This is a genomic window from Humibacillus xanthopallidus (assembly GCF_006717145.1).
In the GTDB taxonomy this organism is placed as follows: Bacteria; Actinomycetota; Actinomycetes; order Actinomycetales; family Dermatophilaceae; genus Humibacillus; species Humibacillus xanthopallidus.
Map to the genome: position 1 here is coordinate 170,693 of NZ_VFQF01000002.1, position 922,746 is coordinate 1,093,438.

Consider the following 922,746-nt stretch of genomic DNA (forward strand, 5'->3'; position numbering starts at 1 on the left):
TGCCCCTTGGGACGGCGGGGTCATCGCGTGTCGGTGGCGCCACGGGCGAGCGCGATGCCGGCGCGCTCGTGCTGGTACTCCTCGATCGTCAGGTTGTGCAGGCGCGACGATCGGCCGCTCGGGTTGTCGACGAAGCCGACCCGCTGCACGAAGGGCTCGATCGTGTGCACCTTCTGCAGCGGCGTGACGACGAGCAGCTGGAGCCCGAGGCGCGCGAAGAGGCGCAGGGCGAAGCGGGTCGACTCGTCGGACCCGCGCCCGAAGGCCTCGTCGATGACGGCGAAGCGGAACGTGCGCGCCGACCCGCCGGGGGAGTCGAGCCGGAACTGGTAGGCGAGGGAGGCGGCCAGGATCGTGTAGGCGAGCTTCTCCTTCTGTCCTCCGGACTTGCCGTCGGAGTCGGCGTAGGTCTCGTGCTCCTGGTCGGTCTCGCGCCAGCGCTCGGAGGCGTTGAAGACGAACCAGTTGCGCACGTCGGTGACCCGCAGCGTCCACTGGCGGTCGTGCTCGGACATGCCCTCACGGCCCTTGAAGCGGGCGATCAGGGTGCGCACCTGCTCGAACTTGTCCTCGGAGTAGAGCTCGTCGCCGTCGCCGCCCAGCAGGGCGCCCTCGGTGCAGGCCCGCAGCTGGGTGCGGAACTCGCGGATCTCGGTCATCGGGGTCGGCACGGCGTCGAGGCGGATGAAGCGGCCAGGGTTGTAGTCAATGTCGCGTAGCGAGGTGTTGATCGTCGTGATCCGCTCGGTGATCTGCTTCGACTGCTGGGTGAGGCGGGTCTGGAAGCCGGCGATCTCGCGAATCGTGTTCTGGTTGAGGAAGCGTTTGAAGTCCGCCTCGAAACGGGGCAGGTCGTCGCGCGCGACCCGGTCGCGGAACTCGCGGTACTCCCCGGCGGCTTCGATGCTCGAGTCGAGCTCGGTCGTCTCCGTGGGGTGGTCGCGCCGGAAGGCGTCCATAGCCCGCTCGGTGCGCGATGTGGCGGTGCGCAGCCGGGCCGAGAGAGCGTCGCTGCGCGCGATGAGCTCGGCGCGGAGGGACTCGACGACGTCGTGCACGGCGTCGAGCCCGGCGATCTGTCGCTCGCGCAGCACCCCTGCCGCGCGCTCCACGGCCGGCGCCTCGTCGGCACCGACCCGGGCGAGAGTCTCGGTGCTGCGTGCCTGCTGGGTCTCGAGCTCGCGCCACCGACCCTCGAGCGCGCCGATGGCGCGGTCGTGCTCCGTGCGCCGCCGCTCGGCGGCCTGGAGCTCGTCGTCGATGGCGGCCAGGCGGGCGTCGAGGTCGGCGAGCTCTCGTGAGGCCTCGACGAGCAGGGCCAGCTCGCGCTCCACCTGTTCCAGGGCCAGGGCCGAGGCCCACCAGTCGACGTCGCGCACGTCGTCGACCACGAGGGCCCGGGTCAGGGCGTCCCGGCGTGCGGTGAGAGCGCCCCGCGACCGGTCAGCCGCGCCGATCGCGTCCTCGACCGCGGTGAGCTGCTCCTGCACGCGGGTGCCGCGCTCGAGGAGGGCGTCCTGCTTGGCCTTGTTGTCCCACCCGAGGACATAGCTCGAGCGGTCGTCGACGAGCCGCCGGTCATCCTTCTCGTGGCGGTTGCCCGACTTGACCTGCCCGCGCACGGTGACGGCGCGGCTCGCGCGGCGCAGGTCCTCGATGCTCTCGACGCACTCGTGCGCGGCGCGGGAGCCGAGCTCGGCGGCCAGCCAGGCGGCATACGGGCTCTGCTTGAGATCGAGCTTGGCGGCGAGCGTGCCGCGCACGGGGTCGCTCGGCTGGTGGCGGTCGCCGACGCGGACGCGGTGATAGACGAGACGGGTGCCGAGGTGGTGGGCGTCGACCCAGCCGGCGACCTGCTGGTAGTCGTCGGCGACGATGAGCGAGAGGGCGAAGCCGCGCAGCACGCGCTCGGCGGCCCCTCGCCAGCGGTCCTCCTCGGGGCGCACGTCGACCAGCTCGCCGACGAAGGGCACGCGCCCCTCGTCGACCCCGGCCTCGCGGCAGAGGCGTTCGCGCAGGGCGAGCAGGTCGCGCGGGATGCTCGAGTGGCGCTCGCGGAGGCTGATCAGCTCGTCGCGGATCTCATCGGACTCGGCGCGCAGCCGGTGCTGGTCGACGGCGAGCCGCGTGCGCTCGCCCTCGAGGCGGGTGCGTTCGTCGTCGACGGCCGCGTGCGCCTCGAGCACCTCGGCGCGCACCCGCGCGAACTCGTCGGGGTGGGCCATCGGCTCGAGGGACGCGGCGGCGAGGTTGTCGCTCCACTCGCGGTGCCGCTTGCGGCGGTCCTCGCGGTCGGAGGTATGCCGCTGCCTGGCCTCCTCGAGACTGCCGACCCTTCCGCCGGCGTGACCGGCGCGAGCGTCGCGCAGCCCCTGCTGCTCCGAGCGCAGGGCGTCGATGGCCTCGTGGGCCCGGTCGTGGGCGGCGCGCTCGGCGACGAGGCGGGTGTCGGTCTGCGCCAGCTCGGTCGCGAGCAGCTCGAGCGTGACGGTCGCGGCGGCATACCGCAGCGCCTGCTGGGCGCTCGTCGCATCGCCGAGCTCGCGGCGGAGGCGGTCGACCTCGTCGCAGCCGGTGACGATCGGGGTGAGGGCCTCGAGCTGGGTGCGGGCCTTGATGACGGCGTCGTGCGCGGCGGTGAGGTCTTCGAAGTGGTCGATCAGCTTGCGGACGTCGGCGGCGGCATCGAACGGCTCGAGCATGTGGGCACGCACGAAGTCGGTGAGGTTGCCGACCGACTTCATCGAGACGGTCTGGTGGAAGAGCTCCATGGCCTGGCTCGAGGGGATGCCGAGGGCGCGACGGTAGGCCCGCTCGTAGTCGGGGAAGCCGGTGTGGGGGGTGATGCCGGACGAGCGGAGCCGCTTCTTGAGGCCGGCGATGTCGGAGCCGAAGTCGCTGAGGTGGCTGACGATGCCGAGCTCGCGGTCGGCGACGACGTAGAAGCGGTTGGGCTGGCCGGCGTGGTCGTCGGGGGTCCAGAAGACCTGGGCGAGCGTGACGGCGGAGTCGAGGCGCTCGTTGCGGAAGACGGCGAGGATCGCGGAGTGCGACCGGTGGTCGCGCAGGCCGACGGGACGGGAGGCGCCGGTGGTCTCGTTGCGCTCGGACTTCCAGTAACCGAGGACATAGGAGCGCAGGCTGCGCTCGCGGGTCTCGGCGCCCGCGGCCTTGTTGTAGGCGATGCGGTGGGCTGGGAGCAGCAGCGTCGTGATGGCGTCGACGAGGGTCGACTTGCCGGATCCGATGTCGCCGGTGAGCAGGGACGTGTGTCCGTCGAGGTCGAAGCGCCAGACCGAGCGGTCGAAGGTGCCCCAGCCGAGCACCTCGACGTGTGCGAGGCGGTAGCCGGCCGGGCCGAGCAGGTCGTCGAGGGGCAGCTCATCCATCGGTGCGCTCCTCGCGCTGTTCGGCTGGGGTGTCGGCGGCGTGGGGTCCTGCGTCGGGTCCTGCGTGGGGTTCGGCATCTGCGCCGGCGTCGGGATCGGAGGGCTCGAGGGTGGCGAGGTACTCGCGGAGGCGGGCGTCGAACTCGTTCAGCCACTGGGCGTCGACGTAGGCCTTGAGGATGCGACGCACCTCGTAGGTGCGCTCCTGGCCGGTGACCTGGCGCAGGAAGCCGAGTCCGACGACCTTGGTGAGCAGGGCGTCGACCTCGTTCGTGAGGCGCACCTCGTTGGTGCTCGTCGGGAGGTGGACGCGGAGCAGCTCGGCGATCTGGTCGCGGGTGAGGATGAGCCGCGGGTCGCTGCTACTCGCGTCGAACTCGGCGAGGCGCTTGCGCAGCAGGGCGAGCATGAGGCTGACGGTGAACGACAGACGGTGGCGGGGGACGAGCCGGGGGATGTCGACGTCGTCGTAGTCCATCTGCCGGAGGTGGGCGTAGCCCTCGGCCTCGTCGACGAGCAGCTCGAGGCCCATGACGGCCATGTGGTCGCGGACGCGGGCGTGGTGGCGCCGGAGCAGCGCCCAGGTGGCGGCGTTGTCGGCCTGGTAGACGACGCCGCGCAGGAGGGGCACGACGACCCGAGAAAGGTCGAGCACGTCGTCGGTGATGGCGGCGGACGGGAGGTGGGCGACGGCGTCGGTGGGGGTGGTCATGACGACCCTCCGGAGGGTGGGGTGCGTGGCGGGCGGCTGTCCTGGTCGTGGCGGACGTAGAGGAGGGTCGGCACGTCGGCCCGTCGCTGCGTGTCGTCGTCGGCGGTCCAGGCCAGCTGCTGGCGTGAGTCGTCGTCGAAGACGAGGTCGATGCCGTCGTCGTCGAGCGCGAACCATGCCATCACCTCGGCGAGGCCGTGCTCCGGCGGATGCTCCTCGACGAGCTCGCCGAGGCTGACCTGGGCGCGGTGGCGCAGCGCGGCGCGCACCTGGCTGACAAGGCGGTGCTGGTCGACGTGGTCGACGGTGAACAGGGCGGTCGTCTCGGCGGCTTCGTCGGCGGCCTCGACAGTGCTGTCGATGTGCGCCTGCGCGGGGGGCGCATAGAGCGGTCGCTCGAAGGGGAGGGCGACCTCCGGCCGGGTCGCGTCGAGCTCCATCGTGAGGGTCGGCCGGGTGTCGCGCAGCGCCACCGAGCTGGACTCGATGCTGCGGAGCAGCTCGACGACGCGGCGGTTCTCGAGCCAGACCGAGTCGTCGAGGAAGCGGCGCAGCTGGTCGGAGAGGGTGCGGACGGTGGCCTGGGTGCGGTCGGCCGCGAGCAGCCAGTCGCGGTCGATGCGACGCACCCTGTCGTCGGCGACGATCGACTCGAGGTGGTGCACCTCGTCGAGCAGCTCGCCGAGCTCGTCCTGCCGCTCGGCGGAGAGGAGAAAGTCGTAGAAGGCCTGGAAGCTGCGGCCCTGGTCGGAGTCGGCGATGGCGTTGCGGTCGCCGAGCAGCTGGTCGAGCAGCTCGCCCTTGGAGCCGTCCCAGCCGGCGATCGTCTCGCGCATCTGGCGGTCGAGGGCGCGGAACTTCACCTCGACCTCGCGGAAGTCGGAGAGCAGCTCGCGGGCGGTGCTCGCGAACTGCTGGTAGCGGTCGCGCTGACCCGTGGGATCGAGCACGTCGATCTGGCCGGACTCGGCCCGAGCGATCTCGGCGTCGAGCCGGTCGCGCTCGGCGCGCAGGAGCTGGAGCCGCCGCTCGGGGTCGGTGTCGCTGCCCTGCACGATCTGCCGGAGGAGCCCGAGGAGGGTGTGCAGGCGTGACTCGGTGGCCACGAAGGCGCGCTCCTGAAGGCTCGCGACCCAGGCCACAGCCTTCTCGAGCGCAGGCGTCGCGTCGACGTAGGGCTCGTCGCTGCCTTCGAGGTAGTGCAGACGCAACCACCCGGAGTCGGGGCCCGCCCAGTCGTTGACGTAGGCCGTTGCGCTCTTGGGGTAGGCGCGCTCACCGAGCTGCTCGCGCAACGCATACAGCTCGTCGTCGAGGTGGCTGACGAGCTCGACCTGGGTGATGGCGCGCACGTTGTCGTCGACGAAGACCCGGCCGAGGAAGCCGATGATGAGCGGGGCGTTGTCAGCGCGGAGCAGGCGCCAGGCCGGGTGCCGCTCACGCAGCAGGCTGAGCTCGTCGTGCGACACCATGGGCGACCCCTTTCGATGCGGGCGAGCATAGGCGCTGTCAGTGACAGCGGTAGGCCGCGACGGGAGAATCGGTGTGCATCATGATGCGTAGAAACTGATGTTATGATGCAGCATGCGGACGACGGTGAACATCGACGAGCGGCTTCTCGCCGAGGCGAAGCTCATCGCGGCACGTCAGCACCGCACCATCGGCTCCGTTCTCGAGGACGCCCTGCGCGTGCTCATCGACAAGGAGTCCGCACCGGCGACGCGTCAGGACTTCGTCCTGCACACTTTCACCCCGGCGCGCGCGGGCGTGCTGCCTGGTGTCGATCTCGAGGACAAGGAGCTCATGGCAGACCTGCTGGAGAGCGATGCCAGGCATGCTCCTGCTTGACGTCAACATCTGCCTCTACGCCTACCGACCTGCCGAGTCGGAGTCCGCGGCGCGCGTCAGCGAGTGGCTGGCTCCGCGGCTCGTGGGCCACGAACGCATCGCCGTGAGCGAGCCGGTGCTCGCCTCGGTCCTCCGGATCGCCACGCACCCCAAGGTTTTTCGCATGCCGTCGACACCGGCAGACGCGGTGGCCTTCGCCGAGTCGCTCGCCTCAGCGCCGGCGGCCCAGCGCGTGCGTCCAGGCCCCGACCACTGGCCGATCGTCACGGAGCTAATCCGAGAGCATCGTCTCCGCGGCAACGACGTGCCGGATGCCGTCCTGGCCGCCCACGCTCTGGAGCTCGGTGCGACCCTCGTGACACTCGACCGTGGCTTCGGACGGTTCAGTGGACTGCGAACGGTGAACCCCCTCGACGAAGCGACCTGAGGCCAGCCACGACCGGCCTCAGCCGACATCCAATCCCAGCTGTACGGCCCATGGCGGCGACTCGGCAGCTCGGCCTGACGTAGGCCGTACAGCGCTGGCGAGGCGCGTCGAACTTGCCCCTCCGCTTCGCTCGGCGGGTGGCCGTCGGCAGCCACCCCTATGGTCGGACTCACAAGACAGGGGAGGTCACGATGGCTGAGGCAGGCTGGGTGCAGCCTGCGCCCGCGATGCTGGCGCACGCGAAGGAGCGGGCTCTGGGCGCGCTGGAGCTGGGCGAGGCGACGCGCAAGATGCGTCGCTTCTACGCCACGACGAGTGACTACGCGGGCGCAAGCTTCGCGACCATCGGCCACAATGCGCCTGACAGGATCGGCGTCGATGACCTGTTCGCGACAACCCTGTTGAGCGTCGACATCCCTGCCAAGGCGGCACGACGGCTGACGGGTCCGGGGCCTGACGCGGACGCCATTCGAGCGGCGTTGGCTGCGCTGCCCGACGGTCCCCTCGAATTGGTCGACCGCGAGGGGCTCGAGGCCATGGAGGTCCTGTATCTCCACGTCAAGAAGAACCTCGCCAAGGCCACGGCCAAGAACTCGAACCCCTGGGTGGTGGCTAGCAAGCTGTGCGCACGCAAGCGTCCTGACCTCTTCCCGGTGCGCGACAAAGTCGTGTGCCGCCTCTTGGACGTCCAGCAGGCTGGTAGCTACCGAGTGGACTGGCTCGTCTTCCAGCATCTCATCGCTGATCCTGACCTGCGTCAGGCGGTTGACGAGGTACGAGCTGGACTGGAGGCCGATGCAAGCGCAGAGATCGTCCTCGACACGGAGCCACTGCGTCTGCTCGACGCCGCTCTGTGGACCAGCGTCAGGATGGGCTGACCACGGTTGCCCGCGGGCAGCCGGCTATTGGTATCGCTCGCCACGCGTCCCACTCGGACGCTTGCCGTCCGGCGGTGCGGGAGCTGCCCGGCTACTCGGGACGAGTCAGGCCGAGCCGCGTCCGGTCACGGCATCGACGCGCAGCGCGGGCTCGAAGCCTGCGCGGTCGTCAAGAATGCCTCCCCAGCCGTGTGGCGTCACGATGTAGACGTCGCCGTCGAAGGCCCCGCGGAAGTGGTTGGCATAGCGCCAGGCTCGGAACCACGAGCTCTCGCGGCTCGTGAAGACCACGCGCCCGTTGCGACAGACGACCGTCACCAGCACGTGCGTGATGCCGTGCCCTTCTCGGCCCGATGCCCAGCGTTCCGGGACCATGTCTGTGGCCAGGTCACGGACGAGGTCGCTGCCGGCGTAGTCATCAGACAGCTCACCGGTCATCGCGACACGGGCATCGACGACCTTCTGTGAGCCGAGCTCGACGGCAGCCACGATGACGCTGTCGAGCTCGAAGGGGCAGAGCCTTTCGACGTCACGCAACGTCTGCTCAGGGTCAGTCAAGTGCCACGGTCGCTCATTCATGCCTACAGGCTGGCCGCTTCGAGCTGGAGCGTGCAGGGGTTGTGCACAGGGAGCCGGGGGCCCGCTCGCCTGTGGACAACGCGAAGCGTCGCGCGGGCGAAGGCGCTTCGCTTGTCTCAGATCAGTCGCCTCCCTGAGGAGAAGCAATGGGATTCAGCACCACCTACCTCGGCCGGCTCGACATCGAGCCCCGACTCAACGCGGCGGAGGCCGAGTGGCTGACGGCGTACGCCATGGTTGACCGGCGCTACTTCACCAACCCCTACGAGGTACCAATGAACCCGCGTGCCTTCGTCGCCGAGCAGGAGCGGCAACGCGCCGCGGCCCGGAAGGTTCCTGAGGCGCGCCCGCGCAAGGGCAGGCGTCAGCCGGACGTGCGTGACCCGTTTACGACGCTGGTACCCCGCGACGGCACCCCCTACCCGCATCTCGACTGGACGCCGTGTGCCGACCGCTGCTGCCTCCAGTGGGACTCTCGCACCGAGAAGTCGCGCATGGCCGAGGCCTGGCTGCAGTACCTCATCGACCATTTCCTGCGTGCCGGCGCCATCGCACGAACGAGCAACAAACCCGACTTCGCCCCGTTCACCTTCGATCACGTCGTCAACGGGATCATCGCCGCAACCCGTGACGACACCCGCGCGCTCTGGCTGATCCGCTGTGTGGACAACGAGATCTCCACCGAGTCGATTCTCGCGCCTGACGTGATGCCGTGGGACCTAGGCTCCGCCGTCTGGGGGTGAACGACGTTCCGACGGCGCGGCGGTGCGGCGGTGCGGCGGTGCGGCGGTGCGGCGGTGCGGCGGTGCGCGAAGATGCCGACGGCATACGGAAGGGGCTGGGTCGGCGTGATGCCGACCCAGCCCCTTCGCGCGCTACGAGTTCCTCAGCAGCCGGTGGCTGGTGCCCGGAAGCCGGGGAACGGGTTGAGGTCGCCCATGAGGGTGTAGCGACCGCCGACACCGGACTGGTTCAGCTCGGAGCCGGTCGCGTTCGACGGCCGCCGCAGGAACCACGGCAGCAGCGCCTCGTCCTCCGGGTGGTAGTAGCCGTCGGCGCTCTGCGTGCCGTTCGGGTTCGGGCCCTGCAGGTGGGTGTTGGTGCCCTTCGCGAAACCGATGCCGACGACAGGGTCACCGGTCTCGAGGACGCTCGTGCAGCCATACTGCGGAGCCGTCGGGGTGAGCCACGGGTTCACACCGTTGTTGACGAACGGGTCGTCCGCCCACTCGGCGATCTCGTGGCTGATTGCGTGGATGTCCTGCAGCGCCCAGTCGGTGCCACCGTCGGGCCGCGAGTAGAAGCCGGGCCGCACGTAGGACGACCAGGCGAAGGTCTGCACCGTCGCGTTGCCCTGGCTGTGGGTGCTGCCGCCGCCGTTGCCGACAGCCCGGGTGCCGTGGTAGCCGATGATGCAGCACTGGGTGGGGTCGTTGGCGCTGTGCAGGAAGATGTTGTCCGTCAGGTAGAGCGGCAGGTGGGTCGGGTCGGCACTCTGCTCGAGGCTGTTGATCTTCGAGGACCACCAGCCAACGTCCACGTTGCCACCGTGCACGCCGCGGCCGCTCTGAATCAAGAGCCCCTGGTTGCTCGGGACCGTGATCGTCACCGCCGGGAGCACGTTGGCGTGCAGGCGCAGGTGGTAGTTGCTGGTGCCCGTCTTGGCGAACTGGGCACGCATGGTCGCGTCCTGCAGTTGCAGCGGAACGCCGGCGTCCAGCTGCGACAGGGCGCCGCCCGGACCGCGGACGAATGCAGGCGCCTTCGGGAACGCGCCTGCAGCCGTGGCGGCCGGGGTGTCTCCGTAGTCGTTGTTCGCGAACTGTGGCGACGCGAGGGTGGCCGGCAGGACGTCGTTGCCGTCGAAGGTCTCGCCGCCGACGATCACCTTGATCGGGGTGATGTCGACCTGGACCGTCACGTTGCACGCAGCGCCGCTGCACGTGTTGGGGTTCGCGCCGACCATGTTGTAGCCGTAGGTGACCCCGTTCGACGGATCCTTCGTCGCGCCGTACCAGTGGGGGATCGTCCTCGTCGTGGGCAGGACCTTCGCGCCGCCCATCGTGATCGACTGGGCCTTGAGGTCCTCGTCGTGGATGAGCTGCGGCTCGGTGGCCGTCGTCGCACTGGTGCCGCTGGTGGGGCTCGTGCTGCTCGTCGTGCTGGCTGTCGCGGTGGTTCCCGCGGCCAGCACCAGGGCGCCGGCAGCGATGACCGCCGTCGTCAACGAACGAATCGTCATGTGATGTGGCTCCGTCCATGGGTTGTGTAACTGACCCCCGATGGATCGGAATGTAACCTCGCGGGGCCACGCGGCCGGGGCCGACGAGGGGGGTCAATTTCCGACGAATTCGCCTGTTACGCAGGACATTCAGGAAACTCACATGGTGCTGGCATCTCCGTCCCAGTCACCGGGCGCCGCCGAGCGCCCTCCGACACAATGAGCCATGGCCCTCGCGCTCTGCCTCCTCTTCGACTCGCGCACCGACCGCCTCGTGCGCGAGCTGTGGGAGCGGCTCGAGGCACGCGGCATACGGACGCTCCTCACCCACACCCACGGGCGCCACCACCCCCACCTGTCGTATGCCGTCCTGCGGGCTTGGGACGCCGACGCCGTCGCTGCCGCCGTGGCGGGCCTGCCTGACGGTGGGGCGGTCGAGGTCTCGGTGCAGGGCTCGCTCGTCTTCCCGCGCGGACGGGTCTCGTTCGCGTGCTCCGTCAGCGCCGACCTCGCCGCGCGGCAGGAGCGGGGCGTCGCGGCTCTCACGTCGACGGGCGCCGACCTCCACTGGCACTACGCGACGGGCCGGTGGGTGCCGCACGTGTCGGTCGCCACGGGAGCGAGCGCCGACCAGCTGTCGGTGGTCACCGCGGCGGTCTCCGACGTGCTGCCCCTGACCCTCCAGTGCGACCGTGCAGCGCTCATCGACAGCTCGACCGGTGAGGTGTGGCCACTCGACGGGGTGCCGTGAGGCGTGCGGTGGGTGGTGGACGTGGGTCGGTGCGACGCTCCTCTGTGTTGAGTCACGGGGTGACGCAACAGGGTGGTCACCAAGGTGACCAGCAAGGTGACCAACAGCGCGCCGCTCCGCGCTGAGTCACGGGGTGACTCAATACAGAGGCGCTACGCGACAGCGATGTCGACGAGGAGCTCGGCCGCCAGGCGCTCGAGGTCGGCGCGCAGCGCGCTCGTGTCCGACCCCGCCGGCACGTCCACGACGACGTGCGCCTCGAAGAGGAGGCCACCGGCCATCGGCGCCTCGCGGGTGCCGGTCGTCATCGTCTCGATGGAGAGGTCGTGGTGGCTGAGAACCGTGGAGACCTCGCGGACGATGCCGGGGTGGTCGTTGCCGAGCAGGTCGATCGTCAGCTGGTCGGTCGCCGCGGGCCCAGCTTGAATCTCGGCTTCCGGCTCCGCTCCGGGGTGGGCCGCCACCTCGAGCAGTCCGTCGAGCGTGCTGAGCGAGGTCGCGAACTCCTCGGCGCGGTCCTCGGGCACGCTGACGACGACGATGCCGGCGAACTTGCCCGCGAGCTCCGCGAGCTGGCTCTCCTCCCAGTTGCCACCGTGCTCGGTGACGACGTCTGCGAGGGCGCGGACGAGGCCGGAGCGGTCGTCGCCGATGACGGTGAGCACGAGTCTGGGCACGTGCCGATCCTATCGACCGCCGGCCCACCCCGACCCGGCAAGCGTCGAAGCCGACGCCGCGACGATCAGGACGTCGACGCGGCCAGCACCTGCCAGAAGTGGTCGCGCAGCAGGAAGCGCAGGTGCTCGTCGACGTCGTAGACGCCGAGGCGAGCCGACAGGTCGAGCAGCAGCGCTCGGTCCAGGTCGCTCGGGATGTAGGGCTTCTCGGAACGCAGCCTGCGACGGTCGTCGGCGCTCGCGGTCACGGACCACGCGGAGATCACCCCACGGCATACCTCGTCGATGAGCTCCAGCTCACCGGCACTCGTCGACCCGGGCCCGCGCCCCCCAGCCCCCTCGCTCGTGCTCGACCAGATCGGCCTGCTCGCGCCCGCTCCGGCCCGAACGCCGCTTGCAGCCGAGTCCGCTGCGCGTGCAGCCGGCCGTGAGCCGGCGAGCACCGCTGGAGTGGGACGCGCCTCTGCGCTGGCCGCGCCCTCCTCGTTCGCTGCCCCCTCCGCGCGACCAGCCGCACGCGGCCCGGGCAGCGGCACGACGACCCCAGCGGGCGCCTCCGACGACGGCGCGCCCGGAACCTCCTCCGGCTGGAGCTGGCGCACGTGCACCGTCTCGTCGACGACCGAGCCGTCGAGCACGATGAGGTCGTCGGACTCGCGGATGAGGTGCTTCGAGACGGCGTGCGGCTTTCCCGCGGCGTCGGGCACGGCCATGAGCACGACCTGGACGCCGTGGTTCTGTGCCTCCTCGACGGCTTCGCACAGGTCGTCGTCACCGGAGACGAGATAGATGACGTCGACGACGCGGTTGCGCCCGTGCGCAGCGAGGTCGAGCCCGATCCGCAGGTCGACCCCCTTCTGCTCACCCTGAGGCGAGATGCGCCCGAGGCGCAGCTTGACCCGCGGCAGCATGCCGATGGCCTCCTGGGCGGCGTCCGGCGTGCCTCCGCTGCGGCGGCCGGAGTCATACCAGTGGACCCGGAGCAACGGCATACCGCTGGCCTCCTCGGCAGCGGCGACGAGGCGCGCCACGAGGTCGGGATAGGACACGACCACCCCGCTGCGCAGCGACGTGCCCGTGACGCGCGTCGCCGACGCAGCGAGCAGGTATCCGACGTCGACGTAGAGCGCGCAGTGAGACCTCATGCTGGGCAGGCTCTCATGCGGCCGCGAGATGACTCGGAATTCGGGCATTCCGCCGCGCGCCTACCACATCTGGTGCTAGGAAAGGGACATTGCGCGGTGCGTCGTCCGTGAGCTGCGACACCCACAGGGGGGAGAGCGGCGGCGACAGCCGTGACCGGAGGTCGCAATGTCGCGTGTCAGTGCCCTGCTCTCCCGTATCGCCGCCGCGTGCGCCGTGCTGCTCGTCGCGGCACTCCTCGCCCCCGCCGGCTCGGCATCCGCCGCCCCCGTGGCGGGCGAGATGTCCTATGCGTGCGCGCTGAAGAGCAACGGCCTCCTGCGGGCCGTCACCTCGCTGAGCGAGTGCAAGGGCAACGAGACCAAGGTGACCGTCAAGCCCGGCCCCGACATCTTCTGCATCCAGCCCTCCGGGTCGACCCGCCTGGCCACGAAGCCCAAGGACTGCAAGCCGCCGGCGACCGCGCTTATGCTGCCGCCCGCCTCGGGCACCGTCTACTTCTGCGCAGCCCTGCCCTCCGGAACCCTGCGCTACGTCACCGGCCCCGGCCAGTGCCTCACCGGCGAGGTGCAGGTGCAGGTCACCCCCAACGACGCCGCGCCTCGTGTGACCTCGACGAGTCCCGCCGACGGCTCGACCCACGTCGCGACGAACGTCAGCCCGACCGTCACCTTCAGCGAACCGGTGACCGCGACGGTGGGCTCGTTCTCGTTCGCGTGCGACGGCACGCCAGTGCCCTTCTCGCTCAGCGGATCTCCCGGCTCCACGCTGACGCTCAACCCGACGGGCTCACTGCCACAGGGCGCCGCCTGCACCGTCACGACGTATGCCGCCGGCATCAGTGACGTCGACACCCTCGACCCTCCCGACAACCCCGTCGCCAACAGCACCTTCTCGTTCACGACCGACGCCGCGCCCTCCCTCGTCTCCTCGGCGCCCGTCGGCGGCGCCACGGGGGTCGCCACCTCGACGAACATCGTGCTCACCTTCAGCGAGCCCGTCGATGTCGCGAGCGGCGCCTTCACCCTCAGCTGCGGAGGCCCCGACCTGCCGTTCGCCGTCACCGGCTCGCATACCGCGACGGTCACGGTCAACCCCGATGCAGACCTTCCGCAGACCGCGACCTGCAGCCTGACGGCGCCTGCCGCGAGCATCACCGACGTCGACGCGGGCGACCCGCCGGACGCGCTGACCGTGCCCATCGACATCACCTTCACGACCCTTGACGCCGCGCCGTCCGTCACCTCGACGACGCCCGGCGACGGTGCGGCCAACGTCGCCACGACGGCGGACGTCAAGGTCACCTTCTCCGAGCCGGTCACCCTGGCCGCGGATGCCTTCACGCTCGTCTGCGGGGGCAACGCCGTCACGACGACCCCGTCCACCAGCGACAACACGACCTTCACCTTCGCTCCGACGTCCGACCTGACGGCCGGCGACTCGTGCACCGGCACGGTCGACAAGACCAAGGTCACCGACAAGGACACCGTCGACCCGCCGGACAACCCGGTCGCCGACTACAGCTTCGGCTTCACCGTCGACAGCCCGCCGGCCGTCGCCTCGACCGACCCGGCCGACAACGCGAAGAACGTGCCGGCGGGCAAGGTCCTCACCGTCACCTTCACCGAGCCCGTCACGGTCACCAAGGCCTCCTTCGTCCTGACCTGCAACGGCAACCCGGTGGACTACGCCCTCGGCGGCACGGACACCGCGGTGACGCTCACCCCGAGCAGCGACCTGCCCGGCACGGCCACCTGCACCCTCAAGGTTGTCGCGACAGAGGTCCACGACGTCGACTCCGGCGACCCGCCCGACACGATGACCGCCGACAAGACGGTCACCTTCACCACCGTCGACACGGCGCCCTCCGTCGTCTCGACCTCGCCGGCCGACGGCGCGACCGACGTGTCGTCGGGCGCGAAGATCACGGTCACCTTCAGCGAGCCGGTGACGGCAGACAGCGGCGCGTTCTCCCTCGCCTGCCCCACCCCCACCACCCAGACGTTCACGCTGAGCGGCTCGGGAACCGCGGTCTGGACCCTGACGCCTGACGCGAACCTGCCTGTCGCCACTGTCTGCACGCTGAAGATCACGGGCAGCAAGATCCACGACGTCGACACCGTCGACCCGCCCGACGAGATGGTCTCGGACGTCACGGCGCAGTTCACGACCGCCACGAACAGCGCGCCGACCGACCTCTCGCTCTCCGCGTCCACCGTCGCCGAGAACCAGCCCTCCGGCACGGCCGTCGGCACCTTCTCGACCACCGACCCCGACCCGGGCGACACCTTCACCTACGCCCTGGCCACGGGCATCGGCGACACCGACAACGGGTCCTTCACGATCGTCGGCAACGAGCTGCGCACCGCCGCCTCGTTCGACTTCGAGACCAAGTCGTCCTACTCGATCCACGTGCGCACGACCGACTCGGCAGGAGGCTTCTTCGAGAAGACCTTCACGATCACGGTGACGGACGTCAACGAGGCCCCGACCGACATCGCCCTGTCGAACAGCTCGGTCCCCGAGAACAAGCCGTCCGGCACCGTCGTCGGCACCCTCTCCACCACCGACCCCGACGCGGGTGACACCTTCACCTACTCCCTCGTGGCCGGCACCGGTTCCGCCGACAACGCGTCGTTCACGATCTCGGGTAGCTCCCTGCAGACGGCCGGACCGTTCGACTTCGAGACCAAGGCGGCCTACTCGGTCCGGGTGCGCTCGACCGACTCGGGAGGCCTCACCTTCGAGAAGGCCTTCACGATCACCGTCACCAACGTCAACGAGGCGCCGGTCGTTGTCGGTGACAGCTACTCCGGAGCCATCGGCAACACCCTCGCGGTCCGCGGTGTCACGGCGACCGGCCCGAGCACGACCCTCACGGGCGCGCTCCCGCTCGCCAACGACTCCGACCCCGAGGGCGACCCGATCTCGGTCGTGCCCGGCACGGTGACGACGACCGGTGGCGGCACGGCGACGATCAACGCCGACGGCACCTTCAGCTACCTGCCCGGCGTCGGCGACGTCAGCCAGACCGACACCTTCACCTACACCGTGACCGACGGGCAGCTCACCTCGACCGGCACGATCAGCATCGCGATCGGTGCCGACCGCGTCTGGTGGATCAACGCCGCCGCTCCGGCGGGCGGCGACGGGCGCTCGACCGCGCCCTTCGCGTCACTGGCGCCCGTCAACGGCGCCGGTGGGTCCGGCGATGCCGACGGCCCGGGCGACTACCTCTTCGTCTACGCCGCTGCCGGGTCGTATGCCGGTGGGCTAGCCCTCGAGGCCAACCAGCGCCTCTACGGCGAGAAGTACGGACTCACCATCGGCGGCACGACGCTTGTGCCCGCGGGTGCGACGGCACCGACGATCACCAACGCCGGCGGCAACGGCGTCACCCTGGCGGGCGGCGTCGACGTGCAGGGCGTCGCGATCGCGAACGCCTCGGCCGACGGCATCCACGGTGACAACATCACGACGGCCACCATCGGTGAGAACGTCACGGTGAGCGGCAGCGGCCAGGACGGCGTCGACCTCACCGGGGCGGCGACCGGGTCGGTGGGGGTCGGTGCGACCATCACCGGAAGCACGGCCCGTTCGGTCAACGTCAGCAACCGCAGCGGCGGCACGACGACCTTCTCCGGCCCGATAACCGGCCCCGAGATCGTGCTCTCGGGCAACACCGGGGCGACGGTCGCCTTCACCAAGGCGCTGGCGATCTCGTCCGGTGCCGACAGCGCCTTCAGTGCGACCGGCGGCGGCACGGTCACGGCCTCCGACACGACGTCGACGCTGACGAGCACGACCGGCTCCACCGTCGTCGTCGAGAACACGACGATCGGCGGGACCGGTCTGAAGTTCAAGTCCGTCAGCGCGAACGGCGCGGCGAACGGCATACGGCTCAACAACACCGGAAGCTCGGGTGGCCTGACGGTGGTCGGCGGCGGCAACACGTCGCTCGGCGGCAACGCCAGCGGCGGCACGATCCAGAACACCACCGGCGCCGGCGTCTCGCTCACCAGCACCAGTGCGGTCAGCCTCAACAACCTGACGGTCTCGGGCACGCCGAACTCCTCCGGTGTGCTCGGCACCCAGGTCAACGGCTTCTCGTTCACGAACGGGACCGTCACCAACAGCGGCCTCACGAGCAAGGGCGCGGCCGACTCGAACATCGCCTTCACCTCGGGTGCCGCGTCGGCGAACGTCACCGGCGCCGTCAGCGTGTCGAACAGCTCGCTGACGAATGCCTACCAGCACGGCGTCCACATCCAGAACCAGAGCGGGACGATCTCGTCCCTGCACCTCGACAACAACGCGATCACGAGCACGAGCTCGACGGCTACCTCGGCCGGCAACGGGATCTTCCTCCAGGTCAACGGATCTGCTGGCGCGGCTGCCTCCGTGGCGAGCGGCACGGTGTCGGGCAACGCGGTCACCGGGTTCCCGAGCGGGGGCGGGATCATCGCCCTCGTCGGCAACGAGAGCCCCGCTGCCGTACCCTCGGCGACCTTCGGGACCGGCGCGGGCGCGAGTGCCGTCGCCATCAGCGGCAACCGCGTTGCCGGCGCCAGCACGGCGCTCCCGATGGGCACCCGGTGCATCCAGGTGTTCCTCACGGGACGCGCGACCGGCTTCGCCGACGTGACGAACAACGGCACGGTCGGCAGCCCGCTCGGCCTCAACAAGGGCAACTGCATCGACGTCGCCGTCGACGGTGCCGCCCAGCTCACCTCGCAGATCACGGGGAACGTCGTCAAGCCGCAGACGCAGCTGAGCGGGACCTACGGCGTCACCGGCGGCAGCGACAAGCACGACTACGGCGTCGCGGGCTCGCTCGACTCGGCCGTGCTCAAGGCCAACGTCTCGAACAACACCGTCTCGTCGACGACGGGCGTCGGCATCTACTTCATCGCCAACAGCACCGGCACGAGCAACCTCAAGGTGCAGAACAACAGCGTGGCCGCTCCGACCGACCTTGTCGCGCGGCCCGGCATCCGGGTCGACTCCGGCACGAGCTCCGGCACTGCCGTCAACACGACCGTCTGCCTGACGATCTCGGGCAACACCGTCGCCGGAGCCACTGACGGGACCAACACCTATCCGGGCATCGGGTTGCGCAAGCAGGGCAGCGTGGCCACGACCAACACCTTCGGGATCACCGGCCTCGCCCCCAGCCCGGCCACCGGTGCGCAGATGGAGGCCTACGTGGCCGGCCAGAACCCGGCCAGCGCCTCCGGCACCTTCGGCACCGGCGGAGCCGCGAACATCAGCGCCACGGGCTTCAACTTCGTGTCCTGCACCATGCCGGCCTTCTGACCGGTCCATCACCCAGCAAGGAGTGTGTGATCGATGAGCGAACCCTTCCTCGGCGAGATCCGGCTGATGAGCTTCGGCTTCCCGCCGAGGGGCTGGGCCGCGTGCGACGGCCAGCTCCTGGCGATCAACCAGAACCAGGCACTCTTCTCCATCCTCGGCACGACCTACGGGGGCAACGGCCAGACGAACTTCGCGCTGCCGAACCTTCGTGGCCGGGTCCCCGTGCACACCGGCGGCGGGTTCAGCCTCGGCCAGGTGGGTGGTGAGCCCAGCCACACGCTGATCGCGAACGAGACCCCGACCCACTCGCACGCCTGGAGCGCCTCGAGCGCCCCGGCGACGAGCGGTAGCCCGGCGAACGCCGTCCTCGCGGCGAGCGTGGGCGCCGCCGCGTTCGCACCGCCGTCGTCGCTCGTCGCCATGGATCCCGCGGCCGTCTCCCAGGCCGGCGGGAGCCAGCCGCACGAGAACACCCAGCCCTACCTGACCGTCTCGTTCTGCATCGCCCTCCAGGGGATCTTCCCCTCCCGGAACTGAGGAGTGCACCACCCATGTCGAACCCCTACATCGGCGAGATCCGGATCTTCGCGGGCACTTTCGCTCCCGTCGGCTGGGCCTTCTGCCAGGGACAGACGATGTCGATCGCCGAGAACGACGTCCTCTTCAACCTCATCGGCACGACCTACGGCGGTGACGGTCAGACGACCTTCAACCTCCCCGACCTCCGGAGCAGGGTGCCCGTCCACCAAGGCAGCGGCGGGATCGGGAACGTGGTGCTCGGGCAGGTCGGCGGCGCTGAGTCCGTGACGCTGACGAGCACTCAGATCCCGTCACACACGCACGGTCTCAACGGCTCGTCCGCGACGGCGACGACGGCGGCACCCGGCGGTGCCGTCCCAGCGACCCTCCCGGGGGTGACGACGTTCGCCTACGGCGCGGACGCGCCGCCGACGACGCTGGCCCCGCAGAGCCTCGGCGGCTCCGGCGGCAACCAACCGCACGACAACGTGCAGCCCTACCTCGTCGTCAACTTCATCATCTCCCTCTTCGGGATCTACCCGAGCCAAGGCTGAGGAGCCGACCGTGACCGATCCATTCCTTGCGGAGATCCGGATCTTCGGGGGCAACTTCGCTCCAGTCGGCTGGGCGCTGTGCAACGGCCAGCTCCTCCCGATCTCGCAGAACACTGCGCTCTTCTCGCTGCTCGGCACGAACTACGGCGGCGACGGCAGGTCCACCTTCGCCCTCCCTGATCTCGGGGGACGGGTTCCGATCCAGTCGGGCCAGGGGCCGGGACTGTCGCCCTACGACCTCGGCCAGATGGGTGGATCGACGACCACCACGCTGCTGGCGTCCGAGATGCCGCAGCACACCCATGTCATCAGCGCCTCTGCGACCGATGCCGGAGACCGCTCGCCCGCCGGCGAGCGTTTCGCCGTAGGGGTGGGGGGCATCAACGAGTATGCGGCTGGGGCCGATGGCACCGCGCTCGCCCTCGACGCGGTCACGGCCTTCGGCGGCGGCCAGCCGCACAACAACCTCCAGCCGTACCTCACGCTGACCTTCATCATCGCCCTCCAGGGCATCTTCCCGCAGCGGCCATGACGCTGACCCCGACCCTGCGTCCGGAGACGGACGCGGACCGGGGTCTGCTCGAGGCGCTCTTCGCGGACCTGCGAACTGCCGAGCTGTCAGTCCTCCCGGACGAGTCGATCCGGAGGGCCTTCGTCCGCCAGCAGGTCGATGCCCGCGAGCGCGGCTGGCGCGACGCGTGGCCGGATGCCGACCGGCTCGTGGTCGTCGTGGCCGACGAGCCCGTCGGACGACTGCTCGTCGACGAGTCGGCAGACGGGGTCCACGTCGTCGACGTCGCACTGCTGCCCGGTCGCCGGGGGCAGGGCATCGGCACCGCTGTCCTCGACGCGGTCCTCTCGCAGGCCGACGCACGAGGCGCCCCGTGCGAGCTGTCCGTCGACCGCGGCAGCCCGGCACGGCGGCTCTACGACCGGCTCGGTTTCGTCGAGGTCAGCTGCGACGAGCTGCGCTACCGGATGCGCCGAAACCCGAGCAGCCCTCAGGCGAAGGCGGCCTCGTAACGGTGCTGCCCGTCGGCGCCTGGTCCGATCGGCACGAGGAAGAGGGCAAGGTCGCCGAGCGTCGGATGACTGAGCTCCTGGATCCCCTGCGGCAGAAGGGTGTCCGCGTCGGTGGTGAAGACCAGCGAGAACTGCTCGCGGTGCGCCCCCGGACCGTGCTGGGTCACTGCGGCGAGGTGCAGGTCCGTGCCGTCGCGCCTCGCGAATGCCGTGCCGACGTGGGTCAGGAAGTCGGCAGCGGTTGCCGCCCCGAGGTCGAGCATCAGGTGCGGTTGACCGTGGCGACCCAGGACCGCCGGTCGGGTGAGGCGACGACGAAGATCGGCGTCACGGTGAATCCGGAGCGGCTCATGGCGTAGGTGCCGTCCGCGCCCCCGGCGCGCGAAGACGAGAGCAGGAGGGCAAAGCGGGTGTCCGACCCTGCCGGCGCGCCGACGATGTCGCTCACGCCGTCGAGGCGTGCGCCCCAGGACGCTGCTCCGCCGGCGAGCGTGAAGGTCCTGCCGACGAGTCCGGCGAACCGGGACCGGGACAGCGGGTCGCTCGGAGCCTTCGCTGCGACTGCGGTGCCCGTCGGCAGGGCAACCGCGGCGACGCCCACGGGGACGCTCTGCAGCACTCGTCGACGACTGATGACGACCATGTCCACCCGCCTCTCCCTCCCCCGAGGCCGGCCCCTGCCGGACGACCTCTCAGATCATCCCGTGCAGGGCCTGCCGCCGTCAGCGGAATGGGCCTCGGACGTCGGGAACTGGGCGCTCGACGAGGTGGGGGGCTGTCAGGCGGTGATCTCGGGGAGCTCGGTCTTGCGGCCGCGGGCGAAGTAGCTGATCGGGCCGATCCAGTTGATCGCGATGATGGCTGCCCACTTGCCCTTGCTGCCGTTGACCTGCTCGGCCGGTCGGCGGGCCAGGTCCACCCACGCCGCCGTCGCCAGTGTCAGCTGTACGGCCCCCATGACGATCACGGCCTTGCGCTGGCCGCTGCTCAGGTCAGCCCACTTCTTCTGTGCCATCGTCTCCACCTCTCTCGAGGGCCCCGGCGGCCCCCACCCTCCTGCCTAGCACGCCTCTGCGCGCGGGGGTGGCCGGTGTGAGCGAGGAGACGCCTCCGGCCACTGCCGAGACTGCCACGCGGTGTCACGCTGGAAGGGTCAGGCCTTTCGGAGGAGTCACCATGAAACGTGCCATTGCCCTCGTCGCAGCAGCCGCCCTCCCACTCGTCCTGGGGCCGCTCGTCGCGGCGCCCGCCGGGGCCGCGCAGCCCCGGATCTACCACACCATCAGCAGCACCCACGGCTCCGCCACCCTCGTCGTGGCGCAGGGGTGCGAGGTCTCCGAGGTCTTCGTGTCGTCGAGCAAGGCCATGTATGCCGCCCAGCCGGGTCCCGGGGGCAAGCAGGGGCTGACGGGCGTCTTCGTCCGCGTCACCGACACCTGCGCGTCCTCTCGTGCGCGCCTTGCCGCGCCTGCTGCCGGTGGTGGGAGCGTCGTCTTCGAGGCCGACGTGCAGAACAGCGCACCGCTCGTCGTCGACTCGCGCCTCACGAGGGCTTCGGTGACGACCGACCTGCCGGGGACGGATGCCGCCGGCGAGCCGGTCACGGTGCACCTCGTCGCGACGTGGACGGGGACCGGGGCTCTCGAGCACTCGAAAGTCAGCACACACACCCACTTCGCTGACGGCAACGTCAGCGCCAACGACAACAACCTGCGCCGAGCGGCGATCGCCTCGGTCTCGGTGCAGGTCGCCGGACGGAGCGTGTCAGGACGCACCGAGGACGCGAGCCTCGAGCAGGTCAAGTCGCACTGCATCGAGGTTCCGAGGCCCGGGGCGGTCGAGTTCTATCCCTGCTTCGGCTTCCCCGGTTGAGCCGGACGTCCCGACCAAGACTGGCCACTCGACTCGGTGGGGGCGACCAAGAGTGGCCACTCGACTTGGTGGGGGCGACCAAGAGTGGCCACTCGACGTCGTGGGCGCCCCACGCAATCGAGAGAGCAGTTTGTCGGCCTCTGGGGCGGCCAGGTGTGGCCACTCGACGTGGTGGGGGCGGCCAGGTGTGGCCACTCGACTGGGGCGGACGGCATACCGGCGGGGTTGGCTCGTGAGCTCGGCGGGCCTGGTGGCGTCAGCCGGCGGGGGTCTCGGGGTGGCGACGGAGGTAGGACGCGTCGTCGTTGACGTAGGCGTAGTAGAGCCCGATGAGCACGCCGCCGCCGATGAAGTTGCCGACGAGGGCGATCGCGATGTTGCCCGCGGCGAGTCCGACGTCGAGCCCCTCCTGCAGGCCGACGATCGTGAAGAGGACGGTGTTGGCGACCGAGTGCTCGAAGCCCATGAACGCGAAGATCGCGACGGCGACGACCATGACGAGGCTCTTCGTCAGGTCGTCGCGGATAAGCCCGTTGTAGACGAGCAGCACGGCGATGTTGATCATGAAGTTGCAGAGCACGGCGCGCATGAAGAGGTCGGTCCAGCCCGACGGCCCGGCGGAGACGTAGGCGAGCTTCGTGTCGACGGCGTGCTGCATGAGCGGCATGGCGGTGCGCGTGACGGTGCTGAAGAGGAAGGGCAGCGCGACGAAGAAGCCGCCGATGGCGTTGCCGAAGTAGCAGAGGCCGAGGAGGCGCAGGACCCGCTGCCACGACGTGCGCCGGTGGTAGGCGCCGATCGAGACGATCATCATGTTCGACGTCAGCAGCTCGGACTTCGAGTAGTGGATGAAGACGAGGGCCCAGCCGAATGTCACTGCGCCGACGAGACGCCCGAGCGGCAGCAGCGTCGAGCCGCCGACCCGCACCGCGTCGAAGGCCGCGGTGACGGCATAGCTCGTCGCGTAGAAGAGGCCGATGATGATGCCGGCCATCGCGGCGCGCTGGAGGTAGCGGCGCGTCATCTCGCCCGACATCTCCACCTTGGCGTCGAGGGCGCCGAGCACCGTGCCGATGAAGTGCTTGCCCGGGAAGAGCGGGTTCGCCTGTGACGTCATGCGTTCACTGTGGCACGGGCACTGCCGCCTCAGCGCAGGATCGCGCGGAGGGCGTCGAGCAGGATCGCGATCTCGGCCTCGCCGATGACGAGCGGGGGAGCGAGGCGCACCGTGCTGCCGTGCGTGTCCTTGACGAGCACGCCGCGCTCGAGCAGGCGGTGGCACGCCTCCCGGCCGGTCATGAGGCCGGGGTCGATGTCGATGCCGGCCCAGAGCCCCCGACACCGCACGGCGTCGACGCCGTGGCCGACGAGCTCGCCGAGGCCGGCGGCGAGCTCGGCGCCGAGGTGCCGGGCGCGCTGCTGGTACTCACCGGTCGCGAGCAGGTCGACGACGGCGTGCCCGACGGCTGCGCCGAGCGGGTTGCCGCCGAAGGTCGAGCCGTGGCTGCCGGGGGTGATGACGCCGAGCACGTCGCGGTCGGCGACGACGGCCGAGACCGGCACGATGCCGCCACCGAGCGCCTTGCCGAGGATGTACACGTCGGGCACGACACCCTCGAGGTCGCACGCAAAGGTCGAGCCGGTGCGGCCGAGGCCCGACTGGATCTCGTCGGCGATCATGAGCACGTTGGTGCGACGCGTGAGGTCGCGCACGCCGCGCAGCCAGCCGTCGGGCGGCAGGATGACGCCACCCTCGCCCTGGATCGGCTCGAGGAGCACGGCCACCGTGTCGTCGGTGATCGCGGCCTCGAGCGCTCCGAGGTCGCCGTAGGGCACGGTGTCGAAGCCGGGCGTGTAGGGGCCGTAGTGGTCGTGGGCCACCGGGTCGTCGGAGAAGCTGATGATCGTCGTCGTGCGGCCGTGGAAGTTGCCGGCCATGACGACGATGCGCGCCTGACCGTCGGGCACGCCCTTGACCTCGTAGCCCCAGCGGCGAGCGACCTTGATCGCCGTCTCGACGGCCTCGGCGCCGGTGTTCATCGGCAGGACGAGCTCCTTGCCGGCCAGCGTGGCGAGGTCGCGGCAGAAGGGGCCGAGCCGGTCGCTGTGGAAGGCGCGGCTGGTCAGCGTGAGGCGGTCGAGCTGTGCGCGAGCCGCTCCGACGAGCGCCGGGTGAAGGTGTCCGAAGTTGAGAGCCGAGTAGCCGGCGAGGGCGTCGAGGTAGCGCCGCCCCTCGACGTCGGTGACCCACGCGCCCTCGGCGTGCGAGATGACGACGGGCAGGGGGTGATAGTTGCTCGCCAGCCACAGCTCCGCGAGGGAGATGTGCGCGTGCGTGGGGGTGCCGGGGTCTGGGCTGCGGTGCTCACGCGCCCCGGGTCGTGCGGCCGTGTCGCTCACTCTCCGATCGTCGCACCGACCGTGTCGAGCGGCGCGCGAATGTGAGGTGATCCCCCTCTCGGAGCGGCTCCGGCTGCCGATGCCGGTGGGAGACTGGAGGAGGCGGGTCTCGCAGCCAGGACTACCCGCGCTGGGGTGTGTCGGTCACGTCGGTGACCTGAGCCGTGGAGATCGCTATGACCACTCACCCCTCGTCACCCACGCGCGTCGTCATCCTCGGGGCGGCCGGCCGCGACTTCCACGACTTCAACGTCGTGTTCCGCGACGACCCGACGCACGAGGTCGTCGCCTTCACGGCCACCCAGATCCCCGACATCGACGGCCGGCGCTACCCGCATGAGCTCGCGGGCCGCCTTTATCCGCAGGGCATCCCGATCATCGACGAGTCCGAGCTGCCTGACCTCATCGCCCGTGAGCACGTCGACCTCGTCGTCTTCGCCTACTCCGACGTGCGGCACGAGCAGGTCATGCACCTCGCGTCGACGTGCATCGCGGCCGGCGCGGACTTCCGGCTGCACAGCGCCCGCCGGACGATGCTGCGCAGCACGCGCCCCGTCGTCGCCGTGACCGCCGTGCGCACGGGCGTGGGCAAGAGCCAGACCGTCCGCTACTTGTCGCTGCTGCTGCGCGAGCAGGGCCTGCGCGTCGTCGCCGTGCGGCACCCGATGCCCTACGGCGACCTCGCCGCACAGGCGTGCCAGCGCTTCGCGACGTATGCCGACCTCGACCGCTACGACTGCACGATCGAGGAGCGCGAGGAGTACGAACCGCACATCGACAACGGGGTCGTCGTCTATGCCGGCGTCGACTACGAGCGCATCCTCCGCGAGGCCGAGCAGGAGGCCGACGTCGTGCTCTGGGACGGCGGCAACAACGACCTGCCGTTCTATGAGCCCGACCTGCACATCGTGCTCGCCGACCCGTTGCGCCCGGGGGACGAGGCGGCATACCACCCCGGCGAGGCCAACGTGCGGATGGCCGACGTCGTCGTCATCGCCAAGTGCGACTCGGCGCGCTCCGTCGACGTCGAGGCCGTCGAGGCCTCGGTGCGCTCGCTCAACCCGCGCGCCACGGTGCTGCGCGCCGAAAGCCCTGTCACCGTGGACGATCCGTCGGTCGTGCGCGGCCGCGCGGTCGTCGTCGTCGAGGACGGGCCCACCCTGACCCACGGCTCGATGAGCTACGGCGCGGGCGTCGTCGGCGCGCGGGCGGCGGGCGCCTCCCACATCGTCGACCCGGTGCCGTATGCCGTGGGGTCGATCGCCGCGACCTACGCGAAGTACCCGAACGCCCGGGGCATCCTGCCCGCCATGGGCTACGGCGCCGAGCAGGTCGCTGACCTCGAGGCGACGATCCGCGCGGCTGTCGACGCCGGCGCCTGTGACGCCGTCGTCGCCGGCACCCCGATCGACCTGACGAGAGTGCTCACGGTGCCCGTGCCGCTCGTGCGGGCGCGCTACGAGCTGCGCGAGGTCGTGCCCGGTGGGCTGGCTGCTGCCGTGCGGGCGGCGCTGCCGGAGGGCGTGGGCGTCAGCTCGGGCGTGGGCTCGGGCGACATTCGGGAGGCGAGCATGTCATGAGTGCACCAGCTGCACCCCAGTCGTCACAGTCGCCTCAGTCCGCGTCAGGTCGTCATGCCACGAGAGCCGGCCGGCGGGAGGCGTCGCGTGCGTCGAGCAGGCGCGGCGGCTACGCGGGCTCGCTCGTCGTCAACCTCGTCATGCTCTGGCTCGTCAACGTGTGGCCGGGCTGGCAGGCGGTGCCGTTCCTCACTGCCGGCACGGTGCTCGTCATCGGAGCCGTCAACGCCTCGATCGTCGCACGCGCGGTGGCGGACCTCGTCAACCTCGTCTTCGACCTGCCCCGGCTCCGGGCGCTCGGCGACATCGTCGCGATCTGCTTCGGGCTCGTCGCGCTCGTACGGATCTGGCAGGTGTTCCCCCTCGACGTCATCGGCACCCCGTGGGAGGTCGTGGCGCGAGTCCTGCTGGCCATCGGCATCGTCGGCAGCGTGATCGGCATCATCGACGCCGCGGTCCGGCTGCTCCGCGGCCGCTTCCCGGGAGGTGCGTCATGACTGTGCCTGCTGCGCCCGGTGCCGCCAGTGCCCCCGGTGCCCCCGTGCCGACTGCTTCGCACCCGGCCAAGCGGCACCTCGTCGCGCTCATCATCGGGTGCCTGCTGATCCTGCCCGGCCTCGGGCTGCTCCTCGGCGGGGCAGCGGTGGCGGGCGCCTACGCCTTCGGCCGCGACGATGCGGGCTTCCTCTCCCTGTCCGTGCCCACGCTGCGCAGCCCTGCAGCCGCGATCACGGTGGAGGACATCATCGTCGAGAACGCTCCCGGCGTGCCCTCGTCGGTCCTCGACCGGCTGCAGCTCGACCTGCGGATGACGGCGCAGCCGGTCACGCCCGGTGCGAACCTCTTCCTCGGCGTGGCGCCGGCCGACGCGTTGACCTCCTACCTCCGGGGAGTCGCGCACGACCAGGTCGTCGGTCTCAGCGAGCCCCGCTCCGGGTCGTCGAGGATCGCGGTGCTGCGGACCTCGCCCGGCGCGGCCACGGCCCCCGCCCCGACGGGTGAGACCTTCTGGACCACCTCGGTCACCGGAACCGGGCAGCAGGTGCTGACCTGGCGCGTCACCGGCGGTCGCTGGGCGCTCGCGGTCATGAACGCCGACGGCAGTGCTGGCGTCGACGTTGCGACCACCATTGGCGTCCGGGCCGGCTTCCTCCTTCCGCTCGCCCTGATCCTGTTCGCGATCGGCCTCGTGGTCAGCGGCATCGCGGTCGCGCTCATCGTCCGGGGCGCGGGCGGCAGCCAGCCGGCGCCGCCCTCGGACGCAGCGCTCGCAGCCTCGGAGGCTGAGGGCGGTTGGGCACCTCACCCGCGGGCGGTCAGCCCGGTCTCGCTCGACGCGCGGCTCGACGAGCCGCTGTCGCGCTGGTTGTGGCTGGTCAAGTGGTTCCTCGCCATCCCCCACTTCATCGTGCTGGGCTTCCTCTGGATCGCCTTCTTCGTCGTGTCGGTCATCGCGTTCTTCGCGATCCTCTTCACCGGCACCTACCCGCGCGGCCTGTTCGACTTCAACCTCGGCGTGCTGCGCTGGAGCTGGCGTGTCTCCTACTACTGCTCCGACGGCGGCATCGGCACCGACCGCTACCCGCCGTTCAGCCTCGACGTGGAGCCGGACTACCCCGCGCGGCTCGACATCGTCTATCCGGGGCGGCTCTCGCGCGGGCTCGTGCTCGTCAAGTGGTGGCTGCTCGCCATCCCGCACTACATCATCGTCGGCCTGTTCGTCGGTGGTGGAGGGTGGGCCTGGAGCGCCTCGCACGGTGAGGGGGCGCACCTCGAGTCGTACGGCTGGAGCCTGCTCGGGCTGCTCATCCTCGTCGCCGGGATCTCGCTGCTGTTCACGGGCCGCTACCCCCGGGCTCTCTTCGACCTCGTCATCGGGCTCAACCGCTGGGTCTACCGCGTCATCGCGTATGCCGCGCTCATGACCGACGCCTACCCGCCTTTCCAGCTCGACGAAGGAGGCGCCGAGGTTCCGCTCCCGCCGCCGCTTGCGCCACCGGTGCAGCCCGTCCCGCCGGAGTCGCAGGTGCCCCCTGACCGCGAACCACAGAACAACCAGCCACAGAACAACCAGCCACAGGACACCGGACCACGGGACACCGAGCCACAAGACACCGCCTGGGATCCTGACACCTGACCCGCGATTCGAGGTGATCGCGGGCCCCACGTGGGCGCCGCGTTCACCTCGATCCGGTATGCCGTCGGGCTGGGTGGAGGTGATCCTGGCCCGCACGTGGGTGGCGCGTTCACCTCGACTCGGCGGGAGGGCGGCATACGGACGCGGACGGGCCTTGCGCGCCCGACACCTCCCGCGATTCGAGGTGATCCTGTGCCCCACGTGGGCGCCGCGTTCACCTCGATCCGGTATGCCGTCCGGTTGGGTGGAGGTGATCCTGGCCCGCACGTGGGCGGCGTGTTCACCTCGACTCGGCGGGAGTGCGGCATACGGACGCGGACGGGCGTTGCGCGCCCGACACCTCCCGCGATTCGAGGTGATCCTGTGTCTCACGTGGGTGGCGCGATCACCTCGATCCGGTATGCCGTCGGGCTGGGTGGAGGTGATCCTGGCCCCTACGCTCGTGCCGCGCCCACCTCGAATCGGCGGGGGAGAGTCGGGGGCTCCAATCGGCACCGGCGGAGGCCCGGCGGGCATAGCCTCCGAGGCATGACACCGTCGTCCGTCGGCCGGCGCACCCTGCTCAAGGGTGTCGCCGCGGCCACCGCAGCGCTTGCCGTCCCCCGCGCCTTCGACCCCGCCGCTGCTGCGGCGCCGGCGAGCAAGGGCATCTTCGGTTACGGGGTCGCCAGCGGCGACCCGACCGCCGACTCCGTCGTCATCTGGACCCGCGCCACCCCGCCACCACGGCCCGGTGAGCCAGTGGCCGCTCCCGGCAGCGGCCTCGGCCGGCCGATCCCGGTGCGGTGGCAGGTCTCCACCACCGATCGCTTCAACCGGGTCGTCGCCCACGGCACGGTCATGACCTCGCCCGACAGCGACCACACGGTCAAGGTCGACGTGACCGGCCTCGACCCCTACACCCGCTACTTCTACCGCTTCCAGTCCCTCGGCGAGTTCAGCGCCGTCGGGCGCACCCAGACCGCAGGCGACATCGCGGGCGAGACGCACGCGCTGCGGATGGCGCTCGTCAGCTGCAGCAACTACACCGGCGGCTTCTTCACGGCCTACCGCGCCATCAGCAAGCGAGACGACCTCGACTTCGTGCTGCACGTCGGCGACTACATCTACGAGTACGGCAACGGCGCCGACCGTTACGGCCCGGCGGCCCTCGTCGGCGTGCGTGACGGGCAGCCAGCCACCGAGACGATCGACCTGACCGGCTACCGGCTGCGGCACGCCCTGCACAAGGCCGACCCTGACGCGCAGGCCGCCCACCAGGCGCTGCCGTGGATCACGATCTTCGACGACCACGAGGTGGCCAACAACTCCTGGGCCGACGGCGCCGAGAACCACCAGCCCGGCGAGGGCGACTACCTCGCTCGCCGCGCTCAGGCCATGCAGGCCTACCTCGAGTGGATGCCCTTCCGCATGCCCGACCAGTCGGTGCCGCACCAGGGCACGCGCTTCTTCAAGCGGTTCACCTTCGGCGATCTCGGCGACCTGTCCATCCTCGAGACCCGTCAGAACCGCAGCCGCCAGGTCACGGTCCCCGGCGTGCCGTTCGACGGCTTCGTGCCGATCGGCGTCAGCCCGGCCATCGACGGCGCGATCGCCTCACCGCTGCGTCACCTGCCCGAGCCCGAGCAGATGACCTGGCTCAAGGACGGCGTGGCGCAGCAGGGCCGCAAGTGGCACCTCCTCGGCAACCAGGTGATGATCGCGCCCGTGCTCTACCCGGGTGCCGCCCTCGGCGACCCGAGGTACACCTTCGTCAACGCCGACCAGTGGGACGGCTACACCGCTGATCGCACGAGCCTGCTGGCGTATGCCGCCGCGCAGCCCCCGTCCGCCGGTGACGTCGTCGTGCTGACCGGTGACATCCACGCCTCCTTCTCGAGCGACCTGCCGGTGGCAGCGGCACCCGGCCAGGCGGCATACGCCTCGGCGGGGGTGGAGGTCGTGTGCCCGTCGGTGACGAGCGACGGCTTCTTCGAGGTGCTGGGGCGCACGCCGCAGCTGGCGGGGCAACCGCCCGAGGTCGTCGTGGCGGTCACGCGTCAGGCCATCGGCGCGGCCCAGCAGCTCAACCCCTGGATCAAGTACCTCGACGGCATCGGGCACGGCTTCGTCGTCATCGACGTCACGCCCGAGCGGGTGCAGGCGGACTACCACCACACGCCGGTGCCGTCGAGCGCGAAGCCCGACCCGCGCGTGGATCCGGCGGTCCTGCCGGCCTACACGCGCAGCGTCCAGACCCTCGCGGGGACACGGCGACTGTCCGGTGCCGTCGGCCCCGTCGGTGCCCGGTCTGACGAGCCGCGCACGGCCTGACCTCCCGGACCCGGTCGAGTGGCCGCGTTGCCACACGCGCCACACCCCTGTCGACTGGCCTCGCTTTCACAGGCGCCGCACCCCGTCGAGTGGCCTCGTTGTCACAGCCGCAAGTGGGGTGGCGCGGCCACTCGACGTGGGGGAGGCGACCAGCTTTGGCCGCTCGACGTCGGGGAGGCGGCCAGGTGTGGCCACTCGACGGGGTGGGGGCGGCCAGGTGTGGCCACTCGACGGGGTCAGGGGGTGTTGCGGCGGCGGCCGCTGAGGGCGAGCGCGATGCCCGCGAGCACGACGATCGGGCCGATGACCGCCCACAGGGTGACGCCCGACATCACGCTGCCGCCGACGACGCCGAGGCCCTGCAGCGTCCACAGGGCGCCCACGAGCACGAGCAGGATGCCGAGCCCGATGCGCAGCGACCCGCTCACGCCGGCGCCTGCGCCGTCTCGAGGTGGGCGTCGAGCCACTCGAGGATCTCGACCTCGACCTCGTCGCGGTTGGTCTCGTTGAGGATCTCGTGCCGCGCGCCCGGCCACAGCGTCACCGTGACGTCGCGGACACCGAGCCGCCGCAGCTGGTCGGCCGCCTGTTGCACGCCCTTGCCGTTCGCTCCGACCGGGTCCTTGTCCCCCGAGGTGAGGTGGATCGGCAGGTCCTTCGGGATGCGTGCGACGGTCCTGTCCTCGTTGGCCCTCGCCAGGCCGCGCAGCAGGTCGGCGAATCCGCCTGCGCTGAAAACGAATCCGCAGTCGGGGTCGTTGATGTACTTGTCGACTTCGGCGGGATCTCTTGAGAGCCAGTCGAAGTCGGTGCGGGTGGGCTTGAAGGCAGAGTTGTACTGACCGAAGCTCAGCTTGTTCATCAGCCCGCTCGTGTGGGTGTGCCCTCGCAGACGCGCCTGCGTCGAGGCGACGAAGACGCCGATCTTGCCGAGCGCGCCTGCGCCACCGGCGGTTCCGGAGAGCACGAGGCCGGTGAGCTCCGAACCGTACTGCGCGGCATACCCCCTCGCGATGAAGGAGCCCATGCTGTGGCCGAGGAGGAAGACGGGCACGCCCTGCTGCTCGTGGCGCGCCCGCGCCGTGACGGAGTGGAGGTCGTCGATGACGGTCTGCCACCCGTCGTGCTCGGCGAAGGAGCCGCGCGGGCTCGAGGTGCGGCCGTGGCCACGGTGGTCGGAGGCGTAGACGGCATACCCGTGGTCGGTGAGGCGCTGCGCGAACCGGGCGTAGCGCGAGGAGTGCTCGGCGAGCCCGTGCGAGATCTGCACGACGGCCTTCACCTCCCCGTCGGGCAGCCAGCGGTTGACGAACACCTCGGTGCCGTCAGGGGTGGTCAGCGTCAAGGTGCTGCTCTGCATGATCGTCCTCGATCTCGGAGTGCCGTTTGCCCGCACTGTATGTCGTGCGGCGGGCCCCCGGTCAGCCGATCCGGTATGCCGCGGGGCTGAGGACCAGCGTCTCAGCTCGCCGCGCGCTCCGGGCTGTCGGAGGGTCGCCGCTCGGACAGGCCGGCCATGCCCCAGCGCACGGCGGCAGTGCCGAGGTGGCCGAGAGGCCGGGCGACCAGGGAGGAGGCGGCGCGGGGCAGCGGGATGCCGAGCATCGACCGGGCCCACCCGGGCAGGAGCGAGACGCCACCCGAGGCGAGGGTGCTGTAGCCCGCTCGGGCATAGAAGGGCAGCGGCGGCTCGAGCAGGAGGAAGCGGGCGGCCTCGCGCGCCGCGTCGGTGGCCTCGAGCTCGGGTCGGTAGGCCGCGAGGGCCATGCGGAGACCCTCCACGCTGGTCGGGGGGTCGATGACCCCGAGGCGGACGGCGGCGATGCCGGTCTGCTCGACGTAGCGGTCGGCCTCGTCGTCGGTGAGCGGCTCGGCGCCGAAGGTCTGGTGCGCCCGGAGGAAGGAGTCGATCTCGGCAAGGTGCACCCACCGGAGCAGGTGGGGGTCGCTCGCGCGGTACTCCCGCCCCTGGGGGTCGCGCCCGCGCACCCGCTCGTGGATCGAGCGGACGAGGGCGATGGACTCCTCGGCGTGCTCGATCGTGCCGAAGGTGGTCGTCGCGAGGTAGTGACTCGTGCGCTGGAGGCGCCCCCACGGGTCGCTCTTGTAGCCGCTGTGACCGGCCACGCCCGCCATCGCGAGGGGGTGGAGCGACTGGAGCAGCAGCGAGGCGACGCCGGCGGGGAACATCGAGGCGTCGGCGTGCACCCGCCAGATGGGGTCGGCGGGGGTGAACCAGCGCTCGCCCTCGGCGCCCCAGATGCGCTGCGCCCGAGCCGGGGCGTCGTCACCCGCGACCTTGGCACGCAGCATCCTGCCCAGCTGGCGCTGCACCAGACGAGGGCCCGCGGTGAGAGTCATGGACAGCAACGTACGGTCGACCGGCGACGCCCGAGACGAATCTGTCGAGGGTTGAGCAGTCTCGGTCAGGTCGGTCAGGTCGGTCAGGTCACGTCAGGGCGATGCGGATGCCGGCGCGCGGCTTGTCCTTGACCACTCTCGAGGTGAGCGGTCTGAAGGCGTCGCCGATCCGGGCGAGGAGGTACTTCTTCCCGATGGCGCGCTTGACGTCGGCGATCTCCTCCGGCGAGCGGACGACGCGTGCGGTGCCGTGATGCGTCGGCGCGCTGTCGGGCACCGTGCCGCGCATGTCGCACTCGCGCAGCTCGACCCTCGAGGTGTGGGCGAGACGCTTCGTCTTGCCGACGCCGTCGATGGTGATGACGACGAGCTCGTCACCGTCGCGAGCGACCCACACCGGCGTCGCCACCGGCTCGCCCGACCGGCGGAAGGTCGTCAGGGACACGTAACGGTGAGCGGCGACGGCGGAGAGGGGGTCCGACTGCGCGCGGGGAGGTTGGGGGTCCACGTCGCCACCCTAGTTACGGTTCGGCAACCCCGCAGTCACGGTTCGAGCACCCTCGGCGTGTTGCGCGTGTATCGCCGTCGCACTCTCTGCACACTGATGGGCAGAGAGACTTCGGCGGCTGGCCCGTTGTGGTACGTGAACCGCCAGGGAGCCCGGACTCGCACCGCGAGCCGGGCTCCAATACGTTCGGGCGGACGTGCAGGTCGATGTCCAAGCCGAGACTCAGGCCGACGCTCGGGCCGGGTCAGCCAGGTTCAGCCAGGTTCAGGCCGGGGTCAGGGCCTCCGCGAGGAAGGCGCCCCACGCCCGCGCCCGCACCACCTCGTCGTGCGACAGGGGCCCGTCCTTGCCCCCGACCCAGAAGCTCTCGCCTCGCTTGGCACGCTCGAAGCCCTTGCGGCGCAAGGCGATCGCCGCTTGCTTGGCTGCTGATCCGGGCATCATCCGCACGTGCACACGCGTGTCGAAGGTGTGAACCGGCAGGTCGGCCCGCGGTTCGCAGGAGTCGATCCACTCCCGGATGCCCAGACGGGGCGTGCCGGTCGCACCCTGACGCACCGCATCCGCGCGGGTCGACTCGCGCGACATCGAGAAGGCGTGGGTCGGGCCGCCGACGAGCAGCATCGTCACGTCATCGGGAAGGTGCGTCGGGGCCTCGGTGACGGGCACGACCGTCACGGACTGGCCCGGCGGGGACTGCTGCCCCTCGCGCCGGATGCCCTCGGCCACCGCCTCCGCGATGGTCTCGGTATTGCCGAACATGGACTCGTAGACGACGAGCACGCTCATGACTGATCTCCTCCGGACCCATTGTCCCGCGGTCACGCCCGGCCGTCGGCCGGGCGTGACGAAGGAGACGCGGCCGGGTCACTCCGACTGGAACGCCCGCACCTCGACCGGGCCGGCGCAGGCAGCGGAGCCCTCCGTGGCGATGGCCAGCGCGGCGTCGAGGTCGTTCGCCTCGACGATCCAGAAGCCACCGAGCCACTCGCGTGCCTCGGAGAAGGGACCGTCGGTGACGGTGGCAGCCCCGGAGGTGGCATCGACGACCCTGGCCTCGGACCGGTCGACGAGGCCGCCGGCGTAGACCCACTGGCCGCGCTCCTGCAGCTGGGTGTTGAAACGGTCGACGGCGGCGAAGATCGCCGGCATCTCGTCCGCGGCCGGTGGGGCGTCGTCGGCGCGGTGGTGGACGGACAGCAGGTACTGGGTCATCGGAGTCTTCCTCGGGTGTCGGTGTGGTGGTCTCTTGTTCTCTCGGCGACGTTCTCGGTTTCTCTAGGAGACCGGGAGCCGCCTGACATCACTGCGTCGAACGGCGAGGCGACTTCTCGACACCGGCCCCCCGAGCGCTCAGGATTCGTGCGCGACACGCTACCCACGCCTCGAGGACGAGGAAGGCCCCGACGCCGACCGTGATGGTCGTCGTCGGGGCCTCGTGACGCCGAGGAGGGCTCCACCGGGGGGCCATCGAGGTGACCGGCAGGGCCGCCCCTCGACAGGAGTCGTCAGACCCGCGCACCGTCGCCGGGGCCACCGGGGCGCTCGCCGTAGTAGTCGCTGAGGCGGCCGCGGTACTCGTCGTTCACGGCGGTGTCGCTGCCGTCGAGCCGGTCCTCGTCGCGCAGCTCGGGCGAGTCCTTGATCTCGTCCTTCGTGCGGTCGACGTACACGTCCTTCTCGTCCCAAGCGACGCGCTCGATCGTGCCGGCGGGAAGGAGCACCTTGCGACCGAAGATCCACGGGCCGGTGTCCACGACGACATAGCTGGCGTCGACCTCGCGGGTGGCGGCGTCGATCTTGCCGATGTGCCCGTCGGTGGCGTGCACCCTGAAGCCGGCCAGGTCGTCCTGGCGGGTCGACAAGTCAGTGCCCTCGCGGTAGTTCCAGGTGTCGAAGCCCTGGCCCGTCGAGTCGTGCCGCGTGGAGTCCTGCTGCACAGAGTCGTTCTGCATCGAGTCGTGCTGCACAGAGTCGTGCTGGGTCGAGTCGTAGGGCGTGGAGTCGTGCTGCGACATGAGGTTCCTCTCCATTGGGGATTGCCGTGCAGCACTGCTCCTACCCGGGGTCGATATATCGCTAACCCCACCATTCGACCCCAATTGCCCTGCGCCGGAAGCCGGCTCCCGTCAGCCGACGGGGAGGTGCTCGCGCAGGAACTCCTCGGTGGTGCTCCACGCCAGTGCCGAAGCGGCTGCGTGGTGCCACGGCATGTCGTCGTTGTCGAAGGCGTGGTCGGCGCCCTCGTAGGTCTCGAAGACGGTCGCGGGCTGCTGGGTGAGGGAGTCCTCGATGGCCCGCACGGTGGCGGTGTCGATGAAGGAGTCAGCGAGCCCGAAGTGGTGCAGGCTCGGCGCGGCCACCGTCATCGCCGCGTGCAGCCCCGGCAGTGCGGAGCCGTAGTAGGACACGAGCGCGTCGACGGGGGCAGCGCCCTCCGACTCGAGCCGCGCGGCGACGTTGAAGCCGAGGCCGCCGCCGAAGCAGAAGCCGACGACGCCCACTCCGGCGTCGACGCTCTCCTGCTGTCGCAACCACTCGACGGCGCCGACCGCATCGAGCACGGCCTGGTCCCAGTCGAGCCGCTGGACCAGGCCCATGCCCTGCTGGAGGGCGTCGTCGCCCTCGACCGGCGAGGTCACGCCGAGCCGCCAGAAGATCTCGGGCGCGGCCACGACGTAGCCGAGCTCGGCGAGCTGAGCCCCTCGCCGCTGGATGTAGGCGCTGACGCCGAAGATCTCCTGGAGCAGGACGATGCCCGGACCGTGCCCGGCCGGGGGGAGCCACAGGTGGGTCGGCATCGCGCCGGAGTCGGTCGGGACCATCACGGATTCGCTCATGGGCACATCCTGCCTGCAGCGCCCCGAGGGCACAGCCCCCGCGGCGCCTCTGCACTGAGTCACCACGTGACGCAACACAGAGGCCGCGCCACCCCTCCCGGCGCTCCCACGGCCAGACCCCGGTGCGGTCCTGCCTGACTCTGCCCGACCCGCTCCTGCCCGGCGGAAACGGGCCATGCCACGGTCAATGTCACAAAAACGGGCGCCCGTATCCATTTACTTGTGACCACATCAGTGGTTTCATGATCTCACTGGGCCCGTCGCAGGCGCGGACCAGCGAGATCGAGTAGACACACCCTGAGGACGAAGGAGTCCGATGTACGCAGCGGAGCGGCAACAGCGCATCATCGCCCAGGCACGTCGTGCCGGCCGGGTGGAAGTCGCTGCGCTCGCCGACGTCCTCGGGGTCGCGGCCGAGACCGTCCGCCGCGATCTCACCGCTCTCGAGCGGCGCGGCTCGCTGCGCCGGGTGCACGGCGGCGCGATCCCCGTCGAGCGCCTCGAGATCGAGCCCACGCTCGCGACGCGCACCGGCCGGCTCACCGAGGTCAAGCGCCGCATCGCCGCCCGCGCCCTCGACGAGCTGCCGAGCGGGGGCAGCATCATCCTCGACGCCGGCAGCACGACGCAGGCCGTCGCCGAGCTGCTGCCTCCCGACATCGACCTCACGGTCCTCACCAACAGCCTCGCTGCCGCGACCGTCCTGTCGTCACACCCCGGCATACGGCTCTATCTCCTCGGCGGCAGGCTGCGCGGCACGACCGGCGCCGCCGTCGGCGACTGGGCCACGAGCGCGCTGGAGGGAGTAGTCGTCGACGTCGCCCTGATCGGCACGAACGGCCTGTCCGTCGCCCGCGGCCTCACCACCCCCGACCAGTCAGAGGCGCTCGTCAAGCGCGCCATGGTCGGCGCCGCCCGCAAGTGTGTGGTCCTCACCGACTCGAGCAAGACCGGTGACGACCACCTGCACCGATTCGCCCAGCTCGCCGACGTCGACGTCGTCATCACCGACACCGACATCGACGATGACGTCGCTGCCGAGATCCGCTCGGCCGGACCGGAAGTGGTGACCGCATGATCGTCACGCTCACGCCCAACCCCAGCATCGACCGCGCGGTGCTCATCGACGCCCTGCGGCGCGGTGAGGTGCACCGCGCGACCGGAGGCCGCATCGACCCGGGAGGCAAGGGCGTCAACGTCTCCCGTGCCCTCGCCGCCCAGGGCGCCGACACCGTGGCGGTGCTGCCGAGCGGCGGGCCCGAGGGTCACCTGCTCGACGAGCTGCTCGACAGCGCGGGCGTGGCCCACGCGAGCGTGCCCGTCACGGGCACGGTCCGGATGAACATCAGCGTCCTCGAGCCCGACGGCACGACGACGAAGCTCAACGAGCCGGGCCCGACCCTCTCCGAGGCCGAGGTGGCAGCGCTGCTCGACATGACCCTCGAGCGCTCCTCGAGCGCCGGCTGGGTCGTCGGCTGCGGCAGCATGCCCCCCGGCGCCCCCACCGACCTGTATGCCGTCCTCGTCCGCCGGGTGCGCGAGCGCGGCGGGCGCGTGGCGATCGACTCCTCCGGCGCCTCCTTCTCGGCGGCGGTCGCGGCCACCCCGAACCTCATCAAGCCCAACCATGAGGAGCTCGCAGAGCTCGTCGGGCACGACCTGCCCACGCTGCGCGACGTGCGCGACGCTGCCCGCGAGCTCGTCGGGGGCGGCATCGAGGTCGTCGCCGTCAGCCTCGGCGGTGACGGCGCCCTCGTCATCACGGCCGACGTCTGCGCGCACGCCATCGCGCCCATCTCGGCCCCCCTCTCGACCGTGGGCGCCGGCGACTGCATGCTCGCCGGCCTGCTCTACGGGCTGTCGACCGGTCACGAGCCGGCCGACGCCCTCGTCACCGGTGTGACGTGGGGCTCCGCGGCGGTCACCCTGCCCGGCAGCCGCGTCCCCTCGCCCGCCGACCTCGCCGGCATCCGCGCGGAGCTCACCCTCGACCCCGACCTCTCGCGAACGATCCGCTGAGGCAAACCCCGCCACACGGCATACCGCCTGCTGTGAACCCCCCGCTGCTGTCGACCCGAACTGCTGTGAACACCGACTGCTGTGAACACCAACTGATCCGAACCGTCCCGGCTCTGTGATCCTCCGGAAAGGAACCCACATGTCCCTCATCACCGAAGAGCAGGTCGTCCTCGACCTCACCGGTGCCGACCGCCACGAGGCGACGCGACTGCTCGGGGAGCGACTTGTCGCCTCCGGCCGCTGCACCGACCTCGACACCTTCATCGCCGACGTGCGCAAGCGCGAGGAGACGATGGCGACCGGACTGCCCGGAGGCATCGGCATCCCCCACGCCCGCAGCACGGCGATCACCGAGCCCTCGCTCGTCTTCGGCCGCTCCGCCAACGGCATCGACTGGGGTGCCAAGGACGGCCCCGCGACGCTGATCTTCCTCATCGCGGCTCCCGAGGGCGGCGGCGACGCTCACATGCAGATGCTCCCCAAGCTCGCCCGCGCCCTCATGAAGAAGGACTTCAAGGCGGCCCTGGCCGCCGCGACGACCGAGGCCGAGGTCGTGCGCATCGTCAGCGCCGAGGTCGAGCTCGACCAGCCGGCCGCCGCGCCCGAGGAGAGCCGGATGGCTTCTGCCGCCGAGGCGGGCGCCGGACTCGCCACGGGCACCGCAGCCGCGGGCGCCGCGCCGCTCGCGGACGCTCCGCGCTCGCTCAACCTCGTCGGGGTCACCTCTTGCCCGACCGGCATCGCCCACACCTACATGGCGGCCGAGGGTCTCGAGAACGCCGCCAAGGCGGCCGGCCACACGATGAAGGTCGAGACGCAGGGCTCCGCCGGCTCGAAGCCGCTGACCGCGGCCGAGATCGCCGCTGCCGACGCCGTCATCTTCGCCCACGACCTGCCCGTCAAGGACGCCGGACGCTTCGCCGGCAAGCCGACCATCGACGTCGGCGTCAAGAAGGGCATCTCCGACGGTCCGGCGCTGATCGCCCAGGCCGCGGCGCTCGCCTCCGAGTGGCGCAACGACCCGAGCAAGGCCGCCGCAGCATCGGCCGCCGCCGCAGGCTCCTCCGGTGGCGCTCTCGTCTCCAAGGTCGAGGAGGGCGCGGGCCTCGGCACGCGCATCCGCCAGTGGCTGATGACCGGTGTCTCCTACATGATCCCGTTCGTCGCCGCGGGCGGCATCCTCATCGCCCTGTCGTTCATGCTCTCCCAGGTCTCCCTCGGTGCGGAGGGCCCGATCGAGATCGTGAAGTACAACCTCACCTCGACCGACCAGTACAACATCGCGCAGAACTTCAGCGCGACGAGCCTGACCTCGTGGGCCGCGTTGCTCTTCGTCATCGGTGGCGCGTCGTTCGGCTTCCTTGTGCCGATCCTCTCCGGCTTCATCGCCTTCGCCATCGCCGACCGCCCCGGCCTCGTGCCCGGCATCGTCGGCGGCTCGGTCGCAGCGACGATGGGCGCCGGCTTCCTCGGCGGTCTCGTCACCGGTGTCCTCGGTGGTCTCGTCGCTCGCTGGGTCTCGAACTGGAAGGTCGCCAAGGGCGTGCGCGGCGTCATGCCCGTGGTCGTCATCCCGCTCGTGTCGTCCTTCATCACGATCGGCCTCTTCATCACCGTGCTCGGCCGTCCGATCAAGGCCCTCACCGACGCTCTCAACAGCTGGCTGACCGGCATGTCGGGTGCGAGCGCGATCATCCTCGGCGTCATCCTCGGCGCGATGATGGGCTTCGACCTCGGTGGCCCGGTCAACAAGGTCGCCTACGCCTTCGCCACGACCGGCCTCGCCGCAGCCGGTGCCGCCACCGACGCGCCGCAGCTGAAGATCATGGCCGCCGTCATGGCCGCCGGCATGGTCGCCCCGCTCGCGATGGCGCTCGCCACGACCGTGCGTCCCCAGCTCTTCTCGGAGCCGGAGCGTGAGAACGGCAAGGCAGCCTGGTTGCTGGGAGCCTCGTTCATCTCCGAGGGCGCGATCCCGTTCGCGGCCGTCGACCCGGTCCGCGTCATCTCGAGCTCGGTCGTCGGCTCGGCCGTCACCGGAGCGTTGGTCATGCTCTTCGGCGCGACGCTCCGGGCTCCCCACGGAGGCATCTGGGTGCTGCCGCTCATCGGCAACTTCCTGCTCTTCCTCGTCGCCCTCATCATCGGCGTGCTCGTCATGGCGACGATCGTCATCGCCCTCAAGTCGCGAGACACCCACCTTGCAGAGGTCGACGCGACCGCTACGGTCTGATCAGGGCCAGCCCTGACGTTCGACCCATCAGACGCACGAACCGCATCCAACGAAGGAGCACGTCCCATGGCAACCCGCACCGTCACCATCGCATCGTCGGTGGGCCTGCACGCCCGACCGGCTGCCCTCTTCGTCGAGGCCGCGAGCAACACCGGCCTCGACGTCGAGATCGCCAAGCCGGGCGAGGACCCCGTCGACGCGACGAGCATCCTCGGTGTCATGGCCCTGGGGGCCAAGTACGGCGAGGAGGTCGTCCTGACCGCCGAGGGTGACGGCGCCGACGAGGCGCTCGACTCGCTCGTCGCGCTCCTGTCGCGCGACCTCGACGCGGAGTAAGAGCCGTGGCCACGACGGAGCCGAGCGCCCAGTCCGACCCTCAGTCGGGCCCCGAGACGCGCCAGGGCATCGGTGTCAGCCCGGGGACGGCATACGGCCCGGTGGTGCAGGTCGCGCCACCGGTCCGTCCGCCGGCCAACGAGCCGGCGGTCGACGACCAGGAGGCGGCGCTCGGCGACGTCAAGGCCGCGTTCGAGGCTGTCGCGGTGTCTCTCGAGGAGCGGGCCACCCGCGTCGAGGACACCGCGCAGCAGATCCTCAAGGCGACGGCCCTCATCGCCCGCGACAAGGGCCTCGTCAAAGCTGCCGCCAAGCAGCTCGAGGCGGGCAAGGGGCGGGCGAACGCCATCGAAGGGGCCATCGAGCAGTATGCCGCCCAGTTCGAGGCGCTCGGCGGCTACTTCGCCGAGCGGGTGGCCGACCTGCGTGACGTCGGCTCCCGCGCCGTGGCCGCGGTGCTCGGCGTGCCCGCGCCGGGCGTGCCGCACTTCACGGAGCCGAGTGTCGTCGTCGCCGAGGACCTCGCGCCCGCCGAGACGGCGACCCTCGACCGGGCGCTCGTCGTCGGCATCATCACCGAGGCCGGGGGCCGCACGAGCCACACCGCGATCCTCGCTGCACAGATGGGCATCCCCGCGGTCGTCCAGCTCACCGGGGCGACCTCCATCGAGTCGGGTACGCACGTCGCGCTCGACGGCGACACCGGCGAGGTGACGATCGAGCCCGACCTCGAGCTCGTCGAGCAGCAGCGGGCCCGCGCGGCCCGCCGCACCGAGGCGCTCGGCCGGCTGTCCGGGGCCGGCGCGACGAGCGACGGACTCGGGGTCGCGCTGCTCGCCAACATCGGCGGCGTCGACGACGCCGTCTCCGCCGGTGCCCTCGACCTCGAGGGCGTGGGCCTGTTCCGCACCGAGTTCGTCTACCTCTCCGCGACCAAGGCGCCGACGGTCGAGGAGCAGACGCAGATCTACCGCGACGTCTTCGCTCCCTTCGAGGGACGCCGCGTCGTCGTGCGCACCCTCGACGCCGGCGCCGACAAGCCGCTGAAGTTCGCCGACCTCGGGCCGGAGGAGAACCCCGCTCTCGGCCGGCGTGGCCTGCGCCTGTCGGCGGAGCGGCCCGACCTGCTCGACGCCCAGCTCGAGGCGCTCGCCATCGCGGCTCGCGAGACGGGCGCCGACGTCCGCGTCATGGCGCCGATGGTCGCGACGGCGGAGGAGGCGGCGTGGTTCGCCCGCCGGGTGCGCGAGAACGGCTTGCCCAAGGCCGGCGTCATGATCGAGGTGCCGGGTGCGGCGCTGCGGGCCCGCGACGTGCTCGGCGAGGTCGACTTCGGCTCGCTCGGCACGAACGACCTGGCGCAGTACACCATGGCCGCTGACCGCATGCAGGGCGCGCTGTCGGACCTGCTCGACCCGTGGCAGCCGGCGGTGCTCGACGTCGTCGGACTCGCCTGCGAGGGCGCGAAGACCGTCGAGCGCCCTATCGGGGTCTGCGGCGAGTCGGCCGGCGACCCGCTGCTCGCGCTCGTGCTCGTCGGTCTCGGCGTGACGAGCCTGTCGATGGCGCCGAGCAAGGTGCCGGTCGTGCGCCTCGCCCTGTCGCTGCACACCGAGGCCGAGTGCCAGCGGCTGGCGCAGATCGCCCGCGGGTCGCGCACGGCCGTCGACGCGATGGGTGCGGTGCGCGAGGCCGCGAGCTCCGAGCTCACCGACCTGCTCTAGCAGCCACCCCCTTGCCCGTTCGAGGTGATGCCGGCCCCCACTCGGGGGCCGGCATCACCTCTGTTCGGGGGACGAACGGGGTCGAACCCGCACCGAACGGATGCCGCATCGGCGTCGTCGCCGTCGCCGGTGAGACCCCGCGCGGGCGGGGTGCGCCGATCGGGTACGTAGCCCACCATGGCGCGCACTCCCGTCCTCGCAGACCTCGGTCACGAGCGATTTGTCTCCCTCACGACCTTCCGGCGATCCGGAGAGTCGGTTCCGACCCCGGTCTGGGTGCTCCCCGACGGGCAGGCGCTGGTCGTCAGCACCCCTGCCGGTGCCGGCAAGCTGAAGCGGATCCGCAACGACCCGCGCGTCACCCTGCAGCCCTGCGACCGCCGGGGCAACGTCGACCCGGGGGCGCCGCTCGTCGAGGGCACGGCCGAGATCATCACCGACTCCGCGGTGTCCGAGGCGGTCAGCCGCAGGCTCGCGGGCAAGTACGGTCTGGAGTTCCAGATCTTCAGCGTCGTCGAGTGGGTGCTCAAGTGGGGTAACAGCGACCGCGTCGTCCTGCGCATCACCCCGAACCCCTGACGGTCGTGCTCGACCGGTGCCGTCGACTGTTGGGTATGGGCCGACCATGGAACGCGCGACGATGAGTGCAGGGGCAACCCGGTTGGCACTCGACGGCGTGCGCAACGCGCCGTCGCTGCTCGAAGGAATGCGATCGATCGAGGATCTGTCGGATGCTGCCGCCACCTCCGCGGACGGCACCGACTCCGCCGAGACGGTGCGGGTGCTGCTCTCGGCCATCCTCGACCCGACCGACCAGCTCGCGGCGATCGGCGCCGTGCTGGCACTCGGCGGGGTGCGACACCCGCGCGCGGGGTCGGCTCTCGTCACCGTCCTGCGCGAGGGGCCGCCCCACCTGCGCGACCACGCCGTCTGGGCCCTCGGCGGGTGCGAGCTGCTGCCGAACGCGCTGCCCCTGCTCATCGAGGCCGTCGTCGCGGGTGACTTCCGCGGCATGCTCGCGCAGCGCACGCTCGAGTCCTGGGCGCTGCGCACCCCCGACGACGTGCGAGTCGCGGTCGCCCGCGCCCTGGCGAGCACCACTCTCACTGCTGCCCGCTCGCGTCTCATCGAGACGCTCGGCCTCGTGCCGGGTGAGGCCACCCAGTCGCTCCTGCGGGCCGTCGCGGCCGGCGACCTCGAGGACCTCACGACCCGCGCGACGGCCATCGCCGCCCTCGGCGACCCCCCGCCCACCCGGGAGCGCCGAGAGAAGGGCTTCACCCCCTCATCGTCGACGACGAGCGTCCTCGTCATGCTGGCGTCGCAGCAGGGCCCCCTCGCACCGGTCGCGCAGCTCGCGCTCGACGACCTTCGCCTGCTCGCCGAGCCGCGACCGACAGCCAGGGTCGACGGCGACCGCACCGTCGCCCAGCTCTTCCTGCACGCCGACATCGACGGCGCCCTGACGCACGCCGGCCGCGGCGACACCGGCGGCATCGCGACGCTGCTCGTGCACCTCGGTGACGCCCTCCTCCGAGCAGACCCGCCCGTATGCCGGGTGCTCACCCTCTCGCGCGGCCGCTCGGCGGCTGCCCTGACCGCCCTCGCCGACGTGGGAAAGCCCGGCCACCACTACCTCTCCGTGCCGCTGTGGGGGCCGGCCCCGCAGGCCGCTCGCGCCTGGCCGCTGTGGGTCGCCGCCCGTCGCGGCATCCGTCGGGTGCTGCGGGTCGCCGGGCCGGTTGATGCGCTGCACCTGCGGATGGCCGACGTCGGCTCCCTTGCGGCAGCCTCGGCCGCGCACGAGCTCGGGGTGCCGCTGGTGCTGACCCTCGCCCCCGACCCGCATGCGCTCGTCGCGTCGCGGGAGCAGACCGGTGAGCTGACCCGGGCCAACGTGGGTGACGCGGACGAGCTCGAGCACCTCGTCTTCCGTGACAGCCTGCTGCGCCAGCTTGCCCGGCGTGCCGACCACGTCGTCGTCTTCCCACGGCCCGAGCTGGAGCACGACCTGCGCGACCTGCTCGGCATCGACACCGACGACGAGACCCTGCACCTCTCGGTCGTGCCGGAGGGCATCAACCTCCCGGCCGTCGATGCCGCGCTCGAGGCGGCGACCTCCGACGAGGAGGCCGGCGATGAGAAGCTCGACGACGAGCAGGGCGGCGACGAGCAGGGCGGCGACGAGGAGCCTGGCGACAGGGTGCCCGGCGCCGCGACCGCGATCGCGACACCGGCTCTCGCCGAGCTCGACGAGCTGCTCGCCACCCTGCCGGCCGAGCGTCGCGGCCTGCCCCTCGCGATCTCGGTCGGCCGGCTGCACCCCGTCAAGGGCATGGCCACCCTCGTCGAGGCGTGGGCCTCGCGCCCCGACCTGTCCTCGCGCTGCAACCTGCTGCTCGTGGGCGGCGACCTCGAGGAGCCGAACGACGACGAGCGCGGCCAGCTCGACCTCATCGAGTCGGTCATCCCGACCGACTCCGCCGCGGCGGCCGGCCTGCTGCTCGCCGGTCACCGCCCCAACGGCACGGTGACGGCGTGGCTCGCGGCGACCAGGCACGGCCGCGGCGAGGCGGCGGCGCCCCACGGCGTCTACGTCTCCGCCAGTCTCAAGGAGGAGTTCGGCATCGCGATCCTCGAGGCGATGGCCGCCGGCCTCGTCGTCGTGGCCCCGGGCAACGGAGGGCCGGCGACCTACGTGACGAGCGGCGAGACAGGGGTGCTCGCCGACACCGCCTCGCCCGAGGCCCTCGCGGCAGCAGTCGTCGCGGCGCTCGACCTGGCCGCCGCTCCGGAGGCCGACTCGACCGCCGAGCGCACCATGGCGACCGTGCGCGACCGTTTCGGCATCGACACGATGGCGGCCTCGCTCGCGGAGGTCTACGAGCGGGTCGCGACCGGACGGCATACGGCAGCGGGGGGCAGGGCGTCGTGACGCTGCTCGTCATCAGCCCGGACTACGCCTCTCACCTCTACCCCCTCGCGACCCTCGCCACCGCGTGGCAGGAGGCGGGGGAGCGGGTCGTCGTCGCGACCGGCCCCGCGACGGCGGGGATCGTGCGGGACTTCGGCTTCGAGCGCGTCGACCTGCGCCTCGGCCGGGGGTCGAACCCCGGTGTCATCCGCGCGGAGGAGCAGCCGAAGGGCGAGGACGACTCGCTCCGTGGCTTCTTCGACGCCACCCGGCGCGGGGCCGTGCCGACCCTCGCCTTCCAGGCGGAGGCGCGCGGCGACGACCTGCTGTGGGATCCCGTCACGGTCGCGCGCGACGTGCAGCGCATCGTCGGGCAGGTTCGGCCCGACCACGTCATCGTCGACCACCTCGCCTTCAGTGCGCGCCTGGCCCTCGTGACCTCGGGCGTGCACCACGCGGACGTCGTGCTCGGTCACCCGTCGGCACTCACCGTCGGCGACGAGGTCTACGGCTTCCCGCCCGCCTTCCCGCGGGCCATCGTGCCCGACCCGGAGGCGCTGGCCGACCTGCACCGGCTGTGCGTCAGGGTGCGCGAATCCTTCACGTCTCAGTGGAACTCGGCGCTCGAGGCGCTCGCGCCGGGCGCCGCGCCGAGCCGAGACGCCTTCGCCGAGACCGGCGACGTCGTGCTGCTCAACTACCCTGGCGAGCTGCACGACCCCGCCCGAACGGCTCTGCTTCCTCCGCACGCCTTCCTCGGGTCGGCCGTGCGCACCGAGGCGCGTGACCCGCAGGTCGAGGCGTGGCTCGCCGAGAGCGACGAGCCGATCGCCTACGTCAGCCTCGGCAGTTTCCTGTCGGTGCGTTCTGATGTGCTCTCTAGGGTGGCCGAGGCATTGCGGCACAAGGACATTCGGGTTGCCTTCGCTCTGGGATCCACTCGCCGGGAGGCCCTGGGCGAGCTGCCCGAGTCGTGGCTCGTGCGCGAGACGCTGCCGCAGGTGCGCCTCCTCGGCCGCTCGGCGCTCGCCGTGTCGCACGGTGGCAACAACAGCGTGACCGAGGCGCTCACCGCGGCGGTGCCCCTGCTGCTGCTGCCGCTGTCGACCGACCAGTTCGCCGGTGCTGCTGCGATCGAGCAGGCAGGCATCGGCGAGGCGCTCGACCCGAACGCCGCGACCTCCGACGAGATCGCTGCGGCTGCGACGCGCCTCCTCTCGCTCGAGGGTGTGGAGCGAGGTCGGCTCGACCGCATCGGCGCCGCTCTCGTGCAGACTCCGGGCGCGCAGCGTGCTCACGCCATCCTCACGGGACCGCCCGTCTGACAACGCCCCCCGGCGGCGCAACACCCCCAATCGAAAGAGCACTTCGTCGGCACATTCCCGATCGAAAGAGCAGTTCGTCGGCATCCGCGCCCTGCTGAGGGCGGCGTCATGCCGACGAACTGCTCTTTCGATCCGTGGGCGGGGGGCGGGGGGCGAGTGCGTCAGACGGGCTGGGGAGTGCCCCGGTGGGCGCGCTCCCGCTGCGCCTGCTGGTGCAGCTCGGTGAGGCGCACCTCGTAGAGGTGGGCGCGTGCCGCGAGCCGGGTGTGCGAGGTGCTGCTCCTGCGCAGCACCCACACGAAGGCCACGACGGCCACCACGACGGCGGCCTCGAGAGCCCAGAGCTGCGTGAACGAGCCTACCCCCGAGTCGATCCCGGTCAGATAGACGACGCCGAGACCGGCGAGGAGCACGAGCACTGCCACGGCCACCGCGCCGACGTGGCGAGTGGTGCGGCGACCCGAGGCAGCGAGCGCCTGCTGGGCGAAGGCTCGCTCCTCGCGGACGCGGTCGATGCGGAGGTGGACGGGTGCCGGGAAGCGGTGGGTCTCACCCTTCGCCCTGAACAGGCCGCCGGGGGTGTAGTCCCACGGGCAGTCGTAGCGCCCTGCGAAGCTGTCGATCATGGTCTTTGTTCCTTCAGCCGTGACGGGTGTCGGAGGGTTCAGGAGCCCGAGTCGGAGTGCGACTCGGAGCGCAGTCGCGACCCGAGGGCGCCGGCGGCGACGACGAGTGCAGCGGCGACGAGGACGACGTCCTTGAGGACGTACTGCCCCAGCAGCGACGGGCCGTGGGGGAAGAGCTCATCGGTGAAGAGGACGAGCGGCGACAGGATGCCGACGAAGGCGCCGGCCAGCACGACGAGGCCGACCCGCACGAGCTTGCCTGTGACGAGTGTGAGCCCGATGAAGGTCTCGAGGACGGCCGTCAGGAGCACGGCCGTGTGGCCGCCGACGAGGCCGAAGGTCAGGCGGTCGATGGTGGCCGCCGCGATCTCCTCGGCGGGGCTGAGGCCCGGAAAGAACTTGAGCACGCCGAAGCCGAGGAAGACGAGGCCGAGGCTGACCTGCAGGAAGCCGACGCTGTAGCGGTTCAGCAGGCGCTGCAGGAGACCGACGGCGTGGGTGACCGTGGCGGACAGACCGGTGGGCTGCGACGGGATGACGTCGGTGCCGGGCCGGTCGAGGGTGAGCTGTGACATGGTGGCGAATCTCCTTGGGTGTGAGGTTGATCGACCCAAAGAGCGGTCGGCGGCGCGCCTGGATACAGCGGCGCCTCCGATTGAGTCGATCTACTCACCCGGAGTGTCCGACTGTGGGTGGAATCCGCCCACAATCTGCTCGCACATCTGCCCGGACCAGCGCGGACCTTGGCGTGACTCAGCTGCTCTGGCGAGCCGCCTTCTTCGCCGCCATCTCCTCGCGGCGAGCGACGAAGCGCGAGGCCTCCTCGTCGAGCGCGGCGACCGCGGTGGCCAGCTCCTCACGGGCCTGCTCGCCCTCGGCGTCGAGGCCCTCGAGGTCCCAGACGCCCCACTGGCGCAGCAGCGGCGCCACGATGTCGTCGTGGTGGATGCGCAGGTCGTAGATGCCGGCCATCGCCATCTGCACGGCCTTGCGACCGAAGCCGGGGATGATCGCCCCCGGCATCTGGAAGCTGACGACCTCGTCGGTGATCGCGCGCATCGTCTGGCCCGGCGTGATCTCGAGGGCCGCCTGCACGATGTTGCGGTAGAAGATCATGTGGAGGTTCTCGTCCTTGGCCACACGCGTCAGCAGCTTCTCCGCGATCGGCTCCTCGGTGTAGCGGCCGGTGTTGCGGTGGGAGACCCGGGTGGCGAGCTCCTGGAAGGAGACGTAGGCGCAGACGTTGAGCAGCGGCTTGTCGCCCGAGTCGTAGCCGGTCTCCATCGTCTCCATGCGGGCGCGCTCGAGCTCGTCGGGGTCGACGCCCCGGGTGACGAGGAGGTAGTCGCGGATGCAGAAGGCGTGCCTCCCCTCCTCGGCCGTCCACCGGTTGACCCACGTCCCCCACGCGCTGTCGCGGCCGAACGCCCGCTCGACCTCACGGTGGTAGCTCGGCAGGTTGTCCTCCGTCAGCAGGTTGACCTCGAGCGCGGTGCGGGCGATCGGCGAGAGCTGCGACTGCTCGACCGACCACGGCTCGCCGCCGAGCTCGAAGAAGTCTCGGCCCTGTGACCACGGCACGTACTCGTGTGGCATCCACTCCTGCGCCGCCGCGAGGTGCCGGTTGAGGTTCTCCTCGACCGTCGGCTCGAGGGCGGCGAGCAGGTGAGCGCTGTCGAGTGTGGCCATGGGTCCTCCTCAGTGGGGGGAACGCGGGAGCCGCGCCCATGTCCTGCCTACACCCTGGGCGCCCGCCGATCCAGACCCGCCACCGCAGATTCCGTATGCCGTGTGGCCGGCCCGTGTGTCAGCCGGGTGGCGCGCCGCGTTAGTGCCCGCCGGCGTGGCCGCCGTCGACGACACCCTCGAGGATGACGACCTCGGTCGGGGTCTCGAGGACGCGGGCGAGCCGGAGCCCGGCGGCCGCCAAGAGCGCGTCGTACTCCTCCGTCGTGCGCTCGCGACCTCCGGGCATGACGAGCATGTTGAGGTCGGAGAGGGCGGCCTCGAGCTCGCGGCCGGGCCGGTCGAGCAGCGACTCGACGACGAGCACGACGCCGCCGGGGCTGAGGCTTCGGCGGCAGGTCGAGAGGATGAGGACGCACTGGTCGTCGGACCAGTCGTGCAGCACCTTCTTGAGCAGGTAGGCGTCGGCGGGAGGAACCGCCTCGAAGAAGTCACCGCTGACCGCGGACCATCGTGAGGCGACCGACTCGCTCGCGCCGTCCGGAGGACCGGCGGGCAGGGCCTGGGGCAGGTCGAAGACCGTGCCGGTGAGATGCTCGTGCCGGTCGAGGACGGCTCCGAGCAGCACGCCGTCGCCGCCCCCGACGTCGACGACGGTGGACAGTTTCTCGAAGTCGTGGGCCGCGGCCACAGCGCTCGCCATCCGCGAGGTCAGTGACGCCATGGTCGCGTTGAAGACGGCGTTGGCCTGGGGGTGCGACCCCCGGTAGGACCAGACGTCGACACCCTGGAGGGCCTCGAAGGCGTTGTCCCCGGTGCGCACGCTGTGTGCGAGGTGGCCCCAGGCCGCCCAGGTCGCAGGGTCCTGGAAGGTGCGAGCCAGCGGGCGCATCGACCCGGGCACGTCCGAGCGCAGGCACTCGCCGAGGCTCGTGTTGGCGTACCGCCCGTCGGCGGTCTCGGCGTAGACGCCGAGCGCGACGAGCACGCGCATGAGGCGGTGCAGCGTGTCGCCGTCGGCGCCGACGCGGGTGGCCAGCCTCGCGATCGACACGGGCTCGTCCGCGAGCTCGTCGGAGATGCCGAGCTCGGCCGCCACGCTGAGGGCGGCCGAGCGGCGCAGCCCGGTGATCAGGGTGTTGAGCTCGTCGCGTGGCTCCATGGTCGAACGCTACTGCGGCGGCACCCCCGTCCGTTCTGCAGACGTGCTCAGGGTCAGGGGCGACGATGGGGGGGAGAGGCGATTCGCGATGACGAGGAGCGAGGCATGTGGGAGCCCACGGGAGAGCGCAGCAGGGTCAACTACTTCTCCGGGCGCCCGCTGACGGCAAGCGACCTGGCAGCCGAGCAGGTCCAGGCGAGGGAGCGACTCTGGCTGCACAACCGGGCCCTGCACGGTGACGGCATCGCCGTGGGGCTCGAGGTCACGGTCGAGTGGAACACCGTGCACGTCTCACCCGGTGTCGCGATCGACGTGCTCGGGCGCGAGATCGTCCTGACGGAGCGTCGCAGCGTCGACGCGAGCTCGGTCGTGCGCGAGAGCCACGGGCGGGTGCAGCTCGTCATCGCGTGGGCAGAGGAGCCGGCGGACGAGGTGGCCGCGCCGAGCGGGCTCGTGCCGGGGCGCTTCGTCGAACGCCCGCACGTGATGCTCGCCGAGCACGCCCTCGGTGAGGCGCCGGAGCACGCCGTGCCGCTCGCGCGGCTCTACCGGCACGGCGACGAGCTCGTCGCCGACCCGTCGATCCGCCTGCACGTGCACCAGCACCTGCACCAACACCCACAGGTGCACCACGAGCTCTGACGCGCCGGGCGTCAGGGCCGATGCCGTTTGTCAGGTCGACGCCGTCGGTGAGGTGGCGGGGTGCGCCTCCTGCCAAGCGAGCCACACCTCGGGGCGCAACCGCCCCCGGTCGGCGATGTCGAAGCCCTGCCCGACCGCCCACGCCCGCACGACGGCGGTCTCGGGGCGGTCGCCCGGCTGGGACGTCCTGGGGGAGCGGCGCGTGCGGGTCGGCTCGGGCGCCGGCGGAAGGGGGCCTGCCGGCACCAGTGCGCCGAGCTCGTCGGCGGCCGCTCCCTCGAGCGAGACCTCGTGCCGAGCAGCCGCGAGGAAGCGGTAGGTCCACTCCTGGGCGAGCGCGCGCGTCTCGGCGAAGATGATGGGCACCGACGGGTGCCGCGCCTGGCACTCCCCGATGGCGTCCGCCACGACCGCGGGGCGCACGTAGGTCAGGGAGAAGATGCGCGAGTAGCGCTCCTCCACCACGACGGCCGCCCGCGGTATGCCGCTCAGCTCGGCGAGCGCATACCGCAGCGTGCCGTTGAGCAGGGAGGACACGAGGTCCTCGAGCGACTTGCGCTCGACCGCTGCGACGACGGAGCCGTCGGCCTCGACGGCGTAGTCGCCGACGTCGAGGTGGCGCGCGGCGGTGACGACCTGTTGGTGGCTGAAGCGCCACGCGTAGCGCTCGTGGCTGTCGACGAGCACCTCGAGGTGCGCGGGCTCGCTCGTCGCGGGGCGCGCGGTGGGGAGCCGGACGTTGGGGCGCGCCTGCTTCGCCGTGCGTGCGCTCTGCCAGAAGATGACCGGTCGGCCCTTGGCCCGCGTCAGGACGAACTGCGAGCGGTTCTCGCGGCCTCGGTCGAGGACGAGCTCGATCGAGGCGCCGCGGCTGACGCAGACCCGCGTCGGCACGCGCTCGAGGACGTCGGCATCGGCCGGCCAGGCCTCGGCGCGGTGGCAGTAGACCTTGCTCGTCCGCGGCCACATCTCCTTGGCCTTGACGACGATCCCGTTGGGGCCCAACGGGATCCGGATGAGGTAGGGCAGGGTGCTCTCCTCGTCCGGGTTGCGGGCGATGAGGAAGTCATCGGGCACGCCACCCATGCTGCCCCATCGTCTGCGACCGCAGACGCCCTCGCGGTGACGTGCTGCCTGGTGGCGCGGGGTGTGCGACGATGGCGGTATACACGTGACGTATGTCCCAAGGGGGTTTCGACATGGTGAGGGCCGCAGTCTTCCGCACCAACCGCTCGCAGGCAGTCCGGCTGCCCAAGGAGGTGGCGCTCCCCGAGGGCGTGCGATCGGTCGACGTGCTCGTCGTCGGGTCTGCTCGAATCCTCACGCCCGCAGGCTCCGGCGTCGACTACTGGTTCGACCACGGTCTGCGCGTCACGGCGGACTTCCTGGTGGACCGCGAACAGCCGCCGGTCCAGGAGCGGCCGGGCTGGTGAGCGCGAGGTTCCTGCTCGACACCAACATCGTGGTCTTCGCCCTGCGGGGTCCCACCGAGGCCTTGCGCTCCAACCTGCGCGACCACGCCGACCACCTTGCAGTCTCGGCTGTCACCGTCTCGGAGCTGCACTACGGCATCGAGCGGTCTGCCGCGCGCGTGGACAACCGGCGTGCCGTGACCGAGTTCCTCAGCCTGGTCACGGTGCTGCCCCTCGATGCCGAAGCGGCAGAACATGCAGGCGAGATCCGCGCGGCGCTCGCCGACCTCGGTCAGCCCATCGGTGGATATGACGTCCTCATCGCGGGACACGCCCGCTCGAGAGGCCTCACCGTGGTCACGAACAACCGTCGCGAGTTCGATCGAGTGCCGGGCCTGCTCGTCGCGGACTGGACGCTCGGCCGGTAGCCGAGGGGCTGCTCAGCGGCACGATCAGCGGCGGCGTGGCGGCCACACGAGAAGGGCGAGGCCGCCGAGCGCGATGACGGGACCGAGGAAGGCCCACACCGTGGGGCCGGTCCCCGCGTCCAAGCCCGCGCCCGGGCTGATGACCCCGAGGCCCTGTGCGGTCCAGATGAGGCCGCCGAGCAGCAGCAGCGCTCCGAGCGCGACGAGGTAGGGCGACCGCTTCACCCTCGGAGTCTGGCAGCAGACGCCGAGCGACGTGACGGGCGTCATGGACAACGGTCCGGCTGCGCGAGCAGACTCGAGACGCCAGGGGACCTCACCAGACAACACAGAGAAGGAAGGGCGAGCTCCCATGGCACGCACCCCCGAAGAGGTATTCGCGCACCACGGACAGTCACTCGGCGCCGAGGACCTCGAGGAGATCATCGCGGACTACGCCGACGACGCGGTCCTCGTCGTGCAGCGCAAGGTCTACCGCGGCAAGGACGGCGCGCGCGAGGTCTTCACCCAGCTCCTCAGCGACGTGCCGCAGGCCGAGTGGGAGCTCGACCAGACGTTCGCCGACGACGTCCTCTACCTCGAGTGGAAGGCGACGGGCGGGGGCCGCAGGGTCGACAACGGCATCGACACGTTCATCTTCAAGGACGGCATGATCCGCGTGCAGACCGTCGTCTACACCGTGCAGCCAGCCTGACCGTGTGGCCCGCCTGATCTCGAACGGGCCGCCCCCGGTCGCCGACGGAGGTCGTGGGGGGGCGGCCCGCGTCCATGTGCGCGGCCGAGCCTGCCGCTCGTTGACAGGAACGCCTGAGCTCTCTGTGACTGCCAACACCTCCCGGCGATACGGGTGATGCGACACCGCCGCGTTGTTAGCGTCGAAGCGTCACGACCCGGTGACTCATCGAGGCTCGCGGAAGGTGAACCCATGAAGGCTCTGCAGTATGTCGAGATCGGCCAACCGCCACGGGTCATGGAGGTGGAGAAGCCAACCCCAGGACCCGGTCAGGTGCTCCTCAAGGTGACGGCAGCCGGCGCCTGCCACTCCGACGAGTTCGTCATGGGTCTGCCGGAGGAGGCCTACGTCTACGGCCTGCCGCTGACGCTCGGACACGAGGGCGCCGGCATCGTCGCGGAGGTCGGCGCGGGAGTCACCGCGGTGGCGGTCGGTGACTCCGTGGCGGTCTACGGCCCGTGGGGCTGCGGCGTCTGTCCGGCCTGCGCCCGAGGAGAGGAGAACTACTGCCACGTGGCGGCGGAGCGACACATCGTGCCCCCGGGCCTCGGAGCGCCCGGCGCGATGGCTGAGTTCATGCTCGTCGACGACGAGCGTCACCTGGTCCCGCTGGGTGACCTCGACCTGGTTCAGAACGTCTCGCTCACCGACGCTGGCCTGACGCCCTACCACGCGATCAAGCCGAGCCTCCCGGCCCTCGTGCCCGGCTCGATCGCCGTCGTCATCGGTGCCGGCGGCCTCGGCCACATCGGCATCCAGATCCTGCGGGCCATGTCACCGGCCATCGTCGTCGCACTCGATGTCTCCGACGACAAGCTCCAGCTCGCCAAGGACGTCGGTGCCCACCACACCTTCCGCTCCGACGAGTCCGCCGTCGAGCAGGTCCGCGCCCTGGGCGTGGGTCGAGGTGCGACCGCGGTCTTCGACTTCGTCGGCATCGAACCGACCACGGCCCTGGCCGCCAAGCTCACCCACCCCGACTCCGAGATCGTCGTCGTGGGGGTCGGCCCCGGCGCCGTGCCCGTGGGTATCTTCACCCTGCCGTGGGAGACGAAGGTCCGGGCGCCCTACTGGGGCAGCCGGAGCGAGCTGTTCGAGGTCCTGGAGCTCGCGCGCAGCGGACTCATCCACGTCGAGACCGAGACGTTCTCGCTCGACGACGCCCCCACGGCATACGAGCGGATGCACGCGGGAACGCTGCGCGGCAGGGCGGTCATCGTTCCCTGAGCAGCCGGGCAGGGACTCGCCTCGCTCGGGCCGCCCGCAACCCATCGGACGGTGAGCACTCTCACCGGCTCGGGCGATGTGGGGCCGCAGTGCTGCTCGATAGAATTCGGGTGACGCCGACACCGGCGTCCATGCGGCAAAGGAGCCAGCAATGAGCACTCCGGCCCTCTTCATGGAGCGAGTCCGCCTCGAAGACGGATACCACGAGGACGATCTCCCCTTCATCGAGCGCACCCTGACGCAGCTCTTCCACCACCTCGAGCGCTTCGACCCGTCGAAGGTCTACATCGGCCTGCGGGTCAAGGAGCGGGGGAACCCCGGAATGCGCACCTCGATCGAGCTCTGCGTCGCCGGACTGCCCACGCTCATCGGGATCTCCGAGCTGACCGACACCAAGGACGCCCTCAACGACGCCGAGGGCAAGGTCATCTCGCAGCTTCGCGAGGCCGCCGACCGTCACCACCACCGTCCCCAGCGCCGGCACTGACGGCACTGACGGTACTGACGGCACGACATCGCCTCAGCCGGAGCCGCCGGCAGACAGCACGTCGGCGAGGTCGTAGCTCACCGGCTCGTCGAGCTGCTCGAAGGTGCACGACTCGGGGGTGCGGTCCTCGCGCCACCGGACGAACTGCGCCGTGTGACGGAAACGGGTGCCCTCCATGTGGTCGTAGCGCACCTCGACGACCCGCTCGGGGCGCAGCGGCACGAACGACAGGTCCTTCTGGTTGTTCCACCGGGAGTACTCCGACGACCGCGGTGTGCGTACGCCGTCGCCCCCCTCTGACGGCGCCGCCCAGTTCCACGGGTGCTCGTCCCACTCGGCGACGAGTGGCTGCAGCTCCTCGAAGAGCTCCTTGCGCCGTGCCATCGGGAAGGCGCCGATGACCCCGACCGAGGCGAGCTTGCCGTCCGACCCGTAGAGCCCGAGCAGCAGCGAGCCGATCGCGTCGGGCCCGCTCTTGTGCACGCGGTAGCCCGCGACGACGCAGTCGGCGGTGCGCTCGTGCTTGATCTTGAACATCAGCCGCTTGTCGGGCTCGTAGGCGATGTCGACGGGCTTGGCGATGACCCCGTCGAGCCCGGCCCCCTCGAACTGCGTGAACCAGCCCTTCGCCACGTCGCGGTCGGCGGTGGCCGCGGTCAGGTGGATCGGCGCAGCAGCACCAGCGAGCGCCTTCTCGAGCGCGGCCCGGCGCTCGCTGAAGGGCCGCCCCCGGTAGTCCTCGTCACCGAGGGCCAGCAGGTCGAAGGCGACGAACGACGCAGGCGTCTCCGCCGCCAGCTTCTTCACCCGTGACGCGGCAGGGTGGATGCGCTGCTGCAACAGGTCGAAGTCGAGCCGGTCACCGGAGGACGGCGACACGAGCACGATCTCGCCGTCGATGACGGCCCGCTCGGGGAAGTTCGCGAGCACCGCCTCGACGACGTCGGGGAAGTATCGCGTCATCGGCTTCTCGTTGCGCGAGCCGATCTCGACGAGGTCACCCGACCGGAAGATGATCGACCGGAAGCCGTCCCACTTCGGCTCGTAGAGCACGTCGGCCTTGACGGCCGAGAAGTCCTTGACCGGCTTGGCCAGCATGGGCGACACCGGGGGGACGACCGGCATACCCCAGGTGGTGAGGAGGTCGGCGTCGCGCTCGGCCTTGGGCGCCATGTAGTCGGCGTCGGCCTTGTCGGTGCGCCGTTTGCTCGGCTGCACGCGCGGGGGCTCGCCCGGCATCTTGGGGTAGTCGGGCGGGAAGTTGAGCTCGCCGAGCCCGCGCTCGGACACGTCGCGATCCCAGAGCGCGAGGGCAGCAGCGACGTCGCCCACCGCGTCGTCGATGCCCTCCCACGCGTCGCCGCGCTCGGCCACGAGACCGGGCACCGTCCGCAGCGTCAGCTCCTTGGGGTCGACCGACCCCAGCTCCTCCCACGTCACCGGCGTCGACACGGGTGCCCCAGGCAGCGGCCGCGGCGAGTAGGCCGACGCGATCGTGCGGTCGCGGCACGCCTGGTTGAAGTCGACGAAGATCTTCTCGCCGCGCTCCTCCTTCCACCACGACGTCGTCACGAGGTCGGGCAGGCGCCGCTCGAGCTCACGCGCGATCCCGATGACGCCGTGGCGCACGTCGAGGAACTCGTGCGTCGGCGCCACGCGGGCATAGACGTGCACGCCGCGGTTGCCCGACGTCTTCGCCCACGCCGTCAGCCCGATCTCGGCCATCACCTCGCGCAGGGCGTATGCCGCCTCGACCGCATCCGTGAACCCTCGCCCCGGCTGGGGGTCGAGGTCTATGCGCAGCTCGTCGGGGCGGTCGACGTCGTCGGTGCGCACCGGCCACGGGTGGAAGGTGATGGTGTTCATCTGCGCCGCCCAGACGGCGTCCGCCACCTCGTCGATGACGAGCTGCGGGTGCCTGCGCCCCGAGGGATACGTGCACATGACGGTCCGCGTGTGGTCGGGCACTCCCTTGGGCGGGTTCTTCGAGAAGAACTCCTCGCCCTCGATGCCCTCGGGGAAGCGCTGCAGCGTCACCGGCCGGTCGCCGAGTGCCCTCAGCAGGGGCTCGCCCACCGCCACGAGGTATGCCGCGAGGTCGAGCTTCGTGACCGGCTGACCGTCCGCCATGCCGGACGCCGGCCAGAGGACCCGGTCGGGGCTCGAGACACGCACCTCCTGCACCCCCGTCGGGCTCGACGGACTGGGCGCTGCGACGACGGCGGGCTTGGCGCTCACCCGCCGATCGTAGCCATGGCCACGGACAGCCCACCGCGATGAGAGTCGGCCCTCTTCGGGCGGTGGCGCACACGTCCGAGCCAGCGGCACACCGTATGCCGTGTGCTGGCGACCTCCACGTGTGAGGGCAGCCCACCGCGATGAGCGGCCTGCCCCTTCGGGTTGGCGCACACGTCCGAGCCAGCGGCACACCGTATGCCGTGTGCTGGCGACCTCCACGTGTGAGGGCAGCCTCGGGGTGTGGGTCCGGCGAGGCGTCGGTGGTGACACGATGGGGGCATGCACGAGCAGGAGCGCGCGACGCCGGACCGCGTCCGGCAGCTGACGCGCGCCGGGCTGATCGGCGGCGCTGCCGCTGCGGCGGCGTTCGCCGGGTGGACCTTCCGGTGGACCTACCTGCACTACGGCGCCTCCGGCGGCGAGCCGGTCGAGACCCTGCCCGGCGATGACCTGCTGCCGGCGGCCGACCTCGTCGCGACCCGCGCGGTCACCATCGGCGCCACGCCCGACCAGGTCTGGCCGTGGGTCGCCCAGCTCGGACAGGGCCGGGGCGGGTTCTACAGCTACGACCGCCTCGAGAACCTCGCCGGCTGCGAGATCGAGAGCGCCGACCGGATCCACCCCGAGTGGCAGGACGTGCAGGTCGGAGACCCGTTCCGGCTGCACCCGAAGCTCGCGCTCGTCGTCGCCGAGTTCAACCCCGGCCACAGCCTCGTCGTCGACGGTCGGGCCCGACCGGGGGAGCCGGCTCCCCCCTACGACTTCACGTGGGCCTTCGTCGTGCGGCGCCACCCCGGACTGCGCACGCGCCTCATCGTGCGGGAGCGCTACGGCTACACGACGCCGGCGTCACGGCTCGTCGTCGAACCGCTGGCGGCTGGAAGCGCGCTCATGACGCGCAAGATGCTGCACGGCATACGGGATCGGGTGGAGGCGGCCCGGCCGGGAGATCCCCAGCCGGGCGGGTGGGTCACCAGTTGAGCAGGACGCGGTCCTGCTTGTCGCGGAAGGTGCCCACGAGGATGAGGATGAGGTCGATGAGGGCCCAGATGCCGAGGCCCCCGAAGGTGAGCAGCTGAAGCACTCCCGTGCCGACCTTGCCGACATAGAAGCGGTGAACGCCGAGCACGCCGACGAAGAAGCAGAGCAGCGCGGCCGCCAGTCGTGACCGGTCGCTCACCGGGTTGCCGGAGGCGTCGTGGGTCACCGGGACGAAGGCGGCCGAGATGGTCGGCGCCGGGGCCTGCGCCTGCGGCAGGAGCGGACCGACCTGCTCGGTCCAGGAGGCGCCGTCCCAGTAGCGGGACTGCGGCTTGCCCTCGGGGTCGGGATACCACCCCGCCGGGATCTCGCGCGGGGGCTGCGGGACGGCTTGCTCGGTCATGCGGTCCTCCGGAGGTCGGTGCTGCGTGCGCCCCCAGCATGCCGCACCGAGCAGGACTCCGTGGCGCCACCTGCGCCCGACCATGGCTCCGTCGTGGGCATCCGTGATGGGCCCGGAAACCCGTGGTCGTGGGCGCGCGGGTGCCCCTACGGTTGTCGCGAGTACTCGGATGAGGGGGATCCACATGAGCACCGACCCGATGAGACCCGTGCCCGACGACCGCATCCACGGCGACGACTACCGCCAGGCGGAGCCGGGCGACGCGGCCGGGGAGCAGGTGAACCGGGCATCGACCCGGCCCTACTGGGTCCTGGCCGGGCTCGGCGCGGCCCTCGTGGTCGGCAGCCTCGTCGGGGCCGGCGCCTGGACATCGCTGACCGGTGGCGCGTGGCACTCGGCCGACGAACGCCAGGTCTATGCGCAACCCGTGTCGGCAGTGACGATCGACGGCGGCGCCGACGACGTCGAGGTGCGCGGCGGCGGCACGAGCGGGCGGGTCGAGGTGGTGCGCCACCTCAGCTGGGGCCAGGGCTCGTCGCGGCCCGCCGTCAGCGAGACGTGGTCGGGCCAGACCCTGCAGATCGGGTCCGCGTGCAACGGGGTGGTGGACTTCTGCTCCGTCGACTACGTCGTCATCGTTCCCGACACGACGGCGGTCGCCATCACGGGCGGCTCCGGCGACGTCGAGCTCGTCGGCGCCCTCGGCGAGGTCGACGTGAAGACGGGTTCCGGCCGGCTCGACGGGCGCGACCTCGCCAGCGCCACGCTCAAGGCGACCGCCGGCAGCGGCGACATCGACCTCTCCTTCGAGACGGCGCCGACGAGCCTCACCCTCGAGGCCGGCTCCGGCGACGTGTCGGTGCGGGTGCCTGACGACCGCGGCTACGCCACGGCGATCACGACCGGCTCGGGCGAGGAGGACGTCTCGGCCCGCGTCGACCCCGGCAGCCAGAGCCGGCTCACCATCAGGACCGGCTCCGGGGACGTCGAGGTCACGAGCTCCTGAAAGGGGCGGCACACCTCCTGTCGGAAGTGGGCACTCGACTGGAGGGAGGGGTCAGCGACTCGGGAGGGCGCCGCGGAGCCAGTCGAGGACGGAGCGGTCGCGCGCCCACGCCGGGTCGCCCACCGAGGGGGCCTGCGGGTCTCCGCCCACGGCGGCGCCGTCAGGGGCGCGGTCGCTGAAGTCGGCCACCGTGTCGGCCTCAGCGTCAGAGCTCGCAGCCGACGCGCGCGGCGTCGCGAGCGACCGGCGGATCGCCTCGGCCACGGTGAGGCGGCCGCCGACCGGCTCGCCGAACACATCGGCGGCGTCGCGGTCGGCCACCATGTCGTGCCCGAGGCTGGGGATCAGCGACTCGACGACCGGCGCGGGCACGTCGACGAGGCGACCCGCGACCCGCGCGACGACGTCGACAGGAGCCAGCCACACGGGCAGCTGCACGCGACGCAGCCGGGCTGCCCCGGCATACGTGCGCAGCAGCGCCATGTAACTGAGTCGGTCCGGCCCCACGACGTCGAGGTGCCCGGTGATCTCGGGGCGCTCGATCGCCTCGGCGAGGTAGTAGACGGCGTCGGTGACCGACACCGGCTGGATCACCGAGCTGCCCATCCAGGCCGGAACGGTCTGCACGACACCGAGCCGCTGTGAGGTCTGCCGCATCACCTCGAAGCTCGTCGACCCGGCGCCGACCACCATCGACGCGCGCAGGGTGAGCACCGACGTGTCGGCCGTCGCGAGGATCTGCTCGACCTCGAGCCGCGAGAGCAGGTGGTCGGACAGCTCCTCGGGCGGCAGGTCGGGAACGATGCCCGAGAAGTAGACGAGACGGGTCGCGCCGACGACGCCCGCGGCATACGCGACGTTGTCGGCGGCCTGCCGGTCGAGCCGCATGAAGTCGGCGTCGTCGAGCCCGTGCACGAGGTAGGAGATCGCGTCGACCCCGCCGAGCGCCGCCACGACCGCCTCCTCGTCGTGCACGTCGACGCGCCGCCACTCGACGTCTCCCGACCAGGGGTATGCGGCGGGCGGGCTTCGATGGTGGGTGGCCACGACGTCGTGGCCGCGTCGCAACAGCTCGGGCACGAGGCGGGAGCCGACGTAGCCGCTCGCCCCGACGACGGCGACCTTCATCGACGCGTCACGAGCGACGACGCCGACGGCCCGTGAAGGAGCCGAGCAGGTCGGTCGCCGACCTCCACAGGTCGACTGCATCGCCGTCGTCCTCACCCGGCGCGGTGGCGGCGTCAGGGCTGGCCATGCGGTGCAGGAAGCGCTCGACGAGGGGGTCGGACGCCCGCTGCACGAGGCCCTTGCCGACCTCGAGCGCCGCGCCGTAGAACTGCAGGTCCGTCGTCATGCGGGCGCGGGTGGCCGGCCGCTCCTCGGTGTGGCCCTCGGCCTGCGAGAGCACGACCGCGACGGCGATCGTTGCCTTGCCGAGCCCGTGCCGCTCCTGGCCGGTGGCCTCGATCTTCGCCCGGTGGCCGTCGGTGCGTCGCTCGGTCAGGGAGCCCTCGCCGTCGAACCAGACGGTCAGGGGGCCGAGCCTCGAGCGGATGTTGCCGACGAAGTCGTCGCCCTCGACCTCGGTGACGGTCGCCCCCGGGAAGCACCGGCCGACGACCTCGAGATCCATGAAGTTGGCCCACACGTGGTCGATGGGTGCGGCAAGCACCTGGCTGTGACTGAGCCTCACGGCGGCACCTCCTGCACGGCATACGGTCTCGGCTGTCACGGTGCCATACCCACCCCGCCCGCGCGAGGGTCGCTCGGTCGGCGGGGGCCCGTCACCCGCGATCGAGAGGGCGCTCCGACCGGGCCGACGGGGCGCCGAAGGTGACCGAGCGCTGCTTTTTCGATCTGTGCGGTAGGTGCTGTTTTGTGACAGAGCGAAGAATTTCCTTCTCAGGTTGAAGGCTGTTCCTCCCGGTGGCGGAGTTCTGAGTGCTTCACTGAATTGCGTTGCAGCACAGACTCTTTCGAGTATCACGAAAGTCGCTGAGGTCCACGTGGTGGGCGCGCTTCTCGAATGCTGAGATCGCTGTCAGGGTTGGTGTCCGGGTCGATTTCGCCGAAATCGAGACATGGGTCACACGCAGTCCTATTGTCCGAAACGGCGCGGTTTTGCCGCGCCTTCGGAACTGACACCGGCTGCGCCACTCGACGGGAAGCCTCATGGGCTTGATCCATCGTTTGACCGCTACGCCGAGTCCACGACTCGGCGCAGCGATGCGCCCTGTCCGGTTCGTCGCCGCAGGCACCGCTCTGGTCCTCGGGATCGCCGGTGTTCCCGCGGCCGTTGCGACCGCCTCTGCGGCCCCCGCGACCGCTGCTTCCGCCGCTGCGGCGGGCCCCGTCGCGCCGCCCCTGACCCCTGAGCAGGTACGTGCCGGGCAGATCGCGAGCCAGGTCGCCGGGGTGGCCGACTGGTTCCTCAAGATCGACGACGCAGTCGCCACCCAGAAGGCCGGGTATGCCGGCGCGAAGCTCGCGCAGTCGGGTGCGGTCGCGATGGCGAAGGTCGTCAACAAGGCCGTTGCGGCCGGCGCCGGCTCACGCACGGTGAGCGTCGGCTCGCCCTCCCGGCTCGGTGGCGCGGTGACGACGACTGGAGCCCGCACGCTCACGACGACGAGCGTCGCCGGGCAGCCGGGGACGCCCCTCACGACCGTGACGACGACCCCCAAGCCGCCGACGTCGGGCAGCGGATCGGCCACGCCGACCCCCTCGCCGACCTCGACGGGGAGCACGGGATCGCAGATGCACTGCGTGCGGTCGGCTGACGGCAACTCGGTCACCTGCACGAGCGGAACGTCGCCCACCGGCACCCCGACCCCGACGTCCACGAGCACGGCGACACCCACTCCGGCAGCGACTGCGACACCGTCGACGACGACGAGCTCGGCCGCCGCCACCACGGCTGCGCCGACCCCGACGACCGCGACCACGACCACGCCAGCACCGGCCCTGCTCACCGCCTCGAGCGCACCGGCGACACCGGTCGGACCCGATGCGGCCCTCACCGACGCCGACCTGAGCGCGGTCGTCGCGACCGTCAAGGCGGAGTGGCAGGACGCCTACCCGGCTGCCGACTTCAGCGGCTTCTCCGCCCACGTCGGCGACCTGCCCGACCTTCAGCTCGGCTCGGAGGGGTCCGGCAGCGTGACGATCGACGTCGACGCCGCCGGCTGGGGCTGGGGGAGCGGCGGCATGAGCCTCAAGACCGCGGTGCGGCACGAGATGGGGCACTTCCTCGGGCTCGGCCACTCGTCCGGCCTCATGGGCTCCACCCTGAGCCCCGGTGAGAGCTGGCCGGTCGACGCCTCCAACCTCCCGAAGCCCGACCCGGCACCGACCGCAGACCCTGCACCGGCACCGGCACCCACGGCAGACCCGGCACCCGCCACGTCCGACTCCACCCCGAGCGGCTCAGCGAGCGGCTCAGCGAGTAGCGGAACGACGTCGACGGACACCGCCGCAGCCAAGGCGACCACGGCCGCCACCACCGACACCTCGGCGACCGCTGACCCGACCCCCACGGCCGACCCGACGGCCGGAGCGGGGGCCACCTCGGACCCCACCTCGAACCCCAGCACGGACCCCACAGCGACGACCGACCCGACGGCGACACCCGACCCCACGACGACCTCAGGTGCGACGTCGGACCCGGCCACCGGCACAGGCCCGACCATCGACCCGCTGCCGGCGCCTGACGCGTCTGGCACCCCCCTCCCGCCGGCTCCGACGGCGGCAGACCCCACGACGTCCGGCACGACGACCGGGACGACCGGCACGACGACGACCACGACGACGACCGGGACCACGACGACCACCGCCACGGCCGGCGCGACGACCGGCACGACGACCGGGACGACCGGCACCACCGGTACGACGACGACCACCACGACCGGCACGACCACGGCCACGCCGGCGACGGTGCTGGCCTGGAAGGTCGTCGGCGGGGTCCTCACTCTCGACGCGGGCAGCCTCCCGCTCGTCGGCACGATCACCTTCGACCGTGGCAGCAACACGGTCACCTTCTCCCCGGCCGGAGGCGGCGTCGCCGTCGTCGGTTCGACGGTCACCATCAGCCTCGTGCGCGTCGTCGGCGGTGCCGGCAACGACGACCTCACCTTCGACGTGCCGGCCACCGGGGTCTTCTTCGCCTTCGACGGCGGGGGCGGCGCCAACACCGTGCGCGGCCCTCCCCGCGACACGAGCTGGACGATCAGCGGCCCTGACGCCGGCTCCTTCGGCGTCGTCAGCTTCATCCACGTCGGGCACCTCGTCGGTGCACCCGACACCAAGGACACCTTCACCCTCGGCACCCAGGGCTCGCTCACCGCGGGCCTGGACGGCGGAGCGCGAGGCTTCGACTCCCTCGTCGTCAGCGGACGGCGCGGCGTCATCGGCACGACCGCCGTCGACCACAGCACCGGCACCCTAACCATCGACGGAACGCTCCTGCGCTACACCGGCCTGGAGCCGATCGAGATCCCGACCGGCAGCGGTGAGTTCCACGTCACCGGCACGGCGGGCAACGACACGATCCACATCTCCGTGGCGGGCACGACGCTCAGCGTCTCGAGCCCGACCATCGAGACCCTCGACCTCTCGACGGCCGGACTGCAGAAGCTCGTCATCGACGGCCTGGGCGGCATCGACAGCGTCACCTTCGACACCGACCTCCTGATCCCCGGCATGGTCCTCGACGTCACCGCCGAGACGATCACCGTCGGCAGCGTCGTCATCAACACGACCGGCGGAGCGACGAACGGCGAGGTGCACCTGCGGGCCGTCGCCACCGACAACGGCACCGGCACCGCGGTCATCAGCGCGGCCCCGGGCGCAACGATCTCCCTGACCGGCGCGACGATCCGCTCGGGTGACATCTCGATCGACGCGAGCGCGACCTCGACCATCGCCACCACGACGACGCCGATCACCAAGGTCACAATCACTTCGAGCGCCCAGGTCACGGTCAAGGACTCGGTCCTGGCGTCCTCCGGCGACATCCACATCTCCAGCACCTCCACCGTGACCGCCAGTCTCCAGTCGGGGGCTCTCGCCTCCACCACGGACCCAGCTTCCAACGCGGCGTATGCCGAGCTCAATGTCACGACCAACGCCATCACGAGCCTCACGGGCACGACCCGCTTCCGTGCCGTTGGTGACGTGACCGTCGCCTCGTCCACACCGAGCACCCTCACCGCAGCAGGCAACGCGCTGGTCGCAGGTGCCGGCGGGGGGATCGCCTTCGTGACGCTCACCGGCGGTGCCAAGGCCTTCATCGATGCCAACAGCCCGAGCAACAGCGCGGCCAACCTCTCTGTCACGGCCGACGCCGATCACACGGTGACGACGACCGGCGTCGCTAGCCAGGGCGGCGCCACGAGCAACTCCACCGGCATCGTCTACCCGACGACCCCGAGCCAGCTGCTGAGTGACATCAGCACCACGCTCAGCCCCATCGCCGTGGCCGCTGCCATCGCGATCTCTCGGATCACGACGACCTCCGAGGCCTACATCGAGCCCGCTTCCGGGACCTTCGGGGTCACGACCCCGGCCGACGGTTCAGTGATCGTTCACGCCGCGAACTCGACTGACGCTACGACGACCGCCGACGGCAGCTCCGTCGCCAGGAGCGCCTCCGGCATCAGCACGGCAGTTGCGATTGCGATCGCGAAGGCTATCGCGGCCTCTCACATCGGCGGGTCGACGACGCTAAAGACCGGCACCGTGACCATTGAGTCCCCTGATGGTGTGCACACCTTCGAGACGAAGGCTGCGTCCGGCATCGGTAACTCCGTGACGGCTCTGGACTCAACCGGCAAGTCCACGTTCAGCCTTCAGGGATCCGTAGCGGTCAATGTGGTGACGGTGGACAGCTCGGCAATGCTGTCACCCAACGCCACGCTCAACGCCTCCGGTGCTGACGTCACGCTGACAAGCGGGCACGCGACGACGTCCAACGCGACGGCCCGACCGATCGGCCCGTTCTTCACGCCGCAGGACAACGTCGAGAAGGACAGCAACCAGAACTACACGATCTTCGCCCTGCCGTTCATCCTCACGCACGGAAGCGGGCTGCCCGCCAAGACGCTCGAGAAGGTCGCCTACTCCAACGGCGGCGGCACGAGCATCGGCGGGCTGACGATGAACTCGCAGTACTACCTCTGGTGCCCCCACGCCGACACCCTCGGCTTCTGCATCCCCGACGCCGACGGCAAGACCCGCATCCAGCTCATCTCCGGCAGCCTGCTCATCCCGCCGCTCGACGGCTCCTTCGTCCTGACGGTCGACCCGTCGGTCGCCGAGGGCTCGGACCACTTCTTCTACCTCGTCGACAGCCCCGGCGACGCGGTCGGCATCGGCGTCGGGGTCGGCGTCAACATCGTCAACGACTCCGACTCGGCGACGATCGGCAACGGCGCGACCCTGACCGGCGCGCACGACCTCACCCTCGAGGCGACCACCGACAGCTCGATGACGACCTTCGCCAAGAGCGCGTCGGCCGGCGCCATCGCCGTCACCCCCGTCGTGGCCGTCGGCATCTCCAACGTCCTCACCCACGCGGACCTCGGCACCGGCTCGCTCCTCACCCTCACCGGCGCGTATGCCGCCACCGCCACCCAGACGGCCGGCGTGGACTCCTCGACGAGCGGCGACACGACCTCCAACGGTGCGATCGGCGCGTCCGTCGCCATCAACACCGCCGACCACGAGGTCACCGCGCAGACCGCGCGCAGCCTCACCGCCGTCGGCTCGGCAGCCTTCACGGCGAGCGGAGCCTCGACGACGTCGAGCTACTCGTGGGCCGGCACGGCCGGTGCTCCCGACAAGGACACCTCGACGTCGGGCTCGGTCAACGGCCTCGCCGACAGCTACCTGACGATGGGCAACAACCTCGCGGGCACGAGCGGTGCCAAGAAGGGCAAGGACAGCTCGACGCCGACCGCCGGCACCGCGGAGGACAGCGGGGCCTCGCTCAGCGTCGCCGCGGCCATCGCCTTCAACCTCGTCAAGACCGTCAGCACCGTCTCGCTCCCCGGCACCGTGACGATCACCGTCGACGGTGGACCGCTGACCCTCTCGAGCTCGGCCAACACCGACGCCTCGGCGACCGGTGACGGAGAGACCGGCACGAACGGCGCCGTCGCGGCGATCGGTGCCGGCGTCGGCCTCAACCTGGCCACCGTCGACAACCTCGCCGACATCGGCGCCGGCGCCACCGTCCGCGCGGTCGGCGTCACCATGGGCGCGACGATGACCCCGACGGGCGACGCCTCGCCGACGTCGTGCACCGACCCCGAGGCCGACTGCACCCACACGATCGAGGCCGGAGCAGTCTCGGCCTCCTCGGGCGGCGGCAAGCTCGGCGTGGCCGGCTCCGTGGCCATCAACATCGTCACGATCACGACGAGCGCCCAGGTCAAGAGCGCCACCGGCCTGACGACCACCGTCGACGCTCGAGGCGGCGCCCTCAGCCTCGGCGCGACGTCCGGCAGCGCGGCCACGGCCAGCGCCACCCCGTACCGCGACGCGTTCGACCCGGCCGACATCCTGAGCGACTCGAACGGCAACCTGACGACGATCCGCCTCCCCTACGAGCTGGCCGACGGCAACGTCAAGACCGGCGACAAGCTCGTCTACTTCACCGGTGGCGGAGACCCGATCGGCATCGTCCCCGGCAGCAGCCTGCTGCTGTGCCAGACCGTGACGGGCCTCAACCCCGACTGCGCCCTGAAGAACAACTACACGTACTACGCCATCGTCGACCGCCCCGGCTACATCCAGCTCGCCGACAGCTTCGCCAACGCGCTCCTCGGCAACGCACTCGAGTTCGACATCACGAAGACGACGGGCACCGCGCACTACTTCGTCGTCGTCGACTCGGGCGGCGACAACGAGCCGCCCAAGATGGGCATCGGCGCCTCCTTCGGCATGACGATCAACAACGTCACGACGACAGCGGCCGTCATGGACAGCGTCGTGCTCACCTCCGTCGACTCGCTCGAGATCGTCGCCGAGACGGACGCCGAGACCAAGGCCGAGGCCGTCAGCGGCTCGGGCGGCGGCATCGCCATCTCGCCCTCGGTCGGGCTCAGCCTCTCGACCGTCACGACGAGCGCCCGCCTCGGCACCGGAGCCACGCTCGTCGTGCCCGGCGAGGTCACCCTCGAGGCCACGCAGCACACGGCCACCGAGACGGTCGGCCGTGGCGACGTCGACGCCGAGACCGCCGGCATCGCGCTGGCCCTAGCGCTCGCGATCGTCGAGGACGAGGTCACGGCCAACGTCGCCCGCAACGTCACCGCCTCCGCGGTCTCGCTCTCCGCGACGGGGTCCTCCGCCAACGACAGCGTGACCGACGCCGCCGCGCCGGGCGCCCCCAAGGACCCGAACGCCGGCGTCAACAAGACGGCCGACAAGTGGCTCGGCCAGGGCAACGCCGTGTCGACGGCCACGACCGGCAAGAGCACGAAGAGCTCGAGCACACCGGCAGCGGCCACGAGCGACGGCAAGCTCTCGGTCGCCGGCGCCGTCACGATCAACATCATCACGACCGTCTCCAAGGCCTGGCTCTCCGACGGCCTCACGGTCACCGCGACGGACGGGCCGGTCACCCTGGCGAGCTCGGCCAACACCGACGTCGCGGGCGAGGCGAAGGGCACGACCGCGACCAAGACCGGGGTGGGCATCGGCGCCGGCGTCGTCGTCAACCTCGTGAACATGACCAACCTCGCGACGACCGGTGCCAGCACGGTCGACGCCCACGGCATCGACGTCTCCGCCACCATGACGCCGGTCGACAACGCCGAGGACCCGACGGCAGAGCCGGACACCAAGCACACGATCAAGGCAGACGCGACGGCCGGCGCGAGCAACACCACCGACCTCGGCGTCGCCGGCGCCCTCGCCCTCAACATCGTCACGGCGAGCACCCAGGCCCTCGTGCCCGCAGGCGCGACGCTCGTCATGCATGACGGCGACGTCACCCTCACGGCCGCCTACGCCGAGGTCGACGTCGCGGGAGCCTCGGCCAACCCGACGTTCAAGGCCTGCGCCCAGGTGCTCGGCCTGCCATGCCTCATCTCGAAGAAGATCACCGGCGAGAACAACGACGGCGCCGGCGTCGGCATCGGTGCGGCGGCCGCCATCCAGGTGCTCGCCTCCACCGTCACCAAGGCCGAGATCGCCGACGGCGTCTCGCTCACCGGCGGCCACGACGTCACCATCTCGGCCACCTCCGAGCGCTGGATCTCGACGGTCGCCGAGGCCGGAGCCAAGGGCGGCACGGCCATCAGCCCGGCTGTCGCGCTCATCGTCAACTCCGGCGAGTCGACGACGGCACGCCTCGGCACCGGTCCCGCCATCGACATCAGCGGCGCCCTCACGATCGAGGCCGTGCACACCTCCGACCTCACCGAGACCCAGGCCAACGGCGACGTCAAGGCGACCAACGTCGGTGTCGGCATGGCCCTCGCCCTGCCCATCGTCATCGGCTGGACGACGCTCGCGGAGCTCTCGCGCAGCGCCACCGTCGAGAGCGCCTCGATCACCGCTGAGTCGCGCATCGCCGCACTGGCGCAGGCCAACGCGAGCTCCGTCGGCCAGGAGAAGACGTCCTCGACGAAGAGCGCTGACACGACGGCGACCGACACGGTCAAGAACGACCCCAACGCCGGAGGCAAGGGTGCCGACGCCCTGCCCAAGGCGAACGACGCCGCCAAGACCGGCTCCTCCGCGTCGAGCGCGCAGTCCGGCCAGGGCAGCAGCGCGGTCGGCATCGCGGCAGCCTTCGGTGTCGTGTGGGTGCAGTCGACCAACATCGCGCGCGTCGTCGACGGCGTGACGATCGACGCGACCGGCCCGATCCTCGTCGGTGCCTACCAGCTCACCGACATCACCTCGCGTGGCACGGGCACCGCGCTCAACACCGACGCCGACTCGACCGGCTTCGGCATCGGCGTCGGCTTCGCCTACCTCGACATCGCGAGCTCGGCCCTCGTCGGCACGGGGACCACCCTGAGCGGTGACGCCATCACCGTCGAGGCGACGACGCCGCTCGACGAGACCACGCACCTGCCGCTCGAGAACGCGGTGACCGTCTGGGGCATCGCGGCCGCCGGCGGCAAGGGCGACCCGCAGATCGCCGGGTCGGCCGGCATCATCGTCGTGAAGTACGTGACCACCGCCTCCGTCGGCGCCGGCTCCACCCTCACCTCGACCGGTGACCTCACGGTCCGCGCGGCCAACCCGATGGGCATGCAGAACCTCGCGCTCGCCGCGGGCCTCGCCTCCAAGGGCCAGGGTGTCGGCGCCGCCATCGCGATCACCGTGCTCACCGGCGTGACGACGACGGCGCTCATCGACTCGAGCGCGGCCACGCCGACGACGACGAACGCCTCGGGCGCGACGACCGTCGAGGCCACCGCCCACCTCTCGCCTCTGCCCTTCGACATCATCAACGACCTGCTGAGCGAGTTCGCCGACACGATCAAGAGCCTGCCGGTCCTCGGCATGGACAGCCTCCAGACCCCGCCCTTCTCGTCGGTCGCTCTCGGCGGCGGCGCGGGCTCGGGCGACCTCGGCGTCGGCGGCTCCTTCATCGTCATCGTCGGCAACCGCTCGACGAGCGCCCGCATCGGCACCGCAGCCCTCGTCAACCAGACCGACCACGGCGGCACCGGCCAGAGCGTCACCGTCCTCGCCCGCGACGACGTGTCGACCATCGCCGTCGCCGGCGGCATCGGCCTGTCGACGAAGGGCACCGGGGTCGGCGTCGCCGTCATCGTCGCGGTCACCAACCAGGACGTGCGGGCCAGCATCGCGAACGGCGCCAAGGTCTGGGCCGGCGGCGACGTCCGGGTCCGCGCCATCGCCACCGACCCCGTGCTCGCTGCCGCCGCCTCGCTCGGTGTCGCCAAGCAGAACGCTGCGGCCGGCTCGTTCATCGTCATCGTCCAGAACCAGGGCTCGGGCGCCCCCGGCACCTACGCGAGCATCGGCGGCGGCCCCCTCGCTGCAGACCGTGTCACCGTGACCGCCGGCGGCGACCTCGAGGTGAGCGCGCGCAGCGCCATCGACGACGCCGGCAAGGCCACGACCATCAGGCTGTATGCCGGTGGGCTGGCCATCGGGGCCGGCAACGCGGGCATCGGGCTGGCAGCCTCGGTCCTCGTGCGCACGAGCCGGGTCAGCGCCACGACCGGACAGGGCGCCACGCTCGCCGCGCGCGCAGCCACCGCGAGCACGACCCCGGGCCTGACCGTCTCGGCGACGCAGCTCGGCGACATCATGCTCATCGCGATCGCGGGCGGCGCCGGCAAGAGCGTCGGCATCGCCGGCTCGACGACCGTCAACGTGCTCACCGACACGACGACCGCGAGCATCGGCGCCGACTCCCAGGTCAACCAGGCCAACGCCGGAGCGCCCGGCCGCCAGGACGTCGTCGTCATCGCCTCCGACCGATCGACGATCGTCGCCGCTGCGGGCATGGTCGCGATCGGTGGCACGGCCGGCATCGGCGCAGGCGCCGACGTCGAGGTCATCACGAAGACGACGACCTCCTCGGTCGGCGACCGGAGCCGCATCACGGCCAACGGCGACGTCGTGGTCTCGGCCGTCTCCAGCGAGAAGACCACCTCGATCTCCGTCGGCGGCGCCGTCGGTGGCGACGTCGCCATCGCCCTCAACGCCGGCGTGTCGGTCATCAACGTGACGACGACGGCGACGCTCGGTGCGAACACCGTCGTCGTCGCGGGTGGCAACGTCCTCGTCACCGCCGACGAGGTGCTCGAGCTGCTCATCGTCGCCGGCAACGTCACCGCCTCCGGCAGCGCGTCGGTCGGCGCGGGTGCGGCAGTCCCGGTCCTCACGAAGACGACGACGGCCACGGTCGGCGACGGAGCCAAGGTCACGGCATACGGCCTCGTGGGACGGGTCGCGCACGGCACCGTCAACAGCGGCGGCTACACGATGACCCAGCAGGACCCGCGCTTCGACCCGCGCGGCTTCACCGACGGCAACCCCGTGCAGCAGGGCCTCGACCCGAGCGACCCCAACGGTTACGCCATCGTCACGCCGACCCCGCACGGCTTCAGCACCGGCCAGCAGGTCATCTACGACAACGGCGGCGGTGCCTCGATCGTCGGGCTCACCGACGGGGCGACCTACTACGTCAACGTCCTCACCCCGACGAGGTTCACCCTCTCGCTGACGGCGCGCGGACCCCCGATCGCCCTCGGCCTGCCCAACGCCCTCATGGGCGAGTCCCAGCGCTTCGTCCCGACCAACAGTGCACAGCCGACCAAGGACGCCTCGCCGCGGTTCATCCCGGCCAAGGACGTCAGCGGCAACACGATCACCCTCCCGTATGCGTTCACCACCCCGATCGCGACCGGCGACGCCGTCATCTACAGCTCCGGCGGCGGCACCCCGATCGGCGGGCTCACCGACGGCCAGACCTACTACGCGATCGTCCTCGCGACCACCGGTCCCTTCGGAGCCCAGCAGATCCGCCTCGCGACCACGCGCGACCGCGCCGTGTCAGGCCTCGCCATCACGCTGACGGCCTCCTCCGCGACCGGCACCTCCCACAGCCTCGTGCCCTCCGGCGTCCTCCCGGCGCCCGACCCGCGCACGACCAACCCGCAGACCGCCCACCTGACCACGCAGACCGGCTTCAGCGGCGTGGCGGTCACCGCGACGAACAGCGACTCGATCAACGCGATCGGCATCAGCGCGGGTGTCTCCGGCACCGTCGCCGTCAACGTGTCGGGCACCGTGTCGGTCATCACCGTGACGACGACCGCGAGCATCGGCGCCTCCGCCAGGGTCAACTGCGCGTCGGAGACCGACTGCAGCACCAACGTCACCGGTGCAGACCCGGCGCAGTCCGTCATCGTCCTCGCGGGCAACAGCTTCCACCAGCTCGGCATCGCCGCTGCTGCCGCCGGCGCGGGCTCGGTCGCAGCGGGCGCGGGCGTGGCCGTGGGCGTCATCGAGATCACGACGACGTCGAGCATCGGCAACAACACCGTCGTCAACGCCAAGGGCGACATCGTCGTAGAGGCCGACGCGAGCGAGTCGTTCGTGTCGGTGGCCGCCTCGGCCGCCATCGGCGGCGACGCGGGCCTCGCCGGCGCCGTCGGCGTCACCGTGCTCGACCTCACGACGAGCGCGACCACGGGCACCGGCGTCACGCTGCGGGCCGACAACAACGTGCTCGTCCTCGCCAACGACACGACCGACCTCGTCCTCGTCGCAGCCTCGCTCGGTGCGGGTGTCTGGGCCGGGTTCGGCGCAGGCGTCTCCGTCGCCGTCGTGACGAAGACGACCGATGCCCATCTCGGCGGCAACAACGTCGTCGTCGTCCTCGCGAAGGGCTCCTCCGCCGCGGGCATCTCCGACGGCACGTCGACCGCCGCCGGCAGCTTCGGCACGAAGAGCGCCTTCCACGGCCTCGCCGTCCAGGCGAACTCGTCGGAGGAGCTCTTCGGCCTCACCGCGGGCATCGCCGGTGGCTTCATCGGCATCGCCGGCGGCATCGGGGTCAACATCTTCACCGTCGTCGTCAAGGCCTTCATCGCCGGCGGCACGACGGTCAACAAGGGCACCTCGGGCATCATCGCGGGCGCGTCCTCGAACCAGTCGGTCGTCGTCGCGGCCACCGACTACCTCGAGACCCTCACCGTCGCGGGTGGCGTGGGCGTCGGGGCGGGCGGCATCGGCGGCGGCGTCGACGTCGGGGTCGCCAACATCACCGTCCAGGCCTACCTCGGCGTCGGCAGCGACGTGTGGGCCAACGGCACCGTCGAGATCGACGCCCTCGCGACCAAGCACGTGCAGACGTATGCCGTCAGCCTCGGTGGCGGTGTCGTCGGTGTCGCCGGGTCGGTGACGGTCTGGACCGTCGGCACCGCAGCGACGAACACCTACCAGAGCGCCGTCAGCGGCCCGGACCGCGGCGTCTGGAGCTCGGGCACGACCTACGAGGCCGGCGACATCGTCTCCGTCGGCGGCGTGAAGTACTTCGCCCGCAGCCGCAACACCGGCAAGAACCCCACGAGCAACCCGACCGTCTGGGTGCCGCGCGCCTGGAGCTCCACCGTCACCTATGAGGCGGGCGACGTCGTCACCTACAGCGGCAAGACGTATGCCGCGAAGACGCGCACGATCGGCGACACCCCGTCGTCGTCGCCGAGCGACTGGTCGCTCAGTGACCAGTCGCCGACCGGCACGTCGACGGGCAGCGCCGACTCGCTCGCGTCCGGCGGGGGTGGCGGCACAGGCGGCGGGTGGGGCAACGTGCTCGGCGGCTCGGGCAGCATCGACCTCTGGGTCAGCGGCACCGACTACGTGCAGGGCCAGCTCGTCAGCTCCGGCGGCCACTACTACGTCGCGCTGACCGACATCACGGGCTCGCTCGTCGCGCCTGAGACGGATGCCTCCTCGGCCACCCCGTCGTGGGCACTCAGCGACGACAACTACCAGCTCCGCCAGCTGTCGAGCACGGGCGACGCCTCGACGTCGGTGACCGGCGCGAGCCCCGGCGGGTCCGTCGCCTCGAGCCCGTTCACCCAGACGGCGCCGCCGTCGGGCACGTCGGCGACGATCTACGGCTCGGTCCACGCCGGCGGAGACGTGCAGGTGCGGGCGACCGACCGGATCGACCTCACGAGCCTCGCCGGGGTCGCCGCTGTCGGCCTGGGCGCCATCGGCGCGGGCGTCGCGATCGTCACGCTGGGCCTGTCGACCGACGCCGGCATCGCCTCGACCGGGTCGGTGAGCTCGGGAGCCACGGTGGGCGTGCACGCGGTGCTCGACGAGCGCGTCGACGGTCTCGCTGCGGCCGGAGCGCTCGGCGGGGTCACGATCAGCGGCCAAGTCGTCGTCATCACCGACAGCAGCAGCCAGAGCGCCCACATCGACACCGGCGCCACGGTGCCGAAGGCCGTCACAGAGATCGCCGTCGACACCGTCGCGACCCGCACCATCTCGGCGCGGACCTTCGGCGTGAGCATCGCGGCCGGCGCGGTCGGTGCGGCCATCGCCGTCGCCGTCATCAGCGGCGACACGACCGCCCTCGTCGGCGACGTGGCGATCGGTGCGGACGGCGCGGTCGGCGGGCTCATCGTCTCCTCGACAGACACGATCATCCCGACCAACCAGGCCGTCTCGGTGCAGGGCGGCGTCGGCGCCGCGATCAGCGGAGCCGTCGCGGTCATCACCTACTCGGGCTCGACCCGCGCAGCCTCGGGTGCGCACGGCACCGTCACCATCGGCGGCCTCGGCGTCTCGGTCACGGCGACGGGCAACCACGCGGGCATCTATGCCAACACCCTCAACATCGCCGTCTCGGCCGGGGTCAGCGCCGGACTGACGCTCGCCTGGGCCACGAACGCCCGCTCGACCGACGCTGCACTCACCTCGACGAGCAACGTCACGACTTCGGGCGCCGTCTCCGTCGTCGCCACCGCCTGGAACGAGGCCCGCGCCGACGCTCCCGGTGGCTCGGGCGGCGCCGTCTCCGTCGTCATCGTGCTTCCCGAGGCGACGGTGTCGGGCCACACCCGTGCCCAGCTCGACGGGCAGGCCAACGGCTCGTCCGTCACGGTCCGGGCCGCGGCCACGAACACCGCCTCCGCGACGACCGTCCTCGTCTCGCTCTCCGTCATCGGTGGCGGCGCGGGCGCCTACGCCCACTCCGTCATCACCCGCGACGCCGACACGACTGCCTGCGTGGGTGCCTTCTCCGCCGCCGGCGTCTGCACGGCCTCCGGGGCCGACATCACCTCCGGCGGCGCCGTCACCGTGCGCGCCGGTCGCCCTGACACGACGAGCACCGGCGCGGCGCTCACCTCGACCGACCTCGCGTGCACGAGCTCCGGCGTCAACACCATCACCAACCACGGCACGAACTGCGCCTCGTCGGTCGCCTCCGGTGGTGCCGGCGGCATCCTCGCGGCCGCGACGGTCTTCGTCTCCGACGCGAGCGTCGACGCGGGCGTGGGCGCCACGCTCACCGGCATCGTGCGCTCCTCGTCGCGCACCGACGTCACCGCGACCGGCTCGAGCTCGGCGACCGCGAAGACCGTGGCCGTCTCGGTGGGCGGCTACGGCGCCCTCGCCGGCTCGGCCTCCCTCGCGACCATCGGCCAGACCGCAGGCATCACGGCCGTCGTGGCCGCGACGTCGGTGGACTCCGCCGGCACCGCGACCGTCGCGGCAACGGGAACCAACACCGCCACCTCGACCGCCGGGGTGGGCTCAGGGTCGGTCGGCCTCGCCATCGGCGTCACCGCGCCGACCGCGACCATCGCCGCTCCGGTCACCGCGAGCTTCACCGCCGGTGGCAACGTCAAGGGTCTCGCCGTCACGGCCTCGGCGACGAACACTGCCACGGTCGACGCCGCGACCGGTGCCGTCGCCATCGCGGCGGGCGCGGCCGTCAAGGGCGACGCCGAGATCACCGGCACGGCCGACACGAGCGCGACCGTCGGGCAGGGCGCCCTCACGGTCGGCTCGACGGGCATCACGGTGACGGCCACGGCCACCAACTCCGCCACGGCCAACGCGGGCGGCGGCTCGGGCGGCCTGCTCGGCATCACCGTCATCCTCGCGACCGCCGTCGTCGACGCCGCCGTGAGCGCCTCCTTCGACGCTGCCATGCCGACCGGGGCCGCTGCCACCGGAGCGGTCAGCGTCACCGCCACCGGCACCAACACGGCCACGGCCAGCGGTCTCTCCGTCGCCATCGGCCTCGGAGCCGGCACCGGCGTGGGCGCCGAGGCCGTCATCGGCAGCGCCGCCATCGTCTCGGCCACCGTCGGCCAGAACGCAATGCTCCGCGCCGCGGGCGCCGTCACGGTCGCGGCCTCGGCCACCGACAAGGCGAGCGCCACCGGCAACGGCGGGGCGGGCGGTGGCATCTCGATCAGCGCGATGATCCCCAAGGCCGAGGACCGCGGCGGTGCGGCGGCCGCCTTCAACGGCGACCTCCTGGGTGCCGCGAGCCTGTCGGTCACCGCCGACTCGCAGAACCAGGCCACCGCAGACCTGCTCACCGTCGCCATCGGCCTCGGCGCGGGCGCCGGCGGCAGCGCCTGCGCGACCGTCGGAGCAGCCAGCACCGAGAGCAACTGCACCCTCGAGCACAGCGACTCGGGCACGGGCGGAGCCGTGACCGCGACCATCGGCGGCACCGCGTCCATCACCGGCCTCGGCACGACGGTCGACGTCGGGGCGACACACACGCAGACCGCCACGGCGACCGCCAAGGGCGGCGGCGGTGGTGGCGTGGCGATCAGCGTCCTCAACAGCTACGCTCAGGTGCGCGGCACGACGACCTCCTCGGTCGCCACAGGCGCCACGATCGGCACCGCCGCGAGCAAGGCCGGCGGCCTCAGCGTCACCGCCGACGACACATCGACGGCGACCTCGACGAGCATCCTCGGTGCCGGGGGAGTCGTGGCCGGCGGTGGCAGCTATGCCACGAGCTCCGTCACCCCGACGGTCACGGCCTTCATCGGCACGGCCGGCACGGCCCAGACCATCGTCCTGTCCGGTGACCTCGAGATCTCGGCCCTCTCGCACCGCGCCGAGTCCAACGCCACGGCGAAGAGCTACGGCGGCGGCGGCGTGTCGGTGGGCGTCGCGCGGTCGAACGTCACGACGAACCCGACCGTCACGGCATACCTCGCTCGTGGAGTCGACGCCCGCATCGGCGGCAGCGCGACCGTCAAGGCGGAGTCGCGCAGCGACTCGGGCACGGGCGCGCTGCCCGACACCTACACCGCCGACGGGACGCACCAGGAGCGCACGCCCGGTGGCCAGCCCGGTGACGTCGTCAACGTCGCGAACGTCAACCTCAGCACCAACACCGTCTACTTCCAGTCGCACGGGCTCCAGTCCGGTGACACGGTGCTCTACATCGGCACCGCGATCGGCGGGCTGACGACGGCGCGGGTCTACACGGTCATCGGCATCGACGACAACTACCTCGCCTTCGGCAACACCTTCGCGACCGGCCAGGTCAACTCCGGCGACCTCGCCGGCGGGCCCGGCGTCGACCCCGTGCGCGACGTCATCCGCTTCGCCACCCCGCACAACTTCGTCACGGGCGACGCCGTCATCCTCTCGGGCGACGCCACCCTCAACGGCTCCATCGTCGCCGGCCAGCGGCTCTTCGTCCGCGTCATCGACGCCTACCGCATCCAGCTCTACACGACCCTCGCTGCAGCCCAGGCCGCCGCGCTGACCTTCTCGCCGAGCGCGGCCTCCGGCACGAGGATCACCCGCGGCAACACCTTCACCCCGGGGCAGCGGGTCACCTACCAGGCCCCCGCCGCGGTCGCCTTCGACCCGGGCTCGGTCGACGTCACCGGCTGCCCCGACAAGGACCACTGCTACCTCACCGACACGAACGCCAACACGATCATGGTGTCGCCGATCACCGGCTACAACACCGACGGCAACGGCAACCCGACGACGCCGATCCAGACGCCGCACAGCTTCGTGTCCGGCCAGAAGGTGCAGTACATCGGCTCCGGCGGCACCGTCGGCGGCCTCACGAGCGGCGCCTTCTACTACGTCATCGTCGTCGACAGCTTCCGCATCCAGCTCGCCGCGTCGCGCTACCAGGCGACCTCGCACACGTACAGCTGCCCTGAGACGGGCAACCCCGGCAAGACGTGCACCGACGACCCGGTGGCGATCCCGATCTCGGCACCGAGCGCCGGGAGCCACTGGATCGTCCCCGCCCCGATCGGCGGCCTGACGAGCGGGCAGACCTACGTCGCCACGACCCCCGACAGCGCCGGCTTCGGCCTCGCGCCCATCACGTCGTATGCCGCTGACGGCAGCGCCGTCGCCGGCACCCCCATCACGTTCTCGACGTCCGAGACGTACACGATCGCCGGCAAGGGCACCTTCACCGACACCGTCGTCTTCGGCACCCAGAGCATCTGGGCGACCGGCCTGCACCTCACCCCGGCCTGCCTGACCGACGGCTGCTCCGGTCCGACCGACCAGCTCCGCATCGACCTCACGAGCGTCAGCGGCGGCACCTACGGCCTCTACCAGGGCGACCGCAACCCGCTCGACACGACGCCCCCCTCGCCGGTCTCGCTGCGCACCCTCAACCCGCCCACCGGCGACGGCGAGTCGCGCTCGTCCGCAGCCGGCGGTGGCGGCGGTGTCGTCGGGGTCACCGTGCCGACGGCCGACCTCAGCAACAGCCCGACCGCGCTCGCCTACCTCGCCGGATCGGTCACTGCCGGCGGTGACGTCACCGTCACCTCGCACGTCGAGACCAACAACACCTCGTGGGTCACCAACGGCTCCGGCGGCGTCATCGCGGTCGGCGTCGTCAACGCCAGCGTGACGGTCAACGCCAAGAGCACCGCGCTCATCGGCAGCCTCGTGACTCCGGGGGCCGCTATCTCGGGCGACTCGAGCGTCGCGCAGGTCGCAGGCTCCGGCGCGAACGTCGTCGCGGGCGGCAACGTGGCGGTCCTCGCGGACAGCAACCACCTGAGCACCGACCACGCGAGCGCCTCCGGCGGCGGGCTCGTCGGCGGCTACACCGCCGGCGCCAACACGAACATCACCGACCGGACGGCCGCCGCCACCGGCGCCGGGGCCCAGATCGCGGGCGACACCGTGCGCGTCAACGCCCACTCAGGAGGCTCGCACTTCCTCTACACCCACGCCGTCATGGGCGCGCTCTTCGGCGGCACGAACACCTTCCCGTACTACACGCTCAACTCGAGCGACATCGCGCTGCTCGACGGCATCGCGAGCAGCGGCGGGTCCATCACCGGTCTCTACGGCGTCGACGTGCGCGCCTGGCACGACCTGCTCGCCGCCTCCCTCGACGACCACTCGGCGTGCTACTGCATCGGCCCGTCGCTGCACAGCGGCTCGGCGACGGTGAACGCGGACGCCAAGGTCTTCGGGCACCAGGGCGTCGTCATCCACGCCGGCCCGCGCCTCATCGTCTCGGGTCCCTACCGGAACACGTCCTCCAACGCCCCGGCCTCGCCGCTCGTCACCCTGCCGAGCCAGCCGAACGCCGCGCGCCTCGTGCTCTACGTGCAGGCCGAGAACCCGGGCGGCGTCCAGAGCACCGACGGCGGCATCACCCAGACGCGCCTCATCGACTGGAACTCCGACGTCGTCGTCAACTCCGGCCCGGACCCCTACCTGCTCATCGACAGCCAGGGCAAGGTCGTCAAGGCCGTCAACGTCACCGTCAACGGTGTCGCCAACCCCGACATCGGCACGACCTACTCCGGCACCATCACCGTCGGCGACATCCGCAACACCGGCAGCGGCGACATCTGGATGACGTCCGACGCCGGCACCATCCAGGGCGGCTGCGCGAGCAACCCGCCGTCCGGCACGCACTGCTGGGGCACGTTCACCTTCCACGAGAACTTCCGCACCGTCACGCTGCTCAACAACTCGGCCTTCGCCTTCGTCGTCAACGACATCGACGTCATCAACCGCACCGGCCAGCCGCACGTCACCCTCGCGACGAGCAGCACGGCCTCCGACGCGATCCGCTTCGACCTCGTGCAGGACGCGACGCCGAGCCAGGTCGTCATCGACAACACCGGTGCCTCGGACCTCACGTTGCGCGGCACGATCACCAACCCGCTCGGGGCGACGTGGGTGCACGCGACCTACGGCTCGATCCTCGCCGCGACGAGCCGTGGCGTCCCGGTCTCCGGGGCCGACACGCACACGACGCTGATCCAGAGCAACATCGTGCACGTCGACTCCGAGCGCGGCTCGATCGGCACCGCGGCCGCGCGCCTCGCGATCGACCTCGTGCAGTATGCCGCCCACGACCTCGCGCTCAGCGTGACCGCGGGCGTCGACGCCCACCTCGACCTGCGCACCTGGCTGCGCGACCCGACGATCCCCGACCCCGCTGTCGCCGGCAACCCCGCCTACGTCGTGCGCATCGACTCGCTCGTCGCCGGCGGCGATCTCGACGTCATCCTCCGCGCGACGCTGTGGGGCACCGGACGCACCGGGCTGCCGGGCGTCAGCGTCATCAACCAGCACAACGCCTCGCTGACGAAGACCTACTACAGCTTCTACCACCCCGACGCCGTCAACTGCGTGACGACGCCGCAGGCCGAGGACTGCCTCTTCGCCGTCGCCGTGACCGGTGGCAACAGCCACGCCGTGGCGAGCACCTACAACTTCGCCACGCTCGACTCGGGCTCGGCGGTGGGCACGCCGAACGGCAGCATCACCGTCGCGGCGGCAGACGACTCGCCGAGCGCCACCCGGATCAACGTCATCGGCCTCGTGGCCGTTCACGGCAACGGCAACACGAACGTCGACACCAACGGCTTCATCACCCTGACCGCGACCGCCGCCGCGAGCATCGCGCGCCGGGTCGTCGTCGCCCAGGCGTTCAGCCCCATTGACCCCGCCTTCGTCACGACCTCGGACGTCACCGTGGCGTTCGGCCCGAACCCCGACCTGCGGCTCGGACTCGTCCGCTCCACCGACGACGACGTCATCCTCAGCTCGCCCGCCTCGATCGTCGACGCGCCGGTCGGCAGCGCGATCCCGCCGGTCACCGGCGACGCGGCCGCCGACGTCGTCGGCGTCGACATCACGATGACGGCGGGCACGGGCGGCCCGGGCAGCATCGGCACCGACACGAACTTCGTCGAGATCGACTCGTCCTACGCGCGCTACGGCGTGCTGAACGCGGACGCCGCCGGCGTCATCCGCATCACCGAGACTCCCAGCACCCCAGCGGGGGCGTATGCCGTCGCCAACCCGACGATGGCCGGTGACCTCCACGTCGACACCGTCACGACCTGCGCGCGCTCGTCGCTCGCCACGTGCGCCGACGTCACACTGACGACGACCGCGGGGTCGATCCTCGACGGGCACAGCGCCGGCGCCGGCGGCACGACGGTCAACGTCACGGGCAACTCCATCGACCTGCTCGCCCTCGGCGGCAGCATCGGCGCCTACACGAACGCCGCGACCGGCGTCTTCACCGGCGACCTCAAGGTCGACTCGGCCAAGGGCAGCGGCTGCGTCGCCACCTACAGCCTCCGGTGGTTCCAGGCGAGTGCGGCCGACCGGGCCGTCACCGCGACCTGCGACATCGCGGCCCAGGCCGACGCCAACATCTACCTCACCGAGCTGAACGGGCCGGCCGCGATCCTCCTCGCGCGCACCCAGGCCGGCGACATCCGCCTCACGACGACCGAGACGACGACCGAGGGCAACGACCTGCTCGTGCTCCACTCGGGCGGCACGCTCGTCCGCGAGCCGGCGAGCCCCTCCGCCGTGCCGAACGTCCAGGTCGTGCCGAACGGCCTCATCCAGGCGCAGTCCGGTGACGTGCTGCTCCTCTCGGCCGACGACGTCGTCACCGACCCGAGCGCGCAGATCCTCGCCACGGTCGCGGCCGCAGACGCCGGCACCGGCAACACGACCGACCCGAACCGGCCCCGCACCCTCACCGGCAACATCGACATCCACGGCGACTGGCACCCCGGTGTCGCCGACGCGACGGCCAACGAGGGCACGGTCATCGTGCTCCGTGGCGAGGTCACCCCGGGCACCGGCGGCCTGACCCGCGTCTTCGGCAACGCGGACGACGACCAGATCGTCTTCGACCAGACGCTCCTCGGTGGCAACACGCGCGCCTACGGCTCGGCCGTCGCGACCTCACCGGGCGTCTTCGCCCCCGCCGGTGACGGCTCCGACAGCCTCACCGTCTACCTCCTGCAGACGATGCCGGTGGAGGGCACGACGCTGACCCTCGACGGCCAGGACGGCACCGACGCCTACGTTGTCTGGACCCACGGCAGCGCGGGCGGCGCCTACCACTACGTGCTCAACGTCCTCGACAGCGGCGCCCCCGACCGCGGCGCCGACACGCTCGACGTGCACGGCGCGGACAGCGCCTTCAATGGCATCAACCCGGCGACGGGGAAGGCGTGGACGACCGACGACATCTTCCTGCTGCGCTCGTCGTCCTACATCCCCGGCGAGAGCTCAGCCCGCCCGTCCGTCTACTGCGGCACGACGACGACGAGCGCCTGCGCCAACCGCCCCGGCTACGTCTCGGTGCTCCACCCGGTAGCCAACGGCGCCCAGGACCCACTCGAGACCACCCGCCTCACCCCGTACCTCGACACCCACTTCCTCTCCTACCTCGGAGTCGTCGAGCGGATCAACTACGACAACGCCGTCAACGGCCGCTTCGCGGTGCTGGGCCACGGCGGCAACGACCACTTCGCCGTCGACGACACCGTCGCCGTCGCGACGCTCGACGGCGGCGCCGGCAACGACAGCTTCCAGATCGGGCAGGTCTACGGCATGCGCCGCGACGACGCCCACAGCGGCCTCTCGCCCCCTGACTACTTCGGCACGATCGCCACGACCCGCGGCTACCTCTCGATGGGCTCGAGCGCCCCGATCGTCGCGCAGGGTGGCAGCGGCGAGGACAGCTTCACCGTCTACAGCAACCACGCGGCCCTGCGGCTCGAGGGCAACGACGGCAACGACCTCTTCGCCGTCCAGGCCTTCGCCCTCGCCAAGACCCGCGCCGACGGCTCGATCATCATGGGCCCGCTCTTCACCGGCGCCGTCACGATCAACAGCGCGACCAGCACGATCACCCGCACCGGCGGCGGCAGCTTCATCTCCGACGGCTTCGCCGTCGGCCAGACGCTCGTCGTCAAGGGCGCCGGAGCCCTCAACGACAACACGGCGACCACGGCATACGTCATCTCCGCCGTCACGGCCAGCACGATCACCCTGGCCCGCACGCTGACGACCGTGCCGCCACTGCGCACCGCGGGCACCTTCAGCGCCGTCTCGCTGAGCAGCGGACCGCTGGCCCGGTCGGGCCTCATCGTCGCCGCCGGCGCCACCGCCGGCACGAGCACCATCACCCGCAGCAGCGGCAGCTTCCTCACCGACGGCTTCCTCGTCGGCCAGACGATCGCGCTCGCCGGCACCGGCTCGAGCAACGACAACCTCGCGGGCGTCCCCTACGTCGTCACGGCCGTCACGGCGCTCACCCTCACCGTCTCATCGGTGCTCACTCCGGGCACGTATGCCGACGCCACCGTCAGCGGCGTCCTGCCGAGTCCCAAGTTCACCACCCTCTCGTCCACGACGGACCAGAGCGGAGTCTCGGTGATCGTCGGACCCGCCGCGGGCACAAGCACGATCTCTCGCGCCGACGGCGGCAGCTTCCTCGCCGATGGCTTCAAGGTCGGCCAGGCCGTCACCCTCTCCGGAGCGGGCGCCAACGACAACGTCCCGAGCGCCCCCTACCTCATCACCGGTGTCACGGCGCTCACCCTCACCGTGTCGTCGACGCTCACGCCAGGGACGTTTGCCGGCGCCACCGTCAGCCTTGTCGCCTCCGGGTTCTCGACTGCGGCGCAGACCGACATCCGCACCGGCAACGGCAACAACCAGGTGCAGTACAACATCAACGCGCCGGTCTCGGTCGACGGGGGCACGGGCTTCAACAAGCTCGTCGTCCTCGGCACGGAGTTCGCCGACCACATCGTCGTCACCGCCGCCGCGATCTACGGCGCAGGCATCCAGGTGAGCTTCCGCAACATCCAGGTCGTCGAGGTCGACGCGCTCCAAGGCGACGACACGATCGACGTGCTCTCGACCGCTCCCGGTGTCGCCACCCGAGTGCTCGGCGGCCTCGGCAGCGACGTCATCAACGTCGCGGGCGACGTCGTCGGCGACGTCGTCAGCCGCGACCCGAACGGGTCGAGCTCGACGATCAACCACCTCGTCCTCAGCTCCGACGCCGACTACAACAACATCATCGCCGCCGGCCTCAACGTCTCGGTCGCCCGGCCGTCGCAGGGCGTCGTGCTCATCAGCGAGTCGGGCGGCCTCAGCTCGGTGCGCCGCCAGGACAACGGGACGGCGATCGGCACGATCGACAGCTACGGCGTGCGCCTTGCCAAGGCGCCGACCTCCGACGTGTGGATCACCGTCTCAGCCGCGGCGAGCCCGCGCGAGCAGCGACCGTACGACGCGCTGCACCCGTTCGACCAGGGCAACCCCTTCGGCGACACCGTCTACGTCTGCACGACCTCCGCCGCCGTGTGCGCGACCGCCGCCGGCTACTTCCACACCGTCTACGACGAGCTCGGTGTCGCCCACCTCGTGCCCAACCGCGCGATCGTGCTCCACTTCGACTCGCTGAACTGGCAGACGACCCAGACGGTCTGGTTCGCCGCCGCCAACGACACGCTGCCGCAGGGCACGATCGTCATGGCCATCAGCCACACCGTCATCAGCGCCGACCCCGTCTTCGCCGGAGCCGTCGTGCGCAACGTCGAGGTCACCGTCATCGACAACCTCACGCCGGACGTCGTCGTCACCCAGCTCGACAACGGCGCGCCTGACACGAACACGACCGTCATCAAGGGCACGCCCACGACGCGCCTCACCGACACCTTCACCGTGCAGCCGTCGAGCCAGCCGAACGGCACCGTCACCTACGTCCTGACGCCGTCCGACGCGCGCATCGTCCTCTCCAGCAGCGACGCCCGCTTCTCGCTCGGTTCGGTCGTCGGCGGCGTGCAGACCTACCGGGTGAGGATCTGCGTCGTCTGCGCCGCAGGCGTCCCGGACTGGACCGTGCCGGTGCTCATCACCGTGACGGCCGTCGACAACTTCCTCGTGCAGGACCCGCACCACACGATGGTGGCGATCACCGTCGACGGCTCGGTGTCCGGCCGTGACGCCGCCTACGACCAGGTCACCGGCTCGCTCGACGTGCTCGTCCTCGACGACAACTCGCCCGGCGTCTACGTCAAGCAGAGCGGTGGCACGACCGTCGTCAGCCTGCCCGACGGCACGACGGCCGGAATCACTGACACGTATGCCATCCGGCTGCTCAAGGCGCCCAAGGCCGCCGTCTCGATCGGCATCGTCACCGACGGCCAGACCTCGATCGTCACCGACCCGACCTGCGGCTCCGGCATCCTCGGCAAGGTGTGCCTCACCGCCGTGGGCCGACTCGCCGCCAAGGAGCTCTTCCGCGGCAACGTCACGATCTCCGGGGCCACGATCACCCGCGCGACGGGCTCCGAGCTCGGCAGCTTCCTCGCCGACGGCTTCCGCGTGGGTCAGAAGCTGCTCGTCACGGGAGCCGGCGCCTCGAGCAACACGATCGCGACGGCATACACGATCACCGGCGTGACGGCCGCGGCGATCACGCTGTCGGCGGCGCTGCCGGCCGGCGGCACCTTCACCGGCGCGAGCCTCCAGCGGGTCGCCCCTGCGGGCCTGTTCACCGGCGCCGTCACGTGGGACGCGGCGGCCAAGGTGCTGACGCGCAGCGACGGCGTGAGCTGGCTCGACAACGGCTTCCTCGAGGGCCAGCTCGTCCAGTTCGCCGGAGTGAGCGGCACCTTCAAGATCCAGTCGATCTTCGGCACCAACCTCGAGAAGATATCGTTCACCGTGGCGCCCACGCTGGCGAGCGGCACCGTGACCATGACGCAGTACGCCGCCGTCGCGACCTTCGACGCGACGAACTGGTGGGTGCCGATCACCGTCACCGTCGCGGCCGACGCCGCCTATGTGCTGCCGGCCGGGCGCGGCGACCTCATCGTCTTCCCGAAGCAGCCGCACCTGCTCTCCGACATCCGCGGCCCGCTCCAGGTCGACGGTGGCACCGGCGGCCTGAAGCGTGGCCTCACCTCGGCTGTCATCGCACCCGACGAGATCAACACACCGCCGTTCGGCATCGGCCAGCAGCCGTCCGAGGCGCGGCAGGTCGACGTGCTCAACATCTTCAACGACGGCAGCCACGAGAACCTCACCGGCGAGCTGACGAGCACCGCCCTCACCGGCTTCGGCATGGGGCCGGCGGTCACCTTCCCGGGCACGACGGCCTTCGGTGAGCCGAACGCCTTCCCCGGCGGCATCAGCTACGGCACGATCCACGCCGACCCGGTGACCGGCGCGTTCACGACGGAGGGCTCGGTCTCGACCATCGAGTCGCTCAACATCCTGCTCGGCGAGGGCAACGACACCCTGACGATCCGCAGCACGCTCGTCCCGGGCCCCGACACTGCCGAGGACGACAAGCTGGCGACCGGCATACCGGCGCTGCACGGTGGCCTGACGACCGTCCACGGCGGCGGCAACCAGCTGCTCGCCGTCACCGGCACCTTCACGGTGACCACGGTCGGCGGCATCGGCCGGGTCACGCGCACCGATGGTGTCGCGTGGACGACCGCCGGCTTCGCGGTCGGCAACCGCGTCAACCTGCCGGGTTATGCCGTGGGCGCCTTCACGGTCACCGGATTCGCCGACGGTGGCGCGACCCTGCTGCTGAGCGGACCGGCGGGCGGGCCGGCCCTGCCGACGACGACGTGGACCGACGTCACCGTGTCGGTCTACGACCCGAAGTCGCCCGAGACCGGCTACGCCCGGGTCGGCGGCGACCACATCATCGTGCTCGGCGGCGCGGGCCCCGACTCGCCTCTCGTCATCTTCGGCGACACCTCGCAGGACGGCATCTGGTTCAGTGGAGACCCGACGGCCCAGACCGGCCACCTCTTCGGCCCGAAGCCGACGATCGAGCCGGTCGGCAACGCGCCGAACTACGTCTTCCCCGTCGCGGCGCCGTTCGCCCACGCCGGCAACGACTTCATCGACGCCGGTGCGCTCTTCGCCTCCGTGCCGAGCGCCCAGCTGCCGACGATCGGCCTGACGATCTACGGCGGTGCCGGCCAGGACACGATCATCGGCAGCCAGGCCGGCGACATCCTCGCGGGCGGCTCCGGCGACGACCTCATCCTCGGCCAGCGCGGACGAGACCTCATCTACGGCGACTCCGGCATCAACGTCGACGTCATCACCCGGGTCCTCAGCGTCGTCACGGCCAACGCGAGCTCGCTCCAGACGGCCGACTCGCTCTTCGCCGGCCACGACGTCCTCATCGGTGAAGGCTTCGGCTCCGCGCCGAGCACGGCCGCCGGCCAGGCCGACAACGCCGACGTCATCTTCGGCGACCACGGGCAGGTCGTGCAGGACGTGCAGGACGCGCGCACGTGGCGCCTCGACGAGGCGACCGGCACGTTCGTGCCCGACGACGGGGTGCGCCTCCAGCGCCTCCAGACAACGCTCGTGCTCATGCACCTCGCCGTCGTCCAGCCGCAGAACGGCGTCAGCGACACCATCGAGGGCGACCTCGGCAACGACCTGCTCTTCGGCGGTGGCGGCAGCGACACGATCTGGGGCAACGCCGGCAACGACCTCGTCTTCGGCGACCACGGCCAGGTCGACTGCACGCAGGTGCAGGCCGACGCTGGCACGACCGGCTGCCGCATCGAGCCCGCGGGCCTCCCGTTCGACGTCGCCCTCAACAACCACCTCTTCACGTGGACCTCGATCTACACCGGCCCGACCGCGAACTGGGGCAACGACCTCGTCACCGGCGACGCCGGCAACGACATCCTGATCGGCGGCGCCGGCTCCGACCGGATGACCGGCGGGGCGGGCGACGACGACCTCATCGGCGGCAACACCGGGGCGCCCCTCTCCTCCGCGACGGGGACCACGAACTTCGGGCTGCCGGTGCCGGGCGCGGCGGGCTCGGGTGGCGCCGGCGGCTACAACGCCGGGGTCGACTTCAGCGCCGGCGGTGTGGGCTACGGCGACGTCTACGGCGGCACCGGTGGCACGGACGGGCCGCACAGCGCGTGCGTCGGCGTCGGCGCCTGCACCTACGGCGACTACCTCGACGGCGGCGCCGGCAACGACGTCATCGCCGGCGACAACGCGACGATCCTGCGCACCGGAACGACGCTCAGCCCACGCTTCCGGCTCCTGTCGGGCACGACGATCCTCTCCACCGTCGACGGCTCCGCCCAGACGACCGGCACGAACTACGACGGCACGTCGACGCCGTGCGAGTGGCTCGACCGCACCGGCTCCGCGGCCACCGCGGCACCGAGCTGCACGGCATACGGCTTCCAGCAGGACCCGCGCGGCGCGGCGGTCCGCTTCGTCACCCTCCACGACCAGAGCAACACGGCTAACCCGGCGACCTTCTCCGACTCGAGCCTCGCGGGCGGTGCTGGCGACGACGTGCTCTTCGGCCAGCTCGGCAACGACTGGATCCAGGGCGACGCCTCGTTGATCGACGACCAGGGACGCGTCACCGTCGACGTGCAGACGCGCGACACGGTGAACGACCCGCGGGCGTCGGTGGAGGACCAGGCCGGGCCCGGCACCGACGGCGCCGACTACGTCGAGGGCAACGGCGGCAACGACGTCATCTACGGCGGCCTCGGCCAGGACGACCTCGTCGGCGGCAGCTCGACGATGTTCGGGCTCGTGAGCCGCGACCAGCGGCCCGACGGCACCGACTCGATCTACGGCGGCGCCGGCACCCGCGTCGGCATCAACGACCTCGGCGACCTGTCGGCGACCGGTCACGCCCATGACGCCGACGCCATCCTCGGCGACAACGGCAACCTCTACCGCCTCGTGGGTGCGCGCGGCAGCGTGACGACCGACGCCAACGGCAGGACCAAGGCGGCGCTCGCGTTCCTCGCCTTCAACTACGACAACTACTCCACCGTCGAGCGCATCGTGCCGCGGGCGTGGACCCTGCTCGACTACACGTACCGCACCGCCGCGGCCACCGACATCGGCGGCGCGGACCTCGTCCACGGCGAGAGCGGTGACGACCTCGTCCTCGGCCAGGTCGGCAACGACGTGCTCTTCGGCGACGGCCAGCACGACACCGTCATCGGCAACACGGGCAACGACCGCATGTACGGCGGCACCGGTGACGACGCGATCATCGGCGACGACGGCTACTACCAGACGAGCCGCAACGGCCTCACCGAGCCGCTCTGGGACGTCACGGTCGCGCACGCCACCAACGTGCTCGAGGCGATCCCCGGACCGTTCACGCAGGCCCTCACCTACCCCGTGGGCGAGCTGTTCCATGAGGCGCGGCTCTTCGTCTACCCGAGCGCGAACGCGACGGCCAAGGGCTATGCCGACATCATCTACGGCGGCCTCGGCAACGACTGGATCCACGGCAACGAGGGCGACGACGCGATCTCCGGGGCCGAGGCGCTGCCGTTCTTCTACAGCGACCTCCAGCAGTCGATGATCCTCTCTCGCTGGGGCATCAACCCGGCCGACCCCCTGCGCTACGACCCGGCGACGACGATGTTCGCCGACTACAACGCCGACGACCCGTGGTCGAAGATCTTCGACTGCACCGACGGCACGCGCGACATCGGTCTCACCGGCACCTGCGCGGCCGGCCAGAAGGTCGACTTCTTCCTCAACTTCACGCCGTTCGTCCTCGACGCGGCCGGTCAGCCGATGCGTGACGCCTCGGGTGGCTTCCTCAAGAGCGACGACGGCTGCGACATCATCTACGGCGACGTCGGCAACGACTGGCTCGTCGGCGGCACCGACACCAACTGGCTCTTCGGCGGCTTCGGTGACGACCTGCTCCAGTCCTCGCCCTACCTCGAGGTCGACGGCGGCACGAACCGCCGGCCCGTGCCGGAGCGGTGGTCGGCCCCGACCTTCGCCTACGGCGGAGCCGGCCGCGACGTCCTCATCGCCGGCACCGGCCGCGCCCGGATGTACGACTGGGGCGGCGAGTTCAACAGCTTCGTCGTGCCCTTCGCCCCGTTCGGTGCACCGGTCGTCAACCGCTCCTTCAGCCCGTGGATCCAGGACTTCATCCGGGCCCTGTCGGTCGCAGGCGGCATGGACATGACCTTCGCGCCGGCGACCCCGCTCGACGAGCTCTCGCTCTCGACGCCGAAGGACTCGTTCTGGAAGGACCAGCACGGCGGCCCGCGCGACCCCCAGCCCGGCAACGTCGGCGGCGTGCAGATCGACTACCGCGGCCTCGTCGACCTCGGCGCCGACTGCCCGTGCCACCCGGGGATCGTCATCGGGGTGAACGGTGCGGTCAACGCCGCCAACCCGCTGACGCCGACGAGCATCGAGGACGCCGACGTGCCGCCCGGCCGCCTGCTCACGCCCGGTGGCGCGCTCGCCCTCACCTATCTCGTCACGAACCCGGGCACGACCGCCCTGCAGGTGCTCTCGATCACCGACGACAACGCGACGGCGAGCACCGCCGACGACTTCCACCCGACCTACGTGTCGGGTGACACGAACGGCAACCAGCTGCTCGACCCGGGTGAGGTCTGGCTCTACACCGCGGTCGGTGTCGCGGGCGCCCCGCAGACCGCCCTCCCGGGCGACCACCAGCACGTCGTCACGGTTCAGGGATACGACCCGGTCGCGAGCACCCTTGTCACAGCGGCCGATCCGACGAATTACACGACGAGCCCACGACTCGTCTCGATCGGCAAGGACCTCAACGCCGTCAACCTCCTCAACCCCTCGGTTACCGAACAGGCCGACACGACGGCGACCGCGCCGCGCCTCGCCGCGGGCTCGCCGGTGCGCTGGACCTACCGCCTCACGACGACCTCCCTGACGCCGGTCACCGTCGTGTCCGTCATCGACGACAACGGCACCCCGGGCATCGCGGGCGACGACTGGGCGCCGCTACCGCTGACGACCGTCTTCGCCGGGTCGACCTTCAACGTCGGCGACACGAACTACGACGGCCTGCTCGGTGTCGGCGAGACGTGGCTCTACACCTCCGCCGGGGTGGCCAGTCCGCCGACGACCGCCCAGGTCGGCTGGTTCACGAACACCGTGCGCCTCACCGCGCGAAGTGCAGACGGCAGTGTCTACAGCGACAGCAACCAGGCCCTCTACCTCGGCACGACCGGCCTCGGTCTCGTCAAGGCCGTCAACGCCGTCGACCCGCTGCACCCGACCGCTGCCGAGGACGCGAACACCACCGGGCCCACCGTGGCCGTCGGGTCGACGGTCCGCTTCACCTACGTCGTGTCCAACACGAGCGCCGGCCCGATGACCGTCACTGGCCTCGTCGACGACAACGCGACGCCGGGCACCACGGCCGACGACGTGCGACTGGGCGCCGGCATCACCCTGGTGCTCGGCACGTCTGGCTTCAACGTCGGCGACACGAACGCGAACGGCGTGCTCGACCCCGGTGAGGGCTGGCTCTACGCGTGGAGCCGGGTCGCGGGCCAGCAGGGCGACTTCACCAACACCGCAGTGGTGACCGCGGTCAACGCCGCCGGCCTCACGGTCACGAACACCGACCTCGCCCACTACTCGGTGGCCGGCGGGAAGGTCGAGATCCAGACCGCCGTCAACGCCGTCGTGCCGCTGTCACCGACCGGCGCCGAGGACGCCGACACCCCGCCGGGTGCTCTCCTCGCCGTGGGCGCAAGCGCCACCTTCACCTACCGCGTCATCAACACCGGCTACGTGCCGCTCAAGGTCACGTCGATCAGTGACAGCAACGGCTTCAGCCCCAAGGCAGTCACGGTGACCGTCGGCGGCGTCGCCTACAACACCGGCGACACGAACACCAACGGCCTGCTCGACCTCACCGAGGTGTGGCTCTACACCTCGGCCGGAGTCCGCACCATCACGGCCGCAGCCGGCCTCTACACGTCGATCTCGACCGTCACCGCGCAGGCGTGCCTCGCAGGGGCCGCGAGCTGCGGGGGCGCGGCCCTCAACAGCCAGGACCCGACGTACTTCACGGCATACACCTTCGGGATCACCGTCAAGAAGGCCGTCAACGCGGCCAAGCCGCTCGCGCCGACGGCGGCCGAGGACGCCAACGACCCGACCAACCCGCTCTACGTGAAGAACGGCACCTCGGTGGTCTTCACCTACCTCGTGACCCGCACGACGAACGTGAAGATCCCGGCCTCGGCCATCGTCCTCATCGACGACAACGGCACGCCGCTCGACCCCACCGACGACTTCCGCCCCGTCTACGTCAGCGGTGACGGCAACGGCAGCGGCACGCTCGACGGCTCGGAGGTCTGGCTCTACACCTCCGCCGGGCTCGGGGCGCGCCTCGCCACCGAGGGCGCCCACGTCAACGTCGCCACGGTCACGGCCAAGGTCGGCAACGTCACCTACGGCTCCACCGACGTCGCGTGGTACCGCGGCTTCGACCTCGGCGTCGTCATGAAGAAGGCGACCAACGCCGTCGACCCGCTGCACCCGACCGTCCTCGAGGAGGGCGACGACACCGCGCACCAGCTCTACCTCGAGATCGGCACGCCCGTCGTCTGGACCTACCGCCTGACGAACCCCGGCACGGCAGGCGTCCAGGTCACCGCCTTCGTCGACGACCGCGGCACTGCGAGCACTGCAGACGACTTCACGCCGCTGCCGGTCCTCACCGCGGGCACGTCCTTCAACATCGGCGACATCAACCGCAACGGCCTGCTCGACCCGGGTGAGACGTGGCTCTACACCTCGGCCGGCGTCGCCAAGGCGGTCTACACCGCCGTCGCCGGGCAGTTCACCTCCGCGGCACAGGTGACGGTCCGCGAACCCCGCTCGGGCGCGATGGCCACCTCGAGCGACCCGAGCCTGCACTACGGCGCGCTCAACAAGATCGTCATCACCAAGGCCGTCAACGCCAAGGACCCGTTGCGCCCGACGCGCTACGAGGACGCCAACAGCGCTCTCGGTCCGGTGCTGCTTGCCGGCTCGACCGTCGTGTGGACCTACCTCGTGAGCAACCCGGGGACGACTCCGATCGACGTCATCGGCGTGCAGGACGACAACGGCACCGGCTCAGCCGACCAGGGCTTCGTCGTCGACCCCGTCGACGCGGGCGACGGCCACGTCGTCGGCGACACGAACAAGAACGGCCTGCTCGACCCGGGTGAGACGTGGCTCTTCCGGGCCACCGGCACCGTGCCGCTCGGCGCCTACCTCAACACGGCCAAGGTCACCGGCGTCGTCGTCGGCGAGCCCGTGCCCGAGGAGGTGACCGCGACCGACGCCGCCAACCTCTTCGGCACCCGTGGCGGCATCGAGGTGCAGAAGTTCCTCCGGGGCATCCGCTCCACCGACCCCGCGACGCCGGTCCTCGTGGCCGCCGGCAGCACCGCCCGCTGGACGTATGCCGTCCGCAACACCGAGGCGACCCCGCTCGCGAACGTCGTGCTCGTCGACGACAACGGCACCCCAGCGACCTCCGCCGACGACCTCACCCCGACGCCCGTGCTGGCGACCGGCACGGCATACAACGTCGGTGACACGAACCGCGACGGTCTGCTCGACCCGACGGAGACGTGGCTCTACGAGCTGTCGCGCACGATGGTCTACGGCCCGTTCGTCAACGTCGTGCGCGTGCGCGGTGACCTGACGACGAGCACCGGCACGGTCACGGTCTACGACGACGACCTGCACTACTCCCTCGGCGTGACGCCGCAGATCACGGTCGTCAAGGCGGTCAACGCGTTCGACCCGTTCCGGCCGACTCCCGTCGAGGATGCCAACACCCAGCCGGCCAAGGAGCTGCTCGTCGGCTCGACGGCGACGTGGACCTACGTCGTGCGCAACACCGGAAACGTCGCCGTCGTCATGTCGACGATCCGCGACGACAACGGCACGCCGACCAACACGGCTGACGACTTCACGCCGGTCTACGTCAGCGGCGACACCAACGCCAACGGTCTGCTCGACATCGGCGAGGCCTGGCTCTACTCCGCGACGACGGTCGTGCGCAGCGGCAGCTACCTCAACACCGCGCGGGCGACGGTGAACGAGCCGGTCACCGTCCAGACGGCCAGCGCGAGCGACGTCGCGGGCTACTACGGCAACGGCTACGCCGAGGGTCTGACGCCCGGCTACTGGAAGAACCACACCGGCAGCTGGCCGACGTGGAGCGACGGCACGCAGGTGTGGCGCACTGACCAGCTCGTGGGCTCCATCTTCACCGCGGCGCCGGAGCCGAACCGCAGCATGACCCTCTTCCAGGCCCTCAACGAGGGTGGCGGCAACGTCGACGCCCTGTTGCGCCACGCGATCTCGGCGCTGCTCTCGACCGGGAGCCAGTTCATCTCCTACCCCGTGAGCGCCCGCTGGATCGTCGACCAGGTCAACGCCGTGCTCGCGAGCGGCGACCCGACGCGGATCGAGAACCTCAAGAACCAGCTCGCGGCGTGGAACCAGCTCGAGGCCAACCTCACGTCGCCCAACGTCGCGCAGACGCTGACCGCGGCCACGACCTCGTCGACGTCGACCTCGACGCTGACGGTCACGGCCGCGACGGTGAGCACCGTGGCGGCGACGGCGGCGGCCCAGTGGATCGCCGCCGGGGCGCCGAGCGACCTGCTCTCACGCGTGAGCTTCGTGGTCGCCGACCTGCCGGCCGGAGTCCTCGCGCAGGCTGTCGGCAGCGTCATCTACATCGATCGCGATGCAGCCGGATTCGGTTGGTACACATCGACTTCCGGCTCGCTCTTCACGACGACCAACTCGTCGGGTGACCTCGTGGCGGCATCGGGCTCGCTCGCCGCCGGGCGCATGGACCTGCTGACCGTCCTGCTGCACGAGCTGGGCCACATGCTCGGGCTGACCAACAACGACGCTGCCGGCCCCGGCCGAGTCATGGTCGGCTCCTTGCCAGCAGGAGTGCGCCGCACCATCCCCACCGGCTACCTCCTGCCCTAGAAGAAGCCGAGAGCCCGTCGCCCAAGCCAATCGAAAGAGCACTTCGTCGGGATGCCCGGGCTCCCGGGCAATCGAGAGAGCACTTCGTCGGCCTCCCCGTTCCCGACTGCGTGGCGGGATGCCGACGAAGTGCTCTTTCGATTGGGGCGGTATGCCGCGGGGTGGCTGGGCGGCACAGACCCTCCTGGGTGCGCGGCGGGATCCGCCCCTGCCCAATCGAGAGAGCACTTCGTCGGGCATGCCCGGGCTCACCGGGCAATCGAGAGAGCAGTTCGTCGGCCTGAGCGTTCCCGGCTGCGCGGCGGGATGCCGACGAAGTGCTCCTTCGATTGGGCAGGCAGAGAGGCCGTATGCCGCTGGGTGGGACAGCGGCATACGGCCTCTGGGGGGTGCCGGCCTCAGCTGGGGGAGCCGGCGGGGGTGTCCTCGTCGAACGCGGAATGACGGTCGTCGGGCACGGTGGACGAAGGCTGGGTGGGAGTGGCCTTCGGGCCGGCGTTCTTCTCGACGAGCTTGTCAATGCCCTTGTCGACCGAGGCACGAACCTTGGTCACGGTCTCGGCGTGCTTGCCGCCGCTGGTCTGGACGAGCTTGGCCTCGGCCTTGTTGAGCGCGTCGTCGACCTTGGGCCGGTTCTCCTGGGCGAGTCCCGCCACGAGGGTCACGGCTTCCTTGAGGACGTCGGCGACCGCGTCACCGAAGTCCTTCGCCTTGTCCTGCAGGTGGACCTCGTCCGCCTTGTGCTTGAGCTGCTCACCGAAAGCCACGGTGTCTCCTTCATGCCTGGCACAACCGATCGTCGTGCTCGCTGCCTCCAGAGTCGTACCCTCCGGGCCCTTTTCGCTACCGGGGTCGACCCGGATTCGACCCGGATTCGACCCCTGAGTCCCCGGTACGTCCCTGGAGCCCCGACACCGGTGTCTCGTGCGTCACACGGGCCCCGTTGTGACCGGCAGAACTGCGTCGCCGATACGACCGGGCCACGATGGAGAGAAGACGACCCAGGGAGCCCCGAACCGAATCGAAGTGATCAGCATGAACAGGCTGGATGGACGCGTGGCCCTCGTGACGGGTGCGGCGAGCGGCATCGGCAAGGCGACCGCACGGCGGCTGACCGAGGAGGGGGCGGCGGTCCTGCTGACCGACGTCAACGAGGCTGCCGGCGCGGCCGCAGTCGCCGAGCTGCGCGAGGGTGGCGCCCGCGCGGAGTTCCTGCGGCACGACGTCGCGAGCGAGAGCGACTGGGAGGCCGCCTGCGCCAAGGCGAAGGAGCTCTTCGGCGGCCTCGACGTGCTCGTCAACAACGCCGGCATGGGTGACCTCGCGGCGATCGAGGACACGACCCTCGCCGACTGGGAGCGCACGATCGCCATCGACCAGACCGGGGTCTTCCTCGGCATGAAGGTGGCGGCGCCGCTCCTCAAGGCGTCCGGTCACGGCGCGGTCATCAACATCAGCTCGATCTTCGGCACGAGTGGGGGATTCGGCACCTCGCCGGCCTACCACGCGGCCAAGGGAGCCGTTCGTACGCTGACGAAGAACGTCGCGCTGCACTGGGCCGCTGAGGGCGTCCGGGTCAATTCGATCCACCCCGGCTTCATCGACACGCCCATCCTCGACGGGGCGCGCGGGACGCCCTTCGAGCAGATGATGATTGACCTGACGCCGATGGGTCGCCTCGGCCGGCCCGAGGAGATCGCGGCCGGCGTCGCCTACCTCGCGAGCGACGACGCGGCCTTCGTCACCGGCCTCGAGCTCTACATCGACGGCGGCTACATCTCCCGCTGACACCCGTCCGCCCCACACCCGCTCAGGGTCGATGTACCAGCGCGGTCCAGAGCCCTCGCGGATACATCGACCCGGTGTTTGGGGGTGGGGGGAGCGGTGGTCAGGGGAGCAGCTCCCAGTGGAGGCCGTCGCCCCACGAGCCGTCGGCGACCTCGTCGACGGCGTGCTCGCGGCCGAACTCCCTGAAGCCGCAGCCCCGCAGCACGCCGTTGCTCGCGGCGTTGTCGGCCGCGGTCTCGGCGACGAGCCGGCGCAGACCGAGCCCGCCCTCGGCGACGGGGCGCAGGCCGTGGGCGACCGCGAGGCGCGCCGCCGCCGACGCGACGCCGCGCCCACGCGCGCTCGGGAAGAGCTGGTAGCCGAGCTCGGCGACGTCGCCGATCGGCCCCTGCCGGCTGAAGAGCACCACGCCGCCGAGCGCCCGGTCGGTCTGCGCGTCGGCGACGCACCACTCGACGGCGGAGCCCTCCGCCATCCGTTCCTCGCGCTGCTGGCGCCAGGTGGCGAACGTCTCGCGCCGCAGCACCGAACGCCCCGGCATCCAGTGGGCCGGGTCGTCGTCGCGCGGCTCGATCGCGTCGATGTCGGAGGCCCGCCACGGGCGCAGCCGTATGCCGTCCGCCTCGGTCACCGGGGCGGCATACCAGGGCGTGCCCGCCCGGAGTGTGTCACCGGCCGCGACGCTGCCGGTCCACGTGTCGAGGGCGGCGGGGCCACCGTCGGGGTCGGGGTGGCTCTCGGGGATCGTGCCGTGCATCGTGAAGCCGCAGGCCCACGCGGTGCGGCGCGAGCCCCAGTTGCCGGCGACGGCGCGCCAGTGGATGCGGGTGAGGGGTGCTCCCCACCCGCCGGTGTCGAAGCCGTAGCGGCAGACGAGGCGCACGGCGCGTGCCATGACCCCGTGGCCGCGTGCATCGGGGTGCAGGCCGAAGCCGAGCTCGCCGACGGTGACGGACGCGCCGGGGCGAAGGTCGATCGTGCCGGCGAAGCGGCGCTGGGCGGTGCCGTCGACCCACTCGATGGCCCAGGAGCGCTTGCCTCCGGGCTCCCGCCACGCAGCGGCGTTCTGCTCGATGAAGCTCAGGGCGTGGTCGCTCGTGTAGCCACGGGGGACGGTCGTCCAGCGCAGGCTGTCCGGGTCGAGGCTCTGCGTGACGATCGCGTCGGCGTCGAGCGGGGTGTGCGCGCGCAGGGTCACGATGCCGTCGCTCAGTTCGGGGGCCGGTCCGGTCTCGATGCTCACCGTCACCACCTTGGCAGGCGCCCCTGCCGGCCCGCCACCGGGTTGCGCCCCACATCGCGGGCCACCGTCGTGGAGGGGTCCGAGGAGTGCGTCCTGTACGACGCCCCGACGAGGCGCCGACGACGCCCCGGGGTGTTGGGGACATGAAAGGCCGGGAGCCATCCCCTGCTGACTCCCGGCCTCATGTGGACCGCATCCCCTCCACAGGCTGCGAGCCGTTCCCTACGGTAGCCGAACTTTCCGGCGAGCATGCGTACGTTGCGCAATGATGGGGAGAGCGCAACGCAAGCAGGGGTGCGACGTCACGTCACAGGGGCGGGGGGTCGCCGAAAGGGGTGACAGTGCGCAGTCCCAGGGGTGTCGACGACGCAGAGCCAGAGGCGAGCAGCAGTCGACGGGCGACGCGCAGCCACAGGCCCGGTCGCTCCGAGCACGACGTCGTGTTGCACCGGCCTTGGTCTCCCGCAACACGTGCCGACGGGGTCCTCACGTGAGTCTCCTCGCCGAGATGCAGTGGGTGCTGCGCAACGCCCGTCAGCACGCCGACGACCCCGCCATGCGCAGCGCGGCAGGCTTCGCCGACGGCGGAGGCCGCGCGCCCACCGTGCATCGCGCACAGGTCGGGCGCTGGGAGGGCGGACGGGTCGACATCACGCACAGCCTCGTGCGCCGCTACGAGACCGTGCTCGACCTGCCACAGGGGCAGCTCCTCGCCGCCATCGACTTCTTCTCCCGCTCGCGCAACCCGGTGCGGCCGGCGGCCACGCTGGCGCCGCCCGGAGAGCCCGACGTCGACGCGACCCTGGCGCTGCTCGAGAAGGCCCTCGCCGACGAGCGCATGACTGGCCTCGAGTGGGACCACCTGTCCGACAGCCTCGGGCGGATGCCGCACGCCATGGTGCGTTCCGGCGACTGGGAGCAGCTGTTGCGCCGCGGCATCGAGGAGCTGAGCCTGCACCTCCACCTCGACTACACGCAGCGGGCCGAGGCCGTCGCGCGCCTTGCCGGCCACCCCCGCAGCGGGCCGATCGTCGCCTCCATGGCCGAGGAGGTCGTCGCCAAGCCCGACGCGACGTTCTACAACGACACGCTCAGCCTCCTGCAGTTCACCGTGCACCCGCAGGCCCTCTCGACGATGTTCGGCCAGCTGCGCAACCCGACCAACAGCAGCTCGCTGCGGGCTTGCCTCATCGTGCTGACGACCCTCGTCAAGGGCACCTCGCTCGACCGTGACGTCCGCCTCGAGGCGGCCCGCCTCGCGGTGCGGCACCTGCGCGACCCTGCCCAGCCCTATCGCGTGCACCGGGGCGCGGCCAACCTCATCCGGGCGCTCGGTCCGTCGGGCACCCACCGGCTCGCGTCGGTGCTGACGGCGGAGGACCGTCGGGTGGCCGCGTCGATCATCCGCGACGGCCGTGCGGTCAGCGCGCACGCGATCCGCGAGGCGCAGAAGCGGGTGCGGGCTGCGCTCGACCTCGGGGAGGGCCACACCCTCGCCCGCGAGCCGGTGCTCAGCCAGCTCATCTCGACCGCGCTCGGCGAGACGAACGAGGAGGACCGCTCCAACGCCCTCGCCATCCTCATGATCTCGCCGCAGAGCCGCGTCGTCGGGCGGGTGCACGTCGCGGCTCTCGTCGAGTCGCTGCGGCGCTTCGACATGGTCGCGGCCCACGAGAGCCTCGCCGTCCTGACGTGGATGGGGCAGGCCGCCGACCTCGACCTCTTCGAACGCCTCGCGCTTGGGGTCAAGACCCCAGCCGACGTGGCGCAGGAGGCGGCCTACGTCGTCGGCAACACGCCTGAGCCACCGACTCGCCGGCGCGACGAGCGGGAGGTCGCCTTCGCCGAGCGCATCCGCGACGTGGCGGCCGCGGGCACCACGGCGTCCGCACCGCCCGAGAGCCTCGACGCGACGCAGGACCGGCTCCGTGGCCTGACCTACGTGCTCGGTATGCGGGGTCGCTACGACCTGCTGCGAGAGGTGCGCGACTCGCTGCCCGACCCGCAGGTCGCGGGCGACCCCACCGACGACCCTGCGGGAGGCATCCTCCAGTGGTGGCTCGACCTGCCCGCCCACATCCGCCCGCTCGCGTGAGCTCCCGCCAGGTGGAGCGGCCGGGGCGCCGCGGCTGCTGACCACTACGTTGGGGGTGTGGATACGGATGCCGTGCTCGCCCTCCTGCAGGACGTCGCCGCCGAGGTGATCAACCCCCGCTTCCGTGCCCTCGCCGACGGCGAGATCCACGAGAAGAACCCCGGCGACCTCGTCACCGACGCCGACCGGGAGGCCGAGGTGCTCATCACCGCCGCGCTCGTCGCGGCCTACCCCGACTGCGTCGTGCTCGGGGAGGAGGCGCACTCGGCCGACGCGTCGCTCATGGAGCGGTATGCCGCGGCCGACCACGCCTTCACCGTCGACCCCGTCGACGGCACGAAGAACTTCGTGCACGGCTCCAAGGACCACGCCGTCATGGCGAGCGAGACCCGCGATGGCGAGGTCGTGCGGGCCTGGATCTGGCAGCCGCAGCACGACCTCGGCTACGTCGCCGAGCGCGGCGGTGGCACGTGGCGCCACTCGGCCGCCGGCGTCGACCGGCTCGCGGTGGCGCCTCCGTCCGAGGTCGCAGGCCTCCGCGGACGCACCTCCCGTCGCGACTGGGTCGGCCGGTCGCTCGCGGGCCTCCCGCCGATGGCCCTCACGTGGGTGTCCTGCGGCATCGACTACCCCAAGCTCGTCGAGGGCGAAGCCGACTACGTGCTCTACCACTCGGCCGCCCCGTGGGACCACGTGCCCGGTGCGCTGCTGCTCGCCGAGGCGGGCGGCGCCGTGGGCACGCCCGACGGCCGCCCCTACAGCCCGCGCGACGTCGCGCCCCCCGGCCTCGTCGCCGCGGCCGACCGGACGGCATACGACCGGGTATGCCGTGCGCTCGCGTCGAGCGACCGCCCCGCCTGAGGGCTCGGTGACCTCCTCACCCGCCGCCGTGGCGGCGGTGCCGGCGCCCCACGGCTCGACCGGGCATGCCGTGCTCGCCGGTGTCGTGTGCGGCCTCGTCGGGTTCACGAGCTCCTTCGCCGTCGTCCTCACGGGACTGCACGCGGTGGGCGCGACGGCGGAGCAGGCGGCGTCGGGTCTGCTCGTGCTCTGCGTGACGATGGGTCTCGGCTGCGTGCTCTTCTCCTGGCGGCTGAGGATGCCCGTCACGATGGCGTGGTCGACTCCGGGGGCGGCTCTGCTCGTGGCGGCTGCCGTCCCCAACGGTGGATTCGCCTCTGCGGTGGGCGCTTTCGTCGTCTGCGGGGCGCTGCTCGCCCTGTGCGGTCTCATTCGCCCCCTCGAGCGTCTCGTCGAGTCGATCCCGGTCCCCTTGGCGAGCGCAATGCTCGCCGGGGTCCTCCTCACGCTCTGCGTGGCACCCTTCCGGGCCGTCGTCGCCTCGCCGGCAGCCATCGCGCCGGTCATGGTCGTGTGGCTGCTGCTCGTCGCGTTCGCCCGGCGGTGGGCGGTCATCGGTGCGCTCGTCGCGGCCGTGGTCGTCATGGCGGTGACCGGGGTCTTCGGCACCCTCGATGTCGGGCAGCTCTCTCCCGCAGTCACTTTCGTGGCACCGAGGTGGGACGTCACTTCCATGGTCGCCATCGGCCTGCCGCTCTTCATCGTCACGATGACGAGCCAGAACATCCCCGGCATCGCGGTGCTCGGCTCCTTCGGCTACCGCCTCGGCATGCGTGCCCCACTGCTCTACACGGGCGGCGCGAGCGTCGTCGGGGCGCTCGGGGGAGGGCACGCCATCAACCTCGCCGCGATCTCCGCGGCGCTCGCCGCCGGGCCGGAGGCGCATCCCGACCGCAACCGCCGCTGGATCGCCGGGGTCTCGTGCGGAGTCACCTACCTTGCCTTCGGGCCGCTCGCGGGGATCGTCACGGCCGCGGCGCGGTCGGCGCCCGCAGGCCTCATCGAGACGATCGCCGGGCTGGCCCTGCTCGGCACCTTCGCCGCGTCGGCCGCTGCCGCGCTCGCCGACCCGGCGTCACGCGAGGCCGGCGCGGTGACCCTCGTCGTCGCGGCGTCCGGCGTCACGATCGCCGGGGTCGGCGCTGCCTTCTGGGGCCTGGTGGCCGGCGTCATCGTCCTCGCAGCGCTCGCGGTCGAGCGCCGGAGGCGCCGCCCCCCGCAGCCGACCACCTAGCAAAGTCGAGTGGCCACACCTGGTCGCTTCCTGCACGTCGAGTGGCCAGACCTGGTCGCTCGACCACCGTCGAGCGCCTACTCCTTGGCGGCCGAGGGGGAGGCCTTCTTCGACGCAGCCTTGCGAGCCGGCTGAGCGGCCTTGGTCGCCTTCTTCGCCGCACGGGCAGCCCGCTTCGCGGTCGCCGAGGTCGTGGCGCCCTTGCGCGATGCGACGTAGCGCTTGGGGTCCTTGTCAACCGGGCTCACGCCAGAGGCGGCCTTGAGCGACTCGTAGCGCAGGAACTGCACCGCGATCTCGTGCCGCAGCTCGAGGCTCGCCCGCTGCCGGAAGTCCGCGAGGTCCTGGCGCTCCTCCTCGCCCATGTGGTCGCTGTTGTGCACGTTGGCGTCGATGACGCCGGTCCACCAGGCCGCCGACCCCGTCTTGCAGCGAGCGACCTTGCGGATGGCGGCCCGCAGCTCGTTGTGGTCCTTGACGGCGTCCTCGACCTCCTCGTCGACGGACTCGGCGTCGGCCCCACCGGTGCCGAGTCGGAGCAGCTCGGGATAGAAGAACTGCTCCTCCGCCTCCGCGTGCGTCTCGAGCAGGATCGCGAGCCGGGTCCAGATCGCCGCCAGCCCTTCGTGGTCGTCGCGCGGCCACTCCTCGAGCATCGCGAACATCCGGCGCTGCTCGTCGTGCTGGTGCGCGATCACCTCGGTGATGTCCACGGGTGCGGTCTCCTCGTCTCGGCGGTCACGGGTCAGGTGGGTCCACTCTGCACGACGTTGCGCGTTTCGGGTATCACCGGTGGTGCCCCGTGCCACCGTGGAGCAGGACGTTCACCTCAGTGCGGGAGGCGGTTGGTCATGACGAGCAACGACCTGGTCGTGGTGCTTCCGGGGATCACCGGCAGCACCCTCGGCGTGAGAGGGGCGGACGGCTCGCCCGCCAGCGAGAACCTCATCTGGGCTCCGAGCGCAGGCGCGGTGTGGAAGCTGCTGACCGGGGGCAACTCCATCCTCAAGAAGGCGCTCCCCGAGGGCATCGGCGACGCCGCACCCGACGACGGCGTCGAGCCCGTCGCGCTCATGCCCGACGTCCACGTGCTGCCGGGCATCTGGACCCCGATCCGCGGCTACGACGTGCTCATCGACGCGCTCGAAGGCCTCGGCTACAAGCGCGACAACGGCCCCAAGCCGCCCAACCTCGTCGCGTTCCCCTACGACTGGCGCCTGTCCAACCGCTACAACGGCGAGCGGCTGAAGACCGTCGTCGAGCCCGCCCTCGAGCGGTTGCGCGCCCAGGGCGGCGCCTCGGCAGACGCGCAGGTCGTCTTCGTCGTCCACTCGATGGGCGGCCTCGTCGCCCGGTGGTACATCGAGAAGTGCGGAGGCGCGGAGGTGACCCGCAAGCTCATCACGCTCGGCACTCCCTGGCGTGGCGCGACCGGTGCGCTCGAGCAGCTCGTCAACGGCGTCAAGAAGGGGATCGGTCCGATCCACATCGACCTCACCGACTTCTCACGGAGCATGCCGTCGCTCTACCAGCTGCTGCCGGAGTTCGCGTGCATCAGCTCGCCGGGAGGCTATGCGAAGACGACGGAGGTCTCGGTGCCCAACCTCAGCACGGCGATGGTCGCCGACGCGATGGCCTTCCAGATGGACCTGCAGGCCGCCGAGTCGGCCCGCGCGGCGAGCCGCGACATGACCCACATGATCGTCGGCATCCGTCAGCCGACGGCGACGACGGTCGAGCTCTCGGGGGGCCAGGCGACGGCCTACCAGAACTTCGGCAACGACAACGACTACGGCGACAGCACCGTGCCGCTCACCGGCGCGGTCGGTCTCGGCCAGGCCCTGGACACGAACATCATCGTGCGGGTGCCCGAGCAGCACACGAACCTCCAGTGCAACCAGTTCGTCCTCGACCAGGTGCAGGAGATCCTCACCGCGCAGCCGGTGCGCCGCCGCGAGCTGAAGTCGGTGTCGGTGCGTGCGTCGGTGCCCGACCTCGTGACGCAGGGCTCGGGTCTCAAGGTGGCCTTCGACCTCGAGGCCGACGACCCGGACGCAGAGCCCCCCGCGGTGCCCGTCACCGTCACGGTGCGCAGCGCCAAGGGCAAGGTGCTCGCCACGGCCAAGCCCACGCTCCGAGGAGGCCACGGGGTCACGACCTTCGCCGACCTCCCGCCCGGCACGCACACGGTGACGGTCGACGGCTCGGCCCCGTCGTCGCTCGTGCGCCCCATCACCTCCACAGCCGTCGTCTGGCCCAAGCCGGTCACCTGACCCGGGCACGATCGAGGGCAGCGAGGACCGGAGGCTGTCGGCGCCGAGTGCCACAGTGGATCACCACGAGAGAGAAGGAGATCCGCATGAGCGACAGTGCCGCCGCCTCGGGCGCCAACGACTCCGAGGCCGCCAATGACGCCAAGGACGTCACGGTCAGGTTCGACTGCATCGCCCTCGACTGCGCAGACCCTGCCGGGGTGGCGCGCTTCTATGCCGACCTGATCGGGGGCACCGTACGTGGCGAGGGTGACGAGGACGGTGACTGGTTCGACGTGCTGTGGGACGGCCCGCGCATCTCGACCCAGCTCGCGCCCAACCACGAGTCGCCCGACTGGCCCCGTGGGCAGCAGCAGGCGCACCTCGACTTCGTCGTCGCCGACGTCGCCTCAGCGCACGAGCGGGTGCTCGCGCTCGGAGGCACGGCCCTCGACCCCGTCGAGCCGCCGCAGCCCGCACCCGAGCGGGGCTTCCGCGTCTATGCCGACCCGGCCGGCCACCCGTTCTGCCTCTGCCGGCCCACCAGGGAGGCCTGGGGCTGAGCAGGGCCACCGCCTGCCGATTCCGATGCCGATGGCGATTCCGTATGCCGTCCGCTCAGCACGATCCCGAAGTGGCCGGCCAGCGCGGTGGCCACCTCGTCGTCGGCGAGCTCGACCTCGTCGCGCCGACCGTGCGTCGTCGTGATGAGCCGTTGACCGCTCAGGGTCACCCGCCCGGTGGGCGTCAGTCGTGAGGCGACCCGCTGGCGGGCGAAGTGGCTCTCCGGCGAGGTCTGCTGCCAGCGGTTGCGGGGCTCGAAGTCCGCGAGCCGGTGCGGCGTCGTCGTGAAGACGTACTGTGTCCGCCACTCGCCGACGTCGCGATCCGTCGGGAGGCTCCGGGCCTCCGTGCGGTCATGAGCATGACGACGCTCGCGGTAGTGCCAGGTGTCCCCGACCTGCGCCAGCCCGACGTCCTTGCCCCGTTCGTGAACCGAGATGCCGTCACGAAGGGGCAGCGGCTCGATGAAGGCGTCGCCGAAGCCGACGTCGGCCAGCAACGGTTCTGGGAGGTCGGGTGAGGTGACGACGAGGGCGAGGTGGTCGAAGTCGTCGGTGAGCCCGCCGTCGGCGGTGGACACGCGCGCGGAGACGAGGTCGACGGCATACCCCAGCGAGCGCAGCAGCGCGGCGAAGAGCCCGCCCAGCTCGTAGCAGTAGCCGCCACGGCGCCGAACAACGACCTTGGTGTGCAGGTGGTCGACGTCGAGCCTGATCGTTCGGCCCAGCTCGATGTCGAGGTTCTCGAACGGCACCCGCATGAGGTGGGCCCGGTGCAGCGACGCCAGCGCGCCGAGCGTCGGAGCCTCGGGCGCGACCACCCCGAGCCGCGCGAGGTAGGCAGCCACCTCGGCGGGCCCGAGCGAGTCGGTCGCGGCGTCAGTCGTCGTCGATGAGGTCACCTGACCATCGTGTGACCTCAAGGGGGCTCGAGGTCAAGACGGCTCCGCTCGCGGCAGGGGCAGGGTGACTCCGACCATCGTCACGCCTCGTCCGTCCCACTCGTAGGCCGTCTGCTCGAGCAGCTGCGTGGCCGTCGCCCCGACGACCTCGGGGTCGAGGGTGGGGGAGGGCAGCGGCCCGCGCTGCTGCACGTGGGCGCCGTCGTCGTAGCGCACGACAACCTCGAGCCGCCCCGGCAGGCGTGGCGGCCCCTCGAGCGCGACGACCCGGTGCAGGGCCCGACCGACGCACTCCTCGAGCACGGCCTCGATCTTGGAGCGGGTGCGCGTCGGTGGCAGCGACCGGCTCGCGCTGACCGATTGACGTGGCCCCGGCAGCCGGATCGTCGCGTCATCGGTGCCGGCCGCGATCGAGAGGAGCCGACGGGCCATCGCCGTCGTCACGATCCGCGCGAGGTCCTCCTCGGACCAGCCGTGCAGGTCGGCGACGACGTGCAGGCCGGCGGCGTGCAGACGCCCCCAGGTCGTCGGGCCGACTCCCCACAGCTCGTCGAGGCGCAGTCGGGGCCGCACCCGTGTCTCGAGCTCGGCATCGACGACGACGAGCCCGTCGGGCTTGGCGCGCCGGCTCGCGAGCTTGGCCATGAGCTTGGTGCGCCCCACGCCCACCGACACCGGCAGGCCCACCTCGGCGCGAGCCGCGGTGCGCAGGGCCGCCGCCACGCCGGCCGGGTCACCGCGGTCGCGGCCGGCCACGTCGAGGAAGGCCTCCTCGATGGAGCCCGGCTCGACGAGCGGGGTGAAGCGCCGGAAGACCTCGAAGAGACCGGCCGAGGCTGCCTCGTAGGCCTCCGGGCGGTAGCCGGTCACGAGCACGTCGGGCCAGCGACGGCGGACCTGGCGCAGCGGCATACCGGCGTGGATGCCGAGGGCCCGGGCCTCGTAGGACGGGCACGCGACGACCTCGTGCGCGACGACCATCGGCCGGCCGCGCAGCCGGGGGTCGTCGCGTTGCTCGACGGAGGCGAGGAACGCGTCGGCGTCGGCGTGCAGTATCACCCGACCACTGTGACGCCCACCGCCGACAGCGCTTGAACGGTCGGCTCGACCTGCGGGCGCGGGCCGACGGTCAGTAGCCCGCCTGGTCGAGGGCCTCGGTGGCGAGCCGCCGGCCGAGGTCGATCATCTCGGCGGCGCGGTGGAAGTCGAGCGTGCGCACGGCGTTGGACGGCACCGTGATGAGCACGTCGGGCGGGTTGCTCGCCATCCGGTAGCGCGATATGAGCGCCGACATCGTCTCGAAGGACATGTTGAGCAAGTCGACGAGCCCGATGTCGGCGTTGACGCGCAGCAGGGCGTCGGTCGGCGTCTGGGTGGTGTCGATCGCGAGGTCGGCGCTCGCCGCCGCGGCGGCGGAGACCGGAGCCTCCCCGAGAGGCGACCCGTCGTCGGGTGCGTCCGTGAGGTGCACGCCGTCGGGGGCGTATGCCGCCGGGTCGAGTGCGTCGGGCACCTCCCTCGCGTGGGCGAACCGCCCGGTGATGGCGCGCATCCGCTCGAAGTCCAGCACCTCCGCCGCGCTGCGGCGCAGCCGGGAGGTCCATTCCTCGCGCGGCCGCTGCTCCGACGACTCCTTGACGGGAGTGGCCGTGGCGCCGGCGGCGCGCATGCCCGAGAGCGAGACCGCGATCGTGAGGTCGGCCTCCGCGGCGGCCGTGGGCTCGATCGGGATCGGGTTGATCAGGCCTCCGTCGACGAGGACCCGGCCGTTGATGACCGCCGGGGTGATGACGCCGGGGATGGCGATCGAGGCGCGGATGGCCTTCTCGACGGGCCCGCGCTGGAACCACACCTCGCGACGGGCGTTGATGTCGGTCGCGACGGCGGTGAAGGGGATCGGCAAGCTCTCGATCGTCGCCCCGTCGAGGATCTCGCCGACCTTGTGGATGATCCGCTCGGCCCGGATGGCGCCCCCCGGCGAGGTGATCGACAGGTCGAGCAGCCGCCACACCTCACGCTGGCTCAGGCTTCGGGCCCACTCGGTGTAGGCCTCGAGCCGACCGGCGGCCGTGACCCCGCCGACGAGCGCGCCCATCGACGTGCCGGCGATCGCGACGATCTCGAACCCGCGCTCGCGCAGCACCTCGATCACCCCGATGTGCGCATAGCCCCGAGCGCCCCCCGACCCGAGGACGACTGCCGCACGTGCTCCCTCAGCCACCCTTCGACCCTACGACGGCCCCGCCGATCGGCGCAGCGTCAGCCGCGTCACGTCTCAACCTGACACGAGACATGACGACCGCCTCACTCCCCGGCCGGCCCGGCATCCTCGGCCGGCCCGGCATCCTCGGCCGGCCCGGCATCCTCGGCCGGCCCGGCAGCGGGGCGCGCCTCCTGGAGGTAGGTGAACTCCGTGGCGGCGAGCCACTCGGCATCGGCGATGAGCTCGATGCCCGTGACCCGCTCGCCCACGACGGTGAAGGAGAAGGCGACCTTCGGCTCGCCACGCAGCGTCCACACGGCGCCGACCTCGCCGACGCCGCCCGCGTCATCGGTGCCCAGCACCGCGAGCCGCGCCGACCGTGCGCCGCCGTTGAAGATCTCGGCGACGTCTGCGCGCCCGCGCACGAGCGCCGCTGCACCCATCGCCGCGGCGGCCGGGTCGGCCCGCATGACGACCTCGGGGTCGAGCAGCTCGAGCAGGGCGGTGAAGTCGCCGGCCCGCGACGCGGCGAGGAACGCCTCGACGACGCGGCGCTGGCGGGCCCGGTCGGTGTCGCGCTCCACCTGGGCCGAGCGGACCCGCCGCCGGGCTCGGCTCGCGAGCTGACGGGTGGCGGCGGGGGAGCGGTCGACGATGTCGGCGATCTCCTCGAAGGGCAGGCCGAAGAGGTCGTGCAGGACGAAAGCGAGCCGCTCTGCGGGCGTCAGCGAGTCGAGGACGAGGAGCAGGGCGACACCCACGGAGTCGGCGAGCTCGGCCTCCTCCGCCGGGTCGGGCGCGGCAGGCTGGTCGAGCTGCAGCCGCGGGTCGCGCGACTCGGCCACCAGCTCCGACAGCTCACTGTCCCAAGGGTCCTCGCGCCGCGATCCTCGCGACCGCAGCATGTCGAGGCTGATCCGGGCGACGACCGTCGTCAGCCATCCGCCGAGGTTGTCGACCTGGCTGGCGTCCGTGCGCCCCAGCCGCAGCCAGGCCTCCTGCACTGCGTCGTCGGCGTCGCTCGTCGAGCCGAGCACGCGGTAGGCCACCGCCCGCAGCCGCGCCCGGTGTGCCTCGAAGTCGCGGGCCACCCAGTCACGCGAGCCGTCGTTCACGCCGCCGCCGCCGCCGTCGGTCGGCGCACCGCCGTTGCCGCCGTCGGTCGGCGCACCGCCGTTGCCCTGCGTCGTCGCGTCCATGAGCCGTCCCGTCCGTCCTGTCGCGTCACGCCGTCACATTCTGCGCCCGGCATCCGTCACACCTCTGACGAGCCGCACCCGCCGGATGTGACATCGCCCCGGCAGCTCGTCGCACCGTCGGCCGACCAGCCGGCACCCACCCATCACGAGGAGCAGGACATGACCGCCGTCGACACCATCATCTTCCCCGTCGCCGACCTCGCCGCCGCCAAGAGCGTCTTCACGACGCTGCTCGGCGCCGAGCCGCACACCGACGAGCCCTACTACGTCGGCTACACAGTCGACGGCCAGGAGTTCGCGCTCGACCCCAACGGCCACCGCAAGGGCCTGCGGGGCACCGTGCCCTTCTGGCGCGTCGACGACCTCGACGCCTCCAGCGCCGCCCTCGTCGCTGCGGGGGCCACCGTCGTCCAGCCGCCCGCCGAGGTCGGCGGGGGGCGCCGCACGACGGTCGTCGCCGACGCCGACGGCAACCAGTTCGGCCTCATGCAGGGCTGAGAGCCCCCGTCGGAGGAGCCGGTATGCCGTCCGGTGGGCACCCAGCCCGCCGGACGGCATACGCGCGTCTGGGTGAGTGTGGTGGCGGACGAAAACGATTGTCACACAGGCAAACTCGCGGTCATCGGCGCAACCCACCTGCGACGTCGTGCCTGCTGATCTGTGCCTGGTCTCGAGACCAGGGGTTGCGCAATCCGGACGAGATGGGCACGATGGGGGGCGATGTAAGCGCTTACAACATGCAGACCGGCGCCCTCGCCGGGTATGACGCAGGCGCACTCATGACTCGACGACGAGACGAAGGAGGTGGACCGTGGCGACGACCCCACGCCAGCGGCCCCAGCGGACCGACCGCCCGTCGGCAGCCCCCACCACGCCCTCGCCCGAGTCATCCGCCTCCGCTCCGACACCCGCCACGACACCCGCCACGACACCGGCCACGACACCGGGCGTGACGCCTGCCGTCGGGGCGACGATCTACTCCGTCGCCGAGCGCGCCGGGGTGTCGATCGCGACGGTCTCGCGGGTCCTGCAGGGCCGGGCGGTCGTCTCCGAGGCCACCCGCCAGAAGGTGCTCGAGGCCGTCGAATCGCTGCACTACGTGCCTCTGGGCGCCGCTCGCAGCCTTGCCGTGCGTCACCACGAGGCCTACGGGCTCGTCATCCCGGAGCTCACCGGCCCCTACTACTCCGAGCTGCTCATGGGCTTCGAGACCCGCGCCGCCGAGCTCGGCCAGAGCGTCATCCTGCTGCTCGCGAATGGCAAGAGCGACGTGCCCGGGGCCGTTGGTCACCTCGCCACGAGGGTCGACGGCATCGCCGTGCTCGGCTCGGCCGCCTTGCCGCCCACCCTCGCCCGCGCCCTGCGCGGCCGCAAACCCGTTGTCGTCATTGCCGGTTCATCACCCCACGTGCCCGGTGGCGACAGCGTCGAGCTCGTCGCCGCCGAGAACGTCCACAGCGCCGAGCAGCTCACCGCCCACGTGCTCGACCACGGCCGCTCGCGCCTGCTCTACGTCGGTGACCCCGACCCCGCCCCCGACATCTCCGAGCGGTATGCCGGCTTCGTCGCCGCGCACGCCGCCCGCGGTCTCGTCGCGGCGGAACCGGTGCGCGTGCCCTTCCGCGAGAGCGAGGGCGTCGCGGTCGCCGACCGCATCCTCTCCGGCGAGCTCGAGGCCGACGCCCTCGTCTGCGCCAACGACGAGCTCGCGCTGTCGATCATGACGCGCCTGCAGGACGCCGGCCGAGACGTGCCCGGCGACATCGCCGTCGTCGGGTGGGACGACGTCATGACCTCGCGTTATGTGCGCCCCGGCATGACCACGGTCCGCCAGCCCGTGCACGAGCTCGGGGTGCTGGCCGCCGAGCGGCTCCACCAGCGCGTCGACGGCGCCGCTCCGCTCCCGGCCCCCGTCCTGCTGCCGACCGAGGTCGTGCTGCGCGGCTCGTGCGGCTGCCCCACCCCCTAGCCCCCTCGCCGGTGCGGCACCAGTAGCCGTGCCCTGTTTCGCCGATCCCTCCAACCCGTCCACGCACCAGATCCCCCAGTCGCTCCATCGATCCCCTGACCCCGCCTCCACAGACCCGCGAGCCCGCTCGTGGCACCCAGAAAGTGAGACACCCGATGAGACGCACCACCGCCATCACTGTCGCCTGCATGACCGCCGCCGCCCTCACCGTGACCGCCTGCGGTCGCAGCGCCGACACGGGCGGCGCAGCCGCCGGCCAGACCGGCGCAGCCGTCAGCACCGGCGCCGCCAAGGGCACCATCACGATGTGGGCCATGGGCGCCGAGGGCGAGAAGCTGCCCGAGCTCGCCAAGGACTTCGAGGCGGCCAACCCGGGCGTCAAGGTCAACGTCACCGCCATCCCCTGGGACGCGGCGCACGACAAGTTCACGACCGCCATCACCGCCAACAAGACGCCCGACCTCGCCATGGTCGGCACGACGTGGATGGGCGAGTTCGCCGGGCTCGGGGCCCTCGACCCGACGCCGGCCCAGATCGACAAGTCGGTCTTCTTCGACGGCGCCCAGAAGACGACCGAGGTGGGCGGCACGTCCTACGGCATCCCGTGGTACGTCGAGACGCGCGTCCTGTTCTACCGCTCCGACCTCGCCAAGAAGGCCGGCTACGAGACCGCCCCGACCGACCAGGCCGGCCTCAAGGACATGGCCAAGGCCATGCAGACCAAGGCCGGCGCGAAGTGGGGCATCGGGCTGCAGGCCGGCGGCACCGGATCGTGGCAGACCCTCATGCCGTTCGCGTGGTCGAACGGAGCCGACCTCACGAAGGACGGCGGCAAGGGCTACAACTTCGACAGCCCGCAGGTCCTCGAGGCGACGAAGTACTACCAGTCGTTCTTCACCGACGGCATCTCCGACAAGGCGGCGCCCGCGACGCCGACGACCGAGCCCGACTTCGCGAGCGGCAAGGTGCCGATGTTCATCTCCGGTCCGTGGATGATGTCCGCGGTCGAGAAGGTCGGCGGTGCCGGCTTCAAGGACAAGTACAACGTCGCCCAGATCCCCGCCGGGTCGGCCGGCTCGTCGTCCTTCGTCGGCGGGTCGAACCTCGCCGTCTTCAAGAACACCCAGAACCGCGACACTGCCTGGAAGTTCGTGCAGTGGCTCGCCGACCCCAAGGTCCAGGCGAAGTGGTACGCGATGTCGACCGACCTGCCGTCCGTCAAGAGCGCCTGGCAGGACTCGAGCCTCGCCGGTGACAAGAAGCTCGCCGTCTTCGGCAAGCAGCTCGAGACGGCCAAGGCGCCGCCGTCGTTCTCGACGTGGGAGCAGGTCGTGGCCACCTTCGACACCGAGCTCGAGAAGGTGACGAAGACCGGCTCCGACCCCGCTGCCGCCCTGAAGACGGTGCAGCAGCAGGCCGACTCCATCGGCTCGGGTCAGTAAGCCATGACCGCCCAGACCGTCTCCCGCTCGCCGGGGCGCCGCTCCGGCGGGCGGGAGGGGCGGGCGGCGTGGATCCTTGCGATCCCCTTCTGCCTGCTCTTCCTCGCCTTCACCGCCTGGCCGGTGGTCCAGTCGATGTTCATGAGCTTCACCGACACCAAGGCGCGCGACCTGCGCTCGCCGTTCTCGGTGAACATCATCGGGCTCGACAACTACACCAAGGCGCTGTCGGACCCCGTCTTCCGCAAGGCGGCCGCCAACACCGCCTACTTCGTCCTCGTCGGGGTGCCCCTGACCCTCGTGCTCGCACTTGCTGCGGCCATCGCGCTCGACAAGGGGATCACGCGCTTCAGGTCGGTCTTCCGGCTCGGGTTCTACACCCCCGTCATCACCTCGATCGTCGCGGTGGCCGTCGTGTGGCGCTTCCTGCTCCAGGACCCGGGCGGCCTCATCAACACCGTGCTCGGGTGGGTCGGCATCGACGGCCCCAACTGGCTGGGCGACCCGAACTGGTCGATGCCCGCCCTCATCATGATGGCGTCGTGGCGCAACTTCGGCACCGCCATGATCATCTTCCTCGCCGGTCTGCAGGCCGTGCCGGCCGAGCTGCACGAGGCCGCCGCCATCGACGGCGCCGGCGCCTGGCGACGGTTCCGTCACGTGACGATGCCGCTGCTGCGCCCGACGCTCCTCTTCGTCATGGTCACCACCTCGATCGGCTATCTGCAGGTCTTCGAGGAGCCGTTCGTCATGACGAAGGGCGGCCCGCTCGACAGCACCATCACGGTGTCCTACAACACCTTCCAGCAGTTCGGCTTCGGCAACTACGGCCTCGCGTCGGCGATGAGCTACCTCATCTTCGTCGTCATCGCGATCGTGACGGCCCTGCAGTTCCGCCTGCTCCGAGAGAGGACGTGACCATGTCCGTTGACACCGCTCCCCGCCCCGTGGCCCAGCCGTCGCGCGGCGCCACGCCCTCGGGCCGCGCGCCCCGCTCCGGCATGGTCGGCTCCAACAACGGCGGCCACTGGTGGCTCTACCTCGTCCTCGTCGTCGCGCTCGTCGCCGTCATCGCACCCTTCGTGTGGATGGTCCTCGGCAGCTTCAAGAGCGAGGGCGAGCTGCGACAGGTGCCGCCGACGTGGTGGCCCCAGACCGCCTCGCTCGACAACTACACGCAGCTGTTCAGCCGGCTCAACTTCGGGCAGTTCTTCTTCAACTCGACCGCCGTCGCCGTCGTCGTCACGGTCGGCAACCTCGTGTTCTGCTCGATGCTCGGCTACGCCCTCGCGATGCTCGACTTCAAGGGCAAGAAGGCCATCTTCGTCGCCGTCATGGGAACGCTCATGATCCCCGGCGTCGTCACCTTCGTGCCGCTCTTCGTCCTCGTCGCGAATGCCGGCCTCGTCGACACGCTGCCCGGCCTCTTCCTGCCCTTCCTCGTCAGCCCCTTCGGCGTCTTCCTCATGCGCCAGTTCATCCTCGGGCTGCCGAAGGATCTGCTCGACGCCGGTCGGGTCGACGGTGCCGGAGAGCTGACGATCTTCGCGCGCATCATCATGCCGCTCTGCGGGCCGGCCCTCGCGACCCTGGGCATCCTCACCTTCCTCGGCAGCTGGAACAACTTCCTCTGGCCGCTCGTCGTCGCGCAGTCGGAGGACAAGTACACCCTGCCGGTGGCGCTCGCCCTCTACGCGACGGGCCAGAACAGCACCAACTACGGCCTGCTCCTCGCCGGGTCCACGGTCGTCATCCTGCCGATCCTCGTCATCTTCCTCATCTTCCAGCGGCGGTTCATCGAGGGCATCGCAACGACCGGCCTCAAGTGACCCTCGAGCCAACCCACCCCACCGACCGACCCCTCGACGCAAGCGTGAACCGACACCGAAACGGAGCACAGCCCATGTCCGACACCTCCCAGCGCCTCCACCTCCCCGGCCGCCGCGCCCTCCTCGTCGGAGGTGCCGCCTCACTCGCCGCCTTCGCCCTCACCCCAGCGTCGGGCGCCTCGGCAGCGTCGCGCAACGCCCCGGCATACCTGCGTGGGTCGGCGACCCGCGCCGTCGACAACGGGCGCGTGCGCACGTGGGCCGCCGACACGTGGCGCAGCCTCGTCGCGATGACCGACCCGAAGACGGGTCTGCCCGCCGACAACATCCCCGAGTCGCTCGCCGCCGGCGACCGCTCCGGCTACACGTCGCCGACGAACATCGGCGGCTACCTGTGGTCGACGGTCGTCGCGCGGGAGCTCGGCATCATCACCCGCGGCGAGGCCACCGGCCGGCTCATCCGCACGCTCAAGACGGTCGAGCGGATGGAGCACCACACGCCGAGCGGCATGTACTACAACTGGTACGACGAGGCGACCGCCACGGCGCTGCACACGTGGCCCGACTCGGGCGACAAGGTCGTCCCGTTCTGCTCCAGCGTCGACAACGGCTGGCTCGGCGCCGCCCTGCTCGTCGTCATGAGCTCCGACCGCGCCGCGGCGCCCTGGGCGAGGCGGATCTTCGACCGGATGCGCTGGGACGCCTTCTACAACGACAACAGCGACCCGGCGCACCAGGTGCGGCCGGGCGGCCTCATCCACGGCGGCTTCTACCCCTACGAGGACGGCCGTCCGGGAGGCACCTACCGGGGCACCCACATCGGCGGCGACCCCGTCTGGCTGACGACCCACCACTACGACACGACGGTGTCCGAGACCCGCATCACGAGCTACCTCGGCATCATCACCGGCCAGATCCCGGCTAAGCAGTACTTCGCGATGTGGCGCACCTTCCCGGCGACGTGCGACTGGTCGTGGCACGAGATGCAGCCGGTCGGGGTCAACCGCACGTACTACGGCATCGACGTCTACGAGGGCGCCTACACCTACCGCGGCATGCACATCGTGCCCGGCTGGGGCGGCTCGATGTTCGAGGAGCTCATGCCCGACGTCTTCGTCGACGAGGCGGCGTGGGCGCCGAGATCATGGGGGCGCAACCACCCGCTCCACGTGCGGGCACAGCGCGAGCACGGGCTCATCGAGGCGGGCTACGGCTACTGGGGCTTCTCCCCGTCGAGCAACCCGGCAGGCGGCTACCGCGAGTACGGCGTCGACGCGCTCGGGCTCAACCCGACGGGCTACATGTCCGACCAGGAGAGCACGAACTACGACCCCGGCTTCGGCGACTGCCGCCCGGCGACGAACCCGTCGCCGACCTACGGCGACGGCGTCGTCACACCCCACGCGTCGTTCCTCGCGATGATGCACGAGCCGGCGCAGGCCTTCACCAACCTCGCGAACATCGAGGCCGACTTCGACTCCTACGGCCGGGGCGGCTTCTTCGACGCCATCGCCGTGAAGTCGGGCACGGTCGCGCGCCGCTACCTCTCGCTCGACCAGGCGATGGTCATGGGTGCGATCGGCAACGTGCTCGGGCGCGACGTCATCCGACGGGCGTTCAGCACGCCGGCCGTCGAGAAGGCGCTGCGCCCCGTCATCGGCGTCGAGGAGTTCGGCGCGAGCCCGACCGCCTGACCCGCTCCTGCCACCTCCCACCACCGCGCTGGCCAGCGCCCTCCCGAGGCGCCGGGGCCGGCACCCCCAGACCTCGTGGCCGCCCGACCGCACGCATCGGGCGGCCACGAGGCCCCTCACCGAACGAAAGGCCCCACCCGTGCGCCCCGAGCTCAGCACGACCGAGGACGGCGTCGCCTACCGCGACCTCAACGGCAACGGCCGGATGGACCCCTTCGAGGACCCACGGCTGCCCGTCGACGACCGGGTGGAGGACCTCGTCGGCCGCCTCTCCCTCGAGGAGAAGGTCGGCCTCATGTTCCAGACCGTCATCGAGGCCGGCGCCGACGGCTCCCTCATCGAGGAACCTGGCGCCATCAGCAAGTCGCCGACGACCACCGTCGTGCGCGACAAGCACCTCAGCCACTTCAACGTGCACGCCCTGGGCGACCCCCGGCTCGCGGCACGGTGGAGCAACGCGCTGCAGGCGCTCGCCGAGACGACGCCACACGGCATACCCGTGACGATCTCGACCGACCCGCGGCACGCGTTCATCGAGAACGCCGGGGTCTCCTTCTCGGCCGGTGCCTTCTCGCAGTGGCCGGAGCCGTTGGGGCTGGCAGCCCTTCGCGACACCGAGGCGGTGCGGGCCTTCGCCGACATCGCCCGGCAGGAGTACGTCGCCGTCGGCATCCGAGCGGCCCTGCACCCGACGCTCGACCTCGCGACCGAGCCGCGGTGGGCGCGCCAGGCGGGCACGTTCGGCCAGGACCCCGATCTCGTCACCGAGCTGGGCGTGGCGTATCTGCAGGGCTTCCAAGGGGATTCGCTCGACGAGGCAAGTGTGGCCTGCACGAGCAAGCACTTCCCCGGCGGCGGTCCGCAGAAGGACGGCGAGGACGCGCACTTCCCCTACGGCCGCGAGCAGGTCTACGGCGGAGGCAGATTCGCCGACCACCTCAAGCCGTTCCCCCCGATCATCGCGGCCGGCACCGCGGGCATCATGCCCTACTACGGTATGCCGCTCGGCCTCGTCATCGGCGGGGAGCCCATCGAGCCAGTGGGTTTCGGCTACAACAAACAGGTCGTGACCGGGCTGCTGCGCGAGAAGTTCGGCTACGACGGCGTCGTCGTCACCGACTGGGAGCTCGTCAACGACAACCACGTCGGCGACCAGGTCCTCCCGGCCCGCGCCTGGGGGGTGGAGCACCTCGACCCGCACGGCCGCATGGAGCTCATCGTCGATGCTGGTGCCGACCAGTTCGGCGGCGAGGAGTGCGTCGAGATCCTCCTCGACCTCGTCGCCCAGGGCAGGGTCACCGAGGCCCGCATCGACGAGTCGGCCCGGCGCCTGCTCGCTGTGAAGTTCCGGCTCGGGCTGTTCGACAACCCCTACGTCGACGAGGACGCCGCCGCCGAGACGGTGGGCCGGGCCGACTTCCGCGAGCTGGGCCACGCCGCCCAGGCGCAGTCGGTCACCGTGCTCGCCCAGCGTGCCGCCGCCCTGCCACTCGTGCCGGGTCGGCGCGTCTATGCCGAGCGGGTGTCCGATGAGGCGCTGGCGCGGCACGGGATGACCCGCGTCGAGCGACCGGAGGACGCCGACGTCGCGCTCGTGCGCCTCATGGCTCCCTTCGAGCCGCGCTCCGACCTCTTCCTCGAGGCGTGGTTCCACCAGGGGTCGCTCGACTTCCCGCCCGGCCTCGTGCACCGCCTCGCACGGATCGCTGCGGTGTGCCCGCTCGTCATCGACGTCGTCCTCGACCGCCCCGCCGTGCTCTCACCCCTGCTCGACACGGCAGCGGCCGTCGTCGGCAGCTACGGGAGCAGCGACGATGCCCTGCTCGACGCGCTGACGGGCGTCATCCCGCCTCGTGGCAGGCTGCCCTTCGACCTGCCCCGGTCGATGGAGCAGGTGCGTCGGCACCACGAGGACGTGCCCGGCTACGACGACCCGCTGCTGCCCTTCGGGCACGGGCTGTCGATCCAGGGTCAGCCGATGTAGCCCTCGACCGTGCGCTCGGGCCGCACTTGCGCCTCGTCGGGGTTCTCGCCGAACTCGCGCTTGGCCCGGCGCTGGCGCAGGAGGTCCCAGCACTGGTCGAGCTCGACCTCGACCTCGCGGAGGCGGGCATGCTCCTCGTCGACCGAGATCGCGCCGGCCTGGAGGGCCCCGCGCAGCTGGTGCTCCTCGTCGATGAGCGAGCTGATGCGGTGCTGGATGCTGGTGTCGTCAGCCATGTCGCCACCTTCGCACGCCCCCGCCCGTGCAGTCGAGGGCCGTCGAGGGTCATCAAGGCCGTCGGGGGCCGCGCGTGAGCCGTCCGGAGTATCCGACCTGAAGAACCGGCGCCTGCCGTGTATCAGGCCGTCGCCACAGTGCACTGATCGGCAGGGGAAGGGTGCGGGGCAGGGGGGCCGCCCCGCACCAACCCTCAGCGTGCAGCGGGCGCCGGGTCCGGCCAGGGAGCGGACCGGGCGCCCGCTCGGCTGCGCTCAGGTCGTCGCCGAGGCGAGCACCTGACCCTTGCCGTCGCGGATCTCGAGCCGCTGGATCTCGTTGGGGCGCAGGGCAGTCGCCCCGGTCAGCTGGGAGTATCCCGTCGGCGTGCCGCGCCACGACGCAGCCGCGGTCGAGCCGCCCTTGCGGTCGATGACGTAGAGGGTCAGCTGCCCGGACGTCGGCATGTCCTCGCAGTCGAGGTCGAGCTGCGTGCCCCACCCCCGCGTCACGAGGGCGACGTCGACGCGGACCGACGACCCCGGTGCGGGCGCTGCCACCACGTGCGTCGTCGGCAGCTCGGGCGGGGCCGTGAGCCGCGGGCCGAGCCACAGGCCGGCGCCGAAGAGGACCGCCGCGGCGGCTGCCGCAACCGCGGTGAACCAGCGGCGTCGGGTCTGCCGCCGCCGGGCGACGGCCGAGAGCAGCCGCGGGAGCTCCTCGTCGTCGGACACCGACGGCGCGGCGGCAGCGTCGCCTTCGGCGTCAGGAGAGAGGTGGGGGCCGCCGGCGGGCCCGGCGAGGGCGAGCAACCGCGGCAGCCCCGACACCTGACCCAGCTCGGCCTGGCACGCGGCGCAGGTCCGCAGGTGCTCGGTGAAGGCGCTGTGGTCGGCGTCGGACAGTCCTCCGAGCAGGTAGCCGCCGAGGAGGACGTGCAGGCCATCGGACTCGTCGGTCATCTCGTCACTCCCATCTCGTCGAGGATGGCGCGCAGGTGGCGCACGGCGTAGTAGGCCCGCGACTTCACGGTCCCCTCGGGGGTTCCGAGCCGCGTCGAGGTCTCGGCGATGCTGAGCCGCTCGTAGTAGAGGCAGCGCACGACGTCGCGGTGGGCGGGCTGGAGCCGGCCGAGCGCCTCCTCGACGAGCACCTGGTCGAGCGCGCGGTCGAGGTCGGCGTCGTCGACGGGGAGGTCGACGAGAGCCGTCTGCTGCGGTCGGCGTGTCGAGGCGCGGTGCTGGTCGACGATGAGGTGCCGGGCCGTCGTGATGAGGTAGGCGCGCAGGTTGTCGACCTCCGGGGCCTGCCGCCACACCCGCAGGATCACCTCCTGCACGATGTCCTCCACCCGGTTGGCGTCGCTCGTCGCGCGCCAGACGACCCGGCGCAGCATCGGGCCGTGCTCGCGGTAGATCGCCGCGACGGCCTCGTCGTCGAGCGGCATCCGTGCCTCACCTCCTCACCGTGGTCCCCGTCTGGGAGACGCCACGACCGGCACCGCGGTTCACCTCAGGCCTCCTGCCCACCCCCGCACCGTCTCACGTCGACCCCGTTCGCCCCTGCCGTATGCCGTGAGGCGCCCCTGCGTCCTAGCGTGGGCTCATGTGCCCCGTCGGTCTGCCGAACCCCGCCCGTCATCCGGTCACCGGTGGGCTCTTCCTCTCCCCGGTGCCGGCGGGATCGGGCTGGCCCGGTGACCCGGCGACGGCCGAGACGCCCGTCGCCCGCACCCCTGCCCAGGTGGGGCGACTGGCGAAGGGTGCGGACGGCATACCGGAGCTCGATGCGCGGATCAGCGTGTGCCGGGCGTGCCCGCGGCTCGTCGCGTGGCGCGAGACGGTGGCGGTGGAGGGGCGGCGGGCGTCGTTCGCGGACCAGCCCTACTGGGGCCGCCCCGGCCCCTCCTTCGGCGACCCCGACGCCGAGGTGCTCGTCGTCGGGCTCGCCCCCGCGGCCAACGGCACCAACCGCACCGGCCGGATGTTCACCGGGGACCGCTCGGGCGACTGGCTGTATGCCGCGTTGCACCGTGGCGGCTACGCGAGCCAGCCGACGTCGGTCAGTTCGGGCGACGGGCAGGTGCTGCGGGGTCTGCGGATCGTCGCGGCCGTGCGGTGCGCTCCACCGGCGAACAAGCCGACCACCGAGGAGAAGGCCGCGTGCGCTCCGTGGCTCGACCGCGACCTCGAGCTCTCGGAGGGCCGGCTCCGCTCGGTGCTCGCGCTCGGTTCGATCGCCTGGGATGCGGCTCTCGGCGCGGCTCGGCGTCGCGGATGGCAGGTGCCGACTCCCAAGCCTCGCTTCGGGCACGGCGCGGAGGTCGTGCTGACGACCGCTGCTGGTCATCCTGTGCGCCTCGTCGGGAGCTACCACGTGAGCCAGCAGAACACGTTCACCGGCAAGCTCACCGAGGCGATGCTCGACGAGGTCATCGCGCGCCTCTGAGCGAGGCCTTCGCCTGCGGCTGGGTCTCGTCGTGTGCTTGGGTCGGGTCATGACCGAGAACGTGGCTGACAACACAGCTGGCAACACGGCTGGCAACACGGCTGGCAATGCGATCCACGGCACCGAGTGGACCGTCCAGGAGCTAGGGGGTGAGGTGACGGCCCCGCCGAAGCCGCAGCTGTCCTTCGGAGCCGACGGCCGGCTCACCGGTACAACGGGCGTCAACCGGCTCATGGGGGAGTTCGAGGTGCGCGACGGGCTGCTCGTCGTCGGCAACGCCGCGACGACCCGCATGGCCGGCCCGCCCGAGGCGATGGCCCAGGAGCAGCGCCTGCTCGAGCTGCTCGGCGCCGAGCAGGCCTTCGTCATCACCGGCGACCGCCTCGAGATCGGTGACGGTGAGGCGGCCGCCCTCCTCGTGCGGCCGAGCATCCAGCCCGTGCCGGGTGAGGCCGCCGCTGGTGGTGCGGGGTCTGCGGAGACGGCCTAGAGGCCCAAACGGCAAGCTGCGGCGGCCCGGCGCCGTGGCTCCTGGGGTGCTGCCTCTATGGGTGCCTCTATGGGTGCCTCTGTGCTGCCTCTGCGTTGAGTCAGCACGTGACTCAACACCGACCACCCGCGTCGGGGCGCTCCGGTGGCGAGTCACTCTGAGTCACTCTGAGTCACTCTGAGTCACTGGGTGACTCAACGCAGGGGAGGCCCGGACCACCTCAAGCGGCGCCGAGACAGCGGACAGCTGCGTGCCCGGGTGCATCAGGCCTGTCGGCTGCTGAGCACTGAGGAACGGTCGATCTTGAGCTGCCCGCCGTCGCGCACGAGGGAGTAGGACGTGCGCTCGATGAACGTGCGGCCGTCGGCGTAGTCGTAGCGCAGGGTGGCGACCACGGAGGAGGGGGCGGTGCTCGTGACCTGCGAGACCTGCACCCGGTTGATGCTCCCCCAGAACCGGTCGTAGTAGGCGCGGCTCGTCGCCGTCGTGCGCTGGTAGCGGTCGGTCAGCCGAGCCCACCCGGCATCGGTGTTGCCGGGCAGCAGCCCGTAGTAGTCGCGGACAGCCGCGCTCAGGGCGTTCGCCGTCACCGCGCCACTCCCGGCGTTCGCTGGGGGCGCTGCCGTGGTGGCGGGCGCGGGAGCAGAGCTCGTTGCAGACGGAGCACTCGTGCGGGTCGGGGTGGGTGAGGCCGGCCGCGAGGTCGGTGCGGCAGAGGATGACGCAGCGGCAGACGACGAGGCCGCGGAGGTCGGAGCGGACGATGACGACGACGACGGCGAGGTCGCAGCGGTGACGCGTGGTGCAGGGGCTGCCTCGCTCGCGGGGTCGTTCGCGCGCTGCACGGCCCAGACGCCGAGGAGGAGGAGGACGAGGGCGCCTGCGAGCACCGCAGCGCCGCGCCGTCGCCGCCGCGCGGGGGCGACGAGATCGCCAGGCCGGTCTGCAGCCCCGTCGTCCGGGGTGGCGTGCGGCGCCGCCGCCGCTCGCGGTGCCTCTGGTGCCGGTCGTGGTGCGTCGGCGGCCGGCGGTGGGGGAGGGTCGCTCGGCAGTTCCACGGTGTGGCCCCCCTGTGCTCCCAGCGCACCCGCGCCCACGAGGGCTGCTCCGGCCACGGGCAGCACCTTCGTGGACCCGGGACGCTCGCCCGTTCCTTCACCCATGCCGACAGTGGCGCTGGTGGACAGCCGGGAGAGCGCCTGCGCTGCCTGCTGCATCGTCGGCCGCCGCTCGGGGTCTGCATCGAGCATCGTCAGCAGGACGTCCGCGAGCGGCCCCGCGAGACGCGGCGGGTCGATCGTCCCTGACGCGACCTTGTGCAGCAGGGCCATCGGGTTGTCGCCTGCACCGAAGGGCGGCGTGCCCTCCACCGCGGCATACAGGGTCGCGCCGAGCGAGAAGACGTCGGACGCGGGCGTCGAGCTCGCGCCGCGCGCCACCTCGGGAGCGAGGTAGGCAGGCGTGCCCGTCAGCATGCCCGTCGACGTCAGCGAGACGTCGCCGAAGGCGCGCGAGATGCCGAAGTCGGTGATGAGCGCGGTGCCGTCGTCGGTGATGAGGATGTTGCCGGGCTTGACGTCGCGGTGCACGATGCGGGCCGCGTGGGCGGCGGCCAGAGCCGAGGCGACCTCGGACCCGACCTTGGCGACGCGAACGGGCGCCAGGGTGCCCTCCGCCCGGAGGATCTCGTGGAGGCTGCGCGAGGGGATGTACTGCATGACGAGGCACGGCTGCCCCTCGTGGTCCACCACGTCGAAGACGGGCACGGCGTTCGGGTGGTCGAGCCGGGCGGTGATGCGGGCCTCGCGCATCGCACGCTGGTGCGCGACGGCGGCCTCGTCCTCGGGCAGGTCTGCGAGCGCCCGCAGCTGCTTGATGGCGACGGCGCGGCTCAGCCGCTCGTCCCAGGCCAGCCACACGTGGCCCATGCCGCCCGACCCGATGCGGTGCTGCAGTCGGTAGCGACCTGCCATCAGGTCCCGCTGCTCGCTCACGTCTTCGCTCCTCGTCACTCGACCGGTCTGTCCGTGCGGCTGTGCCCGCACGGCGGTGTGCGCACGTCTCTTCGCACGCAGGGCGTCGGCAGACCCGCGGCCCGTCCCGTGCACGTACCCCCACAGCAGCGGATCGCACCCTCCAGCGCTGCCCGCCACCCGGCATACGGAATCGTCTAGCGTAGACGGCATGGCCAGTCAGCCCTCGTGGGAGAGCCCCGTGGAGAAGCAGATCCGCGAGGCCCAGGAGCGCGGCGACTTCGACAACCTGCCCGGGGCGGGCAAGCCCTTGGACCTCAGCGACTCGGGCGACCCCGACTGGTGGCTCAAGCGGTTCGCCGCGCGAGAGAACCTCGACCTCGGTGGTGCGCTGCCCGGTGCGCTCGCGCTGCGCAAGGAGGCCGCGGGCTACCCCGCGTCGCTCGTGGACGTGCGCACGGAGGCGAACGTCCGCGAGGTCATCGAGGACTACAACAAGCGCGTGCTCGCCGACCGGCTGCGGCCCGCGGTCGGCAACCTGCCGCCCATGCTCGCCAAGACCCTCGACGTCGACGAGATGGTCGCCCAGTGGCGGATCCTGCGGGGCGAGGTCGAGGCGCAGGAACGACGGGCGCGGGTGGAGCGCGAGGCGGCGCAGCGTGCCGAGCAGGAGCGGGAGGCGCGGCAGGGGCGGCAGGGGCGCGGTTCGTGGTGGCGGCGGCTCTTGGCCCGCGGCTGACGCCGGCGACCTACCCAAGGGCGGTGCCGCCGTGTCACGATCGGGTGTCTCGAGGTGACCCCTCGGCGCCGAACCACCGCAAGCCCGATGCAAGCCCTGTCCCAGATGTCCGTCGCAAAGGTGCGCATGACGACAGCCTCCGGACTCGAAGCCGCCCTGACGGCGTTCGAGGATCCCGCAGCCAAGGCGCGCGACCTCCTGCGCCTGCACCGCACGTGGGCCCACACGCGTGAGGTGCCGCAGGGTGCGCGCGGCGTGGTCGCCCGGTCGTGGCTGCGGCAGACGCCGGAGGGCGACAAGGTGTCGCGCCCGATCTCCGACGACGCCCTGCTCGGGCGCCGCGAGCGGTCGCAGCTGCTCAGCTCGGTCGTGCCGCTGCTCAAGGAGCGCCTCCTGCCGCTCGCGCACGAGGCCGGCAACGAGCTCGTCATCAGCGACGACGAGGGCTACCCGCTGTGGATGTTCGGTCCGTCGCCCGTGCGCCGCCAGAGCGACGGTCTCGGCTTCGTCGAGGGCGCCCGCTGGCGCGAGGGCGACGTCGGCACCAACGCCCTCGGCACGGCGATGGAGGAGCGGCGTCCCGTCCAGATCTTCGGCCCCGAGCACGCCCGCGAGGACCAGCACGCGTGGGTGTGCACGAGTGCCCCGATCCTCGACCGTCGCGCCCGTATGCCGCTCGGCGTCGTCACGCTGAGTGGTGCCTTCCGCACGGCCCACCCGCACACGCTCATGCTCGTGACGATGGCCGTGCGCGAAGCGGTCGAGAAGCTCGCGGGGGAGCACGAGCGCGACCTCCGCCGGGTGGCGCGTGCGAGCGAGCCGTGTGCGGGCGCCGGACGCTTCGTCGTCGTCGACCGGCACGGGTGGGTGGCGCGGGCGGAGGGCTACGGCGTCGGCGAGCGGGTCTGGGTGCCGAGCAGCCTGCGGGCCGGTTCGCTCTGGGTGCCCGAGATCGGGCAGGTGCGGGCCGAGGCGATCAGCGGCGGGTGGGTGCTGCACGAGGACGTCGCACTCGCCGCAGCCGTGCGGGTCGAGGTCGTGCGACGCCCGCCGGCGCACGTCGTCGTCGCGAGCGGCGACACGACCGTCGAGGTGCCCCTCAGTGAGCGCCACGCCGAGATCGTCGCCCTGCTCGCCGAGCACCCTGCGGGTCTCGACACGGCGGCCCTCATGGCACGGCTCGACGGGGTGGGCTCGCCGGTCACGATCCGGGCCGAGATGTCGCGGCTGCGCAAGCGCCTGGGCGGCCTCATCGAGAGCCGGCCCTACCGCCTCACCGCACCGGCAACGGTGCGCGCCGACACCCCCTGACCCCCGCACCCAACAATCGAAAGAGCAGTTCGTCGCCGTCGAGCGCGGCCCCCAGCAATCGAAAGAGCAGTTCGTCGCGGTCGAGCGGGCCCGCGCGGCCGCGTGGAAGGGCGACGAACTGCTCTTTCGATTGCCACTTGGGGTCGCTGGCAGCCGACGAACTGCTCTTTCGATTGCCGTCTGGGGTCGCTGGCAGCCGACGAACTGCTCTTTCGATTGCCACTTGGGGTCGCTGGCAGCCGACGAACTGCTCTTTGGATTGGGGTGGGGTGCAACGTTCTGCAACTCTGTCGCGCCCCGCCTCTGGCTCCTAGCGTCTGCCCGAACGACCCACCACGTGGACAAAGGAGTTGGCGATGGGTGAGCAGCTGACGGCGGGCACCTGGCTCGAGAGCTTCGGCGAGGCCTTGGCCTCGGGCGAGATCGACCGGGTGACAGGCCTTTTCGGTGAGGAGTGCTACTGGCGCGACCTCATCAGCATGACGTGGAACATCCACACCTCCGAGGGGCGCGAGGCGATCGCCGACATGCTCGGCAGCGTCGGGCCGCAGGCCTGGCCGGGAGAGATCGTCACCACCTCCGAGTCGGAGGCCGACGGCGTGGCCGAGGCGTGGTTCACCTTCGGCAACGCGACCTTCACGGGCAAGGGCCTCGTCCGCGTGCGTGACGGCAAGGCGTGGACCCTCCTGACGAGCGCCCAGGCCCTCAAGGACCACCCCGAGCCGTCCGGCACGCGCCGGCCCCGCGGTGCCGAGCATGGGGTCAACGTCTCGACCGAGAACTGGCTCGACAAGCGCCGGCAGCGGGTCGAGTCCTACGGGGTCGACGCCGAGCCCTACGTGCTCGTCGTCGGTGGCGGTCAGGGCGGCATCGGTCTCGCCGCGCGTCTGGGCCGCCTCGACGTGCCGACGCTCGTCATCGACAAGTACCCGCGGCCGGGCGACCAGTGGCGCAGCCGCTACCACTCGCTCTGCCTGCACGACCCGGTCTGGTACGACCACATGCCCTACCTGCCCTTCCCCGACCACTGGCCGGTCTTCACGCCCAAGGACAAGATGGGCGACTGGCTCGAGAGCTACACCAAGGTGATGGAGCTCGACTACTGGAGCAACACCGAGGCGACCTCCGCCTCCTTCGACGAGGACGCCGGCACGTGGACCGTCCACGTCACGAGGGAGGGCCGTGAGGTGGTGCTCCACCCGGCCCAGCTCGTGCTCGCGACGGGCATGAGCGGCATACCGAACGTGCCGACGCTGCCTGGCCACGACGTCTTCCGCGGCGACCAGCACCACAGCAGCAAGCACCCCGGCGGGGCGCGCTATGCGGGCAAGAAGGTCGTCGTCATCGGGTCGAACAACTCCGCCCACGACATCTGCGCCGACCTCTGGCAGAACGGCGCCGAGCCGATCATGCTCCAGCGGTCGAGCACGCACATCGTGAAGTCCGACTCGCTCATGGACAAGGTCCTTGGTCCGCTCTACTCCGAAGAGGCCGTCGCAGCCGGGATCGACCACGACACAGCGGATCTCGTCTTCGCGTCGATCCCCTACAAGATCCTCGCCGACTTCCAGCGGCCGGCGTTCGACGCGATCCGTGAGCAGGACAAGGACTTCTACGCCGCCCTCGAGTCGGCTGGCTTCGACCTCGACTTCGGCGACGACGACTCGGGCCTCTTCCTCAAGTACCTCCGGCGCGGGTCGGGCTACTACATCGACATCGGTGCCTCCGAGCTCATCGCCAAGGGCGCGATCCGGCTCGTGCGAGGGCAGGTCGACCACCTGACCGAGCACGCCGTCGTGCTGGCGGACGGCACCGAGCTCGAGGCCGATGCCGTCGTCTACGCGACCGGCTACGGGTCGATGAACGGCTGGGCCGCCCAGCTCATCAACCAGGAGGTCGCCGACGCTGTCGGCAAGTGCTGGGGCCTCGGCTCCGACACGACGAAGGACCCAGGCCCGTGGGAGGGCGAGCTGCGCAACATGTGGAAGCCCACGCAGCAGGACAACCTGTGGTTCCACGGCGGCAACCTGCACCAGTCGCGCCACTACTCCCGCTACCTCGCCATGCAGCTCAAGGCCCGGCTCGAGGGGATCGACACGCCCGTCTACGCCCTCGCGCCGTCGCACCACAAGGCCTGACCGTCCCCAACAATCGAAAGAGCAGTTCGTCGCCGTCGAGCGCGCGCCCGCGGGTCGCGTCGAAGGGCGACGAACTGCTCTTTCGATTGTCGTCAGGGGGCGGGCGCCCGACGGAGTGTTCTTTGGATTGTCGTCAGGGGGCGGGCGTCCGACGGAGTGCTCTTTGGATTGTCATCAGGGGGCGGGCGTCCGACGGAGTGCTCTCTCGATTGACCCCGCGGTATGCCGCGTGGCGGGGCTGACGGCATACGGGAGGGTCAGGCGGGGGTGGGGTCGCCCACGAGCTCGATGAGGTCGGCCACGGAGTCGACGACCCGGGTCGGGCGGTAGGGGAAGTGCTCGATCTGGGCGCGGCTCGTCGATCCGGTGAGGACGAGCACAGTGCGCAGGCCTGCCTCGAGACCGCTGATGATGTCGGTGTCCATGCGGTCTCCGACCATGAGTGTCGTCTCCGAGTGGGCGTCGAGCCGGTTGAGCGCGCTGCGCATCATGAGCGGGTTCGGCTTGCCGATGTAGTAGGGCTGGCGTCCGGTGGCGGTGGAGATGAGCGCCGCGACCGAGCCGGTGGCCGGCAGGGTGCCCGCCGGGCTCGGGCCGCTCGGGTCCGGGTTGGTTGCGATGAAGCGAGCGCCCTTCTCTATCAGACGGATTGCCCGGGTGATCGCCTCGAAGGAGTAGGTGCGCGTCTCGCCGAGCACGACGTAGTCGGGGTCGCGGTCGGTCATGACGTAGCCGATGTCGTGCATCGCCGTGACGAGGCCCGCCTCGCCGACGACGTAGGCGCTGCCCTCGGGGCGCTGCTCCGCGAGGAACTGCGCGGTGGCGAGGGCTGAGGTCCAGATCGCCTGCTCGGGCACGTCGATGCCGCTGCCGCGCAGGCGGGCTGCGAGGTCGCGGGGGGTGAAGATCGAGTTGTTCGTCAGCACGAGGAAGCGCTTGCCCGACGCCTTGAGCACCTCGACGAACTCCGACGCGCCCGGGATGGCGTCCTCCTCGTGGACGAGCACGCCGTCCATGTCGGTGAGCCAGGTGTCGACGGCGCGGTGATCGGTCATGGACCCATTGTGGTGGGCCTGCGCGGCCGCCGCGTCAGGACACCGCTGCGTCAGGACTCCGCTGCGTCAGGACGCCGACTGCGCGGCGATCGCGAGGTCGACCCGGTCGGCTGACAGGGCGTGCTGGATGACCATGGTCGCGGCCCCGATGACGCCGGCCTGGACGCCGGTCGTCGCGGCGACGATCTGCAGGTCGCTCGTGGCGAGGGGGAGCGAGCGTCCGTAGACGACCTCGCGGACCCCGGCGATGAGGCTCTCGCCCGCCTGGGCGAGCGAGCCGCCGATGACGATGACCGACGGGTTGAGCAGGCTGACGCAGGTGGCGAGCACCTCGCCGATGGTGCGGCCGGCCTGGCGCACGGCGTGGGCGGCCGGGATGTTGCCGCCGCGCACGAGCTCGACGATGTCGGCGTTGGACGTGGCGGTGATGCCGATCTCGGCGAGCGCCCTCATGATCGCGGGCCCGCTCGCGACCGCCTCGAGACACCCGAGGTTGCCGCAGGAGCAGAGCACCTCGGGGGCGTGCGGCGCCGCGACGTGGCCGAGGTCGCCGGCCGCGCCGACGGCTCCGCGGTGGAGGCGTCCGCCGCTGATGATGCCGGCACCGATGCCGGTGGCGACCTTGACGAAGAGGAGGTGCTCGACGTCGGGGTGAGCCACGGCGTGCTCGCCGAGAGCCATGATGTTGACGTCGTTGTCGACGAGCACGGGCACGTCGAAGACGCGGCCCACGTGCGCCGGCACGTCGTAGTTGTCCCACCCGGGCATGATCGGAGGGCGCTTGGGGCGGCCGCTCGAGTGCTCGACGGGGCCCGGCACGCCGATGCCGACGCCGATGAGGTCCGCGGCAGTGCGGCCGGTGAGGTCGAGCATGCGGGTGGTGGTCGAGGTGACCCAGTCGAGCACGGTCTCGGGGCCGTCGGTGATCGCGACGTCCTCCCCGATCTCGCACAGCGGGCGCCCCGCGAGGTCGGTCAGGGCGATCCGGCCGTGGGTCGCGCCGAGGTCGGCTCCGACGACGACGCGGGCCTCGGGGTTGAAGGCGAACCGCACCGGCGGGCGCCCTCCGGTCGAGGCGGCCTCACCACTCGGGGCGAGCAGCCCGCTCGCGAGGAGGGCGTCGACGCGTGATCCGACTGTGGACCGGGCGAGGCCGGTCAGCTTGGCGAGCTCCGCCCGGGTGCGGGGCGTCTGGTCGCGCAGCAGCTGGAGCAGCTCACCGGCGCCGGTCGACGGCGCAATGGGCTGCGAGGACGGGGCGATACGCACCTTCGAAGTGAAGCACATCCGGCTTCTGTGTGTCACGAAACAGTCTTTGTCAGATCGATTACAAACTTTTGCTTGACGCCCAGACAGAAGTGGGCCACGGTGTGACGCATGACATCTCGACGACGAGACGAGGCGACCGCCCCTCTCCTGCGCATGACCGGCGTGGTGAAGCGATTCCCCGGTGTCGTCGCCCTCGGCGGCGTCGACCTGGACGTGCAGCGCGGTGAGGTCCACTGCCTGCTCGGCCAGAACGGCGCCGGCAAGAGCACCCTCATCAAGGTGCTCGCCGGGGTCCACGAGCCCAACGAGGGCACCATCGAGTGGGAGGGCGAGCAGGTCACCCTCAGCCACCCCCAGGCCGCAATGGACCTCGGTGTCGCGACGATGTACCAGGAGCTCGACCTCGTCGAGGGCCTCTCCGTCGCCGAAAACATCTTCCTCGGCCACGAGCAGACGCGCTTCGGCTTCTCGCAGCGGTCAACGGCCCGCCGCGCGGCTGCGGCGCTCCTCGCCCGGCTGGGCCACTCCGAGATCTCGCCCGCGGTCGAGGTCGGCACGCTCTCGGCCGCCTCGTGCCAGATCGTCAGCATGGCGCGCGCCCTCTCCCTCGACGCGAAGCTCATCATCATGGACGAGCCGTCGGCCGTCCTCGACGCCGGCGAGGTGAGCCAGCTCTTCCGCGTCATCCGCGAGATCACCGACCAGGGCGTCGCCGTCATCTACATCTCCCACCGCCTCGAGGAGATCCGCGAGATCGGCGACCGGGTGACCGTCCTCAAGGACGGCCGCACGGTGACGACCGGGCTCGACGCCAAGACGACCCCGACGCAGGAGCTCATCCGGCACATGACCGGTCGCTCGATCGAGTACGTCTTCCCGCCCAAGCCCGAGGTGCCCGCAGGCGAGCCGCTGCTGCGGGTCGAGGGGCTGGGTCGCACGGGCGAGTTCTCGGGCGTCTCCTTCGATGTTCGTCCCGGCGAGGTCGTCGGGCTCGCGGGGCTCGTCGGCTCCGGCCGGTCCGAGGTCGTCGAGACGATCTTCGGGGCGCGCAAGGCCACGACCGGCACGGTCACGGTCGACGGCCGCGTCGTCCGGCCCGGGTCGGTTCCCGCCGCGGTGTCCGCCGGCATCGGCCTGTGCCCCGAGGAGCGCAAGAGCCAGGCACTCGTGCTCGGTGCGTCGCTCGCCTCCAACATCAGCCTCGCGTCGCTCGCCCGCTTCTCGCGTGCCGGCCTGCTCGACCGCGACGGCGAGAACACGTCGGCGGAGGAGCTGCTCGAGTCGCTCGACGTGCGGCCGCGGGGCATCCACCGCGAGTCGCGCACCCTCTCGGGCGGCAACCAGCAGAAGGTCGTCCTCGCCCGCTGGCTCCTCCGTGGCTGCCGCGTGCTCCTGCTCGACGAGCCCACCCGTGGCGTCGACGTCGGCGCCCGCTCCGAGATCTACGCCCTGATCCGCCGCCTGACCGACGACGGCGTCGCCGTCGTCGTCGTCTCCAGCGAGATCCCCGAGGTCCTCGGGCTCTCCAACCGGGTGCTGGTCCTCGCCGACCGCACCGTCCGCCACGAGGGCCGCGCCGACGAGCTCGACGAGCACGCCGTCCTCGACATCATCCTGAAGGGAGACGCGGCATGAGCGCCGACGTCACGAAGGCCGAACCGCCGTCCGGGGACCCGGGCACCGACCGGACGGGGGCTGTCGATCCGGTGGCCCAGCAGGGCCCGCCAGTCGGGGGTATGCCGTCCCGCCAGGGTGGTCTCGCCGGCTTCCTCAGCGGCCCGCTGGGACGCAACGCGGGTCTCGTCGTCGCCCTCGTGCTGCTCATCATCGTCGGCATCATCACCGCCGGTGACCGCTTCGCCAGCCCCGAGAACGCCTTGACGATCCTGCGCCTCGGCTCGGTCATCGGCGTCGTCAGCGTCGGCATGACCTTCGTCATCTGCGGCGGCGGCATCGACCTGTCGGTCGGCGCGATCGTCGCGCTCTCGTCGGTGTGGGCGACGACCGTCGCCACCCAGACCCTTGCGGCCGACTTCCACTGGATCGTCATGGTGTTCGCCGCACTGGCCGTCGGAGGCGTGTGCGGCCTGGTGAACGGCGTGCTCATCGCCTACGGGCGGATAGCACCGTTCATCGCCACTCTCGCGATGCTCGCTGCGGCCCGCGGTCTGGCCGAGATCATCGCCAAGCGGCGCACCCAGATCATCCGCGACCGCGACTTCATCAACTTCTTCGGCGGCAGCGTGCTCGGCATCCCGGTGCTCGTCATCCTCTTCGCCATCGTCGCGGTCGTCGGGTGGGTCCTGCTCAACCGCACGACGTTCGGCCGTCGCACCCTCGCGATCGGTGGCAACCCCGAGGCCGCGCGCCTCGCCGGCATCCGGGTCCAGCGCCAGACGATGTACCTCTACATCCTCCTCGGCGTCGCGTGCGGCATCGCGGCCGTCATGATCATGGCCCGCACGACGACCGGCACCTCGACGCACGGCACCCTCTACGAGCTCGACGCCATCGCGGCGGTCGTCATCGGCGGCACGCTGCTCAGCGGCGGTCGCGGCACCGTCGTCGGCACGGTCCTCGGTGTGCTCATCTTCACGACGCTCACCAACGTCTTCACCCTCAACAACCTCGACACCTCCACGCAGGCGGTGGCCAAGGGAGCCATCATCGTCGCCGCCGTCCTGCTCCAACAGCGGGTCTCCCGCACCAGGTCGACCTAGCCACCACGGCTGTCGTCCGGTCGGCCTCCCCACCCGGGGTCGTCGTCCACTCGCCAAGGGGGGGACTTCCCGAGGCGCTGCACCACAACTCACAGCATCACCTCACCACCCCGCTCACATAGGAGTCAGCGTGTCTGCATCACTTCCCCTCACCACCAAGCGGATCGCCTTCGCGGCGATCACCCTGAGCGCCGCCCTCGTCGCCGCCGGGTGCACGAGCAACGAGCCGGCCACGACGCCGGCCGCCTCGACGCAGCAGCCCGCGGGCAACGCCGCCAGCAGCAACGACGCCCCCGGCAAGAAGGTCGTCATCGGCTTCTCCGGCCCCGCGGCCGACCACGGCTGGCTTGCCGCCATCAACAACTCGGCCCTCGAGGAGGCCAAGAAGCACAGCGACGTCGAGCTCAAGGCCGCGGAGGGCACCAACGACGCGAGCCTCCAGATCAGCCAGATCGAGACCTTCATCAACGACAAGGTCGACGCCATCGTCCTGCTGCCGACGGACGGCGCCGCCCTCACCGAGGTCGCGACCAAGGCGATGCAGGCCGGCATCCCGGTCATCAACGTCGACCGCGAGTTCTCCAGCCCGTTCGCCGCGCGCTCGACGATCCTCGGCGACAACTACGGCATGGGCGTCTCGGCCGGCACCTACGCGTGCCAGGTCGTCAAGGACAAGAACCTCACCAACCCGGTCATCGCCGAGATCGCCGGCATCGACGCCCTGCCGCTGACGCAGGACCGCTCCAAGGGCTTCGCCGACGCGCTCAAGGCGTGCAACCAGACCGTCGACAACCGCGTCGCGGCCGAGTTCACCGTCGAGTCCGGCGAGAAGCAGGCCTCCAACCTGCTCCAGGCCGCTCCGAAGATCGACGTCCTGTGGAACCACGACGACGACCAGGGTGTCGGCGTCATGGCCGCCCTCGACCAGGCGAACCGTCACGAGATGGCCTTCATCGGCGGCGCCGGCTCGGCCAACGCCATGCGCTGGATCCAGGAAGGCAAGATGGCCGCCACGGTCATCTACCCGCCCACGCAGGCGGCCGACGGCATCAAGCTCGCGCGCCTCATCGCCCAGGGCAAGGGCCTGAGCGACCTCGTGCAGGTCGAGGTGCCCAAGCGCATCGTCCTCAACGCGCCGGTCGTCACCAAGGACAACGTCGAGCAGTACCTGCCGCTGGGCTTCGAGTCCTGATCGCCGGCTGCCCGCGCCGGAACCTCCGGCGCGGGCAACGGATCTGGACCACCGGAACCCACTGACCTCGGATTGAGGACGACATGAGCAACTCTGGCAAGCCTGCCCTCGGGGTGGGGATGATTGGTTACGCCTTCATGGGGCGTGCCCACTCGCAGGCCTGGCGCAACGCACGCAGCTACTTCGACGTCCCGGCGGTCCCGCGGCTCGCGGCCGTCGCCGGACGCAACGAGGCTGCGGCCCGGGACACGGCGGACCGCTTCGGCTGGGAGTCCGTCGAGACCGACTGGCGGCGCCTGCTCGAGCGCGACGACATCGACATCATCGACATCTGCACGCCGGGCGACACCCACGCCGAGATCGCGGTCGCCGCGCTCGAGGCGGGCAAGCACGTGCTGTGCGAGAAGCCGCTTGCCAACTCCGTCGAGGAGGCCGAGCGCATGGTCCAGGCGGCGCAGGCTGCCGCCGCCCTCGGTGTGCGGTCGATGGTCGGCTTCACCTACCGCCGGGTGCCCGCCATCGCGTATGCGCGCCGCCTCGTCGACGAGGGACAGCTGGGCCGCATCGTGCACGTTCGCGGCGCCTACCTCCAGGACTGGCTCGTCGACCCCGAGTCGCCGCTCACCTGGCGGCTCCAGAAGGAGCGCGCCGGGTCCGGTGCCCTCGGTGACGTCGGTGCGCACATCATCGACCTCGCCCAGTTCGTCACCGGCGAGCACCTGACGGGGGTGTCGGCCCTCACCGAGACGTTCGTGCGCGAACGCCCGGTGAGCGACCCCAGCCTCGTCGGCACGAGCGGCATCAGCGGGACCTCGGCATCCAACGGCTCCGCCGCGCGTGGTGCGGTCACGGTCGACGATGCAGCGGTGCTCGTGTCGCGGATGAGCGGTGGTGCCCTGGCGACCTTCGAGGCCACGCGCTTCGCGACCGGCCGCAAGAACGCGATCCGCTTGGAGATCAACGGAACTCGCGGATCACTCGCCTTCGACTTCGAGGACATGAACGTCCTGCACGTGCACGACGCGACCGTCGACGCGCGAGACGCCGGCTTCACCCGGGTGCTCGTCACCGAGGCGACCCACCCCTACGTCGCGGGGTGGTGGCCGCCCGGCCACGTGCTCGGCTACGAGCACGCGTTCACCCACCAGGCGGTCGACCTCGTCACCGCCATCGCCGAGGGCTCCGACCCCCGGCCCTCCTTCTCCGACGGGTTCCAGGTGCAGCGGATCCTGTCGGCGGTCGAGACCAGCGCGGAGCGGGAGGGGTCCTGGACCCCGATCGACGGGGCCCGCGTGCCGTCTCCATCCCTGTCCTGACCAGACACCACGTGCAGCCACGTCGCCCGTGCTGAAAGGAGCACCGTCCCACCCAGCTCGACACGTTCGACAGCTCGATCAGCTCGACCAGCTCGACACGTACGAACCAAGTCTCTGTCACTCCCTGAAGGAGCACGCACACCATGCACAACGACAACGACGTCAACCCGCTGAAGCTCGTCACGAAGCTCGGCCTCAACCGCCGTCAGTTCTTCGCGGCGACGACGGGCATGGCGGCCGCCGTGACCATGACCGGTGCCGCGGCCAAGGCCGCCCCCGGCGCGAACGGCATCCTCATCCCCGCGCCGCGTCGCGGCATCATCCTCTACACCGTGCGCGACGCGGTCGGCCGTGACCCGCTGGCCTCGCCCTTCGCCTCCGGCTTCAAGGAGGTCCTCACCGAGCTCTCGTCGATCGGCTACCGCCAGATCGAGTTCGCCGGTTTCCGCCAGCACGCCAACGCGGAGGGCGGTGCCGACCTCAACACCGTCGCCGGCGCCACCGCCCTGCGCACGTGGCTCGACGACCTCGGCCTCGAGGCCGAGGGCAACCACGGCTCCGTCCCCTCGACCATCACCGACACGACGATCGCGCAGTTCGACACCGCGTGCGAGATCGCCAACATCCTCGGCATGGGCCACATCGGCACGGGCAGCGACCCGACCGGAAGCGCCTACGTCGCCGACTGGGACGCCGCGGCAGCTCGCTGGAACTTCTTCGGCGAGCGCGCGGCCTCGCACGGCCTCAAGCTCTACACCCACAACCACGACATCGCCTACAGCTTCCTGCTCGACAGCGGGCCGGCCGATGCGCAGGGGCGGCCCACCCGGTCCTCGGGCATCCGCCGTCTCGAGTACTTCCTCGCCAACACCGACCCGAAGTACGTCTTCCTCGAGATGGACATCTACTGGGCGCACGTCGCTCAGTTCAAGCACAAGAGCTACACCGCGCCCGACGGCTCGGTCGTCCCGGCGCTCTTCGACCCGGCCGCTGTCGTCGCCGCCCAGACGCAGCGCTTCCCGCTCTTCCACGCCAAGGACGGCAAGTCCGACCCAGCCAACAGCAACGGCTACGTCATGGCGCCGTTCGGCCAGGGCGACATCGACTACTCGACGTTCCTGCGTCGGGTCGGCGCAAAGGGCTCGCACAACCCGATGTGGGAGATGGACACCGCTCCCGGCAACGCGGTGACGGCGCCCAACCAGTCGATGGAGCTCTCGAAGGTCAGCTACGACGCGATGGCAGCCCTGCGCGGCTGACCCCGGCCCCGCGGCGCGACCGCGGCCCCGTCACACGCCGGCGGGGCGGCATACCGGAAACACCGGCCCCCGGGGAGCGCAAGAGCCGTTGCAGCGGCGCGTCTCCCCGGGGTCCGGCTCAGCCCATCTCTGTCAAGAAGGACGTACCCATGAATGCTACAAGTCGTTTGAGAGGCCGGAGGGCACTTGCGGCAACTGCCGCAGCTGCCCTGGCCGCGACCATGTTGGGTGGTGTGCTGGCGACGCCGGCGACCGCCCACGACGGAGTCGACCACGGCGCCGAGCCGGCGCTCGACTGGTCGAACTACGAGAAGATCCTGCTCACCAAGGACACCGGTGAGCCCATCGACATGGCGGTCCTGCCCGACCGTCGCGTGCTCACGACCGCCCGCAACGGCGACGTGCGCCTCGTCGACCCCGACACCGGCGTCACGAAGGTCGTCAACACCCTCTCGGTCTACAACAACTCCGAGGACGGTCTCCAGACCGTCACGCTCGACCCCGACTTCGCCACGAACAAGTGGGTCTACCTCTACTACGCGCCCAAGACGATGACGGCGCCCTACGTCACGACGACGCCGACGGGGTCGGCGCCCAACAGCCTGCCTGCCGGCGCGGACGCCTCCTACTGGGACCAGTGGAAGGGCTACAACCAGCTGAGCCGCTTCAAGTGGGACGACGCAGCGGGCAAGCTCGACCTCGCGAGCGAGCAGGCCATCATCAAGGTCGAGGTCCAGCGCGGACAGTGCTGCCACGTCGCCGGTGACGTCGACTTCGACGCCGACGGCAACCTCTACCTCTCGACGGGTGACAACACGCCGGCGAGCGCGCCGGGTGCCAACGGCTTCGCGCCCAACAACAACGCGCCCGGCTTCAACCCCGGCTTCGACTCCCGCCGGGGTGCCGGCAACACCAACGACCTGCGCGGCAAGATCCTGCGCATCAAGGTCGGCGCCGACGGGTCCTACACGATCCCGTCCGGCAACCTCTTCACGCCCGGCACCGCCAAGACCCGTCCCGAGATCTTCGCCATGGGTCTGCGCAACCCGTTCCGCATCGACGTCGACCCGGTCACGAACTCGGTGTCGTGGGGTGACTACGGCCCCGACGCCGGCGCGCCCGACCCGCAGCGTGGCCCGATGGGCTACGTCGAGTGGCAGACGACCGCCATCACCAAGCCGATCAACGGCGGCTGGCCCTACTGCCACGGCCCGAACGCCAACTACAACGAGTGGAACTTCGCGACGGCGACGCCCGGCCCGTGGTTCGACTGCGACGCCGGCGCCAAGAACAACTCGACGTGGAACACCGGCCTCGCCCAGGTGCCGCCGGCCACCGCGCCGACGCTCTACTACGGCGACACCAACGCGCACCAGCCGTGGCCCGAGCTGACCGACTTCGACCGGCAGGGCGGCCAGGGCCCCATGGGCGGTCCGGTCTACCACTTCGACGCCGCCAACCCGTCGAAGACGAAGTTCCCGGCCTACTGGGACAAGAAGGCGTTCTTCGCCGAGTTCTCGCAGGACTACCTCGCCGTCTTCGACGTGCAGTGGCCGAACGGACCCGTCGACCACATCACGCACTTCCTGCCGAACGCGGCCCTCGAGACGAACGGCCAGCCGATCACCGACAGCCCGATCGACATCGAGTTCGGGCCGGACGGCTCGCTCTACGTCCTCGACTACGGCGACGGCTTCTTCCGCCAGAACCCCGACGCGGGCCTCTACCGCATCGACTACGCGGAGGGCAACAAGGCTCCGCAGGCCCGCATCAAGGCCACCCCCGTGAGTGGCAGCTCCGCCCCCCTGACGGTCACCTTCGACGGCTCGACCTCGGTCGACCCCGAGGGTGAGGCACTGACCTACGAGTGGGACTTCGACGGTGACGGCACCTTCGACGCCACTGGCGCGACCGCGCAGTACACCTACACGACCCTCGGTCGCTACAGCGCTCGACTCCGGGTCACCGACCCCGAGGGCAAGCGTGGCCTGACGAGCACCGTCATCAGCGTCGGCAACGTCGCCCCGACGGTGAACATCACCACCCCGCCCAACGGCGCCTTCTTCGACTGGGGCCAGGCCGTGCCGTTCAACGTCACGACCACCGACCCCGAGGACGGCACCGCGACGGTGTGCTCGCGCGTCTCGTGGACCTTCGGCCTGGGCCATGACGCCCACGCCCACCCGCTGAGCCAGGGCACGGGATGCCAGTTCGCGATCCCGACCCCGGCCGACGCGACGCAGCACGGCGAGACCGAGAACATCTTCGGCGTCGTCGTCATCACCTACACCGACAACGGTGCGAACGGCCTACCCGGTGCGACCACCACCGAGCAGCTCATCCTCAACCCGAAGAAGCAGGAGGCCGAGTGGGCCGACGCGACGCAGGGTGTGGAGCTCACGGCCGACAACACGGCGAGCGGCCTGCGCAAGGTCACCTCGTTCGACGCCGGCGACTGGCTGGCCTGGGACCCGGCGAACCTCGTCGGCGTCACCGGGGTCAAGGCCCGCGCCACGGGCACCGGCACCCTGTCGCTCCGTTGGGACTCGCCGACCGCGGCTCCCTTCGGCACCATCGCGGTGAACGGCTCCGGCTGGACCGAGGCGGCAGCGACCCTGTCGTCGAAGCCCACCGGAACGGGGCGTCTCTACGTCACCTCCACCGGCGGTGTCGTGCTCGACTCCCTCACCTTCACCGGTGACGGCGTCGCTGACGTCACGCCTCCCACCGTCTCGGTGACGCTGAACCCGGCGACCCCGAACGGCGCGAACGGCTGGTACACGAGCAACGTCACCGTGACGGTCAACGCGACCGACAACGGCACCGTCGCCTCGCGCCAGCGCTCCACCGACGGCGGCACCACGTGGGTCAACGCGAACACGGCGCTGACGGTCTCGACCGAGGGCACGACCACCGTGCTCTACCGGGCCACCGACAACGGCGGCAACGTCTCGCAGGTCGGGTCGGTGACGATCAAGCTCGACAAGACGGCACCCACCGTCTCGGTCACCGGTGCGGCCGAGGGAGCCTCGGTCGGCAACGCGGGCGACATCACCTGGACGGCGACCGACGCCACGAGCGGCATCGACTCCGTGACGGCCACCGTCGACGGCGCTGCCGTCGCGGGCGACAAGCCGCTCGCGCTGTGGAAGCTGCCGCTCGGCAGCCACACGCTCGTCGTCAAGGCGACCGACAAGGCTGGTCTCGTCACGACGACGACGAGGACGTTCACCACGACGACCTCGATCCTGTCGCTGACGGCGCTGACGGAGCGACTGGCCCGCGAGGGTCTCGTCACCCCGGCCGGCGAGAAGGAGCTCGAGAAGCGACTCCAGCAGGCCGAGAAGCACATCGCGGGCGGACGCACCAGTGCGGCCATCTCGCAGCTCGAGGGCTTCATCGCAGCGACGAAGTCCACCTCCAACGTCCGTGACGCGGCGGCTGCGGCCGCCCTGGCTCGCGACGCCAACGCGGTCATCGCCTCGCTGCGCTGACCGGAACGGTTCCCGGCGGCGAGGGCCCATCTCCTCGCCGCCGGGGCACCGGCCCCACCCCAGCACCACCCCGCACGCGCACCACAGCACCACGCACCATCCGCACGCAGCACCACCCGCACCCCGACTCGATGAGGAGAACGAGACATGAGCGACGCACGAACAGGTCTCTGGCTGGTCGGAGCCCGCGGCTCCGTGGCCACCACCGTGGCGACCGGACTCGCCCTCATCACCGCCCGCGGCCACGGCACCGACGGCCTCGTCACCGAGCAGCCCGACCTCGCAGCAGCCGGGCTCGTCGCGCTCGACCACCTCGTCGTCGGCGGCCACGACGTCGTCGACGTGCCGCTCGTCAAGCGTGCGGCTCAGCTCGCCGACGCAGGCGTCATCCCGCACACCGCCCTCCACCTCGTCCACGACGAGCTCGAGCGCACCGACCACCGGGTCCGCGGCGGCTACCGGGCCGGCCACGAGGACCAGGCCGCTGCCGTCGAGCGGCTCGCCGCCGACATCCGAGCCTTCCGTGACGACGAGGGGCTCGCCCGCGTCGTCGTCATCAATGTCTCCTCGACCGAGGCCGTCGTCGAGCAGCAGCCCGGTCACGAGAGCCTCGACGCGCTCGAGCGCGCCTGGGCGGCAGGGGACTCGCCGCTCCCGCCGAGTGCCGTGTATGCCGCTGCGGCCTTCAGTGCAGGCGCTGCCTTCATCGACTTCACCCCCTCGACGGGGGCGCGGCTGCCGGCGCTCGAGCAGCTCGCCGAGCGGCACGGTGTGCCGTGGGGAGGCAGTGACGGCAAGACCGGCGAGACGCTCGTCAAGTCGGTGCTCGCCCCGATGTTCGCCGCCCGCTCGCTCCGCGTCCGCTCGTGGGCCGGAACGAACCTCCTCGGTGGCGGCGACGGCGCCACCCTCGCCGACCCCCAGGCGATGGAGAGCAAGGCCCGCAGCAAGGCCCGCGGCCTCGAGGCCATGCTCGGCCACCCGGTCGACGGGCCCGTGCACATCGACAACATCGCCGACCTCGGCGACTGGAAGACGGCGTGGGACCACCTGACCTTCTCGGGCTTCCTCGGCACGCGCATGTCGATGCAGTTCACTTGGCAGGGCTGTGACTCCAGCCTCGCGGCACCGCTCGTCATCGACCTCGCGCGGCTCGCCGACCTCGCGCTGCGCCGCGACGAGGTGGGCCCGTTGCCCGCTCTCGGCTTCTTCTTCAAGGACCCGGTCGGCTCCGACGAGCACCGTCTCTTCGAGCAGCTCCGCGTGCTGACGGAGTGGGCGACCGCGCCGTGACCCGACTGCGCGACCTCGCCGAGCTGGTGCGGGCGCCGGCCGCGCTGAGCGTGCCCGGTGACTCCCTCGCCGGTGCGTCGAGCTCCGGCTGGCCGCTGGGCACTGGACTGTCGGGTGGCGTCCGCTCAGCAGCGCTGCCTCTGGCCTCGACCTGCCTCTACTGGGCGGGGATGGCGCTCAACGACTGGGCCGACCGTGAGGTCGACGCGGTCGAGCGTCCCGAGAGGCCCATCCCGTCCGGGCGTGTCTCTGCGACAACGGCGCTCGCGGTGGCCGGCGGCCTCACCGCAGCGGGCCTCGGCATCGCCGGGCTTGCAGGTGGGCGTCGGACCCTGGCCGTGGCCACTGTGCTCGCCGCCGCCGTGTGGGCCTACGACCTCGGGCCCAAGGAAGGGCCGCTCAGCGTCGCCACGATGGCCTCGACGCGAGGTCTCGACGTGCTGCTCGGTGCGAGTGCCGGCGGCTGGCCGGCGCTCCAGCGTGCCGCGGCACCAGCCGCGCTCGTCGCGCTGCACACTGCCGGGGTCACTGCCCTCAGCAGGGGAGAGGTGCGCGGCGGCTCCGTGGCGGTCGCCCAGGGCTGCGTCGCGACGACGAGTGCCGTCGCCGTCGGCTCGGCGGTGCGGGCACTGACCGCACCCGTCTCTGGCAGAACGGGTTTCGCCTCGCGCGCCGTCGCGCTCGCCCTGACGGGGTGGTATGCCGTTGGCGTCCTGCGCGCCCAGGTGGCCGCCGTGCGCACTCCCGATGCAGCCACGGCACGACGGGCGACCGGCATCGGCATCCGCGGTCTCGTGCCACTCCAGTCGGCTGCCATCGCTGCTGCGGGCAACCCCGGCCTGGCGCTCGGTGTCGCCGCGTCGGCCCCGGTCGGCGCCTTCGCGATGAAGCGGGTGTCGGCCACATGAGCCTGCGCTTCGGCTACGGCCTCAACGGCTTCACCGACCACCGCCTGGCCGATGCCCTCGCGGTCCTCGCCGACCTGGGCTACGACGGGGTGGCCCTGACCCTCGACCATGCCCACCTCGACCCCTTCGCCCCGGACCTCGCCGGCCGCACTGCGGCTGTCGGCGCCCTTCTCGCCCGTCACGACCTCGGTGTCATGGTCGAGACGGGCGCCCGCTACGTGCTCGACCCGCGGCGCAAGCACGAGCCGACGCTCGTGTCGCACGAGGGTCGCGAGCGACGGATCGAGCTCTTGCACAGAGCGATTCAGGTCGCTGCCGATCTCGGCTCGCCCGCCGTCTCCTTCTGGAGCGGCATCGCGCCGCGCGACGCGAGTCGCGACGTGTGCTGGGCTCGCGTCGAGGAGGGCGTCGAGTCGCTGCTCCCCGTGGCCGAGGCGCACGGCGTCGACCTCGCCCTCGAGCCCGAGCCCGGCATGTTCGTCGAGCGCATCGGCGACGTCATCGAGCTGCGACGCCGGCTCGGGTCGCCCGACCGGTTGCGCCTCACGATCGACGTCGGCCACCTGCGGTGCACCGAGGACGCCGACCCCGCCGCCTGCGTGCTCGGCGCTGCCGACCTCGTCGCCAACGTGCAGATCGACGACATGCGCCGAGGGGTCCACGAGCATCTGCCGTTCGGTGAGGGCGAGGTCGACTTCCCGCCTGTCCTCGCCGCGCTGTCGGCGATCGACTTCACGGGGCTCGTCGCCGTCGAGCTGCCGCGTCACACGCACGCCGCCCCCACCCTCGCGGCCGCGAGCCTCGACTTCCTGCGCGACGCCGAGCGGCTCGCGCAGGTGGACCGTCCGGACCGACGACCGCAGGAGGTGGCCCGATGAGCCCCAGCACGACCCCCGCGACGAACCCCATGACAACCCGGGACGCGATCGCGCAGGTCGCGAGCGACCCTGCCACGATCGAGCGGCACTTCCCTGCCGCGGCACGCATCGCGACCCGAGAGGGGCGTGACGGGGACGCGGCGCGCAGGGAGCTGCTGCTCGCGATCCCCGGCCCGGCGGCATACGTCGTCGACCTGGTGCGCCGGGTCTACGAGCACGGCGACCCCGCCGAGCGGCGGGCGGTGCTGCTCGCGCTCCCCGCGCTCGACGCCCCCGAGCGGAGCAACGCCGTCGGCGACGCCGCCCTGCCCATCGTGCGAGATGCGTTGCGCACCAACGACACCCGTCTCGTCGCGGCTGCTCTCGGGCCGTATGCCGCCACCTACCTCGACGACGATGCCTGGCGTCAGGCGTTGCTCAAGGTGATCTTCATGGGCATCCCCGTCGAGCAGGTCGCCGGCCTGGCCGAGCGATCCGACGCCGAGCTCGCCCGCATGGTGCGCGACTTCGCTGCCGAGCGCGAGGCCGCCGGACGCATCGTGCCCCCGGACGCCCTCACCGTCCTCGCCCTCGTCGACACCCCCGACCCCAGCCCGTCCCGGGCAGACTGAAGGAGCCTCACGTGCGCATCTTCGACCCGCACATCCACATGACTTCCCGCACGACCGACGACTACGTGCGCATGCACGCGGCCGGGGTGCGGGCCGTCGTCGAGCCGTCCTTCTGGCTCGGCCAGCCGCGCACCAGCGTCGGCTCGTTCACCGACTACTTCGACTCGATCCTCGGGTGGGAGCCGTTCCGCGCCTCGCAGTACGGCATCGCCCATTTCGCGACGATCGGGCTCAACCCCAAGGAGGCCAACGACGCCCGCTGTCGCGAGGTGCTCGACGTGCTGCCGCGCTACCTCGTCAAGGATCGCGTCGTCGCGGTCGGCGAGCTTGGCTACGACTCGATGACCCCGGAGGAGGACGACGTCTTCGCCGCGCAGCTCGCCCTCGCGGCCGAGCACGAGCTGCCGGCGCTCGTGCACACCCCGCACCGTGACAAGCTGACCGGCACGCGGCGCACGCTCGACGTCGTGCGCGAGTCGGCCGTGGCCCCGGGCGCCATCATCGTCGACCACCTCAACGAGATGACGGTCGGCGTCGTCGCCGAGTCCGGCTGCTGGATGGGATTCTCGGTCTACCCGGACACGAAGATGGACGAGCACCGCATGGTCGAGATCCTGCGCCGCTACGGGCTCGACCGGATGATCGTCAACTCCGCCGCCGACTGGGGCAACAGCGACCCGCTCAAGACGGTGCGGGTTGCCGAGGCGATGCTCGCGGCGGGCTACACCGACGACGACGTCGACCGGGTGCTGTGGCGCAACCCCGTCGAGTTCTACTCGCAGAGTGGGCGACTCGAGCTGCCGGACACGCTGGCGGACGGCGCGCAGCCCCGCGACGAGGAGCTCGTCGGTGCCGGCGCGACGTTCGAAGGCAACTCCGTGCTGCGCGGCGCGAGGGACTGACCGTGCGCCTGCGCCACTCCGACGGGCAGACGGTCCACGTCGCCTACTGCACCAACGTCCACCCCGGCGAGGACGTCGACACGATCATCGGCCAGCTCGACCGCTTCGCGCTGCCGGTGCGCCGGCACCTCGGCGCCGACGTGCTCGGTCTCGGTCTGTGGCTGAGTGCACCCGTCGCCCGGACCCTCGCTGAGGACCCCACTGCCACCGAACGGCTGCGCGGTGAGCTCGACTCACGTGCCCTCGAGGTGGTCACCCTCAACGGCTTCCCCTACCGCGGCTTCCAGGACGAGGTCGTCAAGCACCGCGTCTACCACCCGGACTGGACCGAGCGGGCGCGGCTCGACTACACCGTCGACCTCACCGAGGTGCTCGCTCGCCTCCTGCCTGACGACGCCGCACGCGGCAGCATCTCGACGCTGCCGCTCGGGTGGCGCCACCCGTGGTTCGGGGACCGCCAGGCGCTTGCCGCCGAGCAGTTCGACCGGCTCGCCGACCACCTCCACGCCCTGCGAGCGCGCACCGGCCGCGAGATTCGGGTCGGCGTCGAGCCGGAGCCCGGCTGCGTCATCGAGACGACGAGCGACCTCGTGGAGCGCATGGACGGCTGGGACACCGACGTGCTCGGGGTCTGCCTCGACCTCTGCCACCTCGCCGTCGGCTTCGAGGACGCCGCCGTCGCCGTGCCCCGGCTCGCGGCCGCGGGACGCCGCGTCGTCAAGGCCCAGGTGTCGGCGGGCCTGCACCTCGAGCACCCGGCCGACGCCGACGCCCGCCTCGCGCTCGCCGCCTTCGACGAGGACCGGTTCCTCCACCAGGTGCGGGCCCCCGGCGACACGGCAGGACGGGGGGAGCGAGGGGAGCGCGGCGAACCCGGCCCCCTGCGAGCCCGCGACGACCTCGGCGACGCCCTCGGCGGCATACGGCCACTCGACCCGGCGCCGGGCGGGGTCGAGCGGCCGTGGCGCGTGCACTTCCACGTGCCGCTGGGGCACGCGCCCGAGCCGCCCCTCGCGTCGACCACGGACGACCTGCGTGCCTCGCTGGGCGTGCTCGTCGGTGGCGAGACGGCCCTGACCGACCACCTCGAGGTCGAGACCTACACGTGGTCGGTCGTGCCCGAGGCGCACCGGCCCACCGACGACGCCGCCCTCGCCCGGAGCATCGCGGGCGAGCTGGCCTGGCTGCGCGACACGCTCATCGACCTCGGACTCAAGGAGCCCGCATGACGACCGACGCCCACTCCACCCAGCAGCCGGCCAAGGTGCTGCTCCTCGACGTCGTGGGGCTCACCCCGCGGGCGCTGCAGGACATGCCACGACTGCGCCGGCTCGCGTCGGCAGGCTGGCAGGCGCCGCTCGAGACCGTGCTGCCCGCCGTCACCTGCTCCGTGCAGTCGACGATGTTGACCGGGCGACCCGTCGCCGAGCACGGCGCCGTGGGCAACGGGTGGTACTTCCGCGACCTCGGCGAGGTCTTCCTCTGGCGCCAGCACAACGCGCTCGTCGAGGGCGAGAAGGTCTGGCACGCGCTGCGCCGCGCGCACCCCGGTGCCCGCGTCGCCAACGTCTGCTGGTGGTACGCGATGGGCATGGACGTCGACTCGATCGTCACCCCGCGGCCGATCTACCACGCCGACGGCCGCAAGTCGCCGGACTGCTACACGCGGCCGGCTTCCTTGCACGACAGGCTGATCGAGCGCCTCGGCGCGTTCCCGCTCTTCCAGTACTGGGGCCCGACGGCCTCGATCGCATCGTCGCGCTGGATCATCGAGGCGACCCGCATCCTCCTGCCCGAGCACGACCTCACGCTCTCCTACGTGCCCCACCTCGACTACGACCTGCAGCGCTTCGGCCCGGAGTCGCAGCAGGCCCGGGCGGCCGCCGCGGAGCTCGACGTCGCGCTGACACCGCTCCTCGATGACGCCGAGCGCCTCGGCGTCAGCGTCGTCGTCGTGAGCGAGTACGGCATCACCGCCGTCGACGAGCCCGTCGACGTCAACCGCGTTCTGCGCCGCGCCGGCCTGCTCGAGGTGCACACGCAGGCGGGGATGGAGTACCTCGACCCGTGGGCCTCGCAGGCCTTCGCCGTCGCGGACCACCAGGTCGCCCACGTCTACGTCCGCGACGCGGAGCGGCTCGGCGAGGTGCGCGCCCTGCTGGAGGCCGCCCCGGGCGTCGACCAGGTGCTCGACCGGGCCGGCCAGGCGGCATACGGCCTCGACCACGAGCGCAGCGGTGACCTCGTGCTCGTGGCGACGCCCCGCGCGTGGTTCACCTACTACTACTGGCTCGACGACGACCGCGCGCCCGACTTCGCCCGCGGTGTCGAGATCCACCGCAAGCCCGGCTACGACCCCGCCGAGCTCTTCTTCGACCCCGCCGACCGCTCCGCCAAGGCGCGCGCGGGGCTCAGCCTCGTGCGCAAGAAGCTCGGGCTGCGGTATGCGATGAGTGTCGTCCCGCTCGACCCGCGGTGGGTGCGGGGCAGTCACGGGCGCCTGCCGCAGGACCCGACCGACGGGCCCGTCGTCATCACCTCCGACGCCGGCCTGCGCCGCGAGGCGGTGGCTGCGGCCGACGTCCACGACCTCGTGCTCGAGGCGGCCGGGGCCGCCGTCACGACGAGCGGGACCGCGTGAGCGGCTCTCGACCTGCTTCCCACGGAGGCTCCACGGGCGCCGGCGGCACCCGCGCATCCCATGACGTACAGGGAGAACACAGGAAAATGGCGGGAAACCTTGACGTTCGCGACACGTCCTCTTTAGTTTGTTGTCCCAACGTACTAGCGATGACGCTGGTCACTTCGGAGGTGGCGGCCGTGACGGTCTCGGAGGGTTCGGCGTCACGCTTCGGCGCCCGCAGCACGGCCGACCAGATGAGCGTGCGACGCCACAACCTCTCCGTGGTGCTCAACCACCTACGCCTCCACGGTGGGCGCTCGCGGGCCCGCATCGCCGCAGAGACGGGGCTCAACAAGGCCACCGTCTCGAGCCTCGTCGCCGAGCTGCTCGCACGCGGCCTCGTCCGCGAGGGGGAGATCGAGCGGGGCAGCGTCGGCCGTCCGGGTCAGACGATCGAGCTCGACGCGCACAACTTCATCGCCCTCGGCGCCGAGGTCGCGGTCGACTACGTCTCGGTCATCGCGACGAACCTGCGCGGCGAGCCGGTCTCCGAGCAGCGGCTGGCCCTCGACACCGCTCGCCTGCGGGCCGAGTCGGTGCTGGGCCGCCTCGCGGGCCTCGTCGACGCCGTCATCGACCCGCTCGCCGCCGCGGGGGCGGTGCCGGTCGGTCTCACCCTCGCCCTGCCCGGCATCACCGACCCGGCCTCGGGGCTGGTGTGGGACGCCCCCAACCTCGGGTGGCACGAGACCGCCGTCCTCGAGCCGCTGCGGCGCCACCTCGGCGACCCGGCCTATCCCCTGCTCATCGAGAACGAGGCGAACGCCGCGGTCCTCGCCGAGCTCGACGTGCGCGGCCGCACGGCGCCCCCGGACCTGCTGCTCATCACCGGCGCGACGGGCGTCGGCGGCGGCATCGTCACCGGCGGCCGGCTGCTGCGCGGCAGCCGCGGCTTCGCCGGCGAGCTCGGCCACATGCAGGTCGACCCCGCCGGGCGCCGCTGCCGGTGTGGGCGGGTCGGCTGCTTCGAGACCGTCGTCGGCCTCGGCGCCCTGCTGCGCGCCCTCGCCCCGGCCGACGACCCGGTGCGCGACCCGTCGATCGACGTCGTCCAGCGGCTCGACGAGGTGCGGAGCCGGCTCGAGGCAGGTGACCCGCGCGCGCTCGCCGCCGTCGAGCAGATCGGTGACGGCCTCGTCCAGGGCTGCGGCAGCCTCGTCAACATCTTCAACCCCGGCATGGTCGTCCTCGGCGGCTACTTCGCCGCCCTCGGACAGTGGTTCGCGCCGCGGCTGCGGTCCGAGCTCGACACGGAGGTCTTCGCCCCGAAGTCGGGGGGCTGCCGCATCGAGCTGTCCACCCTGGGCTTCTCGGGCGCCGTCCGCGGGGGCGCCCTGCGTGCGACGCGCCACGTCTTCGACGAGCCCGGCCTCGTGCCCTACCGGGCCGATGCCGGTCAGCTGTCGGGCGCCATGTCCTGACCGGCGCCACGGATCGCCTGCTCGGTTGCAGCGAGCAGTGAGGGGGCGCCGGCCCGAGACCCCGGCGCAGAAGGACACCACCTCGACCGCAGGACCCGAGCTCGACCTCCGAGCTCGACCACTGAGCCGTACCGCAGGACCAAGGGCCGAACGACCGGGGACCCGCCCCGGACAGCAGGGAGCGCACCACACCACCTTCTCAAGGAGGAGCAGGGGATGAGATTGCTCACGAGTAGGGCATGGCAACGCACACGACGGCTGATCGCCGTCGTCGTCGCCATGCTCGTTGTCCTGCCCATGGCGGTCACCTGGTCGGCCGGTGCGGCTTCGGCCCACGACGGCCACGGAGAGACCGACCCGTTCACCGCTCTGGTCTTCAGCAAGACCGCAGCCTTCCGGCACGGGTCGATCCCGGCCGGGGTCGCCGCGATCCAGAAGCTCGGCACCGACCACGGCTTCACCGTCGACACGACCGAGGACGCCGGCGCCTTCACCGACGCCAACCTCGCCAAGTACGACGTCGTCATCTGGCTCTCGACGACCGGTGACGTCCTCGACACCAGCCAGCAGGCGGCCTTCGAGCGCTACATCAAGGCCGGCGGCGGCTACGCCGGCGTCCACGCCGCATCCGACACCGAGTACGACTGGCCGTGGTACGGCGAGCTCGTCGGGGCCTGGTTCTCCGGCCACCCCGCCGGCACCCCCGCCCACACCGTCAAGGTGCAGGACCACGCCCACCCGTCGACGGCCGAGCTCCCCAGCCTGTGGAACCGCACCGACGAGCTCTACAACTTCCGCACCAACCCGATGGGCAAGGTGCACGTCCTCGCCTCGCTCGACGAGAACTCCTACTCCGGCGGCACGATGGGCGCGGAGCACCCGATCTCCTGGTGCCGCGACTACGACGGCGGCCGCGCCTGGTACACCGGTCTCGGCCACACCGACGCCAGCTTCACCGACCCGCAGTTCCTCACCCACCTCCTCGGTGGCATCCGGACCGCGGCGGGCGTCGTCTCGGCCGACTGCGCGGCGACGCTGCCCGCGAGCTTCGAGAAGGTGACGCTCGACGACAACACGGCCAACCCGATGGAGCTCGACATCGCCGAGGACGGTCGCGTGTTCTACGTCGACCGCAACGGTGAGGTCCGGGTCATCCAGCCGAACGGCAACGTGTCCACCGCCGGGACCCTCCCGGTCTACACCGGCCAGGAGTTCGGTCTCCTCGGGATCGCCCTCGACCCCGACTTCGCGACGAACAGCTGGATCTACCTCTACCACTCGCCGGCAGGCGCCGCGTCGGTCGACCGGGTGACGAGGTACACCGTGAGCGGCAACACCCTCACCATGGCGTCGGCGACCGAGATCATCGAGATCCCCGTGCAGCGCAACGAGTGCTGCCACGCCGGAGGAGCCCTCGAGTTCGACAACGACGGCAACCTCTACATCGCGACGGGTGACAACACCAACCCGTTCGCCTCCGACGGCTACGCGCCGCTCGACGAGCGCGCCGGCCGGTCCGCCTGGGACGCCCAGCGCTCGTCCGCCAACACCAACAGCCTGTCGGGCAAGATCCTCAAGATCACGCCCAAGGACGCCGGCGGCTACGACATCCCCGCCGGCAACCTCTTCGCCCCGGGCACCGCGAAGACCCGTCCCGAGATCTTCGGCATGGGCTTCCGCAACCCGTTCCGCATCGGGCTGGACGAGCAGACGGGCGCGGTCCTCGTGGCCGACTACGGCCCCGACGCCGGGTCCGCCAACCCGAGCCGCGGGCCGGACGGGCGCGTCGAGTGGAACATCGTCGACAAGCCCGGCTTCTACGGCTGGCCGTACTGCGTCGGGACGAACACCCCCTACGTCGACTACGACTTCGCCACGACCCAGTCCGGCTCGGCCTACAACTGCGCCGCCCCGGTCAACGACTCGCCCAACAACACGGGCCTGACCCAGCTGCCGCCGGCCATCGGCGCGGAGCTGTGGCAGGGCAAGTCGAGCACGGCGAACCCGGAGATCGGCGGCAGCGGTGCGCCGATGACCTCGGGGACGTACGCGTACGACCCCGACCTCAAGTCGGACCGCAAGTGGCCGGCGTACTTCGACGAGAAGGCGATCTGGGCCGACTGGAACAACAGCCGGCTGTTCACGGTGCAGCTGAACGAGCAGCACACCGACGTCGTCGACCTGAACCGCTTCCTGCCCAACCTGCCGATGACGCGGCCGCACGCGCTGCAGTTCGGCCCGGACGGTGCGCTCTACATGATCGAGTGGGGCAGCGGCTTCGGCGGCAACAACGCCGACTCGGGGATCTACCGGATCGACTACGTCCAGGGCAACCGGGCACCCATCGCCCGCGCGACCGCCACGCCCCTGTCCGGGCCGGCGCCGCTCAAGGTCGACTTCGACGGGTCGGGGTCGCGAGACCCGGACGGCACCGACGTCACCTACGCCTGGGACTTCGACGGTGACGGCACGACCGACTCGACCGCCGCGGTCACGTCGCACACCTACACCACGGTCGGCGACTACACGGCGCGTCTCACCGTGACCGACGCGGACGGCCGCACGGCCGTGTCGAACATCGACATCGTCGTCGGCAACACGGCGCCGAAGGTCGAGATCATCGCGCCGGTCGACGGCGGCTTCTTCGAGTTCGGCGACACGATCTCCTACGAGGTCAAGGTCACCGACCCGGAGGACGGCGTCATCGACTGCGACAAGGTCGTCGTCCAGCCGGCCCTCGGCCACGACGAGCACGCCCACGGCTACGAGCAGTACACGGGCTGCTCCGGCACGTTCCCGCTGCCGGGCGACGAGGGCCACGTGGGAGCCGACATCTTCGGCACCATCACGGCCTCCTATACCGACAAGGGTGCGTCCGGCGCCTCGGCCCTGACGGGCCAGGACACCGTCGTCGTCCACACGAAGCGCAAGGAGGCGGAGTTCTTCGACGCCACCGGTCGCGTCGGCTCGGGCACGAACGGCGACCCCGGTGTCGTCGTCGAGGCCGCGAGCGACACCCTCGGTGGAGGCAGCAACATCGGCTACATCGAGCCCGGTGACTGGATCCGGTGGGACGTCATGAACCTGACGAACATCGACACCATCACCATGCGCGCGGCGTCCGATGCCGGCGGAGCCGACTGGGAGGTCCGCACCGGATCGCCCGACGGCCCGGCCGTCGCCAAGATCCGGGTGGAACCCACGGCGGGCTGGCAGAGCTACCAGTACTTCTCGGGCAAGGTGAGCGGCGAGACCGCCACGGTGTCCGGGCCGCTCTACTTCGTCCAGCTCACCGGTGGGTCCAACATCAACTGGATCGACTTCGGTGGTCGTGGGGTCACGGAGAACCAGCGGCCGGAGCTGCGCCTGACGGCGACGCCGACGACCGGTGACGGGCCCCTCGCAGTCGCCTTCACCGCGACGGCGACCGACCCCGACGGGGACGACCCGATCACCTACACGTGGAACTTCGGTGACGGAGCGACCGGCGACACCGGCCAGACCGGTGCGGCGACGCACACCTACACCAAGCCGGGCAGCTACCGGGCGACGGTCACGGCGACCGACTCCCGGGGTGCGAAGGCGTCCACGTACGTGGCGATCCGGGTCAACACGCCGCTCCCGACATGCTTCACCGGACGTTCGGACGGCTTCGACGGCACGGCGCTCGACACCAAACGGTGGGACAGCAACGTGCGGGCCAACAGCGACCTGTCCGTCGCGGACGGCCACCTCGTCATCAAGCTCGCGGCGGCCGACCTCTACGGAGCCACAGGCGGCGCGACGCCGAACCTCGTGCTGCAGCACCTCCCGGGTGGTGCGTTCGAGGCCACGACCAAGGTGACGTTCCCGGCAGTCCGCCAGTACCAGCAGGCGGGTCTGATCATCTACGGGGACGACAACAACTACATGAAGCTCGTCATGCAGGGCAGGACGGCCTCGCCCGACCCCGCGGGCCGGGTCATCCAGTTCCTCACCGAGGTGGGTGGCACCGCGTCGGAGACGAACTCGGCCGCCCTGGGCGCCTCCTTCCCGGAGACGTTCTGGCTGCGCCTGTCGAGCAGCAACGGGCTCGACGTCACGGCTCAGTACAGCGCCGACGGCAACACGTGGAACACGATCAGCGGAACGCGGTCCCTCACCGGGATCAACGAGCCGCGCATCGGTCTCTGGGGCACGGCCAACCAGGCCGCCGCCCTGCCGATCACCGCGAAGTTCGACTACTTCACGCTGACCCCGGACGACACCGCCACGGACTGCACCGTCAAGGACACGACCGCCCCGGTGGTGAAGGTCGCGAGCGACCCCGCCTCCCCGGACGGCGCCAACGGCTGGTTCAACGGGCCGGTGACGCTCACGGCGTCGGCCACGGACGACGTGACCAAGGCCCCCGCCATCGAGTACCGCGTCGGTGACGGAGCGTGGGCGGCATACACCGGCCCGGTCGGCCTCACCACGGACGGCACGTATGCCGTGCAGTTCCGGGCGACCGACGAGGCCGGCAACACCTCGGCGGCCACGACGGTCGACGTGAGGATCGACTCGGCCGGCCCGAAGGTGACCGTCAAGGACGGCGCCGAGTTCACAATCGGCTCGGGCGGGGTCTACTCGAAGGTCTCGTTCAAGCTGAACGATGCGAACAAGGTCGACCGGCTGACCCTCAACGGCGTCGAGAAGGACCTCACTGACGACGTGTGGTCCGACCTCAACGGCGTCAAGCCAGGCGTCTTCGGTGGCAAGGAGGGGACCAACACGCTCGTCGTCTTCGACGTCGCGGGCAACAGCACGACGGTCGCCTTCACGCTCGACTCGAAGGGGCCGGAGGTGACGGTCAAGAACGGCGCCGAGTTCACGCTCGGCTCGGGTGGGGTCTACGCGAAGGTGTCGTTCAAGCTCTACGACCTCAACAAGGTCGACCGCCTCACCCTGAACGGGAAGGAGAAGGACCTCACGGACAACGTCTGGTCCGACCTCAACTCGGTCGTGCCTGGTGCCTTCGGCGCCACGCTCGGTGTGAACACCCTCGTGGTCACGGACGTCGCCGGCAACGCCACCACCGTGACGTTCACGCTGGAGACCCCGGCGAAGGTCGCGAGAGTCGTGATCGCGGACCGCGTCGACGCCGGTGACCTCACGGCCCAGCAGGCCAAGGGGCTCACCGACCGGCTCGACAACATCGACAAGCACACCGCGGCCGGTCGCACGGACGCGGCGAAGGGCGCCGTCGACGCGTTCGCGACACGGGTGGAGACCACGGTGAAGCAGGCGGAGCCCAAGGCCGTCCTGCTCGCCCTCGCGGGCCTCATGCGGACGGGGCTCTAGGCAGTGTTCCGTCACGAGAAGCTCGGTCTCGACCCGGACTCGCGCCGGTGGACCACCCGACCGCCGGTGGATTTTCGGCCCACCGGCAGCCGGGAGCCGCGCTCCCCGTGACGGAGGGGCGCGGGTGCCGCAAGCACCCGCGTCCCGGCGGGCCGGTGCCGGGGCAGTGCGCTCCGTCCCGGCACCGGTTCGCCGCAACCTACCAACGTCCCGCACCCCCGGGACCGCACTGAGAGAAAGAGAGCACCTCATGACACGACCCATCACCCTCTTCACCGGACAGTGGGCCGACCTGCCTTTCGAGGAGGTCGCGAGACTTGCGGGGGAGTGGGGTTACGACGGTCTCGAGATCGCGTGCTGGGGCGACCACCTCGACCCCTGGCGCTGGGACGACGCCGCCTACGTCCAGTCCAAGCGGGACGTGCTGGAGCGCAACGGCCTCAAGGTCTGGACCATCTCGAACCACCTCAAGGGTCAGGCCGTCTGCGACGACCCGATCGACAGCCGGCACCGCGACATCCTCTCTGACCGCGTCTGGGGCGACGGGGACCCCGAAGGGGTGCGCCAGCGCGCGGCCGAGGAGATGAAGAACACCGCGCGGCTCGCGGCAGCGCTGGGCGTCAAGACGGTCACCGGCTTCACCGGGTCGTCGATCTGGAAGTACGTCGCGATGTTCCCGCCCGCATCGGAGGCGCTCATCGACGCGGGGTACCAGGACTTCGCCGACCGGTGGAACCCCATCCTCGACGTCTTCGACGAGGTCGCGGTCCGCTTCGCCCACGAGGTGCACCCGTCCGAGATCGCCTACGACTACTGGACGACCGTGCGCACGCTCGAGGCCATCGGGCACCGTGACGCGTTCGGCCTCAACTGGGACCCCAGCCACATGGTCTGGCAGGACATCGACCCGGTCGGGTTCCTCTGGGACTTCAAGGACAAGATCGCCCACGTCCACTGCAAGGACACGAAGAAGCGGGTCGGCAACGGCCGCAACGGCCGGCTGTCGTCGCACCTGGCGTGGGCGGATCCCCGGCGCGGCTGGGACTTCATCTCGACCGGCCACGGCGACGTGCCGTGGGAGGACGCGTTCCGCATGCTCAATGCCATCGGCTACGACGGCCCCCTCTCCGTGGAGTGGGAGGACGCCGGCATGGACCGCCTCGTCGGGGCACCCGAGGCGCTCTCCTTCGTGCGTCGCCTCTCGTCCTACGAGCCGTCGGCCGCAGCCTTCGACGCCGCGTTCTCGACGAAGGACTGACCCCAGCAGTCATCGACTGCACCTCACCCGGAGCGCCCCACACAAAGCACCTCACACAAAGCACCTCACACGCAGCACCTCACACGCAGCACCTCACACAAGGAGACCACCATGACCACGACACACCGACGTGTCGGTGCCGGACGCCTGCTCGGCACCGTAACGGGGCTCGCCGCCCTCGTGCTCGGGTTCGGGGCGGCGTCGGCGGGCGCCGCCGACAGCGCCGCCAACGCCGCCAACGCCGCAGCAGCGCCTACGGCTGCGGCGGCAGGGGACTACAAGGTCCTCGTCGTCGGCAAGACCCTCGGCTTCCGGCACTCGCACATCGACGAGACGACGCACGCCGTCATCGACATGGGCCGTGAGAGCGGCTTCACCGTCGACGTCTGGGACCCGCCGAACAGCTCCGGCGGCTGGTGGGGACCGGGGTCGCCGGGCCAGCCCGACGTCACGATGGCGAGCACGCCGTTCACGAGCGCGGCGAACCTGTCGCAGTACGCGACGATCATCTTCGCCTCGCCGGTCGACAACACGAACAGCATGAACCCGGCCACGCCGAGGCTGCTCAACGACGCTGAGCTCGCAGCGTTCCAGGGCTACATCCGCGGCGGCGGTGGCTACGTCGGGCTGCACGCCGCGACCGACACCATGCACTCGGTGCCGTGGTACAGCAAGCTGTCGGGCGGCGGGGCCCGCTTCGTCAACCACCCGGCGCAGCAGACGGCGACGATGCGGGTCGAGGACCCGACGCACCCCTCGACGGAGCACCTGCCGCGCACGTGGGTCCGCTTCGACGAGTGGTACAACTTCAGCTCGAACCCCCGTGACTCCGTGCGGGTCCTCATCACCCTCGACGAGTCGACCTACACCGGCGGTCGGATGGGCGCCGACCACCCGATCTCGTGGTGCCACAACTTCGAGGGTGGCCGGTCCTGGTACGAGGGCGCCGGTCACGTCGACTCCTCCTACTCCGACCCGGTCTTCCTCGAGCACCTCAAGGGCGGCATCGAGTGGACCGCCGGCAAGGTGAGCGGCGGTGGCGACTGCGTGACGTTCAACGAGGTCAAGGGCCTGCTCGGCGCGTCCGACGACGGCTCGATGCGCACCCAGAAGCTGACGGCGCAGGTCGGAGAGCGGCTCGCGGCCGCCGAGACGGCGGCCGACGCCGGCGACCGTGACGCCGCGCTGCAGGCGCTGCAGACGGCCCGCGGCAAGGCCAACGGCCTCATCGACCAGCACGCGGTCTCCGGCAAGATCGCCGACCTCATGGAGTGGCAGGAGGGCCTGCGCGCCGCTGGCCTGTGAGCCGACCGGCGTGAAACCCAGCCACAGGGGCGTGGCCGCAGCACTGCGGCCACGCCCCTGCGGCATACCCCGGCCTCGACGGGCGACGGCGCGCCGGCGGCCCCCGCGGGCCCCGCGGCCCCCCGGCGGCCCCCGCGGGCCGCGGCGGACCTCGGTAGGCCTCGACGCGCCTGCTGGCCCGGGGCTAGCGTGCGGGCATGAGGCTCGTGCAGATCGCCCAGCACGCCGACGACCTCGGGCGTGCGGCCGCCTTCTATGCAGACCTGCTGGGCGCTGCGCCGGTCGCCACCTTCGACCCGCCGGGACTCGTCTTCTTCGACGTCGGGGGTGTGCGTCTCCTGCTCGACCGGGCGGCGCCGAGTGCCCTGCACTACCTGTCCGTCGACGACATCGACGCCACCGTCGAGCGCCTCCGCCACGCGGGTGCCCCCGTCGAGGCCGAGCCCCACGTCATCTTCGCCCACGAGGACGACTCGCTCGGGCCGGCCGGCAGCGACGAGTGGATGGCCTTCGTGAGGGACAGCGAGGGCAACCTCGTCGGCCTCGTCGAGCACCGCCCACGAGCCTGACGCGAAGAGCTCGGCGACAGCTGTCGATCGCGCCCGGCCCCGTTCGTGTAGAGGGTGAGCGGCGACCGTCCGGCCTCCGCCACCCCACCGCCACACCGCCATCACCCGGCACGAGCACCAGGAGCGATCATGGACACCACGCGGACCTACCTCATCAGCCTCTTCTCGGGTGACGGACCTCCGCCGCCCGAGGTCGACCTCGCCGCGATCATGGCCGACCTCGAGAAGGTCAACGACGACATCCGTGCCGCGGGTGGCTGGGTGTTTGCCGGCGGCCTCGCGGCCAGCACGTCGGCGACCGTCGTGCGCAAGCGCGACGCCGTCAGCGACGCGCTGCTCACCGACGGCCCGTTCATCGAGGCCAAGGAGCACCTCGGTGGCATCTCGATCGTGCGCGCCGCCGACTACGACGTCGCGCTCGGGTGGGCCGAGCGCATCGCCGGAGCCACCGGGCTCACCGTCGAGATCCGCCCCTTCGAGCAGGGCGGCCCCGGGCAGCAGCCGACCTCGGAGTGAGCGTGACCGACCCCGCCGGTCGGCCCCCGGTGACGAGCGCCGACATCGCCCGTGTCTTCCGCGAGGAGCACGGGCGGGCGGTGGCCGTCCTCATCCGCGCGCTCGGTGACATCGACCTCGCCGAGGACGCGGTGCAGGACGCGTTCGCCGTGGCAGTCGAGCGGTGGCCCCGAGACGGTATGCCGCCCAGCCCCGCCGGCTGGATCATCACGACCGCGCGCCGCCGGGCCATCGACCGGCTGCGCCGGGAAGCGAGCCGTGACGCCCGGCAGTCGGAGGCCGCCCTGCTCGCCACCCCCGACGAGCCCCGAGAGGAGGGACCTGTGCGCGACGAGCGACTTCGCCTCGTCTTCACCTGCTGCCACCCGTCCCTGTCGAGGGAGGCCCAGGTGGCGTTGACCCTGCGCCTGCTCGGCGGGCTGACGACACCGGAGATCGCGCGAGCCTTCCTCGTGCCCGAGGCGACCATGGCCCAGCGAATCGTGCGTGCCAAGAAGAAGATTCGCGACGCGGGCATCCCCTACCGGGTGCCCCGCGACGCCGACCTGCCGGCCCGGGTCACGTCGGTCCTCTCCGTCGTCTACCTCGTCTTCACCGAGGGCCACACGGCGACCTCGGGCAGCGAGCTGGGCCGCCCAGACCTCGCGGCCGAGGCGATCCGGCTGGGGCGCGCCATCGCCCTGCTCATGCCCGACGAGCCGGAGGCGAAGGGGCTGCTCGCACTCATGCTGCTCACCGAGGCGCGGCGCCCGGCGCGCACCGACATGGCCGGCGAGCCGGTGCTGCTCGCTGACCAGGACCGAGCCCGCTGGGATGCCGCGCTCATCACCGAGGGGCATGCCCTCGTGCGGGAGTGCCTGCGCCGCAACGCTCCCGGACCGTTCCAGATCCAGGCTGCGATCAACGCCGTGCACACCGATGCTGCGACGGCCGCCGAGACCGACTGGGTGCAGGTCGTCGCGCTCTACGACCAGCTGCTCGACGTGCTGCCGACCGACGTCGTGCGACTCAACCGCGCCGTGGCCGTGGCGGAGGTGGCGGGGCCGGGCGTCGGGCTCGAGCTGGTCGAGGACCTCGACCTCACCGGCTACCACGCCTTTCACGTCGTGCGGGCGGACCTGCTCGCCCGGCTCGGTCGCTCCGCGGAGGCGGCCGCTGCCCTCGGCCGTGCCCGGGAGCTCACCGACAACGCGGCCGAGGAACGGCTCATCGAGCTGCGCGCCGCGCGGCACGACACCTGAGCCGTCGTCAGGTCCGGAAGGTAGGTTGCGCTCATGTCGACCCAGCACACCGCCGCGCCCCGGGAATCAACGCCGGCACCGACGCCGGCACCGACGCCGGCGCCGGACCAGCCACTCGACCTGGCCGCACCGTGGGGCGCGCCGAGCCGCACCGTCGACCTCGACGGGCCGGTGCACTACGTCGACTTCGGCGGCCCGGACGGGTGCGACGACGACGACGCTCCGCCGCCGGTCGTCCTCGTGCACGGTCTCGGCGGCTCCCACCTCAACTGGGTCGGCATCGGAGCGCAGCTCGCCCGCGGCCGGCGCGTCGTCGCCCTCGATCTCGCCGGCTTCGGGCTGACGCCGTCGTCGGGCAGGTCGACGTCGGTGCACCACAACGCGGCCCTGCTCAGCCGTTTCGTCCACCGGGTGCTGCGGCGCCCTGCAGTCCTCGTCGGCAACTCGATGGGCGGCATGGTCTCGCTCCTTCTCGCCGACCGGCGCCCCGAGCAGGTTGCCGGTCTCGGCCTCATCGACCCGTCCCTGCCGATCCCCGGCCAGAGGCCGGACCCCCAGGTCGCCGCGACCTTCGCCCTGTATGCCGTCCCGCGCGTGGGCGAGGCCGTGCTCACCCGCTACAACGCGCGCTACACCGACCGTCAGCGGGTCCTCGGCACGATCGCGCTCTGCTTCGCCGACGCCTCCCGAGCCGATGACGACCTCATCGGGGCGAGCGTGCAGCTCGCCGCCTGGCGTCGCACCACGCCCGCCCCGGAGGCAGACTTCCTCGGGGCCGCTCGCTCGCTGCTCGCGGTGCTGCGCCGCCCGCGGCGCTACGACGCGCTCATCGCGGGCATCGACCGACCTGTGCTGCTCGTCCACGGCGAGCTCGACCGCCTCGTGCCGGTGGCGGCAGCCCGACGGACCGCGGCGCTCAACCCGAGGTGGCACACGGCATACCTCGAGGGGGTCGGGCACACGCCGCAGCTCGAGGTGCCCGGCGACGTGCTGGCGGTCCTCGAGCCCTGGCTCGAGACGGCGGTCGATCAGAAGGCGTAGGGCCCGAAGCGACCCCAGGCGACCAGCGCGGCGAGCACGAGCAGCACCGCGTTGACGACGACTCCGCTGTACTCCTTGCGGCGCACGTGCACGGCGGCGGCGAGCACCATGACGATGACGAGCCCGGTGGCCGCGAGCGGCGTGAGGATCGGTGCGATGCCGGTCAGGGCGGGCAGCACGAGCCCGATCGCCGCGAGGATCTCGACGACCCCGATGAGGCGCACCGTGCCCTGCGAGAAGTCCTCGACCCAGGGCAGCTTCTCCTGGAGCTTCGCCTTGGGCTGGGTGGACTTCATGATGCCGGCGGCGAGGAAGGCGGCGGCGAGCACGCCCTGGATGATCCAGAGGACCACGTTCATGGTGGGGAGTTCCTTCTGCGAGAGCGTCGACACTCCAAGTGGAGTACCTGTTCCGCTTACAGTGCAGGACAACATCGCTCGCGTGCATCTCATTCCACGCTCGTCCCACCCTGTGCTCGCCCAGCCGGGGAGCGGACCGTCAGACCTCGCTAGTCTCGACGGATGGGGCAGGGCTGCGGTGCGACCGGGGTGGGGAGCGGGCTGCGCGCCGACGCCGAGCGCAACCGTCTGCGGATCGTCGAGGCGGCGCGCGAGGTCTTCGCCGAGGAGGGCATCGACGCCCCCCTCAACGAGGTCGCCCGACGGGCCGAGGTGGGCATCGCGACGCTCTTCCGTCGCTTCCCGACCCGCGACGACCTCGTGACCGCGGTCTTCGCCGACCGCATGAGCGCCTATGCCGCGGCCGTGGATCGCGCGCACGCAGAGCCCGACCCGTGGCTCGGCTTCTGTCGTTATCTCGAGCAGGTCTGCGCGATGCAGGTCGGCGACCGGGGCTTCACCGACGTCATGACGCAGAGCTTCCCGCGCTTCCGCTCGTTCGAGGCCGAACGGCGGCGCTCGCTCGACCGGTTCGGCGACCTCGTGACCCGGGCGCAGCAGGCAGGCCGGCTGCGCGCCGACTTCGTCGTCGAGGACCTGCCGCTGCTCCTCATGGCCAACGCCGGCGTCGTCTCCGGCATGGGCGATGCCGCGCCAGACGCGTGGCGACGGTTGGTCACCTATCTCGTGCAGGCCTTCGCGGCCGAGACGGCCGAGGGCCCGGTGGCGACGGCCCAGCCGCTGCCCGAGGCTCCGACACCGCGCCAGGTCGCCCGGGCGCTGGCACGGGTGCAGGCCCGTGCGGCGCGTGGCCCGGGGCGAGCACAATGACCTCCATGGACGCCAACGCGTGGAACGAGCGGTATGCCGCCTCCGAGCTCGTCTGGTCGGCCGAGCCCAACCGTTTCGTCGCCGAGATCGTCGGGCCGCTGGAGCCGGGCAGCGCCGCCGACATCGCGGCGGGAGAGGGGCGCAACGCGATCTGGCTCGTCGAGCAGGGCTGGACGGTGCTCGCCACTGACTACTCCGACGTCGCGATCAGCCGCCTGCGCGACCGGGCCGCGGCGGTGCTCGGTGACCGGGCCGACCGGCTCACCGCGGTCGTGGCGGACGCGACCCTTGCCGTCCCCGGCGAAGGAGGACACGACCTCGTCCTCTTCTCCTACCTCCAGCTGCCACCCGAGCAGATGCGTGCGGCCCTGCGCGCCGGACTCGCGGCGGTGCGCCCGGGTGGGCGCCTCGTCGTCGTCGGCCACGCGGGCCGCAACCTCGAGCACGGGTGGGGAGGTCCGAGCGAGCGCACTGTCCTCTACGACCCCGACGAGGTGCTGGCCCACCTCGACGCCGCTGGCGCTGGGGCTGTGGTCGAGGTGGCCGAGATCCGGGTGCGGCCGGTCGACACCTACGACGGTCCCCGCGAAGCCCTCGACACGGTCGTCATCCTCCGCCGCTGAGCCACCCCCTCCACAATCGAGAGAGCACTTCGTCGGGTTGCGCAAGCCCATCGCCCTCTCGATCGGGCTGCGCATCGGCGCTCTCGCCAATCGAAAGAGCAGTTCGTCGGGTTGCGCAAGCTCGTCGCCCTCTCCATCGGGCCGCGCATCGGCGCTCTCGCCAATCGAACGAGCAGTTCGTCGCCCCTTCCACGCGACCGCACGGGCGCGCTCGACGGCGACGAACTGCTCTTTCGATTGTCTTGGGGCGCGCTCGACGGCGACGAACTGCTCTTTCGATTGTCGTGGGGCGCGCTCGACGGCGACGAACTGCTCTTTCGATTGTCGTGGGGCGCGCTCGACGGCGACGAACTGCTCTTTCGATTGTCTTGGGGCGCGCTCGACCGTCAGCGCCGCCCGTACTTCTTGTGCACCGCCTGGCGCGAGACCCCCAGCTGCGCGGCGATCTCCGCCCACGCCATGCCGCCCACCCGGGCGCGGCGCACGACCGCGGCCTCGGTGCGGTCCGCCGCGCGGCGCAGCTCGCGAGCCGCGGCGAGCGCCACCCGCGGGTCGTCGTCACCGGTCGCACGTGCGATCGACAGCACCTCGTCCACCTCCATGCGCCCTCCAGAATCCGTCAACCTCAGTTGACACCGTACGCATGGACCACTCTGAGTGTCAACCGTGGTTGACGCAGTGGTGGGCCACGGGCATGAGCGCGTGTGGCATGCGCGTGCGCGCCTCAGCGGCCGCCACCTATGCTCGGCGCATGCTCATCATCGGCATCATCCTCTTCGGCATGCTCGTCGGCGCCGCGGCCCAGCTCATCCTCGGTCGGGGAGGCAAGGGCATCGACTGGACGATGGCCTTCGTGGCCGGCCTCGTCGGCTCCTTCGTCGGCGGCCTGCTCTCCAGCCTCATCGCGGGCGACGGCCTCGAGCTGCGTCCCAGCGGCATCATCGGCTCCATCGTCGGTGCGGTCATCGTCACCGCGATCTGGCGCTGGAGCGCCACGCGCCGCAAGGTCGGCTGACACCAGCCCCTTCGGCCGCCACAAACTGCGTGGCGGTCGCGTGTGCCACCGCGACAGGATGACGGGCATGGCCCTCGCCCTGTCGCACACGACTGTCAACGCCCTCGATGCCTACCGCCAGTCGGTGTGGTGGGCCGACCTGCTCGGCTACCACGAGGCCGCCGACGACCCCAACGAGCCGGGTCACGAGGAGTGCATGATCTTCTCGCCGGACGAGTCGCACCGCATCCTCTTCATCGACGTGCCCGACGCGAAGCAGCTGCGCAACCGCGTGCACTTCGACCTGCGCCCCACCGACCGCCCACGCGACGAGGAGGTGGAGCGGGTCACCGCCCTGGGGGCGTCCGTCGTGCAGGACTGCCGCACCCCTGACGGGCGAGGCTGGGTCGTGATGGCGGATCCCGAGGGCAACGAGTTCTGCATCCTGCGCAGCGACGACGAGCGCCGCGCGGCCGGCGACCTCTGAACCGTCTGCCCCCACTCGTCACGCCCGCCTCCCGGCGCGCTGTGGTGCGACGATGACCCCGTGACCGTCGCGCGATCGATCCTGCTCTTCGTGCTCGCAGCAGTCGCCGAGATCGGTGGTGCCTGGCTCGTCTGGCAGGGCGTGCGCGAGCACCGCGGCTGGGCGTGGATCGGGGCGGGTGTCATCGCGCTCGGCCTCTACGGCTTCGTCGCCACCCTCCAGCCCGACGCCAACTTCGGAAGGATCCTCGCGGCATACGGCGGCGTCTTCGTGGCCGGCTCGCTGATCTGGGGGATGGTCGTCGACGGCTTCCGCCCCGACCGCTGGGACGTCGGCGGCGCGCTGCTCTGCCTCGTCGGCGTCGCCGTCATCATGTATGCGCCACGCCACGGCTGAGCCCATGGCTCGTCTCACGTGCGCCTCCTCTGGACGGCGCCACGCTCGCGGCGGGACCATGGGAGCAGAGAGGTGGTCATGATGCAGACTCAGCCCGACACCGCTCGGCCCGCCACCACGGGCTCCGAGCTCACCGCCTACCTCGACCAGGTGCGCACGAGGCGCGCCGAGCTGCACGACTCGTTGAGCGCCGTCGACCTCGCCCTCGAGTCGGCGATCGGGCGAGGTGGCGTCTGGCGAGAGCGGCTGCACGCGGCGCTCGCCGAGCTCGCGCACGACTTTTCCGACCATGTCGAGGTCACCGAGCGACCCGGCGGCATCTACGACCGGATCAGCGCGTCCGCGCCGCGGCTCGTGCCGGCGATCGAGCGGCAGCGCGCCGAGCACCGCGACTTCGCCGAGGCCATTGACGGCTTCCTGGCCGTGCTCGAGCACGGTGGCACGGTCGCCGACCTGCCCGCCTTTCGCGAGGAGGTGACGACCCTCGTGGGCCGGCTGCGTCGTCACCGCCAGGTCGGGGGCGACCTCGTCTACGAGGCCTACGAGGTCGACCTCGGCGGCTCCGGCTGACCGTCGGCCGGGCCGACCCCCCCGGACCGTGGCCCCCGACGGCTTGGGCCACTGACCAATCGAGAGAGCAGTTCGTCGGCCTTCTCCCGGGCTGTGCATCCCCGGGGTGGGCCGACGAACTGCTCTCTCGATTTTGTGGGGTCAGAAGTCCGAGGGTTCGTAGCGCGGGCGGAGGGGGAAGCCGGAGGCGCCCTCCCGCGTCGTACGTGACGCCAAGACCTGATGTAGCTGGATCTCGTTGCGCTCGAAGGCAACTCGCGATCCGGCGAGGTAGAGCCCCCACACCCGCGCCGTGTCGACCCCGGCGATGGCGACGCAGTCGTCCCAGTTCTTCGACAGGTTGGTGTTCCACCCGGCGAGGGTCTTCGCGTAGTGCTCGCGGAGGTTCTCGTGGTGGCGCACCTCGAAGCCCTCGTCCTCCATGGCCCGCACGATGTCGCCCGACCCGGTGAGCTCGCCGTCGGGGAAGACGTAGCGGTTGATGAAGCCGCGCGGGGGCAGCCCGGCGTGCTGGTTGTCCGGGCGGGTGATGCAGTGGTTGAGCAGGCGCCCCTCGTCGCGCAGCCGTTCGCGCAGGAAGCGGAAGTAGGCCGGATAGTTCTTGACCCCGATGTGCTCCGTCAGCCCGATCGAGCTCACCGCGTCGAAGCCGCGCTCCGACACGTCGCGGTAGTCGGCGTGCCGCACCTCCGCGCGGTCGCCGAGGCCCTCGGCCTCGATGCGTGCCTGCGCCCAGGAGGCCTGCTCCTTCGAGAGGGTGACGCCGAGGGCGGTGACGCCGTAGTGCTGCACGGCGTGCCGCACCATGCCGCCCCACCCGCAGCCGACGTCGAGCAGCCGCATGCCCGGCTCGAGGCCGAGCTTGCGCGCGACGAGGTCGTACTTGTAGGCCTGCGCGTCCTCGAGCGTCGAGGCGTCGGCCGGGTAGCAGGCGCAGGTGTAGGTCATCGACGGGCCGAGGACGAGCTCGTAGAACTCGTTGCTCACGTCGTAGTGATGGTGGATCGCCTCGGCGTCGCGCTCCCGTGCGTGGCGCAGCCCGTGGCTGAGGCGGCGCAGCGGGCTGGGGGTCTCGACCGCGGGCAGCTCCGGCACGTGCAGGCCCGAGCGGCCCACGAACGCGGCCAGCTCGGCGATGTCGCGCGGGGTCAGGCGCCGGGGCACGAGGCCGCCGTCGACGAGGCGCATGACCTCGTAGGGGTCGCCCTCGTCGAGGCCGTCGAACTCGAGGTCGCCCATGAGGTAGGCCCGGGCGAGGCCCAGCTCGCCCGGCGACGTGAGGAGGTAGTTGAGCCCGCGCGCGCTCTTCAGCCGCATCACCCGGCCCGACGGCGTGCCGCCCGTCGAGCCGTCGAACGCCACGAGATGGAAAGGGGCATCTGCACCGAAGATCCGGTCGAATGCCGCGCCCACCGTCATCGTCATCTTGCCTGCACCGCCTTCTCGTAGAGGGTCGGGAACCGACCGTCGGGGTCGTAGCGCCGCTTGACGGGCCGGTATGCCGCGTCGCCGTAGAGCCGGGCGAAGGTGGCCTCGTCGTAGTAGGCGTCGGAGTAGAGCGACTTGTGGCCACCGAGGTCGGTGACCTGCCGCTCGATGGCGCGGTTGACATCACCATCGGCTGCGCCGGGCGCGATGGGGACGGTCGACCAGAAGCCGACGTTGACGTAGCGCTCGTCGGGGCGCATCGGGTAGAGCGGCCAGGGCGGGTCGTCAGCCGCACCGGAGCCCTCGCTGGGCTCGACCTGCCCACCGTGCGCACCGGGACGGAGCTGGATGGGGCAGAGCCAGATCGGCTCGATCGGCACCTCGCGCAGGAACCACGAGACGAAGTCGGCCGTGCGATCCAGGGGGATCTCGACGTCCTGCACGACCCGCTCGTTCGGGGGGCGTCCGCGCCAGCGGTCGATGCGCCCCATCACGTGGTGCCGGTTCTCGAGGGCGACGATGCGCCAGTAGACGTCGCTGCGCAGCAGGTGCCGCGGCCAGAGGCGGCGCACGGCCGGGACCTGCGCCCCGAAGGCGCGGCTGCACCAGAACCAGTCGGTGTCCCACCGCCACAGGTAGTCGTGCGCCGTGAGGACGTCGCGGCGCCGGGTCTGCATCGAGCGGTAGAAGATCTCGTCGCCGGTGTAGTCGCTCGGGCGCACCCGCCCCTCGAGGTCGTCGGTCCACCGGGCGAGGGTCAGGTAGGACTCGGTCGCGCTGAAGACGACGCCGTCGACGAAGTCGACCCGCTCGCCCCCGTGGGCCCGAGTCGACATCACCTCGTCGACGACGTCGAGGAGGTCCGTGACCGACGGGAAGCGGACGTGGCGGAGGCAGACGTAGGGCAGCGCCGGCTCGAGCTCGATGACGAGGTCGAGGGCGTAGCCGAGCGACCCGTAGGAGTTGGGGAAGGTGCGGAAGAGGTCGGCGTGCTCGCCGTCCGGGGTCGCGGTGACCACCTCGCCCCCGCCGGTGAGGATGCGCATCTCGCGGACCGACTCGTGCGGCAGCCCGTTGCGGAAGGACGCGGCCTCGATGCCGAGCCCCGTCACGGCGCCGCCGATCGTGATGGTGCGCAGCTGGGGCACGACGAGAGGCACGAAGCCGTGGGGGAGCAGCTCGTCGACGAGCTGCTCGTAGGTCGTCAGGCCCCCGACCCGCGCCGTGCAGGCGCCGGCGTCGACCTCGACGACGCCCTGGAGGGACGACAGGTCAAGGCCGGGAGCAGTCGCCGCGGCGCGCGTGCGGAAGAGGTTGGACGTGCGCTTGGCCAGCCGGACCGGCTGGTCGGTCGGCAGGGCGGCATACGCCGCGGCGGCCTCGGCGATGGCGTGCTCGTGTTGACGGGCCCGCGCGTGCGTGTCTGGCGGGCCCGTCAACACGGACGTGCCGAAGGTCACCCTTCCGTCCTACCAAAGGCAGAGGCCTGCTGTCGCAGGGATTGTGCTGGGAATCTGCTGGGAGTTGGTGCGGCCCGCCGTCGTCGGGCGACCGCGCGGGCTCACTCGCGGGCGAGCAGCGTCACCCCGAGGCCGACCATCATCGTGCCGCCGGCCGCGCCGAGCCGGTCGAGGCGGTGTGGCTGACGCGCGAACCAGTCGCGCGCCTTCGACGCGAGCAGCGCCCAGATGCTGTCGGAGCAGATCGCCATGACACCGAAGACGAGCCCGAGCACGGCCATCTGGATGCTGACGTGGCCGGCCGCGGTGTTGGTGAACTGCGGCAGGAAGGCGACGAAGAAGAGGATCGTCTTCGGGTTGGTGACCCCGACGACGAAGCCGATGCGCAACGCGTGCCCGTGGGGGGCGGCGGTCTCGGTCTCGAGGGCCTGGCGTGCCTCGCCCCGGTGCCGGATGGCCTGGATGCCGAGCCAGATGACGTAGGCCGCACCGGCGACCTTGATGACCGAGTAGGCGGTGGCGCTCGCAGCCACGACGGCGCCGAGCCCGACGGCGACGAGCAGCACCTGAACCGTCACGCCGATGCCGTTGCCGACGACGGAGAGCAGGGCCTCGCGCCGGCCCACGGTGAGCGCGCGGCCGATGGTGAAGAGCAGGCTCGGACCCGGCACCTGGATGAAGAGGATCGAGGCGACGAGGAAGGCGAGCCACTGGCTTGAGGTGGGCACGGCACCAGTGTGAGGGATGAGCAGGTGCCGGTCATCCCGTTTCCGAGGTGTGGTCGCCGGGCTCGGCGGCGCGCCGCAGGCAGAAGCGCCGCAGCGGCTCCGCCTCCATGACCTCGGCGAGGTCGCGGTAGAGCGCCGCAGCCTCCCCACGCCGCCCCGTGCGCCATGCGATGTCGGCGAGCGCCAGGGCCGCATCACGACGGGCGTATGCCGCCGCGCCGGCTTCCAGGGTCCGCAGCTCCCGCTCGACCTCGGCGGTGTCGCCGCCGCGGGCGAGGCGCCCGTGCGCGGTCGCCGAGAGTCGAGCGACCTGCACGGCGGGCGAGGGCCAGCGCTGCTCGAGCGCGACGTAGAGCTGGACGATCCGCTCCCAGTCGGTGTCGGCGAAGGACCTCGCGCTCGAGTGCAGCCCCGCGATCGCGGCCTCGAGGGCGAAGCGGCCGTCGCCTGCCGCAGCCAGGGTCGCGTCGGCGAGCCCGGCCCGAAGCAGGGCGAGGTCCCACCGGCTGCGGTCGACCTCGTCGAGGGCGAGCCCCGTGCCCGTCTCGTCGATGCGACCCGGTCGACGGGCCAGCCCGAGACGGATCACGGCGCGCAGGCCGCGGGCCTCGGTGTCGGACGGGTAGGCCGCGACGACGGCGTCGGCGATGGAGAGCGCCTGGCGCCCGGTGTCGGCCACACCGTCGGCCGGGTCGAGCACCGTCCGGTGGGCGACGGTGAACATGCCTGCGACACAGGCGAGCACGACGGGCAGCCGGCGCTCCCGCTCAGACGCGTCGGGGATGTGGAAGCTGCCGCGCGCCTCGCTCAGAGCGCGCTTGGCCCGGGTGAGCCGGGCTGCTGCCGCGGTCTCCTGGATGCCGAGATGGCCGGCGATCTCGGGCACGGTGAGCCCGCAGACGACCCGGAGCGCGAGCACCATGCGCGAGGCAGGAGAGATCGCCTCGTCGCAGGCGACGAAGAGCAGGGCGAGCCGGTCGTCGAGGCCAGCACGGGAGAGGTCGTCGGCATCCATGGCGGTCCGGTCGGTGACGGGGGCAGCCGTGAGGTCCGTGTCGGGGCGGGCGAGCTCGGGGGCGAGCCGGCGCAGGGTGGTCCGGCGCCGGGCGTCGTCGAGCCAGGCTCGCCTCGCCACCGAGGTGCACCACGCGGCATACGACTCGATCGGCCTGCCGCCGGCCCGCTCGTGGGCGGCGGCCCGCGCGACGGCCTCAGCGGCATATTCCTCGGCGTCGTCGAGGCTGCCGGTGAAGGAGGCGAGGGCGCGCACGATGCGCGGCCACGCCTCCTCGAACTCACCCGGCCCGAGCGGCACTCACATCCCCGTCGGGAAGACCTTGCGCCACTCGATGCGGCCGCCCGTGGGCACGAGGGCGGCGATGCGGCGGGCCGTGTCCTCGTCGTCGGTCTCGACGAGGTAGAAGCCGGTGATCACCTCGGCGGTGTCGGTGAACGGCCCGTCGGTGTAGACGGCGTCCTCGACGAGCCTGTCCTTGCCCCCGGGCCGGACCGTGCCGCCGTGGCGGGAGTTCTGCAGGGCCGCCCCGCCGACGACCCGGGCGCCGAGGTCCGCGACCGCGAGCTGGAAGGCCTCGTGCTCGGGGAAGGACGCGTTCATGTCGGGTGGAGCTGCCTGGGCGCCGGGGGCGCTCGGGTCCTTGCCGGCCGGGGCGGCGCCGGGATCCCCGCCGCCCAGGTAGGCGTCGGAGTTCCAGTCGGGCTCGTGGATCAGGTAGGCGTACGTGTCGGCCATGGCCGGCTCCTTCGTGGTCTGGCGCGCCGGGTCGGGTTGACGCCTGCGCTCGTGGCGACCCTCGCCACATCATCCTGACGAACTCGGCCGTCTGGAATCGACACGATGGCCGAATCAGTCGCGCAGCTTGTGCAGCCGGGTCTCGAGCGACGCGCGGCGGTGCTCGTTGCCGGGCAGCTCGACGTAGCGCTCGCCGAACGTCGCGAGCAGGGCGTCGTCGAGCCGCCGCACGGCGCCGGGCGGGTAGCGGTAGCCCATCCGCGCGCTGAGGTCGGCGCCGTCGACGGGGGCGATGACCTCGGCCAGCTGCTCCACCGACGTGATGCCGAGCTCGAGCAGCAGCCCCGACACCCACGTGTAGTGGTCACCGCGCGACCAGCCGGCGTCGGCGTACTTTCCCGCGAGGAACTTCGCGAGGTCCTGCGCGTCGATGCCGCCCCCGCCGCCGGGCTCGTCGGGGTCTGCGGGCCGCTCGGGCAGGGCCTGCTGGAGCCGGTCGCGGATCGCGGAGAACTCGCGGTCGGCGAGCTCGAGCAGCCCTGCGGCGAGGGTGAAGCGCCGGTCGAGGTCGTGGGCGTGCTCCTCGGGCACGGTGCCCTTGTAGCGGATGTCGTGCTCGAACTCGGCCCACGCGTGCTGGAGCACCGTCCGGATCTGCACCGAGGCGCTCCGCCGCCGCAGCGAGGCGTATGCCGCCGGGATCGTCCTGCTCGCGTCGACCGACACGAGCAGGTGGCGGCTGGCATAGCCGAAGCGACCGGCCCGGGCCGTCTCCTGGCCCATGTCGCGGTCGTCGATGACCGCGAGCTCCTCCGCGAGCAGCTTGGCCACGGCGGTGACGTCGTCGGGCACGAAGGTGATGACCCGGACGCCGATCTGGTCGGTGATGTCGACGAGCGGGTGGGGGTGCAGCAGCTTGCCGTCGCGGCGCTGCTCGGCCTTGGCCGCGAAGGACTCGACGCTTTTGGTGCGGCCCGTCACCGACAGGTAGTTGATGCCCGCGTCGTCGAGCAGCTCGCGCACCAGCTGCACGAAGCGCTCGGTGGCCTCCTCGAGCTCCGGGCGACCGGCGGCATACGCGGCGATGGCCGTGCTGATGGCCGTGGTGGTGGCTGACTCGTCGGGCATGGCGCCATCCTGCCGTGCGCGTCGCTGCTGTGGCAGCCAGACCCCCGGCGGTTGCGGGGGCAGGGCCACCCGGTCGGAGGTCCGCCGCCGGGTCCACCAGTGCGCGCTCTCGCACTCCACGCCCCAGCTGTACCTGCCGCCAAGCCAGTCGGGGACCTCGCCCACCCGGTGCTCGGCATGGGCCGGAAAGGCCCGGCCGGCCCTGTCCACGAAGGCCACCGCACCGTCGTCCTCCCAACGGCCACAGGCAGGCCCCGACGTCCCGGCCTCGGGGGGTGCGGGGCAGGGAAACAGGTGGTGCAGCCCCACGGTGAAGCCCAGCAGACGGTAGAGGCCCACCACTGACTCGAGCGAGGCGGGCAGCTGCCCAGCCTCGAGTCGCGCGATGCGGCCTGGGGGGGCGCCGGCGAGCCGTGCCAGCTCGCGCTGGCTCAGCTGCCGCGCGTGACGGACATGGCGAAGCGCGTCGGCATGGGCGTCGGGGCCGTGGCCCGCTGCTTCGATCATGGTCCGAGCCTCGGTGGCTGGCGAGGGTGAAGGAAGGGCCCGCGTCGTCGCTGTGGACGGCGCGAGGAAGCCGGGCTCCCACTCCGGGGGCTGTGGACGGCGTCGCGGACGGCGATGAAGGGCGGCCACGGGGATGGCGACAAGGCTGGGAATGTCCGGGACGGAGCCGGTCGGTTGGCTGTCGGGGCGAGGGTGTCAGCTGCCTCTGCGTTGAGTCGTGGGGTGACTCAGCTGCGATCCGTCGCGCATCAGGCGGCCCAGGTGGGGCGAGCTGAGTCAAGGGGTGACTCAACACAGAGGGCGTGAGGTCGTCTGCCCGGGCCGCGCCCACGGCGTACGTCGCCGGAGACTTGCACTGCGCTGGGTGGGCCCGAGCTGAGTCAACGGGTGACTCAACACAGAGGGAGCGCGGATCACTCGGCTGAACTGCCACGGGGGAGTGCTGTTGCGAAGGGGCGGTGGCGTGGCTGCGCGATCCTCGGCTGCAGCAATGCGGATGACGGCGGGCTCCCGGCCGTGCGAGCGTGACGTCATGCACGTCGAGACCCCGCGCCTGATCATCCGCCCGTGGAGCCACGACGAGGCCGAGCGCCTCCTCGACATCCAGAGCCGCCTCGAGGTCGTGAAGTGGCTCGGTGACGGCGAGCCGGTGCTCATGAAGGACCTCGACGAGGCGCACGAGCGGATCGACCGCTACCACCGCCGGAGCGAGAACCCGCCCCTCGGCTTCTGGGCCGTCGAGGTGCGTGCCACCCGTGACGAGCCGAGCAGGATCGCGGGGTCCGTCATCCTCCTGACCCTGCCCAACGACGACCACGGCGAGGTCGAGATCGGCTGGCACCTGCACCCCGACTCCTGGGGCAGGGGCTACGCCACCGAGGCTGCGGCGGCAGTCATGCAGCACGGCTTCGACGGGGGGCTGCCCGAGATCTTCGCCCTCACGCACACCGACAACGAGCCCTCCAAGGCCGTGTGCCGTCGCCTCGGCATGGATGACCTCGGCATCATCGAGAAGTACTACGAGGGCGAGTCGTGCCTCTTCCGGATGACGCCCGAGCGCTGGTCCGCCACCGGTGGTGGAGGAGCGACAGGCTGACGATCCCCAGCGCCCAGAGGGCGTGGAGCCCGTTCGCGGCCAGGAGGCCGAGCACGCTGACGAAGGCCACCGCGGCGGTCCACCACGCCGTCGACCAGCGCGGCAGCAGCACCAGCGCCGACGCCGTGCCGAGCACGTAGACGAGGGTGAAGCACCCGGTGGCCAGCAGCATGAGCGGGGTGAGGCCGAGCCCGAGCACAGCCGTGACGAGCAGCGACAGCGTGGCGGCGACGCCGATGACGACCACGCCGCGCCGGGGGACCTCTCCCACCCCGGCGCCCGGGGCGAGCCAGCCGGGCAGGGCGCCCTCGTGGGCCAGAGCCGCAGCGAGCCGCGAGCCACCGGCGAAGTAGGCGTTCATCGCCCCCAGGGTGAGCAGCACGGCGACGACCGCCGTCACCACACGGGCCGGGTCTCCGAGCGCGATGGCGAGCAGGTCCGAGAGCGGCGCCTGGCTGCGACCGGCGTCGGCACCGAGCACGAGGATGCTCGTCGCCGCCAGCCCGAGGTAGAGCACGCCGACGACAGTCACCGCGAGCGCGGTTGCCCGCGGCACGTCACGGCGGGGGTCGCGGTACTCCCCGGCGAGCGATGCGACCGCCTCCCACCCGGCGAAGCCCCAGACGAGCACCGCAGCCGCGGAACCGACGGCGCCCCACCCGTTCGGTGCGAACGGCGTCAGGGACTCGGTGCTGCCGTGCGGCAGTGCGAGCGCCATCGTCGCGGTCATCAGCAGCGCCAGCACCGTCGCGAGCCCCAGCTGCACGCGCCCGGAGAGGCGCAGACCAGCGATGTTCATCGCAGCCGTGCCGAGGATGAGCGCGAGCGCGACGCCGAGTGCCGTAGCTCGTCCACCTCCGACGACATCGGCGACGTAGCCCCCGGCCATCATCGAGGCCGGTGGTGCCCCGACCGGCACGGCGAACAGGAAGCACCACCCCACGGCTGCGGCCGCGCGGTCGCCGAAGGCCTGCCGCACGTAGGTCGACACACCCCCCGAGCCGGGGTATCGCGCGCCGAGGGCCGCGAAGGTGCTCGCCAGCGGGACCGAGAGGACGACGAGCGCGCCCCACGCCACGAGCGAGGCCGGCCCCGCAAGGTCCGCAGCCAGCGCCGGGAGAGTGATGACACCCGTGCCGAGCACGGCGCCCACGGACAGTGCGGTTCCCTGGGCGAGCGAGAGCCCGCCGCGACGGGTGGTCGGTGCGGTGGGGGTCCGGCTCGTCGTGAGCCCCTCGGTCGTCGTCACGGATCGAGCCTGCCTCACCAGTGGACCGGTCAGAAGGTCCACATCGGTCCGACTCGTATGGTCCAATCACCATGTGTCCCATCGTGGTGCCGAGCTGCACGTCGCGCTCTCCGGCTCGGGTGACCGTGCCGCCCAGATCTATGCCCGGCTGCGCGAGGCGATCCTCGACGGGCGCCTTGACGGCGGCGACCGGGTGCCGGCCTCGCGCGACCTCGCCGCCACCCTCGGCGTCGCCCGCGGCACGGTGACGGCTGCCTACGACCGGCTGGTGGCGGAGGAGTTCCTCGTCTCGCGACGTGGCGCGGGCACCTTTGTCGTGCAAGGCTGCTCACTGGCGGCGGGGGCCAACGCGACACGCCCCGCCCGCACGGCGCGTCACGGCGCGGTCCGGCCGACGGCAGTGTGGCAGCGCGAGACGCCACCAGCGCGCGGTCCCGACGGGGCGGCATACGACTTCTCGCTCGGTGTCCCTGACACCACCCTCTTCCCGTATGCCACGTGGCGCCGCCTCGTCACGGCGCACCTGCGTGCCGGTCGCGTCGACCACGGCACGTACGAGACCAGCGGGCACCCAGGGCTGCAGGCCGAGATCGCTCGGTATGCCGGCCTCTCCCGATCGGTCGTCGCCTCGGGTGACGACGTGGTCGTCACCGCCGGGGCGCAGCAGGCGCTCGACCTCGTCGCCCGCGTGGTCCTCGACCCGGGCGCGGTCGTCGCGGTCGAGGACCCGGGCTACGAGGCCGCGCACCGTCTCCTCGAGACCCACCGGGCGGTCGTGCACCCGGTGCCCGTCGACGACGAGGGGCTCGTCGTCGATGCCCTGCCGGCCGGGACGCGCCTCGTCCACGTCACCCCGTCGCACCAGTTCCCGACCGGTGTGACGATGTCACGGGCGAGACGAACTGCTCTGCTGGACTGGGCCGTTCGTCACGACGCACTCGTCGTGGAGGACGACTACGACAGCGAGTTCCGGTTTGCCGACCGGCCGCTCGAGCCGCTGCAGAGCCTCGACCGCGACGGTCGCGTCGTCTACATCGGGTCGTTCTCCAAGTCGCTGCTCCCTGCTCTGCGCATCGGCTACGCGATCGCCCCCGTCTCGCTGCAGCCGGCCCTGCGTGAGGCGCGCCGGGTCACCGTGTGGAACGGTGACGCCACCACGCAGTCGGCGCTCGCGGACTTCCTCGCCGAGGGCCACCATGCCGCGCACGTGCGACGCGCGAGCAAGGTCTACCGCGAGCGACGCGACGAGCTGGTCGGGCGTCTCGAGTCACAGCTCGACCCGTGGCTGCGGGTCGTGCCATCGGCGGCGGGGCTGCACGTCACGACGCTGCTGCGCGACCCCGAGGTGTCGGACGTCGTCGTGGCCGAGGCGGCCGAGCGTGCAGGCGTCTTCGTCGACACGCTCTCGTCGCGGCACCGAGGGCCCGACCCCCGGCACGGCCTCGCCTTCGGCCTCGGCGGCGTGCCGGTGCACGACATCGGCCCGGCGATCGAGCTGCTGCGAGGCTCTCTCGCGAACGCGCTCAGACCGGGGCGGAGGCGTCGACCCTCCGACGGATGATCGCGAACTGCGAGGCGAGCGGGATGATGCCGAGGATCAGCACCATCGGCACCGCGAAACCGAGCCGCAGGTTCTCTGAGCCGACGGCGCCGGTGAGCACCGCGCCGAGCAGCGCTCCGACGTAGTTGAACTGGTTGAAGCGCGCGACGACCTGGTCGACGCGCTCGTTGCGGCGCACGTCGTCGAGGTCCTCCCCACCTGCGATCGCTCCTGCGGCCGAGAAGGACAGCGGGGCGATCGTCGCGACAGCACCGCCGAGCACGGTGAAGCCGACGACGGCGATGACCCACGTCGGGGCGAAGACGACGACCGCGAGCGACAGTGCTGCGACGACGCCGCAGATGCGCAGCAGCCAGACGGCGCCGTAGCGGTGCACGAGCCCGTCACCGATGCCACGGGCGATGAGCGTGGCGACGAGGTAGGGGAGGGTGGCGAGCGCGGTGAGCCCGCTCGGCGCGTCGAGCGTCCCGTCGAGGTAGACCGGTCCCCAGGTCGTCGCAGCTGTGTCGACCATGTAGAAGAGCACCATCGCGATGCCGAGCAGCATGATCCGGCGCCAGGGCACGTCGAGCGACTCTGCGGCCGGTGCGAGCCGGTCGCGGGTCACGAACGGCGCGGCCAGTGCCGCGACCGGGAGCAGCAGCAGCGGGAGCAGCGCGGCGCCCAGCGCGACCCCGGAGGTCGCGAGCGTGACGAGGGTGGCGACGATGCCGCCCGCGGTCCAGAAGGCATGGAAGGACGGGAGGATGGGGCGACGGTAGAGGTGCTCGACCGTCACGGCCTGCATGTTGCTCGACGCGTCGACGAGCCCGAGGCCCACCCCGTAGGCGGCGAGCCCGGCCACGAAGACGGGGAAGGCCGGAGCGAGCAGGAGCGTGGCGAAACCCAGGGTCGCGACGACGAGCCCCAGCCGCACGACGACGGCGCTCGACGATCGCCCGGCGACCACCTCGGCGACGACCGAGCCGACGCCGGCGAGCAGCACCACCATGAGCAGCAGACCGCTCACGGCGAGCTCGTCGAGCGACCACCGGTCCTGGATCTGGGGCAGCCGGGTCGTCAGGGTGATGAAGAGCAGCCCCTGGACGAAGAAGGCGGCGCCGGCCGCGAGGCGGGCGCGGCGGTTCTGGGCGGCCTGGGCGGTCTCAGCCGTCTCGGCTGTCGGGGCTTTCGGGGCTGTCGCCTCGGGTGGAGGGGTCACGGGTGGTCACCCTGTCCCGACACGGTGCCCGGCGTCAAGAAGTGATATCCGGCAGGCCCGGTGGGACCGGTCGGGGTGCACCGGTCGCGACGTCGACGGGCGCGTCTTGGCGGTCGGACGGCATACGGCTAGCATCGCCTCATGGCGATGACAGCGTTGGAGATCGATGAAGGCGTCGTCGACGAGCCGCAGGCGCTCGCGGTGGCCGCGTTGCTCTTCCACGGTCTCAGCGACCCGAGCCGGCTCGCCATCCTGCGTCACCTGACGCTGGGGGAGCACCGCGTCGTCGAGCTCACCGCGCACCTCGGCCTCGCCCAGTCGACGGTGTCGAAGCACCTGGCCTGTCTGCGCGACTGCGGGCTCGTCGTGTCACGACCGGAGGGGCGCGCCTCGCTCTTCCGGCTGGCGGAGCCGGAAGCCATGCTCGAGGTCTTCGGGGCCGCCGAGCGACTGCTCGCGCTCACCGGGGATGCCGTGGCGCTCTGCCCGACGTCGGGTCTGGAGGCGTCATGACCCAGAGCCACCGGCCCGACCTCGGGCTGACGCCGGTTGCGCGCGACCACCACGATGACCACGACCACGACGGTCACGACCACGACGCGCCCGGGCACTCCCACTGGGTGAGCGACCCTGCGGAGCGGCTGCGGCTCGGCCGCCGGGCCCAGCTGCTCGCTGGGGCCTCGGTCGCCTACAACGTCGTCGAGGCCGGCGTCGCCATCGCGGCGGGGCTCGCGGCCGGGTCGGTCGCCCTCGTGGGCTTCGGGCTCGACTCCACCATCGAGGTGTCGAGCGCCCTCATCATCCTGTGGCAGTTCCGTCACGCCGTGCCCGAGTCCCGCGAGCGCGCGGCCCTGCGAGCCCTCGCGGTGTCGTTCTTCGCGCTGGCCGCCTACGTGTCCTATGAGGCAGTGGGCGCCCTTGTCGGCGGAGAGCATCCGGCGCCCTCGCCCGTCGGCATCGGGCTCGCGATCGCCTCGATCCTCATCATGCCGTGGCTGTCGTGGGCCCAGCGGCGCACCGGACAGGCACTGGGGTCGCGTGCGGTCGAGGCCGACGGCAAGCAGACCAGACTCTGCGCCTATCTCTCCGGGGTCCTCCTCGTCGGGCTGCTGCTCAACGCGACGTTGGGCTGGGGGTGGGCCGACCCTGTCGCGGCTCTCGTCATCGCGGCCGTCGCCGTCCGAGAGGGCATCGAGGCCTGGCGCGGCGACCACTGCGACTGCTGAGCCCGGCGCTGACGCACCGGCGGCGCCGCGGGCAGGTGGAGACTGTCCGTCATGCTGAGGATGACCGTCACGATCCCCGGTGACTTGACCGACCGGGTCATGCAGGTGCTGTCCGACTCGACCGCGGTGAGCACGCTGTCGGTGCTGCGCGGCGCCGCGGTGCGCCCGGTCGGCGACGTCGTCTACGCGGACGTCGCGCGCGAGGGCGCCAACGTGCTCATCGACCGGCTGCGCGAGCTGGGGGTGCACGAGTGCGGCACGCTCCAGGTCGAGCCGGTCACGACGTGGATCTCGCGGGCCGGGTTCGAGGCCGACGAGGAGACGCCCGGCAGCAGCGCCGACGCCGTCGTCTGGGCGCAGGTCGCCCAGCGCTCCTACGACGACAGCGAGCTCAACTGGACCTACCTCTCCTTCATGGCACTCGCGACCCTCATCGCCGGCGTCGCGATCGTGCTCGACTCGCAGATCCTCGTCATCGGCGCGATGGTGCTCGGGCCGGAGTTCGGCGCGATCGCCGCGCTCGGGGTCGCCCTCGTGCGGCGACGGCCGCTGCTGCTCGCGGTCGCGGCGAAGGCACTGGTCGTCGGCTTCGGGGTGGCGATCGCCGTGACCTGCCTGGCCGGTCTCGTCGGGCGCGCCCTCGGCTGGGTGACGCTCGAGGACATCACCGGCCCGCGGCCGGCGACGGGCTTCATCTACGCACCCGACCAGTGGTCGTTCATCGTCGCGATCCTCGCCGCAGCGGCTGGCGTGCTCTCCCTCACCTCCGCCAAGCTCGGTGGCCTCAGCGGCGTCTTCATCTCGGTGACGACGATCCCCGCCGCCGGCAACGTCGGTCTGGGCCTCGCGTTCGGCGCGTGGTCGGAGGTCCGGGGCAGCGCACTGCAGCTCGTGCTCAACATCGTCGGCATGGCGCTCGCGGGGTGGGCGACACTCGCACTCCAGGGCGCGGTGTGGTCGCGGGTGCCGGCCCCACGGCGGTCGCATGCGAGGCTCGGCCACCGGATCCACGCCGACCCGCCGCCCTCGACCGACTGAGCCCCCCGCGCCCGCCGAGCCGATGTATCCGCGAGGCCCCTGGCCCGCGCAGATACATCGACCGGGTGGTCCGGTGCCGCTCGGTCAGCGACGGGTCAGCCGGGCCGCGACGGTGCCTCCGATCGCGGCGCCGACCAGAGGTCCCCCGAAGGAGCCGAGGAAGATGACGCCCATGTACTCGGCCTCGTCCATCCCGGGTGAGTCGGCGACGAGCCGTCCCAGCGTGAGGCCCACCGCGAAGCCGAGCAGGACCCCGACGGCGATGCCGCCGATGATCGCAAGACCACGCTGCATGGTTCCCTCCCCCTCTCGCTGACGTGGAACGCCACGGTAGTCGGGCCGGCGTCGGTCAGGGGGAGTCCGTCCTCGGATTCCCGTCGACACCCCACACATCGACAGCGACGGCCGGCCCGCCGATCAGGTATGCCGCCCGGCCGGGAGCGAGCCCCACCCGCGCTCCCGGACCGGACGGCATACCCCTGGGTGGCTCAGCTGCGCTGGGCGGGCAGGGTGTCCCAGAACGACGCGTCGACGGTGTCGATCGAGCCGTCGGCGATCGCGCGGGCCGTCGACGTCAGCGTGACGACGGTCTGGCGGATGAGGTAGCCGTTGCTCTTCTGGCCGAGCACGGCGCTCTCGTTCTCGTGGTCGCTCATGCCGCGCATCTCGAAGAGCAGGGTCGAGATGCCGTACTCCGCGGCGAGGCCGTTGCGCGCGATGGTGCGCTCGCTGCCGCCGACGTACTTGCCGAGGTGGCCCCAGCCGGTCGGCTGGATGGCGTTGTAGACGACGGCGCCGAGGCGCTTGCTGCCGGCGAGGGTCTCGGCGCTGACGTCGCCGTTCGTCGGGTGGAGGATCGAGCCGGAGACGAGCTCACCGTCCGCGCGGCTCGTCGTGCCCTGGTGGTGGAGGTCGATCGCGTAGTCGATGTCGTAGACCGACAGGACCTTGTCGTGCAGCGCCTTCGTCTCGGGCTGGGCCTTGGCGACGTGGTCGCGGTTGAGGTCGACGCGAGCCGCGTTGTAGCGGGTCAGGTGCCGGCCGCCCGACGCGACGTAGCCGTCGAGCGAGAAGTCGACGTCGCCCATCGCGCCGTCGGCGTTGAGCATCGGCACGATGAGGATGTTGACCCCGTCGAGGACGCCGCCGTTCTTGCCGGTGCCGAGGCTCTTGATGAACTCGAGTGTGCCCTCGGTCGTCAGCTGCTCGTTGCCGTGCTGCTGCGTGAGGTAGAGGATCGTCGGGTTCGAGGGATCGCTGAGGTACTTCACGAGGTGGATGTCGCGGCCCTTGATCGTCTGGCCGATCACCTCGAGCTGCATGCGGGGCTGCTTGGCCGCCTGCGCCTTGAGCTCGGCGACCATCGAGTCGTAGGTGTGCAGGATCGAGGTGTTGACCGTGCCGTTGGTGCAGCACGAGGGCCCCTCGCCGACGGCGAAGGCGGCGGGTGCGGTGACCGCGGCGATGCTGCCGAGCAGGGCTGCAGCGGCGAGGGAGACGGTGGTGCGGGTCAGGCGTCTGGACATGTGAGTGCGTTCCTGTCGTGGTGTGTGAGTTGCGTGTGACACGCCGGCGGCGACAGCCGGCGATGCACACAGTCAACGTCCCATTTGTCCGGTCTGCAACCGCAGCAGAGCCGCTCGCCGTGGGCTCAGGTGCCCGAGACGTGCTGCAGGAGAACGCAGCTGGGCATCGAGAGCGCCAGAGCGCCCTGACGGCATACGACCGGGAAACGGCCGGACTGCAGGACGTCGACCGCGACCGCGTGGGGTGGGCTCAGCGAGACGCCGTCGTCGTTGGCGTCGAGGTCGTCCGCGTGGGCGGGGCCGGCAGCGCGTAGCTCGACCTCAGGGCCCCGTTGACGAGCGAGAGCAGCACGCCCGTCTCCTGGCGGATGACCGCATAGCGGCTGGCCGCCTGCGGTGAGCCGGCCCCGGCCTCGGTCGACGCGGCCTCGGCGAAGAGCTGGAGCGAGCCGATGCGCGAGTAGTAGCTCGGGGGGTCGATGCCGGGAGGGGCGCCGTTGGCGCGCAGGGAGGCGAGGTGGCGGGCCAGCACCTCGAACTGCAGAGCCGTCGGCGACCCCGTGCCGGGCATGCCGTCGAGGACCCGGATGTCGTCGATGAGGTTGGTGTAGTCGAGCGAGGCGAGCGACCGGTTGAACGTCGTCGAGGTCGAGAGGCTGGGTCGCGGCAGCGCCGTCACGGTGACCGTCGCCGTCGTGGTCAGCGTCTGCGTGGCCGTCGTCGTCACCGTCGGGGTCATGAGCTCCGTGACCGTGACGGTCTGCATCGGCGTCGGGGTGCCTGCCGCGGCCTGGCTGAGCTCGACCGCGGGCCGGTCGCCCGAGCAGGCGCCCAGGGCGCAGGCCACGAGCGTCGCGACGGCTGCGGCGACGGCGGGCTTCGCGTGCACAGGCGGCTCCGGTCGAGGCGATGGGGAGGTGGTCCGACGATTGTGTGCTCTCCGGGGCGCGGACGGAACCGCTTCGCCCGAATTCACCCAAGGCGGCGATAACGGGTGACGCGCCGTCCGCCGCGTGCCATGCTCGTCGAGGCGGTGCAGTCGGCGCGCAGTGGCTGGCTCGGGGAGCCGCCGGCCAGGAGAGCATCATGCGCACGACCGTCCGCACCGTCCGCACCCTCAGCACCACGGTCCGCACGACCGCCCTCGGCGTCGTCGCCGCCGCCCTGCTCGTCTGCTTCGCCGGCGTGGCGCCGGCACCCGCGGCGCCGCTCGCTGCGGCACCCAGCGTTGCGGCAGCGCTCGCTGCGGCACCCAGCGCGGCCCCGCCGACGCGCGACTCCGGGTCCGGGGGCTGGTATCTCGCCCTCGGCGACTCCCTCGCAGCCGGCTACCTCCACGGCAGCGGTGACCACCGCACCCAGGGCTACGCCGGCGCGACCCTTGCCGCCGTCCGCACGCACCACCGTGGGGCGACGCTCGTCAACCTCGCCTGCTCGGGCGAGACGACCGCGTCGATGATCTCGGGCGGTACGTGCTCCTACGCGCAAGGCAGCCAGCTCGCGCAGGCCGCCGCGTTCCTGCGCGAGCACCGGCGCACGATGCGGCTCGTGACGATCGACATCGGCGGCAACGACGTCGCGAGGTGCGGCGTGCTCCTCCTGCCCCCGAGCTGCACCACCCCCGCTCTGCAGAAGCTGCGCGCGAACCTGCCGGTCATCCTCAACACGCTGCGTGCCGCGGCCGGGCCGGACGTGCAGATCATCGTGCTCGACTACTACGACCCCTTCCTCGTCTTCTGGCTGCGGCTCGGCCCTGACGCCCCGCTCTTCAGGCTGGCTGCGCTCTCCTCGGTCGCGCTGCTCGCCGGCACCGGTGGTGTGAACGAGGCGATCACGTCGTCGGCCGCCGGCGCCCGTGCCGACGTCGCTCAGGTCGCGCGCCACTTCTCGACGACCGCGTTCGCGCCGACGCTGCCCTTCCCCGAGCACGGTGACGTGCCCCTCAACGTCATCCGCATCTGCCAGTGGACGACGATGTGCAGCAACCTCGACTTCCACCCCAACCCCAAGGGGTATGCCGTCCTCGCCGACGCCGTGGTCGACCGGCTTCGTCGGTGACCGGGGTCTAGAGCAGCGAGCTGGGGTCGTCGGGCACGTCTGCCGCATACGCCTCGAGCAGCTGCAGCGGGACGATGTCGAGGGCGCGCTCGTGCGTGGCCGCGAGGAAGACCGGGGCGGCGGCGCCCGCCTGCTGCGCCTCGAGCCAGCGGCTCGCCACGACGCACCACCGGTCGCCGGGCACGAGCCCGGGGAAGCGCCACTCGGGCCGCGGGGTCGTCAGGTCGTTGCCGACGCCGAGCTGGTGGTCGAGGAACTCGTCGGTGACGACGACGCACACCGTGTGGCTGCCGCGGTCCTCCGGGCCTGTCGTGCAGTAGCTGTCGCGGTAGAAGCCGGTCAGCGGATCAGTGCCGCACACCTCGAGCTCGCCTCCGAGCACGTTGCGTTCGCCGCGCACCATGGGCGCAACGTTAGCCGTATGCCGTCCGGTCGGCACGGTGGTTGCCGGTGTCGTCCCTGCCGGGCTGGCTAGGCTGAGGGCATGCTCGGCATGAGGGAGTACGACGGCGACTACATCGATGCGTGCCGCTCGCGGGTCGAGACCCAGACGGCGATGTTCCGTGAGGTCGCCCAGGCGGCCCGTGACCACGGCGACGCCGACCTCTCGGGTCTCGAGGGAGCGCTGGAGTCGCTCGAGTCCGAGTACTTCAACAACATGCTCCTCGTGCTCGAGGGCTACTTCGTGCACCGGCTGCGGGGGGTCGAGGGCAAGGACGGCAACGCCCTCAACGAGGTGCGTGTGCTCGCCCGGTCGCTCATGGAGAACGGCGGCACCCTCATGGAGGACCCGCAGATCCCCCTCGACCCGGAGCGCGCCGTCCTCGGCCTCAAGGCGGGGGAACCCGTGCGCCTCACGCTCCAGGAGTACACCCGCCTCTCCGACGCCTTCTTCCGCGAGCTCGAGCGACGGTTCAGCGCCACCTAGATCACACGCGAGATCCACTGACACGCAAGGAGATTCGACGTGCCCAAGCCTCCACTGCCAGATGAAGTGGCGACGTTCCTCAGCCGGCCCAACTACGCGACGATCAGTGTCGTGCGGCCCGACGGGCAGCCCGTCTCCGTGCCGACGTGGTATCTCTTCGAGCAGGGTCAGGTCGTCGTCAACATGGACGCCGGTCGCAAGCGGCTCGACTACCTGCGGGCAGACCCGCGCATCAGCCTGAGTGCGATGGACCCCGACAACTGGATCACGCACGTCAGCCTCCAGGGGCGGGTCGTCGAGATGGTCGACGACCCCGACCTCGCCGACATCGACCGCATCGCCCGGCACTACACCGGCCAGCCCTACTCCGTGCGCGACCGGGCGCGGATCACCGCACGCATCGACGTCGACCGGTGGCACGGCTGGGGTCGGCTGCGAGCCAGCGAGTGAGCTGGCGGGTCGACCGCGACGCCCACGGCATACCGCACCTCTGGGGCGACGACGTCTTCGAGCTGGCCCGCGCCCAGGGCCACGTCACCGCACTCGACCGCGGGTGGCAGATCGAGCACCAGCGGTGGCGCATGGAGGGTCGCACGGCGGAGCACATCGGCGCCTCCGGCGTGCCGTGGGACACCTTCGCCCGGCAGGTCCGGCTCGAGCCCACCGTGCGCCGGGCCTACGAGGCACTCGACGACGAGACGCAGGCGTGGCTCCAGGCGTATGTCGCCGGTGTCGACGAGGGCCTGCCCGAGGGTCTGGCCAGGTCACGGGAGATCGGCATCCTCGGAATCGAACCCGTTGTCGCCCAAGCGCGCCCGTGGGAGCCCTGGACCCCTCTCGGCATCTTCTGGGCCATCCACCTGCTCTTCGGCACCTTCCCCTACAAGCTCTTCAACGGCCACGTCGCCGACACGGTGGGGCCGCACCTGCTGCCCCTCATCAACGCCGAGGGCCTCGACGGTCGTGAGGGGGTGGAGCAGTCCGGCAGCAACGCGTGGGTGATCGGTGGCCGGCAGACGGCGTCGGGCCTGCCGCTCATCGCCGGAGACCCGCACCGGACCGTCGAGCTGCCCGGCTGCTACCAGCAGGTGGGCCTCGCCTGCCCGGAGTTCGACGTCGTCGGTTTCACCTTCCCGGGGGTGCCCGGCGTGCAGCACTTCGCGCACACGGGGTCGGTGGCGTGGGGCATCACGAACGCCATGGCCGACTACCAGGACCTCACGATCGAGTCGCTGCGGGCGGCGTCGGGGCCCGCGGTCGACGACGGTGGCGACCGTCCCCTCGAGGCACGGGGCGTCGACGGGTGGGAGCCGGTGACGCGGTCGGTCGAGACGGTCGCAGTGCGCGGAGGATCGCCGGTCGAGGTTCCGGTCGTCGTCACGGCCCGTGGACCGATCGTCACCGGGCTCTCCGAGGCGCTCGCGGCAGCCGAGGTAGCCGACGCAGCTGAGGCAACGGTGGAGGCGCCAGCCCGCCTCAGGGCATACAGCCTGCGGACCCCGAGCCAGGTCGACCTCGACCTCGGCTTCGGGGCGCTCCTGCCACTGCTGCGTGCGCGCACGGTCGATGACGTCGAGCGGGCGCTGTCGCGCTGGGTGGAGCCGGTCAACAGCGCGCTCGTGGCCGACACGTCCGGTCACATGCGTCACCTCGTCGTCGGGCGCGTCCCCGACCGCGACGCGCTCAACCTCGAGCGGCCCGTCGCCGCATGGGACCCCCGCCACGTGTGGCGCGGTCGCCGCTCGAACGAGGCCCGTGACGTCGACGACGTCATGGTCAGCGCGAACGACCGAGCCAGTGGCGGTGGCCTCGGTGCGGAGTACGCAACACCCTTCCGTGCCAACCGGATTCGCGAGCTCGTCGGTGATCGCGAGGGGCTGACGGCCGACGACTGCGCGTCCATCCACGTCGACACGCTCAACGGGCAGGCGGCCCTCATGCGCGAGCTCGTCGAGGACCTGCCAGACGAGAACCTGACCGTCGATGCGGCAGCGGTGCGCTCTGAGCTGCTCGCGTGGGACGGGCTCAGCGACCCGTCGAGCCACGGCGCCGCGCTCTTCTCGGCGTGGAGGACCGCGCTGGTGCGGTGGTTCACCGCGCAACCGCAGCTGGCGCCCCTGCACCGGCCGACGGGGCACTCGAGGATCTTCGCGTCCTGGCTCGATGTCGACGGCCAGGTCGGCGCCGGCTGGCACTCCCTGGTCCGCGGCGCCCCGCAGATCGGCATCGACGTCGCCGCTGGGGTCCGCGCTGCTCTCGATCGTGTTGCGACAGAGGTGGGCCCGCACGAGGTGTGGGGTGACCGGCACCGTCTCGACCCGCTGCACCAGCTCGACAGCGCGACCTCGCCGGACGGCATACCCCTGCGGGGTGTCCCTTCGGTGGCACCCGACCCGGTGGCCGGTGACAAGGGGTGCGTGCTCGCCGCGTCGAGTGCCCCCGGGGTCACGGACCGCGCCTACGGCGGACCGGTCGCGCGCTACGTCTGGGACCTCGCCGATCGCGACGCGAGCGGCTGGGTCGTGCCCTTCGGGGCGTCGGGGGTGCCCGACGACCCGCACTTCGCCGACCAGACGGACGACTGGCTGAAGGGTCGCCTGCGCCCCGTGGCACGCGGTCGGCGCCTGTGACGCGCGAGCGCTCAGGCGCCCGCTGCAATGCCCACGGAGGTGGCTGTGCCAGAGTGTTCCGGTGGGCAACGGAGTGACACGGGCGACGATGGTCTGGATCGCCGCCGCCGCCGTCGTGGGCGGGGTTTCCGGCGTCCTCTGGGTGCTGCGCTCGGAGATCGGCGGCGCGCACACGGGCACGCCGGTCGTCGTCGGCTCCATCGTGCTGACGCTGCTCGCCGCGGCGCTGCTCTACCACGGCATCATGGTCGCGGCGCGCGAGCAGGACCGACGGTCCGACCTCGTCGCCCAGCGCCGTCGTCAGGAGCGACCGGCACCGGGGCCGGCGTCCCCGAAGCGACCGGCACCACGGTCGCAGACCCCGCCGCAGGCTGACGACGACGAGCCCCTGACCTTCCGCCGGGGCAAACAGATCTAGCGCCATGGGCCCGCCGTCCTGGGTGCTGCACGTCGACCTCGACCAGTTCATCGCGGCGGTCGAGGTGCTCCGGCGCCCAGAGCTGGCGGGGCTGCCCGTCATCGTCGGTGGCCGCGGCGACCCGACCGAGCGGGCAGTCGTGTCCACGGCGAGCTACGAGGCCCGCGCCTTCGGCGTCGGTTCCGGTATGCCGCTGCGACTGGCGGCGCGCAAGGCGCCGGGCGCCGTCATCCTCCCCGTGGATGCCCCGGCCTACACGGAGGCGTCGGAGCAGGTGATGGACGCGTTGCGCGGCCTCGGCGTCGTCGTCGAGGTGCTCGGCTGGGACGAGGCCTTCCTCGGCGTGCAGGCCGATGACCCCGAGACCTTCGCGAGGGGCGTCCAGGCCGCGGTCCTCGAGGCCACGCGGCTGCACTGCTCGGTGGGCATCGGTGACAACAAGGTGCGCGCCAAGATCGCGACGGGCTTCGGCAAGCCTCGCGGCGTCTTCCGGCTGACGCGCGACAACTGGTTCGAGGTGATGGGTCCGCGGCCGACGATCGACCTCTGGGGCGTTGGTTCGAAGGTCTCCAAACGCCTTGCCGCCCATGACATCTCGACGGTTCAGCAGCTCGCCGACGCGCCTGAGTCGCAGCTCGTCGAGGAGTTCGGTCCGAGGATGGGGGTCTGGTACTCCCAGCTCGGCAGGGGCCTCGGCTCGGCGGTCGTCGACGATTCGCCGTGGATCGCGCGGGGCCACAGCCGCGAGACGACCTACCAGAGCAACCTCACGACGCCCGAGCAGGTCGAGGCAGCCGTGCGCGAGCTGGCGTCACAGGCCTTCGACGACACGGTTCGCGAGGGGCGCCCGGTCTTCCGGGTGACGCTCAAGGTGCGCTACGCACCGTTCTTCACGCAGACCAAGGCCAGGAAGCTGCCCGGCCCGACGACCGAGCGCGACGAGGTCGTCTCGGCCGCCGTCGACCTCGCCCGACGACTCGACCCCGAGCGCGAGGTCCGCCTGCTCGGGGTGCGGGCCGAGATGGTCATGCCCGACGAGGGCGACCCCGTCGAGCGGACACCGATCCGCGGTCGGCTCTGACGGCACACCTCACCCTCCCGAGGTATGCCGTCCGGCCGGGTCCGCGTCGCGGTGCACCCCACCCCACCACGGGGTGCGCCGCTCGGTCGGTGCCCGCGTCTCAGGTGCAGGCTCGGCGCCGGGCCACGAACGGCCGGGTGGCGAGCCAGGTGACGGCGACCATCCCGGCGATGAGGAGCACCCGGTTCGGGTCCACCGCAGGGCGCCACGTCACCTCGCCGTCCTTGATGACGAACGCGCCGGCGGGTCGGCCACCCATCCCGAAGCCGCCACCTTCACCGTTGCTTCCGGACTCGTCGGTGCCGGACCCGCCCCCGCCGCCACCGGCGACCATGGCCGCAGGGATGACAGTGACGCCGTCCTTCTCGTAGGGCTCGCCGTAGACCCTCTTCACGGTGATCGCGTCCTTGGCCTTGCTCATGAGCTCGTCCAGTGTCATGGCTTCTCCTCCCGGCCGGCGGCGCCGGCGCCTGAGAACCAGCGTGCTCCTCCTACGCCCGTGATGGGGAGGGCTGAAGGTCCCGACGCGGGACGCTCGGGTAGTGCAGAGCGCAGGGGTGCGACCGGTCGACGTTGCCACCGACCGCCATGACCGAGCGGCCCCAGCGCGTACGCGGGACGGCGAGGTCGGTGACGACGGCCCGGATGGTCTCGCGAGGGCCGAGGCGCGAGTTGGCGACTCGCAGGCTCGACGTGAGCCGCTGACGGTGCAGGCCCGAGCCAAGGTCAGGAGAGGTGGGCAGCGACCGCTGCGAGTGCGTGGTGCCGTTCCGCATTCGTCCATGGCCGCTGCCCGTCCAGGACGACCCAGTCGACACGCTCCGGGGTCAAGAACGCGACGGCAGCCGCCACACCCGACGGTTCAGACTCCGACGGCACGAACCCGACCACCGCCGGCACCCCGTGAACGAGCTGGTCCGTGCCACCCGTGCAGTGCTCGAAGGCCGCCTGCGCGAACTGCCCCGTCTGCTTGGGGTCGTGCACGGGCAGCTCGATCTCGGCGTAGGTCATGATCCGCGAGGCGGAGTTCGGCCGGGCTGGGTCGCTCTCCTCGGTGACGAGCTCGACGTGGCGCACCCGTCGAGCTCCAGAGACGATCAGCAGGTCTCCCCAGCCCGTGCGGGCCCACGGACCGCGTAGGCCACAGTCGACGGCCTCGAACGCCGGAAACCTCCCGGCGCACCGGCCATCGCCCGCATCCCGGCCGGGAACGAGCTCCTCGTTGATGTGGATGGCACGTTTGACACCCCGCTCGAACAGGTCCTTCACCGGCAGGTCGGCCCCCGCGCCCGCACCGAGGTCTCGAGCCTGGACGCACTCGACGGCATCCGGAATCACGGTCATCGACGGGCCCGTCGAGCTCTGGGTGAGGTCGGACGGTTGTGGGATCGACGTGCCCGAGGTGCACCCGACCAACGCAATGAGTGGAGCAACAACCTGCGCGGCCAGGGGGAGCGCCCCCAGCCGGCGTCGGCCCCGTTGGACCCCCTTGCCCATGATTGGCATTATGCCGAGCACGTCTTCGGTTGGCGCTCGTTGAGGTTCTGGAGCGGAGCAGTTCGCGGGCCTCGGTGTGTGCGGGCCGCGATGCACGTGAGCGTCGGACTGGCGAGGGTTACGCGAGCGTTACGCGATCGTTACTGGTTGCCGCGCGAACCACACCCCCTTCCCATTGCGTCGTCCTATTGTCAGTCAGCACAACGTGGCGCGTGATCGCGCTCCCACGAAGGCCACCCACTGGGAAGGGACGACGATGAGTTCTGGCATAAAGCGGCGGGTGCTGCCGGTAATGGCGGCAGCCGCCTTGGTGCTCGGTAGTGCTGCCTGCGGCAGCAGCGACTCGGGCGGAGGCGGGTCCGCTGGCAGCACGGCTTCCGGAGGCGCGAGCGCCAAGACGGTCGGCGTGATCCTGCCGGACGCGACAACCTCGCCTCGCTGGGAAGCCAACGACCGGCCCAGCCTTGAGAAGGCGTTCACGGCCGCGGGTCTGAAGTCCGACATCCAGAACGCCGGTGGTGACAAGTCGAAGTTCGGCACGCTCTGCGACGCCATGATCAACGAAGGCGTCTCGGTGCTGATGATCGTGAACCTCGACTCCGAGTCCGGCGGCGCCTGCCTGAAGAAGGCTGCCAAGGCCGGTATTCCGAGCATCGACTACGACCGGCTCACGCTCGGCGGCGGCGCGTCGTACTACGTGTCGTTCGACAACGTGAAGGTCGGCGCGCTGATGGGCACCGGTCTCCAGAAGTGCCTCGGCGACAAGGCCCAGGGCGCGGGCGTCGTGTACATCAACGGCGACCCGACCGACAACAACGCTGCACTGTTCAAGTCGGGCTACGACACCCAGCTGAAGCAGGACGGCAAGGTCACCATCCTGTCGTCGGACGTGTCCGGCTTCTGGGACGCCACCAAGGCAGGAAAGGCCTTCGACGGTCTGTACACCCAGTTCGGCAACAAGATCCAGGGTGTCGTCTCGGCCAATGACACGATGGCCGGCGGCATCGTCGCCAGCCTCAAGCGCAACGGCCTCGCAGGCAAGGTGCCCGTCACCGGACAGGACGCCAGTGTCGAGGGTCTGCAGCGTATTCTCGCCGGCACCCAGTGCATGACGGTCTACAAGAACACCGCCCTCGAGGCCGACGCGGCGTCGAAGCTGGCGATCGCACTCGCCAACGGTGACAAGGCCGGGGCGGCTGCTCTGGCGACGGCGACGGTCAAGGACACCGTGACGGGCAAGGATGTCGCGTCGGCCCTTGCCACGCCAGAGGCGATCTACGCGGACACCGTCAAGAAGGTTGTCTCCGACGGCTTCCAGAAGGCCTCGGACATCTGCACGGCTGAGTTTGCGGCCGCCTGCACGAAGTACGGCGTTTCCTGACAGACGCAAGAGGGCCGGCTCGCGCCGTCGGGCCGGCCCTCGAGCATCTGTCGCACGCTCTTGCGCGCCATGCCGCGCGGGCCAGACACCCAGGAGTATGTTCGGGCTGCTGGCAGACCCGATTGGCCAGACAACCCGGCTCAACGTGGAGACCTCGATGACGACGATCACAGCAGCGGAGTCCGTCCCAGTGGCGGACCCCACAGCGCCCCTGCTCTCACTTCGGGGGGTCAACAAGAGTTTCGGCGCAGTGGATGTGTTGCGTGGCGTCGATATCGACATCCGCCCAGGGCGGGTCACCGCACTGGTCGGTGACAACGGGGCCGGCAAGAGCACCCTGATCAAGGGCATTGCCGGCATCCACAGCTTCGACGCCGGCGAGTACACCTTCGAGGGCAAGCCCGTCACGGTGCACAGCCCGAAGGACAGCAACGCGCTCGGCATCGAGGTCGTCTACCAGGACCTCGCGCTGTGCGACAACCTGGATGTGGTGCAGAACATGTACCTCGGTCGCGAGCTGAAGAAGAGCGCTCTGCTGGACGAGGACACGATGGAGGCCAAGGCCAAGGAGACGCTCTCCGGCCTGTCTGTGCGCACCCTGAAGTCGGTGCGCACCCTCGTGGCCAGCCTCTCCGGTGGCCAGCGCCAGACGGTCGCGATCGCCCGCGCCGTCCTGTGGAATTCGCGGATCGTGATCTTGGACGAGCCGACCGCGGCGCTCGGTGTGGCCCAGACCGAGCAGGTCCTCCTCTTGGTCCGGCGGCTCGCCGACCGCGGGCTGGGCGTGGTGCTCATCAGTCACAACCTGACCGACGTCTTCCAGGTCGCGGATGACATCGCCGTGCTCTACCTGGGTCAGATGGTCGCTCAAGTAGAGGCCAAGTCGGTAACCAACAACCAGGTGGTCGAACTGATCACGGCCGGGCGATCCGGCGACCTGGGGCTGAAGCATCCGATGGCGGACGTGATCGAGGAAGGCGCGAGCAAGACGGGGGGCGTGTCGGCATGAGCACCGTCACCGAGCCCCAGTCGGCAGAATCGCAGCCCGGCTTCGCCAGCACCGCCGGGCCTGAGACGATCGGCGACGCAGCCCGCGCCTACATACAGAAGGTGCGCGGTGGCGACGTCGGCGCGCTGCCCGCCATCGCGGGCCTGATCGTGCTGATCCTTGTCTTCACGGCGCTGCGCCCATCGACCTTTCCGACCGCGTTCAACATCGCCAACCTGATCAACCAGAGCGCCGCGGTGATCGTCATCGCCATGGGCCTGGTCTTCGTGCTGCTGCTCGGCGAGATCGACCTGTCGGCCGGTTATGCGGCCGGAACGTCGGCGGCCGTCATGGGCATATTCATGACCAACCAGGGCTGGCCCTGGCCGTTGGCCCTCGGCGCGTGCCTGCTGACCGGTGTCGTCATCGGCACCTGCATCGGCCTGCTCGTGGCATACCTGGGCATTCCGTCGTTCGTGGTCACGCTCGCCGCGTTCCTTGGGCTCCAGGGCCTGCTGCTGGTGCTGATCGGCGAGGGCGGCACGATCCCGTTCCGCGACGACACGATCCTCGCGGTCATGAACAGCAACCTCCCGGTCTGGCTGGGTTGGACCCTGTACGTCGTCGGGATGATCGTCTACGGAGGGTTGACCTACCGGCGGTCGGTCGCCCGCCGCGCGGCCGGGCTCACCGGTGACGCCCTCCCGGTCTGGGCCTTCAAGATCGGGGCGCTGGCCGTCCTCCTCGGCCTCGCGACCTGGTACCTGAGCGGGGAGCGCAGCAAGAACATCATCGTGACCTCGCTCAAGGGTGTTCCGATCGTGGTCGTCGTCCTGCTCGTGCTGCTGATCATCACCAGCGTCGCGCTGGGACGGCTGTCGTGGGGCCGGCACGTGTACGCCGTCGGCGGTAACACCGAGGCGGCCCGACGGGCCGGCATCGGTGTCCAGACGGTCAAGCTGTCGTGCTTCGTCATCTGTTCGACACTGGCGGCCGTCGCCGGCGTGCTCCTGGCCAGCCGGGACAACTCGGTGTCGCCGACGACGGGTGGCTCCTCGACCCTGCTGTACGCCGTTGGCGCGGCCGTCATCGGTGGGTGCAGCCTGTTCGGCGGCAAGGGCAAGCCGGTCAACGCAGTCATCGGCGGCCTCGTGGTGGCCGTCATCGACAACGGCATGTCGCTGCTCAACCAGCCCTCGGGCCGGGTTTTCATGGTGACCGGACTGGTCCTGCTCATCGCAGCCAGCGTGGACGCCCTGAGTCGTCGTCGGGCCGCGGCGAGCGGCCGAGCTTAGCGCCGCGGGGGCCGAGCAGGAGTCTGCGAAGGTCCCCGTCCGGTGCTCGCTCACGGGCTGATCGGGCGGGCACCGGGCGCCGTCCCGATCAGCCCGAGCGCCCCTGCGCCACGCCGGAGGCGGCGCAGGGGGCACGACGCCGTGGCCCTCTGTGCTGAGTCCGTCGACAACCGAACCAGTGCCATGAGTGGCCGTCAGAGGGCGGCGGCGACCGCCCGTCCTGCGGTGCGGCCGCTGAAGAGGCAGCCACCGAGGAAGGTGCCCTCGAGGGAGTTGTAGCCGTGCATGCCGCCGCCACCGAAGCCGCTGACCTCGCCCGCGGCATACACGCCCGGGAGCGGCTGGCCGTCGGCCCGCAGCACGCGACCGGCGAGGTCGGTCTCGAGGCCACCCAGCGTCTTGCGCGTGAGGATGTTCAGCCGGACGGCGATGAGGGGTCCGGCCTTGGGGTCCAGCAGACGGTGCGGGCCGGCGACGCGAATCAGCTTGTCACCGCGGTAGTTCCGCGCTCCACGGATCGCCGTGATCTGCGCGTCCTTGGTGAAGTCGTTGTCGATCTCGTTGTCGCGGGCGACGATCGTGCGACGCAGATCGTCGAGGTCGATGAGGCCCTCGCCCGTCAGGTCGTTCATGCCCCGCACGAGGTCCTCGAGCCGATCGGCGACGACGAAGTCGGACCCGTGCCGCTTGAACGCCTCGACGGGGCCCGGCGCTCCGGCGCGGGCCCTGCCGAGCACCTGACGCACGTCCTTGCCGGTGAGGTCGGGGTTCTGCTCCGAGCCGGAGAGGGCGAACTCCTTCTCGATGATGCGCTGCGTCAGCACGAACCACGAGTAGTCGTGGCCGCTGCGCATGATGTGCCCCAGGGTGCCGAGCGTGTCGAAGCCGGGGAAGAAGGGCGGCGGGAACCGCCGGCCGCGGGCGTCGAGCCACAGCGACGACGGACCGGGCAGGATGCGGATGCCGTGGTTGTCCCACACGGGGTCCCAGTTGCGTAGGCCCTCGGTGTAGTGCCACATCCGGTCAGGGTTGATGACCCGACCACCGGCCTCCTGCGTGATGCCGATCATGCGACCGTCGACGTGGGCGGGCACGCCGGCGACCATGCGCGCAGGGGGGCTGCCGAGGCGCTCCGGCCACGCCCGGCGGACGAGGTCGTGGTTGCCGCCGATGCCCCCACTCGTCACGACGACGGCCTGCGCCGTGATCTCGAAGTCGCCCACCTCCTCGCGGTTGGTGGGCCGGCCACGGGCCGCCCCGTCGGGCGCCAGCACACGGCCGCGCACGCCCGTGACCACGCCGCCCGTCTCGACGAGGGCGTCGACCCGGTGGCGGAAGGCGAGGGTCACCCGGCCGGCGGCCACCTCCGCCCGCACGCGGCGCTCGAAGGGCTCGACGATGCCGGGCCCGGTGCCCCAGGTGATGTGGAAGCGGGGGACGGAGTTGCCGTGCCCCTCGGCGCGACCGTCACCCCGCTCGGCCCATCCGACGACCGGGAAGAGCCGGTGGCCCTGCTGGTGCAGCCAGGCGCGCTTCTCACCCGCGGCGAAGTTGAGGTAGGCCTCGGCCCAGCGCCGGGGCCAGAAGTCCTCGTCGCGGTCGAACTGGGCCGAGCCCATCCAGTCCTGCGTCGCGAGCTCGAGCCCGTCCTTGATGCCCATCCGGCGCTGCTCGGGGCTGTCGACGAGGAAGAGCCCGCCGAAGCTCCAGAAGGCCTGGCCACCGATGGACTGCTCACCCTCCTGGTCGACGAGCACGACCCGCTTGCCGCGGTCGGCGAGCTCAGCGGTGGCGACGAGCCCAGCGAGGCCGGCTCCCACGACGACGACGTCGGCTTCCATGCGTCAGAGCATGCCATTGCTCGTCGCCGCCGGTGTGGATGAGGGCGATCCCGGTCAGAGTCGTGACCGTCGGCGGTGCTCGCGTCACCGGCTCACTGGCCGGTGGCGCCGTCGATGCACTCGCGGAGCAGGTCTGCGTGGCCGCAGTGGCGGGCGTACTCCTCGATCATGTGCACCAGGACCTCGCGCAGGTTGATGCGCGTGTGCGGGTCAACGCTCACGAGGTCGAGGGACTCGGCCGCGTCCACGAAGGCGTTCGCGTTCGCGACCTCCTCGCGCCAACGCGCCCAGGCCTCTTCGACGACGGCGTCCTCGCCGACGGCGCCGTTGAAGTCGGCGTCACGGTCGTCCGGCTGGCGGTACAGCCGCGGGACGTCCTCGCCTGCCATGGTTCGCCGGAACCAGTTCCGCTCCACCGCGGCCATGTGCCGCACGAGCCCGAGCAGCGACAGGTTCGACGGCGGGACCGAGCGGGTGGCGAGCTGCTCCGCCGTGAGCCCGGCGCACTTCATCTCGAGGGTGAGGCGATAGCTGCCGAGGTAGTCGAGCAGGGTCTCGCGCTCGTCGCCGAGCACCGCGCCCTGGGGTCGGGGGTCGTCCTCGGGGTCGACCCACATGTCGGGGTATCTCTTTCCAGCCATGCGGGCCATGGTGGTCCAGCGGCGGCCCGTGCGCCACGCGATATCAGCCGGGCGGCATACGCTGTCGGCGAATCTGCCTGCGGCAGAGCGTCATTCCAACGATCCTGTATGCCGTCCACGCTGGGTCACATGACCGAGACCCTCATGCACGGCCCGCTCGACGACCAGCTGTCGATGCAGCTGCTCCACCAGCGGATCATCGTCCTAGGGGCCGAGGTGGACGACCCGATCGCCAACCGGATCACCGCCCAGCTCCTCCTGCTCTCGGCCCGTGACCCGCGGGCCGATATCAGCCTCTACGTCAACAGCCCCGGCGGCTCGGTGACCGCCGGCCTTGCCATCTACGACACGATGCGCGTCATCCCCAACGACGTGTCCACTCTCGCAGTGGGATTCGCGGCCTCGATGGGCCAGTTCCTGCTCGGGGCGGGCACGCCCGGCAAGCGGTTCGCGCTGCCCAACGCACGGATCATGATGCACCAGCCCTCCGCAGGCATCCAGGGCACGGCCGCCGACGTCGAGGTGCAGGCCGCCAACCTCAAGGCGGTCAAGCAGCGCGTCAACGAGCTGCAGTCCGAGCACACCGGTCAGACCGTCGAGCAGATCACCCGCGACAGCGAGCGCGACCGCTGGTTCAGCGCGGCGGAGGCGGCGGCATACGGCATCGTCGACCACGTCGTCACCTCGCTCGCTGATGTGCGCCCGGCAGGCGTCGAGCGGAAGGTGGGCCTGCGATGAGCAGCTACACGATCCCCTACGTCATCGAGAAGACCCCGGCGGGCGAGCGCAGCTTCGACATCTACAGCCGGCTCCTTCAGGAGCGGATCATCTTCGTCGGCACCGAGATCGACGACGGGGTGGCGAACGTCGTCATGGCCCAGCTGCTGCACCTTGCCGACGTCGCGCCCGACCGTGAGGTGTCGCTCTACGTCAACAGCCCCGGCGGCTCCTTCACCGCGCTCATGGCGATCTACGACACGATGCAGTTCGTGCCGACACCGGTCGCGACCTACTGCCTCGGGCAGGCGGCGTCGGCCGCGGCGGTGCTGCTCGCCGCCGGCGAGTCGGGGCGGCGCTTCGCGCTCAGGCACTCACGGGTGCTGCTCCACCAGCCGTCGGCGGGTGGTCAGGGGACCGTGAGCGACCTCGCCCTGCAGGCCGACGAGCTGCTCCGGGTGCGGTCGCAGGTGGAGGAGGTGCTGAGCCGGCACACCGGTCGCACGGTGGCCCAGCTGCGGGCCGACACCGACCGCGACAAGGTGCTCACCGCCGCCGAGGCCGTCAGCTTCGGGATCGTCGACCACGTCATCGAGCGGGCCGCGGAGGCGCAGGTGGCGCAGGGCTGACACGGCCCCGTGCCGCCCCCGGGGTGGCGCGTTTCGAGGACAGCGGTGGGTATCCGGTGCAAGATTTCCTGTGAACGGCCGAGAGACCCGTCGCCGAGGGCCATCCCAGACGTCCAGTCGACAACAGTCCTCGCTCCCTCCTCGGCGCACCGTCGTCACGCGACTCGGGCCGCTGTGCCCCGTGGACGGGATCCACCTCCTCGAAGGGGAGACCATGGGTAGTTCACGCAGGTCGCGCCTCAGGCGCATCAGTGCCATCTCCGTGCCGGTCCTCGCGCTCGCCGCGGCGCTGGGGATGTCGGTGACCCAGGCGCAGGCCGAGCCGGGTGCCTCCGCGCGGCTCGTCGGCACCTCGACGGCGACGACCGGGGCGTTCACCCCCTCGGGTGACGGTGACGTCACCCAGGTGGAGTTCGCCGGGGAGACGGACGCCGAGGCTGCCACGGCGCCCTACGCCGGCATCATCACGGACCGCAGCCTGTCGAGCGGCCACGGCAGCAGCAAGAGCATTGCGGTCAGGAGCGGCCCGCGGGCCAAGTCAAACCCTGCGCTCAAGGGAGGGTTCGACGGCCTCAACCTCTACCAGCAGCGGTATGCTCGTGGCGGCAACCAGTTCACCGTCGAGCCCCCCGACCAAGCCCTCTGCGTCGGCAACGGCCACGTCCTCGAGGCCGTCAACGACGTGCTCAACGTCTATGACACGTCGGGCGCCTCGGTGCTGCCGGACAACACGGCCACCAACATCGTCTCGGGCTCCCCGAGGAACGTCGACCACGCGGTCGACCTCAACTCGTTCTTCGGCTACGCCCCGGCGATCAACCGCTCGACCGGAGTGCGAGCGCAGTTCGTCACTGACCCCGTGTGCCTCTTCGATGCTGCCACGCAGCGCTTCTTCGTCGGGGTGCTGACTCTGGAGACACGGCCGAACGGATCGTTCACGACCGTGAACCACATCGACATGGCCGTCAGCCAGAGCGCCAACCCGGCGGGGTCGTGGAACATCTACAGGCTCGACGTGACGAACGACGGCACGAACACCGGCGGCGCCAATCCCGGGCCCTACCTCGGCGACTACCCACACATCGGCGCGGACGCGAACGGGGTCTACATCACGACGAACGCCTATCCATGGGGGACCAACGGCTTCGCCGGGGCGCAGGTCTATGCCCTGTCCAAGGCGCAGCTCGCTGCGGGTGCCTCCAGCGTGACGACTGTCCACCTCGACACCTCTGGCATGGTGCCCGTGCCGAGTGAGGCCGGCTCCACCCAACCCGGCTTCACCGTCTGGCCGGCGCAGTCGCCGGGCACGAGCTCCTTCGAGACGGCAGCCGGTGGCACGGAGTACTTCCTCAGCTCAAACGCCGCCGACGAGGCGACCCATCCGGTGTCCGGGAGCGTCGGCAGCCATCAGTCCAACCAGGTGGTCGTCTGGGCCCTGACGAACACATCGTCGCTCAACACGTCCACCCCAGCCGTCTCCCTCAGCGCCAAGGTGCTGGGCTCCGAGATGTACGCCATCCCGCCCAAGGCGCAGCAGCTGGGAGCCGGCTCGGCGCCCACGACGGCGACGCCGCAGGGCTTCTGCATCAACGACACGACGACGGCGACGATCGCCGGCGCGGGATGCTGGCGGTTGCTCTTCGGCGGCCAGCCAGCTCACAACGAGGTGGTCTCCAAGCCAGACTCCAACGACACCCGAATGCAGCAGGTCATGTACGCCAACGGCAAGCTCTGGGGCGCCCTCGACACGGCGGTCAACCCGACGGTCGACTCCGTTCCGGGCCCGCAGCGGGCCGGCATCGCCTGGTTCATCGTCAAGCCGTCGGTCGCCTCCGGCTCCCTCACGGCGAAGATGGCGCTGCAGGGCTACCTCGGTCGGGCTGGGGCGGACCTCACCTACCCGGCGATCGGGGTCACGCCGAGCGGTCGTGGCGTCATGGCCTTCAGCTACACCGACGACACGACGTTCCCGAGCGCCGGCTACGCCTCGATCGACGCTCTCGTGGGGACGGGCCCGATCTCCATCGCAAAGGAGGGGGCGGCGACCGACGACGGCTTCACGAGCTACAAGGCCCAGGTCGGCGATCCGCCTCGCACCCGGTGGGGCGACTACAGCGCGGCTGCCGTCGACGGTAGCTCCGTGTGGATCGCGAGCGAGTACGTGGCCAACGCGTGCAACTACACCACATGGGGTGGCCCTTTCTTCACGGGCGGCACGGGTGACAACCTGCTTGGCACGTGCGCGGGCGCGAGCCACGGTCCAGGTGTACGTACGGCGATCGGCAACTGGTCGACGCGCGTGAGCCAGCTGACGCCGTAGCGGGGAGGGCCGCGAGCGACGACGGCGGGGGAGGGGCCCGCCGTCGTCGCTCGTCCGCCTCAGGCGGCCAGCAGCGGAGCCGGGGTGTCGATGTGCGTGGCCGGCGCCAGGTCGCGCCCGGTCCACTGGTGGTCGACGGGGTCGCCGGGTCGCGCAGCCGTGAGGTCGAGCACGACTCCCTCGTCGCCCTCCTCGAGCGACTCGGTGGGTAGGGCAGCGAATCCGCGGAGGTCGCGATGGGCCGCACCGACGAGCAACGTGACGCTCGACCCGAGGGCGATGCAGATCGCCTCGAGCACCTCCGACGACGGCTCCTTGAGGCCGCGCTCGATCTCGGAGAGGTAGGCAAGCGAGACGCCGGCCCGGGCCGACACCTCCGCGAGCGTGCGACCCTGACGGGTGCGAAGCCCGCGGAGCAGGCGACCGTAGACCTCTCGGAGCAGTGGGCGCCGCGGGGCGCGGGGCGAGTGACGGGCAGTCGTGCTCATGGCTCTCCGATCGTCGAGACCCTCCCAGCGTCGCACGGGCGGTATGCCGTGGGGCCGCGTCCGCCTACGCCGTCGGCGTAAGCGTTCGGTCGGCGCTCGAGACTGCTGGGCGGCGAGAGGGCTGGCACCAATCATGTTGACGGCGTGCACACCGGACGTACAGTGTCAGAGGTCGTCCCTATCGTCGCCGAGACAGGGACCCCTCACTTCTCGGGAGCAACCATGACCCTCACCTCCACGGCGCCCTCGGGGCGTGCCAGATCCTCCGGCCCGGCGATCGAGGCCGAGCACCTCGTCAAGCGCTTCGGCGACATGACCGCCGTCGACGACGTCAGCTTCTCCGTGCCGCAGGGCACGGTTCTCGGTCTGCTCGGTCCCAACGGGGCAGGCAAGACCACCACCGTCCGCATGATGACGACCCTCAGCGAGCCGACCAGCGGCACGGCCCGCGTCGCGGGCCACGACGTCGTGCGCGAGCCGGAGGCTGTGCGCCGCAGCATGGGCCTGACCGGTCAGGCCGCCACCGTCGACGAGCTGCTGACCGGTCGCGAGAACCTCCGCCTCATGGGCTCGCTCTACGGGCTGCCCAAGGCTGCGATCCGCCGGCTCTCCGACGAGCTCCTCGAGCGCTTCTCGCTCACCGACGCCGGTGACAAGGTCATCAAGGACTACAGCGGTGGCATGCGCCGGCGGCTCGACCTCGCCGTCAGCCTCATCGCGACACCGCCGGTGCTCTTCCTCGACGAGCCGACCACAGGCCTCGACCCGCGCAGCCGCGTCGAGCTGTGGGAGGTGCTGCGCGGACTCGTGCGCGACGGGACGACCCTGCTCCTCACGACGCAGTACCTCGAGGAGGCCGATCAGCTGGCCGACCGCATCGTCGTCATCGACCACGGCCGCATCATCGCCCAGGGCACGCCGCTCGAGCTCAAGGACCAGTCGGGCAAGGCCGCGATCGTGCTCACGGTCTCGCACGCGGACCAGCTCGAGGCCGCGCGGGCACTCCTGGCCGCACACGTCCCCGAGGTGCACGTCGACGTCGCGGCGCGACAGCTGACCGCCCCGGCCGACGGACTGTCCGACATGACGCGGGTCGCGACGGTCTTCGAACGTAGCGAGATCGTCCTCGACGACCTCGGCCTGCAGCGGCCCAGTCTCGATGACGTCTTCCTCAGCCTCACGGGTCACCGCGCCGAGCCGCCGGCCGGTGACGGTGCGTCCAGCCCGTCTCCCACCACGTCTCCCGGCACGCCGAGCGAGGAGCGCCAGTCATGACCGACGCAGCAGTCCAGGACGCCACACGCGTGGCGCCGGCATCACCTCACGACTTCCAGCCACCGGGCTTCGTCCGCCAGGTCACGACGATGGTCTGGCGCAGCCTGAAGCACATCAAGCGCCAGCCCGAGATGCTCACCGACGTCACCATCCAGCCGGTGATGTTCGTGCTCCTCTTCGCCTTCGTCTTCGGCGGCTCGATCGTCATCCCCGGCTTCAACTACCGCGAGTGGCTGATGCCGGGGATCATGGCCCAGACGATGGCGTTCTCCGCCTTCATCGTCGCGATCGGCCTCAACATGGATCTCGGCAAGGGCATCATCGACCGGTTCCGCTCGCTCCCGATCTCACGGGGCTCGGTGCTCGTCGGGCGCAGCATCTACAGCATCATCCACTCGAGCATCGGCATCTTCGTCATGTCGCTGACGGGGCTGGCGATCGGCTGGCGCATCCACAACGGCGTCGGCAAGGCGCTGCTCGCCTTCGGGCTGCTGCTCCTCTTCGGCTTCGCGATGATCTGGGTGGGCATCCTCGTCGGCTCGTCGATGCGCTCACCCGAGGCCGTCAACGGGCTGATGTTCACGACGATCTTCCCGGTGACCTTCCTCGCCAACACGTTCGCACCGACCGTCGGCATGGCGAGCTGGCTGCGCACCATCGCCGAGTGGAACCCGATCAGCGCGCTCGTGCAGGCGATGCGAGAGCTGTGGGGCAACGGCCCGCCGGCGCTGCCGGATGCTGCACTGCCACTCCACTACCCGGTGATCACGACGGTCATCTGGTCCGTCGCCATCACGGCCGTCATGGCGCCGCTCGCCGTGCGAGCGTTCATCCGCCGCACGACCGACTGAGGCCGGGGGCGGCGTCAGGGACCGACGTCAGGCGTCGGTGCCGCGCGGTGGGAGGTCGTGCTCGAAGTCCATGCGGTGCGTGCCGTCAGCATCGATGTGCAGCCGCACGGTGCCGGTGATGCCCGTGAGCTCCTCGGTGCCGCTCTCGGGCACGATGACGCCGTACTCGTTGAAGCGATCGGCGCCGCTGGTCGACGCGGCGTGCACGAAGTTGAACGCGCCGTGCCGACCGTCGACCGTGCCCTCGAACGACTCCAGGGCGACGTAGGTGCCGACTCCGCGCTCCGGGTCGAAGGCCGACGTGAACTGGGTGATGCTGCGACCGGCCACGTCCCCGGCATACGTCTTGCTCATCCGCAGGTGGCCGCTCGGGAGTCCCGTCGCGATGCTCGGGGTGTAGTCGGTCACGTCGAAGTCCGACGTCGTGAAGGTCGAGGTGCTGATCATGCGCGAGACGCTAACCGTGTGGAGCCGGCCGCGATAGAACGTTCCCGTCAAGATCACGTCAGGGAGGTGGCGATCGTGCGTCACGGCCGCTCGGGCGGGTGTTTGCTGGAGTCATGACGAGGAGCTGGCTGGCTGACCACCGGGCGTGGTCGCGCTGGGGCGCGGCCCTGCTGCCGGTGGCCGTGGGTGCCGTGTTGGCACTGCTGCGCGGCAGCATGAACCAGAGCACGGCAGCGATGGTGCTCGTCCTCACCGTCGTGGCTGCCGCGGCCACGGGTGACCGCCTCTGCGGAGTCCTCGCGGCCCTGACGGCGGCGGGCAGCTTCGACTTCTTCCTCACCGAGCCCTACTACTCGCTCTCGATCCACCAGAGCGACGACCTCGAGCTCGCGATCGTGCTCGTCGTCGTGGGCCTCGCGGTCACGGAGATCGCTCTCTGGGGACGACGGCAGGAGTCCACGGCCCAGCGCCGCGACGGCTACATCCAGGGCCTGACGCAGCTGCTCGACCTGCCCCCCGACACGAGCGAGGCGGCCCGGGCCGAGGCGATCGCGGCAGCCATCACCCGCACGCTCGGCGCCGACCGGAGCGAGTGGGTCGGGGCGCACCCCGCCGCGCTCGACGCCGTCGTCGATGCCGACGGTGAGGTGCGCGTCGGCGGCAGCCGCGTGGCGGTCACGCGCTCGGGCCTGCCGACAGAGGCCTGCACCGCCGTCCCCGTGACCCGTGGCGGTATGCCGCTCGGCCACTTCCGCGTCGTCGCCTCGACCCGTGTCGCGCGCCCGACGCAGGAGCAGCTGCGGGTGGCCGTGCTGCTCGCCGACCGGATGTCGGCTGTCGAGTCCCTTCCGGCCCTGCCCGCACCACCGGAGGCGACTCTGCGTTGAGTGACGGGTCGAGTCACGGGTTGAGTGACGGGTTGAGTGACGGGTTGAGTGACGGGTCGAGTGACGGGTCGAGTGACGGGTCGAGTCACGGGTCGAGTCACGGCGTGACTCCGCGCGGCCGATCAACCGCGTGTCAGTCGACCGTCTGGTAGAGCGCCTGCTCCACGGTGCCGAAGTACGGGCCGTACATGACGTTCTTCTCGCCGCGGTAGCCGAACGAGTTGAGCGAGTTGAGATAGCCACCCGTGATCCAGCCTCCGCCCGACGAGCCGCCGGTCATGCTGCACGGCAACCGGTTGTCGGTCGAGCCCCTCGTGTCCTTGGTCGTGGGGCCGGAGCAGCGCCAGAGCGTCTGCCCGTCGTAGGGCGTCGCCGCGGGGTAGCCGTAGGCGTCGAAGGTGAGGTTGTAGCCCTTGTTGAACGCGATGGGGTAGGCAGAGCCCACGGCGCCCACGAGAGTCTTGCCGTTGAGGGGGTTCATCGTCGCGAAGCCGATGTCGTGGTCGAAGTCGCCGCTCGTGCGCCACTGCTCCGTCGTCACCAGGGTCGCCGCCGTGAACGTGCCGTAGGGCCTACTGCCGTTCTCGTACTTCGGTACGAAGGCGAAGTTGCTCACGTAGGCGCCGGGGCCCTCGTTGACGCAGTGGCCGGCCGTCGTCACGAGCGAGTTCGACGAGCTCGCGGTGACCGTGCCGGAGCAGACGTAGTTGAGCCCCTTCTCCGTGAAGAAGACCTTGCCGAACAGCGGGCTCGCGGGCACCTGCACGGCCGTCGCGCTCCCGCCGCCCGGGCCGGGCTTGCCCTTTCGGGGGACGTAGACGTTCTCCCGGGGGATGGCGCTCTTCATCCGGGCCGGTGTCCAGTAGGCGGTGATCCGGCGCTGCTCGGCGAGCGTCGTTGCGGCAGCGTGCTGCCCGGTGCCGGTGCCGGTGCCGGCACCGCTAGCGGCGGCCCGGTCCGCAGCCACCGCCCCGGACGGCGCCGCGAGCGCGAGGGCGAGAGCCGCAGCCGACACGGCTGAGGTGGCGAGTGAGGTGATGATGCGCATGTGCAGCCTCCGGGTGGGGCCACCGGGGTGCCCCCGACCGGTGGGTCACCTTCACGGTAGGCCGATCCGTCGCCTGCCGGGTCAGGATCCGGCAAGGTGCGCAGGTGGTGGGGCCGAGACTCAGTCGACCTGTGACCGCAGCCAGGCGATGTCGGCGCTCTGGCCCTCGACGCCGCCCGGGGTCTCGCAGACGACCGGGGCGCCCGCCGCGCTCACCAGTGCGGCGACGGCGGGACCGTCGAGCGTGCCCGAGCCGAAGTTCGTGTGGCGGTCGGCGCCCGAGCCTGCCTCGTCGCGGGAGTCGTTGGCGTGGATGAGGTCGATGCGACCGGTGATCGCCCGGATGTCGTCGACGACCGTGCCGAGGTCGAGCCCGCCCGCGAAGGCGTGGCACGTGTCGAGGCAGAAGCCGACGTTCTCGATGCCGGACGCCGTGCCGATGGCGTCCCACAGGCGGCCGATCGCCTCGAGCCGGCGCGCCATGGCGATGTCACCGCCGGCGGTGTTCTCGATGAGCAGCGGCACCGCGAGGTCGAGCCCGTCGATGCACTTGCGCCAGTTGTCGAAGCCCTTCGCGGCGTCCTCGTCGACGCCGAGGTGGCCGCCGTGCACGATGACGCCCTTGGCGCCGATCTCGGCGGCCGCGGTGAGGTGCTGCTGCAGCAGCTTGCGCCCGGGGATGCGGATGCGGTTGTTGAGGCTGGCGACGTTGATCGGGTAGGGCGCGTGGACGTAGAGGTCGATGCCCGCAGCCTCGGCGTCAGCCCGCAGCCTGGCGGCGCCCGCGGCGTACCGCACGACAGGGCCCTTGTAGCTCTGGGGGTCGCCGAGGAAGAACTGCGACAGCGTGGCGCCCCGCGCCTGCGCCTCCGCGATCGGGTCCTCCTGGTCGACGTGCGCTCCGATGTGCAGGGCCATGCACGACAGCGTAGGCCCGTGGTGAGACGCCGGCGGCATCGGCAGGAGCATCCGGATGGCGAACACGATTGGATAAGGAAGGGTTATGCGTTCAATAATGCTCACCATGAGTTCCTCGCGCTTCCCCACCGTCGTCGACGACGTGACGGTCCGTCTCATCGCCGCCGTCGTGCTCGTCATCGGCGTCGTCGCCCTCGGCGCCCAGCAGTGGTGGCTCTATGCCGTGCTCGCCGTCGACTTCACCCTGCGGGCCGCGCTCGGACCCAAGGCCAGCCCGATCGCCCAGCTCGTGAACCGGTGGATCCGACCCGCCGTGCCCGCGGCGAAGCGTCCGACGGCAGGCCCGCCGAAGCGCTTCGCGGCGACCATCGGGGCCGTCATGACGATCGCCGCGACCGCGCTCTGGCTCGTCCACCTGGCCACCGGGTCGGCCGGCGCGAGCACCGGCGTCGTCGTCATCGGCGCGGTCATGGTGCTCTTCCCGCTCCTCGAGGCCGCCTTCGGCTTCTGCGTCGGCTGCCGCCTCTTCGCGGTGCTCATGCGGCTCGGCCTCGTGCCCGAGGAGGTCTGCCTCGACTGCGCCGACATCACGCGCCGGCGCACTCCGCAAACGGTCGCCTGACCCGGCCGGACGGCATACGGCAGCGGGCGTGCTCGCCGGCCGGTGTGGCCACCCGACCGCTCAGCCCAGCCGCTCCCGCGCGAGGAAGCCGCGGATCGCCTCCCGGGGGTGGTCGCGCAGCTCGGGCCCGTGGGTGAAGGCGGCGAGGTCGTAGTCGAGCTCGCCGAGCACGGCTGCCGTGCGCTTCGTCATGGCGAAGTCGGTGCAGAAGGCGCGGATCGGCCAGCGCAGGCGACGAACGTTGAAGATCGCGTCGCCGGTGATGAGCAGGCGCGTCTGCTCGTGGAGCAGCGAGATGTGCCCCGGTGAGTGCCCCGGCGTGTGGACCACCCGCAGGCCACCGGCCACTGGGAGCAGCTCGCCGTCTGCGAGCTCGCGCTCGACCGGCACCGGCGTGAAGTCGTGGCCGCGCGACAGGCGGTCGAAGATCCGACCGAGGAGGAAGCTGCGGTCTCGCGGTGGCGACATGCCCGCACGGGCGTATGCGGCGTCGTCCGCGTGGATGTCGAAGCCGCGTCCCGTCGCGGCGGCGACGTGCGCCGCACCCCCGGCGTGGTCGGGGTGGGCGTGCGTCAGCACGAGACGGGTGACCTCGGACGGCGCGGACCCGATGGCGGCGAGGGCCGCGATGACCTTGGGACCCGATGGCTTCAGGCCCATGTCGACGAGAGTCACCTGGCCGTCGTCGTCACGCAGGATGAACCCGTTGACGAAGTCGCGCACGAGCGGGATGCGCCAGACTCCTGGCACGAGCGGCACGACCGGAGCAGAGGCCATGACCTCGATGCTAGGCGCCGGCACCCCCGACCGACAGGTGCGCACCGAAAGGCTGCCGCTCCACGAGCGTCGTGGTGCGCTGGTGCGCCGGCCGGCGAGGTGGGTACGGGCGGAGGGTGGAGGTGCGACCAGCGCCACCGCAGATCCATCCGGCAGCGCCTCGGCGCTGCGCACCACCGCCACACCAGGAGGCACCGTGTCCAAGAAGGTCGCATTCCTCGTCGCCCCCGAGGGCATCGAGCAGGTCGAGCTCACCGAGCCGTGGAAGGCCGTGACCGACGCCGGCCACGAGGCCGTCCTCGTCAGCACCGAGTCCGGCACGGTCCAGATGTTCAACCACCTCGACAAGGGTGACACCAAGGACGTCGACGTGACGGTCGGCAGCGCGACGGCCCAGGACTACGACGCGCTCGTGCTGCCCGGCGGCGTCGCCAACCCCGATGCGCTCCGTATGGACGACTCGGCGGTCGGCTTCATCCGCGACTTCGTCGCGTCGGGCCGTCCCGTCGCGGCGATCTGCCACGCGCCGTGGACCCTCATCGAGGCCGACGTGCTGAGGGGCCGCCGGGTGACGTCGTGGCCGAGCCTGCAGACCGACATCCGCAACGCCGGCGGCGAGTGGGTCGACGAGGCCCTCGTGACCGACGGCAACCTCATCACGAGCCGCAACCCCGACGACCTGCCGCAGTTCTGCGGTGCGGTCGTCGAGTCGCTCGAGCACGGAGCGGCCGCGGCCAGCGCCTGAGCCGACGTTGCGTGACGGAGCCCGCCCCACGGCATACCGCTGGGGGCGGGCTCCGTCAGGTCGTGGGCTGACCCGCGGCCGGTCAGCCGAAGCCGTGCTGCGCCAGGGGGTGAACGAGCTCGCGCTCCTCGTAGGCGAGGTGCGACAGGAGCGTGTCGGTGAGCAGGTCGACTGTCCGCTGAAGCTCATCGAGGGCCTCGCGGCCGGCGGTGCCGTAGCCGTCGGACCCGACCATGGCGACGAGCGCCTCGTCGACCTGCTCGAGCACGTCGGCGATGACGTGGTGCTCCTGCTCGAGGCGGTCGATGACGTGCGTGAGGCTCGGCTGGCGGCGGCGCAGGTGCGGGAAGATGCTGCGGTCCTCGAGCGTGTGGTGGCCGGTGACGATGCGGCAGTAGGACTCGCAGTAAGCGCCGAGGGTCCAGCTGTTCTGGCGCATCGTCATCGTGTTGATGACCGAGCGGGCCTGGCCGACGGACAGCAGGCCCCGCCGCACCTGGTCGACGACGTCGCGCACCTGCGCCAGCTCGCTGCGCAGGTGGTCGTGCACGTCGACGAGGTGCTGCGGCACCGCCTGCTGTGCCGGGGTGTATGCCGCGTCGTCGGGCTTCGTCGTCACCGGCCGGTCCTCCTCGCGCCAGGGGAGCGACGGGCTGAGGCGACGCCCGTCGTCGGGCGTCGGGCGGACGGCCAGGGGCGCGCCCTCGGGGCTGCCCGCGCGGACCACGGGAGACCGGAGGGCCGCGTCGGGATCCACGCCGACCGGGTGGCCGTCGGTCTCGCCCGCGTCGACGGGTGAGCCGGAGGCCCGCCGCGAGCGCTCGACCTGCACGAGCTCGCGCACGGCCGGGGCGACCTCGTCGGCGAAGCGCCGCACCGTGTCGGGGTCGTCACTGCCGAGCACGTAGGTGCTCATGCCCTGCTCGAGCGTCAGCCCGGCGAGCTGCTCGGCCCAGTCGTCCGCCGTGCCCTGCAGGAAGCCGCCGCCCGAGCCGAAGCGGCCGAAGACGTTGTACATCCGCCGGATCGCCTGGGGTCCGCGCCCCGCCTCGACCGCGGCGTCGTCGATCACCCGGTTCAACTCGGCGAGGGCGGCCGGGTCGGCATAGCCCATGCTCGGCAGCCAGCCGTCCGCGAGCCGGCCGGTGACCCGGAGCATGCGCGGCTTGTAGGCGCCGAGCCAGATCTCGACGTCGTGCAGGGGCATGGGTCCGGCGTGCAGGCCGGACACCGTGTAGTGCTCGCCCCGGCGCGTGACGGAGCGCTCGCCCCGGCGGTCCGGGTCCTGGCCCCACGTGCCGCGGATGACGCCGATCGCCTCGACGAGGGCGTCGACCGCCTCCTTGGGGCTGCGCCGCTCCCCGCCCGCCGCGACGATCGCATCCCAGAAGGCGCCGGTGCCGAGGCCGAGCTCGGCCCTACCGCCACTGACGATGTCGAGGGTGGCGATCTCCTTCGCGAGGCCGACCGGCGGCCGCAGCGGCAGGTTCGCGACGTTGTGCGCGACGCGGATCGTCGACGTGCGCGCGGCGACTGCCGTCAGCAGGGTGGAGGCGTCGAGGTGCGTCGCGTTGTAGGGGTGGTCCTGCACCGTGAAGAGGTCGAGACCCAGCACGTCGGCGAGCTGGGCCAGCTCGAGCGTGTCGTGCACGCGGGCCACCTCCGGACTCGCGAACACCCCGAACTGCAGCTCGTGCCCGTAGTCAGCCATGTCGTGGGAACGGCGGTGGGCAGCGGCGGCATTCCCCCTCGGCTGTCCAGGCCCCGCGATGCCGCAGCCGCGGCGCGTCGGCGCCAATCCTCACGGACCGGTCAGAGCCTTGACGACGGCCTTCAGGGCATTGATGACGAGGAACCACGAGACACCGAAGAAGATCCAGCCCGAGGTCGTCTCGGGCAGGACCCGCGCAAGCTTGCCGAACCTCACGCGTGCCCTGCGCCGGACCCGCCAGGCGAGTGAGGGCCGGACCGGGATGTCTTCGGGCTGTCGGGGCGGGTGTGGCAGCACCAGCTCCGGAGGCACACGGGCCTCCAGCGCTGCGGTCAGGACATTGCCGCGCTGGAGCAGGGCTGGCTCCACCGTCAGGCTCCAGCCGTCGCGCGAGATCAGCCGCCGGCCGCCGTCGGGATAGGCCACGAGTCCCGCGACGTCGTCGAAGGGAACGGTGACCGAGCCCGACGGCGCCACCGCCTGGATGCCGTGGTCGCCGACCCGCATGCTGGTGAGCCCGTCCACGTGCTTGTGGACGGAGGTCGCATCGAGCAGCTCCCGTGGAGGAGAGGTCAGCTCGTGGTAGCCGTTGGGCACTGAGCACTCTTCCGGCAGTCCGAGGATGGCGGTGCGCCGGACCTCGCGGAACACCTCACTGAGGTCGTCCGGGGTCACCGCGGCCGAGAGCGCCTCACTCTGCTCGAGGGTGTAGACCTCGGAGCAGGTCAGCACCGAGAACGCCGCGGCCCAGGCCTGGGACGGTGCGTTCTGCTCGTCCCGGAAGAAGCGCGACCGGGATACCGCCATCTCGTCGAGCATGGCCTGCTCAGGGCCATAGAGCTCGAGTCGGCGCAGGACGCGGGCCAGGGTCGCTCCCGCCCTCGACCGGCCGGCGGAGCTGACGTCCGTGCCGAACAGCAGCAGCGCCGTGTCGCCGTCGACCCTCTCGAGGTCGGCCCAGGGTGCGTAGGCGGTGCCTTCCTCATCGCGCAGCGTCTCGGTCAGGGTGCGCGAGAGCACCTCCGGGGCCAGGCTCGCAGCGAAGGAGCGACTGACGACGGCAGAGCCGGTCACCCCGGAGGCCACCCGATGCACGCCGGGCAGGTGCGCTGCGGCGGTCGGTGGGAGGACCGCAGGATGCCTGTCACCTCGCGCAAGCCCGAGGAGCACGCTGTCGGGGAGCCGCGCGTCACAGGCGAGCACGGCATTGTCGGCGGTGAACCGCTCGCGGCACCAGGCTCGCAGGCCGTCGGGCGTGCTGCGCGTGAGCCCCAGCTCCCGGTATGCGGGCAGTCCAGGACCCTGGGCGCCGTATCGCCACTCGAGGTTGAGGGAGATGTTGCCGACCGGGCGCTGCTCCGACTCGGCGCGTAGGACCTTGGACTCGTGCTCGACCCGCGAGAGGTCCGGCTCGGCGAGCCAGGTGCCGAGCCGACGCAGGTGGTCGACGACGGCATCGGGCTCTCCGTCGAGGTCGAACCTCGTCGCGTAGAGGCCGACGGAGGCGTTGAACGCCAGCCTGGGGTCCTTCCAGCCGTGCAGCGCCGAGTGCTCGATGAGGTGCGTCCAGCCCGAGGTCGCGAGGGTCTCGTCGGCCTGGCCGACGCGGAAGAAGAGCGTCGCCCGCATGGTCGACCGCCGTGAGTCGATGCTCAGCACACGCAGCCCGTCGCGTGTCTCGCCGTGCAGTTCCATTGTGTGTCCCCTGTCAGTCCGGGGTCACCGTAGTGGAGCCGGCTACCACATCGGGACGAAAGGCCCCACCCCGTGTCGGAGGGCGGTGCGACCGCATACGCTCCGGGCATGCGACGCAGCAACGGGGAGCCGGCGGTCGAGGCGCTGCAGGCGCTGATCCGCATCCCGACGGTCTCGGACTGGGACGGCGACAAGGAGGACCGGGCGGCCTTCGCCGCTCTGCTCGACGAGCTCCGGGGTCGCTTCCCCCGGCTGCACGAGGTGTGCGAGGTGGAGCGGATCAGTGGCGACGCCCTGCTCGTGCGGTGGGCCGGACGCACGCGTGAGGCGCCGGTCGTGCTCATGGCCCACCTCGACGTCGTGCCGGTCGACGACCCGTCCGCGTGGACCCACCCACCGTTTGCCGCCGAGGTCGTCGACGGATTCATCTGGGGCCGTGGGGCGCTCGACTGCAAGGGCTCACTCGTCGCCACCTGCCAGGCGGTCGAGGACCTCATCGGCGAGAGGGTCGTGCCGGCACGCGACGTCTGGCTCTCCTTCGGCTGCAACGAGGAGGTCTCGGGTCGGGCAGCCAAGGACGCGGTCGCGATCCTGCGCGACCGGGGCGTCGAGCCGTGGTTCGTCGTCGACGAGGGGGGTGCCATCGTCGAGGGGGTGCTGCCCGGGGTCGACGCCGAGATCGCCGTCGTCGGGGTCTCCGAGAAGGGCACGGTCGACATCGAGCTCACCGCTCGTGGCGACGGCGGCCATGCCTCGGCTCCGCGTCGGGGCGGGGCGACGGCCCGGCTCGCCCGGGCCATCACGCGCCTCGAGAAGCGGCCCTTCCCGGCCCACCTGCCCGACGCGACCGTCGAGATGATGGAGCACGTCGGCCCCCACGCCCGTATGCCGTTCGGCGCGGTCTTCTCCCACGCCCGGGTGCTGCGCCCGGTGCTTGCCCAGGTTCTCGCCCGGCTGGGCCACGAGACGGCGGCGCTGACCCGCACCACCGTCGCGGTGACCCAGCTCTCCGGCTCGCCCGGCGCCAACGTCATCGCGGCCACGGCGCGCGCCCACGTCAACATGCGGGTCATGGTCGGCGAGACCGTGGACGGCGCCATCGAGCGGATTCGCAAGACGGTGGGCGACCCCCACGTCGAGGTGACCCTCGTCAGCGGCGACGAGCCGAGCCCGGTGTCGCCGACGGACGACGCGGCATACCGCCTGCTCGAGTCGACGCTCGCGGAGGTCTTCCCCGGCACGGTTCCGGTGCCCTACGTCATGCTCGCCGCGACCGACTCGCGGCACTTCCACCGGGTGTGGCCGCGGGTCTACCGCTTCACGCCCTTCCGCATGTCGACGGCGCAGCGCGCCTCCATCCACGGCGTCGACGAGCGCATCGGGGTCGAGGCGCTGCTCGACGGGGTGCAGTGGTATCGGCGACTCATCGAGTCGCTGTAGCCGGAAAACTCTGAGACAGAGAAGGATTCGAATGTCCGACAGCACGGCCGTCAGCGACGCCGCCCGCGCCCTGGCACGTAGCCCGATCACCAAGGTCGTCGGGTTCCTCATCTGCGTCGAGCTCGCCAGTGGCGTGCTGCAGGGCTACTACACACCGATCTTCACCGACATCGCCCGGCACCTGTCGATCAAGGACGCCGACGTCAACTGGTTCGAGGCGGCCCAGCTCATCGTGTCGGCCCTAGTCGTGCCCCTCCTGGCCCGGCTCGGCGACCTCATCGGGCACCGCAAGGTGCTGCTCCTGTCGACCGTCGTGACGGCGCTCGCGTCCTGGGGCGTGGCCTTCGCGCCGAGCTTCGGGCTCTTCCTCGTGGCCTGGGCCCTGCAGGGCTTCTACGTCGTGTGGCTGCCGAGGAGGTCGCGATCATCCACCGGCGCACCGGTGGCTCCGAGTCGCGGGTGCGCGGGGCGGCCGGCCTGCTCGTCGCGGGGCTCGAGATCGGCGTCATCGTCGGCGCCCTGACGAGCGGTGCACTTGCCGAGTCCCTTGGCATGACAGCGCTGCTCGCGGTGCCGGCCGTCGTCGTGACGTTGGCTCTCGTCGCGATCTGGTTCGGCGTCGAGGAGTCGCCGGTGCAGGCGCACGGGCGCATCGACTGGCACGGCTTCTCGCTCATCACCCTGGTGCTCGGCCTCGTCATGGCCGGTCTCGTCATGCTGCGGGTCGTCGGGCCGGGCAGCCCGTGGCCGTGGCTGCTCGTCGTGGCCGGCTTTGTCGCCCTCGTCCCCTTCGCCCGCGTCGAGCTCGCCCACCCGGAGCCGCTCGTCGACCTGCGGGTTCTCGGTGCACCCGGGCAGTGGCCGGTGCAGGCGACCGCGTTCCTCTTCGGGGTCTCGGTGCTCGGTGCGCAGATCCCGCTCTCCACCTTCGCCCGCACCGACCCCGCGGTGACGGGCTACGGCCTCGGAGCCTCGGCCGGCCGCGTCTCGATCATCATCGGCGGCTACGTGCTCTCCCTCGCGCTCGGCGCCCTCCTGCTCCACGTCGTCGGCCGCCGCACGGGCACCCGGGCCGCGATGGTCGGGGCCGCCGTGCTCGTCGGGGTCGGCTACCTGCTCTTCCTGCCCTTCCACGACACGCTCGCCCAGACGATGACCAACATGGTGATCGCCGGGCTGGGGTCGGGGGCTCTCGTGGCCGGGCTGCCGACGGCCGCCGCGGCTGCGGCACCGCCGACGCACACGGGGCTGACGACCGGCATGACCAACACGACGAAGACGATCGGTGGGGCCTTCGCCTCCAGCGTCTTCGCCATCGCGCTCGCCTCCACCGGCAGCGTCGACGCCGAGGCCACGGCGCACGCGTCGCTGTCGGGCTACCTCACGGTGTGGGCGATCTGCGGCGGGACGGCTCTCGTGGCCGCCCTCTTCCTCGCCGTCGTGCGCCCGCGCGGTGGCCCGTTGTCCGGAATGCCTGAGTTGCCGATGCCGCCCGTGGGAGCGTAGGAGACATGCGCATCGCCTCCTACAACGTCGAGAACCTCTTCGACCGCGCCAAGGTGCTCTCGTCGGCGGAGTGGAGCGATGCGAGGCCGCTGCTCGACGCCTACACCGAGCTGACCAAGGTGCTGCAGCAGCAGGCCTACTCGGCCGATGACAAGACGACGATCCTGCGCCTGCTCGACACGCTCGGCCTGACGTCGTCCGACGAGACGGCCCTCTTCCTGCTCCGGCAGAACCGTGGTCGCCTGGTACGACGTTCGACGAACGGCACCGTCACCGTGGTCGCGGACGGACGCGGCGACTGGATCGGCTGGCTCGAGATGAAGCGGACGACGGTCACCGACCTCGCCGTGCGGCATACCGCCCAGGTCGTTCACGACGTCGGAGCCGACGTTCTCGGCGTCGTCGAGGCAGAGGACCGCTGGGCGCTACGCCACTTCAACGCCGACCAGCTCGCCCCGCTCGGTGGGCGCATCTACGGGCACGTCATGCTCATCGACGGCAACGACGAGCGCGGCATCGACGTCGGACTGCTCACTCGCGGCGACCTGCCCATCGGGTGCATCACGAGCCACGTCGACGACGCGGACCTCGCGGGCCCGATCTTCAGCCGCGACTGCGCCGAGTTCGAGATCGCGCTCGACGACGGCCGCACCCTCGTCGTCATGGTCAACCACTTCAAGTCGAAGGGCTACGGCGGGCGCGAGGCGACCGCGCGGCGCAAGCGCCAGGCGCAGCGCGTGCGCGAGATCTACGAGCAGCGACGCGCCGACGGCTTCGACCTCGTCGCAGTCGTCGGCGACCTCAACGACCACCCGACGAGCTCGGCGCTCTCGCCGTTGCTCGGGTCAGGCGGCACCGGTGTCGCTGCGACGCCGAGCGACCTGCGTGACGTGTCGGCCTTCGCCGGGTTCGACGACCTCGGACGGCCGGGCACCTACGGCACGGCGGCGAGGACGAACAAGATCGACTACATCCTCTGCTCGCCCGCCCTCTTCGCGACGATCACGGCCGCCGGGGTGCACCGGGCGGGGGTGTGGACGGCCTCGGGGAAGTGGGCGATGTATCCCACGCTGACCCGTGAGCAGGACGCGGCCTCCGATCACGCGGCGATCTGGGCCGACCTGGATCTCTAGGAGCGGGGCGTGGCCGACCCCGCTGGTGGCGGCGGCAGGAGGGTGTCCTCGAGGGTGCGCCGGACCCACGCGGCGTAGCGCTCGTGGCTCCAGCCGAGCTCGTCGACGAGCAGCCGGTGGACGTCGGGACCGGTGAGCGTCCACACCGTTGAGGCTGCCTCCTCGACCGAGACCCCCTCTCGCAGTGGGCCGTTGGCGGCCAGCCACGTCACGAACTGAGTGAGGTTGACGAGCCGGGTCTCGTGCATCTCACGGCGCTTGTCCGCGACCGACTCGTCCACGAGCGCCGCTGAGCGCATGACGTCGTCGATCGGCCGGACGCTGGCCGTGCGACGGCTGATGTCGGCCGCGAACATCTCGATCTGGCGGCGCTGGTCCTTCTCCTCCCGGACGGCCTGCGGGCCGTGCTGCTCGAGCACGCGCGGGCTGTCGAGCTCGCCCGTGACCGAGAAGTTGAGCACCTCGACGAGCAGGCCGCGCTTCGTCGTGAAGAGCACGTAGACGAGGTCCTCGCTGACGCCGGCGTCGGCCGCGATGGAGGCGACTGACGTCTTCGGGTAGCCGTCGGCGACGAAGCGGCGGTGGGCCGCCTCGAGGATCGCCACGCGGTTGGCGCGGGCCCGCTCCTCGCGGACGGGGGAGCGGTAGGGGCGTCGGCTCTTGACAGGTTCGCTCATCGGGGATCACTCTAGCGAGTATTCATTCGTGTAGTACTTGAACGAAAGTTGGGGAGGCATCATGAGTACGGGCTACGCACTCGCCTACCGCTTGGGGATCACCCCATGGGAGCGGGCCGGCGAGGTCGCCAAGGCAGGCTTCGACGCGTTGCTCGCGCGTGAGGAGGCGGAGCGGTCCCGCCCGCCGGGCCGAGCGCTCGACCTGGGCTGTGGCCGGGGTCAGCACACGCACGAGCTCGCGGCCCGAGGCTGGGAGGCGGTCGGCGTGGACAACATCCCTCGCGCCGTCGAGGCCGCGAGGAGTGCGGCCGGCCCTGGCGCCACCTTCGTCGTGGGCGACGTCACGGACCTCTCGGAGAGCACCCTCGGCACCTTCGACTTCTTCCTCGACGTGGGGTGCTTCCACGGGCTGGGCGCCGACGAGCGCCGAGCCCAGGGCGGCGGCGTGACGGCCCTCGCCCGGCCCGGCGCCACACTGCTCATGCTCGCGTTCCAGCCCACCCCCCTGCCGCTCGTGCCGGACGGCGTGACCCGGGCGGATATCGAAGCGGCCTTCGGCGGCTGGCAGCTGCTCTCGGTCGAGCCGGCCGACACCTCCGGCATGCCAGGGCCGCTGAAGCGGACGACGCCTCAGTGGTACCGCCTGCGCAACGGCGCCTGACGCTGATCGAGAGAGCAGTTCGTCGGACCCGTCGCGCGCGGAGTGAGTCTGCAGCTCGGGGAATCAGGGACTCACTGCGTCGTCGACCTCGTCGCGGTCGTCGGCGACCTCCGCCCTCCACCCCCTCCGCACAATCGAAAGAGCAGTTCGTCGGCGTGCAGGAGGCCGACGAACTGCTCTTTCGATCGGGTGCGCTCCTCACGGCACTGCACGCAGCCGGGTCAGCGAGGTGCCTGTCGTGCTGCTCGATGCCGGGACCATCGGCCCTTTCTGGCTGCCCGTTGGGGTCTCACCATGGGCGGAAGGCGGCAGCGTCGTCGCCCTGAGCGCACAAGGACAGGGAGGCGGGCGGGGGCATTGGCCGGCAGGAGGCCGACGAACTGCTCTCTCGATCGGGGTGGGTGCTGTGGCACCGCCCGCGCTCCCCAGATGTCGATCGAGGGAGCAGTTCGTCGCACGCGTCGCGCTCTCAACCCCGGGACACGGTGCTCTCTCAATCACCCGACGAAGTGCTCTCTCGATCGAGCGACGGGGGGCGGACTCAGATCACCCGACGAAGTGCTCTCTCGATCGAGCGACGGGGGGCGGACTCAGATCACCCGACGGAATGCCCTCTCGATCGAGCGACGGGGGGGCGGACTCAGATCACCCGACGGAATGCTCTCTCGATCGAGCGACGAGGGGCGGCCTCAGATCACCCGACGGAGTGCTCTCTCGATCACCCGACGGAGTGCTCTCTCGATCGGCCGACGGGGTGCTCTCTCGATCGTCAGGGGGTGATGGTGGGGCCGGCTCCGAGCTCGGCGCGGTCGGCGGCGGCCCGGCCGGAGTGCCAGCCCTCGGCGTCGCGGACCGCTCCCACGGAGTGGGTCTGCAGCTCGGGGAACCAGGTGCTCACGGCGTCGTCGACCTCCTCGGCGCGCGCCTCGAGCAGCGGCACGAGCTCACGGCCGGACGATCGCGCCGTCTCGGAGGCGGCCACCTCCTCGGCCGCCGTCACTGCCCGCAGGCGCTCGCCGATGCGCGACGCGTAGGCGGTGAGGAACGACTGCCGGAAGGCCCGGGTGCGGCTCCCGCCGTGCCGGTCGGTGCGCGACCCGGCCGAGGTGAGCGTGCGGGTCGCCTGGACGAGGAGCGAGGTGAAGAGCACCTCGACGCCCTCGAGGTCGGACTCGAAACCGACCACCGTGCCGAAGCCGAGCTCGCGGCTCCAGACCATGCGGCACCGGTTGGCGGAGGCGACGGCGTTGAGGAGCATCGCCTTGGGCCCGTCGTAGGGGTTGTCGATGCCGATGCGGCGACCCTCGGGTGCCGAGGGGCCGAGCCGGCCTGCCGCTGCGGTGGCCGCGAGCAGCGCCGCGTCGATGCTGTGCCGCGCCATGAGGGCCTGGGCGCCGGCGGTGAAGGTCTCGGCCTCGGCCTCGAAGGTCGTCGACTCGGCCTTGGCGAGGAGCATCCGGACCTTGCTGAGGATGCGCTCGTCGACGACGGGTCGGTCATCGCCTCCGCCGGCGGGGGAGGGCGCCGCCACGACGGTGCCGGGCACGGGCGTGAGCAGCTCGAGCACGGGCAGCCGTGCGACGAGGTGCAGGACGGTGAGCGCACGCGACATGAGGGTGAACCAGTCGGTGCCCTTGTCGCGGTGGGCGTCGAGCAAGGTGCTCGAGCCCTCCCACCACACGGTGCCCCCGAGCTCGCGCAGCTGCGCCCACCAGCGCCGGTCGACGGTGGCAGGCGCGTAGCGGCTGAGCTCGTGGCTCATGACGTCGACGGCGAACGCCTGCTCCGCGACACCGAGCCGGCGGCCCGCCAGCCGGTGCACGTCGCTCGGCTGCCAGCCGCGCTCCCAGGCCACGGTCGTCGCGGCCGTCAGGGAGTCGAGCAGGATCGTCACCACGTCGCGCTGGGTCGTCGGTGACGCGCACCTGCCCGCCAGCGTCACCGCCGCGTCGTCGAGGTGGTCGCCCACGCCGACGTCGAGAGCGTGGAGGGCCTGGCTGATGAGGGCCCCCACCGCCACGCGCCCGTCCTCACCCGTCCCGGTGGCGCCGGCACCCGGTCCACCCGGCTCTGTTCCAGGCCGCACCGTTCCAGGCCGCACCGTTCCAGCCCGCCCCGTTGCTGCCCGCTGCGTGGCCACCCGTGCCGGACCCGCGCCCTGCCGCTGCTCTCGCACGCCGCCGCGCCCGCTTGTCCTTGCCCATCCTGCCCCCGCCTTCCCGGTCGTGAGCGCTCATGCTGCCACCCGCGGCCGACGCCTCGCCGGGTCCGACCTCCCGGCTGTGGACAACCGGCCCGTAGGTCGGTCCCCGTGGGGCGCACGAGGATCACCGTCACCGGCACGCCCGTGGGCGAGGTCGACCTCGCCGTCGTCACCCCGCACGGCAGCCGTCGCACGGCGGAGCTGCCACTCCTGCTCGCCCACGACGGGCCGGAGTACGCCCGGCGCGCGCACCTGCTCCAGGTCCTCCACGACGCGCACGTGGCCGGCCGGCTCCCGCTCATGCGGGTCGCGCTGCTCCGCCCGGGGCCGCGCAACGCGAGGTATGCCGCCAACCCCCACTACGCCGAAGCGCTGACCGAGCACGTGCTGCCGAGGGTGCTCACGGCATACCGGACGGCGGGTCGGCCGACCATCATGGGAGCGAGCCTCGGAGCGCTCGCCGCGCTGCAGGCGGAGTGGCTGCGGCCGGGCACCTTCGCAGGCCTCTTCCTGCAGTCGGGGTCCTTCTTCCGCAAGCGGCTCGACGGCGAGGAGAGCTTCGAGCACTGGCACCGCGTCACGTCGTTCGTCACGCAGGTGGGGCGCGCCCGGCGGCGGCGCACGGACGCCCGCATCGCGATGACGTGCGGCTCGGCCGAGGGCAACTTGCGCAACAACGAGCTCATGGCCGCCACCCTCGAACGGCAGGGCCACGACGTCGACCTCGGGGTCGTGCCGGGGCGCCACGACTGGCCCTCGTGGCACCGAGCCTTCGACCCCCACCTCATCGACCTGCTCGCCCTCACGACACTGCCGGCACCGGCGGCGACACGAGCGGCGACACCGGCGACGGCACCCACGGCGCGCGGAGCCGCGACAGAAGGCGCGCTTCCTGCAAGGATCGCTCTCGTCGACCGCGCCACCGGACCCTAGGAGCCCCACGATGACCGAGAACGCTCAGCAGCCGTCGGCCGAGGAGGCGCCCGCGTCGTCCGCGACGAACCGCACCCACCTCGTGGGACTCCTGCTCGGGGCCGAGGAGGACTGGCCGACCGCCTTCGAGGAGCTGCTGGCGCTCGTCGGGCCGATCACGACCGACGACGGTGTCACCCATGAGCTGACGAGCGAGCGCCTCACCATCGAGCCGTTCGACCTGCGCCAGCCGGTGCGCACCGGCCTCGTCATCGACCGCCTCGCCTACTGGTACTACCACCCGCGCGAGTGGCTCAAGAAGGCCGCGCTCATGAACGACACCTACCTGCTCAACAGCCCGTTCACCTTCCAGTCGATGGAGAAGCACAGCGCCTACGTCGCCCTCATGCGTCTGGGCCTCAAGGTCCCCGAGACGTGGCTCGTGCCCTACAAGCACCCCGTCGACAACTCTCGCTGGGCCTACACGTCGGCGAAGTACAACCAGCCGTTCGACCTCAAGCAGATCGCCAACGACCTCGGATACCCGATGTACATGAAACCGTTCGACGGGGGCGGCTGGCGCGGGGTCTCGCGGATCAACGACGAGGCCGACCTCATCAAGGCCTACGACGAGTCGGGCGAGATGCTGATGCACCTGCAGTCGACCGTCGACTACGAGCACTTCGCGCGGGCGCTCTCGATCGGCCCCGAGACCATGGTGATGGACTTCCGTCCCGACCAGCCGATGCACAACAGGTATGCCGTGTCGCACGACTTCCTGTCACCCTCGGCCGGCAAGCAGACCGCTGCCATCAGCCGCATCGTCAACGCGATGTTCGGGTGGGAGTTCAACTCCTGCGAGATGCTCGTCGCCGGCGACGACGTCTATCCCATCGACTACGCGAACGCCTGCCCCGACGTCGCCGTGACGTCGCTGCACTACTACTTCCCCTGGGCTATCAAGGCGCTCGTGCGGTGGTCGGCCTACTGCCTCGTCACGGGACGCCTCGGCCCGATGGACCTCGAGATGCGGCGCTACTTCGACATCGCGGACCGCACCGACCTGGGCGACGCGCAGAAGCTCGACGCCTACCTCGCCATCGCCGACGAGTACTTCGAGACCGACGCCTACTGGGCCTGGTGCGAGCGCTACCTGCCGCACCTCGACCAGGCCGTGCTCGAGTGGGTGCAGTCCGACGCGTTCCGGCGCATCCTCCGCTCGACCGTCCAGGCGACCTACCCGGCCCACGAGCAGGACCAGTTCATGGCGCACTTCTCCGGCCTCATCGGGCTCTGGGTGTCGGACGAGAAGTCGCGTCTCGGAGTCTGAGGCCCGAGTCTGAGGCCGGTTTGAGGCCAGGTCTGAGGAGCGGGGTGCGGCGGGTCAGCCGCCGCTCCCGCTGCCGAGTCCGGCCACGAGGTTGATCGTCGCCGCGATGACGACCGTGCCGTAGAGGTAGGCAAGCATCGCGTGCCCGAGGACCACCTTGCGCACCGCCGTCGTCTTGAGGTCCGTGTCGGAGACCTGGTAGGCCATGCCCATGTTGAAGGAGAAGTAGGCGAAGTCCGAGAAGGCCGGGTCCTCGTCCTGGTTGAAGTCGATCGGCGGCGTCGGGCTGGCGTAGTAGATGCGTGCATAGCGCAGCACGTAGAGCGTGTGCACACAGAGCCAGCCCACCGCCACGGCTGCCACCCCGATGAGTGACTCGAGGATCTGCGAGCCGCCGCGCGACTGGCTCCCGATGAGCAGGATGGCCACGCCACACAGGCTGGCGAGCCCCACGATGATGACGACGATGTCGTACCACTTGGCGTCGCCGTCACGGCCGGCGACCTTAGCGCGGGTGTCGTCCGCGGTGTGACCGAGCACGTGCACGAGGAGTGGTACCGCGAACGCGAGGCCGCCGACGACAAAGCCGGCCAGGGAATGACTCAGCGCGTGGGTGGTCACGCCGAGGGGGATGAACAGCCCGGCGAGGACACCGAGCACGCTTGCGACGACGAGCCGCCGACGAATGGTGAGCACGCGCCGCAGGGTACTCGCGCTGCCCTCGCATCGGCTGGGAGCGGCTGGGAGCGGCTGGAAGTGCGGCTCCTGTTGGGGCTGGCCGGGGCGTGGGTATGTCACCGTCTGGTCGAGCCGACGGCCGCGTCCCCCTCACGCCTCGAGCCCTAGGATCCCTCCATGTCTGACACCGTGCCCGATGTGCCCGAAGCACCCGGAAACGACGGCGTGCCCAGTGCCCGCCGCAGCCTCACCGTCGTCTACAACCCCGTCAAGGTCGACGACGTCGATGCCGCGAAGCAGCTCGTCGCCGATGCGGCCGCGAGGCACGGCTGGGGCGAGCCCCGGTGGACCCCGACCACCGCGGAGGAGACCGGCGAGAAGCAGGGGCGCGAGGCGGTCGAGGCCGGAGCCGATGTCGTCGCCTCCCTCGGCGGCGACGGCACCGTCCGGGCCGTGGCGTCCGCCCTCGTCGGCACCGACAGCGCGCTCGGTCTGCTGCCCGGGGGCACGGGCAACCTGCTCGCCCGCAACCTCGGCCTGCCCATCGACTCGCTGGAGGACGCCGTCGAGACGATGCTCTCCGGCTCCGACCGTCGCATCGACGTCGGGCTCGTCCGCACCGGCGACAGCCTCACCGAGATCGGTGCCGACGGGACCGCAGGTGCCGGGGGACGGGCCGACGACCCCGCCGAGGGCCGCCGCGAGGGCGAGGAGGTCTTCCTCGTGATGACCGGTCTCGGTCTCGACGGTGAGGTGATGGCGGGCACGAACGAGAAGGTCAAGGCCGTCATCGGCTGGGTGGCCTACGTCTTGGCGGCGATGCGCAAGATCTTCGGCCGCGGCTTCTCGGTGTCCGTGGCAGCCACCGGGGGCCCCGGCGAGAGCGACCGGCCTGGCGACCGCATCGGTCGCCACGCCCGCACGGTCGTCATCGGCAACTGCGGCACCCTGCAGGGCGGCATCGAGCTGATGCCCGAGGCCAGGCTCGACGACGGCGTGCTCGACTCGGTCGTCGTGGCACCGAAGGGGTTCTTCGGCTGGCTGTCCGTCTTCGCCGACGTCGCGACCCGACACCGCTCGGGCCACAAGCGGCTCGACCGGCTCCGCGGGCGAGAGTTCACGGTGCTGGCGAAGGAGCCGGTCGAGACCGAGATCGACGGCGACCCCATCGGTGAGCGCCGCGCCCTGGCGGTGCGCGTCCTGCCCGACTCCCTGGTCGTGCGCGTTGGCTGACCTCGAGGGCGACGGGCGGCCGCCGCGAGGCGGCCGGGGGCGTCGTCTGCTCAAGGCGATCGGTTTCGGGCTCGTCTTCGCCGTGCCCATCACGGCTCTGGCCTTCGTCGTCCGGGAGAAGTTCCTGCCGGTCATCGAGCTCGACGAGCGCCTCATCGTGGCAGCCACCGACATCACCCGCGACAACCCGTGGTTGCGCACCGCGCTGCTCTGGTGGCAGGAGGGCACCCAGCCGCGGGTGCTCTACGTGCTCGCGACCATCGTGTGCATCGTCGTGTGGCGCAGGTACGGCCTGCGCAGCCGGGCCCTGTGGGCCTTCGTCACGATGATGGTGGCCTGGGCGCTCCAGCTCGTCCTCAAGGAGGTCGTCCAGCGCGCCCGCCCCGTCGTCAGCGACCCGGTGTCGCACGCGCCGGGCTACAGCTTCCCGTCCGGCCACGTCGCCAACGCCGCCGCCGTCGCAACCGTGCTCGTCCTGCTGCTCTGGCCGCTGCTCTCGCCGGCCGGGCGTCGTTGGCTCGTCGGCGGTCTGTCGCTGCTCGTGCTCGTGACCTGCCTCGACCGCGTCTTCCTCGGCGTGCACTACCCCTCGGACGCCCTGGCAGGAGTGCTCTTCGGAGTCGGCCTCGCCACAGCGTCCTACCTCGGCTATCTCGGGTGGAACCCCACCGGCCCCGACGACGCCCCTCCGCCGGAGGGTCGCAGCGGGCCTGAGCAGAAAGGCGATTCGTGAACCACACCTTCATCCACCGCTATGAGATCGACAGGTCGCGGCCTCCGGTGGGGTCGGCCCTGCGCGACATGGCGCTGCGCGTGCTCGCGCCGGCGATCGTGCTCTTCGGCATCATCGTCGGCCTCGGCTTCCTCATCGTCGGCCCACTGGGCGACCTCAAGTCCGAGAACTCCATCAGCAAGGCCCTGGCCGACGGTCGCACCGCCACGTGGAACTCCATCACTGCGGTCTGGTCGCACATCGGCAACACCGAGATCATCATCGGCGTCTGCGTCATCATGGTGGCCCTCGTGTGGTGGCGCACCAAGGAGTGGTGGTATGCCGTCGTGCCGGCTCTCGCCATCGCCGCTCAGGCGAGCGTCTTCGTCGCTGCCACGACGATCACGGGCCGCGACCGCCCGACCGTTCCGCACCTCGACCCGGCGCCGCCGACCTCGAGCTACCCGAGTGGCCACATGGGTGCAGCCACGGCTCTCTACCTCACCTTCGCGATGATGGCCCAGCGCATCGAGCAGACCTGGCTCCGTCGTCTCGTCACGAGCATCTGCATCCTCGTGCCGTTCCTCGTCGGCTATGCCCGGCTCTACCGCGGCATGCACCACCTCTCCGATGTCCTCGTCGGTGCCGTGAACGGCGCGGTCTGCATGCTGCTGGCGTGGAACTATCTGCGCCGCAAGACATCCGGCACGACGGTCGGCAGCCAGGCCCGCGAGGCCGTGCGGCACTGACCCAGGGCCAACCTGACGGGCCTCGCCCGCCAGACGCCAATCGCCGGGAACCCCCAAGGGTTCCCGGCGATTCGTGTGTGTCGTGCAGAGCGCAGCGGCCCAGCGAGACCGGTCAGACGTCGGCGTGGCGGGCGCGGCCGAAGCAGTAGACGCCGAAGGCGATGAGCCCGACGGCAACGAGTCCGAGGAGCACCGGGCCGCCGGGGGCGCCGAGGAGGTTGTGCAGGGCCCCGTCGAGGCCCTTGGCCTCGCTCGGCTTATGGCGCACGGCCGCAAGCACGAAGAGGCCGCCCACGATGGCGAGCGCGATGCCCTTGGCGATGTAGCCCACCCGACCGGCCTTGACGATCCACTCGCCCGGGTGCGACTCGAGGTCGCTGAGGAACTTCTTCTTCCAGCCCTTGACGACGTGATAGACGCCGACACCGATGACGACGAGTCCGACGAGAGCGACGAGCCACTGGCCGGCCGGCTTCTCCATGAGGGTCGCGGTGAAGTCGGTCGACTGCTTCTTGCTCGACGAGCCGCTGCCGGTGGCGAACTTGAGCGCCGTCCAGGCGAGGACGATGTAGACAATCGCCTTGGCGCTGGCCTTGACCCGGTCGCTCGTCTCGGTGCTGCCGGTGATCGCCTCGGTGACCTGCCAGATGCCCAGGCCGAGCCACGCGACCACGGCGATCCAGAGCACGACCACGCCGAGGGGGTTGTCCGCGAGCGACCCGAGAGCTCCGGACTGGTCGGCACTCGTGCCCTTGGACCCGAAGGCGAGTGCGAGGGCGATGACGCCGATGATGATGTGGAGCACGCCGTTGACGGCGTAGCCGATGCGTGCCGCCGTCTCGAGAGCCGGGTGGTCACCGGCCTGCCGCGAGACCTGCTTGACGTCGGTCGAATCCATGTGAGCGGTCCTGTCGGTAGAGGGGTCCCCGTGTGCACCCGTGAACATACCCACCACGGGTCCCCCACTTGCGGCCTGCGCGTCCGCCGTTCTCAGTGCTCCGGAGCGCCGAGGACGCGCCGGATCTCGGGCCAGGCGAGCAGGCCCAGCGCCCGGTCGGCAGGCTCGGTGCCGCCGCGCTGCATCGCGGCGCCACCCGCGGCGACGCCCTCTCCGGGCAGGATCACGCGGTGGCCCGCGTCCGGGTGCGTCACGAGGGTCGTCGGCAGGCCGTATGCCGTCCGGCGGGCCTCGACCGCCCGGGCGAAGTCGAGCGCGGGCCAGACCCGGTCGTCGCCCCCGGCGACGAGCAGGACGTCGCCGAAGAAGCGTTCCACCGGGATCGTCGCCGCCTCGACCCGGTCGGCGAAGGTGTCGAGGCTCGTGCGATAGACGGGCTCGAAGGCCGGTGGGTCACCTGTCACCGCGACGTCGTCGTCATAGGGCACATAGGGAAGCGCCCGACCGGCCCTCGACCACGACGAATGCTGGGGGCGCAGCTCACCGTCCGGCCCTGGCGAGACGGCCGCCCACGCGACGTGGCTCGGCGACAGCGCGACGACAGCGTCCACGCGCGGGTCGTCGGCGGCATACAGCAGGAAGGCCTCGGCGCTCTTGGAGACGCCCACGAGGACGACCCGATCACACTGGGGGGCAAGGCGACCCACGGCCCAGTCGAAGCTCTCGAGCGGCAGCTCCCAGATGCCGTGCGGCTGGCCGGGCGCCCCGAACCACCGGTAGGAGAGGGCGGTCGCACCGACGCCGGCCAGCACCGTCGCACGCTGGGTCTCGACCCTGCCGCTCGATCCCGAGAGCACGAGGACACCCGTGCCGGTGGCCCCTCGCGCGTCGGCCGGGCGCACCCAGACTCCGTCGACGTCCGGCAGGGCCTCGCTGCGCAGCTGCATCGGGCGATGCTAACCGCCTCGTGACGGCCGACGTATCACCGAGCGGGGGCGGGGCCACTTTCCGGACATCGGGGGCACAACGGGCGACGCCGGGCCACAGGGGGCTCGTCGCACCCGATCCAGAGGGGGATACACGTGCACACAGCAACAGGGCGCCGGCTCGTTCCGGCGCGGATCCGGTCGGTCGCGGCGGTCATCGCCGCGACCGCACTCACGCTCGGGGGGATCGCCATGGCCCCGCTGGCCTCGGCGGCACCGGTCCCGAGCGCATCGGCCAGCCCGACCACGGTCAACCGCTACGGCACCTCGACCGTCACGCTCACCCTCGACGGGGAGAGCAGCACCCAGTCGACGCCCACCGACCTCGTGCTCGTGCTCGACGAGTCGGGCAGCATCGACTCCACCGAGTTCGGCCAGCTGAAGAGCTTTGCCGACGCCGTCGTCGAGGCCGTCGGCAACGACGGGCTCTTCGCCAACGGCGGGCGCGTCGGCGTCGTCGGCTTCTCCACCGGCGCCGAGGTGGTGTCTCCGCTGAGCGGCAACGAGACCGACGTGCGCAACGCCATCGCGGCCAACCCGCAGTCGGGCGGCAGCACCTGCATGTCGTGCGGCCTCAACGAGGCCAGCACGGTCATGGGCGCCGACGACCCGGCGCGCAACCAGCTCGTCATCGTCATCACGGATGGCAACGCCACCAGCGGCGACCCGACAGCGAGCGCGGCAGCGAACCTGCAGGCCAAGGCCGAGGTCTTCGCGGTCGGAGTCGGCGACGGCATCAGCCAGTCGACGCTCGAGACCATCGCCAGTGGACCCGGAGCCGACAACACCTTCTCAGTGGGTGGCTTCAGCTCGCTCGCGACGCTCCTGTCCGCCCTCGTGTCGGCGGTCGTCGTCCCCGGCGCGACGCACCCCTCGGTGACCGTGACCCTCGCACCGGGCTGGGACCTTGTGCCGAACTCGGTCACGGCGACGCTCGGCGCGACCGTCAGTGGGGAGTCCGTCGACGGCTTCACCGTCTCGAGAGGGGAGCTCGGCGACGAGAACCTCGTCATCACCTACGACGTCACGCACGAGGGCGCGCCCTGCGGCCTGCTCGACGTCAACTCCTCCGTCGCCTACACCGACGACCAGAACGCCACAGTGACGTTCCCGGACGTCAAGGTCACCGTCACCTGCCTGCCGCCCGTCGCGGACGCCGGCGCCGACAAGACCGTCGCCGAGGGCTCGTCCGTGACGCTCGACGGGTCCGGCAGCCACGACCCCGACGGCACCATCACGGCATACGCCTGGAGTGGTGCAGCCGCGAACATCGGCACGCTGAGCGGCACGAGCAACGCCGTGGCGACCTACAGCGGCGTCGACGACGGTGTCGACGCGGTGACGCTCGGGGTGACCGACGACAACGGCCTGACCGACACCGACACGACGACCGTGACGGTCACCAACGTCGCTCCGACCCTCACCCTGACGAGCTGCCCGGTCGCGCCGAGCGCCGTCGGCACCGACGTGTCGGTCGCGGGCACCTTCACCGACCCGGGTGTCAACGACACGCACACGAGGACGGTCGACTGGGGCGACGGTGTCGTGAGCGCAGCCGTGGCGACGACCTCGCCGGTCGCGGCCACCCACCAGTACACCTCGGCGGGCATCTTCGACATCGCCGTCACCGTGACCGATGACGACGGCGGCTCCGACACCGAGACGTGCGGCTTCGTCGTCGTGTTCGACCCCGACGGGGGCTTCGTCACCGGAGGTGGATGGATCACCTCGCCCGCGGGGGCCTACCCGGCCGACCCGGGGGCCGCGGGCCGCGCGAGCTTCGGCTTCGTGTCGAAGTACAAGAAGGGCGCGACCGTTCCCACCGGCAGCACCGAGTTCCAGTTCCAGGCGGGCAACCTGAACTTCCACTCGAGCGACTACCAGTGGCTCGTCGTCGCCGGCACCAAGGCGCAGTACAAGGGCACCGGCACCGTCAACGGCGCGAGCGGCTACAGCTTCATGCTGACGGCCACGGACGGTGGTCCCGACAAGCTGCGGATGAAGGTCTGGAAGACGTCGGACAGCACGGTCGTCTACGACAACCAGATCGGCAGCGGCGACACGACCAACCCGACGACGGCGCTCTCAGGCGGTCAGATCGTCATCCACAAGGGCTGACCTCACGCAGGCCCTCGGACGTCAGGTGGGGTCGGCGGTCATCGTGACCGCCGGCCCCATCCTCTGCAGGGCGGCCGGTCGGTGGCCGAGCCGCCTCGCTCAGCCGTCGAGACGCTCGGCTGTCGCGGGCTCAGCCGCCGAGGGGCTCGAAGGCGGTGACGGTCAGGACCGCCGCGCCGACGTCGTCGCTGGCGGCGAGGTCGACGACGGCCGTGATGCCCCAGTCGCGGTCGCCGTCGGGGTCGACGACGACCTGCCGCAGCCGCCACTGGTCGGCCGTTTTCTCGACCTGCAGCAGGCCCGGCGAGCGGGCCTGCTGGTCGGTGGCGATCGAGTCGTGCTCGTCGTAGTAGGCGCCGAGCGCGTCGTTCCACGCCTCCGGTGTCATGACGACCTTCTGCGGCGGGTCGGTCAGCTCCGCCACGCGGGCCTCGAGGTCCCCAAGCAGCTCCCAGGCGTCGCGTGAGGCGAGCTCGACCCGGTGGAACATGGCGTTGCGCACCATGACGGTGAAGGCACGCACGTTGGCCGTGAGCGGCCGTGCCGGCGGTGCGAGGTCGTCCTGCTGCAGCGCGGCGGCACTCGGGTTGACGAGGTCCTCCCACTCGTCGAGCAGGCTCGAGTCTGTCTGTCGCACGAGCTCGCCGAGCCACTCGATGACGTCCTCGAGCTCCTCCGTGCGGTGCGACTCGGGCACCGTGTGCCGCAGGGCGCGGTAGGCGTCCGTGAGGTAGCGCAGGAGCAGTCCCTCCGAGCGCGAGAGGCCGTAGGCCGAGACGAACTCGTTGAAGGTCATGCCCTGCTCGTACATCTCGCGCACCACCGACTTGGGTGACAGCGCGTCGGGCGAGATCCAGGGGTGGGTCTGGCGGTAGGCCGCGAGCGTGACCTCGAGCAGGTCGGCGAGGGGCTTCGGCCAGGTCACCTCCTCGAGGCGCTCCATGCGCTCCTCGTACTCGATGCCGTCCAGCTTCATCGCCGCGACCGCCTCGCCCCGAGCCTTGGACTCCTGGGCCCAGAGCACCTGTCGCGGGTCCTCGAGGATCGCCTCGATGACAGAGACGAGATCCCTTGCATAGGTGTCGGACTCGGGGTCGAGCGTCTCCATCACGGCGAGGGCGAACGGCGCCAGCGGCTGGTTGAGAGCGAAGTCTCGCTGCAGGTCGATCGTCAGGGTGTGACGCCGGCCGGAGGCCTCCGCGGTGGGCAGCCGCTCGACGACGCCGGAGCTGATGAGCTCCTTGGCGAGCACGAGCGCATGCCGCTGGAGACGGCGCTGGTCCTTGGGCTCGTGGTGGTTGTCGGAGAGCAGCCGCTGCGCGTGGGCGACCGGGTTGCCTTCTCGCGCAAGGATGTTGACGAGCATCGAGTGAGACACCCGCATCCTCGGCTGGAGGGGCTCGGGCTCTGCCGCGATGAGCCGCTCGAACGTCTCCTCGGACCAGCTGATGAAGCCGTCGGGAGCCTTCTTGCGCTGGACCTTACGCTGCTTCTTCGGGTCGTCACCGGCCTTCTCGACGGCGCGGAGGTTCTCGATGACGTGGTCGGGAGCCTGGGCGACCACCCAGCCGCGCGCGTCGAAGCCGGCCCGCCCGGCACGACCGACGATCTGGTGGAACTCGCGGGCCTTGAGCATCCGCTGCTTCGTCCCGTCGAACTTCGTCAGCCCGGTGAGCAGGACGGTGCGGATCGGCACGTTGATGCCGACCCCGAGCGTGTCGGTGCCGCAGATGACCTTGAGGAGGCCGTCCTGGGCGAGCTGCTCGACGAGGCGGCGATACTTCGGCAACATGCCGGCGTGGTGGACGCCGATGCCGTGCCGCACGAGCCGCGAGAGGGTGCGGCCGAAGCCGGCGCCGAAGCGGAAGTTGCCGATGCGGGCCGCGATCGCATCGCGCTCCTCGCGCGTCGTGATCTTGACCGCCATGAGGCTCTGCGCGCGCTCGAGGGCGGCCGCCTGCGTGAAGTGCACGACGTAGACGGGTGCGCGGTCCTTGGCGAGCAGGTCCTCGATGGTCTCGTGGAGGGGGGTGACGGCATACGAGAACTCGAGCGGCACGGGGCGCTCCGTGCCGGAGATGACGGCGGTGGCGCGGCCGGTGCGGCGGGTGAGGTCGTCACGGAACATCGTGACGTCACCGAGCGTCGCCGACATGAGGATGAACTGCGCCTGCGGCAGCTCGATGATGGGCACCTGCCACGCCCAGCCGCGGTCAGGCTCGGAGTAGAAGTGGAACTCGTCCATGACGACGAGGCCGACGTCGGCCGAGCTGCCCTCTCGCAGTGCGAGGTTGGCGAGGATCTCAGCGGTGCAGCAGATGATCGGCGCATCCGAGTTCACCGATGCGTCGCCCGTGATCATGCCGACGTTGTCGGCGCCGAACTGCTCGCACAGGGCGAAGAACTTCTCCGAGACGAGCGCCTTGATGGGCGCCGTGTAGAAGCTGACCCGGTCGTCCGCGAGGGCGGTGAGGTGAGCCGCCGTGGCGACGAGCGACTTCCCCGAGCCCGTCGGCGTCGAGAGGATGAGGTTGCTGCCGCTGAGGATCTCGAGGAACGCCTCCTCCTGGTGCGGGTAGAGCGTGAGCCCCCGCTCGGTCGTCCACTCGGTGAAGACCTCGTAGAGGCCGTCGGGATCGGGATCCCGCGGGATGCGCTCGGCGAGGTTCTTCGTCACCACGTGAGTATGCCGTCCGGGCGCCACCCGCTCCCAATGCAGCAGTCGGGCGCGGGGTATCAACCTCGTCCAACGGCTCTCTGCCCCGTAGGGAGCGAGGGGAGGGGGTGGCGATGGCGCCGTCGACAGGAGCGTTCGTCGTCGCGACCCTCGCCCTGCTCGTCGTGCCGGGGCCCTCCGTCGCCTTCGTCGTGACGCGGGCGCTGGCCCATGGGCGTGCAGCCGGGCTCGTCTCCGTCGTGGGTCTCGAGGCGGGGCTGCTCGTGCACGTCGTCGCGGCAGCCCTCGGGGTCGGCGCGCTCGTCGCGTCGTCAGGTGCTGCCCTCGTGCTCCTCCACGTGGGCGGCGTGGCCTACCTCGTCGTCCTCGGCCTGCGACACGTCGTCGCGGCCCCCTCCTCCTCGGGTGCTGCGACTGCCCACCCGCGCCGTGGCAGCTGGGCGCTGGCACGTGACGCCTTCGCCGTCGACCTGCTCAACCCGCAGACCGTGATCTTCTTCCTCGCCTTCCTCCCGCAGTTCGTCCAGGCCGGGCCGACGCCGCCGACTGGTCAGCTCCTGCTCCTCGGCCTCTGCGTCGTGGTCCTCGCGTTCGGCTGCGACGCGGGCTACGTCCTGGCGTGCACCGCGTTGGTGAACCGGCGGGCTTCGGCGGCGCGGAGGCGGCCGTCGCCGGGGTGGCTCGCAGGCTCACCCCGGGCGGCCACCCGTGCAACTGGTGCCGTCTACCTGGGCCTGGCCGCCTGGTCGGCGTTCGCCTGAAGGGCGGGCCCAGGCCGCGCTGCGCGTCGAGGACTGAGCCCCACGGCATACGCCGGCGGTCACTCGGTCGTCCACTCGGCTCCACCCGGGGGCGCCCGGGGGGACCCACCGGAAACGCTCAGCAACCGACCAGCAAGCCCCCACCGGAGGCCCAGCAAGCGTGCTTACCGTCGAGCTGCCGGAGAGACCGACACCAGCACGGAGCTGAGTACACGGCAGGCACCCTGAGGAGGGGCAGTGGAACTGACCAGTGGCGGCCTGCTCGTCGCGCTCGGGGTGCTCGCGGCCGTCGCCTTTGTCCTGCTGGTCCTCGGCCTTCCGCGCACCGGACGCCGGTGGCTCGGGGCCATCGCTCGTGGCGGAGAGGCGCTGCTGCTCAGCCTGACCGTCCTCGTGCTGGCGGGCGCTGCCCTCAACGACCAGTACCTCTTCTACGTCAGCTGGGGTGACCTCTTCGGGGCCAACGCGAGCGTGACGGCGATGCACGACGGGGGGACGGCCCGCCAGGCGGTCGAGACCCGGGCGAAAGGGGTGGGGCTGACCCAGATCGCGGTGCCCTCCGTGTACCCGTCGCTGCCGGCCCCCGGTCAGCGACTGCAGCGCTACATGGTGACCGGTGCCCGGAGCCACATCACTGCCGAGGTCCTCGTCTACCTGCCCCCTGGCTACGATCCCACAGCCGGCAAGAAGTACCCGGTCATCCTCGCCCTGCACGGACTGCCCGGTCACCCGGAGGGCTACCTGACGGGGATCCACATCGACCAGACGCTCGACGCGCTCGTGGCGACGCGGCAGTTCGCGCCCTCCATCGTCGTCATGCCGCAGATCAACAGCCCGAGCTCGCTCGACACCGAGTGCGTGGATGCGCCGAGCGCCGCGGGTCCTCAGGACGAGACCTGGCTGGCTGCCGACATCCCTCACTGGGTCGTGAGCCACTTCGCGGTGCAGACGGCCCGAACCTCGTGGGCCACGATGGGTTTCTCCTTCGGAGGGTGGTGCTCAGCGATGCTCGGAGTTCGCCACCCCGACATCTTCGCCGGTGCGATCGTCCTGGAGGGCTACTTCCGTCCTGACTTCTCTCGCTCCTACGACCCGATCACGGCCGGCTCGGCCGCCGCTCGCGGCTACGACCTCGTGCGCACCGCGCGGACCGACCCGCCGCCCATCGCCATGTGGGTCATGGCGAGTCGTTCCGACTCCCTCTCCTACCCGACGACGGCCCAGTTCATCCACGACGCGCGGCCGCCGACGTCCGTGACCACGGTCCTGCTGAAGACAGGCGGCCACCGCGTCGCCGTGTTCCTGCCCTTCATCCGCACGTCCCTCGTCTGGCTGGGTCAGACGCTCCCCGGCTTCCGCGCGGGGTAGGGCCAGGCGCATCTGGGACCAAAGCCTCTGCCGGGGCTCCGCCCCCGTCGACACGATGGGAGGAGACGTGAGGCCGCGACGAGAGGGTGCGCAGACATGAGCGAGCAGGGCACGAGGACAGGGCGGATCGTCGTCGGGGTCGACGGGTCGGAGTCGTCGAAGCAGGCGCTGCGCTGGGCCGCGCGCCTCGCGGCCGGCGACGGGAGCCGCATCGAGGCGATCACCGCGTGGGACTACCCGCAGGCCTACAACTCGCCCGTCGACCCGAACTGGCGCCCTGACCTCGACGCCCAGACGATCCTCGACGACACGTTGCGCGAGGTCTTCGGGGACGACCGTCCGACCGGGCTCGTCCCCATCGTGCGGCACGGTCCGCCGAGGACGGTCCTCATCGAGGCGAGCCGGGGCGCCGAGATCCTCGTGGTGGGCAGCCGGGGCCACGGAGGCTTTGCGGGCCTGCTGGTCGGCTCGGTCAGCTCTGCCTGCTCCGAGCACGCGCACTGCCCGGTGCTCGTCCTGCACGACAAGGCCTGAGGGTTCCCTGGGTCATCAGCGAGTCATCAGCGAGTCATCGGCGAGTCATCGGCGAGGATGCGACGTGTCGGCGGGCACCGCGCCTACCGTGAGCAGGTGGACCGTCGACTGTTCCTCACGTCCGTGGCCGCCATGGTGGCCACGGGGCTCTCGGCGTGCAGCGGCGATGCGACGGCGGGCACGACCAAGGCCGTCGACACCCGGCCCTTCAAGGCGCCCCAGGGCGTGACGAAGGTGCCGCTGCCGCACGGCACGCTCTACCGCCTGCCGGGCAAGACGAACCAGATCGCCCTCACGGTGGACGACGGCACCAACTCCGCGGTCATCGAGGGCTACGCGAAGCTGGCCCGTGACACCGGCATGCGGCTCACCTTCTTCTGCAACGGCGTCAACCGCGGTTGGACCGAGCACGCCGACCTGCTGCGTCCGCTCCACGACGACAACCAGATCTTCCTGGCCAACCACACGTGGAGCCATCCCAACCTCGTCAAGCTCTCGTCGCGCAGGATCAGCGACCAGGTCCGCCGCAACGAGACGTTCCTCAAGAACACCTACGGCACTCTCGGCCGGCCGTTCATGCGACCGCCCTACGGCTTCACGAACTCCCGCGTGGCCGCCCAGCTCGCCGACCTCGGCTACCCGGCGGTGACGATGTGGCTCGGCAGCCTCGGCGACTCGTCGAACATCCCCCCGGCCGAGATCGTCGCGAACGCCAAGGAGTGGATGACGAAAGGACGCATCGTCATCGGTCACGCCAACCATCCCGGCGTCCTCAAGGCCTATGGCCAGCTCGTCGAGATCATCCGCAGCCGCAAGCTCGTGCCGGTCCACCTCGGCGACATCTACTCCGTCTAGACCAAGGCGACGTCCCCGTATGCCGTCCGGCCGGGTTCGCGCGTCAGTGGTCGGTGCGCTGCTGGGCAGAGCGGGCGACGGCTGCGGCCTGGCCCCGGTTGGACACACCGAGCTTGGCCAGAACTCGTCCGACATGGGCGCTCGCGGTCTTCTCCGTGATGAAGAGCGTCGTCGCGATGGCGCGGTCCGTCGCCCCGGTCGCGATGAGCTCGAGCACTTCGCGCTCGCGTGGCGTGAGCCGGTTGAGCGGACCCGGCCCTCCTCCATCGAGAGGCAGGCCGACCCGGAACCTGCGCGCGGTTCGCGTGGCCTGCTCCTCGACCCAGTGCGCGCCCATGGTGTGTGCCTCGTGCCACGTGGCGACGAGCAGCTCCCTGCCTTCCTCCCGCGCGGCGTGGGCGAGGAGGGCCCGTGCCAGCTCCAGCCGGGGGCGCAGCGCCGTGTAGCGCCCGTGCCGCGCACCGAGAGCGGCTGCCCGCCGACACTCGGCGATGGCCGGATCGCCGAGCAGCTGCGCTTCGAGGGCCGTGGCGACGGCCAGATGCACGCCGAACCAGCTCTCGACCCAGTCCGCTGAGGAGTGGCTCTGGGCAAAGGCCAGTGCATCGGCGGAGAGCCGCACCAGCTCGGCTGACGGTGCCACACCGCCTGCTACGGCGAGTACCCGGGCGCGGAGGCCGTGACACGCTGCCTGCGCGAGGACGAGCGGCGAGTCGGTGGCCGCAACCTCGAGAAGCATCGCCTCCGTCGTCGAGAGCACGCGCCCGACGTCGCCCCGCTGCTCGTGGGCCTCGATGAGGCGTGGCGTGTTGTCGATGCCGGGCACGAGCTCGTGCTCCGCGATCGTCTCCTCCTCGAGTGCTGCGGCCGCGGCACCCTCGCCGCGAGCGACGAGAAGCCGCACGCGGAACCAGCAGTCTCGATAGGTCTGCCGCGCGGGAAGGCACTCGTCGTCGTAGAGCGCTTCGGCGGCAGCGAACTCCCCGTCCTGGATGAGCCATTCGGCCTCCTGCTCCGCCGCGAAGGCCACGAGCCGGGGCAGGCCGGCCCTCTGTGCCGCGGCGCGCGTCCGCCTCGCCAGCCCGAGACCCTCCTCGGTCTGCCCCTTTCGGAGCAGCGAGCCCGCCAGCTCCCCGGCCATCTCGAGGGTCAGTCCAGGCTGGTCGGACTGCTCGGCCTCGTGCACCGCGGCGCGGTGGACCTCGAGGGATTCGTCGCACCGGCCCAGGTCCCACAGGGCGCCGGCCTCCTCCCACCGGGCCTTGGGAACGAGATCGACGGCTCCCAGCGCCGTCGCGACGTCGAGGGCGCGGTGGGCGAGGGTCAGTGACACGCCGAACCGAAGCATCCGGCTCTCGTGGAAGGCGGCCGCGACGAGCGCCTCGGCGAGCTCACGCGTGGGGGTGGGCCCCGCCAGGTCGATGGCTCGGTCGAGCGCCTCGCCCTGGTCGAGCACCCCCCGCACCTGGATCCACTCGTTGCCGATCGCGGTGTAGACCCGGCTGGCCGCGAGGGGGTCGCCGTCGACAGGGAGCAGGTCGACCGCCTGACGCAGCAGGGCATGCACCCGCGCCCGATCACCCTCGTTGGTGAGCACCTTCGCAGCCAGCCGCGGCAGGTCCGTCCTCGCGAGGTCGGAGCGTTCGGCGGCATCGGGCACCTTGTCCCACAGCTCGAGTGCGCGCTCGAAGTGGTCGGCGGCTGCGCCCGCACCGTACTGCTTGCCGGCGAGGCCAGCCCACACTGAGGCGTCGAAGGCCAGCGGAACGTCGTGGGCGGCATACGCATGGAGCGCCAGAGCGGCGCCGTACTGCCATCGCTCAGCGGTCGACCCCGCCTCGACGCGGGCGCGGAGCGCGCGGGCCAGCGCCGCGTGCATCTCGGCCCGCTCCCGGGGAAGCAGCTCGTCGTGGATCGCTTCGCGCAGCAAGGCATGTCGGAAGGAGAAGCGGTCGCCCCGGCGCACGATGACGTTGCCGTCGAGGATCTCCTGCAGGGCCGCGGAGAACTGCTCGCCGGTCACGCCCGAGGCGTCCTGCAGCACGTCGACGTCGACGACGGAGCCGCCGACCGAGGCGAGCCGGGCAAGGCGAGCCGATGGGGCGGTGAGCCGGTCGACGTGCCGCAGGAGCAGGTCACGCAGGGGCCCTGGCACGCCGTCGCCGTGCGCGTCGAGCAGCTCCTCGACGAAGAGGGGGTTGCCCTCGGAGCGCTCCACCAGCGACGCGATCGTCCCGAGGTCCAGCTCCCGGCCCGTGCGGCGGCGTCCGAGCTCGGCGATCGGCTTCGCCTCGAGGGCGGGGAGCTCGAGGTGCACCGACCCGGGGCTCCTGCCCAGCTCGACGAGGACGGGGCGGAGCGGGTGGTGGCGGCCCAGCTCCTCGGTGCGGTAGGTGAGGCCGAGCAGGAGCGGGGCGCGGCACGTCCGGAGGACGGCGAGCGCCCAGCTGCGCACGGACTCGTCGGCCCAGTGCAGGTCCTCGAGCACGAGCACGAAGGGGGCGACCTCGGCGAGCGACTCGGCGGCGTCGAGCAGCCTCGCCAGGGAGCCGGCAGCTGCGGAGGGCGCGGTGCTCGCCAGCCAGGCTGCCGAGCTCGGCAGTGTGGCCGGGTCGGAGACGTTGCGGTGCACATGGCTGCGGAGTGCCTGGACGACCGGGCCGAGGGCCACACCGGTTGCCAGGTCGAGACAGTGGCCGACGGTGAACCCGAGACCGAGTGCCGAAGCGCGCGAGTCCAGGGCGTGCACGAGGGTGGTCTTGCCCATGCCGGCGTCGCCGCTGATCAGGAGGGCGCGCGCGTGCGGCTGTCCCGACGTCGTGTCAGCGAGGGTCGCGCGCAGGAGCTCGTCGGCCAGGGCGAGCTCCTCGTCCCGACCGACGGGTTCCTCCAGGTCGAACGCTCGCGTCATGAGCCACTCCCCGCCAGTCCCCCCCGCCGGTCCGCGCGGCCCCCACCACGCTTTGTCCAGCGTAGGTCTGACGAGGGCGCGGCGTTCAGAGGACGGCAGAAGCCGGCACGTTGAGGATGAGGACGAGCTCGTTGTGAACGGAGCGCTGATGGGTGTCTGCGTACTGCAGGCGCAGGTGGTGGAGCAGCGAGTCGGTGCGGACGTCGCTGACGGTGCCGTTCTTCGGCACGCCGTCGCGGATCGGCCCAGCCTGGGCAGTGCCGGCGGAGGCGGCGAGTGCCACTGCGGCGAGCAGTCCGACTGCGGTCTGGCGAGCGTTCATGAGGGTTCTCCCTGAGTGGTGTGGCGGCCTCGTTGCCGCCTCTTCCACGGTTCCGCGCAGGAGCACCCCTGCACATCGGGAGAACTCCCACACCTCGCGCTGGGGCCGCCCTCCTGCGACGGTGGTGACGAGCCCGCAGGAACCGGGCGCCGTCCTCGGCCGCCCGGCGGTGCCACAGGGCGACACGGTGGGTAAGCGTTCTGTGGCGGTTCCCAGACATAACTGGTTGATTGGCTTTCACAACCCGTCCAGCGCAGGAAGGTGCACCGGTGGATCCGAAGAAGACGCTCCTGTCGTGGCCCGTCGTCCGGCAGCTCCGCTCCGGTGACTTCCTCGGTCGCGGGCCCTCGGTGACGTCGGCCCGCACGCGTGGCCTCGAGCCGCGCACGTCGACCGCCGACAAGGTCGTCCAGAGCGTCTGCCCCTACTGCGCCGTCGGTTGTGGGCAGCGTGTCTTCGTCAAGGACGGGCGCGTCGTCCAGATCGAGGGTGACCCGGACTCGCCGGTCTCGCGAGGGCGCCTGTGCCCCAAGGGATCTGCGAGCGAGCAGCTCGTCAACAACCCCGGCCGCCAGCGCAAGGCGCTCTACCGCCGTCCCGGCGGCGCCGACTGGGAGCCGATCGAGCTGTCCACCGCCGTCGAGATGATCGCGCAGCGCTTCGTCGAGTCGCGTCGGCGCACGTGGCAGGACCACGACGAGCACGGGCGTCCGCTGCGCCGCACGATGGGCATCGCGTCCCTCGGCGGGGCGACGCTCGACAATGAGGAGAACTACCTCATCAAGAAGCTCTTCACCGCAGCAGGCGCCATCCAGATCGAGAACCAAGCACGTATTTGACACTCCTCCACGGTCCCCAGTCTGGGGTCCTCGTTCGGGCGCGGCGGCGCCACGCAGTACGTGCAGGACCTGTCCAACGCCGACTGCATCGTCATCCAGGGATCGAACATGGCCGAGTGTCATCCGGTCGCCTACCAGTGGGTGACGGAGGCACGTCTCAAGGGCGCCAAGGTCATCCACATCGACCCGCGCTTCACGCGGACGTCGGCGACCGCCGACAAGCACATCCCGATCCGCGCCGGCAGCGACGTCGTGCTGCTCGGCGCCCTCATCAAGTTCATTCTCGACAACGAGCTGTACTTCAAGGAGTACGTCGTCGCGTACACGAACGCCGCGACCCTGGTGAACGAGGACTTCCAGGACACCGAGGACCTCGACGGGCTCTTCTCCGGCTACGACGACGAGTTGGGCAGCTACGCGCCCGACACCTGGGCCTACGCGAGCAGCGACGGCGAGGGCGACGAGTCGCCCGGCACCATCGGTGGGCCCGCGGCCGGGCACGAGCACGGCCAGAGCCAGTCGGAGCGGTCAGCCGGTGACCAGCACGGCTCCGGCGGCCCGGCGCTCGAGCATGCCCGCGTCCTGCGCGACGAGACGCTGCAGGACCCCAACACCGTCTTCCAGATCCTCAAGCGGCACTACGCCCGCTACACGCCCGAGATGGTGGCCGACACGTGCGGCATCAACGTCGACGACTTCAACTACCTCGCCAAGGCGGTCACGGAGAACAGCGGCCGCGAGCGCACGACGGCCTTCGTCTACGCGGTGGGCTGGACCCAGCACACCCTCGGTGCGCAGTTCATCCGCACGGCCGCGATCGTGCAGCTGCTCCTCGGCAACATGGGGCGCCCGGGCGGCGGCATCATGGCGCTGCGCGGGCACGCGAGCATCCAGGGCTCGACCGACATCCCCACGCTCTACAACATCCTCCCGGGCTACCTCGCGATGCCCGTGGCCGGCCTCCACGACACGTGGGAGGACTACGTCGGCGCGATCGGCAACAAGGAGCAGAAGGGCTTCTGGGCCAACGCCGACACGTATGCCGTCAGCCTCCTCAAGGCGTGGTGGGGCAAGGCCGCGACGGCTGAGAACGACTGGCGCTTCGACTACCTCCCGCGTCTCTCCGGGGCCCACGGCACCTACCAGACGACGATGGCGATGCTCGACGGCGAGGTCGAGGGCTACTTCCTCCTCGGACAGAACCCTGCCGTCGGGTCGGCCCACGGCCGCATGCAGCGTCAGGCCATGGCGAAGCTCAAGTGGCTCGTCGTGCGTGACTTCAACATGATCGAGTCGGCCACCTTCTGGAAGGACGGCCCCGAGATCGCCTCGGGCGAGCTCACGACCGAGGGCATCGAGACCGAGGTCTTCTTCCTGCCCGCCGCAGCGCACACGGAGAAGAGCGGGTCGTTCACCCAGACCCAGCGGATGCTCCAGTGGCACCACCAGGCGGTGCAGCCACCCGGTGACTGCCAGAGCGAGCTGCAGTTCTTCTTCGAGCTGGGCCGCCGGGTGCGCGAGCTGCTCGCCGACTCGACCGACGAGCGCGACCGTCCCCTGCTCGACCTCACGTGGGACTACCCCGCCGACGAGAACGGCGACCCCGACGCCGAGGCGGTGCTCGCCGAGATCAACGGCCGTCACCTGACGGGCGACAAGGCGGGACAGCCTCTTTCGGCCTACACGGAGATGAAGGCCGACGGCTCCACCGACGGCGGCTGCTGGATCTACACCGGCGTCTACGCCGACGGCGTCAACCACGCCGCCGACCGCAAGCCCGGCCAGGAGCAGGACCTCACGGCGCTCGAGTGGGGCTGGGCGTGGCCGGCCAACCGTCGCATCCTCTACAACCGCGCCTCGGCCGACCCCGAGGGCAAGCCGTGGAGCGAGCGCAAGAAGTACATCTGGTGGGACGAGGAGCAGGGCAGGTGGACGGGGCACGACGTGCCCGACTTCGTGCCCGACAAGGCGCCGAGCTACCGTCCGGAGCCCGGCACGGGCGGCGCTGCGGGGCTCGCGGGCGATGACCCCTTCGTCATGCAGGCCGACGGCAAGGGCTGGCTCTTCGCGCCCAAGGGCATGCTCGACGGGCCGCTCCCGACGCACTACGAGCCGCAGGAGTCACCCGTCCGCAACCCGCTCTATGCCCAGCAGTCGAACCCGGCCCGCAAGGTCTTCCCCCGCAAGGACAACCTGTGGAGCCCGTCCGGTGACGAGCCGGGCGCCGACGTCTACCCGTTCGTCTTCACGACCTACCGCCTCACCGAGCACCACACGGCCGGCGGCATGAGCCGCTGGCTGCCCTACCTGTCGGAGCTGCAGCCGGAGTTCTTCTGCGAGGTCTCACCCGAGCTCGCCGCGGAGCGGGGCCTCGAGAACGGCGGTTGGGCGACGATCGTCTCGGGCCGCGCCGCGATCGAGGCCCGGGTCATGGTGACCGAGCGGATGACACCGCTCGTCATCCGGGGCCGCACGATCCACCAGGTCGGCCTGCCCTACCACTGGGGTGTCGGCGGCAACGCGGTCGTCAGCGGCGACGCGGCCAACGACCTGCTCGGGGTCGCGCTCGACCCCAACGTGCAGATCCAGGAGAGCAAGGCCGGCTCTTGCGACATCGTGCCCGGTCGGCGCCCCACGGGTGAGGCGCTCCTGCGGCTCGTCGCCGAGTACCAGTCACGCGCGGGCAGCACCGTCATGACGGGCAACGAGCTGCGCACCGGCCACCCTGAGTCAACCCCCGACACGAGAGGAGGCTGACCGATGGGCTTCTGGCGCAACCAGCTCTCAGGGCCGACCGATCCCGCGGCCGATGCCGCGTGGGACCGGCGCGAGCCGCGCAAGGGCTTCTTCACCGACACCTCCATCTGCATCGGCTGCAAGGCCTGCGAGGTGGCGTGCAAGGAGTGGAACCACGTGCCCGAGGACGGGCTCGACCTGCTCAACCAGTCCTACGACAACACCGGTGCGCTCGGGGCGAGCACGTGGCGCCACGTGGCCTTCGTCGAGCAGTCGAGCGAGCGCATCGAGCAGGCCCGCGAGTCGGGTCGCCGGCTCGTCCAGCTCGGTATGCCGTCCGTGCGCACTGCGCCCGAGCCCCCTCTCATGGGTGGTGGCGTCACGACCACCGACCCGGCGGTGCCCGACCTGCGCTGGCTCATGGCATCCGACGTGTGCAAGCACTGCACGCACGCGGCCTGTCTCGACGTGTGCCCGACCGGGTCGCTCTTCCGCACCGAGTTCGGCACCGTCGTCGTGCAGGACGACGTCTGCAACGGCTGCGGCTACTGCGTCGCGGCCTGCCCGTTCGGCGTCATCGAGCGCCGGAGCGGTCACGAGGGTCACGAGAAGGGCGCCCGGTCGCACGGCATCAGCATCAAGGGGTCCGGGGGGTCGGGCGACACGAGCAGGGGTTCGCACCAGAACCCCCCGTCCCACGCCGAGACCAACGGCGAGGTGAAGAACGTCGGCATCGCCCAGAAGTGCACGCTCTGCTACGACCGGCTCGGAGCCGGCCAGACTCCCGCCTGTGCGCAGGCCTGTCCGACGACCTCGATCAAGTTCGGCGACCTCGACGAGATGCGCGCCACGGCCCGCGCCCGGGTCGCCGAGCTGCACGAGCTCGGCTACCCCGAGGCTCGGCTCTACGGCGTCGACGAGCACGACGGTGTCGGCGGCACCGGCTCCACGTTCCTGCTGCTCGACGAGCCCGAGGTCTACGGGCTGCCGCCGGACCCGCGGGTCACGACCGCCGACCTGCCCGACATGTTCCGCAAGGCCGGCTACGCGGGGCTGACGATGCTCGGTCTGGCCGCGGCAGCGTTCGTCGGGAGGCGTCGATGACGGTCAACCCCTTCGACGCAGACCGCCCCCCGGAGCGCGCGCGCCGCGGCAACGGCGAGCGAAAGCGCAACGGCCAGAACGGCGCCCGCCGCCGCGACGAGTCGCTCATGGTGCCCGATGTGTCGTTCGACAGCTACTACGGCCGCCACATCGTCAAGCCCGCGCCGTGGGAGAAGGAGATCGCGGCATACCTCTTCCTCGGCGGTGTGGCCGGCGGGTCGGCACTGCTCGCGGCAGGGGGTCGCGCCCTCGGCTACCCGGCGCTGCAGCGCGTCGGGCGAGTGGGGGCCATGGGGGCTGCGGCGCTCGGTGGTGCCGCGCTCGCCAAGGACCTCGGCAAGCCGAGCCGGGCCCTCAACATGATGCGCACCGTCAAGCTCACCTCGCCGATGTCGGTCGGCTCGTGGATCCTCACTGCCTTCAGCGGGTTCTCGGGCCTGGCCCTCGCCTCCGAGGTGACGCAGGCCATCGCCGCCCGGAGCCAGGGTGGGGTCGGGGGTGGCTCCGCCGTCGCTCGCGTGGCCCGTGTGCTCGAGCTCGTGGACGGGCCCGCGACGGTGGGTTCGGCACTCTTCGCACCGCCCCTCGCGGCATACACCGCAGTGCTGCTCGCCGACACGGCCACCCCGACCTGGCACGAGTCCTACCGTGAGCTGCCCTTCGTCTTCGTCAGCTCCGCCAACCTCGCGGCCGCCGGGCTCGCTCTGGTCGCGGTGCCGACGGCGCAGAACGGGCCGGCGCGGCGGCTCGCCGCCGTCAGTGCGGTGGCCGAGACCCTCGCGTTCGAGCGGATGCAGGACAAGCTCGGCCCGACGCTGTCGGAGCCGCTGCGCACGGGCAAGGCCGGGCGGCTGGTTCGGGCGAGCAAGGCCCTGACGATCGCGGGCGCCGTCGGCTCCGTCGCGCTGGGGCGCAGTCGGGTGGCGGCCGCGGTGAGCGGCCTTGCCCTCATGGCAGGTTCGGCCTGTCTGCGATTCGGCGTCTTCGAAGCGGGCCTGGCATCGGCGATCGACCCGAAGTACACCGTCGAACCCCAGCGGGAGCGGCTGGAACGCCGCCGCGCCGCGGGTGTCGTCGACGACTCCATCACGACGGCGCGATAGCGCGCCGTCGCAGGTCACCGCACGTTGATGGCGGCCCCGGTGCGCGCGGTGAACACGCCGATGACGGTGCCCCCGGGCATCTCGCCGGCGACGAGCAGTCCACCGCTCGTCTGGGCATCGGCGAGCAGGATGAGGTCCTCGTCGGACACGGCCGCCTCGAGGTGGGGTCGCACCCAGTCGAGGTTGCGCCTGCTGCCGCCGGGCACGAAGCCCTCCCGCAGCGACTCCCGAGCCCCCTCGAGGTAGGGCACGGCGCGGGCGTCGATGACGGCCGACACCCCCGACGCCCGAGCCATCTTGTAGAGGTGCCCGAGCAGCCCGAAGCCGGTGACGTCCGTCGCGGCCCTCACGCCCGCCGCGAGGGCCGCGGAGCTCGCCGTGTCGTTGAGGGCGACCATCGACTCCACGGCGTGAGAGAAGACCTCGCCGGTCGCTTTGTGACGGTTGTTGAGGACGCCGACCCCGAGCGGCTTGGTCAGGCTTATCGGGAGGCCGGCTTGTGCAGCATCGTTGCGCAGCAAGCGATTCGGGTCGGCCAGCCCGGTGACGGCCATGCCGTACTTCGGCTCCGGGTCGTCGATGCTGTGGCCGCCGGCGACCGGGCACCCGGCGAGGCGAGCGACGTCGAGGCCGCCCCGCAGCACCTCCTGCGCGAGCTCCGGCGGGAGCACGTCGCGGGGCCAGCCGAGCAGGTTGACGGCGAGGATCGGGCGCCCGCCCATCGCATAGATGTCGGAGAGGGCGTTGGCTGCCGCGATGCGGCCCCAGTCGTAGGCGTCGTCGACGACGGGCGTGAAGAAGTCGGCAGTCGCGAGCACCGCGATGTCGCCGTGCGGCCCGCCCTCGATGCGGACCGCGGCCGCGTCGTCGCCGTCGTCGAGACCGACGAGCAGGTCGGCCGACCCGATCCCCACGAGGCCGCGCACCATGTCCTCCAGCTCCCCTGGGGGGATCTTGCAGGCACAGCCCCCGCCGTGGGCGTACTGGGTGAGCCGGGTCGTCGCGGGTGAGGTCGTCACCCGTCGACTGTATGCGGACCGCTCGCTCCCAGAGCGCCGCCCGGTCGGTCGAGACCGCAGTCCCGACCCGTGCGCGCCCGGGCCGCCGGACTGGGTACGGTGGCGCGTGGAGGTGTCTGGGCACCTGGTGGTCCCCCCGGTCTTCAAAACCGGTGAGGCCGAGCATCTCGGCCTGGCGGGTTCGATTCCCGTCCACCTCCGCCAGCACGGCCCGCTCGCAGCGGGTGGTGGCGGTCGAAGGCGTGGAGAGGACAACGGTCGTGTCGCAGGCGGATCCACGGCGCAGCGTCCCGCGCACCGACGTGCTGCTGGCCCACCCCGCCCTCGTGGCCGCGGCAGATCGACACGGCGCGGGAGCGGTCAGGTCCGCGGTGCGGTCGGCCCAGGCGAGAGTTCGCGCCGGCGAGATCGCGCCCGGCGAGGTCGTCGCGGCAGCTCAGGCGGCACTGCCGGCACGCAGCACGACCCTGCGTCCGCTCCTCAACGCCACGGGCGTCGTCGTGCACACGAACATCGGCCGGGCCCCCCTCTCCGACGCCGCGATCGAGGCCATCGGGGCGGCGGCGGGCTACGTCGACGTCGAGTTCGACACCGCGACCGGAGCGCGCGCCCGACGCGGGCGCGGCACCCTCGACGCGCTGCGCGCCGCCGTCCCCGGCGCCGGTGACGCCCTCGTGGTCAACAACGGAGCGGCCGCGCTCGTCCTCGCGACGACGGCCCTGGCCGCCGGCCGCGAGGTCGTCGTCAGCCGCGGCGAGATGGTCGAGATCGGCGATGGATTCCGGCTGCCCGACCTCATCGCCTCGACGGGCGCCCGGCTGCGCGAGGTCGGCACGACGAACCGGACCCGCCTCGCCGACTACGCCGCCGTCGTCGGCCCGGACACCGGCTGCGTCCTCAAGGTCCACCCGAGCAACTTCCGCGTCGAGGGCTTCACGAGCGCGGCCTCCGTGCAGGAGCTCGCGACGCTCGGGGTGCCGCTCGTCGTCGACATCGGCAGCGGGCTGCTGGGCCCGGACCCGCTGATCCCCGACGAGCCGGATGCCACGACGGTGCTCCACGACGGCGCGACCGTGGTGACGGCGAGCGGTGACAAGCTGCTCGGCGGCCCCCAGGCCGGCCTCGTCCTCGGTGAGGCCGCCACGGTCGAGCGGCTGCGCCGGCACCCCCTCGCCCGGGCGCTGCGCGTCGACAAGCTGACGCTCGCCGCCCTCGAGGCGACGTTGCGTGGCCCCGTGAGCCCGGTGACGGCATACCTCCACGCCGACGGCGAGGGCCTGCGGGCGCGCACCGAGCGACTCGCGGCGGTGGCGTCAGGAGACGTCGTGGCCGTCGAGGGGCGCGTCGGTGGGGGCGGAGCGCCGGGGGTGCCGTTGCCCGGCTGGGCCGTGGCGCTGCCCGAGGCGTGCGCCGAGCGGCTGCGGCGCGGCGAGCCCGGCGTCGTGGCGCGGGTGGAGCGTGGCCGGTGCCTCGTCGACCTCCGCTGCGTGCCGCCTGACCGCGACGGCGACGTCGAGGCGGCCGTGCTCTCAGCGCTCGACGAGCTCGACGAGCTCGCTCGCGGCAAGTCCACCCGCGAGGGCTGACCCGTGCACGTCGTCGCGACCGCCGGGCACGTCGACCACGGCAAGTCGACGCTCGTGCGCGCCCTGACCGGCATCGAGCCCGACCGGTGGGCCGAGGAGCACCGCCGCGGCATGACGATCGACCTCGGCTACGCGTGGACGACCCTCGCCACGGGCGTCGAGGTCGCGTTCGTCGACGTGCCCGGCCACGAGCGCTTCATCGGCAACATGCTTGCGGGGCTCGGCCCCGCCCCGGCTGTCGTCCTCGTCGTCGCTGCCGACGAGGGGTGGCGGCGGCAGTCGGCGGAGCACCTCGCCGCGGTCGACGCGCTCGGCATCTCGCACGGTCTGCTCGTCGTCACGCGCAGCGACCTCGCCGACCCGGGGCCCGCCCTGGCGCAGGCGGGGGAGCAGCTCGCGAGGACGAGCCTGTCGGGGAGCCCGGCGCTCGCCGTCTCCGCGCGCATGGGCCAGGGCATGGACGACCTGCGGGCTGCACTCGGCGACCTCGTTGCCACCCTCCCCGCCCCGGACACCGGCGGGCGCACCCGTCTGTGGGTCGACCGCTCCTTCTCGATCCGCGGCAGCGGGACCGTCGTCACGGGCACCCTGGGCCAGGGGACGATCCGGGTCGGCGACGACGTCGTCGTCCACCGCCACTCGGGAGCGAGGCTCCGGGCGACGGTGCGTGGCCTCCAGAGCCTCGAGCAGCCCCGCGACGCCGTCTCCGCCGTGGCCCGGGTTGCCGTCAACCTCCGCGGGGTGGGGGTGGACGACGTCGCCCGTGGCGATGCCCTGCTCACTCCCGGCGCCTGGCACCTGACGAGGACGGTCGACGTGCGGCTCACGACCGACTCGACCGACCCGACCAGCTCGACCCACCCGTCCGCCGAGACGTCACACGGGGACGCGCAGGCGCGTCAGCGGCTGCCGGCCCACCTCATGGTCCACGCCGGCACGGTCGCCGTGGAGGCGCGGGTGCGCCCGCTCGGCCCCGGAGCGCTGCGCCTGGGCCTTCCCGAGCCGCTGCCCCTGGCTGCGGGCGACCGGATCGTCCTGCGCGACCCCGGGTCGCGTCGCGTCGTCGGTGCGCTCGTCGTCGACGCCGACCCACCCCGGCTCGACCGCCGTGGTGCCGCAGCCCGTCGGGCCGATGAGGTCGTGAGCCTCGCCGGGGCGCCCGACCTCGCGCGCGAGGTGGCACGGCGGGGGTGGATGCGTCACGACGACGCGGCCTCGCTCGGGATCGCCGTGCCCTCCGGCCCTCGTCCCGCCGGCACCGTCACGCGCCGCGGGGCCTGGCTCGTCGACGACGACGCCTGGGTGGTGGCTGCCGAGCGGCTGCGCACGGCCGCGGAGCGGCGCGCCGAGTCCACGCCCATCGACCCCGTCCTCCCGCTCGAGGCCGCCCGCGCGGCTGCCGGGGTGCCCGACCGGGCGCTCGTGACCGCGCTCGCCGAAGGTGCCGGGCTCGAGGTCCGTGACGGGCGGGTCGGCCTGCCGGGTCGTTCGGCGGCCCTCGGTGACCGCGCCGAGAACGCGCTCCGGGCGATCGAGGCCGAGTTGCGCCAGCACCCCTTCGCGGCGCCCGAGCAGCACGACCTCGACGCGGCCGGGCTCGGGGCCCGCGAGCTCGCCGCCGCCGAGGGCACCGGCCGCATCCTCCGGCTGCCGGGTGACGTCGTGCTCCTCCCGTCGGCGCCGGCGCTCGCGATGCGCGAGCTCGCCCGGCTGCCCCAGCCCTTCACGACGAGTGACGCCCGCCAGGCGCTGGGCTCGACCCGTCGCGTCGTGATCCCGCTCCTCGAGCACCTCGACGGCCGGGGCTGGACCCGCCGCCTCGACGGCTCGCACCGCGAGGTCGTCCGCGCCCGGCCTGCCTCGTCCTGAGCCCGCTCCACCCTGAGCTCGTCCTGCTGAGCCCGCCGGACGGCATACGCCCGCGGTATGCCGTCCGGCGCGGTGCCGATCGACCCGCGCGGCGCCCGCCGGGCGACGGCGCCCCCAGCGGGTGTCGGTGGGGGATGGCAGGCTGACCTCGATGGCGAAGGACAAGCGGGCCGACGTGCTCGACCGATTCTCCCCGGCGACGGCCGCGTGGTTCCGGGGCAGCTTCAGCGCGCCCACCGCGGCGCAGGCGGGTGCATGGGACGCGATCAGCTCGGGCCACCACTGCGTCGTCGTCGCGCCGACCGGGTCGGGCAAGACGCTGTCGGCCTTCCTCTGGGCCATCGACCGTATGGCGAGCGAGCCGGTGCCCGACGAGAAGCTCGCGCGCTGCCGGGTGCTCTACGTCTCGCCGATGAAGGCGCTCGCCGTCGACGTCGAGCGCAACCTGCGCGCACCGCTCGTCGGCATCGGTCACGCCGCGACGCGGCTCGAGCTCCCGCAGCCCGACATCGGGGTGAGCGTGAGGTCGGGCGACACCCCCGCGGGCGAGCGCCGCGCCTTCGCCCGCACGCCGACCGACATCCTCATCACGACCCCCGAGTCGCTCTTCCTCATGCTCACCTCATCGGTTCGCGAGGCGCTCAAGGGGGTCGAGACGGTCATCATCGACGAGGTCCACGCCGTCGCGGGCACCAAGCGTGGGGCTCACCTCGCGCTGACCCTCGAGCGGCTCGACGCCATCCTGCCGAAGCCTGCCCAGCGCGTCGGCCTGTCGGCGACGGTGCGTCCGGTCGAGGAGGTCGCCCGCTACCTCGCCGGCGGCCGGCCGGTCGAGATCGTCCAGCCGGTGTCGACCAAGGAGTGGCAGCTCGAGGTCGTCGTGCCGGTGCCCGACATGGGCGAGCTGTCGGGGGCTGCCGCCGAGATCTCGCCGGGGGTCCCCGACCTCTCGGGGCCGGCGGCGGGCAACGCCCCGCAGGCGAGCATCTGGCCGCACGTCGAGGAGCGCATCGTCGACCTCATCGCCGACCACCGCTCGACCCTCGTCTTCGCCAACTCGAGGCGCCTCGCCGAGCGTCTGACGTCTAGGCTCAACGAGATCTGGGAGGAGCGGCTGGCCGAGGACGAAGGGCTGCCGCTGGCCAGCGTCGGCGCCACCCGGGCCCCGGCTCAGGTCATGGCCCAGGCGGGCACGAGCCGCGGCGCCCCGCCGATCCTCGCCCGGGCCCACCACGGGTCGGTGAGCAAGGAGCACCGCGCCGCCATCGAGGAGGACCTCAAGGCCGGGCGCCTGCCCGCGGTCGTCGCGACGAGCAGCCTCGAGCTCGGCATCGACATGGGGGCCGTCGACCTCGTCATCCAGGTCGAGAGCCCGCCGAGCGTCGCGAGCGGCCTGCAGCGGGTGGGTCGCGCGGGGCACCAGGTGGGCGCGGTCAGCGAGGGCGTGCTCTTCCCGAAGTTCCGCGGCGACCTCGTCCAGACCGCCGTCGTCGTCGAGCGCATGCGGGCCGGGGCGATCGAGTCGCTGCGCATCCCGGCCAACCCCGTCGACGTGCTCGCCCAGCACGTCGTCGCGATGTGCGCGATGGACGAGTGGAGCGTCGCCGACGTCGAGTCCCTCGTGCACCGCACCGCGAGCTTCGCCTCGCTCCCGCGCTCGGTGCTCGAGGCGACCCTCGACATGCTCGCCGGGCGCTACCCCTCCGACGAGTTCGCCGAGCTGCGCCCCCGCATCGTCTGGGACCGCGTCACCGACACGCTCACCGGCCGCCGCGGAGCCCAGCGCCTCGCTGTCACGAGCGGCGGCACGATCCCCGACCGCGGGCTGTATGCCGTCTTCCTCGCCTCCGGTGAGGGGCCCGGTCGCCGGGTCGGCGAGCTCGACGAGGAGATGGTCTACGAGTCGCGCGTCGGTGACGTCTTCACCCTCGGCACGTCGACGTGGCGCATCGAGGACATCACCCACGACCGCGTCCTCGTCACACCCGCGCCCGGCCAGGCCGGCAAGCTGCCGTTCTGGAAGGGCGACCAGCAGGGCCGGCCTGCCGAGCTCGGCCGCGCGCTCGGTGCCTTCGTCCGCGAGATCGTCGGGCTGACGCCGGAGCGGGCCCGCGCGCGGGTCACCGCTGCCGGCCTCGACGAGTGGGCGGCCGACAACCTCATCGCCTACCTCACCGAGCAGAAGGAGGCGACGCGCCACGTCCCCGACGACCGCACGATCGTCGTCGAGCGCTTCCGCGACGAGATCGGCGACTGGCGGGTCGCGGTGCTCTCGCCCTTCGGTGGGCAGGTCCACGCGCCGTGGGCGCTGTGCGTCGCGGCGCGCATGCGCGAGCGCTTCGGGGTCGACGTGCAGGCGATGCACGGCGACGACGGCATCGTCTTCCGCCTGCCCGACCTCGAGTTCGACGACCCGGCGGGCGGGGGTCAGATCGGCCAGCAGCTCATCGAGCTCGTGACCCTCGAGCCCGAGGAGGTCAGCGAGCTCGTCACGCAGGAGATCGGCGGATCCGCCCTGTTCGCAGCGCGATTCCGCGAGTGCGCCGCGCGTGCCCTGCTGCTGCCGCGGCGCCGCCCCGACCGCCGCCAGCCGTTGTGGCAGCAGCGGCAGCGGGCGGCGCAGCTGCTCGAGGTGGCGAGCCAGTACCCCACCTTCCCCATCGTCCTCGAGGCCGTGCGCGAGTGCGTCCAGGACGTCTTCGACGTGCCGGGTCTCGTTGACCTGATGACCGACATCCGCTCGCGTGGCGTCAAGGTCGTCGACGTCGAGTCGAGCCAACCGAGCCCCTTCGCGAAGTCGCTCGTCTTCGGCTACGTCGCCCAGTACCTCTACGAGGGCGACTCGCCGCTCGCCGAGCGGCGGGCGGCCGCGCTCGCCCTCGACCCGTCGCTGCTGTCCGAGCTGCTCGGTCAGGGTGAGGCGCTCGCGCTGCGCGACCTGCTCGACCCCGAGGCGGTGGCCCGCACCGAGGCGGAGCTCCAGCGGCTGACGCCCGAGCGTGGTGCCCGCGACGGCGAGGACGTCGCCGACCTGCTCCGCGTGCTCGGGCCGCTCTCGATGGGCGACATCGTCGCCCGCGCTGCCGAGGGCTTCGACCCGGCTGCGATCCAGGCGGCCGTCTCCGAGCTCGAGCAGGCCCGCCGCGTCATCGCGGTCCGCGTCGCCGGTGACGACCGCTGGGCCGCCATCGAGGACGCCGCACGACTGCGCGACGCGCTCGGCACCTCCCTGCCCGTCGGCGTGCCGCAGGCGTTCCTCGAGCCGGTGCCCGACCCGCTCGCCGACCTCGTCGCCCGGTTCGCCCGCACCCACGGGCCCTTCGCTGTGCAGACCGTCGCGGTCTGGTGGGGCCTCGGTCCGGCGGTGGTCCACGACGCGCTGCGCCGGCTCGTCGGCTCGGGCCGCGTCGTCGAGGGCGAGCTGCTGCCGACCGAGAACGGCGGCGGTCATGGCCCGGAGTTCTGCGACGCCGAGGTGCTGCGGCTGCTGCGCCGACGGTCGCTCGCCGCCCTGCGCCACGAGGTCGAGCCCGTCGGCCAGCTCGACCTCGCCCGCTTCCTGCCGCAGTGGCAGGGAGTCGGCGGTGGCCTGCGCGGGCGCGAGGGGCTGCTGCGAGCCGTCGAGCAGCTCACCGGGGCGGTCGTGCCGGCCAGCGCGCTCGAGACGCTCGTCCTCCCGGCCCGGGTCGCCGACTACCGCCCTGCTCTGCTCGACGAGGTGATGAGTGCCGGTGAGGTCGTCTGGCGAGGCCACGGCTCCCTGCCGGGCGACGACGGCTGGGTCAGCCTGCACCTCGCCGACGCCGCCCATCTCACGCTGACACCACCCGACGACACCGAGCTCACCGATGCCGAGCGGGCCGTCCTCGACGCTCTCGAGGGTGGCGGCGCCTACTTCTTCCGCGCGCTCGCCAGCCGTGTCGGCCTCGGTGACACGGAGACCAACGACGCGCTGTGGTCGCTGCTGTGGTCCGGCCGCGTCACCAACGACACAGTCGCCCCCCTTCGCGCGCTGCTCGCCGGCGGGCGCACGGCCCACAAGCGCGCCCCCTCGGGCCCCCGGTCGACGCGGTATGCCGGCCGGCGCGGCTCGCTCGGCCGCTTCGGCTCCCTGCGCGGTGCCGTCGCAGGCGCGAGCCCGGCGCAGGTCGAGGCTGCCGAGGACGCCGCGACGACCAAGGCTCTCGCGGTGGGTCGGGCAGCCGGGTCGGGGCCGTCCACCGGGGTCGGCCGCTGGACCGCGCTGCCTCCCGCCGAGTCCGACCCGACGGTGCGCGCGGTCACCAACGCCGAGCTGCTCCTCGACCGCTACGGGGTGCTGACCCGTGGCTCGGTCGTCACCGAGGATGTCCCCGGAGGCTTCGCGGCGGTCTACCGCGTGCTCGCCGCGGCAGAGGAGGCCGGAAAGGTGCGCCGCGGCTACTTCGTCGAGGGCCTCGGTGCGTCGCAGTTCGCCTCGACGGGTGCCGTCGACCGGCTGCGGTCGATGTCACGGCTGCCCGGCGCGACCGCGTCCCAGCAGTCCGAGCAGTCCGGCGGCAGGGTCGACCCGAGCCTGGGCGACGACTGGGCGACGCCGGCACCCGGCCAGCGCGGCGGCATACCAGCTCGGCACGGCAGGAGCGCCGACGCGCGGCGGGAGCGCACCGGGCCGCCGGCCCTCGTGCTCGCCGCGAGCGACCCGGCCAACCCCTACGGCGCGAGCATCTCCTGGCCCGAGCGCGGGCTCACCGAGCCCGGAGAGAGCACCGACGAACGCAGCGACGCGCCCGGCGCGGAGGCCGGTGGCCGGCGCGCGACGGCCGAGCGCGGTCCGGGCGGCACGGCGGGTGAGGGCGGTCGCCCCCGCCGCAAGGGCCACCAGCCGAGCCGCAAGGCTGGGGCGCTCGTCGTGCTCGTCGACGGCGACCTCGTGCTCTACGTCGAGCGTGGCGGCAAGACGATGCTCTGCTGGTCCGACGACACGGAGCGGCTGCAGGCGGCAGCCGACGCACTGGCGCTCGCCGTCCGTGAGGGCGCACTCGGCCGCCTCACGGTCGAGAAGGCCGACGGCGCCTCCGTGCTGGGCTCCGGTCACCCGCTCGTCGAGGCGCTCTCCCACGCGGGCTTCCACATGACACCGCGTGGGCTGCGGCTCCGTCGCTGAGCGACGACCGGCCGGGTCGCGCCGGGTCTCAGCGGTCGATCATCCGCTGGAGCGCCTCGGGGTAGCGCTCGCCCTGCACCTGGACACTGGCCGACGCCCGCTCGAGCTCGGCCAGGTCGTCGGCGGTGAGCTGAAGGTCTGCGGCGGCGAGGTTCTCGTCGAGGCGTTCGAGCCGCCGGGTCCCGGGGATCGGGGTGATCCACGGCTTCTGCGCGAGCAGCCAGGCGAGCGCGACCTGCCCGACGGTGGCCTGCTTGCGCTCGGCGACAGTCGTGATGAGGTCGACGAGGGCGAGGTTGGCCTGGAGGGCCTCCTTCTCGAAGCGGGGGAGGGTCGCTCGGATGTCGCCGTCGCCGAACGTGGTGGCCGCGGTGACCTGTCCGGTGAGGAAGCCGCGCCCGAGCGGGCTGAACGGCACGAAGCCGATGCCGAGCTCCTCGAGGGTAGGCAGGATCGCCTCCTCGGGCTCGCGCCAGAAGAGCGAGTACTCGCTCTGCAGCGCGGTGACCGGCTGCACGGCGTGGGCGCGGCGGATGGTCGCGGCGCCGGCCTCGGACATGCCGAAGTGGTGGACCTTGCCGGCCGCGATGAGCTCCTTGACGGCGCCGGCGACCTCCTCGATCGGGACGTCCGGGTCGACGCGGTGCTGGTAAAGCAGGTCGATCCGGTCGGTGCGCAACCGGCCTAGTGACCCCTCGACCGCGGCCCGGATGTGCTCGGGCCGGCTGGAGACGCCGGTCTGCGTGCCGGACTCGTCGAAGGCGAACCCGAACTTCGTGGCGATGACGACGTCGTCGCGGACCGGCTCCAGCGCCTCGCCGACGAGGTCCTCGTTGTGGAACGGGCCGTAGACCTCAGCGGTGTCGAAGAGGGTCACCCCTCGCTCGACCGCGGCGCGCAGGAAGGTGACCATCTCCTCCCGCGGGGGTCGGGCACCGAAGGACTGGCTCATGCCCATGCAGCCGAGGCCGAGGGCCGAGACCTCAAGTCCGGCCGGCGTGCCGGATCGGGAGCCGTGGCTGCCGAGAGTGCGTGTCTGCATCGTCGTTCTCCTTGGTGGTGATGTCAGATGAATGTCGTTGGTGGTCAGGGCTGCCCGATGGTGAGCAGCGACTTGATGGCCCGCCGCTCGTCCATCGCGGCGTAGGCGTCGGCGACGTGGTCGAGGTCCGTGGTGAAGTCGAAGACGAGACCCGGGTTGATCCGTCCGGCGAGCACGTCGTCGAGCAGCTCGGGGATGTACTGGCGGGCCGGTGCGACACCGCCCTTGATGCCGATGTTCTTCCAGAAGAGCGTCTGGTACTCGAACTTCTCGTAGAGGGGGACGCCGACGGCGCCGATCATGCCTCCGGCGCGCGTGATGCCGGCGCAGGTCTCGATGGACTGGTCGGTGCCCACGCACTCGAGCGCCGCGTCGACGCCGGCGCCGTCCGTCAGGCGAAGGACGGCCTCGACCGCTTCGGCGCCGCGCCCCTGGACGATGTCGGTGGCGCCGAACTCCTTGGCAACCGCCTGCCGAGCGGGGTTGCGGCTGAGCGCGATGACCCGCGCGGCACCAAGCTTGCGTGCGGCGAGCACCGCGGACAGGCCGACAGCCCCGTCGCCGACGACGGCGACGGTGTCACCGGGCTTGACGCCCGCGCTGACCGCGGCGTGGTAGCCGGTGCACGCGACGTCCGAGAGGGCGGTGAACGACGCGAGCTGTGCATCGGTGAAGCCACCCTCGGGCGGGTTCGGGACCTTGACGAGAGTGGCGTCGGCGAAGGGGGCACGGACCTTCTCGCCCTGACCGCCGTCGGTGACGCCGTTGCCGAAGGCGCCCCCGTGGGCGCAGTTGGACTGGAAGCCCGCGCGACAGGCGGGGCACGTGCCGTCGTTGTAGGTGAACGGGGCGATGACGAAGTCGCCGACTGCGAGGTCCACCACGTCGGCACCGACCGACTCTACGACACCGATGTACTCGTGGCCGATGCTGCCGACCTTGTGCTGGTTGATGCCGCGGTAGTACCAGAGGTCCGAGCCGCAGACACAGCCGCGCACGACGCGGACGACAGCGTCCGATGCCTCCTGGATCTGAGGGTCAGGGCGCTCGCCGACCTCGATGGTGCCCGTGCCGCGGAAGATCGCTGCCTTCATGGTGGTGCTCGCTCTCTGCTCGAGTCAGTGCGTGGTCGTCCAGCACCCAGCCAACCCCTCGACGCGTGGATGCGACAGGCCCTGTCATGAGGGGTACTGGCAGGGACTCCCACGGGCGGGCCGGAGACGTACCGTTGACGCCATGGCAGCCAGGGACCAGCCGACGACGAACGACCTCAAGGAGTTCCTCACCACCCGACGCGCCAAGATCACCCCCGAGCAGTCCGGGCTCCCCCTCTACGGAGCCAACCGGCGCGTCGCCGGCCTGCGCCGCGAGGAGGTCGCGCTGCTCGCCGGGATCAGCGTCGAGTACTACACGCGTCTCGAGCGCGGCAGCGTCGGCAACGTCTCCGAGGGCGTCCTCGACGGGCTCGTCCACGCGCTCCAGCTCGACGAGGCCGAACGCGACCACCTCTACCGACTCGTGCGTGCGGCGAGCGCCCCGGCCGGCCGCGGGCCGCGCCGTGCCCCGACGCGCAGGCAGGTCCGGCCCGCCCTGCAGAGGGTCCTCGACCAGATGCTCCTGCCGGCCTTCATGCGCAACGGTCGCTTCGACGTCCTCGCCGCCAACGACCTGGGCCGGGCCCTCTACAGCCCGCTCTACGCCTTCGCCGCGGCCCACACGCCGGGCGAGCCGCCCAACAGCGCCCGGTTCATCTTCCTCGATCCCCACGCCTCCGAGTTCTTCATCGACCACGACCGGACCGCCGACGACTGCGTCGCCTTCCTGCGCGCCGAGGCCGGTCGCGACCCCTACGACAAGGCCCTCTCCGACCTCGTCGGTGAGCTGTCCACCCGGAGCGAGGACTTCCGGCGCCGCTGGGCGGCGCACGACGTCCGCTACCACCGCACCGGGCGCAAGCGCCTGCACCACCCGCTCGTCGGTGACCTCGAGCTCGACTACGAGGCGTTCGAGCTGCCCGGCGACCCGGGCCAGCGGGTCAACGTCTACACGGCACCACCCGACTCGCCGTCCGACGCTGCGCTCAACCTCCTCGCGAGCTGGACGGCCCGGGACGGGTCGACTGCACGGGAGGACTCCGGCGACCTACCGCCGGTGCGTCGTCCCGGGGGCGACGGCTGACCTGACGGCACAGTTCCGCTCCCGCTCGTGGTTCCACGCGATCATCCGCCGGGCGCCGCGCAACGCCCGAGCGTGGCGATGGCGCACTACCGCTGGAGCGCCTTGAGCGTCATCGGCCGGCCGCCGCTCAGGCGGTCGACCTGGACGAGGTAGAGCTCGGCGCAGGCGAGCGCGTCGGTGAGGGCCTCGTGGGCGGCATACCGGGGGAGGCCCAGGTTGGCGCGCGCCGTGCCCAGGCGCAGCGCACCGGGCGGGAGGTCCTCGCCCGCGTGGCTGCGCAGGACGCGGCTCTGCAGCTCCATCGTGTCGACGGCGGTGATCGGCAGCGGCACCCCGAGCTCGCGCTCGCACGCCGCCGAGAGGAAGCCGGTCTCGATCACGGCGTGGTGCGCGAGCAGCACCCGGCCGGTGAGGGCCGCGGCCACACGTTCGAGGAGGTCGCGCAGGGCGATGCCGCCCGCGAGCGCGTCGTCGGTGATCCCGTGGATCGTCGCGCTCTGCCCGACCTCGACGTCGGCGCGGCAGATCAGCTGCTCGGCGCCCGCGAGGTTGATCTGAAGCCCGTCGACCGGAACGAAGCCCACCGACAGGATGTGGTCGGCGCGCGGGTCGAGGCCGGTGGTCTCGAGGTCGAGCGCGAGCAGCGGTAGGTCGGAGACGTCAGTGCGCGGGCCGGGCGGGGCGCTCGCGAGGTAGTCGCGCACCGGTCCCGGGGGCGCCTGCTCGGCCCACCGCGCTTGCCGTGCCCGCCGCCGGTCGACCCTGAACCGCGAGAGGATCACGTCACGTGCCCGAGCGGATGGCTGTGCAGGAGCGTCTGCTGAGCCGACCGCACGACGTGGAAAGCGTCACGCAGGTGCCGCTTCTCGAAGCTGCTCAGCTCGCTCGGGGCGACGAAGTTGTCCGGCGGCATAGCAGCGCGAATCTGCTTGGCCTGATGGAGAAGTCGCACGTAGCGGATGAACTCGAAGGCATCGTGCAGATCCGCCGCTGTCTCCTCCGAGAGCCCACCCGCGCCCACGGCGGCCGCCATGCGCGAGGAGGTGCTCACCTGCGGAAGCCCCCGTGACAGTGCGTGCACCCGGGCCACCTCGACGACGGCGTGGAAGCCGCCGCGCTTGAGGTCGAGGGTGTCCTTGTGCGCGCCCTCGCGCTCGAGGACGAAGCCGCGGAAGAAGCCGAGCGGGGGCTCGTTGGCTGCGGCGTTTCTCGCCAGGTGCGCGAGGAAGCGGGTGCCGGTGGGTGCGGACCGGCGGATCTGCGCCTGCAGCTCCTCGACGAGACCCTCGTCGCCGTGCACGGCGCGCAGGTCGAAGAAGATCGCCGACCGCAGGATCGCGTCGGGCACCGGCTCGTCGATCCACTGCGCGAAGGTGCGCTTCCACTCCCGCAGCGGCCGGCGCCACTGTGGGTTGGTCGCCATGACGTCGCCGGGGCACCGCGGGTAGCCGCAGGCGACGAGCCCGTCGACGACGAAGCGGGCGAGCGCCTCGAACCACGGCGCGTCTGCGGGGGTCGCGTCATCGCTGATGACGAGCGCGTTGTCCTGGTCGCTGCCCGGCCCCTGCTCGAGGCGGGCCTGCGACCCGAGCACCACCCAGGCGTATGCCGTCGGGCTCGGCCCCAGCTCACGCTCGGCGAGGTGGATGAGACGTTGCTCGACGGCGTCGCCGACGGCGGTGACGATGCGGCCGATGCCGTCGGCGGTCGCGTCCTCGTGGACGAGCTGGTCGATGATGCGGGGGAGTCGCTGGCTGAGCGCGACGAGGGCCTCGAGGTCGTCGGCCTTCGCGATGTCGCCGACGAGGTGGATCGGGTTCGCCCGCTCGAGCCGCATGAGGTCGGTGCTCGTCAGCATGCCGAGGGGAGCGTGCCCTCCGGCACCGCCGACGACGGGCATGTGGTGGATGTTGCGCGAGGTCATCTCGAGGATGAGCTCCATCGCGATGTCGTCGGGCCCGGCAGTGACCGGGTCGGCGGTCATCATCGCGCTGACCGGGGTGGAGGAGTCGAGGCCCGCCGCGAGCACGCGGGTGCGCAGGTCGCGGTCGGTGACGATGCCGGTGAGGCGGTCGCCGTCCACGACGAGCAGCGACGACACCTGCTCGCGGGCCATCAGCTGCGCCGCCTCGCGGACCGTCGCGTCACCGGTCGTCGTGATCGGCTCGCGCCGCACCAGGTCGCGCAGCCGGGTCTGCAGCACGGCGGTGCGGCGCTGGGCGTGCGGCATGGACTGCAGCGCGTGGCGCAGCCGGGTGGCCCGCTGCTGCGAGAAGAAGTCGCCCACGACGGGGTGCGCCGCCGCCAGCTCGTGGAAGGCGGCCGAGGGCAGCACGAGCAGGAGGGTGTCCTCGATGGCCTCGACCTCGAAGCGGGACGGTTGGCCGCCCAGCGCCGTCGTGCCGAAGGCGGTGCCCTCCCCTCCGCGGTCGACGAGCGTGCCGCTGTCGTCGGTGATCTGCACCGCGCCGCTGCGCACGACGAAGACCTCGTCGTTGCCGCGCCCCACCGACATGAGAAGGGTGCCGCGACGGGCGTAGCGGACGGTCATTCGGCGCGCGAGCCGCTCGAGGTCGCTGCGCGGCACGGCGGCGAAGGGCGCCTGCTCGGCGAGGAAGTCCGTGACTTCGGGGATCTCGGCGTCGGCCACGCCGTTATCGTCGCACCGCCGGCACCGGTCGCGCCGGCGACTGGTCGACCGGACCTAGAGACGCTCGACACCCGGCGCCGGTGTCGCCGCACCCCGGGTGTCGAGGAAGCGGCGCGAGATGCGGGCGAGGCCGTCGACGTCGTAGCCGCGGTGGTGCTGGAGCAGGATCGTGAGGTCGGCGTGCTCCACGGCGGCGTCGAGGTCGGCGACGCTGCGCGCCGGCAGGCCCAGCGCGTCCCACTTCTCGATGAGCGGGTCGTGGAACTCGACGAGGGCTCCGAGGTCGATGAGGCGCCGGCCCACGTGCACCGCCGGAGACTCGCGCTGGTCGGCGATGTCGGGCTTGTAGGTGACGCCGAGCAGCAGCACCCGTGCACCACGCAGGGCCTTGCCGTCCTCGTTGAGGGCGTCCTGCGCCCGCCTCACGACGTAGGCGGGCATCGACGCGTTGATCTCCTGCGCGAGCTCGACGAAGCGGAACGGGTAGCCGAGGCGGGTGCGCACGTTGTGCGAGAGGTAGTTCGGGTCGATCGGGATGCAGTGCCCGCCGACGCCGGGGCCGGGATAGAAGGCTTGGAAGCCAAAGGGTTTCGTGCGTGCGGCGGCGATGGCGTCCCAGAGGTCGATGCCGAGCTCGTGGCAGAAGCGGGCCATCTCGTTGACGAGGGCGATGTTGATGTGGCGGTAGGTGTTCTCCAGCAGCTTGGCCGTCTCCGCCTCGCGGGTGCCCTTCGTCGGCACGACGGTATCGACGAAGCGGGCGTAGAAGTCGCAGGCGGCCTGCGTGCACGCCGGCGTGAGCCCGCCGACGACCTTCGGGGTGTTGCCGATGCCGTATGCCGCGTTGCCGGGGTCCACGCGCTCCGGCGAGAAGGCGAGGTGGAAGTCGGTGCCGGCGACGAGGCCGCTCGCCTCGAGCAGGGGCCGGACGATCTCGTCGGTCGTGCCGGGGTAGGTCGTCGACTCGAGGACGACGAGCGAGCCGGGGCGCAGGTGCCGTGCGATCGTCGATGCCGCCGACCGGACTGCGGTGAGGTCTGGCCCACCCTCGTCGCCGAGCGGGGTGGGCACGCAGATGACGGTGACGGCGGCCTCAGCGAGGGCCGCGGGATCGGTCGTCGGCACGAAGCCGGCGGCCAGCATCGTGGCGACGTCCTCGTCTGAAAGGTCGTCGACGTGCGAGCGGCCGGCCGTCAACGACGCGACGACCGAGGCGTTCGCATCGAGGCCCACCACCGCCAAGCCGGCGTTGACCGCGGCCTGCGCGAGCGGCATACCGACGTAGCCCAGACCGATGACCGCAAGGTCGTGTCGATGTCGGACCACGCGCGCGCCCGGTCCGCTCACACGCTCACGAGGTCGGGGGCGGGCGCGAAGTCCGCTGCCCGCTCACCGACCCCGAGCAGCTCGGCGATGGCGGCGACGCAGCGCTCGGCAGCGCGACCGTCGCCGTAGGGGTTCACGGCCCCGGCCATCTCCGCGTAGGCGAGCGGGTCGTCGAGCAGCTCGTCGACGGCCCGGCGGATGGTCGCGCCGTCGGTGCCGACGAGCCGCACCGTGCCCGCCTCGACCGCCTCGGGGCGCTCGGTCGTGTCCCGCATGACGAGCACCGGCTTGCCGAGGCTGGGGGCCTCCTCCTGCACGCCACCGGAGTCCGTGAGCACGACGGTGGCCCGCGCCAGGGCGTGGGCGAACTGGTGGTAGTCGAGCGGCTCCGTGAGCAGCACGTTGTCGAGGTGACCGAGGAGCGGCTCGATGACCTCACGCACGACGGGGTTGCGATGCATGGGCAGCAGCACCTGCAGGTCGGGGCGCGCGACGGCGAGGTCGCGGACGGCCGTCATGGTGGCGACCATCGGCGCGCCCCACGACTCGCGTCGGTGGGAGGTGACGAGCAGCAGGTCGCGAGGCGCCGAAGGCCCGTCGAAGAAGGCCGCGACCGCAGGGTCGGTGAACTCGACCGGCTGGGCGGTCGTCCACCGCAGCGCATCGATGACGGTGTTGCCGGTGACCGGCACGCGACTGCCGGGGATCGACTCGCGCAGGAGGTTCGCCCTGGACGTCGCGGTCGGGGCCAGGTGCAGGTCGGCGAGCGGCGCGGTGAGGCGGCGGTTGGCCTCCTCGGGGAAGGGTGACCGGATGTCGCCGGTGCGCAGCCCGGCCTCGAGGTGGACGACGGGGATCCGCTCGTAGAACGCGGCGAGGCTCGTCGCGAGCACTGTCGTCGTGTCGCCCTGCACGACGACGACTTCGGGGCGGTCCGCGCGCAGCAGCTCGGAGGTGGCCAGGACCGTGCGGGCGGTGATCTCGGCGAGGGACGCGCCGGGCGTCATCAGGTCGAGGTCGTGGGCCGGGCGGATGCCGAAGAGGGCGTTGACCTGATCGAGCATCTCGCGGTGCTGACCGGTGACGGCCACGACCGGCTCGAGGCGGTCATCTGCCTCGAGGGCGGCGACGAGGGGGGCCATCTTGATCGCCTCGGGACGGGTCCCGTAGACGGTCATGACCCGGGGACGCGCTGTCATCAGGCCACCGCCTCTCTGCGCCAGATGCCGCGGGTGTCGACGAGCTGACGCCCGCGCAGCTCTCCCAGGCTGATGGCGCGGAAGGCGGCGTGGTCGACGAGGAGCACGACGACCTGCGCCTCGCGCAGGGCCTCCTGCGTCGAGACGAGCTCGACGTTCGGCAGGGCGGCGAGGGTCGCCGGCAGGCGCGACACGTGCGGCTCGACGGCGAGGATCCGGGCGTCCGGGTGCTCGGCCGCGAGCGTCTCGGTGATCGCGAGGGCGGGCGACTCGCGCAGGTCGTCGATGTCGGCCTTGAAGGCCAGCCCGAGGCACGCGATCGTCACGCCCACTCCGTCGCTGTCACCAGCGCCGGCACTGTCGCTGTCACCACCGCTGTCACTGAAGCTGTCACCGAAGCCGCCGCTGTGTCCCGAGGCCGCAACCGCTTCGGCCACCTTCGTGAGCACCGTTCTCGGCCGGGCGTCGTTCGTCTCGCGGGCCGCCCGGATGAGCCGGGCCTGCTCGGGCGCCGCCGACACGATGAACCAGGGATCGACGGCGATGCAGTGGCCGCCGACGCCCGGGCCGGGCTGCAGGATGTTGACCCGGGGGTGGTGGTTGGCCATCGAGATGACCTCCCACACGTCGACCTCGAGGTGGTCGCAGATCTCCGCGAGCTCGTTGGCGAAGGCGATGTTGACGTCGCGGAAGGCGTTCTCGGTCAGCTTCGCCATCTCCGCCGACGTGGCGTCGGTGAGCACGATCTCGCCGGCGACGAAGGTGCGGTAGAGCTCGGCGGCGCGCTCGGCGCACTCGGGCGTCAAGCCGCCGACGACGCGGTCGTTCGTGAAGATCTCGACCATGATGCGTCCCGGCAGCACCCGCTCCGGGCAGTGCGCCAGGTGCACGTCGGGGATGCCGCCCATGTGCGGCAGCTTGAGGTCGGGCCGCAGGTCCGAGATCCACTCCGAGATCCGCTCGGTCGTCCCGGGGGGCGATGTCGACTCGAGGATGACGACCTCACCGCCGCGCAGCTGGGGAGCGATGGCCTCCGTGGCCGCCCGCACGTGGCGGAGGTCGGGCTCGTGGTCGCCTCGGAAGGGGGTCGGCACGGCGATGAGATAGACCGAGGCGTGCGGCATCTCCGTCGTCGCGGTGAGCAGCCCGCGCTCGACCGCCTCGAGGATCGCCTCGTCGAGGTTGGGCTCGACGATCGGCACGCGCCCCGCGTTGATCTCGGCGACGGTGCGCGCGTTGACGTCGACCCCGACGACCCGCAGGCCGCGTCCGGTCAGCGCGGCGCAGGTCGGTAGGCCGATGTAACCGAGACCGATGACGGCGATTCCGTCGTCGAACATGGTGCTTCTCCCGTGGTTGGTCGTGGGCCCTCCGGGCCGGAGGGCGGGTGGTGTGCATCGGAGCTCGCGCTCGGCCCCGGCAGCGCAGGCTCGCCCTCAGCGGGTCGGCCCCGCCGGGCGAGGGCGCGGACGTGCGTCACGAACTCGTGGCCGACGGCGTTCCAGTCGTGGTGCTCGCGGGCGTAGCGGTGCCCGGCACGGCCGAGGGCGGCTCTCCGCTCGGGGTCGGCCGCGAGCTCGATGAGCGCTGCCGCCGTCGCGGCGGCGTCGCCGAAGGGCACGACGATGCCGCATCCGGCCCGCGTCACGATGTCGCGCGCCAGGGGCAGCGGGGTCGTGATGACCGGGATGCCGTGGGCCATGTACTCGATGACCTTCGTCGGCATCGAGTGCCGGTAGTTGGGGCGGTCCTCGAGGAGCGAGAGCCCGGCGAGGGCCCCGTCGAGCATCGGCAGTGCGATGTCGCTCGGCACGAAGCCGTGGTGGCGCAGGTGGCCGCTCTTCACGGCCCACGCCAGGGCCTCTGCCGTGCGGGTGTCGCGGGCCGGCCCGATGACCTCGACCGTGATCCGGCCCTTGCGCTCGACCGTGAGCCGCCGGCCGGTCTGCACGAGGGTCGCAGCGCCGCGGGGCATCGTCACCGAGCCGAGGTAGACCGCGCGGTGGCAACCCGGCCGGGCCACCGTCTCTGGCACGCGCACGGTGTTGGGCACGACGAGGTGCTCACCGGCGAAGCGTTCGGCATAGGCGTGCTCGGCGAGGATGAGCTCGTGGTGGCGCTCCGCGTGGCGCTCGAGGGCGCGGGCTGCGGCCATCATCGGCCGGCGTGCGCGCGCCGGCACCCAGTCCTTGGTCTCGATCGAGGCGACGGTGTCCTCGTGGACGTCCCACAGTAGGTTGCGCAGCCCCAGGCCGAGCGCCGCGACGAGCAGCTCGGGGTCGTGGACGATGACGACGTCGTGGTCCACCCCTCGGGTGCGCAGGAGTGCTCGCGCCGCCTGCATCGCCTCCTTTCGGGTGCGCCCGCTCGCGTGCGGCAGGTCGACGGGCCGGAGACCGGCGACGTCTGGGAGGGGGAGATCGTGCGCGCCGAAGGGGGCGGCATACGTCACCTCGAAGCCGGCCTCGAGGAGCGAGCCGATCTCGCGGTGCCGGATGCGGGCGTCCTCGGGGTGGTGGACGACCGTCATGACGAGCGCCCGGTCGGGCTGGCCTCCGGGGCGCGCGCTCATCGGCCGCCCTTGCGGTGGCTCGCCTCGTAGGCGGCGACGACGTCCTCGGTGGGTCCGTCCATGATGAGCCGTCCCTGGTCCATCCAGAGCACGCGGTCGCACGACTCGCGGATCGCGGCGTTGGAGTGGCTCACGAGGAAGACCGTGCCGGCCTGCTCGCGGATCTCGGCAATGCGCTCGCGGCTGCGGGTCTGGAACTCCGCGTCGCCGGTCGCCAGGGCTTCGTCGATCATGAGGATGTCGGGTGCGGCGGCGGTCGAGATGGCGAAGCGCAGGCGCGCCCCCATGCCTGACGAGTAGGCGCTCATCGGCAGGTCGACGAAGTCGCCGATGCCGGAGAACTCCACGATGTCGTCGTAGCGCTCGCGCACCTCGCGAGGCGAGAGCCCCAGCGCCAGCCCGCCGATCATGACGTTGCGCGAGCCGGTGAGCCCGGTGAGCAACACGGCGTTGACGCCGAGGAGCGCGGGCCGGCCTGCGGCCCAAGCACGCCCACCACTCGGGGGGATGAGCCCGGCGATCGCGCGCAGCAGCGTGCTCTTGCCCGACCCGTTGCGGCCGATGATGCCGACTGCCTCGCCGTGGCGCACGACGAAGGAGACTCCCTTGACGGCATGCACCTTGCGCACGTTGCCGACATCGACCTGCCGCCGCTGGCGCAGGATGCGCTCGAGCCACGGTTGCTCGCCCTCCGTGGTCGTCGCCTTCTTCCGCGCGCCGAAGACCGTGTAGACGATGTCGAGCTCCGAGCAGATGACGCTCGGCGTCGCCTCGCGCGCACCGGTCCGGTCGCGATCACGCACTGTCTCAGTCGCTTCCATAGCGACCCTCCCCACGCCAGAAGAAGACGAGGCCCCCGGCCCCGAGCACGACCGCCCAGATGCCGGCGGCCGCCCAGCTCGACCACGTGAGCGGGTACTGGTCCATGAGGGCCTCGCGGCCGATCGTCATCGTCACCGCGAGCGGCTGGTAGAGCAGCAGCATGCTGACGATCCCGTGGCCGGCGTAGTGGGTGATGCTGAAGAAGACGCCCGAGACGTAGCGGGCGAGCCGGATGACGACAGGCACGAGGTTGGCCGTGTCACGCGCGGCGTTGACGATGCGGGCGAGGAAGAACGCGATGCCGAGGTTGATCGCGGTCTGGAGCACGAGGGCGGGCCCGAAGAGCAGCCAGTGCCACGAGAACGGCTCTCCCGTCAGGGGGATCATGACGAGCAGCACTCCGAAGGCCGGCAGGGTGACGAGGAGCTGGGTGAGGGTCACCGACATCGGCAGGATCGCCCGGGGGAAGCGCAGCGCGCGGACGAGGCCGATGTTGGCGGTCACGGCGCGGGCCCCGGCGATGATCGCCGAGGCGGAGTAGCCGAAGACGAAGATGCCGACGGTGAGGAAGGCGATGTAGTTCTCGGTGCCGCCGCGGGTCTTGAGGAGCACGCCGAAGATGAGGTAGTAGGAGCCGACGAGCAGCAACGGGTTGATGACCGCCCACAGCTGCCCGAGGTGGTTGTTCTGGTTCGTCGCGTAGGCCTGGGCCGACGACAGGTGCCACACGAGGTGCCGGAATTCCCAGATCTCGCGCAGGTAGTGCCGTCGGTGGGGGCGCACACCCAGCTCGGAGAGGCCCGCGGACCGCGCCAACTCGGCGCACTCCTCGGGTGAGAGCGGGCTGGGGGTATGCCGTCCGGTGGCCGCGTCGCTCGCGGGCGCGCCTGCGGGTGGCTCCGTCAGCGACAGGGTCTCGGTCGACGGGCTGCTCATGAGGCCAGCCGGACGGCGCGGTGCTCGGCAGGTGTGGCGCCGGTGGTCGCGCCCTCGTCGAGGGAGGCGTAGATGCCGGCGTAGGTGCGTGCGGCGGCCGCCCACGTGCGCCGGGCGGCGACGTGAGCGCGCCCGGCCCGGCCGAGCGCTTCCCGGCGCGCCGGGTCGCCTGCGAGGTCGACGATGGTCGCGGCGAGGGCCGCGAGGTCGCCGACCGGCACGAGCACGCCACGGGGGGCGCCTTGCGCAAGCGCACGACTGGCGTCCGCGGCCGTACCGCCGAGGAGCTCGGCCAGGGGCGGCAGGTTGCTCGCGACGACGGGTCGACCGAGGGCCATGGCCTCGACCGGCTTGAGGGGAGGCACGAGCGCGGTCACGGACGTCGGCCGGCGCGGCACGCAGAAGATGTCGATCGCGGCCTGGGCCGCGAGGGCGCCGGCTCGCGGCAGACGGCCCGGGAGCACGACGCGCGTGCGAACGCCCTTGTCCTGCAGACGATCTGCTGCTGTGCGGAGCCGGTCGAGCTCGGGACCGTCCCCGACGACGAGCACGACGACGGTGGGGTCGTCGACGAGCGCCGCGACCGCCACGAGCTGGTCGATGCCCTCGTAGGCGTTCAGCGTGGAGACCGTGCCGACAACGACGGCGTCATCCGGGATCCCGAGGTCGCGTCGGGCGCTCGCACCGTCGGGCGTCTCGGTGACCAGGCGGTCGTCGACGCAGTTGCCGACGACATGCACCCGGTGTGGCTCGATGCCGCGGCCCACGATCTCGTCGCGCATCCCCTCGGAGAGGGTGACGACTGCCGAGGCGAGCTCCATGCAGCGGGTCTCCGTGGCCCGGGTCCAGCGGTAGAAGTCGCTCGTCGGGTCTCCGCCTCGTGACCGCCACGTCTCCTCGAGGAAGCCCCGCACCTCGTAGACGACAGGCAGGTCGAGCCGGCGGCCGGCGATGAGGGCAGCCTGCGCGTTGAGGTGGTTGCTGTGGGCGTGGATGACCTCGGCCCCGACAGCGGTCGCCTGCAGGGCCACCGCCTCGGCGTGCGCGACGAGCGAGCGGTCGGGAGCGCCGGGAGTCACGTCAACCAGGGGTCGGAGCGACCGGAGGTAGTCGACGCCGTCGCGAGTCACCTTGTCCTGCGCGGCGATCCGGCCCCTGGTCACGGGGTGGCCCGGCGGGGTCATGGCGGCCACGCGGTATCCGGAAGCCTGCTGCGCCGTGAGGATGCCGTGCGTGCGGATCGTGTAGCCCGCCTGCACGTCCGGCAGCGCGTTCGTCACGACGTGGAGGACAGAAGTCCTCTGACCCACCCTCGATCGCCCCTGCCGCGGCGCCGTCAGCGGCTCGAGCGCGGAGCCGCGCAGCACGGCGGTCTGCCCGTCGAGCCAGCGCCGGTGCCGTCGCACGAGCGGCCCGGAGTGGGCGGCGAGGAGCGCCCGAGCCTCCAGCAGGTGGCCGCGAGTCTCGAGGACGTATGCCGTCCGAGCCGTCGGGTGCTCGCCCTCCACCGCGCCCATTCCGTTCCCGACTCCTGTGCCCACTCCGGTGCCCAGCCCGGTTGCCGCCCCTGCGGCCAGGGCGCGCTCGCGTGCCCGGCCCCTCGTCGTGCCGACGCGGACGGCCAGGAGGCAGCTCGCGGCATCTCGACGACCGGAGGCGGCGGTCAGGACGATCCCGAGGGCGGTCGCGCCGGCCAGGTCGGCGGCAGCCGTCAGGGCAGGGCGCGGCAGCAGGCGTCCACACACCCAGGCGGCCTGCCAGGGATTGCGTACGAGATGAATCGCCAACGTGGACAGGGCTGTTGGCGCATTGCGGAGCACCCGGAGCCCCGCCGGGAGGTCGGTGGCCGGTGGCCGCGAGTTTGCCTCGCGTTCAACATCCATTGCCACACTGGCGCCGCGTCTGGGGGTCACGTCACCAGCGTCGGGTGACTCGCGTAACGCCAGACCCGTGCCGATCGAACGAGAGCCGAACAGATGCCAAAGTCTGCGTGGACCGACGGTCCGCTGACCCGCGACCTCGCGAGGGCGAGGAGTGCGCTGAGCCGCGCTGCCAGCGATCCCGTTGCGCGACAGGCGCTCCCGCGCAAGGTGCGCGTCGAGCTCGGTCGGCGCCTGCCTGCGCCACCGCGTCGTCGCAACCGCGTCGACGTGCCGCGACCCGACATCCCCGGGGGCCCGGTCAATCGACCCGGGGTCACGGCCGCGGTGATCCTCGACGACTTCTCGGCCCTCGCGCTGCGCTACGAGTGGGAGCAGGTCGCGGTCGAGCCGTCGACCTGGCAGCAGACCCTGCACTCGCGGCCGGTCGACCTCCTCTTCGTCGAGTCCGCATGGAACGGCAACGGTGGCGCCTGGCGCCTCGCCATGACGGGGGAGGGCGCGCCGTCGGTGGCACTCACCGAGCTCGTGGCGTGGTGCCGGCAGCACGGCATACCGACGGTGTTCTGGAACAAGGAGGACCCGCCGAACTACGACGCCTTCCTCCCGACGGCCCGCCTCTTCGACCAGGTCTTCACCGTCGACGCGGGCCGCATCGAGGACTACCGGCGCGACCTCGGCCACGACCGGATCGCGCTGCTGCCCTTCGGTGCCCAGCCGCGCATCCACAACCCGATCCGCCGGGGCCCGGGCCGGGTGCGCGACGTCGCGTTCGCCGGAACGTACTTCGCCGACAAGCACGACGAGCGGCGCGACCAGATGGCGACGGTCCTGGAGCCGGCGCTGCCGCTCGGCCTCGAGATCTGGTCGCGCATGGCAGGTGGGGACAAGCGCTACCAGTTCCCCGGTGCCTACGCGCGAGCCGTCGTCGGCAGCCTGCCCTACGAGCGCCTGCTCGGCGCCTACACCTCGTACCGCGTCTTCCTCAACGTCAACTCGGTCGTCTCGTCCACGACGATGTGTGCGCGTCGGCTCTTCGAGCTCGCCGCGGCACAGACGGCCGTTCTCTCCGCACCGTCCGCGGCGATCGAGCCGTTCTTCGGTGACACCGTGCGGGTGAGCGCCTCGACGGAGCAGACGGAGCTCGAGCTGCGTGCCCTCCTGCAGCACCCGGAGTACCGCGACCGTCTCGCCCTGCGCGCCCACCGCCGCGTGCTCGACGAGCACCGCTACGAGCACCGGGTCGCCGCGGTGCTCGGCTCGGTCGGGATCCCTACGACCGAGCGGGACTGCTCCGTCTCGGCGGTCGTGCCCTCGATGCGCCCCGACCAGGTCGACCACGTCCTCGACTTCCTTGCGGCACAGTCACACCCGCAGCTCGAGCTCGTCCTCGTCACGCACGGCTTCGAGGTCGACGAGCGGCAGGTGCGGGCGAGGGCGCGCGACCTGGGTCTGAGCGCCGTCATCGTCGCAACACCCCGGCAGGGGACCCTCGGGGCCTGCATGAATGCCGGTGTGGATGCGGCTTCGGGTCGCTTCGTCGCGAAGATGGACGACGACAACCACTACGCCGAGCACTTCCTGCGCGACCTCGTGCGCGCCTTCGACTACTCGGAGGCGAGCGTCGTCGGCAAGTGGGCGCACTACGCGCACCTGCGCTCGACGGGCGCCACCCTGCTGCGCTTCCCCGACGCGGAGCACCGCTACGTCGACCTCGTGCAGGGCGGCACCATCGTCGTGCCCCGTGAGATCGCTCGGCAGGTGCGCTTCGAGGACCTGCCCCGGCGGGTCGACACGACCTTCCTCGAGAAGGTGCGGCGCGACGGTGGCCGCGTCTACTCCACCGATCGCTTCAACTTCGTCTCGATGCGGGCGGCCACGCCCGACGGCCACACCTGGCCCGTCTCGGACCTCGAGCTGCTGGCCCGGCGGGGGTCGCTCGTCTTCCACGGCGATCCCGTCGAGCACGTCACCGTCTGACCTGCTGTCCACGTCACACCCCACCTCACCACCCCACCCTCCGCCCGTCCGACCACCTGCCCGGGAGCACCGTGACCACCGTGAGCGCCCCACCGCCCGCCCGACGCCTCGTCGCGTCCTACTGCTTCCCGCCGTACTCCGACACGGCCGCGATCGTCGCTGCCAAGCGCGTGGCCGAGCACGGGGAGCCCGTCGACGTCGTCTTCAACGCGATGGACGCGATCCGCAGCCGTGACCCCGGGCTCGTGCGGCTCTGCGGAGGTCTCGTGCGTCGGTGGGCCGCGGTGCCGTCGCGCACGGCGTTCAGCTCGTGGAGCTCGATCGGCGACTTCCAGCGGCTCGGCCTCGCCGAGGTCGCCCGCTGGGAGGCGGAGCAGGGGCCCTACGCCTCGCTCTACAGCCGGGCTCAGTTCGCGGCGTCGCACTTCCTCGCGGCCGAGGTGAAGCTCGGCCGGCCCGACATCGTCTGGGACGCCGAGTTCTCCGACCCGCTGTCGCACGACGTGCAGGGTGGGGCTCGCGCCACGCCCGCGGAGGACGACCGCACCCTGCGCCGGCTGCGCGTCGCCATCGAGGCAGCCGGGTTCCGTCCGCCTGCTGGCCTCAACGCTTTCGAGTGGTGCGAGGTCGCGGCCTTCGCCCTGGCCGACCGGGTCATCTTCACCAATGAGCACCAGCGCGACTTCATGCTCGAGGGCTGCCACGACCCGCAGCTCGCCGCGCGGGTCGAGCAGGTGGCCGTCGTGTCACCGCACCCCACGCCGCCGAGTGAGCTCTATGCCGCCGCGTCCCCGCAGCTGCGCCTCGACCCCGCGCGCCGGCACATCGGCTACTTCGGCAACTTCTATGCCAACCGCGGCCTGTCGCTCGTGCTCGACGGCATCAGCCTCCTGCCCCCGTCGACCCGCGGGCAGCTCGCGCTGCACGTCTTCACCAGCGACCCCGACGAGCTCGACAAGGAGGTCGCCCGGCGGGGCCTGTCCGGCGAGGTGCACGCGCGTCCGTTCGTCGGCTACCTCGACTTCCTCGCCCTGACCCGCCGGATGGACTGCCTCCTCGTGACCGACGCGGTCAGCCCGCCCGGCGCACGCAACCCCTTCCTCCCCTCGAAGTGGAGCGACTACCGCGGCAGCGGCACGCCGGTGTGGGGCATCGTCGAGGAGGGGAGTGCGCTCGACGCGCAGCCCCTCGACCACCGCAGCCCGGTCGAGCACGCCACCGCGGCAGCCCAGGTGCTCCAGCGCATCGCCCATGTGGTCCCGGTCGCTGGCGCGGCCCCTCAGGACCCGTCGCGGGGTCGATAGGCAGCCGACGGGTCCGGGCGCACCCGGATCTCGCGGTAGAGGCGCAGGTCGTCCCGCAGCCACCGCGGGTTCGGCAGTCGCCGCCGCCCCAGCTCCGCGGCATACCGCTCCATCGCCTCGAGCAGCTCGTCCTGGGCGAGATTCAGATGGTCTCTGTTGACGGCGCCGCAGCGCAACGAGCGAACGCGCGTCTGAGCGGCTGCGACCTGGGCCATCAGCTCCGCTGTCCGCTGTGGCTGGGTCGGGTCACGGGGTGCTGCACTCGTCATGAGCCGGCTTCCGGTATGCCGTGGCCGCTCAGTGGTGCGGACGCGATGCCCCTTGAGAGTACGCCTGCGGCCAGCGGACCCGTTGGCACCCATCGATGTCGTCGGCACGCCCACCGCGCAAGCCGTCAGCCGAGGATGATGCGGCGCAGCTGGTCGCCCGACGTCGAGCCGGCGAATCGCTCGGCTGCGACTGCGGCCGCCTCCGTTCCGGCCACAGCCCACCCGCCGCGTCCCGACAGGTCGAGCACCCGCTCCGCCGCGCTCCCGGCGTCGCGCGCCACCCAGTCGTCGGGGAAGAGTCCCCTCGCGCCACCGATCTCGGCATAGACGGGCCAGTCGCGCACGACGGGAACGGCGCCGCTGGCCGCCATCTCGACGAGCCCGATGTGAAAGCCCTCGCGGCGGCTCGAGCTGACCCCCCAACCCACCCGCTGCAGCACCTCGGGCAGCGACCGGGTGTAGCCGACGAAGTCGACGGCCTCGACGAGGCCGGAGCCGCCGGTGCCGCCGGTGCCGCCGGAGAGCAGCCGGGACCGGAAGCGCTCTGCCGCTCGGCTCTCGACGCCGTTGCCGCTCGACAGCGGGAAGTCGGTGCCGACGAGCAGCAGCCGCCAGCGGTCGTCCTCGGCGCGGAGGCGCTCGAGCAGGTCGAGGGTCCAGCACGGGTCCTTGACCTGCTGACCCCACCCGACCATGCCGAGGGTGTGCTCGGCCCCCTCGAGCTTGGGCAGCGCGTAGCGGCCGACGTCGACCGGGTTGGCGACGACGTGCTGGCGCACCCCGTCGAGCCGCCCGCCCAGGGCTCGCTCGGTCGCCAGCCGCAGGTGCTCGCTCGGGAAGATCGCGTCGTCGACCCGCTCCCACCGAGCCGTGTGCAGCCACGCGCTCAGGGTGTCGACCCCGTGCAGCCGCACGACGACCCGGGTGCGGTCGGGCACGTGCTCGGTCGCGAGCGACAGCCCCTTGTCGGCCCAGTCGACGAAGAGCACGTCGGTGTCGAGGACCGCCGCCGTCGCCGCGTCGAGCGTGGGGCGACCCGCGCTCCTCGCCGCGACGCGCTCGCGCACGGTGACGGGGTCGACGGCAGTGTTGCCGTAGCGGCGGTCCCGCGCGGCGAGGTCGAGCACCTCGACGGCAGCGTGACCCTCGAGCTCGCGAACGACCGCGCCCGCGAACTTCGGGTAGGCGCCGGGCAGCACGGTGACCCGAGGTCGCGCCGACGCTCGGGGCCTCTCGGGGGTCCTCTCCCGGGCCGCGGCCTGTCGCTCGGGCGGCGGGTCGATCACCGGGCTCAGCAGCTGCCCGACCTGCGAGCTGCGCAGTGGCGCAAGGAAGCTCGTCGGTCGCGCGACGATGGGAGAGCTCGGCGCCGCCGTGTGCAGCACCCGCGCGAAGAGCAGGTCGAGGGCGATGGTCGCGAGGAAGGTGACGCGGTCGAGGTCCCCGGAGGCCAGAGCGTCGTCAGCGTGCCGCAGGCACGTCGCCACGACACCCGGCACGTCGGCCGGCTCGCCCGACAGGGTCGGCGCGGCTGCCCCGTCCTCGTCGATCCTGATGAGCGCCTCGAGGGCTCCGTGGCCGGCAGCCTCTGCCTCGGCCGGGCCCGCCACGGCCAGGCAGTCGTCGAGCAGCTGGGTGGCCGCGGCCCGGCGTCCCGCACGCACGAGCCGGTATGCCGCCCCGGTCCACAGCGCCGCCGGTGACCGTTCGTCGCCGGTCGCCTCTGCGTCACGCAGCACCTGCGAGGCCTGACGCAGGCCGAGTGCCTCGGCACGGCTGAAGCCCGTGCGGCTGGCGGCCACCTCGAGCGTGAGGGCGGCGAGCTCCGGCCCGCCGTCGCGCCGGTGGGAGCGTCGCCCGCCTCGCCCATCACCTCGCCCGTCACGATGCCGGTCACCAGGCCTTTCACCGCGGCCCGAGCGCCGGCCGGCGAGACGGTCGACCACGCGGTCACCCGCGGCGTCGAGGACGAAGAGCTCTCGCGGCCCGTGCAGGAGGGCAGTGGCCGGCTCGTCGGTACGGGCGGCTCCGGCTGCCGCCACCCGGGCCGGCAACACCTCAGGGGCGAGCCGGCGCGTGATCCGCAGGCCCTCCCGGGTGAGGCGCCGCGCTGCCCGGCCGGCGCGGTTTGCCCTCGCGGCCTGCCCGTCCCGGTCCGGCTCTGCAGGCAGCAGGCGGCTCACGACCGAGGCGGTCGCGGGCTCGATCGCAGGTAGGTCAGCAGGCAGCACGGCGAGACGGTGGGTGGTGTGGCTCGAACGCAGCGGGTCGGCGAGGCGACCGCGCAGGTGGAGGACGCGGACGGCATACCCCGCCTGGGTGAGGAGGCGGAGGGCGCCCGCGTGCGCGTTGACCGACCGGGCGTCACCGGCGACGACGACGAGCGGATGGGTGATGCGCGGCGGTGTCGTGAGGGCCGCCCACGGCGAGCGGGCCCGGCCCAGCTGCTGGCGCACGAGGGAGTCGACGAGCTCGGTCGGCTCTGCCGTGCGCAGCTGCTCGACGACGGCGAGACGCGAGCCGAGGTCACGGGTGCCAGTGGGCGTCGGCGAGCGGAAGTAGGCCGCGCCGCGACGGGCCGGGGTGAGGTCGTAGCCGCTGAACTGGCGCTCGAAGGTGCCGAAGAGGTGCGCCGTCAGCACCGAGTCCTCGTCGTGGCGCAGCGACGGGACGAAGGGCGTCTCCAGGAGCCAGCTCGTCGGATAGACCTTGGCGCCGACGGAGCTCGCGAGCTCGAGGTCGGTGACGACGGACGGCGCACGCCCCGGTGGCAGGGACCCGTCGGGCTCGACGTCGACGACGCGCGCCGCCGCCACCCGGTCGGGGGCAGCCGAGGCGAGGAGCAGCTCGAGGTAGTCGGGGCCGACGAAGTCCTTCTCGGCGACGAAGGTGGTCCAGGCGCCGCGGGCGCGGGCGAGTGCGGCGTTGCGGGCGGCGGCGCGCGTGGTGCCGTCGGCGGCGACGAGCACGACCTCGGGGCCCGAGGAGATCCCGTCGAGCTGCACCGCGACGCGCGCGGCGACCTCGGCCCGGTGGGCGTCCGAGTCGTCGGCCAGAGTGACGACGACCTCGAAGCGGTGCGCGGCCAGCGTCTGCGCCGCGAGGCTGTCGAGGCATCGGCGCAGGTGGTCGCTCTTGGCGAGCGCGGGTACGACGACGGTGAGCTCGGGCACGCGCCGAGGCTAGGTGGCACCGCTTACAGTGCGGAGAACACCGCGTGACGAGCACGTGGACGCGAGGAGGTCACCTGCCGTGCCCGAGGGCGACACCGTCTGGCGCACCGCGCAGCGGCTCCATGCCGCGCTCGCGGGCAAGCCGATCGTCGAGGCCGACCTGCGCTGGCCGGAGATCTCCACCGCCGACCTCAGCGGCCGGGAGACGATCGAGGTCGTGAGCCGCGGCAAGCACGTCCTGCACCGCATCGAGGGTGGGCTCACCCTGCACTCACACCTGCGCATGGAGGGGCAGTGGCGCATCGAGGCGACGCCGGCGCTGGCGGCGCGCTGGCGGCGCAACCCGCAGCTGCGGGCGCTCGTGTCCGCGGCCGACTGGACCGCCCTCGGCCTCCGGCTCGGCATGCTCGACCTCGTGCCGACGGGCCGCGAGGGCGACCTCGTGGGTCACCTCGGGCCCGACGTGCTCGGCCCCGACTGGGACGCCGCGCAGGCCGTCGACAACCTCGCCCGTGCGCACGTGCCGATCGGGCAGGCCCTGCTCGACCAGCGCAACCTCGCGGGCGTCGGCACGATGTGGTGCGCCGAGACGCTCTTCCTCGAGAAGCTGCCGCCGTGGACCCTCGCCGACGGGCTCGACCGCGCCGTGCTCGAACGGGTCGTCGCGCGCGCACACCGGCTCATCGACAACGGCAAGAACCACGCTGTGCAGTCGAGCACCGGTTCCCACCGGCTCGACGATGCGCACTACGTCCACGCCCGCAGCGGCCGGCCCTGCCGGAGGTGCGGCACGACGGTGCGCGTGGCGCCGATCGGGGTGCCGCCGCAGGAGCGCACGATGTTCTACTGCCCGAGCTGCCAGGGCGGCCTCGGGCCGACCGACGACGGTCGTGCGCAGCGGCCGCTCGGAGCCGAGGGCCGGTCGGCGACCGGCCGCAGGGTGGTGCGCTGACCCGCACGGGGTCGTGCGCTGTGACGGGCACGGGGTCGTGCGCTCACGGGGTCGGGCCAAAACCGTGCCGGTGTCGGCGGGCCGTCCTAGTGTGGATGGTCGAGACCGGCAGACCGCTCGGTCCCGCCCAGTCCCGCTCGAGACCCCGACCCCGAAGGAGTGCGTCATGGCCTCTCGACTCAACCCCTACATCAGCTTCCGCGACAACGCCCGTGAGGCGATGGAGTTCTACCAGAGCGTCTTCGGTGGCGAGCTCAACGTCAGCACGTTCGGCGAGTTCGGCGCCCCCGAGGGCACGCCCCCCGACGGCATCATGCACGCGCAGCTCAACACGCCGAGCGGCTACACCATCATGGCGGCCGACACCCCGGCGGGCATGAGCCACAACCCCGGCGACACGATGAGCGTCAGCCTGAGCGGCGACGACGGCGACGACCTCCGCGGCTACTTCGCCAAGCTCTCCGAGGGCGGCAGCGTCAGCGTGCCGCTCGAGAAGCAGATGTGGGGTGATGAGTTCGGCATGGTGACCGACCGGTTCGGCGTCGGCTGGATGGTCAACATCGCCGGCGCCCCGGCCTGACTGCCGGCGCTGCTGTCGCCCGGCGCGGCTCTGGTCAGCCCCGCAGCCGGGCGAGCTCGGCGGCCAGCTCGCCCGGGCTGACGAAGCTCGTGTGCGTGCCTTCGGTGCCGCATGCCCAGGCTCCGGCCACCGCGCCGGACAGGGCTGCCGACCGGGCGCCCCTGCCGGCCAGCCAGGCCGACAGGAAGCCGGCGACGTAGGCGTCGCCCGCGCCGTTCGAGTCGACGGCCGGCCGTCCGGGCACGTCGACCGCGGGCACCGCGAAGCGGCCACCCTCACGCACGGTGACGCGGCTGCCGCGGGCGCCGTCCATGACGATGACGACCCGCGCCCGTCCCCGGTCCAGCACGTCGGCGACGACGGCGTCCTCGACCCCCTCGAGGCGTGCGCCTGACACGAAGACGAGGTCGGCGGCCCGGGCGAACGGCCGGTGGTGGGGGTTGCTGCCGTCCCAGTCGTGCAGGTCGGTCGAGGTCGTCAGGCCGCGCCCGGTCGCGTCGTCCAGCGCTGCCACCGTCCACGGCATGATCGACGCGTGCACGTGCCGGGCGGCGGCGACCGCGTCGCGCCACAGCGCGGCGTCGGGCTCGAGGTCGTAGGGGTGGCGCGGGTCGTAGAACGACATCCGCCGCCCTTGGGGGTCGACGAGGTTGACCGCCCGCCGGGTGCCCGACGGATGCACGACGTGGTCGAAGCGGACACCTTCGGCGGCCAGCCGCTCGGTGACCATCCGACCCTCGGCGTCGTCGCCGATGACGTCGACGAAGTGCGTGACGAGCCCGAGGTGGTGGCAGCCCAGCGCGACCCCGGTGCCGGTGTGTCCGACGACCGTCCGGATCGGCGGCACCACGTGCGAGTCGGCGAGGGGCACCGGCAGAGCCTCGACCCGCACGATCGTGTCGACGCCGGCGCCACCGACGACGAGCACGTCGGTCTGCACGTCGGTCTGCACGTCGGGGGCCCGGGGCGGCGTGGTCGTCACGGGCGCGTCACGCCGAGGATGCCGAGGCACATCTCGTCGGTCGTTCCCTCGCCCCACACGACATACCGCTCCGGTATGCCGCGCAGCTCGGGCAGCTTGTCGCGCCAGGCCTGGTCGTGGGTGCAGGTCACCTGCAGGCGGTCGCCGGGCTTGATGGCGGTGGCCGGGATGGAGACGGCGCCCTGGTTGTCGAAGTCCCAGACCTTGGTGTCGAGCAGGGTGCGTGCCTTGGGCGTGCCGGGGTTGAGGTCGATGCGGATGCTCGACCCGAGGCGGTGCATGTGACCGGCGACGGTGCGCACGGTCGCCGGCTGCTGCACCGTGCGGGAGCACGACTGCGTCGCACCGGGCGTGGGCGTGAAGGTGCCGTCGCAGAGCAGCAGGAGCCCCGCGACCATGCGCCCCGCGTTCGCGCCGAAGCGTGCTGAGACGTCGAGCACGGCGGCATCCCGGTTGCAGAGCGGGCCCGAGTGACCTGCCCTGCAGGGCAGCTCGACCGGCGCGGGCAGGAGCATCGTGTCGAGCGGCGTCAGCGCCTTGGTCGAGATGCGCAGGTCGACGGCGGTGCGGTCGGGCGTCGCGCCGTGCAGCAGGTTGTAGTGCACCTGCAGGACGAGCAGCGAGCCCTTCGGCAGCGGGATGCCGATGTCGGGGTCGAGCAGCCGCTCGGTGCCGCCCGGCGCCCAGGCCCCGACCCACGGTGCGTCGTCGAGCATCGAGCCCTGTGAGCCGAGCCCGGTGCCGCCGAAGCACGTCCAGCCGTCGCCGGGAGTCTCCGCGTCTCGCTGGCGAGCGGCAGCGGCCTGGCTGGGCGGCACCCGGTAGAGGATGACGTGGTGCACCTCGGCGGGCTGGCCCGGCGCGATGTCGAAGCCGGTGACGAAGGAGTCGCGCGCGATCTTCGGGTCGAGGACGAAGCAGCGGTAGTCATCGGTGCCGCCGCTCGGTGCCTTCGGGGTGTAGGGGGCCGGAACCGCGACGCTGCGCAGCGACTCCCCGGGACGCAGGGCGGCCGGAGCAGCCTTGGGAGTGGACGAAGCCCCGTGCCCGGAGGCCCCGGACTGCCCTGCGCCAGAAGCCTGCCCGGATGAAAGCCCGGACGCGTGGCCTGAAGGGTCACCGGCTGACGTCGGGTGCCCGGTGGCGCCGTGGGTGGCTCCCGCGTGGCCGTCGAGGCGCGACTGCGCGGCGAGGTTGGGGCTGCCGCAGCCTGCGGCCAGCAGCGCGGCCACGGCCAGGGCCGCGCCGAACGGGGCGAGGCGCCGTCGGGTCGTCACCGCACCAGTGTAGGAAGCCTCAGGGACTCTCGGGTGTCCTGCTGACCGGGATCCGCCGGGCGTCGGGCGCGCTGAGCCGCTCGGCGTTGGCCTCGGAGTCGGCCAGCTCCTTCTGCGACTCGAGCTCGGCCTCGACGCGTGCGAGGTAGGAGGCGACTGCCCGGGCCACGTCGTCGTCGGTCCAGCCGAAGATGGGAGCGACGAGCCGGGCGGCGGCGTCGGCGCTCTCGGTGCCGCGGTGGGGCGTCTCGATCGAGATGCGGGTGCGGCGGGCGAGGATGTCGTCGAGGTGGAGGGCGCCCTCGTGCGTCACGGCGTAGACGACCTCGACCTTGAGGTACTCCTCCGCCCCGGGCAGCGGCTCGAAGAGGCTGCGGTCGCCCTCGGCGAGCGCGAAGAGCTCGTGGACGAGCGACCCGTAGCGCTGGAGCAGGTGGTTGATCCGCCACACCGGCAGGTCCTGGTGCCGGGCGAGCCGGTCGACCTGGTTGACGAGGGCGGGGTAGCCCTCGGCGCCGGAGAGCGGGATGAACTCGGTGACGCTGTCGGAGACGTCGCCGCCGATGTCCTCGCGCGCGGCGTCGACGGCGTCGGCCGCCATGACGCGGTAGGTCGTGTACTTGCCGCCCGCGATCGAGATCAGGCCCGGCTGCGGACGGGCGACGGCGTGCTCGCGGGAGAGCTGGCTCGTGTCCTCGCTCTCGCCCGAGAGCAGCGGGCGCAGTCCGGCATAGACGCCCTGGATGTCGTCGTGGGTGAGGGGCACGTTGAGCACTGCGTTGAGGTGCTCGAGGATGTAGTCGATGTCGGCGCGGGTCGCGGCGGGGTGCGCGAGGTCGAGGTCCCACTCCGTGTCGGTCGTGCCGATGATCCAGTGGGTACCCCACGGGATGACGAAGAGCACCGACTTCTCGGTGCGCAGGATGAGGCCGGTCTCGGAGTTGATGCGGTCGCGGGCGACGACGATGTGCACGCCCTTGGAGGCCTGCACGTGGAAGCGCCCACGCCCGCCCGCCATCGTCTGGATGTCGTCGGTCCACACCCCGGTGCAGTTGATGACGACGGAGGAGTGCACCTCGACGCGCTCGCCGGTCTCGACGTCCTCGACGACCGCGCCGACGACCCGCTCGCCGGCACGGAGCAGGTCGACGACGCGGGCGGAGGAGAGCACCGTCGCGCCGTATGCCGCGGCCGTGCGGACCGTCATCATCGTGTGGCGGGCGTCGTCCGCCTGGGCGTCGTAGTAGAGCAGCGCGCCGGTCAGGGCGTCGCGCTTGAGCGACGGAGCGAGCCGCAGGGCGCCGGTGCGGGTCAGCTGCTTGTGCCGGGGCGTCGACCGGGCGCCGCCCATGGAGTCGTAGAGCGTGAGTCCTGCTGTGACGTAAGGACGCTCCCAGCCCCGGCCGGTCAGGGGGTAGAGGAACGACACGGGTCGCACGAGGTGCGGAGCGATGCGCGTGAGCATGAGCTCACGCTCCTTGAGGGCCTCGCGCACGAGGTCGAAGTTCATCTGTTCGAGGTAGCGCAGGCCGCCGTGGAAGAGCTTCGACGAGCGCGAGGACGTGCCGGAGGCGAAGTCGCGCTGCTCGACGAGGGCCACGGAGAGCCCGCGGGTGGCGGCGTCCAGTGCCGTGCCGGCCCCGGTGACGCCGCCGCCGACGACGAGCACGTCGAACTTCTTCGTCGCCAGGCGCTTCCATGCCGTGGCGCGGTAGTCACCGTTCAGGCGGACCGGACTCGTCATGCGGAAACCTCCAGCCGTTGTGCCGAGGGCTCCACCCTAACCACGCCTGCCTTCGATAGGTTCGGGGCCATGCCGACAGCGCAGAGCAGCCACGTCGTCTCGATCGACCAGGGCACGACGAGCACGCGAGCCATGGTCTTCGACCGAGCGGGCCGGGTCGTGGCCGTCGACCAGCTGGAGCACCGCCAGATCTTCCCGCGGGCCGGCTGGGTCGAGCACGACGCGCTCGAGATCTGGCAGAACACGCGAGCGGTCGTCGGCGGCGCGCTCGGCAAGGCCAACCTCAACGCGACCCACGTCGCGGCCGTCGGCATCACCAACCAGCGCGAGACCGCCGTCGTCTGGGAGCGGGCGACCGGGCAGCCGATCCACAACGCCATCGTCTGGCAGGACACCCGGACCCAGGCCATCTGCGACGAGCTGGCCGGAGAGGTCGGGCCCGAGCGTTTCAAGGCCGTCACCGGGCTGCCGCTCGCCACCTACTTCGCGGGGCCGAAGGTGCGCTGGATCCTCGACAACGTCGAGGGGGCGCGCGAGCGGGCCGAGGCCGGCGAGCTGCTCTGCGGCACCATCGACAGCTGGCTGCTGTGGAACCTCACCGGGGGAGCCGACGACGGGGGCATCCACGTCACCGACGTCACCAACGCCTCGCGCACGCTGCTCATGGACCTGCGCACCCTTGCCTGGGACGAGCAGATCGCCGCCGAGATGGGCGTGCCGCTCGCGATGCTGCCCGAGATCCGCTCGTCGTCGGAGGTCTACGGCACGTGCAAGCCCGGCATCCTCATCGACGTGCCGGTCGCCGGCATCCTCGGCGACCAGCAGGCGGCGACGTTCGGGCAGGCGTGCCTCGAGGTCGGCACGGCGAAGAACACCTACGGCACCGGCAACTTCATGCTGCTCAACACCGGGCACGACATCATCGACTCGACGCACGGACTGCTGACGACCGTCTGCTACCAGCTCGGTGACGCCCCGCCGGTCTATGCGCTCGAGGGATCGATCGCGGTCACCGGGTCGCTCGTCCAGTGGCTGCGCGACAACCTCGGCCTCATCAAGGACGCCAAGGAGGTCGAGACCCTGGCCGCCACCGTCGACGACAACGGCGGCGCCTACTTCGTGCCGGCCTTCTCGGGCCTCTTCGCCCCGCACTGGCGCTCCGACGCCCGCGGTGCGCTGGTCGGGCTGACGCGCTTCGTCAACAAGGGCCACATCGCCCGGGCCGCCCTGGAGGCCACCGCGTTCCAGACCCGCGAGGTGCTCGAGGCCATGAACGCCGACTCGGGCGTGCCGCTCACCGAGCTGCGGGTCGACGGCGGCATGGTCGCCAACGAGACGCTCATGCAGTTCCAGGCCGACCTGCTCGGCGTCGACGTCGTGCGCCCGCTCGTCGCGGAGACGACGGCGCTCGGCGCTGCGTATGCCGCCGGGCTGGCTGTCGGCTACTGGTCGAGCACGGCCGAGATCACCGAGAACTGGGGTGAGGACCGCCGGTGGTCGCCCCGCATGGACGAGGCCGAGCGGGAGCGGCTCTATCGGCAGTGGAAGAAGGCGGTGCAGCGCACCCTCGACTGGGTCGACGAGGACACGGCCTGACGGCATACCTGCTCGGCGGACCCCAGCCGCCTCGGCGCGGGTGTCGGAGGTCAGGCCAGGGCCGCGATCACGGCGTCGTAGTCGGGCTCCTGGCCGATGGTCGGCACGACCTGCGTGTGCGTGATGATGCCCTCCGCGTCGATGACGACGACCGCGCGCGCGAGCAGCCCGCGGAAGGCGCCGTTGTTCATCGCGACCCCGTAGTCCTCGCCGAAGTGCGAGCGGAACGTCGAGGTGACGAGGACGTTGTCGATGCCCTCTGCCCCGCAGAAGCGGTTCAGTGCGAAGGGAAGGTCGGCCGAGACGCAGATGACCGTTGTGTCCTCGAGGCCGGCGGCGAGCTCGTTGAAGCGGCGCACGCTCGCGGCGCAGACGCCGGTGTCGATGCTGGGGAAGATGTTGAGCACCACGCGAGTGCCGTGCGGCAGCGTCACGTCGTGCAGGTCAGAGCCCGTGAGGGTGAACTCCGGAGCGATGTCTCCCACGGCGGGGAGCTCTCCGACGGTGTGGACCTCGGTGTCGCCGAGACGGGTGGTTGCTATGCAACGGTTCTAGCATCCGGGCGCCGCGGGCGCGCGGCGCGTCCGTCGACGGCGGCCGGTGCACCGCCACCCCGTGCTCCGCGTAGGTTGTCCCCCATGACGGAGCAGACGGGCCCGCCGCTCGACCCGGAGCAGACCCGACAGGTGGTCGCGATGGCCATGGAGCTCGCGCGCGAGGGCCGCACGGAGGACCTCGTCGACCTCGTCGACCACGGCCTGCCGGTCGACGTCTTCGACGGGGCAGGCAACACCGTCCTCATGCTCGCTGCCTACCACGGCCACCCCGAGACGGTGGCCGCCCTCGTCGAGCGCGGCGCCGACGTCGACCGCTGCAACGCCCGTGACCAGTCGCCGGTCGCCGGCGCACTCTTCAAGGGCGAGGACGAGGTCGTGCGTCTCCTCGTCGAGGCCGGCGCAGACCTCGATGCCGGCAGCCCGAGCGGGCGTGCCACGGCGGAGCTCTTCGGCCAGCAGCACCTCATCGAGCCCGAGGAGGTGGCACGCCGTGGCTGACCCGCAGCAGTCGACCGGGGCGGGCACCCGCTTCGTCATCAACATGATCGGGGTGGTGGGGCTCGTCTTCGGCGTGCTGCCGATCGTGCGCTACCTCCTGCAGCTCGACTTCTTCGGGTTCACGACCGCGCCCTACGACTGGCTGCAGCTCGAGGGCGCCGCGCGGTTCCTGCCGCCCGCCATGGTCCTCGTCGTCTGCATCGTCGCGGCCTACCTGCTCGAGAAGCGGCTCGAGCGCAGCTGACGCTCCGCCGTCCCAAGGTTGGACGGTGGCTGACGGTTCAACCACCGCAGCGTGATGTGATGTGGGCATGTCGCTCCGGGCCTCCCTCATCGCCGCGCTCGCCGTCGCGTCGAGCCTCGCGATCGCGCCCGCTGCGCCGGCCGTGGCCGCTGCGCCGGCTGTGGCCGCCGCACCGGCGTCTGCCGTCGTCGTTTCTGCCCCGGCCGCCGACCCGGTGACGCCGGAGGTCGCCTCGGTGCCCGTCGGCCCGGAGCCCGACGGCACTGCCGTGCGGCTCGACGTCTCCGTGTGGCCGCAGGCATCCGGCAAGCACCCGGTCGTGCTGCTCGCCCACGGCTTCGGCGGCTCGAAGGACTCCGTCACCGACCAGGCGAACGCCCTGCACGACCGCGGCTACGTCGTCGTCGCATGGAGCGCCCGCGGACACGGCGCGTCCGGCGGCAAGATCCACCTCAACGACCCGGCCTACGAGATCGCCGACGCCCGCACGCTGCTCGACCTCGCGGCCAAGCGCAGCGATGTCGAGCTCGACGCGCCCGGCGACCCGCGTGCCGGCGTCATGGGCGGCTCCTATGGCGGCGCGCTCGGACTCATGCTCGCCGGCGTCGACCCCCGGGTCGACGGCGTCGTCTCGGCCATCACGTGGAACGACCTCGCCGACGCGTTCTTCCCCCAGGCGGCGGTCACCACGGCGCCCACGACGGCGGCCGGCCGCGCACCCATCGCGACGCCCGGGCCGTTCAAGCAGGTCTGGGCGACCAACTTCTTCCTGTCGGCCAACCGCGGTGGCGGCGCTTCCGGTGGGTCCTCCGCACCCGCCGCCACCGGCACGAGCTCGTGCGGGCGCTTCGACCCCACGCTCTGCCGTCTCTTCGTGCAGGCCTCCGAGTCGGGCACCGCATCGCCCGAGCTGCTCGCCCTGCTCCACGCCCACAGCCCGAAGCCGACCATGGCGAAGGTCACCGCGCCGACCCTCCTCGTGCAGGGCATCGCCGACTCCCTCTTCGGGCTCGACCAGGCCGACGCCAACGCGCAGGCGCTCGCCGCCAGCCGCACGCCGTATGCCGTCCGGTGGAGTGACGGGGGTCACGACGGCCCGAGCAGCCACGAGGCGGACGAGACCGAGGCGTCCTACCAGTGGCTCGACCACTACGTGCGCGACAAGGCCCCGCACGACGGGCCCCTGCCGACGGCCGCCTTCACCTACGGCATCCCCGCCACGCGCAGTGGCCAGCCGAGCACGCTGACGACGCTGCCGGCATACCCCGGCCTGTCGGGTGGGCGGCTCGTCACCCGCGAGCTGCCCCTGACGACGACCGAGGGGGCGCTCGTGCACCCGCCCGGCGGCCAGCCGGCGTCGCTCATCGCGGTGCCCGGGCTCGCGGCGCTCGGGATCAGCCTCTCGACCTACCAGATCGCGGCGCTGCCCGGGCAGTCGACGGCGCTCGACACGCAGCCGATCGCCGAGGCGACGACCGTCGTCGGGTCGCCGGTCATGCGCTTCACCGTCACGTCCGACAGCCCCGACGTCACGCTCTTCGCATCGGTGTGGCGGGTGACCGGCGGCTCCGTCACCCTGACCAATCCGCTCGTCGCGCCGGTGCGGCTCGAGGTGACGCCGGGCCGGCCGACCCCGGTGACCATCTCGCTGCCGGGCGCGACGTACGAGCTGCCCGCGGGCACCCGGTGGCGGGTCCTGCTGACGAGCACCGAGTCGACCTATGCCAACTCGCGGGTCCCCAGCCGCATCCGCATCACCGACGCGTCTGCCCTGACGCTGCCGGTCGCGGTGGGCACGAGCGTCGGGGGAGCCGTCGCCGGAGGGCTCGACACCGAGGCGGTCATCGCCCTGGCCCTGCTCGGGGTGCTCCTGCTCGTCGCCCTCGGCGGATGGCTGGTGCGGCGCCGGCGCAGGCGTCACCTGCCGGCGCGTCCGGACCTCGCCGACATCCCGCTCGTCGTCGAGGGTCTCGTCAAGACCTACTCCGACGGGCACCGCGCCGTCGACGACGTGTCGTGGCGGGCCGAGAAGGGCCAGGTCGTCGGGCTGCTCGGCCCCAACGGCGCCGGCAAGACGACGACGATGCGCATGGTCATGGGCCTCATCGGCTCCGACGCCGGCTCGGTGCACGTGCTCGGCGAGGAGGTGCAGGCCGGCTCACCGGTGCTCGGCCGGGTCGGTGCCCTCATCGAGGGGCCGGGCTTCCTGCCCCACCTCACGGGTCGGCAGAACCTCGAGGCCTACTGGGCCGCGACCGGTCGCGCGACCGAGGACGCCCACTTCGACGAGGCGCTCGACGTCGCGGCTCTCGGTGGAGCGGTCGACCGTCCGGTCAAGTCCTACAGCCAGGGCATGCGGCAGCGGCTCGGCATCGCCCAGGCGATGCTCGGGCTGCCGGAGCTGCTCATCCTCGACGAGCCGACCAACGGCCTCGACCCGCCACAGATCGCGGCGATGCGCCCGATCCTGCGCCGGTATGCCGAGACCGGTCGCACCGTCGTCATCTCGAGCCACATGCTGGCCGAGGTCGAGATGACGTGCACCCACGTCGTCGTCATGCACGCCGGCCGCGTCATCACCGCAGGCCTCGTGGCCGACCTCGTCGACAGCGACGACACGACGATCGTCGACCTGCCCGAGCACGTCGACCACCACGCGCTCGCGGCGGCGGTGCACGCGCTCGAGGCCTCCGAGGGCATCACCGAGGTGCGCGTCGACACCCCGACCCGGCTCGTCGTCGTGGCCGACCGGGGTCGCGCTGACGTCGTCGCTGCAGCGGTGGCCGCCGGGCTCCCGGTCGTCGGCGTCAGCAGCCGGCGCCACCTCGAGGAGGTCTTCCTCGGTGTCATCTCGTCGGCCACCGCCCCGGGCGAGCCGATCGAGCCCGGTGACGAGGGCGCGTCCCTCGTCGAGCGACTGAGGCAGGTGAGGGCCCGATGAGCGAGACTCCACGACCCGGCTCCCGGGAGGTCAGCGAGCACGCACCCGGCGAGGCGCTGCTCGATGTCATGGAGCCCGCCGGTGCGACACCCAGCGGGCCGATCACTCGCGTGCACAGCCCGCTGTCCTGGCGTGCCGAGGTGCGTCGCCAGTGGGGCCGTCGGCGCACGACGTGGGCCTTCGGTCTGCTCCTCGCGCTCCCGCTCGTGCTCGTCGGGTCGTTCTTCTTCGGCGAGCGCTCCTCCAACAGCAACCGGGGCGGAGCGAGCTCACGGATCTTCGACCTCGCCCAGGACGGCGCGGCCAACTTCAGCCTCGTGCTCGTCTTCCTCGCGTCCGAGCTGCTCCTCGTGCTGCTCGCCGCCCTCTTCTGCGGCGACGCCGTGCCGTCCGAGGCCTCGTGGGCGTCGCTGCGCTACCTGCTCGTCGCGCCCGTGCAGCGGGCCAGGCTGCTGACGAGCAAGCTCGTCGTCGGGGTCGGGTCGACCCTGCTCGCGACCGTGCTGCTGCCCGCGTGGGGGCTGCTCGTCGGCGGCATCTTCTACGGGTGGGACCCCCTGACGAACCCCCTCGGCGAGAACCTCACGTGGGGCCAGTTCCTCCCGCGGCTGGTGCTCGCCATGGCCTACATCTTCATCACCCTCCTGCCGATCGCCGCCATCGCCTTCTGGCTCGGCACGCGGTCCGACGCACCGCTCGCGGCCGTGGGCGGTGCCGTGCTCGTCAGCATCCTGCTCAACATCCTCGACCAGCTCGACGCCCTCGACCCCTACCGCAACGCCTTCCCCGGCCACTACTCACGGGCCTGGCAGGACGCGCTCGCCGTGACCCCCGACTACTCCGACATGTTGCACGGCGCGCTGTGGTCACTGGTGTGGGCGGTCGCCTTCACGATGCTCGCCTACCGCCGCTTCCGCCGCTCCGACATCCTCAGCTGACGGGTCGGGGCGCTCCGCCGACCACGACAGTCCCGCCGTGGCGGGATCGTCGCGGCCGGACACCGCCGACCGCCGCAAACCGTCCAGCCGTGGCGGGATCGTTGAGGTCTCACACCGCCGCCCGCCGCATCCATCCAGCCGCGGCCGGATGGATGCGGTGTCAGGCCACCTGCCGGCGCAGGCAGTCGACCACGGCGCGCAGGTCCAGGCCGTATGCGCCGCGGCCTGTCGCGGCATACGCCTCGAGCCTCAGGACTGCTCGGTCCGCGAGCTGCTCCGCACCGGTCGGGTTGCCACGGGCGGCGTGGGTGAGGGCCACGCAGGCCTGGGCGAGGCCCTGCCACAGGTCGCGCTCCTCGGCCGGCCCGGCCTTCCAGCGCGCCTCGAGCACCTCGTGGGCGGAGAAGGGCCGCCCGCCGTCGACGAGCTCGCGCGCCACCCGGATGGTCTCGTCAGGAGGAAGCGGATCCTCCGACACTGGCTCGACGCCCTCGGCGCCGTAGGGCAGCGGTCGACCCAGCGCGTCGCGGGGTCTCGCCTGGCGCGCACGCCCGCGGGCGTCGCGGTCACGCTCGTTCGAGGGCACGACATCAGCCTCTCAGGAATCGCGAGCCGACGCGTCGCCGCGCCCACTCATCGGCAAGCTGGTCGCGGCGCCGGGTGAGGTGGGCACGCTCAGCAGCGTTGCCCGCGAGGGCGATCGCGCGGTCGTATGCCGTCCGCGACTCGCCGCTGCGACCCAGGCGCCGCAGCAGGTCGGCCCGCGTGGCGTGGAAGGCGTGATAGCCGTCGAGCGCCCCGGCGAGCCGGTCGACCTCGGCGAGGGCCACCGACGGTCCGTCGACCTCGGCGACGGCGACCGCGCGGTTGAGCCGCACGATCGGCGAGGGGTCGAGCGCCACGAGGCGGCCGTAGAGCGCGACGATCGTCGACCACTCGGTGTCGCGGGCCGACGGCGCATCGGTGTGCACCGAGCTGATCGCGGCCTGCAGCTGGTAGCGGCCGGGCGGCTCCCCACCGGCCGCCACCGCCGCGATGCGCTCGTCGACGAGCGCCCGGCCCTCGGCGATGAGGGCACGGTCCCAGGCGCCGCGGTCCTGCTCGTCGAGCGTCACCAGCTCGCCGGTGCGAGAGACGCGCGCCGACCGCCGGGCGTCGGTGAGGAGCATGAGGGCGAGCAGACCGGCCACCTCACCGTCCTCGGGCAGGAGGACCCGCAGCAGCCGGCCCAGGCGGATCGCCTCGTCGGTGAGGTCGACGCGCAGCGGGTCGTCGCCCGCACCGGTGAGGTAGCCCTCGTTGAAGACGAGGTAGACGACGGCGAGCACACCGGCGAGCCGCTCGCGGACGTCGTCGGCCGACGGCACGCGGTAGGGGATGCCGGCTGCCTTGATCTTCGCCTTGGCGCGGGTGATCCGCTGCGCCATGGCGGTCTCCTGCACGAGGAAGGCCCGGGCGATCTCGGCGACGGTGAGGCCGCCGAGCATCCGGAGGGTGAGCGCCACCCGGGCCTCCATCGCGAGCGCGGGGTGGCAGCAGGTGAAGACGAGTCGGAGCCGGTCGTCCTCGACCGGGCCGGTGGGCTCGGGGGGCGTGTCGTCGTGGGCCATGAGGGCCGCCTGGTGCTTGGCGTCGCGTCGGGACTCGCGACGCAGCCGGTCGATCCCCTTGCGGGTGGCCGTGGTCGTCAGCCAGCCGCCGGGGTTGGGTGGGATGCCGTCGCGCGGCCAGCGCTCGGCGGCCGTCGCGAAGGCCTCGGCCGCTGCATCCTCGGCGACGTCGAGGTCGCCGAAGCGGCGCGCGAGCCCCGCGACCACCCGTGCCCACTCCTCGTGGTGGACCCGGGTGAGGACGTCGTCGACGGGCGGTTCGGTCACAGCCCGTCGAGCCGGGCCATCCCGATGCCCCGGAACCGGTGGACCTCCTGCGGCCACCGGAGCACCGTCGCGAGCCGACCGGCCCAGTAGCGCGCCGTCTCGTCGTCGGGCACGTCGATGGCGCAGAAGCCGCCGAGGTGCTCCTTGGTCTCGGCGAACGGCCCGTCGGTGAAGACCGGCTTGCCGTCGACCGCCTCGACGCTGAAGAGCGCCGTCGAGCGGTCGAGCCCACCGTTGGTGAAGATGAGCACCCCCGCGGCCTGCATCTCGGCCACGACGGCCCTCGAGGCGACGCCCTTGTCGGTGATCTCCTCGGTCGTGTGGTCGGGCACCCACTCGTCGTTGAACGTGATCAGGTACTCCGGCATCGTCGTCTCCTCCCAGTCGTTGCGAGATCCTGCGGACCTGCGCGCGGCAGCCCGGTCGGCCGCTGCTCACCCGGTCTACGAACGCCCGCGCCTCGATACGACACCTACCATGTCCGGGTCAGTCACTGTCGCACACGAAGGTCGCCGAATGATCGAGATCCTGAGCCCCACCGAGCTCGCGCGTGCGAAGGAGACCGGCGGTCTCGTCGCCGACATCCTGCAGACGATGAAGAGCCGCAGCACCGCCGGCACCAACCTCTTCGACATCGACGACTGGGCCCGGGCCATGATCCTCGAGGCCGGAGCGGTGTCCTGCTACGTCGACTACGAGCCGTCATTCGGGCGAGGACCCTTCGGCCACTACATCTGCACCTCGGTCAACGACGCCGTGCTCCACGGGATGCCGCGCGACCAGGCGTTGGCGGACGGCGACCTCGTCTCGCTCGACCTCGCCGTCTCCCTCGGCGGGGTCGTGGCGGACTCCGCCATCAGCTTCGTCGTCGGCGACTCGCCGGAGCCTGAGAGTGTCGCGATGATCACCGCCACCGAGCGGGCCCTCGCGGCCGGCATCGCCGCCGCTGGACCGGGCGCGCGGATCGGCGACCTCTCCCACGCCATCGGTGAGGTCCTGACCGCCGCCGGCTACCCGGTCAACACCGAGTTCGGCGGTCACGGCGTCGGGTCGACGATGCACCAGGAGCCCCACGTGTCGAACGCCGGGCGGCCCGGCCGGGGATACACCCTGCGGCCGGGCCTGCTGCTGGCGCTGGAGCCGTGGGTCATGGCCGACACCGCCGAGCTCGTCACGGACGCCGACGGGTGGACGCTGCGCAGCGCGACCGGTTGCCGCACCGCCCACAGCGAGCACACGATAGCCATCACCCCGGACGGGGCCGAGATCCTCACTCTCCCAACGGTGCAGGGCTGAGGTCCGCCGTCAGAGCTCGCGCGCCGCGGGGATGATCCGCTCGCCGAAGATCTCGAGCTGGTCGGTGCTCGAGCCGTCCCACACGCCCGTGTGCACGTGCGTGATGCCGAGCTGCGCGAGCTCCCCGAGGTGGGCCAGCACCTCGTCGACCTTCTCGCCCTGGGCGCCGATGTCGAAGAAGCCCATGACGGTCTTGTCGATCTCGTCGTAGTCGCGACCGAGCGCGTCGCAGTGGCCGCGCAGCACGTCGAGCTTGTGGGCGAGGTCGGGGCTGTCGAAGAGGTTGCACGCCTGGGCGTACTGCGCGACCATCCGCAGCGTCTTCTTCTCTCCGCCGCCGCCGATGAGGATGGGCGGGTGCGGGCGCTGCACCGACTGCGGCGAGTTGAGCGTGCTGCCCAGCTGGTAGTGCTTGCCCGTGTAGGGCTCGTCGCTGTCGCTCCACATCTGCAGGCAGATCTGAAGGGTCTCCTCGAGCCGCTCGAAGCGCTCGGCGGTGGACGGGAACGGCAGCCCGAGCCCGACGCACTCCTCCTCGTTCCACGCCGCGCCGATGCCGAGCCAGGCGCGCCCCCTGGAGAGCACGTCGAGCGTCGTGACCTCCTTGGCGAGCAGGCCCGGCTCGCGGTAGATCGCGGCCGTGACCCACGCGAGCAGCTCGACGCGCTCGGTGACGGCGGCGAGGAAGCCGAGCGTCGTGTAGGCCTCGAGCATCTCGTGCTCCTTGGGGCCGACGCCGCGGATCTGCCAGACGTGATCCATGACGGAGAGCTTCGTGAAGCCGACCTCCTCCGCGAGCTTCGCGGTGCGGGTCAGGTCGTCGACGAAGGTGGCCGATCCGCCCGACCACGTGAAGTTGGCGAGGTGCAGTCCGATGTCCATGCCGAGCACACTACGTCTGACCCGTGGCGCGCGCTTCCAGCAAACCCTCAGGTATGCCGGTGCGTGGGCTCGCGCACCCCGCTCACGTATGCCGTCCGGCGGGCTCCACCCCGGCCGCTCGGTCCGCGCTCGCGCCCGCCTGGTCCGCGCTCGTGGCCTTCCGGTGCGCGGCGATGACCGAGGAGTAGAAGTGGCCCGAGTCCTTGACGGTGCGGTGCTGGGTGTCGTAGTCGACGCGCACGATGCCGAACCGGCGGTCGTAGCCCCAGGCCCACTCGAAGTTGTCGAGGAGCGACCACACGAGGTAGCCCCGCACGTCGGCGCCGGCGTCGAGGGCGTCCGCGACGGCGCCCAGGTGACGTACCAGGTAGTCGGTGCGCTCCGGGTCGCGCACCCGTCCGTCGGCGTCGACCTGGTCGTCGAACGCGGAGCCGTTCTCGGTGATGAGCAGGGGCAGGTCGGGGTAGCGACGCGACAGGCCGACGAGCAGCTCGGTGAAGCCGTCGGGGTCGATGTTCCAGCCCATCGCCGTGTGCGGCGGTGCGGTCGGCGGGAACTCGACGTGCTCGGCGCCGACCCACGGGCTCGCGCCGTCGCCGTGCCCGTCGGCGGTCGCCCTCGGCCGGCTGCCGTCGTAGTGGCGAACGACGCAGCTCGCGTAGTAGTTGACCCCGAGCGTCGTGAGCGGTGTCGTCAGGGCGTCGAGGTCGCCGTCGCGCACGAAGCCGAAGTCGGTGACACCCGCGACGTCGCGGACGAGGTCGTCGGGGTAGGTCCCCTCCATCATCGGCTGGAGGAAGGCGCGGTTGGCGAGCGCGTCGACCGTGCGCACCGCGTCGAGGTCGCGGGCGTCGGTCGGGTCAGCAGGCCGGGGCACGTGGAAGTTGAGCGCCGCGCCGATGCCCACGTCGTCGCCCACCGCCGCGCGAATCGCCTGTGATCCCAGGCCATGTGCGAGGTTGAGGTGGTGCACGGCCGCCATCGCCGCTGCGGGCTCGGTGCGACCCGGGGCGTGCACGCCCGCGGCATACCCGAGGTAGGCGCTGCACCACGGCTCGTTCAGCGTCAGCCACAGGGGGATCCGGTCGCCGAGCTGCCCGGCCACGAGCCCCGCGTAGTCGGCGAAGCGCAGGGCGGTCTCGCGCTCCGGCCACCCGCCGGCGTCCTCCAGCGGCTGGGGCAGGTCCCAGTGGTAGAGCGTGGGAACGGGGCGGATTCCCTTGTCCAGCAAGCCATCCACGAGACGCGAGTAGAAGTCGAGCCCCTCCTGGTTGACGGCGCCGCTCCCCGTGGGCTGGATGCGCGGCCAGGCGATGGAGAAACGGTAGGACTGGAGGCCGAGGTCGGCCATGAGTGCCACGTCGTCACGCCAGCGGTGGAAGTGGTCGACGGCGACGTCGCCGGTCTCCCCGCCGGCGGTGCGGCCCGGCGTGTGGCTGAAGGTGTCCCAGATCGAGGGCCCGCGGCCGCCCTCGTGCACCCCTCCCTCGATCTGGTAGGACGCGGTGGCAGCCCCCCAGCGGAAGCCCGCCGGGAAGCGTGCGGCGATGGTCTCGGGCGAAGCGGTCGTGCTGGTGTGGGTCATCGGGCATCTCCTTCGAGGTCGATCTCGAGCGTGCCCCCGTCGACCTCGACGGTAACCCCGCCGACCGCATACGGCAGGTCGGCGACCGGGGCGACGAGTCTCCCACCGGTGACGCGGACCCGCTCGGGGTCGCCGCCCGGGACGACGACGTGCCACGAGCCGTGGCCCTCGGGCCCGGAGGTGCGGCGGACGACGATCGTGTCGTCACGACGGCTCACGGCGAACACCGTGTCGTCCGCTCCTTCCCGGCCGGGCACGACGACGTCGCGATCGCCGTCGGCCAGCTCGACGAGCGCGAGCGTCACGCCGTCGGCCCAGTCGTACTCCGGGGTGTCGGTCCGGTCGCCGAGCGGCAGCACGGTGTCGGGCCGGACGAGCAGCGGCAGCGAGTCGAACCCGTGCTCCTCGCGCACCCAGCCCGGGCCGGTGACCGTGCGGCCGTCGAGCAGTGAGGTCCAGCGGCCGGCGGGCACGTAGTAGTCGACCTGCCCCTCGGCGGAGAACACCGGGGCGACGAGGAGGGAGTCTCCGAGGAGGTACTGCCGGTCGAGGTGGGCGACGGCGGGGTCGTCGGGGAACTCGAGGAGCATCGGGCGCATGACACCGACCCCCTCGGTCGTCACGTCGCGGCCGACCCGGCTGAGGTAGGGCATGAGCGCGAGCTTGAGCCGGGTGAAGCGGCGCGTCACGTCGACGGCCTCGTCGTCGAAGGCCCACGGCACCCGGTAGGAGTCGGATCCGTGGAGGCGGCTGTGGCTCGACATGAGCCCGAAGGCGACCCACCGCTTGAAGACCGCGGGGTCGGGCCTGCCCTCGAAGCCACCGATGTCGTGCGACCAGTAGCCGAAGCCGGAGTAGGCGAGCGAGAGCCCGCCGCGCAGCGACTCGGCCATCGACGGGAAGGTCGAGTCGCAGTCGCCGCCCCAGTGCACGGGGAACTGCTGGCCCCCGGCCGTCGCGGAGCGGGCGAAGAGCACGGCCTCGCCCTCGCCGCGCCGGTCGCGCAGGAGGTCGAAGACGGCGCGGTTGTAGACCTGCGCGTAGTAGTTGTGCATCCGCTCGGGATCCGAGCCATCGTGCCAGACGACGTCGGTCGGGATGCGCTCGCCGAAGTCGGTCTTGAAGGCGTCGACCCCGATGTCGAGGAGGCGGTCGAGGTGGCCCGTGAACCAGTCGACCGCGGCGGGGTTCGTGAAGTCGACGAGGCCCATCCCGGCCTGCCACTTGTCCCACTGCCAGACGCTGCCGTCGGGGCGCCGCACGAGATAGCCCTTCTCCATACCCTCGGTGAAGAGCGCCGACCGCTGGGCGATGTAGGGGTTGATCCACACGCAGATGCGCAGTCCCTTGGCCTTGAGTCGGCGGATCATGCCCTCCGGGTCGGGGAAGGTCGCCGGGTCCCACACGAAGTCGCACCAGTGGAACTCGCGCATCCAGAAGCAGTCGAAGTGGAAGACCGACAGGGGCAGCCCTCGCTCGGCCATGCCGTCGACGAAGGAGGTCACCGTCGCCTCGTCGTAGCTCGTGGTGAACGACGTCGAGAGCCAGAGTCCGTAGGACCAGGCCGGCACCTGGGGCGCGCGTCCGGTCAGCGCCGTGTAGGTCGCGAGGATCTCCTTGGGCGTGGCGCCGTGGATGACGTAGTACTCGAGCTGCTCGCCGGCGACGGAGAACTGCGTCGCCGAGACGGCCTCGGAGCCGACCTCGAACGACACCTCCTCGGGGTGACGCACGAAGACGCCGTAGCCGGCGTTCGTGAGGTAGAACGGCACGTTCTTGTAGGCCTGCTCGCTGCTCGTGCCGCCGTCGGCGTTCCAGATGTCGACGGTCTGCCCGTTCTTGACGAGCGGGCCGAAGCGCTCGCCGAGCCCGTAGACGAGGTCGCCGACGCCGAGGGCCAGCTGGTCGACCGCCCAGGTCTGCCCGTCCCCGCCGAGGGCGACGCCGGTGCCGCGAGGCATCGACGACGTGAGCTCGCGTCCGTCCGCGACGAAGCGGACGGCATACCCCTCGCCCCTGGCGACGTGGACGCTGAGCCGGCCGGCCGTGAGTACCCCGCCCGTCTCGTCGACGGTGGCCGTCGGGGTGCCCGTGGGGCTGGCCGCGGCACTGCTCGCGAGGGCGAACTGCGGGTGGCGGGGGAGCCCGCCCTCGTGGCGGGTCAGGCGCACCCCGATGACGTCGGGCATGGGGGAGTGGAAGCGGACCGTGAGCAGCGGGCGGTTGAGCGTGTCGCCCCGCGTGCCGATGCGCGCCGTCGGGGCGTATGCCGTGAGGCTGCGGCCGTCGTCGCCGACCTCGAGGTCGCGCACCTCTGCAGGACGCAGCAGGGTGACGTCCGCGCGCGTCTGCCAGTAGCCGTCGGTGAACTTCATGGGTGATCGGGTTCGCTTTCGTGTGAGGGAAGTTCAGGTCACTTCTCGGCCCCGGCCATGACGCCGCGGGTCAGGGTGCGCTGGAAGATGAGGAAGAAGATGACGCACGGGATGAGCGAGATGAGCGCGCCCGCGTTCGTCGTCGGCGCGTCCATGAGGCGGTCGCCCTGGAGGGTGGCGAGCGCGACCGGCACCGTCTGCGTGCTGTTGGAGATGAGCATCACGAGCGGGATGAAGAACTCGTTCCACGTCCAGATGAAGAAGAAGATGAGCAGGACCGAGAGGGTCGGCCGGGTGATCGGGAAGATGACCCGCCACAGCACCTGCCAGCGGCTGGCGCCGTCGAGCCGGGCCGCCTCGAGCACCGAGCGGGGGAACGTGCTGAGCACCGAGGAGAGCAGGTAGGTGCCGAAGGCGCTCTGGATGACGGTGAAGATGATGATGACCGACAGCTGGGTGTTGTAGAGGCCGACCTGCTTCGCGAAGAAGTAGAGCGGATAGACGAGGGCCTCCTGCGGCAGCATGTTGGCGAGCAGGAACAGGCCGATGATCCAGACCCGGCCCTTGACCCGCCCGATGCCGAGGGCGAAGGCGTTGAGCAGCGAGATGACGGTGGCGGCGACGGCGACGGTGCCCGAGATGACGATCGAGTTGAGCAGCTTCTGCGGGTAGTTGACCTGGTTCCAGTAGGTCGTCAGGCCCTGCGTGTAGAGCTCCGTCGGCAGGCTGAGGGGGCCGTTCGTGCTGTAGTCGGACGGCGACTTGAAGGCGTTGAGGAGCATGAGGAGGAAGGGCGCGACGACGGCCAGCGCCGTGACGGTGACGAGCACGAGGACGACCCAGCGGCCGGGGCCGCGGGTGAAGCGGCTGCGCACGGCGGGTGCTCCGGGGGCCGCTCCCGGGGCGGGCGACGTGCTGGTCGGGTCGCCGGCACCGGCTGCGCCCGTGGTGGTGGGGGTGACGATGACGCTCATGGCTCAGGCGTCCTTTCGCTCGGCGCGGGCCTGGAAGACCATGAAGCCGGCGGCGACGAGCACGATGATGAGCGTGAGGACCGTGGCGATGGCCGCCCCGTAGCCGACGTCGAGCTTCTTGAAGAAGGTCGTGTAGGCGAAGTAGGAGGGCACGTTCGTCGTGTTCTCCGGACCGCCCCGGGTGAGGGCGAAGATCGGTCCGAAGACCTTGAGCGCGGCGATGGTGCAGGTGAGCGCCACGACGTAGGTCTCGGGCCGGATCTGCGGGATCGTGATGGCGCGCAGGCGTGCCCACCAGCCGGCACCGTCGAGCTCGGCCGCCTCGTAGAGCTCGGGATCGACGCGGCCGAGGGCCGCCATGAAGATGACCACGGGGTAGCCGATCTGCACCCACACCATGACGAGCATGACCGTCGGCAGGGCGAAGGACGGGTCGCCGAGCCAGTCCTGCGCGAGGGAGCCGAGCCCGACCGCATCGAGGATCGCGTTGACGGCGCCGTCCGGGCGGAGGATCCAGCCCCAGACGATGCCCGCCACGACGACCGGCAGGATCTGCGGGAGGTAGAACGTCGCCCGCAGCACCGACACGACGCTGCCGCGGAAGCGGCGGCCGAGGTAGTCGAAGAGGACGGCCGCGAGCACGAGGCCGATGATCGTCGGCACGACGACCATGGCGACGATCATGGCGAGGGAGTTGCGGAACGAGGTCCAGAAGAGCTCGTCGGAGAAGAGCCGGGTGTACTGGTGCAGCCCGACGAACTTCGGGGTGCCGATGCCCGACCAGCGGGTCAGCGACAGGTAGATGTTGTAGACGAGCGGGATCGCGATGACCGCGGTGAAGAGGACGGCGCCCGGCAGGAAGTACGTCCAGTAGGAGCGCTCGCGGCGGGCTGGTCGGGGCTGACGGGGCTGGCCGGACTGGCGCGGCGTGCCGGTCCGGTGGGGCCGGCGGGTCTGGGTGGTGGTCGACATGGTTACCTCCGGTGTCGGGGTGGGGCGGGCGGGCCGCCCCACCCCGCGTCAGGGCCGTTGTTGGCGCCACGGACCTACTTGGACTGCATCTCCTTGACGCCGTCCTGGTAGGGCTTCTCGAGCGACGCCAGCACCGCGGAGGGGTCCTTCGACTGGTTGATGAGCCCCTGGAGGCTCGAGACGATGACGTCGTAGTAGCCGGGCACGGGCCAGTCGGGATAGAAGGCCAGGCCGTCCTGCTTCAGCAGGGTGGCGAAGTTCTCCGTCATCTGGCGGGTGCGGGGGTCCTTGATCTGCGACGGGTCGCCGGCGACGGGGAGCCCGCCCTTCTCGCCGAGGATGTTCTGCACCTCGGGGCGCATCGTGATGTCGATGAAGTCGTACGCGAGCGACTTGGCCTTGGAGTTCGTCGGGACGACCCAGAGGTTGCCCGACGAGCCGGCGTTGAGCGTGTTGCCGGGGAAGAGCATGGTGCCCCAGTCGAAGCCCTTGATCTCGTCGTTGAAGCGGCCGAACCACCAGCTGCCCGAGACGATCATGGGCGTCTTGCCGGCGATGAACGCCGTGCCCATGTCCTCGGCCTTGGCGCTCGCCGTGTCCTTGGCGATGTAGCCGGCCTTGACCCACGAGTCGAAGGTCTCGGCGCCGTACTTCAGCGGGTCGGCCTTGAAGTCGACGGGGCCCTTGTAGAGCTGGTAGTTGTTCACGAAGGACCGGTCGGCCTTGGAGAGCGCGAGCTGGTAGTAGAGCTGGCCGGCGGGGTACTCGGCGCCGGACATGCCCAGACCTGCGATCCCCTTGGCCTTGAACGCCGCCAGGGCGGACTCGAGCTCTGCGAAGGTCTTCGGCAGCGCGACGCCGTTCTTCGTGAAGAGGTCCTTGTTGTAGTAGACCATCACGTACTCGCCGTAGTTCGGCACGCCGTACCAGGTGTTGCCACCCATGACGCCCTTGTCGTCGTACTTGGCGGTGGTCTGCAGGCTGGGGCTCAGCTTCTTGTCCCAGCCGCGCTTCTGGGCCTCGGCGGTCAGGTCGGTGAGCAGACCCTGCGAGGCGAGGAGGCCGGCGGTCGCGTTGCCCTTGTTGTACTCCATGAGGTCGGGGCCCTCGGTGCTGTTGAGGATCATCCCGGCGTTCTGCTGGATCTGCTCGAACGCCTTGCGCTCGAACTCGACCGTGACGCCGGGGTGCTCCTTCTTGAAGATCTCGATGGCCTTGTCCCAGGCCGCGCCCATGGCGCCGTTGGCGCTCTCGTAGTGCCAGAGCTTGAGGGTCGTGGCGCCGGTGTCCTCGGCGGACGACCCCGCCCCTGCTCCGGTCGCGTCGCCGCTGCAGGCGCTGAGGGCCAGGACGCCGACGGCGACGGCCGCCAGGGCGACTCGAGGGAAGGAAAACGTCATTGTTCGCTCCTTGGTGGGAAGTTGTCGAAGCGCTTCGACTGTGACATCGACGAGGGCCATCCGTCAATAGTTTCGTCGGGGGACTTAATGTGCGATGGTGCGTCTGAGCACGAGGGAGGAGATGACATGTCGGGGACGCCTACCCTGCACGCAGGCGCGGCTCCGCTCGCCTATGGTGAGCGCATGCCCACGATTGCCGACGTGGCCCGCGAGGCTGGGGTCGCGCCGAGCACGGTGTCCTACGTCCTCAGCGGCAAGCGCACCATCTCCGCCGAGACCCGTGCGCGGGTCGAGGCCGGCATCGCTCGGCTCGGCTACCGACCCAATGCCGGCGCCCGCGCCCTCGCGAGTGCGAGCACCAAGATCGTCGGTCTCGTCGTGCCCCTGCGCACCGACGTCAACGTGCCCGTCATCATGCAGTTCGTCGCCGCGATCACCGTCGAGTGCCGGCGTCACGACTACGACGTCCTGCTGCTCACCAGGGACGAGGGGCCCGAGGCCGTGAGCCGCGTGGTGCAGGGCTCGATGGCCGACGCGATCATCGTCATGGACGTCGAGGCCGACGAGCCTCGCCTCGAGAGCCTGCGGGGCACAGGCTTTCCCGTCGTGCTCATCGGCGTGCCAGACTCGCCGGGTGAGTTCGCCTGTGTTGACTTGGATTTCGCGGCTGCGGCGCAGTTGTGCGTCGAGCGTCTCGCCGAGCTCGGGCACACCCACATCTCGCTGCTCGGGGCGACGCCTGCGGTCTACGACCGGGGCACGAGCTATGCGTTGCGCTTCCGCGCCGGCTTCGAGGAGGCGTCCCGGTCGCTCGGCGTCAGCGGCTCGGTGCACGCCGTCGGGGCAGGCCACCATGAGGTCGAGTCGGTCGTCGACCGGCTGCTGCGCGAGGAGCCCGAGGTGACGGGACTCGTCGTGCACAACGAGGCTGCGCTCTCGCCGCTGCTCCAGGCGCTGCGCGTGTGCGGGCACGAGGTGCCGGGCGGCATGTCCGTCGTCGCCCTGTGCCCCGACGACATCGCTGAGACCCAGGCGGTGCCGCTCGATGCCGTCTCGATCCCGGCGAACGACGTCGGCCGCCGGGCGGTCGAGCTCGCGATGAGCCAGCTGCGGGGCGAAGCGGTCGAGCAGGAGCTCCTGCCGCCGCACCTGACCGTGCGCGGCAGCGCCGTTCCGCCCCGCCGCGGGTGAGGGGAGCCTACGTGACGGAGTCGACTCGCACGACCGCCCCGCCGGCCGCCCATCCGGGCAGTGACCGGGCGCCCGTCACCGGCGCACGGCAGGCCCTCCTGCGCGAGACCAACCTCGCCCTCGTCGTCAGCGCGGTGCTCGGCTCGCCGTCGCCACGATCGCGGGCCGACGTCGCAGGCCTCACGGGCATGACCCGGTCGACGGTGTCGCGCCTCGTCGACGAGCTCGTCGCCGGTGGGCTGCTCGTCGAGCTCGCGCAGGTCGCGGCCTCCCGGCCCGGTCGCCCCGCCACCCCGCTGGCAGCGAGCCGTCGAGTCGCCGCCCTCGGCCTCCAGGTCAATGCCGGCTCGCTCGCGGCCACCGTGGTCGCGCTCGACGGAACCCGCGTCGCCGAGGCCGTCGACGAGGGCGACTTCGTCGACAGCGAGCCCGGACCGGTGCTCGCACGCCTCGGACGTCTGGCTCGGGCCACCATCGACGGGCTCCCCTCCGGCACAAGGCTGGTCGGCTGCGGGCTCGCCCTGCCGGGCATCGTCTCGATCGGCCCGGGAGTGCTCCTGCGCGCGCCCAACCTCGGGTGGTCGGACGTGCGTCCGTGCGACCACCTGAGCCCTGAGGTGCTCGGCGGCCTCGACCTCCGGCTCGGCAACGAGGCCGACCTCGCCGCTCTCACAGTTGCCCAGGAGGCGCCGGGGCGACCCGGCCCGCTGGCCGACTTCATCTACCTCTCGGGCGAGATCGGCATCGGTGGGGCGGCCGTCGTCGACGGTCGCGTCATGACAGGACGCCACGGTTGGGCCGGCGAGATCGGCCACGTCTGCGTGGACCCCGACGGCCCCGCGTGCCCCTGCGGGTCCACGGGCTGCCTCGAGCGGTATGCCGGTCGGCACGCCCTGCTCGAAGCCGCGGGGATGCCCCACGACGCGGACCCCACGGAGCTCGCCGAACGCATACGGGCTGGGGACGTCGATGCCACTGCGGCGCTCGACCGGGCCGCGTGGGCCCTCGCGACGGCCCTGGCCGGCGTCGTCAACGTGCTCGACCTGCCGGTCATCGTGCTCGGTGGACACCTCGGCCGGCTCGTCGACGTGCTGCGACCCCGGCTCGAGCCGCAGCTGAGCAGGCGCGTGCTCTCGAGCCGGTGGCTGCCGCCGACCATCGAGGTCGCCGGCGACGACCCGGCCCCGGGTGCGACGGGTGCGGCGCTGGCCGAGCTGGCGCAGGTCGTCGACCACCCGGCCCGCTGGCTCTGAGACGGCGGGGGCGCCCCGGTCCCCTCTCGATCACACAGCAGTCGATGGAGGGATGGGCGCCCGGCATGCGTCAGGTGCTGACGCCACCCTCCTCGTCGGGGAGGGGCGCGAGCACGGGAGGCTCCGCCGACCACGGGAAGACGATCCACTTGTCGGTCTGGCGCCACACGTAGTCGGGCGTCACCTCCGAGCGGGGCTTGGCGTAGAGGACCGCGCTGCGCGCCTCGGCGCCGTGCTGCTGCAGGAGGTCGAGCACGAGGGCGAGGGTGCGCCCCGAGTCGGCGACGTCGTCGACGACGAGGATGTGGCGGCCCTTGAGGCTGTCGGTGTCGAGGTGAGGCGCGAGCAGCACCGGGTCGGGGAGCGTCTCGTCGACGTCGGTGTAGAACTCGACGTTGATCGCATCGGTCAGCTTGATGCCGAGGGCGTAGGAGAGGCCGCCACCCGGGAGGAGGCCTCCGCGCGCCACGGCGACGAGGACCTCGGGGCGGAAGCTCGAGTCGGCCACGAGCTGAGCGAGCTCCCGGCAGGCGGTGCCGAACGTCTCCCACGTCAGCACCTCCTTGTCGACAAGGGCCCTGGAGTCAGCGTGGAAGGCGATCGTCATGGGGCGAGGGTAGTCGCGCCCTGTGACCGTCGTGTTTCGTGGCTCTCGTCGCTTTTACCCCGGTCAGCGACCGGCGGTGCCAGCGCGCACCTCGGCGAGCAGCGGCGGCGGGAAGAGGGTGCGCGGGTAGAGGGCGATGGCCCCGCCCGTGCCCCGGATCATCACGGTCTCGCCCCGCTCGGCGACGCGGACGATGTCGCGGTAGGCCGTGCGCGCGGTGCCCGCCTCGGACGTCGCGGTGAAGCTGTCGTCGCCGAAGGTCAGCGTGATGCGGCCGGTGGGGGAGCGGCGCAGCACCCGACGCGTTCCGAGGTAGCCACCCACGACGACCGCCGTGATGACGATGACCGTGACGAGGGGCAGGACCCACCGTGTCGTCGTGTCGGAGGAGAGCTGGACGAGCACCGAGAGCGCGACGAGAAGACCGAGGAGCGAGAGCGTGCCGAGGCCAGTGACCGACTGGACGGTGAAGTCACGTGACATCCGGGCGATCGTCGCGTCGTCGATGGTGGTGCTGGTGACACGAGCCGGGTCTGCCGGTGCGGCGTCGGTGGACGAGTTCGCTTCTGGCGACGCGTCGCTCGCGGTCGCGGGGTCGCCGTCGTTCATGGCCTGGTCGGCGCCGTCGGTCGGTCGTGGAGCGCCGACGGGCGCACCTGCCACCCCTGCCTGCGCGGCTGAAACGATCGCGTCGTCGCTCAGCGACGCGGGCAGGACGATGAGGGCCTGCGACCCTCGCATGGCGAGGACGAGGTGGTGGCGAACGAGCGTCGCGGCGTCGAAGAGGTGCCACGGCACGTCGAACGCCGGGGGGTCGTCCTCGCGCTGGAGGACCAGGCCGCCGGGGCCGGCCGTGACCGTGAGGCGGGAGCCGACAGGGAACGTCCGGGAGAAGCGGCGCCGGGCCTGCCAGATGCGCACGGTGACGAGCACGGCGACCGTCGCGACGGCTAGGAGCAGGCCCACGACGAGCGGGAGCCCGAGCAGCCACTCGAGGGCGAGCACGAGCGTCGCCGGCACGAGCAGGTCGACCCACTGCCGCCTCGCGAGCCGGTGCAGCACGAGGGCGAGGGCGACCCGGCCGGGGTCAGATGCGGCCACGACGGTCGAGCGGGTGACGGCGGTGCCGGGCGCGGTGCTCACGGGCAGATGCTACGGGCTGGGCCGCAGCGGTCGTGCGGGAGACTGGGCCTGTGACCGAGACGCCGCGCACCCCTGGACCCTCCCGCCGCTCGAGGGTGGCGCCCTTCGAGGTGATGGACGTGCTCGACCGGGTGGCCGTGCTGCGGGCCGCGGGCCGTGACGTCGTGTCGCTCTGCGCCGGGGAGCCGTCGGGCGGTGCGCCCACCCTCGTCTCGGAGGCCGCGGCCCGCATCCACGCCTCGGGCAGGGCGCTCACCTACACCTCCGCCCTCGGCATCCACGAGCTGCGCGCCGAGATCGCCGCCCACTACAGCCGCTGGTATGCCGTCGACGTCGACCCAGCCCGCGTGGCCGTCACGACGGGGTCCTCGGGCGGCTTCGTGCTGGCCTTTCTCGCAGCCTTCGACCCCGGCGACCGGGTGGCTCTCGCGCGACCCGGCTACCCGGCATACCGCAACATCCTCACCGCGCTCGGGTGCGAGGTGGTCGAGATCGACTGCGGCGCGGGCACCCGCTTCCAGCCCACGCCGGACCTTCTCGACGCGGCGTCGGCGGACGGGCCGCTCGCGGGCCTCATCGTCGCTTCACCGGCGAATCCCACTGGCACGATGGTCGATCGGGCGGAGCTGACTGCTCTTGCGCAGTGGTGTCGGACCAACGGCGTGCGTCTCGTCAGCGACGAGATCTACCACGGTGTCACCTATCCCGAGCAGTCACCGGCACGCGCTGCTGACCCGCGCGGGGTCTGCGCGTGGGAGGTCGACGACACGGCGATCGTCATCTCGTCGTTCAGCAAGTACTGGGGCATGACGGGGTGGCGCCTCGGGTGGATGTTGCTGCCGGACGACCTCGTGCGACCTGTCGACGCGCTCGCGGGCAACGTGGCGCTGTGCCCTCCGGCGCCGGCGCAGTATGCCGCCGTGTCCGCCTTCGCCCAGGAGTCCTACCACGAGTGCGACGGAGCCGTTGCGGAGTTCGCCCGCACGCGGAAACTGTTGCTCGACAACGGTTCTCGACTGGGCTGGGGCGAGTCCGCTCCGCCGGACGGCGCCTTCTACTACTGGGCGGACCTCGGGCCGCAGCTCGAGCGGTGGGGCTCGTCTGGCGACTATGCGCGGGCCCTGCTCGAGGAGGCCGCGGTGGCGATCACACCCGGTGGTGACTTCGACGACCGGTCGGGTGGGCACTCCGTGCGGCTCAGCTTCGCGGCGGGCAGCACCGCCGTCGCCGAGGCCATCGAGCGGATCGAGGCGTTCAACCGCGGCTGAGGTCGTCGAGCAGTGCCTGGAGCGTACGGTGGGCGGTGCGCGACATGACCGGGTTGGTCTCGCGGTAGTACCAGAGGCAGCCGACGGCCTGGGCGAGGGCCCATCCCCTGCCGCGGTCCCACTCCTCGTCGTTGCTGCCGAGGGCCTGGCGGTACGCGTCGCGAGCCGCCGGGGTGAAGAGGTTCCAGGCCGGCTGGAGGTCGAGCGCCGGGTCGGCGACGGCGAGCTGGCCCACGTCGATGACCCCGGTGAGGGCGGGCTGGGCCGCCGGGCCGGTGGCGGCCGTGGGGTCGTCCTCGTCGACGAGCAGGTTGCCGGGCATGAGGTCGCCGTGAGTCCACGCGTCCAGGTCGGTCCGCGGGGTGCTCCGGAGTCGGCCCCAGAGCGTGGCCAGGGCGACGGTGTCGATGAGGCCTGAGCTCAGGTCCTGGCTGCGCCGCACGTATTCGTCGTGCTCGGTGAGCAGGCCGCCCCGACGCGTGCCGTGGAAGGTGCGTCCTTCGGTGGGCAGGGAGCGCACGGCCCGGACGAAGCCCGCGAGCTGCTCCGCGACCTGAGGGGAGTCCGCGGCATCCGTCTCCGCGGCGGGGATGCCGGGCACCCAGCGGTAGACCGACCAGGGGAGCGGGTAGCCCGCGCCGGGCTCGCCCAGCGCGACGGGCTCGGGAACGGCGAGCGGCGAGACGGTCAGCAGCCTGCGCGCGGCGTCCATCTCGCTGAGGAGCTCGACGCGACGAGCCTGCACGGCACCGGCCTGCACGTCACTGGCGCCAACGTCACCGGAGTCGACGTCGCTGGCGTCTGTGCCTCCCTCGAGGGGCAGCCGAGCGACGAGGTCGGGGCCGATGCGGAAGATGGCGTTGACGGTGCCGTGCGAGCGCACCGGGCGAACCGGCATACCGGCCCAGGCGGGGAACTGCTCGCTGACCAACCGGGCGACCGTCGTGGCGGAGACCTCGATCTGGTTCGCGTGCATCGGTCTCGCGGGCGGCATGCGTCGCAGTCTCGGACCGTGGCTGGGCCCGCGTCCACCCGATTTGCGCCCGCGCACGGGCTCGCGGGTCTAGCGTCCGAGCATGGGGTGGTGGTCGAGCATCGTCGGTGCGGTGACGAGCCGCTTCGGGGGCGGCCGTCCCGAGGTGCCCCCGCCGGGCCAGTTCACCTCGGTCGACGCGCTCGTCGCCCGGATGAGCCAGGTGCAGGCGGGCCTGCCCGACGGCGACGGGGTGCGGGCCTTCAACGGGATGTACCTCACGGTCACCGAGCTCGTGCGCGACCGCATCGCGGCCGGCGGCTTCGCCGACAGCGCCTTCATAACGCGGCTCGACCTCGTCTTCGCCGGGCTCTACCTCGAGGCGGTGGATGCCGCGCAGCCGGTGAGCGCGTGGCGCCCGCTCTTCGAGCAGCGGCACACGCCGGGGGTGCTGTCGATCCAGTTCGCGCTCGCCGGCATGAACGCCCACATCAACCACGACCTGCCGATCGCCGTCGTGCGCGCGTGCCGCCAGCTCGGCCTCACCCTCGACAGCCCCGGTGTGGAGACCGACTACCAGAGCATCACCGGGCTGCTCGCCTCGGTGCAGGAGCAGGTGCGCCAGTCGTTCTTCACGGGCCTGGAGCTCGAGATCGACCAGCGGTATGCCGCCCCGCTCGCCAACCTCGTCGGCTCGTGGAGCATCGGCCGGGCCCGCGATGCGGCGTGGGCCAACGCGCGAGTGCTGTGGGAGATCCGCAACACCGAACCGGTGCGCACGGACTTCCTCGCCACCCTGTCGAGCACCGTCGGCATGGTCGGGTCGCGGCTGCTCACACCAGTGGCCGAGCTCGCCCCCTGAGCCCCTCACCAATCGAAAGAGCAGTTCGTCGGCACCAAAGGGGGCGCCCTCAGCGGCGACCTCAGCAATCGAAAGAACGGTTCGACGGCACCCCCGGGATTCCCTCAGCAATCGAGAGAGCAGTTCGTCGCCCTTCCAGGCGACCGCGCGGGCGCGCTCGGCGGCGACGAACTGCTCTTTCGATTGGGATTCAGGTGCGGCTCAGGCAGAGGCGGGCAGGGGCTCCGGGAGGGCGGTCTGCCCCCGGGTGCCGCGCTCCTCGGCGACTGGGGCGGTTTCGACCTCGCCCCGACGCGACCGCAGGGCGGCGCGGAGGCGCCACGCGGCATACAGGGCCACGAGGCTGATGACGAGGTGCAGCCCGAGGAAGCCGCTCGAGAGACCCATGCCGAGCAGCGCGCCGGCGACGAGCGGCCCGAGAGCCGAGAACGTCGTCTGGATCGCGGTGAACGTGCCGAGCGTCGTGCCGACGAGACCCTTGGGGGCGAGGCTCGCGGTGAGCGGGTTGAGGACGGGCGCATACATCGTCTCGCCGACGGCGAAGATGCCGAAGGTCGTGACGAAGAGCGCCGAGGCGATCTCGGGAGTGAACTGGGCGGCGGAGAGCACGACCCACGCGAGCGTCCAGATGCCGCCGACGGCCATGAGCAGGGTGCCAGCGCCGCGCTTGGCGGTGAGGCGCACGACGACGACCTGCAGCGCGACGATGACGAGGCAGTTGACGGCCGCGGCGAGCCCGATGGCGGTCTCGTCGACGTTGAGCACGGTCAGCGCATATGCCGGGAGGCCGGACTCGAACTGAGCGTAGAAGCCGAGGGCGAGCGCCACGGCGACGACCGCGGTCCAGCGGAGCGCAGGCACCGCGAAGATGCGCCGGAGGGCCTCCATCGTGCCAAGGCGCGTCTCGGCCTCGCCCGCCGCGAGCTCGGGAGCGAGGTCGGTCGGGGCGCCGATGCCGGCGACGTGGATCAGCCCAGCGGAGACGGCGAAGCCGACGCCGGCGGCCAGGAACGCGAAGACCATGCCGTCGGCGCGGTCGAGGTCGACGAACAGACCCGCGACGAAGGCGCCGACCGCCATGCCGATGGCCTCGCCGGTGAACTTGTAGGCGAAGACCTTGCGGCGGTCGTCACTCGGCGTCCACCGCAGCACGAGCACCGACGCGGCCGGGCCGGCCGCGGTCAGGCCGAGGCCGAAGACGAACATGCCGGTGAGGAAGGCAGGCGCCGTCGTGGCCCAGACGAGGCCGCCGACGCCGACGGCTGCGAGCAGCTTGGCGGCCACCGCGACGGTGACGGGGTTGAAGCGGTCGGACAGGCGGCCGGCGAAGGGAGCCGCGACGAGGGCGCCGACGGAGAAGAGGGTGCTGGCGAGGGCCGCGGTGAGGGCGCCCCACCCGCGGGTGTTCGCCGCGTACGCGTACTGGTACGGCAGCACCGTCCCCCAACCGAGCATGCCGATGGAGGAGGCGAGGATGAGCAGCTTGGTGCGCACGAGGTTTCACACCCTTTCTGACGACGGGAGGCCGAAGCGAGAACAGTGCTTCGGCCTCAAATATTTCGAACACGAACTTCGATATCGAAAGACTATCACTCCGCGCTCGGGTGCGACAATGCGGTTCATGGCAGCCAAGCGACGTCAGACGGCCCAGCAGGAGCACGCGTCCGACGTCGCGACCTACGTCGCCGCCGGCGGCGAGGAGTCGGTGCAGCGGGTCATCACCGCCGTGTATGCCGTGACGAAGAAGCTCGACCAGTGGTACGTGCGGCAGTTCGCCGACCTCGACCTCACCCAGGGGGAGTGGGCGGTGCTCGCCGCGCTCGCCCGGGCCGGCGACACCTGCCTCACGCCGAGCCAGCTCGCCGACCTCTCCAACGTCGCGCCGTCCTCGATGACGCACCGCCTCGACAAGATGGCCGGCCGGGGACTCCTGCAGCGCCGGCCCGACACGACGAACCGCACCCGCACGCTGGTGTCCCTGACGACCGAGGGCTGGGCTCTCTTCAGCGCAGCCGTGCGCGAGTCGAACGTCGTCGAGAGCGACACCCTGCGGGGCCTCAGCAGCAGCGAGCGGCACGAACTCGCCCGGCTCCTCGAGATCGTCATCGACGGTCTCGACGACGTCGACGCCTGACCGCCTGGGGCGTAGCGTCGCCTCATGAACGAGACCGGGCGCCAGGTCGCCCTCGTGACCGGCACCTCCTCGGGGATGGGACTGCACGCCGCCGTCGAGCTCGCCGGGCGCGGGCTCTCCGTCGTCGCGACGATGCGCGATGTCAGTCGCTCGGATCGGCTCGACGCCGCCGCTGCCGAGGCCGGAGTGCAGCTCGATGTCCGTGCGCTGGACGTGACCGACCACGAGGCGGCTCGCGCGTGCGTCGACGGGGTGCTCGCCGACCATGGCCGGATCGACGTGCTCATCAACAATGCCGGACGCGGCGCCGTCGGGACGGCCGAACAGCTCGGCCTGGACGAGATCAGGGACCAGCTCGAGGTCAACTACCTCGGTCCGGTCGCGCTGACCAAGCTCGTCCTGCCGACCATGAGAGCGGCCGGCTCGGGTCGGGTGCTGACGGTCACCAGTGTCGGCGGGGCCGTCGGGCAGCCCTTCGCCGATGCCTACTGCGGCGCGAAGTTCGCGGTCGAGGGCTTCATGCAGTCGCTCTCGACCGTGATGCTGGCCCACGGCGTGTGGGTCTCGGTCATCGAGCCGGCCGCCGTGGCGAGCGACTTCGTCAGCAACGTCGCACGCCCCGCCGGCGGGGCGCCTGCCGACGCGTATGCCGTCCAGCTCGAGGCCTACCTCGCTCGCTCGGCGGGTGCCTTCGCTGCGGCACAGCCCGCCCGGGATGCCGGCGTCGCCATCGCCGAGGCCGCGACCGCGGATGAATACCGCTTCAGGTGGCAGACCTCCGATGGGGCGACGGCGTTCGTCGGTATGTCCCTGGCCGATCTCGACGGCAGCCGCGTGCTCGGGACGACCCGCACCTGGATCGAGACCCAGGCCTGACGTGGGTCTCCTCCACCTCGCCGCATGGGCCGGGGCTCCACCGTCGTCAGAAGGGCGGCGGGTCTGGCGTCGGCCGGATTGAGGCCGCTCCAGTCGGCCCGGGGTCTGGAGCGGAGGTCGAGGCCGATCCAGTCGGCCTGGGGTCTGGAGCCGCGTCCGGGGTCTGTGCAGCTGTCGGGAGTGCAGCGGTGGCATACGGGGTCGGTGCCGCTGGGGCGCGCACCGGGGTCTCTTGGGGGTGCCGGCCCTCGAGCCAGTTCTTGGGGTGGGTCGTGTAGGTGCGTGTGGCTGCGGTGTGCCAGGTGAGGGCGTCGTCGTCGCGCGTGGCGGTCCACCAGCCGGCGGTCTTGAGGCGGTGATGTTGTCGGTGCTTCGCGGTGAGGTTGTCGGGGTGGGTGGGGCCGTGGGGCCAGGGGGTGTCATGGTCGAGGTCGCAGTTGCGGGCGGGAACGGTGCACCCGGGTCCGCGGCAGGTGCCGTCGACGGCTCGGACGTGTTCGACCATCTCTGCGGTCGGGCGATACCCGGGCGTGATGGCGATGGCGCGTCCAGTGGTGGGGTCCGCGAGCAGGGTGTGCCAGATGGATCCAGGGGCGGTGATGATCTCGCGCGCGTGAGCGGCGCTGAGGTGTCCGTGACCGGTGAGCTCGCAGGGTTGGTCGTCGAGACCGAGGGCGGTTTCGAAGGGAATGACGATGATGGCTTTGCCGGCCGGGGACGGTGACATCGCCGCGAACCCGCCACCGGCGCGGACGGTCCCGCTTCGCGCCATGCCGGTTGCGGCGGCCTCGGTCGCATCGGTACCGGAGGCCCTCGTGGTGCCGTGGGCGTCCCCGCCGCCGTTGCTGCTCTGGGCGGCACCGGTGGGGGTGGCGCTGAAAGTCGTGCTCGTGCTGTCGGGGACGTCGTTGGCGTGAGCGGGGCTGCCGTCGTTTGTGTTGGCGGCGCCCTCGTCGCTGTCGGTGGGGCCGCCGCTCTCGGCGTCGTTGCCGGCGTCGTTGCCGGCATCGTTGCCGGCATCGATGGTGGTGTCTGTGGTGGTGTCGCCGTGTGGCCAGCCGGTGATGGCGGCGCCGGTGAGGTAGTCGGCGCGGAGCTGGTCGAGGGTGCGGGGGTCGCCGGCGGCTCGGGCGGCGCGGGCCGCGGTGTCAGCACGGTCGTAGGCGGCAACGATCCTGTCGGCGTCGTTGACGACCGTGAGGCGGCCCGTGCCGTCGTCGTGGATCTCGGCCCAGGCGCGGTTGTGGGCTCGGGCGGCACGGCGTCGTTCGGCGTGGTCGGCGTCTGGGGTGAGCAGAGCCCGGCGGAGCCGTTGCCGGAAGAGGGTGCCGGTCAGGCCGGCCCCGTCGCGGGTCGGGGCCAGCGTGGTGCGGGCGACGTGGTCGACGGCGTCGTCATCGAGGTGGCGGGTCTGGCGGACGAGCTCGCAGGCGCGGTGGATGGTGGTCGTGCCCGTGCGGATCTGTTCGCGCAGGTACGAGCTGCGGGCTGCGGGTGCGGTGGCGAGCTCGAGGCGTATGGACAGGTCGGCCTGGGAGAGGCCGGTGGCGGCGGCGACCTCGGTGACGACGGCTTCGCGGGCCGACAGCGGGGTGCGCTCGACCCAGGACTGGGCGTGCCGGGCGTCGAGCTCAGCGAGGGCGGTCGCGTGCAGCCGGGCGAGGGCCTCGAGCTGGTGGTCGTCGGCCATGCCCTTGACGCGTTGTCCGCCCTCGAACCAGGCGAGGTCGGCGGCCATCAGCGCCTCGAACGACGCGGCACTCGCCGCATCCTCGCGATCCTCGAGGCTCTGCGGGTTTCCAGCGTCCCCAGCCTCGCCGGGGTCCTCGGTTTCAGCGACCGCGTCAGCAACCCCGGCGTCACCCATGTGCACGGGTGGAGCAGCCGGGGCGGTCTCGGCCATCAGGGTGGCCACGACCCGGTGTGCGGACCGGGCCACGTGTCGCCCGTCACGCTGCTCCATCGTCATGACGAACCCGCGCTCGAGGAAACCCTCGAGACGCGACTGTGAGTCGCTCGTGAACGGCATGGCGCCTCCTCCCTGACCCCTCAAGTAGAACACGTGTTCTGCATATCTGCTTGGGTGAAGTAACATCTGTGGATGACCGCGAATCCGGTTCGGGGAGTGGACTACCCGTCGACGTACCAGCAGCTGCTGGAGTGGTTCCCGGACAACCAGTCGTGCCTGGACTACCTCGCGGCCCTGCGGTGGCCGGACGGGTTCGTCTGCCCCAAGTGCACGGCGCGTGAGTTCTGGCGCACGGGCGCGGGCCTGTGGATGTGCCGGTCATGTGGCAGGCGGACATCGGTGACCGCGGGGACGATCTTCGACCGAACCCGGACGCCGCTGTCGACGTGGTTCGCGGCGATCTGGTTTCTGACCTCGCAGAAGAACGGGATGTCAGCCCTCGGGCTGCAAAGGGTCCTCGGGTTCGGCTCCTATGAGACCGCGTGGGCCTGGATGCACAAGCTTCGCCGTGCGATGGTGCGCCCGGAACGCGACAAGCTGTCCGGTCTCGTCGAGCTCGACGAGACCATGATCGGCGGCGTCAGCCCAGGCAAACCGGGGGCCGGGAGCGACAAGGTCCCCGTCATGATCGCCGTGGAGCGCAACGGAACTCGTCGCCTTGGCCGGGTCCGGCTCGCGGTCGCGCAGCGGCCGAACACCGGCGAGCTCGTCGACTGGGCGAGTCAGGTCATCGAGCCCGGATCGACGGTCCGCACCGACGGCCTGCGCACCCTGCGACGCCTCTCGGAGCTGGGCTACAAGCACGAGTTCACGACCGGCTACAACGCCGCGGACAAGGCCAGCGTCCTGCCCGGCGTACCTGGTGGCCTCGCTGCTCAAACGCTGGCTGATCGGCACGCTGCACTTCCGGGTCGAGGAGCACCAGCTGCCCTACTACCTGGACGAGTACACCTTCCGGTTCAACCGGCGCAACGCCAAGTCCCGCGGGCTGCTCTTCTACCGGCTGCTCGAACAGGCCGTGGTTACCGATCCCCATCCGCTCCACGAACTCCTCAGACCTGACGAAGCACCCATACCCGACTTCACTTAAGCAGATATGCAGAACACGTGTTCGAACAAGGGGCAAGGGGTCATCCACAGCCAATTGCCCACGCGGTCAGACGAATTCAGCGATGTCGGAGATGGGCTGGGCCGCTTGACGTGACGCAGACGTACCGTCGGAATACTGCCTCGATTGGCCGCGGGTGTGCCGACGGAGTGCTCTTTCGATTGCCGCTCTCATGACGCGAGCCGACGGAGTGCTCTTTGGATTGAGGGGCGCGGAGGCCTGGGCCGACGGAGTGCTCTTTCGATTGGCGCTCTCGTGACGAACTACGCTCGCAGCGTGACCTACCGCCGCCCTGTCCCGACGATCGGCGATGCCACCTCGGCGGCCGAACGGGCGCAGGCTCCGGACGCGTGGGCCATGCCCGACGACCTCGCCGCGCTCGACCGGGTCATCGGCGCCCGTCGCGACATCCGGCGCTTCCGCCCCGACCCGGTGCCCGACGACGTCCTCACGGCAGTGCTGGCCGCCGGTCACCGAGCCCCCTCGGTCGGCCACTCGCAGCCGTGGCGCTTCGTCGTCGTCACCGAGCAGGCCACCCGCGACGCGGCCGCCCTCATGGCCGACCGGAGCCGCCTGCGCCAGGCTCACGGCATGGCGGAGGAGTCGGCCCGCGGGCTGCTCGACCTTCGGCTCGAGGGCATCCGCGAGGCACCTCTCGGCGTCGTCGTCGCCTGCGACCGCCGCACCCCGGCGGCGGGCGTCCTCGGCCGCGCCACCTTCCCGGACGCCGACCTCTGGTCGTGCGCCGCTGCGATCGAGAACATCTGGCTCACCGCCCGCGCCCACGGCCTCGGCCTCGGCTGGGTGACGCTCTTCGAGCCGGCCGAGCTCGCCGGGCTCCTCGGGCTGCCTGACGGCGTCGAGACGCTCGGCTGGCTCTGCCTCGGCTGGCCCGACGAGCGACCCCCGGAGCCCGGGCTCGAGCGGGCCGGCTGGTCGAAGCGGCTCCCGCTAGAGCAGGTCGTCATGCGCGAGCGCTGGGCCGAGCGCGACGCACCGACCTCGCACCTGCGCGCCCCCGAGCCCGCCTACGTTGTCGCTGCCCGCGACCGCGCCGATGACCTGCTCACCGTGCCGGGGTCGCTCGGGGTGCTCGACGCCGTTCTCGACCGCATCACGGCGCTCCCCTCCACGGAGGGTGGGGGCACCCTCGTGATCGCGGCCGCGGACCACGCCGTGACGGCATACGACATCAGTGCCTTTGACGCGTCGGTGACGGCGGACGTGGCTCGCGCGACGCGTGCGGGCACGTCGATGGGCGCGGTGGCGGCCCGCTCCGCGGGTCTCGACCTGGAGTTCATCGATGCCGGGATCGCTTGCAGCAGAGGTGATCTCGTGACAACCGACGCGCTCGATGAGCCGACGTATGCCGCCCTGCTGGCTCTCGGACGTGAGCGCGGTGCCGCTCTGGCCGGGAGCGGTCCCGTCGCCCTCGGCGAGGTGGGCGTCGGCAACACGACGGTCGCGGCGACGGTGGCGGCAGCACTGCTCGAGCTGTCGGCGCAGGAGGTCGTGGGGCGAGGTTCGGCAGCCGACGCCGCGATGGGCGAGCGCAAGCGCGACGTCGTGACTCGGGCCCTCCGCCGGGTCGGGCCGGTCACCGGCCACGACGCTGTGCGCCGGCTCGGCGGGGGAGAGCTCGCCGTCCTCACCGGCGTGGTGCTCGGCGTCGCGGAGGCCGGTGGGGTGGTCGTCCTCGACGGGCTCGCGACCTCGGTGAGCGCGCTCGCCGCCACGCGGCTCGAGCCGGCCGTCGCGGCCCACCTCGTCGCGGGTCAGCGATCGCGGGAGCGGGCGCACGCGCTCGTGCTCCGAGAGCTCGGGCTCGAGCCCCTCCTCGACCTGCGCCTGCGCGCGGGTGAGGGCGTGGGGGCAGCGCTCGCGACGGGCGTCATCCGCGACGGACTGGCACTCCGATCCGGCGTCGCGCGCACCCTGCCGATTTGAGAGGTCCGAAATGGATCCGCCGCCGGATGGCCTCGGTCGAGATCGGCGCCGAGGGGGCGTCTGCCGCGCACTAGTGTCGGCTGCATGACGAGCAGCACCGGGCCTCTCTCCGACATCGTCGTCGTCGACCTCTCGAGGGCGCTCGCCGGACCGCACTCGACGATGATGCTCGGTGACCTCGGCGCGCGGGTCATCAAGGTCGAGACGCCGGGCCGCGGCGACGACACGCGGGGCTGGGGCCCGCCCTTCGTCGGCGACGAGGGCGAGCGTGAGTCGACCTACTTCCTGTCAGCCAACCGCAACAAGGAGTCGATCACCCTCGACCTCAAGGATGCCGCTGACCGCGACGTGCTGCTCGCGCTCGTCGACCGGGCCGACGTGCTCGTCGAGAACTTCCGCACCGGAGTGCTGGAGCGCCTTGGCCTCGGCATCGAGGAGCTGACCCGGCGCAACCCGCGCCTCGTCGTGCTGTCGATCACCGGCTTCGGACACGACGGGCCCGAGGGCGGTCGGGCCGGCTACGACCAGATCGCCCAGGGCGAGGCAGGTGTCATGTCGCTGACCGGCTCCGGCCCTGACGACCCGCAGCGCGTCGGAGTGCCCATCGCCGACCTGCTGTCGGGGATGTACGGCGCCTACGGCGTCGTCGCCGCTCTCCACGAGCGCGACCGCACCGGCCGCGGAACCGTCGTGCGCACCTCGCTGCTCGCCTCGGTCGTCGGGGTGCACGCCTTCCAGGGCACGCGCTGGACCGTCGCGGGCGAGGTCGGCCGGTCGGCCGGCAACCACCACCCCTCGATCGCCCCCTACGGCCTCTTCCACTGCCGTGACGGCTCGGTGCAGATCGCCGTGGGCAGCGAGGGCCTGTGGCAGCGACTGTGCTCGGCCTTCGGGCTCGACCCCGCAGCCCCCGGTTTCGCGACGAACGCCGAGCGGGTCGCGCACCTTGAGCGGGTCATCGACCTCATCGAAGGCGCCTTCGCCGACTGGGACGCGGAGCCGCTCCTCGAGCGTCTCGCCGAGGTGGGCGTGCCGGCGGGCAAGGTGCGCGGGCTCGACGAGGTGTATGCGTGGGACCAGGTCGCGAGTCAGGGCTTGCTCGTCGACGTCGACCACCCCACCCTCGGCCGGGTCACGCTGCCAGGGCCGCCGCTGCGCTTCTTCGACGGTGACGGCACCGAGGTCACCCGCCGCGAGCACGCCGCCCCGCCGACCCTCGACGAGGACGGGGCCGCGATCCGCGCCTGGCTGGCGTCAGGGGAGTGAGCTCCGGCTCGGGCTGATCACGAGCCGGCACCCGCGGCGCCGGTGCCGGCACCGCCGCTGCCGAGCGGGCAGCCGTGCACGTGGTCGGGGGTCGATCGCGTGCTCCACTCCGCTAGGCAGATCCGGCAGAGCCCGCACGCCGAGACCACGAGCCGGTGCGGCGATGACCGGGTCGCCACCGGCGAGGGCGTTCTGGGCGAAGGTGAAGATGCTCAGCTCGTCGTCGGTCATGTCCTCGCGCGGTTTGTCGACGAGGGTCCTGATGCGGGTCAAGGCGTAGTGCATCCACGCAGCCTCGCTGACGTCCTCGCTCACGGTGGTTCCTCCTCGTCGAGTGCCCGCCCGGACCGCGTCACACACGTCGTCGTGGCAACCTCCGTCGGCGCGGCTGTGCCCCCATCATTGCGGTTGACCCGGCGCGGTGGCGCCCCTGCTCCGGTCGGTGACCGCGCCGGTCGGTGACCGCGCAGGGGCACGTCACCGGAAGCGGGCCGCGAACTCGCCGGGCGTCAGGCCGGTCGCCTTGCGGAAGTCACGGGTGAAGTGGGCTTGGTCGGCGTAGCCGAGGTCGGCCGCGATGCCGGCCAGCCCAGCATCGGCGTCGCGCAGCCGGTCGGCCGCCTCCTGGAGCCGGCGTCGCCGGATGAGCCACTTCGGCCCGAGGCCGATGCGTTTGTGGAGCAGCCGCTGCAGCGTGCGCTCGCTGACGTCGAAGCGGTCGCATAGCTCGTCGACCCTCAACAGGTCGGGGGAGGTCTCGACGTCCTCGACGATGGCGTTGACGAGCAGGCCCTCCTCGTCGACCGGCGGCAGCCGCCGCAGCTCGGCCTCGACGGTCGCACGGGCCTGGGCCTGAGCCGCCTCCGAGCCCGGGTCGGGTGACATGACCTCGCGCACGACCGCCGTGAGGGCCGCCCCGTCGATCGCCCTCGGGTCGAGGGTGGTCAGGTCGACGAACCGGTCGGTCATCCGGCGCACCGGAGCCCGCGTGAGCAGGTGACCCGCTGCTGGCTGGAACATCAGCCCCACCGCCCAGCCGTGACCCGAGAGGACCGTCTGCGACAGGCCCGACACGACGCCGTAGAACCTCGAGTAGGTGCCCGAGACGACGATGAGGCACACGGGGTACTGCAGGACCTTCTGCGGTGCGATCTCGCCGTCGGGCACGTCCCAGACGGGGATCCAGAAGCGGCGGGCGAGGGTCGCCAGGTCGGGCGACACCTCGGCACGGGCGATCGACCACGTGCGGTCGCTGGGGTCGACGAGGTGGGCGCGCTCGATGTCGTCGCGTGTCGACGCCTCCGGTGCGCCACTGCCCGTCGCCATGTGTCGGAAAGTATCAAGACCCGCCGACGGTGCGCCTCCTACCGTCGGTCACTCCGAGGAACCGCATCCGCGGTGACCCGAAACGACCAGGAGTGACTGACCATGACCGAACCGTCCACCACCGTGCTCCACGACTACTCGCGCCCCGCCGACCGGTTCGGCGCCGTCGTCGACCGCCTCGACGACGCCGACTGGGAGCGCGAGTCGCCCTGCGAGGGCTGGAGCGCTCGCGACGTGCTCCACCACGTCGTCTCGACACAGCGTGACTTCCTCGCGCAGCACGGTTTCGATGCCGGGGTCGGCGCGGACGCCGAGGCCGACCCGCGTCGAGCGTGGCACGCCCACGACGAGCGCCTCCGCGACCTGCTCGCCGACCCGGCCGTCGCCTCGCACGAGTACGACGGAGTCTTCGGCCGCACGACGGTCGGCGCCTCGATCGTGACGTTCTACGGCTTCGACCTCGTCGTGCACCGGTGGGACATCGCGGCCGCGGCGGGCCTCGACGAGCGGTTCGACGACGGCGAGCTCGACATGATCGAGTCCTCCGCCGACGGCTTCGGGGAGCACCTCTACGACGACGGCGTGTGCAAGCCCGCCGTGTCCTCGGCGGCAGACGCCGATCGCCAGGCGCGCATCCTCGCGCGGCTCGGTCGGCGCAGCACCGCCGACGTCGCCTGAGGGATCAGCGCGCCCAGAGGTACTCAACCTCGGGACGGCCCGCACCGGCATACCGCGACCGACGCACGACAACCTTTGTCTCGCAGAGGTGTTCGGCGTAGCGACGTGCCGTGACACGGCTGACTCCCAACGTCTCTGCCAGCTCGCTCGCCGAGCGGCCGCCGTCGGCGTCGCGCAGCGCCCTCGAGACTCGCGCGAGCAGCTCCTCGCCCATGCCCTTGGGCAGGTGCGTCTCGCCCCCGCTGCGCGCCCCGGCGAAGACCTCGTCGACCTCCGCCTGCGTCGAGACCTCCTGCCCGTCGCCGTGCTGGTCGCGGTAGGCGCGGTAGGCGAGCAGCCGCTCGCGCAGCGTCGCGAAGACGAAGGGCTTGAGGACGTACTGCACGACGCCCAGCGACACCGCGGCGCGCACGACGTCGAGGTCACGCGCCGACGTCACGGCGATGACGTCAGCCCGGTGACCAGCCGCTCGCATGGCCCGCACGACGTCGAGGCCGTGGCGGTCGGGGAGGTTCATGTCGAGCAGCACGACGTCGATCTCCTTGTCCTGCAAGGCCTTCAGCGCCGCCTGTGACGTACCGACCGTCGCCACGGGCACGAAGCCGTCAACCCGACTGACGTATGCCGTGTGGGCCTCCGCCGCGATCGGCTCGTCCTCCACGACGAGCACCCGCAGGCTGTCGGTGCCGGTCACGACGCCGCGCCCGTCGGCTGGGTCGGGGCGCTCGGCGCAGTCGGCGCACTCGGCTCGGTGTGTGCTCCGGCAAGGGAGGTATCCCCGCGGCCCGCGGCACCGGGCGCCGGCACCATCGGCACCATCGGCAGCCGCACGGTGAAGCAGGCGCCGGGTGGGCCCGAGACGGCGAGCCGGCCACCGAGCCGGTCGACGGTCTGGGCGACGAGGGCGAGCCCGATGCCCCGCCGACCCGCGCCACCCGCGGCCTTCGTCGACCACCCGCGGCGGAAGGCGTCCTCGACCGCGCCCGGGGGCAGACCGGGGCCGGTGTCGGAGACGTCGAGGACGGCATACCGCTGCGGTGGAGTGGTGCTCACGGCTGCTGAGCCGTCGGACCCCTGGCCGTCTGTCGATGGCTCCTCGACGCGGGCGTCGAAGGAGACCCGGCGGGCGCTCGGGTCCGCGACCTCGGCAACGGCGTCGAGGGCGTTGTCGATGAGGTTGCCGACGATGGTCACGACGTCGCGGGTCGGGGCGACGTCGGGGGGCCAGTGGGCGCCGGGGGCGATGTCGAAGGCGATGCCGCGCTCGTGGGCCTCGGCCGCCTTGCCGAGCAGCAGCGCGGTGAGGGCGGGCTCCTCGACGGAGCCCACGACGCGGTCGGTCAGCACCTGCGACACGGCGAGCTCCTCGGTCGCGAAGTCGAGGGCGCGGTCGGCGTGGCCGAGCTCGATGAGGCTGACGATGGTGTGCAGCCGGTTGGCCGACTCGTGGGCCTGCGACCGCAGGGCCTCGGCCAGGCCGCGCGCCGAGTCGAGCTCGCCGGTCAGCTCCTCGAGGTCCGTGCGGTCGCGTAGCGTCGCGACGTGGCCGAGCAGCCGGCCCTCCCACATCGCCGGGCCGCGGTTGAGCACGAGCACCCGGGCCGCGGTGACGTGCAGCTCGTCCTCGTGTGCGTCGTCATCGGTGAGCGCCGCGGTCAGGGAGGGCGCGAGACCCAGCTCGCCGACCCGGCGGCCGACGGCATCGGCGGGCAGGTCGAGCAGGCGCTTCGCCTCGTCGTTGGACAGGCGGAGCCGGCCGTCGAGGTCGGTGATGAGCAGCCCCTCGGTGACGGCGTGGAGGACGGCGTCGTAGTACTCGTACATCTCGCGCAGCTGCTCCTCGCCGAGCCCGTGGGTCTGCCGGCGGATGCGACGGGCGACGAGCGCGGTGCCGAGACCCGAGAGGAGGGCGGCGACGAGGCCGGCGAGCAGGATGCCCGGCAGCTGCGCCCGCACCTGCTCACCGACGGCCGACTTGCGGATGCCGACGGAGACGAGCGCGACAACCCGGCCCCCGTCGGTGATCGGCTTGACGACGCGCAGCGACGGGCCGAGCGTGCCGGTGTAGTCCTCGACGACCGTGCCTCCGGCGAGGGCCTCCGCGGTGTGCCCGATGAACGTCTTGCCGATCTGGCTCGGGTCGGGGTGGGTGAAGCGGATCGCCTCGGGGCTCATGATGACGACGAAGTCGGTGCCGGACTCGACACGCACGCGCTCGGCATACGGCTGCAAGGTCGTCGTCGGCGAGGGCTGCTGGACCGCGGCGATGACAGCCGGCGTCGCGGCGACGGTCTCGGCCACCGCGGTCGTGCGGGTGATGGCCTCGATGTCCCCGGCGCGCTGCGCCTGCACCCAGGCCCCCGCGAGGCCGGCGACGACGACGAGCACGGCGACGCCGACCTGGAGCACGAAGGTCTGGGTCGCGACGCTCCAGCGGGCCGGCGAGCGCGTGCTCACGCTCGGGTCGCCGCCCTCGTCGAGAACTCAATGAACACAATCGTGACCCTAGTTCGTCGGGCCAGCACTCTCGTCCTATCAGCCCCGTCCGGTCAGTGAGTGCCCGGGCCCAGACCACGGAGGTCACCGTGAGTTCCACCGCCGACAGCGCCGTCGACGCCCAGCCGGGCCCGACTCCCAAGAAGGACCGCACGCACTATCTCTACGTCGCCGTCATCGTCGCGATGGTCGCCGGCATCCTCGTCGGGTGGCTCTTCCCCGAGTTCGGGAAGTCGCTCAAGCCGCTCGGCACAGGTTTCGTCAACCTCATCAAGATGATGATCACGCCGATCATCTTCTGCACCATCGTCCTCGGCATCGGCTCGGTCCGGAAGGCCGCCCAGGTCGGCAAGGTCGGCGGGCTCGCCCTCGCCTACTTCGTCACGATGTCGACGGTCGCCCTCGGCATCGGGCTCGTCGTCGGCAACCTCATCAAGCCGGGCGCCGGGCTCAACCTCACGCCCGAGATGGCGGCCGCGGGCTCCAAGGCCGCGACCGGCGAGGCCGAGACGACGGTCGACTTCCTCCTCGGGCTCATCCCCGACACGCTGGTGTCCGCCCTCACGGCCGGCTCCGTGCTCCAGGCGCTCTTCATCGCGCTGCTCGTCGGCTTCGCGCTGCAGAAGATGGGCAAGCAGGGCGAGCCGATCCTGCGCGGCATCAAGCACCTCGAGCGCCTCGTCTTCCGTCTCATGGCGATGATCATGTGGGCCGCCCCGATCGGCGCCTTCGGTGCGATGGCGGCCCTCGTCGGAGCCACCGGGCTCGGCTCGCTCAAGAGCCTCGGGCTGCTCATGGTCGCCTTCTACATCACCTGCGCGATCTTCGTCTTTGCCTTCCTCGGCACGATCCTCAAGCTCGTCACGGGCTTCAGCGTCTTCGCCCTGATGAAGTACCTCGCCCGCGAGTTCCTCCTCATCGTCTCGACGTCGTCGTCGGAGTCGGCGCTGCCGCGGCTCATCGCCAAGATGGAGCACCTCGGTGTCTCCCGCCCGGTCGTCGGCATCACCGTGCCGACCGGCTACTCGTTCAACCTCGACGGCACCGCGATCTACCTGACGATGGCGAGCCTCTTCATCGCCGAGGCCATGGACAAGCCCTTCACCATCGGGCAGCAGATCTCGCTGCTCGTCTTCATGATCATCGCCAGCAAGGGCGCGGCCGGGGTCAGCGGCGCCGGTCTCGCGACGCTCGCCGGTGGCCTGCAGTCGCACCGCCCCGACCTCGTGCCCGGCGTCGGCATCATCGTCGGCATCGACCGCCTCATGAGCGAGGCCCGCGCCCTGACGAACTTCGCCGGCAACGCCATCGCCACCGTGCTCATCGGCACCTGGGTCGGCGAGATCGACCGCGACAAGGCGGTCCGGGTCCTCGCCGGTGAGGACAAGTTCGACGAGGCGAGCATGCTCGACGAGGACGAGGTGGAGCCGTTCGCCGACGAAGCTGTCAGCGCGGCCCCGGCTCACGTCACTGAGCCGGTGCTCGTGGGCACGTCCCCTCGCTGACCGTCAGGCGGGCTCGTTCCCGCCCATCCAAAGAGCAGTCGTCAGGGCCACGCGGTTGCCGCGTGGCCCTTTCGGCCGCCCGCCACCTCCCCAGCCCGGCCAATCGAAAGAGCACTCCGTCGCCCTTGGAGGGGGTGGGCCGTCTGGGAGACGACGAAGTGCTCTTTTCGATTGGCCGGCGCGTCCGCGCGTCGCCCGTCGCTAGCGCTCATCCCCTTCAATCGAGAGAGCACTCCGGCGGCCTTGGACCGGAGGGTGGGCCGAATGGGAGACGACGAAGTGCTCTTTTCGATTGGCGGGCGCGTGTGCGCGCCGGCGGTCTCAACCCGTCGCGCTGTTCCCCCGCAATCGAAAGAGCACTCCGTCGCCCTTGGAGGGGGTGGGCCCTATGGGAGACGACGAAGTGCTCTTTTCGATTGGCCGGCACGTCCGCGCGTCGCCCGTCGCTAGCGCTCATCCCCTTCAATCGAGAGAGCACTCCGTCGCCGTTGGACCGGAGGGTGGGCCGTATGGGAGACGACGAAGTGCTCTTTCGATTGGCGGGCGCGTGTGCGCGCCGGCGGTCTCAACCCGTCGCGCTGGTCCCCCGCAATCGAAAGAGCACTCCGTCGGCCTTGGAGGGGGTGGGCCCTATGGGAGACGACGAAATGCCCTCTCGACTGGCGGGCGCGTGTGCGCGCCGCCCGTCGCTAGCGCTCATCCCCTTCAATCGAAAGAGCACTCCGTCGGCCTTGGAGGGCCGACGGAGTGCTCTTTCGATCGGTCTACTTGGAGAAGCCCGCCGTCAGGCCGCTGAGGAGCTGGCGACGACCGACGACGTAGAGCGCCAGGATGGGCAGGACGCTCATCAGCACGGCCGCGAGGACGGCGGGGACGTTGATGCCGTACTGCCCCTGGAAGGTCCACAGCGCGAGCGGCAGCACCCGGAGGTCCGGGCTCTGCGTGAGCACGAGGGGCAGCAGGAAGCCGTTCCAGATGCCGAGGGCGTTGTAGATCGTCACCGTCACGAGCGCCGGGCGGGTGAGTGGGAGGGCGAGCCGCCAGAGCGTCTGCCACTCGCTGCACCCGTCGAGACGCATCGACTCGAAGAGCTCGTTGGGCACGTCGCGGATGAAGTTGCTGAGCACCAGGACCGAGAGCGGGATGGCGAAGGCGATCGAGGGGAGGATCAGCGCCAGCAGGGTGTCGTAGAGGTGCAGCCTGATGATGATGAGATAGACGGGGATGATCGTCGCCTGCAGCGGGATCGCCAGCCCCATGAGGAAGAGGGAGTTGGAGGACCGGACGAACCGGTTCGGCCGACTCCTGATGATGGCAAACGCCGCCATGAACGACACGAGCACGGCAGGAACCACTGCGCCCACCGTGACGATGACGCTGTTGACGAAGTAGCGGACGATGCCGGAGTCGATGACCAGCCGGTACGCGTCCAGTGTGGGCTGTTCTGGTGGGGCGAACGGGTTCGTCACGAAGTACTCGGACTGGCTCTTGATGCTCGTGATGACGATCCAGTAGATCGGCAGGATCACGATGAAGAGCCAGACCCAGCTCAGGGCTCCGCCGACCCAGTTGGGGTTGCGGATGCGCTTGGTCGGCGCCGCGGTGTCGGCCATCGTCACGCCCCCTCGAGCTGGCTGGATGTCTTGTCGCCACCGCCGAGCCGTCGGAACAGCAGGGCCAGACCGAGCCCGACGAGGACGAGGATGACGCCGATGGCACTGGCCTGACCCATGAGGTTGGCCTGGAAGCCGGTCTTGTACATGTCGAGCGCGAGGACCCGGGTGGCATCCCCCGGACCACCGGCCGTGAGGACGTAGATGAGGTCGAAGAACGTCAGCGAGCCGACGACCATGAGGGTCGATGACGTGATGATGGTGTTCTTCAGCTGCGGCAGGGTGATCGAGAAGAACTGCCGGATCCGGCCGGCTCCGTCGATCTGGGCCGCCTCGTACATCGAGGTCGGGATCTGGCGCACGGCGCCCTGGTAGATGAGCGAGTGGAACGGGATGTACTGCCAGGACACGACGAAGACGACGACGCCGAGGGCGAGCGTCGGCTCCCCGAGCCAGTCCTGGGAGAGGAACGGCAGCCCGAGACCGGTACCGAGGCCGAAGTTGGGGTCGAGCAGGGCCTTGAAGGTGATGGCGATCGCCGCCGAGCTGAGCAGCAGCGGGATGAAGTAGAGCACCGCGAGGAACGCCCGGTACTTCTGGGCGCCCGCAAGGAACACGCCGAGCAGGATGCTCATGGGTGTCTGGAAAAGCCAGGAGAGGACAGCGACCTGGAACGTGACCCACATGGCGTGCGGCAGGCCGGGGTTGCTGAGCGTGGCCTTCCAGCTGGTGAGGCCGGAGGGGATGACCTGGCCGATGCCGTCCCACGTGGTGAAGCTCAGCAGGAGGACGCCGATGAGCGGGATGACGCCGAAGGCGATGAAGAACACCAGCGCCGGGACTGCCAGCCACCCGAGCGATCGGCCATGGATGTTCGTGGCGGTTCCGGACGAGGCGGGCTTGACGGTCCCGACGCTGGCGATGGTCACGAGTTCGTGACCGCGTTGAGGTTGGTCGCGAACTGCTCAGGGGTGATGCTGAGCTGGAAGAGCTTCGAGATGTTGTCGAGAAGCGTCTCTGCGGCAGCGGGCTGGAGGGCCTGGTCCCACGACTGCGCGAAGGTCTTCGCGCCGCTCGCGACGCCGTAGATGAACTTCAGGAACTCGGCGTCCGCAGACCCGGCGATCTTGGAGTCGGAGCCGTTGACGATCGGGATGGAACCCGAGTCGATCCACGCCTTGACCTCGGTGTCGTCGAGGACTCCGGTCTTGAAGAACTTCTTGGCGACCTCCTTCTCGGCGTCGGTGGCCTTCGCGGAGATCGAGAGGTACTGACCGGGGTTGCCGACGGTGTTCGACGGGTCGCCCTTGCCTCCGGCGACGGGCGGGAAGTTCATCCAGCCGAGGTGGCCGCCCTTGACGAAGTCGCCGCCGTCGCTCTTCATGCTGCCGTAGGTCCAGGAGCCGTGGAGCATCATGGCCGCCTTGCCGGTGTAGAGCAGGGCCTGGTCGGCGTTGGAGTCGGCGGTGATCGAGGAGAAGCCCTTGATGAAGCCGTCGGCCTTCACGAGGTCCTGCACCTTGGTGAGGGCCGTGATCGCGTCGGGGTTGGACCACGCGTCCTTCTTGCCCTCGAAGGCGGCCTGGAAGACCTCCGGCCCACCGATCCGGTCGAAGAGGAACTCGAGCCACATCATGTTGGTCCAGCGCGACTGACCGCCGAGCGAGAACGGCGCGATGCCGGCGGCGTTGAACTTGGGCACGAGCGCCATGATGTCGTCCCACGACGTCGGGGGCTGGACCCCAACCTTCTCGAAGACCGACTTGTTGTAGTAGAGGACGATCGGCTGGACCGTCTCGACCGGCATCGCGTAGATCTTGCCGCCGACGGTCGCCGCCCCGAACGAGGAGGGGAAGAGCTTGCTCTTCACGTCCGCGTTCTCGCCGAACCACGACGTCAGGTCCTCGACCTGGCTGGCGTCGACCCAGGACTTGAGGCCGCCGCCGCCCCAGCCCCAGATGATCGTGGGCGCCTGGCCGGCGCCGAGAGCAGTCTTGATCTTCGTCTTGTAGGCGTCGTTCTGGAACGCCGTCTGGGCAATCTGGCTGCTGGGGTTGGCAGCGTTGAAGCGGTCGACCGCGCCCTTGCGGATGCCCTCACCGGGCTGGCCCGTGAGGTACCAGTAGGAGGCGCCGCCACCGGCGGCCCCTGCAGTACCGGAGGCGGTCGAGCTGCTGGGGCCGGAGCTGCCGCACGCGGCGAGGGCGGCCACCACGGGGACGCTCATGACGAGCCCGAGGACGGTTCGGCGAGAGGGTGTTCTGGGATCCACGTTGATCTCCACATGTGTCGTGGCCGCGGGACGGCCGATTCCTGTGTCACCTTGCCCGAGATTTCCCGGCGAGGCGAGAAACACGGTCTTCCGCAACAACTTGGTGTGTGCGACGATACTTTTCGTAAGTTTTGGGTGTCAAGGGTTGTGACCAGACCGTGTCCGGGCTCACCAGGCGGGATTTCGTGCTCATAGGAGCACCAGATCCCACCCTGACTACTCAGAGACATGTCGAAAACTTTCGACACACGGCCTCAGCAAAGGAGCTCACCATGGTCGAGACGCGCCTTCCCCAGGACGCCCCCGCCCGCCCCATCCTCGTGCCGACCGAGGTGTGGCGCGACCCGGAGCGCAGTCCTGACGAGCGCGTGGACGACCTGCTCGCACGGCTGACCCTGGCCGAGAAGGTGGGTCAGCTCGGCAGCCGGTGGGCGCTCAACGACATGACGGCCGACACCGAGACCTCCTCCGAGACGTCCCCAGAGACCTCCTCGGAGGACTCCCCCGACGCGGCCCCCACCGGCGCAGCCCCCAGTGACGATCTCGACCCCGACGAGGTGCTCAACGTCGCCCCCATGCAGGACGTCTTCGCAGCCTCCGGCACCATCGCCCTCGAGGACGCCGCTGCCCAGGGGCTCGGTCATCTCACGCGCGTCTATGGCAGCGTCCCGACCACTCCCGCCGGCGGCGCCGCCGAGGTCATGAAGCAGCAGCGCGTCGTCATCGACGGCTCACGCCTCGGCATCCCGGCGATCGTCCACGAGGAGTGCCTCACCGGCTTCACCGCCTTCGGCGCGACCGTCTATCCGGCCGCCATCGCGTGGGGAGCCACCTTCGACCCCGACCTCGTCGAGCGGATGGCGGCCGCCATCGGCCGCGACATGGCGGCGCTCGGCATCCACCAGGGGCTCTCGCCCGTGCTCGACGTCGTGCGCGACTACCGGTGGGGCCGGGTGGAGGAGACCATGGGCGAGGACCCCTACCTCGTGTCGGTGCTGGGCACGGCATACGTGCGGGGGCTGCAGGGCGCCGGCGTCATCGCCACCCTCAAGCACTTCGTCGGCTACTCGGCGTCGCGCGCCGCGCGCAACCACGGGCCGGTGCCGATGGGGCGCCGCGAGCTCGTCGACATCATGCTGCCGCCCTTCGAGATGGCAGTCCGCCTCGGCCGGGTCGGGTCGGTGATGAACTCTTACTCCGACATCGACGGCGTGCCCGCCGGGGCCGACCCCTGGCTGCTCACCGAGCTCCTGCGCGACACCTGGGGATTCGAGGGCACGGTCGTCTCCGACTACTGGGCGGTGCCCTTCCTCACCTCGATGCACGGGGTGGCGGCCGACATGGACGGGGCCGGCGTGCTCGCCCTCCAGGCGGGCATCGACGTCGAGCTGCCCGACACCCTCGGCTTCAGCCAGCAGCTCGTCGACCGGGTCGCGAGCGGCGAGCTCGACGAGGCGGTCGTCGACCGCGCGGCCCGCCGGGTGCTCCGGCAGAAGATCGAGCTCGGGCTGCTCGACCCGGACTGGACCCCGGAGGGTTCGGTCACCCGGGCCGAGCAGGTGCACCTCGACTCCGCGGAGAACCGCGCGCTCGCCCGCGAGATGGCCGAGCGCAGTGTCGTGCTGCTCGACGCCGGCACGGCTCTGCCGCTCGTGGGGGAGGGGCGCACCGCGCCCGCGACCATCGCGGTCGTCGGCCCCGCGGCGAGCGACCCGCGCACCTTCATGGGGTGCTACGCCTTCCCCAACCACGTCCTCCCGCGCTACCCCTCGCGCGGTCTCGGCATCGAGGTGCCCAGCCTCGCCGACGCGCTGGCCGCCGAGCTGCCCGACGCGCGGCTCGTGCACGCCCGCGGCTGCGCGACGCGAGGCGACGACCGTTCCGGCTTCGCCGAGGCTGTCGAGGCGGCCCGGCAGGCTGACGTCTGCGTCGTCGCCGTCGGCGACCTCGCCGGGCTCTTCGGCCACGGCACGTCGGGTGAGGGCTGCGACGCCGCCGACCTCACGCTGCCAGGCGTGCAGGGTGAGCTCGTCGCCGAGCTGCTGGCGACCGGCACCCCGGTCGTCGTCGTCGTGGTCTCGGGGCGGCCGTATGCGCTCGGCGAGATCGCGGGTCGCGCCGCCGGTCTCGTGCAGGCCTTCATGCCCGGCGAGGAGGGCGGGTCGGCGATCGCAGGCGTGCTCTCGGGGCGGGTCCAGCCGTCCGGGCACCTGCCAGTGCAGATCCCGCGGCACCCCGGGGCCCAGCCGAGCACCTACCTCCAGCCACGACTCGGCGTGGGCAACGACGGCATCACGACGCTCGACGTCTCGCCGCTCTTCCCCTTCGGATTCGGTTCGTCCTACACGCAGTTCGCGATCGACGGCCTGGAGCTGAGTGCGGCCGAGATCGCGACGGACGGGGAGGTCACGGTCTCCGCCGTCGTCACGAACACCGGTGACCGCGCCGGTGACGAGGTCGTGCAGCTCTACCTGCGCGACGTCGTGGCGCAGGTGACGCGGCCCGTCCTCCAGCTGGTCGGTTTCGCCCGCGTCTCGCTCGAGCCCCTAGAGTCTCGCCGTGTGAGCTTCACCGTGCACGCCGACCGGACGGCATACACCGGCCGCGACCTGCGGCGCATCGTCGAGCCCGGCGACGTCCACGTCATGGTCGGCAGCTCGGCCGGGGACCTGCCGTGCCGAGGCGTCCTGCGCCTCACCGGCGAGACCCGTGTCGTCGGGGTCGACCGGGTCCTCGACACGCCCGTGCACGTCGGCCCCGCAGAGCGCGTCGCCGGGTAGGTCTGACATGGCTGGTCCGAGCGCGCGCACACGCCCCCGCACCACCCTTGCCGAGGTGGCGTCCTCGGCCGGGGTGTCGGTGGCGACGGTGTCGAAGGTGGTCAACGGACGCACCGACGTGGCACCCGAGACCCGTGAGCGCGTGCAGGACCTGCTCGACCGCATCGGCTACCGCCCCCGCGGCGCGGCCGCCCGGCGCCTCGCAGTGCGGCCCGCCATCGAGCTCGCGTTCGAGGGTGACCTGCACGCCTACTCCGCCGAGATCATCCAGGGCGTCGTCGACGCCGCAGCGCCGACGGGCACCCATGTCATCGTGACGCGCCGGCCGACGGGGGCGCCGCCGGTCGAGGGTCCGCCGGAGGACTGGGCTCGCGACCTCGCCGACTCGGGGGTGCGCGCCCTCATCGCCGTCACGAGCATCATGTCCGACGAGCAGCTCGCCGCTCTCTCGCGGGCGGGCGTGCACCTCGTCGTCATCGACCCCCTCGAGCTGCCGAACGTCGACGTCACGAGCATCGGGTCGACGAACTTCGTCGGCGGGCTCTCCGCCGCCCAGCACCTGCTCGACCTCGGGCACCGGCGGATCGCCTTCCTCGGTGGCCACCTCGGAGCGGCGTGCAACCAGGCGCGGATGAGTGGCTTCCGGGCCGCGCTCGAGCGGGCGGGAATCGCCGTGCCCGTCGAGTACATCCGCTCCGCCCACTTCATGTATGCCGATGGCGTCGCCGGTGGTGCCGCCCTCCTCGACCTCCCGGTGCCCCCGACGGCGATCTTCGCCGCGTCCGACGAGATCGCCGTGGGGGTCATGGAGGCGGCGCGTGCACGGGGCCTGCGCGTCCCGGAGGACCTCAGTGTCGTCGGCTTCGACGACACCCAGCTCGCCCGCATGTCGTCGCCGCCGCTCACGACGGTTCGTCAGCCGCTCACCGAGATGGGCCGGGTGGCCGTGCGCACGGCGCTGCGGCTCATCGACGGCGAGTCGATCGACTCCCACCACGTCGAGCTCGCGACCGAGCTCGTCCTGCGCGAGTCGACGGACCGGCCCACTGAGCACCCGTCCGGCTGACGCCCTCCGCGCGACGTCGCTGCCCCTGCCGCCGGGCCCGGGCGTCAGCCGCCGGAGCGGATGATCCGGCGCTCGATCGCGGCTGCCACGGCTCCGGCCCGTGTGTCGACGCCGAGCTTGGTGTAGACGTGCGACAGGTGCGACTTCACCGTCGCCTCCGACACGAGCAGCTCGCGCGCCATCTCACGGTTGCCCAGCCCCCGGGCCAGCAGCTCGAGCACCTCCACCTCGCGCTCCGTCACGACCGGGCCGGGAGAGGATGCGCGTCGCACGAGCCGGGCTGCCACCGAGGCGGAGAGGACCGTCTCGCCGCGGGCCGTCGCCCGGATGCCGGCGAAGAGCTGGTCCGGCGGGGCGTCCTTGAGCAGGTAGCCGACCGCGCCCGCCTCGAGGGCGCGCAGGATGTCGGCCTCGGTGTCGTAGGTCGTGAGGACGAGGACGTGCGGAGGGTCCGGCAGGGCCACGAGCCGGGCGGTCGTCTCCGCGCCCCCGGGCCCGTCACCGAGGCTGAGGTCCATGAGCACGACGTCGGGGCGCTCCGCCCGCACGACCTGCTCGGCGGCAGCGAGGTCGCCCGCCTCGCCGACGACGGCGAGGTCGGCCTGGCTGCCGAGCAGGGCCCGCAGCCCCGCGCGCACGACGGGGTGGTCGTCGACGAGGACGACCCGCACGACCTTCTCGCCCGGTGCGCCGGTCATGTCGCCGGACGTCCGTCGCCGGCCGCCTCGAGGGGGAAGCGCACGGACACCGTCGTGCCCTCCCCGGCACTGCTCTCGACGTCGGCCCACCCGCCGAGGTCAACCGCCCGCTGCCGTATGCCGTCAAGCCCCCGACCGCGGTCGCCGTCGCCACCCGCTCGCGCGGGGTCGAAACCGCGCCCGTCGTCGCGCACGTCGAGGAGCACCTCGTCCGGGTGGTAGGTGAGGCTGACGACGGCCCGGCGCGCACCGGAGTGCTCGACGACGTTGGCGAGGGCGCCGCGAGTCGACCGCACGAGGGCGCCGGCCACCGTCGACGGAACGGCGACCGGGTCGCCGTGGACCCGCACCTGCACCTCCACGTCGTGGGCGGACCGCTCGGCGATGCGGCGCAGCGCGTCGGGAAGAGCGTCGGGGGAGGCCTCGCCAGCGGCGTCGTCGAGCCCCGCGGGTGCGAGGTCCCGCACGACGCGACGCACATCGTCGAGCCCCTCGCGCGCAGTCACGCCCGCTGCGGCAACGTGCTCCCTGGCGATGGCCGGCCTGCTCTCCCAGTCCTGCTCCGCAGCATTGAGCAGCAGGTTGATGCTCGACAGTCCCTGCCCGACCGAGTCGTGGATCTCGCGTGACAGGCGGGTGCGCTCGGCCAGGGCACCCGAGCGTCGTTGTGCCGCAGCGAGATCCGCCTGGGCATCCGTCAGCTCCTCGAGCAGCGTCTGGCGCGTGCGGGCCTCGCGTTCGAGCGCCCGGTAGGAGAGGACGGTCACGAGGGCGATGCCCACCGGGCCGACGAAGACCGTCGGGTCGAGGTCGTCGGTGATGCGACTCCACCCCACGCTGACGACCGCGGTCATGAGGACGACGACGGACACGGCATACGGGAAGGGGAGCACCTGGAGGACGGCGAAGGCGACGGGTACCGCCGTCCAGGCGAAGGAGGGGGCGACGAGGGTCAGCGCGACCCAGAGCACGACGACGACGGCGACCCACACGACGGGCCACGGTGGCCGGTCGGCGACGAGCCGTCTCGTGAGGTAGGCGGTGCCGAGCACCACGGCGCCGGCGAGGACGAAAACCCCTCCGGCGTCGAGGTCGTGGCGTAGGAGGTAGCGCACCGAGCAGGTGAGCAGGAGCACGACCAGGACGGCGTCGAGCCACCGGTCGAGTCGCGCCACCGGCGCGAGGATGCCCTCCTCCATGACCGCAGCCTAGGCAGGCTACAGGGCGGTCCACATCATCCGATCGGCTATCTCGGAGTGGACGGTTGCCCGACGCGGTGAGCGGGGCGCGGCACGGATCGTGGTGGTGGCACCCACCACCGACGAAGGAGACCCTGATGAGCACCCTCACCGAGATGCTGACGAAGCGCACCACTGCAGCCGTCGCCGTCGCCGTCGCCGTCGCCGTCGCCGTCGCCCTGCCGCTGCTGCTGGCCTCACCGGGAGCGGCGTCGCCCGCGGGTGAGGGCCGTCCGGCGGCCTACCAGCTCGGGGGCGACCCGGGCGGCTCGAAGTTCGAGGGCATCGGGGTCGACGGGGCACGCGGCCTCTTCTACGTCAGCGAGACGACGGGCGGCGAGATCCACCGCGGCGAGGCCGGCAGCGCGCACGCTGAGGAGTGGCTCGCGGGTGACGGGACCGACGGGCGCTACACCGCACGCGGCGTCACGACGGACGCCGCCGGCCGGGTCTACGTGGCGGGCGGTCCGAACGGCATCGGCACGGGCCGGCCTGACCTGTGGGTCTACTCGCCGGATGGCGAGCTGCTCGCCGCCCTCCGAGCGCCCGGTGACAACGTCTTCCTCAACGATGTCGCGATCGGGCCTGATGGGGCCGCCTATGTCACGAACTCCAATGCGCCGCAGGTGTTCCGGGTCTCGGCGGAAGGCCCCGCGTGGTCGATGGAGCTGTGGGCCGACGCCTCCGGCACCATCACGCGGGCGCCCGGCTTCAACCTCGGTGGCATCGTCGTGACGAGTGACCGCTCGGCCCTCGTCGTCGCTCAGGGCAACGTCGGCGCCCTGTGGCGCTTCGACCTGCGCACAACGGTCGCCTCGCGTGTCGAGACGGGCTCTGCCGCTCTGACCGACGCCGACGGCCTCGTGCTCCAGGGCTCGCGGCTCACGGTCGTGCGCAACTTCGCGCGCTCGCTCGCCACGCTCGAGCTCGCGGCCGACGGCGGGTCAGCCGCCCTCGCGTCCGAGCGCGCCACTGACCCGACCCGCGTGCTCACGACCGCCAAGGTCCTGCGCGGACGGCTCCTCCTCGTCGACAGCAAGTTCGACGAGCCGGTCGCCTCCGGGCCCTACGAGGTCGTGACCGCTCCGGTGGGACGATGAGCGACATGCCACGCCGCCGACGTATGCCGCCCGCCGTGGTGGCGCTCGCGGCCTCGGTGACGCTCACCGCCCTCACCGCCCTCACTGCGTGCTCGAGTGGCCCCGCGACCTCAGCAGCCCCAGGAACAGGCGGTGCCGGTGTGACGACGCGGCCACTCGAGGGGGGAACAGCCACCTCGAGTGGCCCCGTGACCTCGGCAGCACCAGGAAAAGGTGGTGCCGGTGTGACGACGCGGCCACTCGAGGGAAAGCCGGCGGCGGGACCGCGGTCGGCGGCCGAGCAGGCGCGGCTCGACCAGCAGCTGCGTGAGGCCGCGTGGGCCGATGACGTCACACGCGCCGCCGCGCTCGTGCGGCAGGGCGCCGACGTCAACGCCAAGGACGAGACGGTGCAGTCCGCATACCTCGTCGCGACGAGCGAGGGCCACCTCGAGCTGCTGCGGCTGACCCTCGAGCAGGGGGCTGCGGTCGACGACAAGGACAGCTGGAACGGCACCGGCCTCATCCGCGCAGCCGAGCGTGGTCATTCCCTCGTCGTGGGGCAGCTGCTCCGGGCGGGCATCGACCGCAACCACGTCAACAGGATCGGCTACCAGGCGATCCACGAGGCCGTGTGGCTCGGACGCGACACCGCGGCCTACGTCGACACCCTCCGGGTGCTCGTGGCGGGCGGCGTGGAGCTGACCCGACGCTCACGCCACGAGGGCCTCACCCCACTGCAGATGGCCCGCACCCGTGGCCACACCCGACTCGAAGGAGTGCTCGTGAAGGCAACGACGACCAAGCCCCCGGCCGACCCGGACGCTGCGCTGCTCGCCGCGGCGACCCGAGGTGATGCCGATGCCGTGGCAGGTGCGCTGCGGGCCGGCGCCGACCTCGAGGCTCGCGACGACCGCAGACGCACAGCGCTGCTCCTTGCCGTCACCGGCGACCACGTCGATGCCGCAAGGGTGCTCGTCGCCATGGGCGCCGACCCTGACGCGCTCGACGACCGGCACGACACCCCGTGGCTCGTCACGGGAGTCACCGGCAGCGTGGCGATGCTCGAGGCGCTCCTGCCCGCCAAGCCGGACCTGACGATCCGCAACCGCTACGGCGGCATCTCGGTCATCCCGGCGAGCGAGCGTGGGCACGTCGACTACGTGCGGCGGGTCGTCGGCACCGGCATCGACGTCAACCACGTCAACGACCTCGGGTGGACCGCCCTGCTCGAGGCCGTCATCCTCGGCGACGGCGGGCCGGCCCACCAGGAGATCGTGCGCATCCTCCTCGCTGCGGGTGCCGACCGGGCGATCGCCGACAAGGACGGGGTGACCGCCCTCCAGCACGCCCGCGCCAAGGGCTACACGTCAATGGTCCGGCTCCTCGACGCACCGGCTTCGTGAACCCTTCCTCGTGAGCGCAGGCCCTGTGTGCGCAGGCCTTCTGGCTCAACGGAACTGGTCGACGAGCTCCGGGCTGACCTCGGCGAGCACGGCGTAGGCCTGCTCGATAGGAACGTCGACGACGTCGTAGTGCTGGCGGCCGGCTGCGGTCGTCGCGACAAGAGTGGCGATGGCGGCGCGGCGCTGGAAGAACGACTGCTCGACCTTCCACCCGATGATGCCGTCGCGGTCGAGCACGACGCGCTGCCGGTCGAGCGACCCGTGCCTGGTGACGAGATGCCTTGCGGTCACAGCGTGCCCGAGCGAACGGTAGCGGTCGATGCCCAGGGCGACTGCCGCCACGAGGAGCACGGGCGCGATGCCGAGCAGGGCCGCGGTCCACCCCCAGGCGACCCGGCCGACGACGAGGAGCGCGAGGACGACGACCACGGGCACGACGGCCCGGGTGAGCCGCCGGCGCCGCGCGGCGGAGCCGTGCGCAAGGAGCTCGCCGGAGACGGCCGCCTCGTCCGGGGTGATCTGACGGGACAGGGCGGTGACCGTCGCGGCCGGAGCCGGAGGGCAGAGCCAGTCGGACCCGCCCTGCTCCTTGAGGAGCCCGGTGGTGACGACCTTGAGGCGCCGGGCACCGGCCAGGCGCAGCCCGAGCGGCTCGTCGACCTGGATGCCGCGAACCCGTGCCGGGTCGATGCTCGTCTCCCGGGTCGTCAGCAGGCCCCGTCGGGTGTGCAGGCTGCCGAGCCGGTTGCGCGTGAGCCGGAAGCCCCAGAACGTCAGCACGTAGGCGGCGACGGCCAGGCCGCAGATGAGCACGAGCACGAGGACGGCGTCGACCCACCAGGCGAGCTCCCGCACCCACTGTGCGCGCTCGACGATGAGCTCGCTCGTGTCGCCGAAGCGAGTGAAGCCCTGGGTGAGGAAGCCGAGTCCCGCTGCGGCAGTGGCGAGTCCGGTGGTCGTCAGCGGTGCGTAGCGGATCCATGACGGGTCGAGGCGCAGCAGAACCTCCTCGTCGGCGGGCGGTGCGGCGTCGATCCCGGGAGCGAGATCGGAGAGGTCGGTGGGTGACCCGGTCGGCGCGGGGAGGGCGGTGACCTCGGGGTTGGCCCGGTGCAGCAGCTCGGCGCGCAGGCGTCGCCCCTCGTCGACGAGGAGAGAGTCGAGCACGAGGCGGTCGCGCGGTCCGCCGCCGGTCGAGATCTCGACCTTCGCGAGGCCGAGCACGCGGTGGTGCACCTTCGCCGTGAGGTCGACGGTGCGCACCTTGTCGAGCCGGGCCGTCGTCGTCTGCTTGTTGAGCAACCCCCGCTGCAGCTCGATCTGGCCGTCGATGATCCGGTAGCGCGTCGTCACCCAGCGCAGGACCCCCCAGGCGACGATGACCGGCAGGGCGATGAGCTCCCAGCGCGCGTCGCTGTCGGAGCCCGACCGGGCGATGAGGACGACGAGGACGGCCGGCAGCAGCCGCACGAGCGTCTCGATGGGGTGGACGAGCAGCATCCTCGCGTTGAGGCGGCGCCACTCGCTCACGTGGCGTCGCCCCGTTCGCGCACCGCCGAGGTGGTCAGCGCCTCGACGAGCTCACGGGCGACCGGCAGGTCGAGGCCGTGGATGGTGAGCGGGCCGGCGGCGGACGCCGTCGTCACCGTCACCGAGGCGAGCGTGAAGAGCTGCGCGACCGGGCCGCGCTCGAGGTCGATCGTCTGCACCCGGCTGAGCGGGGCGATGCGCCGCTCCTGCCGCAGCCATCCCGACTGCGTGTAGATGGCGTGCTCGGTCGCCTCCCAGCGGTGCACCCGGTAGCGCCAGCGCGGCATACCGATGACGTAGGCGACCGACAGCACGAGCCAGGCCGCGCCGACGACCCAGTGGGCGGTGCGGGAGGCACGGTCGTCGATGAACCACCAGACGACCTGCCCGCCGAGCAGGACGAGCACGACGGTCAGGGCCTCGACCGTCCACATCCCGATGGCGCGGGTCGACACCCGGTGGGCGGGCTCGCGCATCGGCCGCCGGGCCGGCTGCGTCGGAGGGGGCTGGTCGTCGCGCACGTCCACGGCCCCACGGTGCCACAGCGTCGCCCGGCTTCGACAACCGACCACGGTATGCCGTCGCGGTCCTGTCGACTGTCCGCCGCCCTCGCCGCCGTCCTAGGGTGCGCGGATGGCGAACATCGAGCAGCGGCTGCGCTCCTACTACAACCAGGAGATGGCGCAGCGGGCAGAGCGCCCGCTCGGTGAGGAGCGTGAGCGTCGGCTCGCGGACTTCGTGCGGTTCTGTCGCGACGCCGGACTGTCCTCGGTGGTGGAGGTGGGCTGCGGCGCAGGTCGAGATGGGACCGTGCTCGCGGCAGCAGGTCTGGCCTACCGGGGCCTCGACCTCTCGACGGCCGCGGTCGAGCTGTGTCGCGGACTCGGCCTCGATGCTGTCGAGGGTCTCGCGACCGAGCTGCCCTACGACGCCGACGAGTTCGATGCGGGCTGGTCGATGAGCACCCTCATGCACCTGCCGGGCGACGGTCTGGAGGGTGCGCTGGCAGAGCTGCATCGCGTGATCCGTCCCGGCGGGGTGCTCGAGGTCGGGGTCTGGGGCGCCGACGAGAAGCGCGAGTGGACCGACCCGGACGGTCGGTACTTCCTCAGCCGGACGGACGAAGACGTCCGGGCGTTGTTCTCCGTTGTCGGGCACGTCACGGCGTTCGACACCTGGTCGAGGTTCGAGGACGGCGGCCACTACCAGTGGGCGCGCGTCGTCGTGGAGTGAGCATCGTGCGGAGTGAGCCTCGCGGGCCTCGCGGCCAGGGCGGGGTCGCCCTCACCCGCTGAGCACACCCCGTTCTCGGCATTCGGCGGACAGGGCGCATGAGCTGCCCCTATCGTGCGAATCGGGACAAAGGAGTGCCATGAACGATCACCCCGTCGTGATGTTCGAGTTCATCTCCGAGCGCCCGGACGAGCTTCGCGCCTTCTACCGAGCCGCCTTCGGCTGGGACTACGAGTCCAGCGGCGGCTTCGCCTACGTCACCTTCGGCAGTCCACCCCCGACGTCCCTCGGTGGCATCGGACAGGCCCAGGTCGGAGTCCCCGGCTGGGAGCCCGGCGCTCGCTTCTACCTCGCCACGGACGACCTGGAGGCGACGCTGGCGTCGGTCGTCGAGGCCGGGGGTGCCCGCTACGTCGAGCCGCAGCGGGCCGACGCCTACGAGTTCGCCATGTTCACCGATCCGGACGGCAACATCGTCGGACTCCTGAAGAGCTCGGCTTCGCACTGACAGCACGTCGACTCAAGGGGGTCTCACCGTGTTTCTCCACCCGTCACGCATCACGTTTGCAGGCAGGTTCCAAGCCGACGTGTCGACCGTCAACAACGACGTCAGGCACTACGACGACCGCTCCTTCGATCCACAGTTCCAGCAGCTGCAGGAGAAGCACGACTACAACGGCTGGTGGAACCCGACCGGCTCCGGGGCCTTTCGCCTCGTGGGGTGCGCGGTGACGAGCGTGGGGCATGCCGACGGCAGCACGACCGCCGACGCCGCATCGGAGCCAGTGCTCGGCGCCGGTGTCACCGGTGCTGCTGACAGGACAGCAGCCAAGCTCGTCGATCTCGACCCGCAGTGGCAGCTCGCGTCGGCCCCGTGGGGTCTTGCGGTGCGTCTGGTGGGCCCTGACGGCGCCGAGCTGCTGCGAGGGGAGTACCGCAGCAACGCGTTCCGCGACCTGTGGTTCTCGCGCAACCCCAACTCGAGTGGCGACGGGGCGGCCTCCTCGACCTTCCAGTCGGTGCTCGAGGGCGTGGTGTTCGCAGAAGCCGCGCTCGAGAAGAGCCAGGTGCTGCGAGAGCTGCGGTCGGCAACGTGCGGTGACCAGCTGTCGATCCGGCTCACGACCCTGGGCTACGACGGCAAGGCCGCGTCGCCGACGTTCACGCTGGGCACGGTGATCGGCACCATCGGCCCCTACCTCGACGGCGAGCCGGAGTCCTACGTGCTCGGTCGCCGCTTCGCACCGGCCTCGGGCTTCACGTCGTACGGCGCCAGTGCGACCTTCTTCTCCGGTCTCGTGCACGAGGAGTCGAGCACGCTGTTCCTCGACCTCTCGAATGCCCTGCAGGTGAGCGATGTGGTCGGGACGCAGCTCGACATCGGCACCCTCACGGCTGGGATCCTCGCCGACGAGTCGATCGCCGAGAACACCCCCGTCACGGCCGAGACCTTCGAGGCGGTCGGGACCATCGACTACGCCGCGCCGAGGTGGCTTCAGGCCACCGGTGGCGTCGTGGCACTGCCCCTGACCGCGGCGCAGCTCGACCGAGCGCGGGCGCTGCCACTGGCGCTGGTCTACGACGCGCCCTTCAACCCGGGTGGCACCGGCGAGGGTGGTGGCCTCGGGGTCGTGGCGATCCGTGAGACCGTCGGCGGCCTCTTCGTGGGCGCGGAGCCGGGAGTGCTGCGGCTCGACCCCGGCGACTCCGCGGAGGTGACCCTGCGGGCCACCTGCCGGGGAGCTGCCATCAGTGACACCACCGTCCAGCTTCGCCAGCTCGGACGGGTCCCCGGTCAGGGCGGCAGCGGACCCGACGACAAGACTCCCGGCATCGCCGAGATCCCCATCCCGGACATGGGCGTGCCCGAAGCGGCGCTGGAGCTGCCGGCCACCGCGGCGGTCGACGACGGCGCAGCGACGGTGGTCCTGACCGCCGGCGACCCGCAGAACTCTCGCGGCTACCTCGACGGACAGGTCTACCTCGTGGACTACCGTCTGCCGGGCCAGGGCAACTCGAGCCGGCAGCCCTTCGACTACGTCGTCGTCCACGTGCGCGACGCCTATGAACCGCCCGAAGCGCCCACGTGGGAGACCGACGTCAAGCCGGTGCTGACCCAGTTCGCCAACCTCTACCCGATCATGAGCCGTGGTTTCATCGACCTGTCCGACGAGGCTGCCGTCCGCGAGAACCGCGACCTGCTCATCCTGTCCTTCACCCGGCCGATGACCGACCCCAACCACATGCCGGTGACGCGCGACCTGTCGGCGGCGAAGCGCCGGATGCTGGTCGCCTGGCTCGAGTCCCTGAACGAACCCGTGACGTCGGAGGACGGGGCGGGTCGCCGTCCGGTGCCGGGTCATCGCCCCGGCGGGCCGCCGCTGGCCGAGCCGGCGCCCGACCATGACGTGGCGGTCGACAGCAAGAGCCGGTTCGCACACACCTTCCTGAGGCCGGAGCGTTCGTCCCGGTCCGACCGGTGACGGGAGCACGACGATGATCACCATCGAGCGCAGGCACGTCGACGAGGTCCGTGGGGCCACGCGGCCGTCGGACCTCTATCCCAGTCTCCAGGCGGCGATCGAGCTCGAGCACGCGACGATACCGCCGTACCTGACGGCTCTGTTCTCCATCAAGCAGGGCCACAACAGCGAGGCAGCAGCGATCATCGGCTCCGTCGTCGGGGAGGAGATGTTGCACCTGACCATCGCCTGCAACGTGCTCAACGCCATCGGTGGGACGCCCCGCATCGACGACCCCACGTTCATCCCCTCCTACCCCGGCCCGCTCCCGATGGGCGTGCACTCCTCGTTGACCGTGGGGCTGGCGAAGCTGTCCCGCCGCCTCGTGCACGACGTCTTCATGGCCATCGAGGAGCCGGAGTCCGTGATCCACATCCCCGACGGTGTGCCCCGTGCCCTCACCGCCATGGCCGGTCAACCCGAGTTCGCGACCATCGGGCAGTTCTACGCCGCGATCAAGGAGAAGCTCGCGGACCTCGAGGATGCTTCCGGGAAGCAGAAGGAGACGATCTTCGTCGGGGACCCGGCACGTCAGGTCGTCGACTCCCGGTGGTACTCCTCGGCCGAGCTCTTCGCGGTGTCGGGCCTCGCCTCAGCGCTGGCTGCCATCGACGTCATCGTCGAGCAGGGCGAGGGCACCGGCGCCTCTCCTCTCGACGGGCAGCACGTCGTCGCGCACTACTACCGCTTCGCCGAGATCGTGCACGGGCGGCGGCTCGTGTCGGTCGACGCACCGCCCGGCTGGGCCTTTGCGGGCGAGCCCGTCGGTCTCGACCCCGCGGGTGTGTGGGACCTCGTGACGGACGCGAAGTCCGCCGACTACCCGGCACACAGCCCGGCACGGGTGCTCGTCGACATGTTCAACCTGTCCTACACCACCCTGCTCGGGGCGCTGGACCGGACGTTCAACGGCCACCCCGACGAGCTGTCGATGGCGCTCAGCGTCATGGTCGAGATGCAGCTCACCGCGCAGAAGCTCGTCAGCACCCGCCTGCCCGGCACCGGCCGCTTCGCAGCTCCCACCTTCGAGTACGTCCGAGGGGCCGCGTCAGGGTAGTGGCGCTGCGCCCTCCGTCTCAGGCGGCCAGCACGGGCTCGCGCTCCGCCGCCGAGCGAGCAGCCGCGAGACGGGCGTAGCGCCCCTCCAGCGCCATGAGACGGTCGTGGTCGCCGAGCTCGACGACACGGCCGTGGTCGAGCACCGCGATCTGCTCCGCGTGGCGCACCGTCGACAGGCGGTGCGCGATGGTGATCGTCGTGCGGCCCTCCATGAGGCGGTCGAGGGCGGCCTGCAGCTCGCGCTCGGTCTCGTTGTCGAGGGCGCTCGTCGCCTCGTCGAGCACGAGCACCCGCGGGTTGCGCAGGAGCGTGCGGGCAATGGCGAGGCGCTGACGCTCGCCGCCGGAGAAGCGGTGGCCGCGCGCGCCGACGACGGTGTCGAGCTGGTCGGGCAGGCTGGCGACGAGGGCTGACACCTGCGCAGCCTCGAGGGCGCGCCACAGGTCGGCATCGCTCGCGGCAGGGGCGGCGAGCAGGAGGTTGTCGCGGATCGAGGCGTGCACGAGGTGCGTGTCCTGGCTGACCACACCGACGATGCGCGCGAGGTCGGCGGGGTCGAGGTCGCGCAGGTCGATGCCGTCGATGGTGACCCGCCCCGACGTCGGGTCGTGCAGGCGGGCGACGAGCCCGGCGAGGGTCGTCTTGCCCGAGCCAGTCTCGCCGACGAGAGCCAGCGTCGTGCCGGCGGGCACGGTCAGCGAGACGTCGTCGACGGCATACCGGCTCGTGGTGTCGTGGGTGAAGCGGACGGCCTCGAAGCGGACGTCACCGCGGATGTCGTCGTGGTCGACGCGCACCGGGTCGGTGGGCGGCGCGATGTCGACGGGCAGGTCGAGGTAGCCGAAGATGCGGCTGAAGAGCGCCATCGAGCTGATCCACTGGGCACCGACGTTGAGCAGGCCCATGAGCGGACGGAAGATGCCCGCCTGCAGCGTCGTGAAGGCGATGAGGGTGCCGATCGTCATGCCGCCTGAGGTCGCCGGGAAGCCCGCGGCGAGGTAGATGAGGGCGGGGATCGCGGCGAAGATGATCTGCATCGTGGCCATGCGCCAGCGGCCCGCGAGCTGGGAGCGCATCTCGAGGTCGACGAGGTCCGACGAGGTGTCGGTGAAGCGGCGCGCGGTCGTGTCGGCGGCGCCGAGCGTCTTGACGAGCGTCATGCCGCTGACGGTGAGGGTCTCCTCGACCTGGCTGTGCAGGTCGGCGAGGCGGCGCTGCCGGCGGGCGGTGATGTCGCGGCGCAGCAGGGCGACCCGGCGGGTCATCCACACCGCCGGCGGGATGACGAGCAGCGACAGCAGCGACAGCCGGGGGCTGAGGGCGACCATGGCGATCGCGGTCGCGACGGCCGTCGTCACGTTGCTCGCGATCGAGGTGGCCGTCGAGGTGATGACGGCCTGCATGCCGCTGATGTCGTGGGTGAGGCGCGACTGCACCTCGCCGCTGCGGGTGCGGGTGAAGAAGGCGATCGACTGCCGCTGCAGGTGCGCGAAGACGTCGGTGCGCAGCCCGTGCATGACGCGCTCGCCGACGGCCGTCGTCAGCCAGGTCTGCACGACGCCGAGCAGCTGCGTGACGACGGTGACGGCGAGCATGCCGCCGACGGCCCAGAGCAGGAGGCTGACGTCCTGGTGGGGGAGGGCGTCGTCGATGACGGCCCGCAGCAGGAACGGGGAGGCCATCGAGATGACCGAGATGGCGACGATGATCGCCGTGACGGCGGCGACCGGCCGCCGGTGGGGGCTGAAGAGGGCGAGGACCCGGCGCATCGGCACGGGCGACTCGGCGAGCTGCTCGCGGTCGGCGGGGTCGACCTTCTCAGGGCGTCCGAAGCGGCCGCCGCTGGCTCCGCGGGGGCCGCGCTGTGCGGGGGTGGTGTTGGTGGTCTCGTTCAAGGGATCACTCCATCTCTGTTCTCCGATCCATGATGCTGAGGTTACCTCACTATGAGGAAACAACGCAAACCACGCCGTATGCTGCTCGCATGCGCCCCGCAGACGACCCGTCCTCGAGCGAGCCGTCCCTCGACGAGCTGCTCATGGGCGCCGCGCGGGCGCTGCGCCGCACGTGGTCTCGCGGCCTCGGCCCTGACCTGTCGCCGCACGACGCACGGGCGCTGCGCGTCATCGGCCACCACGGACCCACCCGGCTCGGCGTCGTCGCCGACCACCTGCGCATCGCACCTCGGTCGGCGACCGACGTCGTCGACCGACTCGAGGCGCGCGGGCTCGTCGAGCGGGCCCCCGACCCCGCTGACCGTCGGGCCATGACCGTGTCGCTCACCGCAGTCGGCGCCGAGGTGCTCGGTGACGTCGACAAGGCCCGGCGCGAAGGCGCCGCAGAGTTCTTCGGCTGCCTCACGGAGAGCGAGCGAGCCTCTCTCGCAGAGACTCTCGTCAAGCTCGACCCACGAGAAGGCTGACAGCCCGTGTCCCTTCACTCGGTCGAGGCACTGCTCGACGCCGCGACCGACGCGGCAGTCAGGCAGGAGTGGACGGCGCTCGCCGAGGCCGGCCTCCCGAGCCAGGCGGCCCACCAGGGCGCCACGAACGCCCCTCACATCACGCTGTCGGTCGCGACCGGGGTCCCCGACTTCGTCGAGAGCCGGATCGCCCGTGAGATCGGCGCCCTGCTGCCCGTGCCGGTTCGCCTCGGGCCGCTGCTCGTCATGGGGTCGAGGCGCTTCGTGCTGGCCCACCTCGTCGTGCCGAGCGACGAGCTGCTGCGCCTGCACGCCACGGTCGCCCGCGCGATGTCGGCGGCACCCGAGGTGCCCGAGGTCGTGCGACCGGGCCGGTGGACCCCACACGTCACCCTGGCTCGGGGTCTGGGGTCGCGGCAGGTCGGTGACGCGCTCGCCGTCCTCGGGCGCACCCGACCCCTCGACGGCAGCATCGCCACGGTCCGGCGCTGGGATCCCACGGCACGGCGTGCGTGGCCCGTCGGCGGCAAACCTACGATGGAGCCATGAGCCTCGAACTCGGCCTCGACACCTTCGGCGACATCGCGGCCGGCCCTGACGGCAGCCCCCTGCACCCCGCGGTCGTCATCCGTGAGGTGCTCGCCGAGGGCGAGCTTGCCGACCGCCTCGGTCTCGACTTCTTCGGCGTGGGTGAGCACCACCGCGACGACTACGCCGTGAGCGCCCCGGAGGTGCTCCTCGCCGGGCTCGCCACCCGCACCGAGCGCATCAGGCTCGGCACGTCCGTGACCGTGCTGAGCAGCGACGACCCGATCCGGGTCTTCCAGCGCTTCTCGACCGTGGATGCCCTGAGCAACGGTCGCGCCGAGATCACTGTCGGCAGAGGCTCGTTCATCGAGTCGTTCCCGCTCTTCGGCCTCGACCTCTCCGACTACGAGCTGCTCTTCGAGGAGAAGCTCGACCTGCTCGCCGCCGTCGTCGCCGAGCAGCCGGTGAGCTGGCAGGGCTCGACCCGCCCGCCCGTGCAGGTCGAACGCATCATGCCGTCGACCGAGTCGGGCCACCTCCCCGTCTGGGTCGGTGTCGGGGGCACGCCGCAGTCGGTCGTGCGGGCCGCGCACTACGGCTTCCCCGTCGTCATCGCCATCATCGGCGGATCGGCGCGGCAGTTCGTGCCGCTCGCCGACCTCTACCGCCGGGCGCTGTCCGAGATGGGCAAGCCCGAGCTGCCGCTGGGGGTGCACTCCCCGGGCTACATCGCGGCGACCGACGAGCAGGCGCGCGAGGAGTTCCTGCCGCACTTCCTGCCCTACATGAACAAGCTCGGCCGCGAGCGGCGCTGGGCCCCGATGTCCAAGGAGCAGGCAGCCTTGCAGCTCGGCCCCGACGGCGCCGTCTACTGCGGGTCGCCCGACACGGTCGCGGCCAAGATCGCTGACACGACAAGGGCGCTCGGCCTCTCTCGCTTCCAGCTCAAGTACTCCTTCGGAACCCTGCCGCACGCCCAGCGCATGGAGTGCATCCGGCTCTATGCCGAGGAGGTCGTGCCGCGGGTGCGTGAGCTGCTCGCCGAGGACTGACGTGCGGGTCCTGCTCGTCGGCATGGGCTCGCGCGGCGACGTGCAGCCGCTTCTCGCGCTCGCGCCACGTCTCGAGCAGCTCGGGTATGCCGTCTCGCTCGCTGCCGCTGCCGACTTCCGCCCGCTCGTGGAGGGTCATGGGGTGCGCTTCGAGCCGTTGTCGTTCGACCTCGAGGGGCCGCTGCGCACCGGTCTCGGCCGCGACGGGCTGCAGGGCTCGGCGATCACCCAGGTGCGCGAGGCACGGCTCATGCGCCAGGTCGTCGCGCAGACGGCCGTCGCACTGGCGGGCGATCTCGAGCGGCTCGTGGAGCAGGCCGACGCGGTCGTCTCGGGTGCCCTGACGTTCGACGCCGTCCACGCCCTGCTCTCGGTCGAGGGGAGCGTTGCGAAACCGCACGTCTATGCCGTCTTCGCTCCCGTGTGGCCCAGTGCTGACGGGCCGTCCGTGGCACTCGCCCTGCGGCCACGCGCGTCGTCTCGGCTGAACCTCGCGTGGAGCATTCTCGCGGGCCGGGTCGCCTTCGACCTCTTTCGGCCACCGGGAGATCTCATCCGTCGACGACGAGGCCTGCCCCGCAAGAGCTTTCGTGACTACGTGAAGGCAGCCCAGAGCACGCCCACGCTTCTCGGAGCGAGCCCGGCCATCGTGCCTCCGGCCGGTGACTGGCCGCCGGCCCTGCGCCAGACGGGCTTCTGGGTGCGCGACGACGCCCCAGGCGAGTCCCTGACGCCGGACCTCGAGCACTTCCTCGCGGCGGGGCCACCACCCGTCTATGTCGGCTTCGGGTCGATGCCGACTCCCGACCCGGTCGGGGTGGCGCGCGACGTGGCCGGTGTGCTGGGGCGGCTCGGTGTGCGAGGGGTGCTCAGCGAAGGCCTCGCCGGGCTCGTTGTCCCACCGGGCTCGGGCGCAGGCGCGTCGGGCGGATCGTCGCTCATCGGGGTGGGGGCGACCAGCCACGGGGCGCTCTTCCCCCGGTGCGCCGCCGTCGTCCACCACGGCGGTGCGGGCACCACCGCAGCCGCGCTCCGGGCGGGCGTGCCGCAGGTGGTCGTGCCGCACGCCGCCGACCAGCCCTACTGGGGCCGGCGTATGGCCGACCTGGGCGTCGCAGCCGAGCCGATCGCGCGCAAGGACCTGACGCCGGCGCGACTCCAGCAGGCGCTCGAGGTCGCGCTGTCTCCGGAAGCCCGCGAGGCGGCATACCGGCTCGGTGGGCGGGTGCGCGCCGAGGACGGTGCGGGCGACGCTGCACGCCTCATCCACGCCCACCTCTCGTCACGAGTGGGGTGAGGTCAGAGGGTCGCGGCGAGCTCCGTGGCCTGGCGGATGGCGCGCTTCGCGTCGAGCTCGGCCGCGACGTCGGCGCCGCCGATGACGTGGACGGGGATGCCGCGCGCGGCGAGCTGCGGCCCGAGGTCGTTGACCGACTCCTGCCCTGTGCACAGCACGATGGTGTCGACGCCGATGACCTCGGGGTCCGTGTGGTCGGGTCCGTGGGAGATGTGCAGGCCGGCGTCGTCGATGCGTTCGTAGTTGACGCCGACGTGGTGGTGAACTCCCTTGGCCTTCAACGAGGCCCGGTGCACCCATCCGGTGGTCTTGCCGAGTCCCTTGCCGATCGACGTGGCCTTGCGCTGGAGCAGGTGCACCTCGCGCGGCGACGGAGCGGGCTGCGGGGCGACGAGGCCACCACGGGACCCGTCGGGTGAGCCGACGCCCCACTCGGCCATCCACTGCTCGATGGTGAGCGGCGATTCGACGTGGGTGAGCCACTCCGACACGTCGACCCCGATGCCGCCGGCGCCCATGACGGCAACCCGGCGGCCCACCGGGGCGCCGTCACGGACGGCCGCGGCATACGTCACGACCGACGGGTGGTCGATGCCCGGCACGTCGGGCACGCGCGGCTCCACGCCGGTCGCGACGACCACCTCGTCGAAGTCGGTGAGGTCGTCGACGCCGGCGCGACGCCCGAGGTGCACCTTGACGCCCGCGAGCTCCAGACGCCGGCGGTAGTAGCGGATCGTCTCGGCGAAGTCCTCCTTGCCGGGGATGCGCTGGGCGATGGCGAACTGCCCGCCGAGGCCCGCGCCGGCCTCGAAGAGCTCGACCCGGTGACCCCGCTCGCTGAGCGCCACGGCTGCCGCGAGCCCGGCGGGTCCGCCGCCGACAACGGCGACGGCCTTGGTGCGCCGGCTCGGGGCGAGCACGAGGAGCGTCTCGTGGGCGGCGCGCGGGTTGACGAGGCAGGTCGCCGTCCGCTTCGAGAAGGTGTGGTCGAGGCAGGCCTGGTTGCAGGCGATGCACGTGTTGATCTCGTCGGCGCGGTCACCGGCGGCCTTGGCGACCCAGTCAGGGTCCGCGAGCAGCGGCCGGGCCATCGACACGAGGTCGGCGCTGCCGTCGGCGACGACCTGCTCGGCGAGGTCGGGCATGGTGATCCGGTTCGACGTGACGACCGGGACCGACACCTCGGGCCGCAGCTTCGCCGTCACGCGGGTGAAGGCCCCGCGCGGCACCGACGTGACGATGGTCGGCACGCGTGCCTCGTGCCAGCCGATGCCGGTGCTGATGATCGTCGCCCCGGCAGCCTCGACCTCTGTGGCGAGCGAGACGATCTCGTCCCACGACTGCCCGTCGGGCACCAGGTCGAGCATCGAGAGGCGGTAGACGACGATGAAGTCCGGGCCCACCGCTTCGCGCACGGCGCGCACCACGTCGACGGCCAGCCGCCTGCGGCGCTCGGGGGAGCCGCCCCAGTCGTCCTCGCGGTGGTTGGTACGCGGCGCGAGGAACTGGTTGATGAGATAGCCCTCGGAGCCCATGATCTCGACGCCGTCGTAGCCGGCCTCACGGGCGAGGCGCGCGCAGCGGGCGTAGTCGTCGATCGTGCCGCGGACGGCCCGGTCGGACAGCGCGCGAGGGGTGAAGCGCGAGATGGGGGACTTCACCGCGGAGGCAGACACTGCCAGCGGGTGGTAGGCGTAGCGGCCGGCGTGCAGGATCTGGAGCGCGATCGTGCCGCCCTCGCGGTGCACCGCGCTCGTGATGACGCGGTGCCGTCGCGCCTGCCTCGACGTGACGAGCACCGACCCGCCGGGGTAGAGCGAGCCGGCGAGGTTCGGCGCGAAGCCACCGGTGACGATGAGCCCCACCCCGCCACGGGCGCGCTCGGCGAAGTACGTCGCGAGCCGGTCGAAGTCACGCGCGCGGTCCTCGAGGCCGGTGTGCATCGAGCCCATGACGACGCGGTTGCGCAGCGTCGTGAAGCCGAGGTCCAGCGGGCGGAGGAGATGGGGGTATGCCGTCGTCACGGGTCCGAGGGTAGCCGCTGGTTACCGCTCGGTAGCCGATGGCGCGTCGAGGGTCACAGTGAGCGCTCGCCGCCGTCTCCGGCGGTGCGGCGGCCGGTCGGGGGCATCAGGGAGGTGGGTGACAATGTCGTCGTGACCGAACACCTCGACGTCCTCGTCGTCGGCGCGGGACTCTCCGGCATCGGGGCCGGCTACCGGCTCCAGACGATGACGCCGAACCGCAGCTACGCGATCCTCGAGTCACGCGACTCGCTCGGGGGCACCTGGGACCTCTTCCGCTACCCCGGGGTGCGTTCCGACTCCGACATGATGACGCTCGGCTTCCCCTTCGAGCCCTGGAGCGACCCCGACGCCATCGCTGACGGTGGCAAGATCCTCGACTACCTGGGCGAGACGGCGCGCAAGTACGGCATCGACCAGCGGATCCGCCTCGGGCACAAGGTTGTCGGTGCCGCGTGGTCGACCCCTGACGCCCGCTGGACGGTGACCGTCGAGCATGGTGAGGAGCGTCTGGAGCTCACCTGCTCGTTCCTCTACCTCTGCAGCGGCTACTACGACTACGAGCACGGTCACGAGCCGGAGTTCCCCGGCCGCGACTCCTTCGAGGGGCGGGTCGTGCACCCACAGTTCTGGCCCGACGACCTCGACGTCGCAAAGCAGAAGGTCGTCGTCATCGGCTCGGGCGCCACGGCCGTCACCCTCGTGCCGGCGCTCGCCGACCGCGGCGCCGACGTGACGATGCTCCAGCGCACGCCGACGTGGGTCACCTCCCTGCCCCGACGCGACCGCGTGCGCGACATCGTGCAGCGCGCGCTCCCCGTCGGCCCCGGAGGCACCGTGGTGCGCTACAAGAACGTCCTCACGACGATGGCCTTCTACGAGCTGACGCGTCGCCGGCCCACGGCCGCCCGCGCGCTGCTGACCCGGCGTGCGACCCGGTCACTCGGCTCGGCGACGATGGTCGCCGACCACTTCACCCCGACCTACGATCCCTGGGACCAGCGCCTCTGCCTCGTCCCCGACGAAGACCTCTTCGTGGCGCTGCGGTCGGAGCGGGCCCACGTCGTGACCGACACGATCGAGACCTTCACGCCACACGGCATACGGCTGTCGTCGGGTCGCGAGCTCGACGCCGACGTCGTCGTCACGGCAACGGGGCTGCGCATCAAGGTGGCCGGCGGCATCGACATCGTCGTCGACGGGCAGCGACGGGCGACCCGCGACCTCACCGTCTATCGCGGCACGATGTTCGTCGACGTGCCGAACCTCGCCATCAGCGTCGGCTACGTCAACGCCTCGTGGACGCTGCGCTCCGACCTCGCCAGCCGCCACCTCTGCCGTCTGCTCACCCACATGGAGCACCACGGGTGGCGCATCGCGGTGCCTCGCGCGCCGGAGGGGATCGCCGGGCGACCGTTGCTGCCCCTCGACTCGGGCTACGTGCGCCGCGCGGGCGACGAGCTGCCGCAGCAGGGCGATGCCGCGCCCTGGCTGATGCGCCAGAACTACCTGCTCGACCGGCGCGACATGCTGCGCGGAGACATCACCGAGGCGATGTCCTTCTCCCGCTGACGAATTCGCCCGTGAAGCGGGCTCGGGTCAGGTGGTGCCGGAGGACGTGCGGCGCGGGTCGTCGATGCGCACCGCGTGGTCGATCGCCGTGACGCGCACCTCGACCTCGGCGTAGGTCGTGAGCGTCTCGATCTCCTCCGGCACGTCCCGGTCGCTCTCGAGGTAGAAGGAGTGGTCCTGCCCGAGGAAGCGGATCGACTTCACCGCGCCGTCCTGCAGCTGCACGTGTGCGTCGACGGTGCCGCGCAGGTCGCGCAGGGCCTTCGGGTCGTCCATGATCGCCGTGAGGCCGGAGAGCTCGAAGTAGTCGCGGGCATCGACCTCCCCCGAGATCTCGCCCTTGCCGATGTCGGTGCTGGGGACGAAGGACCCGAGGGCCGCGGGCATCGCCGACACGGTCTTCTGCGGTGTTGGGACGGCGAAGGTCGCGAGGTCGCGCGTCGACGCGCGCGTCCACTTCGTCGCCCCCTGACTCCGCACGTAGGACCGACCGCCCGCCAACACGAAGCTGAGACTGACGTAGTCGCGGCCCTTCTTCGAGTCCTCCTGGAACGCCACGTCCGCCGACAGCAGGCCGTGCGGCGCGTCGACCGTGAAGGTCCGATGCATCTTCAGCACCTCGCCGCCGGCATACTCGTAGGTCGTCGTGACGACATACCTCGAAGTGCGGGCGGAGGAGAAGCCGGCCTTGGCGAGGGCGAAGGCCGCGACGGGGTCGCTGCTCGCGCCCGAGGTGGCCGATGACCCGGCCGTCGCACTGGGCGCGGCGGTCGCGGTGGTGGTCGCGGTGGACCCCGACGGCGTGCGACCCGAGCCCGTGGCCCCCGCCTCGTCGGGGGCTGCGCCGGCGCAGCCGGACAGCAGCCCCGCGAGCAGGACAGAACAGGCGAGCATCCCCCGGCGACGTGACACACGCGGACTCTAGGGCAGTGGCCGGGCTGACGACAGCCGAAAAGGGTCGCGGTGTCGGCGGGGCGGGCGGCGGGCGGCGGCGGTCGGCGGCGGGCGGCGGCGGGCGGCGGTCCGTGGTCCGCGGTCCGTGGTCGGCCGGGTCAGCCGACGGTGATCCGTTCGGACACGAGCCCGCGGTCGGCGAGGTCGCGCAGGCGGGTGACGGTGCGGTCGTGGACCGCCCACGGGTCGATGGTGTTGACGTAGATCTTTGTGCCGCCCTCGAAGCCGGCTGGAGTCGAGACCCGCAGCTTGACCACCGCGCGGAGCGGGATGGGGAGGTCGAGCAGGGGCGGGCCGTGGTGCCACTCCTCGTTGGTCGGCACGTCCACCCCGACCGCGGCGTGGCACGCGTGCACGAGGTCGGAGAAGTCGCGCACCTCCTCGTCGGACAGCTCCCACGGGCGGCACTCGGTGTTCGTCGTGTGCACGACGAGCGAGGGGTACTGATGGCCCACGCCGGCAAAGGCCACCGCCGTGGGGGTGCGCGCCACGACGAGGCCCTCCTCGTCGGCGAACTGCCGACCCCATCGGGCGAAGAGGTCGGGCTCGGCCCTGACCCGGTCGGACTCACGCTCGAGGTCGACGCCGGGCTCGTCGATGGCGACGAGCTGCTTGTGGAGGTGGTCGAAGGATGCGCCTGCGGGGCGCAGCCAGTTCTGGAACGCCGAGACGTAGCGGGCGTGAGGGTTGCCGCGATAGAGGTCGTGGACCGCCTGGATCGTGAATCGCGTGTACTGCCAGTGCTCCTCAGGAGTGAGCGTGCCGGATCCGGCGTTCTGCCAGTCGTCGAGGGCGCCGTCGACGAAGTGCCGTCGTGCGACGACGACCTGGTGGTTGCCGGCGAAGAGCCCCACCGACTCGCGCTCCAGGTCGCGCTCGTCGAGCGGCTCCGCGTCGGCGCCAGGAGTCTCCCGAGCACGCATCCTGACGCGCGCCAGAGCCGTGAGGTGAGCGCGCCCTCCGGGCGTCGAGAGGTATGCCGTCCGGTGGGCCTGCGACTCCGGCGTGGGCTCGAAGCCGTGGGCGAGGTGCCAGTAGTCGTAGGTGAGAATCTCGAAGAGGTTGGGGAAGAGCCGGAACTGCGCGACCGTGTCGCCGAGCTGCTCCGCCGTGAGCCCGCGGATCTCGCGCCAGCCGTCGGCGTCCCTCACGAGGCGGGCGATCTCCGGTGTCGTCTCGAGGAGCCGGCCGGGGCAGAAGGCGCAGTAGCGGTCGTGCATCGTCGGGTCGAGGGGAGCCGGGTCGGGCCGCGACACCGTGAGGGGGCGTGCCGCGCGGCCGGGCAGCGTCCACACCTTCGTGCCCGTCACGGGGTTGACCTGCTTGACCGTGCCGTCGGGCAGCCGGGTCAGTGGCTGGACGGGGCGGCGATCGGCATGAGGGTCGCCGGGCTTCGATCCGGTGGGCTCGGTCACGGCCTCAGACTAGGTGGGCTAGCGTCGACACGTGGACGACGACGACCCGAGGGGCCTGCCCTACCGCAACCCGACACTGCCCGTGGAGCAGCGGCTCGACGACCTGCTGGGGCGCATGACCCTGCCGGAGAAGGTCGGCCAGATGCTTCAGCTCGACGCGCGGGGTGACCTCGACGAGATCATCCACACCAAGCTCGCCGGCTCGATCCTGCACGCGTCGCCCGAGACCCTCGTCGCGGCCGTCGAGCAGGCCGCGCAGACCCGCCTCGGCATTCCGCTGCTCACCGCCGACGACTGCATCCACGGCCACTCCTTCTGGCCGGGCGCCACGATCTTCCCGACCCAGCTCGGCATGGCCTGCACGTGGGATGCCGACCTCATCGAGCGCGCCGCCCGCGTCACCGCCCTCGAGGTCTCGGCGACCGGCATCCACTGGACCTTCTCGCCCGTGCTGTGCATCACCCGCGACCTGCGCTGGGGCCGGGTCGGCGAGACGTTCGGCGAGGACCCGCACCTCATTGGTGAGCTCGGTGCCGCCATGGTCCGCGGCTACCAGGGCGACGGGCTCACCGACCCGACGGCGATCCTCGCCTGCGCCAAGCACTTCGCCGGCTACTCCGAGACGCAGGGAGGTCGCGACGCCAGCGAGGCCGACCTCAGCCGGCGCAAGCTGACGTCGTGGTTCCTGCCGCCCTTCGAGCGGGCCGTCCGCGAGGGCTGTCGCACGTTCATGCTCGGCTACCAGTCGATCGACGGCGTGCCCGTCACGGCGAACCAGTGGCTCCTCGACGAGGTGCTCAAGGGCGAGTGGGGCTTCACCGGCACGCTCGTGACCGACTGGGACAACGTCGGCCGCATGGTGTGGGAGCAGAAGATCTGTGCCGACGACGTCGAGGCGGCCACCGTCGCGGTGCGCGCCGGCAACGACCTCGTCATGACGACGCCGACCTTCTTCGAGGCAGCCCAGGAGGCCGTCGCCCGCGGGCTGCTCGACGAGGCGGCCATCGACGCTGCTGCCCGTCGGGTGCTGCGCCTCAAGTTCGAGCTCGGCCTCTTCGAGGACGCCCGCCCGCCGGACCCCGCCCGGCAGGCCGCGGTGATCGGCTGCCGCGAGCACGCCGACCTCAACCTCGAGGTGGCGCGCCGCTCGCTCGTGCTGCTGACGAACGACGGCACGCTGCCCTTCCTCCCCAAGGTCTCATCCGGAAGCCGCGCGGACAGCGTTGACGTGCAAGCGGACTCGTCGCCGACCATCGCTGTCATCGGCCCGAACGCCGACGACCCTCAGGCCAACCTCGGTGACTGGGCAGGTGCGTCGGGCCAGGTCGACTGGATGCCCGACGGTCACCCGCGCGAGACGGTCGAGACGGTCCTCGACGGCTTCCGCGCTGTCGTGCCCTCGGGATGGACCGTCACCCACTCCCGCGGCGCCGAGATCGAGCGGCTCGTTCCGGACCCCGAGGGTCCGCTCTACCCCGACGGGCAGCCTCGTCCGCCCGTGTCGCAGCCGGCCGCCGTCGACCCCGAGCAGCTCGCCGACGCCGTCGCGGTCGCCTCGGCGGCAGACCTGGCCGTCGTCGTGCTCGGCGACACGATCGCCCTGACGGGAGAAGGCTGCTCGACCGCGACCCTCGACCTGCAGGGCGGCCAGGTCGCGCTCCTCGATGCCCTCGTAGAGACCGGCACGCCCGTCGTCGTCGTGCTCCTGCACTCCAAGCCGTGTGTCCTGCCGCCGAGCGCTCCGCGTGCTGCCGCGGTCATCGAGGCCTTCAGCCCCGGTATGCGTGGGGGCCGGGCCGTCGCCGAGCTCGTCCTTGGCGAGATCGAGCCCTTCGGCCGGCTCCCTGTCTCGGTGCCGCGCCACGTCGGCCAGCAGCCGACCTACTACAACCAGGTGCGCGGCCAGCACGGCCAGCGCTACGCCGACCTCACGCAGGACCCGCAGTTCGTCTTCGGCGAGGGCCTCACCTACACGACCGTCGAGTGGTCCGGCCTGACGATCGACAGCAGCGACGTCGCACCTGACGACGTCGTCACCGCGGAGGTCACGCTGACCAACACGGGCGACCGGACGGCATACGAGCTCGTGCAGGTCTATGTGACCGACGTGGTCACGAGCGTGACGTGGGCAGCCAAGGAGCTCAAGGCATTCCAGCGTGTCGAGGTGCCCGCGGGCGAGTCCGTCACGGCGAGGGTCGAGGTGCCCGTGCACGCGTGCAGCATCGTCGACGCCGCGGGTCGGCGGGTCGTCGAGCCGGGCGAGTTCGAGCTGCTCGTGGGCTCCAGCTCGCGCGACGTCGACCTGCAGCGAGCCCGGTTCGCCGTGCACGCCCCGAGCACCACCCGCCCGACCGTCACCGTCTGAAGGAGCACCATGCGCGCAGCCCGAGTCACCACCCTCGACGGACCAGGCCACGTCATCGTCGACGCCGACGTCGCGGAGCCGACCCTGACCCCGGGTCACGTGCTGGTCGACGTGTACGAGGCGGGAGTCAACTTCCCGGACGTCCTCATGTCGAAGGGCCTCTACCAGATGCGGCCGGAGCTGCCCTTCGTGCCGGGCTCCGAGTGCGCGGGGGTCGTGCGGGAGGCCGCGCCGCACAGCATCTTCCGTCCGGGCGACCGGGTGGCCGCCTTCCCCGTGCTCGGCGCCTTCGCCGAGACGGTGAGCGTGCCTGAGGCGATGGTGTTCCCGCTGCCCGACGCCGTGTCGTTCGAGGCCGGTGCCGCCCTGCCGATGAACTACCTCACCGTGCAGTTCGCCCTCGACCGCCGGGCACGGCTCGAGCGCGGCGAGGACGTGCTCGTGCACGGCGCCGCGGGCGGCATCGGCACGGCGGCGATCCAGGTCGCCCGGGCGATGGACGCGCGCGTCATCGCAGTCGTCTCGTCGGCCGACAAGATCGAGACGGCCCGGGCGGCGGGTGCGCACCACGTCGTCATGGCCGATGGGTTCCTCGCTGCCGCAAAGGAGCTCACCGGTGGGCGTGGCGTCGACGTCGTCGTCGACCCGGTCGGTGGAGACCGGTTCACCGACAGCCTGCGCTGCCTCGCGCCCGAGGGGCGGCTGCTCGTCATCGGCTTCACCGCCGGTCAGATCCCCGAGGTCAAGGTCAACCGGCTGCTCCTCGGCAACACGAGCGTCGTCGGCGTCGGCTGGGGCGCCTTCTGGCAGCACCGCCCCGAGTTCCTTCGTGAGCAGTGGGAGGCGATCGTGCCGCTCCTCGAGCAGGGCCTGCTCGACCCGCCGATCGGATCACGGCACCCGCTCGACGACGTGGTCGGTGCGCTGACCGAGATCGACGAGCGACGGGCCCGGGGCAAGGTCACGCTGACCGTCCGAACGATCCAGGGGGCCTAGGTTGGGCCGTATGCCGTCCAGCTCGCACCGCGCCCCCACCTCCCCCCGCCGGGTGCTCGTCACCGGCGCCGCCTCCGGCCTCGGGCTGGCTCTCGTGCGCGCCTTCGTCGCGAGGGGCGACCAGGTGCTCGCGACCGACCTGCAGGCCGAGCGGCCTGACGTGCTCCCGTCGGCGGCGGCATACCTGCCCCTCGACGTGCGCAGCGACGACGCGTGGGGCGCGGCGCTCGCCCACGTGCGCGAGACATGGGGCGGGCTCGACCTGCTCGTCAACAACGCGGGCGTCGCCGCGGGTGGGCGCATCGACGTCGCGACGATGGACGAGTGGCGCTGGATCGTCGACATCAACCTGCTCGGGGTCGTGCGCGGGTGCCGCACCTTCACGCCGCTCTTCAAGGAGCAGAGGAGCGGGCACATCGTCAACACCGCCTCCCTCGCCGGGCTCGTGCACGCACCGGGGATGTCGGCCTACAACACCGTCAAGGCGGGGGTCGTGGCGCTGAGCGAGACCCTGTCGCACGAGCTCGCCCCGCACGGCATCGACGTCTCGGTCGTCTGCCCGTCCTTCTTCCGCACCAACCTCGGCGACTCCTTCCAGGGCGCCGACACCGAGATGGAGGACGCAGGCAGGCGGATGGTCAGCGGGTCGAGGCGCAGCGCCGAGCAGGTCGCACAGACCGTGGTGCGGGGCATCGACGCCCGTCGCGACGTCATCCTCACCGATCGCGAGGGCCACGTCGCTTGGCGGGCGAAGCGGTTCGTCCGGCCGGCCTACACGGCCGTGATGAAGCGCGCCGCAGCCAAGCGGCTCGGCGCCTGAGCGCCGGCGCGCTCTGTCGGTTGGTGCGGCCGGGCGGAGGCGTCAGTGCCCGCCGAAGGTCTCCAGCATGACCTGGCGCTCGGCGCCCGTGAGGTTGGTGTCGATGAGCTTGGAGTGCATGCCGTGGAAGCGTTCGCCGACGCGGTCGAGGTCGCCGGACTCGGTCACGATGAAGAGGGCCGACGTGCCCGGGGTGACCTCGGTCCGGATCTTCTCCAGCTGGTCCTTGGTGATGCCGGCGTCCTCGGTCACCTTGCTGATCGCGCCGAGGGCCGCGCCCGCCACACCGCCGATGACGGGGACGAAGAAGAGCGCGCCCACGAGGACGCCCCAGAGAGCGCCCCAGCCCGTGCCACGCCAGGCCTCGTCGTGACCGTGCTTGTTGCTGGGGTGCGCCTCGCCCTCGGGCCAGGAGACGATCGCGTGGTCGAGGATCGTGATGAGCCCCTCGCCCTCGCACTGCTTGAGGATGGACTCGGCGCCGTCGGCGCCCTCGGGGGTCTCGAACTTCCACACGGTGAACGCGGCCATGCCTGCTCCTTCGGGGTGCGGCCCGCGGGACCGTCCGGCCATCTCCGGGCTCTCGACAGTTCCGACCATACCGCCGAGGGGTCGCGTCGGCATGACGTCCGCGAAGGTCAGCCGGCCGGTGGGGCCGTCGTCGACCTGCGGAGGACGATGTCAGCAGGGGAGAGGGCGCCGAGCACCTGGTCGAGACTCCGGCGGAGCAGGCTCGCCGCCTCAGTTGCGGCCTGGTTGGCTGCGTCGGTGGTGGCCTCCGCCGTGGTCTCGTCGGCCGGCTCCTCGACGGCCGGCTCGGCCCCCTCAAGGGCGTAGGTGCGCTCGAAGGCGGGCTCGCGGCCCTGCTGCTCCCAGCCCAGCGCGACGAGGGCCTGCTCCTGCTCGGTGCTGAGGTCGCTGAGCCCCTCGAACTCCGTGTCGCTGATGCACTCCAGGGCGAGCACACCCTCGACGAGACGCGCCTGGAGGAACACGTCGGCCACGGGCCTGGGCTCGGCGCCAGGTGCTGTGGAACCAGACCGCCGAAGCGGCCAGCGGCGTTCGCGCACAGGTGCGCCCGCGGCATACGGGCGCGGACTCCCCTGGGACTCAGCGGCGCCGGGGGATCGGCCGGCTGAGCCGTCGGGAGCGGCGGTGATCGTCAGCCACTCGCCCTCCGTGAGGTCGGTGAGCTCATCAGCGATGCGCGCGGTCCACTGGTCCCACGTCTCCGCCGCGCCCGCCGCGCTCATGACGCGTCCGTCGCAGGTCGCACGAGCGCTGACTCCATGAGCGTGCGCAGGTGGTCGGGGATCGGGGTCGGCCGCCGGGTCGCCGCGTCGATCTCGACGTGCACCCAGTGACCCAGCGCCTTGATGCCGGCATCGTCGGGCGAGGCCCCGGCGGGGTCGACGAAGAGGCCCAGCTCGTAGGTGACGCTGGTGTGCCCGAGGCGGGTGACGCGAAGGCCCACGACGAGGCTGGAGGGGAAACCGACCTCGGCGAAGAACGAGCACCCGGACTCCGCCACGACGCCCTGCGTCGCATCGGTCATCGGGTCGATCGTCACGTGCTCGGCCTGCCAGCCGTTGATGGCCGAGTCGAAGAGCTCGTAGTAGACGGCGTTGTTGAGGTGGCCGTACATGTCGTTGTCGGACCATCGGGTCGTCACCGGTCGCCGCACCGGGAAGTCGTCGAGGGTGAGGGCGCGGGCGGCCGCAGCCCCCGACCGGGTCGTCGCCACGTCGGACATGACCCCATGGTGCCGCACGATCGAGGCTGTGGATGGGCGCTGGCGGTGTCACCTTCGACACCTAGAGTCGGGTCATGGCGTGGAGCGTGGGGCGAGCGAGCTGGGTGGCAGCCCTCACCGACCCCGAGATCGCCCAGCAGGTCGGCACCCGCACCTTCGACCGGGGAGTGGGGTATGCCGCCGAGGCCAGGGTGCGCTCGATCGCGTCCCGTCCCGACGGGCTCATGCTCCTCGGCACGATCGAGGGCAGCGGGTCCGAGACCTACCAGACGATCATCGAGGCGCGGCCGCACCCGAAGGGGCGCTCGCACCTGTGGAGCGGCCGCTGCAGCTGCCCCGTCGGCACCGACTGCAAGCACACGGTCGCCCTGCTGCTCGTCGCCCGCGACATCGCGAACGGCATCGAGCCGCGGCGACCGAGCGCTCCGGGTGACGACGACGCTCTCGGAGCCGGGGGTGCGGCGGGCTCGCCGGCCCTCCCGTTGACCGACCAGGGCCCTCGCCTCGGTGAGGTGCACTGGACCGACGTGCTCGGCCACGTCAAGCCGCGCCCTGCGCCCACCTCGCCCGAGGGGCGGGCGCGACCGGAGCCGAGGGGCGACCTCATGCCGGCCGGCCTCTTCGTCGACACGATCTACCGCGAGCCGCGCGGAGGCCGCGGCTCTGGCGCCGCGCGCGCGACGGGCCGGTCGGGCGGGCTCGCGGGCCTGCCGGTGCCCGGCTACGGCCTGCGCCCGACGCGCTGGACCCGCGCCGGCGCCTGGCACCGCACGCTCTCGTGGCACGACGCGCTGCCCCAGTGGCGAGCCGGCATCCGTCTGCTGCCCGAGCACGAGCGCATCCTGTCCCGCATCCACGACGCGACGCGTCACGGGTCGGGCAGCACGACCTACTTCACCCCCGTGCCGCCCATCTCCCTCGACGCGAGCCCGGACATCTGGCCGCTGCTGATCGAGGCGCTCGACGCCGGGGTTGAGATCATGCCCGGTGAGGGTGTCGTCGGGCCGGTTCACGTCGCGAGGGAGCCCGCGACCCTGACTCTCGCGGTGCTGCGTGCCGACGACGGGTCTGGTGACCTCGTGCTGCGGGTGGTCACCGAGGGCCTTCCCGACGTGCAGGGCGAGGTGCTGCACCTCGGCGACCCGGTGCACGGCATCGCGGTGGCCGGCGACGACGGCAGCCTCACCCTCGTGCCGCTCGACCAGGACCTCGAGCTCGGGTCCGAGGCGCTCGTCCAGGCCCTCGTCGGCATGCGCGTCCCGGCGGCCGAGCGGGCGCGCTTCCTCGGCGGGGCCGTGCCGGGGCTGCGCCAGCGGGTGCGGGTGCGCTCCCAGGTGCCGTTGCCTGCTCCCGAGCCCAACGCCGGTCCGGCGCACGGAGTGGGCGAGCCACTCGGGTTGTGGGAGGGCGACGACGACACCGGTGGCGCCGGTTCCGGGGGGCCGGCGGCGTCGGGCTGGCAGCCGCCCGCGGTCACCGTGCACGTCAGGGTCGGCAGCGACATGCCGGGCGAAGTGCGGCTCGACCTCGGCTACGCCTACGACGGCACACCGCGACCCTTCACGACCCAACGCTTCGGCGGGGCCTCCGGCGGACGGGACCGCGACGCCGAGCTCGAGGCGCTGCGCGCCGCCTCGTCGCTCGACGAGCTGCCCGGGGCGACTCGCGGTGACCGCGACGGGCCCTACGCACTCGCACCGCAGGTCGTCCTGCGTGGGCTCGCTGCGGCCACCTTCGTCTCCGACGTGCTGCCGGTCCTCGAAGCCGACCCGCACGTCACCGTCGAGGTCGACGGCGAGCTGCCCGACTACGAGGAGGTGACCTCCGCCCCCATCGTCCACCTCGGCGCCCTCGACCGGGTGGCCCGCGACCTCGGTGGCTCGGGGTCGGACCCCTCGGCGCCTGAGCCGGGCACGTCCGGCGCGGGCTCTCGCACGTCGTCCGGCACTGCCACTTCGTCCGACACGGGTGACTGGTTCGACCTGCACGTCACCATCGAGGTCGAGGGGGAGGAGGTGCCCTTCGAGCCCCTCTTCGGCGCCCTCGCTCGCGGTCAGGAGGTCATGTTCCTCGACTCCGGCTCGTGGTTCCGGCTCGACCGCCCCGAGCTGCACCGCCTGCGCGACCTCATCGACGAGGCGCGCGAGCTCGCCGACCCCGAGTCCGGAGGGCTGCGCCTGTCGGCACACCACGCCGACCTCTGGGACGAGCTCGTCGCCCTCGGCGTCGTCGACGAGCAGAGCGCCCGCTGGGCCGCCAACGTCGAGGCGCTCGGGTCGCTCGACGACGGGCCACTCGCCGAGGTGCCGGCAGACCTGCGAGCCACGCTCCGTCCGTACCAGCTCGACGGATTCCGGTGGCTCGCACGGCTGTGGGACGCCCGCATCGGCGGCATCCTCGCCGACGACATGGGCCTCGGCAAGACGATGCAGGTCATCGCCACCATCGCCCGCGCCCACGACCGCGGCGAGGTCGGTGGTGACGCCGGGCCGGTCCTCGTCATCGCGCCGACCACCGTCGTCGGCACGTGGCTGGGCGAGCTCGCCACGTTCGCCCCGCACCTGCCGGTCGTCGCCGTCACGGCGACCGAGCGCAAGCGCGGTGTGCCGCTCGCCGTCGAGATCGCGGGCGCCGAGGTCGTCATCACCTCGTATGCCGTCCTGCGCCTCGACGACGAGGCCTTCCACGCCGTGCGGTGGTCGGGGGTCGTCCTCGACGAGGCCCAGTTCGTCAAGAACCGGCAGGCCAAGACGCACGTCGCGGTGCGCAAGCTGGGTGCGCCCTTCACCATCGCGGTAACCGGCACCCCGCTCGAGAACTCCCTCATGGACCTCTGGTCGCTGCTCTCCCTCACCGCGCCCGGTCTCTACCCGCGTCCCGACGTCTTCACGAAGAGCTACCGCAAGCCGATCGAGTCCGGTCAGCGGCCCGAGCTGCTCGACCTGCTGCGCCGGCGCATCCGGCCGCTCATGCTCCGGCGCACCAAGGAGCAGGTCGCGATCGACCTGCCACCCAAGCAGATCCAGGTGCTTCCGCTCGAGCCGCACCCCGTGCACCGGCACATCTACGACCGGCACCTCCAGCGTGAGCGACAGCGGGTGCTCGGCCTGCTCGAGGACCCCGAGTCCAACCGCGTCGCCATCCTCGCCGCCCTCACCCGGCTGCGCCAGCTCGCCCTCGACCCGGCCCTCGTCGACCCGGCGCACGCCGACAAGGCCACCCCGGCCAAGGTCGACTTCCTCGTCGACCAGCTGCGTGAGCTCGCCGCCGAGGGTCACCGTGCGCTCGTCTTCAGCCAGTTCACGGGCTTCCTGCGGGGGGTCGAGGCGGCGCTGGCGCGCGCGGGGCTCCACACGGCATACCTCGACGGGTCGACGACGGATCGGCAGGCGGTCGTCGACGACTTCCGCCAGGGCGACGCCGTGGCCTTCCTCATCAGCCTCAAGGCCGGCGGCTTCGGGCTGACGCTCACCGAGGCCGACTACGTCTTCGTCCTCGACCCGTGGTGGAACCCCGCCGCCGAGGCGCAGGCCATCGACCGGGCGCACCGCATCGGGCAGAGCCGGCCGGTCACCGTCTACCGGCTCGTCTCCGCGGGCACCATCGAGGAGAAGGTCGTCGCGCTCCAGGACCGCAAGCGCGACCTGTTCCAGCGGGTCGTCGACGACGGCGGCTCCCTCTCCGGGGCGATCACGAGCGACGACGTGAGGGACCTGCTCGGGCTCGGTTGAGCAGGCCGCTGCGCGGGCCCCACCCGCTCGCGTCAGGGGGCGCCGCACGACGGGGAGGGCCGCGTCACAGATCCGGCCCGCATGGCTGACGCCGCTGGCAGGATGACGTCCATGCGGCGTGGTGAGTCGTGCTGACGAGCAAGAGCAGTCGGCGTCGGGCGCTCCTCGTCGGGGTCGACAGCGGCCGCAGCGCGGTCCACCGGATCACCCTGGCGGTGCTGGCCCTCGTCGCGGTCACGCTCTTCGGCGTCATCGGCTACCTCGTGCTCGGGTTCACCCCGCTCGAGGCGATGTACCAGACCATCACGACGGTCGCCACGGTCGGCTTCCGTGAGGTCCGTCCGCTGACGGCCGCTGGTCAGGTCTTCACGATGGCGCTCATCCTCCTCGGCGTCGGGACCGTGCTCTACAACCTGGGAGTCATCGTCGAGGCCCTCATCGAGGGTCACCTTCGCGAGCATGTCGAGAGGCGTCGCATGGACCGTCGAATCGCAGCCCTGAGCGGACACGTCATCATCTGCGGCTACGGCCGCGTGGGGCGTGCCGCCACGGCCCACCTGCTGGCAACGGGCAACGAGGTGGTGGTCATCGACAGCGACGAGAAGCGCCTCGGCGCGCTCACGACCTCGCACCTGCTCGGTGATGCGCTCGATGACGCCACCCTGCGTGCGGCCGGCATCGACCGGGCGGGGGCCCTGATCATCGCCCTCGACACCGACACCGACACCGTCTACGTCACCCTCTCTGCCCGTGCCCTGAGACCTGACCTCGTGATCATCTCGAGAGCGCGGACGGTCGACGCCAAGGAGAAGATGGTTCTCGCCGGAGCCACGCGGGCCGTCAACCCGCAGCTGATCGGAGGGCGCCGCATGGCGTCGTTCGCCCTGCACGGAGACGTGGCGGAGTTCCTCGACGTCGTGATGCACGACGAGGACATCGACTACCGGATCGACCAGATCCGGATCCCCGAGGACTCACCCGCGTCGGGCCGCACCCTGCGCGAGCTGGACCTGCTGGGCCGTTCAGGGGCTCAGGTGCTCGGCCTGCGGATGCGCGACCGGGGCCAGTTCGTGGCGAACCCACCCCCGGAGACGGTCGTGACGACGGGGATGACGGTCATCGCCCTGGGCGACCCCGCACAGATCGGGTCACTGATGGCCCTCGTCGGGTTGTGAGCCGGACGGCATACCTCCGGTTCGCCGGCGGCGGCGCAGGGTAGGACTCACCTGCGCCCGGTCCGTCAGGACACCCCTGCCGGAGGTCTTCCGCACCGGCATAGAGTGGTCGGAGCCGGATGGTCTCCACGAAAGGAACGACAAGTGGCTTACACGCTTCCCGAGCTCGACTACGACTACGCCGCCCTCGAGCCGCACATCAGCGCTCGCATCATGGAGCTGCACCACAGCAAGCACCACAAGGCCTATGTCGACGGTGCCAACGCTGCAGTGACCAAGCTGGAGGAGCTGCGCGAGTCGGGCGACTACGCCGCCCTCAACGGCGTGGAGAAGAACCTCGCCTTCCACCTCGGCGGTCACACGAACCACTCCGTCTTCTGGAAGAACATGAGCCCTGACGGCGGTGGCCAGCCCGAGGGTGAGGTGGCTGCGGCGATCACCGAGTACTTCGGTGGCTTCGAGAAGTTCCAGGCGCACTTCAACGCCAACGCCAACGCGATCCAGGGCTCCGGCTGGTCGATCCTCGCGTGGGACACCATCGCCGAGCGGCCGCACATCATGCAGCTGTTCGACCAGCAGGGCAACATCCCCGTCGGTCAGATCCCGCTGCTCCAGCTCGACATGTGGGAGCACGCCTTCTACCTGCAGTACGAGAACGTCAAGGCCGACTACGTCAAGGCCTGGTGGAACGTCGTCAACTGGGAGGACGTCGCCGCTCGTCTCGAGCGCGCCAAGGCCACCAAGGGACTCATCCTCCCGGCCTGACCCTCTCCACGAGAGACATGACAAGGGCGGGCCCCGTGAGGTGCCCGCCCTTCGTCATGCCCTCGTCACGCCCGCCCTCGGGCCTGCTCGCTTCGCTCAGCCCGGCGCGGTCTCGAGGCACTCGACCGCGCGCTTCGCCGCCCGCTGTCCGGCCGCCAGCGTGTCGCCCGTCCACGAGACCCGGTTCCACGAGATCGGCGTGCGCTCTGAGAGGCCGACGGTCAAAGGGATCATCGCCACGCCGTTGGTGCCCGGCCGGCTGAGGTTGGTCAGCGCCAGCGACCGCGAGGCGCCTCCGGCTGGGCTCCCGTCGTCGTGGACGTAGTCACGGTCGAGCCCGAGGACGTACCAGTCACCAGTGTCGGTCGTGGCGGCGAAGACGTAGGCCGTGGCGGTGACCGCGCCGGGGTGGGCCGCGATCGACTGGCTCGCCTGGTCGACGAGTGCCTTCGGTGCCGTCCCGCACGTGAGCACCGTTGCCGTCACGGCCGGGTCGCTCGCCGGGTTGGCGGCGGGGGTTGTGCTGGTGGCGGCGGCGCTCGAGTTGGAGCTGCCCGGTGACGACGTGCATCCCGCCAGCGCCATGACAGCGGCGGCGAGCCCCAGCGCGTACCTCATGGCCCCCTGAGTGTGCTTCACCCGCGTGACCCTAGGGGATCCGCTCAGCCGGTGGGGCGTACGAGCCGGTCGACCACACCGAGGAGGAGCACTTCGCGCAGCTCGGGCGCCAGGGCGTCGAGCATCGCGTTGAGCGGTGCCATCCGCTCGGGCAGCACGAGCTCTCCGCCGTCGCCCGCGAGGCCGGCGACAGCGAGCAGGCCGGTGAGGGTTGCCTCGTCAAGTGTCGCGGGGTCGATGCCCGAGGCCATCGCGACGAGATCGGCGGGCACCTGGGCCGGCCCGGCCTCGCGCGCGGCTGCCGTCGCGTCGGCAAGGTCACGGGCGATCTGGTCGGAGGCTGCCGCCGTCGCCGCGCTGAAGGTCAGGTGCACTGTGGCGGGGAGATCCCGGAAGCGCATCTGCGGCTGGACGTACCACCCGCGTACGAGCATCTCGTCCGAGATGGTGAAGACGTCGCACGTCTCGTCGGTCGTGAGCGCGAGCAGCGTCGAATCCGGCTGCGCCGCAAGGGACAACCCAGGTATGCCGTCCGCCACTGCCCCGAGGGCGAGCGTGGCCTCGCGCGCCGTGCGGGCGAGCTCGGCGTAGCGATCACCGCCGATGTGGTGGACGACCGCCCACGCCGCGGCGAGCGGTCCACCGGACTTCGTCGACTGCGCCGTGGTGTTGAGCATCGTGTAGCCCGGCCAGCGCGCGGAGGCGAAGAGGTGCGGACGCCGTTGGGCGGCCGACCCGTGGAGCAGGATCGAGACTCCCTTGGGGGTGTAGGCGTACTTGTGCAGGTCGAGCGAGAGGCTCGTGACCCCGTCGACCGCGAAGGTCCACGGCAGCTGGTCGGGCTCGGAGCCGCGCAGGTGTGGGAGGACCCAGCCGCCGATGCAGGCGTCGACGTGGCACCGGACCCCGGCCGCAGCGGCAGCGGCCGCGATGGGCTCGACCGGGTCGATCACCCCGTGGGCATAGGACGGCGCGGAGGCCACGACGAGAACCGTGCGGTCGTCGATGGCCGCGGCCATCGCCTCCGGGACTGCCCGTTTCGTGACGGGGTCGACGTCGACGAAGACGGGCTCGACACCCAGCCAGTGAGCGGCCTTGTGGAAGGCGGCGTGTGCTGTCGTCGGCAGGACCATCCGTGGCGCCGTGACATCGGGTCGCCCGTCGCGCGCAGCGAGGACTGCGAGCAGGATCGACTCGGTGCCCCCGGACGTGACGACACCGGCGAATCCGTCTGGGGCGTCGACGAGTCGGCCCGCGATGCCGACGAGGTCGTTCTCCATCGCGAGGAGCGACGGGAACGCGGTGGGGTCGAGTCCGTTGGTCGACGAGAACGACGCGAGCACCTCTCGGCCGATCGCATCGGCCGTCGCAAGGCCCGAGTCGTACACGTAGGCGAGGGTGCGGCCGCCGTGGGTGGGCAGGTCACGGCTCCGCAGCGCCTCGAGCCGGCTCCGGATCTCGTCGGCGGAGAGGCTCAGGTCAGTGCCCATGGTCGACCTTTCGACGCAGTGCGATTCGAGGTGATCGCGGCAGGGACGTGGGTCCCGGCGTCACCTCGATTCGGGGGTGTATGGGGTGCGGAGGGTGGGGACGCTGAGGGTTGTGCGCTGCGGTTCGAGGTGATCGCGGCAGCCACGTGGGTCCCGGCATCACCTCGAATCGGGGGTGGGGTGCTGCGGTTCGAGGTGATCGCGGCAGGCAGGTGGATCCCGGCATCACCTCGATTCGGGTGTTGGTGGGTGCGGTGCTGGTGGTCATGGGGTCTTCTCGAGGCGGTAGCCGCGCAGCGCCAGGAGGGAGACGGCGACGAGGACGGCGGGCACGAGCGAGAAGCCGAGCGCGATCGCCGTCACGGCCGAGTCGGGCTGGACGACGGTCGACCCCGTGGAGGACACATAGCCGCCGAGAGCGAGCACGGCGGCATACACCGCCGGCCCGAGAGCGAGGCCCAGCGTCTCGCCGGCGGTCCAGACGCCCGTGTAGAGCCCGACGCGCGACTGCGCCTCGCCCGTGCGGCTCGCCACGTCGGGGAGCATCGCCATCGGGAACATCTGCGCGCCGGCGTAGCCCACCCCGACGACGGCCACGCAGGCATAGACGACACCCGCCGGCATCGACTGGGACAGCACGAGGGCGAGCGCGCCCCCACCGAGCAGGAGTGACGCGAGGAGGTAGCCGCGCTTCTTGTCGCGGGCCGTGCCGTAGCGCTGCCAGAGCGGCGTGACGACGAGCGCGGGCGCGACGAAGCAGACGAAGAGGAGGCTGGCCGCGCCGGGGGAGCGCAGCACCCAGCGGGCCACGTAGTCGACCCCAGCGAGCATCGCCCCGGTGGCGAGCGCTTGCAGGACGAACGTCGTGAGCAGCAGCCGGAACGGCCGGTCCGAGCGGATGAGCCGCAGCTGGTCGGCAAACGAGGTGCTCGTGACCGTGCCCGCCACGACCCGCGCCCGCTTCGTGCCGTGCCACGCCCCCCACGCCCCGAGCGCGATGAGCATCGCGACGAAGAAGCCCACGGCGCGGTAGCCCCAGACCGGCCCGAACGCGTCGCGGATGACGGGGGACAGGCCGCCGCTGACGAGGATGGCGAAGGCGAGGATCGCGACCCGCCACGTCATGAGCCGGGTGCGCTCGTCGTAGTCGTCGGTGATCTCGGCGGGCATCGCGACGTAGGGCACCTGGAAGAAGCTGTATGCCGTCGCGCAGGCGAGGTAGGCCACGGCCACCCACGCAGCTCCCGCCCACTGCGGCGACGTGGGCCCGAGGAAGAGGAGCGCGAAGCAGGCGGCGAGCGCGAGCCCGGCGCGGATGAGGAAGGGTCGCCGCTTGCCGTCGGGGTGCACCGAGCGGTCGCTGATGCGACCCGCGACCGGGTTGAGGACGACGTCCCAGGCCTTGGGGGCGAAGACGATGACGCCCGCGAGGGCGGCCGTGATGCCGATTCGGTCGGTGAGATACGGCAGGAGGAGCAGCCCGGGCACCGTGCCGAAGGCGCCCGTCGCGACCGACCCGAGCCCGTAGCCGCGCCGCACGGCAGCGGGCAGCGCAGGGCTCGTGGCGGGCGACGTCGCCGAGGTCATGCGTCGCACCCTAGCCAGCGGAGCGTCGGGATGTGGGCACTCGACGGATTGGGGGCGTCGGAAAGTGGGCACTCGACCAGGGAGAGTCGAGTGCCCACTTTCTCACGCGTCTGCGGGCCTCGAGGTCGGTCGGGAGTCGCGTCAGGCGTCGCGGTGTGCGGGGGCGCTCGCGACGACGGCGAAGGAGACCGGTGGCGTGTAGCCGTGCTCCTCGAAGGCCGCCGCGACCGCCCCCGCCACCTCTTTGACCCGGTCGGCCGGCACGATGGCGATGCACGAGCCACCGAAGCCGCCGCCGGTCATCCGGGCACCGAGCGCGCCGTGGGCGCGCGCGGTGGCGGTCGCCACGTCGAGCTCGTCGCAGGACACCTCGTAGTCGTCACGCAGGGAGGCGTGCGAGGCGTCGAAGAGCCGTCCGACCTCCTCGAGGTCACCGGCCCGCAGCGCGTCGACGGCGAGCGTGACGCGCTCGATCTCCGTGACGACGTGACGCACCCGGCGCCGCTCCTCGTCGGAGTCGAGCCGGTCGAGCGACGCGGGCAGGTCGGCGGGCGCGATCTCGCGCAGCGTCTCGACCCCCAGGGTTGCGGCGGCGCGCTCGCACGCGTCGCGGCGGACGGCATACTGCCCGTCGTTGAGCGCGTGCTCGGCCCGGGTGTCGGTGACGAGCAGGGCGTGCCCGGTGGCGGCGAGGTCGAAGGGCACCTGCTCGGTGGCGCCGGAGCGGCAGTCGAGCAGCAGTGCGGCGGCCTCGTCGCACAGCAGCGAGGCCGACTGGTCCATGCCGCCGGTGGGCGCGCCGGCGATGTCGTTCTCGGCCTCGACGCAGCGCGCAGCCAGCCGGGCACGGCCCTCGGCGGAGTCGAGGAGCCCGAGGTCGTGCAGGTCGCTGGCCGCGGCGGCCACCGCGCACTCGAGCGCGGCCGAGCTCGAGAGGCCGGCACCGAACGGCACGGTCGAGTCGACGACGACGTCGAGGCCGCCGACCTCGAGGCCGTCACGCCGCAGCGCCCACAGGACGCCCGCGACATAGGCACCCCAACCGCCGGGCTGCTCCGGAGAGATGTCGTCGAGGGCCACCTCGGAGACGCCGTTCTGCTGGGCCGACACCATGCGCAGGCGGTCGTCGTCACGGCGTGCCACCGCGGCAAACGTCCTCTGCGGCAAGGCAATCGGCAGGCAGAGACCACCGTTGTAGTCGGTGTGCTCACCGATGAGGTTGACGCGTCCGGGGGCCGACCAGACGCCCTCGGGGGCGCTGCCGAAGGCTCGCTCGAAGGCCGTGCTCACCGACTCGACGACCTCGCTCGCGGTGCGGTCGCTCATAGAGCCACCTCGCGCAGGCGTGCGGCCGCGAGCTCCGGCGCGACGTCGTTGACCCAGCCACCGACGCCGGACTCGGAGCCGGCGAGGAACTTCAGCTTGCCCGGCCCGCGGAGCACCGAGACGAGCTGGAGGTGCAGGCGTGACACGTCTCGGCCCTTCTTGGCTGGAGCCTGCTGCCAAGCGGCGATGTAGGGCAGCCGCACGGGCGCGCCGGCCTCGTCGACGTAGTAGCGGTCGAGCCGCCCGAGCAGGTCGCGGTAGACGGCGGCGAGCTCGTCACGCTCCGCGTCGTCGAGCGCGTCGAGGTCGGGCACGTCACGGTGCGGGGCGAGGTGCACCTCCACGGGCCAGCGAGCGGCGAAGGGCACGTATGCCGTCCAGTGCGTGCCGGAGATGACGACCCTTGAGCCGTCGGCGCGCTCGGCAGCGAGGATGTCGGCCCCGAGGAGGCGGCCGGTGCGCTCGTGGTGGCGCGTCGCGGCGTCGAGCAGCTGCGCCGAGCGGGCCGGCAGGTAGGGGTAGGCGTAGATCTGCCCGTGCGGGTGCGGGAGGGTGACGCCGATCTCCTTGCCGCGGTTCTCGAAGCAGAAGACCTGCTGGACCTCCGGCCGGGCGCCGAGCTCGCGAGTGCGGTCGGCCCAGGTGTCGATGACGGTGCGCACGCGCTCGACGGGGAGGTCCTTGAACGACGCCTCGTGGTCGCTCGTGAAGCAGACGACCTCGCACCGGCCCGAGGCGGGTCGGGTGCCGAACACGCCTGCGGCGTCAGGGGCGTCGGCCCCCACCGCCCCCACGGAGTAGGACGGGAAGCGGTTCTCGAAGACGACGACCTGGTAGTCGCGCTCCGGGATCTCCGACGGCACCGAGCCGTGGCCGGCGGGGCAGAGCGGGCACTCGTCCTTGGGCGGCATGAAGGTGCGGTTCTGCCGGTGCGAGGCCACGGCCACCCAGTCGGCGACGAGGGCGTCCCACCGGATCTCGCCGGCGTGCACGCGCTCCTCGACGGGTCGCGGGTCGACGGCCGTGCGCTCGGGAGCCCCCGGCTCGTCGACGTAGATGATCTCGCGGCCGTCGGCGAGCTGCCGGCGGGTGATGCGGTCAGTCCTGGTGTGCATCAGACCTCCACGATCTCGAGCGAGCCGACGGCGTCGGAGAGGGCGGCCCGGGCCCGCTCGGGCAGGCCGTTGTCGGTGATGAACAGGTCGACCTCGGACAGGTCGGCGAAGGTGCTGAGCCCGACCGTGCCCCACTTCGAGGAGTCGGCGAGCACGCACGTGTGCCGGGCGGAGGCGACGAGCGCGCGGTTGGTCTCGGACTCGACGAGGTTGGGCGTCGTCAGCCCGGTCATGGCGTCGACGCCGTGCGCGCCGAGGAAGAGCAGGTCGACGTGGAGCGAGCGGAGCGCCGCGACCGCGACCGGCCCGACGAGCGCGTCGGACGGCGTGCGCACCCCACCGGTGAGCACGACGGTCTGGCCCGGCGCACCCGATTCGTGGAGGAGCTGCGCGACCGGCACCGAGTTGGTGACGACGGTCAGCTGCGGCACGTCCTTGACGGCGCGGGCGAGCTCGTAGGTCGTCGTGCCGGCGGAGATGCCGATCGCGCTGCCGGGCATGACCCGGGTGGCAGCGGCCTCCGCGATGGCCTGCTTCTGGCTGAGCTGGAGGAGCGACTTCGCCGAGAAGCCCGGCTCCTCGCTGCTGTGCGCCCCGCCGAGGGCGAGGGCGCCACCGTGGACCCGTTCGAGCAGCCCGTCGCTCGAGAGCCGCTCGATGTCTCGCCGGATCGTCATGTCGGAGACGCCGAGCCGCTCGACGAGCTCGGAGACCTTGACGGCACCGGTCTCCTCGACGAGGTCGAGGATGACTGAGCGACGTTGGCTGGCAAGCATTCTCAGCGCTCCCGGACAACGGCTGTGCCGCCGGGCGAGAGGCGCACCGAGCCGTCGACGGCCGCGTCGGAGACGAGGTCGTGCCCCGTGGCGCGCACGGTCTGCTCGGCGTCGGTGTGGTTGAGCAGGAAGAGCCATGAGCCGGTGCCGTCGCTGCGTCGGGTCGCCTCGACACCGCGGGGCAGCGCCGCCACGGTGGGCTCGACCCCGGCGGCGGACAGCACACCGTCGACCAGGGCGCCGAGACGCTCGTCGTCGGGAAGCGTGCTGAGATACCACGCCGCGCCGCCGCTCACGTCGCGGCGCGTGACCGCGGGTCGGCCCGCCAGGGGCCCCACGGCATACGTCGACACGACCTCGGTGCCGGGCAGGGCGGTGACGTCCTCGCTCCACCACGTGCCGGTGCCGTCGGCGAGCGCCACGGTCTCGTCGGGGCCGAGCGGGAAGAACTCCTCGACGCGCACGCCGAGCAGGTCGCGGAAGGCGCCGGGATAGCCGCCGAGGCGCACGTGGTCGTGCTCGTCGCTGATGCCGGAGAAGTAGGTCACGACGACCTGGGCGCCGGCCTCGGCCGCAGCGGCGACGGCGGCAGCGTGCTCGTCGGTGACGAGGTAGAGCTGGGGCACGACGACGACGGCGTATGCCGTGAGGTCGGCGCCCGGGTGCACGACGTCGGCGGTGACCCCGCGGTCGTGGAGCTGGCGATGGATCGCCTGCGCGGCCTCGAGGGCGTCGAGCTCGGAGCTCGGCATGCACGGCCCCTCGGCGGCCCAGATCGCCTGGTAGTCGTGCAGGATCGCGACGCGAGCCTCCACCCGGCTGCCGACGAGCTCACCGAGGCGACCCGCGATGCGGCCGAGCTCCTCGACCTCGCGGAAGCGGGCGCTGTCGGCGCCGGCGTGCGGCACGACGGCGCTGTGGAACTTCTCCGAGCCCGCGCGCGACTGGCGCCACTGGAACCACCCGATCGTGTCGGCGCCCCGAGCGACGTGCGCGAGGGCGTCGCGGATGGTCTGGCCGGGGGCCTTGGCGTGGTTGGTGGGCTGCCAGTTGACCGCGCTCGTCGAGTGCTCCATGAGCATCCACGGGGCACCGCCGGCGAGGCCGCGGGTGAGGTCGCCGCTGTAGGCGAGCTCGGCGCGCGGGTGCGCGAGCGTGTCGACGATGTAGTGGTCGGTGCTGACGACGTCGACCAGGGGCGCCCACTGCGAGTAGTCGAGGTGGCGGAAGTGGTCGAGCGTCATGAAGTTCGTCGTCACGGTCACCCCGGGCGACAGCTCGTCGAGGACGGCGCGCTCGGCCCGCAGGTGCTCGAGCAGCGCGTCGGAGCTGAAGCGCTTGTAGTCGAGCACGTGAGTGGGGTTGTTGAAGGTCGTCGAGCGGCGCGGCGGCAGGATCTGCTCCCAGTCGGTGTAGCGCTGGCTCCAGAAGGCCGTGCCCCAGGCGTCGTTGAGCGCGTCGAGCCCCTCGTAGCGCCTGCGCAGCCAGGTGCGGAAGTGGCGCGCGCACTCGTCGCAGTAGCAGGGCAGGTTGTGGCACGCGTACTCGTTGGAGACGTGCCACATCGCGAGGGCGGGGTGGTCGTGGTAGCGCGTCGCGAGCTGACGGGTGAGGGCGACGGCGTACTCCCGGAAGACCGGCGACGTCGGGCACCAGGCCTGCCGGCTGCCCGGCCAGAGCGTGTGACCGTCGACGTCGACGGGCAGGATCTCGGGGTGCGCCGCCGAGAGCCACGGCGGGGGGGTCGCGGTGGCCGTCGCGAGGTCGACCGCGATGCCGCCGGCGTGCAGCTTGTCCATGATCGTGTCGAGCCACTCGAACTCGTACTCACCCTTGGCGGGCTCGAGCCAGCTCCACGAGAAGATCCCGAGGCTGACGAACGAGATGTTGGCACGCTGCATCAGCTCGATGTCCTCGTCCCAGACAGGGCGTGGCCACTGCTCGGGGTTGTAGTCGCCACCGAGTGCCAGGGTCTTCGTCGGCCATGAACGCATGGGACATAGCGTGTCGTCCGATCGCTCGCATGTCAACAATTTCGAACACTCCGGCGTATGCCGTCCGCATCGTGGCGTCCGCCGTCCCGTCCCGCTCCGGCTGGCCCCCGTCGAGCCCTCCGTTGCCGCCCACGGTCGTCGAGCACCTGCACATCCGCGTCTGCGCTGCTCAACCACGGATTCCATTGTGCTGGATGACGTCTCACAGACCGCCCCTGCAAGAACTTGCAGCTCATACCGCGGCCCATGGCCGGCGAGGTCTCAGTTCGGTCGCGGTCGTCTACAGGTTTGGCAGAAGTGCTTGACAGCGCCTCCGTATCCCGACATCCTCTGTTTGTTGTTGAACGTTTGTGGTGATGGATGTTCGAAACTGTCGCCACGGCAACACCCCGGCACAGCGTCAAAGGAGACCGCACATGACCCGCCCCTCGAGCGAGGCCGAGTACCTGGCCCGCATGGTTCCCCCCTCCGTCCGCGGCGTCGACCGCCGGACCCTGCTGCGTGGCGCACTCGGCGTCGGCGCCCTCATCGGCGCCGGCACCCTCGCCTCCTGCGGCAGCTCCAGCGACTCGGGCGCAGGAGTGCCGACCGGAGCCGTCTCCGGCACCGTCACCGTCGGCTCCAACCAGTCCGACGCGGTGCCGAAGGCTGCCGTCCAGTCCTACATGGACGCCTTCGCCAAGGCGAACCCCGGCACGACCGTCAAGATCAACACCGTCGACCACAACTCCTTCCAGGAGAACATCAACAACTACCTCCAGGGCTCGCCCGACGACGTCTTCACGTGGTTCGCCGGCTACCGCATGCAGTTCTTCGCCGAGAAGGGCCTCGTCGGCGACATCTCCGACGTGTGGAAGAACATGCCCGGCATGGGCGACGCCATGAAGAAGGCGTCCACCGGTGCGGACGGCAAGCAGTACTTCGTCCCGATCACCAACTACCCGTGGGCCGTCTTCTACCGCAAGAGCCTCTTCGCCGACAAGGGCTACGAGGTCCCCAAGACCCTCGACGACCTCAAGACCCTCGGCGCCAAGATGCAGAAGGACGGCATCGCCCCGATCGCGTTCGGCGACAAGGACGGCTGGCCCGCCATGGGCACCTTCGACCAGCTCAACCTGCGCATCAACGGCTACGACTTCCACGTCAGCCTCATGGCGGGCAAGGAGGCCTGGACCGACCCCAAGGTCAAGAAGGTCTTCGACACCTGGGCCGGCATCCTTCCCCTGCACCAGCCCGACTCGCTCGGCCGCACGTGGCAGGAGGCCGCACAGTCGCTCCAGCAGAAGAAGTCGGGCATGTACGTCCTCGGCTCCTTCCTCGCCCAGCAGTTCGCGAAGGGCGCCGAGCAGGACGACCTCGACTTCTTCGCCTTCCCCGAGATCGACTCCACGATCGGCACCGACGCGGTCGAGGCGCCCATCGACGGCTACATGATGAGCGCGCGACCGAAGAACGAGGCGGCCGCGAAGAAGCTGCTCCAGTACATCTCGCAGCCCGAGGCCCAGCTCCTCGCGCTCAAGGCCGACCCGAGCGTCATCGCGACGAACAGCAACGCCGACACGAGCGGCTACACGGCGCTGCAGAAGAAGTCGGCCGAGTTCGTCAAGTCGGCGAAGTCCATCACGCAGTTCATGGACCGCGACACCCGTCCCGACTTCGCGTCGACGGTGATGATCCCGGCCATCCAGGAATTCATCAAGAACCCCTCCGACATCGACGGCCTCACGACCAAGATCGAAGCCCAGAAGAAGAGCATCTTCGGTTCCTGACCAGGAAGTAGCGCAACCATGGCGAGCAAGCGCAAGTACAAGGGCATCGACCAGCTCTCGAAACGCGACAAGATCGTGGTCTCCCTGATGGTCATCGTGCCGACCCTCTTGGTGCTCTGGCTCGTCTGGTTTCCGGCGGTCGGCACGGTCCTGCTCTCATTCACCAACTGGGACGGGATCGGGCCGCTGTCCGGCATCAAGCCGGTCGGGCTGCAGAACTACATCGACATCGCGACGATCTACCCGCCGTTCTGGCCGGCGATCCAGCACAACCTCATCTGGCTGGCGGTTCTCTTCTTCATCGCCACGCCCCTGGGGATCCTGTTCGCGGTGCTCGTCGACCGTGGGGTCTCCGGCACGCGGTTCTACCAGACGAGCATCTACCTGCCGGTCGTGCTCTCCCTCGCACTCATCGGCTTCATCTGGCAGCTCATCTACTCGCGCGACCAGGGCCTGCTCAACGCGATCACCGGGGGCACGACCGACTGGTACGGCGACCCGGACGTCAACCTGTGGGCAGTCCTGGTCGCCGCCAGCTGGCGGCACGCGGGCTACATCATGCTGCTCTACCTGGCCGGCCTCAAGGGCGTGGACCCCTCGCTGCGCGAGGCGGCCAAGATCGACGGCGCGAGCGAGACGACGACGTTCTTCCGGGTCATCCTCCCGGTGATGCGACCGATCAACATCATCGTCATCGTCGTCACCTTCATCGAGTCGCTGCGCGCCTTCGACATCGTCTGGGTGATCAACAAGGGCCGCAACGGGCTCGAGCTCATCTCGGCCCTCGTCACCCAGAACGTCGTGGGTGAGGCGAGCCGCATCGGCTTCGGGTCGGCGCTCGCAACGATCATGCTGCTCATCTCCAGCGTGCTCGTCGTCATCTACCTGCGCATCGCCATGAAGGAGGACTGACCATGTCCGTCACGTCGAACCGTGCCGACGAGGGCCAGCAGCGCCTGATCAAGCCCCACGAGGGCGGCGCCCGCTCCGGCAAGCGCTGGCTCCTGCCCCTGGCCCTCACGATCATCTCGCTGATCTGGCTCTTCCCGCTCCTGCTCGCTCTCGTCAACTCGTTCCGTGACTACGCCTTCACGGCGCAGAACGGCTACATGTCGTGGGGCGGCTTCACCCTCGACAACTACAAGAACGCCTGGAGCCAGGGCGACTTCGGGCTGCACTTCTGGAACTCCCTCATCATCACGGTGCCCGCCGTCCTGCTGACGCTCTTCCTCTCGGCGTGCGTCGCCTTCGTCGTCGCCCGCTTCTCGTGGACCTTCAACATCGCCCTGCTCGGCTTCTTCCTCGCGGCCAACCTGCTCCCTCCGCAGGCACTGCTCATCCCGGTCTACCGGATGTTCCGGGCGATCGAGCTGCCGTTCTGGTTCAGCGAGTCGGGCACCCTGCTCAACAGCTTCCAGGGCCTCATCCTCGTCAACGTCGCGTTCCAGACCGGCTTCTGCGCCTTCGTCCTCAGCAACTACATGAAGGCGCTGCCCAAGGAGCTCTACGAGTCGGCCGTCATCGACGGCGCGAGCGTGACGCGGCAGTTCTTCCAGATCACGCTGCCGCTCTGCCGTCCGGCCCTCGCCGCGCTCGCGGTGCTGCAGACGACGTGGATCTACAACGAGTTCTTCTGGGCCACCGTGCTGCTCCAGCAGGGTGACAAGTACCCCGTGACGAGCTCGATCAACAACCTGCGGGGCCAGTTCTTCACCGACAACAACCTCGTGGCCGCGGGATCGGTCATCATCGCCGTACCGACCCTCGTGATCTTCTTCGTGCTCCAACGACACTTCGTCGCCGGGCTGACGCTCGGTGCGACCAAGGGATGACGTGACCACCAGAACCGACCGCACGACCGTCCACCTGCAGGCCGCCGGCACCGCGCTCGTCCTCGAGCCGCGGGCCGGCGGGTCCGGCCTCCCCGAGGTGCTGCACTGGGGTGCAGCCCTCGAGGGCGGCGCCACGGCCTACGAGGCCCTCGGCGCCGCCACCCTCGCGCCCGTGCCGCACAGCGCGCTCGACGCGCCCTGGCCGCTCACGCTGCTGCCCAGCGAGGCGGACGGCTGGGAGGGCACGCCCGGCTGGTCGGGGCACCGGGGCGGCGCAGCCGGCGCGGTCCGCTGGCACGACGTCACCTGCACGCGCGAGGGCGACGACGACGACGCAGGCGCGGCCCTCGTCACCCGGGCCACCTCGCCCGACGGCACGCGCCTCGAGCTGCGGCACTCCCTCGACGCACACGGAGTGCTGCGGGTCGACGCCTCGGTCACCAACGTCGGCACCGACACGGTGCCTCTCGACGTCAGCGCCCTGCGGGCCGTGCTGCCGCTGCCGCTGCGCGCCGACGAGGTGCTCGACCTCACCGGCCGCTGGTGCCGCGAGCGGTCACCGCAGCGCAGTCGCCTCGACCAGGGCACGCACCTGCGTGCGAGCCGGCGCGGCCGCACCGGCCACGACGCCACGCTGCTCATGATGGCCGGCACCCACGGCTTCGACTGGCGCTCCGGCGAGGTCTGGGCCGTGCACACGGCGTGGAGCGGCAACCACGAGCACCTCGTCGAGGCGCTGCCCGAGGGCGCCGGGCGCCACCACGCCGTCATCGGCGGCGGCGAGCTGCTCGCCCCGGGTGAGGTGCGCCTCGCGCCGGGCGAGACGTATGCCGCCCCGACGGTCGTCTTCGTCCACTCGACCGACGGCCTCGACGGCCTCTCGCGCCGCCTGCACCGCAGCCTGCGTGCCCGTGCCGGCCACCCGTCGCGCCCGCGTCCCGTCGTGCTCAACACGTGGGAGGCCGTCTACTTCGAGACCGACCTCGACCACCTCAGGGCGCTGGCCGACACCGCGGCTCGCATCGGCGTCGAGCGCTTCGTCCTCGACGACGGCTGGTTCGGCGGCCGCCGCCACGACCGCGCAGGTCTCGGCGACTGGGTCGTCTCGCCCGACGTGTGGCCCGAGGGGCTCAGCCCGCTCGTCGACCACGTCAAGGGACTGGGCCTGGAGTTCGGGCTGTGGTTCGAGCCCGAGATGGTCAACGAGGACAGCGACCTCGTGCGCGAGCACCCCGAGTGGGTTCTGCGCCCGGCCGACGGCTCACCGCGCGAGTGGCGGGCCCAGCAGCTGATCGACCTCACCGACGACGCCGCCCGCGAGCAGCTGCTCGAGCGCATCGGCGGACTCGTCGCCGAGGTCGGCATCGACTACATCAAGTGGGACCACAACCGCGACCTGCTCGAGGCCGTGCACACCGTCACGACGGCCGACGGTCGCACGCTCGTCGACGCGCCCGCCGTGCACGCCCACACGCTCGCCTTCTATCGCCTGCTCGACGACCTCCGGGCCCGGCACCCGCGTCTCGAGATCGAGTCGTGCAGCAGCGGCGGCGCGCGCGTCGACCTCGGCGTGCTCGACCGCACCGACCGCATCTGGACGAGCGACTGCAACGACGCCCTCGAGCGCGCGAGCATCCAGCGCTGGACGAGCCTGCTCGTGCCGGCGGAGCTCATGGGCACCCACATCGGCCCGGCGACGGCGCACACGACCTACCGGACGGTCGACCTCGGCTTCCGCATGCTCATGGCGCTGCAGGGCCACGCCGGTCTCGAGTGGGACATCAGCAGCTGCTCGGCGGCCGAGCTCGAGCAGCTGACCGCCTGGACGGCGCTCGCCCGCGACCTGCGACCGCTCCTGCACACGGGTGACCTCGTGCGCAGCGAGACCCCCGACGGCACCCTCCACGTCACCGGCACCGTCGCGCCCGACGGCGGCAGGGCGGCATACACCGTCGCCCGTCTCGTCACGGGACGTGACGCCGTCACCGGTGCGGTCCCGCTGCCCGGCCTCGACCCGAGCCGCACGTATGCCGTCCGGTTGCGCCCCGAGGCGGGGCTGCCGGCCGTCGTGCAGCTGACCCCGCCCGCGTGGTGGGACCGCGCCCTCGGTGAGGACGGTCTCGTCGTGCCGGGGTCGGTGCTGACCGGCGTGGGGCTGCCCGTGCCGGTGATCGGGCCGGCCCAGGGCTACCTGCTCGACGTCCGGGCGGTCTGAGGCAGGTTCCGTCTGCCGGCGGTGTGACCGGACTCCCTGGCCTCGGGGCGGTAGCGCAGGACGAGGACGACCGCCCCGGCCAGGGTCCAGGCGAGGAGCACGGCCAGGTGACCCCACGCGAGGCCACTGCTGGCCGGGGCGATCGACTCGGTCATCGCGCGTGCCGCGTGGCGCAAGGGGAAGAGCCACGAGATCGCCTCGACGACGGGTGGGAAGCTCGCTCCGACGACGAAGATGTCGGAGATGAACGCGAGCGGGAGCAGCGTTCCGAGCGTGACGCCGACGACGGCCTGCGCTGAGCGCACGAAGGTCATGACGGCGAGGCCGACGACGGCGAAGCACACCGTCGCGATGACGAGCGTGACGACGGCGGCGGGCATCCCGGACGGCCAGCCGGGTCGGTAGGCCAGCCCTGCGAGCACGGCGATGGCGAGCCCCGTGACGAGGGAGACGCCGAGGGCCCCCGCGACCCGGCCGACGATGAGGGCGTTGGCGGGAAGCGGTGTGCCGCCCGTGCGCTTGAGCACCCCCCGCTCGCGGTCCTCGGCGACGCCCTGCGGCATGTTGACGTAGGCCGTCACCGCCGCGCCGTAGACCGCCATCGTCGCGGCGTAGAACGTGCCGAGCGACAGGCCGTTCGACATGATCTGGTCACCGCCGCCGTTGACGGCCGGGATGATCGCGACGAGCACGACGGGGAAGGCCACCGCGAAGAAGACCGCTGACGCGTCGCGCCACAGGATCGACTGGGCGTGGCGCACCTGGTCGAGCAGGAGGGCGCCGAGCGACGGTGCGGCGGTTCGGCGAGGCACGGCGTCGGCGGACCTGGCCCGGGTGTGAGCGTCCGCGCCGGCCCCCGAGCCGAGGGAGGTGTCGCGGTCACGGTCGCGGCGCAGCAGGGCGGTGGCGACGATCGCGCCCGCGAGTCCCCACAGCACGATGACCGCCAGGTGGTCCAGCTCGAAGCCGCTGCCGGTGAGGTAGGGGTTGAGGGCGTCAGCGAAGAGGGCGGTCAGGTGCTTGAGGGGGAAGAGCCAGCCGATCGTCGCCAGCCACGGCGGCATCTGCCCGCCGACCATGAACATGTCCGAGATGAAGGCGAGCGGGATGACGACGCCGTTCGACACGGCGAGGGTCAGCTGCATCGTCGGCAGCGCCATGGCGAGGGCGAGGCCGAGGGCGCTGAAGCACGCCGACGCGACGACAAGGGTGACGACGATGGCCGCGACCGACCGGCTCGGCACGATGAGGTCGTAGAAGAGCACGCCCGCGGTGATGACGAGGGCGGTGGACGTGAGGCCGAGCACCAGTGCGGCACCCATCCGGCCGCCGATGAGCACCCAGCGCGGCGCGGGGGAGCCCGCCTGCCGCTTGACGACGCCGGTAGCGCGGGCCTCGGCGAGCCCGACGGCGAGGAACGAGAAGGTCGCCATGACGACGCCGAAGGAGGCCATGCCCGGCGCGAGGTACTGCACGAGGCGGACCCCGTTCGTCTCGTCGAGGACCTGGTTGCCGATGAGCGCCGAGAGCAGCACGAAGAAGAGCAGCGGCAGGCCGATGCTGAGGATGAGGGTGATCGGCGTGCGCACGAGGGTGACGAGCTCGTGGCGGGTCTGGCGCCAGAGCATGCCCGCCTCGGCGCCGGGTGCGTGGTGACTGGTGTGCGGGGCAGCCGCGACGGCGGTCATGACGGCACCATCTCGACCTGCTCCTGCTCGCCGACGAGGTCGAGGTAGACGTCCTCGAGGCTGGGCCGCGCCAGGGTCAGTGCCTCGAGCTCGAGACCGCGGTCGAGCGCCCAGGCCGCGAGCGTCGCGACATCGGCCGTCGGCGTCTCGGTGCGCACCTCGACGACGCTGCCCGCGATGCGGCGGTCGAGGCCCAGCTCGGGCAGGTCGAGGGAGGTGAGGCCCGCAGGCAGGCGGAACGAGATGACCGTCGCGCCCCCGGCGGCGGCGGCGAGCTCGTCGGGCGTGCCCTGGGCGACGACCCGCCCGCGGTCGATGACCACGACGCGGTCGGCGAGGTGCTCGGCCTCGTCGAGGTAGTGCGTCGTCAGCAGGATCGTGGCGCCGAGGTCGCGCAGGCGCTCGACGAGCTCCCAGGCCCGCCGGCGCGCCGAGGGGTCGAAGCCCGTCGTCGGCTCGTCGAGGAAGAGCAGGTCGGGGTCGCCGATGATGCCGAGGGCGAGGTCGAGGCGGCGGCGCTGGCCACCGGAGAGGGTGCGCACCCGGGCGTCGGCCTTCTCCTCGAGCCCCGTCAGGGCGATGACCTCATCGACGGCGCGGGGGTGCGGGTAGTAGCCGGCGTGGAGGCGGAGCAGCTCGCGCGGGGTGAAGCTGTCCTCGAAGCCGGCCTCCTGCAGGACGATGCCGATGCGCTCGCGGAAGGCGCGCCCCCCGGTCTGCGGGTCGTGCCCCAGGACCGACACGGCGCCGCCGTCGGGTGCCCGGTAGCCCTCGAGGATCTCGACCGTCGTCGTCTTGCCGGCCCCGTTGGGCCCGAGCAGGGCGACGACCTCACCCTCCTCGATCGTCAGGTCGATCCCGTCGACTGCTGCGACGTCTCCATAGACCTTCCGCAGGCCCTGGACTTCGATGGCGGCCATGCCGCTCGCCCCCTCCGGTGCGTGGCGCCGCCCCGGCGCGACAGCGCCTCCCTTCCAGTCAACCGCGATCGGCCTCCGGCGACGCCGCGATGTGACCGACCCCTCCGTCTCGCCGGCGCTCGCGAAGGGTCGCGGAGGGTCTCGCCGACGCTCGCGGAGGGTCTCGGACGGTCAGGTGCAGTCGCGGCAGGTGCCGAGCAGGGCGGCGTGGGTCGTGTCGAGACGGAAGCCGAGCTCGTCGCGCAGGCGAGCAGCCACCGGCTCGAGGGTGTCGTGCGGCACGTCGATGACGCGGCCGCAGGAGGAGCACTGCACGTGCGCGTGCCCGACGCCCGTTGCAGCAGAAGGCCGCTCGTCTGTGAGGTGATAGACGGCGGCCGACCCGCCGAGGTGCACGTGCGACACGACCCCCGCCTCGACGAGCGAGGTCAGCGAGCGATAGACCGTGGCACGGTGCACCGAGGGCTCCGCCTCGGCGACCCGGCTGCCGATCTGCTCGGCCGTGAGGTGCTCGTCGGTCAGGTCAGCGGCGTCGAGGACGCGCAGGACGGCATACCGCGCCGGGGTGGCACGCTCACCGGCGGACCGCAGGCGGGCGACGGCGCCGACCACTCGCGGGCTGTCGCCCGATCGGAGCCGGGCTTCCGTCTCTGGCACGCCACCAGTATCGCTGGTGGCAGACTCTCCCCGTGCGCGCACTCACGAAGCTGTCCGCGGGCCCCGGGCTCGAGCTCATCGACCGACCCGAGCCCGTCTGTGGCCCGGCAGACGTCAAGATCAGGGTCCTGCGCGCCGGCATCTGCGGCACCGACCTGCACCTCGCCGGCTGGGACGAGTGGGCGCAGTCGGTGGTCAAGCCGCCCCTCGTCATCGGCCACGAGTTCTACGGCGAGATCGTCGAGGTCGGCGAGGACGTCACCGGCGTCGCGATCGGCGACCGGGCCTCGGGCGAGGGCCACATCGTCTGCGGGCGCTGCCGCAACTGCCGCGCCGGTCGACGCCACCTCTGCATCCGCACCCAGGGCATCGGCGTCAACCGTGACGGCGCGTTCGCCGACTACGTCGTCATCCCGGCGAGCAACGCGTGGGTCCAGCCCGCCGACCTCGACCCCGACCTCGGCGCCGTCTTCGACCCGCTCGGCAACGCGACGCACACGGCGCTGCAGTGGCCGATGGTCGGCGAGGACGTCGTCATCACCGGTGCCGGCCCGATCGGCGTCATGGCTGCGGCGATCGCCCGGCATGCAGGTGCGCGCTACGTCGTCGTCACCGATGCGAGCGACTACCGCCTCGCGCTCGCCGAGCACGCGGGTGCCGACCTGACGATCAACGTCACGCGCGAGAGCCTCGCCGACGCGCAGGCGCACCTCGGCATGAAGGAGGGCTTCGACATCGGCCTCGAGATGTCGGGAGCCGCCCCCGCGGTCAGCGACCTCATCACCAACATGAACCACGGCGGCCGCATCGCCCTCCTCGGTCTGCCGCACGGGGGCTACGACCTCGACTGGGGCAAGGTCATCACCCACATGATCATGCTCAAGGGCATCTACGGCCGCGAGATGTACGACACGTGGTACGCGATGTCGCAGATGATCGCGACCTCCGAGCGCTTCCGCGCCGCCGTCGCGCAGGTCATCACCCACCGCTTCCCCGCCGAGCAGTGGGAGGAGGCCTTCGCGACCGCGCAGTCGGGTCAGTGCGGCAAGGTCGTCCTCGACTGGAGCTGAGGGCCCGTATGCCGTCCGCCTCCGACCCGAGCCCCCGCCCCCGTCCGCTCGTGCTCCTCCACGGGCTGGGGCAGTCGCCCATCGTCTGGCAGGACGTCGTCTCCGCCCTCGGGGCCGGCCGCCCGATGACCGCGCCCTGGATGCGGGGGCTCAAGCCCAAGGACCCGGTCGGCTTCGACCTCGCGGCGGCGGCCGGCGGCGTGGCCGACGAGCTCGAGCTGCAGGGCATCCGCACGGCCGACTTCCTCGGTGTCTCCGTCGGGGCGAGCGTGGCGCTGCGCCTCGCGGTCGAGCGGCCCGAGCTCGTCGGGCGTCTCGTGCTGGGCAGCCCGCTCGTGCGCCCGTCGAAGAACTCCCTGCGGATGCAGCGGCTCGCGATGCGCCTCGTGCCCGAGAGCAAGCTCGTCGACGCCGGGGTCTCGCGGCCGCGCATGCTCGCGGTGCTCGACGCGCTCAAGGGCTTCGACGGCACCGAGTCGCTGCGTCAGGTGACGGCGCCGACGCTGCTCGTCGCGGGCGGGCGCGACAAGGCGGGCATCGCTGCGGCGCAGCAGCTCGCCGGGCTGCTGCCCGACAGCGAGGTGGCCGTCATCGAGGCGGCAGGGTCGGTGCTCAACGCCGACGCGCCGCGCGAGCTGGCCGACCTCGCCACGGGCTTCCTCGACTCCGAGCGGGGCCGCGACCTCAGCAGAGGTTGATGCCGCCCGAGTCGAGCAGGGCACCCGCGATGCGGTCGTCGGGCACGACCGGCACCATCCAGTCGGTGCCGGCGATCGACTTGACGGAGGTGGCGCACGTGAAGGTGGCGACGTGCCGGTCGAGCTCGACGGGGGCGTCGTAGAAGGTCGCCTCGAGCTGGTGGCCGGCCTCGTCGGTGCAGCTCACCTTGTGCTCGCCGAGCGAGCCCTGACGGTCGCCGCCGGAGGGGCAGACGATCTCGGAGACGCGAAGCCAGGCGGGGTGCTTCGCGGCCTCGGGTGACGCCTCCGGTGCGCCACCTCCACATGCGCCGAGGGCCAGCACTGTGGCCGTCGTGAGGCAGGTGAGGGCGAAGCGATGGTGCACGGGGTCAGTCCTCCGAGGGGTGTGCGAGGGGTGCGCGAGGGGTGTGCGAGGCAGTGGTCGTCCGGGGGCCGGGCGGTAGTCCACGAACCGCCACAAACCCCAGCAACCCTAGTGGTCCAGCATCCGGACCGCACATCGACAACGAGGGTCCGGTGTGCCGATCGCGTCACAGCGGGCCGCCAGATGCGACCATCGGGGATGGCCAGACTCCTCTTCGTCACGATGACCTCGCTCGACGGCTACGTCGCCGACACCTCGGGTGGTTTTGAGTGGGCGGCGCCCGACCGCGAGGTGCACGCGTTCGTCAACGACCTCTCCCGCAGCGTCGGCACCTTCGTGTGCGGGCGGCGGCTCCACGAGGTGATGCGCTACTGGGACACCGCCCCCACGAGTGCGGCGAGCGGCGACGAGGACGACGGGCGCGAGGACGCCGAGGGCGCCGAGGGCGCCGAGGACGCGGCGGTGATGGCCGACTTCGCGGGCATCTGGCAGGCGGCCGACAAGGTCGTGCACTCGCGCTCGCTCGAGTCCGTCTCGAGCCCGCGCACGCGGCTCGAACGCAGCTTCGACCCGGCGGCGCTCGCCCGCTTCGTGGCCGAGGCCGACCGCGACGTCTCGATCGGCGGCCCCACGCTCGCGGCGGAGGCGCTCCGGGCCGGCATCGTCGACGAGGTGCACGTCCTGCGCTCGCCCGTGATCGTGGGCGGTGGCACGGCGGCCCTGCAGGACGGCATACGCCTGCCCCTCACGCTGCTCGAGGCGCGCTCGTTCGCGGGCGGCACGACCTACAGCAGGTATGCCGTTCGCCGCTGACCCCGCTGACCCCGCTGACCCGCTGACGCCTGCGTCAGGAGTCGTCGTCGGCTGCCGCTGCGTCGTGGTCGTCGGCGGGGGCCTGCTCGAGCTCGGCGTCGATCGCGACGAGCCCGTCGTGGACGGTGCGCAGGAAGCGCGCTCGCCCGCGGGCTTCGGTGCCCGCCATCGCCATGAGGAAGTCGACCTGGTCGCGCACCTGCTGGAGCTGCTCCTCGCTGCCGATCTCGCTCGCGCGGCGATAGATCGCCAGCGCCTGCTGCGCCTCGTCATCGGTGGCCCGCGGCCCCCAGAGGGCGTCGAGCATCGTGAGGTCCGCATAGACGGCGACGGTCCAGAAGGTGCGTGAGATGTGCGCCTCCTCGCGGGCGGCGGCGAGGGACTGCCGGATGAGCGTGCGGGCGGTGTCCTTGGGCAACAGGTCGCGGCCCGGAACGGGGCGCCAGCGAAGCGCGAGCTCGGCGGCGAGCCAGTTCGACAGGGCGCCGAGGCGACGGCGGTCGGCGGCGCCGGTCGCCGCGCGGCTCGCGTCGAACCACTGGGCCATGCGGGTCAGCGCATCCTGCGTCCGCGACCAGTCGCCCGTGCGCGAGCTCGACCCGGGCCGCTCGGGGCAGGTGACGAGGGCCAGCAGCTTGTAGGCGCTCGCGACCCTCCAGAGCCGGTCGACGCTCGCGCCGGCCGGCACCCGGAACGGCGCCGCGCCGTCTTCCGAGGGGAGGACGGTGGGAGGCGTGGGTGCAGGCGAGGGGGTCTGCGTGCCGAGGAAGAGCGACGCGGGGTCCTCGAGCAGCTGCTCGAGGCGCGCGATCGCCCTCTCGATCGAGGTGACGGCCTGGTCGACGTCCGTTCGGGACGGCACCTGTGCGGCCGCCGCCGCAGGCCTGGCTGTGGCGCCGGAGGTGTCGGTGCCGCCGGTCGGGCCGGTCAAGGTCGGCGCGGCCGGCGTCGGGCCGGTCGCTGTCGGGCCGACCGCGGTGGCCTGGGCGATGGTCGTCGCGGCGAGGCGCACCATCTGGTCGATCCACACCTCGAAGTCGCGCACGGTGAGGGCCATCCCGCCGCGGTCGAGCGTTCGCTGGAAGTGCTCCGTGGCGTGCCGGGCATCGCCGAACTTCGTGTAGGTGCGGGCGAGCAGCACCTGGAGGGCGTCGTCGTCGCGGTCGTCCTCCGGGAGCGCGTCGTAGAGCTGCTGCAGGCGCTGGAGACCGACCTTCGAGTTGCGGGCGATGTCCACGGACTGGCTGAGGTTCTCGATCTCGACCCGGGCCTGCTCGGGTGTGGCCGGCCGCAGCCGTGCACTGCTGTCGCGGTGCACGACCGCGTCTGGTGCGAGGCGGTACTCCGGGTCGCCGTAGCACTGGTAGGCACCCCACGTGTTGACCGACTGGTGGTCCGACCAGGTCTGCCAGCGGGCGGCGGCGATCGCCTCGCCGAAGGTGAGCCCCGCGAGCATCTTGGCGTAGAAGGTCGTCGCGAAGGTGGAGGCGGCCCTGTCGTCGACGGCCCAGCCGCAGGCCACGACGGCGCGCACGCCGATGTCGATGAGCTCGGTGGCGACGCTCGCCGCCAGGCGGTGGAAGTTGCCCGAGGTTCGGCCGGGCACTGGGCCGGCTGTGCCGGCTGCGCCCGGCGATGCGGGCGCCGGGGCGCCCATGGCGCCGAGGTGGCAGCAGTTGACGACGACGAGCTCGGGCACCTGACGCATCTGGCCGATCTCGCCGGCCGTGAGGTACATCCCGTTGCCGAGCACCATGCCTGTCACCCTGGCGTCCGTGCCGTCGCCCAGCGGCCAGTCGTAGACCCCGTGCCCGGCGAGGTGCACGACGCGGTAGGCGGAGTCGAAGAGCGACTGGATGACCTTGGTGCCGCTCTCCGCGATGAGCGGCTCCGCGCGGAACCCACTGTCGCGCAAGGCGGCTCCGACGTCCTTCGCTTCCTTCTGGGCGGCCGGCAGGGCGGTGAGACCGCTCGCGGTGTCACCGATGACGAGTGCACGGTCGCCTGTCGCGGACAAGACGTGGCTGCGCATCGAGGAGCCCTCGAGCTGGCGCACGAGGCCGCGGCGCACCCCGAGCGGCACCCGGTCCTCCTCGACCGCCTGGTCGTCGAGCAGCTCCCACGGGTAGTGCGCCGAGCCCTGGTCGACGACGAGCACGAGGTTGTCGGTGTCGGGAGCCTGCGCCTTGAGCTCGTTGGGGAAGAGCAGCTCGAAGAGGGTGCGCGATGCGGAGCTGTCCGGGGAGGGGGAGTCCACCAGCGACTCGACGAGCCGGTCGACGAGGGCGCGCTGGGTCGGCACGGTGCGCGTGGGCGCCCCGGCGCGGCGGACGGCGGCCTCGAACGTCAGCCCACCGTCGTCCTCGGTGCGCACGCGCACCTGTTGCCACCAGCCCGTCGGCTGCTCGAAGACGAGCCGGCGCTGTCGACCGGGCCGTTCCTCCAGTCGCAGGTCGGCGGAGAAGGAGTCAGCCAGCTCGCCGCTCGTCAGCGACGACCCCACGGCGCCGACGGCCTGCAGGGCCCGGTCCTGCCACAGCTCGACGATCTCGAGCTCGGCGATGTGCACGGCGAGGTCGGCGTCTGCCAACCGGTCGTTGGCACGCTGGATGCCGGTGAGCAGGGCCTGCACGCTGTCGCGCACGGGCAGCCCGCCTGGACCGGTGCCGATGAGCAGGCTGCTGAGCTGGAGCTGCTTCACCTCGGCGCGGGGGGCCGAGGCGCCGACGGTGAGGTTGGCGAGGGCCGAGGTGAGCGCCGCGTGGGCGACCGCTCGGGCGAGCGAGGCGGCGCTCAGCGTGCCGACAGGGCCCATGCCCGCGACGATGGCTCCGGGCGGACGCGTCCACTCCTCCGGGTCGGTGAAGATCTGGCAGGTCTCGAGCGGGCCGGGGTAGATGCCGAGCAGCGCTGCGCGAGAGAGGCGCCCGTCGAGCAGGTCGTCCAGGGCGGCCTCGGCGCCGATGAGGGTGCCGCCGGGATAGTGCCCGACGAGGACGTGGTGCCGGGCGAAGCGCAGGTCGCCGTGCGAGACCCGCACTGTCGTGGGCAGCCGATCCGGGTCCTGGCCGTCGTCCGGCTCGGCCGGAGCCGCGGCTGCTACGGCTGCTACGGGTGCCGCAGGTGCCGCGGGTGCCGGTGCGGCTGTGGCGAGGGGCGATGGTGTGGGGGGTGCAGGGGGCGTGGCGGGTGCGGTGACTGGCGGGGTGACCCGTCTGGTTGCCGGTGCGACCATCGGGCTGGTGGCGGCGCCGGCGGCAGGCTCGTCGACGCGGGGCGCGGCCTCGGCGTCGAGAGCGGGCTCGGCGGGGACAGGGTCGGCGGGGACGGGCTCGGTCGCCGTCGGCTCGGTGGGGGTGAGATCCGTGGGCGTCGGCTCGACCGGCGGGGGACTGACCGTAGGCGTCGACATCGTCAGGTGAGTGGTGAGAGGAAGACCTGGTCGAAGCGGGCGGCCCGTCCCTCGAGCTGGGGCACCTGCTCGTAGGCGTTGTGCAGCCCCGCCAGCGTCTTCTCGTGGAGGCGCCGGTACGTCGCGCCGGGCTCGTCACGCATCGACCGCACGAGGTAGTAGGTGAGGGCCCCGCTGTAGTCGCCGTTGATGTGGGCGTCGGCCGACGTCTGGTCGTCGCGACAGCCGCTGACGAGGGTCTCCGTGATGTCGACGTCGTGGACGTTGCCGGAGTCCCGCCGACTGCGCCGTCTGGGCGTCCCGGTGAACTCGCCGCCGGCGGCCTCGTCGTCGGGGTTGGGCAGGAAGCGCGAGACCACCTCCGGCTCAGGGGCGCCCGGCAGGTGTGGCTCCCGGGTGTTGCTGCCGGAGTGGCAGCAGTCCATGACCACGGTGAGGGACACCGCGGGGTTCAGCCGGTCGAAGGTGCTCCGCAGCCAGTCGTCGGTCAGCGGGTCGTTCCAGTCGAGGTCGTGGGGGCAGAGGATCTCGTCACGGTGGTCGGTGACCTCGTCGCCGCTGGTGTCGGGCACGTTGGAGCCGTGGCCGGAGTAGTGCAGGTAGAGCACGTCTCCGGGGCCTGCCTTGTCGACGAGGTCGGCGATGCCCTGCGTCATCGCGGCCTTCGTGGCGTCCTCGTCGACCAGCATGGTGATGTCCGTGGGCGCGAAGCCGTAGAGGTCGGTGAGGGCCCCGGCGACGTTGTGCACGTCGTTGACGCACCCGCGCAGGTTCGCGCCGGGGATGGCGTACTCGTTGACGCCGATGAGCAGCGCTCGCTTCGCCATGGTGCACTCCTTCGACCAGCCTGTGCCCCGAGTGCCGTGCGGATCCGCGCGGCGGCCCCTTCTCACCAGTGTTCTCCGCTCGTCAGGGTGATACAGCGGGTTCGCCCAACCTCACGGCGTACTCACGGAAACCCACCGCCCAGGCCACATCGAAGGAGCACTCCGTCGGGTCGCCCCCCCGCAATCGAGAGAGCAGTTCGTCGGCGTCCCAATCGAGAGAGCAGTTCGTCGGCCCACCCCCGCAATCGAGAGAGCAGCTCGTCGGGTCACTTCCACCGACGGACTGCTCTCTCGATACTTGGAAGGGCTCCGGTCGCCCTCTGCCCCAATCGAGAGAGCACTTCGTAGGCCTCCTCCTCAGCCGGCCGCCTTCTCCATCGCTCGCTCGAGGGCGCTCGGGAAGCGGGTCTGGAAGTCGAGGAGGGCGACCCACTCCGGCGTGAGGAAGACCCGGCTCATGCGACTGGACATGGCCCCGAGGTTGGTGACCCACTCGTTGCCGGCCTCCTCGCCCATCGTGCGACGCGCCATCGCCGCATACTCCGGGGCGACGCCGTCGACCGTGTCGACCCGGACGCGCCCGCGGATCTGGAGCACCTGGTAGGGCATCTCGTCGGTGTCGATCGACACGGCGACCGAGTCGCCGTCGTGGAGCGCCTTCAGCTTCGGTGCGTCGGGCGGCGTGCCGAAGACGACCTCCGACCCGTTCCAGTGGAATCCGATGGGCACCACTCTCGGGGTGCCGTCGGTCCACACGTAGGCGAGACGCGCTGGGACCTTCGACTGCAGCAGTCGCTGGGCGACGGGTTCCTGCAGGAGGGCGAGGTCGCCCTGGTGGCTGGTCATGACTGACTCCTCTCGTGCGTCCCCCGAGGGCTCCTCCCAGAGTGCTCCCGTCCGTGCTCTGGCGGTGTCGGTTCGAGCAACCCCGGCGGCAGCAGCGGTCGAGGCGGTGGCGGGGGCGACGCACGTGGCGCGGGCGGCCCGGGGAGCGCACCGGGCGGCATACCCTTGCGGTGTCGCCCACCCCGCCGACCTGCGAAGGACACCGATGTACGGCTCAGTCAAGGACGCGATCGCCGAGACCCTGCGCGAGATCGAGGAGGCCGGGCTCTACAAGCGCGAGCGCGAGCTCACCTCTCCGCAGGCGGCGCACGTGACGACGCTCAAGGCGGAGGCGCTCAACTTCTGCGCCAACAACTACCTCGGCCTGGCCGACGACCCGACCGTCGTCGAGGCAGCCAAGCAGGCGCTCGACGACTGGGGCTTCGGGATGGCGTCGGTGCGCTTCATCTGCGGCACGCAGACCCAGCACACCCGTCTCGAGTCGCGCATCAGCGACTTCCTCGGCACCGAGGCGACGATCCTCTACTCCTCGTGCTTCGACGCGAACGGCGGTGTCTTCGAGGTGCTCTTCGGGGCCGAGGACGCCATCATCAGCGACGAGCTCAACCACGCCTCGATCATCGACGGCGTGCGCCTGTCCAAGGCGATGCGCTACCGCTACAAGAACGCCGACATGGCCGACCTGCGCGCCCAGCTCGAGGCCGCCCGCGCGGCCGGCGCGCAACGCACCGTCGTCGTCACCGACGGCGTCTTCTCGATGGACGGGTCGTATGCGCCGCTCGACGAGATCTGCGACCTCGCAGACGAGTTCGGTGCGCTCGTCTTCGTCGACGACTCGCACGCGGTGGGCTTCGTCGGCGACGGCGGCCGCGGCACGCCCGAGCTCTTCGGCGTCATGGACCGCGTCGACATCCTCACCGGCACGCTCGGCAAGGCCCTCGGCGGCGCCTCCGGCGGCTACGTGTCGAGCCACCAGGAGATCGTCGACCTGCTGCGGCAGCGCTCGCGGCCCTACCTCTTCTCCAACTCCGTGGCGCCGGCCGTCGTGGCGGGCTCGCTGGCGGCGCTCGAGCTCGTCGCCTCCTCCGCCGAGAAGCGCGAGGCGCTCAAGGCCAACACCGCCCTCTTCCACTCGCTCATGACTGAGGCCGGCTTCGACCTCCTGCCCGGCACCCACCCGATCCGCCCGGTGATGTTCCCCGGTGACGACGGCGCCCGCCGCGCTGCCCAGATCGCCGACCACATGCTCGGCAACGGGGTCTACGTCATCGCCTTCAGCTTCCCGGTCGTGCCGCGCGGAAAGGCGCGCATCCGGGTGCAGCTCTCGGCGGCGCACTCCGAGGACGACGTGCGCGAGTGCGTGGCTGCGTTCGTCGCGGCTCGCGACGCGGTCGGCTGACGCCGCTCGCAGCCTCGCCGGGCAAGGGTGTGCGCGGGCTCCCACGAACGGAGCCCGCGCGGCCGGAGCATGGTGTGCTCCCCCTCGGCCCGGCACTGGACGCATACCCTTGTGGGGCATGCCCAGACGGCTGGAGTCGGACGAGATCGGTCAGGCGGTGTCGACCCGGGCGTGCAGCCACGGCCGGTGGAGGTCGAAGCGGCGGCCGGTGATCTCGTCACCCTTGATCTCGACGACGATGTACTTCTCGGTGTCGACCCAGGGCCGCAGCGGCAGCTGGTCGATGATCCACGCGGCGGACCCCTCGAGGTGGTGGGCGCGACCGCGCACGACGACGCTGGTCGCGTGCTCGTCGACGACCTCGTCGACCTCGAAGGCGACGTCGGCGTTCATCGTGACACCGAGCAGCTTGCTGCCCTCGGCGGTCAGGAAGAAGAGCCGGTCGTCCTTGACGGCGTAGTTGATCGGCACGATGTGCACCTCGTCGGCGAGGTGGTAGCCGAGGCGGCCGAACTCGTGGCTGCGCAGGAACTCCCAGCACTCTTCAGGGTGGAGCTCGTGTACGGGGTTGGTGTCGTTGGAGGACATGGTGGCCGCCTTTCGCGATAGCTTCCCGTCGTGGTCGGGCGGGTCCGCCTGGCTACTACGAATGGTAGTGAGAATAGCCCGTTCGCGGCGGCCGGACTCGGGGAGTCTCCGGTCACACCCCGCGTGCGCTTGACTGTGGCCATGGACTTCTACAGCTCCTACGCCCAGGGCTTCGCCCGCGTCGCGGCCTGCACGCTGCCCGTGACTGTCGCCGACCCGGAGCGCAACGCCGACGCCGTCATCGCCCAGGTGCGCGAGCTGCACGAGGACGGCGTGGCGCTCGCGATCTTCCCCGAGCTGGGGCTGTCGGGGTATGCCATCGACGACCTCCTGCTCCAGGACCCCCTTCTCGACGCGGTCGACGACGCCATCGCGCGAGTCGCCGAGGCCACCGCCGGGTTGCGCCCCGTCGTCGTCGTCGGGGCACCGATCGAGCGCGGCTCGCGGCTCTACAACTGCGCTGTCGTCATCCACGACGGCGCCGTCATCGGCGTCGCACCGAAGTCCTACCTGCCGACGTACCGCGAGTTCTACGAGCGGCGCCACTTCGCGCCCGGCGACGACCAGCGCGGCCAGAGCATCGAGGTCGCCGGCGACCGGGTGCCCTTCGGCCCCGACCTGCTCTTCCGTGCCACCGACGTGCCCGGCTTCGTCGTGCACGTCGAGGTGTGCGAGGACATGTGGGTGCCGGTGCCGCCGAGCCACGAGGCGGCGCTCGCGGGCGCCACCGTCCTCGCCAACATCTCCGGCTCGCCCATCACCGTCGCCCGCGCCGAGGACCGCCACCTTCTCGCGCGCAGCGCATCGGCCCGCTGCCTCGCCGCCTACCTGTATGCCGCAGCAGGCGAGGGTGAGAGCTCGACCGACCTCTCGTGGGACGGCATGACGATGGTCTACGAGAACGGGGCGCTCCTCGCCGAGAGCGAACGCTTCCCGGAGGGGCCCCGCGCCTCGGTCACCGACATCGACCTCGACCTGCTGCGGCAGGAGCGCCAGCGGCAGGGCACCTTCGACGACAACCGGCGCACGCTGGCGGCTCGCGTGGGCGACTTCCGCCGGGTCGAGCTCGAGCTCGACCCGCCGACCGACGACATCGGCCTGCTGCGCAAGGTCGACCGCTTCCCGTTCGTCCCCGACGACGAGGCCCGGCTCGCCCTCGACTGCTACGAGGCCTACAACATCCAGGTCTCGGGGCTCGAGCAGCGGCTCAAGGCGATCGGCGCGCCGAAGATCGTCATCGGCGTCAGCGGCGGCCTCGACAGCACCCACGCGCTCATCGTGGCGGCCAAGGCGATGGACCGGCTGGACCGGCCCCGCAGCGACATCCTCGCCTTCACGATGCCCGGCTTCGCGACGAGCGACCACACCAAGGGCAACGCGATCGCGCTCATGGAGTCGCTCGACGTGACGTGGGAGGAGCTCGACATCCGCCCCGCGGCGACCCAGATGCTCGAGGCGATGGGCCACCCGTTCGGGCGCGGCGAGGAGGTCTACGACGTGACCTTCGAGAACGTCCAGGCCGGGCTGCGCACCGACTACCTCTTCCGCATCGCCAACCAGCGCGGCGGCATCGTGCTCGGCACGGGCGACCTGTCGGAGCTCGCGCTCGGCTGGTGCACCTACGGCGTCGGCGACCAGATGAGCCACTACGGCGTCAATGCCGGTGTGCCGAAGACCCTCATGCAGCACCTCATCCGCTGGGTCGTCGCGTCGGCGCAGTTCGAGGACCACGTCGGCGAGACGCTCATCTCCATCCTCGACACCGAGATCACACCCGAGCTCGTGCCGGCCAAGGAGGGCGAGAAGCCCCAGAGCACGCAGGCGAAGATCGGGCCCTACTCGCTGCAGGACTTCACGCTCTTCCACGTGCTGCGCCGCGGCTACCGGCCCTCGAAGATCGCCTTCCTCGCCTGGCACGCCTGGCGCGACAGCGAGGCGGGGGACTGGCCCGCGGGCTACCCCGAGTCGGAGCGGACGGCATACGACCTCGCGACGATCCGGCACTGGCTGGAGGTCTTCGTGCGGCGCTACTTCAGCAACCAGTTCAAGCGCTCCGCGTTGCCCAACGGGCCCAAGGTCGTCGCGGGCGGCTCGCTCTCGCCGCGCGGCGACTGGCGTATGCCGTCCGATGCAGCGGGTGCCACATGGCTCGACGAGCTCGACGCCAACGTCCCCGAGGCCTGAGAGGCAAGGACCAGGTCATGGCAGACAAGCTCGAGGTCCGCGACTACGTCGACGAGGACTGGCCGCAGGTGTGGCCGCTCATCGAGGAGGTCGTGCGGGCCGGCGACACGTTCCCCTATCCGACCGACCTCACCGAGGCCGAGGCGCGACCGCTCTGGCTCGAGAACGGCCCCGGTGGGCGCACGACGGTCGCGACGGAAGGGCCGCTCGTGCTCGGCACGGCGAAGATGGGGCGCAACCGGCCGGGCCCGGGGTCGCACGTCGCGACGGCGAGCTACATGTTTGCGGCCGGGGCGCGCGGCCGTGGTGTCGGGCGCGCCCTCGTCGTCGAGTCGCTCGACTGGGCACGCGAGTCCGGTTATGCCGCAATGCAGTTCAACGCCGTCGTCGCCACGAACACCGGCGCCGTGAAGCTCTACGAGAGCCTCGGCTTCACCGTCGTGGGCACGGTCCCGCGCGCCCACGAGCTGCCCACGGGCGAGCGCGTCGGCCTACGGATCATGCACATCGACCTCTGACCCAAAACCAATCGAGAGAGCACTCCGTCGCCCAACGACAATCGAAAGAGCAGTTCGTCGGGCTCGGCCGCGAGCGGCCTCCCCCGACGAACTGCTCTTTCGATTGTGAGGCGGCGCGGGCGCCCGACCGTGAGGGCCCGGGTCTGCCGACGAACTGCTCTTTCGATTGGGTTTCCTGACTTGTGAGTGGGTCAGGCGGTGAGGACGACCTTGAGGGCCCGGGTCTGCGCCGCGTCGGCGAAGGTGTCGTAGGCCTCCAGGAAGTCGGCCATCGCGAAGCGGTGCGTCACGAAGCGGGCCAGGTCGATCTGGTGGGTCGCGAGCAGCCGGAGCAGGGTCGGCGTCGAGTAGGTGTCGACGAGGCCCGTCGTGATCGTGACGTTCTTGATCCAGAGATCCTCCAGGTGCAGGGTGGCCGGGCCGCCGTGGACGCCGACGTTGGCGACCGTCCCGCCCGGCCGGACGAGCGTGGTGCACTGCTCGAACGTCGGAGCCACGCCGACAGCCTCGATGGCGACGTCGGCGCCGAGACCCTCGGTGAGGCCCTGGACGATTGCCACGGCGTCCTCGCGGGCGGGATTCACTGTGATGTCGGCCCCGAACTGCTTGGCCGCCTCGAGTCGGGCATCGGCCAGGTCGATGGCCACGACGTGCGCCGGACTGAAGAGCTTGGCACCCATGATGGCGGAGAGCCCGACCGGGCCGGCGCCCACCACCGCTACGACGTCACCGGGGCGGACCCGGCCGTTCAGCACACCGACCTCGTAGCCCGTGGGCCCGATGTCGGCGAGCATGAGTACTTCCTCATCAGTCACACCTGCTGGGACGGCATACGTCGACGTGTCCGCGAAGGGGACCCGCACGTACTCCGCCTGTGTTCCGTCGATCTTGTGCCCGAGGATCCACCCGCCCCCGCCGATGCACTGGCCGTAGCTGCCGTCGCGGCAGTAGCGGCAGGCACCGCACGCAGTGATGCAGGAGACGAGCACGCGATCGCCGACCTTGACGTTCTTGACGCCCGAACCGACGTTCTCCACGGTCCCGACCGCCTCGTGGCCGAGGATGCGCCCATCGGTGACGGCAGCGACATCGCCCTTGAGGATGTGCAGGTCGGTGCCGCAGATGGTCACGGTGTCGACCTTGACGATGGCGTCGGTGTCGTCCTCGATCATGGGCTTCGGCACCTCCTCCCAGGCCTTCTGGCCGGGGCCGTGGTAGACGATCGCGTGCATGATGGATCCGTTGGAGGCCACGTCGATCAGCTGATCTCGACGTGCGTCGTCTTGGCCTCGCCGGCCTTGGGCATCGTCACGAGGAGCACGCCGTCGGCGAGCGACGCGGTCACGGACAGCTCGTCGACGGGGACCGGGAGGATCGCCTCGTAGGTGAAGCTGCCGGACGTCCGGGTCGTGTGACGCAGGGTCCCGCTGTCCTCCTTCTCGGTCGTCTTCGTGCCGCGCACGCTGAGGCGCCGGCCGGAGAAGTCGATCGTGATGTCCTTCTTGTCGACGCCGGGCAGGTCGAGCTCGAGCGTGAAGGCCTCGTCGGTCTCGCGCAGCTCGCCGCCGGGAGCGAAGTCGCTGGCGGCCATGGCCGGCGACCACATCTGCTCCATGAGGTCCTGCATCCGCGTGGCCCACGGGGCAAGGTCTGCCCACGGTGACAGCTCGACCCAGTGGGAGCGGTCCCGGCGTTCGGTGGCCTTGCCGGGGGTGTTGATGGTCATGGTGAAGCTCCTCCTCGTTGAGACGTGCCGCGACTCCTCAGCGGCACAGCACCAGTGCACGCCCCGCCACTGCGGCCAAACAGGGCCATTGGTCCCTGCCCTGCGAGATCGGGTCGCGGCATCGTGGTCTCATGGCGGACTTGGCACTTCAGCGCAGCGTCGGCGAGCGACGCCCCATCGAGCACGTCCCGGCGCGTCCGCCGCTCATCGGCGACTACGGGCACCAGCGGCGGACGTTCTCGTGGGAGCGGGCGAGGCACTGGCTCGACATCGACGGCGCCGGACGGCTCAACATGGCCCACGAGGCGGTCGACCGGCACGCCGTCGGTCCGCTCGCCGATGCCGTCGCCATCCGCTTCCTGCAGAAGTCCGGGCCCTCCTTCGAGCTGACCTATGCGGAGCTCAAGCACCAGAGCGACCTCACCGCCGTCGCGCTGCGCCGGCTGGGCGTGCTGCCGCACGATGTCGTGTGCACGCTGCTGCCACGTTCTCCGGAGCTCTACCTCACCGTGCTCGGCACGCTCAAGGTCGGCGGCGTCTTCTGCCCGCTCTTCCCTGCCTTCGGCCCCGAGCCGGTGCGCGAGCGTCTCACGCTCGGCCGCGCCCGGGTGCTCGTCACCGACACCCTGTCCTACACCCGCAAGGTGGCGCCGCACCGGGCCGAGCTGCCCGACCTCGAGCACGTCATCATCACCGACTCCGACGAGCGGGGGTGCCCCGCGGGCACGATGCCGTGGTCACGCCTACTCATGGGCGGGGCTGCGATGTACCACCCGAGGGAGAACGTCGTGGCCCCGACGTGGCCGTCGGACCCGGCCCTGCTCCACTTCACGAGCGGCACGACGGGCAAGCCGAAAGGTGCCGTGCACGTGCACGAGGCGATCCTCGCCCACCACGTCACGTCCGAGTTCGCGCTCGACCTGCGACCGGGCGACGTCTACTGGTGCACGGCCGACCCCGGCTGGGTCACGGGCACGTCCTATGGCATCCTCGGCCCTCTGAGCTGCGGGGTCACCGTCGTCACCGACTCGGCCGACTTCGACGCGCGGCGGTGGTACCGGATCCTCCAGGACGAGCGCGTCACCGTCTTCTACACCGCCCCGACGGCGCTCCGGATGCTCATGCGGGCGGGCGCCGACCTCGCCCACGAGTACTCGTTCCCTGCGCTGCGGCACGTCGTCAGCGTGGGTGAGCCGCTCAACCCCGAGGCCGTCGTGTGGGGCCTCGAGGCCTTCGGGATGCCCGTGCACGACACGTGGTGGCAGACGGAGACCGGCGCCATCATGGTGAGCAACTTCCCCGGTATGCCGGTGCGCCCGGGCTCGATGGGACGCCCGGTCCCGGGGGTCGACGTCGCGGTGCTCGCCCAGGGCGCCGACGGCCGGGCCGCCGTCGTCGACGGGCGCGTGCAGGTGCTGACCGGGGCCGACGAGGTCGGCGAGCTCGCGCTTCGGCCCGGCTGGCCCTCGATGTTCCGGGCCTACCTCGACGACCCCGACCGCTATGCCAGGGCCTTCGCGGACGGGTGGTACCTCAGCGGCGACCTCGCCCGCATCGACGCCGACGGCTACGTGTGGTTCATCGGGCGCGCCGACGACGTCATCAAGTCGGCCGGGCACCTCATCGGCCCCTTCGAGGTCGAGAGCGCCCTCATGGAGCACCCCGCCGTCGCCGAGGTGGGGGTCATCGGAAAGCCGGATCCGCTCGCGGGCGAGATCGTCAAGGCGTTCGTCACCCTGAAGGTCGGCCACGAGCCGACACCGGCGCTGGCCCGCGAGCTCATCGCCTTCGGCCGGCACCGGCTCGGGTCGGTCGCGCCGCGCGAGATCGCCTTCGACCAGGCACTCCCGCACACCCGCAGCGGCAAGGTCATGCGCCGGCTCCTCAAGGCCCGCGAGCTCGGCCTGCCCGAGGGTGACCTGTCGACGGTCGAGACGCCGTCGCCCGAGCCGGTGGGCAGTGGCGTGCACGAGGGGCCGTCATGACACGCGAGCTGTTCCTCGAGCTCTTCACCGGGCTCCTGCGCGAGATGATCCGGATCCGGCGCTTCGAGGAGAAGTGCGTCGAGCTCTACAGCGCGACGAAGATCCGCGGCTTCCTCCACCTGTGCATCGGCGAGGAGGCCGTCGCGGTGGGCGTCGTCGGCGCCCTGTCCGAGGACGACGCCGTGGTCTCGACCTACCGCGAGCACGGCCACGCCCTCGCCCGAGGCGTGCCGATGCCGTCGATCATGGCCGAGATGTTCGGCAAGGCGACCGGGTGCAGCGGTGGGCGTGGTGGGTCGATGCACCTCTTCGACGCGAGCCGTCGCTTCTACGGGGGCAACGCGATCGTCGCCGGCGGGATGCCCGTCGCGGTCGGGCTGGCGCTGGCCGACCACCTGAGCGACGACCGTGCGGTCACGGTGTGCCTCTTCGGCGACGGCGCCTTCGCCGAGGGCGAGTTCCACGAGAGCGCCAACCTCGCGGCCCTGTGGAACCTGCCGGTGCTCTTCTGCTGCGAGAACAACCGCTACGCGATGGGCACGGCACTGGCGCGGGAGCACGCGTCCACCGACCTCGCGATGCGGGCGGCGGCATACGGGATGGTGGCGTGGACGGTCGACGGCATGGACGTCATCGCCGTGCGCGAGGCGACGGACCGCGCGCTCGAGTACGTCCGCGACAGCGGCAAGCCGTGCTTCCTCGAGCTGCGCACCTACCGCTTCCGCGCGCACTCGATGTATGACCCGGACCGCTACCGCGACAAGTCCGAGATCGCGACGTGGAAGAAGTCCGACCCGATCCCGGCGCTCGAGGCGAAGCTCGTCAGTGACGGGCTGATGACTCCGGCCGAGGTCGAGCGCTGGCGCGCCGGGGTGGAGGCCGAGGTGGACGCGGAGATCGCGGCGGCGGTGGAGTCGGCGGACGCCGCGCCGCTCGAGCCGGTCGAGGACCTGCTGCGACACGTGACGACGGAGGCCGCGGATGGTGTGGCGTTGCTGGCGGGTGGGAGGTCGACATGAGCAGGCGGAGCACGATGACGGTGGCGAAGGACGCTGCGGTGGAGGCCGTGACCGCCCCGGAGGTGTCACGGGAGGCGTCACGGGAGGCGTCACCGGAGGAGGCTCCGGCGACGGTGACGACGACCTATCGAGAAGCGCTCCGCGAGGCCCATCGGGAAGTCCTGGCACGGGACCCCCGGGTCTTCCTGATGGGCGAGGACGTCGGGCGCTACGGCGGGTCGTTCGCCGTGAGCCTCGGCCTGCTCGAGGAGTTCGGCGAGGAGCGGATCCGCGACACGCCGCTCTCGGAGTCCGCCTTCACCGGCGCCGGCATCGGGGCGGCCCTGCGCGGGCTGCGGCCGATCGTCGAGATCATGACGGTCAACTTCAGCCTGCTGGCTCTCGACCAGATCATGAACAACGCCGCGACCCTGCGGCACATGTCCGGCGGCCAGCTGTCGGTGCCGATGGTCATCCGCATGACGACGGGCGCCGGCCGCCAGCTGGCCGCGCAGCACTCCCACAGCCTCGAGGGGTGGTATGCGTCGATCCCCGGCATCCGTGTCATCGCGCCCGCGACGCTGGAGGACGCCCGCGGGATGCTCGGGCCGGCGGTCGAAGACCCCGACCCCGTCGTCCTCTTCGAGCACGGCTCGCTCTACAACCTCTCGGGAACGCTCCCGGTGGATCCCGTCCGCGTCGACATCGAGAGCGCAGCCGTCAGGCGTGCTGGCACCGACATCACCTTCATCGCGTATGCCGGTGGGCTGGGCAAGGCGCTCGCAGCCGCGGATCTCCTTGCAGCCGAGAGCATCTCGGCCGAGGTGATCGACCTGCGGGTGCTGCGACCGCTCGACGACGCCACCATCATGGCCTCGGTCACGCGGACCCACCGGGTCGTCATCGTCGACGAGGCTTGGCGCACAGGGAGTCTCGCCGCCGAGATCTCCGCGCGCATCGTCGAGCAGGCGTTCTTCGAACTCGACGCTCCGATCGAAAGGGTCTGTGCCGCAGAGGTTCCCGTGCCGTATGCGCACCACCTCGAGGAGGCTGCCCTCCCGCAGGCCGAGGACATCGCCGCCGCGGCGAGACGGGCGGTGGGCGCGCATGGGTGAGTTCCGGATGCCGTCGCTCGGCGCCGACATGGAGCAGGGGGTTCTCATCGAGTGGCTCGTCAAGGTCGGTGACTCAGTGAAGCGCGGTGACGTCGTCGCCGTCGTCGAGACGCCGAAGTCGACGGTCGAGGTCGAGTGCTTCGAGACGGGCACGGTCACCCGGTTGCTCGCCGAGGAGGGGCAGACGGTGCCGGTGGGGGAGGCGCTGGCGCTGCTCGGCTCTGCCAGCGAGGTGGAGCCGACAATGCCTGTGAGAGTGGAGGTTCCGGTTGCCGTGTCGGCAACGGTGCCTGCCGCTGCGGCGGTCGGAGTGCCGTCGCCCGCACCCCTGGGGTCGACCTCGCGGCCTCCGCTGTCGCCGGTGCTGCGCCACCTGGCTCGTGAGCTCGGCGTCGACCCGAGGACGCTGCACGGGAGCGGCCGGGACGGTGCCCTCACCCGTCACGACGTCGAGCAGGCCGCAGCGGCGGTCTCGACTCCTGCCGTCGCGGCCGCCACTGTGACCGCAGCGGCCCCGGCGACCGCGGCGGCCCCGTCGACCCGGCCGGCGGCCCCGTCGACCCGCCCGGCGGCGACGGGCGGGGCGCACCCCGGGTCACGGCACCGGGTGCGGATCTCGCCGCTCGCCCGCCGGCTCGCCGCCGAGGAGGGCGTCGACCTGGCGGTGCTGCAGGGCTCGGGACCGGACGGGAGCATCCGGGCGGCGGACGTGCACCGGGCCACACGGCATACGGAATCGGAGCAGCCCAGCCCCCCGCGCGCCACCCCCCGGGTCGATGTGAAGCCGGAGGCCACGTCGGTGGCGCCATCACCTCCACCGATGAGCGACATGCGGCGCAGCATCGCGGCGCTGATGACGGTCTCCAACCAGGAGATCCCGCACTACCACCTGAGCCTGACGATCGACCTCTGGCGCAGCATCCAGTGGATGAAGGAGCGCAACCGCGAGCTGGAGATGTCGGAGCGCCTCGTGCCGGCCGCGCTGCTCCTCGTCGCGACGGCGCGGGCAGCACGTGCGGTGCCGGAGCTCAACGGGCACTGGATCGAGGGAGCGTTCCGGCCGGCCGCCGACATCGACCTCGGCCTCATCCTGTCGCTGCGCAGCGGGGGCCTGCTCGTGCCGGCGATCGGCGGCGCCGACCGGCTGACCGTCGAGGAGATGATGGCCCGCATCAAGGTGCTGACGCGGCGCGCCCGCAGCGGACGACTGCGCGGGTCGGACCTCGTGCCCCCCAGCATCACCGTCTCCAACCTCGGCGACCAGGGTGTCGACAGCGTGCTCGGCGTGATCTATCCGCCGCAGGTGGGGCTGGTCGGCTTCGGAGCGCCGGCGGAGCGGCCGTGGGCCGTCGACGGGATGCTCGGCGTGCGCCCCCTCGTCACCGTGACGCTCGCGGGGGACCACCGAGCAACCGACGGCGCGACGGGGTCGCGCCTGCTCAAGACCATCGACCGCCTGCTGCAGGCACCTGAGGAGCTGTGACGACGATGACGACGACACCGAGCCAGGGCGGCAGCCAGACCGCCCCGACCGCCCAGACCGCACAAGGCAGCCCGAGGGAGCTGCTCGAGACCACCCTGCGCGAGATCGTGCCGGACGCGAGCCTCGACGGCGTCAGCGGCGATGCCGACCTGCGTGAGACGTTCGAGCTCGACTCACTCGACTTCGTCGAGCTCGTGGAGCGGCTCGGCAAGCGCGCCGGCTTCCGCATCGAGGACGACGACGCCGACCAGCTGCGCACGATCAACACGGCGACAGCGTTCCTGTCACGGGGGATGCGACGCACCGGCTGACCTCACGGCCACGGGTCCTGCCCGGCAGGCTCCCGTGACCCTGCGGCGTCTCACATCTGGGCCTTGAGCACGTCGACCTCACACCCCGGTGAGGTGGGGTCGAAGCCGTGCTCGACGAGCCAGCGGACGGCCGTCAGGCACCGAAGCGACCAGTGGGCGCGAATGACGTCGACATCGACGTCATCCGCGCCGTAGCCGACAACGACGTCGTCGAGGTGCTCCCGGTGTCCCAGCGTCAGGATGGCGAGGTCGAACATGGCATCGCCGCGGCCCGCCTCGGACCAGTCGAGCACTCCGGTGACCTCGTCCCCGTCCACGAAGATGTGACAGACCTGCAGGTCGCCGTGCATGAAGACCGGCTTCGACGGTCGAAGTGCCCGCTCGGCGAGTTGGCGGTTGCGCCTGACGAGGTCGGCAGGCAGGACGTCGTTCGCCAGGAGCCACGCGCACTGCGCGTCGGGTCGCGAGGCCCTCTCGGCGAGGGAGGTGCTGGTCCACGGCGGCAGCGGCGCGTCGTGCAGCTCTCGTGCAGCGGCGCCCGCCGCACTCCACGCGGCGGGTGATGCGCTGGACGCCTGGCCGAGGCGACCAAGCGCAACCCCGGGGAGAGCTGCCAGCGCCAGCACGGGCGGTTTGCGCCAGAGGACCTGCGGGGTCGGGATCGGCGCGATGGCCATGGCCTCGACCTCGACGTCGGTGCGCCCCTGGTCAGCGTCGATCTTGAGGAACACGTCGCCGATCCGGACCGTCGCGCGCTCCTGGTGCGCCACCACGACCTCGACCTCATCGCCGACTGCGTTCATGTCGGCCAGTGTCGCGGACGGTCCACCCGGTGCCCAGCGGTTTGTCGCAGGGGCTGCTCCAGCGAGCTTTCGAGGTGGTGTCCAGTCAAGTCCCAGTTTCGTCGAGATTGTCGGAAGTGCCTGCAGCGCAAGGACTCTGGTGCGACGATGAAGGGATGGACGGCGCCGCCCGCACGGGGTGAAGCCGTCACGGGATCGACACCACATCCGTTACCGATCGGGGGCATGGATGGGTTGCTCAGGGTCATGATGCACGGCATGCGGAGCTCCGTGAGGGGCCCGTGTGAGGTTCCCACTGACCGCCCCACGTCCGGGCGGCACCGTCACCCACGCCTGCAGTCGCTGCGGCGCTGACACCAACGGTCCGGCCGGCTCACGGCCGGACATTCGGCATCGCGTCTCCCTGCATGCCGGTCGAGGCGCGTGCCCTCACCGAGGAGAATGACTGTCCCATGTCCGAATTCGATGTTGCAGCGGACCTGAACCTGGCCGCCAGCGCCCTTCGCGGGCTGGTCGACGATGAGGACCGCTTCCGCGCCTGGTACGACGCCTTCCTCGCAGGCGACGCCGACTCCTACCGACGGATCCTCGCCAAGGCCTCCGCCCTGGAGCACGAGGATCTCCTGTGTGGCTGGCTCTGCAGCAAGGAGTGCGTGCGACTCTGCTGGCGGCTGTGTGGACCGCCCCGACTCGACCGCATCCCCGAGCCGCGCGAGTTCGCCGAGGTCATCGTCAAGCTGACGAGCGACGAGGAGCTCCTGGAACGCCTCGTGCAGCCCGTGCTCGAGCTGGACCCACGGGCCTGGCAGTCGCTCGTCCAGGAGCTCGAGCTGAGGCCGTTCTGCCACCTCATCTGCCACTGGGTCTGTCGCGTCTACTGCCGCCTGCGGTGCGAACGTCTCGATGACAATGACGGCGTGCTCTCGCGGCACCTCGTGGACGAGCTCGCCGGTGCAGGCCGCGCCATCGCGGCGCTGGTCGCGGACGAGGCCGGCTTCGCCGAGGTGAGCAAGGCAGCTCTCGCCGGCCGTTGCGAGCTGGTGAAGGGCGTGTTCGACCGGCTCGGGCTGGCGGACCGGTGCCGGTGGATCTGCGAGTTCTTCTGCTCGTGGAGGTGCGTCCGCGTCTGCATCACGTTGTGCCGCCCCTTCCAGGTCACGGAGATGGATCTCTCGCTCACCGAGGCCCACGAGTTCGGGCAGGCCATCAGCCGGTTGTCCGAGCAGCCCGAGGCGCTCGCCGCGGTCGCCGACGCCGTCGAGCGCGAAGACGTCGAGCGGTTCGCCTCGCTCGTCAAGGAGCTCGGGCTGGAGCGCTTCTGCGTGCAGCTGTGTCACTGGGTCTGCTCATGGCACTGCACGCTCCTCTGCCGGTGTGTCTGCACTCCGGTCCTGCAGCCATGGTTCACCCACGTCGGTCACTTCGACATCTACGCCGACATCGACGCCGGCACCGGACTGACGAACAAGGGACTGTCCTTCACCGGGCTGTACTTCAACGGTGGCCCGGGGTTTGCCTTCCAGGACTGCCTCGAGCTCCGCGGCTACTGCCCGGCGTCCTCGCCGATCGACGGCACCGCGATGCGGTACCGGTTCGTCCTCGCCGGAACCTCGACGCCGATCACCGGGAGCAGGGTCTGCCAGGTCGACGCAGGCTCGCGGATCGTCTCGTGGCCGCAGAACCTGTCAGGCGTTGCTGGCGCGGCCAACGTGTCCACCTTCCAGACGATCGCCATCGCGGGCGCCCCCACGGCGGAGAAGGCGCCGCCCGCTCCGGGCGACCCGTGGTACGGACCTGACGTCCACACCCTGGTGCCGGACCCCGACGGCTGGGTGGTCGTCGACCCGGCCTCGATCGCGGGCGGCTTCACGACGCTCATGGGGTTCGACACCACCGACGACGTCACCGGAGGCATGCCGACGAGCGCCAACCCGGCCGGCCAGACCGCCTCGCCGGCACCGTCCGGCCAGGACCTCGGGATCGTCTTCGAGGCGACGAGGGTCGCCGGCCCGACGAGCCCGCCGGACCACTCCAACACGCTGGCCCGGGTGCACATCAACAACTGGAGGGAGCTCAACCTCCTCGACATCCAGCAGTTCCACGGGCCGGGCGCCGGGGCGTGCAGTCCCATCACCTCGGCCCTGGACGTCGACTACACCGCCGACCACGAGCTGATGGCCGCATGGTCCGTCACCATCACCAGCGCTTCGCCCTCGGGCCCCGGGACCGTTGCGGGAGGCACCGTGCCTCGAGGGGGATTCGGGACCGATCACGAGAACACGACCGGGTGGCAGCCCTGCTCCTACACCGCCTCGCTCTCGACCCGAGCGGCCCTGACGACCGGGCTCATCGACAACCAGGGCTACACGACGTCCAAGACGTTCTGCACCACCGGTCGGGGCTGATCTCTCGGCACGGCCTGATGCAGGAGAGGACGGCGAGGCGCGACGCGTCCGCCGTCTTTTCCTGCATCGCGCCGGTCACGGCAGCGGCGTCAGGTCACTGCGCGAGAATCCTGGCCTTCGCGCTCTCGAACTCGGCATCCGTGAGGATCCCGGCCGTGCGGAGCTCTCCGAGTCTGGCGAACTGGTTGATCATGTCGTCGGCTGACAGCGCTGGAGGAGCCGGAGGCGCCGGAGCTGCAGGGGCGACGGCGACAGGGGTCGGGGCGTCCTGGACGGCGGGGAGCGCTGCTGCCGCAGCCGCATCCTGTGCTGCCCAGCGCTCGCTCTGGCGTCGTTGCACCCTGCCGTGCACGCTGCTGGCGACGGCGACCTTGGCTGCGGTCTTCAACAGGCCCATGGAAACTCCTTGTTCGTGGTGACGCGAGGTGGAACGGCCGCGTAGGGATGTCTCTTCAGCTGTCCCGGTCGTCGTGGTCGAGCGCCTGCTCGAGGTCGTCGACGGCGACAGGTCCCTCGGCCACGAGCCGGGCGCCGCGCGAGCCCCACGCCCTCAGAACCGGCTCGAGGGTGAGGTCCTCGTAGACCAGGACGGCCAGGACGCTGTCCTCGGCGAGACCGTGAGCCACGAAGTCGAGGTCGTCGGCGTCGAGCAGGCCGGCGTCGGCGCCCCGGAAGGCTGACAGGTCAACGTCCAGCCCCAGCGACTCGGGGGAGACCGTGACGAGGGAGCCGTCGGCCCCGCGCCGCACGAACTCGAGGTCGATCACGAGGACCAGCCCGCTGTCGACGAGCTCGAGGAGCCGGTTGAAGCCGTCCTCGCCCACGTCGCCCCGGGGGAACTCGACGGCGATGTACGACACCGGCCCGAGGTGGTCTGACAGGTCAGGGGTCTGGGACGCCTCAGTGCTCACGAGTGGACTATGGCACGGGCGTCTGGGAACACGCACGAGGTGACCAGACAACGCGCGGTCTCAGCAGATCCGTCCCCGACGGCGATCACGACGACGGGTGCTCGTCCGGCAGGTCAGGGCCGGGGTCACGGGCGACGATGTGCTCCTCGTCGTCGACGTGCGGAGGTCGGCCGGCCGAGACGGGGGTGGCGGGCGCCGGTGCTGCCTCCTGCGCCGGAAGGTCCATGAGGCCGTGCACGCGGCGGGCCTCGCGCACCCCCTGCGAGATGCTGTGCCACAGGTGGTCCTCACCGAGCTCGGGGATCAGGCCCGAGCGACGCAGCGCCTGTCGGACCGGCCACATGACGCGGACGAGGAAGAGGTCGACCTCCCGCTGGGCGAGCGCGGCCCGGAGGTCGGCGAGGGCATCCGCGCTCGTCGTGTCCATCTGGTTGGTCGCCTCGAGGTCGAGGACCAGCGCGCGCGTCCCGGGGGTGGAGTCGACGAGCGCGAGGACGCCGTCGTTGGCCGGCGAGGCCGTCACCCAGAAGAGCGGCACGTCGAGGCGCAGCACCATGACCCCGGGGAAGGTCGAGCGCTCAGGGTGGTTGCGGGTGCTTCCCCACGCGGCCTTCTCGTGGGGCACCTTGCCCATGATCTCGACGTCGACCCGGGTGGAGCGGAACACGAGTCCGATCACCGAGGCGGCCACGGCTAGGAGCAGGCCGTTGAGGGGTCCGAAGGCCAGCACTCCGACGGCCGCGATGCCGGCGGCGACGATGTCGTTGCGGCGCACCCGGCTGTAGCGGGCGAGGGCGCCGAAGTCCATGAGCTTCCACACCGCGTTGACGACGATCGCGCTGAGCACAGCCCGGGGGAGCACCGAGAGCGCCGGGGCGATGGCGACGATGACGACGACGGCCAGCGCCGCCGCTGCCAGGCCGGTCACCTGCGTGCGCCCGCGCGCGTCGCTGACGGCCGCCGTCTTGGACAGGCTCCCGGCGACACCGAGCCCGCCGAAGAGCCCGGACGCGACGTTGGCGGCGCCGGATGCGAGCAGCTCCTGGTCGGCGTCGATCCGGTAGGCCCCCTTGGCTGCGAAGAGGCGTGCCGCGCTGAGGCCCTCGGCCAGCCCCACGAGCGCCAGTGCCGCGCCGGCGCTGAGCAGCCCCGCCACGTCGGCAGGGTCGACCGCCGGTATGCCGGGTGCAGCGAGCCCGCGCGGGACGGGCCCGACGACCTCGACCCCCTTCGCCTGCAGGTCCAGCGCCGCCGACGCGGCGAGGCCCCCGACGAGGACGAGCAGGCCCCAGGGGAACTTCGGCAGGACCCGTTGGCCGCCGAACAGCATCACGAGCGCGACCGCCGACACCGCGGCGGTCGTGAGGTCGGCCTCGCCCCGAGTGACGCTCGAGCCGAGGGCGCCGACCCGCTCGATGACGCGTCCTGCCGGTGTGGGCACCCCGACGAGGTGCGGCACCTCGTTGAGGATGACGAGGCTGGTCAGCCCGAGCACGAAGCCGGTGACGATGGGCTTGGACAGGAACTCGGCCATCCATCCGATCCCGACGAAGCCTGCAGCGATGAGCACCAGCCCGGAGCCGAGCGCCAGTGCGGCTGTGTACGAGGCGGCCTGCGCTGTGCCGGCGACCCCGAAGCTGGCGAGGAACGACCCGGACAGCACCGAGACGGTCGAGACCGGACCCACGACGAGCTGCCGGGACGAGCCGAACACGGCATACGCGACGAGTGCCACCGGCAACGCATACAGCCCGACCTCCACCGGGGCGCCGGCGATCGACGCGTAGCCGAGGGCCTGTGGGACGGCGAGCGCCGCAACCACCGCGCCCGCGACGAGGTCGCCCCGCAGCCATGCGAACCGGTAGCGGGGCAGCCAGTCGACGATCGGGACCCGGCGCCACCGGCCCGTCCCGAGTGCCGTCGCGCGCGACGTCGCGTCCCCGCTCACCTGTGCCACCTCGTTCCGCCACCCGTGGCGCAAACGCTAGCGGAGCCGATCCGCATCGCTGGGCTCAATGAGGACATGCGGGCGCCAGGCCTCACGGCGCGGTCATGCAGGATGGGGCGATTCGGGGCAGTGCATCCGATGTTCTGCGAATGCGGTCAAAGCGGTGTGGAACGGCGCTAACGTTTTCAGGTTGGAGAGTGACGCCCGAGAGGGGGAGCCGTGAGCAAGTTCTGGCTGCGAGTCCTGGCAGTGGTGGTGGCGCCGATGGCGGGAGCGTTGACCTTCGCCCCTGTCGGAACGGCGACGACGCTGACCAATCCCAAGGTCGAACACGTGCTGTTGCTCAGCCTCGACGGGTTCCACGACGTCGATCTCACGAACTACGTCGCCGCGCATCCCTCGTCCGCGCTGGCGACGGTGCTGGATCGAGGACGTCGGTACTCGAACGCCTCTGCGCAGACCCCGTCCGACTCGTTCCCCGGCACCCTCGCGATGACAACGGGCGGGTCACCCACGTCGACAGGCGTCTACTACGACGTCTCCTGGGACAACAACCTCTCGCCGGCGGGCTCGGACTGCAGCACTCGAGGGGCGCTGGTCCCGTTCAACCAGACGATCAACTTCAACGCCAGCTCCGGGGACAGCGTGGCTGACATCAACCCGGCCAAGCTGCCGCGCGACCCCGACCACGGGTGCGCTGTCGTCTACCCCCACCAGTTTCTCAAGGTCAACACGATCTACGAGGTGGCGCACGCGGCCGGCCTGCGCACGGCGGTGGCCGACAAGCACCCGAGCTACGAGATCCTGTCGGGTCCCTCCGGCACGGGCATCGACGACTTCTACGGCCCCGAGTTCAACGCGGCCAAGGCCGACATCGCGAAGATCATGGTGAACGACGAGCTCAAGGTCACTGCGGTTCTCAACGAGATCGACGGCTTCACCCACGACCGGTCCTCGGCCGTCGGCGTGCCCGCCATCTTCGGCATGAACTTCCAGGCACCGAACATCGGGCAGAAGTTCTCCGGCTACGTCGACGCGGCTGGAACGACCCCCGAGCGGGTCACCACGCTCGGGCCGCTCACCGGCAGTGCCCCCGGCCTGGCGCAGGCGCTCGACTACGTCGACGGCGCGATCGGCCGGATGCTGACGCGCATCGATGCCAACGGCCTGACCGGCGAGACGATGATCATCCTGACCGCGAAGCACGCCAACAGCCCGGTCGACCGCTCGACCGTGCACTGGGTGGATCCGACCGTCTTCGCGCCGCTCATCAACAGCGTCCAGCCCGGGCTGACCGCTCAGGTGACAGCGGACACGATGGCGCTCATCTGGCTCAAGGACCGCAGCCGCGCGGCTGACGTGGCGGCGGTGCTCGAGGCGAACGCAGCGACAGTCGGAGCCGGCACGGTCACGAGCGGTGCTGCGGTCGCTGGGCTCTTCGGCGGGCAGCTGGGCGGGAACGCGAGCCGGATCCCCGACATCGTCGTACAGCCGACGACCGGTGTCGTCTATGCCGCGACGAACGCCAAGTGGGTCGACCACGGCAGCAGCAGTGCCGAGGACACCCACGTCCCGCTCGTCATCGTGGAGCCGGGCCGACAGGGCGGCAGAACGCTCACCTGCCCCGTCTCGTTGCGGCAGGTCGCGCCCACCATCCTCCGCGCCCTCGGACTCAAGGAGAGCCTGCTCGACGCGGTTCGTCTGGAAGGGACCGAGCGGCTGACCAACGGCGACGAGTGCTGAAGGCCACCGACGGCGTCAGCTCGTGATGTCCTTGCCCGCGAACCGGGCCCAGGCGAGCAGCCCGAACACGACGGCATACCCCAGATCGACCCGAAGGCCCTGGGCCACGTTGTCCCAGAAGGGTGGGTCGCGCAGCAGGTCACCGAACGCCATCCACTGGTCGACGAGGAGCCAGGGGTGCAGCCACGAGATCTGAGGCACCGAGTCGGCGATCCAGGAGAGGATCGTGAAGATCATGAGTGCCACGGTGGCTGCGAGTGGTTGCTCCGTGAGCGTCGAGATGAAGAGCCCGACGGCGCCGAGGGCCGCCAGGCCTGCGGCGATGTAGAGGCTGACGAGCACCACCCGCCAGACTGCCGCGCCGAAGGAGATCTCACTGCCCGAGAGCGTCGGCATCGGTCCGGTGCCGAAGAGCGCGATCCCCGCGACGGCGCCGGCGACGACCACGACGGCGACGCCCCACACGGCGCCGATGACGAGGGAGGCGTACTTCGTGACGAGCAGTCGGGTCCGCCCGACCGGCACGGTCAGCAGGTAGCGAAGCGTCCCGAGGTTCGCCTCCCCGGCGACCGAGTCACCGGCGAGCATCGCGATGGCGAGGGGAAGGAACAGCCCGAGCTCGACGCTGAGTGCCGCGAGCGGAACGAAGAGCCCGTTCGACGTGATCGAGGAGAGGAAGTCCGGCCCGCGCCCCTCACGGGGCGACGAGATCCGCACCGCGACGGCGATGAGGACCGGCACGGCGGCGAGGACGAGCAGGCCCATCTGGTTGCGCCTGCGGCCGGCGATCAGCCGCAGCTCGGATCGCAGCAGGCGCGTCGACAGCCGCCGCCTCAGGGGGGCCGGGCCGGCGACCGGCGAGCGCTCGGAGGCTTCTGTGACGACCGGCTCAGCCGCTGACATCGAAACCCTCCCCGGTGAGCGAGACGAACAGGTCCTCGAGGCTGGGACGGGTCACGGTGAACTCCTTGACGCCGACGCCACCCTCGACGAGCGCGGCGACGATCGCCTCGGGTGCGAGGCCGTCCGGCGTGCCGCGCACGCCGCCGGGCACGGCCTGGACCTCGCTCAGCCCGAGCTCGGTCAGCACCCGGGCCGCCGCCTCGGGCTGTCCGGTGAGCACCCGGGCCGAAGGGGCCGCGCCTCCACGGACCTCGGAGCTCGAGCCCTGGGCGACGAGCCGGCCGTCGCTCATGACGCCGAGGTGGGTGCACATCTGCTCGACCTCGGACAGCAGGTGGCTCGACACGAAGACCGTCGTCCCGTCCGAGGCGAGCGACGCGACGAGGTGACGGACCTCCCGGGTTCCTTGTGGGTCAAGGCCGTTCGTGGGCTCGTCGAGGACGAGCAGCTCGCGCGGCATGAGGAGGGCGGCCGCGATGGCCAGCCGCTGCCGCATACCCAGGGAGTAGGCGCGATAGCGCTTGCCTGCTGTCGCCAGCAGGCCGACCCGGTCGAGCGCGGCGTCGATCCGCTGACGTGCGGTGCGCGGGTCGGCCGTGAGGTCGGCCGCGTCGAGCCGCTGGAGGTTGGCCCGGCCGGACAGGTAGGGGTGGAAGGCGGGACCCTCGACCAGAGACCCGACGCGAGGCAGCACCTGTTGGGCACCCTGCGGAATCGCTTGCCCCAGTAGGCTGCTCGTTCCAGCGGACGGACGAACGAGGCCGAGCAGCATACGAATCGTCGTCGTCTTGCCTGAGCCGTTCGGCCCCAGGAAGCCGTAGACGGAGCCTCGCGGCACGACGAGATCGAGGTCGTCCACCGCCGCCCGCGCGCCGAAACGCTTCGTCAGCCCCTGGGTCACGATCGCGAGATCGCTCCCGGGGGCTGACGTGCCTGGTGCTTCGAGCGTTTGGGTCACTTCGCTGCCAGGGCGCTGAACAGCTGGCTCGTGGGGACTGCTCCGAGGGCCACCCGGCCGTCGTTCGTCAGAACGACCGAGAACAGGCTGCCCTCGAGGACGTGCCCGCTGCCCCACGCGCCCGAGGTGGTCGGAAGCGCCTTGAGAATGCCGTTCAGCTGGGCCGTGCTGTCAGCCGCGGACCCACCGGAGCCCTTCGGCGCTGTCGGCACGGCGAACGGGGCCACGACGACCGTGCTCCACCCGGAGCCGACGACCTTCGGTGCACCCTGACCCGTCGTGGGCGCGCTGGGCGTGGGCGCGTTCGCGCTCGTGCCGCCCTTGCCTGCGAGCAGGTGGTCGGACTGGGTGACCGTGGTGCCGGCGGGCGGCGTGAACGAGAACTGACGAGCGTCGGGCTTCGCGAAGTCGACGGCCGTGAAGCCCACCTCGAACGCCGGGTTGGTCCGCTTCGTCGAGTAGACCTGGACTCGCAGCGGGACGTGGACCTGGCTGTCGATCGCGATCCGGACGGACCCCACCAGGGTGGCCTTGTCCTTCGGCGTGAGGATGAGCTCGTAGGCCGACCGGCCCGCCACCGAGGCCGCGCCCGACGTCGTGACCGTGGTGTCCTGGCCCATGAGGGCAAGGGCTGCAGCCGCCGCCTCGTCGGGCGTGCGGGGGGCGCCGGAGGGCAGCGTGCTCGGGACGCCGCTCGGCAGCCCGCCCGCCAGCCCGCTCGGCAGACCCTTGCCGGCCGAGCCGGCACGCACCTGGTCGGTGCTCAACGTGTGGTGCACTGCGGACTTGTCCGCGCTGGACCACAGCCACACGTCGCTGCCGTTGTGGATGACGTCGGACTCGCCGTTGCTGCCGATCAGGGCGAGCCGCTGACGTGTGGGACCGTCGAGCCAGACCCGCCAGGTGTGCGTGCCGGAGATGAGGGAGGTCATCGAGCTGCTTGCCGAGCCGGGTCGTCCCGACATCGACAGGCCCGGGATCTCGGGCAGGCCGAGGTCAGAGGTCTGCACCACGGTTCCCGACAGGCTGGAGACGTTCGCCGACCGGACGTCCGCCAGCAGCTGGGCCGCGGTTCGGGGCGGTAGCCCGCTGTCGGCGTTGGCCGTCTGGTTGACGGTCAGGGCCGTCGCGCCGATGACACCGAGGGCCGCGAGGGGGAGGGTCCAGCGAGCCCTGGGGTGGTCGATGAAGAAGCTCATGACCCCATCGTGCGCCTCGTCTGCTGAGAACCCACTGAGACCGTGCGCCCGCGAGGAACGGCGCGCGGCTGCCACCCCGTGGCATCGTGGCGGTGTGCGGGTGCTGCTGGTGGAGGACGAAGCCCGGATGGCTGCGGCCATCGTCCGCGGGCTGACGGCCGAGGGTTTCGTGGTCGACCACGTCGCGGACGGGCAGGCGGGGCTGGAGGCGGCACGGTTCGGCGCATACGACGTCGTCGTCCTCGACATCATGCTGCCGCGGATGTCCGGCTACACCGTCGTCAAAACGCTTCGGGCAGAGCAGGTCTGGGTGCCGGTGCTGCTCCTCACCGCGAAGGACGGGGAGTACGACGAGGCCGACGGCCTCGACTACGGCGCGGACGACTATCTCACCAAACCCTTCTCCTTCGTCGTCCTCGTGGCCCGCCTGCGGGCCCTGCTGCGTCGCGACCCCGCGCCGCGACCCGCGATCCTCGAGGCGGGCGCAGTGACGCTCGACCCGGCGACGCACCGGGTCGAGGTCGACGGGTCGGAGGTGTCCCTCGCCCCCCGGGAGCTCCTCCTTCTCGAGCACCTCATCCGCGCGCATCCCGCGGCAGTCCGCAAGGACGACCTCCTCGAGAAGGTGTGGGGAGACCTCGACGATGCCAACGTGGTCGAGGTCTACATCGGATACCTGCGTCGCAAGCTGGGCAGGGCGCGCATCGAGACCGTTCGCGGCGTCGGCTACCGGATGACGCCGTGACCGACGCGCCACGCCTCCCGTCGGTCAGACGCCGTGTCGCGAGGCTGAGCATCCGGGCCCGGCTGATGCTCATCGGGCTCGCGGGTGTCGCCGGTGCGCTCCTCATCGGAGGTGTCTCGCTCTACGCGGTGCTCACCACCTCGTTGGGGCGTTCCGTCGAGGGCAGCGCTCGCGCCAGTGCCGAGCAGGTGGCTCTGCTCGTCGACGCGGGGCGGGTGCCCGACCCGGTCCCGGTCTCCGGGGCGCAGGTCGTGCAGGTGCTCGATGCCCAGGGACGGGTGGTGGCGGGGTCCGTGACGGCCGACCGGATGACCTCGCTCGTCACGCCGGACGAGCTGCGACGCGCGCTCGCCGGGGAGCAGGTCGTCGTCTCGGGCAACCGATCCGGGCTGTCCGGCCGGCTGCAGGTCGCGGCGGTCCCGGCGGGGGCGGCCGTCTCTTCGGGACGCCAGTTCGCGGTGGTCGCTGCGGCGCCCACCGGAGACATCGAGCAGAGCGCCCGCACCCTTCGCACGCTGTTGCTGTGGATCTTCCCGCTGCTTCTCGCCGTCCTCGCGGCCATCGCGTGGCGCGTCATCGGAGCTGCCCTCGCTCCTGTCGAGGCGCTCCGTCGAGGAGCCGAGCGCATCGACGAGTCCTCCTCGGAGACCGATCGCCTCCCCGTGCCGCCGACGCGTGACGAGGTCAGCGCGCTTGCGACGACCCTCAACGCGATGCTCGACCGGATCACGGTCGCGCGGCGCAGGCAGCGCGCCTTCGTCGCCGACGCGGCCCACGAGCTGCGCAGCCCGCTAGCCAGCATGCGCACCCAGCTCGAGGTGGCCCAGCGCCTGGGTGAGGGTGGCGACCTGCCGGCCGAGCTGCTCGCCGACGTGGACCGGCTGAGCACGCTGGTGGACGACCTTCTCATCCTGGCGCGTGCCGGTGACGCCGCCGCGACGCGCCGGTCCTCCGAGGTCGACGTCACCGCGCTCCTCGCCGACGTCGCCGGCCGCTACGCCTCCGCCCGCGTCCCGGTCGGCACCGCGCCCGGTCTCGCGGGCCGTCGACTGCTGTCGCGGGCAGTGCCGGACGACCTGGTCCGGGCGTTGACGAATCTCGTCGACAACGCCGTGCGGCACGCTCGCACCCGCGTCGTCCTCGACGCCACCTCCGTGGGCCACCAGGTGGAGGTCACCGTGACTGACGACGGCCACGGCATCTCCGCCGGCGATCGCGAGCGTGTCTTCGACCGGTTCACCAGGCTCGACGAGGCCCGTGACCGAGACAGTGGCGGCAGCGGCCTCGGGCTGCCGATCACCCGGGCACTGCTGCTCCGCAGCGGGGGTGACGTGCACCTCGAGGATGCTTCTCCGGGCGTGCGAGCCGTGGTTCGCCTCCCGACCAATCCGTGAATCCGCTTGGCGCGTAGAGGCTTCCGTATGCCGCGAGGCCGGCGCACGTCTGAGCCAGCACTCAGCTCGTGGCTGGGCTCGGCCTAGGCGTGCTGGTCCGCCGCCGAACCGGGCTGGACGGACCAGTCTGCGGGTTCGTCGTCGGTGTCGGCGGCGGCGATCGCCTGGGTCTCGTGCACCTTTCCCGGCTTGTGGTGCTGCGGCGCGTAGACGGTGTAGAGCTGCATCGGCTCATCGCCGACGTTGGTCACGTTGTGCCAGCTGCCGGCCGGAACCATGACGCACCAGCCGTCGGTCACCTCCTGGTCGAAGGTCAGCTCGTCCTTGCTCGGCCCCATCTGGGCTCGCCCGCGCCCGCGGTCGAGCCGAATGAACTGGTCGGTCTCCGGGTGCTTCTCGAGGCCGATGTCGCCGTTGAGGGGGATCGACATGAGCGTGACCTGCAGGTACCTGCCGCTCCATGCGACGGTGCGGTAATTCGGGTTGTCGAGCGTCTCCTTCTCCAGGTCGAACGACTGGGGACCGGGGCCGTTGTCACTGATGCTCATATTCCGACCGTAGCCCCGGCCCGGCGCGGCCGGACTGCTTCGTGACCAAGACCGCTACGAGGCGGTCGCTGCGTGCGGCGGCCGGCGCGGGCGACTCAGACCAGCTGGTTCTTGTAGATCCGTCCGTCCAGATCAGGGCTTCGTGCAAGGCGGCCCGTCTTTCACCACAGCGCTGATGTTGTCGCCCTCGATCACGACGTGCCCGATTCTGCTGGGGCCTCAGCGTCCAGCGCTCAGTGGCCGAGCGCGACCGCGGTGCCGACAGAGATGAGGACGATGCCGCTGACGCTGCCGAGTGCTTTCTGGGCGCCGGGTCGGGTGATGAAGGTGCGGCCACGCGATATGAGCAGAACGAAGACGAGGTACCAGGACGCGGTGACAGCCGACCAGAGCAGGCCCAGGCCGGCGGTGGGCAGGAAGCCGCCTGCCCCCGCGAAGGCGGGCAGCAGGGTGATGGCGAAGACGCCGGCTTTCGGGTTGGCCAGGTTGGTCGCGACGCCGGCGAGGTAGGCGGCACGGCGGCTACCTCGAGGTTGCGGGGAGCTCGCCGGTGCGACGGTGTGGTCGCGTTGTCGAATCGCCCCCCACAGTGTCCGTCCACCGATGCCGGCGAGCACGACACCCCCAGCGACGAGGAGCGCGCGGTAGATGGCGGGGTCGGCCAGCACGGCAGCGGACAGCCCGGCTCCAGCACCGACCGACCAGATGAGCAGTCCCGTGGCGGTGCCCAGGATGGTCGCAACGGCGGCGCGCGGCCCCTCGGTCAGGGTCTGCCTCAGCATGAGTGCCTGGCCCACACCGGGGAGCATTGCCAGCAGCCAGGTCGTGGCGACGAATCGAACAATCACAGGGCCCTCCTTGGGTCACCACCACCCTGACCGCCCCGGCATCTTCTGGGAAGAAACGACTACCGCAGTGGTATGAAGGATTGTGAAGACTGACCAAGCGGACCAGCTGCTCCTGCTGGCAGCCATCGACGAGCAGGGGACACTGGCCGGCGCCGGGGACGTCCTGGGCCTGACCCCGCCGGCCGTCTCTCAACGGCTGGCCCGCGCGGAGATGTTCTGGGGTGCCCGTCTGGTGGACCGCGGTCCTCGAGGAGCGGCCCTCAGCGAGGCGGGCGCGGCACTGGCCGTTCACGGCAGCCGGATCCGACGCGAGGTCGAGGACGCGATGGCCTCCTTTCCGGCATACCGGCAGGGGCTGGTGGCCCGCCTGCGCGTGGGTGCGTTCCAAGCGGCCGCGCTCCACCTGCTTCCCCCGGCAATGACCGCACTGCGCCACCAGCGCGCCGACGTGGACCTCTCGGTGACCGACATCCAGTCCAGCGACGCAGTGCATCTGGTGGCCCGAGGCGATCTCGATCTCGCAGTCTTCGCCTCCTGGGACCTCCCGCCGGCTGCACCGGAGGGGCTGACACTCACCCGAATCCTCAAGGATCCGATGGTCCTTGCCTTCGCCGACGACCACCGGCTCGCCGGGAGCACCCGAGCGCTTCCGCTGTCCTCGCTCGCGCAGGAGTCATGGGTGGTCATCCGCGGCGGCTCGGCGGCACGGGCACAGTTCGACCGGATCACCCGCGAGGCCGGCTTCGAGCCCCGGATTCGCTTCGAGACCGAGTCATACGACGTCGCCCAGGCACTCGTAGCCACCGGCTACGGCGTCGCCCTCGTCTCGAGCATGGCGCGGGCCACGAGCCCCGGGCTCGCCCATCGGCCGGTGCGACACCGCGCGGCTCACCGCACCATCCACACCGTGCGTCAGACTGACGACGCCACCGACCTCACCCTCACCTTCGAGCGCCTGCTGCGCGCAGCGGCCGCCGACCTCCACCAGTAGGCATCCGATCCCACTTGGGAGCCGATGCAACGCGGGTCCGGCCTCGCGACTCGCGGTATGAGACTGCGGTCGTACCGACGAGCTGGTGACCTTCGCCTCTACCACGGCCGCTCGGTCGGGCGATTGGCTTGAGTCAGGTCTCGGAACACCGAAGGGACTGACAGAACGGACCGGACGGAGGAGCCGAGATGTACGCCCTACCCCGAACCCCGATGGGCCGTCGCGCGCTATGGCTCCTGCTCCCCGTGCTGGTCTACCTCCTGCTCCCCGTGTCCACGCTCATCCCCGAGTCGTGGCGGGCGGGGGCAGTGGGCGTTGCGGTCGTCATTGCCGTCATGGGGCTCGCTGTCGCCTCGCTCGTCACCGCAGGCCTGGCTGTCTTGCGAGAGAAGGAGCGCTCGGTGGTTCTGATCGTGGTTGCGTCCCTCACGTTCCTGCTCATCGTGATCTTCGCCGTCGGTGAGGCCCTCGGGGGGCACTGAGTCGGGTCGGCGGCAGGCAGCGCGCCTGTCGGACGCTCGCTTCCGCTCAGCAACAGATGGGTGGACGGAAGCCGGCGTGGTCGACTGGCGGTGGAGTGACGCAGGTCGTCAGCGGGCTCGTCGCTGCAAGAGCGGACGGCACCCTCCGGCCTCGCATGCCGGCTGGGCCGCCGAGCTCCTCTGGTGCTGGCGTATCCAGCGGGGAAGGAGCAGCACGCTCATGGCGGGACTTACGGCCCTTCCCACTTCGCGGATCGGCCGAGAAGGCTTGAACTGGATAGGAAGATATCGCCCGTGTCCCGGCGTCAGGAGCCGCGACCCCGAACAGCCTTTGGGAGGCCAACATGTCCAGCGCCAATCAATTCCAGGACGGCTGGATCAACCCACGCGTCGAGACCGCGCCACCGGCCCACTCCACCGAGCACGGCCAGTTCTTCTCGGCGCGTGCGGCCGTCGTCTGCAGCCCTCGCCAATCGCTCGTAGGAAGGTGATCAGCGATGCGACGCTCGAGAATCATGTTCACCGTGTTGGCAGCCACGGGCCTCACTGTGGCAATGACGGCTCCGGCAGGTGCCGATCCGACGCCCACGACCACGACCTACGCCGTCACGCAGTGCCAGACCGAGTTCAACGTTGACTTCTGGGAGACCGGAAAGATGCTGCACGGTCAGGGAACGATCGTGTTCGACGTCTACCGCTACGTCCAGGGCGAGGGCTGGGTCTACTTCGGCAAGAACACCGACACGATCTGGGGCCTTCTGAACGGGGTCAACGGGGCTGGGGGAATGCACGGTGGCCTCGTGTTCAACAGCACCATCGGTGACTTCACCGGAACGTGGAGTGCCGGCTCGGAGTCCCAGGGCATCTCAGGTGTCGGCCAGATCGTGGCTCGATCCACCGACGGCTCGCTCAAGTTGCAGACGCCCAAGAACGGACTGCTGGACCCGGCGCAGTACCCACCTCTGTGCGATGCGGAGGTCGGAACCTGGGTCGTGACGAGCCACTAGTCACCGTCAGCGCCGTTGCCGTCCACCTGCTCAGCGCCGGAGATCCTCGAGCTCCGGGAGCGCGACGGGACGACTGGCGGGCCGAGGGGCCGCCTCGACGAGAAGGCGGACGCCGCTGTCCTCGCGGATCGTCCCTTCCGGCATGTGAGCGACTCCTGAATTGAGACCTTATGCCGCCTGGTCGTGGGAGCAACACCCAGCCGTTGGCCCGGTCGGCCACCAGCGGCGAGGCGAACAGGTCTGGCTCGATACCGGTCCGCACCGGTGAAGCCAACGAGGCCTCGCCGTCATGCCGAGACCTCGTGGGTCTGCCGGGGGGTCGCGGTCCGAGCGTCGGTGTGGCGCAGTGCCAGGCCCATGGCGATGGCGAACGGCACGCCGATGAAGACCTCGAAGATCTCGCCGTCGAAGGGGAGCGGGACGAGGGTGATGAGCCCGCAGACCAGCAGGGCGATCCAGCTCCAACGGGTGACGGTGCGGGTGCGGGCGACCCCCACCGCCAGAAGCGCCATGCCCAGGTTGGCCAGCCAGGCCACCATGAAGCCCGTGTCGAGGCGGGTCCCCAGGCTGGCTGAGTCGCCGTCGATGATGGCGGGTGCGACCTTGGCGATGGTGTCGATGACGAAGAGGTCGGCCCACATCCAGCCGAGGTTGAGCACCACCCCGATGGTCGCGATCAGGTAGCCGCTGAAGAGCAGGGCACCGCCGCGCTGGGCGCATCGTGCGGTCAGGCCGCTGATCCCCAGCAGGAGGCCGATCCCACCGGCGAGGCGGAGCAGGCTCGTCACAACGAACCACGTCGTCGTGACCTTGTGCGAGGGCGGGCTCACGGTGTTGGCTGCTGCGAGGGTGGCGCCGATGGCCAGGACGAGGCCACCGACCATCCCTGCCGTGAGCCCGAAGCGAGCGAAGCGATCCATGGTTTCCTCCTGTGGATGTGGTGACGTGGCCGGTCTGCGGCCAGTGGCGTCGACCAGAACGCTAGGGAGGGCGGGGCACACGCCTCGCCCTCCGGTCGACCACCTTCTGCGGGCCGGGTGGCGGGTCCGGGTCTCTCCCGATCGACAGAGGACACCGTCTCGCGCGGGCACTAGCCTCGGGTCGTGGACCAGGTCCAGGCGAGCGGGTGGCAGCGGGTCACCGGACGATGGCTCGACGTCGTCGTCGCGGCGGTCCTCGCCGCGCTCGGTGTATCCGACGGTCTCGGGTCGAGCGAGTTCCCGCACAACGGCCCTGACGTGGCCGTGCTCATGGGCCTGGCCGGCGGGGTCCTGGTGCTGCGCCGCATCCGGCCGCTGGTGACACTGTCGGTGGCCATGGGGTCGATGGCACTGGTCGCACTCCTCTACGGCACCTACCAGTCGGGCACCAGCGTCCTCATCGCGGTCGTCGCGGTCTACTCTGCGGCGTCGTACGGCCGCAACCTCGCCTACGTCATCGCGGTGTGCTTCGCCTTCGACATCGCGCTGACTGCCAGCGCCCCAATCGACGGCGCGCTGGCGACAGTGCTCTTTACGACGGGGCTGCTGGCGGCCGTGGCCGTGGCCGGTGTGGGCGCGCGCAGGCTGCGTGAGCGCGCTGATCGGGCCCGCGAGGTCGCCGAGACGCGTGATGAGCGGGCGGCGGCCGCCGCTGCCGAGGCGGCCCGGGCGGAGCGGGCCCGCATCGCCCGCGAGATGCACGACATCCTCGCGCACAGCCTGGGTGTCGTCGTCCTGCAGACCGGGGCGGCCGAGCACTGCCTGGACCACGACCCCGAGCGTGCACGCATCGCCGTCCGGGCGGCCAGAAGCACCGCCGAGCAGGCCGTCGACCAGCTTCGCGCCCTCGTGACGGTGGCCCGTGAGACCCCGGAGTCCCAGAGGGCCCCGCTACCCACCATCGCGGACCTGTTCCGTCTTGCGGAGGAGTCGAGCACACCGCAGTTCCGCGTGGAGTGCTCCGTCGACGGGGACACGACGCTGGTCCCACCCCACATCCAGGCGTCGGCGTTCCGGGTCGCCCAGGAGGGAGTCACCAACGCGCTCAAGCACTCCGGTGCCGGAGGGTGCTCGATCCTGGTTCAGGTCCGGGACGGGGTGGTCCGCGTCGAGGTCCTCGACGAGGGCTCTGGCACCGGGACGCAGGCCCCCGGCTCACGGGTGGGCCTGGCCGGGATCCGGGAGCGGGTCAGCATCTTCGGTGGGCGCATGGATGCGGGTTCCCGCCCCGGTGGGGGCTGGCGGGTTGCCGTCGAGATTCCGGTGCCCGCGTGAACCTGCGGATCGTTCTCGTCGACGACCAGGAGATCGTGCGTGCCGGCCTGGCGACGATCTTCTCCGCACACGAGGACCTGGAGGTCGTCGGTGAGGCCGACGACGGCGACCGCGTGGTCGCGCTGGTGCGGCGGACCGACCCCGACGTGGTGCTCATGGACGTGCGCATGCCCCGGATGGACGGGGTGGCCGCGACCCGGGCCGTGGTGGCGTCGGGCGCCCGGGCGCGCGTCTGCGTCCTCACGACCTACGACCAGGACGACTTCGTGTATGACGCGCTCGCGGCCGGAGCGAGCGGGTTCCTGCTCAAGACCGACCCCCCGGAGCGCATCGTCCGGTCCGTTCGGGACCTCGCGTCCGGCGAGATGACCCTCTCCGCGTCGACGGCCGATGCGGTCGTGGCCCGTTTCGTCGGGGGCGCCAGACCGGTACCTCCCGGTCACGACCCGTTGGCCGCCCTCACTGAGCGCGAACGATCGGTTTACTTCCTCGTAGCGGATGGCCTGACCAACCGTGAGATCGCAGACCGGCTCTTCCTCGGCGAAGGGACCGTCAAGTCCCACGTTGCCCACCTGCTCACCAAGCTCGAACTGCGCGACCGGGTCCACGTGGTCATCCACGCCCACCGGAACCACCTCGTGTAGCGCGATACCTCGGGACTGAGCCCAACCACCGAGGGGCCAGCGGGGGCCGTTGGCGCCACCACCAAGTGAGGGCGGCCTCGCGGACTCGGCCGACCTCACCTCAGCGGCCCGGGTGTCGGCGACGACGGGACGGCTCGCGAGCTCGGCCGCCGCCCTGGAGCGATCCCAGCCGCAGCCCTCGTTTACCGCGGGTCCTCTCTCGCAGGTCCCGTACCTGCCTGGGTGCACCGACGGACACTGCGCGCAACGGACCACGCCGAACCACAAGGGCCCCGTCGGGGCGGTCTTCTGGCGGAGGAAGGACACTGCCGCCTCGCGGTGGTACGCAGCCGGTTGCGGCAGCCACCGGACCGGCGCACAGACGGCCTCACCAGCCGAGCTCGCGCAGCCGTGCGTCGCCGATCCCGAAGTGGTGACCCACCTCGTGGATGACCGTCCTTCGGACCTGCTCCACCACGTCGGAGTCGCTGGCGCACAGCGCGCAGATGGCGAGACGGTAGATCGTGATCCGGTCAGGCAGGACGCCCGCATAGAACGACGACCGGCGGGTCAAGGGCACTCCCCGGTAGAGCCCGAGGAGCCCGGGCGGCCCGGAGCCGTGCTGCACCGTGACGGCCACGTTGCTCATGAGCTCGCCAAGCTCTGCGGGGATGCCGTCCAGCGCCTCGCTCACCATCATCTCGAACCGCTCCGGATCGACGTCGATCATGAGGCAAGTCTCGACCCCGGGACGCCTACGGGCTCGTGGATCCACCCTGCGCGGGCGGTTCGACGACGGGGGTGAGGTCGAACCGGGCAAGGCCGTGGGCGGCGATGGGCAGTGCCTTGACGGTGGCCCGCGCGGTCTCGAGGTCGGGAACCTCGAGGAGCAGCATCGCCCCTGACCAGTCGGCCTTGAGCAGCACCCGCTCCACCACCCCCTGACGAGTGAGGTCCTCGACCCGGGCGCCCTCGTCGGCGAGGTAGGCCCTGGTGTCTCCGGTGTTGGTCGATATGGCAAGGACCTTCATGGCAGCACCCTTCGTCTCCGCGAGCGCTCATCAGCGCTCGCTCTGCAAAAGGCTACGCCTCGTAGCCGTAGCCGACCAGCGAAATGAGCGGTTAGCCTTGACCCCGATGACAGCCACCAGCCGCCGCACCCCCCGGCACGAGGCGACCCTCCAGTCGATCCTCGACCGGTCGGTCGAGATCATGGCCGAGGTCGGCGTGGCCGGCCTGACCATGACCCGGCTGGCCAGGGCCCTGTCGATCCAGCCGCCCTCGCTCTACAAGTGGTTCCCCTCGGTCCTCGCGGTGCACGACGCGGTGTTCGCCCGCGGACAACGAGCCAACCTCGCCGCCTGGCGTGACGGCATCGCCGGCGCCGAGACCGGACTCGTCGCCCTGTTCGCTGGCATGACCGCCACCGCGCGGTGGGCCGTCACCCACCCCGTCGAGGCCCAGCTGCTCTTCTGGCGCCCCGTGCCCGGATTCCGCCCCAGCGCCGAAGCGATGGCCCCGGCAGACGAGCTCGTCGCCGAGCTGGGCGAGGCGATCGGCCACGCCGTGGCCCGCGGCCAGCTCGCCTCCGAGGCGGACTCCACCGAAGGCCTCGTCATCCTCGCCAGCCTGCACTTCGGCGTGCTCAGCCAGCACCTGGCCAACGAACCCGAGACGACGTGGGACGAGGGCCTCTACACCAGCGCCTACCGCCGGGTCATCGACCTCTTCGTCGCAGCCTTTCCTCCCGGGTGACAGCCCTCAGCGCCGGCCGGAGCCGCCATCAAGAAGGACCCGTCAGACGGGCGTGTTCTCCAAGGCCTGCCGGAGCAGCTGCACGAGGGCCTCGAGCTGGAGGGTGTCGCCCGCCGCGATGTCGACGTCGCTCCCGTCGAGGGCCCGCGCGGCGAGCCCCTGCTTGGCGTCGATGAGCTCGGCGATCTTCGAGTCGATCGTGCTCGCCGCGAGGATGCGCCACGCGGTGACCGGCTCGTCCTGACCGATGCGGTGCACGCGGTCGATGGCCTGACCCTGCTCGGCCGCCGTCCACGACAGCTCGGCGAGCACGACGTTGGACGCGGCGTGCAGGTTGAGCCCGACTCCGGCCGCCGTCAGCGAGCAGACGGCCACCGCGACCTCGGGGTCGCTCTGGAAGGCGTCGATGGCATGCTGGCGCTGGGTCGAGGTCTGCTCACCTCGCACCGACACCGTGCGCAGGCCCGCCTCGGCGAGCACCCGCTCGGCCGTGTCCATGACGTCGATGTGCTTCGCGAAGAAGACGACCTTGCCGACCGAGTGTGAGAGCTGCGCGGCGTAGTCGGCCGCGAGGGTTGCCTTGGCCTGGCCGATCTTGCGCACGAGAGTGAAGACGTTCTCGGTGTTCTTCTGGCCTGTGGCCGCCTTGAGCTCCGCGGCGGCGACTCGGCGCATCAGCGCCTCGTCGGGCTCGAACGCGAGCTCGGGACCGGCGACGGGAACGCCGCGCTCCTCACTCAGCAGGGCGGCATACCGCTTGGCGAGGCGCTCGCCGACGGCCCGCTCCGCCTTGCGGATGGACTGTCCGAGGGCGTCGTCGAGCTCGACGGTGATGTCGGCGATGCGCTTCTCGGGGAGGTCGCTCGCGACGTCGACCTTGCGGCGGCGCACGATGCCCATGTCGATGACGGCGCGGCGCGCCTCGGGGTAGAAGCCGCGGTCGGCGGGGGAGTAGCCCGTCTCGTCGAGGCGGCGGACGATCTCGGCGACCGGCTTGCCGCCCTTGATCCAGCCGAGGAAGCGCCAGATGGCGTCGAAGTCCTTGACGTCGTTGATGAGCGGCGTGCCCGTGAGGGCGAGCAGCAGCGGGTTGCCGCCCGGCGTCGTCGCGCGGAGCCGGTCGGCGAGGGCGAGCACCTGCTGCGACCGCTGGGAGGTGAGGTTCTTGATGAAGTGGGCCTCGTCGACCACCATCGAGCGGAAGCCGAAGGACGACAACCACGCGAAGTGCCGGTCGAGGATCTCGTAGTTGACGACGAAGACGTCGGCGAAGGCGTCGACGTCCTTGCCGTCGCCGTGGATGACGCTCACCTTGCGCTGCGGCGTCCACCGCTCGACCTCGCGCGCCCAGTTGATCTTCACGACGTTGGGCACGACGGCGAGCATCGGGTAGGTGTTCGCGACCGAGGCCGCGAGCACCGACTGGGCCGTCTTGCCGAGGCCGGGCTCGTCGGCGAGCAGGAAGGTGCGATGCCCCTCCTGCACGCTCTGGAGGAAGCGCGACTGGTGCACCATGAGGCGCTGGCCGACGGGTGAGAAGCGGTCGATGAGCGGCTTGGGCGGCAGCTCCATGGAGGCTGCGTCACCGCCGGCCCCGAGCTCGAAGGCCCGGTAGAGCGGTCCGAGCAGCTCCCACCCGGCCAGCCGGCCGGGCAGGTACTCGTGGGCCGGTCGCGGCGTGAGGTCGGGCATGAGGAAGGGGTTGGCGAGCGCGCGCGCCGGCACGGACTGCGGCATCACCTGCTTCGCCGCGAGCTGCGGGGGCACGAGCGGCTCGAGCGGCGGAGGTGCTGAGACGGCGAGGTCCTCCTCGGCGAGCTCCGCGCCGGACTCGATGAGCCAGTCACGCCGCAGCTGCTGGGCCGCCGCGCCGGGGCGGGCGTCGACGTCGAGCAGCGGCAGGAGGCTCGTGTCGCGGGCGGCGATCTGCGCGAGGATCGTCGCGATGCCGTCGAGGCGCTTGAGCAGCTCGGCGCGGGTCGCGCCGGACAGGGCGGAGTCGTCCTTGACCCGGGCCCGCTCGGCGCGCATGAGCAGGGCGATGACCTGGAACTTCGTCCGGTTGGTCGGGCTCGCCTTGCCCTTCGAGCTGATCCGCGCCTCGATCTCGCGCACGCGTCGCGCGAGCACGGGGATGAGCGGCGCCGGGTCGTCCCGGCGGGTCTGGACGCGGCGCGCCCCGGTCTCGCTCGAGCCGTCGGTGGGCCGACGGCGCACTCGCGCTGGCATGTTCCTCCTGGTCAGGCAGGTGACGCCCGTCCCACCAGCGGACGGAGCTCGTGCGTGGGCGGTCGTCACCAGATATGCAGCACTCAGGTCAACCCTGGACGTGCCGTTGTCCCGTTCGCGTGTGGTGGCCGAGGTCTTGACCTGCGCGTCCGGTGTGGAGCGCTCGCCCATCGGGCGGAGGCTGCTCCTGCGGCTCGTGGCGCCAGCTGGCACCGGGACCCCTCGACTCTACATGCCGAGGCCGTATGCCGTGTGCGTCCGACCAGGATGCTCGTGGACTGCCGCCGTGGCGGGGTTTCTGGCGCGGTTTCCGGGCGGGGTCTGTCAGCCGAGGCTGACCCCCGCGACGACACCGATGAGGTAGGTGACACCCATGGCGAGCAGGCCACCGGCGACGTTGCGGACGATGGCCCGCTGCACGGGGCTGCGCCCCATCCGTGCGCTCACGTAGCCGGTGAGCACGAGGGCCGCCGCGACGCTGCCGACGGTGACCCAGACGCGCATCGACTCCGGGGAGAAGGTGATGGTCAGCAACGGCAGGAGAGCCCCGACGATGAAGGCGAGCATCGAGGCGCCGGCCGCGTGCCAGGGGTTCGTGAGGTCGGAGGGGTCGATGCCGAGCTCAGCCTCGGCGTGTGCCTTGAGGGCGTCGTGCGCGGTGAGCTCGGTGGCGACCTGCTCGGCGACGGCGCGGCTCATGCCCTTGGCCTCGTAGAGCTGGGTCAGCTCCTCGAGCTCGCCCTCGGGGTCCTCGTGCAGCTCGCGGGTCTCGAGGGTGATGAGCGCCTTCTCGGAGTCGCGTTGGGTGCTCACGGAGACGTACTCACCGGCGGCCATCGACATCGCGCCCGCCGACAGTGCGGCGATGCCCGAGAGGATGATCGCGGTGCGGTCGTTCGTCGCCCCGGCGAAGCCGACGACGACCCCGGCCGTCGAGACGATGCCGTCGTTGGCGCCGAGCACTCCGGCGCGCAGCCAGTTGAGGCGCGACCCGACGTTGGCGTCGTGGGGCTCCTCGGGGCCGGTGCCCGGACCGGTGCCGGGGCCGTCCCCCGCATGGTCGGTTGCGACCAGCTCGTCGGCCCGGGTGGAATCGTCTGCCGTCATGTCCCGATCGTGACACCGCCCTCAGCGACTGTCATCACAGGACAGCCTCACCTCACGTCGTGCGTGCCGTGCCGTCCTGGCTCGTGGTGCCGTCCTGGCCGGGGGCGCCGCCCTGCGGCGAGCTGCCGAGGCCGCCGGAGCCACCCGACCCGAGCTGACCCTGCTCCTGGAGCAGCTGGAGCAACTGGTCGGGGCTCATCTGGAGCAGCTGGTTCGGGTCCAGCCCGCCCAGTCCGCGGGTGGCGTCAGCGTCCCCGTCGGAGTCGGAGTCGGTCCCGGGGAGCCCGGGCAGCTGGCCGCCCTGCTGGCCGGGCTGGTTGGGCAGGACCTGCTGTCCCTGACCCTGCTGACCCTGGCCCTGCTGGCCCTGGCCGCCGGGGAACTGGAAGTGACGACCCTGGCCCGGCGCGCCGAAGCGGCTGCTCTCCGCGGTGTTGCCCGAGGGCATGGCCGCGGCGGCGGCGATGGCCCCACCGACGGACAGGACGAGGACCAGCCCTGCGGTGAGGGCTGTCTTCTTGGCCGACCAGCGCGGTGAGCGCTCGGAGGCAGCGACCGGAGCAGCCTGTTCCACGGCGGGAGTGGATGCTGCCGCGGCGGCGGGCGAGGCGGCATACGGGCTAGGCTCGGCGGCATACGCGTAGGGCGCCGCGGGCGGCACGATGGGGGTGCGAGCGGTGGGCGCGGACGGGAGCACCTGCGTCTCGTCGGGGCCGGCGGCGGGCGTGGCGGGGTGCGTGGGGGCACCGGCCCCGTTGGGGTCGAACTGCGGCAGCCTGGGCTCCGGACGCTCCGGCTGGGTGGGGGAGGAGTCGTTGCTCATGTCGCCACGGTCGACGCGCTACCTGTGGCAGGGCTGTGGCAGGGCCGTCCTCCTGCTGGGTCTTCTGCTGGGTCTTCTGCTGGGTCTTCGTCGACAGCGACTCCACAGAATTCACACAGGCAGGTGCTGGCGGTCGCACAGTGCCCACAGGTTCACTGGATACATGAGCGAGAAGACCCAGGCCGCCGCCCGACTCCAGCGACTCGACGGATCACCCGTTCGGGTGCTCGTCGTCGACGACGAGCCCAACCTCACCGAGCTGCTGGGCATGGCCTTGCGCTATGAGGGGTGGGAGGTCCGCTCCGCCGGCACCGGGATGGAGGCGGTGCGCGCGGCCCGCGAGTTCGACCCGGATGCCGTCGTGCTCGACATGATGCTGCCCGACTTCGACGGGCTCGAGGTGCTGCGTCGCATGCGCGCCGACAACGCCGGCGTGCCGGTCCTCTTCCTCACCGCCAAAGACGCCGTCGAGGACCGCGTCTCCGGGCTCACCGCCGGCGGCGACGACTACGTGACGAAGCCCTTCTCTCTCGAAGAGGTCGTGGCGCGCGTCCGGGCCCTCATGCGCCGCACGACCGTGGCCGTGTCGTCGAGCGACTCGATGCTCGTCGTCGGCGACCTGTCGCTCGACGAGGACAGCCACGAGGTGCGCCGCGGTGGCGACGAGATCCACCTGACCGCAACGGAGTTCGAGCTCCTGCGCTACCTCATGCGCAACCCTCGGCGTGTGCTGTCCAAGGCGCAGATCCTCGACCGGGTGTGGAACTACGACTTCGGTGGCCAGGCCAACGTCGTCGAGCTCTACATCTCCTACCTGCGCAAGAAGATCGATGCCGGGCGCGAGCCGATGATCCACACGATGCGGGGGGCGGGGTATGTCCTCAAGCCCGCCGCCTGAGGTCGTCACCTTCCGCGACGTGTCGCCCGCGGACGACCCGACACCCGAGGACCTGCCCGACGGCAGCGACGCCCGCACGCCCGAGGTGCTTGCCGAGCCGGCACACCCCCGGCGCGGCCTGCGCGAGCGCCTGACCGCGATGCATGGCGGCGTGCGGCCGTGGTCGGCCTGGACCTTGCGCGCCAAGCTCGTCGCGTCGATGCTCGCCCTCTTCACCGTCGTCAGCATGATGACGGCGGTCTTCACCATCACCGCCCTCAACTCGCACCTCACGGCCCAGGTCGACGGCCAGCTGGAGGCTGCGCTGCGTCCCGACCGGACGGGCGGGCCGGGGTCCGACGACGGTGACGGCCCGCGCGGCCCCGGCGCGGACCGCATCGTCGTGCAGATCACCTCCGCGCGCACGGTCGGCATCCTCGAGTCGAGTGACCAGCCGGTGCCGCTGACCTCCGCCCAGATCGCGACGATCCAGAGCGCCGGCGTCCGGTCCAACGAGGGCACGACGATCGACCTCGGCGGCAGCCTCGGCCGCTACCGGATGATGTCGAAGTCGGTCACCTTCCTCGATCGCACGGGCACGCAGACGCCCGGAACGCTCGTCGTCGGGCTCTCGTCCGGCCCGACCGACGCCACGATCGGGCGCCTCGTCATCATCGCCATCTCCGGCGTCGGGCTCGGCCTCGTGCTCGTCTCCGTGCTCGGCACGTGGATCGTGCGACGCAACCTCGAGCCGCTGCAGCGCGTGGCCGACACTGCGACGCGGGTCTCCCGTATGCCGCTGTCGTCCGGCAAGGTCGCCCTCGCTGAGCGGGTCGACCCCGCCGACACCGACACCCGCACCGAGGTGGGTCAGGTGGGCGCCGCCCTCAACGAGATGCTCGACCACGTCGACGAGGCGCTGAACTCCCGCCACCAGAGCGAGCAGCGGGTCCGCCAGTTCGTCGCCGACGCCTCGCACGAGCTGCGCACGCCGCTCGCCTCCATCAAGGGCTACGCGGAGCTGTCGCGCCGTGAGCCCGAGGAGGTGCCGACCTCGGTGACCCACGCGATGGGGCGCATCGAGTCCGAGGCCAACCGGATGAGCTCGCTCGTCGAGGACCTGCTTCTCCTCGCGCGGCTCGATGCCGGGCGGCCGCTCGAGCAGAAGCCCGTCGACCTGTCGATGATCGTCATCAACGCCGTCAGCGACGCTCACGCCGCCTCGCCGGACCACGTGTGGGACCTCGACCTGCCGCCCGAGCCGATCGAGGTGACCGGTGACACCGCGCGCCTCCACCAGGTCGCGGCCAACCTGCTCGCCAATGCGCGCACCCACACGCCCGCGGGCACGCGGGTGACGACTGCCATCCGGCAGGAGGCCGACTGGGTGCGTCTGACGGTTCACGACAACGGGCCGGGTGTGCCAGAAGCGTTGCAGCCCAACGTCTTCGAGCGCTTTGCCCGTGGTGATGACGCTCGCAACCGGGTTGGTGGAAGCACGGGCCTCGGCCTGTCGATCGTCGCCGCGGTGGCCAAGGCCCTCGGTGGGCGGGTCGAGCTGCAGAGCCGTCCCGGGGACACGACGTTCACGGTTCTCCTGCCGGCTCACCTGGTCCCCGATTCGAGGTGATCGCGGGGGCCACCTGCTCCCCGATTCGAGGTGATCTCGGGGGCCACGTGGGTGTCGGGATCACCTCGAACCGGGGCTGTCTGACGTGACGAGAGAGACAGCCTTGGGCCGGTGAATCCTGCTGGGAGGCGGTCCTGCCGGGAATACCGTGGAGGTGAGGGCAGGGCGTCGTCGGCCATTGCGCACCAAGCCGTGGAGTCTCCGGCGAGGTCCGACTCGCGATTCACCGTGAGGGGGAGATCGCGATCAAGGAGCTGGAGTACGACGAGTTCGAAGTCCTGCTCGAGCGCAGTGGCGACGGCTATTCCGCGCGCGTCGTCGACTCCCCGACCGGATCGGTCCCAGCCATGCCGTTCGTGCCGCCGGAACCGCTCGGCGGGCTCCCCGCAGTGCGGCTCGGGGTGCGGGGTGAGCGCAGGCTCAAGGCCGATGCCCCGTCGCCGCCGAGCCCGAAGGAGTTCGGTGCGGACCTCTTCCGGGCCCTCTTCAACGACAAGGCCCTCGCCATCCTGCGGACGAGCCAGTACGTCGCGGCCAAGCGTCAACGCGGCCTGCGCCTGCGCATCCGCTTCGCTGACGCCACCGCGCTGGCGAACCTCCCGTGGGAGCTGCTCTACGACCCCGAGCGGCACTGGTATCCCTGCCAGCTCAGCCGCTTCCCGACGCTCCGCTTCGTCGACCTGCCGGAGCCGGTGCTGCCCCTGCGCGTGACCGGCCCGCTCCGGATGCTCGTCGTGATCTCCAGCCCGAGCGACCTGCCCGCCCTCGAGGTCGAACGGGAGTGGACGCTCCTTCGAGACGAGCTCGACCCCCTGGTGCAGTCCGGCCGGCTCGAGCTCGAGCTGCTACCGGTCGCCTCGCTCGAGGACGTGCGCGAGACCCTGATGCACCGGGACTTCCACATCTTCCACTACATCGGGCACGGCGGCTCCGACGAGGACACGGGGGAGGGTCACCTCGCGTTCACCGGCCCGGACGGTCGGCAGCGCCGGGTGACGGGGAGCCAGCTCGGCGTCATGCTGTCGAACTCGCCGATCCGGCTCGCAGTCCTCAACTCCTGCGAGGGAGGGCACGTCAGCGACGTGGATCCGTATGCGAGCACCGCGATCGCCCTGGTGGAGCAGGGGATTCCCGCCGTGGTGGCCATGCAGTTCCAGATCACCGACGCGGCGGCGACGGCCTTCAGCCGGACTCTCTACGACTCCGTCACCGCCGGTCGACCGGTCGACCTCGCGGTGACCCTGGCACGTCAGGCGGTCCTCGCCGCCAGTGAGGGGGAGTGGGCCACCCCCGTGCTCTACCTCCGAGCCGTCGACGGCGTCCTCTTCGACCTCGAGGCCCGCCCGGAGGCCCCACCCGAGCCTGGGGCCACCGTTCCTGCTGCCGCTCTTCCTGCTGCCACCGTCCCTGCTGCCACTGTTCCTGCGGCCACCGTCCCTGCTGTTGCCCTACCAGTCGCTAGGCCTGCGGAGCGCGCGGCTCCAGCGCCGGGCCCGCCCGCGCAGCCCCAACACGTGCGCGCCGAGGTGGTCGACGGAGTCGTCAACCTCATGTGGCGGCAGCCGCCGGACCACTCGGTTCCCGTGCGCGCCTGGGAGGTGTGGCGCAACGGCGTGCGGCACGCCATCGTCACGCTGCCCATGGCGCTCGACGACACTCCCGGGCCGGGTGAGTACAGCTATTCGGTTGTCGCCCTCGGTGACGACGAGATGCGCTCTCCCCACTCCCAGACCTGCACCACCTATGTCACCAAGCCGGTGAGGAACGCGGCGCCGGTCTCGCCTCCCTCGCCTCGGCCGGTGCCCCGGCGTGCCGAGCCGGCGCCCCCCAGCCCGCCGCCAGCTCGTCGCAAGAGCCGCGCGGGCTGGATCCTGCTGCTCCTCGCGATCGTCGCGGGCTTCGGAGCATGGTCACTGATGCGACCGAGCTCGGGTCCCGTCGAGACCGGCACCGTGATCCCCCACAGCTCGGAGACCACGACGTCGAAGAAGGCCGTGGTTCCTCCCCCCGTACAGCCGCCCCCTGAGGCAGACCTCAGTGTGGCGTACTCGCACAGGCAGCAGGTTCTGGGGTCAGAGGAGTTGGAGCTCGTGTTCGCGGTCAAGAACGGTGGTCCCGACGACAGTGACGGGATCGTGGTGACGGTAGATAGCGCACAGCCTGGGATGCTCCGGTCGGCCAAGGTTGCATCGCCAGGCGGCGAATCGAGTTGCACCCTCAACGCAGACGGGACCAGCGCGACCTGTGAGATCGCCAGGCAACCAGCGAAGACCGAGCTGACCGTCAGAGTCACGATGAGCTCGGCCGCAGCTGCCCCCGTCGAGGTCACTGCGGAGAGCTCGACGAGTGATCCGCACGACGACAACAACGCAGACACGTACACATTCCCCCCGCCGGCCCCCGAGCTTCCCGACACCAGCCCGCCCAACAGCTGAAGCCTTCACGCCGGGTAGGGACGAATCCTCATCAGAGTGGCTCAGACAGGTCATAGGCGGACCACAGCGTCGGCCCCGAGCGTGGGGACATGGACACGATGACCCTCACCTCGCCGGGCGACCCGACATCGCCCTCGGCAGCCCACGCCGCCCCGCACCCACCGGCCGACCCCGCCCTCACGGCCAGCTCGACCGGTCGGCGCCCCCCGCGCGGCGGCCGGCTGCGCCAGCTCTGGCGAGGCGCCGACACCGACCCCGCCTGGGCCAGGCCCGCGCTCCTCGGAGTCCTGCTCGCCACGCTCGTGCTCTACACGTGGAACCTCACGTCGAGCGGTTACGCCAACTCCTTCTACTCCGCCGCGGTGCAGGCCGGCAGTGAGAGCTGGAAGGCCTTCTTCTTCGGCAGCTCCGATGCGGCCAACTCGATCACGGTCGACAAGCCACCGGCCTCGCTGTGGGTCATGGCGCTCTCGGTGCGCCTGCTCGGCCTCAACTCGTTCGCGATCCTCTTCCCCCAGGTGCTCATGGGCGTCGCGACCGTCGGGGTCGTCTACACCACCGTGAAGCGGCACTTCGGTGCGGCCGCCGGGCTCATCGCGGGCGTCGCCCTCGCGCTGACCCCTGTCGCCGCCCTGATGTTCACCTTCAACAACCCCGACGCGCTCCTCACGCTCCTCATGGCGCTCGGCGCGTGGGCGACGATGAAGGCCATCGAGCAGGCCTCGCCGAAGTGGATGATGATCGTCGGTGTCTTCATCGGCCTCGGCTTCCTCACCAAGACCCTTCAGGTGCTCCTCGTCGTCCCGTTCTTCGGGCTCGCCTACCTCATCGCCGCTCCTACGACGCTGCGCAAGCGAATCATCCACTCTCTGCTGGCAGTCGGCACGATGGTCCTGTCGGCGGGGTGGTGGGTCGCGATCGTCGAGCTCATCCCCGCCTCGGCCCGCCCCTACATCGGTGGCAGCCAGACGAACTCCTTCCTCGAGCTGACCTTCGGCTACAACGGCCTCGGCCGACTGAGCGGCGACGAGACCGGCTCCGTCGGTGGCGGCGGCGGCGCCACCGGTGGCCAGTGGGGTGAGACGGGGCTCTTCCGCATGTTCTCCTCGAGCGTCGGCGGTCAGATCTCCTGGCTCATCCCGAGCGCAATCATCCTGCTCGTCGCCGGCCTCTGGCTGCGCGGACGTCTCCCGCGCACCGACCTGCGCCGGGCGGCATACCTCGTCTGGGGTGGCTGGCTCGTCGTCACGATGCTCGTCTTCTCGTTCATGGCCGGCATCTTCCACGAGTACTACACCGTGGCCGTGGCCCCCGCCATCGCCGCACTCGTGGGCATGGGCGCGGTCGAGGTGTGGGAGCGCCGGGACAGTGCCGTGGCCACGATCGCACTGTCGGCGGCCATCGCTGCCGCCGCGACCTGGAGCTTCATCCTCCTGTCGCGCACGACGGCCTACGGTGAGTGGCTCCGGATCTCGGTGCTCGCCGTCGGCATGGCCGCGGCCCTGCTCGTCCTCGGCCTGCGCCGGTTCGACCAGCGCGCCGTTCCCTTCGTCCTCGCCGCAGCGCTCCTCGCGGGTCTCGCCGGTCCCGCGGCCTACACCGTCTCGACGACGGCCCAGGCCCACAGCGGCTCGATCGTCACCGCAGGTCCCGCGGGCTCCGGCGGTGGCCCGGGTGGCATGCGAGGCGGTATGCCGCCCCAGCAGCAGGGCCAGACGGGCACCACCCAGCCGGGCGGGGCGCCCACCGGTGGCACGGCCGGCGGTGGCGGCATGGGCGGCCTGCTCGATGCATCTGCTCCGAGCACCGCTGTCGTGGCAGCGCTTTCGCAGAACGCCGATCAGTTCTCTTGGGTCGCTGCGGCGGTCGGTTCGCAGACCGCAGCGGGTCTCCAGCTGGGCACCGGGTTGCCGGTCATGGCCATCGGCGGGTTCAACGGGTCCGACCCGAGCCCCACGCTGGCACAGTTCCAGCAGTACGTCGCCAACGGGCAGATCCACTACTTCGCCAGTGGCGGAAGGGGATTCGGTGGGCAGAACGGTGGCAGCAGCTCCTCGTCCGAGATCGCCGCGTGGGTGCAGCAGAACTTCACCGCGGTGACGATCGACGGCTCGACGTTCTATGACCTGACCCAGCCCGTGTCCGCCGCATCCTGATCGAGCGAGAGATGACGACGATGGCTGCTCCGCGGATTCAACTCTCACAACAGGTGATTCGGTTTGCGGGTGTCGGTCTGGTGACCACTGCCCTGCACCTCGGCCTCTTTGCGGCCCTGGTGCGGGGCGGCGCCGGATCGCAGCTCGCCAACGGTGTCGCCCTGGTCATCGCCACGCTCGCGAACACGGGCATCAACCGTGCGTGGACGTTCGGCATCTCAGGCCGCAAGCGGCTCGCGATCCACCACGGGCAGGCGCTCGTGATCTTCGCCATCACGTATGCCGCGACGACGCTCGCGCTGGCACTGCTCGAGGTCGTCGCGCCGGACGCGAGCACCCTCGTGCAGACCGGGGTCGTGCTCGTGGCCAACGTGCTGTCGACGGCCGCGCGCTTCGTCGCCATGCGCAGCTGGATCTTCACCGACCGCTCAGTCCGCACAGAGAGCACCGAGAGCACCGAGAGCACTGTCGGGCTCGAGGTGCCGACAGAGGTGCCGGCCCAGCCGCAGGCGCTCGTGAGCGGACATGCGGACCGCCACGAGCCGGCATACGGCGAGGAGGGTGTGCTCGGGGGCGCCCGCACGCGGGAGTGATGGCGGTCCGTCGGCGCGCGGCCGACGCAGCAGGTCAGTCGCGGTCGGACGGCCCCGAGCAGGCCTCCCACCAAGGGTCCTGATGAGCGGCAACGACGTCGTCGATGTCGTTGCCGCTCAGCTGGATCCGCGCACCGACCACCGGCGCGACCAGGCGCACCCCCCGCTCGGCAGCGACGCGGCGGGCCCAGCGGATCGGCTCGCTCCACCAGTGCGTTGCGAGGTTGAAGGTCGCCCAGTGGATGGGAAGCATGACCGAGTCGGTGGCGCCGCGGTTGACCTCGAGGTGCGCCTCGACCGCCTCCTGCGGGTTGAGGTGGATGTCGGGCCAGTGCACGCTGTAGGCGCCGATCGGGATGATCGTCAGGTCGAAGGGTCCGAGATCGGCGCCGATGTCGGTGTAGCGGTGCGTGGGGCCAGAGTCGCCGCCGAAGAAGACGGAGTGGCGGGGTCCGTGGAGCGACCACGCCGCCCACAGCGTCTGGTTGCGCACGAGGCCGCGGCCGGAGAAGTGTCGGGCCTCGGTGCAGGTGAGGCGGATGCCGCCGACCTCGGTCTCCTCGCGCCAGTCGAGGCTGGTGATGCGCTCGGCCGGGACGCCCCAGGACTCGAGGTGCAGCTCGACGCCGATGGGCACGACGTAGTGCGGCCGGTGGGCGCGCTCCAGCTGCCGGATCGAGGGCTCGTCGAGGTGGTCGTAGTGGTCGTGGCTGATGACGACGGCATCGAGCCGGGGGATCTCGGCGATCGTTCCGGGCACGGGGTGCATGCGCTTGGGTCCGACGAAGGCCGACGGCGAGACGCGGTCACCGAAGACGGGGTCGAGCAGGAAGCGCCGGCCGTCGAGCTCGACGACGCTCGTGGCGTGGCCGTACCACGTCACCGCGAGGTCGGCCGGTTCGTCGGGGTGGCGCGGGGGCACGAGCGGCACGGTGCCCTTCGGCTTGCCGCGCCCGAACTCGCGCACCATCGTGGCGATGAGGTTGCCCGGGCCCTCGGCCTCGGAGGTGGCCACGATGTGCGCCGGCTCGTGGGCGCGGAACTCCCCGTCGCGGTAGTGGGGCGAGTCGGCCGCGCGACGACGCATCGCGCCCGGGGTGGCACCCATGCGGCGAAGGATGGGGAGCTGCACGGGGTCCTCCTGGTGGTCACGTGGGGGCCGGTCGGGATGGCCGCCCCCATTGTCGTCAGCGAAGCGCCCGACGCGGGAGTTCCCGACGGGCGCCAGCCCACCCCATCCTGATCGAAAGAGCACTTCGTCGTGCGATCGGATGCCGACGGAGTGCTCTCTCGATCGGGCACGTGCCGACGGAGTGCTCTCTCGATTGGGGGTGGCGACGGGGTGCTCTCTCGATCGGGGAGGCGGCGTCAGTCGCGGTCGTCGGGGGCTGAGCAGGCCTGCCACCACGGGGTGGAGAACTCCTCAGCGACGGTCGTGGCGTCACCGGTCGTCAGGTCGACGCGCTCGCCCACCCGGGGGCACGCGACGGGGACGTCCGCCTCTGCGGCTGCCTTGAGCAGCCGACGGATCGGCTCGGCCCACCAGTGCATCGACAGGTTGAAGGTCGCCCAGTGGAGCGGCACGAGGAGCGACTCGCGGGCGGCGGTCTGCACGGTGCGCGTCGTCGTCGTGCGCTCGCCCTCCTCGTGGGTGCCGCCCGGCGTGTCGATGCGCTGGTCGCCCTCGATGAAGGCGTCGGCGATGCCCGCGTGGTCCTCCGTGAGCGCCTCGACCACGCTGCCGATGCGGTTCACGTCGCGGTGCGCAGCGAGCGCCTGCTCGGGATCCATGTGGATGTCCGGCCAGAACGAGTCGTAGGCGCCGATGGGCATCAGGGTGAGGTCGAACGGCCCGAGGTCGGCGCCGATCGCCGCGAAGCGCTTGGACGTACCGGAGTCGCCGGCAAAGTATGCCGAGTGGGCCGGGCCGTGCAGGGCCCACCCTGCCCAGAGGGTCTGGCTGTCGACGAGCCCGCGGCCCGAGTTGTGCCGGGCCTCGGTGCAGGTGAGGCGGATGCCGGCGACCTCGGTCGTCTCGCGCCAGTCGAGGGCGGTGATCCGCTCCGTCGGCACACCCCAGGCGAGCAGGTGGGCGTTGACGCCGAGCGGCACGACGTAGTGCGGCCGGTGCGTCTCCTCGAGCTTGACGATCGACGGCTGGTCGAGGTGGTCGTAGTGGTCGTGGCTGATGAGCACCGCGTCGATCGACGGGATCTCGGCGATGGCGCCGGGCACCGGGTGCATCCGCTGCGGCCCGGACCGGCGGATGGGCGAGACCCGCTCGCTGAAGACGGGGTCGATGAGGAAGCGTGCACCGTCGATCTCGAGCACCGAGGTGGCGTGGCCGTACCAGGTCACGGCGAGCTCGCCCGGGGTCTGCGGCGGACGTGCCGCGACGACCGGCACCTCGCCGACGGGCCTGCCACGCCCGCTGACGCGGATGGCGGCGATCGCCGCGCTCGTCTGGGCGCGCACCCGCGGCCGCAGCGACGGCTCCTCGCCCTCGAAGCGACGACCCCGGAAGTTGGGGGAGCCCTCGACGAAGGGGAGGATCGCGGCCGGCGAGGCACCCATGCGGTCGGTCACCCGGAGGAACTGGCGGGCTCGGGTGCGGGACGAGACCGCCTCGATCGCGCGCGAGAGGGCGCGCACGGCGGGACGGTCGGAGGTTCCGAGGCTGCGCATCGGCACCCTTTCGAGGGAGGGGAGTGCTGCGGGTGGCGGGTGGCGCGGCGCGCCCTCGAGCGTGGCGTGTGCCGCCGCGCAGGAGATGGCGTATGCCGCCCCGCTGGAGAACGTACCCCGCGCAGGAGTGCAGCGATCGGCGTCTGTCGGCGGACGGCATACCGGCGGGGGCTGAGCGCTCGCACGACCTGCGACGCAGCACTGGCGGCACGTGACATCGCAATGGTGTTGACATGGCGTCATAGTGATGTCACTGTGGTGCACATGGACATCACCGAGTACGTCGACGCACTGCGTCGGGATCTCGCCCAGGCGGCCAGGGCGATGGGTCCGGAGACCGAGCAGGCCGCTGAGCGCATCGGCTTCGCGCTCGACTCGTCAGCCCGCCTCGCCCTCATGGACGCCCTGTCGCACGCAGCGGCTGAGATCACCAACGAGCTCGAGGGCATCTCCGTCGAGGTGCGCCTCCAGGGCCGTGAGCCGGTCTTCGTCGTCGTCGGGGGCGGCCCCGACGCGGTGGCGGACGCCGACACCCAGACCATCCGCACCGATGACACCACCGTGATGTCACCGGAGGATGCCGGCGACACCGCGCGCATCACGCTGCGCCTCTCGGAGCAGCTGAAGGGCCGGGCTGAGGAGCTCGCGGCCCAGCGCGGCCAGTCTCTGAACACGTGGATCGTCGGTGCCGTGCGAGCGGCTACCACCCCTGGTGTGACCGTCAACCTCGGGCCGATGGGGCCCGGCGCCCCCGGTCGCAACCGCTCCTCCAACAAGCGCGTCCAGGGCTGGGTGCGCTGATGCTCCCCGAACCCGGCGGCTCCGCCGTCACCGCCACCCCCACCTCTGACCAGCGAAACCCAGACTTCGACCGAAGGGACACCATGATGAGCACCCCCCTCGAGACCCGCTTCGAGACCACCGGACCGATCAGCCTCAAGGTCGAGCTGCAACAGGGCGACCTGTCGCTGCGCACCACGAGCGGGCCCACCACCGTCGTGCGCCTCGTGCCGCGCGGCAAGAACGGCGCCGAGATCGCCGAGCGCTTCACCGTCGAGTCGCGCGGCGATGCCGTCGTCGTCCTCGCTCCCAAGGAGCGCGGCTCCGTCTTCTCCCTCGGCAAGCGCGACGCCGTGGACGTCGAGATCGACCTGCCCGAGGGCAGCACCCTCGACGTGCGCAGTGGCTCCGGCGACGTGCGCGGCACCGGCCGCTTCGGCGACACCCAGGCCGTGACCGGCTCGGGCGACATCGCCTTCGACGACCTCGGGGCCGCCGAGCTCAAGTCGGGCTCCGGAGACCTCACCGCGCGCGCCGTCCGGGGCGAGCTGCGGGCCAAGACGGGGTCGGGCGACATCGAGATCGAGGCGGCGCACGGCGCCGTCGATCTCCTGTCGGGCAGCGGCGACGTGTCGCTCCGTCGCGCCGAGGCGCCGCTGCGTGCCAAGACGGGCTCCGGAGACGTCACGATCGGGGCATCGGCAGCGGACGTCGAGGTCGTCACCGGCACGGGCGACGTGCAGCTCGGCGCGGTGCACGGCGGCGAGGTCCGGGCGAAGACGGGCACCGGCGACGTCGTCATCGGCGTGGCGTCCGGCGTCGCGGCCTACCTCGACCTCAACACGGTGACGGGCGACGTGAAGATCGACCTCTCCGAGGCCGACGGACCGGGCGACTCCGAGGCGCAGACGAGCCTCGCGGTGCACTCCGGCAGCGGCGACATCAAGGTCCGTCGCGCCCAGGTGAGCCTCGCATGAGCACCGCGAGCACGGGGCTGCGCCTCTCTCCGCAGGAGGCGCTCGCACGGGACCTCATCGTGGAGCGCGTGGCTGCCCGCCACCGCGCGCACCGTCGGCGCCACCCGAGCCGCGCCGCGGTGCTGCTGAGGTCGCTCGCCGACCGCCTCGACCGGAGCGAGCGCCTCGACCTCGGGGCCGGCGACCGGTCGGCGACCGCGGCCGGACCTCACGCCGTGCCGGCCGCACCCCGAACCGGACTGCACGACAGCCCGCACGACGCCCCGCACGCCGGCCAGCCGCGGCCCTGGGCGGCCACGGCGCGTCGAGCGCCCCACCGGCACAGCGGCTGAGCCCACCGACCGGGCCCGACTGCCGGTCCAGGTCCGCCAAGCCAGCCAACCCCGAGCCAGCCAACCTCGAGACGAGAGCCCACCGACACAGTGTCGGTGGGCTCTCGTGCAACCATCGAGGCGTGTACGTGCCGCCGCCCAATGTCATGTCCGAGGCCGCTGTCGCCGCCTTCCTCGAGGCGCACCCGTCGGGGCGCCTCGTGACCGTCGGCCCGGACGGCCGGCCCGACGCCACGCTGCTGCCCGTCATCGTCAGCGGCACGACAGTTGTCGGCCACCTCGCCCGGGCGAACGAGCACTGGCGTCGCATCGCGCCCGCGTCGCCAGGGTTGCTCGTCGTCTCCGGTGCCGACGCCTACGTCTCGCCCGGGTGGTACGCGTCGAAGCAGGAGCACGGCCGGGTCGTGCCGACGTGGAACTACAGCGAGGTGCAGCTGCGCGGCACCGTGACGGTGCACGACGACCCCGACTGGGTGCTCGACGTCGTCACGCGCCTCACCGACCGCCACGAGAGCCACCGTGAGCAGCCCTGGGCCGTCACCGATGCGCCGCCCGCCTACGTCCGCGGTCAGCTGCGTGCCATCGTCGGCGTCGAGCTCATCATCGACGAGGCGACGGCCGTCGAGGGCAAGGCGAAGCTCAGCCAGAACCGTTCCGACGCGGACCGTCGGGGCGTCGTCGCCGGCCTGCGAGCGGAGGGCGGCCCCACGGCATACCGCGTGGCCGAGGAGATGGAGCGGGCGCTCGACGGGTGACGGGCAACGAATCACTATGTCCCCCAGTCGATCCGAGCTCCATCGGTGACGCACTGGGACGACACAGACGTCTGACAGCCGGCGGTTCGAGGCTCGAGGACATGGACACGACACCCAGCCCCGCAGCCCTCCCGCCCGCCCCGCGCTCGGCCCTGCGCCGCGGCCTCAGTGCCGCCGGCGCGGCAGTCGTCGTCGCCTTCGTCGGCACCGCAGGCCTCGGCGTCGCACAGGCGCATGCCGCTGGAGTCTCCACCGGCTTGTCGTATGCCGCCCAGCCCGGCACGCAGTCACCGCGCCCGCCGCACCCGCCCCGCAAGGCGAACCACCCGGCCAACCTGCCCGCGGCCACGACGACGGCCTTCCGCTACTCGTTCCGCGACGGTCAGCTCATCCGGCTCTGAGGGCTGCGCGAGCTGCCGGGGCGACCTTTCGATTGCCGGGAGGAGCCGCATCCGGACCGGCGCCGGATTTCAGACCTCCGAGAGCCAGGCGTGCACGAGCGGCACGACCGAGGCGCCCTCGCCGCTGGCGGCGGCGACGCGCTTCATCGAGCCCGACCGGATGTCGCCGGCGGCGAAGACTCCCGGCAGTGTCGTCTCGAGCGACCCGGGTGGCAGGCCGTCACGCCAGTGCGCGGGCGGCACGTCACGGCCCGTGAGCACGAAGCCGCGGGCGTCGCGCGCGACGGAGTCGGGCAGCCAGTCGCAGTGCGGCTCGGCGCCGAGCAGGAGGAAGAGCCCGGAGCAGGCACGGCGCGTGTCGCCCCCGGCAGCGGTGTCGCGCACGGTGATCCACTCGAGCCGGCCCTCGCCGCCGACCTCGACGACCTCGGAGCAGGGCTGCACGGTGATGCGCGGGTTGTAGGCGATCTCACCGATGAGGTAGGCCGACATCGTCGACTCGAGGTCCGGCCGGCGCACGAGGATCGTCACGGAGTCGGCGAAGCGCGCGAGGTGGATCGCGGCCTGTCCGGCCGAGTTGCCGCCGCCGACGACCACGACGTCGTTGCCCTCCATCTCGCGGGCGGCGGTCATGGCGCTGCCGTAGAAGACGCCGAGACCGACGAGCGGGTCGACCCCGGGCACGCGGAGGCGGCGGTACTTCACGCCCGCCGAGACGACGACCGAGCGCGCCCGTACGTCACCCCCCTCGGTGCGCAGCAGGTGGGGTGCCCCGTCGACCCCCGGCTCGAGCTGCGTCACGGGCCAGCCGCTGAAGAAGCGGGTGCCGAAGCGGATGGCCTGGTTGCGCGCCCGCTGAGCGAGCCGCATACCGGAGATGCCACGGGGGAAGCCGAGGTAGTTACGGATCATCGACGACGTGCCGGCCTGGCCGCCGACCGCCTCGGCCTCGAGCACGACCGTCGTCAGCCCCTCCGACGAGGCGTAGACCGCGGCGGCGAGCCCGGCGGGGCCGGCCCCGACGATCGCCACGTCGACGACGGTGTCGAGGTCGATGTCGGCGGGCTGGCCGTAGATGCGCATCGCGACGTCCTGCACCGAGCGCGGCGACGTCGGCAGCTTGTCCATCGCCTCGACGACGGGGAAGTCCGGCTCGCCCTCGAGCGCGGCGAGCACCTCGCGCCCGACCTCGCTGTCCGGCGCGTAGACCCGGTTGGGCAGACCCATCCGGTCGAGGTAGTCGCGGATCGACAGGGTCAGGGCGTCGGCGACCGGCGAGACGATGCGCACGCTGACGACCTCGGGCGCCGCGACCGTCGACCCCCAGTCGGAGAGGAGCTCGCAGACGGCGGTGTGGAACTCCTCGTCGCGCACCCCGCGGGGCATGAGCAGGTAGGCGTCGTACTTCCCCTTCGCGAGACCGGCGCGGAGGGTCGGCGCGTCGGTGAGGAAGCGCGACCAGTGCGCCGCGATGAGCCGCCTCGCCGTGGGCACGACGGTGCGCCAGCGGGCGAAGGCCTCGAGCACCGACGCGTCGGGCAGCTGCGACTCCGAGACGAACATCGCGACCTGCCCGCCCGCCTCGCGGATCGACGCGGCGACCTGCTCCGCCTCGGCGACCGAGGTCGCGGTGCGCAGGTCGTAGTCGCGGGCGTAGCGACCGAACTCGTCGAGCAGCTCGGGCGCCCTGGTCTCGGACACGAGGATGAGGGCAGGCATCACCCGTCGATCGTAGGCACCTGCGCCCCAGCGCGTATGCCGTCCGGTCGGCTCCCGAGGACCGTTGCCGTCGTGGGGGCGGCCCGCCAGCGACGAGATTGTCGCGGCGTGGTGTAGATCGCACTGATTCTGTGGCGAATCCCCCTCAGTCATGCCACATTTGGGCGTGGCCGGGGGTCGACCCCTCCGCCACCAGCGAGAGTCCCCTCGGAACACCAGTCGCAGGAGAGATCGATGTCACCCATGAGCAGGCGCAGCACGGTTTCCCTCGCAGGCTGTCTCACCGCAGCCCTGGCGCTCGCCGCCTGCAGCAGCAGCTCCGACACGGGGTCGAGCGGTGCATCGACGCAGTCGGGGGCGAGCGCGCCCGTCACGCTCACCTACATGATCGACTCCACGAGCCCTGCCGACCTCAAGCTGCAGCAGGACACCGTCGCCCCGTGGGAGTCGAAGACCGGCAACAAGGTCAAGGTCGTCGCGGCGACCGACATCGACCAGGAGCTGACCAAGGGCTTCTCGGACGGCTCCGCACCGGACCTCTTCGTCACCGACGCCACGATCTTCCCGACCTACGCCAAGGCGGGCAACCTGCTCGCCTATGGTGACCAGCTCAGCATGAAGAACGACTTCTACCCCAACCTCGTGCAGACCTTCACCTACGGCGGCAAGTTCTACTGCGCGCCCAAGGACTTCACCACCCTCGCCCTCGTCATCAACACCGACCTCTGGCAGCAGGCCGGTCTCGGCACGGGTGACGTGCCCCAGGACTGGTCCGCCCTCGAGTCGGTGGCCCAGAAGCTGACGCAGGGCAGCGTCAAGGGCCTCGTCATCGGCGACACGAGCGACCGTGTCGGAGCCTTCATGAAGCAGGCCGGCGGGTGGATCGTCAGCCCCGACCAGACGCGGATGACCGCCGACACGGCGACCAACCTCACCGGCCTCACCGAGGTCAAGAAGCTGCTCGCCAACGGGTCGGCGTCCTATCCCAAGGGTGTCGGCGCGGAGTCCGCCACCCAGGCTTTGGGCGAGGGCAAGGCGGTCATGACGATCGAGACCACCTCGATCCGCGCCGCGATCAAGAACACCTACCCCAGCCTCAGGTGGCAGGCCGTCGAGCTGCCGGCCGGGCCCGCGGCCAAGGGCACTCTGGCCTTCACCGAGTGCTACGGCATCGCCGCCAAGAGCAAGAACCAGGCCGCCGCCGTCGACCTCGTCAGCTATCTCTCGACCAGCGACCCGGCGATGGCCCTGGCGACCGGCCTCGGGGTCATGCCGTCGATCAGGTCTGCTGCCGCGACGTACAAGGGGTCCTTCCCGAACGACGCGGCCTTCATCGCCGGTGCGGAGTACGCCCAGCTGCCCGTGTCGGTCGCGGGCATGGTGCCGGTCCTCAAGGACTTCGACGCGCAGGTGGCCACCCTGCCGCAGGGTGATCCCAAGACGATGCTGGAGCAGCTGCAGCAGAAGGGCACGGCCGTCTTCCAGTGAGGGTCGCAGCGGTCACGGGGTGACCGTGGTGGGATCGGACGACGTGCCGCTCCCACCACGCTCGTAGCCCTCGGCCGTCTCTGCCGGCTCGCCGCGGTCGCCGCGGTCGCCGCGGTCGCCGCGGTCGCGCAGGGTCAGCCAGAGCCGGTGGGCGGTGATGACGGCGAGGGCCCAGGCGAGTCCGATGAGCCAGCCCGCGACGACGTCGGTCAGCCAGTGGTGGCCTAGGTAGACCCGTGAGAGCCCCATGAGCACGACGAACGCCGTGCCGACGGTGACGGCGAGGACCCGCTGCCACGTCGCGGTGGTCTCGATGAGCAGCAGGTAGACGATCATCGTGATGAGAACCGTGGCGTTGAGGGTGTGCCCGCTCGGGAACGAGGGTGACACCTCGAGCGGGGGCACCGCGAGGGCGGCCGGCGGGCGCGCCCGGTCGACCATGTCCTTGCCGACGACGGTCATGGTGACCGAGCCGGCCGCGGCGATGAGGGTGAGCACGACCGGGGTCCACGAGCGTCGCCAGAGCGCGATGGCGATGGCGCAGACGGCGGCGATGATCGGCATCCCCACCGCACCGCCGAGGTCGGTGAAGGTCGTCACGGCACTGTCGAGCCCTGGCGTCCGCTGCGCCACCATCGCGTCGAGCACGGGCTGGTCGAGGCCGGCGAGGCCGTCGCGCTCGGTCAGGCTCTCGTAGACCTGCTCGACGCCCTCGACGAGCAGCGCCATCAGCCCGAGCGAGACCACCGCGAAGATGACGAACGCGAGGTGGGCCGCCGACCAGTCGACCACCCGGCCCGCGGCGGGGCGCACCGTGCGGGCGAGGGCGGTGAAGACCGACACGAGCCAGCGGCCGAAGCGGGTGTGCCACGCCGTGAGATCGCGCGCACCGATCGTGTCGTCCGGCGTCTGGGGGTGCGTGGGCTCTGCCATGCCCTCATCCTTACCCGAGACGCCCGTATGCCGCCCCCGACGGCATACGGCCGCCTGTCCTTGGCGGACGAGGGGCGGTCCGCGACACTGGGGCCCATGACACCGCTGGCGGGGACCGATGCCGGCCTCGCCTGACGACGGGCGAGCCTCCGCTGACGACGGTCGCACCTCGCGTCGGGTCGTCCAGCTCTGGGTGACGGCTGCCCTCGTGCTCGCGGGCTTCGACGTGGTCCTGCTCGGACTCGCCGTCTCCTTCGGCCCGTCGGGCCTCGGCGGTGACCGCACGCCGACCGGGTCGGACGAGACGCGGGCGCTCGTCGCGCAGGTGGCCGGCGTCGTCGGGCTCGCCCTCGGCGCCGCCGCGATCGTCGCGGCGGCCACCGTGCCGTCGGGGCGGGCCCGCGTCCGGGTGGTCCGGTGGGTCGTCGTCGCGCAGGCCTGCGCCGTGGCTGTCCTCCTCGGCTCGACGGTGGGGTGAGTCAGCGGTCGTCACCAGCCGGCAAGCCGGCCGGCCAGAGGTCGTGTCGGCGGCGTGTCCTAGGGTCGCGACATGACGGTCGTTGGTGCTGACGGGCTCGCCCGACCCCAGTGGGCTGCGGTCGACCCGCTGCTCATGGACTACTACGACACGGAGTGGGGCGTGCCGATCCGTGACGAGCGGGGTCTCTACGAGCGCATCTGCCTCGAAGGCTTCCAGTCAGGGCTCTCGTGGGCGACGATCCTGCGCAAGCGCCCCAACTTCCGGGCCGCCTTCGCCGACTTCGACCCTGACGTCGTCGCGGGCTACTCCGAGGTCGACGTGGAGCGGCTGCTCGGCGATGCGGGCATCGTGCGGCACCGCGGCAAGATCCAGGCGACGATCACCAACGCGAGGGCCACCGTCGCCCTGCGCGAGGAGGGTGGGCTCGTCGACTTCGTGTGGGGCTTCCAGCCGCCCGACACGCCCCGCCCGCGCGACTACAGCGACGTGCCCACGGTCTCGGAGGAGTCGAAGGCGCTGTCGAAGGCCTTGCGCAAGAAGGGCTTTGCCTTCGTCGGCCCCACGACGATGTATGCGCTCATGGAGGCCGTCGGCATCGTCGACACGCACCTCATGACGAGCCACCGCCGGGGCAGCTCGGGCGTCTGGCCCTCCTGAACAGAGCGCTCAGGCGAGCAGTGCCCGGGCAGCGTTGTGCCCGGGGATGCCGCTCACGCCCCCACCGCGACGCGCGCCGGCGCCCGCGAGCAGCACGTTGCCGTATGCCGTCTCGACACCCCACGTGCCCACCTCTGCCTCCCGCTCCGCCCAGGGCCACTGCAGCGAGCGGTGGAAGATGTTGCCGCCCGGCAGGCCCACGCTGCGCTCGAGGTCGACCGGGCTCTTGACCTCGATGCACGGCTCCCCGTCGTCGTCACGGGCCACGACGTCTGAGATCGGTTCTGCGAGAACGGAGTCGAGCGAGCGCAACGTCGCCGCGAGGGCATCGCGGGTCGCGACCTCGTTGTCGTCGCGGAAGAGCCGTGTCGGCAGGTGCAGGCCGAAGAGGGTCAGCGTCTGCGCGTCGCTGGCCGCGAGGTCGGGCCCGAGGATGGAGCGGTCGCTCAGGGTGTGGCAGTAGATCTCGCACGGCGGGAGGTCAGGGATGCGCCCGCCGGCCGCGGCGGCATACGCCTGCTCGAGCTGGGCGTAGCCCTCGTTGATGTGGAACGTGCCCGCGAAGGCGGCGGTCGGCTCCACCGACGCGTCGCGGAGGCGGGGGAGCCTGGTGAGCAGCATGTTGACCTTGAGCTGGGCGCCTTCGACGTCGGCCTCGGTCTCGACGGGGGCGGCGCCGGCTGCGGCGAGCAGGCGGTTGAGGACGGCCGGCGCGCAGCCGGCGACGAGGGTGGAGCCGGTGGCGCGCCCGTGGCCTGCGCTGCCGCCGGCCCACGCGACCTCGCCGGTCGAGGGGTCGGCCGAGGTCACCGCGGCCCCGGTGAGGATCGTCGCGCCCGCCGAGACCGCTGCTGCGGCAAGGGAGTCCGTCAGGGCGCCCATCCCTCCGACCGGCACGTCCCAGTCGCCGGTGCCGCCGCCGATGAGGTGGTAGAGGAAGCAGATGTTCTGGCGCAGGTCGCGCTCGCCGAGCGATGCGAAGGTGCCGATGAGGGCGTCGGTCGCGATGATGCCGCGTAGCGTGTCGTCGGTCGTGACGGACTCGATGAGATCGCCGAGGCGGCGGTCCGTGAGGGCGTCGAAGAGCTCGTTGTCGTCGACGAGCGCGCGCACGTCGGCAGACGAGCGCAGCGGCTCGAGCACGGTCGGGAAGACGCGCTCCGCGAGGCGCGTCATCCGGCCGTAGAAGTCGGTCCAGCCGGCATGGGCGGCGTCCGAACCGGTGAGGGCGCGGAAGGCTGCGCGGGTGCCGGCCTCGTCGGCGTTGTCGACGAGCAGCCCCTGGTCGGGGCCGTTCGGCACCGGCGTGTAGGAGGAGTAGCGCCGCCGGATGAGGCGCAGGTCGAGGTCGAGGTCGGTGAGGATCTGCCGCGGCAGCAGCGACACGAGGTAGGAGTAGCGCGAGAGGCGTGCGTCGACGCCGCTGAAGGCCCGGGCCGACACGGCGGCGCCCCCGACGTGGTCGCTCCGCTCGAGCACGAGCACCGAGCGGCCCGCCCTGGCGAGGTAGGCGGCCGCGGTCAGGCCGTTGTGTCCGGCCCCGATGATGACGTCGTCGTAGCGCACCCCGTCACCCTAGGTGACCACCGGCGCCCGGAGCCCACCGCGGACCCAGTGCTCCCGTCAGCAATCGAAAGAGCAGTTCGTCGCCGTCGTGCGCGACCGTCAGCAATCGAAAGAGCAGTTCGTCGCCGTGGGGCGCGCCAGCGCGGTCGCGTGGAGGACGACTAACTGCTCTTTCGATTGCGGGGAGGACGACGAACTGCTCTTTCGATTTGGGTGGGGTGGTGCTCAGCCTCGGGCGGCGAGCTGGCGCGCGTCGTAGAGGCGGTCGGCGGCGTCGATGCTCGCGCGGCTCGACAGGTCGACCCCGGCCCGTGCGGCTGCCGCCTTGGCGGCTGCGGTGGTGAGGTCGGGAGCAGCGATGCGCTCGGGCTTGATCGTGCGGTCGGCGGCGGCATACCGCTGGGCGTCGCTCGCCAGCTTGGCCGCGGACCTCTCGGCCTTGGCCGTCGTCGCGGCGACGGTGAGCGTCGTCGTCAGGCCGAAGGCGGGCTTCGTCACGACGGCGTAGCCGTCACGGTGACCCGCGATGTTGGGGTGGTAGCTCTCGCTGATCGGGCTGGACAGGCCGTTGAGCCACTCGACGGTGTCGCACACCGCGTGCCCGACGAACTTCGTCGTGGGGTTGGCGAACTGGAAGCCCGCCGCCGCTGCCGCGGTCTGCGTCTTGCTGTTGAGCAGGTCGGCGGTGGCGTTGAGCCGCGACTCCTCCGTGGGCGAGAACCACGTGAGCGCGTTGCAGTCCTGGCCGTTGAAGATCCGCGGGTAGCCGACGACGATGACGCGCGCGTTGGGCGCCTTGCTCTTGATCGAGGCGTAGAGCGTCGTGAGGCGACCCGGGAGGGTGTTCGTGATGACGCTGTTGGCCTTGTCGATCGCGCCGTAGCAGTTGCTCAGCCAGCTCGGCTGGGCGCAGGTCGTCAGGACGCTCGCGAAGCCGGCGTCGTTGCCACCGACCGAGATCGTCACGTATGCCGTCGTGCTCGTGAGCGCCGACAGCTGGGTGTTGGTCACATCGGCGACCGTCGCCCCCGAGCAGGCGCGGAAGTTGAGGGTGAGGCTGAGGGCCGACGCGTCGAGCGAGGGGTAGGCGTAGACCGAGCGCTGGCACGACGTGCCGTCGCTGATGTAGGTGCGGGTGCCGACCCCGGACGAGTACGAGTCGCCGAGCGCGACATAGCTCGTGCCGGCCGCGGTGGCGGGCGAGCCGAGGGAGAGGGCGACGGCGGCTCCGGTGAGGGCGGTGGCTCCGGCGGCGGCGAGACGAGAGGACAAGCGCTTCACGACACACTCCTTTGTGGATCGGGGGACTTGCTGCTGAAGGCCGTCGACACTCCTCGAGCTCTCCGTCGACGCCTCAGCAGGACCACGTGATCCCCTCGGCATCGTGTGTGTCTCACGCCCTCTACCGGACAGTAGGGCTCAGGCGGTGGCCCCGCCAGCGGAAACGGCGCGACCGCCGGCCGGCTGCTCCGTCGCCTCGGGCGCGGTGTGCCCGGCGCCGTCGTCGGCGGGCTGGGCCGACGGTCCGGTGGCCTCGTCGGACGCCCCGGTGGCGGAGGCGGACGGTCCGGAAGGCTCGTCGACGATCGTGTGGGGCGCGTGCACCGTGTGGTCGCGCTGGTCACCGAGCAGGGCACCCACCCACAGCGACTGTGGGTCGACGTCGACGAGCACCGCCTTGACGAGCAGCGTGAGCGGCACGGCCATGATGGCGCCGATCGGGCCGAGGATGCCGGCCCAGACGATGAGCGAGAGGAAGGTGAGGGTCGCCGACAGCCCGACGGCGTCGCCCACGAGCTTGGGCTGGATCACCGACTGGATGACGAGGTTGACGACGCTGTAGAGCACGATGACGGTCAGGGCGAGGCTCGGGCCGCCCTCGAGCAGGGCCAGGATCGTCGGCGGCACGAGACCGATGAGGAAGCCGATGTTGGGGATGTAGTTCGTGATGAAGGCGAGCAGACCCCAGAGCACCGGCGCCGGCACGCCGAGGGCCCAGAGCAGGAGCGTGTCGATGATGGCGACGGCGAGGCCGAAGATCGTCGAGACGAGCAGGTAGCGCCGCGTGCCGTGCGTGAAGCCCGACATCGCCGCGACGAAGCCGGGACGCTCGTGGCGCAGCCGGTCGAGCGAGGTCGTGAACGAGCTCGAGTCCATGCAGGTGAAGAGCACGAGGGTGAGGATGAAGGCGATGCTCGTCAGGGACGAGAGCAGCCCGCCCAGCAGCCCGCCGAGGAAGCTGACCACCTTGCCGAGGTTGAGCGAGGAGAGCATCGTCTGGGCCTGCTCCGGGGTGACCCCGAGCGAGGTCAGCCACTGCTTGACGTCGTTCGTCAGCGCGGTGGCCTGGTCGGCATACTGCGGGACGATCGCGGCGAACCGGGCGACCGAGACGACGAGCAGCGCGACGAAGGCGACGACGCCCACGGTGACGGTGAGGATCGCGGCGAGGGCGCCCACCCAGACGGGCAGGCCGCGGCCGACGAGGTAGGTGCGGATCGGCGCCACCGTGATCGTGAGGACGAGCGCGAGGAACGTCGGGGCGATGATGGACGAGAGGCGGTTCAGCCCCACGATGAGCACGAACGCCGCCGCCATCCCGACGATGATCAGGAAGCCGCGCGGCAGCAGGGGGTTCGGTTCGCGTCGTGCTCGCAGCGCAGCAGGGTTGGCGCTCATCGATCTCCGTCCGTGGTGACCCGGCCGACGCCGGCCGCCGACCACCCGCCCAGCGTCGCAGAGCGCCGCTCGGCCACCCTCACCCGCAGCGGGTGAAGGAGCGGGGGCCACGGGCGTCCTAGATTCTGGGGAGGCGGGCGGCGCGGCCCGGCGACGGCTCGGCGGGACGGTCTCGCCGGCTGCGAGAGGGAGCAACCGTGGACTGGACCCTGATCAACTGGAAGCTGCTCGTGACCCAGGGGGTCATCGGCGTCGTCTTCGGAGTCGTCGCGATGGTCTGGCCCATCGCGAGCGTCGTCACGCTCGTCGTGCTGTGGGGCATCTTCGCCCTCGTCGACGGGGTCGGGTCGATCGTCGCCGCCTTCCGCGCCCAGGGTGGCGGCGCGAAGACCTGGCTCGTCGTCATCGGCGCCATCTCGATCCTCGCCGGCCTCTATGCCGTCATCCACCCGGGGACGGCCCTCGTCGCGCTGACCTGGGCGGTCGGGCTGTGGCTCATCATCCGGGCCGCCTACGACCTCTATGCGGCGTTCGCCTTCACCGACGACGGGGTGCCGCGCTGGCTGCGTGTCGTCGGAGCCGTGCTGCTCGGCATCGCCGGCTTCATCATCGTGACCCACCCGGGCACGGCCGCCCTCGCCTTCACCGTCTGGATCGGCCTGCTCGCGCTGCTCTGGGGAGTCCTGCTCGTCGTCGCCGGCCTCGTGCTGCGCTCGGCGGTCAAGAAGACCGTCGCGGCCGGCGCTGCCACGACCGGGGTATGAGGTGACCGCCACGTCGCCGGGGGGCGACGTGGCCATGCCCGCTCTGCGGGGGCAGTGCGCATGACCGACGAACCGGCAACGAGCGAATCCGCAAGCGACGCAGCACCGCTCACGCGGCGTGCACGTCGCGAGAAGGAGCGGGTGGAGGAGCGCGCCCGCGCGTCGGCCCGCCGCCGGCCGGACCGCAAGCGGCTGCGGCACGACGCGACCGCCGGCCTCGTGCTCGGCATCGAGAGCGTTCCCGACGGCCTCGCGAGCGGGCTGCTCGCCGGGGTCAACCCGCTCGCCGGGCTCTACGCCTACCTCTTCGGGATGGTGGGAGCGGCCTTCGTCACGAGCAGCACCTTCATGGCGGTGCAGGCGACCGGTGCGATGTCCCTCGTCGTCGCCGACGCCGGTCTCGGCGGGGCCCCCGACCCGGAGCGCGCGCTCTTCACCCTCGCCGTGCTGACGGGGATCGTGATGATCGCCGCAGGTCTGCTCCGTGGTGGCACCCTGCTGCGCTTCGTGCCCACTGCGGTCATGACGGGCTTCGTCACCGCGGTCGGCGTCAACATCGTGCTGGGCCAGCTGGGCTCCTTCACCGGGGCCACGCTCGAGGGGTCCGGCAGGCTCGCCAAGACGCTCGACCTGCTGCTGCACCCGGGGCGCATCGACCTCGCGTCGCTGCTCGTCGGGGTCGTCACCGTGGCGGGGATCGTGCTGCTCCAGCGGACCCGACTCGGGGCGATGGGCCTCGTCGTGGCCGTCGTCCTCGGGTCGGCGCTCGCGGCGTGGTTCCGCTGGGCCTTCGGCGCCGACGTGCAGGTGGTGGCCGACATCGCCGACGTGCCCAGCTCGTTGCCGATGCCGGTGCTGCCGTCGCTGCCGGACGTGCCGAGCCTGCTCGTCCCGGCGCTGTCCCTCGCGTTCATCGGGCTCGTGCAGGGTGCGGCGGTCTCAGCCGGGGTGCCCAACCCCGACGGGCGCGTCTCCGACCCGTCGCGCGACTTCGTCGGGCAGGGCGTCGGCAACCTTGTGTCGGGAATCTTCCGCGGCATGCCGGTCGGCGGGTCGATGTCGGCATCGGCCCTCGTCACGGCGAGCGGTGCCCGCAGCCGCCTCGCACTGGTCTTCGCCGGCGGGGTCATGGCCGTCGTCATCCTCGCCTTCTCCGAGGTCGTCGGTCTCGTCGCGATGCCCGCCCTCGCGGCCCTGCTCATCGTCGTCGGGGTCGGTGCGATCAAGCCCGACCGGGTGCGCTCCGTCGTCAAGACCGGCCGGCTGCAGACCGTCGTCCTGGCCGTGACCTTCGTGCTGACCCTCGTCGTGCCGGTGCAGTACGCCGTGCTCCTCGGGGTGGCGCTCGCGATCGTGCTGCACGTCGTCGAGCAGTCCAACCGCGTCCGCGTGACGCGCCTGCTCATCGAGGACGACGGGCGTATGCGTGAGGTCGAGCCCCCGCCCACCGTGCCGCCCCACGAGGTGGTCGTCCTCCAGCCCTACGGCAGCCTCTTCTTCGCGAGTGCGCCCACGCTGCGCGACCGGCTCCCGGCCCTCGACGCCGACAGCCAGGGATCGGTGGTGATCCTCAGGATGCGGGGTGTCGACGAGATCGGCCTCTCGCTCATCGGGGTGCTCCGTGAGTATGCCGCGACGCTCGCTGCGCACGACTGCTCCCTCGTGCTGACGCTCGGCAGCCACCGGGTCCTGGGTCAGCTCGAGCACGAAGGGCTCGTGGAGGCCCTGGGGGAGGGCGCCGTCTACATGGGCACCGAGTGGCGTGGTGAGACGGTGCGTCGCGCCTACGTCGAGGCCCTCGAACGCCTTGACACGCCCGGCAATCGGCCCCCGACGGCGTCGCGGGACCTAGGCTGACGGCATACGGGCTGTCGGTGCCCGCCGGTGAAGGAGGACGTCGTGGGGTTCCCCGATAACGTGTTGGCCAAGGGCGAGAAGGTCGAGCGCGACCTGCACCCGCACTGGCTGACGGTGGTCGTGCCGACCATCTTCGGGCTGCTGCTCACCGCAGCCTGCGTCTTCATCGTCATCCAGACACCCGACGACGAGACCGGCAACCGCATCCAGTGGATCGCCGTCGCCGTGCTCGTGCTCGTCGCGATCCCGGCGGTCGTCGTGCCCTACCTGCGGTGGCGCACGACGCACTACGTCATCACGAGCCACCGGGTCATGGTGCGCCGCGGCATCCTCACCAAGCAGGGCAAGGACATCACGCTCTCGAAGATCACCGACGTGAGCTTCCAGCAGACGCTGGTCGACCGGATGATCCGGGCCGGGTCGCTGCACATCGAGTCGGCCGGCGACAGCCCCGACGAGAACCTCACGAACATCCCCAACAGCAACGTCGTCCAGCAGCTCATCAACCGCCTCATCGACGAGGACGACCTGCGCCGTCGGCACGGTCGCGGCTACGCGCCGGAGGCCTCGGGGCCGTATGACGGCGACGGTGGGCGCGGTGACGTCGGCCGCGGTGAGCGCGACCTCGACGGCGTCGACACGACGGCGGTGCCGCAGGGCGAACGGCCCGCGCGGCCCGAGCTGGCCGAGGAGCGCCGCCGCGAGCCGCGCGACCTGAGCGGCGCCGGCGACTGAGCCCTCCGGGAGCCCGGTTCGCAGGAGACGCGTCGCGCGTGATCGCTGCCCTGCCGGCCCGGCTCGTGGCACAGTCGGACCATGACGACGACGACCTCGACGACGAGCGCGACCGACGCCTACCGCGCCTCCCGTGACCAGTTGCTCGGCCTGCGGGGAGAGCACGAGCGGGCCGTCCGCGAGTTCGCCTTCCCCCACCTCGGCGACCGGTGGAACTGGGGCGTCGACTGGTTCGACGCGGTGGCCCGCGGCAACGACCGCAACGCGCTGACGATCGTCGAGGAGGACGAGTCGGCGGCCTCGGTCACGTTCGACGAGATGGCGCGCCGGTCCGACCAGGTCGCGGCCATGCTCACCTCGCTCGGGGTGCGTCGCGGCGACGCCGTCGTGCTCATGCTCGGCAACCAGGTCGAGCTGTGGGAGTCGATGCTCGCCGTCATCAAGCTCGGCGCCGTGGTCATGCCGACGACGACGGCGGTCGGGCCAGGTGACCTCGTCGACCGGATGGAGCGTGGGTCGGCGCGGGCCGTCATCACCAACGCCCGTGAGGTGCACAAGTTCGACGACGTGCCCGGTGACTACGTGCGGATCGCGGTCGGCGGGTCGTCGACCGGCGGGGCAGCGACCGACACGTCGGGCTGGGCCGACTACGCCGCACACCGCAGCCTCGAGGTGGGGCCGACCGAGCACCCGGGCACGGGCCCGGACGACCGGATGCTCCTCTACTTCACGTCGGGCACGACGAGCCGGCCCAAGCTCGTCGAGCACACGCAGGCGTCCTACCCGGTGGGGCACCTGTCGACGATGTACTGGCTCGGGCTGCAGCCGGGCGACGTCCACCTCAACATCAGCAGCCCCGGGTGGGCGAAGCACGCGTGGTCCTCGTTCTTCGCGCCATGGGCGGCGGAGGCCACGATCTTCGTCTACAACTACGTGCGCTTCGACCCGGCTGCGCTGCTCCGCGTGCTGCGCACCCACGACGTCACCTCGCTCTGTGCGCCGCCGACGGTGTGGCGAATGCTCATCACGTCCGACCTCTCCGGTGGGGCGGGGTCGCTGCGCGAGGTCATCGGCGCCGGCGAGCCGCTCAACCCCGAGGTCATCGCGCAGGTCGAGCGGGCCTGGGGCCTGACGATCCGCGACGGCTACGGCCAGACGGAGATGACGGCCGCCGTCGGCAACACCCCGGGCTCGCCCGTCAAGCCGGGGTCGATGGGCCGGCCGCTGCCGGGATGCCCCGTCGTGATCGTCGATCCCATCACGAATGCGCTTGTGTCCGAAGCGGACTCGTCGGGGGCGAGAGAGGGCGAGATCTGTCTCGACCTGTCGAAGCATCCCGTGCCACTCATGACCGGCTACCAGGGCGACGAGGAGCGCAACGCCGCTGCGATGGCCGGTGGTTTCTACCACACGGGCGACGTCGCCTCGATGGACGCCGACGGCTACATCACCTACGTCGGTCGCACCGACGACGTCTTCAAGGCGAGCGACTACAAGATCAGCCCGTTCGAGCTCGAGTCGGTGCTCATCGAGCACCCGGCGGTCGCCGAGGCCGCCGTCGTGCCGGCGCCCGACGCGCTGCGCCTCGCCGTCCCCAAGGCCTACATCGCGCTCGCGCCGGGCATCGAGCCGGGTGAGGGGGTGGCGCGGTCGATCCTCGCGCACGCCCGCGACAAGCTCGCGCCGTGGCAGCGGGTCCGGCGCATCGAGTTCTTCGAGCTGCCCAAGACGATCTCGGGCAAGATCCGTCGGGTCGAGCTGCGGAGGCGCGAGAACGACCTCGTCGCCTCGGGCGGCGAGCAGCCGGCGCTCGAGTGGCGCGACGACCAGTTCCCCGAGCTGCGCGGGTGAGCCCCGGGCAGGGGAGGGAGGGCCTCGAGCACCGGCCCGAACGCATCGTCCTCGTGCGCCACGGAGAGTCCGAGGGCAACGTCGACGAGACGGTCTACGAGCGGGTGCCGGACCATCGCCTCCGGCTGACCGACGTGGGGCTGGAGCAGGCCCGCCAGACCGGCGAGGTGCTGCGCGCGATGCTGGACGGCGGCTCGGTGGAGGCCTACGTCTCGCCCTACGTGCGCACCCGCCAGACGCTCGCGGCCCTCGACCTGCCCGTCGCCGAGCGTGACGTGCGGGTCGAGCCGCGCCTGCGTGAGCAGGACTGGGCCAACTTCCAGGACCCTGCCGACATCGCCGAGCAGAAGGCGCTGCGCGACCGCTACGGCCACTTCTACTACCGCTTCTCCCACGGCGAGTCGGGTTCCGACGTCTACGACCGGGTCTCGACGTTCCTCGAGTCGATGTTCCGCAACTTCGAGACACCCGCCGCGCCGCGCAACGTCGTCATCGTGACCCACGGCCTGACGATGCGCCTGTTCTGCATGCGGTGGTTCCACTGGAGCGTCGACTACTTCGAGTCGCTCGAGAACCCCGCCAACGGGCAGCCCGTCGTGCTGCGGCGCCAGCCCGACTTCCGCTACCGGCTCGAGCGGCCGTTCGCGCAGTGGGATGCCGCGGTCGTGCCCACCGAGCGCGAGCGGTCGAGCTGGATCTGACCGCAGATCCGGTCCGGCCGGACCGGTTCCACGAGATGAAAACGTAGGAATCGGGCAACGAGAGAAGCACTTCCGGGAATCAGGTGACGTGCCGCAGGGATTGGGTTTCACTGGGGGGGTAACAACACAGGCGAACTGGGGAGGCCGCCGACAACGAGCCCGGGGGGGATTCGTTGAGTGGGTTCAACAGTGGAGATCGAACATGTCCAAAACAGGCCAGTGGGAGCCGGGGGGCGGCGCAAGGTCGGGGTGGAGGCCGACGAGGGGGCACCGCTCCGGATCAGGAAGAACGGCGTTGCGGGGTGCGGCGGGGGGATCGGCATCGATGCCGGCACCGACGAGCGCGACGGTGCGCGCCCTGTGTCACGACTTGCGACATCCGCTCTCGGTGATCGAGCGTCTGGCCGAGCTCGACGGTGTCGAGTGCGCCGACGACGAGGCCAGGAAGCGCCTCGACGAGATCGGGCGAGAGGCTGCCTGGCTGAGCGAGCTCGTGGACTCCGTCCTGGGAGGGCGTGCAGCGCGTGAGGTCGATCTGCTGGATCTCGCCGAGGTGGCCCGCTCCGCCCGTGAGCTGGCAGCGGCGGGTGCGACGTGCCGGATCACCGTGGACACGGTGCAGCGGGTGCCGGTCCGGGGCTGCCGTCCTGACCTCGTGCGCGCCGCGCTGTGCCTGCTCGACAACGCCATCCGGGCGGCCGGTCGAGACGGCCACGTGCAGATGCAGGTGGATGGTGATGCCACGAGCGGATGGCTGGCGATCACCGACGACGGGCCCGGACTGGGAGGGCTGAGTGCCCAGCACTCCCTCGGGTTGGCAATCGTTCGGGCCATCCTCGCCGACCACGGAGGTCGACTGGAGCTGCGCAACCTCCCCAGCGGAGGAGCCCTCGCCGTCATGCACGTGCCGACGCCGGGGTGAGGTCACCATGCGACTCGTCGTCTGTGACGACCATCGGCTGTTGTTGGAAGCGCTGGCGGTGTCACTGCGAGCACGAGGACATGACGTGGTCGACCTGTGCACCACCCCTGAGGCGGGCCTGGAAGCCGTGACGCGACACCAACCCGACGTGTGCCTCCTCGACCTGCACTTCCCGGAGGGCACCAGCTTGCAGGCCCTGCGGGCCATGGTGGCGCGGTGCCCCGACACGCGGGTGGTCGTCTTCTCGGCTGCAGCCGATCCGCAGGCCGTCTCCGGTGCATTGGCGCTTGGAGCGGCGGGCTACCTCCTCAAGTCGATGAGCATGGAAGAGATCTGCGAGATGCTCGACCACGCGGCGCGAGGCCAGGTCGCCGTGGAGCCGGGGCTGTTGAGGCAGGCCTTCCTCCCACCGTCGGCGCAGGATCCCTTGTGGGTGCTGCGCTTTCTCACCGACCGCGAATGGGATGCGCTGCGCTGCATCACCCGGGGGATGAGCACGGACCAGATCGCTCGGCAGCTCGGCGTGCGACGCAGCACCGCCCGGACCCATGTGCAGAATCTGCTCCACAAGCTCGGAGTCCACTCCCGTCTCGAGGCGGCCGCCCTGATGGCAGACCATGCCGCCGAGGAGGACTGGCCAGCGCGTCTCCGGTCCTGAACGGCCACAAGGGGATACGGCATCCGGCGTAGGACGCGGTCCACCCGATGCACGGTCCGTTCCGGCGTCGGGGGGTGCATGCTCTGCCGCATGACGCCCGATCCGGTCCGCGTCGCGCTGGTGGCCCACAGCCGGCTCGAGGTCGATGCGCTGGGCGAGGCTCTCTCCGCGCTCGGCACCGTGGAGGTCGTCGGCCGTGCCACCTCGGCCGCCGACGGGCTCGCGCTGGTCCACGCGGTGCGTCCCGATGTGGTGGTGGCCGATCTCTCGCCTGACGACGAGGCGAGCCTCGACCTTGCCCGCCTGGCGCTCGCCACCCAGACGGACCTCGGAGTGGTGCTCATAGCCGAGCCAGGGCACCGGCTGGCCACCGCCGAGGCCATCGCCATGGGCGTGCGCGGCTGGGTCCACAGCGACGACTCGCTGGCGAGCCTGGTCGTCGCCATCGAGGGGGTCGCGTGCGGGGAGCTGCGCCTGCCCTCGGATGTCCTGAGCCTGGCGGTCTCGCCACCGCCTGACGTCGCCCGCGAGGACGCGCACCTGCTCATCGACCATCTGACGCGGCGGCAGACCGATGTGCTGCGATGCCTCGTGGGCGGGTGCTCCCGCAGCGAGACCGCGCTCATGCTGTCGATGTCCACACACACCGTGCGTACCCATGTCGCGGCCATCCTGCGCCGGCTCCGGGTGCACTCGACCCTCGAGGCAGTCGTGATCGCGCGACGGGCCGGGCTTCCCGGGCGGAGTCATGAGACCGACGCTCCGTCGAAAAGCGTAGAGGCGCTCAGCCCCTGATCGGGTGTCCGCTCTCCTCGGCCTTCCTACGGTCGTAACAGCAGGAAGGCCTCGTCGTACAGACGGGCCTGACCCCCGACACGAGGAGAAGTCGTGACCAGCGAGACGCTGACCGCTCGCCCGCTCACCCGCTCGTCAGTCGCCCCGCGACCCCTCCCGATCCCGTTCGCGCGTGCCGTGCTGACGCCCGAGGCTCGGGCTGCGGCGAACCGGGTGCTGGAGTCGGGTTGGCTGACGACGGGGCCGGAGGTGGCCGACTTCGAGGAGGAGCTCGCGGCTCAGGTCGGGGCTCGTCGGGGCGTTGCGGTGAGCTCGTGCACAGCCGCGATCGAGCTCGTGCTGCGGGGGATGGACCTGCCTGCCGGCGCCAAGGTGCTCATGAGCGCCGACACCTTCTGCGGCGCTGCTGCTGCCATCCTCCATGCCGGGCTCGTTCCGGTGCTGGCCGACGTCGATCCCGCGACCGCCATGCCCGGACCTCGCGAGATCCGGTCGGCGGCCGTGGCTGCGGGCGGCGTCGACGCCATGGTCGTCGTGCACCTCGGCGGCTCACCGACCGACGTCGTGGCCGCGGCCGATGCCGCGCAGGTGCCGCTGCGGCGCGTCGTCGAGGACGCTGCTCACGCCCTCGGTGCGTCCGTGGCGGGGCGGCCGGTGGGCACCCTCTCGAGGGCGACCTGTTTCAGCTTCTATGCGACGAAGAACCTCGCCATCGGTGAGGGCGGAATGGTCACGACCGACGATGACGACCTCGCCGACGTCCTGCTCAGCACGCGCCTGCACGGCATGTCGAGAGACGCCTGGCGTCGCTATCTCCCCGGCGGGTCCTGGCGCTACGACGTGCGCCACGAGGGCCTCAAGGCCAACCTCACCGATGTGCAGGCCGCCGTGGGCCGTGCCCAGCTCGTCGCCTTCCCACGGCACCAGCAGCGACGAGCGGCCCTGGCCGCGCGCTACGACGCGCGCCTCAGCGGGCTGGACGGCATACGGCTGCCTCCTCGGACCGCCCTCGGGACCCATGCGTGGCACCTCTACGCGGTGCGCGTCCGCCCGCCCTTCCCCATCAACCGCGACGAGCTCATCGAGCGGTTGGCCCGGCGAGGGATCGGGACCTCGGTGCACTTCATCCCCCTGCACTGCCTCGAGTGGTATGCGGCCCACTGCGTGCTGCCACCCGGAGGCCTGCCGGGGGCCGACGAGGTCTACGCGGAGACGCTCTCGCTGCCGTTCGACCAGCACCTGACCGATGACGAGCTCGACGCCGTGAGTGCGGCGATCTGGCAGGAGGGGATGTGATGACCACCGAGGTGATGCGACACGGGGCCGGGCTGTCATCCGTTCCCGGCAGCCTTCGAACACTGGTCGTGGGGGCCGGGGAGGCCGGAAAGGCGCTGGCGCGTGACCTGCAGCACGTGCCGGACTTCGGGCTGACGCCGATCGGCTTCCTCGACGACGACCCCGCCAAGACGCAGGTGCGACACCTGCCCGTTCTCGGCACCCTGACCGACCTCCTCCAGGTCTGCACCGCGCACCGGGTCGACGTCGTGGTCTTGGCGATCCCGGGGCTCCCGGAGGCCGAGGTGCAGCGCCTCGCAACGACCGCGGCCAGGGTCGGCGCGAGTGTCCGACGGCTGCCGTCCTTCGTCCGTCTCCTGCAGCGCGACGTCGTCGGCACCGACCTGCGCTCTCTCGATGTCGCGACCCTCATCGGGCGCAACGAGGTCCACGTCGCCTCGCCCGAGGCGGCCAGCATCATCCGTGACCGGGTCGTGCTCGTCACGGGCGCGGGTGGCTCGATCGGGAGCGAGCTGTGCCGTCAGGTCAATGGTTTCGGACCTGCCCGCCTCGTCATGCTCGACCACGACGAGTCCAACCTCCACCGGCTCCAGCTCGAGCTGCACGGTGAGGCGTTCCTCGACTCACACGACGTGGTCGTGGCCGACATCCGCGATGCGGGCCGGATGCGTCAGGTCATGGAGGCCTTCCGCCCCCAGGTGGTCTTCCACGCGGCCGCGCTCAAGCACCTGCCGATGCTCGAGGAGCACCCGTGCGAGGGGGTGAAGTCCAACGTCCAGGGCACCGACAACGTCCTCTGTGCCGCAGTGGACTGCGACGTCGAGCGGTTCGTCGTCATCTCGACCGACAAGGCGGCCGATCCGACCTCCGTCCTCGGAGCGACGAAGGCGCTCGCGGAGCTCGTCGTCAAGGCCCACACCGGGGGTCGCACCGTCGTGTCGGCTGTGCGCTTCGGCAACGTGCTGGGCAGCCGCGGGTCGCTGCTACCGGTCCTCGTGGCCCAGATGGCCAACGGACGCGAGGTGACCGTCACCCACCCGGACGTCACCCGCTACTTCATGACGATCGAGGAGGCCGTCGGCCTCGTGCTGGAGTCCGCCTACCTGACGACGGGAGGCGAGACCTTCGTGCTCGACATGGGGGCGCCGGTGCGCATCGTCGACCTGGTGGCCAGCTTCGCGCGGCAGCTCGAGGTGCCGGACGTGGGCATCCGCTTCACCGGTCTGCGGCCCGGCGAGAAGCTGCACGAGGCACTCTTCAGCGAGTCCGAGGAGTGCTTCCCGACGAGCCACCCGCGCATCTTCGCAGCCCGCGCCGTGCGCCCCTGTGGGGACTTCGAGCGACACCTGCACTGGCTCTACGAGGCAGCGGGTCGCAACGCCGCCGACGAGGTGCGCCGACGGATGGTCGCCGCGCTGCCCGACTTCCGGCCCGACGGCGATGACTCGGCACGGGCTCCGGCTGCAATCCCGTCGACGTGGGCGCCGTACCCCGACGACTACTGACGACGTCAGGTGGATGCCCGCACAGGCGGACACCCCACGGGGCGACGTGCGGACACGCAACCGCGCGACGCCACTGCGGACGCACCCGCATCGAGGAATGGACAGGTGACACAGTGAGGATCGACGTCATCAGCAGCCGCTCGGCACCCGGGCCGAGTGCGGGGGCCGGCCCGCGGGCCACCGGCGTAAGGGTCTTCGAGAGCGACGCACTCCGCGCCGACCGGGCGCTTGTCGGCTCCCTGGAGTCGGCCACGTCCGACATGGACCTCGCCGCGCCACCGGTCGTCCTGCCGGACTTCCACCACAAGTCGGCCATGGAGATGCCCTCGAGCATCGCTGTTGCGACGGTGGGCACGATCAGGCCGACGCTGACCAGCTCGTCGGTCAACTGCGGGATGGCCCTGATGACCCTCGACTGCGACCGTCCCTCCGACGCCGCGGTGAGCGAGTTCTACCGACGGGTGCGCGAGCGTTACCCATATCCCACGACGAGACGGCGCGACCTCAGCCGCCGAGACGTCATCGACGCCGCCGTCGGCGGGGGCGAGTTCGCCGTCGACCGCTACGGCGTGGACGCGCTTGAGCTGGAGCGGGTCGAGGAGCACGGTCGTCTGGACCTCACGCGCTGGGGTGGCTCCGATCGACTCGTCTCCGAGGTGCCTGCCCTCACGTGGCAGCTGGCCCGGATGCGGTTCGGCACGGTCGGTCCGAGCAACCACTTCGTCGAGCTGCAGGAGGTCGAAGAGATCCTCGACCCACGGGCCGCCGAGCTGCTCGGTGTCCGCCAGGGTCAGGTGACGCTGCAGTACCACGCCGGAGGTGGCGTGCTCACCGGGGAGATCGGCCACCTCTTCGCGCGGCGCAAGGACACCAAACGGATCATGCAGGCTGCCATGGCGGTGCAGAAGCCGCTGTTCCACCTCGCCACCGCCCGCTCGGTCGAGCAGGTGCGCGAGCGGATGCGGCTCTTCTTCACCGTGGCGACACCGCCCGTCTCCCTCGACTCCGACGAGGGACAGCGGCTCATGCTCGCCAACGCCGCAGCCATGAACTACGGCTACGCCTTCCGCATGACGACCTACCACGCCCTGCGGCAGATCGCGGCGGCCGTCTTCGGTGGGGCTCGTGGGCGACTCGTCGTCGACTCGCCGCACAACTCGATCTACGAGGAGGAGATCGAGGGCACGACGGCGGTCGTCCACCGCCACAACTCGTGCCGCGCCTACCCCGCGTCGCGGATGAGGCCGGGCACGACGTTCGCTCAGACGGGCCAGGCGGTGCTCCTGCCCGGGACCCATCGCACGTCGTCCTACCTCGCGGTCGCGGGCGGCTCGAGCGGTGCCAGCCTGCACTCGGCCTGCCACGGGGCGGGGACCGTGATCGACCAGTTCGCCCGGGACGGCTCCTCCGGCCCCGATCGCGAGGGTCGGCACACCCTGAGGTTCGGCTACTCGGACACCGCGCCGGCGCACTGCGCGCACCTCGACGACGCCGGGGTGAATGCGGCGATGTCGGTGCTGTCGGGCCACGGGATCGTACGGCCGGTAGCCCGGCTGCGTCCCTTCGCGGTGCTGCACTAGGGAAGGGGAGCACGATGCGGATGGAAGAGGCAGTGCGCCGCCTGATCGGCGGGTACTGGTGGTTGCTGCTGCTGTGCACGACCGTGGGGGCCGTTGGCGCCGCCGGGTATGCCGTGCACCAGCCCCCGCAGTACCAAGCCGTGGCGCGGGTCCAGATGTCGGGCGGGTTCGCCAGCTCGAACGTCGAGGCGGACGCCGTCACGCAGTGGCTCCAGGGAATCGTCACCAGCCCGGGGCTCGTGCAGACGGCGATGACCGCGGCTGGAGTGCTCGGTGACCCCGGGGTCTTCGCGGACCAGTCGATCAGCGTGCGACGCATCGGCGTGTCCTCGGTCAACGACGTGGTGGTCAGCACTCCTGAGCGCGGCCAGTCACTCGCGGTGGCCAAGGCCCTCGTCGCAGGAGCGACGCGCTACTCCAACCGGGCGCGCGAGAGCGACCTCGAGCGGACGCACTCGTTGACCCAGCAGATCGACAGGCTCACGGCAGACCAGGGGCGACTCATCAAGGCTCTGGCCACGGCTTCGCCCGGTGCCGTCCTCGAGCTGCAGGCCCGCCTCAGTGCGAGCCAGCCGACACTGGCCGATCTCCTGCGTCAGAGAGCCGACCTCGTGACGGCGACGGCCGCCCGCTCCTCGATCGGGGTGCTGGATCCTCCGCACCCGGTGGACGATCCCGTCGTGCTGTCCCCGGTCCAGCTCGGCTGCCTCGGAGCCCTCGCCGGGTTGATCGTGGGACTCGGCATCGCCGCCCTGCTCGAGATGGCGCGCCCCCGGGTCCGTGGAGCCAGCTGGGTCGCTGAGGACCTCGGGGTGCCCCTGCTCATCACGTTGCCACGTCGGTCGCTCACGCATCCCCGGACGCTGGAGGCCCTCCACGAACTGTGCGTGGAGCTGTCGCTGACCTTGCGACGGCATCCCCGTGGAAGGGTGCTCCTGCTCGCCGTGGAGCCCCGCGGCTCCGATCGGGTCGCCCGCCTGGCAGCCGAGCTGAGCAGGTCCACGCGGCTGCCCATCGTGGCGGGCGTCGACGCTCTCACACAGGCTGACGGGTCGCTCGACCCCGAGCTCGGCCCCGACTCCGAGATCCTCGTCGTGGCCGTCGCTCCCGTCGTCGTGAGCCGGCGCCGGCTCGACGCCTTCGCGGCACGCGCCGCCGCCCGCGGCTGGCCCGTGCTCGGCGTGGTCATCATCCGAGGCCGACGGATCCGCGGCTGGTCCGAGTTCCCCGCCGCCGCCCCGGCGGCTGCTCATGCCGACGGTGTTGCTCGAGGACGGTCCGCGGTGACCGTGCGCGAGCGTGACCTGGTCCCCGGCGTTCCCCACGTCATCGCCTCGTCAACCCATCGACAGCTGAACGGGCGCTCCGACGGCCGGCCCGGTGCCGCGACGCAGCTGAAAGGCGTGGAGTCGTGATGTCACTGCGGACCAGCATGTGCGGGCTCACCGTGGACATCGGCGCATCGACCCCCCGGTGGTCGCGTCTCGTCGAGCGCGCCCTGGGCGGCCCGACCGTCGCTGCCGATGACGACTCGGCTGCGAAGGCCGCCGACCTGGTGATCCACATCGAGGACTCGCGGAGCCCGTTCCCGGTGGGCGGGCTGGCGCCCGTGACCCGTGGCGCCTGGGCCGGCGACGGCACGGTCGTGCTCGAGGACGCGTGCGGGAGCGGGGTCGACCTGCGACTGCAGGTGCTACCGCCTCTCCTCGTCGTGACGGCGCGACCTCGGCCTGCGGCTCGGCACCGTCTGCTGCGGGCGGCCGCCCCGGGCCGCACCGAGCTGCTGCATCGGGCAGCGGTCCTGCAGTTCCCCGCGCTCTGGTGGGCCGGCTGCACCGGAGCGGTGCCGCTCCACGTCTCGGCGGCCCAGGTCGGCGAGCTCGGTGTCGCCCTCGCGGGCGCCGGTGGGGTGGGCAAGTCGACACTGCTCGGCACGCTGCTGCCCGCGCAGGGTCGACCGGTGAGCGACAACGTGTGCGTGTGGGACGGTCGCACCCTGTGGGCGCTTCCCGAGCCGCGGCGCGTGACTCCCGACACCGTCGAGCCCGGGCAGCCCGCGCAGCCCGGGGGCAGGACGAGCGAGCGGTCACGCCACGGTCGGATGCCGCACGGACGAGAGGAGAGAGAATGGGCGTCGCGTCAGCCAGGAGTCGAGCCCTCTCTCGTGCTCGTCGTCACGCGAGGCACCGGCAACAGTCCCTCGGTCGCCCCGGTGACCGAGCACCGGTGCGCGCGGATGCTGGTCGGCGGCACGTATGCCGCGGGTGAGCTGGGCCGCTACTGGGCCTTCGCCGCCACCCTGGCGCTCGCCACCGGGATCGGGCCGGCCCACCCCCCGGTGACCCAGGCGGCCGAACGGCTGTCTGCTGCAGTGCCCTGCGTACGCGTGGAGCTGGCGGGTCGTAGGACCTCCGTCCCGCTCGTCGAGCTCGTCGAGCGGGCCGCCGCGCTCGCTCGACCATTGACGGGGTCGGTGCGATGAGGCAGAAGGTCGCCCACGTCATCACTCGCTGCATGGCCGGCGCCGGAGGGGTCGCCGTGCGGGGCGCCGTCAGCCTTCCGAGTGACCGCTACGAGAGCACGCTCGTCGTGGGCTCCGGCGACGGGCTGCTCGACGTGGCGCGGGCCCATGGCATCGACGTCGTCGTCGTGCCGGAGCTGGTGGCCCCGATCCGCCCGACCCACGATGCGCAGGCGCTGGCCTCTCTCGTGGCGCTCATGAGGTCGAGGAACTTCGACGTCGTCCACACCCACAGCGCGAAAGCCGGTGTGCTCGGTCGCGTCGCGGCGTCGCGGGTGCGCACTCCGAGGATCGTGCACACCCTGCACGGCTTCCCGTGGCACGACTTCCAGAGGGCACCGGTGCGGCGCACCTACATCCGCATCGAGCAGGAGCTCTCGCGGATCACGGACGCCTACCTCGCGGTCGGCACCGCCGTCGCGGTCGAGGCCGTGAGACGAGGGATCGCGCGACCGGAACAGATCACGACGATCGGGCCGGCCGTCGAGCGCACGCAGATCCTGGCGTCGCCATGGACCCGGGCCCGGGCCCGGTCTGCCCTGGGCCTGGGTCCGAACGATCTCGTCGTCGGCACCGTGGGGCGCCTCGACTACCAGAAGGCCCCTGAGGTCATGCTCGAGGCCGTGAAGCGCGCCACGACGTCGCCGACGCTGGTGTGGGTGGGCGGAGGGTCGCTCCTCGAGGAGGCGGCACGCCGATGTCGGCAGCTGGGGATCGAGGACCGCGTGCTGCTGCTCGGGAACCGCGAGGACGTGGCGGACCTGCTGCCGGCCTTCGACGTCTTCGCGATGTCGAGCCGCTACGAAGGACTCCCGTGTGCGGTCGTGGAAGCCCAGGACTGCGGGATACCTGTCGTCGCCACCTGCGTCAACGCGGTCTCCGACGTCGTCGTGCCCGGTGTCACCGGCCTGCTCGTCCGGCCGGAGCAGCCGGCGCAGCTGGCGAGGGCGATCGACTTCGCACTCACGCATCCGAGAGACGCGGCCCGGTGGGTCGTGGCGGCTCGCGAGCAGCTCGGTCAACGATACGACTCGAGCACGCTCGGCTCGACGTTGTGCGACGTCTACGAGCTCGCACCCGTTGCGAGGCGGCCCCGGCCGGCGCCGGGCCACGCCCCGCCATCGGCGGTGCCAGCATGACGGCGGTCGCCGCTGCCCTGCGACTGCTCGTGCCGGCAGGCACCCCCGTCATCTCGGTGACGGAGGCTACGTCGAGCGCCCCTCTGCCCTCAGTGCCCTCACCGGGTGTCGTCGTGGTCATCGACGAGCGACCACTGGGTCGGGCCCGTGCGCGCCGGGTGGCACGCGAGCGTGGGATCGTCGTGGACCGGGAGCTGCTCGCCCTCCCCACGACCTCGGGCGCGACCTTCATCGCCGAGGACGCCCCGGAGAGCCTCGGGTGGCTCTGGCACAGTTTCGTCACCGTGCCTCCTGGCCGCAGCCGGGGAGCCGCGGGTCTCAGCCTCATCGCACGCTCGTCCCGCGGCTCGGCACTGCTGCGCGTCGTCGGGCGGCTCGTGGGGACGCGGCTGCTGATCGGACACCGACCGTGAGCGCGGCGAGCGCGGTGAGCGCGGTGAGCGCCGCACGCGGGGCTCAGTCCCTGCCGTCCCTCGTCGAGCGCATCGTGGCGGAGCACCTGCCGGGCGTGCCCGTGCGACTCGCGCTCGTGTCGCTCTCCCGCGACCCCAACCCCAAGACCGTCCTGCTGGCTCTGCCGGTACCCGGCGAAGCACCTGCTCTCGCCGTCAAGGTGGGCTTCACGGACACGGCGCGTCACGCGGTGCGAGCCGAGGCGCGCGCTCTCCTCGACCTGGAGCAGCTGGACCCCGACCGCCTCGGCGCAACCGTCCCGCAGTGCATGCAGCTGCGAGAGGAGCCCGGACTGACGGCGCTCGTGACCACGGCGGCGGCTGGCCGACCGATGGCCACCGACTACCACCTGTGGGGTCACACCTCGCGGTGTCGCAGCGTGGAGCGGGACTTCGCCGCCGCGGGATCCTGGCTGACGGGCCTGGCGCGGATTCGCGGTGACTCCTCGCCGGTGACGGCACCGGTGGGCCAGCAGCTGGTGCAGAGGTGGCCGGACGACGAGGTGGCGGCGAAGGCCTGCGCCGCGTGCGCTGACGTGGAGGACCGGCTGTCCGGGCTGGGCCACCGGTCCGACGGGGTCACGCACGGGGACTTCTGGGCCGGCAACCTCCTCCGAGACCCGCAGCTCGTGTCCGGCGTCGTCGACTGGGAGAGAGCGCATTTCGGGGCTGACCCCCTGTGGGACCGGGTGCGCTTCGCCCTGGCCTATACCCTCTACCTCGACCGTCACACGCCGCGCGGGCGAGCGGTGCGCGGCCACGGCGGGTTGCGCGCCGGCCGGCCGGGGGAGCCGGTGCGCTACCTGCTGCGCTCGTCAGGGTGGTATGCCGCGTGCGTGGCCGACTTCGTCGCGGGCGGGCTGCCACCCCGGGGCAGGACGGCCTGGCGAGAAGCGGTGCTCGTCGGGCTCGCGCAGATCGCCGCGGAGAGCGACGAGCCGGCTTTCGCCCGACTGCACGTCGAGCTGCTCGCGGAGCTGGCCCCATGAGCCCAGAGGTTCGGGGCGCCGCCCAGGTGGCTCCACCGTCGCTGCGGTGGGCGTTCGGTCTGTCCGTCTGCCTGCTGCCGGTGCTCATCCCGTCCGGCCCGGCGAACACCTCACCGGTGGACGTCTCGATCGCGGTGACCATCCTCATGGCCCTGCTCTGGCTCTCGCACGTGCGCGCGCGGATCCGCGTGCCCTACCTCACCGGAGTCTGGATCCTCGTCAGCGCGGGTGCGGTCGCCGCCCTCCTGCGGGCGCAACCGGTGGCCACGCTCGCGCTGGTGCAGGACGTCTTCCTGCTCGCGTGGGCGGCGGTGCTCGCGTCGTGCATCGCCGCAGACCGGACTCTCGTGGACACGGTGTGCCGGGCGTGGTGCTGGACCGCCGTGTGCTGGGCCGGTGCGATCGTCGTCGGCCGGTTCCTCGGACTGGCATGGCTCGCGGGCACCAGCACCGCCGACGGCTCGAGGGCCTCGCTCACCTTCGGGGACCCTAATCTCGCGGGCAGCTACTACGTGGTCTGCATCTTCATCGTGCTGGCGTCGCGGCATCCTCGGCGCCCCGCTAGTCGGGCGGCGGCCGTTGGGCTGCTCGTCCTGGCGGTCGCCTGCACCGGCTCCAACGGTGCGCTGCTCTCCCTGGCCATCGGTGGAGGCGTGAGCCTCGTGCTGGCCCAGGCAAGCCGTCGCTCGGGGGCGATGGCGGTGATCGGGGTCGCCTGCCTGCTCACCCTCGGGACCGCAGCCGCGAGCAGCCTCGTCGACGTGACCGCCCTCCGAGAGCAGGCCGCGGCGTCCGGAGCACTCCTGCGCGACTCGGTGGGTCGTAGTGACGAGTCGAGCCGGGAGCGCGAGGTCCTGGTCTCCGAGGGCATGCGCGTCTACGTCCAGGGCGACCCGATCGGCGTGGGGCCCGGCCTGACGAAGCAGGCCCTCGCCCAGGCGTCCGCGCCCTACGTCAAGGAGGCACACGACGACTACGTCGCGACGCTCGTCGAGCGCGGGGCACTGGGTGGCTTCGGCCTCGTCGTCCTGCTCACCTCGGTGGCGGTTCGCCTGGGCGGGCTGGTCCGACGACGGCCGGGCGGAGACAGTGCCACAGACGCAAGCGGCACGACGAGGTCGGCCCGCTCCACCACGGCGGATCGGGCGGGGAGGCCGGGTGCGATGCTCACCCACTACCTCGTCGGCCTGGGCGTCGCCCTCGTCGCGTCCGGCACCTTCTATGAGGTGTTGCACTTCCGCCACGTGTGGGCCTACCTGGGCCTCGTCGCCGGGCTGCACCTGCTCGCGACCGACCCGGTCGCGGTCCGGGGTGGTCGGGGAGCCCTCCCTGAGGAGGCGGCCGCATGCTCCAGCGCGTGAGGCGAGCCCCCTTGACCCGACGGATCCCCGGTCGATCGGTCCTGGGAAACCTCGGGGCCCGGGTCGTGGCAGTGCTCGCGCTGGCCGGCGCCACCGTGCTCGTGGCCCGGCTGGGCGGTGCCGAGGACGTCGGGATCCTGGCCCTGCTGCGCGTGTTGCCGGGGCTGTTCGGGGTCCTGGCTGCCTGCGGACTGCCGGGAGCCACCGGCTACTTCCTCGCTGGGCCCGACTCCAGGGCGGAGCGGCTCTGGCCCACGATCCGGGCGGTCATGGTGCTCGGTGCAGCGGGGGGCACCACCGCCTGGCTGCTGCTCTCGCCCGTGATCGCTTCCCTCCTGCTGCCGGGGGCCTCGCCCCTCGTCCTCGCGTTGGCGGGACTGACGGTGGCGACGCAGCTGCCCGTGGCCGTCTCGAAGTCGAGCCTGCAGGCCCTCGATGACCGGTCAGGGTCCAACATCGTGACCGCGGCCGAGGAGCTCGCGTTCGTGCCGGCATACCTGCTGGCGCAGCTCGCGGGCCTGACGGGTGGGCTGGGACTGGTGACGAGCCTTCTCGCGGCCGACGTGGCTGTGGCCACGTGGGGCTGGATTCGGCTGCGGCACAGAGCAGTCCAACTGGGGATCGTGATGCACGGGCGGCCCGATCGGGTGCTGGCGCGGCGCATCGTGTCGTTCGGTCTGCGGGGCCAGGTGGGCGGGATCGTCGGGCTGCTCAACCTCCGTCTCGACTTCATCCTCCTCGGCGCCATGGCCGGACCCGCTGCGTTGGGGGTGTATGCCGTCGCATCGAAGTTCGCGGAGCTCGTGCGACTCCCCGCGCTGGCCGTGACTTGGGTGACCTATCCGGCGGTGGCGAGACAGGGGCCTGCTCGTGCGGCCGCCGAGGCGCGCCGACAGCTGCCGGTCCTGTTGGCGGTCGGTGTCGTCGGGGCGGGCGTCATCGCCCTCGTCGTTGGACCCCTACTGCCGCTCATCTATGGCCCGGCGTTCGAGGCAGCCGTCGCGCCCACGCGCATCATCGTCTGCGGTCTGGTGGCCGCCCCGGCGGGTGGTCTTGCCAGCGGCTTCCTCCTCGGCACCCGGCGGCCGGGCACCAACTCCCTCCTGCTCGGTGCCGGCCTCGTCGTCACCGTGACGCTGGATGCCCTCCTGATCCCGAGGCTGGGGGTGACGGGGGCCGCCGTCGCGAGCGCAGCCGCCTACCTGACCACGGACGTCTCGCTGCTCGTGGTGCTGGGCCGCGCACTGGCGGGGGCGCGGTGACTCACCGATGAGCAGGCGACGCGGGACTCCCGGGACGACGGTCCTGGCCTGCCTGCTGTGCGCCCTGCTCTCCGTGACCCTCGCAGCGTGCACGGTGCAGGCCGGGGCCACGGGGGCCGACGGTCCGGTGTCTCACGCCGGCGCGTCAGACGATCCTTCGCAGCCGGGAGTCGCTGCGCCCAAGTACGTCGCTCTGGCCACCCGGCTCGCGCAGCACGGCGTCGGCGTCTGGGTGGAGACGGACCTCGTCGCGGCGTCGCAGGCGGGGGAGCCGGCATACCGGCGTGCCCTGTCCATCACGCTTGACCTGGCGCGACGTCCCGGCGTGCGCGGCATCAAGATCGCCGACGAGCTCGGATACCACGACGGCACCGACACCAGCTCTGCGCTGGCCCTGCTGCGACGGGCGCGCACCGACATCCGAGCGGCTCTCCCGGATGCCAGCGTGCTCGTCGACGTCGTCGTGCCCGAGCTCGGCTGCCTCGGGTGGACGAAGGTCGCGACCCACGTGCAGCACGAGTGCAGCGACGCCGCTCGGGCCGGCGACCCCGGCGCCAGCCTCGGCGCGGTCGACCGCTACGTCGCCTCCGGCGCCATCGACGTGCTCGACCTCAGCGCCGGGTTGAGAGATGAGAGCTGGTATGCCGCCCAGGGGACGACGCGGGATGACGCCATGCGAGCCGCGTGGCGAGAAGCAGTGCGTCGGTGGGGGAGCCGGGTGCGCCTCCAGGCGCGCAAGGCGCTCGCCCATCCGGGCAGCTACACGCTCACGCCGGCCGAGGCGGAGGCCGACGTGCACACGTTCGTCGACATCCCCCTGAGCGAGGGCGCTGCAGCCGTCGACATCTGGACGTGGGCTCAGCGCTACCACGGCGTCGTGGTGCACCTCACCGATCCGGGCGGGGTCGACAACGCGCTGACCCGCGCCCTTGAAGAACGCAGGAAGAAGGGAGCACAGCTGTGGACCCACATGTCGCCCTCCACGCTCCAGGTGGACCTCGACCACGACGTCGCGGCGGCGTCGCGCCTCTTCGACGCAGTGCTCGTCGCAGCCGGCACCGGGTGAGTGGCCGCAGCCGCGCCGCCACCCTCGGAGGCAGGGAGGTGGTGGCCAGCCGGACGCCCGGCGTGCCCCTGTCCAGGGGCAGAAGGGCCCTCGACATCACCCTGGCAGGGGTGGGACTCGTGGTGTCGGCACCCGTGCTGGCAGTCGCGGCCGTGCTCGTCCGCGCTGGCAGCCCAGGGCCGGTGCTCTTCCGCCAGCAGCGCATGGGCGCGGGGGAGCGGCCGTTCACGATTCTCAAGCTGCGGACCATGGTCGTCGACGCCGCGGGTCCGGGCATCACCCTGGCGGATGACCCACGCGTCACGCGCGTGGGAGACGTCCTCCGGCGGACGTCGATCGACGAGCTCCCTCAGCTGGTCAACATCCTGCGCGGAGACATGACCCTCGTCGGGCCTCGACCCGAGACGGTGTCGCTGGCGGTGCGCTACCCCGCGTCGAGTCGGTGGGTGCTGCAACACACTCCCGGCCTCACCGGGCCGGTCCAGGTGCGGATGCGTGACGCGACGCCGACCTGCGCACGGGTACCGGAGACGGGGGCCGAGGCTGCGGAGGTCGAGGCCCTGACCGAGCGCTGGTACCTCGAGGAGGTTGTGCCGAGGCGGGTCGTGGTCGACGAGGAGTTCCTGGCCGACCCCAGCCTGCGGCGGACGGTGGCCGTCCTCGCGGAGACCGTCAGGTACCTGGTGCGGCCGCACCCCCGCTCGGTGGCACCGTCGACGCGCTGAGGGCGCTCTCCATCACCTGACGTAGGGCGGGCCATCGGCCAGGCCGGACGAAGCGGTCAGCCGGCCCGACCGGTGCACCACCGGCGCAGGCCTGCCGCATCGCCCCGCAGGGCGAGCGCGGTGTCGCGCTGACGCTCGAGGTCTCCCGTGCGGAGACCCACCTCGTGGGCAGCGGCGTCGTCGGCGGCATTCTGGAGCAGCTCGCGCAGATCAGGTGATGTCGTCGCCACGGCGAGCGCACCGGCCCTCGAGCGCAGGGCAGCAAGCGACGTCATCGCCCCACCCCCAGCCCCACCCCCGGCAGCCACGCCTCTGGGGGAGGAGGGCGCGACAGCGGGGGTGGGAAGCGCGGTCAAGGCCGAGGCGAGAGCCAGAGAGGCGTCGCACTCCCGGATGAGGTTCGCCCGTGCGGAGGAGCTGCCGGCGGGGGAGCTGGCTGCGGCAGCGCCGGCGCGGCCCGTCCAGAGCTGCCCGTGGGCGGACATCGTCACGGCCAGTGCGAGCGCTCCGGCCGCAACCGCCGACCCGATCACAGGCGCCCACCCGCGGTCACGCGACCGCGAGGCACGCGATGTCGAGGTCATCGTCTCGTCCCTCCTGCTCAGGGCTGGTACTCGAGCGCACCACGATCGTCGTAGGCGCGTGGGCCGAGCCCGGTGTCGGGGGTGGCCGGGTCATCGACCCGAGGAGCCCCGGTGGCATCCGCGGTCTGCTGACCGGGAGCGGCGGAGTTCGCCGAGTCGATCGCGGGTGAGCCGCTGCGAAGACGCAGGTCTCCCTGGTCTCGAGCCACGAAGAGCGGGTCCGCCTCGAGGCCGCTCGCCTCCGTGCCCGACGCCGCACGGAAGGTGGCCAAGGTCTTGTAGGAGGTCGTGCCCCAGACGGCCTGCGTCTCACCGATCGCGCTGACCCACAGCAGGTCGGAGTCGAGGGAGGTCCCCGTCTGCGACGTGGCATCGACGCGCACGTTGCCCCGGGTGCGTGGGCACTTCACCGTGCCGCCGGCGCCGTCGGGGCAGGCCACGGCGTTGTCGACCGCGACGTTGTTCGCCAGTGCGATGCCGGTGGGGGTGCCGGCCGTCACGCCCTCGACGTTGATGCCGGCCGCCACGTTGTCCACGACGGTGTTGCCCACGACGGTGCTGCCCGTGACCCCGTAGTTGTCGATGCCGTGGTCGCCGGTGATGCAGCCGTCCACCGCACCCCTGGGTGGGTGGTTGCAGTTGGTCAGCTGCACCGACGTGAAGCCCTTGTTGTGGTAGACGACGTTGTCGACGACGGTGTTGCTGTCGCCCCCCGGGTAGAGCTGGATGCCCGAGTCCTCGTTGTCGTGAATCCTGTTGTCCTTGATGAGGTTCGGCCCCGACCGCAGGTCGATTCCCACGGCGTTGCGCACGTAGCCGTAGGCGTTCCAGGACACCTCGTTGCCCGCGATCGTCACCGCGCTCGACGCGTTGGTGACGTAGATGCCAGAAGCGGAGTTGTCGGTCACGAGGTTGCCGACAACCGTGGAGCTCTTCATCGAGTTGAGATACATCCCGTACTGCGAGTACCCCTGCACGCGTGTGCCGGAGCTGCGGATGATGTTGCCCCTCAACGTGACTCCGGTCGCGTTGTAGACGTAGACCCCAGACCCCGTCGTGTCGTCGATCTCGAAGCCGGAGACGGAGATCCAGCTCTGGTTCGAGATGGTGAAGCCGTGCCGCGGGCCATCGATGACGACCCGAGCGCCGTCGGCCGGGCGAAAGACGATGGGGGCCGTCGGCGTGCCGGACCTCCACGGGGACACTTCGTCGACGTAGGTGCCGTCGGCGACGACGACGGTCTGGCCGGCGACGGCCACCTTGGCCGCCTTGGCGATGGTGCAGTAGGGCGCCGAGGCGGTCCCCGTGCCCGCATCGCTGCAGCCGGGGCCGCCGACGTAGAGGATCGACGCCGCGGCTGCAGCGCCTGCCGCGGAGAGGAGGGCAGGGGCGGTCAGCGCCACCATCGACGCCGCCGCAGACACGATGCGCGCACGAGCCCGGCTTCCTCGCATGGCGTACCCCCTTCCTGGAGCCAGGTCTCGAGAATGCCCGGGGGGCGCGTGGAGGTCCACCGGCAACGGTAGGAGTGCTCCTACGCTTTCTGGGGGAGGTGCATCGTCCGCCACCGACTGGAAAGGATCCTCGTCGGGGACGTGTGGACAGACGCGTCAGGGGTGACGCGTCTCAGAGGTACTGCCCGGTGGGGCCGCCGGCCGGGCCGTCGCGGTCGTCGCCGTCGGGGTGCATGCCGGGCGGGGTGCCGTAGGAGGCGCCGGGGCCAGGCGGCAGGGCCCGCATCTGCTGGAGCTGTTGCTGCGCGGCCATCTGCTGGGCCACGAGCGCGGTCTGGATGCCGTGGAATAGCCCCTCGAGCCAGCCGACGAGCTGGGCCTGGGCGATGCGCAGCTCCGCGTCGCTCGGGGAGTCCTCGCCGAAGGGGAGCGCGATGCGGTCGAGCTCGTCGACGAGCTCGGGGGCGAGGCCGTCCTTGAGCTCCTCGAGCGACCGGTGGTGGATGTCGGCCAGCCGACGCCGCCCCGCCTCGTCGAGCGGCGCGTTGCGCACTTCCTCGAGGAGCTGCTTGATCATCGAGCCGATGCGCATGACCTTCGCAGGCTCCTCGACGAGGTCGGCGGGGTTCGTGCGCTCGCGTTCGCGGTCGCGCTCGTGAGACCGGCCCTCCGCGTGCGGCGAGTCCTCGGGCGACGAGACCCCCATCCCCTCCGGAGTGACGATGACGACGCGCGCCTCGTCGCGCTGTGCGTCGGAGTCGGTGCCCTGGCCGTGTCGGCTCGCGTCGTCGCTCATGCGCCCATCCTGCCGCACCCGCTGGGTCAACGGGTCGGGGCCCGCGCGTCCCCCGTCAGGTCGCACGGGCCCCGAGATCATGGGGTATGCCGCGTGCTGAGTCACGTTGAGTCAGCTGGAGTCACGTGCGGTCAGGTGGCCCGGCGCACCACCACGGGAGCGCGGCGGATCGAGACCCAGGCGAGCGCACCGGCCACGAGCGGCACGAGCAGCACCGGGGCCAGGATCTGGAGCCATGGAACCGGGATGTTCTCGGGCTGGATGGGAACTCCGTCCTCGGTGACCCTGGTGAGCACGACACGGGCCAGCCCGAAACCGGGCGCCAGGCCCACGAGGAGGCCGATCACAGCACCGAGCATCCCCAGGTAGAGCGCCTGCGAGCCAGCAAGCGCCCGCCTGGTCCGCTTCGTCGCGCCCACTGCTGCGAGGGTGCCGAGCAGGGGAGCGTTCTCGGTCTGGCTCAGGGCGGTCGCGATGAGGGTCGCGACGAGGATGATGAGGCCGATGACGCCGAAGATGACGACGAGGGCAAGCGTGTCGTCACGCTGGTAGCCGCGTTCGACGATGAAGGTCGCGTCCCGCTGGCTCGCGATGACGGCGTCGCCCAGCCGCGCCTCGAGGTCGGTCGAGATGCCGCCGTCGGCCCGAGCAATGAGACCGGACGGGGACACCGGCAGCCCGAGCCGGATCGCGCTGTCGGTCGTGATGATGCCGGCGGGGCTGCCGTTGTAGATGAGGACGAGGCGGTTCCAGCGGTCACGGGGAACGTGGATGACCGGGAGCCGGAGGGTCCGCACGTCCGACGCGCGAGGCGGCGCGGTCGTGTCGGACTCACCCGGCCGCTGCCGCCAGAGCGCGAAGGTCGCGACGCCCCGGTCCTCGTCGATGGTCACCGGGCGCAAGGACTCGATGTCCCGCAGCAGGTGCCCGGTGGGGCCCGGCAGGGGGAGCTGGGCCACGTCGAGTGGGTCGACGACGGCGACTGCCCCGCGGCTCATCGCAGCGCGCTGCTCCTCGGTGAGACCGACGAAGTGCGTCAGCTGGTCGAGGTCGACTGCCTGGATGCTCGTGCCCGAGAAGTTGCGCGCGAAGCTCGCCGCTGTCGAGCACCGGGTGTCGGGCTCGGTCGCCACGTCGCCACCCACCGGCCCCGGCACGACGTCCGGCAGGGCGCAGCCAGGACGCATGGCGGCGAGCATGGCGGCCCCCTGCTGCTGGGTGTAGTCGACGAGGTCGTTGATGACGAGCGTGTGGACGCCGGGGGCGCTGCTCTCGACGGTGCGGGCGAGCTCCGGGAGGCGCTGGGGTGAGGTGGTGCCCTGGATGACGGCCTGCCCCTCCCTCACGACCGGGACGTGGTCGCGGGCCTGGCGCACCGTGTCGGCCTCGAGGCCGATGCAGACGACGGTGAGCGCCGAGGCGCCGGCCATGATGGCGGCGACCGTCGGAGTCGCGCGGCCGCGTTGCCGGCCCGCCTCGCGAGCGGCCATCCGCACGGGCAGCGGGAGACGGTGGGCCGTCCTCGCGACGAGAGCGAGGACGAGCGGGACCGTGAGCAGCGATCCGACCACGATCGCCACGGATCCGCCGAGGAAGAGGACGAACTCGTAGTCGGGTCGGGTGAACGCAGCCCAGGTGACCGTCGCTGCTCCCGCCAGCGCGACGAGGACGCCGACCAAGGGCACCCTGCGCCGCAACGGTGACGAGACGCTCTGGCCACGGAGGACGGAGACGACGTCGAGCCGTCCCAACCCCCGGCTCGGGATGACGGCGGCGACGACCGAGCTGATGATGGCCGCCGCGGCGACCAGACCGACGGCCGCCCACGGCACCTGGAGTGGTCCGTAGAGCAGGTCGGGGCGGACCATCCGGGTGATCGCCACGGCGCCCACCCCTCCGGTCACGCCCAGGAGGGCGCCGACGACGGCCGAGAGAACACCGAGCACCAGCGCCTGCGCGAGCACGGTGCGACGCAGCTGCCCGGCGGTCGCGCCGTTGGACGCCGCGAGCGCGAGGGTGCGCCGCTGACGAGCGGCGCTCACCGCGAAGGCGGGGCCCGCGAGCAGCGTCGTCAGGAGCACCAGCCCGAGCGATGCCACGGAGACGACGAGCAGCGTCGTGCTGGGGCCGCCCTCGCCTTCCTGCTGCCGGGTTACCGTCTCGGGGTGCTCGGCGACGTACCTGCTGAAGACGCCGATGCCGTAGGTGTTGAGGCGTTCGACCTCGCCCCACGTGATGGGGGTGCCCCGGTCGACGAGCCACTGTCGCTGGGAGGCGTCGGACGTCAGCGGCGTCGTGACGAGGTCGGTCGGCTGGAAGTACTGGCTGCCCTGCGTGTCGTAGCCACGACCGACGCCGACGACGGTCGCGGCGGTCTCCGGGGTCTCGCCGGTCGGGTCGAGCAGGCCCAGACCGATCGTCCCGGAGGCGGGGAGACCGTGCTCGAGTCCCTGGACGGTCACGAGCACCTCGCCCGGACCCGTGGGCCAGCGACCCGCCTCGAGGCTCACCCTGGGCGCGAGTGCCTCGGGGTGCGCGAGCTCCACCCCGAGGACCGAGCCCGACTGGTAGTGGTCGCCGACGCGGAGGGTGGCGGGCGTGGTTGTCACCTCGGTGAGCCGCGCCCCGAGCAGCCGCGCGAGTGACGCCTTCTCGTCACCCTTCGTGAGCCCGGGTACGGGGCTCGACGCGGGAGGCTCGCCGTCCCAGCTCGTCTGGGACATCGGGTCGAGCAGCTGGCGCAGCTGTGTGGACTGGGGTTCGAGGACGAAGCCTTGGCTGGATCCGAGCTGGAAGGGAAGGCGTTCGGACGCGTCGAGGTCGTCGGTGAACCACAGCGTTGTCGCGGCGGTGAGGAGCAGGACGGGTAGGCCGACCATGATGACGATGAGCAGGCTGCGGCCGCGGTGGCGGCGGACGTCACGGCGCGCCATCCGCAGCGACACGCGCCAGCCGGCGCGCCACTGGTCGAAACGTGACGTCCGTGGCGTGGAGTTCGCGCCGGCCACGTCAGCGGGCCTCTGTAAGAAGCGAGTCCGCGGTCGGGGCCGCGCCGGTCTCGTCGACGATGACACCGTCGCGGAGGAAGACGACCCGGTCGGCCCAGGCCGCGTGCCGGGCCTCGTGCGTGACGAGCAGGCCCGCCGCCCCCGCGTCGCAGCGCTGGCGCAGGATCTTGAGCACGCCCTCGCCCGTGTGCGAGTCGAGGGCACCCGTGGGCTCGTCGGCGAGGACGAGCGTGCGCTCGCCGACGAGGGCCCTCGCGATGGCGACGCGCTGTTGCTGACCTCCCGACATCTGGTCGGGGTAGCGGTCGGCGAGCTCGCGCAGCCTCAGCTGGTCGAGAGCGTCGAGCGCCTGGGACCGGGCCCGCCGCACCGACCAGCCGTCGAGCTCGAGCGGCAGGCCGATGTTCTCGGCGGCGGTCAGACTCGGGATGAGGTTGAGGTCCTGGAAGACGAAGCCGATCGAGCGCCGCCGCAGCGCGGCCAGCCCCTTGGCGTCGAGCGCCGAGACGTCGACCCCGTCGACGACGACGCGCCCGCTCGTCGCCCGGTCGAGGCCACCGGAGAGGTTGAGCAGGCTCGACTTGCCCGAGCCGGACGGGCCCATGACGGCCACGAGCTCACCCCGCGCGACGGACAGGGACACGTGGCTGAGGGCCACGACCTCGGTCTCGCCCGAGCCGTGGACCCGGGAGACGTCGTCCAGGACGAGCACCGGACCGGACGCCGAGGAGGTGCTCACGAGCGGCCACCCTTCGACGCGGCCCGCGCCCGGGGGGCGTCGTGCTCGGCCGCAGCCCCCACCGCGCCCGTGCTGCGGAGCGCGGCTGCCGGCATACGGCTCAGGGTGGACTCGACGTGGTCGAGCCAGCGGACCTCGGCCTCGGCGGCGAAGAGGAGGTTCTCGAGGACGAGCAGCCAGGCGAGGTCGCGGGCGTCGGGCTCGTCGCTCGCCCGGCTCTTGAGCCGGGTCAGGTCACGCAGGTGCTTCAGCGTGGCCGTGCGCTGGGTCTGGACGACGCGCGGGACGTCGACGCCGGGAGACGTGACGGCGAGGGCGAGCTTGATGACGAGCTCGTCGCGGGGCGTCGAGTCGCGGTCGACCGGGGTGAGCCACCACGACTCGATCTCGGACCGTCCGGCCGCGGTGAGGCGATAGGCGATGCGGCCCTCGTCGTCGCTGCCCCCGACCGGCTCGACGAGGCCGTCGCGCTCGAGACGGGCCAGGGTCGTGTAGACCTGCCCGACGTTGAGCGGCCACGTGCCGCCGGTGCGTGCCTCGAACTCGCTGCGCAGCCGGGCGCCGTACATCGGCTCCTCGGCCAGCAGTGCGAGCAACCCCTGCTTGACGGACATCCTCGAACCCCCCACATGCTCGGTATTCCCTCAGGTGGGGATATGTATACCGAGTATGTTGGGGGTCGGCAAGAGGGGCGCGCCGGTCAGTGAGCGCCCGCCGTGGCGAACCACGGGTGGTGGAGGTCGTGGTAGCTGACGTCGCTCATGAGGGCGTTCATCTGCTCGATCTCCTGCTGCCCCTCGGGAGGCGGGGTCTTCTGCTCGCCCTCGCGGGCCTGGGCCTCCGTGCGGAACGAGATCGTCTGGGTGAAGAAGCCGTCCGCATCGATGGCGACGGTGCCGCCGATGATCTCCGGCCGGGCCTCGTGGAGCATGTCCATCGGGCCCTCCATCATGTGCCGGAACTGCTCGGGGTCGCTGAGGCGACCCTGGATGACCTGGACGAAGCCGGCGTCGTCACTGCCGCCGTCCAGCATCAGCGTGACGTCGTCGCAGTCGTGGAAGCTGACGTCGCCGTCGAAGAGCCGCGCCATCCCCTCCCACCACAGGCCCTGCTCGGGCCTCATCGAGTTGGCCTCGGCCGAGGCCCGTGAGTCGAACCGGACGACACCGACGAACTCGTCGTCGTCCGTGACGCCGTAGGTCCCGCCGAGCCAGCCCGTCGCGCCCGGCTCGAGCTGCTCGCGCCACCGGTCCATCTGCCGGTGGAGTGCGTCGGCGTCGGTGCACCGACCCTGGATGACCTGGATGAACACCGTGAACCTCCCGTTGTCGTCGGGGGCCGCTTCTGCCGAAGTGGTCCATCGATCGACGGTACGCCGGTCGACCTCCCACGTCAGCGGACGAGTCCGACACGGCCGGATCGTCCCCTCGGGGAGCGCAGCGCCGGCCGGACGGCCTACGGGCGTGGTACGCGGAACGGGCCGGACGGCATACGGCAGCGGCGGGTGACTCAGCCACCCGGGGTGCTCAGGTGGTGAGGAGGATCTTGCCGATGTGGCCCGAGGCCTCCATCTCGCGGTGGGCCTCGGCGGCGTGCTCGAGCGGGTGGCGCGAGTGGATGACGGGGCGCACCTGGCCCGCCTCGATGAGCGGCCACACGTGCTCGCGGACCGCGGCGACGATGGCGGCCTTCTCCATCGGGGGACGCGACCGGAGCGAGGTCGCTATGACGGCGCCGCGCTTGGCGAGCAGCGTGCCGAGGTCGAGCTCGGCCTTGCGCCCACCCATGAGACCGATGGTCACGAGGCGGCCGCCGGGGGCGAGGAGGTCGACGTTGCGCGCGAGGTACTTCGCGCCCATGTTGTCGAGGATGACGTCGGCGCCGTGGCCGCCCGTCAGCTCACGCACCCGCGGGGCGAAGTCCTCGTCGCGGTAGTTGACGAGGAAGTCGGCGCCGAGCGACGCGCAGAAGTCGAGCTTCTCGCGGCTGCCGGCGGTGACGGCGACGCGGGCGCCGACGGCCTTGGCGAGCTGGATCGCCATCGTGCCGATGCCGGAGCTGCCACCGTGCACGAGGAGCACCTGGCCCGGCTGGATGTTGGCGACGAGGAAGACGTTGGACCACACCGTGGCCGCGACCTCCGGCAGGCCCGCCGCGTCGACGAGCGAGACGCCACGGGGCACGGGCAGCACCTGGCCGGCCGGAGCGACGACCCGCTCGGCGTAGCCACCGCCGTCGATGAGCGCGCACACCTCGTCGCCGGGCTGCCACTGCTGCACGTCGTCGCCGACGGCGATGACGCGGCCGCTCACCTCGAGTCCGGGATACTCCGACGCCCCGGGCGGGGGCGGGTAGTGGCCGAGCCGCTGCATGACGTCGGCACGGTTGACCCCTGCGGCCACGACGTCGATGAGCACCTCGCCGGCAGCGGGCTCGGGGGCAGGCACCTCGTCGAGCACGAGGGCGTCAGGGCCGCCCGGCTCCGGGATCGTGATCGCGCGCATGGGCCGACCCTATCGAGGCTGCGTGGCAGCGCCCTTCGTCGTCAGCGTCACCGCGCCGGAGTCTCCCCGGGTGGCCTGCCAGACACGGCCGGCTCCGTGGACGCGGCCGTCCGGGCCGAGCACCGTGTCCTCGTCGATGGCGATGCCATGGGGCGCGAGACCCCCCTCGACGACGGCGACGAGTCGCGAGACGTTGCCCCACTGGGCCGCGTGCACGTCGACGGCGCCCTCGACGAGGCCGATGCCCCGAACCACTGTGACGGGGTCGAGCTCCTCGTTGCTGTCCTCCGGGCAGACGGGCGCGCCGTCGATGCGCCAGCCGCCGATGACGGCGTGGCTGCCCGCGATCGCGGCGCCGGCCGAGAAGCCCGCGTAGGCCATCCCCTCCGCGACGCGCTCCTTGATGCGGCCGTATGCCGGCTCGAGCGACGCGTGGTACTCCGGCGTCGGGCCTCCTCCGACGAAGAGGCCGTCGACGTCGACCAGGCGCTCGACGACCGCCGGGTCGACCGGGGTTCCCTCCGGCACGCGCACGACCTCGAGGTCGTGACCGCCGACGAGCTCGAGCTTGTGGAGGTAGCGCTGGTGGTAGTCGAGCGACTCCTCGTCGGTGCCCATGAGGACGAGCAGGACGCGCGGTCGGGTTGATGGGACTGTGGCGGCGTCGGGGGCGGCGCCGACTGCCGCGGCCGCCGCGGCGGCGGTGATGAAGCCGCCGTAGATTTCCGGCGCGAGCTCGTCCGACCAGCCGCCGCCGATGAGGAAGACGTTCATGCCCGGCACCCTAGGAGACGGGCAATGCTGCTGTCGCGGGGAATTCGCCACCCTGGTGGGCATTCGGCGTCATGCGCGGGTGGCGGGGCTGAGCCGGCGCCCGATCTCGGTGGCCGTCGAGCGCACGCGTGCGACGAGCTCGGCGACGTGCTCCGGGGTCGCGTCGTCGGTGCGCAGCGTGACGGCGATGGCTGCGAGGGGCCGGCCCCCGCGGTCGATGACCGGGACGGCCACCGAGGAGAGGTCGGGGGTCACGGTGCCCACCTCGAGCGCGTGACCGGCGCTGCGCACCTGGGCGAGCATGCTGCGCAGCTCGGGCAGGCCGCGCGGGCCTGTGCCGTGGCGCTGCACGAAGCTGGCCCGGTCGGGATAGAGGGCGCGCACCTGGCTCGCCGGCAGGGCGGAGAGCATCGCGAGACCGCTCGCGGTGAGGTGGGCCGGCAGGCGCACCCCGACGTCGGTGACGAGCATCGGCTGGCCCGCCGCGCGCTCCTCGAGCAGGTAGATGACGTCACGTCCGTCGAGGGTTGCGAAGTGCGCGTTGCGGGCGCACTGGTCGACGAGCCGGCGCATCGCGGCCCGCGCGACGCGGGCGAGCGGCGCCTGGCGTTGGTAGGCCGAGCCCAGCTCGTAGGCCGCCTGTCCCAGACCGAAGCGACGCTCCTCGACGTAGTGGGTGACGTAGCCACGCGCGTGGAGAACCTTGAGCAGGTGGTAGACCGAGCTGCGCGGCAGTCCGAGGTCGCGGGCGATCGAGGCCGCCGGCACCGGCTCGGCGTGTCGCGACAGGTGTTCGAGCACGTCGAGCGCGTGGGCCGCAGCGGGCGCATTGGACATCTCGACCACTCCCATCGGCGTTGAGGGCTGACGTCTCGCATCTGAGACGATTGTGCTCCCTCACGGTGTCGCGCACCACCCCGGGGGCGGTTCCATGGAGACATGAACTCAACGCACCCCGTGACGCAGGGCCGGGCCACCGTGACGGTCGGCGTCGGACCGCTCGCCTTCGAGGAGATCATCGCCGTCGCCCGCCACGAGGCGGCTGTCGAGATCTCGGCGGAGGCGGAGGCGGAGATCGCCCGCAGCCGTGAGGTCGTCGAGGCGCTGGCCCACGACACCGTGCCCCACTACGGCGTCTCGACCGGCTTCGGCGCTCTTGCCACCCGCCACATCCCGACGCCGCTGCGCGCCCAGCTGCAGCGCTCGCTCGTGCGCTCCCACGCCGCTGGCACCGGGCCCGAGGTCGAGCGCGAGGTCGTGCGCGCGCTCATGCTGCTGCGCCTCTCGACCCTCGCAACCGGCCGCACCGGGGTGCGCCTCGAGACGGCCCGGGTGTATGCCGCGCTGCTCAGTTCCGGCATCACCCCCGTCGTGCACGAGTACGGCTCGCTCGGCTGCTCCGGCGACCTCGCGCCGCTGTCGCACTGCGCGCTGGCCGTCATGGGTGAAGGGCCGGTGCGTCTCGCCGATGGCACCCTCACCGACGCGGCAACTGCCATGCGCGACAACGGGATCGAGCCGGTCCAGCTCGCCGAGAAGGAGGGCCTTGCCCTCATCAACGGCACCGACGGCATGCTCGGCATGCTCGTGCTCGCCATCGACGACCTGCGCCACCTGCTCCGGGTCGCCGACATCTCCGCCGCGATGAGCGTCGAGGGTCTCATGGGCAGCGACGACGTCTTCGCCGCCGACCTGCAGGCGCTGCGCCCCCAGCCCGGCCAGGCGTCGTCCGCCGCCAACATCCGTAGCGTTCTCGCCGACTCGCCCATCCGCGCCTCGCACGACAACGACGAGGACACCCGGGTCCAGGACGCCTACTCGCTTCGCTGCGCCCCGCAGGTGCACGGCGGGGCCCGCGACACCGTCGACCACGCGGCCCGGGTCGCCGCGGCCGAGCTCGCCTCGGCCGTCGACAACCCCGTCGTCACCCTCGACGGCCGGGTCGAGTCCAACGGCAACTTCCACGGAGCGCCCGTCGCCTACGTGCTCGACTTCCTCGCGATCGTCGCCGCCGACGTCGCCTCGATGGCCGAGCGCCGCACCGACCGCTTCCTCGACAAGGCCCGCAACCACGGCCTGCCGCCCTTCCTCGCCGACGACCCCGGTGTCGACTCCGGCCTGATGATCGCGCAGTACACCCAGGCCGCGATGGTCTCGGAGCTGAAGCGCCTCGCGGTGCCGGCGTCGGTCGACTCGATCCCGAGCTCGGCCATGCAGGAGGACCACGTCTCGATGGGCTGGTCCGGTGCCCGCAAGCTGCGCCGGTCGGTCGACGCCCTCAGCCGGGTGCTCGCCATCGAGCTGCTGACGGCCGCACGCGGCATCCAGCTGCGCGCTCCGCTCGAGCCGGCGCCCGCGACGGCGGCCGTCATCACCGCGCTGGGCTCGCACACGAACGTGGCCCCCGGGCCCGACCGCTTCCTCGCCCCCGACATCGAGGGCGCCTGGCGGGCAGTGCAGGAGCGAGCCGTCGTCGCGGCGGCCGAGTCCGTCACCGGCCCCCTCAACTGACCCGTCGAGTGGCCACACCTGGTCGCCTCAACCACGTCGAGTGGCCACACCTGGTCGCCTCGACCACGTCGAGTGGCCACAGTTGGGCGGCACGAGATGGCCGCTCGACGACAAGGGGAGCGGGGCACGGCCAACCGGCCTCACGGCATACATCGTTGGAAAATGACTGAACGAGAAGGGAACTGACATGGAAGGTGCACGACCCGTCCGCGCGGCTCGCGGCACGCAGCTGACCGCGCAGTCGTGGGCCACCGAGGCCCCGCTGCGGATGCTGATGAACAACCTCGACCCCGAGAACGCCGAGCGGCCCGACGACCTCGTCGTCTACGGCGGCACGGGCCGGGCGGCGCGCGACTGGAAGTCGTTCGACGCCATGGTGCGCACCCTCACCACGCTCAAGCAGGACGAGACGATGCTCGTCCAGAGCGGCCGTCCCGTCGGCGTCATGCAGACGCATGAGTGGGCGCCGCGCGTGCTCATCGCCAACTCCAACCTCGTCGGCGACTGGGCGACGTGGCCCGAGTTCCGCCGGCTCGAGCACATGGGGCTGACGATGTACGGCCAGATGACGGCCGGCTCGTGGATCTACATCGGCACCCAGGGCATCGTCCAGGGCACCTACGAGACCTTCGCTGCCGTCGCCGAGAAGCGCTTCAACGGCACGCTCGCCGGCACGCTGACCCTCACCGGTGGCTGCGGTGGCATGGGCGGCGCCCAGCCGCTCGCCGTGACGATGAACGACGGCGCCTGCCTCATCGTCGACGTCGACCCGGCTCGCCTCCACCGGCGTGTCGAGCACCGCTACCTCGACGAGGTCGCGAAGGACCTCGACGACGCGATCGACAAGGCGCTCGCCGCCAAGCGCGAGCGTCGCGGTTGGTCGGTCGGTGTCGTCGGCAACGCGGCCGAGATCTTCCCCGAGCTCCTGCGTCGCGGCGTCGAGATCGACATCGTCACCGACCAGACGTCGGCCCACGACCCGCTCAGCTACCTGCCCGAGGGCGTCGCGCTCGAGGACTGGGCCGACTACGCCGAGAAGAAGCCCGAGGACTTCACCGACCGCGCCCGCGCCTCGATGGCCAAGCACGTCAAGGCGATGGTCGAGTTCCAGGACGCCGGCGCCGAGGTCTTCGACTACGGCAACTCGATCCGCGACGAGGCCCGTCAGGGCGGTTACGACCGCGCCTTCGAGTTCCCCGGCTTCGTGCCGGCCTACATCCGCCCGCTCTTCTGCGAGGGCAAGGGTCCGTTCCGCTGGGCCGCCCTCTCGGGCGACCCGCGCGACATCGCGGCGACCGACAAGGCCGTGCTCGAGCTCTTCCCCGACAACGACCGCCTGCACAAGTGGATCCGCGGCGCGCAGGACCGGATCGCCTTCCAGGGCTTGCCTGCTCGCATCTGCTGGCTCGGCTATGGCGAGCGTGACAAGGCCGGCCTGAAGTTCAACGAGATGGTGCGCACGGGCGAGCTGTCGGCGCCGATCGTCATCGGCCGCGACCACCTCGACAGCGGCTCCGTCGCGAGCCCCTACCGCGAGACCGAGGCCATGGCCGACGGCTCCGACGCGATCGCCGACTGGCCGCTGCTCAACGCGCTCGTCAACACGAGCTCGGGCGCGAGCTGGGTCTCGATCCACCACGGTGGTGGTGTCGGCATCGGCCGCAGCCTCCACGCCGGCCAGGTCTCCCTCGCGGACGGCACCGACCTCGCGGCGCAGAAGCTCGCGCGCGTGCTCACCAACGACCCCGGCATGGGCGTCATCCGGCACGTGGACGCCGGCTACGACATCGCCGACCGCGTCGCGCACGAGCGTGGAGTCCGCATCCCGATGCAGGAGGGCTGAGAGGCCGTATGCAGTCCGCCACCCTCACGCTCCCCGGTTCGATGTGTCTCCGCGGCCTCTGCGCCGTGCCGGTACATCGAACCAGGGGTGTGCGGGGGTCAGCGGGGGCGGCGCACCCGGATCGGCCCCTTGGCGTGGTCCGGGTCGATGACCTGCCCACCCTGCGTGATCTGTGCGAGGCCGGCGCCGACGAGTCGCCGCGCGGCCATGCGTGCCGGCTCCATGAGCTCGCGCCAGTCGTCGGCGCCGACCGCGCGGGCGGCCTCGCTCGGGCACACAGACGCGTCGCTCGCCCGGGCGTCAAGCAGCGCCTCGAGCGTGTCCTGCAGCTGCAGGTCGACCTGGGTCAGGCCGTGCTTGCGGCAGCTGTCGGAGCACCACCGCACCGACTCCCAGTCGCGAGCCCACGCCTTGCGCCAGGTGATCGTGCGACCGCACCGGGCGCACGGCTTGGTCGGCAGGGGGGCTCGTGACATGGACCCAGTGTGCGCCCAGGCGACCGGAGGGGCGGTGGGCGGGGGCCAGAAGTGGCCACTCGACTCGGATGGGGCGGCCAGGTGTGGCCACTCGACTCGGATGGGGCGGCCAGGTGTGGCCACTCGACTCGGATGGGGCGGCCAGGTGTGGCCACTCGACTCGGAGGGGGCGGCCAGGTGTGGCCACTCGACGTCAGGGGCGGCGGGTCTCCTCGTCGGAGATGTCGGCGACGGTCGCGTCGAAGAGGCGGATGACGTCGTCGCCCTGCACGGTGAGGCCGACGCCGTGAGCGCCGCCGCCGATCGAGATCCGGCGACCCACGAGGTGTGTGTCGGCGATGACGGGCAGCCGGGTCACGGAGCCGAACGGGGTGATCGTGCCCCGCTCGTAGCCCGTGACCGCTCTGGCGGTGTCGGCGTCGGGCATCGAGATGCGGTTCGTGCCGAGCAGGGCCCGCACCTTGGCCCAGGAGAACGTGCGGTTGCCCGGCACGAGCACGAAGACGTGCTCGTCCTCCGAGCGGCGCACCACGAGGGTCTTGATGAGGTCGCGCGGCTCGATGCCCCGCGCGGCAGCAGCCTCCTCGAGGCTGGCGACCCGGCCGTGCCGGGTCACCGTGTGCTCGATGCCCGCCTCGCGCACCGCATCGACCGCCGGGGTGCGGATGGCGTCGGAGTCACTACGCTCGTCGGTGTCGTCGCGGTCAGGGGCACCCGAAGAGTCCATGTCGAACAGCCTAGTAACGTCGCCGGCGCAGCACGCCGGCCCCAAGATCGGAGATCGTCGTGACTGCCCCCCTCGACAGCGGCCCTGTCGACACCGCCCCCCTCGACAGCGCCCCCTTCGACCGGATGTGGGCGCAGCTCGAGGCCGTCGGCCGCGCGCCCGAGACGGGCGGCTACCGGCGCTTCGCGTGGACGCGCACCGACCACGACCTGCGCGAGTGGTTCGTGGGGGAGTGCACGGCGCGCGGTCTGGAGGTCGTCGAGGACCGGGCCGGCAACCAGTGGGCCTGGTGGGGTGACCCCGACGTCACCCCCGGTGTCGTCATCGGCTCGCACCTCGACTCCGTGCCCGACGGCGGGGCCTTCGACGGCCCGCTCGGCGTCGTCAGCGCGCTCGCCGTCGTCGACGCCCTGCGCGCCCGCGGAGTGCAGCCGGACGTGCCGCTCGGCGTCGTCAACTTCGTCGACGAGGAGGGGGCTCGCTTCGGCGTCGCCTGTGCCGGCTCACGCATCATCACCGGCGCCCTCGACGCCGACCGGGCGCGCTCGCTCACCGACGTCGACGGCGTGACGATGGCGCAGGCGTGGCGCGCCGCCGGCCGCGACCCCGACTTGCTCGGCCCCGACCCGGAGGCTCTGCGCCGCATCGGTCGCTTCGTCGAGCTGCACGTCGAGCAGGGCAAGGCTCTCGCGCTCGCGCCCGACGGCTCCGACGACCTCACGGACCCCTCGCGCGCCGTCGCAGTCGGCACCGACATCTGGCCGCACGGCCGCTGGCGCGTCGACCTGCCGGGTGAGGCCAACCATGCCGGCACCACCCGCCTCGAGGACCGGCACGACGCGATGCTCTCGCTCGCCGACGTCGTGCACGCCACCCGGTCGTATGCCGTGGGGCTGGGCTGCGTCGCCACCGTGGGCAAGGTGCACGTGCAGCCGGGCGGGGTCAACGCCATCGCGAGCCACGTCACGGCCTGGCTCGACGCGCGCGGGCACAGTGCGCCGGCGGTGCGAGCCACCGTGGAGGCCGTCACCGCCGAGGCCGAGCGACTGGGCGGCACCGTGCGCGAGGAGTCGTGGACGCCGACCACCGACTTCGACGCGTCGCTCGTCAGCCGCCTGCGCGATGTCCTGCCCGACGCCCCCCTGCTCGGCACCGGGGCGGGGCATGATGCGGGGATCCTTGCCACACACGGGGTTTCGGCTGCGATGATCTTCGTGCGCAATCCCACAGGAGTTTCACACTCACCTGCCGAGTCCGCGACCGCCGAGGACTGCCACCATGGGGTGGCAGCGCTCGCTGCCGTCGTCACCGACCTCTGCACCCGGAAGGACGCCGCCCCCATGAGAGACGCCCGATGACCGCCTACTGGTGCGAGAGCGCATGGCTCACAGGCGGATTCGCCCGCAGGGTTCGACTCGTCACGCAAGAGGGACTCATCAAGGACGTCCTCGTCGGGGCCGACCCCGAGCCCGACGACATCCGCCTCGCGGGTGTCACGCTGCCCGGCATGGCCAACGCCCACAGCCACGCCTTCCACCGGGCCCTCCGTGGCCGGGTCAACGGCGGGGGCGGCAACTTCTGGAGCTGGCGCGAGCAGATGTATGCCGCGGCCGAGCAGCTCAACCCCGACACGTACTTCGCCCTGGCGCGCGCCGTCTTCGCCGAGATGGTGCTCGCCGGCTTCACCGTGGTCGGCGAGTTCCACTACGTGCACCACCGCCCCGGCGGCCAGCCCTACCGGGACCCGAACGCCATGGGCCTCGCGGTGCGCCAGGCCGCTGAGGAGGCCGGGATCCGCCTCACGCTGCTCGACACCTGCTACCTCGAGGGCGGCCTCAACGGAGGTGGCCACATCGAGCTGCACCCCGGGCAGCGGCGCTTCAGCGACGGCACCGTCGACAAGTGGGCCGAGCGCATGGCGGCGCGCTCGCCGGAGACCGACCGGGTGCGGCTCGGGGCTGCGATCCACTCCGTGCGTGCCGTGCGCCGAGAAGACCTGCCGCAGGTCGTGGCGGCCGCGGGGTCGCTGCCGCTGCACGTCCACCTCTCGGAGCAGCACGGCGAGAACCTCGCCTGCCAGATGTTCTACGGCCACACGCCGACCGAGCTGCTCGACGAGGCCGGGGCGCTCGGCAGCAACCTCACGAGCGTGCACGCGACGCACCTGACCGAGCACGACATCGAGCTGCTCGGGGGCACGGGCACCGGGGCGTGCATCTGTCCGACGACCGAGCGCGACCTCGCCGACGGCATCGGCCCGAGCCGGGCCCTGCACGACGCCGGCAGCCCGATCTCGCTCGGCACCGACCAGCACGTCATCATCGACCCGTTCGTCGAGCTGCGTGGCATCGAGATGCACGAGCGCCTCGTCACCAACGAGCGTGACCGCTTCTCGGCCAACGACCTGCTCCTCGCGGGCTCCTTCAACGGCTACCGGGCGCTCGGCTGGTCGGACGGCGGCCACCTCTCCAAGGGTGCCCTCGCCGACTTCGTCACGGTGCGCACCGACACGGTCAACACGGCGGGCTCGGCCCCCGAACAGATCATCTACTCGTCCGTCGCCGCCGACGTGTCGACCGTCGTCGTCGGCGGTGACGTCGTCGTCAGTGACGGTCGGCACCGCATCGGCGACGTGGGCCGTCTGCTCGGCCTCTCCATCCAGAGGGTCGCCGGAGCCGTGAACTCGTGAGCGTCCTCCTCACCGGTATCACGGAGCTGACGACGAACGACCCCGAGCGCAGCGAGCACGCCGGTGCCGGCACCGACCCGGGCGACCGCCTGCTCGGGATCGTCCGTGACGCCGCACTTGTCGTGTCGGACACCGGCCCCGACGCCGTCGTCGAGTGGGTCGGCCGCGCGGCAGACGCTCCCGACGCCGACGAGCGGCGCGACCTCGGTGGTCGCGCCGTCATCCCCGGCTTCGTCGACTCCCACACGCACCTCGTCTTCGCGGGCGACCGCTCGGCGGAGTTCGCCGCCCGCATGACCGGCACGCCCTACGACGGCGGCGGAATCGCCGTCTCGGTCGCCGCGACCCGCGCCGCCTCCGACGAGGAGCTGCGCGCCCACGTGGCGTCGCGCGTCGCCGAGATGCGGGCGCAGGGAACGACGACGGTCGAGATCAAGAGCGGCTACGGCCTCACCGTGGAGGACGAGCTGCGCTCTCTCCGCATCGCACGCGAGTTCACCTCTCACACAACGTTCCTCGGGGCCCATGTCGTGCCACGAGAGCACGCTGCCGACCGGACGGCATACCTCGAGCTCGTCGTCGGTCCGATGCTGGACGCCGTCGTCGCCGCGGGCGGCGCCGCGCTGGCCGAGAGCATCGACGTCTTCTGCGAGCCGCACTCCACCCACGCCTTCGACGGTGACGAGGCACGGGTCGTCCTCGAGGCCGGGCGGGCCGCGGGGCTGGCGCTGCGGGTGCACGGCAACCAGCTCGGCCACGGCCCGGGGGTGCAGCTCGCCTGCGAGCTCGAAGCACGAAGCGTCGACCACTGCACCTACCTGAGCAGTGCCGACGTCGACGCGCTCGTCGCCGCTCGTGGATCGACGGTCGCGACCCTCCTTCCGGGAGTGGAGTTCTCGACGCGTTCGCCCTACCCCGACGCGCGCCACCTCATCGACGCGGGTGTCGACGTGGCCCTGGCCAGCGACTGCAACCCGGGCACCTGCTACTCGTCCTCGATGCCTTTCGCCATCGCCCTCGCAGTGCGCGAGATGGGGATGACGCCGGCAGAGGCACTCCACGCCGCGACGGCGGTGTCGGCCCGGTCGCTCGGCCTCGACCGTCGCCTCGCACCGGGCCGGCCGGCCGAGCTCGCCGTCATCGACGGGCCGAGCCACCTGCACCTCGCCTACCGCGCCGGGGTGCCGATTGTGCGCGCCCTCGACCTCTAGGCGGGACCGGGTTCAGGTCGCCGGCGCGGGTGGGGGGTGACCTACGGCGTCACCGAGCAGCGGCAGACCGCTGCCGAGATGCACCATGAGGGGCAGCTGGAAGTGGCCCGAGCGTGACGCGAGGGGCTTGTCGCCCACCGCGAGCGTCCCTTCGAGGTCGCACACGCCGGAGTGCAGCGAGACGAGCAGGCCGTCGCGGACCGTGGCGACCGCGGCCTTGAGCGCGAAGGTGAGCGAGAGGTCGAACTCCACTGTCGCGAGAGGTACGTCGTCAAGCCGCAGCTCGAGTCGGGGCTGGTGGCTCGACGTGATGGAGTGGGTGGCGAGGTCGAGCACCTCGCTGCTGCCGAGCGCGGCCCGCGTGCGCTGGGCGGCCGCGTGCAGGTCGCCGAACTTGCGCCACCCCTCGAGGATGAGGGTGTCGAGCCCGATGTCGAGCAGGTCGTGGGCCACGGAGGCGATCTGGCCACCCACCGCGTCCAGGCCCGCCTTCGACAGGGTGCGCAGGCCCGAGGTCGCGGCGCCCACGACTCCGTTCTCCTTGAGTGCGTCGGCGAGCTGCTGCACGGAGTCGTCGCCACCGCCGAAGAGGAACGCGGCGGCACTGAGGCTGGGGGCGGCTGTGGCGGTGGCTGTGGCGGTGGTAGTCATCGGTCCTCCTCGGTGGCGATGTCGACGCGTGCAGGGTCCGACCGCGGCACGAGACGGATGCCGACGGAGGGGCCCGCGTCAGGCTCCCGGCCGGCGCTGACGCTGCCCTGCATGGGTGTCGCCGTCACGAGGACGTGCTGGCTGACCCAGCGCCGCTGCCTCCGGTTGCGCGCGCTGTTCGCCGCAGCGGCGAGGACGACGACGGCGAGGGCGATCAGGAGCCATACGAACCAGCCCGGGCCGGTTGCGGGCGCCGCCGGCAGCGTGAAACCCACCTGCTTGATCGGGCGGCCGTCGATGGCGGTGACCTGGGCGGTTCCGGTTCCTGGAGCGGAGCCGGCGCCGGCTCCGCCGGGTGGGTCGCCGGAGACCGTCGTGGCGGCGACGATGGTGCCATCGGCGGCGATCGTCGTGACGTCCTGCACCGCCCGGTCGTCGACGAGGACGACGACGGGACAGGTCGCGAAGCGTGAGGCGAAGACCCCGTCGACGCGCACCGACGCGGCGCCACCGTCGGCAGGCTGCGTCGTCACGGTCAGCGTCGTGAGGTCATCGGGCGCCACGAGGCAGGAGCCGGGGCCGGCCCGCACGTCGAGGGACGCCTGCCCCGTGAGCGTCGTCGCGGCCACCGCACGCAGGTCGGAGCGGGAGGACAGCGAGCGCGAGACGCTGACGCCGGCAGCGCGGGCAGTCACCTCGGGTCCGTGCGCGACGGCCGGGACGACGTCCAGGGGCGCGCCCCGGGCCATGCCCTGAGCCCTGCCCTGAGCCCTGGCGGGGGCCGCGCTCGCCACGCCGGTGAACGTGCCCGTCACCGTATGCGGCCCGGGGGTGGTCGCGACGCACGTGGCGCCTGCGCAGGACCCGTCCGGCGACATCACGAAGGTCGTCTGGCTCGTCAGGTCGGCGACCGGAGTGCCGAACGTGTCGACGCCGGTCGCGACGTAGGTGACTCCGGCGCCCGCGTCGGCCTGGGCGGTGCCGGGGCTCACCTGGATGTTCGCGACCACGCCGGGCGTGCGGTCGGCCACCCCCCGCTTGGGGATGACCTCGACCGGCACGACGTCGGTGACCGCCCCGCCGGTGGTGTAGAGCGTCCCGGTCACCGTGTGCCTGCCCAGCTTTCCGGCCGAGCACGCCTGGTCGGTGCACTGCCCGTCGGGCGTGATCGCGAAGGCCGAGTAGCGGGTGAGGTCGGTGACGACGGCGCCGCCCTTCCCCACCCCGACGGCGGTGAAGGTCGCTGTCTGGTCGGGGCGGGTCTGGGCGAAGCGCGGGTTGAGCCGGATCCCGGTGATGTCGGTCGCGACGACGAGCACGGCGGCGCTGGTGGTGACCGTGTCGGGGCCCAGGTCGGCTGAAGCCGTGACCGTGTGGGCTCCGACCTTGGCGGCCGAGCAGGTCTGGCCGGTGCAGGTGCCGTCCGGCCCGATGGCGACGGTCGTCGAGACCGTGAGCTCGGCGAGCCGGTTGCCGTAGCCGTCGGTGCCGTAGGCGCGGAAGGGCACCTTCGCGCGGACGGTCGCGACCGCACTGGGCGGGTCGAGCTGAAGCTGCTGCAAAGGACCGGGGGTCACCCCGACGACCGCGGCGCCGCGCACCTGCGACCCGCCCTCGGTGACGATGGCCGCGATCTCGTAGGTCTTCGCCCGGGTGGCCGTGCACGAGGCGCCCGTGCACCGGCCGGGTGCGGTCATCGTGAACGTGGCCCGGGCGGTCAGATCGCCGACCGGGTTGCCGAAGGTGTCCGTGCCCTGCGCCCGGACGTCCACCGGCTGCCCCGCCGAGACGTTGGCCCTTGACGGCGAGACCGTGAGCGTCGCGACCGGCCCGGGGTCGACGACGAGCGTGGCCGTGCCGGTGACCTGACGGCCGGCGACGTCGACGGTGCCTCGGACGGCATACTGCTGGGCCTTGGTCGCGGCGCAGGTCGAGCCGGTGCAGCTGCCCGGCGCCGACATCGTGAAGGCCGTGCGTCCGCTGACGTCGCCTAGCGGGTTGCCGAACCAGTCGGTGCCGACGGCGCGGAAGGACACCGCCCGGCCTGCGACGGCGCGCGCCTGCTGCGGGACGAGCGTCACCCGGCCCAGTGGTCCGGGCAGCACCCGGAGGGCCGCCGAGGCGCGGAACGTCCCGTCCGGGATCGTGACGGTGCCGACCACCGTCGCGGAGCCGGCTCGCGTCGTGGAGCACACGGGGCCGCTGCACCGGCCCGGGGCCGTGATCCGGAAGGTGGTGAGGGCGGTGAGGTCGACGACCGTCCGGCCTGTCGCATCCAGGCCGCGGGCGGCATACGTCACCGTGCCGCCGGCGGTGATCGTCCGCGCCGACCCGTCGATGCGCACCGCGGTGACGTGGCTCGTCGAGGGCCCCGGCGTGGGAGTCGGACCGGGCTGCGGCATGGGACCCGGTGTCGGGGTGGGCGGTGGAGGAGGCGGAGGTGGTGGTGGAGGAGGTGGTGGTGGAGGCGGCGGCGGCGGAGGAGGCGGAGGGACGGGCTGGGGGCGGTGCTTCGGCACGACCTGCACCTCTGCGGTGCCGCGGACCGAGGTGCCGCCGCTCGCGAGAACGGCTGTGACAGTGTGCCGCCCGAGGTGGCTGGCCGCGCACGTCGCCGCAACGCACGAGCCGTCCCGGTGCGCGAGGGCGCCGCCGGTAGCGGTGAACGAGATCGAGAACCTCGTGCCCGCCGTGACGTCGCCGAGGCGACGGCCGGAGGCGTCGAGGGCCACCGCCGTGTAGGTCACCCGCTGGCCGGGCGTGACGAACGTGCGTCGTGGTGTGAGGACCAGCCGCGCCACCCGCGACGCGGGCCGCGAAGTAGGCCCGGATCGCGTTGGGGCGGTGGGCGATCCGGCGTTCTTGACGGCTGTCTTGACGGTGGACTTCGACGTCGAGGTGCTGGTCTGCGTCGACGGCTTGGCCTTGCCCGGGTCGGCCAGGGCGGCACCTGAGCCGACGAGGCTGAGGGCCAGACCCGTCGCGGCGACGGAGGCGAGCAGCCGGCCCAACAGCGGATGGCCCGCGGCAGTCGGTCGCCGCGAGATCCTGGTTTCTGGCCCCCCGATGCTGTCAACACGACGCGGCACTGGAGCCTCCCGCTGCTCATTGCACACCCGAGAGGCACGCCCGCGGACGCGTTTGCACGGAATGGCCTGCAACGTGGGGAGATTGAGGTGGTTTATGTCTCCTCGACGGAGTCGTGACGTTCGTGGCGGCGCCTACTGCTGCGCCGCGTCACCGGCCCAGGGGTCCGGTCCGAGGCCCTTCGTGCACGCCCGAAGCGGGTGCCGCTCCTCCGTGAGCCTGCCCTCGTCCCACGGCTCGAACGCGTTGGAGATGTTGGCGAGGCCGGTCGACGCGAGCGCTGGGATGTTGCGCAGCAGCACGTTCTTGAACGTCGCGTCGTCCACCCAGGCGAGCCCCTCGGCGGTGTAGACCTCGGATCGGTAGTCGTCGGTGTAGAACCGGTCGCCGAGCAGCCGCCAGCTCGCGTTGAGGATGAAGATCTGGAAGAGCGTCTCGCCGAAGCCGAAGGCGGTCGGCCGGTGTGCCTCCGTGAGCGTGCCGATGAGCAGGTCCATGTCGTCGACGTTGTCGCGGCCCTGGTCGTCGGTCCCGTAGAGGTCGCGCAGGTTGGCCACGACCTCCGCGTCGTCGATGAGGACGTCGAAGGTGTGGATCGGCTTGAGGCCGATCTCGCGCCGCAGCTGGTTGTAGGTCGGCACCCCGCGCTCGCGGTCGCGGTAGAGGTCGACGGAGCCCATGTCCATGACGCCGATCCCGGGCAGTGAGATGTCCTGCATCGACGCGGGGTAGTTGTTGTTGACGAGCGCTCCCGGTGCCTGCTCGCCGAAGGTCCGGGCGAGCGCCTCCATGCCGTACGCGTGGATCATCCGCGGGGAGTTGGCGTGCCGCGTCCGCCCCAGCGGCACGTCGTCGTTGGGCGTGCCGTCGAGGTCCCTCACGTTGACGACGTCGGGCAGCAGCGAGTGCATGCGGTAGACGGCTGTGAACTCCTCGCTGAGGCCGTACTTCGCGAACGTGCCCTGCGGGTTGCCGACGATGCCGCCGAGCTCGCGGCTCGTGATCGGGATGTCCTCGAGCACGTGCTTGTGCTTGCCGCCGAAGGCGTTGGTGATCAGGCCGTACCAGTTGCTCATCATCCCGTCGTTGAGCGAGTGGTTGGGCAGGATCGCGGGTGTCCACTCGACGGTGTGGATCTTCGCCATGACCGCGGCGTTGACGAGCCGCGCCGTCTGGAAGAGCGTCTCGTCGTCCCAGTCGGGGTGGTGCTCGGCGAGCATGTCGCAGATCGCGTTGTGCTCCCGGACGAAGAGGGTGTGGAGCAGCCCGACCCCGACCCACCAGTTGCGGGTGAAGCCCGTGACCTCGGTGCCGGTCTCGGCGTCGGTGGGCAGCGTGCCCTCCTCGGTCACCGTCAGCCGGCCGCCCTCCATGGAGCGCACCCGCTGCTGGGTCTCCCAGTCGCTGCCGTAGAGCTGCGACCCGTCCCACCAGTGCGTCACCTCGTTGAGGAACGTCGGCGGCAGCCCCTCGTCCTCCGGCCGTCGGGTCGGGTCGGCGTCGGACCGGTGGATGGTCAGGTGGTCGATGCCGTAGGAGCGCAGGGGGTCGTCCTCGGCGAGCGGGATCTCGGCCGTGAGGGTCGAGTCGTTCGAGCCGTGGCTGACCCAGTCGGAGTTCTGGAACTGGATCCACGCTGCCGCCCAGAGGTTGAGGAAGGGCACGGTCTTGCGCTCACCCTTCGTCGTGAGCAGTCGGCGGCTCAGCTCGCGCACGCTCACGGGGTCGGTGGCTGGGTCGGCCGGCGGGTGGATGCCCGCGAGCCCGCGGTCGTCGCCCACGTTGTGGAAGAAGCGGGTGTATGCCGCCCCGACCATCGGGTCGTAGCGGCCGTCAGCGTCCTTGAGCAGGTAGTTCCACGACCCGTCGGCGCTGCGCCAGCGGTGCGCCCACTCGGGCGGCTCGGCGGCGTCCTCGACGTAGCCGGTCTTGGCGCCCTGCGGGTACGGGCGGACGAGGTTGTTCTCGAAGAGCGTCTCGCGCATGTAGGCGAGCCGGAGGATCTGGTACCACTTGCGCATCGGCCCGGGCAGGCCCTCTCCGGCGGTGTACCAGTTGGTCCAGATGGGTCCGCTGACGCCTCCCCGCCCGGCGAGGCGCGTCAGGCCGTGGAAGACCACGGAGCCGCCGGTGCCGACCGCGCGGCCGACCGCCACGCGGACGGTGTCGCCGACGTCGTGCGGTGGGCGCGGGTTCGCTGCGGGCTTGGGCAAGTACGGCGGCGGCACGAGCGACTCGCCCGCGGCGACCTCCGCGTAGCGGGCGCGAAAGACCGGGGTCTGCTGCTCGCCGCGGCTCACGGCACTCGCGGCGGCGGTCTCGGCGCGTTGCAGCTTGTGCTCGAGGACGGCCCCGTCGAGGCCGGCCGCGATGGCCTCTCGGTAGGAGGCCGCGGCCTCCTCGTAGCGCTCGGCGAGCATGTGGAGGTCGCCTGCGGACACGGCGTTGCCGGGGAGGTCGCTGGCGGGGGTCGGCGCGGTGGTGGTCATGCCGGTGTCCTCTCTGAGACGGGTGGTGGGTCGAGCGCAGGGGGTGGGGTGACGCGAACGGGTCGGGCAGCCCGGCGAGACCGTCGTCTGAGCTGGAACAGGGCGACCCAGCCGGCGGCGATCACGATCCCGGCGAGGATGAGCAGCGCGGTCACGACGGCGGCCCACACGGGCACGCCGGTCTGGCGCTGCACCACCGTGACGGCGAGGGCCCCGAGGGTGACGAGCCAGAAGAGGCCGACGAAGATCTGACGGCGTCGCACCGGGAGGTGCTGCCAGCGCCAGGCCAGCGTCGCGAGCGAGGAGACCGCCCCCGACAGGAGGCTGATGCCGCGCGGGGTCTCGTCCTTGAGCAGCGTCGCGGTCGTCGTGGCGGCGTTGAGCAGCAGGGCAGAGGCGCGCGGCATACCGACCTCGCCGGCCAGCCGCTCGACGCCGACGTGGTTGAGGCCGAGCAGGCGCGCGAGCTCGTCCTGGCCGACTCCCGCGAGGCTCACCCGGCCGCTCGCGTCGTCGAGCGGGGTGCCGGCGGCGACGACGGCGTCCGCGAAGGCCTGGGCCTCCGGAGTGACGTTGGCCCCGGCCGTGCCGTCGTTGCCGATCTCGGCGGCGACGACGGGGAGCAGGTCGCGCAGGACGGCCGCCTCGATCGCGCGCAGGTGGTGGTCGAGCCGCCCGGTCCTCGTGAGCTCGTGGCCGCTTGCCTCGTCGAGCAGGCGCACGAGGCGCTCGGCGGCGTCGAGCCGCCCCCACATCCAGTCGTTGGCCCGCCACGACCGCTTGAGGAAGGCCGCGAAGTGCGCGAGCTGGACCCCGGCGAGCTTCTCGTCGGGGTCGTCCCGGCCGGCCGGGTCGATCGTCACGCGTTCGTCAGCGGTGAAGTGCGCCAGCCGGATCGTCTGGTCAGGGGGTGGGTCGGCGGGGCCGAAGGCCATCTCGATGACCTCGAACCCGAGGAGGAGGCGGCCCAGGCCCTCGGGTCCGGCCCCGTCGTAGAGCCGGACGAGGCCGGCGCACGTGCGAGTCGCCTCGGTCTGCGGCCCCGACACATGCGGTCGCACGGCGTCGACAAGCTGCCCCAGGTGCGCGCTGAGCCGGTCGACCAGGCCCTGGAGCTGGTCGACGTCGTCCGCGTCAGCCCAGCGCTGGAGGGCGATGACGACGGCGTCGTACGGCTCGTCGGGCAGATAGGAGATCTCCTCGAGGAGCAGGTCGTCGATGGAGCCGATCGTTCCGTAGGTGTCGGCGTCCTCGCGGATCGCACTCAGGCTGCGCTTGGTCGCGAGCAGCTTCGCGGCACTGGCGTCGTCGCCGGCCTCGGCGAGCACGAGGGCGCCGAGGTTGGTCCACGTGAGGAGCAGCGCTGCGAGCCGGCGCACGGGTGAGCCGCCCCAGGCGTCGCCGGCGCGCACGTCGTAGACGTCGGGCACCCAGGGCAGGACGACGGAGTCGGCGTCTCCGGCGATCCGGACGAGCTCGTCGGCCAGCCGGGGCGGCAGCCGGTCGGCCAGGCGCGAGAGCATCCGGTCGACCGAGCGCCGGTGCCGGGCCGCGCGGTAGGACGGGAAGAGCGCCTCCGCGACTCCGCTGAAGCGGCCCCAGGCCGCGGCCGGCTCGAGCGCGCCGAGCTGCCCGAGGAAGGCGGCTCTGGCCGCGCGGCGGCTGTGCACGTCGTTGTTGAGGTCGCGCACCTCGCTGACGAACTGCGCCAGCGACTGGTTGCGCGGGATGCCGACGCTCGACCGGCTCATGGTCCGTCCGAGGAGCGGCTCGACGAGGTCACCGGACTCCTGGGTCGCTCCGCCGGGGTCCGGCACGACGAGGGCGAGGGCACGGTGCACGCGCTCGCCCGCCGGCTGGCCGGCGATGGCCTCGACGGCGTTGCGAGCCGGCAGGTTGTTGAGCACCCCGCCGTCGACGAGGTAGGTCGGCACGACGGTGCCGTCGACGGCGAGCGCGGGTGCGTGCCGCGCCTCGAAGAGCCCGGCGGGGATCGCGCTCGCCTCGAAGGCTCCCGGGAACGAGGCCGTCGACCGGCAGGCCCGTGCCACCCGGGCGGAGGCCAGCGGGTCCTTGCTGAAGTGGAAGTCCTCGTCGGTGAAGCGGAACTCCACCGAGTGGTCGACCGTGCGCAGCACCGACTCGCCGTCGGAGATGCGCAGGACCTTGCCGTTGAGGTCGGTCGAGGTGAGCCGGATGTCGAGGGGTGGGTCGAGCACTATCTCCTCGCGCCCGCTGGCCGCCACCGACTCCAGGGCTCGTTGCAGGCTCGGGAGGAAGAACGTGTCGCCTCGGAGCAGCGACCGGATGCCGGCGGTCCGCGGTGGCTGGAGCAGCTGGGAGAAGTCGCCTGTCTCGATCCAGAGGTCTTGCAGCGCAACGAGATTCGGAGCATCGTTCGCCAGCCCGGTGGCGAGGAAGGCGCCGTTGAGGCCACCCGCGCTCGTGCCGACGACGACGTCGATCTCGACCGCGACGTCGAGCTCGTGGCACAGGTCGAGCCACTCCGGCTGTGCCTGCGGGTGGTCCTTGCCGGCACTGACGGCGCGCAGGAGCTCGTCGACCACCCCGCCGATCCAGATCGCGAGGCTCACGCCGCCGTTGAGGGCGAGCGCGAGCCGAACCTCTCGAAGCATCCAGCCTCCAGTCACCGGTAGCGGTCGGCGACACCGTCTTTCGACGGTATCGATCACGACCCCGCTTCCGCAGCCGTATGCTCCGAATCGTGGCTGACACCGACGTTCGGCTCGAGACTGTTCTCGAGCACATGCGGCTCGAGAACCTGCACGACTTCCCAGCATGCGCAGCGAAATTCGGCAAGGCGAAGTACGAGGTGCCGGCCGATGACATCGTCTACGACGGCGCCGACGCGGTGTGCGGGTTCCTCGACGAGAACAAGCTCGCCTTCCCCGACTTCCACTTCGAGCCGACCCGGGTCTCCCCGGCGCCGTCGACCGAGGTCGTCGTCGTCGAGGGACGGTTCCGCGGCACGCACCTCGGGGTGTGGCGCGGCTTGCCGGCGACGGGCCGCAAGGTCGACTTCCCGATGTGCCTCGTCTTCGAGTTCGAGGGCGACTCGATGGTCAGCGAGATCATCTACATGGACCTCTCGACCCCGCTCCAGCAGCTCGGTGTCGCGTTCAACCCCGACAGCGCCGAGTTCAAGCTGCAGACGGCCCTCAGCCACCCGATCACCCTCGGCCGCGCCATCATCGACAACCTGCGGGGCCGCTTCCGCCGGAAGACGTGACGCCGTGGACTGGGTCGTCAGCCTGATCTACGTCGCCCTGCTCGCGTGGGGCATGTCGGTCGGCATCCGGCAGATCATCCAGGGCAGGCGTCACCCGGAGCAGCTGCTCAACCCGCTGTTCTCGAACCGCCTGGCGCTGAACCTCTTCACGCTGCACATCGTCGTCGTCTCGCTCGACCTCTTCGTCATCGGGCCGTGGTCCGTCGCGAACAAGAGCACGCTCTGGTACTGGGGTGGCCGCATCCTGCTCGTCACGTCGTCGCTGCCGATCGCGGCGTTCTTCAACCGCAACCCGCAGTCCTTCGGCCGCCTCATCGGCACGTGGGTCGTCGCTCGCAACTTCTTCGAGTACGGCCTGCACATCCTCGTGGCCGCGATCGCGGTGCGCTGGGACCTCTACTACCTGCTGCTCTGGTGGATCGTCGCCTACCGCTACCTCGACGTCGGCCCGCGCCGTGCCCTCCAGAAGCTCTACGGAACGCCCGAGCTCAAGGCGGCGCGCCCGTGGGCGCCGGTCCTCAACTGGGTCGTCATCGCGAGCCTCTACGTCCTCACGTACTTCGTCGTCGCCGGCCAGTGGCTCGTCTTCGCCAAGGTGCCCGGCGACGACGTGCCGACCCACGTCGCGGCGACGTGGGAGTACGTCGTCGTCTTCACCGCCAACCTCGCCCTCGCGCTCGTCGTGTGGACGCGCGTCGCCGCCTACACGAGGTCGCTCATGGCGCGCGCCGAGGCCGCTCCCGCCGTGCAGGGCGTCGCGCCGCGCTGACACCGGCCCGGGGCAGGGCGCCCCGACGCGCTCGGTCAGGAGGGGGTGTCTGCCTCGACGTGCTCGCAGCGCAGCACCGAGCCGGGGCCGGGGTGGATGAGGCCGGTGTGGCCGTCGGTCCACTCCACAACGTAGGGCGGCCCGCCGGCCTCGCCTCTGACCTCCCGGATCGTGCCCTCGCGCGGACGCTGGCCCACGTGCTCGCCCGCCATCGTGATGCGGTCACCCACCCGTGCCTCCATGGCACACCTCCTCCTTCGTCGGGGTCCCGTGTCAAGGACACCACGTCGGGCGGCGGCTGCACAGCCCGCCGGCCCACTGATCCTCAGTCGAGCAGCACCCGCTCCCCGTAGCGCGGCACCGAGACGGCACAGTCGAACTCCCGGCGTATGCCGTCCGCCAGGGCCTGCGCGGCAGCGGGCTCCCCGTGGACGACGTGCACCGTCTCCGGGGTCTCGGGAAGCTCGCCCAGCCAGGCGAGCAGCTCGCCCGAGTCAGCGTGCACGGAGAAGTCGTCGAGGGTGACGATCTCGGCCCGCACGGGAACGTAGTGGCCGGTGATCTTCACCTCGCGGACACCCTCCTGGAGGTCGCGTCCACGCGTGCCGACGGCCTGGTAGCCGGTGAGCAGCACCGAGTTGCGCGACTGCGGCAGCAGGTGGCGCAGGTGGTGGATGACCCGGCCGCCGGTCGCCATGCCCGAGGCCGACACGATGATGCACGGGGTTCCGGGGGTGTTGAGCCGGATCGACTCCTCGGCCGTGTGGGCAGTCCGCAGACCGTGCAGCCGCCGCAGCCGCTCGAGGGCGTCGGGCCGCACCTCCGCGGCGTGCGCGGGGTCGCGGTAGATGTCGAGGGCGGCGAGGGCCATGGGGCTGTCGACCCAGACCGGCACGTCGGGGATGGCATGCCGCTCGACGAGGTCGGCGAGCGCGAGCAGCACGATCTCGGTGCGGTCGACCGCGAAGGCCGGGATGACGACCGTGCCCCCGCGGCCGATCGTGCGGCGGATGGCATCGGCCATGACGTGGTGCTCGAGGTCGACCTCGGGGTGGGCCCGGTCGCCGTAGGTCGACTCGATGACGACCGTGCGTGCGGCCGGGGGTCGAGCCCGGGGGAGCAGCACGGGGTGGTCGGGGCGACCGAGGTCGCCCGAGAAGAGCACGCTCCCGCCGCCGACCTCGACGAGGACGCTCGAGGACCCGAGGATGTGGCCGGCACGCACGAAGGTCACCTCGGCGCCGGCACCCGGCCCCACGCATACGGACTGGTTCGCGAGGCCGGCGGCAGGCGCCCGGCCGGCGCTGTCATCCGTGCGGACCGGCGGCAGCGGCTGCAGCGCGGCGATGGCGCGTTCCGCGTCGGCGACGTCGTAGAGGGGCAGCGGTGGGTCGTGCCGTGACCACCCGCCACGGCGCGCCCCCTCCGCCTCCTCCTCCTGCAGGTGGGCGCTGTCACGGAGGATGACCGCGGCGAGCGCTGCCGTGCCGGCCGTCGTCAGGGCCGGGCCGGTGAAGCCGCCGCGCACGAGCGCCGGCAGGTAGCCGCAGTGGTCGAGGTGGGCGTGCGTCAGCGCCACGGCGTCGATCGTGTCGGGCGGCACGGGGAAGTCCTCCCAGTTGCGCTGGCGCCAGCGCTTCTCACCCTGGTAGAGGCCGCAGTCGACGAGCAGCCGACCGCGCGCGCCGTCGATGAGGAACTTGCTCCCCGTCACGGTGCCCGCAGCCCCGTAGAAGGTCAGGGCCGGCGCCCGCGTGCGGGCCTGCGGGTGGTCGTCCATCTCGTCCTCCTGCGGCAGGGAGCGTCACGTCCGGCGGACGTGCGCCGGCTCGCCCGTGCGGGCCTCGATCGCGTGCTCCGCCGTCTCGACGAGGCGGTCCGCGAGGTGCCGGAGGGCTCGTGCGACGGCCACCTCGTCGCCGATCGTGGCCACGGCGTCGTCCGTGGACGACCGGTGGCTCGCGCCCCGGGCCGACAGCGGGCCCGGCGCGTCGGCGAGGAGCACGACGCTCGCTCGGGTGTCGTCGCCCGACTCGAGGATCGACACGCGCACGCTCCACTCGCGCACGTAGGTGACCGGCGCGGACGACGTGGAGTCCGCGTGGGCGTGCGCGGGTGCCGGTGCCCCGACCTCGTCGGCGGCGCCGAGACGCAGCACCGTCCCCGGCCCCGGGAAGATGAGGCCGGTGTGCCCGTCGGACCACCGGACGAGGTAGGGCGGTCCACCGTCCTCGCCTCTGACCTCGAGCACCTCGCCGTCGCGCGTCGGCTGGTCGATGTGCTCGGCCGCAAGGATGATGCGGTCTCCCACTCGTGCTCGCATGATGCCTCCCTCGCTCTGCGCGGGCCGTGGACCGGACCGGGGCGGCCGGTGGGTGGTGGGGCTGTTGCGCCCGGGCTCCCGCGACGTCTCCATGTCACCATCGCGGCCGGCGCGCGACGAGAGCCGAAGGTCCCGGTGATCGCCCCCGACCGGGCCGGCTGTACGGTCCGCCGAGGTCTGCGCCACGGTTCGGGTCGTGAGGGGCGTTCTGCTGCCTACGATCAGTGCATGGAGCAGCCTGACCTCAGGTCCCTGCTCGATGCGGTGGTTCCCTTCAGCGCCGATCTCGACCTCACTGGCGTTCTCCACCGGATCACCAGGGCTGCGTGTGAGCTCGTCGGTGCGAGGTACGGCGCGCTCGGCGTGCTCGGACCCGACGGCCGCCACCTCTCCGGCTTCTTCACGTTCGGCCTGCCAGAGGAGGAGCGCCGTCGCCTCGGGGCGCCGCCGACGGGCCGAGGTGTGCTCGGCCTGCTCATCCGCGACCCCCAACCGCTCCGGCTGCACGACCTGGGCGAGCACTCCGAGTCGACCGGCTTCCCCGAGCACCACCCCGTGATGCACTCCTTCCTCGGGGTGCCGATTCGCTTGCGCCAGCACGTCTTCGGCAACCTCTACCTCACCGAGAAGCTCGACGGGTCCGACTTCACCGAGGACGACGAAGCGCTCGTCGTGGCACTGGCAGCGGCGGCGGCTGTGGCCATCGACAACGCCCGGCTCTACGAGCGCAGCCAGACGCGGCAGCGGTGGTCCGTGGCGACGAGCGAGCTCGCGCAGTCGTTCCTCGAGGCCGACGACGAGCAGGCCTCGCTCGAGCTCATGGTGTGCCAGGTGCTCGAGGCGAGCTCCGCACAGGCAGTGGCGGTGGTCCTGCCCGATGCCGCGGACCGGCTCGAGGTCCGGGCGGTGTGCACGCTCGAGGACTCGGCTGGCGGCGGTCGCGACCTGCGCGGGTCGCTGCTCCTCGGCCAGTCCTGGACTGATGCCCTGGGCGCGCGCCAGCCGCTGCTCCATGTGCCGGGGGGAGCCTCCGACGCCCGTGCGGTGCCGGCGATCGAGGCGAGGCGGCTGCTCGGTCTCGACGAGTCGTCTCCGGTCGCCGTCGTGCCGCTGGCGGCTGGGCCGGTCGCGGTGGGGCTGCTGCTCAGTGGCTGGGGTCCGGGTGAGGAGCTCGTGGCCGAGGAGACCATGCCCGACCAGGTCGCCTTCGCCCTCCAGGCGGGAGTCGCGCTCACGGCAGCGCGCTCACATCTGGACCGGGCCACCATCGCCCTTCTCGAGGACCGTGAGCGCATCGCCCGCGACATGCACGACAACGTCGTCCAGCGGCTCTTCGCGACCGGGCTCTCGCTCCAGTCCACGACGCCGCTCGCCCAGCACCCGGTCGTCCACGCCCGCCTCAATGCCGCGGTCGCGGAGCTCGACAGCGCCATCACGGAGATCCGTCAGGCGATCTTCGGGCTGCACGCGCCTCAGCCGCCGGCGGCCCTGCCCTCCCGCATCGTCCAGATCGCGCAGTCGTATGCCGTGAGCCTGGGTTTCGCCCCCCAGGTGACCGTCGAGGGCGCCTGGGCGGACCCACTCGCGCCAGCCGTGCGCGCTGACGTCGAGGCGGTCGTGCGGGAGGGGCTGGCCAACGTCGCCCGACATGCCCACGCCTCGGCAGCCTGGGTGCAGGTGTCGGTGGGCCCGGCCATCGACGTCCAGGTCGTCGACGACGGCGTGGGCATCGACGGGCACCAGCCGCGCAGCGGGTTGGTCAACCTCGGCGCCCGCGCCGAGGCCGCAGGGGGCAGACTGAGCCTCGAGCCCGGTGAGCACGGCGGCACCCGCCTGCACTGGCACGTGCCCTCACCGGCGAGCCACGACAGGAGCAGCGGTTGACGACCAGCGTCTTCCTCCTCGACGACCACGAGATCGTGCGTCGCGGCCTGCGCGACCTCATCGAGGCGACCGGCGACCTCGTCATCGTCGGGGAGTCGGGCTCGGCCGCCGAGGCGACCCGGCACATCCCGGCCCTGCGGCCAGACGTCGCGGTGCTCGACGCCCGGCTGCCCGACGGGTCCGGTATCGACGTCTGCCGTGACATCCGGTCGGTCGACCCGACCATCCGGGTGCTCATCCTCACCTCCTACGACGACGAGCGCGCCCTCGTCGCCTCGGTGCTCGCCGGGGCCTCCGGCTACCTGCTCAAGGCCCTCTCCGGCGAGGGCATCGTCGAGGCCATCCGGCGGGTCGCGGGCGGCGACGACCTCACCGACCAGCCTCAGGTGAAGGCGCTCCGGGAGGGCTGGTCGGCGCGCGCCGAGACCGACCCCCGGCTGCGCTCCCTGTCACCGACCGAGCGACGCATCCTCGACCTCATCGCCGACGGGCTCACGAACCGCCAGATCGGCGAGCACCTCGGCCTCGCGGAGAAGACGGTGAAGAACTACGTGTCGACGGTCCTCGCCAAGATGGGCATGGAGCGCCGCACGCAGGCCGCGGTGTATGCCGCGACGCACCGCAAGGCCGAGCCGCCGCCCGGCGCGTGACCGCGGGCCAGGCGCACACGGCTGCACACGGCTGCACCTTCGGCCACGAGCGAGACGCTCCCGGGGCACACTGTCCACATGGACCGCGATGAGATGGTGGCAGGGGTTCGGAGAGTCTTCGACCTCATCGCCGACGACTACGACAACGTCGGTGTGTCGTTCTTCCAGCCGATCGCCGACGGGCTCGTCGACGCGGTCGGGGCCGCGCCGGGCGACCGCGCGCTCGACCTCGGCTGCGGCAGCGGCACCTCGAGCCGGGCCCTGGCGGCGGCGGTGGGCCCCGGCGGCTCGCTCGTCGGGCTCGACCTCAGCCCCGCCATGGTCGAGCGGGCGCGCCGCTCGCTCGAGGGAAGCCCGGTTGACGTGACCCTCCTCGTCGGGGACGCGAGCGACCCTGACCTGCCGGCGGCCTCCTTCGACGTGGCCATCTCCTCGCTGGTGCTCTTCTTCCTGCCGGAGCCCGCGGCCGCGCTGTCGCGGTGGGTCCGGCTGGTCGCACCGGGTGGCCGGATCGGCCTCAGCACCTTCGGGCCGTCGAACGAGCAGTGGCAGTCGCTCGAGGCTCCCCTGCGCGAGTTCATGCCACCGCTCGACCCGCGCAGCGTCGGGCCGCAGAGCCCGTTCGCGAGCGACGAGGGCATGGCGGCGCTGCTCGCCGACGCCGGAGCGACCGACGTCCGAACGACGTCGCGACGCGTCGAGTTCGGCTTCGAGGGCTTCGACCAGTGGCTGCGTTTCTCGCGGTCGGTCGGGCAGCGCGTGGCGTGGGAGCGGATGACGCAGGACGACACCGCCCGGGTGCTCGAGGAGACCCGCAGGCGGTTCGACGAGGCGGCTGCTCCTGACGGCACGCTGCCGGCCTGGCAGCAGGTCCGCTACACCGTCGGGTCGCTCCCGACGGGCTAGACGACATCCTTGACGGGCGGCCGCGGCGACGAGGCCGCCACGGGGCTTGACCTTGACGCTGCGTTAGGGTTGCAGCCTTGGTGCATGACCACACCAGCAGGCATCGAGATCGTCGGACTCACCAAGGCCTACGGCGACCACGCAGTGCTCGAGGGCGTCGACCTCGTCGTCTCCGCGGGCACCATCCACGCCCTGCTCGGCTCCAACGGGGCCGGCAAGACGACCGTCGTGAAGATCCTCTCCACTCTTCTGCGCCCCGACGGCGGGAGCGCAGCCGTGGCCGGCCACGACGTCGTGACCGCCGCGGCACGCGTCCGGGAGTCCATCAGCCTCACCGGGCAGTTCGCCGCCGTCGACGAGATCCTCACCGGACGCGAGAACCTCGTGCTCATCGCCGAGCTGCGGCGCATCGCCGACCCGGGTGGCGTGGCCGACGCCCTGCTGACCCGCTTCGACCTGACCGGCGTGGCCGGGCAGCGGGTCGCGACCTACTCCGGTGGACTGCGTCGCCGGCTCGACATCGCCATGAGCCTCATCGGCGAACCGCCCGTCCTCTTCCTGGACGAGCCGACGACCGGCCTCGACCCCCAGTCGCGCCTCGAGGTCTGGAAGACGGTGCGGGAGCTGGCCGGCCACGGCACCACGGTGCTGCTCACGACGCAGTACCTCGACGAGGCCGAGCAGCTCGCCGACCGTATCGCTGTGCTCCACGACGGCCGGATCATCGCCGACGGCACCCTCGCGGAGCTGAAGCAGCTGCTCCCGCCGACCACCGTCGAGTACGTCGAGAAGCAGCCGTCCCTCGAGGACATCTTCCTCGCGATCGTCGGTCACGACGGCGCCGCCACCAAGGAGACCCGATGACCACCCATGTCGTCCACGACACCGACGTCCTGCTGCGCCGCTCGCTGCGTCACATCCTGCGCAGCCCCGACACGATCATCACCACGGCCGTGACACCGATCGCCATGCTGCTGCTCTTCGTCTACGTCTTCGGCAGCGCGATCGACGTCGGGTCCGACTCGTACGTCAACTACCTCCTGCCGGGGATCCTTCTCATCACGGTCGCCTCCGGCATCGCCTACACGGCGTTCCGGCTCTTCACCGACGTGTCGGGCGGCGTCTTCGAGCGGTTCCAGTCGATGCCGATCGCCCGGCCGGCCTTCCTCTGGGGGCACGTGCTGACGTCGGTCGTGGCCAACCTCACCTCGCTCGTGATCGTCGTCATCGTCGCCCTGTTGATGGGGTTCCGCACGGGCGCAGGCGTGCTCGCGTGGCTCGCCGTCCTCGGCATCATGGTGCTCTTCACCCTTGCGCTGACCTGGCTCGCCGTGATCCCCGGGCTGACCGCGAAGTCGGTCGACGGGGTGAGCGGCTTCTCCTACCCGCTCATCTTCCTGCCCTTCGTCAGCTCGGCCTTCGTGCCGACCGAGGGCATGCCGGCCCCCGTCCGCTGGTTCGCCGAGCACCAGCCCGTCACCCCCATCGTCAACACCATCCGCGACCTCTTCGCCGGGCAGCCCGTCGGCGGCGAGGGCGTCATCGCGGTGGCGTGGTGCGTCGGGCTGCTCCTCGTCGCCTACGCCCTCGCCATGCGCACCTACCGCCGTAAGATCACGTGACCACCGGCGACAGCGGCCGTCGATGCTCGGACAATGGGGCGATGCTGACGATCAGCCAGCTCGCGGCCTACGCGGGCGTCACGGTGCGGGCGGTCCGGCACTACCACGCCAAGGGCCTGCTGCCCGAGCCCGAGCGCGACCACTCCGGCTACCGGCGCTACGACGCGGCAGCGGTCGTCGAGCTCATCCGGATCCGCACGCTGGCGGATGCGGGTGTCCCTCTCTCCCGGGTGCGCGAGCTCCTCGCTGCCGACGACGCAGAGTTCACGTCGGCCGTCGAGGACATCGACCGTCGCCTGCGGTCAGAGATCCGAGAGCTCCAGCGTCACCGCGAGCGGATCGCCAAGCTCGCCGCCGGCGACAGCCTCGCGCTCCCGGCCGAGGCGGCGTCCTACGTCGACCGCATGCGCCAGCTGGGCTTCGCCGAGCGGCTCGTCGAGGTGGAGCGTGACAGCTGGATCCTCATCGCGGCCCAGATGCCCGACGAGGTGGCGCCCCTCATGGCCATCAAGCGCGCCCAGATCGAGAACGACGTGATCCGCCGGCTCTACCTCAACCTGGGCGGCCTCGCCGACTGCTCGCCCGACGACCCGCGGCTGCCGGAGCTCGCCGACCGGGTCGTTGCCTTCATCGAGGCGGCCGAGGCCGAGAGTGAGGGGGTGGAGGACGAGCACCCCGTCAGCCCCGAGCTCGTCGCCCTGCTGGACGCGGCGTTCGTCGAGTCCTTTGCCTGCGCTCCGCAGCTGCTGACCCTGCTCGAGGAGCGCGGCTTCACGGGTTGGACCGACATCCGGCGGACGACGCCCACGTCGTGATCGGGGTCGCCCGACGGGCCGGACGGCATACCGGCCCGTCGGATCACCCTGCGCAGCAGGGCTGCTCATGTCTCCTCAGGCCTGCTCAGCGGGTGTCAGCCGACGCGGTGCGCCCCTCCGCGAGCACAGCCTCACGCCCGGCCTGGAGCCTGACGACGGGGATGCGTGGCGGCGAGCACGACAGGTAGTCGACGCCGGCAGCCTCGAAGAAGGCCGTCGACCGGGGGTCGCCGGCGTGCTCGCCGCACGCCCCGAGCCCGAGCGTGGGCCGGGCACGGCGGCCGTCGTCGGCAGCCATCCGCACGAGGGCCCCGACCCCGGCCTCGTCGATCGTCTCGAACGGGTTCGTCGTGAGGACACCCGCCTGGCGGTAGGCGGACAGGAAGCCGGCCTCGGCGTCGTCGCGGGACATGCCCCAGCTCGTCTGGGTCAGGTCGTTCGTGCCGAAGGAGAAGAAGTCGGCCTCACCGGCGAGGGCCGCTGCGGTGAGCGCCGCGCGCGGCAGCTCGACCATGACCCCGATGGGCAGGTGCAGCTCGGTGCCGTGCGCCAGCGCCACCTCGGCGATGACCCGCTCCATCCGCTCGCGGGCGACGACGAGCTCCTCGACATCGGCGACGAGCGGCACCATGAGCTCCGGGGCGACCGTGCGCCCGTCGGCCCGCAGCCGCAGGGTCGCCTCGGCGAGGGCGCGCACCTGGGCGTCGATGATCTGGGGCAGCACGGTGAGCAGGCGCACGCCGCGCAGCCCGAGCATCGGGTTCGACTCGTGCCAACGACGCACCGCCGCGAGTCGCCTTGTCGTGTCAGGGTCCTCGGCGCCCCGCTCCGCCTCGAGGGCCGCCCGCACCGACAGCTCGACGAGGTCGGGCAGGAACTCGTGGAGCGGCGGGTCGAGCAGCCGCACGACGACGGGCAGCCCCTCCATCTCGACGAGCAGCGCGCTGAGCTCACGCAGGGCGAGCTCCTCGATCTGGGCCAGCGCTCCCTCGCGGTCGTCGTCGAGCACGAGGCGCTCGACGAGCTCGCGACGCGACCCGAGAAGCATGTGCTCGGTGCGACAGAGACCAATGCCCTGCGCTCCGAACCGCCTTGCAGCACGGGCCTCCTCGGGGATCTCGGCGTTGGCGAGCACCTTGAGGTGACGACGGCGGTCGGCGTGGGCGAGCAGGCGCAGCACCGCGTCGACGACGGGGTCCGCGTCAGAGGGCGCATCACCCTGGATGGCCGTCGCGACGGCGCTCTGCTCGATCTCGCGCTGCCCCTCGAAGATGTCGCCGGTCGTGCCGTCGACGGACAGCAGCGCCCCCTCCGCGAGGACCCGTCCACCCGGGAACGTCGCCGTGCGGGCCTCGAGGTCGATGACGAGACCCTCGACGCCGGTGACACAGGTGCGGCCGAGCCCCCGTGCCACGACGGCGGCGTGCGAGGTGAGGCCGCCGCGGGCCGTGATGACCGCACGCGCGGCGACGAGGCCGCCGAAGTCGTCGGGGCTCGTCTCGGGGCGGGCGAGCACGACCCGGTGGCCGAGGGCCGCCCGCTCGACCGCGGTCTCGGACTCGAGCACGAGCTGGCCGGTCGCGGCGCCCGGGCTCGCGGCGAGGCCGTGGGCCAGGGTCGCGGTCGAGCCGTCGCGGGTGAAGGTGGGGTGCAGGAGGGTCTGCAGCTGCAGGCCGTCGACGCGGGTCAGGGCCTCGTCGAGGTCTATCACCCCGTCGTCGACGAGCGCCGCCGCGATGCGGAACGCGGCCGCCGGGCTGCGCTTGCCGAGTCGGGTCTGGAGAATCCACAGGCGGCCGCGCTCGACGGTGAACTCGACGTCGCACAGGTCGCGGTAGTGGGTCTCGAGGGTGCGCAGGTGCTCGCTCAGCTGCCGGTGCAGCTCGGGGTCGCGGCGCTGCAGCTCCGAGAGGTCGAGCGGGCTGCGGACTCCGCTCACGACGTCCTCCCCCTGGGCGTTCGGCAGGTAGTCGCCGAAGGCTCCCGGGGCGCCGCTCACGGGGTCGCGGGTGAAGCAGACGCCGCTGCCGGAGTCCTCGCTGCGGTTGCCGAAGACCATCTGCACGATGTTGACGGCAGTGCCGAGGTCGTCGGAGATGCCCTCGTGCTGGCGGTAGAGGCGGGCCCGGTCGCCGTTCCACGAGCTGAAGACGGCGAGCACCGCGGCGTGCAGCTGCTCGCGGCCGTCCTGGGGCACGTCGTCGTCGGTCTGCTCGCGGATGATCCGGCGGAAGTTGTGGGTCAGCTGCTTGAGCGAGTAGGCGTCGAGCTCGGCGTCGGTCTCGACGCCCATCGAGCGGCGCATCGCGAGCAGCTCGTCGTCGAAGAGCCGGCCGTCGACCCCGAGCACCGTCCGGCCGTACATCTGCGCGAGCCGCCGGTAGCAGTCCCACGTGAAGTGCGCCTCGCCGCGACGGACCATCGCCGTCGCGACCTCGTCGGTCATGCCGATGTCGAGGACGGTCTCCATCATCCCGGGCATCGAGAAGCGGGCGCCGGAGCGCACCGACAGCAGGAGCGGGCGCAGCGGGTCGCCGAGGTGCAGACCGGTGCGCTCCTCGAGCGCGTCCAGCTCCTCCTCGACCCGGCTCCACAGGCCGTCCGGCTCCCCGCCCGTCGTGAGGTACGCACGGCAGGCCTCGGTCGTGATGATGAAGCCGGGCGGTACGGGCAGTCCGAGCCGGGTCATCTCCGCCAGTCCAGCCCCCTTGCCCCCGAGCAGTCCGGCCATCGACCGGTCTCCGTCGTGCAGCTCGATGACGAGCGGTGGGTTCGTCGTCCTCTCGATGATGGTCATGGCTCCTCCGGTCGCGTATGGGACTGGCACACCGAGCGGTGTCCTCGCCTCCCTGCATGCTCGGTCGCGGGGGCAGTCGGCGCGTAGTGCCGAAGGTCCCTCTCCACGAGCGACTCCGGCGCGTAGCGTGAAAAGGGAGGTCCATGAGCACGAGCACGAGCGCGGGAGGTGACCGATGGAGCGCGCGGTCGCGGCCGGACCCCCCGAGGTGTCAGCCGGTGGCCTGAGCGCGTCCGAGGTCAGGGAGCGGCTCGAGCGGGACGGCCCCAACGTCATGCCGTCGCCACGCCCGCGGTCGGCGCTCGTGCAGCTGGGCCTGCAGATGGTGCACTTCTTCGCGATCGTGCTGTGGGTGGCCGCCGGGCTCGCGCTCGTCGCCGGTATGCCGCAGCTGGCCGTCGCGATTGCCGTCGTCGTCGTGCTCAACGGGGTCTTCGCCTTCGCGCAGGAGTACCGCGCAGAGCGGGCGGGTGCCCGGCTCGCGGACCTGCTGCCACCGCGGGCCCGCGTCGTGCGGGACGGGGCCGTCGTCGAGGTGTCGGGCACCGAGCTCGTCGTCGACGACGTCGTGCTGCTCGAGGCGGGTGACCGGGTCAGCGCCGACCTGCACCTCGACCGGGCGGTCTCGGTGGCCGTCGACGAGTCGATGCTGACGGGCGAGAGCGTGACGTCGCGGCCGGTCGTCGGTGCTGTCCTGCGGGCCGGCACGTTCGTCGTCGAGGGGGTGGGCCGCGGCACCGTCGTCGCGACCGGTGGACGCACGCGGCTCGCGGAGATCGCAGCCCTCACGAGGGCTGCGCGTCGGCCCCCGAGCCCGCTCTCGGTCCAGCTGCACCGCATCGTCACCGTCGTGGCGGTCCTCGCCGTCGCGACCGGAGTCATCGCCTTCGGCATCTCGCTGCTGCTCGGGGTGGAGCCGAGCTTCGGCTTCCTCTTCGCGGTCGGGGTGACGGTGGCCCTCGTGCCGGAGGGGTTGCTGCCGACCGTCACCCTCTCGCTCGCCCGGGCGACCCAGCTCATGGCCGGCCGGCACGCCCTCGTGCGGCGGCTCGAGTCGGTCGAGACCCTCGGGTCGACGACCTTCGTGTGCACCGACAAGACGGGCACCCTGACCTGCAACGAGATGAACGTCGTCGAGGTGTGGACCCCGTGCGGCGCGGTCACCGTGACCGGTCACGGCTACGACCCGGAGGGGGAGTGCCGCGGAGACACCGCGGCGGTGGCCGCAGCCCGGGAGCTCGCGCGGTCGGCCGTCGAGTGCGTCCACGGCCGCGCGGTCCAGCAGGACGGTCGGTGGCGGGCCCGTGGTGACCCGATGGAGGCAGCGATCCACGCCTTCGCCGTGCGCGTGGGGGCGGGCGAGTCGGCCGACGTCCGCATCGACCGAGCCTTCCCCTTCGACCCCGTGCTGCGCCGGTCCGCAGCGCTCGCCGGCGGCTGGCTGCACGTGCTCGGCGCTCCCGACTCGGTGCTCCTCGACTGCCCGGACGTCGCTGCGACGGCGAGCGCCGGGCTCGAGGTCGAGCGCCTCAGCGCAGCCGGTCTGCGGGTCCTCGCCGTGGCCCGGCGACGCCTCGTCGAGGCGGACGGCGACGGCGGACCCGACCCCGAGGCGAACCCCGACCGCCCCGACCACAGCCCCGACCACAGCCCCGACCACAGCCCCGACCACAGCCCCGACCACAGCCCCGACCACAGCCCCGACCACCCGGGCGCCCCCGCAGTCCCCGCTGATGTCTCGGCCCAGGGCCGGCTCGAGCACTCCCTCGAGCTGCTCGGCCTCGTGGCGATGGAGGACCCTCCCCGCGCCGGTGTGTCCGACGCCGTCGAGGTCTGCCGACGGGCCGGCATACGGGTCATGATGATCACCGGCGACCACCCGGCGACGGCGGAGGCCATCGCTCGTGAGGTCGGCTTCCTCGCGGGTGGGCCGGTGCTCACCGGGGCGGCGCTCCCCGACGACGAGCGGGCCCTGGCCGAGCTCGTCGACGTCGACGGCACCGTCGTCGCCCGCGCCACCCCCGAGGACAAGCTGCGCATCGCGGCCGCCCTCCAGTCGCGCGGCCACGTCGTGGCGATGACCGGGGACGGCGTCAACGACGGTCCGGCCCTGCGGGCCGCCGACATCGGGGTCGCCATGGGCGCGTCAGGCACCGACGTCGCCCGCGAGGCCGCCGACGTCGTGCTGCTCGACGACCGCTTCGAGACGATCGTCGCGGCCGTCGAGCTGGGCCGGGCGACGTGGTCGAACGTGCGCCGCTTCCTCACCTACCACCTCACCGACAACGTCGCCGAGCTGACGCCCTTCGTCGTGTGGTCGCTGACCCTCGGCCACGTGCCGCTCGCCCTCTCGGTGCTGCAGATCCTCGCGCTCGACATCGGCACCGACCTGCTGCCCGCGCTCGCGCTCGGCGCGGAGCCCGCGAGCTCGCGTGTCATGGAGGGGCCGCTGCACAAGGGCGCCCTCGTCGACGGCGTCCTCATGCGCCGCGCCTTCCTCGTGCTCGGCCCGGCAGAGGCGTTCGTCGAGATGCTCGTCTTCGTCGCGGTGCTCGTGGCCGGGGGCTGGGCCTACGGCACGGCCGCCGCGCCGGAGCTGCTGGCCCTGGCCTCGGGGTGCGCCTTCGCCACAGTCGTGCTCGGCCAGCTCGCCAACGCCTTCGCCTGCCGCAGCGCCACGCGGCCCGTCGGGCCCTGGTCGCTGCGCGGCAACCGCCTGCTGCTCTGGGCGGTCGGTGCGGAGCTCGCGTTCCTGCTCGTCATCCTCGGCTGGCCGGCCGTCGCCCAGCTGCTCGGCGGGGCGATGCCCGACCTGCGCGGGTGGGCTCTCGCGGCGCTCGCCGTGCCGGCGCTGCTCGCGGCCGACACCGCGCACAAGCTCGTGCGCCGGTGGGGGAGCAGGCGCCCCCTCAGGGAGTCGCGCGGTCGATCGCCCGCCGCAGCATGAACTCCGACCGGCGCTTGGCCCGGTCGAGCTTGAGGTGGGCCTTGCGGTCGGTCGGCGTCACCGTCTGGTCCTCGAGTCGCTTGGGCAGGTGACCCGAGCTGTTGCGGTAGTACGTCGCAGCGCCCCGCTCGGCGGCGATCCGGGCGGCGGAGACGAGCATCGAGGAGAGGGCCGTGAAGAGGATGACGTCGCGCGTGCGCTCGCGCTCGTAGTCGCCCTTGACCGGCACCGGCCGGCCGGTGGCGAGCTTCCAGCCCTTCTGGGCGGCGTCGGTCGCGAGCTTCGTCGCGATGATCGTCGAGCCGATGCTGAGGACCCGCCAGACCGCGCCCCCGGCCGGTCCACGTCGCGGTGCCACCGTCTCCTCGGCCGCCTTCTTGCCCTTGGTGATCGCCTTCTTCGCGTCCTTCGCAGCCATGCTGTGACTGTGCCACGCGAGGGAGGTAAAGTCACCTCCACAACTGAAGAGCACCACCACCCATCACGACAGGGGAGCGCCCTCAGGCGCTGAGAGTGCGGCGGTCGACACCACGTCGACGACAGTCCGCAGACCCTCGAACCTGCTCCGGTTAGCACCGGCGAAGGAAGTCGGGATTTTCTCAGGTCACCTCCACGGCATACGCCATCGACATCCGTCGACGTATGCCGTCAGGTGGCCTCCCCGAGGTATCCATCGGAACCCGGGAGATCGTCATGTCCACCACCATCACCGCCAGCGGCCCTCTGACCCGCTGGCGCACCATCGACCTGCTCACCTGTGCCTTCCTCGGCGTCGCGTTCGGCGTCGCCTACTGGGCGTGGGGCCTCGCCTACGAGGCCCCGGCCACGGCGGTGTCGGCGGGCTTCCCGCCGCTCAGCGCCCTCTTCGCCTGGCCCTGGCTCGTCGCCGGCATCGTCGGGATGCTCGTCATCCGGCGGCCCGGCGCGGCCGTCTTCACCGAGCTGCTCGCCGCGATCGTGTCGGCGCTCATCGGCACCCAGTGGGGTCTGACGACCCTCGTCTCCGGGCTCGTGCAGGGGCTCGGCGTCGAGCTCGGCTTCGCCCTCTTCGGGTATGCCGTCTACAGCTGGGCCCCGCTGCTCATCGGCGGCTTCCTCGGCGGTGCCTTCGAGGCCGTCTACGAGTGGTACTCCTACTGGACCGACTGGGGCTTCGGCTACAAGATCGCCTACCTCTTCCTGCTCGGCGGGTCGGTGGCGATCTTCGGGTCGCTGCTCGCCGTCGGGTTGACGAAGCTGCTCGCGAACGCGGGGGCGCTCGCCGCCTTCCCACCCGGCCAGGAGGCTCGCGAGCGCGCGGCCGTCTGAGACCGACGTGACCGAGCGGGCCCCGGCCGACGCGGCAGACCTGGTCGACCCACCGGGTCGGCCATCGGGCGCTGCCCCGCGGGGAGCCGGCGTCGAGGTGTCGGGCCTGTCGTGGCGTCCCTACGGTCGGGCTCGTCCGGTGCTGCACGGTCTCGACCTGCGCATCGCGGCCGGCGAGCGCGTGCTGCTCGCCGGCCCGAGCGGATCGGGCAAGTCGACCCTGCTCCGAGCCCTGGCCGGGCTGCTGCTGACCGCGGACTCGGGCGAGCTCGCCGGCGAGGTCACCCTCGACGGCGAGCCCGAGCGCCGGGCCGGCTCGGTGGGGCTCGTGCTGCAGGACCCGGGAGCCGGCGTCGTCGCCTCGTCGATCGGCCGCGACGTCGCCTTCGGCCTCGAGAACGTCGGCGTGGCCCGCGACGCCATGCCCGCACGGGTCGCAGCTGCGCTCGCGGAGGTGGGCCTCGACCTGCCGCCCGACTCCTCACCCGCGACCCTCAGCGGGGGCGAGGCCCAGCGCCTCGCCCTCGCCGGGGCGCTCGTCATGGAGCCGCGGCTGCTCCTCCTCGACGAACCGACCGCGATGCTCGACGCCGACACCGCGGCCGGCGTGCGGGCGGTCGTGGCCGACGTCGTCGAGCGCCGCGGGCTGACGCTGGTCGTCGTCGAGCACCGGCTCACGGGGTGGCTCGACCTCGTCGACCGCCTCGTCGTGCTCGACGGCGACGGCCGCGTCGTCGCCGACGACGCCCCTCACGACGTGCTGGCCGAGCACGCCGATTCGCTCGTGCGACAAGGCATCTGGGTGCCGGGCGCCCCAGAGCCGCAGCCACTCGCGGTAGCACTGACACCAATGCCGCTGGCGTCGGCAGGCGTCGTCGCACCCGGTGAGCGGGTCGTCACCGGCACCGGTCTGGGAGTCGAACGGCGCAGCCGGCGGCTCGGCTCCACGTCGCGCAGCACGACCGCCGTGGCGGGCGCCGACCTCTCGGTCGCGGCTGGCCGGCTCACGGCGCTGACCGGGCCCAGCGGTGCCGGCAAGTCGACCCTCATGGCCGCGGTGGGCGGTCTGCTCGCTCCCACATCCGGACACGTCGACGTCGCCGCACCGCTCCTGCCGGGCAGCGGCGGGTCGAGCGAGCGCCCCCGGCCGCCGCACGGCTGGCCCTCGGTCGACCTCGCCCGGGTCGTGGCCTGGGTGCCCCAACGGGCGGCGACAGCCGTCGTGGGTCGCACCGTGCGCGACGACGTGCTGACGACGGCCCGTGCCCTCGGCCACGACGGATCCGACGCCGAGACCCGGGCCGACGAGCTGCTCGCGACGCTCGGTCTGGCCCGCCTGGCCGACACCGACCCGCGTCACCTCTCCGGCGGGGAGCAGCGCCGACTCGCGGTCGCGTCGGCCATCGCGCACGGGCCCGCCCTCGTGCTGGCCGACGAGCCGACCGTGGGTCAGGACCGCCTCACCTGGGCTGCTGTCATGGGCACCCTCGAGGCGGCGCGACGCGAAGGAGCCGGAGTCCTCGTCACGACCCACGACCCCGGCGTCGTCGACCGCGCCGACCACGAGGTCGCCCTCGTCCGCCCGCCGCAGCCGGCCGCCGACCCCGAGCCGGAGCGTCGCCCCCTGCTCGCCCGGGTCGGCCCGCTCGCCCTGCTCGTCGCGGCGCTCTGCGTGCTGCCGCTGCCCGCCCTGCTCGGGTCGTGGCGCCAGGGCCTGCTCGTCCTCGCCGTCGAGCTCACGCTCGGGCTCGTCGGGCTGCTCGCGCCGGGGCCGGGACGCCGGCCGGAGGGCCGGCTGCGCGGGGTCCTCGCCCGGCTCGCTCCCGCGGTCGTCGCCGTCGCCGGTGTCGCCTGGTCGGCGTGGCTGCTGGGCGGGCGTGACCTCGAGATCGCCGCCGGGGCAGCCCTGCGCGTGCTCTGCCTCATCGTGCCCTCCGCCTTCGTCGTCGGCTTCATCGACCCGGAGCGGCTCGGCGACCACCTCGCCCAGCGCGTGCACCTGCCCGCCCGTCCCGTCGTCGCCGCGACCGCGGCGCTCCAGCGCCTGCAGTCCTTCGACGACCTGTGGACCGAGCTCATGACGACGAGGCGTGTGCGCGGCATACGGGCTGATCACGGCCTCGTGCGCCGGGGGGCCGAGGCCGTTGCGGTCACCGGCGGGCTGCTCGTCGGCGCGCTCGGGCAGGCGGCCGGGCTCGCGCTCGCGATGGACGCGCGGGGCTTCGCCGGGGCGCACCGGCGCTCCTGGGCCGGGCCTGCGCCCTGGCGCCTGGCCGACTCGCTCGCCGTCGGCGGGGGTCTCGCGATCATCGGCGCGGCGCTGGCCGCCCGGGCGCTCGTCGCCTGAACTCGCGGGGCACAATGTCTGCGACACGTGGCCACCGGCGACCACCGCGTGACGAGAGGAGCCGACCGTGAGCAGGTCCGCAGACCCGCAGGGGTATGCCGCGGCGCCCCGATCCGTCTCACGCGCGCGGCTCCGCGTCGCCGGGGTGCTCGCCGGGGTGCTCGCCGGGGTGCTCGCGTCCGCGCTGGCCCTCGGGGCCTGCGGTCAGCCGACGCGGTCAGATGACGGGATCGGCCCGACCGTCAGCGTGCCGGTCCAGCCGACCATCGCGCGCGACACCCCGACGGTCGACGTGCCGGACACGACGGCACCGGTGGAGGGTGGCCTCTTCGACGCCTCCACGAGCCTCGTCGCCTCGACGTGCAAGCCCACCGGCGACTCGTGGAACTTCACCGGCACGGTCGAGAACTCCGACTCCGTGCCGCACACCTTCACCGTCGCCGTCTTCATCGTGCGCACCTCCGACTCGTCCGACGTGGCGGGCAAGGAGATCGACGTGACCGTGGCACCGGGGGAGAAGGGTGACGTCGCCGCGAAGGGCTTCTGGCGCGGCCCGTCGACCGGCGTCGAGTGCCTGACCGGCGTCACCGTGAAGGACCAGTGACGTGCGCTTCTTCCTCGTGCGCCACGGCCAGACCCACGCCAACGTCGCCCGGCAGCTCGACACCGCCGTGCCCGGGCTCGACCTCACCGACACGGGCCGCGAGCAGGCCCGGGCGCTCGCCGAGCGGCTCGGCGGCGAGGACCTCGGCGCGATCTACACCTCCGACCTCGTGCGCACCCAGCAGACGGCGGCCCCGCTCGCGGAGCGGCTCGGGCTGGAGATGGTCGTCCTGCCCGGACTTCGCGAGATCCAGGCCGGCGACTACGAGATGTCGACCGACTGGCAGCCCTACGTCGACGCCGTCGTGCGGTGGAGCGACGACCCGGCGCACGCGATCCCCGGCGGCGACAGCGGGGTCGGCTTCATGGCCCGCTACGACGCGGCCGTCGCGCAGATCGCCTCGGACGGGCACGCCTCGGCCGTCGCCATCAGCCACGGCGCGGCGATGCGCACGTGGTGCACGGTGCGGCTCGGCCTGCCCGCCGACTTCTTCCAGGAGCGCCGTCTCGACAACACGCACGTCGTGACGATGGAGGGCGACCCCGACGCGGGCTGGCGCCTCCTCGCCTGGGGCGACGAACCCATCACCCACTGACCCCGTCGAGTGGCCACAATCTGCCGCCACTCCCGCGTCGAGTGGCCACAAAATGCCGCCACCCCCGAGTCGAGTGGCCACAATCTGCCGCCACCCCCCAGTCGAGTGGCCACAAAATGCCGCCACTCCCCAGTCGAGTGGCCACTCCGTGCCGCTCGGTGCCGCTCGTTGCCGCCGGCGGGTCACGGATTGGCGACACTTGGCCGACCGAGCCGTCCATGTCCGGCTGGTGCTCGACACTGTGCTGCGTGACCGACTTCGGCTTCAGTGACGAGGCCCCGGAGCGGTCGCCGCGGGCGAAGGGCCGGTGGCGACCCACCGTGGCCGGCGCCGCCTTCACCGTGGGCGTGCTTGCCTTGCTCGGCCTGCTCCTGTGGGCGTGGGTCGCCCGCAGCCACGCCGACGACCTCGCCGCGTGGGACGACCTCGAGACGACGTTCGAGGTGATGGACCGCAGCCTCACGCCCCTCGGCCACGGGGAGTCCCCGCCCTGCCACGAGGAGACCGACGGCGTCATCACGCGCACCTACCCGCCATCGACCGGCCCGCAGGCCGCCGCGGTCGTCGGCTACCTCACCCAGCTGGGCTGGACCGCGCAGAAGGGCTCGGGGACGCAGCCCTCCACCTCCACCTCCGCCCCCTCCGACGCCGCCGCCGTGCTCGCCGTCCTCACGAAGGACAGCGGTGGCCGCGACCTCACGGTCGTCGTCAGCGGCCCGGGCCTCGACCGCCTCGTCGGGTCGGTCGCCGGCCGCAGCCCCGGCAGCACGATCGGCTGCCTCGGTCGCTGACCGCCACGCCACGGGTCGTGGGCGAGACCCACCCCACAGGCCACATGCTGGGAATTGCCGGGCTCGCGGCATACCGGGGTGTCACGCTGGGGCGTATGCGCGTGGTCACCCAGTCCCGGAAGCTCCAAAACGTCTGTTACGAGATCCGCGGACCCGTGCTCGCCGAGGCCAAGCGGCTCGAGGACGAGGGCCACCGCATCCTCAAGCTCAACATCGGCAACCCGGCACCGTTCGGCTTCGAGGCGCCCGAGGACATCCTCGTCGACGTCATCCAGGAGCTGCCGACGGCGCAGGGGTACAGCGACAGCAAGGGCATCCTGTCGGCCCGCCGCGCGGTCAAGCAGCACTACGAGGTGCGCGACTTCCCACCGGTCGGGGTGGAGGACATCTACCTCGGCAACGGCGTCAGCGAGCTCATCGTCATGGCGATGCAGGGGCTGCTCGACAACGGCGACGAGGTGCTCATCCCCGCGCCGGACTACCCCCTGTGGACCGCGGCCGCGAGCCTCGCCGGCGGCACCGCGGTTCACTACGTCTGCGACGAGCAGGCGGGCTGGGCGCCCGACCTCGACGACATCCGCAGCAAGGTCACCGACCGCACGCGTGCCATCGTCATCATCAACCCCAACAACCCCACGGGCGCCGTCTACCCGCGGGAGGTGCTCGAGGCGATCGCACAGGTCGCTCGCGAGCACGAGCTGATCCTCATGGCCGACGAGATCTACGACAAGATCCTCTACGACAACGCCACGCACACCTCGGTCGCGGCCGTCGCGCCCGACCTGCTCTGTCTCACCTTCAACGGCCTGTCCAAGGCCTACCGGGTCGCCGGCTTCCGCTCCGGCTGGCTCGCCATCACCGGGCCCAAGGAGCACGCGCGCAACTACATCGAGGGTCTCGACATCCTCGCCAACATGCGCCTCTGCGCCAACGTGCCCGCCCAGCACGCGATCCAGGTGGCGCTCGGCGGCTACCAGTCGATCAACGAGCTGATCCTGCCGGGTGGCCGGCTGCTCGAGCAGCGCAACGTCGCGTGGGAGATGCTCAACGAGATCCCCGGGGTGTCCGTGACGAAGCCGCAGGGGGCGCTCTACCTCTTCCCGCGCCTCGACCCCAAGGTGCACCCGCTCGTCAACGACGAGAAGTTCGCGCTCGACCTCCTGCGCGAGCAGAAGCTGCTCATCGTGCACGGCACCGGCTTCAACTGGCCGACGCCCGACCACTTCCGGCTCGTCTTCCTGCCGCGCGTCGAGGACCTCGAGGACGCCATCGGCCGCCTCGAGAAGTTCCTCTCGACCTACTCGCAGTAGCCCGCCGGCTCAGGTGAGGCTCGACGCCCACCACTTGAGGACGAGCCCGAGCACGACCGCCCAGACGATCGTCAGCACGAGGCTGACGGCGATCGCGATCCAGGCGCCGCGCCGGCCCCCGGGCTCGCGACGGGCGAGGCTCAGCCCGGCGAGCGCGAGACCGAGCAGCTGCGGAACGAAGGTGAAGCCGAAGATCACCGCCGCCAGCGAGGCGACGACCGCCCCACGGGCCAGCGGGGCCTCGCCGGCGAGTCGCAGACCGGTCGGCTCGTCGCCGCCGAGCTCCGCCTCCGACAGGGGATGATCGGGGTCCGTCACACGTTCAGGATAACGATGAGGCCCACCACCACCGTGCCGTATGCCGTCCGTCCGAGTCACGCAGAGCCCCACCCTCCCCGGGCCGACGCGCCCCTGCGGCACGCCGGGCGACGGGCTGCAGCCGGGGCTGCCGTGCTGCTCGCCGTGATCTCGCTCGGGGCCTGCAGCAGCGACGACCCCACCCTCGGCGACCTGCCAACCGACGTCGCGAGCGCCCGGCCCACGATCTCGGCCGACGAGGCGAAGTTCGTGCTCGCTGCCGAGAAGCTCGGCGCCACCGTCACGGGCGCGACCGTCGACGACGACATCCAGACCGGCACGACGACGTGCTGGGTGCTGCGCACGGGGGGAGTGACGCTCGACGAGGTGGCCGTCGACGAGGACGACAAGCCGCTGCCGAACACCGGCGACGCGCTGCGCACGAAGCAGCTGATGGCGGCGGGCATCCAGACCTTCTGCCCCGACCACGACGACCAGATCGCCCTGCTCAAGCTCCCCTGAGAGTAGAGCCCGCACCCTCGGGCCGGCCCCTTCGCAACACACCGAGCAGTCGTCAGGTCCACGCGGCATACCTCGTCGGTCTGGCAACTGCTCGGTGTGTTGCGGAAGAACGGCCGGGGGAGTGGGGTTGGCACAGGGGTGAGCACCCGTCCCCGCGCCCAGCTGAACATCCTCGACCTCGTGCCCGTCCTCGAGGGCGGCACCGCCGGTGAGGCGATCGCCGCGACCGTCGACGTCGCGCGGCACGCCGAGAAGTGGGGCTACGGCCGCTACTGGATGGCCGAGCACCACAACATGCAGGGCGTCGCCTCGAGCTCGACCTCGGTGCTCATCGGCCACGTGGCCGACCAGACCGAGTCGATCCGAGTCGGCGCCGGGGGCATCATGCTGCCCAACCACGCGCCGTATGTCGTCGCCGAGCAGTTCGGCACGCTCGCGACGATCCACCCGGGTCGCATCGACCTCGGACTCGGCCGCGCCCCGGGCACCGACCCCTTCACGACCCGCGCGCTGCGGCGCAACGAGGCCGCCGCGATGAACTTCGCCGGTGAGGTCGAGGAGCTCATCGGCTACCTCGGCGACCCCGACCCCGACGCCAAGGTGCGCGCGATCCCCGGCGAGGGCACCCACGTGCCGATCTGGATCCTCGGGTCGAGCCACGGCGGCGCCCAGGTCGCGGCCGCGCTCGGCCTGCCCTACTCCTTCGCGTCGCACTTCGCGCCGGCCGCGCTGATGAGCGCGCTCGAGGTCTACCGCTCTCGGTTCACGCCCTCGACCGAGCCGGGCGGTCTCGACGCGCCGCGAACGATGGCGGGCGTCAACGTCATGGTCGCCGACACCACGGCCGAGGCCGAGCGGCTCTTCACGAGCGTGCTCCAGCGATTCCACGGCATCGTCACCGGTCGGCGCACCGGAGTCACGGAGCCCAGGGGCGACATCGCCGGCCTCATGGCGCAGTGGTCCCCGGCGGAGCGCCAGGCCGTCTCGGACATGACCCGCGTGTCGCTCGTCGGCACGCCCGACGAGGTTCGCGAGGGCCTCTCGGGCTTCGTCGAGGCGACCGGCGTCGACGAGGTCATCGTCACCTGCGGTGCGCACGACCACGAGGACCGCCTGCGCTCCTTCGAGCTGCTGGCCGACGCCTGGAGCTGACCCGCCACCACCCACCTGAGGTATGCCGTCCGGCGGGCGCGACCGGACGGCATACGTCCCCCGCGATCTGAGAGGCTGCCACCATGAGCACCGACGCCCCCGACCTCCGCTCCATCACGCTGACGCGCGACAGCATGGGCCGCTACACGGCACGCAACCGCCGCGGTGGCTCGCTGACCGTCAGCTCCGGCACCGACGAGCTCTCGCCGGTTGAGCTGCTCCTCGCCGGCATCGCCGCCTGCACGGCGGTGGACGTCGACACGGTGACGACGCGGAGGGCCGAGCCCGACTCGTTCGAGGTCGAGGTCACGGCCGACAAGGTGAAGGACGAGCACGGCAACCACCTGCAGGACATCACCGTGAGCTTCCGCGTGCGTTTCCCCGAGGGTGAGGGCGGCGACGCTGCGCGTCAGATGCTGCCCAAGCTGGTGCAGCGCTCGCACGACGAGTGGTGCACCGTCAGCCGCACCATCGAGCTCGGCACCCAGATCGAGGCGAAGGTCGAGTAGGGGAGGGCCGGCCCGCGCCACGATCCGGCGCAGGATCTCGGCGGGGCCTGATCGGCTCGCGTCAGTGGTGGACGACGACCTTGTCGCCCAGCCGCGAGGCGAAGTAGAGCGTCTTGATCTGGGCGTAGTCACCGATGTTGACGCACCCGTGGCTCGCGCCGGCATACCCGATGCGGGCGAAGTTCGACGAGTAGTGCACGGCCTGGCCGCCGGAGAAGAACATCGAGTAGGGCATCGGCGTGAAGTAGAGGTTGGACACGACGTACTCGTAGCGCCGCGAGACCGTGAAGGTGCCCTCGCGCGTCTCGTGCCCCGGCCCGCCGAACCGTGCCCACATGACCATCGTCGGCTTGCCCGAGACGACCCAGGTCAGCGTGCGGGTGGCCTTGTCGACGCACATCACCCGACCCGTACGGCAGCGGGAGTCGAGCGAGGCGAGCGTCGGCATCAGGGGCCGCAGGCCGGCCTCGTAGCGGTAGCGGTCGAACGTGCCCGGCGTGAAGGTCAGCCCGACGAGACGGCTCCACGTGCGACGGTCGGCGACACCCGACTGCGGCAGGTTCTGGGCACGCTGGAAGGCGAGGACCTTCTGACCGAGCGTCCAGCTGTAGGTGCCCGAGATCGAGTAGGGCCACAGGCTCTTGGCCCGCAGGCGCAGCTGGAGCTCCTTGACCGTGCCGCCCGAGCTCGTCGAGGGGATGACGACGGGCGAGGCGGATCGCGCCCGCAGCACCTCGCGGGCCTGCGCGGTGAGCTGCCTGCCGTCGCCGGGCAGGCCGCTGCTCGTCAGGAAGGAGCCGAGGGCCGACGCGACGCCGGCGTCATAGACCCCGTCGACGGTGCCAGAGGTCCGGCCGACGACGAGCAGGCGTGACTGGAGGTCCTTGACGCCCCACCCGGTGGCGCCGACCCGCATCACGACCGGGCTGCCGAGGGGCGTGGGTGCGGTCGCGATGACCGTGGGTGGCGGCGCCGGGGTCGTCGGGACGGACGTCGTGGTCGCCGCAGGATCGGTCGTCGTCGAATCGGTCGTCGTGGGCTGGGTCGTCGTGGGCTCTGTGGTCGAGGGAGCCGTCGTGTCCGTGGCCGTGCCGGTGGCCGTCGTCGTCGCGCTCGGGTCCTCGGTGGACGTGCTCGCGCCGAACGACGTCGCGGGTGACGGCGTGCCCGTGTCGTCGGCGAAGGCCATCGGCGTCGCGACCAGCGCGGCGATGACGAACCCCGCCGCGACGGCACTGCTGCGGCGCCCCATGTGGATCGTCTTCATGTCTCCCCTGTCGTCACGACGAGACCGGCCGCGTCGGTGCGCTCGAGCGCGCGCGCCCATTGTGGCAGCCGCAGCCCGATCCGGCGCGCGATGTGGGCCGGCGAGATGCAGACGCCTCGCGGCCGCGTTCGGGTTGTCAGACGGGCAGGCGCCTCACCGTGAGCACCTGCTCGGCCCGCCCGACGGGACCGAGCTCGTCGTGCAGAGTCGTCGACGTGAGGCCGAGCCCGGTCGTGCCCATCGAGACGCGGGTGTCGAAGCCGACCCAGCCGCGCACCGGCTCGCGGAAGAGGTGGATGGCGAGGTCGACGTTGGGGAACATCCACTCGTCGGGCGAGACGCGCACGGCGATGCCGTTGGCCGTGTCGACGAGACGCACGAGATCCGCTGTGGGAGAGCAGGTCTCGCCATCGACGAGCGCGTTGGGCGTGCGGATCCACGCGAGCGTGCGGCCCGGCCGTCGGTTCGGGTCGACGCGGAACTCGAGCCCCCGGATGTAGCCCCCGCGCCACGTGTCCGCGCCCTCCCAGGGCACCAGCTCGTCAGGCCCCGGTATGCCGTCCAGCTCGACCCCGCCCACCGGCGCCGAGTCGTGGGTGGCGAGCCGCCACGCCTGGGCCCGCACGGCGACGCGGTCATCGACGCTGAGGGTGGCCTCGACGAGCTCGATGGTGCGGCCGGGTCGAGTCGTGCGCACCTCGACCCGGCTCGCGCGCGCCGGGATGACACCGAGGATCTCGAAGCTGATGCGGGCGAGCTGCATGCCCTCCCGCGGCTCGTGCCTGTCGATGGCATGGGTGAGGATGCCGCTGACGGGACCCATGTGCTGCTCGTCCTCGCGCCAGGCGCCCTGGGTCTGGAGGGTCGGCTCGAAGAGGTCGTCGCCGAGGCGCCGGTAGAAGGCGGGCGTCAGGGCGTCGAGGCCCTCGCGGTCGGGTAAGGCCTGGGGTCCGGTCTTGCGGTCGACGGCATCGGTGCTCACGCCGAGCACTCTAGGCGCGGGTGCCGGCTGCCCTCACTGCGGCCCGGCGACGTCGTCGGGGGACGCCCGTCGCTCGGTCTCTCCCGTGCTCGCCGTGCTCGCCGTGCTCGGAACGGTGACGCCGAGGCCGAGGTCGACCATCCGCACGAGGCGAGGGGCCAGCTCGCCGACGGCACCGGCCGGCAGGTCGCGCAGCGGCCCCTCGAGGGCGAGCATCGCGAGGCCGTGCACGGCCGACCACGCGAGCAGCTCGGCGCCGGGGCGCTCCTCTGCTGGCAGGACGCCGACCTCGGCCATGTCGTCGAGGGTGTCGCTGAGCAGCTGAAAGGGGGTGCGACCGCAGGCTCCGGCGGCATCGGGCGACCCGGCCCGGCGCAGGTCGACGGGCACGGCGAACGCGGTGCGGAACAGCCCCGGCTCGTCCATCGCGAAGCGGAGGTAGCCCACCCCGACGGCGCGGAACCGGGCTCGCGCGCGCTCGCCGGACGGCATACGGGCGGGGACGGCCTCGATGGTCGCCCAGATGACGTCGGCAGCCAGGCCCTGGGCGATGGAGACGACCTCGTCGAGGAGGGCGTCGCGGTCGGCGAAGTGCCGGTAGGCGGCGTTGGCGGAGACGCCCACGCGGCGGGTGGCCTCGCGGAGCATGACCTTGTCGGGGCCGCCCTCGCGGGCGAGCTCCGTGCCCGCCTCGAGCAGGGCCCGGCGCAGGTCGCCGTGGTGATAGGTCGAGCGGGGCGTGACGGACGCGTCCTGCGGGCCGGAGGTCTCGGCAGCAGAGGAGGTCACGCTGCCATCATCCTCCGTCCGGTGCACCGCCGCCGGGGCGTCCCGTCAGAAGCCGAAGTTCCGAGCGGTCGCGCGCACCGCGTCGGCCGAGGAGCGCAGACCGGCGAGCTCGGAGTCGGTCATCGGCACCTCGACGCGCGACCCGACGCCACCGGCGTGGACGATCGCCGGCACGGAGAGGCACACGTCGCTGATGCCGTAGTAGTCGTCGAGCAGCGACGAGACCGGCAGGATGCGGCCCTCGTCGTTGACGACGGCCTCGAGCACGCGCGTGCCGGCGAGGCCGATGGCGTAGTTCGTCGCGCCCTTGCCCTCGATGATGCGGTAGGCCGACTGCACGACGTCGGTCGCGATCCGCTCGCGGGTCTCCTCGTCGAGCGCGAGGTCGCCGTGCTCGTCACGCCACTGGAGCAGCGGCACCGACCCGATCGAGGCCGACGACCACAGCGGCAGCTCTGAGTCGCCGTGCTCGCCGACGACGTAGGCGTGGATGCTCTGCGCCGCCACCCCCGTGTGCTCGGCGAGCAGGAAGCGCAGGCGCGAGGAGTCGAGCACGGTGCCCGACCCGAAGAGCTGGTTGGGCGGCAGTCCCGAGACCTTGAGCGCGGCATACGTCACGACGTCGACGGGGTTGGTCACCATGATGTGCACCGCGTGCGGGGCGACCTCGACGAGCTGCGGCAGGATCGTCTTGACGATGCCGATCGTCGTGCCGGCGAGGTCGAGGCGCGACTGGCCGGGCTTCTGCTTGGCTCCCGCCGTGAAGACGATGACGTCGCTGTCAGCGAGCACTGCGACGTCGTCGGAGCCCTCGACCTTCGCCATCGGCATGAACTGGATGCCGTGTGCGAGGTCGAGCGCCTCGGCGCGCACCTTGGCGCCGTTGATGTCGTAGAGCGCGACGGTCTGGGCCGCCCCGCGCATGAGCGAGGCGTAGGCGAGGGTGGCCCCGACCGCCCCGGCCCCGACGATGCCGAGCTTGGTGCGCCTCCGCCGAGGGGTCGGGATGGCCGATCCCTCCGTGGAATCGTGGGTGTGGGTGCTCTCGCTCATGGTGCCTCCCGCGCTCGTGTCTGTCGTAGCAAGGCTATCGAGCGGGGCGCCCCGGTCCGCTGAGGTCAGGAAAAGAGCTCCTCGACACACTCGCGGAACATCGCGCTGTGGGCATCGACGTCGGCGGTGGTCGTGTCGGGGCACATGAGCGCCATGTTGTGGAAGGGCGTCAGCAGGATCCCTCGATTCAGCGCGTAGAGGTGGAGGTACTGCTGGAGCTCGAAGTCGTCGGAGTCGTGCGCCTCCTGGCCGTCGTGCGACGGGGTGTGCGAAAAGTTGTACTCCGCCCGCGCGCCGAGCCGCGTCACGTGCCAGTCGGCGCCGACCGCGTCGATGCCGGCCTGCACGCCGTCGGCCCAGGCGTCGGCGAGCGGCACCATGTGCTCGAACGCGGCCGGGGTCATGACCTGCTCGAGGGTCGCTTTCATCGCCGCCATCGACAGGCCGTTGCCGGCGAGCGTGCCGCCGATGCCGCCCACGTCGATGTCCTCGAGCTCGACGGAGCAGGCGATCCGGTCGGCGATCTCGGCCGTGAAGCCGAAGGTGCCGCACGGGATGCCGCCGCCGATCGACTTGCCGATGACGAGCAGGTCGGGGTGCAGGTCGTGGGCGCGGGTGTAGCCGCCGGGCCCGGCGCAGATGGTGTGCGTCTCGTCGTTGATGAGCAACGCCCCGTAGCGCGTCGCGAGCTCACGGACCCCCTCGTTGTAGCCCTCGTCGGGCAGGACGATGCCGATGTTGGTCAGCGCCGGCTCGACGAGGATCGCCGCGACGTCGCCGTGGGCGAGGGCCCGTTCGAGCGCCTCGAGGTCGTTGAACTCCACGACCCGGGTGGTCTCGGAGGTCGGCACCGGGGCCCCGATGTTGCTCGGCCGGTCGACCGTCGTGCCACCCTCGCCCAGGGTCGCGAAGGCCTCGTCGACCGAGCCGTGGTAGCACCAGTTGTGCACGACGACCTTCGAGCGGCCGGTGAGCAGGCGGGCGTAGCGGATCGCGTGCCGGTTGGCGTCGGTCGCGGTGAGGGTGAACTGCCAGTAGGGCAGCCCGAAGCGCTCGGCGAGCCCGGTCGAGACCGCGATGGCGTCCTCGGTCGGCAGCATCGTCGTGATGCCCCGGGAGAGCTGCCGGGTCACCGCGTCGACGGTTGCCGCGGGGGAGTGGCCCATCATCGCGCCCGTGTCACCGAGGCAGAGGTCGACGTGGTCGATGCCGTCGACGCAGGTGAAGTGGGCTCCGGCGGCGCTCTCGACGAAGACCGGGAAGTCGCCCGGCCACTTGACCATCCAGCTCATCGGGACGCCGCCGGGCATGTGGGCCCGCGCGCGCTCGGCGAGCTCGCGGGAGCGGGGTCGGGCGGCCGTGAACGCGGCGCGCTCGCGCTCGTGGAGCCGGGCCAGGCGGGATCGGTCGAGGGAGGTCATGGCGGCATCCTGCCTCGACAGCGGCTTCCGCGGAAGGGGTATGCCGAATGCCGTTCACCTTCGGAATCCGTAGGCAATGGAACTGCATTCCACCGAAAACTGTGTGTCGCCCCCACCTCCCCGACGACAGGTAGGCGGTGCATACTGCCCGCATGCCTGCGAGCGGATACCGAAGCCTGAGTCTGTGGCACGACACGATGGACGACGACTTCACCCCCCGACCGTCGCTCGATCGTGACGTCGAGGTCGACGTCGCGGTCGTCGGTGCGGGCTACACCGGGCTGTGGACGGCATACCACCTCGTGCGCGCCGACCCGGCGGTGCGCGTCGCGGTGATCGAGCGCGAGGTGGCGGGCTTCGGCGCCTCGGGCCGCAACGGCGGCTGGTGCTCGGCGCTCTTCCCGGCGTCGCTCCAGCGGATGGCGGCCGAGCGAGGACGTGACGCCGCCGTGCGGATGCAGCACGAGCTGCACGACACGGTCGCCTCCGTCGGCGCCATCGCCGAGGAGGAGGGCATCGACTGCCACTTCGACCAGGGCGGCTACCTCTCGGTCGCGCGCAACCCGGCGCAGCTCGAACGGGTGCGGGCGGAGGTCGCGGACTTCCATTCCTGGGGCTTCGGGCCCGACGACCACCGGCTGCTCGACGCCCACGAGGTGGCCGAGTTCGCCCGGGTCTCCGACTCGCTCGGCGGCTCGTGGACACCGCACTGCGCCGCGATCCACCCCGCCCGGCTCGTGCGCGGGCTGGCGGCGGCGGTCGAGCGTCGCGGCGTCACGATCTACGAGCGCACCTCGGCCGTCGACGTGGGCAGCCGGCGTGTCGTCACGCCGCACGGCACCGTCCGCGCCGAGCATGTCGTGCTCGCCACCGAGGGATACACGCCGACCGTCGCGGGACGCAGGCGGGCGATCGCCCCGGTCTACTCGCTCATGACGGCGACCGAGCCGCTGGGCGACGACATCTGGCAGCAGATCGGCCTCGACCGGCGCACGACCTTCGCCGACAACCGGCACCTCGTCGTCTACGGCCAGCGCACCCGCGACGGCCGCATCGCCTTCGGTGGGCGCGGCGCCCCGTACCACTACGCCTCGCGGCTCTCGCCCTCCTACGAGCGCGACGACCGCGTGCACGCGATGCTGCGGCGGATCCTCGTCGAGCTCTTCCCGGTGCTGCGCGACGTCACCTTCACCCACGCGTGGGGTGGCAACCTCGGCGTGCCGCGCGACTGGTTCCCGTCGGTGCGCCACGACAAGCACACCGGGCTGGCCTTCGCCGGTGGTTACGTCGGTGACGGGGTGGCGACCTCCGCGCTCGCGGGCCGCACGCTCGCGGCGATGATCAGCGGCGACGACCCCGCCGACCTCGCCTCGCTGCCGTGGGCCGGGCGCGCGTCGCGGGCCTGGGAGCCGGAGCCACTGCGCTGGCTCGGCGTCAACGCCGTCACCGCCCTCATGACCTCGGCCGACTGGTCAGAGCGCCGCACGGGCCGCAGCTCGCGCGCCGCGTCGGCCTTCTGGACGGCGATGGGCCAGTAGCCCTCAGGCGGGGCGGAAGGCTCCGTCGCGCAGGACCGGGACGGCGGTCGACGTGTCGAGCTCGCCCGCGATCGCGACGTCGTCGGGCCAGCCCTGCGCGACCAGCTCGCGCCCGCTGGCCGTCGCCGCCAGTGCCGACGGCACGTCGTGCTCGACGACGAGCCACGCCGCCATCGCCGCGCCCGCCTCGGGGCTGAGCAGCAGCGGGCCCGCCTGGTGCTCGAGGCGTTCGACGAGCGAGGCGACGAAAGCGCCTGCGCCCCAAAGGTCCTCGACGGCCGGGCGCAGCGAGTCATCCGGCCAGCGCTCGCCTGACGGCACCACGACGACCGCCGGTTGCCGGCCGCGCCCCGCCTGCATCTGCCCCACAACCCATCGCGCGACGGCCGCCCGGTTGCGCAGCGACACCGCCACCACCTCGGCGCCCGCGTCAGCGAGCAGGTGGCTGATCGTCGAGCCGTTCGGCGAGGGCAGCACGAGATCACTGACGCCGATTGCCTCACGAATCGACTTGGGAGACAAGCTGATCGGCGGTATGCCGTCCGGCTGGCCACCAGCCGAAGCCGTGCGTGACGCTGATCTCGGCACCGCGAGCCGAGCCCCGAGGTGCTCCGCGTGCGCGACGGCCGAGTCGTCCTTCCAGCGGTACGGGTGCACGGTGATGCCGGCATCAGCTGCCACCGACACGCAGGTCGTGAAGCTCAGCACGTCGACGACGACGGCGGTCACGGCGGCACCCGACGCGACGGCATACCGCGTCAGGGCCTCGGCGCCCGTAGGCCCCCACTCGAGACGCACGACGTGCCCGTCCTGGCTGTGCCACGGCGGCGCCGGCCGCCCCCCGCCGGCGCTCACGAACCCTCGCCCTCGAGCAGGCGCACCAACCGGGCGGGCGCGGTGAGGCGGTAGGACGCGTCGACGAGCTCGGCCACCTCGTCCCAGGCCACGTGTGCGGCCGAGCCCGCGGGTGAGAAGTCGAGGCCCAGCCAGCCGTAGGGGCCGAGGTAGGCCGGCTCGAAGAAGCGGTCGTCGGCGAGCAGGGCCGGCCGGTCGGCGGGGTCGGGCAGGAAGACGAGGGAGCGGGCGTAGGGCTCGGGGTCGTGGTCGCCCCGGATCACCGCGCCGTAGCCGGCGAAGACCTTCTTCGTGAAGAAGTTCGGCCGACCGTGCGAGACCTTCTCCTGCGCCTCCGGCAGCGCGAGGCAGATCCCGCGCAGCCGGGCGAGGTAGGGGTCGGCGTCCTCGAACATCACCGGGTGGGCCATGCCCCCACGGTAGGGGCCTCAGCGGGCGCAGGCGCCCCCACCGCAGCCGTCGGCTCCACAGGCCCCGCCGCAGCCGCCACCGACGGCGGCCGGCTCGGGCTGCTCGTGTCGGTTCGACCACGCCGTCTCGAGCGCCTGGGTGAAGACCTCGACGGGCTGGGCGCCGGAGACGCCGTACTTGCGGTCGAAGACGTAGAAGGGCACCGACTCGATGCCGAGCATCTTGGCCGTGGCCTCGTCGCTGCGCACGTGGTTGCCGAAGTCGTCGGACTCGAGCATCGCGCGCACCTCGGACTCGTCGAGCCCGATCTCGGTCGCGAGCCCGACGAGGGTGTCGCGGTCACCGACGACGAGCCCGTCGGTGAAGTAGGCCCGCATGAGGCGCTCGTGGGCGAGGTCGGCGAGGCCGTGCTCGGCGGCGAGGTGCACGACGCGGTGCGCGTCGAAGGTGTTGCCGTAGCGGGCCTGCTCCCAGTTGAACGTGAGACCGAGCTCGGCGGCAGCCGCGGCCATCGAGCGGTGCTGGGCGATGGCCTGCTCCTGGCTCGTGCCGTACTTCGCGGCCACGAGGTCAACGAGCGGGAGGTCCGAGACGGCCGGCGCGCTCCGGTCGAGCTCGAAGCTGTGCCACGTGACCTCGATGTCGTCGCGGTGCTCGAACGCGCCGAGGGCGGCCTCGAGCCGGCGCTTGCCGAGGTAGCAGAAGGGGCACACGATGTCGGACCAGATGTCGATCTTCACGGTCCTGCAACCTACCCGCGGGCGGCGTTCTTCCCCGCATCGACGTCATCTGCGTCACGCACCCGCGCGATGACCGCGGCGGCGCACTCCTGCGGCCGCCGCTCGGGCAGCCAGTGGTTGTCGTCGAGCTCGACGAACGTGTAGGGCCCGGTCACGTGCTCGCGGGTCAGCTCCGCCGCCGTCCTGCCGAGGAAGGAGTCGCCGGATCCCCACACGAGAGTCGCCGGCACCGACACCCGGTGGGCGCGCACGTGCGAGGAGGCGGTCGCGCGGTACCAGCCGATCGGCCCGGTGAGCGCGTCCGCGCGGGCGAGGTGGGCGGCATACCGCCGGGCGTCCTCGAGGGGCATGCCGCTGCGAACGACGGTGGAGGCGAAGAGGGCGGCGAAGACCCGCTCGGGCACCCACGGCACCTGGAAGGCCGAGATGTACCACGACTTCAGCTGCTGCCCGCGGTCCGATCTCAGGGCCCGCGAGAGGGCGGCCGGGTGCGCCGTCGAGAGCACCGTGACGCTCGCGACGCGGTCGGGGTGGTTCGCCGCCAGCAGCCACGCGACGGCGCCACCCCAGTCGTGGCCGACCACGTGCGCGCGCTGGACTCCTGCCGCGTCGAGCAGCGCGAGCACGTCGGCGAGCAGCTCCTCGAGGCGGTATGCCGCCCGGCCGGGTGGCCGCGCCCCCGCGGAGTAGCCGCGCTGGTCGGGTGCCAGGGTGCGCAGGCCGGCGTCGTGGAGCAGGGGGGCGACGCGGTGCCACGAGGTGCGGTCCGTCGGGAAGCCGTGCAGCAGTACGACAGTCTCGCCGCCCATCGGCCCCGCGTCGTCGACCTCGAAGGTGAGGCCGTCGCGGGTGAAGGAGTGCAGTCGCGCGGGGTCGTCAGCCATCTGCCCATCATGACCCCCGCCACCCGCCGCGCTCTCAGGGCCCGCTCCGGGAGAAACCTGAGGTCAGGGCAGCCGCCGGGGACCTACCGTGGAGGTATGCCCGTCACCACCGCCCACCTGCGCACCGGTCGCCGGTGGTGGCACGTCTCGGGCACGGGCGTCTTCTTCGGCGCGGCCTACGTGCTCATCTCGATCTCACCGAGCCTGCTGCCGCGCACCTGGTACTACCAGGGAATGATCACCGGGCTGTGCGCTGCGGCCGGCTATGCGCTCGGGGTCGTGCTCGCGTGGCTGGTGCGGACCTTCGCCCGCATCATCGACCTGCGGATCATGGTCAGCGGGGAGGCGCGTCACTGGATCCTCGTCGCCGCGCCCGTCTTCGCCGCGGTGGCCGTCGTCGCCGTGACCGTCTCGAACGTGCGCTCGCAGGCCCGCACGGCTGCTGTCGTGCGGCTCGCGCCGCTGAGTCCGCTCGACTGGGTGCTCGCGCTCCTGCTGGCCGGCGCCATCACCACGGCCCTCATCGCCCTCGCGCGCGGGTTGCGCGGCATGACGCACCGGCTCGCCGAGGCCGCCGGCCACGTGCTGCCCAAGACGATCGCGTCGGCGATCGCCATCGTCGTCGTCGTGCTCGCGACGGCGTGGGTGAGCGACAGCGTCGTCTTCCACCGGGGCATGCAGGCCTTCGCCGGCATTGCGGCGCAAGTGAACTCGAGCCCACCGGTGGGGCGCGCGGCTCCGGCGTCGCCGATGCGCTCGGGCGGTCCGGGGTCGCTCGAGAGCTATGCGAGCCTCGGCTACCAGGGCCAGATGTTCGTCACGAGCGCCCCGACGCCCGCGCAGATCTCGGCGGCCACCGGCCGCGACGCGATCGAGCCCATCCGCGTCTATGCAGGGCGCTCGCCCGACGAGTCCATCGAGCAGGTGGCCGACGCGGTCGTGGCCGAGCTTCGGCGCACCGGTGCCTTCGACCGACGGGTGCTGGCCGTCATCACGACGACGGGCACCGGCTGGGTCGACGACTGGTCGGCGCAGTCGATCGAGTACCTCAGCAACGGTGACAGCGCGATCGCGGCGATGCAGTACTCCTACCTGCCGAGCGCCCTGTCGATGATGACCGACCGCGACACCCCCCGCGAGGCCGGCAAGGCGCTCTTCGACTCGGTGTATGCCGCCTGGAGCGCCCTCCCCCTGGACCGGCGCCCCCAGCTCGTCGTCGGCGGGGAGTCCCTCGGCTCGTACGGCGGTCAGGCCGCCTTCACGGACGCCGCCGACATGCTGCGCAAGGCGCAGGGCGGGGTCTGGGTCGGCACGCCGAGCTTCACCGGGATCGCGATGGAGCTGACGGCCCGCCGCAACGAGGGCTCGCCCGAGATCGTGCCCGTCGTCGACGCGGGGCGGCACATCCGCTTCGTCGCCGGCACCGACGGCCTGACCCACGACTACTACGGCCGCGACTACGGCACGTGGGACTTCCCTCGCTTCGTCTACGCCCAGCACCCCTCCGACCCGGTCGTCTGGTGGAACCCCGCGCTGCTCGGCGCGGAGCCGGAATGGCTCCGCGAGCCGCGCGGACGCGACGTCAACCCGGACGTCACGTGGATCCCGTTCGTCACCTTCTGGCAGCTGACGACCGACATGGCGGTCGGCCACGACCCGCCCGACGGCTACGGCCACCGCTACGGCGCCGAGCTCGTGCCGGCCTGGGGGTCGGTGCTCGGCGGGTCGCCGACCGACGACTACTCGGCGATCATCGCGGGCATCGGCAAGACGGTGAACAGGGTCGAGTGACCGGGCTGGTCCAGAGCTGACCTACGCTCGGCGTGTGCCGGCGCAGCGTTTCCACGGACAGATCGCCGGGGTCGGCTCCGACTCTGGCACCCGGGTCGTCGTCGGGTCGTGGCACCGGACTCCGCTGGGGTCCTTCGGCGACGCCATGGTCGAGACGGCCTCAGGCCACCGGGTGCTCGTCGCGCCGAGCCGTGAGGTGGCCGACTTCATCGAGGCGACCTACGCCTTCGACGAGGTGCGTCTCGAGCCGGTCACCGTGAACTCGGGGGAGGGGCGGTGGCACGTCGAGTCGCCGTCGCTCGTGCTCGACCTCACGGTCGGCGGGCGTATGCCGCTCGGCCGGCTCCTGCGGCTCGTGCCGTCCCGCGTGGCCACGAGCCGCGCATGGGCCTGCGTCGTGGACCCGTTCGCGCGGGTTGCCCTGCGCGGCGTGCGAACTCGGGGCACCGCCCTCGAGGGTCGAAAGGAGTACTACGGCGCGACCGACCTCCATGCCGTCACCAGCCTCGCCGGCTCGTTCGACGGCGAGCCGCTCGGGGTGCTCGCGCCGGTCGACCCGCCGTGCCGGTTCGGCTTCTCGTCGACGCCGGCGCGGCCGTCGGTCACGTCGGTCGTGACAACGGTGGTCACCTAGCCTGTCAAGGGTCCACGCTCGCGACGGCAGCGCCTCTCGGGGACGCCAGCACACGGCATACGCGGCGCCGTAGCCCCCGAGGTGTGCGGCTGGGTCGGGCCTCCGGTCAGCTGGAGAAGAAGAGGCCGGCCATGCCCTTCTTGCGGTACTTCTTGCCGCCATGGTTGCCCCACGACGGGCCGCCGTACTGCTGCGGCGGCGGGTGGGCCACGAAGCGGGACTCCAGCTGCGACAGGTGCTCGAACTCTCCGAAGTCGAGGAAGATGCCCCGGCACTGGTCGCACTGCTCGACGTGGACCCCGTTGCGGTCATAGGTGCGCATCGTGCCCCGGCACTTCGGGCAGACGAAGCCCTGCGGCTGGTAGGCGGCTGCGCCCGTGGCGTCCTGGTGCGGGAAGGGCGGCGGTTGCTGGCTCATGGGGTCATCCTCACATCCCCCTGCATGCCTGCAACAGGGCCGAGACTGAGATCCCGCTGGACATCGGCTGGGCGCCGAGCTCGCGCACCGCGGCGACGAAGACGGCGCACCGGGCCGCAAGGTCGAGGCGGGGCCACGGGTCGCCGTCGCCGGGGATGCCGGGCCCTCCGGTGGCGCGGTAGGCGCCCAGGAAGGTGCCCCAGCTGTCGTCGTCGAGCAGCCCCGCGGCCCAGAAGCCGGCGGGCCGGCCGAGGTCCCAAGCAGGGTCGCCCAGACCCAGGTCGTCGATGTCGAGCAGCCGCCACTCGTCGTCATGAGCCAGCTGGCCGAGGTGCCAGTCACCGTGGACCAGGGTTGTGGGGCGAGAGCCCGGCTCTTGCGCGCCTTCGCGCAGCTGCACGGTGAGGCTCGCCCCAACCGTGGCCAGCAGGTCCCGGTCGTCGTCACCGACTGCCAGGTCGGCCACCCGCGCCAGCGCCCGGCCGAGCCTCTTGCCGCCACCGTGGACGCCGAGCCGCGCGGTCACCGAGTCCACCGGTGCCCGGTGCAGGCGGGCGAGGAGTGCCCCGGCGGCCGCCCACGGCAGGTCGTCGTCGTCCGGGTGCAGCACGTCGACCCGGGGCCAGGCCGTGACGAGACGGTGGCTCGCCGGCTCTGTCCCAGGACTCGTCGACAAGGGGGCCACGACGAGCCCTCGTGCTGCAAGCCGCGCCGACGACGTGAGGCGACGTGACAGCGCGGCGGCATCCGTGCGCGGGTGGTGGACCTTGACCACGACATCGCCGACGTGGGCGACGAGCGCACCGGACGGGGTGGCGACCCGTCTCACCGGCGACCCGGGGCCGACCCCACTGCTCAGCGCGGCGGCATACGCCCGGAGCCAGGTGTCGGGAGGCTCGGCCGTCATGTCGTGATTGTCGCCGAGGTGGCGTCGGAACGGTGCACGCGTCTGCGGGCCGCTCCTCAGTCTGCGCTGGTATGACAGGGGGATGGGAACGATGATCGAGCTGCCCCAGCATGACCTGACCGCCTACCGCGCCGACCCGCCCGGCGAGGTGCGCGGGGCGGTCGTCGTCATCCAGGAGATCTGGGGCCTGGCCGACCACATCAAGGACGTCGCCGACCGTTTCGCGGCGGAGGGCTACCTCGCGGTCGCTCCCGACCTGCTCGGGCACATCGGCCTCACCCCCGAGGTCGGCGCCGAGCTCCAGCAGCTGATGTCGGCCGACGAGGCGACGCGCACGGCGGCCCAGCCGCGCATGCGCGAGGCGATGGGGGGTGCGCGCTCGCCGGAGTTCGCCGCCTGGGCGGTGCCGGCGCTGCGGTCCGTCGTCGACCTGCTCCTCGAGCAGCCCGGGGTCGAGGGCTCGGTCGGGGTCGTCGGCTTCTGCTTCGGCGGCTCCTACAGCTACGCGCTCGCGCTCGCCGAGCCCCGCCTCCGCGCCGCGGTCGCGTTCTACGGAGGCTTCCCCGAGACCGGCGACCCGGCCACCATCAGCTGCCCGGTCCTCGCGTTCTACGGCGAGGAAGACCACGGCATCACCGACGGCGTGCCCGAGCTCGAGCAGCGCATGGCCGACGCCGGGGTCGACTACACGGCGCGCGTGTACCACGACGTGGGGCACGCCTTCTTCAACGACACCTCGCCCTCGCGCTACGACGCCGAGGCAGCCGGCGACGCCTGGGCGCGCACGCTCGACTTCTTCGGCCGCCACCTCTGATGGCCGGGTCACGCGGTCCGCTCGTCCTCGGGCCGATGCTGCGCTACATCGGCGAGACCGACGCCACCGTCTGGGTCGAGACGGCCGAGGCCGCGGTGGTCACCGTCGAGGCCGGGGGCCGCGAGTGGCGCGCGCCGACCTTCAGCGTCAAGGGGCACCACTACGCCCTCGTCGTCGTCGACGGCCTCGCCCCCGGCGACGAGCTGCCGTATGCCGTCCGCATCGGTGACGACGCCGTGTGGCCGCCCGTGGACCACGCCTTCCCACCACCGCGGATCCGCACGATCGACCGGTCGAGGCCGACCCGGCTGCTCTTCGGGTCGTGCCGCACGAGCGTGTCGCACGACCGGGCAGGCAATGCCAGCAACGGTGTCGACGCGCTGCGGGCCCTCGCCCTCGCTCTCGCCGACGGCGCGGCGGAGTGGCCGGACCTGCTGGCGTTCATCGGCGACCAGGTCTACGCCGACGAGACGTCCGAGCAGATGCGGGCCTTCATCGCCGCGAGGCGTGACATCGCGCAGCCGCCGGGCGAGGAGATCAAGGACTACGAGGAGTACGCCCACCTCTACGGCCTCGCCTGGAGCGACGACGCGATCCGGTGGCTGCTCTCGACGCTGCCGAGCTGCATGATCTTCGACGACCACGACATCCGCGACGACTGGAACACGTCGTGGACCTGGCAGGAGGAGATCAACAAGACCCCGTGGTGGCACGAGCGCCTCATGGGCGGCCTGTCGTCCTACTGGGTCTACCAGCACCTCGGCAACCTCCCGCCGAGCGAGCTGGCGCAGGACGTGGTCTACGCGCGGCTCCTCGAGACGGCCGGTCCCGACGGGCAGCAGGCCGGCGAGCTGCGTGCTGACGAGACGCCGGCGGCCGAGCTGGCGGCGGCCGAGGTCGATCTCACCGAGCCGATCTTCGACCTGGCCCGCCGCGTCGACCGACACCCTGAGGTCTACCGCTGGAGCTACCGGCGTGACCTCGGCGACTGCCGGCTCGTCGTCGTCGACTCGAGGGCGGCCCGCGTGCTCGACCCCGACCACCGCTCGATGCTCGACCCCGACGAGATGTCCTGGCTCGACGAGCAGCTGACCGGAGACGTCGAGCACCTCCTCATCGGCACCTCGCTGCCGTTCCTGCTGCCCCCCGGCCTGCACGACCTCGAGGCCATCGACGAGGTGCTCGCGGAGGGCGCGCACGGCCGCCTCGTCGCGACCCTTGCCGAGCGGGCCCGCCAGAGCATCGACCTCGAGCACTGGGCGGCGTTCAACGAGGGCTTCGCCGAGGTGTTCGACATCGTCATGGACGTGGCCCGGGGCAACCGCGGCCGCGCCCCGTCGACGATCGTCTTCCTCTCGGGTGACGTCCACAACTCCTACCTCGCGGAGGTCACGGACGCCGCCGAGCGGCACGGGGCACGCTCACGCATCGTCCAGGCTGTCTGCTCGCCGATCCGCAACCCGATGCCGCGCGCGATCAGGGTGATGATGTCGGCCTTCGCCCGAAGCCTCGTGCGACCGATGCGCTTCGTCGCCGGCCACTCGAGGCGGGTGCCCGACCCGGCCTACCCGTGGCTGGTCACCGACGGGCCATGGTTCGACAACTGCCTCGCGGAGGCGACGATCCAGGGCCCTGACGTCGCCTTCGTGTGGCGGGGAGGCGAGGTGCGTGACGGCGACGACCTGCACCCGGTGCTGACGACGGTAGGTGCGGTGCGCGTCCCAGGCGGCCAGGACGCCGGAGTGAGGATCGGCGAGAGCGCTGCGGACGAGAGGCACACCGTCACGCGCTGATGCCCGGGTACCGGTGTGATGACGGGGCCACTCGAGTGTCCGTCGAGTGGCCCCGTGACCTCAGGAGTGTCGGGGTGGGTGGTGCCGGTGTGACGACGGGGCCACTCGAGTGGGGAACTGCGGCGGGTGAGTGGGGGAGTGGGTCTGGTCGAGTGGCCCCGTGACCTCACGAGTGTCGGGGCGGGAGGTGCGGGTGTGACGACGGGGCCACTCGAGTGGGGTGTGGGTCTGGTCGAGTGGCCTCGTGACCTCAGGACGCCGAGGGTGCGCGCCGCCACCGGTTGGGCGCGACCGGCACCGCCGGTATGGCGTGGGGCTGGTCGCTCAGCACGGGCTCGTCACGCTCGAGCGCGTTCCCGTGGTCGAGCGGGCTGAGGCTGCCGAGGCTCTCGGCCACGACGACGGCGTCGTCGCCCGGCCGCAGGCGGAAGTCGGCCTTGGGGTTGGCGACGGTGACGCCGTCCCGCACAACAGCGAGCAGGGTGGCCTCGTGGTCCTGGCGGAGCCGGGCGGAGAGCTCGTCGGTCGTGAGGTCGACGTAGTCGTCGGGCAGGGCGACGCGGTAGAGCTCCGAGCCGTCACCCCCCGAGACGATGTCGGTGATGAGCTCGGCGAGGCCCGGATAGAGCGCCGACCGGGCGAGCAGCCGTGACGCGAGGGTCGAGGTCACGAGGATCTCGTCGGCGTGGGCGCGCTCGAAGTGCTCGACGTGCTTGGGGTTGTTGACCTCGACGACGGTGCGCACCTCGGGGGCCATCGACTCGATGGCGAGCACCGCGAGGATCGATCGCATGTCGGCCTCGTTGCTGCCGTCTGCCGGGAAGACGATGGCGGCACTGGCCTGGGCGATGCCTGCGCGCTCGAGATCGTGGGAGTTCGTCACGTCGCCCCGCACGAAGTAGACGCCCATCCCGGCCGGGTTGGACTCGGTGTCGTGCACGAGCACGATCTTCGAGGTGAACTCGTCGCCGCGCAGCTCCTCGATGAGCTCGCGCGCCGTGGAGTTCCAGCCGCACACGACGATGTGGTTCTCGTAGCCGGCAGCACCCATGCCCTGGCCCTCCTTGAGCAGGTAGTCGATGACGAAGCCGACGAGGGCCGCCGTGAGGGTGGCGACGATGGCCACACCGAAGAAGGCGAGCAGCCAGCCGATGATGAAGCCCGCTGGCGAGTTCACGTAGCTCGAGTCGCCGGACCCGATGACGGTCGTCACGGCCCAGTAGAAGGAGTCGCCCAGGCCGTGGAGCGAGCGCTTCTCGACCTCGAAGACCGTGACGAGGAACGCGGCGACGAAGACGAACCCGATGACGGCGAGCAGCAGCGTGCGGAAGAAGTGGAGGTCGACGTCGCCGCTGATCCGCTTGAGGTGGAAGGAGACCCGCTTGAAGATCGGCACCGCCACGAGCGGGCGCAAGGGCACGGCGAGGACGCGCTTCACCGCTGCACGCATGAGACCCCCCGTCCGACGACGCGCGGGCCAACCCGCAGGACTCCTCCGACATGGTCTCGCGAGGCGCCCTGCGGCGCAGGGGAATCCACGACAGATTTGCAGCCAGTATCAGGCGAAACGGCATCAAGCGGACGTTTCTGACGGTTTCTTCAGTTCTGACCTACTCGTCAGGATCAGGGCCTATCGTCGGGTCATGTCCGCAGTGCCGGAGCCGTCCGTCGCCCGAGTCGACCGCCGCAAGGCGCGCACCCGGCGAGCGCTGGTGGAGGCGGCCCGCCGCATCCTCGCCAGCCGCGGCACGACCGACGTCAGCATCCAGGACATCACCGACGAGGCGGACGTCGGGCTCGGCTCGTTCTACAACCACTTCTCGAGCAAGGCCGAGCTGTTCGAGGAGGCCGCGGGCGAGGCCCTCGAGGAGTACGGGCAGCGACTCGACAAGAGCTCGGCAGGCATGGACGACCCGGCGGAGATCTTCGCGCTCGGCGTGCGCCTGACCGCCGGGCTCGCACGCACCCAGCCGGCGGTCGCCCAGATCCTCGTGCAGGCCGGTGAGGTCTTCCTCGTGAGCGACCGCGGGCTCGCCCCCCGGGCGCGACGCGACATCCAGCGCGGCATCGACACCGGCCGCTTCGCCGTCGCCTCCGCCGACGTCGCCCTCGTGGCCACGGCGGGGGCGGTCCTCACCTACGTCCAGGTCGCGCTCGCCTCGCCCGACCGGTTCGACGACACCTCCGTCGACGCCCTCGCAGAGCTCCTCCTGCGGATGCTCGGCGTGCCCGCCCGCAGTGCCAGGGCGGTCGTCCAGCGACCGCTGCCGGCGCCCTCGGGGACACCCGGCTGGACCTGACCCCGCCTGACCGCACCCGTCCCTGCCGCCACCATCCCCGCCCCTCGAAGGAGACCTCGTGACCGCGTCCACCCCCAGCCTGGGAGGGCCCGCGGGCCGCCCCAACGTCCTGCTCATCACGACGGACGAGCAGCGCTGGTCGCTGCCGACGCCGGCGGGCTTCCACCTGCCGGCGCGCGACTGGCTCGCCGAGCGAGGCACGACCTTCGACCGCTACTACGTCGCCTCCGCGATGTGCAGCTCGTCGCGCTCCGTGATGTATACGGGCAGGCACGTGCCGATCACGCAGATCTACGACAACGACAACATGCCCTACATCCGCCCGCTCGACCCGAGCCTCGGCACGCTGGGCACGATGATGCGCGCGGCCGGCTACTACACCTCCTACCAGGGCAAGTGGCACCTCTCGAACGCCTACCAGTCCCCGACGAAGCAGACCTCGACCGTCGACGAGCTCGAGCCCTACGGCTTCTCGGAGTTCAACGACTGGGGCGACATCGACGGTGGCGCCTGGGCCGGCCTCAAGATCGACCCCGTCATCGCCGGTCAGGCGGTCAAGTGGCTGCGCGACCGGGCACCGGTCGTCGGGCAGGACCAGCCGTGGTTCATGGCGGTCAACTTCGTCAACCCCCACGACGTCATGAGCTACGACTACGGCACGCGGCGCTCGATCGCGCCCCCGCCCAACCTCGCCGAGGCCGTGACGGTGCGTCCCCCGGCCGACACCCCGATCTACAACAAGGTGTGGGACCTCGAGCTCCCGGCGACCGCCGGTGACGACCTCTCGAGCGCGCCCCAGGCGGTGCGCGAGTACGCCGGCCTCGCGAGCACGATGTTCGGCGACATCAGCTCGCCGGAGCAGTGGCGGCTCGGCATGAACTTCTACCTCAACTGCATCCGTGACGTCGACCGCAGCATCGCCCTGGTCCTCGACGCCCTCGCCGCCTCCGGTCAGGCCGACCGCACGGTCGTCGTCTTCACCTCCGACCACGGCGAGATGGCCGGCTCGCACGGTCTGCGCCAGAAGGGCAACCTCGTCTACGACGAGAACTTCCACGTGCCCCTCGTCGTCGTGCACCCCGACGTCGCGGGCGGCGGCAGGAGTCATGCGCTCGGCTCGGCCGTCGACCTCGCGCCCACGATCCTCGAGCTGGCCGGGGTCGACCCGGAGCGGCTGCGGTCGGAGTTCTCCGGGCTGCACGGCCAGTCGCTGGCGCCCGTCCTCCTCGACCCGGAGGCTCGCCCTCGGGAGGGAGTGCTCACCGCCGTCGAGTCGGTGCTCACCCTGGACGCCGACTTCTGGCGCGCCTTCGGCAGCGGCGATGCGCCGGCCCGGGTGCAGTCCGGCGAGCTGCGACCGGACTGGCGCAAGCGCGGCTTCCTGCGCGGGTGGACCGACGAGCGCTACACCTTCGGGCGCTACTTCTCGCCGCTCGAGCCGAACCGGCCAGGAGGGGTCGACGAGCTGCTCCGCGACAACGACGTCGTGCTCTACGACCGGCAGAGCGATCCTGGTGAGACGAACAACCTCGCGTCCGACCCGGAGCACCGCGGCCTCGTCGAGTCGCTCGGGGCCAAGCTCGAGGCGCTCATCGACGCCGAGATCGGTGCCGACGAGCACGCCTGGGTGGCCGAGCGCCCCATCCTTCTCGGGCCCCCGCGCTGGCGCGGCGACTCCGTGGGAGCGGTGCCGGCCGCCTCCGCCTGAGGTCACGCGGCGGCATACGGCAGCGGGGGACGCGTCGGGGAAACTGAGCGCCGATCAGCGGCGCCGCCGGGGTCCTGCCAAGCGGCGGCGTCGCTGCGGCGCGCGGGCCTGCCGGTCTGCCGTATGCCGGCCGGCCCCTCCCGGTCAGCCGTGCCGCATCCGCAGGCGGTCCATCTCGGCCTCCACCTCGGCAGGTCCCGGCTCAGGGCTGAGGACGTCCCAGACGTTGAAGGCCAAGCCGATGCCCCAGCCGAGGAGGACGAAGATCGGCCAGAAGAAGCCGGTCCCGCTCACCCACCAGATGCCGACGAGCAGGAGGTTGACCATCACGTAGGCGATGGCGTGCGCCTGCAGGTCCCGCTTCGCCTTGAGGTGCTTGAGTGCCAGCGCGCGGAGGTCGTCGTCCATCCGGTCAGGGGGGACCTCGGCGCCCGTGGGCACGATCGGGTTGCTCATCGTGATCTCCCTTCCACCTCCAGCGTGCGACGCGCACAGGAGGCGGCGGCAGGGCCCTTGGTCCTGCCTTCGGGCACAGGCGCTCACACGTCGGGGCGGAAGATGTCCTCGATCGGTGCGCCGAAGAGCGCGGCCAGCCGGAAGGCGAGCGGCAAGCTCGGGTCGAACCGTCCCTTCTCGATGGAGATGACGGTCTGGCGGGACACCCCGAGCGCCTCGGCGAGCTGTGCCTGCGAGAGGCCGCGCTCGGCGCGGCGCACGGCAATGTCGTTGTCCACGTCAGCGGGCGCTGCGCTCGAGCGCGACGTAGCGCACCGCCGCGTCGCCCATCGCGAGGACGACGAGGGCGAGCAGCACGACCTGGGCCTCGAGAGCCACGTCGAGGACCGACACGACGGCGAGGCCGAGGCCCATGACGACGAGCAGGTCGGTGAAGGCGCCGGCCGAGGCGACCTGGACCCAACGGTGCTCGACGTTGTCGCCCGCGTTGCGGTCGGGTCGGACCGTCACGGGTGCGACAAGCAGGAGCCAGGCGAGCGCCCCGGCGGGGGCCAGCGTGGAGGCGGCGAAGACCGTGGCGGTCAGGACGAAGGGGCGGCCTGACATCGCGCCGGCGAGGACACCGACGGCGGCAGACGCGACGAGGGTGAGCATGGCAGCGACGAGGCGTCGGCGGGTCAGCGAGTCGAGCACGAGGGCCTCCGTGGTCCGGTCCTGGGTGACGCCGGACGGACGTGTCAAGCGTGCTTGACGTAAAGGATGCTTGACACCAAGCGATGCGTCAAGCGGGCGGTCGACAACCGGGAACAATCCCCGCGCGACCAGAGTTGAGTCGACTGAACGCAAGATTTGCGAGTCCGGCTTTGACAATCGCAGGACGGGCGAGCAGATTTGCTCTGAAGCCCCATCTCATCAGCACCATCACGCAACGAGGAGTCACCCATGGCACGTGCGGTCGGAATCGACCTCGGTACCACCAACTCGGCAGTCTCCGTCCTGGAGGGCGGCGAGCCGAGCATCATCGCGAACGCCGAGGGTGGGCGCACCACGCCCTCCGTCGTCGCCTTCTCCAAGAACGGCGAGGTGCTCGTCGGCGAGGTCGCCAAGCGCCAGGCCGTCACCAACGTCGACCGGACGATCCGCTCCGTCAAGCGCCACATGGGCACGGGCTGGAAGTCGGCCGAGATCGACGGCAAGACCTACAACGCGCAGGAGATCAGCGCCCGCATCCTGCAGAAGCTGAAGCGCGACGCCGAGGCCTACCTCGGCGAGACGGTGACCGACGCGGTCATCACCGTGCCCGCCTACTTCGACGACGCCGAGCGCCAGGCCACCAAGGAGGCCGGCGAGATCGCGGGCCTCAACGTCCTGCGCATCGTCAACGAGCCCACCGCTGCGGCGCTCGCCTACGGCCTCGACAAGGGCAAGGAGGACGAGCTCATCCTCGTCTTCGACCTCGGTGGCGGCACGTTCGACGTCTCCCTCCTCGAGGTGGGCAAGGACGCCGAGGACGGCTTCGCGACGATCCAGGTGCGCGCGACCAACGGTGACAACCACCTCGGTGGCGACGACTGGGACGACCTGCTCGTCCAGCACCTCATCACCCAGGTGAAGAACAAGACGGGCCAAGACCTCTCCAAGGACAAGATCGCGATGCAGCGCCTCCGTGACGAGGCCGAGCGCGCCAAGAAGGAGCTCTCCACCGCGACGAGCACCAACATCTCGGCGCAGTACATCTCGATGACGCCCGAGGGCCCGATCCACCTCGACGAGAACATCACGCGCGCGCAGTTCGAGCAGATGACGAAGTCGCTCCTCGACCGCACCAAGGCCCCGTTCCACAAGGTCATCGAGGACGCCGGCATCAAGGTCGCCGACATCGACCACGTCGTGCTCGTCGGCGGCTCGACCCGTATGCCCGCCGTCACCGCTCTCGTCAAGGAGCTGACCGGCGGCAAGGAGCCCAACAAGGGCGTCAACCCCGACGAGGTCGTCGCCATGGGCGCGAGCCTGCAGGCCGGTGTCCTCAAGGGCGAGCGCAAGGACGTCCTGCTCATCGACGTCACGCCGCTCTCGCTCGGCATCGAGACCAAGGGTGGCCTGTTCACCAAGCTCATCGAGCGCAACACCGCGATCCCGACGAAGCGCTCTGAGATCTTCAGCACCGCCGACGACAACCAGCCGTCAGTCCTCATCCAGGTCTTCCAGGGTGAGCGCGAGATCGCGCAGCACAACAAGTCGCTCGGCACCTTCGAGCTGACCGGCATCGCGCCGGCGCCGCGTGGTGTGCCGAAGATCGAGGTCACCTTCGACATCGACGCCAACGGCATCGTCAACGTCAGTGCCAAGGACCAGGGCACCGGCAAGGAGCAGAAGATGACGATCACCGGCGGCTCGGCCCTGTCCAAGGACGAGATCGACAAGATGGTCAAGGACGCCGAGGCCCACGCCGACGAGGACCGCAAGCGCCGCGAGGACGCCGAGGTGCACAACCAGGCCGAGCAGCTGATCTTCTCGACCGAGAACTTCCTCAAGGAGTCCGGCGACAAGATCCCGACCGACGTCAAGACCCCGGTCGACGAGGCGCTCGCGGACCTCAAGGCCGCCATCGCCGAGGGCTCCGAGGCCAGCGCCGACGACATCAAGGCCAAGATCGAGGACCTCAACACCAAGTCGCAGGCCATGGGCCAGGCGCTGTATGCCGCGGAGCAGGCTTCCGCCAGCGCCGCGGGTTCCGCTGGGGCACAGGACTCCTCGGCTGACGCCGGCGCTTCGGCTGGTGCGGGCTCGGCCGCCGACGACGACGTCGTCGACGCCGAGGTCGTCGACGAGGACGAGACCAAGGACTCCAAGTGACCGACACGACCGGCACGGGGGCCCCCGAGGGCACACCGCCCGACGGTGTCGAGCCCGAGTCGACCGGCAGGGCCGATGGAGCCGGCAGCGCACCTGCTGACGGCTCCCCGGCCGGGGCCGGCCCGGGTCACCACCGCTACTTCGAGGGTGGCCCCGGGGCCTCGTCCGAGCCCGGTGGTGAGGACGAGTTCGACCACGGCGCAGGCGAGTCCGAGAGCGAGGTGCTGGCGCGTGAGGACGCGCTGGCGGCCTCCTACCTCTCCGACCTGCAGCGGCTCCAGGCCGAGTACGTCAACTACAAGAAGCGCGTCGACCGCGACCGTGACGTCATCCGCAACGCCGCTGTCGGCAGCGTCGTGGAGTCGTTGCTCCCCGTGCTCGACGACATCCACATGGCCCGCCAGGTCGGCGACCTCGCCGACGGCCCGTTCTCCGCGATCGCCGACAAGCTCGAGGCGATCCTCGGTCGCTACGGCGTCGAGCGGCTGGGCGAGGCCGGCCAGGAGTTCGACCCCAACGTGCACGAGGCCCTCATGCACGTCGAGGCCGACCTGCCCGAGGGATCCACCGGCACGCACGTCGTGCAGGTGCTCCAGCCCGGCTACCGCATCGGCGAGCGCCTCGTGCGCGCGGCGAGGGTCTCGGTTGCCGACGCAGGCTGAACGTGTCGTCGCCCGGCGCGGGGTCAACCGCTTCGCGCCGGGAGACATGCAGGATGATGTGAGAACCCAGCCACCCGACCGGAAGGAGGTGCGCCATGGCTAGTCAGGACTGGTTCGAGAAGGACTTCTACGCCACCCTCGGCGTGCCCCAGGACGCCGACGCTGCGGTGATCAAGAAGGCCTACCGCAAGCTCGCCCGCGACCTGCACCCCGACCACAACGTCGGCAACGCCCACGCCGAGGAGCGCTTCAAGGAGATCGGCGAGGCGTATGCCGTGCTCTCCGACCCCGAGCAGCGTCGCGAGTACGACGCCATCCGTGCCATGTCGCACGGCGGCGCTCGCTTCACCGCGGGCGGGCCGGGCGGCGGCGGCGCCGGCTTCGAGGACATCTTCTCCGCGTTCGGCGGTCCTGGTGGCCCCGGAGGCGGCGGCCAGCGCGTGCGCTTCGACACGAGCGGGGGGCAGCCGAACATCGAGGACCTCCTCGGCCAGATGTTCGGTGGCGGCGCCGGCGGCTTCGGCGGCGCCCAGGGCTATGGCGGCGGCGGCTTCGGCTCCACAGCCGGCCCGCGGCCCGGGGCCGACGTGCAGGCCAGCACGAGCATCGGCTTCCGCGCCGCCGTCGAGGGCTCGACCGTCACGCTGACCTCGCCCGACCTCGGCCGCATCACCGCGCGCATCCCCCCGGGTGTCAAGGACGGCCAGAGAATTCGACTGCGCGGCAAGGGTCGTCAAGGTGACCCAGGTGCGGCGCCCGGCGACCTCATCCTCACGGTGACCGTCGGCAAGCACCCCGTCTTCGGTCGCGACGGCGACAACCTCACGCTCGACCTGCCCGTCACGTTCGCCGAGGCCGCGCTCGGTGCGACCGTCTCGGTGCCGACGCTCGACGGCGGCTCGGTCAAGGTCAAGGTCGCGCCCGGCACCCCGAGTGGGCGCGTGCTCCGGCTCAAGGGCCGCGGCGTCACGCGTGGTGACCACAAGGGCGACCTCCTCGCCAAGGTGCAGGTCGTCGTGCCCCAGCGGCTCACCGACGAGGCCCGCGAGGCCGTCGAGAAGATGGCCGCGGCCGAGGACGGTCACGACCCGAGGGCCGAGCTCTTCGAGCGGGCCCGGGCCTGACGGCATACGGCAGCGACGAGAGAGCCCAGCAGAGGACGGTGAGCACGATGGCACGCAGGAACGCCCGAACGGGCGGTCACGACGACGACGCCCCGGTGTTCGTCATCTCCGTCGCGGCCGAGCTCGCCGGCATGCACGCCCAGACGCTGCGGCAGTACGACCGGCTCGGGCTCGTCACTCCGTCGCGCACCCGCGGCGGCGGACGGCGCTACAGCACGCGCGACGTGGCGCTGCTGCGCGAGGTGCAGCGGCTCTCGCAGGAGGGCGTCTCGCTCGCCGGCATCCAGCGCATCCTCGAGCTCGAGACCCACGTCGACGCGCTGCAGGCGAGGGTCACCGAGCTGACCGAGGCACTCGACCAGGCGCGCACCGCACTGTCGTCCGGCACCCGCGTCTTCGCCGTGGGGCCGATGGGTGAGGTCGTGCCGATTCGTCCCGGGCAGAGGCCGCCTCGCCATCCGTCGTCGCAGGCTCTCGTCGTCTGGAGACCCGAGCGCTAGCCGCGTGAATCGTCAACTGCATGTGCAAGACTGTGGGGCCGCCTCGAGCAAAGGGGCGTTGAGTGCAGTAGCTGGATGCCGCCGGAGGCCTCTCGTGATTCTCATTCCGGAGGTCGAGTGAACCCGCATCACCGCGACGTCGACCCCGTGGCCGAGCCCACGGCCGACATGGTCGCCGGTCCGTCGACGATGACGTCGGACCACCCGGGCGAGATGCAGGAGCTCTTCTCCCTCACCGACTGGAGCGCAACGCAGCTCGGGCCGGTCGAGAGCTGGCCCGCGCGACTGCGCACCATCGTCGACATCTGCCTGTCGTCGCGCTTCCCCATGCTCGTGTGCTGGGGCCGCGACCTCGTCATGATCTACAACGACGGCTACCGGACGCTGCTCGGCTCGACGAAGCACCCCGGTGCCTGGGGCCGCCCGGTGCGAGACGTGTGGCCCGAGATCTGGGACGTCATCGGCCCGATGTTCGACGGCGTCGTGCAGGGTGGGCCACCGACGTGGGCCCAGGACGAGCTCCTCGTCGTCGACCGCTACGGCTTCGCCGAGGAGGCCTACTTCACGTGGACCTACGGCGCCATCCACGACGACTCGGGTGAGAACGTCGTCGGCATCCTCAACGTCGCCACCGAGGTGACCGCGAAGGTGCTGGCCGAGCGCCGGGCCCGGGTGTCAGCTGAGCTCGTCGCTGCGCTCGCCGACGCCACGTCCGCCGATGGAGTGCGCCGGCGCGCCGTCGACGTGCTCGGGGCCCACACCGAGGACCACCTCTGGGTCGACCTCGTCTGGACCGACGGCCGCGGCCCGGACGCTCCGGAGGTCCTCGACGAGCTGGCGGCCGCCCCCGGCGAGGGTGACGGGGCGGTGCACGTGCTGCCGGTCCTCGAGCCGGGTCTGCACGAGCCGACCGCGCATCTGCACCTCACGGCCAACCCGCGACGTCCGTGGGACGGTCCGCTCCAGGTGTACGCCGAGCTCTGTGCGTCGCACGTCGCCATGGCGCTGAGCGGCCTGCGGCGGCTCCGGGAGGAGCAGCACCGGGCCGAGGTGCTGACTGCCCTCGACACGGCAAAGACCGACTTCTTCGCCAACGTCAGCCACGAGCTGCGCACGCCGCTGACGCTCATCGCCGGGCCGGTGCAGGACGCGCTGAAGAACCCCGACCTCGGCGACGAGGCGCGCGAGCGCTTCGAACTGATCCGCCGCAACACCGACCGCCTCGTCGGCCTCGTCGACCGCATCCTCGACCTCACCCGCGTCGAGGCGGGTGCGGTCGAGCCGCACTGGGTGCAGGTCGACGTGCGGGAGGTCCTCACGGGGGTCGCTGCCAACTTCCGCCCGGCCATCGAGCGGCTCGGTCTCGACTTCTCCGTCGAGCTCGACGAGCTCGACCACGACACCTTCGTCGATGTCGACATGCTCGAACGCGTCGTGCTTAACCTCCTCTCGAACGCCCTGAAGTTCACCCCCCGAGGCGGTATCACGTTGCGTCTCGCGGCCGACGGCGACGGTTACACCGTCACGGTGACCGACACGGGGATCGGCATCGCCGAACGCGACCTCGATCTCGTCTTCGACCGGTTCCGCCAGCTGAGCCGCGACGACGAGCGTCGCTCGCGCGAGGGCGCCGGCATCGGGCTCTCGCTCGTCCAGCAGCTCGTGGCCCTGCTCGGGGGACGGATCTCCGTGGAGTCCACCGAGGGTGAGGGCAGCACCTTCGCCGTCGCGCTGCCATGGGGTGTCCCCGCCGCTCACTCGGCCACCCGGCCGTCGATCACTCCCCGGTCCGTGGAGTCGTTCATCTCCGAGGCGAGCGGCTGGGCCCTGCGCTCCATCGACGCCGTCGACGCCACCGCGGCCGCCGCCGTCGAGGTCGAGCAGCGTCCGGACTCCAGCTCGCGTCTGTCCGACGGCCCCCATGCGGGCTCGAGGGCCGCCAAGGCTGCTGCAGAGGCCGCGGCCGTCGCGCGTGGCGTCGAAGTGGAGCGGCCCCGCCTGCTCCTCGTCGAGGACAACGCCGACATGCGCGACTACACGGCGCGCCACCTCGCGGCCGACTACGACGTCGTGCCGGTCGGCGACGGGCGAGAGGCCCTTGACCGGATGCGCGCAGACCCGCCCGTAGACCTCGTGCTCGCCGACGTCATGATGCCGCGCATGGACGGCCTCGAGCTGGTCCGGCAGATCCGGGCCGACGAGCGGCTGCGCGACGTGCCGGTCGTGCTGCTGTCGGCGCGGGCCGGGGTGGAGGCGAGCACGACGGGTCTGCTCGAGGGCGCCGACGACTACGTCATCAAGCCCTTCCAGCCCGACGAGCTGCGCGCCCGCCTCGCCTCCAACCTCGTGCGAGCCCGGTCCCGGTCACGCGACGCCGCCTGGCTGCGCGCCATCCTGGGCTCCATCCAGGAGCCGGTCGTCGTCAGCGACACCGACGGCCGCGTCCTCGAGCTCAACGAGGCTTTCACCCGCGCCTACGGCTGGTCTCTGGCCGACGGCCCGCTCGTGCCGCCCTACCCCTGGTGGGTGTCGGCCGAGCACCTGCCCGACGAGCGCCGGGCCGCCGAGCGTCGGATGGACCTCCTGCGCGCCGGCCAGCCCGTCATGGACGACCACTACCGCGTCCTGCGCAAGGGCGGCGGCGAGTCGTGGGTCCACATGCGCGCCGCTCTCGTGCCCGCCACGCCGGAGCACGCGGGCTTCGTCATCGTGGTGGCCCGCGACGAGACCCGCGAGCGGGAGTCGCGCATGCGGCGCGAGCTCGCGGCCCGCATCTCGGTCGACCTGGCGGCCGCTGACGACCTCGAGTCGGTGCTCGCGACCGCCGTCACCGGCTTCACGGTGCTCTTCGACGGCGAGGTGAGCCTGCGCGTCGCGCCCGAGCGGGGCGACACGGTCGTGCTCAGCCCGCGCGGGCGGGTCCGGCCCGAGCAGCTGCCTCACCCGGTGCGCCAGGGGCTGCTCGGAAAGGCCAGCACCGAGGTGCGCGCGGGCGAGAAGCGCGAGGGGCTGCTCCTCGCCCCGACGTCCCAGCGCTCCGACTGCCGCGCGTGGGTGCAGTTCGACGAGCCGCGACTCGTGCCGTCCGACGAGCTCATCGTCGGCGACCTGCTCGCCCAGTCGCTCGGGCAGGCGGTCGACCGCGTGGTGGACCGCCGCGACAGCGCCGCGAAGCAGGAGCAGCTCGGCCAAGCCATCGAGAGCCACCGGCTCATCGGGCAGGCGGTCGGCATCCTCATCGAGCGCCACCGCACGACGCCCGTCGAGGCCTTCGAGATGCTCCGCCAGGCGTCGCTCAGCCGCAACATCAAGCTCCGCGAGATCGCCACACGGGTCGTCGAGTCCGGCGAGGAGCCGACGACCGCGTGATCGAGCGCGTCCACGGCCGTTGTCTGAGAGACTTCGGCCGTGGACGCTGAGCACCTCCTCGTCTTTCCCGACCGGGAGGCCGCCGAGCTCGTCGCCGAGCAGCTCGAGGCCGCCGGCCTCGAGGGCGTCCGCGTCGTCCGTGAGGCGCTGGCCGGCGAGGACGACTCCGAGGCCCACGAGTGGGCGGTGCACGTGCGCACCCCCGACGAGCCGGCGTATGCCGTGGAGTTCCTCGCGATCGCCGAGCGCCACGACGGGTGGTACGACCCCCACCCCCACGGCTGAGGCTGCCACACGGCATACCTCGGGCTCTTGGGGACCGGTGGCGGACCCTGCGCGGGTCGAGCGGTGTCGCAGCGGGCGCCCTGAGCGACTGCTGCCTCACGTTCGCGCGCGGTCCAAAGTTGAGTGGAATAGACTCAAGTCAGCACGAGTTGTCCCAGGTGATCACGACCCCTGACCAGGAGACCGCATGGACCTTCAGCTGACCACCAAGGCGCAGGAGGCCTTCGCCCAGGCCGCCACCACCGCCACGGGCAAGCACCACCCCGCCATCGAGCCCGCCCACCTGCTGCTCGCCCTCGCCGCGCAGAGCGGCACGACGACGCCCGCTCTGCTGGCGGCCGGCGGCTCGAGCCCAGCTGCCGCGACCGCGGCAGCCGAGCGTGCGATGGCCTCCCTGCCCCAGGTCAGCGGTGTCGCCCAGCAGCCGCAGCTCTCCCCGGCGTCGCTGCGCGCGGTCCAGCAGGCGCAGCAGTACATGACGGCAATGGGCGACTCCTACGTGTCGACCGACCACCTCCTGCTCGCGCTCGCGCGCACCGGCCAGTTCGGGCTCGACGCCGACGCCATCGAGAAGGCGATCCCCGACCTGCGCGGCGGGCGCCCCGTCACCTCCGACAACCCCGAGGGCACCTTCGAGGCGCTGGCGAAGTACGGCACCGACCTCACCGCCCGCGCCCGCGAGGGCAAGCTCGACCCCGTCATCGGCCGCGACGCCGAGATCCGCCGCGTCGTGCAGGTGCTGAGCCGCCGCACGAAGAACAACCCCGTGCTCATCGGCGAGCCCGGCGTCGGCAAGACCGCCGTCGTCGAGGGCCTCGCCCAGCGCATCGTCGAGGGGGACGTGCCCGAGAGCCTGCGCGACAAGACCCTCTACAGCCTCGACCTCGCCGCGATGGTCGCGGGTGCGAAGTACCGCGGGGAGTTCGAGGAGCGGCTCAAGGCCGTCCTCGAGGAGATCCAGGGCTCCGACGGCCAGATCGTCACCTTCATCGACGAGATCCACACCGTCGTCGGCGCGGGCGCGGGCGGCGAGGGCGCGATGGACGCCGGCAACATGCTCAAGCCCATGCTCGCCCGAGGCGAGCTCCGCCTCGTCGGTGCCACGACGCTCGACGAGTACCGCAAGCACATCGAGAAGGACGCCGCGCTCGAGCGACGCTTCCAGCAGGTCTTCGTCGGCGAGCCCTCCGTCGAGGACACCATCGCCATCCTGCGCGGTCTCAAGGAGCGCTACGAGGCCCACCACAAGGTCACGATCGCCGACGCCGCTCTCGTCGCGGCCGCGAGCCTGTCCGACCGCTACATCAGCGGACGCCAGCTGCCCGACAAGGCCATCGACCTCATCGACGAGGCGGCCTCGCGACTGCGCATGGAGATCGACTCGAGCCCGGTCGAGATCGACGAGCTCCGCCGCACCGTCGACCGCCTGAAGATGGAGGAGTTCGCCCTCGAGCAGGAGACCGACGCCGCCTCGCGCGACCGCCTCGAGCGGCTGCGCAAGGACCTCGCCGACCGCTCCGAGGAGCTCGCGGCACTCAACGCCCGGTGGGAGGCCGAGAAGTCCGGCCTCAACGCCGTCGGTGACCTCAAGGCCCGCGTCGACGACCTGCGCACCCAGGCCGACCGGCTCCAGCGCGAGGGCGACCTCGGCGCCGCGTCCAAGATCCTCTACGGCGACATCCCCGCCCTCGAGAAGCAGCTCGCCGACGCCCAGGAGCGCGAGGCCGCGGCCACGGCCGACGACGAGGGCCCGATGGTCAAGGAGGAGGTCGGCGCCGACGACATCGCCGACGTCATCTCGGCCTGGACCGGCATCCCGGCCGGGCGCCTCCTCGAGGGCGAGACCGAGAAGCTGCTGCACATGGAGCAGCACATCGGTGCCCGGCTCATCGGCCAGACCGAGGCCGTGCGCGCGGTGTCCGATGCCGTGCGTCGCACCCGCGCCGGCGTCTCCGACCCCGACCGGCCCACCGGCAGCTTCCTCTTCCTCGGCCCGACCGGCGTCGGCAAGACCGAGCTGGCCAAGAGCCTCGCCGACTTCCTCTTCGACGACGAGCGGGCCATGGTGCGCATCGACATGTCGGAGTACTCCGAGCGGCACTCGGTGTCCCGCCTCATCGGTGCGCCTCCCGGCTACGTCGGCTACGAGGAGGGTGGCCAGCTCACCGAGGCGGTGCGCCGTCGGCCCTACTCCGTGATCCTGCTCGACGAGGTCGAGAAGGCCCACCCCGAGACGTTCGACATCCTGCTGCAGGTGCTCGACGACGGGCGCCTCACAGACGGCCAGGGTCGCACGGTCGACTTCCGCAACGTCATCCTCGTGCTCACCTCCAACCTCGGGTCGCAGTTCCTCATCGACCCACTGCTCTCGCCCGAGGAGCGACGTGAGTCGGTCATGACGGTCGTGCGCTCGACGTTCAAGCCCGAGTTCCTCAACCGGCTCGACGAGGTCGTCGTCTTCGACGCCCTGAGCCGCGGCGACCTCGCGCACATCGTCGACCTGCAGGTGCGTGCCTTCGGGTCGCGCCTCTCGGACCGGCGGATCACGCTCTCGGTCACCGACCCGGCCCGCGAGTGGCTCGCCGCCCGCGGCTACGACCCGGCCTACGGTGCCCGGCCCTTGCGCCGCCTCGTCCAGCGCGAGATCGGCGACCGGCTCGCCCGGGCGCTGCTCGCCGGCGAGGTGCGTGACGGGTCGACCGTCACCGTCGACGTCGACGAAGCCGGAGAGTCTCTCGTCCTGACCTGACCGACGGACGACCATTGGTCGCCCTCCAGTCGAGACGTGAAGGGGGCCCCGCACCAGCGGGGCCCCCTTCGTCGTGCGCCGTGACCAACGGTCGTCCGTCGGCGGGAGAGCAGCCCCGGACCTGGGCTCGTCATCGCGCGAAGAGCTCTGCGTCCCAACCGAACTCGCGGGCTGCGCGGACGTTGTCGTCGCGGTCGTCGGTGAACCACACGGCGTCGCGGGCCACGGGGCGCCCGAGGTCGGCCTCGATGGCACGGTGGGCGGCGGCATACGCCTGCTGGTCGGGCTTGGCGACGCCGAAGTCGGCGCTGTTGAGCACCGCGTCGAAGAGCCTCGCCAGCCCGAGGAGCTCGAGCTCGGCCGGCACGTAGTCGGTGCCGTTGGTGAAGGCGTAGGTGCGGTGGCCGTCGGACCGCAGCGACTCGAGCCGCTCGACGGTCTCGTCGACGACCGTGCCGCGGTGCGTGCGCCACGCCTCCATGTGCTCCCGCACCCGCACCGGCTCGGGCACGACGTGCTCGAGCTCGGTGCAGATGGCGTCGAACCACGCCTCGAAGCTGCGCCGACCGGTGATGGTGGGCAGCAGCAGCTCGCTGCGGAAGGCGGTCGCCGCGACGTGCCCGGCCGGCAGCCCGAGGGCCGCCTCGATGGCCGGGTTGGCGTCGCCCGGGCCGAAGTCCCGGACGACGCCGTCGAGGTCGAAGACGTATGCGGTGTGCTCGCTCGTCGAGGTCACGCGCGGGTGCGGCGCTCCGACGTCGGGTCACTGCTGTCGACACCATCACGCGCGTCGGTCCGGTCCGTGCCGTCGGCGGTGCCGTTGACGGTGCCGTTGGTGCGGTCCGTGCCGTTGTCACGGTAGGTGCCGTCAGAACCCGCGGTGCGGTCCGTGCCGTTGTCGGTCCACGAGGCCGTGCCGTCGTGGACGCTGCCATCAGCCCGGCCGGTCACGACGTCGGCGACCGACGGCCCCTGACGCTCGCGCCACTCCGCCTCGCGGCGGGAGAGCTCGGACTCGCGGCTGCTGAGCTCCTCGTCGCGGGTGGTCAGCTGCGACTCGCGGCGACGCAGGTCCTCGTCGCGCAGGCCGGCCTCCTCGATGCGGCGCTCGTGGTCGAGCCGGGCGGTCTCCGCCTTCTCCTCGACCTCGGCGAGACGGGCGGCTTCCTTGTCCTCGCGGCGTGCGCGGGCCCGGCGGCGCGCAGCCGACGAGAGCAGCGCCCAGCCCAACGCGATAAGCAGCACGGCGACGGCGGCATACGCCGCGAGCTCCAGCGGGCTGACGGTGCGGGTGAAGCCGAGGGCGGTGAGGGCGATGGTGCCGCCCGCAGCCTGGGCTCCGATGTAGGTGACCACCGCTGCTCCGGCGCCGATCAACAGGAGGATCACTCCGATGAGGGCCATGCTTGACTCCTTGGGATAGCGGGGCGGGTCACCGCCCCTCGAAACTGTCATGGGTTGCCATACCCGCAAACCGGGCGTTACCGGCCATCAGCCCAGGTTGCACGGCTGCGCCCGCCGGGTGCCGTTAGCCTGACCCCCATGCGCATCCTGGGACGGCTCGCGGCCGCCGCACTCGCCGCCGTGTGCCTCATGACGACGGCGTCCTGCTCCGGCAGCGGCGACACGCCGAGCCCGACCCAGTCGACCCCGTCGGCTGCCGAGCGGCTGTCGGCCGCCAAGGCGAAGGTCGACGCCGCGACGTCCGTGCACCTCGCCCTCGCGAGCAAGGACGTGCCCGAGGGCAGCAACGGCATCATCTCGGCCGACGGGTGGGGCAAGCACCCGCCGGCGTTCAAGGGCACCTTCAAGGTGCGGCTCGGCGGCATCGAGGGCGACGCCGAGATCACGTCGGTCGACGGCGCCGTCTACGCGAAGCTGCCGTTCGTGCCCGGCACCCAGAAGATCGACCCGAACACCCTGGGGCTCCCCGACCCCGCGACCCTGTTCTCCACCGACGCCGGACTCACTGGCCTCATGGCCAAGACCGTCGACCCCAAGGTCTCCGGCCAGGTGCGAGCCGGCTCCGAGGTGCTGACGACGATCACGGGCACGATCCCGGGGGCGGCCGTCGTCGACCTCTTCAAGATCGGCGACCGGGGCGGCTCCTTCGCGGTGACCTACGGGCTGACGGACGCGAACGAGCTTCGCCAGGTCACGCTCACCGGCCCCTTCTTCGGTGCGGGCACGTCCTCGACCTACGTCCTCACCCTCGACCAGTACGGCCAGCCCGTCACCATCACCGCCCCGTGAGCGCCCCCGGCGGCCGCCTGCCCCTGCTCGCCGCGGCAGCAGCCGCGGTGGCCCTCGCCGCCGCCGACACCTACGTCGTCGTCCTCGCACTGACCGACATGATGGCGGGCGTCGGCCTCGGCATCGAGGCCCTCCAGCGGGCGACGCCGATCATCTCGGGCTTCCTGCTCGGCTACATCGCCGTGCTGCCGCTCATCGGCCGGCTCTCAGACCTGCTCGACCGGCGCCGCATCCTGCTCGGCTGTCTCGTCGTCTTCGTCGTCGGCTCCGCCATCACCGCGCTCGCGGTCGAGATGCCGGTGCTCGTCACGGGCCGGGTGCTCCAGGGCATCGGCGGGGGCGGCCTCGTGCCGGCCACGCTCGCCCTCGTCGCCGACCTCTGGCCCGCAGACCGGCGCGGCACCCCGCTCGGTGTCGTCGGCGCGGTGCAGGAGCTCGGCTCCGTCCTCGGCCCGGTGCTCGGGGCCGTCATCCTCGCGTGGGCGGGCTGGCGCGCCATCTTCTGGGCCAACGTCGTCGCCGGCCTGCTGCTGTATGCCGTCATCCACCTCCTCGGGTCACGTGCCCTCGGGAGCGGGGCGGGCGGCATACCCCCGGGCGACGGAGTGCTCTCTCGATCGGAGGGTGGCGACGGAGTGCTCTCTCGATCGGGACGTGGGGGAGGGCGCGGGGTCACCGTGCTCGCGTGGGTGCTCGCGGTGCTCGCGCTCGGCATCGGGTGGCTCGCGCTGGCGGCTCCCGACTCGCTCGTCACGGACGTCACCCTCGGTGCCCCCTTCGTGCCCTTTGCTGGCGACTCGCGCGTGCTGACCCCGATCGGGCTCGTCGCGCTCGCGCTGCTCGTCCTGCTCGCGGTCGTCACGGCGCCGCGCTGGTGGGCGGTGCTGCGGCAGTCCGACCTCTTCGGGGCGCTCCTCGTCGCGGTCGCGCTCGGGAGCCTCGTGCTCACCTTCGCGTCGTCGGACCCCGAGCGCGAGGTGGTCGGCCCCCTCGGCTACTCGCTGCTGCCGATCGGTGCCGTGGCCCTGCTCGTGCTCTGGTGGTGGCATCGCCGGGCGGCCGCGCCGCTCATCCCTCGAGGGGTGCTGCACGCGCGCGGCGTGCGCTCGCTCGTCGTCAGCCTCCTCGTCGGCGCGGCGCTCGTGGCCGTCGTCGTCGACGTGCCGCTGCTCGCGCGGCTCACCGACGACTACGACGCGACGGGGGCGGCGCTCGTGCTCGTGCGCTTCCTCGTCGCGGTGCCCGTCGGAGCCTTCGCCGGCGGCTGGGCGCTTCGCCGTCTGGGCGACGGAGCAGTGGCCGGGGCCGGTCTCGCCCTCGCGGGGGCCGGTCTGCTCGTCATGTCGGGCTGGACCCTCGACTCGCTCGGCGAGGTCGTGTCGACGACCGTCGTGCTCGTCATCGTCGGGCTCGGTGTCGGGCTCGCGCTCGCGCCCGTGAACAACGCCGCGCTCGCCGACTCGCCGGCCGACGCCCACGGCGTCGCGAGCTCGCTCGTCGTCGTCGCCCGCATGGTCGGCATGGTCGTCGGACTGGCCCTGCTCACCACGGTGGGCCTGTCGCGCTACTACGACGCCGTCCGCCTGCTGCCCGACCCGCTCGACACCGCAGCCCTCATCGGCGCCGGCGTCGTGCAGGTGCAGACCGTCTTCCTCGGCGGGGCGCTGGCCGCACTCGTCGGGTCGGCCGTGGCGCTCACCCTCGGGCTGCGGCGTCGAGACCCGGTCGTGCGTCGCGAGGAGCGGGTGGCCGCGGTCCTCTGACTGACGACCGCCACGTGCAGGCGGCCGTCCAGCGAGTGGGTCAGTCGACGATCTCGACGACGACCGGCGCGTGGTCGGAGGCGCCCTTGCCCTTGCGCTCCTCACGGTCGATCGCGGCCCCGACGACGCGCTCGGCGAGCGAGGGGGAGCAGAGGGCGAAGTCGATGCGCATGCCCTGGCGCTTGGGGAAGCGCAGCTGGGTGTAGTCCCAGTAGGTGAAGGTGCCGGGCTCGGAGGTGTGGGGCCGCACGACGTCGGCGAAGCCGGCATCGACGACGGCGGCGAACGCCGCGCGCTCCGCCGGTGACGTGTGGGTCCGCCCCTCGTAGTAGGCCACGCTCCACACGTCGGCGTCGGTCGGCGCGATGTTCCAGTCGCCCATGAGGGCTATCTGCGCGGCGGGGTCGTCGGCGAGCCACCCGCGGGCGGCCCGCTCGAGGGCCGCCAGCCACTCGAGCTTGTAGGCCAGGTGCGGGTCCTCGAGGGCGCGACCGTTGGGGATGTAGAGCGACCACAGGCGCACACCCCCGCAGACGGCGCCCAGGGCGCGGGCCTCGGCCGTTGCCGGCTCGCCCCAGCCGGGCATGGCGTCGAAGCCGACCTGCACGTCGGTGAGCCCCACGCGCGACGCGATGGCGACCCCGTTCCACTGGTTCAGCCCGTGGTGGGCCACCTCGTAGCCGAGCGCCTCGAAGCGGTCGAAGGGGAACTGGTCCTCGCGGGCCTTGGTCTCCTGGAGGGCGATCGCGTCGACCTCGTTGCGCTCGAGCCAGGCCGTGACCCGGTCGATGCGGGACCGGATCGAGTTGACGTTCCACGTGGCGATACGCACAGTCGGTCACCCTAGACCGCGGGGCCGACACCGCGTGCCTAGGGTGACACCCATGACTGCCGAGCGAAGCCCGCGACCCACCGCCCTCGTCACCGGAGCGAGCGCCGGCATCGGCCGCGAGTTCGCGCTCCAGCTCGCGGGGCGCGGGCACGACCTCGTGCTCGTCGCGCGGGACCGCGGGCGGCTCGACGTCCTCGCAGCCGAGCTGACGAGCAGGTATGCCGTCTCCGCCGAGGTGCTCGCCGCCGACCTCTCCGACCGGTCGGCACTGCAGACGGTCGCGGACCGGGTGGCCGACCCGGCCCGCCCCGTCGACGTCGTCGTCAACAACGCGGGCTACGGCCAGCGGCGCAGCTTCCTGCGCAACGACGTCGCCGCCGAGGAGGCGGCCTTCGACGTGCTGACCCGGGCCGTGCTCGTGCTCTCCCACGCGGCCGGTGTCGCGATGCGCGACCGCGGCCGGGGCCAGATCATCAACGTCTCGTCGGTCGCCGGCTTCATCGCGTCGGGCTCCTACTCGGCGGCCAAGGCCTGGGTGACGACGTTCAGCGAGGGGCTGGCGAGCGAGCTCGAGGGCACGGGGGTCACCGTGACGGCCCTGTGCCCCGGCTTCACCAACACGGAGTTTCAGCAGCGTGCGGGCATCGGCAAGCCGGGGCCCGACTTCCTCTGGCTCGACCCGGCGCGGCTCGTGCGCGACTGCCTCGACGACGTCGCCAGGGGCCGTGTCGTCTCGGTGCCGGGGCTGCAGTACAAGGCGATGGTCGGCCTGCTGCGGGTCGTGCCGCGATCGGTCGTCCGGCGTCGGGCTCGGCTCTCGCGTCGCTGAGCCTGCGCGCTCCGGTTATTCGAGCGACCGGCGTCAGTGCGCCCTTCTAGGGTGTGGGCCATGGCGACGACGCAGCAGGCTCCGCAGGTCAGACAGGTGCAGGTCACGTTCGACTGCGCAGACCCCGAACGGGTCGCCCGGTTCTGGTGCGAGGTGCTCGGCTACGTCGTGCCCCCACCGCCGCCGGGCTTCGCGAGCTGGGAGGAGTTCGACCGAGCGCTGCCACCGGACGACCAGGGCTCGGCCTTCGCCTGCGTCGACCCGAACGGCGTCGGGCCGCGGCTGTTCTTCCAGCGAGTGCCCGAGGGCAAGGTCGTCAAGAACCGCGTGCACCTCGACGTGCGGGTCGGCACCGGTCTCGTCGGGCAGGAGCGCCTCGACGTCCTCGAGGCCGAGTGCGCCCGCCTGGTCGCCCTGGGTGCGACCCGCGGCCGGCTCCTGGTCGCCGACGGCCACAACGAGTCGTGCCAGGTCATGCAGGACGTCGAGGGCAACGAGTTCTGCCTGGACTAGCAGCTGCGACCGCCGATCGAGCAGCGGGCACACGCGTGAGCGGACCGCTGCTCGCCCTACCATTGAGCCTCGTGACTGACACCGCCGCCGCCCGTGCCCGCCTCCTCGAGATCATCCGGGAGAAGGCGATCGTCCACGGTCGCGTCACCCTGAGCTCCGGCAAGGAAGCCGACTACTACGTCGACCTGCGCCGCATCACGCTCGACGGAGAGGCCGCACCGCTCGTCGGGATCGTCATGCGCGACCTGACCAAGGACCTCTCCTACGACGCCGTCGGCGGTCTCACGCTCGGAGCCGACCCCGTCGCGACCTCGATGCTGCACGCCGCGGCGGCCGCAGGCGAGCGGCTCGACGCCTTCGTCGTGCGCAAGGCCGGCAAGGCCCATGGTCTCCAGCAGCGCATCGAGGGCCCGTCGATCCGCGGCCGTCGCGTCGTCGTCGTCGAGGACACGACGACGACCGGCGCCTCGCCGCTGGCCGCCGTCGAGGCGGCCCGTGAGGACGGCGCGACCGTCGTGGCCGTCGCGACCATCGCCGACCGCGCGACCGGCGCGGGGGAGCGCATCAGCGAGGAGGCCGGCGTCCCCTACCTGCACGCCTACTCCCTCGAAGAGCTCGGGCTGGCCTGAGCCACGGGCCGCACCCCGAGCCACGGGTCCCACCCCGATCGAGAGAGCACTTCGTCGGCACGGGGCTCCGGGCGGCCCGGCTGCCGCGGATCAGAGGCGGGGCACGTGGAGGTCGTACTGCGCGATCTTGCGGTAGATCGTCGAGCGGCTCATGCCGAGGTCGCGCGCGGCCTCCTTCATCGTCGCCCCGGGCCGCGTCAGCGCCCGGACGATCTCCTCGCGCTCGAACGCCTCGATGCGGGTCAGGCGCCGGTGCGAGCCGCTCAGCACCTCGCTCGGCAGGTGCCGGGCATCGACGACGTCGGTGCGCGTCACCGCCTGACGCACGGCGTGCACGAGCTGCTCGACGTTGCCGGGCCAGCCGTGGTCGGTGAGGGCCCGCTGGGCTGCCGGCGTGAACTCGATCTCGCGTCCACGCACCCGTCGCGCGACGTGCGCTGCGAGCGGCAGCACGTCGGCCGGACGCTCGCGCAGCGGCGGTACCTCGACGACGGTGCCGACGAGCGCCCTCACCGCAGGCGGTATGCCGTCGAAGAGCCGGGCGGTCACCGCTCCACCGCACGAGGCGAGGTCGGGGTCAACGAAGCCTGACGGGGCGAGGGCCGAGGAGGTTCCAGAGTGGGCGACGGCGGGAGGGGTGGCACCGGCGCTCGCAGGCGTGACGTCGGCGACGGCATACGTGGAGCGGCTGACCCGGCCGAGCACCTGGCCGACCTCGTCGCCCGCCCAGGCGGGCAGCTCGTCGACGTCGCAGGCGATGACCGAGGTGCTGGGCTTGCCGACCTCGGGGGTCCACAGCGAGAGCCACGCGGCGACGTCCTGCGGGGCCGGCAACCCGGCGCTGAGGATCCGGTCGCGGGGGCGGGCGGCGCGCAGCGCCTGGGCGAGGAGCGTGGCCCGGCCCGACCCCGGCTCCCCGACCGCAGCCACGAGACGGCCGGCGGCGAGGGCGCTCGCGGCGGCGTCGACCGCCTCGCGCCACGCGGGGGAGAGGTCGTGCAGCGTGCCCGAGCCCGGCTCGAGCTGCGCCGCCTCGACGCGATAGACCTCGCCCCGTGGCGCCGCCCGCGGTCGCAGGCCCAGCGAGCGGGCGAGCATGAGCGCCGTGGTCGTGCTCGCCGCGGACTGTGCCAGTGCGAGGAGCAGGTCACCGCGGTCACGCGACCACGTCGTGATGTTGACGCTGCCCTCGAGCCGCCCGGTCGTCGGGTCGAGCACGGGCACGGCGGCGCACGTGTAGCCGCAGAGGCTCAGGCTGTAGTGCTCCTCGGCACGCACGAGTGCCGGCACCCGGTCGGCGAGCGCCAGCCCGAGTCCGTTGGTGCCCGCCTCGCGCTCGGAGAAGGCGAAACCCGGAGCGAGGTGGACCGCGTCGAGGGCCCGCAGGAGCGAGGTGTCAGCGCTCAGGCGGTTGAGGACGAGCCCCTCGGCGTCCGTGAGCATGAGGCTGATCGGCTCGTCAGCAAGGGTGCGGTGCAGGCTCGTCAGCACCTCGTGACCGCACTGGAAGAAGAGCGAGTCGCGCGGCTCGGGCGCCCCGGAGAAGACCGGAGTGACCGACTCGAGCGGCACGCCGTAGTCCTCGCTGCGGCGCCACGACGCGAGGAGCCGCTCGGCGACGGGCGCGGCCAGGGTCGTGCCCGGGTCGCTCGACCCGTCACCGTGACCCGCCCTCGCGGGCGTCGCGTCGTCCTTCGGCACCGTCGCCTCCTCCTGCCCGATCTCGCTCCGACGCTACGCCCGTCGAGGAGATCCGTCTCGGCCGCTGCGTCTCAAATTGGGACACCGTGCGTCTGTCGGGCTCGGCCGTCCGTGCCTACGGTCGTGGAGAGGTCAACGACGACATCATCGAGGAGACAGCATGTACAGCAAGGACGGCGAGAGCTACTTCATCGTCGACGCGCACATCGCGTTGTGGGATGCCCGCCCCGAGAACCAGCGCAACATCCACGGCAAGCAGTTCATCGACTGCTTCTACGACTACCACCGCAACCTCAGCCCCGAGTCCGAGGTGTGGAGCTACGAGGACTACCTCTACCAGGGCGGCGAGCGGCTCAAGAAGGACCTCTTCGACGACGGCTACGTCGACCACGCGATCTTCCAGCCGGCCCACCTCGGTGAGTTCTACGTCAATGGCTTCGGGCAGACGGAGGAGGCCTCGCAGCTCGCCAAGGCCGACCCGGCGCGCCTGACCTACAACCACCACTTCGACCCCCGCAACGGCGAGCAGGGCCTCGACCAGCTGCGTGCCGACGTCGAGCGGCTCGGCTTCAAGGGCGTCAAGCTCTACACCGCCGAGTGGCACGGCGAGAGCCGAGGCTGGAAGCTCGACGACCCGTGGGCCTACCGCTACTTCGAGGCCTGCCGCGAGCTCGGCGTGACGAACATCCACGTGCACAAGGGCCCGACGATCCGGCCGCTCGACCGCGACGCCTTCGACGTCGCCGACATCGACCACGTCGCGAGCGACTTCACCGACCTCAACTTCATCGTCGAGCACGTCGGCCTGCCCCGCCTCGAGGACTTCTGCTGGATCGCGACGCAGGAGCCCAACGTCCACGGCGGGCTCGCGGTTGCGATGCCCTTCATCCACACCCGCCCCCGCTACTTCGCGCAGATCATCGGCGAGCTGCTCTACTGGATCGGCGAGGACCGCATCCAGTTCTCCAGCGACTACGCCATCTGGACGCCGAAGTGGCTCATCGAGAAGTTCGTCGACTTCCAGATCCCCGAGGACATGACGGAGTACGCCCCGCTGACGGTGGCCCAGAAGAAGAAGATCCTCGGGCTCAACGCGGCGAAGATGTATGGCATCGACGTGCCCGCGGAGCTGCAGCTGCCCGACGCCGACGAGACCGCCACCGGCCCCCGCGGCGCCGACGACACGGTGGAGCGGGCGCAGGACCCGACCGCCCTCGCCGGGGTCTGACGATGGGCCTCGCGCCCCTGCGGGCCGCGCCCGACGTCGAGTCGCTCACGGCGGCCTACGACGCGCTGGCGACGGTGATCGACCCCGAGCTCGACGAGCCGATCACCGACCTCGGCTTCGTGCGCTCGCTCGAGGTCGTCGGCGACCACGTCGCCGCGCACCTGCGGCTGCCGACGTCGTTCTGCGCCCCGAACTTCGCCTACCTCATGGCGTCGGATGCGAAGGACGCCCTCTCGGCGCTGCCGTGGACCCGTGACGTCGTCGTCGAGCTTGACGACCACCACGACAGCGACCTCATCAACGCGGGGCTCGCGGCCGACGCCGGCTACCGGGGCACCTTCCGCCACGAGGCCGACCAGGACCTCGACGAGCTGCGCGAGACCTTCCAGCGCAAGGCCCACACCGCGGCGATGGAGCGCTGCCTCACGGCGCTGCTGCGGGCCGAGCCCGACCGTGCGGTCGAGGACCTCGGTTCGGTGACGCTGGGCGACCTCCCGGCTGACGACCGCACGGCGGCGCTGCGGCGGCGCCGCGCGGCCATCGGCCTGCCCGACGACGACGGCGCCGCCGTCCTCGTCGACCACGAGGGCAGGGGGTATGCCGTCCGCGACGTGCCGCTCGCCCTGCGGCGGGCGCGCTCGACCCGCATCTCGATCGACGGCAACGCGCACTTCTGCCGGGGCCTGCTCCGCACCCGCTACCCCGGCTCGGAGCGCGACCAGGTGCAGCGGCCCGAAGGGGCCGAGGCCGCCGACGCCGCGTATGCCGCCGATCTGCCTGAGGCGCAAGGCCGTCCGGCCCTGACGTTCATCCCCCTCTCCCAGCTGAAGGAGCACCACTCATGAGCACCATGCGAGCCGTCCAGGTCGTCGGCTACCACCAGGACCTCGAGATGAAGGAGGTGCCGGTTCCCGAGGTCACGGGCGCGTTCGACGTCGTCGTCAAGATCGGCGGGGCGGGCGTCTGCCGCACCGACCTGCACATCCTCGAGGGACAGTGGGCCGAGAAGTCCAACGTCGCCCTGCCCTACACGATCGGGCACGAGAACGCCGGCTGGGTGCACGCCGTCGGGAGCGAGGTGACCAACGTCAAGGAGGGTGACAAGGTCATCGTCCACCCGCTCATCACGTGCGGGCTGTGCCGCGCCTGCCGCTCCGGCGACGACGTGCACTGCGAGAGCAACCAGTTCCCCGGCATCGACACGAACGGCGGGTATGCCGAGTACCTCCGCACGTCGGCACGCAGCGTCGTGCGCATCGACGACTCCCTCGAGCCCAAGGACGTCGCGGCGCTCGCGGACGCCGGCCTCACGGCGTACCACGCGGCGGCGAAGGCGGCCCGGAGGCTGACGCCGCGTGACCGCGTCGTCGTCATCGGCGCAGGAGGCCTGGGGCACATCGGGATCCAGGTCCTCAAGGCCCTGACGCCGGCCGAGATCATCGTCGTCGACCGCAACCCGGACGCGCTGAAGCTGGCGCTGTCGATCGGCGCCGACCACGGCATCGTCGGCGACGGGAACCAGGTCGCGGAGGTGCTCGAGCTCACTGGCGGGAACGGCGCCGAGGTCGTCGTCGACTTCGTCGGAGAGGGCGGCGCGACTGCCGAGGGTGTTGCGATGCTGCGCCGGGCGGGCGACTACCACGTCGTCGGCTACGGCGAGAACATCGACGTGCCGACCATCGACATCGTCTCGACCGAGATCAACTTCATCGGCAACCTCGTCGGCTCCTACAACGACCTCCAGTCGCTCATGGTGCTCGCCGCCCGCGGCCACGTGAAGCTGCACACGCAGACCTATGCGCTCGACGACTTCCAGCAGGCGATCACCGACCTCGACGCCGGTAACGTCAGGGGCCGCGCGATCCTCGTCCCCTGAGCGAGGCCGTCGATCGTCGGGTGTCGTCCGCGACTCCCTTGTCCTGCAAGCCTTCTCGACACACCCCCAGGAGAGTTCCTTGATCTTCATCACCGCGAAGTTCCCCGTGAAGCCCGAGCACGCCGACAACTGGGCCGAGATCTCCCGGTCTTTCACGGAGTCGACCCGGGCCGAGGAGGGCTGCCTCTGGTTCGACTGGTCGCGCAGCCTCGACGACCCGAACGAGTACGTCCTCGTGGAGGCCTTCCGCGACGACGCCGCGGGTGGTGCCCACGTGCAGAGTGCGCACTTCACCGCTGCGACGCAGGAGCTGCCGGCCTACCTGTCGGCGACGCCGCGCATCGTCAACACGACGGTGCCGGGCACGGAGTGGTCGGAGCTCGGCGAGCTCGCCGTGCGCGACTGACGGCTACTCGAGGACCTCGAGGACGACGGCGGCAGGATCGCCCTCCTCGAGGTCCTCGGCGCGTCGCACGGCCTTCTTGACCGGCAGGACGTAGGCGCCACGCGTGCTGTCCGGGAAGACCGACGTCTGCCACGTCGTGGCGCCGATCGTCGCGCGCACCCGCACCGAGCCGAAACCACGTGGTGGGCGAGGGCGCTCACGGATGCGGGCGGACTCCTCGGCGGGCACGGTGACGAAGAACCACGCCTCCTGCGCCTCCCAGCGCCAGAGGTCGGCGCTGAAGCGACACGTCATCATGGAGGAAGGGTAGGACGGTGCACCGACACCCCTCGGACGCACCGGCCCGCCACTAGGATCGGCAGGGCGGTCACGGTGGCCGCTCGCCTCGCCCCTCGGGAGTTCGCATGCTCATCGTCTGGATCCTGCTCGGCCTCGTCGTGCTCGCCGCGATCGTCGGGGTCGTCATGTACAACGGCCTCATCGGGCTGCGCAACAAGGTCGAGGAGGGCTGGCGCCAGATCGACGTCGAGCTGAAGCGCCGCCACGACCTCATCCCCAACCTCGTCGAGACGGTCAAGGGCTACGCCTCGCACGAGCGGGGCACGCTCGAGGAGGTCATGCAGGCGAGGTCGGCGGCGATGAGCGGGGCTGCGACGCCCGCCGCGGCCGCTGCGACCGAGGGTCAGCTGAGCCAGGCGCTCGGCCGGCTCATGGCCGTCGCCGAGGCCTACCCCGACCTCAAGGCCAACCAGAACTTCCTCGCCCTGCAGCAGGAGCTGTCGAGCACCGAGGACCGCATCGCGAGCTCGCGCCGCTACTACAACGCCCTCGTGCGCGAGCTCAACACCAAGGTCGAGAGCGTGCCGTCCAACATCGTCGCGGGCATCGCCAAGGTCCAGCGCGCCGAGTACTTCGAGACCCCGGCCACCGAGGCCGTGGCTCCGAGCATCTCGTTCGGCGACAACGGTCCCGCCGGGGGCGGCCCGACGATCGCCCCCTCGACCCAGCCGGGCGCCGTCGGCGGCGCCTCGACCCAGCCCGGGGCCGCTCCGGGCGCCCTGCCCCAGGCCCAGGCGCCGGGCGGGTCGACGCCAGACCCGACGACCGACTCGGCGACCGACTCGGCGACGGGCACGGGCACGCCGAACGCCTAGTCAAGGCGCACCGCGGCGGTGGGAGGGGGTCGCCGCGGCGGCCTAGCCCTTGACGTAGGAGAGCTTCTCGCTGACCTTGCCCTCCTGCAGCCGCACGACGTCGACGCCGCGCACGTGCCCCGGTGAGCCGTCCGGAGCGACCCAGTCGAAGCGCCAGCGCAGGACGCCGCGGTCCCCGGCGACGAAGGACTCCTCCTCGGTGAAGGCCGGGCTGCCGGTCTCGCCGAAGAGGGACTCCCACACCTCCCGCACCGCCGACGCCCCCACGTGGCGCACCCCGTCGGGAGCCGGACCCGTCGCCTCGAAGACGCAGTCGTCGGTCATGAGCGCCATGATCGCGTCGACGTCGCCCCGACCGAAGGCCGCGATGAAGTCGGAGAAGGCGGCGTGCGCGCCGCTCCAGGCTGCATCGCGGCCGAAGCGGGCGAGCAGGTCGGACCGCGGGTCTCCCGTCATGAAGGCCCGCGGGCCGATCGCGCCACCGTCGCGATAGAGCGACTCGCGCCCGTCGAACCACTGCGCCACCGCCTCGACGAGGACCGGGTCGAGGGTCCGGTCACCGCCCGTGGCGGCTGCGAGGTCCCACCCGTGCACGAGGTGGTCGGCGATGAGCTGGCGGACGTACTCGTCGGCCGACTCCTCACCGTAGGAGAGGTGAACCGTGCCCGTGGACTTCAGCGCGCCCGAGGCATCGACGGCCTCGCGCCCCGCCGCCCGCCCGGCCGCCTTGGGGTCCGTCCCGACGACGTCTCCGTCGAAGCGGTCACCGACCTCCTCGATCGTCGAGCCGGAGAGGAGCGGCACCGTCCACAGGTCCTCGCCGACGACGTGGTTGACGAGGTCCCGCACCGACCACCCGCGGCACGGGGTGGGGTCGTCCCAGCGGTCGTGGGGCACGGCCTCCAGCGTTGCGAGCCACCCCTCGACCGAGCGCCGGTGCAGGCTCGCCGTGTCGAGCGGGCCCTGCGTGACCGGTCCTCCCACAGTCGTCGCCTCAGCCATCGTGACCTCCGATCCAGCCCCGATCATCCCTGCCGTTCCAGTGTGCGCCGGTCGGGGCCAACGGGGTGGGCGTTCCCGAGAAGCCGGCCGGACGGCATACGGCACAGGGCCCGACCCGCGGGGGATCGGGCCCTGTGAGCCGAACGTTGTGCCGCCGGTCAGCGGCGCTCGCCGCGCCCCGGGTCGCCGATGCTCTCGGCCGGCAGGGCCACGCCGTCGGCGGGGTCGATGATGTCCTCGGCGGCCTCGCCGAGCTCCTCGGCGATGGCGTTGGCCTGACGACGGTGCTTGAGGTACTCGAAGAGCATCGGGAGGACCGAGACGGCCACGATGAGCAGCACGGCGACCTCGAGCTTGTCCGACAGCCACGGGAAGGCGGCCCCGAGGAAGTAGCCGAGCAGGGTCAGGCTGGTGACCCAGAGGACGGCGCCGACCGCGCTCCACGTGAAGAAGCGGCGGCGGTCCATGCGGCTTACGCCCGCGACGACGGTGATGAAGGTGCGCACGATCGGCACGAAGCGGCCGATGACGAGGGCCTTGTTGCCGTGCTTGTCGAAGAATGCGGTGGTCTCGTCGAAGTACTTCTTCTTGAGGATGCGCCCGTCACGCTGGTAGAGCGGCGTGCCGATGGCCCGGCCGATCTCGTAGCCCACGACGTTGCCGAGGAAGGCCGCAGCGCACAGCCCCACGATCGCGACGAAGAGGTTGATGTGGATCTGGCCCGTGGCGATGAACAGCCCGACCGCGAAGAGGAGCGAGTCGCCGGGCAGGATGGGGAAGAGCAGCCCGCACTCGATGAACACGATGGCGATGGCGATCCAGAAGAAGGCCGCGCCGTACTGCTCGAGCAGGTACGTGGGGTCCATCCACTTGGGGCCGAGGGCCGGGGCGGCAGCCGTCAGGGCGGCGAGTGCATGCATGATCAACAGGGTAAGCGGTGGGGCCCGCTCAGCCGGAATCGTGGACCGGAGCTCACAGCCAGGTCTCAGGTTCGTATCGGTCGGGCCCAGATGGTTCCAAAAGGGGCAGGTCGCCCGTCACCATGATCGTGGGAGCACGGGGGGAGGACCGACCCGGCTCCGGTCTCGGGGACGCGACCTCGGTCGCGACGGAGCCGGCCTCCCCCCACCTGCCCCACCTGCGCGCAGCGATCGAGCGTGCCCGTCGGGGCGCTCCGGCGGGCGCCCCCTGGTGCCGCGCGTGAGCGCATCCGAGCCCGACTGACGGACCGGGCAGGACGGCATACCGCAGCCTCGTAGACTCTGCACGTCGAAAGCCCGCTCGTCCCCTGGAGCCCTCACATGCAGCGTCCCCGTCTTGCCCTCGCCGCCGTCGCCACGATCGCCGTCGCCGCCCTCGGCGCCTGCGGGAGCAGCGCGACGTCGAACACCCCCGCGGCCGCGGGCACCGGCACCGCCGCGGGCGACGCGTGCGCCAAGGGGTCGCTCACCCTCGTGACGCCCGGCAAGCTGACGGTCGGCACCGACAAGCCTGCCTACGAGCCGTGGTTCAGCAACGACGACCCGAGCAACGGCAAGGGCTACGAGTCGGCCGTCGCGTTCGCCATCGGCGAGAAGCTCGGCTTCCCGAAGGCCGACGTGACGTGGACCGTCGTGCCCTTCAACTCGGCCATCGCCCCGGCGCCCAAGGCCTTCGACTTCGACGTCAACCAGATCTCCATCTCCGAGGAGCGCCGCAAGGCCGTCGACTTCAGCTCGGGCTACTACGACGTGCGTCAGGCTGTCGTCACCTACAAGGGCAGCCCCATCGACGGCAAGACGACGGTCGCCGACCTCAAGGGCGCCGACCTCGGAGCCCAGGTCGGCACGACCTCGTACAAGGCGATCACCGACCAGATCCAGCCGACCAACGACCCCAAGGTCTTCGACACCAACGACCTCGCGGTCCAGGCGCTGAAGAACAAGCAGATCGACGGCATCGTCGTCGACGTGCCGACGGCCTTCTACATGACCGCCGCCCAGCTCGACGACGGCGTCATCGTCGGCCAGCTGCCCGCGACCGGCACGCCAGAGCAGTTCGGCGCGGTGCTCGACAAGGGCTCGGCCCTCACGCCCTGTGTGACCAAGGCCGTCGACGCGCTGCGCGCCGACGGCACGCTCGACAAGCTCCAGCAGGAGTACCTCGCCAACGCGGGCGCGCCCGAGCTGAAGTGAGCACCCCAGCCGGTATGCCGTCCGCCTCGTCAGGTGCCCAGGCGCCCGACGAGGCGGTCGGCGCTGCGTCGGGCGGGCTGTCGGGCGGGTTGTCGGGCGGGCCTGCGGGTGGGCCGGGAGGCGACGTCTGGACGCCGTCGCAGACGGAGCTCGAGCGGCGCGCCTACCGGCGATCGCGCACGACGCGGTCGGCGCTCATCTCGGCCGTCAGCACCCTCCTCGTCGGTGCGGTCGTCATCTGGCTCGTCACGAGCTCGGAGGGCTGGCCGCGGGTCCAGGAGACCTTCTTCAACTGGGACAAGGCCGTCGAGTCGTTTCCGGCCGTGCTCAAGGGTCTCTGGCTCAACATCCGCATCATGCTCATCTGCGGGGTCGCGATCGCCGTCCTCGGGCTGACGCTCGCGGTGATGCGCACCCTCAAGGGGCCGATCTTCTTCCCGCTGCGCCTCTTCGCGACGGCCTACGTCGACCTCTTCCGCGGCCTGCCGCTCCTGCTCGTCATCCTCCTGCTCGGCTTCGGTGTGCCGGCGCTGCGGCTGCCCAACGTCACGAGCGCGGCCGAGGTCTGGGGCGGCGTCGCCATCACGCTGTCCTACTCGGCCTACGTCGCTGAGGTCTTCCGCGCCGGCATCGAGTCGGTGCACCCGTCGCAGCGGGCTGCCTCGCGGGCGCTGGGGCTCTCGCACGGCCAGACGCTGCGCCACGTCGTGCTGCCGCAGGCCGTGCGCCGCGTGACGCCTCCGCTGATGAACGACCTCGTCTCGCTGCAGAAGGACTCCGGCCTCATCGCCGTGCTCGGTGTCGTCGACGCGATCCGGGCCGCGCAGATCGAGACGGCCTCGGACTTCAACTACACGCCCTACGTCGTGGCGGGCTTCCTCTTCATCTGCCTCACCATCCCGATGGCGCGGCTGACCGACCACGTCGCCCGCAAGCAGGGCTGGCACGGGGCAGGAGGCACGCTGTGACGCTGCTGTCGGTGCGCGGCCTGCGCAAGACCTTCGGTGACAACGTCGTGCTCGACGACGTGCACCTCGACGTCACCGCGGGCGAGTGCGTGGTGCTCATCGGCGCCTCGGGCTCGGGCAAGTCGACGCTCCTGCGGTGCGTCAACCTGCTCGAGCAGGTCGACGACGGGGTCATCGAGCTGGGCGGCGTCGAGATCACCGACCCGCGGGTCGACGCCGACGAGGTGCGCTCGCGGATGGGCATCGTCTTCCAGGCCTACAACCTCTTCCCGCACCTCAGCGTCCTCGACAACGTGACGCTCGCCCCACGCCGGGTCCACAAGGTGCCCCGCGCCGAGGCCGAGCGGTCCGCCATGACGATGCTCGACCGCGTCGGTCTCGCCGACAAGGCGAAGGCGCGGCCCGACGACCTCTCCGGTGGCCAGCAGCAGCGGGTCGCGATCGCCCGGGCGATGGTGAACTCGCCGCAGCTGCTGCTGCTCGACGAGGTCACCTCGGCGCTCGACCCCGAGCTCGTCGGCGAGGTGCTCGACCTGCTGCGCGACCTGCGGGCCGACGGCATGACGATGATGCTCTCGACCCACGAGATGGGCTTCGCGCGGCACGTCGCCGACACCGTGTGCTTCCTCGACGGCGGACGCATCCTCGAGCAGGGGCCGCCCGACGAGGTGCTCGGCGCGCCCCGAGAGCCCCGCACCCGGCAGTTCCTCTCGCGTCTCGTCAGCTGACGCTGCCGGTCGCGGGCCTGTTGACGGCCCTGTTGACGGCGCTCACCCGACGGGGAGGTCCACGATGGTGACGGCCGCGACCCCCAGGCTCGCGATCGCGGCGAGGACGAGCAGCACGCGCGCCGGCCGCCAGCTGAAGCTCGAGGTCACGCCGGAGAAGAAGAGCGCGACGGCGAGCAGGATGGTGTTGATGACGTAGTTGTGGGAGGTGTCACCGGCCTGGAGCGACAGGGTGGTCGCTGCATCTGCCTTGGCCGTCGCCGTGCGATAGGGGCCGAACTGGGCATTCATGTAGCTCGTGTCGTCGATGAGTCGCGTCGGCGTGCCGCCCGCCTTGATCACGGCCTCCCACCGGTCGATGACCGGCAGCAGCTCCTCGCGGATAAGCGTCGCCCGGTAGAAGGCGACGAGCTTGGTGTTGCCCGCCTGCACCGCCTGCGCGTACTGCGCGATCATGCTGCTGTCGTAGGAGGCCTTCTGCGTGGCGAGCCCGAAGAGCCGGCTCGCCTCGACGCGGGCGTCCGTCGAGGCGGTCATCGCGCTGGCCTGCACCCCGTTCCACTGGGCCGCCTGGTAGCCGCACCACGCGGTGCCGACGGTGGCGATGCCCAGCACGAGCACGGCGACCAGCTCGATCAACCGGTCCACGCCGGTGAGCTCGCGGTTCATGGCGCCTCAGTCGCTGGCGGCGCCTCGCCACCGGCCGTCGGGTCGACGGCGGTGGGCTCGTTGGTGGGAGTGTCCTCGCGGACCGTGAGGCCGAGCCTGCCGGGGCCGTAGCCCGGGCGTCGGCGTCCGAGCTGCACACCGTCCGATCGTTGCACGAGGTCGCGCCACAGGTCGGTCTCGCGGTAGCGCCAGGCGCCCTCGCGCATGCTCGTGATCTGTCGCTCGAGCTCGCCGTCGTTCTGCGCCTGGGCGAGGCGGGTGGCTGCCTCGGCCTCCTCGAGAGCGAGCTCGAACCCGGCGCGGACGGTGGCTTGGATGACCTCACCGGTGCGGCCGAGGTCGACGGGGCCGAGCACGAAGCCCGTGACGCGGATGCCCTGCTCCTCGAGGGCTGCGGTGACGGCGGCCGCGAGGCGTGCTTCGGTCTCGGACCGCCGGCTGCCGAAGAGGCTGCCGACGGTCACCTCGGGGTCGCTGAGGGCGTGGCTGATGGCCCGTGCGCTGTGGTCGCGCACGACACCGTTGATGCCCTGCGGGCCGAAGCGCTCGTGGACGGTGCGCAGCTGCTCAGGGACGATCGCGAAGCGCACGGTGTAGGACACGTCCGCGAGGGCTCGGTCGCCCAGGGCGCAGCTGAGGCTCGGACCGGAGCGGTCGAGGTCCGAGCTCGCCGTCGACGCGCCCTCGCCCGCGCGGTAGGCCATCTCGACAGAGGGATACTCCACGATCATGAACCGGCGCACGAGCGGCACCCAGTGCCGGCCGGGGGTCAGCGTGCGGTCGGTGGCCTTGCCGTTCTTCACGACGAGGCCGAGGGAGCCCGCCGGCACCTTGGTGAACCCGGCCGCGAGGATGACCCACACGAGGACCCCGATGATCGGGGCCAGCAGCACGAGCAGGATGACGATCGCCGCGGTGCTCATGTCGAGCGCTCCGCAGCGGTCAGCACGGTCGGTGTGGCGAGGTGGGTGGTTGGGCGCATGGCAGGTCTCCTGTCACCACCGGGCCGGGGCGGGCGGCGTCTCCGGGCTCCCCAGCCCGGTCGCTAGTCTTCCGGGCAGTCCGACATCAGGATCAGCGTGGACCGGAGGGGGAGGCGTTGGCATCGCACGAACGGGGTGAGACGCGCCCTGGTGGCACGGGTGGCACGGGTGGCGAGGACGGAGTGGGCAGCAAGGCGGGCGTGGGCAGCGAGGACGGCGTGGACGGCGTGGGCGTCGGGCCCTGGGTCGGCGACTGGCCCTCCGGTGACCACTGGGATCCCGACCTGCTGCGCGAAGGCGATCGACGCAACGTCGTCGACGCCTACCGCTACTGGCGGCAGGACGCGATCGTCGCCGATCTCGACACGCGACGCCACGACTTCCACGTCGCCGTCGAGAACTGGGGCCACGACTTCAACATCGGCTCCGTGATCCGCACGGCCAACGCGATGGGCGCCCGGGCCTTCCACATCGTCGGTAAGCGGCGGTGGAACCGTCGGGGCGCGATGGTGACCGACCGCTACCAGCACGAGCACCACCAGCCCGACGCCGCGGCCCTCGCAGCGTGGGCCCGGGCCGAGGGCCTCACCCTCGTCGGCATCGACAACCTGCCCGGCTCACTGCCGCTCGAGACCCACGACCTGCCGCGTGCCTGCATCCTCGTCTTCGGGCAGGAGGGGCCGGGGCTCTCCGAGGCCATGCGGTCCGAGTGCGATGTGGTCCTGCACATCGAGCAGTTCGGCTCGACCCGCTCCATCAACGCCGGAGCAGCGGCCGCGATCGCCATGCACGCGTGGGTGCGCCGCCACGTCTTCGACCAGCACCCCTGACCGACTCTGCTGCGGGTCACACGCCAGGTCAGGTGACGGGGTCGCGGCCGCGCCACCGCAGCGGCTCCTCGGCGTACTCCTCGACGACGTGCGCGGCCACGCCGAAGGACCGCGCGGCCTGGAAGACGACCTCGCCCGCCTCCGCCGGCAGGTCGAGGGCGTGCAGGGCGGCGGCGCTGGCGAGGTCGATGTTGGGCTTCGCCCCGGTGCGCTCGGCGACGACGTGGGAGAGCGCGTCGACCCGGCGTCGCAGCGGCCGGGTGCCCGGCAGCTGCCACACCGCCTCGAGCACGAGGTCGGCCCGGGGGTCACCGTCCGGGTAGAGGAAGTGGCCGAAGCCGGCGACCCCGCGGTGCTCGCGCACGACGCGGCCCACCGCCACGGCGGGGTCGAGGCCGGGCGCCAGCAGCGCGTGGGCGGCGATCGGCGCCGCGCCGTGGAGCGGCCCCGCCATCGCGGCATACGCGGCGGCGAGGCAGTCGTGCAGCCCGGCGCGGGTGGAGGCTGCGACGCGCGCGGCTACGGTCGAGGCCGTCAGGCCGTGGTCGAGCAGCGAGACGAGGAGCACCCGCGCGAGCCGGAGCTCGGCCGGCGAGCCGCCGCGTCCGCCGAGCGCGCGCAGCAAGTGCTCGGCGAGGTCGCCACCCGCGAGGGTGTGCCGCGTGGTCGGCAGCGTGCCTGCTACGAGTGACAACGCGGCCGGCACGAGGGCGAGGGCCGTCGAGCGCACCCGGTCTGGGTCGATGTCGCCTGCGAGCGGGTCGGCGACGGCGAGCAGCTGAACTGCCACCGGCAGCCGCCGCTCGAGGGGCACACGTGAGATGCCGGTCGCGAGGGCTCGCAGGTCACAGGGGATCTCCGGCGTCCTCATGATCTGATGGGCGGGTGTGTCGCCCTCCGAAAGCGACTGTGCAGCAATGGATCCCACGACGAGCGCGGCGGCCTCCTCCACGGAGTCGAGCGCCATGACGTCGACGAGTGGCACGCCACGATAGAGCAGGTCGCCGTCGAGCTGGCTGCTGACGGTCGTCGCGATGCTGCGGAAGCGGAGCACCGGCTGCGGCGATCCGGAGGGCCGCGATGCCGAGGCGAGAGCGTCGATCTGCGCACGGTCGAAGAGGCTCTCCTGCTGCCCAGCCCGGCGCTGACTCTGGAGCAGGCCGCGGCTGACGTAGGCGTAGAGCGTGGCCCGCTTGACGCCGAGGCGCTGGGCAGCCTCGGTCGTCGTGATCCAGCCATCGGGGGAGTGGGGCATGCGATCTCTCCGTGTTGATCCGGTCAACGTTGAGCGGATCAACATTGACGATGTTGATCAACATTACCGACAGTGAGCAGTGAACCGAAAGGAGCACGCCATGTCCACCACTGCAGCAGAGGGCCGCCCGGCCGCCACCAGCTCGTCCGCCGGCTTCGTCACCGTGCCGCCCGGCCTCGCCAAGGTCGTCGTCACCGAGACCGAGCTCGGCGACGTGCGGGGCGACGAGGGGTTCTACCACTACCGGCAGTACTCTGCCGTCGACCTCGCCGAGCAGGTCTCCTTCGAGGAGGCCGCCCACCTGCTCCTCGTCGGGCACCTCCCCGACGCCGACGAGCTCGACGCCTTCAGGGCCGAGCTCGGTCTCCGGCGTCCCATGCCGCCGCGGCTCGCTGCGCTCCTGCCGGAGATCTGCCGCACGACGAGCGACTCGCTCCAGGTCCTACGGACGGCGCTCTCGGCGTGGGGCGGCATCGCCGACCTGCGCCCGCTCTACGACTCGAGCGAGGAGGAGCGTCGGGAGGCGGTGCTCAGCGCGATCGCGGTGACGCCCACGATCCTGGCCGCCGCACACCGCCTCCAGCGCGGGCTCGAGCCGGTGCCGGCCGACTCGTCGCTGCGCCATGCCGCTGACTACCTGCGCATGGTGACGGGCGAGGTGCCCGCCGAGCACGAGGCCCGCGCCGTCGAGAGCTACCTCGTCGCGACGATGGACCACGGCTTCAACGCCTCGACCTTCACCGCACGCGTCATCGCCAGCACGGGCGCCGACCTCGCGGCCTGCCTCGTCGGGGCGATCGGCTCCTTCTCCGGGCCGAAGCACGGGGGCGCGCCCAGCCGGGCCCTCGAGGCGCTCGACGAGATCGGCTCCCTCGACCGCGCGGCCGCCTGGGTGCGCCAACGGGTCGAGTCCGGCGACCGCATCATGGGCTTCGGGCACGCCGTCTATCGCACCCGCGACCCGCGCTCCGAGATGCTCAAGGAGATCGCCCGCGGCTGGGACGACCCGCTCGTCGACCTCGCCGTGGGGGTGGAGGACGCCGTCGAGCAGACCCTCGCCGAGCTCAAGCCCGGCCGCGAGCTGCACGCGAACGTCGAGTTCTACGCCGGTGTCGTCATGAAGCTCGCGGGCCTGCACCCCAGCATGTTCACGCCCACCTTCTGCGTGGCCCGCGTCGTCGGGTGGGGTGCCAACGTGCTCGAGCAGGCCCGCGACCCGAAGATCATCCGACCGGCCGCCCGCTACGTCGGCCCACCGCCGCCCCAGCCCCTGCCCGACCGAGCGGCAGGCCACGCGCACTAGCCACACCCCAACGCGCCCAGACCCCACGCCCATACTCCCGAGTCGAGGTGATCCTGGCCCTGACGCGGGTGCCAGTATCACCTCGAATCAGGTTCAGCAGTCCCCGGTTCGAGGTGATCCTGTGCCCCATGTGGGTGCCAGGATCACCTCGAATGGGCGGGAGGGCGGCATACGGGCTCGCGGGCGGTGAAGCTCTTTGAATCCCTGCGGTTCGAGGTGATCCTGGCCCTGACGTGGGTGCCGAGATCACCTCGAATCGGGCTCAGCACTCCCCGGTTCGAGGTGATCCTGTGCCCCATGTGGGTGCCAGGATCACCTCGAATGGGCGGGAGGGCGGCATACGGGCTCGCGGGCGGTGAAGCTCTTCGCATCCCTGCGGTTCGAGGTGATCCTGGCCCTGACGCGGGTGCCAGTATCACCTCGAATCAGGCTCAGCGGTCCCCGGTTCGAGGTGATCCTGCGCCCCACATGGGGGCCGAGATCACCTCGATCCGGTATGCCGGGTGGGCCGCCTCCAGGGCACTCACCCTTGCGTTCCTCACTCCGGGGTGCGGAACGCCTCTCGCCACGAGAGCCGGCCCCGCGTCTGCAGGAGCGAGCGACGGTAGATCTTCTCGCCGATGAGCACGGTCACCGCGGCGAACGCCGCCATGATCCCAAGCGACACGATCGGCTCCCACCACGCCGTGTCGCCCGCGAGGATACGGGCGGGCATCGAGACCACCGAGGCGATCGGCACGTAGGACGCGATCACTGCTCCCGTGCCGGAGACGCCGAAGCTCGCGAAGTAGACGAGCATCAGCGCCGTCGTCATCGGCGACGTCGTGCTCTGGAGGTCCTCCATGCGTGAGGCCAGCGCTCCCGCGACGGCGAAGAGGCACGCCAGTGCGAAGAACCCGATGACGAAGTAGAGCACGAACCAGACCACGGCCACCGACAGAGCCGGGAGCAGGGCCGACCACTCCGAGAACGAGACCGCGACGAGGCCGACCGCCGCGAAGAGCACAACCTGCCCGAGCGCGATGACCGAGTTGCCACCGACCTTGCCGGCGAGCAGCTGACGCAGGGGGATCGCTGTCGCGATGATCTCGACGAGACGCGACTGCTTCTCCTCGACGACGCTGGCCGCGATCTGCTGGCCGAACATCATGGCCGCCATGAGGAAGAGCAGGGCGAAGGCGAACGTCGCCACCTTGACGAACCCCTCCTCGATGGGTGAGCCGTCGAAGCGGGCCACCGTCACGGTGGTGCCCCGCTCGAGGGAGTCGACGCTGGCCCCGACCGCAGCGGCGTTCGCGGCCAGCGCGTCGGCGCGCACCGCACCCTCGAGCGCCGTGCCGAGTGCGACGGGCACCTCGTCGGCCGAGGTCACGGTCCATCCTCCGTCGCCACCGTGCAGCCAGACGGCGGCGTCGCCGGACTCGACGAGCGCCCGGGCAGCCGAGTCGTCGGACAGCTGACGAGCCTCGATGGTCACCTTGGCGTCCGCCTGGTGGGCTGCCGCCGCTGCCTGCGTGACGATGGCGCTGCCCTCGGGCGCGGTCACCGCGACGGTGTAGGTCGTCGTGCGGCTGCTCTGCCACAGCGAGAAGGCGCCGAAACCGGCGATGAGCGCGATGGTCAACAGGGTCGAGACGATGAAAGCCCGGTTCGTGACGCGCACGACGACCTCCCGCGTGGCGACGATGAGCCAGGCCGGCGTCTCGTAGGCGCCTGCCTCACCGTCTGGGGGCTGGGAGGAGCCGGGGAGCCCGGCGGCCCCCTGCTGAGGGGCCGTCGCCGTGGGCTGGGTCGTGGTCATGCCGTCACCTCGCGGTAGATCTGGGCCAGGCTCGGCCGCTGGGGAGAGAACTCGTGGACCTCGCCGCGACGCAGGGCCTCGGTGAGCAGCGCGCGCTCGGCTCCCGGGTCGAGCAGCTCGAGCAGAGCCACCCCGCCGTCGATGTCGACGGTGTGGATGCCGGCGAGGTCGCGCACCCAGCCCGCGTCGCCGGACAGGACGAGCCGGTGCCGGGCCACCGACGCGCTGCGCAGCTGCTCAGGCGTGCCCGTGGAGACGACCTTGCCGCGTGCAAGCACGACGAGGTGCTCGCACAGTCGCTCGACGAGGTCGAGCTGGTGGGAGGAGAAGAGCACGGGCACTCCACGGGACGTGTGCTCGCGCAGGAGGTCGGCCATGCTGTCGACGGCCTCCGGGTCGAGGCCGCTGAACGGCTCGTCGAGCACGAGTCCGCGGGGACGGCCCATGAGGGCTGCGATGATCTGCACGCGCTGCTGGTTGCCGAGCGACAGCTTCTCGACGTGCTCGCGGGAGCGGTCGGCGAGCCCGAGCCGCTCGAGGTGGCTCATGACGGACGTGCGCGCCTGCGCCGTCGACATGCCGCGGAGCCGGCCGAGGTAGATCAGCTGGTCGAGCACCGGCTGCTTGGGGTAGAGGCCGCGCTCCTCGGGCATGTAGCCCAGCTGCCGGCGGTCGGCCTGGGTGATCGGCCGGCCACCCCAGAGCACCTCTCCTGCGGTGATGGACAGCACGCCCATCACCATCCGCATCGTCGTCGTCTTGCCGGCGCCGTTGCCGCCGACGAAGCCGGTGAGGGCTCCCGCAGGCACCCTGAAGCTGACGCCGTCGACGGCGCGGACCTCGCCGAAGTCACGCCGGAGGCCGCGCACCTCGAGATCGGTCCATTCGGGTCGGCCGGTCTGTGGGGACATGTCCTGCGTTGTCATGGCACAAACGTAGGTGGGCGCGAGCGCGAGCGGATCAGCCCGCGGGCGGAGCCGTGGCATCCCCCGGGAGAATGAGCCCGACCTCGTAGGCGAGCACGACGGCCTGCACGCGGTCGCGCAGCCCCAGCTTGCGCAGCACGCTCGACGGGTGGGTCTTGACCGTCGCCTCGCCGAGGAAGAGGTGGCCTGCGATCTCGGTGTTGGACAGCCCGCGACCCACGAGGCCGAGCACCTCGAGCTCGCGAGGGGTCAGCTCGGCCAGACGCGCGTCGGGCAGCTCGGAGTTGGGCGCGGAGAGGCGCTCGGAGGTGGGCTCGGAGAGGCGCTCGGAGGTGGGCTCGGAGGTGGGCGCGGGCCCCGGAGCCCCGCCGGACGGCATACGGGACCGGTCGTCGGACGTCATCTGCTCGATGACCCGGCGGGTCACCTCGGGCGCCAGGAGGGCGTGCCCACCGGCCACTGCCCGCACGGCCTCGACGAGGTGGTCGGCGTCGGCGTTCTTGAGCAGGAAGCCGCTGGCACCGGCGGCGAGCCCGGCGAAGACGTAGTCGTCGCGGTCGAAGGTCGTGAGGATGAGCACCTTGGACAGCCCGGCACGCACGATGCGGGACGTCGCCTCGATGCCGTCCATGACGGGCATCTGGACGTCCATGAGCACGACGTCGGGGTTCAGCTCGCCGGCGAGGCGCACCGCCTCGGCGCCGTCGGCGGCCTCGCCGACCACGTCGAGGTCGTCCTCCACCGAGAGGATGAGCGCGAAGCCGGAGCGCACGAGCTGCTGGTCGTCGACGAGCAGCACCGTGGTCCTCGCCGTGCGCTCGCTCGCCGGCTCCGGTATGCCGTCCGGCTGGCTCCCGACCCCACCGTCGGTCCCGCTGGGGCGCGTCACGACGGACCGTCCGGCAGCGGCATACGGACTCGGACGCGGTAGCCGCCGGTCACGCGGGGACCGATCTCGCTGACTCCGCCGTGCGTGGCGAGGCGCTCGCGGACCCCGAGGAGCCCGAGGCCCGACCCGGACGTGCCGGAGCGAGGGCGGCCGTCGTCGAGCACCTCCACCTCGGCGTACCCGTGGGCGAAGCCGCGGTCGGGGCGGTGGGCGACGCGCACGACGACGCTGGCCGAGGTCGCGGTGGAGTGCCTCCGGACGTTGGCCAGCGCCTCCTGCACCGTGCGGTAGAGCGAGAGCCCGACCGCGCCGGGGACCGCGTCGACGGCACCCGGGGTGTCCTCGACGACGTGGCACGTGGCGCGCAGGCCGTCCGTCGTGCTGGACGCCACGAGGTGCGGGACGTCGGCGAGCCCGGGCTCGGGTGCGCGGGGCTCGGTGCCGGCGGCGTCGCCGCTGCGCAGGGTGCCCAGCAGGCCGCGCATCTGCGTCACTGCCTCCCGCGACGACGTCTCGATGGAGCGCAGCGACTGCTCGGCGACGGCGGGGTCGCGGCGCAGCACGCGTCGCGCGGCGGATGCCTGGATGCCGATGACCGACACGTGGTGGGCCACGACGTCGTGCAGCTCGCGGGCGATGCGCAGCCGCTCCTCGATGACGGCCTGCTGCTGGAGCGTGCTCGCCTGCTCGTCGATGGTGCGCGCCTGGTCGGCCAGGCGGTGCCGCTGGAAGGCGGAGCGCCAGGCGGCCTGGCCTCCGAGGACGGCCCCGCCGAAGTAGACGACGTTGACGAGCAGGCTGTAGACGACGTAGGCGCTCGTGGGGGAGAAGAGGCCCTGCCGCTTCATCGGTCGCCCGTCTCGGGCGAGGGACTGCTCGACCCCGCTGCCGATGGCGAGCTGCCAGGTGAGCCAGCCGAACATCAGCAGGAGCACCCCCGCGACCACACCGAGCATGAGACGGCGGTCGCGAGCCCACGCGACGCCGGTGAAGAGGGCGACGAAGTAGACCGCCTGGAGCGGGAGCGACACCGCCACGGCAGGCATGACGATGCCGAAGACGAAGAGGTGGACCGACAGCACGGTCGCGACAGCCAGGGGCCACCGGCGGCGCCAGGCCAGCGGCACGGTGCCGAGGACGACGGCGACGTGTGGCCAGAGCCAGGAGTCCTGCACGTTGCCGAGGGAGTCGATGCTGCGCAGCAGCTCCACCCCGAGCGAGCCTGCGGCGAGGGCGACGAGCGCGATCAGGGCGTCGATGCGTTGCGTGCGCGCGGGGTCGGCAGGCACCCGCTCCCAGTCCGAGTCGACCCCGAAGAAGGTGCGGGCCCTCGTTGCAAGACCGTGCCGCCCCCCGCGCATACCCAGAGCCTAGGCAGTCGCGGGGGACGGCGACTCCCCCCGGAGGGGGAGCCGGCCTCCTGGTGGCCGTTCGAGGTGATCCCGTGCCCCACGTGGGTGCCAGGATCACCTCGATCCGGTATGCCGTGTGGCGGGGTTCAGCTGCCGTAGACGGCGCGCACGCCGGCGCGGTCCTGGTCGGTCATCGACAGGTCGTTGGACGTGCCGTTGCACTGGGGGTAGTGCATGATCGACGCCGAGTCGTAGGGGGTCAGTGGGCGCCAGTTGTTGTCCTCGAAGCACGTGCCGGCCTCGGGACGCGTGTGCTCGTGCCGGAAGCCCAGCGTGTGCCCGAGCTCGTGGGCCATGATGTTCGACGGCGTCCACGAGCCGGAGTTGTAGAGCGACTTCGCGTTGACGAGGATGTTGCGGCCCGACTTCGACGTGCTCGGGAAGAAGGCGCGCGCGATGTACTGCGTCGTCTTGGTGGGCTCGACGGAGAAGAGGACCGCGCTGTTGCGGGTGGTGCAGCTGCCGTCCTGGCTCGACACGTAGACGTAGTTGACCTTCGAGGAGGCCGCCTCCCACTGGGCCGCGCCCGCCGCCATGGCCTGCACGACGCGCGTGTAGTCGGCGCCGAACTTCGTGCTGACGCAGTAGGTGAGGTTGGCCGCCTGGGTGGCGGGCCACTTGTCGTCGCGGCCGCTGACGGTGTTGATGATGAGCGAGTCCTCGTCCACGTGCTTCGGCGAGGAGACCATCGAGTCGTAGAACTGGCGCAGGCCGCCCATGTTGCCCTCGGGCTCGTCGCCGTTGACGACGTAGACGCCGCCCTCGTCCTGGTAGGTGCTGGCGGCGAACTCCTGGAAGGTCGGCACGTCGCCGGCCACAGGGGCCGCTGATGCGTTGGTCGTGGCCAGCCCCGCGGCGAAGGTGGCGGCGACGGCGATGGACAGGGTGCGGGACTTCGTGAGGTGCATGTGAGTGCTCCTGGGTGTCGGGTCACCCTCGGCGCGGGCGACTCATCGCACCGTAGGACCGCGCAGGTCATTCACGGGCGAGAGTTTGGTCATGACTCGGCAGGCGCAGGTCAAGGAACCGTCCGACGTCTTCACGGCTGGTCGCTCGACGGGACCAGGCGCGGGCTCATGCCCCCGTTGCCAGTCGGCGCCCCTCCTCCGTCAGGCGACGTGCGTCGGGCGCACCGGCTCGAAGGGCCGGATCTCGTCGTCGCCCTCCTGGATGATCCCGCACGACGACTCGGGCACCTCGCGCCAGGCTCCGGGCAGGTCGCGCAGCGGCTCGGACACGACGAGGCGCGCGTCGTCGCCGAGGGTCGCGAGCACCTCGACCTCGGGGTGCAGCTTGCGCAGCTCGGCCACCGCGGTCGAGTGGAAGAGGGTCCGGCTCTGGTGCTGCGACGAGTAGCGGAAAGCCCACACCGAGCTGCCGTCGCTCGTGGCGATCGTCGCCTGGATCGGGTTGGCGACCCCCTTGCGCTCAGCAAGGTCCTCGACGAACCCGACCGCCCGAGCCACCCCGGCGATCGGGTCGTCCTGAAGGCCGAAGGTCAGTGCGAGGAAGAAGAGCACCTCCGAGTCGGTCGACCCCTCGATGTCGGGGTAGAGCGACGGGTCGACGGCGAAGACGAGGTCGCGCTTGAGCTCGTGGAAGCCGAAGACGGCGCCGTTGTGCATCCACAGCCGGTCGCCCCACCGGAAGGGGTGGCAGTTGCTGCGCTGCACCGGGGTGCCGGTCGAGGCGCGCACGTGCGCGAAGAAGAGCCCGGTGCTGACCTGGGCGGTCAGCTCGCGCAGGTTGCGGTCGTTCCACGCCGGGTCGACGTTCTTGAAGACGGCCGGGGTCGGGCCGTTGCCGTACCACCCGATGCCGAAGCCGTCGCCGTTGGTCGTCGTCGCCCCCATCGTCGAGTGGAGACTCTGCTCGATGAGCGAGTGCTCCGGCTTGAACAGGAGGTCCTCGGCGAGGACCGGGTCACCTGAGTACACCATCCATCTGCACATGACTCCATGGCATCAGGGTGCGTCGACCGGCGCATCACTCGGAGCGGATGACGGTAGCGTCCGCAGCATGGGTGTGAGTGCTGCCGTCCTCGACGTCACGACGATGCGCGACCGGCTGGGCCGGCTGCGTGACCGGGCGGCAGAGGCCGGGGTCGCGGCGGTCGTCATCACGCCCGGATCGGACCTGCGCTACCTCCTCGGGGTCGGCGGCTCCTCCTTCGAGCGGCTGACGGCGCTCGTCGTGCCGACCGACCGGGCGCTCGCCCCCGTGCTCGTGTCTCCCGCGCTCGAGTTCGCAGGGCTGGGGCACCTGCCGCTCGACGACCTCGGGGTCGAGGTGCGCACGTGGGTCGACGGTGAGGACGCCCACGCCCTCGCCCTCGCGGGTCTCGGCGCCGGGCCCCTCGCGGTCTCCGACATGACGCCCGCCCTGCACCTGCTGCAGCTGCGCGACGCGGGTGCCGCCGAGCAGCGCCTCGCCGGGCCGATCCTGCGCGAGCTGCGCATGCGCAAGGACGTCGTTGAGCTCAGCCAGCTGAGAGCCGCGGGCGCAGCCATCGACCGCGTCCACGCCCGCGTCGCGCAGTGGCTGCGCCCGGGCCGCACCGAGGCGCAGGTCGCGGCCGACATCGCTGCCGCCATCGTCGAGGAGGGCCACGCCGCAGCTGATTTCGTCATCGTGGGCTCTGGCCCGAACGGCGCGAGCCCGCACCACTCGGTCAGCGACCGCGTCATCGAGCGGGGTGACGTCGTCGTCGTCGACATCGGCGGCCCGCTGCCCTCGGGTTACAACTCCGACAGCACCCGCACGTATGCCGTGGGCTCACCCCACGAGCCCGACGTGGCCGGGGCCTACGCCGCGTTGCAGGCGGCCCAGCAGGCCGCCGTCGACGCGGTGCGTCCGGGGGTGACGTGCGAATCGGTCGACGCCGCAGCGAGATCCGTGCTCGCGGATGCCGAACTGGCTGATCGCTTCATCCACCGGACGGGGCACGGCATCGGCCTCGACGTGCACGAGGAGCCCTACATCGTCACGGGCAACGATCTCCCGCTCGAGGCGGGGATGACCTTCTCCATCGAGCCCGGCGTCTACGTCAGGGGGCGGTGGGGCGCTCGCATCGAGGACATCGTCGCCGTGACCCCCGAGGGCGTCGAGCGCTTCAACACCCGCCCCCACGACCTCGCCATCCTCTGACCCCGACGGTGTGACGACGCGGCCACTCGACAGTCGAGTGGCCGCGTGGTCACAGCGGCTGCCTTCGCCGCTCGTCGAGTGGCCGCGTCGTCACAGCAGGCGGCTGCCTGTGACCTCAGGAGTCGAAGCCGACGCCGATCGTGTCGAGTGCCTTGAGCCACAGGTTGCGCTTGCCGGTGCGGTCCTCGGCAGCGAGCGCTGACCGCGTCGCCCGCACGGCGGCATACCGGATCGGCTCTGGAGGGAAGGGAATCGGCTTGCGTCGCACCATCTGCAGCCGGGTCACCTCGGTGTCGCGGCCGTCGACGAGGTCGAGCGCGACGCGCGCACCGAAGCGGGTCGAGGCGACGCCGAGCCCGGTGTAGCCGACGGCGTACGCCATGCGCCCGCCGAGGGCGGTGCCGAAGACCGGCGTGAAGCGCGAGGTCGTGTCGATGACACCGGCCCACCGGTGGGTGAACCGGATGCCGTCGAGCTGCGGGAAGATGTCGACGAAGTGGTCGGCGAGCAGACCGTGCGAGGCGTCCGACTGCTCGAGCGCGGGGTCGATGCGCCCCGGGAAGTGGTAGTTCGCGTCATAGCCGCCGAAGAGCACGCGGTCGTCGAGCGTCCTTCGGTAGTAGTGGAACTGGTTGCCGGCGTCGGTGAGCCCCTCGCGTCCCTCCCAGCCGATGGCGTCGAGCTGGGCGGGGGTCAACGGCTCCGTCATGAGCACGTGGTCGTAGACGGGCAGGACCCAGGCGCTGAAGCGCTTGAGCACGCCCTGGGCCGCGTTCGTGCCGATGACGACGCGGCGGGCGTGGACGCTGCCGTCCTCGAGCGAGACGCGCACGCCGTCGCCCTCGGCGTCGAATCCCGTTGCGCGCGTGTACTCGTGGATCCTGACGCCCAGCGACTCGGCCGCGCGAGCGAGCCCCCACACGAGCCGGGCGGGGTCGACCAGCCCGACCTCCGGGTCGAACATCCCTCCGCGGTAGAGCGGCGAGTCCACGCGCGCACGCGCGCCCGCGGCGTCGAGCAGCTCGACGTCGTAGCCGTGCGCGCGGTGCACCTCGAACGCCTCGCGCACGGAGGGCACCTGGTGGTCGGTGAGGGCGAGGGTCAGCTCGCCGGGCACGTGGAAGTCGGCGTCGATGCCGTATGCCGTGAGCGTCCTCCCGATGGCCGCGATGTTCTCGGCCGCGAGCCGCTCGAGGGTCTCGATCTCGTCCGGCCAGCAGCCGAGGCCCTGCGACAGGCCGTGGGTGAGGCTCGGGGCGACGAAGCCGCCGTTGCGACCCGACGCACCGTCGGCGAGCCGGTCGGCCTCGATGACGACGACGTCGCGGGAAGGGTCGTCCTCCTTCGCCTGGATCGCGGTCCACAGCCCGGTGAAGCCGCCGCCCACGACCAGCAGGTCGGTGCGCGAGGCGAGGCCGGTGAGCGGAGGGCGGGGTTCGGGCCGCTCGGGCCGGTCGGTCCAGAACGGCGTGGGCGCGGCGTCGGCGAGGGCGCGCGCGGCGCGTGGGCTGAGGGCGGCGGGTCGGTTGCTCATGACCCGTGTGATTCGACCACGACGCGGGCCGGAGCGGAACCACCCATCGCACCATGACGAAACGCGGCATGACGGACGAAGTGCGAGACGCGGCCTTCTCGACGGGCGAAACCCGTTGCGGCACGCCGGGCCGCTTTGGTTGTCTCGGGCCATGACCCCCGAGGAGCTGCTGCGCGTCTTCCACGACGAGACCCGTGCGCGGATCAGGCTCGGCACGGCGCAGCGACCTATCGAGGTCGACGGCCTCATCCGGCGCGAGTACGACGTCGACGGGGGCCAGTGGAACATGGTCGAGAGTCCTGACGGGCTCGGCCCCGACCCGGACGCCTACGACGCGATCATCGCGAGGCAACGTGACTTCTTCGCCGACCGCGGGCTGCAGGTCGAGTGGAAGACCTACGACTACGACGAGCCGGCCGACCTCGGGGAGCGGCTGCTGCGGGCCGGCTTCGTCAAGGAGGATGACGAGGCCCTCATCCTCGGTGAGGCGGCGCCCCTCGCGGCGCAGGACATCAGCCTCCCCGTCGGCGTCACCGTGCGAGCGGCCGAGACCGACGACGACTTCGCCCGCATCCGCACGATGCTCGAGGCGGTCTGGGGCAAGGAGCAGTCGTGGGTGACCGACTCGCTGCTGCCCACGTGGCAGCGCGACCCGCGCGCCATGGACGTCGTCCTCATCGAGGAGTCGCCCGACGGGCCCGTGCTGTGCGCGGCCCGTAGCGAGTACGACGAGAGCAGCTTCACCGGCCTCTGGGGCGGCTCGACCCTGGCCGAGTGGCGTGGGCGCGGTCTCTACCGCGCGACCCTGCTGCACCGGGCGCGGCTCGGTCTCGACCGGGGCAACGACTACGTGCGCGTCGACGCCTCGCCGGGCTCCGAGCCGATCCTGCGGCGGCTGGGTCTGCACCGCGTCGCGACGACGACGCCCTACGTCTTCGACCCGAGGGCGCGCTGACCGACCGGGGGTCTGGCACACTCCAGCCGTGGATGCCGGCACCAGAGACGCCCCGCCGCGGCGGCGCGGGGCGCGGCGGGCCGCGGCGGCCCTCGCGGTCGGCTGTCTGATCGGCGCCCTCTCCGGCTGCACCTCGGGTGCGTCGGCGGTGCTGTCCCCGCCCGCCTCGGCGACCCCCAGCGGACCACTTCGGGGTGTCGATGGGCCGTCCGTGACGCGAACGGAAACCCCGCCGGGCGTCGAGCCGGCACCCGAGGCCCCGGCACCCTCGATGACCGTGATCGAGGACGCCCCACAGTGCACGGTGCGTCGCGAGCTCGCCGGGGCCGAGCGGATGGTGCCCATCGACGAGGTCTTCCCGGGGTGGAACTCCGGTGGTTTCGCCGGTCCCAGCGAGGTCGTGCCGGGGCGGGACGCCGCCGATCCGGCTCGCTGCCCCGGCGAGCTACCGACGAGCCCGTTCTGCGACGAGATGCTGCCGTGGACGGGGCTGCTGTTCGACGCCTTCGTCACCGCAAGTGGCGCCCGGCGGGTGGTGGACGGCTACCTCCTGGCCATGCCGCACGGCTCGAACCCCGATGCGCCCCCGGAGCAGACGCCGGGCACGCGCGTCGTCACCTACCGCCTGCTCGACCTCGCTGCCGGTGATCCGAAGGGCGCGGCCGCCTTCCTCGACCGGTCCTTCCGCAGCTGCGCAGGGGCGCGCCCGGCCACCAGCTCCGAGGTCCCCGGGCCCGCCGGCGTCAAGGCGCTCATCGGCACGGCCCGCTCGGACTATCGCGCCCCGGCGGCCCAGCTCGTCCTGCTGCGTCGCGGCTCCCACCTCGTGTGGGCCGTCCTCGACGGCGGGGGCTGGAAGACCGGCGAGCGCGCGCACGCCGTGCAGGTCCTCGCCGCGCACCTGCTCTGATCGCGAGCGAGAACGACCGGGCGTCCGATGCTCCCGTTCTCCGGAAGCACGCCGGACACCCCGCGGACAGGCATATGACCACGACGGCTGACGTGGCAGGATCGTTGGCGGATCGTGAACCCGCTCATTCGACAGCAGGAGTAGCAATGCCCATCGCCACCCCCGAGGTGTATGCCGACATGCTCGACCGCGCGAAGGCTGGCTCCTTCGCGTACCCCGCCATCAACGTCTCGAGCTCGCAGACGCTCAACGCGGCCCTCAAGGGCTTCGCGGACGCCGGCTCCGACGGCATCATCCAGGTCTCGACCGGTGGCGCCGAGTACCTCTCGGGCCCGAGCATCAAGAACATGGTGAGCGGCTCGCTCGCCTTCGCCGCGTTCGCGCACGAGGTGGCGAAGAAGTACCCCGTCAACATTGCGCTGCACACCGACCACTGCCCCAAGGACAAGCTCGACGGCTTCGTGCGCCCGCTCCTCGCGGCGAGCACCGAGCGCGTGCAGTCCGGCGGCACGCCGTGGTTCCAGTCGCACATGTTCGACGGCTCGGCCGTGCCGCTCGCCGAGAACCTCGAGACGGCCCGTGAGCTGCTCGCCCTCGCGCGTGCCGCCAACGTCATCCTCGAGATCGAGGTCGGCGTCGTCGGTGGCGAGGAGGACGGTGTCGCCCACGAGATCAACGACAAGCTCTACTCGACGCCCGAGGACGCGATCGCGACGATCCAGGCGCTCGGCTCCGGCGAGAACGGCCGCTACCTGACGGCCCTCACCTTCGGCAACGTGCACGGCGTCTACAAGCCGGGCAACGTCAAGCTCCGCCCCGAGGTGCTCCTCGAGGCCCAGCACGCCGGCGCCCGCGAGCTCGGTCTGTCGGACGACGCACGCCCCTTCGACCTCGTCTTCCACGGCGGCTCGGGCTCGCTGCCCGAGGAGATCTCGGCCGCCGTCGACTTCGGTGTCGTCAAGATGAACGTCGACACCGACACGCAGTATGCGTTCACCCGCAAGATCGCCGACTGGATGATCTCGAACTACGCCGGCGTGCTCAAGGTCGACGGCGAGGTGGGCAACAAGAAGCAGTACGACCCGCGCGCCTGGGGCAAGGCGGCCGAGGAGGCCATGGCCGTGCGCATCGTCGAGGCCTGCCAGGCACTGCGGTCGGCCGGCACCCACCAGTGAGCGACAACCTGCTCGGCATCCCGGAGACCCGCCTCGCGGTCGACCCTGCAGCGGAGCGCCTCGCTGCAGGGATCGACGCGATGCAGGTCGCGGCGGCCTACCCGTCGAGCTCGCTCGCGTGGGCCGTGCTGGCCGAGGACGCGCTCGCCGACGGTGACCGCGACGTCGAGGCGTATGCCTATGCCCGCACCGGCTACCACCGCGCGCTCGACTCCCTGCGCAAGAGCGGCTGGCGCGGGCAGGGACCGGTGCCGTGGTCGCACGAGCCGAACCGCGGCTTCCTCCGCGCCCTCGCGGCCCTCGCGAGGGCCGCTCGCGCCATCGGCGAGAGCGACGAGGAGGCCCGGTGCACGCAGTTCCTGCGCGACAGCTCGGCCGAGGGCGCGCGCGAGCTCGGTCTCTGAGCCGCACCCGCCAGTTCCACACCACGACAGCGTGATCGGCGCCGGGAGCCCCTCGGGGACCCGGCGCCGATCACTGCCCCGACCGGACGGCATACGCCCCTCATGACGCTCTTCTGCTGTGACATCGACGGCACCCTGCTCAACTCGCACCGCACCCTCTCCGAGCGCACCGTCGCCGCCATCCGGGCGGTGCGCGAGGCGGGGCACACCTTCGTGCTGTGCTCGTCGCGCATGCCGTCGTCGATGGCCGCGCTCGACCGCCTGTCGGGCGGGACGGGCGTGCCGCTCATCGCCTACAACGGCGGGCTCGTGCTGCGCGACGACGGCAGCGTCGCGACCGACGAGCACATCGCTGCCGCCGACGCGCGCGTCGCCTACGACACGTGCGCGCGCCTCGGCCTGCACGGGAGCTTCTTCGCCGGCGACGCCTGGTATGCGTGGGGCCACGACCGCTGGACCCAGCGGGAGATCAACCACACGGCCGTCGAGCCGTCGGCGGAGTCGGCGCACGACTACGCGGCACCCGGGCGCATCGAGGCGGAGCCGCCCCACAAGGTGATGGGCATGGGCGACGCCCACCTCGTCGACGAGCTCGAGCGCGTGCTCGCCGGGCGCGAGGGGCTCGTGACCTACCGGTCCAAGGCGACCTACCTCGAGGTGGCGAGCGCCGAGTGCTCCAAGGGCGCCGGCGTGCGGTCGATCGCGGCCGACCTCGGCATCGACCTCGCCGACACCGTCTTCTACGGAGACAACGACAACGACCTGTCCGCCTTTGCGGTCGTCGGCACCTCCGTCGCGGTGGCGAACGCGAAGCCGCACGTACTCGAGGCGGCCTCCGAGGTCACGGCCGCGCACCACGCGGACGGCGTCGCGGCCCACCTCGCGGACTGGCTCGCCCGGCACTGACCACGCCCGGCTCGCGATGCTTGACACTGACACCGTGTCAGACGATCCGATGGACGCACCATGTTGAGTATCGGAGACTTCGCCCGGCTCGCCGGGGTGTCGGTGCGCATGCTGCGCCACTATGACGCCCTCGGCCTGCTGCGGCCCGCCCGCGTCGACCCCGTGTCCGGCTACCGGTCCTACTCGGCCGAGCAGCTCGACCGGGCCAACCGGCTCGTGGCGCTCAAGGACCTCGGGTTCACCCTCGAGGACTGCGGGCGCCTGCTCGCCGACGACGTGCCCGTCGAGCAGCTGCGCGGCATGCTGCGGCTGCGTCGGGCCGAGCTCGGCCGGCAGATCGAGGCTGACCGCGCGCGGCTCGAGCAGGTCGAGCGACGTCTCCGGATGATCGAGAAGGAGCACGCCATGTCACCATCATTCACGCTCGACGCCTACCGCGAGCAGGCGCTGCCCGCTGTCCGTGTCGTCCAGCGCAGCAGCCGCGTCACCGAGGGGCAGCAGGTCGGCGAGGTCGTCGGCCCCCTCTTCGGCCAGGTCGAGGAGGCAGTTCGGAGCGCCCTCGTGGAGCCCGTGGGGCCCTCGATGGGGCACTACACGATGGACGGCGACGCGATGATCGCCGCAGCGGCCTACCCGGTCGGTCCCGAGGTGGGTGAGGCCGAGGCGTCGGCCGCCGGCCTCGAGCTGGCCGAGCTCGACGCGCAGCCACGCGCACTCGTGACGACCTTGCGCGGGCCGCTCGGCGGCATCGGTGAGGCGTGGCAGACCCTGTCGCGCGAGGTCGAGTCCCGCGGCCTGTCGTTCGCGGGCCCGTGCCGCGAGGTCTACCACGTCGCCGAGATGGACGACCCCGACCACTGGGTCATCGAGCTGCAGCAGCCGGTCGCCTGAGCGCGTCCCGTCCTGCCGGCCGCCCTGCCGCCCGCCCTGCGGCCCCGCGGGCGGCAGGGCGGGACGGCGTCCGGGGCACCGGCCTCGAACCGATAACCTTGCGGTTGGCCGCAACCGCAACCGGAAGGCAGACCGATGCCGGCAATCGTGCTCGTCGGAGCGCAGTGGGGTGACGAGGGCAAGGGCAAGGCGACCGACCTGCTCGGCAGCAGTGTCGACTACGTCGTCAAGTTCAACGGCGGCAACAACGCCGGCCACACCGTCGTCATCGAGAAGGACGGCAAGCGGGAGAAGTACGCGCTGCACCTGCTGCCCTCCGGCATCCTCAGCCCCAACTGCGTGCCGGTCATCGGCAACGGTGTCGTCATCGACCTGTCGGTGCTCTTCGAGGAGCTCGACGGGCTCGAGGCACGCGGTGTCGACACGGGCAAGCTGCTCGTCAGCGCCAACGCCCACATCATCCCGAGCTACAACCGCACCATCGACAAGGTGACGGAGCGCTTCCTCGGCAAGCGCCGCATCGGCACGACGGGCCGCGGCATCGGCCCGACCTACGCCGACAAGATGAACCGCATCGGCATCCGCATCCAGGACCTCTACGACGAGCCGATCCTGCGCCAGAAGGTCGAGGCTGCGCTCTCGTTCAAGAACCAGGTGCTCGCCAAGATCTACAACACCCGGGCCGCCGCGGTCGACGAGGTCGTGGGCGAGCTGCTGTCGTATGCCGACCGGCTGGCTCCCATGGTCGCCGACACCAGCCTCGTGCTGGGCCAGGCGCTCGACCGGGGCGAGACGGTGCTCTTCGAGGCCGGGCAGGCGACCCTCCTCGATGTCGACCACGGCACCTACCCCTACGTGACGTCGAGCAACGCCGTGTCTGCCGGCGCCTGCACCGGATCCGGCGTGCCCCCGACCCGCATCGACTCGGTCATCGCGATCCTCAAGGCCTACACGACCCGCGTCGGCGAGGGCCCCTTCCCGACCGAGCTGCACGACGACTTCGGCGAGTTCCTGCGCAAGACCGGCGCCGAGTACGGCACGACGACGGGCCGCCCGCGCCGCTGCGGCTGGATGGACACCGTCGTCGGCCGATACGCGACGCGCATCAACGGCGTCACCGACTTCGTCATCACCAAGCTCGACGTGCTCACCGGGCTGGACACGGTGCCCATCTGCGTCGCCTACGACGTGGGTGGGGTCCGCCATGACGAGATGCCGGTCAACCAGACCGACTTCCACCACGCGACCCCGATCTACGAGGAGCTGCCCGGCTGGTGGGAGGACATCACCGCCTGCCGGAGCTTCGAGGAGCTGCCCGCCAACGCGCAGGCCTACGTGCTGCGCGTCGAGGAGCTCATCGGTGCCCGCGTGTCGGCGATCGGCGTCGGTCCGGGCCGTGACGAGATCATCGAGCGCCACCCGCTCAAGCCCGCGGTGGCCGGCTGACCTCGCTCAGCGGCATACCTGATCATCGAAAGTGCTTGGAGCAGAAGGACACTCATGACTGACAACGTCGTCGAGCAGAAGGTCGAGCTCGACTGGGTCACCCGTCTGGCCGACGAGGTGGTCGCCGAGGCGCAGCACCGCGGGGTCGACGCACCGATCGTGTGCGCGTCGGGCATCAGCCCCTCGGGGCCGATCCACCTCGGCAACTTCCGCGAGCTCATCACGCCCCACCTCGTCGCCGACGAGATCAAGCGTCGCGGCATCGACTGCGATCACATCCTCAGCTGGGACGACTTCGACCGCTTCCGCCGTGTGCCGAAGAACCTTGCGGGCGTTGACGATTCGTGGGAGCAGTACATCGGTATGCCGCTCACCTCGGTGCCGCCGCCCGCCGGGTCCCCGCACGCGAGCTGGGCCGACCACTTCAAGGCGCCCCTCCTCGAGGCCATGGAGGCCACCGGAATCGAGGTGCGCCAGATCAGCCAGACCGAGCAGTACCGCGCCGGTGTCTACCGCGACCAGGTGCTGCTCGCGATGCGCGAGCGCTTCGCCATCGACAAGGTGCTCGACCAGTACCGCACCCTCGAGGCCGCGGAGAACGCGCGGCAGAAGGCGACGGGCAAGGGCAAGGGCGCCGGTGCAGGCGGCAAGGGGCCGAAGCTCACCGAGGAGCAGGCCGCTGCGGCGACCGAGGCCGAGCGTGGGTCGGGTGCCGCGAGCGAGGACGACGGCAGCGAGGGCAAGGCCGGCTACTACCCGTTCAAGCCCTTCTGCACCGCGTGCGGCACCGACTTCACGACCGTCACCGCCTACGACGACGACAGCCACGAGCTGACCTACGACTGCACCCGGTGCGGTCACAGCGAGACCGTCGACCTCGACACCTTCACGAACGGCAAGCTCGTCTGGAAGGTCGACTGGCCGATGCGCTGGGCGCACGAGCACGTGATGTTCGAGCCCTCGGGCGTCGACCACCAGAGCCCGGGGTCGAGCTTCGTCGTCGGCAAGGACCTCGCGCCGATCTTCGGCTGGGAGCGCCCGGTCGGCCCGATGTATGCCTTCGTCGGCATCGCCGGCATGGCGAAGATGAGCTCGAGCAAGGGCGGGGTTCCGATCCCGACCGACGCGCTCGAGGTCATGGAGGCTCCGGTGCTGCGCTGGCTCTATGCCCGACGCCGGCCCAACCAGAGCTTCGACGTCGCGTTCGGCCCTGAGCTCCAGCGCCTCTACGACGAGTGGGATGCCTTGAACCGCAAGGTCGCCGACGGGTCGGCGCAGCCGGGCGACCTCGCGGCGCATCTGCGTGCGACATCGACGGCCTCTGGCCTGCTGCCCGCGACGCCCCGCCCGATGCCCTTCAGGACGATCGCCTCGGTCATCGACGTGACGCAGGGTGACGAGGAGCAGGCCGTCCGCATCCTCAGCGAGCTCGAGCCCGACAACCCGGTCGGCTCGACCGACGACCTGCGCCCGCGCCTCGACTGTGCAGAGCGGTGGATGCTCGGCTACGTCCCGGCGCAGGACCGCACGATCGTTCGCACCAAGCCCGACGCCGAGCTGCTCGGCTCGCTCGACGAGCAGCAGCGCGAGTCGCTCCGGCTGCTCGCCGACGGTCTCGACGAGCACTGGTCGCTCGACGGCCTGACCCACCTCGTCTACGGCGTGCCCAAGATCCAGCGCGGCATCGACCCGGAGGCCAAGGTCAAGGACCCCGAGCTCTCTGCCGCGCAGCGCACGTTCTTCGTGCTCGTCTACCGGCTGCTCGTCAGCCGTGACACGGGCCCGCGCCTGCCGACGCTCCTGCTCGCCGTCGGCGCCGACCGCGTCCGCACCCTCATCGGCCACTAGCGCCCCAGAAGTCGAAAGCGCACTCGGGGAATCGAGAGAGCGATCCGTCGGCACCACCCCGATCGAGAGAGCACTCGGGGAATCGAGAGAGCGATCCGTCGGCCGACGGATCGCTCACTCGATTGGCGACGGGGGAGCGAGCGCTCCGTCGATCGGGTGGGTGCGGCATACGGGAGGGGCCGCCCGACCCACGAACGGTCGAGCGGCCCCTCCTTCATGCGTGGCGACGCGTCAGTTGACGTTGACGGCCGACCAGGCGGCAGCGGTCGCGTTGTACTCCGCGCTACCGGCGCCGTAGAGGTCCTTCGCCGCCGAGAGCATGCCGGCGCGGGCGCCGGCGTAGGTCGTCGACGAGGTCCAGTAGGTCGTGAGGGCGCGGTACCAGATGGCGGCCGCCTTGGTATTGGTGATGCCGACGACCGTGGACCCGTTGCAGGTCGGGCTGTCGTAGCTCACGTTGTTGATGGTCTTCTTGCCGCTGCCCTCGGACAGCAGGTAGAAGAGGTGGTTGCCGACGCCCGAGGAGTAGTGCACGTCGAGGTTGCCGACGCTCTTGCTCCAGCAGTTCGCCGACGCGCCGTCCTTGCTGGGCTGGTCCATGTAGCGCAGCGGCTTGACGGTCGACTTGAGCGCGAAGGTCTCACCGATGAGGTAGTCCGGGGTGTCTCCGGTCTTGGCCGTGAACTCGACCATCGTGCCCATGACGTCAGAGGTCGACTCGTTGAGGCCACCGGACTCACGGCGGTAGGCGAGGTTGGCCGTCGCGGCCGTCACGCCGTGCGTCATCTCGTGACCGGCCACGTCGAGCGAGACGAGCGGGCCGTAGCTGACGCCGTCACCGTCGCCGTAGCGCATGCAGAAGCACGTGTCGCTCCACGAGGCGTTGACCCAGTTGCTGCCGACGTGGACGAGGCTGCGAGCCCCCTTGCCGTCGTTCTTGATGCCGTTGCGGCCGAACGTGTTCTTGTAGAAGTCCCACGTCGCGCCCACGCCGAAGTCGGCGTCGACAGCTGCGGTCTGCCGGTTGCTGTTCGAGCCGTTGCCCCAGGCGTTGTCGGCGTCGGTGAAGAGCGTGCCGGTCGTCGAGGACGTCGAGCCGTTGTTGCCGTCCTCGGTGCGGGCGCCGCCGCGCGTGGCGTCGACCAGCTGGTAGCTGCCGCCCGAGAGCGTGGTCTGCAGGCTGACGGTGCCGAGGTACAGGCTGCTGCCCGAGCCGACGTCGTTGATCTCGGTCGCCCACTGGTCGACGACGGCGCCAGTGCGAGCGTCGACGAAGACGACCTTGCCGGCGGGCTCCTGGTGGGCGCCCACGCCGTCGACCTGGGTCTTCCAGACGAGGCGGGCCGTGCCGTAGGCGTAGACGGCGAGGGTGGGCTTCGACGTCCGCACCGTGAAGTCGGCCGTGCCGGCGGCGGTCTGCGCCGCGGTTGCGGCGGCAACGGTCGGGGTGGTCGAGGCGACCCGGACGGAGGTCGAGGCTGCATTGACGCCCTTCCAGCCGCCATCCTTGTCGGTGTGGACGACGAGGTCGCCGCCGATGACCGGCAGACCCTTGAAGGTCCGGTCGAAGCGGACGTGGGTGGTGCCGTCGGGGTCGGTCGCGACGCTTCGGCTCGAGAGGGCCTGGTCCCGGTCGAGGCCGAAGGCCGCTCCGTGGGTGGTGGCCGCGGCGACCGCCCGGTCGATGCCGCTGCTCCCCGCAGCGGCCGGGGGTGCTGCCTGCGCACCGCTCGTGGCGATGGTGGCGAGAGCGGTGGCGGCGATCGCGGCGGTGGCGACCGTCGTGATGAGGCGCTTCTTCGTCAAGGTGTGAACTCCTGGCTACCGGTCGGTCCCCCGAGACGATCGGTCTGATCGTGTCGACACCGTCGTGCGTGGCGGTGGGTCGGCGCCAGAGGCTCGGGCCAAGGTTTACCAGTGCTTGAAGAAGAAATGAATGAAGCACGGCTCGGCTCTCAGGTTGCTCACAGGATGCGGGTGGCTTTCGGTCCAATCCGCCCCAAAGCGACCCGCCATGAGGGCCGACGAAGTGCTCTCTCGATTGGGAGAGGGGCGACGGAGTGCTCTCTCGATTGCCCGGTGTGCGCTGTCGATGGGATGGCCCGACGGAGTGCTCTTCGAGTGGGGTGAGCCGACGGAGTGCTCTCTCGATTGCCCTGGCGTGCGCTGTCAAGGGGATGGCCCGACGGAGTGCTCTCTCGATTGGGGGGAGGTGGCCACTCGACTCACGAACGGCCGAGTGGGCACCTCCACCGGACTCTCCGGGCGCACGACGGCGCCGGGCAGAGTGCGGGCGAGGGGCGAGACCCTGGGGGGGTGGGTCTCGTCCCTCGCCCGAGCGCGTCCTCATTGGGGGGCGGGACGGCGCCGGACGTCGACTGGGTCTCGGGGGGTAGACCGGCGGGGAGGGTGAATTCGCACTGCCGTCGACGTCTTGACCATCATCGCCTGTGCAGTGGGGCGCCGCTGACCAAGTCGGCATTCCTTGAACAAGTCTTTACCTTGCCCGACCGAACTCTTACTCCGCGGGCGAGAGCACCGTCATGCGGTGGGCGGCGCGAGTCAGCGCGACGTAGAGCACGCGCACCCCACCTGGCGACTCGCGCACGATCTCGCGAGGGTCGACGACGACGGTCGCGTCGTACTCGAGCCCCTTCGTCGACATCGGGTCGACGACCTGGACGCGTCCCTCGAACCCGTCGTGGGCCAGCTCCGAGAGCGGGGCGAGCCGGGCGGCATACGCCGACGGGGTGATGACCGCGATCGACCCGTCGACCTGGCCGAGCAGCTCCACGACAGCCGCCCGCACCGACGCCGCGGCGTCCCCGCCCAGCGGCGCCTCGAGCGGGTGGATGCCGGTCTCGCGCACCGCCTGCGGGATGTCGGCGTCGGGCACCTCGCGGCGCACGACCTCGGCGGCGTAGTCGAAGATCTCGCGCGCGTTGCGATAGTTCGTGTCCATGTGGAAGAGCTGGCGCGCCTGACGGCCGTAGGCCTCCTCACGCGCAGCCGTCGCCTCGGTGGGGTCGGGCCAGGACGCCTGCGCGGCGTCACCGACGACGGTCCACGACGCGGTCCGTCCGCGCAGGCCGATCATCCGCCACTGCATGGGGGAGAGGTCCTGCGCCTCGTCGACGAGCACGTGGGCGTAGTCGTCGGGCTTGCCGATGCGCCCGGCCAGCAGGCGCTCACGCGGGTCGGACGAGCGGGTGTGCGACGTGTCCTCACGCTCCGGCCGGTTGACCGGCTGGACCTCCGTGACGCCGTACTGGGTGAGGTCGTCGAACTCCTCGATCTCGTAGAAGCCGCGCTCCTCCGGCTCCTTCTCCTTGACCGGGCCGACACGCCCGGCGAGGTCGTCGACGAGCGCCACGTCGGCCACCGACCACGTGCCGGTCTCGAGCGCGGTCGTGAAGGAGGCGGCGAGCAGCTCGGCGTCGGCGGGCGAGAGCGAGCCGCGCGCGTGACGCCGGACGAGCTCGGGGTCGGCCAGCCACAGCAGCACCTCGCGCGGGTCCACCTGCGGCCACCACTGCTCCATGAAGGACTCGATGTCGAGGTGGTCCTCCCACTTGTCCATGAACTCGGCCTTGGCGTCGCGCTCACCCGTCACCCCGAGGCTCGCCCACGCGGCCTCGCCGAGAGCGGCCTGGGCGACCGTGGTCGCGGCGTTGCGCTGGTGCTGGCGCAGCACCTGCGAACGCACCCGGTCGAGGGCCCGGGCCTCGAGGCGCACCGCGCGTCCCGCGACCATGACCCGCAGCTCCGTCGGGGCGTCGGGGACGCGACCGCGCGCAGCCGCGGAGAGCAGCGGACGGATCCGCATGGAGCCCTTGAGGCGCGCGACCTCCGGCGGGTCGAGCCGCTCGGCGTGCATGGCGTCGATGACGTCACCGAGCGCCCGGAGGGTGACGCTGTCCTCGCCGAGCGAGGGCAGCACCCGCTCGATGTACGCCGTGTAGGCGCCGGAGGGGCCCACGACGAGGATGCCGCCCGACTCGAAGCGTCGTCGCTCCGAGTAGAGCAGGTATGCCGCCCGGTGCAGTGCGACGACCGTCTTGCCGGTGCCCGGGCCTCCGGTGATCTCGGTGACCCCGCGCGCGCTGGCGCGGATCGCCTCGTCCTGGTGGGCCTGGATCGTCGCGACGATGTCGCGCATGCGCTCGCCGCGACTGCGGGTCAGGGCGGCCATCAGGGCGCCGTCACCGACGACGACGAGGTCGTCGGGCGGCTCCGGCACCATGAGGTCGTCCTCGATGCCGATGACGGTGGCTCCGCGGCTGCGCAGCACCCGGCGGCGCAGGACCCCCATGGGCTGGGCCGGCGTCGCGCGGTAGAAGGCGGAGGCCGCGGGAGCGCGCCAGTCGATGACGAGCGGCTCGTAGTCGTCGTCACGCACCCCGAGGCGGCCGATGTAGCGCACCTCGCGGTCGTCGGGGCGGGCGTCGCCCTCGCGGCTGCTGTCAGAGCTGCCGTCAGCGGCACCGCCACTGCCGCCGTGTCCGTTGGCGCGGGCCGCCGCCTCGCGCAGCAGGGCGTGGTCGAGGTCGAGGCGGCCGAAGACGAGGCCTTCGTACTGGGTGTCGAGAGCGGTGCGCCGCTTTGCGGCGTGGAACATCAGGGCATCGCGCTCGAAGAGGCCCGCGGCCTCCTCCATGCCGACCTCCGCGGACTTGGCGATGTGGCCCCGCGCAAGGCCTTCGGCCTGCACGACGTCGGCCCGGTGGCCGGCCTTCTCGAGCTCCTCGTGGACACGGTCGACGTGCGCCTGCTCGACGGCGATCTCGCTCGCGACGTCGTCGGTCACGTGCACGCCGCCGCCCCGGCGCGGCGGCGTGCCGGAAGAGGTCACGGTGCGAGGTTCACCGGTGGTGGTCGACCGGTGCGATGCTGCGTTGGAGGTGCTCACTGACGTCCCAGCGTTCGGCGGGCGCCGCACGGGCGGCGCGGGAACCATCAAGTCTACTGTCATCGCATGCCCGTCCCTGCCTGTATCCCTCCCACCGGCGAGCCCCTCGTCGGCCGCTTCGTCCGGCTCGATCCGATGCAGCCCGCAGATGCTGCCGGGCTCTTCGCCGTCTACTCGGACCAGCGCTGCTACGAACAGGGATTCGCGATGATGCGGCCGCACACGTCGCTCTCCGAGACAGAGGCTCTCGTCGCGGACGGCATCGCTGCGCGCCGAGCCGGCCGGACGGCATACACCGTGCGTCTCGTCGGGGACGGCGCCCTCGGTGCGGCGGGCACCGTCGTCGGGTCGAGCTCGCTCGGTGACGTCGACACGGTGCGCGAGCACGTGCACCTCGGGTGGACGATGTACGGCTCGCGCTGGTGGGGCACCGAGGTCAACCCGGAGTGCAAGCTGCTCCTGCTCGAGCACGCCTTCGAGACGTGCGGCTTCGGCCGCGTCAAGATCCAGACCGACGTCATCAACGCCCGGTCGCGCGCGGCCATCCTCAAGCTCGGAGCCGTCTTCGAGGGCGTCACGCGGCGCGACGTGCGGCGGCCCGACGGCACGTGGCGCGACTCCGCGGTGCACTCGATCCTCGTCGACGAGTGGCCCACGGTCCGGGCAGGCCTGCTGGCGCGCCTCGCCTCACCCTAGGCTGGGCGCCGTGAAGGTCCTCGTGCTCGGCTCAGGCGCCCGCGAACACGCACTCGTCAAGGCCGTTGCGGCCGATCCGGAGGTCGACGCGGTGATCGCGGCGCCCGGCAACCCCGGCATCGACGCGACGGCGCTGTGCGTCCCGGTCGACATCCTCGACGGCCAGGCGGTCGCTGCCCTGGCCCGCGAGCACGAGGTCGACCTCGTCGTCGTGGGCCCCGAGGCGCCGCTCGTCGCAGGCGTCGCCGACGTATGCCGTGCAGCCGGGTTCGCCGTCTTCGGGCCCTCCGCCGAGGCCGCGCGTCTCGAGGGGAGCAAGTCCTTCGCCAAGGAGGTCATGGCCGCCGCCGACGTGCCGACCGCCCTGGCCCACGTGTGCACGACGATGGACGAGGTCGAGGCCGCGCTCGACGCGCTCGGCGCCCCGCACGTCGTCAAGGACGACGGGCTCGCCGCCGGCAAGGGCGTCGTCGTCACCGACTCGCGAGAGGAGGCGGTCGAGCACGCTCGGGCCTGCCTCGCCAAGCCCGACGGGCGCCTCGTCGTCGAGGAGTTCCTCGACGGGCCTGAGGTGTCGGTCTTCTGCATCAGCGACGGCACGTCCGTCGTGGCGCTCTCGCCGGCCCAGGACTTCAAGCGCGTCGGTGACGACGACGCCGGCCTCAACACCGGTGGGATGGGGGCCTACTCGCCGCTCGACTGGGCGCCCGAGGGGCTGGCCGACGACGTCGTGCGCCGGGTCGCGCAGCCGACGATCGACGAGATGCGCCGCCGCGGAACGCCTTTCGTCGGCGTGCTCTACGTCGGGCTGGCCCTCACCTCACGCGGGCTGCGGGTCATCGAGTTCAACGCGCGCTTCGGCGACCCTGACGGCCAGGCGTCGCTCGCCCGGCTCGAGACGCCCTTCGCCCAGCTGCTGCACGCCGCGGCGACCGGTGGGCTCGCCCAGTTCGGGCGGCTGCGCTGGGCAGACGACCGGGCCGTCGTCGTGGTCGTCGCGGCGCAGGGCTACCCCTCGTCGCCGCGCACCGGCGACCCCATCACCGGGCTCGACGCCGCGGCCGAGGTGCCCGGGGTGACCGTGCTCCATGCGGGCACGCGGCTCGACGACACGGGGGCGCTCGTGTCGGCCGGCGGCCGCGTCCTCGACGTCGTCGCGGTGGCGCCGACGCTCGCGAAGGCCAGGCGGGCGGCATACGACGCGGTGGCGGTCATCGAGCTCGCGGGCTCGCACCACCGCACCGACATCGCCCTGCGCGCCGAGCGCGGCGACATCACGATCGGAGGGGCGTCATGAACGCGCTCGACCTGCCCGGCTACCAGCACGTCTACTCCGGCAAGGTGCGCGACCTCTACGCGCCGGTCGGTTCGGACGGTCAGGTCGTGCCCGACCGGCTCCTCCTCGTCGCCTCCAACCGCCTGTCGGCCTACGACTGGATGATGTCGCCCGAGATCCCCGACAAGGGTGAGGTGCTGACGCGTCTGTCGCTCTGGTGGTTCGACCAGCTCGCCGACCTCGTGCCCAACCACGTCGTCTCGACCGAGGTGCCCGCCGCGGTGGCCGGCCGGGCGGTGCTCGTGCGCAAGCTCGAGATGCTCAAGGTCGAGGCCATCGCCCGGGCCTACCTCACGGGCGGCGGGCTCGAGGAGTACCGCGAGACCGGGGCCGTCTGCGGTGTCGTGCTGCCGCAGGGGCTCGAGGACGGGTCGAAGCTGCCCGAGCCCGTCTTCACCCCCACGACCAAGGCGCCGGTGGGCGAGCACGACCTGCCGATGTCGCCGGCCGAGGTCGAGGCCGAGCTCGGTGCGGAGGTGGCGGCCGAGGTGTCGCGGCTGACGCGAGCGATCCTCGCCCGTGGCAACGAGATCGCCGCCGAGCGCGGCATCCTCATCGCCGACACGAAGGTGGAGTTCGGGGTCGCGCCGGACGGCTCCGGCGGGCTCGTGCTCGCCGACGAGGTGCTGACCCCCGACTCGTCGCGCTTCTGGCCAACCGCAGCCTGGCAGCCCGGACGCACCCAGCCGTCCTATGACAAGCAGTTCGTCCGCGACTGGCTGACGTCGCCCGAGTCAGGCTGGGACCGCCGGAGCGGCGAGGCGCCGCCCGAGCTGCCCTCCTCCGTCGTCGAGCAGACGCGGGCGAAGTACGTCGAGGCCTACGAGCTGCTGACCGGCGAGCGCTTCTGACCCTTTGCCGACCCGCGGCGGGGGAGTCAGACGATGCGACGCACCCCGGGCAGCTTCGTCAGGAGCCACCCGAGGCCGAACGAGCCGGCGAGGCCGAGCGTGACCACAGCGAGGTAGGAGACCTCCGGGATGGCGCCGACCTCTCGAGAGCCGAGGACGAGGCCGACGAGAACGCCCTGGTGCACGAGGAAGGCGGCGAAGGCGGAGCGGCTCAGCCGGCGACCCAGCGGCCCCTGACGGTCGAAACGTCGCTGGAAGAGGTCGACGACCCAGAGCGGTGCCGTTGCGATGATGAGGCCCTCGGCCGCGGCCAGCAGCGCGGCCTGCCAGGTGCCCCCGCCGAGGTAGAGCTCCATCGCGTAGCCCAGCGGGCCGCTCACGGCGATCGTGACGACGCTCAGCAGGAGCCCCGCCCATGCCACGTGCCGTATGCGGCCGGCCAGGTCGCGCTCGAGCGGCAACCAACCGCGCTCGGCAGCCAGCACGCCGAGCGCGAAGCCGGCCAACCAACCGGGGGACTGGCCGAGAGCGAGGCGCCACCGCTCCTCGCCCAGGGGCACCCACAGGCGCACGATCCAGGAGGCGACGGCGACGAGCGCGGCCAGGGCGAGGAGGTGCTGCAGGCGCAGGGGGGCAGAGGCGCGCCGCGGCCACCGTGTGCGGACCACGGCGTACCCGGCCGAGAGGACGAAGAGGACGCCGAGGAACCACGTCGGCCCCGCGGCCGGCGGCCACAGCACGTGGGGGACGAAGGCCCAGAACCCCTGGGTCCAGCCGGCGTTGCTGGGGTCGACGAACTCGATCCACGGGCTCAGCAGCACGATGAAGGCGAGCATGGGCACGAGGAGGCGCAGGGCCCGGTCCGCGATGAAGCGCTGCGGCCCCTTGCGCTCGAACGACCGCGGGGTGAAGTAGCCGGCGAGGAGGAAGAAGAGCGGCAGGCCGAAGAGGGAGACCACTGCCGCGACGAGGGTCAGCAGCGTCAGGAGGGGCTCGCGGACCGGCGGTTCCTCGAAGACCCAGTTGCCGACGCCCGTCCAGGCCATGGTCACGTGCGCCGCGATGACACCGGCGACGAGCACGACCTTGAGGTTGTCGGCCCAGGCGGTCCGGGGGGCCCGCGTGGGTGTGGCGCTCACCGTCCCGGCTTCGGGTGGCGTCCTTCGGATATCAGTCATGTCGCACCCCCTCTCAGGAACGCGCACCTCACGGCAGCCGGCAAGGGGAGAAGGTCCCGCCGTGGGTGGTGCCACCTCCGCGATGCGGGCGGCAGGCGGGGAGGCGGCTGCCGGCCCGATAGACTTCCGTCGTCTCGATCGGAGCACCAGCCGGTCGCCCCATCCAGCAACAGGGAGAACCACACCGATGGGAAGCATCGTCGTCGACGTCATGCTCAAGCCCGAGATTCTCGACCCGCAGGGGCAGGCCGTCGGCGGGGCACTCCCGCGCCTCGGCTTCGAGGGGTTCACCGATGTCCGTCAGGGCAAGCGGTTCGTGCTCACCGTTGACGGTGACGTCACCGAGGAGCACCTCGCTGCGGCACGTGAGGCCGCTGACAAGCTGCTCTCCAACCCGGTCATCGAGGACGTCGTGGCCGTCCACGTGCTGGAGAGCGCGGACGGCGACGGCGGCCCGGCTGCCCCGGCGGCCGTCGACGAGAGCGGCGGCCAGGCGAAGGGCCACAAGGCGAAGGCCGAGGAGGCCGATGACTCGGCCGAGGAGGCCCGCGGCGACGTGGCGAGCGAGGACGAGTCCAAGTGAGGATCGGGGTCGTCACCTTCCCCGGATCGCTCGACGACCGTGACGCCGCCCGCGCCGTGCGCGAGTGCGGCGGCGAGTCGGTGCCGCTGTGGCACGGCGACGACGACCTCAGGGGCGTCGACGCCGTCATCCTCCCCGGCGGCTTCTCCTACGGCGACTACCTCCGGTGCGGCGCCATCGCCCGCTTCGCCCCGGTCATGGACGTCCTCGTGCCCGCGGCCCAGGGCGGTCTGCCGGTGCTCGGCATCTGCAACGGCTTCCAGGTGCTGACCGAGAGCCACCTGCTGCCCGGTGCCCTCATCCGCAACGACCACCGCAAGTTCAACTGCGTCGACTCCCGCCTCGTCGTCGAGAACACCTCGACGGCCTGGACCTCCGACTACGAGGTCGGCCAGGAGATCACGATCGTGCTGAAGAACGGCGAGGGTGGCTTCGTCGCCGACGACGAGACCCTCGACCGTCTCGAGGGGGAGGGGCGCGTCGTCTTCCGCTACGTGCCCGATGCCGAGGGGCGCAACCCCAACGGCTCCTACCGCCACATCGCCGGCATCACCAACGAGCGTGGCAACGTCGTGGGCCTCATGCCGCACCCGGAGCACGCGGTCGAGGAGGGCTACGGCCCGAGCCTCGACGGCCGGGGTTTCTTCACCTCGATCCTCAAGCACGCCCTCGAGACCGCAGCAAAGGCCTGACGCGATGACCACCACCGACGAGCAGACCCAGCCCAGCGCCGATGCGCAGGCCACGGCAGCCGCGCCGCCCGCCAGCCTCGACACCGTCGAGCTCGCAGCCCGCACGCCCGACGTCTACCAGCCCTGGTCGGAGCTCGGGCTCAAGGGCGACGAGTACGCCAGCATCCGCGGGATCATCGACCGCCGACCGACGATCGCCGAGCTCGCGATGTACTCCGTCATGTGGAGCGAGCACTGCTCCTACAAGTCGAGCAAGGTGCACTTCAAGCTCTGGGGCGAGAACACCACCGACGAGATGCGCGAGAAGCTCCTCGTCGGCATCGGTGAGAACGCCGGCGTGGTCGACATCGGCGACGGCTGGGCCGTGACCTTCAAGGTCGAGTCGCACAACCACCCGAGCTACGTCGAGCCCTACCAGGGCGCCGCGACCGGTGTCGGCGGCATCGTGCGCGACATCATGTCGATGGGCGCGCGGCCGATCGCCGTCATGGACCCGCTCCGCTTCGGCAACCTCCACCACCCCGACACCCAGCGCGTCCTGCCGGGCATCGTCGCGGGGGTCGGCGGCTACGGCAACTGCCTCGGCCTGCCCAACATCGGCGGCGAGGTCGTCTTCGACGACTGCTACCAGGGCAACCCGCTCGTCAACGCCCTCTGCGTCGGCGCGATGCGCGTCGAGGACATCCACCTCGCCAAGGCGACCGGTGTCGGCAACAAGGTGATCCTCTTCGGCGCCAAGACCGGCGGCGACGGCATCGGTGGCGTCTCCGTGCTCGCCTCCGAGACGTTCGACTCCGGCGGCCCGGCCAAGCGCCCGGCCGTTCAGGTCGGCGACCCCTTCGCAGAGAAGGTGCTCATCGAGTGCTGCCTCGACCTCTATGCCGCGCACGTTGTCGACGGCATCCAGGACCTCGGCGGGGCCGGGCTCTCCTGTGCCACCAGCGAGCTCGCCTCCAACGGTGACGGCGGTATGCGTGTCGCCCTCGACCTCGTGCCGCTGCGCGACGCGAGCCTGCAGCCGCACGAGATCCTCATGTCGGAGTCGCAGGAGCGCATGATGGCCATCGTCGAGCCCGACAAGCTCGACGAGTTCATGGCGATCACCGACAAGTGGGACGTCGAGGCCACCGTCATCGGCGAGGTCACCGACGGCGACCGGCTCGTCATCACCTGGCACGGCGAGGTCATCGTCGACGTGCCGCCACGCTCGGTCGCCCACGACGGGCCGACCTACCACCGCCCGCTCAGCCGGCCGGCATACCTCGACGCCCTCAACGCCGACGGCGCCGCGGCGCTCGCGCGCCCCGAGATGGGCGAGGACATCAAGGCGCAGCTGCTGACGCTCATCGGCTCGCCCAACCTCTGCGACAAGTCGTGGGTCACCGACCAGTACGACCGCTACGTCCTCGGCAACACCGCGCTGTCGCAGCCCGACGACGCGGGCGTCGTGCGCGTCGACGAGGAGACGGGCCGCGGGGTTGCCGTCGCGACCGACTGCAACGGCCGCTTCGCCAAGCTCGACCCCTACACCGGCGCCCAGCTCGCGCTCGCCGAGGCCTACCGCAACGTCGCCACCGCGGGTGCCGCGCCGCTCGCCGTCACCGACTGCCTCAACTTCGGCTCGCCCGAGGACCCGGGTGTCATGTGGCAGTTCCGCGAGTCGATCCGCGGCATCGCCGAGGGCTGCAAGTTCCTCGGCATCCCCGTGACCGGAGGCAACGTCAGCTTCTACAACCAGACGGGCGACGTCGCGATCCACCCGACCCCCGTCGTCGGGGTGCTCGGCGTCATGCCCGACGTGTCGAAGCGGTCGCGTTCGGGCTTCCGCACGGACGGCGCGCACATCTACCTCCTCGGCACGACGCGCGCCGAGCTCGACGGCTCCGAGTGGGCGCACGTCATCCACAAGCACCTCGGTGGGCTGCCTCCAGTGGTCGACCTCGCCGCCGAGCAGGCCCTCGGCACAGCCCTCGTCGCCGCGGCCGAGGCCGGGCTCGTCGAGGCGGCGCACGACCTCTCCGAGGGCGGCCTCGCCATCGCGCTCGCCGAGGCGTGCATGCGCCACGGCGTCGGCGCGACGATCGACGGTCTCGACCAGGTCGGGGTCGACGCCGAGGGCAACATCCTCGACGCCTTCACCGCTCTCTTCTCCGAGTCGAGCGCCCGCGCGCTCGTCGCGGTACCGGCCGGCAACGCCGCGCAGTTCGAGGCGCTGCTCGTCGAGGTGCCGCACCGCCGCATCGGCGCCACGGGTGGTCGCGACCTCGAGATCGCCGGGCTCTTCTCGCTGTCGGTGTCGGAGCTCGAGTCGGCCCACACCTTCACGATGCCGGCGGTCTTCGGCAGCTGAGCCCCGCTCGTCATCGCGACGGCCCCTCCCGTATGCCGGGTGGGGCCGTCGTCGTGTCACCGCAGTGCCGCCGTGGCGGCGCGAGCCCGCCCGGTGCCGAGGCGCGCGGTGCGTCAGGGGACGTGTCAGTCGAGCTGGACCGTCCGGATCGGGGCTGCGGTCGCGGAGTGCACGAGGGCCGATCCGTCGGCCTCGAGCTCGATGGCGACGACCTCGCCCAGGCCGCTGGCTGCCGAGAGGCACACTGCTCCGCCGTCGACGAAGCACTCGAGCGTGCCGCGGTCGATGAGCAGGGACATTCGCGTGCGCAGACCCGGGCGTGCCTGCGGTGCAAGGTCGCCGACGTGCCGGGCAGTCCACGTCGGGCCGAGGACGCCCGTCGCGGGTGACCCAGACGCCCGGTCGACAGCGACCCGGAGGTCGGCGGGCTCGACGGTGACGGTCGCGGAGGCCGCGCCGCGGTCGAGCAGGCGCAGACGGTAGGGAGCGCCCGACTCGATGTCGAGGTCCAGCCGCAGGCTGTCGCTCGGCGTCGGCCGCTCGAAACGGTGGGTGCCCGCGACGCGAGCCGGGGACGCGGACGGGCCGGACGGCATACCGCTCAGGGGAACTCGCGGCCCGGTGACGGCATCGAGGGCGTCGAGGGGAGCGCTCACGAGCTGCGGCACCCCGCCCGGCCCGGTGACGAGCTCGACGCGGCGCACGACCGACTGCGCGCCGCCGGCGAAGGAGCTGCCACGTCGGGCCATGGCGTAGGCCCAGTTGTCGAGCCAGCCGAGGCACCAGCGGGCCGTGGGTCGGTCGGTGTCGTCCGGCGCCCAGGTGACGGCGGCGTAGAAGTCCGGCCCGTGGTCGAGCCAGCGCGCGGAGGCGCCGTCACCAGTGAAGCGGGTGCCGTCCCACACCCCCGTCCAGTGCGCGACTCCCGTCGTGCGGCCCTGGGACTCCCCGTTGGCGCTGGCCAGGAGCACCCAGGTGCGCCGCGAAGGATCACCGTCGAGCTCGAGCTCGAAGAGATCGGGGCACTCGAGGGTGCCGAGATCGTCGACGCTCCAGTCGGACCGGTAGGCCCAGGTGCGCAGGTCGGTCGAGGTGTAGAAGCCGATGCGGTGCCCCTCGGCCAGCAGCATGACCCACTGGTCGTGGGCCTCGTCGCGAATCACCTTGGGGTCACGGAAGTCCCGGCTCTGCGGCGTACCCGGGTTGTCGATCGTCGGGTTGCCCGGAGCAGGGGTGAAGGTGCGCCCGAGGTCGTGGGACACGTAGAGGGACTGGCGCTGTACGCCGTCGGCCTGCTGGGTGGCGAAGGCGAGAACGGCGCCGGCGCCGAGGCCGGCGACCCCCTCCGTGTCGACGACGGCGCTGCCCGACTCGACGTCTCCCAGCGCGTCGACGTACTTGCGGATCGAGGTGCCGCCGTCGCGCCAGGTGACGAGGTCGGGGCTCGTCGCGAGCCGCCACTCGGTGCCGTTGCCGTGCGGGTGGTCGGTGTTGTGGAGGTACCACAGGTGCCAGAGCCCGCCGAGGAGCAGCGGTCGCTGGGGGTCGTTCATCCAGTGCGAGGGCGGGGTCAGGTGGTAGCCGGGGCGGTCGACGTCGGCGCTCTCGGGCCTCACGAAGGAGCTGTCGGGGGCGTCAGTGGCGTCGGGGACATCGGGGGCCGGCCGCACGCCGTCAGCCGGAGCCGTGGCGGTGCAGGCCGCCAGGGCGGTGAGGCCGATCGCGCCGAGACCCGCACCGAGCAGGCTGCGACGCGTCAGCGAAGGTTGCTGTGTCAACGATGTCATCTCCGAGCTCGAGCCGGGGTCGTCGGGCGACGACTCTGATGGGGGGAGCCGGGCAAAAGAGTGGCGCGGATGCCTCCCGTCCCTGCGTGGGGAGGCATCCGCGCCCTGGACGCGGGCCCGCACCTGGAAGCCAGATCGGGAGCAAACCAGAGCCTCACGTCACCTCGAACGTAGGGGAGGCGCGATCTACGCAAAAGTAACGATTCCACATCATGAGACCCGTTGCGGACATCAGGCCGCTACGGGTCATTTCGGTTGGACAACGTTGTCATGGCGCCTCTATCGTCGGTGCCGCACCTGGAACTCGATCTCGTCACACCCGACACCTCGCCCCCCGCGGCGAGCCATCGAAGGGCAGAAGATGATGTTCCTCCACCACCGCTTCCTCAAGGGAGCGCTTGCGGCAGGCGTGGCAGCAGCCGCGCTCGTCGCCACCGCAGGAGCCGGCGCCACCGCGGCTCCTCGGGCGGCGGCTGCGCCGTCCGTCCAGGCCGTCCCCGGCTTCCCCGAGCCCACCCCCCACTCCCAGAAGGCCTACGACCCGGCCTCCGGCTTCACCGCGAAGTGGACCAGGGCCGACGCCCGCCAGATCAAGGCGATGTCGGACCCGACGGCCGGCTCGCGCCAGAACTCGATGCCAGAGGACTACACGGCGCCGACCGTCCCGCAGAGCTTCCCCGACATGAGCAACGGCAAGGTCTGGGTCTGGGACACCTGGCCCCTCACCGACGCCGCCGCCCACCAGTACAGCTACAAGGGCTGGGAGGTCGTCTTCTCGCTCGTCGCCGACCGCAAGCTCGGGTTCGACGACCGCCACACCTACGCCAAGCTCGGCTACTTCTTCCGCAAGGCCGGCGTGCCGTCGTCGCAGCGCCCGGAGAACGGCGGCTGGACCTATGGCGGACTCGTCTTCCCGAAGGGCCTGTCCGGCAAGGTCTTCGAGGACCAGTCCTTCTCGCACCAGACCGAGTGGTCGGGCTCGACCCGCATCTTCAAGAACGGTGAGGTCAAGGTCTTCTACACGGCTGTCGCCTTCTACCGCAACGCTGCCGGCCAGGACACCAAGCCTGCGGACGCGCGCATCATGATGTCGCCGGGCAAGATCTTCGCCAACGACAAGGGCGTGTGGTTCGGCGGCTTCACGACGCACAACGAGCTGCTCAGGCCCGACGGCACGTACTACCAGAACGGCGCGCAGAACCCCTACTACAACTTCCGCGACCCGTTCACCTTCCAGGACCCGGCCCACCCGGGCAAGACCTACATGGTCTTCGAGGGCAACACGGCCACGCAGCGTGGGACCCGCGCCTGCACGACCGGCGACATGGGCTACCAGCCCGGGGACCCGTACACGGAGACCCCGGACGAGGTCATGGACCGCAACGCCCACCTGCAGATGGCGAACGTCGGTCTCGCCGTGGCCGACAACAAGGAGCTGACGAAGTGGCACTTCCTGCCGCCGATCCTGTCGGCCAACTGCGTCACCGACCAGACGGAGCGGCCTCAGATCTACCTGAAGGACGGCAAGTACTACCTCTTCACCATCAGCCACCGCAGCACGTTCGCGGCCGGTGTCGACGGTCCTGAGGGCGTCTACGGCTTCGTCGGCAACGGCATTCGCAGCGACTTCCTGCCCGTCAACCGCGGCTCGGGCCTCGCGCTCGGCAACCCGACGAACCTCAACTTCAACCAGGGCTTCCCGTTCGACCCGGACTACAACCAGCACCCGGGTGCGTTCCAGTCCTACTCGCACTACGTCATGCCCGGTGGCCTCGTGCAGTCCTTCATCGACACGATCGGCACGAAGGACAACTTCCGCCGGGGCGGCACGCTCGGCCCGACGGTGCGCATGATCATCAAGGGTGACACGACCAAGGTCGACCGCACGTACGGCAACGGGGGACTCGGCGGCTACGCCGACATCCCGGCCGACCGCAACATCAAGCCGGGCCAGCCCGTGAGCTGACCCCGACGGGTGTCAACGGGCCCGCCACCTCCCTGTCTCGGGGGGTGGCGGGCTCTGCATTCCCTTGGAGTCAAAGGGCTTTGCGCCGGCGACGAGACGCTCGAGGGCCGCGCCCTCGCGCAGCCCGGTGGGGAGGTGGGCGCGTGCGACGTCTCGCCGCAGCCTCTCGAGGGGGAGCGGCGCAGGGCTCGCCACGACGACCGAGTTGCCGAAGCGCTTGCTCTTCAGCACCTCGTGTGTCGCGATCAGGGCGACGTGGGGCAGCGACTGACGGACTGTCGCGAGAACCCTGGCGACATAACGCATTCCGGGCTCGTCGGCGAGGTTCCACAACGCCATCCCATCCCGCTTCAGCACTCGATCGACCTCGAGCACGTATGCCGCAGAGGTGAGTTCGGCTGGGACGCACCCTCCGGCATACGCATCGGTCACGACGACGTCCGCTGAGGCGTCGCCGAGCGCACGCACCCCGGTGAGCCCGTCGACGGGTCGCACGCGGATCCGGTGCCGACGGGGGAGCGGAATCTCCTTGCGCACCAGTGCCGTCAGGGCCTCGTCCGGCTCCAGGACGATCTGTGGTGAGCCTGGCCGCGTCGCCTCGACCCAACGGGGGAGGGTGAGCCCGGCGCCGCCGACGTGGGTGACCCCGAGCGGTCCGGGCGGCAGTGCGTCGATGGCGAGGGCGAGGTGCTGGACGTACTCGAAGACGAGAAGGGTCGGGTCGTCGGGCTGCACGTGCGACTGGGGCGACCCGTCCATGTGCACGCTGACCCCGCCGCGCTCGTCCCACTCGAGCGTCACGTGCTCGGTCATCGGTCGCTCACAGGTCGATGACGAGCTGGCGCTGCTCGCCGTAGCGACGGAAGCCCAGCGCCCGAAGGATCGGTGAGGAGGTGTCGACCCTCCCGTGGGTCAGGGCCAGGGTCGCGCCGGAGCGCACGGCGACGTCGAGCCGGGCGCGGAGCACGGCCCGGTAGGCACCGAGCCCCCGAAGGTCCGGATGGGTGCCGCCGCCCCACAGCCGGCACACGGGCCCGACGATGCCCCAGCCGCCCGTGCTCGCCGGCCGCCCGGCGACGGAGGCGACGACCCGGCCGACGCTGTCGTCGTCGAGGCCCCGTGCGATCTCGACGAGCCCGCGGTCGATCTCCTCGTCGTCGGGTGCCGACCCGCCGAAGGCGCTCTGGCTGAGCACGAGCGCGTCGCGCACGCCGTCACGGTCGCGCACGCGGGTGACCGTGACCTCGGCGCCGGGTGCGACCTCGGGCACGCCGCCGGTGAGATCGAGGCCGAGCACGTCCATACGTTCGACGACCTGCGCGCCGCGCCGCACGAGCTCGGCCTCGAGGCCCGCCGGGCGGCTCGTGTCCGAGAGAGTCCACCAGAGGCGCTCGCGGCCGAGGTCGCGGGCCACTCCGTGCACTTCGTCGACGATCTGCGCCGGCTCGCGGTCGGAACCGGTCAGCCGGGCGCTCGTCGGTGTGAGGTAGGTCGGCGGGTAGGCCACGACGAGGTACTCGTCGGTCCGCACGCTGCGGGCGTACTCAGGCACCCAGGCCCACTCGTTGGAGGCGGCGAGGACGGACTCGGCATCCCAGATCGGTGTCACCACGACAGGCTACGGTCGGTGGCATGCGATTCGGTCTGACGATCCTGCCCGAGCACACGTGGTCGGTCGCCGAGCCGCGGTGGCGTGAGGCGGAGGAGCTCGGCTTCGACCACGCGTGGACGTTCGACCACGTCACGTGGGGCGGGCTACCCGACTCCCCGTGGTTCGCGGCGGTGCCCACCCTCGCCGCGGCGGCAGCCGTCACCGGCCGCATCGGCCTCGGCACCTTCGTCACCTCGCCCAACAACCACCACCCCGTGCAGCTCATGCGCGAGGTGCTCGCCCTCGACGACATCTCGGGTGGGCGCTTCCTCCTCGGCATCGGCAGCGGGGGCGACCTCGACGCCCGCATCATGGGTGAGGACCTGCCGCTCAAGGCCCGCGTCGACCGCTTCCACGAGTTCACGGACCTGCTCGACCGTCTCCTCCGCGACGACCACGTGACCGTCGACGGCCGCTTCTACAGCGCTCGCGACGTGCGCACCCTGCCCGGTCCGGTGCGCGGCGCCGAGGGTGGCAACCGGGTGCCGCTCATCGTGGCCGCCAACGGTCCGCGCACGGTCCGGCTCGCCGTCGACCGCGCCGACGGCTGGATGACCTACGGCGGCACCGCCGACACCGACGACGCCTGGTGGTCACTCGTCGGCGACCTGTCCAGCCGGGTCGACGGCGCCCTCGACGCCGCCGGCCGCGCCCCCGAGACCCTCGCCCGCTACCTCAACCTCGACACCGCGCCGACCTTCTCGCTGACGAGCGCCGCCGCGTTCGAGGACGCCGTCGGCCGGGCCGAGGCCCTCGGCTTCACCGACGTCATCACGCACTGGCCACGCGACGACGACCCCTACCGAGGCGCCCGTGACGTGCTCGAACAGGTCGCGGCCGACGTCCTCCCGCGCCTGCGCTGAGCAGCCCGTCCGAGAGGCGCGGGGCACGCCGGCTCACCGGGGAGCGCGAGCCGGCGGCACGGCATACCGGCTCGGCGCCGTCGGTGGGCGGGGTTAGCCTGCTGGGCATGCCTCCCCGCCGTCGAACCCCTGTCGCGGAGGGCCGCGCCGCCCTCGAGGTATGCCGCTCGGCCGGCTGGAGCGCCGACCGGCGCACGACCGGCACCGCGGTCCGCTACACCCTCGACGAGCTCGCGACGACGGCCCCCGGCCGCACGGTGGAGGTCCGGGTGCCCCCGCACGGAGCGGTCCAGTGCATTGAGGGTCCGGTGCACACGCGGGGCACCCCGCCCAACGTCATCGAGACCGACGGGGCCACGTGGCTGCGCCTGGCCGTCGGTGACCTCACGTGGGAGGACGCCGTCGCGGCCGCCCTCGTGCGAGCCAGCGGGCAGCGGGCGCACCTGGACGGACTTCTTCCGCTCCACTCGCTTAACCTTGGGGTGTGACCACCTCCCCTGACGGGCGCTCGGCGCCTCGCGTCCCGAACTTCAAGCGCTTCCTCATCACCGGCGCGCTCCTCGGCTTCGTCGTCGGCGCGGTCATCTCGCTGGTGGGCGACGACGTTCGCGGCTACTCCGCGGCGACCGGCGCGCTCTTCCTCGGTGCCTTCGGCGCCCTCCTCGGTGCCGGGCTCGCCGGCATCTTCGGCATCCTGCTCGACCGATCGGGTCGCGAACGCTCGTGACGGGCGCCGGCCCCCTCGCGGGCGTGCGTGTCGTCGAGCTCGCCGGCATCGGCCCGGCCCCCTTCGCCTGCATGCTGCTCGCCGACCTCGGCGCCGACGTCATCCGGCTCGACCGGCCGGGTGTGCCGCCGTTGCCGGTGCCGATGCCGCCAGAGGCCGACCTGCTGCGCCGCGGGCGGCCCTCCGTCGTGCTCGACCTCAAGCACCCCGACGGGCTCGCGACGGCACGGCAGCTCGTGGCGCAGGCCGACGTCCTCGTCGAGGGCTACCGGCCGGGCGTCGCCGAGCGGCTCGGGCTCGGGCCCGACGACTGCCTCGCGCTCAACACAGCCCTCGTCTATGGCCGGATGACCGGCTGGGGACAGGACGGCCCGCTCGCCCAGGCCGCCGGGCACGACATCGGCTACGTCGCGATCACCGGCGCCCTCGGAGCCATCGGCCGCGCCGGCGGCCCGCCGCAGGTGCCCGTCAACCTCGTCGGCGACTTCGGCGGCGGAGCGCTCTATCTCGCGGTCGGGGTGCTGGCCGCCCTCCTCGAGGCGCGCACGAGCGGCCGCGGCCAGGTCGTCGACGCCGCGATCGTCGACGGCACGGCGCACGTCTCGGCGCTCGTCGTCGGCCTCGTCTCGAGCGGTCTGTGGTCCGACCAGCGCGGCACCAACCTGCTCGACACCGGCGCCCCCTTCTATGACGTCTACGAGACGAGCGACGGGGGCTGGCTCGCGGTGGGGCCGCTCGAGCAGCCCTTCTACGCCGAGCTGTTGCGGCTGCTCGGCATCGGGGACACCGCGCCCGACCGGCTCGACCCGCGCCAGTGGCCTGCCCTGCGCGCCCTGCTGGCCGCCACGTTCGCCACCCGCACCCGCGACGAGTGGACCGCCCTGCTCGGGGGCACCGACGCCTGTGTCGAGCCCGTGCTCAGCTATGCCGAGGCGCCGCACCACCCCCACCTCGCTGCCCGGGGGACCTACGTCGAGCACAACGGCGTCGTGCAGCCGGCCCCCGCGCCACGCTTCTCGCGCACGCCCGGTGCCCTCTCCACACCGCCGCCGCGCGCCTCGGGGGCCGACACCCGCAGCGCCCTCGAGGCGTGGGGCATCGCTGATGTCGACGCGCTGCTCGCCTCCGGCGCCGCAGTCGAGGCCGCAGCCGAGGCGGCCAAGGGGCCATGAGGCTCTTCGTCGCCGTGGTGCCGCCCGAGGAGGTGCTCGACGACCTCGACGAGCACCTGGAGCCCCGCCGTGCGGCCGGTGAGGAGGTTCGCTGGACCGACCGCCACCAGTGGCACGTGACCCTCGCCTTCCTCGGCGACGTGCCGGAGCGCCGCCTCGACGACCTCGCCGAGGTACTCGCCCGGTCGGCAGCGAAGCGCAGCCCCCTCGTGCTCCGCCTCTCCGGCGCCGGCGCCTTCCCGAGCCCGTATGCCGCCCGCGTCCTCTGGGCGGGAGTCGAGCAGGTGCGCGGTGACCTCGGAGCCGTCGCACACGGCATACGCTCCTCGGCGAGCTCGGTGGGGGCGGCGCCCGACGGGGCACGCTTCCACCCGCACCTCACGCTCGGCCGCTTCGGCCGCCCGACCGAGGCGACCCGCTGGATCCGGGCCCTCGAGGGCCTCGAGGGCCCCGCGTGGGTGGCCGGCGGGGCGACACTCATCGAGTCGCACCTCGGCGAGGGCCGCGGGCGACGGCCGCGCTACGAGGTCGTGGCCGACCTGCCGTTCGGCCGCTGACACGGCGGCGGCCGCTCCGAGATCCGTGTGGGAGACTGCGGTAGTGGCACGTGGCGATGGACGACTTGGTCATGACCTCATCCCCGGCGAGAAGGGCCCGCAGGACGCCTGCGGGGTCTTCGGCGTCTGGGCCCCGGGAGAGGACGTCGCGAAGCTGACGTACTTCGGGCTCTACGCCCTGCAGCACCGCGGGCAGGAGTCGGCGGGCATCGCGACCGGTGACGGGGAGAAGATCCTCGTCTACAAGGACATGGGCCTCGTCTCGCAGGTCTTCGACGAGACCGCCCTCAGCTCGCTGCGCGGCCATCTCGCCATCGGGCACACCCGCTACTCGACGACCGGCGGCTCGACGTGGGAGAACGCCCAGCCCACCCTCGGCGGCACCGGTCACAGCACGCTCGCGCTGGCGCACAACGGCAACCTCATCAACACCCGCGAGCTCAAGGCCCTCGTCGACGAGCACTTCGGCAGCGGACGCGTCACCGGGGAGCTCGCCCGGGGCAACACCTCCGACACGGCGCTCGTCACGACGCTGCTCTCCGCCGACGAGGACCGCACCCCCGAGCAGGCCGCTCTCGAGCTGCTGCCCAAGCTCAAGGGCGCCTTCTCCTTCGTCTTCATGGACGAGACGACGCTGTATGCCGCCCGCGACCCCTGGGGCGTGCGTCCCCTCGCGCTCGGCCGCCTCGAGCGCGGCTGGGTCGTTGCGTCCGAGACCGCCGCGCTGCAGACGATCGGCGCCTCCGTCATCCGCGAGATCGAGCCCGGCGAGCTCATCGCCATCGACGAGAACGGCCTCCGCTCGCACCACTTCGCCGAGCCGCAGCCCAAGGGATGTGTGTTCGAGTACGTCTACCTCGCGCGCCCCGACGCCGTCATCCGCGGCCGGGTCGTCCACGAGGCCCGCGTCGAGATGGGCCGCGTGCTGGCCCGTGAGCACTCCGTCGATGCCGACCTCGTCATCGGGGTGCCGGAGTCGGGTGTGCCTGCGGCTGTTGGCTATTCGCAGGAGTCAGGGATCCCGTTCGGTCAGGGCTTCGTCAAGAACGCCTATGTCGGACGCACCTTCATCCAGCCGTCGCAGACCCTGCGCCAGCTCGGCATCCGCCTCAAGCTCAACCCGCTCGAGCACACGATCCGGGGCAAGCGGCTCGTCGTCGTCGACGACTCGATCGTGCGCGGCAACACCCAGCGAGCCCAGATCCGCATGCTGCGCGAGGCCGGCGCGGCCGAGGTGCACGTGCGCATCAGCTCGCCGCCCGTGCAGTGGCCGTGCTTCTACGGCATCGACTTCGCGACCCGCGCCGAGCTGATCGCGACGGGCCTCAAGGTCGAGGAGATCCGCGCCTCGATCGGCGCGGACTCGCTCGGCTACATCTCCGAAGAGGGCATGATCAGCGCAACGAACCAACCGGCTGACGAGCTCTGCACCGCGTGCTTCACCGGTCGCTACCCCATCGAGCTGCCCGAGGACGGCCGCATCGGCAAGCACGTGCTCGAGACGCTGCCGCTGACGGTGCGCACCGGCCACGACCGGTCGGTCGACGTCGACGGCGTCACCCTCGGCGTCGGCCTCGGCGGCGAGAACGCCCTGCAGCACCCCTAGCCGCAGACGTAGCCGCAGGCGCCCGACGGACGCCCCGCTGCCGTCCCCAATCGAAAGCGCATTTCGTCGTGCCCGGGGTCGCGCGATCATCCGATCGAAAGAGCAATCCGTCGTGCCCGGGGAGCGTGTTTCGGGGGGATGGGCTGAACTCTCGGTCAGTCGGCCTCCGGCAGGATGGCGACGCCGGCGACGAAGCTGACCGCCATGGTGCCGAGACCGACGACGAGGGTGCGCATCAGCATCCGTGATGTGGAGAGGTGGGCAGAGCGCGCGGCGAGCACCGAGGTGATCGCAAGACTCACCCCAGCCGCGACGAAGAGCGCGACGGTGTCGAGCTGGAAGGGCGTCAGCACGGTGATGGCGACCGGGATGCTCGCGCCGATGGCGAAGGCTGCCGCGGCTCGCAGGCCCTCGAGAACCGGGCGGATGGCCGGTGGGATCTCGTCGATGTTGTGCTCGGTGTCGAGCTGGGCGGCCAGGGGGTCCGCGGCCTCGAGCTGGTCAGCGACCTGCTCCGCCAGCTCGACCGTCAGCCCGCGCCCCACGTAGTGCGCGACGAGCTGCGCGTGCTCGCCCTCGGGCTGCGTGCGCAACCGCTCCGCTTCGGCCTCGGCGGTCGCGAGCTGCGCGTCCCGCTCGCCGGCGGACTCAGCCCACTTGGCGCCGCCGACCCCGAGGGCGCCCGCGATGGCCGCAGCCATCGCGGCCGTGATGAGCAGCAGGTTGTCAGCACCTGCTCCGGCAAAGCCCTGCAGGAGGCTCGCGGTGGCGATGATGCCGTCGTTCGTGCTGAGCACCCACACGCGCATCAGCAGCCATCGGGAGACCAACCATGCACGCACCGCCACGCTCCTCGACCATCCGAGACAACACGCCTCGTCAGCGGGAGCGTGTCATGTCGCGGCGTCGAGCGACAGCATCCACGGCTTTGTGGCGTCGCCGGGGCGGTCGGCGTGCGCGCCCTCGTGCGACCGACTGCTCTCTCGATTCGGTCGGGTTGCTCCTCCGCTGGCTGGAGGAGAGCCGGCGGGGCCGTGGTGTGGTCTCCGCGGGTGGTCACCTCGATCGGGACGTGCCGTGGCGCCGGTAGGGTGGGTCAGGTGAGCGATGCCCCCATCACCTACGCCTCTGCCGGAGTGGACGTCGAGGCGGGTGACAAGGCAGTCGAGCTGATGAAGGAGTCGGTGCGACGCGCGACCCGACCCGAGGTGCTCGGCGGGCTCGGCGGGTTCGCCGGCATGTTCGACGCCAGCGCGATCGCGCGGATGAGCCGACCGATCCTCGCGACGAGCACCGACGGTGTCGGTACCAAGGTCGCCATCGCCCAGGCTCTCGACAAGCACGACACGATCGGCTTCGACCTCGTCGGCATGGTCGTCGACGACATCGTCGTCTGTGGCGCCGAGCCGCTCTTCATGACCGACTACATCGCGACCGGCAAGGTCGTGCCCGAGCGCATCGCCGCGATCGTCGGCGGCATCGCCCGCGCGTGCGAGGAGGCGGGGGTCGCCCTCGTCGGCGGCGAGACCGCGGAGCACCCGGGTCTGCTCGAGCCCGACGAGTACGACGTCGCCGGCGCCGCCACCGGTGTCGTCGAGTATGCCGCCGTGCTGGGCCCGCAGCGGGTCGCCGACGGAGACGTCGTGGTGGCGCTCGCGAGCAGCGGCCTGCACAGCAACGGCTACAGCCTCGTGCGCCGCGTCATCGAGAGCGCGGGCTGGGCCCTCGACCGGCACGTCGACGACTTCGGCCGCACCCTCGGCGAGGAGCTGCTCGAGCCGACGCGGATCTACACCCGCCCGCTGCTCGACCTCATCGCCGCCGACGGGATCGACGTGCACGCCCTGAGCCACGTGACCGGTGGCGGCCTCGCCGCCAACCTCGCGCGGGTCCTGCCGGCCGGCACCTACGCGCGGCTCGACCGGTCGACGTGGACACCGCCCGCGGTCTTCCGCACGATCCAGGACCTCGGGCGCGTGCCGCAGGCCGACATCGAGCGCACCCTCAACCAGGGCATCGGCTTCGTGGCGGTGCTCCCCGAGGCGCAGGCGGAGCGCGCCATCGAGCTCAGCCGGGCCGGCGGCATACCTGCGTGGCGGCTCGGCGACGTGACGACGCTCGAGCGTGCCGACATCGAGGCGGGCACCGAGGTCGTCAGGGGCGCGAAGGGCGTCGACGGCGGCTCGGTCCAGGTCGTCGGGCAGCACCCGACGACCTGAGGACCGGCACAGCCGATCGCGGGACGAGTGCGGACACTCGACTCACGAGGTGGAGCAGGGAAGGAGAAAGGGAGAGCTCACCGCTCGCCCGAGGCCCACTTCCCGTAGTCGTCGTACTCATCCGGCTCGGTCACCCGTGCGGGCTCGCGAACCGGACTGGACGTGTCGCGGTGCAGCTCTCGCTCCAGCGCGCTCAAGTCCGTGTCGGGTGTGTAGTACTTGAGCTGCCGTGCGACCTTGGTCTGCTTGGCTTTGGCTCGGCCGCGCCCCATGGCGTGACCCCCTCGTGCGTCGTGCCGGGACGGCATCGCTCGTCGGAGAACCGGGTGGCTCTTCGATGTCCGCGTAGCGGCCCCGGGAATGTGTGTGTTCTCGTGGGGCTAACGCTACATGAGCGGAGCCGCTCCTGCGTCCCACGGTCTCATGGGCCCCTCCCAGCGCGTCGGCGGCTCGTCGTCGTCGGCGGCTCGTGTCCAGCAGGTCACCAGCAGGTGACCGGCACGTCACATCGTGGGACGACGCCTCAGTTATCCACACCAAATCGTCTCTTTTCGGCGTTTGGCCGGTAACCACAGGCGCGGGACTTTACTCTGTCTTTACCTAAGCCTCTCCCTGGGGCTGGATGCGTGTCGCTGCACGAGCGACAGGGTGGTGGGGAAATGACAATGACAACGCAGGATCGACACGAGACCGAGAAGCTGCTCACGCCAGCCGAGGTCGCAGCGCTCTTCCGAGTGGACCCGAAGACGGTCACCCGGTGGGCGAAAGCCGGAAAGCTGACGTCCATCCGGACGCTCGGCGGACACCGTCGCTACCGTGAGTCCGAGGTCCGCGGGCTGCTCGGGGGCGGCAGCTGACACAGCTGCCACTCGCGGCAGACACACACCGCACACGGGGGGAGGGGCGCCGAGGGTGCCCCTCCCCCGACACGTCGGGCGGGGACAGGATGTCGGTGGCGGGTCCTAACGTCGGGTCATGACGACCGGACCGACCATCACCGCCATCACGCTGGGCGTGCGCGACGTCGAGGCAGCGCGCGACTTCTATGTCGACGGGCTCGGCTTCCGCCTCGTGCTGCACCTGGCCGGCGAGATCAGCTTCGTCCAGTGCGCTCCGGGGCAGCTGCTCGCGCTCTGGGACGTCGAGCAGATGCCGAGCGAGTACGGCGGCGTCGCCCACGGGCCCGCTGCGCCGCCCCTGTCGCTGGGGCACAACGTGGCCTCACCCGTCGAGGTCGAGCAGCTGTATGCCGCCGCGCTGGCTGCCGGGGCCACCTCCGTCGCTGCGCCGCAGGACCGCGACTGGGGAGGGGTGAGCGCGTGCGTGGCCGACCTCGACGGCTTCCGGTGGGACTTCGTGTTCAACCCGAGCTTCCGGGTCGACCACGACGGAACGGTGCATCTCGGCGAGTCGTGAGTCGCGGTCGGCGCGTCGTCGTGAGCCTCGCCCGCGGCGTGAGCGCGGCCGGTCAGAGCAGCTGACGCCACGGGTGAGCGGGGGCGTGTCGGGTGACGAAGCCCGAGAGCCAGCTGCGTTGGGCGGCATCGAGCAGCGGAAGCGCGGCCCGGAGGTCTGCGTCGTCCTTGGGTCGGGTGTTGCTCACCTTGTGGGCGAGCACGAGCTCGGGGCGCAGGTAGCGGATGCCGTCGTGCTCCCACGTCGCCTCGTCCAGGGGGAGGACGACCGACGCGTCCCGCTTGAACTGCCAGCGACCGTCGACGTCCGGGTTGAGCACGAGCTCGCCGCGCCACGGGGCCAGCGCGTGCTCGCGCACCCAGACCTGCTCGGCGTGCTCGGGCATCTCGCGTCCCGGCGCCAGGTGCACCAGCCCCTGCTCCGAGGCTGCCCAGAGGTGCCAGTCGCTCTCCAGGTGCCGGCGCACGGCCGGCAGGTCGCGTCGGAACACCGACAGGTCGATGTCCTCGTGCTCGCGGACGACACCGGTGAAGGCCTCGACCGCCCAGCCGCCGGCGACCCACCACGGCACACCGAGCCCGTCCACGTGGCCTTGCCCGTCCTGCCCGTCCTGGCCACCCAGGCCGGCGAGGACGTCGCGGGCCTCCGTCGGGGTCCACGAGAGCTGTGGTCCGAAGATCCGCTCGAACTCGGCGCGCGGCATCCACGCCTGCGGCGGCGGTTGCTGGAGGTCGTGGGGCAAGGGACCGGCCTGGTCGTCCACCCCCCAAAGGTAGAGCCGCCCGGCCCCCAGCGGGGGTCGACCGACGGGCGCACCTCAGTGACCGAGTGCCCTCAGCTGGAGGCGCAGGGCGAGCCGGGTCTCGGGGTCGTGCAGGTCGAGGTCGACGACATCGGACAGCCGCGTCATCCGGTAGCGCAGGGTGTTGGGGTGCACGTGCAATGTCCTGGCGGCCTCGCGCGGGTCGCCGGGGTGGTCCAGCCAGGCGGCGACCGTCTCGAGGTAGGCCGACTGGTGCACGGCGTCGTGCGCCTGGAGGACCCCGACCGGACCGAGCAGCTCCTCGGTCCAGATGCCACCGAGGGCGCGAGCGGTCGTCACCGCCGCCCAGGCGTGCTCGACGGTGGTCGTCGTGCCGGTGATGCGCCCCGCCTCGCGCAGCCGCTGCACCTCCGTCGCCTCGCGCCGCGAGCGGTCGAGGTCGGCGGGCCGGCTGACGGAGCCACCGGCACTCGCCGTCGCGGTCGGTGTGGTGACCGCAACCTCCTCGACGACCGCGAGGAGCCATTCCCACGTGCCGGGTGAGGTGTCACCGGGCACGTCACGCACGAGCGTGAGCGGCACGCCGTCGAAGATCGAGAGCAGGGGCTGGCGCCAGGAGCGGCGCCTGGCCGCCGACTCCCACACGTCGAGCTCACGCTCGGGGTCCACTCGTGCGGGGGAGCCGGCGGCCGCTCCCGGGCCGTCATGGGCCCCGGCGAGCACGACCACGCGCCACGGCGGAGGGGGGAGCCACCCTTCCGCCTCGACCACGTCGCCGCTCAGCACGGCGCGGAGCCGGTCGCTCATGACACGTCGCGCTAGGTCTGCCTGCGAGCGCATCCGCAGCAGGTGCAGGGCCACGACCGACGCGGTCTGGCGCAGCGACCGCAGCACCGGCTCGGCCGGCTCCTCGTCGACGACGGCCCAGATCGAGCCGAGCCACTCGGTGCCGGCCCGCACCGGCACGACGAGCCGCGCACGCAGGCCGCGACCGGCGGCGACGAAGAAGGGCTCCTCGGACCGTGCGAGCCGGCGGAAGACCCCGCGTCCGCGCAGCGAGGCGATCACCTCGTCCGGCACGCGCCGCCCGACGATGGTCGAGAGCCGCGCCGGGTCGGCGACGTCCTGCGTCGAGGAGTAGGCGAGCACCCGTGACTGCGTGTCCTCGATGGTGACGGGGGCTCCGACGAGGGCCGCGCACGCATCGGCGAGGGCGAAGAGCTCGTCGAGCACCGGGCCCTCGGCGCGCAGGGACGGCCCGCTCGCGGCCCGGTCGAGCACCCCGCGCAGCAACCACACGACGTGTGCCCACGAAGCGTGGTCGGCCAGCTCGACCAGACCGACGCCGAAGCGGGCCGCGGCCGCGCGCACCTGCGGGTTGCGGGTCGCCACCCGCCGCAGCACGACGGCGGTGCAGCCCACCTCGGCGGCGCGCTCGAGGAGGGCAGCGGCATCAGCCGGCCGGTCGACGCCGACCCCGAGCAGCAGGTCGCCCGCCTGTCCGTAGACACCGGAGCCCGGCTCGGCGAGCGTGACGTCGTCGATCGTGGCCGGGCCGGTCTCGACGACGACGGTCAGCAGGCCGCCGCCGAGCGTGCCGACGAGCTGGTGGACGGGCAGCCCGAACGGCGTGGTCGACGACGTGCGGGTGGCGGAGCGAGCCGACGAGCGTGCGGGGGTGGGCGGCATACCTCGATGGTGGCATGCGGTGGTGCCGACAGCACAACGACCGTCGAAAAGCTTGGCGCCGCAGCACCAAGGTCGAGCATCGCCCCGACCTCACCATGGACGTAGCACGATCCACACCCCAGCCGACACCAGGAGTCGACCCCATGGCCGCTGTCACCCCCGCCGGTTCACCCGCCCCCCAGCGCATCGCCGTCGTCGGCGCCGGCATGGTCGGCCTCGCCACGGCGTGGTTCCTCCAGGAGCGCGGCGTCGAGGTGACGGTCATCGACCGCGATGGCGTGGCCGCCGGCGCGTCCTGGGGCAACGCGGGCTGGCTGACCCCCGGCATCGCGACGCCGCTGCCCGAGCCCGCCGTGCTGAAGTACGGCCTGCGCGCGGTCCTCAGCCCGAGCTCGCCCGTCTACGTGCCGCCGAGCGCGAAGCCCGACTTCCTCAAGTTCGTCACCGGCTTCACCCGCCACAGCACGATGAAGGCGTGGAAGAAGGCCATGGGTTCGCTCGTGCCCGTCAACGACCTGTCGCTCCAGAGCTTCGACCTGCTGCGTGACGGTGGCGTCGACGCCGAGACCTACGAGGCGAAGTCGTTCACGGCCGCCTACCGCACGGCTGCCGAGCGCGAGACCCTCCTCGAGGAGATCGAGCACATCCACGCCTCCGGCGGCGACATCACCTTCGACGTGCTGACCGGCGACGAGGCCCGCTCGATCGAGCCCGCGCTCTCCGACAACATCGGCGCCGCGATCGTGCTCCACGGGCAGCGCTTCATCAACCCCGGCGCCTACGTCGCGGCCCTCGCCGACTCGGTCATCGCCCGCGGCGGCAAGATCCTCACCGGCAGCGCCATCGAGCGCCTCACGGACACCGCGACGGGCGTGCTCGTCACGAACGACTTCGGGGTCAGCGAGGAGTACGACGCCGTCGTCGTCGCCACCGGGGCGTGGCTCGGCCAGATGGCCCGAGAGTTCGGCGTCAAGCGCGTCGTGCAGGCCGGCCGGGGCTACTCCTTCAGCGTCGCCGTCGACGACCTGCCCAACGGCCCGGTCTACTTCCCGGCCGCTCGCGTCGCGTGCACGCCCGTCGGCGACCGGCTCCGCGTCGCCGGCATGATGGAGTTCCGCAAGCCCGAGGCCGCGCTCGACCAGCGCCGCATCACGGCCATCGTCGAGGCCGCCCGTCCCCTGCTCAAGGGCGCCGACCTCGACCATCGTCAGGACGAGTGGGTCGGCTCGCGCCCCTGCACCGTCGACGGCCTGCCGCTCATCGGCGCGACGAAGAGCTCCCGGGTCTTCGTCGCCGGCGGCCACGGCATGTGGGGCATCACCCTCGGCCCCGTCACGGGTCGCCTCCTCGCCGAGCAGATCGTCACCGGCGTCGCCCCGGCCGAGCTGGCCCCCTTCGACCCGCTGCGCTGACCCACAGCTGACCCCGCCGGGGGTCACGACGCACGAGTGCCCACCCGACCGTTCGGTCGGGTGGGCACTGTCGCGCACCCCGGGGCTCGGTCGGGCGCGCGACGCGGCCGACGGCGTATGCCGTGTGGCCAGGTGGTCGGCGCCCGACCCCTCAGCAGGGCGGCGGCCACCTGATGGTGGTTCGGAGCGTCACGAGATGCGGATTGGAGCCCGTGCCGAAGGCGACGTCCATCCGGTCGCACGAGATGGCGACCGATGGCGCGCTCAGGGAACGAGTGCGATGCTCACGTCCGGCTCGTGTGTGAGCGTGCTGTGCACCGTGCAGCGGTCGATCATCGCGAGCAGCGCCTGGTGCCGGCTCTCCGGCACACCCGCCGGCAGGTGCACGCGGACGTCGAAGCCCGCGACGCGCGACGGCGACTTCCCCATGACGTAGCTCGTCTCGACGCGCAGCCCCTCGACCGGCAGGTCGTGCCGCGAGAGGTAGCGGCGTGCATAGAACGCCGAGCACGAGGCGAGGCTCGCGACGAAGAGCTCGGTCGGTGTGGGCGCAGTGTCCTCGCCGCCCATGGCCTCGGGTTGGTCGACGCGGATGCGGTGACCGCGCACCTCGATCTCGAACCGGTCACCGCCGAGGTGGCTGACCGACACCGTGGACGTCGTCGGAGCGTGGGTGTTGGTGACTGTACGTGTCGTTGTGGCACTCATGGGGCGCTCCTGTCTGCGAGAGGATGGTCCCCCTTCCACGCTAGACGCGGTATGCCGCCCGACCTCCGAGGAAGCCGGGCGGCATACGTCACATCGGGCCGGCGCCACTGCGGGCGCCCAGCAGCCTCGCTCAGGCGCGCGTGAGGACCACGAGGGAGTAGGCGCCGACCGAGACCGTGCCCTGGGGCGGCTGGTCGTCGTCGGGGTCGTCGACGGCGTCGACGTCGTCGGTCTCGTGCCCGGCGAAGAGGGCGCTGTAGGTCGAGGCGTCTGAGTTGAAGCGGACCGCCCAGTGGCCCCCGCCCGGCAGCGGCGTCGTGATGTCGCGCGGCTCGGCGCTCGCGTTGACGACGACGACGGCGACCTCCTCGTCACGGGAGCGCGCCCACGAGAGGGTCTTGGCCTCGTCGTCGACGTGCAGCTGCGCGAAGACGTTGCCCGTGAGGCCCGCCGAGGTGCCGTCGGCGTTGCGGCGCAGGCGGATGAGGTCGCGCGCGAGGCGCACGATGTCGCGGAACTTCTCGGCGCGCTCCCAGTCGAGCGGCACGTCGTCGCGGAACCACTCGTCCTCGAGGAACTCCTGGCCCTGGAAGAGCATCGGGATGCCGTGGCCGGTGAGGGCGATGCACAGTCCGAGCGTGGCGCGCTTCTGGGCGGCCCAGCCGCCAGGGTCGCCGCTGTCGATCTCGTGGGTGAGGCGCAGCTTGCCGTTGGCCACCTCGTCGTGGCTCTCGGTGTAGATGATGCGCGCGAACGGGTTGTCGTCGGCCCCGATGGCCTCGGCGAGCTCGGTCATCGACCGGTCGCCGTCGTCGACGGCCGTGAGCGCCTGACGCACGGGGTGGACGAAGCCGGCGTCCCACTGCGCGTGGAAGCCGGCGCCCCCGTCGCCGAACGTCGTCAGCGCCGGGTCGTTCTGGAGGTCCTCGGCGATGAGGATCTTGTCGGGGCGGGTCTCGCGCACGCTCGACGTGATCGCCTGCATGACGTCCCAGCCCTCCGGCAGGTCGCCCGTGCCGAGCCCGTCGATGGTGCGGATGTAGAGCGTGGCGTCGAAGCGCAGCCCGTCCATGTGGTACTCGTCGAACCACATGAGCGCGTTGTCGTGCAGGTAGGCACGCACCTGCTCGCGGCCGTAGTCGGGGCGCGTGTCACCCCAGGGCGTCGAGGAGCGCTCGTCGTTGTAGAAGTAGATGCCGCCCTTCTCGTTCTCGCTCCAGCCGTCGAACTGCCACAGGGCGAGGTCGCTCGGCCCGAAGTGGTTGAGCACGACGTCGACGATCACGGCGATGCCGTGGCGGTGTGCCTCGCGGACGAAGGCCTTGAGCAGGTCGGGGCCGCCGTAGGTGTGCTCGACCGCGAAGGGGTTCGAGGGGTTGTAGCCCCACGAGTAGTCGCCGGCGAACTCCGCGACCGGCATGAGCTCGATGGCGTTGATGCCGAGCGCGACGAGGTAGTCGAGCTTGCCGGCGACGCCCTCGAGGTCACCGGGGTTGCCCGGGTCGGCCATGAACGAGCCGATGTGGGTCTCGTAGATGACGAGCTCGTCGTGCGGCGGGCATGCGAACGCATCGCCCTCCCAGTCGAAGGCATCGCGGTCGTAGACGATCCCGTTGCCCGAGGAGTGGGTGACCGCGCGGGCGCGCGGGTCGATCCGCATGAGGCGTTGGTCGCCGTTGTGGATGACGAACTGGTACTCCGCGCCCGGGCCGACGCCCTCGACGTCGGCGTACCAGTGGCCGTTGTCCTCCGCCTCGAGCGGGTGGCCGTCCTCCGACCACTCGGTGAAGCTGCCGGTCACGGAGACGGCGTCGGCGTTGGGGGCCCAGACGCGGAAGGCGGTGCCGCCGTCGTGGGGCATCGAGCCGAGGCCGGGACGGTGGGGGTCGTGCTCAGACATGGTGCTCTCCGGCGGTGCGGTTCGGATGGTTCCGGTCGAGCCTAGTAAGGGCGGCAGCCAGGCCCCACGTCCGGGCTTGTGGGGCTGGCCGGGCTGGGCGGGCACCACCGTCGACGGGCCGCGGTATGCCGTCCGGCCGGGGATGTGGTGGCGGCGGGCCTCCGGGGTCAGTGCAGATAGCCTTCGACGTCGGCGACGACCTGGACCGTGCCGCTGGAGCGGTTGACGATCGTCATCGTGCCGTTGCTCGCGAGACGGGTGATGACGAGGTTGGCGACGGTCTGGCCGGTCGTGAAGTTGGCCGTGGAGGTGCCTCCGCTCGCGGTGGAGTCCGCGGTGAGGAAGCCGGCGGCGGTCGGGGCCGTGGCGGTGAGGTTGACCGAGGCGGAGGTGGCCCCGGCGGGCACGGGGGAGCCGGCGACCCCGGCGACCTTGACGGTGAGCGAGGCTCCGGGCGCGAGGGCCGTCTTGACCGGGTTCGGCGCCGTGCCGACGCGGGTGTCGAGCAGGCGCACGGGAGTCGGCGAGACCCACTGGTTGGTCGCGCCGGTGGGGCTGAGGTAGCCGCCGACGTCGGCGACGACGTGGACGGTACCCCTCGAGTGGTTGACGATCGTCATCGTGCCGTTGCTCGCGAGGCGGGTGATGACTAGGTTGGCGACGGTCTGGCCGGCAGCGAAGTTGGCCGTGGACGTGCCTCCGCCCGCGGTGGAGTCGGCCGTGAGGTAGCCGGACGCGGTGGGCGCCGTGGCGGTGAGGTTGATGGCCGCGGCCGTGGCTCCGGACGGGACGGGGGAGCCTGCGACGCCGGCGATCTTGACGGTGAGCGATGCTCCGGGCGCGATGGCAGCCTTGACCGGGTTGGTCGCGGTGCCCGTGCGGGTGTCGAGGATGCGGACGGGCGCGGGAGAGACCCACGTGCTCGTCGTGCCGGTCGCGGTGATGTAGCCCTCGACGTCGGCGATGACCTGGACGGAGCCGCCCGAGCGGTTGACGACCGTCATCGTGCCGGTCGCGGACAGGCGGGTGACGACGAGGTTGGCCACCGTCTTGCCGGCGGTGAAGTTGGCGGTGGACGTGCCACCGCTCGCAGTGGAGTCGGCGGTGAGGAACCCTGTGGCCGTCGGCGCTGTGGCGGTGAGGTTGATCGCCGCGGCCTGCGCGCCGGAGGGGACGGGGGAGCCGGTGACGCCGGCGACCTTGACGGTGATCGAGCCCCACGGCGCGAGCGCGAGCCTGACCGGGTTCGTCGCCGTGCCGTAGCGGGTGTCGAGCAGCCGCACCGGGGCGACGGGGACGAGGTGGCCGTGCGGGAGCGGCGTGACGGGAGCCGACGGCGACGAGGCCGGTCCGGTGCCGGCAGCGTTCTTCGCCCTGACGGTGAACGTGTAGGCGGTCCCGTTCGTCAGTCCGGTGACAACCGCCGTGGTGGCCGTGCCGGCGACGGTCACCGTCGCACCGCCGGGTGACGCGGTCACGGTGTAGGCCGTGATCGGGCTCCCGTTGTCGGCGGCTGCGCTCCACCGGACCGTCGCGCGGCGGTCGCCGGGCACGGCCGAGACCGACGTGGGCGCAGACGGGGCGTTGGCCACGAGCTGGAACGACATCGCGTCGGCGCCCACCTGAGCGGTCGACGGGCTCGGGCCGTTGTCGGCGAGGTGGACCGTGATCGGGCTGCCCGCGCGCGTGACGAAGCTGCCGAGCGCGACGTAGCCGGTCACCGTGGACTGGTTCACCGTCCTGACGACCGAGCCGTTCGCGTCCTTGATCGTGTAGGGCACGGTCGCGGTGGCGCGGGTGGCCGGGATGTAGGCGCTCACGGCATACGTGCCCGGCGGCAGTTGGGGAGACCACGTCGCTCCGTTGGACTCCGTGGTGCCACCCGAGTAGGTCGCGTACGCGCGGCCGCGGAGGCCCTGACCCGGGTTGGGCTTCCAGTAGGACATGCTGCCGGTGAAGACGAAGGACGTGCCGCCCGGCCCGAAGACGTTGGTGCCGTAGCTCACCGGCACGGGGGAGCCGGCGACCTGGCCGCCGAGCCAGTTCGCGTCGATGTTGATGCTGACCCCTCCCCAGGTCTCGGTGAGGTTGTCGTACTGGTGCAGCCGCTGGCCCCGCGACCAGTAGATGTCCTTGAACGCCGGGTAGGAGGCCGAGTCGGAGAGGTTCTGGAGGCCGTTCCAGTGGGCGAACCACACGTCGTCGGGCGGGACGAAGCCGCTCGTGCCGGCGGCGATCGCGTTGGACATGTCGACCATGAGCGAGGAGGTGCTGCCGTAGGCGCCCGAGAGGTAGCCGAGGGCGTGCAGCTCGGCCGTCCACGCCGACATGAAGGTCAGCACGGTCTGCACACAGGCGGTGTCGGAGCTGCGGTATCCCTCCATGTCGTAGTAGATCGGCGTCCCGGCGCCGAGGCCGAACGACTGGGCGCGGCCCACCGCGTCGTCGGCGCTCGCCTTGCCCTGTGCGGCAGCCCTGCTCGGGTCGATGGTGGACAGGCCGGTCTGGTTGACGCACGGCGCCTGCACCCCGACGTAGATGGGGATGAGCCCCCAGCCCATCGAGGTCGTCTGGCTCACCCAGGACGCGCTGAGGTTGCCGTCCGGGCAGGCGCGCTGGGAGCCGCCGATGTAGATCCCTGCCGCCCGGTAGGGCGAGGACGAGAACCAGGACTGCATCGTCGACACCGACGGGGCCGCACAGGTGTCGAAGCCCATCCCGGTGAAGGTCGTGGCGGCTGCGGCGGCTGCGGCGGCTGCGGTGGCCGTGGCGGTCGGGAGGCTCGTGGCCGTGGAGAGCGTCGGGGCCAGGGCACCTCGCGGGTCGCCCGCGAGGCTCCGGCTGACGGTGAGGGGAGCGTTCGTCGTCGTGCGCGCCGATGCGGCGGCCCCGGAGGTGGCCTGCGGAGGCGTGGCCGGGCCGGGCTTCGTTGAGGTCGAGGTCGAGGTGGTGGACGTCGCCGAGGCCAGCACGGCGTCGACGGCTGCCTCGTCGGTGCCCCAGGAGACCTCCGCCTCGACGTCCGGGCTCGTGAACCACACCTGCTTCGTGCGCCCCTCCGGGTTGGTGCCGGTGCGAGCCGCCAGCCGTCCCACGGTCGTGGGCCGCGACGTCTTCGCGGCGAGGCGCTGTGCGGAGGCGGGGCGCAGCTGGATCGTCTCGGCCCGTCCGACGAGGTGCGCCGGGCAGTCCTGCTGGGGGCCGGGGTCGCCGAGGTAGACGGCTTTGACGTCGAGCCGGACGCACCGGGTCGGGTCGGCCGCGAGGTCGACGACCTGCCAGTCGCTCGGAACGTCGAGGCTCACGCCGCGGTAGCTGACGTGCTTTCCGTTGCCCGGCGCCGCTGGCGCCGCTGGCGCTGCTGGTGACGCTGATGACTCCAAGGAGCCGACCGCAGCGGGGCCGAAGGGGGTCGCCGCATCGGCTGCGAGGGCCGGCGCCGGCCCACCACCGCCGAGCACCAACCCCGCCGCGGCAGCGAGAAGCAGGAACTGTCGCCGGGGAGTGGGCATGTCGCCACCCTTCGCGTCAGCCACCGTTCCGAACCGGCCCCTGCCGACCATGCCGGGGACTCTCGTGGCACAGGGCGCCGTCGGCACCGTGTGACCAATGAGGCTAGCGTGACGCGTGGGATCTGGCACGGTGAATGCGGATCACGATGGCGTCACCATCCGGCGAGCGACCTCACCGCCTGCACCGTGTCGATCTCGGAGACCGGCTTGTCGTCTCGGTAGCGCAGCACCCGGGCGAAGCGCAGCGCCATGCCGCCGGGATAGCGCGTGGACCGCTGCACGCCGTCGAAGGCGATCTCGACGACCTGCTCGGGGCGAACCCGGACGACCCACGTGCTGTCATCGGCGTCGTCGACGGCGAGCTCGCGGAAGCGCTCGGTCTGCCACGTGAGCATCCCGTCAGTCATCCCCTTGAAGGTCTTGCCGAGCATCACGAGCTCACCGGTCTCGGCGTCGCGCGCCCCGAGGTGGATGTTGGAGAGCCACCCCTTGCGGCGCCCGCTGCCCCACTCGACGGCGAGCACGACGAGGTCGAGGGTGTGCCGGGGCTTGACCTTGACCCACCCGGGACCGCGCCGACCGGCGGCATACGGCAGCGCGGGGTCCTTGACGACGACGCCCTCGTGGCCCGCCGCGACGAGGTCGGTGAAGAACTGCTGGGCGCGCTCGGGGTCGTCGGTGCGCTCGCGCGGCACGAGCCACGCCGGGGGCACCGTGCGCGCGAGGTGCTGCCAACGCACCCGGGCGGGCTCGTCGAGAAGGTCCGCGCCGTCGAGGTGCAGCACGTCGAAGAAGTAGGGCGTGAGCGGCACCTCCTCGCGCAGCCGCGCGACGTCCGCGCTGCTCGCCGTGCGCGCACCCGTGACCTGGAAGGGCTGCGGACGGCCGCCCTCGGCGAGGGCGATGACTTCCCCGTCGAGCACGAGCGTCTCGACGTCGAGCGCAGCGAGCGCCTCGGTGATCTCGGGCATGCGGTCGGTCACCTCGTCGAGCGTGCGGGTGAAGAGGCGCACGCTGCCCGGGCTCGTGCGGTTGTCGACGTGCGCCTGCAGCCGTATGCCGTCCAGCTTGGTCTCGACGACGACCTCACCTCCGAGCGTGGCGAGCGCCGCCGCGACGTCGGGGGCGGAGCCGGCGAGCATCGGCCGCAGGGGCCGCCCCACCTCGAGGGTCAGGGCCTCGAGCGCTTCCGAGCCGCCGGTGAGGGCTGCTCGGGCCACGGGTCCCGCGAAGCCCGCGAGCATGACCGCGCGGCGGACGGCTGCATCGGGCACATCGGCCGCCCGGGCGATCGCCTGGAGCATGACGCCGTCGCCGGCGCCCTGTCGCGTCTCGCCGGTGATGAGGCCGCGCAGCCACGTCTGCTCGTCGGCGGTGGCACGTCCGAAGAGGTCGCGGACGGCAGCGGATCGCGTTGCCGCAGAGCCGGATCCGGTGATGCGAGCGATGGTCGTGGCGGCCGCGTCGACCTCCTCGACCGTGAGGCAGGGATCGGCCGCCGGCTCGGGCAGGCTCTGCAGCCCTCGCCAGCTGACGCCGATGCGTCGCTGCGGCAGCACCCCGGACAGGTGGGCAGCGACGACCTCGATGACCTCGGGACCGTCGAGCGCCGCCCGGCGCAGGCAGGCGGCGAGCGCCTCGACCTTGGCCGTGCGAGAGCTGGTCGCGGCCACGGCGCGCGCGGTGTCGACGACCTCGGAGAGCTGCATGCCCCCGATCCTGCCTCCACGCACCGACACCGGCCAGGTGCGCACGCGAGGGGCGCACGCCTGAGGCGCCGTCCGGAAGCTCAGTCGGCAGCTGAGTCGGCAGCTCAGTCGGCAGTGACGCGCTCGATGAACGCCACCGCCCGGTCGAGGGCGAGGCGGCCGGGCTCGGTGTCGAGGTCGAACTGGAACTCGTGCCCGAGCCGCGGCTCGTGGTCATCGGCGAAGAAGAGCGACTCGTGCGGGGCCCCGACCGCGTCGAGGGCGGCGACGAGCCCCAGGGAGTGCGCCAGCAGCGGGTCGGCGTTTCCCGCCGACACGAAGGCCGGCGGGAACGCGGCCGTGAGGTTCTGCGGCACCGACGCGAGGGCCGAGGCAGGGTGCGAGCGGTGGTCGCGCGTGCCGAGGTAGGACCAGAGGGCCGTGTCGACGAGCCACGCCCCGACCTTCGTGCTCGCGTGCGACAGCTCGAAGTCGAAGGCGCCGCAGAAGAGCACGACACCGCGCAGCCCCGACGGCGGCAGGTCGACGTCGATGCCCACCCGCGCGGCATACGCCGGGTCGGTCACGAGGCTCGCCACCTGCGCCGCGATCTGCGCGCCCGCCGAGTCGCCGGCGAGCACGATGCGGGAGGGGTCGACGCCGAGGCGGTCGGCGTGGTCGACGAGGTGGGCGAGGGCGGCGGCGACCTGGCGCACCGGGGTGGGGTAGCGCTTGCCGGGGGCGATCGAGTAGTCGACGCCGACCGCCGTGACCCCGCGGCCGGCGAGCACCCGGAGATAGTTGGCGACGTCGTCCTTCGACCCCGACACGAAGGCCCCACCGTGGACCCACACGACCGTGGGCAGCGGCTCGGTCCGGTCCGGACGGAAGACGTCGAGGCGCCCGTCGGGGTCGGCCACGGCATACGCCTCGCCCAGGACCTCGACGAGGTCGGTGGGCGCGTGCGATGCGAGCGCCGCGCTCGCCCGGGCGGCGCCCCGGTCGAAGACGGCGCGGATGGCGAGGGCCGCGGGCCACGGCGACAGGCGCACGGCGGCAGCCGCTGCAACGGCGGTGCCCAGGGCAGCCGTGCCGACGCCGCCGATCCGGTCGACGATGCCGGCCAGGGGCCCGCTCCGGCGCTCGCTCATGCCCTCGAATCTACCCGCGTGCCCGACCGCCGGCTCCGCCCGGCACTTGACGCGGAGGGCCCCGAGTCGTCAAGGTAAGCAAGCGCTTAGTCACGCGCTTCCGAGCCGCAGCAGCAAGGAGAGCACCGCCATGGCCGACACCGCCGTCGTCACCGGGGCCGCCCGGGGGATCGGCCGCGCCATCGCCTCCCGCCTGACCCGCGAGGGCTGGTCGGTCGTCGTCGCCGACCTCGACGCCGAGGCGCTGCGCGACACCGCCGCCGAGCTCGGCGCGCTGGCCGTGCCCGGCGACACGTCGACCGGTGCCGGCGTGAGCCACCTCGTCGACACGGCATACGGACACCTCGGGCATGTCGACGCCTTCTTCGCGAACGCCGGCGTCGGCACCCTCGCGGGGCTCGACGCCTCCGACGCCGACTGGGCGCGGGCGCTCGACACCAACGTCATGGCGCACGTGCGTGCGGCCCGCGCACTCGTGCCGCGCTGGCTCGACGCCGGCGGTGGTCGCTTCGTCGTGACGGCGTCGGCGGCCGGGCTGCTCACGATGCTCGGCGATGCCCCCTACTCCGTCAGCAAGCACGGGGCCGTTGCCTTCGCCGAGTGGCTGAGCGCCACCTACCGCCACCGCGGCATCGTCGTCCAGGCGATCTGCCCGCAGGGCGTGCAGACGAGGATGCTCGAGGAGTCGGGGCCCTTGCAGGGCTTGCTGACCCGCGACGCCACGGTCACGGCCGACGAGGTCGCCGACGCCGTCTGGGCGGCGCTCTCGGGCGACGACTTCTTCATCCTCCCGCACCCCGAGGTGCGCGACTACTACGCGCAGCGCGCGGCCCACCCCGACGCCTGGCTCGCCGGCATGAACCGGCTCCAGCAGAAGCTCGACAGCCAGCACACCCCCGCCAAGGAGAACGCATGACCGACCAGCCCCGTCCCGCCAGCACGCAGCGCACCGCCATCGTCACCGGAGCCGCCCGCGGCATCGGTGCCGCTGTGGCCAAGCGCCTCGCCTCCGACGGGTATGCCGTCGCCGTCCTCGACCTTGACGAGTCCGCCTGCGCTGCAGTCGTTTCCGAGATCGAGGCCGCCGGTGGCAAGGGCCTTGCCGTCGGGGTCGACGTGTCCGACGAGGCCGGTGTCGCTGCCGCCGTCGAGCGCGTGGCGGCCGAGCTCGGTGCCCCGACCGTGCTCGTCAACAACGCCGGCATCATCCGCGACAACATGCTCTTCAAGATGAGCGTGGACGACTGGGACGCCGTCATCAACGTCCACCTGCGGGGCTCCTTCCTCATGACGCGCGCCACCCAGAAGCACATGATCGACGCGAAGTTCGGTCGCATCGTCAACCTCAGCTCGACCTCGGCGCTCGGCAACCGCGGCCAGGCCAACTACGCGGCGGCCAAGGCCGGCCTCCAGGGCTTCACGAAGACCCTCGCGATCGAGCTCGGCAAGTTCGGGGTCACCGCGAACGCGATCGCGCCCGGCTTCATCGCGACCGACATGACGCGCCAGACCGCGGAGCGCATGGGCATCACCTTCGAGCAGTTCCTCGAGGGCGCTGCGAAGGAGATCCCCGTCGCGCGCGTCGGCCAGCCCGAGGACATCGCCGCCACGGCGTCCTTCCTCGCCAGCGAGGAGGCAGGCTTCGTCTCCGGCCAGGTCATCTACGTCGCCGGCGGCCCGAAGGCCTGATGTGACAGTCCTCCCCGCCGACGACGCGAACTCGCAGGATCCTCGCGGTCTGCCCCTGGGCCCGCTCAGCGGCTTCCTCGAGAGGGAGGCGCCGGGGCTGCTGTCCGGCCCGCTCTCCGGGCGCGTCATCGCCGGTGGCAAGTCCAACCTCACCTACGAGGTCGGCGACGGACGACGCACAGTCATCGTGCGCCGTCCGCCGCTCGGCCACGTGCTCGCCACGGCCCACGACATGGTGCGCGAGCACCGCGTCATCACGGCCCTGCGCGACACCGCGGTCCCCGTCCCCGAGACGTATGCCGTGTGCCCGGGTGACGAGGTCATCGGCGCGCCGTTCTACGTCATGGAGCGCGTCGAGGGCACGCCCTATCGTCTCGCCCGCGAGCTGGAGCCGTTGGGGCCCAATCGGACTCGGGCGATTGCCGACCGGATGATCGACACCCTTGTCGCGCTCCACGCCGTCGACCCGGCCTCGGTGGGCCTCGGCGACTTCGGCCGGCCGGAGGGCTTCCTCGAGCGGCAGGTGCGCCGCTGGAAGCAGCAGCTCGACGCCTCACGCAGTCGCGAGCTCGCCGGCATCGACGAGCTGCACGCGCGGCTCGCGGCCTCGGTGCCGGAGCAGGGGCCGCCCGCTGTCGTGCACGGTGACTACCGGCTCGACAACCTCCTCGTCCTCGAGCGCGACGGCCGCGACGAGGTGACCGCCGTGCTCGACTGGGAGATGGCGACGATCGGCGACCCGCTGACGGATGTAGCCCTGCTCGCCGCCTACCAGTCGCTACCGCGGATGATGCAGACCAACGCCGTCTCCGACGTCGCCCTCGCGCCCGGATTCCCCACGTCCGCAGTGCTGCTCGAGCGCTATGGCGCCGCCAGCGGCCGCGACCTCTCGAGCCTGTCGTTCCACCTCGGGCTCGCCTACTTCAAGCTCGCCGTGATCCTCGAGGGGATCCACTACCGCTACACCCAGGGCCAGACTGTCGGCGCGGGCTTCGAGTCCATCGGGCAGGCCACCGGCCCGCTCGTCGCCGCCGGTCTGCGCGCACTCGAGGAGGACTGATGGACTTCGGATTCGACGCCTGCACTGAGGAGCTGCGCCAGGCTCTGCTCGGCTTCATGGACGAGCGGATCGTGCCTTCGCTCGCGACCTTCGACGAGCAGGTGACGGCACTGCCCGACTCCTGGGCCTGGAGCACGGCGCCGGTGCTTCAGGACCTGCGGGCGGAGGCGCGCGACCTCGGCCTGTGGAACGCCTTCCTCCCAGGTGAGCACGGCGCAGGGCTGACCAACCTCCAGTACGCGCCGCTCGCCGAGATCACGGGTCGCTGCATCCGGCTCGCACCGGCCGTCATCAACTGCGCGGCCCCTGACACCGGCAACATGGAGGTGCTCGCGCAGTTCGGCAGCCCCGAGCAGCAGGAGCAGTGGCTGAAACCCTTGCTGCGCGGCGAGATCCGCTCCGCCTTCGCCATGACCGAGCCCGACGTCGCGAGCAGTGATGCCACCAACATCGGCACGAGCATCGTGCGCGACGGCGACGACTACGTCATCAACGGCCGCAAGTGGTGGATCACCGGGGCGATGAACCCCGAGTGCTCGATCTTCATCGTCATGGGCAAGACCGACCCGGCCGCCGACCGTCACCGCCAGCAGTCGATGATCCTCGTGCCTCGGGATGCTCCCGGCGTCGAGATCGTGCGGGGCATGGAGGTCTTCGGCTACGACGACCACGACCACGGCGGCCACGCCGAGCTGCGCTTCACCGACGTGCGGGTGCCGGCGAGCAACCTCATCGGTGAGGAGGGCACGGGCTTCGCCATCGCCCAGGCCCGGCTCGGGCCGGGGCGGATCCACCACTGCATGCGCTCGATCGGCCTCGCCGAGGTGGCGATCGAGGCCATGTGCCGCCGGGCCTCGGAGCGGGTCGCCTTCGGTCGCCCGCTCGCCGAGCAGGGCGTCGTGCGCGACTGGATCGCCGAGTCGCGGGTGCGCGTCGAGCAGCTGCGCCTGCTCGTGCTCAAGACGGCCTGGCTGATGGACACCGTCGGCAACAAGGGTGCCCACACCGAGATCCAGGCGATCAAGATCGCGACGCCGAGGACGGTCGAGTGGATCCTCGACAAGGCTATCCAGACGCACGGCGCCGCAGGGCTCAGCCAGGACACCGAGCTCGCCATCGCCTTCGCCGGCGTGCGCACGCTCCGCTTCGCCGACGGACCCGACGAGGTGCACAAGAACGCGCTGGCCAAGGCCGAGCTGCGCAAGCACGCCACCCCGACTGCCACCCCGAGAGAGAAGAGCTGAGATGGACCTCAACCTGTCGGCGGAGGAACGCGACATCCGCGACTGGGTGCGCACCTTCGTCACCAAGGAGCTCATGCCGCTCGAGCAGCAGGTGCTCACCCGCGAGCGCAGGGGTGAGCGCGGCGTCACGCCTGATGAGCTGAAGGCGTTGCAGGACAAGGCGAAGGCAGCCGGCTTCTTCGGCATCCAGACGCCCGAGAGCCACGGCGGCATGGGTCTGGGAGCCGTGATGTCGGCCCTCATCCAGGTTGAGCTCGGGCGCACCTTCGTGCCGTTCCGCTTCGCCGGCGAGGCCGACAACATCCTCTTCAGCGCGACCGAGGAGCAGCAGGAGCGCTACCTCGTGCCGACGATCAACGGCGACAAGAAGTCGTGCTTCGCCATCACCGAGCCGGGCGCCGGGTCCGATGCCCGGGCCATCCGCACCAGCGCTCGCCGCGAGGGTGACGAGTGGGTCATCAACGGCGAGAAGACCTTCATTACCGGCGGCAACGAGGCCGACTTCGTCATGGTCTTCGCCGTGACGGACAAGGAGAAGGGCGCCGACGGCGGCGTCACGTGCTTCCTCGTCGACCGGGACCGTGGCTGGACGAGCACGCCGATCGACACGATGGGAGAGTGGGGCCCCGCCGCCCTCGTGTTCGACGACGTGCGCGTGCCGCACTCAGCGATCCTCGGCGAGGAGGGGCGCGGCTTCGAACTCGCGATGCGGTGGATCGGCAAGGGTCGCTACATGCTGCCCGCCAACGCGATCGGCTCGTGCGAGCGCCTCGTCGAGATGGGCATGGAGTGGGCCCGTAACCGCGTCACCTTCGGCCAGCCCATCGCCGAGCGCCAGGCGATCCAGTGGATGGTGGCCGACTCCGCCGTCGAGATCGAGGCCCTGCGCTGGCTCGTCCTCACTGCAGCCTGGCAGGTCGACAACGGCATCGACTCGCGGCAGTCGCAGTCGATGGCCAAGCTCTTCGGCGGTGTCAAGGCCAACGAGATCGTCGACCGCGTGCTCCAGATGCACGGCGGCATGGGCTACACCCGCGAGCTGCCGATCGAGCGGTGGTACCGCGAGCTGCGCCTGCTGCGCATCTACGAGGGCACCGACGAGATCCAGCGCCGCACGATCGCCCGCAACCTGCTCAAGGGCCACGCCTCCGTGCGCGGCCACCTCGGGTAGCGAGCGCCGGCCGCCCGGTATGCCGCGTGGCGGCGGGGTCCCGTAAGCCGGGTCGCCGCGGTCACTCAGTGCGCGTAGAGCGCCGCGTGCCGGTGGAGGTCGCGGTAGGCGTCGTGGGCGTCGAGGAGCTCGGCGTGCCGGCCGGTGTGGACGTCTGCGCCGTCGAAGTAGACGACCGTGCCAGCGCGCCGGGCGACGTCGACCCGGTGGGCGATGGTGACGAGGGTCCGTCCGTCCACGGTGAACGCGGCTTCGACCGCCTCGTCGTCGCTGAGGGGCAGCAGGCTCGTCGCCTCGTCGAGCACGACGACCTCCGCCGGGGACAGCCACGCGCGGGCGAGGACGACCCGCTGCCGATCGGCTGCGGTCAGCCGCTCGTCGTGGCTTCGGATCTCGCCGTCGAGGCCGCACAGGCGATCAGCGAGGTCGTCGAGCCCGAAGACCGCCACCGCCTCTCGGAGTCGGGCCTCGGCGACGTTCGGGTCGAGGTGGAGGAGGTTCTCGCGGAGGGTGCCGGCGAAGACGTAGGCCTCCTGGGGCACGAAGCACAGTCCCTCGGCGGCGTGAACCGTGCCGCTCGTGGGCGCCTCGAGCCCGGCGAACAGCCGGGCGAGCGTGGACTTGCCGGTGCCGCTCGCGCCGAGGACGGCCACGTGCTCGCCGCGCCTCACCCGCAGGTCGAGACCCGTGAGGACCGGTCGGCTCTCGGGGCGGTAGGCGAAGGCGACGTCGCGAAGCTCGACGGCATACCCCTGCGTGGGCTGCGACGGCGTGCGGGCGCTGCCCGACTCGGGCCCGGGGCGGCCGGCGACGAGCGCGAGGCGGTCGAGCAGGACGACGAGCTCGACGACCCAGCCCCCCGAGACCGCGACGAATGACGAGACGGCCGGGGCGAGGACGGTGAGGACGTAGGTCGTGGCCCCGACGACGGCCCCGGCGCTGAGTGAGCCGTCGCGCAGCAGGGGCAGCGACACGAGGAGCACGCTGAGGAGCGGCACGTGGGCGCCGAGGGCGATGACGGCCTGGCGGAGGGCGGTCGTGCGGACGACTCGCAGCTCGGCCACGGCGACGGCGTCCGCACCGGAGAGGAGGCGCTCGCGGCCCCACGTGTCGGCTCCGAGGCCTCGCAGCGGTGGCAGGTCGGCGAGCACCGCGGCGGTGTCGGCGCCGAAGGCTTCCTGCGCGAGTGCGGCGTGGCGCTGCCGGCGGACCGTGCGCGGCACAAGGAGCGACTGGAGGGCGAGGGCGGCGGCGAGCGGGACGAGCGCGGCGAGGCCGAGGCGGTGGTCCAGGAGCAGCAGCCCGATGCACGCGGACGCGAGCGGGACGACGGTCGATCGGAAGCTGCGCAGCACCGCCGACACGAGGTTGCGGACCTGATCGACCTGCTCGATGGTCTGGGTGACCGTGGCCGCGCCCGGTCTGCCGGTTCGGGCGCACTCGGCGAGGGTTCCGCGGACGGTGGCCGTCATGAGGCCGTCGCGGAGGTCTTCGACGAGGGGCGACATCGCGGCATACAGGCGGCGCGTGGCGGCGGCGCCGACGACCATCGCGGCGGCGATCGCGGCGAGCCACAGGGTGGACGCCGAGGGCCGGCCCGAGGTCAGGGCGTCGACGGCGTGCGCGACGGCGACCCCGGAGACGAGCGCGGGCAGGCACTCGACCGCCGACCACGCAGCGACCCGGACCAGGCGTCGCGGGGCGGGCGTGGTGCTGCGGAGCAGGCGAAATCCGGCGTTCATCGGGGCTCTCCCGTCAGGATCAGGCCGTCGTCGTTCTCCGATTCCATGCTTCCCACGGTCACCCGCGCCGGTGGAAGACATCGACTCGCGGATGTCACGTCGATGGAGTCGTCGGCGATCGCCACGAGGGCGGGACGGCCCGAGGCGATGAGGACGGTGCGTTGGCCGCGTGTCCCGGCGACGGCGCGCACGACCTCGAGCTCGGTCGCCGAGTCGAGGCTGGAGGTGGCTTCCTCGAGGACGAGCAGGCCCGAACCGTGCAGGAGCGCCTGGGCGATCCCCAGCCGCTGCAGCTCGCCCCCGGAGAGGGCGAGGTCCGCGAGCGGCGTGTCGTAGCCCTCGGGCAGTGCCTCGATGACGTGGTCGATGTGGGCCGCCGCCGCGGCGCTTCGGACGGCCTCGCGGTCGATGCCGGCCAGGCCGATCGTCAGCAGGCCGGCGACGGTGTCGCCGAGGAGTGCCGGGCGGGCCCCGGCGAGCGCGGCGACGTGCGCGTCGGGCGCCAGGCTGCGCAGGGGTATGCCGTCCACGAGGACCCGCCCGGCCGCGGGCGTCGCTGCCCCAGACGCGAGACGGGCCACGGCGCCGGTCAGGGCGGCCGGCCCGCTGAGCGTGGCGACCCGGCCGGCACCCACGGTGAGGTCGACCGGGTCCGTCACGGTCGGTTCGGCGTCCGTGCCGTCGGTCCAGGCGCTCGCCCCGCTCAGCGTGACGGCGACCGCCCCGCGTGGGGCGCTCGGTGAGGCGCCGCGGCGCGGTGCCGCTGCGATCGCGGTCGTGATGTGCGCCAGACGCCTCGTCCCGACCCGGACGCTGGCGAGACCGGCTGCGGCCTCGATGCCGTCGAGGGAGCCGATGACGAGGGTGGTGTAGCCGATGAGGGCCGCGAGCTCGCCGGCCGAGATCCGGCCGCGGGCGAGGGAGACGCCACCGACGGCGACCGTGACGAGGAGCGCTGCAGGGACGAAGACGCCTGAGCGCCAAGCCATTCGGCCCTGTAGGTCCCAGAGCGAGCGGCCGGCCGCGCGGACGCCGTCGAGGGGCGTGAGGACGCGCTCGGCCTCGGTGAGCCAGGTGCGGTGCGCCTGGATGCTCGCGGCGCCGCGCTGGGCGTCGAGGGCACGGTCGGCGATCCGGGCCTGCCCGGCCCGGTAGGCTTCGAGCGACGGCGTGCTGTCCGCGACGAACCGGCGGACGACCATGACGAGCGCGACGAGGCCGAGCAGGAGGCCCACGAGGACCCACCACTCGATGAGCGCGATCGAGACGAGGCCGATGACGAGGGTGGCGGCCGCGAGGGTGATCGAGATCGCGATCCCCAGCGCGGCGGCCGGCTGCGCGGCGTCGACGAGCAGGCGGGTGGCGAGGTCTCCGGCGCTCGTCACCCGACGGGCCTCACGGTCCGTCACCGAGGCGATGGCCCGAGCCCGCAGCCGCTGCGTCACGCGGGCGGCATACGCGCCTGAGGACAGGCCCGTCCCGGCGCTGCAGAGGCTGACGACGACGAGGACGGCCGCCAGGCGCACGAGGCTCTCCCCGGCGTCCCCGCCGGTGGTGACGCGGTCCAGGGACTGGCCGACGAGCCTCGGGACGGCGAGGGAGGCGAGGGCCGCGAGGGCCGAGAGGCCGACCGTGGTGAGGGCCCAGGTCGGGGCGAGTCGCCACGTCGTGGTGCGCATGTGGGGGCCTTTCGTGGTCAGGGTACGGGCTCGATGGGGCTGTTGGGGCTGCTGGTCGGTGGGGGAGGTGGCGACGCGGCCGCCGGTCGGTGACAATCGCGGTGGCGGTCGTCGTGGTGGTGGCCGACGTGATGAGTCCTGTCGGTGGCCGGCCCCGTTAGCGGCAGGGCCGGCCACCTGCAGGGCTCACCACTCGGTGATGAAGCACGTGATGAAGCAGGTCTTGCTGCAGAAGATCAGGCCGGTGCCCTCGAGGTCGGCGAGCGTGGTCGGCTCCGTCTCTGGGAGGCCGTCAAGGGCGGCGATGTCGATGGTCATGGGTGGTCACCCCCTCTGAAGGTGTCTGGGACGTCGGGCGTGCGACGACGCGGGCGGGATCGTGGTCCGTCGTCCGGTGCGGTCAGGCGCCGGACGTCACCACTCGGTGATCCAGCAGGTGATGTAGCAGGTCTTGCTGCACTTCTCGAGGCCGATGCCCTCGAGGTCGGCGACGGCAGTCGGCTCCGTCTCGGGGAGCGTGTCGAGGGCGAGGATGTCGATCGTCATGATGTGTCCTGTCTGTGTTTGCTTGCGGATGTCGTTGGTGGAGTGGGCCGCTCAGGCCTCGGTGACCTTGCACGTGTAGAGGCAGGTCCAGAACCAGCAGGTCTGGGAGCAGGGCAGCAGGCCCTGGCCGTCGAGGTCCGCGAGGGCGGTCGGCTGCGTCTCGGGGAGCGTGTCGAGGGCGAGGATGTCGATGGTCATGATGCTTCTTCCTTCGGTGTTGTGTTGGTGTTGTGTGGTGTGTCGTCCTGGTCGGACGGGTGATCCAGTCGATGGCTCGGTGGGCCGCTCAGGCCTCGGTGACCTTGCACGTGTAGAGGCAGGTCCAGAACCAGCAGGTCTGGGAGCAGGGCAGCAGGCCCTGGCCGTCGAGGTCCGCGAGGGCGGTCGGCTGCGTCTCGGGGAGCAGGTCGAGCGCGAGGATGTCGATGGTCACGGTGTTTCACCTCCTCTCTGTGGTCGTGGTCGTGCGCACGGCCTGCGGCCGGCGCGAGCTGTGGTGGCAGAAGGCCGCGATGCTCTCGATCGCGTCCTGCCGACGTGGTGAGGTGAAGACGTCGTGCCCGCAGCCGTCGAGCCGCAGCAGGCACGAACGGTCGGGGTCGAGGACCTCGGCCAGGTGTTCGGCCTCGGCGACGGGGACGACCGTGTCGAGCTCGCCGTGCAGCACGAGGACCGGCGTGGTGATCCGGTGAGCGACCGTGGTCAGGTCGGGACCGGAGGCCCCCCCGAGACGCCGCGCGAGCTCCGCCACGGGGCCTCCGCCGTCGACGACTCGGCGGCCGCTGACGAAGGGCGAGACCGATACGCATCCGCTCCACGCGGAGGGCTCCGCGGCCGCGGCGAGCACGGCCAGCCAGGCGCCATAGGAGTGCCCGAGGACGACCGGCCGGGGGAGGTCAGGGCCGCGCAGGTCGCGCAGGACCGCCGAGACGGCGAGGACGTCGGCGAGGTCGGGGCCACCCCACTGGTCGCGGATGGCCAACGCGTGGTCCGCGCCGTAGCCGGTGCTGCCGCGGACGTTGGGGGCGACGACCGCGACGCCTGCGTGGACGAGGCCGGCGAGGAGCGGCTCGTGGTGGGCGCGCCACGCGTCGAGCGGGCCGCCGTGGAGCGCGATGGCGAGGGTGCGCGCGGTCTCGGGGTCGCCGACGACGACGCATTCGATCGGACCGTCGGCACCTGGAAGGGTGGTGATCCGGACCGGGACAGACGCGGCGGCCGTCTGGTCGTCGAGCTCCCACGACCCGTCCCCCAGGTCGACGCGCAGGAGCGTGCCGGCGTGGTCGGGCGTCGCGACCGGGACGACGAGCTCGTCGTCGCCGAGGTGCCCGCGCCCGAGCACGACGAGCGGCGGCAGGTCGGGCGCGGTCACGTCGCCGGAGACCGTCGAGACGATCCGGATCGACGACACGGCCCCCTGCTCCACCGACACCGCGAGGCGCGTCCCGTCCCGGCTGGCGCCGAGGTGGGTGACGGCACCGGCGGACAGCCCGTCGGGGAAACGCACTGGCTCCTGGCCGGGACGGCCGAAGCCCACGCGGGGGTTGCCCCACGCCGTGGTCGAGACGACGACGAGGTTGGCGCCGGCGACGTGGTCGACAACCTGATCCTCGCTCGTCGGGCGGACCGAGAAGAAGGGCTCGCTCGCTCCGGTGGCGACGTCGAACTCGACGGCGGCGGACGGTCTCGTGCCCTGCATGAGATTGAGGACGAGGCGCTCGCCGGCTGCGTCGAGAGCGACAGCGCCGAGTGCCCGGCCGTCGACGGTGACGACCGGCTCGGGCCCGCTGGGAACGAGTCGGTGGACGTGCGTCCGTATGCCGTCACCCTCGAGGACGAGGACGGCAGCTCCGGCGCGGACGAGCTGGACCGACTGGCACACGAACGTCGCCACGTGGGTCGTCTCGCCCGCGGCGGTGACCGACTCGACGAGGTGGGCGCCGCGCCGGTGGTGGCAGACGAGGACCGAGCCGTCGTCGTGCGGCAGCAGCTGCGACTGCACGGAGAGGCTGGGGACGGCAACCACGCGCCGATGGGTGGCGGAGCCGGCACGCTCGCGGATCTCGAGCACGGGGACCCCGTCGGCGCCGACCAACGTGCAGGCGGCAACCGAGCCCGAGGGCGACAGCCGCCAGGAGACGCGAACCGGTTCGGACGGCTCGACCGCGGTCGCATCCACGTCGCCGCGAACGGCCGACAGCGTTGCCGCGCTCATCGCCCGCCCTCCGGCATCCAGAGGCGCGGGCCGCCGTGGCGTAGCCGCAGCAGGGTGGACAGCGCGCCGGCGTAGCCCACCCCGAAGTCGGGAGTGATCCTGCCGGGCTCGTCGCCGAGGCCCGAGCCGAGCGCGTCGACCTGACGGCGGTCCCACATGATGCGCAGGAGGTCGCTGGCCTGGTCGCGGTAGGTCCCGCCGAGCACGTCGGCGAGGTCGAGCAGGGTGTCGGCGTTGCCTGACAGGCCGTGGCAGTAGGCGATGCCGGACTCCCACTTCGACGCGACGATCGCGCGGGCGGCGCCGTCGAGGACGCCGTCGACCACCCCGTCGAGCGCCCGTTCGCCGGACATCCGGATGAGGAAGGTCGCGACGCCGCTGGACCCGTTGCACCAGTGCTGGATTCCCGGGGCCGGCTCCTCGGGGCTCGAGCCCCAGAGCATCCGTCCGTCGGACAGGTCGAGCGGGGCGCGCACGAGGCTGACTGCAGAGTCGACCGACAGCGCGAGGAGGCGGTCGTCGGCGAGGGCACCAGCGGCATACCGGAGGAAGGCGCCGATTCCGGCGGTGCCGTGCGCGTAGCCGTGGAAGCGCTTCCCGGCGAACGTCGACGGCGTGCCCGCTGGGGTGAACCATGAGACGCCGTGCGCGTCGCGGGTCACGCGGCCGGCCAGCTCATCGGCGACCGCGGCGAGCCGGGCCAGGACGCGCTCGTCGCCGGTGAGCTCCCAGAGGCGCACGAGGGTGAGGCCGAGGCCGGCGATGCCCTGCGTGACGTCTGGGCCGGGGAAGTCGGCCCGGATGGCGAGCGCGCGGGCCACGGCGCGGGCGAGCAGGTCGCGGTCGTCGAGGAGCGCCCCCGTCTCGGCGAGCGCCCACGCCGGGCCGGCGTGGCCGAAGTGGAGGCCGACGGACCCACCCTGCGGCGCGGGCGCCCGGTCGACCCAGCCGGCGAGCTCGGCGGCGGCGCGTCGGGCACGCTCGTCACCGAGGAGGCGCGCGGCCTGGACGAGGACGCCGAGCAGGCCCGAGGCGCCGTGCTGGACGTTCGTCGGCAGCGTCGTCTCGCCGAAGGCCGAGGCGCGGGCGACGCGCGAGCTGTGCGGTGAGATCTCGCGGACGAGCCGGTCGAGGAGCGTCTCGATCGCCTCGTCGGCGACGGCTGCGTCGATGGGTTCGATGTCGGTGAGCGCGTGGCGGGCGCGGGCGGCCTCCGTCGGCAGCGTCCAGACGGCCGTGTGGCCGGGTCGGGCTGACGCGTCGAGTGCCTCGATGGCCTCGTCGAGGGAGGGGCGGAGCGTGGGGTCGCCGGTGAGGCGCACGGCCAGCTCGGCGAGGTCCGCGGGGACGCCGAGGCGCCGGGAGCCGCGGTCGAGCCATGCGTCGATGCTCGTCGAGCCGTCCACCCCGAGCAGCGGGTCCTCGCCCGTCAGGACGAAGAGGACGAGCGCGCCGAGTGCGTGGAGGTCCATGGCGGGCTCGGGTGCCACGCCGCTGAGCTGCTCCGCGGAGGCGTATGCCGCTGTGCCGCTTCGCCGGGACAGGTCCACGTCCGCGTCGGCGGAGATCGCGAGCTCCGGGTCGATGATCGCGACCGTTCGGTCGGCCCGGACGAGGAGGTTGTTCGGCGTGAGGTCGCGCAGGACGATGCCGTGCTCGTGCACGATGCGGAGGGCGGCAGCCACGTGGCGCAGGACCTCCACGGCGTCGGTCGTGTCGGAGGTGGTGGACGGGGAGGTGGCCGGGTGGGCGCCGCGACGGGAGACCCAGGCGCGTAGCGTCTCGGCGCCGAGGTCGCTCTCGGCGAGGAAGAGGTCGCCGCCCTGCTCGAAGAGCTCGACCGGGAGGGGAGTCAGACCGGTGGCGGCGAGCTGTCCGAGGACGGCCCACTCGTGGCGCAGCCGGTCGCGGGCGTCGCGGCCCTGACGATCGGCGGCGACGTGGGCCCGGGCTTGCTTCACGATGACGGCCTCGCCGGTCGTCAGGTCCTCGGCCCGGAAGACGCCCCCGCGGTTGGCGTGCCGGACTGCCTCGCGGACGGCGAAGCGGTCGCCGAGGAGGACCCGGGCGGGCGCTGCCGGTGCTGCCGGTGCTGCCGGTGCTGCAGGTGCGGCTACGGAGGCCGGACGTCCCGACGGCAGTTCCGGCTGCGCGCTCGGGAAGGGGTCGGTCAGCCACGCCGGAGGCGTGAAGGTTGCGCCGCGGGTGTCGGAGACCGTGTGGCCATCCGGGGTGACGAGGGCAAGCTGGAGCTCGCCGTCGTGCGTGAGGACGGGCGTGCCGGTGAAGACGCCGTAGCGGTAGTGGACGAGGCTGCCCTCGCGCAGTGCGCGGTCATTGAGGATGCGGGGTCCCGTCAGGCCGTCGGTGGCCACGTCGAGCTCGTGTGCGAGCTGGATCGCGTCATCGAGGTTGCTGGGGTAGATGGTGACGACCTTGCCGGCGTTGCCGCGCGGACAGTGGGGGCTCGTCAGGGTGCGGACCTGGGCGTACGTCGCCGCCACCTTGAACGGGGTCCCTGCCGGGAGGAGCACAGCGGCGCAGGCGGCGAGCACGTCGAGGACGCTCGCCTCGGTGGCAGACACGTGAAGCTTCCAGCCCTGGATGGGCAGGTCGGCCGTCGCGAAGTCGGCGTGGGCCCAGGCCTCGTCGGTGCGGACCGTCCATCCGACGGTGTCGGTGAGGGCGACGAGATCGGTGAGCAGGTGACCCGGCTCCGTCGCGGCCTCGACGGCGAGCGCAACGGCCGCAGGCGGCATACCGCTGGGACATCTGCCGGGAGTGGTGTCCCCGACCTCTGCGTCCTCGCGACGCGCCTGCTGAGCGACTGGTGCCGACATGCCTGTCTCCTGAATCTCGTTGCCCCGCTTGCGGGCTCACTGGGTCAAGTAGCACGTGAGGTGGGTCGTGATACATCCACGGCGAGCAATTCATCGGTACCGGGGCACGGCACACGGGTGCCGGTCGTGCCGGTGCTCTCTCACCTCGGAGGGTCCCAACCCTCGATGGCGGCTCTTGCGTCATCCCGGACCCCGTGGCAGGGTCGAAGGTCTGAGCGGTTCAACCACAGTGCCGACTCCGTCACCGATCATCGGAGATGAGTCATGGCACCAGTGCGTGCGGTTGCGACTGCAACCCCCCAGACCACCGGCCCCGCCACCACGTCGGAGGCATCGCCCTCAGCAGCCGAGATGGCAACCGCGGGCCTCCACGCCGAGCGCGACGCCGAGACGGCCCGGCTGTTCGCCGCGCTCGCGGACGCCCCGGACGGGCGGGCCCGGGCCGTGGTGCTCGAGCGGCTCGTCCTGCTCTACCTCGACCTCTGCGGGTCTATGGCCTCGCGCTATGACGGGCGCGGCATCGAGCACGACGACCTCGAGCAGGTCGCCCGCCTGGCGCTCGTCAAGGCGATCGACCGCTACGTGCCGGGCCAGGGCCCGTCGTTCGCGGCTTTCGCGGTGCCGACGATCTCGGGCGAGCTCAAGCGGCACTTCCGCGACCGCGGGTGGATGGTGCGCCCGCCTCGGCGTCTGCAGGAGATGCGGGTGCAGGTGCAGTCGTGTCGCAACCGGCTGGAGCAGGAGTGCGGCCACAGCCCGAGCGACGCCGAGGTCGCGCGGGCGCTCGGGGTGAGTCGGGCCTCGGTCAAGGAGGCCGTGGCGGCCGCCAGCAGCTTCCACCCGACCTCGCTCGACGCGGGCACGACCGACGACGAGTCCGGCTCGGTCGCCTTCCTGCTCGGTGACGTCGACGAGTCGCTGGCCCGGGTCGACGACCGGGTGTGCCTGGGCGCGGCCCTCTCGGGGCTCGATGCTCAGGAGCGGCAGCTGCTCGCCCTGCGTTACGTCGACGAGCTGACCCAGCGCGAGATCGGGGTGCGCCTGGGGATCAGCCAGATGCAGGTCTCGCGGGCGCTGCGCCGTCTCGTGGCCGACCTGCGCGTCGCGCTGGCCGACGACGCGACCGCCGCCGAGCGTTCGCTCGAGCACGCCTCCTGAGGGCTCTCGCGAACGGCGATCCGACGGAGTGCTCTTTCGATTGAGGAGGGGAGGCTGCCCGGGCCCCGGGCCCGGGCCCGCATGGCGGCGACCCACCCACGCCGATCGAGAGAGCACTCCGTCGCCCACCACCAATCGAGAGAGCAATTCGTCGCCCCCAATCACCAATCGAGAGAGCACTTCGTCGCTCACCACTGATCGAGCGCACTTCGCCATGCGACGGGCTGCGCAGTCGACTGCCGAGGGGCCGACGGAGTGCTCTTTCGATTGGTTCTTGGGACGGGTCCGCGGGGGGGGCGTGCCGACGGAGTGCTCTTTCGATGGGGGAGGCGACACCGCCCGACCCACGCTGTTGGAGCCGGACGGCGCCTCACCTGTGGCCTACCCACCCGGCGCCATCGGAGTCATCGCTGCCCCGGGCGAATTGTCCCGGGCCCTGCCCGGGAGGCACAGATCGGTCAGCGGGGCGCCTGCTCCGTGCTGAGCCACCTCTCGCCCGCGAGAGCCCGGCCCACGAGCCCGGAGCCGGCCGTCCCGAGCAGGCTCGCAGCGGCGTAGTCGGCCGCGAGGCCGTCGAACGTCGCGACGTGGCGCAGCATCGAGTGCGTCCCGCCGACGACGGTGACGTGAGCCACCCGGGCCCGCGCCGCGAGCTGCCGCGCCACCTGCACGGCGATGTCGGGTCGGGCGATGCGGTCGCGGTCGCCGTGCACGAAGAGCACGTCGCGTCCGGACAGGTCTGCTGCTCCGTCGCTCGGATAGAGCCACGGTGCGAGCGCGACGACGGTGCGCACGGCCGGGTGGGAGCCCGCCAGCAGGGCAGCCCGCCCACCGAGGGAGTGGCCCACGAGGCATACGGGAAGGTCGGCCCCGAAGCGCTCGGCCACCTCGGCCAGTGCCCACCGCACGTCGTCGACGGGGGTGGGGCGGGAGCCCCAGCCTCGCGAGGTGTTGAGCAGGCGCTGCACGACGAGGGTCGGCGCGGTTCGGGCCACGCGGGCGGCCACGGGCACCATGCGCAGGACCGACAGCTGGGCGGCGCTCACCGGCGTCCGCTCGCGGCGCGCGGCCCCTCCGTGGAGGACGAGGACGACTCCCCGCGGCCGGTCGGGCACGTGGGTGTCGACGAGGCGGGGTCGCAGTTCGCTCACGTGCGGGCCTTACCCGATCGCCGGACCGGCAGCTCAGGCCTCTCGGCGCTCTCCCCTGCGGACCGCCGGCAGTGGCAGCTCACCGGTCTCGGCGACGTCGAGGGCGACGTCGCGCAGTTTGCGGTTGGAGTTCTGGCTCGCCATGCGCAGCAGGTCGAAGGCCTGGTCGCGGGTGACGTGGTGGCGGGTCATGAGCACTCCCATGGCGGTGCCGATCTCGCGGTTGCTGACGAGGGCCTGCTGGAGGTTGTCGATCTTGCGTGCGTCGACGACCGACTGGGCCGCGAGGGCGCCGTGGGTGGCGATCATGAGACCGACGAGCACGTCGTCGTCGTCGAACGCCGCACGGCCCCGCGAGTAGATGTTGAGGCCGTGGATGGACTCGTCGTCGGTCTCCTTGAGCAGGCGGTAGGACAGCATGCTCTCGACGCCGAGCTCGCGGGAGACCCGCCGGCCGAACTCGGGCCACTTCTCGCAGTGGCTCAGGTCGCTCGGTCGGTAGACGGCGTCGTCGATGATCGCGTCGAGGCACGGGCCCGAGCCCACGGAGTACTGGATCGCGTCGGCCTCGCACGCCATGTCGTCGGTGAGCGCAACGGTCGTGAACTCGCCGTCGGCCAGGCGCGTGATGCTGGCCCACTCGGCGCGGTCGATGAGCTCGACGGCCATCCGGGCGACCGCCTCGAGGGGGTCGCGATGGGTCATCTTGCGCAGGTGGTCGCCGATGTCGCGGAACCTCTCAGCCACCCGGCCGAGGTCGTCCGTCGTCGTGTCGTCGTCGCTCGCCACGAGCACCCCTTTCGCCGTCCCTGCCAGACCATAGTCTTGGGCTCGGACAATAGCGACGGTGCCGCAACGGGGCTTTCAGGGGCTTCCAGGGGCTTCGAGGTGGGCTCCGTGGGCGCCGGCGGTGGCCGGCACCTCGGGGCGGCGCGAGCCGGTGCTGCCACCGCGCCCGTCGTGACGGCCCGGCCCGCGCTGGGTAGGTGCACCCGGCACCCCTCTGGAAGGACCCACCCTGTCGATCGACCTCATCTACCTCCTGCTCGGCATCGCGCTCCTGCTCGCGGCGGTCCTCCCGGGGGTCCTCGAGCGGTATGCCGTGTCGGCCGCCATGGTGCTGCTCGTCGTCGGCGTCGTGGTGGGCCTGCTGCCCATGCCACAGGGGCTCGACCTCGACCCGCTCGCGATCGGCCCACAGATCGAGCGGATCACGGAGCTCGCCGTGCTCGTCGCGCTCATGGGCGTGGGTCTCGCGATCGACCGCCCGCTGCGGCTGCGCGACCGCGCGAGCTGGGCGCGCTGGTCACCGACGTGGCGGCTGCTCGCGATCGGCATGCCCATCACCATCGCCGGCGTGGCCCTGCTCGGCTGGGGTCTCGGGCTCGCACCCGCGGCAGCGCTGCTGCTCGGCGCCGCGCTCGCGCCCACCGACCCGGTGCTCGCCGGCGACGTGCAGGTCGGCGGTCCGCACGTGGGGCCGGCCGAGCCCAAGGCCGAGGGCGAGGGCGAGGGTGCGGCCTCGGAAGCCGCTGCCCCGGCCGAGGGCGGTGTCGACGAGGAGGCGGCCGAGGCGGTGGACGAGGAGGACGACGTGCGCTTCGCCCTCACGTCGGAGGCCGGCCTCAACGACGGTCTCGCGTTCCCCTTCGTGGGGGCGTCGCTGCTCATCGCAGCCGGCACCGCCACGTCGTTCGGGTCGTGGGTGGGATGGCTCGCCTGGGACCTCGTCGGCAAGGTCGTCATCGCGGTCGTGCTCGGCGCGGCGCTCGGGGCGGCGCTCGGGCGGGTCGCCTTCCGCTCGAAGCGGCCGACGTTGCGCCTCGCGGAGCAGGGGGAGCCGTTGCTCGCGATCGCAGCCCTCGTCATGGCCTACGGCCTCGTCCAGGTGGCGCACGGCTACGGCTTCCTCGGGGTCTTCGCGTGCGGGCTCACCCTGCGCGCCGCCGAGCGGGGCCATGAGTACCACCGCTCGATGCACGACGTGGTCCAGCGCCTCGAGCGCCTCCTGACGCTCATCATCCTGCTGCTGCTCGGCATGGGCGTCACCAACGGGCTGCTCGGCGCCCTCGACTGGCGCGGTGTCCTCGTCGCCCTCGCGCTGGTCTTCCTCATCCGCCCCGCTGCCGGGGTCCTCAGTCTCCGGCTGCGCCCGCGCTCGCCCGACCTGCCGGGTGGGCTCGCGCGCAAAGAGGCGCTCGCCGCGGCGTTCTTCGGCGTGCGCGGTGTCGGCTCGCTCTACTACCTGGCGTATGCCGCCGGGCACGAGCACTTCCCGGAGGAGCGGTGGCTCTGGTCGACCGTCGCCTTCGCCATCGTCGTCTCGGTCGTCGTGCACGGCGTGCTCGCCACGCCGGTCATGGGATACCTCGAGAGGCGCCGCACCGCACTCTGACGCGGGCCCATCGGTGTCGGCCAATCGGTGTCGGCGGCGGCTCCGAACCACTGTGGCTTCCGTCGCAGTGTCGCGGTCGACTGCGCGGGGTGGGGGTCGGGGCCTCCCTGCTGACGGGCCGCTGGTTCAAGGAGACTCTGATGACCCCATCTCGACGAGGTCGCCCGCCCGTGTGGCGTGCGCTGACCTCTGTCATGGCCGGCCTCGTGCTGGCGCTGGCAGGCGTGGCCGGCGTGGCCTACGCGTCCGGCTCGACGACGAAGCCCGTCGCGGGTGCCACGACCCCGGCCTGGTCGGACGGGAGGACCGTGTCGGTGCAGTACCCGCAGAACTTCTTCTGCGACACCAGCGTTGCCGCCTCGACACCGAGCGGGTGCGAGGTCGGCACCGACTCGAACGTCGGACCCGTGGCCAACGCCGACCGCTCGGTGCTCTACGTCCTCGTGCCGCTCTTCGCCAACCCCAGCCCGGCGCCGATGTGCGCCGTGGCGAGCTGCCCGAACCACCCGCTCGACATCGACCTGTCCCGGATTGCCGGGGCCCTCGGTGCCAGCCCCGACGCCGTCGCGTCGGTGCCCCTTCCCGCGCACAGCCACATCCTCGACGGTGACGCCGGTGGCTGGTGGGACGTCAAGATCGTCGCGGTCACCAACCAGGCGGCGTGGAGCCGGCTGGCGGCGGGCATGTCCGAGGCCACGATGAAGGCCCTCATCAACACGCCCGACAGCGGTGTGGTCGGGCCGATCCCGACGAACCTCTACCTCTTCTTCAACGTCGTCGGTCACTGACCCGACCCGGAGGAGCGGCCCGCGGGCCGCTCCTCCCGTGGTCGACCAAGGAGCTCCTCATGACCTCTCACGTCCTCCCGCATGCCGCCCCACAGGCGCCCGGCTCCGCTCTCGACGGTCGTTCGCGTGCCGCCGTCCTGCTCGCAGCCGTCGGGCTGCTCCTCGTCGGGCTCGGTGCCGCCCTGCCGTGGCTGACCCTCTTCAACGGGCTCGAGGCGGTCCGCGGCTTCCGCCTCGACGGCGGTGACCTCAGCGGTCTCGCGCTGGCATCGGCTGCACTCCTGATGGTCGCTGACCGCCACGGCGGCTCACGGATCTTGCGGCCGCTCGCAGCCCTGTGCGCGGTCGTCGTCGTGGTGGGCGCGCTCCGCAGCGCCGGCCGGATCTCGACCTACGTGGCCGATCCCGGTCCGAGCGCCGCGCTGGCGACGCCGACCCAGGGTGTCGGGCCGCTCGTCATGGCCGCCGGGGGCGTCGCGCTGGTGGCCGCGGCCGTCCTCGCTCCGCTCCCGGCTCGGGCCATGGACCGCGCGACAGCCCTGCGCGTGGGTCTTGCCGCGGTGACCTTCGTCGCCGCCTGGATGCACCTCGTGCTGACGCCCGAGCACCTCGCCGAGTCGACCCTGCTCGGGCTCGGCTTCCTCGGTGCAGGCGTGCTCCAGCTCGGGCTGGCCGCGATCATCGTGCGGCACCACAGCGAGAGGGCGCTCTCGGTGCTCGTGGCCGTCGACGTCGCGCTGCTCGCCATCTGGGCGTATGCCGTGCTCGTCGGCCTCCCGCTCGCCGGCGGCGGCCACGGGCACGACGGTGGGGCAGCGGGGCTCGTCATCGGGCACGGTGAACCCGTCGACCTCGCAGCGGCTGTCACGAAGGTCGCCGAGGTGACGAGCCTCGTCCTGGCGCTGCTCCTGTTGCACAGGTGGGCGCCTCGTCTCGATCGACGTCGCTGAGGACGACGGGCCGGCATCGTCGCGGCACCGTCGAGGGGTGCCGAGCGGTCCCAGGCGACGTGCTACGCGGCGTGGCGGCTGTGCTGGTGCGCCATCCCCGGCAGGCTGGCGCGCCCCTGCACGAGCAGGGCGGCGCCGACGACAATGCACACGACCTCGGCAGCGGCCGCCGTCCACACGGAGCCTCCGGCCCACACGGTGTGCACGCCGAGCAGCCCCACGGTCGAGGCGATGGTGAAGGCGCCGAGGGTCGCCAGGCCGAAGCCCAGGGTGAGGAAGGCTGGCACCCAGTGCTCCCAGCGCAGCAGGAGGACGGCGATGACGACCCCCGCGACGACGTTGACGAGGAACATCGGGCCGACGCTCTGGTGCCGCACGCCGTCGAACCACAGGTAGAGATGGACGGCTGCGGAGACGACCAGCGCCACCGCACCCACGATTCGGAGTCTCATCGGGCCGCTCCTGTCCTCCGGGTCGCGCCGCGACGTCCGGATGGCGTCGCGGTGTTGGACTCCTCAGGTGAGAAGACGCGCGAGCGTTGCCGAGGGTTCACCGCCATCGCGCGCTTCGCCCGCTCACCCACCCTGGGGGCCGTATGCCGTGAGGAACCTGTTGCGGAAGCGGTCCATCGGCCACACCGGCGCCCCGATCCCCGGTCGCAGCCCGGTCTGCCAGCCCCAGGAGTGGATGCGCTCGAGCACCGACGGATCGCGTGCGATGACGGCCACGGGCACGTCGTGGCTCGCGTTGTCGCCGGAGACGAGGCTGATCGGCTGATGGTCGCCGAGCATGACGACGACGAGGTTGTCGTCGTGGGTGTGGCGCAGGAAGGACACGACGCTGTCGATCGAGTAGGCGATCGTCTGCCCGTAGGCGGTACGGACGCCGGCCGGGCTGCTCCAGACGACGTCGCGCGGCGTCGCCCTGCCGGCCTGGGCGTCGAAGACGGAGCCATTGCCGACCGCCGACCAGTCGACGAGCCGCGGCAGGGGCGCCCACGGCACGTGGCTCGAGACGAGGTCGATCTCGGCCATGACCGGCCGTCGGCTGCCCTGTGCCGGCCGAGCGAGCTCGAGCCGGTCGAAGGCCGACAGGGTGTACTGGTCGGGCATCGGCCCGTAGCCGAAGCCGGGGCCGGAGTAGCCGAGGGTGCGGGCGTCGTAGACGTGGTCGTAGCCGTAGAAGGCGATCCCCTCGGGCCAGTCGCGGCGGTTTGCCGGGATGACGTCGACCGTGTGCCACCCGGCCTCGGCGAAGGCGCGGGCGAGGGTGAGCCGCTTCGTGCCATGAGGCTCGGCGTCGAGGAGCTGGTCGTAGCGCTGCTGGCTGTCGACCCAGAGCCCCGACTGCAGCGTCGAGTGCGCGAGCCAGCTCACGCCGCCGAAGGTGGGTGAGGTGAGCCAGGCGCTCCGCATGGAGTAGCCCGCGCCGGCAAGGTCTTTCGTGCCCACGCTGAGCGCGGCCGAGACGTCCGGGCTCTGCGTCACGGCCACCTTGCCGTAGCTCTCGACGAAGACGATGACGACGTCCTTGCCCCGCAGGGCCGTCAGGAGGTCTGCGGGCGGCGTGTCGCGCAACGGGTCGACGGGGATCTGCTCGGCGAAGACCGCACGGTCGTGCAGGCCGTCGCGCACGGTCGTGGCCTCGTGGACGGCGAGCCCGGCGGTGCTCGCCGACGCCACCGGGAGGTCGCTCGTCGCTCCGACGCCGAGGGAGAGGCACGCGACCCAGACGATCGCCGCACCGACGACCGAGCGCAGTGCGCCGGTGCGGTGGCGGTCGACGAGCCGGCCCAGCCGGCGCAGGGCGAGCGGCATGACGACGAGCAGGCCGACGCCGAGGAGGGCAGCGCCGACGACAGCGAGGAGGGCGGCGAACGGCCCGACCGAGTCGCCCACGAGGTCCTTCGCCGACCCGACGTAGCGCCAGTCGGTGATCGGGTTGAACGGCCGGTAGAGCGTCGTGAGGAAGCCCGCGTCGAGGAGCCGCACGAGCAGCAGGGTGGCGAGGAGCACCCCCACGACGACCTCGAGCCAGCGTCGAGCCCTGCCGCGCAGCACGAGGAGTGCGGCGACGATGAGGATGCCCTCGGCCGGGATCCGCAGCAGGGCCAGGGGAGTCGGCGACCAGCCCAGCACCGGCCGCGGTGCCACGAAGGCGACCCAGAGGAGCAGGAGAGCCAAACCGGTGACGAGGTAGCCGGCCGCTCGCCGCGCCTTGCCGCCCTCGGGAGCGGGCGTCGTCACGGTGCGCCCTGTGGGACAGCATCGTCGAGCGGCGCGGCCGGGACGGCATACCCCGTCGTGGTGCGGCCTCGGGCGCCTGCGGACTGCTGTCGGAGCGTGACGACCTCCGTGCCGAACGACACGAGCAGCAGGCCGAACCCGGCGCCGACGGCGGCCGCAGCGACAGCGGACGGAAGCACCTGTGCGCTGGCCACCGTGAGGACGATGCCCTGGTAGGCCGCCACGACCTTGCGCCACCGTCGCGGCGCCACCTGCCCCTGGAGCCAGGGCGCCCACCGCGCGGCGACCCCCACGAGAAGCAGGGCGTAGCGGGCCAGCCCGATGGCGAGGACCCACCAGCCGAGGTCGCGCGAGACGTGCAGGCTCAGCACGAGGATGAGGAAGGCGTCGGTCTCCATGTCGAAGCGCGCGCCGAGGGAGGTCACGGTGCCCGTGTGGCGCGCCACCGCTCCGTCGACGGCGTCGAGGGCGAGCGCCACCGACGAGAGGGCCACGAGCAGGCCCACCGGGGCCGCCGCTGACACGGCGGCGTCGGCGGTGAGGGCGGCCACCGCACAGACGAGCACCGCGCGCGCCAGGGTCACCCGGTCGGCGGGCCCGAGGAAGCGGCGCGACGCACGGATGAGGCCGCGGGAGAGCAGCGCTGCCAGCGCGGCGCCGCACGCGAGCCCGACACCCCAGCCGCGCGGGCCGAGCCCGACGAGACGGTCCAACATCGCGAGCAGGCCCACCACCGCTGCGAGCCCGACGAGCGGTCCGGCGGGTGTCACTCGAGCGGTCACCGTTGCCACGCGCCTCCACCTCACCGAAAGGGGCTTTGCACCAGAGGACGACGAGGCCCCTGACGGAGTTCACCGACCGCTCTAGTGTGGTCACGTGTCCACCGACGCGCGGGCGTTCTGGGTGGTCGAGCCCGGCAGGGGTGAGATCCGCGACGTCAGGCTGCCCGCTCCGGGGCCGGGCGAGGTGCGCGTGCGCGCCCTCTACTCTGGCGTCAGCAGGGGCACGGAGGCGCTCGTCTTCCGCGGCGCCGTCCCGGCGAGCCAGTATGCCGTGATGCGGGCTCCCCACCAGGAGGGCGACTTCCCGGCGCCGGTGAAGTACGGCTACCTCGGTGTCGGCGTCGTCGAGGAGGGCCCGCCCGAGCTTCTGGGGCGGACGGTGTTCTGCCTCCACCCGCACCAGACGGCCTACGTCGTGCCGGCCGAGGCGGTGACCGTCGTCCCCGACGAGGTGCCTGCGCGTCGCGCGGTGCTCGCGGGCACCGTCGAGACAGCCGTCAACGCGCTCTGGGACGCGCCGCCGCTCATCGGTGACCGCGTCGCCGTCGTCGGGGCGGGCATGGTCGGGTGCTGCGTCGCGCGGCTGCTCTCGCGGGTGCCGGGCGTCACCGTCACGCTCGTCGACCTCGACCCGACGCGGGCCGACGTCGCGGGTCGGCTCGGAGTGGGCTTCGCGCTGCCGGGCGAGCTGCTGGGCGATGGCTCTGGTGGCCTCGGGGGCCACGATCTCGTCGTGCACACGAGCGCCACGGGCGACGGCCTGCAGCTCTCGCTCGACCTGCTCGCGGACGAGGGGAGGGTGCTCGAGCTCAGCTGGTACGGCGACTCGCGCGTCGAGCTGGCTCTCGGCGGGTCGTTCCACTCGAGGCGTCTCGGGATCCGTGCCAGCCAGGTCGGTTCCGTTGCGGCAGTGCGGCGCTCGCGCTACACGCACGCGCAGCGGCTGGCGCTGGCCGTCGAGCTCCTGCGCGACCCGGCGTTCGACGCCCTGCTGACGGGGGAGTCGGCCTTCGAGGAGCTCCCGGCGGTGCTGCCGCGGCTCGTCGACGGCTCCCTGCCGGCCATCTGCCACACCATCGTCTACTGACCCCGACCGAGCGGAGCCCCCGATGTTCAGCGTGACGGTCCGTGACCACATGATGATCGCCCACAGCTTCACCGGTGAGGTCTTCGGGCCGGCGCAGCGGCTGCACGGCGCGACGTTCGTCGTCGACGTGACCTTTCGCGGGCCCGAGCTCGACAGTGACGGTATCCTCGTCGACATCGGTCTCGCGACGGAGCAGGTGCGTCAGGTGGTCGGCGAGCTCAGCTATCGCAACCTCGACGACGAGCCGGCCTTCGCGGGCACGAACACGACGACGGAGGTGCTGGCCCGCACGATCTCCGAGAGGGTCGCCGAGCGCGTGCGTGCCGGTGACCTCGGGGGCGCCGCGGGCCAGGTGACCGGCCTCGCCGTGCGGCTGCACGAGTCGCACGTCGCGTGGGCGACCTACGAGTGCGACCTGTGACCGACGTCCACGTCGTCGTGCCAGAGGAGATCGACGACCCCACCCGGCCGAGCGGTGGCAACACGTATGACCGGCGGGTGCTGGACGAGCTGGCTGCCCTTGGCTGGGCGGTGCACGAGCACCCGGTTGCCGGAGCGTGGCCGCGACCGGATGCTGCGGCGCACGCAGGGCTGGCCACCGTCGTGGCCGGGGTGCCTTCCGGCGGCGTGCTGCTCGTCGACGGGCTCGTCGCCTCCTGTGCCGACGGTGTTCTCGCGCCCGAGGCGAGCCGGCTGCGGGTCGTCGTCGTCGTTCATCTGGCACTGGGCTCGGCCGACCCGGAGGCTGCCCCGGGTGAGCGCCGCGTGCTCGGGGCAGCCCGTGCGGTCGTGACGACGAGTGGCTGGACCAGAGGTCTGCTCCTCGACCTCTACGGGCTGGACCCTGCGGCGGTGCACGTCGTCGCGCCGGGCGTCGACGAGGCGCCGGTGTCGCCCGGCACGACGAGTGGCGGCGAGCTGCTCTGCGTCGCGGCGGTGACGCCGGCCAAGGGCCACCTCGACCTCGTCTCGGCACTGGCCCTCGTCGGCGACCTGCCGTGGAGGTGCGTCGTGGCCGGGGCGCTGACGATCGACCCGCGCCACGTCCTGGAGGTGCGTGACCGGCTCGCTTCGGCCGGGTTGGCCGACCGGGTGCGGCTCGTGGGCCCGCTAACCGGGCCTGCTCTCGAGCAGGCGTATGCCGCCGCCGACCTCCTCGTGCTGCCCTCGCTCGCGGAGACGTACGGGATGGTCGTGACCGAGGCTCTGGCCCGAGGGGTCCCCGTGTTCGCGACCGCCGTCGGTGGGGTGCCGGAGGCGCTCGGTGAGACGGCTGACGGCCCTCCCGGGATCCTCGTGCCACCCGGCGACCCAGAGTCGCTCGCGGCCGCGCTGCGGTCGTGGCTCGGCGACGAGGGCCTACGTGAGCGGCTGCGTGACCGCGCGCTGCAGCGTCGCCGGCGGCTGACGGGTTGGGGCCGCACGGCCGAGGGGCTCTTGCGCGTGCTCGGCGACGTGATGGGCGAGGGTCCCGGTGGCTGAACCAGGCGGCGCCCTCCAACCAGGTGGGGCTGAACCGGGCGGCGTCGCCGGACGTCCTCCACATCGGAGGTTCTCGCAGCAGGGCGGAAAGGGCGGAAGCATGCGTCGCGACCGGAGGTGGGTGCGGCCGCTCGTCGGTGTCGCGATCCTCGGCCTGCTCGGCTGGCGAGTCGGAGCGGGACCCTTCGTCGACGGCCTGCGGCGGATAGACGGGTGGACGCTGCTCGCAGGAGCGACGATCGGCGTCGTGACCACGGTGTGCGGTGCCTGGCGCTGGGTGCTCGTGTCGCGTGGCCTCGGCGCCCCGCTGCCGCTGCGCACCGCTGTCGCCGAGTGCTACCGGTCACAGTTCCTCAACGTCACGCTGCCGGGCGGGGTGATCGGCGACGTGAGGCGCGGTGTCGGTCACGGGCACGGCTCCGGCGACGTCGGCCGCGGGCTGCGGTCGGTGCTCTGGGAGCGCACCGCGGGCCAGGTCGTGCTCGCGGCTCTGACGGTGGGTGCCCTGCTCGTGCTCCCGTCGCCGCTCCGTTCCTCGGCGACCGTCGAGATGCCGAGCGCCTCGGACGGAGCGGGTCGGGCCGTCGTCTTCGGCTCTGTCGGCGGATCATCCTCTCTCGCAACGATCTCCATCACGGTCGTCCTGCTGTGCCTGGTCCTCGCCGCGCTGGCGGCGGTCGGTCGCAGGCGGGGCCTGCTCCCCGGACGTGGGCGACCGGGTCGCATCGGCTCGGCGCTGGTGCGCGACGTGCGAGCGGGTGTGCTCGGACGGCATACGTGGCCGGGGGTCGTGGCGGCGTCGGGTGTGGTGGTGACCGGGCACGTGGCGACCTTCGTCGTCGCGGCACGAAGCGCGGGCGTCTCCGCGCCGGCCCCGCGCCTGCTTCCGCTGGCGCTGATCGTCCTCGTCGCGATGTCGTTGCCGCTCAACGTCGCCGGGTGGGGGCCGCGCGAGGGCGCGGCCGCCTGGGCGTTCGGTGCGGCAGGCCTCGGGGCGGCCGCGGGGGTGGGGACGGCCGTGGTCTACGGGGTGATGTCGCTCGTCGCGTGCCTGCCCGGCGCGGTGCTGCTCGTCATGGCGGGGCGACGACGCTCTCTCGGCACGCCGACCGTCGTAGCGCAGGAGGCCGTCCGTGTCTGACCGCCCCTACACCCTGCTCAGCTGCGGCATGTCGATCGACGGCTACCTCAGCTCGGGCACGGACACCCGCCTGCTCTTGTCGAACGACGCCGACTTCGACCGGGTCGACGCCGAGCGGGCCGCGAGCGACGCGATCCTCGTGGGGGCCGGCACCATCCGCAAGGACAACCCCCGCCTGCTCGTGCGGTCACCCGAGCGGCGAGCGGCCCGGGTCGCCCAGGGTCTGACGCCGTCACCGACGAAGGTGACCGTGACGCAGCGAGTCGAGATCGACTGCGCCGCAAGCTTCTTCGCGGACGATGGCGCAGACAAGATCGTCTACTGCTCCACCGGAGCCGTCGAGCACGCGCGAGGACGCCTGGGGCCGGCAGCGGCCGTCGTCGACGCGGGGGAGCCCGTGACGATGCGCCGCGTCTGCGACGACCTCGGCGAGCGCGGGGTCCGCCGGCTCATGGTGGAGGGCGGGGGCGCCGTGCACACCCAGCTGCTCACGTGCGACCTCGCGGACGAGCTGCAGCTCGTCGTCGCCCCGTTCTTCGTCGGTGACTCGCGCGCGTGTCGCTTCGTCGGCGAGGGGCAGTTCCCGTGGCACCCCGGGCGCCGCGCGACGCTCGCCGAGGTGCGCCAGATCGGCGACGTCGTGCTCCTGCGGTATGCGCTGTCGCCGCGCTTCAGGGGGGACGCATGATCCGGGTGGGCGGCGCACCGGGTGCAGCGCGGATCCGCACGGAGGTGCTCGTGCCGGTGGCCTTCGCCGACGGGTTCGAGACGACGGCACGGGTCGTCACGTTCGACGGGCTGGTCGACGGGCTGGAGCACCTGGCCCTGGGGCTCGGCGACCGGGCGCGGATCGGCTCCCGCGGGTCGGCGCCGACGCTGACCAGGCTGCACAGCGAGTGCCTCACGGGTGACGTGTTCGGCAGCCTGCGATGCGACTGCGGGGCACAGCTGCGTGAGTCGGTCGAGCTGCTCGACGCCTCAGGCGGGTTCCTCCTATACCTGAGGCAGGAGGGCCGGGGGATCGGCCTCTACCCGAAGCTCGACGCCTACGTGCTGCAGGACGGCGGACTCGATACCTACGAGGCCAACGTCGCCCTCGGCTACGGCGAGGACGAGCGCGACTACACCGTCGCGGCCCAGATGCTCGGCGCCCTCGGGGTCAGCCGGATCGCGCTGCTCAGCAACAACCCCGACAAGGCCCACCAGCTGCGGCGGCTCGGCATCACCGTCGTGCGCCGCGTTGCGACGGGGGTGCACCTGTCTGACGCGAACGCGCGCTACCTGACGACCAAGGCGCGGCGCGGAGCCCACACGATCGACCTGCCGCTGGGGGAGCACCGCGGGTCTGCGTGATGCCACCGCGGTGATGCCCGTGCGCGTTGCTCTCCGGGTGACCGACGCCTCACGCGTCGTGAGCCACATCGGGAGGACCACGTGCCCGGGCCCGACGAGAATGACGGGTATGGAGCTCGACAGGGCTACCTCGGCGGCGTCCGCACCTTCAGCGGGTCGGCCGCACCCGCTCGGCGCCCACCCGGCTGACGGCGGCACGAACTTCTCGGTGTGGTCGCGCACGGCGAGCCAGGTCGACCTGCTCCTCTTCGACGACGTCGACGACTCACACCCGTCGCGCACGATCGTCCTTGCGCCGCAAGGGAACCGGACGTCGTCGTTCTGGCACGCCTTCGTCCCGGGTGTCGGCTCGGGGCAGGTCTACGTGTGGCGCGTCCACGGTGCGTTCGACCCGTCGGCCGGGCTCCGCCATGACCCGTCGGCGCTGCTCCTCGACCCCTACGGGGCCGCGGTCGTCGTCCCGGAGCGCTACGACCGGGGAGCGGGGTGCCGCGCGGGCCGCGACCCGAGCACGGCGATGAAGAGCGTCGTCGCCGACCTCACGGCATACGACTGGGAGGGGGACACCCCGCTGGGGCGGCCGTTCTCACGGACCGTCATCTACGAGCTGCACGTCCGTGGGTTCACCGCGCACCCCAACAGCGGCGTCGAGCGCCGGCTCGCCGGGACGTATGCCGGCCTCGTCGCGAAGATCCCCTACCTGCGCTCGCTCGGGGTCACGGCCGTCGAGCTCATGCCCGTGCAGGCCTTCGACGCCCAGGACGCGCCACCGGGGCTGACGAACTACTGGGGCTACAGCCCGGTGTCCTTCTTCGCGCCGCACGCCGCCTATGCCTCCACGCGCGACCCGATCGGTGCGCTCGACGAGTTCCGCACCATGGTCAAGGAGCTGCACCGGGCCGGCATCGAGGTGATCCTCGACGTCGTCTTCAACCACACGGCCGAGGCGGGGCCGGGTGGGCCGACGTTCTGCTGGCGCGGTCTCGACAACCGCGCCTACTACCTGCTCGACGCGGCAGACCAGTCGCGCTACCGCGACTACACGGGGTGCGCCAACACGCTCAACGCCAACCATGCCGTCGTGCGCGCGATGACGATCGACGCGCTGCACCACTGGGTGGACCACATGCACGTCGACGGCTTCCGCTTCGACCTCGCTTCGATCATGTCGCGCGACACGGACGGCACGCCGCTCACGAACCCGCCGGTCGTCTACCAGATCGAGAGCGACCCGGTCCTCGCCGGCACGAAGCTCATCGCCGAGGCCTGGGACGGCGGCGGGCTCTATCAGCTCGGGTCGTTCGTCGGAGAGCGCTGGCGCCAGTGGAACGGCCAGTTCCGTGACGACATCAGGCGGTTCGTGCGCGGCGACCCGGGCACCGTGCAGCTCCTGCCGAACCGGGTGCTCGCCAGCCCCGACCTCTTCAGGGGGCGGCCGGCAGAGGTCGAGCACAGCATCAACTTCGTCGCCTGCCACGACGGCTTCACCCTCAACGACCTCGTCTCCTACAGCCGCAAGCACAACGAGGCCAACGGCCTGCACAACACCGACGGGACCGACGCCGAGTACTCGTCGAGCTGTGGCGTCGAAGGACCGTCCGATGACCCTGCGGTGGAGCGGCTGCGCTCGCAGCAGGTCAGGAACCTGCTCGCCATCACACTGATCTCGATGGGAGTGCCGATGATCGGCATGGGCGACGAGGCCCGGCGCACCCAGAGAGGCAACAACAACGCCTTCTGCCAGGACAACGAGACGAGCTGGCTCGACTGGGAGCTCACGGAGCGGCAGGCGGACCTGCGGCGCTTCGTGAGAGGGCTGGTCGACGTGCGGCTCGCACTCGACATGACCCAGGTGAGGCACGGGCTGACGCTCGAGGAGTTCCTCGCGCGGTCGGTCGTGGAGTTCCACGGTGTGCGACTGCACCAGCCGGACTGGTCGGCGCACTCGCACGCCCTCGCGCTCACCATCCGCAGCGTCATCGGCACGCGGATGGTGCACGCGCTGCTCAACGCGTGGCAGGAGCCGCTCGACTTCGAGCTGCCTCCCGTCGTCAGCCCGCGCCTGCCCTGGCGGCGCGTCGTGGACACCGGGCTCGACGCTCCTGACGACGTCTGCGCCCTGGTGAGCGCGCCGCCGGTGGAGGGCGGCACCTACCGGGCGGCGGCCCACTCCGTGGTGCTGCTGAGCGCCGACCTGCGGGAGTGACGGCGCCGGTCCAGGTCGTCGGCGGCGCCTGACACTGTCGAGCTCCACAGGGCTGCGGAGCCGGCACATCCACACGGATGCTCCCCGACTTCGCAGCGATTGCCCATGGGAGCGTGAGGTTTGCGGCCTAGGGTGGCCACGTGAGCTCGGGGGAGGATGCGCCCACGGTCCGTCGACGGGCCGTGCTCGCCATGCTGCCGGTCGGCCTCGTGGCGGCCTGCTCGACCGCCGGTGGCGGGCGGGGTGTCGGCGCGCCCGGGTCGACGGGGTCCTCCGGGTTGTCGTCCTCGACCGCCGGCACCTCAAGTATGCCGTCCGGCCCGTCCCCGACCTCGCCCACCACGGTGCCCACCACGGTGCCCGGCGCGGTGACGACAGCGCGTCCGACGTCGCCGAGCACCTCCTCCGGCACCTCCTCGGGCACCTCCTCGGGCGCGGTCGCAGGCGCCGCCGTGGACCCGGCCGCCGTCGCGGCGCGCTTCGCCGGGCAGTCGCCGTCTCGTTGGGGCCTGTCGATGCCCGGCATCAGCGAGAAGGTCCCCGTCGCTGCGGGCGCACCGACGCTCGCTCTCACCTTCGACGCGTGCGGAGGGCCCGGCGGGGCGGGCTACGACGCCGCGCTCATCACGGTGCTGCGCGCGCACGACGTTCCCGCCACGCTCTTCCTCAACCGACGCTGGCTGCGGGAGAACCCCGCCGTGGCCCGCGAGCTCGTGTCCGACCCGCTCTTCGCGATCGGCAACCACGGCACCGCGCACCGCCCGCTCTCGGTGACGGGCCGGGCGGCATACGGCATCCGGGGCACGCGTTCTGCGGCCGAGGTCGTCGACGAGGTGTGGGCGAACCACGAGTTCATCCGGTCACTGACCGGCAGGGCGCCGTCGTGGTTCCGCACGGGGACGGCGTGGTACGACGACGTCGCCGTGCGGATCACCCACGCCCTGGGTTCGCGGATCGCGGGCTTCGCCGTCAACGGTGATGCTGGCGCGACGGCCAGTGCGGCACAAGTGAACCGCAATCTCCTTGCGGCGCAGAGTGGTTCGATCGCCATCATGCACATGAACCGCCCCGGGCGCGGCACGCGACCTGGAGTCGCGGCCGCGCTCCCGGTTCTGCTCGCCCGCGGGACGCGCTTCGTCCACCTGACCTGACGGGCGCTGGGGTGGGCGGCTACCCGACGTCGTGCGTCATGCTGTCGATGACTGCACTGACCGCGAGGATGAGCACGGCGTCCTTGCCGTCCACGACCTCGACCCCGTAGGTGTCGGCGACCCGGAACCACTTCTTCGACACCTCGGCGACCTGCTCACCGTTCTGGGTGATGTGGTACTCGTGGTCGACGATGTTGCCCTGGACCTCCATGTCGTCGCCGTCCGCGACATCGACGCTGAAGCGCTCACGCAGGGGCGAGATCATCGCCTTCTTGACCGTCGCCACCGTCGTGCCAGACGGGTCCTCGATGACCATCGTGTCTCGAACGTGCAGCTTGCGTTCCTGAAGCTTGAGCAGCTCGTGGCCGTCGGCGTCCTCGAGCACGAGGGTGTCGCGGAAGCGGACGGCCTTGCCGTTGACCTTGAAGGCGCGGCGGCCCTGCTCGTCCTCGATCCAGTAGTCGTCGCCGATCGCCACGAGCTTCTGCCTCATCCGGTAGGTGGTCCTGCCGACGCCGCGCCTCTCGTCACGTCGTTCCTCGCGGCGCTCCCGTCGGCGGTCTCCGATGCCCATCTGTGTCTCCTTCGCGTGGTGTCCCTGGATGACTTCAGGACACCGCGTGGGCGGGTCGGGCGTCACCACCCTGTAGGGATGATTCGCTGGACAGCTCTATGCGTGTCTCTTCGTCCGGAAGGAGACCCCGAGAGCCCGTCCCAGCTTCGAGCCCGAGGCGGACGGTGTGGCGCCGGCAGCGAGCAGCAGGTGGGCCACCGCGTCGAGCAGCTCCTCCGGACCTTCGGCCAGCTCGACCTCCCACTCGCGCCAGGACTGCTCACGACCGGAGGCCAGGGCGCGGGCGTCGACCGAGTCGTCGCAGACGTGCGCGAGCGGGGTGCCGTTCGCGTCGAGCAAGGCGATCTCGCGCCGCCGCGTGGTCAACCTGGCGACGGGGGCGAAGGACTGACCCGCTGCCGCAGCGTGCACGCGGGCGGCGAACGACTCCGGCACCGGCTCGTCGCCGGGGCCTAGGGGCTCGTGGAACTCCCTGCGCGTGTCCTTGCCGGCGGGGAGCTTCAGGTGCCAACCCTCGTCGGCACCGCCCGTGCGCCGCCGCAGCGTGATGCCGTGGTGCGCGAGGTCGTGGCCCGTGGTGTCGTAGTAGACCGCCTCGAGCAGGAGCTCGGCGGGCTGACCCACGGAAGCGACGCCGTCTGCCGCTCGAAGGTCCGGAAAGGTCGTGCTGGGCTCGACGTCGAACTTGCGCTCGATCTCGTCATGGTGCGTGGCTCCCATACCGACCATCGTGGCCCAGATGTCAGCCGGCGTGGACCCGACGAGCGCAGGGTCGCGCGACTGACCTGAGGCTCACCAGGACGTGGGCTTCTCGGGCTGGCAGAGCCAGACGTCGAAGAAGTGGCTCAGGTCCCGGCCGGACACCTTCTCGGCGAGCGCGATGAACTGAGGCGTCGTGACGTTGCCGTAGCGGTTGTCTTGAACCCAGGTGCGCATGATCTGGAAGAACGCGGCGTCACCGACCTTCTGCCGCAGCGCCTGCACCGTCATGGCGCCGCGGTTGTAGATCGTCCCGTCGAAGAGGTGTGCCGGGTCTCCCGGGTCACCGGGTGGGGGAGTCCAGAACGACGTCTTCGAGGCAGGCGTGTTGTAGAGGGTGTCGAAGGTGCTCTGGGCGCTCTTCTGGCCGTTGTGCTCGCTCCACATCCACTCGGACCACGTTGCGAAGCCCTCGTGGAGCCAGATGTCCGGCCACTGGCTGAGGGTGACGGAGTCACCGAGCCACATGTGGGAGAGCTCGTGGGCGACCGTCGTCTCGTCCGGCATACGGTCGTAGACGGGCTTGGTCTGCGTCTCGAGCGAGTACCCGACCTCGGGGGCGTTGTCCGCGACCGAGCCGACGGCGTTGAACGGGTAGGGCCCGTAGATCGACTCGTAGAACGAGACGATCTGCGGGAGCTTGCGAAAGACGTTGCCCGAGGGGAGCGTCGGGTCGATGGCGACGTACGAGGGGATGCCACCGACCTGGCCGACGGTCAGGTCGAAGCGGCCGAGCGTCGCGGTGGCGAGGTAGGGAGCCATCGGGTCGCTCTCGTGCCAGACCCACGTCGTTTGGCCCGCGCTGGACCTGCTCGACACGAGAACGCCGTTCGCCATGACGGTGAGGCCCTCCGGCACGGTGACCGCGAAGTCGAAGGTCGCCTTGTCCCGTGGGGTGTCGTTCACCGGGAACCAGCTCGGTGAGCCTTGCGGTTCACCGACGACGAAGGCGCCGTCCGAGGTCGGGACCCAGCCCTCGATCGACCCGTCGGGGTCGGTCACCGACTGGGGTATGCCGGCGTAGGTGACCGTCACGCTGAACGGGCCACCGGCGCGAAGACCCTGACCCGGGGTGATGACGAGCTCCTGGGCGCCGACCCGCTCGAAGGCTGCCGGAGCGCCGTTCACCTTCAGGCTGGAGATCGCGAACCCGCGCAGGTCGAGGTCGAACCGGGAGAGGTTCTGCGTGGCCGTCGCGCTGATGACCGCCGTGCCGGTGAGCTGCTTCGACGAGGGCTCGTAGCCCAGGTTCAGGGAGTAGTGGGAGACGTCGTAGCCGCCGTTGCCTGCGTGCGGGAAGTACGGGTCTCCGGCCCCGGAGGATCCCGGTGAGAAGTCGACTGCGGCGGCCGTTCCGGCGCTGACCAGGACCAGCGCAGACGTCGCGACCAGCGCCCTCTTCCATCGTGTGCTCATCCGCGCCGACCCCTTTCGTGTCATCGTGGGCTCTCCGAGCGTAGGACGGACACCACGGTGCCTTGTCCTTTTCTGACTTTCCGACGGTGCGGCGACGGGTGCTCATTCGTCGGGTGTCGTGCAGTGGGCGGCCGGTACGCTGGACGGGCAGCACAGCCTGAAGGAGAGCCATGACTCCGGCCCATGCCCGCACTCCGGCGCAGACCCCCGAGGCCGCCGCGCCGGCGTCAGGTGTGACGAGGCTGCCCGAGGCGACGGAGCAACGCGCGTCGCGCTTCCTCGACCACGACTTCGCACATGTGCGGGTCCATGCGGACTCCGAGGCCGAGCGGCTGACCGATGGCCTCGACGCCCGGGCCGCGACCATCGGGCGGGACATCTACTTCGCGCCCGGTGAGTTCCGTCCGGGAACCGTCGACGGGGAACGCCTCATCGGTCACGAGCTCGCTCACGTCATCCAGCAGGAGGGCGGTCAGCCGACGAGCGGAGCGACTCTCGACCCGCAGGCTGCGGCGGAGCTCGCCGGGGTGGCCGTGGCGCAGGGGCGTCCGTCGAGAGTCGGCCAGCCTGCGACCCCGTCGGGCCGCCCGGCCCTGGAACCCAAGCCTCCGGCGCCGACCGTCGATGCCGGCACGGTCGCGAAGACGACTCCGACCACGAACCCCGTCGTGGCTCCGGTGAAGAGCTGGGACGACCGGGTCACCGCGGCGCAGGCGGAGACCGACCTGACCGTGAAGAGCGCGGCACTCACGGCACTTGCCCAGGAGGCTCTCGGGACGGCATACACCGTCAAGGAGGCGGGCACGACCGTCGCGGACAAGCTCGACCCCGCGGACTACGCGCTTGCGCCGACGATCAACTTCGACGTGCGGCTGACGAGCAAGAAGAAGACCAACGGCAACCCGGTCGGCGACGTTTCGGGGCACACGTTCGGTCCGGGTCCGAGCGCGCAGTACTGCATCCTCGGGCCCAAGGCGCTCAAGGCGGGCTCCCCGATGGACGTCGCCCTCTATGCCGACCACGAGCTCTACCACTCGAGGAAGCCGTCGGCCGGCGAGCTGGAGGTGTGGACCGACAGCTTCGTCCACTACTTCATCAAGACGTTCGGCAACCAGTGGTCGCCGCTCATCGGGTACTACGACGCCGAGAAGCCTGACACCGCAGGCAAGTTCCCGCAGCGGGAGGCGACCATCACCGCGCTCGACACGTACTACCGGGGGCTCTCGGACACGGTTCCTGCGGGGGAGAAGAACAGCGACAAGAGGAAGTTCATCCTCTGGTTCCGACGGCGGATCTCCGACCGCCCGGGCTCTGCCTTCATCACCGACCTCTCGGCGAAGACCGGCGTGACCGCCACCGAACCCGCGGACACACCCGCGGCGCCCAAGAAGCCCTGACTCCGCGGCCGAGCCCACGCGTCTGCCGCCAGTCGAGTGGCCAACTCTTGCCGGGTGCTTCTCGTCGAGTGGCCAATCTCTGTCGGGTGCATCCCGTCGAGTGGCCACGCTTTGTCGGGTCCGTGGTTTCGTGTGACGCCCGTCCTGTGGGCAGGCGTCCACCCGACCCGGGCGTATGCCGTCCGGTGGAGTGACGGCATACGCGACCACGTGTGGCCACTCGACGGTGAGGGGGCCGGCCAAATGTGGCCACTCGACGGTGAGGGGGCCGGCCAAATGTGGCCACTCGACGGTGAGGGGGCGGCCAAATGTGGCCACTCGACGGTGAGGGGGCGGCCAAATGTGGCCACTCGACGGGGTGCGTCAGCGGAAGGCGGACTGACCGGTGATCGCCTGACCGAGGACGAGGGTGTGCATCTCGACCGTGCCCTCGTAGGTCAGCACCGACTCGAGGTTGTTCATGTGCCTGATCACGGGGTACTCGAGCGAGATGCCGTTCGCCCCGAGGATGGTCCGGGCCGTGCGGCAGATCTCGAGCGACTCGCGCACGTTGTTGAGCTTGCCGAGGCAGACCTGCTCGGGACGGAGGGTGCCGGCGTCCTTGCGGCGAGCGAGGTGCAGCGCCAGCAGTGATCCCTTGGTGTACTCCAGGGACATGTCGACGAGCTTGGCCTGGGTCAGCTGGAAGCCCGAGATGGGCCGGCCGAACTGCGTGCGCTCACCGGCATACGACAGGGCTGCCTGCAGGGAGGAGCGGGCCGCGCCGAGCGCGCCCCAGACGATGCCGAACCGCGCCTCGTTGAGGCAGCTCAGCGGACCCTTGAGGCCGCGCACCTCGGGGAGGACGGCGTCGGCGGGCAGCCGGACGGCATCGAGCACGAGCTCGCTCGTCACCGACGCACGCAGGGACTGCTTGTGCTTGATCTCGGGGGCGGAGAACCCCGGTGTCGTCGTCGGCACGACGAAGCCGCGGATGCCCTCGTCGGTCTGCGCCCAGACGACCGCGACGTCCGCGATCGAGCCGTTGGTGATCCACATCTTGCGGCCGTCGAGCACCCAGTCGTCGCCGTCGCGCCGGGCGCGGGTGCGCATGCTGCCCGGGTCGGACCCGACGTCGGGCTCGGTGAGGCCGAAGCAGCCGATGGCCTCGCCGGCGGCCATCGGGGGGAGCCACTGGGTCTTCTGCTCCTCCGAGCCCCAGCGCCAGATCGCGAACATCGCGAGCGACCCCTGGACCGAGACGAGCGAGCGCAGGCCCGAGTCGGAGGCCTCGAGCTCGAGGCAGGCCAGGCCGTACTCGGTGGCGCTCATGCCGGCGCACCCGTAGCCCTCGAGATGCATGCCGAGGACGCCCAGCGAGCCGAGCTCCTTGGTCAGGCCCCGGATGTCGTCGATCGTGCCGCGCTCGAACCAGTCGGCGACGTAGGGGTCGACGCGCTGGGCGCAGAGCTGGCGCACCGACTCGCGCACGGCCTTCTCGTCGGCGCTCAGCAGGTCGTCGATGCCGGCAGGGTCGTTGGGGTCGAAGGGCGGTGGGGTGCTGGTCTTCATGCGGAGTGCTCCATCTCGTGACGGCCGTTGGTGGAAGGTCGTGGTGGGCTGGCGAGCTGTTGCCTGACCTCGCGGTCGTGCTCACCGACAGCGGGTGGGGGTGTGGCCCGGCGAATCCTGCTGCGGGAGTAGGTGACTGGGTGCCGGATCTGATCGGGGTGGCCCGGCCCGACCTCGACGGTCGGCTCAAGGCCGAGCGTTCGGGCCAGCTCGATGCCAGAGCCGATGTCTCCGACCGTGCCGGCGGGAACCCCGCACGCGGCGAGGCGTATGCTCCAGGCCTCCGCGTCGTCGGACACGAGCGCGGCCTCGAGCACGTGCACGAGCTCGGCGCGGTGGGCGACGCGTTGCGGGTTCGTCGCGAACCGGGGCTCGAGCGCGAGCTCGGTTCGGCCGAGCGTCTCGGCCAGCCGGGCGAACTGGGCGTCGTTGCCGCACGCGACCGCGAGCAACCCGTCGCGGCAGTGGAGGGCCTCGTAGGGTGCGATCGACGGATGGGCGTTGCCGAGGCGGCCGGGACTGCGCCCGGTGGTGAGGCACGAGGCCGCCTGGTTGGCGAGCGAGCCCAGCAACGACGAGAGCAGGTCGACCTCGACGTGCTGCCCGAGCCCGGTGCGGTGGCGCTCGGTCACGGCGGCGAGGATGCCGATGACGGCATCCTTGCCGGTGAGCACGTCGACGAGGGCGACCCCGACCTTGGTCGGGTCGCCCGTCGAGTCGCCGGTGATGCTCATGAGGCCGCCGACCGCCTGGACGAGGAAGTCGTAGCCCGGCATGGCCGAGCCCGCCCGGCTGCCGAACCCCGTGATGGAGCAGTAGACGACCCCCGGGTTGAGCTCGCTGACGTCGTCGTAGCCGAGGCCGAAGCGGGCGAGCGCCCCGGACTTGTGGTTCTCGACGAGGATGTCGGCCCGGGCCGCGAGATCGCGGGCTACCGCGAGGTCGGCGGGGTCCGCGAGGTCGAGGGCGATGCTGCGCTTCGACCGGTTCACGCACTCGAAGTAGGCGCTCGACGACTCGGTCCAGGGCGGACCCCACTGCCGCGTGTCGTCGCCCGCGCCGGGGCGCTCCACCTTGATGACGTCGGCGCCGAGGTCGGCCAGGGTCATCGTCGCGAGCGGGCCGGCGAGCACCCTGCTGAAGTCGGCGACGAGCAACCCCGTCAGCGGGCCGCCGTCGGCGGGCGTCCCCATGTCGTCGTGGGGCCGGCCGTCCTGGCTCGTCATGACGACGGACCCGTGCCGGGCGTCGGGTTCGGACCGGGGGCCTCCGCGTCCACCGTCGACGCCGGCACCATCCGGCCGTCGACGCGTCGCGGCAGCCGCCAGGGGTTGGCCGCTTGGAGGGCGGGCGGCAGGGCGTGGTCGGGCGCGCTCTGGAACGCCACGGGCCGCGTGAAGCGGTCGAGCGCCGCGGCGCCCACGGAGGTGGCGCCGGGTGCCGTGGTCGCGGGCCAGGGGCCGCCGTGCTGCTGGGCCCACGTCCAGGCCACCCCGGTCGGCCAGTCGTCGACCGTGACCCGCCCGACGAGGCCCGCGAGGCGGGTGAGCAGCCCGGGTGTCTCGGGGTCGTCGGCGCCGGAGGTCATGATGCTCGCGGCCAGCGCTCCCTGGAGCTCGCCGAGCGCGCGCTCGAGCTCGTCGTCGTCGCCGTACTCCGCGACGACGAGCACCGGCCCGAAGCACTCCTCGAGCAGCCGGCTGCCACGGGTCAGCGCCGAGACCGGTGCCCTCAGCACGGTGGCTCGGGAGCCCCATCCGGAGTCCGGGGCGGGCACGTCGGCGACGACCGTCGCTCCTGCCACGGTGAGCTCCCCGATGCCGCTCGTGGCTGTCGCCGCGATCTGCCGGGTGAGGTGCCAGGCCGACGGCGCTGCTGCTTCGAGCGCGGCGCCGACGCGGGCGGCTGCCTCCGAGCCTGCGGGCGCGAGGAGCAGGCCGGGCTTGGTGCAGAACTGTCCCGCGCCGAGGGTGAAGGAGGCCACGGCCCCAGCGGCGATGGCGTCGAAACGCCCCACGGCTGCCCGGGTGACGACGACGGGGTTGACCGTCCCCATCTCGGCGAACACGGGGATGACGACCTCCCGCTCGTTGGCGAGGCGCCAGAGGGCGAGGCCGCCACGCTGCGACCCCGTGAAGGCCACCGCTGCCGTATGCCGTGAGGTGACCATCTCCGTGCCCGCCGCGAAGCCCGCGACGAGGGCGAAGGTGCCCTCCGGCGCGCCCGCCGCCTCGAGGGCCGTCGTGGCCACGTCGGCGAGCCGGGCCGAGAGCTGCGGGTGGGCAGGGTGGGCCTTGGCGACGACGGGGCAGCCGGCGGCGAGCGCCGACGCCGTGTCGTTGCCGAGCACGCCGAAGCCGAAGGGGAAGTTGCTCGCCCCGAAGACGGCGACCGGCCCGAGCGGCACCTGGACCCGAGCGACGTCGGGGGAGGTCGCCGTGCGGCTGTCGATGGTCGCGCGCAGGTAGGAGCCCTCCTCGGCGACGTCGGCGTAGAAGCGCAGCTGCGACGCCGTCCGAGCGAGCTCGGACTGCAGGCGCGGCAGGCCGAGGGCGGTCTCGCGGTCGGCCAGCGCGACGAGTTCGCCTGCGACGCTTGGTTGCTCGAGTGTGTCGGCCAGTGCGCGCAGCCAGTCGGCGCGCGTGCTCGGCGCCGACGAGGCGACGAGTGGCGCGGCCGCAGCGGCGAGGGCGAGCGTCGCCTCGACCTGCTCCGCCGGGGTCGTCGGGGTCTCGCCGACGGGCGCGCCGGTGCGCGGGTCCCAGCTGGTCTCGCTCGCACCGTCGACGGGTGCCTCAACGGGTGTGGCGATGCTCGCCGAGGTCATGCCCCGGCCTCGCTGTCGTGCCCGGCCTGCTCGCGGACCGCCTGCTCGATCACGTCGAGGGCGTCGTCGAGCAGGTGCGGCTCGATGACGAGGGGAGGCAGCAGCCGGATGACGTTGGAGAAGGTGCCGCACACCAGGGTGATGACGCCCTCGGCGTGGCAGTGGGCGGCAATCGCCTTGGCAGCAGCGGCATTCGGCTCGGTCGTGCCCGGCTTGACGAACTCCATGGCCAGCATGGCTCCGCGGCCGCGGACCTCCCCGATGATGCTCGTCCGGGCAGCGAGGGCCTGCAACCGCGGGAGCACCTGCTGCTCGATGTCACGCGCCCGGCCGGCGAGGTCGTCGCGCTCGATGAGGTCGATGGCGGCGAGGGCTGCGGCGCAGGCGACGGGGTTGCCTGCGTAGGTCCCGCCGATCGAACCGGGCCCGACCGCATTCATCAGGTCGGCGCGGCCGGTGACCGCGCTGAGCGGCATACCTCCTGCGAGGGCCTTGGCGGTGGTGATGAGGTCGGGCACGACGTCCTCGTGCTCGCATGCGAACATGCGGCCAGTGCGTCCGAAGCCGGTCTGGATCTCGTCGGCGATGAAGACGATGCCGTGCCTGCGCGCGAACTCCGCGACGCCCGGGAGGAAGCCCGGTGACGGGACGATGAAGCCGCCCTCACCCTGGATGGGCTCGGCCACGATGGCGGCGACCCGGTCGGCGCCGATCTGGGTCAGGACGATCTCCTCGAGACGGGCGAGGGCGTCCGCGGTGGCGCGCTCGGGCCCGCCCGGTGAGCGGAAGGGATAGGCCATCGGGGCCCGGTAGACCTCTGGCGCGTAGGGCCCGAAACCGGCCTTGTAGGGCACGTGCTTGGCGGTCATCGTCATGGTGAGCAGCGTGCGGCCATGGTAGGCGTGGTCCAGCACGACGACGGCCTCGCGGCCGGTGGCGGTGCGCGCGATCTTGATGGCGTTCTCGACCGCCTCGGCGCCCGTCGTGAAGAGTGCCGTCCGCTTCTCGTGGTCTCCGGGGGTCAGCCGGTTGAGCGCAGCGGCGACGTCGACGAAGCCGTCGTACTCGGTGACCATGAAGCAGGTGTGGGTGAAGCGGGCCGCCTGCTCGGCCACGGCGGCCACCACCTCGGGAGCCGAGGCGCCGACGCTCGTCACGGCGATGCCGGACGCGAGGTCGATGAGCTGGTTGCCGTCGACGTCGAGGATGATCGCCCCGGAGGCCTGCTCCACGAAGACCGGCACGGTGACGCCGAACCCGCCCGACACCTCGGCCTCACGGCGCTGCTGCAGCTGAACCGACCGCGGGCCGGGGATCTGCGTCTGCACGAGGCGGCGCTGGACCAGCGGCTGTTGTGCGGTGGGCGCGGTGGTCGCGACGGGCGGGGCGATGGTGTCGGTCATGGCTTCCTCGGTTCGGTGGCGCGTCGGCGGCAGGGGCTGCAGGAGTCGTCGTCACGGTCGTTGCAGCGGCAGCGGCTCTGTCGTCGATGGTAGGAACTCCACGTCGCGTCGCCCATGGACGAAATGGCGAGACTACGATGAACTTGTTATCCACTTCGTCCAACCTCCGGAGCAGGCATGCCCGTCCCGCTCGAGTGGCTCCTCGGCCGGCCCGCCCTCGGCCTGCGCCTCCTTGCGGGGTCCTCGGCCGGCATCGACGTCGAGTGGGCTCACGCCATCGAGCTCGTCGATCCCTCGCCCTGGCTCGCCGGCGGCGAGCTCATCCTGACCACCGGGCTGCGTATGCCGCGGAGCGTGGCCGAGCAGGCGGCATACGTCGACCGGCTGGTGGCCCACGGCGCGGCGGGGCTGGCCTTCGGGGTGGGGATCCGGTGGGCCGAGGTGCCCCGGGGCGTGGTCGACCGGTGCGCGGCCGCGGGCCTCGCTCTGCTCGAGGTGCCGCTGCCGACGCCGTTCATCGCGATCACGCAGGCCGTTGCCGAGCGGCTGGCCGACGAGCGTGAGCGAGCGTTGCAGCGGGTCGTCCGGCTCCAGCAGTCCCTCACGCGGACCACCTTGCGCGAGGGGATGCCCGGCCTGGTGAGAGCGCTGGCCAAAGCGCTCGATGCCGCGGTCGTCGTGGTCGACGACGCGGGCGGGCTCATCGCCCGGTCGCCGGGCGCGAACGCGCTCGTTACACCAGTGCGCAGGGCCGTGAGCTCGAAGGTCCATCCCGCCAGGACCCTGCTGCTCGACGTGCCGGACGAGCCGGGGCTCGAGCTCCATGCCCTCGCCGGTCGCGTGAGGCGGGAGGGCTGGCTCGCGGTGCGCGGGCTGGACCGGTCGGTGCCGGAGTCACGCATCGTGCTCAACCACGCGATCTCGGTGGCGACCCTCGACCTCGACGAGCCGACGGAGCTCGAGGACGCACGGGCCGAGCTGAGGGCTGCCGCGCTGGATCTCGTGCTCGACTCGCCGGGAGCCGCCGGCGTCACCGGGGTGCTCGCACGCGTCGGGTTCGCCCCGGAGGAGGAGCTCGTCGTGCTCTTCGTCGACGGGCTGGCCCCGTCGCCCGGGGGCGACGCGGTCGCGAGCGTGACCACATCGTCGCGCCCCGGATCGCGTGGGACCTCGCCTGAGCCCTCGCAGGTCGCCGCTGTCTCGGCGTGGCTCGCGGGCATCCCCCACCTCGCGGTGAGACGTGACGGGGGCGTGGTCGTGGCCGTCCCTGCGAAGGCGGCGGACCCGGCGGTCGACGCGGTGACGAGGAACCTCACGGGCCGGTTCGCGAGCGGCGTCGTCGGGGTGAGCGCCCCGGTGTCGCCGGAGTGCGCCGCAGACGCACTGGCGTCGGCTTGTCGCGCGGCCGGGGCTGCTCGCGCCGCCGGTAGCCAGGTGGGTCGGTCGCAGGAGCTGGCGCTCGAAGGTGTCCTCGCCGACCCAGAGCTCCGGCTGCGGCTGGGCGAGCTCACCCGACCGAGCCTCGACCGTCTGATCGCCGACCCCGCGGCGACCGAGCAGGACCTCGTGAGGACGCTCACGGCATACCTCGACCACGAGGGCTCGTGGGAGCGGGCGTCGCGCGCTCTCGGGGTGCACCGGCACACCCTGCGCAACAGGATCGCCAAGGTCGAGTCGCTGACGGGGCTGTCGCTCGACGTTCCCGGCAACAGGCTCGTGCTGTCGCTGGCGCTCGCGACCACGGGTGCCCCCACACCCCGACACGCCTGACGGCCGCCCCTCGAGGGGACGGCCGTCAGGACGTGGTGAACAGGTGCTCAGGCGCTGGGGACGCTCTCCGTGGCCGGGGCCGCAGCGGGCTTCGGGATCGCGTCGTCGTAGGGGGCAGTGCTCCGGCCGGCCGTGCGGTGGACCGCCATGTAGACGAGGCCGACGGCGATGACGACGAAGGCCGAGAGGGCCACGATCCAGTTGTCGTACCACGCCGCGTCGGGCGTGCGCGGCCACGCCATGTTGACGATCGCGATGACCCCGTAGGCGAGGGCCGCGATGTTGACCGGCAGGCCCCACTTCCCGAGGCGGTACTTGCCGCTCGGGACCCAGCCCTTGAGCCGGGCGCGCAAGGCGGCGAGGACGACCATCTGGAACCCGATGTAGATGCCGAGTGCCGCGAAGCTGACGATCTTCGTGATCGCGTCGGTCGAGAACGTCGAGCCGAGGACGATCACCGCCGGCACGATCGCGGCGACGAGCAGGGCGTAGGGCGGCACGGCTCGCGAGGGCGAGAACTTCCGCAGCAGGCTCGCGCCGACGATCATGTCGTCGCGTCCGTAGGAGTACGCGAGCCGGCTCGCCGCGGCCTGCAGGCTCATCGCGCAGGAGAGGAAGGACAGCAGGACGATCATGAGGATGACCCGTGAGCCGGTCGTGCCGAAGGCCTGGGTGAGGACGTTGCCGACGGGGTCGGTGTCCGTGCCGGCGATGACGGCGGGGATGTCGCCCACCGACAGCACGAGGGCAAGGCAGACGAAGGTGGCGGCGGCGCCGCCGATGTAGATGGTGCGGCGCATGGCCTTGGGGATGAGACGGCCCGGGTCGGGGACCTCCTCGGCGACGTCGCCGCAGGCCTCGAAGCCGTAGTACTGGTAGATGCCGATGAGGGCAGCTGCGGCGAAGGCCCAGAGGTAGTTCGTGTCGCCGCCGGCTCCGAAGGAGTCGAAGATGACGCCGAGGTTGTGCTCGCGGTGGAAGACGAGCAGCCAGATGCCGACGAAGAGCGCCCCGAGGATCTCCGCCGTGAAGCCGATCATCGCCGCCATCGCGAGGACCCGCGTGCCGAGGAAGTTGATGATCGTCGCGAGGGCGAGCAGCACGAGGGCGCAGGCGATCGTCGTGTTCGTCGTCGCCTCGAAGCCGAAGGCGCTCGCCATGTAGGGGCCGGCCCCGTAGACGACCGAGGCAATCGTCACGAGCAAGGCGACGAGATAGACCCAGCCGGTCATCCACGCATACTTGCGTCCCCAGAGGCGCCGGGCCCACGGGTAGACGCCACCCGCGACGGGATACTGGGCGACGACCTCGCTGAAGACGAGCGCGACGAGGAACTGGCCCGCGCCGACGATGAGGAAGCTCCAGATCATCGGCGGGCCGCCGGTGGCCAGGGCGAAGGCGAAGACGGTGTAGACACCGACGACGGGCGAGAGGTAGGTGAAGCCGAGGGAGAAGTTGGCCCAGGGGCTCATCTCCCGCTTGAACTCGGACGCGTAGCCCAGCGTCGAGAGATGGTGGGCGTCGTGGTCGGGGTGGTGCAGGTACTCCTGCTCCGCGGTGCTGATATCACTCATCAACGTGCTCCCATGAAGGGTCGGGGCGCCGGGCTGCGAGGCCGTGCGCGATCAAGAAACCGTGGGTCGGGGATGTCGGCCACCGGGAGGGCGAGCGCCGTCGCGCGTCGAGCGTCGAACGGGCTCGGAGGGGATGGAGCGAAAAACTACAAGACCAGAGGTATTGGCACAAGGGATTCGGCCGAATAAGTTGAGCAGGCGCTCTCGGGCCGGGCGGACGGGTCGTATCGTGAGGCGCGCCCCTGTATCGCCCCGTTAGCGCTCCTGCATCGCCCGCGCAACGTCCTCGCATCTGCACCGCAACGCCCTGTCACCGGATCGGAACCATGGCCAACGACATCGCTGACCCAGGACCGCTGGCACCCATGCTCGGGCGCTCCTCCTACCGCGGCCGGGCTGACGAGGTCGCCCAGCGGCTCGAGGAGGCGATCCTGCTCGGGCTCCTCGGTGACGGCGAGCAGCTGCCGACCGAGATCGAGCTCGCGAACCAGTTCGGTGTCTCGCCGATGACGCTGCGAGAGGCCCTGGCCCAGCTGCGCGAGCGTCGACTCGTCGTGACCAGACGAGGGCGGAGCGGCGGCTCGTTCGTGCGGCGCCCGGCCGGCCCGGACCCCGACGAGATCCTGCCGCGGCTGCGGGCGATGAGCGTCACCCAGCTGCGCGACCTGGGCGACGAGGTGTCGGCCATCCACGTCCACGCCTCGAGGCTGGCGGCCGGGCGGGCGTCACCGACCAACGTCCGGCGTCTCTTCGCCCTCGCCGAGCAGCTGCACAAGGCGACGACGGTCCGCGACCGGGTCCGGGCCGACAGCCGCTTCAACATCGAGGTGGCCATGGCTGCCCAGTCGGAGCGGCTCACCCGCCGCCAGGTCCTGCTCCAGGCCGAGGTGGCCGAGATGCTGTGGATCCCCGCCGGTGAGGAGCTGTCCGTCGACTCCGTCGTCGAGCGCCACCACGGCCTCGCCAAGGCGATCGCGGACGAGGACGAGGCGACGGCAGCCTCGCTGGCCGAGCAGGACGTCGCCTTGCGACTGCGCCGGCTCATCCGCCTGCACCTCGACCTCACCGAACCAGAAGGGAGTGCGCGATGAGCGACACCCAGGCGAAGACGGCCCGCAGCGACGCCGAGCGCATCGGGTCGGAGGTCCGCGCACTCCTGGCGCCCGTCCACGCGGGGCTCGAAGCGCTGCGCGACGAGATCCTCGAGGCCTTCCGGAGGGCTGACGCCGAGGGGCGGGCCGTGTTGGAGTCCGACCTCGTCGACCTCCCGGGGTTCTTCGCGGCCCACGGGCTCATGGAGGAGGTCGCCGTCGGCGTCGGCTTCGTCGGCGCGCCGGGAGCCGTGAACGGCCAGGACCGCTACATCCTCTGGTGGCAGCGCCGCGGCGACGGCTTCGCCCGCCTGCGCCTCAACTTCGAGCCGGACAGCGTCGACGTCTACGACTACCACGAGATGGACTGGTACAAGGTCGCCGCGGAGTCCAGTCGGCCCGTTCTCTACGGCCCCTACGTCGACTACTCCGGGTCCGGGCACTACGTCTTCACCGGCGCGGTGCCCGTGCGCTCGGACCGCTTCATCGGCATCGCCGGCGCCGACCTGTCGGTGACCGAGATGGAGCGTCGCCTGACCGGTCTGCTGCGCACGGTTGGTCTCGACGCCCTCGTCGTCACGGGGGAGCGGCGGGTCCTCGCCGCGAACACGCCCCGCTGGGTGGTCGGCTCCAAGCTGCGGGTCGCGCCCGCTCCCGATGGCACCGGTGGCACTGCCGGCTTCCTTGCGGTGGTGCCCGTCGGCCTCGACAGCGACTGGTCGGTGGCGGTGGCCGCTCCGGAGTGAGCCTGCCGTATGCCGCCCCGCTCGGGGCGTGAGTCGACGTGCCTGCGCGCCGGCACCCTCCGGCATACGTGGTGGGCAACCTCTTGACAACAATACTCTAGTTCTAGAGTATTTGTGTCCCACCCCACTCAAGGAGGGCACATGACCATCGCCTCGCAGCTCGACCACCCGACTGTTCCGTCCTTCGACGTCACCGACCCCGGCTTCTCGATCACCTCCGACGAGGTCCACGCCGCGAGGGAGCGCAGCTGGTACGCCACGACGAACTACGGCATCGCCGTCCTGCGCTACGACGAGGTGAGCCGCCTGCTCAAGCACCCCAAGCTGCGCCAGGGCAGCGTGCAGTGGCCGGCCCACAACGGGGTGACCGAGGGCCCGTTCGCGCAGTGGTGGGCCAGCTGGATCCTCAACAAGGAGGGGGAGGAGCACCACCGGCTGCGCCGCCTCATGAACCCTGCCTTCTCGCCCAAGCTCATCGGCGGTCTCGTGCCCCGCTTCCAGGCCCTCGCGGCCGAGCTCGTCGACGCCTTCGAGCGCCCCGGGCACTGTGAGTTCATGGGCGAGTTCGCCGAGCCGTATGCCGCCCGCGTCATCGCCATCATGCTCGGGCTGCCCGAGGACGAGTGGCCGATCATCGCCCGTGAGGCAACCAACATCGGGCTCGCGATGGGCGTCACGATCCAGTCCGAGCTGCCGACGATCGAGGGAGCGCTCGAGCGCCTCTACGCCTATGCCGACGCCCTCATCGAGGACCGCCGCGCCAACCCGGGGGACGACTTCGTCAGCGCCCTCGTCCAGGCGAGCCGCGACAGCGACACCCTGAGCGACCGGGAGCTGCGCGACGGGTTGGTGCTGCTGATCTTCGGCGGCTACGACACGACCCGCAACCAGCTCGGCCTCGCGATGCAGAGCTTCATGAACCACCCCGACCAGTGGCGGCTGCTCGCCGAGCGCCCCGAGCTCGGCGGCAAGGCGGTCGAGGAGGTCATGCGGGTCAACCCGACGGTGCGCTGGGTCACGCGAGAAGCCTTGGAGGACTTCACCTTCGAGGGTCTGGACATCGCGGCCGGCACCACCGTCCACCTCTTCAGCGAGTCTGCCGGCACCGACCCGCGCGTCTTCGGCGAGCCGTCCTTCGACCTCACGGCCGACCGCAAGCCGCACTTCGGCTTCGGTGGCGGCGCGCACCACTGCCTCGGGCACTTCGTCGCCCGGTCCGACATGAGCGAGGCGCTGCCGCTGCTGGCCCGCCGCCTCCGCGACCCTCGCCCGGCCGGCGGGTCGACCTGGCTGCCCGACTCGGGCAACACCGGGCCGATGACCCTGCCGATCGACTTCACACCCGGCGCCTGACCTCGCCCCACGGGCCCCAGACCACAGGCCTCACCTCTCAGAGAAGGACGTCTCCACCATGAAGATCATCGTCGACCTCAACCTCTGCCAGGACCACGGGCAGTGCGCGATCGCCGCGCCCGCCGTGTTCCGGATGACCGACGAGGGCAAGCTCGAGTACGAGGAGATCGCCGACGAGGCCCGTCGCGCCGAGGTCGAGGAGGCCGCGGACGTCTGCCCCGTCCAGGCCATCCTCATCGAGGGCTGACGTGAGCACCCCGCACGTCGTCGTCGTGGGCGCCTCGCTCGGAGGGCTCCGGGCCGCCGAGCAGCTGCGCGCCCGTGGCTTCGAGGGCCGGGTCACCGTCATCGGCGACGAGCGCCATCTGCCCTACAACCGGCCGCCGCTGTCGAAGGAGGTCCTCGCCGACCCGGGAGACAACGACCCGGCGCGGCTGCACGGCCGCGTGGAGTTCCGCCGCAAGGCGTCGACCGCCGACGTCGACTTCGTGCTCGGCGTCCCCGTGGTCGGCTCGGACCTCGCTCGGCGGGAACTGCGGCTGGAGTCCGGAGAGGTCGTGCCCTACGACGGGCTGGTCGTCGCCACCGGGCTGCGGCCGCGGCGCCTCGACCTGCCCGGGCCCGAGCAGGGCCGACACTCGATCCGCACGCTCGACGACTGCGTCGGCCTGCGGACCGAGCTCGCCACGCTCACCGGGTTCACCGGACTCACCGAGCTCACCGGACTCAACGAGGCGTCGACGGCCGGCCGGCGCCCGTCGGTCGTCGTCGTCGGTGCCGGCTTCATCGGCTGCGAGACCGCGGCGACCCTCGTCAAGAGGGGGTGCGACGTCACCGTCGTCGAACCCTTCGGCGCACCGATGGAACGCGTCCTCGGCGCGGACCTCGCGGGAGCGGTCCAGCGCCACCACGAGCGTGCGGGAGTGCGCTTCGTCCTGGGAGCGAGCCCGGCGGCATACACCGACGGGGCGGCAGCGCCGGGACGGGTCGGGGGGCTGCTCCTGGCCGACGGCCGAGTGCTGCCAGCCGATCTCGTCGTCGAGTCGGTGGGGTCCGTCTGCAACACCGGGTGGCTGGCCGGCAACGATCTCGACCTGCGCGACGGCGTCCTCGCCGACAACGACCTGCGGGTCGTCGGGGCCGAGGGCGTCGTCGCGGTCGGGGACGTCGCGCGGTTCCCCAACCCGCTCTTCGACGACGTGCCCCGACGGGTGGAGCACTGGTCGATCCCCACGGACACGGCCAGGCGCGCCGCGACGACCCTGCTGGCCGAGCTGACCGGCTCCGCCGTGGACCCGGCGCCCTTCGCACCGATCCCGTCGTTCTGGAGCGACCAGCACGACCTGCGTCTGCAGAGCTTCGGCTCGCCCGGTCTTGCCGACGAGGCCCGTCTCGTCGAGGGCGATGTCGACCGCCTCGCCGACGGCGTCCTCGTCACCTACCACCGTCTCGGCGCCCACGTCGGGACCATCGCCGTCAACCTCCCACCGGCACGCCAGCGCGAGCTGCGCGACGACTTCGTCGCCCGCGTCCCCGCGGTCGCGATCCCCGCCTGACCAGCTCGCCTCTCTCCTCGAACCACTCGACTGCCCCCGAAAGGTCCTGCCATGCCCACCACCCCGCTCGACCAGCACCGCGAGGCGAACGCCTCGAGCGAGCTGCTGCCCCAGATCCTGTCGACGATGACCGACCGTGGCGTCGAGTTCGTCTACTTCCAGTCCGTCACGATCACCGGACGCGTCGTCGGAAAGGTCGTGCCTGCAAGGCATTTCGCGCGTCTTGCCACCAAGGGCATCCAGCAGCACCGGACCGCGATCGCCAACCTCCAGTCGACGCGCGAGGGACTCCTGCTCGGTGGCGGGGTGCACGCCCCCGAGTACACCGCGATGGCCGACCTCGACACCTTCGCCGTCCTGCCGTGGGACACCTCCGTGGCCCGTGTGTTCTGTCGCCTCTACGAGCCGGACCACTTGGCCGAGGGTGCGGGTGCGCCGTTCGTCAGCGACTCGCGCGGCCTGCTGAAGCGGATGCACGCCGACTTCACCGCCCGGACGGGCCTCGAGCTGCGCACCGGCACCGAGCCGGAGATGACGTGGCGGGGCCCGGGCCTCACGGCGACCTTCCGTCCGGGCTCCAGCCCGGCGTACCACATCGAGCACCTCGAGAAGGGTCGCGCGATCTACCAGAAGGTCATCGGCTACGCCCAGGCGCTGGGCCTCGACATGGTCGAGGGCGACTACGAGGACGAGGGCCAGTTCGAGCTGAACTGGATGTACGACCACGCCGACCTCACGGCCGACCGACTCACGACCTACCGCCAGATCTGCAAGCAGGTCGCCCGCGAGCTCGGCATCGAGGCGAGCTTCATGCCCAAGCCGGCCACCGGGATGATGGGCAACGGGTGCCACCACAACTTCAGCCTCTGGCGCGACGGCGTCAACGTCCTCGAGACGCCGGGCGTGACCGAGCTGCACCTCAGCGACGAGGGCAAGGCGGCGCTCGGCGGCGTCCTCGCCCACTCGGCCTCGGCGATGCTCGTCATGGGTTCGACCGTCAACTCCTACAAGCGCTACTGGGACGCCGGCCAGTTCGCCCCGTCGCAGATCAACTGGGGCCTCGACAACAAGACGTGCACGGTGCGCCTCTCGGCCAACGGCCGGCTTGAGTACAAGCTGCCCGACGCGGCCGTGAACCCCTACCTGTCGCACGCGGTCCTGCTCGCCGCCATCGACGACGGGCTGACCAACGAGCTCGACCCCGGTGCCCCGACGATCGGGTCGAGCTACGACTCCTCCCAGGACGCGCGGTTCGCGCCCCTCCCGCTCAACCTCGGTGAGGCCATCGCTGCCTTCCGCACCGACGAGGTGCTGCGCAAGGCCCTCGGCCCCGAGCTCGCCGATCTCCTCGTCGACTACCGCAGTGACGAGTGGGCGCGCTTCTGCGGCTACGTCACCGACTGGGAGAAGGACACCTACTGGGAGGACGTGCCGTGACCGCGACCACCGCAGTTGCCGAGCGTGCCGAGCCGCTCCGGCTCGTCTGCATCGACTCGGACGCGCCGCCGCTCTTCGGGCTGCGCGACCCGGCGACCGGGCGCCGCGAGGGCTTCGAGCCCGCTGTCGCCGAGCTCGTCGCCGCTGAGCTCGGACGTCCCCTCGAGTGGGTCGTCGTCGCCTGGGCCGACCTGCTCCCCGTCGTCCAGGCAGGCGGAGCCGATGCGGTCCTCTGCGGGCAGGGGATCACCCCCCTGCGTGCCTCCCAGGTCGACTTCACCCGCCCGTATGCCGTGTTCCACGAGAGCGTGCTCGTGCGCCGGGGTGCCCCGATCGTCGCGCCGGAGGACCTCCGCGGGCGCCGCGTGGCGGCCATCGCGGCGAGCACGAACATGGCGCTGGCGCAGACCTTCGACGGGGCCGAGCCGGTGGCCTTCGGCGGCGGCTCGGACGACGTCTACGCCGACATGCTGGCAGCGCTCGCTGCCGGGGAGATCGACGCCGTCGTCGACGACGACGTCGTCTTCGTCCCGCTCGGGGACTCCGACCCCCGCTTCGAGGTGGCCTTCACCGTCCGGACGGGCAACCGCTGGGGGATCGGGGTCTCCAAGGAGCGCGCCGAACTGCGCGGAGCGATCGACGCCGCGCTCGGGCGGGTGATCGCGGACGGGCGCCATCGGGCCGCCTGGGAGCAGTGGCTGCCGACGCTCGACTTCCCCTTCGCCGCGGAGGACGGGCGGGGTGTCGAGGCGGCCGAGGCTGCGTCTGCGGCTTCCGTTGCGCCCACGCCGATCGAGGCGAGGTGACGGTGCGCCCGCTCATCGCGGTGGTCGGCCGTCGGGCCGACTCGGTGCCCATCCTGCGCTTCAGCGCCACGCTCGCCGCCGAGGCGATCTGCGAGGCGGTGTATGCCGCCGGCGGCGAGCCGGTGATCCTCCATGGCTCGGCGTCGGGTCCGGATGCCGGGCTCACCGCGCGGCTGGCCCGGTTCGACGGCCTCCTCGTGCCGGGCGGGGCTGACCTCGGTCCTGGCCGCTACGGCCAGGAGGCGCACCCGAAAACCGCTGCGGTTGTTGACTTCCAGGACGACCTCGACATCGCAGTGACCCGGTCGTACCTCGCCTCAGGGATCCCCACGCTCGCGATCTGCCGCGGCCTCCAGGTGCTCAACGTCGTCTGCGGGGGCACCCTCGAGCAGCACCTCACCGAGACGACGGTGCCGCACGGCAACGCCGTGCACCTCGTCGACGTCGTCGCCGGCAGCCGGCTCGCCAAGATCGTCGACGCCGACTCCATCGACGTGTCCTCGTACCACCACCAGGCGATTGCCCAGCTCGGCCGCGGCCTCACGGTGACGGCTGTCGCCGGTGACGGTGTCGTCGAAGCCGTGGAGCACGAGTCTGCCGACGTCATCGCCGTCCAGTGGCATCCCGAGGACCGCCACCTGACCTCACACTCCGACGCGGCGCTCTTCGCCGACCTCGTCGAACGTGCCGCCCGACGAAAGGGACCGATCCAATGACGACCACGACGACCACCGACGCGCCTGCGCTGACCCCCGAGAGCGCCCGGCGCGACGAGCTCGAGCAGAGGGCCTCCTCACTGACCATCCCGAGCCGGCTGTTCATCGACGGCGCCCACGTCGACGCGACCTCGGGACGGACCTTCGCCCGGGTGTCCCCGCGCAACGGGCAGGTGATCGGTCACGTCGCCGAGGGCGATGCTGCCGACATCGACCGCGCGGTCGCGGCGGCGCGGCGGGCTTTCGACTCAGGCGTCTGGTCCCAGCAGCACCCGCGCGAGCGTCGCAAGGTGCTCCAGCGGCTCGCGCGGCTCGTCGAGGAGCACGCCGAGGAGCTTGCCCTGCTCGAGAGCATCGACATGGGCAAGCCCTTCACCGACGCCGTCGCGGTCGACATCCGCGTCACCGTCCAGGCGCTCGACTTCTACGCCGAAGCGGTCGACAAGCACTACGACGAAGTGGCCCCCACGGCATACGACCGGCTGGCGCTCGTGACTCGCGAGCCGATCGGGGTCGTCGGTGCGGTGGTGCCGTGGAACTACCCGCTGATGATGGCGGCGTGGAAGGTCGCGCCGGCGCTCGCCGTCGGAAACACCATGGTGCTCAAGCCTGCCGAGCAGTCTCCGCTGACCGCCCTGCGCCTCGCGGAGCTCGCCACCGAGGCGGGGCTGCCCGACGGCGTCCTCAACGTCGTCCCGGGCTTCGGCCCCACCGCCGGCCAGGCACTGGGCCGGCACATGGACGTCGACGCGGTCACCTTCACGGGGAGCGGCTCGGTCGGCCGGCGCTTCATGACGTATGCCGCCGAGTCCAACATCAAGCCGGTGTCCCTCGAGCTCGGGGGCAAGTCGCCGCACATCGTCATGCCGGACGCACCCGACCTCGACCACGTCGCGGCGCAGGTGGCGAGCGGCATCTTCTTCAACATGGGGGAGAGCTGCTCGGCGGGCTCGCGTCTGCTCGTGCACCGGTCGATCCGCCACGAGCTCGTCGAGCGGGTCGTGGCGGCCTCGCGGCATGAGGTCGTCGGCGACCCGCTCGACCCCCGGAGCACGCTCGGGGCTCTCGTCGAGGACGTGCACCTCGAGCGGGTGCTGGGCTTCATCGCCGGCGCCGAGGCCGAGGGCGCGACAACGCTTGCCGGCGGGCGGCAGGTGCTGCGCGAGACGGGTGGCTACTACGTCGAGCCCACCGTCCTCGAGGTCGAGCCGTCGATGACCGTGGCACGCGAGGAGGTCTTCGGGCCGGTGCTGTCGGTGCTGACCTTCGACACCCCGGAGGAGGCTGTGGCCCTGGCCAACGGCACGGAGTTCGGCCTGGCCGCGGCGGTCTGGACCACGGACCTCTCGACCGCGCACACGATGGCCAGGAGGGTGCGCGCCGGGACGGTGTGGGTCAACTGCTACGACGACAGCGACATGACCGTCCCGTTCGGTGGCTACAAGCAGTCCGGCTTCGGGCGCGACAAGTCGCTGCACGCGATGGAGAAGTACACGCAGCTCAAGACGACGTGGATCAAGCTGTGACGGTGCGTGCTGGGGCTGCTCCGCTCGTGCGGTTTGACGAGGTGGATCCGGGGGCTCGGCCCGAGCGGCCGGTGGCGCGGATCGCCGTGGTCGTGTCGCTGAACTTCCCTGACATGACAGAGCCGGTTGCGGATCTCGTCCGTGCGTTCACGGGCACGGCGCTCGCGACGCTCGTGGAGCTCGGGGCGGCGTTCGAACTCTTCGACACCTCGTCTGCGCTGGCGTCGAGCTCGGCGGTCGCCGATCTCGACGGGCTGCTCGTGCTCGGCGGCGGCGACGTGGACGGGTCGCTCTACGGCTGTTACGACGCAACGATCCCCAACTCGTACGGCGTCGACCTGCGCGCCGACCACAACACGATCGACGCGCTACGGGCCGTCGTGGCGGCCGGTCGGCCGGTGCTCGCGATCTGTCGTGGCGCCCAGCTGGTGAATGTCGCCGGCGGCGGCTCGGTGATCCCCGACATCGAGGACTACCGGCTCCACCGGGGCGGGCCGGGGGAGCCGATGTTCGTCGACGAGGCTGTCACCGTGGTGGAGGGCACGCGTCTCGCGTCGCTGGTGCAGAGTGAGCGGCTGGCCGTGCGGTCGGGACATCACCAGGCGATCGACCGTGTCGCCGACGGGTTCGTCGTGTGCGCACGGGCGGATGACGGCATCGTCGAGGGCATCGAGCACCGTGAGCGGTGGATCCTCGCGCTGCAGTGGCACCCCGAGGACCCGAACGGCCCGGACCACGATCGGCTGGGAATCTTCAGGGCATTCGTCGAGGCCGCTGCGAAGGGGTGCGGGTCATGGTCGGCAATTGGCTCGCCGTTGGTCCACCGAGCAGCGGATCACGGTCGATCGGGCCGCTGACCAAGAGAGCATGTTCGCAGTGACCACCGGCGGCCGAAGGGTCGCCCGTGGACAACGGGCACGTTGTCACCGAGCTCATACTTCGGCTCGCCACCGTCGTGGCGATACTCATCGCGCGCTACAAGAGGTGGCGGTACTTCTGCGGGCAGAAGGCCGCGACGGAGCGCTCGAGCAGCTCACGCGACTCAGTCCATGACGCTCCCGTCTCGCGGCGGATGACCGCGGTGACGGACTTCCCGGAACCGCTCGGTGCCTCCGACAGCAGGTGGCAGTAGCCAGTCGCGACCTCGGTCAGCAGCGGACCCCCGGGGTCCAGGCCCGGCAGGTTCAGCGACCCAACCCGGTGCGTGGCCGCCCACAGGTAGAAGGACTGCTGCTCCGCGTCTCCGGGGAACCCGCCCTCGGTCGCCAACGTCGCCGTGGGCGTACTTGGAGCGGCCGGGGGCGTCACGGTTGGCGTGGACGTGCTCGCCGGAGCAGCCGCCGCGCTGCGCGAGCCGGCCTCCGGCGCCAGCGCGTGCACTCCCGCGAACAGGACGACGCCTGCCATCGCCAGCCCTGCAGCGACGATCCCGACAGCCCTGCGTGTGTCGGACTTCGCGGCAGACCCCGGCTGCTGGCGCATGTCGAGGACGTCCCTGTTAGTCATTCATCTCCCCTGTCACGCGGCACCGCCGGGTGACCGCAGCGACACCCGATCCGGCGTTGCCGGCCACGGGCATTCTGAACCATCCGTGCCGCCCGCGCTCGAGGGGAGTCGAGCGTGCTGGGGCGAAACTGGTCACGGCATCGGAACCAGCGGCAGCTGCGCCCCCCGTTTCCATGGCCAGACGCCTTACCTGCCACTCTGGGACGCCAAGGCTCACATGGGGGCTGGCGGCGGTAGGACACTGCCGCTTCGCGGCCCTCGTCTCGACGAACCCATTGCGTGGGGACGACCTTGAGAAGTGGCCGCCCCACCCTGGAGACGTCGCGGCCAACTCCTCAGCCTCCCGGCAGGCCCTCACCGACGTGTACGGCTCCAGGCGTAGTCACTCGATCAGGAGGCCCGTGTCGATGGGTTCTTCGAGTTCGGTTGCGGTGGATCCGGACATCTACCAGGCCAGAGCGCTCTACATTTCAGCATGGGCACGTCAACACTCGGCACTGCCGTGCTGGTCCATGGGTTGTGGGGTGACCCTGAAGACTGGAGGTGGGTGCGCGAGCGCGTTCAAGACGCTGGGGCTGTCGTTGTCGCGCCCGATCTTCCGTCACACCGTGCCCCGAGGGCCGGCCTGCTCGAGGATGCCGAAGAAGTCAGGGCAGCGATCAGAAGTGCGCTTCCTCCTGTGGTCGTGGCGGGCTGGTCCTACGGCGGCACCGTGGTCAGTGTCGCTGCCGATGGTGAGTCCTCGGTGGTGCGGCTGGTCTATGTCAGCGCTGTGCCCGGCGTGGTTCGTGAGGTGGGGTTCACCGACTGGATCGACGAGGATCCTGACCTGATCAGATTCGCGGATGGCACGTTCGTGCTGAACAACGACTGGTGGCTGAACGAGGAGGCGGGCACGACCTTCTCGGTCGAGGTGCGGGACTACCTTCGGCGCCACCCGCGGCGTCCGGTGTCCAGGCTGTCTATGTCGGACCCCCAGCCGGCAGCGGCCTGGGCGTCGATCCCGACGACTGTCGTCCTCGGAAGGCTCGACGACCAGCACGGGCCGGGTGACCTCGAACGGGTGGCCGCGCTCGTCCAGGAGACTCGTGTTCTCGAGTGTGACCACTTCACGATCTTCCGCGCTGCCGAGCCTGTCAGCCGAGCCATCCTGGACGGGTTCCCGCCGAGAAGCACCTGACCGGGGTCGACTTCGCGACAGGTGTGCGCCGGTCCAAGGCATCGCATACAGGATCGTGTCGCTCCAGCAATTCCAGCCACGAGCTTGCTCATGGCAGATTCAGCAAACGGTTGGAACGACCTCGTCGCGGCGATAGGCGGCCGAAGGACACGGCCGCTTCGCGGCGGTAGCACGCTGGGGCCATCGAGGCCCGGGGCTGGTGCTGTCCGTCCAACGGTGGACTTCCCCATGCCTCATTGCGCGATCGTCGTGTTGCCGGTCACAGGCCGGCGAGCCACTTGTCCGGTCCGAAGACCTCGTAGTGGATGTTGGCTTCAGGGAGCCCCCGGTCGAGCAGTTCGGAGCGGACCTTGTCCATGAACGGCAGCGGGCCGCACAGGTACGCTTGCGTGCCGGGCACCACCTCGATCTTCCGTAGTTCGATCCGACCTGGCATCGTCTCGTCGGTGGCAATGCGCACACCGAGGTCCTCGTACCAGTGGCGGAGCGCGGCTCCCGGAAGGGCGGCGACCAGGTCGGTCAGCTCGCGACGGTGGGCCTGCTTGGCCGGTGACCGGTCCGCGTGCAGTACCGTCACAGCCCGGTCTGACGAGGTGTGGGTCAGGTAGTGCAGCATCCCGATGATCGGGGTGCAGCCGATACCCGCCGACACCAAGAGCAACGGGTCGTGGCCGTCATCGAGGACCAGGTCGCCGAAGGGCAGTGAGACGCGCAGTTGGTCGCCCTCGAACACGTTGCGGTGAAGGAAGTTCGATACCTCCCCTTCCGGGACCTCGGTGCCGTCCTCGGCGACGGTGGCCGGGATGGCCTTCACGCTGATCGCCCAGTCGTCCGCCCGGCCCCGAGTCAGGCTGTACTGGCGGATCTGGTTCGCGGCGTCGGGCAGGGGCACGACTACGGAGATGTACTGTCCCGGCTTGGCGGCGGGAAGGCTGGAGCCCTCGAGCGCGGCGAGGCTGAACGCGACGGTGTCAGGCGACTCCTGCCTCCTGCTCGCGACCACGGCCTCGCGCCACACCGCGCCGGGTCCGACCCCGGCGTTAGAGTACAGACCCTGCTCGATGTGGATGAGGTCGTCGGCCATCTGCCAGTACAGCTCGTCCCACGCCGCGGCAACCTCAGGTGTGACTGCGTCGCCCAGGACTTGCACGATCGCCGCAAAGAGGTGCTCGTGGACGATCTTGTACTGCTCCTTGGTGACGCCCAGCGACGCGTGCTTGTGCGCGATGCGTGACAGGAGCTGGTCGGTCGGGTGGGGGTTGTTGGTGACCTGCATCGTCGCGTAGGCGGCGATGGACCCGGCCAATGCGAGCGGCTGATCCCCTTGTGCCTGGTTGCCCCTGTTGAACAGGTCGCGGATCAGCTCCGGATGAGCGCTGAACATCTTCTGGTAAAACAGCGGCGTGATCTCCCCGATCGCCGCGCCCACCGCGGGCAACGTATCCCGAATGACCTGAGCCGACGTCTCCGAAAGCATGGAAGCCTCCTGTGTCCTCGCGGGCAGTGACTGGGCTGACACGCGTCCTCGCGTGCGAACCCTTACCAGTCCCGTCGCACGTTACCGCCGCCCCGGACCGGTGTCCTGTTGGGTCAACCCGGCGGGTGGGTTGCCCGTCCTTCCGCGACGGTAGGCTTGCGAACCGCATTTGCCCGACCACACTTTCGGAGTTCGCTGCGGACGAGGCGAGGGGCGTAAGGGCGCTCGAGATGTCAGCGACGAGCGCGTGACGCGACGAAATCAGCCCTTGAGCCCAGGGCCTAGCGCCCGAAAGATGCGGTGCCACAGGAGGTGCCGGTCAGGCTCGGCCCCGTCCCGACCATGAAAGCTCTGACGGCGAGAAACCAGAGGCTGTCTCCTGCGGGCAGGACTCTCCGCCAATGCGCCTCCACGGCGGCAGCAGTGTGCCCCCCACGCAGGGCAACACGATGCACTTCGGTGGCCTGGCCACGGGACTCCTTCGGCCTCTGTTCGACAGCCATGGCGCGACGGCCAACGTCACCGGCTCTCGGCGTTGGACGGACCCCGGACGCCTTCCAGGCGCCCACGTGCTCAGCCGGCCGTATGCCGTTCGGGTGCAGGACCCGACGTGTTGCGGGGGCCTAGAGTTGGATCCCGCGGGTCAGCGCACCGTCGACGACAAGGTTCGTGCCGCTGATCCGGCTGGCCACCGGACTGGCCAAGAACACGACCGGCGCCGCGACCTCTCTTGGAGTGCCCATGTGGCCGGTCGGGTTGAGGCTCATGGCCGTCTCGAAGAGCCCCGGGTCACCGGTCTCGATGCTTGCCCAGACCCCGCCCTCGAAGTAGGTGTTGCCAGGAGAGACGGTGTTTGCGCGGATTCCCTTGTCGGCCAGCTGCATCGCCAGGCCGTGGATGTAGCCGACGATCGCGGTCTTGGCGGTGCCATAGGGGCCAGAGGCGAAGTCTGACTCACGACCCGACACACTGGAGATGGCAATGATCGACGGTGCGTCGCTACGTTCGAGGTGCGGCATGGCGGCGCGCGCGAGACGTACCGTGTGCATGAGATCCACGTTCAGGCTCTGCTGCCAGTTCTCCTCGGTGTCAGGTATGGCGAGCGCGCTGACGTTGGCCACGACGCAGTCGATGCCGCCGAACGCCGCGGCGGAACTCTCCACCCAGGCGGCGAGCGCCTCACCGTCGCCGACGTCGACGACCGACCCGACGGCCCGGCCTCGGCCGGCCAGCGCCTCCTGGGTCTTCGTGACCGAGTCGGCATCCCGGGCGCAGTAGCCGACGATGGCGCCCTCGTCGAGGAAGGCCTCAACGATGGCAAAGCCGATGCCGCGGGTACCTCCGGTCACAAGGACGCGCTTCTCGGTCAACTGCAGATCCATGGGACAGGCCTTTCGCGAGGTGGTGAGGTGGGTGACGCGGTATCGGAGACGATCAGACCGTGCCGAGCTCACGAGCCCGTGCACGCAGGTCTGCATGGATCCCGCCGAACGCGTCGGCGGACGGGAGCAGCGCCTTGGCCGCCTTGACGACGACGCTGTAGCTGGCGTCGACGACGTTGGCGACGGGCACCTCCGCGATCTGGGAGCAGAGCTGGTACGCATCCATGGTGTGCAGGCCCTGGAGCTCGGCGACCCAGTGGACGAGCTCGGCGTTCGCGATTCGCCAGGAGTCCTCCATCGGCCGGCTTGATCCGACTGTCATCCAGTGGGTGTCGTCCTCGATCCGGGGCCATGTGGGCGCTCCGCCTTTGACGAGGTCCACGATGAGGGTCGTCGTCATCGCGCCTTCCACGGCCGTCCCGCAGGCCTCACCCTCGCCCTGTCTGTAGTGGCCGTCACCAATCGAGAAGAGCGCGCCCTCGACGTTGACGCCGAGAAAGACCGTCGACCCGGCTCGCATCTGCGGGGTGTCCATGTTGCCACCGAATCGCTCGGGGACCAGCGACGAGCGGACCTCTCCTCCGGCGGGCGCGACCCCGACGGTCCCGAGCATCGGCTCGAGCGGGAGCTCGATGCGGTGGTCACTGTGCCGCGCTGCGAAAGCGACGGTGCGGCGGTCCCGGTCAAGCTCATAGATCCACGTCGTGTCGGGCAGGGGATCCTGCAGGGTGACGACCCGGTCGGTACTCGTCATTCCGCCGAAGAACGGGATCGCCGCCGATGCGCCCCAGTTGCGGGCCGGCTCGAGGGCGACGAGGTGGAGCACGAGCGTGTCCCCGGGCTCCGCCCCTTCGACGTAGAAGGGCCCGGTCTGCGGGTTGACGAAGCGTAGGTCGACCTTGGCGCTCGAGAGGTCGTCGATGCTGCGCAGGGCCCCGCCGAAGGCGTCGTCGGACCATAGCCGCAGGGCTGTGCCGGGCCTGACGCGCATGGCCGGTGCGGCTCCACCGAACGTGTAGGCGTACTGGTCGCGCGAAGGCGTGTACTCGATGACGTCCATGGTCGAAACTACCTCGCGTCCTTGCGGATCCGCACGTGCTCGTGCCGTAGGTCGTCGACGCGGGTGACACCGAGCAGGGCAAGGGTGGCTGACACCTCGCGCAGGAGGATGTCGGCGGCTCGTTGCACCCCCCGCTCGCCGCCGGCCATGAGGCCGTAGAGATACGCCCGCCCCACCAGTACAGCCCGGGCTCCCTGGGCCACGGCCGCGACGACGTCGCTGCCCGACATGACGCCGCCGTCGACGTAGACCTCTGCTCTGTCGCCGACCGCCTCAACGACCGCGGGGAGCACCTCGAGGGGTGTGGCAGAGCGGTCGAGTTGTCGTCCACCGTGGTTCGACACGACGACCGCGTCGGCACCTGCATCGACGACGGCCCGCGCATCCTCGACGGTCAGGATGCCCTTGACCACGAGTGGCCCGTCCCAGATCGAGCGGAGCCAGACGAGGTCGGCGATCGTCGCGGCGGGGTCGAAGAGCCGGCCGACGAGCTCGGCCACGGTGCCCTCGAAGCGGTTGAGCGAGGCGAACTCGAGCGGCTCCGTGGTCAGCAGATCGAACCACCAGGCCGGGTGCAAGGCGCCGTCCACGAAAGTGCTGAGCGACAGCGACGGCGGGATCGTCAGGCCGTTGCGCACGTCGCGTAGGCGCGGGCCGGCGACGGGCGTGTCGACGGTGAGGACGAGCGCCTCGTAGCCGGACTCGTGGGCCCGCGCCACGAAGTCCCGACTCGCCTCGCGGTCGCGCCACAGGTAGAGCTGGAACCAGCGTCGACCCTCCGGAGCCACGTCGGCGAGCGACTCGATCGAGGTCGTGCCCATCGTGGACAGGGCATAGGGGATGCCTGTCCGGGCGGCCACCCGGGCGACGGCGCCCTCACCCTCGGTGTGCATCATTCGGGTGAAGCCCGTCGGGGCGAACACGATGGGCGCGGCGGCGGGTCGCCCGAGGATGACCGTCGCGGCCTCCACCTCGGACACGTCTTGAAGGACGTGGGGTCGGAACTCGATCCGGGCGTAAGCCTCTCGCGAGCGCAGCATCGCGATCTCGTCACCGGCGCCGCCATCGGTGTAGTCAAAGACGGCTCGGGGTGCCCGTCTCCGCGCTAACCGCCGCAAGTCCGCTATGGACGCTGTCTTAGCCAGCCGCCGATCGGTCGGGTTGAGCGGCGCCTTCCTCGGATGGAGGATCGGCTGCAAGTCGGACCAGTGCGGCCGATGTCGGGCGGTCATCTTCGAGTTCTACACGACCGTCCCCAGCAGAGGAAGACGGCTCGGGACGAAGCCACATGCGGAAGCCGGCGGACTCACGTCCGGACACGGGGCATGTGAACCGCAGCAATAGATTGTGGCCAGAGGCGGGGTCGAACCGCCGACCTTCCGATTTTCAGCCACGCGCATCACCGCAGGTCAAACGCCGTTTGGGGTTGGCCGTGCAACGAGCCGTGCAACAAAGGCATGACTTTGGCGCATGCCGCGGCCAAGCCGAGTCGCGGCCTTGCATCGCCCCGGCTCCTCCGCATTTCTTTTTGTTACAAAGGGGCTCATGGGACCTGAGTGTGGGGTGAGCACGGCGCGCCGGACTCCAGTGAGGCCTGGATAGGGGTCGAGGCCCTTCAGGATTGGTAGCGACCAAGCAACCGTTCCGAAGGACCTCGACATGAGCGAGCCTACGGCGTGCGCTGCCGCGCGCTGCCATCCGTCCCCGTCGTATTGCGACAGCTGTGACCTGCTGGTGGGCCTCGAGTGTCTGCACGTGACCTCGGTCGAACAGGACGACGCCGGCTTGGTGGTGATGGTCGAGTCGGCACCGGCGCCGATGGGCTGCCCTGGCTGCGGGGTCGTCGCTTACGCGCACGGGCGGGTCACCGTGGAGCTGGTGGACCTGCCCTGTTTCGAGCGGCCGGTCCGGCTGCGCTGGGTCAAGCGCCGATGGTCCTGTGCCGAACCAGTCTGTGCGACTGGAACGTTCGTCGAACAGGACGAGACCGTGGCCCGGCCGCGGGGGTTGTTGACGGTTCGGGCGTGCTGGTGGGCGATCGAGCAGATCCGCCGCGAGCACGCCTCGGTCGCTGGCGTCGCCCGCCAGCTCGGCTGCTCGTGGAAGACGGTGTGGCGCTCCATCCGGCCGCTGCTCGAAGCCCTGGACGCGGACCCGGCCCGGTTCGACGGCGTGGCCACCCTCGGCGTCGACGAGCACGTGTGGCACCACGTGTCCCCGCTCAAGCGCGGACCGAAGGAGCTGACCGGGATGGTCGACCTGACCCGCCACCCGGACCCGAAGGACCCCGACAAGCTGATCGTCCGTGCGCGGCTGCTCGACCTCGTGCCCGGCCGGTCCGGGACGGTGTACCGCAACTGGCTGATCGAACGCGGCGACGCCTTCCGCGCCGGCGTGCAGGTCGCCACCCTGGACCCGTTCCACGGGTACAAGAACGCCATCGACGACCAGCTCGACGAGGCCGCGTCCGTCCTTGACGCGTTCCACGTCGTCAAGCTCGGCGGGCAGGCCCTCGACGAGATCCGCCGCCGCGTGCAGCAGGCGATCCACGGACACCGCGGCCGCAAGGGCGACCCGCTGTACGGCATCCGCAACATCCTGCGCCTCGGACTCCAGCACCTGTCCGAGAAGCAGCGCGCCCGGATCGAGGCCGCGTTCGCCGCCGACGAACGCCACGACGAGGTCCACATCGCGTGGCAGGCCGTCCACCAGCTGCGCTCCGCGTACACCGCCAAGGACCTGGCCGCCGGCAAGAAGATCGCGCTCAAGGTCATCGACTCCTTCCCGTCCTGCCCGATCCCGGAGATCGCCCGACTTGGGCGGACCCTGCGCAGGTGGCGGGCCGAGTTCCTCGCCTATTTCGACACCGCCCGTTCCAGCAACGGTGGGACCGAGGCGATCAACGGTCTGATCGAGCTGCACCGCCGGATCGCGCGAGGCTTTCGCAACAGGCACAACTACCGGCTACGGATGCTCCTCATCGGAGGAGGGCTGATCCCATGACCCCACACCCAGGTCCCATGAGCCTACAAAGGGCCCTCAGGAACGAAGGTCAGATACACCCGCCGGCTGGCGACGTTGAGGCGCCCTTGCTCGGTCCCTGGTCCTGCATGACCGATTGATGACCAAGCTGTGCCGTCATCCTCCTACAGGCGACTCAGGTGCGTGAGGGCGGCTTGAAGTCCGCGAGAGGGCGGACCGGACGGACACCGCACTCGTGTGCGGCCGCTTGGCGACCCGTCGCTGGACTCTTGCCGAACGGACAGATAGATGCGCTCGGACCAACGGTGGTCCGGAGTCGCAGCCAAGGAGGAAGGAAGTCCAATAATGACGATGAAGCCTACTTGGGGCGAGGCAAGGTCGCGGCGGACGACTGAAGCGAACCGAAGTCGCGCACTCGAACGCACCACCCTGGTCGTTACCGAGCACAATCACATCAGGCCAGTCTCCTGGACCGTGAGGTTGCTGTTGTCGGTTCTCATGGGCCTTGGCAGCATCCTCGCGTTTTCGATTCCGGAGGCAAGCGCGACTCCGTGGAACAACACGATTGTGAAGCAGTCGCAGCGTCCGTCCGACCCGACGTCCTGGTTGTTGGTCCAGGGCCAGCGGTACTGGATTCCAGACGGAGGCACGTTCCAGTGCCTTCAGGCCTCCGGTGTGCCGGGGCCGTACTACCTCTCGGATGCCGAGCTCAACAGCCTGCCCGATCAGACGGGGCAGCGCGCCTCCTGTGGCGCGGGAAACAATCCCCGGGGCTCGCTCGACGACGCGACCTCCACGTCGGCGAACCAGCTCAGCATTCGGGGATGGGCGACGGACCCCAACGTGCGGACGCGGTCCATCGACGTCCACATCTACGTGGGTGGCCAGGCGGGAGCAGCAGGGGCGCAAGGGTTCAACATCGGTGCCGCCCGCACCTACCGCCCGGACGTCGACAGCGCGTTCCCCGGGGATGGGAACTACCACGGTTTCGACGCCGTGATCAACACAAGCAAGACCGGCAACCAGACGGTCTGTGCCTACGGGATCAACGTCGGACCGGGAGACAACGTGCTCCTCGGCTGTCGAACCGTGTTCATCCTGCCCCCCCTGAGTTCTGTGTCCACCGCGATTGTGAAGCAGTCGCAGCGTCCGTCCGACCCGACGTCCTGGTTGTTGGTCCAGGGCCAGCGGTACTGGATTCCAGACGGAGGCACGTTCCAGTGCCTTCAGGCCTCCGGTGTGCCGGGGCCGTACTACCTCTCGGATGCCGAGCTCAACAGCTTGCCCGATCAGACGGGGCAGCGCGCCTCCTGTGGCGCGGGAAACAATCCCCGGGGCTCGCTCGACGACGCGACCTCCACGTCGGCGAACCAGCTCAGCATTCGGGGATGGGCGACGGACCCCAACGTGCGGACGCGGTCCATCGACGTCCACATCTACGTGGGTGGCCAGGCGGGAGCAGCAGGGGCGCAAGGGTTCAACATCGGTGCCGCCCGCACCTACCGCCCGGACGTCAACAGCGCGTTCCCCGGGGATGGGAACTACCACGGTTTCGACGCCGTGATCAACACAAGCAAGACCGGCAACCAGACGGTCTGTGCCTACGGGATCAACGTCGGACCGGGAGACAACGTGCTCCTCGGCTGCCGAACCGTGTTCATAAAGTACGACTTGCCTGGCCAGCAGATCGTAGACCGGGCCAGATCCTTCGCGCTCGGCAGTTGGGGCGGTCAATGCAAGGTCTTCGCCGGCAACGTCGTCAATGCAGTCCTGCAGAACAACGGCGTCGCCGCCGCAATCGGCGGATACGGTTCACCGGGAGGGACCTACTTCGGAGCGTATGCGTCTGCTGGTGCGACTTTGGTGGATGTCGCCAAGGCTCAGCCTGGCGACCTCATCCAGGCCATCCGCTCGGATCAGAAGAACTTGGACTACCCGTCAACTGTTGGGCTGCATACCGCCGTCATTGTTGGCCTGACAACCAAGGCCGGCACCTTCATCGTACGTGACTCGAACTGGACCCTGAACGAGAGCGTCAACGAGCACTCATGGGATACGGCCCGATGGGCCAAAGACAAAGGGGTGGCAATCTACGTCTGGAGGTTCTGAGCACAAGAAGTTCCCTTGTCGCGGGACACTCCCTAGCCAATCGGGGCCGGTCAAGAGCTTCGGGTTGAGCGCTCTTGGCCGGCCCTGGCGGATAGGCCCGCGAGAAGGAACCGACTCCCAGTCCAAGATGGACGAGAGCTGAACGGTCGAGGAGCTACATGGTTTCGCCGAGCTCCGGCGACTGATGTGATTCCTCATGGGGACTAAGGGTACGCAGGCCTGATCGACAAGCTTGACGGCCTACTTTTCGAGGCTCGGTGGGGTAGGGCGTGCGCCGAGAGCATCATCAAGTCAGCGTCGCCGCTGGCTGGGGAATGTCCCGCCGCAATAGCCGCCCACAGCCGCAGACACTTCCAGATTGCGACATGGTGACCGATGCTCCCCCGTGGGAGGACCGCCTGGGAGAAACGACCATCATGTTGCGGAGTCCGTGAGATCTCGCAATTCGTGTGCCTGCGAGTGCTGGATCGAGGACGATGGCGCCAGCCTCGGCTAGGCCTACCCGTTCAAACCACGACGACCTCACTGGAGAAGCGATGCCGAAGACCCAAGCGGGGTCGCGCCGCGACGCGCAGATGGGAGTCGTGGTGGATTCCTCAGGGAGGCCCCGGTACACCCTCGAGCGACTGCTCGACGAGGGTGGCAGCGAGGGCCGGATCTTCTTGGCTACAGACGCGGAGACGCATGACGTAGTCGCGCTGAAACAGTTCACCAGCGATCTGGGGGCGAACGTCTCCGGCCGTGACCTCGGGGTTCGACTGCGAACGCTGCGGGGCGTCTCGCTTCAACTGCGGAACGTGCGCGGCCTGGTCGGATACCTCGACCCGTTCGAAGGAGAGGTGCGCGGCGTCGACTGGGGACGCTCCGGGTGGTGGCTGCCCATGGAGTTCGTGTCTGGGGAAAGCCTCGCCACCGTGCTACGCCGCGGTGTAGATGCTCGGACGCGGCAAAGGCTCCTCGACGGTCTGGGCATGATCGCGACGACCCTGGAACAGCTCGCCGAGCTGCAACCTCCAGTCGCGCACCGCGACGTCAAGCCGGCCAACATCATGGTCCGCACCCGATCCGACGGGGCGCTGGAGTGCATCCTCGTCGATATCGGGCTCATGGCACGCGCCGATCGCCAGCACTTCAGCACGGTGGGCAGTAACGGCTACATGGCCCCTGAGCTGTTGGACGCCCGGCCCGTGCCCCGAGAGCAGCTCCACCTCGCCGACTGGTACTCGTTCACGGCGCTCCTCTACGCCGTGGTCGTTGGCACCAACCCTCCGTCGGCACCGGAACGATGGCCGGCAGCTTTGTCGTCGGCCGGGGTCCCTGAGCGTCTCGCGGAACCACTGATCTCTGCGGGGCAAGCCCCGCCCACAATGCGACCCCCTCCCAGCGTCCTCATCCACGCGCTGTTGGCTGAGGATGAGACCCAGTTGACCACATTGACACCCCCGACGCACCGGAGGTGGGCTCGCATCGCCGGCTTTGCTCTTGCGGCCGCGCTCACTCTCGGAGGTTCATGGGCCTATGCCACCGGGACGATCGGCACGGCCTCAGGTTCGGTGCCGAGCTCAGCGCTGAACGGCCCCACAACGGCGCCCTCCGAGCCCGTCACCGGCACGGCGACCGACGTCGTGAAGGCAACCAAGTCGGCTGATGGCTACGGCCAGCATCGCATCGGCGTGTCGTCGGTCTTGTGCCTGGCGATGAGCACGGGCCTGAGGTGCGCGGGTAACAACGAGTCCGGAATGCTTGGCGAGGGGAGCACAACCGACCGGCCTGGACTGGTCACGCCGATGGGTTTCGGCTCGGCCAAGTCGGTGGCCGTGGGCACGGGTCAAGTCTGCGCCGTCGCCGATGATGCGACCCTGTGGTGCTGGGGCGGCGCGGGCGCGGGGAGCAACCCTGGGGCCAGCCAAAACGCCCGGCCAAACGTTGTCGCGGGATTGACGGACGTGACGGCAGTTGAGGTGCACGACAACGGGGCGTGCGCGATCTCTTCCGGGTCGGTCTGGTGCTGGGGCTCGAACTCCTGGGGTGAGGTGGGGAACGGACAGACCAGCGACCGCGCCATCGACAAGCCCGTACGGATCAAGACGATCAGTGACGCGGTCGCAGTCGCGCCCTATTGCGCCCTGCGTGCGACGGGCGCCTTGCTGTGCTGGAGGCCGGTCGGGCGGGCAGATGTCTTGAAGCCCCAACTCCCACACGTCGTGAAGGGACTGCCACCAGTGACTGCAATCGCGGGCACCGAGAGCGTGACCTGTGCAGTAGCTGGAGGCGGGGTGTACTGCTGGGGTTCGGGCGATGCGGACAGACAGTACGACACGCCCTGGTACAGCGACATGGCTCCGCAACGGGTCACCGGTTTGAACGAGGCAACACGGATAGCTGTGGGGTCAACGCACGCATGCGCGCTGGCCAGTGGCGGCAGCATCTGGTGCTGGGGCGGCAACTTCGGCGGCGCGCTCGGCAATGGGACGGTCACCGACTCCCCGACTCCGATCCGAGTCAGTGGCGACCTGGTCGCGGACGATATCGCGGCAGGAGGGTCCACGACGTGCGCCATCAAGGATGACGACGCGTGGTGCTGGGGCAGCAACTACTCGGGTCAGTTCGCTGACGGAACCAACACGGCGCGGCTCCGCCCGGTACAAGTCGGAGTCAGCCTCCGAAACGAGCGTGCCGTCTCCCTCGCTGCGATCCAGTCGACCGCGGAGCTTCATCTGGATCCGTGCAACAACTGCGATGTGCCGATGCCAGCGTCGATGTTTCAGGTAGAGCTTTTCGAGAAGGCGCTGGTGAAGCTGGGGTTCCTCGACCCGAATGACGTGCTCCGGGGCTACGGCCCGGCGACTTTCAAGGCGGTGGAAGAGTTCCAACGGTCGCGCCACTCGGCCGTCGTCGACGGGATTGTCGGACCGAAGGAGCTTGCCCTGATTGGCCGGCAGTCTGAGCTCTTTGAGGCGGCACCCTGATATGCGCGACACCGTGAACGTCACCGTGCATTCAGCGGCCGGAACCCCGTCCTTGACGTACAAGGTCGAGCATGGACAGAACATGGTGCTCGCTTTCGGGCGTCCCGACGGTCACGAACGCAGTTGGTCGCTCCTCGATGACCCGAACAGCCTCGTGATGCGGCTCTACCCGCACCTCGAAGCCCTTCGACCCAGGGTCGATGTGATGCACGTCGATCTCCAGGACACTCCAAACGGGCAAGGCTTCTACGCGACATCATCGGTCGGACTTCTCATGGTCCCAGTCCGCAACGGCTGGGTACTGCTGAACCCCAGCGGCGAACTGCGCGGCGGCCAACGGGTCGGGGGTGCCGTGCCCAGCGTGCGCGCCTGGGGACGCCCACCAGTCAACCTCCCCGTTGCCGGTGGGGAGTACTCCTTGAGAGAGCACCAACTGGCCGCCGCGTGGCTCCCGAGCAACTTGGGCAAGATGCACCGCATCGACTTCCAACGGGATGGCAGCCGCGCGGACGCCACATTCGCGGCGTCGAGTGGCCTCACCGGGCGCCCTGACTACCGGTTGAGTGAACGCAACAAGCGTGCGCTCGTCTTCTTCTTCGAGGAGTACCTCCGTTGGGGCTCCGACCCGATCTTCAACCCGCAACCCACCGGAACAGCGCGCGAGCGGATCCGCCGCCTTGAAGCTGCCGGGCACACAGTTCCGGTCGCCAGTTGGCTCCGCGGGCTCTGGTCGGCCACGAATAAGGATCAGGGCGTGGGTCCCACCGCACCGCGGATCGAGCGCGACTCCGAGGGCAAACCCGTCGGCCGGAGGTCCGACGCCAGCGAGGACCGGATCTGGTACCTGCCCGCCTCCGCCGACAAGGTCGCACAGTTGCGTTCGCTCGAACTCGCGCTGGAATGGAACCTCATCACGAAACCCGAGGTGGACGACATCCTCGCGTCGTTCGATGCTGCCGACGCAACGTTCACGCAAGTCGTCGACGACCTCACCTCAGGCTTTGAGCACCGGTTCCGCTCCCAGATCCGACGAGACCGATACGCCGCCTCTGGAGGTGAGGCCCAGGTTGAGATCGACAGGCTGGTCAACAAGCTCGGCGGCATGATCCGACACGCACTGACGCATCGCACACTCAACCCGACACAATCAGCCAAGGACCTGCCGGACCTTGGCGGCATGACGGTGAGACAGCTCCACGATCGTCTGCACTTCGCCAGCGGGAGCAGCCCCATGCAGTACCAGGACCCCTTGGACAGGGCCGAGCGGCAGCTCGAACCTGAGGAGCTCGACGAGTGGGGCCACATCACGCTCTCACCACTGTCACCCTGACCGATCCGCTGGCGCCCTCGTGTGCCTAGGGTCGCGGCCCGATGTTCGTGCGCACGTCAGTGGTTAGCGAGACTCGGCATCTCGCAGATGTCTCTGCGAGCAGAACACGTTAGGACTGGTGGTGTCGCCTGCCTGTCTCTGATTCGCAGCCAGCGCGATGTCGGTCCGGTGGTGGGAGTCCTCGAGCTCGAGGTCGGACAGCGCGTCCTATGCCGCCCGCCTGGCAGTGCAACGATCGGGCTCACATGCTGCGAAGAGTGCGATGTGGGCGTTACCACGGGCGGCGGGCGGCGGGGAAAGTGCCCCGCAGGAAGTAGCCGCCGGCGAGTCGCTGGTGCCAGCCCGCGCTCGGGGTCGCCCCCCAAGGGTGTCTGCCGGGGGATCGGACCGAGCAGCGCTTCTGAAAGGGGCGGGTCGTCGCGCTGGGCAATGCTGAACCCCAGAAGCCGTCGCAGTCATGTCGTCGAGCGGCTTGACCACGTCCGGAAGAACACCTCGGCGTCGAAGCCTGGCGCCAGTGTCGACGACGCCTGAAAACTGACCCTGTATCGACGGTCGAATTTTGACCCCCTGCAGAGACCCTGTCCTCAGCTTCGAGGCAGGGAGGCAGGAGTGTTGTCGGTGGAGGACTGGGCAGAGATCCGCAGGTTGCACCGGGCTGAGGAGATGCCGATCAAGGTGATCGCCAGGACGTTGGGCGTCGCCCGGAACACGGTGCGTGCCGCGTTGGCCGCGGACGGGCCGCCGAAGTACGCGCGGACACCGGCGGGGTCGGCCGTGGACGCGTTCGAGGCGCTGATCCGTGAGCAGCTGCAGGCGGTGCCGACGATGCCGGCGACGGTGATCGCCGAACGGGTCGGGTGGACGCGCGGGTTGACGGTGTTCAAGGAGCGGGTGCGGGAGCTGCGGCCGGCGTACCTGCCGCCGGACCCGGCCTCACGCACCACGTATGAGGCGGGTGAGCTGGCCCAGTTCGACTTCTGGTTCCCACCGATCGAGCTGCCGGTCGGGTTCGGCCAGTCCCGCACGGCGAAGCGGTTGCCGGTGATGACGATGGTGTCGGGGTACTCCCGGTTCGCGGGTGCGACTTTGATCCCGTCCCGGGACACGGAGGATCTGTATGCCGGCTGGTGGCGGCTGCTGTCCGAGCAGCTCGGCGCCGTGCCCAGGACGCTGGTGTGGGACGGGGAGGGCGCGGTCGGGCGGTGGCGGGCGCGGGCGCCGGAGCTGACCTTGGACTGTCAGGCCTTCCGCGGGGTGCTCGGGGTGAAGGTGTACATCTGTAAGCCGGCCGACCCCGAAGCGAAGGGCATGCTGGAGCGGTTCCACGACTACCTCGAGCGATCCTTCCTGCCGGGCCGTCGGTTCACGTCGCCGGCGGACTTCAACACCCAGCTCGCGGGGTTCCTCGTGAAGGCCAACGCGCGCCGGATGCGGGTGCTCGGCTGCCGACCGGACGACCGGGTCGGCGCGGACCGGGCGGCGATGCTGGCGTTGCCGCCAGTGGCCCCGGAGGTCGGTTGGCGGGCCACGACCCGGCTGCCTCGGGACCACTACATCCGCCTCGACTCGAACGACTACTCGGTCCACCCGTCCGTGATCGGTCGCCGGGTCGAGGTCCACGCCGACCTGGACCGGGTGTGGGTCACCTGCGAGGGCACGGTCGTGGCCGACCACGCCCGGGTGTGGGCCTGGCACCAGACGATCACCGACTTCGAGCACGCCGTGGCCGCGAAGCTGCTGCGCCGGGGCCGCGCGGACCTGCTGCGCCCGGTCCCCGACCCTGGCAGCGGTGATCAGGTGGAGGTCCGCCCGCTGGGCACCTACGACGCCGCGTTCGGCCTCGACGGGCTGGACGACGAGCTCGATGGGCAGGTGTCGTGATGGCCACCAGGACGACGAGCACCCGGCAGGCTCGGGACGTCGCCTCGGAGCTGGAGTACCTGACCCGGGCCTTGAAGGCGCCCACGCTTCGCGAGTCGATCGACCGGCTCGCCCAACGCGCCCGTGAGGAGGGTTGGAGCCACGAGGAGTTCCTCGCCGCCTGCCTGCAACGCGAGGTCGCCGCCCGCGAGGCCCACGGCGGTGAGGGACGGATCCGCGCTGCCCGGTTCCCCGCCCGTAAGTCTCTCGAGGACTTCGACTACGACCACGCCCGCGGCCTGAAACGAGAGACCATCGCCCACCTGGGCACCCTCGACTTCGTCGCCGCCAAGGAGAACGTCGTCCTGCTCGGACCACCTGGCACCGGCAAGACCCACCTCGCGACCGGACTCGCGGTGCGGGCCTGCCAAGCTGGCCACCGCGTCCAGTTCGCCACCGCCTCCCAATGGGTCGACCGGCTCGCCGAGGCCCACCACACCGGACGGCTGCAGGACGAGCTGCGCCGCCTCGTCCGCTATCCCGTCCTGGTCATCGACGAGGTCGGCTACATCCCGTTCGAACCCGAAGCCGCCAACCTGTTCTTCCAGCTCGCCTCCTCCCGATACGAACGAGCCAGCCTGATCGTCACCAGCAACAAGACCTTCGCCCGCTGGGGCGAGGTCTTCGGCGACGACACCGTGGCCGCCGCCATGATCGACCGGCTGGTCCACCACGCCGAGGTCATCGCCCTCAAGGGCGACTCCTACCGGCTCAAGAACCGAGACCTCGGCCGCGTCCCCGCGGCCGTCCCCGAAGAGAACTAGGACCCCAGGGGGTCAACTTTCAACCGACGATTGGGGGTCAGTTTTCGGCCGCCGTTGACAGCCAGCACCGAGTTCAGCCGATAGCGACTGGGAACGAACTCCAGGTGGGCATCCAGCGGGGATTGCTGAACGGCTCCCGCCGAACCTCACGGGACGGATTGAGATAGGACACAACGGCTCATCACAATTCAGGGTGTAGCCGCGGTCTGAATCCTCCTGTCTCCAGGAGTGATCGGGCGATGTAGTTGGTCAGGTTGCGGAAGCCGAGGGCGGAGCCGCGGAGGTGCTCGAGGCGCCCGTTGATCGCCTCGGTCGGGCCGTTGCTCCTGCCGGGCCGGTCGAAGTAGGCCAGCACGTCAGCGGCGCGCTTGCTCAGGGTCCGGCCGAGGGTGATGAGTTCGGTCAGCCCGGCGGGGACTCCGCTGCTGACAGAGTCGATGACCGCCTGGAGCAGTTCACGGCCGCGGGCACGGTTGGGTTCGCGGTAGGCGGCGATCATGCGTTGGTAGATGGCCCAGGTGGTCTCGACCTCGACGTGCTCCTCGAGGGCGAACAGGGCCGCGAGCCGGTCCTTCTGTTTGTCGGTGAGCAGCCCGTCGCCGGTGTGCAGGGTGCGGCGGGCGACGTGGAGCGGGGCGGCCACGCCGGCGATCCGCTGTAAGGCATCCGGACGATCCTGCGGTGCGGTCGTGAACGTCTCACCGAGCGACAGCAGGCGAGGCTCGAGGCCGCGGTCGCTGCCGACGAGCGCCACGACGAGGTGTTCGTGGCGTGGCAGGCCGGGCAGCAGCTGCGCTCCGCGTTCCACCAGAAAGACCTCCCGGCGGGCCGCCGGATCGCCGAGCACTCCTCGCCTCGTTCCCCTCGTGCCCGATCCCCGAGATCGCCCGCCTCGGACGGACCCTGAAGCAATGGCGTGAACCGTTCCTGGCGTACTTCACCACCGGCCGCGCCAACAACGGCGGCACCGAGGCCGTGAACGGACTCATCGAGCTCCACCGCCGAGTCGCTCGAGGGTTGAGAAATCGCGACAACTACCGACTGCGCATGCTGCTCATCGGAGAAGCCTTCACCGACCCCCGGATGGCATGACCTCCCACCCCAGGTCCCAAGAGCCGGGATTGTGTCAACGTGAACAATTGGCACGCCCTCGTTGCCCGTGACGCCTCGGCGGTTACGACCAGACTCGGGACGCCGCCAGCCCCGCGGCCTGCTAAATCGCGACCCTGTGGCATCTAACTCGACTTGCCTCCGCCATCTGCGTGGCCTGTCGCTGACCCAAGCAGACCGGCTCACTCAAGTAGTCTAGTTGGATCTCCGGTCGCAGGAGCCTTGTCGCTCAGGTGGAGCCAAGCACGGCGCTTGTATTGGTGGTGAGCACGCATTCGCGGAGTTAGCAGCGGCGAGGCGGGAAGCCGGGAGAAGCTCGGAAGGACGCGTTGGGGCACTTGTTGGCTCTGTGCCGATCATCGGCGGAATGCGGCCGGACTACTCCCGATGAGGCGATTCATTCTTCCTTGGAACTACCAGCGTCCAAGTCGAGTGGAATACGTCGAAGTGTGCCTAGCGCGAGATGATCATACCGCCCTCCTCTGGGACCAAACTGCATTCCAACCTGACTCGTGCCACTTTTGGCGATCTCGGCGATTGGCCGAGCGTTTGTGCTGGTCAAGGCGGTGCGCTGAGTCGCGTTGACACACTAAGCGGGCCGGTAGGGTCGCGCTCGTGGTGTTCGTGCGGAAGGTCCGAACGGCTTCCGGGGCGACGGCGGTGCAGATCGCTGAGCGTCTGGACGGACGAGACCGGGTACTCGAGCACCTCGGCTCGGCGCACACCGAGGCCGAGCTCGCCGCCCTCGTCGCGGCCGCCCGCCGCAAGGTGTACCCGGGACAGGGCGAGCTGGACCTGAGCGCAGGCGCGGTCCCGGCCGGGCACGCGGTGATCACCTCCAAGTCCAGCGCGGTGCTGTGGCAGGTCCTGGCGGGCGCGTACACGCGGCTCGGGTTCGATGCCATCGACGATGTGGCGTTCCAGCAGCTGGTGCTCGCCCGGATCATCGAGCCGACGTCCAAGGCCGACTCGCTGCGCGTGCTTGAGGAGGTCGGGGTCGCCCACGCGTCGTTGCGCACCATGTTCCGGTCGCTGGCCCGTGCCCAGGAGCGCGGCTACCGCGACGTGCTCGCGGGCGCGTGCTTCACCCACGCCACCGCGAGCGGGGATGTGTCGCTGTGCCTGTACGACGTCACGACGTTGTACTTCGAGGCAGAGAACGAGGACGAGCTGCGCAAGGTCGGCTACTCCAAGGAACGCCGCGTCGACCCGCAGATCGTCGTCGGCCTCCTCGTCGACCGGGGCGGCTTCCCGTTGGAGATCGGCTGCTGGGAAGGCAACACCGCAGAGACGACCACGATGATCCCGATCATCCGTCAGTTCCAGCAGCGCCACTCCCTGTCGGACATGGTCGTCGTCGCCGACGCCGGGATGCTGTCCGCGTCGAACCTGAGAGATCTGGACTCGGCGGGGCTGCGGTTCATCGTCGGCTCCCGGGTGACGAAGGCGCCGGCGGACCTGGCGTCGCACTTCCGGTGGCACGGGGACGCGTTCACCGACGGGCAAGTCATCGACACCATCACCCCACGCGTCGCCACCACCGCCGCCCGGGGCGTCAACGACGTCAACAAGAAGACGGAGCCGACCTGGGACCCGGCCGTGCACGACCGGTCCTGGCGGGCCGTGTGGGCCTACTCCCGCAAGAGGGCCGCCCGCGACGGGAAGACCCTGACCCTGCAGGAGAACCGCGCCCGTGCCGTCGTGGCCGGGGAGAAAGCCGCCCGCACACCGCGGTTCGTCACCACGAAGCACGGCACCCAGTCACTGGACGAAGCGTCCCTCGCCCGAGCGCGGCGCCTAGCCGGCCTCAAGGGCTACGTGACGAACATCCCCGCGGACGTGATGCCCGCCGGTGAGGTGATCGCGAGCTACCACGACCTGTGGCAGGTCGAGGCCTCGTTCCGGATGAGCAAGAGCGACCTGCGGGCTCGGCCGATCTTCCACCACACCCGCGAGTCGATCGAGGCCCACCTGACCATCGTCTTCGCGGCTCTTGCCGTCGCCCGCTACCTGCAGGACGCGACCGGGATGAGCATCAAGAAGCTCGTGCGCACGCTCCGGCCGCTGCAACTGATGACCCTGACCATCGCCGGGCACGAGCACACCGCAGCCGACCCCCTCACCGACACTGGCCGCGACATCATCATCGCTACCGGCACGAACTGGCCGACACACTAAAGCGGCACGACTCGGGTCGAGTGGAATACGTCGAAGTGTGCCTAGCGCGAGATGATCATACCGCCCTCCTCTGGGACCAAACTGCATTCCAATCAAACCCCCGCCGGGGCCACCGGCAGTTGATCTAGCTATGGCCTCATGCAAGTTCCCCACCGCCGCATCTATCAAGTCAAAATTCGGACGCGCGTACGAGCATCGGATCTTCACGCCTTCAACCTCTAGAGATTCACGAACGAGGCCGGGTTTCCATCCGTGCGGTAGACGGGGCCGCCGGACCCGTTCAAGAAGTTCCGCCAGTGACGCACCAGGGAGAGGGCCGTCTACAAGATACTCGATAACATTAGCACTGGTGGCAGTGAGAGCGCCCGCCAAGTTTTTTCTTTTGCGCGGAACGCCACTCATTCCGACAACAATCCACCCCCAATCAATGGATGCATAATCTGGAAGAGACTCGGGCCACTCCATCGACCCTCCTTCGATACTGCTTCGAACCTTGGCAAGCTTCTGTTGCGCATCCGCCAAGACATCGTCTCGACGGCCAACTTGGGAATAGCCATCGACATCCGCCGTCCACTTTACTTCAAACACACATCCGACGCCCGCCTGCGCGTCCCAACTCACCACGTCAAGCTCACCCACGACACCATTAGTTCCCTGAATGGGAGAATTCATAGCCACCTCGCAACGTGGAATCCTCTGGAGGAGCCGGCCTATCGCCTCCTCCCCAAGACGGCCGATCTGCCTACCAGCGCTTGTCTCAAGTCGCCTGCGAAGAAGGTTCCTCTCCCCATTCCAATGCCACATCAGGGCGGTGGAGGTGTACAGGGCATCTCCGAGCCTGAAGAAGGGCGTGACCCCAAGATCGGCGTTAGGGTCACCTACTCCAGGATACGTCAGAAGATCCACGTAGCGTTGACACGCGGGTTTCCGAATCCCCGTCCGTTCATGTAGCCACTGAGCAGCTTGCCCAGGGGCGTCCTCGAGCTTGCATAACGATCCCGCGCCGACTCGTTTGGACTCCAGATAGTCATTCATCGAGAGGAAGAGCATCGCCAGCGACAAGTCTCGAGCTTCCTTCAACTTTAGGCCGCCAAGATCCATCGCATCGGGCGCCAAAGGCGTTTGACCTAACACCTGATGTCCCGATAGAAGAAGTACGGAATTCCTGAATCGCTCCTGTTGAGCGGCAGTCGGATGCTCGCTCGAGAACCATTCATGTATCCCGGCTTCAACTTCTTCCATTACCGCTGGGTCCGGAGGTAGCACAGCTCGACCGAGTAGCAGCGAGTCAAGACACTCCAGCTCAAGGTTCATTGGCGCAATCGTAAAGGCGCCCGAGACCCTTGATCGATTGATGCAGTGATAGCCCTGCTCGACTGCAGACAGAGAGTTCGTCACGGTCCAGTAGACGTACGCTACATCTAGAAGTTGCTGTATTTGTTCTCGGTCGTATACGGGATTTCCATTGCTTTTGAGTCTCTCGAGGCTCCACTTTGAGGCTAGAGAGACAGCGTTGTGAACATCGTTGGGTTGAAGCGAGTAGGACAGAGAGGGAGCCTCGACAGGCATGGAGGGGTCCCCGAGGCCCGACGCCCACGCCATGGCTGCGTCGCTGAGACCCTCTAGGCACACGCTCACGTCAGTGTCTGCGCGATCCCAGATGCTCAGCGAGTCCCGCTCGGCGTTCAGCATCCGAACGAGCTTGTCTGCAGTTCGTTTGGCCCTCGCGCGCCGTCCCAACCTCATGAGCCCTCGCTTATCCCAATCAAGACGCTGCGCTCGGAATGCGAGCACGAGTTTGACGATGTTCTGCCTAATCGCTACACGAAGCTAGCGCCTCAAGCGCGAGTCGCGATAGTCAAGACCCCTTCAGCATCTGACGACGGGTCCCTCAATGGGCAATGTGGGCGGTAGGCAGCGGGTGCCTGACACGCCCTAATTGGGAGGATAGACGCGACAGATGCTGGCTTCCAAGAGCGTCCAAGCGCTGGCCAGTCAGGGTACACAACTCGTTCACTCGACGTGCGGAGGGGCATCTGCATTTCCGTTGTCCATCCTGAACCGCCCGGCGCCTTGGTGGCTCATCCCAATCGAGGGTGTAGGTAACACGGGCGCGTCGATGTCGGGGTAGGGGTCGAGGCCTTCCGATGATGGGAGTTCTGACGCTCCCCACCCGGAAGACCTCGACGTGTCTGACGCTACCTTCGCGACCCCTGACCTGAGCAAGTTCTGCCGCCTCGATGAGCTGGCCTTGGAGGTGGTCGGTCAACAGGTGGGCCCGGATCGGGCGGTGCTGGCCTGTCGGGTCGTCGAGGCGGACGAGTGGTGCCGCCGCTGTGGTTGTCAGGGCAGAGTCCGTGACAGCGTGTCGCGCCGGCTGGCGCACGAGCCGTTCGGGTGGCGTCCGACGACGCTGCTGGTCACGGTCCGCCGCTACAGATGCACCGGCTGTGGGCACGTGTGGCGCCAAGACACCAGCCGTGCCGCGCAGCCCCGGGCGAAGATCTCCCGGGCCGGGCTGCGGTGGGCCTTGGTCGGATTGGTCGTGCAGCACCTGGCCAGAGTTGCGGCGCAGGTTTTGCCTGCCCGGCACCTGCGGCTCGCCGTCGACGGGAACAGGTTCAAAGGCGCAGCCAGCGTCTCTGTAATCCGGTACCGCTACCGCGGCTACCGGATACCGACCCCGTGGACACCGACAGCCACCACCGGCTGAACAACAAATCCTCTCGTGGAGAGCCCGGTGCGGTGAGAGTCGCACGCCGGGTTCGGCGGGCGGCCCGGGGAAACGGAGCGACAGCAATGTCGCTACCGCGCCCCGGGCCGACCCAACTGGCACCACGTCAGCCCCCTCAAGCGGGGTCCGAAGGAGCTGACCGGGATGGTGAACCTGACCCGTGACGAGAACGGCAACACACGGGCAGCCCCGTTGGACTTCGTCCCTGGCCGTTCCGGGTCGGTGTACGCCGGCTGGCTGAACGAGCGTGATGCGGCGTTCCGGGCAGGGGTGAAGATCGCGACGCTGGACCCGTTCCAGGGGTACAAGAACGCCGTCGACGACAAGCTCGAGGACGCGGTCGCGGTCGTCGATGCCTTCCACATTGTGAAGCTGGGCGGGCACGCGGTCGATGAGGTCCGGCGCCGGGTCCAGCAGGAGACCCTCGGCCACCGCGGCCACGCCGGCGATCCGCTGTAAGGCATCCGGATGATCCTGCGGTGCGGTCGTGAACGTCTCACCGAGCGACAGCAGGCGAGGCTCGAGGCCGCGGTCGCTGCCGACGAGCGCCACGACGAGGTGTTCGTGGCGTGGCAGGCCGGGCAGCAGCTGCGCTCCGCGTTCCACCAGAAAGACCTCCCGGCGGGCCGCCGGATCGCCGAGCACTCCTCGCCTCGTTCCCCTCGTGCCCGATCCCCGAGATCGCCCGCCTCGGACGGACCCTGAAGCAAATGGCGTGAACCGTTCCTGGCGTACTTCACCACCGGCCGCGCCAACAACGGCGGCACCGAGGCCGTGAACGGACTCATCGAGCTCCACCGCCGAGTCGCTCGAGGGTTCAGAAATCGCGACAACTACCGACTGCGCATGCTGCTCATCGGAGGAGCCTTCACCGACCCCCGGATGGCATGACCTCCCACCCCAGGTCCCAAGACCCCGTTTCCGATTGACGGTCGTGGAACAAGACCCACAGGGAGTTGCGGCGCAGCACGCGAACTCTGCGCCCGTCCGCGGACGGCATCCGGACGCTGCGCGCTTCACGCGCCCCTACACCAGCCGCTGGGCAGGACCGCATCGAAACGAGCTCAGCCGACTGACGGCAAGTTTGCCGGGGCAATAGATTCCGGCGAGACGGGCGGCGAGGCTCCCTTCCCAGCCATTTCCACTGCGAGCCAATCGGGCAGGACGTGCAAATGGAGTTTGGAATAGCCACTCATCAACAATTGCTGCAGGGCCTGCTCGCGGACCGAGTCCGGCAGCGCTTCCCAACTTATGGCCTGCGCTGACCACTCAGCTATCGCAAAGGGGTCACGTGATGACACCACGGCGGATAACGCCTGGTCAGCCCATTCTGTGACTGTTCCGCTTTCGCCGCGATCGCACTCCAACTTCGCTATCTCGAGACTGACACTCGCTCGTGCCGCACCGGAAAGGGTGGCTACGTCTGCATACACGCCTTCCCGGAGGGATGCGCTCGGGCCTTCCTTGCCGAGCTCCCAAAGAAGACGCGCCGCGCGCACGCGGAAGAGCGTAGTTGCACGACTAACGTCGTCGGTGCTCGCAGCGGTCAGGACCACCTCCACCAGACCATCAACGGCACTCACGGGCGGCAGCGGCCTTAAACGTAATAGAGACATGGCCAACAAGGGTCTATCTCTACGATCTGCACGTATCGCGAGGATCTGATCCGCAGCCCTAGTCGCCAGGCTTTGGGCCAATTTCGGATCGATATAGGCGGATTCTAATATGCGAAGTGTAAAGGCTATCTGAGCTATTGTTTCGCGAGGAGCTCGACCGCCGGGCACTCTGGACCTAGCCTCGAGCCTTGAGGATGCCAAATCGCTCAATAGAGCGCGGGCCGCCGCATGCATACCGAGCTCGCCATAGGACTGCGCCAAGAGAAGTCGTAGGTCCCGGTGCTTAGTTCCCCCAAGGCTGGCCTGCTCCAAGCTTTGAAGAGCACCGAGAACTTCTGTCCACGCAAAGCGGTCCGGCGCTTCGACAATGAGTCGAATCAACAGACGGATGCGTTCCACGCCCTCCGGACACGACTGAACCGCCGCTCGGGCCAAATCAATGTCACCTGTCGACCCGGCCACAGCAACCAAGACATTGCACACCTGGCCCAACTGCCTTCCACCCAAGCGAGCGCGCGCCAACTCGAATGTCTGCCGCAACGAGACAATGGGTTCACTATTCAGTGCGTGCAGGCGGCGCACCACGAGGAATGCAGACATGATCGCCTGCAAAGCATGTGGCTCTCCCACAACCTGCTGTTGAGCCAACCTCAACACCTGTTGTGTGGCCTCATCCTTGTCGGCATAGAAACTGAGGCGAGAGACTTCGCTTAGGGCTGCCAATCGCGCCGGCGCAGATCGCATGCGCAGGGCCACAGCAACCGCTTTGTTAAAGGCCCTCTCTCCGGCGACATCGTGGCCGCTTGTCCACGCCGTCTGGGCAAGACGTGAGAAGATCTGAACTTGAGCCCGTCTATGCACAGTCAGACAAAGCCGAGACGCTTCAGCGTAGATACTCTCATAGAACGTCGCATTGTCGCCAATGGCCCGCTGCGACAGACGAGCAAGTGCCAATCCACGACTGAATGAATTCTCGATGGTTTGACAGATGGCATAAGCCTGAGCAACGCTGCCAGCCCTGCCCAACGCATTAGCGAGAAGTGCCGCACAACTGGATCTCGCCGTGGAGTCTGGAAGGCTCGATATCGAGCGAATAACTTCATCAACCAGAGAAGAACTGGCGCCCGGATCCCTCTCAGCCAGGACCGGAACCAAGTGTGCCCCCGCGCGCGCGCGCGCTTGGGCGCCCACGTTATCGGTGCGCAGCGAACGCAGAGAGGACTGGAACAACTCGTCAAGTTCGACAGGTATTTTCCCCGTCACAGCGTGTATCTCACGCAGCGAGAGGGCTAAGTGCTCTCCATTTAGAGGTTCGAGCGCAGTCCTCGATTCGTCGGGCCGATCCAAAAGCATATACACCACAGCGAGACGGCTCCGCACATGCCACGATGGCCGGGAAGAATCGGCCTCGAGCAGCAATGAGCCGCTAATCTCCGCACCTTCAAGTGCCAATTCTGGGTTCACAAGCACCACTGTCCGAGCAACGCTAGCGAACGCGTTGGCGCGCCACATAAGGGACTCGATGGTGCGCGCCGTCGCCATGGCGAGTTCTGTCTGACCCTGTCGCGCTGCCACGATTGCCAGTTCAGTCAGCAAGGCGTCGCGATGATGCGCGTTCCGAATTGAACCCGCATTCCGCACTGCAAGGCTCGCTTGGCCCGCGTAGGCTAGCGCGCGGCAGAGGCTCTCTACTGCAACCATGTAGCCACGACTACTGGGCGATTGAAGTAATCCGAATCGGCCAAGATACTTCAAAGTCTCCGCGTTAGCCAGATCGCCACGCTGCGACATTTCCTGAATCGCGAACTGGATTTGGTGAATGAGAGCTGGCAGAGACACTTCGCCGTCGAATTCAATCGCGGATCGATCAAGCCAACCTTGATCAGTGAGCAGATATAGCAGTTGGTCCAGAACGAGCGTCGATGGCTCGGCACCACCATGGCGAGGCGAGAGCCAGTCACAAAGGGTAATCGCTAAAGGCGACAGCAGTGCCAAGGGAGATTCTTCTGGCCATCCTGCTTGGCTCCAGATCTTCAACCACGATAGGGTCCCGTCCTGGATAAGCTGGATCTCGGGTTGCAGGTCACGGCGCGCCCTCGTGAGCACAGCGTCGTGGGCCAGTCTCAATTGAGCGCTGTCTCCTTGACCAGCCCTGACGACAGACCTCGAGAGGCCAACGTCATGTATTTGCTGCAGCGTCAGATCAGTGGGTGCACCGCGGCACGATTGGAGTAGTCGCAGCATGTCTGACTCAGACAGGCCGGCTGTGTGAACGGCCAACGCACCAAGCACCCATCTGCCTATGCCGCTCTCGGATTCTAGGGCTGCCTGGACCTCACGGGTGACATCAATCTCGGCTGCGATAGAGGAGGGGCAAGGCTCGAACTGGAGGACGGACTGATTCAGAACCGTGACTTCATCCAGATCCGTCTCGACGTTCTGCCTACTACTCAGAATGATTGACACGTTTTGATTAAGGGGCTCCAGCGCCCATTCAATCAACTCATATAGCCTCCTTCTATCATAATACTCGTCAAGACCGTCCAAAACGATGACAAGGGGACGGTGACGATCCGACGAAACCTTTGCGCTCACGCGTATGAGTCCCTTGAGGCTGTCAAGTAGTTCCCCAAGCAACATCGGTGGGGGGGCCTCGAGACCAGCCAACTCGCTGAGTTGTGAATGGAAAGACCGAAGAATATATTCGGGCCTATTCCTCTGGCCAGTAGATCGGATGAAGCATGATGCGACATCGTAGTCGTCCAGAGCATTTTCTACACACCACGCCAGAAACGCCGTTTTCCCTGAGAAACTGGCCCCTCTGTACCAAGCGATAGCTGTTCCATCAGCAATGCGGCGACGCAAGTCCGCGACTTCTTGGTCGCGCTCACGCAATTCTGATGGCGCGAGACCTCGCGTCTGCCGGCGTGACGAAACAGCCTCGTATGGAATGGCGCCAAAGCCAGTTATTCTCCACAGGGAACCGCGGGCGCGCACAGCTGAATTTGGTAGGACTGGCGAATCTCGGTCTGAGAAGATTGGGATCACCGTCAGCACGTTTGGGCCCTCAGAAGGATAGTGCTTATCGACTACCCCAACAAGGCACCCCTCAGCCCAGACACCGCCGCCTGACAACCCCGCCCACGGTGACTCGCCCACCTCGCTTGGCGGGTAGCGGTCCTCGAGAACAACTTCCATAGTGCCGGTCCGCTGATTGCTTAAGCGGGAGACGTAACCGGCGAAGACACCGATTTCTCGAATCGCAAGAGACGGCTTTCCCGATGCTTTGCCCCGCCTCTTTTTGTTAATCGGGAATCCCACAACCTGCACCGACACTCTGGCCGGAGCCGATTGGCTCAGCACGCCCAGTCGTACTGATGTTTGGGCGTCTTCGCGTAAGGAGGGCACCGACACAAAACTCAGATTGTTTTCATCGTGCTGACTCGGAAGGTCAATATGGTGATCTGTCATCTGCCCATCGGTCCCGAGTACGGAAGCCGTTGCGGAGAGGGCTCCGCTGAGAACGTGACGCGCAGACAATAGAATGCCATCAGCAAGGAGCACCCCACTGCCGATGACATGACTTCCATCCGTCGTGATGGTCGTGACCATCACGACGGATGGAAGTGTCTCTTCGACGCGTGCACCATCGCGGGCCATGGTGGAACTCATCTAGACGCCATAATTGCCGTCGAGATCTAAGTGGTCGCGCCGGGTTCGCGCGTTTCTTCATCGCGGGCTCTCGACGACACATCGAAACCCGTCGACGACGTTCCGGCAGGGGTCCTCGTATCGATCCTCGGCCGAAGCTTTAGAGTCAATTGTTGTGTAGCCTCTTTGCTCCCAGCCACTTTCCCACTCGCTTCAGCTCCTCCCTCTGCTAGAACCCAGAACTTCGCCTTGCCAGCAACTTTCGCGGTCGCTTCCGTCTCTCGAACGTGGCGAACCTCCAGTTGAATAGTCACTTCGTCGACGCCTAACTTCAGACCGCTCTCATCCGAGTTTTCCGAGGCGACCAACTCTGCTCGCAGGTCCGACAGAAATTCCCCGAGGCTTATATCGGTCAAGGCTTCCTCCTAGTTGTCGAGTCGAGTTGTCCACAGGCTAGCTGACTGTCGCCCCTTCATCGCGGCCAAGCGAGCGACACGTTTGAGTCCCCAAGAGCCGCCCCGGCTGGAGTTGGCCCCCTGCCCGGTATCCGTCGGTCATGTGGCAGTTGGAGCATGCCGGAGGCGAGCATCGTCAGCTGTCTCACGAGGCTCTCCTCTCCACGCCCACCGAAGTCCTAGGCTTTGGTGGACCGCCACTCGTCGGCGGCGCCCAAGATCAACCGCCAGTTTCCAGTGGTTTGCGCCGATGCTCTGTTCGAGCCTGGCCCTCCAGCGTTCGAACTTGTGATCCTCGCCACACTCGGGTACTTGCGGACGAGCATGTTGAGCATCGGCTGACTCGGGTCGACACCGGCATACCGATCAGGTGTGGTCAGACCCAGGCCCAACACGCGACCCGTCCCGCAACCGACATCGAGGACGGACGTCGGGTAATCGCCCATGAACGGAGCGACCAGCTCCATGAGCGCCTGAGCCTCGGCATCCTCGATCGGGTGTGAGGTTGACCCCGTTGGGTGGACATCCTGAACCAGTCCGGCGTGAGCCGGGCAGGAGAGGATGCCTTCATGGGTGCCAAGAGGAAGAGCTACACCCCGAAGTACCGTCAGGACGCCGCGCATCTGGTCATCGACACCGGACGGCCCATCGCGCAGGTGGCCCGCGACATCGGCGTCGGGGAACAGCTGCTGGGCCGGTGGGTCGCGATCGAACGCTCGAGGATGGAGGACCCGCCCGACGCGTTGGACATCAACGAGCGAGCCGAGCTGGACCGGTTGCGTCGTGAGGTGGCCGAGCTGCGGATGGATCGGGAGTTCCTGAAAAAAGCAGCGGCCTTCTTCGCCACGGAGAACTCGAACCCGAGCGGGCGTTCGAGTTGATCGACGCGCAGAAGGCCACCTTCCCCATCGCCAGGATGGCGCAGCTGCTCGGGGTGTCGCGGTCCGGGTACTACGCGTGGGCGCAGCGGCGGGCCACCGGGCCGGGGCCGCGCGAGGTGCGCCGGCGGGAGCTGGTCAGCAAGATCGAGGCGGCGCACGAAGCCTCGGACGGGGTCAACGGCGCCCCGCGGATCACCGCCGACCTGCGTGAGGCCGGTGAGGTCATCTCGGTCAAGACGACCGCGAAACTGATGCGTCAGAACGGGATCCGCGGGATCAGTCCTCGCCCATGGCGGCCGGTGACCACGATCGTGGACCCGAACCCGCACACCATCCCTGACCTGGTCGGGCGCCGGTTCGACCAGGGCGTCCTGAACACGGTGTGGACCAGCGACATCACCTACCTGGCGACCGGGCAGGGGTGGCTGTACCTGTGCGCCGTGCGCGACGGCTGTTCCCGACGTGTCCTCGGCTACGCGTTCAGCGACAGCCTGCACACCGACGTCGTCGAGGACGCGCTACGCCGCGCGGTCGCCTTCCGCGCACCGGGCACCGGCGCCACCGCGGGCGTGATCTTCCACGCCGACCGCGGCTGCCAGTACACCTCGGCCCAGCTCGCCCGGGTCGCCGGCGACCTCGAGGTGAGGCTGTCGGTCGGTCGGACCGGGGTCTGTTACGACAACGCCCAGCAGGAGAGCTTCTGGTCCACGCTCAAGACCGAGTTCTACACGCGCCACGAGTTCGCCACCCACGCCGAGGCGATCCACGCCGTGTCCTCGTGGATCGAGACCGTCTACAACCGTCGCCGACGCCACTCCACGCTCGGCCAGATCAGCCCGGTAACGTTCGAACACCGGATCACCACGGCGGCCGCAGAAGCCGCTTAACCGATGTCCACGAAACGGGGTCAACCCCAGGTGGCGCTCGTCGTAGCGGGTCGCGATCTCGTCGTACGGGGTGCGGATGCCCGAGACCGTCGAGGGCGCATTCTGAACCCCGTAAAGCCGCTCGGAGGTAGCCCGGTTGACCAGGCTGGTGTCGCTCAGGTCCCTGTCCATGGTCCACCACTTCAGCCGCCCGTCCGAGCTGGTCAGGTAAGAGCTCGTCATGCTGTAGAACTTCGCGGGCTGGCCGAACGTGTGAATCACGTGCGCCGCCCGGACGTAGTCCTCACGGGTCATCCCCGCGGTGCGGTTGAGCACCACGTAGCTGTGCGGCGCGGTCGCCGCGTACGTGCTGGCAAACGTCCATTCCACAGTCGCCGCAAGCGTCAGCACCAGGCGAGGTCGTCTCGGTCCGTCATCGGTAACTCCATCTCCTTGCGGGTGAGACCAGCCTGCATCCCACCTCAGACAGCACCGTGTCCGTCGCTGCGCGAGTGCTAAGGCTTCTCCGTTGACGCTCCCTGAGCACGACGGACACGACTGCGCCAAACATCGAGAGAGCACCCCAGCCCCACCCGCTGACCAAAGAGTCACCCGCAACTTCCTAATGCCCGACTTCGAGTTCAGCCAAGATCGTGGGGTCCTGGGGTGGATGGATTCTCTCGCCCACACGGTGCCTGGCAGGGCGTTGTTGCCCGGTGCGTGCCATGCCGTCACGGAGGGTTTGGTCACGGAGCGCAGGCGTATTGCCTTTGCGCGACCCTCGACGTCGGCTGTGCCCTTGATAGCCTGCGGGCAACACGGCTGACGGGTTGCCCTGCCGAAGAGCCTTCACCGCTCTGGCAGCTTGACCGCAGTTCCTTCCTTGGCGATCGCGGACAGGGCCGCCGCGATCTCTGCGTCGCGGCCTTCGACTGCGTGCATGTAGCGCAGCGCGGCGGCCGTGGAGGAGTGCCCGAGCCGCCGCTTGAGGTCGGCGAGGGATGCACCTGTCGCCGCGGCGAGGGTCTGGCCGGTGTGGCGTAGGTCGTGGAAGGACAGGTCGATGCCGACTTCCCTGCGGGCGCGAACGAACGCTTGATAGAGCGCGTTGCCGCTCATCCGACTTCCATCGGCCCCAACGAAGAACAGCTCCTCCCCAGACCACTGCTCGGCATGCTCCCGGACCAACGGGATGACATGCGGAGGGATGGCGACGGTTCGGATCCCCGCGGCGCTCTTAGGCGGTTTCTCGAACCGGCGGCGTGCCTCGAGCAGCTCGACGTAGGTCTTGTCGACGCGCACCGTTGCGTTGTCGAGGTCGACGTCGGTGACCCGGAGGGCGCAGATCTCGCCACGCCGCAGGCCGCACCATGAGGCGAAGGCGATGGCCGCGCGATAGCGAGGTGTGATGGCGTCGATAAGGGCCGCGACCTCCACCGGTGACGCGACCGGGCGCTCCTTGGGGCGGTCGGTGCCGGCGCGAGGGATCTGGCAAGGGTTCTTGGTGATGGCCTCGTCCAGCACGGCCATATTGAGGACCGATCGGAGGAACCGGTAGGACTGCGAGATGGACGTCCGGCCTCCGTCCCCGCCAGCGCTCGTGCGTGCCAGGCGCGCACAATCCCGGTAGAGATCGATGCGACTGGCATGTCGAGCAGCGGGATGAGGTGAAGGCGCATGTTGCGGCGGCACGTCTCGGCCCACCGTTCGCCGACGTTCGGGTTCTCGGTGAGGTAGGCCTCCGCGTAGTCCCGAAAGGTGCGCCGACCGAGCTGTGCTGGGCTGTCCCGCCACTCCTCGCGGTCCATGCTGTCGTGGACTCGGACCAGCCACCGCTCGGCTGCTGCCTTGGTGGGGAACGTGCTTGGCGCTGTCTGGCGCTGGCCGGTCGGTCCGATGAAGGATGCCTGGAACTTACCGGACGGCAGCCGGCGCACGGACCCGAACCGACGGTCGACCTCCTTCCGGGGTGTCATCCGGACACGACCTTGCCGCCGGCCCAGCGGATGCTGATCGGCTCGACGGTGCCGTCGGCGACGAAGCTCTCGAGCGCGGAGACGGGGATCCGGACGTGGCGGCCGACGCGGACGAACCTGATCCGTCGCTCGGAGATCAAGCGGCGCGGGAATCGCGTCGTGGTTCCGAGGAGCTCTGCGGCTTCCTCGACCGAGATGAGTCGTTCCACGATCGGCTCCTTTCCGTGTCCGTTGTTTGGCCTACCGGGTCCGGCGGGTCATCATTGGGGCGCTGCCCGTCACAGCAGCGGCCCTGCCACCAGCTCGTCCTGTACGAAGCGCGAGCTCGGGGAGCGCGTGATCTCGCGGAGGGATCGGGCCAGCTGCTCGGTCTTGATCTCGGCGGCGGTCATCGTCGCCACGAGGGTTGGCGCGTCAAAGTTGGTGATGGGGACGTGCCGGCCGGTGGTGCGGGCGTGGAGTCGGTCCTCGGCCCGTGCGAGGGTCCGGGCGGGCGCGAAGAGCAGTTCGGAGCGCAGGAGTTGCCGCGTCGCCTGGGTGGCCCGCAGGGTGAGGGCGGTGAGGTCCTTGGTGGCGTCAGCGAGGGTCGCCAGGGCCTGGTCGCGGTCGAGCGGCCCGGGGGATGTGTCGTGGCCGCTGACGATGCCGCCGAGCGCCTGGTGGAGCGTGCTTGCGGCGTCGACGTACTCGGGGGAGGGCGGCATACCGGTGGTTGCGGACCCCCAGACGGTGCCGGCGCGGGTGAGCGCTAGCGCGGTGTCCCGGAGTGCCTCGCGGAAGGATGCGACGTCGAGTGCCGCTCCGGAGCCGAGGGGTTCGCGTGCCAGCAGGGTGTCGAGTGCGGCGAGCAGGTGGGTGCCCTGGTTGGTGACGTTCCGGATGACGTCGACGCTGGGCACGGTGAGGGCAAGATCGGTGCCGGCGGCCCGAGCCCACGTGTGGAGCGCTTGCGCGAGCTGGTCGCCGGGTTCCCTCCTCAGCCACGACGACGGCGATGCCGCGAGGTGCGGGATCGGGACGTCGACGGCGACGCCGGCGAGTCGCGTGAGGGCGCGCGTGGCGAACCTGGCGATCTGCAGCGGCCGGTCGGCCTGGTCTGGTTCGCAGTGCCCAAGCGTGTGGCGGGCAATGTCAAGGGTGAGCGCAATGACGGGCCACGCGAGGGCCGTCGCTGACGTGCTGTCCAGGAGTGCCCGGTCCGGGCGGTCGCGGTCGACAGCGAGCAGGTCGGTCAGGGCGCCGAGGGTGCACGCGATGCGGGCGAGGGGGTGCGGGTCCTCGCCTCTGGCGGGGTGCACGTCGCTGCGCAGGTGCAAGGCCTCGCGCGGGATCTGCCATCCGGTGCCGGTCCGGATCGCGGGGAGCTCGCCGGCGGCGATCTCACGCCGGATCGCGCGGGCCGGTCGTCCGGTGAGCCGGGCAGCCTCGACGGCCGAGTAGTGAGGCTCGTCGGCGGCCGGGGTCAGCGGGGTGGGGTAGTCCCTGAGGATGGCATGCAGTCGCAGCGCGCCCGGGTCGGCGCGGGTGGGGCGGGGGTACGTCGGGGTGAGCTGGGTCAGGTAGCGGTAGACGGTCTGGTCGAAGGACTCCCAGCGGCGCGCGTCGACAGGGTCGCTGCTGTGCTGGAGCTCGGCGGTGAGGTTTGCTGCACGGTCGAGCAGGGCGGCGGCTGTGGCGGCGGTCACCGGGGCCGCCTCCGTTCGTTGGTGCCCAACGCGGCGGGTTCGTCGTCAGGCGGGGGATCGGCGAGAGCCGTGACGTGTCGGCACAGGTCGTCGACGTGCGCGAGACAGTGCGCGAGGTTGACCGGAGCGTCCTGGGCTCGTATGTCGCGGAGCGCCGCAGCGGAGAACCCCAGATGCCGCAGCACGACCGCCCCGGCATCGGTGGCCCGGTCGGCCACGTCGTCACGTGTCCGCCATGACCCGAGGCGGAGTGCCGCAGCCGGCGACGCACCCGACGTCGAGCGATTCGACGCCGCTCGGTCGGAGGCGGGCGGCATTGGGGGAGTGGGCGGTTCGGGCACGATCGCCACCTGCGCCGCGACGAGCCGGATGTGCCCGGCGAGGGCGGTCCACGGGCTGAACGGGTCGTCGTCTCCTGCGGCGTCGGCGTGCGCTGCGGCTCGGTGGAGTTCGGTCGCTGCGACCTCGAGGTGTAGACGGCTCGGGGCGGGCGTGGTGCTCGGGGGTGGGGTCATGGTTCGGGTGCTCCTTCGCGGTCGAGGTGGGTCACAGCAGGGGGGTGATGGCGGAGGTGGGCGCCGGTGGGGTCGGCTCACGGGTCGGGGATACGGGGTGGAGGTCCGGTAGCTCGCGGGTGACGGCGCGCGTGAACGCGTTGCCGGGGTTGCATCCGTGACTGGTCATCTCGGCGGCCGCCTGGGCGATGAGGGTGGCGCGCATGCCGGGGCCGAGACGCCTGGCGAGCGGGGTGATCGCGGTAGCGACGTCGCGGATCGGGTCGGGCGAGCGGTCCAGCGCGAGCCGGACGAGGTCGCGTCCCGGCAGCACGGACCGGGGTGGCAGGCGAGGGTCGTCGTGCGGGTCGAGGTGGTCGTCGAGGGTGAGGTGGACCTCGGACAGGAACGCGTCGAGCCCGGAGGGTCCGTGTTCGCCGATCCAGTCGGCGGGGTCTCGTTCGTCGGGGAGCAGTAGGAGGAGGGCGGGCCTTCCTCGGTCGAGGCTGAGGGCGGTGAGCCACCGGAGCGTGCCGTCGCGTCCCGCATCGTCGGCGTCCAGGGCGAGGAGCGGCGGGTTCAGCGACAGGGCAAGGACCTGCTCGGCCTGCGCCGCCGAGACGGTGACCCCCAGAGCCGCGCAGGGCGCGATCCGTTCGCCGATACCAGCGGTTGCGGTGGCCGCGGCGAGCGCGAGGGCGTCGAGGGCGCCTTCGACGACGACAGCCCTGCCCTCGGCAGCGAGTGGTTGGGTTGTCGGCCGGTACAGGATCTGGGACTTGTCGAAGGTCGGGGTGCGGGTCGGGTTGCGGTACTTGGGGGTGGCGGGGCGTCCGCTGATGTCGCGTCCGATGAAGCCGTCGATCTCGCCGCGCTCGTTGGTGACCGGGACGACGAGGCGGGAACGGAGAGTGTCGACCAGGTTCCCGGCGCGGGTGCGTTGGGCGAGGTCCATCACGAGCAGCTCGTCGTCGGTGACCCCGTCCGCGGACAGCCGGTCGGTCAGGTGGGTCCAGTCGCTGCCGTCGTAGCCCGCGGACGGGCGCCCTTGCTGCTGGTCCAGCGCGACGAGGTCGATGCCGCGGTGGTGGCGCAGGTAGTAGCTGGCGAACCCTCCTTGCACCGGCCCGGTCATGTGCTGCCAGGCGAGGGCGTTGATCTCGTGGGCCCGCGCGACGGTGACGGCTGGTTGAGCCGGGGGATCGGTGTCGCGGACGATCCGCAGTCGGGGCCGCCCGTCGGCCGCGGTCTTGGCTCGCTCGGCGGTGGGGAGGGTGCCGGACTCGAGCAGGGCGACGGCGTCCCGGAAGGGCAGGTTGTGGAAGCGGCCGACGAAGTCGATGACGTCGCCGGTGGCGCCGCAACCGAAGCAGTGGAACCGGTCCGGTACCCCGTCGACCGAGAGCGACGGGGTCGAGTCGTCGTGGAACGGGCAGCACCCGATCCAGCCGTGTCCGCTCGGGCGCAGGTCGACCCCGGACGCGGTGACAGCATCGACGAGGGGGTGCCGGGCCCGGATCGCGGCGACGTCGACACGGCCCTCGCTGGTCACAGCTCGGCCCTCACCGGTGCCGCTGCGCGATGGTCCGGGGCGGGTCGCCCGGCGGCGTCGTTCACGAGCTGGGCGAAGCGGCGCGGCTCGAGATGCCGGTTGCCCGAACGCCCGTCGGCCTCGAGGGCGGCGAACGCTCGGGTGACTGCGGAGTGGTCGGCGGACTCGGCCAGCACGGCGTACTCGTCCCAGGTCGGGTCGTGCACGTACAGCAGCCCGGTGTCTGCGCCGTCGGTGATGCGCAGGGAGACTCGCTGGTCGCTGCGGGGACCCCACGTGTGGCCGTAGTCGTGGTCGATGTTGGGCGCGCTACCGAAGCGGGCGGCGAACGCGCGGGGACCGACCCATGCCAGCACGGTCTCGGCGGCGTCGGCGTCGGGTCCGTCCGTGCCGAGGCCGTATGCCGCTGAGTGCAGGCACGTGACGTCGGTGACCTTCGCGTCGAGCGCGGCCGTGACCCGGTTGGTGATGGTGAACGGGTCCTGCCCGAGCTCACGGGCAAGCAGCAGACCGGTGGCGTGCGCGTAGGCGTTGCGTTGCCCGAGCCGGTACCAGTAGTCGACCTCGTCGGCCGCCTCGACGTTGATGGCAGCGTTCCGGGCCAGGGCGAGCAGGTCTGTCGCGAGCCGCTGCGTGCGGTCCGGGTCGGCGGTTCGCGGTTCGGTGGCCGACTGTTCGAGGGGTGCGGGGACGGCGGACATGAGCGTGACCTTCCTGCGCGGGCGATTCTCGCGGTCTGTCTGTGTCCACGCCCGGCCGGGGTCACCATCAGTCGCTACACCGGCTACCAGGGGGCCGAAATCCCTGCGCCGCAGCAGAATTGGCTACTCCGGTCAGAAGCTGCATTGTGGCGCAACCGAATCGATGTCGCCCGGGTTCGCGGTGGCCCAGGGTGGAACCGCCTGGTTGCGGTGCTCGTGGATAGTGCACTGGGTGCGGGCACCGGTCTCTGCGAGCAGGAGCTGGGCGTCGCGCAGGGCTCGGAGCCAGTCCATCGCGGCGGTGGGTGGGGCGGTGTCGGCGTAGGAGGCCCGCTCGTGGTCGCGCAGCGCGGAGAGGATCTCGACCATGGCGGGGTGCCTGGCCCAGCACGGTGGCAGGGTGCGCGGTTCGAGGCCGAACCGGGTGACGAGTAGGCGCACCCAGTCCCGGAGCTCGCTCATCCGGGATGCGGACTCCGTCGCTGTGAGGGAGGGCCAGTGGATCGGGCCACGGAGCTGCCCGAAGGTCCGGTCGAAGGGGTCGACGCCGAAGTCAAGCGGCTCGTCGTTCGCTGCGGCGGTCATCGCCGAATGTCCCGGGACTCCTGGCTGCTGGTGCGCGTCGCGGTGTTCTCGACGTTCACGACAGGGGCCGAGTCGGAGTTGCCGGGCTGGTTCGCGGCGCGGGAGCGGAGCACGGCGATGATCCCGGCGCTCGCGGCGGCCCGCCCAAGCCGGCGCCAGGAGGGGGACGTGTCGAAGATGGCGTGCAGCTGCCGGTGGTGCCTGGCGCAGAGCGGGACCAGGTCCTCGGGCTCCTCCCGGCCGAGTCGCATGTAGGTGAGGTGGTGCAGGTGCCCGGTCTTGAGGGTCCAGCGGGACCCGCAGGCCGCGCACACCGGTGGGGTCCCAGCGGCGGTCAGCCACGCGGCATACCACTGCTGTCGCTTGGCCTTCCACGTCCTCGAAGCGAGGTAGGCGTCGTAGGCGGCGGCGCGGGCGCCACGCCTCCGGTGCAGCTCAGGCGCCGCAGGCTCGGCATAACGGGCTGGAACATGTGCGGAGTCATTGTTCATGCGCGCTGGCATCGCGGATCACCTCCTCGAGCGCGGCGCGGTTGCTGCGGAGCCGTTTCGCGTCGGGCCGGTCGAGCCAGGGCTGCATCGTCAGCACGATCGGGCGGGCTGAGCGCAGCAGCAGGACCGAGGTCCCGAACGGCAGGGTGCGCAGCCGGGCCGGCTCGAGGACCGGGACCTCGGTGGGGGAGGTGGAGGTGGAGCGTCGCCCGTCGGCGCCGACACTGAGGCTGGTGACGCTCCGTTGCCGGGTGCCGAGCAGTTTGGACAGGTCGTCCAGGTCGCGGGCGTTGGAGCCGCCGCCGAGGATGACCTTGACGATCGCGGCGTCCCAGATCGCGGAGGCGGCGTGCTCGCCCCAGACCGCCCGGGCTTGGGCGAGGGACTGCAGCACGACGGTGGTGGAGATGCCGGAGCCGCCGCCGTCGGACATCAGCGAGACCAGCGACGGCAGGGGGTAGTTCGCGGCCTCGTCGAGGATCATCGACAGCGGCGGGTCGAGCCGGGCTGCGGGGGAGGCGGCGGCGTGCCGGCGGGCGACCTCGAGGACGTCCTCGAGAAACGCACCAACCAGGCTGGCCGTTGCGGCGGCCCCGGTGGAGGTGCCGAGCAGGTAGATGGTGCCGTTGCGGCGCAGGAAGTCTGCTGGGTCGAAGTGTGCACCCTCGGCCGGGGAGACGGCGTCCAGGACGCGGGGATCGGCCAGCGCAGCGAACGCGATGGACACCATCGCCCAGACCGAGTCCCGTTGCCGGGGGTCGGCGTTGACCAGGGAGTCCAAACCTTGGTGCCATGACATCGCCGCGTCGGGGTGGGTGCTGAGGATCGTGACCGCCTCCCCGGCGTGGACCGCGGACAGCGACCACCGGTACAGGTCGGTGGAGGTGCACCCGCCGAGTGCGGCGGCGTGCAGCAGGGCGCGGACGGCCTGCTCCGCGGAGGCCTGCCAGAAGTTCGCGTCGGTGGTGCCGGTGGCGGCGCCCGCGGTCATTGCCTTGGCGCGGACCATCGCGACGTGCGGGTCCTCGCAGCCGCGGATGGGGGACCAGCGGGCCGTGGACGGCACCCCGGGGGCCAGACCCTGCGGGTCGAACACGGCTACGGGGCCCTGGGCTTGGCGGGCGGTCAGGGTCGCGGTGAGGTTGTCGGTGCGGGTGCTCGTCGTGATCACCGCGCCCGGCGCGTCCAGGATCGCGGGGATCACCAGGTGCAGGCCCTTGCCCGAGCGCGGCGGCCCCAGCACGACGACGGAGTCCTCCACGGTCGCGAAGCAGTCCACGCCCCGGCTCCGGCCGAGCAGATGCCCCAGATCGACTGCACGAGGCCGATCCAGCGAGGGACGCAGACTTGTTGCGCGTCGGAGGAGACGGCGGCGCCCCGCCGCCCTCGCCGCCTCCGACCTGGACGCGACGCCGTCTGCCATGAGGGGCTGGTTCCGAGCTATCGACTCGGAACTGCCCCACTGCCGCCGGATCGCCCATACCAGCGAGGCCGTGGCCGACGCGGCGAGGAAGGTGATCAGCCAGTACAGCGGGGCAGGGCCCACGGGAGACCGCCACGCGACCCCGGGATCCAGCGGTGAGGCGAACGCGAGCAGCGGGGCGGATACCGAGAACGCCGGAGCCCCGTGGCCGCTCAACAGGGCCGACAGAGCGGCCGCTGCCCAGAGCACCAACGTGGCCCCGACCGTGCACGCCACAATGACGAGTGCGTCAGGACGGTTCGGTCCGGCAGCGGGGGGAGCGTTCCTCTGCATGACACGCCAACGGAAGTTCTCGGGGCAGCACCGGTTGTTTACTGTCGGCAGCCAGGCAATGACCCGAGAGCCAGTGCCTCACGCGCGCTGACGCGGGGAAGGCTGAACTCACGAAGGGCCCACCCATTCAGCGGGCGGCGGCCTTGGACTCCGCATTCTCAGAGGGGCGGCACGAGTACACGGTCGTCACGACCTCCGCAGACTGCGACGAGCACCCACGCCGTGGCCGCCACCGCTCCCAACATGACACCGTGGATGCGCATCACCTAGCCCCCGAGGGCACGTCCTTCCGGCTCCCCTTTGTTGCCAGGGGTGGCGGAGGCGGTCTTCGGTCGGGAGGTCTTCCGTGTACTCGGAGCCAGATGTAGCGTCGTTTTCGCGGGTCCGGGAAGTGGCTGATCCGAAGTGTCGATATGCGGGGGCAGGTCGACCGCGCTGGATTCTTGAGTCGCCCCGCAGTGCCCTCCCGGGCCCGTTCCAGCCGTGTGACCGGCGTCCGCTGCGGCTGCCAGGTGCGCGCGTTCCGCGTCGGCGACGAGCTGGCGATAGAGCGGGCCGGAGATCCTGCGCTTGAGGCAGCGCAGCGCCTCGAGTTTGGTCTTGCCGTCGGCGAGCTTGCGCCGGTAGTGCGCGCGGCCGTCGGTGTCGAGGCGGATCTGGCTGATCGCGGCGATGTAGATCATGTGGTTCATCCGGCGGTTCCCCGCCCGGGACAGACGGTGCCGGTTCTGCTCACTGGAGGAGGCGTCCAACGGTGCGGTGCCGGTCCACGAGGCGAACCGGTTCCGGTCGGGGAACCGGGCGATGTCGCCGACATCGGCGAGGGTGCGAGCGGCGACGACGGGTCCGACACCGCGCAGGTCCATCAGCCGGGAGCCTCTCGCCTTGACCAGGACCTTGAGCTCGGCGGTGGCCTTCTTCATCTTCGGCTCGACCGCGACCATGTCGGCGAGTTCGTCGGCGGCGAGCCGGCGGCGGGTCTTGCCGGCGATGTCACGGGGGCGCACGGAGGCGAGAATCGCCTTGGCCTGCAAGGCGGTCAGGTCCTTCTTCCCCGTGCCCGGTACCAGCTCGGCGAGCAGCCGGTGGAGCCGGTGGCCACCGGGTGTCGCGGTTCGTCAAGCACGATCATGACGCCTCGATTGACGGTCTGGACCCGCAGCCGGGTCAGTTCCTCGCGGCGGTCGGACAGCATCCGCAACGCCTCAAGCTCCCCGTCGACCTGCAGGACCCGCAGCCCTTCCGTTCGGACGGCGACGACCGCGATGGAATGCGCATCGAGCGCGTCGGTCTTGCGGTTGTGGCCGGTGTCGAAGAGCCGGACCCGGGCGGCGAGCTTCGCGGGGACGTCCACGACGTGCTCGCCGGCCTCGAGGAGCCGCTGCGCCAGTGGGCGCCCCGCGCCGTTGCTGCCTTCGACCGCCTAGACCCGCTCCGACCACGAGTTCACGTACGCGCGCATCGCGGTGTACCCGGCATGGTCGGTGCGCAACCTCCCCGACCCGAGCAGCTTCTCGTGTCGGTCGACGACCTCGATCGTGGCCGACAGCTTGTGCGGATCGACCCCGATGATCACCTTCGTCATGGCCTTCCTCTTGCACTTCCTCGAACCGGATAGGGACGGCGAGGTGGGCAGTGCTGCTACGAGCTGGGCAGACCCCTTTCGAGCCACGCCTCGTCACGGTGCCCGACGGACTGCAGACCGGAAGAGAGCCACACCCCAAACGGGGTCGGCAGCCGCGAGAAGAGCCTCCCGCCGGACACCTGGACCGAGTCTGGCCAGACACCGATCCTGACGGCAATCGTCTAGCAGCCCACAAAGACGCGGCCTCCGGAGTTGGCTGACGTCAGCGGCGAGAACGGAATCGGATACCAGGTCTCATTCCGAAGACCTTCCGGGACAGAGCCGGCGCGTGTCTACCGCCGTTCGGGTGCCAGTAGCGCCACAGCCACTCGAGAGGGGACGATGTCGTTTGGGGCCACCGGACGTCCAAGACGTGCACCGTCCGCTGAAGTCTGCCACCCACGATTCGTTCTGGAAGATCGTCCGCGCCAGGACGGTGGTGCTGATGACCCGGAGCCAGGCGACAGGGACATCCAGATCCGCAGCAAGGTCGACGCCCAGGACCGCGCGGCGATGCCGGGGTTCTAAGAGCTGGTGCCCGAGCGCGGCCTAGCGCTGGCTGCATAGATAGTCGTCGTCCTCCCTGGGCAAGGCCGCGCCGATGTCGAGGTCGTGCCGGGGAACCCGAATGCTCGCCGGCGGCTGGTAGCCGTTGACGCCGTCGGGGAGGCTGCACAGACCCGCCCTACGCGTCTCAGGAGGCGGGTTGCACCGCGCACCTCGCCTCCCCAGCGGCCTCACCGGGATCGGTGTACGCGAAAGCACGTATTGATGGGTCTTCACCATGGGGCGACTCTGGCTGGACAGCACCTACGTGGACGGAGAGGAGGTGTGCGCCATGCTCCGAATCCTCAAGCGCCTCGCTCGCTTGGTCAGGTACCCCTGATCTCTCTGTTTAGGGACTTACCTGTTTGAGGTATGGGCGGCAGGCAAACCAGCCGTTGGCCCTATTCACCAGCACGTCAGCTCGCGTTCGGGAGGGCGGGGGCGTCTGTCAGGCACCCTCGCTTTCCCGATCGCGGGGCGCCTGGGTGCGCCTTAACGAGAGAGAGATCGCAGTGGTGACCTTGCATCCTGACGTGACGTGGCGAGCCAGCAAGCGCGGGCTCGTGCTGGCCTCACCGTCGAGCGGCACGGTGCTGTTCGAACACCCCCGCTCCGCCGCGCTGGTCGACCTGCTCGTGGACGACCCCACACCGGAAGAGCTGCGCCGAAAGCTGGGGCCACCCTTGCAGGATGACCTTGTCGAGATGCTAGTGCGTGCGGAGATCCTCACCGAGGACCACGCGAACGGAACGGCTGTCAGGCAACCTTCCTCAGTGCACGTCACGGCTTCCGGCATCACGTTCCCTGGGATCGCGATGCCTGCGAGATGGTTGGACAGCGTGGCTGTTCCTCCGCTGACGTCCTGGACCGGACGCCTGACCTCGGCGATGCTCCTTGCGGGCGGTGCTGTCGCCTTGGTCGCGGGGCGACCGAGTTTGCCCGCGTACAGCGGTCAGCCAGCCTTGGAAGCCGGTCTGATGTTGCTCATCCTGCTGTTGATGAACGTGGGCCACGAACTCGCCCACGCCACCGCGCTGGTCCACTTCGGCCGCAAGCCCACCAGAGCGGGCTTCGGCTTCTACTGGGGCGCGCTCTCGTTCTACGTCGACTCGACACCTGCTTTGACCCTGGCGCGAAGGCAGCGGCTGATCCAAGCGCTGGCTGGGCTCGGCGTCGATGCCGTGGCGCTGGCGGTGTGCGCCATCGGCGCGCAGCTGTCTCCCTCGCCCTTGCTGGCCAGCGTGCTGTGGCGCGTCGCCGCATTGGGGCTGGTCGGGTGGCTCCTCAACGCTGCCCCGATCCTGGACGTCGACGGCCACTGGGCCCTGGCGGACTGGCTTGACGAGCCAGACCTCGCCCCGAGGGCCCGGCGCTCCTGCGCGGTCGTTCTGCGTGGAGGCCGCCCTGAGGAGCGGTGGCTCGCAGCGTACGGGGCGTGTTCGCTGGTCGCCGGCGTGCTCATGATCGCCGCGGCCGCGTACGTTTTCTGGACTTCGACCGGTCCACTCGTGGTCGCGCTGTTCAAGGGGACGCCGGTCGAGATCGCCCTCGGTCTCTACCTTGTGGTGCCCCTGGCCCTGGGTCTGGTGGCCAGCAGCTTGGGGATGCTCATCGACTTGGCCGTGGCCCCCGAGAGGACGCGCCTCTAAGCGCGCCAAGCCGGAGGCTCCCATCAGGCGACCCTGTTGCGGAAACGGAAGGGCCCATCATGTGTGTGGGCAGCCACAGAATCTGCCGAAGAGCTGTGTACATGGCGTTGGTGTACGACGACACCAGTCAGCGTGTCTCTGCAGGCATGGTGCGGTGGTCACCACCTGAACCTTCGAGTGAACCTACTTCGGGGCGTCGCGTCGACGCCAGTTGTAACGTCACTGTCGCGGGTCCGGGAAGTGGCTGATCCGAAGTGTCGATGTGCGGGGGCAGCTCGATCGCGCTGGATACTTGGGTCGGCCCGCGGTGCTCTCCCGGGCCCGTTGCAGCCGTTCGACCGGCGTCGGCTGCGGGCGCTAGTTGCGCTCGCTCGGCGTCGGTGACGAGCTGGCGGTAGAGCGCGTCGGAGATCTTGCGCTTGAGGCAGCGAGCGCTTCGAGCTTCGTCCGGCCGGCGGGGACTTGCGCCCGGTAGTAGGCCCGGCCGGGTGTATGGAGGCGGATCTGGCCGATCGCGGCGAGTGGATCATGTGGTTCATTCGACGGTTGCCTGCCGGGGACAGCCGGTTTCCGGTCGGCAAACCTAGCGATGTCACCGACATCGGCTAGCGTCCGGGCCGCGACGACGGTCCGACACCGCGCAGCTCCATCAACCGCGAGCCTGTCGCCTTGACACTTGACCAGAACCTTGAGCTCCGTGTTGGCTTCGTCATCTTCGCCTCGACCGCGACCGGGTCCCCCAGCTCCTCGGCGGCGAGCCGGCAGCGGGTCTTGCCCGGCGATGCCGGAGGCCGCACGGAGGCGTGGATCGCTTTGGCCCGTAACGCGGTCAGGTCCTTTCTTCGACGTGCCGCACATCAGCACGGACCAGCTCGGCCAGCAGCCGGTGGAGCCGGTTGAAGGTCTGGACCCGCAGCCGGGTCAGCTCCTCCCGCGCGGTCCGACAGCATCCGGGGCGCCTAGAGTTCGCCGTCCGTCGACCTGCAGGACCCACAGCCGCGGGCGAGCGTGACCAATATTGTGGTTAGGAGTGGCCGGCACGGTGATGAGGAGGGGGCGATTGGCTAATGCACTTCACGATTGAAACAAGGTCGCGGGGCCAGCGGCAGCGCGAGGGAATCTGCGGCCGGCCCTTGGTGTCATCGCTTCAACCCTGGGCTCCGAGCGCTGAACGGCCAATAGTCAGCCTCCTTGCGCGGGGCGTTGTCTCCAGTATTGGAACTCAGGTGCCGCTGAGTGACCGCGTGGAGCCCGGCGCGGAGACCGGCCCACCAGCTCGAAAGTCCAGGATTGCGAGGTTCGCATGAATCCGCAGGGCCTTCACTCAGCGCAGTTCGATTCGAGAGATCCGTACAGCCTTGAAGAAATGCTCAATCGGAGAGCGGTTCTCAACGCGACGTTGAAGATGCTGTCCCTTGTTATCCGATGTGACACCGTCTCCTGGAACTACGTGGACGCGGTCAGCGGTGCGGTCATCATCGAGGGCATCCCGGCCGAGCTTTTTGACAACCAGACGGCCCTGTGGCCGTTGGTACTGGAGGTGGGCGACCACCCCATGGTGTTGAGTTACCTGGAGAACCCACTCGATGTCACCCCCAGGCGGATGAGTGACGTCGTATCCGGGCCGAACCTGGCGAAGACGAGAGCCTACTCCGAAATACTGCACCCGACCGGCAGCCAATTTCAGATGACCGTGCTAGCGGGGAGAACCTCACCCAGCGGAGGACGCATCTATACCCTTACTCGGGAGGACAGCGACTTCACCGACGAGGAACTGCGTGTTCTCGCGGGCATGCAGCCGCTCTTGGTAGCACTTGATCCCTTGATCTCGCAGATCAACCCCTCTGTGACTGCTGAGACCGCGGTTCGGGCTCGAACGGGCGACCAGCGGGGCGAGGCTGCGCTTGAACTCCACCTAAGCGAGCGAGAACTCCAAGTTCTCGCCTTGGTCTCGAAGGGACTCACGGCCGGGGCGTGCGCGCGATCGTTGAGCATTTCCGAGAAGACCGTTCGAAAACACCTCGAGAATTGCTATAACAAGCTGGGCTGTCATGACCGGCTTGGAGCCGTGGCCCGCGCCAAGGAGTTGGGGCTCTTACGGTGAGCGTTAGGATGGGGGGGCAGAAAATCCAACTGACCCATCAGGCGATCATGTTTGACATTCGCCATACCCGGTGATGCACCGCAATACCGAAGGGCCGCGACTGCCCGTCGCCGCGCGTTCGGAACCGCTTCGACCCGTCACCTGATACGGCGGCGTTCCTGCCCCGCACGACGTCCGGTTGGCCCGCGGCCTCTAACGAAGCCTTGCGTCACTCCGCCGCCAGACGGGCCACGCCGCTAGCCGTGCCGGCCGAGGCGCCTCAGTCTGGAATCGAGAAGCATCGCTCAGGACCTGCCAATACTGTTTGTCTCGGCCAAAGTAGCCATCGAGGCCATGCCTCGCCCAATCGATGAGGAAGGCCGATGAGTCCCACGGTCCGTCGTCCGGTGTTCCTGGTGCCCGAGCGTCAGGCTGCCACGGCGATTCACGCGGCGCTGCTGGGCGCTGCATACCGACGCCGTGCTTCTGTGGCGATCCCATGGGGCGATACCGAGACACCGAATTGCGCTAGAGAGGGGACCGCACTCAATGTCAAGTAGTCGCCGAGAACCGCCTGAGGCGCCGTCCATCGACCATCTGGTCGTGGCCGACTGGCTGGGCCAGCTGCAGGATGCGTCTTTCGACCGGGCCGGACCGGCGGTGCGCAAGGCCTATCCGCCGCAGCGGCGGATGACCGGCCAGCAACTTGCCTCGTACCTGCTGCGCCGCACCTACGCGCTGGCGTCCTCAACTCGGCCGGACGGCCGGGCCCACGCAGCCCCGACTCTGTTCTCCGCGTACGCGGAGGCGTTCTGGCTCCCCACGGTCAAAGACGCCGCCCGGATCGCCCACGTCCGGGCCCACCCCTGGCTGGCGCTGTCCATCCTCGAGGGTGAACACGACACACACGCCGCCGTGCTCATCGAAGGCCCAGCCGAAGTGCTGACAACCGTGCCGGAGGACCTCCGGCACATCACCGAGCTACGAAACCGCGGCGGCACCATTGCCTGGGCCGCCTACTGGCTGAGGATCACCCCCCAGCGGCTGTTCAGCTTCGCCGAACACGCCTGGCAGGAAGGGTGATTCATTCGTGAGCGGTCCCGGTGACACGCCGGGTGCCGTCAGTCTTCTCTGAACGGCGGACCTGGGTCAAGCCGCCCTCCAGCGAGCCAGGACAGCGGATTAGTAGCCGCTGACCCCGCCGCTGCCGTCTCCGCTACCGCCGTAGACGATCACGACAACGACAAGCACGACAGCGACTGCAACGAGTACTGCGATTGCCCATCGCTTGGTCAGCAACCTGACCCACCCCTCCTATCGGGCGCCAACCTCTCAGGGTCGGCCCGTAGATCACGACCCACTGCGCCGGTGCACGGTTCAACCGAGGGCCATCACATCGCCCGCCCGACCTCAGAGCGGGGCTGTCTGGAGGGCCCGTGAACGCCGAGGAAGCTGTGCGTCACTTCACCGCAGCCGGCGCGAGTGCGGACGGCCGGGTGGGGACGTGCAGGCGGCAACCCATGCGTGTCGGGTAGCCGGTCGTGCTTCACTGTGCCTGTGCACGATGACGCGGCCCCCGACTGGGACGTGGTGGTGGTCGGTGGCCGGGTGGCCGGCGCGCTCACTGCGGCACGGCTCGCCGGCCAGGGCCTGAACATTCTGGTCTTGGACTCGGTCGAGATCACCTCGGGCACGATCTCGACGCACTTCTTCCGAGGTGACGGGTTGGTGCGAAGCCTGGCCGAGCTAGGCCTTCTGGACGCGGTGCTCGCAACCGGTGCACCGCCGCTACGGGCGCAGCGGTTCTACGCCGATGGCGCCGCCCGGGCCCCGCGTGAGGCCGCCCAGGAGCCCGGGGACGCTGGATACTGTCTCTCGGTTCGGCGAGCCGCGCTCGACCCGCTCCTGGCCCGATGCGTCGCCGGGATGCCGGGCGTCACATGGCACGGACGTCGTCGGGTCGTCGACCTCATCTGGCAGGGGGATGCCGTTGTCGGCGTACGGGACGTGACAGGGGCCGAGCACCGCGCACCGCTTGTCGTCGGAGCCGACGGTCGCCGCTCCACCGTCGCCCGGATCGTAGGTTCGCCCGTCGAGCAGTACAGCGACGGCGCGCGGTTCATGGGATACCTCTATGTCAGCGGGTGGGACTTTCCCGCGGGCGAGCCTGAGGCGGAGTTCTCCGTCCGCGGCAATGAGATCGCGTACGTCTTCCCCAGCGACGGTGGGACGGCGTGCGTCGCGGCGTCGGTAGCAGCCGGCCGGGCCCCATCCCCGGGGGACGACGGCGAGCGGTGGCTGCGCCAGCGACTTCGACACCATCCGGCCTTCGGGCCGCGAGCCGAGAGGGCTCGGGTCGTGGGACGACTCGTTCGCGCTCCTGCCACCCCCGACTACATTCGGCAGGGCGCCGGGCTCGGGTGGGCCCTGGTCGGAGACGCCGGCGCGCACCAGGACCCGTGGAGCGGCTTCGGGATGGACACCGCAGCCCGCCAAGCCGACGCTCTCGCCGCCGCCATCGCGGTCCACGGCCCCGGTACGGCGGCCATGGCCGAGACCTACCAAGCCGCGCGCGACAGGGTCACCCTGGAGCGGTGGACGTTCACGGTCAAGACCTCCGGCGACCTCTCGGTTCTCCTCAGCTGACAGACGCGTCATTTCACCGCGAGACGACCACTTGACGGCTGCTCCATCTCCCTCCGTGGCCCAGTCGCTGCGAGACTCGCCGGACCCAGTCGGATCATCAGCTCGTCACCAGATCGGGCGCAGCCGGGGATGTGCTAATCCGAACTTGTCCGGCGGAGCGTGGGGCAGGATCTCGTCACGGCCACTGCAAACCGTGCGGCCGCGGCGCATCGGCCGGGACGCAGAATACCGGACTGTTCGGGTTCGTACGTCTCGCACCTGGGACCGCTCCGTTTCCACGTAAGAAGTCAGTCAGGAGACGCCATGACGGATTGCAACTTCAAGGACGAATGAGTACAAGGAGTGGCGGCAACTCCATGTGGCCCACTCTCGGGAGTGGGAGACGGAGCCTGGCCACGTACGACCAGAGACTTTCATGTTCGCGGCAACCGACACCCAAGCAGGTCGGACAGGTTCGGTCATCTTGACGACTGCTGAAGCCATCGCGCTTCGCGACTGGTTGACCGAGCACATCAACGAGTCAGCGGTGCACCTGGGATCTTCCAGCTGAGCCCCCTTGTCAGCGCGCCGTCCATTGGTCTCCGTCGGCCTGCGAGAGTCCGCGCCACTCCGCCGCCTGATGGCTCACAGTGGGGAGTCCCAGGTAGAGGACGTGCGCACTCGCATGGGCCGCTGGTTGTCCAAGTCCACAACGCCAGCACGAGCAAGCAGGGCGGCTATGTAGTTTGCTGTCTGACGAGCAACGTGCCGCTTCAGGTACGAATCCAGCGTCCCCGGATTGCCTCGCGCACGTCGCGGTTGGCGCCTACCGGCACCCACGTTCCGCCCGGGAGGAAACCGGGGATTCCCTCCAGGCAAGCCCAGGAGAAGAACGTGGGCGTGCGTTTGGCGCCGAACAACAGAGTCAGTCCGCGCGAGTCGAGTCTCTCCAGGGTGAACCGCGCTTGGCCTGCCGGGGTCTGCAACTCAACACCTTCCTCGACCGACGAACGAATAGCGCGCTCAACGGGACCTGCCATGCGGTCATGATGTGCCCGGCCCGTGGGCTGGATCAAGAGCCGGCCGCAGCCGCCTCTCCGGCCATCCCGGACGCTGCGTCGCTTCGCCGCATAGGCCCCTGGCAGCAGATCTGCGGGCGGTCGCTCTGCGGCCACACTTAGTGTCCAGGGCAACTTGGTTTGCGACCTGCAAGGCTTCAAGCACGAACGTTCATCACAAATCCGTGCGGCAAGGTCACCCCACCCGGATGGAGACCATACGTGCAATCTGCTGTGCCTGTTGACCCACAAGGGGCACGCGAGGATCATCGAGTCCATGGGGGACGACAGAGTCGCCGGCGAGGGCAAGGGGCCAGAGGGACCTGTCTGGCAATGCCCGATGTGTAAGGCGAAAGCTACTTCGTCCAGGGCGCCGTTCTGCGACGACGATCAAGTGGCTTATGTCCTCCTCGAGCCTTCGCCGCCAACTGGCAACTAGGACGCATTCGGCTGGCTTGCTGCGTCGTCCATGACCTGAAGAGTGGCCCCGTAACCATGAGCGCTAGCGATCGCCGAAAGGTAAGCGATCCAGCCAAATATTGCGAACGCCGCACAGACTATGACAAGGGTCCACCCTGACACCTTTGTCGTCAACAAAGCGAGCGTAGTTCCAACGCATGCAATCGAGACGAAAACGAGAGTGCAGTACATGTCCAGTCGCGCACGAAACTGATCGTGTTGCAGTTGAACTGACGCCGATACCAGCTGCTTGTTTCGCATGACAAAAGTTCGTAGATCGCTGCCTGGGTTTTGCAATGCGTCTTCATAACGCCTCTGGACATTGCCGAGTCGCGTCGGAAGCTTTCTAGCTGATGAAGCAGTGTAGTCAGCAAGCTGAATATCGAGCTGCTCAACTTTGACAACTTCCCACGGTCGACAGTAAGTCCACCACCGAATTTGTCCATATGTGTCCTTCGTTGGCCCTTCTTCCAAGGGCCTCCTCCTGCCTGTGGCAGCCTCAAGCTCTAGATTGTTGATGACCTCCATTGGTACATTCTTATGCAGGAGGATTGGGCGCGCCCAAGCGAAGGCCTGAATCGCAGCTTCCTTGCGCCGGACCTGAAGCTTCTCGAATCGTTCGGCTTGACGCTTGACCTGCATACTTCGAACTAGACGAAGTGGACTGGGTCGTATCCAGTACCCTTCCAGCACGCGAATTGAGCCGTAGGAAAAGGCTTGCGTAATCATCGTGGTCAACACCATGACCGGGATGACGAGAAGAAGAAAGGTGCCCACGTCCCTCGTAATGCGCGATAGGGCATCGCCGAGCTCGTGCACCTCCGGGTAGCGAAACTGATACTCCACCGTGAAGGTAGCGGCAAAGACAGCAGCAGGCAGCCAAGCGCTTAGGCTGAGTTGCTCCAAGATCTTCGCGACGAATTGCGACAGCGTCGCGAAGCTGCCATCCTCTGCAGCCTTCCTTCCAGCAGACGGTTCATCGCCCACAGGGCCAAGTATGGTCCGAGTGCGGTCCTGATTCTTGGACTTGGATCGGCGCGTCGAGGGCGCATGCCCTCGGAACGGCTTGCGCGTCCCGAGATTGCTTGGTGGTCGGTCGTTCGGCCTCCTGACCGCCAAGAGATTGTGACCCCACCTGACTCGTGCCACTTTTGGCGATCTCGGCGATTGGCCGAGCGTTTGTGCTGGTCAAGGCGGTGCGCTGAGTCGCGTTGACACACTAAGCGGGCCGGTAGGGTCGCGCTCGTGGTGTTCGTGCGGAAGGTCCGAACGGCTTCCGGGGCGACGGCGGTGCAGATCGCTGAGCGTCTGGACGGACGAGACCGGGTACTCGAGCACCTCGGCTCGGCGCACACCGAGGCCGAGCTCGCCGCCCTCGTCGCGGCCGCCCGCCGCAAGGTGTACCCGGGACAGGGCGAGCTGGACCTGAGCGCAGGCGCGGTCCCGGCCGGGCACGCGGTGATCACCTCCAAGTCCAGCGCGGTGCTGTGGCAGGTCCTGGCGGGCGCGTACACGCGGCTCGGGTTCGATGCCATCGACGATGTGGCGTTCCAGCAGCTGGTGCTCGCCCGGATCATCGAGCCGACGTCCAAGGCCGACTCGCTGCGCGTGCTTGAGGAGGTCGGGGTCGCCCACGCGTCGTTGCGCACCATGTTCCGGTCGCTGGCCCGTGCCCAGGAGCGCGGCTACCGCGACGTGCTCGCGGGCGCGTGCTTCACCCACGCCACCGCGAGCGGGGATGTGTCGCTGTGCCTGTACGACGTCACGACGTTGTACTTCGAGGCAGAGAACGAGGACGAGCTGCGCAAGGTCGGCTACTCCAAGGAACGCCGCGTCGACCCGCAGATCGTCGTCGGCCTCCTCGTCGACCGGGGCGGCTTCCCGTTGGAGATCGGCTGCTGGGAAGGCAACACCGCAGAGACGACCACGATGATCCCGATCATCCGTCAGTTCCAGCAGCGCCACTCCCTGTCGGACATGGTCGTCGTCGCCGACGCCGGGATGCTGTCCGCGTCGAACCTGAGAGATCTGGACTCGGCGGGGCTGCGGTTCATCGTCGGCTCCCGGGTGACGAAGGCGCCGGCGGACCTGGCGTCGCACTTCCGGTGGCACGGGGACGCGTTCACCGACGGGCAAGTCATCGACACCATCACCCCACGCGTCGCCACCACCGCCGCCCGGGGCGTCAACGACGTCAACAAGAAGACGGAGCCGACCTGGGACCCGGCCGTGCACGACCGGTCCTGGCGGGCCGTGTGGGCCTACTCCCGCAAGAGGGCCGCCCGCGACGGGAAGACCCTGACCCTGCAGGAGAACCGCGCCCGTGCCGTCGTGGCCGGGGAGAAAGCCGCCCGCACACCGCGGTTCGTCACCACGAAGCACGGCACCCAGTCACTGGACGAAGCGTCCCTCGCCCGAGCGCGGCGCCTAGCCGGCCTCAAGGGCTACGTGACGAACATCCCCGCGGACGTGATGCCCGCCGGTGAGGTGATCGCGAGCTACCACGACCTGTGGCAGGTCGAGGCCTCGTTCCGGATGAGCAAGAGCGACCTGCGGGCTCGGCCGATCTTCCACCACACCCGCGAGTCGATCGAGGCCCACCTGACCATCGTCTTCGCGGCTCTTGCCGTCGCCCGCTACCTGCAGGACGCGACCGGGATGAGCATCAAGAAGCTCGTGCGCACGCTCCGGCCGCTGCAACTGATGACCCTGACCATCGCCGGGCACGAGCACACCGCAGCCGACCCCCTCACCGACACTGGCCGCGACATCATCATCGCTACCGGCACGAACTGGCCGACACACTAAAGCGGCACGACTCGGGTCGGTCGTTCGGCCTCCTGACCGCCAAGAGATTGTGACCCCAGTGAGAGCAGGCTAAGATCCCGGCCGCCGTGTCAAGTAGCCGCGAGCAAGAACTCGCCCCCTATGGGCCTTCCTGACCGAAGGCCGTCACATCTATACGGCGCCAGGGCATGCGCCCAGTGGTCGACCGCACTCCACATTTTCCAGGTCCCTCGCGACCGAAGTAACTGGCCGGGATGGTGGGTCCTCGGCAGGCGGAACTCACCACACCACGTGATCACGAACCAGTAGCGCTGAAGCGCTGACCGGAGTCGATCGCCAGTCGACCTGCGGCTTTGGGTACCCCGATGGATGCGGAGACGCTACAGGAGCTTCTGCCATCGCTGATCTGCCACGTGATCGTGTAGACGCGCCCATCCTGCGAGCCGTCCCGCTCTGCGCGAACCCATACCGAGCCGTGTGACCGGATAACAGCGTCTGGTCTGGTATGACCGTCGCCGAGCGCGTCCGCGGGCTCATCCTGGGTGACAGTGGTTACGGACATGGTGAGTGGGTTGCCGTCGGGATCGGACAAGCCGTCAAGGCGTAGAGGAACAAGCCGATGGTCGGGCGGCCAAAGAGTGGATGGCTTGACAGCCGCAGCCGAGCAATCGGGTGGACGGTTAGGGGCGACCTGGACGACGGCAAAGGATCCGCGGGCCCCATAGACGCTCTGAGAGTCCTCGTAACCGTCGTTCACGACGAGGTTGACAACGTAGGTGCCGGGGCCCAGATAGCGGTGAGAGGGTTGGGCCTCTGTTCCGGTACCACCGTCTCCGAAGCTCCAAGCGTAGGTCAGTGGGTCTCCGTCTGGATCGCGTGAACCCGACCCGTCAAGCACGATCGACTCCCCGACCGCCGCTTCGTAGTAGGGCCCTCCAGCGTCCGCAATGGGCATCGAGTCGCCCGCAACTGGGAGTACGACTGGATAAGTTCCGCCCACAGAGATGGATTCTTCGCGATTTGTTGTGTTGTCGGCAAGGTCGGTAGCGGTGATATTGAGGTGATAGACCCCGATGACGCCCAATGGCGATCCAAAAGGTTGAGCGTCAACCTTGCCGTTGGGATCGGTTAGCGTTGCAGTCAGCGACTTCAGACCGCTGCCCTTGTCACTGGCGGTGAACTGGAGGCGTTCACCCAAGGACCCCTGTTCCGGTGGTAGGTCGACGGTTGGGGCGGTGTTGTCGACGCGGACGATGACCTCGTCGTCACTCGTGTTGCCCGCTCGGTCAGTGGCTGAGTAACTGAGTGTGGTCGTTCCCTCCTTATCAACCACGATGGTTTGGGTTGAGGTGAGGTACGTAGCCCTGGGCCGGGAATCGGCCCCTGTCATCGCAACGCCAAGGTGATCTATCCCGGAAAGGGTGTCGTGGGCTATAAGGGGCACGGCAACTGGGCCCCTTTGCCACTTCCCGGCGAACTCCCCTTGGGCGGCTAGGGTTGGAGCCTGCGTGTCGATGCGGACGGTGATCGAATGGCCGGGGTCTTCAAGGTTCCCTGCATTGTCCTCGGCGGCGAATGGGATGGTGGTGTCTCCCTCGGTGGCCACGTCGATGATGCCTTCACGGCCAGGCAGCATTCCGCTCGGAACTCCAGATGTGAGGATTCCTTTGAGGCCGCTGCCTCCAATCTCGTCGGTGGCAACGAGATGAAGAGAGACGCTCTGACGATTCCAACCGGCGGCGTTTGCAACTGGCCTGATTTCAGCGCTGCTGCTTGGCGGGGTGGCGTCGCTGCCGGTTCCACCGCTCGAGCCGAGGGGCGGGATCTCGAAGCCACGGGTGGCTCCTTGCACGGTACCTGCGCCGATGAGGGTGTCATCATCGAGGATAGTGATCCGCGCGTACGGCTGGTCGTCTCCTGAGAGCATGGTGACAAACGGCGCGTAGGGATTGCGGTCAAGGTTCCAGGTTGTACCCGCACCGATCAGATCTGTGACGTCGGTCTCTGTGCCGTTCTGCCAGAGGGCCGGGGTCCATGTGGACCCCGTGTTTCGGTATCCGGCGATGTGGCCGTCGTTGTTCACTGATTCGGCGACTCCGGGACCGAGGTCCTGTACCACTCCCGCTGCCCAACGGACAGCATGCAGGGGACCTCCTGGCACCAGGTTCGCGGCACCGACCACCACGCCCGAATCGTTAACGTCGAAGGCGTGGGACTGGTCGCCTCCCAGCCCCGGAAGTTGAGTGGCCGCCGCCCCTGGGGTCCACGTGAAGGCCTGAAACGGTCCGGAAGCGAAGTCCCCCGGTCGGGTGGCATCCCCGACAATGGTGCCGTTGGTGTTCACTGCCCGGGCAACCGAGGACGGACCGCCCAAGTCAGGGATTGGGCTCACTTGGTTGTTGACCCACTGGGCGGCAGTTCGCTGCGCTATGCCGAAGCCGTTTGACGACCAGCCGACGGCAGTGCCGCTTGCATTGACATCCAACGCGGCGGACCAACGGTCGCCCGTGAGGTTTAGCGGCGGTAGAGGGGTCGGGACTCCATCCCTCCAGGTGGTGGCCGTTTCGCCCGGGGTCCCCGTCGAGTACGACAGGCCCACAATCACACCCGAACCGTTCACGGCATACGCGCGGGCTCCTTTCTGACCCGCAGGAAGACCGAGCTGGCCCAACGCAGCGCCCCACTTGATCGGTCGTTCGAGGGTCACCAAGAACTTGCCAGAGCCCACAACGCTGTCTGGGGAGAAGGCTCCTTGAGGCATCTCATCTGTAGTTTCCGCCAGAGGGGCGGATCCACCAGCGAGTTGGTGGATGGTCCTGGTCATAGCAGGGTGCGAGAGGATGGTGAACGATGAGGCCACCGGAGGCCCGCTGTTGCCTGCCAAATCCCGTGCCCGCGCCATGACCTGGTACTGCCCATTGCGAAGCGAGTCGCCACGCGGCAACTTGTCGCCGATCCACCAGTCGGCCCTCCCCTCTGCGGGCAACCACGTTGGGTCCGGCAGCCAGTCGGAGCCGCTCCAATAGCGTCCGTCGGCCGCGCGCTGAAGGCGAATATCGACGCTCCCGACGCCCGAAACCCCGTCGTGCCCTCTCCCCCCGATAAAGGGCAGGGCCGGTTGCGTTCCGCCATCCGGCGGTGCGGTCACGGCTAGGTCAGGTGGGCTCAAGTCGATTCGAGCGGCCACATCTTGGTCGGGCCCATCATTGCCTTCTGAGTCGGTTGCGTGGAAGGTAACTCGCGTTGTCCCCTCCGCCGTGACCGTCAGGTCGGTCGAGCTGCCCGGCACGGTCGTTTCGTCGTTGGTGACGGCTCCGGCACTCGACCACGTAAGGGACTTGACGCCCGAGGCGGCACCATCGGGCTCGTCAGATGCGCTGAGGTGCACGGCAATTGGCCGTGTCGCCCAGCCGTCTGCGGGATCGGGCGAGAGCGTGGCGTGGCTCGTCGGTGCCGCGGTGTCCCAAGGCCGGACCTGAACGCTGTGTGTGATCGAACGTTCGACACCTTCGTTGTCAACGACGCTGAGGGTCACACCATATTGACCCCGTGCTCGATACCGGTGTGTAACCCGCGGCCCATCTGCTGAGGTGCCATCGCCGAAGTCCCAGTGGTGGGACATCACCGTCCCATCCACGTCGAAGGACTTCGCGGCGTCGAAGGAAGCGTCGGTGCGATCGTCCAGACCCATAGGAACTTCGAACTGCGGTTGTGGGCTGAACTCGGCGACTTGGGAGGTCCTGACGAGGCCGCCCTGCACCGCCATCTCATATTTGGCTGTCTCTCCGCTGGCCAGAGAGTACTCTCCGCCATCCACCACCTGCGCGGTGCCGGTTCCGTCGGTCCTTATCGCCTTGAACGCGGTCCTTATTGCTCCTTCGTTTGTGACGGCAAATCGGTATGTGCCATCGGCGCCCAACGGGTAGAACGTTCCGACTGCGTCTGGTGACGGTGGTTCCGCCTCCACCACACCAGTGTCTGGTGGCACGTCCCAGTAGATTGACTCGGGATCTTCGTCGTAGCTGCGTCCGGTGGCCGGGTCGACGCCGGTGCGAAGCCCGGTGGGCCCGACGCCGACGATGGCCAGCCGGCCGGGGTCGTCAAGCAATCCAAAGAAACGGTCGCTGAAGCTCGACGCGGGCCCAGAACTGACGTTTCGGTAGGTCCAAACATCCTGAACCTGGTTGATGAAGCGTTGGTAATCATTCTCCACTGCCGGCCAACCCCCCGTCCCCATATTGACCGTGAGAAGTTCGCCATCTTCCTCATATCCAGCCACGACATATGCATGGGCCGACAAAGCGCTCTTGCGCGTCGCAACGATGACTAGGCGGTTTTGATCGATCTCCCTGCGAATGATTTCTAGGAGGCGAGTATCGGCACCAAGACTCGGCGTCTTGTGAACGTTGAATACAACCCCCGTAGGACCATCAACTGTAGTATAACCATCCGAAATGCTGCTTGGAAATGCGATGTACTTCAGTGCCCACGGAACAGGCTGTGTCCCGCAGCCGCCATCCTGCTTTTTGTACCCCCAGTCCGGCCCCCCAGGCCGCTGCGCCCGTTTGAGGAACTGGTCCACGTAGGCCGGAGAGAACAGTACGTTGTCGTCGGTCAAGAAGAATGGCCGCGCACTGAATGGGGTACCAGCGCCAAGGGCATAGCGCAAGACGTTCGACATGGCCGCCAGTAGGCAGCCGCATGCCCCCATTGTTCGGTCGTGGGTCGCGCCTTGATCGTCCTTCCACTTCTGTTCGCTCGGCGTCCCGGGGCCTATTAGGTCCTTCTCCCAGCGCGCATTCGCCTGACCCAGCATTGGATCGTCCCCGGTCGGGATAAGGCGAAATCGGTAGTCTGTTGCGGCCGCTCTCGTTGCCGATGCCGCAATGTAGAAGCCCGACGAAATCACAATCGAGAGCCCAGCCATGATTGACACGAATGCCGACCGGAAATGCCGGTCCCGCCAATAGTCGACTGCAAACATTGATCTACATCCCCTTGGGTCTTTCACACGAACCATCTCTCCCGGGCACATCCGTTTGCTGAGAACTCCCACCCATGTTCTTGGGTCCTTCGGAACCCTTCGGCAGGCTGCAGGCAGGGCAGGTTGAGATCGGTGCCATCACTGTTGGGGCCGTCCCGATGGTTTGCCGGTCGCCGACGTGCGGTTGGTACGGACCACGAGACGTGCGCGTCCGCCGGAAATCGCGATCGCACGGCCGGCGCCTGAGTTGAGGATGAGTTTGGCGGTCGAGGCGGCAACCGCGGCGGACCCTTGAACGCTTCGACGTCGTCGAGGCCGAATGTGAAGCGCCAGGTCTTCCTCCAGACACTCCCTCTGCTGCTTTAGGACGACGATCATGATGACTCTGACCGGCTCGGTCGCGGCTTCTCACCCTATTCGGGACTGGGGGGAGGCGGACGTACTCAGAGACCATGGGACCCCCACTGTTGTTGCGGACCCGCGCTGTTGTCGTGGCGGATACGGACACATGGGCCGCGCTGGAGGCCGCGCGTCCCAGACCGCGGCCAGTTGCGCTCGTGGGTCGATAGGGTTGCGGATGATGCGTACGTCGCGCCGCAGGGCCGCAGCCACGGCGTCGAGGGGGCCAAAATCTGCACCTTTGAAGGATTTCTCTTCCTGGAACAGCGGGCAATACGCAGTTTCGCGTATTTCCTGTCTTGGCCGCGGTCGGGTGCAGGAGCACCTTCACCTCGGCGCGGCGACCTTGGGCGGGTATCGCTGCAGCTTGCCCCGCGACTCGAGAGGGAGTAGGCCCCGCATTGTCGGCCTGGCACGGTGGCGTGGGTTGGAGGCATCGTAAGGACCGCTGATCAGCGGGTCGTGCGTGCCCAGATCGAAGAGACTGCACCTGTCGGTTTTCCGTTGAGGACTCGTGTATATCCGTTCGGCCCCGTATGGTCCGGCATCGGTCTATGGCATGAGTTCAGCCACGTCAACGACTACAGCCGCGGGGACCTGCCCGTCCGCGCGAACACGGCCGAGATGGACCAGGGCACCGAAGGTCGGGCATACCCGCTGGAAACGATCGCCATCGACGTCATGACCCGCGGAACTGAACCGCCCCGGGATTGATGGATGCTCCCAACCCGCGAAAGGGTGGAGTCATGCCAGCACTGAGGAAGTATCCGGACGAGCTGCGGGAGCGTGCGATCCGGCTCGTGATGGACCTGGTCGAGCAGCCGGGTGGGCCGAGTCTCAACCGCGCGTCACTGCGTGTCGGGGAGCAGCTCGGGATCAACGGGGACACGCTGCGTAACTGGGTGAAGCAGGCCCGGGTCGATGCCGGCACGGCGCCGGGCGTCACGACGCAGGACAAGGCTCGGATTGCCGAGCTGAAGCGGGAGGTTCGCGAGCTGCGCCGGGCGAACGCGATCCTCAAGAGCGCCTCGGCTTTCTTCGCGGCGGAGCTCGACCGCCCCTCGACACGCTGATCACCTACATCGACCAGCACAAGGACGTGCACGGAGTCGAGCCGATCTGCCGGGTCCTGACCGAGGCCGGCGCCAAGATCGCCCCGTCCACGTACTACGCGGCCAAGACACGCCCGCCCTCGGCGCGGGCGGTCGCCGACGCGGCCCTGGACGAGCGGATCGTCGCGACCCACGAGGCGAGCTTCGGCGTGTACGGGGTCCGGAAGATGTGGAAGATGTGGAAGGCGCTGAACCGGGAAACGCCGCAGGCGCCGGTGGCTCGCTGCACCGTCGAGCGGCGGATGCGCGCCCAGCACCTCAGCGGGGTGGTCCGTGGACGCGTCAAGCGCACCACGGTTCCCGCTGAGGTGGCGGACCGGCCCGGGGACCTGCTCGAGCGGGACTTCACCGCCGCGGCGCCGAACCAGCGGTGGGTCGCCGACATCACCTACGTTGCGACGTGGACCGGGTTCGTCTACGTCGCGTTCGTGCTGGACCTGTTCTCCCGGCGCGTCGTGGGGTGGCGGGTGTCGAACAGCCTGCGCACCGACCTCGCGCTCGACGCGCTCGAGCAGGCGCTGTGGCAGCGGCACCGCGAACAGCATGACGTCACCGGCCTGATCCACCACTCGGACCGCGGCGTCCAATACGTGGCCATCGGCTACACCGAGCGGCTCGCCAGCGCGGGCGCGGTCGCCTCGGTCGGGTCAAGGGGCGACAGCTACGACAACGCCGCCGCTGAGTCCCTCAACGGCCTGTACAAGACCGAGCTGATCCGGCGCCACGGGCCATGGCGATCCCTCGAGGATGTCGAGTTCGCGACCATGGAATGGGTCGACTGGTACAACAACTCCCGGCTGCACTCCTGGTGCGGCGACGTTCCCCCGGGTGAGTACGAGAAGGAGTACTACCGTCAGAACACCGACACGGACACCACCGCGTCGGCACAACCGAGCCTCCACTAAACCCGGGGCGGTTCAGTCGAGTCCGCGCCGGCACTGATGGGCTGCCCAGCGTGCGGGGTCCTCGCACGCAGTCACGGGCGGCGGGTGGTCGAGTTGATCGACTCGCCGTGCTTCGCCCGGCGGGTCCGGATCCGGTGGCCCAAGCGGACCTGGTCATGCCTGGAGCCGGCGTGCCCGGTCGGGACGTTCACCGAGCAGAGCGAGCAGGTCGCCAGGCCGCGGGCGTTGTTGACGGTCCGGGCCTGCCGGTGGGCGATTGAGCAGCTCCGCCGCGACCACGCCTCGATCCACGGCCTGGCCCGGCAGCTCGGCACGAGTTGGGCGACAGTGTGGCGCTCGATCCGGCCGCTGCTGGCGTAGGCCGCCGCGGACGAGTCCCGCTTCGTCGGTGTCACCACCCTCGGGGTCGACGAGCACGTGTGGCACCACATCAACCCGCTCAATAGGGGCCCGAAGGAGCTGACCGGGATGGTCGACCTGACCCGCCACCCTTACCCGAAGAACCCCGACAAGACCGTCGTGAAGGCGCGGCTGCTCGACCTTGTCGTCGGCCGCTCTGGGCCGGCCTACGCCGGCTGGCTCAAGCAGCGCGGCGAGGCGTTCCGTGGCTGTGTCGAGGTCGCGACGCTCGACCCGTTCCGTGGCTACAAGAACGCCATCGGCGACCAGCTCCAGGATGCGGTCGCGGTGCTCGATGCCTTTCGTGTGGTCAAGCTCGCTGGTCATGCCGTCGACGAGGCACGCCGCCGGGTGCAGCAGGAGATCCACGGCCACCGCGGCCGCAAGAACGACCCGCTCTATCGGAACCGGAGCATCCTGCACGCCGGCGCCGAACACCTCACCGAACGCCAACAATTCCGACTGGCCGCAGCGATCGCCGCGGACGCCCGGCACTATGAGGTGTGGGTCGCCTACCAGTGCGCCCAACAGGTCCGCTCCGCCTACCACCAGGCCAGCCACGTCGAGGGCCGCGCCGTCGCCGAGAAGAACCTCGACTCGTTCGCCTCGTGTCCGATCCCGGAGATCGCCGGATTCGGCCGGACCCTGGCGCAGTGGCGCAAGGCGTTCCTGGCGTACTTCACCACCGGCGGCGCGAACAAGGGCGGCACCGAAGCGATCAACGGCCTGATCGAGCTGCACCGAAGGGTCGCCCGCGGCTTCCGCAACCGGGACAACTACCGGCTACGGATGCTCCTCATCGGAGGAGGGCTCAGCCTGTGACCCACCTCAGATACGAAGAGCCCTGTGAGGGGCGGTCTAAGCATGTGGAAGTGGCGGACACCCGGTCGAGCTGCCGCGCTCGTTGGAGTCACGGTGCCGTCGGTCGTGGCACGGCGGTGTGGGTCTTGCCTCGCCAAGGCCCCGGACAGCCGGGCCGTCTCGTGTGTCGCACCGGATCTCGGACTCGGAGTGTGAGCGTCTGGCCACCGCGGACGGTGATATTGCTACGGGTGCGAGACTCCTCGTGACCAGACCTACAGCAGATGTCGAGTGAAGATTCCTACATACACTTGGCCCCCCTCAACGCAAAAATGCACACGATTTCGATGCGGCTCGAGCTTGGCATGCCACTCGCAGTCGCGAATTCGATCCGCGAATTGTGCCTTTCGCTCCCTCATCGCCGCCGCGTTGCGGTGGGTCTGGGATGACTCGGGGGAGCAGTCCACCCCATAATGACTTGACATGCGCGATATTCGTTCGTGATTGTGAACCACCTCCTCGAACGTCTGAACCATGCCATCATCTAAACCCCCTAGGACTCCAATGAGTCTCTCTCGTACCTCGTTCCATGCCCCTTCGAAACGGCCCACTTGCGACCATACCGCAGGCGCAAATACTGTGGTGGGAAACGCATACTGCGCCTTTTTCCCGATTTCTGAGGGTGCCGCGCGATAACGAAGGAAAGAGTCACGCCAGAAATCAGACAAGGATCCGGTTTCGTCAATAAACCAAATCGGTCGTCCTCCTGAATGATCGTTTCTTTCCTGGATCCTGCAGGCGCCCGCGAAAGGTCCGCCGCGCAGGCAGAGGACCGCCCAAGGAGCCCGTGCAACATGAAGTAGGCACAGGCCCACGGAAGGGGAGAAGTCAAGTGCGCTCGAGCCGTCAGTCAGATTGTATGGGGGGTTACCGTCGGCCTCCCCCCAAGTGGAGGCCTTCTGAAGTTCAACTCCTAGAAGAAGTCGCACATCGCGGTCAAGCGTCGTGTTCATCCCGAACAGAAACTCCGACAGAGATTCAAAGCCCACTACCGGGGCTGAGAATAGGTCCTCCCACGCGAGTACCGTTCCCTGTTCCTGAGCACTATCGAGGAGGCTCACGAATGCCTCCACGGCCGCAGAGTCATCCTGGCTAGATCCTAGGTGGAGGAAACTGTGCTCACCGATAACGAATGTGGCCCTCATGATCGTGGTGTGCGTGGCCGCGTGATGTGGCGAAGATCTACCTCTAACTGGTCGAAGAAGCCAAGAGGCCAAGCGGTGGGTCTGCCCCGTTCGTTCAGCTCGATTTCTGTGGGATCGCGGTCACCCGCCAAGAAGTGGACAATGACGTCTTCGGCATCCACGAGGGCGTCTACCACTGCGCGACGAACCCCGTTCAAGACGTGATCACTGTGCGTTTCGATGACGACCTGAACACCACCGGCGGCCACTAGCGCCAAGAATCTAGCCAGGCTCGATTGCGCCGCGGGGTGCAGGTGGGCCTCGGGGGAGTCGACGATCAGAACGGAATTGGGACGCGCACCCAGGCCAGCGACCACTATGGGCAGCGCATAACTGATACCGAATCCCACGTTCGTTGGGAGGAACCAGTCGGTGGCGCTGGTGGAACGTACGTGCAGCGTTGCTAGATCGGTGCGCGGAATGAGGCGAGCGTCGAACTGCACTCTGCCGACGAGCTCGCTCATCCAGGCCTCAGTCTGCGAGTGTAGCGTCGTCACCTTCGACTGCTGGGGATGCAACAGAGGCTGGGCCACCTCCCTACGGCCATGTACAGCCAGGGCGTGTGCGACGAATCGACCGTCGTCCCCCAGATGAACGGTTTCGTCATCGCGGCTGGTCGGTGTAGGCGAGACTGCCTGCGAGGTGCGGGGCCCGACGCGTTCGGCTCCAAGGTAGGTGAGCGAGATGCCGGCGTCCGAGTTTTCCGTGCGCACAAGGTAAGACGCCGCTTCCGCCCCCTCGAATTGCGTCTCAAACGCCCAGTCGTGCCACACATCGTCAACGTCCAGGCTGACCGCAATGCGACTAGTTGCTGCGTCGACGGCCAGTACGTCTGCCGGCTGGCCGAGCTGCAGTCCGGGTTCAGCATTCAGCGAAACTACGTTTGACGTGGTCAACTGCGCCTGGTAGGCGAGCAGAAGCGACTGGATGATCGTGCTTTTTCCACTGCTGTTAAGACCAGTTAACACGGTCAGAGGCGTGAAGCGAAAACTTTGGTCAATAAAGCGTTTGAGGTTGTGCACCCGCAGTTCGCCGATCATTGAGCGGGCTCCAGCAGCTTGCGCGCGACTGCAAAGCGCCTATTCACCCGGGCCGGGTCGCCAGTCGACGAACTGATCGCGTTTATGTAAAGATAGTCGTTAGTCATCGCCTTCCGCGCACCTGTCACAATACGGTCGCGGTGCTGGGTTAGGAAGACTTCGTCGACGTCGACTAGTGCGACACACCAACTCTCCAGAAGGGCACGATTGATTGGCGATCGATAGTTGGAGGTTGTGGGCCACTTACGGAACGCATGCTTGCCAAAGAGTGTATACCCTTTTTGCATAGACCGCTCAAAATCTCTGAATAGACGGTCAAGTTCGGAGTCGCTTACTCGGGTCGGATCGTCGATCTTTGTGACTGCCTCATCGAGCAGCCTCTCCAACGAACCGACGGAGTCGTACTGCTCGATATCATCGAGCATCCGGAAAGCCAGAAAGCGCAGCGCCGATTCTCGGTCGTGCATGCGCACGTGGTCGCGCAGCACCCCCCCAGTGGCCTTATGGAAGATCTCACTTGAAGTGCATCTCTTGAGGAATGTGCGGGATCTGCTCCGACTCATGCAATGGCGAATTTCCATGCTGTTTAGCGGTTCGCCACCCGTGTTAATCCGCTTGAAGATGTCATACTTCACCTCTGAAGGAGTGGTTGGATCTATAACGTGCGCGACGATCTGAGCATTATGCAGTCTCCGCTGCAGGGACGGTGAAAGGTCGCCAAACCTCTTGCCTTGTTCCTGATTCAAATACTCGAGGTCCGCTAGGCGAAATTCCTTGCCACGGACGAAGCCATGAATAGTCGAGAGTCGTTGCAGGCCATCCACCACACGCAGCAGGCCGTCATCATCCTCGGCGAAGTAGAAGGCCGGCAGTGGGATCTGCAGTAGAAGGCTCTCTACCAACCGGGACTTCTGGCGTGCTTTCCACACTCGGTTTCGCTGAAAGTCCGGCGCCAAGTCGAGATCTTCGCTGTCGATCATGTCGAGAATGTTGCGGAGCGAGAAGTTCTTGGTCGACACACGGATCTTCTCTGGGTCCCATGGATCAGCAATTTGACTCGCGGTCGAGTCGTTCTGCTCTATCTCAACCCCGGTTTGCTCGCCGTGGAAAACCTCCTCAACGAGTCCGACTCCCTTGATGTTCGGATCAGCGCTCATGACTCGCATCGTAGAGGCCGGCGGATCCGATGCGGTGCTGGACTGGCAGGATCCCGGAGCAGGCTCGGCACTCGACTTCCTCGCGCAAGTCGGCGGCGGCGTCAGCGGGCAGCTCCAGAGGTGGCCTTGGATGTGCCAGCGATAGTCGTCGATCTACGCGATCTCCTTACCGCCATCGATCCCCGCCTGAGGTGCTGCTCGTCGGGGCTGCCGACGCCCTCGACCCTGGCTCGGTCGACGGCCGCCCCGGGAAGTCGACGAGCTGAGCGCGTTCACCGACCATTCCAGCGGGTTGCGACCCCGTAAGGGCGCACCCTCGCATGACGACCACAGGTTCGAAAGCCACGTGTGCATGCTGTTCGTCGGGCGTATGACGGACATGCGGTTCCCTGCCCGGCACCACATGGAGTCAGCACCGGATGCGCTGCTCTTCCCGGTCGAGGGACCCATGCGCGTCTCGAGCGGGGACGCGCCGAAGACGGGCGCCGGGTGCGACGCAACATCCAGAAGATTCTATTCCAGAAGCACCCTACGAGATGAAGCACCGCGAACTCCTCCGGCGCTCTTGGACCTGCCACCTGCCGCGCCCTCGCCGTCGAACTCGGTCGGTCTGCCCGGGCGTCGAGCGGCGCGTAGTGGGGCAACGGATCGCGGACTCCGGTGCGAGCGAGGATGTGCCATCAATAGGGCCGCTGTCGGCCGGCAAGCTGTCCGCCCAGATGGTCACGATCTCACGCCTGGGCAAGCAGTCTGCCGTCGCCCATAAGTTCATCGCGGGTTAGGGCCGCGGCTCAAGCGCGTGCCGGTCCTGGGTCCTGGTCACGACCTTCGCCGCCGTGGTGACCCCTGCGACAGCCACGGTGAGCGATCGCATCGGGTTCAGCTCGGCCAGACCTCCGGCAAGTCCCAAGCGTTCGTGACTTGGAAGGAGCTCGACCGGTCGGGCCGGCTCACCGGACTCTCCCCGACGGCTGCCGGAGCTCGGGCGGACTCGCCGCGCGGTCGGACTCCTCGACGCCGCGCCGGGCTCGCTCAGCACCGCCAGGCCATCGGCGAACCGGAGAAGAAGCGGCAGGATCCCGACGGTGGCCCGAGCCGAGCCGCCATCAAACAGAGGAAGGGCACTTGCTGGCTACTCCCCAGCAGCAAGGCCGCGCCAGCTTCCGAAGCAGCTACAGGAGGACGCCTTGTCTGATCTCCTGCACATGTGAGCGGTTGGGCTGCGTTCCGGCCGGCGCCAGGAGCTCGTGTGGTTGGGTGATGACACTCACTGCGTTAACGCGTGAGTTGAGTCCATCAGAGTGGTGTACGACGATCTCGGTGAGCGTGTCCTGCTGATGTAGGCGCGGCCACCGCTGTGATCCTTCGAGTGATCTCTCACAACCGACTCGAAGAAGGACACCACGATGACCGCTGGGCCCATTTTCGACCCCAACGTCTTCCTGCACGAGCAGCTGGCCCAGGCCAGCCCCGACCTGATGCGCGAGCTGCTCACCACGTTCATCAACGCCTTGCTGTCCGCGCAGGCTGACAGCGTGTGCGGCGCCGAGTACGGCACCCGCAACCCGGACCGGGTCACTTCCCGTAACGGCTACCGGCACCGCGACCTCGACACCCGCGCCGGCACCCTGGACGTGGCGGTCCCGAAGCTGCGCGAGGGGACGTTCTTCCCGGACTGGCTGCTGGAGCGGCACCGCCGGGCGGAGGCGGCGCTGACCACGGTCGTCGCGACCTGCTACCTGCTCGGGGTGTCGACTCGCCGGATGGACAAGCTCGTGCGGTCCTTGGGGATCACTGGCCTGTCCAAGTCGCAGGTGTCGGTGATGGCCCGCGACCTTGACGAGCAGGTCCCCCGCGTTCCGCACGAGGCCGTTGCACGACGGGCCGTACACGTTCGTCGCGGCCGACGCGTTGACGATGAAGGTCCGTGAGGCCGGCCGGGTCGTGAAAGTTGCGGTGATGGTCGCGACCGGCGTGAACGCCGACGGGTACCGGGAGGTCCTCGGGATCCACACCGCCACCACCGAATCCAGCGCCGGCTGGTTGTCGTTCTTCCGCGACCTGACCGCAAGAGGACTGTCCGGTGTCGCGATGGTCACCTCCGACGCGCACGCCGGCCTCGTCGAGGCGATCGGGGCGACGCTGCCGAACGCGTCCTGGCAACGGTGCCGCACCCACTACGCCGCGAACCTCATGTCCGTGACCCCGAAGAGCCAGTGAGGCTGGGTCAAGGCGTTGCTGCACTCGGTGTACGACCAGCCGAACGCCGACAGCGTGAACGGGCAGTTCGACCGGGTGCTGGAGGGCCTGTACGAGAAGCTCCCGCAGGTGGCTGAGCATCTCGAGCTGGCCCGGGCGGACATCCTCGCCTTCACCCTCTTCCCGAAAGAGATCTGGCGTCAGATCTGGAGCAACAACCCGAACGAGCGGCTCAACCGGGAAATCCGGCGTCGGACCGACGTCGTGGGCATCTTCCCGAACCGCGAGGCCGTGATCCGGCTCGTCGGCGCCGTCCTGGCCGAGCAGCACGACGAGTGGGCCGAACAACGCCGCTACCTCGGCCTGGAGGCCCTGAAGAACGCCCGAGCCGTCCTCACCGCCCGCACCACCAACACCCAGCCCGAGGAGGTCTCGGCCGACCTGATCGCCGACGCGATCAACGCCTAAACCAACAACCCCGACGGATCACCGTCGTACACCACCGATCCGGACTTGACCAACGCGTGTTCTCTTGACGCCAAGCTTTCGTGCAACGAGTCGTGCAACGAACCGCGGTAAAGAGGGGTCCGCAGGGGGCCCTCGCGGTCATTTCGACATCGAAGCAGGGGCGCGCACGAATCTACAGAACCGCAGGTCAAGGGCACTTGACCTGCGGTTTCGGGTGGTGGCCAGGGGCGGGATCGAACCGCCGACCTTCCGATTTTCAGTCGGACGCTCGTACCAACTGAGCTACCTGGCCGTGAACAACGAGTGGAACTATAGCCGACCCTGCCGCCCACCTCGCAAACGCGCCCGCGGACCGGAGCGCCCCCACGTCTCGCACCCCGACGACCCGGCGCCCTGTGGCCCAGTCCGCCGCGTCCCACCACCGTCCGTGGACGCTGGGTGTGCGTGAGGGCCCGACGTGCGAGAGGGTAAGAGACGGCATACGACTGCTGTCGCGCCCGTGACCCCTCCGAAGGTCATGAAATGTTCAACCACCTGGCCGACGTGACAGAATGTCGACGTTGACACCGATGAGCAGGGGAGTGACCGCATGACCGACAAAGGTTCCGCACTGAGTGGGGACTGGGACTTCGACCCGGCACACACCCGCATCGGGTTCTCTGCGCGGCACGCCATGGTCACGACCGTCCGCGGGTCGTTCAACGACGTGACCGGCCGGTTCTACGCAGACCTCGACACGATGGACAAGTCCTACGCCGAGGTCACGCTCAAGGCTGCGAGTGTCGACACCCGCAACCAGCAGCGCGACGACCACCTGCGCAGCCCCGACTTCTTCGACGTCGAGAAGTGGCCCGACATCCGCTTCGTGAGCACGCAGATCGAGGAGGTCGAGGAGAACGCCTTCATGGTCTCCGGAGACCTGACGATCCGCGACGTCACGAAGCCTGTGACGATCCCGCTCGAGCTGATCGGGGTCCAGACCGATGCGTTCGGCGCCCTGCGCGCGGGCTTCGAGGGCTCGCGCCGCATCAACCGCCGCGACTTCGGGCTCGAGTGGAACATGCCGCTCGACGCGGGCGGCCTGCTCGTCTCCGAGAAGATCTCGCTCGAGTTCGAGATCTCCGCCATCAAGCGCGGCAGCGACGAGAGCGCCGACCAGGCCGGCGGCGAGGGCAACGAGTCCGAGGGCTGAGGCCAGCCCCACCAGACGCCAGAGGGCCGACCCCATCGGGGTCGGCCCTCTGTCATGTGCCACGGCACCGTGGAGGTATGCCGTGTGCCGGGCTCCGCGACCAGGCCCGCGACCGCGCCCGGGGGCGTGCCACACGCCCACAGGCAGCAGCTCAGGCCGCGGGGCCCTTGCTCGCGACGTCCGCGACGTGCTCCATCGCCTCGCGCAGCTCCCCGAGCCAGTCGCCCTCGTGCTGGCCGACGAGCTTGACGCACCACGCGAGCGCATCGGCCCGCGACCGGGCGACGCCGGCGTCGACGAGCGTGTCGAGCACGAGCCGCTCGGGCTGGCGCAGGCGCGTCATCGCGGGCGCGGCCACGTGGGTGAAGAGCTCGACCCGGTCGCCGACCCGAACGGCCCACGACACCTTGCGGTCGAAGCGGTGCTCGGCCTCGCGGGCGATCTCGATGCGCCGGCTGCGCGTGTCCTCGCGGAACGCCTTGGCCCGTCCGGCCCTTGCCTCAGCGCGTGCGGCGTCGCTCGTGCCGTCGGGCAGGTCCACGTCGCCGATGGTGAGCACGACCGTGATCTCCTCGCGGTCGACCGTCACCCGGGGCGCGGTCGACTCGTCGTCGCCACGCCACTCCTCGGGCAGGCGGCCGAGGAACCAGCCGCGCACCCGCTCCTGTGCCTCATTGGTAATCATGTAATCAGGATTACTCGATTACACGCCAACGTCAACGATGTTCGCCGTGGACGAACGCCGCGCCGGAGCGCGCCGGCCACCCGTGGCGGAGCGCGCCGGCCACCCGTGGCGGAGCGCGCCGGCCACCCGCGCCAGAGCGCGCCGGCCACCCGTGGCGGAGCGGCAGGCCGGCGCGCAGTCCTCCGGCGAACCGCTACCCCTGCCTCACCCGGATCGTGTAGCTGCCCGTCCCGGCGTGCGAGTAGTGCCGCACCTGCGCGAGGTACCGCCCCGGCCCGAGGGCCCGGCGGATCTTCGCGTTGCGGCCGTAGCCGCTGTCGTCGTCCTCGGCGATGAGCGCGGTCGGGCTGTCCGGCCCGTAGAGCTTGAGGTAGACGTCGGTCGTCCCACGGGTCGCGAGCTCGTAGAGCCCGTCGCTCGCCACGTCGAAGGAGTAGAGGTCCTCCTCGCCCGGGGCGCCGATCGCGCCGGACACCTTGGGCCCGCCGACGACGAGCGTCGGGGCGTCGCCGACGACCGGGGCCGTCCGCGGATACATGCTCGCACCGGAAACGAAGGACTTGTCGAGCGTCGACAGCACGTCGTTGGCGTGCGTCGCGACCCCGTTGAGCGTCCACGACGCCGGGAACGCGTAGAGCATGATCGAGTCGGGGTCGAACTGCGTCCCCTTGATCTGGTCGACCGCGTACTTCATGAAGACGTTGTGCCGCACCTTCGCCGCGTCCCACCGGTTCGGCGGCCCCGCGAGCGCCGCGATGACGACCGGCTCGTTCCACTGGATGCCGCCGAGCGGGCTGGAGTGCTCGTGCGCGAGACCGATCGCGTGGCCGAACTCGTGCCCAGCCGTGCCGCCGTCGAGGAAGCCGAGGTTCATCGTCGGCTGGTCGGCCGGGATCCCCTTGCAGTCGGTGCCGACGTAGGACCAGGCGCCGTCGCCCGGGTCGAACGTGATGCGGATGTCGGCCGCCGTGTGCTGGCCGAAGTCGAAGCTGATGTTGCACGCCTGCTCCCACCAGGCCGCCTGGGCCCGCGCCGTCGCTTGCTCGGCCGGGGTGCCGCCGCTGAAGCTCACCGTGAGGCGCGTCCCGTTGGGCCACGACTTGCCGATGGGCGAGATGGCGCGGTCGCCGCCGTCCGGCCCCCGCTCGCGCCGGTGCGGGCGCAGCAGGTCCTTCGGCAGGATCCGGTCGAAGCACACGTGCGGAGCGGCGTCCGTCGTAGCCGTGTGAGTGCTCTCTCGTGTCGTCTCTGACATTGCCCGTCCCCTTCGAACTCGGCGCGAGGATGCGCCTTCTCCAACTGTCCTCGCGTCACGTCGCCGCCACAGCCAAACCGCGGTATGCCGTCCGCCTCGCCGGGCGACACACCTCAGCCGCGCGGCCGGCGGGGGTATGCCGTGTGCCCGGCCCCACGGCATACGCGCGGTGGCGTGGGAGTCCGGCTCAGCCGCGGCGGACGAGGTCGTGCACGAACGCGAGCTTGGCGATGACGGTCTCGCTCAGCACGAAGGGGTAGAGGTCGTCGTGACCCATGCTGCGGTTGGAGGCGTTGAGGGCGTAGGAGAGCGGCAGCCAGTGGGCGATGAGCGACTCCATCGTCGGCAGCTCGCTCGGCGCGTCGACCGGCCGCGTGCGCAGGTGCTGGGCCTTGGCGTCGACGACGTCGGCGCCCTCGACGACGATGCCGTAGGAGGCCGCGGTCTGGATCGAGTCGGTGATGTGCAGGTAGTGCGCGAAGGTCTCGGCCCAGTCCTCCCACGGGTGCGACGTCGCGTACTCGCTGACGTACGAGCTGCGCCAGTCGGCGGGCGGCCCGTCGTCGTAATGCTTTTCGAGCGCATCGGCGTAGTCGGCACGCTCGTCGCCGAAGAGCTCACGGAAGGCTGCGAGCGAGTCCTCTCCCCGCTCCCACGCCCGGCGCGAGCCCTGGTCGCGCACCCAGCCCACGTCGGGGACGGCGCCGTCGACGAGCACCTGCCAGTAGTAGTGCCCGGTCTCGTGGCGCAGGTGGCCGAGCATCGTGCGGTAGGCCTCGCCCATCTGCAGGCGCATCGCCTCGAGCTTTGCGTCGTTGCCCTCGGCGAGGTCGATCGTCACCACGCCGTCGGCATGACCGGTGATGACGGACTCGTCGCGGCTCGAGAGCAGCTCGAAGGCGACCCCGGCCGGGTCGTCGTCGAGCGACACCACGGGCAGCACGAGGTCGAGCAGCTGATAGATGAGGCGCCGCTTGGCCGACTCGGTCTTGGCCCACGCCGCGAGGCCCTCGCTGTCCGCGTCGTTCGGCCGCTTGCGGGTCAGCCGGCACGAGAGGCACAGCTGCCCGGAGTGGTCGACGAGCCACTGGCAGCCGGCCGCCGCGAGGTTGGCGCAGGCCACCGCCGACCCGTCGGACGGCACCGGCACGAGCGCCATCCGGGGCATCGAGAAGCCCTGGTCGGTGCCACAGGTGACACACACCGAGTTCTCGAAGCCGAGCAGGCTCGAGCAGACCGCGCACGCGAAGGCTCTCATCGGACCGACCGTAGGCGACCTGCGTTTCGGGCACGTGAACGGCGCCGTCGGCGGGGTCGGCTAGGCGGCGGCGACAGCGGCCCCACGTAGACTCAGCCCTCGTGCAGTTCCTCAACGGTCTCCAGCCCCAGCTCGACCTCACCTACGACGACGTCTTCATGGTGCCGAGCCGGTCGTCGGTCACGAGTCGCCTCGACGTCGACCTCTCGACGTCCGACGGCTCGGGCACGACGATCCCGCTCGTCGTCGCCAACATGACCGCCATCGCCGGCCGTCGCATGGCCGAGACGGTGGCCAGGCGCGGTGGTATCACGGTCATCCCGCAGGACATCCCGCTCGAGGTCGTGCGCGACGTCATCGGCTGGGTCAAGCAGCGCCATCTCGTCCACGACACGGCGATCACCCTCGAGCGCCACCTCACGGCGGGTGAGGCGCTCGTCCTGCTGCAGAAGCGCGCCCACGGCGCCGCCATCGTCGTCGACGGCGCGAAGCCGGTCGGCATCGTCACCGAGAAGGACCTCACCGGCGTCGACCGCTTCACCCAGGTCAAGGACGTCATGGGCCAGGAGATGGTCGTCCTGCCCGACGACATCGACCCGCAGGAAGCCTTCGAGCGCCTGCTCGCCGCCCGCCGGCGCGTGGCCCCCGTCGTGTCGGCCCACGGCGAGCTCGTCGGCATCCTCACCCGTGGCGGCGCGCTGCGGGCCGGTCTCTACGACCCTGCCGTCGACGGCTCCGGGCGGCTGCGCGTCGCCGCCGCGGTCGGCATCAACGGTGACGTCGCGGCCAAGGCCGCTGAGGTGCTCGACGCCGGCGCCGACGTGCTCGTCATCGACACGGCGCACGGCCACCAGGACAAGATGCTCGACGCGCTGAGAGCGGTGCGCGACCTGTCGCCGACGGTCCCCGTGGTCGCCGGCAACGTCGTCTCGGCCGCCGGCACCCGCGAGCTCATCGACGCCGGCGCCGACATCGTCAAGGTCGGGGTCGGCCCGGGTGCGATGTGCACGACCCGCATGATGACGGCTGTGGGTCGCCCGCAGTTCTCCGCGGTGCTCGAATGTGCCACTGCCGCAAAGGAGCTCGGCAAGCATGTCTGGGCCGACGGCGGTGTGCGTCACCCGCGCGATGTCGCCCTCGCCCTGGCCGCCGGCGCCAGCAACGTCATGATCGGCTCCTGGTTCGCCGGCACCCTCGAGTCGCCCGGCGACCTCTACACCGACAACGACGGCCGGCAGTACAAGGAGTCCTTCGGCATGGCCAGCTCGCGGGCGGTGCGCGGTCGCACGGCCAGCGACACGGCATACGACCGGGCGCGCAAGTCGCTCTTCGAGGAGGGCATCAGCTCGGCGCGCATGTATGTCGACCCCGCTCGCCCCTCCGTCGAGGACGTCATCGACGAGATCATCGCCGGGCTGCGCAGCAGCTGCACGTATGCCGGTGCGCGCACTCTCGAGGAGTACCACGAGCGGGCGATCGTCGGGCTCCAGAGCACGGCCGGCTTCGCCGAGGGCCGCCCCCTCCACACGTCCTGGTAGGCGGCGCCCTCCGCTGGGCGGGGGCGCGATGCCCGGCGTGATGCGACGCCGGATGGTCTGCGTCAGACGGGGGTGGTCACCCCCACCTGACGCAGACCATGAGGCACACCATCAAGCGGTGACCGGCGGCGCGGCGTTGAGGGCCGCCTTGGGCAGGCCACGGCCGACGAGCCTGCCACGCTGGCCCTTCGGCGGTAGAGCGAGGCGGAAGACCTTGGCCCACGCCTGGCCGACCTGACGGTGCATCGGGCCGGTCGTGTAGGGCAGGCCGTAGCGCTCGCAGATCTCGCGCACCTCGACCGCGACCTCGGCGTAGCGGTTGCTCGGCAGGTCGGGGAAGCAGTGGTGCTCGATCTGGTGGCTGAGGTTGCCCGTCATGAGGTGCATGAGCTTGCTGCCCGAGATGTTGGCCGAGCCGAGCGTCTGGCGGATGTACCAGTCGCCTCGCGTCTCGCCCTCGATCTCCTCCTCGGTGAAGGTGTCGACCCCGTCGGGGAAGTGCCCGCAGAAGATGACCGAGTGCGCCCAGACGTTGCGGATCGCGTTGGCGGTGAAGGTGCCGACGAGCGCCTGCTTGCCCGAGCCGAAGACGGCCGCGGCCGCCGGCGTCGCGACGTAGTCCTTGGTGAACTGTCGCACGACCTTGCGGCCCATGGCCTTGAGGTCCTTCTTCAGGTCGTCGGTCGACTTCTCGCCGTCCTTGACCGCCTCGAGCTCGAGGTCGTAGATCGCGATGCCCCACTCGAAGAAGGGCGCGAGCACCATGTTGTAGAGCGGGTTCCCGAGGTTGCCGGGGTGCCAGGGCTGGGCCTCGTCCATACGCAGGATGGAGTAGCCCACGTCCTTGTCCTTGCCCAGCACGTTGGTCCACGTGTGGTGCAGGTCGTTGTGCGTGTGCTTCCACGCGGCGGCCGGCGTGACGAAGTCCCACTCCCAGGTCGTGCTGTGAATGTCGGGGTCGCGCATCCAGTCCCACTGGCCGTGGAGCACGTTGTGCCCGATCTCCATGTTCTCGAGGATCTTCGCGACCGAGAGCATGGCCGTGCCGGCGACGAACGCTGTCTTCCTGCGCGACAGCAGCAGGGTGGCGCGGCCGGCGATCTCGAGCGTGCGCTGCACCTTGATGACCCGCCGGATGTAAGCCGCGTCCGCGGCGCCGCGCGAGGCGATGATGCGGTCGCGGATCGCGTCGAGCTCACGCCCGAGCTGCTCGACATCGGCGTCGCTGAGGTGGGCTGCCGCGTGCGGGCGGGCCGCGGGGTGGCCCGTGGCCGCGAGGACCGGCTTCCTCGGGCGGATGCCGGTCGCACCGTCAGCGCCCTCGGCGGGTCCGGCGTCGGCGGGGTCTGCCGTCGGGGTGGTCGACCTGTTCACTGTCGTGGTCATGTCGGGCGATGTCCTATCTCAGATGTCCAGGTTGACGGGTCCGGCTGCGGCGTTGACGCAGGTCTGGATGAGCTCGCCCTCGTCGCCGTGCACCTCGCCGGTGCGCAGGTCGCGCACCTTGCCGGCGACGAGCGGGATGAGGCAGCTCCGGCAGATGCCCATGCGGCATCCGCTCGGCATGACGACCCCGCACTCCTCACCGGCGTCGAGGAGGGGGACGTCGCCGTCGACCTCCACCTCCTTGTCCGACTTTTCGAAGGTCACGAGCCCGCCTTCGCCGCCCGTTCCCGGGAGCAGGGCGGTGGCGAAACGCTCGATCGTGAGGTTCTCGTGGGTGTCGTCGTGGCCGTCACGCAGCCACAGCTCGGTCGCCGCGTCGAGGAAGTCAGCCGGACCGCAGGCGTATGCCGCCCGGTCGCGCCAGTCGGGGCAGAGCGTCTCGAGGTCGGTCGCGTCGCCGAGGTCGAGGCGGCGGGCCGGTGCGCCGGTGCCGGAGTCGCGGGTGAACCAGTGCTTGACGGTCAGTCCGGGGAACTGGTCGGCGAGCTCGAGCAGCTCGTCGTGGAAGAGCGCGTCAGCGGGAGTGCGGGCCGAGTGGATGAGCACGACGTCGGCGTCGGGTCGGCGCGGCACAAGGGTGCGGATCATCGACATGACCGGGGTGAGGCCGCTGCCGGCGGTGAGCATGAGCAGCGGCCGCGGGTGCTCGGGCAGCGTGAAGTCGCCCTGCGGGGTGTCGAGGAAGAGGATGTCGCCGACCCTGGTGTCGCGCGCGAGAGCGGTCGAGACGACGCCGATCGCGGTGACCGTGATCGCGGGGTCGTGACCCGCGGCGGCCGACAGCGAGTAGCTGCGCCAGTGGCGCACGCCGTCGATCTCGACACCGACGCGCGCCCACTGACCGGCGGCGTGGGGGTTCCAGCCTCGGCCCGGACGGAAGTGGATAGTCGTCGAGTCGGGGGTCTCTCGCACGACCTTCGTCACGACGCCACGAAGCTGCCGCGACGAGGAGAGCGGGTTGACCAGTCCGAGGATGTCCTCGGGGGCCAGCGGGGTCGTCAGCAGCGACGCCACCCGCCGGAGCACTCTGATCTGGGCCATGCAACCATCATCGCCCCCGAAAGCCCCTGACGTCTTGGGGCGGCGCGTAGTCTTTGGGGTGAGAATCTGTTGTCTCGGGATAGAAAGCAGGAGGGCAATGTGGTCCAGACCACGTCAGACCCCCCGTGGTTGTCTCTCCCGGCCGAAATCAGCACTGTGCTCCGTCCGGTCGTGCGTGACATCGTCGAGGCCATCATCGAGGGCATCCCCCGTGGCGTGCCCGTCTATGCGATGCCGATGGAGGGCCGCTTCGGCCAAGGCGTCCGGCAGGGCGTGACCGTCGCCCTCAACCGCTTCCTCGACCTGCCCGGCACCCGGCTCGACGCGCTCTCGCCCGACGGCAAGTGGATCTACGAGAGCCTCGGCCGCGGGGAGGTGCGCTCGGGGCGCAGCCTCGAGTCCCTCCTTGCCGCCTACCGCTACGGCGCCCGGGTGACCTTCCGCGCCATCTCGCGGCTCGTCGACGTCTCGCAGATGTCTCCCGACGTGCTGCTCTCCCTGGGGGAGTCGCTCTTCGCCTACATCGACGAGATCTCGGCGGCCAGCGCGCAGGGGTATGCGCAGGAGCAGTCCGAGCGCGCGGGCGAGCAGCAGCGGCTGCGAGCCGAGCTGCTCGAGATGCTGCTGCGCGGCGACTCGAGCGACGGAGGCCCGGCTCGGCTCGCCGCCGCCGTCGGCTGGACCCTGCCCGAGTCGGTCGTCGTCGCCCTCGTGCCCTTCCCCCACGTCGAGGGGCTGCGCGCGGGGCTCGGACCCGAGGGTCTGGTGGCCGAGCGCGGCACCGACGTCGTCGTCGTCTTCCCCTCCAGCTCCGGGTTGCGGCGCCGTCGCGAGCTCGAACGCGCTCTCGCCGGCCGCCGCGCCGTCGTCGGGCCGCCGCGGCCCTGGCAGCAGGCGGGGGAGTCGCTCCAGCTCGCGACCTCGGCGGGCGCCCACGGCATCGGCCGCCCGCTCGACGCCGAACCCGGCGGGGCTGTGGGGGCGGTGGGGGCGGTGGGGGCCGGCGCCACGGTGTGGGTCGAGGACCACCTCGCCGAGCTCGTCGTGCGGGCCGAACCGCTGGCGACGGACGACCTCGCTCGCCGGCGCCTGGCCCCGCTGGAGGGCCTGCGGCCGCTCGTGCGTGCCCGGCTCACCGAGACCCTCCTGTCGTGGCTGCGTCACCAGGGACAGCGGACGCCGATCGCCGACGAGCTCTTCGTGCACCAGCAGACCGTCGGCTACCGGGTCGCCCAGCTCAAGCAGATCTTCGGCGACGACCTCGACGACCCCGAGGTGCGCTTCGAGCTCGAGCTGGTCCTCCGGGCCGGCCACCGCTGAGCCCAGCGGAGGGGGCCTCGGGGCGGGCCTGAGAGCCGAGCGGACCGGGGGTGTCGGCGGGCCCGCTGAGCCGAGCGGGCGGCATACGCCCTCGGCTAGGCGTTCGCGCAACACACCGAGAAACCGTCAACCCCACGAGGTATGCCGCGTGGGGTTGACGACTGCTCGGTGTGTTGCTGGGCCGGGGCGCGGCGCCGGGTCAGAGGAGGCGGATCGGGGCGCCGTCGAGGAAGGCGACGATGTCGTCGACAACTCCAGCGAAGAACGTCGCGTAGACGTCCTCGGTGACGTAGCCGAGGTGTGGTGTGAGCAGTGTGCGGGGCGCGGTCCGGAGCGGGTGGTCGACCGGCAGCGGCTCCTCGTCGAAGACGTCGAGGCCGACGCCGCCGAGGTGCCCGGCGTCAAGGGCGGCGACGAGAGCGGCCTCGTCGATGATCGGCCCGCGTGAGGTGTTGACGAGCAGCGCGTCGGGACGCATGAGGCCCAGCTCTCGGTGCGAGAGGAGCCCGCGGGTGCCCTCGCCGAGCACGAGGTGGATCGACACGACGTGCGAGGCGGCGAGCAGGTCGTCGAGCCCGACCGCCCGTGCTCCAGCGGCTGCCGCCCGCTCGTCGGTGAGATGGGGGCTCCAGGCGATGACGTCCATGCCGAAGGCGCGCCCGACCGCGGCCACCTGGCTGCCGAGGCGTCCCACGCCGAGCAGTCCGAGCGTGCGACCTGCGAGGTCGGTGCCGACCGTCGTCTGCCAACCACCCGTGCGCACGGCGGTCGCCTCGGTCACGAGGTGCCGCGCGAGGCCGAGGATGAGCGCCCAGGTGAGCTCGGCGGGAGCCGACGCGCGGCTCTCCGTGCCACTGACGGTGATGCCTGCAGCAGCGGCCGCCGCCAGGTCGATGCTCGCGTTACGACGACCCGTCGTCACGACGAGACGAAGGCGGGGGAGCCGGCCGAGCACCTCGGCCGGCAACGGGGTGCGCTCGCGCATGACGACGACCGCGTCGACGTCGGCGAGACGCCCGACGAGTGCGTCGGTCTCGCTGACGTGGTCGCGGAAGACGACGACCGTGCACGGCTCCCCGGTGGGTCCGGTGCGCGAGGTCACGGGCGACCAGTCGGCACTCGTGAGGGCCACACCCTGGTAGTCGTCGAGCACCGCGATCCGCATCCGCCCACCCTAGAACGCCGAAAGCGCCGCTCTCGCTGAGAGCGGCGCTTCCGTGTGAAGCGACCCCGACCGGGCTCGAACCGGCGACCTCCGCCGTGACAGGGCGGCGCGCTAACCAACTGCGCTACGGGGCCTTACTGGTGGTGCTTGTCGTGCTGGGTGGAACTGTACTGCGTATCCCCAACGGGATTCGAACCCGTGCTGCCGCCGTGAAAGGGCGGAGTCCTAGGCCGCTAGACGATGGGGACCGGCCCGACCATTCCGTTTGGGACGTCGAAACTATATGGTCTGCGAGGTCGCCCGACCAAATCGGCCGCGATCCGGCCCTTTTCACGCTCCTTCCACGCTCGTCCCACGCGTGGATCAGCCCTTGGCCCACGCCCGCACGTCGTCGACGGGCCACGTCGTGACGATGCGCTCGGCGGCGATGCCGAGTCGTTCGGCGCGCTCGCAGCCGAGCGACTTCATGTCGAGCTGCCCGGGCGCGTGCGCGTCGGAGTCGATCGTGAAGAGGCAGCCGAGGTCCCGGGCGAGCTCGATGAGCTCGTCGGGCGGGTCGCACCGCTCGGGCCGCGAGTTGATCTCGACGGCGACGTCGTGCTCGAGGCAGGCGCGGAAGACCTTCTCGGCGTCGAACTGCGACGGCGGCCGCTTGCCCCGGCCGCCCGTGACGAGCTGGCCCGTGCAGTGGGCGAGGACGTTGGTGTGCGGGTTGCGCACGGCCGCGACCATGCGCGGCGTCATCTCGAACGACGGCTGGCGCAGCTTGGAGTGGATCGACGCGGTGACGACGTCGAGCTGGTCGAGCATGTCGTCGTCCTGGTCGAGCGTGCCGTCGAGGTGGATGTCGACCTCGATGCCCTTGAGGAGCGTGAAGGCGTCGCCGAGGCTCGTGTTGATCGCCTCGACGCGCATCAGCTGGTCGGTGAGGCGCTCGCGGCTCAGGCCGTTGGCGACGGTGAGCCGGGGCGAGTGGTCGGTCAGGGCCATCCACTCCTGCCCGAGCTCGACGGCTGCCAGCACCATCTCCTCGATCGGGCTGCCCCCGTCGCTCCAGTTGGAGTGGGCGTGCAGGTCACCGCGCAGCGCGGCATACAGCTCGGCGCCCCCGGTCGTCAGGGGAGCCCCGTGCTTCTCCTCCGCCGAGGCGAGGTAGGCCGGCATGACGCCGCGGACGGCCTGCCCGATGATGGCGGCGCTGGAGTCGCCGATTCCCTTGATCTGCTTGAGAGTTCCGGCCTCGACGCGCTCGCGGAGCTCGTCCTCCGGGATGAGCGTGATCGCCTCGCTCGCCTTGCGGAAGGCGTCGACGCGATAGCTGCTCTCGCGCCCTCTCTCGAGCAGGAAGCAGATGCGTCGCAGCGCCTCCTGGGGGCTCATCGGCGCCTGCGGCGGGGTCGGCTGCTCCATGTCGGCAGCCTAGCCAGCGGGTCCGACGCCGGAGCGCCCTCATGCCGGAGCGGGCGAGCGCTCGCCCGCTCGCGCGCGGTGGCCCGGCGGCCTAGCGCTGCGGCGTCGAGAGGGTGCCGTCCGGCAGCTTGCCCGTGTCGGCGGCCACCTCGACGGAGACGAGGTCCGGCCCGTAGTGCCGCGCCAGGACCCCGGGGTCGAGGCCCTCGACGGCCGCCACGACGACCCGGTCGCTGCGCCCGTCGATGCGCACGCCGGTGATGTCGACGCCTTGCGCCCGCCACTGGGGAGCGTCGGCGACGATCTGGTCGAGGACGGCGCGCTTGGCGGCGTACGAGTGGGTGACGGTCCTGAACTCCACGTCGCCGGGCGACGGCATCGCGTCGGTGACGAGCGCCTCGAGCGCCGGGTCGGTTCGCGTGACCGTCACGACGATGCGGTCCGTGCCGTCGCCCGCGGCATACGCGCCGGCGAAGACGTCGGCGAACTCCGTCACGAGGCGCGGCTCGACGGTCTCGAATGCCGTGCGCTGCGGCGTCGTCGGCCCGGTGAACCACGCCGACCCGTCCTGGGCGCCCGAGACGCCCCCGGGCGCACTCGGCAGGCTCGGCGCCGTCGGTATGCCGGTCGGCAGGCTCGTCGGGAGCAGCCCCGCACCGGTGTCACCGCCGGTCGCTGCGCCCTTGTCAGCGCCCGCGGCGTCGCTGACGGCGCGCTCCTCCATGGCGGAGCCGGCGCTCGTGCTCGACCCCGCGCCCTGCTGCCCGACCACCCAGGCGCCGCCGACCGCACCGACGACGACGACGGCAGCGGCAGCGCCGAGCAGCCCGTTGCGGCGGCGTGACGTGCGGGCGCGTCCTCGCAGGAGGGCGCGCTGCGCGAAGAGGTCGTCGCGAGGGGGCTCGAGGTCGTCCACGGCACCCAGCACCTTTCGCAGTCGGTCGCCGCCGTCCTCGGGCTGGTTGGGCCCAGAGGCCGGGAGGCGGGTCGGGTCGTCGGTCATGTCGCTGCTCCTGCCCCGGTGAGCGGTGGTTCGGCGAGCCGGTCACGCAGGGCCGCGAGGCCGCGGTGGACGTGGCTCTTGATGGTGCCCTCGGCCACCCCCGTGCACTCCGCGATCTGGGGCACCGTGAGGTCCTCCCAGAAGCGGAGCACGAGGACGGCGCGCTGCTTCTCGGGCAGGTCGGCGAGCAGGGCGGTGAGGGTCATCGCGAGCTCGCGGTCGTGGTCGGAGGTGGCTGGCTCCGGTGGGGCGTCGGTGAGGACCTCGCGCTTCCGCTTGCGCTGGTCGTTGAGATAGAGGTTGAGCATGGTGCGCCTCGTGTAGGCCGTCTCGGCGCCCGTCGTGATGCGGGGCCAGGCGACGTACACCCGGGCGAGAGCCTCCTGGACGAGCTCGTCGCCGTCGGCCCAGTTGCCGCAGAGCAGGAAGGCGCGTCGGCGCAGCAGCGTCTGCCGCTCGTCGACGAACGCGCGGAAGGCCGCTTCGTCCCTTCGCCTCATCTGCTCCCCGCCGGGTGTCGTGGTGTGTGTGGGGCCGTGGTTGGTCGTGTGGTGTTGTCGTACACCAGCATGGACACGCGAGGCCACCGAACCGTTGCACCCCGGCGACGGTCCGACGGCCGACGCCTCGAGTCAGGCGATGCGGCCGAGCTCGAGCAGGGCGAGCATGAGGGCTGCAACGGTCTCGCCGTCGGTGATCTCGCCGCGGCGGATCATGTCCAGGACCTCGCTGACAGGCACGCGCGAGACGGCCGAGATGCCCTCCGCGATCTGCTCGCCGGAGCGCGCGTCGTCCCCGTGGCCGGGTGCGGCGCTGTCCGCGGCCGTGCCGACCTCGTGGAGGTCGGTCGCGAGATAGACCACCTCGGGCGCGCGGCAGATGCCGTTGAGGGCCGACATCTCGCCGACCCGGCGCCAGGTCCCGGCGGTGAGGCCGGTCTCCTCGTCCAGCTCGCGTCGGGCGGCGACGAGGGGGTCCTCGCCGTCGGTGCCACCCGCGGGCACCTCGATCGACGTGCCGACCGTGTGCCGGTCGACGGTGACGAGCACGACCTCGTCGGCGTCGGTGAGCGCGACGACGAAGACCGCGGGTCGGCGCAGCTCGACCACCCCGTAGGTGCCGGGCGACCCGTCAGGCCTGACCACCTCGTCCTCGCGCACGACGATCCACGGGTTCTCGTAGGCCACCCGGGTGCGGGTCACCGGCCAGCTCACCGGGGGTGTCGCTCTCGCATGCCCCGATCCTCGCACCACGACACGGCGAAGCCCGGCAGGTGGCCGGGGCCCGGCGGCCGGGGTCTCCGGACCCGCCGGTCAGTCCGTGAGGGTGAGCAGCACGATAGCGCGGCCAGCCGTGCCCGCCCGCACCTCGTCGAGCGTCGGCTGCCGGTCGACGTTGACCTTGAGACCGACCCGGTTGGCGCGCGTGGGGCCGAGGCCCTGGAGCAGGCGCACGAAGATCTCTGCGACGCGGTCGGGGTCCTCCTCGAGGACCGCGTGCGCTCGCCGACGTCGCCCGTCGATGGTCACCTCGAGGTCCGCGCCCCCGCGCAGGTTGACCCGCCAGGCGCCTCCTCCGAAGGTCAGCAGCTGACCGTCGAGCTCGTGTCGGCCGACCGGCACGTCGTAGACCCGTCCGGTGCGACGGCCCTTCACGTGCAGCACCATGAGGCCCTTGCTCGCGATGCCGTGCACCGGCGACCCGAGGATCGTGCGCAGCACCGGGTTGACGACCTTGACCATCGCGGCGGGGGCGAGGGCCTGCTCCACCGCGGGCTTCGACATGTCGGCCATGGCTACAGGGTGGCACCGCGCGGGCCGCGCCGACGGGTTTCGCCGCATCGTGCTCGCGGGTGGCCCGCGATGTCGCACGTCCGCACCACCGCCGGTATGCCGTGGGGCCGGGTTGCGCCTCAGGCGCCGGCGTCCCGGGAGGCGCGCCACACGGCATACGCCGGCCTGAGGCAGGTGCCGCAGGGGCGGAAGCCCGCGGCGACGGCGGTGGCCTCGTCGGCGAAGAAGACGCGGTGCTCGGCGTAGCCGCCACGGGCGAGGGCGGCGCGGGCCGAGCCGCAGTCGAGTCGGCCGTAGATGCGGTCGCGGGGGTTGCGGGCGTTGCCGCCCAGGGCGCCGGGGTTGTCGCTCTCGTAGGGCAGGCCGTCAGCGCCGACCAGTGTCCAGGTGCGTCCACTCATGCGGCGGACTCTATGTCGAGCAGGAGGCGCTTGGCGGCGGTTCCTCCGAGATAGCCGCCCAGGCCGCCGTCGGAGCGGACCACGCGGTGGCAGGGCACGACGATCGGGATGGGGTTGGTCGCGCAGGCGCTGCCGACGGCCCGCACCGCTTTGGCGTTGCCGGCGGAGGCGGCGACCTGGGCGTAGCTCTCGGTGCGGCCGAAGGGGATGTCGCGCAGGTGTCGCAACACCTCGAGGCGGAAGCCGCGCGAGAGCCGCAGGTCGACGGGGATGTCGAAGGTGTGGCGGTGACCGTCGAAGTAGTCGTCGAGTTCACGCGCGATCTCGTCGAATCGCTTGTCGTCGTGCAGGATTCGCGGTCCGATGCGCGTGGCGAGCGAGCCGAGCACTGCGTCGTGGCCCTCGCTCTCGAAAGCGATGCGGGTGAGGCCGACCTCGGTGGCCGCGAGGAGCAGTCGGCCGACGGGGGAGTCGACGACGCGGTAGGTGAGGTCGAGCGAGTTTGTGGCAGAGGCGCTTTCGACCAGTCGGGCGTGCAGCACTGTGACATCGGCACCCACGGTATCGGAGTCGGTTGGGGAGGAAAGGGCGTGGATCAGGTTGTCAGACATGGGAGCTCACTTCGTTGGAGGCATAGGTGAGGCGCAGGCGGGCGATGCCGTCGGCGCAGGCTCGGCGCGCCGCTGCCGGTGTGCCGCCGACGATGGCGGCGACCTCGGTGTGCGGCAGGCCCGCGACGTGGTGGTAGGCGACGCACTGGCGCTGCTTGTCGGGCAGCGCTGCCAGGGCCGACCACAGGGCGTCGTCGGGCAGTGCCTGGTCGGGCCGTTCGCCCTGTGGAGCGGGTCGCTCGGGCAGCCGGTCGACCGGAGCGGCGCGCCGAGCCCGGGCCCGCGCGACGTCGATGGCCTTGCGGTGCGCGATGGTGATGAGCCAGCCGCGCACGTCGGCGTCGTCGGGCAGGTCGGGCCAGGCGCGGAGGGCGGAGAGGAAGGTCTCCGACCAGGCGTCGTCGGCCTCCTCCACCCCGAGCACGGCGCGGCAGACGCGCAGCACCACGGTGCCGTGCTCGGTGACGGCCTGCTCGAACGGTCGCTTCATGTCCTGTGGACGCTCCAGCCTCGGAGGATGTGAGGTCCCAGTCTCCCCGATGCTGACGTCACCCCACGGACGTCACTCGAGTGGCCTCGTTTTCACACGTAGTCGTGTGAAAACGAGGCCACTCGAGTGTGAAAGCGCGGCCACTCGAGTCGGGTAGGCCGTTCGCGTGTGAAAACGAGGCCACTCGAATGGGAAAGTGACACCTCCCGGTGAGTCCGGAGGCTTGGTTTGGTGTCTCACCCGGTGGGGGCGAGGGTCTTGCGGTGAGCGTAGTGAAGCTCCTCTGCGTCTGCTGGGGTCAGGTCCTCAAGGAACTCGTGGGGTCGGATCGTGTTGAAGAAGTCGACCCACTCGAGGGTGGCGACCTCGACATGTCCCACGTCGCGCCAAGGCCCGTTCCGGTGGATCTGCTCGGTCTTGAACGAGCCGACGGTCGTCTCCGCCAACGCGTTGTCGTAGGCGTCACCCACCGACCCGACCGACGGGTCGATCCCAGCCTCGAGCAGCCTCGTGGTGAACGCGATCGACGTGTACTGCGACCCGGCATCGGAGTGACTGACCAGCCCCGACAGGTCGGTCACACCCTCGTTCGCCCGGGTGAACACGGCATGCTCCAGTGCGTCCAGCACCAGCGTCGTGGTCATCGACGTCGCGACCCGCCAGCCGATCACACGGCGGGCGAACGCGTCGACGACGAACGCGACGTACACCATCCCGGTCCAGGTGGGCACGTACGTGAAGTCGGCCACCCACAGCCGGTTCGGTGCGGCCGGGGCGAAGTCCCGCTCGACGAGATCAGCCGCCCGCGTGTGCGCCTCATCCGGGATCGTGGTGCGGACCCGTTTGCCGTACCGGGCCCCTTCCCACCCGTTGACCCGGTACAGCCGCTCGACCGTGCAGCGGGCCACGTCATGGCCTTTCCCGCGCAGGTGCAGCCACATCTTCCGGCTGCCCAAACCCGCGACGAGCCGCGAGTCGCGCCGTTCGGCGGCGATCAACGCGGTGACCTGCTCGTCGCGCAGCGCCCGACGTGACGGCTTCCTGGCGATCCACTCGTAGTAGGTCGAGGCGCTGATCGCGATCCCGTGCTTGCTCAGCACCGCGCACAAGGGCTCGACACCCCAACGCAGTCCGGGCTGTCCATCAACCCCGGCCACGCGGTGGTCCTTGTGCTCGGTGATGAAGTCGATCACCACTTGCCTGGCCGGTCGAGCTCGGCCGCGAAGAAACTCGAGGCTGCCTTCAAAATCTCGTTCGCCCGGCGCAGCTCGGCGTTCTCGCGCTTGAGGGCCTTGATCTGCTCGTGCTCAGCCGAGGTCAACCCCGGCCGGGCGCCGGCATCGACCTCCGCGCGGCGCACCCACTTGCGCACCGTCTCCGGCGAACCGACACCCAGCTTCGCCGCGACCGACCGGATCGCCTCGAACTCAGACCGGTACTCATCACGCTGCTCCAGCACCAACCGGACAGCACGCTCCCGGAACTCCTGGGAGTACTTCGACGGACGTCCCATGACCTGCATCCTTCCAACGGATCAGGCCTCCGGACATCCCGGGAGGTGTCAAAGCGCGGCCACTCGAGTCGGGTTGGCCACTCGAGTGTGGAAGCGGGGCCACTCGAGTGTGGGGCGGCGGTCAGAAGAGGCGGCCGGCGTCAGCGGCGCGAGGCTCCTCGAGCGCGAGGAGGTGTCGCTTGCGACCCAGCCCACCGGCATACCCCACGAGGGAGCCGTCGGCGCCGATGACGCGATGGCACGGCACGACGACGGCGATCGGGTTGCGTCCGTTGGCGGTGCCGACGGCCTGGGCGAGGTTGCGGTCGCCGAGGGCCCGGGCGAGCTCGCCGTAACTGCGGGTCTCGCCGTACGGGATCTCGCGCAGCAGCGCCCACACGCGCTGCTGGAAGTCGTCGCCCCGCGGCGCGAGCGGCAGGTCGAACTCGCGCAGCGCTCCGGCGAAGTAGGCCTCGAGCTGTGACGCCGCGGATGCGAAGGGCTCCGCACGTGGGTCGCCGGGCTCACCGAAGACGTCGGGGTCGTCGGGGCGGTACTTCGCGGCGTCCATGAGCAGGTGCGTGATCGACCCGTCGTCGTCGGCGACGACCGTGAGGTCGCCGAGGGGCGAGCCGACGACGACGTGCGACGGGCTCATGGGCGTTCGGGCCCCGGTCCGGATGCCTTCTCGTGGGCGGCCTGGATGTCGTCGTGCGTCGGCACGGGGTACTCCGCCGCGTAGTCGCCGTAGGCGCGGGGGTCCTCGGAAGGCTCGAGATGACAGGTCAGCGCGATCTCGCCGAAGCCCTCGTGGACGGCGTCCTCGATCTCCTCGACAAGGTCGTGCCCCTGCTGCACGGTCCACGCCCCGGGCACGAGCACGTGCACCTCGGCGAAGCGGTGGTGGCCCGAGTCGCGGGTGCGCAGCGCGTGGAAGTGCACCTCGCTGGTGACGAACCCGGCCAGGATGTCGGCGATGGCGCGGTTGTCCTCCTTGGACATCGCGATGTCCATGAGGCCCTCGGTGGACTCGCGGATGAGCTTCCACCCGGTCCAGACGATGTTGAGGCCGACGAGGAAGGCGACGACGGGGTCGAGCCGCTCAATGCCCGTCAGCGCGACGATGAGGACGCCGACGACGACGCCCGCAGAGGTCCACACGTCGGTCATGAGGTGCTTGCCGTCGGCGGTCAGCGTCAGCGAGCGGTAGCGGCGCCCGGCCCGCAGGAGCACGATCGCCACGCCACCGTTGATGAGCGAGGCGAAGACCGAGATCGCGAGGCCGATGCCGACGTTCTCGATGGGCTGCGGGTTGAGGAAGCGCTCGACCGCGGTGTACATGATGACGAGCGCGGCGACGAAGATCATCATCCCCTCGATCGCCGCCGAGAAGTACTCCGCCTTGGTGTGCCCGTAGTGGTGGTTCTTGTCGGCAGGCATCGCCGCCACCTTGAGCGCCACGAGCACCGCGACCGCGGCGACGAGGTTGACCACCGACTCGGCGGCGTCGGAGAGCAGACCGACCGACCCCGTGATGCGCCACGCGATGACCTTGAGCGTGATCGTGAGGATCGCCGCGACGATCGAGAGATAGGCGAAGCGGCTCAGGTCACGCGTCTGCTGGGCGCGGGCGCCTCCGAGGGGGGCGTCGGCGTTCGGTGGGCTCTCATGGGTCGACACGACTTCAGTGTGACAAGGGCCGCTGACAGCTCGCGCGTCGGGACTGTTCCTCGGACATCTGAGGTCATGGTGGGGATCGGCAATGACCGGGTAGGGGAGGAGTATCCGATCGGGAAGGAGTCCAACGATGGGACTCATTGACAAGGCCAAGAACGCCGGGGAAGACCTCAAGGGCAAGGCCAAGGAAGCAGCCGGGAAGTCGACCGACAACGAGCGACTCGAGGCCGAGGGCCAGCGAGACCAGGCTCAGGCCGACCTCAAGCAGCGGGGAGAGCAGCTCAAGGACGCGGGCGACGACGTCAAGGACGCCTTCAAGCGCTGAATCGACGGTCACTGCCCGGCGAGGTGGGCCGGTCCCTTCGGGGGCCGGCCCACTGGCCTGTCCGCCCGCACTCCGTGGGGTCAGGTGTCCGGGAGGGTCAGACCCGCCTCGTCTGTGATGTGCCCCGTCCCCGGCAGGGGTGCGTATGCCGCGTGGCTTGGCGCCACGGCATACGCCGGGTGTTCGGCGTGTCAGTCGCGGCGTGGCGCGACGACGACCTCGACCCCGTTGTCGCGGAAGGCCTGAAGTGCGTCGGGGGTCGCGGACGCGTCGGTGACGAGCGTCCAGCGGGCCGGCATCACCGCCCACGCGTGGAAGGGCGACTGGCCGAGCTTCGCGGCGTGCGCGAGGACATAGGTGTGGTCGGCGCGACTCATCATGAGCTCCTTGAGCCGGGTCTGCTCGAGGTCCGCCTCGCAGATGCCGCGCTCGGCGTGCACGCTGTCGGCGCCCATGAACGCCCGGTCGAAGGAGAGGCGCTGCACGGCCGACTCGGCGAGCGGCCCGACGAACGCCTGGCTGAGGGGACGGAGCCGACCGCCCAGCCCGATGACGTCGATGCCGGGGCTGTCCGACAGCGCACCCATGGCGCTGATGCCGGCAGTGACGACCGTGAGCTCGGTCAGGGCCTCTGAGGCAGTGATCTCGTCGGCCAGGGCGCCTGTCGTGGATCCGGCATCGAGCAGAACTGTCTCGCCGGGCTCGATCTGTGCCGCGGCCCATCGGGCGATGTCGCGCTTGGCGACGTGAGCCTCGCCGAGGCGCTGGCGCAACGAGGCCTCCGGGTGGTGTGCGAGGCTCATGGCGCCGCCGTACGTGCGGGCCAGCTTGCCCTGCGCGGTGAGCTTCGCGAGGTCGCGACGGATCGTCGAAGCGGTGACGTCGAACTCGTCGCTCAGCTGCTCGACGCTGGCGAGGCCTGTGGTCGTTGCCAGCCGGACGATCTCGTCTCGACGTGCTTGTGCGGGATGCTTGGCCACGCTCGGCACCTTAGGCCCGCAGTGATGACTGCGCCACCACCGTCAGGGACGGTGGTGGCGCAGGGCGTGGTCACGCGGTCGGAGCGGCGTCGGTCAGGGGCCGACGTAGACGTTGTTGCCGCTGGCGTCCTTCTGCCACAAGGCATACCAGTCCCAGAGGGTGCGCATCTCCGAGGGGATGATGCTGTGACCGCGGCCCAGGGTCACGCCGTAGCGCACGACGTTGACTCCCTCGGCGTTGTTCCACTTGCGCATGACGTAGCGACCGTCGCGCTCGAGGGAGGCCGGGGTCGTCGGTGTCCCGAGAGCCTTGTTGCGGTTGATCCAGTAGGTCGCCCACCCGCCAACCGTTGAGGTGGCGGGGTCGTAGGGCCAGAAGTCGAACTCACCGAAGAGCATGAAGTTCGGCAGGACCTCGCCGGAGTAGTCGTTCGACGTGGTCACTCCCGACGTCGTGCCGAGGGCGGTGAAGTTCTTGGACAGGGTGAGGTCACGCGCGATGGCGTTGCTCATCATGCTGCCCATCGACTGGCCGCCGAGGTAGATGCGGCTCGTGTCGACGGCGTAGTCCTGCTTCACCGTGTCGAGCAGTCGCTGCATGTACGTCATGTCGACGCTCTTGGGCCCGAGGGCCCAGCCCGTGCGGTTCTCGGTGTTGAGGCCGGTGGGCACGACGAGGATGAAGCCTTCGTCGTCCGCGACCTCCCACCAGCGCGAGAAGTCGAACATCGAGTACATCGTCATGCCGGAGCCGTGCAGCGAGAAGACGACAGGCGACTTCTCACCGCGTGCGGCTGCGACGCGCGCCTTGTGCGGGACGTAGACGAGGAACTCTCGCAGGCGGCCGTCGAGCTCCATGGTGCGGTACTCGACCCCCAGGGCGCGGTAGTCGGGCCGGGTGCCGAGGGTGTTGCCGCCGACCGCTCCGCCGTAGCGCGTGTAGTCGGAGAGGAAGGACTCGTAGATCTGGCGGTTGAGCCTGGCGTCCTCACGAAGGTTCCTTTTCTCGAGGACGGCGACAGCGGTGGACTCGTCGGCGACGTAGTAGTCGAGCGTGCCCTTCTGCTGACGGAAGATCTGACCGCCGTGGAATCCGACTGCCTTGGACACGGTCTGGTTCGCGTGCTTCCAGTAGTCGACCACGCCGGCGGTCTGTGCCGAGGAGTGGTCGGAGATCGTCCACACGGGCAACGGCACGCTGCTGCTGGCAACCCGCTGGCCGTTCCAGTCGGGCGTTGCGTAGTAGGTGGTCTGCATCTGGGCGAGGTAGTCAGAACCGATGTCGCTGGCGTTGACGAAGGCGGCTGCGGCCACGAGGGTCGGGTCCTTCATGACCGTCTTCTGCAGGGCGGTGCCGGCCGCGCCGTAGCCGACGACGTAGTAGCTCTCCGGGGGGAGGTACCAGGTGCCACGTCCGTTTGGGCCGTTGACACTGATGTCGTCGTAGGCCGTCTGCACATAGGACTGCTCCTCGGCTGCGGTGCCCCACGAGCCTGGCGCCCCGGGCTCGAGGATGTAGACGACGAACTTGTCACGGTCGGCGAGGGCCATCCAGCCGCTGTCGACGAGCCACTGCACGGTCTGCTGACCCTGGGGCACGGTGGTCACGACCATGTAGGCGCCGAGGACGGCATCCTGGGGCACGTAGACCTTCGCGGTCCGGCCCGTGTCACGCACGGGCCGTTCGAAGAGGCCGTGGATGCCCATCTTGATGCCCCGCTCGGGGGCGTAGACGGGGACGGTTGCGGCCAGCTGCTGCACGACGGGCAGCGGACGGCTGGGTGCGCTGGTCGGGCTGGCGCTGGCCGCCGTGGTCGGGACGACCAGGGCGAGGACGGCGAGTAGCCCTAGGACGAGTCTCTTCTTCACTGTTCTCCTCCGAGAGGATCGTGGCAGTGCGGCCCGGTGACTGGTGCGACGGCCGACGGGTCGGGTCGTTCGCGTCCTCGGCTGCGCTGCCGGCGAGAGGTGCTCTGTGAGTAGTGCGGGGTCTGCGGGGTCCGGACGGCTGGGCGTCCCCTCCTCGGGTCGGCTGGACTGTTGAGCGTCGTCAGTCGGCGCTGTGGCGCGCGATGATGACCTCGACTCCGCTGTCTCGAAACGCATGGACGGCAACGGGATCGGCTGACTCGTCGGTGACGAGGGTCCAGCGTGGGGGCATGACGGCCCAGGCGTGAAAAGGCGACTTCCCGAGCTTCGCGCCGTGGGCGACGACGTAGGTGTGCGCGGCCCGGCTCATCATGAGCTCCTTGAGGAGCGTCTGCTCGAGGTCCGCCTCGCAGATGCCGCGCTCCGGGTGGACGCTGTCGGCGCCCATGAATGCGCGGTCGAACGAGAGCCGCGCGATCGCCGACTCGGCGAGAGGCCCGACGAAGGCCTGGCTCATCGTGCGCAGCCTGCCGCCCAGGGCGATGACGTCGATCCCGTCGGTCTCGGCGAGGGCGCCCATGGTGCTGAGGCCCGCCGTCACGACGGTGAGCTCGGTCAGGTCTCCGGCGTCCTTGAGCACCTGGGCGAGGGCCGTCGTCGTCGACCCGGCGTCGAGCAGGATCGTCTCGCCGGACTCGATGACCGACACGGCCCAGCGGGCGATGGCCTGCTTGGCGGTGAACGCCTCTCCCAGGCGTTGCCGCAGTGACGCCTCCGTCGGGTGGGTCAGGGGCATGGCGCCGCCGTAGGTGCGCGCAAGCTTGCCCTGGGCGGTCAGCTTGGCGAGGTCGCGCCGGATTGTCGAGGCGGTGACGCCCAGGTGGTCGGACAGCTCGTCGACGCTGGCGAGCCCGGTGGTCGTGGCGAGCCGGACGATCTCGCTCCGGCGGGTCTGCGCTCCGTCCCTCGCCACGTCGCGTCCCTCAGGCGCTCACGGGGCGGGGCGCCATCTCGGCGCCGAGCCGCAGGGCCTCGATCATCGAGCGGTGGTCGGCGATACCCGTGCCGGCGATGTCGAAGGCCGTGCCGTGGTCGACCGACGTGCGGATCACAGGGAGTCCGATCGTGACGTTGACGCCTGCCTCGAGGCCGAGCACCTTGACGGGGCCGTGCCCCTGGTCGTGGTACATCGCGACGACGAGGTCGTAGTCACCGCGCCCGGCAAGGAAGAAGAGGGTGTCGGCCGGGAGCGCGCCGTGCACGTCGATTCCGTCTGCGCGGGCAGCCTCGACCCCCGGGTTGATCTTTGACTCCTCCTCGCCGTAGCCGAAGAGGCCGTTCTCACCCGCGTGGGGGTTGATTCCGCATACGCCGATCTTGGGGTTGGGGTTGCCCGCGTCGACGAGCGCCTTGTGACCGCGGCGGATGACGCGCTCGACGAGTCCGGGCTCGATGCGAGCCACCGCGTCGATGAGGCCGATATGGGTCGTCACGTGGATGACCTTGACCCTCTCGGTCGAGAGCATCATCGACACCTCCGGGGTGCCGGTGAGGTGAGCGAGCAGCTCAGTGTGGCCGGGGAAGACGTGACCGCCGGCGTGCAGCGCCTCCTTGTTGAGCGGCGCCGTGCAGATGGCCTGCACCTTGCCGGCCATCGCGAGCTCGGCGGCCACGCGGATGTAGTGGTATGCCGCATCGCCGGCGATCGGGGACAGCTGCCCGAAGGGGAGGTCCTCCGGCAGCAGGCCGAGGTCGATGACGTTGATCCGGCCCGGCACCTCCTGGGCCTCCTCGACGTCGGTCACCGTCACGATGTCGACGGCGCTGCCGATGATGGCGGCGGCCTGCTTCAGCCGCAGCGCGTCACCGACGACGACCGTGCGGGCCATCGTCGCGACGTGCGGGTCGGCGAGTGCCTTGACGATGATCTCCGGCCCGATGCCGGCACCGTCTCCCATGGTCACGGCGATGCGGGGAAGGACGGCGCTCATGGGTTCTCCTTGGTGGGGGCGACGAGACGAGACTGCGCAGGCTTGCGCTGCGTGGACTGAGTGCCGGCTGTGGCAGGCGCGGCGAGCTGGCTGGCTGCGGTCGCCGCTGTGGCTGTGGCGTTGGCGGCAGCTCGGGTGGTGGTCTGCGAGGTGCCGTCGGCGGCCAGGTCGGTGCCGAGGAGCCGTCGGGCCGTGCGGACGAGCGAGTCGGCAGCGCCGAAGCTGCCGGGGCGCGTCACGACGACGTGACCCGCTTGCGTCTGGCTGACGACGGTGCCGCGCTCGAGCTCGGCGAGGACCGAGAGCGAGGTCACGCCGAGGCGGTCGAGAGCAGCCCGAGCCGTCTCGCCACCGGTCAGGAAGACTCCCTCGTAGCACGTGACGTGGGGAGCGAGCGCGTCCGCGAGCGCCGCGACGAGGCGGCTCGCGTCGCCGCTCTCGACCGCGGCCGCGGGGTCGAGGGCGACGACGACGAGGCCGTGGGCCGTGACCTCCTCCAGCCGAGCCTGCAGGGCACGCGGGTCTGCGAGCAGCCGGGCGGGGTCGATCAGCTCGATGTGCGCAGCCTTGCCGGCGAGCTGCGCGAGCTGAGCGGCGACGGCGCTCGCGCGGGTGCCGAGGACCATGAGCAGCGAGCTGAGGCGGGGGAGGCCTGCGGGGGCTGCGTCGTGCTCCGGGGTGAGGGCGCGCACGGCGGTGTCGGACATCGCGCCCGAGCCGACGAGCAGTGCGCGGGACGACGTGGCGATGGCGGCCGCGTGGATCGTCTCGAGATCGGCCTCTGTCGCGGCATCGCACACGGCGACGGCGCCGGAGGCTGCGATGTCATGAACGGCCTGAGCGACGGCATCGGTGCCGGCGTCGACAGTGTGCTGGGAGATGAGCACGGTGCGCAGCGGCCTCAGGGCCTGCTGGACCGAGGTCGGCGCCGGAGAGGTCTCCACCTGCCAGAGGTCGGTCTCGTGCAGTGGTGTGCCCTCGACGTGCAGCACGCCGTCGCGCACGACGCGCCCCAGGGCCGGGTTGCTGACGGCGACGACGGCAGTGCGTCCGAGCTGCTGGGCCACCGCGGCGATCTCGGCGGCGACGTTGCCCCGCAGCAGCGAGTCGATCTTCTTCACGACCACGGGGGCCGCGGAGACGGCTGCCGCCGCAGCGGCGGCGCGGGTGGCTGCAGCGGCGGCTTCGAGACCTCGGGAGTGCGTGTCCACGGTGAGGACGCGCGTGGCACAGTCGGCGTCGCGGGTGCCCCCCTCGGGGGCCAGGCCCAGGAGGATCGTGCTGCGCGAAACACGCAAGAGTGCGCGCACTGCGCACTCTGCGCCACCGCTGAGATCATCAGCGATGATGCCAATCTCCAGGGCGACCACGGTTCCTCCTTTGCGTGCATATCCATGTGCAGCAAGGAGTTTGGCATCCTCGCCGTCTCACCGAATGGGTCTGTCCCGCGCTGCCCGTGAGGCCGCGCCGAGCTGTCCCGTCACAAAAAACGCTACAGGTAGTGCGCGATTCGTGCAATGGTGCGAATGTAGATCCACCCGAACGGCGCACGGTGCGCAGTCGCGGTAGAGGCCACGCTCAACGAGGAGTCCCGATGCCCCAGCACACGCCATCACGCGTTTCCCCGTCTGACCCCCCGGCGCGGGAGCACTCGCGCCGTTCCATCCTCAAGTTCGGCTCGCTGGCCGGTGCGGGTCTGCTCTCCGCCCCCGTGCTCGCCAACTGCGCCGGACCCAAGACCGCCGCCAGCACCTCCACCGGAGGAGCCGCAGCTGCCGGTGGCACCCTGAGCATCGTGCTCAACCGCAACCTGGTCAGCCTCGACAACAAGCTGAACCAGTACGACGCCGCCGTGACCGTGCAGCGCGCGGTGCGCGAGGCCCTGACGAGGATCGGCGACAAGCTCACCCCTGAGCTCGTGCTCGCCGAGTCGTTCGAGCAGACCAAGCCGACCGTCTGGACCGTCAAGCTGCGCAATGACATCCACTACTCCGACAAGTCGAAGGTCACGGTCGAGGACGTCGAGACCGCACTCAAGCTCTACTTCGAGGTCAAGGCCGGCTACGTCGCCTCGCAGTTCCCGGAGCAGCCGGCCTTCGCCAAGGTCGACGACACGACCTTCACACTGACGACGAAGAACCCCGTCGTCTCGCTCAACTCGTTGATGTCCAACATCCTCATCACGCCGGCCAAAGACAACAAGGCCGAGGAACTCGGCATCGGCCTCGGCACCGGCCCGTTCACCATCGCGAGCGCTGACTCCGGCACCGGCACCTACCGCCTCGTGCGCAACGCCAACTACTGGGGCACGCCGGCCAAGCTCGAAGAGGTCAACGTCAGCTACCAGGAGGAGGAGGGCGCCCGCGTCATCGCGATCACCTCGGGCCAGACCGACGTCATCGACACGATCACGCCGGAGTCCGCCACGTCCCTCAAGACGAACTCCGACATCGACGTCATCGAGACGCCGGGCACGCGCCTCATCCACCTCTTCTACAACTTCCGCAAGCCGGCGAGCAGCCCGCTCGCCAACCCCAAGGTGCGCGAGGCCCTCACCTACGCCATCGACCACGAGTCGCTCATCAAGGCGCTCATGAACGGCCAGGTCACCTCGGCGGAGGGTGTCGTGCCCTCGACTCTGGCCGGCTTCGCCAAGACCGGTGACTACGTCTATGACGCGGCCAAGGCCAAGCAGATGCTCGCCGACAACGGAGCGGCGGGCCTCAAGGTGCGCATCATCTGGGAGGACTCCGAGTTCGCCGGGGCGTCCCGCGTCCTCGAGGCGGTGTCGCAGATGTTTGCTGCGGTCGGCGTGACGGCCGAGCTCAAGATGATCCCCAAGGGCGGCGAGATCAACGCGTGGCGTCGCGGCGAGGCCGGCGACTGGGACATCCTGGCCAACGGCTACGGCAACCAGACCGGATTGGCCCTCACCAACCTGCAGGGTCAGTACGGCGGCACGGCCGAGAAGGAGAAGACGCGCGACACCTACCACGGCTTCGTCTTCCCGGACATCACTGCGCTGCTCGACCAGGCCGCTGCCGAGTCCGACGAGGCCAAGCGCAACGACCTGCTCAAGCAGGCACAGGAGAAGATCTGGGCGCAGTGGCCCGCCGTCTGGGCCTGGACGCCGAACAACGTCCTCGCCAAGCGCAAGCGGGTCCAGAACCTCAACCTCCGCGCGACGAACTCCTACGACCTCGCCGCCGTGACCGTCTCCGGCTGACGTCCAGCCGACCAGACCAAGGTGATCCCATGCTCACGTACGTCCTGAAACGGATCGGTCAGACGATCCTGACGGCCTTCCTCGCCGTGGCGACGGTGTTCGTCCTGCTCCGCATGGCGCCGGGCGACCCCGCGGCCAACTATGCGCCGCCGAACCCGAGCTCAGCACAGCTCGAGGCCATCCGCCAGCAGTTCGGGCTCGACCAGCCGATCCCCGTGCAGTTCTGGACGTTCCTGCAGCACCTGTTCCAGGGCGACGTCGGCACGTCGTTCTTCTTCAAGCGGCCCGCGCTCGCGGTCGTCCTGGAACGGCTGCCCTACACGATCACCCTCGCGGTCGCGGCGATCGTCCTCACGTCGATCGTCGCGATCCCGCTGGGGGTGTGGATGGCGCGGCGCAACAACACGTCGCGCGAGCTCGGCGCCAACATCGGCACCATCGCCGGTCAGTCGATGCCCGACTTCTGGATCGGCTTCGTGCTGCTCATCCTGTTTGCGGTCAACCTCAAGTGGTTCGCGCCGTCGGGGTTCGACTCGGCCGCCTCGATCATCCTGCCGACCGTGACCATCGCGATCCTGCAGATCGCGCTCATCTCGCGTCTCGTGCGGCGCGAGATGGTCGTCAACCTCGCGTCGCCCTACCTCACGGTCGCGCGGTCTCGCGGGGTCTCGGAGCGGGCACTGACCTGGCGCTACGCCTTCGCGAACGCCGCCCTGCCGGTCGTGACGGCGCTCGGCACCCGCTTCGCAGCGATGCTCAACGGCGTCGTCATCGTCGAGGTCGTCTTCAACTGGCCCGGCGTCGGCGAGCTCGTCGTCAACGCGCTCAAGCAGCGCGACTTCCCGCTCATCCAGGCCACCGTCCTCGTCACCGTGCTGCTGGCGCTCTTCGTCCAGCTGCTCGTCGACCTGCTCTACCCGCTCATGGACCCGCGGGTCCGTCTCGGAGAGGCCAGCGCATGACCACCTCCACGAACTTGCCCGGTCACCCGCAGGTCCCGAACCTCAGCGAGGTGCCGGGCTCGATCCTGGGCCGCGACTCAGCCGTCAACAAAGTGCTGCTGCGCCGCTCGGCTGCGGTCCGTCGTGCCCGCTACAGCACCATCAAGATCTGGGTCGGCGCGATCTGCGCAGGGGTCGTCATCATCCCCGTCGTGCTGGCGAACGTCCTCCCGCTGCCCGACCCGATCGTCGGGCAGCTGAGTGAGTCGTCGCTCCCGCCCTTCAGTGCGGGCCACCTGCTCGGCACCGACCCCAACGGCCGTGACCTGCTCTCGCGCATCCTGCACGGCGGCCAGACCTCGCTCGTCATCGGCATGCTCGCGATCTTCGTCTCAGGGCTTGTCGGCATCGTCGCGGGCGCCGCGGCCGGCTACTTCGGCGGTTGGGTCGACACGATCATCTCGCGCCTCCTCGAGGCGCAGATGGCCCTGCCGCTGCTGCTCATGCTGCTGCTCGTCGTGGCCCTCTTCGGCCCGTCCATCCCCGTCATCACGCTCGTCATCGCCTTCGCGCAATGGCCCGAGCCGGCCCGCATCACCCGAGCGCTCGTGCTCGTCGAGCGGGAGAAGCCATATGTGGCAGCGGCTCGGGTGCTCGGTCTGCCGAAGTTCTCGATCCTGCGCCGGCACGTCGTTCCCAACATCCTCCAGCAGGTGCTCGTCGTCGTCCTCCTGCTGCTGGCCCAGGCCGTGCTGCTCGAGAGCGCCCTGTCCTTCCTCGGTGCCGGCGTCCAGCGGCCCTACCCGACGTGGGGCGGCATCATCTCCGACGGCCGAGAGCTCTTCGTCACCGGCAAGCCCTGGCTCGTCACGGTGCCGGGCGTGGCCATCGCCCTGCTCGTCGTCGGAGTCAACCTCGTCGGTGACGGCCTGCGCGACCGCGTGCGCCGTGCGAAGGGAGACCAGGCATGAGCGTGCTCGAGGTCAAGGACCTGCAGGTCGAGCTGATGGCTACCGATGACGTCATCCGCGCCGTCGACGGGGTCAGCTTCCACATCGACAGGGGCGAGACGGTGACCATCATCGGCGAGTCCGGCTCGGGCAAGTCGACGACGGCGATGGCTCTGCTGCGGCTGCTGCCCGACGACCTCGCGGTCATCTCCGGCGAGGCGCGCATCGCGGGCCAGGACGTGACCGGCGACCGCAAGGTCATCAACCAGCTGCGCGGCCGGGTGGTCGCCCTCATCCCGCAGGACCCGATGACAGCGCTCAACCCGATCCGCACCGTCGGTCGCCAGATGACCGAGGCCGTCCGCATCAAGTACCCCAAGCTGAGCAAGGCCGAGGCCAAGAGGCGGGCGCTGTCGCTCATGGAGCAGGTGCACATCCGCAACCCTGCCAAGCAGTTCGACGCCTACCCCCACCAGCTCTCGGGGGGCATGCTCCAGCGGGTGCTCATCGCGATGGCGGTCTCGACCGACGCCGACCTCATCGTCGCGGACGAGCCGACGAGCGCGCTCGACGTGACCGTCCAGGCCGGCATCCTCGACCTGCTGCTCGAGCTCCAGGAGCAGACCGGCATCGCCCTCCTTCTCATCACGCACGACCTCGGGGTCGCGCGGCTCATGAGTGACCGCATCCACGTCATGAAGTCCGGCGTCTTCGTCGAGAGCGGTCCCGTCACCGATGTCGTCGACCACCCCCAGCACCCTTACACACAGAAGCTGCTCGGGGCCATCCCCGAGCTCGGCCCCTGGGAGGATCCGGCGTTGACGGAGCCCAGCACGTATGCCGCGAGTGACGCTCCTGAAGCGGGCGCCCCTGCGCCGCAGCCGGGTTCACCGAACGGCGGCGGCACCAAAGGTCCCGACACCACGTTCGTCAAGGAGGCCAGCCATGGCTGACAACCTGCTCACCGTGTCCAACCTCGTCGTCGAGTACAAGACGGGCAGCGACACCTTCCGCGCCGTCGACGACGTCTCGTTCAGCGTGCCGCGCGGTGGCACGCTCGCGATCGTCGGAGAGTCGGGCTGCGGCAAGTCGACGATCGCCAAGGCCCTCGTCCGGCTGATCAAGCCCACCTCGGGCACGATCGACCTCGACGGCACCGACCTGGCCACCTTGACCGAGCGACAGCTGCGCCCGATGCGCCACCGCGTGCAGATGGTGTTCCAGGATCCCTACGGCTCCCTCGACCCCCATCTGACCGCCCAGCAGATCGTCGCCGAGCCGATCGCCGTGCGGGGGGAGAAGTCGCGGAAGGTCCAGCGCGACAAGGCCGCCGAGCTGATCGACCGGGTCGGCCTGCCCAAGACGGCCCTCGGCCGCAAGCCCCCGGAGTTCTCCGGAGGCCAGCGCCAGCGCATCGGCATCGCTCGCGCGCTGGCATCCGAGCCTGAGCTGCTCGTCTGCGACGAGGCGACCAGCGCCCTCGACGTCTCGGTGCAGGCGCAGGTGCTGGAACTGCTCGCCGACATCCAGGCCGACACCGGCCTGACCTACCTCTTCATCTCGCACAACCTCGGCGTGGTGCGTGCGATATCGCAGGACACCGTCGTCATGCGCGCCGGCCGGATCGTCGAGAGCGGCCGCACCGACGACCTCCTCTCGCGTCCTCAGGAGGAGTACACCCAGCGGCTGCGTCGCTCCGCCCTGGAGCCGGGGCTCATGACCGGCATCAAGCCGCGCCACCTCATCCGACACATCGCCGCGTCCCGCACCGCCGAGACCGAGAAGGCCTCATGACCACCGCTGCCCTCCCGACCACCGACCTGCCCGGCCTTGCCCGTCCGCTGTCGCGGCTCGTGCTCGGCACGATGACCTTCGGCGACACCGTCGACCTCGAGACCGCCCGCACCATGGTCGATACGGCGCTCGACGCCGGTATCACCTCCCTCGACACCGCCAACGGGTACGCCGCCGGGCGAAGTGAGGAGATGATCGGCGAGATCCTCGACGGTCGGCGCGATGCAGCGACGATCGCGACCAAGGCGGGCATCTACCTCGGCGACGCGGGCGGCGCACCGCTGCTCTCCGCCAAAGGTCTGCGGTCATCGCTGGAGGCGAGCCTGCGCCGGCTGCGCACCGACCACGTCGACGTCTACTACCTCCACCAGCCCGACCGTTCGGTCTCGATCGAGGAGACCGTCTCTGCCCTGGGTGATTTCGTCAAAGAGGGCAAGGTCCGCGCCATCGGCGTCTCCAACTTCTCCGCCTGGCAGATCGGCGACGTCTTCGCCGCCTGCGACGCGCTCGGGACGCCCCGGCCGATCCTGGCGCAGCAGCTCTACAACCTCGTCGCGCGCCGCATCGAGGCCGAGTACGCCGAGTTCGCGACGACGAAGGGACTCGCGACGATCGTCTACAACCCGCTCGGCGGCGGCCTGCTCACCGGCCGCCACTCCTTCGCCGAGTCACCGGCTGAGGGCCGCTTCGGCGACTCGGCGTTGGCGACGATGTACAAGGACCGCTACTGGAACGCCGAGACGTTCGCGGTCATCGAGGCCTTGGGCGCCATCGCCGCGGAGGCCGGCATCACCCTTCCCGAGCTGTCGTTGCGCTGGCTGCTGAGCAAGCCGGTCGTGTCTGCGGTGCTGCTCGGGGGATCCAAACCACACCAGCTGGAGGCCAACATCACTGCTGCACAAGCCGGTCCGCTCCCCGACGACGTCATTGCCGCGTGCGACGAGGCAGGTCTGGCTCTTGCCGGGTCCATGCCGGGGTACAACCGATGAGCACGGCGATGGAGCGCAGCCGCGAGCGCGTCCTCGACTATGCCCGACGTCTCCGTGCCAGAGAGACGATCCTCGGCTACTGGGTCATCATCGACTCGCCCGCATCGACCGAGCGGCTCGCGCGACTCGGCTACGACTACGTGTGCTTCGACGGCCAACACGGGCTGCTCGACTACAAGGGCATCCTCGCCGGCATGACGTCCGTCGACGCCGGCGGCGAGTCCGTCGGCATGGTCCGGGTCGGCGCCAACGACCCCTTCCTCATCGGCCAGGCGCTCGACTCGGGTGCGGCGGGCATCATCGTCCCGCTCGTCAATACGGCCGAGGACGCCGCCCGAGCCGTGTCCTTCGCGAAGTACCCGCCGCTCGGTATCCGCTCGTACGGCCCGATGCGGTCGCAGCTGCGCATCGGCCCCAACCCGGCCGACGCCAACGCAGCGACGGTCGTCCTCGCCATGATCGAGACGCCGCAGGGTCTCGCGAACGTCGAGGCCATTGCAGCCACCCCGGGCATCGACGGGCTCTACATCGGACCGTCCGACCTGCGCATCTCCGTCGGCGGCGCGACGTCCGCCGACCCCGCTGTCGACGACGCCTTCGAGGAGGCCGTGGCCCGCGTGCTGCGTGCTGCCGAGTCGGCGGGCATCGCAGCCGGATTCCACACTCCCAGTGGGGAAGTCGCGGCCAAGCGGCTTGCCCAGGGCTTCACGTTGGCCACTGTCTCCTCTGACCTCATTCACCTCGAGCAGGCCGCCACGGCCCACCTCAAGGCTGCGCGGGGGGAGGGGTGAGCGTCACAGGCGGTGCGGAGTCGCTGCCCACGGACGGCGTGCTGCGCGATCGCTACGGAGGCGGCCGGACGGCATACCTCCCCACCCCGACGGTGCAGTGCCACGCGGCCAACCTCGCATGGCTGCCGAACGGCGACCTCGCGTGCGTATGGTTCGGCGGCACCCAGGAGGGTGTCAGTGACATCACCGCCTACCTCAGCCGTATGCCGTCAGGCAGCGACACGTGGCTCGCCCCCGTCGCGCTCAGCGACGACCCGACGCGGTCGGAGCAGAACCCCGTCCTCTTCACGGCCCCGGACGGTTACGTCTGGCTGCTCTACACCGCCCAGCTCGCCGGGAACCAAGACACATCAGAGGTGCGCCGTCGCGTGTCACACGACGGGGGTGACACGTGGGAGGCGCCGGCGGTGCTGCTCCCGGCCACGGAGGCGGGTGGCGTCTTCGTGCGGCAGCCGCCGGTCGTGCTCGCCAGCGGACGCATCCTGCTGCCCGTGTTCAACTGCGTGACGGTGCCCGGAGAGAAGTGGGTCGGCAACGAGGACACGTCGAGCGTGTGGTGGAGCGACGACGGTGGCGACAGCTGGTCCGAGGCGCCCGTGCCCGGGTCGCTCGGGTGCGTGCACATGAATGTCATTGTGCGACATGATGGCTCGCTCTGGGCGTGCTTCCGCAGCCGGTGGGCTGACCATATCTGGCAGACGACGTCGACCGACGACGGTCTGACGTGGGCCGAGCCGACGTCGACCGACCTGCCCAACAACAACTCGTCGATCCAGGCCGTCTCGACCAGGGGGGGAGAGGTCGCGCTCGTCTTCAACCGCAGCTCTGCGCGCGACGCAACCGAGAGGCGGGTCTCGCTCTACGACGAGATCGACGACGAGGGGGTGCGCGACGGGCTGGAGGGTCCGGTGGTGGCCGAGCCATCACCGGAGGCGGCGGAGGCTGCCGGTCGAAAGACCGCGTTCTGGGGTGCGCCGAGGGCTCCGATGACGCTCGGACTCAGCCCCGACGAGGGCCGGTCATGGCCCGTCCAGGTCGACCTCGAGAGCGGTGACGGCTACTGCATGTCCAACAACTCCCGCGACGGGCTCAACCGCGAGCTGTCCTACCCCTCGGTCCTGCCCGGTCGGGACGGTGACCTGCACGTCGCCTACACCTACCACCGGCGAGCCATCAAGCACCTGCACCTGCCTCCCGACGTCGTCGCCCGCCTCCGACACAGCCCGTCCCGGTGACGGCGGCGACCCTGCCCGAGCCGGCCCCCTCCCCACCTGCCGACCGCGTCACACGCAGCGCGGTCGTCACGGGGGCCAGCTCGGGCATCGGCCTCGCCATCGCCCACGACCTCGTCGGTGCCGGGTGGCACGTCCTCGGCCTCAGCCGCTCGCGCGGCGCGCTGCCGGACGCCGCCACGTGGGTGCCGTGCGACCTGGCTGACGTGATCTCAGCCGGCGAGGCCGTGCAAGCGGTGCGCGAGGCCGCGACCGGCGGCGTGGACGCGATCGTCCACGCCGCCGGCCTGCAGTACTCCGCCGGGGTTGCAGAGCTTCGCGCGGAGCAGGGCGGGCGGATGTGGGCCGTGCACGTGCGCGGCGCCGAGCTCGTCGTCGGCGGGCTCGTCAATGCGCTGTGCGACGGCGGACGGGTCGTGCTTCTCGGCAGCCGCACGATGACCGGTGTGCCGGGGAAGAGCCAGTACGCCGCGACGAAAGCAGCGCTTGCGGCGATGGCCCGGGCGTGGGCGGCGGAGCTTGCGCCACGGCGGATCACCGTCAACGTCGTCGCGCCGGGCCCGACGCGCACCGCGATGCTCGACGACCCGAACCGCGCCTCCGTGCCTCCGGTCATACCGCCCCTCGGGCGTCTGGTCGAGCCCTCTGAGGTCGCCGCGCTGACGAGGTTCCTTCTCGAGCCGACGGGTGCGATGGTGTCGGGCCAGACGATCGTCATCTGCGGTGGAGCGTCCCTACCCTGAGCGTGCCCGCACACCTGCACGCCAGCCGCACACGGCGCACCGTGTGCGGCCCGCCCCGACATGTGCCGCTGACGGTCGGGCGCGCGGCTGGCCCTCGAGTGGGCGTTTGCCGAGTGGCTCGCTGCCGTCAGCAGGCGCACCTCTGCAGGGCGGCGGCACACCGTGCACGGTGTGCGGACAGTGCTCGGGTGTGCCGCTGGCGCTCGGGTGTGCCGCTGGCGCTGAGGCGGGGGTATGCCGCGTGGCGCGGTCGCGTCAGGCGGTGACGTTCTCGAGGACGACGGCGAGGCCCTGGCCGACGCCGATGCAGATGCAGGCCACGCCCCATCGGTCGCCGGTGCGCTGCAGGCTGCGTGCGAGCGTGCCGAGGATGCGCCCACCGGAGGCGCCGAGCGGGTGGCCGATGGCGATGGCGCCGCCGTGGCGGTTGACGACCTCGGGGTCGATGTCCCACGCGTCGATGCACGCGAGCGACTGGGCCGCGAAGGCCTCGTTGAGCTCGACCGCGGCGACGTCGCCCCATGCGACACCGGCCCGGGCCAGCGCGATGTTGGCGGCCTCGACGGGCGCGTAGCCGAAGAGCTGCGGGTCCAGCGCGCTCGCGCCACGGCCGGCGATCCGGGCGATGGGCGCCAGGCCTAGCTCGTCCGCCGCTGTCGCGCTGCCGAGCAGCACGGCCGACGCACCGTCGTTGAGCGGCGAGGCGTTGCCGGCGGTGACGGTGCCGCCCTCGGAACGGAATGAGGTGCGCAGCCCCGCGAGCCTCTCGGGCGTGGTGTCGGGCCGGATCGACTCGTCACGCAGGAGGTCCACGCCGGGCACGGTCACGACGAGCTCGTCGTAGAAGCCCGAGGTCCAGGCGTCGTCGGCCAGGCGGTGGGAGCGGGCGGCGAAGGCGTCCTGCCGGTCACGCGAGATGTCGAAGCGCTCGCGCAGCTGCTCGGTCGCCTCGCCGAGCGAGACGGTCCACTGAGGCGGCATCGCGGGGTTGATGAGGCGCCACCCGAGAGTCGTCGAGGCGAGGGCGAGATCGCCTGCGGGATATGGCTTCTCGGTCTTGGGGAGCACCCACGGGGCTCGTGTCATCGACTCCACCCCGCCGACGACCACGACATCGGCTTCGCCGGTCGCGATCTGGCGGGAGGCGATGATCGCCGCGTCGAGGCTCGAGCCGCAGAGCCGGTTGACCGTCGTGCCCGGGACCGTCGTCGGCAGCCCGGCGAGGAGCGTGGCCATGCGCGCGACGTTGCGATTGTCCTCACCGGCTCCGTTGGCGTTGCCGAAGACGACCTCGTCGACGTGCTCGCCCGCGCCGTCACCGGCGAGGCCGGGTGCACGCTCGACGATGGCGCGCACGACGAGGGCCGCGAGGTCGTCGGGCCGGGTGGCGGCAAGCGCCCCGCCGAAGCGCCCGAACGGGGTGCGGATGGCGTCGTAGACGAAGGCGTCGTTCACGCGCGCACCTCGTCACAGCAGTCGGTCATGGCGGTCTCCTTCGTCCGGTGCCCGCGAGCATGCCACGTCCGGGCACAGTTGCAGCTGCGACTGTGTCGCATCTAGCGTGGCCTCGTGGCGATGGACGTGGAGCAACCGAGCACGAGGCGCACGCTGCTCTCGCGTCTGACGCACGACCAGCGCCGCAGCGTCCTCGGCATGAGCGTCGTGGTCCTGCTCCTCCACGTCGTCGGCTGGGGCCTGCTCCTCGGGGTCGTGGCGCCGCAGGAGTACCGCGTCGCGGGCCAGCTCTTCGGTGTGGGACTCGGCGTCACGGCATACACCCTCGGGATGCGGCACGCGTTCGACGCCGACCACATCGCCGCCATCGACAACGCCACCCGCAAGCTCATGAGCGACGGCCAGCGGCCGATGAGCGTCGGCTTCTGGTTCAGCCTCGGGCACTCGTCCGTCGTCTTCGCCATGGTCATGCTGCTCGCCTTCGGCATCCGCGCGCTCGCCGGCGCGCTGGCCGACGACGGCTCGCAGCTGCAGCAGGTCACCTCGGTCTGGGGCACCTCGGTCTCGGGTGTCTTCCTCGTGCTCATCGGGCTCGTCAACCTCGCGGCGCTCATCGGCATCCTGCGCGTCTCGCGCCAGATGCGCTCGGGCCACTACGACGAGGCCGAGCTCGAGCGGCAGCTCGACAAGCGTGGCTTCCTCAACCGCATCCTCGGGCGCGTCAACCGGGCGGTCACGAAGCCGTGGCACCTCTACCCCGTGGGGGTGCTCTTCGGCTTCGGCTTCGACACCGTGACGGAGGTCGGGCTGCTCGTCATCGCGGGCGGCGCCGCCGCCGCCAACCTGCCCTGGTATGCCGTCCTCACCCTTCCCGTGCTCTTCGCCGCGGGCATGTCGCTGCTCGACTCGATCGACGGCTCCTTCATGAACTTCGCCTACGGGTGGGCGTTCAGCAAGCCGGTGCGCAAGCTCTACTACAACATCACCGTGACGTCGCTGTCGGTCGCCGTGGCGCTGCTCATCGGGGTCATCGAGCTCGTGTCGATCATCACCGACAAGCTCCACATCACGTCCGGCCCGCTCGCCTGGATCGGCGGCATCGACCTCGCGAGCATCGGCTTCTGGATCGTCGGGCTCTTCGTCGTCACGTGGCTCGTGTCGCTCGCGATCTGGCGCTGGGGCCGCATCGAGGAGCGCTGGTCGAGCGGCCTCACCGACTGAGCCCTCCGGCCACGGCAGCGCTGAGGGGGTGCCTACGGGGCCGCTGACGAGGAGGGCGACACCGTCGTGGTCACGGTGGAGGTGACGGTCGATGTCACGGTCGCGGTGGGCGTCTCCTTCGCCGTGGCGATCGCCTTCTCCAGCGCGGAGACCGTTGCGGCGTCGACCTTCCCGGTGGTCGGCACGCCCAGGTCCTTCTGCAGCGTCGTCACGGCCTCGGTCAGCGCGTCGGTCCACTGCCCGTCGACCGGGCCGTCCCAGTAGCCGGCGAGCTTGAGGGTCTGCTGGACGGCAGCCGTCGAGGCCACCTGGGCCCCCGCGGTGGCGCCGCCCTTGGCGACGAGGTCCGCCCGCAGCGCCGCCTCCGTGGCCTTGTCGACACTGCCGGTCACGGGCAGGTCGTGCGCCTTCTGCAGGGCCTCGACCGCGGCCACCGTGGTGGGACCGTAGACCCCGTCGACCTTGCCGGTGAAGTAGCCGGCTTCGGCGAGATCCTGCTGCAGGGCTGCCGTGTAGTCGTGCACGGCCGCGGCGGCCTTCTCCTGCTGGGCGTCCGTGAGGCAACCCGTGGCGGCATACAGCTGCAACCACGCCATCTGGAGGGCGACCGCGGCCGCGTTGAACTGCACGCTGGCGGCACGCAGCGGGGTGGCGTCGGAGATGCCGGCTTGCGCGGTCGCGAAGTCGCTCTCGGCCTGTTGCACCCGCGTCACGACCTCGCCCGGCACCGTGGGGGTGGACGACGGGGTCGGGGACCCCGATGCGGTGGCCGTCGCGGGCGCCGTGCCGCCTGTGGCAGCGGCACGCGCCTTGGCGAGCTCCGCCTCGGCGGTGGCCAGCTCCTGCTCGGCGGTGCCGATGGCCTCATGGGCGGAGGCGGCCGCCTCCCCGGCCGAGACGGCGTCCGCGCTCGGCTGCTTGAGGTCGCGGCCGGCGGTCGTGACGTCGCCGACGGTGGGCGCGGTCTGGTTGAGGACGTCTCCGTAGCGGTCGAGGGCGGTGATGTAGGCGGCGCTGGAGCTGCAGAACTGGGCCGTCGCAGCAGTGGCGGACGCCTTCGCGTCATCCAGTGCCTTCTGCTTGCTCGTCACCTTGGCCTCGGCGGCCTGCACGGCGGTGTTGCCGTTGTCGGCGTTGCCACACCCCGCGAGCAGGCACACTGCCAGGGCCGCCACCGCGACTCGCGTCCGCGACCGTCTCGTCACGGGAGCCAGCCACATTCGACGGGGCCCAGCGTCGCGACCGTCCAGCATCTGCACCACTCCCTCGGATCCGCCGGACTCGACTGCCGCCCACGGGGATCGAAGACGTCAGGCCGGTGGCATGCACGGTAGTGAGCGCCGGCGCGTCGCCCCTCACTCTTTGAGGGCGACTTCGAGCGGGCTCCCGACGTGTGAGCGCAGGAGACGTGCGGATGCGTCGAGTCCTGCTACGGCTCCTCGCCCGTCTGGCCGTCGATCAGCTCTCGAGCCAGATCGAGGTGGCCGGCATGGCGCGCGTACTCCTGGATGAGGTGGAGCAGGATCCAGTGCAGCTGGGGTGCCGCGGCGGTGTCGGGGAACCGGCCGCCCACGCGAGCGGTCTCGGCCAGGTCATGGGCCTCGACCACGCTCCGGGTGCGGCGCCCGGCCTCCTCGAGCAGGGCGGTGAGCTCCTCCGCCGTCAGGTCGGGCGACACCCAGCCCGTGCCCTCCCGGTCCGCCCACGGGTCCGCCATCGTCTCAGCCATGAATCCCCAACGGATCCAACGGCGCTCGACGTTCGCCAGGTGGTTGACGAGGCCCGCAGGTGTCCAGCCGGAGGGCACGGTGATCCGCTGCAGCTCGTCGCGCTCCAGCCCGCCGATCTTGCAGCTGATGACGGACCGGTAGTAGTCCAGATAGCTCAACAACAAGCCGCGCAGGTCGGGCGTCGAGGACGGCTCGGGGAAGGCGTGGGACGACATGGTCGCCATCTTCCACGGCGCCGGGGACAGGCGCACGCGACCGGCGTTCTCGTGCCCAGGGCGCAGTCGGGCTGTTGTCGAGGTGATGCAGTGGGCCCCGTCGGGCTCGAACCGACGACCGGCGGATTAAAAGTCCGATGCTCTACCGACTGAGCTAGAGGCCCGGGGTGGGGGAGTCTAACGGCAACGTCCCGCGCAGCCGGAGCGGACGGCACAGGTGCCAGCTCCGCCGGGCTGACCCACGGCCAGTATGCCGCAGCCTCCCCCTCGGCTGCGCCTGCCCTCTGCGCTGCTCCCGTATGCCGGGGGGCGGGGTTCGTCGGGCAGGACCCAGGCGGGGCTGACAGGTGCGCGCAGTCGGTGAGATTCTGGTGCTGCAGGTGCAGGTGCAGGGGATGTAGGAGGAACGCCTTGAAGATGCGTCCAGCCTTCGGTGAGTGCGTCTACGACTACGCCACGCAGACGTGGTGGTGGTCCGATGACATGTATGCCGTTGCCGGTTTGACTCGGAGCGACGCCGATCCGTCCGAGCTGCTCTTCAAGCGCATGCACGAGGAGGACCGGGGCGTCGTCTCCGAGACGCTCGCCGCGGCGATCGAGGCGGGGACGCCGCTGTCCGGGCAGTACCGGCTCTACGACGAGGACGACCGGATGCGCTCGATCGCCTTCGTCGGCGATGCCGAGCGCGACGCGGACGGCGAGCTCGTGCGGATGCGCGGCTTCGGCTTCGACGTCACCGGGGTGGTCGAGGAGCTGGCCAACGCGGCCGTGGCCGCCGCCACGACGAACCGCGCAGCGATCGAGCAGGTCAAGGGAGCCCTGAGGTTCGCCTACGGGCTCGACGACGCGGCGGCCTTCGGCATCCTGTCCCGGTACTCGCAGGCGAGCAACGTCAAGCTCGGCGTCATCGCGCAACGTGCCGTTGATCGTCTGGGAACCGCGAAGGCCGGCGACATCTCGGTCATCCAGGTCATCGAGGAGGCGGCCTCCGCTCCGTAGGGTCGGCGGGGGAGGGCAGTGACCGCGAGGTGGGCCCCGCCGGGTGTACGCGTCTGAGAGCCGGCGTCCTCGCCGGACGCGGTGAGCCCCCAGACGAATGGGGTATCACTGGAGTCCCACCCACCGCGTCAGCAGACCTCCAGGAGCACCGAATGAGCCTCGCCCGCAAGGTCGCCCCCAACCCCTACGACTACCTGCCGCCGGTGCCGTCCTTCGACGTCACGAGCGATGACATCAACGACGGGTCGCCGCTCAAGGACGACCAAGTCGCCGACCGCGGCAACACCTCCCCCCAGCTCTCCTGGAGCGGTGCCCCGGAGGGCACCCAGAGCTACGTCGTCACCTGCTTCGACCCCGACGCCCCCACGCCGTCGGGCTTCTGGCACTGGGTGCTCGTCGACGTGCCCGCCGACGTGACCTCGCTCGACGCCGGGGCCGCCTCAGGTGCCTTGCCCGGCAAGGCTTTTCACGTCCGCAACGACGGCGGAGACCACGGATTCATGGGGGCTGCGCCACCGAAGAGAGACATGCCGCACCGCTACTTCTTCGTCGTGCACGCGGTCTCGGAGCCGACCCTCGGTGTCGACGAGAACGCCTCGCCGGCCGTCGTGTCGTTCAACCTCGCCTTCAAGACGCTGGGGCGCGCCATGGTCCACGGCACCTACCAGCACTGACGACCGGCAAGGATCGACGCCGGGCCCCCGGGCCCCGGCGTCGATCAGCAGGTGGTGCGGTCAGGCGGAGACGAGCTGTGCCCGACGAGGCTCGGCGGGACGAAGCCCAGACGGACGGATGACGGTCGGCCGCAGCTGCGTCGGACGCAGCTCGGTCTCCTCGAGGTGCTCGCGCAGCTCCTCGAGGATGCGGCGCAGGAGGCGGCTGACCTGCATCGCCGAGAGGCCCATCGCCTCTGCGATCTCGGCCTGGGTCATGTCACGGGTGAAGCGCAGCTCGACGAGCTCGCGGTCACGAGGTGAGAGGTGCTGCAGCGCGGTGCGCACGACGATGCCCTCGTCGAGCCCCGGGTCGGTGAGCGCGTCGGCCCGACCGTCGATGAGGTCGAGCACCGGGCGGCCGCCCTCCGTCGTCGTCGCGTCGAGCGAGGCAGGGCGCAGGTTGCTCGCAGCGACCTGCGCCTCCTTGACCGCATCGAGGGTGAGGTCGAGCTCGGCTGCCAGCTCCTCGAGACTCGGCTCGTGGCCCAGGCTCTGCTCGAGCCGCGACCGCGAGTCGGTGACGAGCTGCCGGCGCTCCTGCAGGCTGCGGGGCGGGCGGACGAGCCAGCCGTGGTCGCGGAAGTGGCGCCGCAGCTCACCCGTGATAGTAGGCGTCGCGTAGGCCCCGAACTCCGTGGCCTGGGCGAGGTCGAAACGTTGGACAGCCTTGAGCAGGGCGAGGAACGCCACCTGCTCGAGGTCCTCGCGCTCGATGCCCTTGCCGGCGTAGCGGTGGGCCAAGGAGCGGGCGAGCGGCAGGTGCAGCCTGGTGACGGCCTCGAGCGCCCTGGAACGCTCGGATTCGCTGCCAGCAGAGCGAACTGCGGTGATGAGCGCTCGGGTCTGCGCGTCACGCGGAGCCCTCGACGGGTCGGTCATGCGTCCTCCATCAAAGATGTGGCGGCGCTTTCTTGACCGACGTGACAGACGTTAGACAAAGCGTGGACAGTGCGCAACTCCGCTGTCCAACGTTGCGCGTCCGACGGCATACCGGAGCGCCCTCGGTGTCGGTGTCGAGCACTGCGGATGAGGACGCGGCGCCGGTGGATCGCGGGCCCGCGCCGTCAGTGCCGGGGGTTAGCCTGCGGGGATGAGCGAGAGCGAGCATCGCAACCACAGGCGGCCCGCCTTCTTCAGCCCGTCAGCCCTCGAGGCCCACGGGCCTGCCTACGACCCCACGGAGCAGATCCACGTCGCCCACGAGACGGCGCAGGCGCTCGTCCACGCCGGCCGTGCGGCCGCCGACCCCGCGGTCACGCAGAAGCTCGTCGCGCTCGTCGACGACATCGGCCTGTCGACCCTGGCCGAGCTCTGGTCGCAGCGGCCCGCCCGCTCGCTCCCCGGCGCGCTCTGGCGCCTCTACGTGCTGCGTGAGTGGGTGCAACGCGCGCCCGACGAGGCCAGCCGGGAGTATGCCGCGGGCATCCGCTTCACCGGGCCCAACCACGCCGTCGCCGGCGCTGCCGAGCCCCCCGGCCCCGAGGAGATGAGCCGCGTCATCGACGAGGTGCTGCGCGGAGTCTTCGAGGGCGACCTCGGGGTCGCCCTCGAACGCGCTTCTGCCTTCTGCCGCGTCGTCTCGGCGGGACGTGCCGACATCTCCTCCGGCGGAGACACGGCGCAGCAGGCCGCCAACATGCTGACGATGGCCGACGACCTCACGGCCTGTGCGCGGCTGTGGAGGGCCGGCGCGCTCGACTGACGGCGTCACGCTCCGACCCGGCCACCCGGCATACGGCCTCGACGTGGGGAGCGCGGCAGGTCGCGAACCGGGGGACGGCTGGGGGTTGCGCGTCAGCACCTTTGGTGATCCTCCGCGACGCGATTATTCTGTTCCTCGCGTCGGGTCGCGGTAGCCCCGGGTCCCAAATTCAGCCGCTACGAGCGGCCCTGTGCCGAGAGGCGCTCCCGGCCCGACGCCACATCATCCGGTTGCCCGGTCGCCCTCGACCCGACGGGCTCCTGCGCGGGCGCAGCCGAGCGGCACAGCACCTCGTGGGCCCGCATGTCGCCCTCGACGGAGTAGCGCGCCCGGCGGGCGGGACTGCTCCACGCGCATGTGCCGCAGAGCCCCACGAGGAAGCTCCCGCGCACGACGACGGTCCACGGGTCGGCTGCCTCGACATCGGGGCGCATGTCGCCATGATGCTCCTGCGGAGGGAACGTGGAAACCCCTGTCTCGTTTGTGGCTAAGGACCACGCCGTCCAGTCCGGCGATCTAGATTGATGGCATGACGCCCGAGGATGAGCGGTCCGGAGACCTGCTCGACGTTGCCCTGGCCGACGAGATCGAGCTCGTCAGCGACCTCGTGGTGGCCGCCTCGGCGACGACGCGTCATTTCACGCCTGCCGAGGTCGACGCGCTGCTCGGGATCGCCCCGGCGCGCGGGGCCGGTGCGACGACCGCCTGAGGGCGGTTTGGGATGTCGTGTCCGCTTCGCCCGGCTGGGTCGGGCTGCGCTCGGACACCCCCAGGTCCGTTCGACATCGCGGTGAATGGCAGATGTCGGCTCGGTTGCGTGCAGAGGTCCAAGTACCCGTAGCATCTTCCCGGACCCAGACCCCCATCGACCGGAGCACCCCCGTGGGTTTTCGCCTCACACCCCAGGACACGAGTTTCTTCACGCTTTTCACCGCACAGGCCCAGCTGCTCGTCGACGCGACGCGTGAGCTGACCCGGTTCCTGGAGGTCGACCCCTCGAAGCGCCAGGCGGTGGCCGACCGGCTCAAGGAGCTGGAGCACGCCGCGGACGACGCGACCCATGAGCTCATCAACCGGGTCAACAGCTCGTTCATTACGCCGTTCGACCGCGAGGACATCCACAACCTCGCCGCCTCGCTCGACGACTGTATGGACCTCATCGAGGAGACCGGCGACCTCATCGTGCTCTACCGCGTGGGCGAGATCCCCGAGGGCCTCGCCGAGCAGTTCGAGATCCTCGCGCGCATGGCCGAGGTGACTGCCGAGGCCATGCCTCGTCTGCGGTCGCTCAAGGACCTCAAGAGCTACTGGATCGAGATCAACCGTCTCGAGAACCAGGCCGACACGCTGCACCGCAAGCAGGTCGCGGGACTCTTCACCCACTCGCCCGACCCGATCGAGCTGATCAAGGCCAAGGCCATCGTCGACGGGTTCGAGGACGCCGCCGACGCGTTCGAGAAGGTGGCCCACGTCGTCGAGGGCATCGCGGTCAAGGAGTCCTGACCCTCCGATGGAACCCACCCTTCCCCTGTTGGGGGTCATCGCCGTCATCACCCTGGCGATGGGCTTCAACTACACGAACGGCTTCCACGACGCCGCCAACGCGATCGCCACGTCGATCTCGACGCGGGCTCTCACCCCTCGGGTGGCGCTCGCCATGGCTGCGGTCGCCAACCTCTTCGGAGCCTTCTTCGGCGGCAAGGTCGCAGCGACCATCGGCTCCGGCATCATCGCGACACCCAGCGGGGTCAACGGCCTGTGGCTCGTCGCCGCGGCCCTCATCGGTGCGACTGGTTGGAACCTCATCACGTGGTGGTTCGGACTCCCGTCGTCCTCGTCGCACGCGCTCATCGGCGGCCTCGCCGGAGCGGCGCTGGCGGCAGGCGTCGCGGTGCAGTGGCAGGTGATCTGGACCAAGGTCGTCATCCCGATGGTGCTCTCGCCGATCTTCGGTCTCACCATCGGCTACCTCTTCATGCTCGCCATCCTGTGGGGCTTCCGCCGCGCCAATCCCTCCAAGGTCACCCGTGGTTTCCGCGTTGCCCAGACCGGGTCGGCCGCCGCGATGGCCTTCGGCCACGGCCTCCAGGACGCCGCGAAGACCGCTGGTGTCGTCGTGCTCGCGCTCAACATCTCGGGCTACCACGAGGGCTCCTCGATCCCGCCCTGGGTGCTGCTGATGTCGGCGGTCGTCATCTCCGCCGGCACGTATGCCGGTGGGTGGCGGATCATGCGCACCCTCGGCCGCCGCATCATCAACCTCACGCCCCCGCAGGGCTTCGCCGCCGAGACCACCGCGGCGTCGATCCTCTACGTCGCGGGTCTCGTCTTCGGTGCGCCGATCTCGACGACGCACACGATCACCTCGGCCATCATGGGCGTCGGCGCGACCAAGCGCCTGTCGGCCGTGCGCTGGGGTGTCGCCGGCAACATCGTCGGGGCGTGGTTCCTGACCTTCCCCGGGGCTGGCCTTGTCGCCGTACTCACGTGGTACATCACCGGCATCTTCCGCTGACACCCACCAAACCCAATCCAAAGAGCAGTTCGTCGGGGTTCGGCGTGGGGGTGACCTCACGCTGGGCCGACGAACTGCTCTCTCGATTGGGGTTGTGCCGACGAAGTGCTCTTTCGATTGTCTAGCCGAAGCGGCCGGAGATGTAGTCCTCGGTGGACTGCTCCGACGGGTTGTTGAAGATCCGCGTCGTGTCGTCGATCTCGATGAGGCGGCCGGGCTCGCCCGTGGCCTTGAGGTTGAAGAAGGCCGTGCGGTCGGAGACCCGGGCCGCCTGCTGCATGTTGTGCGTGACGATGACGATCGTGAACTCGCTCTTGAGCTCGTTGATGAGGTCCTCGATGGCGAGCGTCGAGATCGGGTCCAGGGCCGAGCACGGCTCGTCCATGAGGAGCACCTGCGGCTGCACGGCGATGGCGCGCGCGATGCACAGACGCTGCTGCTGGCCGCCCGAGAGGCCGGCGCCGGGCTTGTTCAGGCGGTCCTTGACCTCGGTCCAGAGGTTGGCGCCCTTGAGCGAGGACTCGACGATGCCGTCGAGGGTCTTCTTGTTCTTGACGCCGTTGAGGCGCAGCCCGGCGGCGACGTTGTCGTAGATCGACATCGTCGGGAACGGGTTGGGACGCTGGAAGACCATGCCGATGGTGCGGCGCACCGTGACCGGGTCCATCGAGGGGGCGTAGAGGTCCTGGTCGTCGAGCATGACCTTGCCCTCGACCCGGCCGCCGGGGATCACCTCGTGCATCCGGTTGAGGGTGCGCAGGAAGGTCGACTTGCCGCAGCCCGAGGGGCCGATGAAGGCCGTGACGGACCGGGGCTCGACCGTCATCGAGACGCCCTCGACGGCCTTGAAGGAGCCGTAGTAGACGTTGAGGTCGGTGACGTCGATTCGCTTTGCCATGTCTGGACGCTTCGCTTTCTCTTACTTCTTGACCGAGCCGAAGTACGCGATGACCCGGCCGATGATGTTGAGCAGCAGGACGAGGATGATCAGGGTGAGCGCTGCCGCCCACATCCGCTCCGCCGCGGTGGCGAGCGCGAAGTCGCCGCGGTCCTGGTTGATCATCATGGGCAGCGTGGGGAAGTTGCCGTTGAACAGGTCGCGCTGGAAGTTCTTCGTGTACGGGGCGAGGATCAGCAGGGGAGCGGTCTCACCCATGACGCGCGCGATGCCGAGCAGCACGCCGGTGATGATGCCCGAGAAGGCGGTGCGCAACACGACCTTGACGACCGTGACCCACTTGGGCACGCCGAGCGCATACGCCGCCTCGCGCAGCTCGTTGGGCACGAGCTTCAGCATCTCCTCGGTGGAGCGCACGACGACGGGGATCATGAGCAGCACGAGGGCGAGCGCCGCGGCGAAGCCCGAGCGGCTGAGACCGAAGGTCGTCACCCACACGGCATAGATGAAGAGCGCGGCGACGATCGAGGGGACGCCCGAGAGGATGTCGACGGTGAAGCTGATCGCCCTGGCCAGCTTGCCGCGGCCGTACTCGACGAGGTAGACGGCGGTGAAGATGCCGATCGGCACGGCGATGAGGGCGGTCATGCCGACCATCTGGAGGGTGCCCTCGATGGCGTGGCGGGCGCCGCCGCCCGCGTCGTCGGAGTTGATGTTGCGCTGGTTGCCGGTCCACCACTCCATCGACCCGAGCAGGTGGGCGCCCTTGGAGATCACCGTCCAGAGGATCCAGACGAGCGGGATCATCGCGAGGAAGAAGCAGAACCACATGACGACCCGGGCGATGACGTCCTTGACGTTGCGGGCCCGGTGCGGGCTGCCCATCTGGCGCAGCGCGTCACGGCCCTGGCGCCCCCCGGGCGGCGTGGCGTCGTCGGGGACGGAGGCGTCGTCGGGCCGGCGCTCGTCGGTGATGGCGCTCATTCGGTGAAGGCCTTCCTGCGCTCGATGACGACCCGGGCGATGCTGTTGACCACGAAGGTCAGCACGAAGAGGACGAGACCGGCCGCGATGTAGGCGCCGGTCTTGCTCGGGTTGCTGAACTCCGCCGCGTTGTTGGCGATCTTGGAGGCGAAGGTCTCGCCGCCGTTGAAGAGCGACCACGTCCACGGCGAGCCGTCGGCGAGGGCCGAGACGAGGAAGGTCACGGCGATCGTCTCGCCGAGCGCGCGGCCGAGGGCCAGCATCGACGCGGAGATGACGCCCGGGCGCCCGAAGGGCAGCACCGCGGTGCGGATCATCTCCCACTTCGTCGCGCCGAGCGCGAGGGCGCCCTCCTTGTGGGCGAGCGGCGTCTGGTCGAAGACCTCGCGCGACAGCGCGGTGACGATCGGCAGCACCATGATCGCGAGGACGATGCCGATGAAGAAGATCGTGCCCCCGGAGATGCCGGTGGGGGCGAAGAGCGGGAACCAGCCCAGCTTGTCCTCCATGAAGCCCTGCACGGGCTTGAAGAAGGGGCTGAAGGTGATCAAGCCCCACAGGCCGTAGACGATCGAGGGCACCGCGGCGAGCAGGTCGACGAGGGCGGCGGCCGGGCGGCGCATCCATGCGGGGGCGTACTGCGTGATGAAGAGCGCGACGCCGACGCCGACGGGTACCGAGATGAGCATGGCGAGGGTCGAGGCCGTCACGGTGGTCCAGAGGAACTCGAGGATGCCGAAGCGGGGGTTGTCACCGCCCGGGGCCCACTCGCGCGAGGTGAAGAAGTTGGCGCTGTTGTCGGCCAGCGCGGGGATCGCCTGGACGATGAGGAAGACGGCGATGAGGCTGACGAGGACGATGACGACGACACCCGAGAGGGTGGCGGCGCCGCCGAAGATGCGGTCGCCCACGCGGCCCGTGGAGGCGGCGTCGCCACTCAGGGGAGGCCTGCCGTCAGGGCCGGGCAGCTCGTCGGTGGCAGAGACACCGGTCACGCTCGACACGTGGTTCCTTCTTCCTGGAGGGGGCTGGTGGTGCCGCGAGGGGCGGACACCGGATCACGGCGCCCGCCCCCGCACATCGGGTCAGGAGATGGCGTCGACAGCCGTCTGGACCTTGGTGGCGACCTCGGTCGGCAGGGGCGCGTAGCCCTTCTCGCCGAGCTGGCTCTGGACCGCGTCGGAGGAGAAGGTCTGCAGGAACGCCTTGACCTTCTTGCCCGTCTCGGCGTCGGGGTACTTCGAGCAGACGATCTCGTAGGTCACGAGGACGATCGGGTAGGCCCCGGCCTCCTTGGTGGCGTAGTCGATCTTGAGCGCGAGGTCGTTGCCCGTGCCGGTCTGCTTCGCCGTGGCGATGGTCTTGCCCGCCGACTCGGCCGTCAGCTCGACGGGGCCGGAGCCGGTGTCGATCTGGGCCATCTTCAGCTGGTTCTGCTGGGCGTAGGAGAGCTCGACGTAGGTGATGCCGCCGTCCTGGCCCTTCGTGGCGGTGGCGACACCGGCCGACTTCTCCTTGCCCTCGCCCTTGCCGGTCCACTTCTTGCCGGTCTCGTAGGACCAGGCCTCGGGCGCAGCGGCCTTGAGGTACTTCGTGAAGTTCTCGGTCGTGCCCGACTCGTCGGAGCGGAAGAAGACCTTGATCGGCGTGGCCGGGAGGGTGACGCCCTTGTTGAGGGCGGCGATGGCCGGGTCGTTCCACACGGTGATCTTGCCGTCGAAGATCTTGGCGGCGACGTCGGCGTTGAGCACGAGCTTGTCGACACCGGCGACGTTGTAGGCGATGGCGATCGGACCGGTGACCATGGGCAGGTTCCAGGCCGGCGAGCCGCACGCCTTGGCGGCGTCCTCGGACTCGACGGCGCCGTCCTTGGGGACGGTCTTGAGCGCCGAGTCGGAGCCGGCGAAGTCGACCTGCTTGGCGATGAACTGCTTGATGCCGGCGCCGGAGCCCGTGGGCTGGTAGTCGACGTTGGCGTCGGTGCAGGCGTTCTGGAAGACGGAGATGGCTTCGTCAATGGCGTTCTTCTGCGCCGAGCTGCCCTCGGCCTTGAGGTCGCCGGAGAAGCAGTTTGCGCTGCCCGTGGCACCGGCGGAGGTGCCGTTGCCCGCGGGCGTGGTGGTGCTGGTGTTCTCGGATGCGCAGGCCGAGAGCGCAAGAGCGCCGGACAGGGCGATGGCGCCGAGAGCGCTGATACGCGAAACAGACACGAGCGGTTCCCTCTCGATGGGGGTGGTCTGGATGCCGGGCGGTCAGGCCGACCGACGGTGGTGGACTCTTCATCCACCGGCGACGCTAAGCCGGTCGGGTGACCGTTTCTCCCCGTCCGGTTAACGGCAGGTGAACGCGGTCTGACGAGTTGGGGAGACCGGTGGTCTCGTCGTGCGCGCTCGCGTTCGCCGCCGCACGATGAGGGGTTGAGAGGAGCCCCCGTATGCCGTCCGGCCGGGTCCCGCGCTCAGGTGTCGATGCGCTCGACGCCGACGACCCGCGCGTGCTCGCCGACGCCGTGGACGTGGCAGACGAGCACCTCGCCCTTGCGCATCGCCAAGCGGGCCGCCTCGTGCAGGCGGGTGCCGACCTCCGTGTGGTCGGGACCGGCGCGGTGCCCGAGCGACTCGAGCAGACCGGGCAGTACCGGGCCGTGGCTGCAGAGTGCAGCCGGCTCTCCCCGGGCGAGCAGGCGCGCGAGCTCGCGCGCCGCGTCGTCGGGGCTCTCGGCGTAGCCCTCCTCGGAAAGGCCGTCACGGGTGCGCAGCTTGACGCCCCGCGACGCGGCATACGGCTCGACGGTGGAGCTGCACCGCACCGACGACGAGCTGACGACGCGGGTGACGCCGTAGGCGTCGAGCACGGCGGCGACGCCCGTCGACTGGGCCCGCCCGACGGCGTCGAGCGGGCGCAACCGGTCATCGCCCTTCCACTTGCTGCGGGGGGTCGCCTTCGCGTGCCGCACGAGGGCGAGCGGCCACGTGTCGAGCTCGCCGGCCCTCTCGGCCCGCACGAGCGCGAGCAGCTGCTCGCGGTCGCGGGCGTAGTCGAGCCGGACGTTGGCGGTGCGCACGTCGACCCAGGCCACCTCGTCGATCTCGTGGAGCAGCTTGCCCGACCCGCCGGTCACGACCGAGGCCCAGTAGTGCACGACCTTGGTGGCCGGGGCACCGGTGGCGTCGAGGATGGGGTACTCCGCCAGGGGCAGCGGCGTGCCGAGGCGCACGACGAGCCCGGTCTCCTCGAAGGTCTCGCGCGCGGCGGCGACGCTGGGGTGCTCACCGGGGTCGAGCTTGCCCTTGGCCCACGACCAGTCGTCGTACTTCGGCCGGTGGACGAGGGCGACCTCGAGCCGCCCGTCGCGGTGGCGCCACGGGATGGTGCCGGCGGCTGGGACGATGGAGGCCACGCGCGACAGTGTGCCGCATGTGGGCGTCCTGGGCGCGGTGGTGACACCGCATCCGCGAGAATCTCCCGCCGGAGAGCCCTGTCGTCAGCCCCGTCGGACAGCCCACGTCAGCCCCGTCGGACAGCCCACGTCAGCCTCGGCGTCAGCCCGTCGACGGCCCCGTCAGCGGCGCCGGGCCTTGCGCCGGCGCTTGTCGTGGCGCTCGATGAGCTTCGCCTGCACGTCGTCGAGCGGCTCGCCGCTCTCGCTGAGGTGGTGGCGGACCCAGCGTCCGTCGGAGCCGAGGTCCCACCGCGACGTCGTGTCGGCGAAGCCGAGGTCGAGTAGGTCGGCGAACTCGAGGATGTGGCTCGGCTCGGTGATGCGCACGAGGGCCTCGACCCGGCGGTCGAGGTTGCGGTGCATCATGTCGGCACTGCCGATGTAGACCTGCGGGTCGCCGCCGTGGTCGAACCAGAAGACGCGCGAGTGCTCGAGGAAGCGGCCGAGCACCGAGCGCACCCGGATGTTCTCCGACAGGCCCTCGACGCCGGGCCGGAGGGCGCAGATCCCGCGCACCCAGACGTCGACCTTCACGCCGGCGATGCTCGCGCGGTAGAGGGAGTCAATGAACGCCTCGTCAACCATCGAGTTCACCTTGATGACGATGCGACCGGGAGGCGCCGCCTCGTCACGGTCCTCGTGGATCTCGATCTCCTGCTCGACGAGGTCGATGAGGCCCGAGCGCACGGAGCGCGGCGCGACGAGGAGGCGCTTGAACCTGCTCCGGGGAGCGAAGCCCGAGAGCAGGTTGAAGAGGCGTGACAGGTCCTCTCCCACCTGCGGGTCGGTCGTGAAGAGGCCGAAGTCCTCGTAGACCCGGGCCGTCTTGGGGTTGTAGTTGCCGGTGCCGATGTGGCAGTAGCGCACGAGCCCCTCGGCCTCCTGGCGCACGACGAGGCAGAGCTTGGCGTGCGTCTTGAGCCCGACGACGCCGTAGACGACGTGGACGCCCGCCTCCTCGAGCTTGCGTGCCCACGAGATGTTGTTGACCTCGTCGAAGCGGGCCTTGATCTCGACCACCGCGAGCACCTGCTTGCCGGCCTCGGCGGCGTCGATGAGGGCGTCGATGATCGGGGAGTCGCCCGACGTGCGATAGAGCGTCTGCTTGATGGCGAGCACCTTGGGGTCGCCTGCAGCCTGCTCGATGAAGGCCTGCACCGAGGTCGAGAAGGAGTGGTAGGGGTGCTGGACGAGCACGTCCTTGTTGCGCACGGCCGTCAGCAGGTCGATGGCCTTGGCGCTCTCGGTCGGCGCGAAGTCCGGGTGGGTGCGCGGGAAGAACTTCGCGAACTCGAGGTCGGAGCGGTCGATGTCGGCGACCGTGAAGAGCCCGCGCAGGTCGAGGGGGGTCGGCAGCCGGTAGATCTCGCGGTCGCTGATCTGCAGCTCGCGGGCGAGCATGTCGAGCACCTTGGGGTCGATCTCCTCCTCGACCTCGAGGCGGATCGGCGGCCCGAAGCGCCGCCGTGTCAGCTCCTTCTCGAGGGCGGTGAGGAGGTTCTCGGCGTCGTCCTCCTCGACCTCGAGGTCCTCGTTGCGGGTGACGCGGAAGGAGAAGTGCTCCTGCACGAGCATGCCGGGGAAGAGCTGGTCGAGGTGGCTCGAGATGACGTCCTCGAGGGGCACGAAGCGCTTGCGCTCGATCTCGGAGTCGATGTCCTCCTCGACGAGGATGAAGCGGGGCAGGCTCGGCGGCACCTTCACTCGGGCGAAGTGCTCGGAGCCCGTCTTCGGGTTCTGCAGCAGGACCGCGAGGTTGAGCGAGAGGCCCGAGATGTAGGGGAACGGGTGGGCCGGGTCGACGGCCAGCGGCGTCAGGACGGGGAAGACGCGGTCGGCGAAGAAGAAGTGCAGCGGCTCGCGGTCGTCCTCGTCGAGGTCGTCCCAGCGCACGATCGTGATGCCCTCGTCCTCGAGGGCGGGGCGCACGTCGTGCTGGAAGACCGCCGCGTGCTGGTGCATGAGCTCGTGGGCGAGCCGGGCGATGCGCTCGATGAGCTCGCGCGGCTCGAGCCCGGCGGCCGTGCGCACGGCGAGACCGGTGGCGATCCGGCGCTTCAGCCCCGCCACGCGCACCATGAAGTACTCGTCGAGGTTGTTGGCGAAGATCGCGAGGAAGCGGGTGCGCTCGAGGAGCGGCACGGCCGGGTCCATCGCGAGCTGGAGCACCCGCTCGTTGAACTGCAGCCAGGACAGCTCGCGCTCGAGGTAGCGGTCGGCGGGCAGGTCGTCCTCGGGCTCCGGCTGGGCCGCCGTGCCGACGAAGCGGCCGTTCGGGCCCCGGGCCGGCACGCGGCGGCCCTGCACCGTGCTCGTGAAGGAGCTGACCTCGGCCTCGAGGCCCTCGCTCGCCGCGCCCTCCTCGGCGCGCGCGTCGTCGCCTTCCTCCGCGTCCGCACTCGCGCTCGTGCTCAGGTCGTCGAGGTCGGTGGTCGTGAGGCTCCCGGTGCTCATGTGCCCATGGTGGCACCGATCGGCCCGGCTGGGGTCAACATGTCTCGCCCCCGGGCGCTCGCCCCCGACGAGTCTGTATGCCGTCCCGCCCGGTCCCGCTCGCCGGCACCCCCTGCCGCGCGAGCGCCCTTCAGGGGCGGGCGAACTGCTGGTGCACCTCGACGTCGGTGAAGCCCAGCGCCGAGTAGGTGCGCACGGCGGCGACGTTCTCCTCGTCGACGTAGAGCACGACCCGGTCGAGGCCGAGCGAGCGCAGGTGGTCAAGGCCCAGCACCGTGACGAGACGGCCGAGTCCCTGCCCCTGCCGCTCCGGCGACACCGCGACGACGTAGACCTCGCCGACCTCGCCGTCCGGGGGGTCGACCTTGGTCCAGTGCGAGGCGGCGAGCCGGTCGGGGTCGGCGGCGTCGACGACAAAGATGAGCCCTGCCGGGTCCCACCACGGCTGTGCGATCCGCTGCTCGAGGTCGGGTCGCCGGAGCGAGCCCTGCTCGGGGTGGTGGGCGAAGGCGGCTGCGTTGAGGGCCAGCCAGGCCTGCTCGTCGCGTCCGCGCTCGAAGGTGCGGACGGCATACCCCGGCGGCACGGCGGCGACAGGCCACGGCGTTCCGGACTGCAGCGAGCGGCCCATCACGTGCAGGCGGCGCACCGGCTCGACGCCGAGGGCGGCGGCGAAGGAGGAGGCAGCGGCGGCGCTCGCGCCGGAGCCGTGGCTCCAGATGCGGGCGTCGCGGGGGAGCGCGTCGGCCAGGGCCCGGCCGACCCCCTGCCGGCGTGCGGTCGGGGCGACGACGAGCTCGGCCGACGGGGGCTCGCCCGCGACGCCGTCGCGGCACTGGGCATAGCCCACGACAGCGCCCGAGCCGTCGAGGGCGAGCACGTGCTCGACGCCGTCGACCTCGCGCGCGCCCGCCGAGAGGCGGAACTGCTCCGACAGCGGGGCGGAGCCGTCGTGCCGGGTGGCCTCCTGCGCGAGTGCCAGCACCGCCTCGGCCTCGGGGGCGGTCAGCGGGTGCTGGTGGTCGCGCACGGCGAGGGTCGGCGGCATACGGCGATTCCACCACAGCCGGTGGACGAACCGGCGCGACCCCGGACCGACCGAGAGGGTGATCTGTCCGCCCAAGCACCCGCGTCGCCACGAGTCTTCCCGTCTGCCACCGCGTCGTCATCAGTCTTTTACCCGACAACCCACATTTGGCACTCAGGCGAGGCTAGCCTCCCGTGTGATGCCCCCGGGCACCGAACACCACCGATGAGCAAGGGGAAGACATGTCCCGTTCCACCCGCCGCTTCGCGGGAGTCGCCGTCGCCGGCCTCTGCGCCGCGGCCGCGCTCGCAGCGCCGGCTGTTGCCGACAACGGCAACCAGAAGAGCGACCCGCAAGGCCCGCTGGTCAACATCCAGCTCCTGTCGTTCAACGACTTCCACGGCAACCTCGAGCCGCCGAGCGGCTCGAGCGGGCGCATCGTGGTCGACCACGCCCCTGACGCAAAGGACGCGGACAAGGACAAGAACGTCGCCGAGCCCATCGACGTCACCGTCGACGCCGGCGGTGTCGAGTACCTCGCCTCCCACCTCGCGCAGGCGCGCCAGGGCCACCGCAACACGCTCACGGTCGCCGCGGGCGACATCGTCGGCGCGTCGCCGCTGCTGTCGGCGGCCTTCCACGACGAGCCGACGATCCTCGCGATGAACAAGCTGGGTCTCGACGTCACCTCGGTCGGCAACCACGAGTTCGACGAGGGCTACAAGGAGATCCAGCGTCTCGCGCACGGCGGCTGCATCGACGACGGCGACGGGCAGAACAACCAGAACTCCTGCCCGACCGGCTCCTTCCCCGGCGCGAGCTTCGACATCCTCGCCGCGAACGTCATCGAGAAGGCGAGCGGCCAGACGATCCTGCCCTCGTACTCGATCAAGAACCTCAACGGGGCCAAGATCGGCTTCATCGGCATGACCCTCAAGGACACGCCCAACATCGTCACCGCCTCGGGCGTGGCAGGGCTGGAGTTCACCGACGAGGTCAAGACCGCCAACGCCCTCGTGCCGGTGCTCCGCGCGCAGGGCGTCAAGGCCATCGTCGTGCTCATCCACCAGGGCGGCACGCCCAGCGCGCAGCCGTGGACCAGCCCCGTCGACGGCAAGTCGTACAACGCCAACCCGACCTACGACTACACGTGCCAGGGCGGCGGCAGCCTCAAGGACGACTCGGCGATCCTGCCGATCGCGGCGGGCCTCGATCCCCAGATCGACATGATCGTCTCGGGTCACACCCACCAGCCCTACGTGTGCAACGTCAAGGACCCGGCCAAGAACGACCGGCTCGTCACCTCGGCGTCGTCGTTCGGCCGACTCTTCACCGAGACGAACCTGCAGTACGACCGGCGCACGCAGGACATCGTGCGCAGCTCGGTCACCGGGACGAACATGATCGTCACGCGCGACACGAAGGACCCGGCCCAGACGGCGCTCATCGCGCAGTACAAGGAGCTCGTGCGTCCGATCGCGTCCAAGGTCATCGGCCACATCACGCAGGACGTCCTCAGGGGCGCTCCCGGCATCAACGCCGGCGGGGAGTCGCAGCTCGGTGACCTCATCGCCGACGCCCAGCTCGCCGACCCGTCGGTCGTCACCGGCGGCGAGAAGCCCGTCATCGCCTTCATGAACCCCGGCGGCATCCGCGCCGACCTCGTCTACGGCGCCTCGGGCTACGGCGAGGCACCTGGTGACGTCACCTACGACGAGGCGTTCACGGTCCAGCCGTTCAACAACTACCTCGTGTCGATGACACTGACCGGGGCGCAGATCAAGGCGATCCTCAACCAGCAGTGGACCGGCAGCAACGCCGGGAGCGGCAAGAAGATCCTCCAGGTCTCGAAGGGCTTCGCCTACAGCTACTCCGGCACCACACTCGGTGCGGTGACGCTGGGCGGCAGCCCGCTCGTCGACGGCCAGTCCTACCGCATCGTGACGAACAACTTCCTGCAGGGCGGTGGCGACGGCTTCCCGACCTTCACGCAGGGGACGAACGTCTACTACGGCGGGCTCGACATCGACGCGTTCGCCAACCACCTCGCCTCCTTCAACCCGACCGGCTACACGCCCGGTCCGCTGGACCGGATCTCCGGCAGCTGACGAGGAAGCGAACCCCGCACCACGAGGTATGCCGCCCAGCTCACCGAGCTGGGCGGCATACCGCTGTCGGGGGCGGGGTCCGAGGAGGGTCAGGCCCCGACGGGCGCGTCGGACGGGCGGTCCGGCACGAGGCGGTAGCCGACGTTGCGCACGGTGCCGATGAGGGCCTCGTGGTCGGGGCCGAGCTTGGCGCGCAGCCGTCGAACGTGGACGTCGACCGTGCGGGTGCCGCCGTAGTAGTCGTAGCCCCAGACCTCCTGGAGCAGCTGGGCGCGGGTGAAGACCCGGCCCGGGTGCTGCGCGAGGTACTTGAGCAGCTCGAACTCCTTGTAGGTGAGGTCGAGGGCGGCACCGCGGAAGCGCGCCGAGTAGCTCGCCTCGTCGATGACGAGCTCGCCCGAGGTGATCGGCATGTCGAGGTCGGCCTCGTCGTCCTGGCCCTTCGTCATGGCAAGGCGTAGGCGGGCGTCGACCTCGGCCGGGCCGGCGCTGTCGAGCAGGACGTCGTCGAGGCCCCATTCGGCCGTGAGACCGGCGAGGCCGCCCTCGGTGAGGACAGCCAGCAGGGGCGTGCCGATACCCGTCGTGCGCAGGACCCGACAGAGCGAGCGGGCGCTCGCGAGCTCGCGGCGGGCGTCGACGAGGACGATGTCGCAGTCGGGGGAGTCGACGAGGGCGGTGGCCTCGGCGGGCAGGATCCGCACCGTGTGGCTGAGCAGTCCGAGGGCAGGCAGGACCTCGGCGCTCGGAGCGAGCGCATTGGTCAGCAGCAGCAGTCGGGCCATCTCATGCAGGATAGGCGAGACTGGTCACGTGCGGCCGGATGACGCTGCACGGTGAGACGCAGCGCGGACGCCCCCGCCGCGGCGTGACACGGCCACGACGAGCCCCCGGGAGAGACATGACGGCCCCGCAGACGCAGGCCGCGGTGACGGTGCGCTACTGGGCTGCGGCCCGGGCCGCGACCGGCGTCGACGAGCAGACCCTCGAGCTCGCGGTGCCCACGACGGTGGGCGTCGTCGTCGACGCTGCGGTGGCCGCCCACCCGGCGCTCGCGCGCGTCGCGCGCGTCGCCACCTTCCTGCTCGACGGACGCTCCGTCGGGCGTGACGCGCCGGTCGCGCACGGGGTGAGCCTCGAGGTGTTGCCCCCCTTCGCCGGCGGGTGATGCACAATGGCGCCCGTGCCTGACGACGACGCCGCCACCGCCCCCGTGGGGGCGACCGGTCTGCCGCGCGCCCGGGCCGGTTCAGTCGGTTCAGTGCCGCCCTCCGCGGCTGTCGTCCGGTGGCTGGGGGTCGGGGTCACGCTCGTGGCCGCCGTCGCGCTCCTGCTCGCCGCGACGTGGGGGTATGCCGCGCTGCTCGGTGTGACCCTCGTGCTCGCCCTCCTCGTGGCGTGGGGATGGCCGCCGGTGGCCGAGTCGCGAACGCCCGACGCCACGTCGGTCGTGCTCGCGCTGTCGGCCGTCGCCATCGTGCTGAGCGCCCTGCGTGAGGACCTCGAGTGGCTGGCGGCCGGGGTCGCCTTCGGCATCCTGCTCTCCTTCTGCTCCCAGCTCATCCGGCCGCCGCAGCGCGAGGGGCTCGTGTTGACGTTGCTCGCGTCGTTCGGCGGACTCGTCGTCATCGCCTCGGGCACCTCTGCCGTCGTCGCGGCCTCCTCGTCCACCGGTGCTGCCGTGGCGGCGATCGGCGGTGCCGGGGTCGCCGCGGCACTGGTCGCCGACCTGGTCGCAGGGGTCGTCGCCCGGTCGGTGCACGACGAGCGGGCCGCCGGGGGAGTGCTCGCAGCGGTCGCCCTCGTGGCCGCTGTCGCGGGTGCCGTGCTCGTCGGAACCCGGTTCGACGAGGTCGGTGTGGGTGCGGCCGCCCTGGTCGGGGCCGTCGCAGGGCTCGTCTCGTGGGCACTGCGGCGCGTGCTCGTCCTCCAGCCGGCGATGTCGACCCTCCGGGGCCAGGTCGGCGCCTCGGTGGCGTCGGTGCTCGTCGTCGGAGCAGTCCTGCACACCGCAGCCACCCTCCTCAGCTGACCACGTCGAGTGGCCACTCCTGGTCGCCCCGACCAAGTCGAGTGGCCATTCCTGGTCGCCCCTACAGAGTCGAGTGGCCACTCCTGGTCGCCCCGACCAAGTCGAGTGGCCACTCCTGGTCGCCCCGACCAAGTCGAGTGGCCACTCCTGGTCGCCCCGACCAAGTCGAGTGGCCACTCCTGGTCGCCCTGACCGGGCCGAGTGGCCGCGTGGTCACATGTACAGCGGGACGACTGTGGTCCGTGAGATTCCTGTGGCCCGTGAGGTTGGGCGGCCACTCGAGGGTGCGTTGGGGCGGGTGGGGTTGCGTGGCCACTCGAGGAGAGGGGGTTGGCGCGGGTGAGGTTGCGTGGCCACTCGAGTGTGCTTTGGGGCGGGTGTCAGTAGACGAGGGCCTGAGCCCCCGGCGCCATGACCTCCTCGACGAAGGCGGCGGCGCCGCGGACCTGCGCTCCCTCCACGAGCTCGCCCTCGGTCAGCTCACGTCGCGCTGCACACTGCGAGCAGACGGTGACCCGGCCCTCCGCGAGGAGGGCGTCGCGCAGGTCGGCGAGGCGGGCGGCATACGGCAGCTCGAACTCCTCTGCGCGGCCCGGCACGGCGAGCCACGATGCCTCGCCGGTGAGCCAGAGCGACACCTCGACGCCGCTCGCGACCGCGGTCGCGGCGACGGTGAAGGCCTGCGAGAGCCGCTCGGGCGCCTCCACGCCGGAGGTCAGCTTGACGACGAGCGTGCGCGCGGGGGAGTCCATGCGCTCAGGCTACGATCGCCGCATGTTCAACCTCGACCAGGACATCCCCGAGCCGCTGCGTCCGCTGGCGTGGCTCATCGGTCGGTGGGAGGGCGCCGGCGTCGTCGGCTACCCGACCATCGAGGAGGCGAACTTCGGCCAGGAGATCGAGGTGACGCACGACGGGCGCGGCTTCCTCAAGTGGGAGAGCCGGGCCTGGATCCTCGACAAGGAGTCCGGCGAGCGGGTGCGCCCCGCGGCGGTCGAGTCCGGCTTCTGGCGCCCGCTCGAGGGCGGGGAGGTCGAGCTGCTCCTTGCCCACCCGACCGGCATCCTCGAGCTCTACTACGGCACGATGGAGCCGGCCAAGATCCAGCTGAAGACCGACGGCGTGCTCCGGGCACCCGGCGCCAAGGAGTACAACGCGGCGACCCGGATGTACGGCCTCGTCGAGTCGCAGCTCTTCTGGGTCATGGACATGGCCGCGGTCGGCCAGGATCTGCAGAGCCACGTCTCGGCGCGGCTCAAGCGCGTGGAGTGACCGCCGGGCCCGAGCGGCAGGGCCGTTGACGGAATGTCCTGCGTCCGTGCGATGGTTGCATGGTGGTGAGTGACGTGACGCAGGTTCCGACCGACGGTGAGCCCGACGCGCCCCAGGCGCCCCCCGCGGGAGCCGCGCCGCGCAGCCCGCTGCTGGACCGGCCGGGGGCCGTGGCCGGCGACGGGCTCGACGCGTCGGTGGCGCTGCACTACGGCGACCCGATGCGCGAGCAGCGGATGCTCGACGAGGGCCTCGGAGTCGTCGACCTCAGCAACCGCGAGGTCATCACTGTCTCGGGCGTCGACCGGCTCAGCTGGCTCAACTCCCTCACGACCCAGTTGCTGCTCGACCTGCCGCCCCGCGAGTCACGCGAGGCGCTCGTCCTCTCGCCCAAGGGCCACGTCGAGCACTCCCTCCACCTCGTCGACGACGGCGAGATGACGTGGATCACGACCGAGCCCGGTGCCGGCGCCGCCCTCGTGGCGTGGCTCGAGCGGATGAAGTTCATGCTCCGGGTCGAGGTCGCAGACGTCACCGCCGACTGGGCCGTGCTCGGCGAGCCCCACGCACGTGAGTCCGTCGCCGGCGAGCCGCTCGCGTGGCGCGACCCGTGGCCCGACCTCGTCGGCGACACGACCGCCTACGGCCCTGTCGAGGACCACCCCGGCAGCGTCCGGGCGTGGCGCGAGGTCATCATGCCGCGCGCGGATCTCGTTGCGGCAGTGGGTGATCGGCCGGTCGCGGGCCTCTGGGCCGCCGAGGCGCTGCGTGTCGCCGCCTGGCGACCTCGGCTCGGCCTCGAGACCGACCACCGCACGATCGTCCACGAGGTCGACTGGCTGCGCACCGCCGTGCACCTGCACAAGGGCTGCTACCGCGGGCAGGAGACGGTCGCGCGCGTGCACAACCTCGGGCGTCCGCCCCGCCGCCTCGTCTTCCTCCACGTCGACGGCTCGGGTCACGTCCTGCCGCCGCTCGGCGCCGAGGTGTATGCCGGTGAACGCGTCGTTGGCCACCTGACCTCCGTCGGCCGCCACCACACCGACGGCCCGATCGCGCTCGCGATCATCAAGCGCAACACCGACCCCGAGCTCGACCTGCTCGTGGGCGGCCTCAGCGCCGCGCAGACCGTCATCGTCGCTCCCTAGCCACCCAGCCCCACCACCGGCGCGCACGCGTGCGGCGCCGCCGCGGGGGTATGCCGTCCGGCCCGGTCCCGGGCCCGTCGCTCGCACCCCGCGGGCGGCTGGCAGGATGACGGCATGAGCACCGCACGCAGCGCCGCGAGCACGCTGATCACCGTCGCGCCGACCGGGGCTGAGACCGCCAAGGTCGACGTGCCGGCCCTCCCGACGACTCCGGAGGAGCTCGTCGAGACTGCCGTCGCGTGCGAGCGGGCCGGAGCCGCCCTCATCCACATCCACGTGCGCGACCGCGACCACCAGCCCACGCTCGACGCCGTGCTGCTCAAGGAGGCCGTCGACGGCGTGCGCGAGGCGACCGACCTCGTCGTCCAGCTCTCGACCGGCGGAGCCATCACCGACCCGCTCGAGCAGCGGCTCACGGTCCTCGACGCCGACCCCGACTCCTGCTCGCTGACCTGCGGCACGACGAACTTCGGCGACGGCGTCTTCCTGAACCCGTGGGGCTTCATGGTCGACCTCTACCGCCTGGCCCAGGAGCGCGAGGTCGTGCCGGAGTTCGAGCTCTTCGAGCTGGGTCACGTGCACGCCCTGCGCCGGCTCATCGACGAGTGCGGCCTGCCCTACGGCGGCAAGGTCCACGTCGACTTCGTCACCGGGGTGCCCGGCTCGATGCCCGGCACGCCACAGGCCCTGCTCGCCGGGGTCGCCATGCTGCCGCCCGAGGTGACGAGCTGGTCGGCCACGGGGATCGGTCGCGCGCACCTGCCGATCGCCGCCGCCGCGCTCGCCGCGGGCGGCCACCTGCGGGTCGGCATGGAGGACAACCTCGTCTTCGCCAAGAGGCAGCCGGTCGGGCACAACAGCGAGCTCGTGAGCCGGGCCGCGCAGCTCGCGACCCTCATGCAGCGGCCGCCGATGTCGACGACGGAGGCCCGCGCGGCGCTCGCGATCAAGGACCGCCGCACCCGCTGACAGCCGACCCAGCTCGACGGCTGCGCGGCGAACGCCGCTGACCCAGCCGGACGGCATACCGCGCGGGAGACGCGGCGGTCGCGGACGGCATACCTGCGGGGGGTGCTGCCGCGGGTGAGCCGGGTGCGCCACGGACAATCGAAAGAGCAGTTCGTCGCCACCGAGCGGCCCCGCACAGTCCCATGGACGGGCGACGAACTGCTCTTTCGACTGCCAGGGCCTGCAACCACGCCGACGGAGTGCTCTCTCGATTGAGGCAGGGGAGTGCCCGCAGGTGCCAAGCGCGACGGGCGTGAGGCGAGGTCAGAACCCGGGTATGCCGCCGGTGTGGGCGGTCTCACGCTGTCCACAGTTTGCATTTTGCTTGCTGTAGTTAGCACAATGGAGACATGAGCAAGCTGCCGCTACCGGACCTGGGGGCCTACTTGCGCGAACAGCGCGAGAGTGCCCAGCTGTCCTTGCGTCAGCTCGCCGAGATGGCCGGAGTCTCCAACCCCTACCTGTCGCAGATCGAGCGAGGCCTCAAGCGGCCGAGCGCCGAGATCCTGCAGCAGATCGCCAAGGGGCTGCAGGTCTCGGCCGAGTCGCTCTACGTCCGGGCCGGAATCCTCGACGAGCGGGTCGGCGACGACCCGGCCGCCGCCCCCGACGTCCTCTCCGCCATCGCCGCCGACGCCGCCCTCACGGAGCGTCAGCGCGGGGTGCTCGTCGAGATCTACCTGTCCTTCGTCGGCGACGTCGACGACGACCCCAACGCCCCCCGCACCCCCCACGCCCCCGGCCGGACGCCGCCAGCCCGCGCCCGCCGCCGCACCCCTCCGCCCAGCGCCCCCGCTGCCGCGGCCCAGAACCTCAACGAGAAGGAGAACTGAGATGGCTCTCAGCGACAAGATCACCAAGGCCGTCAAGGACGCCCAGAAGCAGGCCGAGGCCGCTGCTGTCGACGTGCGCGGCCAGCTCGACGAGATCGAGGGCAAGCTGCCCGAGGTCTCGGTCGACGCGACCCCGTTCTACGCCGTCGTCGGCGCCGCGAACATCGCTCTTGACACGGTCCGCGCTGCCGGCGTGCAGCTCGACCTCGCCCGCAAGCAGGCTCAGGAGATCGACCTGCGCAAGGGTGCCAAGAAGGAGGCGAACCAGCTCCAGAAGGACCTCGAGAAGCGCATTGCCGAGCTCCAGAAGAGCACCGCCGCCCTGCAGAAGATCGCGACCTCCTACGCCGACAAGTTCGTCGCCCAGGCGCAGGACCTGCCCGCGCAGGTGCTCAACCAGGGCCTCGTCATCGCGAGCAACGCGAAGGACCAGTACGACGCTGCCGCCGCGCGCGGTGAGAAGGTCGTCACCGACCTGCGCGCCCAGGGTGAGCGCGCCGCGTTCGACGCCTCCGAGCTGCGGCACGCCGCCGCCATCCGTGGACGTCGCGTCGTCAAGACGGCCGCCACCGAGGGCAGCAAGCTCGCCTCGAGCGTCGTCGACGTCGTCACCCAGGACGCCTCGAAGATCGGCGCCCAGGTGGAGAAGTCTGCCGAGGCCCTCGAGAAGGCCGCTGCCCCGGTGCCGGCCAAGCGCACGGCCGCCCACCAGCGCGCCATCCGCAAGACCGCTGCCCAGAAGGCCGCCGCGACGCGCAAGGCCAACGAGGTCGAGGCCACGACGACCCGCAAGGTCGCCGCCCGCAGCTCGGCCACGACCGACGACCCGCAGGCCACCGTGGCCCGCAAGGTCGCCCCGGCCAAGACCGCCGCCAAGAAGACCGCCAAGAAGGCGTCGACCACGACGAAGAAGACGGTCAAGAAGGCTGCGACGACGACGAAGGCCGCCGCCACCAAGACGGCTGCCGCGACCGCCGACACCGCCAAGACCGCGGCGGCCACGACGGCCGACACCGCGAAGACGGCCGCCGAGAACGTCACGGGCGTCACGACGAGCTGATCTCGCGCCGCCCGCCGGCACGAGCACGCACGCAGCAGGGCCGTCATCCTCCGGGGTGGCGGCCCTGCCGCGCGCCATGGCCCGCTCGTCACCCCGACCCCGAGGTATGCCGTCCGGCCGGCCCGCGCACCCGGGTGCCCGTCGGCGCGGACCCAGCCCTCCGGCATACTGCGGGGCGTGTCCCACCCACCGGCCTCGGCCTCTCCCGCCCTCACCGCAGCGCCCGTCGTGGCGCACGTCGTCAGAGGGGGATTCGTCGAGTCGGTGCACCACGGCACGGCGGTCGTGACCGCGCCCGACGGCAGCGTCGAGCTGGCCATCGGTGACCCTGAGGGCGCCGTCCTCCCGCGCTCGTCGAGCAAGCCGTTCCAGGCGCTCGCGATGGTGCGTCACGGCCTCGCGACCGACGGACGCCTGCTGTCGCTCGCCTGCTCGAGCCACTCGGGCGAGGACTTCCACCTCGAGGCCGTGCGCGAGATCCTCGAGGGCGCAGGGCTGTCGGAGACCGACCTGCAGAACACCCCCGACTACCCCTACGACGAGGCCGCGCGCACCGCGTGGATCACCTCGGGCAGCCCGAAGCAGTCGATCGCCCAGAACTGCTCGGGCAAGCACGCGTCGATGCTCGCCACGTGCGTCGTCAACGGCTGGGACCCCGCGACCTACCGCGACCCCGCCCACCCGCTCCAGGCCGCGATCATGGAGACCATCGCCGACGTCACTGGAGCGCAGCCCGGAGCCGTCGCGGTCGACGGGTGCGGGGCCCCGATCCACGCGATCCCCCTGACGGCGCTGTCCCGCGGGTTCGGGCGGCTCGCTGCCGCCATCGACGGCCCCGAGGCACGCATCACGCGTGCGATCCGCGCCTTCCCCGAGTACCTCGGCGGCACGACGCGCGACGTCACCGCCCTCGTGCGCGGCGTCGACGGCCTCGTCGCCAAGGACGGCGCCGAGGCGGTGTATGCCGTGGGGCTGGCCGACGGTCGCGGCGTGGCCGTCAAGATCGCCGACGGCTCCCCCCGGGCGCGGTCGGTCGTGCTCGCGGCCGTCCTGCGCAGGATCGGCCTCGAGGCCCCTGAGGTGCCTGCCACCGTCGACGCCTTCGCCGCGCTCGAGCACGCGCCGGTGCTCGGACACGGGCAGCCGGTCGGCTCCGTCGTCGCCGTGGGCGTCTGAGGCTGCCGTGCGCGCCGTCCTCCAGCGGGTGTCCCGCGCGAGCGTGAGCGTCGAGGGTGAGGTCGTCGGGGCCATCGACCGGCCCGGTCTGCTGGCGCTCGTCGGCGTCACGCACGACGACGGCCCCGAGCAGATCGAGCTGATGGCCCGCAAGATCGCCGAGCTGCGCATCCTGCGCGACGAGCTGAGCGTCACCGACGCCGCTGCTCCCGTGCTCGTCGTCAGCCAGTTCACGCTGCACGCCGACACCCGCAAGGGCCGGCGGCCGTCGTGGTCGGCCGCGGCCCCCGGTCCGGTCGCCGAGCCGGTCATCGCCGACCTCGTCGCGGCGCTGCAGGCTCGGGGGATCGAGGTCGAGCAGGGACGCTTCGGCGCGATGATGGAGGTCTCGCTCGTCAATGACGGCCCGGTCACCCTCGTCATCGACACCTGAGGCCTGCTGAAAGCGCGGATCCGCGGGTTACGCTGGTGCAATGGAACTGTTCCAGGGCTTCCAGACCATCGTGCTCTACGCCCTCGGCGCCGGCGCGCTGGCCTGTGAGGTCTTCGCGTTCGTCGACGCGCTGCGCAACCCCGAGGCCGCGTACCTCGCGGCGGGCAAGCGCACGCGCACCTTCTGGCTCGTGCTGCTCGGTGTCGCCATGGCCCTCGGCGTCGTCACCCTCGCCTCGCTCAACCTCTTCGCCCTCCTCGGCTTCGTCGCGGCCGCCGTCTACCTCGCCGACGTGCGCCCCGCGCTGCGGCAGGTGCGCGGGCGTGGCGGCCGCTCCAGCGGGTGGTGAGCCCGGCGTCGAGGCGCGCGCAGCGCCCCGCTTAGGGCACACTGGGCACTCACCAACCATGGGGGAGCCATGACAGACCAGCACCAGGGCGGCGCCGCCGTCCCGGCCATCGACCTGGACGCGCACGACCTGCACGACACCGTGGTCGACACCCACGACCACGACGACGAGCTCGCGCCTGCGCACAGCCCGTACGACTACGACCTCGGCGACCGCAACCCCACCGAGGACATCTTCGTCGCGGACCGCCCGTGGGGGCAGTTCCAGCAGTTCGTGTCCAACGAGCAGGTCACGGTCAAGATCATCACCGTGCACCCCGGCCACCGGCTCTCGCTGCAGAAGCACGACCACCGCGGTGAGATGTGGCAGGTCCTCGACGTGCCGATCGACATCACCGTCGACGACCGTGCCTGGGTCGCCCAGCCCGGCGAGACGATCTGGGTGCCCCGCGGTGCGACGCACCGCATGGGCAACTCGGGTGAGCGCCCGGGCCGGCTGCTCGAGGTCGCCTTCGGCCTCTTCGACGAGTCCGACATCGAGCGCCTCCAGGACGACTACGTGCGCTGAGCGCACCCCGGCCCCACGAGGGCCCCAGCCACCGCCGACGTATGCCGTCCCCGCCCTCGGGCGCGGACGGCATACGCGCGTCGTGGTGACGAGCTGGGGTGAGCGGTCGTGGGGCGCTGCGTCGTGACCGCGCGGGGCATGGCCCGCTCAGCCCTCGGACGCCGCGGCTGCAGGGGTCGCGCCGGCCTCGACGAGCTCGGCCCAGACGAGCTTGCCCGAGGGCAGCTCGGTCCAGCCCCACCGGCGCGAGAGGGCTTCGACGATGTCGACCCCGCGGCCGCCGAGGTCGTAGGAGCTGGGGGAGCGGCGCGCCAGCGGGTCGCGAGCGGCGTCCTCGACCCCGAGCCGCACGCCGTCCTGCTGGCGGTCGAGCACGGCCCGGAAGGGTGTCTCGGCGTGCCGCAGGGCGTTCGTGGCGAGCTCGGAGATGACGATCGCGGCGTCGCCGTCGAGGTCGTCCAGGCCCCAGGCCCGCAGCACGTCGACGACGAAGTGCCGCGCGGAGGGTACCGACTCGGCGACGGGCAGGTAGACCTGCGAGCACGCGTGGTAGCGGCCGACGGCGACGGGCCCGCCGGATGTGCCCGAGTCGGCGCCGACGCGGGTCGACTCGCCGACGGCGAGGTCGGTGTGCAGGTCGCAGACGCGCCGCACGTCGACTAGGCCGGATGCGGCGAAGTCAGGGGTCGGGTAGGCGCAGAGCAGCGAGAAGTCGTGGCGGCGGAGCAGGAAGCGCCACTGCAGCTCGATGTCGAGGGCGTTCTGGACGTCGTCGCCCAGCCAGAGCAGCGCGATGAGCTCGCTGAAGACCCGCACGTGCGACCCGTCGCTCGATGCCCGGGCGAGCAGGTCGGTCACCACGGCCCGGAAGCGTCGCGGGTCGAGCACGCCGTCCACGACGAACCGGCGCAGGGTCTCGTCGGCGTCGACCGCCAGATAGTGTCCCTGCGCCCGCTCCAGCTCCGGGTCCGCCCCGAGCTGGGCCGTCGCCGCCTCGATGCGGTGGCGGTGCGCGGGGCTCGCGATGACGAGGGCGTGCTCGGACTGTGCCCACCCGTGCGCGACGAACCGCGCCACGGCTTCGACCTCGTCGCTGTCCAAGGCGTGCCAGCTCACTCCCTCGCCGTGGCCCCACCGCGGCATGCCGGCGTGCGACATGCCGCCCATGTTACGCCGCCGTGGGTGCTGGAAGTGGTATGTGACCTTGGCTGCGTGGAAGGTCACGTGGCCCCGCGGAGCCCGTCACGTGGCGTCCCCGAGAGGGGCGACCGCGGCCCAGTCGACCGTCACCTCGCCGAGCCTCCAGCGCGCTGGGCCGCCCTGCAGAGGCCAGGTGTCACGCAGCTGCTCGACCGCCGCGAGGAAGCGCTGCCGCGCACCCCACGAGGAGCTCGCGGCGCTGCGCTCCCACGCCCGGTCGAGGTCGCTGAGGAAGGCGTGCACCGGCTCGCCCGGCACGTTCCGGTGGATGAGCGCCTTCGGCAGGCGCTCGGCGGCGTCGGAGGGCCGCTGGAGGCCGCCGAGCCGGAGCGACAGGGTGAGGCTGACCGGTCCGTCCTTCTCGACGGTGACCCAGGCGGCCCGGCGCCCGATCTCGTCGCACGTGCCGTCGACGAGGATGCCGGCCGGAGCCAGCCGCTCCTGCACCCGCGCCCATGCCGCCGCGACGTCGCCCTCGGCATACTGGCGCAGCACGTTGAAGGCGCGCACGACCGTCGGGCGCGCCCCGTCGTCGAGGGGCACCTCGAAGCCGCCACGACGGAAGGTCAGGCCCTCGCGCTCGAGCGGGGCCGCGTCGCGCACCCGCGCGGGGTCGATCTCGATGCCGACGACCTGCACGTCCGGGCGTAGCCGACGCAGCCGGTCGTGCAGCTCCACGGCGGTGACCGGCGACGCCCCGTAGCCGAGGTCGACGACGACGGGGGGAGTCGGGCTCCGTCGCAGGCGCCACCCCTGCGGCCCGGCGATCCAGCGGTCGCAGCGGCGCAGCCGGTTGGGCGCCGTCGTGCCACGCGTGACCGTGCCGACGGGTGCGCCCACGGGTCGGTCACGGCTCGCCACGCTCGAAGCCTAGAGGCACCGGGCCGGATCGCCCCGCTCGTTCCCACGCGGCCGTTGCCGCGGAATACATCGAATCAGCCGTGTGGTTGAGTTCGAGAGGACACTCCGGTCCGGCGGAAGGCGAGGTATGCAGGGCGATCCGAGGCGCGTGGCGATGATCAGCGTGCACACGTCGCCGCTCGAGCAGCCCGGCACGGGCGACGCGGGCGGGCTCAACGTCTACGTCGCCGAGACCGCCACCCAGCTCGCCGCCCGCGGCATCGAGGTCGACATCTTCACCCGTCGCACGACCGGTGAGACGCCCATCGAGGCCGACCTCGTGCCCGGTGTGCGGGTGCGCCACGTGACGGCCGGCCCTTATGAAGGGCTGTCCAAGGAGGACCTGCCGGGCCAGCTGTGCGCCTTCTCCGCTGGCATCATGCAGGCGGGCCTCTCGGTCCCCGAGGACCACTACGACCTCGTCCACTCGCACTACTGGCTCTCGGGGCAGGTCGGCTGGCTCGCGGCCGACCGGTGGCGCGTCGCGCTCGTCCACACGATGCACACGATGGCCCGCGTCAAGAACCTCCACCTCGCCGACGGCGACACCCCCGAGCCGCGCGGCCGCGAGATCGGCGAGGTCCAGGTCGTCGAGGCCGCCGACCGGCTCATCGCCAACACCGACGGCGAGGCGCGCGAGCTCATCGAGCTGTATGCCGCCCTGCCGTCCAAGGTCTCCGTCGTGCCCCCGGGCGTCGACCTCGACACCTTCACCCCTGGCGACCGCGGGGCCGCGCGAGCCGCACTCGGGCTGCCCGTAGAGGGCGACGTGCTCCTCTTCGTCGGCCGGATCCAGCCGCTCAAGGCTCCCGACATGCTGCTGCGCGTCGCTGCAGAGCTGCTCCAGCGCGACCCCGCCCGCCGAGACCGCCTCACCGTTGCCGTCGTCGGCGGCCCGAGCGGGAGCGGCCTGACCCGGCCGCACGAGCTCGAGGAGCTCGCCGCCTCGCTCGGCATCAGCGACGTCGTGCGCTTCGTGCGTCCGGTCGAGCGGGCCGTGCTCGCCCAGTGGTACCGCGCCGCCGACCTCGTGCTCGTGCCGAGCCACTCCGAGTCGTTCGGCCTCGTCGCCATCGAGGCCCAGGCGTGCGGCACCCCCGTCGTCGCGGCTGACGTCGGCGGTCTGCCGACGGCGGTCGGCGACGCCGGTGTGCTCGTCGACGGACACCGGGTCGGCCCGTGGACCGACGCCGTCGAGGCGCTGCTTCGCGACCGGCCGCGACGACTGGAGCTGGGCCGGCGGGCGGTCGAGCACGCGGCCCGCTACGGCTGGGCCGCGACGACCGACCGCCTCGTCGAGGTCTACCGCCAGGCGATCCTCGGGCGGCAGACCTCGGGCAACGACTCGCCGATCGACGAGGGGCGCGCGCTCGTGGGCGTGCCGACGGCGGTCATCCCGTGACCGCTGACGAGACTCCGGCTCCGGAGGACGCGGCCGGCGGCCGCGCGCCGGCCGCCGAAGCCCGCCTCACGGCATACCTCGGCTCGGTGGGGCTGGAGTGGGAGCTCGGCGGGCGCCCGGGGGAGTACGTCGTGACGCTGCCGGGGGAGAAGAAGCTGAAGACCGTCGTGTCGCTGCTCGTGCGCGACCGCACGACGAGCCTCAGCGCCTTCGTCATCCGCAACCCCGACGAGAACCACGAGGCGTTCTACCGCTCGCTGCTGCGCCGGAACCTGCGGCTGCAGGGGGTCGCCTACGCGATCGACACCGACGGCGACGTCTACCTGCGCGGCGAGCTGCCGACGACGGCGCTCGACGAGGAGCACCTCGACCAGCTGCTCGGTGTCGTGCTGACGGCGAGCGACGGGGCCTTCAACGAGCTGCTCGCCCTCGGCTTCCTCGGGTCGATGAAGAAGGAGTGGTCCTGGCGGGTGTCGCGCGGGGAGTCGACGCGCAACCTCGACGCCTTCCGCCACCTGCTGGAGGACACCTCGCAGGGGTGATTCTCCTCGCTAGGCTGGCCGCATGACCTACACGCTCGTCCTCGTCCGTCACGGCGAAAGCGACTGGAACGCCAAGAACCTCTTCACCGGCTGGGTCGACGTCGACCTCACCGACAAGGGCCGCGCCGAGGGTGTCGCGGCGGGCCGGCAGCTCAAGGAGGCAGGCATCCTGCCCGACATCGTGCACACGTCGCTGCTGCGCCGTGCGATCACGACGGCCAACCTCTCGCTCGACGCCGCCGACCGGCACTGGATCCCCGTCAAGCGTGACTGGCGCCTAAACGAGCGGCACTACGGCGCGCTGCAGGGCAAGGACAAGAAGCAGACCCTCGAGCAGTTCGGCGAGGAGCAGTTCATGCTCTGGCGCCGTTCCTACGACGTGCCTCCGCCGCCGATCAACGAGGGCGACGAGTTCTCGCAGGCGGGCGACCCGCGCTACGCCGGTCTCGGCGACGCGATGCCGGCGACCGAGTGCCTCAAGGACGTCGTCGCGCGCCTCATGCCCTACTGGCAGAACGAGATCCAGAACGACCTCGCCGACGGGCTCACCGTCATGGTCGCCGCCCACGGCAACTCGCTGCGCGCGCTCGTCAAGACGCTCGACGGCATCTCCGACGAGGACATCGCCGGGCTCAACATCCCGACGGGCATGCCGCTCGTCTACGAGCTGAACGACGACTTCACGCCGGTGACCCGCGGGGGCCGCTACCTCGACCCCGAGGCCGCGCGCGCCGCCGCGGAGGCCGTCGCCAACCAGGGCCGCTGACTTCGTCGCCCCCCCACCAGTCGAAAGGCCACTTCTGGTCGCCTGACCCACGTCGAAAGGCCACATCTGGTCGCCTGACCCACGTCGAAAGGCCACTCCTCGTCACGAGGAGTGGCCTTTCGAAGGTCAGGCGTCAGGGGGTGGTTGCGCCGTTCTCGAGGGCCGCGACCTCCTGGGCGTCCTCCTCCTCCTCGTGGTCGACCACCTGGTCGTACTCACCGGTGACGAGGTAGATGACGCGCCGCGCCACCGACACGGCGTGGTCGGCGAAGCGCTCGTAGTAGCGCCCGACGAGCGTCAGGTCGAGGATCGAGCTGCGCGGCCACGACGTGTCCTCGTCGAGCAGGGCGGCGAAGAGCTGGCGGTGCAGCTCGTCCATCTGGTCGTCGTCCTTCTCGAGCGCGATCGCGGCGGCGACGTCCTTGCTCGCGATGATCGAGCCGCACTTGGCGACGATCGCCTCGGCGACCTGGCCCATCTGGAGGATGTGCGAGCGCAGCTCGGGCGGCACGGCGGAGTCCGGCGTGCGCAGCCGCGCGACCTTGGCGACGTGGCGCGCGAGGTCGCCCATCCGCTCGAGGTCCGAGCTCATGTGCATCGCCGTGACGACGATGCGCAGGTCGGTGGCGACCGGCTGCTGGCGGGCCAGCAGGTCGATGGAGAGCTCGTCGAGCTCGATTCGGATGTCGTCGAGCTTGCGGTCGGCCTCGATGACCGACTCGGCGAGGTGGACGTCGGCGTCGAGCAGAGCCGTGGTGGCGCGGGAGATGGCGGAGCCCGCGAGCCTCGTCAGCTCGACGAGCTGGTCCGAGATCGTGTCGAGGTCCTCGTGGAACTGGTCGCGCATGGTCTTCCTGTCGGTTTGCCGGGCTGCGTCGTGCAGAGAGTCGCAGCCCTGCGTTAATGATCGGGGGCGCTCAGGTGAACACTCGGTATGCCGTGTGCGCGCTCGGCGCCCACGTGGTCGGGGCGTGCACGTGGTGATGCGTACCCTGATTCTCGTGGATGCGACGACGGCGGCAACCCTCGGTGTCATCGCCGGCCTCGCCCTGGGGGGCGTGGCGCTCTTCGCCGTGCGCCTGTCCGACCGCTCCGCCGACCGCTCCGCCGCCGTCGTGGTGCCGCCCCAGCCCGTGCCGCCGGGGGTGGCCGACGTCATCGCAGTGCTCCGCTCGAGCGGAATCGTCGTCGACTCGTCCGACCGCGTCGTCAACAACTCTCCGGCCGCGGTCGCCCACGGGCTCGTCCGCGACCACGAGCTCGTGCACCCGGAGCTGCTCCACCTCGCCCGGGCGGTGCGCCGTGACGGGGTGATCCGCGAGGCCGAGCTCGGCCTGCGCAAGGGCATCGGCCCGGGACGGCTCGTCGTTGCTGCCCGGGTCGCCCCTCTCGGGGCTGACCACGTGCTCCTGCTCGTCGAGGACCGCTCCAAGGCCGCGCGCGTCGAGGAGATCCGGCGCGACTTCCTCGCCAACGTGAGCCACGAGCTGAAGACGCCTGTCGGCGGCATCGCCCTGCTGGCCGAGGCGATCCTCGACGCCCACGACGATCCCGAGGTCGTGGCCCGCTTCGCCAAGCGCATCAGCGTCGAGTCCGACCGGCTCACCCGGCTGGTCAAGGAGATCGTCGAGCTGTCGCGCCTCCAGGGGGCCGACGTCGTGCGTGAGCCTGCGCTCATCGACGTGGGTGCCTGCGCGCGCGACGCCCTCGACCACAGCCGGCTGATGGCCGAGGAGAACGACATCGACCTCGCTGTCGCGTGCGAGGACGGCTGCCTCGTGTGGGGCGACGCCCAGCTCGTGACGACGGCCATCGCCAACCTCATCGGCAACGCCATCGCCTACAGCGACGACGGCACCCGCGTCGCAGTGTCGGTGCGCCACGGCAACGACGGCCTGGTCGAGGTCGCCGTGACCGACCAGGGCCTCGGCATCGCCCCGGAGGAGCAGGAGCGCATCTTCGAGCGCTTCTACCGCGTCGACACCGCGCGCTCGCGCGCCACCGGCGGCACCGGACTCGGCCTCGCCATCGTCAAGCACGTCGTCGACAACCACGGCGGCACGGTGTCGGTGTGGTCGCAGCCCGGGCGCGGCTCGACCTTCACGATCCGTCTCCCCGCCGCCAGCGCCTCCACTGCACGACCGTCTGCGTCCACGTCGGACGGCATGTCCCTCCCCGCCGACGCGTCCACCCCGGTGTCCCCAGAGTCCCCGGTGTCCCCGGTGTCCGCAGGTGTCCCCACCAGCCCGAAAGGCCACTCTTGAGCCGCATTCTCATCGTCGAGGACGAGGTCTCGTTCTCCGATCCCTTGTCCTACGTCCTGCGCAAGGAGGGCTACGACGTCGCCGTCGCCGAGACCGGCCCCGACGGACTGGCCGAGTTCGACAAGAACGGCGCCGACCTCGTCCTCCTCGACCTCATGCTTCCCGGCCTCTCGGGCGTCGACGTATGCCGTGCGCTGCGCCAGCGCTCCACCGTCCCTGTCATCATGCTGACCGCAAAGGACAGCGAGATCGACAAGGTGGTGGGCCTCGAGATCGGTGCCGACGACTACGTCACGAAGCCATACTCGAGCCGTGAGCTGCTCGCCCGTGTCAAGGCCGTCCTGCGGCGTCTGGCCGAGCCGGAGGAGCTGCTGCCGGCGACCCTCGAAGCCGGGCCGGTGCGCATGGACGTCGAGCGCCACACCGTGAGCGTGTCGGGTCGGCCGACCTCCCTGCCGCTCAAGGAGTTCGAGCTGCTCGAGATGCTGCTCCGCAACTCGGGCCGCGTGCTGACCCGCATGCAGCTCATCGACCGGGTGTGGGGCAGCGACTACGTCGGTGACACCAAGACCCTCGACGTGCACGTCAAGCGCCTGCGCGCCAAGATCGAGCCCGACCCCACCAACCCGGTGCACATCGTCACCGTGCGCGGCCTGGGCTACAAGTTCGAGGCCAGCTGACCAGCGAGTCAGCCCCCGTCGCACAATCGAGAGAGCACTTCGTCGGCCGACGAAGTGCTCTCTCGATTGTGCGGGCTCGCGTGGGCTCGCTGTGCGGGCTCGCGTGGGCTCGCTGTCCGGGATTGTGGGGGCTCGTCGCGCGGGGCGAGCGCGACCACGGACGCGTCCACGCCAGCCGGAAATCCCCAATCGAAAGAGCACTTCGTCGGGCAGTCCACGCGCGCGGCGAGGCGACGAAGTGCTCTTTCGATTGGCTGCGGGTGGGGCCCGCCTACTCGAGGCGGCGGGGTGCTCTCTCGATCGGTCAGCTCGAGGTGGGAGTTGGCGTCACCGTGGCGTAGTAGTCGACCGCGGGGAGCACCGGCACCGAGACGATCGTCGTGCCGCCCGTGCTCGACGTGAGGCTGACCGGCACGAGCGTGCCGGGCTTGGACGTCACACCGGTGAGCTGGAGGCCCTTCGTGGCGAGGTCGACCTGCTCGCGCGGGCCGAGCTGGACCTCCGACCCTCCCGGCGTGGGGGCCTGCGGGTCGGCCGTCGCGCTCGGCTGCGCCGCGATCTGCACGGTCATGGCCTCGGTGCCCTTGTTGGTCGCGTTGCCGGAGATGACGACCGGCCCGGTGCCGTCACCGATGAGCACGAGGTCGCGAACGGCCAGCTGGCCGACGTTCGCGGCCACGCCGTCTGCGGGCTGGTAGGGCACGTCGGTCTGGACGGGGTTGTTGACCTGGCAGCCGGCGGTCACCCCCACGACCACGAGGCCGGCGCCGGCGGCGAGGGCGCGACGGACGAACGGGCGGTGCGCGGGAGCCGCAGCAGGGAGTCGACGCTTCACGGGCGACAGCCTACCGGCGCGGTGCCCGCGCGCGTGCCCCACCCGCCGCACGGGGTCAAGTCCGGTCGCGGCCGCGACCGCGCCGGCCTCCCGGCATCGGTCCGACGCCCGCCCGGCCCGGCGCCAGAGGCGCCTCCACGGCCCGGCCTGGCCCCTGACGATGCATGCGATCCGAGGTCTGTCAAGACTTCAATTCGGGCCCAAGTGGGCGGCACTATGGCCCTGACCTGCGGTGATGCCGAATCCTGAGATCGCACTGTCAGCCGGTTCGTGATAATCTGGAGGTCGCGAAAGGGGAAAACAGCAGATGGTTTTCAAGGTCGGCGAGACGGTCGTGTACCCCCACCACGGGGCTGCACTCATCGAAGAGATCAAGACACGAACGATCAAGGGAGAGGACAAGCTCTACCTCAAGCTCAAGGTCGCTCAGGGTGACCTGACGATCGAAGTCCCCGCCGAGAACTGCGACCTCGTGGGTGTCCGCGACGTCGTCGGCAAGGAAGGCCTCGACCGCGTGTTCGAGGTGCTCCGCACGCCGCACACCGAGGAGCCGACCAACTGGTCGCGTCGCTACAAGGCGAACCTCGAGAAGCTCGCGTCCGGTGACGTCATCAAGGTCGCCGAGGTCGTCCGCGACCTGTGGCGTCGTGACCAGGACCGCGGCCTGTCGGCGGGCGAGAAGCGCATGCTCGCCAAGGCGCGTCAGATCCTCGTCTCCGAGCTCGCGCTCGCGGAGAAGACCGACGAGGAGAAGGCCGAGACGATCCTCGACGAGGTCCTCGCTTCCTGATTCGGACAGCGCACTGAACACCACGACCGGAGCCGGTCGCGTCGGCGTCATCATCGTCGCGGCCGGCTCCGGTTCGCGTCTGGGGCACCCGCTGCCCAAGGCGTTCGTGCCCCTCGCGGGGGTGCCCATCCTCGGGCACGCCCTGCGGGGGGTGCTGTCGTCTCCGGGAGTCTCCGAGGTGGTCGTCGTCGCCCCTGCCGCGCACCGCGGTGAGGCGCAGGACGTCGCCGCCGCGGTATGCCGTGAGGTCGGCTCCGTCGCCGACGTGACCGTCGTCGTGGGCGGGGCCGAGCGTGGTGACTCCGTCTCGGCCGGTCTCGCAAGCCTGTCTCCGGAGGTCGAGATCGTGCTCGTCCACGACGCGGCGCGGTGCCTCACGCCGGTGGCGGTCTTCGAGCGTGTCGTCGCGGCGGTGGCGGCGGGGGCCGTCGCGGTGGTGCCCGGCACGGCGGTGGTCGACACCGTCAAGCAGGTCGACGAGCAGGGCCTCGTCGTGGCGACGCCGGAGCGGTCCTCGCTCCGAGCCGTGCAGACACCGCAGGGCTTCCGGCGCGATGTGCTCGAGAGGGCCCACGCCGTCTCCAGTGCGGCCACCGACGACGCCGGCCTCGTCGAGCGGCTCGGCGAGCGCGTGCTCGTCGTCGAGGGCGACGCACGGGCCTTCAAGGTGACGACGCCCGACGACCTCGAGACAGCGGTCCGCCTCCTCCGCACGCCTGGCACCTGACCCCGCCCAACCCTCCCCCCCAAACCTTGGGTCGCTGTATTGACGCGGGCCCTGGGCCGCGCAGGTACATCGAACCGGCAGCGCCTATCCTCGGCGGGGTGACGAACGAGCACCCGAGCCCGACCCGACCCATCGCCCTCATCACCGGCGGCGGCACCGGCATCGGCGCCGCCATCGCGAAGCGACTCGCACGCGACGGCTTCGAGGTCGTCGTCGCAGGCCGGCGCCGCGAGAAGCTCGAGTCTGTCGTCGCCGCGATCGAGGCCGACGGCGGAGCTGCGCGGGCCGTTGTCATGGACGTCACGGACCCTGAGTCCGTCGCGGCCGGAGCGGCATCACTCGGCCGCTGCGACGTGCTCGTCAACAACGCCGGCGGAGCCCTCGGAGTGACCAGGGTCGAGGACGGCGACCCGCAGGAGTGGGAGCAGATGTACGCGACGAACGTCGTCGGCACCCTCCGGGTCGTCCAGGGCGTGCTGCCGATGCTGCGCCGGTCGGCCCGCGCGACCATCGTCGACATCAGCTCCATCGCAGGTGAGCGCGTCTACGAGGGCGGCGCGGGCTACGTCGCCGCGAAGCACGGCACTTCGGTCGTCTCCGAGACGCTGCGGCTCGAGCTCAACGGCGAGAACATCCGGGTCGTCGACATCCGCCCCGGCATGGTGCGCACTGAGGAGTTCTCGCTGACCCGGCTGCACGGCGACCAGGCCGCGGCCGACAAGGTCTACGACGGCGTCGACCGGCCCCTCGTCGCCGATGACGTCGCCGAGTGCGTCGGCTTCGTCGTCGGGCTGCCGCAGCACGTCAACATCGACACGATGGTCATCAAACCCGTCGCCCAGGCCGCGCCGCACAAGATCCACCGCGGACCGATCGACTGGAAGGACGACTGATGGCCCAGCTCCCGCGCGTCGGGGTCGGCGTCGACGTCCACGCGTATGCCGCCGAAGGCTCGTCTCGTGAGCTCTGGGTCGCAGGCCTGCACTGGCCGGGGGAGCGGGGTCTCGAGGGGCATTCGGACGCCGACGTCGCGGCCCACGCCGCCTGCGACGCGGTCTTCTCCGCGGCCGGCATCGGCGACCTCGGTGCGCATTTCGGCAGCGCCCGGCCCGAGCTCGCTGGCGCCTCCGGCGTGACCCTGCTCGCCGAGGCCGCCCGCCTCGTGCGCGGGGCCGGCTACGAGATCGGCAACATCGCCGTCCAGGTCGTCGGCAACAGGCCCAAGATCGGCACCCGGCGGGCGGAGGCCGAGGCGGCCCTTACTGCAGCGGCCGGAGCGCGGGTCTCGGTCAGCGGCACGACGACCGACGGACTCGGCCTCACCGGTCGGGGCGAGGGCGTCGCAGCCATCGCCACGGCGCTCGTCGTTCCCCGCTGACCCCCACCACCCCCTCGAGTGGCCGCTCCGTCACGCTGGCCCCACAGGCAGCCGGGGCGCGTGGGACGGCGCGGCCACTCGACTGTGACGACGGGGCCACTCGACTGTGACGACCGGGCCACTCGACTGTGACGACGGGGCCACTCGACTGTGACGACGGGGCCACTCGACTGGGAACTCGCGGGGGTGGCGGTAGCGCGGCGACGTCGGCGTTGAGGCAGGATCGACTCCGAGTCCGGGACCCAGCCCGTCGCACCACGAGGAGTAGTCATGCCGCAGACCGTCAAGGGTGTCATCAGTCGCAGCAAGGGGGCCGACGTCGAGGTCGTCGACATCGTCGTGCCGGACCCCGGCCCCGGCGAGGCGGTCGTCAGGATCGAGACCTGCGGGGTGTGCCACACCGACCTGCACTACCGCGAGGGTGGCATCAACGACGACTACCCCTTCCTGCTCGGTCACGAGGCGGCCGGCCGCGTCGAGGCGGTCGGCGACGGGGTCACCGACGTCGCCCCGGGCGACTTCGTCATCCTCAACTGGCGCGCCGTGTGCGGCCAGTGCCGCGCCTGCGCCAAGGGCAAGCCGCAGTACTGCTTCAACACCCACAACGCCACGCAGAAGATGACCCTGACCGACGGCACCGAGCTGTCGCCGGCGCTCGGCATCGGTGCCTTCATCGAGAAGACGCTCGTCGCGGCCGGCCAGTGCACGAAGGTCCCCGAGGCCGACGCCGCGGCCGTGGGCCTGCTCGGCTGTGGCGTCATGGCGGGCTTCGGCGCCGCCGTCAACACCGGCGGCGTCGGCCGCGGTGACTCGATCGCCGTCATCGGCTGCGGCGGTGTCGGCAACGCCGCGATCGCCGGCGCCAGGGTGGCCGGCGCGACGACGATCATCGCGGTCGACGTCAGCGACGCGAAGCTCGAGCAGGCGAAGCACTTCGGCGCCACGCACACGGTCAACAGCAGCACCACCGACCCGGTCGAGGCGATCCGCAGCCTCACCGGCGGCAACGGCGCCGACGTCGTCGTCGAGGCCGTCGGCCGCCCGGAGACCTACGAGCAGGCGTTCTATGCTCGCGACCTCGCCGGCACGGTCGTCCTCGTCGGTGTGCCGACCCCGGACAAGAAGGTCACGCTGCCGATGATCGACATCTTCGGCCGCGGTGGCGCGCTCAAGTCGAGCTGGTACGGCGACTGCCTCCCGAGCCGCGACTTCCCGATGCTCGTCGACCTCTACAAGCAGGGCCGCTTCGACCTCGACGCCTTCGTCACCGAGCGGATCGGCCTCGGCGACGTCGAGGCGGCCTTCGACAAGATGCAGACCGGCAACGTGCTGCGGTCGGTGGTCGTGCTGTGACGACGGCCGACCAGATCACCCCGTCGCCCGGAGGCGTCCGCGTCGACCACACGACGACCGAGGGCACCTTCAGCCTCGACGGCGGCACGTGGGACGTCGAGAACAACGTCTGGGTCGTCGGCGACGACACCCAGTGCGTCGTCGTCGACGCCCCGCACGACGCGGCTCCGATCCTCGAGCTCGTAGGTGAGCGCCGCCTGACGCACGTGCTGCTGACGCACGCCCACGACGACCACGTCACCGTGGTCGCCGAGCTGCTCGAGGCCCACCCGGAGGCCGGGGTGGCCCTCCACCCCGCCGACCGAGTGCTCTGGGAGCAGACCCACCCGGACCTCGAGCCGACGCAGGACCTCGCCGACGGCGACGTCGTGCAGGTCGGCGACGTCGAGCTGTTCGTGCTGCACACCCCGGGTCACTCGCCGGGCGCGGTGTGCTTCCACGCCCGCGACCTCGGCGTCGTCTTCACCGGCGACACGCTCTTCCAGGGCGGCCCGGGCGCGACGGGGAGGTCGTTCTCGGACTTCCCGACCATCATCGAGTCCATCCGCGGCGCGTTGCTCACCCTCCCCGACGAGACGGTCGTGCTCACCGGGCACGGCCGCTCGACGTCGGTCGGCGCCGAGAAGCCCGACGTCGAGGAGTGGATCCGTCGGGGCCACTGAGCGCCCGACCCGCCCCGGGGCCTGCTCGACACCCCGCCGACGACAAGCCCGCGGGGGTATGCCGTTCGGCGGGCTGACGGCATACGCTGGCCTCTCGGTCACCCGCGGTGACCCCACGATCGTCAGGGCCTGCTCCCTCGGGGGGAGCGGGCCCTGACCCGTGTGACGAGCGCGCGCCGTCAGGACCGCGGGTGGTGCGTCCGTTCTGCGGTCTGCAGGAGGCTGATCTTCTGCCAGATCTTGCGGCTCATGCCCGTCGTGAGGTTCTCGATCTCGCTCACCGTGTCGAGCACGAGCGCGTCGGTCGACTCCTCGGCGCACAGGGCCGCCGCCTTCGACGTGAGCGACAGCAGCTCGGAGCAGTAGTCGAGGTAGAGGGCGTAGTCGCGCACCGACATCGTGCGTGGGCTGATGACGTCGTCGCCGGCGACCGCCCCCATGACCATGTCGGGCAGCAGGGCGGCGGGGTCCTTGCTCATCTGGTGCATGTCGATGATGTGCGCCATCGACCGGAGCCGGTGCAGGCGCCGGATGAGGTCGTTGCGCACGACGCGGTCGGCAAGCGACAGCAGGAACCAGATCGCGATGCCGGCGAAGACGAGGTCGTTGATGAGGCTCTCGACGAGCGGCAGCCACTCGAAGGACTCGAGGGAGCGCGCGTTGGCGATGGCGTCGCGCGCGGCGAAGGCGGTCGCGACGAGGACGACGGCGAGCACGACGACGATGAGCACCCGCGACGTCCAGACGATGGCAGCCCGCTGGGCCGGGGCGTGCCGACGGCGCTCGAGCAGACCGTCGACGAGCGTGCCGCACTCCTTGACGGCGGTGCGCAGGCCCGGGTGGCGTGGCAGGTAGGTGTCGATGCGCTCGCCGAGGTAGGTGAGCACGGCGCGCACCTCGGTGCCGTCGAGCCGGTCGTAGCTCGTGAGCCGCGGTTGGGCCATGGACCGAGGGTAGGGACCCGCCCCCTCGCTCGTGGTCGGGTGGCGAGGGACGCGCCGATAGACTTCGGCGGGTGAGCCTACGACTGTTCGACACCGCAACCCGGGAGCTGCGCGACTTCACGCCGCGCCAGGCGGGCAAGGTCGGCATGTACATCTGTGGGCTGACGACACAGGGCGCCCCCCACATCGGTCACATCCGCTTCGCCGTCGCCTTCGACGTGCTGCGCCGGTGGCTCGAGGCCGGACACGGCTACGACGTCACCCTCGTGCGCAACGTCACCGACATCGACGACAAGGTGCTGCGCAAGGCGGCCGAGGCCGGCGAGGACTGGTTCGCGCTGACCTACCGCAACGAACGGCTGACGGGCGAGGCGCTCGACGCGCTCGGCGTCGTCCCCGCCACCTACGAGCCGCGCGCCACGGGCCACGTGCCCGACATGGTCTCGCTCATGGAGACGCTCATCGAGAAGGGGCACGCGTATGCCGCCCCCGACGGCAGCGGTGACGTGTACTTCGACGTGCGCTCGTGGCCGGAGTACGGCTCGCTGACGGGCCAGTCAATCGACGACATGGCGAGCGCCGACGACGCCGACCCGCGCGGCAAGCGCGACCCGCGCGACTTCGCCCTGTGGAAGGGGCACAAGGCAGACGAGCCCGAGAGCGCGTCGTGGCCGACTCCCTTCGGCCCGGGCCGGCCCGGCTGGCACCTCGAGTGCTCCGCGATGGCCCGGCGCTGGCTCGGCGACGAGTTCGACATCCACGGCGGCGGCATCGACCTGCGCTTCCCGCACCACGAGAACGAGCTGGCGCAGTCGCGCGCGGCCGGTCTCGGCTTCGCCCGCTACTGGCTCCACAACGCCTGGGTGACGGTGCGAGGGCAGAAGATGGGCAAGTCGCTCGGCAACTCCCTCGAGGTGCGTCACCTCCTCGAGACGACGCGGCCGCTCGTGCTGCGCTACTACCTGACCGCGGCGCACTACCGCTCGATGATCGAGTACCACCCCGGATCCCTCGAGGAGGCCGGTGCGGCCGTCGAGCGCATCGAGGGCTTCCTCGAGCGCGCGGCACGCCGAGCCCCGGGCCACGAGATCGCCCCTGCCACAGAGCTGCCCGCCGACTTCGTCGAGTCGATGGACGACGACCTCGGCGTCAGCGGGGCGCTGGCGGTCGTGCACGAGACGGTGCGCGCCGGCAACACCGCCCTCGACGAGGACGACGACGAGGCGGCGCTCGCGGCGGCATCCTCCGTCGTCGCGATGACAGAGATCCTGGGCGTCAACCCGCTTGCAGCGCACTGGGGCTCGGGTGACGGACGCGGTGACGCCGCGGCCGAGGCAGCCCTCGAGACCCTCGTCCGGGTGCAGCTCGACGCGCGCCAGACCGCCCGCCAGGAGCGCGACTTCGAGCGCGCCGACGCGATCCGCGACGCGCTGACCGCGGCCGGCATCGCCATCACCGACACCCCGTCCGGCGCCCAGTGGTCGCTCTCGCGACCGGCCGCCGACTCGGTCACCACAGAGAAGAAGGTCTGAACATGCCCGGCAACTCCCAGCGGCGCGGAGCCGTGCGCAAGGGCGGCAAGAAGCCCACCGTCGGCTCCGGCGGCCAGCGTCGACGTGGTCTCGAGGGCAAGGGCCCGACGCCCAAGGCGTCCGAGCGCGAGTACCACCCGGCCCACAAGCGTGCCGTGGCCAGCTCCCGCCGTGGGGGCAGCGGTGGCTCGGGCGGCTCGGGTGGCTCGCGACCGCAGCGCCGCGCCAAGGGCACGAGCGAGATGGTCTACGGCCGCAACTCGGTCGTCGAGGCCCTGCGCGCCGACATCCCCGTGTCGACGATGTATCTCGCCAGCCGCATCGACACCGACGACCGGGTCCGTGAGGCCCTAAAGCTCGCCACGGAGCGCGGGCTCGCCATCCTCGAGACGCCCCGCGGCGAGCTCGACCGGCTCACCGACGGCGGCGTGCACCAGGGCCTGGCGCTGCAGGTGCCGCCCTACGACTACGCCGAGCCGGCCGACCTCATCGACCCCGAGATGCCCGGCATCCCGCTCGTCGTCGCTCTCGACGGCATCACCGACCCGCGCAACCTCGGTGCGATCATCCGGTCGGTCGCGGCCTTCGGCGGGCACGGCGTCGTCGTGCCCGAGCGGCGGTCGGTCGGCATGACCGCCTCGGCCTGGAAGACCTCGGCCGGGGCTGCCGCGCGGATCCCCGTGGCCAAGGCGGGCAACCTCACCCGGGCCCTCGAGGAGTTCAAGAAGGCCGGCTTCTTCGTGCTCGGCCTCGACATGGACGGTGACGTCGAGCTGCCCGACCTGTCGCTGGCCGCCGAGCCCCTCGTCATCGTCACCGGCTCCGAGGGCAAGGGTCTGTCGCGCCTCGTGCGAGAGACCTGCGACCAGATCGTCTCGATCCCGATGAGCTCGGCCGTCGAGTCGCTCAACGCGGGCCTGGCGACGGGTGTCACCCTCTACGAGATCAGCCGCCAGCGCCGCCGCTGAGCCGTGCTGGGACCCGCAGGCGAGCCCTCCGAGGCCCTCACCCGGCAGGTGGTGCGCCGGCCCGGGAACTCTGCGGGGTGGGCCAAACGCTGGCTGAGTGACCTCTGTAGAGTGGTGCCCGCCGCCACTACGTGCGGTAGTAGTGCGAGACGCTCCCGATGAGAAGGACGGATGACGTGGCGAAGAGCAGTCGGGCCGAGGCTGCGGCCAAGGCCGCGAAGATGCGCGAGGAGGCGGCTCGCAAGGACCGCCAGCGACGGCAGGTCATCGCGGCAGTCATCGCGGTCGTCGTCGTCATCGGCGCCGTCGTGATCGGGGTGGCGGTCTCGGGCCGACCGGCCTCGACCCCAGCCGCCGGCGGCTCGACGGGCTCCAACGCCAGCGCGGATGCCGCCCTCGCCAAGCTCGTCGCCCTCCCGCAGGCCACGCTCGACGCCTCGGCCGCCCCCAACACCAACCAGGCGCCGACGAAGCTCCAGGGCGGCACGGCCCTGACCAAGGACGGCAAGCCCAAGGTCCTCTACGTCGGTGCGGAGTACTGCCCGTTCTGCGCCATGGAGCGCTGGCCGCTCATCGCCGCCCTGTCGAAGTTCGGCACGTTCAGCGGGCTCAAGCCGACGACGAGCGCCACCGACGACGTGCATCCCGACACCCCGACGTGGACCTTTGCCAACTCGACGTACACGAGCGACGTCCTCTCCTTCGAGGCCGTCGAGACCGCCGACCGCCAGAAGAACGCCCTGCAGCCGCTCGAGGGTGAGAACGCCCAGATCTTCCAGAAGTTCAACCCCGGCGGGGGTATCCCGTGGATCACCTACGGCGGCACCTACGCGACCGACGGTGCCACGGTCGATGCCAACGTGCTCGACGGCAAGACCTACGACCAGATCATCGCCGGCATCGAGGACCCGACCTCCGACATCGGCAAGACGGTCAACCCGGCCGTCAACATGATCTCCGCCCAGCTCTGCGAGATGACCGGCGGCAAGCCGGCCAACGTCTGCACGAGCCAGGCCGTCATGTCGGCCTCCGTGCTCATCAAGCGGTGACGCCGTGAGCCGTGTGACCGAGGCGGGCCGGACGGTGCCCGGCGTGCGACAGCGTCCCGCGTGGCTGGCCCCGGTCACCCTCGTGCTCTCGGTTGTCGGCCTCGCCGTGTCGGCCTACCTCACCTTCGAGCACTTCACCGACAACGCCACCCTGGCCTGCAGCATCGGCGGCGTCGTCGACTGTGCGCGCGTCACCTCGAGCGCGTGGAGCACCTTCCTCGGCGTCCCGGTCGCGGTGCTCGGGCTCCTCTTCTTCGTCGTCACCCTCGGGCTCTGCCTGCCGCGGGCCTGGCGCTCGCCGGCGGCCTGGCTGGACCCCGCCCGCATCGGGTGGCTCACCGTCGGGCTCGGGTTCGCGCTCTACCTCGTGTGGGCCGAGCTCTTCCGCATCCATGCCATCTGCCTCTGGTGCACCGTGGTCCACGTCGTCACGTTCCTGCTGTGGATCGTCGTGCTCTTCGGCCAGATCCTGTCGGGCCCGGCGACCGAGGACGACTGACCCGCGGGCGGGCCCACCCCACACCCTCTCTCGACGTCCGTCATGTCAATCGAAAGAGCAGTTCGTCGGCACTCCGAGTCCGCGTGTTGCGGGTGCGTGAGCCGACGAACTGCTCTTTCGATTAGCGGTGAGGGAACTTCGTCGGCGGCTGGCGGAGAGCGGGACCCGGCCGGACGGCATACCGGCCGGGGTCGAGCTCAGTCGAACATGCTGATGACGGGCATCTCCTCGGTGTCGACGCCGAGCACCGCCTTCTCCTTGGGCTTGGCCGGCAGCACCGTCGCGACGTAGTCGCGCAGCGCCTCCTCGATGGGCGTGTCGTGACCCGCGCGCTCGCTCATGTACCAGCGGTGCTCGAGCACCTCGTGGAAGACCTCGGCCGGCTCGAGACGGCTCGTCAGCTCGCGCGGGACCGCGCGCGTGATGGGCTCGTAGATCCGCGTCAGCCAGTCGTGCGCGACGATCTCCTCGTCCTCCCCTTGGCGGTCGGTGGCCGCCGTGTAGGAGTCGAGGTCGTTGAGCAGCCGGCGGGCCTGGTTCTCGCCGACGTCGAGGCCGGTGAGGCGCAGCAGTCGCCGCGAGTGGTGCCCGGCGTCGACGACCTTGGGAGTGATGACGATCTCGGTGCCGCCGATGTCGGTCGTGATCGACAGCTCGTCGACGTCGAAGCCGAGCTCGTTGAGCCGGCGGATGCGCTCGTCGACGCGCCACCGGTCGCCCGACTCGAAGCGCTCCGTGCCGGTGAGGGCGTCCCACAGCGTGTGGTAGCGCTCGATGATCGAGGCGGACACCTCGAACGGGTCGGCGTGCTCCTCGAGGAAGCCCCCGGCCGCGAGATCCATCAGCTCGCCGGCGATGTTGACGCGGGCGATGTCGAGGTCGTGCTCGCGCTGGCCGTTGGACAACCGTGGGTGCAGCTCACCGGTCTCGGCGTCGACGAGGTAGGCGGCGAAGGCGCCGGCGTCGCGCCGGAAGAGGGTGTTGGACAGCGACACGTCGCCCCACCAGAAGCCTTCGAGGTGGAGGCGCACGAGCAGCAGCGCGAGCGCGTCCATGAGGCGCACGGCGGTGTCGGGGCGCAGGTTCTGGCTGTAGAGGGCGCGGTAGGGCAGCGAGAACTGGAGGTGCTTGGTGATGAGACAGGCATCGAGCGGCTCGCCGTCCAGGGTCGTGCGACCGTGGACGACGCCGAAGGGCTCGACGCTCGGCACGTCGAGGCGGCGCAGGTTGCGCAGCATCGCGTACTCACGGTCGGCGATGTCGTCCTTGATCTCCTTGACCGCGAGCACGCGGGGCCCGAGGCGCACGAAGCGCACGACGTGCCGCGAGATGCCGCGGGGGAGGGCAGCAAGGTGGCTCTCCGGCCACTCCTCCAGTGGGGTCGACCAGGGCAGGTCCAGAAGGGCGGCCTCGGGCCGCGCCGTCGTGATCTCGAGCGTCACGCAGTCATCGTGTCACGATCGCCGGTCAGGCGTCGGTCGGTCCACCGGGCGAGTGCTGCGAGCGCGAGGAAGAGCAGGGCGATGACGGCGCAGTTGAGCAGCGTGCGGCTGAGGCCGATGCTGTCGACGTTGATGAACGGGTAGGGATACCAGCTGACGAACGGGCCGAGAGCGAGGGTCGCGGCGAGCCAGGCGACGGGCCAGATGAGCGAGGGCAGCAGGTCCTCACGGCGCACGAGACCACGGGGGCCGAAGGCGACCCAGCCGATGAACGTCAGGGCTGGCACGACGACGTGCAGCAGCCGGTCGCAGATGAGCGAGCCGGTCGTGTAGTTCGGCGAAGGCGGCAGGGCGATCGCCGCGACGATGCCGGTGACGGTGATGCCGATGAGCGAGGCGAGGCGCACGACGCGAAAGAGCTGACTGCCCAAGCGATCTCGGATGATGAAGACCATCGACACGGCGACGAGGAAGTTGGACTGGATCGTGAAGTACGAGAAATAGCGCCGGGTCTGCTCGAGCCGGCTCGCTGCGGCGGTCGAGTCGAGGATGTTGTCACCCGACGCGACGAGGTAGAGCTGGAACGTGAGGGCGAACGCCGCCACGACGAAAGTGCCGATGTGCCAGTAGCGCCCGATCCTCGACCTCGTCACAGGCGCGAGCCTAGGTGCGCGGCGGGGTCGGCGCCACAACCCTCGACAGCCGCCCGGCACGCGCTGAGGAGCGCGACCGTCCGCCACGGACGCCACCGAGGCAGTATGCCGCTGGGCCGGCACCCACGACGGGTGCCGGCCCAGCGGCATACGAAACAGCTTGTGCGCCAAGGGCGCCCGTGTCAGTCAGTCGTGAGCGACTCAGTCGCCGACGCGCAGGCCTGACTCGGAGTTGAAGACGTGCACGTGGCCCGACTTCGGCTTGAGGTAGATCTTCTCGCCCTTCTCCGGGGGGCGACGGCCGTCGACGCGAGCGATGAACGGCACGGCACCGGCGTTCTCACCCGTGGCCTCGAGGAGCTTCTGCTCCGACGTGCCGTAGATGTAGGCGTCGGCGCCGAGCTCCTCGACGACGTCGACCGTGACGGGGATGCCTGAGGAGTCGGTCGACAGGTCGAGGTCCTCCGGCCGCACACCGAGCGTGACGGTCTTGCCCACGCCCGAGAGGTCCTCACGCGCGATCGGCACGGTGTGGCCGTGCAGGTCGACGCCACCGTCGGTGACCGGAACCTCCATGAGGTTCATCGCGGGGGAGCCGATGAAGCCGGCGACGAAGACGTTGGCCGGGTGGTCGTACATGCGGCGCGGGCTGTCGCACTGCTGGAGGATGCCGTCCTTGAGGACCGCGACGCGGTCACCCATCGTCATGGCCTCGACCTGGTCGTGCGTGACGTAGACCGTCGTGACGCCGAGACGGCGCTGGAGCGAGGCGATCTGGGTGCGCGTCTGCACGCGCAGCTTCGCGTCGAGGTTGGACAGCGGCTCGTCCATGAGGAAGACCTGGGGGGAGCGCACGATCGCGCGACCCATCGCGACGCGCTGGCGCTGGCCACCGGAGAGGGCCTTCGGCTTGCGGTCGAGGTACGGGGTGAGGTCGAGGATCTTGGCGGCCTCTTCGACGCGCTTGCGGATCTCGCCCTTGTCGACGCCGGCGATCTTGAGCGCGAAGCCCATGTTGTCGGCGACCGTCATGTGCGGGTAGAGCGCGTAGTTCTGGAACACCATCGCGACGTCGCGGTCCTTGGGGGACAGGTTCGTCACGTCGCGGTCACCGATGAGGATGCGGCCGCCGTTGACCTCCTCGAGGCCGGCGAGCATGCGCAGGGAGGTGGACTTGCCACATCCGGAGGGACCGACGAGGACGAGGAACTCTCCGTCCGCGATCTCGATGTTGAGCTTGTCGACGGAGGGAATCGGGTTCCCGGGGTACTGCCTCGTCGCGTTGTCGAACGTCACAGTTGCCATGGCTTCATTGCCTTCCTTCACCGGCAGGAACGTGCCGGACGATCCGTTGTAAAGGGCTACCCACCCGAGCGGACGGGCAGGGCCATCATGGCCCATGGTCGACGGGTTGACCAGACGTGTCCCAGCTCGCGGGCCTCTGGGGTGCCGGCACAGGGACTGCACAGGCCCCTGATGGTTTGCGCGAGTCCTTGTCTCGCAGGTCTCGGAACAGACACAGTGAGGGCACGGTTCGGTCGTCAATCCAGGACATCGGTCGCACTGATTCCGGCCGCGTGCAAACGTCGGTCTGTCCGCGGCCGGAACCGCACGGTGGGCTCCTGGGCGAGGAAATCCTTGACCAGAACGTTGCAAGAACTTGCTGCAAGCGGGTTTCCCCAGCCTGCAAGTTCTTGCTACATTCGGGCCCACCGGTGGCGGCGTGTGCCACCTGGCTTCAAAGGAGAATCCATGCACAAGCGTGCGCTTGGTGCTGTTGCTGTCACGGGTGTCGCCGCCCTGGCCCTCAGCGCCTGCGGTGGGTCCAGCCCCACCACCCCGTCCAACACTGCCGCCGGCACCGCGAAGGCGACCACGACCGGCGTTCCCGAGACCCCCACCGGCACCGCGGCTCCCGTGCGTGACGCGAACGTGGACCTCGTCATCTGGACCGACGCCGACCGCTCCGCGGCCGTGCAGAAGTACGCCGACCAGTTCGCCGCCGAGAACGGCGTGACGGTCAAGGTCCAGATCTCGACCGACACGCGTCAGCAGTTCAAGGACGCCACGAAGGTCGGCAAGGGTCCCGACGTCATCGTCGGCGCCCACGACTGGCTCGGCGAGCTCGTGCAGAACTCCACGGTCGCCCCGGTCAACCTCGCCTCCGACGTGGCTGCGAAGTTCCTCCCCAAGGCGATCGACGCGACGAAGTTCAACGGCCAGTCCTACGGCGTGCCCTACGCCGTCGAGAACATCGGCCTCATGTACAACAAGGACCTCGTCCCGAACCCGCCGAAGACCATGGACGAGCTCGTCGCCACCGGTGAGAAGCTCGTCAAGGAGGGCAAGGCCAAGCAGGTCCTGTCGCAGTTCGTCTCCAAGGTCGGCAACGCCTACTTCGCCTACCCCTACCTCTCGGCCTTCGAGGGCGGCGGCATCTTCGGCCTCAACGCCCAGGGTGGCTACGACCCCAACAAGGTCATCGTCGACAGCGCCGGCTCCGTCAAGGGCGGCGACGTCCTCGCCGAGCTCGGCAAGAAGAAGGTCCTCTCGACCAACGTCGACGACACGAACCAGGACGCGCTCTTCGACACGAAGGCCGCCCCGTTCATGATCAGCGGCCCGTGGAGCGTCGCCAAGGCCAAGGAGGCGGGCATCAACTACGGCATCGCCCCGCTGCCGAGCCTCACCGGCGGTGGCCCGATGAAGCCCTTCCTCGGTGTCCAGATGTTCTACGTCTCGAGCAAGGCCAAGAACGCCGCCCTCGCGCAGGAGTTCGTCACGAACTACATCCCGCGCAAGGACGTCCAGCTCGCCCTCTTCGAGGTCGGCAAGCGCCCGCCGGCCCTCAAGGAGGCCTACGACCAGGTTGCGGCCACCGACCCCGACGTCAAGGCGTGGTACGAGGCCGGCGTCGACGGTGCGCCGATGCCGAACATCCCCGCGATGAACTCGGTCTGGGGCCCGTTCGGCCAGGCGACCGCTGACATCATCGCCGGCAAGGCGGGCGCCCAGGAGCGCCTCGCCGCCGCCGCCAAGGAGATCGAGGCGAACATCGCCAAGGGCTGAGCTTCCTTGATGTAGAAAGGGTTCCGGGGTCCGCCCGCGTGGCGGACCCCGGGGCCCGGCTCGTCGGTCGCCTCCATGTGGAGTCGATCTGAGAGGCCTCCGGGACCTCTCCCTCGTGCATCTTCGGCAACGGCGCCGGTCGGCGCAAAAGGACGTGTCTCCATGACGAAGCCCATCGCTCTCGCGATCAAGTGGGTCCTCATCGCCGCAGCGGTGGTCGGTGCCTTTGTGATCGCCACCAAGCTCGCCGAGGCGGGCAACACGCTCGCCGTCGTTCTCGCCGGGATGGTCGGCCTCGGCATCCTCGCCATCTACGCGACGCGACGCGGCGTGCCCCTGAAGTACCTCGCCCCCGGCGTGCTGCTGATGATCCTCTTCCAGCTGTGGCCGGTCGTCTACACCGCCAACCTCTCCTTCACGAACTACGGTGACGGGCACCTCTACTCCAAGGAGGAGTCGGTCACCGACATTGTCGCCCAGTCGGTGCGAGAGGTGCCGGGAGCCCCGAGATACAAGATGAGCGTGGCGGTCAAGGAGCGCGCGAGCGTCGAGACGGCGGACCTCATCCTGCTCCTCACCGACCCCGCTGGCGCGACCTTCGTGGGTGACACGAGCGGCCTCAAGCCGCTTGCTCCCGAGGGTGTGACGAAGGCCCCCTCCGGCAAGATCCTCACGGCACCCGGCTACACCCTCCTCACCGCGCGCCAGGTCAACGCCCGGAGCGCGGACCTCTCGAAGATCGCCGTGCCGACCTCTGACGGCGGCGGCATCAAGCCCGTCGGTCTCTCCGAGGCCTTCGAGGGCAAGCCGACGATGAGCTACGACGCGGCGACCGACCGGATCACCGACAGCTCGACGACGCCACCGACGGTCTACGCGCCCGCAGACGCTCGGTGGACCAACGTGGCCAATCCCTCGCAGACCCTTCCGCAGGGCTGGAAGGAAGGCGTCGGTCTCGCGAACTACACCCGGATCTTCACCGACTCGACTCTCCGCGAGGGATTCGTCAGCATCTTCCTCTGGAACCTCTTCTTCGCGATCTTCTCGGTGCTCTCGACGTTCCTGCTGGGCATGCTCATCGCCCTGCTCTTCAACGATCCGAGGCTGCGCTTCAAGGGGGTCTATCGATCACTGCTGATCCTGCCGTACGCCCTGCCGATCTTCGTGACGGCGCTGGTCTGGAAGGGCATGTTCAACCAGGACTACGGCATCATCAACCAGCTGACCGGCCTCAACGTCGACTGGCTCGGCACGGACCTCGGCGCCAAGACAGCCATTCTCCTCACCAACCTGTGGCTCGGCTTCCCGTACATGTTCATCGTGTGCACCGGTGCACTCCAGTCGATCCCGCAGGACGTGCGTGAGGCGGCCACGATCGACGGCGCCAATGCGTTCCGCACGCTGCGGTCCATCATCATGCCCCTGCTGCTCGTCGCCGTCGGGCCACTTCTCCTCGCGTCGTTCGCCTTCAACTTCAACAACTTCGGGCTCATCTTCCTGCTGACCAAGGGCGGGCCCTTCAACGGAGCGGACACCTCGATCGGCTCGAGCGACCTGCTCATCACCTATGCCTATCGCCTGGCCTTCTCGGGAAGCGCACCCAACTACGGCTTCGCCGCAGCGGTGTCGGTCATCATCTTCATCATCGTCGCCCTGATGAGCATCCCGGGCTTCCGTCGCACCAAGGCTCTCGAGGAGATCAACTGATGTCATCCGTCAACGCTCCCGTCCCTGCTGACCCACGGCTCGAGAAGCGTCTCGAGTCGGAGACCCACGAGCAGCCCACGCCCCCGTCACCCGGACGCCGTGGCCTCGGTGGCCACGTGTGGTGGCGCCATCTGCTGGGCATCCTCGCCCTCGTCTGGGCACTCTTCCCGATCCTCTTCATCTACTCGGCCGCGACGAACCCCTCGGGCACGCTCAACACGGCGAGCCTCCTTCCGTCGGGGTTCTCGACCGTCAACTTCCAGGCGCTCTTCAACGACGAGTCCCGCCCGTACTGGACCTGGTACAAGAACTCGATGATCGTCTCGACGATCGGCGCCCTCGGCGCCGTCTTCGTCGGCGCGTGCGCGGCCTTCGCCTTCTCGCGGCTGCGGTTCAAGGGCCGCCGTCCCGGCATGATGTTCCTGCTGCTGACGACGTTCTTCCCGGCCCTGCTCGCGATCGTCGCGATGTACATCATCTTCGCGGGCATCGGCGACGTCCTACCGGCCTTCGGCCTCAACACGCTGGCCGGTCTGATCCTCGCCTACCTCGGCGGTGCGCTCGGCGCCAACGTCTGGCTGCTCAAGGGCTACTTCGACACGGTGCCGCGTGAGCTCGACGAGGCCGCAATCGTCGACGGGGCGAGCCACGTCAGGATCTTCTTCACGATGACCCTGCGCCTCGTCATGCCGATCCTCGTTACCGTCTTCATGCTCGTCTTCGTCGGCCTCTACGGCGAGTTCATGCTCGCGAGCATCTTCCTCACCGACGTCGACACCCAGACGCTCGGTGTGGGGCTCTACGGCATGACGCTCGGCAACGAGGCCAACACGCTCTTCGGCCGCTTCACGGCCGGCGCGCTGCTGGCGTCGCTCCCCGTCATGGTGCTCTACCTCGCCTTCCAGCGTCAGCTCGTCGGCGGACTCACGACGGGCTCGGTGAAGTGACAGACGCCCCGACCCGCCAGCAGACGTGGCTGAGCCAGCCGCACCATGACGGGTCGGGGCGCTACGTCTCCAACCAGAGCCCCCGTCTCGGTGACCGCGTCGACGTGCTGCTCCGGGTGCCTCTCGAGGCCGAGGTGGAGGCCGTCCACGTGCGCACCGCCCCTGACGGCGAGGCGACCTTCACGGTCGCCAAGCGGGTGCGCACGACGGCAACCGACGACTGGTGGAGGGCGACGCTGACCTGCCACAACCCAGTCACCACCTACCGCTTCCTGCTCACCGGCGGACCGACGAAGTACCAGTGGCTCAACGGCACCGGCATGCACACGCGCGACCTGCCCGATGCGAGCGACTTCCGTCTGGTGGCGCACGACAGCCCTCCGCCGGCGTGGGCGCTCGGCGCCGTCGTCTACCAGATCTTCCCCGACCGCTTCGCGCGCTCGCGGCGGGCCGACCGCCACGAGACGCCGGACTGGGCGATCCCCGCCGACTGGTCCGACCCGGTCGACCTCAGCACGAGGGGGGTCGCGCACCAGCTCTACGGCGGCGACCTCGACGGTGTCACCGAGCACCTCGACCACCTCGAGTCGCTGGGCGTCGATGTCGTCTACCTGACGCCGTTCTTTCCGGCCCGCTCCAACCACCGCTACGACGCGTCGTCGTTCGAGCAGATCGACCCGTTGCTTGGTGGGGCGCCAGCCCTGCGACGGCTCACGTCGTCGGCCCACCAGCGCGGTCTCAAGGTCATGGGCGACTTCACGACGAACCACACGGGCGACGCCCACGAGTGGTTCCTCGCCGCGTCCGGGCCGGACGGCAAGCGACGGCCGGAGCGCGACTACTACATCTGGGAGGACGGCAGCTACGTCGCGTGGCTCGGCGTGCCCACCCTGCCCAAGCTCAACCACCTCAACGCGGCCCTGCGCCAGCGCATTTTCGAGCACCCCCAGGGCGTCGTGCGCAAGTGGCTCGGCCGCTCCGGTGGCCTCGACGGCTGGCGCGTCGACGTCGCCAACATGACAGGACGCTGGCGCGACACCGACGTCAACCACGACGTCGCGCGGCAGATGCGCGACGTCATGGCCCGGGTCGCCCCGGACGCCCTGCTCGTGGGGGAGCACTTCCACGACTACACGCCCGACATGCCCGGTGACGGCTGGCACGGCGTCATGAACTACGCCGGTTTCTGCAAGCCGGCGTGGACGTGGCTGCGCGAGGAGCCCAAGGACCCGCGCTTCCTCGGCGCGCCGGTGCCGCTGCCGCACCTCGACGCCGGCGCGGTCGTCGACACGATGCGCGACTTCACCTCGCGGATCGCGTGGCAGTCCCTCGTCCACTCCTTCAACCTGGTCGGCTCGCACGACGTGCCCCGCATCCGCACGCTCGTCGGCCCGGGCAGCGTCGAGACGGCCGCCGGCCTGCTCTTCACCTTCCCGTCGATGCCGATGCTCACCTACGGCGACGAGATCGGCATGGAGGGCACCTTCGGCGAGGACGGGCGCCGACCCATGCCGTGGGACGAGTCCCATTGGGACACAGACACGCTCGCGGTCTATCGCGGACTCATCGCTGCCCGCAAGGGCTCGGTGGCGCTGCGTCGCGGCGGTCTGCGCTGGGTCCACGCCGAGGGTGACGCCATCGTCTTCCTCCGCGAGACCGAGCAGGAGGTCGCCCTCGTGCACGTGGCCCGCGACGCCCACGCGCCTGTGGTCCTGCCGGAACACCACCTCGCGGGCATCGAGAACGGAGCACCGGCATACGGACCCGGTCCGGAGATTGCCGGTGGAACTGTCACACTGGGCGCCGACAACGCTCTGGTCCGCATCTGGACCTGGAAGCCCACCGACGGAGGAGCGCGGCACGCGCGGCGAAAGGGGAGGTGAGGTGAGAGCTCGGCTCAAGGACATCGCCGACCAGGCCGGGGTGTCCGAGGCGACGGTGTCCCGGGTGCTCAACGGCAAGCCGGGCGTCGCCGAGGCGACCCGGCAGGCGGTCCTCACCGCGCTCGACGTCCTGGGCTACGACCGGCCGTCTCGCCTGCGCCGCAAGAGCGCTGGGCTCGTCGGCCTCATCGTCCCGGAGCTCACGAACCCGATCTTCCCCGCCTTCGCCCAGATCATCGAGAACTCCCTGGCACAGAACGGCTACACGCCCGTCCTCTGCACGCAGGTCGCCGGCGGAGTGCACGAGGACGACTACGTGCAGATGCTGCTCGAGCGCGGCGTCGCCGGCATCATCTTCATCTCGGGTCTGCACGCCGACACGACGACCGACCCCGACCGCTACATCGCGCTGCGCGACCGTGGCCTGCCGCTTGTGCTCGTCAACGGCTACATCGAGGGCGTGGACGCGCCGTTCATCTCCAACGACGACGTGGCGTCGATGGGCCTCGCCCTCGAGCACCTCGTCAGCCTCGGTCACCGCGAGATCGGCCTGGCCGTCGGGCCCGACCGCTACGTGCCGGTCATCCGCAAGATCGCGGGCTTCCGGCACTCGATGCAGGAGCTGACGGGCCGCCCCGACGTCGACGACCTCATCGAGCGCTCCCTCTTCACGGTCGAAGGAGGCGCCACGGCGGCAGGGCGCCTGCTCGACCGCGGTGCCACGGCGGTCGTGTGCGGCTCCGACCTCATGGCGCTCGGCGCCATCCGCGAGGCACGCAAGCGTGGCCTCCAGGTGCCTCGCGACTTCTCGGTCGTCGGCTACGACGACTCCACCCTCATCGCCTTCACGGACCCGCCGCTGACCACGGTGCGCCAGAGCGTCAACGCGATGAGCGCGGCGACGGTGCGGGCGCTGCTCGACGAGATCGCCGGGCAGCCTTCTCCCCGAGCCGAATACGTCTTCAGGCCCGAGCTCGTCGTGCGCGGCTCCACCGGCGCGGTCCGTCGCCGCTGACTGTCGTATGCCGCCCGCCTGAGCGAGTGCCCACCGGGGGTGGGTTGCGTGGCCGGGGCGCACGGGGCGCAGTGACGGGGCTCAGCTGGGCACGTGCGCAGCCGAGCAGAGCTGCCAGAGCCGGGTGAGCACGCGGGCGACGGCAGCCTCGTCGTCGAGCCGGAACCGGGCCGCCGTCGAGCCGGTGCCGACCTTGACGGTGACGTCCTGGGGACGACGCATGCGCATGAAGGCGTCCTCGTCGGTCACGTCGTCGCCGAAGTAGATGCGGGCGACGGCGTCGACGCTGCGGCCCAGGGCCGTGACGGCAGAGCCCTTGTCGGCGTGCGACACCGAGAGCTCGAGCACCGACTTGCCCTTCAGCACCTTGACGCCGGGGTGCTCGAGCGCGAGGCGCCGGGCATCGGCGATCGCGGCGTCGGACAGCTCGCGCGAGAGCCCGCGCGTGTGGACGACGACGGCGGCCGCCTTGTACTCGATGCCCGCCTCGGGATGGTGCTCCTTGACGAGGGCCTCGATGTCGGAGCGGAGCTCGGTGAGCGTCACCTCGTCGTCGGGGGTCACGGCAGCGTGTTCCATCGCCGATCGCACTGCCTCGTCGGAGGATTCGGCTCCGTGGCTGCCGATGAGCACGATCGGCTCGTCCTCGTCGATGCCGGTGAGGCGCCGCAGGGTCTTGAGGTCGCGGCCCGAGACGACGGCGACGTGCAGGCCAGGCAGGTCGGCGAGCGACCGCAGCGTGTCGATCGTGCCGGGCTCGGCGGTGGCCCGCATGGGGTCGGCGGCGAAGCGGGCCAGCACCCCGTCGTAGTCGGTGGCGAGCAGCAGCCGCTTCGCAGCGGCCACCTCCTCGAGGGTCTCGAGGAGCGCAGGCAGTCCGTCGGTCATGCGAAGGTGGCCCTCTCTGCGGTGCTGATGCCCCCGAGGTGCATGGCGGTCGGGTCGGCGCCTGGCCCGGCGAGCGGGTCGGCGCCGGCGACCTTGCTGGGGCGCGGCACGTCGGGTGCGGCGTCGAGAGCGGCGAGGTAGCGCGCTGCCCAACGCTGGACGTCGTGGTCGGCGACCCGTCGGCGCAGGGCTCGCATGATGCGCTGCTTGTCCTTGGCCGGGGTGTTGATGGCTCGCAGGATCGTCTGCTTGAGCCCCTCGATGTCGTGCGGGTTGCACGCGAAGGCCTGGTGCAGCTCGTGCCACGCGCCGGTGAACTCCGACAGCACGAGCGCTCCGCCGAGGTCGTGGCGGCACGTGACGTACTCCTTGGCCACGAGGTTCATCCCGTCGCGCAGGGGGGTGACGAGCATGACGTCGGCCGCCTGGAAGAGCGCCGCCATCTCCTCGCGCGGGTAGGAGTGGTGGAGGTAGTGCACGGCTGGCGAGCCGATTTTGCCGAGCTCGCCGTTGATGCGTCCGACGGTCTGCTCGACCTCGTTCCTCAGGTTGCGGTAGGCATCGACGCGCTCGCGGCTCGGCGTCGCCACCTGCACGAGGGTCACGTCGGGCGGCCCGATCCGCCGCTCGCTGAGCAGCTCCTCGTAGGCCTTGAGCCGGTGGCGGATGCCCTTCGTGTAGTCGAGGCGGTCGACCCCGAGCATCAGCACCTTGGGGTTGCCGAGGCTGGCGCGGATCTCGCGGGCGCGGTCCATGACGTCCGGCCGCTTGGCGAGCTCCTCGAGCCCCTTGAAGTCGACGGAGATGGGGATGGCGGCCGCACGCACCCGGCGGTGGCTGCCCTCGACGGTGACGAGGTCGCGCTTGGTGGGGGCGCCGAGCAGCTGCCGGCACGCCCTAACGAAGTTGCGCGAGTCGGCCTGGCGCTGGAAGCCGAGGAAGTCGGCGCCGAGCAGCCCGTCGAGCAGCTGCGTGCGCCACGGCAGCTGGGCGAAGAGCTCGACCGGGGGGAAGGGGATGTGGTTGAACCACCCGATGCGCACGTCGGGGCGCAGCTTGCGCACGAGGGCCGGCACCAGCTGGAGCTGGTAGTCCTGCACCCACACGCGGGCGCCGTCGGCCGCGACCTCGGCGACCGCCTCGGCGAAGCGCTGGTTGACGGTCTGGTAGCTCGACCACCAGTCGCGGTGGAAGGAGGCAGGCACGATGACGTCGTGGTAGATCGGCCACAGGGTGTCGTTGGAGAAGCCCTCGTAGTAGTCGCGCACCTCGTCGGGCGAGAGCGGCACGGGGCGCAGGTGGATGCCGTCCTCGTCGAAGGGCTCGGGCGCCTCGCCGGTGTCACCGGCCCAGCCGACCCACGCGCCGGGCTGGCTGCGCATCACCGACTCCATGGCCGTGACGAGGCCGCCGGGGCTGCGCCGCCACTCGACCTCGCCGCTGTCGGTGACGACCTTGTCGACGGGCAGGCGGTTCGCCGCGATGACGAGGTCGTAGGTCTGCCGTGCAGACGGCACGCAATCAACTCCTGCTCTGACTGGACCGGCGGCGTGCCGGTCCGGGCTGCGGGTGGGTCCGAACCGGTCGATCGGGGCCGACTGTCTCGGATGGTGGTGGTCGCCACGGTGCGCAGCCCACTCTAACGAGAGAACGGTGGCGCCCGGACGAGTCCCGCTCTAGGGTCAGGACTAGGGCACCGGTGCGCCGGAGGTTGCCGGCAAGTGCCGACTCGAGACGGAGGTCGCCATGAAGATTTCGGACGTTCTGCGGTCCAAGGGCGGGGGCGTCGTGACGATCCAACCCGACGACACGGTGAGCCATCTGCTTGCGCTGCTCGACGAGCACCGCATCGGCGCGATCGTCGTCAGCACCGACGGCACCACCGTCGAGGGCATCGTCAGCGAGCGTGACATCGTGCGGCACCTGCACGGCACGGGCACGTCCGTGCTCGGCGGCCCGGTGTCGGCCATCATGACGAGCGACGTGACGACGGGCTCGGCCGGCGACAACATCGCCGACCTCGCGGGCACGATGACCGAGATGCGCGTGCGCCACGTGCCGATCGTCGACGAGGAGGGCAAGCTCACGGCGATCGTCAGCATCGGCGACATCGTCAAGCACCGCCTGAGCGAGCTGCAGTCCGAGCGCGACGCGCTGCGCGACTACATCACCAACTGAGCGCCCCCACACCTGCGCGCCCGCGCCGGGGTGCTGCTCCGCGGCTGTCGGGTGCGCCGCTCCGCGGCTGTCCGGTGCCGGTCGCAGCGCTCGGTCGCATACCGTAGGGGGATGACGGCATACGACCGGACCGAGCGGGCGCCCAGCCCGCCGTCCGGCGTGCGCGCCGCCGAGCCGGACGGCCGCGACGGCATACCCCGTGAGCGGCACGAGCGGCTCGGGCCCTACCGCCTCATCGAGGAGATCGGTGAGGGCGGCATGGGCGTCGTCCACCTCGCCCTCGACCCGCGCGGTCGCGCGGTCGCGATCAAGGTGCTGCGGGCCCACATCGCCCACGACGACGACGCGCGCCGTCGTCTTGCCCGCGAGGTCGACACGCTCTCGCGCATCCGCGACGACCGGGTCGCGAGCGTCATCGACGCCGACGTCATGGGGCCGCGCCCCTACATCGTGACCCGCTACGTGCCGGGCCCGGCGCTCGACGAGACCGTCGAGCAGCACGGCCCGCTCGCGCCCGACGAGCTGCTCCGGCTCGCCCGAGGCGTCGCGGAGGCGATCCGCGCCATCCACGCCTGCGGCGTCGTGCACCGCGACATCAAGCCGGGCAACGTCCTCCTCGAGGACGGCGAGCCCGTGCTCATCGACTTCGGCATCGCTCACCTGCAGGACGACGTGCGTCACACCGTCGGCGGGCTCGTCATGGGCACCCCGGGCTACCTCTCGCCCGAGCTCGTCGAGGGCGCCGAGATCACCGACGCCACCGACTGGTGGGGGTGGGCTGCGACGATCACCTTCGCGGCGTCGGGCCGCCCGCCCTTCGGTCGCGCCCGCATGGACGCCGTGCTCACGCGGGTGCGGGCAGGGGACGTCGACCTCGACGGCGTCGACCCGCTCCTCGTCCCGCTGCTGCGGGCGGCGCTGTCGCCCGACCCCTCGAGGCGGCCCCACGCCGACGACGTCATCGCTGCCCTGGAGCAGTATGCCGCCGGGCGGGCTGCCACGGTGCCGACCCCCCGCGGGGGGCCGTGGGACGACGAGACGACCCGCGTGGAGCCGCCACCGCTGCCGCCCGGGTCGACGCAGGTGCTGCAGGAGCGGAGCACCTCGGTGATGCCGCCCGTGCCCCCCGAGCTGCCTGCGCGCGCCGCGCCGCAGCAGCCGTCGTGGGCGCCCCCTGCTGCAGCTCCCGCACCTGGCGCACGCGACGGCTACGACGACTACGCCGTCCCGGACGGCTACGGCGCCTACGACGACGGCCACGACGGCCGCGACGGTGGACAGGCGATCGAGCCGGCCCGCGGCGACCTGCCGACGACCGACGACTACTGGGGCCGGGGCCTGCCCGAGGACGAGGAGGAGGTCGCTCCCCGTGAGGGAGACCCGCGCATCGGCCTGGCCATGCGCACGGGCCTGCTCGGTGCCGCCGCTCTCGCGTGGGTCGGCGCGCTCGCGGCATGGCCCGGCGTCGCCCTCCTCGTGCTCGTCGGCTGGTCGGTCATCGCCCGGGCGACGGACCTCTCCTTCACCTCGCTCGTGCTGCGGCGCTACGAGCACGGCCGGAGGCGCAGCGACGTCGCGATGGCCGTCGTCACGAGTCCGTGGCACCTCGTCGTCGGCGTCATCGCCACCGCGGTGAGTCTCATCCTCCCGGTCGGCGTGGCGCTCGCCGGGATCTTCGGGTCAGCGCTGCTGCTGGCCGGCACCCGGGGCGGCGAGCTCGGCCCGGGTGCGCCCGTGACCCTCGTCATCGGCGGCACGCTCGGGCTGGCGATGCTGTGGTGGGGGCCCGGAGGCGCGTCACTGAGACGGGGGTCGCGCTCCATCGTGAGACGCCTCGTGCCCGCCGGGCTGTCGACGCAGATCGTCGCCGGGGTCCTCGCCACGGTGGGGGTGGTCGCTGGAGCGATCGCCATCGCCAACGGAGCCAGCCTGACGTGGAATCCCTTCTTCGGCAATCCATTCGGCGGCTGACGTCTCGTTCCCGCTCGGTTCCTCCGGTCGGGCAGCGCCGTGTCGTCACCGGGGTGACGACGTCAGGTCGGTGTGCTCACCTCGTCGAGCATCGCCCGCACGTCGGGAAGCGCCGTGACCACGCGCTCCCGGAGCGTCGGGCCGTCGTAGTCGAGCAGCCACTCGTGCAGCGACGCGCGGAAGAGTGTGAAGCCGACGGCGGCCAGCAGGTCTGACGTGTGGGGCTGGAAGCCCCGCTCGACGAGGGCGGCAGCGATGCTCGGTTGCCACTGGGCTTGCTTGGCCAGCTCACGGCCGGTGAGGGCGACGTCTCCGTCGACGATCTGCTGCCGAGCACGCAGGCGGTTGCGGTCCGGAGTCATAACGGCGGCGAGGCCACCCAGGACATCGGCCATGAGCTCCTCCGCGGCCACCGGCTCGTCGTCGGCGCAGATGGCGCCGATGATGGTCGGCAGCAGGCGGTCGTCGTCGGCGAAGAGAACTTCCTCCTTGTCGGGGAAGTGCCGGAAGAAGGTCCGCTGGCTCACGCACGCCCGCCGGGTGATCTGCTCGACCGTCGTCCTCGCGAACCCGTTCTCGGTGAAGAGCGCGAAGGCGGCGTCGACCAGACGCTCGCGCGTCGGCTCTGCGGATCGCGGCATGGTTCGACAGTACCGTTGCGTCACAAACTGTCACTATGCATACTCAGGAGATGACACAAAGTGACACTACGTCGAGCGCCCAGGGCCCGCAGGGCCGTCCCACAGTGCTGCTCACCGGTCCGACGAGCGGGATCGGCGAGGCCGCCTTCCAGCAGCTGCTGGAGCATCCCTCGCGTCCGTCGATCGTCCTCCTCGGACGCGACAGGGACCGACTCGAGAGCGCGGCTTCGCGAGCGCGCAGCCTCGGCCTGACGGCCCATGCGGTCATCGCCGACCTCGCCGACCTCGACTCGGTCGACGGCGCCGTCGAGGTGGTGCGGGGAATGGTGACGAGCGGGGACATCCCGCCGATCGACGTGGCGGTCCTCAACGCCGGCCTCCAGCGGAGCGATCGCCACGGCACGAGCACCCAGGGCTACGAGCTGACCTTCGCGGTCAACGTCCTGGCTCAGCACGCCCTGCTACGCGGCATCGAGGAGGCGCTCGGCCCGCGGGCGCACGTCGTCCTCATGGGGTCGTCGACGCACCGTGGCAAGCGCGCGTCCTTCGGCCTCGTGCCAGACCCGCAGTGGGCGGCGCCAGACGAGCTCGCGACCCCGGCCACAGGCCCTCGGCCCGGGACGCGCGAGCCGGGCGGAACGGCATACGCGACAAGCAAGCTCGCTCTCGTCACGCTCTCGCACGACTGGGCGGAGCGTCTCGGGGCCTCAGGACGCAGGCTCAACGTCTACGACCCCGGGCTCGTGGCAGGAACGGGCCTGGGCCGTGAGATGCGGCCCTACGAGTACTGGGTGTGGCGGCGGGTCATGCCGGCGCTCAGCCTGCTGCCGGGGGCGACGACGAGACGCCGGACCGCGCGCCATCTCGTGAGCCTCGCTCTCGGCGACACGCACGCCTCGCTCCGCGACGGCTACGTGGAGATCGGGCGGGTCACCCGGGCCGAGGCCATCACCTTCGACCCGGCCCGCAGGCGTGATCTCTGGCAGTGGTGCGAGGAGGCCCTGCGCAATCACACGTCGCGCCAGCGCACCTGAGACCCCAGATCTCGCTGCGGCTCAACGTCGTTGGCTGCCGGGGCCGCAGAACCTCGACAGTCCGGCTCCAGACAGGCGAGGTCATGTGGAATCCCTTCTCCGGCAATCCATTCGGCAGTCAGGGCGGGGGCCGCGGACGACTCCGCGGGCCAGCCGGACGGCATACCGGCTCGAAATGGGACACACAGGGGTGTCACAGCAGACACAGAGAATGTCAAGGAATGGTCAAGTCCAGATCACGAAAAGATCTCGGTGTGGCTTGTCACGTGCGTTTCGCTCACGTACCGTCGGTGATCGGCGGCCTCCTTCACCCGGAGCCGGATCGGGGTTTTCCTTCCTTTCCATGTGGTCGCCTGTCGTGCCCGGAAGCCACCGGCGCGCTCCACAACTTCACATGGACACCCATCAATCCGGTCTCTGAGCGCGCCGAGCCTCGCCAGCCAGAGACGTCGCCCGCACCGCGCGGGCCGGGCGAGGACGGGGGACCCAGTGTGGCCAGCGTGCAGCGACAGCGTGCGATGACGGCGTAGTGAGCGCCGTCCTGGTCTCGGGGTGAAGCCGCTCAAGCGGCCGGGCACCTGACCGCCCGAACCCGACAGCTAACCCCGCAGGCGCGCGTCAGGAAGGACACACCCATGCACTACCAGTCCAAGCACGCCGTGGCCAAGCGCCTCTCCATGAAGCAGCGGATGGCCGGAGTCGGCATCGCCGGCGCGGCCACCGTGGTCGCCGGCATCGGGGCCGCAAGCTCCGCCTCGGCCGCGGGGAGCGTCTGGGACCGCGTCGCCGCCTGTGAGTCCGGTGGCAACTGGAGCATCAACACCGGCAACGGCTACTACGGCGGTCTGCAGTTCTCGGGCAGCACGTGGCGTGGCTACGGCGGCGGGCAGTACGCCTCGCGCGCCGACCTCGCGACGAAGTCCGAGCAGATCACCGTCGCCCAGCGCGTCCTCAAGTCGCAGGGCCCCGGCGCCTGGCCCGTCTGCTCCGTCCGCGCGGGCCTGACCCGGTCCAACGGCGGCGCCTCGGGCGCGACCGCGTCCACCGGCTCCACGGCGACGACGACCAAGAAGGTCACGACGAAGAAGACCTACGCCGCGCCCAAGAAGGTCACGACGAAGAAGAGCTACGCCGCGCCCAAGGCGACGACCAACACGTCGTCCAACACGGAGGCTTCGCGTTCGCTGACCCGCGCGTCGACGGCGACCGGCGCCAAGATCACCATCAAGAGCGGTGACACGCTGAGCAAGCTCGCCCAGCAGCACGGCGTCAAGGGCGGGTGGCAGGCGCTCTACGCCGCCAACCGTGGCACCATCGCCAACGCCAACCTCATCTACGTCGGCCAGGTCATCCGCCTGCCGTGAGCCCGGTGGCAACGTCGGCTCCGGCCGGCTGACGTCTCGCAGAGCTGGACGGTCCCGCGCGATCACCCCCTGGGTCTCGCGGGGCCGTCCTTCTGCGTTCTGGGGGTCGCTGACGGCGCTGCTGCCGTGGGCGGCTTTCCGGTATGCCGTCCCGCTCCGTTACGCTTTCGCCGTCCCGATGACGGTGGCTGGGCTGGTGCTCCGGCTGCTCCCGGTCTCGGGGCGTGCTGGCGTGGCGCAATTGGTAGCGCACCTGTCTTGTAAACAGGCGGTTAGGGGTTCGAGTCCCCTCGCCAGCTCCATCGTGTGACCTGCGAAAACAGGCTCTGACCTGCGCTTATGTGGTTCTGTAGTGCGCTACGACCCAGAGTCAGAAGCGGACACGAGACCGCCCAGATGTACTCTCTAATCGCACGCTAATCGCACGCTAATCGCACGGCGATGGCTCGATCGGGAGGGTCGCGGGTGGCGAACAAGCCCAACAAGCGAGGCTTCGGACATCTTCGGCGGCTGCCCTCCAAGCGGTGGCAGGCCAGCTATGTCGGCCCCGACCTGGCCCGCCACAACTCGCCGACCACCTTTGCGACCAAGGGCGACGCTGAGGCGTGGTTGGGCGCCGAGAGAAACCTGGTCGCTTCCGGACGGTGGGAATCGCCGGTGGCGGGCATGCAGACGCGGACCGCGTCCAGCTTCAGCTCATACGCGAGGCGTTGGCTGGCGGACCGCCCGCTCAAGCCCCGGACCAGGGACGGCTATGAGCACCTGCTCGAGCGCTACCTGCTTCCGGTGTTCGGCGATCGCTCGCTCGCGTCCATCACCCCGAGCCAGGTGCGCGTGTGGTGGGCCGGTTTGAACCCGTCGACCCCGACGGTGAATGCCCGGGCCTACGCGCTCTTGCAGGCCGTACTGAACACCGCCTTGGCCGACGAGGAGATCTCCGCGAACCCGTGCCGAATCAAGTCCGCCTCCAATGCGCCGCGAGCTCGCGAGATCAGGCCTGCGACCGTGGCCGAGCTGGACACCATCGTGGCGACCCTCCCCGAGCACAGTCGGGCCATCGCCCTCCTGTGCTCTTGGTGCGCCTTGCGCATCGGCGAGGTTCTTGAACTACGCCGCAAGGACGTGGATCTCACGAGAGGGACGGTGTGCGTCGACCGCTCCGTCGCCTGGGTCAAGGGAGGCCCGGTCGCTGGCGCGCCGACGTCCGCCGCCGGCCGGCGAACCGTGGCGATCCCGCCGCACGTGGTGCCGGACGCAGGCTTCGTCGGCTCGGAATCCTTCCACTACACCGCAGTCCCCGAGGGTGGCACCCAGTCGCAGGCCACCGTGGCCATCAGCGTCCGATCGGTCACGCCGCCAGCGCCGACGCTCACCGCCCCAGGCCGCCGAGTCCGTCCACGCTCACGGGTCGAACACGTCCTCGGTCAAGCGCGGCGTGCCAGGCAAGTTCTCTCTGAGTCGCGACGAGGGCTGCGACCTGCGCACTGCCCAACGAGGGGCCTGCGGCTTGCCCGACTGGGCGCAACCGGCGCGCTGGTCATCGACGAAACGATCTACCTCTCGCCCGCTGACACCGGGTCGAGCTTCGGGGGCTCCGGCGACAAGTACGTCTACAACTTTCGCTCACCGGCGTGACCCGGGGAGGAGCCACCGCGCAGAAATCCCGAGCCCTGATCCGCCCTCGGGTTTCCGGGGGCGGGGGCGACCACAAATGGTCGTCTGCACCGGCCGCGCGGCGGTAGTTGAGCCCTACGGAACGGGTAGGCCGTCAACAGCGTCGCCGCCGGGGTCCAGCAGAGTGGCTCAGGCGACGGCGCCCCTTGTTTGTTGCTCGGGCCAAGCGCTCACAGGGCAGGGCACCACGCCCTCGGGGTACGACGCGGTGCCCTCCGACCCCTGTATGGGCGGCCACCCTCATGACGTTGCACCGTTTGATGTGTTCTCTTCAGTCGGCGGAGGGGAGCTCGCCGGTCCTCACCACGTCCAACGCCAGCGCGTAGAGCTTGCGGTTCTGATCCTGGCTCGTCTGCCGGAGCAGCTCGAACGCCTCGTCCTGCGGCATCCTGTGCTGCGACATCAGGACCCCCACCGCCGCGCCGATGTCCCGGCTGTGGTCCAACGCGAGCTGCAGCTGGCCCGCCTTCACGTCGGCGGCGTCCAGCCGTTCCAGCATCTCGAGGATGAACTGCTCGGTCTCCGTCAGCGCGTCGTCTGCCGCGGGTTCCGAGGCTGCTGTCTGGGCGGTACGCGTGGGCTCGGGCATGGGGCGAGGGGTAGTCGTCATCGTGCCGCTCCTGCAACGGTCGGGCTGAGGGCCAGCTGTCTGCTCAACGGGCAGGCACACCATAGCCACGGGCCGCGCAAGCGGGAAGGGGCGATCTGTCATGGGTCCTGGCCCAAGGGCTACGGGGGCGGCAACACGTGAGATGCAACAAGCCGGCCTAGAGCCCAGGAACTTCGCGGTCCTCCGCCGTCAGGACCACGGTGCCGGGTCTCCAGGCCGTCGGAGGCTTCCCCTGTGCAACCAGCCCAAGCAGCCGGACCCTGGCAATGATGATGCCGCGCACCTCCTGGGCTGCCTCCGCGTCTCCAGCGAGGGCCTTGTCCCACGGGCGACCTGCAGCGCATCCCGGCGCGCCATCTCAACCTGCTGGTGGTCCTCGACCGCGTCCCGGCGTTCACGGCCCAAGGGCTTGATGGACGATGCGGAAGACCGTGCCGACGGTTGACGTAGCCGAGCTCGTCGGCGACCTTCTAGTAGGTACCTCCCTCGGTCGCCAGCTGGACGGCGCCGGCGTGGCGGGCGGCAGCGAGGGTTCGCTTGCGGTGCCGGCCGCTCACGGGGATGGACCGCGGGGAGGCTCATGAGAACCATTCTCGCCCTGCCCCAACTGGTGCGGGTGAGGACTCGCCGGCGTGGTGGAACGGTACGGCCGCCGGGCACATGGAGGCAGCAGTGCGAGGCGACAGCGGGACCCCCGAGCCGGTGACAGGCCGCCTGCAGACTGGCTACACCTTCCCGTCTGTCGCCTCTCTCGATTCGAGTGTTCCGCAGGTCAGCGCATCAGCGTGATCGTCAGGTTGCGCGGGGTCGCTGTGCCGGTTGCGGTCGCGGGCGAGATGACGAGCAGTCCCCCTCCTCCGGCCCAGGTCTCCAGCTCGACGAGGGCGGCGTACGTCTTGGGTGTGCCGTAGGCGTGGTCGAACTCGCACGCGAGCGTGTACGCCCCGGAACCGCTGTCGCTGGAGACCCACAGCACTGCAGAGATCGTGCGGACCAGGCTCAGCCGCTGACTGCCGCGCAGCGTCGCACCGTCGAGACGTGAAGTCTCCTCGCTGCCGAGAGCGGGTGGAAGCAGGGGAGGTCTGTCCGGGGCCGGTCGGGTCTGGCCGCCGTCAGGTCGATCTCTCCTACGGGTGTTGACGGTTGGCACCGGTCTCCAGGTAGCGCTTGAGACCCTCCCAGATGGCGCGTTCCTGACGACGGCCGATCACAGCGATGAGCGGACCCAGGACCCGGCCCGCTCCACCGACGTGCACGTCCCAGTCCCAGCTGAGTCGGGTCCCGGACGGGACGGGGTCGAAACGGAGCGCTCCGGTCACCGTGCTGCGTCCCATGACGCTGCGCGAGGCGACCTCGGTGGGACGCTCGTAACCCGTGGTCTCGATCTCGACGTCGAGTGGCTTGCCGCGAGTCAGGATCGTGGACCGGAAGCGGGTCCCCACCCCGATCGGCCCGTCGGTCAACCGGCGCGACGCACTCATCGCCGGGTTGTACCGCGGTTCGTTGGTCTGATCGGCCACCACATCGAACACCTCGCCGACCGGGCGAGCGATGTCGATGCTCCCGCGCACCCGTGCCATCAGCGGCTCACCCCTGCCGGGCACGGCGAGCCGTACTGCTCAGGAGCACGTTCCGCGGACGTTGCTCCCGCGCGTACCGCCGCTTGCCTCATTGGCCGCATGCTCCACCTCGATCGTGTCCTTGACTCGCTCCCCGACAGGTGAAGCGCGTCCATGACCAATTGTTCCCGCGGTTGAGGGCCGTCACCTCGGAATGTGATCGGGGGAGCGGTCGTGAACGGCCTAGGGCACCTCGACCGGCGTCGCGGCGAATCGCAAATATCGCCGTGCTCCGAACCGTCCGCGAAGCACGCGAATGAACGCCATGAGCGACACGGCGACGCCGAGCACGACGGTCACCGTGAGGAAGGTTCCGTCGACGATCTGCATGCCGGCCCGCTCGGCGCGTCCGTGGTTGCGACCGTAGAGCGATGTGAAGGCACCGAAGGCGGCATACGCCGTCGATTCGACTCGGCCCGCGAGGACGAGGGCGAGGAGCGGCACGAGGACGGAGACACCGGCGCGCAGGGCGACCCGGTGGGCGCCGCGATGCGGACCCCACCCGAGCAGGACCGCCGCGACTCGCCGCCGCCGGGTCTGCGGGGCATCGGGGGTCGCGTCCAGCGTCCCCGAGTGTAGGACGGGGGCGCGGCGTGCAACGGACGGGCGATGGCGAGGCACCAACGCCCCTGCTGCCCCGACGCGCGAGGGCGACACGATGGGAGGGGCCAGGGAGAGGCAGACCGCCATGGGCGTGCAGGGCCTGGCACGCGTCCGCGTCGGGTGACGCGGCGGGGCGAACTCGGGTGCGCTCGATCAGCGGATGGTGCCGCTCAAGGCTGGCCGATCGCCTCAGCCAACTTCAGGTCCGGGGACGCCTAGACCGCGTCCTGGTGCCGGGCGTAGCGTGCGAATCCACCGGCCAAGGAAGGCATCATGGCAAACCTCGTCGTGCACTTCGAGATCCAGGCATCCGACCCGCAGCGTCTCATCGACTTCTACGGCGACCTGTTCGGGTGGACGTTCACGCAGTTCGGCGACATGACGTACTGGGCCATCGACACCGGCGACGGTGCGATCGGCCTGAACGAGCCCGGCCGCGGCATCAATGGCGGGCTCACCCAGCGCCAAGGCCCGGCCCCCGAGCGGGGGGCACCGGTCAACGGAAGCAACTTCGTGGTCGGTGTCGACGGCAGTGTCGACGAGCTGTTCCAGAAGGGCCTGGAGCTCGGTGGCACAGAGGCCCTGCCACTGGCAGACATGCAGGGCGTCGGCCGGGTGGGGTACCTGCTGGACCCGGACGGCAATGTGTTCGGTCTCATCTCTCCGACTCTGTCCGACGGCACCCCGCAGACGGGGACCTGAATCCACGCTTTCGGGATGATGCGTCTTGGGAGCGACTCGGCCGGGTGCGAATTGCCGACGCTGCCGGCATAGCCAAGCGCCAGTTCGAAACTGACTGAGTCGCGCGTGCGCGGGCGATGTCACGTGGTGACAGCCGGAGTCTCACGCCTCAGCTGTCCGCTGCATCGGCGCCCTCCGGGAGGTGTGTTGTGGGCAGCTGTAGCTGTCTTGCCGCACCGGTCGGGCAGGTCCCTAATCGCACGCTAATCGCACGAGAAGCGCAGTCCACAGCAAGACGTTCGACGTTGTTGCAGGTCAGGATGGCAGCGTCGGGAAATCTGCCCGATGTCTTTTGACAGGCGGTTAGGGTTCGAGTCCCCTCGCCAGTTCCATCACGACCTGCAGGAGCGGGACTTCGACCCCCATGGGTGGCCGATCGGCCCGTCGCCCGCTTCCGCATCTGCCCTCGAAGCGATCGGCGAGCCGCCTTGCCGCCAAGCCGTTGGTCAACAGTCTGTCGCTGCGGGGCGGGACTACCGGTCCGTGGCGACACCGTGCGCTGCCACGTGGGCCATGCTGTCGGCCACCTGCTGACGCAGCCAGCAGTGGGCCGCGTCGTGTTCTCGGTTCGGGTGCCACCACAGGGTCAGGGACAAGGCGCCCATGTCCCACGGGAGAGCGAGGACGCGCAGGCCGAGTGTCCGGGCGAGGGGCGCCGCGAGGCGCTCCTGCACGATGCCTACGTGCGGCGAGCCGGCGACGAGGTGTGGCACCGATCCGAAGCTCTGGGTCACCACGGACGGCTTGAGGTCAACGCCATAGGCATGGAGCCGTCGAGTCCACGGATGCGGGTCGCGGGGCACCGTGGGGACCACCCAGGTGAGGCGACCGACGTCCTCCACTCCGAGGCCATCGTCGTCGACGCGGTCGTTGTCGTCCGCGACGACGAGAACCCAGCGATCCGGAAGAAGGCCGGTGGAGGGCATGTCGACGAAGATGTCTCGAGGTGCGAGCCAGCCGTCCACGGTGCTCAGCCACTCGCTTGGCGGTGTCGTGCTCGTCCACGGAGAGAGGAACTTCAGGCGGATGTGCGGCGCCGCGCGGGCGACGGCCTTGCCCAACACCGACCCGATGAGCATCTGGCCGTACTCGGTCGAGACGATCACGAACTCGCGGGTGCTGGCGGCGGCCTCGAACGACCTGGCGTTGCCCACCACGTCCCGGGCCGCGGCGACGGCCTGCCGCGTGAGGGGAAGCAGTCGCTGAGCCAGAGGTGTCAACGTGTACTCGTTGTGGCCACGGACGAGCAGATCGTCCTCGAAGGTGCGGCGCAGCCTGGCCAGGGCGCCACTGGCCGCCGGTTGGCTGATGCCGAGCCGACGGGCAGCACGGCTCACATTCCGTTCCACGAGAAGGGCATTCAGCGCAGGCACGAGGTTCCAGTCGAGCCGGTCAAGAGCATCCATCTGCCATCACCTCGCTTATGTGGGCCTATACAGAGATGCGATCAGGAAGGTCCCCGCGCCTGTTGCACCCGTCACGCGGTGCTCTCCAAGATTGGTAGCACGGTCAGTGAAACGATTCAAGCAGCGAGATGGAGCAGTCTCGCGCGTCGGACGTCTCACCGCATGGCCGCCCCCGCAGGTCCAACGACGGACCTGCCTGAGAACGGAGACCACCATGCACAGTGCTGTGCCCCGTCCACCTGTGGCAACCCGCCCACGACGCATGAGTCGTGCCCGACCTGTCGCACTGGGGGTCGTCACCTTCGCGACCGCCGCGGCGCTGCTCGCGACCTCGGCCGGCGGTGGCGCGGCTGCGGGCGGCGCCGCCTCGACGCAACCGCCACTCACCGCGGCATACGCTGCGATCAACCCGGTGACGCCGCTGACTGCGGCCACGTTCGCCGACCCGCCCCAGAACGACATGCCGTGGGTCCGCTGGAACTGGGCGCCGGCGACGACCTCGATCGCGGAGCTGCAGGCCGAGCTGCGCGACATGCACGACAACAACATCGCGGGCGTCGAGATCGGCCAGGGCGGCGCGCCGACCAAGGAGCAGCTCACCGCGATCTTCACCCTCGCCAACCAGCTCGGCATCACCGTGAGCCTCAAGGCGGCGAACGGGCTTGCCGGAACGACCTACTCGGCCTCGGACGACCACGCCAGGCGCACCCTGAGCACCTTCCGGCAGACGGTCGGTGCCGGCGGCTCCGTCTCTGGGCCGGTGCCAGGTCCGACGAGCGGGAACCCCGGCACGATCGTGGCCGTGCTCGCGTACCGGTGCACCTCGGCGCCCTGTGCCACGGCGGGCACCGTGGGCCTCGACCGGTCGTCCGTCGTGGACCTCACCGGTCGGCTCACCGGCACGAACACCGCGGGCTACAACGGCGGCACCCAGACCGGCGACCTCAGCTGGACGGCTCCGGCTGAGCCAGCAGGGTCGCAGTGGGTGGTGCTCACCTTCCGCGCGGTGCCCTTCGGAGCCCAGCCCGAGACCCTCAGCCTGGCCGGCACCAAGCAGGTCACGGACGCCTACGACGCCTACTTCGCCGACGGCCTCGGGGACCTCATGAAGGCGAACAAGGGCGACTTCTTCGTCGACTCGCACGCGAGCGACCCGTGGGGCGCTCCCGAGGAGCTCTGGGCCAGCGACATGCGAAGCGAGTTCCAGGCCCGCGCGGGCTACGACATCGTGCCCAACCTTGCCGCGCTCGTCGACCCGACCATGGCCGGCGCCGGGCTCGGCGGCCCGCCGTCGCCCACGGCGGTCTTCTACTCCTTCAGCGACGGCAGTGGCGCTCGGGTGCGGTCGGACTTCAACCGCGTGCGCAGCACCCTCTACACCCAGAACCGGCTCGTCCCCTTCCAGAGCTGGTCTCGGAAATACGACGCGACCCTGCGGCTGCAGCAGGAGGACGGTCCGATCACCTCGATCGGCGACCAGCTCGAGACGTCTGCCGTGCTGGACCGGTCGGAGTACGAGTCACTCACCGGTAGCGACCAGGCAGACATCTACCGCCCGATGGCCTCGGCGAACCACATGACCGGCAACACGTGGTACTCGACCGAGTGCTGCGCCGTTCTCAACGAGAGCTACGTCGCGACCTTCCAGGACGCCATCATCCGCATGAACCACGAGTTCGCAGGCGGCGTGAACCGCATCGTCTACCACGTCCGCCCGCAGCGCTACACGCCGACGACGACGTGGCCCGGTATGGGGTTCAACGCCAACAAGGTGAGCTTCTCCAACGCGTGGAACGCGAACACCCCCTACTACGGCGACTCGCCGGCGATGAACGACTACTTCGCCCGCAACCACCTGGTCCTGACCCAGGGCATCGCCAAGACCGACGTCGCCGTCTACCTGCGCAACTACTCGTCGCCGTCCGCCTTCTCGACGACCGACGCGAACAACCGGCACTGGCAGGATCTCGGGCTCCAACGCTCCGGCTACACGTGGGACTACCTCGACGAGCACCTGCTCGACCTGCCCAACGCTGTCGTGACGAACAAGCGGCTCGCGGAGGCCGGGCCGGCCTACAAGGCCTTCGTCTTCGACCAGTTCCTCTTCCCGACGAGCAACACGGCGCGCGGCAGCCTGTCGCTCGAGGCCGCCCAGAAGATCCTCGGCTATGCGAAGTCGGGCCTGCCCGTCATCTTCGTCGGGCAGCCCAACGGCACGGGCAGCGAGGCGCAGAGCGACGCCACCCTCGCGGGAGTGATGGCGCAGATCCTTGCGCAGAAGAGTGTCTCCCGGGTCGCGAGTGAGGCCGATGTCCCGGCCAAGCTCGCTGACCTGGGGATCACGCCACAGGCGCAGCCGGAGGCTCCGACGTCTCTGCTCAGCGTGCGACGGTCGGACTCGAGAACGAGCACCGACTACTACTGGCTCTACAACCAGGGCGTCGAGAGCTGGCAGGGTGGCAACGGCACCTTCGGGCTCAACCCGAGCAACCTCTACGAGGAGCCGTCGGCATGCCGCCGCACCGTTGCGGGGCTCAACCCCTGCATGGCCACCGGCGCCTCCGTCGACACCGCCGTGACCCTCGAGGGCAAGGGTGCGCCGTACGCGCTCGACCTCTTCAGCGGCAAGGTGACCCCCATCGCTCAGTACACCCGGAAGGGTCAGACCGTCACGGTGCGCGTGAAGCTTGCCCGGGACGAGTCGACCGTCATCGCGCTGAGCAACGACCCGAACCGGTTCGGCGTCACCCGGCCCGACACCAACGTGACAGCCACCACGGCCGACTCGGTCGCCCAGGTCGGAGCATCGATCGTCGCTCGAGCGGCCCTGCCCGGCACGTATGTGACGACGCTGGAGTCGGGCGCCAAGGTCACCTCGACCATCGGTGCCGCACCGGCTCCCGTCGACCTCACGTCACGCCCGTGGCACCTCGACGCAGAGGACTGGCAGCCGACGAATCCGTATGGCACGCAAGGTGCGGCGGGGTCCGAGACCACGAAGGTCCCCGTGTCGGTCGATCTCTCGTCGCTCCAGGCGTGGCCCGACATCCCAGCCCTCAAGGACGCGTCCGGCGTCGGGAGCTACCGCACGACGTTCGCTCTGCCCGCCGGCTGGGACGGCAGCTACGGAGCGACGCTGAACCTCGGGCAGGTGACCGACACCTTCCGGGTGACGGTCAACGGCCAGGCGCTCGCGGTCGACCAGGTCACCGGCAGCATCGACGTCGGGCCCTACCTCAAGGCGGGCGAGAACACGCTGGAGGTCCGGGTCGCGACCAGCCTCAACAACCGGCTCTTCGCGCTGGATCCGACCGTGCGCAACCGCGGGGTCATCCAGGCCTACGGCCTCGTCGGTCCCGTGGTCGTCACCCCCTACCGCCAGGCGGTGGTGTGGAGCAGGTGACCGCGCTGCGTTCGTGACTGTCGCCTGACGTGGCGGCCGGCTCTCAGCCGGCCGCCACGTTTCTCTCGCATCGGCGATCAGTGGGCGGTGGCGGCCTCCCGGGGCTTGGTGCCGTCCGTGCGTGAACCCGGCGCGGCATTGGGTCACGCCGGGTCACGCCCGGACCGCGAGCTCCTGCAGCCAGGCTTGCCAGGCCGGCTTCTCGCGCTGCACATAGTCCGCCGCGTCGGGGGAGAAGAGGTAGGCCCGGACGCCCGCCGTCGCGCTGCCGTTGCCCTCGTCCCAGACATAGACGCTGAGCATTCCGGGCACGGGCGCGGTGAGCCGGACCAGCGTCTGTCGCTCACCGACGCGCTCGACCGTGCCGGTGGCGCCGCGCGCCTCGACCTCCGTTCCCTCGTCGCCCAGCCCGAGCGCTGTGCGCAGGCTCGACCAGAGCGCGTCGGCGTCGCCGGGGTGGGAGGCGGAGGCCTCGAGGTGAGTGGCCTCCTGCCCGGGGAAGTGCGAAAGGTAGAGGCGCAGGTTGTCGAAGAACGGCATCCAGCCGGGGGCCATGGTGTCCCAGAACTCCGACTCCCAGGCGGCGCCGGTGCCGAAGCCGCTGCTCGTGACGCGGACGACGCAGGTGCCGCCTGACTGCGCCTCGACGAGGAACTCCGAGGTCAGGGGGCTGAGCGCATCTGGGTCCTTGCCCATGAGGGCGGCCCAGTCCTCCTCGTAGACGATGCGACGCGGCGGCTCCCAGGCAGTGACCTGGCCGTCCGAGCCCATCTCGGGGCCCATGGTGAAGTGCAGGGAGCCGCCTTCGCGCTCCTCCATCTCGGTCGGCGTGAACCAGGCGCTCATGCCCTTGGCGGTCGCGATGGCCTGCCAGACCTGCTCCGGTGTGCCGGGGACCTCGACGCTGAACTCGAGCCGGTAGGGGACGTTCGGGGTGGTGCTCATGGTTGCTCCTCGGGAAGGGGGTGGGCGGCGACGAGGAGCCGGTGTGGGCGCCCGTCGTCGTGGTGGTAGCGCGCGGCCAGGTCGATCACCGCTGCGGTCAGCTCGTCCGCGAAGGCGGCCCGGTCGGCGGCCGACCGGAAGCCGATCTGCGTGTCGATGGTCAGCGTCGGCAGGCGCGTGCCCGAGGCGCCGGCCCGGCGCACCAGAACGCCGACCTCGCGCACCAGCCGGCCTGCCAGCGCGACCAGGTAGGCCGCCGAGAGGTGGTCGTCGTTGGCGCCGGGGTCGGCCCCGGACGCGCTGACGGCCGCCGGCGAGACGACGTATGCCGCCGCCGACGCCCGCAGCAGCCGCTCGGTGATGCCGCCGTGCCGACGCTCCTCGAAGAGCTCGACGAGGCCGTGCGACTCGAGCGCCTTGAGGTGGTAGTTGACCCTCTGGCGCGCAATCCCGACCCGCGCGGCCAGTCCGGCGGCGGAGGCCGGGACGGCCAGTTCGGCGAGCAGCCGTGCCCGGACCGGGTCCAGGGCAGTCGTGGCCGCTTCGGCGCTCTCGATGACCTCGATGTCCCGCATGACCCCAAGGTGGCATTGACAATAAATGTTGTCAATGGGTCCTGGCGAGAGACAGTTCCTGTTGGCCGGCATGGCGACGGGCCCGATACCCCTCAGGGGCTGTGCCGAGAAGCGTCCTCACGCTGGAATGGGGTCATGACCCAGAAGATGGCGCTGCGCGCCTACATCGACCAGCTCCGCACGGAGGGTTACACCGTGCGCGACGACCATGGGGACGACCCGATCCTCATCGCGCCGGACGGCAGCGCGGTGGAGACGTGGCGGGAGGGCTACCCGTACGACGACCTCATGTCGCGCAACAGCTACGAGGTGGAGAAGTACCTGCTGCAGATCGAGCTGCTGAAGTTCCAGTACTGGACGATGGACTCCGGCGCCAAGCACATCATCGTGTTCGAAGGCCGCGATGCGGCGGGCAAGGGCGGGGCGATCAAGCGCTTCACGGAGCACCTCAACCCTCGGGCGGCGCGAGTCGTGGCCCTCACCAAGCCGACCTCGACCGAGAGCGGCCAGTGGTACTTCCAGCGCTACGTGGGCCATCTCCCCACGTCGGGGGAGATCGTCATGTTCGACCGCTCCTGGTACAACCGGGCCGGCGTGGAGCGGGTCATGGGCTTCTGCACCGACGAGGAGTACGAGGTCTTCATGGCACAGGCGCCCGCCTTCGAGCGGATGCTCGTCGACTCGGGGACGACGGTCACCAAGCTGTGGTTCTCCGTGACCCAGGACGAGCAGCGCACCCGGTTCGCGATCCGTCAGATCGATCCTGTCAGGCGGTGGAAGCTCTCTCCGATGGACCTTGAGAGCCTCGACCGCTGGGAGGCGTACACCGCAGCCAAGGAGGCGATGTTCGAGCACACGGACAAGAGGCACGCGCCCTGGCTGACCGTGAAGAGCAACGACAAGAAGCGGGCGCGCGTGAACGCCCTGCGCGCCTTCCTCAACCAGTTCGACTACGCGGACAAGGACCCCGACGTGGTGTTCGCACCAGACGCGAAGGTCGTCAGCCGCGCAAAGGACACCGCGGGTGACTAGCGCGAGCGCCCACTGACAGAGCCCGTCCCGTGGCTCGCCCCTGACGCGGGAGCACCCGGCCGCGAGCTCTGGCCGACTACTCTCGTCGCATGACGAGCTTTCGCACCGTGCTCGAGGCGACTGGCGGCAACAACGTCGGCATCGTCGTGCCCGAGTCCGTGGTGCTCGCCTTCGACCGCGGCAAACGCGTGCCCGTCATCGTCACGATCGACGGCGGCTACACGTACCGGACGACCATCGGGGTGATGGGCGGCCGCTACCTCGTCTCCTTCAACGCCGAGACCCGGAAGCAGACGGGCCGCGCCGCCGGCGACACGGTCGAGGTGGAGCTGACCGCGGACCCCGAGCGCTGAGGATCGCCCCACCGGCGCACGTATGCGCATGGGCGGGTGCGGGGACGAGTGACCCGAGGCGCCCCGCCCGCCTACGACCGCCTACGACCGCTTGGTGCGGCCCGGTTGGGTGGCCTCGGTCGACTGAAGCAGGTAGTCGGCCACCATCCGCGGCTGCGCGAGGGGCAGCAGGTGACCACCCGGAAGCACATCGGCCTCGACCCCGAGCCGGTCGCGAGCGACGCGACGTTGCAGACCGACAGGGAAGAACCGGTCGTCGGCACCGGCGAGGACACGGATCCTGGCCGTCGGCCACGCGGTGAAGTCGCACACCGACTCGAAGACGATGTCGGCCTCGGTGCGCTGATACGGCTCGCCCTCCGCCGCGACCTCTGCGTCGACATCGTGCAGGAAGTAGGTGGACACGTCGAAGGGCCCGTAGCCTCCGGCGCGGGCCGCCTCCTCCTGAGCCTCGGTGGCACCCGTGTGTGCCCACCAGTCCCGTGCGAGCTCGCCAGGGACAGGGATCATCGCGTTCACCAGCACGAGCTCGCGGATGGGCACTCGCTGGCAGACGAGGGGCGCGGTGAAGCCGCCGAGGGACCCTGCGGCGAGCACCACGCCCGAGCGAGGACCGATCGCGTCCACCACGAGGTCGGTGTAGCGGGCCAGGCCTGCGCTGTCGTCGTCTCCGGGCAGATCGACCGCGATGGCTTCGTGGCCGGCATCGAGCAGCAGCGGGACGACCCGACTCCAGACCCAGGCGGACCCGCCGGCACCCGGAATGAGAACGAACGAAGGCACACCCGAGAGTACCCAGACCGGTCTGCACCCGGAGGAACCACTCCGATCGGCTCGGATGGGGCCCAGGTCAGGTCCCCAGGTCAGTCCTCGGGCCAGCGCCTCGGGTCAGGTATCGGAGGGCACGAGGTAGCCCTCGGCGTCGAGCGTCACGGGGATCGGGTCGCCGATCCACAGCGAGCCGTCGGCTCCGTCGTGGTGGAAGCCGAAGATGACCGTGCTGCCGTCAGCACGGGTCACGACGGGCGCAGCGAAGAGGGTCGGATCGGCCCGGAACGGCCGGGCGAGGCTCAGGTCCCACGGCCCGAGCAGTCCGGGCGAGGGAACCGACCAGGTGCAGCACCCGTTCGCGTCCGCCTGCCGCTCCGGCGTCATCTCGTCGGGATGGCAGGTGAAGACGAGCACCGGACGGCCGTCGACGACCTGGCTACGCAGCACCTCCAGCTGCCCGAACCCGGCACCGGGGGAGCAGAGCGGCTCGCGCACCTCCCACGTCTCGAGCTCGGCACTCCACGCGTGCGCGATGACGCCGTCGTCGTTGCGGGCCGCCTCACGTGCCCGCGCGGTGACGAGCAGGTGCCACCCGTCGCCGTCGGGGTCGCGCAGCACGAGCGGGTCACGCCACGTCTCGCTGCTGCCCTCGAGATCTGGCCCCTCGGTCGGGCCGGGGTGAGAGGAGAGGGTCTTGTAGTGCGCCGGGTCGACGCGCAGGGCCGGCTCCGACGACACCCGGGTCCAGTGGTGCAGGTCGTCGGAGACGGCCGAGCCGATGCGCTGGTCGTAGATGTGGTGCCCGGCCGTGGAGATCGCCGTGTAGAACATCCGCCAGCGCTTGCCGTCCCAGACGGTCGAGCCGGTCCAGACCGCGAGGTCGTCGAACCCTGACTCCGCTGGGCGGAAGGTCTCGCCGAGGACCTGCCAGTCGACGCAGTCGGTCGACACCGCGTGCCCGATCGTGGCGTTGACGTGGCGCAGGCCGGCGTCACTGAGCGACATCGGCGCCTGGAGGTAGAAGAGGTGGACGCGGTCGCCGTCCCTGACGGTCCAGGCGTCCCAGATCCAGCGGTCCTCGAGGCGCAGCATGGGCAGAGTCTGGCACCACGGGGCCGGACTCTGCAGCCCGATGTCAGGAGTGCGACAGCGCGCTCTTGATCTCCACCTTGAGCACCTTGCCGACCTTGGACCGGGGGAGGTCGGACCAGACGTGAACGGCCTTGGGCGCCTTGACAGAGCCGATGCGTGCCTTGACGAAGGCGATGAGCTCCTCGGCGTCGACAGCCTTGCCCGGGAGCACCTGCACGACGGCCTCGACCCGCTCACCCCACCGATCGTCTGGGAGCCCGACGACGGCGCAGTCCTGGACGTCGGGGTGCTGCATGAGGGCCTGCTCGACCTCGGTGGAGTAGACGTTGAAGCCGCCGCTGATGATCATGTCCTTGGCCCGGTCGACGATGTGCAGGAAACCCTCGTCGTCGAGGTAGCCGATGTCGCCGGTGTGGTGCCAGCCGAAGCGGGACGCCTCGGCCGTGGCCTCAGGGTTCTTGTAGTAGCCCGGCATGACGAGCGAGGACCGGACGACGATCTCGCCCCGATCTCCCTGCGGCAGCAGGCCGCCGAGCGAGTCCATGATGCCGACCGTGACGAGGGGCGAGGGCCGCCCCGCCGACGACAGCCGCTCGACCGCCACAGATCCGTCGGCCCGGAAGTGGTCCGCCGGAGGCATCATCGAGATCATCATCGGCGCCTCGGTCTGGCCGAAGATCTGCGCCATCGGTCCGATCCGCTGGAGTGCCTCCTCGAGCCGGGTCACGGACATCGGAGCAGCGCCGTACCAGAAGCACTGCAACGACGACAGGTCCGTGGAGTCGAGGGCCTCGTGGCCCAACAGCATGTAGATGAGGGTGGGCGGCAGGAACGTGTGCGTCACGTGGTGGTGCTCGACGAGATGGAGGAAGCCGCCGACGTCGGGTGCACGCATGATGACGATCTCGCCGCCGAGGCAGAGGATCGGGAAGCAGAGGACCCCCGCGGCATGGGTGAGCGGGGCCAGCGCGAGATAGACCGGACGCCCCTCGAAGGGGTAGCCCATGAGGGTCAGGGCGGTCATCGTCTCGAGGTTCGTGCCCGTGAGCATGACGCCCTTGGGCCGGCCGGTGGTCCCTCCGGTGCCGACGATCATCGCGAGGTCGTCGACGGCATCGAGGTCGGGCTCCTCCGAGGCGTCGGGCGCCCCCTCCGACAGGAACGCCTCCCAGGTGATCGCCCCGGAGACGCCCTCACTGACGTCCTCACCGGCGTCGGCGTCGAGGCACACCCACGTGTGCACCCGGGGGAGCTCGTGGCGGATGCGTGCGACGAGCCCGCTGAAGGCGCGCTGGAAGATGAGGACCGAGCAGTCCGACAGCTCGAGGAGCTCGCGGTTCTCCGCGGCCTCGTTGCGCGGGTTGATCGGGCACCAGACGGCTCCCGCGCGGCTGATCCCGAAGACGCACGAGAAGGCGACGGGGTCGTTGGCGGAGAGAACGGCGACCTTTTCGCCCGGCCGGACCCCGCGGCCCGCCAGCGCCGTGGCCACGCGGAACGACATGGCCCGCACGGCGGCATACGTCATCGACTGCCCGTCTGTGGTGAGGCAGGGGGCCTCGGGGCCGAGCGACGCGCCCTTGTCGAGGTAGTCGACGATCCGCACGACTCGGCGCTCAGCGCTCGCGCGTGGCCGCGCCCGGAGCGCGGGAACCGCCCGTCACGGCGCTCACATCCCCATGCCGCCGTCGACGGGCAGGCCCACCCCGGTGATGAACTTCGCGGCGTCGGAGGCGAGGAAGACGACGGCGTCGGCCATGTCGTCGACCTGGCCGAGCCGGCCCGCGGGGGTGAGGCCGACGACGGCCTCGACGGCCGCCTCGGGGGAGGGGAAGAGGCCGAGCTCCGCGACGTCGTTGGCGAGCCCGGCACCCATAGCGGTCGGCACGAGGCCGGGGTAGATGCAGTTCACCCGCACGCCGTAGCCGAGCTTGCCGGACTCCATCGCGGCAACGCGCGTGAGGCGGTCGACGGCCGACTTCGTCGCGGAGTAGACGGCGATGCCGGGGAAGGCGATCGTCGCCGCCACCGACGCGACGTTGACGATGCTGCCACCCCTGCCGGCCGCGCCGCCGGGGCGCATGGCCCGCAGGCCGTGCTTGATCCCGAGGGTCGTGCCGAGGATGTTGACCTCGAGCATGCGCCGGATGTCGGCGGGGTCGACCTCGCTGATGAGGCTCGTGACCTCGATGCCTGCGTTGTTGACGAGGATGTCGAGGCCGCCGAGGCGCTCGACCGTCTCGGTGACGGCATTGACCCAGGAGTCCTCGTCGGTCACGTCATGCCGCACGAAGCCGTGCCCGTCACCGAGGGCGCTCGCGGTCTGCGCGCCGGACTCCTGCACGTCGGCGACCATGACGCGCGCACCTGCCGCAGCGAGTGCCGCAGCCATGCCCTCTCCGAGCCCCTGCGCCGCTCCGGTGACGAGGGCGATGCGCCCGGTGAGGTCGATGGACGTCATGGCGGCTCCTTTGCCGGCGGGTCACGGTGCGTCGGCACCGGTGTGGGAGCACAGTGCTGCAGGATCTTGACAGTTGTCAAGGGATTCCTTGACAGTTGTCAAGATCGGCAGTCGGGGTGGGCGTCGCGTGCCCCGGCGCAGCGGGAGACGCCCGCACGACGACGGAGGACGGTGAGTCAGGCGTGAGCCACGCGACCCAGGAGATCGCCCCGGCGGGGGGCCGCTTCGAGCGGGCCGGCATCGACAAGTTCGAGGCGCGCCGGGCCGAGCTGGCCGATGCGACGCTCGCCACGCTCGGTGAGCTGGGCCTCGCCCGCACGAGCCTGCGTGAGATCGCCCAGAAGACCGACTTCTCCCACGGCGTCCTGCACTACTACTTCCGCGACAAGGTCGAGCTCATCACCTTCGGCGTGCGTCGCTACAAGGAGCACTGCGTCACCCGCTACGACGCGATCGTCGCCGAATCCCCTGACGCCGCAACGCTTTCTGGGCGTTTTGCCCATGCGCTCGTCGCCACGCTCCTCGACGACACGGCGATGCACCGCCTCTGGTACGACCTGCGCACGCAGGCGATGTTCGACGACGCACTGCTGCCCACCGTCGTCGATCTCGACCGCCAGCTCGAGGAGATGGTCTGGCGCGTCGTCTCGCGGCACGCCGAGCTCGCCGACACCCGCGTCGCGCTCTCGCGGGCAGGGGCGTATGCCGTGTTCGACGGTCTCTTCGAAGGCGCCCTCCAGCGCCACCTCGCGGGTGACACCACCGCGACGGGCCGCCTCCGCGACGATGCCGTCGTCCTGCTCACCCGGCTCATGGTGGCGCCGACCTCGTGACGAGGCGCCGCCTCAGGAGGGGGCTCCGACGCCGAGCGTCTGCCACGCCCGTCGGATGTGGTCCTCGACGAGGCGTGCGGCGTCGTCGGCCTGCCCGTCGGTGATGGCCGCATAGATCGCCTCGTGGTCGTGTCGCAGCTCGTCGATGACGTGCTCCCACCCGTCGATGCGGCGGAAGCGGTCGAGGATCGGCAGTCGCATGGACTCGCGCATCGCGGCGGTGAGGTCGGCCGCCAGGAGGTTGCCGGCCGACGCGGCGATGGCCACGTGGAACGCCGTGTCGGCGTCGTTGAACTCCTCGCGCTCGATCCCCGGCTGGGCCATGTGGTCGAGCAGCTGCCGCATACCGTCGACGTCGTCGTCCGAGGCGTGCCGCGAGGCCAGCCGAGCGCTCAGGCGCTCCAGGCTGATGCGCACCTCGACGACATCGGGCAGCGGGAAGTTCGCGAGGGCCACGTGCAGGCGCAGGAGCCGGGTCAGGGCGTGCGCCGGCACGGCGGTCACTGTCGTGCCGGCCGCTGCTCCGGCGCCCACCGCCGACCGGACGACGCCCTGCGCCTGGAACGTTCGCACCGCCTCGCGCACGGCCGCCCGGCTGACCCCGAGGGTCTTTGCGAGCTCGCGCTCGGGCGGCAGGTGGTCGCCGACGCGCAGCTCGCCGCTGAGGATGCGGTCGTCGACCCACCGCAGGACGCGCTCGAACGCCTGCCCTCCGGCCTCGCCCGGTCTGACGACGGTCTGGTCCTTGGTCACAGGGGGAGCATGACATCTCGGAACTCCGTCTGTCGCAAAATGGTCAGACCACTTGACGTGCTCGGGGGGCGGTCGTAGCGTAGCGAGACGCTTAGTGGTCAGACCACTAGATCGAGCCCGATGACGTGCGACCGGAGGAACCCCGTGACCGTCCACCCGATGCCGGCGACCCACACCGCCCGGATGCTGCTGTGAGCCCGGCCGCGCGCAGGGGGGACGGCCCCCGCGTCGCCCTCTTCGCGACGTGCTTCAACGACACGATGTGGCCGGGCACGCCCAAGGCGACCGTCCGGCTGCTCGAGCGCCTCGGGTGCCGCGTCGAGTTCCCCCTCCAGCAGACCTGCTGCGGGCAGATGCTCACCAATACGGGGTATGCCGCCGAGGCCGTCCCGCTCGTGCGCCGCTTCGTCGACGTGTTCGGGGACTACGACCACGTCGTGGCGCCCTCGGGCTCGTGCGTCGGCTCCGTCCGCGAGCAGCACCCGATGATCGCCAAGGACGACGCCGCCCTGAGCAGCCGGGTCGCCGAGGTCGCTCCGAGGGTTCTCGAGCTCTCGGAGTTCCTCGTCGACGTGCTCGGGGTCACCGACGTCGGCGCCTACTTCCCGCACCGCGTGACGTATCACCCGACGTGCCACTCGCTGAGGATGATCCGCGTCGCCGACCGACCGCTCCAGCTGTTGCGGGCGGTCCGTGGCATCGACCTCGTCGAGCTGGCCGGCGCCGAGGAGTGCTGCGGCTTCGGCGGCACCTTCGCGGTCAAGAACGCCGACGTCTCCATCGCCATGGGCTCCGACAAGGCCCGCAACGTCCTCGACACCGGCGCAGAGGTGCTTGTCGCAGGCGACAACTCCTGTCTCGCCCACATCGGCGGGGTCCTCGGCCGGCAACGCTCCGGGGTGCGCACCCTGCACCTCGCCGAGATCCTCGCCTCGACCGAGGAGCACCCGGCATGAGCCCCGACCCCGCCCACGACCGGGCCGTCGACGGGGGAGCCGGCCACGCGGCATACCCCCCGGTGCAGGTGACGTCACCGACCTTCGTCGGGATGCCGAAGTTCCCCAAGGCCGCGCGGGCCGAGCTGGCCAACGCCCAACAGCGCCGCAACCTGCGCCACGCGACCCACACGATCCGTGACAAGCGGGCGCACGTCGTCGCCGAGGTCGACGACTGGGAAGCCTTGCGCGTCAAGGGAGCCGACGCCAAGGACGAGGCGCTGACCCACCTGGCCGACTACCTCGAGCGCCTCGAGGAGAGCCTCACCGCCAACGGGGCCGTCGTCCACTGGGCGCGCGACGCGGCCGAGGCGAACCGGATCGTCGTCGACATCGTGCGGGCCAAGGAGGTCGACGAGGTCGTCAAGGTCAAGTCGATGGTCACGCAGGAGATCGAGCTCAACGAGGCGCTGGAGGCCGCGGGCGTCAGCGCCTGGGAGACCGACCTCGCCGAGCTCATCGTGCAGCTCGGTCACGACCGGCCGAGCCACATCCTCGTGCCGGCAATCCACCGCAACCGCAAGGAGATTCGCGATATCTTCGTGCGCGAGATGGGTGCGGTCGGGCGGCCGGCCCCGGAGGACCTCACGGACGACCCGGCGCGCCTCGCGGAGGCGGCGCGCCTGCACCTGCGCGAGAAGTTCATGCGGGCCAAGGTCGGCATCTCCGGCGCCAACTTCGCCGTCGCCGACACCGGAACGCTCGTCGTCGTCGAGTCCGAGGGCAACGGCCGGATGTGCCTGACCCTGCCCGAGACCCTCATCTCGGTCGTCGGCATCGAGAAGGTCCTGCCGACGTGGGACGACCTCTCGGCGATGCTCCAGCTGCTGCCGCGGTCGAGCACCGGTGAGCGGATGAACCCCTACACGACGATGTGGACCGGCGTGCACGAGGGCGACGGACCGCAGGAGGTGCACGTCGTCCTCCTCGATAACGGGCGAAGCCACGTGCTCGCCGATCGCGTTGGGCGACAAGCGCTTCGGTGCATCCGGTGCTCGGCGTGCCTCAACGTGTGCCCGGTCTACGAGCGCACCGGTGGGCACGCCTACGGGTCGGTCTACCCCGGGCCCATCGGCGCGGTCCTCAACCCGCAGCTGCGCGGCACCGCGTCCGACATCGACCGCTCCCTGCCCTATGCCTCGAGCCTCTGCGGCGCCTGCTTCGACGCCTGCCCCGTGCGGATCAACATCCCCGAGCTGCTCGTCGAGCTGCGCGGGAAGGTCGTCGAGGAGTCCGGCCCGACCGCTGAGTCGGCGGCCATGAAGGCCGCGGCCTGGGTGCTGTCCGACCCCCGCCGACTGGCCACTGCGCAGAAGGCGGCGACGATCGCCGGACGCCTCACCGGTGGCCGCACCATCCGCTCGGTCCCGGGTCTCGGCGCCTGGACGAACGCCCGTGACCTGCCGAGCCCTCCGACAGAGACCTTCCGACAGTGGTGGGTCCGCGAGCACGGGAACGAGGACGCCTGATGTCGGCCCGAGACGAGATCCTGTCGCGGGTCCGCGACGCCGTCGCAGACGTGACGACGCCCCCGCGCGCCAGCACCGGCACGACGTCCACGGAGGGCGCGCCCGGCTCGGCCGGCTCGGCCAGCGCGGCCGGCTCGGCCAGCTCGGCCAGCTCGGCCGGCTCGGCCGGCTCGGGCGATGGGGCCGGCTCGGGCGATGGGGCCGCCCGGGGGGAGGGGTCGGCGCGTGACGAGACCCTCGACCTGTTCGCCGAGAACGTCGCCGACTACCGGGCCACGGTCGTGCGCGCGACCGGTGAGGAGGTGCCGGGCGTCCTCGCCGATGTCCTCTCGGACCTTGGGTGCCGGTCGCTCGTCGTGCCGAGCGGCCTCGACCCGGCGTGGCTGGGCCGGCTCCCCGACATGGTCGCGACGCTCCCCGAGTCCGAAGTGACGAGCCACCGCCAGCTCGACGCCGTCGACGCCGTCGTCACGACCGCCAGCGTCGGTATCGCCGTCACGGGGACCATCGTGCTCGACCACGCTGCCGGCCAGGGCAGGCGCGAGCTCACCCTCGTGCCGGACACCCACGTGTGCGTCGTCGCCGAGCGCGACGTCGTCCACGACGTCTCGGACGCCGTGACGCGACTGCGTCCGAGCCCGGGCAGCGCCCGACCGCTGACGTGGATCAGCGGGCCCAGCGCCACGAGCGACATCGAGCTCCAGCGCGTCGAGGGCGTCCATGGGCCGCGGACCCTCGTGGTCGTCATCGTGGCCGACCCGGCGGCCGCGCAGGTTGCCGATGCGGTCGACGCCCCGGGTCGTGGACACTGACGCCATGAGCGGTGTCGACGCAGCGTCCGGTTCGCAGCCCGGCGGGCCCGCCGTGGCCCACGGCGTCACCCCGGTCTTCTTCCTCGCCGGCGGCACGGGCATCTCCGCCGAGACCTTGGGCAACCTCATGCTCGCCCAGTTCCCGAGCCTGCGCTTCCGGCGACGCAAGATCCCGTTCATCACCACGATCGAGCAGGCACGCGACATCGTGACCCAGCTCGACGCGGCGATGACCGACTCGGTCAGGGGGCTCGTCTTCTCGACCGTTTCGGACGAGGCGATCCGCCAGGAGCTCCAACGCACTCAGTGCGCCTTCATCGACCTCTTCGGCTCGCACCTCGACACGGTCGAGCGGGTGCTGCACGTCAACGCGACGCACAACGCAGCGGCGCTGCACGGGGTCGGTGACACCCGCCGCTACGAGGCGCGCATGAAGGCCATCGAGTTCGCCATGGAGCACGACGACGGCGCCAGCCTGCGCAACCTCGAGCAGGCCGACCTCGTGCTCGTCGCGCCGTCACGCTGTGGCAAGACCCCCACCTCGATGTACCTCGCCCTCCAGCACGGTCTCAAGGTGGCGAACTACCCGCTCGTCGAGGAGGACTTCGAGTCCGGCGACCTGCCTCGGCCCCTGCGGCGCATCGGTGACAAGTGCTTCGGCCTGCTGTCGACCGCGGCCCGGCTCAGCCAGGTGCGGGCTGAGCGGCGACCGGGGTCGGTCTATGCGAGCCTCGCACAGTGCAGCTTCGAGCTGCGCCGCGCCGAGGCCCTCTATCGTGCACACCGCATTCCCTCGATCAACTCGGCTGCCATGTCCGTGGAGGAGATGGCAGCCGTCATCATGCAGAGCAGCCGTCTGCCCAACCTCGGCTGACCGCACCTCGGCTGAGCGCCGAACCGACGAAAGGAACGCCGTGAACGGCAACCAGACCGGCAGCGTCGCCGGAGACCCGCACGTCAACATCGCCTGGTTCGCAGAGCTGGGCCTGGGTGACGTGGAGCACGTGGGCGGCAAGAACGCCTCGCTCGGCGAGATGGTGCAGCACCTGTCCAAGGCGGGGGTGCGGGTGCCCGACGGCTTCGCGACGACGGCGGACGCCTACCGGCGTTTCCTTGCCCACGAGGGGCTCGCGGAGCGGATCAACGCGGTCCTCGCCGACCTGGATGTCGAGGACACCCGGGCGCTGGCGGCCGCCGGCGCCGAAATCCGCGAGTGGGTCGAGCGGCAACCGTTCCCGGCCGACCTCGAGAGCGACATCCGCACGGCATACGACCGGCTCGTCGGCGAGAGCGGCGGGGAGGTGAGCTGGGCGGTGCGCTCGAGCGCGACGGCCGAGGACCTGCCCGACGCGAGCTTCGCCGGGCAGCAGGAGACCTTCCTCAACGTGCGCGGCATCGACAACGTGCTGCACGCGATCCGGCTCGTGTTCGCCTCGCTCTACAACGACCGCGCGATCGCCTACCGCGTGCACAGCGACTTCGACCACTCCGTCGTGGCGCTGTCGGCGGGGGTGCAGCGGATGGTGCGCTCCGACATCGGGGCCTCGGGGGTCATGTTCACGATGGACACTGAGTCGGGCTTTCGTGACGCGGTGTTCGTCACGAGCAGCTACGGCCTCGGCGAGGCGGTCGTGCAGGGCGCCGTCAACCCTGACGAGTTCTACGTCTACAAGCCGGCACTCCGTGCCGGCCGTCCGGCGATCCTCAAGCGGGGCGTCGGCGGCAAGGCGACGAAGATGGTCTACACCACCGACGCGAGCGTCGGGCGCACCATCGAGTTCGTGCCGGTGCCCGAGGAGGCGCGGCCGTTGCTGTCGCTGACCGACGCGGAGGTCACCGAGCTCGCGCAGCACGCGGTGCGCATCGAGGAGCACTACGGCCGGCCGATGGACATCGAGTGGGGCAAGGACGGTGTCGACGGCGGTCTCTACATCCTGCAGGCGCGCCCGGAGACGGTGCAGTCGCGCCAGACCGGTTCGACGATGCGCCGCTTCCGCATGGACGAGCGCGGGCCTGTTGTCGTCGAGGGCCGCGCCATCGGGCAGAAGATCGGCGCCGGGGCAGTGCGGGTGCTGAGCTCGATCGAGGCGATGCACGACTTCCAGGCCGGCGAGGTGCTCGTCGCCGACATGACCGACCCCGACTGGGAGCCGATCATGAAGCGCGCGAGCGCCATCGTCACCAACCGCGGCGGGCGCACCTGCCACGCGGCGATCATCGCGCGCGAGCTCGGCATCCCGGCCGTCGTCGGCACCGCCAGCGCCACCACCGCTGTCAGCAACGGGGAGGAGGTCACCGTGTCGTGCGCCGAGGGCGACACCGGCTTCGTCTACGAGGGGCTGCGCGACTTCACCGTCACCGAGACGGCGCTCGACGAGATGCCCGAGGTGCCCGTCAAGATCATGATGAACGTCGGCACCCCGGAGCAGGCCTTCGAGTTCGCGCGGCTGCCCAACCGCGGCGTCGGGCTGGCCCGGCTGGAGTTCATCATCAACCGGCAGATCGGCATCCACCCGAAGGCGCTGCTCGAGCTGGGCGACCAGGAGCCCGCGATCAAGGCTGAGATCGAGGCGCTGATCGCGGCGTATGCCGGCCCGCGGGAGTTCTTCGTGCAACGCGTCGCCGAGGGCGTGTCGATGATCGCGGCGGCGTTCGCGCCGGAGCCGGTGATCGTGCGCATGTCCGACTTCAAGTCGAACGAGTACGCCGGCCTGCTCGGCGGCCAGCGCTACGAGCCGCACGAGGAGAACCCGATGATCGGCTACCGCGGAGCCGCGCGGTACCTCTCGGCCGACTTCGCCGAGTGCTTCGCGATGGAGTGCGAGGCCCTCAAGTACGTCCGAGACGACATGGGCCTGACCAACGTCAGGATCATGATCCCCTTCGTGCGCACCGTCGCCGAGGCCGAGGGTGTCATCGACCTGCTCGCCGCGCACGGGCTGCGCCGCGGCGAGAACGACCTGCAGGTCGTCATGATGTGCGAGGTGCCCTCGAACGCCGTCAACGCCGACGCGTTCCTCGACCACTTCGACGGCTTCTCGATCGGCTCCAACGACATGACCCAGCTGACCCTCGGCCTCGACCGCGACTCGGCCCTCGTCGCCGGCTCCTTCGACGAGCGCGACCCGGCCGTGAAGAAGATGCTCGCCATGGCCATCACCGCCTGCCGCGAGCGGGGCAAGTACGTCGGCATCTGCGGTCAGGGCCCCTCCGACCACCCGGACCTCGCCGACTGGCTCCTCGACCAGGGCATCGAGTCCATGTCACTCAACCCCGACACCGTCGTCGAGACCTGGACCCGTCTGGCGAAGCGCCAGGGCTAGCACAAGCACTCGCCTCCGGCCGAGCGGCTACAGCCCCGTCTGTGCCTCCACCCGGCCGGAGGCGACGGCGTCGACCAGGGCCTGGTAGTCGAGCTCGTTCTGGTCGGCGTAGGTGGCGGAGAAGTCTGCGATCGCATTGTCGAAGGCATCGCCCGTTCCGAGGTAGGACGCGATCGCCACGCGGTCGCCCGAGCGGGCGTGCGCCCGAGCCAAGGTCGCGCCGCACAGCTTGGCGTAGGCCGTCATCACACGCGGACTCATTGCCTCGACCTCGGCGGAGCCCTTCCAGTCGCGCAGCTGGCGGATGTAGAAGTCACGCTGCAGATTGTCGAGGCCGATGACGCGCTGCCAGCCGAGGAAGATGTCGCTGACGGCCTGCATGAGCCGCTGGCCGGCCACGACGCGCTGGCCGCTGTTGGCGTACTTGCTCTTGCCGAGGAATCGCTCGAGAACCGACTCCTGTGCCTCCTTGGCCTGGAGCAGGAGCGGGTCCTGCTCGTCCCGGCCGAGCAACAGCAGGATCCAGGCGCGGGTGCCCACACTGCCCACACCGACGACCTTGCGGGCCGCGTCGACGTAGCGGTAGCTCTCGACGAGCTCGCGCCGGTCGGTCTCGAGGGTGCGCCGGTAGGACCGAATCAGGCCGCTCAGCTCGTCGTGGATGTTGTCGCGACCCGACCCCGCGGGAACGAGCTCCTCCACGCGCACGATGAGAGGGGGGTCCGACACGAGGCGGCGCTGCCCGTCCACCTCGCGCGTGAGCTTGGTGAAGGCCTGCATGCTGTCGCGGGTCCGGGCCTTGGCGATGTTGGCCGTGGTCCTGGCCTGCTGCTTCTTCGTGATGCTCCCCTTCAGCTCCTCGAAGACCGTGTCGACGTCGATGTGGGCGTACCAGACGTCGAGCGTGCGCATGGCGGCGAACTGTCGCATGCGGTCTCGGTACTCGGCCACTCCCGCAGCGACGATCGCTCTGCGGTCACCAGGTTCGAAGCCGCGGTCGCGCCCCGCGATCTCGAAGCTCGCCGCCAGCCGCTTGACGTCCCACTCCCACGGACCGGGCAACGTCTCGTCGAAGTCGTTGATGTCGAAGACCAGCCTGCGCTCCGGTGAGGCGAACACGCCGAAGTTCGACAGATGGGCATCACCGCAGAGCTGCGTGTTGAGGCCAGACCTCGGCGTGGCCGCGAGATCGCTGGCCATGATCAAGGCAGCACCACGGTAGAAGGTGAAGGGCGAGACCATCATCCGTCCGTATCGGATGGGCACGAGCTCAGGGACCCGCGACGTGGCCTGGGACTCCAGCAGGTCGACCGGGTCGGCGCGGTCCGCCGCCGGCTGCCAGGCACCGTGACTGCTGCGCGGGGTCGCGGTGCGGGCAGCCTTGCCGCGGGCGACCCGCTCGTCCGGGCTCAGATGGGCGAGCTTCGGTGCCGCAGCCACCCGGCCCCCGAGCGCCGTCAGGGGTTGCATCCGATTCTGCCGGTCAACGCTCACGAGTCTCTCCCATGGTCGGGCTGCGTCCGCTGCAGCACACCTCGCATCCGTCTCCCGAGCGTCCCAGACGGCGAGGCCGCTGGTATCACCTTCCGCGGATGAAGGGCGCGCGAAACTGCCCATCCCGGGCACGTGGTCGCGAGCGATCTCCTGACGCCCGACACTGTGCACATGCAGTCAGACCACGGCGGGTCCTCCGCCGGCACCTCGGCCGGGCCCTCCGGCACCTGGGCCGGGCCCTCCGGCACCTGGGCCGGGCCCTCCGGCGCCTCGGCCGGGCCCGCCGGCTCCTCCGCTGGGACCTTCGACGCGGACTCGGGCGCCTCCAGCTCGGGAGCACTGCTCGAGCTGAAGCCGCCGGGCCGCCGGCGGGTGGTCGTCTCCGACGTCATCAAGGTCGGCGTCGCGCTCGTGGCCCTGTGGTGGTTCGCCCGCATCATCGGTCAGGTCGACTGGAGTGCCGTGTGGGTGGCCGTGCGAGACCTGGCTCCGCTCGAGATCCTCGCGCTCTTCGCCGTCATCGCGGTCCGTCAGACCCTCAACGCCGGCCCGCTCGCGATCTTCGTGCCCTCGCTCACCCTGCGGCGTGCGGTGGCGAACGACCTGTCGGCCAACCTCATCGCCACCGTCGCGCCGCCACCTGCCGACATCGTGCTGCGCATCTCGATGCTCCGCTCCTGGGGCATCAGCGCGGCCGAGGGCGTCGGCGGCATCTCCCTCAACACCCTCACCTACTACGTCGCGCGGTTCGGCGCCCCGGTGCTGGGTCTCGCGGTGGCCTTCGCAGCCGGTCAGGTGGAGTCCTCCTTCGTGTGGACGGCCTTCACGAGCGGTCTCGTCGCTGCGGCGGTGGTGGCGGGCCTTGCCATCGCGGCTCGTGGAGCCCGGGTGGCCGCGGCCTCGGCTGCCTGGGTGGGCCAGTGGGCGCGCCGGGTCTCGCAGCGCGTCGACCCCGCCGACTGGTCGAGACGGGCCGGTGACTTCGTCGAGCAGTCCGGGGGCGCGCTGCGGCAGGGGAGCCTCCGAGCGATGGCGTGCCAGGTCGGGCTCGTGCTGAGCGAGGCGCTGCTCCTGCTGCTCAGCCTGCGTTTCGCCGGCGTTCCGGCAGGCGTCGCCTCGGCCGTCTCGATCGTCGTCGCGCTGCTCATCAGCTACCCCCTGACCGCCCTGCCCTTCGCGGGCGTCGGGGTGCTCGATGCGGCCGTGCTGACGATCCTCGGCCTCGACGCGGGGCCGTGGGAGACGACCGCGATCGCAGGCATGGTCGTCTTCCGGGTCTGCTGGATGCTCGTGCCGCTCGCGCTCGGCGGCCTCACGGTCCTGTGGTGGCGCCACAGCCAGCGAGGGGCCGGCTCGACGACTCCGTCAGCCGGTGAAGGGCCAGACGATCGGGATGACGACGACCGCGACGACGAGCCACAGCAGCATGACCGGTAGCCCCAGGCGCCAGTAGTCCGAGAAGCGGTAGCCGCCAGGCCCCATGACCATCATGTTGCCCGGGGTGGCGATCGGGGTGAGCAGGGCGCCGGCGCCGGCCACCGCGATGAGCATGAGCACCGGCAGCACGGAGACGCCGGTCTCGTGCGCGGCGGCGACCGCGATGGGCACGACGATGAGCACCGTCGCCGTGTTGCTGACGACCTGACCGAGCACTGCGGTCAGGGCGAAGAGGGCGATGAGCAGCAGGTAGGGGCGGCCGGCCCCGACGATGTCGATGAGCCGGCCGGCGACGACGTCTGCCGCGCCGCTCGTCTGGATCGCCGTGGAGAGGGGGATGAGTCCACCGATGAGCACGACGGTCTGCCACGAGACGGCGCGGTAGGCCTGGTTGACGGTCACGACCCGCAGCAGCACCATCGCCGTGGCGGCAGCCAGCCCCGCGATGGCGGGCGGCACGATCGCAAAGGCCAGCAGCACGACCATGCCGATGAGCACGGCGATCGCGAAGCCCGAGCGCCTGCCGAGCGGAACGGCTTGCCGCCGAACGAGATCGGGTGAGTCGACCATGAGCACGTCTCGGTCGTGGACCAGCTCGTCGATCGCGGGCCACGTGCCGTGCAGCAGCAGGCTGTCGCCGGCTACCAGCTCGACAGGACGAGGGCCGGTGTCGCTGCCGAGCCGCCGGATGCCGAGGATGACGAGCTCGGAGCTGCGCTGCTGGCCGGGGAAGGCGACCTCGCCGACGAGGGGTGACCGCGGCGGCACGACGACCTCGCTGACCCCGACGTCGCGGGTGACGAGCTCACCGTCAGCCGTCGTGATCGGCTTCATCTCGACGACGAGCACCTCCTCGACGACGAGGCGGCTCACCTGCGCCGGGTCGCCGGTGACGACGAGCACGTCGCCCACCTCGACGACGTGCTCGTCGGAGAAGGTGCGACCCCCGCCGCTCTGCAGGCCGATGAGGGTCAGCCCCGGGTATGCCGCGAGGTCGAGGTCCGCGGTCGCGGTGCCCTCGAGCGCGGAGCCGGGCCTCACCCTCAAGCGGTAGAAGCCGTCGTGCAGCTCGTAGTGCTCGGCGAGCTGGCCCGCATGCTGGCTGAGGTCACGCGGTGCGCTGGACGACTGCCGGACCGGCAGCACCCGGGGTCCGAGAAGGACGGCGATGAGGATGGTGCCGATGACGAGCGGCACGCCGATGACGGCATACGCGAAGAAGCCGAAGGCGGAGGCGCCGGCGTCCTGCGCCGCCTCCGACACGATGACGTTGACGGGGCTGCCGGTGAGCGCCAGCAGCGAGCCGGCGCTGCCCGCGAAGGCCATCGGCATGAGCATGCGTGAGGGCGGCGTGCCGATCTTGAGCGCGAGCACGAGCACCATCGGCAGGAGAGCCGCGACGGAGCCGTTGAGGGTGATGACCGCTGTGAGCAGGGCGCAGAGTCCGAGAACCGCGACGAGCACGCGCATCGGCGCATCGCCGACGACCGCGATGAGTCGCTGGCCGGCCCACGTCGTCACGCCCGTCGAGTCGAGGGCCTCGCTGACGATGAAGAGCGACGCGATGAAGACGACGACGGGGTCGCCGAAGCCGGACAGTGCCGTGTTCGCGTCGACGAGGCCGGTGACGTAGAGCGCGAGCGCCGTGAGTACGGCGACGACCCCGACGGGGAGGCGGTTCCAGACGAAGAGCACGATCGTCACGGCGAGGACGAGCAGGCTCGTCGTCGCCGGACTCACGCGCACGCCCGACGAGGCATTGAGGGACTGCCCATTCGTGTCACGCCTCTCGGGAATGCGGCAACCGGTCGGCCCGGTCGTGGTGAACGTAGCCCGAGCCTAGGTGACCGGCTTCACCCCCTACGGGTGACGGCATCCGTTCGGACGTGCCCGACGCTGGGTGGAGCGGGTCGCTCGAGCAGCGGGCCGCAGTTCGACGTCGCTCGGAGGGACCGGGCGCAAGCCTCGAAGGAGATGCGATGAGCACGCCAGCAGCCCGGTCTGCAGACCCGGTCCCGTCAGCCAGTCTCGACATCGAGGTCACGACCTCGGCATCGCTGCCGACGCCCGACCTGGCCGGTGCCGTGGCCGTGCCCGTGGCGAGCGAGGGGGAGGTGCCGGCCGACCTGGGCTTCGACCGCGCAGCCCTCGAGGCGGCCGGTTTCCGTGCCGAGCGGGGCGCCACCCTCGTCGTGCCCTCGGCTGACGGACGGGCGCTCGTCGCCCTCGGCATCGGCGCCCGTGCCACCGTCGACGCCGCCACGGTGCGTGACCTCGCCGCCGACTTCGCCCGCGCGGTGCCGCACCAGAAGCGCCTCGCCGTCGAGCTCCCCGCCGGCGAGACGGGGCTCACGGCCGCTGAGTTCGCGGCCGCCGTGGTCGAGGGCGTGCTGCTCGCCCGCTGGCGCTTCCTCATGGGCAAGGGCAGCGACGAGCAGACCCTCGACTCGCTCGTCATCGTCGCCCCCGACTCCGCTGCCGACGACGTGCGCGTGGGCATCGAGCGCGGGCGGGTGCTCGCGTATGCCGCGATGCTCGGTCGCGACCTCGCCAACTGTCCCGCCGCGATCCTCAGCGCTGCGCGCATGGCGCAGGTGGCCGAGGAGGTCGGCCGGCGAAGCGGCCTGGAGGTCGAGGTCTTCGGCAAGGACGAGCTCATCGAGATGGGTTGTGGTGGCCTGCTCGGGGTCAACATGGGCAGCGTCGACGAGCCGCGCATGGTGCGCCTGCGCTACGTGCCCGAGTCGCCGACCGGCCACCTGGCCCTCGTCGGCAAGGGCATCATGTACGACTCCGGTGGCATCAGCCTCAAGCCGAGCGACGAGTCTCACGCCCAGATGAAGAACGACATGACGGGGGCCGCGACCGTGCTCGCCGCGATGACGGCCCTGCGCGACGTCGGCTGCCGCACCGAGGTCACCGGCTACCTCATGTGCACAGACAACATGCCGTCCGGCTCGGCCATGAAGCTCGGTGACGTCCTCACGATGCGCGGCGGTACGACGGTCGAGGTGCTCAACACCGACGCCGAGGGCCGCCTCGTCATGGCCGACGCCCTCGTGCTCGCGGTCGAGCAGGGCGTCGACGCGATCGTCGACATCGCGACGCTCACGGGTGCGTGCCTGCGCACCTTCGGCGTCGACATCGCCGGGCTCATGGCCAACGACGACGGTCTGGCCGACCAGGTCCGCCGCGCCGGTGACGTCGTCGACGAGCCGGTGTGGCCGCTGCCGCTGCACCGTCCCTACCGCAAGCAGCTCGACTCGCCGATCGCCGACATGACCAACATGGGCGGGGCCAACGCCGGGTCGATCACCGCAGCCCTCTTCCTCGCGGAGTTCGTCGGCGACACCCCGTGGGCCCACGTCGACATCGCCGGCACGGCGCAGCTGCCTGCCGCGCGGGGCTGGCGCAACAAGGGCGCCACCGGCTTCGGCACCCGCCTCCTCGTCGAGCTCGCCTGCACCTTCGAGGTCCCCGGGCGCAAGTAGCCCCCAACGCCGACGAACTGCTCTTTGGATTGAGGCTGTGGGGTTGGGCGCGCGGCGACGAACTGCTCTCTCGATTGGGGGCGTGGGCTCACCTGGCAATCGCCGGAGCGCCGCGCTCGCAAACGTCAATCGAGAGAGCAGTTCGTCGGCAAACTGAGCCGACGAACTGCTCTTTGGATTGAGGCTGTGGGGTTGGGCGCGCGGCGACGAACTGCTCTCTTGATTGGTGGGCACTGCCGACGAGCTGCTCTTTGGATTTGAGGCTGCGCGGTTGGCCGCCAGGCGACGGACTGCTCTTTCGATCGGTTCTTGTCAGCGGGCGTCGCGCTTGGCCTGGCGACGGGCGCCGGCCGACTGCGAGCTCGCGTCGCGCTTCTTGCCGCCGGTCGTCTTCGTCGCGCGCCTACGGGTCGAGGCGGCCGCGGTTCCGGTGCCGCTCGCCGCATCGCCCGACGAGTCGGGCCCGGTGCCGGCCTTGACCGCCGCTGCGGCAGCAAGGCGCTCGGCCTTGAGCTCGGCGGCTGCGGCGCGTGCGACGACGTCGATGCGCTTGCTGACCCGGGCGAGCGCGAGCTCGAAGACCTCGGCCCGCTCGGCGTTCTGGCGGTTCGCGGGCCGGGCCTTGCCGCGGGCGCCCTTGGCGACGACGCGGGCAGCGCCCTGCCGGCGATACAGGCCGACGTACTTGTTGCGGGCCCGTCGCACCCGCGCGTGCAGGTCGAGCAGTGCGTCCTCGTCGAGCTCGGCGAGCCGGGCCGGCTCGGTCTCTCGGATGAGGTCGCCCTGGGCCGACGTGAGGGAGCCGAGGGGAATCGTTGCCATGCCGAGTCCTTTCGTCGTCGCGCCGGCACACCACCGGCTCGTCCTGCACCTTCGACTCTGATGGTGCGGGTGCACCGAGGCATCACCCCAGCGGGGTGATGCCCCCCGCACCGGTGGCTGCGACGCTGCCGACACCATGCGTCGGCGGGCGTGGGACCCGGCCGAGCGGCATACGGCAACGAGGTCGGAGAGGGGTGGCACGGTGGCGTCGACGATCTCGACGGGCGACCTGCCCGGTGAGGAGACGGTGCGGGCCGTCGTGACCCAGGCGCACGCCGACAGCCTCGGAGTCCACGAGGGCCGGGTCGCGACCTACATCCCGCAGCTGGCCGAGGCCGACCCCGATGCGTGCGCGGTGTCGGTGGTCTCGGTCAGGGGTCGGTCCTTCGAGGTCGGCGACATCGGCGAGCGCTTCTCGATCCAGAGCGTCTCCAAGCCCTTCGTGCTGGCGCTCGCCTGCGACGCGCTGGGCGCCGACCATACGCGAGATCGCTTGGGGGTCAACGCAACCGGTATGCCGTTCAACTCGGTCATGGCGGTCGAGCTCAACGAGCGCCGCACGATGAACCCCATGGTCAACGCCGGAGCGATCGCGGCGACGAGCCTGCTCGTCGACGTCGGTGGCGACGGGGCGGCAGCGTGGGGCCTCGTGCAGGACGGCCTCAGCCGCTTCGCGGGCCGTGACCTCACGGTCGACGAGGACGTCTACGCATGCGAGTCGCGCACCAACCTGCGCAACCACGGCATCGCCCACCTGCTGCACAGCTACGGCAGTGTGCACGGCGACCCCGACGTGGCCACCGACGTCTACACCCGCCAGTGCTCCCTCTCCGTCGACACCCACGACCTCGCCGTGATGGCTGCCACGCTCGCCGACGGCGGGGTCAACCCGATCACCCGTAGGCAGGTCGTGCGCGAGAGCACGTGCGCCAAGGTGCTCGCGGTCATGGCCACGGCCGGCCTCTACGAGCACTCTGGCGACTGGCTCTGGGACATCGGCCTGCCCGGCAAGAGCGGTGTCAGCGGCGCCATCGTCACCGTGTCTCCCGGCAAGGGCGGGCTCGCGACGTGGTCGCCACGCCTCGACGAAGCGGGCAACAGCGTGCGGGGGCAGATGATCACGCGGCGGCTGTCGATCGAGCTGGGGCTCAACGTCTTCGCGTCGCGCGCGGTTGTGGACTGACGTCGTGCGGCTCACGCTGGACCGGTGATCGACCACGACCTGCTGAGGCGGCGCGCGCAGGAGCTGCTGCCCGACGACGTCTTCGGCTACTTCGACGCCGGCTCCGGCGCCGAAGTCACCCTGGCGCGCGAGGCCCGGGCCTGGGACGACGTGCTGCTCCAGCCGCGCGTGCTCCGCGACGTCACGGCCGCAACCGCCGCGACGACCGTGCTGGGGCACCCCGTCTCGTCACCGGTGCTCGTCGCGCCGATGGCCGCCCAACGGCTGGCCCACCCGTCGGGCGAGGTCGCAGTCGCGCTCGCTGCCCGCGACGCAGGATCGCTCATGGTGATCTCGATGCGGTCGAGCACGCGGGTCGATGACGTCGGGCAGGTGGCGCCGTTCTGGCAGCAGCTCTATGTCCTGAAGGACCGGGGTGTCACGGACGAGGTGGCCGAGCGAGCCACGGCCGCAGGGGCGCTCGCCCTCGTCGTCACCGTCGACACTCCGGTCGTGGCCGCCAAGCGGGTCGGCCTGCCACGGACCCTGCCGCCCCTCGGGGTGGTGCAGGCGCTGGACGACCGCGACGTGACGGACGAGCGGCTGCAGCAGGCCCGCGACGTCGGTCCGCGCGACCTCGAGCGGCTGGCAGAGACCACCGGGCTCCCGGTCGTCGCCAAGGGTGTCCTCTCGGCGGCAGCAGCCCGGGACTGCGTGGCCGCCGGGGCGTCGGCCGTCATCGTGTCGACGCATGGCGGGCGCCAGCTCGACGGCGTCGTGCCGACGCCGCTGGCCCTGCCGGCCGTGGTCGACGCGGTCGGTGGCGAGGTCGAGGTCTACGTCGACGGCGGCGTGCGCTCCGGGTCGCACGTGCTCAAGGCGCTGGCTCTGGGAGCGCGCGCGGTCCTCGTCGGGAGACCGGTGCTGTGGGCACTCGCCACGGGCGGCTCGGACGGCGTCCGAGTGCTCCTCGAGGACCTGACGGCAGAGGCCCTCGAGGCGCTCATGCTCTCGGGGTGCCGCTCCTGCGCGGACGTCGGCCCCGACCTGGTCCGCGGCCGCCGCCCGTGACGGGCTCACGGGCGCGGGGGCGGGTGACGTCGCCCGGACGAGGTGGGCATGACCGTGCCGCAGCCCCGGAGGGAGCTGCGGCACGGGGTGAGGACCGGTTCCGCCGGTCAGGCCGGGACGTCGGCCCCGGTCGGGTCCTTCTCCGAGCGGTCGGTGGCCGTCTCGAAGAAGGGCGCCGCGAGCGCTGCGAGCGCCCCACCGATGAGGGGCGCGACGATGAACATCCAGACGTGCGCGAGCGACTCGCCGCCGTTGAAGAGCGCCGGGCCGAGCGAGCGTGCCGGGTTGACCGACGTGCCGTCGAGGGGGATGCCCACAAGGTGGATCACCGTGAGCACGAGGCCGATCGCGAGCCCGGCGAAGCCGGGTGCGGCTGCGCGGTTCGTGACGAGGAGCACGACGAGCACGAGCAGGAAGGTCATCACGATCTCGAGGACGAACGTGCCCCCCGCAGTGATGTTCTTGCCCCAGTCGTTGGTGCCCAGTCCGCCGGTCTTGTCGGTGGCACCGCCGAAGCCGGAGACGAGCAGCTTGAGCAGAGCAGCCCCGACGATCGCGCCGACGACCTGAGCCGCCCAGTACCAGGCGGCCTCGGTGACCGAAATGCCCTTGCGCAGAAGGACGCCCAGCGTCACCGCCGGGTTGACGTGGCAGCCCGAGACCGGGCCGATGGAGTAGGCGAGGGCGAGCAGGACGAAGCCGAAGGCGGTGGCGACGCCGAGCGGGCCGATGACGTCGATGCCGAAGACGGCCGATCCGACGGCGAAGAAGACGAGGATGAAGGTGCCGACCGCCTCGGCGACGGCCTTGCGGGCGATGTCGGGAGCGGGCGCCGTGGCCGGCTCGGTGTCCGGCGTCGTGGCCGGCTTGGTGCGAGTTGGCTTGGTGTGAGTTCTGCTGTCAGACATGAGGGACCCCTTGTGTCGGTGGGCGGCCCGACCCCCGGGCCGCTCGCGAGCGAGCCTAGGCGGCCACCACGCGCGTAGCCCGCCCATCTCACCCACGGTGCACACGGCATACGGGCTCGTGGAGGGCGCGGCGCCACGATTGCGTATGCCGGGTGGTTGCCTTCGGTGTGCGGGCCTCACCGTTTCCGGGGTGGGCGGGGCCTGTGAGGTGGACACTGCTGGAGGGGCCAGGAGTCGCTCACAGCCGGATGGAGGACTGGCATGGGCCGGTTCGCGGAGCCGAGTGGAAAGCCGGGGGTGGACCCCGTGCGCGCACTGGAGGTCCGGTTGGGCGAGGTGCAGCAGCAGTTCCGGGCCACGAGCGACATCCTCCGGGTCCTGACGAGGGGCGCGTCCGAGCAGACCCGGGTCTTCGATGCCCTCGTCGACAACGCGAGGCGCCTCCTTCACTCCGACGTCGCCCAGATCCACCTGCTCGAGGGTGACGAGTACCGGCTCGAGTGGTCGAGCGGCCACACGCAGGAGTTCCTCGAGGTCGTCGACCTCTACCCGGTGCGGCGCGACAACCGGGGCACGCTCGTCGGGCGCATCGGGATGGATCGCACGGCACAACAGATCAAGGACGTGCTCGCCGACCCGGACTACGTCCAGGTCGACCTGCAGAAGCTCGGGGGCTACCGCTCCATCCTCGGCGCGCCGATGGTCGTCGACGACGAGGTCGTGGGGACCCTCACCGTGTGGCGCACGGAGGTCGACCCGTTCGACGAGCGCGCCGCAGAGCTGCTGACGACCTTTGCCGAGCAGGCGGCGCTGGCCCTTCGCCACGTCGAGCTGTTCAGCGCCCTCGAGAGCCGGTCGGCAGAGCTCGCCCGCAAGGTCGACCAGCTCGAGGCGCTCGCCGACGTGGGGGAGGCCATCAGCTCGACGCTCGTGGCCGACGAGGTGCTGACAACGATCGTCTCGCACGCCGTCCAGCTGTCGAGCACCGACGGTGGCTCCCTCATGGAGTACGACGAGTCGACGGGGCTGTTCGGAGTGCGCGCCGTCTACGGCACCGGCACGAGCGTCGTCGAGGCGCTGCGCTCGGCCGAGATCCACATCGACCGCACGTGGGTGGGCCGGGCCGCCCGCGACCGCGAGGTCCTGCAGATCGCCGACCTCGACGCGGAGCCCCTGCCGCTGGACCCCCATCTCGAGATCCTCCACGCCTCGGGGTGGCGCTCGCTGGTCGCGATCCCGCTCGTGCGACCGGACCGCGTCGTCGGCGCCCTCGTCGTGCGGCGGCTGACCCGGGGCGCCTTCAGCGAGGAGACCTGCGACCTGCTCTCGGCCTTCGCGAGCCAGTCGGCCGTCGCCCTCACCAACGCCCGGCTCTACCAGCAGCTCGAGCGGCAGAGCCGCGAGCTCGCAGAGGCCAGCCGTCACAAGTCGGAGTTCCTTGCAAGCATGTCGCACGAGCTGCGCACCCCGCTCAATGCCGTCATCGGCTTCTCCGAGGTCCTGCTCGAGCGGATGTTCGGCGAGCTCAACGACCGCCAGGAGGACTACCTCCGCGATATCCACTCGGCGGGGCGGCACCTGCTCGCGCTGCTCGGCGACATCCTCGACCTATCGAAGATCGAGGCAGGCCGGATGGAGCTCGACCTCACGACGTTCCCGATGGACGACATTCTTTCGCAAGCGATCTCGTTGGTTCGTGAGCGCGCGCTGAGCCATGGCCTCCGGCTGACCCTTGACTCCAGCCGGACCCTCGGCATCGTCACCGCAGACGAGCTGCGGCTCAAGCAGGTGCTCCTCAACCTGCTGAGCAACGCCGTGAAGTTCACCCCCGACGGCGGCCGGATCGACGTGCACGCGTGGCGCCACGGTGACGTCGTGGAGGTGACCGTCACCGACACCGGGGTCGGGGTCGACCCCGCCGACCAAGAGCGCATCTTCGACTCGTTCCAGCAGGGCGAGCGCTCCGCCTCGACGATCGAGGGCACAGGTCTGGGCCTCACGCTCAGCCGCCGCATCATCGAGCTGCACGGTGGCCGGCTCTGGCTGTCGAGCTCGCCGGGGGAGGGGAGCACGTTCGGCATCTCGATCCCTCAGCCACGAGCAGCTTCGCGGGCAGGGGCGCAGGATCGCCGGGTCGCCGACGAGGAGTCGGCGGCCGGCCCGACGATCGTCGTCATCGAGGACGACCCCCGGTCGGCCGAGCTCGTGGAGCTGCACCTTCGCGCAGCGGGGCTCCGCGTGCGTATCGCGGCCACGGGGGAGACCGGCCTCGAGCTCGTGCGCGCCGAGCTGCCGGTGGCGGTCGTGCTCGACATCCACCTGCCCGGGATGAACGGTTGGGAGGTCCTCTCGCTGCTGAAGTCCGACACCGCCACGGCGGCGGTCCCGGTCGTCGTCGTCAGCGTGGAGCCGGAGCGTGGTCGTGGCTTCGCGCTCGGGGCCACCGAGTACCTCGTCAAGCCGGTGAGCGGCGAGCACCTGCTGGCCGCGGTGACCCGGCTGCTGCCGCGGCAGGCCGCCGGTGACGAGCCGGCGACGACCCGGCTCAGCGTCGTGGTGGTCGACGACGACCCTCTCGCGCTGAAGCTCGTGCGCAGCACCCTGGAGCCGCTCGGCTGGGAGGTCCACACATGCGCGGGTGGCCAGCAGGCAGCCGACGTCGTCCGTGCGGTCTCCCCGTCCGTCGTGGTCATGGACCTGCTCATGCCCCAGGTGGACGGCTTCGCCGTGATCGACGAGCTACGCCCCGATCGTGACTCGGAGGGTCCGCCGATCGTCGTGCTCACCGCGAAGTCCCTTACGCCACAAGACCGTTCGCGGTTGGAGGGGCGGATCGCCTTCGTCGCCGAGAAGGCCGGCATCGACCTGCCCGTCCTCGCACGCCGGCTCGCGGCGGTGGCGTCCGACCACGAGGACGCCCAGTCGCGCGAGGAGCCCTCGTGAGCCGGCCACCGACCGTCCTGCTGGTCGAGGACAACCCCCGCAACCTCAAGCTCGCGCGTGATGTGCTCGAGTACGGCGGCTTCGTCGTCGTCGTCGCCACGACGGGCGAGGAGGGGGTCGAGCAGTCCCGCGCGACGCTGCCGGACGTCATCCTCATGGATCTCCAGCTGCCCGGCATCGACGGCTACGCCGCCCTGGAGCTCATCCGTGGGCACGAGCTCACCGCCCACATCCCCGTCGTGGCGCTCACCGCTTTCGCGATGGCGCGAGATCGCGAGCGGGTGATGGCATCCGGTTTCGCCGGCTATCTCGAGAAGCCCATCAGCGTCAGGGAGTTCCCGGCCCAGGTGCGGCGACACCTGCCGCGCGGCGACGACGGACGGGTGTCGTGACCAGCGCCGGGCCCGACGGGTCGCCGGGGCCGACCGTCGGCGTGCGGGTGCTCGTCGTCGACGACCTCGAGACGAACCGCAAGCTCATGCGCGCCGTGCTCGAGCCCCGTGGCTTCGTCGTGCACTCGGTCGCCTCGGGTGAGGAGGCTCTCGCGACCCTCGAGACGACCGACGTGGACGTCGTCCTGCTCGACGTGCTCATGCCGGGGATCGACGGCTACGACACGTGCGCGCTCATCAAGGCCGAACCCCGCACCGCAGCGCTCCCGATCATCATGGTCACCGCGAGCGGGGCGCAGCGGCAGCGGCTTCGGGCGCTCGAGATGGGCGCCGACGACTTCATCACGAAGCCGTTCGACCAGGCCGAGCTCGTCGCGCGGGTGCGGTCGCTCGCGCGGATGAAACGCCTCCACGACACGATCGTCGAGCAGGCCGCGGCCCTTGAGAGCTGGAACGCGGAGCTCGAGGAGCGGGTCGCGGCGCAGGTCGACGACCTCGAGCGGCTGGGGCGCCTGCGCCGCTTCCTCTCCCCACAGATTGCCCAGCTCATCGTCGAGACGGGTGACGAGTCCTTCCTCGAGAGCCACCGACGCGACATCACGACAGTCTTCACCGACCTGCGCGGCTTCACCGCCTTCGCCGAGACGGCCGAGCCGGAGGAGACCATGGCGGTCCTGCGCGACTACCACGAGGCCCTCGGCGCGCTCGTGTTCGCCTACGGGGGGACCCTCGAGCACTTCGCCGGAGACGGCCTCATGGTCTTCTTCAACGACCCCCCGCCCTGCGCCGACGCCCCCGAGCGCGCGGTGCGCATGGCCCTCGAGATGCGAGACCGCGTCGACGTGCTGGCCGAGGGCTGGCACCGGCAGGGGCACTCCCTCGGCTTCGGCGTCGGCATCGCGCAGGGCTACGCGACCCTCGGACGGGTCGGCTTCGAAGGACGGTGGGACTACGCCGCGATCGGCACGGTCACCAACGTCGCCGCCCGGCTCTGTGCGGCGGCCGCCGCACGGCAGATCCTCATCAGCCCCCGCGTGCGGGCCGGTCTCGACGGGTGCTTCGAGACGCGCCCGCTCGGGCCCGTCGAGCTGCGCGGCATCTCACGCCCCGTGGAGGTCCACGAGGTCATCGGCACCATCGACCCGGAAGGCGACCCATGAACGCCAACGTGACCAACGGAGCACCCGACCGCGGGCAGTCCGACGTGCTCGACGACCTCGACGAGGCCGCGCGGGAGGCGCGTTTCGACGCTCTCCAGCAGCGTCTGCCCGAGATCTGGCGATCCATTCGCAAGGACGACCCTCGCGAGTCGGTCGTCGTGGTGCCCTCGATGAGCATCGACCGGATGGCGCCGAGTGCGGGCGCCATGAACCAGGCGATGGAGGAGCGCCTGCTCTTCCTGCTGCTCCTGCTCCGCCAACCCCGGCTCCGGATGGTCTACGTCACGTCGATGCCGATCAGCGACCAGATCGTGGAGTACTACCTGTCGCTGCTGCCAGGCGTCATCCCCAGCCACGCGCGCTCGCGCCTGTCGCTCGTGTCGGTCGGCGACTCGTCCACCGCGCCGTTGACCGACAAGCTGCTCGCCCGCCCGCGCCTGCTGGCGCACGTCGCGTCTCTCATTCCCGACACGGCGCGCTCGCACCTCATTCCCTACAACAGCACGTGGCGGGAGCGTGACCTCGCGCTCGTGCTCGGCATCCCGATGTATGCCGCCGACCCGCGACACTTCCCCCTCGGGACCAAGACCGGGTGCCGAAGGGCCTTCGCAGAGGCCGGGGTCACCTATCCCTTCGGCGCCGAGGACCTCCACTCCGTCGACGACGTGGTGACTGCGCTGCTCGATCTGCACGCTGTCCGGCCGGCTGCGGGGTGGGCCATGGTGAAGCTCAACGAGGGAGTGTCGGGCTCGGGCAACGCACTCGTCGACCTGCGCGACCTGCCGGCGGCCGGCGACCTGCGTGCAGCCGTGACGGACCGCGTCGAGGCGATGCAGCTGGAGAGCTCGAGGATCACGCTCGACACCTACCTGCAGCGCCTCGCCGCCACGGGCGGCATCGCCGAGGAGCGCATCGTCGGTGACGAGGTGCGCAGCCCGAGCGTGCAGATGGCGGTCAGCCCGCTCGGCGAGCTCGAGATCCTCTCGACCCACGACCAGATCCTGGGTGGGCCGTCCGGCCAGGTGTACCTCGGCGCCCGGTTCCCCGCCGACCCCTCCTACGCGGCGACGATCACGCAGGAGGCCAAGGCGGTCGGGCGGGTGCTCGCCGACAAGGGCGTGCTCGGTCGCTTCGCACTCGACTTCGTCGTCGTGCGCCACGGTGATGCGTGGGAGGCGCATGCGATCGAGATCAACCTCCGCAAGGGAGGCACGACTCACCCGTTCCTCACGTTGCAGTTCCTCACCGACGGGCGCTACCTCCCCGACGAATGCCGGTTCCGCACGCCGGCCGGAGCGGAACGTCATCTCGTGGCCACCGACCACCTGAAGGACGACGCTCTCAAGGGGCTGCGGGTCGACGACCTCTTCGACCTCGTCGCTCGGGCCGGACTCCACTTCGACCCGTCGAGGCAGTCCGGTGTCGTCTTCCACATGATCAGCTCGATCACCGAGTGCGGTCGGGTCGGAATGACGGCGATCGGGGACACGCCAGCCTCCGCCCAGGATGTGTTCGACCGGGCGGAGGCGGCTCTGCTCGCCGAGGCGCGTGACTCCCTCTCCCCGGTGCTCCTCGCACCGTCACGGGCCCAGTGAGCGCTCGGGATGCCTCAGGGGCAGATGCTCGCCGAGTGGATGAGCGCACCGACGAAGGCCTGGTGCCACGTGAGTCGCACGGTGCGTGACCGGGCGGACGCGCCGCCGCAGGCACACTCCCAGCTCCACCCACCGACCGGTGTGTGGCAGACCCGCGGGTGGTGGTGGGCGAGGTCGGTCCGGCTTCGCCGGGATGTCGTCGTCGTCATCGGAGTGCCTCTCTGTGTGGACCTCGCCATCCGGACCTCACCGGATGCCGTCATCACCGAGGATCCCCGGGGCGCGCCCACCGGTCTGTGCCCGCGGCGACACACCGGGGGCACTCGCGACCTCTTCTGCTCCCTGGTCGTGACCGGGTGACGCCCGACCTCGGGCTGCTCTCCGAGCTCCGCCCCGCCGAGCAGCGCGCCGTGGTCTCGCGGATGCATCGGCACACCTACCGGGCTGGCGAGATCATCTGCCACGAGGGCGATCCGGCCGACACGATGCACTTCGTCATCGAGGGCCGCGTCGTCGCGCGTCGCGCTTCGGAGACAGGGGACGTCCACGCGTACAGCCTGATGGGACCCGGTCAGGCGTTCGGCGAGCTCGCCATGATCCGGCGTGGCGGGCGCCGCACCGTCACGATCGAGGCCATCGAGCGAACTGTGACCATGACGCTCGCGTACGGCGAGTTCGAACGGCTCTGCGCCACTCACCCCGAGGTCAACCGTCTGCTGTTGCGCCTGCTCGTCGCCCGCATCGACCGTCTTACCGATGCGCTCATGGAGGCGCTCCACGCGCCCGCTGAGCAGCGGGTGATCCGTCGTCTGGTCAACCTGTGCGGCATGTACTCCACTCCCGCACAGAGAAGTTCACCGATCACGGTGTCGCTCAACCAGACCGGCCTGGCCGAGCTCGCCGGCGTGACACGTCCGACCGCCAACCGCGTGCTCCGGCGCCTGGAGGCCGAGGGTGTCGTCGAGCTCCTCCGGGGCCGCATCACGGTGCGCGACGTGCAGGCACTCCGGCTCGCAGCGGGCACGCCGAGCCCACCCAGCCGCTCGTGAGCGACTGGGTGGGTGACGGCGTCGAGGTCACCTCGGGACGACGTAGCGCGCCTCGGTGAATCCACCGCGCTCAGAGAGGTCGACCGGAGGCTGAGCGTCCGTGCACTCCATCGACAGGCTGCACGCCTGGAGGGAGTTGCTCGTTGCCGGCGACAACGGTTCCGACGTGTTGCGGGAGATGCGGAACGTCGACTCCCCGGCGCCGAGGTGCCACGTCCAGCCCGAGACGACCTGGCCACCGGTGCCGCCGAGGATCACCTGCCCGTCGGTGACGCGCACGACCCCGGCGCTGAACCAGAACCCGCCGTCAACGTAGTGCGAACCGACAAGGTAGGTTCCGTTGGCTGAGAATGCCGTTGGCATGAACAACGTCGGGTTCTCGCCCGCGCCGCAGCGCTCGACCGTCCTCGGGAACGTCGGTTTCGTGAGGTCGACGACAGCCCAGCAGACGTCGTCCATCGCGTCGGTGGCCACGAACCACTGGAGGGCGGCACGGGTGCGGTCCGGCGACACTGCAACGAGGTGCGGCGGCAGCTTCATGGTCTGGCCCGTCGCGACATCCCACTCGAGCGAGCCCTCGGACGTGTCGCCGGTCAGGTAGGCGACGTCGCCGACGATGGCACCGACCTCGCGGGCGTCCTGGCGCTGGCCCACGACCGTCCCGTCGGCCGCGTAGACCACCACCGTGTTGGCCGAGCCGTCCTTGACGAGCACGCGCATGCCGTCGGGCGACACGGCATACGCCCCTGACTGGCCCGCGGCCCGTACGGTGCGGCCGGCCGGGGAGAGGATCTCGATCTCGCTGTCCGGCGTTCCGGTGGACAGGTGCGACTGGAGGACGAACCCGCCGTTCGCGAGAACCGCGAAACTCTCGACGACGGTCCCCTTCTCGAGGCGGAGCACGGTCCCGCCGAAGCGGATCGTGTCGTCGAGGGCGTATGCCGTATCGCGCGTCGCGATCGCACCTGACCGTGGAGCCGGGGCGGTCGAGGCGGTGGTCGAGCGGGTGGGCGCCGGCGTGGTGGGGGTCGGCGTGGTGGGGGTCGGGGTGGTCGGAGCGGTTGTGGTCGGCAGCGCCGGCACGGGGGAGGGGCCTGGGCCCTGCGCAGACCAGAGGGTCGGCACGGCCACGGCCACGGCAGCCGCAGCGACGACGGCGACAGCGACAGCCCTGGTGCGCACCTCCCTCCGGCGCCGGCTGACCGCGCCCGGCACGAGGTCGCCGTGCACGTCGACGGCATCGGCCCGCTGGTGCAGCATGGCGCGGAGCTCGCGCTCGTCCTGGTCGAGGCTCATGAGGTGACCTCCGTCATCGTCGCGCGCAGCGACTTGATCGCCCGGCTCGTGTGGCTCTTGACGGTGCCGACCGTGCAGCCGAGGATCTCGGCCGTCTGCGCCTCGCTGAGGTCCTCGTAGTAGCGCAGCACCACCGCGGCGCGCTGCTGTGGAGACAGGCTCCGCACGTGCGACCACAGGTCCTCGTCATGGGTGGCCTGCGCGACGGCGGCCGGCTCGTGCACGCGGATGAGCTCACTGTCGGTCCGCTCGCGGTGGCGCCACTGCCGCCGCCACCACGTGGTGTGCTCGTTGACCATGACCTTGCGCACGTAGGCATCGGGGGAGTCGACCGTGCTGATGTGCTCCCACCTGCCGTAGACCTTGGCCAAGGCCGACTGGACGAGGTCCTGGGCGGAGTGCGGGTCACCGGTCAGCAGGTAGGCGAAGCGCGCGAACGAGGCCTGGCGCGCTCGCACGTAGGCCGTGAAATCCGCCTCGCGATCTGTGCTTGCCACGTGACTTCCCCTGTCGTGCATGGTCGGACACACCTTCAACGCGTTCACGGGTCGATCTGGTTGTCACCTCCGGCGCCGGGCCGGGTCATCTCCAGTGTCGTGCGCTCGAGTCGGTAGGAGGGGTGATCCGGGCAGACCGCCGTGGAAGGGTGGGGAACGTGATCTACCACCTTGCACAGCAGAGCGGCTGGGAGCAGGCGCAGCGCGACGGCGCCTACACGCAGTCGACGATCGGCCGGTCCCTCGACGACGAGGGCTTCGTGCACGCTTCCTCGGCGCAGCAGTGGCCAGTCGTGCGCTCGCGCTTCTATGCCGCGATCGCCGAGCCACTCGTGCTGCTGCACATCGACGAGTCGCGGCTCAGCTCACCCGTCGTGGTCGAGGTCGGCGACCCGGCGACCGGCGAGGAGTTCCCCCACGTCTACGGGCCGATCGACCTCGCTGCGGTGGTGGCCACCACGCGGCTCGACCCGCCACACGGGCGCACCGGCCCGGTTTGACCCAGCTCCAGGACCTCGGAGCCGAGATGATCGAGGCGAAGAAGACGGCGCCCCGTCGTCCGGAGCAGCCGAGTGCGGTGAAGAAGGTCATCGACGCCGTCGTCTCCTGTCGCCAGACGACTACCCGTCGTTCGGGTCACTCCAGTCCGGTCATTACCCGCGCTGCCTGGCTCCAGCCCGGGGTCACGTGCCGAGCCGGTGCCGGAGGTCGTCGGCGCGTTCGAGCATCGCGACGCAGCGCGCCAGCCCGGGATGCTCGAGGGCTGGCAGGCATGCCGTGAGGACGTCCTCGTCCGGCGCGCCCCGTGGCAGCTCGTCCAGGGAGAGTCCCAGCAGGTAGAGGACCCACGAGGCATGCCTCAGCGCCACGTTCGCGGCATACGCGAACTCGACTGCCTCACGCCTGATCCCGACGCCGTCCTCGTGCAGGGCGGCGAGGTAGGCCTCGAGCACGATCGCCTCCACGCGCGGCAGGTCAGGCTCGGCGACCTCGACCAGCAGCTGGGCGAGGTCGCTGCCGAGTGGACCGGTGCCGACCATCTGCCAGTCGATGGCCCACACCTCCCAACCACCATCGGCGGACCGCCGCACGACGAGGTTGTTCACGTGGGCGTCGTTGTGGCACAGCGTTTGCGGCAACGACTCCAGAACCTCGATGAAGGGGGTCGGATCGTCCAACGCAGCGACGAGCGGAGCCGGGTCGACGCCCAACGCGATCTCGAAGCGTCTGCGGCGAGCGGGCCGCTCCCACAGCACGTCGTGCACGGCCCGGAGCTGCGGCAGACACCCGTTGCGGAACCGCCCGACCAGGTTGCCGGTCAGCCACGCTCGCGCAGGCAGTGGCGGGCCCTCGACGTAGTGCGCCTGGAAGCGGCCGAGCGCGGCCGCAGCGACAGCGAACTCCTCGTCGTCGTAGCCCGACACGTGCGACACCTCGCCGATGTCCTCGAACAGGATCACGACACCCTCGGGGTCTGCGTCGACAACGCCCACGCACCGGGGAGCGCGGAGGCCCCGGCCGTGCGCCAGCAGGCCGCTGGCGGCGACGTCTGCCTCGCGCCTCCAGTAGATGACGGAGTGCGGGGTCTGGATGTCGTGCGGGGCGGGGCGGACGACCTTGGCCACCAGCGACCACGCTCGGTCGGTCCCGTTCGTCGTGGCGGTGCCACGAAGTCGGGTCGCGGCGCCGGATGTCGGGTTGTTGGCCGCCCCGATAGCAAGCTCGGTGGTGGCCCAGTCGCCGACCTCGGCCGAGTCGTCGTCCAGGAGCCGCCGGACAGCAGCCGTCACGTCGTGATGTTGCTGACCGAGGTCGACCCAGGACATGCACACCTCCCCGCGCCCACTGTCCCACCCGCTTGCGCGGCGCGCAGCCCTTGGCCGCACAGTCGTTGAGCAGTCGAGCTCTCGCTCTGTCGTGGCCCGCGGTCACGACAGAGGGTCAGTCAGGGGCGGCGTATCGCTTCCCCATGTCGAGGAGCGCATTGTGCAGCTGGTCCATCTTGCCACCGGGATTGTTACGCCCTGTCGGGGCATCCGCCCGTATCCGTTGGCCCGCGGAGGTGATGAAGACGAAGTAGTGGAACCCGAGGTCGACGTCGGCTTGGACCTTCTCGAGCCTGACCTCCGCCAGGTCGGGCCACGCGATCCTGTGCCTGCGAATCAGGTTGCTAACCGTCAGCCCTGACGCGTCGGCGGTGATGCTCCACCGCAGGCAGGCCACACCCACCGATGCCATCACGAGCACCGCGCCGGCCAACGCAAGAGCGCCGGCGAGTCCAAGTTCGTCGCGTGCGGCAATGCCCACTACAGCGCCGAGCGAAGCGAGAACCAGAGCGCCAGCGCACCAGAACAGCCGCGCACGCGGTCTCTCCACCAACCTCTCGGAGGGGTCGGCACGACCGGGCAAGTCCGGACCGGTGTTGGCGTCTCTCATCGTGCCCACTTCCGTCGACCCGCTGACTCCGCGCCCCGCAGTCAACGCGGGGCCTCGTCCGGCTTCGTACCGGGCATCGGGCGCCGAGCCCGCCGCTCTGGCAAGGTTGCGGCGGGCCAGAAGCCGAGCGATGTGCCGTCCGGACAGCACGGCAAGCGCGCCGCCGACGACGATCACGACGATCGTGAACACGCTGTCCGCCGGGGTCCCCTTCCGTTCCGGGGTGTCGAGCCCGACCCAGACGTTGAGGAGGTAGCCCCCATAGATGACCGCGGTCCCCACCATCAGGCTGCCAAGGCCGACCGCGACGGCACCGATGGCGCCAACGCGTTCGGCATCTGGCTTCAGCAGCTGCCCGAAGTCGGGACCTTCCTCGACCCACAGACAGAAGTCGGCACCCTCGACCCAGTCATCCAGGTCCGCCGCCGGGTGCTGAAGGTAAGCGGCAGCCATGGCATCCTCGGCAGAGTCATATTCGTGATCCACGACCCGGCATCGGTTCACGGGGCTTCCACTGACGGCCAGGATGTCGGGAACCTCGTCGAAGAGGTGTGGCACGGCACCGGGCAGGTCGCTGGCCACAAGGGACAGCTGTCGGAGCCGGAATCCACCGCTGGACGTGCGCATGGCGACGGCCAGCTCGAGTTCGGCAGCTCCCAACGGCTGTGGTTCGACGCTCACGACCTGCACCACCGGCCAGACCCGGTCCGTGCCCGGATCAGGTTCTGCGATGAGGTCGGGCGCGGGCCTTTCGACCGCGGGGTCCTCGCCCTTGCCAATGCCGAACGCGGTCAGGAGGGCCACCCCCCAGATCAGCAACCCCACAGGATCCGCGGTCATGAGGTCCCATACCGTGTTGGCAGCCTCACTGACCGAGAGGGGCTCGGGCGCGAACCCTTCGCCGTCGTAGAGCCACAGGATGAGGTAGCTCGACAGCAGAAGGCTGAACAGGGTCAGCACGACGCTCAGGGCCCGGACCCAGCCCCCGGGGAGCGTGGCGTGCCCGGCCGCCACCGCGTATCCCACGCCCATTCCCAGGACAACGGCGACCAGACCCAGCTCGTATCCGGTGAGGATGACGACGGCCGCGTAGACGCCCGCACCGGCAACAGCGGCAGTCAGGCCGAACGCCCCAGCACGCAGCAACGACCCGGCTGCTCGCGGGCCACCGTCCTGACCGGCATCGTTCTGCAAGACTCCCGAATCACCTGACATGTCCAGAACCCCTCTCCATCTCGTTCCCGGTCCAAGGTTCCGGCCCGGGCCCGGCCCTGTCTGTGCCGGTGCTGTCACAAGTGCCTACGACTCACCGGTCAGAAGATCGCCATGGCGTGCTGACTGAAGGGCGCCAGCGACGCGTGGCCACGGGATGACTCGTCCTGACAGACCTCCCCGGACGCGCCGATGTGCGGTGGCGCTAGAGGGGATGGTCCAGCTCGGTCAGGCCGCGTGCCGCTCGGGCCCGGTTGACGATCTGGCGGACGTACTCAGACTTGGCGTCGGTGTAGTCGCCGCTCCAGATGCCACGGGCCACCAGCCCACGCTTGAGCTCTTCGTAACGGCGGCGGTCCTCGTCGTGTTCACGCAGCCAAGCCGCAAAGAGGCGCAGATGCGACTCGGGCCACTGCTCGGCGGTGAACAGGTGGCCGATCGCGCGCCGCCGTCCGGACGACGGAAGGAAGGCGGCCCAGTGGTCGCCGACGAGGACGGGTGCTGACCAGCCGGCTTCGGCCAGGACCTCGCGAGCGCCGTCAATCGTCCCGGTGGCCGGCAGGCGCATCGCGAGGTCGATGACCGGCTTGGCGGCCAGCCCGGGCACCGAGGTCGACCCGACGTGCTCGATGTCCCAGTCCGGCCCGAGCAGTGTTCTCAGCGCCCTCTCCAGCTGGGCGTACCGGTGCGGCCAGTCAGGGTCGTACTCGACAAGCCGCTCCGCGGGGTACTTGTCAGCCCAGGCCATGCGCGGAGCGTAGGCGCCGTCACCGACATGCCCCCGAACAACAGCTGCAGGTCTCTGGACGACACCAGTCGGTCAGCGAGCTGCCCGAAGGTAGGCGAGCACCGCCTTGACGCGCTTGTTGGAAGTGTCGTCCTGGTGCAGGTCGAGCTTGACGAAGATCTGGCCGACGTGGACCTCCACGGTTCGTGGCGCGATGTGCAGTCGGGCGGCGATGGCCTCGTTCGTGTACCCGGCAGCGAGCTCGTGGAGCACCTCACGCTCTCGAACGGATAACGCGGCCAGCGGGTCGGCGCGGCGCTCACGGTCCACCAGTCGCCTGATGACGGCTTCGTCGACCACGCACTCGCCTGCCACCACTCGGGCTAGAGCATCCGTGAGGACTCCGGGGTCGAGGATCCGGTCCTTGAGCAGGTAGCCCACGCCGTCCTGGGCGTCCTCGAGCAGCTGCATGACGAAACCCGACTCAAGGTGCTGAGACACGATGAGCACGGCGGTGTCCGGGTGGTCACGCCTGATCCGGGCGGCGGCAACGAGCCCCTCGTCAGAATGTGTGGGGGGCATCCGGATGTCGGTGACCGCAGCGTCGGGCGCCTCCGTCGCGACCAGCGCGAGGAGGTGTCGCGCGTCTTCGGCGACCGCGACGACCTCGATGCCCGATGCAGTCAGCACCCGGACCAGTCCCTCCCTGGTGAGGTACTGGTCCTCGGCCACGACGATGCGCATCATCTCTCCCCGGTCGGAAGCCAGGCCCGCGTGCTGACGCCGTCACATCCAAGCCCGCCGCCGATCGTCACAAAACGGTCGATCTCTACCGGGGTCGGCTCAACTCCGCCTGTGATCGTGGTGACCACCCGGCCGTCGACCACGACGACCTCAACCCTCAGAGGGGCGTCGGCAGTGTCGGCCTGGCGGGCGACCAGGCCTGCGATCGCCACCACTGCCCCCGGCTGCAGGTCTTCCTCGGGGAGCGAGACGACGTCGACCGGAACCCGCGCTCGGTCGGCGATCGCCTCGAGGGCGATGGACAGCCCGGCGCCGTCCAGCCCTGCCGGGCGCAGCCCGTGCCCCAGCTCACGGAGCGACTCCAGGACGAGCGGGATGCGACCCGCGGCATCCTCCAGGGCCTGACGACGTGGCAGGTCGGTGGTGCTGGACAGCTCCTCGCGCAGAGCGAGCCCCAGCGACAGGACCTCCTGCTGAGCACCGTCATGCAGGTCGCGTTCCAAGAGGCGGCGTTCTTCGTCGCCGCCTTTCACCACTCGGGCCCGAGACTCCTGGAGCAGCCGGGCGTTCAGTCGTGAGACGGCGAGCAGCCGTGCGTTGTCGAGGGCCAGCCGAGCCGCGCCGGTCATCGCCCTGGCTACTGCCACTCTCGAGGTCGTCGGACGGTGGCAGACCCTGGCAATGGTCGACTCCCCGACTGTGATCAGGTCCACCTGCTGTCCGTGCCTCACCTCGGGTGCCGGGGCTCCGTCCTCGTCGACGACCGACCCGTCCGGTAGCGCAAAGGCGACCGACACGTCTGGGTCGTACAGCTGCTCACGCATTGAGGCGGTGGGATCGTGGGACTGCTCCAGTGCCATCGCCACATCGGCGAGCCTGCCGCGGGCCTGGACGACGGCGAGGACCTCGGCGGTGCCCCTGACGAGGCCGATGCACGCCGCCGTGACCAGGGCTCCGGTCACGGACGCCACATCGAGGATCACCGTTACTGCCAGCGCGGCCCCGGCCCCTCCGAGCACGCTGCGTCGGCGGATCGCCTGAGCCGCGGTCATGACGGCGGCGAACCCGATGAGCGCATTGGCCACGATCGGCGCGAAGGGGATCCGGCCGAGGGCGAGCGGGTTCGTGCTGCACCTGACGAGGCAGGTCGGATCGCGGAACGGGTCGGTAGCCACGGCGACGAGCACAACTGCGGCGGCTACCGCGCTGGCGACGAGCCATATCGACCAGGCTCTTCCGCGCTCCGGCTGCAGGACCGCCAGCAGAGGAGCGCCCGCAGCCACGACCACGAGCACGTCGCCCAGGCCGGCCGGCTCCGTGAGTGCGAACCCCATGGCAGCCGCGAGGGCCAGGCACCTCGTGCTCAGGCCGGGGCGCCGGAGCACGGCCGCAGCCAGCGACGCTGCCAGGAGGCAGGCGATGAGGGCGGGTCCGAGCTCGGTCATCGTCACGGCGCATCGGCGATGCGGGTGAGTCCCGCCGACCAGAGCACGTCGTAGACGGCCGCTTCTTCAGGCTTGGCTGCGTGGTCCCCGCGCAACTCCAGAGAGTCGCCGTCGCGGCGGAAGAGCAGGCGCCAGTCACCGTCGCAGCCCGGCGAGGTCTCCCGCATCTCGAGCTTGTCCTTCGCCACGACGGAGCGTCCCGAGCAGCCGCGACCGCTCGGCTCGATGACCTTGTAGTGGCCGTCGGTGAAGGTGATGGTCCACACGCCGGTGTTGTTCGCGACGTCGCTGGGCGCCCAGCCGGCCCCCGCCAGAACGGATTCGCGAACCGTCGTCCGCCAGACCCCGTTGAGGACGGACTGGTCTCCCGTCGGCTCCAGGGGTGCGGGGTCAGTCGCGACCATGGTGGCCGAGCAGGGGGCTGGAGGAGCCTCAACCGGTTCGGCCGCGGCCAGAGTTCGGAACCGGGCGATGGTCTGCGCGGTCTCCGGGTCCGACTCGAGCATGCGGTAGACCGGGGACGCCGCTCTGGTTGACGCGGCGAGCTGCTCAGCGCTCTCGAGGACTACACCACCGGACATCTGGGCGCAGTAGGCAGCTGCCTGCTCAGCGAGCGGCGCTCGCTTGAGGGGGGCTTGGGCCCGGGCGCCGGTCCTGACCGCGGAAGCCAGCGCCTCTCGCTGCTGCCCGCTCAGGCCGTCGTAGACCTTGGCGTTGACCACCACGACGTCGACCCGCACGGTCTGCAGGGCGTTCACGGTGAGCACGGCCCCTTCGGCGGGGTTGCTGGGACCACCCATGGCGAAGAAACCGCCCGTGACCTCCTTGGTGGCGACGGCTGAGGCCAGGTCGGAGCCGTTTCGGAAGTCCGCCTTGGCGCCCATCGCCTCGATCAGGGCGACGAGAACCGCACTTGGTTTGGTGGCGACGGTGCGGCCCGCCCAGGTGTCCGGGCTGAGCAGGGGCTTGTCCCAGGCTGCGGGATAGCGGAAGTCGTCGAAGGAGACTCCGACGGGAACGAGCCCGAGGGCGCGCGCCGGTTGGAGGGCTCGACCGACGACCGGGTCGTTCAGCGCGGATTCCACGGCCGCCCGGCTGGCCAGTAAACCCGGCGCCTGGAAGGCACGCAGAGCGGGTACCCCGGCGTCGGCCAGGGTGGGGGCGGACACCACGGCGACGTCGACGTCCCCGGACCGAACCGCGCCGAGGGCATCCGCGGAGGTGTCGGGGAGCCCGCTGTCCGGTTCCGGCCCCAGACGAAGCTCCAGCGATCCCTTCGACGCACTTGGCAATGCCCGGGACACGTCGATGAGCAGGTCGCCGGACGGTCGCCCTGGGATGCCGTAGCTGACGGCGTCGAGGCTGGCCTTGTCGACAGCCTCGCCCGCCCGGCTTGGTGTCGCTGCGGTGGCGCAGGCGGACAGGGACACCAGCAGGGCCAGGGTTGGGATGATGCGCTGGGTCCTGGTCATGACGATCCTCCGTGTCGAGGTCCCTCACGGTAGGAGGCCGACGCGCCCGCAGTATCGTGGTCAACCACTAGCACCAGGTCTGGAATCCGGGCCTCGACGATGGTTCCGCCGAGTCCGGACTCGACCCGGAGCATCCCACCCAGGGAATGCACCCGATCACGCAGGCCGGTCAGGCCGCCCCCTGCTTGGTCGGCGCCACCCGGTCCGTCATCGGTGATCCTGACGAGTACGCCACCCGGGGCCGCCGAGACGGTCAGTTCGATGTGGGCTCCAGGGGCGTGCTTGCGTGAATTCGCGAGCGCCTCGGCGCAGCAGAACCACGCAGTGCGTCGCACTGCCGGGTCCACGGGTTCGACGCACTCGCCGACGACGACACCTCGGGACGCGGGACCTGCCATCCGCTGAAGCGCTGCGGACAGCATCTCGCCGTGGCGGAACGGGTCGACGTTCTCCACCAAGCGCTCGAGGCGCGAGCCGGCGTCGGCAGCCTGGTCCGCGACCCCCGTGAGGCCACCGGCCACGCGCAGCCTTCGCTCGAGGTCGGCCAGCGGTTCGAGGATGCCGTGGCGCAGCTCCCCGAGCACAGCGGCCCGCTCGCTCTCTGCGGCGTCCAGCACCCGGGCGCGCGAGGCTGAGAGCTCCTCGACCTGGCGGAGAAGGTCGTGGCGGAGCCGGGCGTTCGTCGCAGCCAGGCCGACCGTGCGGACGACCCGCGGTTCAAGGCTCACGCGTGCCCCGAGGAGCCTGCCCACCTCATGCCCACCGGCATCGCGCACTGCCGTCCCGCTTCGGGACGGCGCGGGGATAGGACGTCCGAACGGGTCGATCCACCCTGCGCCCCCGTCGGTCAGCACCAGAGTGACCGGCGTGCCCAGCTCCGTCGAGAGCGTTCTGTCGAGGTCTGCGATGGGGTCGCTCTGCGCGGCGACAGTCGTCATCGCGAAGGTCAGCAGACCGGAGGACACGGTGAACGCCACCGCGTGCAGACCCGCTCCCCATGGCGTCGCCGGCGAGCCGCTGAGGAGCAGGGCGGCTGGCGGCAGCGCGAGGCCGACGCCAAAGCTCACGCATGCCCCTGCCGTCGCAGCCTCGGTCGGTCGCACTCTGGGCGCGGCCAGCCCGACCGCGACGAGTGCCAACCCGGTGGCCAGCAGGAGAGCTCGGTAGCCACCGATGAACGCGGATGCGGCGCACCCGTAGCCCAGGACGACGACGGTGGCCCTCAGGAACCCACGCGGCATCGCACGGATCATCAGGGCCTGGGTCAGGATCCCGACGTGGACGAGTGCGAGCCGGCCGAACGCATCGTCGAACCACCCGAGTCCACTGGCCGCCAGGTCCGGCAGCAACCAGGTGGCCCCGGCCGCGAACACCAGGCCCGGCGCCGAGCCGGGCACCCTCATCCGGATCGACCACAGGCCGCAGGCCATGACGACGAGCCCGGCCACGAGCGTGACGACGTCAGGAGTGCGCAGAAATCTCAGGGCCGGGATGGCGACCGAGGCAGCAACGATGGCCAGACCCGAGGTCGCTGCGACGAGGAGCATGGGACGGTGCTCAGGAGGAGCCGAGATCGCAGCCGCCATACGTGGGTCACCTCGCGACATGGACCGGAGCCGGCGCTGACCAGACCGGGCTCTCAACGTCGACGGTAGTGGAAGCGCGGGGTCTGCGACCATGCCCTTCCCCTGGTGGGCGGGACCCAGACAGGCCACCTGAGAGCGGTGGGAGGAGCTAGGGGTTTCCCGCCATGTGCGGTCGACCCGACATCCATAGCGTCGCTCCAACCGCACTATCGACAGGAGGAATGACGATGGCCTTGAACAACACCCCGCGACTGTGGGTCGCAGCCCTGGCAGCCGCAGCCTTGGCCTGCTCCGCGCTCACGCTGGGCGCTGGACACGCGGCGGCGACGTCCGCAGGCACCAGCGGGCGGATCAGCTTCATGGAACACGATGGAAGCGGCTTCTGGCAGGTCTGGACGGCGAATCCCGATCTGACCGCGAGGCGCCAGCTGACCGACGGAGGCCACGACAACGGCTGGCCGTCGTGGTCGCCGACGTCGACTCGGCTCGCCTTCGACTCGGCGCGCATCGCACCAGAAGCCAACGGTGACCGCAAGGAGATCTTCACCATGGCGGCCAACGGCAGCAACGTCGCTCAGGTGACGCACATCGGGGGTTACAGCGGTCAACCGTCGTGGTCACCGGCGGGGAACCTGATCGCGTTCACCTCAGATGGTGCGAGCTACCCAGACGCCCAGGGGATCTACGTCGTCCACCCCGACGGGAGCGGTCTTCGACGGGTCGTGGCACTCCCAGCGCACGGCGCGTGGCTCGATGCTCCCCGCTTCTCCGCCAGCGGTCGGCAGATCGCCTACGCCTACTACGAGGGTGGCAGGTCCACCCCCGGCGGCTGGCGTGGTGAGACCGTCTCGTTGTGGGTGGTGGATGTCGACGGAAGCAATGCGCATCAGGTCGTGGCCCCGGGCCGGCGTTCGGGTGACCTGGACTGGTCGCCTGACGGCACCAACCTCGTCTTCGAACTCATCGGCAACCACCCCGGCACCCTGTCGAACATCATGCGCGTCGATGCCACCGGGGGCGCCCCGACAGCTCTGACCGATGACCCCGGTATCGGGGGGATCGGCGAGTTCAAGGGCCAGGGCGCGGCGGACTCGTTCTTCTACGGTGAGAGCTTCGACCCGGCCTACGCACCGGACGGCACCCGCATCATGTTCACCCACAGTGACGGGGACGGCTCGTCGTTCCACATCGGGTTGCAGGTGATGAACGCCGACGGCAGCAACCGGCACTGGGTCTCCGGGCAGGATGAGTCGCTGCACCAGGTCGACTGGGGCACCGCACCCCTCGAATGACCCGAACGAGCTCGACCCGGGGCGTGGAGACGGTCGCCGCGACTCGAGTCAGCCACTTCCGGGAGCGGACCGCCGGTGAGTGGCGCCACGAGAGCCCTCGCGGTGGGCCTGGCGCAGGCCATCTGGTCACCGGAGATCCACCGGCGTGATGGACCAGGTCACCGTCACGGCTCACTCGCCAGTGACCCGACCTCGCCCGGACTTGAGGTCGGAGCGGCGCTTCTTGTTCTCGAGCCGGCGCCGCTGCGAACCCTTGGTGGGCTTGGTCGCTCGACGCGCCGCAGGCGGAGGCGCCAGCGCGGTGCGCAACAGCTCCGACAGGCGAGCGCGCGCAGCCGACCGGTTGCGCAGCTGGGAGCGGTGCTCCGACGCGACGACCGAGATCCGTCCGGCCACAAGCCGGTCCGCCAAAGCGCGCGAGAGTCGCTCGCGCTGCACGTCGTCGAGCGAGGCTGAGGTGGCGGGCTCGAAGAGCAGCTCGACGCGGCTGTCGGTCGTGTTGACGCCCTGGCCGCCCGGGCCCGACGACCTGCTGAAGCGTTCGATCAGCTCGGAGGCGGGGATGACGAGGCCGCGCCGCAGGCCGGGGCCGGGCGCGATCACGAGGTCGTCCCCGGGTTCGTTCACCTCATCAGTGTCGCCCCACCTGCGGGTCGATGTATCTCCGAGGTGCATGGCCCTCGGAGATACATCCAACCGGGGTGGGGGGCCCGGCCCGATGCGCTCAGCGCGGCGGCATCCGCAGGGCGCCGTCGAGCCGGATGACCTCGCCGTTGAGCATCGGGTTGTCGATGATGTGGCGCACGAGGCTGGCGTACTCCTCGGGACGACCCAGCCGGGAGGGGTGCGGCACCTGCTTCTCGAGGACCTCCTTCACCTCACCAGGAAGGCCGGCGAGCATCGGCGTCTCGAAGGTGCCAGGTGCGATCGTCATGACGCGAATCGCCTTGTCTGCGAGGTCCCGAGCCGCCGACAGAGTGAGCCCGACGATGCCACCCTTGCTCGCGGCATACGCAGCCTGGCCGATCTGGCCGTCGAAGGCCGCGATGCTCGCGGTGTTGACGATGACGCCGCGGTCTCCGTCGACCGGCTCGTTGGCGAGCATTGCTGCGGCCGTGAGGCGCAGGACGTTGAACGACCCGACGAGGTTGATGTCGATGACCGTCTTGAAGGTCTCGAGCGAGAGCGGACCTCCGCGGCCGATGACGCGGCCCGGCGTGGCGACGCCGGCGCAGTTGACGGCGACACGCAGCTCACCGAGGGAGGCGGCGCGGTCCACTGCCGCCTGCACCTGGGCCTCGTTGCGAACGTCGGCGGCGACGAAAACCGCACTGCCAGAACGCTGCCCGTTGAGCTCCTCGACGAGCGCCGGAGCGGTCGACCCCTCGAGGTCGACGATGACGACCGTGGCGCCGTCGGCGACGAGACGGCGAGCCGTGGCGCCCCCGAGACCGGAGCCACCTCCGGTGACGAGGGCGACGGTGGACGGGCTCAGCTGCATAGCAGGACCTTTCGGCGGGGGAGGTTGACGACGTCAGCGGGTGAGCAGGTGGCGGGAGATGACGAGCCGCTGGATCTGGTTGGTGCCCTCGAAGATCTGGGTCACCTTCGCCTCGCGCATGTAGCGCTCGAGCGGGAAGTCCTCGGTGTAGCCGGCGCCGCCCAGCACCTGCACCGCGTCGGTCGTCACGCGCATCGCGGCGTCGGTCGCGACGAGCTTGGCGACGGCGGCCTCCTTGCTGTAGCCGCGGCCGGCGTCCTTGAGGCGGGCGGCGTGCAGGTAGGTCGCGCGCGCTGAGGTGACGGCGGCCTCCATGTCGGCGAGGAGGAAGGCAAGACCCTGGAAGTCGCCGATGCGACGGTCGAACTGCTCACGCTCCGAGGCGTACTCGCTCGCGCGGTCGAGGGCCGCCTGGGCGAGGCCCGTCGCTGCGGCAGCGATGCCGAGGCGTCCGGCATCGAGTGCCGACAGGGCGATGTGCATCCCCTCGCCCTCGTGGCCGACGAGCCGGCCCTCGTCGATGCGCACCTGGTCGAACATCACCTGTGCCACAGGGTCGCAGTGCAGGCCCATCTTCTTCTCGGGGTCGGCGAAGGAGAGGCCCTCGGCGTGACCCGGCACGACGAAGGTCGACAGGCCCCGGCCGCCGTCATCGGAGGTGCGGGCGAAGGTCGTGTAGTAGTCGGCGTGGCCGGCGTGCGAGATCCACGCCTTGGTGCCCTTGAGCGACCAGCCGTCGTCGGTGCGGGTCGCGCGGGTCGTCATCGACGCGATGTCGGACCCGGCGAGCGGCTCGGAGAGGCAGTAGGCGCCCAGCTGCTCGCCGGAGAGCATCCCCGGCAGGAGGGCCTCCTTCTGCTCAGGTGTGCCGAAGCTCGCGATGGGGTATGCCGTGAGGCTGTGCACGCTGACCCCGACGGCGACGCTCATCCAGACGGAGGCGATCTCCTCGACGACCTGGAGGTAGACCTCGTAGGGCTGGTCTGCGCCCCCGAACTCCTCGGGGTAGGGCAGCGAGAGCAGGCCCGCCCGGCCGAGGGTGCGGAAGGTCTCCTCGGGGAACGTCCGAGCGCGTTCCGCGTCGTCGACCCGGGGCGCAAGGTCCTTGCGGCAGATCTCGCGCGTGAGCTCGATGAGGTCGGTGGCGTCGTCGGTGGGCATCAGCCTCGTCGCTGGCATGGGTAGATAGTAGGACGTCCGAGCATTGTGTCCAAAATGTGAGACGTGTGCGGCGGGGTCCAGGCGGGGTCGGGGCGGGGACCAGGACGGGGAAACGA

773 protein-coding genes, 6 tRNA genes, 10 pseudogenes, 2 riboswitches and 1 other annotated feature (1 of these 792 running past the window's edge) are annotated in these 922,746 nt (G+C 71.0%); of the genes and pseudogenes, 427 read left to right on the plus strand and 362 right to left on the minus strand.

Features of this window, described 5'->3' with window-relative positions:
• The 4 genes in view from FHX52_RS11840 to FHX52_RS11855 are tightly spaced (each overlapping or abutting the next) and all read right to left on the minus strand, a layout consistent with a single transcriptional unit that may run on beyond the window.
• On the minus strand, positions 1-24 hold the start of the coding sequence (locus tag FHX52_RS11840; protein ID WP_141822300.1) for a Wadjet anti-phage system protein JetD domain-containing protein. Its footprint begins 1,251 nt before the window's first position; 24 of the gene's 1,275 nt are visible here — the first part of the coding sequence; its start codon is at positions 22-24; its stop codon lies off the left edge, out of view.
• Positions 21-3,389, minus strand: a complete 3,369-nt coding sequence (locus FHX52_RS11845) for an ATP-binding protein (RefSeq protein WP_141822301.1) — start codon at positions 3,387-3,389, stop codon at positions 21-23. The genes FHX52_RS11840 and FHX52_RS11845 overlap by 4 nt, the downstream gene beginning before the upstream one ends.
• A complete protein-coding gene (locus FHX52_RS11850; RefSeq protein WP_141822302.1) occupies positions 3,382-4,101 on the minus strand; it encodes a DUF4194 domain-containing protein in 720 nt (239 codons plus the stop codon). Before FHX52_RS11850 ends, FHX52_RS11845 begins: the two co-directional genes overlap by 8 nt.
• Positions 4,098-5,573: a DUF3375 domain-containing protein gene (locus FHX52_RS11855; protein ID WP_221630584.1), complete on the minus strand. Its 1,476-nt coding sequence runs from the start codon at positions 5,571-5,573 to the stop codon at positions 4,098-4,100. The genes FHX52_RS11850 and FHX52_RS11855 overlap by 4 nt, the downstream gene beginning before the upstream one ends.
• A gap of 112 nt (positions 5,574-5,685) precedes the next feature.
• Here FHX52_RS11855 and FHX52_RS11860 point away from each other — a divergent pair, with 112 nt between their 5' ends.
• The 3 genes from FHX52_RS11860 to FHX52_RS11870 all read left to right on the plus strand — a co-directional run bounded on the left by FHX52_RS11860 (position 5,686) and on the right by FHX52_RS11870 (position 7,254).
• On the plus strand, positions 5,686-5,949 hold the full coding sequence (locus FHX52_RS11860; RefSeq protein ID WP_141822303.1) for a type II toxin-antitoxin system VapB family antitoxin: 264 nt from the start codon (positions 5,686-5,688) through the stop codon (positions 5,947-5,949).
• Complete coding sequence (locus FHX52_RS11865; protein WP_185747256.1) at positions 5,936-6,376, plus strand: TA system VapC family ribonuclease toxin; 441 nt, start codon at positions 5,936-5,938, stop codon at positions 6,374-6,376. The genes FHX52_RS11860 and FHX52_RS11865 overlap by 14 nt, the downstream gene beginning before the upstream one ends.
• A gap of 191 nt (positions 6,377-6,567) precedes the next feature.
• Positions 6,568-7,254, plus strand: a complete 687-nt coding sequence (locus FHX52_RS11870) for a DUF6308 family protein (RefSeq protein WP_141822305.1) — start codon at positions 6,568-6,570, stop codon at positions 7,252-7,254.
• 105 nt (positions 7,255-7,359) lie between these two features.
• Here FHX52_RS11870 and FHX52_RS11875 read toward each other — a convergent pair whose 3' ends face one another.
• Positions 7,360-7,833, minus strand: a complete 474-nt coding sequence (locus FHX52_RS11875) for a hypothetical protein (protein ID WP_141822306.1) — start codon at positions 7,831-7,833, stop codon at positions 7,360-7,362.
• Between the two features lie 146 nt (positions 7,834-7,979).
• Here FHX52_RS11875 and FHX52_RS11880 point away from each other — a divergent pair, with 146 nt between their 5' ends.
• Positions 7,980-8,576: a hypothetical protein gene (locus tag FHX52_RS11880; protein ID WP_141822307.1), complete on the plus strand. Its 597-nt coding sequence runs from the start codon at positions 7,980-7,982 to the stop codon at positions 8,574-8,576.
• 143 nt (positions 8,577-8,719) lie between these two features.
• Here FHX52_RS11880 and FHX52_RS11890 read toward each other — a convergent pair whose 3' ends face one another.
• Positions 8,720-10,075 (minus strand): hypothetical protein, encoded by a 1,356-nt coding sequence (locus FHX52_RS11890; protein WP_141822308.1) that lies wholly within the window; start codon positions 10,073-10,075, stop codon positions 8,720-8,722.
• A gap of 205 nt (positions 10,076-10,280) precedes the next feature.
• Here FHX52_RS11890 and FHX52_RS11895 point away from each other — a divergent pair, with 205 nt between their 5' ends.
• Positions 10,281-10,805 (plus strand): 2'-5' RNA ligase family protein, encoded by a 525-nt coding sequence (locus tag FHX52_RS11895; protein ID WP_141822309.1) that lies wholly within the window; start codon positions 10,281-10,283, stop codon positions 10,803-10,805.
• A gap of 152 nt (positions 10,806-10,957) precedes the next feature.
• On the opposite strand, the gene FHX52_RS11900 is transcribed toward FHX52_RS11895, so the two are convergent.
• Together FHX52_RS11900 and FHX52_RS11905 are read right to left on the minus strand one after the other, a co-directional pair.
• A complete protein-coding gene (locus FHX52_RS11900) occupies positions 10,958-11,482 on the minus strand; it encodes a glycine cleavage system transcriptional repressor (protein ID WP_141822310.1) in 525 nt (174 codons plus the stop codon).
• Between the two features lie 65 nt (positions 11,483-11,547).
• On the minus strand, positions 11,548-12,627 hold the full coding sequence (locus tag FHX52_RS11905) for an NYN domain-containing protein (RefSeq protein WP_141822311.1): 1,080 nt from the start codon (positions 12,625-12,627) through the stop codon (positions 11,548-11,550).
• Positions 12,628-12,793: 166 nt separating this feature from the next.
• Here FHX52_RS11905 and FHX52_RS11910 point away from each other — a divergent pair, with 166 nt between their 5' ends.
• Genes FHX52_RS11910 through FHX52_RS11930 form a run of 5 tightly spaced genes read left to right on the plus strand, consistent with a single transcriptional unit; the run spans position 12,794 to position 20,037 of the window.
• Positions 12,794-17,941, plus strand: a complete 5,148-nt coding sequence (locus tag FHX52_RS11910) for a beta strand repeat-containing protein (protein WP_141822312.1) — start codon at positions 12,794-12,796, stop codon at positions 17,939-17,941.
• Between the two features lie 33 nt (positions 17,942-17,974).
• Positions 17,975-18,478 (plus strand): phage tail protein, encoded by a 504-nt coding sequence (locus FHX52_RS11915; protein ID WP_141822313.1) that lies wholly within the window; start codon positions 17,975-17,977, stop codon positions 18,476-18,478.
• 14 nt (positions 18,479-18,492) lie between these two features.
• On the plus strand, positions 18,493-19,014 hold the full coding sequence (locus tag FHX52_RS11920) for a phage tail protein (protein ID WP_141822314.1): 522 nt from the start codon (positions 18,493-18,495) through the stop codon (positions 19,012-19,014).
• A gap of 10 nt (positions 19,015-19,024) precedes the next feature.
• The gene (locus FHX52_RS11925) at positions 19,025-19,546 is read left to right on the plus strand and encodes a phage tail protein (RefSeq protein ID WP_141822315.1); all 522 of its coding nucleotides are present in this window, start codon (positions 19,025-19,027) and stop codon (positions 19,544-19,546) included.
• Positions 19,543-20,037 (plus strand): GNAT family N-acetyltransferase, encoded by a 495-nt coding sequence (locus tag FHX52_RS11930; RefSeq protein WP_141822316.1) that lies wholly within the window; start codon positions 19,543-19,545, stop codon positions 20,035-20,037. The genes FHX52_RS11925 and FHX52_RS11930 overlap by 4 nt, the downstream gene beginning before the upstream one ends.
• Here the strand turns inward: FHX52_RS11930 and FHX52_RS11935 are convergent.
• The 3 genes from FHX52_RS11935 to FHX52_RS11945 all read right to left on the minus strand — a co-directional run bounded on the left by FHX52_RS11935 (position 20,016) and on the right by FHX52_RS11945 (position 21,052).
• Positions 20,016-20,300: a DUF6916 family protein gene (locus FHX52_RS11935; protein ID WP_141822317.1), complete on the minus strand. Its 285-nt coding sequence runs from the start codon at positions 20,298-20,300 to the stop codon at positions 20,016-20,018. The two genes, FHX52_RS11930 and FHX52_RS11935, sit on opposite strands and share 22 nt — an antisense overlap.
• A complete protein-coding gene (locus FHX52_RS11940; RefSeq protein ID WP_425460116.1) occupies positions 20,300-20,680 on the minus strand; it encodes a DUF6916 family protein in 381 nt (126 codons plus the stop codon). Before FHX52_RS11940 ends, FHX52_RS11935 begins: the two co-directional genes overlap by 1 nt.
• Positions 20,681-20,815: 135 nt before the next feature.
• Positions 20,816-21,052 (minus strand): PLDc N-terminal domain-containing protein, encoded by a 237-nt coding sequence (locus FHX52_RS11945; RefSeq protein WP_141822319.1) that lies wholly within the window; start codon positions 21,050-21,052, stop codon positions 20,816-20,818.
• Between the two features lie 161 nt (positions 21,053-21,213).
• On the opposite strand from FHX52_RS11945, the gene FHX52_RS11950 reads away from it, so the two are divergent.
• Positions 21,214-21,909 (plus strand): hypothetical protein, encoded by a 696-nt coding sequence (locus tag FHX52_RS11950; protein ID WP_141822320.1) that lies wholly within the window; start codon positions 21,214-21,216, stop codon positions 21,907-21,909.
• A gap of 256 nt (positions 21,910-22,165) precedes the next feature.
• On the opposite strand, the gene FHX52_RS11955 is transcribed toward FHX52_RS11950, so the two are convergent.
• Entirely contained in the window at positions 22,166-23,026 is an 861-nt protein-coding gene (locus tag FHX52_RS11955; protein ID WP_141822321.1) for a formate/nitrite transporter family protein, read from the minus strand.
• 29 nt (positions 23,027-23,055) lie between these two features.
• On the minus strand, positions 23,056-24,309 hold the full coding sequence (gene rocD / locus FHX52_RS11960) for an ornithine--oxo-acid transaminase (RefSeq protein WP_425460109.1): 1,254 nt from the start codon (positions 24,307-24,309) through the stop codon (positions 23,056-23,058).
• A gap of 176 nt (positions 24,310-24,485) precedes the next feature.
• On the opposite strand from rocD, the gene FHX52_RS11965 reads away from it, so the two are divergent.
• The 4 genes from FHX52_RS11965 (at position 24,486) to FHX52_RS11985 (ending at position 30,339) form a co-directional block, all read left to right on the plus strand.
• Positions 24,486-25,889 (plus strand): cyclic 2,3-diphosphoglycerate synthase, encoded by a 1,404-nt coding sequence (locus FHX52_RS11965; RefSeq protein ID WP_246069941.1) that lies wholly within the window; start codon positions 24,486-24,488, stop codon positions 25,887-25,889.
• Complete coding sequence (locus tag FHX52_RS11970; protein WP_185747257.1) at positions 25,886-26,386, plus strand: hypothetical protein; 501 nt, start codon at positions 25,886-25,888, stop codon at positions 26,384-26,386. The genes FHX52_RS11965 and FHX52_RS11970 overlap by 4 nt, the downstream gene beginning before the upstream one ends.
• Positions 26,383-28,026 carry a DUF4389 domain-containing protein gene (locus FHX52_RS24125; RefSeq protein ID WP_141822322.1) on the plus strand — a complete coding sequence of 548 codons (1,644 nt, stop codon included), beginning with the start codon at positions 26,383-26,385 and terminating at the stop codon, positions 28,024-28,026. Before FHX52_RS11970 ends, FHX52_RS24125 begins: the two co-directional genes overlap by 4 nt.
• 528 nt (positions 28,027-28,554) lie before the next feature.
• Positions 28,555-30,339 carry an alkaline phosphatase D family protein gene (locus tag FHX52_RS11985; protein ID WP_141822323.1) on the plus strand — a complete coding sequence of 595 codons (1,785 nt, stop codon included), beginning with the start codon at positions 28,555-28,557 and terminating at the stop codon, positions 30,337-30,339.
• A gap of 236 nt (positions 30,340-30,575) precedes the next feature.
• Here the strand turns inward: FHX52_RS11985 and FHX52_RS11990 are convergent, their stop codons facing one another.
• The 8 genes from FHX52_RS11990 to FHX52_RS12025 all read right to left on the minus strand — a co-directional run bounded on the left by FHX52_RS11990 (position 30,576) and on the right by FHX52_RS12025 (position 36,048).
• The gene (locus FHX52_RS11990) at positions 30,576-30,767 is read right to left on the minus strand and encodes a hypothetical protein (RefSeq protein ID WP_141822324.1); all 192 of its coding nucleotides are present in this window, start codon (positions 30,765-30,767) and stop codon (positions 30,576-30,578) included.
• Positions 30,764-31,699 carry an alpha/beta hydrolase gene (locus tag FHX52_RS11995; protein ID WP_141822325.1) on the minus strand — a complete coding sequence of 312 codons (936 nt, stop codon included), beginning with the start codon at positions 31,697-31,699 and terminating at the stop codon, positions 30,764-30,766. Before FHX52_RS11995 ends, FHX52_RS11990 begins: the two co-directional genes overlap by 4 nt.
• Positions 31,700-31,800: 101 nt before the next feature.
• On the minus strand, positions 31,801-32,700 hold the full coding sequence (locus FHX52_RS12000; RefSeq protein WP_141822326.1) for an oxygenase MpaB family protein: 900 nt from the start codon (positions 32,698-32,700) through the stop codon (positions 31,801-31,803).
• Between the two features lie 88 nt (positions 32,701-32,788).
• The gene (locus FHX52_RS12005; protein WP_141822327.1) at positions 32,789-33,208 is read right to left on the minus strand and encodes a PPOX class F420-dependent oxidoreductase; all 420 of its coding nucleotides are present in this window, start codon (positions 33,206-33,208) and stop codon (positions 32,789-32,791) included.
• 264 nt (positions 33,209-33,472) lie between these two features.
• Positions 33,473-33,997 (minus strand): flavodoxin family protein, encoded by a 525-nt coding sequence (locus FHX52_RS12010; RefSeq protein WP_141822328.1) that lies wholly within the window; start codon positions 33,995-33,997, stop codon positions 33,473-33,475.
• Between the two features lie 78 nt (positions 33,998-34,075).
• Positions 34,076-34,423, minus strand: coding sequence for a YciI family protein (locus tag FHX52_RS12015; protein WP_141822329.1), 348 nt, complete (start codon positions 34,421-34,423; stop codon positions 34,076-34,078).
• A 293-nt stretch (positions 34,424-34,716) separates the two neighbouring features.
• Positions 34,717-35,226, minus strand: coding sequence for a PRC-barrel domain-containing protein (locus FHX52_RS12020; RefSeq protein ID WP_246069942.1), 510 nt, complete (start codon positions 35,224-35,226; stop codon positions 34,717-34,719).
• A 111-nt stretch (positions 35,227-35,337) separates the two neighbouring features.
• A complete protein-coding gene (locus FHX52_RS12025) occupies positions 35,338-36,048 on the minus strand; it encodes a dienelactone hydrolase family protein (protein ID WP_141822330.1) in 711 nt (236 codons plus the stop codon).
• A gap of 316 nt (positions 36,049-36,364) precedes the next feature.
• On the opposite strand from FHX52_RS12025, the gene FHX52_RS12030 reads away from it, so the two are divergent.
• The 8 genes from FHX52_RS12030 (at position 36,365) to FHX52_RS12065 (ending at position 46,599) form a co-directional block, all read left to right on the plus strand.
• On the plus strand, positions 36,365-37,126 hold the full coding sequence (locus tag FHX52_RS12030; RefSeq protein ID WP_141822331.1) for a DeoR/GlpR family DNA-binding transcription regulator: 762 nt from the start codon (positions 36,365-36,367) through the stop codon (positions 37,124-37,126).
• Positions 37,123-38,067, plus strand: a complete 945-nt coding sequence (gene pfkB, locus FHX52_RS12035; RefSeq protein WP_141822332.1) for a 1-phosphofructokinase — start codon at positions 37,123-37,125, stop codon at positions 38,065-38,067. The genes FHX52_RS12030 and pfkB overlap by 4 nt, the downstream gene beginning before the upstream one ends.
• A 139-nt stretch (positions 38,068-38,206) precedes the next feature.
• Positions 38,207-40,300 carry a PTS fructose transporter subunit IIABC gene (locus FHX52_RS12040; protein ID WP_141822333.1) on the plus strand — a complete coding sequence of 698 codons (2,094 nt, stop codon included), beginning with the start codon at positions 38,207-38,209 and terminating at the stop codon, positions 40,298-40,300.
• A gap of 66 nt (positions 40,301-40,366) precedes the next feature.
• Positions 40,367-40,636, plus strand: a complete 270-nt coding sequence (locus FHX52_RS12045; RefSeq protein ID WP_141822335.1) for an HPr family phosphocarrier protein — start codon at positions 40,367-40,369, stop codon at positions 40,634-40,636.
• 5 nt (positions 40,637-40,641) lie between these two features.
• Complete coding sequence (gene ptsP, locus FHX52_RS12050) at positions 40,642-42,360, plus strand: phosphoenolpyruvate--protein phosphotransferase (protein WP_141822337.1); 1,719 nt, start codon at positions 40,642-40,644, stop codon at positions 42,358-42,360.
• A 177-nt stretch (positions 42,361-42,537) separates the two neighbouring features.
• Entirely contained in the window at positions 42,538-42,939 is a 402-nt protein-coding gene (locus tag FHX52_RS12055; protein ID WP_141822339.1) for a PPOX class F420-dependent oxidoreductase, read from the plus strand.
• A gap of 46 nt (positions 42,940-42,985) precedes the next feature.
• On the plus strand, positions 42,986-45,295 hold the full coding sequence (locus tag FHX52_RS12060) for a glycosyltransferase (RefSeq protein ID WP_221630585.1): 2,310 nt from the start codon (positions 42,986-42,988) through the stop codon (positions 45,293-45,295).
• Entirely contained in the window at positions 45,292-46,599 is a 1,308-nt protein-coding gene (locus FHX52_RS12065) for a glycosyltransferase (protein ID WP_141822341.1), read from the plus strand. Before FHX52_RS12060 ends, FHX52_RS12065 begins: the two co-directional genes overlap by 4 nt.
• Before the next feature lie 161 nt (positions 46,600-46,760).
• Here FHX52_RS12065 and FHX52_RS12070 read toward each other — a convergent pair whose 3' ends face one another.
• The 4 genes from FHX52_RS12070 to FHX52_RS12085 all read right to left on the minus strand — a co-directional run bounded on the left by FHX52_RS12070 (position 46,761) and on the right by FHX52_RS12085 (position 50,073).
• Positions 46,761-47,225, minus strand: coding sequence for a hypothetical protein (locus tag FHX52_RS12070; protein WP_141822343.1), 465 nt, complete (start codon positions 47,223-47,225; stop codon positions 46,761-46,763).
• Between the two features lie 38 nt (positions 47,226-47,263).
• Positions 47,264-47,800: a DoxX family protein gene (locus tag FHX52_RS12075; protein ID WP_221630586.1), complete on the minus strand. Its 537-nt coding sequence runs from the start codon at positions 47,798-47,800 to the stop codon at positions 47,264-47,266.
• Positions 47,801-47,978: 178 nt separating this feature from the next.
• Positions 47,979-48,914, minus strand: a complete 936-nt coding sequence (locus tag FHX52_RS12080) for an acyl-ACP desaturase (protein ID WP_141822345.1) — start codon at positions 48,912-48,914, stop codon at positions 47,979-47,981.
• 139 nt (positions 48,915-49,053) lie between these two features.
• A complete protein-coding gene (locus FHX52_RS12085; RefSeq protein ID WP_141822347.1) occupies positions 49,054-50,073 on the minus strand; it encodes a methyltransferase in 1,020 nt (339 codons plus the stop codon).
• Between the two features lie 105 nt (positions 50,074-50,178).
• Between FHX52_RS12085 and FHX52_RS12090 the strand changes: the two genes are divergently transcribed.
• Positions 50,179-50,715, plus strand: coding sequence for a hypothetical protein (locus tag FHX52_RS12090; protein WP_141822349.1), 537 nt, complete (start codon positions 50,179-50,181; stop codon positions 50,713-50,715).
• A 30-nt stretch (positions 50,716-50,745) separates the two neighbouring features.
• Here the strand turns inward: FHX52_RS12090 and FHX52_RS12095 are convergent, their stop codons facing one another.
• On the minus strand, positions 50,746-51,792 hold the full coding sequence (locus tag FHX52_RS12095; RefSeq protein ID WP_246069943.1) for an ERCC4 domain-containing protein: 1,047 nt from the start codon (positions 51,790-51,792) through the stop codon (positions 50,746-50,748).
• A gap of 122 nt (positions 51,793-51,914) precedes the next feature.
• Between FHX52_RS12095 and vapB the strand changes: the two genes are divergently transcribed.
• Positions 51,915-52,148 (plus strand): type II toxin-antitoxin system VapB family antitoxin, encoded by a 234-nt coding sequence (gene vapB, locus FHX52_RS12100; RefSeq protein WP_281288004.1) that lies wholly within the window; start codon positions 51,915-51,917, stop codon positions 52,146-52,148.
• Positions 52,145-52,555, plus strand: a complete 411-nt coding sequence (locus FHX52_RS12105) for a type II toxin-antitoxin system VapC family toxin (RefSeq protein ID WP_221630587.1) — start codon at positions 52,145-52,147, stop codon at positions 52,553-52,555. The genes vapB and FHX52_RS12105 overlap by 4 nt, the downstream gene beginning before the upstream one ends.
• A gap of 24 nt (positions 52,556-52,579) precedes the next feature.
• On the opposite strand, the gene FHX52_RS12110 is transcribed toward FHX52_RS12105, so the two are convergent.
• A complete protein-coding gene (locus FHX52_RS12110; RefSeq protein WP_141822353.1) occupies positions 52,580-52,780 on the minus strand; it encodes a hypothetical protein in 201 nt (66 codons plus the stop codon).
• Between the two features lie 127 nt (positions 52,781-52,907).
• On the opposite strand from FHX52_RS12110, the gene FHX52_RS12115 reads away from it, so the two are divergent.
• The 3 genes from FHX52_RS12115 to FHX52_RS12125 all read left to right on the plus strand — a co-directional run bounded on the left by FHX52_RS12115 (position 52,908) and on the right by FHX52_RS12125 (position 55,002).
• Positions 52,908-53,249, plus strand: coding sequence for a nuclear transport factor 2 family protein (locus FHX52_RS12115; RefSeq protein ID WP_141822355.1), 342 nt, complete (start codon positions 52,908-52,910; stop codon positions 53,247-53,249).
• Between the two features lie 231 nt (positions 53,250-53,480).
• Entirely contained in the window at positions 53,481-54,515 is a 1,035-nt protein-coding gene (locus FHX52_RS12120) for an NAD(P)-dependent alcohol dehydrogenase (RefSeq protein WP_141822357.1), read from the plus strand.
• A gap of 151 nt (positions 54,516-54,666) precedes the next feature.
• Positions 54,667-55,002, plus strand: a complete 336-nt coding sequence (locus FHX52_RS12125) for a hypothetical protein (protein WP_141822359.1) — start codon at positions 54,667-54,669, stop codon at positions 55,000-55,002.
• Between the two features lie 33 nt (positions 55,003-55,035).
• Here FHX52_RS12125 and FHX52_RS24675 read toward each other — a convergent pair whose 3' ends face one another.
• Positions 55,036-57,240 (minus strand): ATP-dependent DNA ligase, encoded by a 2,205-nt coding sequence (locus FHX52_RS24675; protein WP_141822361.1) that lies wholly within the window; start codon positions 57,238-57,240, stop codon positions 55,036-55,038.
• A gap of 279 nt (positions 57,241-57,519) precedes the next feature.
• Here FHX52_RS24675 and FHX52_RS12135 point away from each other — a divergent pair, with 279 nt between their 5' ends.
• A complete protein-coding gene (locus tag FHX52_RS12135) occupies positions 57,520-58,221 on the plus strand; it encodes an SRPBCC family protein (RefSeq protein WP_141822363.1) in 702 nt (233 codons plus the stop codon).
• Here the strand turns inward: FHX52_RS12135 and FHX52_RS23875 are convergent.
• Positions 58,211-58,624 (minus strand): NINE protein, encoded by a 414-nt coding sequence (locus FHX52_RS23875; protein WP_185747258.1) that lies wholly within the window; start codon positions 58,622-58,624, stop codon positions 58,211-58,213. The genes FHX52_RS12135 and FHX52_RS23875 overlap by 11 nt on opposite strands.
• Before the next feature lie 184 nt (positions 58,625-58,808).
• Between FHX52_RS23875 and FHX52_RS12145 the strand changes: the two genes are divergently transcribed.
• The gene (locus FHX52_RS12145; protein ID WP_185747259.1) at positions 58,809-59,630 is read left to right on the plus strand and encodes a DUF4097 family beta strand repeat-containing protein; all 822 of its coding nucleotides are present in this window, start codon (positions 58,809-58,811) and stop codon (positions 59,628-59,630) included.
• A 51-nt stretch (positions 59,631-59,681) separates the two neighbouring features.
• Here the strand turns inward: FHX52_RS12145 and FHX52_RS12150 are convergent, their stop codons facing one another.
• The gene (locus FHX52_RS12150) at positions 59,682-60,758 is read right to left on the minus strand and encodes an NAD-dependent epimerase/dehydratase family protein (protein WP_185747260.1); all 1,077 of its coding nucleotides are present in this window, start codon (positions 60,756-60,758) and stop codon (positions 59,682-59,684) included.
• A gap of 7 nt (positions 60,759-60,765) precedes the next feature.
• On the minus strand, positions 60,766-61,323 hold the full coding sequence (locus tag FHX52_RS12155; RefSeq protein ID WP_141822372.1) for an SRPBCC family protein: 558 nt from the start codon (positions 61,321-61,323) through the stop codon (positions 60,766-60,768).
• Positions 61,324-61,856: 533 nt separating this feature from the next.
• Here FHX52_RS12155 and FHX52_RS12160 point away from each other — a divergent pair.
• A complete protein-coding gene (locus FHX52_RS12160; protein WP_141822374.1) occupies positions 61,857-95,258 on the plus strand; it encodes a carbohydrate-binding protein in 33,402 nt (11,133 codons plus the stop codon).
• A gap of 398 nt (positions 95,259-95,656) precedes the next feature.
• Here FHX52_RS12160 and FHX52_RS12165 read toward each other — a convergent pair whose 3' ends face one another.
• Entirely contained in the window at positions 95,657-96,025 is a 369-nt protein-coding gene (locus FHX52_RS12165) for an antitoxin (protein WP_141822376.1), read from the minus strand.
• Between the two features lie 268 nt (positions 96,026-96,293).
• Between FHX52_RS12165 and FHX52_RS12170 the strand changes: the two genes are divergently transcribed.
• Positions 96,294-97,046: an SDR family NAD(P)-dependent oxidoreductase gene (locus FHX52_RS12170; protein ID WP_141822378.1), complete on the plus strand. Its 753-nt coding sequence runs from the start codon at positions 96,294-96,296 to the stop codon at positions 97,044-97,046.
• Between the two features lie 100 nt (positions 97,047-97,146).
• Here FHX52_RS12170 and FHX52_RS12175 read toward each other — a convergent pair whose 3' ends face one another.
• Entirely contained in the window at positions 97,147-98,289 is a 1,143-nt protein-coding gene (locus FHX52_RS12175; RefSeq protein WP_246069944.1) for a GNAT family N-acetyltransferase, read from the minus strand.
• 490 nt (positions 98,290-98,779) lie between these two features.
• On the opposite strand from FHX52_RS12175, the gene FHX52_RS12180 reads away from it, so the two are divergent.
• Genes FHX52_RS12180 through FHX52_RS12190 form a run of 3 tightly spaced genes read left to right on the plus strand, consistent with a single transcriptional unit; the run spans position 98,780 to position 102,479 of the window.
• Complete coding sequence (locus tag FHX52_RS12180; RefSeq protein ID WP_141822382.1) at positions 98,780-100,384, plus strand: hypothetical protein; 1,605 nt, start codon at positions 98,780-98,782, stop codon at positions 100,382-100,384.
• 57 nt (positions 100,385-100,441) lie between these two features.
• Positions 100,442-101,245, plus strand: coding sequence for an inositol monophosphatase family protein (locus FHX52_RS12185; protein ID WP_141822384.1), 804 nt, complete (start codon positions 100,442-100,444; stop codon positions 101,243-101,245).
• A gap of 7 nt (positions 101,246-101,252) precedes the next feature.
• Positions 101,253-102,479: a benzoate/H(+) symporter BenE family transporter gene (locus FHX52_RS12190; RefSeq protein ID WP_246069945.1), complete on the plus strand. Its 1,227-nt coding sequence runs from the start codon at positions 101,253-101,255 to the stop codon at positions 102,477-102,479.
• 77 nt (positions 102,480-102,556) lie between these two features.
• On the opposite strand, the gene FHX52_RS12195 is transcribed toward FHX52_RS12190, so the two are convergent.
• Positions 102,557-103,192, minus strand: a complete 636-nt coding sequence (locus tag FHX52_RS12195; protein WP_141822386.1) for a hemerythrin domain-containing protein — start codon at positions 103,190-103,192, stop codon at positions 102,557-102,559.
• A 138-nt stretch (positions 103,193-103,330) separates the two neighbouring features.
• Between FHX52_RS12195 and FHX52_RS12200 the strand changes: the two genes are divergently transcribed.
• The gene (locus tag FHX52_RS12200; RefSeq protein ID WP_141822388.1) at positions 103,331-104,752 is read left to right on the plus strand and encodes an esterase/lipase family protein; all 1,422 of its coding nucleotides are present in this window, start codon (positions 103,331-103,333) and stop codon (positions 104,750-104,752) included.
• Between the two features lie 86 nt (positions 104,753-104,838).
• The gene (locus FHX52_RS12205) at positions 104,839-105,294 is read left to right on the plus strand and encodes a VOC family protein (RefSeq protein ID WP_185747261.1); all 456 of its coding nucleotides are present in this window, start codon (positions 104,839-104,841) and stop codon (positions 105,292-105,294) included.
• On the opposite strand, the gene FHX52_RS12210 is transcribed toward FHX52_RS12205, so the two are convergent.
• From FHX52_RS12210 to FHX52_RS12225, 4 genes are all read right to left on the minus strand, one after another.
• On the minus strand, positions 105,231-106,196 hold the full coding sequence (locus FHX52_RS12210; protein ID WP_221630588.1) for an arylamine N-acetyltransferase family protein: 966 nt from the start codon (positions 106,194-106,196) through the stop codon (positions 105,231-105,233). The two genes, FHX52_RS12205 and FHX52_RS12210, sit on opposite strands and share 64 nt — an antisense overlap.
• A gap of 33 nt (positions 106,197-106,229) precedes the next feature.
• Positions 106,230-107,255: a Y-family DNA polymerase gene (locus FHX52_RS12215; RefSeq protein WP_141822390.1), complete on the minus strand. Its 1,026-nt coding sequence runs from the start codon at positions 107,253-107,255 to the stop codon at positions 106,230-106,232.
• 70 nt (positions 107,256-107,325) lie between these two features.
• Positions 107,326-108,417 carry a patatin-like phospholipase family protein gene (locus FHX52_RS12220; RefSeq protein ID WP_141822392.1) on the minus strand — a complete coding sequence of 364 codons (1,092 nt, stop codon included), beginning with the start codon at positions 108,415-108,417 and terminating at the stop codon, positions 107,326-107,328.
• An 83-nt stretch (positions 108,418-108,500) separates the two neighbouring features.
• A complete protein-coding gene (locus tag FHX52_RS12225; protein ID WP_141822394.1) occupies positions 108,501-109,598 on the minus strand; it encodes a sigma-70 family RNA polymerase sigma factor in 1,098 nt (365 codons plus the stop codon).
• Between the two features lie 159 nt (positions 109,599-109,757).
• On the opposite strand from FHX52_RS12225, the gene FHX52_RS12230 reads away from it, so the two are divergent.
• The 7 genes from FHX52_RS12230 (at position 109,758) to FHX52_RS12260 (ending at position 118,516) form a co-directional block, all read left to right on the plus strand.
• Positions 109,758-110,096, plus strand: a complete 339-nt coding sequence (locus FHX52_RS12230) for a VOC family protein (RefSeq protein WP_141822396.1) — start codon at positions 109,758-109,760, stop codon at positions 110,094-110,096.
• 313 nt (positions 110,097-110,409) lie between these two features.
• Positions 110,410-111,567 (plus strand): LacI family DNA-binding transcriptional regulator, encoded by a 1,158-nt coding sequence (locus FHX52_RS12235; RefSeq protein WP_246069946.1) that lies wholly within the window; start codon positions 110,410-110,412, stop codon positions 111,565-111,567.
• Between the two features lie 155 nt (positions 111,568-111,722).
• Entirely contained in the window at positions 111,723-113,009 is a 1,287-nt protein-coding gene (locus tag FHX52_RS12240; protein ID WP_141822398.1) for a sugar ABC transporter substrate-binding protein, read from the plus strand.
• A 3-nt stretch (positions 113,010-113,012) separates the two neighbouring features.
• Positions 113,013-113,927 (plus strand): carbohydrate ABC transporter permease, encoded by a 915-nt coding sequence (locus FHX52_RS12245; RefSeq protein ID WP_141822400.1) that lies wholly within the window; start codon positions 113,013-113,015, stop codon positions 113,925-113,927.
• Positions 113,928-113,929: 2 nt separating this feature from the next.
• Positions 113,930-114,838, plus strand: coding sequence for a carbohydrate ABC transporter permease (locus FHX52_RS12250; protein ID WP_141822402.1), 909 nt, complete (start codon positions 113,930-113,932; stop codon positions 114,836-114,838).
• Positions 114,839-114,912: 74 nt separating this feature from the next.
• Positions 114,913-116,532 (plus strand): glucoamylase family protein, encoded by a 1,620-nt coding sequence (locus FHX52_RS12255; RefSeq protein ID WP_141822404.1) that lies wholly within the window; start codon positions 114,913-114,915, stop codon positions 116,530-116,532.
• Positions 116,533-116,671: 139 nt separating this feature from the next.
• Positions 116,672-118,516, plus strand: coding sequence for a glycoside hydrolase family 3 protein (locus FHX52_RS12260; protein WP_141822406.1), 1,845 nt, complete (start codon positions 116,672-116,674; stop codon positions 118,514-118,516).
• On the opposite strand, the gene FHX52_RS12265 is transcribed toward FHX52_RS12260, so the two are convergent.
• The 3 genes from FHX52_RS12265 to FHX52_RS12275 form a co-directional block, all read right to left on the minus strand.
• Complete coding sequence (locus FHX52_RS12265; protein WP_141822408.1) at positions 118,504-118,752, minus strand: DUF2630 family protein; 249 nt, start codon at positions 118,750-118,752, stop codon at positions 118,504-118,506. The two genes, FHX52_RS12260 and FHX52_RS12265, sit on opposite strands and share 13 nt — an antisense overlap.
• Before the next feature lie 255 nt (positions 118,753-119,007).
• The gene (locus FHX52_RS12270; RefSeq protein WP_141822410.1) at positions 119,008-119,694 is read right to left on the minus strand and encodes a zf-HC2 domain-containing protein; all 687 of its coding nucleotides are present in this window, start codon (positions 119,692-119,694) and stop codon (positions 119,008-119,010) included.
• Positions 119,691-120,179, minus strand: a complete 489-nt coding sequence (locus tag FHX52_RS12275) for a sigma-70 family RNA polymerase sigma factor (protein ID WP_141822412.1) — start codon at positions 120,177-120,179, stop codon at positions 119,691-119,693. Before FHX52_RS12275 ends, FHX52_RS12270 begins: the two co-directional genes overlap by 4 nt.
• Positions 120,180-120,337: 158 nt before the next feature.
• Between FHX52_RS12275 and FHX52_RS12280 the strand changes: the two genes are divergently transcribed.
• Both FHX52_RS12280 and FHX52_RS12285 read left to right on the plus strand, forming a co-directional pair.
• On the plus strand, positions 120,338-121,180 hold the full coding sequence (locus tag FHX52_RS12280; RefSeq protein ID WP_141822414.1) for a uracil-DNA glycosylase: 843 nt from the start codon (positions 120,338-120,340) through the stop codon (positions 121,178-121,180).
• A 49-nt stretch (positions 121,181-121,229) separates the two neighbouring features.
• Positions 121,230-121,670 carry an META domain-containing protein gene (locus FHX52_RS12285; RefSeq protein ID WP_141822416.1) on the plus strand — a complete coding sequence of 147 codons (441 nt, stop codon included), beginning with the start codon at positions 121,230-121,232 and terminating at the stop codon, positions 121,668-121,670.
• A 263-nt stretch (positions 121,671-121,933) separates the two neighbouring features.
• Here FHX52_RS12285 and FHX52_RS12290 read toward each other — a convergent pair whose 3' ends face one another.
• Positions 121,934-123,664: a serine/threonine-protein kinase gene (locus FHX52_RS12290; protein WP_185747262.1), complete on the minus strand. Its 1,731-nt coding sequence runs from the start codon at positions 123,662-123,664 to the stop codon at positions 121,934-121,936.
• A 190-nt stretch (positions 123,665-123,854) separates the two neighbouring features.
• On the opposite strand from FHX52_RS12290, the gene FHX52_RS12295 reads away from it, so the two are divergent.
• From FHX52_RS12295 to FHX52_RS12305, 3 genes are all read left to right on the plus strand, one after another.
• A complete protein-coding gene (locus FHX52_RS12295) occupies positions 123,855-124,382 on the plus strand; it encodes a DnaJ family domain-containing protein (RefSeq protein ID WP_141822420.1) in 528 nt (175 codons plus the stop codon).
• Positions 124,383-124,508: 126 nt separating this feature from the next.
• Complete coding sequence (locus tag FHX52_RS12300; RefSeq protein WP_141822422.1) at positions 124,509-125,693, plus strand: helix-turn-helix domain-containing protein; 1,185 nt, start codon at positions 124,509-124,511, stop codon at positions 125,691-125,693.
• A gap of 356 nt (positions 125,694-126,049) precedes the next feature.
• Positions 126,050-127,831 (plus strand): NAD(P)/FAD-dependent oxidoreductase, encoded by a 1,782-nt coding sequence (locus FHX52_RS12305; protein ID WP_141822424.1) that lies wholly within the window; start codon positions 126,050-126,052, stop codon positions 127,829-127,831.
• A gap of 257 nt (positions 127,832-128,088) precedes the next feature.
• Here the strand turns inward: FHX52_RS12305 and FHX52_RS12310 are convergent, their stop codons facing one another.
• Together FHX52_RS12310 and FHX52_RS12315 are read right to left on the minus strand one after the other, a co-directional pair.
• Positions 128,089-128,886 (minus strand): HAD-IIA family hydrolase, encoded by a 798-nt coding sequence (locus FHX52_RS12310; RefSeq protein ID WP_141822426.1) that lies wholly within the window; start codon positions 128,884-128,886, stop codon positions 128,089-128,091.
• A gap of 66 nt (positions 128,887-128,952) precedes the next feature.
• A complete protein-coding gene (locus FHX52_RS12315; RefSeq protein WP_141822428.1) occupies positions 128,953-130,173 on the minus strand; it encodes an ROK family transcriptional regulator in 1,221 nt (406 codons plus the stop codon).
• Between the two features lie 135 nt (positions 130,174-130,308).
• On the opposite strand from FHX52_RS12315, the gene FHX52_RS12320 reads away from it, so the two are divergent.
• The 21 genes from FHX52_RS12320 to FHX52_RS12420 all read left to right on the plus strand — a co-directional run bounded on the left by FHX52_RS12320 (position 130,309) and on the right by FHX52_RS12420 (position 160,084).
• A complete protein-coding gene (locus FHX52_RS12320; RefSeq protein ID WP_141823663.1) occupies positions 130,309-131,790 on the plus strand; it encodes a sugar ABC transporter ATP-binding protein in 1,482 nt (493 codons plus the stop codon).
• The gene (locus FHX52_RS12325; RefSeq protein ID WP_141822430.1) at positions 131,787-132,875 is read left to right on the plus strand and encodes an ABC transporter permease; all 1,089 of its coding nucleotides are present in this window, start codon (positions 131,787-131,789) and stop codon (positions 132,873-132,875) included. The genes FHX52_RS12320 and FHX52_RS12325 overlap by 4 nt, the downstream gene beginning before the upstream one ends.
• A 130-nt stretch (positions 132,876-133,005) precedes the next feature.
• Positions 133,006-134,067: a substrate-binding domain-containing protein gene (locus FHX52_RS12330; protein ID WP_141822432.1), complete on the plus strand. Its 1,062-nt coding sequence runs from the start codon at positions 133,006-133,008 to the stop codon at positions 134,065-134,067.
• A gap of 83 nt (positions 134,068-134,150) precedes the next feature.
• Positions 134,151-135,383 (plus strand): Gfo/Idh/MocA family protein, encoded by a 1,233-nt coding sequence (locus FHX52_RS12335; RefSeq protein WP_141822433.1) that lies wholly within the window; start codon positions 134,151-134,153, stop codon positions 135,381-135,383.
• A 143-nt stretch (positions 135,384-135,526) separates the two neighbouring features.
• Positions 135,527-136,642 (plus strand): sugar phosphate isomerase/epimerase family protein, encoded by a 1,116-nt coding sequence (locus FHX52_RS12340; RefSeq protein ID WP_141822435.1) that lies wholly within the window; start codon positions 135,527-135,529, stop codon positions 136,640-136,642.
• Between the two features lie 233 nt (positions 136,643-136,875).
• Positions 136,876-140,136 (plus strand): PQQ-dependent sugar dehydrogenase, encoded by a 3,261-nt coding sequence (locus FHX52_RS12345; protein WP_246069948.1) that lies wholly within the window; start codon positions 136,876-136,878, stop codon positions 140,134-140,136.
• Positions 140,137-140,283: 147 nt separating this feature from the next.
• On the plus strand, positions 140,284-141,429 hold the full coding sequence (locus FHX52_RS12350) for an inositol-3-phosphate synthase (protein ID WP_141822436.1): 1,146 nt from the start codon (positions 140,284-140,286) through the stop codon (positions 141,427-141,429).
• Positions 141,426-142,337 carry an SCO3242 family prenyltransferase gene (locus FHX52_RS12355; RefSeq protein ID WP_185747264.1) on the plus strand — a complete coding sequence of 304 codons (912 nt, stop codon included), beginning with the start codon at positions 141,426-141,428 and terminating at the stop codon, positions 142,335-142,337. Before FHX52_RS12350 ends, FHX52_RS12355 begins: the two co-directional genes overlap by 4 nt.
• Positions 142,334-143,215, plus strand: a complete 882-nt coding sequence (locus tag FHX52_RS12360; RefSeq protein WP_141822438.1) for a sugar phosphate isomerase/epimerase family protein — start codon at positions 142,334-142,336, stop codon at positions 143,213-143,215. The genes FHX52_RS12355 and FHX52_RS12360 overlap by 4 nt, the downstream gene beginning before the upstream one ends.
• On the plus strand, positions 143,212-143,826 hold the full coding sequence (locus tag FHX52_RS12365) for an EboA domain-containing protein (RefSeq protein WP_141822440.1): 615 nt from the start codon (positions 143,212-143,214) through the stop codon (positions 143,824-143,826). Before FHX52_RS12360 ends, FHX52_RS12365 begins: the two co-directional genes overlap by 4 nt.
• An 11-nt stretch (positions 143,827-143,837) precedes the next feature.
• Positions 143,838-144,728 (plus strand): TatD family hydrolase, encoded by an 891-nt coding sequence (locus tag FHX52_RS12370; protein WP_141822442.1) that lies wholly within the window; start codon positions 143,838-143,840, stop codon positions 144,726-144,728.
• A 2-nt stretch (positions 144,729-144,730) separates the two neighbouring features.
• A complete protein-coding gene (eboE, locus tag FHX52_RS12375; protein ID WP_141822444.1) occupies positions 144,731-145,957 on the plus strand; it encodes a metabolite traffic protein EboE in 1,227 nt (408 codons plus the stop codon).
• Positions 145,954-147,369: an alkaline phosphatase family protein gene (locus FHX52_RS12380; RefSeq protein WP_141822446.1), complete on the plus strand. Its 1,416-nt coding sequence runs from the start codon at positions 145,954-145,956 to the stop codon at positions 147,367-147,369. Before eboE ends, FHX52_RS12380 begins: the two co-directional genes overlap by 4 nt.
• A 149-nt stretch (positions 147,370-147,518) precedes the next feature.
• On the plus strand, positions 147,519-148,832 hold the full coding sequence (locus FHX52_RS12385) for an ROK family transcriptional regulator (protein WP_141822448.1): 1,314 nt from the start codon (positions 147,519-147,521) through the stop codon (positions 148,830-148,832).
• A 216-nt stretch (positions 148,833-149,048) separates the two neighbouring features.
• Complete coding sequence (locus tag FHX52_RS12390) at positions 149,049-154,154, plus strand: ThuA domain-containing protein (protein ID WP_141822450.1); 5,106 nt, start codon at positions 149,049-149,051, stop codon at positions 154,152-154,154.
• A 250-nt stretch (positions 154,155-154,404) separates the two neighbouring features.
• Complete coding sequence (locus FHX52_RS12395; RefSeq protein ID WP_141822452.1) at positions 154,405-155,412, plus strand: sugar phosphate isomerase/epimerase family protein; 1,008 nt, start codon at positions 154,405-154,407, stop codon at positions 155,410-155,412.
• Positions 155,413-155,523: 111 nt separating this feature from the next.
• Positions 155,524-156,717 carry a ThuA domain-containing protein gene (locus FHX52_RS12400; protein WP_141822454.1) on the plus strand — a complete coding sequence of 398 codons (1,194 nt, stop codon included), beginning with the start codon at positions 155,524-155,526 and terminating at the stop codon, positions 156,715-156,717.
• 197 nt (positions 156,718-156,914) lie between these two features.
• The gene (locus FHX52_RS12405; RefSeq protein WP_141822456.1) at positions 156,915-157,286 is read left to right on the plus strand and encodes a VOC family protein; all 372 of its coding nucleotides are present in this window, start codon (positions 156,915-156,917) and stop codon (positions 157,284-157,286) included.
• Positions 157,287-157,415: 129 nt separating this feature from the next.
• Positions 157,416-157,802, plus strand: coding sequence for a YciI family protein (locus tag FHX52_RS12410; protein WP_141822458.1), 387 nt, complete (start codon positions 157,416-157,418; stop codon positions 157,800-157,802).
• A 2-nt stretch (positions 157,803-157,804) separates the two neighbouring features.
• Positions 157,805-159,043: an RNA polymerase sigma factor gene (locus tag FHX52_RS12415; protein WP_141822460.1), complete on the plus strand. Its 1,239-nt coding sequence runs from the start codon at positions 157,805-157,807 to the stop codon at positions 159,041-159,043.
• Between the two features lie 33 nt (positions 159,044-159,076).
• A complete protein-coding gene (locus tag FHX52_RS12420; RefSeq protein ID WP_141822462.1) occupies positions 159,077-160,084 on the plus strand; it encodes an alpha/beta fold hydrolase in 1,008 nt (335 codons plus the stop codon).
• On the opposite strand, the gene FHX52_RS12425 is transcribed toward FHX52_RS12420, so the two are convergent.
• Positions 160,072-160,443 (minus strand): DoxX family protein, encoded by a 372-nt coding sequence (locus FHX52_RS12425; protein ID WP_141822464.1) that lies wholly within the window; start codon positions 160,441-160,443, stop codon positions 160,072-160,074. The two genes, FHX52_RS12420 and FHX52_RS12425, sit on opposite strands and share 13 nt — an antisense overlap.
• A gap of 162 nt (positions 160,444-160,605) precedes the next feature.
• Between FHX52_RS12425 and FHX52_RS12430 the strand changes: the two genes are divergently transcribed.
• Both FHX52_RS12430 and FHX52_RS12435 read left to right on the plus strand, forming a co-directional pair.
• Entirely contained in the window at positions 160,606-161,313 is a 708-nt protein-coding gene (locus tag FHX52_RS12430; RefSeq protein WP_141822466.1) for a TetR/AcrR family transcriptional regulator, read from the plus strand.
• A 5-nt stretch (positions 161,314-161,318) separates the two neighbouring features.
• A complete protein-coding gene (locus FHX52_RS12435) occupies positions 161,319-161,936 on the plus strand; it encodes a class I SAM-dependent methyltransferase (protein WP_141822468.1) in 618 nt (205 codons plus the stop codon).
• A gap of 386 nt (positions 161,937-162,322) precedes the next feature.
• Here the strand turns inward: FHX52_RS12435 and FHX52_RS12440 are convergent, their stop codons facing one another.
• Positions 162,323-162,538, minus strand: coding sequence for a hypothetical protein (locus tag FHX52_RS12440; protein WP_141822470.1), 216 nt, complete (start codon positions 162,536-162,538; stop codon positions 162,323-162,325).
• Positions 162,539-162,687: 149 nt separating this feature from the next.
• Between FHX52_RS12440 and FHX52_RS12445 the strand changes: the two genes are divergently transcribed.
• The 4 genes from FHX52_RS12445 to FHX52_RS12460 all read left to right on the plus strand — a co-directional run bounded on the left by FHX52_RS12445 (position 162,688) and on the right by FHX52_RS12460 (position 164,383).
• Positions 162,688-162,951 carry a GlsB/YeaQ/YmgE family stress response membrane protein gene (locus FHX52_RS12445; protein WP_141822472.1) on the plus strand — a complete coding sequence of 88 codons (264 nt, stop codon included), beginning with the start codon at positions 162,688-162,690 and terminating at the stop codon, positions 162,949-162,951.
• A 67-nt stretch (positions 162,952-163,018) separates the two neighbouring features.
• Positions 163,019-163,417 carry a VOC family protein gene (locus FHX52_RS12450; protein ID WP_141822474.1) on the plus strand — a complete coding sequence of 133 codons (399 nt, stop codon included), beginning with the start codon at positions 163,019-163,021 and terminating at the stop codon, positions 163,415-163,417.
• A gap of 60 nt (positions 163,418-163,477) precedes the next feature.
• Entirely contained in the window at positions 163,478-163,813 is a 336-nt protein-coding gene (locus FHX52_RS12455; protein ID WP_141822476.1) for a YnfA family protein, read from the plus strand.
• A 78-nt stretch (positions 163,814-163,891) separates the two neighbouring features.
• Positions 163,892-164,383, plus strand: coding sequence for a hemerythrin domain-containing protein (locus tag FHX52_RS12460; protein ID WP_246069949.1), 492 nt, complete (start codon positions 163,892-163,894; stop codon positions 164,381-164,383).
• 141 nt (positions 164,384-164,524) lie between these two features.
• On the opposite strand, the gene FHX52_RS12465 is transcribed toward FHX52_RS12460, so the two are convergent.
• From FHX52_RS12465 to FHX52_RS24555, 6 genes are all read right to left on the minus strand, one after another.
• Complete coding sequence (locus tag FHX52_RS12465) at positions 164,525-165,808, minus strand: SAM-dependent methyltransferase (RefSeq protein WP_141822478.1); 1,284 nt, start codon at positions 165,806-165,808, stop codon at positions 164,525-164,527.
• A complete protein-coding gene (locus FHX52_RS12470; protein ID WP_246069950.1) occupies positions 165,805-167,271 on the minus strand; it encodes an FAD-binding oxidoreductase in 1,467 nt (488 codons plus the stop codon). Before FHX52_RS12470 ends, FHX52_RS12465 begins: the two co-directional genes overlap by 4 nt.
• Before the next feature lie 101 nt (positions 167,272-167,372).
• Positions 167,373-167,999, minus strand: coding sequence for a LysE family translocator (locus FHX52_RS12475; protein ID WP_141822480.1), 627 nt, complete (start codon positions 167,997-167,999; stop codon positions 167,373-167,375).
• A 31-nt stretch (positions 168,000-168,030) separates the two neighbouring features.
• A complete protein-coding gene (locus FHX52_RS12480; protein ID WP_141822482.1) occupies positions 168,031-169,314 on the minus strand; it encodes a DUF6596 domain-containing protein in 1,284 nt (427 codons plus the stop codon).
• Complete coding sequence (locus FHX52_RS12485; protein WP_141822484.1) at positions 169,315-169,752, minus strand: YciI family protein; 438 nt, start codon at positions 169,750-169,752, stop codon at positions 169,315-169,317.
• A gap of 114 nt (positions 169,753-169,866) precedes the next feature.
• Positions 169,867-171,387, minus strand: a complete 1,521-nt coding sequence (locus FHX52_RS24555; RefSeq protein ID WP_141822486.1) for a helix-turn-helix domain-containing protein — start codon at positions 171,385-171,387, stop codon at positions 169,867-169,869.
• A 532-nt stretch (positions 171,388-171,919) separates the two neighbouring features.
• Between FHX52_RS24555 and FHX52_RS12495 the strand changes: the two genes are divergently transcribed.
• The gene (locus FHX52_RS12495; RefSeq protein WP_221630590.1) at positions 171,920-172,483 is read left to right on the plus strand and encodes a GNAT family N-acetyltransferase; all 564 of its coding nucleotides are present in this window, start codon (positions 171,920-171,922) and stop codon (positions 172,481-172,483) included.
• On the opposite strand, the gene FHX52_RS12500 is transcribed toward FHX52_RS12495, so the two are convergent.
• Positions 172,392-173,732 (minus strand): amino acid permease, encoded by a 1,341-nt coding sequence (locus tag FHX52_RS12500; RefSeq protein ID WP_141822488.1) that lies wholly within the window; start codon positions 173,730-173,732, stop codon positions 172,392-172,394. The genes FHX52_RS12495 and FHX52_RS12500 overlap by 92 nt on opposite strands.
• Positions 173,733-173,805: 73 nt before the next feature.
• On the opposite strand from FHX52_RS12500, the gene pdxR reads away from it, so the two are divergent.
• Positions 173,806-175,293, plus strand: coding sequence for a MocR-like pyridoxine biosynthesis transcription factor PdxR (pdxR, locus tag FHX52_RS12505; RefSeq protein WP_185747372.1), 1,488 nt, complete (start codon positions 173,806-173,808; stop codon positions 175,291-175,293).
• Here pdxR and FHX52_RS12510 read toward each other — a convergent pair.
• On the minus strand, positions 175,256-176,494 hold the full coding sequence (locus FHX52_RS12510) for an MFS transporter (protein ID WP_246069951.1): 1,239 nt from the start codon (positions 176,492-176,494) through the stop codon (positions 175,256-175,258). The two genes, pdxR and FHX52_RS12510, sit on opposite strands and share 38 nt — an antisense overlap.
• Before the next feature lie 141 nt (positions 176,495-176,635).
• Between FHX52_RS12510 and FHX52_RS12515 the strand changes: the two genes are divergently transcribed.
• Genes FHX52_RS12515 through FHX52_RS12525 form a run of 3 tightly spaced genes read left to right on the plus strand, consistent with a single transcriptional unit; the run spans position 176,636 to position 178,758 of the window.
• Positions 176,636-177,007: an ArsR/SmtB family transcription factor gene (locus FHX52_RS12515; RefSeq protein WP_221630591.1), complete on the plus strand. Its 372-nt coding sequence runs from the start codon at positions 176,636-176,638 to the stop codon at positions 177,005-177,007.
• Positions 177,004-177,720, plus strand: coding sequence for a cation efflux transmembrane domain-containing protein (locus FHX52_RS12520; protein ID WP_141822492.1), 717 nt, complete (start codon positions 177,004-177,006; stop codon positions 177,718-177,720). Before FHX52_RS12515 ends, FHX52_RS12520 begins: the two co-directional genes overlap by 4 nt.
• 51 nt (positions 177,721-177,771) lie before the next feature.
• Positions 177,772-178,758: a DUF389 domain-containing protein gene (locus FHX52_RS12525; RefSeq protein WP_141822494.1), complete on the plus strand. Its 987-nt coding sequence runs from the start codon at positions 177,772-177,774 to the stop codon at positions 178,756-178,758.
• Between the two features lie 84 nt (positions 178,759-178,842).
• Here FHX52_RS12525 and FHX52_RS12530 read toward each other — a convergent pair whose 3' ends face one another.
• The 3 genes from FHX52_RS12530 to FHX52_RS12540 form a co-directional block, all read right to left on the minus strand.
• Positions 178,843-179,052, minus strand: coding sequence for a hypothetical protein (locus tag FHX52_RS12530; protein ID WP_141822496.1), 210 nt, complete (start codon positions 179,050-179,052; stop codon positions 178,843-178,845).
• A 194-nt stretch (positions 179,053-179,246) separates the two neighbouring features.
• The gene (locus FHX52_RS12535; RefSeq protein ID WP_141822498.1) at positions 179,247-180,284 is read right to left on the minus strand and encodes a M14 family zinc carboxypeptidase; all 1,038 of its coding nucleotides are present in this window, start codon (positions 180,282-180,284) and stop codon (positions 179,247-179,249) included.
• 250 nt (positions 180,285-180,534) lie between these two features.
• Positions 180,535-181,173 (minus strand): hypothetical protein, encoded by a 639-nt coding sequence (locus FHX52_RS12540; protein WP_141822500.1) that lies wholly within the window; start codon positions 181,171-181,173, stop codon positions 180,535-180,537.
• Positions 181,174-181,370: 197 nt separating this feature from the next.
• Between FHX52_RS12540 and FHX52_RS12545 the strand changes: the two genes are divergently transcribed.
• Positions 181,371-182,342 carry an SGNH/GDSL hydrolase family protein gene (locus tag FHX52_RS12545; RefSeq protein WP_185747265.1) on the plus strand — a complete coding sequence of 324 codons (972 nt, stop codon included), beginning with the start codon at positions 181,371-181,373 and terminating at the stop codon, positions 182,340-182,342.
• A gap of 7 nt (positions 182,343-182,349) precedes the next feature.
• Here the strand turns inward: FHX52_RS12545 and FHX52_RS12550 are convergent, their stop codons facing one another.
• Positions 182,350-182,745: a DUF2237 family protein gene (locus FHX52_RS12550; protein WP_141822503.1), complete on the minus strand. Its 396-nt coding sequence runs from the start codon at positions 182,743-182,745 to the stop codon at positions 182,350-182,352.
• 81 nt (positions 182,746-182,826) lie between these two features.
• Here FHX52_RS12550 and FHX52_RS12555 point away from each other — a divergent pair, with 81 nt between their 5' ends.
• The 5 genes from FHX52_RS12555 (at position 182,827) to FHX52_RS12575 (ending at position 187,399) form a co-directional block, all read left to right on the plus strand.
• Positions 182,827-183,270, plus strand: coding sequence for a hypothetical protein (locus FHX52_RS12555; RefSeq protein WP_141822505.1), 444 nt, complete (start codon positions 182,827-182,829; stop codon positions 183,268-183,270).
• Between the two features lie 39 nt (positions 183,271-183,309).
• Positions 183,310-183,720 (plus strand): PPOX class F420-dependent oxidoreductase, encoded by a 411-nt coding sequence (locus FHX52_RS12560; protein ID WP_141822507.1) that lies wholly within the window; start codon positions 183,310-183,312, stop codon positions 183,718-183,720.
• Entirely contained in the window at positions 183,717-185,900 is a 2,184-nt protein-coding gene (locus FHX52_RS12565; protein WP_141822512.1) for a penicillin acylase family protein, read from the plus strand. Before FHX52_RS12560 ends, FHX52_RS12565 begins: the two co-directional genes overlap by 4 nt.
• 61 nt (positions 185,901-185,961) lie before the next feature.
• On the plus strand, positions 185,962-186,318 hold the full coding sequence (locus FHX52_RS12570) for a hypothetical protein (RefSeq protein ID WP_141822514.1): 357 nt from the start codon (positions 185,962-185,964) through the stop codon (positions 186,316-186,318).
• 4 nt (positions 186,319-186,322) lie between these two features.
• Positions 186,323-187,399, plus strand: a complete 1,077-nt coding sequence (locus tag FHX52_RS12575) for a DNA polymerase IV (protein ID WP_185747266.1) — start codon at positions 186,323-186,325, stop codon at positions 187,397-187,399.
• A gap of 100 nt (positions 187,400-187,499) precedes the next feature.
• On the opposite strand, the gene FHX52_RS12580 is transcribed toward FHX52_RS12575, so the two are convergent.
• Positions 187,500-187,838, minus strand: coding sequence for a sporulation protein (locus FHX52_RS12580; protein WP_141822515.1), 339 nt, complete (start codon positions 187,836-187,838; stop codon positions 187,500-187,502).
• Between the two features lie 287 nt (positions 187,839-188,125).
• On the minus strand, positions 188,126-188,743 hold the full coding sequence (locus FHX52_RS12585; RefSeq protein WP_141822517.1) for a hypothetical protein: 618 nt from the start codon (positions 188,741-188,743) through the stop codon (positions 188,126-188,128).
• Positions 188,744-189,152: 409 nt separating this feature from the next.
• Between FHX52_RS12585 and FHX52_RS12590 the strand changes: the two genes are divergently transcribed.
• The 3 genes from FHX52_RS12590 to FHX52_RS12600 all read left to right on the plus strand — a co-directional run bounded on the left by FHX52_RS12590 (position 189,153) and on the right by FHX52_RS12600 (position 192,560).
• Positions 189,153-190,277 (plus strand): sugar ABC transporter substrate-binding protein, encoded by a 1,125-nt coding sequence (locus FHX52_RS12590; protein ID WP_141822519.1) that lies wholly within the window; start codon positions 189,153-189,155, stop codon positions 190,275-190,277.
• Between the two features lie 157 nt (positions 190,278-190,434).
• Entirely contained in the window at positions 190,435-191,286 is an 852-nt protein-coding gene (locus FHX52_RS12595; protein ID WP_141822521.1) for an ATP-binding cassette domain-containing protein, read from the plus strand.
• Entirely contained in the window at positions 191,283-192,560 is a 1,278-nt protein-coding gene (locus FHX52_RS12600; protein WP_141822523.1) for a sugar ABC transporter permease, read from the plus strand. Before FHX52_RS12595 ends, FHX52_RS12600 begins: the two co-directional genes overlap by 4 nt.
• 194 nt (positions 192,561-192,754) lie before the next feature.
• On the opposite strand, the gene FHX52_RS12605 is transcribed toward FHX52_RS12600, so the two are convergent.
• On the minus strand, positions 192,755-194,401 hold the full coding sequence (locus tag FHX52_RS12605; RefSeq protein ID WP_141822525.1) for an FAD-binding dehydrogenase: 1,647 nt from the start codon (positions 194,399-194,401) through the stop codon (positions 192,755-192,757).
• A 92-nt stretch (positions 194,402-194,493) separates the two neighbouring features.
• Positions 194,494-195,042 (minus strand): DinB family protein, encoded by a 549-nt coding sequence (locus tag FHX52_RS12610; RefSeq protein WP_141822527.1) that lies wholly within the window; start codon positions 195,040-195,042, stop codon positions 194,494-194,496.
• 129 nt (positions 195,043-195,171) lie between these two features.
• Between FHX52_RS12610 and FHX52_RS12615 the strand changes: the two genes are divergently transcribed.
• From FHX52_RS12615 to FHX52_RS12625, 3 genes are all read left to right on the plus strand, one after another.
• Complete coding sequence (locus FHX52_RS12615) at positions 195,172-195,780, plus strand: ATP-dependent Clp protease proteolytic subunit (RefSeq protein WP_141822529.1); 609 nt, start codon at positions 195,172-195,174, stop codon at positions 195,778-195,780.
• Positions 195,777-196,388 (plus strand): ClpP family protease, encoded by a 612-nt coding sequence (locus FHX52_RS12620; protein WP_141822531.1) that lies wholly within the window; start codon positions 195,777-195,779, stop codon positions 196,386-196,388. The genes FHX52_RS12615 and FHX52_RS12620 overlap by 4 nt, the downstream gene beginning before the upstream one ends.
• Before the next feature lie 214 nt (positions 196,389-196,602).
• A complete protein-coding gene (locus tag FHX52_RS12625) occupies positions 196,603-198,708 on the plus strand; it encodes a hypothetical protein (protein ID WP_141822532.1) in 2,106 nt (701 codons plus the stop codon).
• Between the two features lie 59 nt (positions 198,709-198,767).
• Here the strand turns inward: FHX52_RS12625 and FHX52_RS24560 are convergent, their stop codons facing one another.
• On the minus strand, positions 198,768-199,196 hold the full coding sequence (locus tag FHX52_RS24560; protein WP_141822534.1) for a helix-turn-helix domain-containing protein: 429 nt from the start codon (positions 199,194-199,196) through the stop codon (positions 198,768-198,770).
• Between the two features lie 222 nt (positions 199,197-199,418).
• Between FHX52_RS24560 and FHX52_RS12635 the strand changes: the two genes are divergently transcribed.
• Entirely contained in the window at positions 199,419-200,471 is a 1,053-nt protein-coding gene (locus FHX52_RS12635; RefSeq protein ID WP_141822536.1) for an ATP-binding cassette domain-containing protein, read from the plus strand.
• On the plus strand, positions 200,468-201,322 hold the full coding sequence (locus tag FHX52_RS12640; protein ID WP_141822538.1) for an ABC transporter permease: 855 nt from the start codon (positions 200,468-200,470) through the stop codon (positions 201,320-201,322). Before FHX52_RS12635 ends, FHX52_RS12640 begins: the two co-directional genes overlap by 4 nt.
• 27 nt (positions 201,323-201,349) lie before the next feature.
• On the opposite strand, the gene FHX52_RS12645 is transcribed toward FHX52_RS12640, so the two are convergent.
• Positions 201,350-201,769, minus strand: coding sequence for a DUF3224 domain-containing protein (locus FHX52_RS12645; RefSeq protein WP_141822540.1), 420 nt, complete (start codon positions 201,767-201,769; stop codon positions 201,350-201,352).
• Positions 201,770-201,882: 113 nt separating this feature from the next.
• Here FHX52_RS12645 and FHX52_RS12650 point away from each other — a divergent pair, with 113 nt between their 5' ends.
• Positions 201,883-202,656 carry a DUF4118 domain-containing protein gene (locus tag FHX52_RS12650; protein WP_141822542.1) on the plus strand — a complete coding sequence of 258 codons (774 nt, stop codon included), beginning with the start codon at positions 201,883-201,885 and terminating at the stop codon, positions 202,654-202,656.
• 133 nt (positions 202,657-202,789) lie between these two features.
• Here FHX52_RS12650 and FHX52_RS12660 read toward each other — a convergent pair whose 3' ends face one another.
• Entirely contained in the window at positions 202,790-203,704 is a 915-nt protein-coding gene (locus FHX52_RS12660; RefSeq protein ID WP_246069952.1) for a trypsin-like serine peptidase, read from the minus strand.
• Positions 203,705-203,824: 120 nt separating this feature from the next.
• Positions 203,825-204,622: a deoxyribonuclease IV gene (locus FHX52_RS12665; RefSeq protein WP_141822544.1), complete on the minus strand. Its 798-nt coding sequence runs from the start codon at positions 204,620-204,622 to the stop codon at positions 203,825-203,827.
• Between the two features lie 106 nt (positions 204,623-204,728).
• Between FHX52_RS12665 and FHX52_RS12670 the strand changes: the two genes are divergently transcribed.
• Positions 204,729-205,244, plus strand: coding sequence for a DUF4395 domain-containing protein (locus FHX52_RS12670; protein WP_141822546.1), 516 nt, complete (start codon positions 204,729-204,731; stop codon positions 205,242-205,244).
• A 60-nt stretch (positions 205,245-205,304) separates the two neighbouring features.
• Here the strand turns inward: FHX52_RS12670 and FHX52_RS12675 are convergent, their stop codons facing one another.
• Positions 205,305-206,021: an MBL fold metallo-hydrolase gene (locus FHX52_RS12675; protein WP_141822548.1), complete on the minus strand. Its 717-nt coding sequence runs from the start codon at positions 206,019-206,021 to the stop codon at positions 205,305-205,307.
• Positions 206,022-206,217: 196 nt separating this feature from the next.
• On the opposite strand from FHX52_RS12675, the gene FHX52_RS12680 reads away from it, so the two are divergent.
• A complete protein-coding gene (locus FHX52_RS12680) occupies positions 206,218-206,766 on the plus strand; it encodes a type 1 glutamine amidotransferase domain-containing protein (RefSeq protein ID WP_141823673.1) in 549 nt (182 codons plus the stop codon).
• Positions 206,767-206,848: 82 nt separating this feature from the next.
• On the opposite strand, the gene FHX52_RS12685 is transcribed toward FHX52_RS12680, so the two are convergent.
• Entirely contained in the window at positions 206,849-208,477 is a 1,629-nt protein-coding gene (locus FHX52_RS12685; RefSeq protein WP_141822550.1) for an LLM class flavin-dependent oxidoreductase, read from the minus strand.
• A gap of 90 nt (positions 208,478-208,567) precedes the next feature.
• On the minus strand, positions 208,568-210,172 hold the full coding sequence (locus FHX52_RS12690; RefSeq protein ID WP_141822552.1) for a peptidase M16 family protein: 1,605 nt from the start codon (positions 210,170-210,172) through the stop codon (positions 208,568-208,570).
• Between the two features lie 108 nt (positions 210,173-210,280).
• Here FHX52_RS12690 and FHX52_RS12695 point away from each other — a divergent pair, with 108 nt between their 5' ends.
• The 4 genes from FHX52_RS12695 (at position 210,281) to FHX52_RS12705 (ending at position 214,251) form a co-directional block, all read left to right on the plus strand.
• Positions 210,281-211,612, plus strand: coding sequence for a M20/M25/M40 family metallo-hydrolase (locus tag FHX52_RS12695; RefSeq protein WP_141822554.1), 1,332 nt, complete (start codon positions 210,281-210,283; stop codon positions 211,610-211,612).
• Between the two features lie 31 nt (positions 211,613-211,643).
• A complete protein-coding gene (locus tag FHX52_RS24350) occupies positions 211,644-212,135 on the plus strand; it encodes an MFS transporter (RefSeq protein ID WP_246069953.1) in 492 nt (163 codons plus the stop codon).
• Between the two features lie 191 nt (positions 212,136-212,326).
• Positions 212,327-213,118, plus strand: a complete 792-nt coding sequence (locus FHX52_RS24355; RefSeq protein ID WP_246070137.1) for an MFS transporter — start codon at positions 212,327-212,329, stop codon at positions 213,116-213,118.
• 5 nt (positions 213,119-213,123) lie between these two features.
• Positions 213,124-214,251, plus strand: a complete 1,128-nt coding sequence (locus FHX52_RS12705; protein WP_141822556.1) for an endonuclease/exonuclease/phosphatase family protein — start codon at positions 213,124-213,126, stop codon at positions 214,249-214,251.
• Here FHX52_RS12705 and FHX52_RS12710 read toward each other — a convergent pair.
• Complete coding sequence (locus tag FHX52_RS12710; RefSeq protein ID WP_141822558.1) at positions 214,248-214,928, minus strand: TetR/AcrR family transcriptional regulator; 681 nt, start codon at positions 214,926-214,928, stop codon at positions 214,248-214,250. The two genes, FHX52_RS12705 and FHX52_RS12710, sit on opposite strands and share 4 nt — an antisense overlap.
• A gap of 61 nt (positions 214,929-214,989) precedes the next feature.
• On the opposite strand from FHX52_RS12710, the gene FHX52_RS12715 reads away from it, so the two are divergent.
• On the plus strand, positions 214,990-215,589 hold the full coding sequence (locus FHX52_RS12715; RefSeq protein ID WP_141822560.1) for a class I SAM-dependent methyltransferase: 600 nt from the start codon (positions 214,990-214,992) through the stop codon (positions 215,587-215,589).
• A 769-nt stretch (positions 215,590-216,358) separates the two neighbouring features.
• Here the strand turns inward: FHX52_RS12715 and FHX52_RS12720 are convergent.
• Entirely contained in the window at positions 216,359-217,609 is a 1,251-nt protein-coding gene (locus tag FHX52_RS12720; protein WP_141822562.1) for a DUF2786 domain-containing protein, read from the minus strand.
• A gap of 291 nt (positions 217,610-217,900) precedes the next feature.
• Between FHX52_RS12720 and FHX52_RS12725 the strand changes: the two genes are divergently transcribed.
• Both FHX52_RS12725 and FHX52_RS12730 read left to right on the plus strand, forming a co-directional pair.
• Positions 217,901-218,725 (plus strand): alpha/beta hydrolase, encoded by an 825-nt coding sequence (locus tag FHX52_RS12725; protein WP_185747267.1) that lies wholly within the window; start codon positions 217,901-217,903, stop codon positions 218,723-218,725.
• Positions 218,726-218,735: 10 nt separating this feature from the next.
• Positions 218,736-220,034 carry an ATP-grasp domain-containing protein gene (locus FHX52_RS12730; RefSeq protein ID WP_141822566.1) on the plus strand — a complete coding sequence of 433 codons (1,299 nt, stop codon included), beginning with the start codon at positions 218,736-218,738 and terminating at the stop codon, positions 220,032-220,034.
• Between the two features lie 54 nt (positions 220,035-220,088).
• On the opposite strand, the gene FHX52_RS12735 is transcribed toward FHX52_RS12730, so the two are convergent.
• Positions 220,089-220,730 (minus strand): DUF1345 domain-containing protein, encoded by a 642-nt coding sequence (locus FHX52_RS12735; RefSeq protein ID WP_141822568.1) that lies wholly within the window; start codon positions 220,728-220,730, stop codon positions 220,089-220,091.
• A gap of 159 nt (positions 220,731-220,889) precedes the next feature.
• Between FHX52_RS12735 and FHX52_RS12740 the strand changes: the two genes are divergently transcribed.
• Genes FHX52_RS12740 through FHX52_RS12750 form a run of 3 tightly spaced genes read left to right on the plus strand, consistent with a single transcriptional unit; the run spans position 220,890 to position 223,406 of the window.
• A complete protein-coding gene (locus FHX52_RS12740) occupies positions 220,890-221,945 on the plus strand; it encodes a diacylglycerol/lipid kinase family protein (RefSeq protein WP_141822570.1) in 1,056 nt (351 codons plus the stop codon).
• Positions 221,938-222,678: a phosphatase PAP2 family protein gene (locus tag FHX52_RS12745; RefSeq protein WP_246069954.1), complete on the plus strand. Its 741-nt coding sequence runs from the start codon at positions 221,938-221,940 to the stop codon at positions 222,676-222,678. The genes FHX52_RS12740 and FHX52_RS12745 overlap by 8 nt, the downstream gene beginning before the upstream one ends.
• The gene (locus FHX52_RS12750; protein WP_141822572.1) at positions 222,675-223,406 is read left to right on the plus strand and encodes a phosphatase PAP2 family protein; all 732 of its coding nucleotides are present in this window, start codon (positions 222,675-222,677) and stop codon (positions 223,404-223,406) included. The genes FHX52_RS12745 and FHX52_RS12750 overlap by 4 nt, the downstream gene beginning before the upstream one ends.
• A gap of 112 nt (positions 223,407-223,518) precedes the next feature.
• Here FHX52_RS12750 and FHX52_RS12755 read toward each other — a convergent pair whose 3' ends face one another.
• On the minus strand, positions 223,519-224,304 hold the full coding sequence (locus FHX52_RS12755) for a DUF1206 domain-containing protein (RefSeq protein ID WP_141822574.1): 786 nt from the start codon (positions 224,302-224,304) through the stop codon (positions 223,519-223,521).
• Positions 224,305-224,396: 92 nt separating this feature from the next.
• Positions 224,397-225,251 (minus strand): acyl-CoA thioester hydrolase/BAAT C-terminal domain-containing protein, encoded by an 855-nt coding sequence (locus FHX52_RS12760; protein WP_141822576.1) that lies wholly within the window; start codon positions 225,249-225,251, stop codon positions 224,397-224,399.
• Between the two features lie 135 nt (positions 225,252-225,386).
• Here FHX52_RS12760 and FHX52_RS12765 point away from each other — a divergent pair, with 135 nt between their 5' ends.
• Positions 225,387-227,408 carry a vWA domain-containing protein gene (locus FHX52_RS12765; protein WP_141822578.1) on the plus strand — a complete coding sequence of 674 codons (2,022 nt, stop codon included), beginning with the start codon at positions 225,387-225,389 and terminating at the stop codon, positions 227,406-227,408.
• A 130-nt stretch (positions 227,409-227,538) separates the two neighbouring features.
• On the opposite strand, the gene FHX52_RS12770 is transcribed toward FHX52_RS12765, so the two are convergent.
• Complete coding sequence (locus tag FHX52_RS12770) at positions 227,539-230,088, minus strand: DEAD/DEAH box helicase (protein ID WP_185747268.1); 2,550 nt, start codon at positions 230,086-230,088, stop codon at positions 227,539-227,541.
• A 110-nt stretch (positions 230,089-230,198) separates the two neighbouring features.
• Here FHX52_RS12770 and FHX52_RS12775 point away from each other — a divergent pair, with 110 nt between their 5' ends.
• The 4 genes from FHX52_RS12775 (at position 230,199) to FHX52_RS12790 (ending at position 233,603) form a co-directional block, all read left to right on the plus strand.
• Positions 230,199-230,846 (plus strand): LysE family translocator, encoded by a 648-nt coding sequence (locus tag FHX52_RS12775; protein ID WP_141822580.1) that lies wholly within the window; start codon positions 230,199-230,201, stop codon positions 230,844-230,846.
• Between the two features lie 237 nt (positions 230,847-231,083).
• Positions 231,084-232,214, plus strand: coding sequence for an alpha/beta hydrolase (locus FHX52_RS12780; protein ID WP_141822582.1), 1,131 nt, complete (start codon positions 231,084-231,086; stop codon positions 232,212-232,214).
• Between the two features lie 96 nt (positions 232,215-232,310).
• On the plus strand, positions 232,311-232,748 hold the full coding sequence (locus tag FHX52_RS12785) for a universal stress protein (protein ID WP_141822584.1): 438 nt from the start codon (positions 232,311-232,313) through the stop codon (positions 232,746-232,748).
• A 96-nt stretch (positions 232,749-232,844) separates the two neighbouring features.
• The gene (locus tag FHX52_RS12790; RefSeq protein WP_185747269.1) at positions 232,845-233,603 is read left to right on the plus strand and encodes a polysaccharide deacetylase family protein; all 759 of its coding nucleotides are present in this window, start codon (positions 232,845-232,847) and stop codon (positions 233,601-233,603) included.
• Between the two features lie 43 nt (positions 233,604-233,646).
• Here the strand turns inward: FHX52_RS12790 and FHX52_RS24565 are convergent, their stop codons facing one another.
• Both FHX52_RS24565 and FHX52_RS12800 read right to left on the minus strand, forming a co-directional pair.
• Complete coding sequence (locus FHX52_RS24565) at positions 233,647-236,514, minus strand: AAA family ATPase (RefSeq protein ID WP_141822588.1); 2,868 nt, start codon at positions 236,512-236,514, stop codon at positions 233,647-233,649.
• 85 nt (positions 236,515-236,599) lie between these two features.
• The gene (locus tag FHX52_RS12800; protein WP_141822590.1) at positions 236,600-236,836 is read right to left on the minus strand and encodes a hypothetical protein; all 237 of its coding nucleotides are present in this window, start codon (positions 236,834-236,836) and stop codon (positions 236,600-236,602) included.
• Positions 236,837-237,105: 269 nt separating this feature from the next.
• Between FHX52_RS12800 and fdh the strand changes: the two genes are divergently transcribed.
• From fdh to nrfD, 3 genes are read left to right on the plus strand one after another with little or no spacing between them, the layout of a single operon-like run.
• A complete protein-coding gene (gene fdh / locus FHX52_RS12810; protein WP_246069955.1) occupies positions 237,106-240,432 on the plus strand; it encodes a formate dehydrogenase in 3,327 nt (1,108 codons plus the stop codon).
• Positions 240,433-240,435: 3 nt separating this feature from the next.
• Positions 240,436-241,515, plus strand: coding sequence for a 4Fe-4S dicluster domain-containing protein (locus tag FHX52_RS12815; protein ID WP_141822594.1), 1,080 nt, complete (start codon positions 240,436-240,438; stop codon positions 241,513-241,515).
• Entirely contained in the window at positions 241,512-242,618 is a 1,107-nt protein-coding gene (nrfD, locus tag FHX52_RS12820) for an NrfD/PsrC family molybdoenzyme membrane anchor subunit (protein WP_141822596.1), read from the plus strand. Before FHX52_RS12815 ends, nrfD begins: the two co-directional genes overlap by 4 nt.
• Before the next feature lie 14 nt (positions 242,619-242,632).
• Here nrfD and selD read toward each other — a convergent pair whose 3' ends face one another.
• Positions 242,633-243,637, minus strand: a complete 1,005-nt coding sequence (selD, locus tag FHX52_RS12825; protein ID WP_141822598.1) for a selenide, water dikinase SelD — start codon at positions 243,635-243,637, stop codon at positions 242,633-242,635.
• Between the two features lie 108 nt (positions 243,638-243,745).
• Between selD and FHX52_RS12830 the strand changes: the two genes are divergently transcribed.
• The 4 genes from FHX52_RS12830 to FHX52_RS12845 all read left to right on the plus strand — a co-directional run bounded on the left by FHX52_RS12830 (position 243,746) and on the right by FHX52_RS12845 (position 252,238).
• Positions 243,746-243,841, plus strand: a tRNA-Sec gene (locus tag FHX52_RS12830).
• 56 nt (positions 243,842-243,897) lie between these two features.
• On the plus strand, positions 243,898-245,223 hold the full coding sequence (gene selA, locus FHX52_RS12835; protein WP_141823677.1) for an L-seryl-tRNA(Sec) selenium transferase: 1,326 nt from the start codon (positions 243,898-243,900) through the stop codon (positions 245,221-245,223).
• A 3-nt stretch (positions 245,224-245,226) separates the two neighbouring features.
• Positions 245,227-247,092 (plus strand): selenocysteine-specific translation elongation factor, encoded by a 1,866-nt coding sequence (locus tag FHX52_RS12840; RefSeq protein ID WP_141822600.1) that lies wholly within the window; start codon positions 245,227-245,229, stop codon positions 247,090-247,092.
• Positions 247,093-247,243: 151 nt separating this feature from the next.
• Positions 247,244-252,238, plus strand: a complete 4,995-nt coding sequence (locus tag FHX52_RS12845) for an ATP-dependent helicase (protein WP_141822602.1) — start codon at positions 247,244-247,246, stop codon at positions 252,236-252,238.
• Positions 252,239-252,266: 28 nt separating this feature from the next.
• Here FHX52_RS12845 and FHX52_RS12850 read toward each other — a convergent pair whose 3' ends face one another.
• Both FHX52_RS12850 and FHX52_RS12855 read right to left on the minus strand, forming a co-directional pair.
• Positions 252,267-253,280: an aldo/keto reductase gene (locus tag FHX52_RS12850; RefSeq protein ID WP_141822604.1), complete on the minus strand. Its 1,014-nt coding sequence runs from the start codon at positions 253,278-253,280 to the stop codon at positions 252,267-252,269.
• Between the two features lie 44 nt (positions 253,281-253,324).
• Positions 253,325-254,374 carry a zinc-binding dehydrogenase gene (locus tag FHX52_RS12855; RefSeq protein ID WP_141822606.1) on the minus strand — a complete coding sequence of 350 codons (1,050 nt, stop codon included), beginning with the start codon at positions 254,372-254,374 and terminating at the stop codon, positions 253,325-253,327.
• A 142-nt stretch (positions 254,375-254,516) separates the two neighbouring features.
• Here FHX52_RS12855 and FHX52_RS12860 point away from each other — a divergent pair, with 142 nt between their 5' ends.
• Entirely contained in the window at positions 254,517-255,458 is a 942-nt protein-coding gene (locus FHX52_RS12860) for a helix-turn-helix transcriptional regulator (RefSeq protein ID WP_141822608.1), read from the plus strand.
• An 86-nt stretch (positions 255,459-255,544) separates the two neighbouring features.
• On the opposite strand, the gene FHX52_RS12865 is transcribed toward FHX52_RS12860, so the two are convergent.
• Genes FHX52_RS12865 through FHX52_RS12905 form a run of 9 tightly spaced genes read right to left on the minus strand, consistent with a single transcriptional unit; the run spans position 255,545 to position 266,708 of the window.
• The gene (locus tag FHX52_RS12865; protein ID WP_141822610.1) at positions 255,545-256,240 is read right to left on the minus strand and encodes an exonuclease domain-containing protein; all 696 of its coding nucleotides are present in this window, start codon (positions 256,238-256,240) and stop codon (positions 255,545-255,547) included.
• Positions 256,237-258,108 carry a DUF294 nucleotidyltransferase-like domain-containing protein gene (locus FHX52_RS12870; protein WP_141822612.1) on the minus strand — a complete coding sequence of 624 codons (1,872 nt, stop codon included), beginning with the start codon at positions 258,106-258,108 and terminating at the stop codon, positions 256,237-256,239. Before FHX52_RS12870 ends, FHX52_RS12865 begins: the two co-directional genes overlap by 4 nt.
• Positions 258,109-258,162: 54 nt before the next feature.
• A complete protein-coding gene (locus tag FHX52_RS12875; protein WP_281288006.1) occupies positions 258,163-259,434 on the minus strand; it encodes a nucleotide sugar dehydrogenase in 1,272 nt (423 codons plus the stop codon).
• A gap of 17 nt (positions 259,435-259,451) precedes the next feature.
• Entirely contained in the window at positions 259,452-260,633 is a 1,182-nt protein-coding gene (wecB, locus tag FHX52_RS12880) for a non-hydrolyzing UDP-N-acetylglucosamine 2-epimerase (RefSeq protein ID WP_246069956.1), read from the minus strand.
• Positions 260,633-261,973: a UDP-N-acetyl-D-mannosamine dehydrogenase gene (wecC, locus tag FHX52_RS12885; RefSeq protein ID WP_141822614.1), complete on the minus strand. Its 1,341-nt coding sequence runs from the start codon at positions 261,971-261,973 to the stop codon at positions 260,633-260,635. Before wecC ends, wecB begins: the two co-directional genes overlap by 1 nt.
• Positions 261,907-263,205, minus strand: coding sequence for a glycosyltransferase (locus FHX52_RS12890; protein ID WP_141822616.1), 1,299 nt, complete (start codon positions 263,203-263,205; stop codon positions 261,907-261,909). The genes wecC and FHX52_RS12890 overlap by 67 nt, the downstream gene beginning before the upstream one ends.
• Positions 263,202-264,026: an ABC transporter ATP-binding protein gene (locus FHX52_RS12895; protein WP_141822618.1), complete on the minus strand. Its 825-nt coding sequence runs from the start codon at positions 264,024-264,026 to the stop codon at positions 263,202-263,204. Before FHX52_RS12895 ends, FHX52_RS12890 begins: the two co-directional genes overlap by 4 nt.
• Complete coding sequence (locus FHX52_RS12900) at positions 264,013-264,963, minus strand: ABC transporter permease (RefSeq protein WP_141822620.1); 951 nt, start codon at positions 264,961-264,963, stop codon at positions 264,013-264,015. The genes FHX52_RS12895 and FHX52_RS12900 overlap by 14 nt, the downstream gene beginning before the upstream one ends.
• Positions 264,960-266,708: a glycosyltransferase family 4 protein gene (locus FHX52_RS12905; RefSeq protein ID WP_185747270.1), complete on the minus strand. Its 1,749-nt coding sequence runs from the start codon at positions 266,706-266,708 to the stop codon at positions 264,960-264,962. The genes FHX52_RS12900 and FHX52_RS12905 overlap by 4 nt, the downstream gene beginning before the upstream one ends.
• Positions 266,709-266,939: 231 nt before the next feature.
• Here FHX52_RS12905 and FHX52_RS12910 point away from each other — a divergent pair, with 231 nt between their 5' ends.
• Both FHX52_RS12910 and FHX52_RS12915 read left to right on the plus strand, forming a co-directional pair.
• On the plus strand, positions 266,940-268,823 hold the full coding sequence (locus FHX52_RS12910) for a glycosyltransferase family protein (RefSeq protein WP_141822624.1): 1,884 nt from the start codon (positions 266,940-266,942) through the stop codon (positions 268,821-268,823).
• 80 nt (positions 268,824-268,903) lie between these two features.
• A complete protein-coding gene (locus FHX52_RS12915; RefSeq protein ID WP_141822626.1) occupies positions 268,904-270,127 on the plus strand; it encodes a glycosyltransferase family protein in 1,224 nt (407 codons plus the stop codon).
• On the opposite strand, the gene FHX52_RS12920 is transcribed toward FHX52_RS12915, so the two are convergent.
• Positions 270,103-270,396 (minus strand): hypothetical protein, encoded by a 294-nt coding sequence (locus FHX52_RS12920; RefSeq protein WP_141822628.1) that lies wholly within the window; start codon positions 270,394-270,396, stop codon positions 270,103-270,105. The two genes, FHX52_RS12915 and FHX52_RS12920, sit on opposite strands and share 25 nt — an antisense overlap.
• 125 nt (positions 270,397-270,521) lie before the next feature.
• Complete coding sequence (locus tag FHX52_RS12925) at positions 270,522-273,569, minus strand: glycosyltransferase (RefSeq protein ID WP_141822630.1); 3,048 nt, start codon at positions 273,567-273,569, stop codon at positions 270,522-270,524.
• 79 nt (positions 273,570-273,648) lie between these two features.
• On the opposite strand from FHX52_RS12925, the gene FHX52_RS12930 reads away from it, so the two are divergent.
• Both FHX52_RS12930 and FHX52_RS12935 read left to right on the plus strand, forming a co-directional pair.
• A complete protein-coding gene (locus FHX52_RS12930) occupies positions 273,649-274,521 on the plus strand; it encodes a DNA-formamidopyrimidine glycosylase family protein (protein WP_141822632.1) in 873 nt (290 codons plus the stop codon).
• A gap of 166 nt (positions 274,522-274,687) precedes the next feature.
• A complete protein-coding gene (locus tag FHX52_RS12935; RefSeq protein ID WP_141822634.1) occupies positions 274,688-275,101 on the plus strand; it encodes a VOC family protein in 414 nt (137 codons plus the stop codon).
• Positions 275,102-275,135: 34 nt separating this feature from the next.
• Here the strand turns inward: FHX52_RS12935 and FHX52_RS12940 are convergent, their stop codons facing one another.
• The 3 genes from FHX52_RS12940 to FHX52_RS12950 are packed head-to-tail and all read right to left on the minus strand — an operon-like array spanning position 275,136 to position 279,104.
• A complete protein-coding gene (locus FHX52_RS12940; protein WP_246069957.1) occupies positions 275,136-276,083 on the minus strand; it encodes a carbohydrate kinase family protein in 948 nt (315 codons plus the stop codon).
• On the minus strand, positions 276,080-277,360 hold the full coding sequence (locus FHX52_RS12945; protein WP_141822636.1) for a hypothetical protein: 1,281 nt from the start codon (positions 277,358-277,360) through the stop codon (positions 276,080-276,082). Before FHX52_RS12945 ends, FHX52_RS12940 begins: the two co-directional genes overlap by 4 nt.
• A gap of 19 nt (positions 277,361-277,379) precedes the next feature.
• Entirely contained in the window at positions 277,380-279,104 is a 1,725-nt protein-coding gene (locus FHX52_RS12950; protein WP_141822638.1) for a glycerol-3-phosphate dehydrogenase/oxidase, read from the minus strand.
• Positions 279,105-279,173: 69 nt separating this feature from the next.
• Between FHX52_RS12950 and glpK the strand changes: the two genes are divergently transcribed.
• Complete coding sequence (gene glpK / locus FHX52_RS12955; RefSeq protein ID WP_141822640.1) at positions 279,174-280,700, plus strand: glycerol kinase GlpK; 1,527 nt, start codon at positions 279,174-279,176, stop codon at positions 280,698-280,700.
• A 50-nt stretch (positions 280,701-280,750) separates the two neighbouring features.
• Here glpK and tpx read toward each other — a convergent pair whose 3' ends face one another.
• The gene (gene tpx, locus FHX52_RS12960; RefSeq protein ID WP_141822642.1) at positions 280,751-281,242 is read right to left on the minus strand and encodes a thiol peroxidase; all 492 of its coding nucleotides are present in this window, start codon (positions 281,240-281,242) and stop codon (positions 280,751-280,753) included.
• Between the two features lie 96 nt (positions 281,243-281,338).
• Between tpx and FHX52_RS12965 the strand changes: the two genes are divergently transcribed.
• From FHX52_RS12965 to FHX52_RS12980, 4 genes are all read left to right on the plus strand, one after another.
• Positions 281,339-281,755, plus strand: coding sequence for an ankyrin repeat domain-containing protein (locus FHX52_RS12965; protein WP_141822644.1), 417 nt, complete (start codon positions 281,339-281,341; stop codon positions 281,753-281,755).
• Positions 281,748-281,999 (plus strand): hypothetical protein, encoded by a 252-nt coding sequence (locus FHX52_RS12970; RefSeq protein WP_141822646.1) that lies wholly within the window; start codon positions 281,748-281,750, stop codon positions 281,997-281,999. The genes FHX52_RS12965 and FHX52_RS12970 overlap by 8 nt, the downstream gene beginning before the upstream one ends.
• 67 nt (positions 282,000-282,066) lie before the next feature.
• Positions 282,067-284,940 (plus strand): alpha/beta fold hydrolase, encoded by a 2,874-nt coding sequence (locus FHX52_RS12975; protein WP_246069958.1) that lies wholly within the window; start codon positions 282,067-282,069, stop codon positions 284,938-284,940.
• The gene (locus tag FHX52_RS12980) at positions 284,937-285,878 is read left to right on the plus strand and encodes an ABC transporter permease (protein WP_141822650.1); all 942 of its coding nucleotides are present in this window, start codon (positions 284,937-284,939) and stop codon (positions 285,876-285,878) included. Before FHX52_RS12975 ends, FHX52_RS12980 begins: the two co-directional genes overlap by 4 nt.
• A 160-nt stretch (positions 285,879-286,038) precedes the next feature.
• Here the strand turns inward: FHX52_RS12980 and FHX52_RS12985 are convergent, their stop codons facing one another.
• Genes FHX52_RS12985 through FHX52_RS12995 form a run of 3 tightly spaced genes read right to left on the minus strand, consistent with a single transcriptional unit; the run spans position 286,039 to position 288,123 of the window.
• Positions 286,039-286,464, minus strand: coding sequence for a DUF309 domain-containing protein (locus FHX52_RS12985; RefSeq protein ID WP_141822652.1), 426 nt, complete (start codon positions 286,462-286,464; stop codon positions 286,039-286,041).
• 4 nt (positions 286,465-286,468) lie between these two features.
• A complete protein-coding gene (locus FHX52_RS12990) occupies positions 286,469-287,755 on the minus strand; it encodes an RNA polymerase sigma factor (RefSeq protein ID WP_141822654.1) in 1,287 nt (428 codons plus the stop codon).
• On the minus strand, positions 287,752-288,123 hold the full coding sequence (locus FHX52_RS12995; RefSeq protein ID WP_141822656.1) for a YciI family protein: 372 nt from the start codon (positions 288,121-288,123) through the stop codon (positions 287,752-287,754). The genes FHX52_RS12990 and FHX52_RS12995 overlap by 4 nt, the downstream gene beginning before the upstream one ends.
• A 148-nt stretch (positions 288,124-288,271) precedes the next feature.
• Between FHX52_RS12995 and map the strand changes: the two genes are divergently transcribed.
• The gene (map, locus tag FHX52_RS13000) at positions 288,272-289,051 is read left to right on the plus strand and encodes a type I methionyl aminopeptidase (protein WP_141822658.1); all 780 of its coding nucleotides are present in this window, start codon (positions 288,272-288,274) and stop codon (positions 289,049-289,051) included.
• 9 nt (positions 289,052-289,060) lie between these two features.
• Here map and FHX52_RS13005 read toward each other — a convergent pair whose 3' ends face one another.
• The 6 genes from FHX52_RS13005 to FHX52_RS13030 all read right to left on the minus strand — a co-directional run bounded on the left by FHX52_RS13005 (position 289,061) and on the right by FHX52_RS13030 (position 297,239).
• A complete protein-coding gene (locus tag FHX52_RS13005; protein ID WP_141822660.1) occupies positions 289,061-289,933 on the minus strand; it encodes an LLM class F420-dependent oxidoreductase in 873 nt (290 codons plus the stop codon).
• Positions 289,934-290,015: 82 nt separating this feature from the next.
• Positions 290,016-291,518: a GH1 family beta-glucosidase gene (locus FHX52_RS13010; protein ID WP_141822662.1), complete on the minus strand. Its 1,503-nt coding sequence runs from the start codon at positions 291,516-291,518 to the stop codon at positions 290,016-290,018.
• Entirely contained in the window at positions 291,515-293,893 is a 2,379-nt protein-coding gene (gene yicI / locus FHX52_RS13015) for an alpha-xylosidase (protein ID WP_141822664.1), read from the minus strand. Before yicI ends, FHX52_RS13010 begins: the two co-directional genes overlap by 4 nt.
• 38 nt (positions 293,894-293,931) lie before the next feature.
• Positions 293,932-294,867, minus strand: coding sequence for a carbohydrate ABC transporter permease (locus tag FHX52_RS13020; protein WP_141822666.1), 936 nt, complete (start codon positions 294,865-294,867; stop codon positions 293,932-293,934).
• 3 nt (positions 294,868-294,870) lie between these two features.
• Positions 294,871-295,839 (minus strand): carbohydrate ABC transporter permease, encoded by a 969-nt coding sequence (locus FHX52_RS13025; RefSeq protein ID WP_141822668.1) that lies wholly within the window; start codon positions 295,837-295,839, stop codon positions 294,871-294,873.
• A gap of 74 nt (positions 295,840-295,913) precedes the next feature.
• Positions 295,914-297,239 (minus strand): ABC transporter substrate-binding protein, encoded by a 1,326-nt coding sequence (locus FHX52_RS13030; protein ID WP_141822670.1) that lies wholly within the window; start codon positions 297,237-297,239, stop codon positions 295,914-295,916.
• A gap of 183 nt (positions 297,240-297,422) precedes the next feature.
• Here FHX52_RS13030 and FHX52_RS13035 point away from each other — a divergent pair, with 183 nt between their 5' ends.
• Positions 297,423-298,430 carry a LacI family DNA-binding transcriptional regulator gene (locus FHX52_RS13035; RefSeq protein ID WP_141822672.1) on the plus strand — a complete coding sequence of 336 codons (1,008 nt, stop codon included), beginning with the start codon at positions 297,423-297,425 and terminating at the stop codon, positions 298,428-298,430.
• Between the two features lie 11 nt (positions 298,431-298,441).
• Positions 298,442-299,683, plus strand: coding sequence for an ROK family transcriptional regulator (locus tag FHX52_RS13040; RefSeq protein WP_141822674.1), 1,242 nt, complete (start codon positions 298,442-298,444; stop codon positions 299,681-299,683).
• A gap of 70 nt (positions 299,684-299,753) precedes the next feature.
• Here the strand turns inward: FHX52_RS13040 and FHX52_RS13045 are convergent, their stop codons facing one another.
• Positions 299,754-300,290: a phosphoribosyltransferase gene (locus FHX52_RS13045; RefSeq protein ID WP_141822676.1), complete on the minus strand. Its 537-nt coding sequence runs from the start codon at positions 300,288-300,290 to the stop codon at positions 299,754-299,756.
• A 63-nt stretch (positions 300,291-300,353) separates the two neighbouring features.
• On the minus strand, positions 300,354-301,433 hold the full coding sequence (locus tag FHX52_RS13050) for a hypothetical protein (protein ID WP_141822678.1): 1,080 nt from the start codon (positions 301,431-301,433) through the stop codon (positions 300,354-300,356).
• A 113-nt stretch (positions 301,434-301,546) separates the two neighbouring features.
• Between FHX52_RS13050 and FHX52_RS13055 the strand changes: the two genes are divergently transcribed.
• Positions 301,547-302,701, plus strand: a complete 1,155-nt coding sequence (locus FHX52_RS13055; protein WP_141823681.1) for an aminotransferase class I/II-fold pyridoxal phosphate-dependent enzyme — start codon at positions 301,547-301,549, stop codon at positions 302,699-302,701.
• Here FHX52_RS13055 and FHX52_RS13060 read toward each other — a convergent pair.
• A complete protein-coding gene (locus tag FHX52_RS13060; RefSeq protein ID WP_221630595.1) occupies positions 302,688-303,695 on the minus strand; it encodes an aminoglycoside phosphotransferase family protein in 1,008 nt (335 codons plus the stop codon). The two genes, FHX52_RS13055 and FHX52_RS13060, sit on opposite strands and share 14 nt — an antisense overlap.
• Positions 303,696-303,777: 82 nt before the next feature.
• Here FHX52_RS13060 and FHX52_RS13065 point away from each other — a divergent pair, with 82 nt between their 5' ends.
• On the plus strand, positions 303,778-304,536 hold the full coding sequence (locus FHX52_RS13065; RefSeq protein ID WP_141822680.1) for a DUF5995 family protein: 759 nt from the start codon (positions 303,778-303,780) through the stop codon (positions 304,534-304,536).
• A 201-nt stretch (positions 304,537-304,737) separates the two neighbouring features.
• On the opposite strand, the gene FHX52_RS13070 is transcribed toward FHX52_RS13065, so the two are convergent.
• Complete coding sequence (locus FHX52_RS13070; protein WP_141822682.1) at positions 304,738-306,030, minus strand: MFS transporter; 1,293 nt, start codon at positions 306,028-306,030, stop codon at positions 304,738-304,740.
• 127 nt (positions 306,031-306,157) lie between these two features.
• Between FHX52_RS13070 and FHX52_RS13075 the strand changes: the two genes are divergently transcribed.
• Together FHX52_RS13075 and FHX52_RS13080 are read left to right on the plus strand one after the other, a co-directional pair.
• On the plus strand, positions 306,158-306,670 hold the full coding sequence (locus tag FHX52_RS13075; RefSeq protein WP_141822684.1) for a MarR family winged helix-turn-helix transcriptional regulator: 513 nt from the start codon (positions 306,158-306,160) through the stop codon (positions 306,668-306,670).
• A gap of 24 nt (positions 306,671-306,694) precedes the next feature.
• Positions 306,695-307,546, plus strand: a complete 852-nt coding sequence (locus FHX52_RS13080) for an SDR family NAD(P)-dependent oxidoreductase (RefSeq protein WP_141822686.1) — start codon at positions 306,695-306,697, stop codon at positions 307,544-307,546.
• Between the two features lie 46 nt (positions 307,547-307,592).
• Here the strand turns inward: FHX52_RS13080 and FHX52_RS13085 are convergent, their stop codons facing one another.
• Positions 307,593-309,575 carry an HNH endonuclease signature motif containing protein gene (locus FHX52_RS13085; RefSeq protein ID WP_141822688.1) on the minus strand — a complete coding sequence of 661 codons (1,983 nt, stop codon included), beginning with the start codon at positions 309,573-309,575 and terminating at the stop codon, positions 307,593-307,595.
• Between the two features lie 72 nt (positions 309,576-309,647).
• On the opposite strand from FHX52_RS13085, the pseudogene FHX52_RS13090 reads away from it, so the two are divergent.
• The 3 genes and pseudogenes from FHX52_RS13090 (at position 309,648) to FHX52_RS13100 (ending at position 313,836) form a co-directional block, all read left to right on the plus strand.
• Positions 309,648-310,605: pseudogene (locus FHX52_RS13090) on the plus strand (IS1595 family transposase).
• A 294-nt stretch (positions 310,606-310,899) separates the two neighbouring features.
• On the plus strand, positions 310,900-312,570 hold the full coding sequence (gene bluB, locus FHX52_RS13095; RefSeq protein ID WP_141822690.1) for a 5,6-dimethylbenzimidazole synthase: 1,671 nt from the start codon (positions 310,900-310,902) through the stop codon (positions 312,568-312,570).
• Between the two features lie 84 nt (positions 312,571-312,654).
• A complete protein-coding gene (locus FHX52_RS13100; protein WP_141822692.1) occupies positions 312,655-313,836 on the plus strand; it encodes a CaiB/BaiF CoA transferase family protein in 1,182 nt (393 codons plus the stop codon).
• Here FHX52_RS13100 and FHX52_RS13105 read toward each other — a convergent pair.
• Positions 313,825-314,151 carry a hypothetical protein gene (locus FHX52_RS13105; protein ID WP_141822694.1) on the minus strand — a complete coding sequence of 109 codons (327 nt, stop codon included), beginning with the start codon at positions 314,149-314,151 and terminating at the stop codon, positions 313,825-313,827. The two genes, FHX52_RS13100 and FHX52_RS13105, sit on opposite strands and share 12 nt — an antisense overlap.
• Positions 314,152-314,313: 162 nt before the next feature.
• A complete protein-coding gene (locus FHX52_RS13110) occupies positions 314,314-315,162 on the minus strand; it encodes a helix-turn-helix domain-containing protein (RefSeq protein ID WP_141822696.1) in 849 nt (282 codons plus the stop codon).
• Positions 315,163-315,264: 102 nt separating this feature from the next.
• Here FHX52_RS13110 and FHX52_RS13115 point away from each other — a divergent pair, with 102 nt between their 5' ends.
• Positions 315,265-315,840 carry a TIGR03086 family metal-binding protein gene (locus FHX52_RS13115; protein WP_141822698.1) on the plus strand — a complete coding sequence of 192 codons (576 nt, stop codon included), beginning with the start codon at positions 315,265-315,267 and terminating at the stop codon, positions 315,838-315,840.
• A 4-nt stretch (positions 315,841-315,844) separates the two neighbouring features.
• On the opposite strand, the gene FHX52_RS13120 is transcribed toward FHX52_RS13115, so the two are convergent.
• Together FHX52_RS13120 and FHX52_RS13125 are read right to left on the minus strand one after the other, a co-directional pair.
• Positions 315,845-316,534, minus strand: coding sequence for a response regulator (locus tag FHX52_RS13120; protein ID WP_141822700.1), 690 nt, complete (start codon positions 316,532-316,534; stop codon positions 315,845-315,847).
• A complete protein-coding gene (locus FHX52_RS13125; protein ID WP_141822702.1) occupies positions 316,531-318,297 on the minus strand; it encodes a sensor histidine kinase in 1,767 nt (588 codons plus the stop codon). The genes FHX52_RS13120 and FHX52_RS13125 overlap by 4 nt, the downstream gene beginning before the upstream one ends.
• Before the next feature lie 128 nt (positions 318,298-318,425).
• Between FHX52_RS13125 and FHX52_RS13130 the strand changes: the two genes are divergently transcribed.
• A complete protein-coding gene (locus FHX52_RS13130; protein ID WP_141822704.1) occupies positions 318,426-319,841 on the plus strand; it encodes a cation:dicarboxylate symporter family transporter in 1,416 nt (471 codons plus the stop codon).
• A 764-nt stretch (positions 319,842-320,605) separates the two neighbouring features.
• Here FHX52_RS13130 and FHX52_RS13135 read toward each other — a convergent pair.
• Genes FHX52_RS13135 through FHX52_RS13145 form a run of 3 tightly spaced genes read right to left on the minus strand, consistent with a single transcriptional unit; the run spans position 320,606 to position 323,681 of the window.
• Complete coding sequence (locus FHX52_RS13135) at positions 320,606-321,454, minus strand: carbohydrate ABC transporter permease (RefSeq protein WP_141822706.1); 849 nt, start codon at positions 321,452-321,454, stop codon at positions 320,606-320,608.
• Between the two features lie 2 nt (positions 321,455-321,456).
• Complete coding sequence (locus tag FHX52_RS13140) at positions 321,457-322,326, minus strand: carbohydrate ABC transporter permease (protein ID WP_141823683.1); 870 nt, start codon at positions 322,324-322,326, stop codon at positions 321,457-321,459.
• A gap of 53 nt (positions 322,327-322,379) precedes the next feature.
• Positions 322,380-323,681, minus strand: a complete 1,302-nt coding sequence (locus FHX52_RS13145) for an extracellular solute-binding protein (RefSeq protein ID WP_141822708.1) — start codon at positions 323,679-323,681, stop codon at positions 322,380-322,382.
• A gap of 317 nt (positions 323,682-323,998) precedes the next feature.
• Here FHX52_RS13145 and FHX52_RS13150 point away from each other — a divergent pair, with 317 nt between their 5' ends.
• The gene (locus FHX52_RS13150; protein ID WP_141822710.1) at positions 323,999-326,506 is read left to right on the plus strand and encodes a glycoside hydrolase family 3 N-terminal domain-containing protein; all 2,508 of its coding nucleotides are present in this window, start codon (positions 323,999-324,001) and stop codon (positions 326,504-326,506) included.
• Positions 326,507-326,513: 7 nt separating this feature from the next.
• Positions 326,514-327,572 carry a LacI family DNA-binding transcriptional regulator gene (locus FHX52_RS13155; RefSeq protein WP_141822712.1) on the plus strand — a complete coding sequence of 353 codons (1,059 nt, stop codon included), beginning with the start codon at positions 326,514-326,516 and terminating at the stop codon, positions 327,570-327,572.
• Positions 327,573-327,616: 44 nt separating this feature from the next.
• Here the strand turns inward: FHX52_RS13155 and FHX52_RS13160 are convergent, their stop codons facing one another.
• The gene (locus FHX52_RS13160; protein ID WP_141822714.1) at positions 327,617-328,270 is read right to left on the minus strand and encodes a response regulator; all 654 of its coding nucleotides are present in this window, start codon (positions 328,268-328,270) and stop codon (positions 327,617-327,619) included.
• Positions 328,267-329,469 (minus strand): sensor histidine kinase, encoded by a 1,203-nt coding sequence (locus FHX52_RS13165; protein ID WP_141822716.1) that lies wholly within the window; start codon positions 329,467-329,469, stop codon positions 328,267-328,269. Before FHX52_RS13165 ends, FHX52_RS13160 begins: the two co-directional genes overlap by 4 nt.
• A gap of 137 nt (positions 329,470-329,606) precedes the next feature.
• Between FHX52_RS13165 and FHX52_RS13170 the strand changes: the two genes are divergently transcribed.
• Both FHX52_RS13170 and FHX52_RS24130 read left to right on the plus strand, forming a co-directional pair.
• Positions 329,607-330,608, plus strand: coding sequence for a gluconolaconase (locus FHX52_RS13170; RefSeq protein WP_246069959.1), 1,002 nt, complete (start codon positions 329,607-329,609; stop codon positions 330,606-330,608).
• Between the two features lie 224 nt (positions 330,609-330,832).
• Positions 330,833-331,993 (plus strand): ankyrin repeat domain-containing protein, encoded by a 1,161-nt coding sequence (locus tag FHX52_RS24130; RefSeq protein WP_221630596.1) that lies wholly within the window; start codon positions 330,833-330,835, stop codon positions 331,991-331,993.
• Between the two features lie 45 nt (positions 331,994-332,038).
• Here FHX52_RS24130 and FHX52_RS13180 read toward each other — a convergent pair whose 3' ends face one another.
• On the minus strand, positions 332,039-333,523 hold the full coding sequence (locus FHX52_RS13180) for a PH domain-containing protein (RefSeq protein ID WP_246069960.1): 1,485 nt from the start codon (positions 333,521-333,523) through the stop codon (positions 332,039-332,041).
• Positions 333,520-334,050 (minus strand): PH domain-containing protein, encoded by a 531-nt coding sequence (locus FHX52_RS13185; RefSeq protein ID WP_246069961.1) that lies wholly within the window; start codon positions 334,048-334,050, stop codon positions 333,520-333,522. Before FHX52_RS13185 ends, FHX52_RS13180 begins: the two co-directional genes overlap by 4 nt.
• A 106-nt stretch (positions 334,051-334,156) precedes the next feature.
• On the opposite strand from FHX52_RS13185, the gene FHX52_RS13190 reads away from it, so the two are divergent.
• The 4 genes from FHX52_RS13190 to FHX52_RS13205 all read left to right on the plus strand — a co-directional run bounded on the left by FHX52_RS13190 (position 334,157) and on the right by FHX52_RS13205 (position 338,335).
• On the plus strand, positions 334,157-334,756 hold the full coding sequence (locus FHX52_RS13190) for a class I SAM-dependent methyltransferase (RefSeq protein ID WP_141822718.1): 600 nt from the start codon (positions 334,157-334,159) through the stop codon (positions 334,754-334,756).
• A 139-nt stretch (positions 334,757-334,895) separates the two neighbouring features.
• Complete coding sequence (locus tag FHX52_RS13195) at positions 334,896-335,264, plus strand: VOC family protein (protein ID WP_141822720.1); 369 nt, start codon at positions 334,896-334,898, stop codon at positions 335,262-335,264.
• A gap of 79 nt (positions 335,265-335,343) precedes the next feature.
• A complete protein-coding gene (locus tag FHX52_RS13200) occupies positions 335,344-337,239 on the plus strand; it encodes a hypothetical protein (protein ID WP_221630597.1) in 1,896 nt (631 codons plus the stop codon).
• A 13-nt stretch (positions 337,240-337,252) separates the two neighbouring features.
• A complete protein-coding gene (locus FHX52_RS13205; RefSeq protein WP_141822724.1) occupies positions 337,253-338,335 on the plus strand; it encodes a ferritin-like domain-containing protein in 1,083 nt (360 codons plus the stop codon).
• 19 nt (positions 338,336-338,354) lie between these two features.
• Here FHX52_RS13205 and FHX52_RS13210 read toward each other — a convergent pair whose 3' ends face one another.
• Positions 338,355-340,232: an ABC transporter ATP-binding protein gene (locus FHX52_RS13210; RefSeq protein WP_185747272.1), complete on the minus strand. Its 1,878-nt coding sequence runs from the start codon at positions 340,230-340,232 to the stop codon at positions 338,355-338,357.
• 89 nt (positions 340,233-340,321) lie between these two features.
• Between FHX52_RS13210 and FHX52_RS13215 the strand changes: the two genes are divergently transcribed.
• Genes FHX52_RS13215 through FHX52_RS24570 form a run of 4 tightly spaced genes read left to right on the plus strand, consistent with a single transcriptional unit; the run spans position 340,322 to position 343,636 of the window.
• The gene (locus FHX52_RS13215; RefSeq protein ID WP_141822727.1) at positions 340,322-340,759 is read left to right on the plus strand and encodes a MarR family winged helix-turn-helix transcriptional regulator; all 438 of its coding nucleotides are present in this window, start codon (positions 340,322-340,324) and stop codon (positions 340,757-340,759) included.
• 6 nt (positions 340,760-340,765) lie between these two features.
• On the plus strand, positions 340,766-341,308 hold the full coding sequence (locus FHX52_RS13220) for a 2'-5' RNA ligase family protein (protein WP_141822729.1): 543 nt from the start codon (positions 340,766-340,768) through the stop codon (positions 341,306-341,308).
• Positions 341,305-342,339 carry an LLM class flavin-dependent oxidoreductase gene (locus tag FHX52_RS13225; protein ID WP_141822731.1) on the plus strand — a complete coding sequence of 345 codons (1,035 nt, stop codon included), beginning with the start codon at positions 341,305-341,307 and terminating at the stop codon, positions 342,337-342,339. The genes FHX52_RS13220 and FHX52_RS13225 overlap by 4 nt, the downstream gene beginning before the upstream one ends.
• Position 342,340: 1 nt before the next feature.
• Positions 342,341-343,636, plus strand: coding sequence for a glycosyltransferase (locus FHX52_RS24570; RefSeq protein WP_185747273.1), 1,296 nt, complete (start codon positions 342,341-342,343; stop codon positions 343,634-343,636).
• 2 nt (positions 343,637-343,638) lie between these two features.
• On the opposite strand, the gene FHX52_RS13235 is transcribed toward FHX52_RS24570, so the two are convergent.
• Positions 343,639-345,660 (minus strand): NADPH-dependent 2,4-dienoyl-CoA reductase, encoded by a 2,022-nt coding sequence (locus tag FHX52_RS13235; protein ID WP_141822735.1) that lies wholly within the window; start codon positions 345,658-345,660, stop codon positions 343,639-343,641.
• A 132-nt stretch (positions 345,661-345,792) separates the two neighbouring features.
• Between FHX52_RS13235 and FHX52_RS13240 the strand changes: the two genes are divergently transcribed.
• The gene (locus FHX52_RS13240; protein WP_185747274.1) at positions 345,793-347,232 is read left to right on the plus strand and encodes a flavin-containing monooxygenase; all 1,440 of its coding nucleotides are present in this window, start codon (positions 345,793-345,795) and stop codon (positions 347,230-347,232) included.
• A gap of 27 nt (positions 347,233-347,259) precedes the next feature.
• Here FHX52_RS13240 and FHX52_RS13245 read toward each other — a convergent pair whose 3' ends face one another.
• Together FHX52_RS13245 and FHX52_RS13250 are read right to left on the minus strand one after the other, a co-directional pair.
• Positions 347,260-348,144 (minus strand): hypothetical protein, encoded by an 885-nt coding sequence (locus FHX52_RS13245; RefSeq protein WP_141822739.1) that lies wholly within the window; start codon positions 348,142-348,144, stop codon positions 347,260-347,262.
• A gap of 140 nt (positions 348,145-348,284) precedes the next feature.
• Positions 348,285-349,601, minus strand: a complete 1,317-nt coding sequence (locus FHX52_RS13250; RefSeq protein WP_141822741.1) for a DUF4921 family protein — start codon at positions 349,599-349,601, stop codon at positions 348,285-348,287.
• A gap of 31 nt (positions 349,602-349,632) precedes the next feature.
• Here FHX52_RS13250 and FHX52_RS13255 point away from each other — a divergent pair, with 31 nt between their 5' ends.
• Genes FHX52_RS13255 through FHX52_RS13265 form a run of 3 tightly spaced genes read left to right on the plus strand, consistent with a single transcriptional unit; the run spans position 349,633 to position 353,782 of the window.
• On the plus strand, positions 349,633-351,966 hold the full coding sequence (locus tag FHX52_RS13255; RefSeq protein ID WP_246069962.1) for an exo-beta-d-1,3/1,6-glucosidase: 2,334 nt from the start codon (positions 349,633-349,635) through the stop codon (positions 351,964-351,966).
• Between the two features lie 9 nt (positions 351,967-351,975).
• Positions 351,976-352,962: an NADPH:quinone oxidoreductase family protein gene (locus FHX52_RS13260; RefSeq protein WP_141822743.1), complete on the plus strand. Its 987-nt coding sequence runs from the start codon at positions 351,976-351,978 to the stop codon at positions 352,960-352,962.
• A gap of 10 nt (positions 352,963-352,972) precedes the next feature.
• Positions 352,973-353,782, plus strand: coding sequence for an SDR family NAD(P)-dependent oxidoreductase (locus tag FHX52_RS13265; protein ID WP_141822745.1), 810 nt, complete (start codon positions 352,973-352,975; stop codon positions 353,780-353,782).
• A 42-nt stretch (positions 353,783-353,824) separates the two neighbouring features.
• Here FHX52_RS13265 and FHX52_RS13270 read toward each other — a convergent pair whose 3' ends face one another.
• The 3 genes from FHX52_RS13270 to FHX52_RS13280 form a co-directional block, all read right to left on the minus strand.
• Complete coding sequence (locus FHX52_RS13270; RefSeq protein WP_141822747.1) at positions 353,825-354,313, minus strand: DUF1269 domain-containing protein; 489 nt, start codon at positions 354,311-354,313, stop codon at positions 353,825-353,827.
• A 107-nt stretch (positions 354,314-354,420) separates the two neighbouring features.
• Positions 354,421-355,035, minus strand: coding sequence for a TY-Chap domain-containing protein (locus FHX52_RS13275; protein WP_141822749.1), 615 nt, complete (start codon positions 355,033-355,035; stop codon positions 354,421-354,423).
• Positions 355,032-355,535, minus strand: coding sequence for an acyl-CoA thioesterase (locus FHX52_RS13280; protein WP_141822751.1), 504 nt, complete (start codon positions 355,533-355,535; stop codon positions 355,032-355,034). The genes FHX52_RS13275 and FHX52_RS13280 overlap by 4 nt, the downstream gene beginning before the upstream one ends.
• A 74-nt stretch (positions 355,536-355,609) precedes the next feature.
• Here FHX52_RS13280 and FHX52_RS13285 point away from each other — a divergent pair, with 74 nt between their 5' ends.
• The 3 genes from FHX52_RS13285 to FHX52_RS13295 all read left to right on the plus strand — a co-directional run bounded on the left by FHX52_RS13285 (position 355,610) and on the right by FHX52_RS13295 (position 361,206).
• The gene (locus FHX52_RS13285) at positions 355,610-359,266 is read left to right on the plus strand and encodes a DEAD/DEAH box helicase (RefSeq protein ID WP_141822753.1); all 3,657 of its coding nucleotides are present in this window, start codon (positions 355,610-355,612) and stop codon (positions 359,264-359,266) included.
• Between the two features lie 128 nt (positions 359,267-359,394).
• Positions 359,395-360,441, plus strand: coding sequence for a potassium channel family protein (locus FHX52_RS13290; RefSeq protein ID WP_221630598.1), 1,047 nt, complete (start codon positions 359,395-359,397; stop codon positions 360,439-360,441).
• Between the two features lie 144 nt (positions 360,442-360,585).
• On the plus strand, positions 360,586-361,206 hold the full coding sequence (locus FHX52_RS13295) for a superoxide dismutase (RefSeq protein WP_141822755.1): 621 nt from the start codon (positions 360,586-360,588) through the stop codon (positions 361,204-361,206).
• A 96-nt stretch (positions 361,207-361,302) separates the two neighbouring features.
• Here FHX52_RS13295 and FHX52_RS13300 read toward each other — a convergent pair whose 3' ends face one another.
• The 7 genes from FHX52_RS13300 to FHX52_RS13330 all read right to left on the minus strand — a co-directional run bounded on the left by FHX52_RS13300 (position 361,303) and on the right by FHX52_RS13330 (position 370,112).
• Positions 361,303-361,824: a hypothetical protein gene (locus tag FHX52_RS13300; RefSeq protein WP_141822756.1), complete on the minus strand. Its 522-nt coding sequence runs from the start codon at positions 361,822-361,824 to the stop codon at positions 361,303-361,305.
• Positions 361,825-361,868: 44 nt separating this feature from the next.
• The gene (locus FHX52_RS13305) at positions 361,869-363,314 is read right to left on the minus strand and encodes a pyridoxal phosphate-dependent decarboxylase family protein (protein WP_141822758.1); all 1,446 of its coding nucleotides are present in this window, start codon (positions 363,312-363,314) and stop codon (positions 361,869-361,871) included.
• 264 nt (positions 363,315-363,578) lie between these two features.
• The gene (locus FHX52_RS13310) at positions 363,579-364,901 is read right to left on the minus strand and encodes an MFS transporter (protein WP_141822760.1); all 1,323 of its coding nucleotides are present in this window, start codon (positions 364,899-364,901) and stop codon (positions 363,579-363,581) included.
• A gap of 141 nt (positions 364,902-365,042) precedes the next feature.
• The gene (galK, locus tag FHX52_RS13315; protein WP_141822762.1) at positions 365,043-366,227 is read right to left on the minus strand and encodes a galactokinase; all 1,185 of its coding nucleotides are present in this window, start codon (positions 366,225-366,227) and stop codon (positions 365,043-365,045) included.
• Positions 366,224-367,342, minus strand: a complete 1,119-nt coding sequence (galT, locus tag FHX52_RS13320) for a galactose-1-phosphate uridylyltransferase (protein WP_141822764.1) — start codon at positions 367,340-367,342, stop codon at positions 366,224-366,226. Before galT ends, galK begins: the two co-directional genes overlap by 4 nt.
• Positions 367,342-368,118, minus strand: a complete 777-nt coding sequence (locus FHX52_RS13325; protein ID WP_141822766.1) for a DeoR/GlpR family DNA-binding transcription regulator — start codon at positions 368,116-368,118, stop codon at positions 367,342-367,344. Before FHX52_RS13325 ends, galT begins: the two co-directional genes overlap by 1 nt.
• Before the next feature lie 2 nt (positions 368,119-368,120).
• On the minus strand, positions 368,121-370,112 hold the full coding sequence (locus FHX52_RS13330; RefSeq protein ID WP_141822768.1) for a beta-galactosidase: 1,992 nt from the start codon (positions 370,110-370,112) through the stop codon (positions 368,121-368,123).
• 416 nt (positions 370,113-370,528) lie between these two features.
• Here FHX52_RS13330 and FHX52_RS13335 point away from each other — a divergent pair, with 416 nt between their 5' ends.
• Genes FHX52_RS13335 through FHX52_RS13350 form a run of 4 tightly spaced genes read left to right on the plus strand, consistent with a single transcriptional unit; the run spans position 370,529 to position 375,928 of the window.
• Positions 370,529-371,881 carry an ABC transporter substrate-binding protein gene (locus FHX52_RS13335; RefSeq protein WP_141822770.1) on the plus strand — a complete coding sequence of 451 codons (1,353 nt, stop codon included), beginning with the start codon at positions 370,529-370,531 and terminating at the stop codon, positions 371,879-371,881.
• An 18-nt stretch (positions 371,882-371,899) separates the two neighbouring features.
• Complete coding sequence (locus FHX52_RS13340) at positions 371,900-372,793, plus strand: carbohydrate ABC transporter permease (RefSeq protein WP_141822772.1); 894 nt, start codon at positions 371,900-371,902, stop codon at positions 372,791-372,793.
• A gap of 2 nt (positions 372,794-372,795) precedes the next feature.
• Positions 372,796-373,713, plus strand: coding sequence for a carbohydrate ABC transporter permease (locus FHX52_RS13345; RefSeq protein WP_141822774.1), 918 nt, complete (start codon positions 372,796-372,798; stop codon positions 373,711-373,713).
• Position 373,714: 1 nt separating this feature from the next.
• Entirely contained in the window at positions 373,715-375,928 is a 2,214-nt protein-coding gene (locus FHX52_RS13350; RefSeq protein ID WP_141822776.1) for an alpha-galactosidase, read from the plus strand.
• Here FHX52_RS13350 and FHX52_RS13355 read toward each other — a convergent pair.
• The 3 genes from FHX52_RS13355 to FHX52_RS13365 all read right to left on the minus strand — a co-directional run bounded on the left by FHX52_RS13355 (position 375,901) and on the right by FHX52_RS13365 (position 379,193).
• Complete coding sequence (locus FHX52_RS13355) at positions 375,901-377,616, minus strand: ABC transporter permease (RefSeq protein ID WP_141822778.1); 1,716 nt, start codon at positions 377,614-377,616, stop codon at positions 375,901-375,903. The two genes, FHX52_RS13350 and FHX52_RS13355, sit on opposite strands and share 28 nt — an antisense overlap.
• A complete protein-coding gene (locus tag FHX52_RS13360) occupies positions 377,613-378,536 on the minus strand; it encodes an ABC transporter ATP-binding protein (protein WP_141822780.1) in 924 nt (307 codons plus the stop codon). The genes FHX52_RS13355 and FHX52_RS13360 overlap by 4 nt, the downstream gene beginning before the upstream one ends.
• 171 nt (positions 378,537-378,707) lie before the next feature.
• Positions 378,708-379,193 carry a Fur family transcriptional regulator gene (locus tag FHX52_RS13365; RefSeq protein ID WP_246069963.1) on the minus strand — a complete coding sequence of 162 codons (486 nt, stop codon included), beginning with the start codon at positions 379,191-379,193 and terminating at the stop codon, positions 378,708-378,710.
• Between the two features lie 32 nt (positions 379,194-379,225).
• On the opposite strand from FHX52_RS13365, the gene tdh reads away from it, so the two are divergent.
• Together tdh and FHX52_RS13375 are read left to right on the plus strand one after the other, a co-directional pair.
• The gene (tdh, locus tag FHX52_RS13370) at positions 379,226-380,263 is read left to right on the plus strand and encodes an L-threonine 3-dehydrogenase (protein WP_141822782.1); all 1,038 of its coding nucleotides are present in this window, start codon (positions 379,226-379,228) and stop codon (positions 380,261-380,263) included.
• A gap of 8 nt (positions 380,264-380,271) precedes the next feature.
• On the plus strand, positions 380,272-380,961 hold the full coding sequence (locus FHX52_RS13375) for an alpha/beta fold hydrolase (protein ID WP_141822784.1): 690 nt from the start codon (positions 380,272-380,274) through the stop codon (positions 380,959-380,961).
• On the opposite strand, the gene FHX52_RS13380 is transcribed toward FHX52_RS13375, so the two are convergent.
• A complete protein-coding gene (locus FHX52_RS13380; RefSeq protein ID WP_141822785.1) occupies positions 380,948-381,328 on the minus strand; it encodes a hypothetical protein in 381 nt (126 codons plus the stop codon). The genes FHX52_RS13375 and FHX52_RS13380 overlap by 14 nt on opposite strands.
• Before the next feature lie 198 nt (positions 381,329-381,526).
• Here FHX52_RS13380 and FHX52_RS13385 point away from each other — a divergent pair, with 198 nt between their 5' ends.
• Positions 381,527-382,141, plus strand: a complete 615-nt coding sequence (locus FHX52_RS13385) for a dihydrofolate reductase family protein (protein ID WP_141822787.1) — start codon at positions 381,527-381,529, stop codon at positions 382,139-382,141.
• A gap of 34 nt (positions 382,142-382,175) precedes the next feature.
• On the opposite strand, the gene FHX52_RS13390 is transcribed toward FHX52_RS13385, so the two are convergent.
• The 3 genes from FHX52_RS13390 to FHX52_RS13400 form a co-directional block, all read right to left on the minus strand.
• Positions 382,176-385,553, minus strand: coding sequence for a CHAT domain-containing protein (locus tag FHX52_RS13390; RefSeq protein WP_141822789.1), 3,378 nt, complete (start codon positions 385,551-385,553; stop codon positions 382,176-382,178).
• A 2-nt stretch (positions 385,554-385,555) separates the two neighbouring features.
• Complete coding sequence (locus tag FHX52_RS13395) at positions 385,556-386,380, minus strand: caspase family protein (protein ID WP_141822791.1); 825 nt, start codon at positions 386,378-386,380, stop codon at positions 385,556-385,558.
• Between the two features lie 357 nt (positions 386,381-386,737).
• Complete coding sequence (locus FHX52_RS13400; RefSeq protein WP_141822793.1) at positions 386,738-387,226, minus strand: pyridoxamine 5'-phosphate oxidase family protein; 489 nt, start codon at positions 387,224-387,226, stop codon at positions 386,738-386,740.
• Between the two features lie 205 nt (positions 387,227-387,431).
• On the opposite strand from FHX52_RS13400, the gene FHX52_RS13405 reads away from it, so the two are divergent.
• Positions 387,432-388,625, plus strand: coding sequence for a glycine C-acetyltransferase (locus FHX52_RS13405; RefSeq protein ID WP_141823692.1), 1,194 nt, complete (start codon positions 387,432-387,434; stop codon positions 388,623-388,625).
• 150 nt (positions 388,626-388,775) lie between these two features.
• Here FHX52_RS13405 and FHX52_RS13410 read toward each other — a convergent pair whose 3' ends face one another.
• Complete coding sequence (locus FHX52_RS13410; RefSeq protein ID WP_141822795.1) at positions 388,776-389,213, minus strand: pyridoxamine 5'-phosphate oxidase family protein; 438 nt, start codon at positions 389,211-389,213, stop codon at positions 388,776-388,778.
• 141 nt (positions 389,214-389,354) lie between these two features.
• On the opposite strand from FHX52_RS13410, the gene FHX52_RS13415 reads away from it, so the two are divergent.
• Both FHX52_RS13415 and FHX52_RS13420 read left to right on the plus strand, forming a co-directional pair.
• Positions 389,355-391,397, plus strand: coding sequence for an NAD(+) synthase (locus FHX52_RS13415; RefSeq protein ID WP_141822797.1), 2,043 nt, complete (start codon positions 389,355-389,357; stop codon positions 391,395-391,397).
• A gap of 17 nt (positions 391,398-391,414) precedes the next feature.
• Positions 391,415-391,915 carry a GNAT family N-acetyltransferase gene (locus FHX52_RS13420; protein WP_141822799.1) on the plus strand — a complete coding sequence of 167 codons (501 nt, stop codon included), beginning with the start codon at positions 391,415-391,417 and terminating at the stop codon, positions 391,913-391,915.
• 191 nt (positions 391,916-392,106) lie between these two features.
• Here FHX52_RS13420 and FHX52_RS13425 read toward each other — a convergent pair whose 3' ends face one another.
• Together FHX52_RS13425 and FHX52_RS13430 are read right to left on the minus strand one after the other, a co-directional pair.
• Positions 392,107-393,147: a zinc-dependent alcohol dehydrogenase family protein gene (locus FHX52_RS13425; protein WP_141822801.1), complete on the minus strand. Its 1,041-nt coding sequence runs from the start codon at positions 393,145-393,147 to the stop codon at positions 392,107-392,109.
• Positions 393,148-393,173: 26 nt separating this feature from the next.
• A complete protein-coding gene (locus FHX52_RS13430; RefSeq protein ID WP_141822803.1) occupies positions 393,174-393,641 on the minus strand; it encodes an Hsp20/alpha crystallin family protein in 468 nt (155 codons plus the stop codon).
• 131 nt (positions 393,642-393,772) lie between these two features.
• On the opposite strand from FHX52_RS13430, the gene acsA reads away from it, so the two are divergent.
• The 5 genes from acsA (at position 393,773) to FHX52_RS13455 (ending at position 399,533) form a co-directional block, all read left to right on the plus strand.
• The gene (acsA, locus tag FHX52_RS13435) at positions 393,773-395,626 is read left to right on the plus strand and encodes an acetate--CoA ligase (protein WP_141822805.1); all 1,854 of its coding nucleotides are present in this window, start codon (positions 393,773-393,775) and stop codon (positions 395,624-395,626) included.
• Positions 395,623-396,645, plus strand: a complete 1,023-nt coding sequence (pdhA, locus tag FHX52_RS13440) for a pyruvate dehydrogenase (acetyl-transferring) E1 component subunit alpha (RefSeq protein WP_221630599.1) — start codon at positions 395,623-395,625, stop codon at positions 396,643-396,645. Before acsA ends, pdhA begins: the two co-directional genes overlap by 4 nt.
• A 113-nt stretch (positions 396,646-396,758) precedes the next feature.
• Positions 396,759-397,739 carry an alpha-ketoacid dehydrogenase subunit beta gene (locus tag FHX52_RS13445; RefSeq protein ID WP_221630645.1) on the plus strand — a complete coding sequence of 327 codons (981 nt, stop codon included), beginning with the start codon at positions 396,759-396,761 and terminating at the stop codon, positions 397,737-397,739.
• A complete protein-coding gene (locus FHX52_RS13450) occupies positions 397,732-399,222 on the plus strand; it encodes a 2-oxo acid dehydrogenase subunit E2 (RefSeq protein ID WP_141822807.1) in 1,491 nt (496 codons plus the stop codon). Before FHX52_RS13445 ends, FHX52_RS13450 begins: the two co-directional genes overlap by 8 nt.
• 5 nt (positions 399,223-399,227) lie before the next feature.
• Complete coding sequence (locus FHX52_RS13455; RefSeq protein ID WP_141822809.1) at positions 399,228-399,533, plus strand: acyl carrier protein; 306 nt, start codon at positions 399,228-399,230, stop codon at positions 399,531-399,533.
• Between the two features lie 50 nt (positions 399,534-399,583).
• Here the strand turns inward: FHX52_RS13455 and FHX52_RS13460 are convergent, their stop codons facing one another.
• Positions 399,584-400,336, minus strand: a complete 753-nt coding sequence (locus FHX52_RS13460; protein ID WP_141822811.1) for a phosphotransferase family protein — start codon at positions 400,334-400,336, stop codon at positions 399,584-399,586.
• A 452-nt stretch (positions 400,337-400,788) separates the two neighbouring features.
• Between FHX52_RS13460 and FHX52_RS13465 the strand changes: the two genes are divergently transcribed.
• The gene (locus FHX52_RS13465; RefSeq protein WP_141822813.1) at positions 400,789-402,741 is read left to right on the plus strand and encodes a hypothetical protein; all 1,953 of its coding nucleotides are present in this window, start codon (positions 400,789-400,791) and stop codon (positions 402,739-402,741) included.
• Positions 402,742-402,835: 94 nt separating this feature from the next.
• Here FHX52_RS13465 and FHX52_RS13470 read toward each other — a convergent pair whose 3' ends face one another.
• From FHX52_RS13470 to FHX52_RS13480, 3 genes are all read right to left on the minus strand, one after another.
• Positions 402,836-403,138, minus strand: a complete 303-nt coding sequence (locus tag FHX52_RS13470) for an SHOCT domain-containing protein (protein WP_141822815.1) — start codon at positions 403,136-403,138, stop codon at positions 402,836-402,838.
• Between the two features lie 55 nt (positions 403,139-403,193).
• Positions 403,194-403,652 carry a DUF6325 family protein gene (locus tag FHX52_RS13475; protein WP_221630600.1) on the minus strand — a complete coding sequence of 153 codons (459 nt, stop codon included), beginning with the start codon at positions 403,650-403,652 and terminating at the stop codon, positions 403,194-403,196.
• Positions 403,653-403,737: 85 nt separating this feature from the next.
• Positions 403,738-405,600, minus strand: a complete 1,863-nt coding sequence (locus FHX52_RS13480) for a SulP family inorganic anion transporter (protein ID WP_185747275.1) — start codon at positions 405,598-405,600, stop codon at positions 403,738-403,740.
• Between the two features lie 219 nt (positions 405,601-405,819).
• Here FHX52_RS13480 and FHX52_RS13485 point away from each other — a divergent pair, with 219 nt between their 5' ends.
• Positions 405,820-407,343, plus strand: coding sequence for an alkaline phosphatase family protein (locus FHX52_RS13485; protein ID WP_141822819.1), 1,524 nt, complete (start codon positions 405,820-405,822; stop codon positions 407,341-407,343).
• A 15-nt stretch (positions 407,344-407,358) separates the two neighbouring features.
• Here FHX52_RS13485 and FHX52_RS13490 read toward each other — a convergent pair whose 3' ends face one another.
• Genes FHX52_RS13490 through FHX52_RS13500 form a run of 3 tightly spaced genes read right to left on the minus strand, consistent with a single transcriptional unit; the run spans position 407,359 to position 410,403 of the window.
• Positions 407,359-408,246, minus strand: coding sequence for an ABC transporter permease (locus tag FHX52_RS13490; protein ID WP_141822821.1), 888 nt, complete (start codon positions 408,244-408,246; stop codon positions 407,359-407,361).
• Positions 408,233-409,147: an ABC transporter ATP-binding protein gene (locus tag FHX52_RS13495; RefSeq protein ID WP_425460110.1), complete on the minus strand. Its 915-nt coding sequence runs from the start codon at positions 409,145-409,147 to the stop codon at positions 408,233-408,235. Before FHX52_RS13495 ends, FHX52_RS13490 begins: the two co-directional genes overlap by 14 nt.
• Positions 409,148-409,200: 53 nt before the next feature.
• Entirely contained in the window at positions 409,201-410,403 is a 1,203-nt protein-coding gene (locus tag FHX52_RS13500) for a LolA family protein (RefSeq protein WP_141822825.1), read from the minus strand.
• A 94-nt stretch (positions 410,404-410,497) separates the two neighbouring features.
• Here FHX52_RS13500 and FHX52_RS13505 point away from each other — a divergent pair, with 94 nt between their 5' ends.
• Together FHX52_RS13505 and FHX52_RS13510 are read left to right on the plus strand one after the other, a co-directional pair.
• Positions 410,498-411,148, plus strand: a complete 651-nt coding sequence (locus FHX52_RS13505) for a response regulator transcription factor (protein ID WP_141822827.1) — start codon at positions 410,498-410,500, stop codon at positions 411,146-411,148.
• Complete coding sequence (locus FHX52_RS13510) at positions 411,145-412,542, plus strand: sensor histidine kinase (RefSeq protein WP_221630601.1); 1,398 nt, start codon at positions 411,145-411,147, stop codon at positions 412,540-412,542. Before FHX52_RS13505 ends, FHX52_RS13510 begins: the two co-directional genes overlap by 4 nt.
• An 83-nt stretch (positions 412,543-412,625) precedes the next feature.
• Here FHX52_RS13510 and FHX52_RS13515 read toward each other — a convergent pair whose 3' ends face one another.
• Together FHX52_RS13515 and FHX52_RS13520 are read right to left on the minus strand one after the other, a co-directional pair.
• On the minus strand, positions 412,626-413,090 hold the full coding sequence (locus FHX52_RS13515) for a cupin domain-containing protein (protein WP_141822829.1): 465 nt from the start codon (positions 413,088-413,090) through the stop codon (positions 412,626-412,628).
• A gap of 233 nt (positions 413,091-413,323) precedes the next feature.
• On the minus strand, positions 413,324-413,938 hold the full coding sequence (locus FHX52_RS13520) for a LysE family translocator (RefSeq protein ID WP_141822831.1): 615 nt from the start codon (positions 413,936-413,938) through the stop codon (positions 413,324-413,326).
• An 82-nt stretch (positions 413,939-414,020) separates the two neighbouring features.
• On the opposite strand from FHX52_RS13520, the gene FHX52_RS13525 reads away from it, so the two are divergent.
• Together FHX52_RS13525 and FHX52_RS13530 are read left to right on the plus strand one after the other, a co-directional pair.
• Positions 414,021-414,929 carry a LysR family transcriptional regulator gene (locus FHX52_RS13525; protein ID WP_141822833.1) on the plus strand — a complete coding sequence of 303 codons (909 nt, stop codon included), beginning with the start codon at positions 414,021-414,023 and terminating at the stop codon, positions 414,927-414,929.
• A gap of 188 nt (positions 414,930-415,117) precedes the next feature.
• Positions 415,118-415,411, plus strand: a complete 294-nt coding sequence (locus FHX52_RS13530) for a hypothetical protein (protein WP_141822835.1) — start codon at positions 415,118-415,120, stop codon at positions 415,409-415,411.
• A 358-nt stretch (positions 415,412-415,769) separates the two neighbouring features.
• Here FHX52_RS13530 and FHX52_RS13535 read toward each other — a convergent pair whose 3' ends face one another.
• Positions 415,770-415,949 carry a hypothetical protein gene (locus FHX52_RS13535; RefSeq protein ID WP_141822837.1) on the minus strand — a complete coding sequence of 60 codons (180 nt, stop codon included), beginning with the start codon at positions 415,947-415,949 and terminating at the stop codon, positions 415,770-415,772.
• A 16-nt stretch (positions 415,950-415,965) separates the two neighbouring features.
• Here FHX52_RS13535 and FHX52_RS13540 point away from each other — a divergent pair, with 16 nt between their 5' ends.
• A complete protein-coding gene (locus FHX52_RS13540) occupies positions 415,966-416,418 on the plus strand; it encodes a hypothetical protein (RefSeq protein WP_141822839.1) in 453 nt (150 codons plus the stop codon).
• Positions 416,419-416,705: 287 nt separating this feature from the next.
• Here the strand turns inward: FHX52_RS13540 and FHX52_RS13545 are convergent, their stop codons facing one another.
• Positions 416,706-417,338, minus strand: coding sequence for a hypothetical protein (locus FHX52_RS13545; RefSeq protein WP_141822841.1), 633 nt, complete (start codon positions 417,336-417,338; stop codon positions 416,706-416,708).
• Positions 417,339-417,521: 183 nt separating this feature from the next.
• Between FHX52_RS13545 and FHX52_RS13550 the strand changes: the two genes are divergently transcribed.
• Entirely contained in the window at positions 417,522-418,673 is a 1,152-nt protein-coding gene (locus tag FHX52_RS13550) for a sensor histidine kinase (RefSeq protein WP_141822843.1), read from the plus strand.
• On the plus strand, positions 418,670-419,317 hold the full coding sequence (locus tag FHX52_RS13555; protein ID WP_141822845.1) for a response regulator: 648 nt from the start codon (positions 418,670-418,672) through the stop codon (positions 419,315-419,317). Before FHX52_RS13550 ends, FHX52_RS13555 begins: the two co-directional genes overlap by 4 nt.
• A 367-nt stretch (positions 419,318-419,684) precedes the next feature.
• On the opposite strand, the gene FHX52_RS13560 is transcribed toward FHX52_RS13555, so the two are convergent.
• Positions 419,685-420,026 (minus strand): metallopeptidase family protein, encoded by a 342-nt coding sequence (locus FHX52_RS13560; protein ID WP_141822847.1) that lies wholly within the window; start codon positions 420,024-420,026, stop codon positions 419,685-419,687.
• 25 nt (positions 420,027-420,051) lie between these two features.
• Complete coding sequence (locus FHX52_RS13565) at positions 420,052-420,327, minus strand: YciI family protein (protein WP_141822849.1); 276 nt, start codon at positions 420,325-420,327, stop codon at positions 420,052-420,054.
• A 106-nt stretch (positions 420,328-420,433) separates the two neighbouring features.
• Here FHX52_RS13565 and FHX52_RS13570 point away from each other — a divergent pair, with 106 nt between their 5' ends.
• Positions 420,434-421,051: a TetR/AcrR family transcriptional regulator gene (locus tag FHX52_RS13570; RefSeq protein WP_185747276.1), complete on the plus strand. Its 618-nt coding sequence runs from the start codon at positions 420,434-420,436 to the stop codon at positions 421,049-421,051.
• Between the two features lie 42 nt (positions 421,052-421,093).
• Here the strand turns inward: FHX52_RS13570 and FHX52_RS13575 are convergent, their stop codons facing one another.
• The 3 genes from FHX52_RS13575 to FHX52_RS13585 form a co-directional block, all read right to left on the minus strand.
• Positions 421,094-423,280: a DEAD/DEAH box helicase gene (locus FHX52_RS13575; protein ID WP_141822852.1), complete on the minus strand. Its 2,187-nt coding sequence runs from the start codon at positions 423,278-423,280 to the stop codon at positions 421,094-421,096.
• A 324-nt stretch (positions 423,281-423,604) separates the two neighbouring features.
• Positions 423,605-424,387: a VIT1/CCC1 transporter family protein gene (locus FHX52_RS13580; protein ID WP_141822854.1), complete on the minus strand. Its 783-nt coding sequence runs from the start codon at positions 424,385-424,387 to the stop codon at positions 423,605-423,607.
• Positions 424,388-424,439: 52 nt separating this feature from the next.
• Positions 424,440-425,210, minus strand: coding sequence for a hypothetical protein (locus FHX52_RS13585; RefSeq protein ID WP_141822856.1), 771 nt, complete (start codon positions 425,208-425,210; stop codon positions 424,440-424,442).
• Positions 425,211-425,373: 163 nt separating this feature from the next.
• Between FHX52_RS13585 and FHX52_RS13590 the strand changes: the two genes are divergently transcribed.
• The 5 genes from FHX52_RS13590 to FHX52_RS13610 all read left to right on the plus strand — a co-directional run bounded on the left by FHX52_RS13590 (position 425,374) and on the right by FHX52_RS13610 (position 432,901).
• Entirely contained in the window at positions 425,374-426,108 is a 735-nt protein-coding gene (locus FHX52_RS13590; protein ID WP_141822858.1) for a response regulator transcription factor, read from the plus strand.
• Positions 426,086-427,717, plus strand: a complete 1,632-nt coding sequence (locus FHX52_RS13595; protein WP_281288007.1) for a sensor histidine kinase — start codon at positions 426,086-426,088, stop codon at positions 427,715-427,717. Before FHX52_RS13590 ends, FHX52_RS13595 begins: the two co-directional genes overlap by 23 nt.
• Before the next feature lie 347 nt (positions 427,718-428,064).
• Positions 428,065-430,152, plus strand: a complete 2,088-nt coding sequence (locus FHX52_RS13600; protein WP_141822860.1) for a CHAT domain-containing protein — start codon at positions 428,065-428,067, stop codon at positions 430,150-430,152.
• An 89-nt stretch (positions 430,153-430,241) separates the two neighbouring features.
• Positions 430,242-432,308, plus strand: coding sequence for an ArnT family glycosyltransferase (locus FHX52_RS13605; RefSeq protein ID WP_141822862.1), 2,067 nt, complete (start codon positions 430,242-430,244; stop codon positions 432,306-432,308).
• 20 nt (positions 432,309-432,328) lie between these two features.
• On the plus strand, positions 432,329-432,901 hold the full coding sequence (locus tag FHX52_RS13610; RefSeq protein WP_281288008.1) for a GtrA family protein: 573 nt from the start codon (positions 432,329-432,331) through the stop codon (positions 432,899-432,901).
• A gap of 34 nt (positions 432,902-432,935) precedes the next feature.
• Here the strand turns inward: FHX52_RS13610 and FHX52_RS13615 are convergent, their stop codons facing one another.
• Together FHX52_RS13615 and FHX52_RS13620 are read right to left on the minus strand one after the other, a co-directional pair.
• Entirely contained in the window at positions 432,936-434,009 is a 1,074-nt protein-coding gene (locus tag FHX52_RS13615) for an MBL fold metallo-hydrolase (protein ID WP_141822866.1), read from the minus strand.
• Between the two features lie 260 nt (positions 434,010-434,269).
• Positions 434,270-435,586 carry an MBL fold metallo-hydrolase gene (locus FHX52_RS13620; protein WP_141822868.1) on the minus strand — a complete coding sequence of 439 codons (1,317 nt, stop codon included), beginning with the start codon at positions 435,584-435,586 and terminating at the stop codon, positions 434,270-434,272.
• 264 nt (positions 435,587-435,850) lie between these two features.
• On the opposite strand from FHX52_RS13620, the gene FHX52_RS13625 reads away from it, so the two are divergent.
• The 5 genes from FHX52_RS13625 (at position 435,851) to FHX52_RS13645 (ending at position 438,831) form a co-directional block, all read left to right on the plus strand.
• Positions 435,851-436,387, plus strand: a complete 537-nt coding sequence (locus tag FHX52_RS13625) for a toxin-antitoxin system HicB family antitoxin (RefSeq protein ID WP_185747278.1) — start codon at positions 435,851-435,853, stop codon at positions 436,385-436,387.
• Between the two features lie 86 nt (positions 436,388-436,473).
• A complete protein-coding gene (locus FHX52_RS13630; RefSeq protein WP_185747279.1) occupies positions 436,474-437,343 on the plus strand; it encodes a DUF4097 family beta strand repeat-containing protein in 870 nt (289 codons plus the stop codon).
• A complete protein-coding gene (locus FHX52_RS13635) occupies positions 437,340-437,675 on the plus strand; it encodes a hypothetical protein (RefSeq protein ID WP_141822874.1) in 336 nt (111 codons plus the stop codon). The genes FHX52_RS13630 and FHX52_RS13635 overlap by 4 nt, the downstream gene beginning before the upstream one ends.
• Before the next feature lie 122 nt (positions 437,676-437,797).
• Positions 437,798-438,430 carry an FMN-binding negative transcriptional regulator gene (locus FHX52_RS13640; RefSeq protein ID WP_141822876.1) on the plus strand — a complete coding sequence of 211 codons (633 nt, stop codon included), beginning with the start codon at positions 437,798-437,800 and terminating at the stop codon, positions 438,428-438,430.
• Between the two features lie 101 nt (positions 438,431-438,531).
• On the plus strand, positions 438,532-438,831 hold the full coding sequence (locus tag FHX52_RS13645; RefSeq protein WP_141822878.1) for a hypothetical protein: 300 nt from the start codon (positions 438,532-438,534) through the stop codon (positions 438,829-438,831).
• A 69-nt stretch (positions 438,832-438,900) separates the two neighbouring features.
• On the opposite strand, the gene FHX52_RS13650 is transcribed toward FHX52_RS13645, so the two are convergent.
• Positions 438,901-440,550, minus strand: coding sequence for an NAD(P)/FAD-dependent oxidoreductase (locus FHX52_RS13650; protein ID WP_141823698.1), 1,650 nt, complete (start codon positions 440,548-440,550; stop codon positions 438,901-438,903).
• A gap of 243 nt (positions 440,551-440,793) precedes the next feature.
• Here FHX52_RS13650 and FHX52_RS13655 point away from each other — a divergent pair, with 243 nt between their 5' ends.
• The gene (locus tag FHX52_RS13655; RefSeq protein WP_185747280.1) at positions 440,794-442,038 is read left to right on the plus strand and encodes a type 2 periplasmic-binding domain-containing protein; all 1,245 of its coding nucleotides are present in this window, start codon (positions 440,794-440,796) and stop codon (positions 442,036-442,038) included.
• A 12-nt stretch (positions 442,039-442,050) separates the two neighbouring features.
• Here the strand turns inward: FHX52_RS13655 and FHX52_RS13660 are convergent, their stop codons facing one another.
• Complete coding sequence (locus FHX52_RS13660; RefSeq protein WP_141822882.1) at positions 442,051-442,971, minus strand: phosphatase PAP2 family protein; 921 nt, start codon at positions 442,969-442,971, stop codon at positions 442,051-442,053.
• Between the two features lie 118 nt (positions 442,972-443,089).
• On the opposite strand from FHX52_RS13660, the gene FHX52_RS13665 reads away from it, so the two are divergent.
• Both FHX52_RS13665 and FHX52_RS13670 read left to right on the plus strand, forming a co-directional pair.
• A complete protein-coding gene (locus FHX52_RS13665) occupies positions 443,090-443,449 on the plus strand; it encodes a hypothetical protein (RefSeq protein WP_141822884.1) in 360 nt (119 codons plus the stop codon).
• 72 nt (positions 443,450-443,521) lie between these two features.
• Positions 443,522-444,109 (plus strand): DNA-3-methyladenine glycosylase I, encoded by a 588-nt coding sequence (locus FHX52_RS13670; protein ID WP_141822886.1) that lies wholly within the window; start codon positions 443,522-443,524, stop codon positions 444,107-444,109.
• A gap of 9 nt (positions 444,110-444,118) precedes the next feature.
• On the opposite strand, the gene FHX52_RS13675 is transcribed toward FHX52_RS13670, so the two are convergent.
• From FHX52_RS13675 to FHX52_RS13685, 3 genes are all read right to left on the minus strand, one after another.
• Complete coding sequence (locus tag FHX52_RS13675; protein ID WP_141822888.1) at positions 444,119-445,675, minus strand: phytoene desaturase family protein; 1,557 nt, start codon at positions 445,673-445,675, stop codon at positions 444,119-444,121.
• A 225-nt stretch (positions 445,676-445,900) separates the two neighbouring features.
• On the minus strand, positions 445,901-446,956 hold the full coding sequence (locus tag FHX52_RS13680; protein ID WP_246069964.1) for an SGNH/GDSL hydrolase family protein: 1,056 nt from the start codon (positions 446,954-446,956) through the stop codon (positions 445,901-445,903).
• 138 nt (positions 446,957-447,094) lie between these two features.
• Positions 447,095-448,354, minus strand: coding sequence for an AI-2E family transporter (locus tag FHX52_RS13685; RefSeq protein ID WP_141822892.1), 1,260 nt, complete (start codon positions 448,352-448,354; stop codon positions 447,095-447,097).
• Positions 448,355-448,551: 197 nt separating this feature from the next.
• Here FHX52_RS13685 and FHX52_RS13690 point away from each other — a divergent pair, with 197 nt between their 5' ends.
• The 20 genes from FHX52_RS13690 to FHX52_RS13785 all read left to right on the plus strand — a co-directional run bounded on the left by FHX52_RS13690 (position 448,552) and on the right by FHX52_RS13785 (position 470,533).
• On the plus strand, positions 448,552-449,118 hold the full coding sequence (locus FHX52_RS13690; protein ID WP_141822894.1) for an HdeD family acid-resistance protein: 567 nt from the start codon (positions 448,552-448,554) through the stop codon (positions 449,116-449,118).
• 60 nt (positions 449,119-449,178) lie between these two features.
• Positions 449,179-450,975, plus strand: coding sequence for a SulP family inorganic anion transporter (locus tag FHX52_RS13695; protein ID WP_141822896.1), 1,797 nt, complete (start codon positions 449,179-449,181; stop codon positions 450,973-450,975).
• A 42-nt stretch (positions 450,976-451,017) separates the two neighbouring features.
• Positions 451,018-451,710 (plus strand): PH domain-containing protein, encoded by a 693-nt coding sequence (locus FHX52_RS13700; protein WP_141822898.1) that lies wholly within the window; start codon positions 451,018-451,020, stop codon positions 451,708-451,710.
• Between the two features lie 81 nt (positions 451,711-451,791).
• Entirely contained in the window at positions 451,792-453,561 is a 1,770-nt protein-coding gene (locus tag FHX52_RS13705; protein WP_141822900.1) for an AMP-binding protein, read from the plus strand.
• Positions 453,558-454,262, plus strand: a complete 705-nt coding sequence (locus tag FHX52_RS13710) for a histidine phosphatase family protein (protein WP_141822902.1) — start codon at positions 453,558-453,560, stop codon at positions 454,260-454,262. The genes FHX52_RS13705 and FHX52_RS13710 overlap by 4 nt, the downstream gene beginning before the upstream one ends.
• 325 nt (positions 454,263-454,587) lie before the next feature.
• Positions 454,588-455,184, plus strand: a complete 597-nt coding sequence (locus FHX52_RS13715; RefSeq protein ID WP_185747281.1) for a sensor histidine kinase — start codon at positions 454,588-454,590, stop codon at positions 455,182-455,184.
• A 7-nt stretch (positions 455,185-455,191) separates the two neighbouring features.
• Positions 455,192-455,842, plus strand: coding sequence for a response regulator (locus FHX52_RS13720; RefSeq protein ID WP_141822906.1), 651 nt, complete (start codon positions 455,192-455,194; stop codon positions 455,840-455,842).
• Between the two features lie 90 nt (positions 455,843-455,932).
• Positions 455,933-456,637: a response regulator transcription factor gene (locus FHX52_RS13725; protein WP_185747282.1), complete on the plus strand. Its 705-nt coding sequence runs from the start codon at positions 455,933-455,935 to the stop codon at positions 456,635-456,637.
• A 93-nt stretch (positions 456,638-456,730) separates the two neighbouring features.
• The gene (locus FHX52_RS13730; RefSeq protein WP_246069965.1) at positions 456,731-457,933 is read left to right on the plus strand and encodes a DegT/DnrJ/EryC1/StrS family aminotransferase; all 1,203 of its coding nucleotides are present in this window, start codon (positions 456,731-456,733) and stop codon (positions 457,931-457,933) included.
• Complete coding sequence (locus tag FHX52_RS13735) at positions 457,933-459,438, plus strand: polysaccharide biosynthesis protein (RefSeq protein ID WP_246069966.1); 1,506 nt, start codon at positions 457,933-457,935, stop codon at positions 459,436-459,438. Before FHX52_RS13730 ends, FHX52_RS13735 begins: the two co-directional genes overlap by 1 nt.
• 113 nt (positions 459,439-459,551) lie before the next feature.
• A complete protein-coding gene (locus FHX52_RS13740; protein WP_141822910.1) occupies positions 459,552-461,018 on the plus strand; it encodes an RtcB family protein in 1,467 nt (488 codons plus the stop codon).
• A gap of 14 nt (positions 461,019-461,032) precedes the next feature.
• Positions 461,033-462,433: a YveK family protein gene (locus FHX52_RS23885; protein WP_185747283.1), complete on the plus strand. Its 1,401-nt coding sequence runs from the start codon at positions 461,033-461,035 to the stop codon at positions 462,431-462,433.
• A complete protein-coding gene (locus FHX52_RS13750) occupies positions 462,433-463,500 on the plus strand; it encodes a hypothetical protein (protein ID WP_141822912.1) in 1,068 nt (355 codons plus the stop codon). The genes FHX52_RS23885 and FHX52_RS13750 overlap by 1 nt, the downstream gene beginning before the upstream one ends.
• Positions 463,497-464,678, plus strand: coding sequence for a glycosyltransferase (locus FHX52_RS13755; RefSeq protein WP_246069967.1), 1,182 nt, complete (start codon positions 463,497-463,499; stop codon positions 464,676-464,678). Before FHX52_RS13750 ends, FHX52_RS13755 begins: the two co-directional genes overlap by 4 nt.
• Entirely contained in the window at positions 464,675-465,091 is a 417-nt protein-coding gene (locus FHX52_RS13760; RefSeq protein ID WP_141822914.1) for a hypothetical protein, read from the plus strand. The genes FHX52_RS13755 and FHX52_RS13760 overlap by 4 nt, the downstream gene beginning before the upstream one ends.
• Before the next feature lie 23 nt (positions 465,092-465,114).
• Positions 465,115-466,119 (plus strand): phosphotransferase family protein, encoded by a 1,005-nt coding sequence (locus FHX52_RS13765; RefSeq protein WP_141822916.1) that lies wholly within the window; start codon positions 465,115-465,117, stop codon positions 466,117-466,119.
• Positions 466,116-467,480 carry an O-antigen ligase family protein gene (locus FHX52_RS13770; RefSeq protein ID WP_141822918.1) on the plus strand — a complete coding sequence of 455 codons (1,365 nt, stop codon included), beginning with the start codon at positions 466,116-466,118 and terminating at the stop codon, positions 467,478-467,480. Before FHX52_RS13765 ends, FHX52_RS13770 begins: the two co-directional genes overlap by 4 nt.
• Positions 467,477-468,742, plus strand: a complete 1,266-nt coding sequence (locus FHX52_RS13775; protein WP_185747284.1) for an oligosaccharide flippase family protein — start codon at positions 467,477-467,479, stop codon at positions 468,740-468,742. The genes FHX52_RS13770 and FHX52_RS13775 overlap by 4 nt, the downstream gene beginning before the upstream one ends.
• A 7-nt stretch (positions 468,743-468,749) precedes the next feature.
• Positions 468,750-469,808: a hypothetical protein gene (locus tag FHX52_RS13780; RefSeq protein ID WP_141822923.1), complete on the plus strand. Its 1,059-nt coding sequence runs from the start codon at positions 468,750-468,752 to the stop codon at positions 469,806-469,808.
• 62 nt (positions 469,809-469,870) lie between these two features.
• On the plus strand, positions 469,871-470,533 hold the full coding sequence (locus FHX52_RS13785; RefSeq protein ID WP_281288027.1) for a sugar transferase: 663 nt from the start codon (positions 469,871-469,873) through the stop codon (positions 470,531-470,533).
• 56 nt (positions 470,534-470,589) lie between these two features.
• On the opposite strand, the gene FHX52_RS23890 is transcribed toward FHX52_RS13785, so the two are convergent.
• The 10 genes from FHX52_RS23890 to FHX52_RS13835 form a co-directional block, all read right to left on the minus strand.
• Positions 470,590-471,117: a hypothetical protein gene (locus FHX52_RS23890; RefSeq protein ID WP_185747285.1), complete on the minus strand. Its 528-nt coding sequence runs from the start codon at positions 471,115-471,117 to the stop codon at positions 470,590-470,592.
• Between the two features lie 17 nt (positions 471,118-471,134).
• On the minus strand, positions 471,135-472,571 hold the full coding sequence (locus tag FHX52_RS13795; protein ID WP_141822929.1) for a right-handed parallel beta-helix repeat-containing protein: 1,437 nt from the start codon (positions 472,569-472,571) through the stop codon (positions 471,135-471,137).
• A gap of 172 nt (positions 472,572-472,743) precedes the next feature.
• Positions 472,744-473,367: a bacterial proteasome activator family protein gene (locus FHX52_RS13800; RefSeq protein ID WP_141822931.1), complete on the minus strand. Its 624-nt coding sequence runs from the start codon at positions 473,365-473,367 to the stop codon at positions 472,744-472,746.
• A 131-nt stretch (positions 473,368-473,498) separates the two neighbouring features.
• Entirely contained in the window at positions 473,499-476,375 is a 2,877-nt protein-coding gene (locus FHX52_RS13805) for an ABC transporter permease (RefSeq protein WP_141822933.1), read from the minus strand.
• Position 476,376: 1 nt separating this feature from the next.
• The gene (locus tag FHX52_RS13810) at positions 476,377-477,114 is read right to left on the minus strand and encodes an ABC transporter ATP-binding protein (RefSeq protein WP_141822935.1); all 738 of its coding nucleotides are present in this window, start codon (positions 477,112-477,114) and stop codon (positions 476,377-476,379) included.
• On the minus strand, positions 477,111-477,728 hold the full coding sequence (locus tag FHX52_RS13815) for a PadR family transcriptional regulator (protein ID WP_141822936.1): 618 nt from the start codon (positions 477,726-477,728) through the stop codon (positions 477,111-477,113). Before FHX52_RS13815 ends, FHX52_RS13810 begins: the two co-directional genes overlap by 4 nt.
• Before the next feature lie 86 nt (positions 477,729-477,814).
• Complete coding sequence (locus FHX52_RS13820) at positions 477,815-478,426, minus strand: hypothetical protein (protein ID WP_141822937.1); 612 nt, start codon at positions 478,424-478,426, stop codon at positions 477,815-477,817.
• A 214-nt stretch (positions 478,427-478,640) separates the two neighbouring features.
• Positions 478,641-479,618 carry an NAD(P)H-quinone oxidoreductase gene (locus tag FHX52_RS13825; protein ID WP_141822938.1) on the minus strand — a complete coding sequence of 326 codons (978 nt, stop codon included), beginning with the start codon at positions 479,616-479,618 and terminating at the stop codon, positions 478,641-478,643.
• A 9-nt stretch (positions 479,619-479,627) separates the two neighbouring features.
• Positions 479,628-480,392, minus strand: a complete 765-nt coding sequence (locus tag FHX52_RS13830) for a Type 1 glutamine amidotransferase-like domain-containing protein (RefSeq protein ID WP_185747286.1) — start codon at positions 480,390-480,392, stop codon at positions 479,628-479,630.
• 69 nt (positions 480,393-480,461) lie between these two features.
• Entirely contained in the window at positions 480,462-481,229 is a 768-nt protein-coding gene (locus tag FHX52_RS13835; RefSeq protein WP_141822940.1) for an IclR family transcriptional regulator, read from the minus strand.
• A 102-nt stretch (positions 481,230-481,331) separates the two neighbouring features.
• On the opposite strand from FHX52_RS13835, the gene hutH reads away from it, so the two are divergent.
• Both hutH and hutU read left to right on the plus strand, forming a co-directional pair.
• Positions 481,332-482,903 (plus strand): histidine ammonia-lyase, encoded by a 1,572-nt coding sequence (gene hutH / locus FHX52_RS13840; RefSeq protein WP_141822941.1) that lies wholly within the window; start codon positions 481,332-481,334, stop codon positions 482,901-482,903.
• Between the two features lie 187 nt (positions 482,904-483,090).
• A complete protein-coding gene (gene hutU, locus FHX52_RS13845; RefSeq protein WP_141822942.1) occupies positions 483,091-484,746 on the plus strand; it encodes a urocanate hydratase in 1,656 nt (551 codons plus the stop codon).
• A gap of 98 nt (positions 484,747-484,844) precedes the next feature.
• Here hutU and FHX52_RS13850 read toward each other — a convergent pair whose 3' ends face one another.
• Together FHX52_RS13850 and FHX52_RS13855 are read right to left on the minus strand one after the other, a co-directional pair.
• Positions 484,845-485,222 (minus strand): DUF2256 and DUF3253 domain-containing protein, encoded by a 378-nt coding sequence (locus tag FHX52_RS13850; protein WP_141822943.1) that lies wholly within the window; start codon positions 485,220-485,222, stop codon positions 484,845-484,847.
• Positions 485,223-485,415: 193 nt separating this feature from the next.
• Complete coding sequence (locus FHX52_RS13855) at positions 485,416-485,949, minus strand: aminoacyl-tRNA deacylase (RefSeq protein ID WP_141822944.1); 534 nt, start codon at positions 485,947-485,949, stop codon at positions 485,416-485,418.
• Between the two features lie 125 nt (positions 485,950-486,074).
• Here FHX52_RS13855 and FHX52_RS13860 point away from each other — a divergent pair, with 125 nt between their 5' ends.
• Genes FHX52_RS13860 through hutI form a run of 3 tightly spaced genes read left to right on the plus strand, consistent with a single transcriptional unit; the run spans position 486,075 to position 489,849 of the window.
• Positions 486,075-487,307 carry an allantoate amidohydrolase gene (locus FHX52_RS13860; protein ID WP_141823702.1) on the plus strand — a complete coding sequence of 411 codons (1,233 nt, stop codon included), beginning with the start codon at positions 486,075-486,077 and terminating at the stop codon, positions 487,305-487,307.
• On the plus strand, positions 487,304-488,638 hold the full coding sequence (locus FHX52_RS13865) for a formimidoylglutamate deiminase (protein WP_141822945.1): 1,335 nt from the start codon (positions 487,304-487,306) through the stop codon (positions 488,636-488,638). The genes FHX52_RS13860 and FHX52_RS13865 overlap by 4 nt, the downstream gene beginning before the upstream one ends.
• Positions 488,635-489,849 (plus strand): imidazolonepropionase, encoded by a 1,215-nt coding sequence (gene hutI, locus FHX52_RS13870; RefSeq protein ID WP_141822946.1) that lies wholly within the window; start codon positions 488,635-488,637, stop codon positions 489,847-489,849. The genes FHX52_RS13865 and hutI overlap by 4 nt, the downstream gene beginning before the upstream one ends.
• Positions 489,850-489,861: 12 nt before the next feature.
• Here the strand turns inward: hutI and FHX52_RS13875 are convergent, their stop codons facing one another.
• The 4 genes from FHX52_RS13875 to FHX52_RS24135 form a co-directional block, all read right to left on the minus strand.
• Entirely contained in the window at positions 489,862-490,500 is a 639-nt protein-coding gene (locus FHX52_RS13875; protein WP_141822947.1) for a hypothetical protein, read from the minus strand.
• Positions 490,497-493,511 (minus strand): hypothetical protein, encoded by a 3,015-nt coding sequence (locus FHX52_RS13880; protein ID WP_141822948.1) that lies wholly within the window; start codon positions 493,509-493,511, stop codon positions 490,497-490,499. The genes FHX52_RS13875 and FHX52_RS13880 overlap by 4 nt, the downstream gene beginning before the upstream one ends.
• Positions 493,512-493,721: 210 nt before the next feature.
• The gene (locus FHX52_RS13885) at positions 493,722-496,076 is read right to left on the minus strand and encodes a peroxidase family protein (RefSeq protein ID WP_141822949.1); all 2,355 of its coding nucleotides are present in this window, start codon (positions 496,074-496,076) and stop codon (positions 493,722-493,724) included.
• Positions 496,073-498,712, minus strand: coding sequence for a patatin-like protein (locus tag FHX52_RS24135; protein ID WP_221630602.1), 2,640 nt, complete (start codon positions 498,710-498,712; stop codon positions 496,073-496,075). The genes FHX52_RS13885 and FHX52_RS24135 overlap by 4 nt, the downstream gene beginning before the upstream one ends.
• An 89-nt stretch (positions 498,713-498,801) precedes the next feature.
• Between FHX52_RS24135 and FHX52_RS13895 the strand changes: the two genes are divergently transcribed.
• Both FHX52_RS13895 and FHX52_RS13900 read left to right on the plus strand, forming a co-directional pair.
• Positions 498,802-499,326 (plus strand): ester cyclase, encoded by a 525-nt coding sequence (locus FHX52_RS13895; protein WP_185747287.1) that lies wholly within the window; start codon positions 498,802-498,804, stop codon positions 499,324-499,326.
• A 4-nt stretch (positions 499,327-499,330) separates the two neighbouring features.
• On the plus strand, positions 499,331-500,095 hold the full coding sequence (locus tag FHX52_RS13900; RefSeq protein ID WP_141822951.1) for a hypothetical protein: 765 nt from the start codon (positions 499,331-499,333) through the stop codon (positions 500,093-500,095).
• Positions 500,096-500,130: 35 nt separating this feature from the next.
• Here the strand turns inward: FHX52_RS13900 and FHX52_RS13905 are convergent, their stop codons facing one another.
• From FHX52_RS13905 to FHX52_RS13915, 3 genes are all read right to left on the minus strand, one after another.
• The gene (locus FHX52_RS13905) at positions 500,131-500,337 is read right to left on the minus strand and encodes a DUF1918 domain-containing protein (protein ID WP_141822952.1); all 207 of its coding nucleotides are present in this window, start codon (positions 500,335-500,337) and stop codon (positions 500,131-500,133) included.
• An 83-nt stretch (positions 500,338-500,420) separates the two neighbouring features.
• Positions 500,421-501,875 (minus strand): MBL fold metallo-hydrolase RNA specificity domain-containing protein, encoded by a 1,455-nt coding sequence (locus FHX52_RS13910; protein ID WP_141822953.1) that lies wholly within the window; start codon positions 501,873-501,875, stop codon positions 500,421-500,423.
• A 24-nt stretch (positions 501,876-501,899) separates the two neighbouring features.
• Positions 501,900-502,418, minus strand: coding sequence for a DUF1918 domain-containing protein (locus FHX52_RS13915; RefSeq protein WP_141822954.1), 519 nt, complete (start codon positions 502,416-502,418; stop codon positions 501,900-501,902).
• 228 nt (positions 502,419-502,646) lie between these two features.
• On the opposite strand from FHX52_RS13915, the gene FHX52_RS13920 reads away from it, so the two are divergent.
• From FHX52_RS13920 to FHX52_RS13945, 6 genes are all read left to right on the plus strand, one after another.
• Positions 502,647-504,302, plus strand: coding sequence for a GAF domain-containing sensor histidine kinase (locus tag FHX52_RS13920; protein WP_141822955.1), 1,656 nt, complete (start codon positions 502,647-502,649; stop codon positions 504,300-504,302).
• Positions 504,299-504,952: a response regulator gene (locus FHX52_RS13925; protein ID WP_141822956.1), complete on the plus strand. Its 654-nt coding sequence runs from the start codon at positions 504,299-504,301 to the stop codon at positions 504,950-504,952. Before FHX52_RS13920 ends, FHX52_RS13925 begins: the two co-directional genes overlap by 4 nt.
• A gap of 78 nt (positions 504,953-505,030) precedes the next feature.
• Complete coding sequence (locus FHX52_RS13930; protein ID WP_141822957.1) at positions 505,031-505,858, plus strand: class I SAM-dependent methyltransferase; 828 nt, start codon at positions 505,031-505,033, stop codon at positions 505,856-505,858.
• Between the two features lie 84 nt (positions 505,859-505,942).
• On the plus strand, positions 505,943-506,722 hold the full coding sequence (locus tag FHX52_RS13935) for an ABC transporter ATP-binding protein (RefSeq protein ID WP_141822958.1): 780 nt from the start codon (positions 505,943-505,945) through the stop codon (positions 506,720-506,722).
• A complete protein-coding gene (locus FHX52_RS13940; protein WP_141822959.1) occupies positions 506,719-507,480 on the plus strand; it encodes an ABC transporter permease in 762 nt (253 codons plus the stop codon). Before FHX52_RS13935 ends, FHX52_RS13940 begins: the two co-directional genes overlap by 4 nt.
• A 41-nt stretch (positions 507,481-507,521) precedes the next feature.
• Positions 507,522-508,295 carry a MerR family transcriptional regulator gene (locus FHX52_RS13945; RefSeq protein WP_141822960.1) on the plus strand — a complete coding sequence of 258 codons (774 nt, stop codon included), beginning with the start codon at positions 507,522-507,524 and terminating at the stop codon, positions 508,293-508,295.
• An 85-nt stretch (positions 508,296-508,380) separates the two neighbouring features.
• Here the strand turns inward: FHX52_RS13945 and ppdK are convergent, their stop codons facing one another.
• Positions 508,381-511,092 carry a pyruvate, phosphate dikinase gene (gene ppdK, locus FHX52_RS13950; RefSeq protein ID WP_141822961.1) on the minus strand — a complete coding sequence of 904 codons (2,712 nt, stop codon included), beginning with the start codon at positions 511,090-511,092 and terminating at the stop codon, positions 508,381-508,383.
• A gap of 175 nt (positions 511,093-511,267) precedes the next feature.
• On the opposite strand from ppdK, the gene FHX52_RS13955 reads away from it, so the two are divergent.
• Entirely contained in the window at positions 511,268-514,039 is a 2,772-nt protein-coding gene (locus tag FHX52_RS13955) for a cation-translocating P-type ATPase (protein WP_141822962.1), read from the plus strand.
• Here FHX52_RS13955 and FHX52_RS13960 read toward each other — a convergent pair.
• Complete coding sequence (locus FHX52_RS13960) at positions 514,002-514,457, minus strand: DUF4235 domain-containing protein (RefSeq protein WP_141822963.1); 456 nt, start codon at positions 514,455-514,457, stop codon at positions 514,002-514,004. The genes FHX52_RS13955 and FHX52_RS13960 overlap by 38 nt on opposite strands.
• 60 nt (positions 514,458-514,517) lie before the next feature.
• Positions 514,518-514,643: riboswitch (TPP riboswitch) on the plus strand.
• Between the two features lie 89 nt (positions 514,644-514,732).
• On the opposite strand from FHX52_RS13960, the gene FHX52_RS13965 reads away from it, so the two are divergent.
• The 6 genes from FHX52_RS13965 to FHX52_RS13990 all read left to right on the plus strand — a co-directional run bounded on the left by FHX52_RS13965 (position 514,733) and on the right by FHX52_RS13990 (position 520,994).
• Positions 514,733-515,347, plus strand: coding sequence for an ECF transporter S component (locus FHX52_RS13965; protein ID WP_141822964.1), 615 nt, complete (start codon positions 514,733-514,735; stop codon positions 515,345-515,347).
• A 7-nt stretch (positions 515,348-515,354) separates the two neighbouring features.
• Entirely contained in the window at positions 515,355-517,694 is a 2,340-nt protein-coding gene (locus tag FHX52_RS13970; RefSeq protein WP_246069969.1) for an ATP-binding cassette domain-containing protein, read from the plus strand.
• Between the two features lie 67 nt (positions 517,695-517,761).
• Positions 517,762-518,298 carry a hypothetical protein gene (locus tag FHX52_RS13975; RefSeq protein WP_141822965.1) on the plus strand — a complete coding sequence of 179 codons (537 nt, stop codon included), beginning with the start codon at positions 517,762-517,764 and terminating at the stop codon, positions 518,296-518,298.
• A 1-nt stretch (position 518,299) separates the two neighbouring features.
• The gene (locus FHX52_RS13980; protein ID WP_141822966.1) at positions 518,300-518,893 is read left to right on the plus strand and encodes a histidine phosphatase family protein; all 594 of its coding nucleotides are present in this window, start codon (positions 518,300-518,302) and stop codon (positions 518,891-518,893) included.
• A 248-nt stretch (positions 518,894-519,141) separates the two neighbouring features.
• On the plus strand, positions 519,142-519,684 hold the full coding sequence (locus tag FHX52_RS13985) for a hypothetical protein (RefSeq protein ID WP_141822967.1): 543 nt from the start codon (positions 519,142-519,144) through the stop codon (positions 519,682-519,684).
• A gap of 95 nt (positions 519,685-519,779) precedes the next feature.
• On the plus strand, positions 519,780-520,994 hold the full coding sequence (locus FHX52_RS13990; protein WP_141823705.1) for a pyridoxal phosphate-dependent aminotransferase: 1,215 nt from the start codon (positions 519,780-519,782) through the stop codon (positions 520,992-520,994).
• 9 nt (positions 520,995-521,003) lie between these two features.
• On the opposite strand, the gene FHX52_RS13995 is transcribed toward FHX52_RS13990, so the two are convergent.
• On the minus strand, positions 521,004-521,312 hold the full coding sequence (locus FHX52_RS13995) for a hypothetical protein (RefSeq protein ID WP_141822968.1): 309 nt from the start codon (positions 521,310-521,312) through the stop codon (positions 521,004-521,006).
• 15 nt (positions 521,313-521,327) lie between these two features.
• Here FHX52_RS13995 and FHX52_RS14000 point away from each other — a divergent pair, with 15 nt between their 5' ends.
• The 3 genes from FHX52_RS14000 to FHX52_RS14010 all read left to right on the plus strand — a co-directional run bounded on the left by FHX52_RS14000 (position 521,328) and on the right by FHX52_RS14010 (position 523,474).
• Entirely contained in the window at positions 521,328-521,813 is a 486-nt protein-coding gene (locus tag FHX52_RS14000; RefSeq protein WP_185747289.1) for a DUF732 domain-containing protein, read from the plus strand.
• Positions 521,814-521,951: 138 nt separating this feature from the next.
• Positions 521,952-522,965, plus strand: a complete 1,014-nt coding sequence (locus FHX52_RS14005; RefSeq protein ID WP_246069970.1) for an LLM class flavin-dependent oxidoreductase — start codon at positions 521,952-521,954, stop codon at positions 522,963-522,965.
• 83 nt (positions 522,966-523,048) lie between these two features.
• On the plus strand, positions 523,049-523,474 hold the full coding sequence (locus tag FHX52_RS14010; protein WP_141822970.1) for an OsmC family protein: 426 nt from the start codon (positions 523,049-523,051) through the stop codon (positions 523,472-523,474).
• 61 nt (positions 523,475-523,535) lie between these two features.
• Here the strand turns inward: FHX52_RS14010 and FHX52_RS14015 are convergent, their stop codons facing one another.
• From FHX52_RS14015 to FHX52_RS14035, 5 genes are all read right to left on the minus strand, one after another.
• Positions 523,536-524,741 carry a L,D-transpeptidase family protein gene (locus tag FHX52_RS14015; RefSeq protein ID WP_141822971.1) on the minus strand — a complete coding sequence of 402 codons (1,206 nt, stop codon included), beginning with the start codon at positions 524,739-524,741 and terminating at the stop codon, positions 523,536-523,538.
• A gap of 136 nt (positions 524,742-524,877) precedes the next feature.
• On the minus strand, positions 524,878-525,654 hold the full coding sequence (locus FHX52_RS14020) for a thioesterase family protein (protein ID WP_141823707.1): 777 nt from the start codon (positions 525,652-525,654) through the stop codon (positions 524,878-524,880).
• A 102-nt stretch (positions 525,655-525,756) separates the two neighbouring features.
• Positions 525,757-526,512 carry a TetR/AcrR family transcriptional regulator gene (locus tag FHX52_RS14025; RefSeq protein WP_141822972.1) on the minus strand — a complete coding sequence of 252 codons (756 nt, stop codon included), beginning with the start codon at positions 526,510-526,512 and terminating at the stop codon, positions 525,757-525,759.
• A gap of 45 nt (positions 526,513-526,557) precedes the next feature.
• Complete coding sequence (locus tag FHX52_RS14030) at positions 526,558-527,565, minus strand: L-lactate dehydrogenase (RefSeq protein ID WP_141822973.1); 1,008 nt, start codon at positions 527,563-527,565, stop codon at positions 526,558-526,560.
• 65 nt (positions 527,566-527,630) lie between these two features.
• The gene (locus FHX52_RS14035; protein WP_141822974.1) at positions 527,631-528,986 is read right to left on the minus strand and encodes an aspartate aminotransferase family protein; all 1,356 of its coding nucleotides are present in this window, start codon (positions 528,984-528,986) and stop codon (positions 527,631-527,633) included.
• A 152-nt stretch (positions 528,987-529,138) separates the two neighbouring features.
• Between FHX52_RS14035 and FHX52_RS14040 the strand changes: the two genes are divergently transcribed.
• The gene (locus FHX52_RS14040) at positions 529,139-530,524 is read left to right on the plus strand and encodes an NAD(P)/FAD-dependent oxidoreductase (RefSeq protein WP_141822975.1); all 1,386 of its coding nucleotides are present in this window, start codon (positions 529,139-529,141) and stop codon (positions 530,522-530,524) included.
• A 3-nt stretch (positions 530,525-530,527) separates the two neighbouring features.
• On the opposite strand, the gene FHX52_RS14045 is transcribed toward FHX52_RS14040, so the two are convergent.
• The 4 genes from FHX52_RS14045 to FHX52_RS14060 are packed head-to-tail and all read right to left on the minus strand — an operon-like array spanning position 530,528 to position 533,414.
• Positions 530,528-531,379 carry a 2-phosphosulfolactate phosphatase gene (locus FHX52_RS14045; protein ID WP_141822976.1) on the minus strand — a complete coding sequence of 284 codons (852 nt, stop codon included), beginning with the start codon at positions 531,377-531,379 and terminating at the stop codon, positions 530,528-530,530.
• Complete coding sequence (locus FHX52_RS14050; protein WP_141822977.1) at positions 531,376-531,789, minus strand: MmcQ/YjbR family DNA-binding protein; 414 nt, start codon at positions 531,787-531,789, stop codon at positions 531,376-531,378. The genes FHX52_RS14045 and FHX52_RS14050 overlap by 4 nt, the downstream gene beginning before the upstream one ends.
• Before the next feature lie 18 nt (positions 531,790-531,807).
• The gene (locus tag FHX52_RS14055; protein WP_141822978.1) at positions 531,808-532,530 is read right to left on the minus strand and encodes a DsbA family oxidoreductase; all 723 of its coding nucleotides are present in this window, start codon (positions 532,528-532,530) and stop codon (positions 531,808-531,810) included.
• A gap of 11 nt (positions 532,531-532,541) precedes the next feature.
• Positions 532,542-533,414 carry an alpha/beta fold hydrolase gene (locus tag FHX52_RS14060; protein ID WP_141822979.1) on the minus strand — a complete coding sequence of 291 codons (873 nt, stop codon included), beginning with the start codon at positions 533,412-533,414 and terminating at the stop codon, positions 532,542-532,544.
• A gap of 96 nt (positions 533,415-533,510) precedes the next feature.
• On the opposite strand from FHX52_RS14060, the gene FHX52_RS14065 reads away from it, so the two are divergent.
• Positions 533,511-535,205: an alpha/beta hydrolase gene (locus tag FHX52_RS14065; RefSeq protein ID WP_141822980.1), complete on the plus strand. Its 1,695-nt coding sequence runs from the start codon at positions 533,511-533,513 to the stop codon at positions 535,203-535,205.
• A gap of 34 nt (positions 535,206-535,239) precedes the next feature.
• Positions 535,240-535,839: a hypothetical protein gene (locus FHX52_RS14070; RefSeq protein WP_141822981.1), complete on the plus strand. Its 600-nt coding sequence runs from the start codon at positions 535,240-535,242 to the stop codon at positions 535,837-535,839.
• Positions 535,840-535,945: 106 nt separating this feature from the next.
• Here FHX52_RS14070 and FHX52_RS14075 read toward each other — a convergent pair whose 3' ends face one another.
• Positions 535,946-536,257, minus strand: a complete 312-nt coding sequence (locus FHX52_RS14075) for a TFIIB-type zinc ribbon-containing protein (protein WP_141822982.1) — start codon at positions 536,255-536,257, stop codon at positions 535,946-535,948.
• Between the two features lie 10 nt (positions 536,258-536,267).
• Complete coding sequence (locus FHX52_RS14080; protein WP_141822983.1) at positions 536,268-537,164, minus strand: phosphotransferase; 897 nt, start codon at positions 537,162-537,164, stop codon at positions 536,268-536,270.
• A gap of 82 nt (positions 537,165-537,246) precedes the next feature.
• On the opposite strand from FHX52_RS14080, the gene FHX52_RS14085 reads away from it, so the two are divergent.
• On the plus strand, positions 537,247-537,978 hold the full coding sequence (locus FHX52_RS14085) for a dienelactone hydrolase family protein (RefSeq protein WP_141822984.1): 732 nt from the start codon (positions 537,247-537,249) through the stop codon (positions 537,976-537,978).
• Entirely contained in the window at positions 537,978-539,771 is a 1,794-nt protein-coding gene (locus FHX52_RS14090; protein ID WP_141822985.1) for a DUF7800 domain-containing protein, read from the plus strand. Before FHX52_RS14085 ends, FHX52_RS14090 begins: the two co-directional genes overlap by 1 nt.
• Before the next feature lie 250 nt (positions 539,772-540,021).
• On the opposite strand, the gene FHX52_RS14095 is transcribed toward FHX52_RS14090, so the two are convergent.
• Entirely contained in the window at positions 540,022-541,221 is a 1,200-nt protein-coding gene (locus FHX52_RS14095) for a potassium channel family protein (protein ID WP_141822986.1), read from the minus strand.
• Positions 541,222-541,414: 193 nt separating this feature from the next.
• On the opposite strand from FHX52_RS14095, the gene FHX52_RS14100 reads away from it, so the two are divergent.
• Positions 541,415-542,071, plus strand: coding sequence for a TetR/AcrR family transcriptional regulator (locus FHX52_RS14100; protein WP_141822987.1), 657 nt, complete (start codon positions 541,415-541,417; stop codon positions 542,069-542,071).
• A gap of 58 nt (positions 542,072-542,129) precedes the next feature.
• Positions 542,130-543,779 carry a sulfatase family protein gene (locus tag FHX52_RS14105; protein WP_185747290.1) on the plus strand — a complete coding sequence of 550 codons (1,650 nt, stop codon included), beginning with the start codon at positions 542,130-542,132 and terminating at the stop codon, positions 543,777-543,779.
• A 144-nt stretch (positions 543,780-543,923) separates the two neighbouring features.
• On the opposite strand, the gene FHX52_RS14110 is transcribed toward FHX52_RS14105, so the two are convergent.
• The 3 genes from FHX52_RS14110 to FHX52_RS14120 all read right to left on the minus strand — a co-directional run bounded on the left by FHX52_RS14110 (position 543,924) and on the right by FHX52_RS14120 (position 544,976).
• Complete coding sequence (locus FHX52_RS14110; protein WP_221630603.1) at positions 543,924-544,235, minus strand: 2TM domain-containing protein; 312 nt, start codon at positions 544,233-544,235, stop codon at positions 543,924-543,926.
• An 83-nt stretch (positions 544,236-544,318) separates the two neighbouring features.
• A complete protein-coding gene (locus FHX52_RS14115; protein ID WP_141822989.1) occupies positions 544,319-544,513 on the minus strand; it encodes a helix-turn-helix transcriptional regulator in 195 nt (64 codons plus the stop codon).
• 1 nt (position 544,514) lies between these two features.
• Positions 544,515-544,976 carry a hypothetical protein gene (locus tag FHX52_RS14120; RefSeq protein ID WP_141822990.1) on the minus strand — a complete coding sequence of 154 codons (462 nt, stop codon included), beginning with the start codon at positions 544,974-544,976 and terminating at the stop codon, positions 544,515-544,517.
• 201 nt (positions 544,977-545,177) lie between these two features.
• Between FHX52_RS14120 and dnaK the strand changes: the two genes are divergently transcribed.
• The 7 genes from dnaK to clpB all read left to right on the plus strand — a co-directional run bounded on the left by dnaK (position 545,178) and on the right by clpB (position 555,780).
• Complete coding sequence (gene dnaK, locus FHX52_RS14125) at positions 545,178-547,091, plus strand: molecular chaperone DnaK (protein ID WP_141822991.1); 1,914 nt, start codon at positions 545,178-545,180, stop codon at positions 547,089-547,091.
• Positions 547,088-547,753 carry a nucleotide exchange factor GrpE gene (locus FHX52_RS14130; protein WP_141822992.1) on the plus strand — a complete coding sequence of 222 codons (666 nt, stop codon included), beginning with the start codon at positions 547,088-547,090 and terminating at the stop codon, positions 547,751-547,753. The genes dnaK and FHX52_RS14130 overlap by 4 nt, the downstream gene beginning before the upstream one ends.
• Before the next feature lie 95 nt (positions 547,754-547,848).
• Positions 547,849-548,877 (plus strand): DnaJ C-terminal domain-containing protein, encoded by a 1,029-nt coding sequence (locus tag FHX52_RS14135; RefSeq protein WP_141822993.1) that lies wholly within the window; start codon positions 547,849-547,851, stop codon positions 548,875-548,877.
• A 47-nt stretch (positions 548,878-548,924) separates the two neighbouring features.
• Complete coding sequence (locus tag FHX52_RS14140) at positions 548,925-549,377, plus strand: heat shock protein transcriptional repressor HspR (RefSeq protein ID WP_141822994.1); 453 nt, start codon at positions 548,925-548,927, stop codon at positions 549,375-549,377.
• Positions 549,378-549,494: 117 nt separating this feature from the next.
• Positions 549,495-552,746 carry an ATP-binding protein gene (locus FHX52_RS14145; RefSeq protein ID WP_141822995.1) on the plus strand — a complete coding sequence of 1,084 codons (3,252 nt, stop codon included), beginning with the start codon at positions 549,495-549,497 and terminating at the stop codon, positions 552,744-552,746.
• Between the two features lie 39 nt (positions 552,747-552,785).
• Positions 552,786-553,031, plus strand: coding sequence for a ribonuclease E inhibitor RraB (locus FHX52_RS14150; RefSeq protein WP_141822996.1), 246 nt, complete (start codon positions 552,786-552,788; stop codon positions 553,029-553,031).
• 187 nt (positions 553,032-553,218) lie between these two features.
• Positions 553,219-555,780 carry an ATP-dependent chaperone ClpB gene (gene clpB / locus FHX52_RS14155; protein WP_141822997.1) on the plus strand — a complete coding sequence of 854 codons (2,562 nt, stop codon included), beginning with the start codon at positions 553,219-553,221 and terminating at the stop codon, positions 555,778-555,780.
• 130 nt (positions 555,781-555,910) lie between these two features.
• On the opposite strand, the gene FHX52_RS14160 is transcribed toward clpB, so the two are convergent.
• The gene (locus FHX52_RS14160) at positions 555,911-556,516 is read right to left on the minus strand and encodes an HAD family hydrolase (protein ID WP_141822998.1); all 606 of its coding nucleotides are present in this window, start codon (positions 556,514-556,516) and stop codon (positions 555,911-555,913) included.
• Positions 556,513-557,184: a hypothetical protein gene (locus FHX52_RS23895; RefSeq protein ID WP_185747291.1), complete on the minus strand. Its 672-nt coding sequence runs from the start codon at positions 557,182-557,184 to the stop codon at positions 556,513-556,515. The genes FHX52_RS14160 and FHX52_RS23895 overlap by 4 nt, the downstream gene beginning before the upstream one ends.
• Before the next feature lie 138 nt (positions 557,185-557,322).
• On the opposite strand from FHX52_RS23895, the gene FHX52_RS14170 reads away from it, so the two are divergent.
• Positions 557,323-558,033 carry an LppX_LprAFG lipoprotein gene (locus FHX52_RS14170; RefSeq protein ID WP_141822999.1) on the plus strand — a complete coding sequence of 237 codons (711 nt, stop codon included), beginning with the start codon at positions 557,323-557,325 and terminating at the stop codon, positions 558,031-558,033.
• Complete coding sequence (locus FHX52_RS14175; protein WP_141823000.1) at positions 558,030-559,796, plus strand: MFS transporter; 1,767 nt, start codon at positions 558,030-558,032, stop codon at positions 559,794-559,796. Before FHX52_RS14170 ends, FHX52_RS14175 begins: the two co-directional genes overlap by 4 nt.
• A 40-nt stretch (positions 559,797-559,836) precedes the next feature.
• On the opposite strand, the gene FHX52_RS14180 is transcribed toward FHX52_RS14175, so the two are convergent.
• Positions 559,837-560,628, minus strand: coding sequence for an exodeoxyribonuclease III (locus FHX52_RS14180; protein ID WP_141823001.1), 792 nt, complete (start codon positions 560,626-560,628; stop codon positions 559,837-559,839).
• 52 nt (positions 560,629-560,680) lie between these two features.
• On the opposite strand from FHX52_RS14180, the gene FHX52_RS14185 reads away from it, so the two are divergent.
• The 3 genes from FHX52_RS14185 to pyrE all read left to right on the plus strand — a co-directional run bounded on the left by FHX52_RS14185 (position 560,681) and on the right by pyrE (position 562,599).
• Complete coding sequence (locus FHX52_RS14185) at positions 560,681-561,457, plus strand: SDR family NAD(P)-dependent oxidoreductase (protein ID WP_141823002.1); 777 nt, start codon at positions 560,681-560,683, stop codon at positions 561,455-561,457.
• 60 nt (positions 561,458-561,517) lie between these two features.
• On the plus strand, positions 561,518-561,970 hold the full coding sequence (locus FHX52_RS14190) for a VOC family protein (RefSeq protein ID WP_141823003.1): 453 nt from the start codon (positions 561,518-561,520) through the stop codon (positions 561,968-561,970).
• A 71-nt stretch (positions 561,971-562,041) separates the two neighbouring features.
• Positions 562,042-562,599, plus strand: a complete 558-nt coding sequence (gene pyrE, locus FHX52_RS14195) for an orotate phosphoribosyltransferase (RefSeq protein ID WP_141823004.1) — start codon at positions 562,042-562,044, stop codon at positions 562,597-562,599.
• A 90-nt stretch (positions 562,600-562,689) separates the two neighbouring features.
• Here pyrE and FHX52_RS14200 read toward each other — a convergent pair whose 3' ends face one another.
• Positions 562,690-564,300 carry an AAA-type ATPase lid domain-containing protein gene (locus tag FHX52_RS14200; protein ID WP_246069971.1) on the minus strand — a complete coding sequence of 537 codons (1,611 nt, stop codon included), beginning with the start codon at positions 564,298-564,300 and terminating at the stop codon, positions 562,690-562,692.
• Positions 564,301-564,460: 160 nt separating this feature from the next.
• Here FHX52_RS14200 and FHX52_RS14205 point away from each other — a divergent pair, with 160 nt between their 5' ends.
• From FHX52_RS14205 to FHX52_RS14220, 4 genes are all read left to right on the plus strand, one after another.
• Positions 564,461-565,528 carry an amidohydrolase family protein gene (locus FHX52_RS14205; protein ID WP_141823005.1) on the plus strand — a complete coding sequence of 356 codons (1,068 nt, stop codon included), beginning with the start codon at positions 564,461-564,463 and terminating at the stop codon, positions 565,526-565,528.
• A gap of 2 nt (positions 565,529-565,530) precedes the next feature.
• Positions 565,531-566,373 (plus strand): iron-sulfur cluster assembly protein, encoded by an 843-nt coding sequence (locus FHX52_RS14210; protein ID WP_141823006.1) that lies wholly within the window; start codon positions 565,531-565,533, stop codon positions 566,371-566,373.
• Positions 566,370-567,404, plus strand: coding sequence for an NAD(P)-dependent alcohol dehydrogenase (locus FHX52_RS14215; RefSeq protein ID WP_221630604.1), 1,035 nt, complete (start codon positions 566,370-566,372; stop codon positions 567,402-567,404). The genes FHX52_RS14210 and FHX52_RS14215 overlap by 4 nt, the downstream gene beginning before the upstream one ends.
• 79 nt (positions 567,405-567,483) lie before the next feature.
• Positions 567,484-567,810, plus strand: a complete 327-nt coding sequence (locus tag FHX52_RS14220) for a putative quinol monooxygenase (protein ID WP_141823007.1) — start codon at positions 567,484-567,486, stop codon at positions 567,808-567,810.
• A 3-nt stretch (positions 567,811-567,813) separates the two neighbouring features.
• Here FHX52_RS14220 and FHX52_RS14225 read toward each other — a convergent pair whose 3' ends face one another.
• Positions 567,814-568,107, minus strand: a complete 294-nt coding sequence (locus FHX52_RS14225; RefSeq protein ID WP_141823008.1) for a DUF1905 domain-containing protein — start codon at positions 568,105-568,107, stop codon at positions 567,814-567,816.
• Between the two features lie 107 nt (positions 568,108-568,214).
• Here FHX52_RS14225 and FHX52_RS14230 point away from each other — a divergent pair, with 107 nt between their 5' ends.
• Complete coding sequence (locus tag FHX52_RS14230; RefSeq protein ID WP_141823009.1) at positions 568,215-568,964, plus strand: LemA family protein; 750 nt, start codon at positions 568,215-568,217, stop codon at positions 568,962-568,964.
• A gap of 42 nt (positions 568,965-569,006) precedes the next feature.
• Here FHX52_RS14230 and FHX52_RS14235 read toward each other — a convergent pair whose 3' ends face one another.
• Positions 569,007-569,966, minus strand: a complete 960-nt coding sequence (locus FHX52_RS14235) for a TIGR03086 family metal-binding protein (RefSeq protein WP_141823010.1) — start codon at positions 569,964-569,966, stop codon at positions 569,007-569,009.
• Positions 569,967-570,124: 158 nt separating this feature from the next.
• Positions 570,125-570,886 (minus strand): DedA family protein, encoded by a 762-nt coding sequence (locus FHX52_RS14240; protein ID WP_141823011.1) that lies wholly within the window; start codon positions 570,884-570,886, stop codon positions 570,125-570,127.
• A 381-nt stretch (positions 570,887-571,267) separates the two neighbouring features.
• Between FHX52_RS14240 and FHX52_RS14245 the strand changes: the two genes are divergently transcribed.
• The 3 genes from FHX52_RS14245 to FHX52_RS14255 are packed head-to-tail and all read left to right on the plus strand — an operon-like array spanning position 571,268 to position 573,836.
• Positions 571,268-572,140, plus strand: coding sequence for an ABC transporter substrate-binding protein (locus tag FHX52_RS14245; protein WP_141823012.1), 873 nt, complete (start codon positions 571,268-571,270; stop codon positions 572,138-572,140).
• Entirely contained in the window at positions 572,137-573,108 is a 972-nt protein-coding gene (locus FHX52_RS14250) for an amino acid ABC transporter permease (RefSeq protein ID WP_246069972.1), read from the plus strand. Before FHX52_RS14245 ends, FHX52_RS14250 begins: the two co-directional genes overlap by 4 nt.
• Positions 573,105-573,836 carry an amino acid ABC transporter ATP-binding protein gene (locus FHX52_RS14255; protein ID WP_141823013.1) on the plus strand — a complete coding sequence of 244 codons (732 nt, stop codon included), beginning with the start codon at positions 573,105-573,107 and terminating at the stop codon, positions 573,834-573,836. The genes FHX52_RS14250 and FHX52_RS14255 overlap by 4 nt, the downstream gene beginning before the upstream one ends.
• A 42-nt stretch (positions 573,837-573,878) precedes the next feature.
• Here the strand turns inward: FHX52_RS14255 and FHX52_RS14260 are convergent, their stop codons facing one another.
• Positions 573,879-574,505 carry a hypothetical protein gene (locus FHX52_RS14260; RefSeq protein WP_141823014.1) on the minus strand — a complete coding sequence of 209 codons (627 nt, stop codon included), beginning with the start codon at positions 574,503-574,505 and terminating at the stop codon, positions 573,879-573,881.
• Complete coding sequence (locus FHX52_RS14265; RefSeq protein WP_141823015.1) at positions 574,502-575,428, minus strand: SPFH domain-containing protein; 927 nt, start codon at positions 575,426-575,428, stop codon at positions 574,502-574,504. Before FHX52_RS14265 ends, FHX52_RS14260 begins: the two co-directional genes overlap by 4 nt.
• A 242-nt stretch (positions 575,429-575,670) precedes the next feature.
• Between FHX52_RS14265 and FHX52_RS14270 the strand changes: the two genes are divergently transcribed.
• Entirely contained in the window at positions 575,671-576,318 is a 648-nt protein-coding gene (locus FHX52_RS14270) for a TrmH family RNA methyltransferase (protein WP_141823016.1), read from the plus strand.
• Positions 576,319-576,346: 28 nt separating this feature from the next.
• On the opposite strand, the gene FHX52_RS14275 is transcribed toward FHX52_RS14270, so the two are convergent.
• Positions 576,347-577,573: a citrate synthase gene (locus tag FHX52_RS14275; RefSeq protein WP_141823017.1), complete on the minus strand. Its 1,227-nt coding sequence runs from the start codon at positions 577,571-577,573 to the stop codon at positions 576,347-576,349.
• Between the two features lie 100 nt (positions 577,574-577,673).
• Between FHX52_RS14275 and FHX52_RS14280 the strand changes: the two genes are divergently transcribed.
• On the plus strand, positions 577,674-578,876 hold the full coding sequence (locus FHX52_RS14280) for a citrate/2-methylcitrate synthase (RefSeq protein WP_141823018.1): 1,203 nt from the start codon (positions 577,674-577,676) through the stop codon (positions 578,874-578,876).
• Between the two features lie 538 nt (positions 578,877-579,414).
• On the opposite strand, the gene FHX52_RS14285 is transcribed toward FHX52_RS14280, so the two are convergent.
• From FHX52_RS14285 to FHX52_RS14310, 6 genes are all read right to left on the minus strand, one after another.
• The gene (locus FHX52_RS14285) at positions 579,415-580,677 is read right to left on the minus strand and encodes an ABC transporter permease (protein ID WP_141823019.1); all 1,263 of its coding nucleotides are present in this window, start codon (positions 580,675-580,677) and stop codon (positions 579,415-579,417) included.
• Positions 580,674-581,603, minus strand: coding sequence for an ABC transporter ATP-binding protein (locus tag FHX52_RS14290; protein ID WP_246069973.1), 930 nt, complete (start codon positions 581,601-581,603; stop codon positions 580,674-580,676). The genes FHX52_RS14285 and FHX52_RS14290 overlap by 4 nt, the downstream gene beginning before the upstream one ends.
• 34 nt (positions 581,604-581,637) lie before the next feature.
• Positions 581,638-582,441 carry a response regulator gene (locus tag FHX52_RS14295; protein WP_425460117.1) on the minus strand — a complete coding sequence of 268 codons (804 nt, stop codon included), beginning with the start codon at positions 582,439-582,441 and terminating at the stop codon, positions 581,638-581,640.
• A gap of 47 nt (positions 582,442-582,488) precedes the next feature.
• A complete protein-coding gene (locus FHX52_RS14300; protein ID WP_141823020.1) occupies positions 582,489-583,853 on the minus strand; it encodes a sensor histidine kinase in 1,365 nt (454 codons plus the stop codon).
• 137 nt (positions 583,854-583,990) lie between these two features.
• On the minus strand, positions 583,991-584,812 hold the full coding sequence (locus FHX52_RS14305; RefSeq protein ID WP_141823021.1) for a M57 family metalloprotease: 822 nt from the start codon (positions 584,810-584,812) through the stop codon (positions 583,991-583,993).
• 201 nt (positions 584,813-585,013) lie between these two features.
• A complete protein-coding gene (locus FHX52_RS14310) occupies positions 585,014-585,844 on the minus strand; it encodes a class II glutamine amidotransferase (RefSeq protein ID WP_141823022.1) in 831 nt (276 codons plus the stop codon).
• A 79-nt stretch (positions 585,845-585,923) separates the two neighbouring features.
• On the opposite strand from FHX52_RS14310, the gene FHX52_RS14315 reads away from it, so the two are divergent.
• Positions 585,924-587,051 (plus strand): M24 family metallopeptidase, encoded by a 1,128-nt coding sequence (locus FHX52_RS14315; protein ID WP_141823023.1) that lies wholly within the window; start codon positions 585,924-585,926, stop codon positions 587,049-587,051.
• 115 nt (positions 587,052-587,166) lie between these two features.
• On the opposite strand, the gene FHX52_RS14320 is transcribed toward FHX52_RS14315, so the two are convergent.
• A complete protein-coding gene (locus FHX52_RS14320; RefSeq protein ID WP_141823024.1) occupies positions 587,167-588,585 on the minus strand; it encodes an NAD(P)/FAD-dependent oxidoreductase in 1,419 nt (472 codons plus the stop codon).
• Positions 588,586-588,736: 151 nt separating this feature from the next.
• On the opposite strand from FHX52_RS14320, the gene FHX52_RS14325 reads away from it, so the two are divergent.
• The 8 genes from FHX52_RS14325 to lysS all read left to right on the plus strand — a co-directional run bounded on the left by FHX52_RS14325 (position 588,737) and on the right by lysS (position 597,120).
• A complete protein-coding gene (locus FHX52_RS14325; protein ID WP_141823025.1) occupies positions 588,737-589,540 on the plus strand; it encodes a GNAT family N-acetyltransferase in 804 nt (267 codons plus the stop codon).
• Between the two features lie 271 nt (positions 589,541-589,811).
• Positions 589,812-590,450: a hypothetical protein gene (locus FHX52_RS14330; protein WP_141823026.1), complete on the plus strand. Its 639-nt coding sequence runs from the start codon at positions 589,812-589,814 to the stop codon at positions 590,448-590,450.
• A 146-nt stretch (positions 590,451-590,596) separates the two neighbouring features.
• The gene (gene fbaA, locus FHX52_RS14335) at positions 590,597-591,625 is read left to right on the plus strand and encodes a class II fructose-bisphosphate aldolase (RefSeq protein WP_141823027.1); all 1,029 of its coding nucleotides are present in this window, start codon (positions 590,597-590,599) and stop codon (positions 591,623-591,625) included.
• Positions 591,622-592,029 (plus strand): DUF3151 domain-containing protein, encoded by a 408-nt coding sequence (locus FHX52_RS14340; protein ID WP_141823028.1) that lies wholly within the window; start codon positions 591,622-591,624, stop codon positions 592,027-592,029. Before fbaA ends, FHX52_RS14340 begins: the two co-directional genes overlap by 4 nt.
• A 102-nt stretch (positions 592,030-592,131) precedes the next feature.
• Positions 592,132-592,935, plus strand: coding sequence for a Cof-type HAD-IIB family hydrolase (locus FHX52_RS14345; RefSeq protein ID WP_141823029.1), 804 nt, complete (start codon positions 592,132-592,134; stop codon positions 592,933-592,935).
• Between the two features lie 60 nt (positions 592,936-592,995).
• The gene (locus FHX52_RS14350) at positions 592,996-593,826 is read left to right on the plus strand and encodes a MerR family transcriptional regulator (protein ID WP_141823030.1); all 831 of its coding nucleotides are present in this window, start codon (positions 592,996-592,998) and stop codon (positions 593,824-593,826) included.
• 135 nt (positions 593,827-593,961) lie between these two features.
• Complete coding sequence (locus FHX52_RS14355; protein ID WP_141823031.1) at positions 593,962-595,272, plus strand: adenylosuccinate synthase; 1,311 nt, start codon at positions 593,962-593,964, stop codon at positions 595,270-595,272.
• 54 nt (positions 595,273-595,326) lie between these two features.
• On the plus strand, positions 595,327-597,120 hold the full coding sequence (gene lysS, locus FHX52_RS14360) for a lysine--tRNA ligase (protein WP_141823032.1): 1,794 nt from the start codon (positions 595,327-595,329) through the stop codon (positions 597,118-597,120).
• A gap of 231 nt (positions 597,121-597,351) precedes the next feature.
• Here lysS and FHX52_RS14365 read toward each other — a convergent pair whose 3' ends face one another.
• Entirely contained in the window at positions 597,352-598,926 is a 1,575-nt protein-coding gene (locus FHX52_RS14365) for a M4 family metallopeptidase (RefSeq protein WP_185747292.1), read from the minus strand.
• A gap of 712 nt (positions 598,927-599,638) precedes the next feature.
• Entirely contained in the window at positions 599,639-602,077 is a 2,439-nt protein-coding gene (locus FHX52_RS14370; protein WP_141823033.1) for a HelD family protein, read from the minus strand.
• Between the two features lie 18 nt (positions 602,078-602,095).
• Here FHX52_RS14370 and FHX52_RS14375 point away from each other — a divergent pair, with 18 nt between their 5' ends.
• Genes FHX52_RS14375 through FHX52_RS14385 form a run of 3 tightly spaced genes read left to right on the plus strand, consistent with a single transcriptional unit; the run spans position 602,096 to position 604,912 of the window.
• Entirely contained in the window at positions 602,096-602,725 is a 630-nt protein-coding gene (locus FHX52_RS14375) for a GNAT family N-acetyltransferase (protein WP_141823034.1), read from the plus strand.
• Between the two features lie 10 nt (positions 602,726-602,735).
• Positions 602,736-604,022, plus strand: a complete 1,287-nt coding sequence (gene purD / locus FHX52_RS14380) for a phosphoribosylamine--glycine ligase (protein ID WP_141823035.1) — start codon at positions 602,736-602,738, stop codon at positions 604,020-604,022.
• The gene (locus tag FHX52_RS14385) at positions 604,019-604,912 is read left to right on the plus strand and encodes a phosphoribosylaminoimidazolesuccinocarboxamide synthase (RefSeq protein ID WP_141823036.1); all 894 of its coding nucleotides are present in this window, start codon (positions 604,019-604,021) and stop codon (positions 604,910-604,912) included. Before purD ends, FHX52_RS14385 begins: the two co-directional genes overlap by 4 nt.
• 26 nt (positions 604,913-604,938) lie before the next feature.
• Here the strand turns inward: FHX52_RS14385 and FHX52_RS14390 are convergent, their stop codons facing one another.
• Positions 604,939-606,051 carry an acyltransferase family protein gene (locus FHX52_RS14390; protein WP_185747293.1) on the minus strand — a complete coding sequence of 371 codons (1,113 nt, stop codon included), beginning with the start codon at positions 606,049-606,051 and terminating at the stop codon, positions 604,939-604,941.
• Positions 606,052-606,277: 226 nt separating this feature from the next.
• On the opposite strand from FHX52_RS14390, the pseudogene purS reads away from it, so the two are divergent.
• From purS to purL, 3 genes and pseudogenes are all read left to right on the plus strand, one after another.
• A pseudogene (purS, locus tag FHX52_RS14395) lies at positions 606,278-606,523 on the plus strand (phosphoribosylformylglycinamidine synthase subunit PurS); the annotation flags it as partial.
• 146 nt (positions 606,524-606,669) lie between these two features.
• Complete coding sequence (purQ, locus tag FHX52_RS14400; RefSeq protein ID WP_141823038.1) at positions 606,670-607,365, plus strand: phosphoribosylformylglycinamidine synthase subunit PurQ; 696 nt, start codon at positions 606,670-606,672, stop codon at positions 607,363-607,365.
• Positions 607,366-607,369: 4 nt separating this feature from the next.
• A complete protein-coding gene (gene purL / locus FHX52_RS14405; protein ID WP_141823039.1) occupies positions 607,370-609,715 on the plus strand; it encodes a phosphoribosylformylglycinamidine synthase subunit PurL in 2,346 nt (781 codons plus the stop codon).
• 125 nt (positions 609,716-609,840) lie between these two features.
• Here the strand turns inward: purL and FHX52_RS14410 are convergent, their stop codons facing one another.
• Entirely contained in the window at positions 609,841-611,493 is a 1,653-nt protein-coding gene (locus FHX52_RS14410; protein ID WP_141823040.1) for a glycoside hydrolase family 32 protein, read from the minus strand.
• Positions 611,494-611,863: 370 nt separating this feature from the next.
• Between FHX52_RS14410 and FHX52_RS14415 the strand changes: the two genes are divergently transcribed.
• Positions 611,864-613,468, plus strand: a complete 1,605-nt coding sequence (locus FHX52_RS14415) for a glycoside hydrolase family 68 protein (RefSeq protein WP_141823041.1) — start codon at positions 611,864-611,866, stop codon at positions 613,466-613,468.
• Between the two features lie 12 nt (positions 613,469-613,480).
• Here the strand turns inward: FHX52_RS14415 and FHX52_RS14420 are convergent, their stop codons facing one another.
• Together FHX52_RS14420 and FHX52_RS14425 are read right to left on the minus strand one after the other, a co-directional pair.
• Positions 613,481-614,281: a spermidine synthase gene (locus tag FHX52_RS14420; protein WP_246069975.1), complete on the minus strand. Its 801-nt coding sequence runs from the start codon at positions 614,279-614,281 to the stop codon at positions 613,481-613,483.
• Between the two features lie 7 nt (positions 614,282-614,288).
• On the minus strand, positions 614,289-615,077 hold the full coding sequence (locus FHX52_RS14425; RefSeq protein WP_141823042.1) for a GNAT family N-acetyltransferase: 789 nt from the start codon (positions 615,075-615,077) through the stop codon (positions 614,289-614,291).
• 23 nt (positions 615,078-615,100) lie between these two features.
• On the opposite strand from FHX52_RS14425, the gene FHX52_RS14430 reads away from it, so the two are divergent.
• The 6 genes from FHX52_RS14430 to purF all read left to right on the plus strand — a co-directional run bounded on the left by FHX52_RS14430 (position 615,101) and on the right by purF (position 620,044).
• A complete protein-coding gene (locus tag FHX52_RS14430; protein WP_141823043.1) occupies positions 615,101-615,982 on the plus strand; it encodes an LLM class flavin-dependent oxidoreductase in 882 nt (293 codons plus the stop codon).
• A 107-nt stretch (positions 615,983-616,089) separates the two neighbouring features.
• Positions 616,090-616,470 carry a sterol carrier family protein gene (locus FHX52_RS14435; RefSeq protein WP_141823044.1) on the plus strand — a complete coding sequence of 127 codons (381 nt, stop codon included), beginning with the start codon at positions 616,090-616,092 and terminating at the stop codon, positions 616,468-616,470.
• Positions 616,467-616,709: a hypothetical protein gene (locus tag FHX52_RS14440; protein ID WP_141823045.1), complete on the plus strand. Its 243-nt coding sequence runs from the start codon at positions 616,467-616,469 to the stop codon at positions 616,707-616,709. Before FHX52_RS14435 ends, FHX52_RS14440 begins: the two co-directional genes overlap by 4 nt.
• A 23-nt stretch (positions 616,710-616,732) precedes the next feature.
• The gene (locus FHX52_RS14445; RefSeq protein ID WP_281288009.1) at positions 616,733-617,881 is read left to right on the plus strand and encodes a CaiB/BaiF CoA transferase family protein; all 1,149 of its coding nucleotides are present in this window, start codon (positions 616,733-616,735) and stop codon (positions 617,879-617,881) included.
• Entirely contained in the window at positions 617,878-618,438 is a 561-nt protein-coding gene (gene thpR, locus FHX52_RS14450) for an RNA 2',3'-cyclic phosphodiesterase (RefSeq protein ID WP_141823047.1), read from the plus strand. The genes FHX52_RS14445 and thpR overlap by 4 nt, the downstream gene beginning before the upstream one ends.
• A gap of 43 nt (positions 618,439-618,481) precedes the next feature.
• Positions 618,482-620,044, plus strand: a complete 1,563-nt coding sequence (purF, locus tag FHX52_RS14455; protein ID WP_185747294.1) for an amidophosphoribosyltransferase — start codon at positions 618,482-618,484, stop codon at positions 620,042-620,044.
• Between the two features lie 155 nt (positions 620,045-620,199).
• On the opposite strand, the gene FHX52_RS14460 is transcribed toward purF, so the two are convergent.
• Complete coding sequence (locus FHX52_RS14460; RefSeq protein WP_221630605.1) at positions 620,200-620,886, minus strand: VIT1/CCC1 transporter family protein; 687 nt, start codon at positions 620,884-620,886, stop codon at positions 620,200-620,202.
• Positions 620,887-621,144: 258 nt separating this feature from the next.
• Here FHX52_RS14460 and purM point away from each other — a divergent pair, with 258 nt between their 5' ends.
• A complete protein-coding gene (purM, locus tag FHX52_RS14465; protein WP_141823049.1) occupies positions 621,145-622,263 on the plus strand; it encodes a phosphoribosylformylglycinamidine cyclo-ligase in 1,119 nt (372 codons plus the stop codon).
• Positions 622,264-622,340: 77 nt separating this feature from the next.
• Here the strand turns inward: purM and FHX52_RS14470 are convergent, their stop codons facing one another.
• The gene (locus FHX52_RS14470; RefSeq protein ID WP_141823050.1) at positions 622,341-622,535 is read right to left on the minus strand and encodes a DUF3073 domain-containing protein; all 195 of its coding nucleotides are present in this window, start codon (positions 622,533-622,535) and stop codon (positions 622,341-622,343) included.
• A gap of 393 nt (positions 622,536-622,928) precedes the next feature.
• Between FHX52_RS14470 and FHX52_RS14475 the strand changes: the two genes are divergently transcribed.
• Entirely contained in the window at positions 622,929-623,120 is a 192-nt protein-coding gene (locus FHX52_RS14475) for a BldC family transcriptional regulator (protein ID WP_141823717.1), read from the plus strand.
• 118 nt (positions 623,121-623,238) lie between these two features.
• Positions 623,239-623,679, plus strand: coding sequence for a VOC family protein (locus tag FHX52_RS14480; protein ID WP_141823051.1), 441 nt, complete (start codon positions 623,239-623,241; stop codon positions 623,677-623,679).
• A gap of 52 nt (positions 623,680-623,731) precedes the next feature.
• On the opposite strand, the gene FHX52_RS14485 is transcribed toward FHX52_RS14480, so the two are convergent.
• Both FHX52_RS14485 and FHX52_RS14490 read right to left on the minus strand, forming a co-directional pair.
• On the minus strand, positions 623,732-624,442 hold the full coding sequence (locus FHX52_RS14485; RefSeq protein ID WP_141823052.1) for a nucleotidyltransferase domain-containing protein: 711 nt from the start codon (positions 624,440-624,442) through the stop codon (positions 623,732-623,734).
• A 54-nt stretch (positions 624,443-624,496) separates the two neighbouring features.
• Positions 624,497-626,131, minus strand: coding sequence for a PucR family transcriptional regulator (locus FHX52_RS14490; RefSeq protein ID WP_141823053.1), 1,635 nt, complete (start codon positions 626,129-626,131; stop codon positions 624,497-624,499).
• Positions 626,132-626,274: 143 nt separating this feature from the next.
• Here FHX52_RS14490 and FHX52_RS14495 point away from each other — a divergent pair, with 143 nt between their 5' ends.
• Positions 626,275-627,543 (plus strand): NAD(P)/FAD-dependent oxidoreductase, encoded by a 1,269-nt coding sequence (locus FHX52_RS14495; protein ID WP_141823054.1) that lies wholly within the window; start codon positions 626,275-626,277, stop codon positions 627,541-627,543.
• 264 nt (positions 627,544-627,807) lie between these two features.
• Here FHX52_RS14495 and FHX52_RS14500 read toward each other — a convergent pair whose 3' ends face one another.
• The 5 genes from FHX52_RS14500 to FHX52_RS14520 form a co-directional block, all read right to left on the minus strand.
• The gene (locus FHX52_RS14500; RefSeq protein WP_141823055.1) at positions 627,808-628,251 is read right to left on the minus strand and encodes an OsmC family protein; all 444 of its coding nucleotides are present in this window, start codon (positions 628,249-628,251) and stop codon (positions 627,808-627,810) included.
• Between the two features lie 130 nt (positions 628,252-628,381).
• Positions 628,382-630,151, minus strand: a complete 1,770-nt coding sequence (locus FHX52_RS14505; RefSeq protein WP_141823056.1) for an alpha-amylase family glycosyl hydrolase — start codon at positions 630,149-630,151, stop codon at positions 628,382-628,384.
• 167 nt (positions 630,152-630,318) lie between these two features.
• Positions 630,319-633,663, minus strand: a complete 3,345-nt coding sequence (locus FHX52_RS14510; RefSeq protein WP_141823057.1) for a glycoside hydrolase domain-containing protein — start codon at positions 633,661-633,663, stop codon at positions 630,319-630,321.
• 152 nt (positions 633,664-633,815) lie between these two features.
• Positions 633,816-635,372 (minus strand): ATP-dependent DNA ligase, encoded by a 1,557-nt coding sequence (locus FHX52_RS14515; protein WP_141823058.1) that lies wholly within the window; start codon positions 635,370-635,372, stop codon positions 633,816-633,818.
• Between the two features lie 104 nt (positions 635,373-635,476).
• Positions 635,477-636,502, minus strand: a complete 1,026-nt coding sequence (locus FHX52_RS14520; RefSeq protein WP_221630606.1) for an alpha/beta hydrolase — start codon at positions 636,500-636,502, stop codon at positions 635,477-635,479.
• A gap of 130 nt (positions 636,503-636,632) precedes the next feature.
• Between FHX52_RS14520 and FHX52_RS14525 the strand changes: the two genes are divergently transcribed.
• Genes FHX52_RS14525 through FHX52_RS14545 form a run of 5 tightly spaced genes read left to right on the plus strand, consistent with a single transcriptional unit; the run spans position 636,633 to position 641,666 of the window.
• On the plus strand, positions 636,633-637,418 hold the full coding sequence (locus FHX52_RS14525; RefSeq protein ID WP_141823059.1) for an SDR family oxidoreductase: 786 nt from the start codon (positions 636,633-636,635) through the stop codon (positions 637,416-637,418).
• Entirely contained in the window at positions 637,415-638,191 is a 777-nt protein-coding gene (fabG, locus tag FHX52_RS14530; RefSeq protein WP_141823060.1) for a 3-oxoacyl-ACP reductase FabG, read from the plus strand. Before FHX52_RS14525 ends, fabG begins: the two co-directional genes overlap by 4 nt.
• Position 638,192: 1 nt before the next feature.
• Positions 638,193-639,251 (plus strand): phosphotransferase family protein, encoded by a 1,059-nt coding sequence (locus tag FHX52_RS14535; RefSeq protein ID WP_141823061.1) that lies wholly within the window; start codon positions 638,193-638,195, stop codon positions 639,249-639,251.
• The gene (locus FHX52_RS14540) at positions 639,251-640,495 is read left to right on the plus strand and encodes an acyl-CoA dehydrogenase family protein (RefSeq protein WP_141823062.1); all 1,245 of its coding nucleotides are present in this window, start codon (positions 639,251-639,253) and stop codon (positions 640,493-640,495) included. Before FHX52_RS14535 ends, FHX52_RS14540 begins: the two co-directional genes overlap by 1 nt.
• A gap of 1 nt (position 640,496) precedes the next feature.
• A complete protein-coding gene (locus FHX52_RS14545) occupies positions 640,497-641,666 on the plus strand; it encodes an acyl-CoA dehydrogenase family protein (protein ID WP_141823063.1) in 1,170 nt (389 codons plus the stop codon).
• A gap of 65 nt (positions 641,667-641,731) precedes the next feature.
• On the opposite strand, the gene FHX52_RS23900 is transcribed toward FHX52_RS14545, so the two are convergent.
• The 8 genes from FHX52_RS23900 to lanL form a co-directional block, all read right to left on the minus strand.
• Positions 641,732-643,408 (minus strand): ATP-binding cassette domain-containing protein, encoded by a 1,677-nt coding sequence (locus FHX52_RS23900; RefSeq protein ID WP_185747295.1) that lies wholly within the window; start codon positions 643,406-643,408, stop codon positions 641,732-641,734.
• Positions 643,405-645,087 carry an ABC transporter transmembrane domain-containing protein gene (locus tag FHX52_RS14555; protein ID WP_141823064.1) on the minus strand — a complete coding sequence of 561 codons (1,683 nt, stop codon included), beginning with the start codon at positions 645,085-645,087 and terminating at the stop codon, positions 643,405-643,407. The genes FHX52_RS23900 and FHX52_RS14555 overlap by 4 nt, the downstream gene beginning before the upstream one ends.
• Before the next feature lie 186 nt (positions 645,088-645,273).
• Positions 645,274-645,405 (minus strand): hypothetical protein, encoded by a 132-nt coding sequence (locus tag FHX52_RS24575; protein ID WP_281288010.1) that lies wholly within the window; start codon positions 645,403-645,405, stop codon positions 645,274-645,276.
• Positions 645,406-645,501: 96 nt separating this feature from the next.
• The gene (locus FHX52_RS24580; RefSeq protein ID WP_281288011.1) at positions 645,502-645,633 is read right to left on the minus strand and encodes a hypothetical protein; all 132 of its coding nucleotides are present in this window, start codon (positions 645,631-645,633) and stop codon (positions 645,502-645,504) included.
• A gap of 51 nt (positions 645,634-645,684) precedes the next feature.
• Positions 645,685-645,831, minus strand: coding sequence for a hypothetical protein (locus FHX52_RS23905; protein ID WP_185747296.1), 147 nt, complete (start codon positions 645,829-645,831; stop codon positions 645,685-645,687).
• An 88-nt stretch (positions 645,832-645,919) separates the two neighbouring features.
• Positions 645,920-646,066, minus strand: a complete 147-nt coding sequence (locus tag FHX52_RS23910) for a hypothetical protein (RefSeq protein ID WP_185747297.1) — start codon at positions 646,064-646,066, stop codon at positions 645,920-645,922.
• A 6-nt stretch (positions 646,067-646,072) separates the two neighbouring features.
• Positions 646,073-647,848 (minus strand): alpha/beta hydrolase family protein, encoded by a 1,776-nt coding sequence (locus FHX52_RS14560; RefSeq protein ID WP_141823065.1) that lies wholly within the window; start codon positions 647,846-647,848, stop codon positions 646,073-646,075.
• A complete protein-coding gene (lanL, locus tag FHX52_RS14565) occupies positions 647,845-650,688 on the minus strand; it encodes a class IV lanthionine synthetase LanL (RefSeq protein WP_141823066.1) in 2,844 nt (947 codons plus the stop codon). The genes FHX52_RS14560 and lanL overlap by 4 nt, the downstream gene beginning before the upstream one ends.
• Positions 650,689-651,039: 351 nt before the next feature.
• Between lanL and FHX52_RS14570 the strand changes: the two genes are divergently transcribed.
• Positions 651,040-651,846, plus strand: coding sequence for a sigma-70 family RNA polymerase sigma factor (locus FHX52_RS14570; protein ID WP_185747298.1), 807 nt, complete (start codon positions 651,040-651,042; stop codon positions 651,844-651,846).
• Between the two features lie 458 nt (positions 651,847-652,304).
• On the opposite strand, the gene FHX52_RS14575 is transcribed toward FHX52_RS14570, so the two are convergent.
• Together FHX52_RS14575 and FHX52_RS14580 are read right to left on the minus strand one after the other, a co-directional pair.
• The gene (locus tag FHX52_RS14575) at positions 652,305-652,997 is read right to left on the minus strand and encodes an alpha/beta hydrolase family protein (protein ID WP_246069976.1); all 693 of its coding nucleotides are present in this window, start codon (positions 652,995-652,997) and stop codon (positions 652,305-652,307) included.
• A gap of 33 nt (positions 652,998-653,030) precedes the next feature.
• Positions 653,031-653,786 (minus strand): ANTAR domain-containing protein, encoded by a 756-nt coding sequence (locus FHX52_RS14580; protein WP_246069977.1) that lies wholly within the window; start codon positions 653,784-653,786, stop codon positions 653,031-653,033.
• Between the two features lie 313 nt (positions 653,787-654,099).
• On the opposite strand from FHX52_RS14580, the gene FHX52_RS14585 reads away from it, so the two are divergent.
• The 3 genes from FHX52_RS14585 to FHX52_RS14595 all read left to right on the plus strand — a co-directional run bounded on the left by FHX52_RS14585 (position 654,100) and on the right by FHX52_RS14595 (position 657,130).
• Entirely contained in the window at positions 654,100-655,392 is a 1,293-nt protein-coding gene (locus tag FHX52_RS14585) for a cation:proton antiporter domain-containing protein (protein WP_342777947.1), read from the plus strand.
• Between the two features lie 140 nt (positions 655,393-655,532).
• Positions 655,533-656,180 (plus strand): hypothetical protein, encoded by a 648-nt coding sequence (locus FHX52_RS14590; protein WP_141823069.1) that lies wholly within the window; start codon positions 655,533-655,535, stop codon positions 656,178-656,180.
• A 59-nt stretch (positions 656,181-656,239) separates the two neighbouring features.
• A complete protein-coding gene (locus FHX52_RS14595; RefSeq protein WP_141823070.1) occupies positions 656,240-657,130 on the plus strand; it encodes a hypothetical protein in 891 nt (296 codons plus the stop codon).
• Between the two features lie 62 nt (positions 657,131-657,192).
• On the opposite strand, the gene FHX52_RS14600 is transcribed toward FHX52_RS14595, so the two are convergent.
• The 3 genes from FHX52_RS14600 to FHX52_RS24140 all read right to left on the minus strand — a co-directional run bounded on the left by FHX52_RS14600 (position 657,193) and on the right by FHX52_RS24140 (position 660,167).
• Complete coding sequence (locus FHX52_RS14600; protein ID WP_246069978.1) at positions 657,193-657,582, minus strand: hypothetical protein; 390 nt, start codon at positions 657,580-657,582, stop codon at positions 657,193-657,195.
• Between the two features lie 123 nt (positions 657,583-657,705).
• Positions 657,706-659,376 (minus strand): alkaline phosphatase family protein, encoded by a 1,671-nt coding sequence (locus FHX52_RS14605; protein ID WP_221630607.1) that lies wholly within the window; start codon positions 659,374-659,376, stop codon positions 657,706-657,708.
• Positions 659,373-660,167: a CDP-alcohol phosphatidyltransferase family protein gene (locus FHX52_RS24140; RefSeq protein WP_246069979.1), complete on the minus strand. Its 795-nt coding sequence runs from the start codon at positions 660,165-660,167 to the stop codon at positions 659,373-659,375. The genes FHX52_RS14605 and FHX52_RS24140 overlap by 4 nt, the downstream gene beginning before the upstream one ends.
• A gap of 85 nt (positions 660,168-660,252) precedes the next feature.
• On the opposite strand from FHX52_RS24140, the gene FHX52_RS14610 reads away from it, so the two are divergent.
• The 7 genes from FHX52_RS14610 (at position 660,253) to glgX (ending at position 667,427) form a co-directional block, all read left to right on the plus strand.
• Entirely contained in the window at positions 660,253-661,245 is a 993-nt protein-coding gene (locus FHX52_RS14610) for a zinc-dependent alcohol dehydrogenase (RefSeq protein WP_141823071.1), read from the plus strand.
• A gap of 22 nt (positions 661,246-661,267) precedes the next feature.
• Positions 661,268-661,666, plus strand: coding sequence for a 6-pyruvoyl trahydropterin synthase family protein (locus FHX52_RS14615; protein WP_141823072.1), 399 nt, complete (start codon positions 661,268-661,270; stop codon positions 661,664-661,666).
• Positions 661,663-662,727 carry a glycosyltransferase family 4 protein gene (locus FHX52_RS14620; RefSeq protein ID WP_185747299.1) on the plus strand — a complete coding sequence of 355 codons (1,065 nt, stop codon included), beginning with the start codon at positions 661,663-661,665 and terminating at the stop codon, positions 662,725-662,727. The genes FHX52_RS14615 and FHX52_RS14620 overlap by 4 nt, the downstream gene beginning before the upstream one ends.
• A gap of 100 nt (positions 662,728-662,827) precedes the next feature.
• A complete protein-coding gene (locus FHX52_RS14625) occupies positions 662,828-663,868 on the plus strand; it encodes a lysylphosphatidylglycerol synthase transmembrane domain-containing protein (protein ID WP_141823074.1) in 1,041 nt (346 codons plus the stop codon).
• Positions 663,861-664,556, plus strand: a complete 696-nt coding sequence (locus FHX52_RS14630) for a RibD family protein (RefSeq protein WP_141823075.1) — start codon at positions 663,861-663,863, stop codon at positions 664,554-664,556. The genes FHX52_RS14625 and FHX52_RS14630 overlap by 8 nt, the downstream gene beginning before the upstream one ends.
• Positions 664,553-665,221, plus strand: coding sequence for a GTP cyclohydrolase II (locus FHX52_RS14635; RefSeq protein WP_141823076.1), 669 nt, complete (start codon positions 664,553-664,555; stop codon positions 665,219-665,221). Before FHX52_RS14630 ends, FHX52_RS14635 begins: the two co-directional genes overlap by 4 nt.
• Before the next feature lie 109 nt (positions 665,222-665,330).
• A complete protein-coding gene (glgX, locus tag FHX52_RS14640; protein WP_221630608.1) occupies positions 665,331-667,427 on the plus strand; it encodes a glycogen debranching protein GlgX in 2,097 nt (698 codons plus the stop codon).
• Between the two features lie 127 nt (positions 667,428-667,554).
• Here the strand turns inward: glgX and FHX52_RS24145 are convergent, their stop codons facing one another.
• The gene (locus tag FHX52_RS24145) at positions 667,555-667,953 is read right to left on the minus strand and encodes a hypothetical protein (protein ID WP_221630609.1); all 399 of its coding nucleotides are present in this window, start codon (positions 667,951-667,953) and stop codon (positions 667,555-667,557) included.
• On the opposite strand from FHX52_RS24145, the gene FHX52_RS14645 reads away from it, so the two are divergent.
• Positions 667,943-668,578: a polysaccharide deacetylase family protein gene (locus FHX52_RS14645; protein ID WP_221630610.1), complete on the plus strand. Its 636-nt coding sequence runs from the start codon at positions 667,943-667,945 to the stop codon at positions 668,576-668,578. The genes FHX52_RS24145 and FHX52_RS14645 overlap by 11 nt on opposite strands.
• A 19-nt stretch (positions 668,579-668,597) precedes the next feature.
• Here the strand turns inward: FHX52_RS14645 and FHX52_RS14650 are convergent, their stop codons facing one another.
• From FHX52_RS14650 to FHX52_RS14660, 3 genes are all read right to left on the minus strand, one after another.
• Complete coding sequence (locus tag FHX52_RS14650) at positions 668,598-669,152, minus strand: LURP-one-related/scramblase family protein (protein ID WP_141823077.1); 555 nt, start codon at positions 669,150-669,152, stop codon at positions 668,598-668,600.
• Between the two features lie 96 nt (positions 669,153-669,248).
• Positions 669,249-669,872 (minus strand): CYTH domain-containing protein, encoded by a 624-nt coding sequence (locus FHX52_RS14655; protein WP_185747300.1) that lies wholly within the window; start codon positions 669,870-669,872, stop codon positions 669,249-669,251.
• A 72-nt stretch (positions 669,873-669,944) separates the two neighbouring features.
• Entirely contained in the window at positions 669,945-671,327 is a 1,383-nt protein-coding gene (locus FHX52_RS14660) for a M1 family metallopeptidase (RefSeq protein ID WP_221630611.1), read from the minus strand.
• A 170-nt stretch (positions 671,328-671,497) separates the two neighbouring features.
• Here FHX52_RS14660 and FHX52_RS14665 point away from each other — a divergent pair, with 170 nt between their 5' ends.
• Positions 671,498-672,724, plus strand: a complete 1,227-nt coding sequence (locus tag FHX52_RS14665; RefSeq protein WP_141823080.1) for an eCIS core domain-containing protein — start codon at positions 671,498-671,500, stop codon at positions 672,722-672,724.
• Positions 672,725-673,087: 363 nt separating this feature from the next.
• Here FHX52_RS14665 and FHX52_RS14670 read toward each other — a convergent pair whose 3' ends face one another.
• The 4 genes from FHX52_RS14670 to gabT are packed head-to-tail and all read right to left on the minus strand — an operon-like array spanning position 673,088 to position 678,505.
• Positions 673,088-674,275, minus strand: coding sequence for an acyl-CoA dehydrogenase family protein (locus tag FHX52_RS14670; RefSeq protein ID WP_141823081.1), 1,188 nt, complete (start codon positions 674,273-674,275; stop codon positions 673,088-673,090).
• Positions 674,272-675,501 (minus strand): CaiB/BaiF CoA transferase family protein, encoded by a 1,230-nt coding sequence (locus FHX52_RS14675; protein WP_246069980.1) that lies wholly within the window; start codon positions 675,499-675,501, stop codon positions 674,272-674,274. The genes FHX52_RS14670 and FHX52_RS14675 overlap by 4 nt, the downstream gene beginning before the upstream one ends.
• A complete protein-coding gene (locus FHX52_RS14680; protein WP_141823082.1) occupies positions 675,498-677,102 on the minus strand; it encodes an aldehyde dehydrogenase family protein in 1,605 nt (534 codons plus the stop codon). The genes FHX52_RS14675 and FHX52_RS14680 overlap by 4 nt, the downstream gene beginning before the upstream one ends.
• Positions 677,099-678,505 carry a 4-aminobutyrate--2-oxoglutarate transaminase gene (gene gabT, locus FHX52_RS14685; protein ID WP_141823083.1) on the minus strand — a complete coding sequence of 469 codons (1,407 nt, stop codon included), beginning with the start codon at positions 678,503-678,505 and terminating at the stop codon, positions 677,099-677,101. Before gabT ends, FHX52_RS14680 begins: the two co-directional genes overlap by 4 nt.
• A 177-nt stretch (positions 678,506-678,682) precedes the next feature.
• On the opposite strand from gabT, the gene FHX52_RS14690 reads away from it, so the two are divergent.
• Positions 678,683-680,275 carry a PucR family transcriptional regulator gene (locus tag FHX52_RS14690; RefSeq protein WP_141823084.1) on the plus strand — a complete coding sequence of 531 codons (1,593 nt, stop codon included), beginning with the start codon at positions 678,683-678,685 and terminating at the stop codon, positions 680,273-680,275.
• 47 nt (positions 680,276-680,322) lie between these two features.
• On the opposite strand, the gene FHX52_RS14695 is transcribed toward FHX52_RS14690, so the two are convergent.
• Positions 680,323-681,849, minus strand: a complete 1,527-nt coding sequence (locus FHX52_RS14695; protein ID WP_141823085.1) for an APC family permease — start codon at positions 681,847-681,849, stop codon at positions 680,323-680,325.
• Between the two features lie 326 nt (positions 681,850-682,175).
• On the opposite strand from FHX52_RS14695, the gene FHX52_RS14700 reads away from it, so the two are divergent.
• The 10 genes from FHX52_RS14700 to FHX52_RS14745 all read left to right on the plus strand — a co-directional run bounded on the left by FHX52_RS14700 (position 682,176) and on the right by FHX52_RS14745 (position 691,937).
• On the plus strand, positions 682,176-682,940 hold the full coding sequence (locus FHX52_RS14700; protein WP_141823086.1) for a FadR/GntR family transcriptional regulator: 765 nt from the start codon (positions 682,176-682,178) through the stop codon (positions 682,938-682,940).
• Entirely contained in the window at positions 682,937-683,686 is a 750-nt protein-coding gene (locus FHX52_RS14705) for a PDC sensor domain-containing protein (protein ID WP_141823087.1), read from the plus strand. Before FHX52_RS14700 ends, FHX52_RS14705 begins: the two co-directional genes overlap by 4 nt.
• Before the next feature lie 141 nt (positions 683,687-683,827).
• Entirely contained in the window at positions 683,828-685,039 is a 1,212-nt protein-coding gene (locus FHX52_RS14710) for a cytochrome P450 (protein ID WP_141823088.1), read from the plus strand.
• A gap of 58 nt (positions 685,040-685,097) precedes the next feature.
• Positions 685,098-685,286 (plus strand): ferredoxin, encoded by a 189-nt coding sequence (locus FHX52_RS14715; RefSeq protein WP_141823089.1) that lies wholly within the window; start codon positions 685,098-685,100, stop codon positions 685,284-685,286.
• A gap of 1 nt (position 685,287) precedes the next feature.
• On the plus strand, positions 685,288-686,595 hold the full coding sequence (locus FHX52_RS14720; RefSeq protein WP_141823090.1) for an NAD(P)/FAD-dependent oxidoreductase: 1,308 nt from the start codon (positions 685,288-685,290) through the stop codon (positions 686,593-686,595).
• Between the two features lie 51 nt (positions 686,596-686,646).
• On the plus strand, positions 686,647-688,032 hold the full coding sequence (locus FHX52_RS14725) for a glutamine synthetase family protein (protein ID WP_141823091.1): 1,386 nt from the start codon (positions 686,647-686,649) through the stop codon (positions 688,030-688,032).
• Entirely contained in the window at positions 688,029-688,838 is an 810-nt protein-coding gene (locus tag FHX52_RS14730; protein WP_221630612.1) for an ABC transporter substrate-binding protein, read from the plus strand. Before FHX52_RS14725 ends, FHX52_RS14730 begins: the two co-directional genes overlap by 4 nt.
• Positions 688,835-689,554 carry a gamma-glutamyl-gamma-aminobutyrate hydrolase family protein gene (locus tag FHX52_RS14735; RefSeq protein ID WP_141823093.1) on the plus strand — a complete coding sequence of 240 codons (720 nt, stop codon included), beginning with the start codon at positions 688,835-688,837 and terminating at the stop codon, positions 689,552-689,554. Before FHX52_RS14730 ends, FHX52_RS14735 begins: the two co-directional genes overlap by 4 nt.
• Positions 689,551-691,080 (plus strand): aldehyde dehydrogenase, encoded by a 1,530-nt coding sequence (locus FHX52_RS14740; protein WP_141823094.1) that lies wholly within the window; start codon positions 689,551-689,553, stop codon positions 691,078-691,080. Before FHX52_RS14735 ends, FHX52_RS14740 begins: the two co-directional genes overlap by 4 nt.
• The gene (locus FHX52_RS14745; protein WP_221630613.1) at positions 691,077-691,937 is read left to right on the plus strand and encodes a gamma-glutamyl-gamma-aminobutyrate hydrolase family protein; all 861 of its coding nucleotides are present in this window, start codon (positions 691,077-691,079) and stop codon (positions 691,935-691,937) included. The genes FHX52_RS14740 and FHX52_RS14745 overlap by 4 nt, the downstream gene beginning before the upstream one ends.
• A gap of 118 nt (positions 691,938-692,055) precedes the next feature.
• Here FHX52_RS14745 and FHX52_RS14750 read toward each other — a convergent pair whose 3' ends face one another.
• The gene (locus tag FHX52_RS14750; RefSeq protein ID WP_141823095.1) at positions 692,056-692,586 is read right to left on the minus strand and encodes a hypothetical protein; all 531 of its coding nucleotides are present in this window, start codon (positions 692,584-692,586) and stop codon (positions 692,056-692,058) included.
• A 475-nt stretch (positions 692,587-693,061) separates the two neighbouring features.
• On the opposite strand from FHX52_RS14750, the gene FHX52_RS14755 reads away from it, so the two are divergent.
• On the plus strand, positions 693,062-693,766 hold the full coding sequence (locus FHX52_RS14755; protein WP_141823096.1) for an alpha/beta fold hydrolase: 705 nt from the start codon (positions 693,062-693,064) through the stop codon (positions 693,764-693,766).
• A 259-nt stretch (positions 693,767-694,025) separates the two neighbouring features.
• Here the strand turns inward: FHX52_RS14755 and FHX52_RS14760 are convergent, their stop codons facing one another.
• The 4 genes from FHX52_RS14760 to FHX52_RS14775 form a co-directional block, all read right to left on the minus strand.
• The gene (locus FHX52_RS14760; protein ID WP_141823097.1) at positions 694,026-695,243 is read right to left on the minus strand and encodes a globin domain-containing protein; all 1,218 of its coding nucleotides are present in this window, start codon (positions 695,241-695,243) and stop codon (positions 694,026-694,028) included.
• 623 nt (positions 695,244-695,866) lie between these two features.
• Positions 695,867-696,625 carry an SDR family NAD(P)-dependent oxidoreductase gene (locus FHX52_RS14765; protein ID WP_141823098.1) on the minus strand — a complete coding sequence of 253 codons (759 nt, stop codon included), beginning with the start codon at positions 696,623-696,625 and terminating at the stop codon, positions 695,867-695,869.
• Positions 696,626-696,677: 52 nt separating this feature from the next.
• Positions 696,678-697,685: an acetamidase/formamidase family protein gene (locus FHX52_RS14770; RefSeq protein ID WP_141823099.1), complete on the minus strand. Its 1,008-nt coding sequence runs from the start codon at positions 697,683-697,685 to the stop codon at positions 696,678-696,680.
• Between the two features lie 8 nt (positions 697,686-697,693).
• Positions 697,694-698,917 carry an alpha-hydroxy acid oxidase gene (locus FHX52_RS14775; RefSeq protein WP_141823100.1) on the minus strand — a complete coding sequence of 408 codons (1,224 nt, stop codon included), beginning with the start codon at positions 698,915-698,917 and terminating at the stop codon, positions 697,694-697,696.
• Between the two features lie 427 nt (positions 698,918-699,344).
• Between FHX52_RS14775 and FHX52_RS14780 the strand changes: the two genes are divergently transcribed.
• The 6 genes from FHX52_RS14780 to istB all read left to right on the plus strand — a co-directional run bounded on the left by FHX52_RS14780 (position 699,345) and on the right by istB (position 709,762).
• Positions 699,345-700,688, plus strand: a complete 1,344-nt coding sequence (locus FHX52_RS14780; protein ID WP_425460111.1) for an ISL3 family transposase — start codon at positions 699,345-699,347, stop codon at positions 700,686-700,688.
• Between the two features lie 453 nt (positions 700,689-701,141).
• Positions 701,142-702,776 carry a hypothetical protein gene (locus tag FHX52_RS14785; protein ID WP_141823102.1) on the plus strand — a complete coding sequence of 545 codons (1,635 nt, stop codon included), beginning with the start codon at positions 701,142-701,144 and terminating at the stop codon, positions 702,774-702,776.
• Between the two features lie 536 nt (positions 702,777-703,312).
• Positions 703,313-705,745 (plus strand): protein kinase domain-containing protein, encoded by a 2,433-nt coding sequence (locus FHX52_RS14790; protein WP_185747301.1) that lies wholly within the window; start codon positions 703,313-703,315, stop codon positions 705,743-705,745.
• A gap of 13 nt (positions 705,746-705,758) precedes the next feature.
• Positions 705,759-707,075, plus strand: a complete 1,317-nt coding sequence (locus FHX52_RS14795) for a hypothetical protein (RefSeq protein ID WP_141823104.1) — start codon at positions 705,759-705,761, stop codon at positions 707,073-707,075.
• Positions 707,076-707,687: 612 nt separating this feature from the next.
• Positions 707,688-708,959 (plus strand): IS21 family transposase, encoded by a 1,272-nt coding sequence (gene istA / locus FHX52_RS14800; RefSeq protein WP_141819030.1) that lies wholly within the window; start codon positions 707,688-707,690, stop codon positions 708,957-708,959.
• On the plus strand, positions 708,959-709,762 hold the full coding sequence (gene istB / locus FHX52_RS14805) for an IS21-like element helper ATPase IstB (RefSeq protein WP_141823105.1): 804 nt from the start codon (positions 708,959-708,961) through the stop codon (positions 709,760-709,762). The genes istA and istB overlap by 1 nt, the downstream gene beginning before the upstream one ends.
• Before the next feature lie 181 nt (positions 709,763-709,943).
• On the opposite strand, the pseudogene FHX52_RS14810 reads toward istB, so the two are convergent.
• A pseudogene (locus tag FHX52_RS14810) lies at positions 709,944-710,396 on the minus strand (transposase); the annotation flags it as partial.
• Positions 710,397-710,399: 3 nt separating this feature from the next.
• Here FHX52_RS14810 and FHX52_RS14815 point away from each other — a divergent pair.
• The 4 genes and pseudogenes from FHX52_RS14815 to FHX52_RS14830 all read left to right on the plus strand — a co-directional run.
• A pseudogene (locus FHX52_RS14815) lies at positions 710,400-710,854 on the plus strand (ISL3 family transposase); the annotation flags it as partial.
• A gap of 633 nt (positions 710,855-711,487) precedes the next feature.
• Positions 711,488-713,050: an IS1634 family transposase gene (locus FHX52_RS14820; RefSeq protein WP_141820155.1), complete on the plus strand. Its 1,563-nt coding sequence runs from the start codon at positions 711,488-711,490 to the stop codon at positions 713,048-713,050.
• A gap of 2,188 nt (positions 713,051-715,238) precedes the next feature.
• Positions 715,239-715,619 (plus strand): annotated as a pseudogene (locus tag FHX52_RS14825) (ISL3 family transposase); the annotation flags it as partial.
• Between the two features lie 261 nt (positions 715,620-715,880).
• A pseudogene (locus tag FHX52_RS14830) lies at positions 715,881-716,675 on the plus strand (ISL3 family transposase); the annotation flags it as partial.
• A 173-nt stretch (positions 716,676-716,848) separates the two neighbouring features.
• On the opposite strand, the gene FHX52_RS14835 reads toward FHX52_RS14830, so the two are convergent.
• Together FHX52_RS14835 and FHX52_RS24765 are read right to left on the minus strand one after the other, a co-directional pair.
• Positions 716,849-721,072 (minus strand): P-loop domain-containing protein, encoded by a 4,224-nt coding sequence (locus tag FHX52_RS14835; protein WP_141823106.1) that lies wholly within the window; start codon positions 721,070-721,072, stop codon positions 716,849-716,851.
• Between the two features lie 26 nt (positions 721,073-721,098).
• The gene (locus tag FHX52_RS24765; RefSeq protein WP_221630614.1) at positions 721,099-721,467 is read right to left on the minus strand and encodes a trypco2 family protein; all 369 of its coding nucleotides are present in this window, start codon (positions 721,465-721,467) and stop codon (positions 721,099-721,101) included.
• Positions 721,468-722,075: 608 nt separating this feature from the next.
• Here FHX52_RS24765 and FHX52_RS14845 point away from each other — a divergent pair.
• Positions 722,076-723,274, plus strand: a protein-coding gene (locus FHX52_RS14845; RefSeq protein ID WP_425460112.1) for an IS3 family transposase whose coding sequence is annotated in 2 segments (ribosomal slippage) — positions 722,076-722,328 and positions 722,328-723,274 — 1,200 coding nt in all. Because the reading frame shifts where the segments join, the coding sequence is not laid out codon by codon here.
• A gap of 828 nt (positions 723,275-724,102) precedes the next feature.
• On the opposite strand, the gene FHX52_RS14850 is transcribed toward FHX52_RS14845, so the two are convergent.
• The 11 genes and pseudogenes from FHX52_RS14850 to FHX52_RS24810 form a co-directional block, all read right to left on the minus strand.
• A complete protein-coding gene (locus tag FHX52_RS14850; RefSeq protein WP_246069981.1) occupies positions 724,103-724,945 on the minus strand; it encodes a tyrosine-type recombinase/integrase in 843 nt (280 codons plus the stop codon).
• Between the two features lie 167 nt (positions 724,946-725,112).
• A pseudogene (locus FHX52_RS24805) lies at positions 725,113-725,229 on the minus strand (hypothetical protein); the annotation flags it as partial.
• The gene (locus FHX52_RS14855; RefSeq protein ID WP_221630615.1) at positions 725,226-725,438 is read right to left on the minus strand and encodes a helix-turn-helix domain-containing protein; all 213 of its coding nucleotides are present in this window, start codon (positions 725,436-725,438) and stop codon (positions 725,226-725,228) included. The gene FHX52_RS14855 and the pseudogene FHX52_RS24805, both read right to left, overlap by 4 nt.
• A gap of 69 nt (positions 725,439-725,507) precedes the next feature.
• The gene (locus FHX52_RS14860; RefSeq protein ID WP_141823110.1) at positions 725,508-726,914 is read right to left on the minus strand and encodes a MerR family transcriptional regulator; all 1,407 of its coding nucleotides are present in this window, start codon (positions 726,912-726,914) and stop codon (positions 725,508-725,510) included.
• Positions 726,911-727,429 carry a hypothetical protein gene (locus FHX52_RS14865; protein ID WP_141823111.1) on the minus strand — a complete coding sequence of 173 codons (519 nt, stop codon included), beginning with the start codon at positions 727,427-727,429 and terminating at the stop codon, positions 726,911-726,913. Before FHX52_RS14865 ends, FHX52_RS14860 begins: the two co-directional genes overlap by 4 nt.
• Positions 727,430-727,460: 31 nt before the next feature.
• Complete coding sequence (locus FHX52_RS14870; RefSeq protein ID WP_185747302.1) at positions 727,461-728,960, minus strand: CHC2 zinc finger domain-containing protein; 1,500 nt, start codon at positions 728,958-728,960, stop codon at positions 727,461-727,463.
• Entirely contained in the window at positions 728,957-729,661 is a 705-nt protein-coding gene (locus FHX52_RS23915) for a mitochondrial porin family protein (protein WP_185747303.1), read from the minus strand. The genes FHX52_RS14870 and FHX52_RS23915 overlap by 4 nt, the downstream gene beginning before the upstream one ends.
• 132 nt (positions 729,662-729,793) lie before the next feature.
• Positions 729,794-730,246, minus strand: coding sequence for a hypothetical protein (locus tag FHX52_RS14875; protein ID WP_141823113.1), 453 nt, complete (start codon positions 730,244-730,246; stop codon positions 729,794-729,796).
• Positions 730,243-730,737 carry an HNH endonuclease signature motif containing protein gene (locus tag FHX52_RS14880; RefSeq protein ID WP_141823114.1) on the minus strand — a complete coding sequence of 165 codons (495 nt, stop codon included), beginning with the start codon at positions 730,735-730,737 and terminating at the stop codon, positions 730,243-730,245. Before FHX52_RS14880 ends, FHX52_RS14875 begins: the two co-directional genes overlap by 4 nt.
• Positions 730,727-732,016 carry a type IV secretory system conjugative DNA transfer family protein gene (locus FHX52_RS14885; RefSeq protein WP_246069982.1) on the minus strand — a complete coding sequence of 430 codons (1,290 nt, stop codon included), beginning with the start codon at positions 732,014-732,016 and terminating at the stop codon, positions 730,727-730,729. The genes FHX52_RS14880 and FHX52_RS14885 overlap by 11 nt, the downstream gene beginning before the upstream one ends.
• Before the next feature lie 743 nt (positions 732,017-732,759).
• Positions 732,760-734,078, minus strand: a pseudogene (locus FHX52_RS24810) (IS110 family RNA-guided transposase).
• A 1,118-nt stretch (positions 734,079-735,196) separates the two neighbouring features.
• On the opposite strand from FHX52_RS24810, the gene FHX52_RS14895 reads away from it, so the two are divergent.
• The 4 genes from FHX52_RS14895 to FHX52_RS14910 all read left to right on the plus strand — a co-directional run bounded on the left by FHX52_RS14895 (position 735,197) and on the right by FHX52_RS14910 (position 741,041).
• On the plus strand, positions 735,197-736,312 hold the full coding sequence (locus FHX52_RS14895) for a hypothetical protein (protein ID WP_141823116.1): 1,116 nt from the start codon (positions 735,197-735,199) through the stop codon (positions 736,310-736,312).
• A 1,303-nt stretch (positions 736,313-737,615) separates the two neighbouring features.
• Positions 737,616-738,416: a response regulator transcription factor gene (locus FHX52_RS14900; RefSeq protein ID WP_141823117.1), complete on the plus strand. Its 801-nt coding sequence runs from the start codon at positions 737,616-737,618 to the stop codon at positions 738,414-738,416.
• A 582-nt stretch (positions 738,417-738,998) separates the two neighbouring features.
• Entirely contained in the window at positions 738,999-739,478 is a 480-nt protein-coding gene (locus FHX52_RS14905) for a pyridoxamine 5'-phosphate oxidase family protein (RefSeq protein WP_185747304.1), read from the plus strand.
• A 474-nt stretch (positions 739,479-739,952) separates the two neighbouring features.
• A complete protein-coding gene (locus FHX52_RS14910; RefSeq protein WP_185747305.1) occupies positions 739,953-741,041 on the plus strand; it encodes an NAD(P)/FAD-dependent oxidoreductase in 1,089 nt (362 codons plus the stop codon).
• Between the two features lie 752 nt (positions 741,042-741,793).
• On the opposite strand, the gene FHX52_RS14915 is transcribed toward FHX52_RS14910, so the two are convergent.
• Together FHX52_RS14915 and FHX52_RS14920 are read right to left on the minus strand one after the other, a co-directional pair.
• Positions 741,794-742,060, minus strand: a complete 267-nt coding sequence (locus FHX52_RS14915) for a hypothetical protein (protein ID WP_141823120.1) — start codon at positions 742,058-742,060, stop codon at positions 741,794-741,796.
• Between the two features lie 453 nt (positions 742,061-742,513).
• Entirely contained in the window at positions 742,514-743,524 is a 1,011-nt protein-coding gene (locus FHX52_RS14920) for a hypothetical protein (protein ID WP_141823121.1), read from the minus strand.
• Between the two features lie 258 nt (positions 743,525-743,782).
• Here FHX52_RS14920 and FHX52_RS14925 point away from each other — a divergent pair, with 258 nt between their 5' ends.
• Positions 743,783-745,345, plus strand: a complete 1,563-nt coding sequence (locus FHX52_RS14925; protein WP_141820155.1) for an IS1634 family transposase — start codon at positions 743,783-743,785, stop codon at positions 745,343-745,345.
• A 274-nt stretch (positions 745,346-745,619) separates the two neighbouring features.
• On the opposite strand, the gene FHX52_RS14930 is transcribed toward FHX52_RS14925, so the two are convergent.
• Positions 745,620-750,380, minus strand: coding sequence for a PKD domain-containing protein (locus FHX52_RS14930; protein ID WP_141823122.1), 4,761 nt, complete (start codon positions 750,378-750,380; stop codon positions 745,620-745,622).
• 789 nt (positions 750,381-751,169) lie between these two features.
• Between FHX52_RS14930 and FHX52_RS14935 the strand changes: the two genes are divergently transcribed.
• The 3 genes and pseudogenes from FHX52_RS14935 to FHX52_RS14945 form a co-directional block, all read left to right on the plus strand.
• Positions 751,170-751,421, plus strand: coding sequence for a hypothetical protein (locus FHX52_RS14935; RefSeq protein WP_141823123.1), 252 nt, complete (start codon positions 751,170-751,172; stop codon positions 751,419-751,421).
• Between the two features lie 32 nt (positions 751,422-751,453).
• A protein-coding gene (locus tag FHX52_RS14940) for an IS3 family transposase (RefSeq protein WP_246069986.1) occupies positions 751,454-752,724 on the plus strand; the annotation gives its coding sequence in 2 pieces (ribosomal slippage) (positions 751,454-751,739 and positions 751,739-752,724; 1,272 coding nt in all).
• Positions 751,738-751,866 (plus strand) — a sequence feature (AL1L pseudoknot). It overlaps the preceding gene by 129 nt.
• 15 nt (positions 752,725-752,739) lie before the next feature.
• Positions 752,740-753,945 (plus strand): annotated as a pseudogene (locus FHX52_RS14945) (ISL3 family transposase); the annotation flags it as partial.
• Between the two features lie 1,180 nt (positions 753,946-755,125).
• On the opposite strand, the gene FHX52_RS14950 reads toward FHX52_RS14945, so the two are convergent.
• Both FHX52_RS14950 and FHX52_RS14955 read right to left on the minus strand, forming a co-directional pair.
• Positions 755,126-756,208, minus strand: coding sequence for an AAA family ATPase (locus FHX52_RS14950; protein ID WP_141823124.1), 1,083 nt, complete (start codon positions 756,206-756,208; stop codon positions 755,126-755,128).
• The gene (locus FHX52_RS14955) at positions 756,205-757,365 is read right to left on the minus strand and encodes a DUF262 domain-containing protein (protein WP_141823125.1); all 1,161 of its coding nucleotides are present in this window, start codon (positions 757,363-757,365) and stop codon (positions 756,205-756,207) included. Before FHX52_RS14955 ends, FHX52_RS14950 begins: the two co-directional genes overlap by 4 nt.
• Positions 757,366-758,771: 1,406 nt before the next feature.
• Between FHX52_RS14955 and FHX52_RS14960 the strand changes: the two are divergent.
• Positions 758,772-760,032: pseudogene (locus FHX52_RS14960) on the plus strand (IS256 family transposase).
• 215 nt (positions 760,033-760,247) lie between these two features.
• Here FHX52_RS14960 and FHX52_RS14965 read toward each other — a convergent pair.
• A tRNA-Phe gene (locus FHX52_RS14965) sits at positions 760,248-760,324 on the minus strand.
• Between the two features lie 297 nt (positions 760,325-760,621).
• On the opposite strand from FHX52_RS14965, the gene FHX52_RS14970 reads away from it, so the two are divergent.
• A complete protein-coding gene (locus FHX52_RS14970) occupies positions 760,622-761,224 on the plus strand; it encodes a YceI family protein (RefSeq protein ID WP_141823126.1) in 603 nt (200 codons plus the stop codon).
• A 151-nt stretch (positions 761,225-761,375) separates the two neighbouring features.
• Here the strand turns inward: FHX52_RS14970 and FHX52_RS14975 are convergent, their stop codons facing one another.
• From FHX52_RS14975 to FHX52_RS14985, 3 genes are all read right to left on the minus strand, one after another.
• A complete protein-coding gene (locus FHX52_RS14975; protein WP_185747306.1) occupies positions 761,376-761,909 on the minus strand; it encodes a hypothetical protein in 534 nt (177 codons plus the stop codon).
• Between the two features lie 193 nt (positions 761,910-762,102).
• Positions 762,103-763,164 (minus strand): M12 family metallopeptidase, encoded by a 1,062-nt coding sequence (locus FHX52_RS14980; protein WP_141823127.1) that lies wholly within the window; start codon positions 763,162-763,164, stop codon positions 762,103-762,105.
• Between the two features lie 187 nt (positions 763,165-763,351).
• Positions 763,352-764,422: a zinc-binding metallopeptidase family protein gene (locus FHX52_RS14985; RefSeq protein WP_141823128.1), complete on the minus strand. Its 1,071-nt coding sequence runs from the start codon at positions 764,420-764,422 to the stop codon at positions 763,352-763,354.
• Positions 764,423-764,523: 101 nt separating this feature from the next.
• Here FHX52_RS14985 and FHX52_RS14990 point away from each other — a divergent pair, with 101 nt between their 5' ends.
• Positions 764,524-765,960, plus strand: coding sequence for a GuaB1 family IMP dehydrogenase-related protein (locus tag FHX52_RS14990; protein WP_141823129.1), 1,437 nt, complete (start codon positions 764,524-764,526; stop codon positions 765,958-765,960).
• Between the two features lie 111 nt (positions 765,961-766,071).
• Here FHX52_RS14990 and FHX52_RS14995 read toward each other — a convergent pair whose 3' ends face one another.
• Entirely contained in the window at positions 766,072-767,346 is a 1,275-nt protein-coding gene (locus FHX52_RS14995; RefSeq protein ID WP_141823130.1) for a fatty acid desaturase family protein, read from the minus strand.
• Between the two features lie 18 nt (positions 767,347-767,364).
• Complete coding sequence (locus FHX52_RS15000; protein WP_141823131.1) at positions 767,365-768,447, minus strand: ferredoxin reductase; 1,083 nt, start codon at positions 768,445-768,447, stop codon at positions 767,365-767,367.
• A 99-nt stretch (positions 768,448-768,546) separates the two neighbouring features.
• On the opposite strand from FHX52_RS15000, the gene FHX52_RS15005 reads away from it, so the two are divergent.
• Positions 768,547-769,767: a PucR family transcriptional regulator gene (locus FHX52_RS15005; protein ID WP_484133174.1), complete on the plus strand. Its 1,221-nt coding sequence runs from the start codon at positions 768,547-768,549 to the stop codon at positions 769,765-769,767.
• A 199-nt stretch (positions 769,768-769,966) separates the two neighbouring features.
• Here the strand turns inward: FHX52_RS15005 and FHX52_RS15010 are convergent, their stop codons facing one another.
• From FHX52_RS15010 to FHX52_RS15075, 14 genes are all read right to left on the minus strand, one after another.
• Complete coding sequence (locus FHX52_RS15010; protein ID WP_141823132.1) at positions 769,967-770,932, minus strand: D-2-hydroxyacid dehydrogenase family protein; 966 nt, start codon at positions 770,930-770,932, stop codon at positions 769,967-769,969.
• Positions 770,933-770,992: 60 nt separating this feature from the next.
• Positions 770,993-771,066, minus strand: a tRNA-Asp gene (locus FHX52_RS15015).
• Between the two features lie 41 nt (positions 771,067-771,107).
• Positions 771,108-771,180 (minus strand) — tRNA-Glu (locus tag FHX52_RS15020).
• Positions 771,181-771,295: 115 nt separating this feature from the next.
• Positions 771,296-772,342 (minus strand): PHP domain-containing protein, encoded by a 1,047-nt coding sequence (locus FHX52_RS15025; protein ID WP_141823133.1) that lies wholly within the window; start codon positions 772,340-772,342, stop codon positions 771,296-771,298.
• Between the two features lie 91 nt (positions 772,343-772,433).
• Positions 772,434-773,345 (minus strand): hypothetical protein, encoded by a 912-nt coding sequence (locus tag FHX52_RS15030; RefSeq protein WP_141823134.1) that lies wholly within the window; start codon positions 773,343-773,345, stop codon positions 772,434-772,436.
• On the minus strand, positions 773,342-773,845 hold the full coding sequence (locus FHX52_RS15035) for an RNA polymerase sigma factor (protein ID WP_141823135.1): 504 nt from the start codon (positions 773,843-773,845) through the stop codon (positions 773,342-773,344). Before FHX52_RS15035 ends, FHX52_RS15030 begins: the two co-directional genes overlap by 4 nt.
• Positions 773,846-773,977: 132 nt before the next feature.
• A complete protein-coding gene (locus FHX52_RS15040; protein WP_141823136.1) occupies positions 773,978-774,559 on the minus strand; it encodes an NUDIX domain-containing protein in 582 nt (193 codons plus the stop codon).
• A gap of 99 nt (positions 774,560-774,658) precedes the next feature.
• Positions 774,659-775,138: a PNPOx family protein gene (locus tag FHX52_RS15045; RefSeq protein WP_141823137.1), complete on the minus strand. Its 480-nt coding sequence runs from the start codon at positions 775,136-775,138 to the stop codon at positions 774,659-774,661.
• A gap of 119 nt (positions 775,139-775,257) precedes the next feature.
• Positions 775,258-775,539, minus strand: coding sequence for an Ada metal-binding domain-containing protein (locus FHX52_RS15050; RefSeq protein ID WP_141823138.1), 282 nt, complete (start codon positions 775,537-775,539; stop codon positions 775,258-775,260).
• Complete coding sequence (locus tag FHX52_RS15055) at positions 775,536-776,150, minus strand: methylated-DNA--[protein]-cysteine S-methyltransferase (protein WP_141823139.1); 615 nt, start codon at positions 776,148-776,150, stop codon at positions 775,536-775,538. The genes FHX52_RS15050 and FHX52_RS15055 overlap by 4 nt, the downstream gene beginning before the upstream one ends.
• Positions 776,143-776,640, minus strand: coding sequence for an RNA polymerase sigma factor (locus FHX52_RS15060; protein ID WP_141823140.1), 498 nt, complete (start codon positions 776,638-776,640; stop codon positions 776,143-776,145). Before FHX52_RS15060 ends, FHX52_RS15055 begins: the two co-directional genes overlap by 8 nt.
• Positions 776,641-776,876: 236 nt before the next feature.
• Positions 776,877-778,153 (minus strand): IS3 family transposase gene (locus FHX52_RS15065; RefSeq protein WP_141823141.1). Its coding sequence is split into 2 segments (ribosomal slippage): positions 776,877-777,871 and positions 777,871-778,153, totalling 1,278 coding nucleotides; the frame shifts between segments, so codons are not numbered across the junction.
• Between the two features lie 121 nt (positions 778,154-778,274).
• Positions 778,275-778,790 carry a methylated-DNA--[protein]-cysteine S-methyltransferase gene (locus FHX52_RS15070; protein WP_141823142.1) on the minus strand — a complete coding sequence of 172 codons (516 nt, stop codon included), beginning with the start codon at positions 778,788-778,790 and terminating at the stop codon, positions 778,275-778,277.
• A complete protein-coding gene (locus FHX52_RS15075; RefSeq protein WP_141823143.1) occupies positions 778,787-779,812 on the minus strand; it encodes a cation diffusion facilitator family transporter in 1,026 nt (341 codons plus the stop codon). The genes FHX52_RS15070 and FHX52_RS15075 overlap by 4 nt, the downstream gene beginning before the upstream one ends.
• A gap of 127 nt (positions 779,813-779,939) precedes the next feature.
• On the opposite strand from FHX52_RS15075, the gene FHX52_RS15080 reads away from it, so the two are divergent.
• Positions 779,940-780,134: a CsbD family protein gene (locus tag FHX52_RS15080; RefSeq protein ID WP_141823144.1), complete on the plus strand. Its 195-nt coding sequence runs from the start codon at positions 779,940-779,942 to the stop codon at positions 780,132-780,134.
• 191 nt (positions 780,135-780,325) lie between these two features.
• Here FHX52_RS15080 and FHX52_RS15085 read toward each other — a convergent pair whose 3' ends face one another.
• The 5 genes from FHX52_RS15085 to FHX52_RS15105 all read right to left on the minus strand — a co-directional run bounded on the left by FHX52_RS15085 (position 780,326) and on the right by FHX52_RS15105 (position 786,284).
• On the minus strand, positions 780,326-781,114 hold the full coding sequence (locus FHX52_RS15085) for a DeoR/GlpR family DNA-binding transcription regulator (RefSeq protein WP_141823145.1): 789 nt from the start codon (positions 781,112-781,114) through the stop codon (positions 780,326-780,328).
• Between the two features lie 93 nt (positions 781,115-781,207).
• Complete coding sequence (locus FHX52_RS15090; protein WP_141823146.1) at positions 781,208-782,983, minus strand: CE1 family esterase; 1,776 nt, start codon at positions 782,981-782,983, stop codon at positions 781,208-781,210.
• 181 nt (positions 782,984-783,164) lie between these two features.
• Positions 783,165-783,956, minus strand: coding sequence for a DeoR/GlpR family DNA-binding transcription regulator (locus tag FHX52_RS15095; RefSeq protein WP_141823147.1), 792 nt, complete (start codon positions 783,954-783,956; stop codon positions 783,165-783,167).
• Positions 783,957-783,966: 10 nt separating this feature from the next.
• A complete protein-coding gene (gene pdxA, locus FHX52_RS15100) occupies positions 783,967-784,974 on the minus strand; it encodes a 4-hydroxythreonine-4-phosphate dehydrogenase PdxA (protein WP_141823148.1) in 1,008 nt (335 codons plus the stop codon).
• Positions 784,971-786,284 carry a four-carbon acid sugar kinase family protein gene (locus FHX52_RS15105; RefSeq protein ID WP_246069987.1) on the minus strand — a complete coding sequence of 438 codons (1,314 nt, stop codon included), beginning with the start codon at positions 786,282-786,284 and terminating at the stop codon, positions 784,971-784,973. The genes pdxA and FHX52_RS15105 overlap by 4 nt, the downstream gene beginning before the upstream one ends.
• A 284-nt stretch (positions 786,285-786,568) precedes the next feature.
• Here FHX52_RS15105 and FHX52_RS15110 point away from each other — a divergent pair, with 284 nt between their 5' ends.
• Genes FHX52_RS15110 through FHX52_RS15150 form a run of 9 tightly spaced genes read left to right on the plus strand, consistent with a single transcriptional unit; the run spans position 786,569 to position 795,640 of the window.
• Positions 786,569-788,200 carry an ABC transporter substrate-binding protein gene (locus FHX52_RS15110; RefSeq protein ID WP_141823150.1) on the plus strand — a complete coding sequence of 544 codons (1,632 nt, stop codon included), beginning with the start codon at positions 786,569-786,571 and terminating at the stop codon, positions 788,198-788,200.
• 29 nt (positions 788,201-788,229) lie between these two features.
• A complete protein-coding gene (locus tag FHX52_RS15115) occupies positions 788,230-789,162 on the plus strand; it encodes an ABC transporter permease (protein ID WP_141823151.1) in 933 nt (310 codons plus the stop codon).
• Positions 789,159-790,112, plus strand: coding sequence for an ABC transporter permease (locus FHX52_RS15120; protein ID WP_141823152.1), 954 nt, complete (start codon positions 789,159-789,161; stop codon positions 790,110-790,112). Before FHX52_RS15115 ends, FHX52_RS15120 begins: the two co-directional genes overlap by 4 nt.
• Entirely contained in the window at positions 790,109-791,044 is a 936-nt protein-coding gene (locus FHX52_RS15125) for an ABC transporter ATP-binding protein (RefSeq protein ID WP_141823153.1), read from the plus strand. Before FHX52_RS15120 ends, FHX52_RS15125 begins: the two co-directional genes overlap by 4 nt.
• A complete protein-coding gene (locus FHX52_RS15130) occupies positions 791,037-791,885 on the plus strand; it encodes an ATP-binding cassette domain-containing protein (protein ID WP_141823154.1) in 849 nt (282 codons plus the stop codon). The genes FHX52_RS15125 and FHX52_RS15130 overlap by 8 nt, the downstream gene beginning before the upstream one ends.
• Complete coding sequence (locus tag FHX52_RS15135; RefSeq protein ID WP_141823155.1) at positions 791,882-792,874, plus strand: aldo/keto reductase; 993 nt, start codon at positions 791,882-791,884, stop codon at positions 792,872-792,874. The genes FHX52_RS15130 and FHX52_RS15135 overlap by 4 nt, the downstream gene beginning before the upstream one ends.
• On the plus strand, positions 792,871-793,665 hold the full coding sequence (locus FHX52_RS15140) for an HpcH/HpaI aldolase family protein (protein ID WP_246069995.1): 795 nt from the start codon (positions 792,871-792,873) through the stop codon (positions 793,663-793,665). The genes FHX52_RS15135 and FHX52_RS15140 overlap by 4 nt, the downstream gene beginning before the upstream one ends.
• Positions 793,662-794,900, plus strand: coding sequence for a sialidase family protein (locus tag FHX52_RS15145; protein WP_141823156.1), 1,239 nt, complete (start codon positions 793,662-793,664; stop codon positions 794,898-794,900). The genes FHX52_RS15140 and FHX52_RS15145 overlap by 4 nt, the downstream gene beginning before the upstream one ends.
• Positions 794,897-795,640: an SDR family NAD(P)-dependent oxidoreductase gene (locus tag FHX52_RS15150; protein ID WP_141823157.1), complete on the plus strand. Its 744-nt coding sequence runs from the start codon at positions 794,897-794,899 to the stop codon at positions 795,638-795,640. The genes FHX52_RS15145 and FHX52_RS15150 overlap by 4 nt, the downstream gene beginning before the upstream one ends.
• A gap of 255 nt (positions 795,641-795,895) precedes the next feature.
• Here the strand turns inward: FHX52_RS15150 and FHX52_RS15155 are convergent, their stop codons facing one another.
• Positions 795,896-797,095, minus strand: a complete 1,200-nt coding sequence (locus tag FHX52_RS15155) for a thiolase family protein (RefSeq protein ID WP_141823158.1) — start codon at positions 797,093-797,095, stop codon at positions 795,896-795,898.
• A 120-nt stretch (positions 797,096-797,215) separates the two neighbouring features.
• On the opposite strand from FHX52_RS15155, the gene nicT reads away from it, so the two are divergent.
• Entirely contained in the window at positions 797,216-798,316 is a 1,101-nt protein-coding gene (gene nicT / locus FHX52_RS15160) for a Nickel transporter NicT (protein WP_185747359.1), read from the plus strand.
• A gap of 32 nt (positions 798,317-798,348) precedes the next feature.
• Here the strand turns inward: nicT and FHX52_RS15165 are convergent, their stop codons facing one another.
• The 3 genes from FHX52_RS15165 to FHX52_RS15175 form a co-directional block, all read right to left on the minus strand.
• Positions 798,349-799,491 (minus strand): peptidoglycan-binding domain-containing protein, encoded by a 1,143-nt coding sequence (locus FHX52_RS15165; protein ID WP_246069998.1) that lies wholly within the window; start codon positions 799,489-799,491, stop codon positions 798,349-798,351.
• A gap of 254 nt (positions 799,492-799,745) precedes the next feature.
• Positions 799,746-800,261, minus strand: a complete 516-nt coding sequence (locus FHX52_RS15170) for a DinB family protein (protein WP_141823159.1) — start codon at positions 800,259-800,261, stop codon at positions 799,746-799,748.
• Between the two features lie 91 nt (positions 800,262-800,352).
• Positions 800,353-800,425, minus strand: a tRNA-Lys gene (locus FHX52_RS15175).
• 253 nt (positions 800,426-800,678) lie between these two features.
• On the opposite strand from FHX52_RS15175, the gene FHX52_RS15180 reads away from it, so the two are divergent.
• Both FHX52_RS15180 and FHX52_RS15185 read left to right on the plus strand, forming a co-directional pair.
• Complete coding sequence (locus tag FHX52_RS15180) at positions 800,679-801,260, plus strand: PAS and ANTAR domain-containing protein (protein ID WP_246070155.1); 582 nt, start codon at positions 800,679-800,681, stop codon at positions 801,258-801,260.
• A 152-nt stretch (positions 801,261-801,412) separates the two neighbouring features.
• On the plus strand, positions 801,413-801,934 hold the full coding sequence (locus tag FHX52_RS15185; RefSeq protein ID WP_141823161.1) for a YbhB/YbcL family Raf kinase inhibitor-like protein: 522 nt from the start codon (positions 801,413-801,415) through the stop codon (positions 801,932-801,934).
• Between the two features lie 60 nt (positions 801,935-801,994).
• Here the strand turns inward: FHX52_RS15185 and FHX52_RS15190 are convergent, their stop codons facing one another.
• Positions 801,995-802,855: a sigma-70 family RNA polymerase sigma factor gene (locus tag FHX52_RS15190; RefSeq protein WP_141823162.1), complete on the minus strand. Its 861-nt coding sequence runs from the start codon at positions 802,853-802,855 to the stop codon at positions 801,995-801,997.
• Between the two features lie 211 nt (positions 802,856-803,066).
• Between FHX52_RS15190 and FHX52_RS15195 the strand changes: the two genes are divergently transcribed.
• Positions 803,067-803,678: a hypothetical protein gene (locus tag FHX52_RS15195; protein ID WP_141823163.1), complete on the plus strand. Its 612-nt coding sequence runs from the start codon at positions 803,067-803,069 to the stop codon at positions 803,676-803,678.
• A 176-nt stretch (positions 803,679-803,854) separates the two neighbouring features.
• Here the strand turns inward: FHX52_RS15195 and FHX52_RS15200 are convergent, their stop codons facing one another.
• Positions 803,855-804,112, minus strand: coding sequence for a hypothetical protein (locus FHX52_RS15200; RefSeq protein ID WP_141823164.1), 258 nt, complete (start codon positions 804,110-804,112; stop codon positions 803,855-803,857).
• Positions 804,113-804,207: 95 nt separating this feature from the next.
• On the opposite strand from FHX52_RS15200, the gene FHX52_RS15205 reads away from it, so the two are divergent.
• The 3 genes from FHX52_RS15205 (at position 804,208) to FHX52_RS15215 (ending at position 806,193) form a co-directional block, all read left to right on the plus strand.
• Positions 804,208-804,387 carry a hypothetical protein gene (locus FHX52_RS15205; RefSeq protein ID WP_141823165.1) on the plus strand — a complete coding sequence of 60 codons (180 nt, stop codon included), beginning with the start codon at positions 804,208-804,210 and terminating at the stop codon, positions 804,385-804,387.
• Positions 804,388-804,560: 173 nt separating this feature from the next.
• A complete protein-coding gene (locus tag FHX52_RS15210) occupies positions 804,561-805,181 on the plus strand; it encodes a DUF47 domain-containing protein (RefSeq protein WP_141823166.1) in 621 nt (206 codons plus the stop codon).
• Positions 805,182-805,188: 7 nt separating this feature from the next.
• Complete coding sequence (locus tag FHX52_RS15215; RefSeq protein ID WP_141823167.1) at positions 805,189-806,193, plus strand: inorganic phosphate transporter; 1,005 nt, start codon at positions 805,189-805,191, stop codon at positions 806,191-806,193.
• Positions 806,194-806,314: 121 nt separating this feature from the next.
• Here the strand turns inward: FHX52_RS15215 and pstB are convergent, their stop codons facing one another.
• From pstB to mshD, 7 genes are all read right to left on the minus strand, one after another.
• Positions 806,315-807,091 carry a phosphate ABC transporter ATP-binding protein PstB gene (gene pstB, locus FHX52_RS15220; RefSeq protein WP_141823168.1) on the minus strand — a complete coding sequence of 259 codons (777 nt, stop codon included), beginning with the start codon at positions 807,089-807,091 and terminating at the stop codon, positions 806,315-806,317.
• A gap of 21 nt (positions 807,092-807,112) precedes the next feature.
• The gene (gene pstA, locus FHX52_RS15225; RefSeq protein WP_141823169.1) at positions 807,113-808,075 is read right to left on the minus strand and encodes a phosphate ABC transporter permease PstA; all 963 of its coding nucleotides are present in this window, start codon (positions 808,073-808,075) and stop codon (positions 807,113-807,115) included.
• Complete coding sequence (gene pstC, locus FHX52_RS15230) at positions 808,072-809,079, minus strand: phosphate ABC transporter permease subunit PstC (protein WP_141823170.1); 1,008 nt, start codon at positions 809,077-809,079, stop codon at positions 808,072-808,074. Before pstC ends, pstA begins: the two co-directional genes overlap by 4 nt.
• 81 nt (positions 809,080-809,160) lie before the next feature.
• The gene (pstS, locus tag FHX52_RS15235) at positions 809,161-810,285 is read right to left on the minus strand and encodes a phosphate ABC transporter substrate-binding protein PstS (RefSeq protein ID WP_141823171.1); all 1,125 of its coding nucleotides are present in this window, start codon (positions 810,283-810,285) and stop codon (positions 809,161-809,163) included.
• Positions 810,286-810,533: 248 nt separating this feature from the next.
• The gene (locus FHX52_RS15240; protein WP_246069999.1) at positions 810,534-811,475 is read right to left on the minus strand and encodes an NUDIX hydrolase; all 942 of its coding nucleotides are present in this window, start codon (positions 811,473-811,475) and stop codon (positions 810,534-810,536) included.
• Positions 811,476-811,637: 162 nt separating this feature from the next.
• On the minus strand, positions 811,638-813,971 hold the full coding sequence (locus FHX52_RS15245; protein WP_141823172.1) for an RNA degradosome polyphosphate kinase: 2,334 nt from the start codon (positions 813,969-813,971) through the stop codon (positions 811,638-811,640).
• Positions 813,972-814,101: 130 nt separating this feature from the next.
• Positions 814,102-815,019, minus strand: coding sequence for a mycothiol synthase (gene mshD / locus FHX52_RS15250; protein WP_141823173.1), 918 nt, complete (start codon positions 815,017-815,019; stop codon positions 814,102-814,104).
• A gap of 221 nt (positions 815,020-815,240) precedes the next feature.
• Here mshD and FHX52_RS15255 point away from each other — a divergent pair, with 221 nt between their 5' ends.
• Entirely contained in the window at positions 815,241-817,106 is a 1,866-nt protein-coding gene (locus tag FHX52_RS15255; RefSeq protein ID WP_141823174.1) for a bifunctional metallophosphatase/5'-nucleotidase, read from the plus strand.
• Positions 817,107-817,195: 89 nt separating this feature from the next.
• Here FHX52_RS15255 and FHX52_RS15260 read toward each other — a convergent pair whose 3' ends face one another.
• Entirely contained in the window at positions 817,196-817,891 is a 696-nt protein-coding gene (locus FHX52_RS15260) for a response regulator transcription factor (protein WP_141823175.1), read from the minus strand.
• 116 nt (positions 817,892-818,007) lie between these two features.
• Between FHX52_RS15260 and FHX52_RS15265 the strand changes: the two genes are divergently transcribed.
• Together FHX52_RS15265 and FHX52_RS15270 are read left to right on the plus strand one after the other, a co-directional pair.
• Complete coding sequence (locus FHX52_RS15265) at positions 818,008-818,274, plus strand: MoaD/ThiS family protein (protein WP_141823176.1); 267 nt, start codon at positions 818,008-818,010, stop codon at positions 818,272-818,274.
• 6 nt (positions 818,275-818,280) lie between these two features.
• On the plus strand, positions 818,281-819,138 hold the full coding sequence (locus FHX52_RS15270) for a hypothetical protein (protein ID WP_141823177.1): 858 nt from the start codon (positions 818,281-818,283) through the stop codon (positions 819,136-819,138).
• 380 nt (positions 819,139-819,518) lie between these two features.
• On the opposite strand, the gene FHX52_RS15275 is transcribed toward FHX52_RS15270, so the two are convergent.
• A complete protein-coding gene (locus tag FHX52_RS15275) occupies positions 819,519-819,890 on the minus strand; it encodes a DsrE family protein (RefSeq protein WP_141823178.1) in 372 nt (123 codons plus the stop codon).
• Between the two features lie 22 nt (positions 819,891-819,912).
• On the opposite strand from FHX52_RS15275, the gene FHX52_RS15280 reads away from it, so the two are divergent.
• The 9 genes from FHX52_RS15280 to FHX52_RS15320 all read left to right on the plus strand — a co-directional run bounded on the left by FHX52_RS15280 (position 819,913) and on the right by FHX52_RS15320 (position 826,984).
• Entirely contained in the window at positions 819,913-820,410 is a 498-nt protein-coding gene (locus FHX52_RS15280) for a heme-binding beta-barrel domain-containing protein (protein WP_141823179.1), read from the plus strand.
• 74 nt (positions 820,411-820,484) lie between these two features.
• Entirely contained in the window at positions 820,485-821,558 is a 1,074-nt protein-coding gene (gene ygfZ / locus FHX52_RS15285; RefSeq protein WP_425460113.1) for a CAF17-like 4Fe-4S cluster assembly/insertion protein YgfZ, read from the plus strand.
• A 114-nt stretch (positions 821,559-821,672) separates the two neighbouring features.
• Positions 821,673-822,527 (plus strand): beta-keto acid cleavage family enzyme, encoded by an 855-nt coding sequence (locus FHX52_RS15290; RefSeq protein WP_141823181.1) that lies wholly within the window; start codon positions 821,673-821,675, stop codon positions 822,525-822,527.
• A gap of 389 nt (positions 822,528-822,916) precedes the next feature.
• Positions 822,917-823,399 (plus strand): helix-turn-helix domain-containing protein, encoded by a 483-nt coding sequence (locus tag FHX52_RS15295; RefSeq protein ID WP_141823182.1) that lies wholly within the window; start codon positions 822,917-822,919, stop codon positions 823,397-823,399.
• 1 nt (position 823,400) lies between these two features.
• Positions 823,401-824,459 (plus strand): hypothetical protein, encoded by a 1,059-nt coding sequence (locus tag FHX52_RS15300; RefSeq protein ID WP_185747307.1) that lies wholly within the window; start codon positions 823,401-823,403, stop codon positions 824,457-824,459.
• A 177-nt stretch (positions 824,460-824,636) separates the two neighbouring features.
• On the plus strand, positions 824,637-825,635 hold the full coding sequence (locus FHX52_RS15305) for an asparaginase (RefSeq protein ID WP_141823183.1): 999 nt from the start codon (positions 824,637-824,639) through the stop codon (positions 825,633-825,635).
• Positions 825,636-825,642: 7 nt separating this feature from the next.
• Positions 825,643-826,068: a D-aminoacyl-tRNA deacylase gene (gene dtd, locus FHX52_RS15310; protein ID WP_141823184.1), complete on the plus strand. Its 426-nt coding sequence runs from the start codon at positions 825,643-825,645 to the stop codon at positions 826,066-826,068.
• 40 nt (positions 826,069-826,108) lie between these two features.
• Positions 826,109-826,417 carry a DUF2516 family protein gene (locus FHX52_RS15315; RefSeq protein ID WP_141823185.1) on the plus strand — a complete coding sequence of 103 codons (309 nt, stop codon included), beginning with the start codon at positions 826,109-826,111 and terminating at the stop codon, positions 826,415-826,417.
• 69 nt (positions 826,418-826,486) lie between these two features.
• Complete coding sequence (locus tag FHX52_RS15320; protein WP_141823186.1) at positions 826,487-826,984, plus strand: phosphomannose isomerase type II C-terminal cupin domain; 498 nt, start codon at positions 826,487-826,489, stop codon at positions 826,982-826,984.
• A gap of 147 nt (positions 826,985-827,131) precedes the next feature.
• Here the strand turns inward: FHX52_RS15320 and FHX52_RS15325 are convergent, their stop codons facing one another.
• Entirely contained in the window at positions 827,132-828,142 is a 1,011-nt protein-coding gene (locus FHX52_RS15325; protein WP_185747308.1) for an MEDS domain-containing protein, read from the minus strand.
• A gap of 84 nt (positions 828,143-828,226) precedes the next feature.
• The gene (locus FHX52_RS15330) at positions 828,227-829,045 is read right to left on the minus strand and encodes a class I SAM-dependent methyltransferase (RefSeq protein WP_246070001.1); all 819 of its coding nucleotides are present in this window, start codon (positions 829,043-829,045) and stop codon (positions 828,227-828,229) included.
• Between the two features lie 154 nt (positions 829,046-829,199).
• Between FHX52_RS15330 and mshA the strand changes: the two genes are divergently transcribed.
• Genes mshA through FHX52_RS15345 form a run of 3 tightly spaced genes read left to right on the plus strand, consistent with a single transcriptional unit; the run spans position 829,200 to position 831,794 of the window.
• On the plus strand, positions 829,200-830,486 hold the full coding sequence (gene mshA, locus FHX52_RS15335; RefSeq protein ID WP_246070025.1) for a D-inositol-3-phosphate glycosyltransferase: 1,287 nt from the start codon (positions 829,200-829,202) through the stop codon (positions 830,484-830,486).
• Entirely contained in the window at positions 830,483-831,028 is a 546-nt protein-coding gene (locus FHX52_RS15340) for a YbjN domain-containing protein (RefSeq protein ID WP_141823189.1), read from the plus strand. Before mshA ends, FHX52_RS15340 begins: the two co-directional genes overlap by 4 nt.
• Before the next feature lie 22 nt (positions 831,029-831,050).
• A complete protein-coding gene (locus FHX52_RS15345) occupies positions 831,051-831,794 on the plus strand; it encodes a phosphoglyceromutase (protein ID WP_141823190.1) in 744 nt (247 codons plus the stop codon).
• Between the two features lie 133 nt (positions 831,795-831,927).
• Here the strand turns inward: FHX52_RS15345 and phoU are convergent, their stop codons facing one another.
• Positions 831,928-832,641 (minus strand): phosphate signaling complex protein PhoU, encoded by a 714-nt coding sequence (gene phoU / locus FHX52_RS15350; RefSeq protein WP_141823191.1) that lies wholly within the window; start codon positions 832,639-832,641, stop codon positions 831,928-831,930.
• 154 nt (positions 832,642-832,795) lie between these two features.
• Between phoU and FHX52_RS15355 the strand changes: the two genes are divergently transcribed.
• Together FHX52_RS15355 and FHX52_RS15360 are read left to right on the plus strand one after the other, a co-directional pair.
• Positions 832,796-834,058, plus strand: coding sequence for a sensor histidine kinase (locus tag FHX52_RS15355; RefSeq protein ID WP_141823192.1), 1,263 nt, complete (start codon positions 832,796-832,798; stop codon positions 834,056-834,058).
• Complete coding sequence (locus tag FHX52_RS15360) at positions 834,055-834,738, plus strand: response regulator transcription factor (protein ID WP_141823193.1); 684 nt, start codon at positions 834,055-834,057, stop codon at positions 834,736-834,738. The genes FHX52_RS15355 and FHX52_RS15360 overlap by 4 nt, the downstream gene beginning before the upstream one ends.
• Before the next feature lie 304 nt (positions 834,739-835,042).
• Here FHX52_RS15360 and FHX52_RS15365 read toward each other — a convergent pair whose 3' ends face one another.
• A complete protein-coding gene (locus FHX52_RS15365) occupies positions 835,043-835,573 on the minus strand; it encodes a hypothetical protein (RefSeq protein WP_141823194.1) in 531 nt (176 codons plus the stop codon).
• Positions 835,574-835,880: 307 nt separating this feature from the next.
• Between FHX52_RS15365 and FHX52_RS15370 the strand changes: the two genes are divergently transcribed.
• From FHX52_RS15370 to FHX52_RS15395, 6 genes are all read left to right on the plus strand, one after another.
• Entirely contained in the window at positions 835,881-836,363 is a 483-nt protein-coding gene (locus FHX52_RS15370; protein WP_141823195.1) for a CarD family transcriptional regulator, read from the plus strand.
• A gap of 52 nt (positions 836,364-836,415) precedes the next feature.
• Positions 836,416-837,090: a 2-C-methyl-D-erythritol 4-phosphate cytidylyltransferase gene (gene ispD, locus FHX52_RS15375; RefSeq protein ID WP_342777967.1), complete on the plus strand. Its 675-nt coding sequence runs from the start codon at positions 836,416-836,418 to the stop codon at positions 837,088-837,090.
• A 98-nt stretch (positions 837,091-837,188) separates the two neighbouring features.
• Positions 837,189-837,983 (plus strand): SDR family oxidoreductase, encoded by a 795-nt coding sequence (locus FHX52_RS15380; protein ID WP_141823196.1) that lies wholly within the window; start codon positions 837,189-837,191, stop codon positions 837,981-837,983.
• Entirely contained in the window at positions 837,983-838,468 is a 486-nt protein-coding gene (gene ispF, locus FHX52_RS15385; RefSeq protein WP_141823197.1) for a 2-C-methyl-D-erythritol 2,4-cyclodiphosphate synthase, read from the plus strand. Before FHX52_RS15380 ends, ispF begins: the two co-directional genes overlap by 1 nt.
• Positions 838,469-838,738: 270 nt before the next feature.
• Positions 838,739-839,821, plus strand: a complete 1,083-nt coding sequence (locus tag FHX52_RS15390) for an S-(hydroxymethyl)mycothiol dehydrogenase (RefSeq protein WP_141823198.1) — start codon at positions 838,739-838,741, stop codon at positions 839,819-839,821.
• Entirely contained in the window at positions 839,818-840,483 is a 666-nt protein-coding gene (locus FHX52_RS15395; RefSeq protein ID WP_141823199.1) for an MBL fold metallo-hydrolase, read from the plus strand. The genes FHX52_RS15390 and FHX52_RS15395 overlap by 4 nt, the downstream gene beginning before the upstream one ends.
• 179 nt (positions 840,484-840,662) lie before the next feature.
• On the opposite strand, the gene FHX52_RS15400 is transcribed toward FHX52_RS15395, so the two are convergent.
• Positions 840,663-841,427 carry a hypothetical protein gene (locus FHX52_RS15400; RefSeq protein WP_141823200.1) on the minus strand — a complete coding sequence of 255 codons (765 nt, stop codon included), beginning with the start codon at positions 841,425-841,427 and terminating at the stop codon, positions 840,663-840,665.
• A gap of 71 nt (positions 841,428-841,498) precedes the next feature.
• On the opposite strand from FHX52_RS15400, the gene cysS reads away from it, so the two are divergent.
• The 4 genes from cysS (at position 841,499) to FHX52_RS15420 (ending at position 845,475) form a co-directional block, all read left to right on the plus strand.
• A complete protein-coding gene (gene cysS / locus FHX52_RS15405) occupies positions 841,499-842,959 on the plus strand; it encodes a cysteine--tRNA ligase (RefSeq protein ID WP_141823201.1) in 1,461 nt (486 codons plus the stop codon).
• 2 nt (positions 842,960-842,961) lie between these two features.
• Complete coding sequence (gene rlmB / locus FHX52_RS15410; RefSeq protein WP_141823202.1) at positions 842,962-843,927, plus strand: 23S rRNA (guanosine(2251)-2'-O)-methyltransferase RlmB; 966 nt, start codon at positions 842,962-842,964, stop codon at positions 843,925-843,927.
• A 176-nt stretch (positions 843,928-844,103) separates the two neighbouring features.
• Entirely contained in the window at positions 844,104-844,976 is an 873-nt protein-coding gene (locus FHX52_RS15415) for a DUF929 family protein (RefSeq protein WP_185747309.1), read from the plus strand.
• Between the two features lie 4 nt (positions 844,977-844,980).
• Positions 844,981-845,475, plus strand: a complete 495-nt coding sequence (locus FHX52_RS15420; protein ID WP_141823204.1) for a vitamin K epoxide reductase family protein — start codon at positions 844,981-844,983, stop codon at positions 845,473-845,475.
• Between the two features lie 197 nt (positions 845,476-845,672).
• On the opposite strand, the gene FHX52_RS15425 is transcribed toward FHX52_RS15420, so the two are convergent.
• The 3 genes from FHX52_RS15425 to FHX52_RS15435 form a co-directional block, all read right to left on the minus strand.
• Positions 845,673-846,917 carry a DUF4032 domain-containing protein gene (locus FHX52_RS15425; RefSeq protein WP_141823205.1) on the minus strand — a complete coding sequence of 415 codons (1,245 nt, stop codon included), beginning with the start codon at positions 846,915-846,917 and terminating at the stop codon, positions 845,673-845,675.
• The gene (locus tag FHX52_RS15430; RefSeq protein WP_141823206.1) at positions 846,914-847,570 is read right to left on the minus strand and encodes a Pr6Pr family membrane protein; all 657 of its coding nucleotides are present in this window, start codon (positions 847,568-847,570) and stop codon (positions 846,914-846,916) included. Before FHX52_RS15430 ends, FHX52_RS15425 begins: the two co-directional genes overlap by 4 nt.
• A 201-nt stretch (positions 847,571-847,771) precedes the next feature.
• Positions 847,772-848,875, minus strand: a complete 1,104-nt coding sequence (locus FHX52_RS15435; protein WP_141823207.1) for an ABC transporter ATP-binding protein — start codon at positions 848,873-848,875, stop codon at positions 847,772-847,774.
• 447 nt (positions 848,876-849,322) lie between these two features.
• On the opposite strand from FHX52_RS15435, the gene FHX52_RS15440 reads away from it, so the two are divergent.
• The 5 genes from FHX52_RS15440 (at position 849,323) to FHX52_RS15460 (ending at position 856,191) form a co-directional block, all read left to right on the plus strand.
• Positions 849,323-850,639 (plus strand): sugar ABC transporter substrate-binding protein, encoded by a 1,317-nt coding sequence (locus tag FHX52_RS15440; protein WP_141823208.1) that lies wholly within the window; start codon positions 849,323-849,325, stop codon positions 850,637-850,639.
• 162 nt (positions 850,640-850,801) lie between these two features.
• Positions 850,802-852,346, plus strand: a complete 1,545-nt coding sequence (locus FHX52_RS15445; RefSeq protein ID WP_141823209.1) for an ABC transporter permease subunit — start codon at positions 850,802-850,804, stop codon at positions 852,344-852,346.
• Positions 852,346-853,293, plus strand: coding sequence for a sugar ABC transporter permease (locus tag FHX52_RS15450; RefSeq protein WP_141823210.1), 948 nt, complete (start codon positions 852,346-852,348; stop codon positions 853,291-853,293). Before FHX52_RS15445 ends, FHX52_RS15450 begins: the two co-directional genes overlap by 1 nt.
• Positions 853,290-855,176, plus strand: coding sequence for a glycoside hydrolase family 13 protein (locus tag FHX52_RS15455; protein WP_141823211.1), 1,887 nt, complete (start codon positions 853,290-853,292; stop codon positions 855,174-855,176). Before FHX52_RS15450 ends, FHX52_RS15455 begins: the two co-directional genes overlap by 4 nt.
• 1 nt (position 855,177) lies before the next feature.
• Entirely contained in the window at positions 855,178-856,191 is a 1,014-nt protein-coding gene (locus FHX52_RS15460; RefSeq protein WP_141823212.1) for a LacI family DNA-binding transcriptional regulator, read from the plus strand.
• 81 nt (positions 856,192-856,272) lie between these two features.
• On the opposite strand, the gene otsB is transcribed toward FHX52_RS15460, so the two are convergent.
• Together otsB and FHX52_RS15470 are read right to left on the minus strand one after the other, a co-directional pair.
• Positions 856,273-857,079: a trehalose-phosphatase gene (otsB, locus tag FHX52_RS15465; RefSeq protein WP_141823213.1), complete on the minus strand. Its 807-nt coding sequence runs from the start codon at positions 857,077-857,079 to the stop codon at positions 856,273-856,275.
• Positions 857,076-858,596 carry an alpha,alpha-trehalose-phosphate synthase (UDP-forming) gene (locus FHX52_RS15470; RefSeq protein WP_246070027.1) on the minus strand — a complete coding sequence of 507 codons (1,521 nt, stop codon included), beginning with the start codon at positions 858,594-858,596 and terminating at the stop codon, positions 857,076-857,078. The genes otsB and FHX52_RS15470 overlap by 4 nt, the downstream gene beginning before the upstream one ends.
• Before the next feature lie 229 nt (positions 858,597-858,825).
• On the opposite strand from FHX52_RS15470, the gene FHX52_RS15475 reads away from it, so the two are divergent.
• The gene (locus tag FHX52_RS15475; RefSeq protein ID WP_141823214.1) at positions 858,826-859,257 is read left to right on the plus strand and encodes a CBS domain-containing protein; all 432 of its coding nucleotides are present in this window, start codon (positions 858,826-858,828) and stop codon (positions 859,255-859,257) included.
• 111 nt (positions 859,258-859,368) lie between these two features.
• The gene (locus tag FHX52_RS15480; RefSeq protein ID WP_141823215.1) at positions 859,369-861,228 is read left to right on the plus strand and encodes a serine/threonine-protein kinase; all 1,860 of its coding nucleotides are present in this window, start codon (positions 859,369-859,371) and stop codon (positions 861,226-861,228) included.
• A gap of 62 nt (positions 861,229-861,290) precedes the next feature.
• Here FHX52_RS15480 and FHX52_RS15485 read toward each other — a convergent pair whose 3' ends face one another.
• A complete protein-coding gene (locus tag FHX52_RS15485) occupies positions 861,291-861,869 on the minus strand; it encodes a TetR/AcrR family transcriptional regulator (RefSeq protein WP_141823216.1) in 579 nt (192 codons plus the stop codon).
• A gap of 50 nt (positions 861,870-861,919) precedes the next feature.
• On the opposite strand from FHX52_RS15485, the gene FHX52_RS15490 reads away from it, so the two are divergent.
• The 4 genes from FHX52_RS15490 (at position 861,920) to FHX52_RS15505 (ending at position 865,902) form a co-directional block, all read left to right on the plus strand.
• Positions 861,920-862,903: an SDR family NAD(P)-dependent oxidoreductase gene (locus FHX52_RS15490; RefSeq protein WP_185747310.1), complete on the plus strand. Its 984-nt coding sequence runs from the start codon at positions 861,920-861,922 to the stop codon at positions 862,901-862,903.
• 478 nt (positions 862,904-863,381) lie between these two features.
• Positions 863,382-863,511: riboswitch (cyclic di-AMP (ydaO/yuaA leader) on the plus strand.
• A gap of 27 nt (positions 863,512-863,538) precedes the next feature.
• A complete protein-coding gene (locus FHX52_RS15495) occupies positions 863,539-864,267 on the plus strand; it encodes a LysM peptidoglycan-binding domain-containing protein (RefSeq protein ID WP_141823218.1) in 729 nt (242 codons plus the stop codon).
• 226 nt (positions 864,268-864,493) lie between these two features.
• A tRNA-Thr gene (locus FHX52_RS15500) sits at positions 864,494-864,569 on the plus strand.
• Between the two features lie 163 nt (positions 864,570-864,732).
• Positions 864,733-865,902: a tyrosine-type recombinase/integrase gene (locus FHX52_RS15505; RefSeq protein WP_246070029.1), complete on the plus strand. Its 1,170-nt coding sequence runs from the start codon at positions 864,733-864,735 to the stop codon at positions 865,900-865,902.
• Positions 865,903-866,212: 310 nt separating this feature from the next.
• Here FHX52_RS15505 and FHX52_RS15510 read toward each other — a convergent pair whose 3' ends face one another.
• The 4 genes from FHX52_RS15510 to FHX52_RS23920 form a co-directional block, all read right to left on the minus strand.
• Positions 866,213-866,530 (minus strand): ANTAR domain-containing protein, encoded by a 318-nt coding sequence (locus FHX52_RS15510; RefSeq protein WP_185747311.1) that lies wholly within the window; start codon positions 866,528-866,530, stop codon positions 866,213-866,215.
• A 793-nt stretch (positions 866,531-867,323) separates the two neighbouring features.
• On the minus strand, positions 867,324-867,527 hold the full coding sequence (locus FHX52_RS15515) for a hypothetical protein (RefSeq protein WP_141823221.1): 204 nt from the start codon (positions 867,525-867,527) through the stop codon (positions 867,324-867,326).
• A gap of 151 nt (positions 867,528-867,678) precedes the next feature.
• Positions 867,679-868,131: an SRPBCC family protein gene (locus FHX52_RS15520; protein ID WP_141823222.1), complete on the minus strand. Its 453-nt coding sequence runs from the start codon at positions 868,129-868,131 to the stop codon at positions 867,679-867,681.
• A gap of 222 nt (positions 868,132-868,353) precedes the next feature.
• A complete protein-coding gene (locus FHX52_RS23920; RefSeq protein ID WP_185747312.1) occupies positions 868,354-868,791 on the minus strand; it encodes a hypothetical protein in 438 nt (145 codons plus the stop codon).
• Positions 868,792-869,046: 255 nt separating this feature from the next.
• On the opposite strand from FHX52_RS23920, the gene FHX52_RS15530 reads away from it, so the two are divergent.
• Complete coding sequence (locus tag FHX52_RS15530; RefSeq protein ID WP_141823223.1) at positions 869,047-869,475, plus strand: VOC family protein; 429 nt, start codon at positions 869,047-869,049, stop codon at positions 869,473-869,475.
• A gap of 512 nt (positions 869,476-869,987) precedes the next feature.
• Here FHX52_RS15530 and FHX52_RS15535 read toward each other — a convergent pair.
• Positions 869,988-870,920, minus strand: a complete 933-nt coding sequence (locus FHX52_RS15535; RefSeq protein WP_141823224.1) for a LysR family transcriptional regulator — start codon at positions 870,918-870,920, stop codon at positions 869,988-869,990.
• 262 nt (positions 870,921-871,182) lie between these two features.
• Between FHX52_RS15535 and FHX52_RS15540 the strand changes: the two genes are divergently transcribed.
• Entirely contained in the window at positions 871,183-874,323 is a 3,141-nt protein-coding gene (locus FHX52_RS15540; RefSeq protein ID WP_185747313.1) for a glycosyl hydrolase, read from the plus strand.
• A 153-nt stretch (positions 874,324-874,476) separates the two neighbouring features.
• Here FHX52_RS15540 and FHX52_RS15545 read toward each other — a convergent pair whose 3' ends face one another.
• Entirely contained in the window at positions 874,477-875,268 is a 792-nt protein-coding gene (locus FHX52_RS15545; RefSeq protein WP_141823226.1) for an SRPBCC family protein, read from the minus strand.
• Positions 875,265-875,843, minus strand: a complete 579-nt coding sequence (locus tag FHX52_RS15550) for an ArsR/SmtB family transcription factor (RefSeq protein WP_141823227.1) — start codon at positions 875,841-875,843, stop codon at positions 875,265-875,267. Before FHX52_RS15550 ends, FHX52_RS15545 begins: the two co-directional genes overlap by 4 nt.
• 135 nt (positions 875,844-875,978) lie before the next feature.
• On the opposite strand from FHX52_RS15550, the gene ppk2 reads away from it, so the two are divergent.
• Positions 875,979-876,875: a polyphosphate kinase 2 gene (gene ppk2 / locus FHX52_RS15555; protein WP_141823228.1), complete on the plus strand. Its 897-nt coding sequence runs from the start codon at positions 875,979-875,981 to the stop codon at positions 876,873-876,875.
• A gap of 89 nt (positions 876,876-876,964) precedes the next feature.
• Positions 876,965-877,228: a DUF1905 domain-containing protein gene (locus FHX52_RS15560; protein ID WP_141823229.1), complete on the plus strand. Its 264-nt coding sequence runs from the start codon at positions 876,965-876,967 to the stop codon at positions 877,226-877,228.
• Positions 877,229-877,309: 81 nt separating this feature from the next.
• Here FHX52_RS15560 and FHX52_RS15565 read toward each other — a convergent pair whose 3' ends face one another.
• The 4 genes from FHX52_RS15565 to FHX52_RS15580 form a co-directional block, all read right to left on the minus strand.
• Positions 877,310-878,011, minus strand: coding sequence for an alpha/beta fold hydrolase (locus FHX52_RS15565; RefSeq protein WP_141823230.1), 702 nt, complete (start codon positions 878,009-878,011; stop codon positions 877,310-877,312).
• Between the two features lie 105 nt (positions 878,012-878,116).
• Positions 878,117-879,091 (minus strand): glycoside hydrolase family protein, encoded by a 975-nt coding sequence (locus FHX52_RS15570; RefSeq protein WP_141823231.1) that lies wholly within the window; start codon positions 879,089-879,091, stop codon positions 878,117-878,119.
• 43 nt (positions 879,092-879,134) lie between these two features.
• A complete protein-coding gene (locus tag FHX52_RS15575; RefSeq protein ID WP_141823232.1) occupies positions 879,135-880,697 on the minus strand; it encodes an acyl-CoA synthetase in 1,563 nt (520 codons plus the stop codon).
• Between the two features lie 63 nt (positions 880,698-880,760).
• On the minus strand, positions 880,761-881,552 hold the full coding sequence (locus FHX52_RS15580; protein ID WP_141823233.1) for an SDR family NAD(P)-dependent oxidoreductase: 792 nt from the start codon (positions 881,550-881,552) through the stop codon (positions 880,761-880,763).
• Between the two features lie 182 nt (positions 881,553-881,734).
• On the opposite strand from FHX52_RS15580, the gene FHX52_RS15585 reads away from it, so the two are divergent.
• Positions 881,735-882,385, plus strand: a complete 651-nt coding sequence (locus tag FHX52_RS15585) for a TetR/AcrR family transcriptional regulator (RefSeq protein WP_221630617.1) — start codon at positions 881,735-881,737, stop codon at positions 882,383-882,385.
• 12 nt (positions 882,386-882,397) lie between these two features.
• On the opposite strand, the gene FHX52_RS15590 is transcribed toward FHX52_RS15585, so the two are convergent.
• Positions 882,398-883,138: a FadR/GntR family transcriptional regulator gene (locus tag FHX52_RS15590; RefSeq protein ID WP_141823234.1), complete on the minus strand. Its 741-nt coding sequence runs from the start codon at positions 883,136-883,138 to the stop codon at positions 882,398-882,400.
• Positions 883,139-883,329: 191 nt separating this feature from the next.
• Here FHX52_RS15590 and FHX52_RS15595 point away from each other — a divergent pair, with 191 nt between their 5' ends.
• The 5 genes from FHX52_RS15595 (at position 883,330) to ppsA (ending at position 889,737) form a co-directional block, all read left to right on the plus strand.
• A complete protein-coding gene (locus tag FHX52_RS15595; RefSeq protein ID WP_281288014.1) occupies positions 883,330-884,094 on the plus strand; it encodes a (Fe-S)-binding protein in 765 nt (254 codons plus the stop codon).
• Positions 884,095-884,186: 92 nt separating this feature from the next.
• On the plus strand, positions 884,187-885,602 hold the full coding sequence (locus tag FHX52_RS15600) for a LutB/LldF family L-lactate oxidation iron-sulfur protein (RefSeq protein WP_246070162.1): 1,416 nt from the start codon (positions 884,187-884,189) through the stop codon (positions 885,600-885,602).
• A complete protein-coding gene (locus FHX52_RS15605) occupies positions 885,602-886,414 on the plus strand; it encodes a LutC/YkgG family protein (protein WP_141823236.1) in 813 nt (270 codons plus the stop codon). The genes FHX52_RS15600 and FHX52_RS15605 overlap by 1 nt, the downstream gene beginning before the upstream one ends.
• Before the next feature lie 4 nt (positions 886,415-886,418).
• On the plus strand, positions 886,419-887,288 hold the full coding sequence (locus tag FHX52_RS15610; RefSeq protein ID WP_141823237.1) for a pyruvate, water dikinase regulatory protein: 870 nt from the start codon (positions 886,419-886,421) through the stop codon (positions 887,286-887,288).
• A gap of 40 nt (positions 887,289-887,328) precedes the next feature.
• Positions 887,329-889,737 (plus strand): phosphoenolpyruvate synthase, encoded by a 2,409-nt coding sequence (gene ppsA / locus FHX52_RS15615; RefSeq protein WP_141823238.1) that lies wholly within the window; start codon positions 887,329-887,331, stop codon positions 889,735-889,737.
• Between the two features lie 27 nt (positions 889,738-889,764).
• Here the strand turns inward: ppsA and FHX52_RS15620 are convergent, their stop codons facing one another.
• The gene (locus tag FHX52_RS15620; protein ID WP_141823239.1) at positions 889,765-891,207 is read right to left on the minus strand and encodes a DUF2252 domain-containing protein; all 1,443 of its coding nucleotides are present in this window, start codon (positions 891,205-891,207) and stop codon (positions 889,765-889,767) included.
• A 195-nt stretch (positions 891,208-891,402) separates the two neighbouring features.
• On the opposite strand from FHX52_RS15620, the gene FHX52_RS15625 reads away from it, so the two are divergent.
• On the plus strand, positions 891,403-892,668 hold the full coding sequence (locus tag FHX52_RS15625; RefSeq protein ID WP_141823240.1) for a lysylphosphatidylglycerol synthase domain-containing protein: 1,266 nt from the start codon (positions 891,403-891,405) through the stop codon (positions 892,666-892,668).
• Here FHX52_RS15625 and FHX52_RS15630 read toward each other — a convergent pair.
• Entirely contained in the window at positions 892,597-894,414 is a 1,818-nt protein-coding gene (locus FHX52_RS15630; RefSeq protein WP_246070031.1) for an SLC13 family permease, read from the minus strand. The genes FHX52_RS15625 and FHX52_RS15630 overlap by 72 nt on opposite strands.
• Before the next feature lie 233 nt (positions 894,415-894,647).
• Between FHX52_RS15630 and FHX52_RS15635 the strand changes: the two genes are divergently transcribed.
• Positions 894,648-896,159 (plus strand): leucyl aminopeptidase family protein, encoded by a 1,512-nt coding sequence (locus tag FHX52_RS15635; RefSeq protein WP_141823241.1) that lies wholly within the window; start codon positions 894,648-894,650, stop codon positions 896,157-896,159.
• Positions 896,160-896,471: 312 nt separating this feature from the next.
• Here the strand turns inward: FHX52_RS15635 and FHX52_RS15640 are convergent, their stop codons facing one another.
• Positions 896,472-896,981, minus strand: coding sequence for a hypothetical protein (locus FHX52_RS15640; protein ID WP_141823242.1), 510 nt, complete (start codon positions 896,979-896,981; stop codon positions 896,472-896,474).
• Positions 896,982-897,183: 202 nt separating this feature from the next.
• Between FHX52_RS15640 and glsA the strand changes: the two genes are divergently transcribed.
• Positions 897,184-898,164, plus strand: a complete 981-nt coding sequence (gene glsA, locus FHX52_RS15645) for a glutaminase A (RefSeq protein WP_246070033.1) — start codon at positions 897,184-897,186, stop codon at positions 898,162-898,164.
• A gap of 24 nt (positions 898,165-898,188) precedes the next feature.
• Positions 898,189-899,214 (plus strand): alpha-hydroxy acid oxidase, encoded by a 1,026-nt coding sequence (locus tag FHX52_RS15650; protein WP_141823244.1) that lies wholly within the window; start codon positions 898,189-898,191, stop codon positions 899,212-899,214.
• A 107-nt stretch (positions 899,215-899,321) separates the two neighbouring features.
• On the opposite strand, the gene FHX52_RS15655 is transcribed toward FHX52_RS15650, so the two are convergent.
• On the minus strand, positions 899,322-900,122 hold the full coding sequence (locus tag FHX52_RS15655; RefSeq protein WP_141823245.1) for an aquaporin: 801 nt from the start codon (positions 900,120-900,122) through the stop codon (positions 899,322-899,324).
• Between the two features lie 306 nt (positions 900,123-900,428).
• On the opposite strand from FHX52_RS15655, the gene FHX52_RS15660 reads away from it, so the two are divergent.
• From FHX52_RS15660 to FHX52_RS15675, 4 genes are read left to right on the plus strand one after another with little or no spacing between them, the layout of a single operon-like run.
• Entirely contained in the window at positions 900,429-903,065 is a 2,637-nt protein-coding gene (locus FHX52_RS15660) for a response regulator (RefSeq protein ID WP_246070035.1), read from the plus strand.
• Complete coding sequence (locus FHX52_RS15665) at positions 903,062-903,457, plus strand: response regulator (protein ID WP_141823247.1); 396 nt, start codon at positions 903,062-903,064, stop codon at positions 903,455-903,457. Before FHX52_RS15660 ends, FHX52_RS15665 begins: the two co-directional genes overlap by 4 nt.
• The gene (locus FHX52_RS15670) at positions 903,454-904,617 is read left to right on the plus strand and encodes an adenylate/guanylate cyclase domain-containing protein (RefSeq protein ID WP_141823248.1); all 1,164 of its coding nucleotides are present in this window, start codon (positions 903,454-903,456) and stop codon (positions 904,615-904,617) included. The genes FHX52_RS15665 and FHX52_RS15670 overlap by 4 nt, the downstream gene beginning before the upstream one ends.
• Positions 904,614-906,212 carry a peptide ligase PGM1-related protein gene (locus tag FHX52_RS15675; RefSeq protein ID WP_141823249.1) on the plus strand — a complete coding sequence of 533 codons (1,599 nt, stop codon included), beginning with the start codon at positions 904,614-904,616 and terminating at the stop codon, positions 906,210-906,212. Before FHX52_RS15670 ends, FHX52_RS15675 begins: the two co-directional genes overlap by 4 nt.
• 14 nt (positions 906,213-906,226) lie before the next feature.
• Here FHX52_RS15675 and FHX52_RS15680 read toward each other — a convergent pair whose 3' ends face one another.
• Positions 906,227-906,421 (minus strand): hypothetical protein, encoded by a 195-nt coding sequence (locus FHX52_RS15680; RefSeq protein WP_141823250.1) that lies wholly within the window; start codon positions 906,419-906,421, stop codon positions 906,227-906,229.
• A 147-nt stretch (positions 906,422-906,568) separates the two neighbouring features.
• Between FHX52_RS15680 and FHX52_RS15685 the strand changes: the two genes are divergently transcribed.
• Entirely contained in the window at positions 906,569-907,261 is a 693-nt protein-coding gene (locus tag FHX52_RS15685) for a Crp/Fnr family transcriptional regulator (protein WP_141823251.1), read from the plus strand.
• A 27-nt stretch (positions 907,262-907,288) separates the two neighbouring features.
• Here the strand turns inward: FHX52_RS15685 and FHX52_RS15690 are convergent, their stop codons facing one another.
• On the minus strand, positions 907,289-908,557 hold the full coding sequence (locus FHX52_RS15690; protein WP_141823252.1) for a YncE family protein: 1,269 nt from the start codon (positions 908,555-908,557) through the stop codon (positions 907,289-907,291).
• Positions 908,554-909,054 carry a SigE family RNA polymerase sigma factor gene (locus FHX52_RS15695; protein WP_141823253.1) on the minus strand — a complete coding sequence of 167 codons (501 nt, stop codon included), beginning with the start codon at positions 909,052-909,054 and terminating at the stop codon, positions 908,554-908,556. Before FHX52_RS15695 ends, FHX52_RS15690 begins: the two co-directional genes overlap by 4 nt.
• Positions 909,055-909,212: 158 nt before the next feature.
• Here FHX52_RS15695 and FHX52_RS15700 point away from each other — a divergent pair, with 158 nt between their 5' ends.
• Positions 909,213-909,554 (plus strand): DUF952 domain-containing protein, encoded by a 342-nt coding sequence (locus FHX52_RS15700; protein WP_141823254.1) that lies wholly within the window; start codon positions 909,213-909,215, stop codon positions 909,552-909,554.
• Positions 909,555-909,737: 183 nt separating this feature from the next.
• On the opposite strand, the gene FHX52_RS15710 is transcribed toward FHX52_RS15700, so the two are convergent.
• The 7 genes from FHX52_RS15710 to FHX52_RS15740 form a co-directional block, all read right to left on the minus strand.
• Entirely contained in the window at positions 909,738-910,880 is a 1,143-nt protein-coding gene (locus FHX52_RS15710) for an aminoglycoside phosphotransferase family protein (RefSeq protein WP_141823255.1), read from the minus strand.
• Positions 910,881-910,995: 115 nt separating this feature from the next.
• The gene (locus FHX52_RS15715) at positions 910,996-912,684 is read right to left on the minus strand and encodes a PH domain-containing protein (protein WP_185747314.1); all 1,689 of its coding nucleotides are present in this window, start codon (positions 912,682-912,684) and stop codon (positions 910,996-910,998) included.
• Positions 912,685-912,907: 223 nt separating this feature from the next.
• Positions 912,908-913,450, minus strand: a complete 543-nt coding sequence (locus tag FHX52_RS15720; protein ID WP_141823257.1) for a GrpB family protein — start codon at positions 913,448-913,450, stop codon at positions 912,908-912,910.
• 72 nt (positions 913,451-913,522) lie between these two features.
• Positions 913,523-914,173, minus strand: a complete 651-nt coding sequence (locus FHX52_RS15725; protein ID WP_141823258.1) for a response regulator transcription factor — start codon at positions 914,171-914,173, stop codon at positions 913,523-913,525.
• Positions 914,173-915,624 carry a sensor histidine kinase gene (locus FHX52_RS15730; protein WP_141823259.1) on the minus strand — a complete coding sequence of 484 codons (1,452 nt, stop codon included), beginning with the start codon at positions 915,622-915,624 and terminating at the stop codon, positions 914,173-914,175. The genes FHX52_RS15725 and FHX52_RS15730 overlap by 1 nt, the downstream gene beginning before the upstream one ends.
• Positions 915,621-917,090 carry a hypothetical protein gene (locus FHX52_RS15735; RefSeq protein ID WP_141823260.1) on the minus strand — a complete coding sequence of 490 codons (1,470 nt, stop codon included), beginning with the start codon at positions 917,088-917,090 and terminating at the stop codon, positions 915,621-915,623. Before FHX52_RS15735 ends, FHX52_RS15730 begins: the two co-directional genes overlap by 4 nt.
• Complete coding sequence (locus FHX52_RS15740; protein WP_141823261.1) at positions 917,087-918,637, minus strand: sensor histidine kinase; 1,551 nt, start codon at positions 918,635-918,637, stop codon at positions 917,087-917,089. Before FHX52_RS15740 ends, FHX52_RS15735 begins: the two co-directional genes overlap by 4 nt.
• 266 nt (positions 918,638-918,903) lie before the next feature.
• Here FHX52_RS15740 and FHX52_RS15745 point away from each other — a divergent pair, with 266 nt between their 5' ends.
• The gene (locus FHX52_RS15745) at positions 918,904-919,968 is read left to right on the plus strand and encodes a TolB family protein (protein WP_185747315.1); all 1,065 of its coding nucleotides are present in this window, start codon (positions 918,904-918,906) and stop codon (positions 919,966-919,968) included.
• A gap of 171 nt (positions 919,969-920,139) precedes the next feature.
• On the opposite strand, the gene arfB is transcribed toward FHX52_RS15745, so the two are convergent.
• From arfB to FHX52_RS15760, 3 genes are all read right to left on the minus strand, one after another.
• The gene (gene arfB, locus FHX52_RS15750; protein ID WP_246070036.1) at positions 920,140-920,595 is read right to left on the minus strand and encodes an alternative ribosome rescue aminoacyl-tRNA hydrolase ArfB; all 456 of its coding nucleotides are present in this window, start codon (positions 920,593-920,595) and stop codon (positions 920,140-920,142) included.
• Positions 920,596-920,692: 97 nt separating this feature from the next.
• Entirely contained in the window at positions 920,693-921,469 is a 777-nt protein-coding gene (locus tag FHX52_RS15755; protein ID WP_141823264.1) for an SDR family NAD(P)-dependent oxidoreductase, read from the minus strand.
• A 33-nt stretch (positions 921,470-921,502) separates the two neighbouring features.
• Complete coding sequence (locus tag FHX52_RS15760) at positions 921,503-922,648, minus strand: acyl-CoA dehydrogenase family protein (RefSeq protein ID WP_141823265.1); 1,146 nt, start codon at positions 922,646-922,648, stop codon at positions 921,503-921,505.
• Positions 922,649-922,746 lie beyond the last annotated feature (98 nt).

Coding starts and splice junctions, on each gene's coding strand:
- FHX52_RS15120 (WP_141823152.1), top strand. CDS start 789,159: ATGACCACCTCCACGAACTTGCCCGGTCACCCGCAGGTCCCGAACCTC.
- FHX52_RS23890 (WP_185747285.1), bottom strand. CDS start 471,117: ATGACCTCGACATCGCGTGCCTCGCGGTCGCGTGACCGCGGGTGGGCG.
- FHX52_RS13685 (WP_141822892.1), bottom strand. CDS start 448,354: ATGAGCGCCAACCCTGCTGCGCTGCGAGCACGACGCGAACCGAACCCC.
- FHX52_RS14955 (WP_141823125.1), bottom strand. CDS start 757,365: ATGAGCGCTGATCCGAACATCAAGGGAGTCGGACTCGTTGAGGAGGTT.
- FHX52_RS13735 (WP_246069966.1), top strand. CDS start 457,933: ATGACCACCGAGGTGATGCGACACGGGGCCGGGCTGTCATCCGTTCCC.
- FHX52_RS12080 (WP_141822345.1), bottom strand. CDS start 48,914: ATGGCCACACTCGACAGCGCTCACCTGCTCGCCGCCCTCGAGCCGACG.
- FHX52_RS12045 (WP_141822335.1), top strand. CDS start 40,367: ATGGCAACCCGCACCGTCACCATCGCATCGTCGGTGGGCCTGCACGCC.
- FHX52_RS15720 (WP_141823257.1), bottom strand. CDS start 913,450: ATGGCCTGGGCTGACAAGTACCCCGCGGAGCGGCTTGTCGAGTACGAC.
- FHX52_RS13345 (WP_141822774.1), top strand. CDS start 372,796: ATGTCCGTCACGTCGAACCGTGCCGACGAGGGCCAGCAGCGCCTGATC.
- FHX52_RS12545 (WP_185747265.1), top strand. CDS start 181,371: ATGCGCACGACCGTCCGCACCGTCCGCACCCTCAGCACCACGGTCCGC.
- FHX52_RS14695 (WP_141823085.1), bottom strand. CDS start 681,849: ATGAGTGATATCAGCACCGCGGAGCAGGAGTACCTGCACCACCCCGAC.
- FHX52_RS14075 (WP_141822982.1), bottom strand. CDS start 536,257: ATGAGCCAGCAACCGCCGCCCTTCCCGCACCAGGACGCCACGGGCGCA.
- FHX52_RS13390 (WP_141822789.1), bottom strand. CDS start 385,553: ATGTCGACGCCTACGGTCAGTCCCCCGCCGGTCGAGCCGACGCCCACG.
- FHX52_RS13645 (WP_141822878.1), top strand. CDS start 438,532: ATGGACACGACACCCAGCCCCGCAGCCCTCCCGCCCGCCCCGCGCTCG.
- FHX52_RS14280 (WP_141823018.1), top strand. CDS start 577,674: ATGTCCACCACTGCAGCAGAGGGCCGCCCGGCCGCCACCAGCTCGTCC.
- FHX52_RS12250 (WP_141822402.1), top strand. CDS start 113,930: ATGTCCGTTGACACCGCTCCCCGCCCCGTGGCCCAGCCGTCGCGCGGC.
- FHX52_RS12550 (WP_141822503.1), bottom strand. CDS start 182,745: ATGGTGCGCGGCGAACGCAACGTGCTCGGAGGCGAGCTCGAGGTGTGC.
- FHX52_RS13145 (WP_141822708.1), bottom strand. CDS start 323,681: ATGAGCGTCCCCGTGGTGGCCGCCCTCGCCGCGTGCGGCAGCTCCGGC.
- FHX52_RS14560 (WP_141823065.1), bottom strand. CDS start 647,848: ATGAGCGCGGCAACGCTGTCGGCCGTTCGCGGCGACGTGGATGCGACC.
- FHX52_RS14520 (WP_221630606.1), bottom strand. CDS start 636,502: ATGAGCGAGCGCCGGAGCGGGCCCCTGGCCGGCATCGTCGACCGGATC.
- FHX52_RS12325 (WP_141822430.1), top strand. CDS start 131,787: ATGAGCGCCGACGTCACGAAGGCCGAACCGCCGTCCGGGGACCCGGGC.
- FHX52_RS14590 (WP_141823069.1), top strand. CDS start 655,533: ATGACCCCATCTCGACGAGGTCGCCCGCCCGTGTGGCGTGCGCTGACC.
- FHX52_RS12755 (WP_141822574.1), bottom strand. CDS start 224,304: ATGGATTCGACCGACGTCAAGCAGGTCTCGCGGCAGGCCGGTGACCAC.
- FHX52_RS15070 (WP_141823142.1), bottom strand. CDS start 778,790: ATGAGCCCGTCGCACGTCGTCGTCGGCTCGCCCCTCGGCGACCTCACG.
- FHX52_RS14635 (WP_141823076.1), top strand. CDS start 664,553: ATGATCCGGGTGGGCGGCGCACCGGGTGCAGCGCGGATCCGCACGGAG.
- FHX52_RS14415 (WP_141823041.1), top strand. CDS start 611,864: ATGATGTTCCTCCACCACCGCTTCCTCAAGGGAGCGCTTGCGGCAGGC.
- FHX52_RS14210 (WP_141823006.1), top strand. CDS start 565,531: ATGGGCCTCGCGCCCCTGCGGGCCGCGCCCGACGTCGAGTCGCTCACG.
- FHX52_RS15025 (WP_141823133.1), bottom strand. CDS start 772,342: ATGGAGCAGCCGACCCCGCCGCAGGCGCCGATGAGCCCCCAGGAGGCG.
- FHX52_RS13265 (WP_141822745.1), top strand. CDS start 352,973: ATGCCGTCCAGCTCGCACCGCGCCCCCACCTCCCCCCGCCGGGTGCTC.
- FHX52_RS13725 (WP_185747282.1), top strand. CDS start 455,933: ATGACGCCCGATCCGGTCCGCGTCGCGCTGGTGGCCCACAGCCGGCTC.
- FHX52_RS12485 (WP_141822484.1), bottom strand. CDS start 169,752: ATGGCCGACACGTACGCCTACCTGATCCACGAGCCCGACTGGAACTCC.
- FHX52_RS13630 (WP_185747279.1), top strand. CDS start 436,474: ATGAGCACCCCCCTCGAGACCCGCTTCGAGACCACCGGACCGATCAGC.
- pfkB (WP_141822332.1), top strand. CDS start 37,123: ATGATCGTCACGCTCACGCCCAACCCCAGCATCGACCGCGCGGTGCTC.
- FHX52_RS12980 (WP_141822650.1), top strand. CDS start 284,937: ATGAGCGAGACTCCACGACCCGGCTCCCGGGAGGTCAGCGAGCACGCA.
- FHX52_RS12580 (WP_141822515.1), bottom strand. CDS start 187,838: ATGACACTGGACGAGCTCATGAGCAAGGCCAAGGACGCGATCACCGTG.
- FHX52_RS13865 (WP_141822945.1), top strand. CDS start 487,304: ATGACCGCCTACTGGTGCGAGAGCGCATGGCTCACAGGCGGATTCGCC.
- FHX52_RS14500 (WP_141823055.1), bottom strand. CDS start 628,251: ATGAGTGCCACAACGACACGTACAGTCACCAACACCCACGCTCCGACG.
- FHX52_RS12685 (WP_141822550.1), bottom strand. CDS start 208,477: ATGGCTGACTACGGGCACGAGCTGCAGTTCGGGGTGTTCGCGAGTCCG.
- FHX52_RS13530 (WP_141822835.1), top strand. CDS start 415,118: ATGTACGCCCTACCCCGAACCCCGATGGGCCGTCGCGCGCTATGGCTC.
- FHX52_RS14475 (WP_141823717.1), top strand. CDS start 622,929: ATGACAACGCAGGATCGACACGAGACCGAGAAGCTGCTCACGCCAGCC.
- FHX52_RS14490 (WP_141823053.1), bottom strand. CDS start 626,131: ATGCCGCCCACCCCCGCACGCTCGTCGGCTCGCTCCGCCACCCGCACG.
- FHX52_RS12515 (WP_221630591.1), top strand. CDS start 176,636: ATGGCGATGACAGCGTTGGAGATCGATGAAGGCGTCGTCGACGAGCCG.
- FHX52_RS13455 (WP_141822809.1), top strand. CDS start 399,228: ATGACGACGACACCGAGCCAGGGCGGCAGCCAGACCGCCCCGACCGCC.
- yicI (WP_141822664.1), bottom strand. CDS start 293,893: ATGAAGTTCACCGACGGCTACTGGCAGACGCGCGCGGACGTCACCCTG.
- FHX52_RS15195 (WP_141823163.1), top strand. CDS start 803,067: ATGAGCGAGAGCGAGCATCGCAACCACAGGCGGCCCGCCTTCTTCAGC.
- FHX52_RS12240 (WP_141822398.1), top strand. CDS start 111,723: ATGAGACGCACCACCGCCATCACTGTCGCCTGCATGACCGCCGCCGCC.
- FHX52_RS14770 (WP_141823099.1), bottom strand. CDS start 697,685: ATGGACGTCATCGAGTACACGCCTTCGCGCGACCAGTACGCCTACACG.
- FHX52_RS14310 (WP_141823022.1), bottom strand. CDS start 585,844: ATGGTGTACTCAGGTGACCCGGTCCTCGCCGAGGACCTCCTGTTCAAG.
- FHX52_RS23915 (WP_185747303.1), bottom strand. CDS start 729,661: ATGTCCGCCGTCCCCGCACCCCTCGAACAGTCGGCCACCGAACCGCGA.
- FHX52_RS13115 (WP_141822698.1), top strand. CDS start 315,265: ATGACCGAACCGTCCACCACCGTGCTCCACGACTACTCGCGCCCCGCC.
- FHX52_RS12600 (WP_141822523.1), top strand. CDS start 191,283: ATGAGCACCGTCACCGAGCCCCAGTCGGCAGAATCGCAGCCCGGCTTC.
- FHX52_RS14950 (WP_141823124.1), bottom strand. CDS start 756,208: ATGATCGGCGAACTGCGGGTGCACAACCTCAAACGCTTTATTGACCAA.
- FHX52_RS15000 (WP_141823131.1), bottom strand. CDS start 768,447: ATGGCCCAGATCAGAGTGCTCCGGCGGGTGGCGTCGCTGCTGACGACC.
- FHX52_RS14260 (WP_141823014.1), bottom strand. CDS start 574,505: ATGAACCGCGAGCTCACCGGCGTGGACCGGTTGATCGAGCTGGTCGCC.
- FHX52_RS13395 (WP_141822791.1), bottom strand. CDS start 386,380: ATGGCGAAGCGAGCGCTGCTCATCGGCGTCAACGAGTACGCCATCCCC.
- FHX52_RS11855 (WP_221630584.1), bottom strand. CDS start 5,573: ATGGTGTCGCACGACGAGCTCAGCCTGCTGCGTGAGCGGCACCCGGCC.
- FHX52_RS12520 (WP_141822492.1), top strand. CDS start 177,004: ATGACCCAGAGCCACCGGCCCGACCTCGGGCTGACGCCGGTTGCGCGC.
- FHX52_RS12225 (WP_141822394.1), bottom strand. CDS start 109,598: ATGGACGCGACGACGCAGGGCAACGGCGGTGCGCCGACCGACGGCGGC.
- FHX52_RS13610 (WP_281288008.1), top strand. CDS start 432,329: ATGGCTGCTCCGCGGATTCAACTCTCACAACAGGTGATTCGGTTTGCG.
- FHX52_RS12125 (WP_141822359.1), top strand. CDS start 54,667: ATGAGCACTCCGGCCCTCTTCATGGAGCGAGTCCGCCTCGAAGACGGA.
- FHX52_RS15530 (WP_141823223.1), top strand. CDS start 869,047: ATGGCAAACCTCGTCGTGCACTTCGAGATCCAGGCATCCGACCCGCAG.
- FHX52_RS11985 (WP_141822323.1), top strand. CDS start 28,555: ATGACACCGTCGTCCGTCGGCCGGCGCACCCTGCTCAAGGGTGTCGCC.
- FHX52_RS14305 (WP_141823021.1), bottom strand. CDS start 584,812: ATGCACCTCACGAAGTCCCGCACCCTGTCCATCGCCGTCGCCGCCACC.
- FHX52_RS13885 (WP_141822949.1), bottom strand. CDS start 496,076: ATGACCACCACCGCGCCGACCCCCGCCAGCGACCTCCCCGGCAACGCC.
- FHX52_RS12995 (WP_141822656.1), bottom strand. CDS start 288,123: ATGCCGGAGTACCTGATCACGTTCAACGACGAGTGGGTGCCCGACCAC.
- FHX52_RS15110 (WP_141823150.1), top strand. CDS start 786,569: ATGCCCCAGCACACGCCATCACGCGTTTCCCCGTCTGACCCCCCGGCG.
- FHX52_RS14375 (WP_141823034.1), top strand. CDS start 602,096: ATGCCCGTCCCTGCCTGTATCCCTCCCACCGGCGAGCCCCTCGTCGGC.
- FHX52_RS14110 (WP_221630603.1), bottom strand. CDS start 544,235: ATGAGCAACCCGATCGTGCCCACGGGCGCCGAGGTCCCCCCTGACCGG.
- FHX52_RS12935 (WP_141822634.1), top strand. CDS start 274,688: ATGGCCTCTCGACTCAACCCCTACATCAGCTTCCGCGACAACGCCCGT.
- FHX52_RS13330 (WP_141822768.1), bottom strand. CDS start 370,112: ATGCGTTCATGGCCGACGAAGACCCTGGCACTCGGTGGCGACTACAAC.
- FHX52_RS12040 (WP_141822333.1), top strand. CDS start 38,207: ATGTCCCTCATCACCGAAGAGCAGGTCGTCCTCGACCTCACCGGTGCC.
- FHX52_RS24355 (WP_246070137.1), top strand. CDS start 212,327: ATGCTGCGGGTCGTCGGGCCGGGCAGCCCGTGGCCGTGGCTGCTCGTC.
- FHX52_RS12615 (WP_141822529.1), top strand. CDS start 195,172: ATGACCGAGACCCTCATGCACGGCCCGCTCGACGACCAGCTGTCGATG.
- FHX52_RS11995 (WP_141822325.1), bottom strand. CDS start 31,699: ATGCAGAGCAGCACCTTGACGCTGACCACCCCTGACGGCACCGAGGTG.
- FHX52_RS12315 (WP_141822428.1), bottom strand. CDS start 130,173: ATGTGCTTCACTTCGAAGGTGCGTATCGCCCCGTCCTCGCAGCCCATT.
- FHX52_RS15545 (WP_141823226.1), bottom strand. CDS start 875,268: ATGAGCACCACCCCGAACGTCCCCTACCGGCTCGAGTTCAGCGTCGAG.
- FHX52_RS13960 (WP_141822963.1), bottom strand. CDS start 514,457: ATGGCTGCGAAGGACGCGAAGAAGGCGATCACCAAGGGCAAGAAGGCG.
- FHX52_RS13795 (WP_141822929.1), bottom strand. CDS start 472,571: ATGCGAGGAAGCCGGGCTCGTGCGCGCATCGTGTCTGCGGCGGCGTCG.
- FHX52_RS15215 (WP_141823167.1), top strand. CDS start 805,189: ATGGAACCCACCCTTCCCCTGTTGGGGGTCATCGCCGTCATCACCCTG.
- FHX52_RS15490 (WP_185747310.1), top strand. CDS start 861,920: ATGACACAAAGTGACACTACGTCGAGCGCCCAGGGCCCGCAGGGCCGT.
- FHX52_RS13955 (WP_141822962.1), top strand. CDS start 511,268: ATGGAGCGCGCGGTCGCGGCCGGACCCCCCGAGGTGTCAGCCGGTGGC.
- FHX52_RS14265 (WP_141823015.1), bottom strand. CDS start 575,428: ATGAGCACCGCGGCGATCGTCATCCTGCTCGTGCTGCTGGCCCCGATC.
- FHX52_RS12950 (WP_141822638.1), bottom strand. CDS start 279,104: ATGACGAGTCCGGTCCGCCTGAACGGTGACTACCGCGCCACGGCATGG.
- FHX52_RS15170 (WP_141823159.1), bottom strand. CDS start 800,261: ATGTCGTCCCACGCCTTCCCCGAGCCGTCCTCGACGCCCGACCTGCGC.
- FHX52_RS12030 (WP_141822331.1), top strand. CDS start 36,365: ATGTACGCAGCGGAGCGGCAACAGCGCATCATCGCCCAGGCACGTCGT.
- FHX52_RS15510 (WP_185747311.1), bottom strand. CDS start 866,530: ATGCCCGAGCCCACGCGTACCGCCCAGACAGCAGCCTCGGAACCCGCG.
- FHX52_RS15710 (WP_141823255.1), bottom strand. CDS start 910,880: ATGTCCTGGGTCGACCTCGGTCAGCAACATCACGACGTGACGGCTGCT.
- FHX52_RS12965 (WP_141822644.1), top strand. CDS start 281,339: ATGACGGAGCAGACGGGCCCGCCGCTCGACCCGGAGCAGACCCGACAG.
- FHX52_RS13540 (WP_141822839.1), top strand. CDS start 415,966: ATGACGGCTCCGGCAGGTGCCGATCCGACGCCCACGACCACGACCTAC.
- FHX52_RS11950 (WP_141822320.1), top strand. CDS start 21,214: ATGAAACGTGCCATTGCCCTCGTCGCAGCAGCCGCCCTCCCACTCGTC.
- thpR (WP_141823047.1), top strand. CDS start 617,878: ATGAGGCTCTTCGTCGCCGTGGTGCCGCCCGAGGAGGTGCTCGACGAC.
- FHX52_RS12135 (WP_141822363.1), top strand. CDS start 57,520: ATGCACGAGCAGGAGCGCGCGACGCCGGACCGCGTCCGGCAGCTGACG.
- FHX52_RS14215 (WP_221630604.1), top strand. CDS start 566,370: ATGAGCACCATGCGAGCCGTCCAGGTCGTCGGCTACCACCAGGACCTC.
- FHX52_RS11945 (WP_141822319.1), bottom strand. CDS start 21,052: ATGGCACAGAAGAAGTGGGCTGACCTGAGCAGCGGCCAGCGCAAGGCC.
- FHX52_RS13635 (WP_141822874.1), top strand. CDS start 437,340: ATGAGCACCGCGAGCACGGGGCTGCGCCTCTCTCCGCAGGAGGCGCTC.
- FHX52_RS13605 (WP_141822862.1), top strand. CDS start 430,242: ATGGACACGATGACCCTCACCTCGCCGGGCGACCCGACATCGCCCTCG.
- FHX52_RS15080 (WP_141823144.1), top strand. CDS start 779,940: ATGGGACTCATTGACAAGGCCAAGAACGCCGGGGAAGACCTCAAGGGC.
- FHX52_RS14705 (WP_141823087.1), top strand. CDS start 682,937: ATGAGCGACACCCAGGCGAAGACGGCCCGCAGCGACGCCGAGCGCATC.
- FHX52_RS12845 (WP_141822602.1), top strand. CDS start 247,244: ATGGCGAAGGACAAGCGGGCCGACGTGCTCGACCGATTCTCCCCGGCG.
- FHX52_RS12610 (WP_141822527.1), bottom strand. CDS start 195,042: ATGGCTGGAAAGAGATACCCCGACATGTGGGTCGACCCCGAGGACGAC.
- FHX52_RS13575 (WP_141822852.1), bottom strand. CDS start 423,280: ATGCCAGCGCGAGTGCGCCGTCGGCCCACCGACGGCTCGAGCGAGACC.
- FHX52_RS14660 (WP_221630611.1), bottom strand. CDS start 671,327: ATGAGCACACGATGGAAGAGGGCGCTGGTCGCGACGTCTGCGCTGGTC.
- FHX52_RS13965 (WP_141822964.1), top strand. CDS start 514,733: ATGTCCACCACCATCACCGCCAGCGGCCCTCTGACCCGCTGGCGCACC.
- FHX52_RS15280 (WP_141823179.1), top strand. CDS start 819,913: ATGTTCAACCTCGACCAGGACATCCCCGAGCCGCTGCGTCCGCTGGCG.
- FHX52_RS14555 (WP_141823064.1), bottom strand. CDS start 645,087: ATGCGCACCACGACGTGGCGACTCGCCCCGACCTGGGCCCTCACCACG.
- FHX52_RS13915 (WP_141822954.1), bottom strand. CDS start 502,418: ATGCGAGCACGAGTGGGAGACCGCATCATCCTTGCGGCCGAGCACATC.
- FHX52_RS12400 (WP_141822454.1), top strand. CDS start 155,524: ATGACCACGACACACCGACGTGTCGGTGCCGGACGCCTGCTCGGCACC.
- FHX52_RS15290 (WP_141823181.1), top strand. CDS start 821,673: ATGAGCACCGCACGCAGCGCCGCGAGCACGCTGATCACCGTCGCGCCG.
- FHX52_RS14775 (WP_141823100.1), bottom strand. CDS start 698,917: ATGACCGCCCGACATCGGCCGCACTGGTCCGACTTGCAGCCGATCCTC.
- FHX52_RS15620 (WP_141823239.1), bottom strand. CDS start 891,207: ATGCAACCCCTGACGGCGCTCGGGGGCCGGGTGGCTGCGGCACCGAAG.
- FHX52_RS12300 (WP_141822422.1), top strand. CDS start 124,509: ATGACGACAGCCTCCGGACTCGAAGCCGCCCTGACGGCGTTCGAGGAT.
- hutU (WP_141822942.1), top strand. CDS start 483,091: ATGGAAGGTGCACGACCCGTCCGCGCGGCTCGCGGCACGCAGCTGACC.
- FHX52_RS15675 (WP_141823249.1), top strand. CDS start 904,614: ATGAACGCCAACGTGACCAACGGAGCACCCGACCGCGGGCAGTCCGAC.
- FHX52_RS12295 (WP_141822420.1), top strand. CDS start 123,855: ATGGCCAGTCAGCCCTCGTGGGAGAGCCCCGTGGAGAAGCAGATCCGC.
- nrfD (WP_141822596.1), top strand. CDS start 241,512: ATGACGGTCAACCCCTTCGACGCAGACCGCCCCCCGGAGCGCGCGCGC.
- FHX52_RS12495 (WP_221630590.1), top strand. CDS start 171,920: ATGCACGTCGAGACCCCGCGCCTGATCATCCGCCCGTGGAGCCACGAC.
- FHX52_RS12170 (WP_141822378.1), top strand. CDS start 96,294: ATGAACAGGCTGGATGGACGCGTGGCCCTCGTGACGGGTGCGGCGAGC.
- FHX52_RS13160 (WP_141822714.1), bottom strand. CDS start 328,270: ATGACCGGCGCACCGGGCGAGAAGGTCGTGCGGGTCGTCCTCGTCGAC.
- FHX52_RS14690 (WP_141823084.1), top strand. CDS start 678,683: ATGCCCGTCCCGCTCGAGTGGCTCCTCGGCCGGCCCGCCCTCGGCCTG.
- FHX52_RS15325 (WP_185747308.1), bottom strand. CDS start 828,142: ATGTCGCACGCCGGCATGCCGCGGTGGGGCCACGGCGAGGGAGTGAGC.
- FHX52_RS15255 (WP_141823174.1), top strand. CDS start 815,241: ATGTCCCGTTCCACCCGCCGCTTCGCGGGAGTCGCCGTCGCCGGCCTC.
- FHX52_RS15345 (WP_141823190.1), top strand. CDS start 831,051: ATGACCTACACGCTCGTCCTCGTCCGTCACGGCGAAAGCGACTGGAAC.
- FHX52_RS11955 (WP_141822321.1), bottom strand. CDS start 23,026: ATGACGTCACAGGCGAACCCGCTCTTCCCGGGCAAGCACTTCATCGGC.
- FHX52_RS13355 (WP_141822778.1), bottom strand. CDS start 377,616: ATGACCGCCGTCGCGGCTGCCCCGCACACCAGTCACCACGCACCCGGC.
- FHX52_RS15320 (WP_141823186.1), top strand. CDS start 826,487: ATGACAGACCAGCACCAGGGCGGCGCCGCCGTCCCGGCCATCGACCTG.
- FHX52_RS14995 (WP_141823130.1), bottom strand. CDS start 767,346: ATGACCACGACAGTGAACAGGTCGACCACCCCGACGGCAGACCCCGCC.
- FHX52_RS13030 (WP_141822670.1), bottom strand. CDS start 297,239: ATGACGTTTTCCTTCCCTCGAGTCGCCCTGGCGGCCGTCGCCGTCGGC.
- FHX52_RS15135 (WP_141823155.1), top strand. CDS start 791,882: ATGACCACCGCTGCCCTCCCGACCACCGACCTGCCCGGCCTTGCCCGT.
- FHX52_RS14030 (WP_141822973.1), bottom strand. CDS start 527,565: ATGAGCGAGAGCACCCACACCCACGATTCCACGGAGGGATCGGCCATC.
- FHX52_RS12585 (WP_141822517.1), bottom strand. CDS start 188,743: ATGACCGTGATTCCGGATGCCGTCGAGTGCGTCCAGGCTCGAGACCTC.
- FHX52_RS13405 (WP_141823692.1), top strand. CDS start 387,432: ATGTACGGCTCAGTCAAGGACGCGATCGCCGAGACCCTGCGCGAGATC.
- FHX52_RS13695 (WP_141822896.1), top strand. CDS start 449,179: ATGACCGACGAACCGGCAACGAGCGAATCCGCAAGCGACGCAGCACCG.
- FHX52_RS15295 (WP_141823182.1), top strand. CDS start 822,917: ATGAGCAAGCTGCCGCTACCGGACCTGGGGGCCTACTTGCGCGAACAG.
- FHX52_RS14545 (WP_141823063.1), top strand. CDS start 640,497: ATGGACCTCAACCTGTCGGCGGAGGAACGCGACATCCGCGACTGGGTG.
- FHX52_RS15445 (WP_141823209.1), top strand. CDS start 850,802: ATGACGAAGCCCATCGCTCTCGCGATCAAGTGGGTCCTCATCGCCGCA.
- FHX52_RS13780 (WP_141822923.1), top strand. CDS start 468,750: ATGAGCAGGCGACGCGGGACTCCCGGGACGACGGTCCTGGCCTGCCTG.
- otsB (WP_141823213.1), bottom strand. CDS start 857,079: ATGACCGACGGACTGCCTGCGCTCCTCGAGACCCTCGAGGAGGTGGCC.
- FHX52_RS15450 (WP_141823210.1), top strand. CDS start 852,346: ATGTCATCCGTCAACGCTCCCGTCCCTGCTGACCCACGGCTCGAGAAG.
- FHX52_RS14095 (WP_141822986.1), bottom strand. CDS start 541,221: ATGCGTGCAGCGGTGAAGCGCGTCCTCGCCGTGCCCTTGCGCCCGCTC.
- FHX52_RS12690 (WP_141822552.1), bottom strand. CDS start 210,172: ATGGAACTGCACGGCGAGACACGCGACGGGCTGCGTGTGCTGAGCATC.
- FHX52_RS15605 (WP_141823236.1), top strand. CDS start 885,602: ATGTCGGCCCGAGACGAGATCCTGTCGCGGGTCCGCGACGCCGTCGCA.
- FHX52_RS12800 (WP_141822590.1), bottom strand. CDS start 236,836: ATGAACGCTCGCCAGACCGCAGTCGGACTGCTCGCCGCAGTGGCACTC.
- FHX52_RS13170 (WP_246069959.1), top strand. CDS start 329,607: ATGAGCACCCTCACCGAGATGCTGACGAAGCGCACCACTGCAGCCGTC.
- FHX52_RS13165 (WP_141822716.1), bottom strand. CDS start 329,469: ATGGAGGAGGGCATCCTCGCGCCGGTGGCGCGACTCGACCGGTGGCTC.
- FHX52_RS13770 (WP_141822918.1), top strand. CDS start 466,116: ATGAGCCCAGAGGTTCGGGGCGCCGCCCAGGTGGCTCCACCGTCGCTG.
- FHX52_RS14505 (WP_141823056.1), bottom strand. CDS start 630,151: ATGTCTGAGCACGACCCCCACCGTCCCGGCCTCGGCTCGATGCCCCAC.
- FHX52_RS13375 (WP_141822784.1), top strand. CDS start 380,272: ATGCCGTCCGCCTCCGACCCGAGCCCCCGCCCCCGTCCGCTCGTGCTC.
- FHX52_RS14540 (WP_141823062.1), top strand. CDS start 639,251: ATGGACTTCGGATTCGACGCCTGCACTGAGGAGCTGCGCCAGGCTCTG.
- FHX52_RS14185 (WP_141823002.1), top strand. CDS start 560,681: ATGACTGCCGAGCGAAGCCCGCGACCCACCGCCCTCGTCACCGGAGCG.
- FHX52_RS14970 (WP_141823126.1), top strand. CDS start 760,622: ATGACCGACAAAGGTTCCGCACTGAGTGGGGACTGGGACTTCGACCCG.
- FHX52_RS24135 (WP_221630602.1), bottom strand. CDS start 498,712: ATGCTTCGAGAGGTTCGGCTCGCGCTCGCCCTCAACGGCGGCGTGAGC.
- FHX52_RS13720 (WP_141822906.1), top strand. CDS start 455,192: ATGCGACTCGTCGTCTGTGACGACCATCGGCTGTTGTTGGAAGCGCTG.
- FHX52_RS12740 (WP_141822570.1), top strand. CDS start 220,890: ATGTCTGACACCGTGCCCGATGTGCCCGAAGCACCCGGAAACGACGGC.
- ppdK (WP_141822961.1), bottom strand. CDS start 511,092: ATGACCATCATCGAGAGGACGACGAACCCACCGCTCGTCATCGAGCTG.
- FHX52_RS14865 (WP_141823111.1), bottom strand. CDS start 727,429: ATGACCCCACCCCCGAGCACCACGCCCGCCCCGAGCCGTCTACACCTC.
- FHX52_RS15580 (WP_141823233.1), bottom strand. CDS start 881,552: ATGACGTCCATCGACCTCACCGGGCGCATCGCCCTCGTCACCGGAGCG.
- FHX52_RS13465 (WP_141822813.1), top strand. CDS start 400,789: ATGTCCGAATTCGATGTTGCAGCGGACCTGAACCTGGCCGCCAGCGCC.
- FHX52_RS13990 (WP_141823705.1), top strand. CDS start 519,780: ATGCGCGTGGTCACCCAGTCCCGGAAGCTCCAAAACGTCTGTTACGAG.
- FHX52_RS15740 (WP_141823261.1), bottom strand. CDS start 918,637: ATGCTCCTCGTCGCAGCGACCTCGGGTCTGGCCATCGTTGCTGCCTCG.
- galT (WP_141822764.1), bottom strand. CDS start 367,342: ATGCACACCAGGACTGACCGCATCACCCGCCGGCAGCTCGCCGACGGC.
- FHX52_RS12760 (WP_141822576.1), bottom strand. CDS start 225,251: ATGCAGCTGCGCAGCGAGGCCCTGCCGGACGTCGACGGAGTCTGGGTG.
- FHX52_RS13460 (WP_141822811.1), bottom strand. CDS start 400,336: ATGAACGCAGTCGGCGATGAGGTCGAGGTCGTGGTGGCGCACCAGGAG.
- FHX52_RS12120 (WP_141822357.1), top strand. CDS start 53,481: ATGAAGGCTCTGCAGTATGTCGAGATCGGCCAACCGCCACGGGTCATG.
- FHX52_RS14000 (WP_185747289.1), top strand. CDS start 521,328: ATGAGGCCCACCACCACCGTGCCGTATGCCGTCCGTCCGAGTCACGCA.
- FHX52_RS12280 (WP_141822414.1), top strand. CDS start 120,338: ATGTGCCCCGTCGGTCTGCCGAACCCCGCCCGTCATCCGGTCACCGGT.
- FHX52_RS12385 (WP_141822448.1), top strand. CDS start 147,519: ATGACGCTGGTCACTTCGGAGGTGGCGGCCGTGACGGTCTCGGAGGGT.
- FHX52_RS11865 (WP_185747256.1), top strand. CDS start 5,936: ATGCTCCTGCTTGACGTCAACATCTGCCTCTACGCCTACCGACCTGCC.
- FHX52_RS11965 (WP_246069941.1), top strand. CDS start 24,486: ATGACCACTCACCCCTCGTCACCCACGCGCGTCGTCATCCTCGGGGCG.
- FHX52_RS14470 (WP_141823050.1), bottom strand. CDS start 622,535: ATGGGGCGCGGCCGAGCCAAAGCCAAGCAGACCAAGGTCGCACGGCAG.
- FHX52_RS15535 (WP_141823224.1), bottom strand. CDS start 870,920: ATGGATGCTCTTGACCGGCTCGACTGGAACCTCGTGCCTGCGCTGAAT.
- FHX52_RS14765 (WP_141823098.1), bottom strand. CDS start 696,625: ATGGATCTGCAGTTGACCGAGAAGCGCGTCCTTGTGACCGGAGGTACC.
- FHX52_RS13285 (WP_141822753.1), top strand. CDS start 355,610: ATGGCGTGGAGCGTGGGGCGAGCGAGCTGGGTGGCAGCCCTCACCGAC.
- FHX52_RS13660 (WP_141822882.1), bottom strand. CDS start 442,971: ATGGCAGAGCCCACGCACCCCCAGACGCCGGACGACACGATCGGTGCG.
- FHX52_RS14190 (WP_141823003.1), top strand. CDS start 561,518: ATGGCGACGACGCAGCAGGCTCCGCAGGTCAGACAGGTGCAGGTCACG.
- glgX (WP_221630608.1), top strand. CDS start 665,331: ATGGAGCTCGACAGGGCTACCTCGGCGGCGTCCGCACCTTCAGCGGGT.
- FHX52_RS14480 (WP_141823051.1), top strand. CDS start 623,239: ATGACGACCGGACCGACCATCACCGCCATCACGCTGGGCGTGCGCGAC.
- FHX52_RS12785 (WP_141822584.1), top strand. CDS start 232,311: ATGAGCGAGCAGGGCACGAGGACAGGGCGGATCGTCGTCGGGGTCGAC.
- FHX52_RS14140 (WP_141822994.1), top strand. CDS start 548,925: ATGGCACGCAGGAACGCCCGAACGGGCGGTCACGACGACGACGCCCCG.
- FHX52_RS14320 (WP_141823024.1), bottom strand. CDS start 588,585: ATGAGCAACCGACCCGCCGCCCTCAGCCCACGCGCCGCGCGCGCCCTC.
- FHX52_RS24565 (WP_141822588.1), bottom strand. CDS start 236,514: ATGACGCGAGCGTTCGACCTGGAGGAACCCGTCGGTCGGGACGAGGAG.
- FHX52_RS12910 (WP_141822624.1), top strand. CDS start 266,940: ATGCCAAAGTCTGCGTGGACCGACGGTCCGCTGACCCGCGACCTCGCG.
- FHX52_RS13600 (WP_141822860.1), top strand. CDS start 428,065: ATGCCGTTCGTGCCGCCGGAACCGCTCGGCGGGCTCCCCGCAGTGCGG.
- FHX52_RS15725 (WP_141823258.1), bottom strand. CDS start 914,173: ATGCGCATCGTCGTGGCCGAGGACCAGTACCTCACCAGGGAGGGACTG.
- ppk2 (WP_141823228.1), top strand. CDS start 875,979: ATGACCCAGAAGATGGCGCTGCGCGCCTACATCGACCAGCTCCGCACG.
- FHX52_RS13135 (WP_141822706.1), bottom strand. CDS start 321,454: ATGGCCGACACCGCGGCGCCGACCAAGCGCATCCGCAACCCCAACTGG.
- FHX52_RS12530 (WP_141822496.1), bottom strand. CDS start 179,052: ATGCAGCGTGGTCTTGCGATCATCGGCGGCATCGCCGTCGGGGTCCTG.
- FHX52_RS13835 (WP_141822940.1), bottom strand. CDS start 481,229: ATGTCCAATGCGCCCGCTGCGGCCCACGCGCTCGACGTGCTCGAACAC.
- FHX52_RS14665 (WP_141823080.1), top strand. CDS start 671,498: ATGACTCCGGCCCATGCCCGCACTCCGGCGCAGACCCCCGAGGCCGCC.
- FHX52_RS14040 (WP_141822975.1), top strand. CDS start 529,139: ATGCCTGCGAGCGGATACCGAAGCCTGAGTCTGTGGCACGACACGATG.
- FHX52_RS13800 (WP_141822931.1), bottom strand. CDS start 473,367: ATGAGCGACGACGCGAGCCGACACGGCCAGGGCACCGACTCCGACGCA.
- FHX52_RS13500 (WP_141822825.1), bottom strand. CDS start 410,403: ATGAGCTTCTTCATCGACCACCCCAGGGCTCGCTGGACCCTCCCCCTC.
- phoU (WP_141823191.1), bottom strand. CDS start 832,641: ATGCGCGACCAGTTCCACGAGGACCTCGACACGATCTCGGACCAGCTC.
- FHX52_RS13650 (WP_141823698.1), bottom strand. CDS start 440,550: ATGCCTGCCCTCATCCTCGTGTCCGAGACCAGGGCGCCCGAGCTGCTC.
- FHX52_RS13195 (WP_141822720.1), top strand. CDS start 334,896: ATGAACGATCACCCCGTCGTGATGTTCGAGTTCATCTCCGAGCGCCCG.
- FHX52_RS13205 (WP_141822724.1), top strand. CDS start 337,253: ATGATCACCATCGAGCGCAGGCACGTCGACGAGGTCCGTGGGGCCACG.
- FHX52_RS13705 (WP_141822900.1), top strand. CDS start 451,792: ATGACGACGACGACCTCGACGACGAGCGCGACCGACGCCTACCGCGCC.
- FHX52_RS13425 (WP_141822801.1), bottom strand. CDS start 393,147: ATGCACGCGATCGTCTACCACGGCCCCGGCCAGAAGGCCTGGGAGGAG.
- FHX52_RS14370 (WP_141823033.1), bottom strand. CDS start 602,077: ATGGTTCCCGCGCCGCCCGTGCGGCGCCCGCCGAACGCTGGGACGTCA.
- FHX52_RS12730 (WP_141822566.1), top strand. CDS start 218,736: ATGACCGAGAACGCTCAGCAGCCGTCGGCCGAGGAGGCGCCCGCGTCG.
- FHX52_RS14675 (WP_246069980.1), bottom strand. CDS start 675,501: ATGACGAGCCAGGACGGCCGGCCCCACGACGACATGGGGACGCCCGCC.
- FHX52_RS13045 (WP_141822676.1), bottom strand. CDS start 300,290: ATGACGATCGCCTTCCACGCTGACTCCAGGGCCCTTGTCGACAAGGAG.
- FHX52_RS14100 (WP_141822987.1), top strand. CDS start 541,415: ATGTCCGCAGTGCCGGAGCCGTCCGTCGCCCGAGTCGACCGCCGCAAG.
- FHX52_RS14835 (WP_141823106.1), bottom strand. CDS start 721,072: ATGAGTTCCACCATGGCCCGCGATGGTGCACGCGTCGAAGAGACACTT.
- FHX52_RS13615 (WP_141822866.1), bottom strand. CDS start 434,009: ATGGGTGCCACCCCGGGCGCGATGCGTCGTCGCGCGGCCGACTCGCCC.
- FHX52_RS12775 (WP_141822580.1), top strand. CDS start 230,199: ATGGCGCCGTCGACAGGAGCGTTCGTCGTCGCGACCCTCGCCCTGCTC.
- FHX52_RS12890 (WP_141822616.1), bottom strand. CDS start 263,205: ATGAGCGCGCGCCCCGGAGGCCAGCCCGACCGGGCGCTCGTCATGACG.
- FHX52_RS12245 (WP_141822400.1), top strand. CDS start 113,013: ATGACCGCCCAGACCGTCTCCCGCTCGCCGGGGCGCCGCTCCGGCGGG.
- FHX52_RS14595 (WP_141823070.1), top strand. CDS start 656,240: ATGACCTCTCACGTCCTCCCGCATGCCGCCCCACAGGCGCCCGGCTCC.
- FHX52_RS13875 (WP_141822947.1), bottom strand. CDS start 490,500: ATGACTACCACCGCCACAGCCACCGCCACAGCCGCCCCCAGCCTCAGT.
- FHX52_RS13410 (WP_141822795.1), bottom strand. CDS start 389,213: ATGTCCTCCAACGACACCAACCCCGTACACGAGCTCCACCCTGAAGAG.
- FHX52_RS23905 (WP_185747296.1), bottom strand. CDS start 645,831: ATGACCATCGACATCCTCGCCCTCGACACGCTCCCCGAGACGCAGCCG.
- wecC (WP_141822614.1), bottom strand. CDS start 261,973: ATGTTCGACGACGGAATCGCCGTCATCGGTCTCGGTTACATCGGCCTA.
- FHX52_RS13585 (WP_141822856.1), bottom strand. CDS start 425,210: ATGAGCAACGACTCCTCCCCCACCCAGCCGGAGCGTCCGGAGCCCAGG.
- FHX52_RS14355 (WP_141823031.1), top strand. CDS start 593,962: ATGCCGGCAATCGTGCTCGTCGGAGCGCAGTGGGGTGACGAGGGCAAG.
- FHX52_RS13570 (WP_185747276.1), top strand. CDS start 420,434: ATGACAGCCACCAGCCGCCGCACCCCCCGGCACGAGGCGACCCTCCAG.
- FHX52_RS12200 (WP_141822388.1), top strand. CDS start 103,331: ATGACGAGCAACGACCTGGTCGTGGTGCTTCCGGGGATCACCGGCAGC.
- FHX52_RS13110 (WP_141822696.1), bottom strand. CDS start 315,162: ATGGCGACGGGCAGTGGCGCACCGGAGGCGTCGACACGCGACGACATC.
- FHX52_RS24145 (WP_221630609.1), bottom strand. CDS start 667,953: ATGCCGGGCATCGACAGGCCCCAACGAGACGGCGACTGCCCGGCGAAG.
- FHX52_RS15735 (WP_141823260.1), bottom strand. CDS start 917,090: ATGACCAGGACCCAGCGCATCATCCCAACCCTGGCCCTGCTGGTGTCC.
- FHX52_RS15265 (WP_141823176.1), top strand. CDS start 818,008: ATGACGGCCCCGCAGACGCAGGCCGCGGTGACGGTGCGCTACTGGGCT.
- FHX52_RS14435 (WP_141823044.1), top strand. CDS start 616,090: ATGCCTCCCCGCCGTCGAACCCCTGTCGCGGAGGGCCGCGCCGCCCTC.
- FHX52_RS13930 (WP_141822957.1), top strand. CDS start 505,031: ATGGACCGCGATGAGATGGTGGCAGGGGTTCGGAGAGTCTTCGACCTC.
- map (WP_141822658.1), top strand. CDS start 288,272: ATGATCGAGATCCTGAGCCCCACCGAGCTCGCGCGTGCGAAGGAGACC.
- FHX52_RS12675 (WP_141822548.1), bottom strand. CDS start 206,021: ATGGCCTCTGCTCCGGTCGTGCCGCTCGTGCCAGGAGTCTGGCGCATC.
- FHX52_RS15400 (WP_141823200.1), bottom strand. CDS start 841,427: ATGGCCCAACCGCGGCTCACGAGCTACGACCGGCTCGACGGCACCGAG.
- FHX52_RS12055 (WP_141822339.1), top strand. CDS start 42,538: ATGGCGCGCACTCCCGTCCTCGCAGACCTCGGTCACGAGCGATTTGTC.
- FHX52_RS12000 (WP_141822326.1), bottom strand. CDS start 32,700: ATGACTCTCACCGCGGGCCCTCGTCTGGTGCAGCGCCAGCTGGGCAGG.
- FHX52_RS13065 (WP_141822680.1), top strand. CDS start 303,778: ATGGGGTGGTGGTCGAGCATCGTCGGTGCGGTGACGAGCCGCTTCGGG.
- FHX52_RS12620 (WP_141822531.1), top strand. CDS start 195,777: ATGAGCAGCTACACGATCCCCTACGTCATCGAGAAGACCCCGGCGGGC.
- gabT (WP_141823083.1), bottom strand. CDS start 678,505: ATGACCGACACCATCGCCCCGCCCGTCGCGACCACCGCGCCCACCGCA.
- FHX52_RS14980 (WP_141823127.1), bottom strand. CDS start 763,164: ATGTCAGAGACGACACGAGAGAGCACTCACACGGCTACGACGGACGCC.
- FHX52_RS12255 (WP_141822404.1), top strand. CDS start 114,913: ATGTCCGACACCTCCCAGCGCCTCCACCTCCCCGGCCGCCGCGCCCTC.
- FHX52_RS14240 (WP_141823011.1), bottom strand. CDS start 570,886: ATGCATGCACTCGCCGCCCTGACGGCTGCCGCCCCGGCCCTCGGCCCC.
- FHX52_RS14900 (WP_141823117.1), top strand. CDS start 737,616: ATGAATCCGCAGGGCCTTCACTCAGCGCAGTTCGATTCGAGAGATCCG.
- FHX52_RS14170 (WP_141822999.1), top strand. CDS start 557,323: ATGCGCATCCTGGGACGGCTCGCGGCCGCCGCACTCGCCGCCGTGTGC.
- FHX52_RS14080 (WP_141822983.1), bottom strand. CDS start 537,164: ATGACGGCCGAGCCTCCCGACACCTGGCTCCGGGCGTATGCCGCCGCG.
- FHX52_RS12815 (WP_141822594.1), top strand. CDS start 240,436: ATGGGCTTCTGGCGCAACCAGCTCTCAGGGCCGACCGATCCCGCGGCC.
- dnaK (WP_141822991.1), top strand. CDS start 545,178: ATGGCACGTGCGGTCGGAATCGACCTCGGTACCACCAACTCGGCAGTC.
- FHX52_RS13340 (WP_141822772.1), top strand. CDS start 371,900: ATGGCGAGCAAGCGCAAGTACAAGGGCATCGACCAGCTCTCGAAACGC.
- FHX52_RS13620 (WP_141822868.1), bottom strand. CDS start 435,586: ATGCGCAGCCTCGGAACCTCCGACCGTCCCGCCGTGCGCGCCCTCTCG.
- FHX52_RS13300 (WP_141822756.1), bottom strand. CDS start 361,824: ATGAGGTACGCGCTGGGGCTCGCCGCCGCTGTCATGGCGCTGGCGGGA.
- FHX52_RS14790 (WP_185747301.1), top strand. CDS start 703,313: ATGCCGAAGACCCAAGCGGGGTCGCGCCGCGACGCGCAGATGGGAGTC.
- FHX52_RS13385 (WP_141822787.1), top strand. CDS start 381,527: ATGGCCAGACTCCTCTTCGTCACGATGACCTCGCTCGACGGCTACGTC.
- fbaA (WP_141823027.1), top strand. CDS start 590,597: ATGCCCATCGCCACCCCCGAGGTGTATGCCGACATGCTCGACCGCGCG.
- FHX52_RS14700 (WP_141823086.1), top strand. CDS start 682,176: ATGGCCAACGACATCGCTGACCCAGGACCGCTGGCACCCATGCTCGGG.
- FHX52_RS14065 (WP_141822980.1), top strand. CDS start 533,511: ATGCCCGTCACCACCGCCCACCTGCGCACCGGTCGCCGGTGGTGGCAC.
- FHX52_RS12205 (WP_185747261.1), top strand. CDS start 104,839: ATGAGCGACAGTGCCGCCGCCTCGGGCGCCAACGACTCCGAGGCCGCC.
- FHX52_RS15610 (WP_141823237.1), top strand. CDS start 886,419: ATGAGCGGTGTCGACGCAGCGTCCGGTTCGCAGCCCGGCGGGCCCGCC.
- vapB (WP_281288004.1), top strand. CDS start 51,915: ATGGTGAGGGCCGCAGTCTTCCGCACCAACCGCTCGCAGGCAGTCCGG.
- FHX52_RS15260 (WP_141823175.1), bottom strand. CDS start 817,891: ATGGCCCGACTGCTGCTGCTGACCAATGCGCTCGCTCCGAGCGCCGAG.
- FHX52_RS12230 (WP_141822396.1), top strand. CDS start 109,758: ATGACCGCCGTCGACACCATCATCTTCCCCGTCGCCGACCTCGCCGCC.
- FHX52_RS14235 (WP_141823010.1), bottom strand. CDS start 569,966: ATGGCTGAGGCGACGACTGTGGGAGGACCGGTCACGCAGGGCCCGCTC.
- hutH (WP_141822941.1), top strand. CDS start 481,332: ATGAACTCAACGCACCCCGTGACGCAGGGCCGGGCCACCGTGACGGTC.
- FHX52_RS12465 (WP_141822478.1), bottom strand. CDS start 165,808: ATGACGATGACGGTGGGCGCGGCATTCGACCGGATCTTCGGTGCAGAT.
- FHX52_RS11845 (WP_141822301.1), bottom strand. CDS start 3,389: ATGGATGAGCTGCCCCTCGACGACCTGCTCGGCCCGGCCGGCTACCGC.
- FHX52_RS15315 (WP_141823185.1), top strand. CDS start 826,109: ATGGAACTGTTCCAGGGCTTCCAGACCATCGTGCTCTACGCCCTCGGC.
- FHX52_RS12025 (WP_141822330.1), bottom strand. CDS start 36,048: ATGAGCGAATCCGTGATGGTCCCGACCGACTCCGGCGCGATGCCGACC.
- FHX52_RS12265 (WP_141822408.1), bottom strand. CDS start 118,752: ATGGCTGACGACACCAGCATCCAGCACCGCATCAGCTCGCTCATCGAC.
- FHX52_RS13750 (WP_141822912.1), top strand. CDS start 462,433: ATGTCACTGCGGACCAGCATGTGCGGGCTCACCGTGGACATCGGCGCA.
- FHX52_RS12425 (WP_141822464.1), bottom strand. CDS start 160,443: ATGAACGTGGTCCTCTGGATCATCCAGGGCGTGCTCGCCGCCGCCTTC.
- FHX52_RS15200 (WP_141823164.1), bottom strand. CDS start 804,112: ATGCGCCCCGATGTCGAGGCAGCCGACCCGTGGACCGTCGTCGTGCGC.
- FHX52_RS13035 (WP_141822672.1), top strand. CDS start 297,423: ATGCCCACGATTGCCGACGTGGCCCGCGAGGCTGGGGTCGCGCCGAGC.
- FHX52_RS14420 (WP_246069975.1), bottom strand. CDS start 614,281: ATGACCGAGCACGTGACGCTCGAGTGGGACGAGCGCGGCGGGGTCAGC.
- FHX52_RS12015 (WP_141822329.1), bottom strand. CDS start 34,423: ATGACCCAGTACCTGCTGTCCGTCCACCACCGCGCCGACGACGCCCCA.
- FHX52_RS12335 (WP_141822433.1), top strand. CDS start 134,151: ATGAGCAACTCTGGCAAGCCTGCCCTCGGGGTGGGGATGATTGGTTAC.
- FHX52_RS15185 (WP_141823161.1), top strand. CDS start 801,413: ATGAGCCTCGCCCGCAAGGTCGCCCCCAACCCCTACGACTACCTGCCG.
- FHX52_RS14740 (WP_141823094.1), top strand. CDS start 689,551: ATGACGACCACGACGACCACCGACGCGCCTGCGCTGACCCCCGAGAGC.
- FHX52_RS15690 (WP_141823252.1), bottom strand. CDS start 908,557: ATGAGCCTCGACCAGGACGAGCGCGAGCTCCGCGCCATGCTGCACCAG.
- FHX52_RS15680 (WP_141823250.1), bottom strand. CDS start 906,421: ATGACGACGACGACATCCCGGCGAAGCCGGACCGACCTCGCCCACCAC.
- FHX52_RS13215 (WP_141822727.1), top strand. CDS start 340,322: ATGCGCCCCGCAGACGACCCGTCCTCGAGCGAGCCGTCCCTCGACGAG.
- FHX52_RS13560 (WP_141822847.1), bottom strand. CDS start 420,026: ATGATCGACGTCGATCCGGAGCGGTTCGAGATGATGGTGAGCGAGGCG.
- FHX52_RS15245 (WP_141823172.1), bottom strand. CDS start 813,971: ATGAGCACCGGGAGCCTCACGACCACCGACCTCGACGACCTGAGCACG.
- pstB (WP_141823168.1), bottom strand. CDS start 807,091: ATGGCAAAGCGAATCGACGTCACCGACCTCAACGTCTACTACGGCTCC.
- FHX52_RS12360 (WP_141822438.1), top strand. CDS start 142,334: ATGAGCCTGCGCTTCGGCTACGGCCTCAACGGCTTCACCGACCACCGC.
- FHX52_RS14010 (WP_141822970.1), top strand. CDS start 523,049: ATGAGCACCGACGCCCCCGACCTCCGCTCCATCACGCTGACGCGCGAC.
- FHX52_RS12090 (WP_141822349.1), top strand. CDS start 50,179: ATGTGGGAGCCCACGGGAGAGCGCAGCAGGGTCAACTACTTCTCCGGG.
- FHX52_RS12160 (WP_141822374.1), top strand. CDS start 61,857: ATGCGCCCTGTCCGGTTCGTCGCCGCAGGCACCGCTCTGGTCCTCGGG.
- FHX52_RS14760 (WP_141823097.1), bottom strand. CDS start 695,243: ATGCTTTCGGAGACGTCGGCTCAGGTCATTCGGGATACGTTGCCCGCG.
- FHX52_RS14600 (WP_246069978.1), bottom strand. CDS start 657,582: ATGAGACTCCGAATCGTGGGTGCGGTGGCGCTGGTCGTCTCCGCAGCC.
- FHX52_RS13005 (WP_141822660.1), bottom strand. CDS start 289,933: ATGGACATCGGACTGCACCTCGCCAACTTCACGTGGTCGGGCGGATCG.
- FHX52_RS24555 (WP_141822486.1), bottom strand. CDS start 171,387: ATGATCGAAGCAGCGGGCCACGGCCCCGACGCCCATGCCGACGCGCTT.
- rlmB (WP_141823202.1), top strand. CDS start 842,962: ATGCCCGGCAACTCCCAGCGGCGCGGAGCCGTGCGCAAGGGCGGCAAG.
- FHX52_RS15130 (WP_141823154.1), top strand. CDS start 791,037: ATGGCTGACAACCTGCTCACCGTGTCCAACCTCGTCGTCGAGTACAAG.
- FHX52_RS24125 (WP_141822322.1), top strand. CDS start 26,383: ATGACTGTGCCTGCTGCGCCCGGTGCCGCCAGTGCCCCCGGTGCCCCC.
- FHX52_RS12150 (WP_185747260.1), bottom strand. CDS start 60,758: ATGAAGGTCGCCGTCGTCGGGGCGAGCGGCTACGTCGGCTCCCGCCTC.
- FHX52_RS11930 (WP_141822316.1), top strand. CDS start 19,543: ATGACGCTGACCCCGACCCTGCGTCCGGAGACGGACGCGGACCGGGGT.
- FHX52_RS15055 (WP_141823139.1), bottom strand. CDS start 776,150: ATGTCTGACAACCTGATCCACGCCCTTTCCTCCCCAACCGACTCCGAT.
- FHX52_RS13450 (WP_141822807.1), top strand. CDS start 397,732: ATGGGTGAGTTCCGGATGCCGTCGCTCGGCGCCGACATGGAGCAGGGG.
- FHX52_RS13470 (WP_141822815.1), bottom strand. CDS start 403,138: ATGGGCCTGTTGAAGACCGCAGCCAAGGTCGCCGTCGCCAGCAGCGTG.
- fabG (WP_141823060.1), top strand. CDS start 637,415: ATGACCGACCAGCCCCGTCCCGCCAGCACGCAGCGCACCGCCATCGTC.
- FHX52_RS12695 (WP_141822554.1), top strand. CDS start 210,281: ATGCGACGCAGCAACGGGGAGCCGGCGGTCGAGGCGCTGCAGGCGCTG.
- FHX52_RS24580 (WP_281288011.1), bottom strand. CDS start 645,633: ATGACGATCGACATCCTCGCCCTCGACACGCTCCCCGAGACGGAGCCG.
- FHX52_RS14275 (WP_141823017.1), bottom strand. CDS start 577,573: ATGCCCCACTCCCCCGATGGCTGGATCACGACGACCGAGGCTGCCCAG.
- FHX52_RS12320 (WP_141823663.1), top strand. CDS start 130,309: ATGACCGGCGTGGTGAAGCGATTCCCCGGTGTCGTCGCCCTCGGCGGC.
- clpB (WP_141822997.1), top strand. CDS start 553,219: ATGGACCTTCAGCTGACCACCAAGGCGCAGGAGGCCTTCGCCCAGGCC.
- FHX52_RS15370 (WP_141823195.1), top strand. CDS start 835,881: ATGGTTTTCAAGGTCGGCGAGACGGTCGTGTACCCCCACCACGGGGCT.
- FHX52_RS12605 (WP_141822525.1), bottom strand. CDS start 194,401: ATGGAAGCCGACGTCGTCGTCGTGGGAGCCGGCCTCGCTGGGCTCGTC.
- FHX52_RS12525 (WP_141822494.1), top strand. CDS start 177,772: ATGCTGAGGATGACCGTCACGATCCCCGGTGACTTGACCGACCGGGTC.
- FHX52_RS13825 (WP_141822938.1), bottom strand. CDS start 479,618: ATGCGCGCGATCACGATCCCGGAGCCGGGCGGCCCTGACGCCCTCGTG.
- FHX52_RS15540 (WP_185747313.1), top strand. CDS start 871,183: ATGAGTCGTGCCCGACCTGTCGCACTGGGGGTCGTCACCTTCGCGACC.
- FHX52_RS13280 (WP_141822751.1), bottom strand. CDS start 355,535: ATGTCCGACGTGGCGACGACCCGGTCGGGGGCTGCGGCCGCCCGCGCC.
- FHX52_RS14035 (WP_141822974.1), bottom strand. CDS start 528,986: ATGACCTCCCTCGACCGATCCCGCCTGGCCCGGCTCCACGAGCGCGAG.
- FHX52_RS12020 (WP_246069942.1), bottom strand. CDS start 35,226: ATGTCGCAGCACGACTCCACGCCCTACGACTCGACCCAGCACGACTCT.
- FHX52_RS14650 (WP_141823077.1), bottom strand. CDS start 669,152: ATGGGCATCGGAGACCGCCGACGGGAGCGCCGCGAGGAACGACGTGAC.
- FHX52_RS13815 (WP_141822936.1), bottom strand. CDS start 477,728: ATGTCCGTCAAGCAGGGGTTGCTCGCACTGCTGGCCGAGGAGCCGATG.
- FHX52_RS13025 (WP_141822668.1), bottom strand. CDS start 295,839: ATGTCGACCACCACCCAGACCCGCCGGCCCCACCGGACCGGCACGCCG.
- FHX52_RS14315 (WP_141823023.1), top strand. CDS start 585,924: ATGGGTGTGAGTGCTGCCGTCCTCGACGTCACGACGATGCGCGACCGG.
- FHX52_RS14570 (WP_185747298.1), top strand. CDS start 651,040: ATGGCAACCGCGGGCCTCCACGCCGAGCGCGACGCCGAGACGGCCCGG.
- FHX52_RS15635 (WP_141823241.1), top strand. CDS start 894,648: ATGAGCACGCCAGCAGCCCGGTCTGCAGACCCGGTCCCGTCAGCCAGT.
- FHX52_RS15115 (WP_141823151.1), top strand. CDS start 788,230: ATGCTCACGTACGTCCTGAAACGGATCGGTCAGACGATCCTGACGGCC.
- FHX52_RS11895 (WP_141822309.1), top strand. CDS start 10,281: ATGGCCCTCGCGCTCTGCCTCCTCTTCGACTCGCGCACCGACCGCCTC.
- FHX52_RS13190 (WP_141822718.1), top strand. CDS start 334,157: ATGGCGAACATCGAGCAGCGGCTGCGCTCCTACTACAACCAGGAGATG.
- FHX52_RS13335 (WP_141822770.1), top strand. CDS start 370,529: ATGACCCGCCCCTCGAGCGAGGCCGAGTACCTGGCCCGCATGGTTCCC.
- FHX52_RS12445 (WP_141822472.1), top strand. CDS start 162,688: ATGCTCATCATCGGCATCATCCTCTTCGGCATGCTCGTCGGCGCCGCG.
- FHX52_RS12555 (WP_141822505.1), top strand. CDS start 182,827: ATGCTCGGCATGAGGGAGTACGACGGCGACTACATCGATGCGTGCCGC.
- FHX52_RS12670 (WP_141822546.1), top strand. CDS start 204,729: ATGAGTTCCTCGCGCTTCCCCACCGTCGTCGACGACGTGACGGTCCGT.
- FHX52_RS15180 (WP_246070155.1), top strand. CDS start 800,679: ATGCGTCCAGCCTTCGGTGAGTGCGTCTACGACTACGCCACGCAGACG.
- FHX52_RS13855 (WP_141822944.1), bottom strand. CDS start 485,949: ATGGACTCTTCGGGTGCCCCTGACCGCGACGACACCGACGAGCGTAGT.
- FHX52_RS14050 (WP_141822977.1), bottom strand. CDS start 531,789: ATGGCCCACCCGGTGATGTTCGAGGACGCCGACCCCTACCTCGCCCGG.
- FHX52_RS13715 (WP_185747281.1), top strand. CDS start 454,588: ATGCCGGCACCGACGAGCGCGACGGTGCGCGCCCTGTGTCACGACTTG.
- FHX52_RS13625 (WP_185747278.1), top strand. CDS start 435,851: ATGGACATCACCGAGTACGTCGACGCACTGCGTCGGGATCTCGCCCAG.
- FHX52_RS13905 (WP_141822952.1), bottom strand. CDS start 500,337: ATGGAGGCACGGGTGGGTGACCGCATCACGATGGCGGGCGAGCACGTG.
- FHX52_RS11870 (WP_141822305.1), top strand. CDS start 6,568: ATGGCTGAGGCAGGCTGGGTGCAGCCTGCGCCCGCGATGCTGGCGCAC.
- FHX52_RS15140 (WP_246069995.1), top strand. CDS start 792,871: ATGAGCACGGCGATGGAGCGCAGCCGCGAGCGCGTCCTCGACTATGCC.
- FHX52_RS15035 (WP_141823135.1), bottom strand. CDS start 773,845: ATGAGGCGAAGGGACGAAGCGGCCTTCCGCGCGTTCGTCGACGAGCGG.
- FHX52_RS12975 (WP_246069958.1), top strand. CDS start 282,067: ATGTCGCTCCGGGCCTCCCTCATCGCCGCGCTCGCCGTCGCGTCGAGC.
- FHX52_RS14245 (WP_141823012.1), top strand. CDS start 571,268: ATGCAGCGTCCCCGTCTTGCCCTCGCCGCCGTCGCCACGATCGCCGTC.
- FHX52_RS13940 (WP_141822959.1), top strand. CDS start 506,719: ATGACCACCCATGTCGTCCACGACACCGACGTCCTGCTGCGCCGCTCG.
- FHX52_RS13545 (WP_141822841.1), bottom strand. CDS start 417,338: ATGGATCGCTTCGCTCGCTTCGGGCTCACGGCAGGGATGGTCGGTGGC.
- galK (WP_141822762.1), bottom strand. CDS start 366,227: ATGAGCGACCGCACCGCGAGCGAGGTCGTCGAGTCGGTGAGCACGGCC.
- FHX52_RS15300 (WP_185747307.1), top strand. CDS start 823,401: ATGGCTCTCAGCGACAAGATCACCAAGGCCGTCAAGGACGCCCAGAAG.
- FHX52_RS12305 (WP_141822424.1), top strand. CDS start 126,050: ATGGGTGAGCAGCTGACGGCGGGCACCTGGCTCGAGAGCTTCGGCGAG.
- FHX52_RS12270 (WP_141822410.1), bottom strand. CDS start 119,694: ATGACCGACGAGTCCGATGGCCTGCACGTCCTCCTCGGCGGCTACCTG.
- nicT (WP_185747359.1), top strand. CDS start 797,216: ATGGACGTGGAGCAACCGAGCACGAGGCGCACGCTGCTCTCGCGTCTG.
- FHX52_RS13665 (WP_141822884.1), top strand. CDS start 443,090: ATGCCGGCCTCGCCTGACGACGGGCGAGCCTCCGCTGACGACGGTCGC.
- FHX52_RS13155 (WP_141822712.1), top strand. CDS start 326,514: ATGGCTGGTCCGAGCGCGCGCACACGCCCCCGCACCACCCTTGCCGAG.
- FHX52_RS14285 (WP_141823019.1), bottom strand. CDS start 580,677: ATGACCACGACCCAGCCCACGGCGACGGCCCCTCAGCAGGGGGCCGCC.
- FHX52_RS15480 (WP_141823215.1), top strand. CDS start 859,369: ATGACGGCATACGACCGGACCGAGCGGGCGCCCAGCCCGCCGTCCGGC.
- FHX52_RS13420 (WP_141822799.1), top strand. CDS start 391,415: ATGGCAGACAAGCTCGAGGTCCGCGACTACGTCGACGAGGACTGGCCG.
- FHX52_RS11970 (WP_185747257.1), top strand. CDS start 25,886: ATGAGTGCACCAGCTGCACCCCAGTCGTCACAGTCGCCTCAGTCCGCG.
- FHX52_RS11910 (WP_141822312.1), top strand. CDS start 12,794: ATGTCGCGTGTCAGTGCCCTGCTCTCCCGTATCGCCGCCGCGTGCGCC.
- FHX52_RS13225 (WP_141822731.1), top strand. CDS start 341,305: ATGAGCCTCGAACTCGGCCTCGACACCTTCGGCGACATCGCGGCCGGC.
- FHX52_RS12535 (WP_141822498.1), bottom strand. CDS start 180,284: ATGTCCAGACGCCTGACCCGCACCACCGTCTCCCTCGCCGCTGCAGCC.
- FHX52_RS11920 (WP_141822314.1), top strand. CDS start 18,493: ATGTCGAACCCCTACATCGGCGAGATCCGGATCTTCGCGGGCACTTTC.
- FHX52_RS12010 (WP_141822328.1), bottom strand. CDS start 33,997: ATGAGCGTGCTCGTCGTCTACGAGTCCATGTTCGGCAATACCGAGACC.
- FHX52_RS12070 (WP_141822343.1), bottom strand. CDS start 47,225: ATGATCGACAGCTTCGCAGGGCGCTACGACTGCCCGTGGGACTACACC.
- FHX52_RS11905 (WP_141822311.1), bottom strand. CDS start 12,627: ATGAGGTCTCACTGCGCGCTCTACGTCGACGTCGGATACCTGCTCGCT.
- FHX52_RS14655 (WP_185747300.1), bottom strand. CDS start 669,872: ATGGGAGCCACGCACCATGACGAGATCGAGCGCAAGTTCGACGTCGAG.
- pstA (WP_141823169.1), bottom strand. CDS start 808,075: ATGAGCGCCATCACCGACGAGCGCCGGCCCGACGACGCCTCCGTCCCC.
- FHX52_RS12390 (WP_141822450.1), top strand. CDS start 149,049: ATGAGATTGCTCACGAGTAGGGCATGGCAACGCACACGACGGCTGATC.
- FHX52_RS14985 (WP_141823128.1), bottom strand. CDS start 764,422: ATGAGAGCCTTCGCGTGCGCGGTCTGCTCGAGCCTGCTCGGCTTCGAG.
- FHX52_RS15440 (WP_141823208.1), top strand. CDS start 849,323: ATGCACAAGCGTGCGCTTGGTGCTGTTGCTGTCACGGGTGTCGCCGCC.
- FHX52_RS15390 (WP_141823198.1), top strand. CDS start 838,739: ATGCCGCAGACCGTCAAGGGTGTCATCAGTCGCAGCAAGGGGGCCGAC.
- FHX52_RS12395 (WP_141822452.1), top strand. CDS start 154,405: ATGACACGACCCATCACCCTCTTCACCGGACAGTGGGCCGACCTGCCT.
- istB (WP_141823105.1), top strand. CDS start 708,959: ATGGCCACCAGGACGACGAGCACCCGGCAGGCTCGGGACGTCGCCTCG.
- FHX52_RS14325 (WP_141823025.1), top strand. CDS start 588,737: ATGACCCCCGAGGAGCTGCTGCGCGTCTTCCACGACGAGACCCGTGCG.
- FHX52_RS15760 (WP_141823265.1), bottom strand. CDS start 922,648: ATGCCAGCGACGAGGCTGATGCCCACCGACGACGCCACCGACCTCATC.
- mshD (WP_141823173.1), bottom strand. CDS start 815,019: ATGCCGCCGACCCTCGCCGTGCGCGACCACCAGCACCCGCTGACCGCC.
- FHX52_RS15625 (WP_141823240.1), top strand. CDS start 891,403: ATGCAGTCAGACCACGGCGGGTCCTCCGCCGGCACCTCGGCCGGGCCC.
- FHX52_RS15640 (WP_141823242.1), bottom strand. CDS start 896,981: ATGGCAACGATTCCCCTCGGCTCCCTCACGTCGGCCCAGGGCGACCTC.
- FHX52_RS12710 (WP_141822558.1), bottom strand. CDS start 214,928: ATGAGCGAACCTGTCAAGAGCCGACGCCCCTACCGCTCCCCCGTCCGC.
- FHX52_RS14515 (WP_141823058.1), bottom strand. CDS start 635,372: ATGCAGCTCTCCGAGGTCGTCGACACCGCGCGCGCCGTGGCCGCGACC.
- FHX52_RS13100 (WP_141822692.1), top strand. CDS start 312,655: ATGACGAGCAGCACCGGGCCTCTCTCCGACATCGTCGTCGTCGACCTC.
- FHX52_RS13305 (WP_141822758.1), bottom strand. CDS start 363,314: ATGGGCACTGACCTGAGCCTCTCCGCCGACGAGATCCGGAGCCGGCTC.
- FHX52_RS13920 (WP_141822955.1), top strand. CDS start 502,647: ATGGAGCAGCCTGACCTCAGGTCCCTGCTCGATGCGGTGGTTCCCTTC.
- FHX52_RS12350 (WP_141822436.1), top strand. CDS start 140,284: ATGAGCGACGCACGAACAGGTCTCTGGCTGGTCGGAGCCCGCGGCTCC.
- FHX52_RS14495 (WP_141823054.1), top strand. CDS start 626,275: ATGGCCGCTGTCACCCCCGCCGGTTCACCCGCCCCCCAGCGCATCGCC.
- FHX52_RS15520 (WP_141823222.1), bottom strand. CDS start 868,131: ATGGCACGGGTGCGCGGGAGCATCGACATCGCTCGCCCGGTCGGCGAG.
- FHX52_RS15475 (WP_141823214.1), top strand. CDS start 858,826: ATGAAGATTTCGGACGTTCTGCGGTCCAAGGGCGGGGGCGTCGTGACG.
- FHX52_RS13080 (WP_141822686.1), top strand. CDS start 306,695: ATGAACGAGACCGGGCGCCAGGTCGCCCTCGTGACCGGCACCTCCTCG.
- FHX52_RS13360 (WP_141822780.1), bottom strand. CDS start 378,536: ATGGCCGCCATCGAAGTCCAGGGCCTGCGGAAGGTCTATGGAGACGTC.
- FHX52_RS13275 (WP_141822749.1), bottom strand. CDS start 355,035: ATGAGCGCGGCGGGCGCGGCGGAGACGTGGGACCAGTGGACCGCGCGC.
- FHX52_RS14525 (WP_141823059.1), top strand. CDS start 636,633: ATGGCCGACACCGCCGTCGTCACCGGGGCCGCCCGGGGGATCGGCCGC.
- FHX52_RS11880 (WP_141822307.1), top strand. CDS start 7,980: ATGGGATTCAGCACCACCTACCTCGGCCGGCTCGACATCGAGCCCCGA.
- FHX52_RS13415 (WP_141822797.1), top strand. CDS start 389,355: ATGGACTTCTACAGCTCCTACGCCCAGGGCTTCGCCCGCGTCGCGGCC.
- FHX52_RS14510 (WP_141823057.1), bottom strand. CDS start 633,663: ATGCCCACTCCCCGGCGACAGTTCCTGCTTCTCGCTGCCGCGGCGGGG.
- FHX52_RS13310 (WP_141822760.1), bottom strand. CDS start 364,901: ATGACCTCGGCGACGTCGCCCGCCACGAGCCCTGCGCTGCCCGCTGCC.
- lysS (WP_141823032.1), top strand. CDS start 595,327: ATGACTGACAACGTCGTCGAGCAGAAGGTCGAGCTCGACTGGGTCACC.
- FHX52_RS14615 (WP_141823072.1), top strand. CDS start 661,268: ATGTTCAGCGTGACGGTCCGTGACCACATGATGATCGCCCACAGCTTC.
- FHX52_RS12075 (WP_221630586.1), bottom strand. CDS start 47,800: ATGTCACAGCTCACCCTCGACCGGCCCGGCACCGACGTCATCCCGTCG.
- FHX52_RS12855 (WP_141822606.1), bottom strand. CDS start 254,374: ATGAAGGCAGCGATCTTCCGCGGCACGGGCACCATCGAGGTCGGCGAG.
- FHX52_RS13755 (WP_246069967.1), top strand. CDS start 463,497: ATGAGGCAGAAGGTCGCCCACGTCATCACTCGCTGCATGGCCGGCGCC.
- FHX52_RS13430 (WP_141822803.1), bottom strand. CDS start 393,641: ATGACCATCAACACCCCCGGCAAGGCCACCGAACGCCGGGACCGCTCC.
- FHX52_RS12420 (WP_141822462.1), top strand. CDS start 159,077: ATGTCGACCCAGCACACCGCCGCGCCCCGGGAATCAACGCCGGCACCG.
- FHX52_RS13760 (WP_141822914.1), top strand. CDS start 464,675: ATGACGGCGGTCGCCGCTGCCCTGCGACTGCTCGTGCCGGCAGGCACC.
- FHX52_RS15010 (WP_141823132.1), bottom strand. CDS start 770,932: ATGCGGATCGCGGTGCTCGACGACTACCAGGGTGTGGCCCTCACGAGT.
- FHX52_RS15600 (WP_246070162.1), top strand. CDS start 884,187: ATGCCGAAGTTCCCCAAGGCCGCGCGGGCCGAGCTGGCCAACGCCCAA.
- FHX52_RS12645 (WP_141822540.1), bottom strand. CDS start 201,769: ATGATCAGCACCTCGACCTTCACGACGTCGGACTTCGACGTGACCGAC.
- FHX52_RS13150 (WP_141822710.1), top strand. CDS start 323,999: ATGGTCGAGACGCGCCTTCCCCAGGACGCCCCCGCCCGCCCCATCCTC.
- FHX52_RS15560 (WP_141823229.1), top strand. CDS start 876,965: ATGACGAGCTTTCGCACCGTGCTCGAGGCGACTGGCGGCAACAACGTC.
- FHX52_RS23875 (WP_185747258.1), bottom strand. CDS start 58,624: ATGACCGAGCAAGCCGTCCCGCAGCCCCCGCGCGAGATCCCGGCGGGG.
- FHX52_RS13260 (WP_141822743.1), top strand. CDS start 351,976: ATGCGCGCAGCCCGAGTCACCACCCTCGACGGACCAGGCCACGTCATC.
- FHX52_RS12590 (WP_141822519.1), top strand. CDS start 189,153: ATGAGTTCTGGCATAAAGCGGCGGGTGCTGCCGGTAATGGCGGCAGCC.
- FHX52_RS12435 (WP_141822468.1), top strand. CDS start 161,319: ATGGACGCCAACGCGTGGAACGAGCGGTATGCCGCCTCCGAGCTCGTC.
- FHX52_RS15205 (WP_141823165.1), top strand. CDS start 804,208: ATGACGCCCGAGGATGAGCGGTCCGGAGACCTGCTCGACGTTGCCCTG.
- FHX52_RS14330 (WP_141823026.1), top strand. CDS start 589,812: ATGACCGTGATCGAGGACGCCCCACAGTGCACGGTGCGTCGCGAGCTC.
- FHX52_RS14915 (WP_141823120.1), bottom strand. CDS start 742,060: ATGGCAGGTCCCGTTGAGCGCGCTATTCGTTCGTCGGTCGAGGAAGGT.
- mshA (WP_246070025.1), top strand. CDS start 829,200: ATGATCAGCGTGCACACGTCGCCGCTCGAGCAGCCCGGCACGGGCGAC.
- FHX52_RS13270 (WP_141822747.1), bottom strand. CDS start 354,313: ATGGCCGCGTTCACCGTGTGGAAGTTCGAGACCCCCGAGGGCGCCGAC.
- FHX52_RS14750 (WP_141823095.1), bottom strand. CDS start 692,586: ATGACTAACAGGGACGTCCTCGACATGCGCCAGCAGCCGGGGTCTGCC.
- lanL (WP_141823066.1), bottom strand. CDS start 650,688: ATGTCGGCACCAGTCGCTCAGCAGGCGCGTCGCGAGGACGCAGAGGTC.
- FHX52_RS15050 (WP_141823138.1), bottom strand. CDS start 775,539: ATGAGTGGACGCACCTGGACACTGGTCGGCGCTGACGGCCTGCCCTAC.
- FHX52_RS12650 (WP_141822542.1), top strand. CDS start 201,883: ATGACGAGGAGCTGGCTGGCTGACCACCGGGCGTGGTCGCGCTGGGGC.
- FHX52_RS13580 (WP_141822854.1), bottom strand. CDS start 424,387: ATGACGGCAGACGATTCCACCCGGGCCGACGAGCTGGTCGCAACCGAC.
- FHX52_RS13830 (WP_185747286.1), bottom strand. CDS start 480,392: ATGAACGTCTTCCTCATCGGCGGCGGCTGGTCGGACGAGCTCGCGCCG.
- FHX52_RS23900 (WP_185747295.1), bottom strand. CDS start 643,408: ATGAACGCCGGATTTCGCCTGCTCCGCAGCACCACGCCCGCCCCGCGA.
- FHX52_RS15270 (WP_141823177.1), top strand. CDS start 818,281: ATGGCGCCCGTGCCTGACGACGACGCCGCCACCGCCCCCGTGGGGGCG.
- FHX52_RS14225 (WP_141823008.1), bottom strand. CDS start 568,107: ATGATGACGTGTCGCTTCAGCGCCGACCTCTGGCGCTGGGAGGCGCAG.
- FHX52_RS12285 (WP_141822416.1), top strand. CDS start 121,230: ATGACCGAGAACGTGGCTGACAACACAGCTGGCAACACGGCTGGCAAC.
- FHX52_RS12060 (WP_221630585.1), top strand. CDS start 42,986: ATGGAACGCGCGACGATGAGTGCAGGGGCAACCCGGTTGGCACTCGAC.
- FHX52_RS13935 (WP_141822958.1), top strand. CDS start 505,943: ATGACCACACCAGCAGGCATCGAGATCGTCGGACTCACCAAGGCCTAC.
- FHX52_RS12440 (WP_141822470.1), bottom strand. CDS start 162,538: ATGGAGGTGGACGAGGTGCTGTCGATCGCACGTGCGACCGGTGACGAC.
- FHX52_RS12860 (WP_141822608.1), top strand. CDS start 254,517: ATGGCAGCCAGGGACCAGCCGACGACGAACGACCTCAAGGAGTTCCTC.
- FHX52_RS13075 (WP_141822684.1), top strand. CDS start 306,158: ATGGCAGCCAAGCGACGTCAGACGGCCCAGCAGGAGCACGCGTCCGAC.
- FHX52_RS13910 (WP_141822953.1), bottom strand. CDS start 501,875: ATGGACGACCACCCGCAGGCCCGCACGCGGGCGCCGGCCCTGACCTTC.
- FHX52_RS14085 (WP_141822984.1), top strand. CDS start 537,247: ATGGGAACGATGATCGAGCTGCCCCAGCATGACCTGACCGCCTACCGC.
- FHX52_RS12920 (WP_141822628.1), bottom strand. CDS start 270,396: ATGACGAGTGCAGCACCCCGTGACCCGACCCAGCCACAGCGGACAGCG.
- FHX52_RS12085 (WP_141822347.1), bottom strand. CDS start 50,073: ATGGAGCCACGCGACGAGCTCAACACCCTGATCACCGGGCTGCGCCGC.
- FHX52_RS12895 (WP_141822618.1), bottom strand. CDS start 264,026: ATGGAAGCGACTGAGACAGTGCGTGATCGCGACCGGACCGGTGCGCGC.
- FHX52_RS13010 (WP_141822662.1), bottom strand. CDS start 291,518: ATGACCCACACCAGCACGACCGCTTCGCCCGAGACCATCGCCGCACGC.
- FHX52_RS12705 (WP_141822556.1), top strand. CDS start 213,124: ATGCGCATCGCCTCCTACAACGTCGAGAACCTCTTCGACCGCGCCAAG.
- FHX52_RS15190 (WP_141823162.1), bottom strand. CDS start 802,855: ATGACCGACCCGTCGAGGGCTCCGCGTGACGCGCAGACCCGAGCGCTC.
- FHX52_RS11935 (WP_141822317.1), bottom strand. CDS start 20,300: ATGCTCGACCTCGGGGCGGCAACCGCTGCCGACTTCCTGACCCACGTC.
- FHX52_RS23885 (WP_185747283.1), top strand. CDS start 461,033: ATGCGGATGGAAGAGGCAGTGCGCCGCCTGATCGGCGGGTACTGGTGG.
- FHX52_RS12380 (WP_141822446.1), top strand. CDS start 145,954: ATGACGACCGACGCCCACTCCACCCAGCAGCCGGCCAAGGTGCTGCTC.
- FHX52_RS12310 (WP_141822426.1), bottom strand. CDS start 128,886: ATGACCGATCACCGCGCCGTCGACACCTGGCTCACCGACATGGACGGC.
- FHX52_RS12145 (WP_185747259.1), top strand. CDS start 58,809: ATGAGCACCGACCCGATGAGACCCGTGCCCGACGACCGCATCCACGGC.
- FHX52_RS15485 (WP_141823216.1), bottom strand. CDS start 861,869: ATGCCGCGATCCGCAGAGCCGACGCGCGAGCGTCTGGTCGACGCCGCC.
- FHX52_RS12595 (WP_141822521.1), top strand. CDS start 190,435: ATGACGACGATCACAGCAGCGGAGTCCGTCCCAGTGGCGGACCCCACA.
- FHX52_RS14625 (WP_141823074.1), top strand. CDS start 662,828: ATGCGTCGCGACCGGAGGTGGGTGCGGCCGCTCGTCGGTGTCGCGATC.
- FHX52_RS15745 (WP_185747315.1), top strand. CDS start 918,904: ATGGCCTTGAACAACACCCCGCGACTGTGGGTCGCAGCCCTGGCAGCC.
- FHX52_RS14715 (WP_141823089.1), top strand. CDS start 685,098: ATGAAGATCATCGTCGACCTCAACCTCTGCCAGGACCACGGGCAGTGC.
- FHX52_RS12900 (WP_141822620.1), bottom strand. CDS start 264,963: ATGAGCAGCCCGTCGACCGAGACCCTGTCGCTGACGGAGCCACCCGCA.
- FHX52_RS15655 (WP_141823245.1), bottom strand. CDS start 900,122: ATGTCTGACAGCAGAACTCACACCAAGCCAACTCGCACCAAGCCGGCC.
- FHX52_RS14875 (WP_141823113.1), bottom strand. CDS start 730,246: ATGACCGCCGCAGCGAACGACGAGCCGCTTGACTTCGGCGTCGACCCC.
- FHX52_RS14725 (WP_141823091.1), top strand. CDS start 686,647: ATGCCCACCACCCCGCTCGACCAGCACCGCGAGGCGAACGCCTCGAGC.
- acsA (WP_141822805.1), top strand. CDS start 393,773: ATGGCGGACTTGGCACTTCAGCGCAGCGTCGGCGAGCGACGCCCCATC.
- FHX52_RS13850 (WP_141822943.1), bottom strand. CDS start 485,222: ATGTCACGAGCCCCCCTGCCGACCAAGCCGTGCGCCCGGTGCGGTCGC.
- FHX52_RS13655 (WP_185747280.1), top strand. CDS start 440,794: ATGAGCAGGCGCAGCACGGTTTCCCTCGCAGGCTGTCTCACCGCAGCC.
- FHX52_RS14680 (WP_141823082.1), bottom strand. CDS start 677,102: ATGACCTCGGCGAGCATCGCCACACCCGTTGAGGCACCCGTCGACGGT.
- FHX52_RS14205 (WP_141823005.1), top strand. CDS start 564,461: ATGTACAGCAAGGACGGCGAGAGCTACTTCATCGTCGACGCGCACATC.
- FHX52_RS14670 (WP_141823081.1), bottom strand. CDS start 674,275: ATGAAGACCAGCACCCCACCGCCCTTCGACCCCAACGACCCTGCCGGC.
- FHX52_RS12340 (WP_141822435.1), top strand. CDS start 135,527: ATGCACAACGACAACGACGTCAACCCGCTGAAGCTCGTCACGAAGCTC.
- FHX52_RS12405 (WP_141822456.1), top strand. CDS start 156,915: ATGAGGCTCGTGCAGATCGCCCAGCACGCCGACGACCTCGGGCGTGCG.
- FHX52_RS15030 (WP_141823134.1), bottom strand. CDS start 773,345: ATGACCGACGACCCGACCCGCCTCCCGGCCTCTGGGCCCAACCAGCCC.
- FHX52_RS13490 (WP_141822821.1), bottom strand. CDS start 408,246: ATGTCAGCGGCTGAGCCGGTCGTCACAGAAGCCTCCGAGCGCTCGCCG.
- FHX52_RS14135 (WP_141822993.1), top strand. CDS start 547,849: ATGGCTAGTCAGGACTGGTTCGAGAAGGACTTCTACGCCACCCTCGGC.
- pdxA (WP_141823148.1), bottom strand. CDS start 784,974: ATGAGCGCCGTCCTTCCCCGCATCGCCGTGACCATGGGAGACGGTGCC.
- FHX52_RS15755 (WP_141823264.1), bottom strand. CDS start 921,469: ATGCAGCTGAGCCCGTCCACCGTCGCCCTCGTCACCGGAGGTGGCTCC.
- FHX52_RS13325 (WP_141822766.1), bottom strand. CDS start 368,118: ATGCTTGCCAGCCAACGTCGCTCAGTCATCCTCGACCTCGTCGAGGAG.
- FHX52_RS24350 (WP_246069953.1), top strand. CDS start 211,644: ATGTCCGACAGCACGGCCGTCAGCGACGCCGCCCGCGCCCTGGCACGT.
- FHX52_RS11915 (WP_141822313.1), top strand. CDS start 17,975: ATGAGCGAACCCTTCCTCGGCGAGATCCGGCTGATGAGCTTCGGCTTC.
- FHX52_RS12430 (WP_141822466.1), top strand. CDS start 160,606: ATGGGGCAGGGCTGCGGTGCGACCGGGGTGGGGAGCGGGCTGCGCGCC.
- FHX52_RS12450 (WP_141822474.1), top strand. CDS start 163,019: ATGGCCCTCGCCCTGTCGCACACGACTGTCAACGCCCTCGATGCCTAC.
- FHX52_RS15435 (WP_141823207.1), bottom strand. CDS start 848,875: ATGGCAACTGTGACGTTCGACAACGCGACGAGGCAGTACCCCGGGAAC.
- FHX52_RS13595 (WP_281288007.1), top strand. CDS start 426,086: ATGTCCTCAAGCCCGCCGCCTGAGGTCGTCACCTTCCGCGACGTGTCG.
- FHX52_RS12115 (WP_141822355.1), top strand. CDS start 52,908: ATGGCACGCACCCCCGAAGAGGTATTCGCGCACCACGGACAGTCACTC.
- FHX52_RS12665 (WP_141822544.1), bottom strand. CDS start 204,622: ATGGCCCTGCACATCGGAGCGCACGTCGACCAGGAGGACCCGATCGCG.
- FHX52_RS12635 (WP_141822536.1), top strand. CDS start 199,419: ATGACCCTCACCTCCACGGCGCCCTCGGGGCGTGCCAGATCCTCCGGC.
- FHX52_RS12365 (WP_141822440.1), top strand. CDS start 143,212: ATGAGCCCCAGCACGACCCCCGCGACGAACCCCATGACAACCCGGGAC.
- FHX52_RS13565 (WP_141822849.1), bottom strand. CDS start 420,327: ATGAAGGTCCTTGCCATATCGACCAACACCGGAGACACCAGGGCCTAC.
- FHX52_RS11890 (WP_141822308.1), bottom strand. CDS start 10,075: ATGACGATTCGTTCGTTGACGACGGCGGTCATCGCTGCCGGCGCCCTG.
- FHX52_RS24560 (WP_141822534.1), bottom strand. CDS start 199,196: ATGAGCACGACTGCCCGTCACTCGCCCCGCGCCCCGCGGCGCCCACTG.
- FHX52_RS13860 (WP_141823702.1), top strand. CDS start 486,075: ATGTGGGCGCAGCTCGAGGCCGTCGGCCGCGCGCCCGAGACGGGCGGC.
- FHX52_RS12575 (WP_185747266.1), top strand. CDS start 186,323: ATGGGCCCGCCGTCCTGGGTGCTGCACGTCGACCTCGACCAGTTCATC.
- FHX52_RS12715 (WP_141822560.1), top strand. CDS start 214,990: ATGAGTACGGGCTACGCACTCGCCTACCGCTTGGGGATCACCCCATGG.
- FHX52_RS14385 (WP_141823036.1), top strand. CDS start 604,019: ATGAACGCGCTCGACCTGCCCGGCTACCAGCACGTCTACTCCGGCAAG.
- FHX52_RS24575 (WP_281288010.1), bottom strand. CDS start 645,405: ATGACCATCGACATCGCCGCCCTTGACGGCCTCCCAGAGACGGAGCCG.
- FHX52_RS15570 (WP_141823231.1), bottom strand. CDS start 879,091: ATGCTGCGCCTCGAGGACCGCTGGATCTGGGACGCCTGGACCGTCAGG.
- FHX52_RS13060 (WP_221630595.1), bottom strand. CDS start 303,695: ATGCCGCCCGCGAGACCGATGCACGCGAACCAGATCGAGGTCTCCGCC.
- FHX52_RS12460 (WP_246069949.1), top strand. CDS start 163,892: ATGATGCAGACTCAGCCCGACACCGCTCGGCCCGCCACCACGGGCTCC.
- wecB (WP_246069956.1), bottom strand. CDS start 260,633: ATGACAGCGCGTCCCCGGGTCATGACCGTCTACGGGACCCGTCCCGAG.
- FHX52_RS14780 (WP_425460111.1), top strand. CDS start 699,345: ATGAGCGAGCCTACGGCGTGCGCTGCCGCGCGCTGCCATCCGTCCCCG.
- FHX52_RS14090 (WP_141822985.1), top strand. CDS start 537,978: ATGGCCGGGTCACGCGGTCCGCTCGTCCTCGGGCCGATGCTGCGCTAC.
- FHX52_RS13055 (WP_141823681.1), top strand. CDS start 301,547: ATGGACGTGCTCGACCGGGTGGCCGTGCTGCGGGCCGCGGGCCGTGAC.
- FHX52_RS11850 (WP_141822302.1), bottom strand. CDS start 4,101: ATGACCACCCCCACCGACGCCGTCGCCCACCTCCCGTCCGCCGCCATC.
- FHX52_RS14060 (WP_141822979.1), bottom strand. CDS start 533,414: ATGGCTGACGACCCCGCGCGACTGCACTCCTTCACCCGCGACGGCCTC.
- pdhA (WP_221630599.1), top strand. CDS start 395,623: ATGACACGCGAGCTGTTCCTCGAGCTCTTCACCGGGCTCCTGCGCGAG.
- FHX52_RS12850 (WP_141822604.1), bottom strand. CDS start 253,280: ATGCAGACACGCACTCTCGGCAGCCACGGCTCCCGATCCGGCACGCCG.
- FHX52_RS14755 (WP_141823096.1), top strand. CDS start 693,062: ATGGGCACGTCAACACTCGGCACTGCCGTGCTGGTCCATGGGTTGTGG.
- FHX52_RS14300 (WP_141823020.1), bottom strand. CDS start 583,853: ATGCGCGGGGGGCGGCACGGTCTTGCAACGAGGGCCCGCACCTTCTTC.
- FHX52_RS13020 (WP_141822666.1), bottom strand. CDS start 294,867: ATGAGCGTCATCGTCACCCCCACCACCACGGGCGCAGCCGGTGCCGGC.
- FHX52_RS14015 (WP_141822971.1), bottom strand. CDS start 524,741: ATGAAGACGATCCACATGGGGCGCCGCAGCAGTGCCGTCGCGGCGGGG.
- FHX52_RS15275 (WP_141823178.1), bottom strand. CDS start 819,890: ATGGACTCCCCCGCGCGCACGCTCGTCGTCAAGCTGACCTCCGGCGTG.
- FHX52_RS14230 (WP_141823009.1), top strand. CDS start 568,215: ATGCTCATCGTCTGGATCCTGCTCGGCCTCGTCGTGCTCGCCGCGATC.
- FHX52_RS14350 (WP_141823030.1), top strand. CDS start 592,996: ATGTTGAGTATCGGAGACTTCGCCCGGCTCGCCGGGGTGTCGGTGCGC.
- FHX52_RS14430 (WP_141823043.1), top strand. CDS start 615,101: ATGCGATTCGGTCTGACGATCCTGCCCGAGCACACGTGGTCGGTCGCC.
- FHX52_RS15060 (WP_141823140.1), bottom strand. CDS start 776,640: ATGAAGCGACCGTTCGAGCAGGCCGTCACCGAGCACGGCACCGTGGTG.
- FHX52_RS13085 (WP_141822688.1), bottom strand. CDS start 309,575: ATGCCGTTCACGAGCGACTCACAGTCGCGTCTCGAGGGTTTCCTCGAG.
- FHX52_RS14345 (WP_141823029.1), top strand. CDS start 592,132: ATGACGCTCTTCTGCTGTGACATCGACGGCACCCTGCTCAACTCGCAC.
- FHX52_RS14975 (WP_185747306.1), bottom strand. CDS start 761,909: ATGATTACCAATGAGGCACAGGAGCGGGTGCGCGGCTGGTTCCTCGGC.
- FHX52_RS15125 (WP_141823153.1), top strand. CDS start 790,109: ATGAGCGTGCTCGAGGTCAAGGACCTGCAGGTCGAGCTGATGGCTACC.
- FHX52_RS12625 (WP_141822532.1), top strand. CDS start 196,603: ATGGGTAGTTCACGCAGGTCGCGCCTCAGGCGCATCAGTGCCATCTCC.
- FHX52_RS13515 (WP_141822829.1), bottom strand. CDS start 413,090: ATGAGCATCAGTGACAACGGCCCCGGTCCCCAGTCGTTCGACCTGGAG.
- FHX52_RS23895 (WP_185747291.1), bottom strand. CDS start 557,184: ATGGCCCTCATCGGAGTGATCCTCCTGTTGATCGGCGCCGGAGCAGCG.
- FHX52_RS13945 (WP_141822960.1), top strand. CDS start 507,522: ATGCTGACGATCAGCCAGCTCGCGGCCTACGCGGGCGTCACGGTGCGG.
- FHX52_RS12660 (WP_246069952.1), bottom strand. CDS start 203,704: ATGCGCATCATCACCTCACTCGCCACCTCAGCCGTGTCGGCTGCGGCT.
- FHX52_RS15550 (WP_141823227.1), bottom strand. CDS start 875,843: ATGCGGGACATCGAGGTCATCGAGAGCGCCGAAGCGGCCACGACTGCC.
- FHX52_RS14290 (WP_246069973.1), bottom strand. CDS start 581,603: ATGACAACGCAGGACATGTCCCCACAGACCGGCCGACCCGAATGGACC.
- FHX52_RS14880 (WP_141823114.1), bottom strand. CDS start 730,737: ATGAACAATGACTCCGCACATGTTCCAGCCCGTTATGCCGAGCCTGCG.
- FHX52_RS15495 (WP_141823218.1), top strand. CDS start 863,539: ATGCACTACCAGTCCAAGCACGCCGTGGCCAAGCGCCTCTCCATGAAG.
- ispF (WP_141823197.1), top strand. CDS start 837,983: ATGGCCCAGCTCCCGCGCGTCGGGGTCGGCGTCGACGTCCACGCGTAT.
- FHX52_RS11940 (WP_425460116.1), bottom strand. CDS start 20,680: ATGGTCGTCATCAGTCGTCGACGAGTGCTGCAGAGCGTCCCCGTGGGC.
- FHX52_RS13400 (WP_141822793.1), bottom strand. CDS start 387,226: ATGACCAGCCACCAGGGCGACCTCGCCCTCCTGCAGGAACCCGTCGCC.
- FHX52_RS12275 (WP_141822412.1), bottom strand. CDS start 120,179: ATGCCGCTCGACGACGAGGCCGTCGCGGCGATCTACCGCGAGCACGGC.
- FHX52_RS14645 (WP_221630610.1), top strand. CDS start 667,943: ATGCCCGGCATCAGCGAGAAGGTCCCCGTCGCTGCGGGCGCACCGACG.
- FHX52_RS11875 (WP_141822306.1), bottom strand. CDS start 7,833: ATGAATGAGCGACCGTGGCACTTGACTGACCCTGAGCAGACGTTGCGT.
- FHX52_RS13590 (WP_141822858.1), top strand. CDS start 425,374: ATGAGCGAGAAGACCCAGGCCGCCGCCCGACTCCAGCGACTCGACGGA.
- purL (WP_141823039.1), top strand. CDS start 607,370: ATGACCACCACCGACGAGCAGACCCAGCCCAGCGCCGATGCGCAGGCC.
- FHX52_RS13670 (WP_141822886.1), top strand. CDS start 443,522: ATGACGGTCGTTGGTGCTGACGGGCTCGCCCGACCCCAGTGGGCTGCG.
- FHX52_RS14710 (WP_141823088.1), top strand. CDS start 683,828: ATGACCATCGCCTCGCAGCTCGACCACCCGACTGTTCCGTCCTTCGAC.
- FHX52_RS15045 (WP_141823137.1), bottom strand. CDS start 775,138: ATGGCCGACATGTCGAAGCCCGCGGTGGAGCAGGCCCTCGCCCCCGCC.
- FHX52_RS11860 (WP_141822303.1), top strand. CDS start 5,686: ATGCGGACGACGGTGAACATCGACGAGCGGCTTCTCGCCGAGGCGAAG.
- FHX52_RS12640 (WP_141822538.1), top strand. CDS start 200,468: ATGACCGACGCAGCAGTCCAGGACGCCACACGCGTGGCGCCGGCATCA.
- FHX52_RS12410 (WP_141822458.1), top strand. CDS start 157,416: ATGGACACCACGCGGACCTACCTCATCAGCCTCTTCTCGGGTGACGGA.
- glpK (WP_141822640.1), top strand. CDS start 279,174: ATGCCGACAGCGCAGAGCAGCCACGTCGTCTCGATCGACCAGGGCACG.